Source organism: Bradyrhizobium sp. BR 1432, from assembly GCF_051547705.1.
GTDB classification, from domain to species: Bacteria; Pseudomonadota; Alphaproteobacteria; order Rhizobiales; family Xanthobacteraceae; genus Bradyrhizobium; species Bradyrhizobium zhanjiangense.
The window spans coordinates 2640225-3562970 of record NZ_JBPUGF010000003.1; the positions used below are offsets into that span (position 1 = coordinate 2640225).

Here is a 922746-nt window from a genome sequence, read left to right on the forward strand (position 1 = left end):
CAGATCGGCGCCGAACAGCGCCTGTGGCCGCAGCGCCTCGATTCCGAACGGTCCGTGCTGGAGCAGCAGGATGCCCGTCGTCGAGGTATCCATGAAGCTCGGAATGAACAGCGTGTAGAGCCACACCACGAAGCCGACCAGCATCCCGCCGATCGCGCCGCGCGCCGTCGCCCGCCGCCACAGCAGCCCGCCGAAGAAGCTTGGTGCAAGCTGGGCGATGGCGGCAAACGACAACAGGCCGATCGCTGCGAGCTGGGTGTTGCCGAGCGCGCGATAGTAGAAATAGGCCATCACCATGATGGCGAAGATCGCAAGTCGCCGCGAGCGCAGCAGGAAATCGCTGAAATCGGCGCCGCCGGTTCGTCCCTCCGGCCGTCGTTGCAGCACCAAGGGCACCACGAGGTCGTTCGAGACCATGATGGAGAGCGCGACGCATTCGACGATCACCATGGCGGTCGCCGCCGACAGTCCGCCGACGAACACGGCGACGCTGAGCAGATTCGCGCCGCCCTCAATCGGTAGGGCCAGCACATACATATCGGGGTCGGCCGTGCCGAACGGGAAGCTGACGAGGCCGGCCAGCGCGATCGGGATCACGAACAGATTGATGGCGACGAGATAGAGCGGGAACAGCCAGCGCGCGCGGCCGACCTCGGCGTCGGACGAATTTTCCACGACGCTGACGTGGAACTGGCGCGGCAGCATCATGATCGCGCACAGCGACAGCAGCGTCATGGTCAGGAAGTTGCCGATCGACGGCGAGTAGTTGATGGCGCGCACCGCCTCCGGCGTCTTCATGGCGCGCTCGATCAGTTCCTGCGGCGAGAACATCCAGAAGGTGACGAAGATGCCGGCGGCCAGGAAAGCGACCAGCTTGACGATGGACTCGGTCGCAACCGCCAGCATCAGGCCGTGCTGGTGCTCGGTGGCGTCGGTATGGCGGGTGCCGAACAACACCGCGAAGGCCGCCATCGCCAGTGTCACCATCAGCGCCATGTCGCCGAGGATCGGGATGTGGGAGAAGGCTTGGTCTTCGCTCAGGATCGTGCCGAGCGAGGAGGCGACCGCCTTGAGCTGGAGCGCGATATAGGGCACCGAGCCGATGATGGCGATCAGCGCCACGGTGGCTGCCACCGCCTGGCTCTTGCCGTAGCGCGCGCCGATGAAATCGGCGATCGAGGTGATGTTGTGGGCTTTGGCGAGCTGGATCACGCGCCGAAGCACGCCGGCGCCGAGCCCGATCATCAGGATCGGACCGAGATAGATCGCCAGGAAGTCGGTCGAGGTGCGGGTGGCGAAGCCGACCGAGCCGAAGAAGGTCCAGGAGGTGCAGTAGATCGCCAGCGACAGCGGGTAGATCAGCCCGGAGGCGCGGCCAGGCCCGGCCGGCGAACGGCGGTCGCCGTGGCTCGCCACCAGGAACAGAAAGCCGATGTAGCCGAAGGCGGCGGCGATCACGCCCCAGTCGTGCAGCATGGCGAGCGCGCTTCTCCCTGGGCGCTGGCAGCGCCCGCTCTCATTTTCCCAGCAAATCTAGCGCGTTGAGAGGTCGCAAGCGACAGCGAAATGCCCGGTGGGGCCGGGAACTGGGGTTGTCGTTAAGCCTTAGCGCCAGCGGCCGGCCCTCACCCTCCCCTGGAGGGGGAGGGTCGATCGCGCGCAGCGCGAGCGGGGTGGGGTGATCTTTCCACACGGGCAGCGTTCGAGGTGGAGAGACCGTCACCCCACCCCGTCTCACATTTCGCTGCGCTCAATGTGCGCCGACCCTCCCCCTTCAGGGGAGGGTGAAAGGAGCGCCTACTCCGCCGCCAGCGACTTCTGGCGCAGCGGCAGGCCGAGACGATCCCACACTTGCAGCAGAGCCTCGGCCAGCTGATCGATCAGGCCGTCGTCGTGATAGGGCGAGGGCGTGATGCGCAGCCGTTCGGAGCCCTTGGCGACGGTCGGATAGTTGATCGGCTGGATGTAGATACCGTGCTCTTCGAGCAGGAGGTCGGACGCCTGCTTGCACTTCTCGGGATCGCCGACGAACAGCGGCACGATATGGGTGTCGCTCGACATCACCGGCAGGCCGGCGGCATTGAGGATCGCCTTGACGCGGGCGGCGCGGTCCTGGTGGCGCTCACGCTCCCAGTTCGAGGTCTTCAGATGCTTGATCGCGGCGGTCGCGGCCGAGCAGATCGCCGGCGGCAGCGCGGTGGTGAAAATGAAGCCCGGCGCATAGGAGCGCACGGCATCGATGACTTGGCCGTTGGCGGCGATGTAGCCGCCGAGGCAGCCGAAGGCTTTCGCCAGGGTGCCTTCCAGAACGTCGATGCGATGCATGACGCCGTCACGCTCGGCGATGCCGCCGCCGCGCGGGCCGTACATGCCGACCGCATGGACCTCGTCGACATAGGTCATCGCGCCATATTTCTCGGCGAGGTCGCAGATCTTGGCGAGCGGGGCGACGTCGCCGTCCATGGAATAGAGGCTCTCGCAGACAATCAGCTTCGGCCGATTCGGGTCGGCCGCCTTCAACAGCTCCTCGAGATGCGCCAGATCGTTGTGGCGGAACACGACCCGCTCGCAGCCGGAATGGCGGATGCCCTCGATCATCGAATTGTGGTTGAGCTCATCCGACAGAATGAGGCAGTTCGGAATGAGTTTTGCGATGGTGGCGATGCCGGTCTGGTTCGAGACATAGCCCGAGGTGAACAGCAGCGCGGCTTCCTTGCCGTGGAGATCGGCGAGTTCGGCCTCGAGCTGCACCAGCGGATGATGCGTGCCGGCGATGTTGCGGGTGCCGCCGGCGCCGGTGCCGACGCGGGTTGCGGTCTCGACCATGGCGCCGACCACCTTCGGGTGCTGGCCCATGCCGAGATAATCGTTGGAGCACCAGATCACGACGTCGCGCTTGCCCTTGGGCGAATGCCAGACCGCGTGCGGGAACCGGCCGGCCGTTCGTTCGAGATCGGCGAACACGCGGTAACGCCGCTCGGTATGGAGACGGTCGAGGGCGGAACTGAAGAACTCGTTGTAATCCATCGGCAAAACCTGCAGCGGAACCTGGCCCAAGGCGGCCGTCCAATTTTTAGAGCTTTTCCAGCTCCGATGTCCATGCGCCTGCGCACATTTGCGGCGAGGCGGGCGTGCCAATTGATAACGCCGGTCCGGCGGCGATCGTTGATTTGGATCAACCGCCTAGCACAGGCCTGCCGGCCGGGACTGGCGCCGGGGGAGGGCGGGGGCTGCCATGGACATTTTGTCCATGACGCGCGCTCCGTCCATGATTGGGGAGCCGGTCGCGCCGACGCCATAGCCTCGTCCCGGGGCAGGGCGCGTGTCGGTCGTGCCGACAGCTCATGCGAAAGGACGCCCCGATGAAACGTGTGATGATCCTCAACGGTCCCAACCTGAACCTGCTCGGCGTGCGCGAGCCGCACATCTACGGCACGACGACGCTGGCGCAGATCAACGCGAGCTGCGAGGCGGCCGCCGCAGAGCTAGGGCTCAAGTTGGCCTTCCACCAGTCCAACCATGAGGGCGTGCTCGTCGATTGGATTCAATCGGCGCGGCAGGATGCCGAGGCCATCATCATCAATCCCGCCGGCTTTTCCTTCACCTCGGTGGCGATCATGGACGCGATCAAGATATTCGAAGGCCCGGTGCTGGAAGTCCACATCTCCAACATCCACGCCCGCGACGAATACCACCGCCACTCCAAGATCTCGTTCGTGGCGACCGGGGTGATCTGTGGCCTCGGACCATTCGGCTACATCGCGGCGCTGCACGCGATCGCGAATATGAAGTGAGGTGAGCGGCTAATTGCGTGCGCTGATCGCCTGATGGGCGCGCGCTGCGGATTTGCGTACATGCCCGTCGTCATCGTTCGTCAGTGACGCCAACGCGGGCAGGACATCTGGGTCGCCGAAAGTCTCGGCGATCTCGCAAGCCCACGACCGGTGCCGGGGGAGCTGATCTCCGGAAAAGGCACCGAACAGCCGTCGCCAATCGCCCGCGGTGGCGTTCTGCCGCAAAGTCCACGCGGCTTCTTTCCGGACGCTGATCACCGGATCGCGGCTGTAGAGATCGAACGCAGCCTGGAAATCTGTCTCGCGCCAGATCTCCGCAAGGGCGCGGAGCGCGCACTCGCGCGTCGACGCTTCCGCTTCCCTCAGGAGCGGCAGCAAGGGATCATGAGCTTCGGCGAGCTTCCAATGCTCGACGATGCCGCAGGCGGTGCGCCTGACGTAATCCGACGGGTCGGAAAAGGCAGCAATGACAATCACGCGGAGTTCGGGTCCGCGCTTGTGCTGTCCAATGACCTCGATTGCGGTCCGCCGCACGAAGGCATCGCGCGCCGCCGCCAGAGTCCGAAGCTCGTTCAGTGCCTCGTCGTCGTCGCGCAAAACTAGGCTGCGGATGGCCTCATGGGACATCGGCGGCCCAGCGCTCACGTCGTCCGGAATTGTAGCACGCCGCCCTGCGTCTCCGCCGTCAGCCGGCCCTCGACGATCATGTAGTTGACATGGGCGACCAGTTCGCCGGCGGCAAAGCCCATTTGGTGCTCGTCCAGCACATGCTTGTTGAACACCACGGGCACCAAGGCGCGCGAGGTCTGCGCCACCTCGCGGCAGGCCTCCGCGATCAGGCGGCAGCGCTCCTCGTGGTGATCGGCGAGCTGCTTGATGCGGGTCTTGAGCCCGTAGAACGGCACGCCGTGGCCAGGCAGCACCAGCACGTCATAGGGGAGCGTCGTGGTGAGGCTGGCGAGCGAGGCCAGATATTCGCCGAGCGAGTTCTGGTCGGGTTCGACCGCCCAGACGCTGACATTCGGCGAGATCTTGCTCAGCACCTGATCGGCGGAGAGGAACAGCTTGTCATCGGCGCAATAGAGCATCACCTGGTCGAGTGCGTGGCCGCCGCCGGTGATCACCTTGAAGCGGCGCGAACCGATCACGACGTCGTCGCCGTGGGAGATGCGGCGGTAGGACGGCGGCAGCACCGAGACGCGCTTGAGATAATCCTGGCCGCGTCCGAGCAGTTTTTCGGTGAGCGATTCGTCCATGCCGTGGCGGCGGAAGAACAGCCGCTGCGCCTCGCGCCGCTCCTCGGTGCCGCGGTTCTGGTGATAGACCGATTGCAGATATTCGACCTGCGACATCACCAGCGGGCAGTTGAACCGTTCGACGATCCACCCGGCGAGACCGACATGATCAGGATGCGAGTGGGTGACGATCAGGCGCGTGATGTTGACGCCCTTCAGCGGCCCGTCGAACAGTTTTCTCCAGGCCTCGATCGTCTCCTCGTTGCCGAAACCGGCATCGATCATCGCATAGCCGTCGCCATCGGCGAGCAGGTAGATGTTCACGTGGTTGAGGCGGAACGGCAGCTTCAGCCGCGCCCACAGCACACCGGGCCGCACCTCGACCACTTCTTCGGGGCCGGGATGCTGTTCCCAGGGGTAACGCAGAGCCTCGGCCGAGGAATGCGCGGTGTCGGTTTTCGAGTTCATGCTACCGGCTTAAACCCAGCGCGGGCGGGGCGCCAGCCGAAAAAGGACGCGAGGCGGCCGCCGCATGGCCGTCATACCGGCGGTGTTTTTCCGTGATGTGGGACGCGGGCGCCGCGAGCTCGCTTACCTCTCCCGCTTGCGGGGGAGGTCGGCGCGAAGCGCCGGGTGGGGGCTCTCTCCTCGCGGGACATTCCCAGTAAGCTGCGAACTGTCCCATTGCGGAGGCACCCTCACCCCAGCCCTCTCCCGCAAGCGGGAGAGGGAGTGCAGCCCCGATGTGGCCGGCGGCCTTACGCCGCCCGCATGTTGTTGAGGAACGCGTCGATCTCCCCGCGCAGCATGTCGGCCTCGCGGCGCAGTGCGTCGGAAGCGCCCAGCACTTCGCTCGCCGCAGCTCCCGCTTCGGCGGATGCCGTGGAGACGCCGACGATGTTGCTGGAGACCTCGCTGGTGCCGCCGGCAGCGTGCTGGATGTTGCGGGCGATCTCGCGGGTGGCGGCGCCCTGTTGCTCGACGGCCGCCGCAATCGTCGTGGTGACGTCGTTGATCTCGCCGATGATCCGGCCGATGCCCTGGATGGCGCCGACCGCCGAGGTCGTGATCTCCTGCATGCTGGCGATCTGGGTGCGGATCTCCTCCGTCGCCCTGGCGGTCTGGCTCGCGAGGCTCTTCACCTCGGAGGCGACCACTGCGAAACCGCGACCGGCCTCGCCCGCGCGTGCCGCCTCGATGGTGGCGTTGAGAGCGAGTAGGTTGGTCTGCGAGGCGATGGTCTGGATCAAATCGACGACGACGCTGATGCGGCTTGCGCTGTCGGCGAGGCTCTGTACCGTGGTGTCGGTGGCGCCGGCCTCGTCGACCGCCTTCTTGGCGATCTCCGCAGAGGTCACCACCTGGCGGCTGATCTCGGCGATCGAGGACGACAGCTGTTCGGTGCCGGCCGAGACGGTCTGCACGTTGACCGAGGTTTCCTCCGCGGCGGATGCGACCGCGTTCACCAGCGCGTTGGACTGGTCCGCGGTATTCGACATGCTCTGCGCGGTCGATTGCATCGAATTGGCCGACTGCGCGAGATTGTCGAGCGCGGAGCGCACCGTGCTTTCGAACTCGGCGATCTTCGCTTCCATGCGCGCCGCACGCTCGGCTTTCGCGACACGATCCTTGTCCTGCTCGCTGGCGAGCGCCCGGGCTTCGATCATGCTGTCGCGGAACACGTGAAGCGTGTCGGTCATCGCACCGATCTCGTCATTATGCTTCGCGCGTGCGATCTCGGTGTCGAGATCGCCGGCCGACAGCAGCTGCATGGCGCGCTGCAGGCCGCTGATGCGGCGCAGGATGTTGCGGCCGACATAGAGCCAGACGAACAGCGCCGAACCGACAAGCATCATAGCGCCCAACGCCAGCATCGCGATCGTCGCGAGCGAGATGTCCTGGCGGGCCTGGAAGGTCGATGCGTTGGTCTCCTTCTGCACGCCGTCGACGAGCTGCTGCACGCTGATGCCGAGGCCGACATTGAGCTTGCGCGTCTCGTCCAGGATGGTCTGGCCGTAGTCGACGGAGTCGAGCTCCTTCTCACGCAAATTGAATACGCCGGTCTTGCCGGTGCCGAGCGCGAGCAGCTTTTCCGCCGTCTCGCGCAGCATCTTGGTGCCCTGATTGTTCGGCAACAAATCGAGGTTGGACCGCAGGCGTCCCTGCGCCGTCTTGAATTCCTTCTGGATGTCGTCGAGCTTGTCGGCCGTGTTCGCCGACAGCGCCGCGCTCATGTCGGCGGCTGCGAGATTGCCACTGGCAACGACGTTGCCGAGCTGCCCGACGGTCTGCGCGGCTTCGGTGGCATCTTCGGCGGAGAGGTTGGCCGACCCGAGAATGGCGTTGACCTGGGTCTGGGCGTTCAGCATGGCCGGACTGGCCGCGCCGACGAACGCGCTCTGCGCGCTGCGCAGGGCGTCATATTGCTTATCATGCAGGGCGGCGATATCCAGCCGCTCGCGGGCGGCCTTGGCCAGACTCTGGGCCGCCTCGTTGATGCTCTTGATGGTCTCGCTTAGCCCGGAGACGACTGCCTTGTCAGCGCCGAGCTCGATGATCTCGTTGAGTTTCTGCTGTGTCTGCTCCTGCAATTCCTTTAGCTTCTTGGTGCGCTCGTTCAAGGCGTCCTCGGTTTGGGCCGCAAGCAGGGCAGGTCCCTGTGCCGCAAGGCTCGCGCTCAATGCCGACAATTGCAGGCTTGCAGCAAGACGCGGAATGTCCCGTCCGCTCAGTTCGGTCATGCGCCCACCGAGATTTTGCAGCACCAGGCCGGCGCCGGCCGAGATCACGAGGCCCATGCCGGCGATCACCGCGAAGGCCGCGAACAGGCTGCCGCGCACGCCCCATTTCGGCAGTTCGAACCGCGGCTTGAATTGGCCGAGACTGAGACGGATCGCCATCGAAATTCCCCCACGCCCTTGCTTCTGTTTTGTGGCCGGGAGTATCGGGCACGCCGGTTAAAAAATCGCAATTTGTGCAATCGGTTGCGTGCGTTCCGCAGAACGAAAAAGAAGGGCCGGCAACATCGCCGGCCCTTCGTGATGATAAGGTCTTGCTAACCGCTCAGTAGCGCGCGACGGCCGGGCTGGCCCAGTTGAAGCGGTAGTTGACGCCCGCCTTGAAGGTGTGGTCGTCGGTGGTGAAGTTGCCGGTGCCGACCAGCGGGCCCGCGGTGAAGTGCGCGTCGCCGAAGTTGTAGTACTGGTACTCGGCCTTGGCCGACCAGTTCGGTGCGAACATGTATTCGAGGCCGGCGCCGACGGTGTAACCGTTGCGGTGATCGCCATCGATGATGAAGCCGGTCGGCACGCCGCCGACCGTCACCTTCTCGTTGTTGTCCGAATAGGCATAGCCGCCCTTCACGTAGAGGAGGCCCGGACCCCAGGTATAGCCAACACGGCCGGTGATCGAGCCGAGCCCGCGCTGGTCGTTGGTGTAGGCGATGCCGCCCGGGAATACCGCGCCGACGCTGCCGGAGAGCCAGGAATACTGGCCCTCGACGCCGACCACGAAGTTCGGGTTGAGCTGCCAGTCCGCACCGACCTGCACGCCGCCGAGGAAACGGCCGTTGCCATTGTTGCCGGTGGAGAGGCCGTTGAAATTGTTGTCGCTGGAGAACGCGCCGCCGACATGGCCACCGATGTAGAAGCCGGTCCAGTTGTAGATCGGCGCGACATAGGCAGGCGCGGGCGCCTTGTAATAGTTGCGATTGCCGAGATCGGCACCGACGGCCGGCGCAGCCGCGCCCAGCACGAGCAGCGCAACGGTCGCAAACAAAATCTTCTTCATCGTCTTGAACTCCAACACGTAAGGTCCCGGCAGGCGCGCATTCCGCGCCGTCGTTGGTTTTGCAGATAGCTCGCTTTTGACGAAAATGCTGTCACATGCATGGCACAAGTGCGCCCAACGTAACTTATTGGGCTGCAAATGATTTTCGTGCTTAATGCCGGCTTAAGAAATGCTGAAGGAAGGCTTAACTTCGCGCGTCGCAGGTAACTTGCTCGCGCCTCTCATTAACCAAGGCGCCGCCGCGCCTCGTCGCGCATCTGCGCGCGAAAGGCTGCGCGCTTTGCCGGCCGGTCTTCCTCGCGCACGTCGTGACGATCGAAGATGTCGAACTTCTCCAGGATCGGATAGCGCTCGCTCGCCATCGCGAGCACGCGCAGCACTTTGGTCGCCGATGGTGTCGGACCGCTGACTTCCCAGCGCCGGATGATGTCGGCGCCGCCCTTCTCCGGCAATCCGCACAGCCTGGCCATGTCGGCCGCGGTGAGCGTGCGCTCGAGTGCGTCGGAGAGGTCGTTGCGGAGTTGCTTCAGTTCGGCGCCGGTCATGCTGCGTGCGTCCAGGGAAGTCAATGAAGCCAATGCACTAGCGCTGATTCGGGTCCATCCGAAGGCGGCGGGCGCACGCGCTGCGGCACCTTCGCGTGCGCACGGAGTTATGAACGGAGAACCTATGGAAATTTTCTCAGGAATGAACAGTTGGCATACCGGGGCGCGTACGGGGCGAAAGGAACAGTCATGACAAGCATCAAATTCGCCATAGCCGCGCTCGTCACGACCGGACTGCTTGCCGCGCCTTTCGCGGCTGAAGCGAAGAAGGTTCGGTCGAGCCGGCATTACAGCACCGGTGTAGTGGCGCCGGCCTACAGCGGTGCCGGAACGCCGGCAGCGCAGCCGAGGGCGTCCTACGGGTCATCCGGACAGACGGTCGGCACGGTCACCGCGCCATCGATCGGATCGTACAATTGGCCGTCGGTCGGCGTGACCAATTCGGTGCCCACGTGGAGCAACACCACCAGATAGACCGATGCCGATCAGCCTGCGCCGCTCGCCAATCCGGAGAGCAGATAGAGGGCGACCAGCAACGTTGCGACCGACAGCATCGTCGTGATCGAGATCGTGGCCGCAACCAGCTTCTCCTCGACCTTGTGCTCGTGCGCGAGGACGTACACGGTTTTCGCCGTCGGTACGGCCGCGCAGACGACGGCAGCGATCGTGTAAAGTGGATCGAGGCCCAGAGCACACAGAGCCGGTAGACGATCAGAGGCATCACCACCAGCTTCACCGCCGCGAGCGCAAACGATGCCTTCAGGTTGGATCGCAGGCCCTCGACGGACAAACCAAGTCCGATGGCAAACAGCGCGCAGGGCGTGAGCGCGGCAGCGATCATGTTCAGATAGGTCGCGATCGGCGCCGGAATCGGCAAGCCCGTGATCGCCCACACCAGCCCAATGAGCGTCGACAGTACCATCGGATTGAGCAGGATCTGCTTCGCCAGTCCCGTGGGATGCGCGGACCCGTGCGGGTCGCGTCCTTCCAGCAGGATGACCGTGATCGGAAACATCACGGCGGCCACGAACACTGTCGCCACCGCGGCGGGCAGAACGGCGGGCTGGCCGTAGATTGCGTGCAGGATCGGCAGTGCGACGAACCCGGTGTTGGTCATCGCCGCCGCCATCCCATGGATGGTACTGCTGGCCAGATCGTGTTTGCCACTCGCGCGGACCGCCAGGAACACCAGCGCGAAGCAGATCAGCGAGCCGCCGCCGAATGCGAGCAGGAACCGCCATTCCAGCAGATTGCGCGCGGGCTCCTGCGCGATCGTGACGATCAGCAGCGCCGGCATCGCCACGTTGTAGGCAAAGTGCACCAGGGCATCGGCAAGCGAGCGGGAGAGGTAGCCGAACTCGCCGGCGAGCCAGCCGGTGACGATGATCGCGAATACGGGAAGAACGAGGCTGGCGACCTCCATCCGATTTCCCCCTCATGGCCAAACGGCGACGAGGTTAGCCCGGCGATGGATTGTCGTCACTGTGTGATTTGATGGAGCCGTCCCGAGCGATCGTTTCAAGTCGCAAAGGACGATAATCTTCCTCGCTGAATTCCCCTGCCGCCCTGCTTCCCGATCACGCAACGCCATGCCGCCAGGCGCTCAGCCGGATGCTGATTCATCCAGTCGGCGAGCTGCGGCGCGCCCATCAGGCAGGACTGCACCGAGACCTCAGCAAAATCGGAAGTGGTCACGATCTGCTCGTGACAATTGCTCGGAGTGGCGAGGCTGCAAAGCACGGCGATGATCTTGATCACGAGAGCTTACTCCTATCGCCGCCGATCGTGCGGCCGTTGTCTCCATCCTGCCCGTCGCTGGCCGGATCGGATGGCGGGAAGATGCTGTCGTAGATTGCGCGTGCCTCCTGAATGAGGCGCATGCGCTCGCGCTCAGATCTTGAGACAAATCGAATAACTTCGCCCATGTTGGCTCCGAATATCAGTGGGCAAGTAGGACATGAGATGATGACGATCATCCAATCAGCATCTATGGCGTCGCCCTCGACTTTGAAATGGCGTGCCCGTTCACGACGGAATAAAAAGCTCGTGACCGCGCCGGCGTCCCAACGTCGGGTGTTCTTTGCCAAGTTCTTGGGCTGTTCACCGCTTCCTATCGCGCGGCTGCAACTAGCGCGCGAGCGAATGCCGGTGACAGCTTACTCTTGCCGTCACCGGCAAGGCAGTCTCGCAAAGCAAATGCTGATCGAGCGAATATGTTTCGCCCGTGTCGCGTGCAAGTTTTTGGAACAATCTTGTAGTTCGAAGAACTGGGCGACCGTCGCTCACGCTGCCGGCGCGCGCTCCTTCCGCCCCGGCACCGCCGCCAGCAGTTCACGCGTATAGGCGTGCTCGGGCGCGGCGAACAATTGCGCGGTTGGCTTGAGCTCGACGATGACGCCGCGCTGCATCACGGCGATGCGGTCGCAGATCTGGGCGGCGACGCGCAGATCGTGAGTGATGAACAGCATCGAGAGGCCCAAGCGCGCCTTGAGGTCTTCGAGCAGCTTCAGCACCTGCGCCTGCACGGAGACGTCGAGCGCGGAGACGGCTTCGTCGGCGACGATGATCTCGGGCTCGAGTGCGAGCGCGCGCGCAATGCCGATGCGCTGGCGCTGGCCGCCGGAGAATTCATGCGGGTAGCGCTCGAGTGCGCCGGCGTCGAGGCCAACCATCTTGAGGAGATCGCGGGCCCGGTCGAATGCGACCTTCGGATCAGTGCCGGCCGCGATCGGGCCGTCGGAAATGATGTGGCCGATCTTGCGGCGCGGATTGAGCGAGGCGAACGGATCCTGAAAGATCATCTGGATGCGATGGCGCTCGGCGCGCAGCGCCTTGCCCGAAAGAGAGGTGAGATCGGTCTCGCCGATTCGCACCGTGCCGCGGTCGGCCTCGATCAGCCGCATCACGAGCCGCGCGACCGACGATTTGCCGGACCCGGATTCGCCGACGAGACCGAGCGTCTCGCCCTTGAGGATGTTGAAATTGACTTCGCGCGCGGCATCGACGCGGCGGTCCTCGCGAAACCAGCCGCCCGAGGTGACATAAGTCTTGTCAAGGCCGATCACCTCGACAGCCCGGGCCTGATCGTCGAGAGGTGCGCGCACCGGCGGGTCCATCGATGGCACGGCGGCGAGCAGCGCCTTGGTGTAGTCGTGCTGCGGATCGCTGAAGACGGCTGAGGCCGAGCCTTCCTCCACGACCTTGCCATGGCGCAGCACAACGACCTGGTCGGCGATGTCAGCGACCACGCCGAAATCATGGGTGATGAACATCACCGCCATGTTGCGATTGCGCTGGAGGTTGCGGATCAGCTTGAGAATTCTGCGCCTGCGTGGTGACGTCGAGCGCGGTGGTCGGCTCGTCCGCGACCAACACGGCAGGCTCCAGCGCGAGTGCCATCGCGATCATGGCGCGCTGGCGCTGGCCGCCGGAGAGCTGGTGCGGATAGGCGCGCACGATGCGTTCGGGGTCGGGCAAGCCGACCTCGTGCGCCAATGCGAGCGCTCTCGCGCGCCGTTCCTTGGGTGTGAGCAGGCCGTGCGCCTCGAACATCTCGGCCATCTGGTCGCCGATCCGCATCAACGGATTGAGCGCGGTCATCGGCTCCTGGAAGATCATCGCGAGCCTGCGGCCGCGCAGGTCGCGCCAGCCGTCGTCGTCCAGCCTGAGCAGGTCGCGGCCCTCGAACTGGATTTCGCCGGAGGCGATCGACACCGTGTCCGGCAACAGGCCCATCAGCGCATGCGCGCACATCGACTTGCCGGAGCCGGATTCGCCGACGACGCAGACGATCTTGCCGGGCTGCAAATCGAGCGACACGCCATCGACGGCGAACGGACGCTCGGCGCCCTTGGGCAGCGCGATTCTCAGGTTCTTGATGGAGATGGCGGGCGGTGCGGTCATCGTCAGCGTCCCTCCCGCGACAGGCGTGGATTGAGCGCGTCGTTGAGGCCTTCGCCGATCAAATTGAGGCCGAGCACCGAGATCAGGATAGCGACGCCGGGAAAAACGGTGATCCACCAGGCTTGGCGGATCACGGTGCGGCCGGCGCCGACCATGTAGCCCCAGGAGATCAGATTGGGATCGCCGAGACCAAGGAACGACAGCGAGGATTCCAGCAGGATCGCGGTCGCCACCATCAGCGAAGCCAGCACGATCACGGGCGACAGTGCGTTCGGCAGGATCTCGCGTAGGATGATCCAGGTGTTGCTCTGTCCCGTGACCACCGCGGCCTGAACATATTCGCGCGTGCGCAGCGACAGCACCTCGCCGCGCACGAGGCGGGCGACCGGTGGCCAGCTCACCACCGCGATCGATGCCACGATCGAATAGATCGAGGGCTGCAGGATCGCGACCAGCACGATCGCGAGCGCGAAGCTCGGAATGGTCTGGAAGAACTCGGTGAAGCGCATCAGGGCGTTGTCGACCTTGCCGCCGAAATAGCCGGCCATGGCGCCGATCGGGACGCCGACGACCAGCGCAACCAGCGTGGAGACCAGGCCCACAAGCAGCGAGACGCGTGCGCCAAAGATCATGCCGGCGAACACGTCGCGGCCGAGCGCGTCGGTGCCGAGCGGCACGGTCGACAGCGTGAAGGGCGGCAGGAACGGCCGCTGCACCATGCGCCAGGGCGAGTTCGGGAACAGCATCGGCCCGAACACCGCGACCGAGATCGCAAGCAGCAGGATGACGAGCCCGATGACGCCGCTCGGGCTCTTCAGCATCGATTTCCAGAACTGTTTCATGAGGCGAATTCGATGCGCGGATCGACCAGTCGATAGACCAGGTCGGTGATGAGGTTGAAGATCAGCACCATGGCGGAGCAGATCACGAAGACGCCGAGCAGCAGGTTGTAGTCGCGCTGGAGCAGCGCGTCGTACATCAGCCGACCGATGCCGGGCCAGGCGAACACGGTCTCGGTGATGACGGCGCCGCCGATCAGCGTGCCGGAATGGACGCCGGCGAGCGTCACGACGGGGAGCAGCGCATTGCGCAGCACGTGGCGGCGCTGGATCACGGCGTCGGACAGCCCCTTTGCACGCGCGGTTTTGACGAAGTCGAGCCGCTTCACCTCGAGCATCGAGGCGCGCGTCATGCGGGTGTAGGTCGCCATGAAGAAAAGCCCGAGCGTCATCGCCGGCATGATCAGGTGTGTTGCGACGTCGACCGCGTGGGCAAGGCCAGTGAGATTGGCGCCGACCGTCTCGTAGCCGAAGCTCGGCAGCCAATCCATGGTGACTGAGAACAGCAGGATCCCCATCAGCGCCACCCAGAAGATTGGCATGGCGTAGAAGATCAGCGCGAACACGGTGATGGCGGTGTCGAGGAAGGTTCCGGCAAAGCGCGCGGCGAAGGTGCCGAAGAGAATGCCGAGCATGAGCGAGATCGCAAAGGCCGTCAGTGTCAGCAGCAGCGTCGCCGGCAGCCGTTCGCCAATCAGCTTTGCGACTGGCGCCTGCTGGCGGAAGGAGAAGCCGAGGTCGAACGTCACGACGCCCTTGACGTAGATGAAGAGCTGCTCGGGCAGCGGCTTGTCGAGGCCGAACTTTTCCCGGAGCTGCTTGACGAAGACCTGGTCACTGGCCCCGGCTTCGCCCGCCATCACGACCGCGGGGTCGCCGGGCGCAAGCCGGATCAGGAAGAAATTGAGGACAACGATCGCGAGCAGGACGATCACGCCCTTCAGGACACGCTGAGCGACGAAGGAGAGCATTAGAAGGTCATACCGGGGGGATGATCTGCAGCCACGGAGACGGAAGTGCTCCCTCGCCCCGCTTGCGGGGAGAGGGTTGGGGTGAGGGGGACTCTCCGCGGGGGAGGTGACAGCTGGGCTCGCGGAGACTCCCCCTCACCCGAATGTGCGCTTTGCGCACATTCGACCTCTCCCCGCAAGCGGGGAGAGGTGAAGGATCGGCCTCTCACTTGTCGAGCCATGCGTCCTTGAAGCCGTCATTGACCCCGATCCCCGTGGTGATCAGGTTCTTGACCTTGCAGCGCATGATGGTCGGGAATTGCAGCTCGAGCATCCAGGCCACCGGCACGTCCTCGACCAGGATCTTCTGCGCCTTCTCGTAGATCTCCTTGCGCTTGGTATCAGGGGTCGCGACGGCGCCATCGGCGAACAGCTTGTCGATCTCCGGGTTGGAATAGCCTTCGACATTGTTGAAGACTTGGCCCTTGGCGATGGCGCTGGAGACGTAATTGCGGCCTACCCCGAGCGCGGGATCGCCGTACTGATAGAGATAGGTGAAGGCGATGTCGTAGTCCCAGTCGCCGATCTTCTGGTTGCCGCCGGCAACGTCGGTGGCGATCGTCTCGATGTTGATGCCGACGTCCTGGAGGTTCTGCTTCACCGCTTCACCCCAGCGCTGCCAGGTTTCGCCATAGGCGAGCGGCAACAGGCGGATCTTCTCGCCCTTGTAGCCGGCTTCCTTCAGCAGCGCCTTTGCCTTGGCCGGATCGTACGGATATTTCTTCACGTCGTCGGTGTAATATTTGATGGTCGAGGCGGACGGGCCGGTCGCGACCTTGCCGAGCCCGTTCCAGATCACGTCCTTGGCGAAGTCGCGGTCGATTGCATACATGATTGCCTGCCGTACCCGCTTGTCGGCGAGCGGACCCTGGCGGTTGTTGAGCCACAGCCAGGCCAGCGGCGAGAAGAACTCCCAGCCGGCGCCGGTGACGCAAGTGTCCTTCAGCTTGGACAGGCGCGGCACATCGAAATTCTCGACCGAGCCGCCGGGTAGCACGTCGACCTTGCCCGTCTCATACGCCACCGAGCGGGCGGCCGCGTCGGGAATGATCTGCCAGTAGATCTCGTCGATGTAGGGTTTGCCCTTCTCGTAATAGTTCGGATTCTTGACCAGGCGGATGAACGAGCCCTTCTGCCACTCCTTGAACATGAAGGGGCCGGTGCCCACAGGCGCGTTGTTGTAGGGATTGGTCTTGAAGTCGGTGCCTTCATAGAGATGCTTCGGCACCATCGGCATCGAGCCAACCTCGAAGATGCCGAGGAACGGGCCGAACGGCTGCTTCAGCGTGAACACCACCGTGTAGTCGTCGGGCGCCTCGACCTTGTCCACTTGGGCGAGGTTGTTGCGGGCGCGCGCGTGGGTCTGCTTCAGCATCTCGACCGAGAACAGCACGTCCGCGGCGGTGAAGGGCTTGCCGTCATGCCAGGTCACGCCCTTCCTGAGCTTGAAGGTGTAGGTCTTGGCGTCCTCGCTGACACTCCAGCTCTCGGCGAGCTCCGGCTGGGGTTCGAGCTTGGGACTGTAGCGCAGCAGCCCCTCGAAGACGTTGCCCGACACCATCTGGGTCGGACCGTTCTGGACCATCGCGAGCATCAGGCCGGGCGGCTCGGGCTGGATCACGGCATTGATCACACCCCCCGTTTTCGGCTCTTGCGCCATTGCCGGGGCCGTGAGGCCGCAAGCCAGGAGGAGACCAAGCAACACTCGTTTTGGCATGTCGTATCTTTCTCAACCGAGACCAGCCGTGAGCGCTTCGCAACGTCCTCGCGCGCAAAGCGACGGCCGGCCCATCCCAGTCCCCATCCGATATCGAGGCTCACATAGTCTCGTTCGGCGCCGCAAGATGAAAGTCGCGACAGTGTTCGCACAAAAAATGTACAGCGCGTCCTGTTTTCACTTGATTCATTCTCCCGTCACGCAGACAAGTCCGCCATGGACAACGCCACGCGCTCCGAACGGTCCCGCAACGCTGCGCTTGAAGCGGCCATCGCGATCATCGCGCGCGACGGGCCGGGGCGGTTGACGCTCGATGCGATCGCGCGCGAGAGCGGCCTCAGCAAGGGCGGCGTGATGCATCAATTCCGCACCAAGGAGGCGGTGCTGAAGGCGCTGCTCGAACGACAGATGGTGCGGTTCGAGGAGTTCTCGAACGATTATATGGCAAAGGTGAGCGCGACCTCCGCCAATCCCAATCTGGCGACCCAGCTCGCCACCGTGCGCGAAGCCGCAACCTCGCCGAATTCTGCCGCGCTGGCGCTGGTTGCAGCCATGGTCGAGAATCCCAACCTGATGGCGCTGCCGCGCGAGCGCGAGATGGAGAGGATGGCGGCGATCAGGGACGAGGCCGCCGACCCCGACCTTGCGATGCTGCGCTGGGCTGGAGCGATGGGCTTGCTGCTGAGCTCGCTATTTGGCATGTCGCCGCTCAGCAACGACGAGCACCAGCGATTGTTCGCGCGTCTGCTCGACGACGCGCAGTGGGCCGGTCTCGAACAGCCGGCCGTAAAGCGCGCGGCAAAATCCGGTGCAGCAAAGGCGGCCGGCCCGCGCAAGCGGGCCTGATTCATCGTTAATGATGTCCTGCCGGTCACTGCCTAAAGCCACGCCTGCGGCCAAAGGTGCCAGGTCGTCATCTCGGCACTTTACAAGCCGACTGGTCGGTTTTATAAGCGCAAACACTGAGACGGCCTAAGGCATCTGAAATGACCCCGGACGATGCCTTGGGCTGGCAATGGTGAGCGCCCCAGCCGCGTCTGGTCCCGAAGCGCGGCTGCGGTCGCCATCGCAACTTTAAAGGTTGGCCTTCCCAATCAGCCGCAAGAGGAGTTTGGAATGGATCGCTCGATCGCCCTGCGCGGTCTGGGAACGCTGGTGCTTTGCGTCGCTGCGGCGGGCTGCGCCTCGGTCGCTCCGGTGCCCTATTCGGAGATGGCGTCCTCGGCCTACATGGCTCCGGACAAGTCGGACGCCTCCGGCCGCGTGCCCTACCGCTATTCCACGCAGGTCGACTGGCGCGCTTACAATAAAGTGATCCTCGATCCCGTCGTCGTCTACCGGGGGAGGGATCACCAGTTCGGCGACATGTCCGACAAGGACAAGGCGACGCTCGCCGCTTACATGCAGACCCGTTTCGCCGACCGGCTGCGCAGCCGCTTCGCGCTGGTGCGCGAGCGCGGGCCGAATACGCTGCGGATCAGGCTGACGCTCACCGGCGCCGTCACCAACACGCCGGTGCTCGGCACGCTCTCGCGCTTCGACCTTGCCGGTGCCGTCTACAACGGCGTGCAGGCCGCGCGCGACGGCGAGGGGACCATGACCGGCTCGGTCGTCTACGGCGTCGAGATCTTCGATGCCACGTCCTCGCGCCTGCTCTCGGCCTACGTCACCAAGCAGTACCCGGGCGCCTACGACATCAAAGCCAGCGTCGGCGCGCTCGAGGCCGCCACCGCCGGCCTCGACAAGGGCGCCGACGCGCTGATGGTGCAACTGAACTGACGCCGCGATCCATCCAACGAAAGGTGCTGCCGATGAACATATTCCTTCGCTTCGTGCTGCGCATCGCGATCACGATCGTAATGATGGCGTTTGGCGGCCGCGCCAGCGCCGCCGCGTCCACCGATCCGAGCGGCACCTGGCTGGTCGAGGACGGCCGCGCCCGCATCCGGCTCGAGCGCTGCGGTCCGTCGCGCGACCGCATTTGCGGCTTCATCGTCTGGATGAAGGAGCCGGCCGACAAACGCGGCCAGCCTTATCGCGACAGCCAGAATCCAGATCCCGACAAGCGCGCCCGAATGCTGCTCGGCCACCAGCTCGTCATGGGCCTGCAGGCGACATCCGAGGGGCGGTTTGCTGGCGACATCTACAATGCCGAAGACGGCAAGTCGTACTCGGTCTCGCTCTGGCGCGAATCCCCGACCGCCTCAAGCTCAGGGGATGCCTGATCAAGATCCTGTGCCAGACCCAAACCTGGCAACAGACCCTCGACGTGCTGCCCGGTCAGCTCATTGGCCTGACCGGCGATCTCAATGGTCCCCGCGCCGATAAGGAATGGGCGCAAGTGCCGGCACCGAAGCCGATCCCGGTTAAGGCGAAATAGGAGTAGCATTGTCCTGCGGCCACGATCGCAAGCGACATTGTGTCAGGCGCTGTTGCGCCAAACTCAGTCATTGCTTCGTCGCAAGGGCTCCTCGCAATGACGGCGTGGAGGCAATCGATGCCTCCAATTTGATCCGGATCAAAGCCAAGTCGTCGCTTCTGCGATCGAATAGCAACTGGGAAAGCGTGTTGCGCGTCCCGGTTCTTGCAGACGTGAGACGATCGATGGACATGTACGCCACGAATATCGCTGCCGGTAACGACAGCGGGCCCGATGTCGTCGGGCCACCGCCGGATGAGGGCGTGCAGCGCTGTCTTCAACTGCTGAACGAGGCTGGCCTCCGCCCGACGCGCCAGCGCTTGGCGCTCGGCCAGCTGCTGTTCCTGAACGGCCATCGTCACGTCACCGCGGAGAAGCTCTATGACGAGGCGATGGCGGCGAACATGTATCTGTCGCTCGCGACCGTCTACAACACGCTGAACCAGTTCACCGAAGCCGGCCTGTTGCGCCGGATCGCGGCCGACGGCATCAAGTCGTTCTTCGATACCGACACTTCCGTGCATCCGCATTTCTACCTCGAAGGCGAGGATGTGCTGGTCGACGTCGCCGAGGGCCTGACTTTCACCAGGGTGCCCGAGGCGCTTCCCGGCCACGAGATCGCGCGGCTCGACGTCATCGTGCATCTGCGCCGCAAGCGCGCGTAGCACCACGGTGCACTTACCCTCCAGGGGAGGGTAAGAGGAATCACCGCAACCCTGCGCGCCGAAATCCCTCCAGATAGTGCTCGCGATCGGCCTCATTGGCCCAGGGCAGTTGCGTCGCGATCCAGTGCAGCGAGATGCCGGGCTGGGTGCGGCGGAGCTCGCCGAGCGCCGTCTCCGCAAGCTTTCGGTCGCCGGTCATGCCGGCGGAGACCGCGAGCACGCGATAGGCGCCGGTGAGGTCGCCGCGGTGGCGGATCGCCTCGCGCGCGAGCGCGATCGCCTCGTCATAGTGCCGCTCGGTAAAGCGCGCATAGCCAGCAATGCCGTGATAGATCGCCAGCGACGGATCGCGCGGCGAGAGCCGGATTGCCCTCTGCGCCGCCTCGAACGACTCCTTCGAGCGTCCGGCATAGGACAGCGCCAGCGCGTAATAGCCCTGCGCCAGCGAGAAGTTCGGATTGAGCGCGAGCGCCCGCTCGAACTCGGACAGTGCGTCGGTCAGCCTGCGTGTCGAGAACAGGACGCTCCCGAGCGCGGCATGCGCCCAGGCATCCTCATGGTCGCAGCGCACGGCAGCCAGCGCGGCGGCTTCCGCGACCGGCGCCACCGCGGCAAGCTCGGCCCAGCCGAGATGCACGCCGAACATGTGGTTTGCCGCCAGCACCGACAGCGCCTGACCATAATTCGGATCAATCCCGATCGCGCGCTCCAGCAGCGCCTTCGCTGTCTCGTGATCCCGCCGCGTCACGCGCCAGTAGTGCGACAGCGCCCGCATCAGCAGATCCCAGGCATCCAGGCTCGCAGGCGGCTTGCGGTGAGCGCGAAAATTTTCCGCCGCATGGATCTGCGGCTCGATCGCCGCCACGATCGCGTTGGTGATCTCGTCCTGCACGGCAAAGACGTCGACGAGCTCGCGGTCGTAGCGTTCGGCCCAGAGATGGCCGCCCGATGTGGCGTCGTTGAGCTGCGCGGTGATGCGCACCCGGTTGTCCGCCTTGCGGACGCTGCCTTCGACGATGTAGCGGACGCCGAGTTCCTCGGCGATCTGCCTGACGTGGACCGCGCGTCCCTTGTAGGTGAAGGACGAGTTGCGGGCGATCACCATGAACCAGCGCTGCTTCGACAGCGCGGTGAGGATGTCCTCGCTGATTCCGTCGCCGAAATAATCCTGTGCGGGATCGCCGCTCATGTTCTCGAAGGCGAGCACCGCGACCGCCGGGCGGTCCGAGACAGTGTGCGGTTGGGCGAGAACGGATACGGCGGGCGCAGGCGAAGCCGCCACGTCTTTCCGGATTTCTTCCCGGACTTCGCCGACGAAACGAAAACCCTTGCGCGGAATGGTCTTGATCAGCCGCTGGGTCGCGCCGTCATCGCCAATCGCCTTGCGCGCAGCATTGATTCGGCTGTTCAGGGCGGAATCGGAGACGATGCGGTCGCTCCAGATCTGGCTGATCAGGTCATCCTTGCTGACCACACGCGCGCGTTGCGCGACCAGATAGAGCAACAGATCGAACACCTGCGGCTGCAACGGCACGGCAACCCCGGCGCAGGTGAGTTCCCGCAGGTCGCCGTCGAGCACATTGTTTTCAAAGCAAAATCGCACGTTTTCGTCGTCTCAAGCAAAACTCAAAGGCGTCTCAGGCGAAAATCAATTGTCAGCGAAAGTCTCAGGCCCGTCCGAGGTGCATGGTGGGACTACCAACAAGTGCCGATGTTTTGGCACAACGGAGCTTTCCATGTCCCAGATTGATCAGGTTCATTCGATCAGCCCGGCGGTTGCGGGCTCACGCATATTCAAGTTCGTCGCCTTTCTGTACGGAATTGCGGCATATCTCGTGTTTTTCGTCACCATCCTCTACGCCATCGGCTTTGTCATGGGGCTGGTCGTGCCGAAGACCATCGACACTGGAACCGCCACGCCGCCGGTTGAGGCGGTCATCGTCAATCTCCTCCTGATGTCGCTGTTCGCCATTCAGCACAGCGTGATGGCGCGTCAGAGCTTCAAGGCCTGGTGGACGCAGTTCGTCCCGAAACCGGTCGAGCGCAGCACCTATGTGCTGCTGGCGAGCCTGTCATTGCTGCTCCTGTTCTGGCAATGGCGTCCGCTGCCTGCGGTCATATGGGAGGTCCAGGATCCCGATCTTGCTGTGACGCTGGTCACATTGTCCTTCGCAGGCTGGGTGCTGGTGTTCACCTCGACCTACATGATCAACCATTTCGAATTGTTCGGCCTGCATCAGGTGACGAACCATCTCGTCGGCAAGGAGGCGGCGCCTGCGCGGTTCAAGACGCCGCTGCTCTACAATTTCGTCCGCCATCCGATCTATCTCGGCTTCATCATCGCGTTCTGGGCGGCGCCGGTCATGACCGCGGGCCACCTGCTGTTCGCCGCCGTGACGACGCTCTACATCTTCGTCGGTATCGCGCTGGAGGAGCGCGACCTCATCGATCTCTTCGGCGACGAGTACCGGCAGTACAAACAACGCGTGTCGATGCTTATTCCCTGGCGCAGATCGGTATAGTCTTGGCCTCGTTCCGCGCGTCCACCGCAAGGAGGATGCGCGGGGCGCCGACGCGCGATAACGATCCTTCATCATGGAGACACCAATGAAACATGTCGGAAACTGCTTCTGTGGCGCGGTCACGGTCGAGGTCACGGGCGCGCCGGAGGCGATGGGCTATTGCCATTGCCGCTCTTGCCGGTCGTGGTCGGGCGGACCGGTAAACGCCTTCAGCCTGTGGAAGCCTGAAGCCGTGCGCATCACCGAAGGCGCCCAGAACGTTCGAGACCTTCGCCAAGACGCCGCTCAGCCAGCGCAAATATTGTAAGAAGTGCGGCGGTCATCTCATGACCAACCATCCGCCGCTCGGCCTCGTCGACGTCTTCACCGCCACCATCCCGACGCTGGCGTTCACGCCCGGCGTCCATGTCAACTACGCCGAGACGGTGCTGCCAATGCGCGACGGTCTGCCCAAGCTGAAGGATTTTCCCGCCGAGTTCGGCGGCAGCGGCGAGATGATGCAGGAGTAGGACTCTTCGCCTCTCCCCGCAAGCGGGGCGAGGGAGAGGTCCTCACCCCATCCCCGCGCGCCGCAATCCTTCCAGATAATGCGCGCGATCCTCGTCGCGCAGCATCGGCAACTCGCGCGTGATCCAGGCGAGCGAAATGCCGGGCTGGGTGCGGCGCAGGCCTTCCAGGGCGGACGCGGCGAGAGCCGAGCTTCCCGACATGCCGGCGGCGGCGGTCAGCACACGATGCGCGCCGACGAAATCGCTGCGTTGCCGCAGCGACTCGCGTGCCATCTGCACGGCGCCTTCGTAGTCGCGACCGATGAACCGGGCATAGGCCGCAACTCCGCAATAGATCGCGGCGAGCGGATCGCGCGGACTCAGCCGCAGCGCGCGGCGGGCGGCGGCGTCGCCGTCCTGCCATCGTCCCGCGTAGCACAGCGTCACGCCGTAGAAGGCGTACGCCATCGCGAAATTCGGATTGAGCTTGAGAGCCAGCTCGAACTCCGCCAGTGCGTCTTCGAAGCGGCGGCGGAATAAATAAGTATAGGCGAGGCCGTGATGCGCCCAGGCGTCGTCGCGATCGGCCTCCACCGCCGCCAGCGCCGCGCGTTCGGCGACCGGCACGGTTACAGCCATGTCCGCCCAGCCCATATGCGCGCCGAATATATGGCTGGTGGCGAGCAGGCCCAGCGCCTTGCCATAAGCAGGGTCGATCGCGATCGCCATTTCCAGCAGCCCTTGCGCGGCGGCATTGTCCTCGCGGGTGATGCGCCAGTAATGCGACAATGCGCGCATCACGAGATCCCAGGCATCCAGGCTGCCCGGCGGCTTCTGCTGGGCGCGGAAGCTCTCGGCGGCATAGAGCTGCGGCTCGATCGCCGCGACGATCGCCTCGGTGATCTCGTCCTGCACGGCGAAGACGTCGGCTAGCTCGCGGTCGTAGCGCTCGGCCCAAAGATGGCTGCCGGTCGAGACGTCGTTGAGCTGCGCCGAGATGCGCAGGCGCTCGCCGCTGCGCCGCACGCTGCCTTCGACCACGTAGCGTACGCCGAGTTCGCGCGCGACCTCGTGGAGGTGCACGGCGCGGCCCTTGTAGACAAAGGAGGAATTGCGCGCGACGACGAAGAACCAGCGCAGCTTCGACAGCGCGGTGATGATGTCCTCGCTGATGCCGTCCGAGAAATAATCCTGCTCGCGGTCGCCGCTCATATTGGTGAAGGGCAGCACGGCGATCGCGGGCCGGTCGGGCAGCGCGAGCGTGGGCTGCGGCGCCGACGCGCCGCGGCCGGGTTCCGGCGCGGCCGCGCCGCGCTTCGCCTCGACGTCGCCGACGAAGCGAAAGCCCTTGCGTGCGATGGTGCGGATCAGCGCCTGGTTCGCGCCATTGTCGCCGATTGCCTTGCGCGCCGCGTTGATCCGGCTGGTCAAGGTCGATTCGGAGACGCTGCGGCCGTGCCAGATCTTGTCGATCAGCTCGTCCTTGCTGACCACCCGGTCGCGGTTCTCCATGAGATGCACGACCAGGTCGAAAACCTGGGGTTCCACGGCAATGGGAACCTGCTCGCGGCTCAGCTCGCGCCGGTCGGTGTCGAGAAGGTGATCCCGGAACAGAAACTGCACGTCGAAAACTCAGTCCTCACAACGACATCAGGCAATAATAAAATCAAAATGGATTTCGACTTGAAGTCTGTGAGTCCGCCGAACGGTCTGTCAGGTTCACCACGATCGCGTGATGGCAGTCATGCGGTTTCGGATGGGAATACGACCTCGGTGGAATGTGAGGTTTGGGCCAGATTGCCGCCAGCTGAATCCGCAAGAACAGCGAGTTGGCAGTGCCGAACATCTCCCCGATGTCGTCCTGGCGAAAGCCAGGACCCATACGGAATCTCTCGATTGCAGGCGGTATAAGTACCGGACGGCGTGTCTTCGCCAAATGTCTCCTTGGGGTAATGGGTCCTGGCTTTCGCCAGGACGACATCGGCTGTATCGCGGGCATTGCCGAACAGCGCGGCCTGCGTAAGCTGCCTTCACAGAAAACACCCAGCCACGAAGAAACGCCCATGCCCGCTTTTCCCGCATCGACCACCGTGCTCGACTCCATGCTGTTCCGCGATGCCTTCGGCACGCCTGAGATGCGGGAGGTGTTCTCCGATGTTGCGCTGGTGGCGCGCTATGCCGAGGTCGAGGTGGCGCTGGCGAAGGCGGAGGCCAGATGCGGCGTGATCCCGCAGGACGCTGCGGACCAGATCGCGGCCCGCACCAATGTTACCGCGCTTGATTTCGATCTGTTGCGGCGGGAGACCGACATCGTCGGCTATCCGATCCTACCCTTGGTGCATCAGATGGTGAAGCAATGCGGCGAGGCCGGCCGTTACGTGCATTGGGGCGCGACCACGCAGGACATCATGGACACCGCGGTGGTCCTGCAACTGCGCGCCGCGCTCGAGATCGTCGAAAAGGACATTGCCGAACTCCGCCGTATCCTCGCCGACCTCTCCAAGCGATATCGCGATACGCCGATGGCGGGCCGCACCCATCTGCAGCAGGCGCTGCCGGTGACATTCGGCTACAAGACCGCGATCTGGCTCGCGATGTTCGACCGCCATGCCGAGCGTCTGGCGCAATTGAAGCCCCGCGTCCTGGTCGGCCAGTTCGCCGGCGCCGCCGGCACCCTGGCCTCGCTCGGCGACAAGGGGTTCGAGGTGCAGGAGGCGCTCTGCGCCGAGCTGAAGCTCGGCGTTCCCGCCTCGACCTGGCACGTCGCGCGCGACGGCTTTGCCGAGGCCGTGAACTTCCTGGCGCTCGTCACCGGCTCGCTCGGCAAGATCGCGCTCGACATCATGATCATGGCCTCGACCGAGTTTGCCGAGGTCTACGAGCCCTTCGTCAAGGGCCGCGGCGCCTCCTCCACCATGCCGCAGAAGCGCAACCCGATCTCGTCCGAGCTGATGCTGGCGGCGTCCAAGGCGGTGCGCCAGCATGCCGGCCTGATGCTGGACGCGATGGTGCAGGACTTCGAGCGCGCCACCGGCCCCTGGCACGCCGAATGGATGGCGATCCCCGAAAGCTTCGTGCTGAGCGCCGGCGCGCTGCACCAGGCGAAGTTTGCGCTCGCAGGCCTCATCGTGGACGAGGCCAAGATGAACGACAATCTCGCCATCAGCCGCGGCCTGATCGTGGCCGAAGCCGTCATGATGGGGCTCGCGCCGCAGATCGGACGGCAGGAGGCGCATGACGTGGTCTATGACGCCTGCCGGCTCGCCAATGAGAAAGGCTTGACGCTGGCAGATGCGCTCTCATCCGACCCCCGCGTTTCGAGCCGCATCGACCGCGCCACGATCGAGGCGCTCACCTCACCAAAAAATTACCTCGGGCTTGCCCCCGCCATGGTCGACCGGGTGCTGAAATCGGCAACGCGTTGAAAACCAATATGCGTGAAACTGCGTATCTTATCGGTGTCGTAAGGTGCTCGCGCACTTGCGCCTCGCGATGCTACGCTTAGATTGAATGAGAGACTTTCGGCAGAGGGCCCCGCATGACTGATCACCGCAATTCCGCTACTCCCATCGATCCCGCGAAACTCGACCGGCTGGCCGAGGTGGCGGTGAAGGTGGGCCTGGGCTTGCGGCCGGGGCAGGATCTTCTTCTGACGGCGCCTGCGATCGCGCTGCCGCTGGTGCGGCGGATTGCCGTGCACGCCTACAAGGCCGGTGCCGGCATCGTGACGCCGATCCTGTCGGACGAGGAGATGACGCTGGCGCGCTACCGCCACGGCCAGGACAACAGTTTCGATCGTGCCGCCGGCTGGCTGTACGAGGGCATGGCCAAGGCCTTCTCGGACAATACCGCGCGGCTCGCCATCGTCGGCGACAATCCGATGCTGTTGTCGGGCGAGGATCCGTCGAAGGTGGCGCGCGCCAGCAAGGCCAACTCCATGGCCTATCAGCCGGCGTTGGAAAAAATCGTCAATTTCGATACCAACTGGAACATCATCGCCTATCCGAGCCCGTCCTGGGCCAAGCAGGTGTTTCCTAATGATCCCGAGGACATCGCGATCGGCAAGCTCGCGGATGCGATCTTCGCCGCGTCCCGCGTCGACCGCGAGGACGCGATAAGCAATTGGGCGAGCCACAATGCGGTGCTGCGCGAGCGCACCAACTGGCTCAACGGTCAGCGTTTTCGCGCGTTGCAATATTCGGGTCCCGGCACCGACCTCACCATCGGCCTCGCCGACGGCCACGAATGGGAGGGCGGTGCCTCGCTCTCCAAGAACGGCATCAGCTGCAACGCCAACATCCCGACCGAAGAGGTTTTCACCACGCCGCATTGCCGCCGCGTCTACGGCCACGTCGTGAGCTCGAAGCCGCTGTCCTACCAGGGCACCCTGATCGACAACATCGCAGTGCGCTTCGAGGACGGCAAGATCGTCGACGCCAAGGCCTCGCGCGGCGCGGAAGTGCTGAACAAGGTGCTCGATACCGACGAGGGCGCGCGCCGCCTCGGCGAGGTGGCGCTGGTGCCGCATTCTTCGCCGATCTCGCAGAGCGGGCTGCTGTTCTACAACACGCTGTTCGACGAGAATGCGGCCTCGCACATCGCGCTCGGCCAGTGCTACTCGAAATGCTTCATCAACGGCGCGCAGCTCACGCCGCAGCAGATCGCCGCGCAGGGCGGCAACCAGAGCCTGATCCATATCGACTGGATGATCGGCTCTGCCGAGACCGACATCGACGGCATTCTCGCCGATGGCAGCAAGGTGCCGGTGTTCCGCAAGGGCGAGTGGGCGAAGTAGCTTGCTTCACCTCTCCCGTAGGGAGAGGTCGGATCGCATCGCAGATGCGATCCGGGTGAGGGTTTACGCTTTCACCAAATGCCGCGGCCCCCACCCGACCTTTCCCCGTCGGGGAGAGTAAGCATCCCGGCGACAGTCTTCCTCGCGCTCATGGTCTGGCGTGCTGTCTCACGCCGCGGCGTTGCGCAGCATCGGGTTGTTGTCGATGCTGAAGCGGTTGAACAGCGTCGTGAACGGGCTGCCGTCGGTGGCCCGCACGATGGCGTAGGAAGCAGCGACTGCCTCGTAGAGCGCGCCGACGGAATCGTCCGGCTCGGGCAGGTCGAGCGCGTCGCGGATTTGCTCGCGGGCCTCGTTGAGGTCGTCCTCGTTGTCGAGTGTCGCCTCCAGTGCATCCGGCGCGCGCCGCATCTCCAGGAGATCACCGCCGGCGGAAAATTTGAGGATGTCGAGCCAATAGGGGCAGGCGACGACGAGCTGCATGAACGCCTCGAAATTCTCCGCGATAATGCCAGCGCGCCCCTCTGACGACACGTAGAGCACATTCTGCAACGGCAGCAGCACGAACGTGCCGCCGGAACCGTCGCTGCCGATCTGCCGCGGGCTTTCGATGTCGTCGATAGTGAACCAGGGCTCCTCGTCCGGCCCGAAGGAAACATCGAGGGCGCCGAGCCAGGCGACGACCTCGCGGTTGGCTGTCAGAACCTCGGGCGTGACGGGCATCGGCATTGGCTCCTTCCATGGTCACTTTCGCGCATTTTGTCGCACCCCGGAAAAGAGGGGTTCATGTGCGCGAATTCGCAGCGGAATCTCAACGTTAGCTGCTTCGCACCTGCAACTTAGGGCTGATTGTCGGTGCCTGCGTAAGGAAGAATTAAAAGGCGGTCACTAGCGTTGCGGCCATCATTGGAAACAATCCGGGCTCCGACCCGGCCAAACCTATTTTATTCCCTGAGGAAACAGATGTCGCGCGCAATGATTGAAATCGGCAGTTGCAATGTGGATCTCGAGCTGCGGCCGATCGAGCCGTCCTGGATCATCGAGGGTAATCCGGTGTCGCGCTCGCGCGTCCTGTCGACCAGCGCCGACGGCACGGCCCAAACCATCATCTGGGCCTGCACCGAAGGGCGCTTCAACTGGTATTACGACATCGACGAGACGATCATGATCATGGAAGGATCGATCGTGCTCGAAAGCGACGGCATGCCGCCGAAGCGCTACGGCCCCGGCGACGTCATTTTCTTCCGCGATGGCGCGCATGCCAAATGGCATGTCGAAGGGCACGTCAGGAAGATCGCGTTCTGCCGCAAGACCAATCCCGTGATGATCGGCTTCCTGATCCGCGTCGTCAACAAGCTGAAGAAGATGTTCACCTCCACCGGCGAACGCCGTCCAGCCTCGTTGATGGGTGCAGGCTAGAGCTCACAAAGTTTCAAGGACGCTTCCCAGCGGCCACGACGGAAGAGGGGTCGGGATCAACATCCGGGCCCCTTTTCTTGTCACGACGGCAGTTCGAGCCGATAGAAATCAATTGCGGTCTGTGAGAACAGTGCCGTCTTCTCGGCCTCGCTCAGGGGCGCCGCGATGCGCTTGAAGGCGTTGAAGATCACCTGATAGCTGCACTGGCCTTTGTCCGGCGGGAAATTGCTCTCGAACATCGCGCGTTTAGGTCCGAACGATTCGATGCAGGTTTCGACATAAGGCCGCCAGGCCGTGGCAAGCTCCTCGGATGACGGCGGCCTCGCGCGCAAATGGAAGTCGTAGCCGAGCAGGCACATTGCGAGCCCGCCGAGCTTAACCACCACATTCTCGCATTTCGCAATCTCCCGGATCGAGGCGCGCCACTGTGCAAACACCTCCTCGCGCCGCCCTGCAAAGCGTCCCACGCCGGCTGGGCCGCCGCAATGGTCGAGCACGATCCTGGTGTCGGGGAAGGCGCGCGCAAGCTCGGTGAGCTCGCCGATCTGCGGATGAAACAGCCAGGCATCGAAGCTGAGGTTCAGCGGCGCGAGGCAGGCAAAACCCTTGCGGAAGGTCGGATCCCGCAACAGGCCCTTCGGCCGGTTCGCATACATGCCGGCGACGACGGGGTCTTCGTCCCAGGCCGAGGAATGCCTGATGCCGCGGAAGCGGCCGTTGCCCGCCGCGATTTCCGCTTCCAGCACCGGCTTGGCCGCGTCACCCAGCAGCAGATTGGCGTGGCTGACGATGCCCGCACAGATCGCCGCCTTGCCGTAAGCACCGCTCGCGCTCATCGCGGCGACGCCATTGGCGAACTCGACCTCACCGACAGGCCGGAACGCCTCTGGCCCATGCGCGCGATACATCGAGCGGCAATCGACATAGACGGTTGCGATGACGTTGTGGCCGGAGGCGATGTCGGCTGCCATCGCCTCGATCAGATAGCGATGCCCGCGATTCCAGAGATGGTGGTGAGGATCGACGATCGGCCGGGCCGCATCGATGATCTCCTCCTGGTGCTGCGCAAGCCAATCCTCGCGCGGCTCGACAAACAGGCCGCTGGTATTAGTGGGCAACCCGCTTGCGGCCATCGGCGTTCGCTCCCTCTGTATTTTGGTATTTTGTGCTGGGAGCCTAGCATCTCATCTCGTCACGCAGCAGCGCACGCCATGCAACCGCACCCATCATCGCGCGCACAGCGGCGGTGTGACTGATATCGACTAGATGAAGCTCGATTGCCGCCACACGGAAGGTGCGCTCCCTCTCCCGCTTGCGGGGAGGGCTGGGGTGGGGGTGCCGCCACAGAGAGATTCCCAGTGTGGAGCGAGCCCCCACCCGCGCCTTCGGCGCGACCTCCCCCGCAAGCGGGAGAGGTTGCAGCGCGCCCGGAGCTGACTGATTCAAGAGCGATTCAATCTTTAAGCCTTGCGCCGCTTCGCCTTCACGTCGACGACGAGCCGCCAATCGGTTGCGGTCGCAGGCTTGACCTCGCCGAGCCAGTGGAAGGAATCGCCGGTGATCTCTGTAAAGCTCCAGCGCGTCAGCTCACCGGCTTCGGTCGTGCCTTCCTGCACGATGTCCGCGCCGCGCGGACGGCCGATCTGCTGCCGGAACACGCTGCGGCCGGGATCGAACCAGGAAATCCGCCATGCGGAAATGGCGGGATCGTAGACCCGCAGCGTCGTGCCGTACCAATTGCCGGCGATCGGAAAGGCCGGGCTGCCTGGGGAACGAGGGATGATCCAGACGTCCTGCACGGCCCGCCCTTCCAGGACCCAACCGAAATGGATTTCGCCGGGCGCGGCGTGTTTGGTTCCATCGGGCGCGTGGGCGGTGATTTCGGCGTCCCAGTCGCCGACGAAACGGCCGTAAAGCTGCAGAGCCGCCGCGTGCTCCGGGTTCGGTCCGTCCGCGTGCAACAGTCTCGCAAAATCTGTCATGTCGATCTCCTGTTGCCAGGAGATCAGCGCGAGCGGGCCTCAGCGGACTTGGAGAAAATTGCGCGTCACACCCCGTCGAGGATGATCACCGTCGGCTTCGACGGCAGCGCATCCCGCGAGATCCGGAACGACCGCTCGATGCGCTGGTCGATCTCGAACTGCTGGCCGATCCGGCGCATGAAATCGTCGAGCGGGGTAGCGAAGCGGTGCATCGGCAGCACCACCGAGGCGCGCAGCCGTTTGGTGATCTCGGAGATGCCGTCCAGCGACATGGTGTAGGTGCCGTCGATCGGCACCATCACGATGTCGAGCCGCCCGATCTGGGCGAAATGGCTGTCGTCGAGCTTGTGGTGGAGATGGCCGAGATGACCGATGCAAAGGCCGGCGACCTCGAAGATGAAGATCGAGTTGCCGTCGCGGATCATGTCGGCGCCGGAATCGTCGCCGAAATAGCGGCGGATGTCGGTGGTGACATTGCGGATGAAGGTGTCGCCGATGCGCTCGGAGATCACCGCGGGATTGCCGTCCTCGCCCCAGCCATGCAGCACATGGGGAATGCGCTTGTCCGGGAATAGCGTGTAGTGGGTGCTGTGGGCCCGGTTCATGGTGACGACATCGGGTCGCCGTCCCACCTGATAGGCGCCGCTATAGTCGGTGGCGATGCGCAGGCCCCCGGGCGTATCGATGAAATAGGTGGAGTGGCCGGCATAGGTGATCTCGACCTCGGCTGAGCCGCCGGCCTGCCGGAACGCGACCGGCAGCGCGCGGGGCGCCGCGTTCGCCATCGCCAGGCATTCGCTGCGCTGTGGCTGCTGGGCGAGGGCAGGTGCGAGGGATACGCCGAACAGCGCCAGAGCCGCCGAAACCAGTCGCCACATGCATCCGTCCCCGATGACTTCGGAGAAAGTCTAGCGTGCTATGCTGCGCATGGCCAATGGACTGCGATCAACAGCGCGTCAGTGTCGCACCTCTCGCCCGCGTCTTTTATTCGCGCCTTGGGCTGAACTTCCAGGTGATGGCGATGAGGCTGGCTGTGATCAGGCCGCTGATGAGGCCGGCGATGGGAAGAGCAAGCAGCAGCGCGGCGCTGGCGGCCCAGCCGATCGAGGAGAAGGCTTCGGCAAAGGTTGCAAGCCGCGAGGAAGTCTGGCGGCGGCGGAATTGGCTGCGCCGGGCCTGCACCCGGAACCAGAGCTGGATCGCGGTGGCGGAAGCTGCGCTGATGATGATCGCGCCGGCGCTGATTGCCGCCTGGAATGGCGAGGCGAAGGCCAGTGCCGCCACCAGCGGGCAGAAGATCACGGCGGTCGCGATCAGCACCACCTCGATCTTGGCGCGGATGACGCTGGATGGCGTTAGCGGCGCGGTCGCGACGAGGTCGGGCGCGTCCTCGCCCGAGATCGTCAGCCAGGCAAGCCCGCCGGCGAGCTGTCCGGCCGCCATCACGATGACAGGCGTGATCAGCGTCAGCGCCGCCGAACTGTCGGCAAAATTGCGCCAGAGCAGCAGCGCCGGTGGCACCAAGTAGAGCAGCTGCATCAGGGTCTGCGAGATCAGCCAGGGATCGCGCCAGAGCAGCGAAAATTCCTTGCGTCGCAGCGCCTGCTGCCGCGATCCGCCGCGGAACGGGCGCTCCTTGGCGCGTACGCGGCCGGCTGTGCCATACGCCGCCGCGTCGATGGCGGTGTCGGCAAAGCGGCGTGAGAAGATCGCCATGACGCTTCCGAGCAGCACGAGCGCAAGCGCGAGGAGCAACAGCAGCGCTTCGCTGTCGCCCATGGTCGCCCGCGCCGGCCACCACCAGATGCTGTCGATATCGGGCGCGTAGGCGGCCACGCGACCCGAGGTCAGGATGGTGAAGCGCGACAGCGTGCCGTACGACATGATCGCGGCGACCTGGAGCGCGATCACGAAGCCCGCGCCGATGATCGCGGCGAGGATCTGGGCGATCAAGCGCGTCCGCGCCGGGCCGATCAGCCGAAACAGGAGAATGGTGACGGCAATCGCGATCGCCGCCGCCGACAGGCCCATCGCGACCACGCCGCCGAACGCGCTGAGCCATCGCGCACCGCCGCCGATCACCAGCACGTCGATGAAGGGCGTCGAGAACAGCAGCGCCATTGTCGTGACGGTGAGCGCGATCGCGGCAATGCGCACCGAGAACAGATTGGCCAGCTTCGCCGGCGAGGACATGATGAGATCGAGATCGGCGCGGGCGTAAAACACCCGTGTCACCAATTCGATCGCCTGCGACAGCATCAAGGTCCAGGCCAGAAAGATCGTCGCCGAGATCACGATCAACGAGGATTTGTCGAGCGGCAGTTGCAGGTCGGCGAAGCGGCCGATCACGGCCCAGGCGGGCACGTGCAAGAGTGCGGCGAAGAACAGCAGGCCGATCATGGCGGCGCGTGCCCGCTTGCGCCGTCCGCCCGTCATCATGGCGAACCATTCGCGCCAGGCGAGCCGGAGCTCGTGACGGGTGAACCAGGACAGCGCGGTCGCCGAGCTCATGCGGCGTCCGGAAGCGTCACCAGCGCGATGAAGAGGTCTTCGAGGCTGGTGTCGGCATGGCCGTTCTGCCGCCGCAGCTCGTCGAGCGTGCCTTCGGCGACCAGTTGGCCCGATGCGATCACGCCGATGCGGTCGGCCATGCGCTCGGCGACCTCCAGAATATGCGTGGTCATGATGACAGTGCAGCCGGCGCGGACGCGCCCGCTGAGGAGGCCCTTCACATGGCGAGCGGAAACGGCATCTAACCCCGTCAGCGGCTCGTCGAGGATGATGAGGCGGGGATCGTGCACCAGCGCGCCGGCCAGCGCCACTTTCTGGCGCATGCCCTTGGAAAAACCCTCGCAGCGTTCGTGCCGGTGCTGCGCGAGACCGAGCGAGCCGAGAAGCTCCTGCGCAACCGGTTCCGAGCTAGACGGCGCGATGCCCCAGAGACCGGCGACGAACTCGAGATATTCGAGCGGTGTCAGCTTGTCGTAGATCATCGGCTCGTCGGACACCCATGCCATCACCTGCTTGGCGGCGACGGGGTTTTGGAGCGCATCGATGCCGAAGATCGAGACGCTGCCGGCGTCGGGCCGCAACAGGCCCGCGACCATGCGCAGGGTGGTGGTCTTGCCGGCGCCGTTGGGGCCGACCAGGGCATAGAACTCGCCGGCATGAATGGTGAGATCGAGGCCATCGACCGCCAAACGGTCAAAACGCTTGGTTAACCCCACGACTTCCAGCGCCGAGCTGCCCGGCTTCATGACGTCCACCATCCGGTTTTGCATCGCCCGCGACCATGACTTGAAGATGTTTCGGCACCGTGAATCTACGGCCGACAAATTCCGTCATCCTAAAGGCAAGTCACCGTTTGTTGACAGCGCTTGGCGGTTCAGGCTGAATTGGTCTCGGGCAAATGGCGCTGACGCAGCGAAACGACTGCGTAGCGACTGGACACAAGATGCGACAAGGCGGTCAGGCAGAGCCGCCGGTTGCATCGGGAGGATGCGCGGCGATGCTGGATTTCGTTCAGCAGCTGGTCAGCGGTGTTGCGCTCGGCTGCGTCTACGGCCTGATCGCGCTCGGCTTCGTGCTCGTCTACAAGGCTACCGAGGTCGTCAATTTCGCCCAGGGCGATCTGATGATGCTCGGCGGCTTCTTCGCCTTCACCTTCATCGGCATGATGGGCCTGAACTACTGGATCGGCTTTGCCGGTGCGGTGGCCGCCATGGCGCTGTTCGGCATGCTGGCCGAGCGCGCGGTGGTCCGGCCGATCCTCGGCTATCCGCAATTCTCCATCATCATGGCGACGATCGGGCTCGGCTATTTCCTGCGCTCGATCGCCGGCATGATCTGGGGCACCGACGATCTGAAGATCGAGACGCCGTTCAGCCAGGGCGTGCTGCGCATGGGCTCGCTGGTGCTCGCCTACGACAAGCTCTCGGTGATCGCGGCGACGATGATCCTGTGTACGCTGCTCTGGCTGTTCTTCAACAAGACCACGCTCGGCACCGCGATGCGCGCCAGCTCCGAGAACATGCTGGCGGCCTATTACATGGGCATTCCGGTCAAGCGCGTGGTGTCGATCGTCTGGGCCATCAGCGCGGCGGTCGCGACCTGCGCCGGCGTGCTGCTGGCGCCGATCACCTTCATTCACTCCAATGTCGGCCTCGTGCTCGGCCTGAAGGCGTTTCCGGCTGCCGTGCTCGGTGGCTTCGGCTCGATCCCGGGCGCAGTCGTTGGTGGCGTGCTGATCGGCGTCATCGAGAGCATGGCCGGCTTTTATTTGCCCGAAGGCTGGAAGGACGCCGCGCCCTACATCGTGTTGCTCACCGTGCTGCTCCTGAAGCCTGAAGGCCTGTTCGGCCTCCACGTCCGCAAGAAGGTCTGAACACCATGCGCTTCCTGTTCAAGACCGACTATGAAGACGACATCAAGCTGTTTCCGCATTCGGGCTACGCCGTCACCTATGGCATCCTGCTCGCGCTGCTGCTGATCGCGCCCTATGTGCTCTCCAGCTACCTGATGAGCCAGCTCGTCTTCGTCTGCATCTATGCGACCGTCGGCGTGGCGCTGCTGATCCTGACCGGGTTCACCGGCCAGGCTTCGCTCGGCCACGCCGCGTTCCTCGCGATCGGGGCCTATACCGCGGCCTATTTGCAGAAATACAACGTGCCGTTCCCGGTCTACTTCCTCGCCGCGGGAGCCTTGACCGGCGTCATCGGCGCGATGGTCGGTTTTCCTGCCCTGCGCCTGACCGGCATCTACCTCGTCATCGCCACCATCTCCTTTGCCTTGATCGTAGAGGAGGTCCTGGCGCGCTGGGAGAGCGTCACCAACGGCAACGAGGGCATGCGGATCAAGACGCTGTCGCTGCTCGGCGTCACGGTCCCGCGTGACAGCCCGGCCTTCTATTTCCTCTGTCTTGCCGTGCTGGTGCTGACCATCGTCGGCACGCTCAACCTGTTGCGTTCGCCGACAGGGCGCGCCTTCGTCGCGATCCGCGACTCCGAGACGGCGGCGCGCAGCATGGGCGTCAACGTCGCGCTCTACAAGGTCAAGTCCTTTGCGATCTCGGCAGCGATCACCGGCCTTGCCGGCGTGCTGTTCGCGCATAAGCTCTCCTTCATCTCGCCGGAGATGTTCACGCTGCAGCTCTCGATCGAATTCATCATCGTGATCCTGATCGGCGGCGCCTTCAGCCTGCACGGCGCGGTGCTGGGCGCGATCTTCATCGTCATGATCGATCCGTTCCTGACTTACCTCAAGGACGACATGCCCGGCATCATCGCCGGCATCACCGCGACATTTGGTGCGAGCCCGACGACTGCGGGCAACGTCCAGTCAAAAGTCGCGGCCTTCGCCTCGCTCAACGGCCTGAAAGGCGCGATCTACGGCATCATCATCGTGCTGTTCGTGCTGTTCGAGCCGCTCGGGCTCTACGGCCGCTGGCTCAAGATCAAGCTCTTCTTCCAGCTGTTCCCGCTCTACAAGCGCGCCACCTTCAAGCGGCAGAAGATCTACGTGAAGTCGGAGCGCAACCGATGAGCTATTTTCGCGCCGAGAACCTGTCGCTGCATTTTGGAGGCCTCAAGGCCGTCGATGCGGTCTCGTTCGCGGTCGAGAAGGGCGAGATCCTCTCCATCATCGGTCCCAACGGTGCCGGCAAGAGCTCGATCTTCAACCTGATCTCGCGGATCTATCGGCCGACCTCGGGCCGCATCTTCTTCGAGGACCAGGACATCACGGAGCAGCCGCCCTACGACATCGCCAAGCTCGGCATCGCCCGCACCTTCCAGAACATCGAGCTGTTCGAGAACGCGACCGTGCTCTCCAACCTCCTGGTCGGCCGCCACCGCCATTCCACCACGCAGCTCTGGCAGGAGCTGCTGTTCCTGCCGAGCGTGCGGGCCAACGAGAAGGTGCACCGCCGCCGGGTCGAGCAGGTCATCGAATTCCTCGATCTCGAACCCTATCGCGAACAAGCTGATCTCGGGCCTGCCTTACGGCGTGCGCAAGGTGATCGAGCTGGCGCGCGCGCTGTGCTCGGAGCCGAAGCTGATCCTGCTCGACGAGCCGTCCTCCGGCCTCAATGTCGAGGAGACCGACGACATGTCGTTCTGGATCCGCGACTTGAAGAACGAGCTCGGCGTCACCGTGCTGATGGTCGAACACGACATGTCGCTGGTCAACCGCGTCTCCGATCGTGTCATCGCGCTGAACTACGGTCGGGTGCTCGCGATGGGCTCGCCGGCCGAGGTGCAGCAGCACCCCGACGTCGTCGCCGCGTATCTGGGAGCCTGAGACGATGGATGCGACCGCGACACCCGAGACCATCCTGAAGCTCTCGAACATCGAGAGCTATTACGGGCCGATCATGGCGATCCGCGGCATCTCGCTGGAGGTGCCGCGCGGCCGCATCGTCACGCTGCTTGGCGCCAATGGCGCCGGCAAGACCACGGTGCTGAAGACCATCTCGGGCATCCTCGATCCGCAGAAGGGCGCGATCGAGTTCATGGGCAAGCCGATCCAGCGCATGGAAGCCGACAGGATCGTGCGGCTCGGCCTCAGCCACGTGCCGGAGGGACGCGAAGTCTTCCCGTTCCTCTCGGTGCGCGAGAACCTGATGATGGGCGCCTATCCGCGCCGGGATCGCGACGGCGTCGCGGAAGATCTGGAGCGCGTCTACGGCTATTTCCCGCGCTTGAAGGAACGCATCAACCAGCCGGCCGGTCAGCTCTCCGGCGGCGAGCAGCAGATGCTGGCGATCGGCCGCGCCCTGATGAACCGGCCGACGTTGTTGCTGCTCGACGAGCCGTCGCTCGGCCTGTCGCCGCTGCTGGTGAAGGAGATCTTCACCATCATCCGCCGCGTCAACGAGGAGCAGGGCATGTCGATCCTGCTGGTCGAGCAGAACGCCAAGGTGGCGCTGGAGACCGCGCATTACGGCTATGTCCTGGAGATCGGCCGGATCGTCATGAACGACACCTGCGACCGCTTGATGCATTCCCAGGACATCCAGGAATTTTACCTTGGCGCCAAGGAAGTGGGCGCCAGAGGCGAACGGCGCTGGAAAAAGAAGAAAACGTGGCGTTAGATGGAGGAGCCCCTCCGTAAGACATAGACCGCCGGCAAGGCAGGCTGCGGAAGGGAAAGCGACAAGGAGGAGAGGCGCATGGCCCGACCGGCGGTGCTGACGGTCGCTGATACGATCGCGAAGAGCTTTCTGCGCGCCGTCGAGACGCGGGGCGACAGGCCGGCGATCCGCGAGAAGAAATTCGGCATCTGGCAGCCGACGAGCTGGCGCCAATGGCTGGAGATCTCAAAGGAAGTCGCCTACGCGCTTCGCGCGATCGGCTTCATGCCCGGCGACGTCGGCTCCATCATCGCCAATGCCGTGCCCGAATGGGTCCATGCCGACATGGGCATCCTGTGCGCCGGTGGCGTCTCCTCCGGCATCTATCCCACCGACGCATCCTCCCAGGTCGAATATCTCGTCAACGACTCCAGAACAAAGGTGATCTTCGTCGAGGACGAGGAGCAGCTCGACAAGGTCCTCGCCTGCCGGGCCCGCTGTCCTACCTTGCAGAAGATCATCGTGTTCGACATGGAGGGTCTCCGCGGCTTCTCCGACGACATGGTGATGTCGCTCGACGAGTTCCGTGCGCTCGGCTGCAACCACATGGTCGGCCGCGAGGCGCTGTGGCAGGAGATGATCGACAGCCGCAGCGCCGGCGACCTCGCGATCCTCGTCTACACGTCGGGCACGACAGGGCCGCCCAAGGGGGCGATGCATGCCAACCGCAGCGTGACGCATCAGATGCGCCACGCCAACGATTTCATCCCGGCGCAGGAAGCCGAGGACCGGCTGATCTTTCTGCCGCTCTGCCACGTCGCCGAGCGCATCGGCGGCTACTACATCTCGGTCGCGCTCGGCTCGGTGATGAACTTTGCCGAGAGCCCGGAGACAGTGCCGGACAATTTGCGCGAGGTGCAGCCGACGGTCTTCCTCGCAGTGCCGCGCATCTGGGAAAAATTCTATTCCGCCATCACCATCGCGCTGAAGGATGCGACGCCGCTCCAGCAATGGGTCTATCGCCGCGCCATCGGTGTCGGCCACCGCATGGTCGATTGCCGGCTCGAGGGTAAGACGCCGCCGCTGTCGCTGCGCCTCGCCAACCGCCTCGCCTATCGCATCGCATTCCGCAACATCCGCCGCATGATCGGGCTCGACCGCTGCCGCATCGCCTTCACCGGCGCGGCGCCGATCGCCCCGGAGCTGATCCGCTGGTATCTTGCGCTCGGCATCGACATGCACGAGGTCTATGGCCAGACCGAGAATTGCGGGGTCGCCACCATGATGCCGGCGGAGCGGATCAAGCTCGGCTCGGTCGGCACGGCCGTCCCCTGGGGCGAGGTCGCGCTGTCGCCCGACGGCGAGATCCTGATCAAGGGCGACTTCCTGTTCATGGGCTATCTGAACCAGCCGGAGAAGACTGCCGAGACCATCGATCAACGCGGCTGGCTGCATACCGGCGACGTCGGCACCATCGACAATGAAGGCTTCGTCCGCATCACCGACCGGATGAAGGACATCATCATCACCTCGGGCGGCAAGAACATCACGCCGTCCGAGATCGAGAACCAGCTCAAATTCTCGCCCTATATCTCGGACGCCGTGGTGATCGGCGACAAGCGGCCGTATCTGACCTGCCTCGTGATGATCGACCAGGAGAACGTCGAAAAGTTCGCGCAGGACCACGACATTCCGTTCACCAATTATGCCAGCCTGTGCCGGGCGACGGAGATTCAGGACCTGATCTGGCGTGAGATCGAGCAGGTCAACGGCAATTTCGCCCGGGTCGAGACCATCAAGAAGTTCTATTTGATCGAGCGCCAGCTCACCCCGGAGGACGAAGAGCTGACACCGACCATGAAGCTGAAGCGCGGCTTCGTGAACAAGCGCTACGCCGCGGAGATCGAGGCGATGTATCGCCAGCGTGCGGTGGCGTGAGGCGCATGGCAGGAACGCCGTGCGCCAGGCGACGCTGAAATCAGCGAAGGAGCGATGGCCACGCCCTTCGCGCAACACGGGCCAGGGAGAGGAGATATCAATGTCGAAGTCGTTCAGGGCGTTCGGCCTTGCGGTGAGCGCAGTGGTGCTCACGCATCTGCCGGCCGCGGCGCAGACCAAGGTTACCAATGAGGGCATCTCGGCATCCGAGATCGTCATCGGCACTCACCAGGATCTGTCGGGTCCGATCAAGGGTTGGGGCGTCCCGGTCGCAAACGGCATGAAGATGGCGACCGAGGAGATCAATGCGTCCGGTGGGATCAATGGCCGCAAGATTCGGCTGGTCGTCGAGGACAGCGGCTATGATCCGAAAAAGGCCGTGCTGGCTTCGCAAAAACTGATCGAGCGTGACAAGATCTTCGCGATGGTGGGACCGATGGGATCACCGACAGTGCTCGCCGCGCAGGACATCCTGTTCGACGCCGGCGTCATGCAGCTCTTCCCGCTGACGGCGGCCGAGTTCACCTTCAAGTTCGATCCGGCCAAGCCGCAGGAGCGGCTGAAGTTCAACAATCTCTTGCCTTACGTCGAGAGCACACGGGCCGCGCTGAAATACATGATGGAGTGGAAGGGCTTCAAGAAGCCCTGCATCATGCATCAAGACGACGAGTACGGTAAGAACGTGCTCGACGGCTTCAACCAGCAGCTCACCGCGATGAAGGTGCAGCCGGCGTCGATCACGAGCTATAAGCGCGGCGCCTCCGATTTCAGCGCGCAGGTTGCCAAGATGAAGTCCGATGGCTGCGACCTCGTCCTGCTCGGCACCGTGCTCCGCGAGACCATAGGGGCGATGACCGAAGCCAAGAAGCTCGGCTGGGACGTCACCTTCCTCGGTGCGACACCGACCAACGTGATGGAGGTGCCGATGCTCGGCAAGGAAGCCGTCGAAGGTCTCTATGCCGCCAGCGGCTTCGAGATTCCTTACGAGGACACCGCCAAGGGCAAGGTCAAGGACTGGCTGGTCAACTACAAGAAGATGTTTGGCACCGACGCCAATACGCAGGCCATCATCGGCTACAATGCGGTGATGACGTTTGCGTTCTACGCGAACAAGGCGGGCAAGGATCTCACGGGTCAGAAGATGCTGGACGCGCTGGAGTCGGGTGACAAATTCCTCGATATCTTCAACTCGCCCCCGACCAAGTTCTCCAAGACCGACCACCTCGCCAACACCATCACCCAGGTACAGCAGGTCAAGGGCGGCCGCTGGGTGCTGGTGAAGGACAATCTGATGTTTTGATTGAGGTGTCGCTTTCACCCTCCCCTGGAGGGGGAGGGTCGATCGCGCGCAGCGCGAGCGGGGTGGGGTGATCTCTCAACACGGGCAGTACTCGATGTGGAGAGACTGTCACCCCACCCCGCTACGCATTCCGCTTCGCTACATGCGTAGCGACCCTCCCCCTCCAGGGGAGGGTAAGAGCACTCACGATCCCCCACCCGCTGTCCCCGAGTTCACCGGGGCCAGCTCGTCTTCCCGGCACCGCCACCCATCGGCGGCTTTCACGAAAGCAAAAGTCCGCTGGATCCGCAGGCGGCGCGTGACGTTGAAGGCTTCTGCGGCACGCTCCTTGTTGCTGGCTCCCGGCTGCGGACGACCGGTCCTCGCGTCCCAGCAGGTGCCGGTGCAGGTGGAGGCGACTTTGCTGCACATGGTGAAGGGCGCCAGCACGGCCATCTCGATCTCGCCGGTGACCTGCGCCTCCTGCCCGGTCACCTGGCTGTCGAGCGCGTAGACGCGGTTGATGCGGAGGAAATTTCCACACGAATTGGCGGCGTGAATCCGCGCGGCGCAGAAGTCGACCGCGTCGGTGTCGGGCGAGTGGGCCGCGACCTGCCGGCCGAACACCTTCTTGGGGTCGCCTCTCGCGGCGCGAATCTCATCGGACTTGCGTTTCAAATGGTCGGCGAGACAGTCCTCCGCGGATTCCAGCTCCAGGAGCGGCACGTTCTCCTTGCCGACCAGATTGCATTTGCGGTCGCGCTCTCGCGTCCACCTTCCATATTCGGCGAAGGCAAAGCGCGCTGCGGTCGGGTCCAGCTTGCCGATCAGGCCGAGCACCTGGCTGTTCAACTCCGTTTCGACAAGTGCCAGCGCCGGGTCCGCGCAGATCAGCGCGCCCGCCGCGGTGTTGGCCGCGAGACAGTCGAAATCCGGATCGCGCACGATTGCGGCGCGCTCCTCGGTGACCTTGAGCAGGCACGCCTTCACCCGGTCGAAATCGTCGGCGCGAATCGCGGTCTGGCCGACGATGCCGCAGCTGAGATTGCGCTGGCGGTTCCAGATCGCATTCTCCTCGATCGCCGGCAGACGATCGGGCAGGCGGGCGAGCCGTGCCTCGATCGCCGTGCTCAGCTTCTCGGCGGCGGCGGCAAGCTCGGCATCGCCGCAGAACAATTGGTTGCCGGGATCGCGAATCTGTTGGCAGTTGTTCTTGGCAAACAGCGGCAGCCGATCGGCAATGGGGCGGTCGGATTGCGCGGAGGCTGGTGCCACCGGCAACGCCAGCAGCGCAAGCACAGTCATCACGATGAACCGCATCTCAGTCGCCCCCGCATAGCCGCTGCCATGCTAGCGTCCCGGATCGAGCGGCGGAATGGCTTTGTGATGGGGATTGTAACCCGAGGTCCTGTAGCCCGGATGGAGCGAAGCGCAATCCGGGATTCGTGCAACAGACTGATAGCGGTCCCGGATTTCGCTGCCGCTCCATCCGGGCTACGAGATGGATCAATGCGTCTCGGTGGCGGCCATCGAGAACCGCACGGGTTCGTCGACATATTTCATCACGGCCGATTGGTAGAGCACGAACAGCGGCTGGTAGATCGGTGCCGCGTCGTCCTCGACCATCGCCATGCGGCGGTTGTCGAGCATCAGCCAGTGGCCGTCGAGCCGTGCGGCGGCCACCGCATGCGCCTCGCCGGCGTGGGTGTCGCGCACCACGACGATGCGGAGGTCTTCGGCGGCAACGCCGGCGAGCCGCAGGGCGGCGAGCTTGGCAATGGCATAGTCTTCGCAATCGCCGGCGCCGCGCTGGAAGGTCGCAAGCGGCGAGCTCCAGACGTCGTCGGTGCCGTCATTGGCGGCCCGGATGGCGAGGTTGATGGCGCGGTTGGCCTCGCCCAGCTTCGCGCGGCCGTCGCGATCACGGGCCTGGTCGACGATGGCGAGCAGCTTCAGGGCCGCAGGCGATGCGCAATGGTCCCGGTCGCCATCGCACAGCGCGAGCTGCACCATGTCGTCGTCGAGCTTGTCCTTCAGCGCGAGCCATTTCCGTTGCAGGCTGCCCGACGAGATGGCGAAGGCGAACACGCCGAACGGCTCGGCGGATTTGCGCACGAGGACGCCGGCGCCCGGCGACAGCAGCGTGCCGGCGCGAAGCTCGGCGACCGATCCGAGCAGGATCAATGCGCACAAGACAAGGATTGCGCGCCAAGCGCGCGAGCGAGCAGCGGTCTCCATCTGACATCCCCTTCCGGGCTTCGCGAGATCCCCCTCGATCTCGACGTGCCGGGCTTTGTTGCTTTCGCGGAGATAGTGCGAGATGGGCCGTTTTGTTCTGCTTAACGCGCCCGGCAGGGGTCCCGAAACCGGGGAACAGGCTGAAACGAGCCTGTCCAGATTGCATAAAATTTTACGAATCGGGGGCTAGGGGAAGCGCCGCCTGCCGCGAAATGGAGCCAATTGCAGGTATTGGTTGTGCGCTCGCTGATTCCGCGCCTATGGCTAACGGCCCCGATATTTCCCGGGTTCTGTTAGTTGGGTCACAGATTTGGTTCCGTATTTGCCCCAGTGTGCTGCGGGGCACCACGAACAAAAGATGACACAAGTATTCGTCGCCAGATCTATACAATGGAATACGTGGGAGTGCCGGAAATGGGCTCAAACAGGCGAAATTATACGTCCAAATATTTCTCGAACTGCCCCGCTTCCTCCATGAAGACTTGCTCCGACCGAGCCGGCGGCGGCTCGGTGACGCGAAATCACACAAGCAATAGATGGTTTCGCTAAGGACTTGGTAATGCTATGCAAGCTTAGGCGGTCGATACTTACTTAGATTTTAACCCTTTTTACGGTGCCCGATTGAATTACGCTGGCAAATTTGACGCCGCGATGTCCTTGGACGGCCAGGATTCCCGTTCGCTCGCCGATGGCCATGTCGATTTCTCTGCTGCCAAGCCCTTTATCGCCAAGGCGCATGGTCACGTGCCCGATGGCGCGTTCGTTGTTCCCGATCCCAACCTGATCTTCAACGGCGAGTTCAAGCGCGCAGGTCTCGACCTCGTGCTGTCCCATGAGGGTCATGAGTTCGTCGTTCACGATTATTTTAGGGGCGACAAGCGCGCGGCGGTCGCCTCGCCCGATGGCGCCCACCTCAGCGGCGACGTCGTCAGCGCGCTCACGGGCCATGTGCAATATGCGCAGGCCGCGCCCGGCGCTGCCGCGGCCCAGGTCATCGGTCACGTCACAAAACTCTCCGGCAGCGCGACCGCGATCCGCAATGGCGTTTCGGTCATCCTGAACAACGGCGACAATGTCGAGAAGGGCGACGTGGTCTCGACCGGCGCCGATTCGACGCTCGGCATCACCTTCATCGACGGCACCGTCTTCGGCCTGTCCTCCAATGCGCGGATGGTTCTGAACGAGATGGTCTATGACCCCAACGGGTCGAGCAACTCCTCGCTGCTGAGCCTGGTCGCGGGCACCATCACCTTCGTCGCCGGCGAGACCGCCAAGCATGGCGACATGAAGATCGACACGCCGGTCGCCACCATGGGCATCCGCGGCACCGCGGTGCTGACCCAGATCAATTTCGTCGTTCCCGCCGGCGGCGGCGATCCGCAGCCGCAGGCGAGCTTCCAGGTGTTGGTCGAGCCGAACGGCACCACGGGCTCCTACATCCTGTTCGACAAGGTCACTCTGCTGCCGATTGCGACGGTCAACCAGGCCGGCCAGATGATCCAGATCAGCGGCGGCAACGTCTCGATCAGCAATGCGCTGATGTCACCGGACGTGCAGAAGCTGATCACGGACGTGTTCACGCTGAAGTTCACCGACAACAACACCAACACCAAGCTGACCACGAACTTCACCGACACGATCACGCCGATCAGCCAGGACGTGGTGTTCAAATCGGGGTCGGGCGCCATCGCGGTCGCGACATTCGTCAATCTCAATCCGCAGGGACAGGAGGCCCCCCACACCTCCACGCCCACGGCCACCCGTGTTCCCGGCCAGCCGCTGGTGCAAAGCCTCGATTCCAGCGGCAACGTGAAGACGGCGTTCTCGGTGACCGAGCGCGCGGACACCACGGGCGACACGACGCATAACGACACGGTCTCCGGCCGGATCACCTTCGTCGATCAAAACCTCGGCGACCTGCCGACGGTGTCGGTGAGCCTCGCCGAGGCGCCGAACTACGTCTACAAGAACGCGAGCCAGCAGGACGTCACCGGCTCGCTCTCCGCGCTGCAGAAGCAGGACATCGCGGCGACGCAGATCCAGATCAACGTCGTTGCCGACGCCGGCAACAACAATAATGGCTCTGCGGTCTGGACCTACACGGTCCCCGATCACGTCTTCGACTTCCTCGCAGCCGGCGAAACGCTGACGCTGACCTACATGGTTCGCGTCGATACCAATTTCGCGGTGAACCCGGAGTCCAAGTTCATCCCGATCACCATCACGATCACGGGGACGAACGACAAGCCCACCGTCGCGACATCGGGTGGCACCGTCATCGAGAAGGTCGGGACCGGCAACGAGGCTCTGGACACCATCACGGGCACGGTCACCTTCGCCGACGTCGATCTGACGGACCGGCCGATCGTGAGCGCGGCGCTCTCGTCGACCCAGCCGTTCAAATATCTCGATGCCGAAGGCAACGATATCACCGCGACGCTGACGCCGGAGCAACGCGCCGCGATCGCCGCCGTCGAGGTGCCGCTGACCGTGGTGCAGGGCGCGGGAAACAGCAACAACGGCTCGGCCACCTGGACCTACAGCGTTCCCGACCATCTCTTCGATTTCCTCGCCGAAGGCGAGACGCTGACCCTCAACTATGTGGTGCAGGTCGATGACGGGCACGGCGGTGTGGTCAGCACCCCGATCAGCGTGTCCATCAACGGTGCGGACGTCAATGTCGAGGGCACCAACGACGTGCCGACGATCGTCGAAGACTCCACGATCCCGACCGGCGCGGTGACGGAGGATGCGGCGCCCCTGACGGCCGAGGGTACCATCGCCTTCAACGACCCTGATCTCACGGATACGCACAGCGCGAGCTTCGTCCTGAAGTCGACGACGTCGAGCGCACATCTGCCGGGGTTCAGCGACGGCAGCTCGTATATCGGCACTTTCGCGCTTCTGCCGGTGAGCGAGAGCCCCGGCGTCAGCACGCGAGGGTCGGTGGGCTGGACCTTCACGCTCGACGATAACGATCCGGTGCTGCAGTCGCTGGCGGAAGGCCAGACCATCACGCAGGTCTACACCGTTACCGTCGACGATCATCACGGCGGAACGGTCACCCAAGACGTCACGGTCACCATTACCGGGACCAACGATGCGCCGACCGTGACCAGCAGCGCCGCGGCGGCAACGGGCAAAGTCATCGAGGACACGGCCCTGTCGCTGTCGATCGACGGCACGCTGGCGATCCAGGATCTGGACCTGATCGACACCCATACGGCGCAGGCGGTGTTCAAGTCGTCGTCCTCGAGCGCGCATCTGCCAGGCTTTGTTGAGGGCGCCACGAATATCGGCACCTTCACGATCGATCCTTCGGTGCTCGAATCCAACGCCGACACCAACAACGGCGCCACGCTGGGTTGGCACTTCACGCTCGACAACAGCAATGCGATGCTGCAGTCGCTGGCGGAAGGGCAGACCATCACCCAGGTCTACACCGTCACCTTCACTGACAATCACAATGCGACGGTCACGCAGGACGTCACCGTCACCATCACGGGCGTCAACGATGCGCCAACCGTCACGAGCGATGCCTTGGCGGCAACGGGCGAGGTCACCGAGGACACCGGTCCGACCATGTCGATTGACGGCACACTGGCGATCCAGGACCTCGACCTGATCGACACTCATACCGCGCAGGCGGTGTTCAAGTCGTCGTCCGTCAGCTCGGCGCTGCCGGGGTTCGATGCCAACAGCACGAACATCGGCACGTTCACGATCGATCCGTCGGTGCTCGAATCCAGCACCGACACCAACAACAGCGCTACGCTCGGCTGGCACTTCACGCTCGACAACAACGACGCGATGCTGCAATCGCTCGCGCAGGGCCAGACCATCACCCAGGTCTACACCGTCACGTTCGATGACCACCACGGCGGCATCGTCAGCCAGGACGTCACCGTCACGATCAACGGCGTCAACGACGCGCCGACGATCACGAGCGATGCTGCCGCGGCGACGGGCGCGGTCACCGAGGATGAGGGCTCGTCGCTGTCGGCATGCGGCACGCTGGCGATCCAGGACGTCGACCTGACCGACACCCATACGGCGCAGTGGTCGTTCAAATCGTCGTCCGTCAGCTCGGCTCTGCCGGGCTTCGAGGACGGCACCACGAACATCGGCACCTTCACGATCGATCCGGTGTCCGAATCCGCTAGCGACACCAGCAACGGCGCGACGCTGGGCTGGCACTTCACGCTGGACAATAGCGATCCCGTGCTGCAGTCGTTGGCGGAGGGGCAGACCATCACCCAGGTCTACACCGTTACCTTTACCGACGATCACGGTGCGCAAGTCTCGCAGGACGTCACCGTCACGATCACCGGCACCAATGATGCGCCGGCCATCTCCTATGTGACATCGAACTACATGAACTTCGACGGCCACACCATCGCGGTCGGCGACGTGCCGACGGTCGCCACCGATGACGTGACGCTGGACGGCTGGGTGAACTGGAGCGGGGGCGCCAATCCCGACCACGGCCAGATCCTGTTCTACAACGGCAACACCTCGACCACTGGCTTCGGTCTCCTTAGCACCGTCAACACCGATGGCACTATGGAGCTGCAGATTCTCGCGGGCGGCGTCCAGATCGCCGATACCGGCGTGGCGCTCACCGCGTCGCAGTGGCACAACATCGCGCTGACCCGCGACAACGACACCTTCAAACTCTATCTGGACGGACACCTCGAATATTCGCAGTCATGGACGGTCAACCCGATCGACGGCAGTCCGTCGAATCCGTCGGCGTCCTACATGATGATCGGCGCCGCGAGCGAACCAGGCGCGCCGGGCTTCGGGGCGGAAGGCTTCTTCGGCTCGATCGCCGATGTCAGCGTCTGGACCACCGCGCTCACGCAGACGCAGATCCAGTCGATCGATTTCACCGCACTCACCGGCAGCGAGGCGAATCTGCCGCGTATTACCAGCTCGGCGACGGCAGCGGGACCACGGCCGCCAATACGGTCAACTCCGCCCACAGCCTCGCGATCGAGGGCACCGCGGACTGGGCCAGCGGGACCTCCGGGCCGGGCGGCGCCGTCGCCGATCTGATGGAAACCAATGCCGGCCAGCTTTCGCATGGCGTGCTGGCGGTCTCCGACGTCGATGCGATCGATCACGTCACGTTGTCGGTCAGCCAGGTGCAGATCTCTCTCGACGGCGTGCCGCAAACCGGCGACGTCGGCGGGCTGTCGCATGCGGACCTTTTGAACTATCTCACCGTGCCGTCCGGCGACATCCTCGACGGCACGGCTAGCTACGCCCAGTTCACCTGGAATTTCAATTCGGGCAGCCAGGCCTTCGACTTCCTCGCCGCCGGCCAGACGCTGTCGCTGCGATACACGATCGTGCCGTCGGACGCCGAGGGCGCTGGCACGGGCGCAATCGTCACCGTCAACATCGCCGGCAGCAACGATGCGCCGACACTCGCCGATCTCCACATCGGCCCGCTCACGGACACCGCCGGGGCCGACACCTTCTCCGATCTTACCGGTCAACTGGCCGGCACCGACGCGGATAGCGGCGAGACGGCGACGCTGACCTATGCCGTCCTGAACGCGGATCACCATGCCACGACGACGGTTGCGGGACTGTACGGTTCGCTGACGATCAACCCGGACGGCAGCTACAGCTACGTTCCCAATGCAACGGCCATCAACGCGCTGTCGGACGGGTCCTATGCGGATATTTTCACGGTCCAGACCACGGACGCGCATGGTGCCACCGGCACGGCAACGCTCACGGTAGACGTGACCGGCGCCGACGACGCCAGCGGCCCGGTCATCGACACCACGGGCTTCTACGTCTGGCACGCCAACGAGAGCAACACCGACTTCATCACCGGACTCTCGGTCATCGACACCGATGCCGACGCTGCGACGGATGAGTTCAAGATCACGGCCGTAACTGCACATGATCCGGACAGCAGTGTCGCCCCGGGGGTGGCGTGCGGCTCTCTCGACGACATCAACTTGGCCCTCGCGGATGGGGTCACCTATGATCCGGGCCAAACGCCGCCGGACAACGATCAGATCACGCTGACGGTGACGGACAAGGCCACCGGCCTGTTCGATACTGTCCACTTCATCTTCAACGAGGCGGGGGACACCGGCCAAGGCGTCACTCTGGAAGGCACCGACGGCAAGGACGTCATCTTCGCGACCGATACGGGCAACACGCTGACCGGCGGCGCCGGCAAGGATCAGTTCGTGTTCTCGCCGGGCGTGCTGTACGACCAGAACGGGCAACCCGTGACCGACCTCTCGCACACCATCACCGATTTCACGACGGGGCTGGACAAGATCGACTTGCGGCAATTCTTGGACGTTAACTCCATTAGCAATCTCACCATCGTCCAGCAGGGCTCCGGCGACACGCTGATCACTTGGCATCAGCAGGTCACACAGCCTGAGGGCGCGCCGTTCACGGAGAACGAGTCGCTGCTGCTGAAGAACGTGATCGCGGCAAATCTCAAGGCCAGCGATTTCATCTTCCACATCACCTGATGAACGCCTGGCCCTCCACGGGCCGGCGCCTTTCTTGACCGCGGCAAAAAATCCATAATCCTCAGCTGCCAGGGCATAGCAAATCGCGCGCGGACGCTCCATGATCGGTGCGCACGGCAGCAGGCGGGACAGGAAGCCCAACCGGCATGAAACGTCTAAAAATCCTGCGGCGGTGGTTTGCGCGCAAGTTCGGCTTGGCGCGGCTGATGTGCCTCGCGCTGCTGGTCCTGTTTGCCGGCGCCCGTCTCTGGGACCCGCCGCCGATCCAGGAATTGCGGCTGCGCACCTTCGACATGTTCCAGTTGATCGATCCGCGCCACAAGACGGCGCGGCCCGTCACCATCGTCGACATCGACGACAAGAGCCTCGGCAAGCTCGGCCAATGGCCGTGGCCGCGGACGCGAATCGCCGATCTGATCCAGAACCTCACCAACAACGGCGCGGTGGCGATCGGCTTCGACGTGGTGTTCTCGGAAGCCGACCGGCTCAATCCGGATCTGGTCGCGAGCCAGATGCGCTATCTCGACGAGGTCACCCGCGCCAAGCTGCGCGAGCTGCCGACCAACGACCAGATCCTTGCCGAGGCGATCAAGCGCTCGCGCGTGGTGCTGGGCGAGACCGGGCTTCCAGGCGTGTTGTCCGAGCTCGACAAGTCGCTGCCCTTCACTGGCGTCGCGACGGTCGGCGAGGAGGGCGCCGAGCGCTTCCTGTTTGAATTCCCGGGCTTGTTGCGCAACGTGCCGATCATCGAGAAGGTCGCAGCCGGTCGCGGCCTGTTCTCGATCAGGACCGAGCGTGACGGTCTGATCCGCCGCGTGCCGATGATCATGCGCGCCCAGGGCAACATCATGCCCTCGCTCAGCCTCGAGATCCTGCGCGTCGTCACGGGCACGCCGACGCTGCTGGTTCGCACCGACAAGACCGGTATTAGGGCGATCCGCCTCAAGGGCGTAGAGATTCCGACCGACAAGAACGGCCAGCTCTGGGTGCATTACGCCCGCCGGGATCCTTCAATCTACGTCTCCGCGGCCGACGTGCTCGACAACAGCGTGCCGCCGAGCAAGATCGCCGGCAAGCTGGTGCTGATCGGCACCTCGGCGGGCGGGCTCAACGACATCAAGACCACGCCGGTGTCCTCGACCATGCCGGGGGTCGAGATCCATGCCCAGGTGCTGGAGAGCGTACTGAGCGGCGCGGTGATCTCCCAGCCGAACTATGCGCTCGGCGTCGAACTGATCGCCGCGCTGGTCATCGGCCTGCTCGTCATCGTCTTTACGCCAAACCTCGGCCCCGTGCGCTTGGTGCTTGCGGGCGCGATGTTCGCTGCCATCCTGGTCGGCGTGTCCTGGTTCTTCTACTCGCAGTACCGCTACCTCATCGATTTCACCTATCCGCTGCTGTCGACCACCGCGGTCTATCTGACGCTGATCTTTGCCAGCTTCGTGCGCGAGCAGCGCCAGCGCGTGCAGATCCGCGGGCAATTCGCGCAATACATGTCGCCGGTGCTGGTCGAGCAGCTCGTGCAGTCGCCGGAGAAGCTCGTGCTCGGCGGCGAGGAGCGCGAGATGACGATCATGTTCTCCGACGTGCGCGGCTTCACAACGATCTCGGAGAGCTACAAGGACGATCCGCAAGGATTGATCGAGCTCATGAACCGCTTCCTGACGCCGCTGACCGACGTCATCATCGAGCGCAAGGGCTACATCGACAAATACATGGGCGACGCCATCATGGCGTTCTGGAACGCGCCGCTCGACGATGCCGAGCACGAGGTCAACGCCTGCGAGGCCGCGATCCAGATGCTGGAGCAGATCGACGCGGTCAACAAGGAGCGCGAGCAGGAAGCCGCCGACGGCGGCCACGTCTACATTCCGCTTAATGTCGGCATCGGTCTCAACACCGGCATCGGCGTGGTCGGCAATATGGGCTCCGACCTGAAGAAGAACTACTCGGTGCTCGGCGACAGTGTGAACCTGGCCTCGCGCCTCGAGGGGCAGACCAAGGAATACGGCTTCCCGATCATCGTCGGCTCCCGGACGGCGGTCGCCGCCAAGGACAAGTTCGCGATCCTTGAGCTCGACTTCATCATGGTCAAGGGCAAGACCGAGCCGGAGGTGATCTACGCCATCGCGGGCCGCGAGGACGTGATGCATTCGGGTGCCTTCCAGCGCCTGCGCAACATCACCATCGAAATGCTCGGCTGCTATCGCGGCCGCGACTGGCAGGGCGCGCTGGACGCTATCGAGCGCGGCCGCCGCAGCGAGGACGCCGACACGCTGGAAAAGCTGTTCAGGCTCTATGAGGCAAGGATCAGGGATTTCCAGCTCACGCCGCCGCCGGAAGGATGGACGGGGCGTACGCGCTGCTGACGAAGTAGTTGCCTTCGTCACCACTCCCGTAGGGTGGGCAAAGGCGCGAAGCGCCGTGCCCACCATCCGCTCTCACCGAGGTCGAATGGTGGGCACGCTACGCTTTGCCCACCCTACGAGACTGAGTGTTTTGCGCGAATGTGCCTCCTAACTAAGAGTGTCGTCCCGGCCTGCGCCGGGACGACAGCGTTATTTGCCGAAGCTGAGGGCCCGCCTCACTCCACCCCGATCGTTGTCAGATCCTGGAACCAGTGCTGCGTTTGCACGAACTGCTTGATCTTCGGCGACAGCGCGTGCGGATTTGTGTCGTGGACGACCCAGACCAGCGCAGCATCGTTCACGATCAGCGCATGCGCCTGCGCCAGCAGTGCGTCCTGTTTGGCGGAATCGAAGGTCTGCTTGGCCTCGTCGATCAACGCATCGACCTCAGGGTTCTTGTAGCCGCCCCAGTTGACGCCGACAGGCGCGATCTGCCCGGAATGGAAGAAGCGAACGATGGCGTAGAGCGGATCCGAGGTGACATAGGCGATGTTGTTGGCGGTGATGCCGGCATTCATCTCGTCGGCCGCGCCCTTGCGCCAGTGTGTATATAATGTCTCGAGCTCGACGACCTTGAAGTCGATCTCGATGCCGATCTCCTTGAAACTCTGCTGCAGGAATTCGTTCATCGGCAGCGACAGCATCTGGCCGGTGCCGCCCTGCGCGATGATGAAGGTTGTCTTCAGCGGCTTCGCCTTGGAGTAGCCGGCCTCTTCGACCAGCTTCTTCGCTGCGGCAAGATCATATTTCAGCTCGAAGCTCGGCTTGCCGAACCACGGGCTGGATGGATCGACCTGACCCTTGGCTGGCTTTGCCAGTCCGTTCATCAGGCCGACCACCGCCTCGCGATCGATCGCGAGGTTCAGCGCCTTGCGCAGGCGGATGTCGGTCCAGGGCGAGCCCGGCAGCACGCTGAGATGATAATTCCAGACATGCGGCGTGATGTTGTCGACGAGCTTCATGCCGGCGGCTTTCAGCTGCGGTACGGCATCCGGCGCGGGCGTTTCGATCAGGTCGACTTGCCCCGCAAGCAGCGCGTTGGTGCGCGTCAGCGCCTCCGGCATTGGCACCAGCACGATCTTGTCGGCCTTGGGAATGCGCTTCTTGTTCCAGTAGTCGGGGTTCTTGGTGAGCTCGGCAAGCTCGCGCGGCACCAGCTTCGTCAGTTTGAACGGTCCGGTGCCCGAGGGCTGGCTGGCGAACTTGTCCCAGTCCTTGCCGAGCTTCTCGTATTGCGCCGGGCTCGACACCAGGAACCACAGCATCTGATAGGGAAAGAAGGAATCGACCGTCTTGGTTGTGATCTCCACGGTGAAATCGTCGATCTTGGCATAGCTCGCGACCGAGGGCAGGCGGGTCTTCACCTGCGCGCTCTGCCGCTTGTCGAATTGCGGCGCCTTGTCGTTGAGCACCTTGTCCAGATTCCAGATCACCGTGTCGGCATTGAACTCGCTGCCGTCGTGAAACTTCACGCCTTTGCGCAAAGTGAAGCGCCATTTGGTCTTGTCGGCATCGTCGACCTTCCATTCGGTGGCGAGCCCCGGCACCAGCTTGCCGGGGCGATCGGCGACGTCCATCTCCCAGGCCACCAAGGGATCGTAGATCGTGTAGGCTGTGAACTGATAAGCGCCGGCGCCGCGATCGGGCTGGCCCGTCGTCAGCGGAATGTCCGCCATCGAGATGCCGTAGCGCACGACACTTTCGGCGCGCGCCGAGATTGCGGAGGCCGCCAGCGCAAGCACGGCGAGACAGGTCGACAGTCGAATACGCATTGGCCCAAAGCTCCCAGGAGATATCGGGACCAAACTTGCAATCTTGATGCCAGAATAGGCAGGGCGATGCGTTCGCCCGCGCGCGCCCCACAAGGACTTGTCGTCGCAGTGACAAATGGCAGAATAAGTTTCTCTTTGGCATAGCCATTGCATACGATTGCATCAAAAATAGTCATCGAAGCCGGAAAAGGATTGAGGCGATGCTTATCAAGAAGAACAAGACACATGCCGCGCTGATCGCACTCTTGGCGCTCGGCACGGCGGCCGCATCCCCGCGCGTCGCGAGCGCCGAAACTGTGCTGCGCATCGGCATGACCGCCGCCGATATTCCGCGCACGCTGGGCCAGCCCGACCAGGGTTTTGAAGGCAATCGCTTCACCGGCCTCACCATGTATGATGGGCTCACCGGCTGGGACCTGTCCTCGGCCGACAAGGCAAGCGTGGTGATTCCGGGCCTTGCCACCGAGTGGAAGGTTGACGACGCCGACAAGACCAAGTGGGTTTTCAAGCTGCGCCCGGGCGTGACCTTCCATGACGGCTCGCCGTTCAATGCGGACGCCGTGGTGTGGAATGTCGAGAAGGTCTTGAAGCAGGACGCGCCGCAATTCGACGCCAGCCAGGTTGGCGTCACGGCCTCGCGCATGCCGACGCTGGCGTCGGCGAAGAAGATCGACGACATGACGGTCGAGCTCACCACCAAGGAGCCCGACAGCTTCCTGCCGATCAACCTCACCAATTTGTTCATGGCGAGCCCGACGAAGTGGCAGGCCTTCTACGACAAGGCCGAAGGCGCTGATGCCAAGGCGAAGTCGCAGGCCGCCTGGACCGCCTTCGCCAGGGACGCCTCGGGCACCGGCCCGTGGAAGATGGCGAGCTTCACCCCGCGTGAGCGGCTCGAGTTGGTCAAGAACGCGAACTACTGGGACAAGGCCCGTGTGCCCAAGGTCGACAAGATGGTGCTCTTGCCGATGCCGGAGGCCAACGCGCGCACCGCGGCGCTGCTGTCCGGGCAGGTCGATTGGGTCGAGGCCCCGGCGCCGGATGCGCTGCCCGAACTCAAGCAGCGCGGCTTCAAGCTCTACGCCAACGAGCAGCCGCATGTCTGGCCCTGGCAGTTCTCGCGCGTCGAAGGCTCGCCCTGGAACGACATCCGCGTGCGCAAGGCCGCGAACCTCTGTGTCGACCGCGAGGGCCTGAAGGATGGCCTGCTTGCCGGCCTGATGGTGCCGGCGACCGGCACTTTCGAGCCCGGCCATCCCTGGCGCGGCAAGCCGAGCTTCGAGATCAAGTACGACAAGGCGGCTGCGCAAAAGCTGATGCAGGAGGCCGGCTTCGGTCCGAACAAGAAGCTGACCGTAAAGACGCAGACATCCGCCTCCGGCTCGGGCCAGATGCAGCCATTGCCGATGAACGAATATCTCCAGCAGGCCCTGGCCGAATGCTATTTCGACGTGCAGCTCGACGTCATCGAATGGAATACGCTGTTCACCAACTGGCGCCGCGGCGCCAAGGATCCCTCAGCCAACGGCGCGAACGCGACCAACGTCACCTATGCGGCGATGGACCCGTTCTTCGCGCTGGTGCGCTTCCTGCAATCGGGCATGGCGCCGCCGGTGTCGAACAATTGGGGCTTCATCAACAACCCCAAGTTCGACGACCTCGTGAAGAAGGCGCGCCAGACCTTCGATCCCGCCGCGCGTGACGCCGCGCTCGCCGAGCTGCACGCGGCCTCCGTCGACGACGCCGCCTTCCTCTACGTCGCCCATGACGTCGGCCCGCGCGCCATGAGCCCGAAGGTGACAGGCGTCGTGCAGCCGAAGAGCTGGTTCATCGACTTCTCGCCGGTGTCGATGACGCAGTAATTCGCGCCGCGTACTCAGTGTACCCTCTCCCCCTGTGGGAGAGGGTGGCTTCGCGTTAGCGAAGCCGGGTGAGGGGTCTCTCTCCGCGGATGCGAACCCCTCGATCGCTGCAATGTCATCCGCGGAAACAACCCCTCATCCGGCGCGCTGCGCGCGCCATCTTCTCCCACAAGGGGAGAAGGAAGAAAGAACTCAACGTGCTCGCTTATATCGCCAGACGCATCGTCTACGTCGTCCCGATCGTCATCAGCGTGGCGCTGGTGTGTTTTCTGCTCGTGCACATCACGCCGGGCGATCCGCTCGTGGCCGTGCTGCCGGCCGACGCCTCGCAGGAGCTCGCCGCGCAGCTGCGCGCCGCCTATGGCTTCGACCGGCCGCTGCCGGTGCAGTTCGGGCTTTGGCTGCTGCGCGCGCTGCATGGCGATCTCGGCAATTCCATCGCCACGGGGCGTCCTGTGCTGGCCGAGGTCATGCGCGCGGTCGGCAACACCGTCACGCTGGCGATTGCCGCGGCCATCATCGGCTTCACCATGGGCATCCTGTTCGGCCTGATCGCCGGCTATTTTCGCGAGACCTGGATCGACAAGGTCGCGACCTCCTTCGCGATCGCCGGCGTCTCGGTGCCGCACTACTGGCTCGGCATGCTGCTCGTCATCATCTTCTCGGTGCAGCTGAACTGGCTGCCCGCGGTCGGCGCCGGGCCGAGCGGCTCCAACTCCTGGGCCTGGGACTGGGCGCATCTGAAATATCTGGTGTTACCGGCGATCACGACCTCGGTGATCCCGATGGGCATCGTCACCCGCACGGTGCGTGCGCTCACCGGCGACATCCTCAGTCAGGATTTCGTCGAGGCGTTGCGGGCCAAGGGTCTGCGCGAAACCGGCGTGTTCCGCCACGTCATCAAGAATGCCGCGCCGACCGCGCTCGCGGTGATGGGGCTTCAGCTCGGCTATATGCTCGGCGGCTCCATCCTGATCGAGACCGTGTTCTCCTGGCCGGGCTCGGGCTTCCTGCTCAATTCGGCGATCTTCCAGCGCGACCTGCCGCTGCTGCAAGGCACGATCCTGATTCTGGCGCTGTTTTTCGTGTTCCTCAATCTGCTGGTCGATATCGCGCAAGCCGCGATCGACCCGCGCATCAAGCGGGGCTAGCGGGATGAGCGAGCTTCCGTTGTCAGCCACCAGCGATGCCGCGCTCCAGGCCGCGCCCGCCACCAGGGCGCGGGGCTATTGGGCGACCGTCGGCCGCCGTATCATGCGCGACAAGGTCAGCATGGCCTGCGCGCTCGTGTTGTTGCTGATCTTCCTGTCCGCGGTCCTCGCGCCGTGGCTCGGTCTCGAAGACCCCTACAAGGGCTCGATGATCCGCCGCCTTCGCCACATCGGCACGACTGGCTATCCGCTCGGCACCGACGAGCTCGGCCGCGACATGCTGGCGCGGCTGATCTATGGCGGGCGGCTGTCGCTGGTCATCGGCATTTTGCCCGTGATCCTCGCCTTCTGCATCGGCACCTCGCTCGGCCTCGTTGCCGGCTATGTCGGCGGCAGGCTCAACACCGCGATCATGCGGACGGTCGACGTGTTCTACGCCTTCCCCTCCGTGCTGCTGGCGATCGCCATCTCCGGCGCGCTCGGGGCGGGCGTCCTCAATTCCATCGTGTCGTTGACCGTCGTGTTCGTGCCGCAGATCACCCGCGTCGCCGAGAGCGTCACCACTGGCGTGCGCAACATGGATTTCGTCGAGGCCGCGCGCGCCTCCGGCGCCGGCGCCTTCACCATCATGCGCGTGCACATCCTCGGCAACGTGCTCGGCGCCATCTTCGTCTATGCCACCAGCCTGATCTCGGTCTCGATGATCCTGGCGGCCGGCCTGTCCTTCCTCGGCCTTGGCACCAAGCCGCCGGAGCCGGAATGGGGCCTGATGCTGAACACCTTGCGCACCGCGATCTACATCAATCCCTGGGTCGCCGCGCTGCCGGGTGCGATGATCTTCGCAGTCTCGATCTGCTTCAATCTGCTCTCGGACGGCCTGCGTAGCGCCATGGACATCAGGAACTAGGTCATGCGTGCGTCAAACAACAGCGTCTCCGTAGCAAAGAACACCTCTCCCCGATGGGGAGAGGTGAAGGATACCTTCCATGTCTGAAGCAGCTCAACCGACCACCATGCTTGAGCCCGTCGAAGACCGCGGCGGCGTCGCGCAGCCGCTGCTTCAGGTCTCCGGCCTGACAAAACATTTCCCCGTACGCGGCGGGCTGTTCGCCGCCAAGCGCACCGTGCGCGCGGTCGACAACGTCTCCTTCGCCGTCGCCAAGGGCGAGACCGTCGGCATCGTCGGCGAATCCGGCTGCGGCAAGTCGACCACCGCGCGTCTCTTGATGCATCTGATGCCGCGCGATACCGGCGACATCATCTATGACGGCATGACCGTCGGCCAGTCGCTGAGCTTGCGCGAGCTTCGCCGCGGCATGCAAATGGTGTTTCAGGATTCCTACGCCTCGCTCAATCCGCGCCTCACGATCGAGGAATCCATCGCCTTCGGTCCCAAGGTCCACGGCATGGCCGACGGCGCGGCGCGCACCCTGGCGCGCGAGCTGCTCGGCAAGGTCGGCCTGCGCCCGGAAAACTTCGCCAGCCGCTATCCGCACGAAATCTCGGGCGGCCAGCGCCAGCGCGTCAACATCGCGCGAGCCCTGGCGCTGTCGCCGCGGCTGGTGATCCTGGACGAGGCCGTCTCCGCGCTCGACAAATCCGTCGAGGCGCAGGTGCTCAATCTGCTCGCCGATCTCAAGCGCGAGTTCGGCCTGACCTATCTCTTCATCAGCCACGACCTCAACGTCGTGCGATACATCAGCGACCGCGTGCTGGTGATGTATCTCGGCGAGGTGGTCGAGCTCGGCCCGGTCGACCAGGTCTGGGACCAGCCGGCGCATCCCTATACGCGCGCGCTGCTGGCGGCGATGCCGTCCTCCGATCCTGATAGCCGCACCGAGACGCCGCCGATCACGGGCGATCCGCCCAATCCGATCGATCCGCCCTCGGGCTGCCGCTTCCACACCCGATGTCCATTTGCGGAGCCGCTCTGCGCAAATGCGACACCAAAGCTCACTGCGCTCGATAATATGGGCCACGAGGCCGCGTGCTACATGGCGATTCCGGGTTCAGGCCATAGCCGCGCGCCGAGGGAGAAGACCTTATGACGAGACCGACGCCGAAAGAGATCAAACCGATCGCGCAAATCGCGGGCGTTCCCGTGGATGACGAGATCGCGACCCGCATCTCCAATTCCATCGGGCCTGCCTTCGAAGGCTTTGCGGCCATTGCCGGCACACTGCCGTTCGACCTCGAGCCTGCGCTCTATCCGATCGCGCAGACGCAGAAGGTGTCGAAATGAGCGCCGAGCCTGCCTTGATGACGCTCACTGAGGTCGCGCGTGCGATCGCGATGAAGCAGCTGTCCTCGCATGAGGTGACGCACGCGCTGCTGCATCGTATCGCGCAATGGCAGCCGCATCTCAATGCCTTCATGTCGATTGAAGCGGAGGCCGCGCTCAAGGCGGCGGAGACCGCCGACGCCGAGCTCGCCAAGGGCAGCGTCCGTGGTCCGCTGCACGGCGTGCCGCTCGCGCACAAGGACATGTATTACGACGCCGGCAAGGTCGCGACCTGCGGCTCGCTGATCCGCCGCGATTTCGTGCCGACCGTGACGTCCACCGCCTTGCAGCGGCTGAAGGACGCCGGCCAGGTCCGGCTCGGCACGCTGCACCTCGCCGAGTTCGCCTATGGCCCGACCGGGCACAACGCTCATTACGGCCCGGTGCGCAATCCCTGGAACGTCGCGCACATCACCGGCGGCTCGTCGTCGGGCTCCGGCTCGGCGGTTGCGGCGCGGCTGACCTATGCGGCGCTCGGCTCGGACACCGGCGGCTCGATCCGCATGCCCGCGCATTTCTGCGGCGTCACGGGCCTCAAGACAACCGTCGGCCGGGTCAGCCGTGCCGGCGCGATGCCGCTGTCGCAATCGCTCGACACGGTCGGCCCGCTCGCCCGCACCGCCGAGGATTGCGCGCTGCTGCTGGCGCTGATGGCCGGTGCAGACCCCGCAGATTCGACCTGTAGCCACGAGCCGTTGTCGGATTATGTGGCTGCGACCAAGGGCTCGCTGAAGGGCCTGAAGGTAGGGGTGCCCGCGTCCTTCTATGTCGACGATCTCGACAGCGAGGTCGCGCGCGTGCTGGACGAGACCATCGCCGTGCTCAAGCGCGAGGGTGCCGACATCGTCACGATCGAGCTGCCGGATCAGCGGCAATTGTCGTCGGCGAGCCAGCTCGTGCTCGCGGCCGAAGCCGCCGCCTTCCACAAACGCTGGATGATCGAGCGTCCGCAGGATTACAGCGCGCAGGTCCTGATGCGGCTTCAGAACGGGCTCGCCGTTCCTGCCATCACTTATCTGGAGGCGATGCGCTGGCGCGGCTCGGCGCTCGCCGCGCACAACGCGGCGACCGCGGGTGTCGATGCGGTGATCGCACCGGCTTCCCCAGTGCCGGCGCCGACCATCGAGGAAAGCGATGTCGGCGGTGGTCCGAACGCGCCGGCGCTGTTGCAGCGGCTGACGCTGTTCACCCGCCCGGTGAATTTCCTCGGTCTGCCGTCGCTCACGGTGCCGTCCGGCTTCACCAAAAGCGGCCTGCCTGTAGGCATGCAGCTGATCGGCCGCTCCTTCGATGAAGCCACCTTGCTCACCATCGGCGCCGCGTTCCAGCGCGTCACCGACTATCACGACCGGATACCGAAACTGCCGTCATGACAAAGCTCGTCGATATCTCAGGCCTCAACATCCGCTTCACCGGCGAGCGCACGGTCTATGCCGTGAACGATCTCAGCCTCTCGCTCGGCAACAGTGAGGTGCTGGGCCTGCTCGGCGAGTCCGGCTCGGGCAAGAGTGTGACGTTGCGTGCGCTGATGCGGCTGCTGCCGAAGAAGCGCACGCAAATTTCGGGCACGGTCAACGTGATGGGCCGCGACGTGCTCGCCATGAACGACGAGGAGCTCTCGTCGTTCCGCGGCCAGACCGTCTCGATGATCTTCCAGGAGCCCGCGCTCGCGCTCGATCCGGTCTACACCATCGGCGCGCAGATCGCCGAGAGCGTGGTGCGCCATGAAGGCAGGAGTTTTGCGGAAGGGCGGGCGAGGGCACTCGACATGCTCGAGGTCGTGCGCATCCCCTCGGCCAAGCGGCGGCTGGATGCCTATCCGCACGAGATGTCCGGCGGCATGCGCCAGCGCGCGATGATCGCGCTCGCACTGGCCTGCCGTCCCAAGATTTTGCTGGCGGACGAGCCGACCACGGCGCTCGATGCCACCGTGCAGATCCAGATCCTCTTGCTGCTGCGCGAGCTGCAGCGCGAGTTCGGCATGTCCGTCATCTTCGTCACCCATGACATCGGCGTTGCCATCGAGATCTGCGACCGCGTCGCGGTGATGTATGCCGGCCAGATCGTGGAGCAGGGGAGCCTGCGCGACATCGTCCGCTCGCCGGTGCATCCCTACGCCAGGGGCCTGCTCGCCTCCACCATCCACGGCGCCAAGCGCGGGGCGCGGCTCGAAACCATTCCCGGCACCCCGCCCTCGCTGGCCGAAAAACCCCACAATTGCTCCTTCGCCCCCCGCTGCAAGTTCGCCGAGCCGCGCTGCCTGGAGCAGCTGCCTGCGAATGTGGAGGTCGGGCCGGGCCGGGCGGCGAGGTGCGTGCTGGCGGAGCAGGTCACCGCACTGTCGTAATACTGAGCGCACCGGCCAGGGCCTGCTCTACTGTGCATGGGGTTGTTTTCGACATTTTTTGTCTGCACTGCGGCAACCGGCCAGCCACGAACGCCATTCAGACCCCATTCATCCCGATTCCGGTTCCATGCGGCCATTCACGCCAGAGGGACCTCACTTATGTACATTTCCAACGAAGGCCTGCTCGTCATCCTGTTCGTCGGCCTGGTCGCCGGCTGGCTGGCCGGAAAGATCGTGAGGGGCGCCGGGTTCGGCATCATCGGCGACATCGTGATCGGCATCGCCGGGGCCCTGGTGGCCAGCCTCTTGTTCCCAAAGCTCGGCATTCGTCTCGGCACCGGGCTCGTCTCCGAGATCGTCTATTCCGCCATTGGTGCCGTCATTCTGCTTCTGGTGGTGCGGCTGGTGCGCGGCGGGGGCCGGTTCTAGCCGGCGTTCGGCAGATCGGAGCTTGCGGCCTCTCCCTTTTCCGGGGAAGAGCCTGAAAGCCTGCAAGAAAAAGCCGCAAGCCTGTGAAATTCCGGACTTGCGCGGAAGTCTATCAGGGGTAGATGTGGCCCATCAGGGCCCCGGATTAATTCGACTGCGTTGACGGCCGGAAAACAGATGTTAATCCGAGGCGAGTACCCTGAATCGCCTTTGAAATCAGGGGCCTTGCCCCTCACCCGAAAGAGATCAGACTGATGGCAGCCATCCCTGGCGTCCGCCGTTCAGAGCTCGGTGACGCCTTGCGCGCTTGTCGCATGGCGTTCGTCGGCGTCGGCTTGATGAGCTGCATGATCAACCTGCTCTATCTGACCGGGTCGATCTTCATGCTGGAGGTCTACGACCGGGTGCTGCCGAGCCGCAGCATCCCGACCCTGGTCGGCCTGATCATCCTCGCCAGCTTCCTCTACATGGCGCAGGGCGTGCTCGACATGATCCGTAACCGCATTCTGGGGCGGATCGGCACTTCGCTCGACGAGGCCCTCAACAAGCGCGTATTCGACACCATCGTGCGACTGCCGCTGCTGGTCGGCAGCCGCAACGAGGGCCTCCAGCCGCTGCGGGACCTCGACAATGTCCGTTCCTTCCTCGGCGGCATGGGCCCGAGTGCGTTCTTCGACCTGCCCTGGCTGCCGCTCTATCTCGCCATCTGCTTCGCCTTCCACGTCCTGATCGGCGTCACCGCGCTGGTCGGCGCCATCATCCTGGTCGGCCTGACGCTGGTTACCGAATTCCTGTCCCGCCAGCCGGCGAAGGAGGCGATGGGGCTTGCCGCCCAGCGCAACGATCTCGCCCAGGCCAGCCGCCGCAATGCCGAAGTCATGGTGTCGATGGGCATGGCCAGCCGCATGAACCAGCGCTGGAGCGAGGCCAACGAAAAATATCTGGCCGGTAATCAGCGCGCGAGCGACGTCGCCGGCGGTCTCGGCGCGGTCGCAAAGGTGCTGCGCATGCTGCTGCAATCGGCCGTGCTCGCGGTCGGTGCCTATCTCGTCATCCATCAGGAGGCGACCGCCGGCATCATCATCGCCGGCTCGATCCTCTCCGCCCGCGCGCTGGCGCCGGTCGATCTGGCCATCGCCCACTGGAAATCCTTCGTCGCGGCCCGCCAGAGCTGGCAGCGTCTCACGCGGCTCCTCGAGCAGATGCCGGCGCAGGCGATGCCGACCCAATTGCAGGCACCCACCAGCCGGCTCTCGGTCGAAGGTGTCGCCATGGTGCCGCCCGGCGACCAGCGCCTCATCGTCCAGGACATCACCTTCGCGCTCACCGCCGGCAACGGCCTCGGCGTGATCGGGCCAAGCGGCTCCGGCAAGTCGTCGCTGATCCGCGCGCTGGTCGGCGTCTGGCAGCCGGTGCGCGGCAAGGTGCGGATCGACGGCGCGGCGCTCGACCAATGGTCAAGCGACGTGCTCGGCCGTCACATCGGCTACCTGCCGCAGGACGTTGAATTGTTCGGCGGCACCATCGCGCAGAACATCAGCCGGTTCGATCCCGAGGCCACCTCCGACGCGATCATCGCCGCGGCCAAGGAGGCCGGCGTGCACGAGATGATCATCAAGATGCGCGAGGGCTACAACACGCAAGTCGGCGAGCAGGGCGCCGCGCTCTCCGCAGGGCAGGCGCAGCGCGTGGCGCTGGCGCGCGCGCTCTACGGCAACCCGTTCCTGATCGTGCTCGACGAGCCCAACTCCAATTTGGACACTGAAGGCGACGAGGCGCTGACTCGCGCCATCCGCTCGGCGCGCGAGCGCGGCGCCATCGTCGTCGTGGTGGCGCACCGGCCGATCGGCGTCGAGGCGGTCGACCAGATCCTGGTGCTGCGCGATGGCCGCATGCAGACCTTCGGTCCCAAGGAGCAGGTGCTCGCCCAGGTGCTCCAGCCGCGCGTGACGCCGCCGGCGCCGATCAAGATCGTCAGCGAAGGTGGAGTGCCCAAGCCATGAGCACGTTGGCAATCGGCGGCCCGAAGCCTGCCGCGAAGAAGACGGTGCGCGATTCGATCAAGTTTCACCTGATGCTCGGGCTTGGGATCGTGCTGGTCCTGGTCGTCGGTCTTGGCGGCTGGGCTTCCACGGTGCTGATTTCGGGCGCGCTGATCGCGCCGGGGCAGATCGTGGTCGAATCCAATGTCAAGAAGGTGCAGCATCCGACCGGCGGCGTGGTCGGCGAGGTGCGCGCCCGCGATGGCGACGTGGTCAAGGCCGGCGACATCGTGGTGCGGCTCGACGACACCGTCACCAAGGCCAACCTTGCCATCGTCACCAAGAATCTCGATGCCGCGCAGGCGCGCGCGGCGCGGCTCCAGGCCGAGCAGCGCGGTGTCGACAAGATCGAATTCCCGCAAAGCCTCATCGAGCGCGCCGACGATCCTGACGTCAAGGTGCTGCTCTCCGCCGAAACCAAGCTGTTCGACGTCCGTGTCAACGGCCGCACCGGGCAGAAAGCGCAGCTGCGCGAGCGCATCACCCAGCTCAACGAGGAAATCGCAGGTCTCAGCGCCCAGGAGAAAGCCAAGGATCAGGAGATCGCGCTGGTGCAGAACGAGCTCACCGGCGTGCGCGAGCTCTACGACAAGCGCCTGGTGCAGATCTCGCGCCTGACCCAGCTCGAACGCGAACTCGGCGCGGCTCAACGGCGAGCGCGCGCAGTACATCGCCTCGCGCGCCCAGGCCAAGGGCAAGATCACCGAGACCGAGCTCCAGATCATCCAGATCGACAAGGACGTGGTCAGCGAGGTCTCCAAGGACCTGCGCGAGACCAACGACAAGATCGGCGAGCTGATCGAGCGCAAGGTCGCCGCCGAAGACCAGCTCCGCCGCGTCGACATCCGCGCGCCGCAGGACGGCATGGTGCTGCAATCGACGGTGCATACCGTCGGCGGTGTCGTCACCGCCGGCGATGCCCTGATGCTGATCGTGCCGCAGGCCGACGATCTCCAGGTCGAGGCCAAGGTCAACCCGGTCGACATCGACAAGCTCCAGATCGGCCAGAAGACGTTGTTGCGCCTGTCCGCCTTCAACCAGCGCACCACACCCGAGCTCAACGGCGTCGTCAGCCGCGTGTCGCCCGACGTCACCACAGACCAGCGCACAGGCCAGAGCTATTACACCATCCGCGTCTCGATGCCGGCCGAAGAGGTCGCCCGCCTCGGCGACGTCAAGATGATCCCCGGCATGCCCGTGGAAGCCTTCGTCCAGACCGGCGACCGCACCATGCTGTCCTATCTGATGAAGCCGCTGCACGACCAGCTGATGCGCGCGTTCCGGGAGAAGTGACGCGCGAAAGCGCGGCATCTCCCAGCGTCATTGCGAGCGCAGCGAAGCAATCCAGTCTGCCTCAGCGGAGAGATTTCTGGATTGCTTCGCTGCGCTCGCAATGACGACTTGGCTGTCAGTTTGCTATACTGCGATTGCAAACAGCAACCCGGCGGTCGACCATGCAATCCCCACCCTCCATCGCCACCGAATCCTTCTCCGACGCCGGCCTCGCGGTCGCACAACTCGAAGAGATCTATGAGCGCAACACAAAATTTCTGCGCGACCGGTTCGAGGCTTATGTCAATGGCGAAGCGGTCACCACACGGGTTCGCGCTTACTATCCCTTCGTCCGTCTCACCACCGCGACGCATGCGCGGCTGGACTCGCGCCTGTCCTACGGTTTCGTCCATGGCCCCGGCGTGCACGAGACCAGCGTGACGCGGCCGGATCTATTCCGCGCCTATCTCACCGAGCAGATCGAACTCCTGATCCAGAACCACGCGGTGCCCGTCGAGATCGGCGAGTCCACTGAACCGATCCCGATCCACTTCGCCTATCGCCGCGACATCAACATCGAGGCCGCCATTACCACCAGCGAGAACTCCGTCATCACGCGATCGCTGCGCGATGCGTTCGACGTGCCTGATCTCGCCACGATGGACGATTCGATCGCCGACGGCACCTTCGAGCTCCACCCCGGCGCGCCCGAGCCGCTATCCTTGTTCCGCGCGGCCCGCGTCGACTACTCGCTGCGTCGGCTTTACCACTACACCGGCACGGATCCCGAATATTTCCAGAACTTCGTGATCTTCACCAACTATCAGTTCTATGTCGACGCATTTGCGCAGCTCTGCCAGCAGCGGCTTCAATCCGGCGAGGCTGGTCTCGATGCCTTCGTCGCGCCCGGCAATGTGATCACGTGCAATGGCGGCGCCATCAGCGGAATGGCGCCCGTGCGCGCACCGCAGATGCCGGCCTTCCACCTGGTCGCACCCGACTATCGCGGCATCACCCTGATCAATATCGGCACCGGTCCATCCAACGCGCGCAACGTCACCGACCATGTCGCCGTGCTGCGGCCGCATGCCTGGCTGATGCTCGGTCATTGCGCTGGCCTGCGCAACACGCAGCGGCTCGGCGACTACGTCCTCGCCCACGGCTACGTGCGCGAGGATCACGTGCTCGACCGCGAGCTGCCGCCGTGGGTACCGATCCCGGCACTGGCCGAGATGCAGGTTGCGCTCGAGGAGGCGGTCGAGGACGTCACCGGCCTGGAAGGTTTTGAACTGAAGCGCCTGATGCGCACCGGCACCGTCGCGAGCGTCGACAACCGCAACTGGGAGATCTCCGGGCCGGCCGTGATCCGCCGCTTGTCGCAATCCCGTGCGGTCGCGCTCGACATGGAATCGGCCGCGATCGCCGCCAACGGCTACCGCTTCCGCGTCCCCTACGGCACGCTGCTCTGCGTCTCCGACAAGCCGCTGCATGGCGAGATCAAGCTCGCCGGCATGGCCAGCGAATTCTACCGTCGCCGCGTCGGACAGCATCTCGAGATCGGTCTGAAGGCGCTGGAGCGGCTGAAGCAGCAGGAATCGGAGCGGCTGCATTCGCGAAAGCTGAGGAGCTTTGCCGAGGTCGCGTTTCAGTAGCGCGTCCGTCCCGCTTGCCGGCAGGATCTGGCAGCAAGACTGTCGCACGCCCGAGACCGGCGTCCCCGTGAGAACGCAATCATCCCGGAATATCGCCGCCATAGCAGGGTTATCACGTCATCCGGGGCCGCGTAGTCAGAAGCAGGAGACAGCAATGATCACAGCAATGATCAGAGTCGTCGTGCTGGGAACGTTCGCAGCGGCGCTGTTCGCTTCGCCGGTATTGGCTGCGGGCGGTGGAGGAGGCGGTGGAGGTGGTGGCACCAGCTCCACGGATCCCTATGCGGGCGCCTATTCGGATCAGAAAGCGCAGTCCACCTACCCGAAACGCTCCAACCCAAAGGCAACCCAGAAAGGCAAGAAGCCGAACAACCAGTCCAGCATCGGTGATCCCGCATTCGCGGCCGGCTACCGCGCGGCCTATGACACGATCTACGAGCGCAACGACTATGCGGTCGCGATCGAGCAATTGAAGGCGCTCGGCCACGACGATCATCCGAACGTCGCCAATCTCATCGGTTACTCATATCGCAAGCTCGGCGACTACAAGCAGTCGCAGATTTGGTACGAGCGCGCGCTGAAGGCCGATCCGAATCACGTGCTGACCTGGCAGTATTATGGGCTTTGGCAGCTCGAGCAGGGTAACCGCGAGCAGGCAATGTTTCACCTGAGCCGCATCGCCGCGATCTGCGGGACCGATTGCGAGGAGTACAAGTCCCTGGCGAACGCGCTGGAGAAACCCACAGGCGCGGCCCTCGTTTACTGAGAACGCAGGGTGGGGCCGGCCCGCGGCTGCACGAAGCGCAGTCCGCTCGGCGTAGTCCACTATCGCGACAATAGGTGGGTTACGCCTTGGGCTAACCCATCTACACATGGTGACAAGCGAAGAAATTTTCAGCATTGTCTGGCGCGGGGGCTCGACCGGGACGACTTGATGCCACTCATGCGCGACAAGATCATTGGCCATGACCTCGAACGGCTGGCCTTTCGCTTCACCATGCTGAACGACGGCGATGTGGTACAGTGTCAGATCAGCGACGCCGCGATGGACGAGCTCGCGGGCATGCAGGGCACCGAAAGCAGCGCACGTCAGGCGCAGTTCCTGTCCCTGCGCGAGACCATCGAGCGGATCGCGTCAGACCTCTACGACGAAGCGCCGAGGTTTCAGGGCTATGTGGTGCGGATCTTTATGCGGCATTTGGGACGGTAAGGCGCACAACGCGCCCTCAATGTCGTCCTGGCGAAGGCCAGGACCCATTGCCACCGGCTTATATTGTTTGAAGAAGCTGTGGCTCCGCCATCCGCACAACTCTCATTCGGGGTAATGGGTCCTGGCTTTCGCCAGGACGACACCGGAGATGAGGCGCGGCCGGTCCATCGACGCAAACGGCCTGCTACTCCTCCAGCTTCTTCAGCAACAATTTCAGCGCCGTCGCCGCGAACACCTGCATGTTAGCGAGCCGGTCATTGCTGCCCGTCTCCAGCGTCATCACCTCTGCCGCAGGGCCCGCCACCGCCATGCAGCTATGGCCGGCGGCGTCGCCGTAGCGGTTGCTGGTGGGGCCGGCGGCTCCGGTTTCGGACAGGCCCCAGTCGCATCCGAAGCGCGTTCGCATCCGCTCAGCAAGTAGTTTCGCGTAGGGCTCCGATGAGGAGCGAAAGCCCTTCATGCCGTCGTCCGAAATATCCATCAGCACGCGCCTGGCGTCGCGGGTGTAGACCACGGCGCCACCGACGAAATAGGCGGACGCGCCGGGCACGGCGAGCAGGCTGGCCGAGATCAGGCCACCGGCCGAGGATTCTGCCACCGCAATGGTCTGTTTGCGCGCGATCAGCTTGGCCGCGACCTGTTCCGCAATGCCGACGAGCTCTTTCATGTCCTTCACCTCTGATCCTCGCAACTGTGCTCAGCCTTCCTAGCATATGACGGAAGCCTTGGCCGAGTTGCGGGCGGCGGGCAGGCCTGCTTGAATGGCGGGTACAAGAAGAGACATGCGTGGAAACGTGAGAAGGGAGACGTCATGGCGTCCCTGATCGCCGGCGGGGTGGATTGCGATTTGCATCCGGCCGTGCCGCATCTGACCAGCCTGCTGCCGTACTTGAACGATTATTGGCGCGATCAGGTGACGACGCGCGGCATGGTCGATCTCGTCTCGCAATCCTATCCGAAGAACTCGCCGATCGTGGCGCGGCCCGATTGGCGCCCCGAGAACGGCAAGCCTGGCGAAAGCCTGGCGGACATGCAGCGTCATGTGCTCGATCCTTTCCAGCTCAAACTCGCGATCTGCAATCCGCTCTACGGCGTGCAGATGGTGTTCTCCGAGGACATGCAGGCGGCCTTCTGCCGCGCGCTGAACGACTGGCTCGTCAAGGAATGGCTCGATCGTGATCCGCGGCTGCGTGGCTCGATCGTGATTCCCACGCAAAGCGTCGAGAAGGCCGTCGCCGAGATCGAGCGCTGCGCGCAGGATCGCCGCTTCGTGCAGGTGCTCATGCTGGTCATGGGCGACACGCCGCTCGGCAAGCGTGCGCTATGGCCAATCTATGCGGCCGCGGAAAGTCTGGAATTACCGATCGGCATCCATGCCGGTTCCGCCTACCACAATCCGCCCACCGCCGTGGGGTGGGGCTCTTATCACATCGAGGATTATGTCGGTCAGGCCCAGGCGTTCCAGACCCAGCTCACCAGCCTGATCGTCGAGGGCGTGTTCGCCAAATATCCGCGGCTGAAAATGGTGATGCTGGAATCCGGCGTCTCCTGGATCGCGCCCTATCTCTGGCGTTTGCACAAGTTCTGGCGCGGGGTGCGGATGGAGACGCCCTGGGTCGATCGCGCGCCGCTGGAGATTGTGCGCAGCAACATCCGCTTCTCGTTACAGCCATTTGATGCGCCGCCGGAACCTGAGACATTAATTCGCCTGTTTGATCATATGCAGTCGGACGAATTGGTCCTATTCTCCACGGACTATCCGCACTGGCAGTTCGACGGCCAGGACGCGCTGCCCGAAGGTCTGTCCCCCGATCTCGTGCACAAGATCATGATCGACAATCCGCATGCGACCTATCCCCGCCTGACTTAGCCCGCTGCCAAAGGAGGCAAGGCGATGAATATCCAGTTCCGCGAGAGCTCCGAAGCTGCTTCCCCACTGACTGCGAAAACCGCGATCGCGGATTGCGACATCCATCCGGCCCGCGCCACCCGCACCGAGCTCTATCCCTACCTCGCCAAACGCTGGCAGCATCACCTCGATATCTACGGCGTCCATGCCTATCAGGGCATGATGGAAGGCCCGCCCTATCCGAAAGCCCAGCCCAACGCCTCGCGCCGCGACGCCTATCCGCCGGAAGGCGGCCCGCAAGGTTCCTCCCTCTCCTTCATGCAGAAGCAGCTGCTCGATCCCAACAACGTGCAGCTCGGCGTGCTCAATCCGCTCAACGCCGGGCAGGGTATCCGCAATCACGAGCTCTCGGCCGCATTGTGCTCGGCGATCAACGACTGGCAGATCGACAAATGGACCAGCAAGGACAAGCGGCTGAAGGCGTCCATCGTCGTCGGCAATGAGGATGGGCTATCGGCCGCCGCCGAGATCCGCGAGCGCGCCGGCGACAAGAATTTCGTGCAGGTGCTGCTGCTCAGCCGCAATGTCGAGCCGCTCGGCCAGCGCCGTTATTGGCCGATCTATCAAGCCGCGGAAGAGGCCGGCCTTCCCGTCGGCGTGCACGCTTTCGGCTTCGGCGGCAATCCGATCACGCCGTCGGGCTGGCCGTCCTATTACATCGAGGAGATGGTGGGACACTCGCAGTGCCAGCAATCGGCGCTGGCGAGCCTCGTGTTGGAGGGCGTGTTCGCGCGCTTCCCGAAACTGAAGATGGTGATGATCGAGGCCGGCTTCGGCTGGGCGCCGTCGCTGGCGTGGCGGCTCGACAAGGCCTGGCAGCGGCTGCGCGGCGAGGTGCCGCATGTGAAGCGGCCGCCGTCGGAATATATCCGCGAGCAGGTGTGGTGGACCACGCAGCCGATGGAAGACCCGGAGCGGCGCGAGGATCTGTTCGACGTCATCAACTGGATCGGTTGGGACCGGCTCTTGTTCGCGACCGACTATCCGCATTGGGACTATGACGAGCCGTCGCGCGTGCTGCCGGCCGGCGTCAGCGAGACCAATCGCGAGGCGTTCTATCTCGGCAATGCGCGCAAGCTCTACGGACTGGCTTGATGGCGCGTCATGTGATCGCTGCGGTCGACGAGCTTCCGCCGGGCACGCGAAAATTCCTGGAGATCGACGGACGGCCGATCGCGGTCTTCAACATCAAGGGCGAATATTTCGGCCTGATGAACCGCTGCCCGCATCAGGGCGCGGCGTTGTGCGAAGGCCCGCTGATCGGCCTCGCGCAATCGAAGGATCCCGGCGAGATCGAATATACGAAACTCGGCGAGATCATCCGCTGCCCCTGGCACGGCTGGGAGTTCGACATCCGCACCGGCCAGTCCTATTGCGACCCCCGCCGCTTCCGCGTGAAGGCCTATCCGGCCAATGTCGAACCGGGCGCCAGCGTGGTGAAGGGGCCGTATGTCGCCGAGACGATCCCGGTAAAAGTCGAGAGCGACTACGTGGTGGTGGAGCTGTAGTCTCGCTTCTTCACCCTCCCCTGGAGGGGGAGGGTCGTTCGCGCGCAGCGCGAGCGGGGTGGGGTGATCTCTCCACTCGGGCACTGTTGGTTTTGGAGAAACCGTCACCCCACCCCGTCTCACATTTCGCTGCGGTCAATGTGAGCCGACCCTCCCCCTCCAGGGGAGGGTAGAGGCGCCCCGGAACGACGCCCTCTCAATGCCCCGCCACCGGCTCCGGCACCACGTCATAGGCCGGCACCGCCTTGCCGCCGCCGCGATACACCGTCGAGGCCGCGATGATGCCGAGCAGAGCTGCGAACATCAGCCAGAAGCCGGGCGAGGCCTTGTCGCCGCTCCGCTCGATCAGCCAGGTCGAGGCGAATGGCGTGAAGGTGCCGAACAGAGCGGCGGCGAGCGCGAAGGCGAGCGAGAAGCAGGTGGTGCGCACATGCGCCGGCACGATCTCGACGAGAGCACCGAGCATGGTGCCGCTGTAGACGCCGAAATCGAACGAGAACATCATCTCGACCGTGAGCAGCTTGCCGAAGGTCGGCGCCGTCACCAGCCAGTGCAGCGCCGGATAGGCGGTGACGAGCGAGAGGCTGGCGATGGCGAGCAGCACCGGCTTGCGGCCGATGCGATCGGACAGCGCACCGCCGACTGGATTCCAGATGAAGTTGGTCACCGCCACGAGCAGCGTGACCAGCAGCGCGTCCTGTGTCGACAGCTTCAGCACGGTCTTGCCGAAGGTCGGCGTGTACACCGTGACGAAATAGAACGTCGTCGTGGTCAGGATCGCGATCATCATGCCGAGGATGACGATGCGCCAGTTGGCGAGCGCGGACGCGAACACCTCGTTCGCGGTCGGATGCTTCTTCATGGCGAGGAAGGCCGGCGTCTCCTCCAGCGTCCGCCGCAGCAGGAAGATCAGCGGAATGATCAGGCAGCCGACGAAGAAGGGAATGCGCCAGCCCCAGGCGGCGACGGTGTCGGCCGGCATCACCTCGGAGAGGATGAAGCCGAGGATCGAGGCCACGAAGATCGCGACCTGCTGGCTCGACGACTGGAACGAAGTGTAGAAGCCGCGATTGCCGGGCGTTGCGATCTCCGCGAGATACACCGACACGCCGCCGAGCTCGACGCCCGCGGAGAAGCCTTGCAGCAGGCGGCCGATCAGCACGATGATCGGAGCCGCGATACCGATGGTTGCGTAGCTCGGGCAGAACGCGATGACCACGGTGCCGAAGGCCATGATGCCGAGCGTGACGATCAGGCCCTGGCGGCGGCCGATGCGGTCGATATAGGCCCCGAGCACGATCGCGCCCACCGGTCGCATCAAGGCGCCGAGCCAGAACACGCCGAACGTGTTGAGCAGCGAGGCGGTCTCGTTGGTGGAGGGAAAGAACGCCTTGCCGATCGCGGCGGCATAGAAACCGAACAGGAAGAAGTCGAACTGCTCGAGGAAATTGCCCGAGGTGGCGCGCAGGATGGCGCCGATGCGCGACTTGATCGCGGGTGGATTCGATGCGGCTGATCCAGCCATGGTGTTCTCCCCTTGGAAAGGCGTGGCCGGCCGGAATTCATCCTCACGGCCAGCCGACAGATTGATGCTGCGACAATCTGCCTCACCCCTTCCCGCACGGTGGGAGGCGAGTCAATCGATTTTGCCGAGGAAGCTGATGATTTTTCAGGCTTTATTTTGCGTTGCAGCGATCATCCAGTTCCGGAAGGCGGTCAACTTCGGCGCCTCGCGGCGGCCCTCCGGCGAGACCAGGTAGAAGCCGGCATCGGCCGGCAGCGCGATCTTGAAGGGCACCACGAGCCGGCCCTTGGCGATGTCGTCCTGCACGTAGGAAGTCCGGCCCATCGCGACGCCGATGCCGTCGATCGCGGCCTGGATGGTCATGAAGATCATGTCGAAGGTGATGCCGGGTTGCCTGGCGATATCGGCCGGCAGGCCCGCCGCCGTCAGCCACAGCCGCCAATCGTCGCTGTTGGCGTTGGAGGTGTGCAGCAGCGGATGGTTGCGCAGGTCCTGCGGCCGGCGCAGCGGCTTGTCGCCGCGCAGCAGTGACGGGCTGCACACCGGAAACAGCTCGTCCGCCATCAGCCAGTCGGCACGCAGGCCCGGCCACTGGCCGCGGCCGTAGCGGATCGCGGCATCGACGTCGTCGCGCTGGAAGTCGACAAGACTGGTCGAGGTGGTGATGCGGACATCGATGCCGGGATGCTGTTCCTGGAAATCGGTGAGCCGCGGCAGCAGCCATTTTGCGGCGAGCGAAGCCAGCGTCGACACCGTCAGCACCTTGTCGTCGTCCTTGCGCAGCAGCCGATCGGTGGCGAGGCGCAGGTCGTTGAAGGCAGCGCGGACGCCGGGGAGGTAATCCCGCGCCTCCGGCGTCAGCGCCAGCGCACGGTTCTGCCGGACGAACAGGCGGATGCCGAGCTCCTCCTCCAGCCTTCGGATCTGATGGCTGATCGCGGTCTGGGTCACGTTCAGCTCGGCCGCCGCCAGCGTGAAGCTGAGATGGCGCGCAGCGGCCTCGAACGCCCGCAATCCGTTCAGGGACGGCAATCTGGCAGTCATTTGGCAGCAGGATACATGACGTTATTTCATGCGAAAAGGTACAAATTGTCGTTTGTCGCGGCGCAGCAGAAGGCAGATATTCGCGGTCAAATTAGCTCCAGGAGCTGAAGATGTCTACGTTGACCCAGAATTCGATGACAAATCATCATGCGCCAGGTCTGCTCCACCAGATCGGCGACACCCTCCACCTCTGGCATGAGCGCTACCGTAACAGGCGCGAGCTCACCAACTGGACCGCGCGCGATCTACAGGACGTCGGCCTGTCCTGGTCCGACATTGCCTATGAGGCCGACAAACCCTTCTGGCGGGCCTGATAGGCCGTCAGGCCGGCGCCGCCTGATCACGGGGGCGCCGGCGGTCCCCTTTTCGCACGGTGCCGGTCATGAGTACGCTTCGCCTCGAAGATCTCACGCAATATTCGGATACGCTGCGCACCCGGCAGGGTGAGGCCGTCACCGTTCGCTTCGTCGAGCCGCGCGATACCGAGGAGCTCCAGCACTATTTCCGCTCGCTCTCGACCCGCTCCCGCTACAACCGCTTCTTCGGCGCGATCAGCGAATTGCCGAAGGGGCTGCTGCACGATTTCCTCGAGGTCGGTGAGCGCGAGCGCTTCACCGCGGTCGCGACCATGATGGTCGACGGCTTCGAGACCATCGTCGCCGAAATGCGCTATGCGCTCCATGCGGAAACATCGACGCTCGAGTTCGGCCTGTCGGTCGATGATCGCTGGCACGGCCACGGCATCGCCACCGCGCTTCTGAAGAATCTCGAATGCCGCGCCGCCGCGCTCGGCGCCGAGCGCATCTTTGGCGACACGCTGCGCTCCAACGAGACCATGATCTCGCTCGCCCGCAAATCCGGCTTCGCCTTCGTCAACCATCCCGACGATTGGAAGCTGGTGCGCTTCGACAAGGAGATCACGGTCGCACCGAAAGACATTCCCTGTGCGAGCTGGCGGCTCGCCGCGCTTTCCCGTCAGGCCGACAGCCCCTCAGCCTCGGCCTGACACCACTCGATGCCCGGCTTGCTGCCGGGCATTTTTTTGCGCCACCTACTTCCCCGTGAACACCGCCTTGCGCTTCTCGATGAAGGCCTGCACCGCCTCCTTGTGATCGGCGGTCGTGGTGAGGCGAATCAACCGTTCAGCCTCGTGATCCCGGGCGGTCTCGAAGTCGAACAGCACGGCCTCGTCGAGATTGTCCTTCATGTAGCGCAGCGCGAGGCGCGGGCCTTCGGCGAGCGATTTGGCCAGCGCGAAGGCCTCCGCTTGCAGCCTGTCGTCGGGCACCACACGGTTGACGAGACCGATGGCCTCGCACCTGACAGCGTCGACACGGTCGCCGGTGAACATCAATTCGCGCGCCCGTGCGGTGCCGACCAGCCGGGTGAGCAGCCAGGCGATGCCGTAATCACCGCTGAGCGCGATGCGGGCGTAGCCGGTGGCAACGAAGGCGGATTGCGCAGCGATGCGGATGTCGCAGGCCATGGCGATGGCAAGCCCGGCGCCGACCGCGGGGCCGGGCAGGGCGGCGATCGTCGGCTTGCGCACCGACACCAGCGCGCCGGTGAGCAGCCGCTGCCGCTCCTGGAGATCGGCGATACGATCCTCGAGCGGCATCTCCAGCTTCTTCGGATCGCGATGCGCGCCCATGCCCTTGACGTTGCCGCCGGCACAAAAGGCTTCACCCGCGCCGGTGAGCAGCAGCGCGCCGACATCAGGACTCTCGCCGCAGCTCCGGATCATCGTGCGCAGCGCTGGCGTCAGCGTGTCGGACAGCGAGTTGCGCGCCTCGGGCCGATTCAGCGTGATGACAGCGACGCGGTCGCGGATCACGCAGAGCAGTTCATCGGTGCCGGTATCGATGGTGGTTTCCGTCGTCATGTCGCCTCCCTTATTCGCCCGTCATTGCGAGGAGCCCGCGACAAAATTGCGAAGCAATTTTGCGCTGGCGACGAAGCAATCCGGTCTGTATCCGCGGAGATATCTCTGGATTGCTTCGCTTCGCTCGCAATGACGATTGTTGTGACGCTATTGCCTCAAAACACCGCCTCAAAAATTCTCCACCCACGGCCGCAACTCCAGCTCCCAGCTCCAGGCGCTGCGCGGCTGCTGCAATACGTTCCAATAGCTCTGCGCGATGGCGTCGGGGTCGAGCATCGAGTCCGGCTTGTCGGCCGGCTCGGCGCGTGCCGCGCTGCGGATCGCGCCGTCGATGACGAAATGCGCGACATGGATGCCCTGCGGCGACAATTCGCGCGCCATGCTCTGCGCGAGGCCGCGCAGCGCGAACTTGCCCATCGCAAAGGGCGTCGACTGCGCATAGCCCTTGACGCTGGCGGAGGCGCCGGTGAACAGGATCGCGCCGTGCTTGTTCGGCAGCATGCGTTTGGCCGCCTGCTGCGCCACCAGGAAGCCGCCATAGGCGCTGACCGCGATCGCCTGCGCGACTTCGACAGGGACCAGGTCGAGGAACGGTCCGCGCGTGCGGCCGCTGGCGTTGTAGACGACGAGGTCGGGCGTGCCGATCTCGCGCTCGACCAGGCCGAACAGCCGCTCGACCTCCTCAGGCTCCGTAGCGTTGCAGGCATAGGCCTTGGCCCCGGTCTCGGTACAGAGCGCGCCCAGCTTCTCGATCTTGCGCGCGGCAAGGGCGACGCGGATGTTCTGGGCGGCAAACAGCCGCGCCAGCGACGCGCTCAATCCTTCGCCGGCGCCGACGATGAGCGCGATCTTGTATTTTGGGTGTTCCATGGCGTGATCTCTCGGAGACGGGGAGCCGTTGATCTATGCATGGTCCGCGCGGACAACCAGCCGGGGCGGTCACAATTCCGCAGGGCGAATTGCTCCCCCGCGGCGATCATGCCGCCCTGACGATTTGCGGCTTTATCCGCATCCGCCTCTGGAGCATGATCGACATCATTCCAAGCGGCAAGCGCAAAGAATTGCCGTCGGGCGGAAACGAAGAGGACGATCATGCACAAGCCGGTCCCAGCGCAGCCAGCACGTGTCGCGGCCGAGCCGTCTGGCCTGCTGGCGCCCGACACGTCAGGCATGAATTTCTATCGCGCCGATCCCGCGCTGACGGACCTCTTGCGCATCCATCTGCCGGACACGCTGTTCCGCCATATCGAGCCGCATCTCGATCGCCTCGGCGAACTCGCCGGCGGCCCGCTCGACGAATGCGCGCGGCTTGCCGACCGGCATACGCCGATCCTGCATCAGCGCGACAAGTTCGGCCGCGATGTGCAGTGGATCGAATATCATCCGGCCTATCGCGAGCTGGAGAGGGCCGCGTTCGGTGAGTTCGGCATCCACGCGCTCTCGATCCGCAAGGGCATCATGGGCTGGCCGGACAAATATCCCGTGGTCGCCAAGCACGCCTTCACCTTCCTGTTCAACCAGACTGAATTCGGCATGGGCTGCCCGATCAACGTCACCGACGGCTGCGCCAAGCTGCTGGCGGATTTCGGCAGTGAGGCGCTGAAGACCAAATATCTCGATGGTCTCACGCAAACGGACATGAGCAAGCTGACCCAGGGCGGCCAGTTCATGACCGAGAAGGAAGGTGGCTCCGACGTCGGCACGCTGACCACGCGCGCGGTGCAGGAGGGCGATCATTGGCGCCTCTATGGCGAGAAATGGTTCTGCTCGAACGCGGACGCCAAGGTCGTCATGCTGCTGGCGCGCCCTGAAGGCGCCGGCCCCGGCACCCGCGGCGTCGGCCTGTTCCTGATGCCGCGCTTCCTCGACGATGGCGCGCAGAACCACTACCGGATCGTGCGCCTCAAGGACAAGCTCGGCACCCGCTCGATGGCCTCGGGCGAGATCAAGCTCGAAGGCGCGATCGCCTATGCGGTCGGCAAGCTCGATCGCGGCTTCGTACAGATGGCCGAGATGGTGAACTCGTCGCGGCTCTCAAATGGCGTCAAATCCGCCGCGCTGATGCGCCGCGCCTATCACGACGCAATGACGGTCGCGAAGAACCGCGTGGTGTTCGGCAACCGCATCATCGACCTGCCGCTGGGACGGCGGCAGATGCTGAAGATCATGCTGCCGGTCGAGCAGGCGCTGTCGATGAGCTTCCTCACCGCCGACGCGCTCGATCGCGCCGAGGCCGGCAGCCAGGATGCGGCGGCACTCTTGCGCATCCTCACCCCGACACTGAAATTCCGCGCCACGCGCGATGCGCGAAAGGTCTGCGGCGATGCGCTCGAGATGCGTGGCGGCATCGGCTATATCGAGGAGTTCGCCACTGCCCGCCTGCTGCGGGATGCCCATCTCGGCTCGGTCTGGGAAGGCACCGGCAACATCGTCGCGATCGATGCGCTGCGGCGCGCGGTCGGTCGCCATGGCGCGGAATCCGCGCTGGCCGCGGATCTGCATGCCCGGCTCGACGACAGCGCGTCCGTGCCGCAGGCCTGGCGTGATAATCTGCGCGGTCTTGTCGATCGTGCCGTCGGCTTCGCACGCGAGGTCGCGGGCAAGGCCGACAATGAGGCGGACGCGCGTCGCGCCACCAGCCTGCTCTATCATGTCGCCAGCGCCGTCGCGCTGGCCTGGGAAGGGCATCGCATCCACGACATGCGCGGCGATGCGCGCCGGCTGTTGCTGTCGCGTCTCGTGATCGACCACCGCGTGTTGCCGAGCGATCCGTTCCGGCTGACGGAAAATCCAGTGCAGCAGAAGATCGCCGCGCTGCTGCTCGGCGATCGCGACGGCAGCATGAGCGAGGTTGGCGAACTGGTTCTGGCGGCGTAGGCTCTTCACCTCTCCCGTAGGGAGAGGTCGATTTGCGCAGCAAATCGGGTGAGGGGTCCAGGTCCCACGAGGGAGCGTAACCCCTCACCCGGCGCTTCGCGCCGACCTCTCCCCATGGGAGAGGTAAAACGAAACAACAACACCGAGGAAACACCGATGAAGGCCGCCGTCCTCTATGAAGTCAACCAGCCGCTCGTCATCGAGGATGTCAGCCTGCCGAAGCCCGGCCCGCGCGAGGTCCTGATCCGCACGGCGGTCGCCGGCCTCTGTCACTCCGATCTGCACTTCATGGAGGGGCTCTATCCGCATCCACTGCCCGCGGTGCTTGGGCACGAGTCCGCCGGCGTGGTCGAGCAGGTCGGCTCCGACGTCACTTACGTCAAGCCCGGCGATCACGTCGTCACCTGCCTCTCGGTCTTCTGCGGCACCTGCGACAACTGCACGACGGGGCGCACCGTGCTCTGCACCGACACCACGGTGAAGATGCTGCCGGGCGTCTCCAACCGAATGCAATGGTCCAGACCAGAGAAGCTGCACCAGTTTCTCAACCTCTCGTCCTTCGCCGAGCAGATGCTGGTGCATGAGAACGCGATCGTCAAAATCCGCAAAGAAATGCCGCTGGATCTCGCCGCGCTGATCGGCTGCGGCGTCATCACCGGCTACGGCGCGGTCGTGAACACGGCCAAGGTGACGGCCGGCGAGACCGTGGCGGTGATCGGCTGCGGCGGCGTCGGGATGGCCGCGATCAACGGCGCGCAGATCGCCGGCGCCGGCCGCATCATCGCCATCGACACCAATCCGGCAAAACTCCAGCTCGCGACCAAGCTGGGAGCGACCGACATCATCAACCCCGCCGACGGCGACGTCGTGAAGCAGGTGCGCGACCTCACCAATGGTGGCGTGCACCATTCCTTCGAGGTGCTCGGCCGCAAGGAGACCGCGGAGCAGGCCTTTGCCATGCTCGCTTCGGGCGGCACGGCCACCATCGTCGGCATGATCCCGTTCGGCCAGAAGATCGAGCTGCACGGCTTTGACTTCCTGCGCGAGCGCAAGATCCAGGGCTCCTCGATGGGCTCGAACCATTTTCGCGTCGACATGCCGCGGCTGGTTGACTTCTACCTGCGCGGCCGGCTGCAACTGGAGGACTGGATCTCGGCCAAGCTGAAGCTAAACGAGATCAACGAGGGCTTTGCCAACATGAAAGCCGGCAAGACGCTGCGCAGCGTGATCGTGTTCGATAGCTGACACTGGCGTTTGCCGGCTGCTCAGGCTTGTCGCCCCAATTCAGGTGTCATCGCCCGGCTCGAGCGATCCAGTACGCCGCGGCAGAAGTTGTGTGAACGAACTGCGGCCGCGGAGTACTGGATGCCCCGGTCCCGGCTCCGCCAAGGCTACGCCGGGGCCACAAGGGTGCTCGGCCGCCGAAGCTTTAGCGAAGGCGGCAAGCCGGGGCATGACAGCGGAGTGTAAAGATAGTTACCTCAACTCACCGCGAAACGTGCGCGGATACGGCGAGCCATGTCCCGTTCGTCTTCGCCCAGCAATCGGTATATCGCCCACTCGCCCGCTGGCCATCCGCCGTGGTGTAGCTGGTCGCGGCGTGGATGATGGCGAAGTCGCCCATGATGCGGATGATGACGTCATGCGCATGCAAATTGCGGATCGCGATCGGCCGCGCCGTCTGCTCCAGGAAGGCTGTGCGATCGACCAGCGTCTTGTCGGGATTGGAGCAGTCGAACTCCGGCGCCAGGATCTCGTCAAAGCGCTTGACGTCGCAGTTCTGCACGGAGGCGACATAGTCGCGGTTGAGCGCGGTGAGCTGTTCGAGGTCGTTGCTCATTCTATTTTCTCCCTCTCGGGGATGTGCGTAGCGCAAAATCTCGACGTTGTTTTTACCCCGTCATTGCGAGGAGCCCTTGCGACGAAGCAATCCAGAATCGTTCCGCAGTGACAGCCTGGATTGCTTCGCGGAGCCTGTCATCGGGCCGCGCTTCGCGCGGACCCTTTGGCTCGCAATGACGGGGAGGACTAGTCGTCAAACATCTTCGGCGGCACGAACCCGCCGAACTCGCGCTCGATCAGTTCGGCGAGCTTCAGCGGCGTCCGGTCCTCGAGGAACGGCCCGATGATCTGCACGCCGACCGGCAGGCCGTCCTTCGACAGACCGAGCGGAATGGCCGTTGCCGGCAGGCCCGTCAGCGTGGCGATGCCGGGCCAGGCAAGCTGATCCGGATAGACATAGTCCTTGCCGTCGATGTTGATCCGGCGCGTCTCCTGCTGCGGCGAATGATCATGCGGATAGGCCGGTGTCGGCATGATCGGGCAGATCACCGCATCGAATGTCCTGAACAATTGCCGCCATTGCGCGCGCAGCCCGGCGCGGGCGCCCTCGTCGAACACCCAGGCCTGATGCGTGTACGTCATGCCGCGCAGCCGCTCTGCCGTAAGGCTCTTGTCCTCAGGTGAGAGTTGCGCCGCCCCGCACGCGCGCCGGCGAGAATGTCCGGCGGAAAGAACGCGCCGAGAAAGCTCATCAGCATGCGCATGTAGAGGCGCGAGGCTTCCGTGAAATCCGGAAACAGCGGGCTCTCGCGTGCGACGCGCGCGCCCATGCTCGCCAATCGGCCCGCCAGCTTCTCGATCGCGCCGCGAATGTCGGCATTCGCTGGCAGCAACGGGTGGCTGTCGATCACCAGCACACGGAAATCCTTCAGCACGTGGTGTCGCGCCTCCGGCAGCGCGAGCTTGTATCCGATGCCGAGGTCCAGCGGATCGGGGGCTGCCATCACCTCCAGGAGCAAGGGCAGATCGGCTGCACTCCGCGCCATCGGACCGATCACCGCCATGTCGCGCTCCATCGGGATGGCCGGAAATGGCGGCGGCGTATGGCCGCGCGTCGGGCAGAGATTGTAGCTCGGCTTGTGCGCATAGACACCGCAGTGGAAGGCGGGCACCCGCAGCGAGCCGCCGATGTCGGAGCCGAGCGAGAGCGGTCCGTAGCCGGCCGCGAGCGCTGCGGACGAGCCGCCCGATGAGCCGCCGGGCGTGCGGTCGAGATCGAACGGATTGTTCGTGGTGCCGTAGATCTCGTTGTAGCTCTGCCAATCGCCCAAGCCGACGGGAACGTTGGTCTTGCCGAGGATGATGCCGCCGGCGTTCTTCACCCGGGTGATCGACAGTGCGTCCTCCGCCGGCTTGAAATCCTTCTGCGGTGTCCAGCCCCAGGTCGTGGGCAGGCCGGCGACGTTGAAGGACTCCTTCACGGTGACGGGGAGGCCGAGCAGCGCTTTGCTTTCGCCGCGCGCCAGCGCCCCGTCCGCCTCGCGCGCGGCGCCGAGCGCACGATCGAAATCGCGGACGCAGATCGCGTTGATCTTGCCGTCGTGACGTTGGATGCGGTCGATCGCGTCCTGGGTGAGCTCGACCGCCGAGACTTTCTTCGCGGTCAATGCGGCCGACAGCTCGACCGCACTCTTGAAACTCCATTCCGATTTGGCCACGGCACCTCTCCTGTTCTTATTGTCGGACGATGATGCGCAGTTTGGCCGAATGCCGCAACGGCTGTTTGATCGCGATTGATATTCGGGCGGGACGGAGCGGACGGAGTTCAAGAACTCGCTGTCATCGCCCGGCTTGACCGGGCGATCCAGTATTCCAGAGGCCTTCGTTGGAGAGCTCGCTCTCACCATATCTGGCGCGGCGTACTGTCATCGCCCGCTTTCGCGGGCGATGACAACGGAGGGTGAAGCTACTACGCCGCCCCGATCACAATCCCCACCGCCAGCACGATGGCGCCGCCGAGCACGATTTGGAATACGGCCTGGAGGAACGGTGTGTCCATGTAGCGCGCGCGGATGAAGGCGATCGCCCACAATTCGAAGAACACGACGACGCAGGCGATTGCGGTTGCGATCCAGAATGCGTTGGCCCAGCTGTCCGGCACGAGATAGGGCGCGGTGTGGCCGAGTCCGCCGAGCGTCGTCATTGCGCCGCAGGTGAGGCCGCGCAGCCAGGGCGAGCCGCGCCCGGTCAGCGAACCGTCGTCGGAGAGCGCTTCCGCAAAGCCCATGCTGATGCCGGCGCCGATCGATGCGGCAAGGCCCACCAGAAATGTCTGCCAGTTCTGGTGCGTGGCGAAGGCCGCCGCAAACAGCGGCGCCAGCGTCGAGACCGATCCGTCCATCAACCCGGCGAGGCCCGGCTGAACATATTGCAGCACGAACATCCGTCGCCGCGTCCGGTCTTCCTCGGCGCGCACGTCGGGCTTGAGGATCTCGCCCGTCAGTCTGGCGGCAGTGTTCTCGTGGCTCTTCTCGGCCTCGGCGAGGTCGCCGAGCAGCCGGCGGACGTTGACGTCCTCGGCCTGCTCGGCGGCCTTCGCATAGAAGCGCTCGGCCTCGAGCTCCATGGTCTCGACTTCTCTGCGGATCGTATCGAGCGCCAGGTTCTTGGTCAGCCAGATCGGGCGGCGGCGCAAAAAGCCCTTGACGTCCTCGCGGCGGATCGGCGGCAGGTGCTGGCCGAAACGCTGCTCGTACATTTCCAGTAGCATGTGCCGATGGCCGCGCTCCTCCTCAGCCATCTGCTCGAACAGCTTTGCCGAATCCGGATAGCGCTCCTTCAGGTCCTCGGCGAAGGTCATGTAAATGCGACTGTCCTCCTCCTCGGAGGAGATCGCGACCGCAAGCACCTCGCGCTCGGTCAGATCGGCAAAATTCTTCACGACGGCCCTGTCACGAGTTTAGAACTATTCTAAACTATATAGGACGCCGCGGTTCCCCGGTCAAATCAGCCGGTGCCGGCCTTCGCGAGGAAATCCAGCAGCAACCGGCTGACTTCGGCCGGCTGCTCCTGCTGCACCCAATGGCCGGCGCCATCGACGAGATGGCAGCCGAGCATCTTTGTGCACGCGCGCGCCTGCTTCGCCTCGAACACGCCGGGGCGCTGATAGGTGCCCCAGTCCTGCTTGCCGGAGATGAAGCAGGAGGGCACGTCGATGCTGCGGCCAGAGAACAGTTGCAGTTCGTGATTGAAAGCGCCCGACGTGCCGCAGCGATACCATTGCAGCCCACCCTGGAATCCGGTGCGGCCATATTCGGCGGCGTAATAGGCGAGCTCGCGGTCGGGCAGCCATTGATTGGCGGCGATCGCGGCCGGCGACGGCATCTCTTTCGCGACCGTCTCCGGCATGGTCTCATTCAGGTCCATCACGTAATAGGTCGGCAGCTTCGCCAGTTCGTTCGCCGACCACGATTCCAGCGGGTGCGGCTTGTTGCCGGTCCAGTCCGCGCTCTTGTGATGATAGTAGGCGCGTAGGAAATCGTGCACGCCCTGGGGCGCGCGGTGCATGTCGCCGTTGGCCGCGCGTGTCGAATAGTACCATTGATAGTGTTTTCGCGGGCGCGGCAGCGCGGCAAGCTCGCGATGCACTGCGTCTTCGGCCGCAGGCTTTGCCGGCGTGTCGGCTGTGTTGAAGGGCAGCGGCGGCGGTCCGCCGAACGGCGCGCTCATCATCGTCACTGAGCGAAACACGTCGGGCCGGATCAGCGCGCACCAGGCCGCCACCGGGCTGCCGAAATCATGTCCGACCACATCAACCTGCCGGTAGCCGAAAGCCGACACCAAGGCGAGCGCATCACGCACCAGGTTGAAGAGCGAGAAGGGCGCGAGATCGTCGTCGTACTCGGCGCTCCATCCCGTCGTGCGCCCATAGCCGCGCTGGTCCGGCGCGATCACGTGATAGCCGGCGGCGGCGAGCGCCGGCATCACCTTGCGCCACGAGAAGGCCAGCTCGGGAAAGCCGTGCAGCAGGAGGATGCTGGGGCGGCCCTTGGTCTCGAAGCCGGCTTCCAGCACATGCACGCGCAAGCCGTTGATGCCGTCGACGTAACGCGTGCGGATGCTGGCGGGAAGGGGGATGTCGGGGAGCGTTATCATCGTTTCCTCCGTGAGGGCGGGAGCTCTTACCCTCCCCTGGAGGGGGAGGGTCGATCGCGCGCAGCGCGAGCGGGGTGGGGTGATCTCTCCCCACGGGCAGTGTTCAACGAGGATAGACCGTCACCCCACCTCGGTTCGCATTCCGCTTCGCTCCATGCGAACCGATCCTCCCCCTCCAGGGGAGGATGGAGTTCGCAGCGCGAGCCGTCCTAGATCAAACCGCCGCGCAGACGAATCCGCTGCCCTTGCGCTTGATCTTCCCGACCGACGGCGAGGGGAAATGCGCGGTGCAGCACAGCGTGTCGGTGTCGCAATAGCGCTCCAGGAAGCTGCGGCGCGTTTTCGCCGCTGTGGCCTGATCGACGTCGAACTTCATCGACAGCTCCGGATAGAGCGCCTGCAGCGGCGAGTGAATGAGATCGCCGGAGAACACCGCATCGTCCTTGCCGCGTCCGATGGTGAAGGCGACATGGCCCGGCGTGTGGCCGGGCGTCGGCAGGATGCGGATGTGATCGCCGATCTGATGGTCGCCGCTGACGAGTTCGTGACGCCCCGCCTCCACCACCGGCAACACGCTGTCGGCAAAGGGCGGGACCTCCGCCTTCGCATTGTTCTCGGTCCAGTAGTCGAACTCCCGCTTGGCGAAGACATAGCGCGCCTTGGGGAAGGTCGGCACCCAGCGGCCGTTCTCGAGCCGGGTGTTCCAGCCGACGTGATCGGCATGCAGATGCGTGCACATCACGAAGTCGATGTCATTGACCGAAACCCCGGCGGCGTGGAGGCCGCGCAAATAAGTGTCGTCGGTCTTCAAGTGCCATTTCGGTCGCTGCGGCCGCGGCTTGTCGTTGCCGATGCAGCTGTCGATCAGGATGGTGTGATGCGGCGTCTTCACCACGTAGGACTGGAAGCACAGGATCAGCGTGTCCTGCTCGTCCAGTGCCTTGGCCTGCCGCATCCAGGCCCGGTTCTCGGCCAGCACCTCCGCTGTCAGTCCCGGAATGAACTCCAGCGCCGAGAAGAAGGGGGCTTCCTGCTCGATGACGCGATGGATGGTGAGATCGCTGACCGAGTATTTGAGGCTCATGAGAGCTCCTGCGATTTACGCTGGAGGCGGCACCGAGATCTTCACGGAGGGCCGCTCCAGCATCTTCTGATGGAAGGCGTCGAGCTTCGGATAAGCCTTGCGCCAGCCGCAATCGGCGAAGCGGAAGTCGGCATAGCCGAGCACGCAAACGAGGCCGATCTGCGAGATGTCCAACGGGCCGTTCAGCACCTCCGGCATGTTCTCGAAGCGCGCCATGCCGGTCCAAGCCCTGTTCCAATGGTCGTCCGACCAGGCCTGCCATTGCAGGCCCTGCGGCCGCACCATTTTCTCGTAGCGGCACAGCAGCATGGAATCGAGCATGCCGTTGATCAGCGAGTGGTTGGTCTTGGCCTTCCAGCGCCGCGGACCGTAGCCGGGGATCAGGCTGCCACCGGCAATCTCATTGAGATATTCGACGATGACGTAGGAGTCCAAAATCACGTCGCCGTCATTGGTGATCAGCACCGGCAGCTTCTTCAGCGGCGTGATGCGTGAATAGTCCTCGTTGGCCGTGCCCGGCGCGACGGTTGCGGGCACGAGCTCGATCTTGTCGATCAGCCCGAGCTCGATCGCGGCGATGCGCACCTTGCGGGCGAAGGGCGAGGCGGGGGAGAAGGTGAGTTTCATGGGAGTACCTTGACGAATATCCGGCAGTTGTTTTCGTCATTGCGAGCGAAGCAATCCAGGCTGTCTCCGGGGAAATAGTCTGGATTGCTTCGTCGCTTCGCTCCTCGCAATGACGGTGTGGCAACAGCTGTCGTCGCAGCTTACGCCGCGATGATCTCCTGGCGCTGCTCGCCGAGACCTTCGATGCCGAGCGTGACGACGTCGCCGACATTGAGGAAGGTGGGCGGCTTCATGCCGAGACCGACGCCGGGCGGGGTGCCGGTGGTGATGATGTCGCCGGGCAGGAGCGTCATGAACTGCGAGACGTAGGAGACGCATTTCGCCATGGAGAAGATCATGGTCTTGGTCGAGCCGGTCTGGCGGCGCTGGCCGTTGACGTCGAGCCACATCGACAGGTCCTGCACGTCCTTGATCTCGTCCTTGGTGGCGAGCCACGGCCCGAGCGGGCCGAACGTGTCGTGCGACTTGCCCTTAGTCCACTGGCCCAGGCGCTCGGTCTGGAAGTTGCGCTCGGAGACGTCGTTGCAGACGCAATAGCCGGCGACGTAGTTCAGCGCGTCGGCTTCCGAGACATATCTGGCACGGGTGCCGATGATCGCGGCAATCTCGACCTCCCAGTCGAGCTTGGTCGAGCCGCGCGGCTTCTCGACCGCGTCGTTCGGGCCGGACAGCGAGGTGTTCGCCTTCATGAAGATGATCGGCTCGCTCGGGATCGCAGCGCCGGTCTCCTTGGCGTGGTCGCTGTAATTGAGGCCGATGGCGACGAATTTCGAAATGCCGGTGACCGGTGCGCCGAACCGCGGCTTGCCCGACACGGCGGGCAGCGAGGCGGGGTCAAGGCCTGCCAGTTTCTTCAGGGACTCTGGCGAATAGGCCTCACCGGTCAGGTCCTTCACATGCGCCGACAGGTCGCGCAACTGGCCGGATCTATCGATCAGGCCGGGCTTTTCCGCACCCTTCTCGCCGTAACGAACAAGCTTCATTCTCGTTTCTCCCTGGGAATGGACCGATCGGTTGAACAGCTTCATGGAACAGGGCGGCGGGAAATTCAACCGCCTACGGCGCGGCGCATTGCAGCCCTCTGGATTCAGTGGGAGTTTCGTGTCCCGGACGCGACGCAGCGCGAAGCGGTGTGGCGCAGAGCCGGGACCCAAACCGCGACATTCTGGGTCCCGGCTCAGCGGGGCAGCGTTGCACGCTGCACCGCGTCCGGGACACGGAGATCAACCTAAAGCCACAAATCTGAACGCGTCTCCCGCCCGCTTGATATGCCCCGCCGAATAATGCCCGCCGATCACCAGCGTCGGCGTGTCGGCAAAACGCGAGAACATCTCGTGCCGGGTCGCCGCCGATTGAGCGGGATCGGAATCGACGACCGAGCACCAGTCGAGATGCGCCATCTGGCAGGGATGATGGGCAACGTCGCCGGTCAGAAGCCCCTGCTCGCCACCGGACTCGATCAGGACGCTCATGTGCCCGGGACTGTGGCCCGGGGTTGGGATCAGCTTGATTTCCTCGCAGAGCCGGTGGTCGCTCGGGATCAGCTCGGCCTGGTCAGCATCGACGACCGGCTTCACGGAATCGTTGAACACCGCAACCTTATCCGGCTCGGCCGTGTAATCGCGCCAGTACTCATATTCGGTCCTGCCGAAGACGTAGCGCGCCTTCGGAAAGGTCGGCACCCATCGGCCGTCGACCAGCCTCGTGTTCCAGCCGACATGGTCGACGTGAAGATGCGTGCACAGCACGGTGTCAATGCTGTCAGGCGGAAAACCCGCCGCGGTCATGGTCTCCAGAAACGGCGTGCTGCGGTTGTTCCAGGTCGGGACGCCGCGGCCCTGCTTGTCGTTGCCAAGGCCGGTGTCGACCACGATCCGGCGCGAAGGCGTCTCCACCACAAGCGAGTGGATCGACATCTTCAGCCGGCCTTCTTCGGTGGCGAACTGCGGGATCAGCCAGGGCAGTTTGCGGATTTCGTCGTTGGTCGCTGCCGGCAGGATGAAGCGGGTCGAGCCCACCGTCTCCATTTCGACGAATTTCGTGATCCTGACCTTGCCGACCTTCCACTGCATCCGGCGCATCCCCGTGTTCTTGCTCTTGCGTTGGAACATGCGCACTTTCCGCCATCAAGCGCAATGGATCATCTGAGGTGATGTGGCGTTATCGCGAGGAACCGGAAAGAAGCCGGAGAGGAGCCATGCCAGAGCTTGCGATTTCCGCGGACAAGGTCGCCTTCATCATCGAGAAGGCGCGCGAATTCGACGTCAAGGAGGCGGCTTCCGATCCGGATTCCGGCTCGAACCCGAGCGATGACGACTCGATCGGCGTCCTCGAGGACAACGGATCCGATCCGGTCGGCCACGAGCTCGGCAGCTTCATGATCGTCTTGAACGAGGACGAGCAGATCGATCTCGTCGCGCTGACCTGGCTCGGTCGCGGCGACGGCACCATCGATGATTGGGACGATTTGCGCGCGCGCGCCGTGGAGGCGCGGGGCGCGTATGGCAGCCCGCGCCGTGAAACGGTGCACTATCTGCTCGGCGAGCCCATGCTGGGCGATCTGCTCGCTGCCGGACTCGACGAATTCGGTATCGACTGGGCCAATGAGCGTCTCACCGCCGATTCCTCCGATCCCAGCGAGCGCGACGAGGACGAAGCGACGAAGCAGCGGTGAGTTTGCTTCACTAGCCAGCTTGCGGGTCTCTTCGCCTCTCCCCGCTTGCGGGGAGAGGCCGGATTGCACTGAAGATGCAATCCGGGTGAGGGGGAGTCTCCGCGAGTCCAACTCTCACCGTGCTTGGCGGAGAGAGCCCCTCACCCCAACCCTCTCCCCGTAAGAACGGGGCGAGGGAGTACACCTGCAATCGCGACTACAGCGTTCCCGGGAACGCGCCGCCATCGAGCAAGATGTTCTGCCCGGTGATGAAGCCTGCCTTGGCGCCGCAGAGGAAGGCGCAGGCATAGCCGAACTCGTCGGGCTGGCCGAAGCGGCCCGCAGGGTTGAGCTTGGCACGGTCGGCAAGGATCTGCTCCGGCGTGACGCCGCGCTTGTCGGCCTCGGCCTTGGCGGTGCCGGTAAGACGATCGGTTTCGAACGGGCCAGGCAACAGGCCGTTGATGGTGACGTTGTTGATCACGGTCTTGCGCGACAGGCCGGCGATGAAGCCGGTGAGGCCGGCGCGTGCACCGTTGGAGAGGCCGAGGATGTCGATCGGCGCCTTCACCGCGGCCGAGGTGATGTTGACGATGCGGCCGAACTTGCGCGCCATCATGCCGTCCACCGTCGCCTTGATCAGCTCGATCGGCGTCAGCATATTGGCGTCGATCGCCTTGATCCAATCGTCACGGGTCCAGTTGCGGAAATCGCCGGGCGGCGGGCCGCCGGCATTGTTGATCAGGATATCAGGCTCGGGGCAGGCCTTCAGCACGGCCTCGCGGCCCGCCGGCGTCGTAATGTCGCCGACGATCTCGGTGACGGTCACGTCAGGATAGGCCTTGCGGATATCGTCGGCGGTCTTCTTCAGAGCTTCGGCACCGCGCGCAGTCAGCGTGACGTGAACGCCGGCCTCCGCCAGCGAGATGGCGCAGGCGCGCCCGAGGCCCTTGCTGGATGCGCAGACGATGGCGCGGCGACCTTTGATCCCAAGATCCACTGTTTCACTCCCGTAATGTCAGGCAGGTTTTGGATGCGGCCACTCTAGCCAACATCGATGTCGCTGATAAGGGACGGGCTCGCTTCAAAATGCATGGCGCGCGCTGCGGCGATGCAAATGCGCCCTAGATGCGCCGCTCCTGCTTGAGCCGGTCGATCGCGGCAGCCGCTTCCGGCGGCAGCGATTTGAATCCCATCCGCCCCACCGTCGAGAACAACGGCCGCAGATGCGAGCCGGCGAGGAACGGCGGCTCGCGGTTGGCCGGCACGATCTGGTCGAACACCGCTACCAGCGTGATGGCGACGAGGCCGACCCTGATGGCGCCGAGCGCAGCGCCGCCGAGCCGGTCGCCGATGCCGGCCTCGCCGATGGTGTCGTTCAGCGCGACACGGCCGATATGCCCGAGCAGCATGCCGACCACCACGAAGATGGCGAAGAACCAGATCCAGTTCTGGAGCAGCGGCGAATTCGGATTGGCTGCGATCTGCGGCGCGATCAGCGGCATCAACGCCACCGCCATCGGCGCGGCGAGGAGATAGGCGAGGATGGTCATGGCGCTGCGCAGCAGCCCGGTCCTGAATCCGAGGCCGACCGCGATGGCGAGTGCCGCATAGACCACAAGATCGAAACTGTTCATGCTGCGAGCTCACCTCGGGGAACGTTGCCGCGCTGGAACGAATGAACGCCGAACCGATCATTCCGGTTTCAGATCGCTAAAATCGTCTGTATTGATGGCTGCAAAAGCTCAGCGATCACGCCCAAGGAAATCGTCATGTCAGACCTGTTCGACGTCAGTAAAGAAACCATCCTCGTAACCGGCGCGAGCCAGGGGCTGGGGCGGCAATTTGCCCGGGTGCTGGCGGCCCATGGCGCATCCGTCGCGCTCGCGGCGCGGCAGACCGACAAGCTGAAAAGCCTGGAAGAAGAAATCCGCGGCAAGGGCGGCCGCGCCGCCGCCGTCGCGCTCGACGTCACCGACACCGCGTCGATCGCCAGGGCGGTCGATGCGGTGGAAGCCGCGCTCGGGCCCGTCACCGTGCTGATCAACAATGCCGGCATCGCCATCGAGAAACTCGCGACCGAGCAGACCGAGGCCGATTGGGATGCCGTGATCGGCGCCAATCTGAAGGGCGCCTATTTCCTCGCGACGGAAGTGGCGCGGCGCATGATCGCGCGCAAGCAGTCGGGCAATATCGTCAACATCGCCTCCGTGCTCGGCACCGGCGTGCTTAAGGCAGTGTCGCCCTACGCGATCTCCAAGGCCGGCATCATCCAGGCGACCAGGGCGATGGCGCTGGAGCTCGCGGGGCAGAACATCCGCATCAACGCGCTCGCGCCCGGCTATATCGACACCGAGATGAACCACGCCTTCTGGTCGACGCCGGCAGGCGAGCGCCTGGCCAAACGCATCCCGCAGCGCCGCGTCGGCGCCGAATCCGATCTCGACGGCGCGATCCTGCTGCTGGCGTCGAACGCCTCGCGCTACATGACGGGCAGTGTGGTCACCGTGGACGGCGGGTTCTTGCTGAATTGAGCGCGTCTTCGCCTCTCCCCGCGTGCGGGGAGAGGCCGGAATTGCGCAGCAAATTCCGGGTGAGGGGGAGCCTCCGCGAGTCCGTCTCTCACCGAGTTCGCGGATCGAGGCCCCTCGCCCAACCCTCTCCCCGTAAGAACGGGGAGAGGGAGAAGAGCTACCGCATCTCCGTCGCCTTCTCCGCGATCACGATGGTCGGCGCGTTGGTGTTGCCGCCGATCAGCGTCGGCATGATCGAGGCGTCGACGGCGCGCAATGACGGTGCTTGCAGCCCCTACGACATGAAGCGCATCAACTTCTCCAGCCGCGCGATCTTGCCGCCATAGGGCGGATCGAGGTCGGCGAGGCGGTTGAACTTGGAGCGATAGAACACCGGCTTCAGCTTGCTGAAGGTGCGAAAGCCCCACTCGCCGTGATAGGCGCCGGTGCCGGATGCGCCGACGCCGCCCATCGGCTGGTTGATTTGCGTGAAGTGGAACAGGCAGTCGTTGATTGTGACGCCGCCGGAGATGGTGCGTGACAGCACCTCGTCGCGCGCGTTGCTGTCCTTGCCGAACCAGTACAGCGCCAGCGGCCGGTCGCGGGCGTTGACGAAGGCGATGGCGTCGTCCGGATCGCGATAGCCCAGCACCGGCAGCACGGGCCCAAAGATCTCCTCCTGCATCACCGCCATCGCTTCGGTCGCACTGAGGATCAGCGTCGGCGGGAATTTGCGGTGGGCCTTCCAGTTGGGATCGTCAGGCCTTGCCGGTTGCAGGAGCTTGGCGCCGCGCTGGGCCGCATCCGCGACGAGGCCTTCGAGCCGCGCATAGTGTCGGTCGGAGATGACGGAGGTGTAGTCCTTGTTGGCGGGATCGGTGCCGAACATGCGCCGCATCTGCGCGCGCACTTTTTCGGCAAAGGATTGCACCGAATTCTCCGGCACCAGCACATAGTCCGGCGCGATGCAGGTCTGCCCAGCATTGAGCAGCTTTCCATAGGCGATGCGCTCGGCCGCCTCATTGAGATCGGCCGAGGCGTCGATGATCGCCGGCGACTTGCCGCCGAGCTCGAGCGTAATAGGCGTCAGATTGCGTCCCGCGGCCTCCGCGACCAGCCGCCCAACCCGCGTCGAGCCGGTGAAGACGAGATGATCGAACGGCAGGTGCGCAAAGCCCTTTGCGATCTCGTCCTCGATGCCGGTGACGAGCACTTCGGTGGCATCGAACCTCCGCCCGACCGTTTCCTTCAGCAGCGCCGAGAAGTGCGGCACGAGCTCGCTCGGCTTGATGATGACACGGTTGCCGGCGGCGATGGCGCCGATCGCGGGCGCGAGCGTGAGCTGCAGCGGATAATTCCAGGGCGCGATGATGCCGACCACGCCGAGCGGCTGCGGCATCAGCCGGTTGCGCGCGGGCAGGAATTGCAGCGCGGTCGCGACCCGCTGTGATGTCATCCAGCTCTTCAGGTGTTTTGTGGCATGCCGGATCTCGGAGAACACCAGCATGGTCTCGGCAATCGTGGTCTCGACCGCCGAGCGGTGGCCGAAATCGGCCGAGATCGCCTGCCGGAAGCGCTCCTCATTGTCCGCGACCACCGCGCGCAGCCGCGCCAGCCGGTCGAGCCGCTCGGCCAGGTCAGGCGCCGGCTCGGCCCGCGACCGCGCGACCATGGCATGGAAGGCATCCTGCAGCGCCCGCAGCGGGGTGCCTGTCAGGGACTGGTCCAAGGCAGGGTCCAAGGTAGGGTCCAAAGTACGGTCCATGGCGTTCCTCCCTAAAATGGGCGTCCGGCCCTGATTTTGTTGCGGCCAAGCTGGCCCTTTGCGGAACTCCTGGCAAGTGCATGCCAAACGGACCCAAAATCGGTCCATCCGCTGTCATAAAGTCGAAAAAAACGTTCCCGCAGCCCTTTCCAAAGGCAGCCCGCCTTGATACATACGCCCCGCACCCGATGGGCGTTGCCCGGGGTTGCCTTCCAAGGAAGCCTTTGGGACGGACGGAGCAAGCCACGCGAACAGCGTCGGCCTTACCTCACTGTCCCCGGCATTTTGGCGAAGGCAAAGCAAGTGTTTAACGCGGGGTGGAGCAGCCCGGTAGCTCGTCAGGCTCATAACCTGAAGGTCATAGGTTCAAATCCTATCCCCGCAACCAAATTCGGATTGACCGGATCCGATATGAAAATGGCCCGCTTGAAGCGGGCCGTTTTTGTTTTGGGGACGATCGCCATCAACGGCCAGTACCTCCCGCTCAGGTCGTTCAGCAGCGCGGCGACGAGCCCGTGCCGAACTCGGCCGGTTTGGTGAGGCTTCGCGGCGATCTCGATCTCAGGCTCAATTAAGTGCACTCTCACTGTAATTCAGACTTTGGCCGGCAAACCGTTCCTTGAAAACGATGGCTAAGCCCGCCGCGCACGATCGATTTAAGAGTCGGTCGAGCGAGATGCCGATGCATCGCGGAAGGCGGCGCCCTCACAATGGGATCAACTCTTGTGCTGCAGCAAATGTGCATTGTCTTTCGCGCTCGGAATCGGGGGCCTGCCATACGCCGTCGGTGCGTGAAGGGCTATGAGGTGGCAGCAGGTTCAGTGACGCCCAGAAAGCTAACGATCAGGATGATAGCTAGACCAAGGCTCTGTTCCGCAACCGCGTTGATCAGGAGTTTGCGAAGGCCGCGTTTCGTGTCCGCTGTACTTGACTCCAGCAGGGTGGGGACGACGAAGAAGCGATTGAAACCGGCAAACGCAACCATGGCGGAAAAGAGTAGAAGCTTTAGCAGAAGCAATTGGCCGTACGTTGTCGTGATCAGGTTCGTGAACGAGCCCACAAGGAACCAGGAGTTGATTAGACCGGATACGACCAAGATAGCGACGGCGGCATAGCCCATAACCGAAAAACGCAACGCAGCTTCGCAAGCATCGCGCTCGGCTTCTTTGTTACCGCGAAAGGACGCGACCACGAGGTCAAGCAAACCAACGAGTCCGCCAAGCCATGCACCTGCTCCAACAAGATGGAGAGAGTCCGACAGGGTGTGCACTGCTCTAGCTTCGCTATCTTCGATTTGCGTGTGCCCGACGCCCGCCAAACTGCCCAGCAGAATTGCGCATATTGCGAGGAGGAGCAGCTCAAGCTTCTTCGACGGACCTCTCACGAGCAATGTAAGGGTAGTACCTATCGCCGCAATCGCCGCTCCGAGACGCAGGAATGCGACGGCTCCAAAGGACGTATCCGTCAGCACGAACCGGGCCGTTTCCCAATTCGCGCCCCCTCCAGTCATGCTGATCGTCACGCCGATGAACCACAAAATGCCGCTGGCAAGGATGAGAAGTGAAACCGACAGCGAGATTGCCAGCCCGCTGGTGCCCCCGTCGCGACTTGCCGCTCGCGGATAGGCGTAGAAAGGAAACAGCACTAAGCCAAATAGGACGAGGGACGTCGCGTAATGCACGAAGCGGACGAGGACGAGCCATAGCTCCACGACTAGTTGCCGATAGTGAAGGTGTATTCGCCCTTGACGCGATGGGTGTCCTCAGAGACCGCGTGCCATATCACCCGGTACTTACCCGCCGGCAATGGCGCATCGAGAGGCACCACAAGCTGCTTCTTGTCCTTCAGGTCGACCGCCGGGGTACCTGTAGCAATCGACTTGCCACTCTCGTCCCGCAACTCCAGGCCTGAAAATTTGGCAATAACTCCTTCCGAGAAGTTCAGGCGGATTTCCTTGGTCGTGGGCGCGGCGCGCTCTATGCCATCCGACGGTGGAGCAGAGGATGTGAGCTTAGGATGAGCCATTGCTTCGGTCGCAGCAAGGGCGAGGCCGATGCCCGCGCTGATGGCTAAAAGTCTAGCGCGCATATTTCATTCTCCTCGCCTCGAAGCTACGTGGCTACCATCCCCAACTGCGGTAATTGGGATAGTAATAATTGTAGCGTGGCCGATAATAGCTGTAGTCGCCGCGATCCTCATGATAGCCCCCGTGCAAGTCACGGAGGGCGCGGTGATAGGCGCGATGCTCGGCACGGCTCTCAAACCCTTCCTCGTGGGCCCGTTCATGGGCTTCGCCTAGCTCGTCATGAAATGCGCGGTGTCCATTGTACCACTCGTCATGGGCAAGCGCCGGTACTGTGGAAAGTGCCGTAAAGGAAAATGCAGTGGCCAGAAGTGCACTCTTCAGTTTCATGACAACTCTCCCGATTCTAAGAGGCGATACGAGGAACCTATTCCGGGAAAAATAGGCATTCGCGCTTGAATGAATGCTGAACCAAGTTTGACGGGAAAGAGACAGGGTTCTGGGTTCCAAATCGAATGGAATTCACTGCGAAAGCGCTTCGGTGCGTCGGCCAGTGGTTGCGGATGCGACGCGACTCTCGCTCTCCGCCGCGCCATCCCGAGATGATATCGCGCTGTCCGCGCTGCGCCTGGCCGTTGCCGCAAGGAGTGCATGGATAGGAAACAACGCCATGCATGCAATCCCGATGGCGATGTGGATCCACCGGGCCGGCTCCCGCGTTTGTTCGCCCCCGTAATAGAGCACGAGACCTGTCATGGCGAGCAAGGCAAGCATGGCCAGCGTGGTGCCGCCGGTCCATCGCTTGCGGCGCCGGTGCCAGCCCGACCGCACGTGCAACGGCAGCAGCGAGCCGATTGCGATCAAAACTGCATAGGCCGAGATGCCGTGGAGCATCAATAGCAATCGTTCGGATTCACCGGGCTCGGCGTCGATGAGGTCGTGCAGAACGAACCAGGCGGCGCCGGTCAGCGCGACCACCGCGGTTGCGGTCCAGACAGCGCTCTTTTGAACAAAGCCGAGGCGCATGGATCAGGCCGCCATCGACTGGAGATCACCGCCGCTGATGAAAGCCGTCGCGCCGAAGCGACCGAAGCAGGGATGCTGCGGCTCGCCGCTCTGGACCAGAATCTTTGTCAAAGCGTCCGCGACGATGCAGCTTGGTGCGACGACCGAATAGGCTCGTCTGTCGGTTGTGGAGTCCGGCGATTCCAGCGCTCCGTTCCGGCCGACAGTGGCGAAGGAGGAGGAGGTCGCGATGGCGCCGTTGCGCAAAAGTCCGGCCTGCAGCAAGCCCCGGCCTGGAACGTGCACATGGATCGGCTGGTCGATCTCGCCCATGACGCGCAGATCGCCGCCGGCGTTGACGGTCGCGCATCGGACGCCCGCAGCGCGAAGCGAGGCGACGGCGCGATCCACCGCGTAGCCCTTGGCGATTCCGCCAAGGTCGATCGCCACCGCTGCCGCCAGACGCACGGACCGATCTTCCGACAGGCGGACTGCGCTGAAGTCGCCCTTACAGACATGGTCGAGGTCGTTGGACGGCAGCAACTCGCGGCGCATCAGCTCGAAGCCGACCGCGCAGTCGAACAGGCCGTTGCTTGCTGCATGAAACGCTGCCGCGTGACGCAGAACCCGCGCCGTCCAGGGATGGACTGTCACGGGCTTTCGGAACGCCGTGCGGTTGATGCGTCCGATGTCGCTACCTGCATCGTGGAAGCTCATCAGACGCTGAACCAGCAATACCGCCTCGAAGGCGCGGGCAATCGCTCGTTCAGCGTCGGCTTGCGCGATGCCGTCGACCTCGATCTCCACGATCGTGCCCAGCAGCGGTCGTGCGCGCCTCATGGCTACTGCCCCCTCAAACTCTGGTACTGCCCGACAACACGTCTCACGCCATCGGTAATGTGCTTGCACGACAAGGTCGCGCCGCTGATGTTCTTGATATCGATATTGAGCTGCAGCGGCGAGCTCGCGCTCTTGCCTATGAATTGCGAGCGCCACGAGGCCTCGCGAACCTCGTAGCCATAGGATTCGTTGTATTCGAGGATTTCGATATGCTTGACCGTGCCGCCGGCGGTAATGCCGACGGCATATTTAATGTATTCGTGCTTGCCGAGCACGCGGTCGATCACGACGATCCCGCCCGAGGAGGCGCGGAAGACTCCCGCCCTGCCGCCGGGGGAGAACGATGCGCCGGGAAAGATCGCCTGCATCGCCTGCTGTTCACTCATATACACGGTGGCGCCAGCCGGCGCGATCAGAACGATCGCTGCCGGCGCGGTGAGGAGTGGTGTCCACTTCATACTGCCTGCCTCGAAACGTCATTTCACAGCGAACGGCACGCCGAGGCGGAACATCACCTCATCGCGCGCGTGCTCGTCGCCGTAGATGCGTCCGTGCTTCACCACCGATGCCTGGTCCTCGTTGTAGGTGATCACCATCGGCAGTTGGTGCCGCCAGGCCAGCGTCCACCAGAATTCCTTCTGGCCGTAGTGGATGACGGGTCCGGCAAAGAACGCGGAATGTTCGGGATTGTTGAACCAGTAGCCGGTGAACTCGTTGTGGATGCGAGTCTCGAAGCCGATCATCCAGTTCGGCATCACCAGATAGGACATGCCGAAGGTCACGTCGATCGGCGAAGCTCTTTCGATCGAGCCGTCGGCGTAGACCTCGCGCTCATGCTTGCCCATGATATTGATCGCGGCAATAAGGCGATCGTCCAGGAAGTTCTTCTGCAAGATCACCCGCCATTCCAGCTCCTTTTCTTTCGGCCCGATCTCCGGCTCGATGTAGAGCGCAAGCCCGATCGGATCGGTCACGGGATTGAGAACCTGGTAGATCGCCTCGAAGGAAACCGAATCGAAGCGCGTCTTCTCGTAACGCGAGTACGGGTCGAAGGAAGCATCGAGAAACTGAGTCACGCCCGGTCCGCCCGTAGTCCCGTCGAAGCCGTTGCGGAAGGCGTTGGCATAACTCCAGTTGAAATAGCCGGAAATCTGCAGCTGGTTGGTGAGGCCGTATTCGATCTCCTCCTTGTTCTGCATGAAAAAATACTGCCCCTGCGACTGCCCGGCCTGCATGAACGATTTGTGTTCGTATTCAAACGTGCCCTGCGGATGCACATCGGCGGTGTAGATCCAGCCGAACGGTGATTCCCCTGCACGCGCCTGAAAAGCGGTCAGCATCACAGCTGCCGCGCATATCGGTCCCACCAAACGCTTCACTGTCGTCCCCTTCAAAGAAAAGCCTGTGGGACTCGGCCTACAGTGACACACGAAGGTGTGACAATACGCCTCAGCTCGGAATCGATCTAAACTCGTCCAGCGCCTTCACTCGCGGGATGCTCGGCGTCATTTCGCAAGGCTTCGGGAAGAATAAGTAAGTGAGCAGTAAGAACAGCTTACTCTCTATGCGCTTTCTTCCCGATTTTTGGTTGGAGCGATTCTAGTTTTGACAAATTCTAATCGAGGGTCGGATCTGTTGTACTTGTCGTCAGGGGGCACGACGTGCCGACGTCTTCGCAAGACGCCGCGTGAAGCGGGCCACTTCTGTTTGGTGGCTCCTGCGCCTCAGAATTTCGTAACCACCTTCCCATCCGCCCCCACCAACGTCGACGGTGCCTCCCCAAACACCAGCCCCTCCGGCTGAAACTTGATCGTCTTCCCGCCCTCGACGAACTCCGCAAAATTCCGTGGCGTTGCCGAGTGCACGCCGTTGGCCAGGAAGTCGTCGATCTCGTAGCAGGTGTCGGGCTTGCCGCCGGAGCCTTCGCTCAAAAACTTCTGGAAGGTCCGGCTCGTCACCTTCGCCTTCTTGCGCGCCGACCAGTTGGTGTAGCGGCGATAGAGTTTTGGCGGGATCACCGGGCCCTTGTCGGTCGCGAGCACGGCGGTCTCGCCAGCCCTGGGCTCGCGCAGGTCGAAGTCGAAGGCGCCAATCGTCTTGGCGAGATGCTTCCAGACCAGCAGCTTCTTGGTTCGCGCGGTCTTGGCGAGCGCGAGGAAAGCCTTGATCTCCTCCTCGTTCATCGAGGAGTAGAATGTCGGATAGGCAAAGCCCTGTTCGACCAGCCAGTGGTTGATGTCGATTGTCTCGCCTCCGACCGTCACCTCGATGTCGCCGACCAGCCTTCCATAGGTGTCGAATACCTCGTTCGGCGCATCGACATGGGTGAACACCCGGCAGGGGAGCGTAGCTTCGCCGGCACTGCCAAGGAAATCATGCAGCGCCTTGCTCGCGGTGGCGCCGAGGAATTGCCGGTAGGAATGGGTGACCTCGTGATAGGCCTGCTTCTTGGCCTCCGTCAGCCCCTTCTTCTCGGCGGTCGAGAGTGGCGACGGCTGATAGTGCAGCTCCGGCGCGTCGATGCCCTGCAGGCGGACGGTGAGCTTGCCGTTCCTGATCGGCGCCGTTGCGGTCCGGCCCTTGACCTTGGCGCCCTCGAAGACATGGGTCGGCTGGAATGGCGAAGAGTCGTTCTTGCGGAAGCGGATCGCGTCCGGCGCGATGATCACCACCACCTTGGTGGTGTCGGCGTCCGACCGCCCTTCCGGCCAGAACTGGCCGACATCGATCGTGCCTTCGACCTCCAGCAGTCCAACGGGCATCGGCCGCTCCTGTCACCGCGCGCGACCATCGACTTCTGAGGAAGCGATTCGCGCGCACAATGAGGAGCAACAGATCATCTTCGTGCGACAGTCCCATGGCGGCAGGTGGGACAGGCGCGACGCGGTCGCGGCGACAGCTCTCGACTTACACGAGGCTGACAACGCGGTTCTCGCGGGGGATGAGTTCGAAGAGGCAGAGCGACGGACGGCAGCCTCTAGGCGGATGGCATCGGTCGCAACAAGTCGCGCCCGCGCCTGTCGCGCGGGGGCGGCAATGGGTTCTTGAACTAAGAACGCTTCTGAAGATCACGATCTGTACGGACAGACCATCGTCAGATAGAGCAGCGTCGGAGCCTTGTCCTCGCCATTGCCGTATTCCCACTCCAGCCAAATCTCGTGTCGGTGGGCATAGGCGTCGCTGGCCGCGTGGGTGATGATGTCGGTCTTCATCGGGATCGGCGGCTCGGAATTGAAGCATTTCCGGACGCTGGCATCGAGCAGATCGCATCGGGTCAGAGGGATGACGCCGGGCTCGTCGTTGGACAGCGGCGTGCAGTTCGGCTGGGTACTGAGATCGACGCGGGCCCGGCCTTTCTCCTTGTGCCAATACGCTGCGCTCCCCTCCGGCCATCTGCCGGCCGGCGTCAGGATCAAATGGTACTGGCCGTACTCAAGGGTCGGCAGGTGGATGTCCGGCGAGGCCTTGAGAAGGTCCACGCTCCTCTGCATGTTTTCCAGAGGGAAATAATTGTCATTCATCAAATCTTTGAACGGCTTGTCGTTGTAGGTTCTAGTGCCCATCGCCCCATTCCCGTTTATGACGTCGCTGCCCCGCGAAAATTATGTGATGCTGCAATACTCGCCGCTCCAGCGGTGCCCTGGCGCAGCAAAAACTCTTGCTTCATTACTGATCGACTCTGGCAAAGTACCATCGGGGGCTGTGCTTCGTCCAGCAAGGCAGCCGAGTCGCAATGCCCTAGGGCTCATTGATAACAAGTCTTCGACTGGTAATCTAAACGCTCGCCGGGGATGGCCGGCTATCTTCCCGGGACATTGAAGGCACTCGGATGCACTGTTTGACGTGTCAGTCGACGATCGATTCGGATGATGGTCGGTGTCCGAAATGCGGTGCCATGGTCCATCGGCGGGAAGATCCTGAGAGCGAGCGCAGGTTCGTAACTATTCTCCGCGCCGATGTGATCGATTCGACAGGCTTGGTCGCCGAGCTGGAGCCGGAAGAGGCCGTCTCGCGGCTTGAGCCAGCACTTGCAGCCATGCGAGGCGCGGTGCGCCAGTTCGGCGGCATCGTCAGCAAGGAGTTGGGGGACGGGCTGGCCGCTGTATTCGGTGCACCGATCGCCGACGACAATCACGCTCCGCTCGCCTGCCACGCCGCGATCGAACTGGTCCGGCGCGTCGTCGGCCTTGGTGATCCCAGACTTCAGGTTCGGGTCGGTCTGCACTCCGGTCATGTCGTCACCTACATGGTCGCGAGCGAGTTTTCCAAGGTTTACGAGATCGGCGGCGTCGCGCAGCACCTCGCTGCGAGGCTGGAATCGGCAGCCGAGGCGAACCAGATATTCGTGTCCGAGGCCTGTCAGAAGCTTGCGGAAGGGCACGTCCGTTTCGACTTTCTCGGTCGCAAGGCGTTGCGCGGATTCAATGAGCCGCTTCCGGTTTACCGGCTTCTGGGCGCGAGTGATCTTTCGAGCTGGCGAGTGCGGCGCGCCCGCAGCGTCTCGCGGTTCGTCGATCGCACGACGGAGCGGGCGCTGCTGTGGCGCGCTGCGGAGAAGGTTGCGACAAGCCGACAGACCGTTCTGCTGATGGGCGACGCCGGCATTGGAAAGTCGCGGCTCGCACATGAGTTCGCCCAGGACCTTCGAGCCGGTGGCTGGCGGTTGATCGATACCGAGTGCAGCCCGAATCTCCAGGGTGCCCCCTACAGCGCCCTCAAGCGCCTGTTGCTGTCGGTCTTTGATGCAGCTGCGAGGGACCAGACCAGAACGGTCGATCCCAGAGACGCGTTGCCGGTGGTGCAGCAACGAGCCATCGACGCGGTCCTGGACTTACCGATATCCGATCCGCAGTGGGACGAATTGGAGCCTCACGCGCGCGGTCGCGCGATTGCAGACGCGAGCTGCGCGATCGTCGAGAGCATCGCTCGTCGCCAGCGCACGGTCCTCCTGATCGAAGATCTGCACTGGATCGATCGGGCCAGCGACACGATTGTGGCCACCCTTTCCGGACTGCAAAGCCCCGATTTGCTTGTGCTGCTGACAACGCGGCCCAACGGAATGCCGGTGTGGATCTCAAGTTGTCACGCGGAGATCGTGGCGATGCGGCCTCTCGACGACGATTCGGGCCTGGCCATGCTTGCGGAGATGCTTGGCCCCGCCACCTCGAATGCGGACCTGAAGAATCGGATCATCTCTCATACCGCCAACGTTCCGCTGTTCATCGAGGAGGTCTGCCGCAATCTGAAGGACAGCGGCCTGCTTCTTGGCCAGTGGGGTGACCTTTCCCTTGCGCGTCCTGTGGACGAGCTCGGCATCCCCAGCAGCATTCAAGGTGTGATCGCGGCACGGCTCGATCGCGTGTCTCGACAGGAAAGGTCACTTCTTCAGATCGCCGCGGCGCTTGGATCCCGGGCCAACCAGGCCACGTTGCGGAAAGTGGCAGCCTTGCCGGAAGACGTCCTGCAGGATTGCCTCGCCGCACTCGACCGGGCCGAACTGCTGGTCAAGATCGACAGTGAGTTGGAGGATTCGCTCGAATTTCGCCACGAGATGGTCAGGCAGGTGACCTACGATTCGATGGTCGAAAAGGTGCGCGAAAGCATCCATGCCAGCATACTTGCCGCCCTTGAGAGCGACCAGGCATGGGCCGATGGCCCGGACACGCTCTGCTATCACGCGACGCGGGCGAAGGATTGGCGGAAGGCGTTTCGCCACGGCAGGGAAGCCGCGCAAAAATGTTTGGCGCGCTCGGCGTTTACCGATGCCGCCAATTATTTCGTGATCGCGATGAACTCTCTGGACAGAACGGATCTCACCCGTTCACGGGAGGCAAATGCCATCGACCTCCGGCTAGAGGCGCGTTTGGCGTTCATGGCATCCGGACAGGTATCCGACTGGCTGGATCATGGAAAGGAGGCCGAGCGGCGGGCCAGCGCAATCGATGATATCGAGCGCAAAGTTGCCGCGATGACGGTCGCTGCTGCCGCTCAAAACTTCTACGGTACCCCTGCCGAGGCGGTTGCGATAAGCGAGGATGTAATCGTCCTTGCGAAGGAGTGGGGCAATCTGGGTTGGCTGAATGCCGCCGAATACGGTCTCGGGCAGGCTTATTTTCTCGCCGGACGCTATCAGGGGGCCGAGCAGGCGTTTGCGCGCGTCCGTACCCAGTTGCAGGGGCCGGATGCCAGCCCACCGATCGGCACGCCCCCGAAATATACCCTTCTCCTCTGTTGCATGATGAAGAGCCTCACCCACACCGTGATGGGCGAGCTCGACGTCGCCGAGCAGCTCCAGCAACAGGCCGCCGCGATCGCCGAGGAGACCGGCCGCCCCTACGACCGCGTCGCGGCCGCCTATAGCGGCGGATGGCTGAAGCTGGGGCAGAACGATCCGGCGGCGGCCGCTTCCATCCTCGAGGGCGGCTTTGTCCTCGCGCAGAAGCACGGCATCCGGCTGTTCGTGCCGGTGCTCGCCTGCCATCTCGGCATGGCCTATCTGGACCAGGGCCTGTTCGAGCGGGCGCGGGGCATGCTGACCGAGGCGCGCGAGGAGGCGAAGGCGGTCGGCTATACCTCGGCGGTGCTGCGCAGCTCGATCTACCTGGCGCTGGCTACCTACCGCCTCGGCGATGTCAGGGGTGCGCAGAACATGCTGCGCGAGGCGCGCAACACGGCGCGCCAGCAGGGGTTTTCGGGCCTTGAGGCGGAGGCCGTGTTTGGCGAAGCCGTGGTGACGCCGGCGTCCAGCACCGAAAGCAGAGCGGCCATGCTCGCTTCCTTGCGCGCCGCCATCGCGATCGCCTCCGAGAGCGGCGCGCTGCCGCTCCGGCACAAGGCCGAGGCGATGCTAGGCGAGATGCTTGCCCAAGGCGATGAGCTCACCTGAACCCTCATCTGTTGGGCGTGCGATGGTACCGTCGTGTCGGTTTTTCTGCCCGACGGGTCAATTAAATATTGCAATTGATACAAAGGCTTAGCACGACGCTTCTACTGTGCATGGGGTTGTTTTTTCACATTTTTGCAGGCTCCGTCATCGTCCAGTGCAGAGGACGGCATGCCCGCGTCTCCGCCCGATGACAAAGTCTCTTGCGCGCGCAGCAAGGTCGGCTACCGTTGGTACTAGCCGCAGGGCCAGGTGACTTTTGGTTTTCAATTTCTAGCATCCGATTCTCCGGCGCCGCGATGGCGCGACGCCCACCGAACGAGGCGGGCCATGATTACACGGGACCAGTCAGCACTTTTGGCGCCGGTCGAGCGCGACCTGCGGCTCGATCTGTTCCGCGGCATCGGTCTGTGGATGATCTTCCTCGATCACATCCCGCACGACGTCGTGGCCTGGCTGACGCTGCGCAACTACGGCTTCAGCGACGCCGCCGAGTTCTTCGTCTTCATCTCCGGCTATCTGGTCGGCTGGATCTATGGACCGATCGTCGCGGGCGGCTGGTTTCTCGCCGCGGCCAAGCGGCTGTGGCGGCGCGCGGCCGAGCTGTATGTCGCCCACATCATGCTGTTCCTGCTGTTCACGGCGCAGATCGCGCGCACCGTGCGTCGCTTCGACAATCCGATGTACGAGCACGAGTTCAACGTGTTCAATTTCCTGGCGCATCCGGACGAGCTGATCGGGCAGGCGATCCTCCTGAAATACAAGCCGGTCAATCTCGACGTGCTGCCGCTCTACATCACGCTGGTGCTCGCCTCGCCCTTCATCGTGTGGTGCCTGGTGCGCCGACCGAACCTGACGCTCGCCGGCTCCGTCGTGCTCTACGTGCTGTCGCGCTGGTTCGACTGGAACATCGCGTCCTATCCGCCCGGTACGACCTGGTATTTCAATCCGTTCTGCTGGCAGCTGATGTTCGTGTTCGCGGCCTGGTGCGGCATCGGCCAGATCGACAAGATCGCGACATGGGTGTGGTCGAAGGCGGCGATGGGGCTGGCCGCAGTCTGGCTGATCTTCGCGCTGCTGATCGTGATGACCTGGCACGTCCCTGCGCTCGAGGCGCTGATCCCGAAATCGATGATCAAGGCGATCTACCCGATCGACAAGACCGATCTCGACATGCTGCGCTTCACGCATTTCCTGGCACTGGCGATCTGGGTGACTCATTTCCTCTCGCGCAAATGGCGGGCGCTGCATTCAACATGGCTGCGGCCCGTCATCCTCTGCGGCCAGCATTCGCTGCCGATCTTCTGCCTCGGCGTGTTCCTGTCGTTCTCGGCGCACTGGATCCTGACGCAATACACCAAGGGCGTCTGGGAGCAGCTCGCCGTCTCCACCGTCGGCATCGTCATCATGGTCGGCGCGGCCTGGCTGCTCGGCCGGGCTGAACGCGTGCCGAAACTGTTCGTGAAGGTGACGGAGGTCGAGGAGGCCGACACCGCATTGGACAACGCGCCGGCCGTGAGCGCTGCCGCCGCGCCTGCGAGCCGCTGAACGCACCGCGCCGCCTTGCATTCTCACGGAGGGTCCATGTCCAGACGTTTGTCGACAATCGCCGGAATCTTCCTGCTCCTCGTCTGCGGGGCGTCGGCCCAGGCGCCGTCACCCGAGGCGATGACCGCAGCGCGCAAGCTCGTGGTCGCCTTGAAGATCGCGGATCAGTACCGCACGCTGCTGCCGCAGCTCCTGCTCAAGCTGAGGCCCGTGGTCGCCCAGGACAGGCCGGAGATCGAGCGCGACTATGACGCGATGACGGCCCCTGGCTCCGAGATCTACGCCCCGTTCCTGGCATCGATCATCGACCAGGTCGCCGCGCTCTATGCCGCGAGCTTCACGGTGGATGAGCTGCGCCAGATCGAGGCGTTCTATGCCCAGCCGGCAGGGCAGAAATTCCTGGCGAAGTCGGACGCGCTGGCGCAGGCTGGCGCCCAGATCGGCCAGGACGTCAGCCTGAAGGCCGCCGACGAATTGAAGCAGCGCCTGATCGAGGCGCTGCGCCAGAAGGGCCACAAGCTCTGAACCGCGCGACTGCGGGCTAGGCCAGAAACGCGCGGAAACGCCGCAGCGCGATCACGAAGAAGATGCCACCGATCAGCGTGAGCGCGACGAGCTGCGGCCACACCGCCTCGAGGCCGGCGCCGCGGAACAGGATCGCCTGCGCGAGCATCACGAAATGCGTGTTGGGCGCCGCCAGCATGATGTCCTGGACGAATTGCGGCATGCTTTCCCGCGGCGTCATGCTGCCTGAAAGCGTCTGTAGCGGCAGCAGGATCATGATCAGCAGCAGCCCGAACTGCGGCATCGATCCGGCGACCGTGGCCAGGAAGATGCCCATGCTGGTGGTGGCGAACAGCTGCAGCGCCGCGCCGAGCAGGAACAGCGCCAGCGAGCCGTCGATCGTGACCGCCAGCCATCCCTTCACCACGAAGCCGATCGACAGGGCGGAGGCAACCAACACCGCCGCTCCCATCGACCAGACCTTGCTCACCATGATCTCCAAGGGGGTAACCGGCATCACCAGGAGGTGCTCGATCGTGCCATGCTCGCGCTCGCGGATCAACGCTGCGCCGGTCAGGATGATCGAGAGCATGGTGACCGAGGTGATCACCTGGTCGATGGCGCCGAACCATGACTTCTTCAGCTCGGGGTTGAAGCGCGCCCGCAGCGCCAGCTCGATCGGCGGCGTCTGCGCATCACGGGTGTGTGCCAGAAACTCCGCGACCTCCGCGCTGACGATCTGTTCGACATAGCCGCCGCCGTTGAACGCTTGCGAGATTCGCGTGGCGTCGACGTTGAGCTGGATGGCTGGCGACTTCCGCGCCAGCAGATCGCGCTGGAAGTCCGGCGGGATGTCCAGCGCGAAGGTGTCGAGGCCGGCATCCATCCTCCGGTCCATCTCGTATTGCGAGATCAGGCGCGGCTTGGAGAAATAGGGCACGGTGAACGCCATCTCGATGCGGGTCGAGACTGGCGAATGATCCTCGTCGACGATGGCGATCGCGGCGCGGTTCAGGGTCTCCGGCAGCGCTCTTGCTCCGGCATAGACCGCCAGCGTGAAGGAATAGACGATGAGTACGAGCAGCATGGGGTCACGCACCAGGCCGCGCAATTCCTTGATGCCGAGCTGGAGCACGTTGTCAAAGCGCATGGTCAGCGGGCCTGTTTCTTCAGCAGCACAGCCCCGGCCGCCACCAGCACCGGAACCGTGACGGCGAGCGCCAGGAGATCGTTGTGAAGGGTGTCGAACCCCAGGCCCTTGGAGAAGGTGCCCCGCGAGATCGTGACGAAATAGGCAGTAGGATAGAGTCGCCCGACCAGGGCGCCTAAGCCCTGGAGCGATGAAACGGGATCGATCAGCCCGGAATATTGGATGGCCGGGATCAGCGTGATCAGGACCGTGCCGAACAGAGCCGCGATCTGGCTTTTCATGAAGGCCGAGATCACGAGCCCCAGGCCTGTTGTGGCCGTGACGTAGAGCAGGGCGGCGAGCGCATAGGTCGCAAAGCTGCCGGTGAAGGGCACGCCGAAAACGGCGAGCGCAAAGCCGACGAGCAGGAGGAAGTTGCCGAATGCCAGCAGCACGTAAGGCAGCTGCGTGCCGAGCAGGAATTCCAGCCGCGTCACCGGCGTCACATAGAAATTGACGATCGAGCCGAGCTCCTTCTCGCGCACGACCGCGAGCGCCGCCAGCACCGCCGGGATCATGACCAGCAGCAGCGGGATGATCCCGGGTGCCATGGCGACGACGCTTCTGACGTCTGGATTGTAGCGATAGCGCAGCTGGAGCTGGTAGGAGCCGGCGATCGCCGCCTCGCCATAGAGTTCGCGGCCCTTCTGCGCCAGCCAGGTGGCGTGAATCGCTTGGGCGTAGGAGCGCAGCGTCTCGGCGCGGGTCGGGTTGGCGCCGTCGACCCAGGCGCCGATCTCGACACGGTGGCCGCGGCTGACGTCGCGGCCGAAGCCGTGCGGCAATTCGATGGCGAGGCCAATCTCGCCGGCGCGCATGCGGCGGTCGAGGTCGGCATAGTCGCTGATCGGTGGCTTTTCGGTGAAGTAGCGCGATCCCGCGATCTGGAGGCTGTAGTCGCGGCTGATGGCGCTGTCGTCGCGGTCGAGCACGGCGAAGGTCAGGTTTTCGACGTCCAAGCTGATGCCGTAGCCGAGCACGAACAGCAAGAGCACGCTGCCGAGAATCGCGAGCGTGGCGCGGATCGGATCGCGCCGCAGCTCTAGCGCTTCGCGCCGGGAATAGGCGAGCATGCGGGTCGGATTGAATGTCGCACTGCGCTTGCGCGGGAGCGCCGTGGCCGTCGCCGCCGGCACGGGCGATGTGACTGCCGGCTGGCCGGCCGAGTTCCGGGATTCGGCGATCGCTTCCTCCAGACAGGCGATGAAAGCCTGCTCCAGCGTGTCGGTGCCGCGCGCGGCCACGATGGCAGCGGGCGTGTCCGACGTCAGCACCTTGCCTGCATGCATCAGCGAGATTCGATCGCAGCGCTCGGCCTCGTTCATGAAGTGGGTCGAGACGAAAATCGTGACGTTGTCCTCGCGGGAGAGCTCGGCCAGGATCTTCCAGAAGCGGTCGCGGGCAACCGGATCGACGCCAGAGGTCGGCTCGTCGAGGATGAGGATATCGGGCGCATGGATCATGGCGACCGCCAGTGACAGCCGCTGCCGCAAGCCGAGGGGCAGCGCGTCGGGCAGAGTATCGGCGACATCGGCGAGATCGAACCGGATAATCATCTCGTCGATGCGCGCGGCAATAGTGTCCGCCGGCAGCTCGAACAGCCGCGCATGCAGGTCGAGGTTTTGTGTGACCGTCAGCTCCGAATAGAGCGAAAAGCCCTGCGACATGTAGCCGATGCGCCGCCGCACCGACATGTCGCGGGCATCGATCGCCTTGCCGAACAGGCGCGCGTTGCCTTCGCTGACGGGCAAGAGGCCGGTGAGCATCTTCATGGTCGTGGTCTTGCCGCACCCGTTCGAGCCGAGAAAGCCGAAGATCTCGCCCTTCCTGATGCGGAAGCTGACGTCGTCCACGGCGACGAAGTCGTTGAACCGCCGGGTCAGGTGGTTGGCCTCGATCGCGATTTCGTCATGATCGTCGTTGCGTGGAGGGATGACGACACTGGTGTGATGGCCGCGATCTGCCTCCGGCAACAGACGGATGAACGCCTCATCGAGCGTGTCGGCGCCGGTCTGTCCCTTCAGCGCGACCGGGGTTCCCGTCGCCAGCACGCGGCCGGCGTTCATCGCGACCAGGACGTCGAATTGCGCGGCTTCCTCCATATAGGCGGTCGAGACGATCACGCTCATGCCAGGCCGGCTGTCGCGGATCGAGGCGATCAGTTCCCAGAATTGACGTCGAGACAAGGGATCGACGCCCGTGGTCGGCTCGTCCAGGATCAGAAGCTCGGGATCGTGAATCAGAGCGCAGCACAGGCCCACCTTCTGCTTCATACCGCCGGAGAGTTTTGCGGCGGGGCGGTCGGCGAAGGCGGTGAGCCCGGTATCGCGCAGCAGGCCCGCGATCCGTCTGCTTCGTTCCGCCTTGTCGTGTCCGAACAGGCGGCCGAAGAAGTCGATGTTCTCGAACACCGACAGCGTCGGATAAAGATTCTTGCCGAGGCCCTGCGGCATATAAGCGATATCGGGGCAGACCGTGCGGCGATGCCGTGAGCTCGCCATGTCACCGCCGAGCACATGGATGCGTCCTTCCTGGATCGCACGCGCGCCCGCGATCAGGGCGAGCAGGCTCGATTTGCCGACGCCGTCGGGACCGATCAGTCCGACCATGCAGGCGGACGGCAGGTCGAGCGTAATGGCATCGAGCGCCCGGGTCTTGCCGTAGTTCAGGCCCACGCCGTCCAGATGCACCACGCTGCCGACGGCAGCCAATGCATCGGCTGTGGCAGTCGCGCTCATCGGGTCAGCTTGATCTTGAGATTGTCGGGCCATTGCGCGGCTGGATCGAACTGCACATAGGCCATCCCGGGCAGGCCGGTCTTCACATGCTCGATATGCTGGCGCAGCAGCTCGGGCGCGATATGCGCCTTGATCCGGAACATCAGCTTCTGCCGCTCCTCCTCGGTCTCGACCGTCTTGGGCGTGAATTGCGCGACGTCAGCGACGAAGGTGGCTCTTGCCGGGATCACATATTGCGGGATGGCATCGAGCACGAGACGAACGTCGGCGCCGATCGCGACGCGGCCGGCCTGCGCCGTAGGCAGGAAGAACGTCATGTAAACGTCGCCGAGATCGACCATGTTGAGGACGCGGCCGCCGGCCGCGAGCACCTCGCCGGGCTGCGACACGCGATACTGCACGCGGCCGTCGCGCGGTGCCTTCAGCACGCTATCATTGATATCGGCGTTGATGCTCTCGATCGCGGCCTTTGCCGCGTCGACCGCTGCTCCCGCATCGATCACCATGGCGCGGGCGGAGCTGATCGCGGCCTCGGATGCTGCGACCTGGGCCTTCGAAGCGGCAAGCGCCGCCTTCGCCGTGGCGTTGGCAGAGCGGTCGTCGTCCAGCACCTGCTGCGACACTGCACTTGTCCTGATCAGCTGCTCGGAGCGATCGAGCTTGCGGCTCGTGGTGTCGAGCTGCGCGACGCGCTGGTCGACAACGGCCTCCGCAGCCTTGCGTTCAGCCTCGCGCTGGTTGACGAGGCTCTTCGCGGTCTCGACATTGATTGACGCGCGCTGGAGCTGCGCTTCGCCCTGGCGGCGCTGGGCCTGCAATTGCTCGGTGTCCATCCGCGCCAGAACTTGGCCCGCAGTCACGAAGTCGCCTTCGTTGACCAGGATCTCGCGGATTCGTCCCGGCGTCTTGGTGGCGATGTCGATCTCCACCGCCTCGATACGGCCGTCGCCGCGGGCGAAACCCGCGGGAAGTGCATTGGTGTCGCGGTGCTGCCAGTAGAAATAGCCGCCGCCCGCAAGGAGGATGGTGATCGCGGCAATGACGCGGCCGGAAGTGAAGTTCATCAGTCCACCACGCCGCGCAGCGGCGCCCACATGTTGAGACACGAACGCCCCACCGCTGATCACGCAGAAGGGCCGGCTCAACATGCAGCGATTTTTGCATCGCAACTTGATGCAGATCAGACGGCAACGAGGTATGCCTGTCCCTATTTTGGGCAGCTCGTCGCCGCGGCCCGCCCGCCTTGGCTGATCAGGCGGACAGGCAAGCCTAGCTGAACAGATGTCGTCGGCCCACAAGTGAGCCGTGCCGCCTCACTTCACGAGCGGACAGCCACCATCCTTCAACGGCCGGAACGCCTGGTCGGCGGATACCTCGGCGAGCAGCTTGTAGTAGTCCCACGGCCCCTTCGATTCCTCGGGCTTCTTCACCTGGAACAGGTACATGCTGTGCACCATGCGGCCGTCCTCACGCAGCACGCCGTTGTCGGTGAAGGCGTCGCGCACCGGCAGCTCGCGCATCTTGGCCATCACTGTCTTGGTGTCCTTCGTGCCCGCAGCCTGCACGGCCTTGAGGTAATGCAGCGTGGCGCTGTAGGTCGCGGCCTGGTTCATCGTCGGCATGCGCTTGACGCGTTCCAGGAAGCGCTTGCCGAAGCCGCGGGTCTTGTCGTTGAGGTCCCAGTAATAGGCCTCGGTGACGATCAAGCCCTGCGCGAGCTTGAGGCCAAGGCTGTGCACGTCGGAGATGAACATCACGATCGCAGCCAGGTTCTGGCCGCCGGCGACGATGCCGAACTCGCCGGCCTGCTTGATCGCGTTGATGGTGTCGCCGCCGCCATTGGCGAGCCCGATGATCTTGGCCTTGGAGGCCTGGGCCTGGAGCAGGAATGACGAGAAGTCCGCCGTGTTGAGCGGATGCTTGACGCTGCCGAGCACCTTGCCGCCCGCCGACTTCACGACGTCGCCGGTGTCGCGCTCGACCGAATGGCCGAACAGGTAGTCGGCGGTGAGGAAGAACCAGGTATCGCCGCCGTTCTTGACGATGGCGCTGCCGACGGTGTGCGCGTTGGCATAGGTGTCGTAGGTCCAGTGCGCGGTGTAGGGCGAGCAGGATTTTCCGGTGATGTCGGAGCTGGCCGCGTCCGTCACGATCATGATCTTCTCGTACTGCTTCGACAGCTCCATCACCGCGAGCGCGGTGGCCGAGGTCGGCAGGTCGATGATCATGTCGACGCCCTCGGTCTCCCACCATTTGCGGGCGATGGTGGAGGCAACGTCGGGCTTGTTGAGTACGTCGGCCGAGACCATGTCGATCGGCTTGCCGAACATCTGGCCGCCAAAATCCTCGATCGCCATTTTTGTGGCCTCGACATTCCCCATGCCGCCGATGTCGGAATAAACGGAGGAGAAGTCGGAGAGCACGCCGATCTTGAGCGGTGCCTGCTGGGCGGAGGTGGGAGAGATCAGCACAGCCGACAGCAGGCCGGCCGCAGACATGAGGGCTGCGATAGGTCTCATGGATAACGGTTTCCTCTTGTATGGGGAACTATCCTGTCCCTTTGTCCGACAAAGTTAGAGCTGGGTTCCTGCGGAGTCAATTTGCTCCGGATCTGACTTCCGTGACGTAGTTTGACGCACCCTAGGCGAAGCAATATAGTTTGTCGGACAATCGACATTGGAGGCCGTCTTGCCTGTCGCGCCGCTCTTTCGTCCGCTCGATGTCGCGCCGGCCTATCAGAAGGTCGCCGACGCCATCGAACGCGAGATCGTCAATGGCCGCATCAAGCCGGGCGATCCCATCGGCACCGAGCACGATCTCGTCCGCCAGTTTGGCGTCAACCGCTCGACCATTCGCGAGGGCATCCGTGTGCTGGAGGAGGGCGGGCTGATCCGGCGCGACTCCTCGCGCCGCCTGCACGCCTGCCTGCCGCGCTACAGCAAGCTGGCAAGCCGGCTCAGCCGCGCCCTGGTCCTGCATGAGGTCACCTTCCGCGAGCTCTACGAGGCGTCGATGACGCTGGAAGTCGCCAGCATCGAAGGCGCAGTGGAGCGGGCGACGGAAGACAACATCGCCGAGCTCACCGACAATCTCGCGCGCAGCGAGGCCGTGGTCGGTGATCCCGCGATGCTCGCCGAATGCGATGCCGAATTCCACGTGCTGGTTGCCAAGGCCTCGCAGAACCGGGTGCTTCAGCTCGCCCGCGAGCCGGCCGCGCAATTGTTCTATCCGACCACCGAGATGATCGTGACTGGCGTGGCCGAAGGCGGGCCGCGTCTCGTCGCCGCGCATCGCCATCTGATCGACGCGATCCGTCGCCGCGACCGCGAGGCCGGCGTGCTGTGGACGCGCCGGCACTTGCAGGACTGGCGCCGCGGCTTCGAGAAGATCGCTTCGCTCGATCGCTCGGTCGAGCACATGTACATGGAGCACGCGCAGGCGGCCCGGCGCAGGTAGCGCATGATCCGGAAAAGTGTGAAGCGGTCTTCCGAGAAGATCATTCGCAAAATAAAGACAAGCCTCAAGAATTCAAACTGCTTCAATAAACAAAGACGTCACATCGGAGGGACACATGACCGGCGACACCGCAGCCACCATCGCGAAAGCCCGCGAGCATTCCATCGGCGATCTCCTGCGCCGCGCAGGCGGCCGCGCACCGAATAAGCTCGCGGTGAGCTGCGGCGATGTGAGCTGGACATTCGCGGAGATGGACGCGATCTGCAACCGGCTCGGCCGCGGCCTGCTCGGCCTCGGCATCAAGAAAGGCGACCGTCTTGCGGTGCTCTCGCGCAATTCACACGCCTTCGCGGCGCTGCGCTTTGCCGTGGCACGGATCGGCGCCGTGCTGGTGCCGATCAACTTCATGCTCAATCCGGACGAGATCAATTTCATCCTGAAGAGCTCTGGCGCAAAGCTGCTCGCGACCGGCCCTGATTTCGTCGAGCCGGCGCGCGCGGCCAGCGCCAAGGATTGCGCGATCGAGAAGATGATCTGGTTGCCGGGAGAGGATCCCGCCACGGCACCTTCGGGCCTCACCACCTTCGATGATCTCTTGCATGCCGACGGCTCGTTCCTGGGCGCGTCCGTCGACAGCCGTGATCTCGCACAGATCGTCTACACCAGCGGCACGGAGTCGCTGCCCAAGGGCGCGATGCTGACCCATGAAGCCGTGATGTGGCAGTATGTCAGCTGCATCATCGACGGCGGCATGAGCGTGGACGACAGGTTCCTGCACGCATTGCCGCTGTATCACTGCGCCCAGCTCGACGTCTTTCTGGGGCCGCAAATCTATCTCGGCGCTTCCGGCGTGATCACGGGCAAGCCGACCGCCGACAACATCCTGGCGCTGATCCAGGCGCACAGGATCACCTCGTTCTTCGCGCCGCCGACGATCTGGATCGCGATGCTGCGCTCGCCGAACTTTGACAAGACCGATCTGTCGACCTTGCAGAAAGGCTATTATGGCGCTTCGATCATGCCTGTGGAGGTGCTGCTCGAGCTGCAACGCCGTCTGCCCAACGTGAAATTCTGGAATTTCTACGGCCAGACCGAGATCGCTCCGCTCGCGACCGTGCTGCGCCCCGAGGACCAGCTGCGCAAGGCCGGCTCGGCCGGCAAGCCGGTGCTCAACGTCGAGACGCGCGTGGTCAACACCGCGATGGAGGACGTCAAGGTTGGTGAGGTCGGCGAGATCGTGCACCGCTCGCCGCATCTGTTGTCCGGCTATTACAACGATCCCGTGAAGACCGCGGCGGCGTTTTCGGGCGGCTGGTTTCACTCGGGCGACCTCGCCACCGTCGACGACGAGGGCCACATCACCGTGGTCGATCGCGTCAAGGACATGATCAAGACCGGCGGCGAGAACGTCGCAAGCCGCGAGGTCGAGGAGATGGTCTACCGCATCCCCGCTGTCTCCGAAGTCGCCGTCGTCGGCCTGCCTGATCCGCGCTGGATCGAGGCGGTGACCGCGATCGTCGTGGTCAAGAGCGGCGAGACGCTGGACGAAGAGTCCGTCATCAAGCATTGCGCCGGCCAGATGGCGCATTTCAAGGTGCCCAAGCGCGTCATCTTTGTTGATAGCCTGCCGAAGAATCCGAGCGGCAAGCTGCTCAAGCGCGAATTGCGTCAGCGCTTCGTCGGCGGCGAGACGCTCGACAAGGCGATTCAGAAGAATTTTGGAACGTGAACGCGCTTTTCGCCTCTCCCGCGCCTGTCCCGCCGAAGCTTTAGCGAAGGCGGATGCGGGCGAGGTCTCCGCGAGTCCCTCCCGTAGGTTTGAAATAAGTCGGCATCCACATCGTCATTGCGAGCGCAGCGAAGCAATCCAGAGTCTTCCCGCGGTGGCAGTCTGGATTGCTTCGCTGCGCTCGCAATGACAGGAGGAGGAAACTGCGCGAGTTCCCTCTAGCATCATTTCCACGGACGCGGCCCGTCACCCCGGCCCTCTCCCCGTGCAGGGCAAGGAGAGGGGGAAGAACTCAATATTTCTTCACTGCCGCCCCGAAGGCCAGCCACAGCGCCATCGAGACCAGCCCGAAACCGCCGAGCAGCAGGAAGGTCGGACCGTAGCCGACCCATTGCGCGATCCAGCCGCCGAGCGCCGGACTGAGGCTCGCGCCGACGCCCTGCACCGTGATCACGGCGCCCTGGCCGAGATTGATGCGGCCGGTGCCGTTGAGCGAGCGCGCGACCATGCCGGGGACGGCAACCGTCTGGAGCCCGGTGCCGATGCCGTCGAGCACCTGCATCGGTACGACGCCCCACCATCCCGTGACGAAGAAGGCAAGCACGCCGCGGATGGGCAGGAACATGAAGGAGATCAGGATCACTGGCCAGTAATTGCGCTTGCTCGCGACCTTCATCGCGATCAGCGAGGTCACGATCATCACGCCCTGCGCGATCACGATAGTGGTCGCGACGAAGCTCGGGCCATTGGCCTGGGCGTCGGCCACCGCTGCAAGTCCATAGAGCGGCACGATCGCGGCATTGCCGAGATGGAAAAGGGCGAGCGCGAGTGCCAGCACGAGCAGCGGCTTGTGCTTGAGCAACATCGTCATCGCATCCGGCGGAGCTTTCGAGTCATCCTCCTTGCTGCCGCGCGAGGCGCGATCGTCGATCGCCTTGGCGGGGATCATCAGCACGCAGGCGATCGCGATGGCGCCGAACACGGCCGCCAGCACGAAAACGGCAAAATAGCCAAACCTGTAGCCAAGATAGCCCGACAGCGCGGCACCGACCATGTTGCCGGCGTGATTGTACGCCTGGTTGCGACCATTGAGTGCGTTGAAGCCCTTCTGCTTGGCGATGCCGAGCGTGATGCCGGTCACCGCCGGCACGATCGCGGCACTCGCCAGCGATTGCGCGATCTGGGAAAAGGTGACGGCCCAGAAGTTTTGCGAGATCAGGATGATTGCGGACGCCAGCACCACGCAGATGCCGGGAATGACGACCCACATGCGCTTGTTGCGACTGGAATCGATGAAGCCGCCGATCGGCGTCGTGACCAGCATGCCCGCGACATTGCCGACCGTCATCGCGGTGCCGATCAATCCGCTCGCCCAGCCGCGCTCCTGCAGGAAGACGCCGACGAACGGCCCGATGCCCGACTGCATGTCGGCCATGAAGAAGTTGAGCGCGAACAGGGGCCAGATACGAGGTGAAGGGCGCGATGTCATCGAGACGCTGAACGCAATGCTGCCGATCGACTGAGATCTCGCATGAGGCGGAGACTGCGGGCCCATAGGTGCCCGGGCGGACCAGAACCTAACCTGCGCTCATCGCGTTGGTTCCGATCGTCCTTGTGATCGCAGGGCCCGCGACGTCATGTCATACTTGCGACAGTCTCAATCAGGATCATGGCCATGCCACTCTGGACCTGCGAAACCTGCGGCGCGCAATTTCCGGACAGCGGACATCCGCCCGCATCCTGTCCCATCTGCGAGGACGAACGGCAGTATGTGGGTTGGAAAGGGCAGATTTTCCTGACGCGCGAGACGCTGGCAGAGCGCCACCGTGTCGTCTGGCGGGACGATCTCGGCCTGACCGGCCTCTCGCTCGAGCCGGACTTCGCCATCGGCCAGCGCGCGCTGCTGGTGCCGCTCAGCGACGGCTGCCTGATGTGGGACTGCGTACCGCTGGCAACGCCGGAGGCGATTGCGCATGTGCGTTCGCTCGGCGGACTGAAGGCGATCGCAATCTCGCATCCGCATTATTATGGTGCGCTTGCCGACTGGAGCGAGGCGTTCGGCGGCGTGCCGGTCTATCTGCACGCTGATGACCGCCAATGGGTGACGCGGCCACATGCATCGATCGTGCACTGGGCTGGCGATCACCATCGCATTTCCGACGACGTGATGTTGCTGCGCACTGGCGGTCATTTCGCCGGCGCCACCGTGCTGCACTGGCGGCACGGTGCGGACGGCAGGGGCGCGCTGCTCACCGGCGATATCGCGCAGGTGACGATGGATCGCCGCTTCGTCAGCTTCATGTATTCCTACCCCAACTACATGCCGCTCAACGCCGCCGCGGTGCGGCGGATCGCGGCGGCGGTGGAGCCGCTCGCTTTCGATCGCATCTATGGTGCCTGGTGGGACCGCAACATCGCCGCAGGTGCCAAGGCCGCGTTTGAGGCGTCGGTCGCGCGTTATCTGGCGGCCATCGCCTGACCACATGCCGGTTCGGGAGCGCTTGCTACGCCCGAATAACTGTACTATAAGTACATTATTGAGCGCGGATTTCGGCATGATCGATGCATCGCCAAACGCCGCGCGACTTGCAGTGCGTGAGCGGGAGTTGGGTCCATGACGGCGCAACGCGACTACGAGATATTCGAGGCCGGCGACGTCACGCTCCAGTCCGGCACCGTCTTTCCCGCGCTGAAGCTCGCCTACAAGACCTATGGAACGCTGAGCCCGGCCAGGGACAACGTCATCCTCTATCCGACCTCGTTCAGCGCGCAGCACGTCGACACCGAATGGCTGATCGGGCCCGACGGCGTGCTCGATCCCACACGCTACTTCATCATCATCCCGAACCTGTTCGGCAACGGCCTGTCGTCATCGCCGTCGAATACGGCCGTGCCGTTCCCGAAGGTGACCTATCACGACGCGATCGCGGTCCAGCACCGGCTGCTCACCGAACGTTTCGGCATCTCGACGCTCGCGCTGGTCTATGGCTGGTCGATGGGCGGCATGCAGGCCTATCATTGGGCGGCGCTGCATCCTGATATGGTCGAGCGCGCAGCGATCGTCTGCGGCAGCGCGCGCTGCGCGCCTTACAATCATGTCTTTCTCGAAAGCGTGAAGGCCGCGCTGACCGCCGATCCCGCCTTCCGCGACGGCCGCTTCGTCGAGAAGCCAATCGCCGGCTACCGCGCGATGGGACGCGTCTATGCCGGCTGGGCGATGTCGCATGGCTTCTATCGCGACGAGATTTGGCGCGAAGCCGGTTCCACCTCGCTGGAGGATTATCTCGTCCGTGGTTGGGATGCGACCTTTGCGCGGCGCGATGCCAATGATCTCCTGGCGCAGATCGAGATCTGGCAGAGTGGTGACGTCAGCCGCTGCGCCGCATTCGGTGGCGATTTCGACCGCGCGCTCGCCGCGATCAAGGCCCACATGCTGCTGATGCCGGGCGCGACCGATCGCTATTTCGACGTCCGCGACAACGAAGACGAGCTCGGCCGGTTGACCAGCGCAAAATCCGCGGTGTTGCATCCGATCCCGTCGCAGCACGGCCATCGTGCCGGCAACCCCGTGAACAATCCGCGTGATCAGGCTTTCATCAAGGCCGAGATCGCAGCGCTCCTCATCAGATAGGCAGGCATCCGGTCATGACTGACACAACCGTTTCAGAGCCCGGCCATCGCCTGAAACCGCTGACACCGGCGATGCTGCGCCAATTGTCGGTCCGCTCCGACCTCAGGGGCGCGGCGCAGAGCCTCGGCCATTACGGCGCAGTCGCACTGGTGGGTACGCTGATCTGGATGGTCGCCTCGCGCCATGGCGTGCTCTGGGCGCTGCCGTTGATGGCGGTGCAGGGCTATCTCGTGGCGTTCTTGTTCATGGCGGTGCACGAGACCGCGCACAAGACCGCGTTCAAAAGCCGCGGCCTCAATCTCACTGTGGGCTATCTCTCGGCCTTCATCATCGGATTGCCTTACGAATATTACTGCCTGTTTCACTGGGATCATCATCGCTACACCCAGGATCCGGACAAGGATCCTGAGCTGATCGTTGGCGTGAAGGCGACCTCCGACACCCAGCTCGCGATCGCCTATAGCGGTCTGCTCCAGGTCGCCGGGCGTCTGCGGCTGATGCTCGGCCACGCCGTCAGCGGCAAGGTCGTCGTGCCCTGGATCCCCGAGAGCAAGCGCGCCATCATCGTGACCGAGGCGCGCGCCTATGTCGCGCTCTATGCGCTGTTGCTTGCACTGTCGCTGTGGCTCTCCTCGGCGCTGCTGCTCTGGGTATGGATCGTCCCGCTTGCGATCGGGCAGTTCTTCCTGCGGCCCTATCTCTACGCCGAGCATACCGGCTGCGACCGCACCCGCAGCGCCTTCCAGAATACCCGCACGACCTATACGGGCGCGATCGTCAAATGGTTCGCGTGGAACATGCCCTATCATGTCGAGCATCACGCCTATCCGTCAATCCCCTTTCATGCGCTGCCGCAGCTGAACGAGCTCGTCGATGGCGAGATCGTCCATTGCGGCCGCGGCTACATCAGAACGACGCGCGAGACCTGGGCCTGGTTTCGCCGGCAGCGGCAGAGTGGCTAGCTCAACGCAAAGCTCCGGTCGCGGTGCGACCGGAGCTTTGTCGTGAAGGCGCGATATCAGTAGATCCCGTAGGCGCAGACATTCACGACGCGGACGCGCAGGCCGTGGCGGGTCTGGACGAGGCGCTCCTGGTAGCAGTTGCTGACGCCGGTGTTGACATAGACGCCGCCGAAGCCCCAACCCGGGCCCCAGCCATGACCCCAGTGGTGATGATGGAAGCCGCCGGCCGAGGCGGCGGTGGGGGCGAGCGCGGCAACGCCGAGCGAGCCGGCAGCGATCAGACCAAGTGCAAGCTTACGAAACATCTTCATTCTCCATGTGGCGCAGGGTCATTGTTGTGTCCCTGCATCTCGGTCGGACCGAGACGCGAATGCGTTCACCGCGATGGCTGAGAATTGTGTTTCAGGATTGTTTCGTGGGCCGCGGCAAAATGTGCCGCCGTCAGGCTTTCCGCGCCACGCGATAGCGCGCGGCCATCGCCTGCGTCAGCTCGATCATCTTGTCGCGGAGATCGGCGGGCTCCAGCACTTCGGCCTCGGGGCCCAGCCGCAACAGTTCGGCCGCGGCATGCCATGACGTCTTGCCGACCGGGACCCTGGCGATGCGCCAGCCATCTGCGTCGACGGTCTCCTCAAGCTGCGTGCGTGCCTTGACGTAAGGCTGGCTCAACGCGTCGAGCAGCTTGACGCCGAACGGCGACAGCCGGACGACCGCGACATTGGGATGCATCTCGGCCTCGAGACGAAGTGTCGCGGCCTGCCAGTAAGCCGCGAGATCGAAATCGGCGGGACGATCGAAGCGATCGTCGAGCGCCGTGCAGTCGAGCACCCGCGCGACGCGATAGGTTCGCACGTTGCCGTCGACTTGCCCTGCGAGATACCAGCTGCCGCCCTTCAGCACGAGGCCGAGCGGGGCGACGCGGCGCTGTTTCTCTGCGCGCCAGCTCTGGTATCGGATCTTGATCAGCGTTCCGCGCAACGCCGCGCCGGCGATGGTGCGCAGATGCTTTGGGTCCTCGGCCTCGCCGAACCAGCCCGGCGCATCCAGGTGAAAACGTTCCTGCATCCGCCCGGCGTCCTCGCGCAGATTCGCAGGCAGCGCGGCCATCAGCTTGTTCTGCGCGGCGATCATCGCAGCGTCCAGCCCGAGCGCCGCGGCCGGGCCCGGCAAACCCGCCAGGAACAGCGCGCCTGCCTCGCTCTGCGACAGCCCGTTCAGCCGTACACGATAGCCATCGAGCAGGCGATAGCCGCCCTCGGCGCCGCGGTCGGCATAGACAGGTACGCCGGAGGCGGCGAGCGCATCGATGTCGCGATAGATCGTGCGCACCGAGAGCTCGCAGGCTGCGGCGAGCTCGGGCGCGGTGACCTGCCCTCTGGCCTGGAGGGTGGTGAGGATCGACAGCATTCGGCTCGCGCGCATGATCCCTTAAACCATACCTGACACAGGATGTCAGGTATGGTCCGCTACAGATGCCATCGCCAAATGGGCAGATGGGAGACCCGCCATGACCGATCCGAACCGCATCACGCTGTATTATTCGCCGCAGAGCCGCGCCACCGGCACGCGGGTGCTGCTGGAGGAGTTGGGCGCGCCCTACGATCTCCATGTCCTCAACATGAAGGCCGGCGAGCAGCGCAAGCCCGCTTATCTCGCCATCAACCCGCTCGGCAAGGTGCCGGCGGTCCGCCACGGCGAGGCGCTGGTGACCGAGCAGGTCGCGATCACCATCTATCTCGCCGACCTGTTTCCGCAGGCGGGGCTGACGCCCGCGCTGAACGATTCCTTGCGCGGTCCTTATCTGCGCTGGATCGCCTATCATGGTGCCTCGTTCGAGCCGGCCATGATCGACAAGTTCATGCAGCGCGAGCCGGCGCCGATCACGCAATCGCCCTATGCCGATTATGACACCATGCTGGGCGCGCTCGAGGCGCAGCTGTCGAGGGGGCCGTATCTGCTCGGCGAGCGTATGACGGCGGCGGATGTGTTGTGGGGCGTCGCGTTCAGCTGGACCATGATGTTCGGCATCGTGCCGAAGAGGGACGTTTTCGTCCGCTATGCCGAGCGCATCACCTCACGGCCTGCGTACCAGCGCATCACGGCGGCCGACGCCGAGATGGCGGCGCAGCATGCCAAGGCTGCTGGGGGGTAGGCAGCGCGCCTCAATCTCCGCTGTCGTCCCGGGCAAGCGTAAGCGCAGACCCGGGACCCATAACCACAGGATTTGGTGTGGCGAAGACTCGGAGTTATCAGCTTGCCATCGTTACCACTCCCTGTGGTTATGGGTCCCGAATCTGCGCGCGCTTGAGTTGCGCTTGTCCGGGACGACGGCTGAATGTGGAGCGCGCCCTCGTGCTCCCTCCCCGATCTCTCAAAACCGCGGTGCCCGTTTCTCGGCGAACGCCTTGATGCCTTCCTTGATCTCGTCGCCACGCATGCTGTCGCGGTGGCGCTGGTCGGCGGCGGCTTCGTCGAGCTCGCCGCGGGCGAACTCGTTGATGGCACGCTTCATGCCGCGCATCGCCTGCGGCGCGTTGCCGGCGAGGACGCCAGCGAGCTTGTCGACCTCCTCGTCCAAAAATTCCACCGGCACCATGGCAGTGAGATAGCCGATGCGCAGCATCTCCGGCGCGCTGATCCTCGAGGCGGTGAGGAACAGTTTTTTCGCATTGTCGACGCCGAGCCGGGTCACGTAGCGTTTGATGCCGCTCGGGTAATAGTGCAGCCCGAGCCGTGCCGCCGGCATGAACATCTCGGCGGTGTCGACGCCGATACGGAAATCGCAGGCCAGCGCGAGGTCGGTCGAGCCGCCATAGACGCCGCCGTTGACCCGGCAGATCGTCGGCACGCCCAAATCCTCGAGACGGTTGACGACCACCTCGAACGCCGAGCCCGCGCTCTGCCGCTCGCTCGCGCTCACCGCGCGCTCCGCCACCGAATTGAGATCGTAGCCGGCGGAAAAGGCGCGCCCGGTGCCGGTCAGCACCAGCACGCGAATGGCCGGATCGCTCTCGATCCGGTCGAACAACTTGACCAGGTCGCTGAGATCCTCCGCCTGGAGCCGGTTGAGATGTTTTGGCCTATTGAGGCGGATGGTGGCGCGTGCGCCGGTGATGTCGAGTACGGGGCTGGTCGCGTCGGCTGTGTCCGACATTCTTGTCTCCATTTAATTGTTCTCGAGCGCGCGCCGTTTTGCTTCGGCGTCGATGGTCTCGGCAAGATCGGGATGCCGCGCCATCAGCACGCGGAAATCGACGAGGTCGAGCACCAAGAGCCGCGACACTTTCGTGGTCGAGACGTTGGCACCGCGCTTGTTGTTGCCGAGCAGCGCCATCTCGCCGAAAAAGGCGCCTTCACCGAGCTGCACCTTCTTGCCGGGCAGGTCGACCTCGACCTCGCCGGCGGCGATGAAATACATGCAGTCGCCCTGCGTCCCCTTGCGGATGACCAACGTGCGCGCCGGCAGCTCCATGGTCCGCAGCATATGGGTGACGTCGGCGATGGCCGCAGGCCCAAGCGCAGCGAAGAACGGCACCTTGCTGACGGATTCCCAGGTCTTGAGGAAATTGTCGCGACGGGTCTCCGCGGCAAAGCCGGTCGCCAGAATACCGGTCCACAGCCCGAACACGCCGAGGCCGGAGATCATCACCAGCGCCGCCACCATGCGTCCGAGCGGCGTGACCGGCACGACGTCGCCATAGCCCGTCGTCGTCAAGGTCACCACCGCCCACCACAACGCGGCCGGCACGCTGCCAAACGTCTGCGGCTGCACGTCCCGCTCCAGGAAATATTCGGCGACCGAGGCGAGAAAGATCACCATCAGGAAGATCACGAGCACGCTGACCAGCGGCCCGGATTCCAGCATGAGCACGCGGCGGAGCTGCCGCAAGCCCGGAATGCCCGGCACCACCTTCAGCACCCAGAGCACGCTGAGCAGCCACGCCGTCTTCGGCTCGACGCCGAGAACCAGCGCGAGCGGCACGGCCAGCGCGCCGATCGCGTCAACGATGCCGGCGGAGGAGGACATATAGAGCGAAAGCCGCCCTTGGCGCGCCATGTGGCGCAGCCGGACCAGCCATTCGAACACGAAATAGGCGAGGCAGACCCATAGCAGGCCGTTAACCCAGCCGCGCGCCTCATTGGCCCGGTTGTCTGTCAGCAGCACCATGCTGAGCACGCCGACGCCGACGGCCACATAGGCCGTCTTGGTCATGTTGCGGCCGGCCGTGGCGGCCGCGAACTGGGCCAGAGCGGAAATCAACGGCTTGGACATGCGGGAAGGCGGCTCGGTTCTGGCTCGTGTGGTCCCGGTTGGGACTTCAGGGCCAAAGTGCCCGCCCGGGCCGAGGCCGTCAACGACAGGCGCGGGCCGCAGCGTCGTCGAACAGGGGAGGGCGGTGAGGCGGCCGGCTGAGGCTACCTGAAATGCGGTGGCTCGTCGTAGCCGCGGCGGCTGCTGAAAAACAGCAGAACCATCAGGCCAACGCCGACGACGAGGGAAATCCCGCCCCCAGCGCGAGGGCCCAATAACCTTCCGCCGGGATCGGATCGCCTTCGACCGCCATGGCGGAATAGGCGAAATAGCCAACCGCCGCCAGCATTCCCAGCAGGAAGATGACGAGGAGTGTACGCATGGCGCGTTCTCCAGCTGCAATCCGTGAGCCAACGGCTGTAGGTGGGGACGGTTCCTGGGTTCCGACTGTCCATCCACCGCCAAGACGTCCGGCAGCCCCGACCTGAGGACATCAAAACTGTCGGATCAGGCGCTCTGGGCGGTCTTGACCACCACGACGTTGCTGTCGTCCTGCAGGGGCGAGCCGGCATCGCGGGCGGCCTTTTCACTCTCGCTGGCATGACGTTTCAGATAGTCGCGGCGCATGCTGATCTCGTCGCGGACGAACTCGTAGCCGAGCTTGAAGGTATCGAGCCCGTCGGTGCTGATCGTACCGTCTCTGAGTCCAATGACGGCCCCGCGCAAGATGCCTTCCAGCTCGTCCTGGAGACATTCGAGCTGATCCAGCGAGTGGGCGTGCTCGATCCGCTCGCCGATGTCGAGGATGGCGGTGGAAAGCTCGCTGGCCTTTTCCGGCGCGATCCTCGTGATCTTGGCGTAGATCGCAGCGAAGATCGACCCGATGACGCTGAGCGCGGCGGCGCCCAGATACATCACGTCGCTGTACTTATCCATGAACGACTTGGTGTCGTCGTTGATGTAATCGGCGGCGCCCCGATGCGCCATCACGAAGGCATCCTTCTCGACGGAGGCCGGCTCTATCCTGGTGGCAAAGCCGTTGTCGAGCCCGAGCGCGGATTTGTTCTCGTAGACGATGCGCGCGAGCTCGCCTGCGGTGGTTGGGGACATCCTGGATTGTGCGACCAGGAGCCATTCGAGCCCGATCGTGTCGAGATCGTCGTCGGGAATTTGCGGGTACGTCGACAACGTGCCTGCTGTCAGCGTCTCGTCGGAAATGCCCGGGAGTTTGCGCGCCAGCGTCTTGGCGTCGTCGATCGCGTTGAGCGTGAAGCCGCCGCGCTTGGCAACCTGTTCATAGGATTTGTCCCGCACTGCCCTGGAGGCGTGGACGATGGCGATCACCGCGCTGAAGCCGCTCGCCGGCGCAAACAGCTTGTCGAGTGTTGCGCCCTGCGGTGCCATCTGGATCTTGGCGGCATCGGGACCGTCGGGGACGTCGAGAATACTGCGGACGAACGTGAGCGAAGATTCGTTCTCGGCGACGACCGCGACCTTCTTCTTCTTCAGCTCGGCGAGCGACTTGATCTTCTTGTTGCCGGGACCGAGCAGGAGCACGAGATCGTGCTCGAGGATCGCAAGCGTGCGCGCCCGCAGCGGCACTTTGGCGTCCGTGCGCAGCACGGCGAGGTCGGCCTGCTTGCGGTCGAACTGTGCGATCGCCTTGGCGTTGTCCGCGTTGTTGACGATCTTGATCCGGAAACGCGAGGCGTTGTTCTTCAGGAGAGCGGCGAGCTTGGCCGCGAACAGCGCCTCGTCGCTGTTAGGGCCGCCGACGGCAAAGGTCAGCGTTTCCGAATTGTGCACCAGCGTGCGCCCGGCCCAGACGGTGGCGAGCGACAGCAGAAGGGTCAGCACGACGTAGAGGAAGACCTGCTGCTGGTTGGTCTTGATCACCTTGGGGCGTCGGGGCGGCGGCTCGGGTAGTGATGCGGTGGGGCCTTCAGTACTCATGGCAGCACTCTGGCCTTAATCTTTGGCTGGCGGCGCATGGCATGGGAAGCGCAGCGAACGCCCTGCAATTCGTAAACGCCTGAAAAAAGAACGATATTCTCTGCCGCCGATGATAGCGCGAAGGTCACGGAATGCAAATTTCGAGCCGAAGGTAACCTTACTCGACGCCGCCGCGGCGATTGGTCATCCTATCACCAGTTAGCCACAGTTGGCGATTTTCCGGTTCCCCCGGCTGCATTCCGCCGCGGGAAATGTCATAAATCAGAGGTCCCGGCGATTTGACCGGTCCAAGAAGAAGTTGCGCTGAACGCTCCAATTTTTCTTGTCACCTCAATGAGGGCGTCGGCTTGTCGTTTCCACCCATGTCTTCGGCGGTTCCGGTTGAAGCGCTCATTGGCTGGATGCTGCTGCTCACCTTCAAGCACATCATCGCCGATTTCGTCCTCCAGACCGCCTGGATGGCGCATGGCAAGGACCAGAAGCACGGCTGGGCCCTGCCGCTTCTGGTGCACTGCCTCGTTCACCTTGCGGTTGCGCTGCCGCTGATCCTGATCGTGGCGCCGAAATTCTGGTTCGTGGCGTTCATCGACTTCGCGATCCACATCACGATCGACCGCGCCAAAGGGTTCATCTCGGCCAATTTCGGTGTCGACCTGGCGCATCCCTGGTTCTGGACCCTGATCGGCGTCGACCAGGCGCTGCATCACCTTACCGGCTTCGGCCTCTCCATCTTCATGGCGGCGAACTGAGCCTAGCCACGTTTGGCCGGCTGCTCGGCCTTGCATGGTTCGAGACGCGCCGTGCGGCGGCGCTCCTCACCATGAGGGTCGGGGATCTCGCCGCGGGACAAGACCTCATCCTGAGGACCCGCCAAAGGCGGGCGTCTCGAGGAGGGCCACCGGAAACCTTCTTTCCTCTGCCTCCGATTCTCGGCCAGAGCGCAAGCACCCCGGGTCACTACCGGGCAGCGTGGTTAACCTTTCGTTAGAGAATTGCGCTGCATCTTCCCCACACGAGGGAGAACTGCAATGTTTTCAAGCCGCGATTCCTTTGAAAGCGATTTCTGTCCGGTTCGCGACGAGCTCCTTGGCGAGATGTATCGCGCCAGCGCGAGTGGCCTGCCGAGGCTGGTTGAGAGTGTTTCCCCTGACGCGCGCGCTCGCCTGGCGCTGTTCTGCTATCGCCGCAGCCATCTGCATTCGCTGGCGGTCGCGATCGCCGCCAGCTGCAGCGAGCGCGACCTGATCGACAACGGTGGCCGCGTCGGTTCGACGCTCTACGCGCTGTCGCGCGAAGGCGCCGCGAAATCCTCGCCGTCGCTGTCGGGCGGGCGCAAGCCGATCACGCTGTCGACCAAGCCGCTGTCGGTGCTGGCACCGCTCGAGGACGAACTCGACGACGAGATCAGCGAAGCCGTTCCGGCCTAAGCGGCCTCTATCACCGCAAGCCCGAACTTCCGCCGCGCCATCGCGCATTCGGCGTCACCGGGCATGCAGGTGCGGCACACCTCCGGCCGCGCGGCATAGATGCCGCACGCCGTCGCCTTGCCGATCTCTCCCTTTAACGCCGAGCAGCGATCGCCCTCGCAGCGCATGCCGGATTGACGCGCGTTGACCAGCGCCTCCGGGATCGCTGCAAGCTCGTCGTCGCTCTCGATCGAGAAGCGCGGCCAGTTCGCCGAATAGCCGCAGCAGGCACCGCAACTCTGGCAACAGCTCGACAGATCGAGCGGCGAGGTCTGTTCCATCGTCGTCATGTGTCCTTTGGCGGACCCCAGACCAGGCTCTGCCGCCATCTTGCGCGCAGCACGTCGCGCCGCTCCGGATATTTTTCGTCGAGATAGGTTGCCTCGACCACGCGGTCAGTGCGGAAGCTGCGGAAGTCGCTGCGCAGCTCGCACCAGGCCGCGAGCAGGCGCACGGCTTCGAGATAGCCGACCGAGATCGGCCAGATCATGCGTTCGCTGGCGCGGCCCTGCTCATCGCGATAGCGCAGCATGATCTTCTTGCCTTCGTGGATCTGGGTGCGCGTGCGCGCCATGTCCAGGCGGTCCGGCTCCCTGTTCCAGCTCGGCCGCGCGCGGCTCGCCGGCTCCAGCACGAAGGGACGCAGGCGCTCGGGGACGGTGTCGGCGATCTTGGCCATCAAGTCCTCGGCGGCGCGTGCCAGCGCGGAATCGGCGTGGCCCGCGACCCATTGCGCGCCTAGCACCGCCGCCTCGATCTCGTCGGGCGTCAGCATCAGCGGCGGCAGGTCGAAACCCTTCTCCAGGATGTAACCCATGCCGGCTTCGCCGCGGATCGGCACGCGCTGGCCGATCAGCGTTGCGATGTCGCGATAGATGGTGCGCTTCGACGTCTCGAGCTCGGCCGCGATCGCGTCCGCCGTCAGCGGTTTACGCGTGCGCCTCAGCACCTGGATGATCTGAAACAGCCTGTCGGCGCGTCTCATGACGGGTCTCTTGTTCGTGGTCTTTTCAAAAGGCGACGCGCGGCTGCTGACAGGATGTTGGCAGCCAGGGGAGTTCTATACCGGGACAACACGTCGACTGAAGAGGATTTGTCCATGATCGTTCCAACCCATTTCGGCCCTGCCGGCCCGCTGTGGCGCGCCCAGATGTGGCAGGCCCGGGCGTTTAGCCGCCTCGTTTCGCTCGATCTCATGGTCGTCGATCTCCGATTTGCGTTCGCAAGCGTGGTGGCACGCTTGCTGATCCAGGCTGCGGACGCGCTCGCCCGCCACATCATGAGCCGCGCCTGGCAGGGCGCCCGCTTCGCAGAAGATATCACGGCTGCTGCCACCATGGTGGCAGCAGCCGGCAGGTAGGTTCCGTCCACGTTCGGCAGGTTCAGGAGAGGTTTCATGATCACGCTTTACGGCTTTGGTACCGGCTTCGGCCTGCCGGAAATCAGCCCCTTCGTCACCAAGACGGAGGTGCAGCTCAAAATGGCGGGGCTGCCCTACCGGAAGGAGCGCGCGATGCCGCCAGCTTCGCCCAAGGGGCAGCTGCCCTTCATCGACGACGGCGGCGAGGCAGTGGCCGATTCCACCTTCATTCGCGCCCATATCGAGCGGCGCTACGGCTTCGATTTCGACGCCGGGCTGTCGTTGCAGGAACGTGCGCAGGCCTGGGCGTTCGAGCGCATGATCGAGCATCACGTCTATTGGGCGTTGGTCGGAGCGCGCTGGGTCGATCCGGTCAATTTCGCCAAGGGCCCGTCGCATTTCTTCGACGGCGCACCCGAGCACAACCGCGAGAAGCTGCGCGAGGACGCGCAATTCCGCGTCGCCGAGAATTATCTGCTCTCCGGTCTCGGCCGCCACGCGCCCGACGACGATGTCGATCTCGCCGTGCGCTCGCTGTTCGCGCTCTCGGTGCAGCTCGGCGACAAGTCGTATCTGATGGGCAACAAGCCCTGCGGCGTCGATGCCACCGCCTTCGGCGCACTCGCGGGGATCCTGACGCCGTTCTTCGAATCGGCCTTGCGCCAGCGCGCCGAGGGATTTCCGAACCTCACCGCCTATGTCGACCGCATGATGGATACATATTATCCGGAGTTCGCCTGGACCCCGTTGCGACAGGCGGCTTGAGGCCCGCGGTGTATCTGCCCGATCGCTGTAACCTCTCCCGCTTGCGGGAGAGGTCGGCGCGCAGCGCCGGGTGAGGGTTCTCTCCGCTGGGGGACTTTCCGTAGGCCTCAGATAGTCATTATGCGGAGGCAACCCTCACCCCAACCCTCTCCCGCAAGCGGGAGAGGGGGCGCACCAACGCCCGTAGCCGCAGCTCGTGTCTAACCGCAAAACAAAAGAGCCGGCCCATCGGGCCGGCTCTTCTCGTTGCGAACTATCGCTGCGCCTACTTCACCAGCGAGTACTTGCCGTTCTTCACCGTGAGCAGGATGCGCGAGCGGTCGTCGAGGCCGTAGCGGTCCTTTTCGGTGAAGTTGTAGACGCCCTGGCTTGCCGCCAATTCCTTCTCAGACAGCAGGGCCTGGCGGATCGCTTCGCGGAATTCCGGCGTGCCGGGCTTGGCCTTCTTCAATGCCGCCGGAATGATGCGCTTGAGGAGCTCGAACGCATCGTAGGAATGGCCGGCGAACTGGCTGCGGCTGTTCGGACCGTACTTGGCTTCATAGGCCGAGTTGAGTGCGAGGCCCGGCTTCTTGGTCAGCGCGGTGTCCGGCTGATCCTCGGGGTCCATCACCGGGCCCGAGGCCATCAGCACGCCCTCGGCCGCTTTGCCGGCGATGCGGATGAAGTCCATGCTGGCCGCGCCATGGGTCTGGTAAATCAGGCCTTGATAGCCGCGCTCGCGCAACTCGGTCTGCGGCAGCGCGGCCGCGGTGCCGGAGGCGCCGATCAGGATCGCGTCGGGATTGGCGGCGACGAGCTTGAGCACCTGTCCGGTCACCGAGGTATCGGGACGGGCGAAGCGCTCCTCGTCGACGATGGTCATGCCCATCGGCACGGCCTGCGCCTTGAGGTCGTTGAACCAGAGGTCGCCATAGGAGTCGGAATAGCCGATATAGCCGAGGGTCTTCACGCCCTTGGCCTTCATGTGATCGTACAGCACCTTGCCCACGATCGGGATCGGCTGCGGCATCGCCACCGACCACTTCATGCGCTCCGGCGTGATCGGAAACGGCGCGAGGCCGAAATGCGGAATGCCGGCCTCGTTGGCGACGTTGGAGACCGCGATGGTCGGCGGCGTCAGCGCCGAGCCCATGATGATGTCGGCCTTGGATTCGGTCACGAAGCGGCGGGCGTTGGTGGTCGCGGTGGTGGGATCGCCGCCGTCGTCGAGCACGATCACCTTCAGCGGTACACCGCCGATCTCCTTCGGCACGAATTCCAGCGCGTTGCGCTCGGGAATGCCGAGCGCTGCGCCCGGGCCGGTCGTGGTGGTGGTGATGCCGATGGTGATTTCGTTGGTCTGGGCCAGCGCGGGCAGGGCCGGCAGCGCCAGCGCGGCCGCGGTGATGGCGGCGGTCAGGTAAAAGCGTTTCATCTATTCCTCCCTGTACGTCTTTCTTTGAAAGCAGAAATCGGGGGGTAATTCAGCCCCCCTCTTTTGGTGATGCGGCGATTTAGCTCCGGCTCTAACTCCCCGTGAACTTGGCAACCATTTCCGCCGGGAACGGTGCCGATTTCAGCTTGTCGGGGTTAACGGGATCGCGGCCGACCAGGACGCGGGTCTCGAATCCTTCGATCGCCAGCGCGTCACCCTTGTAGACGTTGTGCTTCACCTCGAAGCTCGAGCGCTTGATGCTCTCAATCTTCGTTTCGATGGTGATCCAGTCGCCATAGGTCGAGGGGATGTAGAACTTGGCCCGCGTGTCGACCATGGGAATGCCCACCAGACCGTATTTGCGGACCAAATCCTGCTTGGAGAATCCGGCGACCTCGAACAGGGTCGACGTCGAATCGTCGAACATCGCGAAATAGCGCGGGTAGTAGACGATGTTGGCGGGGTCGCAATCACCCCATTGGATCTGGACGTCGCGCCGGTTCACGAACATGCGTCGCGCGCCTTACTTCGGTGCCATGCGCAGCGAGCCGTCGAGGCGCACCACTTCGCCGTTCAGATACGCATTCTCGACCATGTGCAGCGCAAGCGCGGCGAACTCGTCGGCATTGCCGAGCCGGCGCGGGAAGGGAATCGCGGCGGCGAGCGAGTCCTGCGCTTCCTGCGGCAGGTTGGCGAGCAGCGGTGTCAGGAACAGGCCCGGCGCGATCGTCAGCACGCGGACGCCGAATTGCGCGAGCTCGCGCGCTATCGGCAGCGTCATGCCGACGATGCCGCCCTTGGAGGCCGAATAGGCGGACTGGCCGATCTGGCCGTCATAGGCGGCAACGGAGGCGGTGTTGATGATGACGCCGCGCTCGCCGGTCGCCTGCGGCTCCAGCTTGGACATCTCGGCGGCGGCAAGGCGCAGCATGTTGAAGGTGCCGATCAGATTGACCTTGATCACCTTGTCGAAATCGGCGAGCGCCATCGGGCCGTCGCGGCCGACGACGCGTTTTGCAACGCCGATGCCGGCGCAATTGACCAGCACGCGCGCCGGGCCGTGGGCCTTGCTCGCCTGCGCGATCGCGGCTTCAGCGGAGGCGGCATCGGAGACGTCGCAGGTCACGGCGACGCCCTTGATCTCGGCGGCAACGGTTTCAGCAAGCTTGGCATTGAGATCGCACACCGCGACCTTGGCGCCCTGCGCCGCCAGTTTTCGCGCGGTCGCAGCGCCCAGCCCCGATGCGCCGCCGGTGACGATGACTGCCTGATCCTTCAACAACATGGCGTTCTCCTTTGGCGATGATTTCTTACGCGACCGATATCACACGGTCCGACGGATTGGCAGCGTAGAGCTCCTCGATCAGGAGGTTGCGATGTTCCAGCACCGCGCGCTGGTTGATCGAGCCCTTGTCGGTGACCTCGCCCTTGTCGATCGACAGCGGCGTGTCCATCAGGATCGCGCGCGTGATCCGCGTCGAGGAGCCGGTAGCTGAGCTGAGGAAACCGGTCAGGCGTTCGCGGAATGCTTCGCGCACGAGCCGGTCGCGCGTCGCGACGACGAGATCGTCGGCCGGCAGCGTCGGGTTGATCAGGCGGCAACCGTCGAGGTCGAGCACCACGAGTGCGGAGACCTCGTCACGGTTGATGCCGGCGATGACGACGTCGCGCACCAGTGGGGCGCAGGCAGCAGTGAGACGCGCGCGCAAGGGGCCGACGCTGACCCAGGTGCCGCTCGCGAGCTTGAAATCCTCGCTGACGCGCCCGTCGAAATCAAAGCCGGCATTGAGATCGTCGGGATCGGCGGGCTTGAGCGCGTCGCCCATCTTGTAAAAGCCTTCCTCGTCGAAGGACTTTGCGCTGATGTCGGGCTGGCGCCAGTAGCCGGGCATCACGTTCGGCCCCTTGGCGCGGACCTCGAGCTTGCCGTTGTTCGGCACCAGCTTGGCCTCGTTGCCTGACACCGGCAGTCCGACATGGCCGGAGCGGCTGGTGCGCGGATTGACTGACATGAAGAACGGCGCGGTCTCGGTCGCGCCGAGGCCGGTCAGCATCGGTACGCGATAGCCCTTCTCCTTCACCGCGAGCTCGTCGAGACTGTCCCAGACGAACGGCGACAGCGCTGCGCCCGAGAAGAACATCGCATGCAGCCGATCGAAGAACTTTGCGCGCAGGCCCTGGTCCTCGCGCAAATACGGCAGCAGCGACTCATAGCCCTTGGGGACGTTGAAATCGACCGTCGGCGAAATCTCCTGGAGATTGCGCACCGTCTCCTCGATGCCGCCAGGCACCGGCTTGCCGGCGTCCAGATACATCGAGCCGCCGTTGTAGAGCGTCAGCCCGATATTGTGGTTGCCGCCAAAAGTGTGATTCCACGGCAACCAGTCGATGATGACCGGCGGCTCGTCCTTGAGGAAGGCGAGCGTCTCGCGCAGCATCACTTGGTTGGCGCAGATCATGCGCTGGGTGTTGATGACGGCCTTGGGATTGCCGGTCGAGCCCGATGTCAGCAGGAATTTTGCGATCGTGTCGGGGCCGATCCTGCCGTGGACGTCGTCGAGATCGCCGCGGATCGGCGTTGCCATGAGATCGGCGAGCAGCGTGACGTCGCGGCCCGGCACCTTGCCAAAAGACGCGGCGATCTCGGTGCCGAGCGAAACGTTTGCGGCGAGCGCGTCCGCGAACTTGTCGGCGTCTTCGGCGAAGACGAGGCCGGGCGTCAGCAGCTTCATCAGATAGGAGAGCTTGCCGTAATCCTTCGACACCAGCGAGTAGGCCGGCGACACCGGGCAGAACGGAATGCCGGCATAGAACGCGCCGAACGCGAGCAGGGCGTGATCGATCGAATTGCCGGAGAGGATGACGACCGGCCGCTCCGCCGACAGGCCGCGCGCGATCAGGCTTGATGCGATGTGCCGGCTCGCGGTGAGCTGCTCGGCATAGGTGATCTTGCGCCAGCCGCGGCCGCCGTCGCGCTCGGCCATGAAGACGCGATCCGGCGTCGTGTTCGCCCAATGATGCAGGCGGTCGGTGATGCGGACGGGATAGTCGCCGAGAGGCTGCTTGGGCCTGAGGTAAATCGTGCCGTCGTCGCGGCGTTCGATGTTGACCACGGGATCGCCGAACGAGATGGGCCGCAGCGGAAAAGTGCTCGCGCCGCGCTCCATGCTGGAAGAGGACGGCTGCGCGCTCATGACTTCGGCTTCACCTTTGCGGTCTTGTGTTCGAGGAATTCGCGGATCCTGCGCTTTGCCTCTTTATCGCTCTGCGCGACGGTCGCCATCAGTGATTCCATGAGCAGGCCGGTCTGCGGATTGGCCTCCGCGATCATCGGCAACGCCTGGAGCACGGCAAAGTTCGTCAGCGGTGCGTTGGCGGCGACCTTGGTCGCGAGCTCCAGCGCCTTGCCGAGCCCGTTGCCAGCCTCCGTCACATATTGCGCGAAGCCGTAGGAGGCGCCTTCGGTCGCGCTATAGACCCGGCCGGTCAGCATCATGTCCATCATCCGGGCGACGCCGATCAGCCGCGGCAGCCGCACCGAGCCGCCGCCGCCGACGAAAATGCCGCGCTGTCCCTCCGGCAGGGCGAAATAGGTCGAGGGCTCGGCGACGCGGATATGCGCGGCGCAGGCGAGCTCGAGGCCACCGCCGATCACGGCGCCTCTGAGCGCGGCGATCACGGGTACACGGCTATACTGGATGCGGTCGAACACCCGGTGCCACATCTGGGAATGGAGCAGGCCGCCGGTCGCATCATGCTCGGTCAGCTCGGACAGGTCGAGGCCGCTGGAGAAATGGTCGCCGATTCCATGGATGACGACCGCGCCGATATCCTCGGGCAGGTTCGCAAAACACTCGCCGATTTCCAGGATGATGCCATCATTGAGCGCATTGCGCTTGGCCGGCCGGTTCAGACCCACGGTCAGAACCCGGTCCGCCCGCTCGATCCTCAAAAGCCCTGAGGCGCCCGCGTTAGCGGTCTCGGCGTTTCCCTGTGTCATTTGCGTCCTTGTCAGAATAGTTATGTTGTATAACGAATTTTGGCGGAGTCAAGGAGGGGGCGATATGAACTCCGGCGCTCATTGGGCCGGTTGGGACTGCTCCGGCGAGGGAGTCCGTTGTGATAGGTTGCCGCAGCCCTATCCTCGTCATTGCGAGGAGCTCTTGCGACGAAGCAATCCAGGCTGCCGCCGCGGAAAGATTCTGGATTGCTTCGCTGCGCTCGCAATGACGAGGTAGCGAGGATCACATCACCTGGTGCACATCGATCACCACGCGGTCTGCATGGCGCGCCGCTGAGCCGATGAAAATATGTTCCATCAGCCAGCGGTATTTTTGGTGCCCGGTCTCAAACCTCGGCACGGTGCGGAAATAGATCAGCTTCGGATCGACCGGCTCGCCGCGCTTGAGCTTTTGCAGCAGCTCCACCGGGCCGAAGCGCATGCCCTTGTTCTCGACATAGACGGTCGCGCCGTCGTCGGTCTCGAAGGCGTATCTGGCTTCGAGATCGATCAGCTCGTTGGGGCGGATGGTCTGGAAGTCGGCGCCGAACGGCAGCACCTTGCCTGTGATTGCGCCCGTCACCTCGCCGCCGATGATCGGAATGATGCGGCGCACGCCGATTCCGGTCTCGCCCGCAGTGACGACGTCGCCGATACGAGCGGTGATGGTGAAGGCGTATTTTGTGTCGAGGGTGGGAGTCATCGGTTACCTCTGAACTGACTATGACGAACGGCGCGTTTTACCCTCCCCTGGAGGGGGAGGGTCGGCTCGCAGCGCATGAGCGCTGCGAGACGGGGTGGGGTGATCTCTCCGCTCAGGCAGTATTCAATGCGGAGAGACCGTCACCCCACCCCGCTCGCGCTTTGCGCGATCGACCCTCCCCCTCCAGGGGAGGGTAAGTGACGATCTTCGATCAGCTAATGCGCCATCATGCGCGTCGGCAGCCAGGTCGCCAGCAGCGGGAAGGCGATCAGGATCACGAGGCGCACCAGATCCGTCGCCACGAACGGGATCACGCCCTTGAAGATGGTCGAGAACGAGACGTCCTTCACCACGCTTTTGATGACGAACACGTTCATGCCGACCGGCGGGTGGATCAGGCCGAGCTCGACGGTCATGACGATGATGACGCCGAACCAGATCGGGTCGAAGCCGAGATGCATGATCACGGGGAAGATGATCGGTACGGTCAGGATGATCATCGCCATGGCGTCCATCAGGCAGCCGAGCACGAGATACATCACCATGATCAGCGCCAGCACGCCGTAGGGACCGAGGCCGAGGCCCGTCAGGAACTCCGTCACCTTCTGCGGTGTCTGCGTCACCGTCAGGAAGTAGCCGAAGATCAGGGCGCCGATCAGCACGGTGAACACTGCGGCCGCGGTGCGCGTCGCCTGCAGCAGTGAGGCCAGCACCTTCTCGCGGTCGAGCCGGCCGGTCAGCACGCCGATGATGAAGGCGCCGGTGGCGCCGACGCCGCCGGCCTCAGTCGGCGTGAAGCGCGGCAGGAACGGCAGGCCGTAGAGGCCGCCGATGACGAACACGAACAGCAGCACCGGCGCCCAGATGTCCTTCAGACCAGCAAAGCGCTCGCGCCACGACAGCACCTTGCCCTTGGGCAGGAAGTCGGGCCGGAAATAACCGATCAGGCCGATCGTGATCATGTACATGGTCATCGCCAAGAGGCCCGGGATGATGCCGGCGATGAAGAGTTTTCCGATGTCCTGCTCGGTGATGATGCCGTAGACCGCGAGCACGGTGGAGGGCGGCAGCATCGCGCCCAGCGTGCCGCCTGCCGCGATCACGCCGGTGGCAAACGATTGCGGATAGCCGAAGCGGCGCATCTCGGGATAGGCGACGGCGGAGAAGGTGGCGGCGGTCGCGACCGAGGAGCCACAGATCGCGGCAAAGCCGCCGCAGGCACCGACGGTGGCGATGCCGAGCCCGCCGCGCAGGTGGCCGACAAAGCCGTTGGCGGCGCGGAACAGCTCGCGGCTCATGCCGGAATTGCTGACGAACGAGCCCATCAGCAGGAACATCGGAATGACGCCGAAGGTGTAGTCAGTGACCGTGCGCATCGAGGTCTGGCCGACCAGCTTCAGCGCCGGCGTCGCGCCGACCAGATAGGAGAAGCCGGACACGCCGACGAGGCCCATGGCCATGCCGACAGGCACGCGCAGCAGCATCAGCACAAACAGGGAAACGAAGCCGATTACGGCGACGGCATCGGTGCTCATGATTACTCCGTCGCCTTCAGCTTGGGGTCGTGCATCTCTTCGGGATGGAAGATCAGCCGGTAGGTGCGGATCGCGATCAGCAGCACGGCGGAGACGTCGCCGATCCAGGCGATCGCGAAGAACGGCCAGGTCGGCATATGCATGTCGAAGGTTTGGACGTTGTCATTGTAGGTGCCGCGCACCTTGTCGAACAGCGTCCAGGTCTGAACGGTCACGACGAACAGCAGCACCAGCGTTGCGAACACGTCGATCCAGCGCTGATAGCGCGGCCCGACATTGCCCCAGACGAGGTCGACCGTGATGTGGGTGCCGCGATAAGACGTCGCCGCGATGCCCCAGAAGATGAGGATGCCGAGCAGCATGCGGCCGATGTCAAAACTGTCGGGGATCGAATAGTTCAGCGTGTTACGCAGCAGCACCGACAGGAAAATGTCGAGCGCGACGAGGCCGACGAAGCCGGCCGCGATCCATTCGATCGTGTCGATAAAGCGGTCCATCCAGGCGCGCTTCATGGGTGTGTCCTATCGCGAGATGTCATTTTTTGATCCGGTCTCGCCGCGCACTCCGCCTCTCCCCGCGTGCGGGGAGAGGCCGGAATTCGCGCGTGAGCGCGGATTCCGGGTGAGGGGGCTCTCCGCGAGTTCATCTGTCACCATCTTTGCGGAAGCAGCCCCTCACCCCAACCCTCTCAGCGCGAGCGAAGCTCGTCGCGCCCCCGTAAGAACGGGGAGAGGGAGGAGAATGGCCGCAGCTTCGAGTTACTCCGCCAGCGCGTTGTACTTCTTCAGCGATGCCTTGAGATCCGCGAGCGCCGCATCCGGATCGGCGCCAGCCTTCTTGGCGCCGTCGCTCCAGGTCTTGACCAGCGGCTCGGCGGCCTTCTTCCAGGCCGCGGTCTGCTCGGCCGTCAGCTTGTAGACCTCGTGGCTCGATTCCGCCTTCACCTTGTCGATGCCGGCATCCTCGAACTTGCCCCAGTGCTCGCCGACCGCGCCGGCCATCTCGACCGTGCAATTCTTGTCGATCGCGGCCTTCTGCTTGTCGGACATTGCATTGTACTTGTCCTTGTTGATCACGAACACGAAGGTCGTGGTGTAGAGCGGCGCCTCCATGTCGTATTTGGTCACCTTGTCGATACCGAACAGCACCAGGGAGCCCCAGGGGAAGGTGACGCCGTCGGCGACTCCGCGCTCGATGATGTCGCGCACTTCGGGCGCGGAGGACTGCACGTTGGTGCCGCCGAGCGAGGTGACGAAATTCGCCATGGTGGCGTGAGCGGGACGGATCTTCAGGCCCTTCACGTCCTCGGGCACCACGATCTTCTTGGTACGTGAGTGGAAGGAGGAGGGCGAGTGGACGAAGGCGAGGCAGTACTTGATGTCCTTCATCTCCTTCTCGGCATATTTGCGGTACCAGGCATCCAGCCCCATCGAGCCGCCCTTGGCATCCGAGATCAGGAACGGCAATTCGCCGGCGCCGATGATCGGGAAGCGGCCGGGCTGGTAACCGGGATTGACATAGGTGACGTCGGCGATGCCGTCGCGCGCCATGTCGTAATGATCGAAGGCCTTGCCGAGCTGCTGGGCCGGAAACACCTTGCCCTTGATGGTGCCGCCGGAATCCTTCTCGACCGCGGCCGCCCAGTCTTCCAGCGATTTCTGCAGGGGATGCGAGGCCGGCACCCAGTGCGAGATCTTCAAATCGAAGGTCTTGTCCTGCGCGAACGCAGGCGTCACGCTTGCTGCCAGCAGCAACGCCAGACAGACTTTCCTCATCACGCGTCTCTCCCTGTTTTCGACGACCGGCTTCGATGGCCCGGTCTCGTTAATTAACATGTTATCTAATTGGCCGGCGTGTTCAAGCCGGAACTGGCGCGCCCCCTCTCGCGTCATCTATGTCAGCCATGTTGCATGGATTTGTCGCTGCTTGGGCGACTCCCTTTTGCCCAACAATTATATGATATAATTATCGCCTGCGGGCCGGCGCGACAAGCAGGCCGCGACGAAAGCTTATAGCATCGGAAGGAGCAAGTATTGCGGACAAAAGTCGCAATCATCGGGGCCGGGCCGGCCGGATTGTTGCTTGGGCAACTTCTGCGCACTTATGGCATCGACAATGTCATTCTGGAGCGGCAGAGCCCGGACTATGTGCTCGGCCGCATCCGCGCCGGCTTGCTGGAGGAGGGGACCGTCGCGCTGCTCGACCAGATCGGCGCTGGCGCGCGGGCCCATGCCGAGGGCTTGGTGCATGAAGGCATCGAGCTCGCCTTCTCCGGCCAGCGTCACCGCATCGACATGAAGGGCGCGACCGGCAAGACGGTGATGATCTACGGCCAGACCGAGGTCACGCTCGACCTGATGAATGCGCGCAAGGCCGCAGGTCTCGTTTCGGTCTACGAGGCCAAGGACGTGCAGCCGCATGATTTCGACGGCAGTCACCCGCGCGTAACTTACGTCAAGGACGGCGTCACCCACACGATCGATTGCGACTTCATCGCCGGTTGCGACGGTTTCCACGGCGTCAGCCGCGCCAGCGTCCCGGCCTCGGCGATCGAGGAGTTCGAGCGGGTCTATCCGTTCGGCTGGCTCGGCATCCTCTCGGATACGCCGCCAGTCAGCCACGAGCTGATCTATTCCAACCATGCCCGCGGCTTTGCGCTCTGCACCATGCGCTCGACCAAACGAAGCCGATACTATGTGCAGTGCGCGCTCGACGACCATGTCGACCAATGGCCGGACGACCGCTTCTGGGACGAATTGAAGCGCCGGCTCGACCAGGAGGCGGCCGCCAGCCTCGTCACGGGACCGTCGATCGAGAAGAGCATCGCACCCTTACGCAGCTTCGTCGCCGAGCCGATGCGCTTCGGCCGGATGTTTTTGTGCGGCGATGCCGCGCACATCGTTCCGCCGACCGGCGCCAAGGGGCTGAACCTCGCCGCGTCCGACGCGCATTATCTGTCGAGCGCGCTGCGCGAGTTCTACGACGAGAAATCCAGCGCCGGGATCGACGCCTATTCCGCCAAGGCGCTGGCACGGGTCTGGAAAGCCGTGCGCTTCTCCTGGTGGATGACCTCGATGCTGCACAAATTCCCCGACACCGGCACCATCGGCGCCCGCATCCAGCTCGCCGAGCTCGATTACGTCACCCAGTCGCAGGCCGCGATGACCTCGCTGTCGGAGAATTACGTCGGGCTGCCGTTTTAGGCCGTGCCGGCGCCACATACTCCGTCATTGCGAGCGTAGCGAAGCAATCCAGGAATCCCTCCGCGGAGGCAGTCTGGATCGCTTCGTCGCATCAGCGCAAAATTGCCTTGCAATTTTGTCGCGAGCTCCTCGCAATGACGGGAGTGCCCATTCAAACGCTCCCGCAAATCCCGTTTAAAACTTTGTAGGTGATGCGTTCGTCATGTCTATCGCGTTCAATGGCAACGATCAGCAACGCGAGACAGCAATGACCGCCACCGACATCCCCGCCGGCTTCGAGCCGCATTTCCGCAAAGCCCCGCTCACCGATCCCTGGGAGCCGCTCTATTCGAAGAAGACCGAGAAGGGCGTCACCGTGGGACTGCGCCTGGCGCAGCCGCACACCAACGCGCGCGGGCTGATCCACGGCGGGCTGATCGCGGCGCTGGCCGATGCCGCCATGGGCTATAGCTGCGCCCAGGCGACGGGCTGGACGACTTCGTTCGTCACGATCTCGCTGTCGGTCGACTATGTCGGCGCCGCCGAGATCGGCCAATGGCTCGCGGTCGAGGGCGAGGCGATCAAGACCGGCTCTACGATCTGTTTCGCGCAATGCCTGGTGAAGGCCGATGATGCCGTGATCGCGCGCGCCAGCGGCACGTTTCGCGTCGTGCCGAAGAAGTAGTTCTCGCGTGCCCCGGACGCAGCGCCCTCTTCGGCGATGCGCTGCTGAGCCGGCGCCCATCCATCCGCGGCTCCCTCTTGGCCTTCCGTGTCCCGGCTCTGCTCCGCGGCGCATCCGGGACACGCACTTACCCAAACCTCCACTCCGCCGTCTCCACCACGAGATCGACGAACGCGCGCACCTTCGCCGAGAGCAGGCGCGAGGTCGGGTAGACGATGTGGATCGGCAGCGCCGGCTGCTCGTATGCCGCGAGCACGATCTTCAGTCGCCCGCGCTTCAGCCCTTCGGCGGCCTGATAGGCCAGCACCCGCGTCACGCCGCCGCCGGCCTCGGCATATTGCAGCGCCGCGTCGGCGCTATTGCTGATGAAGCGTGGCGCTGGCGTCACCTCGAAGTCGCGGCCGTCGCGCAGGAAGCGCCATGCGGACCAGGGACCGAACTGGATGGTCTGGTGTGCGGCGAGCGCTTCCGGCGTCTTCGGCTCGCCACGGCGCTTCAAATAGTCCGGCGCGGCCACCACGATCCGCCGCATCTCGCCGACCTGGCGCGCGACCAGTGAGGAATCGGCGAGATGGCCGATGCGGACGGCGGCGTCGACCGCGTCTTCCACGAGATTGACGAGATGGTCGGACAGCCGTAATTCGGCGGCGACTTCGGGATAGCGTTTGAGGTAAGCGGTCATGACCGGCCCGACATGGAGCCGGCCGAAGCCGACCGGAGCCGACACCACGAGGCGACCGCTCGGCCGGTTGCGCTCCTGCCGCGCCGAGCCGTCGGCCTCCTCGACGTCGGCGAGGATGCGGCGGGCGCGTTCGAGATAGCGCGTGCCGACATCGGTCAGCGTCACCTGTCGCGTGGTGCGCTGCAACAGTCGCGCGCCGAGATGCTCTTCCAGCGCCGCGATCAGGCGCGTCACCGCCGAGGGCGACAGGCGCAGCCTGCGCGCCGCCGGCGCAAAGCCGCGCAAATCGGCGACGGTGACGAAGACGTGCATGGCTTCGAGCCGGTCCATGGCATTATTGCATATATTGCAATGATGAAGTGTCAAGCGGCCAGATTGTTCTGGCGGCAGGCAAGTCCATGTTAACTGGCGAAAGACGCAAGCATGCGCCGGAATTCCAGGAGACGTTCCGATGACGACAGCAGCCCAGCCCTATGTCAGCGACGTCGCCTTCTCGCGGGCGGTGAAGGCGATCCAGGCGCGCAAGGGCTCGCGCGAGGCCTATGCGCGTAGCGAGCAGCGCGGCTGGCGCACCGAGGTCGACGACAACCTCGCGGCCTTCCTGGCTGATGCCAACAGCTTCTATCTCGCCACTGCATCAGTGGACGGCCAGCCCTACATTCAGCACCGCGGCGGCCCGAAGGGATTTCTCAAGGTGCTTGACAAGCAGACGCTCGCCTTCACCGACTATGCCGGCAACCAGCAGTTCATCACCCAGGGCAATCTCTCGGAGAATCCCAAGGCCTACATCTTCGTGATGGACTACGCCCATCGCCGCCGGGTGAAGATCTGGGGCGAGGCGCGCGTCGTCGAGGACGACGAGGCGCTGACCACGTCGCTGATGCCGAAGGGCTACCGCGCGCGGCCGGAGCAGGTGATCCTGTTCAAGATCGCGGCGTGGGACACCAACTGCCCGCAGCACATCCCGCAGAAGTTCGATGCGGGCGATGTTGCCGCGGCACTGGCGGCAAGGGATGCGAGGATCGCGGAGCTGGAAGCGGAGGTCGCGGAGTTGAAGGAGAAGGCGGGCTAACCTTTGATCTTCAAGTAAAAGCGTTAGCCACGAGCACAGTGCACCCTCTCCCCTTGTGGGAGAGGGTGGCCCGCCGCAAAGCGGCGAGACGGGTGAGGGGTCTCTCTCCTAACGGGCGGTTTCACGATTCGAGAGGACCCCTCATCCGGCGCTTCGCGCCACCTTCTCCCACAAGGGGAGAAGGGAAGAGGGGCTCACTACAAAATTAGATCGCACTCTCACCTTCATGCTGGAAGCCGAGATAGCTGGCCGCCACCCGCTCGTTCGCGGCGATGTCGCTGGCCTTGCCGCTGAGCATGAACTCGCCGAGCTCCATGACATAGGCGTGGTCCGCGATTTTCAGTGCGGCCTGCGCGTTCTGCTCGACCAGCAGGACGGAGACGCCGCTGGCGCGCAGCTCGGTGACGATGCGGAAGATGTCGGCGACGATGATCGGGGCGAGGCCGAGGCTCGGCTCGTCCAGCATCAGCAGTTTCGGCTCGCCCATCAGCGCACGGCCCATCGCGAGCATCTGCTGCTCGCCGCCGGAGAGCGTGCCGGCGAGCTGCTTGCGCCGCTCCTTCAACCGCGGAAACAGGGTGTAGACGCGCTCGATCGAGGACTTCGCCCGGCTTCGCTCGATGCGGAAGGCACCGAGCTCGAGATTGTCCTCGACATTCATGGTCACGAACAATTCGCGGTGCTCGGGACGAGCCCGAGCCCCATCGCGACGCGATCCTCGATGTCGAGGCGGGCGAGATCCTGGCCGGCAAAGGCGACGCGGCCCTTCAGCGGCAAAATGCCCATGATGGCCGAGAGCAGCGTGGTCTTGCCGGCACCGTTGGCGCCGACGATGGTGACGATCTCATTGGTGCCGACCTCGAGCGAGACTGAACGGACGGCCTCGACCTTGCCGTAAGCAACGTGCGCGTCGGTGACGGACAACAGCGTGCTCATGCCGCCACTCCGAGATAGGCCTTGATCACTTCGGGATTGGTCTTGATCGTGGCGGGGGTGCCTTCCGCGATCTTGGTGCCGAAATCGAGCACCACGATGCGGTCGGCGAGGTTCATCACGAAGCCCATGTCGTGCTCGACCAGGAGCACGCTCATGCCGCCGTCGCGCAGCTCGCGCAGCAGCGTCGCGAGCCGCTGCTTCTCCATGTGGCGCAGGCCGGCGGCCGGCTCGTCGAGCAGCAGCAGCATCGGGTCCACGCAGAGCGCGCGCGCGATCTCGACGATGCGCTGCTGGCCGAGCGACAACGAGCCTGCGAGCTGATGCATCTGCTCGGCAAGGCCGACGCGCTCGATCTGGCGCGCGGCTTCCGCGAGCAGCTTGGCCTCATCGGCGCGGTCGAGCCGCAGCATCGAGGAGATCGGCCCGGAATGGCCGCGCAGATGGGCGCCGATCGCGACGTTCTCCAGCACGGTCATGTCAGGCACCAGCTTGACGTGCTGGAAGGTGCGGGAGATGCCGAGCTTGACGATCTCTTGCGGCGGCGCCTTGTCGACCTTCTTGCCGAGCACCGAGATCGAGCCTGCGGTCGCCGACAGCACGCCGGTGATCAGGTTGAACGTCGTGCTCTTGCCGGCGCCGTTCGGTCCGATCAGCGCGACGATTTCGCGGGCCTGGACGTCGAAGGAGACGTTGTTGACCGCGACCACGCCGCCGAACTGCTTTCGCGCCTTGTCGACCTGGAGCAGGATGCTGGACTCGCCGGGCGCGCGGGGGCGATGCTCCAGCTTCAGCGAGGTATCGGGCTTTCTGCCACTGGTGCGCTCGGGCAGGAACGACATCAGCCAGGGCCAGAGGCCGCCGGGCGCGAGTTGCAGCAGCGCCACCAGCATGATGCCGAAAACGATGGTCTCGACCTGGCCGGAGCCGGGCAGGATCAGCGGCAGATAGCTTTGCAGCACCTCTTTCAGCACCACCACGATCGCCGCGCCCAGCACGCCGCCCCAGACATAGCCGGCGCCGCCGACCACCGCGATGAAGAGATATTCGATGCCGGCCTGCGCGCCGAACGGCGTCGGGTTCACCGCGCGCTGGAGATGCGCGTAGAGCCAGCCGGAGAGGCCGGCGAGCACCGCGGCATGGATGAACACCAGCAGCTTGGCGCGCGGCGTGTGCACGCCGAAGGCTTCCGCCGCGACATGGCCGCGCCTGAGTGCGCGGATGGCGCGGCCGGTGCGGGAGTCCAGCAGGTTTATCGTCAGCAGGGCCGAGACGATGACCGCGACCCAGATCGCGTAATAGATCGAGCCGGGCGAGAGCATCTTGAACGCGCCGATCGACAGCGGCGGGATCGCCGAGATGCCGTCGTTGCGGCCCAGAAACTCCAGCTTGCTGAACAGATAGAACAGGCCCAGTCCCCAGGCGAGCGTGCCGAGCGGCAGATAATGGCCGGAGAGGCGGACGGTGATCAGCCCGAGCAGCACTGCCAGCGATCCGCTGACGACGAGCGACAGCGGCAGGGTCAGCCACGGCGACAGGCCGTAGGCCGTCGACAGCACCGCGGTGGTGTAGGCGCCGAAGCCGACGAAAGCTGCCTGACCGAAAGAAGTCAGGCCGCCGACGCCGGTGAGCAGCACGAGGCCCATCGCGACGAGCGCGGCAAGGCCGATATTGTCGAGCAGCACGATCCAGAACGGCGGCATCCCGGGAACGAACGGGATCGCCGCCATGACAAGCGCGAAGACGAGGATGGGAAGCCGGCTCTGCATCGCGCGTCAGTCCTTCTCTTCCTCGACCGCGGGCGCGGCGAGCGAGCGCAGCAGCAGCACGGGGATCAGCAGCATGAAAACGATCACCTCCTTGTAGTTGGAGGCATAGAAGGACGAGAACGCCTCGACGATGCCGACGACCAGCGCCGCGACGGCGGTGAGGGGGTAACTGACCAGGCCGCCGATGATCGCGGCGACAAAGCCCTTCAGGCCGATCAGGAAGCCGGAGTCATAATCAGAGCGTCGTGATCGGCACGATCAGGATGCCCGATAGCGCGCCGATCACGGAGGCCAGTAGGAAGGCGATCTGCCCCGACAGCGTGGTGCGGATGCCGGCGAGCCGCGCCCCTAACCGGTTCACCGCGGTCGCGCGCAGCGCCTTGCCGTAGAGTGTCAGCCCGAAGAAAAGCCAGAGCCCGACGATGAAGGCAACGGTGATGGCGTAGACGGTGATGCTCTGGCCGGTGAAGCGCAGCGCGCCAGCGGTGAAGGCGCCGGACAGCACGGCCGGCCCGCGCTGGCCTTCGGCGCCGAAGAACAGCAAGCCCAGCCCCTGCATCGCGAGATGCACGCCGACTGATGCGATCAGCAGCACCAGCACGGAGGTGTGCGCCAGCGGCTGGAATGCGATCCGGTAGAGGTACAGGCCGATCATCGCGACGATCACCAGCGACAGCGCGATGCAGATCGCGACCGGCGGCTTCTGGGCGGCGAAGTACAGGGTCAGCGCCAGCACGATGGCCGGCAGCACGATGTTGGTGAGGATGCTGCGCAGGACCAGCCGCCCGTGCAGCGCCTTGCGCGCGACGAAGAGATCGAAGGCGAAGGCGCCGATGCCTAGCGCCAGTGCGAGCTTTGCCGTGCCCGGCATCTGGCCCGCCGCCAGCGAGGCATAGGTCAGCGCGCCATAGGTGACGAATTCGCCCTGGGGAATGAGGATGACGCGGGTGACGGCGAACACCAGCACCAGCGCCAGGCCGAGCAGCGCATAGATCGCGCCATTGGTGATGCCGTCCTGCACGAGGAACAGCATGATGGTGGTATTCAAGACCGGACGCTCCCCCTAAAGATAAGGACCGGTCCTCCCGATTGTGGTGGACGGTCCGCTCACAGCCATTGAAAAACGTTGGCGATATTTGATATGGTTCATAACAATTATCAAATATAACATCAAGGGTGGGGAACGACCCGTCCCGAACTCTAGCGGGATTACGAGCACGAGGCGATGACCGTTTCCAAAACCGCTGAAAAGTCCTCCGAAAAGCCTGCCGATACGGCCAAGGGTCGCAAGGATGCGTCCGAGCCGCAGGCCGAAGCGCTCCAGCTCGGCGAGCTCTCCGAGCAGCTCGGCTATGTGCTGAAGCGGGCCCAGCTCAAGGTGTTCGAGAACTTTTTGCGCTGCATGGCCTCGCTCCAGCTCACGCCGGCGCAATTCTCGGTGCTGCTGCTGGTCGAGAAGAATCCGGGCCGGAACCAGACCGAGATCGCCTCCACGCTCGGCATCCTCCGGCCGAACTTTGTGGCGATGCTCGACAATCTCGAAAGCCGCGACCTATGCGCGCGGATCCGCTCCACCAACGACCGCCGCTCGCACATCCTGGTGCTGACCGACAAGGGCAAGGCCGTGCTGACCCGCGCCAAGAAGCTCGTCGCCACCAAGCACGAGGCCCGGCTGAACGACCTGCTCGGGCAGAGCAACCGCGAGGCCCTGATCGGGATGCTCGCGAAGATCGCCAACGAGTTTTGAGGCGGACAGTCATTCCCGGATGCGCGCGAGCGCGCCCCGGAATCTCGCGCCGCATTTATGCGGTCATCATGCCCGGGCTTGACTAAAGCGCGATGACATAATGCGCAATTGCGCATTGGGGTTCGTGCCACACGCGCCCAGAATGACGGTGGGGCGGGACGAGCCCGGCTATGATGGCGGAGTGCGGGGGCATGAGCTCGGAGGACATCGAACGGGAATGATGCGTTGCACCCAGAAAATGATGCTTGAAACGTCATTTTGCGCGTCTTAAGCTTGGTAAATCAAGCGCTGTAACCGCCACGGACATTCTGCCCCGTGATCACCGCCGCGCAGCTTCGAGCCGCCCGCGCCTTGCTCAGGATCGACCAGCGTGAACTCGCGCAGCGCTGTTCGCTGTCGCTGCCGACGATCCAGCGCATGGAAGCCTCCGAAGGGGTGATCCGCGGCAATGTCAATTCCCTGGTGAAGCTGGTCGACGCGCTGTCGGTTGCCGGCATCGAGCTGATCGCCGAGGGGGCAACGTCGAGCGCCGGGGGGCGCGGTGTGCGGCTGAAGTCTCCACCCCCGAGCGCAGGTGGCCAATAGCGATGATGACGCGCGCGCAAATCATGATCCAGGAGCGGCTATGATCGCCGTGGCGCTATGGTCTGTGGCGGCCCTGCTGGCGCTGGCGCCTGCGGAAGTCGTGCTGTCGACGCGCCCGCGCGGCTCGATCATCCTCTACGGCGGATGTCTGATCGCCACGTCGACGCTATGTGTCACGGCGCTGTCAGATCTGCTCTATTTCCCTCATCTGACGCCGAGCGCGACACTGCCGATCGGCCTGCCCTGGCTCGGTGCCCATTTCCGGCTCGATGCGCTGTCCGCGTTCTTCCTCGTCGTCGTCAATCTCGGCGGCGCCGCCGCGAGCCTGTTCGCGCTGGGCTACGGCCGGCACGAGGACTCCCCGGCCGCGTGCTGCCGTTCTATCCTGCCTATCTCGCAGGGATGAACGTCGTAGTGCTGGCAAACGATGCCTTCAGCTTCCTGGTCGCCTGGGAATTCATGTCGCTGACCTCCTGGGCGATGGTGGTGTCGCATCACCGGGAGGCCGAAAATGTCCGCGCTGGCTATGTCTATCTTTTGATGGCAAGTTTCGGCACGCTGGCGCTGCTGCTCGCTTTCGGCCTGCTCGCGAGCGGTGCTGGTTACGATTTCGATGCGATCCGAGCCTCACATCCTTCCGCTGCGCTGAGCGGCGTGGTGGTGATCCTCATGCTGCTGGGCGCCGGCTCCAAGGCTGGCCTGGTGCCGCTACACGCTTGGCTGCCGCTCGCCCATCCCGCCGCACCCAGCCACGTCTGGCCTCATGAGCGGCGTCATGACCAAGGTCGCCGTCTACGGCTTCGTGCGCATCGTCTTTGATCTTCTGCCCGAACCGGTGTGGTGGTGGAGCATGGTGGTGCTGCTGGTCGGCGGTCCGTCGGCGACGCTGGGCGTGCTCTATGCGCTGATGCAGCGCGATATCAAGCGCGTGCTCGCCTATTCAACGATTGAGAATATCGGCATCATCTTCACCGGCCTCGGGCTGGCGCTGGCTTTCAAGGCGGAAGGGCTCGACTGGGTGGCGGCGCTCGCTTTCACCGCGGCGATGCTGCATGTATTCAATCATGCGCTGTTCAAGAGCCTGTTGTTCTTCGGCGCCGGCGCGGTGCTGGGAGCAACCGGCGAACGCGACATGGAGAAACTCGGCGGGCTGATCCATCGCATGCCGAAGACGGCGTTCGCGGTGCTGGTCGGCTGCGTCGCGATCTCGGCATTGCCGCCATTCAACGGCTTCGTTTCGGAATGGCTGACCTTCCAGGCGATCCTGCTCTCACCCCAGCTGCCCTCTTGGGGCCTCAAGCTGATCATTCCGGCGGTCGGCGGTTTGCTGGCGCTCGCGGCCGCCTTTGCCGCGGCCTGCTTCGTCAAGCTCTATGGCATCAGCTTCCTCGGCCGGCCACGTTCGGATGTCGCGGCGTCGGCACATGAGACCGACCGCTTCTCGCTGACCGCGATGCTCGTGCTTGCCGCTTTCTGCCTCGTTGCCGGCATCCTGCCCGGGTTGTTCATCGATGCGCTGGCGCCGGTGAGCAAGAAAATGGTCGGCAACATTATGCCGCATCAGGTCGGATTGCAGTGGCTCACCATCGTGCCGATCGCGGAAAGCCGCAGCTCCTATAACGGCCTTCTGGTGTTCCTGTTCGCGGCACTCTGCGGCACGACGGCGGCGACAGCCATTCACCGTTTCGCCTCCGACCGCTTACGCCGCGCGCCTGCTTGGGATTGCGGCTATCCCGATCCGAACCCAGCGATCCAGTACTCAGCCTCCAGCTTCTCGCAGCCGATCCGCCGCGTGTTCGGCAGCGTCATCTTTGCCGCAAGCGAGATCGGCGAGATGCCGCCGCCGTCCTCGCCGGTTCCTGCGCGGCTCCGGGTCGAACTGCACGATCTGATCTGGGATGTGCTGTACGCGCCGATTGCGAAGCTCATCGGCTTTGCGACGGACCGCATCAATATCTTGCAGTTCCTCACCATCCGCCGCTACCTGACGCTGGTCTTCGTGGCGCTAATCGTGCTGCTGCTGGTGGTGGCACTATGAACGCGCTGAGCGACATCCTCTCCCAGGGCGCCCAGATGTCGCTGGTGCTGGGGGGCGCGCCGCGACTGACGGGTTTCGTGCGGAAGGTGAAGGCTCGGCTGCTACGCCGGCGCGGGCCGCCGCTGCTACAACCCTATCGCGACCTCATTCGCCTGATGCGCAAGGACGTCGTGCTCGCGGACAACGCATCCTGGCTGTTCCGCGTCATTCCTTATTTGATCTTCGCGGGCACCTGGGTCGCCGCCTCGCTGGTGCCGACTTTCGGCAATGGCCTGTTGTTCTCCTGGACCGCCGATCTCATCGCCATCATTGCGCTGCTCGGCAGCGCCCGTTTCTTCCAGGCGCTCGCCGGCATGGACGTCGGCACCGCCTTCGGCGGCATCGGCTCCAGCCGCGAGGTCATGATCGCCTCCCTCGCCGAGCCCGCGATGCTGATCACAGTGTTCTCGGTCGCGATGATCGCTGGCTCGACGCAGCTCCCCAACGTGGCCGAGTTCATGGGCTCCGACGCGGTCGGTCTGCGTGTGTCCCTGGGCATGGCGTTTGTGGCACTGACCATCGTAGCGCTGGCGGAGAATGCCCGTATCCCCGTCGATAACCCCGCCACCCATCTCGAGCTGACCATGGTGCACGAGGCCATGGTGCTGGAATATTCGGGGCGGCATCTCGCGCTGATCGATCTGTCGTCGCATCTCAAGCTCCTGCTCTATGTCTCGCTGATCGCCTGCGTGTTCCTGCCATGGGGCACGGCGACTGTGGACGCGGGCGCTGGGAGGCTCGTCTTTGGCGCGCTACTCTATTTCGGCAAGCTGGCGGTACTTGGCTTCTTGCTCGCCGTGTTCGAGACGTCGATCGCCAAGATGCGCGTGTTCCGGATTCCGGAGTTCTTGGGCGCGGCGCTGATGCTGGCATTGCTTGCCACCCTGTTGCGCTTCGTGTCGGGGAGCCTCTAAGAGATGAGCAGCCTGCAATTCGACATCGCCCATCTGCTCGCCGGCTGCCTCGTGCTGGCGAGCTTCATGATGCTCTATCAGGACCGGCTCTATGCGCTGCTCAATGTCTATGCGCTGCATGCCAGCGTGCTGGCGCTATCGGTAGCCTGGCAGGCCTATGTGCAGCAAGCGCCGCATCTCTATGTCACGGCGCTGATCGCGCTGGTCTTTAAGGCCATCATCATCCCGGTGGCGCTGCACCGGATCATCAAACGGCTCGGTATCCACCGCGAGATCGAGAATGTGATCGGCATCGGGCTGACCATGATGGCTGGCATCGGCCTCGTCGCGCTGTCGATGGTGGTGATGCTGCGGGTGACGCCGAGCGCCGATGCGCTCGCGCGCGAGGACCTTGCCTTCGCGCTGTCGGTGGTGCTGTTGGGGCTCCTGATCATGGTTACGCGACGCAACGCCGTGAGCCAGGTCGTCGGATTCATGTCGCTGGAGAACGGGCTGGTGCTGGCGGCAACCGGCGCCAAGGGCATGCCGTTGGTGGTCGAGATCAGTGTCGCCTTCTCGGTGCTGATCGCCTTCATCGTGATCGGCGTCTTCCTGTTCCGCATCCGCGAGCGCTTTGACAGCGTGGACGTGCAGGAACTTGATCGTTTTCGCGGAGAGCGGCGATGAGCATCGACGCCCTCAGCGCCATCCTCTTGATCCCGGCCCTTTCGGCGGCGGTGCTGGCAATTTTGCCCGGCTACCGACTGACGGCGAAGCTGAACGTAGTGGCAGCGCTCGCGACCTTCCTTACCTCGCTCTCGCTGTTCGTGGTCGAGCCAGTATCGGGGCAGTATCTGCTGATGGACGACCTCAACAAGGTCTTCATCGTGTTGACCACCTTCGTCAGCCTCACCACATCGGTGTTCAGCGCAAGCTACATCCAGCACGAGATCGAGATCGGGCGCCTGGCGCCGGCGTTCCTGCGCTTCTATCACGCGATGTATCAGACGCTGATGTTCGCGATGAACCTCGCGCTCGTCGCCAACAATATCGGCCTGATGTGGGTCGCGGTTGAGGTGGCGACGCTGACGACCGTCCTGATGGTCGGCATCTACCGTACCCATGAGGCGCTGGAAGCGGCTTGGAAATATTTCATCCTCGGTAGCGTCGGCATCGCGCTCGCGCTGTTCGGCACGATCCTGGTCTATATGGCGGCGCGCCCCGTGGTGGGCGAGGGGCTGGACGGCATGGTGTGGACGGTGCTGGTGAAGCACGCCGCACAGTTCGACCCGGCGTTGCTCAACGTCGCCTTCGCCTTCCTCCTGCTCGGCTACGGCACCAAGGTCGGTCTCGCACCGCTGCATGCTTGGCTGCCGGATGCGCATGCCGAGGGCCCGACGCCGATCTCGGCGGTGCTGTCCGGCCTGTTGCTCAATGTCGCGCTCTATGCGCTCCTGCGCTTCAAGATGATGCTCGCGGTAAACTCCGCGGCGATCGCGCCGGGTCCGTTGATGGTGACCATGGGTCTGATCTCGGTGATTTTCGCCGCGCTGATGCTGTACCGGCGCCGCGACATCAAGCGGATGTTCGCCTATTCCTCGATCGAGCATATGGGCATCATCGTCTTTGCCTTCGGCATGGGCGGGCCGCTCGCGAATTTCGCAGGGCTGTTGCATATGACCATGCATTCGCTGACCAAGTCGGCGATCTTCTTCGCGGTCGGCCATATCGCACAGGTCAAGGGCACACAGAAGATCGCCGATATCGGCGGGCTCACGGTGACCAACCCCGCGCTCGGCTGGGGCCTGATGCTCGGTGTCATCGCCATCGTCGGGCTGCCGCCGCTCGGCATCTTCATGAGCGAGTTTCTAGTGGTGAGCTCGACTTTCGCCCGCGCGCCCTGGCTGACGGTAATCTTGGTGCTCGGCATCATCATTGCGCTCGGCGGGCTTTGGTTGCGGATCGGCGCGGTGATGTTCGGCGAGCCCAAAGGCAAGACCGCGCCGGCTGAAGCCTCCTACGTACCGATGTTCACGCACCTCGGATTGGTGCTGATGGCCGGCATCTATCTGCCGCCGGTGCTGGTCACCGGCTTCCAGAACGTCGCGAAGCTCCTGGGGTAAGCCATGGGCATCCTCGACAGCATCTCCCATATCCATGCGGTGTCGTCGCATCGGCCCTGGCCGCGCGCGGTCGTGACGGAGGCGGGCTGGCAGGCGGCGATCGATCGACTGGTCGAGGGAAGCCTCACACTGCTTGGCTTCTGGGGCGAGCCGACCGCGGTGCATATGGCGATGCTCGATGGCGGCTCGGCCGAGATCGCGGTCGTGACCTACGAGTGTACGGCCAGCACATTTCCAAGCGTCGCCAGTCGTCATCCGCCGGCGCTTCGGCTGGAGCGTAGCATTCATGATCTGTTCGGGCTTATTCCAACCGTCGCTGACGATCTGCGGCCATGGCTCGATCACTATGTCTGGGGAAAATCCTATCCGCTCTCGGGCCGCAACGCATCGCGAGACGTGCGGCCATACCAGTTCCTACCGGCCGAGGGCGAGGCGTTGCACCAGGTGGCGGTCGGCCCCGTCCACGCCGGGACCATCGAGCCCGGCCATTTCCGCTTCACCGCCAATGGCGAGCATGTGGTGCGGCTGGAGCAGTGGCTCGGCTACACCCACAAGGGTATCGAGTCGCTGATGCAGGGCGCGAGCCTCGAGGCCGCGGCAAAGCTCGCCAACCGCACCTCCGGCGACAGCGCCGTCGCCTATGCCTTCGCCTTTGCGTGTGCCGTGGAAGCGGCGCTGCAGATCGAGGCGCCTCGGCAAGCGACGCTCTTGCGGGCGCTGATGGCGGAACTGGAGCGCCTCGCCAATCATTTGGGCGACATCGGGGCCATCTGCAACGACGCTTCGTTCGCGCTGATGCATGCCCAGACCGGCATTTTGCGTGAGCGCTGCTTGCGCGCTGCGAATGTCGCGTTCGGCCATCGCCTGATGATGGACGTCATCGTGCCCGGTGGTGTGACGCGTGACATCGCGCCGGACGGCGTTGCCGCGCTGCGCGCGCTGCTCGCCGAGCTACGAAAGGTCTTTCCGCGCTTGATCGAACTCTATGACAACACGGCGTCCTTGCAGGATCGCACCGTCACCACGGGCATCGTGAAGGCGGAATATGCGCGCCAGTTTGGCGCCGGCGGTTATGTCGGCCGCGCCTCGGGCCGCGATTTCGATGCGCGGCGGGCGATTGCCTACACGCCTTACGACGCGTTATCGTTCGAGGTGCCGGTACTACAGGCCGGTGACGTGAACGCGCGGGTCTGGATCCGAATCCGCGAGGTCGAGCAGAGCGTCGAGTTGATCGAGCAGATCCTCGACCAACTTGGGCCGGGAGAGCTCGCAACCGTGCTGCCTCCCAGGATCGGCCACGGTGCCTGTGAAGGCATGGCGCTCGCCGAGGCCTTCCGCGGCGAACGTTCTGGTGTGGCTGCGGCTCGATGACGAGTTGCGCGTCGAACGCTGCCACCTGCGCGACGCGTCGTGGTTCCAGTGGCCGCTGCTGGAAACCGCGATCGAGGGCAACATCATTGCCGACTTTCCGCTCTGCAATAAGTCGTTCAACTGTTCCTATTCGGGCGCGGACCTCTAAGCCATGCGCAAGACCCTGCTCGAAAGCCTCACTCACGGTTCGCTGACGGAGCCCGCGCCGGCGCCGGACGAGTCGGTGCTGGCGGAGCTTGCAACGAAAGTCAACCGCGCCGCCCAGGCCAGGCTTGGGCGTTCTCTTGCCATTCGCGAGGTCGATGCCGGATCCTGCAACGGCTGCGAACTGGAGATCCACGCGCTGTCCAACGCCTTCTACGACATCGAACGTTTCGGCCTGCGCTTCGTCGCCTCGCCGCGCCACGCCGACGTGCTGCTGGTCACGGGTCCGGTGACGAAGAACATGCGACAGGCGCTGGAGCGGACCTACAACGCGACGCCCGATCCGAAATGGGTCGTCGCGGTCGGCGGCTGCGCGATCGATGGCGGCATTTTCAGAGGCAGCTACGCCTGCGTTGGCGGCGTGTCCGAGACCATTCCGGTGGATTTGCACATCAAGGGCTGCCCGCCGTCGCCGACGGACTTGTTGAAGGGCCTGCTCGCGCTGCTGGAGCACGTCAACCGCAAGCGCTAAGCCGCACCCACACACTCCTCAAGGCCGTCATGGTCAGGCCAAGCCGCGATGGTGTCGAACAGGGCGAGCCCTAATCCACCAGGATCACCCTGATATCGTTCACGTTGGTCAGCGTCGGTCCCGGCATGAGCAGATCGCCGGTCGCCTCGAAGAAGGTGGTCGCGTCGTTGTTGTCGAGATAGGCCTGGGGCTTAAGCCGCTGCGCCTTCATCCTGGCAAAGGTCGCCGCGTCGATCAGCGCGCCGGCAGGGTCGGTGGGATGGCCGGCGCCGCCATCGGCGCCGTCGGTGTCGCCGGCCAGCGCCGAGATGCCAGCCGTGTCCTTCAAGAGGCTGGCGAGCGCCAGTGCGTATTCCTGGTTCGGTCCGCCGCGCCCATTGCCGCGCACCGTGACCGTGAGCTCGCCGCCGGAGAGGATCGCGACGCGCTTGCCTTGCGCGCGCGCTTGCAGCGCGAGCTTGGCATGATCGGCAGCGACCTCGCGGGCCTCGCCTTCGAGATCGGCGCCGAGGTCGATGGTCTCGTAACCGGACTCGCGCGCGAGCTTCACCGCCGCGTCGAGCGATTGCTTGGGCCGCGCGATCAGCTCGAAATGCGCGCGCGCGAAGGCGGCGTCGGCGGGCTTGCAGCTTTCGTTGGCGGGATCGTCGAGCGCGCGGCGCACGGCCTCGTCGATGGCGAGCTTGTATTTCGCCACGATCGCGCGCGCATCGGCCAGCGTGGTCGGATCCGGCACGGTGGGGCCGGAGGCAATCGCGGAAGGGTCGTCATGCGGCACGTCGGAGATCGCCAGCGTCACGATCTCGGCGGCATTTTTGCCGGCGCGCGCCAGCCGGCCGCCCTTGATCCGCGACAGATGCTTTCTGACCGTGTTCATCTCGCCGATCGGCGCGCCCGAACGCAGCAGCGCCTTATTGACCGCCTGCTTCTGCGCGAAGCTGATGCCGTCGACCGGCGCGATCCAGTTCGCCGAACCGCCGCCGGTGAGCAGCACCAGGAGGAGATCGTCAGGGCCGGCCTCGCCTGCGAGCGCGAGCGTGTCGGCCGCGCCCTTCAGGCCGGCCTCGTCAGGCACGGGATGGCCGGCCTCGACCACGCGGATGCGGCGCGTCGGCACGCCGTAGCCGTGGCGCGTGGTGGCGATGCCGAGCAGCCGCTCCGGCGCGAGCTCGAGCGTGTCGAGATAATGCCGCTCGGCGGCCGCGGCCATCGCGCCTGCGCCCTTGCCGGCGGCGAGGCAGATCACGCGTCCTTTGGGCGCGGGCCTTAAGTGCGGCGCCAGAATTGTGCTCGGATGGGCGGCGGCAACGGCGGCGTCGTAGAGCGCGCGGAGCAGGGGACGTCGGTCGATCATGACGAAGGCCTTCGGCAGACAGGAGAGACTGGCGGCAAACGCGCCCGCCACATGCCTACCGCATCACGCGCCAAAGCGTAAGCGGGCTTTGCCACCATTCGATTATGCAATCGCGTAATCATAATCGGCGCTCAAGCAAAACCCCCTGCGCGATCAGCGCAGGGGGTTTCTCGACACCTGTTTCAGACGGCTAACCGCCGGCTTCCGCGTTGATCACGTCGCCGAACAGCTCCCAGCGCTCGCCCTTGAAGCGCTGCAGTTGCAGCGAACTGATCGGCGCGAAATCGGTCGGCGACGTGTTGATCTTGATCCCGGGCAGCAGCACCTCGGTGCGGAAGTCCTTCAGGCTGGCCGCCTGTTTCATGACGTTCGCGCGCGTAAGGTCGTCGCCGCAGCTCTTCAGCACCTGGACCAACGTCTGCGCGACGCCGTAGCCGACGATGGTGCCGCCGTCGGTCTTGTCGCCTTCGGGGAAGTATTTCGCCATGAAATCGAGGAATGCCTTCATGCCGGCGTCGTTGGCCCATTGCGTGTCGGTGGTGTCCTTCAGATAGGCCGCCGAGATTATACCCTGCGCGTTTTCGAAGCCTGCCGGTTTGATCACGCTTCCGACTGAGGCCGAAACGTTGTTCAGAAAGTGGGTCGGTTTCCAGCCGATCTCGGCATTCTTCTTGATGGCCTGCGCCGCAAATTTCGGCGTGGTGATGTTGACGAAGATATCAGCGCCCGTCGCCTTCAGCTTGACGATGTGATTGTCAATGGTCGGCTCCGACGTTTCATAGCTTTCCTCGGCCACGATCATGCTCGCGGCCTTCGAACCAAGGCCGTCCTTCAGGCCTTTGAGATAGTCCTTGCCGTAATCGTCGTTCTGAAACAGAACGGCAATCTTCGCGTTCGGCATCTCCTTCAGGATGTATTTCGCGTAGATCTGCGTCTCGCTCTGGTAATTAGGCTGCCAGCCCATGGTCCAGGGGAAGTCCTTCGGATCGTTCCATTTGGTGGCGCCGGTGGCGACGAACAGCTGCGGCACCTTCTTCGAGTTCATGTATTTCTGGATCGCCGTGTTCGGCGGCGTGCCGAGCGAGTTGAAGATGAGCAGCACCTCGTCGCTCTCGACCAGCTTGCGCGCCTGCTCCACCGTCTTCGGCGGCGAATAGGCGTCGTCGTAGCTGATGAAATTGATCTTGCGGCCGTTGATGCCGCCCTCGTCGTTGATCTTCTTGAAATAGGCGGCTTCGGTCCGCCCGATGATGCCGTAGGCGGAGGCCGGTCCGCTGTAGGGCATGATGTTGCCGATCTTGATCTCGGTGTCGGTCGCGCCGGTATCGTACTTTTTCTGGGCCGATGCAGTGGAGGCCGAGGCCGCAATGAGCGCGAGCGCCAGTGACGCGGCCGCAAGTTTGCCGGTGACAGTGGGCATTCCAATCTCCCTATTTTCTTGATGTGTGCGTCCTTCTTCTTGGCTTGATCGTTTTTGGTGACGCAGCCCGCAATTCAATACGATTTGCCCAAGAGCTTCAAGGAAAAGCCCCTGCGGCAAGGCCGCAGGGGCTTCGTCTTTAGTCGATCGGGGTTACGTCTTTAGCGATTGGTTAAGGTCAGCCGCCGACGTCGCCGCTCAAGATGTCACCAAATCGCTCCCAATGCTCGCCCTTGAAGCGGATCAGTTGCAGCTGCGAGAGGGGCGCGAAATCGGTGGCCGAGGTGTTGACCTTGATGCCCGGCAACAGGCCGGCCGGCTCGTAGTCCTTGATATTGGCGGCCTGCTTCATGATGTTTTCGCGGGTCAGATTGTCGCCGCAGGATTTCAACACGTGCACCAGGCCTTGCGCGACAATGTAGCCGTACATCACGGAGGCGTCGGCGCGGTTGGCTTCCGGATAGTACTTATCCAGGAATTCGTTCCAGGCGATCATCGCCGGATCGCTCTTCCATTGTGCGTCGGTCGGGTCCTTGAAATATTGCGAGGAGACGATGTCCTGGGCGTTCTCGAAGCCGGCCGGCTTGATCACGCTGCCGATCGAACCCGATACGTTGTTGAGGAAGTGCAGCGGCTTCCAGCCGATCTCGGCATTCTTCTTGATCGCCTGTGCCGCGAATTTCGGCGTCGTGATGTTGAAAAACACGTCGGCGCCGGTCGCCTTCATCTTGACGATGTGGGAGTCGATGGTCGGCTCCGATACCTCGTAGCTTTCCTCCATCACGATCATCGAGGCCTTGGCGCCGAGCCCGTCCTTGAAGCCCTTCAGATAGTCCTTGCCGTAATCGTCGTTCTGGTAGAGCACGGCGATCTTGGCGTTCGGATGGTTCTTCAGGATGTACTTGGCGTAGATGATCAACTCGCTCTGGTAGTTGGGCTGCCAGCCCATGGTCCAGGGGAAGTCCTTCGGATCGTTCCATTTGGTGGCGCCGGTTGCGACGAACAGCTGCGGCACCTTCTTCTGGTTCATGTATTTCTGGATCGCGGTGTTCGGCGGTGTGCCGAGCGAGTTGAAGATCAGCAGCACCTCGTCGCTCTCGACGAGCTTGCGTGCCTGCTCCACCGTCTTCGGCGGCGAGTAGGCGTCGTCATAGGTGACGAAATTGATCTTGCGGCCGTTGATGCCGCCCTCGGCGTTGATCTTGCGGAAATAGGCCTCCTCGGTCTTGCCGATCACGCCGTAAGCGGAGGCTGGCCCGCTATAGGGCATGATGTTGCCGATCTTGATTTCGGTGTCGGATGCGCCGGTGTCGTATTTCTTCTGCGCCAGGGCTGTCGTGGACAGGGTGGCAGCCAGCACGAGGGCAGCCGAGAAGGCCCCCAATCGCACATGCATTGCAGGCATCTTGATCTCCCTAGGTAGGTTTGAATGTGCCGTGTTCTTGATCGGAAGCGATCGTTGCGCGTCGCTCTGGTAAGCATTCAATACCCTTCCCGGGCGGCCAGCAAGGAGAACGCCCCGCCGGGGCTGCCGCCGCGAGGCGATCTTTTTTGAGATGATGTGGAATATTCCGGCGCTTGAGATGGGATGCGCCGTTAATCAGCTGCGCGGAAGTTGTCTTGTTAAATGTGAGCTATTTTGAATTGTGCGTTTGCGACGCTCAGTGTCCGATCTCGCTGGAGATGATGTCGCCGAACAGCTCCCACTTCTTGCCCTTGAAGCGCATCATCTGGAGCTGCTCGATCGGGGCGAAATTGTCCGGCGCGGTGTTGATCTTGATCCCGGGCAGCAGCGTATCCGGTTCGAAATCCTTCAGGCTTGCGGCCTGCTTCATGACGTTCTCGCGGGTGAGGTCGTCGCCGCACATTTGCAGCACCTTCACCATGGTCTGCGCGGCGGCATAGCCGAACACCACACCGGCATCGAGCTTGTTCGCCTTGGGCGCGTATTGGGCGAGGAAGTTATAAAACTTCTTCATGCCGTCATCGGCGTTCCACTGCGGGTCGGAGCCGTCCTTGGTATAGCTCGCCGACAGGATGCCTTGCGAGATCTCGAGGCCCGCCGGCTCGATCACGCCGCCGACCGAGGCCGAGACGTTGGAGATGATGTGCATCGGATGCCAATTGATCTCCGCCGCCTTCTTGATGCCCTGCGCGGCAAATTTCGGGCTGGTGATGCTGATGAAGATGTCGGCGCCGGCCGCCTTCAGCTTTACGACGTGCTCGTCGATCGCCGGCTCGGAGGTGTCGTAGGCTTCTTCCAGCACGATCATCGAGGCCTTGGACCCCAAGCCGTCCCTCAATCCGTTCAGATAGTCCTTGCCGAAATCGTCGTTCTGATAGAGCACGCCGATCTTTCCGTCCGGCTTCTCCTTCATGATGTATTTGGCGTAGATCCGCGCCTCGCTGACGTAGCTCGGCTGCCAGCCCATGGTCCAGGGATATTGCTTGGGATCGTTCCACTTGGAGGCGCCGCTCGCCACGAACAATTGCGGCACCTTCTTCTCGTTCATGTACTTGCGGATGGCGCTGTTGGTGGAGGTGCCGAGCGAGCCGAAGATCAGCAGCACCCCGTCGTTCTCGACCAGCTTGCGTGCCTGCTCCACTGTCTTCAGCGGCGAATAGGCGTCGTCATAGGAGATGAACTTGATCTTGCGGCCGTTGATGCCGCCCTCGGCATTGATCTTGTTGAAATAGGCCTCCTCGGTCTTGCCGATCGCGGCATAGGCGGAGGCGGGGCCGCTATAGGGCATGATGTTGCCGATCTTGATCTCGGTATCGGACGCGCCGGTGTCGTATTTCCTTTGCGCCAGCGCCTCGCTGCTCATTGCAGTGCACAACGCGAGTGCGGCAAAGAAGGCCGCAACCTGAAAACGAACGGCAGTCATTGTTCTCCTACCCCGAGCTGGATCGGCGCCGCATTGAACAAGATTGGCGCTCGGCGTCAACAAAAAGCCCCCGCGGTCGCCCGCGGGGGCTTATCGACTTGAATTGTTGCGTCAGCGTGTCATTCGGAGGCGACGTCGCCGCTGATGATCTCGCCGAAAAGTTCCCACTTCTCGCCCTTGAAGCGCTGCATCTGGAGCTGCGCAATCGGGGCAAAGTCGGTGGCGCTGGTGTTGATCTTGACGCCCGGCAGCAACGTGTCCGGAGCAAAGTCCTTCAACGACGCTGCCTGCTTCATGAGGTTGGCGCGGGTCAGATCGCCACCGCACAGCTCCAGGACCTTGGCCAGGGTCGACGCTGCGCCATAGCCGTAGACCATGGCGGTGTCGGTCTTGTCGGCACCCGGCATGTACTTGTCGACGAACTCGTTCCACTTCTTCATGCCGGGGTCGTTGTTCCACTGCGGATCCGTCGAGTCCTTGGCATAGGCCGCCGACAGCACGCCCTGAGCGTTCTCGAAGCCGGCCGGCTTCATCACGCTGCCGACCGAGATCGACACGTTGGTGAGGATCTGGAGCGGTTTCCAGCTGAGCTCGGCGGTCTTCTTGATGGTCTGGGCCGCGAACTTCGGCGTCGCATAGATCAGCAGCACGTCGGGATTGGCGGCCTTGATCTTGACGATATGTCCGTCGATCGACGGCTCGGACACCTCGTAGCTCTCTTCCATGATGATCATGGACGAGGCCTTGGCGCCGAGGCCGTCCTTGGTGCCTTTGAGGTAGTCTTTGCCGAAATCGTCGTTCTGGTAGAGGATCGCGACCTTGGCGTCCGGCTTTTCCTTCATTAGCCATTTCGCGTAGATCTGCGCTTCGCTCTGGTAGGAGGGCTGCCAGCCCATGGTCCAGGGGAAGTTCTTCGGGTCGTTCCACTTGGTGGCGCCGGTGGCGACGAAGAGCTGCGGGATCTTCTTGGCGTTCAGGTATTTCTGGATCGCGCTGTTCGACGGCGTACCGAGCGGGTTGAACACGGCCAGCACCTCGTCGCTCTCGACGAGCTTGCGGACCTGCTCGACCGCCTTCGGCGGCGAATAGGCGTCGTCATAGGTGACGAAGTTGATCTTGCGGCCGTTGATGCCGCCCTTGTCGTTGATCATCTTGAAATAGGCTTCTTCGGTCTTGCCGATGATGCCATAGGCCGACGCCGGACCGCTGTACGGCATGATGTTGCCGATCTTGATCTCGGTATCGGACGCGCCGGTGTCGTATTTCTTTTGGGCGAGTGCAGCGCCGGAGGTGAGGGCAATGGCCGCCGTTGCCGTGACCAGCGCGGCGGCTCGCAGTGTTCTTCCAAAAAGCAATTCGGTCTCCTTCGTTAAACGACTGTCGTGATGAGAGGTATTCAGGTCTTTCTGAGCTTGCCGGAAAGTTGCTGGCCCAGGATCGCGAGCTGCCTTGCGCCATGCGGCACGAGGTAGATGACGAGGAACAGGAGCACGCCGAACACTGCGCCGGAGAGGCCCTTGGAGATGCCCTCCGCGATGTTCGGCACGAAGATGATGAAGGCCGCGCCGACGAACGAGCCGGGCAGCCAGCCCACGCCGCCGACGACCATGCCGAGGAACAGCGAGATCGCGAGGTTGATCGTGAAGCTGTCCGGCGCCACAAACTGCACCGCGATCGCACCCAAAGCGCCGGCGATGCCGGTGATGCCGGCGGACACGCCAAACGCCAGCGTCTTGTAGAGCGCGACATTGACGCCCATCGAGGACGCCGCGATCTCGTTGTCGCGGATCGCCATGAAGGCGCGTCCCGAGCGGGAGCGCAGCAGGTTCACCGAGAAGACGTAGATCGCGAGCGTGACCGCAAGCGTGAAGTAATAGAGCCACATGTCCTGCGACATCGGCAGCCCGAACGGCGCGTCCGGCTTGGTGACGACGAGACCCTGCACGCCGCCGGTCCAGTGCTCGAGGAAGTTAAGCTTGAGCAGTTGCGGCATAGCTGTGGCGAGCGCGAAGGTCGCGAGCGCGAGGTAAACGCCGGAAAGCCGCAGCGCCGGCTGCCCGAACAGGAAGCCGAAGCCGAAGCAGACGACTCCGGCGATCGGCAGCGTCAGCGCGTAGTTGACGTTGAAGTACTCCATCAACACCGCGGTCGTATAGGCGCCGACGGCATAGAAGGCGCTCTGGCCGAGCGAGAACTGGCCGGAGCCGCCGGTCAGGATGTTCAGCGCCAGCACCGCAAGCCCGTAGATCAGCAGCATCGTCATCTGGAAGATGATGAAGTTCTTGACGAAGACGGGCGCGATTAGCAGTGCAGCCAGCACGACCAGCGAGGTGGTCGTGCTCAGCGTCATGGCCCGCTTCGGAACGGCTTCGACCGTCTCGTGGCCTTCCGCGACGACTTCTTCTGCTGCGCTCATGATCAAACTCGCTTGACGATGTGCCGGCCGAACAGGCCAGCGGGTTTGACGACCAGGACGGAAATGATCAGCGCAAGCGCGATCGGAAGTTTCAGCTCGTTGCCGACGCCGGGAATGTAGGTGCCGACGAGGTTTTCGAAGATGCCCATCAGGAAGCCGCCGACCACAGCGCCGAACGGGCTCGACAGACCGCCCAGCACCGCCGCAGCAAAGCCATAAAGCAGGACGCCGACCATCATGTTGGGCTCCAGGAACACGACCGGCGCGATCAGCATGCCGGCAATCGCGCCGATGGCAGAAGCCATGCCCCAGCCGAGCGCGATCATCCAGCTCGTGTTGATGCCGACGAGCCGCGCCGATTCAGGTAACGAGGCGGCCGCCCGCATTGCGAGCCCGATCCGCGTGTACTGAAAGAAGAAGTAGAGCGCGACCAGGAGCAGCAGGGTGACACCGATCATGCCGGCCTGGTGGGTCGAGATCAGCTGACTACCCAGGAACGGCGAGGAGCCGAACGGGGTCGGATATTGCTTGATGGTAAAATCCCAGATCAGGCCGGCCGAGGAGTTGATGATGGCGAACAGCGCGATGAAGCCGGCAACATTGGTCAGGATCGGCGCCTTGGCGAGCGGCTTGAACAGGATGCGCTCGATGGCGATGCCTCCTGCGAACGCGAAAGCCAACGTAAGGACGAAAGCGACCCAATAGGGCACGCCCCATTGCATCAACTGCCAGGAGATGAAGGTCGAGAACATCGCCATCTCGCCTTGCGCGAAGTTGAGATGGTCGATCGCCTGGTAGATCATGACCACGGCGAGCGCCATGCAGGCATAGATCGCGCCGGTGGCAATCCCGGCCAGGACCTGGTTGGTGAACAGCTCCATTGTCCCGGCTCCCTCAGTAACCCAGATAGGATTTGCGGATTTCTTCGTTGTTCGCGATGTCCTTGGCTTTGCCCGACATCACGATGCGGCCGGTCTCGATCACATAGGCATGGTCGGCGAGTTCGAGCGCGAGCTGGGCGTTCTGCTCGACCACCAGGATCGTGACCTTGTCCTCGCGGTTGATCTTGCCGAGGATGCCGAACAGGTCGCGGACCACCAGCGGCGCAAGGCCGAAGGATGGCTCATCGAGCAGCATCAGCCGTGGCCTCAGCATCAGCGCGCGGGCCACCGCAAGCATCTGCTGCTCGCCGCCGGACAGCGTGCCGGCCTGCTGGGTGTGCCGCTGCTTCAGCACAGGGAAATGCGCATACATGCGCTCGATGTCGGAGACGATGCCGGCGCTGTCCTTGCGGGTAATGGCCCCGAGCTGGAGGTTCTCCTCCACCGTCATGGTGGTGAAGGTGCCGCGACCCTGCGGCACATGGGCGATGCCGAACCGCACGATGTTCTCGGTCGAGCGGTTGTTCAGCGGCTTGCCGTCGAACTCGATGCCGCCGGTCGAGCGCACCATGTTGCAGATCGCGCGCAGCGTCGTGGTCTTGCCGGCGCCGTTGGCACCCAGCAGCGTCGTCAGCGAGCCCTCGTTGAGCGAGAAGGACAGGCCATGGAGCGCCTGGACCTGGCCGTAATAGGCGCGCAGGTCCTTGACGTTGAGCAGCGTCGTCATTGGTCCTTGCTCCCGAGATAGGCCTTGATGACGTCCGGGTCCGCCTGCACCTGGGCAGGCGTGCCTTCCGCGAGCTTCTTGCCGAAATTGAGCGCGACGACGTGGTCGGCGATCGACATCACGAGGCCCATGTGGTGCTCGACCAGCAGCACGGTCATGTGGCGATCGTCGCGGATGCGGCGAATGAGGTCGCCGAGCACATAGACCTCTTCGTGGTTGAGGCCGCCGGCCGGCTCGTCGAGCAGCAGGATCTTCGGGTCGGCCGCCAGCGCACGGGCCAGCTCGACGCGCTTCTGTGTGCCGAAGGGCAGGCCGGAGACGACAGTGTGGGCGACATTCTCGAGGTCTAGATAGGCGAGGATCTCGTGCACCTTCTTGTTGACGCTGGTTTCGCTGCGCCGGACCCAGGCCAATTTCAGAGAGTCGCTGACGATGTCGCTGGAGGTCTTCGAATGGGCGCCGACACGGACATTGTCCATCACCGAGAGATTCGGAAATAGCGCCACGTTCTGGAAGGTGCGGCCGATGCCGATCTCGGCGATCCGGTGCGGCGGCCGCGACAGGATGCTCACGCCTTCCATCAGGATGTCGCCGGACGACGGCTGGTAGAGCCGGGACAGGCAGTTGAAGAGCGTGGTCTTGCCGGCGCCGTTGGGGCCGATCAATCCGAGGATCTGTCCCTTGTGCATGTCGAAGGACACGCCGTTGAGCGCGATGATGCCGCCGAACACGACGCTGACGTCGCGAACCGCGAGCAGGGGCGATGTCCCCCGCGCGAGCTGTGCCTGCGTCATCTCGTCTCGCCCACACTGAGCAGTGGGCGAAGGGGCGATGCGGACCGCTCCCGATGATGACAAAGGCTATCTGAATCCCTCGGCCACACGCGCAACTTTTCCTCCTGATTTCAGCTTTTTGCTGACGTCTTTTTTTGAATGCGGCATCAGACCCCCGAGTGCCGCTTCGATGTTCCTTACCATCGCAAGCAGACGCGGTCCAATGTCGTTGATCAAACGCTCTTCCGTGAAACGGAATGCGGGCGCGCCGCAATTGAATGCGTAGGGTCCGGTTCCGTCGTTGAGCTTGAGCGCGACGCCGGCGGCGCCGATGTCGTCGTGCCAGTCGCCGACGGAAATCGCAAAGCCGTATTTCGCCACGGTCTCGCCGGAGCGTTCCAATCCATCGCGCATCTTTGGCCAGCGGCTGCCGTAATGCTCGCGCAAGAGACGCGAGAGCTCTGCGCGATCATCGGCGTCGAGCGCCCAGAAATAGGCGCGACCCATCGCACTGGTTGCAATCGGCACGCGCGAGCCGACGTCAAGTTGAACCCCGACCGTCTCGCTGCCGCGGCTCTGCCCGAAATAGATCATGCTGTGACGGTCGCGGCCGCCGACGGCAACCGCTCCGCCGGTCGCGCGCATCACGTCCTCGCGGAACGGCTCGGACAAATGCCGAACGCCGAGATTGGCGAGCGCGGCGTAACCGAGCGACATCGCCGCGGGTGCGAGCTGGTACTTCTCGAAACGGGGAACCGGCGTCAGATAGCCGAGCTTCGTCAGCGTATAAGTCAGCCGCGACACGGTCGGCTTGGGCAGATTTGTCCGCGCCGCGATCTCCTGATTGCCGAGAAGGCCGTCATTGGGTTGGAATGCGCGCAATACGTCCAGTCCGCGGGAAAGCGCGACGACGAAATTCCGGTCGGTCGCGGTCTTCTTGCCTGTACGCTTCATCCCTGATCTGCTTCTTGCGCGGAGTCGTTGACAACGTCCGTGCTTCAAAATAACCCTGCCGTCAAGATGCGGAATTAAATTCCGCACCGCGAAATCGAACAAAATTAAATCCCCACCAAGGAGGGACACCGTGAGCGAAGTGGTCAAGCTTGAGCGTCATGATGAAGTCGGGATCGTTACGGTCGACAGCCCTCCGGTCAATGCGCTGAGTGCCGCGGTCCGCGGCGGCATCTTGGAGCGCATCAAGGCCGCGGTCGCGGATCCCGCGATCAAGGGCATCGTTCTGACCTGCGCCGGCCGCACCTTCATTGCGGGCGCCGACATCACCGAATTCGGCAAGCCGCCGAAGCCGCCCGCCCTCAACGACGTGCTGTCCGAGATCGAGAATTCGCCGAAGCCGGTGGTCGCCGCGATCCACGGCACCGCGCTCGGCGGCGGCCTCGAGGTCGCGCTCGCCTGTCATTACCGCGTTGCGGTGAAAGAAGCCAAGCTCGGCCTGCCCGAGGTGAAGCTCGGCCTGTTGCCGGGCGCCGGCGGCACCCAGCGCCTGCCGCGCGCGGTCGGACCCGAGCTCGCGGTCAAGATGATCGTCGGCGGTGATCCCATTGGTGCTGCGGAAGCGCTGAAGAACGGCCTGATCGAGGAGATCATCGAAGGTCCGGCCTCGGGCGGCGAGGCCTTCGTGCGCAAGCTGCTGGCCGAGAAGCGCCCGCTGCGGCGCCTGCGCGACGACGATTCCAAGCTCGCTGCGGCCAAGGCCGACCGTTCGATCTTCACCAATGCCGTTGCGGCCATGACCAAGAAGTCGCGCGGCCTGGAAGCGCCGTTCGCGGCGGCCGACGCCGTCGGCTACGCCATTGACCTACCGTTCGACGAAGGTCTGAAGAAGGAGCGCGAGGGCTTCCTCAAGCTCGTCGCCAGTGACCAGTCCAAGGCGCAGCGTTATGCCTTCTTCGCCGAGCGCGAGGCTGCCAAGATCGCGGGTGTCCCTGATGGGACCAAGTCGCGCTCGGTCAACCGTGTTGCCATTCTCGGCGCCGGCACCATGGGCGGCGGCATTGCGATGTCGTTTGCCAATGCGGGCATCCCCGTTACCCTGATCGAGACCGGCGAGGAGCAGCTCAAGCGTGGCATGGGCGTCATGCAGAAGAACTGGGAAGCCACCGCGGCGCGCGGCGGCATCCCGGCCGATGCGCCCGCCAAGCGCATGGCTTTGATCAACGGCGTCGTTGGCATCGAGAATGTCGGCGATGCCGACCTCGTCATCGAGGCCGTGTTCGAGACCATGGCGGTGAAGAAGGAAGTGTTCGGCAAGCTCGACCAGTACGCCAAGCCCGGCGCGGTGCTCGCCTCCAACACCTCGTATCTCAACATCGACGAGATCGCGAAGTCGACCAAGCGTCCGCAGGACGTTTTGGGCATGCACTTCTTCTCGCCGGCCAACGTCATGAAGCTCTGCGAGATCGTGCGCGCCGACAAGACCGCGCCGGACGCACTGGTGACCGCCGTCACCATCGCGCGCAAGATCGCCAAGGTGCCGGCCGTGGTCGGCGTCTGCGACGGTTTTGTGGGTAACCGCATGCTCGCCCAGCGCGGCAAGCAGTCCGAGAAGCTGCTGTTCGAAGGTGCGCTGCCGCAGCAGGTCGATGCTGTCGTGACCAAGTTCGGCATGCCGATGGGGCCGTTCGCGATGGGCGATCTCGCCGGCCTCGACATCGGCTGGCGGTCGCGGAAAGATCGCGGCATCAAGTCGGAGATCGCGGACGCGTTGTGCGAAGCCGGCCGCTTCGGCCAGAAGACCGGCAAGGGCTACTACAAGTACGAGGCAGGCTCGCGCGCGCCGCTGCCGGATCCCGAGGTCGAGAAGCTGATCGACGAGACGCTGCTGCGTCTCGGTCGCAAGAAGCGCGTCGTCAGCGACGAGGAGATCCTCGAGCGCATGATGTATCCGATGATCAACGAGGGCGCGAAGATCCTCGAAGAGGGCATCGCGGCGCGTCCCTCCGACATCGACGTGGTCTGGCTCTACGGCTATGGCTGGCCGATCTACCGCGGCGGCCCGATGTTCTGGGCCGACAGCGTCGGCCTCAAGCACATCGCCGATCGCCTGTCGTTCTATGCCAAGGAGACCAATGACCCAAGCCTCGAGCCCGCACCGCTGCTGAAGAAGCTCGCGGCGGAGGGCAAGACGTTCGCGTCACTGGCGGCGGCGTCGAAAGCGGCGTGATGGCCGCTGCCTCTCTGGGCGTCATTCTCCGTTGCGCAATTGCGCAACGGAGAATGGCCCGAAGGGCCAGGCCCGGAATCCATTCCGCCTTTGAGGGTGCTGCCTGATCGATTCTCCGATGCACAATTGCGCATCGTAGCTCGCGACTTTGTCGCGCCCCGGAATGACGACTGATTGTGGTGCAAGAATGACCCATCCCGGCGAACAGTTTTATCCCGAGGGCGTGCGGTGGGACGATACCATCGTCCAGGGCACGCTTCCGGACCTGCTGGCAAAGGCCGCCGCCGATTACGGTCCGCGCACCGCGCTGGAATTCCGGGACCGTCCGATCAGTTATACCGAGCTCGCCGCGATGGCCGAGCGCGCCGCCGCGGCGTTCCTGCGCGCCGGCTGTGGCAAGAACAGCTCCGTCGCGCTGTTCCTCGGCAACACGCCGGATCATCCCGTCAATTTCTTCGGCGCGCTCAAGGCCGGCGCCCGCGTCGCGCATCTGTCGCCGCTCGACGGCGAGATCGCGTTGACGCACAAGGTGTCAAACTCAGGCTCGCGCCTGCTGGTCACCTCCAACCTCGCAGCGCTGCTGCCGACGGCGCTGAAATTTTTGGAGAAGGGGCTGATCGATCGCCTCGTCGTCTGCGAGGACGATGATTGGGGCAAGGTCGGCACGCCGCAGGCGGCGATCCCCAGGGATCCCCGCATCGTCACGTTCAAAGCCTTCGTCGAGGGCGCGGCCGCACCGGCAGAGTGGCCATCCGTCACGGCCGACGACGTTGCGCTGCTGCAATATACCGGCGGCACCACCGGCCTGCCCAAGGGTGCCATGCTCACCCATGGCAATCTCACCTCCGCGGTGTCGATCTACGACGTCTGGGCAAGCCGGCGCGCGCCGCGCGCGGCGATGTCGTCGAGCGCGTGATCTGCGTGCTGCCGCTGTTCCACATCTACGCGCTCACCGTCGTGCTCTTGTCCTCGCTCCGCCGCGGCAATCTGATCTCGCTGCATCAGCGCTTCGACGTCGAGGCCGTGATGCGCGACATCGAGGTCAAGCGCGCGACATATTTTCCGGGCGTACCGACGATGTGGATCGCGATCGCCGCGCTGCCCGATCTCGACAAGCGCGATTTCTCCTCGCTCGCCAGCATCGGCTCCGGCGGCGCGCCGCTGCCGGTGGAGATCGCGAGCTTCTTCGAGCGCAAGGTCGGCAAGAAGCTGCGCAGCGGCTGGGGCATGACGGAGACCTGCTCGCCCGGCACCGGCCATCCGCCTGTTGGCCCCGACAAGCCCGGCTCGATCGGCCTGATGCTGCCGGGCATCGAGCTCGACGTCGTCGCGCTGGACGATCCGAGACGCGTGCTGCCGCCGGGCGAGGTCGGCGAGATCCGCATCAAGGGCCCGAACGTCACCAAGGGCTACTGGAACAAGCCGGAGGGATCGACTGATGCCTTCGTCGACGGCCGCTTCCTCACCGGCGACATCGGCTACATGGATGCGGACGGCTATTTCTTCCTGGTCGATCGCAAGAAGGACATGATCATCTCCGGCGGCTTCAACGTCTATCCGCAGATGATCGAGCAGGCGATCTACACCATCCCCGGCGTGCACGAGGTGATCGTGCTCGGCATTCCCGACCAGTATCGCGGCGAGGCCGCAAAAGCCTTCATCAAGCTGAGGCCCGACGCAAAACCGTTCTCGCTCGACGAGCTGCGCACCCAGCTCACTGGGAAGCTCGGCAAGCACGAATTGCCGGCCGAGGTCGCCTTTGTCGACGATCTGCCGCGCACGCCGGTCGGAAAGCTGTCGCGCCACGAATTGCGTCAGCAGCAGAAATCGTCACAATCCACCAAAACCGCATCAGGAGGTCGCTCTTGACCGACGCCGTCATCGTTTCCACCGCCCGCACCCCGATCGGCAAGGCCTATCGCGGCGCGCTCAACGCCACCGAGGGTGCGACCCTGCTCGGTCACGCCATCGGCGAGGCCGTCGCCCGCGCCAAGGTCGATCCCAAGGAGATCGAGGACGTCGTGATGGGCGCAGCCCTCCAGCAGGGCGCGACCGGCGGCAACATCGCGCGCAAGGCGCTGCTGCGCGCCGGCCTGCCCGTCACCGTCGCCGGCACCACGATCGATCGGCAATGCGCCTCAGGCCTGCAGGCGATCGCGCTCGCCGCACGCTCGGTGATCTTCGACGGCGTTGAGATTGCGGTCGGCGGCGGCGGCGAGTCGATCAGCCTCGTGCAGAACGACAAGATGAACGGCTTCCACGCGCAAGATCCGGCGCTGCTCAAGATCAAGGGCGAGGTCTACATGCCCATGATCGACACGGCCGAGATCGTCGCCAAGCGCTACGGCATCTCGCGCGAGAAGCAGGACGAGTATTCGCTGGAGAGCCAGCGCCGCACCGTCGCCGCGCAGCAGGGCGGCAAGTTCAAGGACGAGCTCGCGCCGATCACCACGCAGATGGCGGTGACCGACAAGGCCACCGGTGCGGTGTCGATGAAAGAGGTCACGCTGTCGCAAGACGAAGGTCCGCGTCCCGAAACCACGGCCGAAGGCCTTGCCGGCCTCAAGCCCGTGCGCGGCGAAGGTTTCACCATCACCGCCGGCAATGCCAGCCAGCTCTCCGACGGCGCCAGCGCCTCCGTCATCATGAGCGACAAGGAAGCCGCCAAGCGCGGCCTCAAGCCGCTTGGCATCTTCCGCGGCTTCGTCTCCGCCGGCTGCGAGCCGGACGAGATGGGCATCGGCCCGGTCTTCGCTGTGCCGCGCCTGCTCAAGCGTCACGGCCTTACCGTCGACGACATCGGCCTCTGGGAGCTCAACGAAGCCTTCGCGGTGCAGGTGCTGTATTGCCGCGACAAGCTCGGCATCGACCCCGACAAAATCAACGTCGACGGCGGCGCGATCGCGGTCGGCCATCCCTACGGCATGTCGGGCGCGCGCCTCACCGGCCACGCCCTGATCGAAGGCCGCCGCCGCAAGGCGAAGTACGCCGTCGTCACCATGTGCGTCGGCGGTGGCATGGGCGCGGCCGGACTTCTTGAGGTGTTGTAGTAGTTACGTCGTCCCGGCGGAGGCCAGGACCCATACTCCGCAGCAGGAGTGTGGAACGCAGATGGTAGTGGCCTTCACAAAACAACGAAGGCCGGTGGTTATGGGTCCCGGCCTTCGCCGGGACGACAAGGGTAGGAGGATCCGATGGATCTCGCATTCACGAAAGAAGAGCAGGCGTTTCGCGAGGAAGTGCGGCAGTTCTTCCGCGACAACGTGCCGCCGGATACGCGGCGCAAGCTGGTCGAGGGCCGTCACCTCAGCAAGGACGAGATGGTGACGTGGTGGCGCATCCTCAACAAGAAGGGGTGGGGCGTCAGTCACTGGCCCAAGCAATATGGCGGCACCGGCTGGACATCCGTGCAGCACTACATCTTCAACGAGGAGCTGCAGTCCTATCCGGCGCCGCAGCCTCTCGCCTTCGGCGTCAGCATGGTCGGCCCGGTCATCTACACCTTCGGCAACGAGGAGCAGAAGAAGAGTATTTGCCGCGCATCGCCAATGTCGACGATTGGTGGTGCCAGGGCTTCTCCGAGCCCGGCTCCGGCTCCGACCTCGCCTCGCTCAAGACCAAGGCCGAGCGCAAGGGCGACAAATGGATCATCAACGGCCAGAAGACCTGGACCACGCTGGCCCAGCACGCCGACATGATCTTCTGCCTGTGCCGCACCGACAACAACGCCAAGAAGCAGATGGGCATCTCCTTCATCGTCTTCTCGATGAAGTCGAAAGGTGTCACCGTGCGCCCGATCCAGACCATCGACGGCGGCCATGAGGTCAACGAGGTCTTCTTCGACGACGTCGAGGTGCCCGTCGAGAATTTGATCGGCGAGGAGAACAAGGGCTGGGACTACGCAAAATTCCTGCTCGGCAATGAGCGCACCGGCATCGCCCGCGTCGGCGTCTCCAAGGAGCGCATCCGCCGCATCAGGGATCTCGCCTCCAAGGTGGAATCCGCTGGCAAGCCGATCATCCAGGACCCCGCCTTCCGCGAGAAGCTCGCCGCCTGTGAGATCGAGCTGAAGGCGCTCGAGCTCACCCAACTCCGCGTCGTCGCCGACGAGGGCAAGCATGGCAAGGGCAAGCCCAATCCGGCTTCGTCCGTGCTGAAGATCAAGGGCTCCGAGATCCAGCAGACCACCACCGAGCTCTTGATGGAAGTGATCGGCCCGTTCGCCGCGCCCTACGACGTGCACGGCGACGACGGCTCGAACGAAGCCATGGACTGGACCGCCCAGATCGCGCCGAGCTACTTCAACAACCGCAAGGTCTCGATCTACGGCGGCTCCAACGAGATCCAGCGCAACATCATCGCCAAGGCGGTGCTGGGGCTGTGATCTCCCTTCTCCCTCGCCCCGCTCTTGCGGGGAGAGGGTCGGGGTGAGGGGCCTCTCTCCGAGCTTGAGATCGTCGAGAGAGCGGTACCCCCTCACCCGGATCGCACCGGACGATGCTTCGCATCGCCGAGGCGATCCGACCTCTCCCGCAAACGGGGGAGAGGTGAAGAAGGGCCCCACGCAACGCACACACTCGTTACTTGAGGAAACAGAAATGGATTTTGATCTGTCCGAGGAGCAGCGGCTTCTCAAGGAAAGCATCGACGGCCTCTTGACCAATTCCTACGATTTCGAGAGCCGCAAGAAGTACATGAACGAGAAGGGCGGCTGGAGCAAAGCCGTCTGGCTCAAGCTCGCCGAGCAGGGCCTGCTCGGCCTCCCCTTCAGCGAGGCCGATGGCGGCTTCGGCGGTGGCGGCGTCGAGACCATGATCGTGATGGAGGCGCTCGGCAAGGCGCTGGTGCTCGAGCCTTATCTCGCAACGGTGGTGATCGGCGGCGGCTTCCTGCGCCATGCCGGCACCGACGCGCAGAAGGCAGCGCACGTGCCTTCGCTTATCGACGGCAGCAAGACGCTGGCGTTTGCCCAGCTCGAGAAGAACTCGCGCTACGATCTGTTCGATGTCACCACGACCGCGAAGAAGAAGGGCGACGGCTACGTGATCGACGGCGAGAAATTCGTCGTGCTCAACGGCGAGAATGCCGACACCCTCATCGTCACCGCGCGCACCAAGGGCGAGCGCCGCGATCATGGCGGCATCGGCGTGTTCCTGGTTCCCGCCAATGCAAAGGGCGTAGCGAAGAGGGCTATCCGACCCAGGACGGCCTGCATGCTGCCGACATCACCTTCACCGGCGTCGAGGTCGGCCCCGAGGCCGTGCTCGGCAATCCCGAGGATTCGCTCGCGCTGATCGAGCGCGTCGTCGACGAGGCCCGCGTCGCGCTTTGCGCCGAGGCGGTCGGGCTGATGGACGAGACGCTCAAGACCACCGTCGAGTACATCAAAACGCGAAAACAGTTCGGCGTCGCGATCGGCTCGTTCCAATCGCTGCAGCACCGCGCCTCCGACATGTTCGTCGCGGCTGAGCAGGCGAGATCGATGTCGATGTTTGCGACCATGGCGAGCGATTTCGAGAACGCTAGGGAGCGCAGCAACGCGATCGCCGCCGCCAAGGTGCAGATCGGCAAGTCGCTGAAATTCGTCGGCCAGCAGTCGATCCAGCTCCACGGCGGCATCGGCATGACCATGGAGGCGAAGATCGGCCACTACTTCAAGCGCCTCACCATGATCGAGAACAGCTTTGGCGACACCGACTACCATCAGCGCCGCGTCGCCGATGCGGGCGGGTTGATCTGAGCTGATCTAGACCACACGAAGACTGTCATGCCCCGGCTTGACCGGGGCATCCAGTACTTCGCGGCGGCAATTCGTTTACGCAACTTCAGCCGCAGAGTACTGGATCGCCCGATCAAGTCGGGCGATGACACCGAGTGTGCGGCCATAGCGGAGCCCAACAATGAAAAACACCCCGTTCGATCTCACCGGCAAGGTCGCCGTCGTCACCGGCTCCAGCCGCGGCATCGGCCGCTCCTCCGCTGAACTGCTGGCAAAGCTCGGGGCAAAAGTCGTGGTGTCCTCGCGAAAGGCCGACGCGTGCAAGGAGGTCGCCGACGGCATCATTGCGGCCGGCGGCGATGCCATCGTCATTCCCTGCAACATCGCGCGCAAGACCGAGGTCGAGGCGTTGATCGCAGGTGCGACCAAGCATTACGGCAAGATCGACATCCTCGTCTGCAACGCCGCGGTGAACCCGTATTACGGCCCGTTGCTCGACATTACGGATGAAGCCTTCGACAAGATTATGGGCAGCAACGTCAAGAGCAACATCTGGCTCTCCGCGCTCGCGATCCCGCAAATGGCCGAGTGCGGAGGCGGCTCCGTCATCATCATCTCCTCGATCGGCGGCTTGCGCGGCTCCACCGTGATCGGCGCCTACGGCATCTCGAAAGCTGCCGACTTCGCGCTGTGCCGCTCGCTCGCCGGCGAATGGGGCCCGAAAGGCGTCCGCGTCAACTGCATCGCCCCCGGCCTCGTCAAGACCGATTTCGCCCGCGCGCTGTGGGAAGACGAAGCCATGCTGAAGCGCCGCACCGCCACCACGCCGCTCCGCCGCATCGGCGAACCCGACGAAATCGCCGGCGCCGTCGCCTACCTCGCCTCGGACGCATCGAGCTTCATGACCGGCCAGACCATCGTCATCGACGGCGGCGTGACGACCGCGGCGGTGTAGGCTTTTACTACTTGCAAGTGTGCCGCGAGCGCGCTTCCCTTACCCTCCCCTGGAGGGGGAGGGTCGCTCGCGCAAAGCGCGAGCGGGGTGGGGTGAAGCCACACAAATGGTCTCAACATCGATCCGACGCGCCGCCGCGAAGAAGCTGAGAGCCAACACCACGCCGAATGAGCGGATCCTGTGGCGCGCCCTCAAGGAAGTCCCACTCGAAGGCTCGCACTTCCGCCGGCAAGCTCCAATCGGACCTTACGTCGTCGACTTCTTCTTGCCAGCCAGGCGCCTCATCATCGAACTCGACGGCGGTCACCACAACGGAGACGATGAGACCAAGCGTGACCTCGTGCGCCAACGCTGGCTTGAGAATGAGGGTTACAGCGTCATCCGCTTTTGGAATTCGGAGATTACGAGCGATCTGACCGCCGTGCTCGAACGCATCTATGTCGAGTTGTACGGGTCGCGCGAGGCAGAGACAGAACCCTTGAAACATCGCCGCCGGTAGCCACCCTTGTTTACCCTCCCCTGGAGGGGGAGGGTCGCTACGCATGCAGCGAAGCGAAATGCGTGGCGGGGTGGGGTGACAGACCATCCGCAGATGCGGTGCTCCTGTATGAACAGCGGCGTTCGTTCTGTCGACCTAAGCGAGACCACCTTTGTGGCTTCACCCCACCCCGCCCGCGCTCTGCGCGGTCGACCCTCCCTCTCCAGGGGAGGGTAAGCGAGAGCGAGCCTTGACCTTCCGCCTCCAATCCGCTCCCTTTGGCGCGACACAATGATCCCTCCAGGGAAAAAGCCAGAACGCCAGGGTAAGCCGCCATGTCTTTCGTCCTCGCCATCGACCAGGGCACCACCTCTTCGCGCGCGATCGTGTTTCGCAGCGACATTTCCATCGCGGCGAAGGCGCAAGCCGAATTCCCGCAGCATTTTCCGGCTTCGGGCTGGGTCGAGCACGAGCCCGAGGACATCTGGACCTCGACCCTGATGGTGTGCCGCGAGGCGATCGAGCAGGCCGGCATCACCGCAAAGGACATCGCTGCGATCGGCATCACCAACCAGCGCGAGACCACCGTGGTGTGGGACCGCGCCACCGGGCAGGCCGTGCACCGCGCCATCGTCTGGCAGGACCGCCGCACCGCCGACATCTGCGCCAAGCTGAAGGCCGATGGCCGCGAGCCCGTGATCTCGCAGAAGACCGGCCTGATCATCGATCCCTATTTTTCCGGCACCAAGGTGGCCTGGATCCTCGACCACGTCCCCGGCGCGCGAGCGCGCGCCGCCCGCGGCGAATTGATGTTCGGCACCGTCGATTGCTGATCCGCTCTGGCGCCTCACCGGCGGCAAGGTGCACGCCACCGACGCCACCAATGCCTCGCGCACGCTGCTGTTCAACATTCACACCGGCCAGTGGGACGACGAGCTCTTGGAGATCATCGGCGTGCCGCGCTCGATGCTGCCCGAGGTGAAGGATTCCTCCGCCCGCTTTGGCGAGAGCACGCCGGACCTGTTCGGCGGTGCCATCGCAATCTCCGGCATCGCCGGCGACCAGCAGGCCGCGACCATCGGCCAGGCCTGCTTCCGCCCGGGCATGATGAAGTCGACCTACGGCACCGGCTGCTTCGCGCTGCTCAACACCGGCACCACGCCGGTGGTGTCGAAGAACAAGCTGCTCACGACCGTCGCCTATCAGCTCGGGGAAAACGCACCTACGCGCTCGAAGGCTCGATCTTCGTCGCCGGCAGCGCGGTGCAATGGCTGCGCGACGGCCTTGGCATCATCAAGCACGCCGCCGAGACCGGTCCGCTCGCGGATCAATCCGATTCCATGCAGAGCGTCTATCTCGTCCCCGCTTTCGTCGGCATGGGCGCGCCCTATTGGAATCCGCGCGTGCGCGGCGCGCTGTTCGGCCTCACCCGCAACACGGGCCCCGCCGAGCTCGCCCACGCCGCGCTGGAAAGCGTCTGCTACCAGACTTTTGACCTCTGGGCGGCGATGCGCGCGGACTGGCCGAGCTCGGAAACCGCGAGCGTCGTGCTCCGCGTCGACGGCGGCATGACGGCGTCGGACTGGACCATGCAGCGCCTCGCCGATCTGCTCGACGCGCCGGTCGACCGCCCCGTGATCCAGGAGACCACGGCGCTCGGTGCCGCCTATCTCGCCGGCCTCAACGCGGGCGTCTATCCCGAGCCGACAAAATTCGCCGACAATTGGCGCCTCGAGCACCGCTTCAAGCCAAACATGAGCCAGGCGACGCGGGAGCGGAAGCTCGCCGGCTGGGCGCGCGCGGTGAAGGGCGTGCTGGCGAGCGATGAGGGGGAGGGGTAGCGGTAGACTTCGTAGCCCGGATGGAGCGGAGCGCAATCCGGGTTTTTCTCACGCGCTGACCCCGGATTTCGCTGCGCATGACCGCCTTGACACCGTCATTGCGAGGAGCTCGCGACAAAATTGCGAAGCAATTTTGCGCTGATGCGACGAAGCAATCCGACTGTCTCCGCAGAAGATCCTGGATTGCTTCGCTGCGCTCGCAATGACGGAGTATAGGCGTCGCCGTCGTTTTTTCAATTGGCTGATCACGCGCGATGGCGTCGTACGTACGCCGGATGGAGCGGTTATCGTGAAGCCCGATGATGTCACCCTGAAGCTAGCCGTCGAAATTCACCGCCGTGGTGTTGGCGCCGCAGACCAGGACCGCGACGCGCTCACCGGGCGAGGGACGGTAGCGGCCGGAGAGCAGCGCGGCAAAGGCGGCTGCGCCGCCGGGTTCGGCCACCAGGCGCAGGTGCGACCACAGGGCGGCCTGTGCTTGCCGGATCGCATCATCGCTGACGAGGATGACGCGCTCGACATGAGCGCGCGCGATCGGAAACATCAATTCGCCGACGCGCCGCGGCGCAAGGCTGTCGGCGGCGAGACCGCCCGCCGGTGCATCGACCGGGGCTCCCGCTTCGAACGCGGCGTGCAGGGTCGGCGATTGCTCCGGTTCGACCGCGACGATGCGCGTCCGGCCGGCGAACCACGCGGCAATGCCACCGATCAGTCCGCCGCCGCCGACCGCCACCAGCAGCGTGTCGATGCCGGGCGCGTCCTGTTCCAGCTCCAGGCCGACGCTGCCCTGGCCGAGCAGGGTCTCGGCCTGGTCGTAGGCGTGGACGGCCAGCGCGCCGGTCTGCGCGACATGGGCTTCGCTTGCGGCGAGCGCATCGGCATAGCGGCTGCCCGCGATCACGAGCTTGGCGCCATAGCCTCTGATCCGCTCGGCCTTGGCCGGCGAGGTGATGTCGGGCACGAAGATCGTGGCGGGAATGCCGAGCCGCTGCGCCGCATAAGCCACCGCCGCGCCGTGATTGCCGCCGGATGCGGCGACGACGCCCGTCTCGGGCACCTGCCGCAGCAGCAGGTTCGGCGAAGGCGCCCGCGCCTTGAACGATCCGGAATGCTGCAGCATCTCGAGCTTGAGCGTGATGGGCGCGGTCGGCAAACCGAAATCGGCGAGATCGGCCTGAACGAGCGGCGTGCGCCTGATATGCGGGCGGATGACGGCCTCGGTCGCCGCAATCCGCTCCCGTGTGATGTTCGTTGTCGCTGTCATGAGCCGTCCTTGATAGCGTATCGGAGTATTGACATCAATTAGGTAATTAGCAAAATGGCTAAATGAAATTTGCCGTCGCCTTGCGCGCGCTCGCCAACGAGCGTCGCCTGCAGATCCTGGAATGGCTGCGCGACCCCAGGAAGCATTTTCGCGAGCAGGCCGATGGCGACCTGGTCGAGGACGGCGTCTGCGGATTGCTGATCGCCGAGAAACTCGGCGTCAGCGCGCCGACGGTGAGCGAGCACATGCGGGTGCTGACCGCCGCAAAGCTGGTGCGCGCCAAGCGCATCAAGCAGTGGACGATGTACAAGCGCAACGAGACCGCGATCGCCGCCATCAAGCGCTCGATCCAGGACGGCCTTTGAGCGCGCGGCACGTGCCCTTTCGAGTGATGCTGCCGCGGGCGCTGTTGCAACCGGCGCAATGCTCCATTTCCAAGATCTTCCTTGCGCGGCAGCGGTCTTGTCGTCGACACTGATCGGCCCTGCCGTGTCCAACCATTGGGAAGAGCGAGAACGATGTTCCTGATCGGCCAATATGATTCCCCTTCGTCCGCCGCGTCGCCATCGCGCTGAAGCTTTATGGCCTCGGCTTCGAGCACAAGCCGTGGTCGACCTTCGGCGATGCCGACAGAATCGCGCCGTATAATCCGCTGCGCCGCGTGCCGACGCTGGTGCTCGATGACGGCGAGGCGCTGATCGAGAGCACGATCATCCTCGATTATCTCGACGAGCTCGTTGGTCCCGACAAGGCGATGCTGCCGCGCAGCGGCGCCGAGCGGCGCAAGCATTTGCGCATCTGCGCGCTCGCCTCCGGCCTCGGCGACAAGGCGGTGAGCCTGCTCGATGAGCGCGTGCTGCGGAAGGAGCAGCTTGCGCTGTGGGTCGAGCGCTGCCAGGCGCAGATCGCGGACGTGCTCGCCGTGCTGGAGGCCGAGCGCGCCAAGGTGACGACGCCGTACTGGCTCGCGACGCGCATCGGCCATGCCGACGTTGCAGTCGCCTGCGTCGTCCGCTTCACCCGCGAGGCGCATCCGCAGCTGTTCGACGCGTCACGCTATCCTGCGCTGAGCGCGCATGCCGAGCGCTGCGAGGCACTGGCGCCGTTCAAGGAGATCGTGCAGCCGCTTGCGCCGCCGAAGGGGTGAACGCGCGGCGTCGATCCTACTCCCGCGTACAGGGCTTAGGCTTGCCGCTGGGAGAATCGAGAAGGATAGGATATGGCAACAGCCTTATGCCGAAGAACAGTTGCGAGCCGGCCACCTTGTCGTCCGCTCCCTGGTGTGCATCGAGGTCAAGCTTGGCTGCGATCTCGGATGTCAGCTTGGCCCGTTCCTCCATCGAAACCTTGTTGTGATATTTGATCTCGTAGACGACGTCGGCCTCGAGGACGGACCGGGTCTGGCACACGACGCCGCCGCTCGAAATGTTCTGAGTGACCGCGTCCGCGCATTCGGCCTTCAGCAACGCATTGCGCGTCGACATCAGCGACTCGTCGGAAACAAGCAGAATGTTGGCGTTCTCGAGCTTGAGGTGGATCGAATCGACCTGCTGCATGCCGGCGACGGCGGATAGCTTGTCCCTAACCTGTGCCGACACGTCGAGATTCTTCTCCAGCGATTGCTTCAACTCCCGGTCCACAGTCGGCGATTTCTGGATCTTGCCGGTCAGGAGCGCGGGATCGACATCGCAAGTCGGATGCAGCTCCAGCCGGCCGTTGCTCAGATACTCAATCGTGTTGATGGTGCCAGGGCCGCCGAACGTGCTCGGCGGCACCACCTCAAAATATCCGGTCTCGGAGAGGATGGCCGTGATCGTCTGCTTCTTTCGCGGGAATCCCGCCCAGGCTGCGATCATCACCAGTCCCACCGCGACAAAAACTCCGCTAGCAAGCCAAAACGATTTGCGGCCGGCTACTTTCCCGGACAGCACAGCTGATTTCGTTCGCCGCATGGCACGTAGCCTTTCGGACAGTCCGCCGCGGCAATCGTGGGCAGCACGACAAGAGTGATCGCAGCGACGAACAGTGCAATGACGTGTTTCATGTTCGATCCCGAGCAAACCACCGGTTTGAAGGTAGTACGCCGAGAGAGTATCGAATTTAGGTTGAGCGGCAAGTGATCCAGTTCACACCTCCGGTTCCCGCGCGAACACAAGCCGGTGATGCGAGCTGTGGGACTGCAATCCGTCTTGATCGTGTACGAGTGCGCTCAATGCGCGCACGCTAGGACCACTCGCACCGTAGCGCGAGCGTTGCCAGAAGCTGGATGCGTTTGAGATCGTGCCGCCGCTGGTACGACAACGACGTGACTCGCATCGCGAAGTGCGAAACTGGCCCGGCAGGCGATGGTGAATTGTTACAGGTGTTTTGCCCGACGGGTCAAGCATGCTGGCGGTCGTGGTCCCGTCGTCGACGATTTCGCTCGGCCCTGCAGTTCCGATAAAATTGTTCAGGCCTTTCAACCCCATCCCTACTGTGCATGGGGTTGTTTTTTCATTTTTTTGGTGATGGTCGGGCGCGCTACTCACCCTACGTCGTCCCGGCCTAGCGCGCAATTGCGCGCGGGGGGCCGGGACCCATAACCACAGGATGTTGTGTGACGAAGATTGGTTGTTCGGTCTACGACCGTCCGCGATCGCGAGATCACGCGGTATGGGTCCCGGCCTTCGCCGGGACGACACCGTGCGCCTACCCCGCCCCTGCGCGCTTCTTCTGCCAGACCAGGTGCACCGCGCAGGTGCAGCCCGGCGGATGCGAGGCGAGGTCTTTCGGCATCTCGTCATTCGCCGGTGTTGCCGCGAAGGCCTTGTCGGTGCCCTGCTGGGAGGGAATGTAGTTCAGCACCGGCGCGAGCCAGCGCTCGGTCTCCGCCACGCTCATCCCCTTGCGCGCGGCGTAATCCTCGACCTGGTCGCGCTCGATCTTGCCGACGCCGAAATAATAGCTCTGGGGATTCGCGAAGTAGAGCCCGGACACGGAGGAGCCCGGCCACATCGCAAAGCTCTCGGTCAGCTTCACGCCGGCGGTCGCTTCTGCATCGAGCAGCGCGAACAGCGTCGCCTTCTCGGTGTGATCGGGCTGCGCGGGATAGCCGGGCGCGGGGCGGATGCCCTGATACTTCTCGAGGATCAGCTCCTCGTTGGTGAGCGCCTCGCGAGGTGCATAAGCCCAGAACTCGCGGCGGACGCGGGCATGCATGCGCTCGGCGAAAGCTTCGGCGAGGCGGTCGGCCAGCGCCTTGCACAGGATCGAGGAGTAGTCGTCATTGGCTTTTCTGAAGCGGTCGGCGACGGCGTCTTCGCCGATGCCGGCGGTGACGACGAAGCCGCCGACATAGTCGGCGACGCCCGTGCCGACTGGCGCGACGAAGTCGGCGAGCGCGGCATTGAAGCGGCCCTCGCGCTTCTCGAGCTGCTGGCGCAGCGTGTGCAATGTCGCGATGCCCTTGGTCCGGCTTTCATCGGCATAGAGCACGATGTCGTCACCTTCAGTATTCGCCGGCCAGAATCCGATGGTCGCACGCGCTCGAAACCACTTCTCCTTCACGATGGTGTCGAGCATCTTGCGCGCATCGTCATAGAGCGAGCGCGCGACCTCGCCGACCTTGGCGTCGTCGAGGATGGCGGGGAAGCGTCCGGCGAGCTCCCAGGTCTGGAAGAACGGCGTCCAGTCGATGTAAGGCACGAGCTCGGCGATGTCGTAGTCGTCGAAGCTGCGGATGCCGAGGAAGGTCGGCTTCACCGGCTGGTTCGCAGCAAAGTCCACCGGCACCCGGTTGGCGCGCGCGTCCGCCAGCTTCAGCCGTTTCTTGTCGGCCTGCGCGCGCAGATGCGCCTCCGAAATCTTCGCGTATTCGGCGCGCACCTCGGCGGCATAGGCCTCGCGCTTCTCCGGCGAGAGCAGCGCCGAGGCGACGCCGACGGCGCGGCTGGCGTCGTTGACATGCACCACCGGACCGGCGCGATAGCTCGGGTCGATCTTCACCGCGGTATGCACGCGGCTGGTCGTGGCGCCGCCGATCAAGAGCGGCAGCTTCAGGCCTTCGCGCTGCAATTCGCCGGCGAAGAATGCCATCTCGTCCAGCGAAGGCGTGATCAGGCCGGATAGCCCGACGATGTCGGCCTTCTCCGCCTTCACGGTCTCGACGATCTTTGCCGCCGGCACCATCACGCCGAGATCGATGACGTCGAAATTGTTGCACTGGAGCACGATGCCGACGATGTTCTTGCCGATGTCGTGGACGTCGCCCTTCACGGTCGCGAGCACGATCTTGCCGGCGGACGATGAGCCTTCGGTGCCGATGCCGCTCGCAAGGTTGCGCGCCTTCTCTTCCTCCATGAACGGCATGAGGTAAGCCACCGCCTGCTTCATCACGCGCGCGGACTTCACCACCTGCGGCAAGAACATCTTGCCGTCACCGAAGAGATCGCCGACGACGTTCATGCCGGCCATCAGCGGGCCCTCGATGACGTCGAGCGGCCGCGAGGACAGTTTGCGGGCCTCTTCGGTGTCCTGTTCGATGAATTCGGTGATGCCATGGACGAGCGCGTGGCTCAGCCGCTTCTCCACCGGCCATTCGCGCCAGGCGAGATCGGCTTCCTTAGCTTCCGTCTTCTTGCCGCGGAATTTTTCCGCGAGCGCCAGCAGGCGCTCGGATGCGCCGGCATCGCGATTGAGGACGACGTCCTCGCAGGTCTGGCGCAGCTCGGGGTCGATGTCGTCATAGACGATCATCTGCCCGGCATTGACGATGCCCATGTCCATGCCCGCCTTGATGGCGTGATACAGGAACACCGAGTGCATGGCCTCGCGCACCGGCTCGTTGCCGCGGAACGAGAACGACAGGTTGGAGACGCCGCCCGAAACATGCGCGCCCGGCAGGTTCTGGCGGATCCAGCGCGTCGCCTCGATGAAGTCGACGCCGTAATTGTTGTGCTCCTCGATGCCGGTCGCGATCGCAAAAATGTTGGGATCGAAGATGATGTCCTCAGGCGGGAAGCCGACGCGGTTGACCAGGATGTTGTAGGCGCGCTTGCAGATCTCGGTCTTGCGCGCGAACGTATCGGCTTGGCCGACCTCGTCGAACGCCATCACCACGACGGCCGCGCCATGGCGGCGCGCGATCTTGGCCTCGTGAATGAACTTGTCCTCACCTTCCTTCATCGAGATCGAATTGACCACCGGCTTGCCCTGCACGCATTTCAGGCCGGCCTCGATCACCGAGAATTTCGAGGAATTGACCATCACGGGAACGCGAGCGATGTCGGGCTCGGCGGCGACGAGGTTGAGGAAGGTCACCATCGCCGCTTCGGAATCGAGCAGGCCCTCGTCCATGTTGACGTCGATGATTTGCGCGCCGTTCTCGACCTGGTCGCGCGCGACCTGCAGCGCGGCGGTGTAGTCGCCGGCGGTGATCAGCTTGCGGAAGCGGGCCGATCCCGTGACGTTGGTGCGCTCGCCGACATTGACGAAGGGAATCGCATCCGTCAGCACGAACGGCTCGAGGCCGGAGAGCCGCAAGCGCGGCGCGATCTCCGGCACGATGCGCGGCTTGTGCGGGGCCACCGCGGCGGCAATCGCCGCGATGTGATCCGGCGTGGTACCGCAGCAGCCGCCGACAATGTTGACGAGGCCGTCGCGCGCGAACTCGCCGATCAGGCGCGCCATGTATTCCGGGCTCTCGTCATACTGGCCAAACTCGTTCGGCAGGCCGGCATTGGGATAGGCACACACGAGCGTGTCGGCGACGCGGCCGATATCGGCGATATGCGCGCGCAGGTCTTCGGCGCCGAGCGCGCAGTTGAAGCCGATGGTAACAGGCTTGGCGTGTCGCACCGAATTCCAGAACGCTTCCGGCATCTGACCCGAGAGCAGGCGGCCGGATTTGTCGGTGATGGTGCCTGACACCATCACCGGCATGTCGATGCCGCGCTCTTCGGTGATCTCGGCGATCGCATAGAGCGCCGCCTTGGCGTTGAGCGTATCGAAGATGGTCTCGACCAGCAGCAGATCGACGCCGCCGTCGATCAGGCCACTTATCTGCTCGCCATAGGATTTGCGCAAATCGTCGAAGGTGACGGCGCGGTAGCCCGGATTGGAAACGTCGGGTGAGATCGAGGCGGTGCGGTTGGTCGGTCCGATGGCACCGGCGACGAAGCGCGGCTTGCCGTCCTCGGTCTCGACACGGCGTGCCGCATTGCCTGCAAGGCGGGCGCCTTCACGCGCCATCTCGTAAACGATATCGGTGAGATCGTAGTCGGCCTGCGCAATCGAAGTCGTCGAGAAAGTGTTGGTCGCGACGATGTCGGCGCCGGCACGCAAATAGGCTGCGTGGATGTCCTCGATCGCCTGCGGCTGGGTCAGGATCAACAAATCGTTGTTGCCGCGCAGGTCGCGATGAAAAGTCTTGAAGCGCTCGCCGCGGAAAGCGGCCTCGTCGAGCTGGAGATTCTGGATCATCGTGCCCATGGCGCCGTCGAGCACGAGGATGCGTTCGCGCGCGGCATTCAGCAGGGCAGTTCGCTTGGGAGAGGTGGCTACGGTCATCTGATCTTACGCAGCTTTCTGCGCGCTCTTGGCGCGAATGCCGAGCAAATGGCTGATCGCGAACACGAGATCGGCGCGGTTCATGGTGTAGAAGTGGAAGGTGTCGACGCCGTGCTTGGCCAGCTTCTGCACCTGGCCGGCCGCAACGGTTGCGGCCACCAGCTTGCGGGTCTCGGCGTCGTCGTCGAGGCCTTCGAATTTCGCGGCGAACCAGTCCGGCACGGTGGTGCCAGCGCGGGTGACGAAGGCTCTCGCCTGCTTGAAATTGTGCATGGGCATGATGCCCGGCACGACCGGGATGTTGATGCCGCGGGCGCGGACGCGGTCGAGGTAGCGGAAGTAGAGGTCGTTATCGAAGAACACCTGGGTGATCGCGCGCGTCGCACCCGCATCGACCTTGGCCTGCAGCGTGTCGATGTCGGCGTCGAAGTCGCGCGCCTCGGGGTGCTTCTCGGGATAGGCCGACACGCTCACTTCGATATCGCCGTGCCGCTTCTTGATCCCCGCGACGAGCTCGGCCGAGCTCTGGTAGCCGTCGGGATGGCTGAAGTAGGGCGTGCCGATGCCGCCAACGGGATCACCGCGCAAGGCCACGATGTGGCGCACGCCGACCTCGTGATAGCGGTCGACGATCTCGTCGATCTCGCCGCGCGAGGCGCCAACGCAGGTCAGATGCGCCGCCGGCAGCAGCGCGGTCTCTTTCAGGATGCGGGCGATGGTGGAATGGGTGCGCTCGCGGGTCGAGCCGCCGGCACCGTAGGTCACCGAGACGAATTTCGGGTCGAGCGGGGCCAGCCGGTTGATGGTGTCCCAGAGATTCCGCTCCATCTCCTCGGTCTTGGGTGGAAAGAACTCGAACGAGATCGCAGGCCGCTTCAGGTGCCCGTCTTGCCCGTTGGCCTTACCAGGCGTCGTCACGTCAGTCATGGCACCACTCACTCCAATTTCAGGCGGCGATCCGTCTACTTGGGAAACCTAAAATACGGCAAAGGCCGTTTGATCGACAGCCCATCGATGATGGGAAATTGCCCACTACGGGGTGAACAGAAGGAATTTCGTTGCTATTTGCGATCTTGGTGGGAAAGAGGTCGGGAGATCATAATATACTGATATAAAACAAATATTTTTGATAATTGACACTTCACCGATCCGATTTTTGCGATGGGCAAATCGAAATTAATTATACAGAAGTAACATTTGTCCCAACTGGAGTCTCAGCGTGCCCGCCGGTCCGTACACGTCAGGCCTGCGCGGCGTGCCCATTGTCGCCGCACGGCACTCCATTACGTTAACGCGCCATGATCCCGCTCTCAGTCCTCGACCTCTCGGTCGTCACCACCGGCACCAAGCCTGCCGCGGCGCTGCGCAACAGCATCGATCTGGCGCGCCATGTCGACGGGCTCGGCTATGTCCGCTACTGGCTCGCCGAGCATCACAACCTCGCGTCCGTCGCGAGCCCCGCGCCCGACGTGATGATCGGGCAGATCGCGGCGGTGACGAAACATATCCGCGTCGGCTCCGGCGGCGTGATGCTGCCCAACCACGCGCCGCTGGTGGTGGCCGAGCGATTCAAGATGCTGGAGGCGCTGTTTCCTGGTCGTATCGACCTCGGTCTCGGCCGCGCCCCCGGCACCGACGGCGCCACCGCCTACGCACTGCGCAGCCGGCTTGACCGCCGCGAGGGCGACGATTTCCTGGAGCGGCTGCACGAGCTGATCTTGTGGGAGACCCGCGAATTCCCCTCGGGCCACCCCTACAACAATGTCGTCGCCATGCCCGACGACACCAGGCTGCCGCCGATCTGGCTGCTCGGCTCGAGCGATTATTCCTCCGAGCTCGCCGCACAGGTCGGCATGGGCTTCGCCTTCGCCCATCACTTCGCCTCACACGATGCGATCGATGCGATGGTGCATTACCGCAACCGCTTCCAGCCCTCGGCCTGGCGCGCCCGCCCGCACGCAATCCTCGCGGTCGCGGCCATCACGGCCGACACCGATGAGGAGGCCGAAAGGCTCGCCAGCTCCTTCGACCTCAACCGCCTTCGCCGCGACCGCGGCCAATATCTTCCGCTGCCGAGCGTCGAGGAGGCGCTGGCCTATCCCTATACGGATGCCGAGCGCATCTCGATCCTCCGCAACCGCTCGCGCCTGTTCGTCGGCAGCCCGGCAAACGTGCAGAAGAAGCTTCAGCCGCTGATCTATGCGAGCAAGCCGGACGAGCTGATGGTGATCACCGCCGTGTATGACCACGAGGCGCGGAAGAAGTCGTATTCGCTGCTGGCGGAGGCGTTCGGGCTGGCGAAAAGCGCGGCTTAAGGCGTCGTCCCGGCCTAGTGCGCAATTGCGCACGGGGGCCGGGACCCATACCGCAGAATCTTTCCGCGGAAACTCGATTTCAGAGACCTTCCGCAACAACGCGCAGCCGTGGTTATGGGCCCCGGCCTTCGCCGGGGCGACCTCTAATCCTGCGCCTCGCTGAACGTCGCACGGAACGGGTGTCCCGGATACACCCCGACGATGCGGAATTCGCGCGAGAAGAATTTCAGCTCCTCGATCGCGAAGGCGAGGCCCTTGTCATCGGGATGGCCGTCGACGTCGGCGTAGAACTGCGTGGCGAAGAAATTGCCGTCGACCATGTAGCTTTCGAGCTTGGTCATGTTGACGCCGTTGGTGGCAAAGCCGCCGAGCGCCTTGTAGAGCGCGGCCGGCAAATTGCGCACCCGGAAGACGAACGTCGTGACCAGCGGGCCCGAGCCTTGCGCGGCCCATTTCGGCTCGCGCGCCAGTACCACAAAGCGCGTGGTGTTGTGGGCCTCGTCCTCGACGTCCTCGGCGAGGATGTCGAGCCCATAGATCTTCGCGGCGAGGCGCGAGGCGATCGCCGCGACGGTCTTGTCCTTGCGCTCGGAAATGTCGCGGGCGCTGCCGGCGGTGTCGGCGTGCACAATCGGCTTGATGCCGAGCTTGCGGATGATGCGCCGGCACTGGCCGAGCGCATGGACATGGCTCTCCACGCTCTTGATGTCTTCGAGCTTGGTGCCCTTCACCGCCATCAGCTGATGCCGGACCGGCAGGAACCATTCGCCGATGATGAAGAGGCCGGAGGCCGGCAGAAGGTGATGGATGTCGGCGACGCGGCCGGCGACCGAATTCTCGATCGGGATCATGCCGAGATCGGCATCGCCCGACGAGATCGCCGACAGCGCGTCCTCGAAGGTGGCGCAGGGCATCGGCTCCGCGTCGGGATACGCCTCGACGATGGCGATGTGGGAATTGGCCCCAGGCTCGCCCTGGAATGCGATTTTCAGCTTGCTCATGATCGGCCTTGTAACAGCGGCTCAGGATTTGGAAAGGATGCTACGCGCGGTTTCGAGATCGGGCGGTGTGTCCACGCCACGCGGCACGCTGTCGACAATCATGATGTCGATGCGCATGCCGGCTTCCACCGCCCGGAGCTGTTCCAGGCTCTCCTGGCGCTCCAGAGGCGATGGCGGCAGCGACACGAACCTTTCCAGCGCGGCGCGACGGTAGGCGTAAAGGCCGATGTGGTGGTAACGCGGTCCGTTGCCGTATGGGGCTGTGGCGCGGGTGAAATAAAGTGCCCGTAGCCGCCTCGGCCCGATCGGCGAGCCCACGGCCTTCACGACGCTCGGGGCGCGATCCTCCTCCTCGGTGTGGATCTGCGAGGCCAAGGTCACGATATCGACCGCAGGCTCGGCAAAGGGTGGCAGCACCTCGCGGATAGTCTGAGGCGTGATGGTCGGGAAATCGCCCTGGAGATTGATCACGATCTCGGCCTTGCCGTCCGGATCGAGCTTTTGCATGGCCTCGTGGATGCGGTCCGAGCCCGAGGGGTGGTCCGGGCGGGTCATCACCGCCTCACCGCCATGGGCGGTCACCACGGACGCGATCTCCGGCGTGTCGGTTGCGACCGCGACCCGGCCGATTGCAGCGGCTTCTGCGCGGCGCAGCACATGTACGATCATCGGCAATCCAGCGATATCGGCGAGCGGCTTGCCGGGCAGGCGGGTGGCGGCCATGCGGGCCGGGATCAGCACCAGGATGCGGGGATCGATCATTGGGTCAAGGGCCTGGAAACGGTGCGTTTTCCGCGCCGAGAAATGGAGTGGGGACGGGCTGAAAGCCGGGTCGCTTATACGGGTTGCCAGACCCCGGGCAAACCGATATCTCAATGGCAAAACTCGGGGAAACAATAAGGAACGTTTTGATTCTCCCGAGGCTCGTCCTGGCGGCCGCTTGGGCCGCTGTTTCCTTCTTGCGGTGGGGCCTGGCCGGAAATGGACTCTTTCGAACTCAATAAGATTTTCGGTGCCGTGCTCGGCACCTGTCTCGTTCTGCTGGTGACGAGCTTCACCGCCCAGGCGCTATTCTCCCCAAGATGCCGGAAAAGCCGGGCTTCGAGATCGCGGTCAAGGAAGATGCCAGCCACGGCAAGGAAGGCGGCGCCGCCGCTGCAGCCTCTTCCGAGCCGATCGAAAAGCTGCTCCAGACCGCCTCCGTCGAAAAGGGCGCGGCGGCTGCCAAGAAGTGCGGCGCCTGCCACACCTTCGAGAAGGGCGGCCCGAATCGCGTCGGTCCGAACCTCTATGGCGTCATTGGCGAGCCGAAGGGCGAAGGCCGCGGCTTCAACTTCTCGGCTGCCATGAAGGCCAAGGGCGGGACCTGGACGTTCGACGACCTCAACAAGTTCATCGCCAATCCGAAGGGCTTCGTCCCTGGCACCGCGATGGGCTTCGCCGGTATCCCGAGGATTCCGAACGCGCCGACGTCATTGCCTATCTGAATTCGCTGTCGGAGCATCCGCAGCCGCTGCCGACGGCATCGAAGTAAGGCGTCGAAAACCTATCGTGGAATACGCGGCCAGGCTGAAAAGCCTGGCCGTTTCCGTATCCGGGCCTCGCGGCGACGTTATCGGGGCTTTTGGCCGCATCTGAGAGGCAGTCCGGGCTTCCAAGATGAGGAAAAAGCAACATATTCGGTCGAAACCTCGCCTATATTGGGAACTTAAAGGAGTAGCCTCCTTCAAGACAGGAATGTTGATTTGGCCATCACCCGACGCGATCTCCTGCTCACCGGTACTGCGGCCGCAGCGCTCCCCGCCCTTGGTTCCGTGGGCAGCGTTTCCGTCATCGGCACGGCACAGGCGCAATCGGGTGAGCTGCCTGGGCTTCCCTGGCGCCATGCGCTGTCGCTGTTCGGCGACATCAAGTATCCCGCCGACTTCAAGCGCTTCGATTACGTCAATCCGGATGCGCCCAAGGGCGGCGTCGCCCGCCTGATCTCGATCGGCACCTTCGACAATTTCAACCTCGCGGTCGCCGGCATCAAGGGCTCCCTCGCTCCAGCCGCGGCGATGATATACGAAACGCTGATGACCCGGGCGCAGGACGAGGTTGCGACCGAGTACGGCGAACTTGCCGAGGCCGCACAACATCCGGACGATTTTTCCTGGGTGATCTATCGTTTGCGCAAGGAAGCCCGCTGGCATGACGGCAAGCCGGTGACGCCGGAGGACGTCATTTTCTCGCTGGAGACGTTCAAGCAGCAGAGCCCGATGTACGCGTCCTATTATCGCCATGTGACCAAGGCGGAGAAGGTCGGCGAGCGCGACGTCAAGTTCAGCTTCGACGGGCCGGGCAACCGCGAATTGCCGACCATCGTCGGCGAATTGATCGTGCTGCCGAAGCATTGGTGGGAAGGCACCGACGCGCAGGGCCGCAAGCGCGACGTCAGCGCGACCACGCTGGAGATTCCGCTGGGCTCCGGGCCGTACCGGATCAAGGAATTCGTGGCGGGACGCTCGATCAAGCTGGAGCGGGTGAAAGATCATTGGGGTGCCAATCTCCCCAGCCAGATCGGCACCAACAATTTCGACGAGCTGCGCTTCGAGTTCTTCCGCGACAACATCGTGGCGCTGGAAGCTTTCAAGGCCGACCAGGCCGACTGGATCGCGGAAAACTCCGCCAAGCAGTGGGCGACGGCCTATGACTTCCCCGCGGTCGCGGAGAAGCGGGTGATCAAGGAAGAATTTCCGATCAACGATTCCGGCCGCATGCAGGCCTTCGTCGTCAACATCAGGCGCCCCCAGTTCAAGGACGCGCGGGTGCGGCGCGCCTTCAACTATGCCTTCGATTTCGAGGAGATGAACAAGCAGCTCTTCTTCGGTCAGTACAAGCGGATCAACAGCTATTTCGAAGGCACGGAACTTGCCGCGACCGGTCTGCCCCAGGGAGAGGAATTGCAGATCCTCGAAACCGTAAAGGACAAGGTGCCGCCGGAAGTTTTCACCACGCCTTACCAGAATCCAGTCGGCGGCACCTCGGAGGCCGTGCGCGCCAATCTGCGCGAAGCGGCAAAGCTGCTGAAAGAGGCCGGTTTCGAAGTGCGCGACCACAAGCTGGTGGATGCCTCGGGCAAGGTTCTGACGGTCGAAATCCTGGTGCAGGATCCCTCATCCGAGCGGATCGCATTGTTCTACAAGCCTTCACTGGAGCGGATCGGCGTCAATGCGTCGGTTCGTACGGTCGATGATGCGCAGTACCAGAACCGGTTGCGCAGCTTCGACTTCGACATGATCATCGATCAGTGGGGCGAGTCGCTCTCGCCGGGCAACGAGCAGCGCGAGTTCTGGGGCTCGCAGGCCGCCGACATGCCTGGCGCGCGCAACACCGTCGGCATCAAGAACCCTGCCGTGGATGCGTTGATCGAGAAGGTGATCTTCGCCAAGGATCGCGCCGGTCTCGTTGCCGCTACCCATGCGCTCGATCGCGTGCTGCTCTGGAATTTCTACGTGGTGCCTCAGTTCACCTATCCGTTCGCGCGCTATGCACGGTGGGATCGCTTCAGCCACGCCGAGCCAATGCCGAAATATGGGCGGTCCGGCCTGCCGACGCTGTGGTGGTATGACGCCGAGAAAGCGGCGCGGAACGGAAAACGCTCTTGAGGGAGCCTTTGCGCATGGCGCACCTTTCACGCCGGCATGTGCTTGCTCTGGGTGTCGCCGGCGCGCTCGGCGCCGCCTGGCAGCGCGGCGCAACGGCGTCGGAAAGGCCGACCGAGGCCCACGGGATCTCGGCGTTCGGCGATCTCAAATATCCCGCCGATTTCCACCATTTCGATTATGTCAATCCAGGTGCGCCGAAGGGCGGCACGTTCTCGCTCATCCCGTCGGTGAAATCGTATAATCAGTCCTACCAGACCTTCAACTCGCTCAACGCCTTCATCCTCAAGGGTGACGGCGCGCAAGGCATGGACATGACGTTTGCGCCGCTGATGGTGCGGGCAAATGACGAGCCGGACGCAATGTACGGGCTCGCCGCCAAATCCGTGCAGATATCGCCCGACAAGCTTGTCTATCGCTTCACCATGCGGCCCGAGGCGAAATTCCATGACGGCAGCAAGCTCACCGCGCACGACGCAGCGTTTTCGCTGACGGCGCTGAAGACCAAGGGGCATCCGCTGATCATCGTGCAGATGCGCGACATGGTCAGTGCGGAAGCGATCGACGATGCGACGCTCGTCGTCACCTTCGCCAAGGGGCGCGCACGCGACGTCCCGCTCTATGTCGCGGGCCTGCCGATCTTCTCGAAGACGTATTATGCGTCCCGCCCGTTCGACGAGTTGTCGCTGGAGGTTCCGCTCGGCTCAGGTCCGTACAAGGTCGGCAGGTTCGAGGTCAATCGTTACATCGAGTTCGAGCGGGTGAAGGACTGGTGGGCCGCCGATCTGCCGGTTTGCCGCGGCAGCTACAATTTCGACGTTGTGCGCTACGAGTTCTATCGCGACCGCGACGTCGCCTTCGAGGGGTTTACCGGCAAGAACTATCTCTACCGCGAGGAGTTCACCTCGCGCATCTGGGCGACGCGCTACGACTTTCCGGCCGCCAAGGACGGTCGGGTCAAGATGGAGGTCGTGCCCGACGATACCCCGTCCGGTGCGCAAGGATGGTTCATCAACACACGGCGCGATAAATTCAAAGATCCGCGCGTGCGCGAGGCGTTGATCAACGCCTTCGATTTCGAGTGGACCAACAAGACCATCATGTACGGCGCCTATGCCCGTACGGTTTCGCCATTCCAGAACTCGGACCTCATGGCCGGCAACGGGCCTCCGTCGCCGGAAGAGCTGAAGCTGCTGGAGCCGTTCCGCGGCCAGGTTCCCGACGACGTGTTCGCGGCGCCCTTCACGCCGCCGGTCTCGGATGGCTCCGGGCAGGACCGCAGCCTGCTGCGCAAGGCGCAGCAATTGTTGAACGAGGCCGGCGTACCGATCAAGGACGGCAAGCGGGTGCTGCCGAATGGCGAGATCTTCAGGATCGAGTTCCTGCTGGACGAGCCCTCCTTCCAGCCGCACCATGCGCCCTACATCAAGAACCTGGGGACGCTCGGCATTGAGGCGAGCGTGCGCGTCGTCGATGCCGTGCAGCACAAGGCGCGCCAGGAAGATTTCGACTTCGACATGACGATCCAGCGTTTCAGCATGTCGGCGACGCCGGGAGATGCCATGCGCGCGTTCTTCTCGTCGCAGGTTGCCAACACCAAGGGCTCGTACAATCTCGCGGGCGTCGCCAGCCCGGCGATCGATGCCATGATCGAGAAGATCATGGCGGCCGACAGCCGCGAGGAATTGACGATCGCCTGTCGGGCCTTCGATCGCCTGTTCCGCGCCGGCCGCTATTGGGTGCCGCAATGGTATAACAAGACGCACCGGCTGGCGTATTGGGATCAGTTCAGCCACCCCCAGAAGCTGCCGCGTTACGCCAACGGCGTCGGTGCTCCCGACATCTGGTGGCATGATGGCGCCAAGGCGGCCAAGCTCGAGCAGGCGAAATAATCATGAGCGCCTATATTGCCCGCCGCATCCTCTTGATGATCCCGACGCTGCTGGGGATCCTCTTCGTGTCCTTCATCGTCGTGCAGTTCGCGCCGGGCGGCCCGGTCGAGCGCGTGATCGCGCAGCTCTCGGGCGCCGACACCGGCGGTAGCTCGCGCATTTCGGGCGGCGGCGATTTCGCGCAACGCGCGCCGGGGCAGTTGGGGGCCGGCGGCGATGCCATCAACTCGAAATATCGCGGTGCGCAGGGCCTCGATCCTGATTTCATCAAGAAGCTGGAGGCGCAGTTCGGCTTCGACAAGCCGGCGCCGGAACGCTTTCTCCTGATGGTGTGGAACTTCGCGCGCTTCGATTTCGGCAAGAGCTATTTCCGCGACGTCAGCGTGATCCAGCTGATCAGGGAGAAGCTGCCGGTCTCGATCTCGCTCGGAATTTGGCTGACGTTGATCACCTATTTGATCTCGATCCCGCTCGGCATCCGCAAGGCGGTTAAGGACGGCACGCGCTTCGACACCTGGACGTCGACCGTTCTCGTGCTTGGCTATGCCATTCCCGGCTTCCTGTTCGCCGTCCTTCTCATCATCCTGTTTGCCGGCGGCTCCTTCTTCAACTGGTTCCCGCTGCGCGGACTGACCTCGGACGGCTGGTCGCAGTTTCCCTGGTATTGGAAGATCATCGATTATTTCTGGCATCTGACGCTGCCGCTGATCGCCATGGGGCTCGGCGCGTTCACCACCATGACGTTCCTGACCAAGAACTCGTTCCTGGACGAGATTCGCAAGCAATACGTCATGACCGCGCGTGCCAAGGGGTGCGGCGAGGGCCGGGTGCTTTACGGCCATGTCTTCCGCAATGCGATGCTGATCGTGATCGCCGGTTTTCCCGGGACCTTCATCCACGCCTTCTTCTCGGGCTCGCTGCTGATCGAGACCATCTTCTCGCTGGACGGGCTCGGGCTGCTCAGTTTCGAGAGCGTGCTCAACCGCGACTATCCCGTGGTGTTCGGCACGCTCTACATCTTTTCGTTGGTCGGCCTCGTGATCAACCTGATCTCCGACTTGACCTATATGTGGATCGACCCCCGGATCGATTTCGAGGCGCGGGAGGTCTGATGACGATTACCGCGCCGACGCCCATCGAGACCACGACTCAATCCCCAATGGGGGAGGTCGTTCCGATCACGCGCAAGTCGTTCGCCCCTTCGCCGCTCAACAAGCGGCGCTGGCAGAACTTCAGGGCGAACCGCCGCGGCTACTGGTCGTTCTGGATCTTCATTATTCTGTTCGTGGTCTCGCTGTTCGCCGAGCTGATCGCCAACGACCGGCCTTTCCTGATCAAGTTCGACGGCCGGCTCATTGGCCCGCCTTCGTGACTTACTCGGAGACCACCTTTGGCGGCGATTTCGAGACGGCGGCCGACTACCGCGACCCCTATTTGCAGAAGCTGATCAAGGACAAGGGCGGCAGCATCGTCTGGCCGCTGATCCGCTATTCCTACGACACCCACAATCTCGATCTGCCGACGCCGGCGCCGTCGCCGCCGACCTGGATGCTGACCGAGAAGCAATGCAAGCCGGTGGTGGAGAAGAAGGGGCTGAAGAGCTGCCGCGACCTCGAATATAACTGGCTCGGCACCGACGATCAGGGGCGCGACGTGGTCGCGCGGCTGATCTATGGCTTCCGCATTTCGGTGCTGTTCGGCCTGTGCCTCACCATCGTCTCATCCGTCATCGGCATCGCGGCGGGGGCGGTGCAAGGCTATTTCGGCGGTCGGGTCGATCTCATCTTCCAGCGTTTCATCGAGATCTGGACAGCGATTCCCTCGCTGTACCTTCTCCTGATCCTGTCCTCGGTCCTCGTGCCCGGCTTCTTCGTGCTGCTGGGTATCCTGTTGCTGTTCTCCTGGGTCTCGCTGGTCGGTCTCGTGCGGGCCGAGTTCCTGCGCGGGCGCAATTTCGAATACATTCAGGCGGCGCGGGCGCTCGGTGTCTCCAATCCGGTCATCATGTTCCGCCATCTGCTGCCGAACGCCATGGTCGCGACCATGACGTTCCTGCCTTTCATCGTGTCGAGTTCGGTGATGACGCTGACGGCGCTCGATTTCCTGGGCTTCGGCCTGCCGCCGGGGTCGCCTTCGCTGGGCGAATTGCTGTCCCAGGCGAAGGCCAATGTGCAAGCACCTTGGCTCGGCTTCTCCGGTTTCTTCTCGGTCGCAATCATGCTGTCGCTCTTGATCTTCATCGGCGAAGCCGTGCGCGACGCCTTCGATCCGCGCAAGACGTTCAGGTAAACCTATGGACGCGATCAACCAGCCCCTGCTCAGCGTGCGCGATCTCTCGGTGGCCTTCCACCAGGGCGGCGCCACCACGCTCGCGGTCGACAAGATCTCGTTCCAGATCAAGCGCGGCGAATGCGTCGCGCTGGTCGGCGAATCCGGTTCCGGAAAATCGGTCAGCGCGCTCTCGATCCTGAAGCTGCTGCCCTATCCGAACGCCTCGCATCCCTCGGGCAGCATCCGCTTCAAGGGCCAGGAGCTGATCGATCAATCCGAGCAGCAGATGCGGGAGGTCCGCGGCAGCGACATTTCCATCATCTTCCAGGAGCCGATGACCTCGCTCAATCCGCTGCATACGATCGAGGCGCAGATCGGCGAGATTATCCAGCTGCACAACCCGACCAGCAATGCCGAGGCGCGCAGGCGGACGCTGGAGCTATTGACCCAGGTCGGCATTCCCGAGCCCGAGACGCGGCTGAAGAGCTATCCGCACCAGCTCTCTGGCGGCCAGCGCCAGCGCGTGATGATCGCAATGGCGCTCGCCAACGAGCCGGACCTCTTGATCGCGGACGAGCCGACCACGGCGCTCGACGTCACCGTGCAGGCGCAGATCCTGGCGCTGCTCGCCGAGATCCGTTCGCGGCTCGGCATGAGCCTGCTCTTCATCACCCATGACCTCGGCATCGTGCGCCGCATCGCCGACACTGTCTGCGTTATGAAGGGCGGCGTGATCGTCGAGCAGGGGCCGGTCGAGCAGGTCTTCAGGAGCCCGAAACATCCCTATACGCGCGACCTGCTCGCGGCGGAACCGAAGCCCGATCCGGCGCCGCCGCAGCCGGGTGCGCCGGTGGTGATGTCAGCCAATGAGCTGAAGGTGTGGTTTCCGATCAAGCGCGGCTTGATGCGCAAGACGGTGGGCCACATCAAAGCGGTCGACGGCGTCAGCGTCGCCGTGCGCAAGGGCGAGACCCTCGGCGTCGTCGGCGAATCCGGCTCGGGCAAGACCACGCTTGGACTCGCGCTGCTGCGGCTGATCTCCTCGAACGGACGCATCGTGTTCCTGGGCAAGGACATCCAGGGCCTGCGCTTCAAGGAGATGCGGCCCTTCCGACGCGACATGCAGATCGTGTTCCAGGATCCGTTCGGCTCGCTCTCACCGCGCATGTCGGTCGCCGACATCATCGCCGAAGGCCTCTCCGTGCATCAGCCGAATCTCTCGCGCGAGGAGCGCGAGGCGCGCGTCGTCAAGGCGCTCGAGGATGTCGGGCTGAAGCCGGATACCCGCCACCGCTATCCGCATGAATTCTCCGGCGGCCAGCGCCAGCGCATCAGCATCGCGCGAGCGGTCGTGCTGGAGCCGGATTTCGTCGTGCTGGACGAGCCGACCAGCGCGCTCGACATGCTGTTCCAGGCGCAGATGGTCGATCTGTTGCGCGAGCTCCAGCGCAAGCGCGACCTCACCTACATGTTCATCTCGCACGATCTGCGCGTCGTCGCCTCGCTCGCCAGCCATCTCATCGTGATGCGCGGCGGCAAGGTGGTCGAGGAGGGACAGGCGGCCGAGCTCTTCAAGAATCCGAAGACGGATTACACCCGCGCGCTGTTCGCCGCTGCGTTCCGGCTGGAGACGGCCGGGAATGGGGCGGTCGCGACCTAGCGTTCGTCAGAGCCGCTTGATCGCGGCGACCTCGCTGCCGGCTTGCCTGATCCGCGCGAGCGCCGGCTCGATCGGCTCGATCACGGTCGCCATGTGATGCGCATTGGCGTGAACCATGGAGCTGGCGTCGCGTACGATGGCGACATGGCCTTTCCAGAAGATCAGATCGCCGCGCAGCAAGCTGCCTCGCTCGTGCGGCTCCAGCGCGCGGCCGAGCCCCGCCTGCTGCATGTCGCTGTCGCGCGGGCAGCCGATGCCGGCAGCAGTCAACGAGACCTGCACCAGGCCCGAGCAATCGATGCCAAGACTGCTCTTGCCGCCCCAGAGATAGGGCGTGCCGGCGAAGCGTTCGGCGACAGCGACGAAATCGGGCTCGCGATGATCGAGCGGGGCGAGATGCGTTTTCGGTAAGAACGTTCCCTCGCGCGTCACCGCGAAGGCCCCATCCTCGCGCACGATCGTGAGCCTTGATCCCAGCACCAGCGTGTCCGCTGGCGGCAGTTTGATCGAGGGGCCGGGGAAGGCAAATGTTCGCAGCGCGCTGACCACGTGGGTCGGGGCGGCCGCGGGCTTCATGAGCGCTGCATCCGGCAGCCAGCCGACATAGCCGTCGCCATTGAGCTGGCCCCAGGTCCAGCCTTCGGCGTTGCGGTCGTAGATGGTGACGCGCTCGCCGCGCAGCGCCTCCGTCATCAGCATCGCGTTCGGGAATGGCTGCTGGCGCACCGGCGCGATCGCCTCGACCACCTCGAATTCCTCGCCGGTGACGAAGCGATCCGCCTCAACCTTGCCTTCGAGATATTTCGCGGCGATGTCGCCCCGCGCCGGCGTCAGCCGCGGGTCATGCATAGCGTTCGCTCAAGAGTGCGTAGATGGCGCGTGCGGCCTGGCACTCGCCGCCTTCGGGCCGCGCCGGCTTCGCCGACGGCGTCCAGCCGTAGATATCGACATGCAGCCAGCTCTCGGCGTGCTCGACGAAGCGTTGCAGGAACAGCGCGCAGGTGATCGAGCCGGCGAAGCCGCCGGACGGCGCGTTGGTGATGGTCGCCGTCTTGGAGTCCAGCCAGGCATCGTAAGGCGGCCACAGCGGCATGCGCCACAACGGATCGTTCTCCTTCACCGCGCAACGCGCGACGTCGGCAGCCAGCGTCTCATCATTGGTGTAAAAGGGCGGTAAATCCGGCCCCAGCGCAACGCGCGCCGCGCCGGTCAGCGTGCCCAGGTCGATCAGCAGCTCCGGTTTCTCCTCATCGGCCAGCGCCAGCGCGTCGGCAAGCACGAGCCGGCCTTCGGCGTCGGTATTGCCGATCTCGACCGTGATGCCCTTGCGCGAGGTGAAGATGTCGAGCGGGCGCAAGGCATTGCCGGCGACCGCGTTTTCCACGGCTGGAATCAGCACGCGCAGCCGCACCTTCAGCTTCGCATCCATCACCATGCGTGCGAGCGCCAGCACGTTGGCGGCGCCGCCCATGTCCTTCTTCATGATCAGCATGCCGCTCGACGGCTTCAGGTCGAGCCCGCCGGTGTCGAAGCAGACGCCCTTGCCGACCAGCGTCACCTTGGGATGAGCCGGATCGCCCCAGCCGATGTCGATCAGCCGTGGCGCACGGCTGGAGGCCATGCCGACGGCGTGGATCAGCGGAAAATTCGTCTTCAGATCCTCACCGATGATGCAGGCGAAGCTTGCGCCGAATTCGGCGGCGAGCGCTTGCGCGGCTGCGGCGAGCTGCTCCGGTCCCATGTCGTTGGCCGGTGTGTTGATGAGATCGCGCGCCAACATCGCCGCATCTGCCATGCGATCGATTTCGGTCGCCTCGACGCCATCCGGCGGCACCAGCCGGACGTCGGGCCTGTCAGCCTTGCGGTAACGGGCAAAGCGGTAGCTGCCGAGCGCGAAGGCGAGTGCCGCCAGCCGTGCATCGTGCGGCGCATTGGCAAAGCGATAGGCGCCCGGCGGCAGCAGGCCGGGCAGGGCGCCCGGCCGGAACAGGTCGCGCGATCTGGCGCCCTCGTCCTCGAGGCCGAACAGCACCTGTGCGATTGCGCCATCCGGCGCGGGCAGCGCGAGATAGCCGCCGGGCTTGGCGGCAAAGGCGCTTGCGGTGGCGAACTGGCGTTGCGCCGGCGGCAGCACCTCAGCGACCTGATCCCAGCTCGATTTGGTGACGAAGGTGATCGGGATGGCGGTGGGCGACGTCTCGAAGACAGAAGGCATTGGCGGGTCCGGATCGTCAGATCAAGCAGGTCGTAGGAACGAGACTTCGCAGAGTTTCGCCGCCGCCGCAATCGGCTTTGCTTTCACCGGTCAGCGAGCCGCTACTCGCAGTGCGGGGGCCATGCTAGGTTCCGAGGACGGCCGCCAGCTGTTGGAGTTCGCCGGCGGCCGACGAGCCTGCCGGGAGGAATTGCAATGGAATTCGTGTGGAACGTGGTCACATTCATCGGCCAGGTGATCGAGGCGATCTTCGGCTATGTCGAGCACCATCATTGGATCTTCGCGTTCCTCGCCGGCGGCTACGTCTTCTATCTCCACGACCGCTCCGTCCACGCGCGGTTCGATGCGCTGGACAAACGCATCGATGAAATCCGCAAGCGGCTTGCCATTGAATATTGACCGGGCGCGAAGACGCCATCGGAAGGAGTTGAAGTCCAGCTTCAGGCGCTACGGAGAGTGCAATTACTGCGGGACCTGAACGAACAGGCGAAGGTGCTCGGCCTCGATCTCGGGCCCGGCGGGAAGGTGCCGCCGCAGACGCCGCCGTGAGCGGTGCGACTTGCCCGGTGTTAACTGGCCGTTAGGGTTAACAGTCTATTGCTGGCGCGTTCGGCTCGATCAATCGGCTCGAGAGTCAAAGCGTCATGCGTCAACGGTTCAGTCTTGCCCGGCTTCTTGCGTCCACCTCGCTGATCGCGGCAGTGGCTACGGGCCTCGGCGGCTGCACGGGCATGTCGAAGCTCTCCGAGGTCACGGGCTCGGTCGGGCCGCGGGCGGAAGCCGCTCCCGCCGATCCCGCGCGCGCTGTCGAAGTCTATGGCGAGCGCTATCGTGCCAATCCCAAGGATGCCGGCGCCGCGCTCGCCTATGGCCAGGCCTTGCGCGCCAATGGCCAGCGTGCCCAAGCCGTCGCCGTGCTGGAGCAGGCGACCATCGCCAATCCCGGCAACAAGCCGCTGCTCGCCCAGTACGGCCGCGCGCTCGCCGACAACGGCAATTTCCAGCAGGCCTTCGACGTGTTGTCGAAGGCGCATTCGCCCGACAATCCGGACTGGCATCTGCTCTCGGTGCAGGGTACTGCGCTCGATCAGATGGGCCGGCACGAGGAGGCGCGCTCCTATTATGCGAGCGCCCTGAAGATCGCGCCGGGTGATCCCGGTGTCCTCTCCAATCTCGGCCTGTCCTACATGTTGACGAGGAACCTGCCCAAGGCCGAAGAGGCGCTGCGACAGGCTTACGCTTCGCCGCGCGCGAGCGCCCGGGTGCGGCAGAATCTCGCTCTGGTCGTCGGCCTCCAAGGGCGCTTCGCCGAGGCCGAGACCATCGTCAAGGCGGACCTACCGCCGGACCAGGCCGCAGCCAATGTCGCCTATCTCAAGGAAATGCTGAACCGCAACGACGCCCCGCGCGGCGCACCGAAGCGGACCCCGGTCGCTTCGCTCAGCCAGCCCGACTGATCGGCTTGAACTTGACGTCGCCGGCGGACGGCGCGCCGCTCCCTCGCGTCAGTGCAGCTCGGTGATCTTGATGCCCGTCGGTCCGAGAATGACGACGAACAGCACCGGCAGGAAGAACAGGATCATCGGCACCGTCAATTTCGGCGGTAGCGCAGCGGCCTTCTTCTCGGCCTCATTCATGCGCATGTCGCGGTTTTCCTGTGCCATGACCCGCAGGGAATGCCCGAGCGGTGTACCGTAACGCTCCGCCTGCTGAAGCGCGAGACAGACCGACTTGACGCCTTCGAGCCCGGTGCGCCGCGCCAGGTTCTCATAGGCCATCTTCCGGTCCTGCAAGTAGGACAGCTCGGCCGTGGTCAGTGCGAACTCCTCCGACAGCGCAATCGACTGGCCGACGATCTCGGTGGAGACCTTCCGGAACGCCATTTCGACCGACATGCCGGATTCGATGCAGATCAGCAGCAGGTCGAGCGCGTCGGGGAAGGCGCGCTTGATCGAGAGCTGGCGCTTGGAGATCGCGTTCTTGAGGAACAGCATAGGTGCCTGCAGGCCGAGATAGGCCGCGCCGACGCAGATGCCGATCTTGATCGGCATCGCCTGCTTCATGTGCGCGATCAAGAAGACGTAGACGGCGGCACCGACGAAGAGCCCGATCGGAGCGACCATGCGGGCAAACAGGAAGGTGATGTAGGGCGCCTGGCCGCGGTAGCCCGCCATGATGAGCTTGTCGCGGGCGGCTTCCTGCGCCAGCCATTTGGTGAGGTTGAAGTCCTCGACCACCTTGGAGACGAGCTGCTTCGGCGTCTGGCGCAGCGAGACCTTCTCGTTCTTGTTGAGGCGCTCGCGCTCGCGCTGCCGGAGGCGTTCACGCTCGCTCGCCACCGCCTTCATGCGCTTGGAGAGTCCCTCGCCGGCAAACAGCGGCATCACCAGCGTATAGACGGTGGCGCTGGCGGCAATGGCCGCCAGCAGCATGGTCATGAAGCGGACGTCATGTAGCTTCGAAACGAGAAACTCGACCATACGGCACCGTCAGAAATCGAAGTTGATCATCTTCTTCATCACCATGATGCCGATCGACATCCAGACGACGCAGCCGACCAGCATCAGCTGGCCGGTCGGGTGGGTCCAAAGCAGCGAGATGTAGTGCGGCGTTGTGAGATAGACGAGGAACATCACGATCGGCGGCAGCGAGCCGATGATGCCGGCCGAGGCCTTGGCCTCCATCGACATCGCCTGAATCTTCTCCTTCATCTTCTTGCGGTCGCGCAGCACCTTGGAAAGGTTGCCGAGCGCTTCGGATAGGTTGCCGCCCGACTTCTGCTGGATCGAGATTACGATGCCGAAGAAATTCGCCTCTGGGAGCGGCATGCGGTCATACAGCCGCGAGCAGGCCTCGCCGAGCGGCATGCCGATCGCCTGCGTTTCGATGATCTGGAGGAATTCGCTGCGCAGCGGCTCCGGTGAATCGGCGGCGACAACCTTGATCGACTCGAACAGCGGCAGGCCGGCCTTGATTCCGCGGACGATCACGTCGACCGCATCGGGCAGTGCCGCCAGGAACTTGGTCTCGCGACGCTTCTTGAGGAAGCCCAGCGCCCAGCGCGGCAGGCCGAAGCCGCCGGCAAAGCCGAGGCCGGCGGCGCCGAGCAGGCCGCCTCCGACGAACAGAGCAGCCGCGAACAGCACGCCCGCCACGACGGCGGACACGACCCAGAATTTCTGCGGGGTCCAGTCGAGCCCCGCCTGCGAGAGGCGGACGCTGAGCGGGACTCTCTTCTCCTGCTGGCGCCGCGCCTCGAGATCCTTGAGCGAAGTCTCGACCTGCTCACGGCGCGATCGTTGAACTCTTCTCGGTCTGCTTGGCTGCGGGCGTGTCGGCACGCGCGATCGAAGCGCGGCGGTTTTCGGCCTTTCGCTCCCCCGACAGGAGTGGATAGAGGAAGACCCAGGCGATGCCGCCGACGGCGGCCGTGGCGAGAAAGGCGAGGGCGAGGACCTGCATCTTCATGACGCTGACCTGCTCATGTTGTCGGCGCCAATTCCGCGGCGTCGAGCGCGGCGGCAAGGCGCTTCTCTTCGCCGTAATAGCGGGCGCGTTCCCAGAATTTCGGGCGGCCGATGCCGGTCGAGCGGTGCCGGCCGATGATCTTGCCGTTGGCGTCTTCGCCGATCAGATCGTAGAGGAAGATGTCCTGGGTGATGATGGTGTCGCCTTCCATGCCCATCACTTCGGTGATGTGGGTGATGCGGCGCGAGCCGTCGCGCAAGCGCGCCGCCTGGACGATGACGTCGATGGATGCGCAGATCATCTCGCGAATGGTGCGCGAGGGCAGAGAGAACCCGCCCATGGTGATCATGGATTCGCAGCGCGACAGCGCCTCGCGCGGATTGTTGGCATGCAGCGTTCCCATCGAGCCGTCATGGCCGGTGTTCATGGCCTGAAGCAGGTCGAATGCCTCGGGTCCGCGGACTTCGCCGACGATGATGCGTTCGGGGCGCATACGGAGGCAGTTGCGCACCAGCTCGCGCATGGTGACCTGGCCTTCGCCTTCGATGTTGGGCGGGCGGGTTTCGAGCCGGACCACATGAGGCTGCTGGAGCTGGAGCTCGGCCGCGTCCTCGCAGGTGATGACGCGTTCGTCGTGCTCGATGTAGTTGGTCAGACAGTTGAGCAGCGTCGTCTTGCCCGAGCCGGTGCCGCCGGAGATCAGCACGTTGCAGCGGACCCGGCCGATGATCTGGAGGATCTCGGCGCCTTCCGGCGAGATCGCGCCGAACTTGACGAGCTGATCGAGCGTCAGCTTGTCCTTTTTGAATTTGCGGATGGTGAGGGCGGGGCCATCGATCGCGAGCGGCGGCACGATGGCATTGACGCGGGAGCCGTCGGCGAGGCGCGCGTCGCAGATCGGCGAGGATTCGTCGACGCGCCGGCCGACCTGGCTGACGATGCGCTGACAGATATTGAGGAGCTGCTGGTTGTCGCGAAAGCGGATTCCGGTGCGCTGGATCTTGCCCCCGACCTCGATGAAGACGGTGCCGGCGCCGTTCACCATGATGTCGGCAATGTCGTCGCGCGCGAGCAGGGGTTCCAGCGGGCCATAGCCGAGCACGTCGTTGCAGATATCGTCGAGCAGTTCCTCCTGCTCGGCGATCGACATCACGATGTTCTTGATCGCGATGATCTCGTTGACGATGTCGCGAATTTCCTCGCGGGCGGACTCGGAATCGAGCTTGGCGAGCTGGGCGAGGTCGATGGCCTCGATCAGCGCACCGAAGATGGTCGCCTTGACCTCGTAATAATTGTCCGAGCGCCGGCTCTCCATGGCGGGAGGCGGCGGCGCCTTGGCAGGGGCAAGCGATGGCGAGGCGACGGCCGGCGGGAGCGGGGCGCGCGACACCGTCGCCGCCGGAGCCTGGGAGGGCTCGGGCAACACGGCGCCGGGCTTGGGAGCCCGAAAGTCGGTGTCTGTTCCGCTACGCTTACCGAACACTTAACAACTCCATGCGGCGGCTTATTTTCCCCGCAACTTCTCAATCAGGGGTGAAAACAAGGACGATTTTTGTTTCTTCGTCTCGCTGCGGCCGGTCAGGCGCTGGGCGATCTGAAGGAACATCTCGATCGACTTGTGATTGGCCGAGATCTCCGCGATCATCTGGCCGTTGTTGGCCGCCGAGCCGAAGATCTGCGGCTCGAACGGGATCGACGCGACCGGCTGGCTCTCGATCGCCTTGGCGAATTCCGTGGCGGCGATTTCGGGCCGTTTCGGGACACCGACCTGGTTCAGGCAGTAGAGCGGCGGCCGGTCGTTGGGGCGCGAGGCCTTCAACAGATCGAACAGGTTCTTGGTATTGCGCAAATTGGCGAGATCGGGCGCGGCCACGATCAGGATGTCGTCGGCTCCGATCAAGGCGCGCTTGGTCCAGCCCGACCATTGGTGCGGGATGTCGAGCACGATGCAGGGCATGGTGGAACGCAGCGTGTCGAACACGGCATCGAAGGCGTCGGAGCCGAAGTCATAGACCCGGTCGAGCGTCGCGGGCGCTGCCAGCAGGCTGAGATGATCGGTGCATTTCGACAGCAGGCGGTCGATGAAGGCCGTGTCGACCCGATCGGGAGAGAACACGGCGTCGGCAATGCCCTGTGGCGGGTCCTGGTTGTAGTCCAGCCCGGCGGTGCCGAAGGCGAGGTCGAGATCCGCGACGACCGCATCCATCGCAAGATCGCGGGCGATCGCCCAGGCGACGTTGTGGGAGATGGTGGAAGCACCGACGCCGCCCTTGGCGCCGACCACGGCGATGATGCGGCCGACCGCCTTGGCTTCCGGTGCCGAGAAAAGGTTGCAGATCGAGCGCACGACGTCGATCGCGCCGACCGGCGCGAGCACGTAGTCGCTGACACCGCGGCGCACCAGCTCGCGGTAGAGCATGACGTCGTTGATGCGGCCGATCACGACCACGCGGGTGCCGGCGTCGCAGACGGTGGCGAGCTGATCGAGCCCGCCCAGGAGGTCGCTGCGACCGTCGCTTTCGAGCACGATCACGTTCGGTGTCGGGGCCGAGCGATAGGCTTCGATCGCCGCCGCCATGCCGCCCATCTGGATCTTCAGATGGGCCTTGCCGAGACGGCGATCCTCGCCGGCCGACTGCACCGCGGCAGCGGTCTCCACGGTCTCGCAGAACGCCTGCACCGAGACACGCGGCGAGGGCGCAATATGCTCCTCGACCGGCGGGGGCGGGGTTTCCGGCTGCTCTTCTTGAGGCTGGCGAGCGTAGCTGATCATTTGCCGGTGTCGCTGAGTTTGGCCTTGTCGGCTTCGGGATGGAGGGTCGCCGTCGTCGTTCCCTTGCGATACTTCTCGAAGGCCGTGGTGCGACGCGCTATATAAGTCGGTGTTTCAGCCCTCGGTTGCTCGAGGTCCGACGGATTGTCGACCATCGCCGCGAGGTTGCGCTGATAGGCGCAGCCGTAATTGTAATAGTCCTTGTTCTCGAACCAGCTCTTGTTCTTGATCGAGGGGCCGATGTCGTCCGGCCACAGGCCGCAGGGACCCGCGACCGCGGCGATCTTGGAGTAAGTGAGTCGGATCGGCGGCAGGAAGCGCTTGTCTTCCGGCTGGTAGGGGTGAACGTTGATGCCGCGCGGCGGAACGCCTGCCGCCGCCAGCATCGCCTGGATCTCACGCATGGTGTCCGCGACCGGACGCGCGTTGGGCGTGCCGGAGGGCATGTCGATGCGGATGGCGCCGGTGCCCTCGTGCAGCCAGGCCGAGGCGACGCCCATCACGTCGGCGCGCTGGGCGGCGGTCAAGCCGCCGCGGGCGTGGCCGACGAAGACGACGATCGAGCGGTTCTGCTCTTCGATCGCGATCGGATGGCGCTGCTTGTAATCGTCGGGAATGGAGGCGGTGACCGCTTCGTCGTGCTGGCAGCCGCCGAGCGCGAGCGCCATGCCGACGAGCGCGCCACCGAGGCGGATGGCGCGTTTGCGAAGCTGGGGTGGTCTTGTGATCATCGTGAAGTCCCCGTTCCGCTTCAGTCGGTGATGAAGCCGTAGGTGCCGCGGTAATTCCTGGCCGGTTCGGTCCGGCCGGGCACGCCGTAGATGCGGTTGATGTTGCCGAGTAACTCGGCCTGCGGATCGGCGGGGGCGGCGAAGCCGTCATCCGGCCGCGACAGGTCCTTTTGCGCGACCGCGCGAACGACATAGGGCGTCACGATCACGACCAGTTCGGTTGCGTTGTTGACGAAGTCGCGGCTGCGGAACAGCGTGCCGAGGACCGGGAGCTGCATCAGCCCCGGCAGTCCGCTGACCGCCTGCTTGGTCTGCTGCTGGATCAGGCCGGCCATCGCCATCGCGCCGCCCGAGGGAATTTCCAGCGAGGTCTCGGCGCGGCGGGTCCTGATCGAGGGCACCGTCAGCGAGTTCACCGACGTCGAGCTCACGGCCTGGGATAGTGTGATCGCATTTTCGTTCGACAGTTCCGAGACCTCGGTCATCACGCGCAGGCTGATCTTGCCCTCGCTCAGAACCACGGGGGTGAAGTTGAGCGAGATGCCGAACTTCTTGAAGCTGATCTGGGTGGTACAGACATGCGTGACGGGATCGCAGGCGTAGCCTGCCGGCACCGGGAATTCACCGCCGGCAATGAAGGTCGCCGACTCGCCGGAGATCGCGGTCAGGTTCGGCTCGGCCAGCGTACGGATCACGCCCGCGGTCTCCATCGCGCGCAGGGTGGCCTGCACGGTCGGCGTCGCGCCGAACTTCGTGGTCAGGTTGTTGCCGTCCACGAGGTTCTTGCCGAGAGCCGTGAACGGATTCGAGTTGGTGAAGCTCACCACCGAGGTGCCGTAGTTCAGGTTCGCGGAGAGGTCGATGCCGAGCTGCTTGACGATGTTGCGCTGGACTTCCGCCACCGTCACCTTCAGCATGACCTGGTCGCGGCCGCGGACCACGATCGAGTTCACCACCTTGTCAGCGCTGCCGGCGAGCCGTGCGGCGAGATCGTTGGCCTGCTGCGCTTCCAACGGGTTCGCCGCCGTGCCGGTCAGGACGATGCCATCGCCGAGGCCGTCGATCTGGATGTCGGAATTGGGCAGGATCTGCTTCAGCGCGGCCCGCACGCCGTTGAGGTCGCGCTTGACCGCGATGTCATAGGCCGCAATCTGCTGGCCGGCAGAATCGAAGAACACGATGTTGGTCTGACCGACGGTGGCGCCGATGATGTAGGCGCGCTGCGCCGAGCGGACCACGGCATTGGCGATCTTGGGGTCAGCGACCAGCACGTCCTTGATGTCGCGCGGCAGGTCGATCACGACAGACTTGCCGATGCCGAGCGAGAGGAAACGCGCGTTCATCTGGCCGTCGGCCGCGACCGGCGCCACGGGACGGTAGTCGGCGGCGACCACCGGGCTGAGGGCCGGGTTGAGCGTCAGCGCGAGGGCGGCCGAAAACGACAGGGCGCGAACCAGTGAGGTTCGCATCGTCGCCAGATTTGCCCTGCATTTCATATCGACTGCCTTCATCTTGCTTTCGCCGTCTGACTTGGAATGCCGTAGCGAATGATCGAAACGCCGTCGCGCTTCTGTGCGGATTCGTCGAGCGTGATCTCGCTCATCTTGACGTCGGCTATGCTGCGCAACGCCAGCGACAGCGTTCCGGCCTGGCGGGCCGACGAAAGCGCCTGGGTCTGCGCGGGATTGAGCTCCAAGGTCACGGTCTTGCCGACCACCGTGTTCTGGCCGTCCTTCTCCTTCGGCGCCTGGTCGATGGCCAGGACGCGGATGTTGGTCAGGATGATCTCGGAGGTGACGATGTCCGGAGCACCGTTGCTCTGGTCCGGATTCTTGAGGCGGCGCGTGAGGATCACATCGACGCGGTCGTTGGGCAGGATGAAGCCGCCTGCGCCGGTCTCCGGCGAGATCTCGGTCGAGATCGCCCGCATGCCGCTCGGCAGGATGGCCGCCATGAAGCCGGAGCCCTCGGCCTTGACCAGCTTCTGGTCGCGGATCGGCTCACCCTGGATGAAGGGAGCGCGCGCGATCGAGCCGGTCACCTGGGTCACGCCCTCGGGACGCTCGTTGCGGCGGATGAAAGTGGCGCTGGCGGTCGCGGTCGGCCAGGTCTGCCATTGCACGTCTTCCGGCTTCACGGTCTGGCCGAGACCGATGTCGTTCTTGGCGACCAGGACGTCGACGGTCGGAAGCTGTGCGACCGGAGCCGGAGGCGGCGCAGAATTGTCCGTGCCGCTCGCCAGGTACGCGGCGACGCCGCCGGCGCAGATGGCGACGGTCAGGACGACAATGCGTGCCCTATTCATACGCTTCACTTTCCAACAAAACGCCGCGACGCTGCCGCCGCCGTGATCGGCAGTTGACCAGCTATTCGTCAAAGCATGGTTAATGAGGCGTATCTAAATCGCCTTAACGCCGGGTTTACCCGGTGCGTTCAGCGCAGCGCGAGGTGAGCGAGATCGATCGCCTTCACCCATTCGGTCTCCGGGTAAACCATCAGCGCGCTCAGTGCGAGCGCGATGCCGTAGGGAATGCCGCTCTCCTTGGCGTGCAGCCGTGCGAGCCAGGCTTGGCCCGCCAGTCCGTAGGGTAGCGGCCATTGCCGGAACTGAAGCAGGAGCAGCGTCAGCGCCCCGCCGAACAGCGAGGCGTAGAGCAGAAAGTTCATCAGATGCGCAAAGCCGAACCAGAGTGCGACGGAGGCCGCGACCTTGGCATCGCCGCCGCCGACCCAGCCCATCGCAAAGCAGGTGAAGGCCACGACGAGCAGAAGTGCGCCGGCACCGACATGGCTCAGCATCTCATAAGGTGCCATGCCACCGGCGAGAGCGAGGGCGAAGAAGCCGGCGACCAATGCCAGCGACACGCGGTTCGAGATCGTCATCGTGAAGAGGTCGCTCGCGGCGGCGAATGCCATGAGAGCCGGGAAGAGCAGAAGGCGCGCAAGGTCGAGGATCATGGGCTGCGTCTTGAGGCCTGGTTGTGTCGCCGAAGCTGGCGGCGCGGATGCTAGCCGGCAGTGCTAAACAAACCGACAACGGCAGCCGGGTGGCGAGGCTGGCTCCGCCGCGAGCGTGCTCACCAGAGGCTGGCAATGCGCACGGCGAGCGCGACCGTCGCAAGCAGCAGCGCAAGGCAGACCCAATAGGCCGGCGAGCCGGTCTGCGCCGCCTCCGCCTCGTTCGCCGCGACCGCGGCATCGGTTCTGTACTCGCGCAACGCCACTGGAACTCGCCGTCTTCAGAAAAACAAAGGCCCCGGAGATCCGGGGCTTTTGCGAATTGCTCGTCGGGTACTTACTTCAGCGACGAGCTGATCGAGCCGAACTTGGTGTTCAGCGAGCTGCCGAGATTGTTGACGACCGTGATGATGGCCAGCGCGATGCCGGCGGCGATCAGACCGTATTCGATGGCGGTGGCGCCGGATTCGTCCTTCGCGAAACGCGCAATCAGGTTCTTCATGAACAAAACTCCTTCTGGGTGGGATCGCCTCGTTCGGCGCCGTCTTTGACGCGACGAAGATGAGAGCCGAGCTCTTTCGGTAGCGTTAATTCAATCGCGCAAATCCGCTTGTCGCGCGATGCTTTTGGCCAGAGTGAATTTCGTCTTAAGGCGGGCGTTGAATTAGGCCCGGTTTCGAATGCAGCGCACGCGCCGGCCGGCTTCACCCTCCCTTAAATCTAGCGGAGTAGGCCTAGGCGGGACCAGCAATTCGGAAGTGAGGCGACGATGTCGAGCCTGCCCATGCAAGTCGCCCTGATGCTCGGCGAGACCATCGCGAAGGTGCTCCCCGTCACCCTGGTGCTCGCGGCAGTCTTCACCGTGCTCGAGCATTTCTGGGCCTGCAATCCCGGCGCGCCGTGGTGGCGCAAGCGGGAGATCATCACCGACATCTGCTACTGGTTCTTCGTTCCGGTGTTCGCCCGTACCATGCGGATCGGATTGCTGATCGTCGGCGCCGGCGTCGTCTTCAACATCCATGATGCCGACGAACTCATCGCCTTCTACGACAATGGCCATGGCCCGCTGTCACAGCTGCCGCTGTGGGTGCAGGCCGTGCTGTTCCTGGTGCTGTCCGATTTCATGCTGTACTGGCTGCACCGGCTTTTCCACGACGGCGGGTTCTGGAAGTACCATGCAATCCATCATTCCTCGGAGGAGATCGGCTGGATTTCTGCGGCGCGCTTCCATCCCGTCAATCTCATGCTCGGGACGATCAGCGTCGACGTCGTGCTGCTGATGGGCGGTATCTCCCCGAACGTCATGATCTGGGTCGGCCCGTTCACCACCTTCCATTCTGCCTTCGTGCACGCCAACTTGAACTGGACCTTCGGACCGTTCAGATACGTGCTGGCGACGCCGGTGTTCCACCGCTGGCACCACACTTCGCTCGCAGAGGGCGGCGACACCAATTTTGCCGGGACATTCCCGATCTGGGACGTGCTGTTCGGCACCTTCCGTATGCCGGAGGGCAGGCTGCCGCAGGATTACGGCAAGGACGAAGCGACCATACCGAAGGAAATCGGCGGCCAGCTCGCCTATCCGTTCCGCCGCTAGGCATGATCCGGAAAAGCGTGCAGCGGTTTTCCGAAAAGATCATGCTCAAACAATAACCTAAAGCGCGATGACGATTCGTCTCATCGAGCTTTAGGGCGGCGTCAACGCCTCCGAGAGCCACAAAGCGCCGGTCCCTTCAAACAATAGTCGGCGAGTTTGCGGAACGTTCACGAATTAAGGGCAGGTTAGCCGGGTCGGGCACCGGCTCCGCTGTATCTGATCGTTTCTGCCGGTTTGTGACGTCCCGGGGGTAAGTGTATGCGTAAAGAGTTGCTGCGCCGTCAGGCGCGCGTCTGCCTTCTGGTCGCGGCTGCGATGCTGGCATCGCCTGGTGCCGGCCTTGCCGAGCCCACCGCCGACACCATTGCCGTCAATGTCGACCAGGCCAAGCTGGTCCGGCTCCCCGGCAAGGTCGCGACCATCGTGGTCGGCAATCCCCTGATCGCCGACGTCACGCTGCAGCCCGGCGGCATGATCGTCGTGACCGGGAAGGGTTATGGTGCCACCAATTTCATCGCGCTCGACCGGGGCGGCGAGATCCTGGTCGACCGCCAGATCCAGGTCGAAGGTCCGAGCGACCGGCTCGTCACCGTCTATCGCGGGATCGAGCGCGAGTCCTACAGCTGCATGCCGCTTTGCCAGCGTCGCTTGACGCTCGGCGACAGCGACGCCTACTTCAACCACACGATGACCCAGGCAGGTTCGCTGAGCAACAATGCCAGCGGGGCTGCTGGCGGGGCCGCCAAGACCAACTAGCAGGACCGATTGGCGCTTTGCCCGGGAGGATCTCGGTCCACCCGGAAAGCTCGCGCGAGCAAGAATACTTCTCTGTGCCGCGGGTCGTCCGTGGTTAACGCACCTCTACGGCCTGCACGACGCTACTGAGCGCAGCCACTTCCTTCCGACATGAAAAAGGCCGTGCGTTGCGCACGGCCTTATTCCTTGGCTCGCCTGAGCCGGCCCGAGTCAATATCCGGGCGAGAGGCCCGGCAGGCTCAGCCCGCGGCGCGGAGGTTGTCCGCTGCCGACTTGCCGGAGCGGCGGTCGGCCACGATCTCATAGGAGACCTTCTGACCTTCGTGCAGCGAGCCGAGGCCCGCGCGCTCGACGGCGCTGATGTGAACGAACACGTCCTTGCCGCCATCGTCGGGCTGGATGAAGCCAAAGCCCTTGGTCGCGTTAAACCACTTCACGGTTCCCATGCTCACTGGGGTAGTCCCTTCTAGATAACACAATGTAAGAGCCCGCTCGCGCAGGCAGGTTAGATCGAATTTTGGAAGGGTCGTCAGCGTGTCTGAACCGGCTGTACCGGTGGATGCTAATGTCGTCCGGCCGAAAATCGATTAATTCATTTTATCGGAATTAAAGCCTCAAAACAATCCTGACGCGCACGATTTTCTGATCCGCCGTGATGTCACGGCGGATCAGCATACGGATCGGAATTTTACTGCCGCGCTCGCGCGCGAGAACCGATTAGCGGCGGCGGAACTGGCCGCCGCGCTGGCCGGGACGCGGCGGTCCACCCGCCGCGCTGGGACGTTCGTCCTTGTGGCGGAAAATCAGCCGCCCCTTCTCGAGGTCATAGGGCGACATTTCCACCGTCACGCGGTCGCCCGCGAGCGTCTTGATGCGGTTCTTCTTCATCTTGCCGGCGGTATAGGCAACGATCTCGTGTCCGGCGTCGAGCTGCACGCGGTAGCGGGCGTCGGGGAGGATTTCGGTGACCAGTCCTTCGAACTGGATCAGCTCTTCCTTAGCCATGAATTTCTCCAGGTCGTGGACAGCTAGTGCGAATAGGGTTTGCGGTTCGGTTGGCCGTTCGGCCGACTCTCCCGGCGCAAAAAGGCAACGCCTTGTATCCCATCGGAGGTCCCGGCGCTATGCGCGGAACGCTGTTCCGGGCGGTCTGCAGGCGAGGAATGCATCTGAGTGCCGGTGCGGCGGCGACGTGAACCCTTTGAGGCCTTCGGGCCATTGCCGGGCCGTCCGTCAGCATGCCTGGCCTCGCCATGCCGTCCCTCGCCGGGCCGGCCGTCGCTCGGCTTGCCGCCGCTATGGTGGCGCCCGTCGGCATGCCTTTCGTCGGCACGCCGCCCGTCACCGTGCCGTGCGCCTTGCGGACGCTGGCCCGGGCGGCCGCCCGGCCGGCCCTGTCGTTGCTGCGATGGGGGAGGGCCCGCATCGCGGCGGCCGGCATCGGTGCGGAGATCTTCCCGCGGCAGCGCCACGCGGATCAGGCGCTCGATATCGCGGAGATAGCTGAGCTCTTCGCCGCCGGCGACGAGCGAGATCGCGGTGCCGTCGGCGCCGGCGCGCGCGGTGCGGCCGATGCGGTGGACATAGGTCTCGGGCACGTTGGGCAGATCGAAATTGATGACGTGGCTGATGCCGTCGACGTCGATGCCGCGGGCGGCGATGTCGGTGGCGACCAGGGTGCGGATCTCGCCCGAGCGGAACTGGGCGAGCGTGCGCTCGCGATGGTTCTGCGACTTGTTGCCGTGGATGGCATTGGCGGCGATGCCGGCCTTGGCCAGCGTCTTCACCACCTTGTCGGCGCCGTGCTTGGTGCGGGTGAAGACCAGCGCGCGGTTGATCGGCTCGTCCTTCAGCAGCTTGGTGAGGAAGGCGGGCTTGGCCGAGAAATCGACCTGGAGGATGCGCTGGTTGATCCGCTCGGCGGTGGAGGAGACCGGGGTCACCGCGACGCGGGCGGGATCACGCAGCATGGCGTCCGCGAGCTCGGCGATGTCCTTCGGCATGGTGGCCGAGAAGAACAGCGTCTGGCGCTTGATCGGGAGTTTCGCGACGATTTTGCGGATGTCGTTGATGAAACCCATGTCGAGCATGCGGTCGGCCTCGTCGAGCACGAGGTATTCAACGCTTGAAAGCTTCAATCCGTTGCTCTGCACGAGGTCGAGCAGGCGGCCGGGGGTGGCGACGAGCACGTCGACGCCCTGCATCAGGGCGCGGACCTGGCGGCCCATCGGCACGCCGCCGATGGCGAGCGTCGAGGACAGGCGGATGTGGCGGCCATAGGCGTTGAAGCTGTCGAGGATCTGGCCGGACAGTTCGCGGGTGGGCGACAGCACCAGCACGCGGGCCGTCTTGGGCTGCGGCTTGATGCGGTTCTCAAGCAGGCGATGCAGGATCGGCAGCGCGAAGGACGCGGTCTTGCCGGTGCCAGTCTGGGCGATGCCGACGACGTCGCGGCCGGTCAGCGCCAGCGGGATGGTCTGGGCCTGGATCGGGGTGGGGGTGACGTAACTCTCTTCACGAAGAGCGCGCGCGATGGGTTCGGCGAGGCCGAAATCCTGAAACGAAGTCAAAAGAGGGGTACTTTCCATGTCAATAGCGGGCGCCCGGCGCATTCGGCGCGGCGCGCGCATAGGGTGTCGAGAAGACACCTGCGTGTTTGGGGTGTCGGATGGGCTTGGGAGATATGGGGCAAGCCAGAGGCCGGTAGGGCCTTAAGAACACGCAGCTCGCAACGACGGCTTGATTCGCAAGCAGTCTCGATCCTTCATATGGAACATCGCAGGGGCGCTTTCAAGGCAAGCTCGCCTCAAACGGCGGTTGCGGTGCAGAAATAGTTATGCCGGAAATTTAGCCAGAATTGGCAATTTGCATAAAAAATAGACTGCCTGCCGCTTTCGCATACATTTCAGTTGCCCAGGGTTTAGGCGGAAAGACTGCGGCTAAACTTGGAATTCAGGTCATTTTATAAGTAGATCCAATGGTTTGAGAGGTGCTCAGTCCATGGCATGGTTCTTGCGAATCCGTTAATCGCAGGCGGCCGTGGGGCCGTTTCGCAGCGTTTTCACGTCTGCGTCAGGGAGATGATACACTCATGTTTAGCAAATCCACTCACGATATAGCGGCGTCATTTAGCCGCCGCGGCATCCTCGCCGCGACCGCCGGACTGATGCTCGGTCTGGCTTCATTGACTGGCGCCAAGGCCGCGGACGACACCATCAAGGTCGGCGTGCTTCACTCCCTTTCCGGCACCATGGCCATCAGCGAGACCACGCTGAAGGACACCATCCTCTTCCTGATCGACGAGCAGAACAAGAAGGGCGGCGTGCTCGGCAAGAAGCTCGAAGCCGTCGTCGTCGACCCCGCTTCCAACTGGCCGCTGTTCGCCGAGAAGGCGCGCGAGCTGATCACCAAGGACAAGGTCTCGGTCGTGTTCGGCTGCTGGACCTCGGTGTCGCGCAAGTCGGTGCTCCCGGTCTTCAAGGAGCTGAACAACATCCTGTTCTACCCCGTGCAGTACGAGGGCGAGGAGAGCGAGCGCAACGTGTTCTACACGGGTGCTGCGCCGAACCAGCAGGCGATTCCCGCCGTCGACTATCTGATGAAGGAAGAGAAGGTGAAGCGCTGGGTGCTCGCGGGCACCGACTACGTCTATCCGCGCACCACCAACAAGATCCTGGAAGCCTATCTGAAGTCCAAGGGTGTCGCCCAGGAAGACATCATGATCAACTACACGCCGTTCGGTCACTCCGACTGGCAGACGATCGTGGCCGACATCAAGAAGTTCGGCTCGGCCGGCAAGAAGACCGCAGTGGTCTCGACCATCAACGGCGACGCCAACGTTCCCTTCTACAAGGAGCTCGGCAACCAGGGCGTCAAGGCCAAGGACATCCCGGTGGTCGCGTTCTCGGTGGGTGAGGAAGAGCTCGCCGGCATCGACACCAAGCCGCTGGTCGGCCATCTCGCCGCCTGGAACTACTTCGAATCGATCAAGACCAAGGACGGATCGAACGAGAAGTTCATCAAGGACTGGCAGGCCTACACCAAGAATCCGAAGCGCGTGACCAACGATCCGATGGAAGCGCACGTGATCGGCTTCAACATGTGGGTGAAGGCCGTGGAGAAGGTGAAGTCGACCGATCCGGACAAGGTGATCGACGCGCTTCCCGGCATCGAGGCGCCGAACCTGACCGGCGGCGTGTCGAAGATGCTGCCGAACCACCACATCACCAAGCCGGTGTTCATCGGCGAGATCAAAGGCAACGGCCAGTTCGACGTGGTCTGGAAGACCCCGGGCCTCGTTGCTGGCGATGCCTGGTCGAAGGAGCTGGACGGCTCCAAGGACCTGATCGGCGACTGGGTCGGCAAGAAGTGCGGCAACTTCAACACCAAGACCAACAAGTGCCTCGGTTCGGGCTCCTGATCCCGACCTGACGCTCCATGACACGATCGGAGAGGGCGGCGATCCCGCCGCCTTCTCCAACCATTTCTGCCGGGGTCATTCACAGTGCCAGCCCATTTGTCTGCCCGTCTCTGCTCGCTTGCGCTCTCGCTGTTTCTGATCGCGTTCGCGCTGCCGGCCTTCGCCGGTCCGTTCGAAGATGCGGTCGCCAAGTTCGCCAATGACGATTTTTCCGACACGGAGGAGGCGATCGGCGCGGTCGCGAGCAGCGGCAACGCGCTGGCATTCCCGATCATCAGCGCGCTGCAGGACGGCCGCCTCATGGCCGATCCGGATAGCAAGAAGGTTTATGTCACCGGCGCCGACGGCAAGTCGATCGACGCCGCAACCGGCCAGCCCGTGGCCAGCGTTCCCGACAGCGCGAGCGCGGTCCGCCTCAACAACCGCCTGCGCCGCAGCGTGGACGCCGCGCTCGGCAGCCTGACGCTTCAGTCGCCGGATCTGTCGACGCGCCTCCAGGCCGCGCAGTCGGTGTTCAAGTCGCATGAGGAGGCCGCGCTCGAGGCGGTCGAGGCCGCGCTGGCCAAGGAAGGCAACAGATCCGTCAAGACCGCGCTCGGCGAAGCCCGCGCGGCCATCCTGCTGTTCAAGTCGGACGCCACCGAGGTCGAGAAGCTGGAGGCCGTCGCCACCCTCAAGGCGCGCGGCGACCAGGAGGCGCTGGCGCTGCTCACCGGCATGGGCGACCAGCCGGCCTCGGTGAGCAAGGCTGCTGCGAGCGCGATCGGCTCGATCCAGAACTCGCTTGCGGTCTGGTCCATGGTGCAGAACGCCTGGTATGGCCTCTCGCTCGGCTCGGTGCTGCTGCTCGCCGCGATCGGGCTCGCCATCACCTTCGGCGTGATGGGCGTGATCAACATGGCCCATGGCGAGATGGTGATGATCGGGGCCTACACCACCTTCGTGGTGCAGGAGGTGATCCGCACCCGCTATCCCGGCCTGTTCGACTATTCGCTCCTGATCGCGGTGCCGCTCGCCTTCCTCGTCGCCGGTGCCATCGGCGTCCTGATCGAGCGCAGCATCATCCGCTTCCTCTACGGCCGTCCGCTGGAGACGCTGCTGGCGACCTGGGGCCTGTCGCTGGTGTTGCAACAGGCGGTGCGCACCATGTTCGGCCCGACCAACCGCGAGGTCGGCAACCCCTCCTGGATGAGCGGCGCCTTCGAGCTCGGCCAGATCACCATCACCTATAACCGGCTCTGGATCCTCTGCTTCACGCTGGCGGTGTTCGCGATCCTGCTCGCGATGCTGCGCTATACCGCGCTCGGCCTCGAGATGCGCGCAGTGACGCAGAACCGCCGCATGGCGGCCTCGATGGGCATCGCGACCTCGCGCGTCGATGCGCTGACTTTCGGGCTCGGCTCGGGCATCGCCGGCATCGCCGGCGTGGCGCTGTCGCAGATCGACAATGTCAGCCCCAATCTCGGCCAGAGCTACATCATCGACAGCTTCATGGTCGTGGTGTTCGGCGGCGTCGGCAATCTCTGGGGCACCCTGGTCGGCGCCTTCACGCTCGGCATCGCCAACAAGTTCCTGGAGCCGGTCGCCGGCGCCGTGCTCGGCAAGATCGCCATCCTGGTTCTCATCATCCTGTTCATTCAAAAGCGGCCGCGCGGCCTGTTCGCGCTCAAGGGCCGTGCGGTGGAAGCATGACTCCTCACATGCTGACGCGATCGCTGGACCGCAGCGCGACGATCTTCCTTGCCGTCGTCGCAGCCTGCGGCATCCTCATCCCGCTCTCGAACCTGCTACTGCCCGCGGGCTCGTTCCTGCAGGTGCCGACCTATCTGGTCGCGCTCTGGGGTAAATATGTCTGCTACGCCATCCTCGCGCTCGCGATCGATCTGATCTGGGGCTATTGCGGCATCCTCTCGCTCGGCCACGGTGCGTTCTTCGCGCTCGGCGGCTACGCCATGGGCATGTATCTGATGCGGCAGATCGGCACCCGCGGCGTCTACGGCAACCCGATCCTGCCCGACTTCATGGTGTTCCTGAACTGGCAGAAGCTGCCCTGGTACTGGTACGGCTTCGACATGTTCTGGTTTGCGGCCCTGATGGTGCTGGTCGTGCCGGGCCTGCTCGCCTTCTGCTTCGGCTGGCTCGCCTTCCGCTCCCGCGTCACCGGCGTGTACCTGTCGATCATCACGCAGGCGATGACCTATGCACTGCTGCTCGCGTTCTTCCGCAACGATTTTGGCTTTGGCGGCAACAATGGCCTGACCGACTTCAAGGACATCCTGGGCTTCAACGTCCAGGCGGAGGGTACGCGTGCGGCGCTGTTCGCGCTGAGTTGTCTGGCGCTGATTGCAGGTTTCCTGATCTGCCGCGCCATTGTCTCGTCCAAGCTCGGCAAGGTGCTGATCGCGGTGCGCGATGCGGAATCGCGGACGCGCTTCCTCGGCTACCGCGTCGAATCCTACAAGCTGTTCGTGTTCACGGTGTCGGCCTGCATGGCCGGCGTCGCCGGCGCGCTCTACGTGCCTCAGGTCGGCATCATCAATCCATCCGAATTCGCCCCCGGCAATTCGATCGAGGCGGTGATCTGGGTTGCAGTCGGCGGCCGCGGCACGCTGGTCGGTGCTGCGCTCGGCGCCGTCGTCGTCAACTACGCCAAGACGTTCTTCACCTCCGGTGTGCTGGCGCCGTACTGGCTGTTCATGCTGGGCGCGCTGTTCATCCTGGTGACGCTGCTGCTGCCCAAGGGGATCGTCGGCACCTTCAACGCCTGGTGGGACTCCTCGAGGGAAAAGCGCACCGCTGCAGCCATTGCGAGCGCTGCGGCCGAAGACGGCGTCACCGAACCCAAGATGGCGGAGTAGCGCGATGAACGTCATGGACAGCCGCGCGACCTCCGCGATGCTCTATCTCGACGGCGTGCACGTCTCTTTCGACGGCTTCCACGCCATCAACAATCTGTCGCTGACACTTGAGCCCGGCGAGATGCGCGCCATCATCGGCCCGAACGGCGCCGGCAAGACCACGATGATGGACATCATCACCGGCAAGACCAAGCCGGACGAGGGCACCGTGCTGTTCGACGGTGTCACCGATCTGACGCGGCTCGACGAGACCCGCATCGCCGAGCTCGGCATCGGCCGCAAATTCCAGAAGCCGACCGTGTTCGAGAGCCAGACCGTGCAGGACAATCTCCTGCTTGCGCTGAATGTCGATCATTCGGTTCGCGGCACGCTGTTCTGGCGCGGCAGCAAGGCGGAGTCCGAGCGCATCGACAAGGTGCTGGAGACGATCCGCCTCACCGATGCCCGCAACCGCCTCGCCGGCAGCCTCAGCCACGGCCAGAAGCAGTGGCTCGAGATCGGCATGCTGCTGGCGCAGGATCCGAAGCTGCTCCTCGTCGACGAGCCGGTCGCAGGGATGACCGACGTCGAGACGCATCTCACCGCCGAACTGCTGAAAGAGATCAACAAGACCCACACTGTGATGGTGGTCGAGCACGACATGACCTTCGTGCGCGAGCTCGGGGTCAAGGTCACCTGTCTGCATGAAGGCACCGTGCTGGCGGAAGGCACCATCGACCAGGTCTCGTCCAACGAGCGGGTCATCGAAGTCTATCTGGGACGCTGAGCGATGCTTGAGGTCAAGGACATCAATTTGTTCTACGGCGCGGCCCAAGCGCTGCGCGGCGTCTCGATCTCGGCCGAGCCGGGCAAGGTCACCTGCGTGCTCGGGCGCAACGGCGTCGGCAAGACCTCGCTGCTCCGCGCCATGGTCGGGCAATATCCGATCTCCTCGGGCGCGATCGTGCTCGACGGCAGCGACATCACGGGCCTGAAGCCCTATGAGCGGGCGCGCAAAGGCATCGGCTTCGTGCCGCAGGGCCGCGAGATCTTTCCGCTGCTGACGGTCGAGGAGAACCTCAAGACCGGCTTCGGCCCGCTCAGGCGCGAGGACAAGCACATTCCGGACGACGTATTCTCGCTCTTCCCGGTGCTGCAATCCATGCTCGGCCGGCGCGGTGGCGACCTCTCCGGCGGCCAGCAGCAGCAGCTCGCGATCGGGCGCGCGCTGGTAATGCGACCAAAGCTGCTGCTGCTCGACGAGCCGACCGAGGGCATCCAGCCCTCGATCATCAAGGACATCGGCCGCGCCATCTCTTACTTGCGCAACCTCGGCAACATCGCGATCGTCCTGGTCGAACAATATCTCGACTTTGCCTGCGAACTCGGCGACAGTTTCGCGGTGATGGATCGCGGCGCGGTGAAGTTCACCTGCGACCGCTCCAATCTCGACGCGAGCGAAATCAGCCGCCAGATGGCGCTGTAGGCCATTCTGCCGCGACCGGCTGGGGAGGCGGATGCGCAGCGACGTTTCGGTCACATCGACGGTTTTCGAGGCCAACCGCGCCCGCGGCGCGGTGCGCTTCGACGTCCATGCGCGCGATGGTGTGACGCGGCGCGGGACCTTGCATGAGTCCGGCTCGCTGCGCGTGCGCTTTCCCTCGCCGGAAGGCGAGGGGCTCTCCGGCGTGTTCGTCAACACGGCCGGAGGTGTCGCCGGCGGCGATCGCTTCGACATTGAGATCACAGCCGCTGATGCTGCGCGGCTGACGCTGACGACGGCGGCCGCAGAAAAGGTCTATCGTGCGCCGGGGCAGGCGGCCGAGCTCAATATCGCGCTGAAGGTCGGCGCAGGGGCGCATCTGTCCTGGCTGCCGCAGGAAACAATCCTATTTGATCGCGCCCGTGTCCATCGCCGCTTCGACATCGCGCTCGATGAGGCGGCTTCGCTCCTGCTCTGCGAGATCGTGGTGTTCGGTCGCACCGCCATGGGCGAGCGGATGGAGCAGGGCGAGTTCGTCGATCGCTGGCGGCTCTCTCGCGGCGGCAGGCTGGTGTTCGCAGAGGCTGTCAGGCTACATGGTCATATCGGTGAAAAATTGGCGCGATCCGCCGTGGCCAAGAGTGGCGCCGCGATCGGCACGGCCCTGATCGTGCCCGGCGACGAGGCGTTGGTCGAGCGCATCCGCGAGGCATCGGATTCGTTCGCCGGCGAGGTCGGGATATCCGCCTGGAATGGCTTTGCAATGGCGCGGTTCTGTGCCCAAGATGCGGCGCGCTTGCGCGCCGACATGATGGCGGTGCTGGCGCGCACCGGCGCGGCCCTGCCGCGGCTCTGGCTGAACTGACTGGTTGAACGGAAGAGATGTCGCATGAATCTGTCTCCCCGCGAAAAGGACAAGCTTCTAATCTCGATGGCGGCGATCGTGGCCCGCCGTCGGCTGGACCGCGGCGTCAAGCTCAACCATCCCGAGGCGGTTGCGATCATCTCCGACTTCATCCTCGAAGGCGCGCGCGACGGCCGCACCGTCGCCGAGCTGATGCAATCCGGCGCGCAGGTGCTGACCCGCGACCAGGTGATGCCCGGCATCCCCGAGATGATCCACGACATCCAGGTCGAGGCGACCTTTCCGGACGGCACCAAGCTCGTCACCGTGCACGAGCCGATCAGGTAGGAGCGAGAAGCATGATCCCCGGCGAACTCTTCATTCAGGACGGCGAGATCGAGCTCAATGCCGGCCGCAAGACCGTGACGCTGACGGTCGCCAACACCGGCGACCGCCCGATCCAGGTCGGCTCGCACTACCATTTCTTCGAGACCAACCCGGCGCTGAAGTTCGATCGCAAGAAGTCCCGCGGCATGCGCCTCGACATCGCCGCCGGCACCGCCGTCCGCTTCGAGCCCGGCCAGACCCGTGACGTCCAGCTCGTCGCCATGGCCGGGAAGAAGACCATTTATGGCTTCCGCGGCGACGTCATGGGGAAGCTGTGATCTCCGAAGGAACGAGCCTGGTGCGGCACGGTTGAGGCGAAAACGGAGGTCTTTGCCATGCTGACACCGATCCGCCTTGTCTCCGAAGCTGCCGAGCTCGCTGCGCACCGCCACAACGGCATGGCGCGCAAGGGGCGCGGCAACGAGCCTTATATCAATCATCTCGCCGAGGTCGCGAACCTGCTGGCGACCGCGACCGACGGCGCCGACGCCGAGCTGGTCGCGGCCGGCTGGCTGCATGATATGATCGAGGACACCGACACCACGCGCGAGGAGCTGGCGCAGAGATTTTCGGCGCGTGTCGCCGCCCTCATCGTGGAATGCACCGACGACATGAGCCTGCCAAGGGCCGAACGGCGGCGGCTTCAGGTGCTCGAAGCGCCGAAGAAATCCCCCGGCGCAAAACTGATCAAGATCGCCGACAAGATCAGCAATACAGAGGCGCGCATTCAAACCGACCCGAGCGCCGAGGAGCGGGACGATCTCGCCGATTACATCGGATGGGCCACGCAGGTCGTTGCAGGCTGCCGCGGCGGCAATGCGTGGCTCGACGAGAAATTCGATGATGCCGTGAAAGCAGCGAGATCCTTGCTGTGACTGACCAGATGTTCAAACGCAATCGGGGCTTGTGATGTCCGTCAAGATCAAACGTTCCGTCTATGCCGACATGTTCGGCCCGACCACCGGCGACAAGGTGCGGCTGGCCGACACCGACCTCATCATCGAGGTCGAGAAGGATTTTACCACGTACGGCGAGGAGGTGAAGTTCGGCGGCGGCAAGGTGATCCGCGACGGTATGGGCCAGTCGCAGGTCACCAACCGGCAGGGCGCGGCCGACACCGTCATCACCAATGCGCTGATCGTCGACCATTGGGGCATCGTGAAAGCCGACGTCGCCATCAAGGACGGCATGATCTCTGCGATTGGCAAGGCCGGCAATCCCGATATCCAGCCCGGCGTCACCATCGTCATCGGCCCAGGCACAGATGTTATCGCAGGCGAAGGCAAGATCCTCACCGCCGGCGGCTTCGACAGCCACATCCACTTCATCTGCCCGCAGCAGATCGAGCACGCGCTGATGAGCGGCGTCACCTCGATGCTCGGGGGCGGCACCGGCCCCTCGCACGGCACCTTCGCCACCACCTGCACGCCGGGGCCGTGGCACATCGCGCGGATGATCCAGTCGTTCGACGCCTTCCCGGTCAATCTCGGTATCTCCGGCAAGGGTAATGCCTCGCGGCCGGCCGCACTGGTCGAGATGATCAGAGCCGGCGCCTGCGCACTGAAGCTGCACGAGGATTGGGGCACGACGCCGGCGGCGATCGACAACTGCCTGTCGGTCGCCGACGATCACGATATCCAGGTGATGATCCATACCGACACGCTGAACGAATCCGGCTTCGTCGAGGACACGATCAAGGCGTTCAAGGGCCGCACCATCCATGCCTTCCATACCGAAGGCGCCGGCGGTGGTCACGCGCCTGACATCATCAAGGTCGCGGGCCTGAAGAACGTGCTGCCGTCCTCGACCAATCCGACGCGGCCGTTCACGCGCAACACCATCGACGAGCATTTGGACATGCTGATGGTGTGCCACCACCTCGATCCCTCGATCGCCGAAGACCTGGCCTTCGCGGAAAGTCGCATCCGCAAAGAGACCATCGCCGCCGAGGACATCCTGCACGATCTCGGCGCGCTCTCGATGATGTCCTCGGACTCGCAGGCCATGGGCCGCCTCGGCGAGGTCATCATCCGGACCTGGCAGACCGCTGACAAGATGAAGAAGCAGCGCGGTTCCCTGCCGCAGGACAGAGGCAAGGACAACGACAATTTCCGCGTCAAGCGCTACATCGCCAAATACACCATCAATCCCGCGATCGCCCACGGCGTGTCGAAACTGATCGGCTCGGTCGAGAAGGGCAAGCTCGCCGACCTCGTGCTGTGGTCGCCGGCCTTCTTCGGCGTCAAGCCGGACTGCATCGTCAAGGGCGGCAGCATCGTCGCCGCGCCCATGGGCGATCCCAACGCCTCGATCCCGACGCCGCAGCCGGTGCACTACCAGCCGATGTTCGGCGCCTTCGGCAAGGCGCGGACGGCGTCCTCGGTGCTGTTCACCTCGAAGGCGGCGGTCGCGGGCGGTCTTGCGCGAAAACTCGGCATCGACAAGAAGCTCTATGCGGTCCAGAACACCCGCGGCAAGATCTCCAAGAAGAGCATGATCCACAACGACGCCACGCCCGATATCGAGGTCGATCCGGAGACCTATGAGGTCCGCGCCGACGGCGAGCTGCTGACCTGCGCGCCCGCCGAGGTGCTGCCCATGGCGCAGCGATATTTCATGTACTAAAATAGCGCCTCAACGCATGTCCCCGCATCAAGTCCGGAGACAGCTTTTCCGGTGTTGCGTTCGATCCGGCCTGGTCTAATGTCCGGCCCGGTATCGTACCCTTAGAAGAAAAGCCGGGAGGATTTCTCGTGATCTATGTCGTTGCTACCTTGACCATCAAGCCCGAAACGCGCGCCGAATTCATTGCAGCTGCAACCGCCTGCATCAAGGAGACGCGGAAGGAGCCCGGCAATATCGCCTACGATTTGCACGAGAGCGTCACCGATCCCAGCAAGATGGTATTCGTCGAGCAGTGGGAGAATGCCGAGGCGCTGGTGCCGCACCGCGCCATGGAACACATGAAGACGTTCGGCCGCGTCGCGGTGAAATGCTTCACGGCGCCGCCGAAGATCGAGGTGATCACGCCCGAGAAGGTCGAGACACGGTAACGGAGTAGACGCATGATCCGGGCGACGCAGGTCAAGGGGCAGCACCGCTTCACGGAAGCACCCGTGGATACGGTCGTGCTCGATTTCGACGATCGGCACCGCCGTCGCATGGCAATGACGGGGACGCGGGGGCTCGAATTCCTGCTCGACCTGGAGCATGCCGTCGCGCTGCGCGGCGGCGATGCCCTGGTGCTGGAGGACGGCCGGCTGGTCGAGGTGGTGGCGGCACCCGAGCCGCTGCTGGAGATCCGCGGTCGCGATCCGCACCATCTCATCCGCGTTGGCTGGCATCTCGGCAACCGCCATCTGCCGACGCAGATCATGGCCAAAGCCTTGCGCATCCGCCGCGACCACGTCATCGAAGCCATGGTGAAGGGTCTCGGCGCCCGCGTGATCGAGATCGAGGCGCCGTTCGATCCCGAGGGCGGCGCCTATGCCGATGCCGGCCACGCGCATGGGCACGACGACCACGCGCATCACGATCACGGCCATCACGATCACCATGATCATCACGGTCATGATCACCACCATCATGGCCATGCCGCGCATGACCATGGTCACGATCATCACCATCACCACGACGAGCATTGCGACCATTCCGACCATCACCACGGCCACAAGCATGCTCATGACCACAAATGAGCCGGTCAGCCCCGCTGACCTCGCCGGGCGCGAGGCGGCGGCGCTGTACCGGTTGATGACCTGGCTGTCGCCGGCATTCCCTGTCGGCGGGTTCTCCTATTCCAGCGGCATCGAATGGGCGGTCGAGGCCGGCGATATCACCGACACCGCGACGCTGGCCGACTGGCTCGACGCGATGCTCGGCGACGGCTCGGGCTTTTGCGATGCGACGTTCCTGGTCCATGCCTATCGCGCCGCGGAAGCGGGCGAGACCACCGCTTTGAACGATATCGCCGAGCTCGCCGCCGCCTTCGTGCCGTCGCGCGAACGACAGCTGGAGACGACCTCGCAGGGCCGCGCCTTCATCGACATCGCCCGCGCCGCGTGGGATGCCGATGGCCTGGATGCCATGGTTGCGGCATGCCGCACGCCGCTGGTCTATCCCGTCGCGGTCGGCGTGGTCGCCGCGATGCATGGCGTGCCGTTGGCTTCGACACTCCACGCCTTCTTGCATGCGCTGGTCTCGAACTGGATTTCCGCGGCCAGCCGTCTCATTCCGCTCGGCCAGACCGACAGCCAGCGTGTGCTGGTGAGGCTGGAAGCCGCCGCCGCCGCGACCGCCAATCGTGCGCTGAATGCGACACTGGACGATCTCGGCAGCGCGACTTTCCGCGCCGATCTCGCCAGCCTAAGGCACGAGACACAATATACGCGGCTGTTCCGGTCGTGAGCACGTTGCGTCACACTCCGCCGTCGTCCCGGCGCAGGCCGGGACCCATAACCACGAATCTTCGTGGAGATGGAAGGATGCGGCCACAGCCCGTCCTATCAACCGGGTTCGGTGGCTATGGGTCCCGGCCTTCGCCGGGACGACGTTAGGAAGAGCGAGCGACATGTCGAAAACTCACGGCCCCTTGCGTGTCGGTGTCGGCGGCCCGGTCGGATCGGGCAAGACCGCGCTGATGGACCTGCTCTGCAAGACCATGCGCGCGCGCTATGACATCGCCGCGATCACCAACGACATCTACACCAAATGGGATGCGGAATACCTCGTGCGTTCGGGCTCGCTGACGCCGGACCGCATCGCGGGGGTCGAGACCGGCGGCTGCCCGCACACCGCAATTCGCGAGGACGCCTCGATGAATCTCGCCGCGGTGGCGGACATGCGCGCGAAATTCCCGGACCTCGATCTCGTGCTGATCGAGTCCGGCGGCGACAATCTGGCTGCCACTTTTTCCCCGGAGCTGGCCGACCTCACCATCTACGTCATCGACGTTGCCGCCGGCGACAAGATCCCATCCAAGGGCGGCCCGGGCATCACCCGGTCAGACCTTCTTGTCATCAACAAGATCGACCTGGCACCCCATGTCGGAGCCTCCCTGGAAAAGATGGAGACGGATGCCAAGCGCATGCGCGGCCAGCGCCCCTTCGTCATGACCAACCTGAAGAAGAGCCAGGGTCTCGATCGCATCGTCGGCTTCATCGAGACCAAGGGTGGCTTAAAACGGGACGCTTAAAACCGCGGGGCCCGACGGACGCGACGACTTAGCGCAGGCGTTTTTGCCCTAACACCCCGGGCAGGGCCGCAACCGCGGAACAAATTTCGGACAGGGCGATTAACTACCTCTTGGCCCCCAAGGGGCAAATCCGTGCGGCCGGACCATCGGCCGGACGGATTAAGCTTTTCAGCCGACCTACGTTGCGTACTGATGCCTCCTCCTCCATTATCTCCGCCACTGGGGGTTCACCCTGTTTCGGCACATGGCCGTTCGAGCGGCGTTCATATGCTCCATGTTTATTGCCGACCTCCTGCTTTCGCCTGAGTAGTCGCGTGGTCCGGCTGGGTTTCATCATTGGCTTCATCGCTCTGCTCGGAGCCCTGCTCTCCGGGCTTGCGGCCTATCGCGTTCACGATCAGGAGCTGGCGCTGGACCGAATCGCGCTCGCGCGTGCGATCGACGTTCACGCAAGCCTGGTCCAGGACCGCCTCACCGAGCGGGAGCTGCTCGCGCGTGTCGCCTCCGGCTTGTTCCGTGCGCCATCCGTGATCAAGCCGAACATGCTGGAGCCGCTGCGCTCGGCCATCTACGCCTTCAAGACCGACTTCGTGGTGGCCGGCTGGATCGCCCGGCTGAAGCCGAACGAGCTTACGGCGGCGCAGGCTGCCATTGCCGGCGCCGGCTTCCCCAATCCGCGGATCCGCATGTTTGACGACAAGCCGATCAATTCCGCCGATGTCACCCAGCCGATCGACGTGCTGATGGACCTTGAGCCGCGCAGCAACGAGACCAAGGCGCTGCCTGGCCGCAGCTACGATCAGGATCCGGTTCGCAGCGCCATGCTGACGCGTGCCCGGGTCGAGAAGCGGTCGATCGCCTCAGACCCGATTCCGCTGCTCCGCGGCAACGGCCCGATCGGCGTCATCGTGGCCGCGCCCGTCATTCCCGAAGGTGCAACGGAGCCGGCCGGGTTCGTCACATTTTCCTACGAGCTTGCTTCGCTGATGCTGACCAATGACGACATGTCGTTGTTCTCGGTCGCGCTCAGGGATCCGCGCAGGGACGGCGGCGAGCTCGTTGCCAACGACCAGGGCGTGGTCTCCACGCGTATGACGGCGGCGGACGGACTGGCGCCGTCGGCCATGCGCACGGTGAGCTTCGGTGGCCGTGACTGGCAGCTCGCCTATTACGCGAAGACCAATTCGGCGCGTCGTGCCGAGCAGACCGCCATCATCGTCGCGGCGATCGGCCTCGCCATCACCGCGATGGTGTGCGGCCTGTTCGGCTATGTCGCCTACAACAATCTGCGCCTCAGCCGGGAAATCCAGGTGCGGATCGGCTTCGAGCGCCGGCTCACCGCTGTCATCGACGAGCTCAACCACCGGGTCAAGAACATCTTGGCGGTGATCCAGTCGATCGTGACACGCACGCTGCGCCACGGCTCGGACATCGACGTCGCGCGCGAGCTGCTGATCGGCCGCATCCACGCCATGTCGAACGTGGTCTCGCTGCTCAGCGAGAGCCAGTGGCAGGGTGTCAAGCTGAAGGGCCTGTTCGAAGCGCGCGCCATCCCGCATGCCGATCGCATCGCCGTCACCGGTCCCGACATCGCGGTCAGCGCGCGCGCGGCGCAGAGCCTGTCGCTGCTGTTCTTCGAGCTCGCCTCGCATTCCGACGAAGGCCTGTCGCTGGTCGGCAAGCATCCGCACATCACCGCCAATTGGACGGTGACGGGCGAGGAGCCCGACGAGATTTTCAGTTTTCGCTGGGAGGAGTTCAACACCAGCGAGGCGACGCGCCGCCCCGATTCCGATTTCGGCCTGATCCTGCTCGACCGCGTCGCGCCCGAGGCGCTCGGCGGCACCGCCAAGCGCTACTTCACCGACGTCTCCTATGTCTACGAGCTGATCGCGCCGATGGAGACGGTGGTCGACATGACCGAGCGCGATCGGACCGACAAGATTTCGGCCCCGGTCAGGCCTGTGCGGTGATGCGAGGTCAGCCCTTCGGCCGCAGCACCAAATCGACCAGATTGCGCGCGTAAGCCGGCGTGATCGGTGCGATGCCGAAGACATAGCGGTAGAACAGGCCGCCATAGATCGCGTCGTAGAGATCCTCGGGCAGTCCCGCGGCCAGGATGCTGCCGTCCTTCTGGCCCGCCGCGATCATCTCGACCAGCGCGTCGCGGCGGAACTGCAGATAGCGGGCGTAGAACAGCTCGGCGGAGCCGGTCTTCGAAATGCATTCGGAGATCACGGCGAGCTGCACCTTGCCGAACTCGCCCCGGAGCGCCTCGGCATAGGCCGCGGCATGGCGGCGTGCACGCGCCGCGGGCGTTCCGGAGCTCACCGGCGGCAGCGGCAGCATCTGCGCGGCGTGGTGGAGAAAGGCGTCGATCAGAAGCGCCTCGCGGGACGGCCACCATTTGTAGATCGTCATCTTGGAGACGCTGGAGTGCCGCGCGACCGCGTCGATGGTGGTGGCGGCAAGGCCGGTGGTGGCCATCAGCGCATAGGCGCTTTCGAGAATGGCGTTGGTGGTCTCGATCGAACGCGGCCGGCCGCGCCGGGGCGCGCCGTCGTCCCCATCACCCTCGCTATTCGCCGTCACCACGTCCGGTCTCCTCGCAACCCGCTTCTGCTCCGCATAGCGCAGCCGCGGCCGCCGGCCTAGAGCATGATCCGGAAAAGTGTGTAGCGGTTTTCCGAAAAGATCATGCTCAAACAATAATCCAAAGTGCGATGACGATTCATCCTGATCTCACGCGCTTTAGGGGAATCGGATGCGCACCGGCTAGGCCTGCTGCCGCAAGGCGGCGGGCAGGTCCTGCCACTTCGACCAGGCGATGTAATAGGCGACCGCGGTCATCGCGGCGAAGCCGGCGAGGCTCACCACGACCTGCATCACCATCATATTGGGCCCGGTGATCAGGATGAGATGACCTGCAAAGGACAGGAATACGCCGACGCAGAACACAGCGAGCCATTCCTCGCCGCATCTGATGACCGCCTGTAGCGGCTTCAATTGCAGGCCGGGATGATCGGCCGGAATGAGATGGGTCGCGAGGAAGGCGAGCGCGAGGAAGTGAAGCACGCGATAAGGCGCGAGGTTTTCCTTGTCGGTCGGCGCGATGCCGTTGAGGAGGACGTCCGGCAGATAAGCGGAGAGCGCCGGTGAATGGCGCATCAGGGTGACGGCCATCGCGAAGATGAGATAGGTCCCGGCGAGGATCCGCAGCCAGGACATGCCGCGCAGCGCCCGCCCGGGCGCGCCCGTCACGGCGAACCAGCCGCCCAGCACCATCAGCATCTGCCAGCAGAGCGGATTGAAGGTCCACTCCTGGTCCGGATAGACCCGGAAATTCCAGTCGAACCAGCGTGCGGCAAGGTACAGCGCGACCGATGCCGCCAGCGTCACGTTCGGCCGCCGCAACAGGCCCCACAGCACAAGCGGAAAGAAGGCCATCAGCGGGACCATCAATTGCAGCAGGTCGAGGTTCAGCGGCTCCTCCTGGAGCACGAGACCGCGGATCAGGATGCGCAGCGGATGCTCGAGAATCCCAGAGATGTTGTATTCGTGGATGATTTCCGGTGCCATCGATTGCGAGGCGACATAGGCGATGGCGTCGATATAGATGACGAACAGGACGACGTAGGCGGCGTAGAGCCGCCAGACGCGTCGAAAGATGCGCGTCGCCGCGACGACGTAGCCGCGCTCCAGCGCCATCCGGCCGTGGATGATGGCGACGCCATAACCGGCCACGAACACGAACAAATCCGCGGCGCCGCTGAAGCCGAAGTTTCGCAGCGTCAGCAGGTTGACGACGTTGTTCGGGATGTGATCGACGAAAACCGACCAGTTGGCGATGCCGAGTGTCAAATACAGTCTGGCGTCGGGTTGAAATGCGGCGAGGTTCGCCTTGACGGACGGTTTCATCACGAAAAAACTTTTGGAATCAGGGGCGACGCTTTTAGCGGCAACCGCCTGCCCATCCGAGTAGCGTTTGCGTGATGGCGGGGGCATTCGTGCCGGATGGCGCAAAATTACGCGGGACCGCCCGGACCGATTTGCGATCGATGGATTCGGAGCACTTACGACGAAATTTTCTAACCCGCTCTGACCATTATTCTGCAGGTTCGGCCGACGTCTCGTCTGCTACGCCAGCCCGGCTCGCCATGATTCCGAGTGCGACCCCACCGATCGCGAGGATCGGCAACAGCCGCCTGACGCCGATGGCCCGCACGATCTGAAGTCCCGTAGCGAGCAGCATGGGGTCCGTAAGCATGCTCTGTGCCATCGACTTCGCGGCGCGCTCGGCCGCGATCTGGGCGCGCTTCTGCACCTCGCGCTTGTAGCCCCAATAGGTGCCGGCAGCGGTGAGCGTCAGCAGGAAGAAGATGCCGGCGCCGGCGAGGCAGGCCTGAACCGGACCATATTTCTCCAGGACCGAAATGAACGCCGCGGCGCAGAGGAAGCACGTGGTGATGAAGAGCGCGAATGCCGTGCCTGCGGCCAGCGAGGTCAGTCGCACAGTGGTGCCGGTGGATGCACTGATCCCGTCGATGATGCGCTGAAACATGGCCTTGCTCCTCAACAAGCCGAACCGCCACACGCCGGCATCGGGCGCGGCAGCGCCGCCGTCTCGAGATCCGTTCCGCAAACCTACCGCCGCCAGGCGGCGCCGATCAGGAAGCCGATGCCGAGGGCGAGCCCGACGGTCGCGAGCGGCCGCTGCGTGATGGCCTCTTCCAGCGTCTCCTCGATCGAACCGTAGGCGTCTTGCGCAGCCTCCATCATCGCGCTGCCGCGGTCGGACATGTCGTCCATCGCGGAATCCATGTTCTCGCGCGCCTGGCGATAGCCGCGGCGAGCCTGCCTGCTGGTGGAATTGGCGAAGGTATTGAGCGCGTCGGTGATCTGTTCGGTGAGGGCGGCGATATCGCTTTTCACGGCTGCTACATCCTTCTCGAGGCGTTCCCTGGTGGCTTTGTCGGTCCAGTCCTTCATCCCGGCTTCGGCATTGGTCGTGGACATCGGGAGCTCCAAACTGTTGACGGCTGAGATAGCCGGAGAACGTTTCGTGGTCGGGGAAGTTCCGTTCACGGAAACCGCTCAGGCCTGCGGCAACTGCGGCGAATCCGCCGGCAACAGATGCTCCTTGAGGATCAGGCCGACGATCAGGAGCGGCGACGACAGGAACGCGCCCATCGGGCCCCACATCCAGGTCCAGAATGCCAGCGCGAGCAGGACCGCAAGCGCATTCAGCGCCAGCCGCCGGCCGATGATGGTCGGGGTGATGAAGTGCCCTTCCAGGAAGGTGAGGCCGCCGAAGGCGAGCGCCGCCATCAGCGCGCCGCTGATGGTCGGGAAGGCGACCAGCCCCACCATGACCAGTACGGCGAACATCGCGATCGGCCCGATGATCGGAATGAAGTTGAGCGTTGCCGCAAGTGCGCCCAGGCCGGCCGGATTGGGCATGCCAGTGAGCGCGCAGATGAGGCCGGTGGCGACACCGACACCGACATTGATGATGGTGACGGTCAGGAGGTAACTGCCGAGATGGACCTCGATCTCGTTGAGAATACGCCAGTGTGCGCAGCCGCGCGTCGTGATTGCTGAAGTTCATGATCATCGCCCGCCGCAGGTCGCGCCAGCTTGCGATGAACAGAATGAGGGTGACGAAGAACAGCAGAAATTCAGTAAAGGTCGGCGACAAGAATTCCAGCGTCGGCTGCACCCACTCGATCTTCGGCAACTGGAAGCTGGGGAATTCCTCCGAGCCGCCGACCATGGCTTGCAGCTCGCGCCACAGCGCCAGTGGCCGGTCGAACACGTGCAGCTTGTCCTTCAGTTGCGCGCCGAGCTCCGGCAGGTGCGTGCTCCATTCCATCACAGGCGAGGCTATCAGCGCGACCGCGAACGCGACTACTGCCGTCCCGGCGATCACGATCAGGACGGCACCGAGCGCGCGGGGCACCTTGCATCGCTCGAGGAAGCTCGCCGCCGGCGACAGCATGGTGCCGATGACGAAGGCCATCACCACGGGCAGGAAGAACGCTTTTCCGACATAGAGCACGGTGACGACTGCAATCAGCAGGAGGCCTGCGAGTGCGAAAGCGACGAACTCGGTGCGGCGGATGACCGGTGGCAGCTCACTATGGCTGTCGGGAAGCGGTTCACCTTCGCTGTTGCCGGGAATCAGACGTTCGCTGGGAAGGACGCGCACAATATCTCTCCCGCACGCGCAACTCGCGATCCGCGCGCCCATCGACGATCCGACAACGTGCTGGCTGAGCAAGGGTTCCGTCGCGGCTTCGTGAAGACGCGCTCGCTTGACTGTGACGTCGCTGCCGCAGAGTTCGGCGGAACCTGAGTCGGCCCGGTCGCGTTTGTTGGCGACAGCATCACCCAGATGCACACATCCAACGGGGCAGCTCATGACAAGGTTCTCTCTCGTCCGCCGCTTCTCACCGCGCGCCGTCACTGCGTTTGCCTTCGCAAGCGCACTGCTCATCATGCCCTTTGGCGGCGCGCGTGCGCAAACCCTCGGCTTCGTGCCGATGCAGTCGCAGTCGTATCCACAGGACCAGGGCTATTCACAGGCTTATGGAAGCGAGGCACCGCAAGCCGCAGACGAGGACGCCCGGCTGCCCGATCGGCTGCGCAGGCAGATCGTCAGCTTCGACAGGAGCGAGCCGGCCGGCACCATCGTCATCGATACCAACAACACCTATCTCTACTACGTGCTCGGCCAGGGACGCGCGATCCGCTATGGCGTTGGTGTCGGCCGCGAGGGCTTCACCTGGGCGGGCGTTCAGAGCATCAGCCGCAAGGCCGAGTGGCCGGACTGGCATCCGCCGGCCAAAATGATCGCGCGCCAACCCTATCTGCCGCGCTTCGTGGCGGGCGGTCCGGGTAACCCGCTCGGTGCCCGTGCGATGTATCTCGGCTCGAGCGAATACCGCATCCACGGCACCAACGATCCCAGCACCATCGGCAAGTTCGTCTCGTCCGGCTGCATCCGCTTGACCAATGAGGACGTCATCGACCTGTTCGGCCGCGTCAATGTCGGGACGAAGGTCGTGGTGCTGCCAAAGAACGCGCCGCTGATGGCCAAGGGAAGCGACAAGGCAGGCGATTCCGTGCGCAAGCACCCGGCCATGACGACGCTGCCCTCGGGCCACCAGGCGCTGAACATCTCGGCGTCGTCGGTGAACTGAGAGTTGAGTGAGGCTACATGAAGAGACGTTCGATAGCTGGCGGTGCGGCGGCCGTGTTCACCATCATCTCTCTCGGCCTTGCGCTGACGCCCTCGGCGTATGCGGAGGACTTTTTCTCGGCGCTGTTCGGCGCGTTCGGCGTGCGGCCTCCCCAGATCCGGATGCCGTTCCCGAACGATGACATGCCGCGCTACGACATGCCGCGCCAGCGAGCCGCCTATGGTGGCGGCGCCGCCTATTGCGTGCGCGGATGCGACGGCCGCTATTTTCCGGCGCAAGGAACGGATGCCGAAAGCAAGGCGCAGTCCTGCAAGAGCTTCTGCCCGGCGTCCGAAACCTCGCTGGTCTATGGCAGCAATATCGACGATGCCACGACGGAGAACGGAAAGTCCTATTCCGATCTGCCGAACGCGTTCCGCTATCGCAACGAGATCGTCGCGGGCTGCACCTGCAACGGCAAGGATCCGGTCGGGCTCGCCCAGGTCAAGGTCGAGGACGACCCCACCTTGCGCAAGGGTGACATCGTCGCCGGCGCGGGCGGCCTGGTGGTCGCCACCCGCAACGCCAACGACCGCCGCGGCGTCGCGATGAATTTCTCGCCGCTGCCGGAATCCGTCCGCGCCAGATTCCGTCAGGTGCCGGTGGTGGCGAAGGAGTAGGGCGTAGCGCTCCCCCAACGTCGTCCTGGCGAAAGCCAGGACCCATTACCCCTAATGTAGCCCGGGCGGCACGCTGATAACCATCAGCCTGCCCATTTCAGAGGCCGGTGCTTATGGGTCCTGGCCTTCGCCAGGACGACACCGAATGTGTGGCGCCCGTGTGCCCTACGCCGCCCGGATCTTGCCCAGGAAATCGCTGACCTGCTGACCAAGCTGACGGCTCTGCGTCTCGAGCGTCTCCGAGGCCTGCTTGACGTTTTCGGCGGCACCGGCCGCGGTGTCGGCATCGGCCTTCACGCCGGTGATGTTGTCCGAGACGTTCTTGGTGCCCTGCGCCGCATATTGCGTGCTGCGGGTGATCTCCTGGGTCGCCGCACCCTGTTCCTGCACGGCGGCAGCGATGGCGGTGGCGACCTCGTTCACTTCGCCGATGATGCCGCCGATGGCCTGGATCGCGTTGATGGCGTCGCCCGCGACCTTCTGGATGTCGGCGATCTGCTCGGAGATTTCATCGGTCGCCTTCGCGGTCTGGCTCGCCAGTGACTTCACCTCCGATGCCACCACGGCAAATCCGCGCCCCGCTTCGCCGGCACGGGCGGCCTCGATCGTGGCATTGAGCGCGAGCAAATTGGTCTGCGCCGCGATGGTGTTGATCAGCCCGACCACCTCGCCGATGCGCCCCGCCGACTGCGCCAGCCCTTGCACCGTGCTGTCGGTTTCGCGCGCTTGGTTGACGGCGCGACTGGCGATGCCTGCGGCATGCGCGGCCTGCTGGCTGATGTCATTGATTGAAGCGGAGAGCTCCTCGGCCGCTGCCGCGACGCTCTCCACACTCGTAGAGGCATCGTTCGAGGCCTTGCCGGCGACCTCGACGCGTTCATTGGTCTGGCGCGATACCGCCGACAGATCGCCCGAGGTCTTGCGCATCTCGCCGGACGCCTCGCTCAACTCGCCCAGCGATTTGCGCACCACGCCCTCGAACTCGCCGACATAGGCCTCCATCGCACGCTGACGTGCGGCGGCGCCGGCGTTACGTTCGCGCTCCTGCGCCTCGATCTTGAGCTTGTCGATCGCCTGCTGCTTGAAGGTTTCGAGCGCGCCGGCAAGCGAGCCGATCTCGTCCTGGCGGTCGAGATAGCCGGGATCGACGGTGAGGTCGCCGCCAGCGACTTTGAGCATGGCGTCGCGGATCCTGTGCAGCGGCGTGATCACGCGGCGGCTGACCGCCAGCATGGCCGCGCCCGTGAACAAAATCGCGGCAATCAGCAGCACAAGCTGGGTCAGCAGCGATTGCAGCGCCTGCGCGCGCTGGCTGGTGGAATGGTCCCTGGCGACGCCAAGCGCGGTATCGGCGAGCTTGATCGCGCTCGCCATCCGGCCGACCGAGTAGGGGCTCCACTGATTGGCAGTCATCGACGCCTTCTCGCCCTTGGCGATTGCGGCGATGATGCCGTCGCGCGTGGTGAGATATTGCGGGTCGAAATAGAACGATTTGGTTTCCGCCACGGCCGCAGCCAGCGCCGGCGGCAATTGCATGCCCGATGCGGCGAGCTCGGTCGCGCTCCAGGCCGTCTCGGTGCCGCCGATCCATTTGGTGAAAGCGAGCTGGACCTCGGGCGAGATCTTGCCGCTGTTGAGCGCGTTGCCGACGATCAGCGAGGATTCACCCGCGTTGACGCGCAACAGCCAGGCCATCTGCTTGATCATCAGCAGTTGATCGATCATTGCGTCCTGATGATTGACGCTCGCGGCCAGCACGGGCGACAGCTTTTCGAGGATGGCCATCAGCCCGTCCTCGCTCTCGAGATACTCTTTGACAAGCGCCGCGCGACGCGATGCCCTGGGCTTGGCGACCTCAGTCCAGAACTCAGCCTGCTGCGCCAGCAGCGCCTTGTTCAGCCGGTCGAGATCGGCAACCACCGTCCTACCCTGAGGCAAGTCGATCAAGGGTAAAATCTCGATCGCACGTGCCAGGGCGGGCATCAGCTCGCCGCGGATGCCGCGGATGTATGTCTCGATTTCCTTGTCCATCTGGATGTCGGAGGTCAGCTGACGACTGCTGGTCGAGCGGTCGGAGCGGAGGTTCGCCATCGCCTTGAACACATCGGCGGAGGCCGCTGCTACCGCGACGATCCGGTTGGCCTGCTGAAGCCGGATCCACGAATTCCATGCGCTGATCGAGAAGCCGATCACGACGACGAGTGCGGTGGACAGGATCACCGCTTTCAGCAACGTGGATACGGTCAGGCGGTTGAGCATCGGATCCCCCGGTACGCGTTTCGAAGTTCGTGGCCCCCAACGGCAGCCCCCTACGAACTTCGAACGACCAAAGGGATGCGCGCAGCAAAGGCGCCGGCCGGTGGCACGCGCCTGAAGCGCATTTGGCCTCAAAAGGGTAAAAACTTAGACAGTGATGCTGCCGTAAAATTACGGAGGTCTTTGCTGCTTCGAGCAAATACGAGAAATTGCAAGGGGTTGCAGGGGCGGAACCCGCGCGCCTTACGGGCGTTAGGGACAAGGCAGCAATTTGCCTGAAGGGGGGTCCTAGCGATGCTGGTCGGCGTACTCGTCACCTTTCTCGTCGTTATTCTCGTACTTTATCTCATCAACATGTTGCCGATGGACGGCCGCGCCAAGCAGATCGCGCGCGTGATCGTCATCATCATCGGCATCGTGTCGCTCCTGAAATATCTTGCGGTGTTTTAGCGGATCTACGGCCATTCCAACAAACAAGCCCCGGCCTGGGCCGGGGCTTGTTTCGTGTTGCCTCAATGCAGCGACTTGAGCCAGTCGTCGAACGTCCTGACGAACCTGGTCCTTGGCCTTGCCGTAACGTTCCTGGAGTCGGCCCTCGAGCTGCTCGCGACGCCCCTCGATCAATCGGAGGTCGTCGTCAGTGAGCTTGCCCCATTTCTCCTTGGCCGAGCCCTTGAACTGCTTCCAGTTTCCTTCGATGCGATTCCAGTCCATGACCATCTCCATCGCGTTGATGGCCTACAACGCAAGCGGCGCGCAGCCGTTCCGCTGCGCGCCGCGACGTTTCGCCGTTCGAACTGAGGCTATTTAACCCGCTGCCTTCGCCTCGCGGCGGCGGGCGGTGAGGATGTACTCGGTGTAGCCGTTCGGCTGCTCGCGGCCCTTGAAGATGAGGTCGCAGGCCGCCTTGAAGGCGACGCCGTCGAAGGCGGGCGCCATCGGCTTGTAGATTGGATCGCCCGCGTTCTGCTTGTCGACGACGGCGGCCATGCGCTTCAGGGACTCCATCACCTGCGCTTCGGTGATGACGCCCTGGTGCAGCCAGTTGGCGAGATGCTGGCTGGAGATGCGTAAAGTAGCGCGGTCTTCCATCAGGCCGACATCGTGGATGTCGGGCACCTTCGAGCAGCCAACGCCCTGATCGATCCAGCGCACGACATAGCCGAGGATGCCCTGGCAGTTGTTGTCGATCTCCTGCCTGACGTCGTCAGGCGCCCAGTTCGACTTCGACACCGGGATGGTGAGGATGTCCGAGAGCTTTGCGCGCGGTCCGCCCTTGGTCAGTTCCTCTTGGCGCGCGATGACGTTGACCTGGTGGTAGTGCAGCGCGTGCAGCGTCGCGGCGGTCGGCGAGGGCACCCAGGCGGTGGTGGCGCCGGCCTGCGGATGGCTAAGCTTCTGCGCCAGCATGTCCGCCATCTTGTCAGGCGCGGCCCACATGCCCTTGCCGATCTGGGCGTGCCCGGGAAGGCCGTCGATCAGGCCCATGTCGACGTTCCAGTCCTCATAGGCCTTGATCCAGGCCTGCGCCTTCATCTCGTTCTTGCGGATCATCGGGCCCGCTTCCATCGAGGTGTGGATCTCGTCGCCGGTGCGGTCGAGGAAGCCGGTGTTGATGAACATGATGCGCTTGGAGGCGCGCTGGATGCAGGCCTTGAGGTTGACGGTGGTGCGCCGCTCCTCGTCCATGATACCGACCTTGAGCGTGTTCTCGGGCAAGCCCAGCAACTTCTCCACGCGGTCGAAGATCTCGCAGGTCAGCGACACCTCGTCGGGGCCGTGCATCTTCGGCTTGACGATATAGGCAGATCCCGTGCGGCTATTCTTGACCTTGGAATTGCCCTTGAGGTCGTGAATGGCGAGCAGGCCCGACACGGCGGCGTCTAACAGGCCCTCGGGAATCTCCTCGCCCTTCTCGTCCAGCACCGCGTCGGTGAACATGTGGTGACCGCAATTGCGCATCAGGAGCAGGCTGCGGCCGTGCAGCTTGAGCTCGCTTTTGCCATCCGGCGTCTTGTAGCTGCGGTCGGCGTTCAGCGAGCGCGTCAGCGTCTTGCCGCCCTTCTCGAAATCGGCCGACAGCGTGCCGTTCATCAGGCCGAGCGTGTTGCGGTAGACCAGCACCTTGTCCTCGGCATCGACTGCGGCGACGGAGTCCTCCATGTCGAGGATGGTGGAGACCGCGGCCTCCATGATCATGTCGGCGACGCCGGCCGGATCGTCCTTCCCGATCGCGCTGCTGCGGTCGATCTTGACCTCGACATGTAGGCCGTTGTTGACGAGCAGCACGGCGGACGGAGCGGCCGCATCGCCCTGGAAGCCCGCGAACTGCGCCGCGTTCTTCAGCGCGGTGGCATTGCCGCTCTTCAGCTTCACCGCGAGCTGGCCCGCGACGACGCTATAGGCGGTGACGTCGGTGTGGCTGCCGGTCGCCAGCGGCACGGCGGTATCGAGGAATGCCTTGGCCTTGGCGATCACCTTGTCGCCGCGCGCCTTGTTGTAGCCCTTGCCGCTCTCGGAAGGATCATGCGGAATGGCGTCGGTGCCGTAGAAGGCGTCGTAGAGCGAGCCCCAGCGCGCATTCGCCGCATTCAGCGCATAGCGCGCATTGGTGAGCGGCACGACGAGCTGCGGGCCGCAGATCTTGCCGATCTCCTCGTCGACATTGGCCGTCTCGACCTTCTGCGTCGCCGGCTCCGGGACGAGATAGCCGATCTCCTTCAGGAAGGCGGTATAGGCGTTGAGGTCGAACGCCTTGCCCTTGTTGGCGCGGTGCCAATCGTCGATCTTGGCCTGCAGCGTGTCGCGGAATGCGAGCAACGACCGGTTCTTCGGCCCAGCTCCTTGATGATGCCGGCAAGCCCGGCCCAGAACGCATCCGGCGCGATCCCTGTTTTCGGGGCCGCTTCCTTGGCGATGAAATCGAACAGGACGGGAGCGATCTTCAATCCGTGGGCATCGACGCGTTTCATGATGGGCTTTCTTGTTGGAAATGGCTGTTTTTGGCTGCTTTTGACCCGACAGCAGCAAAATGCGCCCATAGGAGGCGGCTTTCGGGGGCCTGTTCGCCCCAAAATCAAGGCCGTGAGAAGACCCCTAGGGGGTTGTCAAAATGTCAAGATAGGCCGGCGGGCGGGCGGGGGCCGCACCTAGACGTCAAATGCCAAGCAATGGGCGCGATCTCTCCCCGGCGTCGTCCCGGCCTAGCGCGCAATTGCGCGCGGGGGCCGGGACCCATAACCACAGCGAGAAATTTGGCGAAGATTCGTCAGTTCGGGACTCGCACCTCATCCCACCGAAAGATCACGCGGTATGGGTTCCGGCCCCCGCGCGCAATTGCGCGCTAGGCCGGGACGACACCGATGATGTGGCGCGATGGTCGGCGACTCAAATATTCGCGGCGAGGTCCACGACTTCGTCGAACAGCACGCCGGTGGTCTTCAGCATGCGCTCGATCTCGTCGGCGGCATCGGCGACGGTCCGTGCCGACGTATCGATCACGAGCTCGGCCGCCTGCGGCGCCTCGTAGTCGTTGCCGATGCCGGTGAACGAGGTGAGTGCGCCGGCGCGGGCCTTCTTGTAGTGGCCCTTGGGGTCGCGCTCCTCGCACACGCCCGCAGGCGTCGCGACATGGATTTCGCGGAACGCAGTGTCGGCGATCCGGCGCGCAGTGGCGCGGTCCTCGCGCGCCGGCGAGACCGCGGCGACGATGGCGATGTGGCCGTTGCGGGCGAGGTGCGTCGCGACTTCCGCAAGGCGGCGGATGTTCTCGCTGCGATCACTGGCGGTGAAGCCGAGATCGCTGTTGAGCCCGGCGCGCAGCGTGTCGCCGTCGAGCAGGATCGGCGAGCCGCCATTGGTGAACAGCCGTCGCTCCAGCGCCTTGGCCAAGGTCGACTTGCCGGAGGCGGGCAGACCCGTGAGCCAGACCACGGCACCGTTGTGGCGGTAGCGCGCGGAGCGCTCGTCAGAGCGCAGCGCCGATTCCACCGGCACGATGTCGACCGGCACGGCGCGCTGACCGGCATCAACCGACAGCACGAGGCCGCCGCCGGCGATGCGCCCGGACACCTCGATCACGAGACGTCCGGTGCGCGGGTTCTCGGTGTAGGGATCCGTTGCGATCGGATTCGAAAGCGAAATGTCGATCTCGCCGACATGGTTGCGGCCGATCGCCTTGTTCTCGCTGCTTTCGAGCTCGCCGGGATCGACCGCCTTCTCGATCGCCACCACGGTGGCGCGGCTTTCCTTCGGCCCGCAGCGGACCAGGAGCTGATCGCCCTTGGCGAGCGGCTTGTCGTGCAGCCAGAAGATGCGCGCGCGCAGACGGCGCGTCTCGCGCGGTGCGGTGCCGGCATGCGCGATGATGTCGCCGCGCTCGATGAACAATTCGCGGTCGAGCGTGATGCCGACCGAGCGGCCGGCGCCCTGCCGGCCCGCGACCGGTGTCACCGGCCAGCTCTCGACCGTCTTGATCTTGGCGATCTTGCCGGCCGGCATGATCACGATCTCGTCGCCCGCAATCAGGCTGCCGGATTCGATGCGGCCCGCGACGATGCGGCGGTCGTCGAACTTGTAGATCGCCTGCACCGGCAGCCGCAGCGCCAGCGTCTCCAGCGGCCGCGCCGGCTCGAGGGCGTCGAGCGCTTCGACCACCGTCGGGCCCTTGTACCAGCCGATCCGGTCGGTGCGCTGCGCGACGCCGTCGCCGTCGCGCGCGGAAATCGGGATCACGGCCGTGGGCCTCACGCCGAGGCCGTTGAGATGCGCCGAGATCTCGTCGCTGATGTCCTTGAAGCGCTCAGCGGAGAAATCGACGCGGTCCATCTTGTTGACGACGACCGCAACCTGCTTCACGCCCAAGAGATGCAGCAGATAGCCGTGCCGCCTCGTCTGGTCGCGCACGCCTTCGAGCGCGTCGATGATCAGCACCGCGCCGTCGGCCTGCGAGGCGCCGGTGATCATGTTGCGCAGGAATTCCGCATGGCCGGGTGCATCGATCAGCACGATGTCGCGCGAATTGGTGCGGAAGCGGATCTGCGTGGTGTCGATGGTGATGCCCTGGTCGCGCTCGGTCTGGAGTGCGTCGAGCAGGAACGACCATTCGAACGGCATGCCGCGCCGTGCGCTGACGGCCTTGAGCATTTCGAGCTTGCCGTCGGGCAGGCTGCCGGTCTCGTGCAGGAGGCGGCCGACCAGCGTCGACTTGCCGTGGTCGACATGGCCGACGATGACGATGCGCACTTGCGGACGCGTGGTGCCATTCGGAGTGGCCGGCGAAGCCGTGGTGACGATCATGTTCATGCGACGCTCGCGTCCTTGGGAGTCAGAGATAGCCGGCGACGCGCAGGCGCTCGAAAGCGTCCTCGGTCTCGTGGTCGAGCGCGCGCCCGGCGCGCTCCGGCACTTTGGTCTGTTCGAGCTCGATCAGGATTTCGTCGATGCTGACGGCGGTCGAAGCGACCGGATTGGTGATGTCCTGATCGCCCAGCGAGCGATAGCGCTTGCCGTCCTTGGCGAGGTACAGCGGAATGATCGGGATGTTCTCGCGCTTGGTGTAGGCCCAGATGTCGGCCTCGGTCCAATGCAGGATCGGGTGGATGCGCAAATGCGCGCCTTGCGGCGGCGAGGCATTGAAATGATCCCAGAACTCCGGCGGCTGATCGCGCACGTCCCAATTGCCTTCCAGTCCGCGCGGCGAGAACACGCGCTCCTTGGCGCGCGTCGCCTCCTCATCGCGGCGAATGCCGGCGATCAGGCCGTCAAAGCCATACTTGGCGAGCGCCATCTTGAGACCTTCGGTCTTGCGCGCGGCGGAACGCGCGGCCGGCGGCAATGTCGGATCGACGGCATCGATCGGCGGGCAGGGCTCGACGCGCAAATCGAGGTCCCACTCTTTGCCGTAATGATCGCGGAAGCGATACATCTCCGAAAACTTCTTGCCGGTGTCGACATGAAGGGCCGGGAACGGCATCTTGCCGAAGAAGGCTTTCCGCGCCAGCCAGATCATCACGTTGGAGTCCTTGCCGAGCGACCACAGCAGGGCGATCTTCTTCAGCCGTGCGAAGGCCTCGCGGAAGATGTAGATGCTCTGCGCCTCGAGCTGGTCGAGATGATCCATGCTTGGGGCAAGCTCGGCAGAAAATTCTTGCGCGCGCACGCGTTCAGCCAGTGCCGGATTGCTCAGTCGATCAGCAGCGGAATCGTCCTTGAGAAGATGCATCTCTGCCACTTTGCGTTTGGAGGCGAAAATTCTATAGTTGCAGTGCGGAAGAGAAGAAAAAATTTTCTCTTTGCGCGCTCGAAACGAGACATATATAGAAAATAATTCCAGTCAACCCCGTTTGTGGGGAAGCGGGTATCACATGCGGTTCTTGCCGGTGTTTCTCGATATCAAGACCGGTCCGGTGGTCCTCATCGGCGCGGGTGAGCTTTTGCGCGCCAAGCTGCGCGTGCTCGCTGCTGCCGGCGCGCGCATCCGCGTGCATGCGATCGATGGCGATCATGATCTGAGCCTCAGCTCCGAGGACGCCGCACGCGTTGAATTCGCATCTGATGATCCGCTGGCAGCCGATCTCTCCGGCGTCATCGCTGTCGTCTGCGCGGGTGCGGGTGATGTCGGTGTCGCGATGTCGGTTCGCGCCAAGGCGTTGGGCCTGCCCGTCAACGTGATGGACGATCTCGAACATTCCAGCTTCATCTTCCCGGCGATCGTCGATCGCGGCGATGTCGTGGTTGCGGTCGGCACCGGCGGCACCTCGCCGGTGGTGGCGCGGCGCGTGCGCGAGAAGATCGAGGCGCTGCTGCCGGCCCGCATCGGCGAGCTCGCCGAATTCATCGGCGGCTTCCGCAAATCCATCAACGAGCGCATCGCCGAATTTCCGCTGCGTCGCCGCTTCTGGGAGCGCGTCATCGACGGGCCGATCGGCGCTGCCGTGCTCGCCGATCGCAAGAGCGAAGCGGATGCGGCGCTCAAGGCTATTGCTGATCCCTCCGCCTTCGCGCGCGCCGACAAGCCGGAAGGCTCGGTCGCGCTGGTCGGCGCCGGGCCCGGCGATCCCGATCTCCTCACCATCAAGGCGCTGCGCGCGCTGCAGGATGCCGATATCGTCTTTCATGACGAGTTGGTCTCGCCCGAAATTCTCGACCGCATCCGCCGCGATACCACGCGCGTTGCCGTCGGCCGCCGTGTCGGCAAGCCCGGCATCGGCCAGGATGCCATCAACAAGCGCATGATCGAGGCCGCGCAATCCGGCCAGCGCGTGGTGCGGCTGAAAGGCGGCGATCCCTTCGTGTTCGGCCGCGGCGGCGAAGAGATGGAAGCCTTGCGTGCCGCCGGCATCGCCTATTCGATCATTCCCGGTATCACGGCAGGTATCGGCGGTGCCGCCGATTTCGAAGTGCCGCTCACCTACCGTCATGAAGCAACCCGCATCACCTTCCTCACTGCGCACAAGGCGCGCGATGCGGAAGTCGTGGACTGGTCGACGCTGACCGACACCAAGATGACCGTCGTCGTCTACATGGGCACGACCGCCGCGCCCGCCATACGCGCCGGCCTCTTCGCTGCCGGCCGTTCGCCGGAAACCCCGGTCGGGGTGTTCGCCCGCGTCACGCGCCCCGATGCGCAAGGCGCGATCGGCACGCTCCGCGACCTGCCCGAGCTCGTGCGGCGGACCAATGGCGGTCCTGCCATTCTCATCATCGGCGAGGTGGTCCGGCATGCCGGCTCGCTTCGCCGCCAAACTCCCAACCTAATCATCTCTGACCTCCTGGATGCAGCCGAATGACCTCCCCGCTTGAACAGAAGAAGATCAAAATCGCCGGCCCCTCGGTCGTGACCGCCAACCGCACCTGGGACGGCATCGTGGTCTATCGCACCGCCGTCAAGGGCTGGTCCGCGGACCTGTCGGAAGCCGCGATCGTGCGCAACTCCGACGAGGCGAAGGCGTTGCTTGCTGAGTCCGTCGCCGATGACGTCGGCGCGATCGGTCCCTATATCGCGCCGGTGCAGATCGGTGCGGACGGCAAGGTCCAGCCCGGCAATCTGCGCGAACAGATCCGCCGCACCGGCGTCACCATCGGACAGCCGGCCCAGGTTTAAGGCGCTTTCTTATGTATGCTTACGACGAAATCGACCGCACGCTCGTCAACGAGCGCGTCTCGGAGTTCCGCGACCAGGTGAAGCGGCGCCTCTCCGGCGAGCTCACCGAGGACGAGTTCAAGATCCTGCGGCTCCAGAACGGCGTCTATCTGCAGCTGCACGCCTACATGTTCCGGGTCGCGATCCCCTACGGCACGTTGGCGACCAACCAGCTGCGGGCGCTCGCTCATGTCGCGCGCAAATATGACCGCGGCTATGGCCATTTCACCACGCGGCAGAACATCCAGTTCAACTGGATCAAGCTCGCCGAGCTGCCGGATGCGCTGGCCGATCTCGCCAAGGTCGGCATCCACGCGATGCAGACCTCCGGCAACAACATGCGCAACGTCACCTCGGACCAGTGGGCCGGCGTCGCGCCCGGTGAGATCGAGGATCCCCGCATCTGGTCGGAGCTGATCCGCCAGCACACCACGCTGCATCCGGAATTCTCGTTCCTGCCGCGCAAGTTCAAGATCGCGATCACCGCGTCCGATCACGACCGCGCCGCGATCAAGATCCACGACATCGGCCTCCGGCTGATCAAGAATGAGAAGGGCGAGACCGGCTTCGAAGTGCTGGTCGGAGGTGGCCTCGGCCGCACGCCGTTCATCGCCAAGACCATCAAGCACTTCGTGCATGGCCGCGACATCCTCAGCTATATCGAGGCGATCCTGCGCGTCTACAATCAGTACGGCCGCCGCGACAACATCTACAAGGCGCGCATCAAAATCCTGGTGCACGAGCTCGGCATCGAAAAATTCTCCCGCGAGGTCGAGGACGAGTGGCAGCACATCCGCAGTTCCTCGCTCCAGATCGACGACGAGGTGATCGAGGACATCCGTTCGCGCTTCACCTATCCCGCCTACGAGAAGCTGCCGCACATGCCGGACGAGCTGCGGCAGGCCGCGGCCGATCCGGATTTCGAGGCGTGGCGCAAGAACTCGGTGGCCCCGCACAAGGTGCAGGGCTATTCGATCGTCACGATCTCGCTGAAGCCGACCGGTGGGCCTCCGGGTGATGCTACCGCTGAGCAGATGGACGCGCTGGCCGACCTCGCCGACAAATATTCCTTCGGCGAGATTCGCGTCGGCCACGAGCAGAACCTGGCGCTGCCGCACGTTGCCAAGCGCGACCTGCCGGCGCTCTGGAAAGCGCTCGACAAGCTTGGGCTGGCGACGCCCAACGTCAATCTGATCACCGACATCATCGCCTGCCCGGGTCTCGACTATTGCTCGCTGGCGAATGCGCGCTCGATCCCGATTGCGCAGGAGCTGACGCGGCGGTTCGCCAATCACGAGCTCGCCAACCTGATCGGCCGTCTTCACATCAACATCTCCGGCTGCATCAATGCCTGTGGCCATCACCATGTCGGCCACATCGGCATTCTCGGCGTCGAGAAGAATGGCGAGGAGGTCTACCAGATCACCATCGGCGGCCGCGCCGACGAGAACGCAGCGCTCGGCACCCTGATCGGCCCGGGCGTGAAGTTCGACGAGGTCGCCGACGTCGTCGAGGACATCGTGGAAGCTTATCTGGCGCTGCGCGAGCGGCCCGAAGAGCTGTTCATGGACACGGTGAAACGCCTCGGCGTCGAACCCTTCAAGGAGCGCGTCTATGCCACTCGTTAACGGCGGAAAGATCGTCGACGACAGCTTCGTCAAGCTTGCCGTCGATACGCCGCTGCCCGAGAGCGGCGACATCCTGGTGCCGGCCGAACGTTTCCTCGGTGAGGCGGAAGGCCTGCTCAAGCGCGCCGGCAAGGTCGGCGTGATCTGGCCCAACAATCGCGACATCGCCGAGCTCGTGCCCTATCTCGGCAAGGTCGCCACGGTCGCGCTGGTGTTTCCGACTTTCCGCGACGGCCGTGCCTACAGCCAGGCCCGGCTGCTGCGCGAGCGCTACAATTACCGCGGCGAATTGCGTGCCACCGGCCAGGTGCTGCGCGACCAGTTCGTATTCATGCTGCGCGCCGGCTTCGATGCCTTCGAGGTCAAAAAGCAGGCCGACGCGGAAGCCTTCATGCAGACCGCCAAGCGCTATTCGGTGTTCTACCAGCCGACCGGCGACGGCCGCATCACGGCGCTGCACCGGCGCATGCAGTTGCGCCATTCCGAAGGTGTCGGCACGTGAACGCGATCGCGCCTCAGGTTTCGTCCATCTCTGCGCTGCCCCCGGCGGACGAGCTCGATCGGAGCTTACGCGATGCCTCGCCCGCGGAGGTCATCGCCGCGGCGCTGAGGACGGTCGGCCGCGACAAGCTCGCGCTGGTGTCGTCCTTCGGTACGGAATCGGCGACGCTGCTCAAGGTGATGGCGGACGTCGACCCGGCGATCCCGGTGATCTTTCTCGACACTGGCTGGTTGTTCGAAGAGACGCTCGCCTATCGCGACACTTTGATCGCGACGCTGGGCCTGAAGGACGTCCGTTCGATCAAGCCGGCCGAGGAAACACTATCGCGCGACGATCCCGACCGCGACCTCTGGTTCTCCGATCCCGACGCCTGCCGCCGCATCCGCAAGGTGGAGCCGCTGGCGCGTGCGCTCAAGCCGTTCTCTGCCTGGCTCAACGGCCGCAAGCGTTTCCAGGGCAACGCACGCGCCGACATTCCGGTCGTCGAGGACGACGGCGCACGGTTGAAGTTCAATCCCTTCGCCAATGTCTCGCGCGAGGAACTCGAGGCAATGTTCGTCCGCGCCAAATTGCCGCGTCACCCTCTTGTCGCCTCCGGTTTCCTGTCGGTTGGGTGTATGCCTTGCACGAGCAGAACGGCCGAAGGCGAGGACTCTCGCGCCGGTCGCTGGCGCGGCCGGGCCAAGACAGAATGCGGCATTCACACGATGAAGGCTTCGTAGCACGGTTACGCTGCCACGCTGCGAACAAGAAAATCCGGTTCCGTTGACTTAAGAGCGTTTCGACCCGAGTTATGCCTGCACGCCTTCGCTGACACCGACGTCACCGAAGTGAATGGAGATGGACATGATGCGCCGTATCGTTCCGCTCGCTGCAGGACTTCTCTGGGCAAGCTCGGCTCTCGCCGCTGACATCAATCTGCTGAACGTGTCGTACGATCCGACGCGCGAGCTCTATGCCGAATTCAATAAGGCGTTCGCGAACGCCTATCAGAAGGAAACCGGCAAGAGCGTCGAGATCAAGCAGTCGCATGGCGGCAGTGGTTCGCAGGCGCGCGCGGTGATCGACGGATTGCAGGCCGATGTGGTGACGCTCGCGCTCGCCTATGACATCGACGCCATCGCCGCCAAGGGCCTCACCACAGCCGATTGGCAGAAGCGGCTGCCGCAGAATTCATCACCCTATACCTCGACCATCGTCTTCCTGGTGCGCAAGGGCAACCCCAAGGCCATCAAGGACTGGGACGATTTGATCAAGCCGGGCGTCGCCGTGATCACGCCGAACCCGAAGACATCAGGTGGCGCGCGCTGGAATTATCTCGCGGCGTGGGGTTTTGCGCAGAAGAAGTTCGGCTCGGCCGACAAGGCCAAGGACTTCATCGGAAGGCTTTATCAGCAGGTGCCGGTGCTCGATACCGGCGCACGTGGCGCCACCGTGACCTTCGTCGAGCGCGGCGTCGGCGACGTGTTGCTCGCCTGGGAGAACGAGGCGTTCCTCGCGCTGAAGGAGTTCGGCGCGAACAAGTTCGAGATCGTGGCGCCGCCGCAATCTATTCTCGCCGAACCCCCGGTCGCCATCGTCGACAAGGTTGCCGACAAAAAAGGCACCCGCAACGCCGCCGATGCCTATCTCCAATATTGGTACACCAAAGAGGGGCAGGAGATCGCCGCGCGCAATTTCTACCGCCCGCGCGATCCCGAAATCGCCAAGAAGCACGAAAGCGCCTTCGCCAAGGTCGAGCTGTTCACGATCGACGACGTCTTTGGCGGCTGGACCAAGGCGCAGCGGGAACATTTTGCAGACGGCGGCGTCTTTGATCAGATCTACAAGAACTGATCGGGCGTTGTCTTTAGGGGGCTTTTAGCAGGGGGCCTGGTGAGCGCACTCGCAGTACGACGCCGGACATTGCCGGGCTTCGGTCTCACCATGGGACTGACGCTTTCCTGGCTGTCCGTCATCATCCTGATTCCGCTCGCCGGTCTGTTCCTGAGATCGCTCGAGCTGAGCCCGGAACAGTTCTGGAACATCGTTTCCAGCCGCCGCACGCTGAACGCGCTCCGCGTCTCCTTTGGCCTCGCCTTCGCCGCGGCCTGCGTCAATCTGGTGATGGGCAGCATCATCGTCTGGGCGCTGGTGCGCTATCGCTTTCCCGGCCGGCGGCTGTTCGATGCCATCGTCGACGTGCCCTTCGCGCTCCCCACCGCGGTCGCCGGCGTCGCGTTGACCGCGCTGTTCGCCGAGAAGGGCTGGTTAGGGGCGCCACTCGCGGCGCTCGGCATCAAGGTCGCGTTCACGCCGGTCGGCATCTTCGTCGCCATGATCTTCATCGGCATTCCCTTCGTGGTGCGCACGGTGCAGCCGGTGCTCCAGGATCTCGACCCCGAGATCGAGGAGGCCGCGGGCAGCCTGGGCGCCAACCGCTGGCAGACCATTATCCGCGTGATCCTGCCGTCGCTCGCACCGGCGCTGCTCACCGGCCTTGCGCTCGCCTTCGCGCGTGCGGTCGGTGAATATGGCTCGGTGATCTTCATCGCCGGCAATCTGCCCAATGTCTCCGAGATCGCGCCGCTGCTGATTGTGATCCGGCTGTCCGAATTCCGCTACGCCGACGCGACCGCGATCGCGGTGGTCATGCTCGTCGTCTCCTTCGTCATCATCTTTGCCGTCAACCGGCTCCAGCGCTGGGCGCGGAGCCGGATCCCGGAGCGTTGAGGGGGATGCGATGACGTTGCAGATCGCAGAATCCGCTTCGCTGGTCTCGCCCGATGCGCGCGCACGCGCGCATGCGGCCGCGGCGCGCGACAGCCTGCGTACCGAACCCAGGGCGGTGCGCATCACCATCATCGCGCTGGCGATGATCTTCCTCACCGTCTTCGTCGTGCTGCCGCTCGTCGTGGTGTTCGCCCAGGCGTTCTCGAAAGGAATCCTCGCCTATCTCGCCGCGCTGGCCGAGCCGGAGGCGCTGGCTGCGATCAGGCTGACGCTGCTGGTCGCCGCGATCTCGGTCGGCCTCAATCTTGTCTTTGGTCTCATCGCGGCCTGGGCCATCGCCAAGTTCGACTTCAAGGGCAAGACCTTCCTGATCACGCTGATCGACCTGCCGTTCTCGGTGAGCCCGGTGATCTCGGGCCTAGTCTTCGTGCTGCTGTTCGGCGCGCAGGGCTATTTCGGTACCTGGCTGCGCGAGCACGACATCCAGATCCTGTTCGCGGTGCCCGGCATTGCGCTCGCCACCACCTTCGTGACCTTCCCCTTCGTGGCGCGCGCGCTGATCCCGCTGATGCAGGAGCAGGGCACGCAGGAGGAGGAAGCGGCGATCTCGCTCGGCGCCTCGGGCCTGCAAACCTTCTTCCGCGTCACGCTGCCGAACATCAAATGGGGCGTGCTCTATGGCGTGCTGCTCTGTAACGCGCGCGCGATGGGTGAGTTCGGCGCGGTCTCGGTCGTTTCCGGTCACATCCGCGGCGAGACCAACACCATGCCGCTCCTGGTCGAGATCCTCTACAACGAGTACCAGTTCGTCGCCGCCTTCGCGATCGCCTCGCTGCTGGCGATGCTGGCGCTGATCACGCTGATCGCAAAAACTGTTCTCGAACGTCATCTGGACGAAGGACAAGACGCCCGTGACCATTGAAGTCAGGAATCTCGTCAAGAAGTTCGGCAGCTTCAAAGCCCTCGACGGCGTCGATCTCAAGGTCGACAATGGCGAGCTGGTCGCGCTGCTCGGGCCATCAGGCTCCGGCAAGACCACGCTGCTGCGGATCATCGCCGGCCTCGACTGGCCCGACGCTGGCGACGTCTCCTTCAACGGCGAGGACGCGCTGGCGCAGGGCGCGCGCGAACGGCATGTGGGCTTCGTGTTCCAGCACTACGCGCTATTCCGCCACATGACCGTGTTCGAGAACGTCGCCTTCGGCCTGCGCGTGCAGCCACGCGCTGTCCGGAAAGACGAGGCCACGATCCGTGCGCGGGTGAAGGAGCTGCTCGATCTCGTGCAGCTCGACTGGCTCGCCGACCGCTATCCGAGCCAGCTTTCCGGCGGTCAGCGCCAGCGCATCGCGCTCGCCCGCGCCCTCGCGATCGAGCCGCGCATCCTCTTGCTCGATGAGCCCTTCGGTGCGCTCGATGCCAAGGTGCGCAAAGAGCTGCGCCGATGGCTGCGCTCGCTGCACCACGAGATCAACGTCACCTCGATCTTCGTCACCCACGACCAAGAGGAGGCGCTTGAGGTCGCCAATCGCGTCGTGGTGATGGACAAGGGCCGGATCGAGCAGATCGGCTCGCCCGACGACGTCTATGAAAGCCCGGCGACCGCCTTCGTCCACGGCTTCATCGGCGAATGCATCGAGCTCCCGGTCGAAGTGGGCGGCGGCGTGATCAGGCTTGGCGACCGGCCGCTGCGGCTTGCTGCGGATGGGCTTGCGCCTGGCGCGTCAAAACTGTTCGTGCGGCGACATGACATGCTGGTCGGCCCGCCCGGCTCCGGCGCCTTCGAGGGCGCGGTTCAGCATGTCCGCAATTTCGGCCCCGTGCAGCGCGCCGAGGTCGCGCTGTCAGGCGGCGAGACCATCGAGATCGACGCACCCCGCGACAGGGAACTGCGCGCCGGCGACACGATCGGGCTCGAACCGCGCCGCTACCGGATATTTGCGGGCTGACATCCCGTCATTCCGGGATGGCCCGAAGGACCAGACCCGGAATGACACCGAGCAGATTTTCCTCAAAATTCACCTTTCAGCCACGGTTGGTATGCAACAACGGCCCCTCATTTGGGGGCCTGATTCATGCGCGCTGCGGCCGCAATATCAATCACTTTGCTTTTGGCCGGCTGCGCCGGCAACGAAGCCCCGGTCCAGCAGCCGTCCATGTATACCGACATGGCGGTCCCGGGCGCCAAGCTCGATGCGCAGGCGGCCGCCGTGATGATCTCGCAATACCGCCAGAACAACGGGCTCGGTACCGTCATGATCGATCCCGATTTGATGCTGCTCGCCGATCCCAGTCCCAGGCCATGGCGGCCGCCAACAAGATGGACCATGACGTTCGCGCGCCACTCGCCAAGCGGCTCGCCGGCGGTGGCTATCCCGCGACCGTGGCGGTCGAGAACGTCTCGGCCGGCTATCACACGCTGGCGGAAGCGTTTTCCGGCTGGCGCGACTCGCCGCCCCACCGCGCCAACATGCTCAAGGGCGGTGTCACAAAATTGGGCATTGCGGCGGGCTATGCTCCCGGCACCAAATACAAGGTGTTCTGGACCATGATCCTGGCTTCGACGGACCCGCGATAAGCCAGACTTGATCCCGGGATGCATTGACGCCGCGGCGGACTGTCGCCACGGTGGCTCGCCTTTTGCTATTGTTCCCTCATGACAGATCATAGTCCGGACTCCGCCAGCATCCCCGCGAATGCGCAACGCGTCCTGGTCCTCCAGGGCGGTGGTGCGCTCGGCTCGTACCAGGCCGGCGCCTTCCAGGCGCTGTGCGGCCACGGCTTCGAGCCGGAATGGGTCGCCGGCATCTCCATCGGAGCGATTAACGCCGCCATCATCGCCGGCAACGAGGGCCGCACCCGCGTCGAGCGGCTGAAGGAATTCTGGGAGATGGTGTCGGCGCCGGTGCCGTGGAAGCCGATCGGCAAGAGCGATCACAGCCGCGAGCTGTTCAACTCGACGAGCGCAGCGCTGATCGCGACCTTCGGCGTGCCCGGTTTCTTCGTGCCGCGCGTTCCACCGGCGCCGCTGTGGCCGCCGGGCCACCCTGAGGCGGAGAGCTATTACGACACCGCGCCGCTGAAGAAGACGCTGGAGCGTCTGGTCGATTTCGACCGCATCAACGATGTGAAGACGCGTCTGTCGATCGGTGCGGTCGGCGTCACCTCCGGCAACTTCAAATATTTCGACAATTACGAGTTCAAGAAGCTCGGCAAGAGAATCGGCCCCGAGCACATCATGGCGTCCGGCGCGCTGCCGCCGGGCTTTCCGTCCGTGATCATCGATGGCGAGCACTATTGGGACGGCGGTATCGCCTCCAACACGCCGCTCGATTACGTGCTCGATGCCGAGCTCGCCCGCGACATGCTGATCTTCCAGGTCGATTTGTTTTCCGCGCGCGGCGATTTGCCGACCTCGCTGCTCGAGGCCGCCGAGCGCGAGAAGGACATCCGCTATTCCAGCCGCACGCGGATGAACACCGACAAGAACAAGCAGCTGCACAACGCCCGCCGGGCGGTGCGCGATCTCATCAGCAAGTTGCCGGATTATCTCAAGAACGATCCCTCCGTCGAATTCCTCGCGAAAGCGGCGCGCGAAAGCACCGTCACGGTGGTGCACCTGATCTACCGCAGCAAGAACTACGAATCCTCGTCCAAGGACTACGACTTCTCGCATGTCGCCATGGTCGAGCATTGGGAAGCCGGTGTGCGCGACGTGCATCTGTCGATGCGCCACAAGGACTGGCTCGAGAAGCCGCAGTCCGGCGAGACCATGGTGACCTACGATCTCACGGGGGACGTCACCGCACCCCCGGCAAAAAGGAGCGAATGAAATGGGTAGTCTGTCAGGCAAGAACGCCGTCGTGACCGGATCGACCAGCGGCATCGGGCTCGCTTACGCACGCGCCTTCGCCGCCGCCGGCGCCAACGTGGTCATCAACGGCTTCGGCTCGCCCGAGGACATCGAGAAGGAACGCGCCAAGATCGAGTCCGATTTCAAGGTCAAGGCGATCTACTCGCCCGCCGACATGACCAAGCCCGCCGAGGTCGCCGGGATGATCGCGCTCGGCGAGAAGACGCTCGGTTCGGTCGATATCCTCGTCAACAATGCCGGCATCCAGTTCGTCTCGCCGATCGAGGAGTTTCCGCTCGAGAAGTGGGACCAGATCATCGCCATCAACCTGTCCTCGGCCTTCCATGCCATCCGTGCTGCCGTGCCCGGCATGAAGAAGAAGGGCTGGGGCCGCATCATCAACACGGCGTCGGCGCACTCGCTCGTTGCCTCGCCCTTCAAGTCGGCCTATGTCTCGGCCAAGCACGGCATCGCCGGTCTCACCAAGACCGTGGCGCTGGAAGTTGCGACCCACAAGATCACCTGCAACTGCATCAGCCCCGGCTATGTCTGGACGCCGCTGGTCGAGAAGCAGATCCCCGACACGATGAAGGCGCGCAATCTGACGCGCGAGCAGGTCATCAACGACGTGCTGCTCGATGCGCAGCCGACCAAGGAGTTCGTCACCTCCGATCAGGTCGCCGCGCTCGCCCTGTTCCTGTGCAGCGACGATGCCGCGCAGATCACCGGTACCAATCTCTCGATCGATGGCGGCTGGACCGCGGAGTAAGCGCTCGATGCCGTAGGGTGGGCAAAGGCGCGTCAGCGCCGTGCCCACCATTTTTCCACGCTTGAAAGAAGTGGTGGGCACGCTTTCGCTTTGCCCACCCTACGAAAGTGAGAACGGAGCGGCAGCCTCTCGCTCAATGCGTCCAGGCCAGCGCCGTCACGAAGGCCGTCGACAAATTCAGCTCCGCAAACATGATCTTGCCGGCGACCACGAACAGCACGCTGGCAAGCGTCAGGCGCAGCACCGTTTCAGGGACGCGCGTCGCGCTGAAACTGCCGACGATGATGCCGGGCAGCGAGCCCATCAGCAGCACGCCCATCAGCGCCCAGTCCACGTCACCGAGCCCCCAGTGTCCGATGCCGGCAACCAGCGTCAGCGGCACGGCATGGGCGATGTCGGAGCCGACGATGGTCGCCATCGGCAGGCGCGGGTAGAGCAGCAGCAATACGGTGACGCCGACCGCACCGGCGCCGACCGACGAGATCGAGACCAGCACGCCGAGCACAATTCCGGTGATCACTGTCGCGATTGCAGTGGTGCGCTCGTCGATCCGCTCGAGGCGTTTCCGGTAGCGATCCATGATCGACTGGCGGAAGATCAGCGACGTCGCAGTCAGGATCAGCGCAAAGCACAGCACCAGATTGACCAGGCTGCGCTCGGTATCGCTCTTGAGGTCGAGCTTCCACAGCACCAGCAGCGTCACCGCGCTCGCCGGAATGCTGCCGCAGGCGAGCCGCAGCACCGCCGGCCAGTGCACGCTGCGCGACCAGCCATGGACCACGCTGCCGCCGGTCTTGGTGGCGGCGGCATAGAGCAGGTCGGTCCCGACCGCCGTGGAGGGATGAACGCCGAACAGCAGGATCAGGAGCGGCGTCATCAACGAGCCGCCGCCTACGCCGGTCATCCCGACCAGCAGGCCGACGCCGAAGCCAGAGGCGACGTAGAGTGGATCAAACATGTCCGGGGAATCTTAGGTTGGTCTCGTCGGTTGGGCAATACGACGTAGAATGAACTTTCTCCGGCATGCAACTGTTTGGATCAAATAAGAAAAATCATGCTGCAGGTGGGAGATGCATAGCCATTTTGCCCTGTTCACCGGCGTCTTGCGAAACCGCCGTTCCCCAACGGGCAGATAGCCGCATGGCCTATTTTCCAAACGCCAGCACGTGCAGGCCGAGGCGCTGCCGCACGATCCAGAACAGCAGCACCGTCTCGAAGCTGAGCGAGATCGAGGTCGCGGCCGCGGCGCCGTGGCCACCGTAGCGCGGTACCAGCGCGATGCAGAGCACGACGTTCATCACGAAGGCCAGCGCATAAGCGAGCGCGCAGATTCTTTGCTGGCCGAGCATGTTGAGCAGCCGCTCGACCGGCCCTATCGCGGAGCGCACCACCAGCCCGATCGCGGCAACGAACATGATGTCGTAGCCGACCACAAATTGCGGCCCGAACAGCCAGAGCAGCGGCTTGCCGAGCGCAAGCAGCACGATGGTCGCCGCCAGCGACGGCCAGAACGTCCAGCTGATGGCGTGCGCCACATAGGCCGACAGCCGCGCCTTGTCGCCGCTTGCGTTGTATTCGGCGAAGCGATGCGCGGTCGTCGCCGACATCGCGTAGTGGATGAAGGAGACCAGCGCCAGCGTCTTGACCACGGCAAAATAGACGCCGACCTCGTCGGAGGGGCGGAACTGCTGGAGCACCAGTACGTTGGTGTAGGACAGCAGCAGGTAAAAGCTCTCGACCAGCAGGATCGGCAGCGAGATGGCGAGCCAGCCGCCGATGTCGTAGGCCTTGGAGCCCGGCTCGATGTGATCGGCGAGCTTGCGGTTCAGCACCACCATCTGCCCGGCCATCGCGATCCACACGGCACCTAGGCTCGCGATCATCGCGGCGACCGCCCCGAGATGATAGCCGAGCAGGAAGGCAGAGGCCGTGATGCCGATGATCAGCGCCTGGCGGATGATGAATTGCGGCATCAGCCCGAGCTGCATCCAGTCGTGCGAGCGCGCGATGCCGTCCTGGGTGTTGGCGACGACGAAGGCCGGCAGCGTCATGCAGCCGATATAGAGCGGCAGCACCTCGGCCGGATCGATCCAGGGCGAAAGCAGCCTGACGATGCCGGCGAGGCCGAGCGACACCAGCGCGGAGACGGCAAAGGTCAGCCAGCGGCTGCCGGAGAGAAAGCCGCGCAGCAACGCATGCTCGCCGCGGGCGCGGTACTCCGGAATGATCTTTTGCGCGGAAGCGGAGATGCCGAAATCCATCATGCTGCCGAGCAGCAGCACCCAGGTCCAGACATAGACATAGACGCCGTAGTCGGACGTGCCCATCCAGCGCGCGAGCAGCACCTGCGAGACATAGGCGAGGCCTGCGCTGACGACGCGGATGATGAAGATGGTGCCGGCCAGCCGCCGCGTCAGCGAGGCCTCGCTCGAGCCGCCCGTCAGCCTGCCGCGCAGCCGCGCGATCAACCCGGCCGGTCCGGTCGTTGCGGGTTGTGCATCCATCACGGCCAATTCGAGATCCCCGGGGGTTCCGCTTGCTGCGGCCTGCCCGGGAATTCAGCAACCATTCGTTAAGATTCGGTTGGGTGGGAGTGCTGTCGCAACCCCAACGTCGTCCTGGCGAAAGCCAGGACCCATTACCCCAGGGAGAAGTTGGACGAAGGCTCGGGGCTATGAGTTCGCGCCACCACTACTCCCTGGGTAATGGGTCCTGGATCTGCGCTCCGCCTGGACAACGCTACGCGTTGCCAAGAGCTGCGCTTGTCCAGGACGACCGCTGGGGTTGGGACGACGGCTCACTCCAAATTCGTATTGAACTCGTACGACTTGTCCGGCCCGATCAGCGTGAACTTCAGCGCCGCACCGTCGGGCTTGGCGCCCGGCGGCAGCCCCTCGAGCTCGAAGGAGAATCGCTTTACATCTGCCGGGCTGGGCTGGACCGGGGCCGGAATTGGCAGCGCCCAATCGGGCGTCGGCCCTTCCACGAACAGATTGACGTTGCGCGCGTCCGCCGGCGCGACCACGTCGACGACCACCTTGGTGGCGCCGTTACGCTTGACGTCGCGGATGGTGAGCGGGTTGGGGTCGCCGATATTGGCGGGCTTGGGCACGGTGTCGAGCGCTGCGCGCAGATTGGCGTCCTCGGTCGAGGCGACGCTGTTGAAGCCAAGCTCGGCGCGGGCCTCGACGGGGATGCAGAGCTTCTCGCACACGGCATAGTTGATCTCGGCGCGCAAGGTCACCGGCTTGTCGGCGGCCTTGGCGACGATGCGCAGGGGCAGCACGATCTGGTCGCGATAGCCGATCGAATGACCGCCCGCGCCGTCGTCGAACTTCAGCGGCGCCGGCCACATGACCGTCACCGCCTCGACATTGTCCGACTTGGAGAAGTCGAACCGCGGCGGAACGCCGGAGTCGCCGGGCGTACGCCAGTAGGTCTTCCAGCCTGGCTGGAGCTGGAAGGCGATACCGCCAAGCAGGACGGCGCCGCTACGTGACCCCGCGACCAGCCGCACTGCGGAATGTCCGTCGCGTTGCCAGGGCGAAGCGTCGTCGGCACGGGCTGCGATGGCCAGCGACGACGCAAGCAGGGTTGTCGCGACGCCAATCGCCGCACGCAAGGGAACTATGCTGGACATGGCACGTCTTTACAGGGTGGCCCCGGGGCAAACCATTGAATTGCTTGTGATGGATGCATCTGAATCAAGTCTCTGCAAGCCTTGATTTGACAGCCGTCGGGCCCGACATCAGGATAGGAATTGAACCCGGAGTGCTTCACCATGGCTCCTACAGGCAAAAGGACGGGCGAGAGCACCCGCAGCGCAGGCCCCGCGCTCCCCAATTCGGCCGGTTATCTCGACGGCCGGCTCCTAATTGCGATGCCCGTGATGGGCGATCCCCGTTTCGAGCGCTCCGTGATCTATCTCTGTGCCCATTCTGCCGAAGGCGCGATGGGCATCATCGTCAATCACCCCGCCGGCTCCATCGACTTCCCCGAGCTCCTGATGCAGCTCGGCATCATCAAGAAGGGCGAGCACATCAAGCTGCCGGAAAACGCCGAAAGCATGAAAGTGCTGCGCGGCGGCCCGGTCGACACCGGGCGTGGCTTCGTGCTGCATTCCAGCGACTTCTACATTGAGAACGCGACGCTGCGGATCGACGAGGGCGTCTGCCTCACCGCGACCGTCGACATCCTGCGCGCGATCGCCAACGGCTCCGGCCCCAAGCACGCCATCCTCGCGCTCGGCTATGCCGGCTGGGCGCCGGGTCAGCTCGAGACCGAGATCCAGAGCAATGGCTGGCTGCATTGCGACGCCGACACTGACTTGATCTTCGGCGACGACGTCGACGACAAATACAACCGCGCCTTGCAGAAGATCGGCATCGATCCCGGCATGCTCTCCAACGAGGCCGGGCACGCGTAGTTCTCGTCGTCCTGGCGAAAGCCAGGACCCATTACCACAGGCTGTAGTTGCTGAAGAAGGCTGGCAACCACCAGCCTTCGTCAAACTGCGCTCGGTGGCAATGGGTCCTGGATCCGCGCTCGCTCCGCTCGCTGGTCCAGGACGACGATGGTGATTGACGCCGTCGCTTCACCCTCCAGCGTCGTCCCGGCGAAGGCCCTAGGGCATGCACATATCTCTGAGGCTCCATCCTGCTGCGACGGCGTGGAAGTATTCGAGGCCGTTCTTGAAGGTGATCGGGCCCGGCGGCTTGGACGATGGGTAGCCGTCCCAGCCGCCGAGGCGACCAATGATCCAGGCGGCCCAAGCGAGGCTATCGGGCGGATGTGGGTTCTTTAATCGCTTGCTCCCGGCTTCGAGTTGACGGTTGAGGGCGGTGAGCACGTTAATTTGGCCGTTGTCGAAGGCAGCGAGAATGGGTTGGCGACTGCCATTGCGGGCCTGCAGAAGTTGGATTGTGATGACGGCCGCCTTAGCGGCAATCGCGACCAGCTTGAGAAGGCGATCGGCGGTTCCGATCTGGCTGTCTTCGAGCTTGAAGCCTTGTGTCTTCAGGATGCGGAAGAACTGCTCGATGATCCAGCGTTGCTTGTACCATTGGACGATGCGCCAGGCGTCCTCGATGCCGGTAACCTCGTGAGAGGTGAGAAGCCGCCAGTGCAGCGGCTCTACCCCGGTTTCGGCATTGATCTCGCGCACATCGACCACCGCCAATGGCAAGCTTTCCGGCAGATGGCGCAGGAACTTACTCTGTGGGCGGGCGAGCTCGATTGCGCCAAAGCGAAGTTCGAGGTGAGCCAGGCGGGCGGGCCGCGCGGCGCGCGCAGGCAATTGGATCGCACGCCGATCCACCGCGGCCATGGCATCGCTGACCTCATACAAGCCGCTGCGGTCGGCAAGCTTGCGATCATGCATGCTGCGCGCGATGACGTGGAAGTGTTGCTCGGCCGAGCTGGCATAAAGGGCAAAAATATCGCTCTCGCGGTCACCCAGCACCGTCACCGCTGTGGCCTTGGTGAGGAGCGGCTTGGCCGCCATGGCAGTGGATATCCAGCGCTGCGATTCCTTGTCCGATAACTCCCGATCGTCGTGCGAGGTCGTGCGGCGACCTGTGCGCGTCCATATCTGCCCGCTCAAAAGTCCAAGACAGTTGCCGTCATCGGCATCCACAGCCAGCAGCGGATGCAGCAGCACGCCGTGGTTATTGCCTTTGCCGATTTCTCCGAGCCCGCGCCGGCGTTGCGGTGTGGTGTTGAAGTGGATCTCGCTGGTGTCCTGGATGGCCAGCACGTGGCGGCCCTCTACCGCAGCGACCGTGCTTTCGCTCCAGCTTTCGATGATCCGCTCCACCGTCACCTTGTCATGGCCAAGAAAGCGGTTGAACCGCACTTCCAGCGCGCGGTTCCCCCTGGAGAGCTGCCGAAGGCAGACAGTTTTGCCCACAACCATGCGTTCGACGAACGCCGCCCCCCTTTATCGAGACGACGATCCCCGAACCGGCCCAGCGTCCAGTCAATCCGTGACAACATCGCGGCACCCCGTCCAAATCATGGAGTGCCGCAATACGAATCACACAGAACTCTGAATTCTGGAATCCTCCCAGGCCGATCCGAGTCGATCCGCCGCACCAGATATGTGCATGCCCTAGGGCCTACGCCGGGACGACAGTGGTGTGTGACGCGCTACTCTGCCGCCTGCTGCTGCACCGTCGGCTCGGTGCCGGCTACCGTCGCGCGGCGCATGTCGCGCGGTTGCGACTGGTCGTAGCGGCGGACGCGGTGCATGGTCTGGCGGTTGTCCCACATCACGAGATCATGCAGCTTCCATCTGTGGACGTAGACGAACTCTGCTTGCGTCGCGTGTTCGTTCAGATCGCGCAGCAGCAGCCGGCCCTCCGGCACGCTCATGCCGACGACCTTGCCGGCATGCGATGAGAGATACAGCGATTTGCGGCGATGCACGGGGTGCGTGCGCACCAGACGTTGCAGCACCGGCTTGAACATCTCCTTCTCGTCGTCGGTATATTCGGTGAAGCCGAGCGATCCCCGCGAATACATCAGCGAGTGCTCGCAGACGAAGTCCTCGATCTCCGCCTTGGTCTCGTCGTCGAGCGCGTCATAGGCGGCGCGCATGTCGGCGAATTCGGTGTTGCCGCCCTTCGGGTTCACCACGCGCGCCGACAGCAGCGAGAACTTTGCCGGAATGGGACGGAACGAGCTGTCGGAATGCCACAGGCAATTGCCGAGGTTGAACAGATGCGTGCGGCTGTCCTTCGCCAGCGGCTTGCCGTCCTTGCCGAGGTTCGAGACATCGTTCAGGCCGGATTGCAGCCGATAATCCTTCTCCTTGGTAACGGTGCCGCCGCGCGCATCCTCGCGCTGGCCGAAATTCAGCGCGAACGCCATCTGCTGCTCGTCGGTGATGTCCTGGTCGTGGAAGACCAGCACCGCGTATTTGTCCATGGCGGATTCGACTTCGCGCGCCTCCTCCGGCGTGAGCGGCTTTCGCAGGTCGAGGCCCGACACCTCACCGACGAAATGCTTCTGAAGCTGCCGGATGGCGATCGTCATGGCGTTTTCTCCCGCATCTGCGAGCGGTTTCCCCGCTCCGTTTGCGAAAAAATGACTCTCGCGTCCGGCGATGTCAACGCGCCGCGCGCATGGCTCTTACGCGTTGCGCGCCATCAGCCCGCCGTCGACCGGGATCACCGCGCCGGTGAGGAAAGAGGCGGCCGGCAGGCACAGGCTGAGCGTCATATGCGCAACCTCTTCAGGATCGCCGTAACGGCCGAGCGCAGTGCGGCGCTTGGCGTAGATCGTCTTGTGCTCCTCGGAGATGCGATCGGTGATTGCCGTGCGGATCGGACCGGGACAGATGCAGTTGACGGTGATGCCCTCGCGGCCGAGCTCCACGGCCAGCGAACGGGTGAGGCTCGCAACGCCGCCCTTCGCCGCCGAATAGGGGCTATGCAATGCAGTGGCGCCGAGCGCTTCGGTCGAGGCGATGTTGACGATGCGCGGGCTCTTCGACTTGCGCAGGTGCGGCAGCGCTGCGCGGATGACGCGCGGATGCGCCGTCAGCATCACGGCGAGGCCCTTGGCCCATGCGTCCTCATAGGTCTCGTCGTCGATCGCGACACGCACGGAGATGCCGGCATTGTTGACGACGATGTCGAGCCCGCCGAAATGCGCCGCGACATCGCCGACCACGCGCTTGATCTCGCCGGCATCGGCAACATCGAGCTTCCACGCCTTCGCTGTCCCGCTGCTTGCCGAGATCTCCTTGGCGACCGCATCGGCGCCGCGCTCGCCATAATCGGTGACGGCGACGTTCGCACCCTCAGCGGCGAACACGCGCGCGGTCGCGCGTCCCATGCCGCTGGCCGCGCCGGTGACGAGGACGGTCAGGCCCTTCACGGACCGGCTGAGCTGTTTGAATTCGGACATGCTGCTTCCTCGCGCCCAGCTTGTATTTGTTATGATTGACAAGGCTGGCATCGATCCGCAGACAGGTCAAACAAGCAAAACAAGAGGGAGGCCGCAATGAACGAGCTCGATTTCTCAGGCAAGCAGGTGCTGGTGGTCGGCGGTTCCAGCGGCATCGGCAACGGCATCGCGCAGGCCTTTCGCGCCAGGGGTGCGCATGTCGCGGTTTGCGGCACGCGTGCTCGGCCTGCGGACTATTCCACCGAGGAAGGCTCCGATCTCACGGGTCTCGCCTACGCGCAGCTCGACGTCAGCGATGCCGGTGCGATCGAAGCGTTCAAGCCGCCCTTCGAACGGCTCGAACATCCTGGTGCTCGCGCAGGGCGCAGTGATCTATCGCCGCGGCGAATTCGAGATGGCGGGTTTTCGCAAGGTCGTCGAGGTCAATCTGATGAGCCTGATGGCGTGCGCGACGCGGTTTCATTCCATGCTGCGGGATGCGAAGGGCTCACTGATCATGGTGTCCTCGACCGCCGCCTATCATTCCACCATGGGCAATCCCGCCTACAACGCCTCGAAGACCGGCGCGGTCGGATTGACGCGCACGCTGGGCGAGGCCTGGGCCGAGGACGGCATCCGCGTCAACGGCATCGCGCCCGGGCTCGTCGACACCAAGATGACGAAGGTGACCACCGACAATCCCAAGCGGCTCGAAGGCGCGCTGGCGCGCATTCCGCTGCGGCGATTGGGCACGCCGGCCGACATGGCGGGCGCGGCGCTGTTCCTGGCTTCGCCGCTGTCGTCCTACATCGTCGGCCAGACGTTGGTCGTCGATGGCGGCCTTATCTTGTAGCCTGGATGAGCGAAGCGACATCCGGGACTTTGCTTGCGCGTTCCCGGGTATCGCTGCGCTCACCCGGGCTACGCGTTCTACACTTTCCTAAGCGCAAGGAACTGCGCTGCTTCTGATCGGTTACTTCGGCTGATCACCGAGGAGGATTATCATGGACGCGGATCGGATCATTGGATCAGCCAAGGAAATGGCGGGCGGCGTGGAAGGCACCGTGGGCGAGATGGCGGGAGACGCAAAAACGCAGGCCTCAGGCAAGGCACGGGAAGCCGCGGGGACAGTGCAGAATCTATACGGCCAGGCGAAGGACGCAGCGCGCGAAGCCGCGGACACGGCCACCAGCTACGCCAAGGATGCCTATGAGGCGAGCGGCGATACGTTCCGCGACGGCTCGCAGGCGATTGCGCGGAAGGTGCATGACAACCCGCTCGGCGCGCTGCTGATTGCCGGCGGCATCGGCTTCGCGCTCGCGCTTCTGATGTCGCGCCCCGCGCGCCGCCCGCCGCCGCGCTGGCGCTATTACGGCTAACAGCCAAGCCAATCATTCCGGGGCGCGCGCTACGCGCTCCGGAATGACATCTCAAATCAAAAGAGAAAAATTACCGGAACATTTCGGCCGATCGCCCGACATTAACCGGCGGCCGCGGGATCGCGGGGTTCATATTCGGATTGCGAGGGCCCGGGGGCGGCGCGAGTTGACGCGGTGGCTGCGGCGAACCGAAGCCGAAGAAATCCCGGAATGACGGCGCTGCCTGTGCCGGCTGCTGCGGCGGGAGCTGCGGCTTCTTCGGCGCGAGTTTTGGCGGCGCGACCGCGGCGGCCGTTCCCGGTGAGCCGTGAGCAGCAACGCTGCCGTCAGGCGTTGTCGCCGCCATCGGCGTATCGCCCTTGGCCTGCTCGCGGCCGACTTCGCGGCGCGGCCAGGCATAATCATCGGCACGGCCGGCCGGAGCCGTCAGCGGCTCGCCTTTCACCATCGTCTTCGCAGCGAGCGCATCGACGGCGGCGGGACGCGAGCCCGGCCCGCCCAGCAATTGATCGGTCGAGATCGAGGCCGCAACCAGCGGCACGATCGGGCCGGCCAGCGGCCGCGGCGCGGGCTTGCCGGGCTCGGCGCTGGTGTCGGGCGTCGCCGGCTCGCTCGGCAGCGCGATCGGGCCGGAGCGGCCCGCAAGCAGGCGCGTGATCTCGCGCTCGACATAGTGCGCGAGCTTGCGCGCGCCGGGTTTTGTGAAATAGACGCCATCAGAGCTGCGGAGCTGGCGAATCTGGCCCTCGAAGTCAGGACCCTTCTGAAGGAAGCGGCCGGCTTCATCGACAAAACCGTCCCAGACATCAACATAGGTGATGCCGGCCTTGGCTGCGCCTTCACGGTAGAGGGAATCCAGGAACAGCATGTCCGCCGTGCCCTTCTGCCCGCGGATGGCGGGTAGGCCGACCCAGAGCACCGGAACGCCCTTGGCCTTGAGGACGTTGGCCAGCTCTTCGATCTTCTTGCCGTAGAGCTCGATCCAGCGCTCGTCGCGGAATTCGTAGAGACCGTTCGGGTTGCGCGCCGTCTTCTCCGGCGCGGCGGCCGCCGGCGTATCGGCGTTGTCGGCATCATCCTGCGGCAGGTCAGGATCCGCTGCGGGTTTGTCCTCAGGCTTGGCGGCGGTGTCGGGCTTGGCGTCGCCGGGCTTGCCCGCTGGCTTGCCGCGCGCGCCCTTGTCGTTCTTCTTGTCCTTGTCAGAAGCCTTGTCCGACTTGTCGGCCGCAGGCTCGCGGATCGCGCTGCGGTCGTTGAGGCCGAGCATGACGACGATGATTTCGGGCTTTTCGGTTTCGAGGATGCCTTTCGCCGCAGCCGCCCAATCCGACGGCTCACCCTTCGGCTGGTACTTGATCAGGCCCGAGGTGGTCTTGTGCTTTCGGATCACGCCCATGTCGGGCTGCTCGGTGTAGGCGTCCTCGAGACCATAGGCGAGCCAGTCGGCCATGGCGTCGCCGATCACCAGCACGTTCTTGTCGGGGATGGTGTCGCGCTTGGCCGGCGCCGGCGCGCGCGAGAAATCCTGGCGCGGCGCCTGCGGCTGTTGCTGCTGGAATGGTGCGAAGAAGTCGCCGCCGAACCAGCCACCTCCACCGCCGCCCCGTGGTGGCGGCGGGGCCGCGCGCTGCGGCGGGCCGCCGAAGCCGGGGAAGTTGAAGAACTGCGCCGAGGCCGGGCCCGCGACCGACACCAGGATCGCAAGCGCCGTCCCCAGCGCGATCAGCGGGCCGGTCTCGGTCAGCGCCTTGAACAGGGACTTCTTCGACATGCGATCTCGGACACGCGCAACAGGATTGGAAGTGGCTTGGATATAATAACGGAATCAGGCGCCAAACGGGCAGATTCTCTCGCAGATTCTTCCGCCATACACCGGGGAACAGTCACCCAGGTCAAGGCTGCCTGCCAAAATCCCTGTTCAGGGTTACTTTCGGCGCGATTTACCGCCCGCGCAGCCGGTCCAGCACGTCGGACGACGCAAATCCGTCGGCGGGCACCCCGATCGAGGCCTGGAAGTTGCGCAGGGCCTCCCGGGTCTGGCCGCCGAACTGGCCATCCGGGGTGCCCTTGTAAAAGCCGCGCTGGGCCAGCAGCTGCTGCAGTTCCAGCCGCTCGGTGCGCGACAGCTCCCGCTCCTGCCGCGGCCAGGGCTGCACGAAAGGCTGCCCCCCGCGCAGGCGATCGGCGAAATGGCCGATCGCCAGCGCATAGGCCTCGGCCGGGTTGTACTTCATGATGACGCGGTAATTCTGCAGCATCAGGAAGCCCGGTCCCTGCGCGCCGGCCGGCGCGAGCAGATAGGCCTTCTCCGCCGGATGCGGGAAGGACTGGTTGTTCGGGCGCTTGAGTCCGAGCTTCTCCCACTGCGCGATCGTCATCGCCTTGGCGCGATCGGCCAGCATGTAGTTGAATCCCTCAGGCAAAACGACTTCAAAGCCCCAGGTCTGGCCGGCCTGCCAGCCGTCCTTCTTCAGATTGTTGGCGGTCGAGGCGATCAGGTCGGTCGGATTGTCGACGACGTCGCGCCGGCCATCGCCATCGCCATCGACGGCAAATCGTTTGAATGCGGTCGGCATGAACTGGGTCGGGCCGAAGGCGCCGGCCCAGGAGCCGCGCATCTGCTCAGGCCTGAGATCGCCGCGGTTGAGGATCTCCAGCGCGGAGAGGAATTCGTCCTTGAAATAGGCCTGGCGACGTCCGATGCAGGCGAGCGTCGCGGTCGATTGCAGCACGCTGCGGTCGCCCATCTGCGTCGAGTAGTTGGACTCGATGCCCCAGATCGAGGCGATGATGTAGCGGTCGACGCCGGTGGCCTTTTCGGTGGCGTCGAACTGCGCCTTGTATGTGGCGAGGATCTCGCGGCCCCTGGCGAGGCGGTTGTCGTTCACGAGGATGTCGAGATAGTCCCAGATCGATTTGGTGAACTCCGGCTGCGAATCCATGAGGTCCATGATGCGCAAATCGGGGCTGAGACCTGCGGTGAAGCGCTGGAAATTCTCCTGCGTGATGCCGCGCCGTGCGGCATCGGGCCACATCGCGGCGACGCAATTGTTGAAATTGCCGGCGGCCTCGCGGATCGCGGCCGCCGTCATCAGCGGATGGCCGGAGGCGCCGTCTTCGCCGCTCCAAGGTTGCGCACCGCCATTGCCGGGCGGGGCTTGCGAGGGGGCGGGACTGGGGCCGGAGAAGATGCCGCCGAACAGATTGGAGAGGCCGTTCTGCGCTTGCGCGTGCGCGCAAGCCGGCAGCAGCAAGGCCGCCGCAATCATCGTCGCGGCGGTCACGGAGCCAACCCGTCCTGCCAGTCGTGCCACTGATTGCATCATCTCTCACCCGTCGGCCTGAAATTCCGCCATCAGGAGGCCTGGTAGGCGTTGCCAATAGCTTAACAAAGGTGAAATTTTGGTGACGGCGTTTTTCTTAACTCTGTCAGGGCGAGGCCCCACATCCGCCTTTGTTGGCGGCTGCAAACAGGCTAGCAAGATGCCATTGCTCCGTTCACGTCCTCAGGTATTCGATCGATCCCATGAAAATTCGCAAAGCCGTATTCCCCGTCGCCGGCCTCGGCACCCGCCGTCCTGCCCGCCACCAAGGCGATGCCGAAGGAAATGCTGACCATCGTCGACAAGCCGCTGATCCAATACGTCTATGACGAGGCGAGGGAGGCCGGCATCGAGCACTTCATCTTCGTCACCGGCCGCAACAAGAATGTCATCGAGGATCATTTCGACCGGATGTTCGAGCTCGACGCGACGCTGGCTGCGCGCGGCAAGAAGGGCGAGCAGGAGATCCTGGCGCAGAACCAGCCCGATGCCGGCGCCGTCAGCTTCACCCGCCAGCAAGCGCCGCTCGGCCTCGGCCACGCGGTCTGGTGCGCGCGCGACATCGTCGGCAACGAGCCGTTCGCGGTCGTGCTGCCCGACGAGCTCGTGCTCAACACGCCCGGCTGCCTGAAGCAGATGATCGAGATGGCGGCTTCGCTCGGCGAGAAATCCAATTTGGTCGCAGTCGAGGCGGTGCCCGACCATCTCACCCATCAATACGGCATCTGCGGCGTCGGTAAACGCACCGGCAAGATGTTCGAGGTCGACGGCATGGTCGAGAAGCCGGCCAAGGGCACCGCGCCCTCCAACCTCTCGATCACCGGCCGCTACATCCTCCAGCCGGAGATCTTCAAGATCCTGGAAACCCAGGAGCGCGGCGCCGGCGGTGAGATCCAGCTCACCGACGCCATGATCGGCCTCGCCAGGTCGCAAAAATTCTACGGCGTCGAGTTCGAGGGCGAACGCCACGATTGCGGCTCCAAGCCCGGCTTCCTCCGCGCCAACATCGCCTACGGCATGAAGCGCCCGGAGCTGCGCGATGGGCTGATCGCCGAGATGAAAAAGTATCTGGGGCAGTAGCTGCTCCGCGTCGTCCTGGACAAGCGCAGCGCCGATCCAGGACCCATTACCCCAAGACGGCGTTTGGCGAAGACGCGTGGTGATCAGCTCGCGCCACGACTCCTTCTTGGGGTAATGGGTCCTGGCCCCTCGTGCGCAATTGCGCACTAGGCCAGGACGACACGAGAATTAGGCACGCTACTCGCCGCCGATGACAGTCGCCTCACGCCACCAGCGACAGCTGCGGCAGGCTCGCGACCACCGACTGATTGCGCCCGCCGGCTTTCGCGGCATAGAGCGCCTTGTCGGCGGCGGCGACCAGGATCGACGGGTCCATGCCGGCGGTGGGGACCAGGCTGGCGATGCCGCAGGAGACCGTCGTGCTCACCTGATCGTCGGACCAGCCCTGCACCTTGAGGCGGATCGTCTCGGCGACCTTGAAGGCGTCGGTGACCGAAATGTTCGGCAGCAGCACGGCGAATTCCTCGCCACCATAGCGCGCGGCGCAGTCGCCGGCGCGGCTCACCGCGTCGGAGATGCAGATAGCGATGCCGACCAGCACCTGGTCGCCGGCCTGATGGCCGAACGTGTCGTTGTAGGCCTTGAAGTGATCGGCATCGATCATCAACAGCGCGACCGGCGTCTTCTGGCGCATGGCGCGGCGCCATTCGACGTCGATGACGGAATCGAACTTGCGGCGGTTCTTCAGGCCGGTGAGCGCGTCCGTCGTCGCCATCTCCTCGAGCTTGCCCTCGGCCTCCGCGCGCCGGCCGATCTCGCGCGCGAGCACCAGCGTCGAGGCCAGCATGAACAGGATCAGCGCCAGCACCACGGCACCGATGCGATAGGCTTCCTTCTGCCAAAGCTCGAACACGGCGGTCAGCGGCTTGCCTGCCACCACGAACATCGGACCCGTGCCGGTGCTGCGCACGTAGAGACGCGGGGTCGGGTCCACCGGACCCTGGCCGGCGTAGGATCCGCCGGCCTTGAGATTGTCGGCCTTCCAGTTCTGGCGCTCGTTCAAATTCCTGCCGATGATTTCGAGATCGAACGGCCGCCGCATCATGATGGTGCGGTCGCGCTTCAGCACGGTGATGGTGTCGTCGCGGTCGAGGTTCAGCCGCTCGAACAATTCGTGGAAATAGCTGAACCGGATCGAGCCGGCGACGACGCCCATGAAGCCGCCGTCGGTATCGCTGATGCGCCGGCTCAGCACGATGGAATAGGCGCCGCGAAACAGCATCGGACGGCTGATGAAGAGCCCGATGTCGGGATTGTCGCGATGAACCCTGAAATAGTCCTCCTCGCTCCTGACCTCCGGCAGCGGATCGAGCGTGGAAGCGTCGATGGTCAGCCGGCCCTCGGTATCGAACACCTGGATGGCGCCGAAATGCTTGGCGGTTATCGCATGGTCGAACAGGATCAGTTGACGGATCGGCTTCGACACCGTTGCGAGCTCCGGCAGCAACATGCTGCTGGCGACCGCCTTCAGTGACAGGTCGTAGATCTCGATGTTGCGGTTGACGTCGGACTCGATGGTCGTCGCCAAATTCTCCAGCGTCTGGCGGGCGAGCGCCTCCTCGCCGCGGCGCATGTCCAGCATCACGTTGACGCAAATGGCGGAGAAGCCGATCACCGTCACCACCGACGAGATGATCAGCAGCTTCGCCGAAATCCGCCACGGCCGGCGGGCCGTGACTTCGCGCCATCCAGACAGCATCGCTCGCTCCCGATCCTAGTGGATGCGCCCGAAAGCTTGAGTAGTGTTTAAGGCGGGACGGCGCTGCCGCAATGAGTTAAGAATCGGTTTATGCGGCGCACGGTTTTGGGCAGCCTCATGCAAGCGGGACGAGAGGACGATTGTGAACGACTACGGCGCGTTGCGCGACGATCTGATGCGGCAGAAGCAGGACGAGTTGGTGCTGAGCTTCGAGCAGATCGAGGAGATCATCGGCGCGGCCCTGCCGCGCGCGGCGCATCGTGCCTCCTGGTGGGACAGCCTGCGCAGCCCCGACATCCAGATGCCGCAACGCGAAGCCTGCCTCGCCGCCGGCTTCGTGGCGACGCGCATGCCCGACGGCCAGAGCGTGCGGTTCAGGAAGCAGAAGAGCGACCGGCGGCGATAGTGCGGCGGCACGCTGCCACCCTCCCCTGGAGGGGGAGGGTCGGCTCACATTGAGCGCAGCGAAATGTGAGTCGGGGTGGGGTGACGGTCTCTCCACCGATGCAGTGCCCGAGTGGAGAGATCACCCCACCCCGCTCGCGCTCCGCGCGATCGACCCTCCCCCTCCAGGGGAGGGTAAGAGAGCCTAGCTCGCCGCTTCCAGCCGCACTTCCGTCAGCAGCCGCATCGCGGCATCCGCGTCCATCGGCTCGCCGAAGGCGAAGCCTTGGGCGTATTCGCAACCCATCTGGTAGAGCTCGACCGCGTCGGAATCGGTCTCGGCGCCCTCGGCCACCACGTCCATGCCGAGATCGTGCGCGAGCGCGATGATCGACTTCAGGATCACCGGGCGGGTGCCGCGGCTGGTGGTGCGCACGAAGGACTGGTCGATCTTGATGGTGTCGAACGGGAAGCGCTGCAGATAGGCCAGCGAGGAATGGCCGGTGCCGAAATCGTCGAGCGACAGCCCGGTGCCGAGCTCGCGGATCCGCGTCAGCATCTGCGCTGCGTGCTCCGGATTCTCCATCACCAGCGATTCCGTCAGTTCCAGCTTGAGCGTGCCGCGCGCCACCGAGGAGCGTGACAGCACGGTGCGGATGTCGTGGATCAGATCGTGGCGCAGCAATTGCCGCGACGACACGTTGACGGAGGCGAAGATCGGCTCGCGCGAGCGCATCGCGCGCTGCCACACCGCGAGCTGCTTTGCGGTCTGGTCGAGCACGAACATGCCGAGGTCGACGATCAGCCCAGTCTCTTCTGCGATGGTGATGAATTCCGACGGCGCCATGCGCCCGAGCTTCGGATGGTCCCAGCGCGCCAAGGCCTCGAAGCCCGCGATCGAACGATCCTCCAGCCGCACGATCGGCTGGTACAGGATCGTGATCTCCTTCCGCTCGATGGCGCGGCGCAATTCGCTCTCCAGCGTCAGCCGGTCGGTCTTCCGCGCACGCATTGCCGGCTTGTAGACGTCGATGCGATCGCCGCCGATGCGCTTGGAGTGATACATCGCAAGCTCGGCGTCCTTGATGATCTCATCCGTCAGTTGGGTCTGCGGATCAGACAAGGCGAGGCCGATCGAAGCCGTGAGGAATATCTCGCGGTCGTTGAACGCGATCGGCGCGCGGATGGTCTTGCGGATGGTCTCGGCGAAGGCGGTGATGCGGGCGGGGTCCTGCTCCGAGAGCAGGATCAGGCCGAACTGGTCGCCGGCGAGCCGGGCCAGCGTGTCCTGCGGCTTCAGGATGCGGGTGAGGCGGCGGGCCAGCGTCAGCAGGATGGAATCGCCGACCGCGATGCCGACGGAATCGTTGACCTGCTTGAAGCGATCGAGGTCGATCACCATCAGCGTCGGCCGCAGCGTCGGCATGGTCTTGGCGAAGTGCGCCACCGCACCCAGCCGGTCCATGAACAGTTTGCGGTTGGGCAGGCCGGTGAGGTTGTCATGCACGGAATCGTGCAGCAGACGTTCTTCGGCGTTGCGCAGCTCGGTGACGTCGGTGAGGGTGCCGACCACGCGCGAGACCTCGCCATCCGACCCGACCACCGGGCGCGCCTTCAGCGCGAACCACATGAAGTGGCCGTCCGGGGTGCGCAGGCGGAAATCCTGCACCAGGCGGCCGCGGCGCTGGTCGAGCACGCTGTCGAGCGCTGCGCGGAAACGGTCCTGGTCGAGCGGATGCAGCACTTCGAGCCAGGACGCGGCCGGCCCTTCCAGCGTGCCGCGCTTGAGGCCGAGCAGGGCCTCGGTCTCGGGGCTGGTGAAGACCTTGTCGGCGGAGACGTCCCAGTCCCAGATCAGATCGCCGGAGCCGGCCAGCGCCAGCGCGCGGCGCTCGATGTCGGAGACGACGCCGGTCGAGGCGCCGCCGCCGGCGAAGGCGTGCTGCATTACCGTGAAGCCGATCAGCATCACGATCAGCACGAGGCCGCCGAGCAGGGCCGGGCCGACGATGTCGTTGGTGACGGAGCCGGCGACTGTCATGCCGGCCGCGACCACCCAGACCACCAGCAGGAACCAGGTCGGAATCAGCAGCACCGCGCGGTCGAAGCCATGGGTGGAGAGATAGACGATCAGCGCGAAGCCGGCGAAGGCGATCAGCACCAGCGAGATGCGTGCGATGCCGGAGGCCACCGCAGGATCGAACAGCGCCAGCGCGACGAGCGAGCCGAGGAACGCCAGCCAACCCACGGTGATGTGCGAATAGCGCACATGCCAGCGGCTCAAATTGAGATAGGCAAACAGGAACACCAGCAGCGTCGCCGCCAGGATCGCTTCACCCGCCGCGCGCCAGATGCGCTCGGCGTTGTTCGACATGTCGAGCACCTTGCCCCAGAAGCCGAAATCGACGCCGATATAGACCAGCACCGCCCAGGCCAGCGCCGCGGCGGCGGGGAACATGATGCTGCCCTTCACCACGAACAGGATGGTCAGTACCAGTGCGAGCAAGCCGGAGATGCCGATCACGATGCCCTGGTACAGCGTGAAGGAGTTGACCTTGTCCTTGTAGGCTTCCGGCTCCCACAGATAGAGCTGCGGCAGCTTGTCGGTGCGCAGCTCGGCGACGAAGGTGACAACGGCTCCCGGATCGAGCGTGATGCGGAAGACGTCGGCGGTTGCGCTTTCCTGACGTTCGGGCCGGTCGCCGATCGAAGGCGTGATGGTGGCGATACGCGACAGGCCGAGGTCGGGCCACAGCAGCCCTGACGAGACGATGCGGTAATGCGGGGCGACGATCAGGCGGTCGAGTTGGTCGTCGGTGTTGTTGGCGAGCGCGAACACCACCCAGTTCTGGCCACCTTCGCGGGCGCGCACCTCGATGCGGCGGACGATGCCGTCGGTGCCGGGCGCGGTCGAGACCTGGATGCGGTCGGCATCGCTGCGCTGATGCTCGAGCACGCCGGTGAGGTCGATCGCGGGCGCGTCACTGCGAACGCTGACAGCGTCGAGCGCGCGTGCAGGGGACGCGGCAACGAGCATCATGAGGCCCAGCGCGATGGGCGCGAGGCACCTGAGCAGACGCAAGGTCAGTTCTCCGCGTTCGACGCAAACTTCGAGTGCAAGGCGATTTCAGACCGGACAGAATTGGTTCGGTGCGTCGCGATAGATGCCACGAAAGCGAGGAAAATCAAAGGGTTTCCGCCCTGTCCCTGTGGGCCGGCGGCCTACACCTCCAACACAATTTTGCCAATATGTGCGCTGGTCTCCATGCGCCGGTGGGCATCGGCTGCCTTTTCCAGCGGGAAAGTGCTGTCCATCAGCGGCTTGATGCGGCCTTCACGCAAAAGCGGCATCACTTTCGCCTCAATCGCGGCCACCATCGCCGCCTTGTCCGCATTACTACGGGGCCGCAGCGTCGAGCCGGTATGGGTCAGGCGCTTCACCATCACCTTGGCAATGTTGACGTTGACCTTGGGGCCGTTGAGCGTCGCGATCTGGACGATGCGGCCATCGACTGCGGCGGCATCATAGTTGCGGTCGACATAGTCGCCGGCAACCATGTCGAGGATCAGATTGACGCCGGCATTGTTGGTCTCCGCCTTGACCACGGCGACGAAGTCTTCGCTCTTGTAGTTGATGGCGCGGTCGGCACCCAGCTTGAGGCAGGCATCGATCTTGTCCTGCGATCCCACCGTGACGAACACCTTGGCGCCGAACGCTTTGGCAAGCTGGATCGCCATGGTGCCGATGCCTGAGGAGCCGCCATGGATCAGCAGCGTCTCGCCGGCCTTGAGACCGCCGCGCTCGAACACGTTGTGCCAGACCGTCATCAGGGTTTCCGGCAGCGCGCCGGCTTCCTTGATCGACAGCGCCGGCGGCACGCTCATGGCCTGGGCGTCCTGGGCGATGCAGTACTGCGCATAGCCGCCGCCGGCGACGAGCGACATCACCTTGTCGCCGATCTTGTGCCGCTTGGCATTGCTGCCCACGGCCACCACTTCGCCGGCAATCTCCAGGCCCGGCAGGTCGCTGGCGCCGGGCGGCGGCGGATAGGCGCCGGAGCGCTGCGCGACGTCGGGCCGGTTGACGCCGGCGGCCTCGACCTTGACCAGGATCTCGTCTGGCCCGGGCTGCGGCACGGTGCGTTGTTCCGGCACCAGCACCTCCGGTCCGCCGTGCCGGGAGATGGCGACCACGGTCATTTGCGCGGGCAGCTTGTCCATGATGTGTCCTTGAGCAAAGGTGCGGGATGGAATGAGGCCATTGCTTAGCCAGCGCGCTCCAAGCTGGCAACCTCGGCCTGCTAGATCGCGCGAACGCAGGAGGAACGACGATGCCGACGGAAGACGACGACCGCCCGCGCAAGAAGATCAGCCATGAAATCGGACAGGATCTCTCACTGTTGTCGGTGGAGGAGCTGACCGAGCGCGTGACGCTTCTGAAAACCGAGATCGCAAGACTGGAAGAAGCCGCCACCAAGAAGCGCGCCTCGCGCGATGCGGCGAACAGTTTTTTCAAGTCGTAGCCACCACAGCCGTCGTCCCGGCGAAGGCCGGGACCCATACTCCGTGTAAGCAGTTTGGCGAAGACTCTGGAGTTACCAGCTCGCGCGATAACTTCTCCCTGTGGTTATGGGCCCCGGCCTTCGCCTGGACGAGGTGGAGAATTTGTTCCCCCGCACACTCGGCCACTGGCCGAGATGGCTAACGAACTCTCAAAAATTTAGCTCGTTTACGGTCGATTAAGCTTTCGGGTTTATGACTGGAACCGTCCTCGTTTGGACACCGAGTGGCTCCTGTCCACTCTGTTTGACGCCTCCCTGTTATCAACTTTCAAAGCCGCCGGTCTCCGGCGGCTCTTTTTTGCGTCCACTCCCGCTTTTTTGCGTCTCCTTGCGGTTGAATTCCTGGCAATGACCCGCGGAAACCATATCCGCGCTTGTCGCTGGACTCCGCGCTCCCAGCGCGCAATGATTTGTTCATCATAAGCCGGCGCCAAGCCGGAGAGTCAGACAGTTGCGTAAGGGGCGTTAACCATGGAACGTTTGCAGGCCGACGGCGCTCTCGTTCAACTCAGCGAGCGGTTCACCAATTCTGCGGCGTTCAGCGTCCTGTTCCGCGAGGGCATGGACCTCGTCGAGGAAACCGCCGCCTATCTCGACGGCGCCGGCCGCACGGAGGCCAAGGCGCTCGACCGTGCCGTCAGCCTGACTTATGCGACCGAAAGCATGCGTCTCACCACGCGCCTGATGCAGCTCGCCTCGTGGCTGCTGCTGCACCGTGCGGTGAAGGAAGGCGAGATGACACTGAGCCAGGCCAATCGCGAGAAGACCAAGGTCAAGCTCTCCGCCGCCGATCCCGGCCCCGCCGACACCATCGAGAAGCTGCCCTCGCAGCTCCAGGATCTGATCCACCGCTCGATGAGCCTTCAGACCCGCGTCCGCCGTCTCGACACCACCATCCACACCCCGCCGGCCGAGCACGTCCCGATCGGCAACCCGCTGGTGCCGCACCTGAACGCGCTGAAGGCCGCGTTCGAGCGGTAGAGTCTCCGCCCGCGTCATTGCGAGCGAAGCGAAGCAATCCAGAAGGTCTCCGCAGAGGCGGTCTGGATTGCTTCGTCGCAAGAGCTCCTCGCAATGACGGCCCCCAAAACAAAAACGCCCCTGGTCTCCCAGGGGCGTTTTTCGTCGCAGCCTTGCGGCCGGATCAATCCTTTTTGAGGAAGCCCGAAAACTTCTTCTGGAAGCGCGAGACGCGGCCGCCGCGGTCCATGATCTGGGCGTTGCCGCCGGTCCAGGCCGGGTGCGATTTCGGGTCGATGTCGAGGTTCAGCGTGTCGCCTTCCTTGCCCCAGGTCGAGCGGGTCAGGTACTCGGTTCCGTCGGTCATGACGACCTTAATCGTATGATAGTTCGGGTGAATTTCGGCTTTCATGGCAATTCCTCGGCGCCCGGGCGCCTCTTGGGTGGCTAGCGAATGACGGATTTGGCCGGCTCTATACCTCACGAACCCCCGCAAAACAAGCCATATGCCGGCTGGTGAACCGGGCTTGCCCCTAAGGGACATCCCGGATTTGCCACTACCGTTGCACCAGCCTATTGGGAGCAAACGAATGCAATGGGTCGGATCTCATGAGCGCAGTGGAACGGCTTGATGAACAGTATGTTCAGCCCGAAATGAATTCCCAAGTGAATTCCGCCGATACCCCGTCGATCGAGGCCGATCTGATCGAGCAGCCCGCCAAGGGCCGCGCCAAACTCCGGCCGCTGCTCGCGCTCGCGCCTTATGTGAGCCGCTATCGCGGCCGCGCCGCACTGGCCTTCGTCGCGCTGACGATCGCGGCACTGACCACGCTGCTGGTGCCGGTCGCGGTGCGCAGGATGATCGATTTCGGCCTGACGCCCGAGGGCATCGAGCTGATCAACAGCTATTTCTCGGTAATGCTCGCGGTTGTCGCCGTGCTCGCGCTGGCGAGCGCCGCGCGCTACTACCTCGTGATGACGATCGGCGAGCGCATCGTCGCCGACCTCAGGCGCGACGTCTTCGGGCATCTGTTGTCGCTTTCGCCGACCTTCTTCGACTCCGCGCGCAGCGGCGAGCTGATCTCGCGCCTCACCGCCGACACCACCCAGATCAAATCCGCCGTCGGCGCCTCGGTGTCGATCGCGCTGCGCAATCTCATGATGTTCCTTGGCGCCGCCGCGATGATGGTGATCACCAGCCCGAAATTGTCGGGCTTCGTGCTGCTGGCGATACCCTTGATCGTGCTGCCACTGGTGGCGTTCGGACGCTGGGTGCGGCGGCTGTCGCGCAATGCGCAGGACACGCTCGCCGACGCCTCCGCCTATGCGGGCGAGCTGGTCGGCGCGATCCGCACCGTGCAGGCCTATACCAGCGAGCAGTTCGCCGAAAAGCGCTTCGGCGGCAATGTCGAGCAGGCCTATGAGGCGGCGCGTACCTCGACCCAGGCCCGCGCCGTGCTCACCGCCATCATCATCTTCATCGTATTCGCAAGCGTGGTCGCGATCCTTTGGATCGGCTCGCATGACGTGCTCACCGGTGCGATCACGCCGGGCCGGCTCGGTCAGTTCGTGCTTTATGCGGTGTTCGCCGCGGCGGGCCTCGGCCAGCTCAGCGAGGTCTGGGGCGAGGTATCGGCGGCCTCGGGCGCGGCCGAGCGCCTGTTCGAGATCTTGCATGTAAGTCCCGAGATCACCGCGCCTGCGTCGCCGCGCGCACTGCCGGTGCCGCCGCGCGGCGAGGTCGGGTTCGATCGGGTCAGCTTCGCCTATCCGGCGCGGCCCGATGTCAAGGTGCTTGACGCGGTGTCGTTCACCGTGCGCCCCGGCGAGAAGGTTGCGATCGTCGGCCCCTCCGGCGCCGGCAAGAGCACCATCTTTCATCTGCTGCTGCGCTTCTACGATCCGCGCAGCGGCGCGATCGCGCTCGACGGCGTGCCGGTCAGGTCCGCCGACCCGCGCGATGTCCGCGCTCGCATCGCGCTGGTGCCGCAGGAATCGGTGGTGTTCGCGGCAAGCGCCCGCGAGAACATTCGGTTCGGTCGTCCCGATGCCACCGATGCCGAGGTCGAGCGCGCCGCCGAGCTCGCGCATGCCGCCGAGTTCATCCGCCGCCTGCCCGAAGGCTTCGAGACGGCGCTCGGCGAGCGCGGCGTGACGCTCTCTGGCGGCCAGCGCCAGCGCATCGCCATCGCCCGCGCCATCCTGCGCGATGCGCCGCTGCTGCTGCTCGATGAAGCCACCTCCGCGCTCGATGCCGAAAGCGAGACGCTGGTGCAGACCGCGCTGGAAGAGCTGATGCGCCACCGCACCACGCTGGTGATCGCGCATCGCCTCGCCACCGTGCTGTCCTGCGACCGCATCCTGGTGATGGACCAGGGCAGGATCGTCGAACAGGGCACGCATGCCGAGCTGGTCGCCGCGAACGGCCTCTATGCGCGGCTGGCGAGGTTGCAGTTCGAGGGGGCGTGAGGCTCTTCGATAAGCGTGAGGCTCTGCAATCGCCGTCCCAATGGCGATGTCATTCCCCGCGTAGGCGGGGAATCCAGTACGCCGCGGCGCCGCGGTTCAAACCTCACTGTCTCTGGAATACTGGATCACCCGCCTTCGCGGGTGATGACAGCTGAGTTTGCGCTTGGCGCGTCCCAGCAGACATGACCGGCACTTCGGCGAGAGCGTCGGCACATTCGGCCACGGCCAGTTCTTCCAGCTGCCGTCCTCGCCGACGCAGGCCGATGCTGCAGGGCCGCTCGTATCGAGTTGCGTCGCAAAGCGCTGGTCGACATAGGTCGTCGACAGATATCCGGCGACGATGACGCCCAGAAAGACCGAGGAACCCTTGGCCAGATCGCGCAGCTTCATCGATCGTCTCCATCCGCTTGTCGTCGCTGCTCTGGCTACAACGACTAACAGACGTCGCGGGATCCCGACGTGACAGGCCTCACGCCCGCCATGCCATCTTCAGCACTGGCCGCCCCGAGGTCGGGTTCACATCGTCGCCGGCATGGGCAAAGCCGTTGCGCTCGTAGAAGCGGATGGCGCGGGCGTTGTCCTTGTTGACGAGCAGCGTGACACCTGAGGGTGACAGCCGCTTGGCCTCATCCACCAGCAGCCTTGCTGCGTCCGAGCCCCAATGGGCGGGATCGACCACGAGCTGGTCGAGATAGCCGTCACCGTCGATGGTCACGAAGCCGGTGAGCGCGCCGTCCGCTTCCGCGACCACGATGGACGCCTTCGGCACCAGGTCCTTGCGCCACCGTTCGCGCCACCAATCGAGGCGGGCGGCGAAGTCGATCTGCGGATAGGCCTGCTGCCACGTGCGATGCCAGAGGTCGATCGTGGCGGCCTCGTCCTCGGGTCGGTAGGGGCGGAGGTGGAGGGCGCTCACTACCGCTCCGTCAGCTTCAGCTCGATGCGGCGGTTGCGCTTGTAGGCCTCTTCCGTGTTGCCGGTATCGAGCGGCTGGAATTCACCAAAACCGGCGGCGACGAGGCGCTGGGCGGGCACGCCGAGCGAGATCAGGTATTGCACCACCGAGATGGAGCGGGCGGCGGAGAGGTCCCAGTTCGACTTGAAGTTCGGGCCGTTGACCGGGCGCACGTCGGTATGGCCGTCGACGCGCAGCACCCAGGGAATCTCGCTCGGGATCTTCTTGTCGAGGTCGATCAGCGCGGTCGCCAAGGTGTCGAGCTCGGCGCGACCCTCGGGCAGCAAGGTCGCCTGTCCGGTGTCGAAGAACACTTCGGACTGGAACACGAAGCGGTCGCCGACGATGCGGATGTCGGGGCGGTTGCCGAGGATGGCGCGCAGGCGGCCGAAGAACTCCGAGCGGTAGCGCGACAATTCCTGCACGCGCTGCGCCAGCGCCACGTTTAGGCGCGAGCCGAGATCGGCGATCCGGTTCTGCGATTCCTTGTCGCGCTTCTCGGAGGCATCCAGCGCCTCTTCCAGCGCCGCCAATTGCCGGCGCAGCGCGCTGATCTGCTGGTTCAGCACCTCGATCTGCGCCAGTGCCCGCGCCGAGACCGCTTTCTCGGAGTCCAGCGCCTTGCCGAGCTCGGCGGTCTTGCCTTGCGCGTCGCTCCCGGCATTGGCGAGACCTTCATACAGGCCCTTCATGCGGTCGCGTTCGGATTCGGCCGAGGCAAGGCCGGCCCGCAGTTGCGACACCTGGTCGTCGAGCGAGAGCTTGCCGAGCTTCTCCAGCGACAAGAGCTCGTTGAGCTGCGCGATCTTGGCGTTGAGCTGTTCCAGCGCCTTGTCCTTGCCGGTCACCTCCTGCGACAGGAAGAACTGCACGACCAAAAACACCGACAGCAGGAACACGATCGACAACACCAGCGTCGACAGCGCGTCGACGAAGCCGGGCCAGTAGTTGAAGGCGCCTTCATTGCGGCGGCCGCGGGCAAGAGCCATGATCGTCTCCGTTTCATTCGTGTCCCGGACGCGCTGCAGCGTAAAACGCTGCTGCGCAGAGCCGGGACCCAGAATCACTCGTCGAATGGACCCGGATCAGCGACGCATCACTTCGTGCTGCATCGCGTCCGGGGCACGAGATCTTCGTCCTGTTCTCAACTCTTCTCGGGCTGGCGCGCAATGCGCTCCAACAGGCGCCGGATCTCGCGGTTCTGTTCGCCCTGGCCGTCGGCCCATTCGCGGATCATCTGCTGCTCGGTGCGCATGTGCGAGACCAGCGCCTGGATGGCTTCGGCGAGGCTCGCCATCGCCGCGGTGGTGCCGCGGTTCGAGCTGCCTTCCTCGAGCACGGAGCGCAGCCGTTCGACCGCGGCCTGGAGCTCGCCGCTGGCCACGCCACCGCCGCCGGAAGCGACCGCCACTTCGCCGCTGCCATATTCGCGCACGGTGGTGGCGAGCCAGTCTTCGAGGTCGGTGTAGAAGCGGTTCTGTGCCTGGCTCGATTGCGAAATCGAGAAAGCCGAGGATCAGCGAGCCGGCGAGGCCGAACAGCGAGCTCGAGAACGAGATGCCCATGCCGCCGAGCGGGGCGGCCAGCCCCTCTTCAGCGTGTCGAACAGGGCGCCGGAATCACTGCCGACCTTGAGCCCGTCGATCACCTTGCCGACCGAGCCGACCGTCTCGATCAGGCCCCAGAAGGTGCCGAGCAGGCCGAGGAAGACGAGCAGGCCGGTCATGTAGCGGGAGATGTCGCGGGCCTCGTCCAGGCGGGTCGCAATCGAATCGAGCAGATGCCGCATCGTGGTCTGGGTGATCGACATCCGCCCCGAGCGCTCGCCGCCGAGAATCGCCGCCATCGGCGCCAGCAGCTTCGGGTGCCGGGCTGGCGCCAGGCCGGGATCGGCGATGCGGAAATTATTGACCCAGGACACCTCAGGGTAGAGCCGGATGACCTGGCGGAAGGCCAGCACGATGCCGATGAACAGCACCGCCCCGATCAGGGCGTTGAGGCCGGGATTGGCGAAGAAGGCCTGGATGATCTGCTTGTAGAGCACCACGCCGACCAGCGCACACAGCACCAGGAAGACCAGCATCCGCACCAGGAAGACGCTGGGCGAGGACAGTTTGGTGTACTCGATATCCATGGTGGAGCGGGAAGTGCCAGACCGCATGCCGGTATCATCCATTACGAAGCTTGCTTGCGGGCGCACTATGGCACAGCGCCAGCCCAAAAAAAGCGCCGGATGCGCCGATTTCGGGGACAGCTTGGGGAACTTGGACCGAAAGCCGCGCTTTGATAGGCCGGTGTCTGCAAGAGCTCGCCATTCGGGGGCCGCATGAGCGTCGTTTCCGCGATCATCGGGACTGCCGAACGTGTGCCGTTGCCGGACGTGGTGATGCGTGCCGCGATCCAGCGCCTGTGCTCGCGCACGGCGACACGCCTGTCCAAGCTGGGGGCGGCCGACGATGCCGCCTTCGCCGGGCGGATGATGCTGCGGCCGATCGCCGAGGACGCGGATGCTGCCCGCGGCCGGCATGACGAGGTGCCCGCTTCCTTCTTCGCGCAGGTGCTCGGCCCCAACCGGAAATATTCGTGCTGTTTCTACAAGACCGATGCGACCTCCTTGCAGGAGGCGGAGGAGGAGGCGTTGCGCCAGACCGTCGAGCATGCCGGTCTTGCCGACGGGCAGACCATCCTCGAGCTCGGCTGCGGCTGGGGCTCGCTGTCGCTGTGGATCGCGCGGCAGTTTCCGCACGCGAAGGTGACGGCCGTGTCGGCCTCGCAGGCGCAGCGCACCTATGTCGAGGAGGAGGCGCGGCGGCGCGGGCTGTTGAACCTGCGGGTCGTCATCGCCGACATGAACGTGTTCGCGCCCGAGGGGCAGTTCGACCGCATCGTTTCGGTCGAGACGTTCGAGCACATGATGAACTGGCGCAAGCTGATGACGCGCCTGCGCGCGTGGCTCGCGCCCGACGGGCGCTTCTTCATGCATGTGGTCTCCCATCGCTCCGGGTCCCATCTGTTCGACCCGGCCAATCGCGAGGACTGGATCGCGCAGCACGCCTTCACGGGCGGGATGATGCCGAGCCATCACCTCGTCAGGCAATTCGACGACATCTTCGCAATCGAGAAGGAATGGTGCTGGAGCGGCACGCATTACCAGCACACCGCGAACGACTGGCTCGCCAATTTCGATGCGCATCGCGCCGCCATCGAGACCTCATTGCGCAAGGCCTATGGCAAGGAGACCGCACTTTGGATGAGGCGCTGGCGCTGGTTCCTGCTGGCGACGTCGGGGCTGTTCGGCTACGCCGACGGAACCGAATGGGGCGTCAGCCATTACCGGATGAAAGCCGCCGCCTGATTGCGATGTTCGGTCGCAGCACGCGGCGATGGAGCCCGACTCACAATCAAGTGAGTCCACAAAAACCATCAAGATTCAACACGATACGCCGTGTGACAATGAGCCGCCCGCGTCATGCGTTGCATCGCGGCAGGCGCATTCTCTTTGGCGGCATCGGCCGCGTGCAAAGAGCCCAGAACGGGCCCGCGCGGAGCGTGATCAGTTACAACAAAATCGGGGCGAACTCACTTCATGTCTGGACTTCGTGCGCGATCGGCATGCGTTGCAATGATGCTCGCGGCCTTAGCGCCGCTGCTGGTGGGCTGCGACGAGTCCAGCTCCGCCGTATCCGCCGCTCCGCCGTCCGACCCTGACGTCAGCATCGTCGTCATCAAGCCGCAGCCGCGCGCCGTGGTGCGGGAGCTGCCGGGCCGTATCGCGCCGACGCGCGTCTCCGACGTGCGGCCGCGCGTCTCCGGCATCGTGGTCGAGCGCCTGTTCCGCCAGGGCAGCGAGGTGAAGGCGGGCGATCCGCTCTACCGCATCGATCCTCGCCCGTTCGAGGTCGAGGTGTTGGCCAACGAGGCCGCGGTCGCCAAGGCCGAAGCTGCTGCGATGCAGGCGCACCAGCAGGCACGCCGCATCGCCACGCTCACCAAGGATCGCGCCGCGCCGGAAGCCGAGAACGAAAAGGCCATCGCCGCCGAGCGGCAGGCCCAGGCCGAGGTCGAGGGACGCAAGGCGGACCTCGCGCGCGCAAAACTCAATCTCGATTACGCTACCGTGCGCGCGCCGATCGACGGTGTCGTCGGTGCGGCGCTGGTCAGCGAAGGCGCGCTCGTTGTGCAGAACGAGACCAATCTCGCCAGCATCCAGCAGCTCGATCCGATCTATGCCGACTTCACCCAATCGGTGACCGAGCTCAACCAGCTCCGCCGCGCCTTCGAAACCGGCGATCTCGAGCGTATCGCGCCCGACGCCGCCAAGGTGCGACTCGTGCTCGATGACAACACCACCTATTCGCTCGACGGCAAGCTGCTGTTCTCCGACGCCAAGGTCGATGCCCACACCGGCCAGGTGACACTGCGCGGCGAATTCCGCAATCCCAAGCGCGAGCTCCTGCCGGGCATGTATGTCCGCGTCCGCATCGACCAGGGTCTGGACGCCGACGCGATCGCGGTGCCGCAGCAGGCGATTCAGCGCAATGGCGGCGGCGGCAGCGAGGTCTTCGTCGTCAAGGACGACAACCACATCGCGGTGCAGGCCGTGCGCACCGGTTCGGTGCAGGACGGATTCTGGTTCATCACCGAAGGCCTGAAGGCCGGTGACAAGGTCGTGGTCGAAGGCTTCCAGAAATTCGCGGCCGGCGACAAGGTCAAACCGCAATCATGGTCGGAGGCGGACGCGACTGCGGACAACCGGCACGCCCAGAAGCTCACGCGGTAACGCGCCATGCCGAGTTTCTTCATCGACAGGCCGATCTTTGCCTGGGTGGTTGCGCTATTCATCTGCTTGATCGGTGCGATTGCGGTTCCGCTGCTGCCGATCGCGCAATATCCGATCATCGCGCCGCCCTCGATCTCGGTCTCGACCAGCTATCCCGGCGCCTCGCCGGAAAACCTCTACAACAGCGTCACGCGGCTGATCGAGGAGGAGCTCAACGGCGCCTCCGGCATCCTCAATTTCGAATCGACCAGCGATTCGCTCGGCCAGGTCGAGATCATCGCCAACTTCCAGCCGGGCACCGATACCAGCGCCGCCTCGGTCGAGGTGCAGAACCGCATCAAGCGCGTCGAGGCGCGCCTGCCGCGCGCGGTGATGCAGCAGGGCATCCTGATCGAGGAAGCCTCCAGCGCGGTGCTTCAGATCATCACACTGAACTCGACCGACGGCAGCCTCGATGAGGTCGGCCTCGGCGACTTCATGATCCGCAACGTGCTCGGCGAGATCCGCCGCATTCCCGGCGTCGGCCGCGCCACGCTCTACTCGACCGAGCGCAGCTTGCGCGTCTGGGTCGATCCGGCCAAGCTGGTCGGCTATGGGCTGACCGCCGACGACGTCGACAAGGCCATCGCCGCGCAGAACGCGCAGGTCGCCTCGGGCAGCATCGGCGCCGAGCCGTCGACGTCGAGCCAACGCACCTCCTCGCTGGTGCTGGTCAAAGGCCAGCTCTCGTCCCCGGACGAGTTCGGTGCCATCATCCTGCGCGCCAACGCCGACGGTTCGACCGTGCGCCTGCGCGACGTCGCGCGCATCGAGGTCGGCGGACTCAGCTACCAGTTCAACACGCGCCTCGACGGCAAGCCGACTGCCGGTCTGTCCGTGCTGATGTCGCCCACCGGCAATGCGCTGGCGACCGCGAGTGCCGTCGAAGAGAAGATGAAGGAGCTGTCGCGCTTCTTCCCGGCCAACATCACCTACGAGATCCCCTACAACATCACGCCCGTGGTCGAGGCTTCGATTAAGAAGGTGCTGTCGACGCTGGTCGAGGCCGTGGTGCTGGTGTTCGTGGTGATGTTCTTGTTCCTCCAGAACATCCGCTACACCATCATTCCGACCATTGTGGTGCCGGTGGCGCTGTTGGGGGCCTGTTCCACGCTGCTGCTCGCCGGCTACTCCATCAACATGCTCTCGATGTTCGGCATGGTGCTCGCGGTCGGCATCCTCGTCGACGACGCCATCGTCGTGGTCGAGAACGTCGAGCGCATCATGGCCGAGGAAGGCCTGCCGCCGAAGGAAGCGACCCGCAAGGCGATGTCGCAGATCACCGGCGCCATCATCGGTATCACCTTGGTGCTGATGGCGGTGTTCGTGCCGATGGCGTTCTTCCCGGGCTCGGTCGGCATCATCTACCGCCAGTTCTCCGTGACCATGGTCGCGGCGATCGGCTTCTCCGCCTTCCTGGCGCTGTCGCTGACGCCGGCGCTGTGCGCGACCCTGCTCAAGCCTGTCGCCGCCGGTCACGGCCACGCCGGGAAGGGCGTGTTCGGCTGGTTCAACCGCATGCTCGAAGGCGGCAAGGAGGGCTATTCCCGAACCGTCGGCTTCTCGCTGAAGCGCACCGGCCGCCTGATGCTGGTCTATGTCGCGTTGCTGGTCGGCCTGTCCTGGGCCTTCGTCAACCTGCCTGGCGGCTTCCTGCCCGTCGACGATCAGGGCTTCGTCACCACCGACGTGCAGACGCCGTCGGATTCGTCCTATGCCCGCACCGAGGCGGTGATCGAGAAGGTGGAAAAATACCTGGCGCAGCGGCCCGGTGTCGACAACGTCACTTTCCTCACCGGCTTCAGCTTCTCCGGCCAGGGCATGAACACCGCGCAGGCCTTCATCACCTTGAAGGACTGGTCCGAGCGCGGACCGAAGGATTCGGCCGCGGCGATCGTCAACGACATCAACCGCGATCTGTCCTCGATCCGCGATGCCAAGATCTCAGCCCTCCAGCCGCCGCCGATCGACAATCTCGGCAATTCCTCGGGCTTCTCGTTCCGCCTCCAGGACCGCGGCCAGAAGGGCTATCCGGCGCTCATGCGCGCCGCCGATCAGCTGATCGCGGAGGCCAATGCGAGCCCGGTGCTGCAGAAGGTCTATATCGAAGGCCTGCCCGAGGCCGGCGTGGTCAATCTCGTGATCGACCGCGAGAAGGCCGGCGCCTTCGGCGTCACCTTCGAGGACATCAACAACACGATCTCGACCAATCTCGGCTCGAACTACATCAACGACTTCCCGAACCGCGGCCGCATGCAGCGCGTCGTGGTGCAGGCAGATAGCCGCGACCGCATGCGGACCGAGGACATCCTCAACTACAACGTCAAGAACAGCCGCGGCCAGCTGGTGCCGTTCTCGTCCTTTGCCACGGTGGAATGGGCGCGCGGGCCGACCCAGATCGCCGGCTTCAACTACTATCCGGCGGTGCGCATCTCCGGCGAAGCGAAACCCGGCTTCACCTCGGGCGACGCGATCGCCGAGATGGAGCGGCTCGCCGGCAAATTGCCGCGCGGCTTCGGCTATGAATGGACGGGGCAGTCGCTCCAGGAGAAGCTCTCGGGCTCGCAGGCGCCGTTCCTGCTGGCGCTGTCGGTGTTCGTGGTGTTCCTGTGCCTTGCCGCACTCTATGAAAGCTGGACCATTCCGCTCGCGGTGCTGCTGACCGTACCGCTCGGCATCGTCGGGGCAGTGAGCGCGGCGATGCTGCGGGGCCTGCCCAACGACGTCTATTTCACCGTCGGCCTGATCACCATCATCGGCCTCGCGGCAAAGGACGCGATCCTGATCATCGAGTTCGCGAAAGATCTGCGCAAGGAAGGCAAGCCGCTGGTGGAAGCCACCATCGAGGCCTGCCGCCTGCGCTTCCGCCCGATCCTGATGACCGGCCTTGCCTTCATCTGCGGCGTGCTGCCGATGGCGATCGCCCACGGCGCCGGCGGCGCCAGCCAGCAGGCGCTCGGCAGTGTTGTGATGGGCGGTATGATCGCGGTGGTGATCCTGGCGCTCTTGATGGTGCCGGTGTTCTTCGTCTCGGTGCAGCGCGTGCTGGGCGGGGATCGGGAGCCGAAGATGGCGAAGGAAGACGAGGCCTACGGGCCGCCGGCGCCGGTGAAGCCGTAGGGCACACTGTCATGCCCCGCGCAGGCGGGGCATCCAGTACGCCGCGGCATCTCCGTATCCAACTGATGTCTCTGGAATACTGGATCACCCGCTCCAGTGCGCAATTGCGCACAAGGCGGGTGATGACAGCGGCATGCGGAGCGCGAGCCTTGCCTTACGCCGCCTTCCGCAAAATCTTCACCAACTCTCCGTGCACGAACTCGTTGCCGCACACCACGTGCCCCGTCGCCAGCGCATCGCCGGGCGTGTTGATGTCGCTCACTGTGCCGCCGGCTTCCTTCACCATGATCTGGCCGGCCGCGATGTCCCAGGGCGACAGATTCCGCTCCCGAATCGCCGTCGAGGCGGCCGGCGGCGACGAAGGCGAGGTCGAGCGAGGCGGCGCCGAAGCGGCGCAGGCCCGCGACGCGGTCCTGGATCGCCGTCATCTCGCGGCGAAATTCCTCGTGGTCGCCGCGGCCGATATGGGGCAGGCCGCAGGCCACCACGCATTCGTTGAGCTGGCGGCGGCCGGCCACGCGCAGCCGCTGGTCGTTGAGGAAGGCGCCCTTACCGCGCTCGGCGATGTAGAGCTCGTCATTGGCGGGGTTGTAGATTACGCCCGCGATCACGGTGCCCTCGCGCGCGAGGCCGATCGAGATCGCGAATTGCGGGATGCCGTGCAGGAAGTTGGTGGTGCCATCCAGGGGATCGACGATCCAGGTGTGGCTCTTGTCGCTGCCTTCGCGGGTGCCGCCCTCTTCGCCGATGAAGCCGTAGCCGGGCCGGGCCTTGGCGAGGTCCTGGTAGAGGATCTCCTCGGCGCGCTTGTCGGCGAGCGAGACGAAATTCGCCGGGCCCTTCAGCGAAACCTGGAGATGCTCGATCTCGCCGAGATCGCGCTTGAGGCTGCGGCCGGCGCGGCGCGCGGCCTTGACCATGACATTGATAGTTGCGGAGTACAGCATGAGCTCTGTCTTGATCGGGGGAAATGGCGCGAAATCACGCCTGTTTGAGGGATGGGGTGCCCTGCGAGGGCGCCAAGGTCAAGTCATTTGGTCCCGAGCCATTTCTTTGCGGCGGCTTCCGCCTTGGCCCGGTCCTCGGCCGGCAGATCGGACAATTGCTTGTCGAGCTCCGGGTCGCCTTTGCCGGCGGTCTTGGCCACCAGGTGCCATTTGAAGCCCTCGACCTTGTCCACGGCCGTGCCCATGCCGTTGATCAGCACCCAGGCCAGCCGGTTCTGCGCGATCGCGCTGCCCTGGCGCGATGCCTTGCGGAGCAACGCCACAGCGGCCGGCTGGTTCTTCGGCGTCCCGGTGCCGTTGAACAGCGCGATGGCGTATTCGACCTCGGCATCGACATTGTCGGCCAGCGTGGCGGCCTGGAGCAGCCGCACCGATCGCTCGGGATCCTTTGGCACGCCGGTGCCCTCCTTGTAGAAGGTCGCAAGCGCGTATTGCGCCTCGGGCAGGCCGGCATCGGCGGCCTGGCGCAACAGCTCGGCGGACCGCTTGACGTCCTGCGGCAGGGTCTGGCCGTCCAGGTAAAGCAGAGCGAGGTTATAGGCCGCCTTGGGCTCGCCCAGCTTGGCGGCGGAGGCCATCAGTTTCACCGCTTCGCCCTTGTCGACCGGGCCGCCGCGGCCCGACATGCGCAGCATGGCGAGCGCGAACATCGCCTCGCGGTCACCGGCATCCGCAGCGCGCTTGTACCATTCCTGCGCCTTGGCATAGTCGCGGCGGATGCCCATGGCGTTGGAATAGAGCTCGCCGAGCATGGTCATTGCCTTGGGATCGCCTCCTTGCGCGCGGGCGGTGGCGAGCTCGAACGCCGTCTTGTACTGGCCGCGCTGATAGGCGCCGAACACCAGATCGACGTTGGAATTGTCGGTCGGCGGCGCGGGGATCACGGTCGCGGCCGGGGCCGGCTTGGAGGAGGGGGCCGGCTTGGGCGAGGCCGAAGGCTTCGGCGCCGGTGCGGCCTCCTTCTTGTTGGTGAGCGCGTGCGGCTTGGGCTTCGGCTTCTCGGCGGGCGGGCTCGGCGTTGTGGCCGGCGGGGTGATCTGGAGCTGCGCGGCCGCGGGCGCCGTCAGCAGCAGCGTGGCCAAAATGGTGATGCGCGGGAGCTTCATGTCGGGCGCTAGCCGTGCTCCTGGCCAGCCGGCGCCGTCGCATGGGCCTTCTTGATTGCAGCATCGGCCTCGACCAGCGCGGCCTTGGGCCCGCGCGGATCGGCCCAGATGAACTCGCCGGCCAGCACGAAATCGGCGCCGCTGGCGGCGAAATCGTAGGCCTCCTCGAGCGAGGTGGCAAAGCCGACGCAGGGCGGCTCGAACAGCTCGGCCCACCAGTCCAGCCGCTCGGCGATCGCCTGCGACGACGGCCGCTGGCCGTTGGCGTCGGGCTCGCCGAACAGCACGTAGTCGGCGCCCATCTCGCCCGCGCTCATGGAATCGTGGCGCGTGGCGAGCCCGCCGACGCCGGCAATGCGATCCGGCTTGAGCGAGGGCACCGCCTCTTCCAGCGCGGCGAGGCCCGTGAGATGCGCACCATCGGCGCCGCCGCGCGCCACCAGTTCGGCATGGCCGTCGATCAGCAGCGCGGCGCCCGCCTTCTGCACCGGCGGCGCGAAGGCCTTGATGCGCGAGATCATCGTGCGCTGGTCGGTCTCCTTCAGCCGCAGCAGCACGGCCGCGACATCGGCAGAGGCGAGCAGCGCAGGCAGCTCGGCCACAAGAGAAGCGGGGTCATCGACGACCGGCGTCGCGAGATAGAGACGCGGCGCCGGGCGCGGCGGTGGCGGTTTGTTCGACAAGATCTAGGCTGCTTTCTTTTCCAGGCTGCTTTGCCATTCGCCCTTGGACGCGAGGCCGTTCATCCGCGCGCGGTGGCTGAAGGCACGCTGTCCGGCCGCGACGTTCTCGGCCTTGCCGGACCAGGCCTTCTGCGGCGCGGCTTGCAGCGCGCGGCCGTAGGAGAAGGTCAGGCCCCAGGGCAGCGGGCCGAGCTTGTGCATGGCGTTGAGATGCGCGGTCGCCTCCTCGTCGGACTGGCCGCCGGAGAGGAAGGCGATGCCCGGCACCGCCGCCGGCACGCAGGCCTTCAGCAGCCGGATCGTCTTCTCCGCGACTCCCTCGACGGAAGCCTGCTTCGCGCACTTCTTGCCTGAGATCGCCATGTTCGGCTTCAGCACCATGCCTTCGAGCGCGACGCGCTGCTCGCGCAATTCCTGGAACGTCTTGTTGAGCACGCGTTGCGTCACCTCATAGCAGCGCTCGATGTCGTGATCACCATCCATCAGCACCTCCGGCTCGACGATCGGCACAATCTGCGCGGCCTGGCACAGCGCGGCATAGCGCGCCAGCGCGTGCGCGTTGACGCTGATCGCCGTCATCGAGGGAATGCCGCTACCGATGTCGATCACCGCGCGCCATTTGGCGAAGCGCGCGCCGCGCTCGTAATATTTCTTCAACCGTTCAGCGAGCTTATCGAGCCCGACGGTCACGAGCTCGCCCGGGCACATCGGCAGGGCTTGGGTGCCTTCGTCGACCTTGATGCCGGGAATGGCGCCGGTCTCCTCGATCAGCCTGATCAGCGGCGTGCCGTCCTTGGCATCCTGCCAGATCGTCTCGTCATAGAGGATCACCCCGGAGATATACTGGCTCATGGCCTCCCTGGAGCGGAACAGCATCTCGCGATAGTCGCGGCGGTTCGCTTCGGTCAATTCGACGCCGATCGCGTCGAAGCGCTTCTTGATGGTGCCGGAGGATTCGTCGGCGGCGAGGATGCCCTTGCCGGGGGCGACCATGGCAGTCGCGATCCTGTTGAGCTCAGTCAGATTCATCGAGAGGTCCTCCCAAAACAATTCTGCCCTTGCCCGTGAAAATAGACCGTTCTCGGGCAATTGCCGAGTTAACGTTCGTCGCAGGGTAAAGGGGGGAGGCGGTTGGGTCCACACCTCTCCCATAGGGAGAGGTCGGCGCGAAGCGCCGGGTGGGGGGGGCGCCCTATCGAGGGACCTGAGCCCTCACCCGATTTGCTTGCGCAAATCGACCTCTCCCCAATGGGGAGAGGTGATCCGAGTTCGCGGAGGCAGGGGAAGATAGATCACGCCACCGCGATAGCTATGCGACGCGGGGGTCGAGCTCGCCCTTGGCGTAGCGCTTGGCCATTTCGGCGGTGGTCAGGACCTTCTTGATCTTCGAGGCCTGGCCGGCGGTATTGAACTCCTGGAGCCGCTGCTTGCACAGCTTGGTCATCGCCTCCATCGCCGGCTTCAGGTACTTGCGCGGATCGAACTCTTCCGGATTGTCCTTGAGCACTTTCCGGATCTGGCCAGTCATCGCCATGCGGTTGTCGGTGTCGATGTTGATCTTGCGCACGCCGTTCTTGATGCCGCGCTGGATCTCGGCGACCGGGACGCCCCAGGTCGGCTTCATCTTGCCGCCATAGGCGTTGATGATGTCCTGGAGGTCCTGCGGCACCGAGGACGAACCATGCATCACGAGATGCGTGTTCGGCAGCTTGCGGTGGATCTCCTCGATCACGTTCATGGCGAGGATGTCGCCGTCGGGCTTGCGGGTGAACTTGTAGGCACCGTGCGAGGTGCCCATCGCGATCGCAAGCGCGTCGACCCTGGTCTCCAGCACGAACTTCACCGCCTCGTCCGGATTGGTCAGCAGCTGGTCGTGGCTGAGCTTGCCTTCGGCACCGTGGCCGTCTTCCTTGTCGCCCATGCCGGTCTCGAGCGAGCCGAGCACGCCGAGTTCGCCTTCCACCGAGATGCCGCCGAGATGGGCCATGTCGGTCACGGTCTTGGTGACGCCGACATTGTAGCCCCAGTCGCCGGGGGTCTTGCCGTCGGCCTTGAGCGAGCCGTCCATCATCACCGAGGTGAAGCCGGACTGGATCGCGGTCATGCAGGTCGCCGGCTCGTTGCCGTGGTCGAGATGCACGCAGACCGGAATATGCGGATAGATCTCGGTCACCGCGTCCATCATGTGCTTGAGCATGACGTCGTTGGCGTAGGAGCGCGCACCGCGCGAGGCCTGGATGATGACGGGCGCGTCGACCTGGTTGGCCGCGTCCATGATCGCCAGCGCCTGCTCCATGTTGTTGATATTGAAGGCCGGTACGCCGTAATCGTTCTCCGCCGCGTGGTCGAGCAATTGACGTAACGTGATCCGAGCCATCTGTCTTTTTCTCCCGTTTGGGCCTGCAAGGCCGCTCAATGTTTGCCGACTTAAGCTTAACTGACGCGCAGCACCTCGACGCCGGGCAAGGGCTTGCCTTCCATCCATTCAAGGAACGCGCCACCGGCGGTCGAGACATAGGTGAAACTGCCGGCGACGCCGGCCTGGTTGAGCGCGGCGACGGTGTCGCCGCCACCGGCGATCGAGATCAGCTTCTTGTCCTTGGTGCGCTCGGCGGCGTGCCTGGCGGCCGCGACCGTGCCGCGATCGAACGGCTGCATCTCGAAGGCCCCGAGCGGTCCGTTCCAGACCAGCGTCGCGGCGTCGTCGATCGCGGCGTGGACGCGCGCGACCGATTGCGGGCCGACGTCGAGGATCATGCCGTCGGCGGGGATCGCGTCGAGCCCATAGGCGTGCGACGGCGCGTTGGCGGCGAAATGGTAGGCGACGGTGGCGTCGACGGGGAGGATGATCGCGCAGTTGGCGGCGCTCGCCTTCTCCATGATGCGCAGCGCGGTGGCGGCGAGATCCTTCTCGGCCAGCGACTTGCCGACCGCAACGCCCTGGGCGTGCAGGAAGGTGTTGGCCATGCCGCCGCCGATCACGAGCGCGTCGACCTTGTTCACGAGGTTTTCGAGCAGATCGATCTTGGTCGAGACTTTTGCGCCGCCGATGATCGCGATGACCGGCTTGGTCGGCGAGCCCAGCGCCTTCTCCAGCGCGTCGAGCTCGGCCTGCATGGTGCGGCCGGCATAGGCAGGCAGCTTGTGGCCGAGGCCCTCGGTCGAAGCATGGGCGCGATGCGCGGCCGAGAAGGCGTCATTGACCCAGATGTCGCCGAGCTTTGCCAGCTCCGCGACGAAGGCCGGATCGTTCTTTTCCTCTTCCTTGTGGAAGCGGGTGTTTTCCAGGCAGAGGATGTCGCCATCCTTCAAGCCGGCGACGGCCGTGGCCGCAGGCTCGCCGACGCAATCGTCCGCGAAGGCGACGGGCTTCTTCACGACCTTGGACAGCGCTTCCGCGACGGGCTTGAGCGAGTCCTTGGCATCGCGGCCCTTCGGCCGGCCGAAATGCGCGAGCAGGATGACCTTGCCGCCCTTGTCGGAGATCTCGCTGATGGTCGGTGCAACGCGCTCGAGCCGCGTTGCGTCACTGACGCGCCCATTCTCCATGGGTACGTTGAGGTCGACACGCAGCAATACGCGTTTGCCCTTCACGTCGACGTCGTCGAGGGTGCGGAATTTGGCCATGTCCTGAATCACTCGTTAGCTGGCGACGCTACGGCGCATCGCGCTCGGGTGGATCGCCTTCCTGCCTGGTCGTTATCTTGCCTCCCTGGCGCATACCGTACGCGATCAACGCGATCAGCAATATGGCGCCAGGGATGCCAATCCAGGCAGGAAGCATTGCGCTCCCCTTAGATCACCTTCGCGATCGCGACGGCGGTGTCCGCCATGCGGTTCGAGAAGCCCCACTCGTTGTCGTACCAGGACATCACGCGCACCAGCGTGCCGTTCTGCACCTTGGTCTGGTCCTCGTGGAAGGTCGAGGAGTGCGGATCGTGGTTGAAGTCGATCGAGACGTTGGGCGCGCTGGTGTAGCCGAGGATGCCCTTGAGCTGCTGCTCGGAGGCGCGCTTCATCGCCGCGTTGACCTCCTTGGCGTCGGTGGCGCGCTTGGCGACGATCTTGAGGTCCACGACCGAGACGTTCGGCGTCGGCACGCGGATCGCGACGCCGTCGAGCTTGCCCTTCAGCTCGGGCAGCACGAGGCCGATCGCCTTGGCGGCGCCGGTCGAGGTCGGGATCATCGACATCGCAGCCGCACGGCCGCGGTAGAGATCCTTGTGCAGCGTGTCCAGCGTCGGCTGGTCGCCGGTATAGGCATGGATCGTGGTCATGAAGCCGGTCTCGATGCCGACGAGATCGTTCAGCACCTTGGCGACCGGCGCGAGGCAGTTGGTGGTGCAGGAGCCGTTGGAGACGACCAGATGGTCCTTGGTCAGCGTGTCGTGGTTGACGCCGTAGACGATGGTGGCATCGGCGCCGTCGGCGGGCGCGGAGACCAGCACGCGCTTGGCGCCGGCGGTCAGATGCGCGGAGGCCTTGTCCTTCGAGGTGAAGATGCCGGTGCATTCCAGCGCGACATCGACGCCGAGATCCTTCCAAGGCAGCTTCGAAGGATCGCGCTCGGCGGTCACCTTGATCTTGCCGCTGCCGAGGCTGATCGAGTTCACCGTCGACGGTGACGGTGCCAGGGAAACGGCCATGGACGCTATCGAAACGGAGCAGATGGGCGTTGGTCTCGACCGGGCCGAGGTCGTTGATGCCGACGACCACGATGTCCTTGCGGCCTAACTCGGCGATAGCCCGCAGCACATTGCGGCCGATGCGACCAAAACCGTTAATTGCGACGCGGACTGCCATGTTTCGTCTCCTTCAATGACCGTTGTCATCCCGCACAACGCGCTTTGCGCGCCTGCGAGGGTTTTTTAGGGGCGGGCGCCCGGTTCGGCCGGGCGGTGCGTGATCATATGAGAGATTACGTAGTCCTTTTTTGCGGCAAGCTCAACTCTCAGGAAACGCGCTTCAGCACAGCGTTAACCGTGGCCTCGGTAGTAATGCCGAAATGCTTGTAAAGCTCCTTGGCAGGACCGCTTTCGCCGAAGGAATGCATGCCGATGAATTCGCCATCCTGGCCGATCACGGCATCCCAGCCCCAACGCACGGCGGCCTCGATCGCAATCTTCACCGGTGCGTTACCGATGATTGCGGCGCGTTTCGCCTCTGGTTGCGCTAACAACAGCTCGAGCGAAGGAACAGAAACCACCCGTGACGCGATGCCGCGCTCGGCGAGCTGCTTCTGGGCGGCGACCGCGATCTCGACCTCGGAGCCGGAGGCGAACAGCGTCACCTTGGCTTCGCCCTGGGCTGCGACCAGCTCATAGGCGCCGGCTGCGCAGGGATTGTCATTCGGTGCGGTGGTGCGGAGCTGCGGCAGGTTCTGGCGCGTCAGCGCCAGCACGGTCGGCCCGTCGATGCGGTTGAGCGCGAGCTCCCAGCACTCGGCGACCTCGATGGCATCGCAGGGACGGAACACGCGCATGTTGGGAATGGCGCGAAGCGCGGCGAGATGCTCGACCGGCTGATGGGTCGGACCGTCTTCGCCGAGACCGATGGAATCGTGCGTCATCACATAGACGACGCCGGAGCCCATCAGCGCGGCAAGGCGCATCGCGGGCCGGGCGTAGTCGGTGAACACCAGGAAGGTCGCGCCGTTCGGCGCGAAGCCGCCGTGCAGGAAGATGCCGTTCATCGCGGCGGCCATGCCGTGCTCGCGGATGCCGTAATGGATGAAGCGGCCCTTCGGCGTCTTGGCGGAGAAGGCGGTCGCCGACTTCGCCTTGTTGTTGTTGGAGCCGGTGAGGTCGGCGGAGCCGGCCAGGAATTCCATCGGCATCGCGGCCGCAATCGCCTCGATCGCCGCTTCCGACGATTTGCGGGTTGCGGCCGTCAGCGGCTTCTCCAGCAGTTCCTTCTTGTGCGCGCGCAGCGCCTTCGCCAGCGACGCCGGACGCTCATGGCGCAGGCGGCGCTCGAACTCGGCACGCTTGCGGCTGCCGAGCTCACCAAGCCGTCCTTCCCATTCCAGCCGCGCCACAGCGCCGCGGCTGCCGGCTGCGCGCCACGCCTTCAGCACGTCATCAGGCACGGAGAACGGCTCGAGCGAGATGCCGAGATTTTCCTTGGCGGCCTTGAGCTCGTCGGCCCCTAACGCCTCGCCGTGCACCTTCGACGTGCCGGCCTTATGCGGCGCGCCGAAACCGATGGTGGTGCGGCAGGCGATCAGCGTCGGCTTGTTCGATTTCTTCGCGCGCGTGATGGCATCAGCAATTGCAACCTTGTCTTGGCCGTCGATCTTCTCGGCGGCCCAGCCCGCGGACTTGAAGCGCTTCACCTGGTCGACGGAATCGGCGAGCGAGGTCGGGCCGTCGATCGAGATGCCGTTGTCGTCGTAGAGCACGATCAACTTGTTGAGCTTCCAGTGCCCGGCCATCGCGATCGCTTCCTGCGACACGCCTTCCATCAGGTCGCCGTCGGAGGCGAGCACATAAGTGTGGTGGTCGACGATCTTCTTGCCGAACTCGGCGGCCAGCATCTTCTCGGCCAGTGCCATGCCGACCGCGGTGGAGATGCCCTGGCCGAGCGGGCCGGTGGTGGTCTCGATGCCTTTGGTGCGGAAATTCTCGGGGTGTCCCGGGGTGAGCGAGTCGACCTGGCGGAACTGCTTGATCTGGTCCAGCGTCATCTCGGAATTGCCGGTCAGGTACAGCAGCGAATAGAGCAGCATCGAGCCGTGGCCGGCCGAGAGCACGAAGCGGTCGCGATCGGGCCAGGCGGGCGCGGCAGCGTCGAATTTCAGGAACTGCGTGAACAGCACCGTGGCGATGTCGGCCGCACCCATCGGCAGGCCCGGATGGCCCGATTTGGCCTTCTCGACGGCGTCCATCGAGAGCCCGCGGATCGCGTTGGCCATACGGGTGTGATCGACCTGCGTATTCGCCATACGGGTGGCATCGAACTGCATCATGATGAAAATCCGTCTGAAATGAGGTGCTTGATGGCCGTGCACGCCGCGCGGGGTCGAGCCTAGCGGCCACGGGAGCTGGGGCTGGATAGCATCTCGGTTTCGGGAGTCCAAGGCAATCAAACGCCGGTTTGGCCGCAAAAATTGCTTATCGGTGCATAGTTTCGCGGCGACGTTGCGCTGGGCTAGCTTGCCACGTAAATTTCTGCTTCTAACCGCTTGCCGAACCGAGTCTTTTGCCGGACGGCGAGCCCCAGGAATAAGGCCACTGGGGAAAGGCCATAGGTTCCGCCGCTGACTGCATGAACGATCGCGTGTCCAACAGCTCTGCCATGACGGAGTCATCCGCCGTCGAGATCGAGATCGCGACCCGCAGGCTCACGGCTGCGCTCGACGCGCTCGAAAGCGCGGTGGAGCGGCGGCGCGATGCCGATCGCGACGAGAACGAGCTCGCGGCACGGATTCAGGCGCTCGGCGCCGACCGCTCGCGCCTTGCCGACGAGCTCGACGGCGCGCTGGTGAAGGCGCGCAAGCTCGAGCGCACCAATCGTGAGATCTCCGACCGGCTGGATTCCGCAATCGTCACGATACGTTCGGTGCTCGATACCGGAGAGGACGGATGAGCCACATCAACGTCACCATCAACGGCCGGCAATACCGCATGGCCTGCGAGGAGGGCCAGGAGGTGCGGCTGCTCAAGCTCGCCGAAAGCCTGGAGACGCGCATCCAGTCGCTGCGCGGAAAATTCGGCGAGATCGGCGATGCACGGCTCACCGTGATGGCGGCGCTGACGGTGTGCGACGAGCTGGTCGACATCGGCAACCGCGTCCGCACCCTGGAGCAGGAGTTGACCGAGCTCAGGGATTTCCGCAACGCCGCCGTCGAGCGCGCCCGGATGACACAGACCGCAGTGGTGAACGCGCTGAACGCCGCCGCCGAACGCATCGAGAAGTCGACCCAGATCCTGAACCGCACCGTCGGCAACGGCATCGCGATCGGGTAGCGTCTACGGATCGCAGCTGGTTTGCTCGATGTGTCCGCGCGCCTTACCCTCCCCTGGAGGGGGAGGGTCGATCGCGCGTAGCGCGAGCGGGGTGGGGTGATCTCTCCACACGGACGCTGTTGGAGGTTGAGTGACCGCCACCCCACCCCGCTACGCATTTCGCTCAGCTGCATGCGTAGCGACCCTCCCCCTCCAGGGGAGGGTGGCACCGTGAGGGCGGCGAAAGCGAGGCTGCCGCCGGGCTGGCAATTCGTCAGTATCGTTGTTAGATTGCGCGAGCGAGGCTGCGACGTGCGTCAGGAGCCATATATCCCCGGGGCCTTATCGATCCTTTAGGGAACTGTCCCTGGCCGGGCCCGTGGGCCCGGACATATGGTGCCCACCTACTTTCGTAGGGAACTCCGGGATCGAGTGCTTCAACGGCGTACGCGGCTTCGCACTGTTTGCTTCTGGTTCGTGTCTGTCGAAATTACTGCGGCCAGTTCAGTAGGTGTCATGCCCCGGCTTGACCGGGGCATCCAGTACGCCGCGGCGTTCGAGTGTGAGCATCACCGCCTCTGGAATACTGGATCACCCGCATTCGCGGGTGATGACGTGGGGGACCAAAGCGCATGTCCAACTCCAAAGCCGAACTCCGTGCCAAAGCGCTGGCGGCGCGCGAGGCGCTGAGCGAGAAGAAGCGCACCACCGCCGCTGCAAAGCTCGCCAAGCGCGGGCTGCCGTTCAAGCTCCTGCCCGGCAGCATCGTCTCCGGCTATTCGCCGATCCGCAGCGAGATCGATCCGCTACCACTGATGAGAAAGCTCGCCGAGGAAGGCGCAAAGCTGGCGCTGCCTTGCGTCACCGCGCGCGGCCAGTCGCTGATCTTTCGTCTGTTTCATCCGAACGATCGCCTGATGCTCGGCCCGCTCGGCATTCCCGAGCCGTCGCCGGCAGCAAGCGAAATCATCCCCGACATCATGCTGACGCCGCTCGCCGCCTTCGACCGTCTCGGCCACCGGATCGGCTATGGTGCTGGGCATTACGATTTCACCTTCGCGCATTTGCGCAAAACCAAGCATATCGTCGGGATCGGGCTTGCCTTTGCAGCGCAGGAGATCGAGGCGGTTCCGGCACTATCGCACGACGTCGCGCTGGATTATGTGCTAACGGAATCGGACGTGTTCGATTTCCGGAGTTCTGAAGTTGCGCATTCTCTTCGTGGGTGACGTCGTCGGCCGTGCGGGACGCACCGCCATCGCCGACCATCTGCCCGGCATGGTCAAGGACTGGTCGCTCGATTTGGTCGTCGTCAACGGCGAGAATGCCGCCGGCGGCTTCGGCATCACGGAAGCGATCTATCAGGAGTTTCTCGACGCCGGCGCCGATGCGGTGACGCTCGGCAATCACTCCTGGGACCAGCGTGAAGCCTTGGTTTTCATCGAGCGCGCCGAGCGCCTGGTGCGGCCGGCGAACTATCCGCGCGGCACGCCGGGCCGCGGCGCCGCGCTGATCGAGACCAAGAACGGCAAGCATGCGCTCGTCGTCAACGCTTTGGGGCGCGTCTTCATGACCCCGTTCGACGATCCCTTCGCGGCGCTGGAGCGCGAACTCGGCGCCTGCCCGCTCGGCGTCGCGGCCGATGCCATCGTCGTCGACTTCCATTGCGAGGCGTCCAGCGAGAAGCAGGGCATCGGCTTCTTCTGCGACGGCCGCGCCAGCCTCGTCGTCGGCACACACACCCACGTGCCCACCGCCGACCACCAGATCCTGTCAGGCGGCACCGCCTACATGACCGATGCCGGCATGACCGGCGATTACGATTCCATCATCGGCATGCAGAAGGAAGAGCCGCTGCGCAGATTCACCTCGGGGATTCCCTCGGGTCGCTTCGAGCCGGCCGCGGGGACGGCGACGTTGAGCGCCGTCGCCGTGGAGACGGATGACGCGACGGGCCTCGCATTGCGGATCGCGCCGGTGCGCGTCGGCGGCAGGCTCGAGCCGACCACGCCGAAATTCTGGTTGAGTTAGGGCGCGTACTCATAGACTTGCGCTGCACTTCGTATGAGGTCTGCGTGCCTCCGGAGTGACCAGGCCTCAGCGCGTGGATCGCCGAGGAGCGTCTGCCAATATTCCGGCGGCAGATCGGCGTCCGTGAAATGGCGACTACGCTTCGCTATCCGCCTTACGATTTCGCTCACGCGCGGATGGAGCCTGACAGGCGTGCTTCCCTAATGCAATTTGTCCGCTCCTATTGACTCGCATCGCGAATGGGCAAATCCTTCCAACAACGCAATTGCCATCGCCAATTTCAGCACTACGAACTTCGGCGCCTCGGACTTTATCGGCGCTATCCGACTCAATTTTCTGAATAGAAACGGAGGGGCCGATGCGCGCGCTCGCCTTGAGAACCGTCTCTCTTCTTACCCTCACTATCCTGGGCTCGATCTCTGCCACGCCTGCCGCACGCGCGGAGGACGGGACCGACGAGCAGTTTGGCAAGGTTCACTTCCAGACCTCCTGCAACGAATTGGCGCAGCGCCGCTTTGACCGCGGGATGCGCTATCAGCACTCGTTCTGGTACCGGCCCGCGAAAGAGATTTTCGAGGAGACGTTGCAGGCCGATCCGGAATGCGCGATCGCCTATTGGGGGATTGCCCTGAGCCTGCTGTATAATCCGCATTTTCCCGCGCCGAAGGAAAACCTCACCGCGGGCCTCGCCGCGCTGCAGAAGGCCAAGGCACTCGGCGCCAAGAGCGAACGCGAACGCGACTATATCGATGCGCTGCTGGCCTTCTATTCGGGCGACGAAAAGACGACGTTTGGCCAACGCGCGCAGGCCTATCTCAAGGCAACCGAAGCCGTCGCCGCGCGCTATCCCGATGATGACGAGGCGCAGATCGCCTACGCCATTACGCTGAATGTCACGGCCTCACCAAACGACAAGACCTATGCTAACCAGCTCAAGGGCGCTGCCATCCTGGAGCCGATCTTCAAGCGGCAGCCGCGCCACCCCGGCGTCGCGCATTACCTGATCCACCTCTACGACTATCCGGCGATCGCCGAGCAAGGTCTCGACGCTGCCAAGCGCTATTCCGAGATCGCGCCGGCGGCGCCGCACGCTTTGCATATGCCGTCGCACATCTTCACGCGCGTCGGCTACTGGAACGAATCCATCGAGGCCAATAGCCGTTCCGCCAAGGCTGCCAAGGAGGGCAAGGACCCCAGCGAGCAGCTGCATGCCGACGACTATATGGTCTACGCCCTGCTCCAGCTTGCGCAGGACAGCCGAGCTCGCGACGTCATCGCGGACATGGTTGCGACCACGGGTTATGCGCCGGCCGTCCGCGCCGGTCCCTACGCGATAGCGGCCAGCCAGGCGCGCTATATGGTCGAGCGCGGCGATTGGAAGGGCGCCGCCGCGCTGAAGGTTGAGCCGAGCCGGTTTGCCTATGTCGATGCGATCACCTATTTCGCCCGCGCCCTTGGCGCCGCGCGCTCCGGCAATGCAGACGCCGCGACGGCTGATATCGCCAAGCTGGCGGAGCTGCGGGACAAGCTGCAGCAGGACAAGGATGCGTATTGGGCCGAGATCGTCGACATTCAGCGGCAGGTCGCCACAGCCTGGCAGCTCAATGCCCAGGGAAAACAGGCGGACGCGTTGGAAGCGATGCGCCTTGCCGCCGACGCCGAAGACAAGACCGAAAAATCCATCGTGACGCCGGGACCGCTTGCTCCGGCACGCGAGCTTTACGGGACCATGCTGCTCGAACGCAGCATGGCGACGGAGGCATTGGCCGCGTTTGAAAGCACCATGCGCAAGGAGCCGAACCGCTTTGGCGCGACGATCGGCGCCGCTCACGCCGCCGAGAAAGCGGGTGACGCCGTGAAGGCACGTCAGTACTACGCGAAAGTCGTCGACATGGCGCGCAATGGCGACTCCTCGCGCGAGGACCTCGCGGCCGCACGAAAGTTCATGGCTCAGAATTAGCAAAATGGCTGAGAATTAACAAAAGTGCCGTGGCAGCTTCATGCGCGTGACAAGCAAATTCGTTGCGATCGGCGTAGCCACCGCACTGCTCTGCGCAGTCGCTGCGGTCTGGACATTGCGATCCGGCGAACCGGCACGCGCTACAGCGGCACTCGGCGAGGTCCGCCCGGTGTGGTCAGAAACCGACTGGCCTTTCAGCGCAGATCCCTGGGGAAAGGAAAGGCATTCCGCTGCAAAGCCGAGGATTGCGGCGGCGAGGTCCAGCTCTACGTTCGCGCCAAGCTCGGGTTTTGCAATTGCGCCACCGGCGTCGCCGACGATGACGACCTCGACAAAATGGGCGACCTGGCGCTGATTGGCAAGGCAACGCCGATCGGTGCCGGTCGAGAGATCATCGTCGGTCCGATGCGCGGCCGCAGCCGGCCCTATCGCGTCGAGGGAAATCGCAACGCGCTCTCACTCGCCTTCAATCAGCGCTGCGACATGGTGGCCGCCACGGCTTTGGTTGGACCGGGCGCGCCCGCGTCACTGGAACCGGCGGTGCTGGCGTTCCTCAATAGCGACCGCATGTTGAAATGGGCCGAGATCGCGCTTGGCTTGTAACTCAGAGCAATTCGGCTTCTGATTGCAGGATCTTCTCCGCTTGGCCTGCGCAACGTTAGCATTAAGGTCATGTGCGAGCGTGTGAGGGCTCTCCGCGCGAGATGAATGGGGTCGCAGCCGGCTACGCGACCGTCTCCCACGAGGCCGCAAAAGGCGCAATTGCGCGATTTCGGAATAATCGCATTATGCCCCTGTTTTGCCCGACGCGTCAACCGCGTCGCCGCTTCTTCGGGCCTGCTCGCGTAAGCCTTTGATTTCGCTGGTCCCGGCTACTGTGCATGGGGTTGTTTTTCAGCTTTTGATTTGAGGGCACCGGAGCGCCGTCGCGCAAGGCGCCTCGCGGGCCGTCAGCTCTGGTGAAAACCCATCCGGAAGGCGCCCCAGTGCTTGCCTCGGACCATGATCGGCGAGGACAGATCCTTCATCAGCACGAACTGCCCGCCGCCCATGTCGCGGCGGTAGGTCTGGAGCAGGAACGGCTTGGTGTTCGCCGCGACCTTCTTCACCGCGCGATCGGTGAACAGGCGGCGATTGCGGCAATTGGCGTTGTTCCAGACCGGGTCCTTGCCCTGCGGCAGACGGTAGTTCGGATTATGGGTCGGCAGATAGCCGCCCTTGGCCCAGGCGACGCAGAACACGATGCGGGGATCGGATTTCTGAATCGGATCCTGGATCGCGGGCAGCAAGCGATCGGTGAACTCGACGTATTTGGTGAGGTATTGTTTCGGATCGGTGCCGGGAATTTCGCGGTACGTCTCGTCCATGAGCTGGTCGAGCGTGATATCGCCGCGATCGATCGCAGCTTCGAACTCGGCGGAGATTCGCTTGGCGGTCTCGACGACGACGCGGATCAGCGGCGCATCCGACGTCTCCACCCCGCTGTCGGCGATCAGCGCGATCAGGCCTTCGGAAGTGTCGAGCAGCTTTGCGACCCGCTCGTCGGCGTTCTTGAGATCGCGCGAGGACAGATCGACGCCCTTGGCGAGCTCGTTGAGCTCGCTGATGACGGTGTCGCAATGTCCGAGATTGGAGGTCGCCGCGCGTGTGACGCTGTCGATCTCCGCTTCCACGGAGGCAAAGCCCTGCTGGACGCGTGAGATGATGCCGGAGATCTGCTGGGCACCTTCGCCTGCGGTCTTCGCGCGCTGCGAGGCGTCGCTGCTCTCGCCGATCAGGCCCTCGATCTGGCCGTCGAGGTCGCGCACGGTGTCGGAGATCTGATGTGTGGCCTGGCGAGTGGCTTCCGCGAGGTTCTTCACTTCGCTCGCGACCACGGCGAAGCCGCGGCCGGCATTGCCGGCGCGCGCCGCTTCGATGGTGGCATTCAGCGCGAGCAGATTGGTCTGTTTCGCGATCGCCTCGATCGAGCCTGATACCTTCGCCACCTGCGCCAGCGCCGAGCCGACGGCACTCAAGCGTGCTTCGATACGCTCCACCGCGGCGACGAGCTCGGAAATGTGGCTGACGGCGGTGTCGACTGCGCTGCGCGACTGCACGATCTCGCCGACCGCCGCGGACGTCGTCGTCTGCACCGCCTGCGATGCATTGGCGATGTCGTGATTGGCCGAGACCATCGTCTCGGCCGTCTTCTGGAGGTGGTGGAACCGTTCCGACTGGTTCGCGACGCGGTTTGCGACTTCCTGGACATTACCGGCGATGTCGGCGAGCTCCACGCCGAGGCCGCCGATGCGATCGGCGAGCTGGTCGATCAGCCGTTCGGCCAGCGTCCGGTTGGAGCCGGTGTCCATGACTGCAACTTGTGCGACGGACATGTTCGATGAATCCTCCAGTCAGAGCCGTTCGCCGGCTCGCGGCGGCATTCCCATTCCAATGATGACTTTAAGGGATGATTCGCCGCCGCCGTCTTGCCTGAGCGTGCACGAGGGCCAATTCGCCTTAATTCTTTGGTTGGAGCATGGTCTTGTAGAAAGACGGCTGCACAACTTTTCCGATCACGCCCTAGAGCTTGTAAGCAGTGCGGAATCCACCCGAGTGCCGGCCCTGCACGCGGATCGGGACGTCGATCTCCCGCATCATCACCGTGTTCCCGTTGCCCATGTCGCGTGCATAGCTCTGGACCAGGTACGAGCGCAGGTTGCGCGCCGCGGCCAATCCGGCCGGATCGTTGAATATCCGCCGGTTGCGGCTGTTGGCCGTGTTCCAGGCGACATCGCCCGGCTGCTGCGGATGCGAATAGATCTTGTTGTGTACCGGCAGGAAGCCGTTGCGGTCGACCATGGCGCAGAACGCCATGCGCGGCTCCTTCGCCAGAAAGGCTTCCTGGAACGGCGGCAGCGCCCGGTCCGCCCAGTCGAGATACTTCGTGCGATATTGCTGCGGATTGGTCGCGGCAATTTCCACATAATCGGTGTCGAAGAGGTCGTCGATCCTGACCTCGCCGCGCGCGACCGCCTGCTCGAATATCCTGGTCAGCGTGTTGCCGGCTTCCATGGCGCGGGTGACGAACTCCGTGTTCTCCTCATGGATCGACCACAACCTGTCTTCGATCTTCTCGCGGAGCTCGGTATTGGGATTGACGAATTGCGCGCGGGCGCCGGCCTTGGATTGCTCGACCACGCGCAGGCGGCAGGCGCCGACGTGTTCGAGGATGCCTTCGATCAGCGCTTGTGGCGCAAGCCGGCCTGCGTCTGCGCTGCCGATCAGCACGCCGTCCATCGCGATTTCATAGACCGGCATCACGCCGCGCGCGGTTTCGAACTTGAGATGGCAGGGCAAGCGCTCGGTCTTGCGGCGGTCGTCGTGCTCGCTCTGGCGGAGCAGCACGGCGCAGCGCGATTTCAGCTTCTGCGCGAAAGTGGTGACGGCGCGTCCGGCGCTGGCGACGTTCTCGCCATGGGTCTCGGCCGCCTTGGTCGCGGCATCGATCTCGGCCGCGCTCTCGCCGACCGAGACGATGAATTCCGACGCGCTTGTCGCATTGCCGGAGACTTCGCTGGTGGTGGCGTTCTGCTCGGCGACCGCGCCGTTGACGGTCGCGAACACCGGGCGGATCGCCTCGATCGCCTGCGAGATGCGATGCACCGCATCCGCGGAGCCGGCGGCGTCGCGCTGGAGCGCGTCGATCTTCCGGGTGATCTCTTCGGTCGCGCTCTGAGTCTGCACCGCGAGGGCCTTGACCTCGGTGGCGACGACCGCGAAGCCCTTGCCCGCAGCGCCGGCACGGGCGGCTTCGATGGTCGAGTTGAGCGCGAGCAGCGTCGTCTGCCGCGCGATCTGCGCGATCAGATTGACGACATTGCCGATGGCGGCGGAGGATTCGCGCAAGCGGTCGACGTTGGCGCGGGCTTCCTGCGCCGCGGCGCTGGCCTCGTCGGCGAGCTTGCCGGCCTCGCGGACCTGTGCCCCGATTCCCAGCGCGGACTGCGTGAACTTGTCGGCGGCATGGGCGAAGGTGGAGGCGGTCGATTGCGCCGCGTTGGTGCGGCCGGTCAGGGCGTCGGTGCGGTCGCGAATGGCGGCAAGGGTTGCGGCGGTCGCCTCGGCGCCGCCGGCCACCGAATTGGCGGCGCGCTCGAGCTGGCGGATCATGGCGCCCAGCTCGAGTTCCAGCAATTCCAGGATCTCCCTGGCGGAATCGCCGTCCGTGGCGGGGGCGGGCTCGAAATTGGCCACCGGCTGCGGGGCTGCCGCGGGCGCAGCCATCTCCGGCAGACGCTTCCGAAATAGTCCGAACGCCATCACGTCTCTCTTGTCGGGGAACGGGCGGACGCTATTTTCGCAGGCCGAAATGAAATCAGGGTTAACGATGCCCGACCTCTAGGCACGGACCATTACGGTGGCTACCTCTACAGTGCTACCTTAAAGTACCAGAGCCCTTTGATTCCGGCGGGTTGGCGGCCTATAACGCCGCGCTTCCCACCCCATCGGCGAACGATTCCAAAGACCATTCAAGAGACCACGCATGGCCGGACATTCCCAATTCAAGAACATCATGCACCGCAAGGGGCGGCAGGATGCCCAGAAGTCGAAGCTGTTCGGCAAGCTGGCGCGGGAAATCACCGTCGCGGCCAAGCTCGGCACCCCTGACCCCGCCATGAACCCGCGCCTGCGCGCCGCCGTGATCGCCGCGCGCCAGGAGAACATGCCGAAGGACAATATCGAGCGCGCCATCAAGAAGGCGCTCGGCAGCGATGGCGAGAACTATGACGAAATCCGCTACGAGGGCTACGGCCCCGGTGGCGTCGCCGTCATCGTCGAGGCGCTGACTGACAACCGCAACCGCGCCGCTTCCGACATCCGCTCCTTCTTCACCAAGTCCGGCGGCAATCTCGGCGAAACCGGCTCGGTCTCGTTCATGTTCGACCGCACCGGAATCATCGAGTACGACCGCAGCGTCGCCTCCGACGACGCCGTGCTGGACGCCGCGATCGAGGCCGGCGCCGACGACGTGATCTCGAGCGAGAGCGGCCACGAGATCTACGCCTCGACCGAAGGCTACCGCGACGTCGCCAAGGCGCTGGAAGCCAAGTTCGGCGAGCCGCGCAAGGCAGCGCTGATCTGGAAGCCGCAGAACACGGTCGCGGTCGACGATGAGACCGGCGAGAAGCTCTTGAAGCTGATGGACCTGCTGAACGAGCACGACGACGTCCAGAACGTCTACGCCAATTTCGAGGTGTCGGACGCGCTGATGGCGAAGATGGGCGGGTAGGGGCCGTTCGTCTGCCCCGTGCTCCGCTGTCGTCGCCCGGCTTGACCGGGCGCCCAGTATTCCAGAGACGTTCGAAGGATACGGAGAAGCTGCGGCGTACTGGATACCCCGCTTTCGCGGGGTATGACGACGGAATGCAGGGCGGGCCACCTTCCGACCATCACCACACCCCACTTCCCCTGTTACTTCCGTTCTGTTTCTGTTTCGCTTCCAGCAGCCAGCCGCTATCACTGGCGCATGACTGCGCTTCCGATTCGTGGCCCCGTTCGCATCATCGGCATCGACCCCGGCCTGCGCCGCACCGGTTGGGGCGTGATCGAGGCTGAAGGCAATCGCCTGATTTATGTCGCCTGCGGTTCGGTGGAACCGCCGGACGATTTGTCGCTGTCGAGCCGTCTGCTCGCGATTCATGAGGGGCTCGCTTCCGTTCTGTCCGATCACAAGCCGATGGAGGCCGCGGTCGAGCAGACTTTTGTGAATAAGGACGGCGTTGCGACGCTGAAGCTCGGCCAGGCCCGCGGCGTTGCCATGCTGGCGCCCGCGATGTTCGGCATCAGTGTCGCCGAATATGCGCCGAACCAGGTCAAGAAGACGGTGGTCGGCGCCGGTCACGCCGACAAGCAACAGATCGCGATGATGCTGAAGATTTTGCTGCCCAAAGCCGAGCCGCCGTCAGCGGACGCCGCCGACGCACTCGCCATCGCCATCACCCACGCCCATCACCGCCAGAGCACCGCGCTCAGGCTGAAAGTGGTGGGGATATGATCGGCAAGCTCAAGGGCCTGATCGATTCCTACGGCGAGGATTTCGTCATCCTCGACGTCGGCGGCGTAGGCTATCAGGTGCATTGCTCGTCGCGCACGCTGCAGCATCTGCCGTCGCCGGGCGAAGCGGCCGTGCTGTCGATCGAGACCTATGTCCGCGAAGATCAGATCAAACTGTTCGGCTTCCGCACCGACCAGGAGCGCGAATGGTTTCGCCTGCTTCAGACCGTGCAGGGCGTCGGCGCCAAGGTCTCGCTGGCTGTGCTCGGCACGCTGGCGCCAGCCGACCTCGCCAATGCCATTGCGCTGCGCGATAAGGCCGCCGTATCCCGCACGCCGGGCGTTGGCCCCAAGGTCGCCGAGCGCATCGTCACCGAGTTGAAGGACAAGGCGCCGGCCTTTGCCAATGTCGATCCAGCCGTCGTGCATCTCGCCGGCGCCGTCGACGACCAGCGCGCGCCGCGCCCCGTGGCGGATGCGATCTCGGCGCTGGTCAATCTCGGCTACGGCCAGCCGCAGGCGGCTGCGGCGATTGCGTCCGCGTCGCGCAGTGCCGGTGAAGGCGCTGAGACGGCGCAGCTCATTCGCCTCGGCCTGAAGGAGCTCGCGAAGTGAGCGCGTCAATGGTTAGTCTCGTAGGGTGGGCAAAGCGCAGCGTGCCCACCACCTTTGGAGCGATTGGAAACATGGTGGGCACGGCGCGAAGGGCGCCTTTGCCCACCCTACGATCTGATGGAGTTCGCTGAGTGAGCGACCCCAAGGCCAACCGCATGGTCTCGCCCGAGCGCCGCAGCGATGATGTCGGCGACACCGCGCTGCGGCCGCAGTCGCTGTCCGACTTCGTCGGCCAGCAGCAGGCGCGCAAGAATCTCTCGATCTTCATTGAAGCGGCGCGCAAGCGCGGCGAGGCGCTGGATCACGTGCTGTTCGTCGGGCCGCCCGGCCTCGGCAAGACCACGCTGGCGCAGATCGTGGCCAAGGAGCTCGGCGTCGGCTTTCGCGCCACGTCGGGTCCCGTGATCGCCAAGGCCGGCGATCTCGCTGCGCTGCTCACCAATCTCGAAGAGCGCGACGTGCTCTTCATCGACGAGATTCATCGTCTGAGCCCCGCGGTGGAGGAAGTGCTCTATCCCGCGATGGAGGACTTTCAGCTCGACCTCATCATCGGCGAAGGGCCCGCGGCGCGCTCGGTGAAGATCGAGCTGTCGAAATTCACGCTCGTCGGCGCCACCACGCGCGCGGGCCTGCTGACGAATCCGCTGCGCGACCGCTTCGGCATTCCGGTCCGGCTCAATTTCTACACCATTGAAGAACTCGAGAGCATCGTCAGCCGCGGCGCGCGCGTGCTCAATGTCGGCATGAGCGCGGACGGCGCCAACGAGATCGCGCGCCGCGCCCGCGGCACGCCGCGTATCGCAGGGCGGCTGCTCCGCCGGGTGCGCGATTTCGCTTCGGCCGCCGATGCCGACAAGATCGACCGCAAGATTGCCGACCACGCGCTCAGCGCGCTCGAAGTCGACGCCGCGGGCCTCGATGCCATGGATCGCCGCTATCTCACGACCATCGCGCTTAACTATGGCGGCGGGCCGGTCGGTGTCGAGACCATGGCCGCCGCATTGTCCGAGCCGCGCGACGCGATCGAGGACATCATCGAGCCCTATCTGATCCAGTGCGGCTATCTCCAGCGCACGCCGCGCGGCCGTCTGCTCACCTCGCACGCCTTCCGCCATCTCGGTCTCGCCGAGCCCTCGCGCGATGCGGCACAATTTGGCCTGTTCGGCACCGACCAGTCCGAAGACGACTGATTGCCTGAGACGGTGAACCCTCCGGTTCAATCCCATCACTAATCCGAACGCGCGGCGAACGGCATCGCCGCTCACGCACACGGATTGGAGTGGGAAGAAATGGAGCCGACGAACGACACCGGATTGCTCGAGGTCATCGCGGCCGCGCCGCGATCAGGTCGAGCTCATCCTGGAGATCTTGAAGATCGAAGCCAATCCGGTGCTGCTATCCCTGCTGGCCGTGGGGTCCCCTCGAAGACGTGATCAGCGCGGGGACGATCGGCCGCATCGAGCGTGAGGCGCGTGTCAATGAACGTTTTCGCGATCTGCTCGGCGGCGTCTGGTACTACCGCGCGCCCGGCGATGTGAGGACGCGGCTGGATGCGCTGATTGGCGAGAGCCGCTGGTAATTTCTGTGCAGGCGTTTGCACCAGGATGCAGACGGTCTGCATGAACGCACCCCAATTCCGCTTCAATCGGGTCGCATCGAGAAGCAGCATCACCATCGAGCGTCCATGATCACTCGCCGCCATCTCATCCGTTCCATTGGCGCCCTGTCCGCCCTCGGCGCCTCGACTGCGGCCTATGGTGTCGGCGTCGAGCCGATGCTGCGGCTCCGCGTTACCCGCTACCATCCGATGCCGCGGCAGTGGCCGGCGGATCTTCCGCTGAAGATCGCTGTCATCGCCGACATCCATGCCTGCGATCCCTGGATGCCGCTGGACCGGATCGAGGCCGTCGTCGACCGCACCAACGCGCTGAAGGCTGATATCATCGTGCTGCTCGGCGACTATGTCGCCGGCCTGCACCAGGTCACGCGTATCATCCCGTCGAGCGAATGGGCCAGAGTGCTGGCCGGCCTCAAGGCGCCGCTCGGCGTCCACGCCGTCATGGGCAACCACGATTATTGGGACGACAAGACCGTGCAGCGGGCCGGACTTGGCCCGACCATCGCGCATCGCGCACTGGAAGCCGCCGGCATCCCCGTCTACGAGAACGATGTCGTGCGCCTCACCAAGGACGGCCGACCGTTCTGGCTCGCCGGTCTCGGCGATCAGCTCGCCTTCCTGCCGGCGCGACGCTTTCGCAGCATGGTGCATTTCGGTGCCGACGATCTCAACGCAACGCTCGCCAAGGTCACGGACGACGCGCCAATCATCCTGCTCGCGCATGAACCCAACATCGCGCCGCGTGTGCCCGCGCGCGTCGCGCTGCAACTGTCCGGCCACACCCATGGCGGCCAGGTCCGCCTGCTCGGCTGGTCGCCGGCGGTTCCGGCGCAGCATGGCATCCGGCTCGCCTATGGCCATGTCCGGCTGAAATGCGACGTCATCATCTCCGGCGGCCTCGGTTGCAGCATCATGCCGCTCCGCGTCGGCGTGCCGCCTGAGATCGTCGAGGTGACGCTGGGGCGAACCGCACCGGTTGTGTCCTAAAGCGTTTTCGAGCGAAGTGGACACCGGTTCGCGTCAAGAAAACGCGACAAACAAAAAAACCACCACGCTTGCGCGACCGCCTGTTTTTGCGCAAAACGGGCGGGTTACAGAGAAGCGAAGAGGCTCGCGACGTGACAGCTCATCTCGACGGCGAGATCCGCGACGGCCGCCACCACATGCAGGTCCGTGTCTATTACGAGGACACGGATTTTTCGGGCATCGTTTATCACGCCAACTATCTGCGCTACATGGAGCGCGGGCGGACCAATCACCTGCGGCTGATGGGCGCCGAGCAGCAGGCGCTGTTCGAGCAGCCCGAGACGGAAGGCGCCGGCTTCGCCTTCGTGGTGCGCTCGATGCATCTGGACTTCCTCAAGCCCGCGCGGATGGACGACGTGCTCGACGTCGTGACCTGGCCGATCGCGGTGAAGGGCGCCTCCATCATGCTGGGGCAGGAGGTGAGGCGTGGTGAGGACGTGCTGGTGAAAGCGGAGGTGCGCGTAGCCTTCATCAGCGGCGGCCGCGCGCAGCCGATTCCGAAATCGATCCGGACCTTGATGAAGGCCGATCTGATTTCGTGATCGCCTGATTTGTAATGGCCTATCGACTCCGCCAATTGCAGCGATAGATTGCGGCCCCAACCAACCGATGAGGCCATCATGTCGCGCCCGCCGCTTCCGCCTTTCACCCGAGAGACCGCTGCGCAAAAAGCGCGCATGGCCGAGGACGCCTGGAATTCGCGCGATCCGGCGCGCGTCGCGCTCGCCTATACCGAGGACAGCCGCTGGCGCAATCGCTCGGAGGTATTTCAGGGTCGCGAGGCCATCGTCGCCTTCCTCACCCGCAAATGGGAGAAGGAGCAGGACTATCGCCTGATCAAAGACCTCTGGGCCTTCGACGGCAACCGCATCGCGGTGCGCTTCCAGTACGAATGGCACGATGCCGGCGGCCAGTGGTATCGCTCCTACGGCAACGAGCAGTGGGAGTTCGACGAGCACGGCCTGATGAAGCGGCGAGAGGCCTCGATCAACGATATTGCGATCGGCGAGAAGGACCGCCGGTTTCACTGGCCCGCGCCGGGGCCGCGGCCGGCGGATGTGGCGGGGCTTGGAAGCGATCCGTTCTGAGGTGCTTTCTCTCCCTCTCCCCGTTCTTACGGGGAGAGGGTTGGGGTGAGGGGCTGCTTCAGCAAATTCGATGGCAGACGGACTCGCGGGGAGTCCCCCTCACCCGGATTGCTCAGGCGCGCAATTGCGCGCCAAAGCAATCCGACCTCTCCCCGCAAGCGGGGCGAGGTGAATCACCGCCGCGCCAAGAACCTCGTAATCGCCCCGCCGAGCTTCGCATTGTCCATCGGCTGCGCCAGCGACTCCCGCGCCGTGGCGACGACATCATCCGGTGCCTTGCCGTCGCGTAGATCGCAGCAGACTTGCGCGAATTCGACGTCGAATTCCGGATGCGGCTGCACGGTCAGCGTGGTGCCGTTGGCGTAGAGCAGGCCGGCATGCGGGGTGAATTCCGACGAGAGGATCGTCAGCGCATCGATCGGCGGTTCGATCACCTGGTCCTGGTGCGAGGCGGCGATCGCGACCGCTTCGCCGTCGACCACGCCGTTCTCCGGCAGCACCTGATAGACGTGACGGCCGATGCCCCAGCCCTTCTCCGACTTGCGCACGGTGCCGCCGAGCGCCTGCGCGATCAGCTGATGGCCGAAGCAGACGCCGACCATCGGTGTCTTGTTGGCGTAAGCCGTGCGCACGAAATCTTCCAGCGGTGCGATCCAGTCGAGCCCGTCATAGACGCCGGCCGCCGCGCCGGTGATCAGCACGGCCTCCACGCCGCGCGGATCGGGCAGCGCATCACCATTCGGAATGCTGACGATGTCGACTGTAGCCGTCGGGTCCTCGGCGCGGATCATGCGCTCGAACATGTCCGGAAACGAGCCGTGGCGCTCGCGATGCTTTTGAGGAACGAGCCCGGTCTCGATGATGGTGATGCGTGCCATGTGCTGCCCTGCGGAGACAGGGAAGATACAGCAGGACCTGCACGACGTCCAAGTCAGCCGGGCGCAAAACCGTGTGCGGACTGGTCCTCGAGCTCAGTGAGCGCCTTGCGCATGGTCTCGACCAGATCCAGCGCCACCGGCGAGGGGCTGCGCTGCGCGGGGAAGACGGCCGAGAACTCGAAGTCGATGCGCGGCAAGAAGCGGCGCACGACGACGCCGCGCGTGGCAAATTCCTGCGCGGTGAAGGGATCGCAGATCGATACCCCAAGTCCCGATGACACCATGCCGCACATGATCTCCGACAGCGTGGTCTCGACCCTGAGCACGCGGCGGACATCGTGGCGGTGGAAGGCCTGGTCGACGAGGTGCCGGCTCGACGATCCCGCCGAGAGCGAGATGAAGTTCTCGCCCTCGAAATCACGTGGCTGCAGCACTTCTTTCTCCGCCAGATGATGTCCGGTCGGCAGCACCGCGACACGCGCCAGCGCCGGCAGCCGCAAGCTTGGCAGGCCGGAATGGGCGATCGGCACCTCGGCAAAGCCGATGTCGCACTGGTTGTTCAGCACCCAGTCGACCACGATCGGCGAGATCACGCCGAAGAAAGCGAGGTTGAGGTTGGGCCGCTCCTTCAAAAAGTGTCCGGCGAGCCGCGGCAAATAGCCGTTTGCCAATGCCGGCAGCGCGGCAATGCGCAGCGAGCCGGTGCGGCGGCCGCGGATTTCTTCGGCGGCCGCGGTGATGCGTTCGAGACCGACGAACGAGCGCTCGACTTCCGTGTAAAGCGCCATCGCCGCCGCGGTCGGCACGAGGCCGGTGCCCCGTCGTTCGAACAGCTCCATCTTCAACAGCGCCTGGAAGTCGCGCAGCAAGCGGCTGACGGCGGGCTGCGTCACCACCATCAGCTTCGCTGCCTCGGTGACGCTCCCGGTCAGCATCGTCGCCCGGAAAGCCTCCACCTGCCGCGAATTGATCCGCACCATCCCGCAATCCATTCATAACATCTCGGCATGCAGAGGGTGCCATTATTCATTGGACGATGGAAGTATACGTCTGCGATCTTTTTCATCAGAGCTGGAGCCAGCCCGCTTTTTCGGCAGATTGGAGGGATTCCACCCTTCAGATCGCGCCAAAACCCGCCGAACAGGGGCCGGAGCCCTGATCGGCGAGGAATTTGCGCGGAAGGAAATGCGGAAGGCGCTTCGGCCGGAGACTTGTCGGCACGTCACCTCATTCCGGTATGGAGATCGGTCCACATGAAGACTTCTCGCCTTCTGACTGCGCTTAGCATCGCGGCGCTCATGGCCGCCTCGTCGGCCGCCTCGGCCCAGCAAAAGACGCTTTACGTCGCCGGCTACGGCGGCTCGTTCGAGAAGACGATCCGCGACGAGGTGATCCCGACCTTCGAGAAGGAAAACGGCGTCAAGGTCGAATACGTCGCCGGCAATTCCACCGACACGCTGGCCAAGCTCCAGGCGCAGAAGGGCAACCAACAGATCGACGTCGCCATCGTCGACGACGGTCCGATGTACCAGGCGATCCAGCTCGGCTTCTGCGGCAAGCTCGGGGACTGCCGGCCGAACTCTACGACACCGCGCGTTTCAAGGATGATCGTGCGGTCGCGATCGGCATCGTCGCCACTGGCCTGATGTACAACACCAAAGTGTTCAAGGAGAAAGGCTGGGCGCCGCCGACCTCCTGGAACGACCTGAAGGACGCGAAATACGCCAAGCAGCTCGTGATCCCGCCGATCAACAACACCTATGGCCTCGAAGCGCTGGTGATGCTGTCGAAGATGAACGGCGGTGGCGAGACCAACGTCGATTCCGGCTTCAAGATCTTCAAGGAGCAGATCAATCCGAATGTGCTCGCCTACGAGCCGTCGCCCGGCAAGATGACCGAGCTGTTCCAGTCCGGCCAGGCCGTGATCGCGGTGTGGGGCACCGGCCGGGTGCAGAGCTTTGCCAACACCGGCTTCCCTGTCGACTTCGTCTACCCGAAGGAAGGCGCTGCGACGCTGCTGACGACAGCCTGTCCGATCAACAAGCCCAACGCTTCGCCGCTGGCCGCGAGCTTCGTCAAGATGCTGCTCGATCCCAAGATCCAGCTCGTGATGCTGAAGGACTACGGTTATGGCCCGGTGCTGAAATCGCTGGTGATCCCGCCCGAGCTCGGCAAGATGGCGCCGATCGGCGAGCGCGCGGCCAAGCTCTATAATCCGGACTGGACCGTCATCAACGAGAAGCGCGAGGAGTGGACCAAGCGCTGGAACCGCGAGGTCGAGCGCTGATCTGATCGTCACAGCGGAGACAGCGCATGGCCTATCTCGAGCTCGATCGGGTCGCAAAACAGTTCGGCACGCAGACTGTGGTCGATGACTTCAGTCTGTTGGTGGGGAAGGGGAGTTCATCTCCTTCCTTGGCCCGTCCGGCTGCGGCAAGACCACGACGTTGCAGATGATCGCAGGCTTCCTTGATCCCACGCGCGGCGCGATCCGCCTGGAGGACAAGGATCTGACCGCGATTCATCCGGCCAAGCGTGGGCTCGGCATCGTGTTCCAGAGCTACGCGCTGTTTCCGCACATGACGGCGGCGGAGAACGTCGCGTTCGGTCTCGAGATGCGCAACGTGTCGCGCAATGAGCGAGCCGAGCGCGTCCGTGCCGCGCTCGCAATGGTCGGCCTTGCCGGTTACGAGGACCGTCACCCGCGCCGAATGTCCGGCGGCCAGCAGCAGCGCGTAGCGCTGGCCCGTGCGCTGGTGATCAAGCCGAGCGTGCTGTTGCTCGACGAACCGCTGTCTAATCTCGACGCAAAGCTGCGCGAGGAGATGCAGATCGAGCTGCGCCAGATCCAGCGCACCATCGGCACCACCACGATCCTCGTCACCCACGACCAGAACGAGGCGATGTCGCTATCCGATCGCATCGTGGTGATGAGCCAGGGCCGCATCGAGCAGATCGGCACGCCGCAGGAGACCTATGAGATGCCGGCCTCGGCCTTCGTCTCACAGTTCCTCGGCAAGACCAACGACTTTGCGGCGACGATCGATCGGACCGTCACGCCGGCGCGGCTGACAGCGGGCTCCTGGAGTGCGCCGGCACCGGCCGGCCTCAATGGCCCGGTAACCATCAGCATCCGCCCCGAGCGCATCGGTTTTGGCGCTGCCGGCCTCAGCGCAAAAATCGTCACCCGCATCTTCCAGGGTAACCACTGGCTGTTCCAGTGCGACAGCGAATGCGGCCCGGCGATCGTGATCCGCCAGAATGATGGCAACGCCCAGCCAACCGAAGGCGAGGCCGTTCATTTCGCCTGGCGACCGGAGGACATGAGCGTGCGCGCGAGGGGCGTCGCATGAGCGCGGCCGCCGAGGAACGCAGCGCGCGTGCGCCATGGGCCCTGACGGCGCCTGCCTTGATGCTATTCGTCGGCGTGCTGCTGATCCCGCTGGCGATGACCGTGATGCTGTCATTCCACGATTGGGGCCAATACAAAGGCATCGAGCCGGTCTTCATCCTCAAGAATTGGCACGAGATCGCGACCGATCCCTATTACGCCGAGATGTTCTGGCGGACGTTTCGGATCGCGATCCTGACCACATTCCTCACCGCCGTGCTCGGCGCACCTGAAGCCTACATCCTCAACCGCATGAGCGGCCGATGGAAGAGCTTCTTCCTGCTGATCATCCTCGGGCCGCTGCTGATCTCCGTGGTGGCGCGCACGCTCGGCTGGGCGCTGCTGTTCGGCGGCAATAACGGACTCGTCAACAAGCTCTTGATGTCGCTCGGGGTGATCCGCTCCCCCATTCCCTTCATGTTCACCGAAACAGGAATGGTGGTTGCGCTCGCGCATGTGATGATGCCGTTCATGGTACTGTCGGTATGGGCCGCGCTGCAGCGGCTCGATCCGCAGATCGAGAATGCCGCAATGTCGCTCGGCGCGAGCCCTGCGACCATCATCCGCCGCATCATCATGCCCCAGATCATGCCGGGCGTGCTCTCGGGCGCGATCATCGTGTTCTCGCTCTCGGCCAGCGCCTTCGCGACGCCGGCGATCATCGGCGGCCGTCGGCTCAAGGTCGCCGCGACGCTCGCGTATGACGAATTCCTCAACACGCTGAACTGGCCGCTGGGGGCTGCGGTCGCGACGCTGCTGCTGGTCGCACTGGTGCTGATCGTCGTCGGCAGCAACGCGCTGATCGAACGCCGTTACGCGGAGGTGTTCCGATGAGACGGAACGGCCCGCTCGCGCTGATCTTCCACACCCTCTTCGTCATCGTCATGGTGGCACCGATCCTGGTCGTCTGCCTCGTCGCGTTCACACCCGAGGGCTTCCTGTCGCTGCCGACCAACGGTTTTTCGCTGCGCTGGTTCAGGACGATCGCGAACTACCCCGAATTCATCCACGCCTTCTGGGTCAGCCTCGGCCTCGGGGCGCTGTCGTCCTTGGTGGCTTTGCTGTTCGCGGTGCCTGCGGCGCTGGCGATTGCGCGCTACCGCTTCCGCGGCCGCGATGCGCTGGCGGCGCTGTTCCTGTCGCCGCTGATGATCCCGCATGTCGTGCTCGGCATCGCCTTCCTGCGCTTCTTTACCTCGGCCGGACTTGGCGGCAGCTTTGCGGCGCTGATCATCGCGCATGTCATCATCGTGTTTCCGTTCGCGCTGCGGCTAACGCTGGCGGCGGCGACAGGGATGGATCTCTCGGTCGAGATGGCGGCGGTCTCGCTCGGCGCGGGCGGCTGGACGCTGTTCGGCCGTGTGACCTTGCCGCTGATCCTGCCCGGCGTCATCAGCGGCTGGGCACTCGCCTTCATCCAGTCCTTCGACGATCTCACCATGACCGTCTTCCTCGCGGCGCCCGGTACCGAGACGTTGCCGGTGCGCATGTTCCTTTACATCCAGGACAACATCGATCCGCTGGTGACGTCGGTCTCGGCCTGCGTGATCGCGATCACCATGACCGCCCTCATTCTGCTCGACCGCTTCTACGGGCTCGACCGTGTGCTCGCTGGCAAGGGCGATACGGGACGATAGGAGAAGAACCCTATGTCAGGAGATTACGACGTCGCCGTGGTCGGCGGCGGCTTGCTCGGCTCCGCCATTGCCTGGGGCCTCGGCCGGCTCGGCAAGCGCGTGGCCGTGCTCGACGAAGGCGACATCACCAAGCGCGCTTCGCGCGCGAATTTTGCGCTGGTCTGGGTGCAGAGCAAGGGACTCGGCATGCCCGCCTATACGGTGTGGACCGTGCAGGCGTCGCAGGCGTGGGGCCGGCTGGCGTCGGAGCTGAAGCAGCAGACCGGGCTCGACGTCTCTCTTCAGCAAAATGGCGGCTTCCACCTCACGCTCGGCGAGGACGAATTCGGCCAGCGCACGGAACTGGTCAAGCGCATGCACAACCAGGTCGGTGCGGCCGACTACAAGATGGAGATGCTCTCCGCATCCGACGTGAAGAAGTCGCTGCCGCTGATCGGCCCGGAAGTCTCAGGCGGCAGCTATTGCCCGCTGGACGGCCACGTCAATTCGCTGCGCACGTTCCGCGCCTTTCACACCGGCTTCATTGCGTTCGGCATCGACTATTTTCCGGAACGGCCGGTCTCGGCGATCAGCAAGAGCGGCGGCGAATTCCGCCTGACCACGCCGAAAGGCGAGCTGCGCGCCGCCAAAATCGTGCTCGCCGCCGGCAATGCCAACCAGACGCTGGCGCCGATGGTCGGACTCTACGCGCCGATGGGCCCGACCCGCGGCCAGATCGTGGTGACCGAGCGCACCATGCCGTTCCTGCCGCACCCGCTGACCACGATCCGCCAGACCGACGAAGGCACGGTGATGATCGGAGACAGCAAGGAGGACGAGCTCGATGACCGCGCGCTGAAACATTCCATCAGCGCCGTGATGACCGATCGCGCCCAGCGGATGTTCCCGCATCTGTCGCGGCTCAATGTCGTCAGAAGCTGGGCCGGCATCCGCGTCATGCCGCAGGACGGCTTTCCGATCTACGACCAGTCGGAGACGCATCCCGGCGCCTTCGTCGCCTGCTGTCATTCCGGCGTGACGCTCGCCTCCAACCACGCCTTCGAGATCGCGCGCATGGTGGCGCAAGGCGCGCTCGAGCCCGAGCTGGTCGGCGCGTTCTCGGCCAGCCGTTTTGGCGGCGCCGGTGCTGCGAACAACAGCGGCTATTAAAGATCCAAGGAAGGAGCCAAGAGGCATCCCCATGTTTAGACGATCCGAACAGGACAAGCGCCCAAACGTGCAGATCTTCGTCGACGGCGTCGCCGTCGCGGCACGTCAGGGCGACACCGTCTCCGCGGCGCTGCTGGCCTCCGGCTGCGACGCACGGCGCTCCACTGCGGTCAGCGGCGCGCCGCGTCTGCCTTACTGCATGATGGGAGTGTGCTTCGATTGCCTCGTCACCATTGACGGCGTCGGCAACCGGCAGGGCTGTCTCGTGCCTGTCGCCGAGGGCATGCAGGTCGAGATCCAGAAGGGCAAGCGGGAGATCGGAAAATGACTGTGGCTCCCAAGCGCGAAGCCTACGACGTCGTGGTAATCGGCGCCGGTCCCGCCGGCCTCGCGGCCGCTGCGACATCCGCCGAAGCCGGGCTGTCCACGCTGCTGCTCGACGAGAACATCGGCCCCGGTGGCCAGGTGTTTCGCGCCATCTCCTCCACGCCAGTGACTGAACGTAGTCAGCTCGGCGCCGATTATTGGGTTGGTGCCGACCTCGTGCAGGCGCTGTGCGCGAGTAGCGCCGAGGTCATCCATCGTGCGACCGTCTGGAGCCTCGACCGCAATCTCGAGATTGCTGTCTCGATCGGTGGCGCCTCTGCCTTCGTCAAGGCGCAGCGCGTGATCCTCGCGACCGGCGCGCTGGAGCGGCCGTTTCCAATTCCCGGCTGGACGTTGCCGGGCGTGATGACGGCGGGCGCGGCGCAGACGATGCTGAAATCGTCGGCGCTGGTGCCTGATGGCCGCACGGTGATCGCAGGGCAGGGGCCGTTGCTCTGGCTGCTCGCCGCGCAGATCCTGCGCCTCGGCGGTCGGATCGACCGCATTCTCGACACCACCGAGCGCGGCAATTATTTCGCCGCGCTGCCGCACGCCTTCGCCTTCCTGACCTCGCCCTATTTCACCAAAGGCCTGTCGATGATGCGTGAGGTGAAAGCGAAGGTGCAGGTCGTCTCCGGTGTCACCGAGCTTGCTGCGTCCGGCGACGGTCAGCTCGCGAGCGTGAGCTATGTCGCCGGCGGCAAGCGCGAGACCATTCCTGCCGATCTGTTGCTGCTGCATCAGGGCGTCGTGCCCAACGTCAATCTGGCGATGGCGGCCGGCATCGAGCATCGCTGGGATGATTTGCAATTGTGCTGGTCGCCGGTGCTCGATGCGAACGGGGCTTCGTCGGTCGCGGGCATCGCGATCGCCGGCGACGGTGGCGGCATCGGCGGCGCGAACGCGGCCGTGGTGCGCGGCCGCATCGCGGCGCGCGCGGCGGTGGAAGCGCTGGCGCCAGCGGCTGCCGCGAAGCTCACATCGATGGCAGCGCTTCGTGCCGATCTTGCCAAGGCCGAGCGTGGCCGCGTCTTCCTCGATACGCTGTTCCGCCCCGCGCAACAGTTCCGCATTCCCGCAGGCGACACCATCGTCTGCCGCTGCGAGGAAGTCACCGCAAAGGACGTTCTCGACTTCGTCGCGATCGGCGCGACGGGGCCGAACCAGCTCAAGGCCTATCGCCGCACCGGCATGGGGCCGTGCCAGGGCCGGCTCTGCGGCCTCACCGTCACCGAGCTGATGGCGCAGGCGCGCGGGAAGGCGCCGCAGGAGATCGGCTATTACCGGCTGCGCGCGCCGGTGAAGCCGATCACGCTCGCCGAGCTCGCCGCCGTCCCCAAGAGCGAGGCCGACGTCAAGGCGGTGGTGCGCGGATGACCAAAAACGTGGATGCGATCGTCGTCGGTGGCGGCATCCACGGATGCTCGACCGCGCTGCATCTGTGCCTTGCCGGCATGAAGCCGGTGCTGATCGAGAAGGATTATGCCGGCCGGCACGCGTCCGGCGTCAACGCCGGCGGCGTGCGCCAACTCGCCCGGCACATCCCCGAGATTCCGCTCTCGATCCGTTCGATGGGGATTTGGGAGAAGATCACCGAGCTCGTCGACGACGATTGCAGCTTTGAAAGCCATGGCCAGGTGCTCGTCGCGGAGAACGAGGAGGAGCTTGCGGTCTGCCGCGCGCGCGTGGCCGAGCTCAATGCGCTCGGCTTCACCCATGAAGAGCTGATCGATGCGGCCGAGCTGCGGCGGCTTGTGCCCGCGGTCGCCGAGACCTGTCCCGGCGGCGTGGTCTCGCGTCGCGATGGGGCTGCCAATCCGGCGCAGACGACGACCGCGTTCCGCCGCAAGGCCGAGCAGCTCGGCGCGACGGTGCGCGAGGGCGAGGCCGCCGGCAACATCCGGCGGAATGACGGTCTCTGGCATGTCGACGTCGGCTCGGACACCTATGCCGCACCGGTGCTGGTCAACGCGGCGGGCGCCTGGGCCGGCAAGATCGCCGCTGCGCTCGGCGAGCCCGTGCCGGTCGAAACCGTCGCGCCGATGCTGATGATCACCTCGCGCGTGCCGCACTTCATCGATCCCGTCGTAATCCTGCGCGGCCGCAAATTGTCCTTCAAGCAATTCTCCAACGGCACCGTGCTGATCGGCGGCGGCCATCTGGCAACGCCCTACCAGGACCGCAACGAGACGGTGCTCGACTGGAAGAGCCTGGCCATCAGCGCGCGCACCGTGTTCGAGCTGTTTCCGGTGATGCGCAGCGCGACGATCGTGCGGGCCTGGGCCGGCATCGAGGCGAAGATGAAGGACGACATCCCCGTGTTCGGGCCGAGCTCGCGTCACCAGGGCCTCTATCACCAGTTCGGCTTCTCGCTGCACGGCTTCCAGCTTGGTCCCGGCGCCGGCGCCGTGATGGCCGAGCTGATCGTCAACGGCGGCACCCAGACCCGCGTCAGTGATCTCGGCATCGACCGCTTTCATCCTTCCACGATCTAGGAACAAGAGGACATCATGAGCATCACCCGCAGCATCCGCACGCCGATCATGCACCGCGCCGTCGAGGCCAACGGCTTCGTTTTCCTCGGCGGCATCATCGCTGACGACACCTCGGTCTCGATGGGCGAGCAGACGCGCAACATCCTCGGCAAGATCGCCGGCTATCTGAAGGAAGCCGGCACCGACAAGTCGCGCGTGGTCAGCGCCTCGATCTTCGTCACGGATCTCTCCAAGAAGAAGGAGATGGACGCGGCCTGGACCGAGTTCTTCGGCGACAATCTGCCGACCCGCGCAACCGTCGGCGTCGCCGACCTCGGCGGCAATGCGCTGATCGAGGTGGTGGTGACCGCGCTCAAGGGCTGATCGCGCAGATGGATAGGGACGTCAGCGCTTCTCTGCGCTGTCGTCTCCTCGAACTGCGGCTTGATCTTGCACTTCTGCCGCACTAGTTAGAGAGTTCTCAACCAGGAACTTCGCAGCCATGGATTTTACCCCGACCGCAAAGCCCATCCGCCTTGCTCACGGGGAATTCCATGCCTGCTTCGATCGTCCTGTCGAACCTGTCGCTGTCCACGCCTGACGGCCGTTCGCTTCTTTCCAACATCGATCTGACATTTGCGGCCGAGCGGACCGGTCTCGTCGGCCGCAATGGCGTCGGGAAAACAACGCTGCTTGCATCGATTTTGGGCGAGCATGTTCCGCAGTCCGGGCGCATTGTTGTCAACGGCAGTATCGGCCTGCTGCGCCAGGACGTGCAGGTCTCCGCGGGCGCGACCGTGGCTGATCTGTTTGGCGTGCGGTCGGCGCTGGAGCTGCTGCGCCGTGCCGAGCGCGGGCATGCCTCGGCCGACGAGATCGCCACGATCGACTGGACGCTCGAAGCGCGGCTTCAGGCCGCGCTGGCGCGCCTCAGGTTCGATCCGTCTCCCGAGACTGAGCTGTCCCGACTGTCCGGCGGCCAGATCACGCGGGTTCGTCTTGCTGCACTGATCTTCGCTGAGCCCGACTTCCTGCTGCTGGACGAGCCCACCAACAATCTCGACCAGGACGGACGCGAGGCGGTGACCGCGCTCGTCGCTGCCTGGCGCGGCGGCGCGATCGTCGTCAGCCATGACCGGAACTTACTCGAAACGATGGACGCGATCGTCGAGCTGACGTCGCTCGGGTCAACCCGATATGGCGGCAATTGGAGCAGTTTTCGCGCGCAGAAGGCCGTCGAGCTCGCGGCGGTTAGGCACGATCTCGCGGATGCTGAGAAGCGTCTCGCCGAAATTGACGGGAAGGCGCAAGAGGCTACGGAACGGAAGGCGCGCAAGGACAGCGGCGGCAGGAAGAAGCGCGCCAAGGGCGACATGCCGCGCATCCTGGCCGGCGCGCGCAAGGATCGCAGCGAAGATAGCGGCGGCAAGACCGCGCAAATCGCCGAGCGGCGGCGCGCGGAGGCGCTCGCGGCCGTCGACACCGCGCGCCGGCGCGTCGAGATAATTCAGCCGTTGTCGGTGAAACTGCCCGCGACTGGCCTGCCGGCGAGCAGGGAGGTGGTTTGGCTCGACGGCGTCAGCGCCGGCTATCGACCGCAGCAGCCGGTCTTGCGCGATCTCTCGCTCGCGATCGTCGGGCCGGAGCGCGTTGCGGTCGTCGGGCCGAACGGCTCCGGCAAGACAACGCTGCTGAAACTCATTGCCGGCGAGTTGCGCCCAGTCTCGGGTGCGGTGCGGGTCAGGCCCGACTTCGCGCTGTTCGACCAGAAAGTCAGCCTGCTTGATCCCGCGATCTCCATCCTGGACAATTTCGGCCGTCTCAATCCAACGGCAGGTGCGAACGAGTGCCATGCCGCCCTGGCTCGTTTCATGTTTCGCGCCGATGCTGCCTTGCAGATCGTGGGAAGCCTGAGCGGCGGACAAATGTTTCGCGCGGGCCTTGCCTGCGTGCTGGGCGGCTCAAAGCCGCCGTCCCTGCTGATCCTGGACGAGCCGACCAATCATCTCGACATCGAGTCCATCGAAGCGGTCGAAGCGGGCCTGAGGGCTTATGACGGCGCGCTGCTCGTCGTCAGTCACGACGAGGCATTCTTGCAGGCGATCGGGATCACGCGCCGGCTCGAACTTGCCGGCAAGGCGCTTCGCGTCAATGGCGGGATCATCTGATCCCGCCTTACGTCACGATATAGCGGCTAGTCCTGGCGGAGATTTTCAAAAGCCCGACGCCCTGCCCCCAGCGCGTTCGGGCTGAAAGATTGACTATCAATCGGTGATCCCAACGCCATTGTTGTGACGCGTATCTCACCGTTTTTCCATTCCGGGAAACTACCGCGTCGGAACCGGGCGTGGTGCTATGCACTGCCGCCCGGTTCCAGCGCCTCGCCGATCTCCAGCGGATGGGCCATGGTCTCGTGCAGGGCGTCGCGGTCGAGCTCGCCTTCGGAGAGGCTGATGACGACGCAGGCGACTCCATTGCCGATCAGATTGGTCAGCGCACGGCATTCGCTCATGAACTTGTCGATGCCGACCAGGATCGCGATCGACTGGATCGGGATATCAGGCACGATCGAGAGTGTCGCGGCGAGCGTGATGAAGCCGGCGCCGGTGACGCCCGACGCACCCTTCGAGGTGATCATGGCGATGCCCAAAATGCCGAGCTCCTGCCAGATGGTCAGATGGGTGTTGGTGGCCTGCGCCAGGAACAGCGTCGCCAGCGTCATGTAGATGTTGGTGCCGTCGAGATTGAAGCTGTAACCGGTCGGGATGACGAGGCCGACCACCGAGCGCGAGGCACCGAGATGCTCCATCTTCTGGATCATCTGTGGCAGCACCGTCTCCGAGGACGAGGTACCGAGCACGATCAGCAGCTCGTCCTTGATGTAGGCGATGAAGCGCAGGATCGAGAAGCCGGCGAGCCGGGCGATCGCACCCAGCACGATCAGCACGAACAGGATGCTGGTCAGGTAGAACGTGCCGATCAGGGCGGCGAGGTTGAGCAGCGAGCCGAGACCGTAGGCGCCGACGGTGAAGGCCATCGCGCCGAAGGCGCCGATCGGCGCCACGCGCACGATGATGCGGATGATGCCGAAGAACATTTTTGCGGCCTTATCGATCGCGTCCGCGATGGGCTCGCCGGCCTTGCCGAGGAAAGCGATGGCGAAGCCCGACAGAATCGAGATCAACAGCACCTGAAGCAGATCGCCCCGCGCGATGGCGCCCAGATAGCTGTCGGGGATGATCGCCATCAGATGGGCGACGATGCCCTCTTCCTTGGCCTTGGTGACGTAGGTCGCCACCGAATTCGGATCGATCGTGGCGGGATCGATGTTGAAGCCGTGCCCGGGCTGGAGAATCTCGCCGACGAGCAGACCGACCGCGAGCGCGACGGTCGAGACCGTCTCGAAATAGATCAGCGACTTCAGCCCGACGCGGCCGACGCGCTTCAGATCGCCCATCGAGGAGATGCCGTGCACCACGGTGCAGAAGATCACCGGTGCGATCATCATCTTGATCAGCGCAATGAAACCGTCGCCGAGCGGCTTCAAGGCCTTGCCGAGATCGGGATAGAAATAGCCAATGAGCACGCCGAGCGCGATCGCGATCAGCACCTGGACGTAGAGGATCTTGTACCAGGGCTGGTGCCGGCGGAGGACGGCTGGCTGGATCGCGACTTGTGTCATATTGTAGGCCCCGGAACGTATTGATCTTGCTTGATTTGCATCATGTGATGGCCGCTGCGGAAGCGACAATCACATTTTTGTCGGATCGCACGAAGATCGATCACTGCATCGCAACTCGGGGGAAACATGTCGATTGCAACAGGCTCCGACGAGCAAACGCAAGGCTATTTTCCGCGTTGGAAACTGAAGACCTCGGGCGTGATCATGCCGGAGGAGCGGCTGTCCTGGAGCCAGACCATTGTCTCCAGTCTCCAGCATTGCGTCGCAATGTCGGGATCAACGATCATCGCGCCGCTGCTGATGGGGTTCGATCCCAATGTTGCGGTCCTGTTCTCCGGCATCGGCACGCTGATCTTCTTCGTCATCGTCGCAGGGCGCGTGCCGAGCTATCTCGGCTCGAGCTTCGCATTCATCGCCGTCGTCATCGCTGCCACCGGTTATGCGGGGCAGGGGCCAAACCCGAACCTGTCAGTTGCGCTCGGCGGCATCGTCGGAGCCGGAGTGCTGTACGGCCTGATTGCTCTGATCGTGATGTGGTCGGGCGTCGGCTGGGTCGAGAGGTTGCTGCCGCCGGCCGTCACCGGCGCCGTGGTCGCCGCGATCGGTCTCAATCTCGCGCCTGTGGCTGTGAAGGCGGTGAGCGGAGGCGCGTTCGACACCTGGATCGGGCTTGCGACCGTTCTGATCATCGGCGTGGTCGCCGTTGCCGCACCAAGCCTGTGGCGCCGGCTGCCGATCATTGTCGGTGCCATCGGCGGATATCTTTTGTACCTGCTGTTCGCGAACGGACTCGGTTTCGGCAAGCCGATCGACTTCGCGCAACTTTCGGCCGCGCCGTGGTTCGGCGTGCCCAACTTCACCGCGCCGAGCTTCCATGCCGATGCAATCTTCCTGATCGCGCCGGTTGCGATCATTCTCGTCGCCGAGAATCTCGGTCACATCAAGGCCGTCGGCGCGATGACGGGCCGGAGCCTCGATGCCTATCTCGGTCGCGCCCTGTTTGCCGACAGTCTCGCGACCATTGTGGCGGCCTGCGGCGGCGGCACCGGCGTCACCACCTATGCCGAGAACATCGGCGTCATGGCGGCGACGAAGGTCTATTCCACCTTGTTGTTCGCGTTCGCAGCCACGGTGTCGATCCTGCTCGGCTTCTCGCCGAAATTCGGCGCGCTCATCCTGTCGATCCCCGGCCCCGTCATCGGCGGCCTCTCGATCGTGCTGTTCGGGTTGATCGCGGCGATGGCGGGACGGATCTGGGTCGAGAACAAGGTCGACTTCGCAAATCCCGCAAACCTGATGACCGTCGCGGTGGCGCTCACCGCAGGCGCCGGCGATCTCACGCTCAAATTCGGTGCGTTCACAATCGGCGGAATCGGCACCGCGACCTTCGGTGCCATCATCCTCTACCAGATCCTGACCTCGCCGCTCGCCCGCCACGCCAAATGAATCACAGCAATGCGTTGAGAGATGGAACAAAGGGCGGGTTCCGTCGATGATCAGGCATCCCGGAGAGAACTCATGCCACAAACCAATCGCTCAACCTTCTTTCCCTCGCGCCTCGTGGGCCAATACGCGCTGGTGACCGGCGCTTCACAAGGCATCGGCCGCGCTGTCGCCATCCGGCTCGCCCAGGAAGGCGCGACCGTCGCCATCAATTATTTCGATCACCCCCAAAGCGCCGAGGAGACGCTCGCGTTGGCGCGGACGGCATCGGGCGATCGTGGCCACGGCAGGCTCGATCACATCATCGTCAAGGCCGATGTCGGCAACGAGCAGGACATCGTCGCGATGTTCGAGACGATCCTGGCGCGTTGGAAGCGCCTCGACTGTCTCGTCAACAATGCCGGCTTCCAGCGGGAATCGCCGAGCGAAGCGCTCGACGTCGAAACCTATCGCCGCATCATCGACGTCAATCTGAATGGCGCCGTGCTTTGCGCCCAGAAGGCGCTCGCGCATTTCGTCGCCCGCGGCGGAGGCGGCAGCATCATCAATTGCTCCAGCGTCCACCAGATCATCCCAAAGCCCGGCTATCTCGCTTATTCGATCAGCAAGGGCGGCATGGCCAACCTGACGCGAACGCTGGCGCTCGAATTTGCCGGCCAAGGCATCCGCGTCAATGCGGTAGGTCCCGGTGCGATCGATACGCCGATCAACGCGGCCTGGACCGGCGATCCCGAGAAGCGCGGCGTCGTCACCTCCCACATTCCGCTCGGCCGCGTCGGCACCCCCGAAGAGATCGCCGCCGTGTTCGCCTTCCTCGCCTCGGATGACGCGAGCTACATCACCGGACAGACCATCTATGCCTGCGGAGGCCTGACGCTGTTCCCCGAATTCCGGGACAATTGGGCGAGCTGAACGTCAACTTGGAAGCGTGCGCATCTGCGACGGCCCGACCGGGTTGCAACGATTAGATCATGGTCGCGAGGCCAGCCTTCTCACTGGGCCTACCTGGACACCGATGCACCGCGCAGGAGTGGCGGTTTGCGGCCGGGTAGGGGTCTGCGGCGCCGTGTGCTATCGACCGTGGACGACGCTGCCGCTATTGGCAGGCGCCGACACATGATGGGCTCGTGACCACAACCATAAACATCAATGCCTACAGTGACGCGCTGGTGGTCCTCGGCACTGCCGGCGTGGTGGTGCCAATTGTTCGCCATTGGGGCATCAATCCGGTGCTGGGCTATCTCGGTGCCGGCGCCATTCTCGGCCCGCTTGGACTTCGGCTCGCTCGTTCGAGAACTCCCGTTCCTGTACTGGTTCACCGTGGCGGACGCGCAGAACGTCGAAGGCATCGCCAATCTCGGCGTCGTGTTCCTGCTGTTCCTGATCGGGCTCGAGCTGTCTTTCAGGCGGCTCGTGACGATGCGACGCCTGGTGTTCGGGCTTGGCGGCCTGCAGGTGCTGGCGACGTCCGCGATCATTTTCAGCGCGACGCTTCTCGCGGGGCAGGATTCCGATACAGCCGTGATCCTCGGCGCGAGCCTTGCGCTGTCCTCGACGGCGATCGTGCTCGAGCTTCTGTCCACCGAGAGACGGCTTGCGACCACTGCGGGGCGCGCCAGCTTCTCGGTGTTGTTGGCTCAGGACCTTGCAGTGATTCCCATTCTGGTGCTCGTCTCGGTGCTTGGCGCAGGCAGCGGCGGCTCCGTCGTGGCGCACATCTCCAGTGCGATCTTGAAGGCCGGAGTAGCGGTCGCTTTTCTCATTCTGATCGGACGGCTGCTGATGCGTCCGCTGTTCCAGATGGTTGCGGGCACCCATTCGACGGAGCTCTTCGTCGCGGCGACCTTGTTCGTCATCGTCGGCGCAGGCCTTGCCGCGCACCAAGCCGGCCTGTCGATGGCGCTCGGAGCATTCGTTGCAGGACTGATGCTGGCTGAAACGGAGTACGGCAAGGCCATTGAGGCCACCGTCGATCCATTCAAGGGCCTGCTGCTCGGCATCTTTTTCTTCACCGTCGGTATGGCCATCGACTTCCGCGTGTTCATGCGCGAGCCTGGTTGGCTGCTGGCCGCCGTTGTCGGCGTATTGGCCGGCAAGGCGATCGTGCTCATCATCCTGGGCCGCCTCTTCAGGCTCTCGTGGCCGTCGGCGATCGAGATCGGCTTCCTGCTGGGTCCAGTCGGCGAATTCGCCTTCGTAAGCATCGGGATGGCGGCGGCGCTCGGCCTGATCGAACCTCGCGCGTCGAGCTTTGCCGTCGCCATCACCGCCGTGACGATGGCATTGACGCCGCTTTTGGGCGTGCTCGGACGACGATTGGCCGCGAAACTGGGGAGCGAGCGCACCCTCGATCCCGAACTGACGGTTCGGCCGCCCGGCGACCGGGCGCAGGCCATCGTGGTCGGCTACGGCCGCGTTGGAAAAGTCGTCTGCTCGCTGCTGACCAGCCACGGCCTAAACTACATCGCGATCGATAACGAAGCAGTCGCCGTGGCGCGCGACCGCCGCGATGGTCATAAGGTCTATTTTGGTGATGCGACAGAACCGGGCTTTCTCGAAGCCTGCGGCCTGATGCAGACGACCGGTGTGATCATTACCATTCAGTCGCGAGCAGCGATCGATGCCGTCGTCGAGCGGATTCGCGCAGTGCGGCCGGACGTGCTGATCGTCTCACGTGCGCGGGACGCCGATCATGCCCGCCACCTCTATGCGATCGGCGCAACCGATGCGGTGCCGGAAACCATCGAGGCAAGCCTGCAACTTTCCGAAGCCGCACTGATCGGCCTCGGAGTCGCGGTCGGGCATGCGATCGCCTCGGTGCACGAGAAGCGGGACGAATTTCGGCTGACATTGCAGCAAGCCGCCCGCATTGCAGCAGAAGAGAAAACTCGTCTCCTCGATAGCACAGGGCGCCGGTCCCCGAGATAGCCGCCTATCCGGGCGGCCGTGCGCTGCGGACTATCGTGATCTGGCAAAACCCGCCCGCGCGGACTACATCTGCGCCATGACAAATGCTCCGCGGGCAAACCCTCCGCTCCAGGATTTCATCGGCCGGCACGAACGTCTGTTCGTGCTGACCGGCGCCGGCTGTAGCACCAATTCGGGCATTCCCGACTATCGCGACAGCCACGGCAATTGGAAGCGGACCCAGCCGGTCAACTTCCAGGCTTTCATGTCGGACGAGCATACGCGCCGGCGCTATTGGGCGCGCAGTCTGATCGGATGGCGGCGGTTCGGCCAGGCGAAGCCGAATGATGCGCATCATGCGCTGGCCCGGCTCGAGGCGAACGGCCGGTGCGGGATGCTGCTCACCCAGAACGTCGATCGGCTGCATCAGTCCGCCGGCCACCGCCAGGTTATCGACCTGCATGGCCGGCTCGATCTGGTCCGCTGCATGGGCTGCGGCGGCAAGACGCCGCGCGATGAGTTTCAGCGCGCACTTGGTCGCGCCAATGCAGCCTGGCTGACGCTCGATGCCGCCGATGCACCTGATGGCGACGCTGATCTGGACCACGAGGATTTTTCGTCGTTCGAAGTGCCGGTCTGCGAGGCCTGTGGCGGCATCCTCAAGCCTGACGTCGTGTTCTTCGGCGAGAACGTCCCCGCGACATCGTCGCCACCGCGCAGGATCATCTGGCGCAGGCCGACGCCATGCTGATCGTCGGCTCCTCGCTGATGGTCTATTCCGGTTTCCGCTTCGTCCAGGCTGCTGCGCAGCGCAATATTCCGATCGCGGCGGTCAATCTCGGCCGCACCCGCGCCGACGATCTCCTGACGCTGAAGGTCGAGGAGCGCTGCGAGTCGGCGCTCGCATTCCTGCTCTGATCGCGCCGGCCGCGAACACGTCTTGCCTATTGCATAGGTGCCAAGCAGAATAGCCGGGCGCGGCGTTGCCCTCGTCGTCCATGGCATGGAAATTGCTGCGCTTTCGACCTCAGTCTTGACGATCAGCGCGGAGAATTTGGAATGCTTGAGGGAGCCGAGGTGCGGCTTGCCGTCGATATCGGAGGCACATTCACCGACATCGTGCTGGACGTGGGCGAGGCGCGCAAGACGCGCAAGGTGCTGACGACGCCGCAGCGGCCGGAGCAGGCGGTGCTGGACGGGATGCGCCTCATTCTCGCCGACGCGCGCGCCCATATCAGCGACATCGACGTCTTCATTCACGGCACCACGCTCGCCACCAACGCCATCATCGAGCGCCGAGGCGCCAAGACGGCGCTGATCGCGACGGACGGCTTTCGCGACGTGCTCGATATCGGCACCGAGAGCCGTTACGACCAATATGACCTCAGCATCGACAAGCCGAAGCCGCTGGCGCCGCGCAGCCTGCGCTTCACCGTGCCCGAGCGCATCGACGCGCACGGCGCCGTCCGCCTCCCGCTGGACGAAGCGTCGGTGCGCGCACTCGCGCCAAAATTGCGCGAGCGAGGCGTCGAGAGCGTCGCGATCGCCTTCCTGCACTCCTACGCCAATCCCGAACACGAGCGCCGCGCCGCAGCGATCCTGGGCGAGGAGATGCCCGGCATCTCCGTGACGGTGTCGTCGGCAGTGTGTCCGGAAATTCGCGAATATGAGCGCACCTCCACCGCGGTGGCGAACGCCTATGTGCAACCGCTGATTGACGGCTATCTCGCCCGCATGGCCGATGCCTTGCAGGTCGAGCAGTTCCGCGGCGCCATCTATCTCGTCACCTCCGGCGGCGGCGTTACCTCGATCGAGACGGCGCGGCGCTTTCCGGTGCGTCTCGTCGAATCCGGTCCGGCCGGCGGCGCGATCTTCGCGGCGCAGATTGCGGCGCGTCTTGGCGAGACCAAAGTGCTGTCCTTCGACATGGGCGGCACCACTGCAAAGATCTGTCTCATCGAGAAGTACCAGCCCGAGACCTCGCGCGTGTTCGAGGTCGACCGTGCCGCGCGCTTCCTCAAAGGCTCCGGCCTGCCGGTGCGCATCCCCGTGATCGAGATGGTCGAGATCGGCGCCGGCGGCGGCTCGATTGCCCATGTGGACGCGATGAAGCGTGTCACCGTCGGTCCCGAGAGCGCCTCGTCCGAGCCGGGACCGGCCTGCTACGGCCGCGGCGGCCAGCGTCCGGCCGTGACGGATGCGGACGTTGCGCTCGGCATGATCGATCCCGACGCGTTTGCGGCGGGCACGATCAAGCTCGATCCGGAACTTTCGAAGCAGGCGCTGTTGCGCGACGTCGGCGAGCCGCTCGGCCTGTCGGCGGAAACCGCGGCCTATGCCGTGCACGAGGTCGTCTGTGAGAACATGGCGAGCGCGGCGCGCGTGCATGCGGTCGAGCGCGGTGCCGTGGTCGGCCAGCACACGCTGATCGCCTTCGGTGGCGCTGCGCCGTTGCATGCGGCGCGCGTTGCCGAGAAGATCGGCGTCTCCCGGGTGATCGTGCCCTCGAATGCCGGTGTCGGATCGGCCGTCGGATTCCTGGCGGCGCCCATCGCTTACGAGCTGGTGCGCAGCCGTCACGTCCGGCTCGATGATTTCGACACCGAAGCGGTCTCCGATCTCCTGCAGGAGATGGCGACCGAAGCGCGCGCGCTGGTCGAGCCCGGCGCCGCCGGCGCGCCGGTGCGGGAGCGCCGCGCCGCCTTCATGCGCTATGTCGGTCAGGGCCATGAGATCTCGGTCGAGCTGCCGAACCGGCGGCTGGCGACCGCCGATCTCGCCGGTCTGCGCCAGGAGTTCGAGGCGGATTATGCCGCGATGTTCGAGCGGCCGATCCCGGGTGCCGCGATCGAGGTGTTGAGCTGGTCGGTGCTCGCGACCACTGAGGCGCGCAATCCACCCGCGGTCGCGGCCGTCGCGCGCAAGTCCGCCGGAAAGGCAGTCGGCAGCCGCAAGTTCTTCGACGGCCGCGCCGGCGAGGTGATCGAGATCCCGCTCTATCGCCGCGAAGACATGACGCCGGGCGCGACCATTGCGGGCCCGGCCGTAATCGCCGAGGACGAGACCTCCACCTTCGTCTCGACCAGTTTTGATGCTCATATCGACGGTGCCGGCAGCATCGTCATGGAACGAAAGGCGGCCTGATCATGAGCAAGGCAAGCGGCGCGAGCCTGATCGATCTCCAGATCATGTGGCACCGGCTGATCGCCGTGGTCGAGGAGCAGGCGCAGGTGCTGCTCCGCACCGCATTCAGTCCAATCGTGCGCGAATGCGGCGATCTCTCCGCCGGCGTGTTCGACCTCAAGGGCCGGATGCTGGCGCAGGCGGTGACCGGCACGCCCGGCCACGTCAACTCGATGGCGGAATCGGTCAAGCATTTCATCGCTCATTTTCCGATCGAGACGATGAAGGAGGGCGATGCCTACATCACCAACGATCCCTGGATGGGCACCGGCCACCTCAACGACTTCGTCGTCACCACGCCCTGCTTCAAGGACGGCAAGCCTGTCGCGCTGTTCTCCTGCACCAGCCATCTCATGGACATCGGCGGCATCGGCTTCGGGCCCGATGCTACCGACGTGTTCATGGAGGGGCTCTACATCCCCATGCTGAAGCTGATCGACCAGGGCGTCGTCAACGAGACGCTGATGGCGATGATCCGCACCAACACGCGGCTGCCGATCGACACCGAAGGCGACACCTATTCGCTGGCCGGCTGCAACGATGTCGGCTGCGAGCGCCTGGTCGAGATGATGAACGAGTTCGGCATCGACACGCTCGACGAGCTCGGCGACTACATCTGCGACCGCTCGCGCGAGGCCGTGCTTGCCGAGGTCGCAAAACTGCCAAAGGGAAGCTGGCGCAACACCATGATCGTCGACGGCTACGACGCGCCGGTGACGCTCGCAGCGACGCTGACGATCTCGGACGAAGGCATCCACGTCGATTTCGACGGCACCTCGGCCGCCTCCAACTTCGGCATCAACGTGCCCTTGTCCTACACCACGGCCTATACCGTGTTCGGCCTCGGCTGCGTCGTCGCCTCGCACATCCCGAACAATGCCGGCTCGCTCTCGCCGCTGACGGTGTCGGCGCCGGCGGGTGCGATCCTCAATGCGCCGAAGCCTGCGCCGGTCGCCTCGCGTCACGTCATCGGCCAGATGCTGCCCGACGTCGTGTTCGGCTGTTTGCGCCAGATCATTCCCGATCGCGTGCCGGCGGAAGGCACGTCGTGCCTGTGGAATCTCAATGTCCGCGGACAGACGCGAAGCGGCGCCGGCGGCAATTACGGGTTCTCGATGGCGGTGACCTCCAATGGCGGCACCGGTGCGCGCTTCGGCAAGGACGGCCTGTCGGCCACCGCTTATCCCAGCGGCGTGCGCGGCACGCCGGTCGAGATCGCAGAGACGCAGACGCCTTTGATCTTCTGGCGCAAGGAGCTGCGTCCGGATTCCGGCGGGGCAGGGCGCACCCGCGGCGGGCTCGGTCAGATCATCGAGGTCGGCAGCGGCGTCGATGCGCCGTTCGACATCCTGGCGGCGTTTGATCGCATCGATCATCCGCCGCGCGGGCGCGATGGCGGCCGGGACGGCGAGGCCGGCTATGTCGGCCTCAAATCCGGCAAGAAGCTGCGTGGAAAAGGCTTTCAGCAGGTGCCGCCGGACGACCGGCTGGTGGTGCTGACGCCGGGCGGCGCCGGCATTGGCGATCCCGGCAAGCGCGAGCGCGCGGCGGTCAAGGACGACGTCGAGAGTGGTTTCGTGTCCTCGGACAATGCAGTTGCAGTTTATGGCTACGCGCGGTGACGCGTCAGTACGCTTGGTAAACGGAGGGGAGCAATGATCACGCGAAGGAATTTCACCGCGGGTGCAGCGACGCTGCTGGCGGCCGGCCACATCTCCACCCGCGCGCGGGCGGCGAGCGTGAACTGGGACATGTCGACGGTCTGGCCCGACGGCAATTTCCACACCCAGAACGCTTTTGCCTTCGCGGAAGAGGTGAAGAAGCAGAGTAGCGGCTTGGTCGCGATCACCGTGAAGGCCGGCGGCCAGCTCGGCTTCAAGGGCCCCGAGCATCTGCGCGCCGTGCGCGACGGCCTGGTGCCGCTCGCTGACGTCCTCAACATCCAGCAGGTCGGCGACGAGCCCTTCATGGGCGTCGAGAGCATTCCCTTCCTGTGCGGCTCGATGGACGAACTGAAGGTGCTGCACAAATATGTGCGGCCCGAATACGAGAAGGTCGCCGCTCGTAACAACCAGAAGATTCTCTACATCGTGCCGTGGCCGACGCAATATCTGCACCTCAAGGTCAAGGTCGCCGACGTCGAGGGCCTGAAGAACATCAAGATCCGCGTGCCCGACAAGAACGCCGTCGACATGCTGGCCGTGGTCGGCATGGCGCCGGTGATGATTCCCTGGGCGAGACGATTCCCGCGCTGGCATCGGGTGCGGTCTCGGGCGTTTCCACCTCGGCGGTCTCGGGGGTCGACGGAAAATTCTGGGAATTCCTGAAATACATCTACCCGACCAACCACGTCTGGTCGTCGCAGATGCTCACCGTCAATCTCAATTCCTGGAAGGCGCTCTCCAGTGATCAACAGAAGCTCGTTGCGGATGTCGCGGCGAAGATGGAGCCGGCATTCTGGGCCAATTCGCTCAAGGCCGACGTTGACAGCCTCAACCGTCTCAAAGAGGGCGGCATGGAGGTGGTGCCGGTCTCGGACGCGATGATGACGGCCATCCGCAGCAAGACCGCCCCGCAGCTCGATGCGTTCCTCAAGCGCGTGCCGGCAGCCGACAAGCCGGTGCGGGCCTATCTCGCCGAAATGAAGCGTGGCTGAGGGTGACGTCGTGGTGAGCGTCTCGCCCGAAGCTCCGCAGAGTCTCAATGCAGCGGCGCCGGCGCCGCTGCGCATCCTGCTCGACTGCATCGACCGCCTCGGCCGGCTCGACGGCTGGATCGGCGGCGGCTGCTTGTTGATGCTGACGCTGCTGATGCTGTGCGAGGTCGCAACGCGCTTCCTCTCGAACTTCTTTTCATTCTTCCCGCCGTCGATCTCGATCGCCTGGGAATACTCGTCCTATCTGATGGCGGCGTCCTTCACCTTCGGCGCCGCCATGACGTTGCGTGTCGGCGGTCACATCCGTGTCTTGCTGCTGCTCAAGAACGCGCCGGCCTTGGTGCAGCGTGCACTCGAGATCCTGTCGGCGGCGGCCGGCTTCGCCTTCATGGCGTTCCTGACCTCGGCGATGGCAAAGTTCGCCTTCGGCGCCTATGTGCGCGGCCAGGTCTCGACCTCGAGCGATACGCCGCTGTGGTTTCCGCAAGCCGTCGTCACCTTTGGCATGCTGCTGCTGACGCTTCAGTTCCTGGCGCGTGCGATCCAGGCCATGCTCGGCCTGCCGCTGGAGGATCACCGCATGAAGGCCTCGCCCGTCGAATGATCGCCCACGCGCCAATCCCCGGACAGCGGATCCCATGACCATCGAAGTCGTCGCCCTGTTTGCGATCCTGTTCGCGCTGCTGGCTTGCGGCGTCTGGATCGGCCTGACGCTGGCGCTCACCGCGACGCTGCTGCTCGCGATGTTCCGCTCGATCCCGCTCGACAAGCTGTTGCCGCAATATGCCTGGAACATCCTGACCACGCAGGAGCTGCTGGCGTTGCCGCTCTTCATCCTGATGGGCGAGCTGCTGTTTCGCACCCGCCTGTCGCGCTCGCTGTTTCAGGGGCTCGCGCCCTGGGCCGGGCTTTTGCCCGGCCGCCTGCTGCATGTGAACGTGATCGGCTGCACCATTTTCGCGGCGATCTCGGGCTCGTCGGCCGCGACCACGCAGGTGATCGGCCGCATGTCGCTGAACGAGCTGCTGCGCCGCGGCTATTCCCGCGACATCGCGATCGGCTCGCTCGCCGGTGCCGGCACGCTCGGCTTTTTGATTCCGCCGTCCAACATCATGATCATCTATGGCGTGCTCGGCGACGTCTCGATCCTGAAGCTGTTCACGGCGGGCGTGTTGCCCGGCCTGCTGCTGGCCGCCACCTTCATGGCCTGGGTGATGCTGCACACCAGCCTCAACGGCACCATGGTGCCGGAAACGGAAGCAAAGCTCTCGCAGGTACCGTGGAGCGAGCGCTTCGCGGCGCTGAAGGACCTCGCGCCGGCGCTGTTCCTGATCGCCTGCGTGCTCGGCTCGATGTATGGCGGGCTCGCGACCCCGTCGGAGGCCGCGGCTGTCGGCGTGCTCGGCGCGGCGCTGGTCGCCTGGGCGCAAGGAGCGATGTCGCAGCAAGTGATGCGGGACGTGCTGATCGGCTCGGTCGTGACCTGCTCGATGATCGCACTGATCGTGCTCGGCGCCTCGATCCTCGGCAACGCGGCGGCCTTCCTCGGCATCCCGCAGGCGGTGGCGGCCTTCGTCAAGGGGCTTGGCCTGTCGCCTTTCATGCTGATCGTGGCGCTGGTCGTCTTCTATCTCGTCCTCGGCTGCTTCCTCGACGGCTTCTCGATGATCGTGATGACGCTGCCGATCGTGCTGCCGATCGTCAAGGCGGCGGGCTTCGACGAGGTCTGGTTCGGCGTCTTCCTGGTGCTCGCCGTCGAGATGGCGCAGATTACCCCGCCGGTCGGCTTCAATCTATTCGTGATCCAGGGCCTGACCGAAGACGGCCTCGGCTACATCGCGCGCGTGACGATGCCGTATCTCATGATCATGATCGGCTTCGTGCTGCTGCTCACATTGTGGCCCGGCATCGTCACGATCCTGCCGCGGGTGCTGTACGGATAGATTTGCGCCGTCCCGGCTGAGCGGCCGGGACGGCATTTCGATGCTTCAGGCTTACGCCGCCGCCTTCTTCCGCGCCTGCTCGGCCTTGTACAGCTCGAACTCCTCCGCGATCGCCTTCGCGATCGAGGGCCGCTGGCGCAGGCGCTCGTAATAGGCCTTCAGGTTCGGCCATTTCGCGAGCTCGATCGGCGGCGTCGCCATGGTCCAGTTGATGACCGTGACGAGATAGGCGTCGGCGACGCTGAAATGGTCGAGCAGGAATTCGCGTCCCTTGAGATGATTGTCGAGGTAGTCGAGCCGCGACAGGTTCTTCTCCAGCGCATAGGCCTTGGCCTCCTGCGGCGCCTTGCGGTCGAGCACGGGGACGAACAGGGCCTTGTGCAGCTCGGTGCCGATGAAGCAGAGCCATTGATGCAGCCGCGTGCGCTCGATGCCTGCGGCGGCGCCGAGGCCGGATTGCGGAAAACGGTCGGCGACATATTGCAGGATCGCGGCGTTCTCGGTCAGCACCACGCCCTCGTCGGTGCGCAGCGTCGGCACGAGGCCAATCGGGTTCACGCTGCGGAAGTCGGAGCCGTCACTCAGCACTGTCTTCGTCGGCGGATCGACTTCGAGATAGTTCGCTTCGGCGCCAACTTCATACAGCGCCACGCGGGTCGCCATCGAGCAGGCGAGCGGCGAGAAATAGAGATCCATCTGTAGCCTCCTTGGGCAATTCCTTCTGGGTGTCGCTCAACCTGGCCAGATTGATTTTTGTACTGTCTTGCATAATATGGGGTCGGTCAAGGATTATTTTGCGAAATGGTACAAAAATCGAAACCGCCAGCTGCTGCCAATGGACCCAAGCGCCGTGGCCGGCCGCGTGCCTATGAGCCCGATGTCGCGCTCGGCAGGGCGCTCGACCTGTTCCGCAAGCAGGGCTTTGCCGCGACCTCGCTCGACGATCTCAGCGAAGCCACCGGCATGAACCGCCCGAGCCTCTATGGCGCCTTCGGCGACAAGCGCGAGCTCTACATCAAGAGCTACCAGCGCTACCGGGAGGAAGCGCGCGCATCGATGGTGGAGATCTTTCGCCAGGAGATGCCGGTGCGCCAGCGGCTGGAGCGCATCTTTGCCTCCGCGCTGAACATCTATCTCTCGGGTGACACTGGTCCGCGGGGCTGCTTCACGGTGGTGACTGCGGCCTCCGAGGCGGTGAGTGATCCTGAGATCCGCGCCATGGTGCTCGAAGGTCTCACCGAACTCGACAAGGCCTTTGCCAATTGCTTCCGCCGCGCCAAGGAGAAGGGCGAACTGCCTGATAGCGCCGACCCGTCGGTGCTGGCGCAGGTCGCATCCGCCACCGTGCACACGATCGCCATCCGTTCCCGCGCCCGCGTCCCGCGCAAGGAGCTGGAGGCGATCGTCAGCGGCGCGATCGACGTGATGGTGGGGCCTAAACCCTAGCTGTCGTCCCGGCGCAGGCCGGGACCCATAACCACAGGCAGTGGTTCGGCGAAGACTCTTGATGACGAGTCTACTCTCACCGCGCACAATCGATGAATCACGCGGTATGGGTCCCGGCCTCCGCCCTAGGGCATGCACATATCTCTGAGGCTCCATCCTGCTGCGACGGCGTGGAAGTATTCGAGGCCGTTCTTGAAGGTGATCGGGCCCGGCGGCTTGGACGATGGGTAGCCGTCCCAGCCGCCGAGGCGACCAATGATCCAGGCGGCCCAAGCGAGGCTATCGGGCGGATGTGGGTTCTTTAATCGCTTGCTCCCGGCTTCGAGTTGACGGTTGAGGGCGGTGAGCACGTTAATTTGGCCGTTGTCGAAGGCAGCGAGAATGGGTTGGCGACTGCCATTGCGGGCCTGCAGAAGTTGGATTGTGATGACGGCCGCCTTAGCGGCAATCGCGACCAGCTTGAGAAGGCGATCGGCGGTTCCGATCTGGCTGTCTTCGAGCTTGAAGCCTTGTGTCTTCAGGATGCGGAAGAACTGCTCGATGATCCAGCGTTGCTTGTACCATTGGACGATGCGCCAGGCGTCCTCGATGCCGGTAACCTCGTGAGAGGTGAGAAGCCGCCAGTGCAGCGGCTCTACCCCGGTTTCGGCATTGATCTCGCGCACATCGACCACCGCCAATGGCAAGCTTTCCGGCAGATGGCGCAGGAACTTACTCTGTGGGCGGGCGAGCTCGATTGCGCCAAAGCGAAGTTCGAGGTGAGCCAGGCGGGCGGGCCGCGCGGCGCGCGCAGGCAATTGGATCGCACGCCGATCCACCGCGGCCATGGCATCGCTGACCTCATACAAGCCGCTGCGGTCGGCAAGCTTGCGATCATGCATGCTGCGCGCGATGACGTGGAAGTGTTGCTCGGCCGAGCTGGCATAAAGGGCAAAAATATCGCTCTCGCGGTCACCCAGCACCGTCACCGCTGTGGCCTTGGTGAGGAGCGGCTTGGCCGCCATGGCAGTGGATATCCAGCGCTGCGATTCCTTGTCCGATAACTCCCGATCGTCGTGCGAGGTCGTGCGGCGACCTGTGCGCGTCCATATCTGCCCGCTCAAAAGTCCAAGACAGTTGCCGTCATCGGCATCCACAGCCAGCAGCGGATGCAGCAGCACGCCGTGGTTATTGCCTTTGCCGATTTCTCCGAGCCCGCGCCGGCGTTGCGGTGTGGTGTTGAAGTGGATCTCGCTGGTGTCCTGGATGGCCAGCACGTGGCGGCCCTCTACCGCAGCGACCGTGCTTTCGCTCCAGCTTTCGATGATCCGCTCCACCGTCACCTTGTCATGGCCAAGAAAGCGGTTGAACCGCACTTCCAGCGCGCGGTTCCCCCTGGAGAGCTGCCGAAGGCAGACAGTTTTGCCCACAACCATGCGTTCGACGAACGCCGCCCCCCTTTATCGAGACGACGATCCCCGAACCGGCCCAGCGTCCAGTCAATCCGTGACAACATCGCGGCACCCCGTCCAAATCATGGAGTGCCGCAATACGAATCACACAGAACTCTGATTCTGGAATCCTCCCAGGCCGATCCGAGTCAATCCGCCGCACCAGATATGTGCATGCCCTAGGGCCTCCGCCGGGACGACACCGAATTTGTAGCGCGAGCTATTTCCCCGACGTCGTCCTGGCGAAAGCCAGGACCCATAGCCACCGAATGCAATTTGGCGAAAGCTCGGGGTTAGAACGTCGTGCCGCAGCTTCTCCCTGGGGTAATGGGTCCTGGCTTTCGCCAGGACGACATCCAATTTGCAGCCGCAGCTACGCCGCGCGGATATGCGCGAGGAAGCGGTCCACTTCGTCCCGCAGCCGCTGCGACTGTTTTGACAGCTCGATCGCCGATCCCAGCACTTCCTCGGCAGCAGTGCCGGTCGCCGCGATGCCGGCGGTGACGCCGGAGATGTTTTGCGAGACCTCGCCGGTGCGGGCCGCGGCCTGCTGGACGTTCTGCGCGATCTCTTGCGTCGCCGTGCCTTGCTGACCGACGGCTGCCGCAATCGCGGCCGAGATTTCGTCGACCTCGCGGATCGTCGCACAGATCGACTGGATGCCGTCGACAGCACCGTTGGTCTCTCCCTGTACCGCCGTCACCTGCGCGCCGATCTCCTCCGTCGCCTTTGCGGTCTGGGTCGCCAGCGCTTTCACCTCGGAGGCGACCACGGCAAAGCCGCGGCCGGCTTCGCCCGCGCGCGCCGCCTCGATCGTCGCGTTCAGCGCGAGCAGATTGGTCTGTCCCGCAATGCCGCTGATGAAGGAGACGACGTCGCCGATCTTTTGCGCGGCGTCGGCAAGGCTCTGCACGCGCGCATTCGACCGCTGCCCGTCGCTCGCAGCCTTGCCGACGACCTCGGTCGCATGGGCGAGGCGGCGGCTGATCTCGGTCATGGACGAGGACAGTTCTTCCGCGGCGGCCGCTACCGTCTGGACGTTCTCCGAGGCCAGCGCCGAGGCCGAAGACACGGTGCGGGTCTGTTGCCGCGACTGCTCGACGATCTCGGACATCGAGCGCGCGGTGTGCTCCATCTCGACCGCGGCCGAGGACACCGTGGTGACGACGTCGCGGATGCTGGCTTCGAAATTGTCGGCGAGTGCGGCGAAGGCGCGCCGCTTCTCCGCTTCGGACTGCGCCTTGGCCTCGAGCTGCTCGGCCTGGAGTTTGCTAAAGCTCACCGCATTGTCGCGGAACACCGCGACGGCCTTCACCATTGCGCCGACCTCGTCATTCGCCTTGCTGGCGGGAATGGCGACGTCGAGCCGGCCATCTGCGAGCTCGCGCATCACGCTCGTGATGGAGATGATCGGGCGCGAAATGCTGCGGGCGATGAGATAGCCCACTATCGCGGCCAGCACGAGCCCGAGCGCGGCGATCCCGATTGCGACCATCCAGGCGCGGTCGGCCGAGGCCTCGTAGTCGGCATTGTCCATCACCAGCTCGACCGCGCCGAGCGGTTTGCCGGAAAAATCCTTGATCGGTCCGAGCAACGCGGCGACCGGCGTCGCGTCGAGCTTGGCCTGCCGCACCGTGAAGTCGCCGCCGGTGGCGCGGCCGTAATCGGCCGCATCGAAGAAACTCTTGCCCTTCAGCGTGCCACCGAACAGCTTGAAGCTTGAACCGTCGGCGAGATGGAAGGCGACGTCGACATGGCGGTTGGCCTTGAAGTCGTCGAAGAAAGGTTGGCCGAAGGTCAGGCCGAATTCGACCGTGCCGAGATGCCTGCCGGCTTGCGCGATCGGCACCACGCCGCGGATGCCGAGTCCGGCCACACCGCCCTCGAGACCGACGACGACCTTGCGGTCCTGGTTGGCGACGACGACCGTCCTGCGAAAGCCGGAGAGGTCGTCGCCGAATTTCGCCGGCTGGTGCACGCGCAGGAACGAGGTCGCCGGCGCCACATGGAACTGGAACTGATCGACGCCGTAGTCCGACTTGGTCGCGGCAAAGACCGGTCCGAACAGGCGCTCCAGCGCCTCGCGATCCTGCTTCGCCATGGCCTCTTGCGTCGCCGGCATCGACGCGACTACGGCGCTCATCGCGGCGGCGCGATGCGATTCCTCGGCGATGCGCGATTGCAGCGCATCGTAATGGCTGCGCAGCTCGCGCTGGTCGGCCCGGTCGATGATCCCGGCGATGATCCACATCGCCCCGAGCACTGCAAACAGGGCAGTCGCCGCCGCCGTCACCGCCAGCGCAACCGTGATCCGCATCCTGAGGCCGAGGTTCGCTCGCATGTTCGACCCATTCGTTGAGCGTTGATTAACAACGTCTATCAACTTCTCGCTAAGAGAGGGTGAACGGGGATGCTGGTGGGGAGGGGCGGGGCGACGAGCCCAACAAAGCTGTCGTCCTGGACAAGCGCAGCTCTTGGCAACGCGTAGCGTTGTCCAGGGCGGAGCGCAGATCCAGGACCCATTACCCCAGGAAGTGGTTTGGCGAAGACTCCGATTACGACTTCGCGCCGCAACTTCTCCCTGTGGTAATGGGTCCTGGCTTTCGCCAGGACGACATCGAAAGTGAGGCGCAGTCGTGCCTCTTCCAACCAGGCGAGGCCTCAATACCCCCTGGCCCGATCCACCACGTTCTCCAGCACGCCGCCCGCTTCGAGCCGCGCGATCTGCTCGGCGACGTAGGCCGAGATCGCGTCCGCGTCGGTGTCGGCTGCGTTGTGCGGGGTCAGCAGCACCTTGGGATGGGTCCAGAACCGGCTGTTTGCCGGCTGCGGCTCCTGCACGAAGACGTCGAGCGAGACGGCGCCGAGTGTGCCGTCGTCGAGGCAGGCCAGGATGTCGGCTTCGTTTTGCAAGCCGCCGCGGCCGGCATTGATCAGCACCGGCGCGCCGAGCGGGCTGTTGCGGTTGAGCTTGGTGAAAACGTCGCGATTGAGGATGCCATGCGTGTCCGGGGTCAGCGGCAACAGGCAGACCAGGATGTCGGTCGCGCGCAGGAATGCGTCGATTCCGTCCGTGCCATGGAAGCATTTGACGCCCTCGATCGTGCGCGGGCTGCGGCTCCAGCCGGTAACGCGGAAGCCGAGCCGGCGCAGCACATCGGTCGCATCAGTGCCCAGCGTGCCGAGCCCCATGACGCCAACGGTGATCGCGCTCGCCGGCCATTGATATGTTGGCTCCCAGCGCTTCTCGCGCTGGCACTGGCGCAAATAGAGCTCCTGGCGATGGTGCATCAGCACATGCAGCACGACATATTCGGTCATGCGGTTGGTCAGGTCGGGCACGGCGACGCGCACCAGCGGCACATCGGGCAGGCTCTTGTCGGCCATCAGCGCGTCGACGCCGGCGCCGAGATTGAAGATCGCACGCAGATTGGGGAACGCACCGAGATCGCCCGGCACCGGTTTCCACACGGCGGCATAGTGCACCTCGGCCGGATCAAGGGCGGAATCGGGCAGCAGCACCACGCGCCGGCCGCCGCAGACCGCGTCGAACCGGGCCTTCCAGCGCTCCGGCAGCCAGTTCTGCTGCGTGCTGTTGATCAGGACGGCCAGTGTGCCTTTGGTCATTCGAAGTGCCTCGTCGAGTTCCGCTTGAGAAGGCCCTCCTTGGCACGATCTGCCGGATTTTTCTTGCAAATTTTTTCCGCAGCCCTGTCGGGGCGGGGCATATTGGCGCGTCTTTAGAACAGACGAGGAAAGTGTCGCCCATGCTTTATGCCATTCTTTGCTATCACGATGAGGACTTCGTCGGCTCCTGGAGCAAGGACCAGGACGAGGCCGTGATGAAGAAGCTCGCCGTGGTGCAGGAGAAGCTCACCAAACAGGGCCGGCTCGGGCCGGTGGCGCGGCTGTTGCCGACCACCGCGGCGGCGACGCTGCGCAAGGAAGACCCGCCGCTGGTGCTCGACGGCCCCTATGCGGAGACCAAGGAGCAGCTGCTCGGCTTCTATATCGTCGACTGCAAGAACCTCGACGACGCGCTCGACGTCGCGCGCGAACTCGGAGCCGCCAATCCCGGCGGCGCCTATGAGGTGCGTCCTGTCGGCGTGTTCAGGCCCGGAGGAAATCTGACGTGAGCGAGGCCGACACCGCCTGGATTGAGACAGCGCTGACCTCGGCGCGCCCCCAGGCGGTCGGCGCGCTGCTGCGTTATTTCCGCGATCTCGACACCGCCGAAGAGGCTTTTCAGAACGCCTGCCTGCGCGCGCTGAAAACCTGGCCGCAGAACGGTCCGCCGCGCGATCCCGCGGCCTGGCTGATCATGGTCGGCCGCAACGTCGCGATCGACGAGGTCCGCCGCGTCCGTAAGCAGCAGCCGCTGCCCGAGGACGACCAGGCGATCTCCGATCTCGACGACGCCGAAGGCGCGCTTGCCGAGCGGCTCGACGGCTCGCATTATCGCGACGATATCTTGCGGCTGATGTTCATCTGCTGCCATCCGCAGCTGCCGGCGACGCAGCAGATCGCGCTGGCGCTGCGCATCGTCTCCGGCCTCACGGTGAAGCAGATCGCGCGCGCCTTTCTGGTCTCGGAAGCCGCGATGGAGCAGCGCATCACCCGCGCCAAGGCGAAGGTCGCTGAGGCCGGAGTACCCTTCGAAGCGCCCGGCGCGGTCGAGCGTTCCGAGCGGCTAGCCGGCGTCGCGGCGATGATCTACCTGATCTTCAACGAAGGCTATTCGGCGAGTGGCGATACCGCGGAGCTTCGCAAGCCGCTGTGCGAGGAAGCGATCCGCCTGGCGCGGCTGCTGCTGCGGCTGTTCCAGAGCGAGCCGGAGATCATGGGCCTGACGGCGCTGATCCTGTTGCAACATGCGCGCAGCGCCGCGCGCTTTGCCGCGGACGGGTCGCTGATCCTGCTGGAGGACCAGGACCGTTCGCTCTGGAACGGCACCATGATCGCGGAGGGCCTCGCCCTGATCGACAAGGCGATGCGCCACCGCCGCAGCGGGCCCTATCAGATCCAGGCCGCGATCGCCGCGCTGCATGCGCGCGCATCGGCGCCGGAGGAGACCGACTGGACGCAGATCGACTTGCTCTACGGCGCGCTCGAACTGGTGCAGCCCTCGCCGGTGGTGACGCTCAACCGCGCGGTCGCGGTCTCCAAGGTGCGCGGACCGCAGGCCGCACTCGAGCTGATCGAGCCGCTGGCGCCGAAGCTTGCCAACTACTTCCATTTCTACGGCGTGCGCGGCGCCTTCCTGATGCAGCTCGGTCGCAACGACGAGGCCCGCATCGCCTTCGACCGCGCCATCGCGCTCGCCAACACCTCCGCGGAAGCCGCCCATATCCGCATGCATCTCGACCGCCTGATCCGGGACAGCCAGCCGAAGCCGAAGGAAAGCGCCAAGGAAAGCGCCAAGGAAAGCGCTAAGGCGAAGTGACGCGCTCCGGGCCCCGGAATGACAGGTGAGAGAACTCACGAAAAATTTCGTTTCGGTCTTGTCGACCGCGGTCTCCCTCGTTCGTCCTACGCCCGTATCCCGGGAGCTATCCATGCTGAAAGCCATTGCCGTCATCGCCATCGTTCTCGCGGCCGGAATTGCGGCCGTGCTCGTCTTTGCCCTGACGAAACCCGACACATTCCGCGTCGAGCGCAGTCTCGCCGTGAAAGCGCCGGCCGATGCGATCTATCCGGTGGTGGCCGATTTCCGCCGCTGGACCGCCTGGTCACCCTATGAGGGCCGCGATTCCTCCATGAAGCGGACCTTCGGAGGAACCGCGGAAGGCAAGGGCGCGACCTATGCCTGGGACGGGAACAACAATGTCGGCGCCGGCCACATGGAGATCCTCGAGGCCAACGCGCCCTCGAGGCTCCGCATCAAGCTCGATTTCGAGCGCCCGTTCGAAGGCCATAACAGCGCCGAGTTCACCTTTGTGCCGCAAGGCGATGCCACACTGGTCACATGGGCGATGTCCGGTCCGGCCCCGTTCCTGTCCAAGGTGATGCAGGTGTTCATCAACATGGACAGCATGATCGGCAAGGATTTCGAGGCCGGACTCGCCAGCCTGAAGAAGCTCACGGAGAAGCAATAGGCGTTACTACACACGAAGAGGAGAGAAACGATGCTCAATCCCTATCTGTTCTATCAGGACACCTGCGAAGCGGCATTCAACCATTACGCCAAGGTTCTCGGCGGCAAGATTGATGCAATGATGCGCGCATCGGATGCGCCGCCGGAGATGCCGGCCTCGCCGGGCCGCGAGAAGATGATCATGCATGCGCGGATGTCGCTGCCCGACGGCAGCGTATTGATGGGGTCCGATGCGCCGCCCGAGCATTTTCACAAGCCGCAGGGCTTCTCGATCTCGATCACGGTCAAGGATCCCGCGGATGGCGAGCGCAAGTTCAACGCGCTCGCCGACGGCGGCAGCGTCACCATGCCCTTCAGCAAGACGTTCTGGGCCAAGGGCTTTGGCATGTGCGTCGACAAGTTCGGCATCCCCTGGATGGTGAACTGCCCGGAAGGAATGTGACGGGCGCGACCGCCCACAGGATTGATTGAAATGTGATCCCCTCTCTCCAAACCCGCGGGAGAGGGGACACATAATGACTCTGTACGGAGCGTAGAGTCGTTCCGTCACGCGCGGATCGGCCGCTTGCCTCTCACCGGCTTGATCCCGTCACGTCCCCGTCCGGCGGCGCCGGTTGCACGCAGCGAGGGCAGATCACGAGCTTGGTGCCGAGCTGCCTGTCGTTTTCCGCTTCGATCTCGTCATGGATCGCCCACCACGCGTCGGAGTACGGCCGCAGGGTGCCGAGCACTCGCTCCCGCTCCTGATTGGGATCACTTGCCGCGGGCGCGAGGGTCGTTGCGCGCCGCTTCGTGACATGAGGGCGGTTCGGGCCTTTGTTGGGGTCTTGGCCGAGGCCGTCCCATGCGATCGGCCGACGCTCCTGCGCCGGTGCGACTGCACATCCAAGCAGCGTTGTGCAGAAAGTGAGCAAGATCAAGCCAAGTCGCATCATGCCGGGACCCAAAGTTCGGCGCGCGATGGGCAAGATCCGCGTGGGGAAACTTGCATCGCGTCGGTCAAATGGAACTTAAGGCAAACCAGTTGGCCGGCATGGCCGAGCAATGAACTTACGATTCGCATCACTCTGCGCGAGCAGTGCGGCCGCTTCGTGAAACGATGCCGACTGCATCGCACAACAATTGACGCAATATTGGGCTGTGATCTGCACGCCAGAATCGGTATTTGTGAGTCATAAAAACTGCAAACTGGGATGGACGTCACTTGGAAGGGGAGCGACCGATGGCGGCGGCGCTACAGATCAACTTTGCTCTTTGGGGGATGCTCATTTGCGCCAGCATGAAGCTGGTGCCGGTGATCCAGACTCTCTTTTGAAGCCAGCCAGCGCGTGATGGCGAATAACCCCCGTGCGCACATAGCGTGCGAGCACAGGGAACCCGCCGTATGGCCTCGAACCAGCCAAGCCAAAGGCCATTAGAGCGGCGGCTGCCAAGTTCGTCAGCGGCAGCGCGGATAGATCGCGGCGAGATCACGCCCCTTCAGCAAGAGCAACCGCGAGGTGAGGCCGCCACGGCGGCTGATCCAGTCGCGCACCGGGCCAGGATAGGCGGCAAGCACCGCGACCGATGCTTCCGGCTCGGCATAGAAGCGCCCGCGCCCGTCGACCGAGCGCGCGGCATGGAAGCCGAGCACCGCACGTTTGGTGACACAGATGCGCTCGCCCGGCACGATGCTCAAGACCAGCGTGCAGGCTGACAGGCAAGGACCGTCGATCACCACGCGCTCGCCGCTCTCGCGCACCTTCTCGAACAGGTCGAGGAACGGCCCGACCGCTCCGCCCGGCGACTGGATGATGCGGATTTCGGCTTGCACCGGTACGGTGGCGAGCAGCGCAGATGCGAGCATCAAGACTTGGACGAAAGCAAGGCGTCGCATGGTGCTCTCTCCGCACGGTTGACATCGTAGGGCGGGCAAAGCGTAGCGTGCCCACCATTGGCAACGCTGGTCCGGAACGATGATGGGCACGGCGCTTTCGCGCCTTTGCCCACCCCTACAAATCCGCGCCTACCCGTTGCGCCGCTGGCCGCGCAGCGTCGGCAGGCCGATACCCGCCGCATCGAAGCCGCCATCAACGGCCAAAATTTGGCCGGTGATGTAGCTCGCATTTGCCGAGCACAGGAAGTAGATCGCTTCCGCGAGTTCCTCTTCCAGGCCGTAACGGTTGAGCGGAATGGCGTCGTGATAGTCGGCGCGGATCTCCTTGCTGTGAACCTGCTTCGCCATCGCGGTGTCGACAGGCCCCGGCGCGACCGCGTTGACGCGGATATTGAGCGAGGCGAGCTCGACCGCGAGCTGCTTGGTGAGGTGCGCCAGCCCCGCCTTGCTGGTGCCGTAGGCCGAGCGCAGCGTCGAGGCGCGCACCGCCGAGATCGAGGTGATGTTGACGATGGCGCCGCCATTGCCGTCGCGCATCAAGGGCACCGCAGCCTTGGTGCAGAGGAACGGGCCGGTGAGGTTGACCTCGAGCACGCGGCGCCAGTCAGCCTCCGACGTCTCCATCAGCGGCGCGAACACGGCAATGCCGGCATTGTTGACCAGCGCATCCAGCCGGCCGAACCGCCGTTCGACCGCGGTCATCGCCGCGCCGACCGCTGCCTTGTCCGAGACGTCGCAGGTCAGCGCCTGCGTCGCCTCGCTTTGGCCGATCTCGGCGACCGCGCGGCCGAGCAGCTCGCCCTCGATGTCGAGCAGCGCCACGCGCCAACCCTCGGCGAGGAACTTCTTCGCGGTCGCAAGCCCGATGCCGCGCGCGGCTCCGGTGACGAGGGCGACTTTTTGCGGGGCTTGCGGCATTGGCTGATCTGTCCTGTGTCCGGGAGAGGGGCGCGTGAGCGCGGGCTCCTTTTACTTCGCTTTCGTTCCGGCAAGAAAGGCCTCGGGCCGAACCGATCGATCCCGATCCGGCCCGAATGCGCCTGCCGCAGCCGCACTGGCGCGGCCTCCAAATATTTTCTGCGCCGCTGTCGGGGCGGCGAGAGGTCGTTCGTCTTACAGGGGAATGCGGGCCGGCTGGACTTCGTCGCGCCCCGGAATGACCAGGAGCAACAAGGAACCCCATGCGATTCATGATGCTCATGATTCCGCTCGGTTACGAGAGCGCGCCGCCGGATGTGCAGCTCGATCCGGAACGCGTTGCCGCGATGATGCGCTACAACGAGGCGCTGAAGGATGCCGGCGTGCTGATCACGCTCGACGGCCTGCATCCGCCCTCGATGGGCGCGCGTGTCTCGTTTGCGACCGGCGTGCCTGTCGTGACCGACGGGCCCTTTCCTCAGGCCAAGGAGGTCCTCGGTGGTTATTGGATGATCGAGGTCACCTCGCGCGCCGAGGCGATCGCCTGGGCGAAGAAGTGCCCGGCTTCGCCCAACGAAATCATCGAGATCCGGCAGGTGCAGGAGATGGGCGACTTTCCGCCCGATGTGCAGCAGGCCGCCGCCGGATTCGACGACTTGAAGAGGTAGCCACGGCGGGTCGCGATGAAATCGTGGCTGACGTTCAATCGATCAACAAGGAGAGAACCGATGAATACCGAACACAAATTCCTCGCCGTCTATCTCGGCAGCATGAACGGCCCGAAGATGGCGGCCTGGCGCGCGCTGCCCGAGGCCGAACGGAAAGCAAGGGAACAGCAGGGCATGGCCGCCTGGCACGGCTGGGTCGAGAAGCACAAGGCCGTCATCGTCGAGATCGGCGGCCCGCTCGGCAAGACCCGCAGGATCGACGGAAGCGGCGTTACAGAGATCAGCAATGCGCTGACCGGCTTCACGGTGGTGCGGGCCGCCTCGCAAGAAGAAGCTGCCAAGCTGTTCGAGAACCATCCGCATTTTGCGATCTTCCCGGGCGAGGCGATCGAAGTCATGCCCGTGCTGCCGATTCCGCAGATGTAGCCTCGGGCGAACTCGTTTCCGGGCTCGATGCCGACGCATCGGCCCGGCACGACGTGAAAGTAGGGGGTTAATTACGCCGCATCGCCGCTAGTGACCTTCACGTCCGGCTCATGTAAAAGTCGTTCACATGAGCTGGCGCAAGGAGCAACGCCGCGCCGAGCGCGGCTATCACCACGGCAATCTGAAAGAAGCCCTGTTGCAGGCCGCTCTAGGCCTGATCGCCGAGAAGGGCGCGGCCGGCTTCACCTTTGCCGATGCCGCGCGCATGGCCGGGGTCAGCGCGGCGGCGCCCTACCGGCATTTCCGCGACCGCGACGAGCTGTTGTCCTCGATCGCCCAGCGCGGCTTCGAGCAGTTCGAGGCACGCCTGGCCGCGGCCTGGGACGACGGGCGTCCTGATACGGTCACCGCGTTCGAGCGCGTCGGCAAGACCTATCTCGCCTTCGCCCGCGAGGAGCCCGCTTTCTATAATGCGATGTTCGAATCGGGCGTGCCGGTCGATGCCAATCCGGCGCTTCAGGCCGCGAGCGAACGTGCCTTCAACATCATTCGCGCCGCGGCCGAACGGCTTGCGGCGCTAACGCCGCCGGGCACGCCGCGGCCGCCGGCGATGATGATGGCGCTGCACATCTGGTCGATGGCGCACGGCGTGGCCTCCTTGTTTTCCCGCGGCGATGCCGCACGGCGAAAACTGCCGATGTCGCCGGACGAACTGCTCGAAGCCGAGGTGCTGATTTATCTGCGTGGCCTCGGCTTCCCGACCGACCGCCGTCCGCCAGCGAAGAGCGCCGAGCCACCGCCGGTACCACCGGAGGCGTCCTCCGGTTCTGGCGTGCCGCCCGGCGGTCCTTGGGGCAAGCCGAAATAAAATTGCGCAAATATTCCGCGGGCCTGTCTTGTGGTCGGCTTGACAAAATCGCGGGATGGTCTAGCTATGTAAATGTTATTTACATTCACAACGGCGCTGATGCCGTGATGGAGATGGGAAATGGCCTACACCGCTGATGTCAATCGATGGCGCGGCCCCTCGGACCAATACCAACAGTACCAACGTCCTCACATGCTCGAGACGCCCTGGCATCCCGGCTGGATCGCCGTGACCATTCTCGGCTTCATCATCTGGTGGCCGATCGGACTTGCCCTTCTCTTTTTCACACTCGGGAGCAGAAGAATGTCGTGCTGGAGCCACCAGGATCGCTGGCAGAACAAGATGGAGAGGATGCAGTACAAGATGGACCGCATGCGCGATCGCATGGAGCGCCGTGGCTTCGGTTTTGGCTTCGGCCCGCCGTCATCCGGCAACCGCGCCTTCGACGAATATCGCGCCGAGACGCTGCAGCGGCTCGAGGAAGAGCAGCGCGAGTTCAAGGATTTCCTGAGCCGGCTGCGTCACGCCAAGGACAAGGAAGAGTTCGACCAGTTCATGGCGCAGCACAAGACGCGTCCGACCCCGCCGCCCAACGACCAGCAGCAGGGCTGATCCTGATGACACCTCTCAAAGCCTTCAGGCGCATGCCCCCAAAGTCCTGATGGCCCGAGCCGCCCGCCTGCGCAACCCGCAGGCGGGCGGTTTGGTTTTTGGTACCTTCCTCGTCCGCCGGGCCTGCGAGGGATTGTCATGCCCAGGCTTGTCCCTGGCATCCACGTTCTTGCACCGCGGGGCAAGGTGTGAACGGCCGGGACTCGGGCTCCGCCAAGGCTGCGCCGGGCCCACAAACGTGGTCGGCCGCCGAAACTTCAGCGAAGGCGCCAAGCCCGGTCATGACGTTGCGAAAATGTCAGCGCCGGTCCTCGAACGGTGGGTCTATCGACACTAAGATGTGTCGCTTCGCCGATGGGCGCAGGTTATTCCAGGACGAAGTTCATGGACCGCCACACCCGATTGCTGCTCGGCATCACCGCGTTCGCGGTGTTGGGCTATATCGGCCTCGTCTACGGCGGCTGCGCGCTTGATCCGGATTGCCATTTTGGCCGGTGTCCGGGCCAGCGCTCGTTCTGCGGTGTGGTCTACGGGCACGTGCAGGACCAGAAGGTGCCGTAGGACCGGGGCCGTGGGAGGCGCGACCAAGTCCTGACAACGCGTTTTCCGCGTGGGCAGGTATCACCATGACCGATGCCGGGAAGCAGGGCGGACGAAGCTGTGCTTACAGCAACTTGTCGCAAGAGCTGCCATCGGGTCCGCGATTGTCGGAGCCAGATCGTCGGGCCCCCAATGGCGCGTAGTGTGCGACAAAATAGCGCACTCAGCCTTGACGCGCCGAACCGCCCATCGGCACCCGGCGACAGAGAGACTTCGGCTTCCCCCGTAAATGCCCGTTGCGAATGTCCCAGCCCAAGCACCTCTCGCTCGACACCGCGATGCTGCCCGAGCGCGATCGCCTTGCGGTTTGGCGGGAGGTCTATGGTCGCCTGTTGTTCAACATCGAGATCGACCCGATCCCAGGTTTCCCTTTCGAGGCAAGAACCGAATTGCGTCGCCTGCCGGACGCTGGACTGTCGTCGGGCTGGCGCACGCCGGCGCATTTCCGCATCACGCGCCCGTTGCTCGCGACTGCCTCTGACAACATTGTCCTCGCGGTGGTTCTGCGCGGCCGCGCCGAGGCCTCCCAGCTCGGGCGTGAGGTGGAGGTCCCGCAAGGCGGCGCCGTGCTGATGACGACCTGCGACGTCGGCCGTCATACGCTGCTCGACCGCGGTCGTCATCTCAGCGTGCAACTGCCCCGGCAGGCGCTCGCACCCTTTGTCCGCAATTTCGAAGATCGATTGCTGCAACCGATCGATCCGGGCGCGCCCGCGATGAACCTGCTGCGCGGCTATGTGCTCGGCGCGATGGCGATGGGTGAATCGGTCGGCGCGGATATGCGGCGGCTGGCCGCCCAGCATCTGCGCGATCTCATCGCCTTGATCTGCGGGGTGCCGGAGGACGAGGTTGCCGCCCAGGGTGATGGTCCGCGCGCGGCGCGCCTGAAGCTTGCCAAGCTCGCCATCAAATCGCGGCTCGGGCACGGCGATCTGTCGGCGGAAAGCATCGGAGCGCTGCAGCAGGTCTCGGCCGACTATATCCGGAAGCTTTTCCGCGAGGCGGGCACGTCCTTCCACGACTTCGTCCTGGAGGAGCGGCTGGCACAAGTGCATGCCGGTCTCACGGGTTCTCTCAGGGCTCATGAAAGTATTGCCCGTCTCGCGCTCGCCGCGGGCTTCGGCGACATTTCCTACTTCAATCGCTGCTTCCGGCGCCGCTACGGCCTGTCTCCCTCCGAGCACCGCAGGACACATTCGTCGGCCGAATAGAAGCGACCGGCCGGGGCTCGGCTGTGTCAAGCGCGCAACACAGCTCAAAATAGCACGTCGAGTCGCGTCCAGTCCCAGGGCGAAGTCTTGTCCTCTCCAAGTCCTGCTTTCCCCGTCCATGTACAGCTTCAATGCGGAGTCTCACGCCCCGCGTCGGAATGAGGAATGCAATGACACGACTTCTACGTCTGACCCTGTCTGTTGCCCTGGGACTGCTGGTCGTTGCTGCGGCCAATGCTGCCGATCTGCCGGTCAAGGCGCCTCTCTTCAAGGCGCCCGCCGCGGTCGAAGCCTGGGGCGGCTTCTACATCGGGGCGGGCCTCGGGTTTCGCGCCAGCGACTCCAGCGTCAATGTCAATTCCGCGACCGACACGACGGCACCTGCGGTGCTTCAGAACATGTTCGTCGCAGTCGATTGCTTCGCGGGCTTTCCGTGTGTGACAGGACGGTCCTTCAACGGCACCGCGTTCCGCATCAGCCCTTATCTCGGCTACAACTGGCAGATCGGGCATACCGTTCTTGGCCTGGAAGGCGATTTCGCCTTCGCCGACCAGACCACGACGATCTTTGGCGCCGCCTATCCGGCAACGCCATTTGACCGCGGCGCCTCGACGTCCAATTCCTTCGCGCTCAAGACGACGTGGGACGCGAGCATTCGCGGCCGTGCCGGCTATCTGGTCAATCCCGCCGTGCTGCTCTATGGAACGGCCGGTCCCTCCTGGATCCATGTCGAGACTACATCGAACTGCAGCACGCTTCTGAGCGCCGATGGCCGCTGCGTGCCCGGCCTCGGATTTGCGCCCGCGAGCATAAGCAACAGCCGAGCCCAGCTTGGCTACACGGTCGGTGGTGGCATCGAGGCGATGTTGTGGCCGAACTGGATTGCCCGGGCCGAGTATCGTTTTGCCGACTACGGACATTTCTCCAACACCGACATCCGGGCCGCCGCAACGGGAATACAGACGGCAAGCTACGACACGTCGGTAAAGACCCACACGGCGACGTTCGGCCTAGCCTACAAGTTCGGCAATGCCAACGCGCCGGGCGTGGCCGCCCTGGCAGCCTATGCGGCGGCGCCCTCGACTGCGTCGTGGAGCGGCGCCTATCTCGGCGTTGGCGCAGGCATTCGCGCCAACCACGCCAGCTCCAGCGTCGATGCAGCCTCGTTTACGCGGACAGGCTTCTCGGCGATCAATTTCCTGGCCGGGTGCGGCGACTGCTTCTTGGACGACCATTTTGATACGACCGCTGCTCGGATCAGCCCCTATGTCGGCTACAATTGGCAGGTCAATCCGAAATGGCTGCTGGGTCTCGAAGGCGATTTCGGCATCGCCAATCGTCAGAGTTCGGTGTCTGGCAGGTATCTCCCCGGCGGCATCGTTGGCGGAAGCAGCGGATTGAACGACAGCTACAGCCTCCGTACCAAATGGGATGCGAGCATCCGGGCCCGCGTCGGCTACGTCGTCAATCCCGCTTTCCTGGCTTATCTCACCGGCGGCGCCGCCTGGATGAGCGTGGAGCAGACGTCGACCTGCGATACGGCCTTGAAGCCGCTGTTCCCGGCGCCCGGCTTTATCGGTGCCGAAGTCGGCAACTGTACTCCCGGTCTGCTCTCGCCGCCCGTGATCAAGCAGTCCACGGTCCGCTCCGGCTTCACAGTCGGCGGCGGCGGCGAGATGAAGCTCACGGACAACTGGATACTGCGCGGCGAGTATCGCTATGCCGACTTTGGAACCGCTCGTTTTTCGCAGACCCGCGATTGCGCCGGAAGCGCCACGATCAACGACCCCGCTTTCGGTGTGGCGACCATCAATTGCTTAGGAACCCAGAGCACCACAAACTCCGTACGGTTGCAGAGCCACATGGCGACGTTCGGCATCGCTTACAGGTTCAACTGAGAGCGTCAAGACATCTCCGCCGCGCGGATGCAACGCGCGCGGCGGTCAGCCGCGACGTTCAGGTCGTGGTCGCGAGCTGCGCGCGCACCGACGCCAGGAAGTGTTCGTAGGCGTGGTCCACGATCTCGTTGAGCGATCGTGTTCGCGCGAACATCGCCTTGGCCTCGGCGAGAAACTCGTCCCGGGTCGGTATCTTCGGCAGATGCAGATGCGTCAGCGCATCGACGCCTTCATGCGCGCGATTGAGGATGTCGTGCAGGGTCGGCAGTTGCAGCTGGGCGAGGTCGGCCCGGCGCCGCGCCGACGAGATCGCATGCGCGAGCGTCTGCGCATCGAACCGTCCGGCAAGCTCGCGGGCCGCCCGATTGATGACCCGTGCGCCGAGCGGCTGCTCGTTGCGCAGCACCTGTTCGGGCGGTGCCTTCATGTTCCAGACGACGCCGATCCACGACAAGACTTTCAGGACGTAATAGGTCACGTCGATCTCCCACCAGCGGAAGCCTTGTCGCACGCTGCTCTGGTAGGCGTGGTGATTATTGTGCCAGCCCTCACCCAGCGTGAACAGCGCCAGCAGCCAGTTGTTGCGGGAGTCATCGCCCGTCACATACCGCTTGCGTCCATGCACATGGGCGAGGGAATTGATGCAGAAGGTCGCGTGATAGAGCAGCACCGTGCTCCAGAGGAAGCCAACCACCAGGCCGGACCAGCCCGCCGCCAGGAAGCAGAGCGTTGCAAGCGCGAAAGCCGGCAGCAGCTCCAGCCGATGCAGCCACATCAGCTCCGGATAGGCGGCGAGATCGCCGACCTTCACGAGATCGGTCGTGTCGTGTTGCCGCGAAAAAATCCAGCCGAGATGGCTGTAGAGGAAGCCGCGGTGACGCGGCGAATGCACGTCGGTCTCGGTATCGGAATGCAGGTGATGGTGCCGATGCTTGGCCGCCCACCACAAAACGCTCTTCTGCGCGCTGCTCTGCGCGAGGCAGGCCAGGATGAACTGAAACACCCGGCTGGTCGCAAACGCCCGATGTGAGAAGTAGCGGTGGTAGCCGGCTCCGATCGCAAACATCCGCACGCAATAGAGTGAGACGCAGATCGCGACGGCCTGCCAATCGATGCCTGACCAGATCGCCGCAACACAGCCGAGATGGACCAGGAGAAACGGCAGGGCGGAGGGATACATGATGTCGTCGTGCTGGTCGTCGGCGGCGGTATTGGGCGACATGTTTTCGGAAGGACCTTGAACCAAGAGGATGCGGGATTCGCTCCGGCGGAGCTGAAGTCGGCCGCCTGCGAAAAACCCCGCTGATGGCGTGCCACCGCGGGGTCGTGAATGAGATGCTTTGCCGGGAGATTTCGGCCAAAGCAGTCGGCCGAAGCTCGATAACTGAGCATATGGTCCTGAATGCCTGCTATGCAAGCACGTAGTCTCACGGAAAGCGGCGCTGCGGCGCTGACCGCTTGATGCGCGCCTCGCTCAGGCGGCCCGCCGGTCGCTCTCGCCGCCATGAGGCGGCATGACCGGCTCCGAGCTGGTCTGGCCTGGCGCGTCCAGCACCGCGACGTGATACCGGTGCACCATCTCCCAGCCCTTCCACCCCGTGAACAGGAGGATGCCGACGACGATGAGCGACAGCACCACACCCCACGGCTTGACCGCAGCTTCAGTGCCTTGCGCGTAACGGAGATAGAAGTTGACCAGCGCCAGCACGACCGCCGCGAGATTGCCGACCATGTGATACCAGGCATCTTCGAGGCTGCGGATCCGGGGCTCGCTCAAGAAGTCGGTAAAACCGGCTACGGCAGCAACGAGCGCCATGACGATGCCGGCCCCGATCAGCCAGATCGCGGCGCGAGCCCAGAAGGCATCGCCGGTTCCGATGAAGGCCAAGTCGGCGATCGGCGCAGCGACCAGGAAGGCGACGGGGAACGGAATCGGCATGGGGTGCAGGGGGTGATCGCCGATCGCGGCGGTCGTTTTGGGGTTGATGCTCATGGCAAAACCTCGCCAAAGATGAATTTCCGGGACAACTTTTCCGGGCGAGGGCTGGTTCCTGCAGGCACGGGGGCGCTCCTCATCCCATGTGCGGGGAGGAAGCGGAACTCTCGTGTCCCGGACGCAGCGGACCCTGTCCACCCCCATCCCCCTGCGCTGCCTGCCTTTCCCGCAGCCAAATTCGTCCGCGGTAACCCCGCATTAACCAACGCCGGGCTCTGGTAATTGCGGACAGTCGCGCCCGAAGCCGTGTCGAGGCCCATAGTTTTGACATCTTGGCGGGGAATGCAGGCGGCCGGCTTTGGAGAGCCTTTTGGACGAGCCCTGCACCCCAAAAAACCAAGGCTTTGAGCGGGCTTGCCGGCCGCGCCGGTTCTAGCGCGGCTGTTAGAGGACACCGGCCGCCATTTGCTGGCCGAAGGACATTAGGTAACGATCGCCTTGAGAGGATACTGCTTATGAATCCGGCCGACGTGGCTCAGTCAGCCCTTCCGGTTGCTGCCTCCGCCGACGTGTCGCTGATTGCGCTGTTCTGGCAGGCTCACTGGATCGTGAAGGCGGTGATGCTGGGACTTCTGTCCTGCTCGGTCTGGGTCTGGGCGATCGCCATCGACAAGATCTTTCTTTACGCGCGCACACGGCGCTCGATGGATCGTTTCGAGCAGGCCTTCTGGTCCGGCGAGTCGATCGAGGAGCTCTATCGCACGCTTTCGGCCAAGCCGACCCATTCCATGGCGGCCTGCTTCGTGGCGGCGATGCGCGAATGGAAGCGTTCCTTCGAGAGCCATGCCCGCTCGGTCGCGGGCTTGCAGATGCGCATCGACAAGGTGATGAACGTCTCGATCGCGCGCGAGGTCGAGCGGCTGGAACGCCGGCTGCTGGTGCTCGCGACCGTCGGCTCCGCCGGCCCCTTCGTCGGCCTGTTCGGCACCGTCTGGGGCATCATGTCGAGCTTCCAGTCGATCGCGGCGTCGAAAAACACCTCTCTGGCGGTGGTGGCCCCCGGTATCGCGGAGGCCCTGTTTGCGACCGCCGTCGGTCTCATCGCCGCCATTCCTGCCACTATTTTCTACAATAAGTTCACGTCCGAGGTGAATCGGCAGGCCCAGCGGCTCGAAGGCTTCGCCGATGAATTTTCCGCCATTCTGTCACGTCAGATCGACGAGCGGGGCTGACGGAGGGCATGTATGACGGCATGTATAGTGTGAAGGGCAATTTGGGCACCAGACCATGGGCATGAACGTCGCGAGTTCGTCCGGAGGCGGCGGGCGCCGCAGCCGGCGCAAGCCGGTCATGGCCGAGATCAACGTCACCCCCATGGTCGACGTGATGCTGGTGCTGCTCATCATCTTCATGGTGTCGGCGCCGCTGCTCACCGTCGGCGTGCCGCTCGATCTGCCGCAGACCCAGGCCAAGAGCCTTGAGCAGAACGACCAGAAACCGATCCAGATGTCGGTCGATATCAAGGGCAAGGTGTTCATCAACGACGCCGAGATCGCGATCAACGAGCTTGTGCCGAAGCTCAAGGCGATCACGGACGCCCGCGGCGGGCTCGAGGAACGCATCTATCTGCGTGCCGACAAGAAAGCGGATTACGGCACGGTGGCCAAGGTGATGGGCCTGTTGTCCGGCGCCGGATTCAAGAAGCTGGCGCTCGTCACGGAAGCGGATCAGGGGTCCTAGGCCAGTGAAGGTGAACGTCGACAAGACACTCGTTGCGTCGATCGCCCTCCATGTCCTCGTGCTGGGATGGGGGCTCGTCACCTTTAGCAGCAAGGCCTACATCGCGCCGGAGGAGTCGCTTCCGGTCGACATCATCTCCACCGATCAGCTCGCGAAGATGATGGCGGGGCAGAAGACCGGCAAGAAGGAAGAGCTGAAGCCGAAGGTCGAGAAGATCGCGGAGCCCAAGCCGGAGGAAGACGCCGTCGGCAAGGTCACCGAGAAGAAAGAGCTGATCAAGACCAATTCGCAGCCGGAGCCGCCGCCGAAGCCGGTCGAGAAACCGGTGGAGAAGAAGCCCGAGCCGCCCAAGCCCGTGGCCGAGACCAAGCCGAAGGAAGAGCCGAAGCCGCAGGAAAAGAAGCCTGATCCGGCCAAGGAAGATCCGATCGCCGAGCTCCAGAAGAAGCTGGAGACGAAGAAGCCGCCGCCGAAGCCCGTCGAGCAGAAGGTCGCGGCGGTGCAGCCTCAGCAGCAGCCGAAGCCGAAGGAGCGTACCTTCGACCCCGCGCAGATCCAGCGCGATCTCGACAAGCGCGCCGCGACCCGGCATGAGCTCGCCGGCTCGGCCCTGAATGCGTCGGCATCGCTAGGAGCGGCGACCGGGACCGCCGCAAACAACGTCGCGACCTGGCGCGGTGCATTCCAGGGCGCGGTCAAGCGCTGCTTCACGCCGACCTATAACGGGCAAGACGCCGACCAGTATGAAGCCGACATCGACATTCCCATGAAGATCGACGGATCGCTGGCGGCCGAGCCGATCGTCGTCGCGGTGCGAGGACCGTCGCGGTCGATCGCCCAGGCGGTGGCGGAGAGCGCCAAGCGCGCCATCGTGCAGTGCCAGGTCTATTCGTTCATGCCGAAGCAGCAGTACGAGAGCTGGAAGCTCATTCCGATGACTTTCGGTCTGAAAGATATGTTGTGACATCCGAACAAAAGAATTTTGCGATGAATGATGCCCGTTCGATGAACCGCCGCCGCTTCATGACCGTCACCGGATCGGCACTCGCGATGCTCGGGGGTGGACACGCTTTGGCCCAGGGGCAGCCGCGGCTTCGCATCGATCCTACCGAATTCCAGCCGGTCCCGATCGCCATCACCAATTTCCTGCCGGGCTCGCCGTCCGACGGCGACGTCGGCAACGGCGTCACGCAAGTGATCACCAACAATCTGAAGCGCTCAGGCCTGTTCGCGCCGATCGACCAGGCCGCCTTCATCGAGCGCATCAGCAACATCGACGTCGCGCCGCAATTCCAGAACTGGAAGACCATCAACGCGCAGGCCCTCGTCACCGGTCGCATGACGCGGCAGCCGGACGGCCGCCTCAAGGCTGAATTTCGCCTCTGGGACGTGGTCTCCGGCCAGCAGCTCGCCGGCCAGCAATATTTCACCTCGCCGGAATACTGGCGGCGCATCGCCCACATCATCTCCGACCAGATCTACGAGCGGATGACCGGCGAGAAGGGCTATTTCGACAGCCGCGTGGTGTTCGTGGACGAGAGCGGGCCGAAGGAGCGCCGCGTCAAGCGGCTCGCGATGATGGACCAGGACGGCGCTAATGTGCGCTATCTGACGCGCGGCTCCGACCTCGTGCTGACGCCGCGCTTCTCGCCGAACTCGCAAGAGATCACTTATATGGAGTTCGGCCAGGGCGATCCGAAGGTCTATCTGTTCAACATCGAGACCGGCCAGCGCGAGATCGTCGGCAATTTCCCGGGCATGACCTTTGCGCCGCGGTTCTCGCCGGACGGCCAGCGCGTCATCATGAGCTTGCAGCAGGGCGGCAATTCCAACCTGTTCGTGATGGATCTGCGCTCGCGCTCGACCACGCGCCTCACCGACACGCCGGCGATCGACACTTCTCCTTCTTATTCTCCAGATGGCGCCCGCATCTGCTTCGAATCCGATCGCGGCGGCAGGTCGCAGATCTACGTGATGGCCGCGGGTGGTGGGCAGGCGCAGCGCATCTCGTTCTCCAAGGACGACACCAACGCCACCTATTCGACGCCGGTGTGGTCGCCGCGCGGCGACTACATCGCCTTCACCAGGCAGGGCGGCGGGCAGTTCTCGATCGGCGTCATGAAGCCGGACGGCAGCGGCGAGCGGCTGCTCACCTCCGGGTTCCACAACGAGGGGCCGACCTTCTCGCCGAACGGCCGCGTGCTGATGTTCTTCCGTGATCCCGGCGGCAATGCCGGACCGTCGCTGTACACCGTCGACATCTCCGGCCGCAACGAGCTGAAGGTGCCGACGCCGGGCTTCGCCTCCGACCCGGCATGGTCGCCGCTACTGTCCTCGACGGCAGGTCAATAGATCGCGCCTCTGGACGCGCGATGTTATCGAAAAAGCGTCCAGTTTTTTTCGGGTTCGGTGAGGAAAGCAAGCTTTCCTTCACCTTGCGCTCGGCAAGGCTTGCCTAGCTGCTTGAAATATCAGCAGAAACAGATTCGCTATTGCCGAAAAACAACTCGACTTTAACGATGTTCCCTCAGAAAGGCTTCATCTGGTCTGGGTAAGACTACGCGCCAAACAGGACGCGTAGCAACTCAATGCAGCTGGCCGACCAGAAGCAGAGCGATCGAGACGAGCTGGAGCCGATACTCTACGCCGCTCTCATCAACTCTATGGTGCAGAATTTCTGGGCGATCTTCCTCGGCTCGGCCTCCGCGGCCGTGGCCGCGGTGATGACTGCGCTGAAGACCGGCGACGTGTTGCTGTGGCCGATCGCGTTTCTGATCATTGCCATCGGCACCGGGCGCGCGTTTCAGATGCGCCCCTACGAAAACCGCGTGCCGGGCTTGACGTTCCAGCAGGCCAAGCATCTGGAGCCGCGCTATTGGTTCGGCGCGCTCGTCTACGCCGCGGTCATCGGCGTGTGGTGCTTCGTCGTGATCTTCAACAACGACGACGCGGTCGCGAACATGCTCTGCGTCGCCGTCACGGTCGGCTACACCGCCGGCGGCGCCGCCCGCAATTACGGCCAGCCCAGGGTCGTACAGTGGCACGTCGCGCTCGCCTGCGGTCCGATGTCGCTCGCCTTGCTGCTGCACGGCGGATTCTACTATATCGGACTTGCGATCCTGCTCGTGCTGTTCTTCATCGCGCTGAAGAACATCGACCTCAGCCTGCACGCGATCTTCGTCAAGGCGCTGACCTCGAGCTTCCGCGAATCCGCGCTGGCCAGCCAGTTCGACACCGCGCTCAACAACATGCCGCACGGCTTGTGCATGTTTCGCGCCGATCGGCGCCTCGCCGTGATGAACCACCGCTTCAGCGAGCTGATGGCGCTGCCCGAGGACCTCGTCAAGCGCGGCGCCACGGCCGCCGACATCGCCTCGGCCTGCGTCGCTGCCGGGTCGATCTCGCCGGAGAGCGGCAATCAGATCTTGTCCGAGATCGAGAAGGCGCGAATCTCCGAGATCGTCACCGCCGATCCGGATCAGGCGCGCGGCCGCACGCTGGCCTGGACGTTCCAGCCGATGACCGGCGGCGGCACGGTATTGCTGCTGGAAGACATCACCGAACGCACCAGCGCCGAAGCTCGGATCAGCCATCTCGCCCGCTATGACGAGCTCACGGCGCTGCCCAACCGCGTCAGCTTCCGCGACGAGATCGAGCGGCTGCTGGCGCATTCGCGTCATTCCGAACGGCTCTCGGCGCTGCTGTTCGTCGACCTCGATCAATTCAAGCAGGTTAACGACACGCTCGGCCATCCCTGCGGCGACCAGCTGCTGTGTGCGGTCGCCAACCGCCTGCGCGAGATGTTGCGGCCGGAGGATTTCGTCGCCCGCTTCGGCGGCGACGAATTCGTCGTGTTCCAGCAGAACATCTCCTCGCCCGAAGACGCAGCTAGTCTCGCCCGCCGCATCGTCGAGCGGCTGAGCGAGCGCTATCGCATCGACAATCATCTGGTCGAGATCGGCGCCAGCGTCGGCATCGCGCTGACCTCGCCCGATGGCACCAGCGCCGATACGCTGCTCAAGAACGCCGACATGGCGCTGTACCGCGCCAAGGCCGACGGCCGCGGCACCTTCTGCTTCTTCCGCGACGAGATGGCGGCGACCGTCGAGGCCCGCCGCATCCTCGAGCTCGACCTGCGCAAGGCGCTCGCCAACGAGGAGTTCGAGCTGTTCTATCAGCCGCTGGTCAATCTGAAGTCCGGCAAGATCACCACCTGCGAAGCGCTGCTGCGTTGGAATCATCCGGTGCGCGGCACCGTCTCGCCGGTCGACATCATCCCGGTCGCCGAGGACATGGGCCTGATCGTCGATCTCGGCCGCTGGATCCTGCGCCGCGCCTGCATGGAATGCATGAAGTGGCCGGAGGGCGTCAGCGTCGCCGTCAACTTCTCGCCGCAGCAATTCCACCAGCGCGAACGTGCTGAGCGAAATCCGCTACGCGTTGGAGGTCTCGGGGCTTCCGGCCCATCGCCTGGAGATCGAGATCACGGAATCCTCGCTGCTGCGCAACACCCAGCTCACGCACGACATCCTGTCGCAACTGCATGCGCTCGGCGTGCGCATCTCGCTCGACGATTTCGGCACCGGCTATTCCAGCCTCAGCTATCTGCACAATTTCCCGATGCAGAAGGTGAAGATCGACCGCTCCTTCCTCGAAGGCATCGACACCGACCGGCCGCTGACGCTGCTGCGCGGCGTAGCGCGGCTGTCCGCCGACCTCGGCATGTCCGTCGTGGTCGAGGGCATCGAGACCAACGAGCAGCTCGAGCTGATCAGCGCCGACGGCACCGTCTCCGAGGGGCAGGGCTATCTGTTTAGCCGCCCGGTGCCCGCGGTGCGGATGCGCCAGCTCCTCAACGCCTCGCATGGACGCCGGGGTGACAGCGCGCTCCAGGTCGCCTTCTCGCGCTCCTTCGCTTAAGACCGCCTCTCAAAGAATTTCCTGTCGATTCAGTCTGTTGCCGGCCACCGTAGTGCTACGGTGGTTAACCCTAATCGTTCGATTGCTTTGCATAGATGTTAAGAAGCTGTTAATAAATCATGACGCGCGTGGAAGTTGTTCCGGAGAAATCCTCCTTTCTTGCGCGCGTTTGCAGTGAGCGATGTGGGTTGTGGGTAAGGAGTTGGGATGCAGTCCTCGGCCAAAGCGGTCATTTCGGCTGTTGGGCGAGGGGCAGAACTCCTCACCGACCTCGACTATCATCTCGCAGAGACGGCAGACGAGAAGGAGGAGATCTACAATCTCCGCTACCGCGCCTATCGGCGCGAAGGCGCCGTCAAGGAATCGGCGGACGCACGGGTCACCGACCGCTACGACGAACTGCCGAACGCGTGGACCTTCGGCGTCTATCTCAACGGCGAGCTCTGCAGCTCCGTGCGCATCAGCGTGCTGACCTCGGAATGGCGCGAGCTCCACCTCGGCCGACGTCTTCCCCGAGATCCTGCTGCCGCGGCTCGACCGCGGCGAGGTCATGATCGACCCGACCCGCTTCGTCGCCGATCCCGACCAAGTCAAACGCGTCCCGGAATTGCCCTATCTGACGACGCGCCTCGCCTACATGGCCTGCGAGCATTTTAATGCCGATCTCGGCCTTGCGATCGTGCGCCCCGAGCACCAGGCCTTCTACCGCCGGGTGTTCCTGCACCAGACCATCGCCGAGCCCCGGCTGGTTCCCGGTCTCACCAAGCCGTTCGGGCTGATGGCGGCGGACTTCCCGACCTTCCGCAAGAAGGTGTTCGAGCGCTATCCGATCATGCGGTCGACCGCCTTCGAGCGGCGGATGCTGTTCGGGCGCGGTGGTCAGCGCCAGGCGCCGCAACGGTCCGTTCCGCAGCGGCCGGTGTTCGTGGCGGACGCCGTTCACGCCTGATTCCGAAGCGGCGTCTCGGGCCGCCGTACGCCTTTCGGCCTAGAATCCCGGCAAAAAACAGTGCTGTGCCCGCTGGCGCGGCTTGCCTTCACCCTCGCGCCACATTTACAACCCATTAACCATCATGGGTGCTTTTCGCTGGTTGGGGGCATTTGATCGGCTGAGGCAAGGTTCCGTCAAGGTTGACGGAACGTTCGCTTAACCAACCCCCTGTAGACCGGACAGCAGTGGACTAACGCGAGCGTGGAGGCTCCGGAATGAAACATCCTATGCGTATCCTCCAGGGATTGAAGCTGGTCGCGGTGCTTGCCGTCGCGCTGTCGATGGGCGCCTGCGCCAACAAGAATGCTGCGACGGATGCGATGGCCAACGCGGCGACGCCGGGCAGCCAGCAGGACTTCGTCGTCAACGTGGGTGACCGCGTGTTCTTCGAAAGCGACCAGACCGATCTGACCCCGCAGGCGATCGTGACCCTGGAGAAGCAGGCGCAATGGCTCCAGACCTATCCGCGCTACAGCTTCACCATCGAAGGTCATGCCGACGAGCGTGGCACCCGCGAATATAACATCGCGCTCGGCGCCCGCCGCGCCCAGTCGGTGCGTTCGTTCCTCGCCTCGCGCGGCATCGATCCGAACCGCATGCGCACGATCTCCTACGGCAAGGAGCGGCCGGTCGCGGTCTGTAACGACATCTCCTGCTGGTCGCAGAACCGGCGCGCCGTCACCGTCCTGAACGCGAGCTCCTGACGTTCAGTCAGGCGCCGTTCAGCTTCAGAACTGGATGATGCCGGCGCCCTCTCGGGCGCCGGTTTCGTTTCAGCATTCTGTGACAGAAACCCCTTGGTACCAGTCACATTTTTGGCGTACTCCACTTCAATGTGTGGCGCGTCAAATGTTCCGTCGCAGGCCATTTCGCTTTTGTCGTCAGGGCAAGATGTCATCCAGATTTAAGGTCTTTACCGGCACCGCGGCGATCGCCGCGCTGCTCTCCTTGTGCTCGCCCGCACTTGCGCAGTCGGTCTTGGCGCAGTCGGATGATGCCGACCCCGAGATGCGGATCGAGCGGCTGGAGAACCAGCTGCGCCAACTCACCGGTCAGAACGAAGAGCTGCAATATCGCAACCGCCAGCTCGAGGAGCGGCTGCGGGCGCTCGAAGGCGGCGCGCAAGGCGCGCCCGGACAGGCGCCCAATGTCGCGGCGATGCCGCCCGCCCAGATCGCACCAAGTCAGGTCGCGCCGGGCTATCGCCAGCAGCAGCCGCAGCAGCAGGCCGTGCAGCCGAATTACGAGCAGCCGCAGATCGCCGCTCCCGCGCCGATCGTTCAGGAGCAGCCGGCGCCCGGCGCACCCGGCACGCGCCGCCGCGGCGACGCCTTCGATCCGAACCAGAACCCGAACGCGCCCGGCGCGCCGCGTGCGCTCGGCGGCGGTCAGCAGCCGATGCCGGCAGGAGCTCCCAGTGGTGCCCCTGGCGGACGCGGTGCCGGCGAACCGCTCGATCTCGCCAACACCAGCCCCCGCTATCAGCAACAGGCCGCTCCCCGGCCGCGCAGCCCGGCTATCCGCCGGCCCAATCCGGCCGTCCCGCGCCATCAGGCGGCGCTGGCCTGACGACGCTGCCGCCATCAGCAACGCCGCGCGACGAGTTCGACCTCGGCATCGGCTACATGCAGCGCAAGGACTATGCGCTCGCCGAGCAGACCATGAAGAATTTTGCGCAGAAATATCCGAGCGACCCGCTGCTCGGCGACGCGCAATACTGGCTCGGCGAGAGCTACTTCCAGCGCCAGCAATATCGCGAACTCCGCGGAAGCGTTCCTCGCCGTCACCACCAAATACGAGAAATCGGCCAAGGCGCCGGATGCGCTGCTGCGGCTCGGCCAGTCGCTCGCCGCGCTGAAGGAGAAGGAGGCCGCCTGCGCCGCCTTCGGCGAGGTCGGCCGCAAATATCCGCGCGCCTCCGCCGGCGTCAAAGCCGCGGTCGATCGCGAGCAGAAGCGGGTGAAGTGCTGACGCGTGGCATCTAGGGTCCTGACAATGCGGATGGTGCTGCGCTAAACATCGCAATCATCCGCTGACGATTGCTGGGCCGTCATGTCAGACGACGACAATTCTCCGATCTCGGCGCGCGAGGCGAGGCGGCTGTTCGCGGGCCTGAAAGCTGCGCCGGCGCTGGTGCTCGCGGTCTCCGGCGGGCCGGACTCAGTCGCGCTGATGTGGCTCGTGGCCCGCTGGCGGCGCAGTCTTGTGCGCGGCCCGCAACTCACCGTCGTCACCGTCGATCACGGCCTGCGTCCGGAAGCGGCCCGCGAGGCGCGCGAGGTCAAGCGTCTGGCCACCGAACTCGGGCTGCCGCACCGGACCCTGCGCTGGCGTGGCGCAAAGCCGAAGACGGGACTGCCTGCCGCGGCGCGCGAGGCCCGCTACCGCCTGCTCGCACAGGCCGCGCGAGCCGTGGGCGCCAGCCACGTGCTGATGGCCCACACCCGCGACGACCAGGCCGAGACCCTGCTGATGCGAATGCTCCGCGGTAGTGGACTTGCCGGGCTGTCGGCGATGGCCAGTGTCAGCGAGCGCGACGGCATCGTGCTGGCGCGTCCGCTGCTCGACGTTCCGAAGGCGCAGCTGATCGCGACCTTGAAGCGGGCGAAGGTCGGCTTTGCCGATGACCCCACCAACCGCGACACCGCCTTCACCCGGCCGCGGCTGCGCGCGCTGCTGCCACAGCTCGCGGCCGAAGGCGGCGATGCCCGCACGCTCGTGCGGCTCGCGGCAAGGCTGGCACGCGCCAACGCGGCCGTCGAAGTGCTCGCCGACGGCGCCGAGCGCTTCCTCCGCTTGCGGGATCGCGACGTTGCGCCGCAGGCGGGCATTCGAAGCTTCGAGGCATCGGCGTTTGCCGTCCTGCCCGAGGAGGTCCGGCTGCGGCTGCTGCTGCGGGCCATCGCCGCGCTCGGGCACGAGGGGCCGGCGGAGCTCGGCAAGGTCGAAACCCTGATGTCCGCGCTTGATCGGGCCATCGCCGCAGGTCCCCGTGCAGCCGCAAATGGCCGGCCGGTCCTGAAGCAGACCCTTGCGGGAGCCTTGATCAGCCTCGCCGGCGGGCGTATCCACATCGCGCCGGCGCCGGCCCGGCGGCGCAAGGGTGCGTGAAGGGTGCATGAAGCGCGCATGAGGGCTGCATGAGGTCGGATCATGACACCGGCCGTTTCGGCTCGGCGCCGTCAGGCGACCTTAACCAGGCGGGAAAAACCCGGGCTAGGACGCCATTATTTCAGCGGGAATCGCGCTAAGATGGGATAAATAGTCCCATCTCGTTCCCTTGGCAGCGACCGGGGCGGCACCTAAATTGTATGCGTCTAACCGAGAGGATTCCTTGGGATTTCCTCGCATTGACCAAAGTAACTCCCCAAGGATCAGGGCCGCGATCCGCGCGACCACGAAGGAAGATCGATGAACGCCAATCTGCGCAATTTCGCCCTCTGGGTCATCATTGTCTTGCTGCTATTGGCATTGTTCACGCTCTTCCAGAATCCAGGTCAGCGCGCGTCCTCGCAGGACATCGCCTTCTCCCAGCTGCTGAGCGAGGTTGACCGCGGCAATGTCCGCGACGTCGTGATCCAGGGGCCCGACATCCACGGCACCTTCACCAACGGCTCGAGCTTCCAGACCTATGCGCCGAACGACCCGACGCTGGTGAAGCGGCTCTATGACAGCAAGGTGCAGATCACCGCGAAGCCGCCCGGCGACAACGTGCCGTGGTTCGTCTCGCTGCTGGTCTCCTGGCTGCCCTTCATCGCGCTGATCGGCGTGTGGATCTTCCTGTCGCGGCAGATGCAGGGCGGCGCCGGCAAGGCGATGGGCTTTGGCAAGTCGCGCGCCAAGATGCTGACCGAAGCGCATGGTCGCGTCACCTTCGAGGACGTCGCGGGCGTCGACGAGGCCAAGCAGGATCTCCAGGAGATCGTCGAATTCCTGCGCGACCCCGGCAAATTCCAGCGCCTGGGCGGCCGCATTCCGCGCGGCGTGCTGCTGGTCGGTCCTCCCGGCACCGGCAAGACCCTGATCGCGCGTGCGGTCGCGGGCGAGGCCAACGTGCCGTTCTTCACCATTTCCGGTTCCGACTTCGTCGAGATGTTCGTCGGCGTCGGCGCGAGCCGTGTCCGCGACATGTTCGAGCAGGCCAAGAAGAACGCGCCCTGCATCATCTTCATCGACGAAATCGACGCCGTCGGTCGTCACCGTGGCGCCGGTCTCGGCGGCGGCAATGACGAGCGCGAGCAGACGCTGAATCAGCTGCTGGTCGAGATGGACGGCTTCGAGGCCAACGAGGGCGTGATCCTCATTGCGGCGACCAACCGTCCTGACGTGCTCGATCCCGCGCTGCTGCGTCCGGGCCGCTTCGACCGCCAGGTCGTGGTTCCGAATCCGGATGTCGTCGGCCGCGAGCAGATCCTCAAGGTGCATGTTCGTAAAGTTCCGCTGGCGCCGGATATCAACCTCAAGACCATCGCGCGCGGCACCCCGGGCTTCTCCGGCGCCGACCTGATGAACCTCGTCAACGAAGCCGCTTTGACCGCCGCCCGCCGCAACAAGCGGATGGTGACGCAGGCCGAGTTCGAGGAGGCCAAGGACAAGGTGATGATGGGCGCCGAGCGCAAGTCGCTCGTCATGACCGAGGAAGAGAAGCTGCTGACGGCCTATCACGAGGGCGGCCACGCCATCGTCGGCCTCAACGTGCCCGCGACCGATCCGATTCACAAGGCGACCATCATCCCGCGCGGCCGTGCGCTCGGCATGGTCATGCAGTTGCCGGAGCGCGACAAGCTGTCGATGTCGCTGGAGCAGATGACCTCGCGCCTCGCCATCATGATGGGTGGCCGCGTTGCCGAAGAGCTGATCTTCGGCCGCGAGAAGGTGACCTCGGGTGCCGCCTCCGACATCGAGCAGGCCACGCGCCTTGCCCGCATGATGGTGACGCGCTGGGGCCTGTCGGAAGAGCTCGGCACCGTCTCTTACGGCGAGAACCAGGACGAGGTCTTCCTCGGCATGTCGGTGTCGCGGACGCAGAACGCCTCCGAGGCAACGGTCCAGAAGATCGATTCCGAGATCAAACGCCTGGTCGAGGAAGGCTACAAGGAAGCAACCCGCATCCTCACCGAGAAGCATGCCGACCTCGAGACGCTCGCCAAGGGCCTGCTCGAGTTCGAGACGCTGACCGGCGAGGAGATCGTCGACCTGCTCAAGGGCAAGAAGCCGAACCGCGAGTCCGTGCTGGAGCCGGCCACGCCGCGCGCCTCCGCCGTGCCCCGGCCGGTAAGTCGCGCCCGCGGCCCGATCCGGATCCCGGCCTGGAGCCGCAGCCGCAGGCGTGAGCCCCGAGCTGCAGATCGAATTGAAAAACGCGGCGGCAACGCCGCGTTTTTTGTGCGCGGTGATTTGCGACGCGGGCAATGTGGTGACCCGTCATTGCGAGCCAACGGGTCCGCGCGAAGCGCCGCCCGATGACAGGCTCCGCGAAGCAATCCAGACTGTCACCGCGGCGGGATTCTGGATTGCTTCGTCGCAAGGGCTCCTCGCAATGACGGTGTTGAGAGAGCCGCGCTCGCAATGACGATGTTGATGCAGTTGCGCTGGCAATGACGTGGCACCAGCTTCGTAGGGTGGGCAAAGGCGCACTTGCGCCGTGCCCACCATCTCTCGGAACGCACGGTCGACATGGTGGGCACGCTACGCTTTGCCCACCCTACAGCTCTTCATTTCGGCGATGCGCGCGGGCCTCCGCCACGCGCCAGGAAATGCGCGACATCCTCGTTGAACTGCTCGGGATCCTGCAAGAACGAGAAGTGACTGACCTCCGGCTGGATCAGCAGGCCGGCGCCGGGAATGTTCGCCGCCATGAACTCGGTGTTCTCGCGCTTGATCGCCTCGTCATGATCGCCATCGACGATCCAGGTCGGGACCTTGATCGCCGCGAGATCCGAAGCCGTCCATTTCGGCTGGCTCTCCCACATTTTGGTGATGTCGGCGACGAAGCTCTTGTACTCCGTCGGTGTCGGCGAGATGCGCTTGTATTCTTCGCCGGCCCTGGCGATGTAGGCGTTGAAGACGTCGCTTGAAGCGATATCCGCAACGCCTGACGGATCCGAGTTCGCCGCGAAGGCGAACAGCTTGCTCACCCGCTCCGGGTGCTTCATGGCGATGTCGAGGCCGATGATCGCGCCGTCGCTCCAGCCCACGATCGCCGCCTTCCTGATCTTGAGATGGTCAAGCAGCCCGACCACGTCCGAGGCCATGAGGTCGTAACCGTAGGGTTCCTGATTGCGGCTGCTGCGCCCATGGCCGCGGCTCTCCATGACGATGACCTGATAGTGCCGCTGCAGCGCGCGGACCTGGTGGCCCCAGTAGTTCGCATTGGCAAGACCGCCATGCAGCAACAGGACGGGCTGCCCGCGGCCGAACACCGCGTACCAGATCTTGACCCCGTTGATGGGCGCGAGACCGCTCTGCGCGGCTTTGGGCAATGTCGGCGTCGGCGGCAGGCTCAGCCATTGCGGCGCCGCCTGCGCCGCGCCGATCGAGACCATGACGAGAAGCGCGCTGACGAGATGGCGAAACTTCATGATGCGTCTTCCTGTTCGACCATTCGATATTACCGCATGATCAGGCGGGCGCGTGGGGTCGCAACATCGTGATCTCCATTGGTCGGACAGATGATGTCGATGCCATGACGCGACGTCCGTGTTCAAACGGGGCGCGCGCTCGGTCTGGCCTGTGTCGTCGCCACGCCTGACATCGCGAGCAGCCCACCGACGATCAACTTTGGCGTCATGCGCTCGCCAAGCAACAACACGCTCGACATCAAGGCAAACACCGGAAGCAGCAGGCCGAAAGGTCCATTGCGCTTGGTACAGCCAGAATCCGCAATCTTGGTACTGTTTTATGACCAGGCGCAACGCATCTATTCGCTAGCACCGGCGACTGGAGCGATCCCGATCCATCAGGCTGAGTGGGAGCTCCAGTCAATGCAGACAGTTCAGATCGCAGACACGGAGACAGGAGTTCCACACTGCCTGGCGTTTTGTCGATGGCCGGCACATCCACGCCCCCTGCAACACACTAAAGAGACAAATGACCGAGGAGATAATTCCCATGAAGGCTATCGTTGTAACGGACCGAACCGCGGGAACGGCCGCGATGAAGCTGGTGGAGCGGCCCGGGCCGCAGGCAGCGATAAACGATGTCGTCGTTCAGGTTCATGCGTCGGGATTTGTCCCGACTGAGCTGGCGTGGCCCTCGACCTGGACCGATCGCCTCGATCATGACCGAACACCGTCGATCCCTGGGCACGAGCTGGCCGGAGTGGTCGCCGCTCTCGGATATGGCACCACGGGCCTGTCGGTGGGACAGCGGGTGTTCGGCCTCGCGGATTGGTATCGCGACGGCACGCTGGCCGAGTATGTGGCGATCGAGGCTCGCAATCTCGCGCCGCTGCCGGGCGACGTCGACTTCACGGTGGGCGCGAGCCTGCCGATCTCGGGCCTGACCGCATGGCAAGGGCTGTTTCAGCACGGCCGCCTTCGCGCGGGGCAGAGCGTTCTCGCACACGGCGCGGCCGGCGCAGTCGGGTCGATGGTGACGCAACTCGCACGAGAGGCCGGCGCCTACGTCATCGGCACCGGACGTGCAGCCGACCGTCAGACGGTGCTCGACTTCGGCGCGAAGGAGTTCGTCGATCTCGACAACAACGCCCTGGAAGAGGTCGGCGAAGTCGATCTGGTATTTGATGTTATCGGCGGTGATATCCAGAAGCGGTCTGCAGGACTGATTCGAGTTGGAGGAATACTGGTGACTGTCGTCGGGCCGGCCGAGGCGCGGCCCTCCGACGGCGTGGCGGTTGACTTCGTCGTCGAGCCCGATCGTGCGCAACTGAGTGAGATCGTCCAGCGGGTACGGGATGGACGATTGCGGACGAACATCGGCAACATCTCGACGCTCGACGATGCCGTCGCCGCCTTAAATCCGACCGAGCGACGCAAGGGCAATACGATCATCCGCGTTCGTCCCTGAGCGATGCATGCCCATTGATGCACGCAGCCGGCCCGGCGCTGTCCGGGTCGGCCGGACGTTAAGCAAATGTCCGAAGCAGGTCACAAGCGGCAGTCGAAGCGAGCGAGCCCTGCGCCCGGTTTACCGCCGATAGCCGACATCACAATAGGCCCAATGTTGTTCGGCTAAGGGCCGATTCTGTTGAAAAAGACGGCTGTTGCGACGCAGAGATATCAGTGATTCAGTCTGTCTAATTGGCAGGACTGAAGATCATGATGGGGCATCGGCAAGTCGAACAGACCGCGTTGTTCTATGAGTTCTCGCTCGAAAGACATATCCCGACTGATCACTTGCTGCGGTTGATTGACAGGTTTGTCGATCTTGAACAGGTCCGGCGGGACCTGGCGCCTTTCTACAGCAGCATCGGTCGGCCTTCGATCGATCCCGAGTTGATGATCCGGATGCTCCTGATCGGTTACTGCTTCGGCATCCGATCGGAGCGGCGCCTGTGCGATGAGGTTCACCTCAATTTGGCCTACCGGTGGTTTTGCCGGCTCGGTCTGGACGGGACGGTGCCGGATCATTCGACATTCTCCAAGAACAGGCACGGCCGCTTCCGGCAGAGCGACCTCTTCCGTCGCGTGTTCGAGAGCGTGCTGCGCCGCTGCATCGAGGAACGACTGGTCGGCGGTGAGGGATTTGCAGTCGATGCGAGCCTAATCAAGGCCGATGCCAATCGGCAGAAGGGGATCGAAGGCGATAAGGGACTTCCGCCGGAGGCTGCCAGCCGAGCAATCGATGAGTATCTGGCCGGCCTTGATGATGCCGCTTTCGGAGCCGCGACCGAGGTTACCCCGAAGTTCGTATCGCCTTCCGATCCGGCGGCGCGCTGGACGGGGGCGCACGGCGGCCAAGCGTTTTTCGCCTATTCGACGAACTATCTGGTCGACATCGAGAACGCGATCATCGTCGATGTTGAGGCAACGACGGCAATCCGGCAGGCGGAGGTATTGGCCGCCAAGCGCATGATTGAGCGCTCGCTGGAGCGGTTTGATCTCTATCCGAGCCGGCTGCTCGGTGACAGCGGCTATGGCTCGGCCGAGATGCTCGCCTGGCTGGTCTATGAGCACGGGATCGAGCCGCACGTTACAGTCTTCGACAAGTCGGCCCGGCACAGACGGGATCTTCTCGCGCGACGACTTCACCTATGACCATGCTGGGGACATCTATCGTTGCCCCGGTGGCAACATTCTTACCACGACCGGAACGTTGGTGAATGATGGTGCTACCATGCTTTACCTCGCCAGCAAGCGCGATTGTGATCGATGCGCATTGAAGCCCCGATGCTGCCCCAAGCAGGCTTCACGGAGAGTGCCCCGCTCGATCTACGAGGGCGCTCGCGACATGGCGCGCCAGATCGCGAGATCGTGGGAGGGAGGCACCTCGCGCCGGCTCCGCAAGAAAATCGAGATGTTGTTCGCGCACCTCAAGCGCATTCTCAAGCTCGACCGTTTGCGTTTACGAGGTCCAAACGGCGCGCGCGACGAGTTCATCCTCGCAGCCACCGCCCAAAACCTTCGAAAGATGGCCAAGCTGATCCCGATGCCCACCCCGACGCTCGCATAGGGTCAGTAAGAGCAGTTCCGGCCACGTCGCGACGGAGCTATTACAACGAAATACTGCCGGCCTTTTTCAACGGAATCGGCCAAAAGAGGTCATCGCGGCAGCGTGATAATGAACTCGGTAAACACACCCAGCTCGCTCTCGACATCGAGGGCTCCGCCGTGTTGTTTGACAATGATGTCGTGGGTCATCGACAGACCGAGCCCTGTGCCTTCGCCAGCTGGCTTGGTAGTGAAGAAGGGATTGAACATTTTTTCCTTCACCTCGACCGGAATCCCGGTGCCGTTGTCGCGGATGCGAATTTCGATCTTGTCGTCAAGGTTGTTCGTGGTCGCACTCAGCACAGGCTCAAAGGTCTCGTCTCCCGCCTCGGACTTGCGCCTGGTGGTAGCATAGAAGCCGTTGGAGATCACGTTGAGCAGCGCGCGCGTGATCTCCTGCGGATATACCTCGATTTCGCCCGCGTCGGGGTCGAGGTCCTGCGTGAGCGTGATGTTGAAGTCGGACTTCTCTGCGCGCGCGCCATGGTAGGCTAGATTAAGACTTTCCTGGACCAGGGCATTGATGTCGGCGAGGCGGCGCTCGCCCGGTCCCTCGCGTGAGTGCAGCAGCATGTTCTTGACGATGGAATCGGCCCGCTTGCCGTGCTGCACGACCTTTTCGAGGTTGCTCTTCAAAAGCGCCGTCAGCTCATCGACTTCGGTGCGGATCTTGTCGACGAGTTCAGCGGGCTTGAGGGCCTCGTTCAACTCCTCGGTCAACTCCGCTGAAAGGGCTGCGAAATTATTGACGAAGTTGAGCGGGTTCTTGATCTCGTGCGCAATGCCCGCGGTGAGCTGGCCGAGCGACGCCAGCTTCTCGGTCTGCACCAGGCGATCCTGCGCGGCGCGCAGGTCGTCGAGGGAACGAGTCAAATCGTCAGTGCGCTCGCGCAGCTCGCGGAGCAGTCGTGTGTTTTCGATGGCGATCACCGCTTGTGCCGCAAAATTTTCCAGCAACTCGACCTGCTTGTCGCTGAACTCTTGCACTTCCTTGCGGTAGACAGCAAAGCCACCGACAAGCTCGCTCTCCTTGAGCATCGGCACAATCAGAACGGTGCGGGCTGCGGCGACCTTGTAGATCAGATCGTCGGGATGCTCTGTGGCGATATCGGCAATGTGAACCAGCGCCTTGGTCTCGACGAGGCGCCCCAGCGAAGGCGCCCCATCAAACGGCGCGATGAAGTGTGGCGGCGTTTCCTGGTCGGGCGCGTACAATTGCGGCACGTTTTGCGCGGCCATTCGCGCCACCCGCCGCAACCTGTCGCCTTCGTATAGGAGCAGCGTCCCAAAACTGGCGCTGCAGATGCGCACGGCATTTTCCAGCATGGCCTCGAACACCGGCCCAAGCTCACCAGGCGAGCTGGATATGACTTGCAGCACTTCCGAAGTCGCGGTCTGCTGCTCCAGCGCTTGATCCAGCTCTACAGTCCGACGTTCAAGCTGCGCCTGTAGATCGGCAACCGAAACTGCCTCGCGACGAGTGACAGATGGGGCTATCCCGCACTTGGTCTTGGCCGATTTGCGACCTTTTGGCGCACTTCTCCTGCGGGCTCTCGCCTTGGCTGCCTTGTTGCCCGTCTTTACCACGCGCGTCATTTCCGGCCCCTGGGTCGAGAGCGGGCATCTTATCTGTCTTGGCCATCGGAACGGAAGGGGCGGATTCGCCCCAGTCAGCCGCAGACTAGCCGCTTAACGTCCGAGTTGGGTCAACATGCGAAGAACTTAGGGTGAGCAAATCTAGTCCGAATGCGCCGACAAGCAGACCCTCCACCAGAGAGGCCGCCACTTGGCTGATGGGCTAATTGCTGCCGCTCCAAACGTGCATTCGCGCGAGGCGCCAGCCACCTCCGACAAATTCCGGCTCAGCAAGAACGGGACGTTTGCGAGCTTAGTTTTGTGAACGCGTAAAGGGGACAAAGCGCACGAGAGCGACGGCGCGCGTCGTCGTCTTGTCGGGGGCGATTTTTTCGACGACCGTGAGCTGCTGAGTGGTGTAACCGGGTCCCACCGGCATAACGAGCCGGCCACCTACTTTAAGCTGTTCAATCAGGGGCGGCGGTGGCTGCCCGAGCGCCGCAGTCACGACGATGGCGTCAAAAGGACCGCATTCGGGCCAGCCATCGTATCCGTCGCCAAGCCTGACGCTCACGTTGTCATACGCGAGGTCTCTTAATGTTTTCGCAGCGGTCTCGGCCAATTGCGGGATGATCTCGATGGTGCAGACCTTTCGCGCCAGGTGCGCAAGGACGGCGGCCTGATAGCCCGAACCCGTCCCCACTTCCAGCACAACGTGATCCGGCGCGACCTCGACCAATTGGGTCATCAAGGCCACGATGTACGGCTGCGATATGGTCTGCCCGAGACCGATCGGCATCGGTCTGTCCGCGTATGCGATGGAGCAAGATTGCTCGGGGACGAATAGATGGCGTTTCGTTTGCTCCATGGCCTCAAGGACACTCTCCGACAGGCCTTGCTGTCCCAAGGTACTGGCGGCGGATCGGGCGTATGCCCGGATGGTTTCGACCATGGCGACGCGCTCGCGGACGCATTGCGCGTCCTTTGGTGCGTCCTGAGCGGTCGCTTCCCGGGCCACGACAACCATGGCAAACACGAGCAGCAGCAAGGCCTTCATCGTGCGCTCTCCGAGAAGTAATGGGCTCACGTCGACCGCTCGAGCGCAATGAGCCGATTCGACGCATCACCTCAGCGAAACACGGAGTCCGGCGAACGACCGCAGTGCGTCATGGGGCCTCTAGCGGTCACGATCCATCACCGCATCTGGAAGGGCACGCATTGCCGACCAAAATGCTCTCAAGCAGGATTCCTCACCTAACGTCCATCTTGGGTCAAACGGCGAAATGGCCGCCGTGCCTGCAGTGGTCCGCTCCACACCTGGAAGCGGAGCTCTCATTTGGAAGCGCGGCCTGGGCTTACGTCCTCATTTCGACAGCGTCGCGGCCCCACGCTCGTCATTCTCCCGCACGTGGATGACCGCGATGTCATCCGCATAGATCCGCTTCCAGCCCTTGAGCTGGTCGAGGATCTGCGGGCCCGGCGCATCGGCGACCAATAGCGTCGCGTCGATCTTGTATTCATCGAGCAGGCGCGGCAGCAGCTCGGGCTTCTTGCCCTCCGTCGCCTTGAAGAAGTCCATGACGAATTTCTCGCCATAGAGCTCGGCGCGGCCGTCGACGAAGACGGGGATGTCGCGCGAGATCAGATAGCCGCCGAACTGATAGGCGTTGAAGATGCGTTGCAACTTGCGCTGCTCGAGCAGGTCGACCGCTGCAACCGGCGTCTGCGTCATCGTGAAGCCGAAGCGGTGATGCCCCATATAGAGCGAGGTCGAGGTCCAGCTTGCGGCCACAATCATCAGTGCGCCGAGCGCGGTGACGTAGCGAGCCGGCCCGTGGTCGGCGCCAGTGGCGTCAGCCGGCGGCCGCGAAAACATCTCGCCGAGCGGCTTTGCCAGCACCAGCGGCACCAGAAAGGCAAAGGCCTCGATGCTCCTGACATGGGTCAGCGCGCTCCAGGTCAGGAACAGGATCAGGAAGATCCTGGGCGCCGAGAGCACGAGGCCGCGGTAGTAACCGAGCGCGATCAGGCCGAGCAGCGCGCCCTCGAATGATGTGAACGTGGCGAAGTTCGCCGGCATCCATTCGAAGATCAGCGACAGCAGCTCGCCGAGGCTGAGGATGTTGGTCGCGCCCATCAGCGTTCGCCAGCCATAAGGCGTGCAGCAGCTCGCGATCAATGCGCCGACGCCAAACAGCACCCAGCGTAGGAACAGTTGGAGCCGTCGTCCCTTCTCGGCATGCTCGACCGCCTCGAGCGAGATCGGACCGATCAGCGCAAGGCCCAGCACGAAGCCGCCGTGCAAATTCGCCCAGAGCGCCATCAGCGGCAGCCAGGCCCAGGACGGCGCGCTCCTGCGGTCGGCCGCCGCCATCAAGAGGCCGAGCCACGCCACCATGACGGGCAGCGCCAGGATATGCGGCCGCGCCAGCACGTGATGCAGCGCCAACAGCAGCGCCAGCAGCGCGAACAGCACCGCGCGCGGTGCCTCGATCTGCGCATCTAACAGATGGACGAAGATCGCGGTCGAGAGCGCGATCCCGATCGCGGTGAGGATCACTGGCCCGGCCCAGCCCCATTGCGTGTAGGAGAACGCAAACATCACCTGCGACAGCCACGACGTCGAAATCCAGGGCGCACCGGTCCGCGTGAAGGAATAGAAGTCCGTGTACGGCATTGCGCCGTGGTCGAGGATCCATTGCCCGATCTTGATCTGCCAGAACGAGTCGGAGTCCTGAAGCAGCGTGTCGCTGACAAAGAGGAAGAACAGATAGGTGCCTGCACCGACGCACAACGGCACCAGGGCGCGCGCGCGGCTCTGCACCGCAATGCTGTTGGCAAAGGAAAGGGACATGCCGCCTCGTGGTCCTGTGTCGGTCCAAGCATGATCCGGAAAAGTGTGTCGCGGTTTTCCGGGAAGGTCATGCTCAAACAATAACCTGAAGCGCGATAAACGATTCATCTCATCGCGCTTCAGGCCGAGCGGGCGGCATTGGACCATGCGTGGTCATAACTTCGGGTAAACCGGCGGCGCCGGGCCGATTTCATGTCCCGACAATTTAACCGATTGTTTTCAATTTCGATTTACCATCGAAGAATACACGCAAACCGCTCCGTGTTTCCGCAGTCGAATTAACTGCGGCGAAATTCTTTGCCTCTAGGTTCGGTTTCATGGTCGGGCGGCGCTGGGAAGCCGAAAAGACCAGACCAGTTTGTAGCCCCGTTTAATCTTTGGAGCAGTCTATGAAGAACCTCGTTTCGCGTTTCGTGAAAGACGAATCCGGCGCCACCGCCATCGAATACGGCCTGATTGCCGCCGGCATCGCGCTCGCGATCATCACCGTCGTCAACAACCTCGGCAGCTCGCTGAACACCAAGTTCGGCTCGATCTCGAGCAGCCTGAAGTAAGACTGGACGACTTAGGAATTTCGAGAGCCCCGTCTCGGACGGGGCTCTTTTCTTTTGGGCGAGAGGTTCGCTTCTCGCGCAGGCTCCTTTAACCTCTCCCGCTTGCGGGAGAGGTCGGCGCGAAGCGCCGGGTGAGGGCTCTCTCCTCTTGAGGAATGCGCGGACACCCCACCCCCAGCGCACCTATTGTTGTTGTGCGGCAGGCCATCAAGCCTGATCTCATCGCGCTGTTTGCGGGCCGGCTGGCGCTCCAGCCCGTTCGCTGTGACGCTCCACGCATTTGCATCTTGTCATCCACCCTGAATAGTTGTTCAGTCTTTGCGGGGCGATTTGCATCCTTTGCAGTGACGAAGCGTTCGGCCGCAGGGCGTGTGGCTGGCGTGTGGGACAGGAAGCGCGCCATGGTTTATCGGCGGACGCATCAAGTGGTGAAGCGCCTTGCGGCCCGGCGCAGTGCGATATTGGCCGCGGCGCGGGAGGCTGCGGCGGAGGGCGGGATGGCGGCCGTGCAGATTGCGCCGGTCGCGGTCCGCGCCGATGTCGCGGCGGGCACGGTCTACCGCTACTTTCCCTCCAAGGCCGAGCTGATCTCCGAATTGATCGCCGAGGTCTCCCGCGACGAGCTCGCGGCGATCCGGCGGGCGGCCGACGCCGCGCCGGGGCCGTCCTCAGCGCTGGCGGCTGCCGTCACCACCGTGGCGGTCCATACGCTGTCGCAGCGCAGGCTGGCCTGGGGCATCCTGGCCGAGCCCGTCGATGTCGATGTCAGCGCCTCGCGTCTTGCCAGCCGGCGCGAGATCGCGGGCGAGATCGCCTCGCGGATCGACGCCGCCGTGCGCGCCGGCCATCTGCCGGCGCAGGATACCGCGCTCGCCGCCACCGCGCTGCTTGGCGCGCTGCATGAGGCCCTGGTCGGGCCGCTCGCGCCTGACAATCTCGAAGATCCCGTCAAGATGCGCGATGCGGTGCAGACCGTGACGCTGCTGGCGCTGCGCGCCGTCGGCGTCATGGACGCGCGCGCCAGGGGTCTGGTGGTGCAGCAGACGCTGTTACCGACCGCGAAGGCGCTGGTGGGGGCGTAGAAGTCGCCGTGCGGCCCGGGGCGAGGCCTGATTGCGCTCAGGCCATTGGTCGCACAGGGTTTTTCGAAAAACCGCAGCTCGGGCGCCGAATGCGCCGTCTACTGTGCATGGGGTTGTTTTCGCATTTTTTGTCGGAGCGACCGGAAATCAGATATGTGCGTCCCCTCGGGGCCGACCGAGGCGATGCGCACCATGTTGGTGGTGCCGGGGATGCCGAGTGGCACGCCGGCGACGATGATGACGCGCTGGCCGGCGCGGACGAAGCCGTCCCGGAACGCGATCTGGCCGGCGCGGCCGACCATGTCGTCCTGGTCGCGCGCATCCTCGGCTACAACGCAATGCACGCCCCAGACCACGGCGAGGCGGCGGCCGGCCGAGATGTTCGGCGTGATCGCCACGATCGGCGGCTTCGGCCGCTCACGCGCGACGCGCACGGCGGTCGAGCCCGAGCTGGTCCAGCAGATCAAAGCAGGCAGGTCGAGCGTCTCGGCGATCTGGCGCGCGGCGTCCGCGATGGCATCGCCCGCGGTGGATTCCGGCGCCGGGCGCTGCGCCATGATCACCGAGCGATAGGTCGGGTCGCGCTCGACCTCCTCGCCGATGCGGTTCATGGTTGAGACCGCCTCGACCGGGAATTTGCCGGCCGCCGATTCCGCCGACAGCATGATGGCGTCGGCCCCCTCATAGACGGCGGTGGCGACGTCGGAGACTTCGGCGCGGGTCGGCACCGGCGACTGGATCATCGATTCCAGCATCTGGGTCGCGATCACCACCGGCTTGCCGGCGCGGCGCGCCATCCGCGTCATCTGCTTCTGCAGGCTCGGCACCCGTTCCAGCGGCAGCTCGACGCCGAGATCACCGCGCGCCACCATCAGGGCATCGGAGGCCTCGATGATGTCCGCGAGGCGGTCGATCGCCTGCGGCTTCTCGATCTTGGCCATGACGGCGGCGCGGCCGCGGATCATCTTCTTGGCTTCGAGCACGTCGTCGGCGCGCTGCACGAAGGACAGCGCGATCCAGTCGACGCCGGTGACCAGCGCCGCCTCGAGGTCGGCGCGGTCCTTCGGCGTCATGGCCGAGACCGGCAGGTCGGTGTCGGGCAGGCTGACGCCTTTGCGGTCGCTCATCTTGCCGCCGACCACGACACGCGTCACCGCGTGCTCCTTCGAGGTCTCCTCCGCGATCAGCCGCACCTTGCCGTCGTCGAGCAGCAGCGCATGTCCCGGCCGCAGCGCGGCCAGGATCTCCGGATGAGGCAGGTGGACGCGCGTGGCATCGCCCGGCGCCTTGTCGGAATCGAGCGTGAAGGTCTGGCCGTTCTGGAGCTGGACCGCGCCGTCAGTGAAGGCGCCGAGCCTGAGCTTCGGGCCCTGCAGGTCGACCAGGATGCCGATCGGCCGGCCATAGCTGCTTTCGACGTTGCGGATCGTCGCCACCAGCTCCCGCATCTTGTCGTGCGGGGTGTGGCTCATGTTGATGCGGAACAGGTCGGCGCCGGCCTCGAACAGGCGGCGGATCATCGCGAGGTCTGAAGAGGCGGGTCCCAGGGTCGCGAGAATCTTGATACGGCGAAGACGCCTCATGGCTTACTTCCAGACGGGGGCGGGGCAGCGCCTGGCGGGAGGCCAGGCGCGGGGGGCGTACCACCGGGCGGGCTATTGGGCAAACCCGGCACCCCGCCCGGACCGACCGGGCCGGGCAGGCCGGGCACGCGCTGCTGCGCCGGCTGTTCGTTGGCGTCGGTGAGCTGGACCGTCCAGGCCCGCTGCTCGCCGGTATCGACCTCGAAATAGCCGGTCCGGTCGTAGCCGCGCGCCAGGCAATCCTCGGTGCCGCGGATGGTGAACTCCTTGTCGCGCGAGCACATGAAGGCCTGACCCGACCATTCACCGCCACGGTCGTAGTCGATGGCGTAGATGTAATAGTAACGGGCGACCAACGTTCCCCGCAGCAGGGTCTCGCAGGAGCGGGACGAGATGTTCCACCAGCCCTCGGTGGTCCAGCCCTCGGCGTCCTTGTAGCCCAGCGCGATCCCGACCCGGCTCGACGTGTTGTTGCATAGGCGGAAATCGGCAGACGCCGGGCTGGTCCAGAGGCACAGCAGCGCGACCGCCAGCACCGGGACCAACCGGGCGAGCATGCGAAGGAGGGAGCGGGGAGATTCGGCGATCATAGTCGCGAAAAGCTATATCAGATCATTGACGATTTGGCGTAGGGGCCGGGAACTGACCCAAGGCCGGGGTTTTGGCCCGTTTGCGCCGTGATATGGCAAAATCTGTGACAGGACCCACCTGATCCCGTAAGGGTGACGGCCATCGGGGCAGGTCTTAAGGAATCCAGTTATGGCAATCGACGACAAAACCAGAACGGAGCTCGAGGCGGCCGCTTTCCGCCGCCTGGTCGATCATTTGAGGACGCGGACGGACGTCCAGAATATCGACCTGATGAATCTGGCCGGCTTCTGCCGCAACTGCCTGTCCAATTGGCTCAAGGACGCCGCCGACGCCCAAGGCGTCGCCTTAAGCAAGGACGAGAGCCGTGAGGCCGTCTACGGCATGCCCTACGAGACCTGGAAGTCGAAATACCAGGGCTCGGCCACGCCCGAGCAGCTCGAGGCGATGAAGAAGGTCCATCCCCACGGGCACTGAACGGCCGCCTGCGGCCTGCTGAGTCGCGCCACACAACAGCTTTCTTCGCCTCGCTGCAGGAAGGTGTGGGCGCGCTGTGGACGAGCGCGATGCTGCCTTGAACGCGGAGGGCGCCAACCCTAAGGGTCTACCCAGCACGCGCGGTGAGGATGCCGGCGTCACCTCGTTTTGCCAGTTCCATTGGGAGTACCAAGATGGCCACCTCCGCCGCCGTCCGCGACGACGAGCCCGCGACGAAATTTGCCAAGGACCAGCTCAAATCCATCATCGAGCGCATCGAGCGGCTGGAGGAAGAGAAGAAGGCGATCTCCGACGACATCCGCGACGTTTACGCCGAGAGCAAGGGCAACGGCTACGACGTCAAGGCGCTGCGCACCATCGTGCGCCTGCGCAAGCAGGACCCCAACGAGCGCGCCGAGGCCGAGACCATTCTCGAGACCTACATGCAGGCGCTGGGAATGCTCTGAGGCGTTTCGCCTAGTAGGCGTTGCAGCGCACCAAGCTTGGGCGAAGTCCCTTCATCTGCTAGAGTGCTCGGCGAAGGGACCGAGCGATGGATGTGCCGGGACCAGAGCGCAGGCTTGCCGCGGTCCTCGCCGCCGACATGGTCGGCTTTAGCCGGCTGATGGAAGTCGACGAGGCGGGTACCCTTGCGCGCCTCAAGACCCACCGGGTCGAGCTCATTGACCCGGCCATTGCCAAAAATCGCGGCATCATCATCAAGACGACGGGTGACGGCATGCTCGCCGAATTCCACAGCGTCGTCGATGCCGTGCTGTGTGCCGCCGAGGTTCAGCGCCGCATGGCGCGGCGCAATGCCGACGTCCCGCCGCCGCGATGGATACAATTCCGCATCGGCATCAATCTCGGCGATGTCATCGTCGATCAAGACGACATTTTCGGTGACGGGGTCAACGTCGCGGCGCGACTGGAGACGCTCGCCGAGCCTGGAGGGATCTGCGTTTCAGGCGCGGTGCGCGATCAGGTTGGCGACCGGCTCGACGGAGTTCAATTCGACGATCTCGGCGAGCAGAGCGTCAAGAACATCACGCGTCCGATCCGCGTCTTCCGCATTCGGCTGGCGGAGGGGCCTGCAAGCCTGCCCGACGCGACCAAGGCTGTTACGTCACCGGTAGTCTCAAAGAAGCCGTCCATCGCCGTGCTGCCGTTCGCCAACATGAGCGGCGATCCGGAACAGGAGTTCTTCGCCGACGGTCTCACGGAAGACATTATCACCGAGCTCTCGCGCTTCCACGACTTGCTCGTCATCTCCCGAAACTCAACCTTCGTCTACAAGGGCAAGGCCGTAAAGGTCCAGGACATCGGCCGTGAGTTCGGCGTCGACTATGTCATCGAAGGCAGCGTGCGGAAGGCCGGGGGGCGCGTCCGCGTCACCGTGCAGCTGATCGACGCGGAAACCGACCGTCATATCTGGGCCGAACGTTACGATCGCGAGCTCGAGGATATTTTCGCCATCCAGGACGAGATGACCCGCGCAATCGTCGCGACGTTGCCTGGTCGCGTGGAAGCGGCAGCGCATGACCGCACCAAGCGGAAGCCGACCGAGAACATGCGCGCTTACGAATGCGTGCTGGCTGCAAAGCTCCTGCATCACCGTTCAACACGCGAGGACAACGCGCAGGCGCAGACCCTGCTCAACCGGGCGCTGACAATGGATCCGAATTACGCCCACGCTCACGCCTGGAAGGCGTGTGTGCTCGGCCAGTGCTGGATCTATGGCTGGTGCGCTGACCGCGACGCGACCTTCGAGCAGGTGGCTTCTGAACTCGAGATCGCATTGGCGCTCGACGACAACGATGCGGACGTGCACCGGATCCTCGCCGCGCTCAATCTGACGCGCCACGACTATGAAAAGGCCACCTATCATCAGGAGCGTGCGCTGGCCCTCAACCCGAACTACGATCTGATCGTCGTGCAGCAGGGAGAGCTCCTGACCTGGCTGGGCTTGCCTGAGGAGGGCATCGACTGGATCAGGAAAGCGATGCGTCTCAATCCTCATCATCCCGAGCGATTTTGGAGCCATCTCGGTCGCGCGTATTATTGCGCAGAGAAATACGCCGAAGCCGCCGAGGCGTTTTCAAGGATCACGCGGCCCGACTATACCCATCACGCGTTCCTTGCAGCGATATTCGCGCAGATGAACAATGCCGTCGCGGCTGGCGCTCACGCCGCGGAGGTCCTGAAGCGCGAACCCGGGTTCTCGGTGGCAGCCTATCTCGCAACCCTGCACTACAAGCGCGAGATCGATCGCGAGCGTCACGAATCCGGCCTCGTCAGGGCCGGTCTGCCGGCATGATCGATTCGCGCGAGGAAGAACGGGGCAGGGGAAGCTTTGCCGGGTCGCGGCTCTCAGCGAAGCGCGGCGGTACGCATGACGAAGGACGTCGTCTGGAGCTTTGCGGTCGCGCTGCCCGAGAAGCTGTCGCAGGACAGTCCCTGCATCGGGTCCTCGACAAAACCCATCGCGATCACGGCCTGCGGCTTGACGAAAAGCGGCGCAGCGCCGCCGTATCGAGCTCGCCCATCAGCGTCACCGACATCGCACGGCTGGCGCTCGGTGACAGCATCACGATCTTGAGCCAGATGCTGTCGCCCTTGGCCGCGGAGAGCCGGGTCGCGGTGGCGATCCTGCCATCGATGCTCTTGCCGACCACCGTGTTGATCTCCGTCGCCTGAGCGAGGCTGCGCGTCGCGGAAGCGGGCCGGGCGGAGCGCGGGATCGGCGCGGAATCGGATCTGGCGGCGGTGGACGCCTTCCTGCTCGGGGACTGCGATGCCCGCGGAAGCCTGCCGCGGGCGATGCGCAAGCGCTCCTCGGCTCCCATCATCGCCATGAGCGGCCAGAAGATGCTCAAGAACACGCTGGAGCTGTTCGAGTCCGGCGTCGACGACGTCGTGCACGTGCCGATCCACCTGCGCGAAATCCTCGCCCGAACGGCGGCGATCGCGCGCCGCCGGGTAGGCGAACTGCCAAGGCCCTGCGAGACCAGGATCCAGGTCTTCTTCAACGGTCGTGACCCCGAGATCGCGGGCCACGCCCTCACCCTGCCCCGCCGCGAACTGCGCATTCTCGAATATATGGTGAGCAACCACGGCAAGTGGATCACCAAGACGCAGATCTTCAACGCGGTCTATGGCATCTTCGAGTCGACCTTCGACGAGAGCGTGATCGAGAGCCACGTCAGCAAGCTGCGCAAGAAGCTCCGCGACCGCCTCGGCTTCGACGCGATCGTGGCCCGGCGCTACGTCGGGTATCGCCTCAACATCCCGGCCGGCGAGACGATCGACGTACCGATGCAGGAGCTCGACGAGGTCGGCATCCTCCTGAACAGGGCGCACGCCGTCCCGGCAGCGTATTCGGCAGGTAACTAGCGCGGCAAGACAGCGATACGAAGGCGGCCTTCGCGGAGATATCCCCGCGGAGGCCGGAGTGTTCTGAAGGCTGACGGAAGTGGCAGGAATGCCGCCGAAGCACAGCAGCGAAGAGCGAGCTAGGGCTTCTGCTGGAATTCTTCCTTCGAAACGTAGTTGAAGTCCTCAACCAGGACGTCCTGGACCACGTCGGCCTGCATCCGCTCGTTGACGCGCTGCTTGATGGCCGTCGTGAGGACCGAGAGGTCGTAGCGGGCGAGCTTCCTGAAATCGAGCCGATCGTCGGCATAGATCCTGCGGAAGGCCTCGTCGACGACGAACGGCTCCGGCGGAACGCTGAGCTGGTGCATGGTCCGCGCCTCAACCGTGTAGACGAAGCGCGCGACGATGTAGCCCTGCACGTTGCCGTTCTCGACCATGGGCACGCTCAGCGCCCGCGTCTTCTGATATTGCAGCCCGTCGAGATATTCGTCTTTCGCCGGCAGCAGGCTGCCGTTTTCCTTCCAATAGGCCACGGCGTAGCTCGTGCCTGCGGTGAGGATGCATACCCAGAGCCCGGCCAGCACCAGTCTGATCATTTTCCATCCTGTGTTGCGCGGCCGGTATAGGTGCCGTCCGACTCGGCATCCTTGATCGCCTTGACGATGACGGTCGCGACCTCGCGCACTGCGTCGTAATGCATTTCGAGGACGGAGCGATTCCGCTCCAGCTTCTCGCGCAACCGCTGGATCTCCTCGGTGATCTCGATCTCGCCGCCGAGATGCATCCGTGCCCGCATCAGGCGGACGAATTCGAGCATGCTCCGGCTCTTGCGGGCGCTGAAATCGTCGAAATCGATCTTCCTTCCGGCCGCGAGCGCTGCCGTCTCCTCCTCGACGATGCTTTCGAGCCGGCGGATCGCCGCCAGCAGGCCGCGCATCTCATCCGATCTCGCCGCGTCAGTGCCCTCGATCACCGCCTCGCCGCCGGGATTCGGCAGGAGCACGGGCAGCAGTGCATCGCCTGCTGCTGTTTCCGTCGTCGCCTCGATGTCCGCGACCGGCTGTTCCATCACCAGGGCCGCCGCGCCTTGTTGTGCCTGCATAGGAAATTCACCCTTCAACTTCTGTCACCATTCCCGGATCATCATCCGGCCTTCCCCGTAACGTCCGGTCCTGCCGGATGCGCGGCAGCGAGCTGCCTGGCGATGCCAATGCCCTTGCCCTTGGCCAGCTGGCTACCGAGCTGCTCCGCCAGCATCGACTTCCAGACGCCGCCGGCCGTGCCCTTGCCGAAGACCTCCTCCGACTCCTTCGGCAACATCGTCTCGACGAAGGTCTGGAGGATGAAGGCTTCGAACTTCCGGTACACCTCGCCGGAGGCCGGCGCCTTGATCACCTGCACCGGAGCGCCGTTCACTGCACCCGACTGTGCTTCGGAAATCTTCGTCGCGGATTGATCGGCAGCAGCCGCCTTGGCCTTGCCGACCTCCACCTCCATCGTGGCGGCGAAATCGGCGTCCGATGATTTCAGCGCACCGAGCTTCGCGGTGGCCGCGCGCTGCGCCACGGGGTCGGCGGCTTCGAGGACGTCGAGAACGAGGTCGGGTGTCGCTGTCACGATCATGTCTTGTTCCGGCTGGCTGGCCACGGCGTCCACTCGCGCACGGCTGGGCTTGTGCCCGTCATTTCCTCGAGCGATCGCTTCTCCGCGTCGCGAAGCTTGTCGGCGAGCGCTGCTTTCGCAACCTGCTCGAGCTGTTTCACACGGCGGCTCTCCGAGCGAACCAGGTCGAGCTGCTGCGATGCCTGCGCCTGAACCGCGCGGGCGCCGACGCTCATCCTGTTGAGGCGTCGCGCGATCGATTCGCTTGATGATCCCGCCGGCGGCTTCCCTTCGTTGAGGGCCCCGACCAGCCATTCCTGCTCGTCCTGCAGGCTGCGCTCCTGCTGGCGCAATTGCGCAAGCTGCCATTCGGACAGCCGGAGCTGGAGCTTCACCAGCGAGACCATCCGACCGAGCTTGTCCGCGCGCGACGTCATGACCATCACTCCGCCAGCCATGACGAGACGCCGAGCATGAACTGCGTCAGCAGCTCGTCGCTGGTGAGATAGAGCAGCAGGAAGCCGCCGAACAGCACGAAGGGCACCGAGATGAAATAGACCGGTATGGCCGGCGTCAGCTTGTTGATCAGGCCGACCGCCAGGTTGACGATGACCGAATAGACGATGAAGGGGCTCGTGATCCGCAGCGTCAGCACGAACGCTTCCGAGAGGCGGCCGACGAGCTGGTCGAGCGCCATGCTGCCGCCGAGCCTGTTCCCGGGATGCCAGAGGTCGTAGGAGTTCATCAGCCCGCGCAGCACCTGCCAGTGCTGGTCGGTCATGAAGAACAGCGTGGTGACGGCCGCCATGATCAGCGGCACCAGGGCCGGCGCCGGATCGGTGTCGCCGACCGGCGTGCCCGGGATGTTGCTCAGTCCAATCGCGCTCGCCATCACGGTCGCCATGGTCTGGAGCGCGAGGAAGAACACACGCCCACCGAGACCGATGACGCTGCCGACCACGAGCTCGGAGCAGATCAGGAGCGCGAGCGTCAGCGGCGCCGCGTTGTCCGTGAGCGGTTTCAGGACCGCGATCAGGATCGGCGTCAACGCGAACGTCGTGACGAGCGCGACGAACAGGCGGACCTGGGCCGGAACATTGACGCTGGAATAGCCGGGCACCAGCATCAGGCAGGCGCCGATGCGACAGAACACGATGAACGTCACCAGCACGCTGTCGGCGAGGCCACTGATCACGATACGGCTCCGAGCGCCCTGATTTCGGCGCTGCGCGCGACTTCGACATGCGACAGGATCGGCAAGGTCGGGAACACCCGCTCCAGGATCATCCGGACATAGGGACGGGCTTCGGGGGTCACGGCCAGCACCACGCTGGTGCCGTTCTCGGTGAACTTGCGGATCGCCGCGCTGGCTTCGGTCGCGAACTGCTCGATCAGGCGAGGATCGGCGTCGAACTCGACGACATCGCCCTTGCCGTCCCGCTTCAGGCTCTGATGGAACGCCAGGTCCCAACGATTGCCGAGGCGGACCACGTTCAGCACGCCGTTGTCGGAGAGGTCGCCGCAGATCTGCTGGGCTAGACGCGTCCGCACATGCTCTGCGACCTGCTCGGAGCGCCGCACATGCGGCGCTATCTCGGCGATCGCCTCGAGGATGAGGTGAAGGTTGCGGATCGACACGCGCTCGGCGAGTAGGATCTTCAGAATCGCCAGCAGCCCCGAATAGGAGATCTGCGACGGGCAGAGATCTTCGACCAGGCGCTTGTATTCCGGATCGAGCCGGTCGAGCAGGGCGCGCATGTCCTTGTAGGACAGGAGTTGGGCGAGATTCGCCCGGATCACCTCGCTGAGATGGGTGAGCAGCACCGACAGATTGTCGACCGGCTTGCAGCCCTGCCGCTTGACTTCGTCGGTGAAGGCCTCCGTCACCCACAGCGCCTTCATGCCGAAGGCAGGTTCGATCACCTCTTCGCCGGGGACATCGGGCTTTCCGTCCTTGTCGACCAACACCAGCACCTCGCCGAGCCTGAGCTCGCCATGGGCGACGCGCGTGTCGTGGATTCGGATCTGGTATCCCTTGGGATCGATCGACAGATTGTCGCTGAGCTTGATCTCCGGAATCACGAAGCCGTACTGCTTGGCGAACTTCTTGCGGATCTTGGCGACGCGGTGCGCGAGCTCGGTACGCGAGCCCAGGAGATGGACCGAAAGGTGGCCGCCGAGCGCCAGCTCGATCTCCGCGGTCTTGAGCTGCTCCTTGACGGATTCCTTGGCGTCGGCCTGCGCACGTTCGTCGGCCTTGCGCGCATCTTCCTTCTGCTTCAGCGCTGCCTGCCGCTTCGGCAGCGAATAGCCGACGAAGGCCATGACGCCGCCGAGCAGCACGAACGGCGCCATCGGCAGCCCCGGCATCAAGGCGAGCACGAACATCATCAGCGCGGCGGCGGATACCGCGCGCGGATAGCTGCCGAGCTGCCGCAGCACGGCCTGCTCCGCCAACCCCCTGGTGCCGCCCTTGGAGACCAGGAGGCCTGCCGACAGCGACACGATCAGTGCCGGCATCTGCGACACCAGGCCGTCGCCGACGGAGAGTTTCGTGTAGACGTCGGCGGCACGCGACAGCGTCAGCCCGTGATGAGTGACGCCGATGATGATGCCGCCGAAGATGTTGATCGCGGTGATGATCAGGCCGGCGATGGCGTCACCACGGACGAATTTCGAGGCACCGTCCATGGCGCCGAAGAACGCGCTCTCCTCTTCGAGCTCGCGGCGCCGGCGCTGGGCCTCCTTGTCGTCGATCAGGCCCGCCGACAGATCTGCGTCGATCGCCATTTGCTTGCCGGGGATGGCGTCCAGGGTGAAGCGGGCGCCGACTTCGGCGATACGCGTCGCGCCCTTGGTGATCACGACGAAATTCACCGTCACCAGGATCGCGAAGATGATCAGGCCGATGACGAAGTCGCCGCCCATGACGAACTTCGAGAATCCGGCGACGACGTATCCCGCGGCCTGCTCGCCCTCCCCGCCCCGCGACAGGATCAGGCGCGTCGTCGCGACGTTCAGTGCCAGACGCAGGATCGTCGCGATCAGCAGCACGGTCGGAAAGGCCGAGAAGTCGAGCGGTCGCTGGATCCACAGCGCGACCATCAGGATCAGCGCCGAGAGCGCGATGGAGAAGGCGAGGCCAAGATCGATCAGGATCGGCGGTATGGGCAGGAACAGGATCGTGAGCATGGTCACGATACCGCCCGCGAAGAAGGCGTCCGCCCCGAGGCGGCGCGGGCTTGGCAGGCTAGCAGCTAACGTATCGGCCATGGGTCACCGGCAGAGGATCCGCCCGGTAATCTGCCGTGCAAAGCTTACGCGAGGGTGGTGGCCTCGGGGATCAGAAGCCGTGCTCGATCCGCGAATAGACCATCTCGGTGAAGGTGGAGAGATGCGCCCCGATGAACGAGCCGGAGACGGCGACGACCAGGAGAATGACGATGATCTTCGGGACGAAGGTCAGCGTCACCTCCTGGATCTGGGTCAGGGCCTGGATCAGTGCAATGACGGTGCCGACGAGCATTGCGGCACCGACCGCGGGCCCGGAGGCGACGATGATGGTCCAGATCGCGGCCTGGACGATATCGAGGGCGTCCCGCTCGTTCATGATTGGCTGATGGTGAGCCCGGGCCCGACGGCAACCTTCGTGCCGTTCTCGAGGGTCGCGATGGAGCCGTCGCTGTTGATGGAAACCGAAGCGACCTTGCCGCTGAAGCTGGCGCCGGTCGAGTCGGTGAAGCTGACGGTCTTTCCGATCAGCCCGTTGGCCTGCGACAACGACTGTGAGGACAGCAGCGCATCCAGCTTCGAATTGGTCTGCATGGCCTGCTCGACCGTCGAGAGCTGCGCGAACTGGCTCATATATTGCGAGGTGTCCATCGGATTGGTCGGATCCTGGTTCTTCATCTCGGCGACGAGCAGCTGAAGGAAGGTGTTGTAGTCGACGCTGTTGCTCGACGTGGCCGTGGTGGAACTGGTCGAACTGGAGGACTTGCCGGTCGTGTCGGTCGCGCTGGTGACGTTCATCTAGCTTCTCCGCTGTCAGGCAGCCTCGAATGGGGTATGGGTGGTGGCGCCGGCCAGGATCGCCTGCTCCACCGGGAACAGCGCCCGGATCCGCTTGAGCGCCTCGAAGTATCGGGTCGTCTCGACCAGCTTCGTCGACCGCGGCAAGTCCGTCGAGCATCTCGCGGTTCTCGCACACCGCAAGCAGAGCCGCGTGATGCTGCACGTAGAGCGCCGACGCATCCCGGACGTCGGTCGGGTTCATCAGCATGAGCTGCACGATGAAATAAAGCTGCCGCATCGCCGTGGTGGCGTCGGACGCCTGCATGACCTGCCCTTCGAGCAGGAACATTACGTCGTTGACCAGCTCGACGGAGACCTTGCGGTCCACGCGCAGCACCGCGCCGTTGATGTAGATCCGTTCGCCCGCCCGCAAGGAGATCTTCATCAAAGAGCGTCTCGGATCAGGCGGTTGATTTCAATGAGCTGCATCACGTCGTTCGATTTCTCTTCGCGAAGGCGGTCGGCTTCCTTGACGACCCACAGGCCGATCGAGATGATGTCGGCCCGCAGCTTGTCCGGCAGTCCGTTCTCCGGATGCGAGAGATCCTCGATGAAGATCGTCCACAGCCGCCGGACATAGAGCAGGCTCTCGACCAGATCCTCGAGGCGGAATCCGCCTCGCTGAATCCGTTCGAGCCGGTCGATGCCGAGGCTGAGCGCCTGCCGCTCGCGGCCCCGCGCCTCATGGCCACTCTCGTCGACGACCGCTTCATAGGCTTCAAACGTCATCAGAACCACTCTGCACGGGAGACCGAATAACAAGACAAGGTTGCGAGCCTTAGCAGCGAACTTTAGCTCAGAGATAGTTGATGAGGCTGATCTTCTGGAGCTGCGAGGTGAGCGCGAGCGCCGTCTGGATCTGGGTCTGCAAGGTGTTGACCCGGACCGACGCCTCGGTCGGGTCGACCGCCTCCATCTTGACGATCTGGTCGTTGAGGATGTCCTTCTGGATCTTCAGCTTCTCGGTCGCGCCGGTGACGCGTTGCTGGATCGAGCCGACCGTGCCCCCGAGCACGGCGAGATCGTTGATCGCACCGCTGACGAGGCTGATGGCCTTGTCGACGACGACCTGGAACGTATCCTTGCTCAGGCTCGTGTTTCCGAGATCGGTGAGCATGGTGTAGGCCTCGGCCAGCTTGCGGAAGCCGGGCTGGTTGGCGCTGACGGAACTGTCGACGACCTCGGTCGTGGAGATGCGGCTCGACAGCGTCTGGTCGGTCGCCGACGACCAGTTGGTGTTCCAGGCCGGGCTCGCGAACTCGGTGTCGAGGGTGTTGTCGAGAAAGTTCTGCATCTGCGCCGGAGTGATGGTGCTCACGCTGGCCGAGGACTGCGCGAAGCCGAAGCTCGCGAGGAAGTCCGCGTCGACCTGGTTCTTGCTGGCCGAGCCGGCGGTGTAATTCGTGACCGGCTGGGTCTGCGTATTGATGCCGCCGAACAGGTACGAGCCGTTATAGGAGACGTTGAGCGCGCCGATGAGATCCTGGAGATTGGCGGATGCGCTCGGCAGGATGATCCGCGCACCGCTGTCGGCGTCGCGGGCGGCGATCAGGTTCTTGAGGAAGTCCGACGCAGTCGTGCCGAGCTGGGTGATCCGGTTCTGCGTCACGTCAAGCCGACCCGCGACGAGCTCGTTGGTATCGACGAGCTGGTCGGCGAAGTTGAATTCGGCGCGCAAGCTCACGTCGCGGCCCGTGCCCGTGCCGAGCTCGAGGCCGACGTCCGCGAAGCGACCCGTGGTCGCCTCCTTCGAAGCCTTGCTCAGCGCGCTCTGATTGTTGGTGATCGATGACCTCAAGGACGAAGACAGCATCAAGGTCGAGATGTAGTTCGCGCTCATCATGACTTAATTCCCCACGGCAGCCAGCAGGCTCTGCAACATCTCATCGACGGTGGAAATGATCTTCGACGATGCCGAATAGGTGCGCTCGACCTGGAGCATCAGCGACATCTCGTCGTCCATGTTGACGCCGTTGACGTTGGACAGCGCCGCGGTGCTGCGGTCGAGCAACGTGTTCTGGTACTGGACGCTGTCGTCCGCGGCCTTGCGCTGGCTTTCGATCCAGCTCGCCGAGGAGGACGCGAATTCGATCACGCTGCCGCTGGGCTTGCCCTGCGCCGTGGCGTCGAATGGCTGCGGCGCGTCCATCTCGTTGATGAGCTGCTGGAGCCGCGCCGAGAAGCCGGCATTGCCGGTCGTGTTGTAATTATAGGCGGCGTTGCCGCTGATCGCGCCGTCGCGTAGCAGGTTCGGGTTGCCGCCCGAAGCCGGATCGACCGACGCGGCGACACTGATCGTGCCGGCAAGACCGACCGAAATGGTGGCGCTCGCGGGCATCGCGGGCGCGCCGGGATAGGTGAAGAGGCCGGGCACGTCGGGCAGCGCGGCGCCGGACTGGTCGACTTCCTTGAAGGCGTCGATCAGACCGCGCGCGATTTCGTCAAGCTGGCTCTGATACGTGACCGTGGCGTTGTCGCGCAATTCGGCGAGCCCCGCGAGCTTGCCTGTCTTGAGCGGCATCACGGAATTGGCACCGGTGACCGGGACGCCGTCGATATAGACCGCATTGCCCGTGGTGCCCGGCGTATAGACGTTGGTCGCCGTGAAGCTCACCGTTCGCGCCGTCTTGTCGAACAGCACGACGCCGCTGTCGGTGTAGAGCGCCGCATCACCGTTGGCGCGGAGCGACATCGAGACGCCGACCTCCTGCGACAGCTTCGAGACGATGCTGTCGCGCTGGTCGAGGTAGTCGGTGACGTCGTCACCGGAGATCGTCCCCCTCACGATCGCGGTGTTGACCTTGTCGAACTGGGTGAGGAGCTGATTGATATTGGCGACCGACGTCGCCATGTCGGCGTCCGCGCCTTCGCGGACCGATTGCACGGTCTTGGTGGCCTGGTTGAGCGCGGTCGCCATGTCCTTGGCGGAGGTCACCGCGGCCTGCGCCAACGTCGCGTTGTCCGTCGAGTTCGCGTATTGCTGGAGCGCCTGCTTCAGCTTGGTGAGCTGGGCGGTCGGCGACTGCTCGAGCTCGGGATCGTCCACCGTCGAGGTCGCGATCTTCTGGAGACCGTCATAGATCGCGCTCTGCTTGGCGGACGCCGACGTCGCGGTCAGGACGTTGGTGAAAAGGCCGCCGCTGGCGGCTCGCTGGATCGCCGCGACATAAACACCGGCATTGGGAAGATTATCCAGCACGGCGATCTTGCGCGAATAGCCGGCCGTGCTGGCACCGGCGATGTTGCGCGAGATCGTCGACGACTGGATGCCCGACGCCATGAGCGAAGCGCGAGCGGAGTCGAGAGCGGCGGTAAGGGACATGATTTGCTCTTGCCCGGGATGAGCGGTCGAGGATTCAGCGCTTCAGGTTGACGACGACGTCGAGCAGGTCGGCGCCGGTCTGGAACGATTTCGAGTTCGCGGTGAAGCCGCGCTGCGCCTCGATCATCCCGGTGAGCTCGTCCGCGAGATCGACGTTGGAGTCTTCCAAAGCGCCGGACTGGATCGTGCCGAGCCCGCCAGTGCCGGCATTTCCGGCCTGCGCGTTGCCGGAGTTCATGTTGGTCGAATAGACGTTACCGGGCTCGGGCGTCAGATTGTCGGGGCTCGCGACGTCGGCAAGCATGATCGTGTAAAGCGTCAGCTGCTGGCCGTTCTTGAGGACCGCCGTCACATGGCCTGCCTCGTCGACGTCGACCTTGTCGATGGCCGAAGGCGCACTGCCATTGACGGTCGCCTTGAAGCTGAAGTCCGTGCCGGCCTGCGTCATGTTCGACAGATCCATGGTCAGCGCCGCACCGCCCGGCACAGTCACGGTGAGACCCGTCGGACTTGCCGCAGCCAGGGCGCCCTTGCCGGTCGCGGTGGTGTCGAAGGTAAAGGTGGTGGCGGGGGCGAGCGAGGTCCCGGTCGCGGAATCGTAGACCTGGATCTGCCAGGTATCCGAGCCAGCCGCGGTCGCGGTGTGCGACATATAGACGTCAAGCGTAACGGGCTGGCCGATATTGTTGTAGGCCACGATCGAGCTTTTCGATGAATATGATGCCGGGCCAGGCGGACCGGCAATAACAGCCGCATTCGGATCCAGATTTCCGGCCGTTAGCGTTCCCGCCGTCGACGGCACGGGCACCTGCGAGACCTGGGAGATGTTCACGATCTGCATGCCGGCCAGACTGTTCTGTGAGAAATTGGTCACCAGACCAGGCTGACCGAGAAGATAGTAACCGGCCGCGTTGACCAGGTTGCCCTGGCTGTCCGGCACGAACGAGCCTGCTCGCGTCAGGAACTGCTGCGTGTTAGTGGCGTTCGACACCACGAAGAAGCCATTGCCTTGAACGGCGAGGTCCGTCGTCGACGTGGTGAACTGGGTATGCCCGGCGTCGCTGATGGCGTAGCGGACAGTCGTCTCGACGGCCCCGGAGTCGTAATTGCCAGAGCCGCTCTTCAGGATCAGCGAGGAGAATTCGGTCGAAGCCCGCTTGTAACCGGTGGTGTTGACGTTCGCGATGTTGTCCGAGACCGTCGACAGCTTGTTGGATTGCGCGCTCATCCCGGAAACGCCGGTGCGCATAACGCCGTAGAGGCTCATGGATTGGGCTCCTGTGGTAGGTTGAAGTTACAATGAGGGTTCTTGCTTGCGCGGGGCTGATGGTGGGGAACCGTGCACAACTTGATGTCGTCAGGTCGTCTTCGGCTGACAGAACGAGCGCGCCTTGTCGGTCCACGCGCCAAAGCCGCTGGAGACGAGATGGGCAACGATGTGACAGACGTAGCGCTTCTGCGCCGGCTGATTGTTGGGCCCTGCATTGTAGCGGGCGACCGCCATGGTCCAGCTGCCCTCGCGCTGCTTCAACTCTTTCAGGAAGAGCGCGGCATATTCGACGTTCTTGGCCGGATCGAACATCGCGCGCACCGAGGCGAACTTGTCGCCGTGATAATAGTGATTGATCTGCATGCAGCCGAGGTCGATCAGCTTGATGCCCTTGCTTCGCATGGTTTCGAAATTCGCGATCGCATCGTTCATGTCCTTGGCGAACACGGTCTGACCGTCGGCGCCGAGCGCATAGGGATGGAGCGCGCCGCGCCGCCCGGTCTCGGTGAGGCCGACCGCATAGAGAATGCCGAGCGGAATCCCGTGCTGCCTGGCCGCACGCGCCATCTCGCGCTCGCAGGGGCGCGCGTTGTCGACCGCCGCCTCCGCAGCGCCGGCATTACAGATAAACAGGGCCGCGACGAATCTGCGGCGCCACGTCCTGGTCATGACGCGTCTCCTGATTGGGCTGGCGCTCCTGCCGGGCCTGCTTCGCGTCGCCGTCGGACTGCCCCGACGACGCGCTGGCGCCACCGAACGAGCCTTGCGACGGCGGCTGCTGCTGGCTCGAAAGCTGCGACTGCGACTGGCCGGAGCCGCTCTGGAATCCATCCAGCGAGCCGTGCTGGACCGGCGCGACGTCAGCGACATAACCGGCCGACTGCATGAGATCGCGGATCGAGTCGCGCTGCTGGTCCAGCATCTGGCTGGTGTCCTTGCGTTCGGCCGCGAGGTGGACCGACACTTCGGCGCCGACGAGACGCAGGCGCACGGTGACGTTGCCGAGCGCCGGCGGCTCCAGATTGATGGTCAGGATCTTGAGCGGCTGATCCGGCGCGTTGGTCTGGGACGCTGCGGGATCGGCGGTCGCAGAGGTCGTCGCGGATTCCTTCAGCTCGGCGACGACGGCGTTGGCGACCTGTTGCGGCGCGTTGAACTGCGCCGGCGGCAGATGGGTCTCCTGCTGCACCACGGTGACCTTGGTCGTCTCGGGCAATGCATCCCGCGCCGAGGCTTTGACGGCGCGTTCCACATTGGCCGTGACGCCCTCGAAGCCAGGTGCCGCCGGCATTGCCTTTGGCGATGTCTCGCTGCCTTGCTGTGCGGCCGGGGGCGCTACGTCCTGAGAACGCGTGCCAGCCGAAGCGAGAGCGGACGGCGCGGACTCGGTTGTAGCGATCTTCGCCGTGCCGGCGGCCTGAACCTCACGCTTCGTGGACATGCGCTCGTCGCGTGCGGTCGCGTCTTTCTTGTCAACCGCCGCCGGCTGCGGCTTCGCGGCCGGCACGGCGGCGAGCTCCTGTCCGACGATCGCGGGGATGCCCGGCCCATTCGAAACGTCCGGCTTTGCGGTCGGGTCGACCAGATCTTCCGTCTCCGACGATTCGCCCGTCTTCCGGTCGCCGGTCTTGTGACTGGACTTGGGCTCGTCAGCCGCTGAGATGCGGTCGGACGTCGCCTCGTCATTCGCCGTGTCTTTTCCGATTGGGTGCGTCAGACGCGAGCGCAGTGCTCCGGCCTTCGCGCTCGTGTCGCTGCCCTGATCGTCGAGCGCGCGCTTGGCGAGATTGGAGACGGTGTGGAGCAGATCGTTGAACGACGAGTCTGCCGACGATTTCGCCCCTGCGCTCTTGCCGGCGCGCGACGTGCTGCGCATGTTGAGGCTTTCGGCGAGGCCCGAGAATGGCTGTTCGGAGGTTCCGCTGAGCTTGGTCATGGACGGCGATCCCTGGTGAGGAGTTCAAGTTCGCCGAGCTGCTTCCGCGCACGCGCGATGGTCGCGGTCGATGACGCGAGGTCGAGGCGCGCCGGCGTTGCTGGAGGCTTGTCGCCTGCGGTCGCGGATCCGCCGGCGAACGGCTTGCGGACGTCGAGCACGAGCTGCACCGTCGCATTCAGAAGGGGAACGTCGCGCTCGGGCAGCTTCGAGCGGTCGAGTGCCTTCAGCTCGGCGAGACCGCCATCATACTCGTCGGTGAGCGTCCGCGAGGCGCCACGGAAGAAATGCGCACGCTCGCGATCCGCTGACGCATCGGCGCTGAGCGTCAGCGCACGCTCGCCGGCGAGCCGGGTCACGGCCAGCTGTCCGCGCACCATCGCCGCGCGCGCGATCACGAGATAGAGCTTGAGGCGGCTCGCGCGATCGATCTGCTCCAGCAGGGTTGTGATCCGCGCAAAGCGGCGCTCGTCGAGCGCGAGGCTTGATTGCGTCAGGCCCGTGGAGAAGCGCTGCCAGAAATCGCCGGCATAGATCGAGTTGCGGTAATGGCGGATATAGGCCAGCGTCAGGAACTCGAACTTGTCGAATTCCTCGGCCTGCCCAACCAGCAGGATCTCGCGCCGCAGCGCCGCCTCCTCTACGAGCGTACCGGGCAGGAGCAGGCGCGCGTCGTCGAGGCGCTCGATCGCGAGCGAGGCCTCGGCACGTGCGAACAGCGCGCCCTGAACCAGCGCGACCTGCCCGCCCAGACCCGACGGAAGCGTGCGCGGCTTGACGTCCTTGAGCAGCTCGCGCGCTTCGTCCTGGCGGCCCTCGACATAGGCCAGCGCACCATCGAACAGTCGCTCGTCGACGTTCAGCTTGTCGCGCGGCAGCTTGCGGACCACCTGCGGCGCGCCGCCGCTGAGCAGATAGATGACGACGGCCTGGCCGTTCCGCGCATTGCTCCACACGCCCGCGTCGGCGGCGAGAAATTTCTCGCCGACCTGCCGGATCAACGCGATGTGGCTGCCATGCGCCGCGGTGTCACCATTGGCGATGCCATCCTGCACAGCCTGCAATGCGCGCACGAGTTCATACGGCTCCGCCGCTGTCGATACCGGGGCTGGCGCAGGCTCGGCCAATGCGCCTGCCATCGTGAACGGCAGCAGCAGCAAGACGGTGCGGAGGAGCGGCCGGATCAAGGGCGCTTCTCCCGGATCAGGATCTCGATCCGGCGATTCTGCGCGGCCGCCGGATCGTTCGGCAGTTTCGGCCGCCGGTCGGCGTAACCTTCGACATGCTCGATCCGCTGCGCATCGACGCCGGAGCGGACCAGCATGTAATAGGCCATCTGCGCACGGGCGGTCGACAGCCGCCAATTGTCGTAAGTCTCCGACTTGTACGGCCGATTGTCGGTGTGACCGCGGACGATGATCATGCCAGGCCGCTTCGTCAGCAGCGGGCCGATCTTGTCGATGACGCGAACGAGCTCGGGCCGCGGCTCCGCCGAGCCGACCGCGAACATGCCGAAGCTCGCATCGTCGGTCAGGCTGATCAGAAGGCCTTCCTCGACCTGACGAACCTCGGCCGCCGGTCCCGCGCCGGCCTTGACGTCCGACAGCGCGTCCGCGATCGCAGACTGAAGCTGCTTGACGGTTGGCTGCCGCGTTTGCGCCGCATCGCGCGGCTCGTTGTCCTTCGTCGTATCATTGGGCCGCGCCTGCGCGGCGGCATTGGCCTGAGCGGTCGCTTGGGCGCTGCCCTCGCGCGAGGATTGCGACGGCGCAGGCCCGGGCGGCAACAGGGGCGAGAGGCTTGCGGACGGGCTATCCGCGTTCGGCGCCACGCTTCCGCCCGCATCATCCACCTTGGCGCGGCGCGCCTGCGGTTCGCTCTGACCCGTGCCGGACGCATCGCGCGCGGAGGCATTCGGCTTCGGCTCGCTCTCGATGATGCGATCCGCGTCCTTGGACATCTGCGGCGCCAGCTTCCAATAGCCGGGATCGAAGGGATCACGGTAAGCGTCGCCACCCTTGAGGCCGTCCTCTTCGGCCGATGTCAGGGCGCCGGCGCGACGCTGGCCCGAGGCCTGGTTCGCACTATTGGCGATCTCGGCGAGCGTCGCATAGGGATCGCGGAACAGGACCTTCTCTTCGTAGAAGGGCGGTTTCTCCGCCGTCGGCGAGTCGCCGCGACGTTCTTCGTTCGGCCCCGCCGGCTTACGCCTGCCGTCCTGGCCTTCGAATGACGACGGCTCCTTCCTGGAGAGGTCCTTCAGACCCTTCGGAGCAGGTGCATTCTCCGCGAGCTTGATCGGATTGAAATAGCTCGCGACCACCTGCTTCTGGTCCTGGTTGAGCGCGTTGAGCAGCCACATGACCAGGAAGAACGCCATCATCGCGGTCATGAAATCCGCATAAGCGATCTTCCAGACGCCGCCGTGCGGCTTCTCGTCGTCGAAAGCGCTCCGCCGGCGGATGATCACGAGCTCTGGCTTGACCTCATTCATGGCGGACTACCGGCGCGCCTCCTTGAGGCGTTCGCTCCAGGCCGAGATCTGGGTCTCGATCACGGTCTGGTCGGCCACGACGCGGACCTCGAAGGTGTCGGCGGCCTCATAAGCGATGCCCGTCCGCCGAGCCTTCTCGAGCTGCGCCTTCACTAGGTCCAGCAACTCGCTCGGGCCGGTGACCTTGAACACCGGCACCGGCGAATTGCCGGTCAACGCCGCGATCTGCTCGACCAGCGACTCGATTGCCTTGTCGCGGACCGCCTCCGTGAGAAACGGCAGCAATATCCGCGCAACCGAGCTCGCGATATTGGTCTCAATCTCGCGGCAAGCCGTCTCGAAGCCGTTGACGATGGTGGCCGCCTGCTGGTCGGACCACTTGGCCCGCTCCTCGCCGAGCCGGATCGCGCTGCGGACGCGTTCCTCCGCAAGCCTGGCCTCGCCTTCCGCGACGCCGGCCGCATGGCCGCGACGATAGGCATCGTCGAGAAGGTTGACCGGCGGAGCTTCCGCTGCCGGGGACGGCGGCTGAAGCTGCTGCTGCGAATGGGGCTGTGGTTGCGGCTGAGGCTGAGGTTGCGGCTCGCGCCGAACCTCCCTCGGCCTTGTCAGCACGTCCTGGATCTTCGGCGGCGGAGGCGGCGGCGATTTGGCCCGGCCGTTCGCATCGAACTGCGTCAGGAGCTTTCCGATTGCTGCGTTCATGCCGCCTCCTCGCGTCGCATCCAGTCTTTAAGGATCGCGGCCGCCTGCATCTGATCGAGCCGGACGATCTGCTCCAGCCGCTTTTGCGGCGTTCGCTGCATCTTGCCTTCGAGATCTTCGACGAGGTTGAGCTCGGCCTCCTCGCTGTCAGGCAACGCCAGGGCCGCGGCCTCGAGGGCGGCAGCCTCCGCTGCCTCGGTCTGCTCCTGTTCGGCGCGATGGGTGAGAATACCGTTGACCGCCGGCCGAAGCCCGAACCAGACCAGCATCGAGGCAACGGCGAGGATGGTCACCGCGTTGATGACGCTGCCAAGCTGCTTGTTGATCATCTCGACGAAACTGATCGGCGGCACCGGCGCCAGCTCGCGCGAGCCCTCAATGAAGTCGACGGCCGTCACCTGGATCTGGTCGCCGCGCTGCTTGTCCAGTCCGCCGGCGGTGGCCGCGAGCTGGCTGATCTCGGCGAGCTTGCTGTCGATGATGGCCTGGTTGCTCTTGTCGCCGAGATCGGCGACGAGGCGCGCGCGGTTGACCAGGACCGCGATGAAGAGCTTCTTGACCGAATAGCCGTCGCTCACCGTCGTCGTGGTCTTGGACGACACCTCGAAATTGGTGACGTCCTCGCGGCGGGTCTTGTCCTCGCTGGAGTTCTTGCTGCCGCCGGCGTTCACCTGCTGATCGGGGAGGTTCTGCTGTACCGTGGTCGGCGTCGACCGGTCCGCGTTCTGCGAAGACTCCTTCTCGCGCACGTTCCGCACCGAACGCTCGGCGCGGCTCTCGGGATCGTAGACGGTTTCATTGATCTGCCGCTTATCGGTGGAGAGCTGCGGTGCGACGCTCACCTCGAAATTGTCGAGACCCAGATAAGGCGTCAGCGCCTTGCGGATGTTCTCCTGCACCATGCCGCCAACGGTCTTCTGGAGGCTTGCCATCTTGGTCGGCGCGGCGCTGGCCTCATCCTCTTCGGCGAGCAGCATGGAGCCGTCGGCGTCCAGCACCGTCACCTTGTCGCGGCTCATGCCGGGAATGGCGGCGGCGACGAGATGACGGATCGATTGCGCCGTGCGCGCCTCGATCGCGCCGTCGGTGCGCAGCACGACCGATGCCGAGGGCGGCTGCTGCGTCGCGCGGAACGAGCCGCGTACGGGCATGACGATATGCACGCGCGCGGCCTTCACGCCCTTCATCAGCTGCACCGTGCGCGCAATCTCGCCTTCCAGCGCCCGCAGCTTGGTGACCTCCTGCATGAACGAGGTCAGGCCGAGCGAGCCGATCTTGTCGAACAGCTCGTAGCCGGAATTGGCGCTGGTCGGCAGGCCCTTCTCGGCAAGCAGCATCCGCGCCTGCATGGTCTGGCTCGGGCGCACCGAGACGGCGTCTCCGGCCGTATTGACGTCGAAGGCGATGTTCTGCTCGCGCAGCGCGGCGCCCATGCGCGTCACGTCTTCGCGGGTGAGGCCAGTATAGAGCGTCTCGAATTCAGGCCGGCTCAGATAGTAGGCACCGCCGACGACGGTGACGAGAACGGCAAAGCCGATCAGCCCCAAGGCCATCAGGCGTCGTGGCCCAAGCTCCAGCAGATTGTTGAGCAGTTGCTGTACCTGCGCACGACTGAGCAGCATATGACCTCGTAGCAATGCGAACGTATGAGACACTCCGCTGCCAACCTTGTCTGAAGGTTGCGCGCGGACGCGAATGTGTCGGTTCGCTGGCGAGGCGTTGCAATCTTACAAATTCGGTAGCGCAATCGACATCGGCAACGGACGGCCGGACGCATTGCCGCCCGAGCAGCCGCGACATGTCGCATGAAATCTGACGTCGGAAGGTCGATTTCGGGCACGTCTTGTGCCGTCACGTCCGCCGATCTCGGCGAGGACCGTGCTCCGCGGGGAGCACGGTCGTTTTCGAAAACGCCGCTTAGCTGCGGAACAGCGACAGGATGCTCTGGCTGTTCTGGTTGGCGATCGAGAGCGCCTGAACGCCGAGCTGCTGCTGGGTCTGGAGCGCCTGAAGGCGGGTCGATTCCGCGTTCATGTCGGCGTCGACGAGCTGGCCGATACCGCGATCAACCGAGTCCATCAGCGACTTCACGAACTCCGTGTTGTTCGAGATGCGGTTCTTGATGGCGCCGAGGTTCGCGGCGGACTGGCTGACGGTGTTGATCGCGGCGGTGACCTGCGCGATGTAGCCGTCGAGCGTGGTCTGGTCGGTCGCCGAGTCGGTCAGCGCAGCGATGCTGATCGTGTCGACCGATGCAGTGCCGCTCACCGTGTCCAGGATGCCGGCCGTGGCCGAGGTGTAGAGCGAGTAGTTGGCAACCGTCACCGTGATGGTGTTGATCGTGGGCGTGCCGCCGACCCGCGAGAACGACGACACCAGGTTCACCGTCGCCGGGGTGGTAGCGGTGGTGCTCAGCCAGTTCACGCCGTTGAACGTCGCCGCGTTGGCGACGTTCTTCATGTCCTGCTGGATCTGGGTGATTTCGGCCTGGATCTTGGTGCGGTCGATGCCGGCGGTCTTGGCTTCGACCAGCAGCGCCTGGAGCTTGGTGAGGCCGGAGTTGCTGTCGCCGATGACCTTGTTCAGAGCGGTGTATTCGGTGTCGACGGTCGCAGCCGACAGACCGAGCGAGTCCGACACGGCGGAGAGCGCGGCGTTGTCGGCGCGCATCGAGGTCGCGATCGACCAATAGGCCGAGTTGTCCGAAGCGGTCGCGACGCGCTGGCCGGTCGAGATCCGGTTTTCGGTCGTCTGCAGGCTGGCGCTGACATTCCGGAGGGTCTGGAGCGCAGTCATTGCAGCGGAGTTGGTAAGCAGGCTGGAAGCCATCTTTGATGTCCCTTTGAAAGCAGATTGGATTTTGGGGACATACCGGGCTTGCACCGGTACGACAGGGCGGCATCATGCCTTTGGGATGCGGAAATGCGCGTGAACCCAACCCGTCGTAGCGGCGAGACTAGCCAGCGAAGCTTGTGCGAGGCTTGTGGCCCTGTGATCGGACCGCAACAGGTAAACCGGCATCATGGCGCGCGCGACATCGCACCAAACGAAAGGGCCGCGCTTCACGAGAAGCGCGGCCCTCCCCGGACTGTCTTGACGCTTAGCGGAACAGCGACAGGATGCTCTGGCTGTTGTTGTTGGCGATCGAGAGCGCCTGAACGCCGAGCTGCTGCTGGACCTGGAGGGCCGCCAGGCAGGTGGACTCCTGGTTCATGTCGGCGTCGACGAGCTGGCCGATACCGCGATCAACCGAGTCCATCAGCGACTTCACGAACTCCGAGTTGTTCGAGATGCGGTTCTTGATGGCGCCGAGGTTGGCGGCACCCGAGGAGACCGTGCCGATCGCCGCGGTGACCTGCGCGATGTAGCCATCGAGCGTGGTCTGGTCAGCCGCCGAGTCGGTCAGTGCACCGATGTTGATGGTGTCGACCGACGCAGTACCGCTCACCGTGTCCAAGATGCCGCTCGTGGTCGAGGTGTAGAGCGAGTAGTTGGCGACCGTGACGGTGATCGAGCCGGTGGTCGGCGTGGAGGCGACGCGCGAGAACGACGACACGAGATTGACGGTCGCCGGCGTGGTGGCCGTGGTGCTCAGCCAGTTGACGCCGTTGAACGTGGCCGCGCTGGCCACGTTCTTCATGTCCTGCTGGATCTGGGTGATTTCCGACTGAATCTTGCTGCGATCGATACCGGCGGTCTTGGCTTCGACCAGCAGCGACTGGAGCTTGGTCAGGCCCGAGTTGCTGTCACCGAGAACCTTGTTCAGAGCGGTATATTCGGTGTCGACCGTCGCGGCCGACAGACCGAGCGAGTCGGAGACGGCGGAGAGCGCGGCGTTGTCGGCGCGCATCGAGGTCGCGATCGACCAGTAGGCGGCGTTGTCGGAGGCGGTTGCCACGCGCTGGCCGGTGGAGATCCGGGTCTGCGTGGTGGAGAGTTGCGAGCTGACAGACCGCAGGGTCTGGAGCGCGGTCATGGCGGACGAGTTCGTGAGCAGGCTTGACATTGCGAATGTCCCTTTATGTACGCGTTACATTTTCACTTTGGGACATACCGGGTTTTCACCGGTACGGAGGGGCGGCATCATGCCTTTGGACTGATGTGGGTGGGGTCCAACCCGCCGTGACGCCTTGCTAGCACACCGAATCTTGCCGCCGGATTAAAATCGCCTTGAATATCATCGCTGTAGCGGCGGTATCGTAGTTACCATCCGCTAACCATGATGACGCGGTCCGAGCCGCGCTCTTTCAGGAGAACGACCGCACCAGTCCGGAGGCGAGCAGGTTCCAGCCGTCGATCAGCACGAAGAACAGCATCTTGAACGGCAGCGCGAGGATCGTCGGCGGCATCATCATCATGCCCATCGACATGGTCAGCGTCGCCACGATCATGTCGATGACGAGGAACGGTAGGATGATGAGGAATCCGATCTCGAACGAACGCCTGAGTTCGGAGATCATGAAGGCCGGAATGATGACGCGCATGTCGATGCGCTTGTCGTCGAACTTCTTGCGAAAGCTTTCCGCAGCGAGCGCCTCGAAGGTCTGGAGATCCTTGTCGCGAACGTGGGCCAGCATGAACTCGCGGAAGGGATCGGTGATCTTCAGGTAGGCCTCTTCCTCCGAGATCTCGTTCTTCATCAGCGGCTGGACGCCGGTCTCCCAGGCGCGGTCGAATGTCGGCGCCATCACGTAGAAGGTCATGAACAGCGCGAGGCTGATCAGCACCAGGTTGGCCGGCGTGGTCTGGAGGCCGAGACCGGCGCGCAGGAACGACAGCGCCACCGCAAATCGCGTGAAGCTCGTCACCATGATGAGCAATCCCGGCGCCACCGACAGCACCGTGATCAGCGCCATCAGCTGGATGATACGGCCGCTGGTCGAGCCGTTGCCGGGCGGCAGCAGCGAGTTGAGGTCCGGAATCTGGGCCAGCGCCACTTCGGGCAGCACGACCAGGATCAACGCGAGTAGCAGGACTCTTACTCTCACTGGATCACCAACGTCTCAATGATCAATTCGCGGACCTTGCCCGACGAGCGGATATTGGCGCGCTCGGTCAGGTCGTCGCGCAGGTGCTGGAGCCCGCGCGATCCCTCGAACTGGCCAACCGACGCCGACCGCAGATAGGTGATGATGTCCTCGCTGATGTGGGCGGCCAGGATGCCGGCATCCTCGTCGCTCATGCTCTCGGTCACCATGGAGGCCTCGACGCGGGCCCAGTTGTTGGCCGGTGCAGCGAGATTGGTCACGATCGGGGACAGTTTTCGAAGCCGCGCGCTGCCGGCGTAGCTCGAAGCAATCGGTGGCGGCGTGGCGCTCTTCTTCGCGTCGGCCACGCGCTCAGCGGCCGCAAACAGATGCAGGCCGGCAAGGGCGCCCGCACCGATCGCGACAAGGGTCAGCACGACAATGGCCGCAATCAGGCGCATCACGTCCCCTGCCCTCGCGACGCGGCTCGGCCGGTGCGGATCTCAGAATGGTGCCACGGCGTCATAGATCCGGTGTCCCCATCCAGGCTGCTGCACGTCAGACAGATTTCCACGGCCACCATAGGACACGCGCGCCTCGGCGATCTTGTCGTAGGAGATCGTGTTGGCCCGCGAGATGTCGCGCGGACGCACGATGCCGCCGACATTGAGCACGCGCATCTCGGTGTTGACGCGGAATTCCTGCGAGCCGCTGATCATCATATTGCCGTTCGGCAACACGTCGGTGACGATGGCCGCGATGGACAGCTTGATGTCCTCGGTGCGGTCGATCTGGCCATTGCCCTTGATCTGGGTGTTGGTGCTGAGATTGGCGTTGGCCTGGCCCTTGTCGCTCCATCCTGCGACGTCCATCAGCCAGTCGAGCCCGAACTTGACCTGCGAATCGCGCGAGCGGCCGGTCTTATTGTCGAGCTTGGCCTTGTCCTGCATCGAGATGATCACCGTCACGACGTCGCCGGTACGCCGGGCGCGGGGATCGCGGTAGAGATCGGTGCCGTCATCCCAGGTCGATCGATAGCTGACGGGCGTGCGCATGCGCGGCGTCACCGGGATCGGATCGGCCTGGGTCCTCAAGCCGCTGCCGACCGGCGACATTTGCGGGCCGGTCAGAACCTCGGCCGGATCATGGAAGCATCCGGCCAGGAAGACGGACGCCAGTACGAGTTGGAGGATGAGGATCGGCTTCTTCATCTATTTGGTCTTTCCGTCATCCACACGGCGCATCCCGCCGAGCAGGTCGGCGAGGTGCGCCGCACGGGCCGTATCCATCTCGTTGAAGATTGCGCTCGAGCTCCTCGGGCTGAGCTTGGCGAGCACGGCGGCGGCGGTCTCGTCGGCCATGCCAGCAATCTGGGTCGCCGCAGCCTCCGGCTTCATGCGCGAATAGATCTCGACGACGCTGGCTTCGGCCTTCTTCAGGAAGTCGTCTCGCAGCGCCATCCACTTCTCGTATTCGGCACGCTTGGCCTCGACCTCGGCGATCCGTTCGCGGAGCAGGTTCTCTGCCTTCTCCAGCTCCTTGAGCTGCCAGGCCAGCCTTGCATCGACTGCGGGGTCGGCCACGTTGCTGCAGAACAGCGCGGCGTCATTGTCGGCGGACACGGCGGCCTGTGGCGGTGTGGGCTTCGGCGGCGCTGTGACGCTGCCGGGTTTGGCTGCACGTACAGGTGCCGGCGCCGGCGTCTCGGAAGCCGGCACTGCGCCCGTGATGGCCGGACCTGAATCTTCCGCCGCCCAAGCCGTCGCACGGACGGAGGCGCTTCCGCCCGGAATCGGGGTGGCCGGCGTGCCCGGCTTCTGCGGTCCGGACGCGCGGGCACGCGCGAAGGAGAGCAGATTGAGCGGCTTCGTCGGCTTCGCCTCATCCAGCGCCAGCACGGGCGAAGCGCCCGCAAGCGTCCACACCGCGACGAGGAGGAGTTTGGCTTTGTGATCCAGCTTCAGCATCGGGCCGCGTGCGATTCTCGGTCGAGACCAGAGCATTGAGCGACCAAGCTTGCACGACGCTTGTGCATCATTGCACGATGACATCGGCCTGGAGCGCGCCGGCCGTCTTGATCGCCTGGAGGATGGCGATGATGCCTGATGGTTTCAGGCCGATCTGATTCAGCCCGCGTACGAGGCGCTGGAGATCGACGCCGCTCAGGATCGCCACCTGCGCGCCGGCCTCGTTGGCCTCGACCACGGTCTGCGGAACGACCACCGTCTGACCTCGCGAGAACGGCGCCGGCTGCGACACCACGGGAAGCTCGGTGACGCGCACCGTCAGATTGCCGTGCGTCACGGCAACGGTCGATATCCGCACGTCGCGCCCGATCACCACCGTGCCGGTGCGCTCGTTGATCACCACCCGCGCGGGCGTGTCCGGCTCGACCGTCAGCTCGCCGATTTCGGCCAGGAATCGGACCGGGCCGATGTTGCGCGGCTTCGACAGCACGATCGTGCGATAGTCGCGCTCGAAGGCGATCTGCGCGCGATAGCGGCCGCCGGCGTAGCGGTTGATAGCATCGAGAATGCGCGTTGCGGTGACGAAGTCCGGGTTCTTGAGCTCCAGCACCAGGAATTCCATTTCATGGAGGCTTCCCTGCACTTCGCGCTCGACCAGCGCGCCGTTCGGAATGCGCCCCGCGGTCGGCGTGCCCTGACTGACGTTCTGCGCCTGGCCGCCGACGCTGTAGCCGGCGACCGTGATCGCGCCCTGCGCAACGGCATAGACCGCACCATCCGCCGCCCGCAGCGACGTCATCACCAGCGTGCCGCCAAGCAACGAGGTCGCATCGCCGAGCGACGACACGGTCACGTCCATCCGCTCGCCGGCACCGATCGAGGGCGGCAGGTCCGCGGTCACCATCACGGCGGCGACATTGCGCGTGCGCAGCGTCGTCGGACGCGTCGGATTGTTGGTGCTCGTGGTCTCGTTCCTGACATTGATGCCCATGTTCTCGAGCATCGATTGCAGGGACTGTTCCGTGAACGGAGCATTGCGGAGCGTGTCGCCGGTGCCGTTCAGGCCGATGACGAGGCCATAGCCGACGATCTGGTTCTCGCGCAGTCCCTTGATGTCCGCGATATCCTTGATGCGGACCGCGGCCTGAGCGCTGGCGGTAGCGAGGAGGAGGACGAGCGCAAGCAGGACTTCTGGTCATGACCCATCCACGACCTTGACCGTGCCGTCCGGCTGGACGATGCCCCTGATGATCACGCCGGTGTCGGTGTTTCGCACCGGGATGAGCGCGCCGGCCGCGCCCGATTGCATCGCCGAGCCGTAGGTGACGATGGACAGGCCGCTGTCTTCCACCACGACCTTGACCATGGCGCCGCGGGCGACCGTCCAGGGATCTTCCACCGAATTGGTCGGGATCGGCTGGCCCGGCAGCAGCGTGCGCCGCGCCATGCGACCAATCAGGACCTGACGTCCTTCGATGAACATGGCGACTCCGAGCAGGCTCGGCGCGAAGGCGCGCTCGGTGATCATGTCGTCCCGGATCAGCTCGCCCGCGCGGATCGAGACGGCCGGCACGGGAAGCCGCTTCTCCTCGGCCGCCGCGAGGCGCGCCGAGACGAGAACCAGCAGCACGGCGGCCAACCCGCGCATGATCAGGCCCACCCTGTTCAACATCGAGACACCGGAACTAGCGCATGCCCTTCGAGACAGTCGAAGCCATTTCATCCGAGGCCTGGATGACCTTGGCATTCATTTCGTAAGCGCGCTGCGCCGAGATCAACTCGGTGATTTCCTTGACGGGATCGACGTTGGAGGCTTCGAGATATTTCTGGTTGATCTTGCCGTAGCCGGAATCGCCCGGCAGCCCGACGACCGGCGTGCCGGACGCCGTGGTCTCGCGGTAGAGATTGCTGCCCAGCGGCTCGAGGCCCGCCTCGTTGGCGAAATTGGCGAGATTGAGCTGGCCGATCTGCCGCGGATTTATTTCCGTGTCCAGCTTGGCGAACACCTGCCCGGTCTGGTTGACCGTGACCTCGACCGTTCCCTGCGGCACCGTGATCGCGGGGTCCAGCAGATAGCCGTCGATCGTGACGAGCTGGCCGTTGGCATTGGTGTTGAACGAGCCGGCGCGGGTGTATTGCACCTCGTTGTTGGGGCCCAGCACCTGAAACCAGCCGCGGCCGTTGATCGCGAGGTCGTAGGGATTGCCGGTCTGCGTCAGCGCGCCCTGGATGTGCAGCTTGCGGATCGCCGCCGACTTGACGCCGAGGCCGAGATTGGCACCCTCCGGAATCGGCGAGGAGCCGTTGACATTGGCGACACCCTGCATGCGGTCCATCTGATAGAACAGATCAGTGAATTCCGCGCGCGCCCGCTTGTACGACGTCGAGTTGATGTTGGCGATGTTGTTGGCGATGACCTCGATGTTGGTCTGCTGGGCGTTCATGCCAGTGGCCGCAATGGCGAGCGATTTCACGATCGTCACTCCTTCAGATCAAATCGACATCCGAACGACTTCTTGGTAGGCCTGCACGACCTTGTCGCGAACCGCGACCGCCGTCTGCAAGGCCTGTTCGGCCGACATCAGCGCCTCCACGACGCGCCGCGTCGATTCCTTGCCCTGCATCGCCGAGATCGACGCCGCTTCGCCCGCCTTCAGAGTTCCGATCGCGTCCGTCGTCACCTGCTTCATCACCGATTCGAAGCCGACATCGTCACCGGCCTGGATCGCGGTCGTCGCCGCCGGCGAGATGGCCTGCGTCTCGGTCGCGCGGCTCGCCGCCTGACCGGCGGAGATCGCCGTGGATGAAATTGCCTCAAGCATTGTCAGCTCCTCAAGAGGTCGATGGTCATGCCCAGCATCGACCTCACCTGCTTCACAACCTGGAGATTGGCTTCATAGGACCGGTTGACCTCTCGCATGTCGGCCATCTCGATCATCATGTTGACGTTCGGCAGCTTGACGTAGCCGGCCTTGTCGGCGGCGGGATGCCCCGGGTCGTACTCGACGCGGTACGGCGTGGTGTCGACCCCGATCTCCTTGACTTTCGCAAGCTGTGCACCCGAGGCACGATCCATGGCGGCATCGAAGGTGATGGTCTTGCGCTGATACGGATCAGCCCCGGCGGTGCGCCCGGTCGACGTCGCGTTGGCGAGGTTCTCCGAGACGATGCGCATGCGCGTCGATTGCGCTTCGAGCCCGGAGCTTGCGACGGTCAATGACGACTGCAGAGAGTCCAGCATATCAATTCACCTCAGGCCTTCGCACTCGACAGGACCATACGGTGAAACGACCGCACGATCGCCGAGTTCATCGAATAGTCGCGATTGACGTCGTTGCCCTTGATCATTTCCTGCTCGAGACTAACCGAATTGCCGGAGTGAACCACTTCCCAGCTGTCCTTCTTAGCGATCTTGCGCGTGTCGGTCTCGGCGGCGGACAACTGCATGTGCGAGGGCGAGGTCGTCGCCAGCCTGACTGGCATGCCGTCGAGCACCTTGTTGAAGGGCTCGACGTCGCGCGCCTTGAAGCCCGGCGTGTTGGCGTTGGCGACGTTGGTGGCGATGGTCGACTGGCGGAGTTCGAGGTACCGCGCCTGCGACGATGCGAGTTCGAAGAGATAAAGCGGTCCCACGACAGCCCCGTTCTGGTCCATTCGGGAGAACCCTAGGGCGTTAAGCTTTCGTCAAGCTGTTGCGCGAAGCACCATCCTCGGAAATCTACTGGACCTTCTCGGGCCGTGCCGCCTGCTTGGACTGGAGGAAGTAGATGATCTCGGCGACGGGGCGGAAGAATTCCGCCGGAATCACCTGGTCGATCTGCACCGCCTCGTAGAGCGCGCGCGCCAGCGCCTTGTTCTCGATCACCGGAATTCTGTTCTGCTCGGCAACTTCGCGGATCTTCAGCGCGATCACGTCCATGCCCTTGGCGACCACCAGCGGCGCCGCATTCTCCTCGCGTTTGTAGCGCAGCGCGATCGCGAAATGCGTCGGGTTCGCGATCACCAGCGTCGCGCGCGCGGCGGATGCGATCATGCGCTGGCGCGAGCGGTCGCGCGCTAGCGAGCGCAGGCGCGCCTTGATCAGCGGATCGCCCTCGGCCTGCTTGTGCTCATCCTTGATCTCCTGCCTGGTCATGCGCAGCTCGCGCCGCCAGTGGAAGCGCGACCAGGCGAGATCGATCGCGACCAGGACGATGGTCGCGATGCAGATCGCCGAGACGATCCGCATCGCGATGTTGAGGATCATCTCCGGCAGCGCCACCGGATCGGTGTACATCGCCTCGAACGCCTTCGCCTCGGACGAGCGCAGCACGAAGGCGACGACGGCGGTCACCGAGGCGAGCTTGAACAACGACTTGGCGAATTCGACGAGTCCTTGCGTGCCGAACAGCCGGCTCCAGCCGCTGACTGGGGAGATGCGCGACACGTCCGGCTTGATGCGCTCCAGCACCAGGCGCGGCGCATTTTGCAGCAGCGAGGCGGCGAGGCCGAATACCATCATGATGACGACCAGCGGCACCAGGAATCGCAGCGAATGAAGTCCCACCACGGTGAGCAGGTTCTGCGCGTCCGCCGCGGTGCTGAGGGGGAAGCCCTCGGGATCGTCGAGGAAGCTCTTCAGCATCGGCGTCAATTGCTGCACGCCCTGGCCGATCAGGAAGGCCTGGATCACCATCAGGGCAGCCATCGAGGCGAAGATGGACGCCTCCCGGGAGACCGGGATTTTGCCCTGTTCGAGCGCATCTCGGACTTTCTTCTCGGTCGGCTCTTCTGTCTTGCTCTCCTGATCGGATGTTTCTGCCATGCCCGTTCAGCGGTCAGCGGAAGACCAGCTCATCCTCCTGCTCGGGGTTGAGCTCGATTTCACCCTTCTCCGCGAGTTCGAGCGCGAGGTCGGTGATCACGCGCCGCGCCTCCAGCACATCGCGCTGGTTCGACGGCTCGCCGATGGCGAGCTCGTGCTCGACGACGCGGCGGACGCGCGAGGCGACCGAGGACAGAATCAGCTCGCGGAAGCTCTTGTCGGTCCCCTTGAGCGCGACGACGATGCGATCGGTCGGCACCTGGTCGAAGATCATGGTGCGCGCCTTCGGCGTCAGGTTGATGACGTCGTCGAACGTGAACAGCAGCTCCTTCAGCACTTCGGCCGATTTCGGCCGCTTCTCCGATAGGCTCTTCAGCATGTCCTCGATATGGCCGCGCTCCATCTTGTTGATGATGTCGGCGACGCGGGCGTAGGTATCTGCGCCGAGGTTGCGGGCGAAGTTGAGCGTCAGGTCCTCGTGCAGCGTCTTCTCGATGATGCGCATGGCCTCGTCGACGATCGGCTTGAGGCTCAGCACGCGCCGCATCAGCTCGTTGCGCAGGCTGGACGGCAGCTGGCTCATGACCTTGGCGGCACAGGCCGGCTTGACCTTGGACAGGATCAGCGCCGCGGTCTGCGGGTGCTCCTTGGAGAGATAGCTCGCGAGCGAGTTCTCCGACACCGAGGAGACGCGATCCCAGACCGACCGGCTCGAATTGCCGAGCAGGTCCGACATGATCTGCGAGACCTGGTCGGCCGGCAGCACGTCGCCGAGCACGGCCTCCAGGCCGCCGAGCGTGCCGAGGATGTTGGCGCCCATCGAGAATTGCTGGGCGAACTCCTCGACGATTCCCTCCAGCTCCTGCGCCGTGATCGGCCGCAGCTCCGCCGCGGCCTTGGTGACGATGCGGATCTCCTGCGGCTCGAACTGCTGAAGCACGCTCGCGGCCGCCTGCCGGCCCATGGCCAGGAGGAGCGCCGCGACCTTTTCCGTTCCGCCCAGCGTGGCGACGCCTCGCTGCTTGACGGGAGCGATGCCGACCTGTGCCGCCATGGTCAGGTATCACCCTGCCCCAGCGGCCCGACGATCTCCGTCAGCGAGACGCCGAAGCGGGAATCGTCTTCTTCGACCACGACCACCTCGCCGCGGGCGACGATGCGGCCGTTGACGACGACGTCGACGGGCTCACCGACCCGGTGATCGAGCGGCACCACGGCGCCGCGCCCGAGCTTCATCAGGTTCGCCACCGGAATGGTCGCCGATCCCAGCACCACCTGCATGGTGACGGGAATGCGCAGGATCGCATCGACATTGGCGAACTTGCCGGTCTCCTCCGCCGTGCGCGCGGCAATCTCCGCCAGCCGCTCCAGTGGAGATGCGTCGGTATGCCCCTCGTCGGATGCCGATGCGCGAGTGGCAGATTCATAATCGAAGGATTGCGCCATTTGGTATCGCCTCTTGGTATTTCCGCTCCCGGAGCACCGCCGCGCTCCGACCGTATCGTTTTCGCCGGCTTCGGCTTCAATGCTTGTTCACGTCGGCACCGCCTGCAGTCGCGACGGGCGCGAGCCCTGTCCTCGCATCCAGCGCCGCGATCGCCTCGTGGGCCTGATCGATCTTCGTGCTCAGCACGTTGGCGAGCCGTCCGAGATTTGCGGTGGAATCGTGCGCCGCGTTGATGACCGTGTCAAAGGCGCCCGCCGTCTCATGGACGATGGTCGAGAATTCACCCTGGTAGCTGCGCAGTCGCGCCAGTTCACGGTGCATCCGGGTCACTCGCATGCTGGTGAAGGCGAGCGCAATCAGCAGCACGGCATCAACGAGATAGGATATCATCGACGAACTCCCGTTTCTGATCGGCGGGATCTGCCACCTGCATGGCGTAATAGCCATCAAGCTGGCCGATCTGACACCAGAACAGCACCTGGTTGTTGCTTTCGAGCCGGGCGAGCGTGCGCGGCGTGGCTTCGAGCTCGAGCACCTGCCCGACCTGGAACTTCACGACGTCGCCGAGCGATATCATCTTCTCGTCGAGCACCGCGCTCAGCGTCACCTCGGTGCGGTGAACCTCGCTCTCCATCTGCTCGCGCCAGCGCGGATCGGCCGCGCGGCCGTCGCTGACGACGACGTGCGCGAGCTTCTGCCTGAGCGGATTGAGCGCGGAGTGCGGAATGATGAGGAACATCTGGCCGCCGCGATAGAGCGCCTGCAACATGATGTTGGCGCAGATCGACATGTTGCCGCTGCGTCCGATCGCCAGCGAGGCCATGGCGGTCTCGACCCGTTCCACGCGGAAGGTGACGTTGGAAGTTCCGGCAAAGGCGGATTGCAGCGCCTTGGCGAACCGCTCGAACAGCGCCTGGACCAGGCGGATTTCGATGTTCGAGAACGCCCGCTCGACGTCGAGCGGCGGTTCGGCGCCGTCGGAGCCGAACATCGCCTCGACCATGGTGAACACGAAGTCGCGGTCGAGCATGATGATGACACGGGAGTCCCACTGCTCGGCATAGAGCACCGCCGCGACCGCGTTGGCCTCATAGTCCTTGATGATGTCGCCGACGCGGTCATTGGTGATGCCATTGACCGAGAAATAGCACGGCGTTCCGGCCATCGGCTGCAGGCTGTCCGTGCACGATGCCGCCATGCGATCGAAGATCACATTGAGCATCGGCATGCGTTCGATCGATATGCCGGCGGCATCCAGCAGGTAGTTCGGCAGCTGCTTGCGCTGATCGACGTCGACGTCTTCCATCATCATGCGCGGGCAGCCTTCGGTTCAGCCTCGGTCACGACGACCTTGGGACCTGCAATCGTTTCGTTCTCGACGACGTCGATCGACGGCCGCTCGGTGCTGGCGATCATCTTGCGGCCGTGCTCGACGGCGATCTGCGGCATGGCGCCGTTCATGAACGCCAGCAGCGTCTGCTTGACGATGATATAGGGCCGGCACTTCTTCTCGCGCGTCATCTTGATCTTCAGCGCGAAGGGCGAAATGATGCCGTAGGACAGGAAGATGCCGGCGAAGGTGCCGACGAGGGCCGCGCCGATGAAGCCGCCCAGCAACTTCGGCGACTGGTCGAGCGCCCCCATGGCCTTGATAACGCCGAGCACCGCGGCGACGATGCCAAGCGCCGGCAGCGCCTCGGACACCACCACAAGCGCATGGTACGGCGTCAGCTTGCTCTTCACGATGGTGTGGATCTCCTCGTCCATCAGCGCCTCGATCTCGTGCGTGCGCGCATTCCCCATGATGATGAGGCGGACATAGTCGCAGATGAATTGGAGCAGTGCGGAGTCGGAGAGCACGCTCGGAAACGCCTTGAAGATCTCCGAGGAGGAGGGATCATCGATGTGCGCCTCGACCTCGTTGCGGCCCTTGCCCCGCAGCTCGCGCATCAGAGCATGGAGCGCGCCGAGCAGATCGAGATAGTAGCGCTCGCCGGGCACCGCGCCGGTGATGGCCTGCATGCAGGCAACGCCGGTGTCCACGACCGTCTTCCACGGATTGGCCACGATGAAGGTGCCGACGGCGGTGCCCATGATGATCACGAACTCCCACGGCTGCATGAGCACGGCCAGGTGCCCGCCCATGGCGGCAAATCCGCCGAGCAGTGCCGCCACCGTGATGAAAATCCCCACGAAACTGCCCAACGCGCCGCTCCATCGCCGATCCCAGCGGGAATATCTAGTCGGCGACGCTTGCGCGAAGCTGGTTTCGGGACCGCCAGCCCCGCGCAAGCAATTCGCGGCAGCTTGAGACGATCTCGCAAGAGCGGCCAGAGGGACGCGTGTCATGCTATCCACCATCGCGGATTACACCAGACTGACCAAGGACATGGGCAAGTCGCTGACACAGGTCGCGAAACAGCCGGACGTCAGCCGCGAGACCGATTATTTCCTCAGCCATATCGGCAACGTGAAGACCATCGACAACTTCCTGAAGGACTACCGGCTCTACTCCTATGCGATGAAGGCCTATGGCCTCAGCGACATGACCTACGCCAAGGCGTTCATGCGCAAGGTGCTGACCGAAGGTGTCGCCAACAAGAACACCTTCGCCAACAAGCTCACCGACGTCCGCTATCGTGAATTCGCCGCGGCGTTCAACTTCGCCGCCCTCGGCAGCAACGCGACCCAGACCACCCAGGCCACGACCGGGACGGCGACCCAATATGTCAGGCAGACGATGGAGCAAAAAGCCGGCGACCAGAACGAGGGCCTGCGGCTGGCGCTCTATTTCACCCGCAAGGCCTCCACCGTCACCACCGCCTACCAGATCCTCGCCGACAAGGCGCTGACGCAGGTGGTTCAGACCGCGCTCGGCCTGCCGTCGACGATCAGCTCGGCCGACATCGACGCCCAGGCCAAGATGATCACGGACAAGATCAAGCTCACCGATTTCCAGGACCCGGCCAAGGTCACCAAATTCGTGCAGCGCTTTGCCGCGATGTGGGATGCGGCCCAGGCCCAGAGCGACAACTCGACCAATCCCGTGCTGGTCCTGATCGGCGGCGCGTCGTCGATGGCCAGCATGGATACCGACATGCTCTCGAAACTTCAGTCCATCCGCTTCGGAAAGTAAGTCATGCAATCGGCTCTCTATGTGGGATTGTCGGCGCAGGTCGCCCTCGAAAAGCGCCTCCAGACGATCGCCAACAACGTCGCCAACGTCAACACAGCGGCGTTCCGCACCGACGTGGTGAAGTTCGAGACCGTGCTGTCCAAGGCGGGCGCGAACCCGGTCGCCTTCTCCTCGCCCGGCGACAACATCATCTCCCGCGAGATGGGCAACATCACCGAGAGCGGCAACCCGCTCGACGTCGCCGTGGTCGGACAGGGCTGGATCGCCTTCGCCGGTCCGAACGGCACGGTCTATACCCGTGACGGCCGCCTCCAGATCGCCCCCAACGGCGACCTTCAGACCGTGTCCGGCTTTCCCGTAATCGATTCCGGCGGCGCGCAGATCACGCTCGATCCCAACGGCGGACCGATCTCGATCGCGCGCAGCGGCGCCATCACCCAGGACAACAACGAGATCGGCACCATCGGCCTGTTCAACATTCCCGCGGATGCCAATCTCGAGCGCTATGGCAATTCCGGCGTCACGCCCGATCGTCCCGCGACCGCGATCGCCGATTTCTCCCGCGACGGCTTCAAGCAAGGCTACGTCGAAGGCTCCGGCGCCAATCCGATGATGGAATTGACGAAGCTGATCGCGGCCTCGCGCGCCTTCGACGGCACCAATTCGATGATCGAGGGCACCGAGAGCTCGCTCCAGAATGCAATCCGGACGCTGGGCGAACCCGGCAAATAGGCTGCGCCTCGCGCGCAATGAGGTTGGACGGTTTCCTTGAACGCTCTTCGGCAACTCGAGTGGGCGCTGCTGGAGCTTCAGCAGAGCACGCCCCTGGCAAGCGTCAGCGGCGCGATCTCCGAGATCGCGCCGACGCATTTCCGCGTCTCCGGCCTGTCGCGCTTCGTCAGGCTCGGCGAGCTCATCGGTGTCAATTCGGCCGGCAGGCCCCAGATCGGCGAGGTGGTGCGGATCGACAACGAGGGCATCATCGCCAAGCCGTTCGATCGCCAATTCGCCGGCGGGCTGGGCTCGGTCGCATACCGGATGCCGCCATTGTCCTTTGCGCCCGATCCGAGCTGGAAGGGCCGCGTCATCAATGCGCTCGGCGCACCGCTGGACGGCCAGGGGCCCCTCACGCCGGGATCGCGCGCGGTCTCGGCGGAGGCCGAGGCACCTTCGGCCATGAAGCGCGCGCGCGTGCACAAGCCGCTGCGCACCGGCGTGCGCGTCATCGACCTGTTCTCGCCGATCTGCGCCGGCCAGCGCGTCGGCATCTTTGCCGGCTCCGGCGTCGGCAAATCGACGCTGCTGGCGATGCTCGCCCGCAGCCAGGGTTTTGATACGGTCGTGCTGGCGCTGGTCGGCGAGCGCGGCCGCGAGGTGCGCGAGTTCATCGAGGACGTGCTGGGCACCGACCGTCACCGCGCCGTCACAATCGTGTCGACGGGAGACGAGAGCCCGATGATGCGGCGGCTGGCGCCGAAGACGGCGATGGCGGTCGCCGAATATTTCCGCGACCGCGGCGAATCGGTGCTGCTGATGGTCAATTCGATCACCCGTTTCGCGCACGCCGCCCGCGAGGTCGCGCTCGCCGCCGGCGAGCCCGCGGTCGCGCGCGGCTACGCGCCGACGGTCTTCACCGATCTGCCGCGGCTCCTGGAGCGCGCCGGCCCCGGCGAGGAGGGATCCGGCACGATCACGGGGATTTTCTCCGTGCTGGTCGACGGCGACGATCACAACGAGCCGATCGCCGACACCATCCGGAGCACGCTCGATGGGCACATCGTGCTCTCCAGGCACATCGCCGACCAGGCGCGCTATCCGGCCGTGGACGTTCTGGCCTCGGTCTCTCGCCTCGCCCATAACGTCTGGGATCCCGAAGAGCGCGAATTGGTGAGCAAGCTGCGCGCCATGATCGCCAAATACGAGGATACACGTGACCTTCGCCTGATGGGCGGATATCAGTCGGGGCGTGATTCGGGTCTCGACCAGGCGGTCGACATGGTTCCGAGAATCTACAGCGCGATGCGGCAGGACGCATCGGCCCCGCCGAGCGGCGATCCGTTCCGCGAGCTCCGGGACATGCTCAAGGGCGAGTAGCAGGTTGCGCGGTGAGATGGCGCGCGACGCCGTCGTGCCCTGCCCGTTGTTTTCGACAGCCGATTGCGCATGCGGCCACGCTTCCAGCGCATGCGCACGCGCAGCCATGACCGGCTTCCGTCGCGGGAATATCAAGTCGATCGGACGAGAGGAATCGAGCGGAAGCGACGAACGGGCCATTCCTGCGACCGCGACTGCAACAACCGCCGCGTGCAATTCCTGTGAGTTCCCTCAGGTGATTCCCCGACGGATCGTACAAGTTGTGGATGACATGCCGACGCACATCGTCGTCATGCACAAGCTTCGATCAACTTGCATCAACGACAGACAGCGACGTGGCGTGCACAAACCGACGTATAGTTGCGTGCATGCTGCTCATCGGGCAGCGTCTCGCGTTCACTATCATGTGTCCCGACGAGCGAGATTGTCTTGAACGTTACATTCGCCGGCAACGACATCCAGTCTTCGAGAGCGTCTGTACTTGATTTTGTTGAGAAGCTCATTCATCGTTTCGATGGATACAAGAAACGTCTGCTTGCGACTTGAACTTTAGGGGCTCCGGTTGAACTACTCCGATCCATCGTCTGCTGGCGACGGCAACTCGGGCTCCCGTGCGACGACGACGCTATTGGCATGCCCTCAGCGACGCAGGCTTGCGCTTCGAACGACGCCACGCCCATCGGTCCGGGTCGGGCGCGTTGCAGTCCGCGCCTTCGCGCGAGAGTTGGACACGACGTGCTCGTCGGGCACCTCCAGCGGTCTGACGCCTCACGACGGATTCGCAAGCCAGGGCGCGAGGCGGCTTCGGAACGCCGCACACGAAGTTCCGGGGACGAGGTCGATTCATGCCATTGGCGCGAGAAGCCGTCGAGCTGCTGGTTCAGGCGGCGCGGGCTTGGTATTTCGAAGGCAATCAGCATGGATTGCGCGATCGCGAATGGATGGCGCTGCGCTTTCTCGGCCGCGCCAACAGGTTCTCGCGCACGCCGTCCGCGCTTGCCGGCTTCATCGGCGCCACCAGGGCCACAGCATCGCAGATCGTGAAGACGCTCGAGAGCAAGTCCTTCCTGGTGCGAAAGCCGTCGCACGAGGACAAGCGTTCGGTCGTGCTTCACGTCACCGCGCAAGGCGAGAAATGCCTGAGCCAGCACGACCCGATCAATCACGTGCTGAACGCAGTCACCTCGCTCGGCACCGACGAGTGCATCAAATTGCGTGACTCGCTGCGGGAGATCCTCAATCATCTCGACGCGGCCCATCAGCGCCTTGATGCCAGCATCTGCCGGGACTGCATGTTTCTTGCCGAACGCGGCCCGGGCACCGGCAAGGGACGCGCGACCTCCGAGTTCATGTGCCGGCTGTATCGCGCCCCTGTTTCGCTCGAGGAGACCGAGCTGCTCTGCACCAGCTTCGAGCGCACCCGCGACCGCCCGAAGATCGAGGCACATCTCGACCGTGCGCGGGTGGCGAGCCAGGGGTGAGGCGCAGCGCGATGGGCCGCCCCGCGAGAGCGTAATGCGCGCGTATACTCTCTCCACATCGTCATTGCGAGCGCAGCGAAGCAATCCAGAGTCTTTCCGCGGCAAGATTCTGGATTGCTTCGTCGCAAGGGCTCCTCGCAATGACGGAGCAAGGGGCACTGCCGTCGTCCTCCAATTCGCTGTCATTCCCCGCGAAAGCGGGGAATCCAGTACGCCGCGGCCTCTCGGCTCAATCACGAGCGCCTCTGGCATACTGGATCGCCCGGTCGAGCCGGGCGATGACAGCGAATGTGTGGTTAGCGCTCGCCCCAATCTCGTCGTTGCGAGCGTAGCGAAGCAATCCGAAGTCTTCCGCGGAAAGATTCTGGATTGCTTCGTCGCAAGGGCTCCTCGCAATGACGGAGCAAGGGGCGCCGCCGTCGTCCTCCAAATGACGCTGTCATTCCCCGCGAAGGCGGGGAATCCAGTACGCCGCGGTCTCTCGGCTCAATCACGAGCGCCTCTGGAATACTGGATCGCCCGGTCGAGCCGGGCGATGACAGCGCGTGTGTGGTTAGCGCTCGCCCCAATCTCGTCATTGCGAGCGCAGCGAAGCAATCCAGAGTCTTTCCGCGACAAGATGCTGGATTGCTTCGTCGCAAGGGCTCCTCGCAATGACGGAGCAAGGGGCAATGGCGTCGTTCTCCAAATCGCATTTGCGTGGCAGACACGCCTTCGCATTCTCGCGGCGGATTTCGCCCGAGCTTTGCTTGATTCTCCACCCTCTAGATCCAAGAGGGCGATCGGCATAGAGGCGTGGAGTTTGGCTCCACGTCCCCTGCCACACCACCCGGCATGCGGGTCCGCACCGGGCGGTTCGATGGGTTGAGGTTAGCTTGCGAGGGAGGGGACTCCCAGCCGTCTGAAGCGTTCATTTGGCAACGCTTTGTTGAGCGCCACCTTCGAGGTGCGCCACCAGCGCCGTCTGTTGATGGCCACTCGCCTGGCTTCGTCGGGATGTACGCCGCGCGCGATCAATTCGCGGTAGACGACATGCCCGTTCTTCCAGTGCTTGAGCTGAACCGCCCGCAGACGATGCCGGATCCACCCGTCGATGTCGGCAAAGACGCCGGGCGTCTCTGCAAGGCGGAAGTACCCCTTCCACCCTGTCAGATACTTGCCGAGCGGCTTGCACATTTGTGCGAGACTGCGTCCGGCACTGCGCCGGGTCATGTCGCGCACGCGCTCTTTCATGCGTTCGATGGCCTGTGGTGCGACGCGCCGCCTGATCGTCCGTCCCGCAGCCACCCAAAAGGAGAAGCCGAGGAACTTCGATGCCGTGGCGCGTCGTACCTTGCTCTTGGTTTCGTTGACGCGGAGCTTCAGCTTCCCGAACAGCTTGCGCAGTGAGGTCATCACCCGCTCGCCCGAACGCTGCGTCCGAACGTAGACGTTCAGATCGTCGGCGTAGCGGACGAAGGCATGCCCGCGCCGCTCCAGCTCCTTGTCGATTTCGTCCAACAGCACGTTGGCCAATAGCGGAGACAGCGGACCGCCTTGCGGCGTCCCCTCACCCCGCTCGATCACCACCCCGTCTGCGAGCACGCCCGCATTGAGGTAGCGGCGGATCAGCCGCAGCACCCGACGGTCCGCGATCCGTTTGGCCAGCCTTCCCATCAGGATGTCGTGGTTGACCCGGTCGAAGAACTTCTCCAGGTCGATATCCACCACGAAGCTGCGGCCTTCCTGCACATAGGCTTGCGCGCGACGCACCGCGTCGTGCGCACTCCGTCCGGGCCGGAAGCCATAGCTTGCATCCGAGAAGGTTGGGTCGAACTGCGGTTGCAGAACCTGCAGCAGGGCCTGCTGGATGAACCGGTCGAGCACGGTGGGGATGCCGAGCTCGCGCTCGCCCCCGCCGGGCTTCGGGATCGCCACCCGCTTCACTGGCTGCGGCTGGTACTGCCCCGCGAGCAATTTCTCGCGCAGGAGCGGCCAGTGCACGCGCAGATGGTTAGGTAGCTCCTCCACCGTCATCCCGTCGATGCCGGGACTGCCCGCATTCTGCCGAACACGCTTCAGTGCGGCCTGAAGGTTCTGGCGTTCACACACCTTCTCCATCAGATCGCTGCTTCCTGGGCGCTCGTCTCCACTTCCAGTCAGGGGCGCTTCCACGCGCCCGGCCGGCCGCTGCGGCTTCACCGCAGCGGTCGATCGTGCGTCCGGGGCTTCCGGCTTCTGTGGCATAATTCCCCCGAGGTTTGTGGGCGTTTCGCCCTTCCCATCGTTCGGCCCTTCACGGCTTTAAGCCGCTACTACGGCCTCTGCTGACTTCTCGCTCCGAAGGCCTTGCAACCCTCGTCACCCTTTCAGGTGCAAGCGAGATCTCCCCGGGTAAGACCTTCGACCTTCGCTGCACGACCGCCGGATCTACGTCGCCTGCCTTGATCACAACGGCTTTGCGGCTCCTGGCCCGCTCGCCCTGCTCGGCTCCGCCTCATATCCGATTTCTGTTCGTCGGCCCGCAGCTTCGCTCCCCGCTTCCTTCACGCCGGCCTCGCGGTCCGACACTCTGCGGTTCACTTCGCTCGCTGTGATCAGCTCACGGAAGGACTTTCACCTCCAAGTCGAAGCCCATGCCGGGCACACCAGGGAAGGCCGGGTGCCGGCTGGCACCCGCGGTCCGCTGCGCGAAAAGCACACGCAGAGAAGACCGCACAGCAGCATACAGGTGAAGCCCAACACGCGGCCTTCCCTGCGCAGTGGTTTGACGGCTTATGCCGCGCTCTCCTGGGAGCCGAATTCCTTCTGGCCTCCCTCACCCCGGCGAAAGTCGCCGACACCGCGCCGGTTAACGCGAGTGCCGCATCCGCCAGGGCTTGACCGTAGCAACGACGGCCAGGACCACACGGTTTTGCCGTACGCGCGGTTCGCCTGCGCCACAGGGTTCGACGGCGTTGTGCACGTTGCCATCGAAATGCTGGCGCGACGAACCTGACAGCGCCGTCCGTCCGCGCGAAGCCTTAGGGCTCACGGAGAGCAATCCGCCCTACCCTTAGCTCTCGCGCCCGACGCTGCCGCGTCCACCGCAAGCCCGGCTCCGCGATCATCACGACACATGATCGCCCCTCAAGGGTGAGCCGGGATGAGCGACACATACGACAAATCCGAATTTCGGTAAAGTGGAATATTTTCGCACGATGGGATTGACGGGGAGGCGACACAGGCGCGGATGGGATGGGGTATCGGCACTTCCTTGTATGCATTATCCCAGTTGCCATCCCCACGCAGTTCGCTTTAGATGCCGGCAACTCGCCCGCGGCTGACGGCCGGGGCTCAAAAATCACACACATTGTCAAAGGGACGGAGCATGGCGCGCAACATATTGATTCTCGGAGCTTCTTACGGCTCCCTGCTGGGCACGAAGCTGCTGATGGCGGGTCATAACGTGACCCTGGTGTGCCGCGCCAAGACCGCGGAGCTGATCAACCGCGACGGTACCGAGGTGCGCATCAAGTTGCGCGACGAGGCGGTGCACCGGGCGATCTTCTCGCGCGACCTGCCCGGCAAGCTCGACGCCGTGACACCGGCCAATGTCGACCTCTCCCGTTACGACCTGGTCGGCCTCGCGATGCAGGAGCCGCAATACACCAACCACACGGTGCGCGTTCTCATGGTCAAGATCGCCGCGGCGAAGCTGCCGTGCCTTTCGATCATGAACATGCCGCCGCTGCCCTATCTGAAGCGGATCCCGGCGCTCGCAGACATGGATCTGGAGGAGGCCTACACCAATGCGCAGGTGTGGGAGCGGTTCGAGCCGGGGCTGGTGACGCTGTGCTCGCCCGACCCGCAGGCGTTCCGTCCGCCGGAAGAGGCGGCGAACGTGCTCCATGTCGGCCTGCCCACGAACTTCAAGGCATCGGTGTTCGCAGACGAGAAGCACAACAAGCTGCTGCGCGAGCTCGAAGCCGACATCGACGCGGTGACACTCGACGGCCACGACGTGCCGGTGAAGCTGAAGGTGTTCGACTCGTTGTTCGTGCCGCTGGCGAAATGGTCGATGCTGCTGACCGGCAATTACCGCTGCATCACGCCGAATGAGCCGCAATCGATCCGCGACGCCGTGCATGGCGACCTCGCGCGGTCACAGACGATCTACGACCACGTCGATGCCATCGCCCGCCGCCTCGGCGCCGACCCGCAGGACCAGGTGCCGTTCGCGAAATATGCCAAGGCCGCCGAAAGCCTGCTCAAGCCGTCATCGGCGGCCCGCGCGGTCGCGAGCGGCGCGCCCTTCATCGAGCGCGTCGACTTGCTGGTGAAACTGATCTCGCATCAGCTCGGTGTGCCCAACGCCGAAATCGACCGCACCGTCGACACTGTGGACCATAAGCTGAACGAGAAGATCGTGCAGGGCGGATCGGGCGCGCAGTAGCGCGCCGTTTCCAGCGACGTCGGCCCTCACGCAATCCAGAGCGATTGAATCCGGATCACGCCGGTCATGGCGACCAGCGTGACCGCACCGGTGCGCGTGACCAGGTCGGGACGCCCGAGACGGCGGGCGCCGGCGCCGAGCGTTGCGCCCAACGTCACCCATGCCGCGCCGCCGTGACGATCTGAACCAGTGCTCACTGCAGGTTCGGCGTACGGCACTGTTCCCAGTGTGGCGCAAACTCAACGACAGTCGTCGCACATCGGACGCACGGCCGGGTCGTCGCCCTCGCATCGCGCCTACGCGCGGTCCGCTGATATCACGACTGCGTGAGACGAACGGCATGCCGCCCGTCATATCCCGGCGCTTCGCGAGCAAAGCGAGCCGATTCGACGCTAATGGGCTCCCCTCACGTGCAGGCCCTTCATTCGCGCAAACGTTGCATGCGCGCAGAACGGGTCCGGCTTCTTGCCCAGCCGACAGAGAGGTGAGCAACATATCTTTTTAGGTCAGGTGTCTATGACCTGTTTTGCCGGGTCGGTTGTTCCGGCGAAATCGCAATGCACGGCCGAGAGAACAAGAACAACAACAATGGATCAGGCGATGCTGAGCGTCGTCCGCGCGGTCGAGGCAGGCGCGACGACGATGAAGAGCGTGATCGACGCCACCGGACTGTCCCGTCTCAAGATCGAGCGCGCGTTGACCGCACTGGAGAAGCAGAAGCTGCTGGTGCGCGACGGCCAGGGTTTTCGTGCGACCGGCCTGCCGAAGGCGGCCCGCCCGGTCCGGCAATGCGGCTCATGCAACGCCTGCTGCGATATCCTCGAAGTGGCCGGCGTCGACAAGCCGGTGAACCAGCTCTGCAAACATTGGCAGGCCGGCATGGGATGCACCATCTACGATCGCCGCCCGCAAATGTGCCGGTCGTTCGTCTGTGCCTGGCTGCAGGGCCATCTCGACGACGACTGGTTTCCGGCGAAGTCGGGCATCGTGGTGCATTTCAGCCAGGACGCCGTCAACGTCACGGTCGACGATGATTGTCCCGACCGCTGGCGCGAGGAGCCGTATTTCAGCAAGCTTGCCGAATGGTCGCTGAATGGGATCAGGCGGATCGGAAACCGCGGCTATGCGACCCTTGTCGTGTCCGGCACCGAGCGGTTCCTGCTACTGGGACACACCGTCGTTCCCGATCCGACGCTGTTCGGCACCGCATTCCTGCCGCTCACCGCCGACACCTTCCGGTTCTGGCGGGCGACGTCGCCCGAGCATTTGCAGCGGCTGCATGAGCGCATCGCCGAGATCGAACGGATCAGGCAGGAATTCGGATCCTGCGCCATCCCCGAGACCGAGGACGACGATCCGCTACCGCCCTATCGGCCCGCGCTTCTACGGTTGTCGCATCATCTCTGAACTCCGCCGTGGGCAACACGGCCTGATTCGCGCGGTAGCGCTCGACGCGCCTCGGCCGGGTTGATAAGCCCCTGTCCGCGAATGACGGGACTTGAGTCGGGGACATGACGGTTGCGATCGAGATGGGGCAGACCACGGCGGGTGCCGCGGCGGCCATGGACCTCGAGGAACTGCTGGCGACCCGCCTCCTGGTGCAGGGCAATTCGGGCTCCGGCAAATCGCATCTGCTGCGGCGGCTGCTGGAACAGAGCGCGCCCTGGGTGCAGCAGGCCATCATTGATCCCGAAGGCGACTTCGTCACGCTGGCCGAGCGCTTCGGCCATCTGGTGATCGAGGCCGAGGATCATACCGAGCGCGGCCTTCAGGTCGCCGGCGAGCGCGCGCGGCTGCATCGCGTCTCCACCGTGCTCAATCTCGAAGGGCTCGATGCCGAGAACCAGATGCGGCGCGCCGCGGCGTTCCTCGGCGGGATGTTCGACGTCGACCGCGATCATTGGTACCCGATGCTGGTGGTCGTCGACGAGGCGCAGCTGTTTGCGCCGGCGGTTGCGGGCGAAGTCTCGGACGAGGCACGAAAACTGTCGCTCGGCGCCATGACCAATCTGATGTGCCGCGGCCGCAAGCGCGGGCTCGCCGGCATCATCGCGACCCAGCGGTTGGCCAAGCTCGCCAAGAACGTTGCAGCGGAAGCCTCCAACTTCCTGATGGGCCGGACCTTCCTCGACATCGACATGGCGCGCGCCGCCGACCTGCTCGGCATGGAGCGGCGGCAGGCCGAAGCTTTTCGCGATCTCGAGCGTGGCCAATTCATGGCGCTGGGACCGGCGCTGTCGCGGCGTCCCCTGCGTTTGAACATCGGCCCGACCGACACGAGCCCGCGCAATTCCACACCGCGGCTGATGCCGCTGCCGGAAGCGACGCTGGAAGATGCGCGCGCCGTGATCCTGGCGGCGCCGCCGCCCGATGCCAGCCGCCCGCAGCGCCGGCCCGCACCGGATCTGCTCGAGCAGCTCCGCGCCGCAAAGGCGGCAGCTGCGCCGGAAGCGCGCGCGGAGCCGATCGAGCTTCCGGTCAGCGCCGAAGAGCTCGCGGAGCGGCGCGAGCGCGTGGATCGTACCCTTCGTGCCGTGCTCGCCGAGCCCGATGCCGGCTTCCGCGCCATCGGCGTGCTCTATCAGGAGTTCGTGGTCCGTTGCCGCATCGAGGGGCTCGGCGCGGCCGTGCCTGATCTCAACGAATTCCGCCGCATGCTGACGCACGCCCGCGCCGGGCTCGGCACTGACCTCGCCGACGACGACGCCTGGCAGGACGTGTCGCTGCGCGCCTCGATCCTGCCCGACGACATGCAGGGCGTGTTCATGATGATCGCGCGCGCGGCGAAGGAAGGCTGGCCCTGTCCCGGCGATGCCGCGATCGCGCGCGCCTATGGCTCGCACTCGCTGCGCCGCGCGCAGCGGCTGCTCAGCTATATGGAGGAGCAGGGCCTGATCGTCTGCCAGCTCGACGGCGGCGGCCGCCGGATCGTGACGCTGGTGGAGCTGGCCTGGGCGACGGCGCCAGGCGATCCCAATGGCGACGATTTGCCGGCGGAGCCCGCGCAGAGCGCGGCCGCGCTCTGAGCCGGGATTTAGCGTCGTCTCATCACCTACGCCGCCTCGGTCGCATCGAAGCCGCGGGCCGCATCCGGCGAGCGTCGCGCGTCATCCGAGAACATGCGGCGATCGAGTACGACCGAGACGAGCCAGGCGATCGCGAACAGCGCGATCACGACGAAGCCGACATTCGCCAGCAACTCGTTGAGGCCCTCGACCACCGCCCACGGGCCGCCGGAGAGATCGAACCGATCACTGATCAGGCCGAGCGCCTCGATGCCTCCGATGAAGAGCGCCACTGCGACCGAGGCGCCGGTGATCGTGAGGTTGTACCAGAGTTTTCGCAGGGGATCGACGAAGGCCCAGCGATAGGCGCTCACCATCAACGCGGAGTCGGCGGTATCGACGAGCGCCATGCCTGATGCAAACAGCGCCGGAAAGACCAGGATATCGGCGAGCGAGGTACCGCGCGCGGCTTCGCTGGCGGAAATGCTGAGCAGGCCGATCTCGGTCGCGGTGTCGAAACCAAGCCCGAACAGGAAGCCGAGCGGGTACATATGCCCCGGCTTTGTCACCAGGCGGAACATCGGCCCGAGCAGGCGCGCCAGGACGCCGCGATTGGCCAGCAGCGCATCGAGGCCCGCGGCGTCATGGATACCTTGGTCCCGCGCCGCGCGAAACGTCCGCCACAGGCCGGCGAAGATAGCGAGGTTGATGGCCGCGATCACAAGCAGGAACAGCGCCGATACCGACGTGCCGATCACGCCGCCGATCTCCTTGAGCAGGCTGTCGCCGCCAAGGCTCACCACGCCAAGCGCGAGCAGCATGGTCGCGACCACGACGACGGTGGAATGGCCGAGCGCGAAATAGAGGCCGACGCTGCGCGGCGCGCCGCCCGCCTGCATCAGCTTGCGCACGACGTTGTCGATCGCGGCGATGTGGTCGGCATCGACGGCGTGGCGGAGGCCGAAGACCCAAGCCAGCAGCGCGGTCGCCATCACCGTCGGCCGATCGCCGAACCGCGCAAAGGCCCACGCCCACGCGGCGATGTTGGCGGCAATGAGCGCGCCGAACAGCAGCGCCGCTCCGGGCTCGACCGCCCGCAAAGACCATCTCGTCACGACAATCATTCCGTCCGTTGCACGCCCCGTCGCGCCAGCGGTATGATTTTTTCAAGAATCATCACACTGACTAGCCCCGAAGAAAGTCGTCATGCCCGGGCTTGTCCCGGGCATCCACGTTCTTCGTGCCACAAGACATGGATGGCCGGGACGAGCCCGGCCATGACGATGGGGAGATGACGGCGCGCTCCAATTACTACGCAGCCTCCGAGCCGCCGAGATAGGCGTCGCGGATGCGGGGATCGTCCTTCAGCGTCCGCGCCGGGCCGGAGAGCACGATCTTGCCAGTCTGAAGCACATAGGCTTCATGCGCGATCTCGAGTGCGAGGCTGGCATTCTGCTCGACCATGAACACCGAGACGCCGTCCTGATTGATGGTGCTGATCAGCTCCAGCACGCGGTCGACATAGAGCGGCGACAGGCCCATGGTCGGCTCGTCCATCACGATCATGCGGGGACGGCTCATCAGCGCGCGCGCCATCGCCACCATCTGCTGCTCGCCGCCGGAGAGCGAACCGGCTCGCTGCGACAGCCGCTGGCCGAGCTTTGGGAACAGCGTGAGCATCCTGTCGAGATCCTGGGCCACGATATCGCGATCGTTGCGCACGAAGGCGCCCATCAGGATGTTCTCGCGCACGCTCATGTCCGCGAACAGCCGCCGCGCCTCCGGCACCGAGGCGATGCCGCGGCGGACGATCTGCGGCGTGGTCAGCCCGATCAGCGAGGCGCCGTCAAAGGTCACCTCGCCCGAGCGTGGTTTCACCAGGCCAAGGATGATCTTCATCGTCGTCGACTTGCCGCTGGCATTGCCGCCGAGCAGGCAGACGATGTGGCCGCGCGCGACCGATATCGACAGGTCGAAATGCACCTGGGCCTGGCCATAGAAGGTGTTGACATCAGACAGCGCCAGCAGCGGTGCGGGAGAAACGTTCATCATGCCGCGCTCTCCTGCTCCGCCGTTGCGGAGAGGCCGTGACCGAGATAGGCCTCGATCACCTTGGGATCGCTCCGCACCATTTCGCCCGGCCCTTCCGCGATCTTCTTGCCCTCATCCATGACGATGACACGGTCTGACAGCCGCATCACCATCTCCAGCTTGTGCTCGATCAGGAGGATGGTCAGCCCCCCGCCTTCAGCTCGGCGACGAGGGCCTGCATCTCCGCGGTTTCGGTCGGGTTCATGCCGGCGGTCGGCTCGTCCAGCAGCAGCAGGCGCGGCTTCAGCGCCAGCGCACGTGCAATCTCGACGCGGCGGCGGTTGGCGTAGGAGAGGCTGTAGGCGGGCTGGTCGATCCGCGGCGGCACCCGTTCGCCGAAGCGGGCGAGAATGGCTTTCACCTCTTCGCGCAGCCGCTCCTCCTCGTCCCTGACACTCGCAGGACGCAGCAGCGCCAGCCCCAATTCCAGCAGCGGACCGATCACCGGCACGGCCGGCTTCACTGCGCGCAACCGCGTGTGGGCGCCGATCAGGACGTTGTCCATGACGCTGAGATTGCCGAAGACGCGGCCGAGCTGGAAGGTGCGCGCAATGCCCTGGCCTGCGAGCCGTTCCGGCGACAGACCCGTGATGTCCTGCCCTGCGAAGCGGACAGTGCCGGCATCGGGCCGGTCGAGACCGGTCACGAGATTGAACAGCGTCGTCTTGCCGGCGCCGTTCGGGCCGATGATGCTGATCAGCTCGCCCCTGGCGAGGTCGAGATCGATGGCGTCGACCGCGGTGAGACCGCCGAAGCGCCGCGTCAGCCCGCGCAGGGACAACATGGGGATGTGCTGCTCGGACATCAGATCGTCCCCAACAGGCCCTGCGGCCTGAACCGCACGAGCAGCAAGAGCACGATGCCGTAGATCAGGATGCGATACTCCGCCGCGATCCGGAAGACTTCCGGCAGGCCGACCAGCGCCACCGATCCGAGAATCGCGCCGACGACGTTGCCGAGGCCGCCGAGGATGACGACGGTCAGCGCCAGGATCGATTGTTGCGTGTTGAAGGTCTCGTGGTTGATGTAGGAATAGAGGTGTGCCGCGATGCCGCCGCTGACGCCGGCGGCGAAGCCGCCGAAGATGAAGGCCAGCGATTTGTAGCGGTTCAGGCTGAGGCCATAGGCGCGCGCGGCAATGTCGTCGTCGCGGATGGCACGAAAGCTGCGGCCGAGATGCGAGGCAAGCAGGCGGCCCTGAAGCAGCGCCAGCACGACCATCACCGCAAGGCTGAACCAGTAGACCGACGCCGGGCTGATCAGGTCGTAGCCGAACAGCGACAGCGGCGGGATGCCGGAGATGCCAATCGGGCCACGCGTGACGCTCTCCCAGTTCAGGATCACCAGCGACACGATCTCACCGATGGCAAGCGTTGCGATCGAGACGTAATGCCCGCGCAAACGGAACGACGGCGAGATCAGGAGCGTGCCGAGCGCTGCGCTCATCAGGCCGCCGCCGATGATGGCGAGGCCGACCGGAACGGAGAACGCCAGCGACAGCAGCGCGGCGGTGTAGGCGCCGATCGCGAGCAGCGCGGCATGGCCGAGCGAGACCTGGCCCACCGTGCCGGCAACCAGCGTGAGGCTGAGCGCGAGCATACCGAGCAGCCAGGCGTTGATCAGGGTCTGGAGCACGTAGAAGGACACCGGGAACAGCGGCAGGATCGCGAACCCACCGACGGCAACCAGCACGGCCCAGCGCGGAATGCGCACCGGACGGCTCGGCGCGATGAAGGTGCCGGTGAGCGGCTCCGGCGGCGCCTGCCGGGCACTCGCAAACAGCCCGTTCGGCCGCAGCACGAGCACGACGACCAAGAGCAGAAAGGCGAACAGATTGCGGTAGCTGGTGCCGAACACGGCGACGCCGTAGCTCTCCACCAATCCGAGCAGCAGGCTGCCGACCACCGCGCCCGGCACGTTGCCGGCGCCGCCGACGACTTCCGCGACGACGCCCTTGAGCGTGGCCTGAAGGCTCATCGCGGTGTCGATCTGGTTGTAGTACATGCCGACCAGCATGCCGGAGACGCCGCCGAGCGCCGCCGCAATGCCGAACACGGCCTGATTGACGCGGTTGACGTCGACGCCCATCTGCATCGCGGCGTCACGGTCCTGCGCGGTGGCGCGCACCGCCCAGCCGAGCTTGGTGTAGCGCAGGAACACGAACAGCAGCAGCGCGCTGGCGATGCCAACGCTGGCGATGAGCAGATCAAGCGGCCCGATCGTGCCGTTGCCGACCTGGAAGCGGACGTCCGGTAACTGGCTCGGCAGCGCGCGCGGATTGGGCGAGAAGGTCAGCATCACCAGCTGATCGAGCACGAAACTGATGCCGATCGTCGCCAGGAGCGGCGCGATACGCACCGAGTTCTGCAGCGGACGGAGGCCGAACCGCTCGATGATCAACCCGACGATCGCGGCCGCGACCGCGACCACGATGATGGTGAGCGGCAGCGGTGTATGCAACTGCACCACCGCGACCCAGCCGATATAGGCGCCGACGAGATAGATCGAGCCTTGGGCAAAGTTGATCAGCCGGCTGACGCCGAAGATCAGCGCGAGCCCGACCGCAACGAGGGCATAGACATTGCCGACGATCAGCCCGTTGATCGTGTAGTCGAGCCAGGAAGCCACGCGATGGTCCCAAGTTGAGAGAAGCGGCCGGAGCGGATGCTCCGGCCATCGTGTCAGGTCGGCTTGCCGTCCCAGAGCGCGAACTGCCCCTTGCGCACGACGAGCTCGGCATTCATGGCGCCTTTGACGCGGCGGCTCGCCACGTCGAACGTCGCCGAGCCGAAGATGACGCTGGAGACGTCCTTGACCTTGGCGAAGGCGTCGCGGATGGCGCGGCGGTCGGTGCCGCCGATCTTGAGGACGGCAGCGGCCATGTTCATCGCGTCATAGGAATAGGCGTTGAAGGCGTCGGGCTCCTGCCCACCATATTTCGCCTTGAAGCCCGCGATGAATTTCTTCACCTCGGGCCGCGGATCTTCGGGGAAATAGCGCGTGCCGAGATGGACGTCCTCGACCGCCTCGCCGCCGAGCTCCAGGAATTTCGGCGAGTAGACCGAGCTTGCCGCGCAGATGGTCTGCTTCAGACCGACCTGGCGCGCCTGACGGGTGATCAGCGCGCCGTCCGAATAATAGGAGATCAGGATCAACCCGTCGGGATTGGCATCGCGCACGCGCACCAGGGTGGAGCGAAAATCGCGCTCCTCCGCGATGTAGCCCTCGGTCACCGCGATCTCGGCGCCGTATTCCTTGGCCGCCTTGACGAAATGGTCGCGACTGGTGCGGCCCCAATCGGTGTTGAGGTGCAGCACCGCGAGCTTCTTCAGGCCGAGGCGCCTGACGGCGTAGGACGCCAGCAGCGGCTGCTCGTCGGCCTGGCTCACGGACGTGCTCCACATGAAGTCGCCGCCCTTGGTGAAATCGGGGTGCGAATTGGTGAAGCCGAACTGCACGAGGCCGCCGCGCTGATAGATCGGCGAGGCCGCCATCGAGGCGGGACTCGAGAAGTCGCCGAGCTCCATGACGATGCGGGGATCGGAGACGAATTTCTGGGCGATCGCCACCGACTGGCGCGGATCGCTCTGGCTGTCCTCGAATTGGTAGGCGAGCTTGCGGCCGTTGATGCCGCCGGCAGCGTGGATCTCGTCGAGCGCGAGATCAAAGCCCTGCTTCCACTGCGCGCCATATTGCGCGTTGGGGCCGGTCAAGGGACCGCTGACGCCGAGCAGGATCGGCTCGGAGGATTGCGCGAAGGCTGCGCGCGAGAAGGCGGCTCCTGCCATCATGGTGGCGAGCGAGCCCTTGACCAGGGACCGACGATCGATGTTGCTCATGCACGGCTCCATCCACTCAGTGTTGAAACAAGCAGCAATTTCTATGCCGCTGCGATTGCCTATTTCGAGGGCTCGCCGAGCGACAGCATCAGCCGGTTCGCCCAGTTGAAGAACGACGCGCCATTGATGACGTCGACGATCTCGGCATCATCGAGACCGGCGCGGCGCAGCTCCTCGACATTGTCGGGGCCGAACGCGATCGGCGTTGCGGCCAGCGCCACCGACGCATTGACGACGGCATTCCAGCGCTCGCCGAGATCGGCCTTGACGCCTTCGTCGAGCAGACGCTGCACGTCGTCGCGACGCTTGGAGTAAGTGCTGGCGAAGCGCGCGTGCACGGAGGCGCAATAGATGCAGCCGTTGTAGCGCGAGGTCGCTGCCGCCGCGAGCTCGCGCTCGGCGCGCGGCAGGCCGTCGGCGACGTTGTAGAAGATGTCCTTGTCGGTCTTGGTGCGGGCTTCCAGCACCTCGGGATCGCGCACCAGGAGGCGGAAATATTCCGACTTGGCGCGGGCGCGATCGACGAGGCCGGCGAAATGCCGTTCGGTCAATTCGGCCTCGGGCAGCGGATCGATCCACGACACCCAGCCGAGCTCGTCCTGGGTGAAGACGACGGGCGGATTGACTTTGCTTGCAGCGGTCATGATGCGATCTCCTTACGCGCCGGCCGCGGTGCGCCCGAGCGAAGCGCCGAGCACGCGCAGGCCAGTAACGACGCGCACCTGGAATGACAGGAACGCAACGAGCTGGGAGAAGGTGACGATGCCGGTGTTCGACCAGCCGGCGGCGAGCAGCGCCTTCATGTCGGCGGAGGCAGCATCGCGGGGACGGAACACCAGGAGATGCGCATGCTCGAGCGCCGCAACAAGCCGGGCGCCGAGATCGGGGTTACGTTCCGCGCTCACGCGGTAGATCAGGCCGGCCTTGTTCTCGATCGACAACGGGCCAGCCGGAAAGGCGCCATACGGGCCCGACGTCTTGCCGCGCTCGATCTCGACCTGGATCGCCGCGAGAAGCGCCGCTACATCCACATTCGCTGCAAGCTTCTCGCGATAGAAGGCTGCGACGGGAGACTCGCCATGGAGCCCGGTCACGAAAGCCGCGACCGCGGCACGCTCCACAAGCGAGAAATCACTGACGTCGATCGGCTCGAACAGGGCGAGATAGCTCTTCTGCGCGTTCTCGCGCGCCTGAAGGCGGCGTGCGCGGATGGCATCCAGGGCCGATCCCGGTTCGATCCCGGCGAGCGTGTCGATGATATCTTTTGTTGCCATCATTCAGCCTCGTGCAGCACGATCACACTCATTCCGACTAGACCGCCAGCGCCACGTCGGGCGCCGTCCGGGTCCAGCCCAGCGCCGGCGCGACCTTGTCTGCGACCAGTTCGATCGAGCGCAGGATGTGGGGATGCGGCGCATCGACCGAATGCGCCTGGAATACCAGATCGGTCACCCGTTCCAGCGTGGCATCGGTGCGGAGCGAGGCGATGACGTCGTCGGCCGCGCCGACATGGGTGTCGAACGCGGTGATCATCTCCTCCAGCGTCTCGCCGGGCTTGGCGTGGCCGCCCTTGAGGAATTGCGGCAGCGCGCGCCGCAGCCCGATATCGGCAAGGCGCATCGCCTCGGCCCGGTCGTCGGCGACGAAGACGCTGCGCGAGGCCATGATGCGCGGCTCGCGTCCCGGCGGCAGCGCGTCTAGATAGGCATCGATGATCGGGTTCTGGATCTCGGCCAGCGTGGCACGCGGCGCCTCCTTGGTCCGCGGCTGGGTGCGCGACAGCAGCAAGCCATCGCCGGCCTTGCCGGCACGGGCACCGCCCGCGACCGAGAATGTCGCCTGCCAGATCCGCTCGCACAATTGCGGCCGCTGCGGATAGAGCGTGTCGCCACCATCAAGCGGCTTGCCGGCCAGCGCGGTGCGGACGACGTCGAGATTGCGGGCAAAGATCTCGTTGCGCTGCGCGCTGTCGAGACCGAAGGCGGCGAAGGCCGACGGGTTGCCGCCGGTGCCGACGCCGAGCTCGAAACGGCCGTTGCAGATCAGATCGAGCACCGCGGCATCCTCCGCCACTCTCACGGCGCTCTCGAGCGGCAAGGTGACGATGCCGGTGCCGAGGCGAATGCGCGAGGTCTGCGCGGCGACGTAGCCGAGGAAGGCGAAGGGCGACGGCAGGCCGCCTTCGCGCTCGTGGAAATGATGCTGCGCGATCCAGGCGGAATCGAGCCCCGCCTTTTCCGCGCGCACGATCTGCTCGGCCGCGAAGCGATATCGCTCGGCCGGGGGAGCCTCGTCGAGCAGCCGTGTGAAAAATCCCAGTCGTTTCAGGTTTGCAAAGCGTTTCATACGACCCCTGCCGGGCGAGGATGGGCCCCGATGATGTCGATTGCCGCAGCTCCAGACAAGCGGGCATTGCGCAGGGCTGCCCGTCGGCATAGCCCCTGCGCTGAAGCCTGGGCAGACTGCCTACCAGCTCGGCAGCACCGCGCCCTTGAACTTGGTCAGGACGAACTCCTTGACCTCGGGCGTGTGGTAGCTGTCGACGAGGGTCTTGACCCAGGGCTTGTCCTTGTCCGCGCTGCGAACGGCGATCAGGTTGACATCGGGCCCCTTCGGGTCCTCGCGCAGGATCGGATCCTTGACGGGATCGAGTTCCGCCTGAGTTGCATAATTGGTGTTGATCGCGGCAGCGTCGACATCGTCGAGCGCGCGCGGCGCCTGCGCCGCATCGACCTCGATGAATTTCAGCTTCTTGGGATTCTCGGTGATATCGAGCACCGTCGGCTTGAAGCCGGTGCCCTCCTTCAGCTTGATCACGCCCTTGTCGCGCAGCAGCAGTAGCACGCGACCACCGTTGGTTGGATCGTTCGGAATCGAGACCTTGCCGCCGTCGGGGATCTCGGCGAAGGCTTTGTGCTTCTTCGAATACACGCCGATCGGGAAGTTCACGGTGAGCGCGACGGCCTCGATCTTGTAGCCGAGGTCGGCCTTCTGGTTGTCCAGGTAGGGCTGGTTCTGGAATGAATTGGCCTGGATCTCGCCGGCATCGAGCGCCGCGTTCGGCACGACATAGTCGGAGAACTCGATCAGCTGGATGTCGAGGCCCTGCTTGGCGGCGATCGGCTTCACCGCTTCCAGGATCTGCGCGTGCGGTCCCGGCGTCACGCCGATCTTGATGGTCTCGGCGCTGGCTGCGGCCGACCAAGCGGCAAGCACGGTCGCGAGGATCAGGGGAAGGCGAAACGACATATTGGTCTCCGTAGGTCTTCGGCAATGATGGAACCGTATTCGCTTCTCTGCCGCGCGAAATCAATGAAATTGAAATCCATATTGGCAGGCGGTGGCGGGCGCACTTTCTCCATTCGGCACCAAACAGGAAACGAAATCACGGCGACGACGGCGCCTTCCGCAGGGTGTGCGGCGCGTCACGGTGCTGGCGATTGGTGTTGTCAGCATCCGCTAAGGCCAGCGCTCCAAGGGGTCATGTGTGGCAATTTCCTGGCGGCTGCAATGAATCTCCGACTGGGGCAACATCACGAAACTTGATGCGCCAGCAGTGACCGGGTTAGCGTTTCGGCGCGGCCTTAGAACTTCCCCAAGTTCACGTAAGTTCGCACTGGATCGCCGCCTGGGTGCTCTCGGGCGGCGATCCGGGTCGTCGCCCGCAGGGGTGCTCCACATCGTCATTTCGTCGCAGGGCCTTGCGGCCTTGCCGGCATTGCCGCCTTGTGCATGATGCAACATGATGGCTGCTGGCGACGATTTGTCTTCGAGGTGGAGGTCATCCGATGAACGAGAACGAAATCCGCAATCTGGTCGCGGAAGTGAAGCAAGGCACGCTGTCGCGACGCTCGTTCATCCAAAAGGTGGCTGCGATCGGAATCGCAGCGCCGATCGCGAGCCAGATCCTGGTCTGGAACGATGTGGCGATGGCGGACGCCACGTTGCCCTACAAGCCGGCCAAGGCGGGCGGCGGCGGCCCGCTCAAGCTGCTGTTCTGGCAGGCCCCGACCCTGCTCAATCCACACTTCGCGATCGGCACCAAGGACCAGATGGCCTCGCGCGTCTTCTTCGAGCCGCTCGCCGGCTGGGACAAGGAGGGCAATTTGATCCCCTGCCTCGCCGCCGAGGTCCCGACCAAGGCGAACGGCAGCCTTGCGGCGGACGGCACGAGCGTGATCTGGAAGCTGAAGCAGGGCGTCAAATGGCATGACGGCAAGCCCTTCACCGCCGACGACGTCGTCTTCACCTGGCAGTACGCCGCGGATCTCGCAACTGCGGCCTACACCACGGGATCCTACAAGGACATCAAGGTCGAGAAGATCGACGACCACACCATCAAGGTGATCTTCAAGGCGCCGACGCCGTTCTGGGCCGATCCCTTCGTCGGCTCGGTCGGCCAGATCCTGCCAAAGCATCATTTCGGCGACTATAGCGGCGCCAAATCGCGCGAGGCACCGGCCAATCTGAAGCCGGTCGGCACCGGCCCATACAAATTCGTCGAGTTCAAGCCCGGCGACCTGATCCGCGCCGAACGCAACGTCGACTATCACGTCAAGAACCAGCCGCATTTCGACACGCTCGAGATCAAGGGTGGCGGCGATGCGGTATCGGCAGCGCGCGCGGTGCTGCAGACCGGCGAATATGACTTCGCGTGGAACATGCAGGTGGAGGAGGAGGTCCTCAAGCGCATGGAGGCGAGCGGCAAGGGCAAGCTCGACATCACGCCGTCCGGCAATGTCGAGTTCATCATCCTCAACACAACCGACCCGTGGACCGAGGTCGACGGCGAGCGTTCGAACGCCAAGACCAAGCATCCGACGCTGTCCGATCCGGCCGTTCGCCGGGCGATCAACCTCCTGCTCGACCGCGATTCGATCCAGAAATTCATCTACGGCCGCGGCGGAGTCGCCACCGCGAGCTTCGTCAACGCGCCCAAGCAGTTCAAGTCGCCCAAGCTTAAATACGAGTTCAGCATCGATAAGGCCAACAAGATCCTCGACGAGGCCGGCTGGAAGAAGGGCGCGGACGGCATCCGCGAGAAGGACGGCAAGAAGCTCAAATACGTCTTCCAGACCTCGACCAACGCCCCGCGCCAGAAGACGCAGGCCATCATCAAGCAGGCCTGCGAGAAGGCCGGCATCGAGATCGAGATCAAGGCGGTCACCGCATCGGTGTTCTTCTCCTCGGATGTGGGCAACCCCGACACCTACTCGAAATTCTACGCCGACATGGAGATGTACAACACCACGCAGCCGCAGCCCGATCCGGAGCGTTTCCTGAACCAGTGCGTCTCCTGGGAGATCGCCAGCAAGGACAACAAATGGCTCGGCCGCAACATCTCCCGCTATTCCGATCCCGAAGCCGACAAGGCCTACAAGGCCGCGCAGAACGAGCTCGACCCGGTCAAGCGCGCCGCGCTGCTGATCAAGGTCGACGAGACTTTTTGCGAGGCTAACGTCTTCCTGCCGCTGCTCTCCCGCAACGTCGTCAACGCCAACGTCAACAACCTCATGGTCGACATGTCGGGCTGGGACGTCACGACGTGGAATCTAGCGAGCTGGTATCGCACCTGACGCCACAGCACGATCACGGGGAGCGCGCTCTCCACGACCGTTCACGCGATCATTGACGCTGCAGGTCAGATAAACGGCTTGCCGCCAGTGACGGCGAGGGTCGCCCCTGATATGTAGCTCAAGAGCGGATCGGCGAGCATGACATAGGCGGTGGCGAGCTCGGCCGGCTCAATGGGTCCATCGCAGGCCCTTATGGACACCTTGCACCGGACCTCCATCATCTTCCCACTGTGTGATTCAGGTCACAGTAGAATCATCCGCCCTCGCCTACAACAACCGTGCATGGCCGCAAACAAGGTAACGGCGGTACGCACGAGGCTGGGGAGGCGATCAACAGCTACGGACTTTCGAAGCCGCCAGGGTGAAGACCTCGGCGGCTTTTTTCTATGGCAACAAGACGGGCGGCCGGAGCCAGCGCCATGCTGCCAATGCGGGACATCACCAGCGCCGGCGGCGATCGTCGCTATTTCGGTCAAAAGCCTTTCCTTTGTTCGCGCCCTTCTTCCACCTGCCGCTCAGCCTCCAGCCAGAATTCCAAGTCGCGGTTGGCCGGACGGCCGGCCTGCTCCCAGAGTTCGTAGGCGCGAGCCCGCACCTTGCCGCGCCGCATCATGCGGAGGAGCTTCTGCGTCAGCTCCTCGGCAAAGCTCCTGAATCGCGTGACAGTGGTTTCGTCCTTGGCGAGCACCGCCGCTCGCGTTGCGAGCTCGATCTGGTGCTCTATCTTTTGCTGCTCGTCCACGGTGAACACCGCGCCCTGCGAACGGACCCGCACCACAGCTCATGCTGCTTAGAGCCTCAATTCATTCTCGAGAGTTCCGTTCCGCGTGCAGCGCAGACGCAGACCACCATTTCGAACTGAGCCGGCCGTGACGGTTCTAAAGCGCGATGAGATTAGGATGAATCGTCATCGCGCTTCAGGTTTCTGTTTACGCATGATCTTTCCGGAAAACCGCTTCGCACTTTTCCGGATCAAGCTTTAATGCCACGTCGTATCCGCTTCGACGATCACGGCTCTTGTTTCGGGATCTTCGGTCGTGTTGCAAGTGCAGGGCATTCCCTCACCGCACCGGCAGCCGCCCAACTTCTCGCTCCAAGGCCGGAGCGGATGGTTTTCGCAGACCCATCCCAGACCGTGGCAGAAGGGGCATTTCTTGCGGGTCACAGCGTATCCGGCGTCCGCGTGGTGTTCGACTTGTCCTCGTTGCGCAACTGCTGCTCGGCCGCCTGCCAAAACTCGTCCTCACGACCTTCGGGCTTGCCAGCTTGCTCCCACAGTCGGTGCGCGCGTTCTCTGATGTCCTGCTCGGTCGGCTCAGGCATGGGCACCTCCTGCTCTAAAGCACGGCCCCATCCTTGGGGAGTATGGGGGCTTGGAGGCGGGGCCGTGCAGACCAGCAATCGGCGGCGACGCTGGCCCGCGGATTCAAGCCGCGATCATGCGCAAGAGTTCCTTTGCTCCCGCGAGCTCGGCTACGCGGCGCGGACTTGGCCAGACGTCGATCGATGATGCGCCTTGAAGGTCGTCGGTAGCGGGGGAGGGATCCGCCATCACATTCCAAAAAAGGAAATCCCTAGTAACTCCAGAAGCTTGGCTGCATGAGGAGCGAAGCTGCGCGGGCTGGCTCGTTACTTGAGATGAGCTCCAGATCAACCTGGCCTGACGAGAATGCAAACGGGACTTCCAACATGGATGGCCCGCTCTGTAGCAACGAGGCCGCCGCTGGTATGGTCGCGCTTGAACAGCTTGATCGTGTCGGTGTCCTCGTTCGCCGCTACCACCTGCAGCACGTGCATCTGTTTGCATCCAACGTCGATGCCACCATCGACTTCTATAGGACTTGGTTCGATGCCGTGGTGATGTGGGACGGAGATGTCGCGGGTGCGCGGAATGTCTTTATCAAGGTCGGTATTGGCGCCATCCACCTCTACGACCAACTGCCGCGCGGCGAGGGCAAGAACGCTGTGCATCATCTCGGCATGCAGGTCGTCGGCATCGACGAGCTGTACGAGCGCATGAAGGCCGCGAACCTTCATATTCCCAATCCGATCCGCCGCCTCGGCGGAGGTGGCGGCTATTTCATGCTCGGCGCGCCTGATGGCGTCGTCATCGAGGTCTTCGAGCCGGGCAAGCTGCGCGAGCCGGCGGTGCGCGACTACTACGGCTTCGGGGGATGAGGCCCGCGGACACCGCGCCTCCGCTCGATGCAATCGCCGACCTCGTCGCCACTCACGCTGCGAGCACTCCAGCCAGGGGATATCGATTTGCCATGCAGCTTCGATTTTCAAACAGCAGACGCGCCTTCGCGTTCTCGCGGCACGACACATAATCGCCCCTCTCGGATGAGCCGGGATGGGTCGAAGAAATCGCTTTTGCGTTACCATTCGAATCGCGTGCCGACCCCGACGGATGTCGAGCCCTTCGCATCAACATCCGACTCGACGCGGATGTGGCGCGTCACGTCGACATTGGCCGACACACCTGACTGGCTGGGGCTCGCGCCCGTCCGCACACCCACGCTCAGCCTGTCGCCGATCGCGCGCGAGGCGCCGACCATCGGACCGCCCGCCCCGGCGCCCACGTCGAGATTGTCGACCCCAAGCGAGCGGCGCATGCGATCCACCGTTCCCTCGCCACCGCTTGCAAACTGAGCCGCGGCCCCTGCGAGCTGTACGGCCTGCGAGGTCGTCAGGCTGCCCGAGGCCTTCTGAAAGAGAATGCGCGACAGGATCTCATCCTGCGGCAACTCGGGCTGCGAATGGAAGGCGAAGGCCGGCGCGGCCGCCGGTCCCGAGATTCCGACCTGTGCGGTGATGTCGGAAGCCTGTATCTCTGCCGCGAAATCGAGCTCGGGCGCGAGATCTCCGTTGAAGGAGAGATTACCCTTGGTGAAGTTCAACGTCTTTCCGAGCACCACCAGCTTGCCCTGGAAAAGCGAGAAGGCGCCCTTCGGCACCGGACCGTTGGTCGTGCCACCCACGTGAATGGAGCCGCCGAGCTCCGCAGTCGCCCCGCGGCCATGGATGAAGACGTGGTTCGGCGCCGAAACCGTCACGTCGAGCGACGCGTTGAAGAGCGCCGGGCGTGCCTTGCTGCCTTTCAGCGTCTCCGCCTTGCGCTCCGCCGCAAGGCGTGCAGCGGCCTGGCCCGAGGCGTTCACATGGTTGATTCCGTCGATCGGCTTGAGCGTCGAAGGCAGGCGGTCCGGAATATCGACATTGACGCGGGTCAGGTCGATGCGACCGGCAATCCGTGGATCGCGCGCCAGGGCGCCCGTGACGTCGAGGGCGAGATTGGCCTGAGCGGTCGTCAGCGCGCTGGCGGCGAGGGTCGCCTGCTGGCCACGGATCGAGACCGTGCCTGGGAAGCCTGCATCCGGGGCGACCCTCACCTGGCCGGAGCCTGACAACGTGCCGCCGTTGGGCGTCACCGCGGCCAAGCGCTCCACGACGATCCGCTCCCCTTCGGCGGTGATTTTCGCCTCGATGGCATCGAGGCGCGTGCCGAGCATGCTGTCGCGGAAGGTGCCTCCGCTCATGGTGGCGACACCGCCGATCTCAGGCTTCGCGCGCGTGCCGCCGACACGGGCATCGAGCGCAACGCTACCGGACACGGTGCGGCCGGAGGCGGAGAGCATCGCATTGGCGACGGCGGCATCGAGACGGCCCTTCGCGGTCAGCGCAATCGGGCCCGTGGCGTCGAGCGGCAGCGTGCCCGACGCCGTGAACGTGCCGGCTTTTCCCGCGGCAACTGTAGTGTTCAGGCTCGCGCGGCCTCCATCGAGCCGCCCATTCGCGGCAATGTCGATCGGCGGCAAGCCCGCGCTCCTGGTCTGCGGCGCCGCGAGCTGCTTGACGGCCACGTTGTATTGACCCATCGGCGCGCTCGCGGAGCCGGCGATCGTGGATGAAGCGTCAAGCGTCCCGGCGAGCCCCAAACCGGGCACCGCGACATCGGCCGCGCCGAGCGGGATCGCACTTGCCACGGCCTTGAGGTCGAGCGCCTTGCCGGCCTTGCCATCGACGGTGAAGCGGCCAGTCCCAATTCCGAGCGCCAGATGCTCGATCAGCACCGTGCCGTCTTCGAGCGTGAAGCCTGCGGGCCCCTGCAATACGATCGCCTTGGCGCCACGCCGTGCGGTGAAACGATTGAGATCGAACCGCGTCCGTTCCTTGGACGTCAACGCACCCGCGGCATCGAGATCGAAGCCGGCAGCCTTGGCGGAGAGACCGATCGTGCTCGTATCGGCATTGCCCCTGGCCGTCAGCGCGATGTTCGAGACGGTCTGACCGCCGAACTCGGCATCGTTGACGCGGGTATCCGCATTGAGCACCGGATGGCTGTAGAGATCGGCGCCATCGGCGCGCAGATCGAAACTGCGGATGGCCATACCGGCGGCACGGATTCCTGCGCCCTTGCCAACGAGACGGACGGACTGCTGGCCGCCATCAGCCGAAGCGGCAAGGTCGAGTGAGGCCGAACCGGCGAGTTCTGTGAGAACAAGCGGTGAGAGGTCGGCGAGCGCCCCAGCAGCGAAGCGAATCTGCCCGCTTGCGAATCTCTGCGCGTCGACCGTTCCTGCGCCCTTCAGCGACACCGAGCCGATCGCGATGTCGAGGGTCTTTGCGTGCCATCCGGCAAAGGCGGGAGCTCCGCGATCGTCACGCTCCGACGATCGGCGGCTCACCTGAACAATCCCGTGCGCCGGGTTGCCGTCGATGGAGCCGCTGAGCTTGGCGTCGACGGCACAGAGCCCGTTGATGTCGTTGACCGTCGCGGCGAGTTCCAGATGCGGAATGGGGCGCCGCATCGCGGTGGCGCGATCCACCGAGGCCCCGAACGAAACGCCGGGATGCGCGAGCCCGCCGGTCATGCCGACGTCGAGAGCTCCCGCACCGGTGAGGCGCGCATCGGCCGCCGAGAGATCCGGCAGGTCCACACGGGCCGACAGGTCGCTCGAGTTCGCGCGTCACCGTTCCCTTGACGCGAACCGCGACATTGGCTCCATCGAGCGACGCGCCGCGGACCGTGTAAGTGTCGCGGCCATCGGCAGAGAGATCGGCTGCGAGTGCGAGCCGCGCTCCCGCGAGCCCGTCGAGCGCCGCAAGTCCCGTCGCAAGCTTCTCGCCAGTGCCTGACATTCGGGCGTCAAAGCTGCCACGCTGGAGGTCCGCGTCGAGATCGAGGCCGAACGCCGCCGAGCCCTTGAGCTTCAGCCCGGCAAGGTCGGCAAAGTTGCCGAGGTCGGGCACGGTTCCGGCAGCACGGCCATGCAGGCGATCGGCGCTGACATCACCTGTATAGGTCGCCTGAACCGTGGAGGTACCGATCTCGAGACGCTCGATCCTGGCGCGGCCGCCGAGGTCCGTATCGCCGTGGAGCACGAGCGATGCGGTGCTGCCGATCGCGGCCGCCAGAACTCGCGTCGCGTGCCGCAATGCCGGAGGCGCGCAGGTTCGCGTCAAGGATGATACGCGTTGCGGGATCGCTGGCTTCGGCGCGAGGGAGGGCCGTGACAGAAGCGTCAAGCGTCTCGACGTCTCCGTCCGGTAGATGAGCACCCGACAGCGCGAGCTTGACCGATGCTGTGGGAGCCTTGATCGGGCCGTTGACGTGGCTATCGAAGACGAGGCTGCGGATCGAGCCGTGGTCGGTTTCGGTCACGTCGCCGTTGCTTGGCAGGGCGCGGATGGAAGCCGCGAAATCCATCATCTTGTCGGCTCCGAGCAAGCCCTTCGCGTCGAGCCGCGCAAGACGGCTCGTGAGCGTCAGCCCGTTCAGGGCGACGCTGCCGTCGTCACCAATACGCGTCGTGCTGTCGAGCTTGGTTTCACCGGCAAAGACCGGCGCGGCAATTGCCGGCAACAACGGCCCGAGATGGCTAGTAAGGCGCGTTGCAAGCACTCGGCCCGCCCCGTTTCGGTCAAGCGTAATCGTGCCGGTCGCATCGATTGTGGGGCCGGCCTGCAACTTCAGGGCACCTCGAAAGCTGTCGAGCGTACCCTGGCCGCCCACTGCGAATGTGACGGGCGGCTCGCCCGGCAAATGGCCGAGCTTCGACATGAGTCCATGGGCCGGCTCGTCAAGCGTGACGTTGAGGGTCAGCGCATTTCCCTGCGGAACGTAGGCGAGAGCGGCCTTGAAGCGGCCCGGAAAATCCTTGCGGATGGCGTCGAGATTGAAGACGAGCCCTTCGGCGGGCGAGCCGAGCTCGGTATTGCCGGTCGCCGCGACACTGAGGGCTTCACCCAGAATGGACTGCCCAAGCGTCAGGGCTCGCAGGTCGAAAGCCTTCACCTGCACCTTCACCGGAAGGTCGGGCAGGATCGGCTGGTCGGACTCGGCGACAGGCTGGTCGGATGGCAGAGGCTTTCGCCTGATCTCAAGCGTGCCGATCTCGAGACGGTCGATCTCCAGTCGCCCCAGCAGCAGTGCGCTGCGTCGCCAGACGAGGCGCGCCTTGTCGAGCGTCAGCCAAACTCCGTCCTTGTCGGTGATGCTGACGTCGCGGACCGTGGCATCCGAGGACAACACTCCATCGACGGCGCCGACATGGACCTGGGTCGCCGGCGTCGAGAGCGTTCGCGAGACAAGACTGGCCAGCACATCCTGCTGGTTCTCGCCGCTCCCGCCCACCATTCCGTAGCCTACGAGGCCGAGCAACGCGACGCAGACGAGCCCGACGGCGGAACGGACAATGAGCGGCCGTCGGATGCGCATCAGAACGCTTGCCCAATGCTGAGATAGATTGCGTAGCGGCTGTCGCCGGGGCGTGGATTCAGCGGCGTCGCAACATCGAGGCGGATCGGGCCGACCGGCGTGAGATAACGCAAGCCAAGTCCCGCCCCGTAGCCCACATAATCATCGAAGCCCGGCAGGGATGATCGGGAGGCGCTGCCAAAGTCGAAGAATGGCACGAGGCCGATGGTGGGCGTGATCCTCACCCGCACCTCGGCGGAGCCCTCGATCAGGCTGCGACCACCGGTGATTTGACCGAACATCATCGGCGAAATGGTATTGAACCCGTATCCGCGCACGGATCCGCCGCCGCCAGCGAAGAAGCGATGCGCATCCGGGATCTCGGCGAGCGGCGCTCCCGCAAGCGAGCCTGCGGCCAACCGGCCCGCCAGAACGTAATTGGCCTGCTCGTCGAGCGTATAGTAGGCTGAGCCCGCGATCCGCCCTTCGAATAGATCGATCGTGGAGCCCATCAGCTTCGGATAGGCATTGACGGTCGCCGAGAGGCGCACACCGCGCGTGGGATCGAGCGGATTGTCGGTGGTGTCGTAGCGGCCGGTCGCGGTGAAGCCGATCAGCGTCGCGTCGACCCGCCCCAGCACGTCCAGCGATTTCGATTGCTCGACCTGAAGGCCGGCCTGCAGCGAAGCCGCCTCCGAAAAGCGGTGGATCACGCCGAACGTGCCGCGCACCGTATCGTCGGCGTAACCGCCGAGGTCGTTGTTGCCGACACGCTCGCGGAACGCAGTGGCCTCGACCAGAAGATCGTTGGCCGTACCGAACATGCCCGGCTTGATGAAGGTAGCGGTCAATCGCGCGCCAAAATCCGACGCGTGGAGATTATGGAAGCCGTTGAAGGACGTGCCGTCGACCCGTTGCAGAAGCGAGGCCGAGGCTTCGAGCCTCAGGCGCTCGCCGCCGCCGAATATGTTCCGATCCTCGTAATAGCCCGCAATGCCGGGACCATCGACGGTGGAATATTTCGCCGAGAGACCCACCGCGTGCCTGGGCCTTTCCGTCAAATCGATGAAGACCGGCAGGTTGCCATTGGCATCGAGCTTGTCGGCCTCGCGGATGCGAATTCCTCCGATGGCTGGGATCCTTGCGATCGAGGTTTTCGTCAAGGCGAGCCGCTCGGGCGAATAAGGCTCGCCTTCCCTCAGGTGGACATGCGTGGCCACGACCCTCGGGTCGACATCTCCGCCCGAGATCGTGACGGCGCCGATGCCGGCTTTGGGGCCCGCTTCGACCCGCAGCCGAAAATCCATTGCGGCGGCCGCATGATCGACGGTGGCCTTGACGTCGGCGATCTTCGCAAGCGGATGTCCGTTGCTGCGGAACCAGTCCACGAGCTTCACCTGCGCGGCGCGCAGGTCGGCCGAGATCGCGGGATCGCCGGACTTCAGCGCAAAGGCGCGGCGCGGCAATCCACGCGGCGCTTGCTCGCGCGCATAGTCCACTTCGACGGTGCGCAGCTTGAACAAGGGACCGAGCCGTGCGGTGACCTTGATTGGAACGACCGACCGATTGCGAAAGGTGTCGGCCCGACGCGCCGCGGCGGCGAGCCCGGTCTCGTCGGGGGATACGGGAACTCCGTCCACGGTTACATCGATCTGGGCGTTATAGCGGCCAAGCCCCCAAAGGGCATCGAGCAGCGGATTGATATCGGCCTGAAGCCGGCGCACGAGACCTTCGCCGTCCGGCGGTGGTTCCTGTCGGAGGCGATAGGTGCCGGAGGCATCGCGCAACACCTGCTCGGCGTCACTATCATTCTTGCCATCCAGCGTCTTGGCTTCAATCTCCAGCCGATAGGACAGCGTCGTGGCGCTGACCGGCGGCGGATCGTCGGAACCGAAAAGGCCAAAGAAATCGAGCGCGTGAGCCTGCTCGCACAGCGACCAACCGACGACGGCGACACACCCCGAACGCAGGATGCGTCGCGCCGCAGCGACAAAATATCCTCGCCTTGCCCGCCGCAGCGGCAGGCATCGTCGCAACACAATTTGCTTGATTGTTCCGCTCCGTACTCGCCTGTTGACACCAGGCACCACACGCGAAATTGATAGACATCATGATGGACAATGTAGGGCACAGAAAAAATCGTCTTCGTGATCTTCTATTGATTGAACAAAGACCACGACGTTCAAGAAAGCTCCACTGTTCAGGTACGCTCCACGAAAAAATGCTCTAGAAACCGTGTGCCCCATCCGAAGAGTTCCGCACGCGACTCTTTGCCATTATTGTGTTTGGACGGCATTCCGGTAACGAGTCCTCTCAGAATTTCTTGCAACGAGGAGCATCCACATCGGAATCATGATCGAGAAATTCAAAGGCGTGATTCCGGTAGCTGCAGAGCAGCCATGGCAAGCTCAAGCGCCTCTATCCGCACTGCACTTCCCCAAAGGCGTCCCGGCAATCGCCACCGGCGATGCGCGAGCTATTTCGATCATGACAAGTTTGAGCTCTTCGCGCTCGTCTCACACCATCGACGTCGCTGAGATGATCCAAACAAATATCCTGAGTGCGTTTGGATTGGGGAAGCGATCGATGAAAAAAGTGCCCGCTTCGCCATGAACTGCCGCCAGACATGCGTAGGCTCCTCGCCCCGCCAGGGCGCGTTTGACGTGGAGATCAAAGGCCCCTTGCGACCGGGCTCTCGACGGTTGCGGCCTAGGTCAACAACCAGAAGAGCCCTGTCGATTGGGTGAAGCCGGATGGCGGCGCATCGTGCTGCCTTCGATTGAACCCGGACGCGTTTAATATCGCAGGAGCGTTGGGCGCTTCTGGTCGGCATTCCCGAAGTCGGAGCTTCAAGTCGGTGACGGCGCTTGGTTTGGAGATTTATTCGCCGTTCTACGCCTCGGCTTTGGCGATCTGCCGATCAATGTTCTTCCGGCCGCCTTGGATACGCGTTCGGAGACGGTAGAGGCAGCGGCGCGGCGTTGTTAACGATGGACGCGTCAACGGTCGACGGTATCGGCTCAACCGCCATTGATCCAGCGCTGGCGACCACCCGTGTCGCCGGCCCGAAGCGCTACCTTCGAGCGCATGGTGTCGCGGAAAATCGTAGCTTGGCGGAGAAACTCGTACGATTGGTAGCGGGGGAGCGCTACCGCCTTTCCCCACACCAACCAAACCTACGATACCTCATCCAATCATTCGCATAGGGCAGTTCGCGAGCCCATGGGAGAAGTGCAGGTTACCTTCACAAAGAGGAATATTGAAAGACCTCCGGCGGCAGATCAGGCCAACGGAACCTCTGTCGCGCAAAATCGAAAGCGGGCCCGCACTCGGCGGCGACAGCGCACCGTAAGGCACGTGGTGCCCCCTCGTCGGCTTCCTTCTGACCTAGATTGCAGGTTCAAATCACGAAGGCGATGCTGGTGATCCTGATCACCCCTGAGGAGTACGACGTCTGGATACGTGCGGCTTGGGATGAGGCCAAGGCGCTGCAGCGCCCGCTTCCAGAGATGCGAAGGTCTCCTTCTGCACACCAATGCCAAATTGCATCGGTCAGGCCTTTTGACCGATGTAGGTATCGAGCGCCGTAAATGTAGGTTCCTTCGTTGAGCCAAAAATGGCGATGGATCGCGTCAAGGACGGTTGATTTCCCGACGTGTTCGCGCCAACAAAGAAGTTGAATGTCTTAAACGCCCCAAGTTCTTGGAGAACCGGTCCCACACCGCGAAAATTTTCTAACGCGAATCCTTCGACGTACTCAGGCATTTGGCTCCTTGGATCACGGGTAGGCGACACCAAGTTGAATGTCCTTCAATGCTACAGAGAGCAAATAGAACGAGACGCGATAGCACAACCCCGTCGCCGCGGCCGGAACAAGCTTGGTGAACCAGTCAGACCTCTGCAGAAGTGCGGATCCTCCGACTTCGCAAATAATGGCCAGCGCGAGATTGCCATATGCGATGAGAGTGGGATGCACTGATCGCCCCTATTCGAGAGGTCGCGTTGAACGCCACGCTTCGGATGTGTTCGCAGGCGAAGGATCGACTGCCGCATCATCGTTCGAAGCCGTCCTTCTTGTCCGCATCACTCGCAGAACGAACGCGAAGAAGGCAGGGACAAAGAAGATCGCAAGAACGGTCGCCGAGATCATGCCGCCGAGAACGCCGGTCCCGATAGCGTTCTGGCTAGCTGCGCTGGCGCCCGACGCGATGGCGAACGGGACGAGGCCGAGCGTGAAGGCGAGAGACGTCATGATGATCGGCCGGAAGCGGACGCGAGCGGCGTCAACCGCGGCATCAGCTAGCGATCGGCCTTCAGCATAGTAGTCCTTGGCAAATTCGACGATAAGGATGGCATCCTTCGCTGACAGGCCGATGATGGCGATCAGCCCGACCTTGAAGTAGAGGTCGTTCGGCATTCCGCGGAGCATCACGGCCAAGACGCAACCGATTACGCCAAGCGGCACGACGAGCATCACTGAGAGCGGGATCGACCAGCTTTCGTAGAGGCCGGCGAGCAGCAGGAAGACGAAGAGGATGCTGAGGCCGAACCAATTGGCGCCTGCGATTCTGATTTGATCTCTTCCAGCGACTGCCCGGTCCATTCGGAACCGATACCGTTCGGCAGCTCGGAGGCAAGTCGTTCCATCTCGGCAACCGCTGCACCCGACGAATGACCTGGAGCCGGCTCGCCTGCGATGCGCACCGTCGGATAACCGTTATATCCAACGATCTGCGGCGGTCCCTTCCGCCACTGCGCTATGGCAAACGCAGACAAGGGCACCATGCCGCCGCCCGCATTGCGGACGTTGAGCTTCAGCAGATCCTCCACCCGAAGGCGGTCGCCCCCCGAGCCTGGATGATGACCCGCTGCATGCGACCGGAGTTCGGGAAGTCGTTAATGTAGGACGAGCCGAGATTGGCCGTGATGGTGTTGTTGATGTCGGCGAAGGTCACGCCGAACGTGTTGGCCTTTTCGCGATCGATAATGAGCAAAACTTGCGCGGCGTCGGACAATCCTTCAACACGAAGGTCTGCGAGCACCTGACTCTTGCCGGCCTTCTCAAGCAGCTCGGCCGCTTCCGCAAGTGCTGCCTGACCCAGACCGTTACGATCCTGAAGCCGAAAGGCAAAGCCGCTAGTGTTGCCAAAGCCCTCGATCGGCGGCGGTGAAAGCGCGAAGCTGGTCGCGTCCTTCAATGTAAGCAATTGCCCGTTGGCCCGGTCGGCAATCTCCTGGGCGGACTGGCCCTCGCCCCGCTCGCTCCAGTTCGACCAACACCTACACCTTGCACTTCGGCGACAGCCAGACGTTGTAGTCGGTGGCGTCGGATGTCGTCACTTCACCGATGGCGACGTCCAGTTGCCGAAGCCCTGAACCGGCGCCCGAAAGCTACGCTGATAGAGCCCCGCTCATATAGGAGGATGTCCTTCTGCTGCTGGCTGCGTTAGTTGCTAATGTTATGAAAGCAGTATCTGCCAATGGGGCTCGATTTCGGCGGTCGGGACCAGAACCCGTGCGCCATGGCGCTTCCTGAAACTTCATTCGGCTATCCAGGCCAGCCCGGAACGGGAGTCGTCCAGGCGGCCAGCATCATGACCAATCAACTCTAGTAGGCGCCTCGCGGATCTCATCGGGATATAAATCCGAAGCGGATATAAGGACCGGCTGCGTGGGGTAGAGAAAATGACTGACTCTGAAATCCTCTCGCATGATCTGTGGAGGGCAAGCCGTCATCGGACAGGAACGTGATGGGAATGTCTCGTAGTCTGTTCTCTGGCATAATCACTGATCGCCTATAGTTCTCGTCGTATCCTTTTCGCCCTTCAGAAGGATCAACGGTTCAGACCGTTCGGGCTTTCGCTCCACCCGCTGTGAGATCATCTGTAGGAGAGCTTCACTCGATGTTGCAGCCTGATAATCGTAGTGTTCTGCAGAACGCAGAACTTCGATCGAGCTTGAGTGCAGAACTCGACTGAGAACCTGATAGAGCGTGATCGTCTCGGCGCCTTCCGCAAAAAAAGAGGCCACAGGCGGCGGCAAGAGCTTGCATGTCGGCACGCCGATTGCCCGCATTTCCTTTACCGCAGCGGATGCTTCCGCGAAGTTGCGTGTCGAGGCAGCAAACGTGAGGAGATCACGTCTAAAGAGCAGCTCTGCGACGTTGTCGACGTCCTCTTCAATGTCGTTGTTGCCTCCCAAATCTCTCGCCTTCATCGAGGCAAAGCATGAAGCCGGGTGAGCGACTCAACGACTTGATCGTAGAGAAAGTAAAGGTCGCTGCTCATCGTTTGGGACCGCCTGTTAGACGCGCTAGCTGCCGTCCAGAGACCTCATGGCGGCAATCATCAGGGCCCCCTAAGTGAGCCGACCGGCTGAAGATTGAGAGTCGGCGACAAACCCACACGCTCCCCATATCCTGCGATATCCGCATTCTCGTTGAAGTTGATTGCCATGCTCACAAACGTCACTGCCTCCTTGCGGCGATCCTGACGCTCCTGGGCGTCCTGAAGCGCCCCCAAGCTTGCTCATACAGCCGGAGAAGACGTCGGCAAGTTGATCGCGTGCATATTCAACTGGACGCTGCAAGGCAGAGATAGACGCTTCATGTCGCTGGTGTGCATTTCTGTCTCTACTCAAGCTTGCTCGGCCGGCGTGTTGGTAGGAACAGAATTGATTACCTCCTGGCAATATACAAAGAAGAGGCCCGCCAACTTCGATCGCCCTGCTGCTGAGTGATCCGGCTTCGAAAGTATGAACCCGAATATGGCGTCTGTCGCGCTCTTCGCGGGCTGTGATGCTGCCGGAGAAACAGCGGAAACGATGAGACCGATGGCCAATACCCAGAGGACTGAACCGCGCATCAAATTATCTCCCCTTCATCGCTCGGCGATCTGGCGGGCGCGGTACGCCTTAATCATCGCCTCAGTCACGTCCGTGGGATAGCAAAGCGGCGACCTTCCGCCCGGCCGACTGTAAGCGCTGCGACCACCGCACGCGCGACCGTTCCGCATGCTGTCATCTGGGCAAGCACAGGGATGGCCGGTCGCGTGGTATGCTCGGCGGCTCTCGGCCACGATCAACGCAGCGATGGCCGCGGCGGTTAGGACGGCCGCGGTCTCTTTGCCTTTCGACTGGGCTTGCGCCGGCGATGAAGCCGGAGCGGCTTGGCGCGGCGCCGGGGATGCTGGCTGCTGAGCCTGCGGCCTGATGTCCAGCGGCGCCGACGGGAGCGCCTGTGGCGCTCTGGGAGCTTCTGAGCGCGGATCCGGCCTCGGCGTCTCTGAAGGCCCCCGCGAGGCTTGAGCAAACGTCGCGGGCGCCGACGGAGGCGCAGCAGGCGGCGCAAATCCGTAGATCAGTGCCGCAACCGCCAGCACAAAGATGATGATAATGCGCATCCCCAACCTGTTTCCCCAGGGCAGCCTTCCGCAACTTGCGCGGGAGATCAAGGCACCTTTCGAACTATGCCGACCTTAGCGAGCCCTGCCTTCCGGGCGCGATCATCGCCTTGTCTAAGTCGTCGATCAGCCAGAGGCTCGGGCGCCCCTCAGAAACATGAGGCTGGAGTAACTCGTAACCGGCGGCCAATTCCCCGCGCGGATCGCAGAGCGGGCGAGTGATTTCAACGATCAGTTGATGGCTACCGTTAAACGGCCAGAAAGATCCGTCGTGAGCTTTTTCCGAGCAGTCAGCACCTCGCTAACGGCTTCCCAGTATCCTTTCATGCCTTCGGTCCCGTTGACCGAAGAGATCTCGTCATTCAACCGAACGAGACTCGCGCGATATTCTGCCGCGGCCGACTTGTCAGAGATCAAACTATCAAGATACTGAAGCTCGGAATATTGGTGATTGATGTTTGTCCGCAGCTGGCTTTTTGCGCCGGTACCGCTCTCCGAGTCCATGATCGAATGCGCAAGGATCGCAACGAGCGTGTCGAACTGTTTGGTGGACTCGATGAACGAGACGATCTGCTCGGAGGTGCGCTTCTCGACAGCGTCCTGTCGGTGCTTGTAGTAGTCCACCCCCTGAGTGGCGATGAACGCCAAGAGCGCATACAGCATCGCCAACACGCTCGCGGGCTGCAATGTCGCGCGTGCCGTATCCCTAAGATATGTCTTCCACGTGTCGATATACATATCCGGAACCTACTTCGCCGAGGACTGTTCCTTGAGGCCAGTATTTACCTTGGTCTCCGCGATCTTCTTACAGAGGTTCTGCCACCGAGCGTACCCCATCAGCTTTAACTGCTCCAGCGTTTCTTGAGCCACGTCGGCTGTGCAACTGTCGCCCGCGGGTGCCGCAGAGTTCTTGATTGTAATTGTCTCGGCTTGGGCTGCGGTCCAACTTGCCATCGCCCCCAGCGAAGACAGCGCGATCAATGCGGCCACTACCAGTGGCACAGTCCGTTGACACGAAAGCGTTAAAGATCCTGGCGAATTAATGTTAACGCTAAGGTCTGGTATGTAGGAGTGGTCCGTGAGCAAATCAATGATGCCATCCCAACCGTCGGCGTCGTGGACGGCCTCGCGAGCACCTGAGGTGCCGAGATTGTGCTGCTGCGACATCGCCGCCACCGCGTTAAAAAGCTGCTGGATGCGATAGTCGTCGATGGTGCTAAAGTCAGCTTCGGTTACATCGAATCTGCTCACATAAAGATCTTCGAGTGAGTATGACCCGTACGCGAGTGAAAATATTTCCTGGTAGAATTCCCGATCAAGAGTGGTGAACGCATTTGGCTTCGGAAACCGCCGCAGCATTCCCAGAGACAAGTCGGCTTTTGGCGTCGAGGCTAGCCATTTGACCTTGCGTGTCGGCACCTCGTCGCGATCAAACAGCTCGGGGATTTCGATGTTTTCGAATTTTTCGGGAGCGTCCTGAAGTTCTCCGATTAGGACGTGACCGACCAATTCCCCTGGCGGTACCACCACCAGATCGCCCTTCTTGGCTCGCTCGAAGAACCCTGCAAGCACGCCCTTATGGGTATAGAGCCCGGCGTCGACCCTATCGTATTCGGAGAGCCGACGGCTCGGAGGATCGCTTTGTCGTTTTGATCGATGCCAATTACGGAGTCGGCGTGCGCGCGCGATGCGCGCCAAGATCTCCGGCTGCTCAGAAAACGGCCGACCAGCAAACAGCTCCAAGCCCGGTAGTTGAGGAAAGATCCGGTCGAGCTTGTGGAAGGTGGAATACAGTCCATAGCCCTTTCCGGGAAATGCTATGAAGACTTGGCGATCTGCTGGAACTACCCGGAATTTAAGGTCGAGCGTGATGGCCACCATGCCAAATCCATAAAAGACAAAAACTTTGGAAAAACCGCCTGAGAATCGCGTGCGTTTTCCAGACGCAACTGTGAGGCGGTGTTGCAGAGACAATACACGGAGTCAATTGGACCCGCGCCTGTTGGCGGTCCTCGACTACGCAATCCACATCAGAGGCTGCGCTGAATAAGTCACCAACAATACTGTTAGGGCCGATGCTAGGGCCGGCGCTCGCAAAGAGCAGAATTATTCATAAAAAACAATTGCTTAATGGATATTACTGGCGGAGGGGGACGCCCTTTTCGATACGCCGCAAGGCAGCATATGCTTCAAGCTTGAACGGTTGGAAGGCAACCGCTGGACGATCTGGTATGACCGTGAGCACAACGACTTCGATGGCGCATTCGAGGCCCAATCGGTCGAGACCAGCCGGGAGAGGATCGTCGTGGACGATGCTGGCTTGCTCGCCGATCGGACGATAAGGACACAGGACGAGAAGACCGGCACAATCCTGCCTCAGTGGTGCACTTTTGGAGAGGGATATCCAAGGAGGGGGCAATTCCTCGTGACGCCGAGGGGCAGTTTTCCATGACGCGCGACCGCCTCGGGTAAGGCGCCAGACGGATGAAGCGTGGGATTGCGGCCATAGGCGAGGCCGCGAAGGGCGGCATTGCCCCTGCGCTACGCTACCATTTCCACGTATCGGGGCTCGTCGCGGTAACAAGCACCCCGATTCCGTAGCCGCTGATGGTGAAAGGGCATAGGTGTCGCCATCGTAGCAATTCAGCTGGTACTCCCTGAATCGTTCCGACCAGCGCCAATAATCCCGGTTACCACTGGATGGAAAAAACTGCTTTCCCGGCGAACCCCTGGCGGGCTCAAGCCCATTGACGTGAGCTTGATCTCATTGCCGCCGCTTCTCCACAACACGTGCCCCTTCAGCTTGCCATTGGTCAGATTCACTACAAAGAATTCGTGCCTTCCCTCCGCCCCTCATTGCTCCCTTTTCGCCTTCTCTTTCCTTACTCATCACCGGCCCTCATGGCTCCCCTCCGCGTGAACGGCAGATTCGCCGGAGTTTGCTGACCTGATCCTGCGGTCTCAACTACGTGATTTGGTGGACTCGCAGTCACATCCGGCTCGCACTTCGCCGATAGCTTTCGAGCATCTTGGTAAGCTGGTTGGAAAGGGACAATGCGTATGGCGGTGCGTGCGCGCAGATTGCGGGCGAAAGAGTTCCGGCGGCTGGAGCAGAGTTACCTGCTACAGGCTGAGCATTCACCAGGAGAACTCGAACGGGACAGCTTACTCAGTCTCGCCCGAGGTTTCGGATTTGCGGCCGAGCAAATCGAGAGACGCGCGGTGATCGCCAAGACAGTGGTTCTCTGCGTTATCGCCGCGCTCGCACTCCTTGCCGTCCTATCCATTCCTTAGCGTGCTCCCACGCGCTGCAGCGAATCCAGGGCGTGCGGCGTCCTGGACGGTCTGCAATCCCAAAAGTGCCTGGTCAAAACCTGCTCGAACGGTCCAGTCCAGTCGGACCATTCGTCCTATTTGTACGCCACAGCTACCCAGCAGCCATATCTGCGCTCTCGATTTCTTTTCCGCTTGAGAAGTCTAAGGTCTTATTGCGTCAGACGGATTGTGATTCGAGCGGAGGCATGGGTGGCGAGGACGAAAAGAGCCAGATCGAGGCATTAGGGTCGTCGGATACTGGGACAATGTCGCCTGCCACTAAGCGTCGTCGCAAGAACCGTGGCATGCCACCGCCCGCGACGTTCGATATCGATACGCTGCCAGGCAGCTCCAATTTGACGGCATTGGAGGCAGCCGCGGTCATCCGGCGTACACCCGGAGCGCTGGAGCAGTGGCGGCGCGATCCGAACCACCCGCTGAAATGGCGCTACGTCGATGGCCGCCCGCTCTATCGGGTCGATGCGGTGCGGGACTATCTGGCCAGATGCGATAAGGCCACTAAGCCGTCCCAGCCGCATAATGCTCGCGGAGACGGCCGAGCAGCTCGGCCTTAATCGGGTCCAGTGGATTCGTCCGCTGCAGGCGCACGACCTTACCGACCCGCATCGCGCCGACTAATTCCGCGATGTAGTCATGAGCTGCTTCGAATGCCATCTTGCGGATGATCCACCGTTCGTCATGATTGTAGACCTGATCGATTCCGCTTGGCTTTTGCCCTACACAAAGCCGCTGGATTTCGTTGTCGTAGCCGCAACGTGACATGATGGTGCGCAAGCTGCGCCTCAAGTCATGCATAGTAAACTTGGCGACCCCCGCTTCCTTGACCAAACGGTTGAGCATCTTGGTGAACCCCGACATCTGGCCACCGGTCTTCGGTGACGGGAAGACATAGTCGGACGTTGCGCGCTGAAAATGCTTCGCGGCCGCGAGTACGTCGTCAACGAGGTGAGTGCGCGGGACATCGTGGTGCAAACCCATCTTTGTCCATGCCGCATCGAAGGTGATGCGATCGTGCATGATGTGCTTTTGCCATTCGATCAGGGTTGGCTCGCTCCGGCGCGGGCCACCGAGCAAGCACACCCTAGCCAGGAGCCCAAAGGTGCCGAGCTTGCCCGATGCATGCCAGACCTTGATGATTTCTTCGTCGGTCAGTGCGCGGCCCTTCGTTCGGCGTCCGACCCTTTGCGCACGAGTTTCCTTGGGTTCGCGATAGCCAGCGAGCACATTGTGGTCGACGTAGTCCTCGCCAACGCACCATTCGAGGAACGTGTGGGTGTGCTTGCGCAGGTCCTTGGCCGCGCCCCGCTTACCCGTCTTCGCAACCTTGTCGACGGCTGCCATTATTTGCCGCCGAGTCAGGTCCCCCACGCCGCTCTCGGCGTGCTCCTTGAGCCCGCGCCGCAACGCCGACACTGCCGGCTTCCAGTTGACGACCTGACGTCCGGTCAAGGACGTCTGGTAGGGACCATCTTCGACGATGAGGTCCGCCAGTGTGGTGCGCTGCTTTTCGGCCGCTTGTTGCCGCCTCGCCTCGCGTTTCGCGTCGTTGGGGTCCATGCCCTTGACCACCTCGCCTGCGGCGATGGTGGCAGCCTTGCGTGCGGCCTTCTCATTATATTTGGGCCACGGGCCGAGGGTCTTTCGCTGGGTCCCCCTCACCCCCGGTTTGGTGAAGAGGTAAACCCAGGTTCGACCGCCCGTGGCGCGCATGCGCAGGGCGAGGCCGGGCAGTTTGTCGTCGTGGAGATAATGCTGCGCCTTGCCGAGCGGCAGCGTGGCGTTGCGGATCACCGCGTCGGTGAGCGTCAGCTGGTTGGTCGGCGCTGTCATGATCCCTCCCCTGTGTGCCCCAGGTGTGCCCCACGAGAGGAACCAGCTCTCAGACCTACCCGGCATTCTGTGCCCCAGGGAAAATCTGCGGCGGGCACAACAGGGGCACACAAAATGCAGTATGGCCGCTTATGGCCTACTGAGGCAAAAATTGCCATAAACAACTGTAATAAAATGAATTATTTCGACAAAACTGTGGCTGCGTGTGGTCAGCCTGGCTCTACGGATTGTGGTTCACACGGGAGAGGTCCAAGGTTCGATCCCTTGTGCGCCCACCATTTTTCTTCCTGAACCACCCAGTTTCGAGCGATCGCGGCCGCCTGACGGCCCACTCGCGGCTGTCCGGACCCGTCTCATCAAAAAAATGGAAAAACAACCCCATGCACAGTAGCGGACGCGAGCGGAAACAATGGGTTACGAATTTTCCGAATTTCAGTTGACGCGTCGGGCAAAACACGGGCAGGATGGCATGATCCGGAGAGAGGCCTGCGTGAGGCTCTAATGAGCCATCAGGACAGGCAGATCCGCATGCTCCATGATATAGCTGGTCGCCCCGCCGAATATCATTTGCCGCAACCTGGTGCGGGTGAAGGCTCCCTTGATCAAGAGATCGCAGCCTTGAGCCCTGGCGGCATCGAGGACCGCCTCTCCGGTCTCGCGATTCTCCAGTCCAACCCTTGTCACATGGGCTGCAATGTCATTGTACCGCAGTTGCTGGACGATCCGATCGGCAGATGGTCCTGGTACCCCCTGGCCGCCAATGACGGTTAGGACCGATACCCTTTCGGCCACACGGAGCAACGGCATGGCAAATGCGTTTGCCCGAGCTTGCTCGGTACTACCATTCCAGTGGATCATGATATTTGTCGCGATACTTCTCGGTGCATTCGATGGCGTCAGTAGGACGGGCCTGCCGCTCTCAAACAGCGCGGATTCAATCGCGCGACGGTGAGGGCCCGCAGCATCAACGTCAGACCGTGCCATCACGATCAGATCGAAAGCGCGCCCATAACTTCCGACAACGTCTTCGCCCTCAGGCGCGGTCTCCAGCCAGCCGAAGCATGGTCCGCGCGATCCCGCAGTGGCTCGAGGAATATCGTGCTTCAGCATGAATGCTTCGAAAAAGTTGCGCATGTCGTTCAATTCGGCTTCGGTCTTAACTTGATACGAATCTAAAAGGATGCCGGTGGCCAATTCCGCGGCTACATATTGAGGGATGCCGAACCGGAGTGGAAAGCCTTCGATATAGGCGCCGGAACGTTGCGCGAGGCCTACGACGACATCGAGCGTGGATGTCATCATCGAAATATTTCGAAGCGGGACCAAGATCGTCTTCATTTTGAACCCCCGGTGTTTTCGGTGAACATTGACGCAGGATGCCTAATTTCACTTGGGACGGCGCCTAGGAGATTACACCTTGCGAGCCGTTCCGGTTTGTCATCGACCACGAGACTGATTGCGGTCATGCGGCCTGCTCGAGCCTTGTATCGATCTCCTGGCGCAGCGCCGCGAAGTCAATTGGTTTGGTCAACAGGTCGGCCGCGCCGTTCTCCAGCGCTTTGCGCTTGGTCTCGGCGTCACCGTAGGCTGTGATCATGATGACCGGAACATCGGGGCGGGCCGAGCGCACGATAGATAGCATCTCCAGCCCGCTCATTCCGGGCATGTTGATGTCAGACAGGATCAGGATCAGGGTGGCATCCTCAATCTCGACTGCACGCTGCAGGGCCGCCGGTGCCGATGGGGCAAACTCCATGAGAAAACGACCGGCGCGCAGATCACGTCGGAACTGCTGGCGGAATAGCGCCTCGACATCGGGCTCGTCGTCGACGACCATGATATAAACGCTCAACTTCTGCCTCCGGTCTGCAATGGTGCCGCCAGCGTGCGCGGCAGCGTAATGATGAACTCTGTATAATCGCCAGCCTCGGTCTCGACCTCGATGCTGCCGCCGTGTTGCTTCACAATGATGTCGTGGCAGATTGAAAGGCCAAGCCCGGTACCTTCGCCTGCGGGCTTGGTGGTGAAGAATGGATTGAATATTTTCTCTCTCACGTCGGCCGGGATGCCCGCGCCATTGTCGCGAATCCGGATTTCGACGGCGCCGCCGAGATTTGTGGTCGTCGCGCGCAGCCTTGGCTCGAAGCCGCCACCGGCGGCGTCCTTTTGTTTGCTAGCCGCGTAGAATCCATTTGAAATGAGGTTGAGGAACACCCGCGTGATTTCCTGCGGATACAGGTCGAGCGCCCCCGCGCTGGGATCGAATTCCTTTCAAGCTTGATGTTGAAACCTGCCTTTTCAGCGCGCGCGCCGTGATAGGCAAGGTTGAGACTTTCCTCAACGATGGCGTTGATATCGGCCGAACGGCGCTCGCCAGAACCCTCGCGCGAGTGCAGAAGCATATTCTTGACGATGGAATCAGCGCGCTTTCCGTGCTGCACGATCTTTTCCAGGTTGCCTTGTAGCATGCGTATCAGCGCGTCGATGTCCTGCCTTGCTGCCTCGCCAAGGGCGGCTGAGCGCAGCCCGTCGCCGAGCTCGTCAATCAGTTCGGAGGAAAGCGCAGCAAAATTATTGACGAAATTGAGCGGGTTCTTGATTTCATGTGCGATGCCGGCGGTGAGTTGCCCGAGTGAGGCAAGCTTCTCGGTCTGGATCAACCGATCCTGCGCGTTTCGCAATTCCTCGAGCGATTGCGACAACTCCATAGTTCGCTCGCGCAGTTCATTCAGCAGGCGTGCATTCTCGATCGCGATCACACCCTGGTGCGCGAAATTGGATACGAGCTCGACCTGTTTGTCCGTGAAGGGCTTAACTTCCTGGCGGAAGATCGTGATGGTGCCGATCAGCTCGTCTTCCCTAAGCATGGGCACGATGACGAGGGTCCTTGCGCCAGCAAGGTCGGCAAGCGCGCGAACGTTCGGGTTGCCTTCGACGTAGGGCGGCTAAGTCCTGATGTCGTCGATATGAACCGTCTGATGAGTTTTCTCGACGGTGCCGAGCCCGCTCGCGGGATGTGGACGAATGCTCTGGTGCAGCCGGGTCTCAACATAAGCTGGCGGCGCGTTGTGCAATGCGACCGTACGAAAGCCGCCTTCCTCGTAGAGATTCATAGTGCCGAAGCTGGCGCCGCAGATCCGTGTCGCATTCTCCAGCATCTTGTGGAAGACCGGAGTCAATGCGCCCGATGAAGCGCTTATGATTTCCAGCACCTCCGACGTTGCGGTCTGCCGCTCCAGCGATTCGTTCAATTGCTCGAACAGACGCGCGTTGCCGATGGCGATAACAGCCTGATCTGCAAAAGTCTGGAGCAGGTTGATCTGCTTCTCGCCGAATGGACGAACCTCGGTGCGACGTAGCACGATCGCACCCATGCTCTCGCCTTCGCGCAACAGCGGCACGCTTAGAACAGTCCGAACGTTGGAGCGAAGCGCATATTCCCGTCCTGTCGGGAATTCGTCCCCTTCGGGCCCAAGCAGGTCGTGCACGTGAACGGTGCGGCGGTCGCTAATGGCCCGGCCGCTGGGCGATTGCACACTGATCGATCGTCGGCTCCACACAACGGGAACTTGTCCATGGTGCGCCTGGACAACGATGTCGTCGCCGTCCCTCAGAACGACTAGCGCATCATATGCCTCGCAAAGCCCGCATGCGCTTTCCACAATCGCTTCGAGCGCCGGACCGACTTCAGTCGGCGAGGAAGCGATAACCCTGAGGATATTGGCGCTGCCGGTCTGGTACGTCAGCGCCTCGGACAGATCTCGCGTCCTGCTTTGCAATTGTTCGAAGAGCCGTACATTCTCGATGGCGATCACGGCCTGGTCGGCAAACGTGGCGACGAGCTCGATCTGCTTTTCCGTGAAAGGCTGCACGCGCTTGCGAGCGATCACGATCGCGCCGATCGGCTCATTCTCGCGCATGAGGGGAACACCGAGCGCCGTGCGCTGACCAGCCATGGTAGTCGACTCGCGCAGGCCGTATTCGGGATCGGCAGCGACGTCGAGGACCTGCACCGGACGGCGCTCGAGTACGGCCCGACCTGTGACCGTGCTCCGTCCGGGGATAATCGGGTGAGCTTGCAGAAACTCGCTGTATTCCGCGGAAAACCCGACCGCGGCACCGGCGTGATATTCATCACCTTCGCGGCGCATGATGAACGCCATCTCCGCTTCGCACAGCCGCGCCGCCGAATCGACCAGCGTGTTGAGCACGGTTTGCAGGTCGAAGGTCGAGCGGCTGATCACCTTCAGCACATCGGCAGTCGCGGTTTGCTGTTGGAGCGATTCGGCGAGATCGCGCGTCTTCGCCTGGACCTCATCGAATAGCCGCGCATTCTCGATGGCGATGACGGCCTGATCGGCGAAGGTCTGCAGAAGCTGCACATGATGTGGAGCGAAGGTGCCAGGCTCGACTTCGCGTGACGCTGATCATGCCGATCACGACGCCGCCGGTCGTGAGCGGAACGAACAGCATGCTGCGAAAGCCGCGGGCGCGCGCGATAAATTTGATTTCGGTCGTCAGCGCCTCAGTGTCGGGGGTCGGTACCACCTTACCCGCCTGCGTTCTTGCGAAACTCTCAAAATCGGCAATCGGCCTCGGAAACATGTTCTGCAAAGCCGCATCGGCGGCAGGATTCGTCGGCGTGAATGCCGCCAGATGGGCCATGCCGTCGATGAAACGGAATACGGTCGTCGAAAAGCCGCCGAGCAAGGCATTGGCCCGCCTCGCGATTGCATCGAATACCGGCTTCACCTCCGATGGCGAACTGGCAATGATCTTGAGAATGTCCGCGGTGGCGCTCTCGCGATCTTGTGCGGCGCGCAATTCGGCCAGCAGCCGCGCGTTCTCTTGCTGCAAATCCGCCACCACGTCCTGAGGAAGCGCGGCCATCATGAAAATCCACGTCGCCAGCCGGTTCGGGGTCGACGTCAAAATCTGATCAAGAAACCATTGCGAATTATTCCACTGTCGGGTGCTTCCGACCAGACTTATCGTTAGTTGATTTTCAATCGACTACGCGTCAATTCGCCTCCGCGATCGACCGAACCGGCGAGTTCCACCAACTGCCGCTGCCGTCGACTTCCCTCATGCGGCATGATGGCAGGCCTTGACGAGCCGCTGGACCCAAGTGCTACGCTAAGTGCGGCGCCCGCAAGATCCCAGCAACCAGCGTGCAACGATGACCGCACCGTCACCGGTGCAACCACCGAGCTGGAGGGAAGCTCTTGCGCAAAGCGGCATCCTTCGGACATGAAGTCCCGTGGTCATGCCCTTTTACTTACCCCGATATCGGAGCGCTTCCACGAGCAGCGAGAAGGCCGGCGAAGGCTGGCGCCGACTGGGATAGTAGAGATGGTATCCCGAGAACGGCGGGCACCAATCGGAGAGCACGCGGACCAGGCGGCCCTGGGACAGGTAGGGCTGCACATGTCCTTCCGTGAGGTAGGCGAGGCCCAAACCCTTCAACGCTCCGTCCAGCAGAAGTCCCGCGCTGTTGAACACGAGCTGGCCCTCCACCCGCACATTGAGCTCCCGCCCGTTCTTTTCGAATTCCCAGGCGTAGAGGCTGCCGCCGTGCGTCGGCAGGCGGAGGTTGAGGCAATTGTGGTGAGTTAGATCCTGCGGCGTCTTCGGTCGCTTGCGTTCGGCGAAGTATGAAGGCGACCCGACGACCGCCATCCGGAGGTCGGGGCTGACGCGCACGGCGATCATGTCCTTGGCGACGAGCTCGCCGGGACGGATGCCCGCATCAACCTGCTGCGCCACGATGTTGGTGAGCCCGTAGTCGATGATCACCTCGACATGGATATCCGGGTACTTGGGCAGGATCTTTCGGAGCGCCGGCAGCAGGATCTCGGCGGCGGCAAACTCCGTCGCCGTCAGCCGGATGGTTCCGGCAGGCTTTTCGCGCAATTCGCTGAGCGCAGCGAGATCGGCATCCATCTCGGTGAACTTCGGGCCGACGCTGAGGAACAGCCGTTCTCCGGCCTGAGTCGGTGTGACGCTCCGCGTCGTCCGGTTCAACAATCGTACGCCGAGCCGCTCCTCCAGATTCCGGATGATCTGACTGAGCGCGGATTGCGTCATGCCGAGCTTTGCCGCAGCGCGCGTGAAGCTGCGCTCCCTCGCCACTGCGAGGAAGGCGAGGAGATCGCTGGCATCCTCTCTGTTCATTCATAAGCCTGGCTAATGACCGCATGCGAAATCTATCACCTAATCGGTAAGCTGCGGAAGTCTTAGGTTCGGATCAGCCATCGGGTGGCAGGGCGGCTCCAGAACGAAGGCAAGGACCTATGACAGAAGCAATCGAGCTCCCGAACGTCGTCAGCGATGCGCAAGACGCCGATCGCCTGCGCCGACGCAGCACGAGCTCTGAGCTCGCATGTCGGTAACAGCCATTCGAGAGGCCGCTGCGCCGCGCGGCGTCGCCAACCTGATGCCGATCATGGCGGTGGTGTTCGTTGCCTTCCTGGTCATCGGCGTCGCGATGCCGGTCCTTCCGCTTCATGTCCACGATGGATTGGGCCTGGGTACCTTCGTGGTCGGCCTCGTCGCCGGCAGCCAGTTCGCCGCTTCGCTGATCTCGCGACCGTGGGCTGGCCACTTCTCGGATCGAAGCGGCGCGAAGCGCGGCGTGGTCGTCGGCCTGCTCGCTGCCGCGGCCTCCGGACTGCTTTATCTGGCTTCTCTCGGCTTCGCCAACACCCCGCTGGCGTCAGTCTCCATACTGCTGCTCGGCCGTGGCCTGCTTGGCGCGGCCGAGAGTTTCATCATCACCGCTGCGGTGAGCTGGGGACTGGCGCTCGCCGATTCCGGCAGCACCGGCAAGGTCATCGCCTGGGTCGGCTCGGCGATGTTTGCGGCTTTCGCGATCGGCGCGCCCGCGGGATCCGCGCTCTACGCCGCCTACGGCTTCGCGGCGATCGCGACCGCCGCTGCGGTTGCGCCGTTACTGACGCTCCTGCTCGTCGTCCGGCTCCCCGCGGTCCCTCCCCTCCACCACCAGGCCCACACCTCCTTCGCCGAGGTGTTCGGTGCCGTCTGGCTCCCGGGCTTGGGCTCGGCACTCGGCAGCGTCGGCTTCGGCGCGGTCACCACATTCGCCGCGTTGTTGTTCGCGAACCGCGGATGGGCCAACGGATGGCTGGCCTATTCCGCTTACGCCATCGCCTTCATCCTGGCGCGGGTGTTCTTCAGTCATGTGGCCGATGTGCTCGGCGGAGCAAAGGTCGCGCTGGTCTGCGCGGGAATCGAAGCCGCCGGCCAGGCGCTGATCTGGCTTGCCGTCCGGCCCGAGATGGCGCTCGCCGGCGCCGCGCTCACCGGCTTCGGCTTCTCGCTGGTCTATCCGGGGTTCGGCGTCGAAGCCGTGCGCAGCGTTCCCATGCAGAGCCGCGGGCTCGCCATGGGAGCATACACGGCGTTCCTGGATCTCGCGCAAGGGCTCGCGAGCCCGGCACTCGGATTGATCGCGACCGGCGCACGACTGAACGTCGTCTTTCTCGTCAGCGCCGTGACCGTGCTCTGCGCAGCCCTGGTGGCGCTGTGGCTGATGGCGCACCCGACAAGCTTGGAAGGAACCCCGTCATGAGGATGCTCGCGACCTTGCTTTCATTGTGTCTGTTCGCCGGCGCTGCCGCCGGACAGACGTCCATCGCAGGAGTAAATCCAATGCCAAAGCCGGAAGACGTCCGCGCCGTCGCTCCCGCCCTCGAAGGCTATGCGCAAAAATTCGTTCTCGGCGATCTCTGGAAACGACCGGGGCTGTCGCGGCGGGATCGCAGCATCGTCACCGTCGCCGCGCTGATCGCGCGCGATCAAACCGTCGAGCTGCCGTACTACCTGAACCTCGCGCTCGACAGCGGCGTGAAGCCGTCGGAGATATCGGAGATCATCACGCATCTGGCCTTCTACACCGGCTGGGCGAACGCAATGGATGCGATCCCGGCGGCGAGGGAGGTGTTCAGGAGCCGCAACATCGGGGCCGATCAGCTCCCGCCGGCCTCGGGGCCGCAGCTGCCGCTCGATGAGACCGCGGAGAAGCAGCGGGCGACGCGGGTTGCAGAGCAGTTCGGGCAAATCACGCCAAGCCTGGTCCAGTACACGACCGACGTGCTGTTCCGGGATCTCTGGCTCAGGCCGGCGCTGGCGCCGCGCGACCGCAGCCTGGTCACCGTGAGCGCTCTCATCGCGACCGGCCAGGTCGCGCAGATCACCTATCACCTGAACCGCGCGATGAACAATGGGTTGACGCGGGAGGAAACCGGCGAAGTGCTCGGCCATCTCGCCTTCTACGCCGGCTGGCCCAACGCATTCTCCGCAGCGCCAGTGATCAAGGACGTCATCGAGAAGCGTCCGCGCTGAGCGGAGACACACCGTGATCACACGACGGGACGTACTCATCGCCGGCAGCGCCGCCGCCACTCTCGGAATTCAGAGGGTGCAGGCGCGCGCGTCCGAAGCACAGAAGGAGGCTCAAATGGAAATCGACATCAAGAGAAACGGGTCTCGGCCCTCGCAGAAGGGCTCCCAAGACTGGTTTACCGGCAGCGTCCGCATCGATCCGCTGTTTCAGGCGCAGGATCCGGCTCGCACTGGGGCCGGCCAAGTCACGTTCGAGCCAGGTGCCCGGACTGCCTGGCACACGCATCCACTCGGGCAGACGCTGATCATCACGGCCGGACTCGGCTGGGTTCAGCGCGAGGGCGGCCCGATCGAGGAAGTCCGCCCCGGCGACGTCGTTTGGTTCCCGCCCGGACTGAAGCACTGGCATGGAGCTTCGCCGACGACGGCGATGACACACATCGCAATCCAGGAGTTCCTCCGGCGGCAAGAACGTGGATTGGCTGGAGAAGGTGAGCGACGAGCAATATCGGAAGTGATGCGCAGGCGCTGTAGAGTACGTCCAGTAATCCGGAGAAACAGCGCATGGCGATCGTATTCATCACGGGCAGCACGGACGGTCTCGGCCGGGCGGCGGCACAATCACTCCTCGATCAAGGTCACCGCGTGGTGCTGCACGCACGATCGGTCGATCGCGCCGCGGCGCTTGGCGTGCTCAGGTCGCGTGCCGCCGGAATGGTGGTCGGCGATCTCAGAAGTGCGGCTGAGACGAAGAGCATCGCGGACCAGGTCAATGCGATCGGCCGCATGGATGCGATCATCCACAACGCCGGCGTCTACACCCAGCGGAGCCGCGGCTCGACTCCGGAAGGCCATGCGAGCACGCTGGCGATCAACACGCTTGCGCCGTACATGCTGACGGCACTGATCGAGCGGCCCCGCCGACTGATCTACCTCAGCAGCGGGCTGCACCGCGGCGGCGAGGACTCGCTGGATGACCTCGACTGGAACAGGCGCGCCTGGGATTCGGCAAAGGCCTACGCCGACAGCAAGCTGCACGTGGTCGCCCTGGCGTTCGCGTTGGCGCGGCGCTGGCCCAACGTCCTCAGCAACGCCGTCGATCCCGGATGGGTGCGCACGAAGATGGGTGGTGCGAGCGCCCCGGTCGATCTCGACACCGGGCAACGGACTCAGACCTGGCTGGCGGTGAGCGAGGATTCCGCGGCCCTGGTCAGCGGGCGCTACTGGCATCACCTGCGGCAGGAGGAGCCAGCCGATGAGGCGACGGACCCGGGATTTCAGGAGGACCTCATCGCAAAATTGGGCAAGCTGACGGGCGTTGAACTCCCACAGGTCTAGGCGGGGGCCATAGACCGATGCGCTCGCTACGCGATCGACAGGATTTCGATCTCCTGGTTGCCTGAACCAACGACATCGCCGACCGCCTTCCCCATCAACGATCTCGCGACCGGCGAGACGAAGGAGATCGACCCTGCCTTCGGATCGGCCTCGTCCTCGCCGACGATGCGATAGGTTTGCACGCGGCCATCGGCGCGGCTGAAGGTCACCGTGCTGCCGAACGCGACTGTGTCGATCGAGGTCGGATCGGAAACGACCTGCGCCGTGCGCAGCCTTTCCGTCAGATAGCGGGCATCGCGCAAGGGCACGGCCGATTGCCGGCGCTTCTCGTTGACGTCCTCGATGGCTTGCGCGGCTTCATAGGCCGCGCGCGCCTCGGCAAGCTGAGCCTGCAATAACTGCAAGCCTTTTTCCGTCACGAGGTTTGGATGCGGCGAGATCGGGCGATCCGGCAACAGCGTCTCGGACGCGGTTTCGGCGCTCTCTTCCTTGGTAAAGGCGACGCTCAATTTCAAAATCCTGTCGAACTTGTTTTGGCTAATGGCGCGACGCTCGCGCCGCCCGCCGATTGCCCTGACTATATCTCAAGTTCGACGAAGCGGCGCAGCTTGAAGACGAGGTCCGGCAGGGCCTGGCGGAACCGGGTCGCGTTCCGGAACGTGGTCGAGAACGGCGCGAAGGTGATCATGGCGTTCCAGTGCCGGTAGCCATAGACCGTGACCGAGACGCCGGTCGCCGGAAAATTCTCGATCTTGCGCAATTCACCAAGCACGAGATCGGCAATTGCTTCCGCAGGCAGCAATTTCTTGCCGTCTCGTGTGGTGGCGATTTTCGGAGGTGGCGCGACCGGCTTGGTCTCGGCTGGTACGGCTTCGGGGGCCGGCTCGAACTCCGCCGGCTCCGCATCGGTGCTGGACGGCTCGACCGCCTCGAACCCGTTCGTCGGCGCTGTCGGAGGAGCCTCGGTGAGCGGCGGCGGCGTCACGACGTCCGCGCGCTTGTTGCCTCCAAGGATGCTGGTGATCATGGCCACAAGGCCAGCATCCTTCCCGTCGTCACTCATTCCTTCCCCCGGACTTAAGCCTAATCTAGCACCGCGCGCCACAATGTATGTGGTTGGATCCCATGGCCAAGGCCATCCTGCAATGGGCAACGGCGACGCAGCCTCTGATCCGGTCGCGCCGCCATGCGATCCGCTACCGCTTATCGAACGGAATGTATTGCTGGTACTGCTTGGGCACCGAGCTGCGGTAGCGCGCGGGAACGGTGCCGGTGTCGATCGAATGATCGATCTCCTGCTGCCGCGTCATCTTCTTCTTCGCCGGCTTCTTCAATGCGCTCTTCTTGGAATCGGTCGGCTGGCTGGAGGTGTCGGTGGTCGCAGCCGGTGCCGTCGTCGCGGCCGGCGCAGTGGTTGTCGCGGCAGGTGCAGCGGTTCCGCCGGCGGCCGGCGCGCTCTGCGCCAGCGCGAGCGGCGTTTGCATCATGAGCACCAGCGCTGCCGTTGCAGCCAGCAAATATGATTTCTGCATCAGAACCTCCAAAATGCCTGATCCGAATGAGGCAAGCCTAGTCCCACGGGATCGAGGCGTGCAAGGTCGTTGAGATAGGTCGGAACCTGTGCGCGAACTGTGGTGGAGATCACATTGTCCGGCGCCGGCTGCGTCACGATGTACATTATGTCGAACGCATCCCGCGTCGCGGACACCAACACAGCATGACCATGCGTCAGACAGGCCACGGGAACGCCAAGGCACGGCCGTTCCACCATGCTCGAAGGAGATTTGAAATGCGTCGCACCATCCTCACGCTTGCATCGTTCGCAACCGTGATCGCAGCGTCATTGTCGGCGGCGCCGGCCCAGGCCGCAAACGACAGATACTGCCTGCAAGGCCGCCAGTGGGGCTATCCCGGCAATTGCCAGTTCGCGAGCTATCAGCAATGTGCGGCCACCGCCTCCGGCACGTCGGCCTATTGCGGCATCAACCCGCGCTACGCGTACTCGCAGCCGTACTATTACTGACGACCTGACGAGCTGGCGGCGTGCGTGACCGCGCACGTCGCGCTGCTCTATGCGCGAATTCCGAGGCTGGTCTCCTCCAGCCGCGTCGCGAACCAGCGCGACAGCGCCTCGTCGACGAGGCCGCTGACGTAAACCTCCGACATCGTCACGTGGTGCGCGTCCAGCACCAGCAGCAAGCCGATCCAATAGGGAAACCAGACATGCACGTCGGTCAGCGCCCTCAGCTTGTGCTGATCGTGCTCGAGCGGCGTGTGATTGCTCGCCTTGCGGATCTCGACAGTGAGCAGATTGTTCGGGATCTCGCGCTGGTGCACGGCGACATCAGGATAGATCGATTTGCCGAGATGGTCGTCGGTCGAGATGATGCTGCCGTGCGGCAGATGCAGCGTGCGCTCGCCGAGCCGGTCGTAGTTGCAGTCGACTGACCAGCCGGAGAACTGCTTCTCCAGGTGCACGGCGAAGCGGTGCGTGATCGCGCGCTCGCCGACGTCCTTCTCGAACAGGAATGCTTCCTGCGCGTAGAAGTCCCGGAGCGCCGCGATCACCTTGTTCAGCTCGGTCTGCATCGTGCCTCCGGGCTCACGGCGCTCGGTCTGTTGACGTCCTACATCTGAACTTCGATCAGCCGCGGGCCGGGCTCGGCGACGGCCTCAGTCAGCGCTTTGTTGAGCTCGTCGGCATTGGTGACGGCGCGGCCGGGCACGCCCATGCCCTTCGCCAGCGCGACGAAATCCAGCGTCGGCCGATCGAGCCGCAGCATGTCGTTGGCGCGCTGGCCGGGCTCGCCGGCGCCGACATTGTCGAACTCGCCGCGCAGGATCTGGTAGATGCGGTTGGCGAACACGATGGTGACGATGTTGAGGTTCTCGCGCGCTTGCGTCCACAGCGACTGGATCGTGTACATCGCGCTGCCGTCGCCGACCATGGTGATCACCTTGCGGTCCGGACAGGCGATGGCGGCGCCGATCGACAGCGGGGTCGAGAAGCCGATCGAGCCGCCCATGTTCTGGAGCCAGTCGTGCGGCGCGGCCGCGGCCGTCGGCGGGAAGAAGCCGCGGCCGGTGGTGAGGGATTCGTCGACCATGATCGCGTTCTCGGGGATCGCACAGGCGATCGCCTGCGCGATCGAGGCGAAGGTGAGCGCGCCGGTCGGCTTGACCAGCTCCTGCAACGCCTGCGGCTTGACGTCCTTGGCGCTGGCCTTCACAGCGCCGGCAAGCGCTTCCAGCGCCGCGACCGAGTGCTCGCCCCAGGAGGTCATGCGATGGACCTCGCAGCCCTGAGGCTTGAGCATGCTCGGCTTGTTCGGATAGGCGAAGAACGCCACGGGATCGTCGGACTCGACCAGCACGATGTGACGGAATTTTGCCAGCATCGGCAGCGCGTTCTCGATGACGTAGTGGATGCGGTCGATCGAGAAACGGCCGCGGCCGCGCGCCATCTTCGGGCGGAAGGTCGGGCCCATCACCGTGCAGCCGGTCTTGCCGGCGATGCGCTCGGCCAGCGCCAGGCCATGCTCGCTCAGCGCGCTGCCGGTCATCAGCAGCAGCGTGCCCTCGCCGTCGCGATGCAGGATTTTTGCGGCCTGCTCGACCGCCTGCGGCGAATAGCTCGCCCGCTGCTGCTCGGCCGGAACATCGGCGACGCCGTCGGCTTCGTTCCAGGCGGTGTCGGCAGGCAGGATCAGGGTCGCGATCTGCGGCGGCGCGCTTTTGGCGGCGGCAATCGCAGCGGCGCCGTCGGCAGCAACCGATTTGGAATCCGGCGAGGTGCGGACCCAGGATGACATCGGCCGGGCCAGGCCCTCGATGTCGGAGGTCAGCGGCGCGTTGTAGCCGATGTGGTAGACCGCGTGCTGGCCGACGATGTTGACGATGCCGGAATTGGCCTTCTTGGCGTTGTGCAGATTGGCAAGGCCGTTGGCGAGACCGGGGCCGAGATGCAGCAGCGTCGAGGCCGGCGTGCCCTTCATGCGGAAATAGCCGTCGGCGGCGCCCGTCACCACGCCTTCGAACAGCCCGAGCACGCAGCGCATGCCCGGTACGCGGTCGAGCGCTGCGACAAAATGCATCTCGGAGGTGCCGGGGTTGGTGAAGCAGACGTCCACCCCGCCCTTGACCATTGTCCGCACCAGGCTTTCCGCACCGTTCATTCCAAGGCTCCCACGACCGGCATTATCCAGATATCGGTTCGATCAATCATTGTTCGCGCGTGCCGTCAAAGCAATAGCCGCCATCGCTGCCCTGCCCCGCGTGACGATGCGCCGGCTTGGCTAATTCTTTTCGGCAAATTGGCGTGGTTGCCGATTTGGTAACGCCAATCGTTAAGCATGGTGTTCCTCACGGGGCCGTGGCTTGCGGAAAGCCTGCAAATATGGCCTGTGGCTGTCATTGAATCGATTTTTTGCTGGGGGAGACAATGATCCGGTTTTTTGCCGCGCCGATCGCCGCCATCGCACTGCTGTCGGCCATGGCGGGCGGCGTGCTCGCCGAAGAGTTCGACACGCGCGACATCATGGGTGGCGGCCCGAACTTCTTCCGTTCCGGCGCAAATCCCGTCCCCCGCACCACCGTCATCTATAACGGCAATTACGCGCCCGGCACGATCGTGGTGAACACCGGCGAGCGGCGGCTGTACCTGGTGCTCCAGAACGGCCAGGCGCTGCGCTACGGCATCGGCGTCGGCCGCGACGGCTTCCGCTGGGGCGGGGTGCACAAGATCACCGCCAAGAAGGAATGGCCGGCCTGGACGCCGCCGTCGCAGATGCTGGCCCGCCGGCCCGACCTGCCGCGCCACATGAAGGGCGGCCTCGACAATCCGCTCGGCGCCCGCGCGATGTATCTGGGCTCGACCCTCTATCGCATCCACGGCTCCAACGAGCCGGAGACGATCGGCCAGGCGGTGTCCTCGGGCTGCTTCCGCATGACCAATGAGGACGTCACCGATCTCTACAGCCGCGTCGCGGTCGGCACCACCGTGGTGGTGCTGAACGATTAGGCCGCTACAGCGGGAACCCGCGAGGCGCGTGAATTTGCGGGCTTGTGCGCGCGACGCGGAATGCGGCAGCGTCGCACGACAATGAGCGCATTGAACCTGACCGCGCCCGCCTTCCGCATCGCCCTCTTGGCGCTCGCCGCGCTCACATTGGTGCCTGATACCGCTACCACGGCCCGCGCGGGTGAACTGCCTGCGATCGCCTCGCGCCAGCGCTCCGAGAAGAAGAGCTTTACCGACGGCGAGATCGTCGAGGGTTTTCTCAAGACGGCGTTCGGCGCCGAGTACCACCTCGCCGGCCGCGTCGACCGCATCCGCAAGTTCGACGGGCCGGTGCGCGTCTACGCCGAGGGCGACCGCGCCGATCGCAAGACGCAGCTTGCGAAGGTCGTGAACGACATCGCCACGCGCGTGCAGCATCTCGACATCGCCATGACCACGACCAGCGAGGCGGCGAATGTGCGGGTCAAGCTCGTGCGCGACCGCGATCTCTACCGCACCCTCACCAGCTTTTACGGCGCCGAGAAGGCGCGCGAGATCCGCACCTCGCTGGATCCGCAATGCCTGTCCGGCTTCCGCAAGAACGATAATTTCGAGATCGAGCATTCCGACGTCATCCTCACCGTCGACAACGGCGATTTCGTCTTCCTCGACTGCGCCTATGAGGAGCTGCTGCAATCGCTCGGTCCCATCAACGACACCGCCAGCGTGCCGTGGACCATGTTCAACGATAACGTCTCGATGGGCTATTTCGACGTCTACGATCAGTACATCCTCAATCTGCTCTACGATCCCCGCATCAAGGCGGGCATGACGGTGGCGGAGGTCAAGGCGCTGCTGCCCGCCGTGCTCAAAGATGTGCGCGCCTGGGTGAAGCGGGTGAATGATCTGAAGGAGTGAGATGCTTCTTTTCCCTCTCCCCTTGTGGGAGAGGGTGGCTCGCCGCATCGCGGCGAGACGGGGTGAGGGGTTGTCTCCGCGAGTTCAATTCTCATTTGAGTATGCGGAGAGAGAGAGACCCCTCATCCGGCGCTTCGCGCCACCTTCTCCACAAGGGGAGAAGGAAGAGAACTTCCTCTCCGCCCTACTGCACGAGATCGGCAACGGTGGTTGCGGCCTTCAGGCCCGTGCCAGTGAGGACGGCAACTGTGGTTTCGTTCACCTTGATGGCTCCGGCAGCGAACAGTTTGTCCAGCGCGGCGGCTGCGCTGGCGCTGGTCGGCTCGGCGAACAGGCCTTGCCGCGCAAGACGCCGCAGGGCGGCGACGATCTCATCCTCGGTGAGCGCGACGGTGCCGCCGCCGCTCTCGCGCAAAGCGCCGATGATTTCGCGCAGACGCAACGGATTCTTGATGGCGGTGCCTTCGGCGATGGTTTTGTGCACCTCGCGCGCGACAGGCGTATCCACACCGGCCTTGAAGCTCGCATCGATCGGCGAGCAGTTGAGCGGCTGCGCCGCGAACAGGCGCGGCAGTTTTGCGATCTGACCGGCCCTCAGCAACTCGCGGAAGCCGAAGGCGCAACCGAGCAGGCTGCTGCCGGCCCCGACCGGAACGATGACGTTGTCGGGCGCGCGAAAGCCAAGGTCTTCCCAGATCTCATACGCAAGCGATTTGGTGCCTTCGAGGAAGAACGGCTGCCAATTGTGGCTGGCGTAAAACGTCTGATGCGACTGGCGGATGGCCTCGGCTTCCAACTCCTCGCGCGGGCCCTCGACGAGTTGCACCGCGGCGCCATAAGCGCGCACCTGCGCGATCTTGGCCGGCGAGGTCGAGGCGGGCGCGAGGATCTTCACCCGCATGCCGCCGGCGGCACCGAGCCCCGCCATCGACGAGCCACCATTGCCGGAGGAGTCCTCCAGCACCGCATTGACGCCGATCTGGCGCAGGAAGGACAGCATCACGGAAGAGCCTCGGTCCTTGAAGCTGCCGGTCGGATTGAACCATTCCAGCTTGAACAACGGCCGCAGCTCGCCCCACTGCTGCTGGACCAATGGCGTGCAGCCCTCGCCGAGCGTGATCGGATTCTTGATCTCGACCGGCAGCGCGGCCCGGTAGCGCCAGAGCGAGCGCGTGCGGGGCTCGATGTCCTCGCGCGAGATACCGGCTCCCGGCGTCACCAGCAGTGGCGTGCGCTCGTCCGAGCACCAGCGCGGCTGATCCAACGGATAAAGTTGTCCGTTGCGGGGGTCGATGTAGCTGGCGGCGGGCATGGCAGTCTCCTGGGCAAGGGCGATCCGCACGATTGGCCTGATGTCACGTCTTGTCGAGAACCTGACACCCCGTCGCGCGAAACGACGCAGCCCCTTGAAAACATGAAAAATGGAAATATTTCAATTCCTTAAACTGGCCGCACAGGCAGAGCGGCGAGGTCGGCCAACGCGGGCGCGCGGTGTCAAACGGAGGGCCTGCCGGCGCGTTGACCGACGGGAATTTGGCAACAAAGACCCTGCCCGTCCGGCACGATTAACTTGTCTGTCGTCGCCGGCCGCTACAATATGTTGGATTGAGCTCGCGTCGCCGGTGTCCTCGACTGGCAACGCGACCGAGCCAGGCCCGTCCGAACGGCGGGCCGTTGGCTTTTTGGGAGCCTGGACATGAGCCGCGCGAATCGTACCGACCACATCCGCCTGACCTCCCATCCGGAGCCAGGCCGGAAGGCCGCCTTCCCGATCCATTGGGGCGCCGCCGACGCGCGCGCCCGCGGGCCGATCATCGGCACGGTGTCGCGCGCTGGGGATCGCAACGTGATCGGCAGCCATGGCGGATCCTATGCGATGTACCGGGCGCTCGCGGTGTCCGCCGGCGCGCTCGATCCGATCAGGCGTCCCGACCTCACCAACACGTTCCCGGCCGCGACCATCGGCCCGTTCCCGCAATGGAGTGATCCCACAAAAATCGTCGCGCTCGATCCCTGGGGCCATCTCGTTGCGGAGAACTTCCGCCGGGAGATCGCCGAAGGCGCCGATATCAGGCCAAGCATCGCGGTGACGCGGGCGCGGCTGGACCTGCCGGAGATCCGCGAGGCGCTGGCCGCAAAGCGGCTGCGCGCCGACGGCGAGGTCGTGCACGCCAATGGCAGCGTGTCGGTGGTCAAGATCGCGATCGATCCGGTCTGGCACCTGCCCGGCCTTGCGCAGCGCTTCGGCACCAGCGAGACCGAGCTGCGCCGCACGCTGTTCGAGCAGACCGCCGGCATGTTCCCCGAGCTGGTGACGCGGCCGGATATGAAGGTGTTCCTGCCGCCGATCGGCGGCACCACCGTCTACATGTTCGGCGACGTCAGCAAGCTGCCGGACCATCGAACCAAGATCACCTGCCGCGTGCATGACGAGTGCAACGGCTCCGACGTGTTCGGCTCCGACATCTGCACCTGCCGGCCCTATCTCATCCACGGCATCGAGGAATCCGCGCGCGGCGCGCAGGAGGGCGGGCTCGGGCTCGTGGTCTACAACCGCAAGGAAGGCCGCGCGCTCGGCGAGGTCACGAAATTCCTGGTCTACAATGCGCGCAAGCGCCAGGAGGACGGCGACGCGGCCGCGGCCTATTTCGAGCGCACCGAATGCGTCGCAGGCGTCCAGGACGCGCGCTTCCAGCAATTGATGCCGGATACCATCCACTGGCTCGGCTTGACGCGCATCGATCGCTTCCTGTCGATGAGCGACATGAAATACAACGCGCTGACCTCGCAGGGCATCGACATCGTCGAGCGTGTGCCGATCCCGCCGGAGCTGATTCCCGCCGACGCCTATGTCGAGATCGCCGCAAAGAAGGCCGCCGGCTATTACTCGACCGATATCGCGCCGGAAAAGGACGTCAACGACGTGGTCGGGCGTTCGCTGGAAAAATACTGATCGCGCGATGGCGGACGCTTTGGAACGAGAGGCGCGCTCGCTGCTCACCGCAGCGGCGGTTCGCGCGCGGGCCGCGCAGATGCTCGAGCTCGGCATGGCCGGGGACTCCAGCATTTTACCATCGATCTCGACCGCATGGACGGCGTTGCGGAGGCGGTGCTCGCGGTGACGCGCAAGGCCTATCCGACGCTGGACGTTCCCTTCCATGCGCGGTGGCGGCATTTCGTGCTTGGCGGTGTCGATCGCTGGGCGGAGCTTGCGGACGCTACGTCCTGGCCCGATCGCGCGGCGCGGGCGCGCGCGGAGTTCGACCTTGCCATCGTCAGCGTGCTGCTCGATGCCGGCGCGGGTCCGGCGTGGCGATACCGTGGCGCGATGACAGGAGAAAGCATCGGCCGGTCCGAAGGGCTCGCCATCGCAAGCCTCGACATGTTCGCTGGCGGCCTCTTCTCGGGCGATGCCGGCACGCCGTTCAGGGCCGATGCGGAAGTGCTTGCGCAACTGCCGCTGGCTGCGCTCACATCCGCGTTTCAGGCAAGCGACGCCAATCCGCTGCTCGGCCTCGACGGACGCACCGATTTGCTGCGGCGTCTCGGCAAGCTGGTGGCGGAACGGGCTGAGGTTTTCGGCCTGCGCGATACGCCGCGGCCTGGCGGCCTGTTCGATCACATCGCGGCGCAGGCGAATGGCGGCATCATCGCCGCTCCGGCAATCCTGTCGGCAGTACTGAACCAGCTCGGACCGATTTGGCCATCGCGGCTCGAGCTAGCGGGAATTCCGCTCGGCGATTGCTGGCGCCATCCGGCGATCGAGGCCGATGACGCGACCACCGGTCTCGTACCGCTGCACAAGCTGTCGCAATGGCTGAGCTATTCGCTGATCGAGCCGCTCCAGCGCGCAGGCTTCGATGTGACCGACATCGACGGCCTGACCGGGCTGGCCGAATACCGCAATGGCGGACTGTTCATCGATCATGAGGTGCTGCACCTGCGCGATCCCGCGGACGCTGCGCGCGCGCATGCGGTGGACTCGCTGCTCGTCGTCGAGTGGCGCGCTCTCACTGTTGCCCTGCTCGATCGGCTGGCGGAGCGCATCCGCGCCAAGCTCGGCCGCACGCCAGAGACGCTGCCGCTCGCCAGCATCCTGGAAGGCGGCACCTGGGCAGCGGGCCGCACTATTGCCTTCGCGCGCCGGCCCGATGGTTCGCCGCCGCTCAAGGTGATCAGCGACGGCACGGTTTTTTAACCCTCTCCCCTTGTGGGAGAGGGTGCCTCGCGACAGCGAGGCGGGTGAGGGGTTCTCTCCGCGAACCCATCTCTCAGTGAAGTTCGCGGAGACGACCCCTCATCCGGCGCTTCGCGCCACCTTCTCCCGCAAGGGGAGAAGGAAGAAAGGCATCCCATCATGCAAGGCGTCACGATCGTCGATCACCCGCTGGTGCAGCACAAGCTGACGCTGGTGCGGGACAAGTCCATCTCGACCAAGTCGTTTCGCGAGCTGATCAAGGAGATCGGCATGCTGCTCTGCTACGAGGTGACGCGCGATTTGCCGCTCACCGACGTCGTGGTCGACACGCCGCTGGCGCGGATGCACTCGGCCAAGATCGCCGGCAAGAAGCTGGTGTTCGTGCCGATGCTGCGTGCCGGCACCACCTTCGTCGACGGCATGATGGACCTGGTGCCGACCGCGCGCGTCGCCCATATCGGACTCTACCGCGAGCCGCACAGCTTTGCCGCGGTCGAGTACTTCTTCAAATCGCCGTCCGATCTCGGCGAGCGCCTGGCGATCGTGGTGACGTCGGTGGTCGCCACCGCCAATACGGCCGTGGCCGCCATCGACCGGCTGAAGGAGCGCGGCGCCAAGGATATCCGCCTCGCCTGCCTGATCGCCGCGCCGGAAGGACTTGAGCGGCTGCGAGGTCTGCATCCGGACGTACCGATCTGGACGGCGGCAGTGGATGAGGGGCTCGACGAGAACGGCTTCATTCTACCAGGCCTCGGTGACGCCGGCGACCGCGCTTACGGGACGAGGTAGTTCAGAGCACGATGATGTTAGGTTCGGTCGGCTGTCCGTGGCTTACCTCTCCCCAGCGGGGAGAGGTCGGATTGCTTTGGCGCGCAATTGCGCGCCTGAGCAATCCGGGTGAGGGGCCACGGCGCTCTACTGTAACCCCTCACCCGGATCGCATCTTTCGATGCGATCCGACCTCTCCCTACGGGAGAGGTGATTCGAGTTCTGGGCTCGCACCAATTCAAGCAAAGCTCTTCCTGCTTCAGATCTTCCCGCTGCCGCAAATGCCCTTCAGCGACTGCCACTCCTTGTTCGTCAGCAGCGGCGGGCCGCTGGCGGGACGATCTTCCCTGGTCATCCGCGCGAGCCGGTCCTCCGTGAGCGGATGGCTGGCGAGGATATTTGTCAAACCAGAGCCGCCTTCCTTGCCGGTGATGCGGAACATCAGCTCGGCCGCGGGTTTCGGTGAGCGGCCGAGCGCATGCATGATCTCGATGGCGAAGGTGTCGGCGCCGGTCTCGGCCTCGCGCGAATAGGAGGCTTCGACCACACTGCGCGAGGCGAAGATCACGGCCGAGGAGCCGGTGACGTCGCCGAACAGCAGGCCGATCAGGAACGAGGTGCCGCCGTTGTAGATCAGGCCGCGCATGTTGTCGTGATGCTTGAGATGGCCGAGCTCGTGCGCGAGGATGCCGGCGAGTTCGTCGGGGCTTTCGGCCTTGTCGAGCAGGCCCTTCAGCACGAACACCTTGCCGCCCGGCAGCGCGAACGCGTTCGGCACCGGGCTCGGCAGCACGCCTGCCATCGTGGAATCGTCGTCGAGCCCGGCGGCATCGCGCAGGCGGTTGACGAGCTTTGTGAATGCGGCCTTGCCCGCGGGGTCCTCGCACACTCTGCGGCCGAAGATGGTCTTGACCTGAACCTCAGACGCATCGCCAATGCGTCGCTCGATCGGTTTCGGCACCAGCGGCGCGAGCCGGTCGGCGGCGAGCGGCACACCGAACAACACGACACAGACGATGGAGACGGCGGCGGCCACCGACCAGCCCACGATCTTTGCGACGCCGCGGCGCGAGGTCTGGTGCTCGTCGAGCCACAAGCATCGCGCGGTGAGATCCGCTGCAAGCGCGGCATCACGGATCTCGAGCCGCGCGAGCGGCGGCGCTGACGTCGATGCCAAGCGCAAAACCCCCTCTGGGCCGTCGGCACGGCGGATATCGGCATAGGCCCAGCGAACCGGCGCTTCGCCGTCTTCGGCGATCTCGAGCACGTCCCCGAGCGACAGCATCACCTGACGCCTGCGGCTCGAGACGCCGTCGAAGAAGATCGTCGGCTTCACGGACTGCGCCGGGGCCTCGGCAGACAACTCACTCACAGCTCAAAATCCTGCAACATCCAGTCCATCGGCAAAGCCTTCGCCGAGCGCGCTGGCGAGCTTTCCGCTGCCGCGCACATCCGCCGCGGCCGCGATGTTGTGCACCTCGACGGTCTCCAGCACCTTGGCCCAGAGATCGCGCTGAAGATAGACCCGCATGACGATGTTGACGGCAAGGGCGAGCGCGAAATAGCCGATCACCATCATCACCACCATCGGGATGCTCTTGGCAGCATTGCCAGCCCCGAACACCTCCTCGGCCGAAACGCCGGTCAGGGTGACGACGAGAAAGGCGCCGCCGCCCATGTAGGCCGCGAAGGCGGTCGTGAGCAGCATCCACCAGCCGATCACCTTCCAGTACAGGCCATAGAAGGCGTCATGAGGCAGGTGCGAGGACAGGCTGACGCCGCCGATGCGGATGCCGTCGAGCCACCAGCGCCATTCGCGCGCCTTGAACTCGGCATAGAAGAACGGCGCGAGCGGGAAGATCAGCAGCGCGATCGGGCTGAGCAGCCACAGCCACCAGCCGCGCTTGAAGAACGTCCAGCCGTCGCCTTCGAAATCGCCGGTGAGATCGCCGTAATGGGTGTGCTGCATCTTGTAGCGTTCGAGTGCAGCCTCGCGCCAGGGCAGCGCCAGGCCGAGCGTCAGGAACACCAGCACACCCCACAGCATGGCGCGGAGCGAATAGGCCCAGCCCGAGCCATCCATCCAGAACCGCACGCCGCGCCAGACCGTACGCGTCAGGCGATAGCGCCGCGCGCGAAAAATCGCGAATTGGCCGAAGGCGTAGAAGGCGATGAAGAGCGGCGTCGAGGCAAAACCCTGCCAGCGCTCGAATTCGATGCCGACAAGAAAATACGCGAGATAGATCGGCATCAAGATCGCAAGCGCGAACAGGAAGCCGACCAAGAGCTCCTTAGCCCGTCCGGTGTATTCGGCGGCATCGCCGTCCACCGCGGTGTTCGTCCACAGATGACGGCGAATGTCGGTGACGAGCCAGAACCGGTAGAAGCCGAAGGTGACGAGTTCGAGCATGGCACCCTTGGTGGCCAATTTGCGGAACTCGGAGCGGTTGCCGGTGAAATCGACCCGCGTGGGCGGCAGCGGCGGCGGGACGGGTTCGGAGCCGATGGGGGCCCATTGCATGTCGTTCACGGCGGCAACCTCGGGGTGCGGATCTGTTACGGTCAAACTATAGATCAGAGGTTAGTCGATCCCCAACATGGCCGGGTTCGATTTACCCCGATTCCAGTTGGTTTCTTGCACAATTCCCCATCGAGCGGCGTGCGGGAGGTCACGTTGGCGTGGCAGCGTGACGGCCATCCGACGCTCGCGTGAAGGTTGGATGTGGCAAAACTCTCCCTTGCCCCGGCGCAGACAACCGGCTGTAATTGCAAATCAAATACCGCAGCGCAGAATTCAACGAGAACGCGCGGTTCACCACAGGGAGAGCGGTCATGCATGGGACCATCGAGAGCGCGGCCACGCTCGACGCACTTCGCGCACGCGCCACGTCGCTGCCGCTGGAGCAGTTCGATCCGGGCGATCCTGAATTGTTCAGGACCGATACGTTCTGGCCCTATTTCGACCGCCTGCGCCGGGAAGATCCGGTGCACTACTGCAAGAACTCGATGTTCGGGCCGTATTGGTCGGTGACGCGCTACAACGACATCATGGAGATCGAGACCAATCATTCGGTGTTCTCCTCGGCCTCCTCGCTCGGCGGCATCACCATCCGCGACATCGATCCGGACTTGCGTCGCGAGAGCTTCATCTCGATGGACCCGCCGCGGCATGCGGCGCAGCGCAAGACCGTGGCGCCGATGTTCACGCCGACGCATCTGGACAATCTCGCGCTGAACATCCGCAAGCGCTCGGCCGAGTGCCTGGACAACCTGCCGCGTGACGAGGTGTTCGACTGGGTCGACCACGTTTCGATCGAACTCACCACGCAGATGCTGGCGGTGCTGTTCGACTTCCCCTGGGAGGACCGCCGCAAGCTGACGCGCTGGTCCGACATCGCCACCACCATTCCCGGCCCCGACGGCCTCGTCGCGAGCGAAGACGAACGGCAGGCCGAGCTGACGGAATGCGCGGCGTATTTCTCTCGCCTCTGGAAAGAGCGCATCGCGCAGCCGCCGAAGAGCGACCTGTTGTCGATGATGGCGCATGGCACTGCTACGCGCGACATGGATGCGAAGAACTTCCTCGGCAATCTCATCCTGTTGATCGTCGGCGGCAATGATACCACCCGCAACACCATGTCGGGCTCGCTTCTCGCGCTGAGCCAGCATCCGGAGCAGTACCGCAAGCTGCGCCAAAACCCCGATCTGCTCGACAGCTTCGTGCCGGAGGTGATCCGCTGGCAGACGCCGCTCGCGCATATGCGGCGCACGGCGCTCTCCGATTTCGAGTTCCGCGGCAAGCAGATCAAGAAGGGTGACAAGGTCGTGATGTGGTACGTCTCGGGCAACCGCGACGAGGCGGCGATCGAGAAGCCCTACGATTTCATCATCGATCGCGCCCGCCCGCGCACCCACCTTTCCTTCGGCTTCGGCATCCACCGCTGCGTGGGCTTGCGGCTTGCCGAACTCCAGCTCAAGATTATTTGGGAAGAAATTCTCAAGCGCTTCGACCATATTGATGTGGTCGGCGAACCCAAGCGGGTCTATTCGAGTTTCGTCAAAGGACTTGAGACGCTGCCGGTGAAGATTGCGGCGTGAGTTAACTCCCTCTCCCCGTCCTTACGGGGAGAGGGTCGGGGTGAGGGGCTCTCTCCGCGAGCACGCTGAGAGACGGACTCGTGGAGAGTCCCCTCACCCGGATTGCATCTTTGATGCAATCCGGCCTCTCCCCGCAAGCGGGGAGAGGCGAAGAAAAAGATCAACTGGAGCCACGACGATGAACATCCAAGCGCCGGTTAAAGTGGACAAGGCCGAACGCATGCGCAGGGCCCGCGAGGAGGCCTATGCGACGCCGCTGGCGCAATTCCACCCCGGCGCGCCCCGGCTGTTCCAGGACGACACGCTGTGGCCGTGGTTCGAGCGGCTGCGCAAGGAAGAGCCGGTGCATTACTGCACCAATGCGCCGATCGAGCCGTACTGGTCGGTGGTGAAGTACAACGACATCATGCATGTCGACACCAATCACGGCATCTTCTCCTCGGACTCGACGCTCGGCGGCATCTCAATTCGCGACGTGCCGGAAGGCTATGACTGGCCGAGCTTCATCGCCATGGACCAGCCCCGGCATTCGGCGCAGCGCAAGACGGTGTCGCCGATGTTCACCCCTCAGCATCTCGAACGAACTGGCAAAACTGATCCGGCAGCGCTCGCAGACCGTGCTGGACAATCTGCCGCGCAACGAGACCTTCAACTTCGTCGAGCGCGTCTCGATCGAGCTGACGACGCAGATGCTGGCGACACTGTTCGACTTCCCCTGGGAGGAGCGGCGCAAGCTGACGCGCTGGTCCGACGTCTCGACCGCGCTGCCCAAGAGCGGCATCGTCGCCTCGGCCGAGGAGCGCCGCCGCGAGATGGACGAGTGCTACGCCTACATGTCCAAGCTGTGGAACCAGCGCGTCAACTCGGCGCCGCGCAACGATTTGCTGTCGCTGATGGCGCATAACGACGCCACGCGGTTCATGGATTCCGACAATCTCATGGGCAACATCATCCTGCTCATCGTCGGCGGCAACGACACCACGCGCAACACCATGACCGGCTCGGTGCTGGCGCTGAATGAGAACCCCGAGCAGTACGACAAGCTGCGTGCCAACCCGGCGCTGATCGATTCCATGGTGCCCGAGGTGATCCGCTGGCAGACGCCGCTGGCACATATGCGGCGCACCGCGCTTGCCGACACCGAGATCGGCGGCAAGCCGATCAAGAAGGGCGACCGCGTCGTGATGTGGTACGTCTCCGGCAACCGCGACGAGGAGATGTTCGAGAAGCCGAACGACTTCATCATCGACCGCCCGCGGCCGCGCACCCACCTCTCCTTCGGCTTCGGCATCCACCGCTGCGTCGGCATGCGCCTCGCCGAGCTCCAGCTCCGCATCGTCTGGGAGGAGATGCTGAAGCGCTTCGACCGCATCGAGGTGGTCGGCGAGCCGAAGCGGATCTATTCGAGCTTCATCAAGGGGTACGAGTCGCTGCCGGTAAGGATTCCGGGGTGATGGCCCCATCCTCCGTCATTGCGAGGAGCTCTTGCGACGAAGCAATCCAGACTGTCTCCGCAGAGGGATCCTGGATTGCTTCGCTGCGCTCGCAATGACGAGGTTTTGCACACTCGTAGCCGCGGCGCGTTGACGCCCGCCAGCTATAAAATTCCGGCATGACAGCTCGCTCAAGATGCGAAGGGCCGGCTGCGGGCTTGTGCCCTAAACCGCTGGCGCGGCAGCGTTCGGTGCGCTCCCTCGCCCCGCTTGCGGGGAGAGGGTTGGGGTGAGGGGGAATCTCCGCGGAGACGGTAACAGTGGAACTCGCGGAGACTCCCCCTCACCCGGAATTTGCTGCGCAAATTCCGGCCTCTCCCCGCAGGCGGGGAGAGGCGAAGATCACGCGAGCCTGATGTCCCACACACCCTCCTTGCGGCAGGCGGCGACCTCCTCGCGCAAAAGCGCGGTGATGGCGAGCGAGGCCGTCGAGGCCGGACGATCGATCGGAGAAGCAAAAATGAGCTCGCGCGTCATCGGCTTGGATACGGGCGCGGCCTCCAATCGCCCATCTGCGACCTCGCCGTGGACCGACGAGGGCGGCAGCAGCGCGAAACCGAGGCCCTCCTCGACCAGGCTCGTCAGCACGCGGAACGAATCCGCTTCTAACTGGACGTCGAGCTTGATCTTGCGCTGGGCGGCCGCGTGCTCGATCAGGGCGCGAAGGCCGTGGGAATGACTCGGCAGCACCAGCCGCTGCCGCAGCAGCCAGCCGATGTCGACGCTCTTTTTGCGCGCGAGACCACAGCCGCGCGGGCCGACCGCGACGATGTTGTCGCGCCCCAAGCTCTGCACATTGAGATGCAGATCGGCCGAGCGGCCGTAGAGGATGGCGAGATCCATCTCGCCGCGATGCAGCCATTCGACGAGATGGCCGCTGTAGCTCTCGACGATGCGCAGCGAGATGCCGGGAAATTTCTCGACGCAGCGCCGCGCAAAACGCGCCGACAGCACGCAGCTCACGGTCGGAACCAGGCCGAGCACGACTTGGCCCGACGGCGGGCCCTTGGCCGACTGGATGTCGTCGCGGATCTGGTCGATCTGCCGCACGATGCCGGAGGTGCGCGCCAGCAGCAGGCGACCGGCGTCCGTCAGCACCATGCCGCGGCCGTTGCGGGTGAACAGCTCGGTGCGCAGCTCGTGTTCCAGGAGCTTGATCTGGCGGCTCAGCGCCGGCTGCGCCACACGCAACGTGTCGGACGCCTTGGACAGGCTGCCGAGCTCCGCCACGCAACTGAAGGTCCTGAGCTGACGGAAATCCATGCTTGCCAATCCTGGAAGGCTACTTCATACGCTATAACAAATGAGCATAGGGGGCTGGCGTTGTTTTCACAACGCCAGAGGATTGGCCGGCGTTATCTTAACTGCCGCTACTGATTGGAAACGCCATGAGTCAAGAACACCACACCGAAGATTACGCCGACATCCGCGAAGCCGTCGCAAAACTCTGCGCGCAGTTTCCCGGCGAATATTGGCGCAAGCTCGATCGCGAGATGGCCTACCCGAAGGCATTCGTGGATGCGCTGACCGAGGCCGGCTATCTCTCGGTGCTGATCCCCGAGGAATATGGCGGCGCGGGGCTGAAGCTTTCGGCAGCCGCGGCGATCCTGGAAGAGATCCAGCGCGCGGGCTGCAACGGCGGCGGCTGCCACGCCCAGATGTACACGATGGGCACGGTGCTGCGGCATGGCAATGCCGAGCAGAAGGCAAAGTATCTGCCGAAAATCGCGAGCGGCGAATTGCGCTTGCAGGCGTTCGGCGTCACCGAGCCGACCAGCGGCACCGACACCACCTCGCTCAAGACCTTCGCGCGCAAGGACGGCAACGACAGTTACATCGTCAACGGCCAGAAGATCTGGACCAGCCGCGCCGAGCATTCCGACCTGATGATCCTGCTGGCACGCACCACGCCGAAGGAGCAGGTCAAGAGGCGCACCGATGGTCTTTCGGTGTTCATCGTCGACATGCGCGAGGCCAAGAACAATGGTCTGGAGATCCGCCCGATCCGCACCATGATGAACCACGCCACCACGGAAGTGTTCTTCACCGACATGAAGGTGCCGGCCGAGAATCTGATCGGCGAGGAAGGCAAAGGTTTTCGCTACATCCTCTCCGGCATGAATGCCGAGCGCATTTTGATTGCGGCCGAATGCGTCGGCGATGCCAAATGGTTCATCGCGAAGGCCACCAATTACGCCAAGGAGCGCGCGGTGTTCGGCCGTCCGATCGGCCAAAATCAAGGCATCCAGTTCCCGATCGCCAAGGCCTATGCCTCGATGCGTGCGGCCGAGTTGATGGTGAAGGAAGCCACGCGCAAATACGAGGCCGGGCTCGATTGCGGCGCCGAGGCCAACATGGCCAAGATGCTCGCGGCCGATGCGTCCTGGGAAGCGGCCAATGCCTGCATCCAGACCCATGGCGGTTTCGGCTTCGCCGAAGAATACGACGTCGAGCGCAAATTCCGCGAGACGCGGCTCTATCAGGTGGCGCCGATCTCGACCAATCTCGTGCTGTCCTATGTCGCCGAGCACGTGCTCGGCATGCCCCGCTCGTACTGAGGTCGCGCCATGGGAGCACTTGAGGGGATCAGGGTGATTGCGGTCGAGCAGGCGGTCGCGGCGCCGTTCTGTTCATCACGCCTAGCGGATGCCGGCGCGGAAGTGATCAAGATCGAGCGGCCCGAGGGCGATTTCGCCCGCGGCTATGACGCGGCGGCCAAGGGCCAGAGCAGCTATTTCGTCTGGCTCAACCGCGGCAAGCAATCGGCGGTGGTCGATCTCGCCACGAAAGAAGGCTGCGCCGAGCTGGAGAAGCTGATCGCGAGCGCCGACGTGCTGATCCAGAACCTCAAGCCGGGCTCGATGGACAAGCTCGGCTTTTCGCGCGAGCGGCTGCTGAAGGACTATCCAAAGCTGATCTCGTGCACCATCACCGGCTATGGCGATGAGGGTCCCTACGCGCATCGCAAGGCCTACGATCTCCTGATTCAGGCCGAGAGCGGCCTCGCCTCGATCACCGGCAACCCCGACGGCGCCTCGCGCGTCGGCATGTCGATCGTTGACGTCGCAACCGGCGCCACCGCACATGCGGCGATCCTGGAAGCGCTGATCGCACGCGGGCGCACCGGCAAGGGCGCCGACATCCGCATCTCCATGTTCGACGTGATGGCCGATTGGTGCACCGTGCCGCTGCTCAACTCCGAGGCCGGCAATCCGCCCAAGCGCATGGGCCTGCGCCATCCCTCGATCGCGCCCTACGGCGTGTTCACCTCCAAGGACGGCAAGGACATCCTGATCTCGATCCAGAGCGAGCGCGAGTGGAAGACGCTCTGCGCCAAGGTGCTGGACCAGCCGGATCTGCCGAGCGATCCGCGCGTCGCCAACATGGTCGAGCGCGTGCGCAACCGCGACTTCACCGATAAGACGGTCGCAGATATCTTTGGCAAGATGACGCGCGACGAGCTTCTGAAGCGGCTGTCGGACGCCGACATCGCCTTCGCCGAGGTCAACACCATGGCCGACCTGACCAGCCATCCGCATCTGCGCCGCATCGAGGTCGACACGCCGAACGGCCGCGTCAGCTATCCCGCGCCGGCGCCGATCATCGTCGGCGAGACGCGCTCGTATGGCCCGGTGCCCGCCATCGGCGAGCGTCCCCAATCCAGGAAATAACAAGAGCGAGGCGTCATGACCGAGAAGCTCGACATCGATCATCTCAGGCAATGGATCGGCCGCAGCACGGAGGCCACCGACATCGTCACCGCGCAGCTCGTGAAGGGCCTGCGCGCGACGCTGTTCCAGGACGTCGGCGAGCCCAGGACCGGCGATGCCGCACCGTTCACGGTGCATTGGTGCCTGGCGCAGCCGGTGTTTCCGATGTCGATGCTCGGCCCCGACGGTCACCCGACCCGCGGCGGCTTCCTGCCGCCGGTGCCGCTGCCGCGCCGGATGTGGGCCGGCGGCGAGATCGAATTTTTGCAGCCGCTGCGCGTCGGCGACGAATCGACGCGGACGTCGCATATTGCCGACGTACAGGTGAAATCAGGCTCGACCGGCACGCTGTGCTTCGTCTCGGTCGAGCACAGCATCTCTTCGCCGCGCGGGCTCGCCATTCGCGAGCGGCAGGACATCGTCTATCGCGAGATGACGAGCAGCGCGCCGGCGCCCGCAAAGGCTCCGCCCCCGCCACCGAAGGCGCAGCATCGCGAAACCCATGTCTCGGATCCCGTGCTGCTGTTCCGCTACTCCGCGCTGACCTTCAACGGCCACCGCATCCATTACGACCGCGACTACGTCACCAAGGTCGAGGGCTATCCGGGCCTGATCTTCCACGGGCCGTTGCAGGCGGCACTGATCATCGAAATGGCGGCGAAACTGCACGGCGGCAAGGCGCCGAAGAAGTTCACCTATCGCGGTGTGCAGCCGCTGTTCGAAGGCACGGAGTTCTCCATCAACGCGAATGACAGCGGCGAGAGCATGGAGCTGTGGACTGCGAACGCGGAAGGGCAGCCGACGATGAAGGGGACGGCGGTGTGGTAAGCCACCGCTGCCTCCTCGTCATTGCGAGGAGCGAAGCGACGAAGCAATCCAGACTGCCACGGCGGCGACAGCCTGGATTGCTTCGCTTCGCTCGCAATGACGAGTGCGGGGCTGCTACCTTCGCTAACCAACAAGGGACGGAACCATGTCCAAGAACGGCAAGACCGGCAGCAGATCCGTCACCGTGAAGCAGGCAACTCTCGACCTGCTGCGATCCTTCGGCATCAATAAGGTGTTCGGCAACCCCGGTTCGACCGAGCTGCCGTTCCTGAGCGACTGGCCCGATGACATCGACTACGTCCTGGCGCTGCAGGAAGCCAGCGCGGTCGGCATGGCCGACGGCTACGCCCAGGCGACGCGCAATGCCGGCTTCGTCAATTTGCATTCGGCGGCCGGCGTCGGCAACGCGCTCGGCAACATCTACACCGCGCATCGCAACCAGACACCGCTCGTGATCACCGCGGGCCAGCAGGCGCGCTCGATCCTGCCGCTACAGGCATTCCTCTATGCCGAGCGCGCCTCCGAGTTTCCGCGGCCTTACGTCAAATATAGCGTCGAGCCGGCGCGGCCCGAGGACGTGCCGGCCGCGATCGCGCGCGCGTATTACACCGCGATGCAGCCGCCGTGCGGCCCGACCTTCGTGTCGATCCCGATCGACGACTGGGCGCATGCGGCAGCTCCCATCGAGGCGCGCAAGGTCAGCCGCGAGATCGGGCCCGAACCTGACGCGATGCAGGCGCTGGTGAAGGCGCTGACGTCGAGCAAGCACCCCGCGCTCGTGGTCGGTCCCGGCGTCGACCGCGCCGGCGCGGTCGACCTGATGGTGCGCGTCGCCGAGAAGGCCAAGGCCAGCGTCTGGGTCAGCCCGTTCTCGGCGCGCTGCTCGTTTCCCGAGCGGCATCCGCAGTTCGCGGGCTTCCTGCATGCGTCGCCCGCGCAGCTGTCCGATGCGCTGCGCGAGCACGACCTCGTGGTCGTCATCGGCGCGCCGGTGTTCACCTTCCATGTCGAGGGCCATGCCGCGATTTTCGACGGCGGCGCGACGATCTTCCAGATCACGGATGATCCGGATGCGGCGGCGGTGACGCCGGTCGGCACCAGCATCATCGCCACCATGAAGCCGGCGCTGAGTCTGCTGCTCGACCTTTTGCCGGAGAGCAAGCGGTCAACGCCGAAAGGCCGCACGCTGCCGCCGCCGCCGCAAGCCGCCGATCCGCTGCCCGTCGACTTCCTGCTGCATTCGTTGTCGCAGGCGATGCCTGGGGGCGCGTCGCTGGTCGAGGAGGTGCCGTCGCACCGGCCGGCTATGCAGAAGTTCATGCCGATGCGCGGCCAGGACAGTTTTTACACGATGGCGAGCGGCGGCCTCGGCTACTCCCTGCCCGCCGCGGTCGGCATGGCGCTCGGCAAGCCAAAGCAGCGCACGGTCTGCCTAATCGGCGACGGCTCGGCGATGTATTCGATCCAGGCGCTATGGACCGCCGTGCAGCGCAAGCTGCCGCTCACCGTCGTCGTCATCAATAATTCCGGCTACGGCGCCATGCGCTCGTTCAGCCAGGTGATGCAGGTGCGTAACGTGCCGGGGCTGGAGCTGCCGGGGATCGATTTCGTGCGGCTCGCCGAAGGCATGGGCTGCCATGCGGTGCGGGTGAGCAAGGCGGCGGAGCTGGGCGAAGCGCTGAAACGCGGGATGGCACATGCAGGCACCTGCCTCGTCGAGGTCGTCGTGGATGCGGCGGTGCCGGTGCTGTACGGGCAGAAGCATTGACACTGTCGTAGCCCGGATGGAGCAAAGCGAAATCCGGGACTCCTGCCACAAGCGAGTTGGTCCCGGATTACGCTGCGCTCCATCCGGGCTACACATCACGACGCCAAAAATCCCCCATCAGCCGCGAGCACGTGTCCCACGACATACGACGACGCGTCCGACGCCAGCCACACCACCGCCTCCGCCACTTCCTCCGGGCTCCCCATCCGCCGCAGCGGCAGGCCGGCGCTCACCGTTGCGACATCGCCGACGCCGGCGCGTAGCATCATGTCGGTGACGACGCGCCCGGGCGCGATGGCGTTGATGCGGATGCCGCGGGGGCATTCTCCATCGCGGCCGAACGCGTCAGCGAGATCGCGGCGGCCTTGGAGGCCGAGTAGAGCGAGAAGCCGGGATTGGGATTGCGCACGCCGCTGACGGAGGCGTTGACGACGATGCTGCCGCGGCCGTGCCCCAGCATAACAGGCAATTGATGGCGCAGGCACAGGAACAGCGCGCGGACATTGGTGTCGAACACGCTGTCGTAGATCTCCGTGCCCTGCTCCTCCAGCGGCGCGCGGCGCTCCTGGAATCCGGCATTGTTGAAAGCCACGTCGAGCCGGCCGCAACGCGTCACGGCCGCGCTGACGAGGCGCGCGACGTCGTCCTCTCGCGTGATGTCGGTCTTGACCGGAATGGCCAACGCACCGAGTTCGCTGCATGCCGCGGCGGTGGCTTCGATCTCGGCCTCGCGCCGCCCCGCGACAAAAATCGCGTCTGCGCCTTCGGACGCCATCCGCAGCGCGGTGGCGCGGCCGATGCCGCTGCCACCGCCCGTCACCAGGCAGACCTTGCCCCTCATCCGCATCCCCGCCGGCAAAGTTCCGCTCATGGCTACTCCAAAACGCTTGCGCGCGCCGTTGCACGCATATAGTTGTATGATACAACTATATGCCGGGAGTCAAGATGGCCGAGCTTTCGCTGATCGACGATATCCGCGCCGCCTCGCGCCTGATGGTGCGCGAGCTCGGCTTCATGGACGCGACGGTGGCGGCATCGGACTATCCGCCGTCGGCGGTGCACACCATCCTGGAGATCGGCATCCGCGGGCCCATGACCTCGGGAGAGCTCGGCGATTTCCTGCGGTTGGAAAAATCCAGCGTCAGCCGCCTGGTGCGCAAGCTGATCGACTGCGGCGAGCTCAGGGAAACGCCTGATGAGCTTGATGCACGCAGCAAGCTCATGTCGCTGACAGCGAAGGGACGGCGCACGCTGGAGGCGCTGCACGCGTTTGGGCGCCAGCAGGTGAGCGGAGCGCTGGCGGCGCTGACGGAGGCGGAGCAGCGCACCGTGCGCGAGGGGATGATGCTCTATGCGCGGGCGTTGCGGCAAAGCCGGATGGAGGAGGAGATGGCGGCGTAGCCGCACTCTCGGTGTCATCGCCCGGCTTGACCGGGCGATCCAGTACTCCGAGATGGTCGTAGTTTATTCGATAGGCCGCGGCGTACTGGATGCCCCGCCTGCCGCCTTCGCTAAAGCTTCGGCGCCCCTGGACCTCAACCCCGGCGAAGCCTGGGCGTAGCCGGGTCGCGGGGCATGACAGCGTCAAATGTGGCGGTCACTTCCCGAACTCCTCCCGCATCTTCGCCTGGATCTTGGCCATGCCGCCGATCCAGCGGTCGTAATTCTCGGTCTTCTTGCGCATGTAGCCGAGCACCTGGGGATGCGGCAGGATCAGGAACGTCTCCTGTTCGAGGCCGGCGAGCACGTCTTTCGCCACCTGCTCCGGCGTCAGGTCGCCGTCGCCGGATTGCGGGCCTTTCGGGATCGAGCGCAGCATGTTGGTGTCGACGCCCTGCGGGCAGAGGATCGAGACCTTGATGTTGTGGGCCTTGTGCGAGATCGCGAGATTTTCGGCAAAGCCGACCGCGGCGTGCTTCGTCGTCGAATAGGCCGGGCTGCCGACCTGCGACAACAGGCCCGCGGCCGAGATGGTGTTGAGGAAATAGCCGCCGCCACGCGCCTTCATGCGCGGAACCAGATGCCGCGCGGCATAGACGTGGGCCATGACGTGGATGGCCCAGCTGCGCTGCCACGGCTCGTCGGAGGCGCCGCCGGCATTTTCCGACATCGGATCGAAGCCGCCGCCGATGCCTGCATTGGAGCAGAACAATTCGATCGGGCCGAACTGCCGCTCGGTCTCCTCGATGACGTGCGCGATGTCCTTTTCCTGCGCGACGTCGCATTTGAAGGCGGCACCATCCACCATGGCCGCGACCGCCCTCGCATTGGCGGCGTCCATGTCCGCGACGACGACCTTGGCTGCACCCGCCCCTTGAAAAGCCTCGCACAGCGCCTTGCCGATGCCATTGGCGCCGCCCGTGACGACCACGATCTTGCCAGTCACCTGCATGCGACGTCTCCTCTTGTCCTGGACCGCGTCTCTTATACCGCTTCGCGGCTTGCTTAGCTCAACACGAGGTCGAGCACCGCGGTATAATGACACGCCGCGCCGGCCAAGACAAAGCCGTGCCAGATCGCATTCTGGAAGCGCAGCCGCCGCCAGGCGTGGAAGATCACGCCAAAGCTGTAGAGCAGGCCGCCTGCAAGGATGAAGCCCAGCACCAGCGAGGGCAACGCCCTGACGACGGCGTCGTAGATCATGAGGCCACTCCAGCCCATCGCGAGATAGATGCCGACCGAGACCCGGTCGAACCGGCCGGGATAGAGAAGCTTCAGCACGATGCCGAGGATCGCCACGCACCAGACGCCGGCAAGCAGCACCAGCGCGAACACGCTGTCCTTCACTTCCAGGATGAACGGCGTGTAGGTCGCCGCGATCAACAGATAGATCGCGGAATGGTCGAACCGCCGCAGCAGCCATTTTGCCGGCGACACCGGCCAGAGATTATAGGTCGCCGACAGCACCAGCATCGAGATCAAGCCGGCGACGTAGATCGAGACGCCGACGATGTCGGTGGTGTCGGAATAGACCGCGGCCAGCACCACCAGCACGGTCGCTGCGACGATGCCGAAGAGGACGCCGATCGCATGCACGACGCCGTCGGCGATCAGTTCGGCGCGATCGTAGTTCCAGCCGATCGCGTCGGCTGCGGCGTGGACGGAGCTGGATGCAAGCTGTTTCAGTTGGAAGACGGTCATGGCAATCCGCAAAGCGTGGCAATGCCCTCTTGTATGGGTCTTTCGAGATCGGCGCATCGTTCAAACGGCTGATTTGCCGACAAAGGCGGTGGAAGTATGAAGCTTGATTTTCCTCTGGCAGTTGCCACTTTTGTGAACGGTCGCACATTCCTCCCGCCCGAGATCCCCTAACGTTCATATGGCATTCAGTTTCCAGGATATGGTCGAGGAGGCGCGGCTGTCGGCGAGGGCGCTGATCGACTATGGCGAGCATTTCTTCAATCCGACGGTGCGGCTCGGGGTCACCGGCCTGTCGCGGGCCGGTAAGACGGTATTCATCACGGCGCTGATTCACGGCCTCACCCGCGGCGGCCGGTTTCCGGTGTTCGAGGCCTATGCCTCGGGCCGGATCGCGCGGGCGCATCTGGCGCCGCAGCCCGATGATGCCGTGCCGCGCTTTGCCTATGAGAACCATCTGCGCGCACTGATCGAGGAGCGGCGCTGGCCGAGCTCGACCGTCGATATCAGCGAGCTCCGCCTCGTCATCGACTATCAGCGCCCGAACGGCGCCGACCGCACGCTCACGCTCGACATCGTCGACTATCCCGGCGAATGGCTGCTGGACCTGCCGCTGCTGCAGAAGAGTTATGAGCAATGGTCGGCGGAAAGCCTGGCGCTGTCGCGTGAGGCGCCGCGTGCGCATCTGGCAACGGACTGGCACGCGCATCTCGCAACGCTCAAGCCCGACGCACGCGAGGATGAGCAGGCAACACTGACGGCCGCGAAGCTCTTCACCGATTATCTGCGCGCTTGCCGCGACGAGCGCTTCGCGATGAGCCTCTTGCCGCCCGGCCGCTTCCTGATGCCCGGCAGTCTCGCTGACACGCCGGCGCTGACCTTTGCGCCGCTCGACGTGCCCGCCGGCGGGCAGGCGCCGGAGGGATCGCTATGGGCGATGATGGTGCGCCGCTATGACGCCTACAAGGACATGGTGGTGCGGCCATTCTTTCGCGATCATTTTGCGCGGCTCGATCGCCAGATCGTGCTCGCCGATGCGCTCACCGCGTTCAACTCCGGACCCGAGGCGCTGCACGATCTCGAAGCCGCGCTTGCCGGCATTCTGGATTGCTTTAACATCGGTCGCAGCACGTTGCTCTCCAGCCTGTTCCGGCCACGCATCGACCGCATCCTGTTCGCGGCGACCAAGGCGGACCATCTGCATCATTCCAGCCACGACCGGCTCGAGGCCGTGCTGCGCCGTGCGGTCACCGGCGCGGTGACGCGCGCGGAAAATACCGGCGCGCAGATCGACGTGGTGGCGCTCGCCGCCATCCGCGCCACGCGCGAGGCGCAGGTGGCGCATGGCCGCGACAAATTGCCGTCGATCCTGGGAACGCCAACCGCGGGCGAAAGCGCAGGCGGCGAATTCTTCGACGGCAACACCGAGGTTGCGACCTTTCCAGGCGATTTGCCGCTGGATCCCGAACCGCTGTTCAACGGTACGGACGCGTTCCGCGGGCTCTCGACGCAGGCCGCCGAGAAGAGTGATTTCCGCTTCCTGCGCTTCCGCCCGCCGAAGCTCGAGCACGAGGGCACGGAAGAGCCGGCCCTGCCACACATCCGCCTCGACCGTGCCTTGCAGTTCCTGATCGGAGACAAGCTCTCATGAACGAGCGATCCCAGCAGCGGCGGCCGGCGACGTTCCGGCTGGACGATCCCAGTGTCGTCGTCACCGAAGCCGACGAGACGGGACGGATCAGTCGCGGCACCATCCAGATCACGCCGGAGCCCGATCCACTGGCGCTGCCGGTGCCGGTTCGAACCGCGCTTCCGGCGCGCCGCGGCTTTCCCTGGGGCGCGCTGTTCTGGTCCGGGCTCGCCGGATTGACGCTGCTCGGTACCGGGCTCGGTGTCGTCCGTCTGATCGAGGATCTGTTTGCGCGCAGCGAAAGCCTCGGCATGGTCGGCCTCGCTTTCGCGTTCGTCACCGCACTTGCGCTCGCGGTGGTGATCGGGCGCGAGGCGTTCGGGCTGGCGCGGCTCGCGACCATCGAGAAACTGCATCAGCGCGCCGCCGCGGTGCTTGCCAGTGACGATCGCAAGGAAAGCCGCGTCATCGTGCAGGACCTCCTGAACATCGCGCACCAGAATCCACAGCTCGCGCGCGCCCGCGCCACGCTCGAGAGCCATGCCGGCGAGATCATCGACGGCGCCGATATGATCCGGCTCGCCGAGCGCGAGTTGATGTCGCCGCTGGATGCGGAGGCGCGGCGGCTGGTGTCGTCAGCGGCGCAAAAGGTCTCGATCGTCACGGCAGTCTCGCCACGCGCGGCGATCGACGTGCTGTTCGTGTTCGTCGCCGCGCTGCGCCTGATCCGCCAGCTCGCCTACCTCTATGGCGGCCGCCCCGGCGCGCTCGGCATGATCCGCCTGCTCCGCCACGTCATCGCCCATCTCGCCATCACGGGCGGCATGGCCGCGAGCGACAGCCTGGTGCAGCAGATGCTCGGCCACGGCATCGCCGCGAAGCTGTCGCAGCGGCTCGGCGAAGGCGTGCTCGACGGTCTGCTGACGGCACGGCTCGGCCTTGCCGCGATCGAAGTCACGCGGCCGCTGCCGTTCGCGGCCCTGCCGCCGCCGAAGCTGTCGGACCTTGCAACGGATCTGCTGCGGAAGAAGGACGAGGAGGAGTAGGGCTCTGCTCGTCCTTACCCTCCCCTGGAGGGGGACGGTCGGCTCACATTGAGCGGAGCGAAATGTGAGACGGGGTGGGGTGACAGTCTCGCCACATCCAACAGTGCCCGAGTGGAAAGATCACCCCACCCCGCTCGCGCTGCGCGCGATCGACCCTCCCCCTCCAGGGGAGGGTCAGAGAAACCGCGCGAGTCTCGCGCTGAATTCCCCCGCCAGCACGCGCCACTGGAACAGCGGCAAATCCTTCGGCGGCGATAGCTCGGGTGTCCAGCCGGTGAGCTTCTCAAGCACATAGGTGTCCATCACGCGCCCACGCCAGCGGCGCTCGACCTGGCCAAGCGGCTCGCGTTTCGCCGGGATGTTCTCCCACATCGATGATCGATTGTCCGGCTCCCGCCCGACATAGATGCCGGCGTGGCCCTTGATCCGATCCATGCCGGGATCGCGGAAATCCTGGAAGCGGCCGCGCTCGTTGATCTCGACGACGGGCACGCGGCCCCTGAACAGCCAGCGCATCATGGCGTAGGTGCGATAGTCCGTGGTGGCGATCCAGGTCGCGCCGGTCTCGTCCAGCGCGGCCTGCGCGCGCGCGGCGACCTGCTCGTAGCCGGCTTCCGCGCCGATCGGGTCGATCTTGCCGAGGAGATTCCAGGGCGCGGCCACGTAGTAGAGGAACACGATGACGACGAAGGCGATACCCGTCGTGATGGATGTCCTGGCCCAGAACGCCGAACGATCTGAGCATGCGCGCCGACCATCCCTCCTTCGTCATCGTTGCGAGGTTCACAGCCGCCGCGGCGAAGCCGACCGGCCACATGAACATCGGCCAGGTGTCGCCGACCCGAAGCGTCATCGACTTGACCAGGAAATAGAGAAACGGCACCAGCACCGCGGTCGACAACAGGATCGCGACCGGCTCGCGCGTGCGATAGCCGCGCCATGCCGTCAGCACCAGGCCCGTCAGCACCACGGGTAGCATGACGAAGCCGACAAGGCCGAATTGCAGGCCGATGTAATCGCCGATGGTGCGCAGCGAGATGCCGTAACTGGCGGTGGCGCGGACGCCCTGGAAGCGGAACGAGGCCCAGTCATGCTGCGCGTTCCAGATCAGCACCGGCGAGAACACGAGGGTCGCGACCAGCACCGCGAGATAGGGATAGGGGCTGCGCAGCCAACGCCAGCGCCAATCTGGCACGAGTAGAAAAGCTGCCACGGCGGGCGCGAACATGATCGCGGTGAATTTCGACAGCATCGACAGACCCGCGAACAGGCCGGCCGCGAGCCACCAGCGTCCATCGCCGCTTTGCGCGAGCCGCACCAGCGACCACATCATCGCCACCGCAAACGGGATCATGGCGACATCGGGCGCGACTTTGGCCATCAGCAGGCCGTAATAGAGCGCGGCCTCCGGCATCAGCACCGCGATCATGATCGCTCGTGCGTCATGGGTGAGACGGCGAACGATGTCGGCGAGCAGCAGCTGCGTCACCAGCATCGCGACGATGCCGCCGAAGCGGACGCCAAGCGCGGTGTCGCCGAAGATCGCAGTGCCGAAGCGAATGACCCAGGCGACGCCAGGCGGATGATCGAGGAAGCTGAGCGCTGCCTCCTTCGACCAGGTCCAGTAATAGGCCTCGTCGGTGCGCAACTCGATCGCGGAGGCGTAGACGATGCGCAGCACGGTCATCGCGGCGATGATCGCTGCGGCCATCACGAAGGGCCGGCGCGCGGCGCCGCGGAGGGGCACGGTGATGTCAGGGGCTGTCGTCACGGCCGCGCTTTTGGCCAACCTGGGAGGGGAAGTCAATGCGGGGGGTTCCATTCTCCCTGTCGTCCCGGACAAGCGAGCGGAGCGAGCGCTGATCCGGGACCCATAACCACAGGGAGGTGTTTGGCGAAGACTCGTGGTTACCAGCTCGCGCCCAACCCGTTCCTGTGGTTATGGGTCCCGGATCGGCGCGCGCTTGGGGCGCGCTTGTCCGGGACGACGGCGGAGTGTGTGGCTCCCTGCCGCGCATGTGATCTTCAAAGCTGTCCAGCCCTGGAATTAAACGCTACGCTGGCTGTTCTCCTTCATGAACTGATACAACCGAATCATGGCCACCGCTCCCATACAGATGTCCGTCGTCCGTGCCACCAGCGTGCGGCAGGTACGGCTCATCTGTGGAATCATCCTGTTCTCCTACGTGGTCAGCCATTTCCTCAACCACGCCCTCGGCAACATCTCGGTCGATGCCATGGAGGCCGGGGTCTACTACCACACCTTATTCTGGCAGTTCCTCCCCGTCGCGATCGTGTTCTACACGGCCGCACTCACCCATATGGGGCTCGGCCTCTATGCGCTGTACCAGCGCCGGCAGTTCCGCTGGCGGACGATCGAGCCGCTCCAGCTGGTGCTGGGCTTGAGCATCCCCGCTTTGGTCATGGCGCATGTGATCGGGGTGCGGCTCGGCCAGACGCTGTACGGACACCAGAAACTCTATCCGCAGGAACTCTATCTGTTCTTCGTCGCATCGCCCGGCCGGCTCTGGCAGATGACGATCCTGCTTCTCATTGCCTGGGTGCACGGCTGCATCGGCATCTTCTTCTGGCTTCGCCTCAAACCGTTCTTCACGCGCGCGGCCCCCTATCTGCTCGCGGCCGCCGTGCTGATCCCGACGCTGTCGCTGCTCGGCATCTATCAGGGCGGCCGCAGCGTCGCCGTCGAGAGCGACGATGGAGAATGGCGTACGCACAATCTCACCCGCCGCCAGGTCGGCACGGTCGCGGAAGGCAATACGCTCGACCGCATCACCGGCGGCCTCACCGTCGGTTATTTCGGCCTGCTCGGACTGGCGCTGGCGGCGCGCGGCGTGCGCGCGTTGCGCGAACGGCGCGGCGGCATGATCGCGCTGTCCTACGGCAACGGCAAGACAGTGCGGATCCCCAAAGGGCTGTCGGTGCTGGAAGCGAGCCTGCGCCACAATGTGCCGCATGCCAGCGTCTGCGGCGGCCGCGCCCGCTGCTCGACCTGCCGCATCCGCATCATCGGCGATCACGGCGCCCTGCCCGAGCCGTCGCAGCGCGAGGCCTTCGTGCTGACCCGCGTCGGCACCAGCGATCCCTCGATCAGGCTCGCCTGCCAGCTGCGGCCGACGTCGGATCTCTCCTTCTTCAGCTCTTCACCCCGCACACACTCTCCGCGAATGCGCAGGCCTCGACGCCTGCCAGAATCGGCCAGGAGCGCTATCTCGTCAGCCTGTTCGTGGACATGCGCGGCTCGACGCAGCTTGCCGAGAAGCGACTGCCGTTCGACACCGTCTTCATCGTCAACCGCTTCCTCGGCGCGGTGTCGCAGGCGGTGATCGAGAACGGAGGCCAGCCGAACCAGTTCGTCGGCGACGGCATGCTGGCGCTGTTCGGGCTGTCGGCCGATCCGCAAACTGCCTGCCGGCAGGCCCTGAAGGCGGCCGCGGGGATCGCCATGCATATCGACGAGCTCAACGAGCTCCTGAGCCACGATCTGCGCCAGCCGATCCGCTTCGGTATCGGTATTCACGGCGGCGAGGTCATCATCGGCGATATCGGCTATCGCGATCACATCGTCTTCACCGCACTCGGCGATGCCGTCAACGTCGCGGCCCGCCTCCAGGACATGACCAAGACGCTGACTTGCGAAGCGATCGTCTCGGAGGAAGTCCGCCGCACCGCCGGCCTTGTCGAGCACGCCCTGCCGCAGCAGGAGGTCGCGATCCGCGGCCGCGACGAGCCGATGGCGGTGCGCGTCATCGCGGATGCGAGGGAGCTGATGGCGCTGGTCGACGGGAGCGTGCGCGTCGCGGCGTAGCGCGCAAGCCACACGGAAGGTGCGCTCCCTCCCCGCTTGCGGGGGAGGGTTGGGGAGAGGGTGTCTCCGCAACGGGACAATCCCCAGAGGGAGAGAGCCCTCACGCGGCGCTCTGCGCCGACCTCTCCCGCAAGCGGGAGAGGTGAAGCGCACCGTCGCTGCCGTTACAACTCCAGTCCCTCTCATCACCACGTAACACCGGCCTGTTGCAACGCAGCGGCATGGGCTTGCTGCGAAAGCACGAATTGACTTCGTCCAAATCGTTGCAACAGATGAGCGCAGGATCGCGGTGATGACCGTGATCCAACGAAAAGCTCCGGGAGGGGACCAGAATGTTTGATCGACGCGACCTGCTCAAGGGAGCGGGTCTTTCCGCACTTGCGGCCACACTGAGCTCAACCAAAACGCTGGCGCTCGACACCGTCACCCTGCCCTTTGCCAACGGCGAGCGGCCGCTGGTGAAATATCCGCAGAAGCGGCCGATGATCAGCCTGACGAGCCGGCCGCCGCAGCTCGAGACGCCTTTTGCGATCTTCAACGACGGCCCGATCACGCCGAACAACGCGTTCTTCGTGCGTTATCATCTCTCCGACCTGCCCTACAATCTCGATCCCGACAAGTTCACGCTCGAGATCAAGGGCAAGGTCGACAAACCGCTGAAGCTGTCGCTGAGGGACATCAAGAAGATGAAGGCGACGGAGATCGTCGCCGTCAACCAGTGCTCGGGCAACAGCCGCGGCTTCTTCGAGCCACGTGTCGCCGGCGGCCAGCTCGCCAACGGCGCCATGGGCAATGCGCGCTGGCGCGGCGTGCCGCTGAAGGCGGTGCTGGAGATGGCGGGCGTGCAGGCCGGCGCCAAGCAGGTCACCTTCAACGGCATGGACGGCCCGGTCAACGACAAGACGCCCGATTTCATCAAGGCGCTCGATATCGATCACGCCACCGACGGCGAGGTGATGCTGGCCTATGGCATGAACGGCGAGGACCTGCCGTTCCTCAACGGCTTCCCGCTGCGCCTGATCGTGCCCGGCTATTACGGCACCTACTGGGTCAAGCACCTCAACGAGATCACGGTCATCGACAACGTCTATGACGGCTTCTGGATGAAGTCGGCCTATCGCATCCCTGATACGCCCAACAATGCAGTCGAACCGGGCACTGCGCCGAAGGCGACGATCCCGATCAACCGCTTCACCATCCGCTCCTTCATCACCAGCGTCCCGGACGGCGCCAAGCTGAAGGCGGGAGCTGTGACCCTGCGCGGCATCGCCTTCGACGGCGGCAAGGGCATCAAGGAGGTCCAGGTCTCCACCGACGGCGGCAAGAGCTGGACCAGCGCCAAGCTCGGCAAGGATCTGGGCAAATACTCGTTCCGCGAATGGAAGCTGCCGGTGAAGCTCCCGGCAGGCAGCCACGATCTCAAGGTCCGCGCCACCAGCAATGGCGGCGAGACCCAGCCGGACACGCCGCGCTGGAATCCCGCGGGTTATTTGCGCAATGTCGTCGAAACCGTCCGCGTGACCGTGGCCTGAAGGAGAATGATCATGCAGCGCACCGTTCTCCTCGCCATCTCGCTCGCCCTCGCCACCGCGGTGGGTTCGGCACTTGCGGCGCCGGTCAATTACAAAACCCCAGACGAGGTCGCGGCGTTCAAGCCGGGGCCCAATCTCGAGGTCGTGCAGGGCAATTGCGGCGCCTGCCACTCGTCCGACTACATCGCCACGCAGCCGCCGATGAAGGACAAGAGGGCCTTCTGGCAGGCCGAGGTGACCAAGATGATCAAGGTCTATGGCGCACCGATCGACGATGCCGATGTCGGCAAGATCGTCGATTATCTGGCCGCGACTTATTGACGGATGGCGCGCGGCGTGCCGGCCATTTGACCGTGAAACGGGCAAAACCGGCAAAAACGCTGCGAAGTTGAGCGGAATTCGGCGAAATGCCGATGTGGTTTGAGCTACCAAGCCTGCCACATTCCGCGTATCCTGTTAGGACCGAACCGGCCGGTTGGCGGGGACTGGCGGTTCGAGATCTCGGAGGAAGACCCGCGGAGAAGTCGTGATGGCTAAAGGTACGGTCAAGTGGTTCAACCCGACGAAGGGTTATGGATTTATCCAGCCTGCGTCGGGTGGCAAGGATGTGTTCGTGCATATCTCGGCAGTGCAGAAGGCCGGTCTGTCCACCCTCAACGAGGGACAGACGGTGGAATACGAAGAGATCGCAAACCGGGGCAAGACCTCCGCAGAGAACCTCAAAGTATAAGCCCGCGCCAGCCATTGCTGCCTCCCGGATCTGTCCGGGAGCGGGGCCAAAAAAATTTCAGAAGACGGCCAGTGCATTCGACGACAGGCGTTGCGATTGCACAGGGATAGCTATTTTTTTCGTGAAGACCGCTTATTCAACGCCACAGCAATGACAATCGCGACAGCACTTCGCTAACCCACCGGCAACGGTGCGTCGCGCTTGATCTCTTCCATCACCGCATAGGTCCGCGTCTCGCGCACGCCCGGCATCGACAGCAGGGTCTCGCCGAGGAAGCGTCGATAGGCGGTCATGTCTGCCAGCCGCGCCTTGACAAGATAGTCGAAGCCGCCGGCAACCATGTGACACTCCAGCACCTCGGGCGCGAGCTTCACGGCACGCGCGAAACGCTCGAAGTTGTCGGGCGTTGTCTTGTCGAGTAGCACCTCGACGAACACCAATAGACCGAGGCCAAGCCGGTGCGGATTGAGCCGGGCGCCGTAGCCCTCGACAAAGCCCTCGCGCTGCAAGCGCTTCAGCCGCTCGCCGATCGACGTCGGCGACAGCCCGATGCGCTCGGCGAGATCGACATTGGCGATGCGCCCATCCTCCTGCAAGATCGAGAGGATTTTCCGGTCTGTTCGATCAAGTTCCATATTATACGCGGCCAAACAGGGAATGATCTTAATTTTCTAAGGCAATTCGGTTAAATTGTCTATCGAACCACGGTAACGCGGGCCTTATCCTGGATTTCAGCCACAGGACACGCCATGCCGAACATTCCGCCGCCCTTCTCCGCCCCTTACGCGCCCGATGATAGTGACATCGCTGCGCGCCTGTTGCCGGCCTCGCATCTGTCCCCGCCGCAGGAGGCGCGGATCGACCGCACCGCGACGCGGCTGATCGAGGCAATTCGCAAGCGCGACGACCGGCTCGGCGGGGTCGAGGACATGCTGCGGGAGTTCGCGCTCTCGACCAAGGAGGGGCTCGCGCTGATGGTGCTGGCCGAGGCGCTGCTGCGCGTGCCCGACGCACGCACCGCCGACCAGTTCATCGAGGACAAGCTCGGCGAGGGCGACTTCATCCATCACGAGACCAAATCCACCGCCTTCCTGGTCAATGCCTCGGCCTGGGCGCTCGGCATCTCGGCGCGGGTGATCCAACCCGGCGAGACGCCTGATGGCACCATCGGCCGGCTGGTGAAGCGGCTGGGGGCGCCTGCCGTGCGCACCGCCACGCGCCAAGCGATGCGGCTGATGGGCAATCATTTCGTCCTGGGTGAGACCATCGAGCAGGCCTTGGAGCGCGGCCAGCCGCGCTCCGGCCAGAAGCCGCGCTATTCCTTCGACATGCTCGGCGAAGCCGCGCGCACGGCGGCGGACGCCAAGCGCTATTTCGACGCCTATGCGAGCGCGATCGAAACCATCGGCAAGACTGCCGGCAGCCATCCCCTCCCCGACCGGCCCGGCATCTCGGTCAAACTCTCGGCACTTCATCCGCGCTTCGAGGCGATCAGCCGCGAACGGGTGATGCGCGAACTGGTGCCGCTGCTGCTCGATCTGGCGCAACGCGCGAAGGCCCATGATCTCAACTTCACCGTCGATGCCGAGGAAGCCGACCGGCTGGAGCTGTCGCTCGACGTGATCGCGGCAACGCTCGCCGATCCCTCGCTTGCCGGCTGGGACGGATTTGGCCTGGCGATCCAGGCCTATCAGAAGCGCGCGAGTGCGGTGATCGACTATGTCGAGGCGCTGGCCCGCGCGCATGACCGCAAGCTGATGGTGCGGCTGGTCAAGGGCGCCTATTGGGACACCGAGATCAAGCGCGCGCAGGAGCGCGGGCTCGACGGCTATCCCGTGTTCACGCGCAAGGCGATGACGGACCTGAACTACATCGCCTGCGCGTCAAAACTGCTCGGCTTGCGGCCGCGCATCTTCCCGCAATTCGCCACCCACAACGCGCTGACCGTCGCGACCGTGCTGGAGCTTGCCGGGAAGAGCGGCGGCTTCGAATTCCAGCGCCTGCATGGCATGGGCGAAGCGCTCTACGAGCAGCTTGCCAAGGATCACCCCGAGATCGCCTACCGCACCTATGCACCGGTCGGCAGCCACCGCGATCTGCTCGCCTATCTGGTGCGGCGGCTGCTGGAGAATGGGGCAAACTCCTCCTTCGTGGCCCAGGCGGCCGATTATCGCGTGCCGGTCCCGGCGCTGTTGCAGCGTCCGGCCGATGCCATCGAACGTCCGCAACAGGCGGCCCATCCCAAGATTCCGCTCCCCCGCGATCTCTTCGCGCCGGAGCGCCGCAATTCGCGCGGCGTCGAATTCGGTGAGCGTGCCGCACTCGACCGGCTGCTGGCCGACGTTAAGGCCGAGGCGGCCGATCTCAAGCCCAACGCCGATGCGACGCCGGATCGGGCCAACGCAGCGGTGACTGCGGCGCGCGCCGGCTTTGGCGCCTGGAGCCGGACGCCGGCAGCTGCGCGCGCGGCGGCGCTGGAGCAGGCCGCGCATCTGCTGGAGAGCCGCAGCGCCCATTTCATCACGCTGCTGCAAGCCGAGGGCGGCAAGACGTTGGACGACGCGCTGTCCGAGTTGCGCGAGGCAGCCGATTTCTGCCGCTATTATGCCGCGCAGGGCCGCAAGCTGTTCGGAGTTGATGCCGCCATGCCGGGCCCGACCGGCGAGAGCAATGCGCTCGCCATGCGCGGCCGCGGCGTCTTCGTCGCGATCTCGCCGTGGAATTTTCCGCTCGCGATCTTCCTCGGCCAGGTCACCGCGGCGCTGATGGCCGGCAACAGCGTTGTGGCCAAACCTGCCGAACAGACCCCGCACATCGCGCGCGAGGCCGTGGCCCTGCTGCACGAGGCCGGTATCCCCAACAGCGCGCTGCATCTCGTCACCGGCGACGGCCGTATTGGCGCCGTGCTGACCGCGCATGCTGATATCGCCGGCATCGTCTTCACCGGCTCGACCGAGGTGGCGCGCGCCATCAACCGCGCGCTTGCCGCCAAAGATGGGCCGATCGTGCCGCTGATCGCGGAGACCGGCGGCATCAACGCCATGATTGCGGACGCGACCGCGCTGCCGGAACAGGTCGCCGACGACGTCGTGACCTCCGCGTTCCGTTCCGCCGGCCAGCGCTGCTCGGCGCTGCGGCTGCTGTTCGTGCAGGAGGACGTCGCCGACCGCATGATCGAGATGATCGCAGGCGCGGCGCGCGAGTTGAAGATCGGCGATCCCAGCGACGTCGCAACCCACGTCGGGCCGGTGATTGATCGCGAGGCCAAGCAGCGTCTCGATGCCCACATCGCGCGGATGAAGACGGAAGCGCGGCTGCACTTTGCAGGCCACGCACCGGAGGGCTGCTTCGTCGCGCCGCACATCTTCGAGCTCAAGGACGCCGGCCAGCTCACCGAGGAGGTGTTTGGCCCGATCCTCCACGTCGTCCGTTATCGGCCCGAGACCCTCGAACGTGTCCTGCAAGCGATCGAGCGCACCGGCTACGGACTCACACTAGGCGTCCACTCCCGCATCGACGACACCATTGAGGCGATCATCGATCGCGTCCAGGTCGGCAACATCTACGTCAACCGCAACATGATCGGCGCCGTGGTCGGCGTGCAGCCGTTCGGCGGCAACGGCCTGTCCGGGACTGGCCCCAAGGCCGGCGGCCCGCACTACCTCGCGCGCTTTGCCACCGAGCAGACCGTGACTATCAACACCGCGGCAGCCGGTGGCAATGCTGCGTTGCTTGCGGGGGAGGAGTGAGGCCCTGCGCCAGGCGCCGTTGCATCCCGCGGAAACATCGGTCTAATGCTCCCACGAGGCGCCCGCGCCAATTCCAGCGCGCGGGAAACGACAAGAGCGAGGGAGCAACGCCGCGATGGAAAAGGGCATTTTTGCGGGGCTGAAGGTTCTGGACTGCGCGAGCTTCATTGCAGCGCCCGCGGCCGCGACGGTGCTGTCGGATTTCGGCGCCGACGTCGTCAAGATCGAGCCGCCCGGCACCGGGGATCCTTACCGCAATCTGCCGAATCTTCCGGGCTATCCGACCGGCGAGCACAATTTCGCCTGGCTGCTGGAGGCCCGCAACAAGAAGAGCATCGCGCTCGACCTCTCCAAGCCGGAAGCGCAGGCCGTGCTCTACAAGCTGGTGGCGGAGGCCGACGTCTTCATCACCAACATGCCGCCGCCGGTGCGCGCCAAGCTCGGCATCACCTATGACCATCTCGCCCATCTCAATGACCGGCTGATCTACGCCTCCTTCACCGGCTATGGCGAGAAGGGCGAAGAGGCCAACAAGCCCGGCTTCGACAGCAACGCCTATTGGGCGCGCTCCGGCCTGATGGACCTCGTCCGCGCCGATACCCACACGACACCCGCCCGCTCGGTCGCCGGCATGGGCGACCATCCCTGCGCGATGGCGTTCTACGGCGCCATCGTCACCGCGCTCTATCAACGCGAGAAGACCGGCAAGGGCTCGCATGTCGCCTCCAACCTGATGGCGAACGGGGTGTGGGCCGCGAGCGTGCTGGCGCAGGCAAAACTCTGCGGCTCCAAGTTCGGCGAGCGGCGCCCGCGCGAGCGCGCGTTGAACGCGGTCGCCAATCACTACCAGTGCAAGGACGGCCGCTGGCTGATCCTGTCCCTACTCAACGAGGAGCGGCAGTGGCCGACGCTGGCGCGCTGCCTCGGGCGCGAGGATCTGATCGACGATCCCCGCTTCGTCACCAAGGCCGACCGCCACGCCCGCTCGGTCGAGCTGATCAAGATTCTGGACGACACTTTCGCGACCAGGGATCTCGCCGAATGGCGCAAGATCCTCGACGGCAATGGCCTCGTGTTCGGCGTCGTCGCCATTCTCGACGACATCCCGAACGACAAGCAGATGCTCGACAACGAGGTGCTGGTGCCGTTCGAGAACGACACCATGCTCACCATCAACAGCCCGATCTGGATCGATGGCGCCAGGAAGGTCCAGCCGCGCAAGCCGCCTGCAGTCGGCGAGCACAGTGACGAGATTTTGCGCGGCGCGGGATACGACGAGGCGGCGATCAGGCAGCTGCGCGGGTCGGGGGCGGTGGGGTAGGGTCGAGTCGCTCGCTCCGAACACCGTCATTGCGAGGAGCCCTTGCGACGAAGCAATCCAGACTGTATCCGCGGATGCATTGCTGGATTGCTTCGCTACGCTCGCAATGACGATGCCGTACTATCCCGATATAATTTCACGACCACATTCGTCGTCGTGAGGTCCCCGTGCCCAGCTATCGCCTGCACTACTTCCCGGAATCCGGCAACAGCTACAAGCTGGCGCTGATGCTCACGCTTTGCGGCGAGAAATTCGAGCCGGTCTGGACCGATTTCGGCGGCGGCGTCACGCGCACGGCGGAATGGCGCAAGGCCGTCAACGAGATGGGCGAGATCCCCGTGCTCGAAATCGACGGCGTCAAGATGACGCAAACGGCGCCTCTCCTGCTCAAGCTTGCCGATCAGTACGGGCGTTTCGGCGCCGAGACCGACGAGGAAAAGTTCGAGCTGTTGCGCTGGCTGTTCTGGGACAACCACAAGCTTACCGGCTACATGGCGACCTACCGTTTCATGCGCGCCTTCACCGAGAAAAACGATCCGCAGGTGCTGAAGCATTTTCGCCGGCGGCTCGAGGATTTCCTCGGCATCCTCGACGAACACCTCCAACACAATGAATTCGCGATCGGCGCAAGGCCGACGGTCGCCGATATCTCGATGATGGCCTATCTGCACTATCCGAGCGACGAGCACGGCTTCGAATTCGCCACGAGCCATCCCGCCATCCACGCCTGGCTCGGCCGCATGGCCGCCCTGCCCGGCTGGAAGCCGGCCTATGAGCTGCTGCCCGGAAAACGGATGACGAATTACGCGAAGTGAGGGCTTCGTTCTTCTCCCTCTCCCCGTTCTTACGGGGAGAGGGTTGGGGTGAGGGGCCTCTCTCCACACATGAGATCGCCGAGAGGCCTGTACCCCTCACCCGGATTGCACCTTCGATGCAATCCGACCTCTACCCGCAAGCGGGGCGAGGTGAACCCGCGGCTTGCTCCGTGCTTTCAATCGAAAGAGCTTGCGCAGCTACCGCAACGCCAGCCAGCCGAGCGTGAACAGGATTCCGCCGACGATGACGGCAACAGCGACCGCCCAGGTGCTGACGCGGATGCTGCCGGTGACCTGCTTGGCTTCCTCATTGCGCGCGATCTCGCGATTGCGCTCCTTGTTCGCCTCGCTCGTATCCGTCATGGGTCATCCAAATCGCTTGGTTGCTTTATCTTGCGCGTGATCTTTTCGAAGAACCGCTACACACTTTTTCGGATCACGCGCTAACGCGTCTTGATGAAGCACATGCCGATGCGGCGCGAGGCCGCGGCAGCCTGACAGGTGAGACCTTTAGCACAGCTCCATGACGTAAAACTCTTGTCCGCCGTTCCCGATCCCGCAGTTTGCAGGGAACAATGCGCGCCCCAGCCGTCCTGATATTCGGTGCCAGCGAGCTCGCGGCTGCCGCGGGTCTGTGGCCGGCTGGCAAATCCGCGTGAGAAATCAGGGCGCTTGCCCGCGGCGAATGCGGCCAGTATGTCGCGGCGGCGAACCTGGTCGCCGAAGAAATGCGGCGAGGCCGGCACGATGGTGGAATTGGACGGCTGGTCCGCAAGCCAATCCACGCCCGGGAAATGGAAGCCGCCGATGCCGCGGGTCTGGTGGCAGCCGGCGCAGGTGACGTCGTTGAGGCGGCGCTGAAAGCCCGCGACCGAGCGGACGTTCTGCAGATCGATGCCGCGCGCGGCAGCCTGCTTCAAGGCACCGACCACGTCGTCATCGCTGAAAACGGGATCGTCCCTGCCCTCCGCTTTTCCTTCTCCCTGCATCATGCCGAATTCCGGCTGCAAGACGGAGGCATCGAGCCCGGCGGGTGTCGGCACCACCGCAGCCATCGCCAGGAATTTCTCGGGGATCAGCACCGTGCCGCGATCGAACTCGCGCAGATTTTCGGGCGCGAGCAGCCAGGCCTTGAAGTCGCGCCGCAACGCGTCGTCGGCAAGGATCCGGTCGCGGTCGATCTGGTTCTCCAGCGTCGATTCCTCGAACTGCTTGGTGGCAGCGTCGTACTTGAACACCTTGAGCAGATAGTCGGAGCGGAAATCATGCAGCGCCGATTTCGGCGCGACGGAGACCTGGATGTTGGTCTCGATACGATCGAGCATGGCATCGTGAGGGGAGAAGCGACTGCCGATCAAATCTTGCCAGTCGCCATTGTCGAGCCAGCGCCGCGCGATCTCGGCGCAGCTGATGGGATTCCCGTTCGTCTGGCGCGCATCGCGCGCCTTCATCACCAGATTGAGCGTCATCGGCAGGCGCGTTGCGGTCTTGCCGCCGTCCGGCCTGCTCTCGAAACGCGCGAGACGGTAGATCAAGCGGATCTCGCCGCAGGCCTCGTCCGAGACATAGGCGCGGTCCATGCGGTTGACGATGCCGGCGAGGACGAAACGCGTGTCGCGGGATTTCAGATTGGCGAGATCGAACAATTGCACTTCAAAACCCTCGCCGACGCCAATCGTCTCGCCCGGATATGTCGCCTTGTACCGAGAGATGTAGCGGTCGAATTCCGCATCGATCGCCGGCGGAATCGCTTTGAGCTGCAGTAGCGACGAGAACAGCAGGTCGGTCGTGAGCGGAACGTCCGCGTTCCGCTCGGGCCATAGCAGACGCGCGATCGTGAGCGCGTCGCTCTGATCGAGCCAGCGCAACAGATCGGGATCGGTGATCGCGGTGCCGCGCGCCAGTTGCGCGTTCTCCGCCGCCGAAAGTGAAACGACGCCGCCCAACAATGCAGCGACAGCAACGAGAATTCGCAACGCGCGGCTCATGCCTCCAGTAACACCGCGCGGGGATGCCTATTCAAGCAAAAAGGCGCTTCACATGGTGGTGAAGCGCCTCTTCGAAAGTCGAATATCGGACGCTCAGCGCGCGACGATCAGGCCCTTGCTGGTGACGACCACCCAGCGGCCGTCCTGGCGGCGGATCGCATCGACGCGGCCGACGCCGGGGATGGGATCGCCGGGATAGACTTCGTAGAGGCCGTCGCGGCCCTCGATCAGCGCACCGCCATTGGCGGCGTTGCGCAGCCTCCAACCTTCGATCGTCGGCAGGCGGCCGACCTCGGTCTTGGGCGCGGCGGGCGTCGGAGCCGGGGCGGCCGCGGCGGTCGCGACCTGGGTCGGTGCGATCGAGCCGGTGGTCTCCTTGGCGGGCGCGGCGGCTGCGGCCGGCGCAGGGGCCGGCGGCGCGGCGCGGAGCTTGTCGACCATCTCCGAGAGCTTGGCGATCTTGGCCATCGGCTCGGCCTGCGCCTTCTCGAGCTTGTCGAGACGGTCGTTGGCCCGGTTGAGCTGGCTGACGCCGGTTTTCGAGCTGTGCTCGACATTGGCCTTGAGCGCGACGAGGTCGGCATCGATCCGCGCGACGGAAGCATCCAGCGCGCTGGTATCGGCGACCTGAACCGGCGCCGGGGCCGGGGCGGCAAAGTGCATCATGCCGGCGGTCGCGAGCGCGCCGCTGATCGCGCCGACGCAAGCGGCAATCGCCACCACCGCGGCCATCGCCGACAGGCGGCGCTTGCCGCCGGTCTCGCGCGGTTCCTCCGCCTTGACGTGGGGAGCAAAATCCTCGCGGTCCCAGGAGCGCTCCGAGGGCGCCATCACGATCAGCTTGCCGGGACTCGGCTCGACCTTGGGTTCAGCCTTGGACTCAGCCTTGACTTCGAACTTCGGCACCTCGATCCTTGGTGCCTCGATCTTTGGCGGCTCGACCTTGACCGGGTCAGGCTTGGGCGGTGCCTCGTGGTCGGGGGCGATCGAGGGGGCCTCGATCCCGGCAGCCTCGACGGCCTGCGGCGCGGTCGCTGCAGCTTCGACGGCGCCATGATCGAGGGCGGCCTGCTCGGGCATTGGTTCGCTCACGGCTCAAATACTCCAGTCTAAGTTGACCTTTTGGTAACTTTCATTGCTTGCGAAATCCTTACCTTAGGACCCGCTTACCGAAATTTTAGGAACTCGTCCGAGGCCGAATTTGGCCGGGAAAGTGGAACCGGCGTGGCGGCATGCAACAAATTGTAATCGAGGCAAGATGAACGGCCGCGCAACGGCCGGCCGACGCCCTTCGAAGCTCGCTGCGCTCGCGCCTCCAGCGATAACGGCTTCGCCGTTGCGCGAGGGCGATGGCGAGAGAGCCGGCCGCGCTGTCTCCAATTGTCATTGCGAGCGCAGCGAAGCAATCCAAAATCTTCCGCGGGCAAACTCTGGATTGCTTCGCTGCGCTCGCAATGACGGAGTGCGCGGCGCCTACCTCGTCACATCACAGTCACATCACCACCGGCGCATCCGGCAGCTCGTTCGAATGCGGGCCTTGCGGCGGGAAATGCCGCGCCAGCTCGCGCGACACGGCCTCGATGCCGGCGATCACGCCGCGTTCGAACTGGCCTGACCTGAACTCCGCCTCCATCGCCCGGCAGATCTTTTCCCAGCCTTCCGCGCCAACCTTCGCGTCGATGCCGCGGTCGGCCACGATCTCGACGTCGCGGTCGGCGAGTAGAAGATAGATGAGGACGCCGTTGTTGTGCGCGGTGTCCCAGATGCGCAGATGCGAGAACACATCGAGCGCTCGCGCCCGCGCCGGCTGGTTGCGGAACAGCGGGCGGCCGTCGAGCGCGCCTTCGACCACGAAGCGGACCTGGCCGGAATGGGTGGCTTCGCCCCGCTTGATCGCCTGCTCGATGCGGTCGAGCACGGCTTGCGGGAAAATCTGCTTTGCCCGCCAATGATGCTGCACGAGGTGTCTGGCAATGCGCTTCATGCTCATGACCTACCAGCTCCCCGAGGCGCCGCCGCCGCCAAAACTGCCCCCGCCGCCACTGAAGCTGCCGCTGTCGCTGCTGCTCGATGAGCCGCTGCTCCAGCCGCCGCCTCCCGATGAGCCGCTCGACCACGAACCGCCGCGCGAGGATCGCGTGCTTGGCCCCATCGCCGAAAACAGATCGGCGATGAATCCGATGATGAAGCCGAGAACGCCGAGGCCGATCGCAAGCGCAAGAGAGCCGAGAATGAGCCAGGTCAGCGCCGCGATGATGCCACCGGTCGCCAATGATCCAAGCAGCCGCCCCAGCATGGCCCGGAAGAACCCGCCGATCCCGATCGAGGCGAACAGCGTCACGATGAAGACCGGCGCGAGGTCGTCCAGATGGCCGAAGCTGACGGTCGGCGAGGGAACCGGCAGCGGCTCACCGTCGATGACGCGGATCATCCGATCGACACCATCGGCGATGCCGCCGCTGAAATCGCCCGCCCTGAATTTCGGTGTGATGACTTCATCGATGATCCGCCGCGACGTGACGTCGGTGAGCGCGCCTTCGAGCCCATAGCCGACCTCGATGCGCAAATGCCGGTCGTTCTTGGCGACGATGAGGATCGCGCCGTCATCGACCTTCCTGCGCCCGATCTTCCAGGCGTCGGCAACGCGGATCGAGAACTGCTCGATCGTCTCCGGTTGTGTCGTCGGCACGATCAAGACGGCGACCTGGCTGCCCTTGCGGTTCTCGAAGTCACGCAGCTTTTGCGACAGCGCGGCGATGTCGCCGCCGGATAGCGTGCCGGTCTGATCGACCACGCGGCCGGTGAGCTCCGGCACGGCGACGTCGGCAGAGGCTGGGAGCGCGAAGGCGAGACACAGCATGAGCAGGAGAACGCCGCGCTGTAAGAAGGCAGAATGGGCGCGCCAAAACCTCGCTGTCGTCGCCCGGCTTGACCGGGCGATCCAGTATTCCAGAGACGCCAGAGGACTACGGTGAAGCTGCGACGTACTGGATCTCCCCGCCTTCGCGGGGAATGACGGCGGTGGGTGGGGCTAAGGGCATTTGCGAAACGACGCGCGCTTACTTCGACGGCGCCGGGTTGAAGTCCACCTTCGGCGCGGTCGAGATTTCCTTCTCGTTCTCGACCGAGAAGTTCGGCTTCTCCTTGTAGCCGAACGCCATCGCGGTGAGGTTCGTCGGGAACGATCGGACGGTGACGTTGTACTCCTGCACTGCCTTGATGTAGCGGTTTCGCGCCACCGTGATGCGGTTCTCGGTGCCTTCGAGCTGCGACATCAGGTCCTTGAACAGGGCATCCGATTTGAGCTGCGGATAGTTCTCGGTGACGACGAGGAGCCGCGACAGCGCGCTGGTGAGCTCGCTTTGGGCGGCCTGGAATTTCTGGAAGGCGGCGGGATCGTTCAGCACCTCCGGCGTTGCCTGGATGCTGCCGACCTTGGCGCGGGCATTGGTGACGCCGAGCAGCACGTCCTTCTCCTGCTGGGCAAAACCCTTCACCGAATTGACCAGATTGGGCACGAGATCGGCGCGGCGCTGATACTGGTTCACGACTTCGGACCAATTGGCCTTGATCTGCTGATCCTCGCTCTGGATCGCGTTGTAGCCGCAATTGGTCAGGCTCAGCGAGGCCAGCGCCGCCAGCACGGTGAGGATCTTGCGCATCAAATTTCTCCCGGTGGAATCTGGTGCAAACTACCAGATTGAGCGCGTGAGAAAAGCAGCCGACTGACGCAAGCCTCTTGCCTATCCCTCGCCCACATAGTCAACTCGGGCAAAACAAGAACGGAAACGCCAGGGGAAAGCGATGAGCTCGTTCGAGACCATCCTCGTGGAGCGGCCGGAGCCGGCGATTGCCCGGATCGTGATGAACCGGCCCGAGGCGCGCAACGCGCAAAACCTGCAAATGACCTACGACCTCAACGCCGCCTTCGATGCGGCGGTGCAGGACGATGCGGTCAAGGTCATCATCCTCGCCGGCAACGGTCCGCACTTTTCGTCCGGGCATGACCTACGTCCCGGGTCTAAGAATGCCGCGGGCGTCGATTTTCCGCCGATTGGAAATTGGGGCGGTTTTGCCGAGCCCAATGCCCATGGCCGCTTCGCGCGCGAGCAGGAAATTTATCTCCAGATCACCCGGCGCTGGCGCAATCTGGCAAAACCGACCATTGCCGAGGTGCACGGCAAGTGCATCGCCGGTGGGCTGATGCTGGCCTGGGCCTGCGACCTCATCGTCGCCAGCGACGATGCGCAGTTCTGCGACCCCGTCGTCACCATGGGCGTCTGCGGCGTCGAATGGTTCGTGCATCCCTGGGAGCTCGGCCCACGCAAGGCCAAGGAGTTCCTGTTCACTGCCGACAGCTGGAGCGCGCAGGAGGCGCATCAGCTCGGTATGGTCAACCAGGTCGTGCCGCGCGCGGAGCTGTCATCAAGTGTGCTGGCGCTAGCGCGGCGGATCGCGACAAAACCGTCCTTTGCGCTGAAGCTGACCAAGGAGGCGGTGAACCGCTCGGTGGACGTGATGGGCCAGCCCGCCGCGATCGACCAGGCCTTTGCGCTGCATCAGCTCTGCCACGCCCACAATCTCCAGGAGTTCGGCATGATCGTCGATCCCTCCGGCCTGCATCCCTCCGTGCGCAAGCCGCCAGTGGCGGAGTAGCCCCCCATGGACCTCAATCTCAGTGACGAGCAGCGCCTGCTGCGCGAGAGCGCGGAACGGTTCGTGGCCGAAAGCTACGATGCCGATCATCGCCGCAAGATGGCGAGCGATCCGCTCGGCTTTAGCCCTTTGGTATGGAAACAGTTCGCCGAGCTCGGCTGGCTGGCACTGCCGATCGCGGAGGAATTTGGCGGGCTCGGCGGCGGCGCGGTCGATGTCGGCATCCTGATGGAAGCTTTTGGCCGCGGGCTGGTGTCGGAGCCCTATGTCGCAACCGTGGTGCTGGGAGCCGCGCTGATCGCTAGATGCGGCACTACGGAGCAGAAGCAAGCGAGCCTGCCCAAGGTAGCGGACGGATCACTGAAGCTCGCATTGGCGCATTCCGAGCGTGCGGCACGGTTCGATCTCGCCAAGGTCGCGATGGTCGCGGACAAAACGGCGCACGGCTGGCGCCTTTCCGGCAGCAAGATCGCCGTCCTCGACGGCCATGCTGCGGACGAGATCATCGTCTCCGCGCATGTTCACGATCATCGGGGACCTTCGGGACGGATCGGCCTGTTCCTGGTGCCGGCGACGACGCCGAGCATTGCGATCAGCGACTATCAGCGCCTTGGCGGCGGACGCGCCTGCAACATCGAGCTGTGCGACGTGCATCTACCCGAAGACGCTCTGCTCGGCGACGGCCACGACGCGCTACCCGCGATCGAATGGGCGGTCGATCGCGCCATGGCCGCGTTAGGTGCGGAAGCCGTCGGCATCATGCAGACGCTGCTCGACACCACGCTGGAATACACCAAGATACGAAAACAGTTCGGCCGTCCGCTCTCGGCCAACCAGGTGATCCGCCACCGCCTTGCCGACATGGCGATGCAGGTCGACGAATCCCGTTCGATGGCGCTGCGCGCCGCGCTCAAGGCGGATAGCCCGCCGGTCGAGCGCGCGCGAGCCGCCTCGGGTGCGAAGGCGAAGATCGGCAGGTGTGCGCGCTTCGTCGGCGAGCAGTCGATCCAGCTCCACGGCGGCATGGGCGTCACAGAGGAGCTCGAGGTCGGCGCCTACTTCAAGCGGCTCGTCGCCTTCGACACGCTGTTCGGCGGCAGCGCACACCACTATGCCCGCCACGCCGAGCTGAGCCGCACCGCCGTCTCGGCCTGAAACTAGGAGCGCATCATGGACCTGTCCTTCAACACTGAGGAGCGCGCCTTCCAGGACGAAGTGCGCGGCTTCATCGCGAAGAACCTCACCGAGGAGATGAAGCGCGCGACGGCGCTGACGCCGTCGGTGTTCTCCGATCCCGACATCGGCATGGCCTGGCAGCGTGCGCTGCACAAGCAGGGTTGGGGCGCGCCTGGCTGGCCAGTCGAATATGGCGGACCGGACTGGACACCGGCGCAGCGCTGGATTTTCGAGACCGAATGCGCGCGCGCCGGCGTGCCCAACGTCAACGTGATGGGCGTGAAGATGGTCGGGCCCGTCATCATCGGCTTCGGCAGCCCCGAGCAGAAGAATTTCTATCTGCCGCGGATTCTCTCCGGCGATGACTATTGGTGCCAGGGTTATTCCGAGCCGGGCTCCGGTTCCGATCTCTCGTCGCTGAAAACGCGCGCGGTGCGCGACGGCGACGATTACATCATCAACGGTACGAAAATCTGGACCACGCATGCGCATCACGCCAACCGCATGTTCGCGCTGGTGCGCACCAGCGACGGGCCGCGGCAGCAGGACGGCATCAGCTTCATCCTGATCGACATGAAGACGCCGGGCATCACCACGCGCCCGATCCTGACCATCGGCGGTGACCACGAGGTCAACCAGGTGTTCTTCGACGACGTGCGCGTGCCCGTCGCCAACCGCGTCGGCGAGGAAGGCAAAGGCTGGACCTACGGCAAATATCTGCTCGAGTTCGAGCGCGGCTCCGGCATCGCCTCAGCAAAACTGCGCGAGGGCCTGAAGGCGATCGCTGATCTCGCCGAGTCCGACCTGACGGGGCGCGCGATCGACAGCCCCGATATCGCGACGCGCATCTCGGAGGTCGAGGTCGACATCGATGCGCTGGAGATGACCGAGCTGCGCGTGCTCTCGGCGCTGCAGACCGGGCAAAATCCCGGCGCGGTGTCGTCGATCCTGAAGCTGCGCAACAGCGAAATCCGCCAAGCCGTGACGCGGCTCGGGGCCGACGTGATCGGCCACGACGCGCTCGCCGTCGAGCCGATGCGCCCGCTCTACAAGCTCAACCACGAGCCGGCGATCCCGGAGGAGATGCTGACGGTGCTGCCGGAATATCTCAACGGCCGCGCCTATACGATCTTCGGCGGCACCTCCGAGATCCAGCGCGACATCATCGCGAAGATGATGCTGGGGATTTAACCCCGGCTGTCGCAACACCCTCCGCTGTCGTCCCGGCCTAGTGCGCAATTGCGCACGGGGGCCGAGACCCATACTCCGGGGAGAAGCTGTGGTGCGAAGCTGATAACCACCAGCATTCGCCAAATTTAACTCGGTGATTATGGGTCCCGGCCCCCCGTGCGCAATTGCGCACTAGGCCGGGACGACGAGCTGAGTTTGGGGCAGCGACGGAGAACTCCTAACCCGCCTTCGCGTCCCGGATTGCCTGCCAGATCTTCTGCGGCGTCAGCGGCGTATTCAGCTGAGTGATGCCGAGCTCGGCCAGCGCGTCCATCACGCCATTGGTGACGCAGGGCGGGCCGCCGATGGCGCCGGATTCGCCGCAGCCCTTGGCGCCGAGCGGATTGGTGCGGCAGGGCGCGGAATCGTCCAGCGTCACCACGATCGGCGGCACGTCGTCGGCGCGCGGGATGCAGTAGTCCTGATAGCTCGCGGTGAGGAGCTGGCCGTCGGCGTCATAGGACACGCCCTCATACAGCGCCTGACCGATACCTTGCGCAACGCCGCCGTGAATCTGGCCCGTCACCAGCATCGGGTTGACGGCGATGCCGACGTCGTCGACGGTGGTGTAGCGCACGACGCGCGAGACGCCGGTCTCGGGATCGATCTCGACCTCGCAGATATGCGTGCCGTTGGGCCAGCTCGGACCATCCACCTCACCCTCGGAATCGACGCTGAGCTTGGCGCTGCTCTCCTTCTCGGCGAGATCGAACAGGCTGATGCGGCGGTCGGTGCCGACCACGGTGAGCATGCCGCCCTGATATTCGATGTCCTCGACCGAGGTCTCCAACACGTTCGCCGCTTTCTCGCGCGCCTTCTCGATCAGGTCGTTGGAGGAGACCGCAACGGCCGTGCCGCCGACGAACAGCGAGCGCGAGCCAACGCTGCCAAAGCCCATGGCGAGATCGGTGTCGCCCTGCACGACGTCGATCTTGTCCATGGCAATGCCGAGCGTATCCGAGATCATCTGGGTGTAGGTGGTCTGCAGCCCCTGCCCCATCGCCATGGTGCCGGAATGCAGGACGACGCGGCCCTGCGAGGTCGCGTGCAGGCTGACCTTCTCGGTATGCGCACGCCCGCCCGTCCATTCGATATAGGAGGTGAGACCGCGGCCGTAGAGCAGGCCCTTCTTCTTCGCCGCCTTCTTGCGCGCAGCAAAGCCGTCCCAGTCGGCGAGCTTCACGGCGCGATCGAGCATATGCGCGAAGGCGCCGGAATTGTAAACCTGGCCCGCCGCGTTCGTGTAGGGCAGCTGCGCCGGCTTGATGTAGTTGGCTTTGCGGATCGCGCGCGGATCCATGCCGATCTTGCGCGCAGCCGCGTCGAACAGGCGCTCGACGATGAAGACGGCTTCGGGCCGCCCCGCGCCGCGATAGGCGCCGACCGGCGCGGTGTGCGTCATCACCGACTGCACCTCGAAATGCACCAGCGGCAGATCGTAGACACCGGTCTGCACGAACGGCCCGAGCACCAGCGGGATGATGTTGGCCGCACCCGAGGAATAGGCGCCGGTGCAGCCGATCGACTTGACGCGATAGGCCAGCACCTTGCCCTTCTCGTCCAGCGCGAAGGAGGCGGTGGAGGTGAGGTCGCGGCCATGGGTGCCGCCGACGAACTCGTCGGTACGATCGCCGCGCCAGCGGATCTTCCGGTTCAGCTTAGTCGCGGCATAGGCGACGAGGCCATCTTCGGGATAGAGGTTGGTCTTCTGGCCAAAGCCGCCACCGATGTCACCGACCAGCACGCGCACGCTGTCCTTGGGACGCTTCAGCACGGCTTCCGCCAGCACGTCGCGGGTCGAGGCCGGCGTTTGCGACTGCACGTGCAGCAGCAGCGGCCGGTCTTCTTGTCGATCTCGGCAATGGTCGAGCGCGGCTCCATCGCGGAAGGAACGAGGCGCTGGCTGACGAGATCGAGCTCGACGGTATGCGCGGCCTTGGCAAACGCCTCGTCCACCTTGGCCGCATCGCCGTAAGCCATCGCGCCGACGATGTTATCGGGCGCCTCCGGCCACACCACGGGCGCGCCGGGTTTTACCGCCTCGACCGGATCGACCACCGCCGGCTGCACGTCATATTCGACCACGATCGCTTCGGCCGCGCTCTGCGCCTCAGCGCGCGAGGCGGCCACCACTGCGGCGACCGCTTCGCCGGCGTAGCGCACGATTTCATGGGCCAGCAGGCGTCGCGGCGGCACCGTCATCGGCTTGCCGTCGGGACGCTTGAAGATGTTGAGCGTCGGAATGCCACCGATGTCGTCCTTGACGAGGTCCGCGCCGATATAGACCGCAGTGACGCCCGGCATCTCAGCCGCGGCGCTGGTGTCGATCGAGACGATCTTCGCGTGCGCATGCGGCGAGCGCAGCACATGCAACCACAGCGCGCCGTCCTCCGGCTTGTCGTCGATGAATTGCCCCTTCCCGGTAAGCAGCCGCTGATCTTCCAAACGCTTGACGGGCTGGCCCGCTCCGAAACGCAAATTGCCGGGAAGAATGTTCATTCCGCTATGTCCTTGAAATCCGGAAAACGACCGCGGCGGTTTTAGCCGATTTTGCAGTCGATACAACCGAGCCGCAGCACATCAGCATTGCGTGCCACGCCCCTTTTGGTCGCGCAGATTGCGAGGTCAGGAACGCTCGATGTCGATGATGCCCACATTCACGTCGCGGGTATCCGAGCCGCGCTTGACAGTGAGGCGGACGGTCTTCCCGGCCCCAGCCTGCTCCAGCGCATCGGACAAGTCGGCGAGGCGCCGCACCGGCTTGCCTTCGACCGCGGTGATGATGTCTCCGACCGCTCCGGTCGATAAGTCGACACCGCGAATCCCTGCCCGTTCGGCAGGGCTGCCGGGGGCCGTCCGCACCACGATCACCCCTTCGACGCCAAGCCGCGTCGAAACATCCTCGCTGGCGGCGACGATGCCGATGCCGGGCGTTGGCACCCGGCCGTTGCGAATGAGCTCAGGGACAATCCGGTTCACGACATCGACCGGCACCGCGAACCCGATGCCGGCGTTCGAGCCGGACGGTGAGATGATCGCCGTCGTGACGCCAATCAGGCGGCCTGCGGAATCCAGCAGCGGCCCGCCTGAATTGCCTGGGTTAATCGCGGCATCAGTCTGGATCACATTGGCAATCTCCCGGCCGCCATGGGTCGGAAGCCTGCGCTTGAGGGCACTGATGATGCCGCTGGTCATCGATTGATCGAGCCCGAAGGGATTGCCGATCGCAAAGGCGGATTGCCCGACCTTCAGGTCGCTCGAACTGCCGAGCGCCACCGGCGGAGGGAGTTCGCGCACGCTCCGGATTCGCAGGACCGCAAGATCGTAATTGGGGGCCGTGCCGATAAGGTCCACCTGGGCCACCTCTCCCGACGCAAAGCGCACGGCGATCTCGCCGCCATTGGCCACGACATGATTGTTCGTCACGAGGTGACCCTCGCGGTCCCAGACGAATCCCGTGCCGGAAGCGCCGCCCTGGCTTTCCTCACCCATGAGAGGATTGGCCGCCGATCTCGCCGCCACCTGGACAACCGAAGGAGACACGCGCTCGAAGATGTCGATCGTGGCCTTTTCAGCCTCGGACAGCGGCCCGCGCTGCTCGACGGCTCGCGCAGTGGGAGTGGTCCACGGCGCATGCTGGATTTTCGCAGCAGTAATTACGAGCAGCAGAGCGGCAAGAGCTGCCGCGGCAATTCCGTATCGACAATTCATGGCGATCACCGCGGTGTGTGCTGAAAGCAGTGTTCGAAATGCACATGCATGAGATGGCGGACCTCGCTCACGCAGCAACGTCGCAAGCGGCTGGAAGTTTCCTGATCAAGGCAGATAGGGAACGGCTTTGCTTTCGGCAGGGCGGCCGAGGACATATTGCCGCGTGACAATCGGCTATGCCAACTCCCGCAACGCCGCTTCCACGATCCCCCGCTGCTCGGCCGTCAGCGCGGCCTGAGGCGGGACGGGATCGCCGACGTCGTAGCCCTGGATCGAAAGCCCCGCCTTGATGCAGGCGGCGAGATTGAAGCGGGCGAAGGCCTCGTTGATCCGCCACAGCCGGCGCTGCAGCACTATAGCCTCGTCCCAGCGGCCGGCCTTGCAGAGGTCGTAAAGCGCAACGCTCTGGCGCGGGATGATGCAGGCTGGGCCCGCCATCCAGCCGCGGCCGCCGATCAGCATCACCGCGGCCGGAATGTGGGCGGAGGCCGAGAACACGCGCAAGCCATCGCCGCAGCGGTTCATGATCGAGAGCAGCCGCCCGGTGTTGGTCGAGGCGTCCTTGATGTAGCCGATGCGCGGATGCTCGGCGAGACGTGCGATGACATCGAGGGTGAGATCGGAGCGCTGGAATTGCGGATTGGTGTAGATGACGACGGGGATGTCCACGGCATCGGCGATGGCGCGGAAATAGGATTCGACCTGCGCATCGGCGAGCGGAAAGTAGGCTTCCAAAATCGCCAGGATGCCGTCGGCACCGAGCTTCTGGTACGCTTTCGCCTGCGCCACCGCATCCGCCATCGAGGTGGAGGCGACACCCGCGACAACAGGCACGCGGCCGTTGGCCGCCTCGATCGTGGTCTGCACGATCGCCATGCGCTGAGCGGCGTTGAGATAGGCGAACTCGCCGGTCGAGCCCAGCGGCGTCAGGCCATGCACGCCGGCGTCGATCAGATCGTCGCAGAGCGTGCTGAGAACTTCGCTGCGCACCGTGCCATCGGCGTCGACGGGCGAGACGAGATAAGGAAAGACGCCGTGGAAATCGGCCATGTCGGAGTGTACCCCGGAAGCTGGTTTACGCCAGACCGGTATTACCAACGCGCGTAGCCGCGATCAAACCCTGAGAAGCCGCACCCGCGTGCCCCAGGGATCGACGGCTTCCAGGCCGCTCCCGAGCGCTGTGACCTGCGCGCCGCTCTTGCGCAGGCGCTCCTCCTGTGCGGCAAGCAGTTCCTGCTTTTCCATGACCAGCGAGAACCAGGCGAGACCCGTCGCCTGATCGTCGCGTTGGCCGGCGCCCTGGCTCTGCCAGACGTTCATGCCGAGGTGATGATGATAACGGCCGGACGACAGGAACGCGGCGCCATTGCGGCGGCGGGTCGGGTCGAGGCCGATGGTGCCGTGATAGAAGCTCTCGGCCTGCGCGAGATCGCCGACACGCAAATGCATGTGACCGATACGCATTCCGTCCGGCGCCCTGGCATAATCGGCCACGCGCGTATTGGTGAGCGACAAGAGATCGGGGATGTTGAGCTCGTCGGTCGCCATCTTCACGCTGCCCTCGCTCCATTGCCATTGCGAGGGATCGCGGTCGGCATAGACTTCGATGCCGTTGCCTTCGGGATCGTCGAGATAGACGGATTCGCTGACGAGGTGATCGGCAAAGCCCGTCAGCGGCACGCGATGCGCGGCGGCTGCTACCAACCAGCGCGCGAGATCCTTCCGTGTCGGCATCAGGAAAGCGGTGTGGTAGAGGCCGGCGGCGTTGCGCGGCTCGATGGCGGCTTCGGGCCGGGTTTCCAGCACGAGCAGCGTGATGCCGGCCGTGCCGAGACTGGCTGCGGCCGCCGAGCGCTCCATTACGGTGAGCCCGAGCACGTCACGATAGTAGTCGGCGACCTTGTCGAGGTTCTTGACCCGGAGCGTCACCATGCCGACCCGCATCGGCGTACGGCTGGCATAGGTCGGCCCGCCGCCCTGCGCACTGCCTTCGGCGCGCGCCGCGGCTGCGGCCGCCATTGCGAGCGAGGTCGCGCCGGCAAGTTGAAGCAGGGTGCGGCGGGTGAGATCGATGGTCATCGGTCAGGGCTCGCGGAAATGGTTGAGGCCGTACGGCGCAATGTCAGGCCGATTGCTACACGTTCCCGTGAGCGGCTCCCAATCACATGTTCGTCGGCCGGCGCTGCGGAGGCCTGGCCGTCCCATATGTCCTGGCCACCCGGCCAGTTTCGCAAATGGCTGTGACGTCCCAGATTGAGGACAGCTATAGGAGCCTGCCATGACCGACCCCACTCCTCTGTCTTCGTTATCGTCCGCGCTCGCGGACGTGGTGGCGCGCACCGCGCCGTCCGTCGTCTCCGTGCATTCGCATCGCTCCCGCGCGACCGGCTTTGTCTGGAAGCCTGGTCTGATCGTCACCGCCGACGAGGCGCTGGCCGACGAGGGCTCGGTCGAGATCGGCCTTCCCGACGGCAGCCGAGTGGCCGCCGCGGTCGCCGGACGCGACCACACGACCGATATAGCGCTGCTACGCATCGATGCCGCCATTGCCCCGGTCAAGCTGACCACAGCGATCCCTGCGCTAGGTACGCTGTCGATCGTCGTCGCAACCAACCGCGATACGCCGAGTGCGGCGCTCGGGATGGTATCGGCGTCGGGCAAGAGTTGGCGCAGCCTGCGCGGCGGCGACATCGATGCGCGGATCGAGCTCGACGTCGGCCTGCGCGGCAGCCAGCAGGGCGGCCTTGCGCTCGATGCATCGGGCGAAGCCTTCGGCATGGCCGTGCTCGGACCGCGGCGGGTGCTGGTGATCCCGAGTGCGACGATCGAGCGCGTCGCTCCCCAGCTCGAGGCGCGCGGCCGCATCGCGCGCGGCTATCTCGGCCTCGGGCTCCAGCCGGTGCGGCTCGACGACGGGATCGGCGCGATGGTGATGAATGTCGACAAGGCCGGGCCGTCGGCCGCGGCCGGAATCCGCCAGGGCGACGTGATCGTGGCGGTGAACGACCAGAAACTGTCCGGCGTGCGCGCGCTGTCGCGAACGCTGGGACCTTCGAGCGTCGGCACGGTGGTCGATATCGCGGCGCGCCGCGGTGGCGAGCCGGTCAGCTTCAAGGTCACGATCGGCGAGAGGCCAGAGGCGTGAGCGAGGACAACGCGCCGGAGATCGTGCTCGCCCTGGAGATCGACGACCCTGCCCTTGCCGATCGCCTCGCCAAGCTGCTCGGCAACGTCGCCGGACTTCGCCTCGCCGCGCCTGGCGAAGCCGCCGCGGCGACGGTTGTCGCCCGCGATCCGCGCATCATGCCCGGCGACATCGCGCTGACCCAGCGCGAGCTCGACGTGCTGGCGCTGATGGCCGAGGGATCCTCCAACAAGATGATCGCGCGCCAGCTTGGTATCTCCGTGCACACCGTGAAATTTCATGTCGGCTCGCTGCTCGACAAGCTGGATGCCACCGGCCGCACCGACGCGGTCGCGCATGCGGCGCGCCGCGGCGTGATCGAGCTCTGATGCCGTCCGATTCACGTCGTTGATGCCGCCTTAAAGCTGAGCCGGACGGTGAGGCCCGGCACATTGTCGTGCAGCGCGATCTCGGCGCCATGGAGGCGCGCGACCGCGGCGACGAGACTGAGGCCGAGGCCATTGCCCGGCGTATAGCGGCTCTGTTCGAGCCGGTAGAAGCGCTTGAATACGTGATCGCGCTCCCCAGTGGGAATGCCCGGACCGTCGTCGGCGATCGCGATCACCGCACAGCCATCGGCGCTGCGGCAGGTGACGGTCACTTGCCCGCCTTTGCGGCCGTGCTTGATCGCGTTGTCGACGAGATTGGCGATGGCATCGAACAAGAGGTCGCGGTCGCCGGTCACCGGCACCTCGCGGTCGCTGGCGAGGCTGAGCTTTGTAGCAACCTGCTCGGCCGCGGCATCGTAGAGCTCAACGACCTCACCGGCGATCTCGGCGAGGTCGAGCGCACGGAAAGCGCCGGTGCGGGCGCGGGTCTCGATCTCCGAGATCCGCGTGATGGAGGCGAACATGCCGAGCACGGCGTCGAGATCGGCGATGGTGTCGCCGATCAGCGCCGCGTCCGCCTCGCTGTTGCGCGGGGCGTGATAGGCCTTCTCCAGCCGGCCACGCATGCGCGTCAGGGGAGTGCGCAGATCGTGGGCGACGTTGTCGCTGACCTGCTTGACTTCGCCCATCAGCGTCTCGATGCGGTCGAGCATCTGGTTGAGGTTTTCCGCGACGCGGTCCCATTCGTCGTTGCTGCCGCGCAAGGGAATGCGCTGGTCGAGGCCGGCGAGCATGATGGCGCGGCTGGTGGCGTTGATCTGCTCGATCCGCCCGACCGTGCGCCGTGTCACCAGCACCGCCGCGAGCCCGGCGAGCACCAGAAGCAGCACGGCGACCGCGGCCATCGCGAGCTCGATCATGCCGGTGAAGCCGTCATGATCGCCGACGGTGCCGAGCCTACTCTTCACATAGGCGAGCGTGCCGAAATAGACATACGCCATGATGGCCGCGACGATCAGCCCGAACGCCGCGATCGCGATCAGCGCCAGACGGAAGGTCGAGGAGCGGAGCGTCTTAGCCAGGAGCACGGAGGCAATATCCGATGCCGCGGATGGTGTGGATCAGCGGATAGTCCTGGGCATCGTCGACCTTGCGGCGGACCCGTCCGACATAGACGTCGATGATGTTGGTGGAGGGATCGAAATGCAGGTCCCAGACGTGCTGGAGCAGCATTGCGCGGGAGACGACGCGGCCTTCGTTACGGACGAGATATTCGAGCAGTTGAAACTCGCGCGGCAGCAGCGGGATCTTGCGGCCGCGGCGGCTGGCACTGCGCGCGATCAGATCGATGGCGAGATCGCCAACCCGAATCAGCGTTTCCTTGGCAATGGTCTCGCTGCGGCGGCCGAGCGCCTCCAGCCGTGCGAGCAGCTCGACGAACGAGAACGGCTTGACGAGATAATCGTCGCCGCCGGCGCGCAGGCCACGCACGCGATCATCCACCTCGCCGAGCGCGGAGATGATCAGGAACGGCGCAGCAATGCCCTCGTCGCGCAGCTGCCGCATCACGGTGATGCCGTCGATATCGGGCAGCATGCGGTCGATGGTGATCACGGCATAATCGCGCGCGGCGCCATGGCTCAGGGCCTCGCACCCGTTAGCTGCGAGATCGACCTCGTAGCCGGAGGTCGTCAGTTCCTCGAACGAGCTGGCCTGCGGTTTCCGGATCGTCCTCGACGACCAGGATGCGGCGGTGACCTCCGGTCATGACGAACTCCGCGCGACGATCGCCACCAGACTATCCCGTCCCGGGGCTGAGCGGAACTGCCCGGTGGCGACCGCGACAATGGTGCGGTACGGCGATGCGACTATCAATAGTCTCCGCACACATTGACCCATTGCCACCCATAGGGCGTCCAGCTCCTGCGCCAGCAGCCGTCGTTGTAATAGTTGGCATAGACGAACGGCGCGCCAATGAAGGCGAAGCGGTGGAAGCGATGATGCCGGAAGAAGAAAGCATGCCGGCCAACGAAATGCCTGCCGTGCCAGCCCGTGCCGGCAAACCGCGGGCCGAAGGCGGCGCGGGTCGCGAGCGGCGCACCGGCAAAGCGCGGCCCGATCGCCGCGTGAGCGGCCATCGGGGAACCGGCGAAGCGGGCGCCACCGAAATGAGCTCCGCCCATGCCACCCACTCGCATGCCGCCGCCCATACCGCCGACATGCATGCCACCGCCCATGCCGCCGGCGTGCATGCCGCCACCACCGAAATGCCCGCCGCCAAACCCGCCGTGGCCGCCACCGCCAAAACCGCCGCGCGCGAGAGCGGGCGCCGCAGCCGCCAGCGTCGCAGCCACTGCCGCTGCGACGAGCCCTGTGAGAAGCCTGTTCTTCATCGGAAGATCCTCCTTGCAGTGCAGCGCTAGTCCCGCTGCACGAGGAGGATCAGGAGAAGCGAATGTGCTGTCCCCATCAACTTACAAATGCGCCAGATTCTGACGCGGGTGTCAGGGAGGCGGCGCTCTGTCACTCCCTCTCCCCGTTCTTACGGGGAGAGGGTGGGGTGAGGGGTGCTTCGGCAAATTCGATTTGAGTTATGAGCCGGATATCCGACGAGTCGGATGGATTCCCGTCTCGGCACCGTAGTGCCCTGCCCCTCACCCGGATCGCTGACGCGATCCGACCTCTCCCCGCAAAGGGCGGGGAGGGGTTAAGAGTCACACCCGCTTGCCGCCGCTCTTCTCGGCTGCACGCCGCAACGCCTCCGCAAGCGCGCCGCCGCCGGAGGATTCCTGCTTGCGCGGGGCCGACGAGGTCATGCGTGCGCTGTTGCGCGAATTGTTGTCGCGCTGCATGCCGGGCGCGTCCTTCTTGGCGCCGACCTCGTCATCCAGCCGCAGCGTCAGCGAGATGCGCTTGCGGGCGACCTCGAAGTCCAGCACCTTCACCTTGACGATGTCGCCGGGCTTCACCACCTCGCGCGGATCCTTGATGTAATTCTTCGACATCGCCGAGATGTGCACGAGGCCGTCCTGGTGCACGCCAATGTCGACGAAGGCGCCGAAGGCGGCGACGTTGGTCACGGTGCCCTCCAGGATCATGCCCTTCTTGAGATCCTTGATCTCCTCGACGCCTTCCTTGAACACTGCGGCCTTGAACGCCGGGCGCGGGTCGCGACCGGGCTTTTCGAGCTCGCGCAGGATGTCGGTGACGGTCGGCAGACCGAAGGTCTCGTCGACGAAATCCTTCGGCTTGAGCGTACGCACGATCTCGCTGCTGCCGATCAGCGCCTTGATGTCGCTCTTGGTCGCCGCGAGAATCCGGCGCACCACCGGATAGGCTTCCGGATGCACGCCGGAGGCGTCGAGCGGATCCTCGCCGCCGAGGATGCGCAGGAAGCCCGCGCACTGCTCGAATGCCTTCGGCCCGAGCCGCGGCACGTCCTTGAGCACCTTGCGCGACTTGAACGGGCCGTTGGCGTCGCGGTGCGCCACAATGCTTTGCGCAAGGCCTGCGCCGACGCCGGATACGCGCGCCAGCAGCGGCGCGGAGGCGGTGTTGACGTCGACGCCGACGGCATTCACGCAGTCTTCCACGACGGCATCGAGCGATTTTGCGAGCTTGGCCTGGCCGAGGTCGTGCTGATACTGGCCGACGCCGATCGCCTTGGGCTCGATCTTGACCAGCTCGGCGAGCGGATCCTGGAGCCGCCGCGCGATCGAGACCGCGCCGCGCAGGGTGACGTCGAGACCCGGCAATTCCTCCGAGGCGAAAGCCGAGGCCGAATAGACCGACGCGCCGGCTTCGGACACCACGATCTTGGTCATCTTCAGTTCGGGGAGACCCTTGACGAGGTCGGCCGCGAGCTTGTCGGTCTCGCGCGAGGCGGTGCCGTTGCCGATCGCGATCAGCTCGACGCGGTGCTTCAGCGCAAGCCTGCCAAGGGTCGCCAGCGACTCGTTCCATTGCCGCTGCGGCTCGTGCGGATAGATCGCGGTGGTGTCGACCACCTTGCCGGTGGCATCGATCACGGCGACCTTGACACCGGTGCGGTAGCCGGGATCGAGCCCCATGGTGACGCGGGTGCCGGCGGGCGCCGCCAGCAAGAGATCGCGCAGATTGGAGGCGAACACGCGCACGGCCTCGGTCTCGGCCGAGTTCCACAGCCGCATGCGCAGGTCGATGTTGAGATGGACCTGGATTTTTGTACGCCAGGCCCAGCGCACGGTGTCGATCAGCCAGCGGTCGCCGGCGCGCTTGAGATCGGCAATGCCGAACCGCTTCATGATCTTCAACTCATAGGCGCTCGGCACGCCGGGCGGCGGCGCCTCGGCCTCGGCCTGTATCTGCAGATCGAGGATCTCTTCCTTCTCGCCGCGGAACATCGCGAGGATGCGGTGCGAGGGCAGCTTCGTCAGCGGCTCGGAGAAATCGAAATAGTCGGCGAACTTCTCGCCCTCGGTCTTCTTGCCGTCGCGCACCTTGGAGGCCATGCGTGCATTGGTCCACATCTCCTCGCGCAGAGCGCCGATCAGGTCGGCGTCCTCGTCGAAACGCTCGACCAGGATGGCGCGGGCGCCGTCGAGAGCGGCTGCGGCATCGGCAACGCCCTTCTCGGCGTTGATGAAGGCCTCGGCCACGACCTTGGGATCGTTGCCAGGCTCCGCCATCAGCTGATTGGCGAGCGGCTCGAGGCCGGCTTCCTTGGCGATCTCGGCCTTGGTGCGGCGCTTCGGCTTGAACGGCAGATAGATGTCTTCGAGGCGTGCCTTGCTGTCGGCGGCGAGAATGCTGGCTTCGAGAGCCGCGTCGAGCTTGCCCTGCTCGCGGACCAATTCGAGGATGGCCTTGCGGCGGTCTTCGAGCTCACGCAGGTAAACCAGGCGCTCCTCCAGGGTGCGCAATTGCGCGTCGTCGAGCGCACCGGTCGCTTCCTTGCGGTAGCGGGCGATGAAGGGAACCGTGGCGCCGCCGTCGAGCAGCGTCACCGCCGCCTCGACCTGCTCGGCGCGAACCCCAAGCTCCTGCGCAATCTTCTGGTAGATATTTGCCACGCGAGAATCCCTCTATCCAAGCACGCGACGCAGCGGCGAACCACCGGCCACGGGACGCCGCTTATGGACCAGCCGGGGTTGATTCATCAAGGTGTGGCGGATGGCCGTCGACAGAGGATTTTTTGTTGAACCGATGCGATCTCGCCACAATCGTGGGGAGGACGACGTGTTCGTGCTGTGCTCTCGTGTCCCGGACGCGCTGCAGCGCGCAAGCGATGCGGCGCTGCGTCCGGGGCACGAGAGCGGAGTGCGGCGCCCGCTCTCTCCACGCCGTCATTGCGAGGAGCTCGCGACAAAATTGCAGAGCAATTTTGCGCTGATGCGACGAAGCAATCCAGAATCCGACCGCGGGAGACTTTGGATTGCTTCGCGGAGCCTGTCATCGGGCCGCGCTTCGCGCGGACCCGGTGGCTCGCAATGACGGAGCGAGGGACATGCTCCATCGAGCCCGCGGGCTACGGTGTCCGGCGGCGGGCCGGTTGCAGCGATCGCGCGACTGTCGGATTGATACAGCCGGCAGCTCTGCGTCCCCGACCTCTCCGCCCCACGCAACCCTGCCCCTCGCGCCAGCTCGGTTGATTCACGCGGTTCCTTGCGAAAGGAAGGTGACGCCGCATCAAGGGGATTTTGACTACATGACTTTGCCGATGAGCTGGAATGAATGGGCGCAGCACGACGGCGTGGCGCTGGCCGCCCGCGTCCGCAACGGCGAGCTGACGGCGAAGGAACTGGCGCGGCAGGCCGCCGCCGGCGTCGCCAAGGTCAATCCGGCGCTGTCGGGCGTGGTCGAGCTGTTCGATGACGTGATCGCCGATCCCGCCAAGGACGGGGCCAACCTCTCCGGCCCGTTCGCAGGCCTGCCCTTCCTGATGAAGGATCTGGGACCGACCATGAAGGGCCGGCTGCAGGAGATGGGCTCGCTCCTGATGCGCGGCAATCGCGCGGCCGCCGATACCTTCCTGACCGGCAAATTCCGCCATGCTGGCCTCAACCTGATCGGACGCACCACGACGCCGGAATTCGGCGTGTGCAGCTCGGCCGACAATCCCGCCGTCTATGTCACGCGCAATCCCTGGAATACCGACTACACCACCTGCGGCTCGTCGGCCGGCAGTGCCGCGATGGTCGCGGCCGGCGTGGTGCCGATCGCGCATGCAACCGATGGCGGCGGTTCGATCCGCATTCCCGCCGGCGTCAACGGCAATATCGGGCTAAAGGTCTCGCGCGGCGTGTTCTCGCTCGCCCCGCACATGTCCGATCTCACCGGCCTTGTCTCGATCCAGGGCTGCCAGTCGCGCTCGGTGCGCGACACCGCTGCCTTCGTCGATCACGCAAGGGGACCGGCGCCCGGCGAGTTCATGCCGTTCTGGACCACGGCGCAGCCCTATTGCGAGATGATCAAGCGCGATCCCGGCAAGCTCCGGATCGCGCTGTCGCACACCTGGGGCGACTACACTGCGACGCCGCACATCGCAGCTGAGCTGGAGAAGACCGGCCGCTTCCTCGAAGGCCTCGGCCATCACGTCGATTACGCCCTGCCCGAACTCGACTTCCGCGGCGCGTTCGCGGCGCAGACCACCTGCTACATCTCCAACTTTGCGGTGGTGATCTCCAACATGCTCGCCGCGCGCGGGCTAACGACGCCGCCGGAAGACCTGATCGAGCCCATGAACATCCGCATCTGGGAAGCCGGCCGGCACACGAGCTTTGCCGAGCGCGCGAAGATGCAAGGCGTGTTCAACACGACCTCGCGCGGCTTCGGCGCCTTCTTCGAGCAGTGGGACGTGATCCTGACGCCGGTCACCGCGCTGCCGACGCCGAAGGTCGGCACCAAGGAATATCTCACGATCTCCGATAATCCCGATGTGCTCGACTGGTTCGGCAATCTCTGGCGCAATTTCGCCTTCACGCCGCTCGCCAATCTCTGCGGCATGCCGGCGATCTCGCTGCCGATGGCGACCCACGAGCACGGCCTGCCGCTCGGCATCCAGGCGATCGCGAAGCAGGCCAATGACGGCCTCTTGCTGCAACTCGCCGCCCAGATCGAGCGCGCGCTCGACGGCAAGTGGAACGGCGGCAAGAAGCCGAAGGTGCATGTGGGCTGAGAAGCTGCGATTGCGCTGACAGGCGATCGCGCTTCGGCCTCAATTCTTCACCGCGGGGATCTCTTCCGTCGGTGGCTGCTGCTGGCCCTGCTTGTACATCGCCAGCGCCTTGTCCAGCGCTTCGCGCAGCGCCAGCGCGGCGGCCACGCTGCAACGCAAGTGCGCGGTCTGGACCACGTCGACCCTGACGGCGGCGCCGACCGGCATCAGGAGGTTCGCGGCGAGCTCGATCTGGATCGCACCGTTGTGGTGACCGAAGCAGGAGGCGCCGTCGAAATAGATGATCGGCGCCCGCTCCGAGCTGGAGGTCGAAATGGTGACGGGCCCCTGGGCGGTCGAGGGCGTTTCGGGGTCGGTCATGGGCGCTCCTTACGGCTAGTCGAACGAAGCACCCACCATCGTCGCTTCGGCCCGCCCTGTCGAGGCCAAACCGCCCGAGGCAGACCGGCGGCGCCTATTCGGGGTTTTGCGGCGCCCGGCGCTGGTCTAGAACGTCATCATGTCCACTCTACCGACCACACTCCCCTTCGAGGAACTCGCCGAGGCCATCCAGGGCCGGCGCTCCGACTACGGCCATATCAGCGGGCTCCAGCTCGACCGCTTCGCACCCGGCGAAGCCTGGTCCAGCCTGCCCTACCGTCCCGTCTTCGTCGGCGACACCGAGACCGGCGTGTTGCACGGTGGCGTCGTCACCGCGATGCTGGACGAGAGCTGCGGCATGGCGGTGCAGCTCGCGCTCGACGGTACGCGCGCGATCGCGACGCTCGACCTGCGTATCGACTATCAGAAGCCGGCGACGCCCGGCCTCGACATCAAGGCGCATTCGGTCTGCTATCGCACCACGCGCTCGATCGCCTTTGTTCGCTCTACCGCCTATCAGGAGTCCGAGGACGATCCGGTCGCGACCGCGACGGCCTGCTTCATGATCGGCGCCAACCGCACCAACATGCTCGCCGACCGCAGGATGGATGCGCGCAGCATCCCGACGCTGGAGGCGCCGGAGGATCCGGATGGCCCGTTCGCGAATAGCCCGTTCGCGCGCTGCCTCGGCATTCGCGTCAACGACGACGGCACGCTGACGATGCCGTTCTCGCCGAAGATCATCGGCAATCCGATCCTGCCCGCGATCCATGGCGGCATGACCGGCGCTTTCCTGGAGACCACCGCGATCGTCGGGGTGGCGCGCGAGCTCGGCACCGCCGCGCCACCCAAACCGATCGGCCTCACCGTCAACTATCTGCGCTCCGGCCGTGCGCTCGACACCTTTGCCAACGTCTCGATCGTGAAGCAGGGCCGGCGCATCGTCGCCTTCGAGGCGCGGGCCTGGCAGGACGATGCGAACAAGCCGATCGCCACGGCCTTCGGTCATTTCATGTTGCGGCCGACGCCTGGAAGTGACGAGGAATAGGCGTATTTTACTTGACGGGCGGGGCGCAGGACACAACGATAGCGCGTTCCCGGCGAGAGGTATTGATTTGCGGCACCCGCTCGACATCGTCGCCATGTTCGCCGCACTCTGGCTGCTGGCCTCGATGGTGCTCGAACGCGCTGACGCCGAAGGAGCTGACGGCGGTGATGATCGCCATTGCGATCGGGCCCGCCATCGTCGTCACCGCCGTGTTCTACTACCTGCGCTGCCCGCGTACGGATTTTGCGGTGATGTTCGCGGCGCTCTGGCTGATCTCGGACATCGCGATTGCCTTCATCTCGCCGAAGGAGCTGCCGCATTTCCTGATCATGCTCGGCTTCGTGCCGGCGCTGCTGATCGGCATCGTGCTGCACTGGCAGCGCTTCCAGCGCCGCCACGAGCGGATGCCCGCGCCCTCGATGAAGCGGGGCTAGCGCGATTCCCACCTCTCCCCGACGGGGAGAGGTCGGATTGCGCCTGGCGATGCGGAGCGTCAGTGCAATCCGGGTGAGGGGCCGCAGCAAACGATGAGACTGTAGCCCCTCACCCGGATCGCATCTTTCGATGCGATCCGACCTCTCCCTTCGGGAGAGGTGAACCGCGTTCGTGGCTCGCATTTGCTTACCCAACTTCGCCGCACTTCAGCGCGGCAGCAGGTTCGTCTTCGCGAGGTCGAGCACTTCGTCGCCGCGGCCGTTCATCACGGCGCGCAGCACCCAGAGGCTGAAACCCTTGATCTGCTCCGGCGTGATGGTCGGCGGCATCGACAGCTCCTGCTTGGCGGTGACGACGTCGAGCAGCGCCGGCCCGTTATGGGCCAGAACCTCCTTCATCGCGCCCGGGAGTTCGCCCGGATCCTCGACGCGCTTCGCAAAGACGCCCATCGCACGCGCCATCGCGGCGAAATCGGGATTCTCCAGATCGACATTGGTGTCGACGAAGCCCGCGGCCTTCATCTCCAGCGCGACGAAGCCGAGCACGCCGTTGTTGAACACGATCACCTTCACCGGCAGCTTCATCTGCGTCAGCGTGATCAGGTCGCCCATCAGCATGGTGAAGCCGCCGTCGCCCGACAGCGAGATCACCTGGCGGCCGGGCTGTGCAGCCTGCGCGCCGATCGCCTGCGGCATGGCGTTGGCCATCGAGCCGTGCACGAAGGAGCCGATCAGACGGCGGCGGCCGTTCATGTCGAGATAGCGCGCGGCCCACACCGTAGGCGTGCCGACATCGGCGGTGAACACGGCGTCGTCGGTCGCATGGTCGCTGTTGACTTTTGCAAGATACTGCGGATGGATCGGCTTGCTGCCGGGTGTGCCCTTCGCAAGCGAGTCCAGCCCTTCGCGGGCCTTCTTGTAGTGCGCGATAGCATCGTCGAGATGCTTGCGCTGCGTTTTGGTCTTGAGCAGCGGCAGCAGCGCCTCGATCGTGAGCTTGACGTCGCCGACGAGGCCAAGATCGATCTTGCAGCGCCGTCCCAGATTTTCCGGCCTGATGTCGATCTGCGCGATCTGACAGTCGGTCGGAAAGAACTGCTTGTAGGGGAAATCTGTGCCGAGCATCACCAGCGCGTTGCAGGCGTGCATCGCCGCATAGCCCGAGGAGAAGCCGATGAAGCCGGTCATGCCGACGTCGTAGGGGTTGTCGTGTTCGACATGCTCCTTGCCGCCGAGCGCATGCACGATCGGGCTCTTCAGGGTCTCCGCAAGCTGCATCAGCGGCGCGTGCGCGCCGGCGCAGCCGCGGCCGCAGAACAGCGTGATGCGCTCGGCGCCGTTCAGGAGATCCGCGAGCGCCTTCAACTCATCGGCCTGCGGCATGACCTTCGGCGCTGCCAGCGCGAGCCCGCGCGTCGTCGACAGCGCGCGCTTCGGCGGGCTGCGGAAAGCGACATCGCCGGGCATGGCGACGACGGCGACACCGCGCAGGCCCACCGCGGCACGGATTGCATTCTCCAGCACGTAAGGAAGCTGGCTCGGGTCGGAGACCAGCTCGCAATAATGGCTGCACTCGCGGAACAGGTTTTGCGGATGCGTTTCCTGGAAATAGCCGCCGCCGATCTCGGCTGACGGGATCTGCGCCGCGATTGCGAGCACAGGAACGCGGCTGCGATGCGCGTCGAACAGGCCGTTGATCAGATGCAGATTGCCCGGGCCGCAGGAGCCGGCACACACCGCAAGGCTTCCCGTCATCTCGGCTTCGCCGGCGGCGGCGAACGCCGCGACCTCTTCGTGCCGGACATGGATCCACTCGATGGCGCCGCGACGGCGCAGCGCCTCGGTAAATGCGTTCAGGCTGTCGCCGACGATGCCGTAGATGCGCTTGACGCCGGCCTGTTCGAGCGTTGCCACGAACAGATCGGCCACGTTGTTGATCGCCATGTCGGTCTCCTGCTTCAGCCAATCACATGCACACGATGCGCAGGCATCGATTGCGATGCCGTGAGGCACAATAAGCTATGACACGATCACCGCGTATCTGTTCCGGCTCACTCTTTCACAATCGCCCGATCGTAGGCTGTGATCGTCGCCTTCGCGCGCGCCGCGACATCGGCGGCCGACATGCCGGGCTTGTAGAGGCTGGAGCCGAGCCCGAACGCCGTCACGCCGCCCTTGATGTACTCGGCAAAATTCTGATCGGAGACACCGCCGACGGCGGCGATCATCACGCCGGCCCGCAGCACGGCGCGGATCGCCGCAATGCCGGACGCGCCGAGCACGCTCGCCGGAAAGAACTTCAGGCTCGAGGCGCCGGAGCGCGCCGCCAGCAGTGCCTCGGTCGGCGAGAACACGCCCGGCATCGTCACCATGCCTTGCTGGTGCGCGCGCGCCAGCACCGCGGTATCGACATTCGGCGAAACCATGAGCTTGCCGCCGACGTCGTTGAGACGATCGACATCCTGGAGCCGTCAGCACCGTGCCGGCGCCGATCAGCACGCCGGCCGGCGCAAGCTTCACGGCGGTGCCGATCGAGCGGAACGGATCGGGCGAGTTCAGCGGGATCTCGATCGCGGTCATGCCGGCCTCGATCAGCACGCTGACGATCGCCTCGGCTTCCTCTGGCTTGACGCCGCGCAGGATCGCGACCAGCGGACGCTTCATCGGCGGAAAGGGAACGCTCATCTCAAGAGTCCTTCTATTTCGTCCAGATCGCCGCAGCCGCCATCGACAAACCGCGGCGGACGGCTTCATCGGCATCGATCGGCTGCACGGTGACCGACAGTGCGTCGAAAGCCAGCCGGTATAGCGTTGCAAGGCGACCCGATGCGAGCAACATGACGCCTGCTTTCGGTAGGGTACCGGAGAGCCCTGCCGCCAGCTCGACGCCAATCAACGTGCCCGACAGCGCTTCGCGCGCTGCGGCCGGCGTGCCGCCGAACAAGAGCTGCCGCGACCGCGCGGTGAACAGAAGATTGGCGGCGAAGGCCGGCGTCTTGAACGCTGCAATTACTGCCGCCCTGAAGCTTGCGACATCCTCGGCGTCATCGGCGCCGGCGACCGCGAGCGACAGGATGGTCTCGCGCGAGACGACACTGAAGAGCTCGCCGGTCATGAACGTCGAAAAGTGCTCGACAATGCCATCCTTCACGCGGACCCATTTCGAATGCGTGCCGGGCATGCAGACCAGGGCCTCGCCGGCGGCATCGAGGCCGAGCGCACCGAGCAATTGCGTCTCCTCGCCGCGCATGACGTCCGGCGCGTTTGCATCGCGCTGCGCGATGCCCGGCAGGATGCGGATATCGCGTGCCTCGCCCGGCACAAGCGCGGCCTGTTTCAAGATGGCAGCAAGTGGCGCCGGCGTGTCGACATAGCCAGCCTCGACCCAGCCCGTTTTGGCGCCGGCCATGCCGCAGACGAGAACCGGCAGATGATCCGGAGCTTCAACCGCCGCAAGATGCGAATGCAGTACGGCGGGAAAACCGGTCTTGGCCGCAGCCAGCATGCCCTCGCCGCTGCGGCGTTCCGCCAGCACCTGGCCGGCACGATCGATCAGCCAGAGCCGGAAGCTGCTGGTGCCCCAGTCCACCGCGGCATAGGCGGGTTCGGTCATCTCAATTCTCGTCCTCGTCTCACGGCCAAGACGCCGTCTCGCGACAATGAGACAGCGCCTTGCAAATCCGTCTCGGGATATCGGCTATTGCCGCCGTAAACCAGCCTTTTCTCGCAGGTCTGCGGCGCCGCCCGTGCTGGCACACCGCTTGCTGAAGCGTCCCCACTCACGTCCGTGAACCGCGCAACAAGACGCGTCAACATCAGATGAGGAAACCATGGAGATCGGTTATTTCACGATGCCTTCGCATCCGCCGGAGTGCGGCCTGAAGGAAGGGAACGACTGGGACTTGCAGGTCATGCGCTGGCTCGACGAGCTCGGCTATCAGGAAGCCTGGGTCGGCGAGCACCACACCGCGCCCTGGGAACCCAACCCCACGCCGGACCTCCTGATTGCGCAGGCGCTGATGCAGACCAAGAAGCTTCGCATCGGACCCGGCGGCTTCCTCTTGCCCTATCACCACCCGGCCGAGCTCGCCAACCGCGTCGCGATGCTGGACCATCTCTCCGAGGGCCGGCTCAATTTCGGCGTCGCGGCGAGCGGGCTGCCGAGCGACTGGGCGATGTTCAACGTCGACGGCATGAGCGGGCAGAACCGCGACATGACTCGCGAAGCGCTGGAGATCATCCTGAAGCTGTGGACTGAACCTGCGCCCTTCACCCATAAGGGCAAGTTCTGGACGGTGACCAAGCCGGGCACGATGTTCGACTTCCTCAAGCCCCACATCAAGCCGCTGCAGGCGCCGCATCCGCCGATCGGCGTCGCCGGGCTCTCCAAGAATTCGGACACATTGAAGCTCGCCGGCGAGCGCGGCTTCATTCCGATGAGCCTCAACCTCAATCCGGCTTATGTTGGCAGCCACTGGGACTCCGTGGAGATCGGCGCCGCCAAGACCGGACGCAAACCAAACCGGCAGGACTGGCGGCTGGTGCGCGAGGTGTTCGTCGCCGACACCGATGAAGAGGCGTGGAGGCTCTCGACCGGCGACATGATGGGCCGGATGATGCACGAGTACTTTCTGCCGCTGCTTGGCCATTTCGGCTTCAAGGACTATCTCAAGCACGCGCCCGACGTGCCCGATAGCGACGTCACGGTCGAATATTGCGCCAAGCGGAACTGGATCGTCGGCTCGCCCGCGACTGTCGCCGAAAAAATCGAGAAGATCTACGACGAGGTCGGCGGCTTCGGCGTGCTCCTGGTGTTCGGCTTCGACTACAAGCACAAGGCGGAAGCCTGGCACCACTCGCTGTCGCTGCTGAAGAACGAGGTGATGCCGCGCCTGGCGCATCTCGGCTCCGCGAAGAAGGCAGCTTGACCCACAGCGGGTGCGGCGCGATCGTGCCGCACCTGCATCATTTCGGAGATTTCCGCGTGACGGTCGACGCCAAGGATTTCAAGCAGGCGATGCGCCATTGCGCCGGCGCGGTCGCGCTGGTGACGGTTGGCGCCGAGCACGGCAAGCGCACCGGACTGACCGTGACCTCGGCCTGCTCGCTCTCCGACAATCCGCCCTCGCTGATCGTCTGCGTCAACCGCAACGCCAGCGCGCATGGGCGCATCCGCGAGGAAGGCGCCTTTGCGATCAACTTCCTGCACGAGGATCACGCCCTGCTGGCGCTGACTTTCAGCGGCCAGAAAGGCGTCAACGGCGACGACCGCTTCGCATTCGGACAATGGACGCGCGGCACCACCGGCGCGCCGGTGCTGACGGACGCGGTCGCGGCATTCGATTGCGTGCTGGCGCAGGAGTTCGAGACCAAGACGCATTCGATCTTCGTCGGCGAAGTACGCGGCGTGTCGCATGCGGCGACGGCCACGCCGCTGGTGTACTTGCGCAGCAGTTTTCATACACCCCACGAAATCCGCGAGACAGTTACAGTCGGCGACCTCGATTCGCGGCATCTGAGCTGGACGGATTTTTCGTAAGGGCGCTGCCCTCTTCCCTTCTCCCCTTGTGGGAGAAGGTGGCATAGGCGGCCTTCGGCCGCCGTCCTTGAGAACGCCGATGCTCCCCATCGGCTATGGCGCCGGATGAGGGGTATCTATCCGCGTATTGAAACGAGAATTGGACTCGCGGAGAGAGACCCCTCACCCGTCTCGCCGCTGCGCGGCGAGCCACCCTCTCCCACAAGGGGAGGGGGGAAGAAAGAGCGCCGCTTCGCAAACTGTTAGCTGCCTACTGCGCAGTCTCGATCTTCAGCTGCTTGATCTTGCGATACAGCGTGGCGCGGCTGAGTTTCAATGCGCGTGCTGCTTCCGAGACGCGGCCGCCGTGCTTGCGCAACGCGTCGACGATCGTGGCGCGCTCGGCCGCTTCGAGATTCGGCTCCGTCCTTCCGAACGGCGGCAAATCGAGATCGGCATCGGTGATGACACCGTCTTCCGCCGTGCAGCCGGCGAGTCGCAGCACATGGCGGAGTTGGCGCATGTTGCCGGGGAACGGATAGGCCACGAGATGTGACCAGGCTTCCTCCGCGAGGCGGCAGTTCGGCGCCTCCTCGCGCGCGATCTGGCGGATGACATCGTCGCGGTCGGCGCGCTCGCGCAAGGCCGGTAATCGCACCTCCATGCCGCGCAGGCGGAAATAGAGATCGGCGCGGAAGCCTCCCTCCTCGGCCATGCGGCCGAGATCGCGATGGGTGGCGCTGATCAGGCGGATGTCGACGGCCACAGGCTTGAGCGCACCGAGTGGCCAGACCTCGCGGTTTTCCAGCACGCGCAGCAGGCGGGTCTGGAGCGCGACCGGCATGTCGCCGATCTCGTCAAGGAACAGCGTGCCGCCATCGGCCTGCACGATCAGGCCCTTCGAGCCCTCGCGCCGCGCGCCGGTGAAGGCCCCGGCCTCGTACCCGAACAGCTCGGCGTCGATCAGGCTTTCCGGCATCGCCGCGCAGTTCAGCGCGACATAATTGTTGCGCGCGCGGCTGCTCGCGGCGTGAATGGCGCGCGCGAACACGTCCTTGCCGACGCCGGTCTCGCCATGCAGCAGCACCGGCAGATTGTGGTCGCCGATGCGCCTCAGCCGTTTCACGCTTCTGATCAGTCCGGGGTCGCCACCGGCAAGCCGGTGCAACATGACGAAGCGATCGACCGGGCCATCGCCGCGCGGTGCAAGCGGGCGCGTCGACCTTGCGCGCAGCGGTGGCGCGACATGGCCCCGGCCCACGGCACCGCCGTCGGCACGGCGCGGCTCAACAACATCATCCGCGCCACGCACGCCCTGACGGTCGACCTCGATGTAGCGCGACAGATCGATGCCGGATGCGATCGTGCCATCGGTGAGGCCGAGCAGGGCGCGCGCCGAACGGCAGGCGCCGACGACGCGCCGGTCCTCGTCATAGGCGAGCAGGCCGTTGCCGCCGTCACCTCCCGGCACGTGCGCGATCCAGGCGTCACGAAAGTGATCGCGGAAGATCGCGCCTTCGATGCGGCGCGTCGCCTCCATCGTGACTGCGAGTGCAAGCTGATGCGCGGTGCGGCTGAGATCGCCGCGGCACGAGGTGATGTTCACTGCACCCGCGATGCGGCCGGTGGAATTGAACAGCGGCGCCACCGCACAGGAGAAGATGCCCCATTGCTCGCGAAAATGTTCGTCGCGATGCACCAGGATCGGCTTCTCCTCCGCAAGCGCGGTGCCGAGCCCATTGGTCCCCTCGAAGCTTTCCGAGAAATTCGAGCCGGTATAGACCCCCCAGTGCAGGAAGATGTCGGCATCGGCGGCGCCCGGCAGCCAGCTGAGCAGAGCTGTTGCGCTGGGGTCTGCCAGATTGACGCAATAGCCGGCCTCGCGCAGGACCCGCGCGAGATTTTCGAGCTCCGGCGTCGCGAGCCTGATCAGCTGCTCCATCGGTTCGGCGGCATGCCGGATTTCGGCTTCGGTCAACGTCTGGGGCGGCCCGCGGCGGGCCGGATCGAGCTTGTGATTGACCAGGCAGCGCCGCCAGGAATTGGCAATCCGCGAAGAGGCATCGACGTCGGCCACGTGATTGGCGACGGACAAGACACGGGCGACATGGTTCGAGGCCGAAAGGCTGGCCATCGCGGACGTCTCCACCCTGTATTATTGTGCAAAGTCTGGCACCGCAGGCGGGGATGTCAATCGGGAACCGGGAACGCACGCGGCGCAGTCAAAATTGCTGCACCGCCCTCACCACGTATCGATGCACGGCCGCTTCTTCGCCGTCCGCGCCGGCGGCTTCGGCACCGACCGCAGGCCCGCCATGATCCAGCGCCGCGTCTCGGCGGGGTCGATGACGTTGTCGATCTCGAACACCGAAGCGATCGACACCGCCTTGCCGTTGGCGTAGAGCTCGGCGACCTTGTTGCGGTAGTAGGTCTCGCGCTCCTCGGGATCGGCGATCGCCTCCATCTCCTTGCGGAAGCCGAGGCGGACATAGCCCTCCAGCCCCATGCCACCGAACTCGCCGGTCGGCCAGGCCGCGGTGAAGAACGAGGCGTGGAAGCCGCCGCCGATCATCGACTGCGCGCCGAGGCCATAACCCTTGCGCAGCACGATGCCGAACAGCGGCACGGTGAGGCTGGCGCCGGTCACGAACATGCGCGAGACGTGGCGCACGATCGCGGTCTTCTCCGCTTCCGGCCCGACCATGAATCCAGGCGTGTCGCAGAGCGAGACGATAGGCAGATCGAAGGCGTCGCAGAGCTGAAGGAAGCGCGCGGCCTTGTCGCCGGCATCGGCATCGATGGCCCCGCCGAGATGGCGCGGATTGTTGGCGATCAGGCCGAACGGCTTGCCTTCGATGCGGATCAGCACGGTGATCATGCCGACGCCGTAGTCGCGGCGCAGCTCCAGCACGGAGTCCTTGTCGGCGACGAGGTCGATCACGCTGCGGATGTCGTAGACGCGAAGACGGTTCTCGGGAATGGCGCGGCGGAGCAGGCGCTGGTCGGCGGCCTGCCACTCCGTCACCGCGCCCTGGAAATAAGACAGGTATTTCTGGGCGACGGCCGTCGCCTCCTCCTCGTCCTCGACGAGGATGTCGATGACGCCGTTCGGGGACTGGAACGAGACCGGGCCGACCTCGGCAGGATGATAGACGCCGAGCCCGCCGCCCTCGATCATGGCGGGGCCGCCCATGCCGATCGAGGCGTTCTTGGTGGCAATGATCACATCGCAGCAGCCGAGCATCGCGGCATTGCCGGCGAAGCAATAGCCGGAGACGACGCCGACCACGGGCACGAGGCCGGACAGCCTTGCGAACTGCACGAAGGACGGGCCGTCCAGCCCGGTCATGCCGAGCCGGTCGGTGTCGCCGGGGCGACCGCCGCCGCCCTCGGCGTAGAACACCAGCGGCACACGCCAGTCTTCCGCCAGCGTCAGCATGCGGTCGATCTTCTTGTGGTTCATGTGGCCCTGCGTGCCCGCGAGCACGGTGTAGTCGTAGGCCACAACGATGCAGCGCGCGCTCTCGGGATCGAACTTTTCGGCGTTGACGGTCGCAACGCCCATGACGAGGCCGTCGGCCGGCGTGTTCTTGATGAGGTCGTCGAGCTTGCGCCGGCGGCGCTGCGCCGCGATCGCGAGGCTGCCGTACTCCATGAACGAGCCGAGCATCGACGAGCTGGGCGACGTTCTCGCGCGCGGTGCGCTGGTTGGTGTTGCGGCGGCGCTCGACCGAGGCCGGCCGGTTCGCATCGAGCGTGTTGGCCTGGCGGGCGATCAGTTCGGCAAGATCGGGACGGATGTGATCGAGATCGACATCGGCTTCCGCCGCCGCGCTATCAGCCGCGACGTCGAGCGGCTCCAGGTACAGGATCGGCTCGCCATGCAGCAGCGTGACGCCGTCGCCGGCAACGAGCTTCATGACCCGGCCGCCCTGCTCGGCCATGACCAGGTGCTCCATCTTCATGGACTCGATCACGGCGAGCTGCTGGCCGGGGCGGACGATCTCGCCTTCCTTCACCTGGATAGTGACGATGGTTCCTTGCAAGGGCGCCGCGACCATCACCGCGCCTTCGGGTACGGCTTGCGCGACATGCGCCTCGGTGCCGTGAGCGCTGCTTCGCTCGGTCGCAGCAAAGTAGAGCGGCTTGGCGGCGCCATCGGCCGCTTCCACGAGCTTTGCGATGTTGCGATCGATGAAATCGGTCGCGATGCGGTTGGTCCTGAAATCGGGATGCACCAGCACGGCCTGAAGGAAGGCGATGTTGGTGACGACGCCGTCGATCCGGAACTCGCGCAGGACGCGCGAGGCTTTTGCGACCACGTCGTGCCAGGCCGCGCTCGGCGTGTGCACAATGACCTTGGCCAGCAGCGAGTCGAACGCCGCGCTGGTCTTATAGCCGGCATAGCCAAAGCTATCGACGCGAACGCCGGGTCCTGACGGCGGCTCGAACACGGCGAGCACACCACCGGTCGGATGCGTCGCCCCCGTTTCGTCGAGCGTCTCCATGTTGACGCGCACCTGCATCGCATGGCCGCGCGGCTTCGGAATATCCCCTTGCGCAAAGCCGATCGACGCGAGCGTCGCACCTGCGGCGACCGCGAGCTGGGCGCGAACAAGGTCGAGGCCGAGCACCGCTTCGGTCACGGTGTGCTCGACCTGAAGCCGCGGATCGGCCTCGATGAAGGCAAAACTGTCGTCGGCGCTGCCATCGACCAGGAACTCGAACGTGCCGAGATTGTCGTAAGAGGCGGCCGCGGCGAGTTGCTTCGCCGCCTCGATGATGCGGCCACGCAAGGGATCGCTCAGCGAGGGGCTCGGGGCCACCTCGACCAGCTTCTGGTGCCGACGCTGGATGGTGCATTCGCGCTCCCAGAGGTGGGAGATCACGCCGTGGCGGTCGCCGATGATCTGCACCTCGATGTGGCGCGCCTGCCGGATCAGCCGCTCGGCGTAGACGCCGTCGAAGCCGAATGCCGCCTTCGCCTCCGACTGGCAGCGCGCATAGGCTTCCGCGAGATCGGCGGCATCCTCCACGACACGCATGCCGCGACCGCCACCGCCGGCCATCGCCTTGATCACGATCGCCGCCTTGCCGCCGAGCGAGGTGAAGAACGCCGTGATCTCCTCCAGCGAGGATGGCCCGCTGGTGCCCGCGATGATCGGCACACCGCAGCGTTTTGCCAGTTGCCGTGCCGCAACCTTGTCGCCGAACAGCTCGAGCGCCGCGGGCTTCGGCCCGACGAAAGCGATGCCTGCGTCAGCGCAGGCTTTTGCGAACGCGGCGTTCTCGCTGAGAAAGCCGTAGCCGGGATGCACGGCATCGCAACCGGCGGCTTTCGCCGCCTTCACCACCGCATCGATGTCGAGATAGGCCCGCGCACCGCGGCCGGGAATTTCGACCGCCTCGTCGGCAACTCGCACATGCAGCGACAGCGCATCGTCGGCGGGATGGATCGCAACCGTTGCGATGCCGGCATCGGCCGCGGCGCGCGTGATGCGGATGGCGATCTCGCCGCGGTTGGCGATCAGGAGCTTCTTGAACGACATGCAACGCTCTCCATGCCCGCGAGGCCAGGCGCGGGTCGGCAGGTTCGATGATCCTGCTTCTTCACTTTAACCGCAGCCGTCAAGAGCGAGAAGACCGGTCACGATGACCGCTCCCGCAGGCCGGAATTTCGATCCGCAGCACGCGCCGTGACGAGGCGAATAATCCACGTCACGGCAGACAGATCGGCGACGATCAGGCCGCCCGCACGCCCGCAACGAAGGCGCCGACCTCGTCTTCGAGCGATTGCAGCTTCTGCGTCAGCCGGCCGCTCGATTGCAGTACGAGGCCGGCGGCCTGGCCGGTTTCGGCCGTGGCATCGGTGACGCCGGAGATGTTTTGCGAGACCTGGTCGGTGCCGGAGGCCGCCTCCTGTACGTTGCGCGCGATCGCCTGCGTCGCGGCGCCCTGCTCCTCGACCGCGGCGGCGATCGACGAGGAGATCTCGTTGACCTCCATGATGGTGGCGCGGATGCTCTCGATGTTGCCGACGACCTCGTTGGTCTCGGCCTGGATCGCGGTGATCTGCGCGCCGATCTCGTCGGTCGCCTTCGCGGTCTGGCTCGCCAGCGATTTCACTTCGCTCGCGACCACTGCAAAGCCCTTGCCGGCTTCGCCCGCCCGCGCCGCCTCGATGGTGGCATTGAGCGCGAGCAGATTGGTCTGCGAGGCGATCTGGTTGATGAGGTCGATGACCTCACCGATCTTGTGCGCGGCCGCGGCCAGCCCCTGCACGGTGTCGTTGGTGCGCTGACCGTCAGCGGCGGCCTTGTCCGCCACGCTGGCAGCCTGCGCCACGCGCTGGCTGATTTCGGTGATCGAGGACGACAGCTCGCCGGCGGCGGAGGCGACCGTCTGCACGTTGCTCGAGGCCTGCTGGCAGGCGGTGGCGACGAAGCTTGCACGGTCGGTCGCCTTGTTCGCGGTCTCCGACATGCCCTGCGCGGCCTGCTGCATCGCGCGCGCCTCGTTGAAGACGTCGCGGACGACGGCCTGAACGCTTGCCTCGAACTTGCCGGCGAGATCGGCCATCGCCCTGCGCTTCTCGTCGTCGGCCTTCTGCTTCAGCTCCTGCTGCTCGGCATGCATCCGGCTGACCGCCGACGCATTGTCCTTGAACACCGCGAGCGCCTTGGCGAGCCCGCCAATCTCGTCGCGGCGATCGGTGTGGGGCACGTCGAACGCGCTATCGCCGGCGGCGAGGCGCTCGGTCAGCGCGGTGATCCTGGTCAGCGGCCGGGTGACGCTTCGCCCGATCAGGAAGGAGGCGCCGAGAACCAGGATCAGCACAGCGAGGCATATATAGCCGAACGTCATCGCATTCTGGCGGAAGGCAGCGTCGACGTCGTCGAGATAGATGCCGGTGCCGATGATCCAGCCCCAGGGCGCAAAGCCCTTCACATAGGAGATTTTCCCGACCGGCTGGTCGAAACCGGGCTTCGGCCAGAGGTAGCCGTAGAAGCCCGCGCCATGCTTGTTGACGACGTCAACGAAGCCCATGAACAGCGCGTTGCCGGCGGGATCCTTCATCCCGGAAAGGTCCTTGCCGTCGAGTTCGGGCTTGATCGGGTGCATGACCATTTTGGGGGCCATGTCGTTGATCCAGAAATACTCGACCTTGTCGTAGCGCAGGCTCTTGATTTCGCCCATTGCACCCGCCTGGGCCTGCTCGCGCGAGAGTTTTCCTTCGCTCTCGAGCTTCTGGTAATGCGCCAGGATGCCGTAGCCGACATCGACCATGTGCTGCGTCTTGGCCTGGCGGTCAGCGATCATCTGCGCGCGCAGGGTCGACAGCGCGATCGGCGCCAGCGCGACCATGCCGAGGAGGCTGATGCCGACAATCAGGACCAGCTTGAAACTGATGCGGGAGAAAACCATCGGTGCTCGCAAGAATTGGAAGGGCTGATATGTCTGTTTATCCCGTTCCCCTTAGCAAAGCTTTAAGCATTGGATTCCCCAGAGCCCGTAGAACCGCTTAAGGATGGGGCGCCATTCATCCGGCGGCCACCTGCGTCCTCGATCCCCGCCGTCATGGACGTCGCTGGAGAGGGTTGGAATGCGTCGGCGCTTCCCTGCATTGGAATAGTTCGAGACAAGGCCAGAGAAGGCTCTTTAGATCTAGAAGACCTCGATATCGCCCCTCCAAGCGTTGACTTGCAGAGGGCTCTGGCAGAACGATCGGCGCAGATCATCAACACCAACCGTGGCGTGAGCGCAGCCGAAAGCCGGAACCTCAATGCATCAATCGACATACACCGGGTCCCTCGACCTTCCCGCGCTGAGCGCGGCGGAGCGGCTCTTCATCTGGGGATTTCGGGCCAAGGCACGCAGCGGAGGCGCTGTCCCGACCGCGGCCGATATCAAGCAGGTGTACGACCATTTTCGCGTCGGCGATGCCGTGCCCTCGCTGGAATCCATCATCGAGATCTTCGCGTGCACGGCGCATACGGCGATCGAAGTGCACTGCCCCACCTGCCCGCGTATGTCCGACAGCGAGCACGGAATCCTGCGGGCGATTGCCGCGGCCCAGCAGGAACGCATCGACGTCGCGCGCGAGCAGTTCGAGTGCTGGCTGCCGCCGGTCGGGGCCGATTGGGCGCTGGCGCCGGTGTGCGGGCTTGCAACGATCTTCCGCATGGCGGGCCTCATTCTGCCCGACCGGCACGTCCGCTCATTCGAGCCTGATCGGACGATGGCCATGAAAAGCTGGTTTGTGGGCAGTCCCACGCTGCACTGATGGGATCGTCGATGATGCAGGACGCGAGCGGCTCCGTGCCAGTCCCGAAGGCGGGCCAATCGCGGCTCTGTCCGCTCCAGGCCGTACTTTCGACGCCACGAAACCTCGAGAGCTACGATCAGTTTTCGCGCGTCGCGCTGTCGTTGTTCCGCTTCATCGAGGCGGCCTATGCGACCGGCGCATCCGATTGCTGGGAAGCAGCCTACCGCTTCGCCGACGAGACTCCTGATATTGCCGACAGCGCGTTGCTGGTGGCGCGGGCTGCCGCGCTGGTCAGGATCCTGCGCAGCGGCCGGCCATGCGAGCTGTGCTTCATGCCGCCGTCCTGCCGGCGTCTGTCGAAGGACGAGACGGAGCTGATGCGGTTGCTCGCCGTCGCCCGCCGCAAGCAGCCGGGCGAGCTCGAGTCCATGGTTTGCCAGTTCGTCGGCTCCGGCAAGGAGGATGCCGCGACACGCGCGGTCAACGCGCTTGCGCTGTGCTGAAACTTTGACGGGTTCTAGCCGCATCCGCAGCAGCCTTGCGGTATCAACATCGCCGTGGAGAGGCGGAGCTCGACGCCTTCCATGAAACCTCCAGACGATCCCAGCGCGATCATCGCTGGGATCGTTGTTTCTCGCATGTCCACCCAAAGCGCGATGAGATTAGGATGAATCGTCATCGCGCTTTAGGTTGTTGTTTGAGCATGATCTTTTCGGAAAACCGCTGCGCACTTTTCCGGATCATGCTTTAGGCGCCCTTCTTGCCCAGCACGAGGTCGATCGTGTGGGCGGCGATCTTGCGCAATTGCGGCTCGTCGCCGAACGCGCGTTCAAGCACGGCGAGTCCACGCGTCATCGTGACGATGTGTAGGGCTGCGGTGGCGGGGTTGCCACTGAACTCGCCACGTTCGGCGCCGGCCAACAACGTGTCCTGGACCAGAGCAGTGATGCGCGAGACAAGGCTTGCAAAAGCTTGACGCGCCTCTTCATCCAGCCCTTCGTCTTCGGCCGCGCCGAGCTCCATCAAGCCACGCGTGGTCGGACATCCCCGCGGCGGAGAGCCCGAGCGGAAGTTGCTGATGGTCAGGTCGAAGAACGCGGTGAGGCGTTTGCGCAATGAGCCCGCGCCGAGCGCCTTTTGCAGGGCGACGAGATAATCGCCCGAATAGCGCTCATAGGCCTGGAGGAACAGCGCCTCCTTGCTGCCGAACGCATTGTAGAGGCTGCCGCGCTGGACGCCGGTGTCACGCGCGATGTCCGACAGCGACGTGCCGCGCACACCCTTGCGCCAGAACTGGTCGAACGCGATGCGCAGGACGTCGTCGTGGTCGAACTCGCGCGGTCTCAAATGGCGATCCTCCTGGACTGCCGGGTCCTGAATGAACCGGCAGTATTTGACATGATGTCAAGAACGTGCTTTTTTGACACTACGTCAAAAACAGATCGGGGTCGATCGCCCGCTTCGTCCCTGGACCGGCCCGCAAGCAGGCGGTCGCGCCGGAAAGCAAAAGGGGAATCCCGATGCCTCTGCTCCACATCTCGATGCGCGCCGGCAAGCCGGAAGCCTACCGGCAGGCGATCCTCGACGGCCTCTACCGCGCCATGCGCGAGGCGCTGAACGTGCCCGAGGGCGACCAATTCATGACCATCAGTGAGCTCGAGCCCGCGAACTTCCGCTGCGGCAACGCCTACGGCGTCGAGCGCAGCGATGACGCCGTGCTGATCCAGATCACCGTGTTCGCCTCGCGCACCGCCGAGCAGAAGACGGCGCTGTATCGCCGGATCGCGGACCTGCTCGGCGAAAATCCCGGCATCCGCCCCGAGGACGTTTTCGTGAACGTGCTCGATGCGCCCAAGGAGAACTGGTCCGTCGGAAACGGAATCGCACAATTCGCGTGAGTTTGCCGGATCTGCCGACGCCCTCTTGAGAATTGCCGGCCGGAAGGGTCTGATAGGCTGCGGAGGAAGACTCCGCCGAGCCGAACCCGGGACCTGAACGGCATGACCATGTCGATCGAGCAATTGTGGAGCTTGCCGGAAACGGCGCTGATTGGCGCCTATGCGGAGGCGCGGCGTCGCTACGCGGAGAAAAAGTTCGAGCGCGACACCCAGCGGGCACGACTCGAATGGATGCGCGCAAAGCTGTTCGTCAACACGCAAGGCAACGTGACCGAACGCAAGATGGCGGTCGACGTGTCGGAGGAACTGGCGCGCAAGGGCCAGGAGGTCCGCGAGATGACGCACAATCTCGACGTGCTGAAGATCGAGGTGGACGTGATCGACACCATGATCCGGCTGCGCGGCGCGCATGGCGCGCCCCCGGTCCATGCGGAAGAGGCTACTGAGAAGCCGATCGAGCCGGAGGGGGAGTGACTTCGGCTTAAGAGCTTCACCCCGCAACGCACGCCTCCATAATTTCATCGAGCTCCGCCTTGGAGAGGACGCCGAGCTCGGCGATGAAGACGATCCGCGTCCGCGCCGCGCCCGGCGTCGGCGCATCGCCCGGCGCCAGCGTGGCGCGGCCGGCGGCGAACTGAAACACCACCTGGCGGCCGGGCTGCTCGACCGTCTCGAACAGGCCTTTGGCGCGCGCGAGCTTTGGCGCAAGGCGGCTGATGGCCTGCTGCAAGCGGGGCAACGAGATGGGCTGGTCCGATGTCCAGCTCAGCGTCTCGAAGCGCTCTTCCGCCGGCCGTCGCGGCGCTACCTCGCGCGACGCGGGCGCGCGGTCGACATTGGCAGGGAACAGCAGCGCGGCAGGAATCTCGCCGTGGGTCGCATCGACCACCACGGCAGGGACGCGCTGGGCGCGGATCGCCTCGCGCATCCGTAACCCCGCGCCTTCATCCGCGAGATCCAGCTTGCTCAGCGCCACGATATCGGCGACCCGCAACTGCGACCGCTGGAGCGCATCCTCCAGGGCCGCGTGCGGTGCTGTCGCATCGAGCACGCAGAGCACGGTTTCGAGCGGCGCTTCGCGCAGGATCACCGGGTCCATGAGATTGCGCACGATGTCGGCGGGATCGGCGACGCCGCTGGTTTCGATGACGATGTAGTCCGGCTTGGGATCACGCCGCAGCAGCGTCGAGAGCGTACGCAAGAGATCGCCTTCGAGCGAGCAGCAGATGCAGCCATTGGCGAGGCTGACCACGCCGTCGCTGGCACCGGCGATCAGCTCCGCATCGATATTGATCGCGCCGAAATCGTTGACCACGGCGGCGATGCGTCGCCCGTCCGCGTGCGCCAGCAGACGGTTCACGACCGTGGTCTTGCCCGCCCCCAGAAAGCCCGTCACCAGGAGAATGGGGACCGGCATGAGTCAGCTCTCGACAACAGGCCGGCGAACGGGGCGGCCGGGCCGCGCCGCCACGTCAAGCACGCCGTCACTGATCAGCACCTGGCCGCTGACGATTAGATGCCGCACGCCCTCTGAGGGACGGTTCATCGCCGTGAAGGTCGCGCGGTCCGAGAGCCTCTCGTAATCGAACACGACGATGTCGGCATCGGCGCCCCTATCGAGCCGGCCCTTGGCGCGCATCGCGGGCGTGCTCTGCGACAAGATCTCCGCCGGGATCAGCGCGCATTTGCGCACGCCTTCGAGCAGTGACACGGTCTTGCGCTCGCGCACCCATTCGCGGATGAACTTCGTGAAGCAGCCCGCCGAGCGCGGATGCGAGGTGGCGTCATTCGGCAACGGCCAGGCATCGCCGGTGTAGGTCGAGCCGTCGGGCAACGTCCACGGCATCGCGTCGGACGCGATCGCACCGCCGGGATAGAGCACCGACATGTCGAGCAGGTCGCGGTGATGCGCGTTGTTCTCGGTGTCGAGGATGTGCCAGAGCACCAGCGAGGACGGCTCTTCGGCCTGCGCCTTGAGCAGCTCCTCGCGGTCGCGGAAGCGATGACCGTCGGTCACCCGCTGCACCGAATCGTAGCCGGTGCCATTGCGGTCGACGAACTCGGGATCGCTGAAGAAGGCGGCGGCCAGCACGGTCGAGCCCGTGCCGTAAGGATAGGCCTCGACCGTGATAGGCAGGCCCTGCGCCTGCGCCTTCTCGACCAGCACGCGGCAGCGCTCGATGTCGGTCTTGCTCGACGAGTTGAAATGGCAGATGTGCATGTGCGCGCCGGTGGCCCCGGCATAGCCGATCAGGCGGATATAGGCTTCAACCGCGCTCTCGGGATCGATGCGCGACATGAAGGCGACATGGGTGAAGGTCGGCACGTCCTTGGCCGCAGCGAGCTGGCAGACCGCGGTCAGCTCCTGCACGCCGGCGCCCGGAGCGTAGGCGTTCAAAATGCCGATGCCGATGCCGCCTTCGTTGAGGCCGCGCGAAAGGCGCTCGAGGATGCCGGCGACCTCCGCATCGGTCGCGACGTTCTCGATCCAGCGGCGGTCGCGCATGGCATTGCCGAACGCCTCCAGCGAACTCTCCGCATTGGAGCCCGTCATCGCGCCGATGCGCGCAAACGCCCAGTTGGCGGCGGCGCCGTAGTTCAGCACTCGCCCCTTCCTGGCCTGGCGTTCATACCAGGATGCGACCGGCAGCACCCCGGCCTCGAGATCGAGCGTCGTTGTCACGCCGTCGAACGCCTGCATGCGGTCGGCCGGGAGCGACTGGCCATGTGCATGCAGATCGATGAAGCCGGGCGCGACCACAAGGCCGGTGGCGTCGATCACCCGCTCGGCGCCGCCGAGCGAGGAGCCGACCGCGGCGATCTTGCCGTCCACCACCGCCACGTCGCCGATGGCGTCCATTCCGCTGGCGGGATCCACCACCCGGCCGCCAGAGATCACCAAGCCGCTCATATCAAAACTCCTCCGCGCTGAGATCGCATCAAGGCAGATTCCGGGGGCAACGACCACCTCCACTGCGGCCGATGCATCATGCTCACACGGAAGATCATTTGGCAGGCCAATCGCAGACGCGCGCTTGCAGCCTCGCGGCATGTTTTGCCCGAGCTGTGCTCTACTCTTCACCACCCTCTCGAAAGAAAGGGCGCAGGGAAGGCCGGGCGCCGGCTGGCACCCATAAGACCCCTGCGCTGAACGAATGCACACGCAATGCACAGGGGAGACACAGGGCAGCCGAAACCAGGCCTTCCCTGCGCGATGGTTTGACGGCCTATGCCACGCTCTCCCGGGAGCCGAGTTCCTTCTGGCCTCCCTCACCTCCGCGAAATGCACGGCAGCGCGCCGGTTGACGCGATGAGGGCCCCTCGGCGGCACGCCGATGCCAAAGCTAGGTTCCTCTTAGCAGTTCGAGCAGCAACGCCTCGGCAGCCCTGGCGGATATCCTCAGCAATGCTGAGAATTTCGGAATAATCGCTTCTTCCCGCTTCTTGCCTGACAGCCTGAATCTGCTTCCAAAAACTAGGCGCCGCACGCGACCGATAAGTCTGTTCCTGACGCAGATTATAGAAAGGTCGTAGGCTATTTCTCACCCTAGCGATTGCTGACGGCGGCCTTGCGCGCGACACTTGAAATTTCTCCGGATTGAAAGGGAGTGTACAATAATGACGATCAGGCGAAATCGCCGAAGCCACCAGTGGTAGTATACATTTTTCAAGCGCGTCCGGAAGCCTTCGCGCGTCCGACAGCGCGCTTGCCTAATGGTGACTGTTTCGCCGACAGATCGCGGACCACCTTCTGCGCTCTCCCAAGGCTCGCGCCGACATCGTTCCGGTTCGTGGCCCTCCGAGTTGTCGCATGAGCCGATGGTGGTCTGGATAGCGCGTGCATTCGCCCGCGGTCCGCCTCTGCCCGGTTGCGGCTTTGCATGATTTTCCTCCCGACCCGTGGCATTGGGAGCGGTAAGTTCATGTATCCTCATCGGAGTCTCTGATTGGCATACGCCCGCGTCCTCGCGGCAGGTTTTGCCCGAGTGATGCTGTCCTTTCACACCCTCTCAATGAAAGGGCGCAGGGAAGGCCGGGCGCCGGCTGGCACCCGTAAGACCCCTGCGCTGAACGAATGCACACGCAATGCACAGGGGAGACACAGGGCAGCCGAAACCAGGCCTTCCCTGCGCGATGGTTTGACGGCCTATGCCGCGCTCTCCCGGGAGCCGAGTTCCTTCTGGCCTCCCTCACCTCCGCGAAATGCACGGCAGCGCGCCGGTTGACGCGATGACGCCTTCGCGAAGGCTTGACCGTAGCAACGACGGCCAGGACCACACGGTTTCGCCGTACGCAGGCCATCCGGCTTCGCCAAGAGGCTTCGCCGGACATGGGCGCCGTCCGTCTTCGCGGGTTCGCGCCATGCTCACGAGGTTCATCTCGCCCTGCATGCTCGAAGCCCGCCTTAACGCCGCCCGCGTCCACCGCAACCCCCAACCCGCGTTCGTGACGACGTACGACCGCCCCTATGGTGGACTGGGATGGGTCGACACATACGACAAATCCGAATTTCGGTAAAGTGGAATATTTTTGACAGAGCGACTTGACAGTGGTGTTTCGCCTGAGAGCCGAGCCGATCCTTTCGGCCAGCTTCCGCGGAGCGCGGCAACTGCCCTTAGTATCCCAACGAGATACGAAGGCCTTGAATTACGTATCCCGACAAGATACGTATTGACATGATCCAGAGCTTCAAGGGGAAGTTCGCCGAGCCGATCCTTAAGGGCCGCACGATTCCGAAAGGTTTTCCGGCGGACCTCGCAAAGATCGCCCGCCGAAAACTCATCATGGTGGACGCTGCCGACTTTCTCGACGCCCTGAGATCACCTCCCGGCAACCGCCTCGAAGCTCTCAAGGGGAAGCTGGCGGGGAAGTACTCGATTCGCATCAACGATCAATGGCGGATCGTGTTCAGATGGACGGACGCGGGCCCCGAAGATGTCGAGATCATGGACTATCATTAGTCCGACAGGCCGATTGTGGCTAGCCAAAAGGAGTTCGCAGATGGCAAGGAAACTTCCGCCGATTCATCCCGGCGAAATCCTGCGTGAAGAATTTCTCGTTCCGCTCAAGCTGACGCCCTACGCGGTCGCGGCCGCTCTGAACGTGCCGCGCACCCGGATCGAACGCATTGCGCGCGAAGAAAAACCCGTCACCGCCGATACCGCGCTGCGGCTGGGAAAGTTCTTCAAGACAGGCGCCGCGTTCTGGATGAACATTCAGACCCGCTTCGACCTCGAAACGGCGGAGGACGTGCTCGCACCTCAGATCAAAAAGATCGCGGCTTACGAGGCGGTTTGAGAGTGCTGCAGTTGCGATGATATAGCGACCAAAGCCAATGCCTGTGAAGTTCCAAGACATCACCACAGCCTTCGAGTTCGCCAACACCAACGGCGACATGGGGAATTCCGCGCCTTCGTCTGCAGGCAGACCGGGAAGATCTATTATCAAACAGATTTCATGGACGCAGCAGAGTTCAACGACGAACTGCCTGATGACATCGACGACGAGGAGAAATTTCTCGCGCTCCCGGACAAACGAGATCTCGGCCTCGGCAAGCCCCTGGTGCTGGCTTTCGTCCGCGAGTTCCTGCCGGATGATTTCGACGATGTCCGCTATTTCTTCAGCAAGCGGGGCGCCTATCCGAAATTCAAGTCCTTGCTCGCCAGACGCCGCGCGATCGATCGCTGGCATGCCTACGAGAATGAGGCGACGAAGCAGGCGTTGCGCGATTGGTGCACGCTACATTCGATCGAAATCATCGACTGACCTGGCGCTCGTTCGGACACTATGTCTACGCAACCGCGACGCTACTCCGCCGTCTTCTTGCCCCCATTGTCATTCAGGGAGCTAGGCGGGGCGGCGTTACGGTGGGCAAAGTTCCCAAAGGTTCCGTGTGATCGTCCGACGTCTTCTGCAACGCGACTCCGGTCGTTCTGTTTCGCGCCGCGCTCTCCTCGGCGGACTTGTGTCGGCAGGGAGTGCCCTCGCGCTCGGCGGATGCGCCGGCTTGGGTGCGACCGGCGCGCGCTTCGACGCGTCGTCTCTCTCCGTTGACCCCACATTGCTTGTCACCACCACGCGCAAGCCCGTGAACGGCGGTCGCACCAAACCCTGGTTCGGACCGGACCGCGCGACGAGCATGACGGTCGCGCGAGCGAAGCTGGTGGCGCCGGACGAGAGCCGTCTTTCCCTCGCCTCGGTTGGACTTGGCGATTGGCGCCTTGATCGGATCGAACCGGTGTCGGCCGAGGCCGGCGATCTCGCTGCGCAGGCCGGCGCAGGGGACGTGTTGATCTATGTGCACGGCTTCAAACAGACATTCGAGACGGCGGTGCTGGATGCCGCCCATCTCTCCGATGGGATCAAGTTCCGCGGCCGGACCATGGTGTTCTCCTGGCCTTCCAAGGCCGGACTGTTCGACTATGCCTATGACCGCGACAGCGCGATGTGGTCCCGCGACGCTTTCGAACGCGTGCTCTCCGCGCTCGTGTCGGCGCCAACCGGCGGCCGCGTGCACATCGTTGCGCACAGCATGGGAACCATGCTGACGCTCGAAAGCCTGCGTCAGCTCTATGCCCGATATGGCGACACCGTCACGAGCAAGATCGGCGCGGTGGTGTTTGCCTCGCCTGATATCGACATGGACGTGTTCTCGTCGTCGATCCAGCGGATCGGTCCGCTGACCGGCAAGATCACCGTGATTGCCTCAACCAACGATCGCGCGCTGGCGCTGTCGGGACAGATCGCAGGCGGAATGACCAGGGTCGGCGCCGCCGAGAAGGCTGCCATCGCGCAGCTCGGCGTGCGCGTGGTCGACGCCTCGCAGGAAGGCTGGGGCATCATCAATCACGATCTGTTTCTGTCGAATGCGGAAGTGCAGCGGGTGATCCGCCGCTCGATCGACGGCACGACCGCGTAAGAGAGTGCCTGCGCCGAGCGAAGCGAAAGCTTGCTCCTGCGCACGCCCGTTGCGGCTTCAAGCGACAAAACGGCCGGTGGCGGCAATGATTGAACTCTCTGAGCGCGCCGCTCCATGGGAGACGCGCCGCGCGGACAACACGCGCTGAGAAGACGATCCCGGCGGAGCAGGACCGCCCCCTGCGCCATCGTGTCGCGATCGAAGCGGCGGGACCTTTCGGTTCGCTGGCAGGTTACAGCCGGAGGAATCGAGTTGAACGCGGCAAGTTCCTCTCGCGTGGCGGGTAATGAGGCTGGGGAGAAATTAGAGGAAACACGTGCATGCCCACTGGACCCCACGGCTGGCGACCGGTGCCAGCATCGTTCTTGCGACGAGCCTCCTGTCCGGTTCACCAGCTTCAGCTTATTACGCCGGCTTCTTCTGCTCGGAGCAATCCGCCAAACGTGCCAATTACACCTGGGCCGATGGCAGCGCCACGACAACGGTCTATTACAACAACCACTGCGGGCGCAGGGTCAACGTCACGCTGAATTTCATAACAGTGATAGGCAAAGTCGTAAGCAAGTGTTGGCGCACCCCCGCCGGAAAGAGTCACAAGGTCTGGGGCTACTCGGATTTGAACGACATCGCCGGGGGATGCTGACGGACGCGCCGTATCGATGGCTCGCCGGACTTGAGCCCATGCGGCACTCGCGCCGCCGGATACGCTCGCGCCGCCAGATACGATCTGTCGGCCCGGATGTTGACCGCCAATGCCATGGGTTCACCCGGCGGGCGGAACAATCAATCGGGATCAGAGGAAGGTTGGTTTCGAGAAATGGCGCGCCACTCAGAAAAATGCGAACTCCTATACAATTGAAATTGCTGTATAATCCAGACGTAACCGACGGACGGTCAAGGGCGCCGGCTCCTGATTGAAGGCGACCTGAGACCGCTTGCTCAGCTTAAGGGGAGGAGCGAAGGGAGGTTCGCATCATGGTTGCCAAGGATCTGAAATTCGCGACCGAAGCGCGCGAACGGATGCTGCGGGGCATTGATACGCTGGCGAATGCCGTCAAGGTCACGCTCGGTCCCAAGGGGCGCAATGTGGTGATCGAAAGATCGTTCGGCGCGCCGCGTATCACCAAGGACGGTATCACCGTCGCCAAGGAGATCGAGCTTGAGGACAGGTTCGAGAACATGGGCGCCCAGATGGTGCGCGAGGTGGCGTCCAGGACCAGCGATATCGCGGGCGACGGCACCACGACCGCAACCGTGCTTGCAGAAGCCATTGTCAAGGAAGGCGCCAAGTCGGTCGCCGCAGGCATGAATCCGATGGACCTCAAGCGCGGCATCGATCTTGCGGTGGACGCGATCGTGCATGACCTGAAGTCTCATGCCAGGAAGGTGACGGCTAACGAGGAGATCGCTCAGGTCGCCACCATCTCGGCAAATGGCGACGCCGAGATAGGCAAGTTCCTCGCCGAGGCCATGAAGAAGGTCGGCAATGAGGGCGTCATTACGGTGGAAGAGGCAAAGAGCCTCAGCACCGAGCTCGAAATCGTCGAAGGCATGCAGTTCGACCGTGGCTACATCTCGCCCTATTTCGCCACCAATGCCGAAAAGATGCGCGTCGAGCTCGAGGACGTCTATCTGCTGATCCACGAGAAGAAGCTGTCTGTACTGCAGACCCTGCTTCCGCTCCTGGAGGCGGTGGCGCAATCGGGCAAGCCGCTTCTGATCGTCGCGGAGGATGTCGAAGGCGAAGCGCTCGCAACGCTCCTGGTCAACAAGCTGCGTGGCGGCTTGAAGGTCGCCGCGGTGAAGGCGCCGGGTTTTGGCGAGCGCCGCAAGGCGATGTTGGAAGACATTGCGATCCTGACCGGCGGCACCGCGATCTCCGAAGATATCGGCATCAAGCTCGAGAATGTCACGCTCGACATGCTCGGGCGCGCCAAGAAGGTCGTGGTCGATAAGGAGAGCACGACCATCGTCGACGGCGCCGGCGCGAAAAAGGACATTGAAGCGCGCACGACGCAGATCAAGGTGCAGATCGAGGAGACCACCTCTGACTACGACCGCGAGAAACTCCAGGAGCGTTTGGCGAAGCTTGCCGGCGGGGTCGCGGTGATCCGCGTCGGCGGCGCAACCGAGGTCGAGGTCAAGGAGCGCAAGGACCGCGTCGACGACGCGCATCATGCAACGCGCGCAGCGGTCGAGGAAGGCATCCTTCCCGGCGGCGGCGTCGCCCTGCTGCGAGCGCAGAAGGCGCTCAAGGGCATGAGGACGGCCAATGCCGATCAGAAGGCAGGCGTCGAGATCGTGCGTCGCGCGCTGCGGATGCCAGCATGCCAGATCGCGGAGAACGCGGGTGAAGAGGGCTCGCTGGTCGTCAACAAGGTGCTTGAGAACGACAACTACAATTGGGGGTTCAATGCTGCAACCGGCGAATATCAGGACATGGTGAAGGCCGGCGTGATCGACCCCGCCAAGGTCGTGCGTACCGCGTTGCAGGATGCCTCCTCCATCGCCGCGCTCCTGATCACGACGGAAGCGCTGGTCGCCGAAAAGCCGAAGAAGGCCGAGACGCATGCGCCGGGCATGCCGCCAATGGATTTCTGACGGCAACCAGCCGCTCCCTTCCGGGCGCGATCAAGCCTGCATCAGGCTTGCTCTTGCAATACTGCGGCACCGAGTTCGTCGAAACGAAACAGCTGAAAGATCCGCTGGCCATTGAAATCGAGGACCCTCAAGTCGTCTGTTTCGTGCAAATCGCTCTCGACCGCGTGGAAATGGCCGCCATAGCGCTCCTTCGCGAGATCAAGCGGCACATCGAAGGCGACAAACTTGCCGATTCCCTTGGCTTTGAGCCTGCCCAGGAACTTCGGATCGTGCAGCGTTCCGTGGGACGTGAGGACCAGCAACGGACCACTGGCCGTCAGCAGCAGAAAGGACCTCATCGATCAACTCCCTGGTCGTTGGTTTCATCAGCACCTATGCCGTGAACAAGGCCGCGGCAACCGTCGTGCTGGTGCGTATCGATAGATACATAAGAGCGAGCTGGCTCGACTGCACGGTTGCGATTGTTCAGAGAAGGGGGCGGCATCGTCTTCGACACGCTCAATCTGCGACACGACCGCACCTGCGCTTCGGCGAACCGGACGGCAGCAGCCTATCGGCAGTGTCGTCGAGAGCTGTGCGCCGCGTGTCCTGATCCCAAGAGGTCGCCTTGTTTTCGAAGGCCCGTCGGCGATGACGACCAGGCCTTTACCGGGCCTTTCGCGCTATCGGCCAGTCGAAGTTATTGCGGGGGGGCATCAGGCTGGCTGCGGTACCGCAACCTGGTCTTGCCAGCAGAGCAAAGGCAATGGCGCGCCGCTCAGAACAAAACCGCGAACTCTTATGTAGTGGAAATACCGATACAATCCTGCACCGCACTGTGATGCGCTGCGGTTCACTGCTGCGCCGCACCAACTGAGGCATTGAGGGCGCTGCATTGCAATAGGCGCCACCTCATATGTGCGAGGAGAGAGGGAGCAAGCCTCGCCAGGTTGACTGAAACGATCTAAACTCGTTGCCAGCTCGTAACGCTCCCGCTGGACGTTGAGCGTGAATTGCGCTCCCGCCACGGCATAGGGAGTGCCGGATGATCGAATTTCTGAGACATGCATTCTTGAAACGGCCTCGCGCTGCGGGCGCCGCCAGCGCCCGCCTGCGCGAGAGCACCCTGCGGCCCGTGTGATTTCGAGGCTACGCGATAGCTTGGGAGACAGCGTATGTCACAAGGAACAGCAGAAGTGTCGGAAGCCGAGATCGCGGTCCACTGGCAGGAAGAGAATTATATCAACCCGCCGGAGAGATTTCTCGCGCAGGCCAACCTGACTGACAAAACGGTCTTTGATCGATTCAGTCTCGATAACGTCCCGGACTGCTTCAAGGAGTACGCCGATCTCCTTCATTGGTACCGGCCCTGGGACATCACGCTTGATACGAGCAATCCGCCGTTCTGGCGATGGTTCGTCGGCGGCAGGATCAACGCCAGTTACAACTGCGTCGATCGCCATCTCGCCAAGTACAAGAACAAGACGGCGATTCACTTCGTCCCCGAGCCGGAGCACGAAGCGATCCAGCACGTCACCTACCAGGAGCTCTATGTGCGCGTGAACGAGGTCGCGGCATTGTTGCAAGACGGCTGTGGTCTCAAGAAAGGCGACCGGGTGACGTTGCACATGCCCATGGTGCCGGAGCTTCCGATCACGATGCTGGCCTGCGCCAGGCTCGGGATCATTCACTCGCAAGTCTTCAGCGGCTTCAGCGGGAAGGCCACGGCAGATCGCATCGTCGATTCCGAAAGCCGTGTGTTGATCACGATGGATGCCTATCACCGTGGCGGCCAGCTTCTCGATCACAAGGAGAAAGCCGACGTCGCAGTCAGCGAGGCGGAGAAGGAAGGCGCCAAGGTCGAGAAGGTGCTCGTGTGGCAGAGATACCCTGGGCGATACTCAAGCAAGACGCCATTGGTTGAGGGCCGCGATTTCGTCATGAACGAGATGTTGTCGGGCTATCGGCGGCGCCGGGTCGACCCCGTGGAAATGCCCGCGGAAGATCCGCTGTTCCTGATGTACACCAGCGGCACCACCGGGAGGCCAAAGGGATGTCAGCACTCTACCGGTGGATACCTACTCCTACGTCGCGGGAACGTCGAAATACATTCAGGACATCCATCCGGAGGATGTCTACTGGTGCATGGCCGACATTGGCTGGATCACGGGTCACTCCTACATCGTCTATGGGCCGCTGGCGCTCGCCGCCTCGTCGGTGGTGTATGAAGGGCTTCCTACCTATCCTGACGCGGGGCGCCCGTGGCGCATCGCCGAAGAGCTCGACGTCAATATCTTTCATACCTCGCCGACAGCAATACGGGCGCTTCGGCGCGCCGGGCCGGAAGAGCCGCCAAAGTACAACCACCACTTCAAGCATATGACCACCGTGGGCGAACCCATCGAACCGGCCGTCTGGAAGTGGTACCACGACGTCGTTGGCAAGGGCGAGGCGGTCATCGTCGACACCTGGTGGCAAACGGAGAATGGCGGTTTTCTGTGCAGCACGATTCCGGCGCTGAACCCGATGAAGCCGGGAAGCGCGGGGCCGGGAGTGCCGGGCATTCACCCGATCATCTACGACGAGGCAGGCGCCGAGATTCCACCGCGCTCTGGCCGTGCCGGAAACATCTGCATCCAGAACCCCTGGCCGGGCTCGTTCCAGACGATCTGGAAAGACTCCGATCGTTTCGTCCAACAGTACTACGCGCGTTACTGCAAGGATCGATCGAGCCACAACTGGCGCGATTGGCCGTACATGGCCGGCGACGGCGCTCTACAAGCGGCCGATGGCTATTATCGCATCCTGGGTCGAATCGACGATGTCATCAACGTGGCCGGGCACAGGCTTGGGACCAAGGAAATCGAGTCCGCGAGCCTGCTTGTTGAGGAGATCGCCGAGGCGGCAGTGGTTCCTGCCAGGGACGAAATCAAAGGCAAGGTCCCCGATCTCTACGTCTCGCTGAAGCCTGGGCTCGCCCCCAGCGAGGACATCCGCAAGCGAGTGGAAGACTCCGTGATCCGTGAGATCGGGGCGATCGCTCGTCCGCGCCGTGTCGTGATCGTCCCCGATATGCCGAAGACCCGTTCCGGAAAGATCATGCGCCGCGTTCTCGGGGCGATTTCGAACAACGAGGATGCGGGCGACATCTCGACGCTGGCCAATCCCGAGATCGTCGATGAGATTCGAAAGATGAAATCCTAGTCCGCGGTCTTCGTGGCTTGTCCCGCGAGATGCGTCGGACAGAACACGGAGGAGAGCGATGGAAACAAACGAAATCGTGGAGTGCATCCGGCCGTTGCTCGCAAGGTTCTCCGAGGATGAAGTGGTCGTGCGCCGCTTAGTGACGACAGACGGAACCTTCGACGCACTTTGCCACCAATACGGCCGCGTCACTGATCTCCTTAAAGCTTACGAGGCGAGAGCTGATCAGGAGGCGGAAGTTGAGTGGCTCAAGAAGCGCCGGGCTGTGCTGGAAGAAGAACTGCTGACGCGCATTGAAGGATATCAGCCGCAGTAGTGCTGCTCCTGCGAGGCGCGGAGCGCGCTGTCCGGCGGGCGATCGTCACAGGCACGCTTCAGCGCAAGCCAATTGCGGCGCGACGCGACCTGATAATTCCGAGCGTCCAGACACAAATGGCGCACCATTCAGAACAAAAACACGATCTCTTATGTGCTTGAGATTGCTATCTAATTCTAGACCGCGCTATCCAATCGAGCACGTCATGAAGACGCCGGAGCTCACGGACGAGCACCGCGCCGGCATCCTGGGCGACAACGCAGCCAAGCTACTCAAGATCAGCCTCAGCTGACGCTGCCCCAGCGCGACGACGCTGGCGCCCAGTAGCTCCGGCATCGTCCCTCGGACGACCGCCGTCTCACCGTGCTGCACCGGCGAGAGTGTGGATCATCCTCGAGCTATTCGCAGCTACCAGCCAGGCAGCCTGCGACCCCGTGGCCGTTCGCCGAGCGGAACAGTTCGGCGTCGGAGGCGTTTTTCGCACTGACAAAACGCCATGGGGGGACCTATGTGCTGATGCGAAACGACCGAACTGCGCTTACGCTTAAGTGTCCCGCGTGCAGTCGGGTGACGCCGCATCGGTTTCTTTACATTAAGAACGGTTGCGACATCTTTCAATGTCGTAACTGCGGACTGGGACGCACCGAGGCATCGAGCTTCGATCCTCTCGCCTATTATGACGATGGCTACTTTTCCGGCCGTCAGTCCGACGGCTACGCTGACTATCGCGGCGCCGAACCCGTGCTACGGCGCGAGTTCGCCCGCACGGTCGAGTTCATCCAGCGCCGCAAGCCACAGGGCTACCTGCTCGAGATCGGTTGCGCCTACGGCTTTTTTCTCGATGAAGCCCGCCGCGCCGGATTTGAGGTGAGCGGCATCGAGCCGGCGGAGGCGGCTGCCGCCCATGCTGGCGATCTCGGCTTGAACGTCGTCTGCGGCCTGCTGAGCGAAGCGACTCTCAACTCGTTTGGCACCCTGGATGTCATAGTGCTCCTCGACGTCATCGAGCATCTGCCCGACCCGCAGGAAGCCCTCGCGCTATTTGCGGACCATCTCCGGCCGGACGGAATCATCGTGCTGACGACCGGAGACTTCGGTTCCTTGGCGGCGCGCTCGACCGGCGCGCACTGGCGCCTGATGACGCCTCCGCAGCACCTGTGGTTCTTCAACCGCGACAGCATCGCGTCTCTGGCCCATTCGGTCGGCCTTTGCGTCGAGAGTTCCGATCACCCCTGGAAATTCGTGCCGTTCTCGCTGATCGCCTTCCAGGTCGGTCGCATGCTCGGCCGCAGGATCGCGGCCAGCCCGAGCGGCAACCGGTTCGCCATTCCGGTGAACCTGTTCGACGCGATGCGCGTGGTCTTGAGCAAGGCGCCCCCATATCCTGATACGAGCCTCCCATGACAGAGCGCCTCAACTTCGGCCAGATCGCATTGCTCCTCACCTACGCGGCCGGCATGGCGGCGGGCCAACTCCTGTTCAAGGCCGCCGCGCTGCGCCTCGGCAACGGCCATCCGTTGTCGGCGCGTGCGCTGCTGCTATTGCAGGACGCACCGTTTATCGGCGCCATCGCGCTCTATGCGGCGCTGTCCGTCCTGTGGGTCTGGCTTTTGACATTCACGCCGCTGTCGCGCGCGTATCCGTTCGTGGCCGTCGCGTTTGCGGTAACGCCCGTCCTCGGCGCGCTGGTGTTCGCCGAGCCGCTGTCGGCGCGCCTTCTGGTCGGAATCGCGGTGATCGCCTGCGGTCTTGTGCTTGTTGTGGGTTGATGAGACATGAACGGCCGGATTCGCAATCCCTGGGTCGTTGTCGCGGCGTACAATGAAGCGCCGGTGGTCGGCAGCGTCGTGTCCGGCATTCGCCGCGCGGGATACGCCGTCGTCGTAGTCGATGACGGCTCCGGCGACCGCACCGGCGACGTCGCGTTGCTCGCAGGCGCGGTCGTCGTCCGGCATCCGATCAACCTCGGACAGGGCGCCGCGCTGCAGACCGGCATCGACTACGCCCTCGAGCAGCGTGCGGATGCGCTCGTCACGTTCGACGCCGACGGCCAGCATTCCCCGCGGCCATCGCCGCGCTGCTCGCGGCGATCGAGCAGCCCGGCATCGATTTCGCGCTCGGCAGCCGCTTTCTCATCGGTGCGACCGCAAATCTGCCGATGTCGCGCCGCATCCTACTCAGCGCCGCGCTCTGGTTCACGCGCGCGAGCACCGGGCTGCCGGTCACCGATACCCACAATGGCCTACGGGCGATGACCGCGCGCGGCGCCCGCGCGATCTTCTTGCGACAGAACCGAATGGCGCACGCGTCCGAGATCCTGCACCAGATCGCGCAGAGCCGCCTGCGCTTTGTCGAAGTGCCAGTAAATATCGAGTACAGCGCCTATTCGCTGGGCAAGGGTCAACGCATCACCGATGCGCTGACCATCCTGATCGATCTGTTTGCACGGAGGCTCTACCGATGATCGCGCAGCTGTTGCTGACGGCCCTTCTGATGTTGGTTCTGGTTTACGCCTGGTCGGCGCATCGGACGGTGCCGATCATCGGCCTTCTTGCGAGCGGCGCTGCGCTCGCCGGCCTCTACTTCGTCTGGGTGCAGGAACACGCTACAGCACTTGCGGCTCTCGTGGGAATCGGCCGCGGCTCCGACCTGATCGTCTATATCTGGGTCGTGATCAGCCTGCTCATCATGCTCAACTTGCATCTCAAGCTGCGGCTCCAGCTCGACATGATCACGCGGTTGGCGCGCGCCGTGGCGATCGATCGCGCCAGGGAGCGACGGCGTGAGGCAGTCCCTCCGCGAAAACGTCGCCCGGTCATGTTGGGTCGAAAGGCCGAGGCGCCCCCGATCGAGTTGCAGGCGAAGAAGTAGATGCCATTGCCAAGTCGCACCGGAACTTGACGTCACTCATCGAGCCCGCGATGATTGGCGTAGATCTTGGCGAACGGGCGGCCAAATCGCGTGACCTCGTCAACCAGTACGGCCGTCGTGCCGTCGGCACAAGGCCAGCGCTCGGTGGCGATCAGGTAGTCGGCCTCTTCCACATGTGTTTCGGCAATCCAGTTGCGTCGGAACATCACGCCTGCGAGTTGCTCGCGCCAGGCCAGGCAGAGGAGCACGCGCGGTGGATCGCCCGCGAACCGGCCTTCGGCGTCAATTCGATCCTCGAGGCGGCGCAGCGCCTCGGGAGCCGCCATGCTCCAATAGTCGAGGTCGAAACGGCCGTAAGCGCCGGCGACGCCGCCTGCCAGACTGTTCATCGCGATATATTCGAGCGGATGTAGGATGACGAGCGTCACCACGATGGCAGCCGTGTGCGCGCCCCCAAGGGCCACGGGCACAATCGGGAGGCGTCGCAAGAAGGGCAAGAGGCTCGTGAGCCCGCGCGCGGCCACGATGGCGAGCATTGGGATCACGAACAATACATGGCGGACACCGTCATAGAGCGTCGAGCCCTGCAGGATGAGCACTGCGATAGGCCCGAACGCCGCCACACTGACGACCAGCACCGCGCGCGATCCTGCGAGCTCGGCCGCGACCGGTCGCAGTCCCACGACGCCAGACCGGCGCAGGGCGCCGAGGGTGGCGCGGGTCCACGACGCTGCAGCACCGATCCAGACCGCCATGCCGAGCAACAGCAACGCCAAAAAGCCCTCGGGCAGACGCGCCAGGAGCTGTCCGGGGATGTACCAGGCGGGCACGTTATCGGTGAACGTGAGCCGGCCCCAGTTCTGGAATTCGAACGAGGTGTCGAGCGTACCAAAGTGCCGATAGGCCTCGAGGAATTGTATGAGCGGATTTCCAATCTGCAACCACGGCCAGAGCGCAATCGCCGTCAGCCAGGCGATGACGATGACGAGCAACGTATGCAAGGCGATCTGGCGCAATTGGCCATAGCCCGCGCGGCCATGGCGCAGCAGCGCCTCGAGCGCGCACAGGCTCATGCCGCCGACGAGGTAGGCGTGCGTGATCACCCCGCCGGTGCGCGTCGCGATGGCGAGGCCGGTGGCAAGGCCCGTCGCGAGGGTCAGAGGCCAGCTCGGCACCTCCTGCCGCACCATCAGGACGATCGCGAGCGTCGACCAGCTCATGGCGAACAGGAACGGCACGTCGATCGGGGCAAAGAACAGGTTGCCGTACAGGTAGCCGGTCAGCAGGCACAGGGTGAGCACCGTCAACCCAGCCCAGCGCCCGACGGTGAGCCGTGCCATCAGCACGACAGCGGCGAGCCCAACGAGGCCGAACAGGAAGGTCATCGCGTGCCGGACCGTGATCGGGCTCGCGAGATCAAGCGACTGCACGGCCGCGACGAGCACCTGAAACCACGGTCCATACATCCAAAGATACTCTTCGACCGTCTCGAACTGAGACCGGTCCGCAAACGCGCTCGTGTACCAGGCAAGTGCCTTGGGGCCGTACTCGTCGGTGTTGAATTCGTCGGTGGACAGCCCGTAATCCGCGGTGGTCACAAGCCCGATGATCAAGGCCACGCCCAGCACAAGGAGCACAAGCAACGTCTCGGCATGGCGAGCAGCGAATGCGAGGCCGAGTTTCGGCCTCGCAAACCCAGAAACGTCGCCATCCACCCGCTCAAGCGCCATGCATTGTCCTGTGATCGAGCCGCTGCACGAGGAATTCAAGCGGCGGATCAGGACGCGAACGGTTCTGCTTGCGCCCGCATCACACCAGGCGACATCCCGCTCAACCGCAATCGCGAACGAACCCCAGCACACCTCGAGTGTTGTCCTGCGCTGGGTTTCGATAACGCGTCTGAAGGGAACTTTGTTCCCGAAGCTTCAAATCAGGTCTCCCAAGGCGGGTTAGCAATGGCGATCCTTATCACCGGAGGTGCCGGATACATTGGGAGCCACATGGTGTACGAACTTGCTGATCGTGGCGAACAGCCCATCGTGATCGATGATTTTTCATCGGGCTTCGAATGGGCAATACCATCCGGAGTTCCGGTTTTCGTTGAGGACATCGGGGATCAGCGGCGAGTTGCGCCGCTGATCGCGAAGTATGGGATTTCCGAGATTATTCATTTTGCGGGTTCGGTCGTTGTTTCGGAGTCGGTTGCCGACCCGCTTCGATATTACCGCAACAACACCGCAAATTCCCGAAGTCTGTTCGAGATCGCAATCAGAAGTGGAGTGCGGCGTTTCATCCTCTCGTCGACGGCTGCGGTGTACGGGAATCCGCCGGCAAATCCTGTCACGGAAGAGACCCCCGTTGCGCCTGTATCACCTTACGGCGCATCCAAATTCATGGCCGAAACAATGCTGCGTGATGCTGCACGCGCTCATGGCCTGCGCTACGTCATCTTGAGGTATTTCAACGTAGCAGGCGCCGATCCTGCTCTGCGCACTGGACAGGCAACCCGAGGGGCAACGCATCTTATCAAGGTTGCAGCGGAGACTGCCGTGGGTCTGCGAGAGAGGATGCAGGTTTTCGGCACCGATTATCCCACGCCTGACGGGACCTGCATTCGCGACTATATCCACGTGAGCGACCTCGTAAACGCTCATTGTCACGCGCTTTCATACCTGCGCGGTGGTGGAGAGTTCCTGACGCTAAATTGCGGCTACGGCTGCGGCTTTTCGGTCATGCAGGTGATCGACGCCATGCGGCGCGAATCTGGATACGACTTTCCCGTCGAACTTGCCGCCCGCCGGCCTGGCGATCCGGCGGAGATCGTGGCGTCGGCGGAACGGATGCGCAACCTTTTAGGCTGGCGACCCCAATGGGATGATCTTTCCCTGATCGTCCGCCATGCGCTCGCTTGGGAACGCAAACTATTGGCACAAGGTAACGCCAGTCTTCCCTCCGGAGTGTCTCAGCTGGTCCCGCTCCGTCCCATTGTCAGCAAGGTTAGACGGGGCAAGCGTCTGCCGCGCGGAAGTTCAACGCTCGTCCAAGAACAGAGGAGGCGCCGGCGATGAGCCTGGTGATGGCAACCAGTGCCATCGCTGCGCTCGTTTTCCGTCAGCCGGGGGTGGGGGACTCAGCGACGAGATTCGGCACAAGCGCGAGTCGCGCGCACAGGGGTCGTCTGGTCGGCAGCAGCCGTGATTCAGAGCCCCTTTGCCGGCCGCTACAAGCCGGACTCCGCCTTCCCTACGAGCGCACATTCTGTAGCCGCTTATTATGCGAATTGAGCCGCCAAGTCACAAAACTTCGCTGATGCAGTCGGCTGTGAGGGTCAGCTGGCGAGTGCGAATACTAGCGCCGCCTCACGGGGGGGCGGCATCGTAGAATGTCGTAGAACATCGCGGAAAATCGCAGAATGGCGCTCCCTAGGGGACTTTAGGCCCCACGGGAAATCAAACACTTAGGAGATGGTGGGACAGAAAACGGTTCTACAGAATCGTTATCGTTTCTAGCGCGACTGTCTCACCAGCGGCGCCCGCATGGGCCGCCGCTAGAGGGTAGAATCCGACATGACCAACACTGCGAACGGTGGCCTCCCTGAGGCCGCCGCAAAACCCGTTTCCGGCGGCAAGGGCCAAGACTTCAACGACATGCTCCGCTGCGGTGCCGATCCGTCCTGTATTGTGGATATCGTCGAAAATGGCGATGTGCCTCCGCACGAGCGCATCGCCGGATGGATCGAGTCCGATGATGACTCCGACGTGATGGACCCCCTTTCGGAGGCCGGCGGCGCCCCGGAGGGGGAGCAAGGCGGCGCAGGGGCGGCCGTGGACGCGCCAAAGGCGTCCCCGCGCTCTTGGGGGTTCGATGTCGGGAACTCAACCGAAGCTACGCGCTGGCGATTTGGGGCGGTAAGGCATTGGTGGTGAACGAGCAGCCTCACGGGCCACTTAATGACCGAGTGCGGCTGATGTCTTTCGAGTCCATGAATTCATGGTTTGCGAACCGCCAGACCGAGGTTGTGGGGAGCGACGGCAAGATCAGGTCGGTGACCTGGGCGAAGGCTTGGCACCAACACCCGGATCGCCGGCAATATGACGGCGTGGAGTTTTTCCCCAATCCGGACGGGGCCGCCAGCACGCCAAACTATCTCAACCTCTGGCGCGGATTCAGCGTCACTCCGTCCCCTAAAGGCCGTTGCGGACGATTTCTGGACCATCTCCGCGTCAATGTTTGCCGGGATAACGACGAATATTACCGGTATCTCCTCGGCTGGATGGCCCACCTCGTGCAGCGGCCGAGGGAGCGACCGGGCATCGCCTTGGTGATGCGCGGTCGGAAGGGCACCGGTAAGACTGTTGTCGGCGAGGTTTTGGGATCACTGTTCGCGCCTCACTATTTCCCGGTGGACGATGCGAGATACCTCACGGGACAATTCAACGCACACATGGCGACTTGCTTGCTGTTGCAGGCCGATGAAGCGATGTGGGCGGGCGACAAGGCCGCCGAAGGCAGGCTTAAAGGCTTGCTCACTTCGCGAATCCAAATGATCGAGTCCAAGGGCGTCGATCCGATCAGAATGGAAAACCGCGTGCGCGTCATCATGACATCCAATGAAGATTGGGTTGTTCCCGCAACCGGCGACGAGCGGCGATTTTTTGTGCTCGACGTTGGTTCCTACGCCGAGCAGAACAACGAATATTTCGCAGAGATGTACGAGGAATTGGACGCCGGCGGTCGCGAAAAGCTACTCCATGAACTCCTGTCGTTCGATCTCAGCAAGTTCAATATCTGGCGCATTCCGCAAACAAAGGCGTTGCTCGATCAAAAGCTGCGCTCGCTCGATCCAATCGATGACTTTGTGTTCAACCGGCTTTGGGCGGGATCATGGCTCCACGGTGACGACGCCTGGCGCGGGACCGTTGTTAGGGATGACCTGTACGCGGAGTATCTGAAGGATGCGTCTCGCATGGGCATTGGCCGTAAGCGTAGCAGCGCTGATTTCGGCAAGCGACTTAAGAAGCTTGTTCCCGGCATCGGGGATATTCGGCCCTCTGTTGAAAGAGAGCCCGGTGTTGTCAAACGAACGTGGTGCTATTCAATGCCTTCTCTTGACGAATGTCGAAACGCATTCGATAAGTGCGTCGGCCAACCGATCGATTGGCCGGCGCTCCCGCCGGGAGAGGGCGAGCGAGCGCAGTACGCAAGTCCGGATGACGATGCTCCGGTCTAGACGGTCTAGGCTAGGCGGGTTTGCCTAGACGCAAATTCATCAATCAAATCAAAAGTCGGTCTAGGCTGTCTAGGGAGTCTAGGTCGCGCGCGTGTAGGCAAAATTGTAGGCCGGTCTCAGCTTGAGGCCGGCCGTTTTGTTTCTGACTTCCTCTTTTCCCGTAGACTGCCTAGACATCCTAGACCGACCCTTATTTTTAGGGGTTTCTCGCGTCTAGGCCCCGTTCAGGTGCCTAGACTCCCTAGACGCAAACTCACAACAACCAAACGGCTCTGCTGCCGAGGTGTCCATGGCGACACCTCGGCACGCGGGGCCGTTTTCTTTTATGGAGACTAAAGTGGCTAAGCCAACCAGAACACAGATCGACTTTGCAAGGGTGATGACCATCAGACAGCGCGGCGTGCTGAATTCGCTCGTGATGTTTGATTGTTACATGAGTGCCAGCGAGTTGGCCGACGAGGAATTGAAAGACATCGTGCGACATCAGCTCGCGCGGTGCATCGTCCACCCTGACCTTGATGGGCGTCTCTCGTGGGGAGCAACTGACAACGGACGGACCATCTCGCGCATGATCCGGCAGGGGAAACTCTAGGCCAATGCGCGGGTCCTTCCCGGACCCCACCTCCCTACGGCACAAGCGCGCCCCAACTAAGCGGAAGCCAGAACCTAAAAAAACTGGGTTGACAAGGTTGACAGACATCCCGCGTCGGTTGCGTACTGCGGAATTCCGTGCAGTTGTTATCGCCTTACTGGAGAGAGGCATTGTGTTGCAGCTCAAGACTTTTGGCACGTCGTTGCCGGCGCCATCGCCAGATCGACAAGGAGGCACAATGCTTCACCAACGTTTGAGCTGGGCGTAACCTGTGTCCGAGCTCGTGAGCGAAATTAGGCTCAGGCCAACTCGCATCGGATTCCTTGTTCGGCCGTCAGACCTGACCTCTGTGCGCGCGATCATGCGCGCGTGCACCTGCCTTTGGGGCGGAGCGTACAATCCGATAATTCCAGTTTTCAATCGGCCGCCGCCCGAATGGAAGCCTGAAATTTACGAACGCTTCAAGGGTCCGGCGGTCGCGAAGGGTTACGTCCGCTTCTTTGAGCCGGACGTCTACGTTGAGGCAGAGGAAGGCTTGCTTGAGAAAGCCGGCATCGCGGGGATTCGCGAACAACACGCAATGCATCCGCAGGCTATCACCTTGGAACAGCTTTTCGAAGCTCGGGATGGCCGCAGCTACTCGGAACCAACGTTCGGACTGAATATGATCGATGTGTTTCGGCACATCTACGAATCAGAGCAACGATTTGTTCTGCGGGACAAGGGCGATTGCGTACGCGTCAAACCTCAGCGCGGCAACGCTCTTGTTGAGTGCATCTTCGGCGCGTTCCCCACTTCAGCTGACCTGTCCTACGTTACGGCCGCGTATGCAGACGTTTACAAACCCGAACAGGCAGAGGCTTCGCCGGAAACTTGGAAACGGGTATTCCAGAAAGGGTCGCAAACACCGCTCCGTGCCACGCATTATCAACTCAACGCGCAACGGTATTGGCATCACGATCCTGTCTTGTTTGTTTTTGATCCGACCCGCGCGACAGACCTAATCGATGTTTGGAATTTAAAACTTCGAACCCAATCGAGTCCTGCCAATTCCCCTAGACTGGTTTGAGACGCTGTCAGACTATATTTCCGCATTTGTAGAGTCTCAGCACCGTCCGGTCGTGGGAAATCCCAACGGCGTTATGCACAACGCAACAATCGAGTTTAGTCGCTCAATAAGCAAAGTGACGGCCGAGGGTCTTGTAGGAAAGCTAAAACGCGACCTTCCTGCCGGAGCTTTAGTGATGAAGCTTTGGCGAAATCCGATCTGGATTGATCGCCACGATCCCTTTGTACATCGTGACACACGACTGCAAGTGACAGCCGATGAAAAGCAGATGGACTTAGTCGTCAAAGACGACGAAGCGCGATTGAGGACGATCTTTGAACCATTGGTGCCCAAGCTTTCGAGCCGGTACGGCGGCAACCATCATAGGTGGGTAAATGTGCTAAAGCCTTCGAGCTACGGGCATCAGAACGCCGCGACCGTACTTCCGTTCAACACGTTCGATCGCGCTTGGCCACGCCTTGGCATGGGTGGGGAGCAAATACCGATAGGCTCAGAGGGATGGGTTTATCCTCAGCAATTCAAAAACCTCGGACAATATGTTTCGTTGCTTCGGTCTGAGGAAGCGATCATCGGTTCGCTCGAACGGTATGGGGTGACTGCCCAACCTCTCCGAGCCCGGCCAGATTGCGAAGCAGATGCTTGAGCACCTGGGCGGACTAAACAGGGTCGGCATGCTCAGCCGAAATCAATACGCTGCGGCTGCTCAACAAGATGGCTGGCGGCCTACGGCGCAGACGCATTGAAGACAATGCCATCGAGGAGAGCTTCGAACTTCGCACTGCCTCGATCAAGGATTGGCGAGATCTTATGGCAAAGCGAAACCAAGAACTCTTCGTCGCCCGGAGTTAAAACATTTCACCGACGCGAACGTCATACGGTTAGGTCTGGAAACGGACTGCCCAACGTGCCGGGCCACAAATTGGACTTCGTTAACAGCGGCCGATTATCGATTGACCTGCGAACGCTGCCTGAACCCATACGAGTTTCCACAAGCCGAACTCCGTAGCCAAACTGGCAATTGGAGTTATCGTGTCGTTGGCCCTTTCTCAACGCCCGACTACGGAAGAGGTTCTTACAGTGCCCTTCTCGCGCTCCGCGTTGTGAGCCACGCGATCAACTCAATGGATCGGATGACTTTTTCAACCGCTATGGACTTAAGGTTTGATGGGATCGCACGCGAGGTGGATTTCATCGCTTGGCACAGTGACGACAGATTAAATGACATGCAACGCCCCCCGCAACTTGTGATCGGAGAAGCAAAATCGCTTGGCCAAGGCGACCTGATAACTAAGGACGAATTAGCGAAACTTAGGTCCGTGGCCGAAAAACTGCCGGAGGCTGTGATAGTGATTGCTGTCTTGCGCGATCATTTTACGCAACCTGAGATCAGTATTTTGCGACGATTCGTAGCTTGGGGCAGACGCGTTAACGTTCACGGAGAACCAACCAATCCGGTATTGCTCCTGACTTCCCACGAACTAACGATGGATCATAATATTTCAAGCGCTTGGAAAACGCTCGGCGGCAAGCATGCTCAATTTTCCGGATTCAACCAAGTGCGAACGTTATCCATGCTCGCAGATGCGACGCAGCAAATTTACTTGAACATGAAGTCATTTCAGGTTGAACGATCGGAGTACTGGCAAAAGCGGCACGCGCGTCGTCAAGCTCGGCAAGCCAATACCAAAGCCGGGACGGTCTCGTAGGGCAGCGGTTTCTTCCCTACCTCAGCTACTTAAAGGCCGGCGCGCTTTGTTTCGTACGATACAAATACATAGCGCATAATGCGCTAGCCTTTGGTTGCATGCGCCTAAGCTTGCGCGGCTCTGAGAAATCAGAAATGGTCGGTGCGTAAACCCGAATCGAATAGCTACATCTTCTCCTTAGTTTGCAGCGTTTCGACCTGAGCGGTCTCACTGTCCGCTAGCAGGCTGCGTTGCCCAGAGTGGAAAGCTTGAAAGCGCGTCCACTTTCTTCGAACAAGATTCTAGTGCCCGGCCTTCGGCCCGATTGCGCCGATGGATGACAACTCGAAAGGTCTAACTCCTATGACGAACACAGACGCATCTGTCCGATTCGCGAGTTTCATCAATGAAGATACAGGTGAGATCGCGCCATTTTTCTTACACACGCACACTGGGATAGACACCGAAATAGATCGGCGAATTCACAGTGACGCGCGCGCCCAGCAAAAGCACGAGGCAACCCGCGCCAAGTTTCATCTCGCATTAACGTTGGCCAGTCAGGACCCATGTCCAATTCGATACTGAAGAAGCGGCAGCGTCACACCTCGACCCTGCAAATGCTGATTGATCGCCAGGCTTTCGGCCCTCGGGTTTCGCGCGAGGCGATGATCATGATCGCGGCGGCGAAACGATACTACTCCATCATGACGGCCGGGACTGAGTCGACCTCCTTGACCGGAACACCTAACTCAAAGGTGGATAGCTCGCTCAACCCCGCCCGATTTGATGCAGCGATCGTTCGTTCAATCGATCAGAGAAAGGAGATCAACGATCTCCGAAAAGGTCTCAGTCCGTATTTCTCAACGGTTCTGGATTTCATCCTCGTCGATGATCTGACGACCAAGGAAACGGCCGAACGACTATTTTCGAAAGCGGACAGCAAGACCGAAACTTTGACGCTCGAACGGCTTCGGGGGGCTCTGATGCATGTTGCGGCCTCGAAATTTCACCTGCTTTCGGAGTAGGAGAAGTCGGGTACCCGACATGAATCCTCTCTTGCCGCATACGCGAGAGCATTCCATACTGACTATCATCACGACGAACCTCGGCCGCAGCAAATCATGCGTGCCGAGGTTTTTCTTTTTCACACCCATAGCGAGGTAGAGAGAATGACTAATGCAAGGGGCGGCGGCCTGACCCTTAAGCAACTGGCCGATTTGCATCAGATGACGGCTGAGAACATGCTCACTGTTCTGAATGATCCTGCACCCAAGGCAACCGGCTTCAAGAAACGGTTTGATTTTGCCGATGCGCTGGAAGTCGAGATCGCGCGGCAAATGAGCGACAATTCAGGGGTGCCGATGAACGAGGCATTTCGGCTGTCCATGTACACGATGGCTGCGCAATCCTTTCTCGCGTACGAGGCCGCCGGCAACGGTTCGTCCCAAGATTTCTGGTTCGCGGTCACGGCTTCGCGTAACACGTGGGGGAGCGCACCACGTGGCTCCTGGCCCTTGACCGGTTTCGGCCCGAAAGAATATTGGGCAGAGATGCACTATATTGGCTCGCTCGGAACAATCATGGGTGAGATTTCCGAGTCGATCGGTCGCGATCAGGTTCAGTATCCGGATTCGGACCCGGCTAGGATCACCATGTGCAACGTGTCGGCCGCCGATCGCCGGCTCCGCAAGCGCGCAGCCGAACTGGGGATCGAGTTGAACGAGAAGTAGCGGTGGGCTCCCCATGGCCACTGCCTCCGAGGCACCTAATGTGGATTTGCCGGCCAACTTTGAACAGCGATGCGCGACGATGGATGCGCGCTTGCAGGCCGGCGAGCCGATGACGGTCGAGCATCTCACCGATCAACTCGGCGCGCCCTATGATTTTCTCACTTTCGCGCTCACCGTTATGTTCCGCGCGATAACACAAAGCGTGCCGGCTTTGGCCGATCTCTCGCCCGCTCGGCCGCTTCACTAAGGATCAAGATGACACAGATCGACGCAACGCGCCGGCCTATGCCGGCCGCGAACGCTGGCGTACGCACGCCATTTCGAGTCGGCGTGATTGCCGTGCGCCTAGCTAGCGAGGACATCGCCGCCCGGTTCGCGGCGAGCACTTACAATCCGAAATCGCGAACAGTTATCGCCGTCCTGTCCATCGGTGCACGCATCCCAAGATTCGGAAGCGTTTGAGGAATTGTCGATCGCACCGGACGCGATCGACCTCCGCCGCGTGGCGCTCGGGCAAGTCCGATTGCTCGACAGCCACAACCGATCCTCGGTTGAAGCCATCTTGGGCGTCATCACCGATGCGTGGATCGAGGGCGGAAAACTGCTTGGCCGTATCCAATTCTCCGAAACGGACGCGGGACGATCAGCCGAGGGTATGGTCGCACGCGGCGAAGTCTCGGCGATTTCGATTGGCTATAGCGTCCGCGTTTGGACGCGAGTTCGGCATCGAGGATGATGCCGAAATCTGGCGCGCGGACAAATGGGAGTTGTTGGAAGCTTCCCTTGTTTCCGTTCCCGCCGACGCCGACGCGCTGATCCGCTCGGCGCACACGACTCTCAACACATCAGTGAAAGGAAACCGGATGGACCCGGAAATTACTTACAATTCAAACAACCACGAAACCACCGAACCGAGCGGCCAGTCGCCGCAGCGTGGCGCATCGCGTCCCGTGATGTCTGATCGCGAGGTGCGCGAGGCTTACGACCTTGCGGAACGCGCGGGCATTGGGCTTGATTTCGTGCGCCAGCATGTTGGCGCCGGCGGCTCGATGGACGATTTTCGCAATCGCGTGTTCGAGCGGCTGGCGGGCGATGCCAACCGGACGCGCACCAATCCGACGCGCACGAGCGGGGATGAGACGTTCGACAATCCCGAACTTTCTGAAGCCGGTCGATCAGCGATGCGCTGTACGCCAAGATGACCGGCAAGGTGCCCACGGGCGCGGCCGTCGAGTTGGTGGGGCGTTCCATGCTGGACATGGGCGCTATGATCTTGGAGGCAAGCGGCGAGCGCGTGTCATGGGCCGATCGGACGAGGTTGGCTGACCGTATCTTGACGCGGGGACATTCAACGTCCGACTTCCCATACCTGCTTTCCAGCGCGGGCAACCGGGTGTTGGCCGACGCCTATCAGATCGCGCAAACGCCGCTGAAAAACCTCGCGCGCCGGCGCACCGTGACTGATTTCCGTCCGGTGTCGATCTTGCGACTCAGCGAGGCGCCGCGCCTCGACAAGGTTCTGCAAAATGGTGAGATCAAGCACGGGAGTCGGGCGGAAGCTAACGAGGGCTTTGCCGTCGATACTTATGCCAAAATCTTTTCGATCTCGCGGAATGCGATCGTCAATGATGACCTCGGCGCCTTCGCCGACGCGTCGGCCGCATTCGGGCGCTCCGCCGCATCAACGGAAGCTGATCTCCTGGCTGGATTGCTGTTGGCCAACTCCGGTGATGGGGCGAAGCTGAGCGATGGCAATCCGCTTTATGGAGCCGCGCGGGGGAACAAGGCGGCGGCTGGAAGTGCGATCACAAGCGATGCGCTTGGCGACGGCCGGAAGGCACTGCGCAACGTTTTCGATATCGACGGCAAGACTCCGCTCAACGTGGTGCCGCGTCATCTGGTTGTCGGAAGCGCCAAGGAAACCGAGGCGGATCGCGTTGTCGCGATCATCAATCCGACCTCCGAAGTCGATGTCAATCCGTTCGGCGGCAAACTTACGGTGCAGGTCGAACCTCGCCTGACCGGCAACGCGTGGCGGCTTTTCGCTGATCCGAGCCAACTGGCGACGATCGTCATCGCCTATCTTGCAGGCCGCGAGGGGCCGCAGATCGACTTGAAAGAAGGTTGGGACGTGCTCGGCGTCGAATTCCGCGCTGTGCTCGACGTTGGCTGCGCAGTGCAAGACTGGCGCGGGACCTACCTGAATTCGGGCGCATAAGGCACGCGCTCACATCAATCGTGCGGGACCGCCCTAGTGCGGCCCCGCGCCACCGTGAATGGGCAATCTCCTGTAGGGCGAGCGGCCACGTCCTCGCCGAAAGCGATCCTCCCCGCCCATTCTCGGCTCCGCACGTCGGGGCCAAGGATCGTTATGGCCGCATTTCCTTTATTTCGAGTTGAATCATGCTGGACGAGAAATCACCCGCGCGCCGGGGCAGCACGTTGCCGCCTTCGTTGCCGCCGCGAGGCTTGTCGCGTGTGCAGGCCGCTGAATGGGCGGGGGTTAGCCCCTCGACATTCGACAAAATGGTCGCTGACGGCCAAATGCCACCCCCCAAAAGGATTAGGGGACGTGTGATTTGGGACCTCAAACAGCTTGACTGCGCTTTCACAGCACTCGACGATGACGGGGAAAACGAATGGGACAGGGACCTTCGCTGAGCATGCGTGTGGCGCTTAAGTACATTTGCGAGGACGTTGACCGTCACGGCAACGTTCGCTGTTACGTTCGCGCCCCCGGCAAGCGTAAGGTGCGCATCCGCGCCCTGCCCGGCACTCCCGAGTTCATGGAAGAATATCAGGCGGCGATTGCGACCGCTGACGAGGCGCCGCTGCGGCAGGCCGCCGAGGCAAAGCGCGGATCGTTCCGCCATCTGTGCATCCGCTACTATTCGAGCGCTGCCTACAAAGCGCTGGATGTCAGCACCCGCAATTGGCAGCGCCGCGCGCTCGACGAAATTGCGCAGGACCACGGGTCCAAGCAAGTCGCGACGATGCAGGCGCGCCACGTTCGCAAGCTTCGCGACGCGAAGGCCGAGACGCCGGCCGCCGCGAACCAGCGGCTGAAAGCGCTGCGCGCGTTGTTTTCATGGGCGAATGAGGCGGAGGAAACGACGGTCAATCCGACGATCGGAGTTAAAAAACTTAAATACCGATCGGACGGACATCACACTTGGACCGACGAGGAAATGGAGAAGTATCTTAAACGACACCCGCTCGGATCGCAGGCGCGGCTAGCTTTCGACCTACTTCGATATACAACCGGGCGCCGCGAGGATGCCCACGCTTGGGCCGACAACACGTCCGAGATGGACGCATCCACTTCCGCCAAGCGAAAAACGAGCACCGCAATCCCGTTGACATTGATATTCCGCTACACCCAACACTTGCGGAGAGCATCGCTGCGGCGAAGGTCAACGGAAAAATGACCTTTCTACTCACCGAGTTCGGAAAGCCTTTCACGGCAAATGGGTTTGGAAACAAATTCAAGGATTGGTGCCGCCAAGCCGATCTTCCCCATTGCTCAGCACACGGCATTCGCAAGGCGACGCTCACTAGGCTTGCTGAACGGGGAGCGACGCCGCACGAGATCATGGCAGTCGGTGGCCACCGATCTTTGGAAGAGGTGGAGCGTTACACCGCAAAGGCGCGCCGATCCGCCATGGCTGACTCGGCGCTGCGAAAACTTTAGAGGGGGGACACGGTGCCGCCTGTGAATTGGAAGCTCGTGGCTTCCTCCGACGATCTCAATGAAGGGCCTCAAATCTGCATCAGGCGACTCCGGCAACTCAACGCAATTGTCCAGGGCCATGAGAATGCTGAGCTTTGGCCACTCGCGTTAGTGAACGTCGCCACATGTTTAGAGTGGTTCGCTCGTTCGCTGATAAAGCATCTGATCGATTACTCAGCAGACCGGATCAATCCCGATGCGAAGCTGCTGCGAGAACTCAAGATCAACTACAGCTTGATCCTGCAGGCTCATGTGGATCGATTTTCCATTGGTGACATCGTCGCGATGAGCCGAAACTTTTCGTCATTTGATGAGATCGACGGCACACTGAACGATCTAACCAAGGAGGCGAGGCTATCTGTCTTAGCGCGCGTTCAATTGTCGTGGGCTGATCTGATGAAGAAAGCTTTCCAGAGGGGAGCTTTGTCGCAGCGGATCATTGAAGTGCAGCTGAACGCGTTGTTCAAGAAGCGCAGCGAGTTGGTGCACGGCTCGCCGCGCCACTTGGCGTACGATGACCAATTGAGTGCGTTAGTTTCGAAGCGGGAGGTGTCGCTCTTTATTCACGCTGCAATCGAATACATGAGGCATGTTTCGTCGTCGCTCGCGATGTTTATTCCTGAACTCCGCGCGAAATCAACGTACGACAACAATGTGAACCAGCGAAGCCGGCTCGAAAACAGCGAAAAGGCGATCACTAGACTGGAGCAAGCTATCGAAACCCGCTTAGCGGCCGACCCTGTCCATCTCGATCACTTCCGTAAAGCTCAACGATCTTGGCGTGCTTGGCGCAATCGCGAGGCGAACTTTCAAACTACCGCCTTGTGGGGTCCTGCGGGCTCCGGGCGGCCAGTTATACTGATGGGCCGAGAAACGTCGATCAACATGGATAGACTGCGGAGTCTCGAAAGTTACCTCCGCGAAATCATTTGACCCGACTGCGCTCGGTTCAAAAGATGAACAATGGCTGTCCCACCTGATTTCCGAGTGGGACGAAAATCTGAAAAAAACCCAGCTATATCAAGGGCTGAAAAACACAATGGCGCTCCCTAGGGGAATCGAACCCCTGTTTCAGCCTTGAGAGGGCCGCGTCCTAACCGCTAGACGAAGGGAGCGTGAGGGGTACGACATAGCCGCGAATTTTGCCGGCGGCAAGGTGAGATTGGGGGTTTCAAAGGTCCTCTCTCGGCCGTCGTCCTGGCGAAAGCCAGGACCCATTACCCCAAATGGTCGTGTTTGAATGAAATCGCGGCCACGATCTCATTCACGCAACTGGATTCGGTGGCTATGGGTCCTGGCTTTCGCCGGGACGACGATGGAGGCTGGCATCCGGGCCGCCTCACGGCTCATTGGCAAATTTCAGCTTTCCGGCCGGCTTCAATGTGTGGGCATCGAAGGTGCGGATCTCGATCACGCCGCCCACGTCCAGCGTGACCACGACGCGGTCGCCGGCCACGCCAGTTGCGACGATCTTGGCGCCCTTCGGCAGGGTGGCGGTGACGTCGCTGACCACCTCGACCGCCCTTCCCTCGGACTTGAAAAGGCGGTAGCCCACCGCGATCAGGACGGCGCAGATCGCCAGCGCCGTGGTCAACCCCGCGATCAACATCATCCGCCGCACCCGCGCGAACAGCGCGGCCTGCTCGGGGGTCGGTTCGGGAATAGCGGTATCAGACGTCGTCATGGACAATTTTGGCTCTGCGCAAAGGTTGGAGGTCGTGGTCGCCGGCGACGAGGGCTCGGCCCGGCTCGACCGCGTGCTGGCGGCGCACCTCACCGACCTGTCGCGATCGAGGCTGAAAGCCCTGATTTTGGCGGGCGCAGTGAGTTTGAAGGCTTCCGCGGTCCGCGACCCCGCTTATCACGTCGCATCCGGCGATACGATCACAATCGACGTGCCCGAGGCGGCGCCGGCGGAACCGAAGGGTGAGGATATCGCCCTCGACATCGTGTTCGAGGACGACGACATCATCGTCATCAACAAGCCCAAGGGCCTGGTCGTGCACCCCGCGGCCGGCCACGAGAGCGGCACGCTGGTGAACGCGTTGATCGCCCATTGCGGCGCTTCGCTCTCGGGCATCGGCGGGGTGCGCCGGCCCGGCATCGTGCACCGGCTCGACAAGGACACCACGGGGCTGATGGTGGTGGCCAAGAACGACCTCGCCCATGCCTCGCTGTCAGAGCAATTCGCCGACCACGGCCGCACCGGCGAGATGCGGCGTGGCTATATGGCCTTTGCCTGGGGCGTTCCGAACCGGCATCGCGGCACGGTGGATGCGCCGATCGACCGCCATCCGCATGCCCGCGAGAAGATGGCGGTACGCCAGGGCGGCCGCGAGGCGGTGACGCATTGGGAAATCCTGGAGAGTTTTGATGGGCGCGACGGCAAGGGCGTCGCCGCCCTGCTCGCCTGCGAACTCGAGACCGGGCGCACCCACCAGATCCGCGTCCACCTCGCCCATATCGGCCATCCCCTGCTCGGGGACGCCGTCTATGGCCCGCATTTCAAGACCAAGGCGAACCAGCTCGGGCCTCAGTCGCAGGCCGCTTTGGCGGCGTTGGGGCGGCAGGCCTTACATGCATACCTGCTGGTATTGCAGCACCCAAGGACGGGAGAACTTCTGCACTGGGAGGCGCCCCTGCCGGAGGATTTGCTTCTCCTCGAAAGCTGCCTGAAAGCGGCGCTATGACGCAGCCATTTTAAGAAAAGCGTTACATTACAAAAAGTTATAGCTGCCACACGGGGACGTGACGTCAGCAATCCTTCCCTTTTGACCCCCGATGGGGTATATTGCGCCTGTGTTGGAAATGACCAACGCGGAACATCGCAGCCCGGCCGGCTTTGACACAGCGGTCGTCTGCCTGGCCCGCCGCTATCGGGGGCCTGAACCTTTTGGAGGGCGCACTATGGCCCGTACCGCTACGTTGCCGGTCCTCAATGGAGAATCCGGCCTTTCCCGTTACCTCGCCGAGATTCGCAAGTTTCCGATGCTGGAACCCCAGCAGGAATACATGCTCGCCAAGCGTTGGCGCGAGCATGATGATCGCGACGCGGCGCACCAACTCGTCACCAGCCATCTCCGCCTCGTGGCCAAGATTGCCATGGGCTATCGCGGCTACGGCCTGCCGATCTCCGAGGTCGTCTCGGAAGGCAATGTCGGCCTGATGCAGGCGGTGAAGCGATTCGAACCCGAGAAGGGGTTCCGTCTCGCCACCTATGCGATGTGGTGGATCAAGGCGTCGATTCAAGAGTACATTCTGCGTTCCTGGTCGCTCGTGAAGATGGGCACCACCGCGAACCAGAAGAAGCTGTTCTTCAACCTGCGCAAGGCGAAGAGCAAAATCAACGCGCTGGACGAAGGCGATCTCCGCCCCGACCAGGTCGCGACCATTGCCAAGCGGCTGGGCGTGACCGACCAGGACGTGATCGACATGAACCGCCGCCTCGGCGGCGACGCCTCGCTCAACGCGCCGATCCGCGACGACGGCGAAGCCGGCGAATGGCAGGACTGGCTGGTCGACAATACGCCGAACCAGGAAGCCCTGATGGCGGAGCACGAGGAGTATGATCACCGCCGTGACGCGCTGAACGGCGCCATGGGCGTGCTCAACCCGCGCGAACGCCGCATCTTCGAGGCCCGCCGCCTCGCCGATGAGCCGATGACGCTGGAAGACCTTGCCGCCGAGTTCGGCGTGTCGCGCGAGCGCGTCCGCCAGATCGAGGTCCGCGCCTTCGAGAAGGTGCAGTCCGCGGTCAAGGGCACGATCGCAAGACAGGAACAAGCCGCGCTGGAAGCCGCGCACTGAGCGGCATTACGGCGCCAGAGAGATTGGCGGATCGAAGTGAGACAAAAGCCGGCGGCAACGCCGGCTTTTTGTTGGATCGATGCATCGTTTGAGCGATGCGCAAACGTCGCCGAAATGATGCGAAGCACAGCCCCACACTCGGTGTCATGCCCCGGCTTGACCGGGGCATCCAGTACGCCGCAGCGCCAATAGCAAGAGCGAGATCTTGAACGCACGCCTCTGGAATACTGGATCGCCCGGTTGAACCGGGCGATGACAGCGGCGAGTGAGATGGCCATCACATTTCCCTCTCCCTAAGCCCGACGTAGAACCATGCCTGCCTTGAACCCGCGTTGCCGGTCAGCCGACCCAAAACTGTCGGACCGACAGCATCGATTGGACGGACACCGTGTCGATCATCCTGCAATCCACCGTCGGCGGCTTCGAAGCCCAGTTCATGCGCAAGCTGCCGCTGGTCGAGCGGGCGATGCGCGAGCACGGGCTCGAGCCGTCGGAGTTCGTGATCTCGAAGGATTATGCGGGCACAGCGACGATCCCGCTCATGGGCCCGTTCTTCTATAGTTACAGCGTGTTCTTCGGCGAGGAGCAATTCACCGTCACCGAGCCGAACGACATGGTGTTTCTGGATTACTTCTTCAAACGCGTGCTGGCCGTCGATGATCCGCCGGAGCTGCCGCGGCGGCCTAGTTTGATCCGGCGGTTTTTCGGCTGGATGTCGCAGGCGGTTTAGCTGGCTCCCGTCATTCCGGGGCGCGCCTCTTGGCGCGAGCCCGGAATCCATCAGGCCGCAGAGTTGGTGGATGAATCGATTCCGGGCTCGCGCTGCGCGCGCCCCGGAATGACAGGCAACCCTACTCCCCCAAACCCGCGCCAGCGTGGCGAGCCAGCAGCCTTCGCAATAGCGGGCATCCTTGTAGTCGATCCAGTTGTGCGCATAGACGTGGTCGAGCGTGATGCCGTAGCGCGCGCGCAGCACCTTGACGAGGATCTTCCAGGCCGCGACCTGCGCCTCGGTCGGGCCGGCCGCGACGTCGGGATAATTGCCGGCGAACTCGACGCCGATCGAATTGTCGCGCACGACCTGGCGATAGGTCGGCCTGTTGTCGATGTATTTGTTGTCGTTGCGGTTGGCGCCGTCGCCATGGGACGGCACCAAATTCTCCGCCACCGCCCAATAGACCGTGCCGTCGGTCTCGACCCACACCGTGACGCCGCGACGGGTTGGGTTCTTCGCCTGCGCCAGCGCGCCGCCGCGCGCCGATCCCGCCGGTCCTTCGGTCTGGTGCACGATGATGTTGCGCCAGGGGTTTGCGCTGCCGACGTCGCCCCATGGCGCCAGCCACACGATCTTCAGGCCGGGAATGTCGGGCGTACCGGAGGCGCGCGCGAATTTTTCCAGTTCGGCGTCCTCAGCGGTGGCGGGGGCTGTCAGAAACAGAGCGGCGAGAACGGCCGCGAACAGGCGAGACATCATGATGCGGATCCAATGCGGACCGTGATGTAGCACGCCTCTACGCGAAGTTGCGCACGGGCTCGCCGGGACCGACCGGCTCGGGCGAGAGCGGCGGCGCCGGATCGTAGACGGCAAAATCGTTCTTGCCGTTTTTCTTGGCGGCGTAGAGGGCGTGGTCGGCATGCGCGATCAGGCGGTCCGGGAATTGGCCGATGCCGCGGTCCCACTGCGCGACTCCGATCGAGATCGCGATCGGGATGTCGCCGCCGGTGCAGGTCGCGGCGTCCTGACGGCAGACCTCGAGCACGCGGCGGGCGATCGCGGCGGCCTCGCGCAGCGACGACGACGGCAGCACGATGCAGAACTCGTCGCCGCCGGTGCGGGCGAGCATGTCGCCGGGCCGCAACCGCGTCTGCGCCATCAAGGTGAAGTGCCGCAGGCAGGCGTCGCCGGCGGCATGGCCATGGGTGTCGTTGATGGTCTTGAAGCCGTCGAGATCGATCACCAGCAGCGAGAACGGCGCGCCGCCGCGCTCCGAGCGGGCGCATTCCTCGGTCAGGCGCTGCAGCAGATGCCGCCGGTTGGCGACGCCGGTAAGATCGTCGAGCAGCGCGAGGTCGGCAACCTCGTTGCGCAAGCTGTCCATCGCCATCAGCAGGAAACCGAAATTCAGCGTCATCGACAGGAACAGCAGCCCCAGCACGATCACGGCATGGGCCTGACCACCGGCGCGCGCCGACAGATCATGGCCGAGCAGATTGCCCACCGTGCGCACGAGCAGGATCGCGATGATGGTGAGGATGACGATGCCGGATAGCCGCGCGCCCGGGCTGACGCGCCCCTCCGGCGACAGCAACAGACGCAGCGCCAGCACCAGCGGCAGGGCCTGGCCGAGCGTGTAGCTGAGCATGCGCAGTTGCATGTGCTCGAAGCCGACCATGAAGACCACGACGCCGCCGAGGCTCAAGCCTCCCGTTGCGGTCATGAGGCGCCAGGAGACCGGCCGATCATAGAAGCGCTGAATGCCCATGGCGGCAAGGCAGCTCGCGGCAATGACGCCGCCAGCGCCGAGCAGAAGCGGCAGGGGAGAGGCGACGAACAGACGGATCAGGGCCGTCATCGCCCCAGCCGCGCCGACGAAGGACGAAGCCATCCAGAACCGCGCTGCTGCGAATTTCGGATAGGAGCGCGTCACGTAGGCCCAGATCACGCCGAGCGCCAGGAAGTTGACGACGAAGACCATCCACAATGTCGGTACGTTCAGCATGGCGCGTGCGGCACACGCAGCGTCGCGCCCCCCGTCCCCGGCAGCCGTCCGTCCATCACCCATCCCCGTTTTCTTGCGGGGAACAATGCGGCGGTTGCGCTTAACGGAGTTCTCACTGCGATCCCCGAAAACGCGCCTTTGGTTTTGGATTCATGAACGGCGCGCGGCTGTTGTCGGATCGTTAAGCCTGTCGCCGGCGATGCCGCGCTGGCGCGGCGATGCGGATTCGCGCACCAAAATCACCTGAAAATGCATCTGAGCTGTGGATAACAGGATGACACGGATGTGACGGCGCGGGGCAGAGACCTGCGAATCTGCTGAGCTTATCGCCGAGGATGTTGCGAGGCTGGCCCTCCGCCGAGCATCCCTCGTGTCGCGTTCCACCATTAACCCCTAAGAGGATACTATGGCTAAGAAAGCGAAGAAGGCGGCGAAGAAGAAGGCGAAGAAGGCCAAGAAGGCGAAGAAGAAGTAACGCGGCTTCTTTTCTTTGCCCGGGTGGAGCCTCGCTCCGCCCGGGCGTCGGGAAGGGTCGAGACGAAGTGAAGGTGGCGGGCGCAAGGCCCGCTTTTTTATTTGCGCGTTGCCGGGCTCCGCTCTTTCACTCCCTCTCCCCGTTCTTACGGGGAGAGGGTGGGGTGAGGGGCCTCTCCGCGCATGAGATATCCGTGAGACCTGTACCCCCTCACCCGCATCCCATCTACGATGGGATGCGACCTCTCCCGCAAGCGGGGAGAGGTGAAGGGAAGTCTACCTCTCCGCAAACGCGAGCTTCGGCGCCGAGCGCGGCAAAGCCGGCGGCAAAGCTGCGGCGCAGCCAGGCCATGACGCGGGGCCGGGAGATGACGCGCTCGCGCACCGAGGCGGCGCAGAGGCCATAGACGACGAACACCGCAAAGGTCATCGCCATGAAGGCGCCGCTCAATTCCAGCATCCGCGCCAGCACATGGGCCTCATCCAGCGCGATGAACTGCGGCAGGAAGGCGAGGAAGAAGATCGACAGTTTGGGATTGAGGATGTTGATCAGGAAGCCGGTGACGATGACGCGGCCGATCGACCGCTCCGCGATCTTGCCCTCGACCGCGAGCTCGCCTCGCTCGCGCAGCGCCTGCCAGGACATGTAGAGCAGATAGGCGACGCCGCACCATTTCAGCGCGGCGAAGGCGAGCGCGCTGGTGTGAAGCACCGCGGCAAGGCCGAGCATCGCCGCCATCATGTGTGGCACGATGCCCAGCGTGCAGCCGAAGGCCGCGGCGACGCTGGCGCGCGAGCCGCGGGTGAGCGCCGCGGCGAGCGTGTAGAGCACACCGGTGCCGGGCGAAGCGACGACGATGAGCGAGGTGAGCAGGAAGGACCAGGTCATTGGGCCGACCTTATCAGCTCGCGACGAGAAAGCGAGCCTGCGGAATAGCCGTCAGGACAGCTGCGCGATCTCGGCCTCGCGCAGCACGTCGAGCGGTGCCCAGGGTTTTGCCCAGAATTTTGCGCCGGCAGGCAAGGGCTGCTTCAAGGGACGGCCGGAGGTGACGACGACGTCGAGCTTGGGATTGCGCTCCTTGGCGACATGCGCGAGCTCGACCCCGTTCATGCTTCCGGCGAGCTGGACGTCGGTCAGCATCAGGCAAAGCGCGCCGGCGTTCTGGTCGAGGACGCGTTCGGCGTCCTCGGCGCTCTCGCACTGGATGACCTGGTAGCCGCTCTCTTCGAGAAGAAGACTCAGCATCTCCCGCTGCATGACGTCGTCTTCAACGATCAGCGCTGTTGCACGAAATGGTTGCGCCTGTCCCATCAGCGGCTCCCAATATTTGCTCACGTAACACATGTTAAAGGTCCAACTCGGCCATTGTTCAGTTCCATTCTGAAAAAATGTAAATCATGGTTCCCGCCCTCAGTGCGTGACTGGGAACCTCATGACTGGGATTCGCAGGCCGGCCATCATGAGAGCGGCAAGCGGCATCGGCCGTACGGTTAGCCATTGAGCTTGCGCAGCGCGGCTGTGACCTCCGTTGCAGCGGAGGCTGGAGAAGATGGCGAAAGGCAAGTAGTCGCTTGGTACGACAGCGGCACGACATCCTCCGCCGTCGTCCTGGCCTAGTGCGCAATTGCGCACGGGAGCCAGGACCCATAGCCACCGAATCCTATTTGACGAAGGCTGGCAGTTACTCAGCCAATGCAAGTGAATGCCAGTCGTCGCCAAACTCCTCCCTGGGGTAATGGGTCCTGGCCTTCGCCAGGACGACGATGGGGGAGAGATCGCGCGCGACTCTCAACCGTCATTGCGAGGAGCTCTTGCGACGAAGCAATCCAGGCTGTCTCCGCGGCGAGATTCTGGATTGCTTCCGCCTTCACCAAAGGCTTCGGCGGACAAGTCGCTTCGCTCGCAATGACGACCGCGGCTGTCGCCCCTCACTGCCCCATCAAACGATCCGCGAAATACCCGATGGTCTTCCTATAGACCACCGCCCTGTTCCACTCGCGCATCGCTTCGAAATTGGCGGTGCCTTCGCCATAGGGCTGGCCCATCTTGAAGCCGCTGGTGTGGAGCAGGTTCGCGGTCGAGGCGAGCACGTCGGCGACGCTGTGGCGGAGGTCGACATGGCCGTCGCCGTCGAAATCGACGCCGTATTTGATGTAGGACGACGGCAGGAACTGGGTCTGGCCGATCTCGCCGGCATAGGCGCCGATGAGGTCGCGCAGCGGCAGGTCGCCGCGCTGCACGATTTTGAGCGCGGCGAGCAGCTCGCCCTGGAACAGATCGGTGCGGCGGCAGTCATGCGCGAGCGTCGCCAGCGTCTTGATCACCGGCAGCTTGCCGGTGTCGCCCTTGCCGAAATCGCTCTCCAGTCCCCAGATTGCGACCAGGATATAGCGCGGCACGCCGAACTGCTGCTCGATGCGCGACAGCAGCGCGGCATGACGCTGGAGCAGCGCCCGCCCGCCGTTGATGCGGCCAGGGCCGACGCGGGTCGAGACATACTGCTCAAAACTCTTATTGAAGGTGTGACGCTGGCGGCGGTCGAAGGCGAGCACGGCGCCATCGGGGGTCACACCGCTGAGCGCCGCATTGGTCACGCTTGCCGAGACGCCGGCTCCTTGCGCTTCTGACGCCATGGTTGCGACAAAGCTGTTGAAGTCGCCGCCGCAGCGCGCGGCCTGCGCCGACCCGGCCAGACAAACGACGAACGCGGCGGCGAGAAGCAGTCTCGGCATGTGGAGCAATCCCCCCCAAAATCCTGGCGTGAAGCGGCGCGGATCATGCCCGGGAAAGCGGGAACCGTCAAAGCGGCGCGCTTGATCCGCATCAACGTATCTCGCGCCCTGCTTTCTAGATTGCAGCGAACAGGAGAGCCGCCCAGGAGACCAGCCAATGACCGGAATTACCTTGACCGCCGAGCAGATCCGCAATGCCCCCGCACCAGTGCAGCAATGGATCGAGCAGGAGGTAATCGCCGCGCTCGGCCTCGCGCCGCGGACGCCGGCCGCCGCCCCGCCGCAGGCCGCCCATCTCGTCGCCTGTAGCGTGGAGGACATGGCCAGCGTGCTCGAGCACATCCGCGGCGTATTTCCCGCGGTGAACGTGCTGTTCGAGCTCGGCCGTCCCGGCATCAGCTTCGGCCAGCCCGCGGTGATCATGGTCCGCCTGATGGACATCCTGCACCACACGCGACTTCAGGACGTTGGCCAGGTCATAACCTGCCTGGAGATGATCAACCAGGCGCTGACCGAGGTGAAGAAGGATCCGTCGGTGCGGTTTTGCGATTTCGACAATGAGGGCCACTGCCTGATCGCACCGCAGACGCAAGTGAGCATCGCAACGCTGTGGCAGACCATGATGGAGCGCCAGCAGGCGGCGCAGGAGCGCGAGGCCGACAGCCGGGTTGCGCCGGCGGCGTGAGATAAAGGGCGGCGCACACCCCGGTCATTTCGGGGCGCGTCGCAAGGACGAACGAGAAACTAGCCGCTATGATGCCCATGGTCGGACGGCGCGTTCGGCTTCTGCGTCAAGTGCCCGTGAGGCAATCACCCATGTCCCACCGCCAGCGGCCTCCTCGTCCAGCTCGCCGCGCCCTCCTCCGCATCCCCCTCTTCCGCCTGCTCGCCATCAACCTCGCGATCGGCGCCTGCGCTGCGGCGCTGCTCGTCGGCGGACTGCTCTGGCTCAATCCCGGACATCTGCGCGAGCTGATCTTCGCCGACCGTTCGCCCGGCATCGCGCTTGCGCTGCTGCTCGCGTGCTTCCTCATCACCTTCGGCTCCGCCGCGATGGGCAGCGCGATCATGGCGCAGGGTCGCAAGGAAGAGCGCAGCGGGCATGACCGCGGACACGGATCGCGGCTCGCCGCGCAGGAACTTGTGCCGCGCAGGCGCACACCTTGAGATATGCGCAGGTGATGGAACTCGCTTTTGCACATCGGATCACACCACCTGCACACGTGGGAAGGCGTGCAGGCCGGCGCGCTTTGCTACAAAGCGTGCCAGCCGCGCTGCCTTGCGATGGCAGGCAAGATGAACAAAAGTGATGATCCAAGCAATTGTTGCGACGCGCATCAAAACCGCATGCCACGACCAGCGCATATCTGATCCGCCCGCTGCGACATCAACGCCGCAATGATTTGCCTTGCCATCGCGTGGCGCGTTCTATAGAATTCTATTTTAGGTTGTCGCCCCGCCAGCCCCGGGCGACACTGAAGACCAAATGAACGGCGGGCTTTTCGGCCCGCCGTTTATTGAGGCTGAGGGTTTCCTCGAAGCCACCGCAGCAGGCGCCTGGCGCTGCTCGTCGATATGCAATCGCGGTCAAGCCAAGCCCGCTTCTGACCAGTCCAGAACGTGATGGTTTGCTCGACTGTCCGTGATTCACCTCTCCCCGACGGGGAGAGGTCGGATTTGCCATGGCGCGCAATTGAGCGCCTGAGCAATCCGGGTGAGGAGCCACGGCATTCCGCGAGACCAGAAGCCTTCACTCGGGATCGCATCTGTCGACAGCCGCCGAAGTCATTTGACTGCGGCCCCCTGATCGACGACAAGCCGCCATGGCAAAAAAACCCGGAACCAATCCCAAAGGCGAGTTCGCCTTTTTCAACGTCGTCTATGAAGACGGCTCACAACGCTCCAATCGCCGCGTGCCCGCTGAGTTGCTCGGCGGCCTCGACGGCGACGAGCCTGCGCGCGGCTTCATCATCGAGCAGGACCGCGAGATCGCGGAAAAGTCCGGTCGTCCCGCGCTCGAGATCAAGCGGATCGAGCGGGTGGGGGCGAAGAAGAAGTAGGCCTTCAGCTTCTCCACGTCATTGCGAGCGCAGCGAAGCAATCCAGAAATGCCTCTGCGGAAAAACTCTGGATTGCTTCGCTGCGCTCGCAATGACGACAAAACAAAAACGGCGGGCCAACGCCCGCCGTTTTGCTTTGGATCGCTGCCTACGATCAATTATCCAAGAAGCTCCGCAGCTTCCGCGACCGCGACGGATGCTTCAGCTTGCGCAGCGCCTTCGCTTCGATCTGGCGGATGCGTTCGCGCGTCACCGAGAACTGCTGGCCGACTTCTTCCAGCGTGTGGTCGGTGTTCATGCCGATGCCGAAGCGCATGCGCAGGACGCGCTCTTCGCGCGGGGTGAGCGAGGCCAGCACGCGCGTGGTGGTCTCGCGCAGGTTGGACTGGATCGCGGCGTCGATCGGGAGGATCGCGTTCTTGTCCTCGATGAAATCGCCGAGGTGTGAATCCTCTTCGTCACCGACCGGCGTCTCCAACGACAGCGGCTCCTTGGCGATCTTGAGGACCTTGCGGACCTTCTCCAGGGGCATGCCAAGCTTCTCGGCCAGCTCTTCCGGGGTCGGCTCGCGGCCGATCTCGTTGAGCATCTGGCGGGACGTGCGCACGATCTTGTTGATCGTCTCGATCATGTGCACTGGGATACGGATGGTGCGCGCCTGGTCGGCGATCGAGCGCGTGATCGCCTGCCGGATCCACCACGTGGCGTAGGTCGAGAACTTGTAGCCGCGGCGATACTCGAACTTGTCGACCGCCTTCATCAGGCCGATGTTGCCTTCCTGGATCAGGTCGAGGAACTGCAGGCCGCGGTTGGTGTATTTCTTCGCGATCGAGATCACGAGACGGAGGTTGGCTTCCACCATCTCCTTCTTGGCCTGACGTGCTTCGCGCTCGCCCTTCTGCACGGAGTGCACGATCTTGCGGAACTCGACGATCTCGAGGCCGGTCAGCGCGGCGAGCTGATGCACCTCGTGACGGAGGTCCTTGATGCGGTCCTTCTCGTGGTGAACAAAATTCTTCCAGCCCTTGGCCGACAGTTTTGAGACACGATTGAGCCAGCGCGGGTCCAATTCAGAACCGGTGTAGTTGCGCAAAAAGTCTTCGCGCGCGACGCCGTGGCTGTCGGCAAGGCGCATCAGGCGGCCCTCGTGCGAGACGAGGCGCTTGTTGATGTCGTAGAGCTGCTCGACGAGCGAGTCGATGCGGGCCTGGTTCAGGCGCAGCGACTTCACTTCGACGATGATCTCGTCCTTCAGCTTCTTGTACTTGCGCTCCTGGTGCGGTGAGCAACTCGTTCTGGAGCTGGTTCTGGATGTCCTGCTCCTGAAGCTTGCGCAGCTTCTTGTAGCTGTCGGCGATCTTGTCGAAGATCTCGACCACCTTCGGCTTGAGCTCGGCCTCGATCGCCGCGAGCGACATCTGGTTCTCGAACTCGTCGTCGTCCATGTCGGCTTCGGCGGCGGCCTCGCCCGGATCCTTCTCCTCGCCGGCCTCAGTGCCAGCGGCGGCCGGTGCGGCGCGGAACGGGGTCGGCGACGGGGCGCAGCGGGCGGGGCGACATGCGCGGGGGCAGCTGTGGACGCGGTGGCGTCGCTACCCTCAGTCGACGCTTCGCCGCCCTCGCCGTTGGGGCCGGCAATCATCGCGGTGTTCATGCCGCCCTTGGCGTCGGGGCCGGCATAAGTCGCTTCGAGATCGATGATGTCGCGGAGGAAGATCTTGCCTTCGTTGAGCTCGTCGCGCCAGATGATGATGGCCTGGAAGGTCAGCGGGCTTTCGCAGAGCCCTGCGATCATCGCCTCACGGCCGGCCTCGATGCGCTTGGCAATGGCGATTTCGCCTTCGCGGGACAGCAGCTCGACCGTGCCCATCTCGCGCAGATACATGCGCACGGGATCGTCGGTGCGCTCGCCCGGCTCGCTCTTCTTGACCTCGGTGACGGCCTTCTGGGTGACCTCGACGAGCTCGTTATCGGTCTCGTCGTCGGCCTCGTCCTTCTCGTCCTCGCCTTCGGTGTCGTCGGCTTCGGTGACGTTGATGCCCATGTCCGAGAGCATCGACATGATGTCCTCGATCTGTTCGGGCGAGGTCTGGTCGGACGGCAAGACTTCGTTGAGCTGATCGAAGGTCACGAAGCCGCGCTTCTTGGCCTGCTTGATCATCTTCTTCACGGCGGCGTCGGACAGGTCGAGCAAGGGCGAGGGCGCGTCCTGGGAGTCCTTCTCCGGCGCATCCGCTGCCTTGTCGTCTTTTTCCTTGTCCTTCGCCTGCAGCGTCTTTGCCTTGGTGGCCATCCATTGCTCCTAAACGCGCTTCAATGCAGACGGCGCGCCCCGCCTGCCTGAATTCACATGAACCTGTTGCTCGACGCTCTCGCTTCGGCAGCTCTCGACACGGAAAGGGCGGCGCACATGTCTCTCGCCACCCCCAACTTTCTCTCGCCGGATTTGCCTAACGCTTCGTGAGCCTCTTTGCCGCAGCGGATGCAGGTGTAGTGCCAACAGTGTTCGCGCGGATTCATTCCTGACGCGTCTGTTCTGCCTGCGGCCGCCTCTGGGCCAAAGTGCTACAAGACCGTTAAGCCTCGATTAACCCTGTTTTTGCCGCCAAACCCAGGATTTGGCGAGTCTTTTAGCGGTTTCGGCCGCGGCCGTCCGCATGATTCTTCATCACATGCTCTTCTGGAGCCGGCCCGACAGCTCACCAAAACCCTCGATCAGGGCCTCGGTACCGTCGACTTCGCCTATCCGAGCCTTGACGTCACGCAGCCATGCCAAATTGGCCTCGCTGGGGTCCTCCCCAAGGCCAGCTCGGCGTCTTTCAGCTCTCTAAGTAGTGAATGCCATTGCCGATGCAAGGCAACCAGCTGATGCCAGGTGGCAAGAACGTCGTCTCGCGCGGCGCCCTCGCGGGCGCCCCACACCGCCGCGGTCGTGATACCGTTCTCAACCCTTTGAAGAGTTTGAGAAAATCCGCCCTTTTCGAGGTCGCCGCGCATCTTCTCGGCCTGCTCGCCGGGGTCCGCTGAGTGGTGATGGTCGTTGGCAAAGGCGGCGATGATGCCGGCCCGGAGCTTATGGGCTTCGGGATGGGCCAGCTCCAGGGCGGCGACCTCCTCGAGGTGCTCATGCAGCAGCCAGGGGTGGTTGATCAGGCATTGCAGGATGAGGGCTTCCCGGCGGGAGATGGCGCTCCGCTGGCCGCGCATGATCGGGCTTGCCGCCAGCTGCGGGCTCGCCGCCTGGTAGGGACCCGAGGGCAGCGGCACGGGACCGGGCGGGCCGCGGCGGCCTCCACCAAATCCCTGGCCACCGAATCGATTCGCACCTCCCCCACTCCTCGGCTGGAAGGACCGGCCGGAATTGCCGCGGAAATTGCCCCGGCCACCAAAGCCGCCGCGCCCGCCCTCGGGCGCGAAGGCGCGCTGCAGCCGGTCGGCGAAGTCGTCGCGGTAATAGCGCCGCACCACCTCGTCGCGGATGCCGTTGGACAGCTCCTTGATGCGCGCCTCCAGCGCGGCGCGGCGCTCCGGCGTGGCGAAATTGCCGCCTTCGAGCTCGCGCGACCAGATCATGTCGGCGAGCGGACGCGCCGCCGCGATCACCTCCTCGATCGCGCCGCGCCCGCCCGAGCGCACGAGATCGTCGGGGTCCTGCCCTTCCGGCAGCAGCGCAAAGCGCAAGCTCTTGCCGGGTGCGAGGAAGGGCAGCGCGAGGTCGGCGGCGCGATACGCCGCCTTTTGTCCGGCGCGGTCGCCGTCGAAGCAGAGGATCGGCTCGTCCGCCATCTTCCAGAGCAGCGCGAGCTGGCTTTCGGTGAGCGCGGTGCCGAGCGGCGCGACGGCGCCTGCGAAGCCCGCGGTGACCATGGCGATGACGTCGACATAGCCTTCGACCACGATCAGCGGCGCGCCGTTGTGGGATGCGGCGCGCGCGGTCTGATGGTTGTAGAGATTGTCGCCCTTGTGGAAGAGCGGCGTCTCCGGCGAGTTCAGATATTTGGCCGGAACATCCTTCTCCAGCGCGCGCCCGCCGAAGGCGATGACGCGGCCGCGCAAGTCCGTGATCGGAAACATCACGCGGTCGCGGAAGCGGTCGTACGGCACGGGAATGTCGTCGCCGCCAATCAAGAGGCCTGTCTCGACCATGTCGTCGACGGAGACGCCGAGCTTGCCGAGATGCTCCTTCAGCGCGAAGCGGTCGGGCGAAGCATAGCCGAGGCGGAACTGCAATTGCGTTGCGGGTGAGATGGCGCGGTCGGCGAGATAGCCGCGCGCTTTCGCCCCCACGCGCGAGGCCAGCGTCTCCGCAAAGAATTTTGCCGCAAGATCCATGACGTCATGCAGCGATTTGCGCCGCTGCTCATACCGGGCCGCATCGGGCGTCACCGCCGGCAGCGGCAGGCCCGCCATGCCCGCGAGCCGCTCGACGGCCTCCGCGAACGGCACGCCGTCGGTCTCCATCACGAAGGTGATGATGTCGCCGTGCTTGCCGGAGGAGAAGTCGTGGTAAAATCCCTTCTGGTCGTTGACGTAGAAGGACGGCGTCTTCTCCTGCTGGAACGGCGACAGCCCCTTCCACTCCCGCCCCGCCTTCTTCAGCTTGACGCGCTTGCCCACGACTTCGGAGACCGAAAGCCGGGCACGAAGCTCGTCGAGGAATTGAGGCGTGAAGCGCATGGCGTGTGTGTAGCGCGAAACCGGGTGAGTCGGGCGAAAGGTTAGGGATATAGGTGCGGCTGGGCCAGAAGTCAGGTTTAAGCGGGTTATCCGGGTTATCCGCGCTGTTCACAGCCGAGCACCCAGCAGCGGCCGAAACAAAATCGTTGACTGCGGATATACAATCGTATATACAAGCGACTATCGAAAAAGATGCGATGGAGTGGAACGCCGGAGGGTAGCGGACGCAAACCGACTACTACACGGATTCCAAGGATGTCAGACAGGTTCGATCGTGAATCGTTCGATGGACTCGAATGGGACGAGGACAAGAAGAATTCAAACCTCGTCAAGCATGGAATCGACTTTGAAGATGCAATTGAGGTTTTCGATAGACCGCTTCTTCTTCGTCGATCCGATCGCCACAATGAGGAACGCTGGCTCGCGATAGGTATCTTGGAGGAGAGGCTGATTGCCGTCGCCTTTACGCGGCGCGCAAACATCCTTCGAATAATCTCCGCACGCCGCGCACGGAAAAATGAAGAAAGAGCGTATCGTAACAAGGGCATGGGGCGATCGCCGCAAGGGTAAGACTGACTGGGCGCGCGTCGATGCACTGACCGATGAAGACATTGCCAAGGCGGTCGCAGAGGATCCTGATGCTGCCCCCATCGACATCGATTGGTCGGACGCCGTGCTGGTGATCCCTCCGAAGAAAAAGGCCATCTCCATCCGCGTCGACGAGGACGTCCTCGATTTCTTCAAGCGCGAGGGCGAGGGCTATCAGCGGCGCATGAATGCGGTGCTGCGCTCCTACATGCAGCAGAAGTCCAAGCCGAAGAAGCGCGCCTGATCCGGAGCGAAAGCTGGTAAAAGAGGCCTTGAACCGCGCCCGGTTCCACGCTTCCATACCCCCCATGTTCAGGACCTTTCGAGGCGGCCAGAGCGGGGGCTGGCGTGTGACCTCGATTTCGCCTGTGACGGGCGAGCCCCTGCCCTTCGTGCCGGCGCTGTCGGTCACCGACAGCGAAGCCGTCTCGTTGCCGCTGGTGCCCTCGCGCAATGCCTGGCGGCTGGTCGGCGTCACGAGCAGCTTGCGTTACACCGAGCGGCCTGAGAAGGAGCAGCTCGTAGCTGTGCAGGCCGGCCTCGGCCGGTTAGAGGCGACCAGCGCAGCGCTGATCCCGATCCGCAAGTCGCAGGCCTGGTGGGAGCTGACGCAAGAAGAGCGGCGCAAGATCTTCGAGGACAGATCGCACCACATCGCGAGCAGCCTGCGCTACCTGCCCGCGATCGCGCGGCAGCTCTATCATTGCCGCGACCTCGGCGAGCCCTTCGACTTCCTGACCTGGTTCGAGTTCGCACCGGTTCATGCCGAGTTGTTCGAAGAGCTGGTGGCGATGCTGCGACGGACCGAGGAGTGGAGTTACGTCGAGCGCGAAGTCGACCTGCGCATGGTGAAGGAGGTGCTGTCGGCTTAGTAGTCGAGGAAGCGGCCGGACTCTATGCGCGGCAGATCGGTGACGGGCCAATTGTAGATGTAGGTCCAGGCCGTCTCGGTGGTGCCGTCCGGCAGTGTCACGTCGATCAGCCTGCGCAGATATTCGGTCGGCTCCGGAAAGCCCTCGCCGCAGGCCTCATACATATCGAGCTCGCGCAAGAGCTCGTCGCCCGCCCGCAAGTGAAAGAGCTCGCCATGAACGATGTCGGACGGCGCGTCCGACAGCAGCAGCCCCGGATAATGCTTCACTAGGACGAGCCTGCCGCGGCAGGTCGCTTCCCCAGGAAATCCGCATGAGCCGCAAGCAGCCGCGCCATCGGATGATCAAAGCCGCGCATCAGGGTGCCGTAGACGAAAAGTCGATCGGTGGTCATGGGGAATCTATAACTGGCAATGATGCGGAACGACAGCGCCACATATTCGCTGTCGTCCTGGCGAAGGCCAGGACCCATAGCCACCGAACGCAGCAATGGGCAATCTGATCGCCCCAGTTTCGGGCCACACGGGCAGCCGGGGTAATGGGTCCTGGCCTTCGCCAGGACGACGATGTGTAGGCAATGACGCTCTCAGCGGCATCCTCGGTGAAGCATGGTGATTTGAAGCGAACCAATCTATACCGATTTCCCATCGACTTTCAGGGCGACTTTTTTCCATAGGCAATCAGGATGGCTTTAGACACCGCCGACGCGACCGATCAGCTCCTCGGCGAGGGCGACATTGCGCCGGTGCACGAGGTGAATACGGGAGGCCAATCGCCCTTCCTGCTCACCGCGGATCACTACGGACGGGTGCTGCCGGGCGCGCTGGGCGATCTCGGCATCGCGGAAAGCGATCTTGTCAGGCACATTGCCTGGGACATCGGCATCGCCGGCGTCGCCGAGCGGCTCGCAAAAATGCTCGACGCGCATCTGATCGCGCAGCGCTACTCGCGGCTCGTGATCGATTGCAACCGCCCGCCCGCCGTGGCGAGCTCAATTCCCGTGATTTCCGAAGCCACCGCGATCCCGCGCAACGAGGGCATTTCGGAATGGGAGCGCGAGGCGCGGCGGCGCGAGATTTTTGTGCCCTATCATCATCGCATTGATGCCGCGATTGCCCGCCGCCTGCACGGCAAGCAACCGACGGTGCTGGTGTCGCTGCACAGTTTTACGCCGGTCTATGCCGGCGTCGCGCGGCCCTGGCACATCGGCGCCCTGTATAACCGCGACACCGTGCTGCCGCAGCTGCTCTTGAAACATCTCCGCGCTGAAAGCGACCTCGTCGTCGGCGACAACGAGCCCTATGCGGTAAGCGACCACACCGACTACACCATCCCCGTGCACGGCGAGGCGCGCGGCCTCGTCAACACCGGCATCGAGATCCGCCAGGATCTGATCGCCGACCAGTCCGGCCAGCAGCAATGGGCCGAGCGGCTGGCGCGGATCTTTGCCGAGATCGAGGTCGAGCTGAAGGCGGAGCTGTTGGTGTAGGTCTCACTTCGCCCTTGTCAGCGCCAGCCAGATGCCGCCGCCAATCATGAAGCCGCCGGAGATGCGCGACATCATGCGCGTGCGGCGCGCCGAGAAGAATTTGCGGGCGCGTCCGGCGGCGATGGCGTAGAGCGCGTCCGTCATGACCGCCGTGACCATGAAGGTGGCGCCCAGCAGTGCGACTTGCGGAACGTGCGGCTGGTTCATGTCCATGAACTGCGGGATAAAGGCGCCGAAGAACACCAGGACTTTCGGGTTCGACAGCAGCACCAGAAATCCTTGCAGGAAGAAGCCGCCGCGCGGCGGCGGAGGCGGCGCGTCGACGCCGACGCCCTCGACCGGCGCCCAGATCAGCCTGATGCCGAGCCAGACCAGATAAGCGGCGCCGGCAAAGCGCACCCAGTCGAACCAGTAGCCCATGGTCGCCATCAGCGAGGTCAGGCCGACCGCGACGACGCCGATCACGATGGCGAGACCAGCTTGCGCGCCGGCGACATTGGTCAGTGCTGCACGCGTGCCGTGGCGCAGGCCGTTGGCGATGACGAGGGTGACGATCGGCCCCGGCAGCAGCGCCAGCGCAATGCAGGCGGCGACGAAGGCGAGATAGGCTTGCATGGACATCATGAGGAGGACTCGCTGCGGTTTGTACGCATTAATGCATGGCGGAGGCGGGAACGGAAGGCTCCTCAATCACAGCCGTCATGCCCCGCGGAGGCGGGGCATCCAGTAAGCCGCGGCCTCTCGGTATCCCCACCAGCGTCTCTGGAATACTGGATCCCCGCCTTCGCGGGGATGACAGCGGAGAATGTGGAAGCGGGCGCACCAACATCACCTTCCATCGAGCGCGGCGACCATCCATTGCTTCATCTCCTCCGTTTCTAGAAACGCTAGCGTCGCGCGCTGCAAGGCGTTCGCATCGCCCGCGCCTTGCGCGACCGCGACGAGCAGATCGCAGCGGCGCGACAGCGCGAGACCGGCGGCGGCGCGACGAACGCCATCGGGCATGTCGACATCGTAGCGCCTGGCGCGACCGCGCATCTCGCCAAACCCCACCTCCTCACCCGGTGCGGCCGCCGCAAACCGCGGGCTGATCAGATCGACGTCCGCAACACGATCCACCTCATCATCGTCGGCGACACCGCGGTCGCAATTGCAGAAGCCGCGCTTGGCGCGCACGTAGAGCTCCGTGCCCGCGCAGGCGCCATCGCAGCGGAATGCACGGCCCACCGGCCAGCCATCGCGCGGAAACGGCCAGGCGATCTCGCGCCAATGCGCCAAGTCGTGCACCGGCGGCGGCGCGAGCTGATAGGCCCCGACACCGGACACACCACACGCGATCAGCGCTGCTGCTATCGCGACGCCGCGCCGCATCGTCAGTTCTTCGGCAGGCCGGCGACGGTGCGCGCCGGTCCTGTCAGCTCGAGGATATGCAGGCCGGTATTGGCGCGATCGACGATGTAGATGTAGCCGCGGTCGTCGGTTTCGACATTGTTGGTCTGGATCGCGACCTTGCAGCGCTCGCCGCCTTCGACCGGGATGCAGCGCTTGTCGGTGGCAGCCGTGATCGACGGAATGAAATAGCCGACTTCCTTGGGGTGATAGGGATCGCGGATATCGAGCGCGCGCACGCCGGCATTGAAGAAGGCGATGAAGGCCATCTTCTTGTAGTAGACCGGCGCCATGCTCTCGTTGGAGGAATGCGAGCCGAAGCGGCCGCCGCGCTGGCAGAACTGCCCGCTCGCCTCCGGCACAGTGTAGCTCGAGATCATCATCGGCCGCGCCTCGGTGGTGACGTCGGCGAACCAGACCATCTGCCGCGCCTCGCCGCATTCGTTCAGGATGGCCTCGTCCACGATCATTACGATGTCGCGGGTCTTGCCGTCCTTGTCCTCGGCGAACTCGGCGATGGGCATATCGAGCATCGGGAACGTGGTGTGCGCGCCATTGAAGGCGGACATCGGCATGCGCGAAATCTCCGGATAGCGCAGATTGTCCGGCGTCGGCTCCTTCGGTCCGTTCAAGAGCTTTTCGCGATCGACGATCTGCAAGATGCCGCCCTTGTTGGTGCCATAGCCGAAATAGACGCGATTGCCATCGGGCCCGGTCGAGATCGGACCGTGCAATTCGGTCGGCACCGCGCCGGTCGAGCCGGGCTCCTGCCCGGGCAGGCCGAAGTCGCGGATCTTCTGCGGATGCGCGGGATCGGAGAGATCGTAGACCTGCGTCATCCGCCGCGTGCGCCAGTCCGGTGCGCCCGAAACGAGGAAGGCAATGCCGGTGTCGCACTCCCACCAGCTCTTATGCGTGTCCTTCAAACCGCCGATGCGGGTAATGAGCACGGGGCTGGCGGGATCCGTGACGTTCCAGATCTCATGCGCCTCGCTGCCGAAGGTGCGCAGCATGTAGACAGGGTTGGGATCACCCTTCGGCAACGCCTTGCCGTCGCAGACCCGCACCATCTGGGCACCGCCGGATTCGTACTTGCTCTTCCTGCCCCGGCAGATGCCGCAGGTATTTTGGATGTGCGGGATCGGTGACGTCGACAATGGACGTTCCGTTCGGTTCGGCCTTGCCCGTCATCGGATTGACGGACGCGGGCACGTCGTCGGTGCCGCCGTGATGGCCGATATAGGCGATCCAGCGATCGCCCTGATGATGGATGGTCGGTTGATAGGCGCTGCGCGCTTGGAGATCATTGGTGCCGACCAGCTTCATGTTGGAAGATTCCGGCGGCGCGCCGATCACTTGCTGCTTCTGGGCGTGAACGGCCGTGCTGCCAGCAAGAAAGACGAGGCAGGCAGCAGTCAAGACGCAACGGAACATGAAGTCCTCCCCGGAACCAATCTGCGTTGGCTGAGGCGTGAGGCTAGCACGGCTGATTGCACGCGACCAAAACACGATTTCTCAAGCCGCGCTTGACATGCAACCATTTGGTTGCCTATTATCTGACCATGGATGAGGTCTTCAAAGCGCTCGCCGATGCGTCACGACGCTCGCTCTTGGACAGGCTTCACGCCCGGAACGGCCAGACGCTGAACGAGCTCTGCGAGGGCCTTGCGATGACGCGTCAGGCCGTGACCAAGCACCTTGCCATTCTGGAGGAGGCCAACCTCGTCACCACCATCAGGCATGGCCGCGAGAAGCTGCACTATCTCAACCCCGTGCCGATCCATCAGATCGGCGAACGCTGGATCAGGAAGTTCGAGCGCGGCAAGCTCGCCGCGCTCAGCGAGTTGAAACGTCAGTTGGAGAAGCGCGATGAGTAAGCCGGAGTTCGTCTACGTCACCTATATCGAGACCACGCCGGAGAAGGTCTGGGAGGCGCTGACCAACAGCGCGTTCACGCGGCAGTACTGGTTCGACACCGAAGTCAGGTCCGATTGGAAGGTCGGCTCGCCCCTTGCCCTCGTGATGGGCGGCAAGGTCACGGACACCGGCGAGATCCTCGAGGCTGACCGTCCGCGGCGGCTCTCCTATACGTTCAAGCACGAACTGATGGAGGAGATGCGGAACGAGGCGGCGACGAAAGTCGTTTTCACCATCGTGCCTCACGGCAATCTCGTGAAGCTGACGGTGACGCATGAAGGCTTCGCCGCCGGCAGCAAGCTGCTCGACGGCATCTCCAAGGGTTGGCCCGCGATCCTGTCCGGGCTCAAGAGCCTGCTGGAGACCGGCAGGGCGCCCACGATTCCGCCCGCTGCGCTCGGTATCGAAGGATTTGAGTGATGAGCCTCGATCAATTCACGCCGCTCACCGTCTACACCATCTACATCGCCTCCACGCCGGAGAAGGTATGGGAGGCGCTGACCTCGGCGGAGTTCAGCCGGCAATATTTCTTCGGCAATGCCGTCGAGGTCGAACCAAGGCTCGGCGGTGCGTTCATCGTGCGCACGCCCGATGGCGCCGTGCACATCAGCGGCGAGGTTCTCGCCTACGATCCGCCGCGAAAGCTCGCGGTCACGTTCAACGTGAACTGGCCCGATCTGATCGAGAAGCTTGGCCCGACCCTCGTCACCTACGAGATCGAACAGGTCGGAGATGCGGTCCGGCTCACCATGATCGAAGGCCACGATCGTCCGCTCAGCGATGACATTCTTGCAGGCGGGCGCTCCGGCTGGCCAGCGATCCTGTCCAGCCTCAAGAGCCTGCTCGAGACCGGCAAACCGCTGGTCGTCAAGCTGGGCCCGCCGCAACGGATGCTCGATGCGCTGAAGGCGATGGGGATCAAGACGCCGTAGTTGCGGCAATCTCCGCTGTCGTCCTGGACAAGTGCCGCGAAGCGGCGCGCAGATCCAGGACCCATTGCCACCAAAGCCGATTTGGCGAAGGCTGGTCATGACCAGTTCGCGCCAAACTGCTCCCTGGGGTAATGGGTCCTAGCTTTCGCCAGGACGACTATGGAATCGGCACCACAAGCCGCCGATAGAGATGCCAGGTCGCATGCCCCAGCACCGGTAGCGTCACGATCAAGCCGAGAAAATAAGGCAGCGCCGAGACGATCAGCAGCATCACGATCACCGCGGCCCATGAGACCATCGGCAGCGGGCTCGTCACCACCGCGCGCACGCTCGTCACCATGGCCGTGACGAAATCGACGTCGCGGTCGAGCAGCAGCGGAAACGACACCACGGTCAACGAGAACAGGATCAGCGACAGCACGGCACCGACCGCGTTGCCGATGGCGAGGAACAGCAAGCCCTCGTTGGTCGTCAGCACCACCGTCATGAATTCCTGAAGGCTCGAGAACGAGGCGTGCAGGCCGAGCAGCAGCGCGATCAAGAGCCGCACCTGGTACATCCAGACCACGAACACGAACAGCGTCACGAACGCCATCCAGCCGATTTCGCTGCGCGAGCGCACGGCAGACCAGATCGCGCCGAAGGAGACGGGCTCGCCGCGCTCGCGGCGGCGGCTGACCTCATAGAGACCGATCGCGACGAATGGCCCGATCAGCGCGAAGCCCGCCGCCAGGGGATAGACCAGATAGACCATGCCGAACGCGGTGAGGCAGAGCATGATGACGATGCCGCCGGCGGCATAGAGCGCGCCGAAGCAGAGGCCGTAGAGCGGCAGCGCCTGGAAATCGCGCAGGCCCTCGACCAGCGCCTCGGCGATGTCGGTCGCCACGACCGGACGCACCACCGGATCAACCTTGCCCGAGATGGACATCAGCTCCCTCCCTCACGCGATCTTCGCCGCGTGTTGTTGGGCTGATGTTAGCTCGCTCTCGCGATCCTTGCATTGGAAGAGTTGACGGTCGGCTGATACCGCCATCCGCCACCGGAAAACTGGCGCTTGTCAGGCGCGCGATGTGAGCAGCAGCACCACACCGAGATTGGCCACGAACAGAGCCGCGTCGATGACGAAGATCCTGAGCATCGGGCCTTTCAGCACGGGCCAGTAAGCCACCCCGACGCGGCCGCCGCGCATCAGGACCGGAAGATTGTAGGCGAACTGGCTGAAATGGCAGGCGGCAAAGAACAGGAACAGCGCGAGCTGGGCCTCGACCGGCTGGAAGAAGGACGGACGCGCGGCCAGAAGATAGAACGACAACAGTCCAATAGGTAGATTCATCCCGCCAAGGAACGCGACGCTGGCCGCCAGGGTCGGCGCGATCGGATTGCTACGTTCTTCCCGCGGCAACAGGATCTTCAGCGTGTTGCGCTGGGCGATGCTGAACTGGATGAAGGCGCCGACGAACCAGAGCGTGTTGAGGAGCAGAACGATATCCGAAAAGCGCATGACTATTTTCCGTAAAAGGCTTCGCTGCGCACCACACGGCCCGCATCGTCGAAGTCCATGAACTCGCTGGCGCGTGTGTCGCCAAGCTGCCACCACACCGTCAGTCGCGCGATCGCCTCATCCCAGCTCCAGCCCAGGATCTTCAGGTCGGCGCTCTCGATGTGGCCATAGGCCTTGCGCCAATAGGCGCGGATGTTCTCGGCGCCCGTGACGAGTGGAGAGCCCGTCAGGGTGAGAGCGAGAGGACTGCGCATCTGCGCATCGTCGGCAAAATGCGCGACGACCGCATCGATATCGACCCTGCACCAGCTCGCGCACCATGCCGCGACAAATCGTTCGATGGTCGCGCGATTCATTGCCTGTGCACCCATGACCGGCGCCCTCCCTGGCTCGTTGGCCGGGAAAATGGCAAAGCCCGCACCTCATGTCAATTATATTGACTTGAGATTTCGATCAGTTGTTGTCGGCGATCGCCTCCATCACGCCCATCCATGCCACCGTACCCGGCGCGCCGACGCGGTCGAACGCTTCGCGCAGCACCTTGCGTTCGTGGTCCGATGCCCTTTGCTCGATGCGTTGTCCCGCCGCCGTGAGGCGCAGCAGTTTGGAGCGATGCTGCTCCGGCGAACGCTTCGACGTCACGAGCTTGCGCTCCAGCAGCAGGTTGAGCGGCCGGTTGAGGGCTTGCTTGGAAATGCCGAGGATCTCGATCAGCGACCCGATCGCGATATCGGGCCGGCGCGCCACCACGTAGAGGATGCGGTGGTGCGGACGCGACAGGCCCTGCTTCGCAAGATATGCGTCAGCCTCCAGCGTCATGCCGCGCCAGCCGTAATACATCAGCTCCAGCGCGGCATCCAGATCGTGCAACTTCGGCAGTGAGGCGCGGTGAAGCCCCGCGGCTTGAGGCGTCTTTGCCATTGTCAGAAGCTAACCTTTCGCCCGCAGCTCGCGCCGCAGCACCTTGCCGGTGGCGGTCATCGGCAACGTCTCCGCGAACGCGACGAAGCGCGGATATTCGTGAGCGGCGAGCTGCACCTTCACGAATTCCTGGATTTCGCGCGCGAGCGCGTCGCTGCCGGTAAAGCCGGGGCGCAGCACGATCCAGGCCTTGATCGATTCGGTGCGGATCGGATCGGGAATGCCGACCACGGCGGCCATCGCCACCGACGGATGCTTCATCAGCGTGTGCTCGATCTCGGACGGGCCGACGCGATAGCCGGCGGTGGTGATGACGTCGTCCTCGCGGCTGACATACCAGAAATAGCCGTCCTCATCCTGCACGCCGAGATCGCCGGTGAGCAGGAATTCGCCGGCATATTTCTTCGCCGTCGCCTCCGGGTTGCGCCAATATTCGAGCATGGTGACGGGACATGGCTGGCGCACGCCGATGATGCCGCGCTGTCCGCGCTTCTGCTCTTCGCCCTTGTCGTTGACGATGCGGACGTCGAAGCCCGGCGTCGCCTTGCCCATCGCGCCGGGGCGGATCGGAAACAGGTTGGAGTTGCTGCCGATCACGAGATTGCACTCGGTCTGGCCGAAGACTTCATGCGCATCGATGCCGAAGGTGTCGCGCACCCAGCCGAGCAATTCACCGCCGAGCGATTCACCGCCGGTAAAAATGCTGCGCAGCTTCACACCCGGATGTTTCACACCGGCCTGCCGCATCAGCTTCAGCGCGGTCGGCGGCAGGAAGACGTTACGCACGCCGAGGTCCGCCATCATCTGCATCGCCGCCTGTGGCTCGAATTTGCGCGCACGATGACCGACCAGGGGAATGCCGTGATACCAGAACGCCAGCAGGCCGTTGACGAGGCCGCCGATCCAGGCCCAGTCCGCCGGCGTCCACATGAGATCGCCGGGCCGCGGCAGGAAGTTGTGGCACATCTCGACGTTCGGCAGATGGCCGAGCACGACGCGGTGCGCATGCAGGGCGCCCTTGGGGTTTCCGGTCGTGCCCGAGGTATAGATGATCAGCGCGGGATCATCGGCGGAGGTGTCGACCCGCGTGAAGTCGGGCGAGGAAGCCTTGACCGAGTCCCAGAATGATTTCGCACCTGGCGGAATGCGCTCGCCGACGACATAGACATTCTTCAGCTCCGGCAGGCGATCGCGGATCTTTGCAAGCTTGTCCCAGCCGCCCTCGTCCGTGACGATCGCCTTGGCCTCGGAATTCGACAGGCGGAATTCCAGCGCATCCTCGCCGAACAGCGCGAACAGCGGGATCGAGATCAGGCCTGCGCGGAACGCCGCCATGTGCACGATCGGCAGCTCCAGCGACTGCGACAGGAACACCGCGACGCGGTCGCCGCGCGCGAGGCCATCCGCCGTCAGCACATTGGCGAAGCGGCGCGACATCTCGGCAACCTCGTCAAAGGACGTGCGCGTGGTGGCGCCGTTGTCATCGACATAGATCAGCGCGAGCCGGCCGGTGCCATCGGCATGACGATCGCAGCACGCCGCCGCCATGTTGAAGCGCGCGGGGATGTCCCAGCGGAAATTGCGATAGAGCTCGTCGTAGGTTGCGGCTTCGGTGAGCATGGGGTCGTTTCCACGGTCGGCGTCATGCCCGGGCTTGTCCCGGCCATCCACGTTCTTGTTCGTTGCCACCAGTTTAAGGCCATGGATGCCCGGGACAAGCCCGGGCATGACGCGCGAAGCGCCGGATGAGGGGGCTCTATCCGCGCGAACCAATGTGAGAGGCTCACTCGCGGAGAGAGACCCCTCGCCCGCCTCGCCATAGCCGATACAAAGCATCGGCGTTCTCAGCCGAAGGCCGCCTATGCCACCCTCTCCCACAAAGGGGAGAGCGGAAGAACGAGCTAGCCTGACAGCGCGGCCTTCACCAGGCCGGATGCCTTGCCGAAATCCATCTGTCCGGCGTACTTCACCCGCAACACTGCGATCACCTTGCCCATGTCCTTCATGCCGGCAGCACCAGTTTCAGCGATCGCACCCGAGATCGCCTTTTTCACCTCGTCGTCCGACATCTGCTTCGGCAGGTACGCCGAGATCACCGCGATCTCCTCGCGTTCCTGAGCGGCGAGCTCGGCGCGGCCGCCCTTGTCGTAGAGCTCGACCGCCTCCTGGCGCTGCTTGATCATCTTCTGCAACACGGCGAGGATGTCGGCGTCCGACAGCGGCGGCTTGCCGCTGCCGCGAGCGTCGATGTCGGCATTCTTGATGGTCGAGTTGACCATGCGCAGCGTGGACAGCTTGCGCTCGTCCTTGGCCTTCATGGCCTCCTTGACCGCATTGTTGATGTCGTCGCGCAGCATGGTCGGATCCTCTCAATCTGTCGCGCCTGATCTAAGCCGTTCGCGGGCAAGAGGCCATACCGGACCGGGCGCCGGTGCATTGTTTCCTTGCCAGGGCTCGAAATGGCTCAAAATTGCCAGTTCCGGCTTAAGTGCGTGAAGCCGCCCGCCAAATATGCAAAAACGCATGTGAATCCGGCTTCTCCCGCTTTGACGGCGGCGTTTGCGCAGACTATGAAACGCGCTCATGACACAACATGACAACGATCCTGCCTGGCCGGACCACAAACCGACCGCGCTCCTCGTGCTTGCCGATGGCACGGTGCTCGAAGGCTTTGGTCTCGGCGCCGAAGGCCACGCCGTCGGTGAAGTCTGCTTCAACACCGCGATGACTGGCTATGAGGAGATTTTGACCGATCCCTCCTATGCCGGCCAGCTCATCACCTTCACCTTCCCGCATATCGGCAATGTCGGCACCAACGAGGACGACATCGAGACGGTGAACATGGCGGCGACGCCCGGCGCGCGCGGCGTGATCCTGCGCACCGCGATCACCGATCCCTCGAACTACCGCGCCACCAAGCATCTCGACCAGTGGCTGAGGGCCCGGGGCATCATCGGCCTCTCCGGCATCGACACCCGCGCGCTGACCGCGCTGATCCGCTCGAAGGGCATGCCCAACGCCGTGATCGCGCATTCCAGGAGCGGCGAGTTCGACCTGCATGGCCTCAAGGAAGAGGCGCGCGAATGGCCGGGCCTCGAAGGCATGGACCTCGTGCCGATGGTCACCTCCGGCCAGCGTTTCACCTGGGACGAGACGCCCTGGCTGTGGGACAAGGGTTTTGGCCGCCAGGACGAGCCGGAGTTCAACGTCGTCGCCATCGACTACGGCATCAAGCGCAACATCCTGCGCCTGCTCGCCGGCGTCGGCTGCAAGGTGACGGTGGTGCCGGCGACGACCTCGTCCGAAGACATTTTGGCGATGAAGCCGGACGGCGTGTTCCTGTCGAACGGCCCTGGCGATCCCGCCGCCACCGGTAAATATGCCGTGCCCGTCATCCGGGATGTGATCAAGTCGGGCACGCCGACCTTCGGCATTTGCCTCGGTCACCAGATGCTCGGCCTCGCCGTCGGCGCCAAGACCAAGAAGATGCATCAGGGCCATCACGGCGCCAATCATCCCGTCAAGGACGAGACCACCGGCAAGGTCGAGATCACTTCGATGAACCACGGCTTTGCCGTAGATGAGACGACGCTACCGAGGGGCGCGACGCAGACCCACATCTCGCTGTTCGACGGCTCCAATTGCGGCATCCAGCTCGACGGCAAGCCGGTGTTCTCGGTGCAGTACCACCCCGAGGCATCCCCGGGCCCGCGCGACTCGCACTATCTGTTCCAGCGGTTCGCGGAGCTGATGCGGCAGAAGAAGAGCGCTTGAGGCACACTGCGGCTCTCGTGCCCCGGGCGCAGTACAGCGCGCCGCTTTTCGCGGCGTGATGCGCTGCTGAACCGGGGCCCACGCTGAGCTTTCTGGATCCCGGCTCAGCGACGCACCGCTGCGCGCTGCATCGCGTCTGGGACACGAACGGAACGCATTGCGGGCGACTCCGGTTGAACGAGCACGCGTTCTTTTCTCGGAGTCCCACCATGTCCGTCGTCCGCGACAAGGCCGAGCCGCTTGCCATCGTGTTCGAGGATGACGGGCTCGTGCCGAACAACATCCTCCCGTTCCTGGTTTACCAGAGCGCGGTGAAGCTCGATCCGGAGCATCCGGAGGAGACCATCGAAGCGCTGTTCGAAGCGAACGGCTGGGGCGGCACCTGGCGCAACGGCGTCTACGACTATCTGCACTATCATTCGACCGTGCATGAGGTGCTCGGCGTTGCGCGCGGCAGCGCTCGCGTCCGCTTCGGCGGCGATCATGGCCAGGAGCTACAGATCAAGGCCGGCGACGTCGCGATCCTGCCGGCCGGTACCGGCCACCAATGCATCAAGGCGAGCGACGATTTCTGCGTGATCGGCGCCTATCCGCCGGGCGCCAAGATGGAGATCACGCGCGCCACACCGGAGAACCACGCCAAGGCGCTAAAGACAATTCCCGAGGTCGCGATGCCGCCGGCTGATCCCGTGACCGGCAAGGATGGCGCGTTGATGCGGCTGTGGCGGTAGCCAAAACGCGGTGCCGTAGGGTGGGCAAAGCAACTCGTCCGCCGTAGCTCGAAGAGCCAAGGCGGAAGCGTGCCCACCAAACACATCGACCGTAAGGATGGATGGTGGGCACGGCGCGCAATGGCGCGCCTTTGCCCACCCTACGGCAGTTGCGTCCCCTACGCCGCGTTGCTGCCTTCCTGCCGTGTCGCTTCGAACAGGAACCAGGTGCGGCGCTCGGTCTCGTCGATGAAGATTTCGAGGATGCTGGCGCTGGCGACATCGCCGGCTTCGTCGCAAACATCGTGTGCCTTGCGCATCGCAGCGGCGACATGCTTGTTGTCCTGCATCAGCTCGCGCAGCATCTCGCGCGGCGGGACGTAGTTCTCGTTGTTGTCCTTGATGGTCTGGAGCTTTGCGACCTGGCCGATCGACTTCAGCGTGGTGCCGCCGATCTTGCGGACGCGCTCGGCGAGCTGGTCGGTGGTGGCGAAGATCTGATCGGACTGCTCGTCGAGCAACAAATGGTAATCGCGGAAATGCCGGCCGCTGATGTGCCAGTGGAAATTCTTGGTCTTGAGATACAGCGCGAACGCGTCGGCCAGAAGCACGTTGAGCGCCTCCGAGACCTTCTTGACCCCATCGGGCGACAGATCGGTGGGGGTGTCGAGATCGGGCGAGACCTTGTTGTTGGTTTTGCTCACGGGAGACCTTCCTGTTAGGAGGCGGACATTGACGGCGCGCCGTCGCGCCCCTAACGCAAGGCGGGCAGGGCCGGTTCCTTTTAGCGGAACCATTTGGCCGGGACCCTCGAGTACCATGGACGATTGGATCGATTATTACGACTCCACGCATACGATCTATGTCAGCAAGCTGCATCGCGACTTGCACTTCCAGATCATTGCGCGGGACATCATCGGCTATATCCCCTCGCCCGAGGCGGTAGTGCTGGACTATGCCTGCGGCGAGGCGCTGTCGGCGAACCAGGTGGCATCCGCCTGCGGCACGCTGATCCTGGCGGAGCCCGCGCCCGGGGTGCGCGGCCGACTGATCGCGCGGTTCGCCCCGAACACCAAGATCCGGTGTCCGCTCGCTCGACGATGTCCGCAAGATGCAGGACCAGTCGGTCGATCTCGTCGTGATGAACTCGGTCGCGCAATACATGACGCCGGAGGAGCTCGATGCCGCCCTCCTCAACATCCGCCGGATCCTGAAACCCTCCGGCAAGCTGGTGCTCGGCGATATCCTCCAGCCCAATGTCGGCATGGTGAGGGACGTGATGGCGCTGCTCGGCTTCGGCCTGCGGCACGGTTTCCTGAAAGACGCGCTGGTCGGGCTGATCAGCACCGCGCTGTCGGATTACCGCCAGTTGCGCACGCGCATCGGGCTGCAGCGCTACAGCGAGGCGGAGATCACCGCCAAGCTGACCGCGGCCGGGTTCGTGGTCCAGCGCGCACACGGCAATATCGGCCACAATCGCTGGCGCATGACCTTCGTCGCGCGGCCGCCTCTTATTCGTTAAGCATAACAATCAGCCGTTGTGGCTTGTCGCACTGCAATCGGTAATGATCGCCCTGGCCCGGTGGCGGAAGCGTCTACGCGAGGGCGGTGCAACGCTCTTCATCCTGGTTCAAATCCAGGCCGGGTCTCCACGCTTCGCCCCTGCGGGGCTACGCGTGGCGCAGCCACGTGCAGGCCCGCAGGGGCGAAGCGTGTCCGGCGCAGCTGAAGCGAAGCGGAAACGTAGACAGACTGTATCCGCGGCTCAATCTGCCTCAATCAGATCGCACTCGGACAGAAGCTGAAGCCGGCCGGCATCCCTCGCCGCGGAATTGATGACGGCATCGAGCAGGCCGGGGAAGCGCGCGTCCAGATCCTCGCGGCGCAGCCGCATGAAGCGGTTGGTTCCGGCCACGCGGGTCTGCATCAGCCCACATTCGCGCAGCTTGGCGAAGTGATAGGCGAGGTTGGACTTGCCGCCGAGGCCGCTGAAATCGCCACAACAGAGTTCGCTGCTGACACGTTCTTGCTGCGCGAGCTGATAGACGATCGCCAATCGGATCGGATCGCTCAGGCAATCCAGGACCATCGGCAGCTCGATCTGCTCGCGGGTCGGATGAAGAGGCGTGCGGCTCATGGATCAATCATAGCAAAAAGGCCGCGATGTTCAATAGTTCTTGAACCAATTGACTCTGGATCAAGCCAACCAATAGTTCAATAAACGTTGAACATAAGGATTTCTCCCATGAGCGTGTTCTGGCTGGCCCTGGCGGCCTTCGCGATTGGCACGGAAGGCTTTGTCATTGCAGGACTTTTGCCCGCGATCGCCACCGACCTCACGATTTCGGTCTCCGCCGCCGGGCAACTGGTCACGGCTTACGCCCTCACCTATGCCGTGGGCTCGCCGATCCTGGCGGTGACGCTCAACAACATCGACCGCCGCACCGTGCTGGCGCTGGCACTGACGACCTTCATCGCCGGGAACCTTGCCGCGATGGTGGCATCCAACTACGCCCTGCTGCTGGCCTCGCGCATGCTGATGGCGCTGGGCTCCGGGCTGTGCATGCCGACGGCGCTCGCGGTGTCCGTGGCGGTGGCCTCGCCCGAACGGCGCGGACGTGCGGTGGCCCTCGTCACCTCGGGCCTCACGGTCGCGACCGTCATCGGCGTTCCCCTGGGCAATCTCGTCGGCAGCCTGCTCGGCTGGCGCGCGACCTTTGCCATGGTCGCGCTGATCAGCGCCGTTGCGCTCGCAGGCCTCCTGCTCGGCCTGCCCAAAGGCCTGCCGCGCAACACGGCCTCGCTCAGCGAGCGGCTGGCGGTAGCGCGTCACAGCAACGTGCTGGTCGCGCTTGTGATCACCATTCTCTGGGCACTCGGCGGCTTCACCGTGTTCACCTATTTCGCGATTCCGCTGCGCGGCCTCGGCTTCGATGCTTCGCAGATCAGCCTGGCGCTGCTGGTGTTCGGCGGCGCCGCCGCGATCGGCAACATGCTCGGCGGCGTCCTGGCCGACCGGCTCGGCACGCTCGCCACCGCCACCGTCGGGCTCGCCGGCATGGCGAGCGCGCTGATCCTGCATTCGCTGGTCCTGAAGCTGATGCCGGGACAGGCGCATTATGCGGTGCTGGGCGCGATCTTCCTCTGGGGCCTCTCGGGCTGGGCGTTCTATCCGGCGCAGATCGCCAGCATCATCCGGATCGAGCCGCAGGCCTCGATGATCGCGCTCTCGCTCAACGCTTCCGCGATGTATCTCGGCTTCGCGATCGGCGGCGCGCTGGGCGGCGCGGTGCTGGCCACCCTCTCGCCCAACGACCTCGGCTGGATCGGCGGATCGAGCGTTGCGGCCTCGCTTCTGGTGCACCTCGCCCGCGGCTGGCAGGCGCGGCCAAAACCGGTCAAAATTGCCGGTTGATGGGCGTTTTTCGGGGTTTCGCCGCCCCGAAAACTGGTCTAAGACCCACCCGCGCGCGAGGGAGACCCCGCGCTCTCGCACAAGGGGACGCGCGGCAAGCGCGCCCTTTTTTTGTGCCCAAATTCCAGTCCGGCGAGAGTTGATGCCCAAACGTACAGACATCACCACCATCCTCATCATCGGCGCCGGTCCCATCGTGATCGGCCAGGCCTGCGAGTTCGACTATTCGGGCACACAGGCGGTGAAGACGCTGAAGGAAGAGGGCTATCGCATCGTCCTCGTCAATTCCAACCCGGCCACCATCATGACCGACCCGGAATTGGCCGATGCGACCTATATCGAGCCGATCACGCCCGAGATCGTCGCCAAGATCATCGAGAAGGAACGCCACGTCATTCCCGGCGGCTTCGCGCTGTTGCCGACCATGGGCGGCCAGACCGCGCTGAACTGCGCGCTGTCGCTGCGCCGGCAGGGCACGCTGGAGAAGTTCGACGTCGAGATGATCGGCGCCACCGCCGACGCGATCGACAAGGCCGAGGACCGCCAGCTCTTCCGCAATGCCATGGAGAAGATTGGGCTGCAGACGCCGAAGTCGCGGCTCGCCAACGCGTCCGAACTGAAGAAGTCGTTCCGTGACAAATACCACGCCGAACGCGAGAAGCTGTCGGGCGCGGCTCTCGAAGAGCTCGACCGGCAATGGACTCTCGGCGAAGGCGACCGCCGCAAGCGCTATCAGGAATATGCGCTGGGCCAAGCGATGATGGCGCTCTCCGAGATCGGCCTGCCCGCGATCATCCGTCCCTCCTTCACGATGGGCGGTACCGGCGGCGGCATCGCCTACAACAAGGAGGAATTCCTCGACATCATCGAACGCGGCCTTGATGCATCGCCCACCAACGAAGTGCTGATCGAAGAATCTGTGCTCGGCTGGAAAGAGTACGAGATGGAGGTGGTGCGCGACAAGAAGGACAATTGCATCATCGTCTGTTCGATCGAGAACCTCGATCCGATGGGCGTGCACACCGGCAATTCCGTCACGGTGGCGCCGGCGCTGACGTTGACCGACAAGGAATACCAGATCATGCGCGACGCCTCGCTGGCGGTGCTGCGCGAGATCGGGGTCGAGACCGGCGGCTCCAACGTGCAGTTCGGCGTCAATCCCGACGACGGCCGCATGGTCGTCATCGAGATGAATCCGCGCGTGTCGCGCTCGTCCGCACTGGCCTCGAAGGCCACCGGCTTTCCGATCGCAAAGGTCGCCGCCAAGCTCGCGGTCGGCTACACCCTCGACGAGATCGCCAACGACATCACCGGCGGTGCCACGCCGGCCTCGTTCGAGCCGACCATCGATTACGTCGTCACCAAGGTGCCGCGCTTCGCCTTCGAGAAATTCCCGGGTGCCTCCACCACGCTGACGACCTCGATGAAGTCAGTCGGTGAAGTCATGGCGATCGGCCGCACCTTCCAGGAAAGTCTTCAGAAGGCCTTGCGCGGGCTCGAGACCGGATTGACCGGCCTCGACGAGATCGAGATCGAAGGGCTCGGCCGCGGCGACGACAAGAACGCAATCCGCGCCGCACTCGGCACGCCGACGCCGAACCGGCTGCTCCAGGTCGCCCAGGCGATGCGGCTCGGCTGGTCGAACGAGGACATCTTCAACTCCTGCAAGATCGATCCGTGGTTCCTCGGCGAAATGCGCGGCATCGTCGACATGGAGGAGAAGGTTCGCAAGAACGGCCTTCCTGGCAATGCCTTCGGCATGCGCACCCTGAAGGCCATGGGCTTCTCCGATGCGCGCCTCGCGGTGCTCGCCGAGACGACGGAAGCGGAGGTGACGGCGAAGCGCCACGCGCTCGGCGTTCGCCCCGTCTACAAGCGCATCGACACCTGCGCGGCCGAATTCGCCTCCCCCACCGCCTATATGTATTCGACCTATGAGGCGCCGTTTGCGGGCACGCCTGCGGACGAGAGCACCCCGTCCGACATGAAGAAGGTCATCATCCTCGGCGGCGGGCCGAACCGCATCGGCCAGGGCATCGAGTTCGACTATTGCTGCTGTCACGCCTGCTTCGCGCTGCATGACGCCGGCTACGAATCCATCATGGTCAACTGCAACCCGGAGACCGTGTCGACCGACTACGACACGGCCGACCGGCTCTATTTCGAGCCGCTCACCGCCGAGGACGTGCTGGAGATCATTGCCAAGGAGCGCAGCAAGGGCACGCTGCACGGCGTGATCGTGCAGTTCGGCGGTCAGACCCCGCTGAAGCTGGCGCACGCGCTGGAAGCCGCCGAAGTGCCGATCCTCGGCACCTCGCCGGACGCCATCGACCTTGCCGAGGACCGCGACCGCTTCAAGCGCGTGCTCGACAAGCTCAGGCTCAAGCAGCCGAAGAACGGCATCGCTTATTCGGTCGAGCAGGCGAGGCTCGTCTCCGCCGATCTCGGCCTGCCGCTGGTGGTGCGCCCGTCCTATGTGCTCGGCGGCCGCGCCATGCAGATCATCCGCGAGGAGAACCAGCTCAACGACTATCTGCTCGGCACGCTGCCGGAGCTGGTGCCGGCCGACGTCAAGGCGCGCTATCCCAACGACAAGACCGGGCAGATCAACACCGTGCTCGGCAAGAACCCGCTGCTGTTCGACCGCTATCTGTCGGATGCGACCGAGGTCGACGTCGACTGCCTCTGCGACGGCAAGGACACTTTCATCGTCGGCATCATGGAGCACATCGAGGAAGCCGGCATCCATTCCGGCGATAGCGCCTGCTCGCTGCCGCCGCACTCGCTCGATGCCGGGATGATCGAGGAGCTGAAGCGACAGACCCGCGAGCTCGCGCTCGGCCTCGACGTGGTCGGCCTGATGAACGTGCAATACGCCATCAAGGACGGCGAGATCTACGTGCTGGAAGTCAATCCGCGCGCCTCGCGCACAGTGCCGTTCGTCGCCAAGGTGATCGGCACGCCGGTCGCGAAGATCGCCGCGCGCATCATGGCCGGCGAGAGGCTCGACGACTTCAAGCTGAAGAAGGCAGAGCTCAAGCACGTCGGCGTCAAGGAATCGGTCTTCCCCTTCGCCCGCTTCCCCGGCGTCGACACGGTGCTCGGCCCCGAGATGCGTTCGACCGGCGAAGTGATGGGCATCGACCGCTCGTTTGCGGTGGCGTTCGCCAAGAGCCAGCTCGGCGGCGGCACGCGGGTGCCGCGCAAGGGCACGGTGTTCGTCTCGGTTCGCGAGAGCGACAAGACGCGCATCGCCGACGCCGTTCGCGAGTTGCATTCGCTCGGCTTCAAGGTGCTGGCGACGTCGGGCACTCAGCGCTTCCTGACCGATCAGGGCATCCCGACCGAGAAGGTGAACAAGGTGCTGGAGGGCCGGCCGCACATCGTCGACGCCATCACCAATGGCGACGTCCAGCTCGTCTTAAACACCACCGAAGGCCCGCAGGCGCTCGCCGACAGCCGCTCGCTGCGGCGCGCGGCCCTCTTGCATAAAGTGCCGTATTACACCACTCTTTCCGGGGCCGTAGCGGCCGCGCAGGGCATCCGCGCCTATCTTGGCGGGGACCTTGAGGTTCGTACCCTGCAGAGCTACTTTTCGGAAACCTGATCGCTAGCGGGGGGCCAAGCCTTGAGGGCTCAAGCTTTCCGCTAAGTGATTGGCAATGAAGCCACAATGGCCGGAGGAACTGTCCGGCCATGGGGGTGTTCTGTTCCGACGCTAAGCCCATATCTGTCAACGTCCGGCGGCCCGCGTGTCGAGCCCCGGAAAGACCGACGAATCAAGGTTGGGCGCTCATTCATGTTCTGGGACGCGCGACCGAAGGACGAGAGAGAAGATGGAAAAGGTTCCGATGACTTCGGCCGGATTTGCCGCGCTCGGGGAAGAATTGAAGCATCGCCAGTCCGTGGATCGTCCGCGGATCATCGAGCATATCGCGGAGGCGCGCTCGCACGGAGACCTGTCGGAGAACGCGGAATATCATGCCGCGAAGGAAGAGCAGTCCCACAATGAAGGCCGCATCGCCGAGCTCGAGGACAAGCTCGCGCGCGCCGACATCATCGACATCTCGAAACTCTCCGGCGACACCATCAAGTTCGGCGCCACCGTGACGCTGGTCGACGAGGACACCGAGAAGAAGACGGTGTGGCAGATCGTCGGCGAGGTCGAGGCCGACGCCAAGAAGGGCCGCATCTCCATCACCTCGCCGCTCGCCCGCGCACTGATCGGCAAGAAGAAGGGCGCCTCCGTCGAGGTCAACACGCCGGGCGGCGCCAAGGCGTATGAGATCACCAAGGTGGAGTGGCGGTAAGGATTTGCCGTTGCCTGTGACGACGTTTCGAAAAGGCCGCGCACTGCGCGGCCTTTTTTGTGTCTGCTCGGTGCCCGAGATGAATTCGCGCTCTCTCCACTCGTCATTGCGAGCGGAGCGAAGCAATCCAGACTGCCTCCGCGGAAGACTCTGGATTGCTTCGCGGAGCCTGTCATCGGGCCGCGCTTCGCGCGGACCCGTTGGCTCGCAATGATGGAGCAGGCGCTACCTTCGTCCCTTCACGTCCAGCGGCACCGCCGCCTCGTATTTCGAATTATGCAGAACCAGCGACGTGCGCACGTTGCGGACATGGGGCGCGGCGGTCAGGTGGGTGACGAAATCCTGGAAGGTCGCCATGTCGGGGGCGACGCATTTCAGGATGAAATCGACCTCGCCCGACAGCATCCAGCATTCCCGCACCAAGGGCTCGGCGCGGACGAATTCCTCGAAGGCGCGCAAATCCGTCTCGGCCTGGCTGGACAGGTGTACGGCCGCGAACACGGTGACGTCGAAGCCGAGCTTGCGGGCGTCCAGGAGGCCCCTATAGCCGTGGATGTAGCCCTCCTCCTCCAGCGCCCGGACGCGGCGCAGGCAGGGTGGCGGCGAGATGCCGACGCGCTTGGCCAGTTCGACATTCGTGATTCGACCGTCGGCCTGAATCTCGGTGAGAATCTTCAGGTCGATCTCGTCTAGGTTCCGCGACACGTGATTGGAACTCCTGCCCTTTGCGGCGGTATTGGGTGGTTTGTCGCAATCGTCATACCCCAGTCCACGCGCGCAGCGCAATTTTATTGCGCGTGCAGCGCAATCGACTTTTGTTCCTTGTTGGAAAAATCCGCCGACAGGGAATGCAATTCTTGCATAGCTCACCAGAAGGCTTAGATTAGCTCTGATATTTCAGCGCCTCCGCGAGGCCTCCCGGCACGTTCCGCGCCCGCGCTGCAAAATCCCCCGTGAAAGGCGTCCATCGAAATGTCCGCTCCTGTTCATGCAAAGGTCATCATCATTGGCTCCGGCCCTGCCGGCTACACGGCGGCGATCTACGCCGCGCGTGCGATGCTCGAGCCGATCCTGATCCAGGGCATCCAGCCGGGCGGCCAGCTCACCATCACCACCGACGTCGAGAACTATCCGGGCTTCGCCGACGTGATCCAGGGCCCCTGGCTGATGGAGCAGATGGAGAAGCAGGCGGTCCATGTCGGCACCACGATCGTCACCGACCTGGTCACCAAGCTCGAGACCGCGCAGCGGCCGTTCCGCCTTACCTGCGACAGCGGCGATGTCTATCTCGCCGACACCGTCATCCTCGCCACCGGCGCCCAGGCGCGCTGGCTCGGGCTGCCCTCCGAAGCGAAATTCCAGGGCGGCGGCGTGTCAGCCTGTGCCACCTGCGACGGCTTCTTCTACCGCAACAAGGAAGTCGTGGTGGTCGGCGGCGGCAACAGCGCGGTCGAGGAAGCCCTGTACCTCACCAACCATGCCTCGCAGGTTACCATCGTGCATCGTCGCGATCACTTCCGCGCCGAGCGCATCCTGCAGGAGCGTTTGTTCAAGCACCCGAAGATCAAGGTGGTCTGGGACTCAGCCGTCGACGAGATCTGCGGCACCGAGAACCCGAACAAGGTCACCCATGTCCGCCTCAAGAACGTCAAGACCGGCGCGCGCAGGGACCTGAAGACCGACGGCATCTTCATCGCCATCGGCCACGCGCCGGCGACCGAACTCGTCAAAGGCCAAGTCAAGCTCAAACCGTCGGGCTATGTCGAGGTCGCCCCGAACTCGACCGCCACCTCGGTGCCCGGCCTGTTCGCCGCCGGCGACGTCGCCGACGAGACCTATCGCCAGGCCGTGACGGCCGCCGGCCTCGGCTGCATGGCAGCGCTCGAAGCCGAACGTTTCTTGGCCCTGCGCGCCAGCGAGCGCGCCGCAGCGGAATAGAATCATGCCCCGAACACGCGACGGATTTACGGATATGGACTGGGACAAGCTGAAGGTGTTTCACGCGGCGGCGGAAGCGGGCAGCTTCACGCATGCGGGCGAGCAGCTCGGCCTGTCGCAATCGGCGGTGTCACGCCAGGTCTCGGCGCTGGAGCAGGAGCTCTCGGTCTCGTTGTTCCACCGCCACGCCCGCGGCCTGATCCTCACCGAGCAGGGCGACCTGCTGTTCCGCACTGCGCATGACGTATTCATGCAGCTGCAGGCGGCGCGCGCCAAGCTGACCGACAGCCGCGAGCGGCCGAGCGGCGACCTCAAGATCACCACGACGCCCGGCGTCGGCATCAACTGGCTGATCCCGCGGCTCGGCGAGTTCACTGCGCTCTATCCCGAGATCCGGATCTCGCTGATCGTCACCGATGAGGAGCTCGATTTGTCGATGCGCGAGGCCGACGTCGCGATCCGCACCCGCAAGCCGACGCAGCCCGATCTCATCCAGCGCAAGCTGTTCGCGATGGGCTTCCACGCCTATTGCTCGCCGGAATACATCAAGCGCTTCGGCACGCCGCGCACGCTGGAGGAGCTCGACTCTCATCGCATCATCACGCTTGCCGACGGCAACTTCGCGCCGCATCTGCAGAACCGCAACTGGCTGGTCGAAGCCGGTCGCAACGGGTCGGGGCCGCGCGAAGCCTATTTCAAGGTCAACAACATCCTCGGTCTCGTGCGCGCCTGCCAGCAGGGCCTCGGCATCGCCGCCCTGCCCGACTACCTCGTCGAGGAGCAGAGCAAGCTCGTGCAGCTGTTCGGTGAATCGGATTCGATCCAGCTCGATACCTATTTCGTCTATCCCGAGGAGTTGAAGACGGTCGCACGCGTGCAGGTGTTCCGCGACTTCGTGGTGAGCAAGGCGCAGCGCTGGCCGTCCTGATTTCCGCATGACTGACATGCGGCCTCGGCTGTTGCTGCAGGGCGCTCGTCAAGCTCATACTGTTTGCACGCTGAGCCTTCGCGTTGCGCATTTGTCCCCCTCCTCCAGTGGCGCGGGAGTTCAGTAATCCCTCTTGGAAGGTGATTGTGTCGGCCTCACGTGGCCAATACCTAAGCCGGGCCTTCGGGTCCGGCTTTTTTTCGTCAAAATGGTGCTTCGCCTTCCGCGTGTATTGACAGTTCCAGGCATACCCCGCATCATTTGCAAATGATCACGAAGTCGTGCGCACTCGTTTCGAAAAAAGGCCCCCATCTGGGGACCTCGGAATGTTGCGCGCGCTAGGCTGACTTCGTCATCGCGAGCTGATCCCGAAAACCCCGCCGCCTGGACGGGGTTTTTTCATGTGCCCTCCGTCTCAGGTTTTTTTCCGAGAAGGAGATTGAAACATGACCGGACTACGAGACCAATTGCACGGGCTGTGGCTGCCGCTGGTGACGCCGTTTCGCAACGGACGTCTCGACGAGACATCATTGCGGCGGCTGACACGGCACTACGGCACACAGGCCGTCGACGGCTTCATCCTGGGGGCGACCTCGGGTGAAGGCATGACGCTGCGCGACACTGAGCTCGAGCGCCTCGTCGCCATCGTCCGCGACGAGATGGCGGCGGGCCGCCGCACCTTGCCGATCTGCCTCGGACTGTCAGGCGCGGACACCTCGCGCCTGATGGATCGCCTCGATGAAACCGCGGACTGGCCGATCGACGGCTACCTGATCGCGAGCCCTTACTATGTGCGGCCGTCGCAGCGCGGGCTGCTGGCGCATTTCGAGGCGCTCGCCGATCACGCCGCCTGGCCGATTGCGCTCTACAACATTCCCTATCGCACCTCGGTGAACATCACCAACCAGACGCTGCTGCGGCTCGCCGAACACAAGAACATCGTCGGCCTCAAGGATTGCGGCTCGAGCCGCGAGCAATCGATCGCGCTGCTGCGCGACCGGCCGAAGGAATTTCGCGTGCTCACCGGCGAGGACGCAAATTATTTCGAGGCGCTCACCGACGGCGCCGACGGCGGCATCGTGCTGTCCGCCCATGTCGAGACCGCGACATTTGCGGCCGTGTATGCGGAGCTCAAGCGCGGCAACCACGACGCCGCGCAGGCGCGCTGGCAGGAGGTCGCCGAGCTGACGCGGCTGCTTTTCGCCGAACCAAGCCCCGCGCCGGCGAAGTACTGGCTGTGGCGCAGCGGCCTCATCGACAGCCCCGAAGTGCGCCTGCCGATGGTGGAAGTGAGCAGCGAGCTCGCCGCAACGATCGATCGCGAGATCGAGCGACGAATGAAAGTCGCGGCGTAGGGCTTCATTTACCCTCCCCTGGAGGGGGAGGGTCGATCGCGCGCAGCGCGAGCGGGGTGGGGTGACGGTCTCTCGGCATCGAACACTGCCTGTGTAGAGAGATCACCCCACCCCGCTCCGCATTTCGCTTCGCTTCATGCGGAGCGACCCTCCCCTCCAGGGGAGGGTAAGAGGCGCCCGTGGTTAATCCCACCCCACACCCCCTTCGCATTCGCCGCATGGTGCATCCACGCCTCGTTTACCCAACCGCGCCTATCGTTTCTGTCCAAGACCTTCCAAAGGGGGAACGACCATGGGACATCGCACCCGGCCTACGGCCGCGAGCCAATTCGCGCCGGCCGATCTCTTGCAGGGAATTCTGGTGGTGTCGTCGTTCGGGTTCTGGGCGGTGATGCTCGGCCTGATGCCGGTGCTGCTGTTTCGCGTCTGGCTGGCGGGCTGACAGCGCGGCGCGGATGGTTAACCCGTGGTAGCAGCTGTGTTCAAATGTGCAGCTAGCTGCGCCCCGGAATCTTAAAACATCCCGCGTATCACTGACGCCCATAAGCGAAGAAATCGCGGGGGCGTTTGTGAATAATCATAGTGAGATGGCGTCGCATTACGACGCCGGACAGCAGAGCTTTACCACCGAGGACATTCTCTGGGCCGCCGGCATCTGGTCGGTGATCCTGAGCCTTTCGCCGGTCATCGTGTTCTACATGCTGATGGTGGCGTAGCCTCCTTCAGCAGACCCGAAAAACGCAAAACGCGCGGCTCGTCCGCGCGTTTTCGTCCGGGGAAATGAATGATGAAATTATGCCGCCTGCTTGTGCATTGCGCCGGATGCCGACGCCGTGCCGCGAATAGCCTTCACTGAACGCTCGATCGCCGCCCACAGCCGTGCAATTTCCTGAGCCGCACGGCTCTCGGCCTGATACTCCCGCGCGCCTTCGCCGTGGCTGAGCGCCATCAACAAATCGGAACGGTTGGTGATCTGGCCACCCCACACCGGAGCGCGGAATTTCGCCAGCGCCTCGCGCGCGATGGTGACGATCGGGCTTTCCGACTCGTCGCGGCGCGCCGGCGCACCGTTGAGCACGACCGCGTAGGGCTTGCGCGCGGCGCGGCACATCTGGATGGTTTCCTGCACCGCGTTGACGTCGAACACGCCGGGCCGCGCCGGAATGATCACCATCGTCGCGTTCCTGATGGCGTCGTCGACGACGGCCGACAGGTTCGGCGGCGTGTCGATCAACACCCATTCATAACCGTCGCGCTTGGCCGCGGAGACGATGCCGCTGACGGAGTTCACGGCCGGCTTGATCGGCGGCTCGTTGGTGCCACGCAGCTTGTGCCACAGCGTGAGCGAGCCTTGCGGATCCGCGTCCACCAGCATGACCTGCTTGCTCGCCTTGATCTGCGCGGCGAGATGTGCAGCCAGGGTGCTCTTGCCCGAGCCGCCTTTACGCGATGCAAAAACAATAACGTTCATACCTTCGGCCTCCAGATTGACCCCGTGGCTCGAAAATGAATCAGCGCGGTGATTCGTGAAAGAAAAATTTATCGGGAGTTGCGTTGCCGCCACGAAATAACAAGCCGTGTTGGCTTTTGAGTCACACTGCCAGGTACGACGCCGATGAAAACTGCAAGAAAACGCCTGCAATCGTGCGTTTTTTGAGCAGCGAGGCGGGATAAAGTGGAATGCAACCTTGCCGGGCAAATCGCCCTGCGACTCTTTTCCATCGCGCGCGCCTCATCGCCGCAAGGCTAGCGCGCGAACAAAACGAGTCCGACGGAGGAAACGCAGCCGCAGGGTTTCAAGGATGAACGTGCTGTCGCACTCAGCCTTCGCTGGATTTCTTCTTCTTGCTCGTCTTCGCCGCCGGCTTGGTGCTCTTCTTCGCTGTCTTGGGCGCGACGTGGGTCGGCTTGCCGGCACGCACCTCGCCCGGCTCGGGTCCCGGGCGGAAGAACACCCGGCACTGCGGCGAGAGCTGCGACTTCTTCGCGATCATGCAGGCGGTGATGGCATCGACGTTCGGAACGAACTCGCCGCACAGCCGCATCGCATCAGGCGTGCAGGCCTGCTGCTCTTCCTGGGTGTAGGCGAAGCCGGCGCGCGGCAGGACCAGGACGGCCAGGGCAATCCCGAAGGTTGCAGCGGCCAAGGGTTTTGACTTCTTCAAGCGAAACGCCGGCATCGATCCCCCCACATGTCGAGTTCAGTTGGAATAGTGGGTGAACGGGCGTTGCTTGGCAACCGAGGGGAGATGCGAAAGCCGGCACGTGTGCGGTCTCGGCAACAGGGTGGGCGGTCCGACAGTCTCCGCTGTCGTCGCCCGGCTTGACGGGACGACCCAGTATTCCAGAGACGCCTGACGTCCTCGATAGGCCGCGGCGTACTGGATCCCCCGCCTTCGCGGGGGATGACAGTTGTGGGTGGGGCGAGATCGGGCTCGACCCGAGGCCTCAACGACCATCCAACCAATAACCGCGAAAACAACCCCATGCACAGTAGCCAAGTCCAGCTGCGGATTGGCTTTTACGGATTTTACGAAATCAATTTGACGCGTCGGGCAAAACAGTGGCATGATGGCATGATCGAGGATGCATGGGGTGGTCAGCCAGCTCCCCGTGAGGTGAGGGGTGCATGGCCACCGTATTGATCGTCGCGCCGGTGTTTGCGCTGATTGCGGCGGGCTATGCCGCGGTCCTGTTTCGCTTCGTTTCGGACAGCGCGCACAAGGGCATCAGCGAGTTCGCCTTCAGCATCGCTATCCCTGCCCTGCTCTTCCGCACCATCGTCGTCTCGGAATTCCCCGACGTCAGCCCCTACAGGATGTGGGGCGCCTATTACGGCGCGCTCGCCCTCACCTGGATCGCGGCGCTGGCGCTCTCGGTGCTGCTGCGCCCGCGGCGCGAGGACAGCGAGGACGGCGTCGTGTTCGCGATCGGCTCGGTCTACGGCAACATCGTGATGCTCGGCATTCCCTTGACGCTCTCGGCGCTGGGCAATGAGGCCGCGGGCCCGATGGCGCTGATCCTGTCGGTGAACACGCCGCTGCTCTGGCTCTGCGGCATCCTGCAGATGGAGCTTGTTAGCCGCAAGCGGACCGGCTCGGCGCTGTCGGTGATCTCGCCCGTGCTCGCCGACCTCGCGCGCAACCCGCTGATGCTGGCGATCGGTTTTGGCGTGATCTGGCGTTTTACGGGCCTCGGCCTCACCCCCGTCGTCGACAAGACGATCGAACTGCTAGCGCAGGCGGGATCGCCGACCGCGCTGATCGCGCTCGGCATCAATTTGTTCCGCTTCGAGGTCAAGGGCGAGAAGCTGAGCATTTTGGCGATGTGCGCGCTCAAGCTGATGGCGATGCCGGCGGCGGCGTATTTGCTCGCAAAACTGCTCGACCTGCCGCCGATCGCGGCCGGCGTCGTCGTGTTGTTCGCGGCGATGCCGACCGGCGCGAATGCATACATCTTCGCGGTCCAGTATCAGCGGCTGGTGAACCCGGTCTCGGGCGCGGTGGCGCTGGGGACGTTCCTGGCGGCGGTGACGTTGCCGGTGGTGGTGTGGGTGGTGGGGATGAGGTAGCTTCTTTAATTGTGCGTTACGTATGGATGTCGAGCGGAAACAATTCGCCATTTTTTATGTATGACCCGACCTGCCAACAGATGCTGCCATGCTCCGTCACCGCATCGACCAAGACCTCGATGACCTTGTCCAGCCATTCGACATACTCTTCGAATGTCAGCTTTTCGGAACGCTCATAGATTTTGCCGATATTATAAGGAGGCGACGTTACGATTAGATCGAAACTGGCCCTCGGGAGCTTAGCTAGCACCCTCAGCACGTTGCCTTTGTGGAAGGTGGCAGTTGGAATGATCTTCGGTGAAGTGACTTGCAGCAATTGTCGGCCCCGAATCAAAGACATCGGGGAGTATTGCCGATTGCCTCCCATCGAGGGCGCAACAAGCGAAAATTTTATCCCCAACAACCAAAGGAGAAATCTAGCTCCTAGCTTCCCCTCGCGGTTCCCTCACGCTCAGAAAACCACAGGAGTTCCCAATTCGCAACCTGGGGCTGTACATACTTTCGGTGAAAGTGGGGTCTAACCGAGCCTAACCGAGCCGCCACGGCGAACAACCGCGGTCGACAGTATCGAATTGAAATCGCTGGTACAGTTGGGTGGGCTCGAACCACCGACCTCCTGTTCCACAGACAGGCGCTCTAACCAACTGAGCTACAACTGCATCCTGGCGAGCCGCTCCAAGGCGAGCCTGAAAAGGCCGGCGACCTAAGGGGGCTGGACGGGGCGAAAACTAGGTGCAACGGGCGTTTTTGGCAAGGCCGCAAACGGACGAAAAACCAGCGGAAATCACCCTCGGCGCGATGAAATCGGGCTTGATGGCGGCCATAACGGTTTGCGCTCCCGCTTGCAGGCAAGATTCCCCGTGGGGAGAGAACCCTCACCCGGCGCGCGCGGGACGATGCTTCGCATCGCCCGGGGGACGAATGCTTCGCATCGCCCGGACGCGCCGACCTCTCCCGCAAGCGGGAGAGGTGAAAAAAAACCCGGGCCGTTAAAGCCCGGGTTTCTTAATCAACTCAAACCGGCCAGTCCGCTCAGGCGGCGGGCGGGTAGTACTTCGAGGCGGAGGCCTTGATCGGCTCGGCGGTCTCATTGGCAACGCGCTGGCTGAGCTCGACCAGCTCCTTGGCCTGGGACTGGAAGGTCTCGAGCTGCTTGCGGGCGTGGCCGGTCCACAGCTCCAGCGCTTCCGACGGCGATTTGGCGCCGAACAGCTGCTGGGCGAAGTCCAGCTGGGCGCTGCTGTTGGCCTTCATGAACTCCACCAGCTTGGCGGTGTACTCGCTCGCGCCCTTGCTGGCGGAGGTGAACACGGCCTCGACGGTGCCATTGTGGGTCTCGGCGGCGTCCTTGAACTTGGCGTAGTTCTCGCGGGCCTGCGACACGCCCTTTTCGGCGAACGCACGCATCTGCTCGGGAACCTCGAACGGGATGATCGAGGCAGAAAACGGATCAGTCGCACCTGTCATGGTTGTCCTCACGCAAATTGAAAAAATGGAGTGAGCCTTCTGGCGCGCCCGCCGGCCCCGATTGTGGGCCCTCGCATTGAGCGGGTACGAAGACTGGAAACGCGAAACAAACGAGATGGCTCGCCCAGTACCGCCATTATTGCCGCGCATCATGTCAAGATTGTGCATCGCAATGCGATCCAACAGGCGTCGTAAAAATTTAATCTCGGAGAGGGTGAGGTTCCTGGGATGGGGAACCGGTGGTTGAGGTGGGAGGATTGGTGCCGAGGCGAGGCCGGCCCTTACCCCTGGAGGGTCCGAGACGAGCGGAGCTCGCTCGTGGGTCGATCGCGCAAAGCGCGAGCGGGGTGGGGTGATCTCTCCACCCGGGCACTGTCGGACGCGGAGACACCGTCACCCCACCCCGTCTCACATTCCGCTGCGCTCCATGTGAGCCGACCCTCCCCCTCCAGGGGAGGGTGGCACCGGTGATGCCGCGTGCGCGCACGTCACCTGGCATACGGCCTGACGACAGGCTTTGCCCGCGAATCCCTTGGATGCAATCGGGCTGCGGCTTGCGGGTTCGACACCATTAAGGTTATCGCGGCTTTAGGCCGGCTGTGAGAGACCGTGGCCGTGGACCTGCCCGCGCCTGCGGGCGATACTAACCCTTTCTTAAGGCTGCCATTCCCGGCAGCCGCCCCACGCTGAGAAGCGAGACTTAAAGCCGGTCGGATGAAGAGTTCGGATTTCCAGTTGCGAGGCGTGGGCGATCCCCGGCTGGCCGTGCACGCGACCTCTCCGCTGCCCGCCTGGCTGTGGTCGATCGACGGCACGCGCGTGCTCTGGGCCAATCCGGTCGGGGCAAAACTGTTCGGCGCGGCCCACGCCGCCGCCCTCGCGGACAGGATCTTCGGCCCGGCGGACAGCCACCGCCGCCAGGTCGCCCGGCTGGCCCGCAGCCTGCCGGCGAACGGCGCCGTGCGGCTCGAGCGGCTGCGCGGCTTCGGCGCCCGGCTCGGCATGCTGATGACCTGCGCCTGTACCCGGCTCGACTTTGCCGATGGCGGCCATGGCGTGCTCGTCGCCGCGATGGACCCGACCCTGCGCCCGATGCCGCTGGTCGAGCGGCTGCATCGTCTCGTCGCTGGCGCCAAGGTGCCGATGGCCGCGTTCGCGCCCGACGGGATGTTCGTCGGCGCCAGCGAAGCCGCCCGCTCCCTGCTCGGCTTTCGTGATCTCTTTGAGGCCGGCCTCGACCGGGCCCGCAGCGAAGCGCTGACCTGCGGCCGCGCCGCGACGCCGATCGGCATCGGCCAGATGGTGCTGCAACGGGTCGGCGTCGGCGCCGACATCGGCCTCGTCGCGCTAATCGATCCCGCGCAAGATGCGCGCGCAGCGTCGGCGCCTAAAAGCATGCCGAAGAACGATCCGTCATCGCAGCATCCGCCGGTCGGGATCGCATTGTTCGACGCCTTCGCAGAGCCGGCCGACGCAAGCGAAACCGCCGAGACCATGACGCCCGCGCCTGAACCTGCCGTGAGCGAAGCGCTCGTGGAGGCCTTCCAAGAACCGGTGCCCGACCAGACCACCGCGGCCAAGACTCCGGTTGAAAACTGCGCCCAGGCCATTGTGTCGCCGCAGGCCGCGCCGATCACGTCAGCCATGTTCGAGCTGCCGTCGGGCCACACAGAGACGCCCGCACCGCATCAGCATCCGCTGCGCTTCCTGTGGCAGATGGATGCGGAGGGACGCTTTGTGCTGCTCTCCGACGAATTCATCCGCCTGATGGGCCCGCACACCGCCGCCGGCTTCGGCCGCCCCTGGCGCGAGATCGCCGCGGAATTTGCGCTCGATCCCGAGGGGCGCATCGCAGAGGCGCTTGAAAGCCACGATACCTGGGCCGGCATCACCGTGAACTGGCCCGCCGATGGCGGCGAGCATCTGCCGGTCGAGCTCGCGGGCCTGCCGATCTACGATCGGGAGCGCAATTTCGCCGGCTTCAAAGGCTTCGGCGTCTGCCGCGATCTCGACGGCCTCAACCGGCTCGAAGCGCTCCGGCGCTTCGAGCGGCTGGCCGAGGTGCCGGCGCAGCGCGGCCTGTCCGCCGACGTCGTCGAGCCGATCTCCGAGCCGGAGGCCGAGGCCGCGACGCCGCCTCCGCCCATCGAACCGCCTGGGCCCGAGCCTGAAGCTGAACTGCCCGAACCCGCAACTGATGTGACTTCACACCCAACCGAGCCCGAGACGTCCGTGGAAACGCCAGTGGAAACGCCTCCCAATGTCGTGCCGTTCCGTCCGCATGGCGATGCGCGCTCGCCGACGCTGACGCCGGTCGAGAACAGCGCGTTCAACGAGCTCGCCCGGCAATTGTCCGAGCGCCTCGAACGCGAGCGCGAGACGATCGCGGCTGATACATCCGAGCCGCCGGCGGCAGAGATCACGCCCGAACCACCTGCACCGGAGTTTGAAGCGCCGCAAACCGCAGCCGAATGGCTGACCGAGCCTGCGCCGCCGGCACGCGCCGCGCCCGCGCGCGACCGCGCGCTGCTCGACCTGTTGCCGACGGGCATCCTGATCTATCGCCTCGATCGCCTGCTCTATGCCAACCCTGCCTTCCTGGCGCGCATGGGCTACGCCAACCTGGGCGCGCTGGAGGATGGCGGCGGGCTGGACGCGCTCTATGTCGAGCCGGGCGTCTCCACGGCCAGCAGCACGTCGCAAGGCGGCACGCCGGTGACGATCAGCGCGGCGATCGCCAACGGCGAAGCGCCGCTTGCGACCACCGAGGCGCATCTGCACACGATCGACTGGGACGGCGAGAGCGCGCATGCGCTGATCTGCGCGCTGCCGCAGGCCGCGCCGATTGTCGCCGCGCCCGTCATCGCCGAGACCATTGTCCCCGAATCCTTCCCCTACGCGCCCGACCTCGAGCCCACAGCCGGCGATGCCGACGCCGAGGATCTCGCCGCGATCCTGGACACCACGGCCGAGGGCATCGTGATGTTCGATGCCGAAGGCAACATCCACGCCTGCAACCGCAGCGCCGAGGCGCTGTTCGGCTATGACGGCGATGCGCTGCTCGAGCAGAATCTGGCGACGCTGTTCGCGCCGGAGAGCCAGCAGATCGTCGCCGACTATCTCGAAAGCCTGAAGAGCCAGGACGTTGCGAGCCTGCTCGACCACGGCCGCGAGGTGCTGGGCCGCGAGAAGAAGGGCGGCGTCATTCCGCTCGCGATGATCATGGGCCGCACGCGGCCGGACGGCCCGAACTTCTTCGCCGTGTTCCGCGATCTCTCGCAGAGCAAGAAGGGCGAGAGCGAGCTGACGCAGGCCCGCCGTCGCGCCGACGGCGCAGCGACGGCCAAGGCCGACATGCTGGCGCGGATCAGCCACGAGATCCGCACCCCGCTCAACGCCATCATCGGCTTTGCCGAGGTGATGATCTCCGAACGTTTCGGCGCGCTCGGCAACGAGCGCTATGGCGAATACATGAAGGACATCCGCGCTTCGGGCGAGCGCGTCATCGCCATCATCGACGATCTCTTGGAGCTGTCGCGGATCGAGACCGGCAAGCTCGACCTCAACTTCGCCAACCTCAATCTCAACGACCTCGTCGAGGCCTGCGTTACGGTGATGCAGCCGCAGGCCAACCGCGAGCGCATCATCATCCGCACCTCGTTGGCGCATGCGCTGCCGCAGGTGACAGTGGATGCGCGCGCGATGCGGCAGATCACCGTGAACCTGATCTCGAACTCGATCCGGCTTGCGAGCGCCGGCGGCCAGGTCATCGTCTCGACCGCGCTGACCGATCGCGGCGAGATCGCGCTTCGCATCCGCGACACCGGCCATGGTCTCAGCGAACGCGAAGTCGCCGCCGCGATGGAGCCGTTCCGCACCCCGCCGCCGGGCGATGCCGCGGACAGCGCCGCGCTCAGCCTGTCGTTGACCAAGGCGCTGGTCGAAGCCAACCGCGCCCAGTTCAACATCAAGAGCGCGGGCAATTCCGGCACGCTGATCGAAGTGGTGTTCGCACCGGCGCTGGCGAAGGCGTAAAGCGGCGTCGGGAGGCCACCTCTCCCAGCGGGGAGAGGTCGGATTGGGCTCGGCGATGCGAAGCATCGTCCGAAGCAATTCGGGTGAGGGGCTGCAGCGTTCCGTGAGACTGTTACCCCTCACCCGGATCGCATCTTCGATACGATCCGACCTCTCCCTACGGGAGAGGTGATCAACATCCTGGGCGCGCACCGATCCAATCGATAGCCCTGCCCTTTAGAGCATGTTGTTTTTTGCCGGAATCGGATTCCCTGCGGGGAGGATTTCTGATTCAAGCTCCATGCTGGAAAGCGGAGGCCAGCATGGATGACGCGACCGCTTTCGGAAGACATTCGCGAACGCGCTCTTGCGCGAGCTGACGCGGGCGAGACCGTTCGTTCGATCGCAGAAGCGCTTCAGATCAGCCCTTCCTGTGTGACGAAGTGGAAGAATCTGCGGCGGGAGACCGGAGGCGTTTCTCCCGGCAAGATCGGCGGTCACAAGAAGCCGGTTCTGTCCGGCACCAATGCCGACTGGCTGCGCAAACGCATTCACTCCGGCCCATTCACTTTGCGGAAGCTGACGGAGGAACTGGCTGCGCGCGGGATCAAGACAGACGTGCGGGCGGTGTGGACGTTCGTTCACGCCGAAGGGCTGAGCTTCAAAAAAACGGTCCTGCCGGCCGAACAAGATCGTCCCGATATCGCCCGTAAACGGACGCGCTGGAAGACCCATCAGGGCAGGATCGACGCTTCGCGCCTGGTCTTTATCGACGAGACCTGGATCAAAACCAACATGGCGCCGCTGCGAGGCTGGGGGCCGAGCGGGCAACGTCTCCAGGCGTCTGCGCCTTTCGGCCATTGGAAGACCATGACCTTCATCGCGGCGCTGCGCCACGATCGGATCAGCGCGCCATGGGTCATCGACGGCCCAATCAATGGCGAGCTCTTCACCCTTTATATCGAACAGGTACTGGCGCCGACCCTCGCAAAAGGTGAACTCGTCATCCTCGATAATCTCGGCAGTCACAAGGGCAAGGCGGCGCGCAACGCCATCCGCGCCACAGGAGCACATCTGCTCTTCCTGCCGCCCTACAGCCCCGACCTCAACCCGATCGAGCAGGTCTTCGCCAAGCTCAAACACCTGATGCGAGCCGCCCAGACACGTGATGTCGAAGCGACTTGGCGCAAGGTCGGCGAACTCCTCGACCTCTTCTCCAAGGAGGAGTGCGCCAACTATCTCAAAAATTCAGGGTATGTTTCCGTATAAAAACATCACGCTCTAGCTCTCGCGAACTCGGCTGGCCCGCCCCCGGATCGTCGACATCATAGACGATCAGGCTCTTCGCGGGATTGTCCGTCATCCTATCGTCGAAACGACGCGCCCGGCTTGGGTCAACTGACTTGGGTCAACTCGACGACAAACCACCCTCGACCTCGGCGCTCAGAAGAGTGGACATGATTTTCTGTCCCACGGACGAGGCGAGGCTGCCGGCGGACAGAACGACGACGCCATTGCCCGACGGAGCGTTTGCGCCGTTCTGAACCCAGCTCTCAAACCCCATCCACGAGCTGAAGCCCGGTACGCTGCCATCTTTCGACAGGACACGTCCCGCAGCGCCGGCGATTTTCGGAAAGAACCATCCAATCGCGACCGTGGGGCCCTGCGTCTGCACCTGGCAGGTGCCCGTCGTACCGCATTTGCCGCGGGCCGGGCTGGCCTGCTGCTGCATCTGCAGGATGGCGAATTCCGTTGGTGAAGGCTGCAGTTGGCCCATGTTGTAGAGCAGCCATTGAAGCATGTCCGAGGCGCAGCTGACGATCGCTCCGGCGCCGAACTCCATCGTTGGGCCCGGCTTATAGCTCTGACCCACGTCGTAAGGCTGCGTCCCGTTATATCCACACGCCATGCTGGGCACTTGGCCCGTACTGAACAAAGCGGTGTTGCTCATGCTCAGATCCGCGCACAGCTCCGCGAGTTGCGCGTTGTACCCATCATAGACGTCGACATAGGGTTTCTGCGGGTTGAGACCGACGATAGCCAGGAGCGACCAGGCAAGGTTTGAATAGGTGTAGCAGTGGCCCGCGGGGCAGATCCAGGACGAGTGCTGTCCGCTGTTGAACCAATCGACGAGGTCGGCGAGGTTCTGCAAGTTGCTTGGCGGGCAGAACTGTCCCCGCGGATCGGGGGGCTCGTCATTGTCCTGCGGAAACCCAGAAGCATAAGTGACGATATTGGCAACCGGAATCCCGCTGATCGCTACCGGCAGGGAAATCGAGGGCATGCAGGACCCAACCGTATTCCCGTCATATGTGCCTTGAAGACTGTAAAAAATCCTGGACGTGAAAACTTTTGAAATGGATCCGATTTCGAACAGAGTATTTGGCAGCTTCGCAGCGCTCACGACATCATGGTTTGAGTCCCAGACTTCAGTCTTAGAGGGAGAGAAGAACTTTGCGGAGGGGGTGCCGGAGCCGTCAAAATCCGTGAAGACGTAGACTGCCATCCCCATGTAATCGCTGACGGCCGCGTCTATGATGTTTTGGATCGCCGAGCTCGGGTCCGAAAAGGCCATTTGCGCCCCTCCCCATTACAAGCTTGCATCGCAAGCAAGCTTTAGCACCTTTCGCTGCGGTTGTCTTTATTAGAATGACACCGTGGAGGTTGATAGCGTGATTTGATGGTGAAGAGCGGTCCAAGTCCCCGCGTGGGCGCTCAAATAACGCGCAGCGCTCAAATAAAAAGGCACGGCGCTTGCGGCGCCGTGCCCTTTCGCGTTCCTGTGGCCTGGATCAGCTGTAGATCTCGAACAGGCCGGCGCCGCCCTGGCCGCCGCCGATGCACATGGTGACGACGCCCCACTTGGCCTTACGGCGCGCGCCTTCCTGCAGCAAATGGCCGGTGAGCCGCGCGCCGGTCATGCCGAAGGGATGGCCGATCGCGATCGAGCCGCCGTTGACGTTGTACTTGGCGGGATCGATGCCGAGCTTGTCGCGGCAATACAGGCACTGGCTGGCGAAGGCTTCGTTGAGCTCCCACAGATCGATGTCGTCGATCTTGAGGCCGGTGCGCTTCAGCAGCTTCGGAATCGCGAACACCGGGCCGATGCCCATCTCGTCGGGCTCGCAGCCCGCGGTCGCCCAGGCAACGAAGCGGCCGAGCGGCTTGAGGCCACGCTTCTCGGCGTCCTTGGCTTCCATCAGCACCACGGCGGCGGCGCCGTCGGAGAGCTGGCTGGCATTGCCGGCGGTGACGAACTTGCCGGGACCCTTGACCGGCTCGAGCTTGGCAAGGCCTTCCATCGTGGTGTCGGGCCGGTTGCACTCGTCGCGATCGACGACGTAGTCGACGATCGACTCCGCCTTGGTCTGCTTGTCGACCACTTTCATCTTGGTCTTCATCGGGACGATCTCGTCCTTGTACTTGCCGGCCTGCTGCGCCGCGGCCATACGGCGCTGCGATTCCAGCGAGAACTCGTCCTGATATTCGCGGCTGAGCTTGTAGCGCTCGGCGACGATGTCGGCGGTGTCGATCATCGCCATGAAGATGTCAGGCGCGACCTTGAGCAGTTCCGGATCGATCAATTCCTTCGGCGAGCCGCCGCCCGGAATCGAGATGCTCTCGACGCCGCCGGCGACGATGCAATCGGCGCCGTCGGAGCGGATCGAGTTGGCGGCCATCGCGATGGTCTGCAGCCCCGAGGAGCAGAAGCGGTTCACCGAGACGCCGGCGGTGGTCTTCGGCAGGCCCGCGAGCAGCGCCGCCTGGCGGCCGATGTTCGGCGCGCCATGGGCGCAATTGCCGAGATAGCAGTCCTCGACATAGTCCTTGTCGACGCCGGCGCGCTTCACCGCGTGCTGGATCGCGTGGGCCGCGAGCGACATCGGCGCCGTGATGTTGAACCCCCCGCGGCCGGATTTGGCAAGACCTGTGCGCGCATAGGAAACGATGACGGCTTCACGCATTGTGTTCTCCCTTTTCGAACGATTTTGAACGGAGCGTCCTTATCGCCATTGGTACACAAAGTTTGGCGAGCGCGGGAAAAATAAAACGCCGCCTCCAGGTGATGGAGGCGGCGTTGTTCCGCGCGTCGGAATATCTATGCGAGTGTCACTCTATCCACGCGTCATGCCCGGGCTTGTCCCGGGCATCCACGTTCTTCGTGACACTGGGCAAGGCGTGGATGGCCGGGTCAAGCCCGGCCATGACGAGAGGCAAGAGTTTCGCCTCAGAACGTCAGCGCCTTGGCCTGCTTGACCTGCGGCAGCGCCTGCACCTTGGCGAGCAGGTCCGTCGGCACCGCGCCGTCGACCTCGACGAGGGCAATGGCATCGCTGCCGGGTGCGACGCGGCCGAGATGGAAGGTCGCGATGTTGATCTTGGCATCGCCGAGCAGGCTGGCGAACCTGCCGATGAAGCCGGGCTTGTCCTCGTTGGTGACGTAGATCATCGACTTGCCGAACTCGGCATCGACGCGGATACCCTTGATGTCGACGAGGCGCGGCTTGCCGTCGGCATAGACGGTGCCGGAGACCGACCGCTCCTGCCGCTCGGTGGTGACGGTGACGGTGATCAGGCTCTCATAGTCGCTCTGGGCGGCGCGCACGATCTCGTCCACCACCATGCCGCGCTCCTTGGCGACGACGGGGGCGGACACCACGTTGACCTCGCCCAGCATCGGCCGCAGCAGGCCCGACAGCACCGCGGAGGTGATCGCCTTGATCTTCATCTCGGCGACGTGGCCCTCATAGGTGATCTCGACCTTGAGGATGCCGCTTTCGGTGAGCTGGCCGGCGAACGAGCCGAGCTTCTCGGCGAGCGCGATGAACGGCTTCAGCTTCGGCGCCTCTTCCGCGGTGATCGAGGGGAAGTTGACCGCGTTCGAGATCGCACCGGTGAGCAGATAGTCCGACATCTGCTCGGCGACCTGGAGCGCGACGTTCTCCTGCGCTTCCGTGGTGGAGGCGCCGAGATGCGGCGTGCAGATCACGTTGGGATGGCCGAACAGCACGTTGGACGTCGCAGGCTCCTCGATGAAGACGTCGAAGGCGGCGCCCGCGATGTGCTTGGAATTGAGCGCATCGACCACCGCCTGCTCGTCGACGAGGCCACCACGGGCGCAGTTGATCAGGCGCACGCCCTTCTTCATCTTGGCGATCGCGGCCGCATCGATGATGTTCCTGGTCTTCTCGGTCAGCGGCGTATGCAGCGTGATGAAGTCGGCGCGCTTGAGGAGATCGTCGAGATCGACCTTCTCGACGCCGATGTCCTTGGCGCGCTCCGGCGACAGGAACGGATCGAACGCGATCACCTTCATGCGCAGGCCGAGCGCGCGGTCGGCGACGATCGAGCCGATATTGCCGCAGCCGACGACGCCCAGCACCTTGCCGGTGATCTCGACGCCCATGAAGCGGTTCTTCTCCCATTTGCCGGCCTGGGTCGAGGCGTCGGCCTGCGGAATCTCGCGGGCGAGCGCCAGCATCAGGGTGATCGCGTGCTCGGCGGTGGTGATCGAATTGCCGAACGGCGTGTTCATCACGATGATGCCCTTGGCCGTGGCGGCGGGAATCTCGACATTGTCGACGCCGATGCCGGCGCGGCCGATCACCTTCAGCTTCGTGGCCTTGTCGATAATCTTGGCGGTCGCTTTCGTCGCGGAGCGGATCGCGAGGCCGTCGTAATTGCCGATGATCTCGGCGAGCTTGTCCTTGTCCTTGCCGAGATTGGGCTGGAAGTCGACCTCGACGCCGCGGTCCTTGAAGATCTGCACGGCTGCGGGCGAGAGCGCGTCGGAAATGAGAACTTTGGGTTTGGTCATGGGGATGATCCTTCGCCTTCCCTAACGGGAGGATCGGCCTGCGATGGCCGGAATTGAATGAGGCTTTGTCTTCCCCCTCTTCCCGTTCTTACGGGGAGAGGGTTGGGTGAGGGGCAGCCACAGGCGAAGGTGCAAGCGGAGAGAGCCCCTCACCCGGATTGCTGCGCAATCCGGCCTCTCCCCGTAAGAACGGGGAGAGGCGAAAAGAAAATCACGCCGCCTTGGCCAACTGCGCCTTGGTCTCGGCAAAGGCCCAGTCGATCCACTGCGTCAGCAGCTCGACGTCCTTGGCCTCGACGGTGGCGCCGCACCAGATGCGCAGGCCGGCCGGGGCATCGCGGTAATAGGCGAAGTCGAAGCCGGCGCCTTCCTTCTCGACCAGCGCGACCAGCTTCTTGGAGAAGTCGGCCTGCGCGTCCTCGGAGAGCGAGGTGATCGCGGGATCGGTGAACTTCAGGCACACCGAGGTGTTGGAGCGGATCGACGGATCCTTCGCCAGGAAGTCGATCCACGGCGTCTTCGCCTTCCAGTCGGCGAGCACCTTGGTGTTGGCGTCGGCACGCGCGATCAGCGCCTTGAGGCCGCCGATCGACTTGGCCCAGTTCAGCGCATCGAGATAGTCCTCGACGCAGAGCATCGAGGGCGTGTTGATGGTCTCGCCGACGAAGATGCCTTCGTTGATCTTGCCGCCCTTGGTCATGCGGAAGATTTTTGGCAGCGGCCAGGCCGGCTTGTAGGTCTCGAGCCGCTCCACAGCGCGGGGCGAGAGGATCAGCATGCCGTGCGCGGCCTCGCCGCCGAGCGCCTTCTGCCAGGAGAAGGTGACGACGTCGAGTTTTGCGAAATCGAGCGGCTGCGCAAAAGCGGCCGAGGTGGCGTCGCAGATCGTGAGCCCTTCGCGGGTCGCGCTGATCCAGTCCGCGTTCGGCACGCGCACGCCTGAGGTGGTGCCGTTCCAGGTGAAGACGACGTCGCTCTTGGGATCGACCTTGGAGAGGTCGGGGATCTCACCATAGGCTGCGTTCAGCTTGGTGACGTCCTTGAGCTTCAATTCCTTGACGATGTCGCTGACCCAGCCTTCGCCGAAGGATTCCCAGGCGATCGTGGTGACGGGCCGCGCACCGAGCAGCGACCACAGCGCCATCTCGACCGCGCCGGTATCGGAGGCCGGTACGATGCCGATGCGGTAATCGGCGGGGACCTCGAGCACTTCGCGCGTCAGATCGATCGCGAGCTTGAGCTTGGCCTTGCCGATCTTCGCGCGATGCGAGCGACCGAGGGCTGCGTCCTTGAGATTTTGGGCGTTCCAGCCGGGGCGCTTGGCGCAGGGGCCGGAGGAGAAGTGCGGCACATTCGGCCGCGAAGCGGGCTTCGCTACAGTCATCATCTACCCTTCCAGATAGTAAGCCTCCCGTTGGGGGGAGGTGTCCCGCCGCGGCTGATACGGGAATCGGGAAGAGCAGTCAAGGAAGTTCCGGCGTCTCACGGGGGAGTGAAGGCGCCTCTGGCGCGATACCAGGGGATTCGACGGCAGCGAGCGCATTCAGCAAGTCCGTGGCCTCGCTGATCAATTGCGCGGCTCTGCGGCGGCTGCCGACCTTCAATATGCATTTGTCATTGGCCTGCACGACGTAGTCGTTGCCGACCTTGATCATCGAATAGCTTGTCATCGAAATCCCCGAACCGACCGAGCTCGGTGTCTGACGCTGCCGTAGCACCATTCGTTCCTGTACAGACATGAACGACGGGCGGGTAGTTTATCAGCTCTTAAGATGAACGTATGCGCGATCCGAATGTGCTGATTGCGCAACGCCCGCGACCAGAGCCCCATTCCGATACAATCGGAACGGGACTCTGGATTTTTGTATTGACGCGTTTTCTTTACGCGAACCGGTATCCACTTCGCTCGAAAACGCTCTTGTTGCCTCAAAAGCGGACAGTCATGCCCACATGACTCGCAGCGAATCCGAGCCGCGTGTAGAAGCGCTGCGCATCGACGCGCGTCTGATGCGTCAGCAGCTCGACCAGATTGCAGCCGCGTGATTTCGCTTCCGCGATCGCCCATTGCACCAATCGCTCGCCGATGCCACGGCTGCGACAATCGGAAGCAACGCGGACGTCTTCGAGCAGGCCGCGCACGCCGCCTTGCGAGCTGATGCCGGGCAGGATCGCGAGTTGCAGGCAGCCGACCACCCTGCCCTCGCTCTCGGCGACCACGAGCATCAGATTCGGATCGCGCTCGACCCGCGCGAATGCCTCGTCATAGGCGGCGGGCAGCGGATCCTCGACGCGCTCACGCCCGCGTCCGAGATGATCATCGGCGAGCATCGCCACGATCGCGGCGACATCGTCGCGGCGCGCGCGGCGAATGGAAACGGCCTCAGTGTTCATGCGCGTTACTCCAGGCTCAGCGCGCCGGCGCAAGGCTGAGAAACGCCTCGGCCTCGTCGATCCAGCGACGGACGGCCGCATGGCGAGCGAGATCGAAGCCGCCCTCATGCGCAACGCGGGTATAGGCGAGCAGCGAGACATCCGCGAGCGAAACCGCCTCACCAGTGAAGAAGCGGCTGACCGAAAGATGCTGCTCCATGCGGTCGAGCGCCGCATAGCCGCGCTTGACCTTCTCGGGGTCGAGCTCGGATGCCTCCTTGCCGAGATAGACCAGGAGGAAACGGCACACCGCGATATAGGGCTCGTGGCTGTACTGCTCCCAGAACAGCCATTCGTCCATCTTGGCGGCAATGAAGGCGTCGCGCGGAACGAGCGCGCTGTCGCGGGCGAGATAGCGGATGATGGCGTTGGATTGGGCCAGCGTGCGGCCGTCGTCGAACGCGACGGTCGGCACCTGACCGGCGCCGTTCATCTTCAGGAATTGCGGCGTGCGGGTCTCGCCCTTGCGTGTGTCGATTTCAATCCACTGGTAGTGCAGCGCGAGCTTGTCGCAGACCCACTTCACCTTCAGACAATTGCCGGAATTGCTATCGCCGTAGATCTGCATCGCCGCCGCCCTGCTTTTGAGCGACAGAGCATCAGGACGGACGGGAGCTGTCAACCGCGGCGTGCGCGGCCGCGTCAGAACTTGTAGCCGAGGCCGGCGCGGACGGTGTTGATGCTGGTGTCGACCTGGGAGGTGAAGCGGATGTATTCGTACTCCGCACGCATGAACAATCCGCCGACCAGGTTGACGTCGACGCCGAGACCGGCGGTGTAGCCGTAGATCAGGTGATTGTGCTGGGCATCGGTCGAGCTCAACGGCGCGAGCGGCGTGTAGGTCCCCAACTGGGTCGCGCTCACGCGATCCTGCACGTTGGCAGTGCGCACAATGTCCGCATTACCGAGCGCGAGACCCGCAAACATGTAGGGCAGAAAGCATCCCCATGAGTAAGCGGCGCGGCCGCGGAACGTTCCGATGTCGCTGATGCTGATCGAAGATGTGGAGGTCGCCGTGACATCATGGAAATTGCCGTCTGCCAGTGCAGTGGCGCTGACACGCCTTTCGCTGGCCGACGACATTCCTCCGAACTTGCCGTGCAGCCAGCTCACTTCGAGGCCCATCACGACGTCGTCCCACTGCGCATTGTAGCCGACGAAGGCGCCGTAACCGGTCGTGCGCTGCGAGGCCTTGCCCAGTCCAAGATTCCACTGGGACACGCCCATCGAGCTCTCGATCAACGTATCCGCCAGCAATGCAGCCATCATGTTGCTGGTCGAGCCGTTGAAGTTCTCGTCGGACGAGCCATAACCGGCCTGCGCTCCGATATACGAGCCTTGCCAGTTGACTGTGGAGGTGCTCAGACCGTCGGTGAAGCTGCCGCGCAGGATCGGCAGGTCCGGCATGTCGGCCGCATGCGCGGCGGACACCGTCCCCAACATCGCTGCCGCCACCATCAGCCTACGCATCGCAACGCTCCATCGGACTCGAACTGTTGCGATGATCATCGCCTGTTAACCTTAACCAATGGTTGCGTTCGCCACGTTCGTCGCTGTCGCGCCATGAAAAATCCGCAAAGCAAAACGGCGCGGGATGAACCCGCGCCGTTAAGACGTCTTAAGCGATGAGGCTGACGATCAGCCCTTGGTGACCAGCGGCGGCGGCGCGTAGACCGGCGGGCTGTTGAGATCCCAGCGCACGCCGAGCTTGACGTCGTGCGAGGTGAGCTCCTTGATCTTGATCGAGGTCGGACCCGAGGCGCTGTTGTCGAACAAGCGGAAGTTGCCGGGCGCTGCGTCGCCGAGGTTCATGTAGCTGTAGGCCAGTTCGACGGTGAAGCCGGGATTGACCTTGTAGGCGAGACCGGCGTGGGCGGCCCAGGCGAAGTTCCACTTTCCGTTGTCGGCGAAGTAGGCGACGCTGTTGGACAGGGTGCCGCCGCTGAATGACACGCCGTCATCACGGAAGCCGCTGATCTTGTTGTAGGAGCCGCCGACACCGGCACCGACGAACGGAGTGATGCACCACCAGGTGCCGAGATCGACATAGGCGTTGGCCATGACGACCCACTCGGACTTGCTGCCGCTGTAATTGTTGGAGCCGACGAAGCCGGGCCCAATGACGTTGTCGGCACCATGCAGATTAGCCTTGCCCCGGTACTGGCCGATCACGTCCGCACGAAACCAGTTGTTGAAGCGATAGCCGACACCGAGATCGAACAGCGGCGACGAGTCGAAGCCGAGTCCCTCCGTCGTCCTCGTAAACCCCGGCGCTACGGCGGCGTCGATGCGCTTGGCGCTCTGGTTGGTCATGCCGATGTCGCCGCGGAGATACCAGCCACCGAAGTCGGCGGGCTGAGCGGGCGGCGCGTACATCGGAGGGGGCGCTGCGATCGGCATATCAGCGGCGAACGCCATCGACGAGATCAGGGTTGCCGCACCCGCGGCAAGGAGAGACTTAACGCTACGCATTTTGGCTTCGTCCTTATGGCCGGTGAGGCAAAAATGCAGACGCCCCACGTTCTGGAAACTCACGACCCGGACGATGGCAGCAAATGTTTAAGCGCCACTTAACCCTAATTTTTAAGGTTGATTTTTTCTCACCATACACGCGCGCGCCGCGCCAGCGTTGCAAGAATGCCGCGCCAAATGCGACGACCTCGCCGCAATTCCTAACGATGTGTGAAACCGCAACGCGGCGAGAGAGGATGCGTTAACGCGCGTGCCGCGGCAGCCTGGGCAGGAACACGGCAAGGCCTTCGACCGCCGTCTCTTAAGAACGCCGATGCTTGCATCGGCTACGGCGCAGCGGCGAGACGGGTAAGGCATCTCTCCGCTAGCTCGGAATCGTAGGGTGGGCAAAGGCGCACTTGCGCCGTGCCCACCATCAATCCAACACTGCAAATGAAACGGTGGGCACGCTTCCGCCTTCGTTCTTCGAGCTACGGCGGACAAGTCGCTTTGCCCACCCTACGTCACTGCGGGAGAAGGAAGACCTTACGCCGCCGCCTGGCCGAGCGCGGAGACGATGGTGTCGACGACGTCCTCGACCAGGATGCGGTCCTCGCCCTCGCCCATGACGCGGATCACGGGTTCGGTACCGGAAGAGCGGATCAGGAGACGGCCGCAGCCGTTGAGGCGTTTCTCGCCGTCGGAGATCGCCGACTTGACGTCGGAATCGTCGAGCGGCTTGCCGCCCTTGTGGCGGACGTTCTTCAGGATCTGCGGCAGCGGATCGAAGCGGTGGCAGACTTCGGACACGGGACGGCGCAGCTTCTGCACCACCGCCAGCACCTGCAAGGCCGCAACGAAGCCGTCGCCGGTGGTGGCGTAGTCGGACAGGATGATGTGGCCGGATTGCTCGCCGCCGAGATTGTAGCCGCCGTTCAGCATCTGCTCGAGCACGTAGCGGTCGCCGACGGGCGTGCGGACGAGATCGAGCCCCTGCCCGTTCAGGAAACGCTCGAGGCCGAGATTCGACATCACGGTCGCGACGATGCCCGGCCGCGACAGCCGGCCGTCTTCCTTCCAGCTCTGCGCGATCACCGCCAGCAGCTGGTCGCCGTCGACGAGATGACCGCGCTCGTCGACCAGAATGACGCGATCGGCGTCACCGTCGAGCGCGATGCCGATATCGGCGCGCATCTCGCGGACCTTCTTCGACAGCGCTTCCGGCGAGGTCGAGCCACATTCCTTGTTGATGTTGAAGCCGTCGGGCTCGACGCCGATCGGAACGACGTCGGCACCCAATTCCCACAGCGCTTCCGGCACCACCTTGTAGGCAGCGCCGTTGGCGCAATCGATCACGACACGCAAGCCATCCAGCGACAGATCGCGCGGCAGCGTGCGCTTGGCGAATTCGATGTAGCGGTCATGCACGCCGTCGATGCGGCGGGCGCGGCCCAAGCTCGCGCTCTGCGCGAGCCTCTTGTCGAGGGATTCGTCGAGCAGCTGCTCGATCTGCCGCTCGACGTCGTCGGAGAGCTTGAAGCCCTGCGGGCCGAACAGCTTGATGCCGTTGTCCTCGAACAGATTGTGCGAAGCCGAGATCATCACGCCGAGATCGGCGCGCATCGACTTGGTCAACATCGCGACCGCCGGCGTCGGCATCGGGCCGACCAGCAGCACGTCCATGCCGACCGAGGTGAAGCCAGCGACCATCGCATATTCGATCATGTAGCCGGACAGGCGGGTGTCCTTGCCGATCACGACCCGGTGGCGGTGGTCGCCGCGCTGAAACGCAAGGCCTGCGGCTTGGCCGACCTTGAGCGCGAGCTCCGGCGTGATCAGTCCGTTGGCGCGGCCCCGAATCCCGTCCGTCCCGAAATATTTGCGGCTCATATCGTCCCCCAGGCAACAATCAGGGGTCCCCTCGACAACCACGGGCTGCCCGAAAAGGCCCCGCATCCCTGATTTGCTGAGCTCTTATAAAACCATCGCGGCTAACTTGGCTTCAAAAAATATGATGAATCATTACGGAACCGGGCCCGCCGCGTGCCCGATAACGTATTGTTAACACTATATTTCCCTGCAGGGAAGCCGGAACGGGACGGAACCCGGCCTAGCCGGTGCGCTTCACATGGCCGTCGCCGCGGCTCGGCGGTGGCTGGGTGACATTGACGGGATCGGAGGCCGGAAAGGTCTCTTCCAGGCCTTCTTCCAGCGCTTCCTCGAGGTCGCGCTTCTCCTTGATCTCTTCCGGCGAAGGTGCGGCGTGCGGCCTCGTCATGGCGCCCTCCTCTCAAACGATTTGGCTGTGCATCTAACCATGCTAGATGACCCCGAAATCATCCGATGCAAGACGGGCCGGGGAAACGATCATGAAGCACATCACCTGTATCGACGATCTTCGCGCGCTGCATAAGCGCCGCGTGCCGAAGGCGTTCTTCGACTATTGCGACCGCGGCTCCTATGCCGAGGAGACGCTGCGCGCCAACCGCGAGGACATGCAGGCGATCAAGTTCCGCCAGCGCATCCTGGTCGACGTCTCCAAGCGCGACACCTCGACCACGATCCTCGGCGAGCCCTCGACCATGCCGCTGATCCTGGCGCCCGTCGGCTTGCTCGGCATGCAGCATGGCGACGGCGAGATCCATGCCTGCCGCGCCGCGCAGGCCGCCGGTATCCCGTTCACGCAATCGACCATGTCGATCTGCTCGATCGAGGACATCGCCGCCAATGTCGAGAAGCCGTTCTGGTTCCAGCTCTACGTCATGAAGGACCGCGGCTTCATCAAGGATCTGATCCAGCGCGCCATCGCGGCCAAATGCAGCGCGCTGGTGCTCACCGTCGACCTGCAGGTGATCGGCCAACGCCACGCCGACATCAAGAACGGCATGACGGTGCCGCCGGAATGGTCGCTATCGAAGCTTCTGGATTTCGCCAGCAAGCCGGCCTGGGTCTCCGGCGTGCTGCAAGGCAAGCGCCGCACCTTTGGCAACATCGCCGGCCACGTGAAGAACACCGAGGATCTGAACCGCCTCGCCGAATGGACGGCGTCGCAGTTCGACACCTCCTTGAGCTGGAAGGACGTCGAGTGGGTCCGCAGCATCTGGCCGGGCAAGCTCATCATCAAGGGCATCCTCGACGTCGAGGACGCCGAGGAAGCCGCCAAGACCGGCGCGCAGGCCCTCGTCGTCTCCAACCATGGCGGCCGGCAGCTCGACGGCGCGCCGTCCTCGATCGAGGTGCTGCCCGAGATCGCGGACGCGGTCGGCGACAAGATGGAGATCATGTTCGACGGCGGCATCCGCTCCGGCCAGGACGTGATGCGCGCGCTCGCGCTCGGCGCAAAATCCTGCATGATCGGCCGCGCCTACGCCTATGGCTTAGGGGCCGGCGGCCAGGCCGGCGTCGCCAAGGCGATTGACATCATCCAGAAAGAGCTGCTCACCACCATGGGCCTGTGCGGCGTCAACAGGATCGACGAGATCGACGATCACGTCATTGCGGTGTGAGGCGAAACCGTCGCGTCAAACATAGCCGTCGTCCCGGACAAGCGCGCCCTAAGCGCGCGCCGATCCGGGACCCATAGCCACAGGCGGACGTGGCTACGGGGACTCGGAGTTACCTCCTTCGCGCAACAACTTGCCCCCGTGGTTATGCGTCCCGGACAAGCGTCAGCGCAGATCCGGGACGACACTGGGGGTGTGGCTGCAGCTCCGCTCACATCGGCGGCGTGACGCCGTCACGGCCGACGCCGACGCGGTTGGTCTCGAAAGAGCCGTCCGGCAATTGCTTCGTGAAGGCGATGATCTTGGCGCCGGCTTTGAGCTCGGACTTCTCGCCCGGCACATAAGTGACCACCGGGGTGTTGTCGGCGACGAACACCTTCTTCTCGCCGTCCTTGTACTTGACTAGCAGCGTGTGGCCGTCATTGCCGACCACGCTCTCGGCGACCGTCGCATTGGTCATGCTGGAATTGGGCTTGAGATCCCAGGGCCGCGAGCCCTCCCCGGTGCCGCGCATGCTCTCCGGAAAGACGTGGACCTCGACCGCATTCTGGCCGCCGTTCGGCCCAGGCACGGTGGTTGCGCCAATGAACGAACCCGGCTTGATGTCGGCGAGTGAAATCTTGGTGATGCCTGCGACGTTCACGTCAGAGGCGATGTGAAGCTTGACGTCTTCGCCGCTGCGCGACTTGACCTGCATGGTATCGCCATTGACGCTCTCGATCGTTCCGCGCACGCGCGTCGGCACCGGCGCTTTCTGGGCGAGGGCGCCGTAGGTCGAGAGGGCCACCATTGCGACGGCGAGAAGTGGACGTGTGAAAGTTGCACGTTGAACAGACATGACGGTCTCCGGTTATCCCCACGGAGGGAGAACTCCGGAACAGCCGCGCTATTCTTTCAAGTCTTTGTGAGATCGGCCTCGACCAGCGCGCGCAGCTCGGCGGTGACCTCCGGCCGCTGGCCGAACCACAGCTCGAAGCCGCGCACCGCCTGATGCAGCAGCATGCCGAGCCCGTCGGCGGTCTTCAGACCGCGCGCTTTTGCTGCTGCAAGCAGCGGCGTCACCAGCGGGACATAAACGAGATCGGCGACCACGGCCGCTTGCGGCAGGCGCGCAACATCGACATCGAGTGAAGGCTGGCCATGCATGCCGAGCGAGGTCGTGTTCACGAGAAGTTTTGCACGCGGCAGAACGTCGTTGATCGCATCCCATGCAACGGGGTGCACGTTCGGCCCGAACTGTCTTGCCAGCGTCTCCGCCCGCGCGATGGTGCGATTGGCGAGATGGATGCGCTTGATGCCCCGCTCGCGCAGCCCGAACACGACGGCGCGCGAGGAGCCGCCGGCCCCGAGCACCAACGCCTCCTCAGCCGTATCCCAGCCGGGCGCGCTGGCGTCGAGATTGCCGATGAAGCCTTCGACGTCGGTATTGGTGGCGTGCAGCTCGCCGTCTTCGAACCATAGCGTATTGGCCGCGCCGACGGCCGTTGCGCGCGCATCGGGTTTCGATAGCGCCAGCACGCCCTCCTTGTGCGGGATGGTGACGTTGGCACCGACGAAGCCGCGCAGCGACAGCCGCAGCACGAAGTCGCGCAGGCCCTCGGGCGGAACCGCCTCGATGACGTAGCCGCCCTCGATCCCGAGCGTGCGCAGCCAGTAATGATGAATCAGCGGCGAGCGCGAATGCGCCGCCGGCCATCCGATCAGACAAGCGGCGGGAGCCCTGGTCACGTCATCCTTCCCTCAAGCGATGTGGAAGGCGATCCATTTCGCGTCCCGAAGGCTCTGTCAAGCGCACGAGCGCCGCATCGCCACGGCGCCGTCAGCTCGCGGCAACCTCATCGGCCTCGGGCTGCGTTGCGCGGCCCTTGATATCGGCAATCGCGCGCTCGAGGCTCTGGCGATAGCGCGCGCGCGGCGGCGTCACGCCATGGGTGAGCAGCGCGCGGCGAACCGCCGGCGATGCCCCCGTGATGAACAGCCTGATGCCCTGGCGATGGGCCTTGGCGGCGACGCGCCCGAGCACGTTCGCCGCGGTGGAGTCCAGGAACGGCACCGCGGCGAAATCGACTACGAAGGCCTTGCGCTGGTCGGCGACGCCGTCGAGCACGCCTCCGATCGCAGAGGCGGCGCCGAAGAAGAACGCACCGGTGATGCGATAGACCAGCACGTCGCGGTCGACCGCCAGCGCGGAATCGTAGGGAACGCGCGCACCGTTGCTGTCATCGGGGCGATCGGGGACCACCAGCGGCGTGCGCTCCTCGATGCCCGTCATCTCCGCCATGCGGTGGATGAACAGCACCGCGCCGAGCGCGAAGCCGACCAGAATGCCTTCGGTCAGATCGCGGAAGATCGTGAGCAGGAAGGTTGCGAGCAGCACGACGGCATCGCCCCATGACGAGCGCAGGAGCGTCGCGAATTCCTGCTTCTCCGCCATGGTCCAGGCCACCACGACGAGCACGGAGGCGAGCGCTGCGAGCGGAATGTAGCTTGCGAGCGGCGCCGCGATCAGCATGAACAGCAGCAGGAAGATCGAATGCAGCATGCCCGCGAGCGGGCCGCGCGCGCCCGCGCGGATGTTGGTCGCGGTGCGCGCAATCAGGCCGGTGACGCAGATGCCGCCGAACAGCGCCGAGCCGATATTGGCGACGCCTTGCGCCACCAGCTCGCAATTGGAGCGATGACGGCGTCCGGTCATGCCGTCGGCCACCACGGCCGACAACAGCGATTCGATGGCGGCCAGCAGCGCGAACGCAATCGCATCCGGCAGCACGGCCTTTGCCTTCTCCAGCGAGAACGCGGGCAGCGCCGGCGAGGGCAGCTCGCGCGGAATGCCGCCGAAGCGCGAACCGATGGTCTCGACCGGCAGCGACAGCACGGCGCTGGCGACCGCCGCGAGCGCAACCGCGATCAGGATGCCGGGCCAGGACGGCCGCCAGCGCCGCAAGGCGGCGATGATGACGATGCTGCCGATCGCGACCACGACGGCCGATGGATTGATGGTGTTGAGGCCGCCGGCGAGCGCAACGAGCTTGGGAACGAATTCGCTGGGCTCTTTCCCGGCCAGCGTGATCCCGCCGAGATCGCGGAGCTGGCTCGCAAAGATTATGACGGCGATGCCGGCGGTGAAGCCGACGGTCACGGGATAGGGAATGAACTTGATGTAGGTGCCGACCCGCAACAGGCCCGCGGCGACCAGGAATAGCCCCGCCATCATGGTGGCGAGGATCACGCCGTCGACGCCGTGCCGCTCGGCCGTCACCGCAACCAGGACGATGAAGGCGCCCGCGGGTCCGCCGATCTGGAAGCGGCTGCCGCCGAGCAGGGACACGACGAAGCCACCGACGACGGCGGTGTAGAGGCCGCGGTCCGGTGTCACGCCCGAGGCGATCGCGATCGCCATCGACAGCGGCAGTGCCACGATCGCGACGGTGAGGCCGGCGAAGACGTCGGCGCGAAAGTCCGCGACGCCGTACCCCTCACGCCAAATGGTGACGAGCTTTGGCAAATACAATTCGACAAGGGTCGGCCGGCGAAGCTGATGCAGTTGGCCCGCTTGATCGCTTGTGATGCTCATGCCCACGATGCTCCGAAGCATCGTGCGTCCCGTGTTGCCGAGGTGCGACGATGCGCTATCCCATTCCTGATCCCGAGCATGATCAACGCCCGATCATGCCCCCACCCGCCGCGGCGGCCCCGGCTCCTTGAGGCGAACGCCGCGCCCGCCAATGTCGCTGCGCGCCTGCTCGCCGATCAGCTCGACGCCGGCCCGATCGAACGCCTCGACCACCTTGATCAGGGTCTCGACCACGCCGCGAACATTGCCGGTGCTGGCTTCCATCCGCTGGATGGTCGGCAGCGAAACGCCGGCGAGCTCGGCCAGGGTTTTCTGGTCAATGCCGAGCAGCGCCCGCGCTGCCCGCATCTGGAACGACGTGATCACCGTGGCCTCACGTATCAGAACCTATAAATGATATCTGGGACATATACAATGATATAAAATACATCATATGAGGCCGGGCGCAAGGGACTGCCCATCTACCTCCTTCGTCATTGCGAGGAGCCCGCGACAAAATTGCAAAGCAATTTTGCGCTGGTGCGACGAAGCAATCCAGACCGCCTCCGCAGAGACATTCTGGATTGCTTCCGCCTTCGCCAAAGGCTTCGGCGGACAAGTCGCTGCGCTCGCAATGACGGAGGTTGGGCGCGGGTTCGGCTCAATGAAATGCCGCATCCGCGGAGGCAGCCCCTCACCCCACCCTCTCCCCGTGAAGAACGGGGAGAGGGAGTGAGAGGCCGGTTGCCTCACTTACAGATCACGCCGCGTGCTGATGGGCGGCGATGATCTGGTCGGCGGCGCGGCCGGTCACTTCGGCCATGTGGTCGAACTGGCGGGTGAAGCTGCCGGCGCCGGCGGTGGCCGAGCGCAGCTCGACGATGAGTTCGCCGATCTCGGCTTCCGGCATCATGGCGCGGACGCAGTCCCAGCCGCTCCAGCCGTCGCGCGTGTCGAAGCCGAGGATCTGGCCACGCCGCGCCGACAGGATCGCGTTGATCTTGGCGGTGGCGTCGGTCGGGCAGACGATCTCGACCATGTGGATCGGCTCGAGCAACACCGGCTGGCATTGCGGCAGGCCCTCATCGAGTCCGACCCGCGCCGCCGTGCGGAAGGCGAGGTCCGACGAGTCGACGCTGTGATAGGAGCCGTCGGTCAGCGTCACCTCCACGTCGGTGACGGGGAAACCGAGCGGGCCGCGCGCCAGCCCGTCGACGACGCCTTCCTCCACCGCCGGGATGTAGTTGCGCGGCACCGCGCCGCCGACCACCTTCTCGGCGAACTTGAAGCCGTCGCCGCGCGGCAGCGGCCTGATGTCGAGCACGACATCGCCGAACTGGCCGTGACCGCCGGACTGCTTCTTGTGACGCCCGCGCTGGGTGATCGGCTTGCGGATGGTCTCCTGATAGCCGATCGCGGGCGGATGCGAGGTGACCTTGACGCCGAAGCGGTCTCGCAGCCGCTCGCCGGCCACGCGCAGATGCATCTCGCCCTGGCCCCACAGCACGGTGTCATGGGTCTGAGCGTTCTGCACCACGACCAGCGAAGGATCCTCCTCGTGCAGCCGGGCCATCGCCTGGCCGAGCTTCACGTCGTCCTTGCGATCTGTGGCCGCGATCGAGATCGCGAGCACCGGCGGCGTCGGCTCCACGGCGACGAGCGCAGCCGGCGGGGTCTTGCCGCTCGAGACGGTGTCGCCGGTCTTTACGGGATCGAGCTTGGCGAGCGCCACGGTGTCGCCGGCTTCGGCCGAGGCACGCTTGGTATCGTAGGCGCCGTTGACGGCGAGGATACCGGAGATGCGCCCCGTGCCGCCGGCTGAGGATTGCAGCGTCGCACCATCGTCGAGATGGCCGGCGAGCAGCCGCGTCAGCGACAGCTTGCCGCCGTGCTGCGAATGCAGCGTCTTGAAGACGTAGCCGAGCGCATCCTTGGTGTCGGGAACGCCGAGACGTTTTGCGGTCTCCGCAACGCCGGGCGCCTCGTGGCGCAGCGCTTTCATCAGACGCAGCACGCCGTTTTCGCGCGCGGCGGCGCCCAGCAGCACCGGACAGATCAGCCCTTCGCGCAATTCGCGGGCAAGGTCGTCGAACACGGCATCGCGCGGCGGCTGGATGTCTTCGAGCAGCTGCTCCATCAGCGCATCGTCGTGGTCGGCGAGCTTCTCCAGCATCGAGAAGCGAGCCTCCTTCTCGCGGTCGAGATTGCCGCCTTCGAGCGCGATCACCTCGGAGGCCTTGTGCTCGCGATAGACGAAGGCGCGCTCCAGCGCGAGATCGACGAAGCCCTCGATCAGCTCGCCGTTCCAGATCGGAATCTGGCGCAGCACCAGCGGCACGCACGAGGCGGGCTGGAGCATTGCGAGCGTCTCGCGGATGCGCTCGCTGGCGCGGTCGATCTTGTTGAGGAACAGGAAACGCGGGATCTTCAGCTCCTCCAGCTCGCGCAGGATGATCTGAAGCTGCGGCAGCTTCTTCTCGTCGGCCTCGCAGACCACGACCGCGGCATCGACCGCGGGCAACACGGCGCGCATATCGTGGGCGAATTCGACGGAACCGGGACAGTCGAGGAAGGTGTAGCTGTCACCCATGAAACTCGTGGTGGCGGCAGTCAGCCCGACGGTCATCTTGTGATCACGGGCCTCTGGCGTGGCGTCGCCGACGGAAGTTCCGGCATCGACGCTGCCGGCGCGCGGGATCGCACCCGTTCGCGCCAGGATTGCTTCGAGAAGTGTGGTTTTACCGCTTTGGAATGGGCCCACCAGCGCAATGCACCGTGGACCTCGGGGACTTCTGACGTCTTGTCCCATTCGCCGCCTCCTTCTTGTGGAGCTCGGCCCATGATTGGGTCGGCAAACGCAGATGCTCTGCCCGTCCCCAAGATTTGGCAAGCATCAAACGTCGCTGCGGTGCGTCGTCGGTATTCACCTCTCCCGGAGGGAGAGGTGAGTCTCGTAGCTGGCTCAGTCAATTAGAATTGACGACGGCTCAACGCCCCGGACGAAGTTCCAGGCTCTCCAGACCCGCGGCGACGTTGAGGCCGACCTGACCCTGCACGCTGAGCGGCTGGAGCGCGATCGAATTGTTGGAGCCGCCGACCAGCACGTTGCCACCAAGCCCGACGCCGACCGAGGCGCTGCCCTGCGCGCCCGCGTAATTGCCGGAGAGATCACCGGGGCCAAGCCGGTCGACCGGCGCGAACACGCCCCAGGCGAGCGCCGTCTCCTGGGTGATGCCGATGTCGAGGCCGACTTTGCGGATGGTCGCGACGTAGCGGTCGTCGGGCAAGCCGTCGGCGCGCAGCACGCAGCCGAGATGGGTCACCGATCCCACGATGAAGCCGACGCTGGCGCCGCCGCGACATTCGAGCACGCCGATCCGCGTCATCCGTTGCTGCGCGCCGGCAGCAACGACGGAGACAACGAGGCTTGCGGCGGTGAGCCCGGCGAGGAGGAACGAACGGCGCATGAAACGTCTCCGGCGATGAAGGTGATTGCGAGCAGGAAGGACGCGGCACACGCCGCGCGATCGTCTATGCCACAAGAGTCTTGGCGGTGCCAGATCGGACATATCTGGAATCGAATTCGCGGAAAGAGACCCCTCACCCCACCCTCTCCCCGTAAGAACGGGGCGAGGGAGTGCGCGAGCCTGCGCCCCTCGCGATGCGAGAAGAATTAGAGTGCGCAATCGGACGCGACTTAACCTCTCCACGCCCTTCTGCGGGGAGAGGTCGGATCGCGCAGCGATCCGGGTGAGGGGCATGGCAAGATGCCGACCAGAACAAAGGACCGTCCGACTCCGCTTATCGAAACACAACAAAAAAGGCCCGCACGAAGCGGGCCTTTTCAATTTGCAACTGTCGCGACAGGCTTACCGCAGATTGCCGCAAAAGCGCTGGATGCGCTTGCAGGCGTCTTCGAGGTCGGAGGTCTTGGTCGCATAGGAGATGCGGAACGCAGGTCCGAGGCCGAAGGCCGAGCCCTGCACCACGGCGACGCCTTCGGTCTCCAGCAGCTCGGTGACGAACGTCTCGTCATTGTCGATCACCTTGCCCGACGGCGCGGTCTTGCCGATGGTGCCGGCGCAGGACGGATAGACGTAGAACGCGCCTTCGGGCCGCGGGCACTCGATGCCCTTGGCCTGGTTGAGCATGGAGACGACGAGGTCGCGGCGCTCCTTGAACACCTTGTTGTTGGCGGGAATGAAGTCCTGCGGACCGTTCAGCGCTTCGACCGCCGCCCATTGCGCAATCGACGACGGGTTCGAGGTCGATTGCGACTGGATCGTCGACATCGCCTTGATCAGCTGCGCCGGGCCGCCGGCATAGCCGATGCGCCAGCCGGTCATGCAATAGGCCTTCGACACGCCGTTCACGGTGAGCGTGCGGTCGTAGAGTTTCGGCTCGACCTGCGCGACCGTGGTGAACTGGAAGTCGTCATAGACGAGATGCTCGTACATATCGTCGGTCATCACCCAGACATGGGGATGCCTGAGCAGCACGTCGGTGAGCGCCTTCAGTTCGGACTTGGTGTAGGCAGCTCCCGTCGGATTCGACGGCGAGCACAGGATCACCCATTTGGTCTTCGGCGTGATCGCGCGCTCCAGCGCCTCGGCCTGGAGCTTGAAGCCGGTCGCGGCGGTGCAGACCACCGGCACCGGCTCGCCGCCGGCAAGCGCCACCATTTCAGGATAGCTGACCCAATAGGGCGCGGGAATGATCACCTCGTCGCCCGGATTGATGGTTGCCATCAGCGCGTTGTAGAGCACCTGCTTGCCGCCGGTGCCGACGATGATCTGGTTCGGCTTGTAGGCGACGCCGTTCTCGCGCTGAAACTTGCCGATGATGGCTTCCTTCAGCTCGGGGATGCCGTCGACCGCGGTATACTTGGTCTTGCCGGCCTCGATGGCGCGGATCGCCGCCAGCTTGATGTTGGCGGGCGTGTCGAAGTCGGGCTCGCCGGCACCTAAGCCGATGACGTTGCGGCCCGCCGCTTTCAGCGCGCGTGCTTTATCCGTGACCGCGATGGTCGCGGACGGCTTCACACGGTCGAGCGCAGCGGCAAGGAAGGACATCGTCATCTCCTGACAAGCGTCGTGAAGCCCTCGGCCTCACGACTCTGATTGTGGGAATGAGCCACCCTAAAACGTGAGCCGCTGCACCGCAAGAAACTTCGGCCCGATCCCGCAAAAGTTTGCGGATTTCCCGCGTTTCGAGGCGCGATTGACCGCAATGTTCCGCAACTTTGCCGACCAAATTCCTCATATCCGGCAAGGCTTGTCCTCGGAGCAATTGATAGCCGGGTCCCGGGCATCCACGTTCTTCGAACCGCTTGACGCGGCGTGGATGGCCGGGACCTAGCCGAGCGGAAGCGATGGCGTCCTTCGGTCGGCTATGCCCGGCCATGACAACGCGGAAGCACTAGCGCCCTAACCCGATGCATACGGTCGTCCGCGGACTTCACGATTGCGCGGAGCAACGCATTTGTTTGCTGACGCAAGCGTGATCTCGGTTGCACGGTCGCGCGGAAATGATCTTCCGTGGCGCTGCAGTGCGGTAGGGTTTTCGAGTTTTTCTATGGGCCGGCTCTTGCGGCGGATTCGCATCGGCATCATTGTCTAGCCGCGCTGCAGGGCAGCCAGCGCCGCACCTTTCTATCCTCGGAAACGAACTCCCAGAATGTACAAGCTCTATTCGATGCAGCGCTCCGGCAATAGCTACAAGGTCCGCCTTGCGCTGGCGCTGCTCAACGTGCCCTATGAGGCCATCGAGATCGACATTCTGCGCGGCGAGAGCCGCACGCCGGACTTTCTGTCGAAGAACCCGTCCGGCCAGGTGCCGCTGCTCGAGGTCGGGAACGACCGCTATCTCGCCGAGTCCAACGCCATCCTATGGTACGTTGCCGTCGGCACGCCGCTCGCACCGGAGAACCGCATCGACCGCGCCGAGGCGCTGCAGTGGATGTTCTTCGAGCAGCACGCGCTCGAACCCAACATCGGCGCGGCCTATTTCTGGCTATCGCTGGTCAAGGGCGGCCGCGATCTGCAGACCCATTCGCTGGAGGATTGGATGGAGCGCGGCTATGGCGCGCTCCAGGTGATGGAGAACCATCTCAAGTGCAACGCCTATTTCGCCGCCCGCCAGCTCACGGTCGCCGATATCGCGCTCTATGGCTACACCCATCTCGCCGACCGCTGCGACTTCGATCTTTCGACCTTCCCGGCAGTCCGGGACTGGCTGAAGCGCGTGGAAGCTGCGCCCGGCTTCGTGACGATGGACTGGCGCCCGGCCGACATCGACGACCCCGCCAGCATTGCCGCGGGCGCCTGACAGGCCTGCCCCCTGCTCGGGCAAATAGCGGGCATAAGGGCCGCCTTTGCCGCAATGTCGCCGCTTTCGGCGCGACAGCCGCCGCAATATTGCCGGTTGAAACTGGGAAATTGTGGAAAGTCGCGGGTGATTCGCTCGCGTGTTGAGGGATTTAGACCCATGATTCGGGCGTCCGGCACGGCAGGCTTTCAGGGCCAATCCGCCACCGTCGCGTCTTCCCGGCTGACCAACGCGGTCGCGGCCTCGCTCGCCGTCGCCGCACTCTCGCTGTGCCTGATCGTCACTCTGACGGTGATGTCGACCAAGGCGACCATGGCGATGGGCCTGCCGATCTGATTCCCGTTTCATCCTGGACCAGCCTTCAAGGCGCCGTGCGGCCCGCGCCGACCGGCATTGCGACAGGACGTCGATGAAGTCACCTGTGGTAGTCGTTGCGATCACGCTGACTGCGGCCATCCTGGTCGCGGCATCGCTGTTGATTTTCACCGGCATGCGCAAGAGCTCGGGCAGCTCGACGCTGAATGCGCCTGCGCTGCAACAGCGTCTCAGGCACGCGCATTTGGTCTAAAATCATCCGAAAGATTTGCGCTCCGCCGCAAGCGCCCATTAAGCGCATCGCGCGAAATCGCATCGCATCGGCGCAACGATCCGCCAGTGTTGCGGTCTTACCTCGTGGGGGAGGAGCGAGACTGGCCCATGCGGTTCGGATGGCGCGCGATCTCCGGTCCGGTGCTGACGGCAGCGACCCTGCTGCTGGCGATGCTCTTCGATCGCGTCGTCCCCACTCCCTCGCCTGCGCCGCTGCTGGTCTGCCTCGTGGCGCTGGCCGGCGCGCTGTCGGGCCTCGCCTCGGCCATGACCAGTGCAGCGGTCGCGGTGATCGGCGCGGCACTGCTCTTCCTCAACCATCACGGCGTCTCCGGCTATGGCAACGCGGATCTGGTCCGGCTCGGCCTCCTGGCAATCACGGTTGCCGGCACCGCTGGCATCACCGGTCTGATGCGCGCGCGGATGCTCGGCACATTCGCGGCCGAGCGCCAGAGCCACGCCACCGCCGCACGCCTGTCGGCCGCGCTCGACCAGATCGATATCGGCGTCGTGCTGCTCGATGCCGAGACGCGGGCCGAATTCATCAACCGCGCGTTCCGCGAATATTTTGCGGTGCCGGACCAGATCGCCGACGGCAAGCCGCCCTTCATCGCGCTGATGTATCACGGCCGCGACACCGGCGCGTTCGAGCTGCCCGAGGACGAGCTCGGCACCTTCATCGCCCAGCGCATGGAGATGGTGCGGATCGGCGATGCCACGCCGATCAACATTGCCTTGCGCAACGGCGAGGTGCTGCGTTTCGTCTGCACCGCGCTGCCCGACGGCGGCCGCATGCTGAGCTACACGCCGGTGACCGACCTCGTGCGCCACACCGATGCGCCGGCGAGCGCCGACTACTACCGCTCGCTGCGCGATCCCGCGAACCGAAGGCTGATGAGCTATCTGCGCGTTGCGGAGTAGGCGCGGCAACGTGCGCGCATCGTACGCCGGCGCTCGCGGATACAGCCCCTCACCCTACCGTCTCCCCGTAAGAACGGGGCGAGGGAGCGAGAAGCCGGTGCGCACCTCACTTTCGACTGTGCCGATACTCAACCTCTCCCCGCCCTTCTGCGGGGAGAGGTCGGATCGCACAAGCGATCCGGGTGAGGGGCAAGGCAAGCTGTCGCCACGACTAAGTGTCCATCCGACTCGCGAGACAAATTGATCAGCAAGCCCGTCATGGGTATGAAGTATCCTTCATCGATCGCGGAAATTCACATGTCCCTCACCATTCGCTCCGTTACGAAGCAGGACTACGATCAATGGCTGCCGCTGTGGGACGGCTACAATGCCTTCTACGGCCGTTCGGGCCCAACCGCGCTCGCGCCCGAGATCACGCGCATGACGTGGCAGCGTTTCTTCGACGCCTATGAGCCGGTGCATGCGCTGGTCGCCGAGAGCGACGGCCAATTGCTCGGCCTGACGCACTATCTGTTTCACCGCAGCACCACCGCAATCGAGCCGTCCTGCTATTTGCAGGATCTGTTCACGCTTGAAGCCACGCGCGGCAAGGGCGTCGGCTCCGCGCTGATCCATGGTGTGTATGAACGGGCGAAACTGGCGGGATCGCCGCGCGTCTACTGGCAGACGCACGAGACCAATCTCACGGCGCAGAGCCTGTACGACAAGGTCGCGGAACGCTCCGGCTTTATCGTCTATCGCAAGCTGTTCTGATTCCTTTCCACACCCTGTGGATAAGTCCCGCTGTCACCCTCGCGTAACATAGCGGGATTACGCTCACGCCTGCGTCTGATCAGGCCCCCCGTCACCGATCAAGCGCCCCAAGCGGTCCCCGTCAGTCGCCGCGTCTGACAGGGGCCGCATTTTTTTGTCCGCCTCATGGGCATGGCAGCAGCGCGGCGAGCGGCTTGCTGATGGGGGGCGCCGTGGTCAGAATGCGCCGCGGCTCATCTGACAGGATCTCCCATGGACATTCGCAATCTCGGCGCTTCCGGCCTGCGCGTCTCTGCGGTCGGGCTCGGCTGCAACAATTTCGGCCAGCGCACAGATCTGGAGACCTCGCGCAAGGTGATCCATCGCGCGCTCGATCTCGGCATCACGCTGTTCGACACTGCCGACATCTATTCGAACATGGGCGGCTCGGAGACGGTGCTCGGCGCCGTGCTGGGCGACCGCCGCAAGGACATCGTGCTGGCGACGAAATATTCGAAGCCGATGGCGGAGGACGGCACCAAGCAGGGCGCCTCGCGCCGCTACATCATGAGCGCGGTCGAGGCGAGTCTGAAGCGGCTCAAGACCGACTACATCGACCTCTACCAGCAGCACGATTATGATCCGCTGACGCCGATCGAGGAGAGCCTGCGCGCCCTCGACGATCTCGTCCGGCAGGGCAAGGTCCGCTACATCGGCAATTCGAACTTTCCGGCCTGGCGCGTCGCAGAGGCGGAGTACGTCGCACGCGCGATGAATGTCAGCCGCTTCGTCTCCTGCCAGGACGAATATTCCCTCCTCGTGCGCGACATCGAGAAGGATCTGTTGCCGGCAGCAACGGAATACAAGCTCGGATTATTGCCGTTCTTCCCGCTCGCAAGCGGACTTCTGACCGGCAAATACCGAAGGGGCGAGGCCGCGCCTGACGATACCCGCTTCGGCAAGGTGCCGCGGCTGCGCGACCGCTACGTCACGCCGCGCAACGAGGACATCGTCGAGAAGCTCACGGCCTTCGCCAAAACACGCGGGCACAGCATGCTCGAGCTCGCCTTCTCCTGGCTCGCCGCGCGCCCGCAAGTGTCGAGCGTGATCGCCGGCGCCACCAGCGTCGAGCAAGTCGAGGAGAACGTCAAGGCGATCGCCTGGCAGCTCAGCGCGGAGGAGATGGCGGAGATCGACAAGATCACTCTGAGCTAAACTCTGCGGCGCGCTACTTCGCGCCGCGCCCCACCGTCTGCATCACCTCAAAACCTTCGAACTGGGGATGGCCGAGATAGAGCGGCTTGTTGTCGCCGGCCTTGTGATGCGCCGCGCGAAACGCCTCCGACTTGGTCCACGCCTCGAACGCCGCGTAATTCGCCCAGACCGTGTGCGAGGCGTACAGCGTGTGGTCCTCGAGCTCGGGTCCCCGCAGCAGGTGGAATTCGACGAAGCCCGGCACCTTGTCCAGATGCGTGTCGCGCGTGAGCCAAACCTGCTCGAAAGTGGCCTCGGAGCCCTTGGCGACTCGGAAGCGGTTCATGGCGATGTACATGGGTGATTTCTCCTGTAGGCGCAATCGTCAGGGACGCGATGCTCTCTCGCTCCCTCGCCCCGTTCTTACGGGGAGAGGGTGGGGTGAGGGGCTGCCTCCGCGAGCTCGGTCTGAATTGTAGTCGAAGCGCATGAGGCACGCACCTTCATCGTACGAGTCGGATGGATTTTTGATGACGGCTACACCGTGCCCTGCCCCTCACCCGGATTGCTTTGGACGATGCTTCGCATCGCCAAGCGCAATCCGACCTCTCCCGCAAAGAGCGGGGAGAGGTTAAGTGCGCCTCGATGGACCTTTCGATTGGTCTGGCATGTAAGGGACATACCGCTCTCTCTCGCTCCCTCGCCCCGTTCTTACGGGGAGAGGGTGGGGTGAGGGGCCGCCTCCGCGAGCTCGGTCTGGATTATAGTGAGAACACCTTCGATATTTTCAAGAACGTCATTGTTCCAGAAGCGAAGCACCCTGTAACCTTTCTCTGCTAGACGTTCATCACGAATTGCATCTGTTGCAGATTCATTGTGCCGACCGCCATCAACTTCGATGATGAGCCGCTTCTCCCGGAACACGAAATCACATATGTACCCGATGATCGGCTCTTGCCGCACGAACTTGTGTCCATCGATCCTCCGATTGCGAATGCGATTCCAGAGAACCGTCTCCGCATCCGTCTGATTGACGCGAAGGCGTCGTGCGAGTCGGATGGACTTCTGATCGTGGCCGCGCATTGCCCCCTGCCCCTCACCCGGATTGCTTTGGACGATGCTTTGCATCGCCAAGCGCAATCCGACCTCTCCCCGCAAAAAGCGGGGAGAGGTTAAGCAACCAATCCCTTCATCGGCCGTGCTCCCGCGCTATCCGGAAATACCGCCTCCGCGAGCACGCGATCCGAGAGCCCAAATTGCCCCTGCAGCACGCCCTTGATGACGGAGCGCAGATCCGTGGTGGGCTTGAGGTCGCGCCCTTCATGGAGGTTGGCGAGTTTGAGGCCCGGCCAGTCGGAGATGACGCGGCCGCCTTCACGGCGCCGCCGGCGAGCAGCGCGATGGTTCCCGTGCCGTGATCGGTGCCGTCGGTGCCGTTGATGCGCGCGGTGCGGCCGAACTCGGTGGCGACCACGACCACAGTGTCGCGCCAGCGCGCGCCGAGCCCGCTTTCGAATTCGGCGAGCGCGCCGTCGAGCCCGCCGAGCAGGAAGGCGAGACGCCCCACAGGGCCGCCTTCGTTGGCGTGCGTGTCCCAGCCGTCGAAGGCGAGCGCGGCGATGCGCGGACCGTCGTCGGCGGCCATCAGCTTTGCCGCGCCGCGCGCCACCTGCCGCATCTGCGCGGCTGCATTGCCGCGTTTCGGCTTCATGTCGTCGCCGCTTGCAGCCTTGTCGAGCTGGAGGCCTTGCGACAAAGCCGTCGCCAGCACGGGATCGCGATGGCGGTAGAGCTCGACGAGGCGCATCGCGGTGTCGTCGTCGGCCTGCGGCAGCGCGACCGGCGCCCAGCCGACGGTCGGTGCATTGCCGCGCAGCACCAGCGGCGTGGTCGGGCCGACGGCAAGTCCGCTCGACACGCGCTCGCCGCGCGGCAGCGCTTCCAGCGCGCGATTGAGCCAGCCGGATTGCACCCGGCCCGGGCCGGCATAGCCGCTTTCGAGCACGTCCTGGCCGTCGAAATGCGAACGATCGCGATACGGTGTTGCGACCGCGTGGATCACCGCGGCATGCATCTCGCGATACATGCGCGCAAATTCCGGCATCGCCGGATGCAGCGCGAAGAACGAGTTCGAGCATGATCGCGGGATGCGCGCCATCCGCGGTGAGCGCGATCGAGCCGTGCAGGCCGGCGTAATCGGGGTCGCCGATCGGGGCGACGGTCGAAAGCCCGTCGAGTGCGCCGCGCAGGATCACCACGACCAGGCGCGGATCGCGCCCGTCGGCGGCGCGGGCGAATTTGGGCAGATAAGCCCAGGCCGCGAAGGAGGCACCGCCGAGCAGGAGTCCGCGGCGCGAGGTGAGGAGCCGGTTCTCGACGCAGTCGATCATCATCATCTCCGCTGCATTTCCGGCGACATCAACAGCAGCGCCAGCGCCTGCTGCCGCGATTCCGCACGCTCGATGGTTCGCCGTGTCTCGATGGAGGCCGCGTCCGCCGCCGCGAATTCCAGCAGGTCGAGCGGATCGATGTTGTTGCCGAGCCGCGCACCCATTTGCGCCGCGATGTCGAGCCGCAGCTTCATGCCTTCGGGCGCGGCCCAGGCGGCGCCGGTGTCGGGGAAACCGTTCGGTCCCGCCGGCGACCACAGGGGTTGCCCGAGCAAGTTCAGATTGTTGAGATAGGCACCGGGATCCTCCGGCACGCGCGCGAGCAGCCGGCCGCTCGCGACCAGGAAATCGTAAGGCGAGCGCATCTTGGTCAGCGGCGCTTTCCACGCTTCATCGGAATCGACCAGCGCCATGGCAAGCGCCTTGAGGTCGCCGTCGGTCTTGACGAAGATGTCGCGCAACCGCACAACCAGAGCAGGCGGCGGATCATCGGCGACGAAGTGACGGACCAATTTGGTGGCGATGAAATTCGCGGTCGAGGCGTGGCGCGCGATGTCGGCGAGCGCGGCCTCGCCTTGCGCGAGGCCCGCCTGAGCGTAGGTCTTGCCGAGCAGGATCTGCGACCCGGGCTGATGCGCATTGACATTGAACACGAAGGAGCCAGGCACTCCGAATTGTCCCTGCCGTCCGGCAAAGGTCCAGCCGGTGATGACACGCGCGAGCGAGGTGACGTCGTCCTGCGTGTAGCCGCCGCCGACGCCGAGCGTATGCAGCTCCATGATCTCACGCGCCAGATTTTCGTTCAGCCCGCGCTTGCGGTTTTGCCCTGCGCGCGAATCCGGTCCGAGCGATTGCTGGTTGTCGAGGAAGAACAGCATCGCCGGATGCTGCTCGGCCGCCTTGAGCATATCGGCGAAGCGCCCGAGCACATGCGGCCTGATCGCCTCGCGCTCGAACGCGCCGGCCCAGATCCGCGCCAGCTCGCCCTTGCTGGCGGAGATGCAAAAATGGTTTGACCAGAACACGACGAGACGCTCGGTGAAGCCGCACTCGGCAAGGGTGGCGCGCTGCAACCGGGCCAGCGCCTCGGCGCGAAATGTCTTCTGGATAACGTTGAGCGGTTGCGGCGCGGGCTTTGCGGCAGGCGGCGCGGCGGCGTTGGGCTGCATGGCCTCCGGCTTCGCCGCATGATCGGCCGGTCTTGCATCCGCCATCTGGCCGGCGACCTCCGCCGCCGCTGCGTTCAGCGAGAGATTGCGGCGCAGGGCGGGCTTCTGATCGGCAGGCGCTTGTGTCGACGGTGCTTCAGCGGCCGCCTTCGCGGCCTCGCGCGCCTGCTTGACCTGGTCCTGATAGGCGAACACCGCCTGCCCAAGCTGCGGCGTCGATTGCGGGCCCGGCGCTTCCAGCAGCACGCCATTGGGGCGCGCGAGCTCTGCCTTCACGAAACCGCGCGGATCGGAGGCGGCGTTGATGAGATCGCCGGACGCGCCGCCGCGGGCGCCGAAGCCGAAGCGATTGAGCGCAACGAGCGCGGCTTGCGAATCGCGGGCCATCGATCTGTCCTTCGCGCGTTGGGAGCCGCTTTCGGAGTCCGTGCGCAACGCGTAATATACCGCAGCGACAGATGAACCCGACATGAAAATGACGGCGAAGCTTCGACGTAAATCATGACAAATCCGCAAGAATCCTCATCGCAGGACCCGCGCCGCCTCACCTGCTCCCGCTGCGGCACCGAGTTCGGCTGCGACCTCTCAGGCAATTGCTGGTGCGCGGAGGAGACGGCAAAACTGCCGATGCCAATCGAGGGCGAGGATTGTTTGTGCCGGGCGTGTTTGCGCAAGGCGGCGGGGCAGGCGCGTAGCCCGGATGGAGCGCAAGCGTAATCCGGGAATCATTTCGCGAACGCAAATCCCGGATTGCGCTTCGCTCCATCCGGGCTACGGCAGTATCGTAGGGTGGGCAAAGCGAAGCGTGCCCACCATTTCATTGCGTGTGTGGGAGATGGTGGGCACGGCGCTTTGCGCCTTTGCCCACCCTACGAAGCTTACACCTCATGCCCCGGCGACCTTCGCGCCATGCCGTCGAACGCATCCAGCAGTTTCTCGCGCCAGACGTAGACGGGGTCGTCCGCCTCGAGCAGCTTGAACGGGCTCACCACCCGCGCCCATTGAAAACCGCCGAACACGATGTAGTCGGCATAGTTCGGCGCGGCGCCGCCGATGAAGGGTTGCTTCTTCAACGTCTGCCGCATCACCTCCAGCGACCTGCGGAACGCGACCACGCCGGTGTCGCGGCTGGCCATGACCTCTTCCAGAGACTTGCCGCCGAAGCGCGCCTCGCGCAACTGGCGGAAATAGGCGGCATCGACCTCGGCGAGGTTGTTCGGAATGTCGGCGACGATCAGCGGAAAGATGCCGCCGACGATGGCGATATCGCCGAAGGCATTGATCATGCGCGCCATGGCGCGACCGCCCTCGCCGCCAAACAACGACGGACGATCCGGAAAATTGTCTTCGAGATAGTTCGCGATCGTCCAGGAATCGACCACGGGCTTGTCGTGATGCAGCAGCACCGGGACTTTCTCAGAGCCGTGCGGCGCGATCGCGCTCTTCTCGGTGAAGCGCCAGGGCAGCGATTGTGCCGTCAGGCCCTTATGCGCGAGCGCCATTCGCGTGCGCCAGCAATACGGGCTGAACGGGCGCGCGGCGTCGGTGCCGACGAGTTCGAAGAGTTTGAGTGACATGAAAGGCAACTCCATCCGCTCCGTCATTGCGAGGAGCTCTTGCGACGAAGCAATCCAGACCGCCGCCGCAGGGACATTCTGGATTGCTTCGCTTACGCTCGCAATGACGATGTGGAGAGCGGGGCGCGCCGACGACGACTGTCATGCCCCGGCTTGACCGGGGCATCCAGTACGCCGCGACGGTCGTGAGACACACTGCTGCTGGTGTTTACTGGATCATCCGCCTTCGCGGATGATGACAGCGAGGGCGTGGGGAAAGTGAAGGCATCACCGCCCGTTCGCGCGCAACAGCCGCTCGCCACCTTCCGTCACCGCGATGATCAGCCCGATTCCGGGCACCGTCTCGCGCGCGACGTAGCCACGGTCAGCGGCGTCTTCCCAGATGGTGAGGCGCGGGCACGAGGTCTTCCAGGTCGCGATCACCTCGGCATAGGCGCGCGGTTCGCGTGCGACCCATTCGACGAAATCCAGCACCAGCGGATCGGCGTTACAGCTCATTGCAAACCTCCCTTGTCGAAGGCCGCCAGCACCGGCGCTCGTAGCACGAGCCAGCCGCCATGGACGATGTAGTAGCAGGCGATGGTGGTGATCAGCTTGTTCGACCAAGCCACGAATTGCTGGTCGGTCATCGCTTCCAGGATGCGCCGCGCCAGCGTGGTGCCGAGCATGGAGGCCGCAATCGCGACGCCGGCGAGCACGGGATCGAGGCTCGCCGCCTGGTCGATGATGCCGCCGAAATAGACCAGCTTGGTGAAATGGCTGACGAGCTGGCACATTGCCTTGGTCGCCACCTTCTCGCGCCGGCCGAAATCGCCGCCGAGGAAGAAGGTGTCGAGCAGCGGGCCGGAGACGCCGGTCATCAGCATCAAACCCATGCAGATCGTGCCGTAGACCGTGCCCTGCCAGAGCCTATCAGGGTCCGGCTTGATGTTCGCGGGCAGCAGGCGCGCCATGAACGGGGTGATGCCGAGCAAGAGCAGCGCCATCGGCTTGTCCGGCACATAGCGGGTGAGCGACCAGGCCGCGAGTGCGATGGCAGCGCCGACCATGTAGTTCGCGACCGGCCGCCAGCGGATATGCGCCCGCCAGAGCAATGCGCGCCAGCCGTTCGAGGCCATCTGCGTGATCGCATGCAGCACCATCGCGGTCGGCAGCGGCATCAAGGCCAGCAGCACGCCGATCAGGATCAGCCCGCCCGCCATGCCGAACAGCCCGGATAGGAACGCGGTGGCGACCATCAGCAATCCGAGGGCAGCGATCATGATGGACGTCACGAAGGGGGTCTCCTGTGGTGGGCAGGTAAGGGACGTAAACTCTTTCACTCCCTCGTCCCGCCCTTGCGGGGGCGGGACGAGCAACGCTCGCCCTGAGAGCGTGGGGTGAGGGGGAGTCTCCGCAAGGGAGGTGACAGTTAAACTCGCGGGAGAGTCCCCTCACCCGCAATTTGCTCCGCAATTCCGGCCTCTCCCCGCGCGCGGGGAGAGGCGAAGGAGAACGTGCCTTGCTTGCCCTTCCTTCGCAAACTGAGTTATCTTGGCCTGGCATCAGCTTTCCTGAGGGTCGGGCATTTGCGGCGGCTGCTGTTTCTCAACGGCATCAAGGCATTCGAGGCGGCGGCGCGGACCGGCAGCTTTGCCGCGGCCGGCGTCGAGCTCAACGTCTCGGCGGCCGCCGTCAGCCGCATGGTGCATCTGCTGGAACAGCGGCTCGGCCTCGCGCTGTTCGAGCGCAAGGCCAACAAGCTCGTGCTGACGCAGGCCGGCCGTGCCTATCAGAGCGGTCTGACGCCGATCTTCGATGCGCTGGCGAGCCTCACCGCGCAGGTGACCGCGCCCTCCAGCGTGCGTGTGCTCACCATCGGCGTCGGCCACACCTTTGCGATGCGCTGGCTGATCCCACGCCTGTCGGAGTTTCGCAGCGAGGAGTCGGACATCGAGGTGCGCTTCACCACCGGCGGCGCCTCGGTGCCATTTGGCGAGGACTGGAGCTGCGGCATCAAGCTCGGCACCGGCGACTGGCCCGGCCTGGTCGCCGAGCCGCTGTTCGCCGGCGACCTCACGCCGGTCTGCGTGCCGCGCCTTGCGAGCGGCCTGAAGCGGCCGACCGATCTGAGGGGACCGAGCCTGATCCGCGTCGCGCATTCGCCGGAGGATTGGCCGCTCTGGCTCAAGGCCGCGAACCTGGCGCGCATCAACGCGCGCGGGCCAGAGTTCCAGTTCTACGGCCAGGCGCTCCAGGCCGCCGCCGACGGACTCGGCATCGCCATGGGCATCCGGCCCTATATCGACGACGATCTCGCCGCCGGGCGCCTGGTGGCGCCGTTCGATCTCTCAGTGCCCAAGGGCATGCGCTGGTACCTGCTCTATCGCAGTTTCCAGACCGAGCATCGCGACTTCGCCGCGTTCCGCCGCTGGATCATGCGCACGGCGTCGGAACCGGCGGCGCGTCCGGTGCGGCGGATCGGCCGTGCTGCGGCGCGGAACTGATGCGCTCGGCAAAAAAGCCCCGCGGCTTGTGAACGGCTTCACATCCTGAAATTCGCAAATGTGGTCCCCTGACCCTCCGAAAAGAAAAGTGGGACCTACAAGAATGACGACCCTTTACGACGGCTTTGACATCGAATCCTTCGAAGCTGGCAAGGGGCTGTGGCACGCGCGCATCCGGCGCGCCGATTTCAGCCCGGTTGCCATCGACGGCGTGCTGTTTCCGGCCATGGAAGTCGGCTTCGCCTGGCCTGATCGCGACGCCGCGATTGCCGATGCCAAGCACCACATCGATCGCTTCCGCCGGCGGGCCGACAGCGACGACGAATAATAGACGAGCGGGTCTGCAACGGACCCGCGACAGGGCGGCGGGGAACCGGTCATGTCAATCATCGAAGCCGACGGACTACGGCCGCGGATCTATGCCCGCGCCGTGCTGTCCAACTGCCCGGAATGCGACGGCGATCTCATGGTGCTCCGTGTGATCGGCGGTCGCGCCGGATGCGAGTACTGGACCATGCGCTGCCCCGATTGCGGCGGCATCCATCTCGACATCCTGAGGCCGCATCAGGCGGGCGAGGACGACGAGGGGCCGCTACCGGCGGCGTGAGCCTCGAGGCTGCTGCCAACCTGCTGTCAGCAGGCTGCATGACGATGGGCATTCGCCCTTTATCGCGGGGCGGACTCGTCCCATATTCGCCCCATGGCGAAGAAACCCGCATCCTCCGAAAAATCCGGCAAATCCCCGAAGACCAAGGCCCCGAACTCGAAGGCGCATCGCCCCGATGTGCAGCCGATCGGGCCGGCGCTGGCCGAGCTGCTCAATCCCGCGATCAATCGCGGCGATGCGGGCCTGGGATCGGGCACCGGCCTTCAGCCGCCGCCGGACAATTCGCGCGATCGCCGGTCCGGGGGCGAGGCCGCCGCGCATCGCGCGCGCGCATCAACGCCGAAGGAGTTTCCGCAGGATACGGCCAAGAACATTGCAAAGACTATTGCAAAGCCGATGCCGCCGCGGGCCTCGACCGAAGGCTTCGACGAAGCACCGCAGGCCAATTACGGAACCTCGGCCACGATCCCGAAACTCGATCCGGAACTGGCCCGTCAGCTCGGTCTTCCCACTGAAGAGGACGATGCCGAGGCGCTGGCGCGACCACCGCGCAGCAAGATGGAGGCGCTGGGCGTCAAGGCCACCGCGGATGCGCTGGAGGCGCTGATCCGCGAGGGCCGCCCGGAATTCCGCAAGGACGATGGCTCGATGCGGGTCTGGACGCCGCACCGGCCGCCGCGCCCGGAAAAATCCGAAGGCGGCGTGCGCTTCGAGATCAAGTCTGAATATGAGCCCAAGGGCGACCAGCCGACCGCGATTGCCGAGCTGGTCGAGGGCGTCGATCGCAACGATCGTTCGCAGGTGCTGCTCGGCGTCACCGGCTCGGGCAAGACTTACACGATGGCCAAGGTGATCGAGGCGACGCAGCGCCCCGCCCTGATCCTCGCGCCGAACAAGACGCTCGCCGCCCAGCTTTATGGCGAGTTCAAGAATTTCTTCCCCGACAACGCGGTCGAGTATTTCGTCTCCTACTACGACTATTACCAGCCGGAAGCCTACGTCCCGCGCACCGACACCTATATCGAGAAGGATTCCTCGATCAACGAGCAGATCGACCGCATGCGCCACTCGGCGACGCGCGCGCTGCTCGAACGCGACGACGTCATCATCGTCGCCTCTGTGTCCTGCATCTACGGTATCGGCTCGGTCGAGACCTACACCGCGATGACGTTCGCGCTGAAGAAGGGCGAGCGCATCGACCAGCGCCAGCTCATCGCCGACCTCGTCGCGCTCCAGTACAAGCGCACCCAGGCGGATTTCACCCGCGGCACGTTTCGCGTCCGCGGCGACGTCATCGACATCTTCCCCGCGCACTATGAGGACCGGGCCTGGCGCGTGAACCTGTTCGGCGACACCATCGAGAACATCGAGGAGTTCGATCCGCTCACCGGCCACAAGCAGGACGAGCTCGAATTCATCAAGATGTACGCCAACTCGCACTATGTGACGCCGCGCCCGACGCTGGTGCAGGCGATCAAGTCGATCAAGTTCGAATTGAAGCAGCGGCTGGACCAGCTCCACGATCAGGGGCGTCTTCTGGAGGCGCAGCGGCTGGAGCAGCGCACCACCTTCGACCTCGAGATGATGGAGGCGACGGGCAGCTGCGCCGGCATCGAGAACTATTCGCGCTATCTCACCGGCCGACGCCCCGGCGAGCCGCCGCCGACGCTGTTCGAATACGTCCCCGACAACGCGCTGATCTTCGCCGACGAGAGCCACGTCACAATCCCGCAGATCGGCGCCATGTTCCGCGGCGACTTCCGCCGCAAGGCGACGCTCGCCGAATACGGTTTCCGCCTGCCCTCCTGCATGGACAACCGCCCCTTGCGCTTCGAGGAGTGGGACATGATGCGGCCGCAGACCATCGCGGTGTCGGCGACGCCGAGCGGCTGGGAGCTCAACGAGAGCGGCGGCGTGTTCGTCGAGCAGGTGATCCGTCCCACCGGGCTGATTGATCCTCCCGTGGACATCCGCCCCGCCCGCACCCAGGTCGACGATCTCGTCGGCGAGGTCCGCGCCACCGCGCAGGCCGGCTATCGCTCGCTGATCACCGTGCTGACCAAACGCATGGCGGAGGACCTCACCGAATATTTGCACGAGCAGGGCATCCGCGTTCGCTACATGCACTCCGACATCGACACCATCGAACGCATCGAGATCATCAGGGATCTCCGCCTCGGCGCCTTCGACGCGCTGGTCGGCATCAACCTCTTGCGCGAAGGCCTCGACATTCCCGAATGCGCGCTGGTCGCGAATTCTCGACGCCGACAAGGAAGGTTTTCTGCGCAGCGAGACCTCGCTGATCCAGACCATCGGCCGCGCCGCGCGCAACGTCGACGGCAAGGTGATCCTCTACGCCGACCAGATGACCGGCTCGATGGAGCGCGCCATCGCCGAGACCAACCGCCGCCGCGAAAAGCAGGTCGAGTACAACACCGCCAACGGCATCACGCCGGAGAGCGTGAAGAAGCAGATCGGCGACATCCTCAACTCGGTCTACGAGCGCGATCACGTGCTGGTCGAGGTCGGCGGCCACGACATGACCGACGACGTCATCTCGATCGGCCACAATTTCGAGGCGGTGCTCGCCGATTTGGAAACGCGCATGCGCGAGGCCGCTGCCGATCTGAACTTCGAGGAAGCCGCCCGCCTGCGCGACGAAGTCAAGCGCCTGCGCGCCACCGAGCTCGCGGTGGTCGACGATCCCACCGCGAAACAACGCACCGTGCAGGGCAAGGCCGGCGCCTATGCGGGCAGCAAGAAGTACGGCGACGCCGCCAACCTCCCGGTCAGCGCGATGAAGAACAAGAGCGCCGCAACGGCGCTCAAGGCCGGCGGCGGCAAGGGCTCACGCGTCCACAAGCCGCATCTCGACGAGATGCACGGCCCGGAATCGCTGCCCTACCGCGCGAGCCCGACGCTGCCGTCAAAGCCGTTCGGCAGCACCAGCCGGATCATCCAGCCGACGGACTCGCGGCAATCGGGGCCAGAGTTCGGGCCCGCGCCGAAGTCGACGGGCGGGGCGCCGGGGCGACGGGGCGGGTGGAAGAAGAGGTAGGGGCATCCGCGCGAGTGGTGGCTATGGATTCCGGGCTCGCCGCTTTGCGGCGCCCCCGAATGACGAGGAGAGATTTGCGCTGCTCACCCCACGCTCGCCGTTACCACGGCCATCACCGACAGCAGCAGTACGATGGTCACGAGCTGGAGCGAGGCGACTGGCTGGGTGCGCCAGGCGGTGATCTTGTCGGACAGCGACAGATGGGCCTCGAAGAGTTTTGGCTCGTAGACGGTCTTGAAAACGGCGGGGAAGCTCGGGCCCAGGGTCACCGCGAGCAGCGCGTGCGCGAGCGAGGCGATGGCGACGAAGATAGCGACGCCGGGGTCGCCGACCAGATCGTGATTGCCGACGAGCTTGAGCAGGAACGTGGCGGCGGCGAAGGTCGGGAAACTCTGGAGGATCGCGGTCAGCGCGAGACCCTCGAGCGCGTTGTGCAGGCGGGACTTTCTGGCGGTGGCGATGGCGGCCATGGCACGTCTCCCTGATGACATGGGGATGACGGTAGCGGTGTCGGGACAGGAGTGATGTGCGATGGGTCACGCGGTGCGGCGGGCCCTTCACCTCGCCCCGCTTGCGGGGCATGGCTACCGCATGTGATCTCTTGGAGCCGCCTGAGCAAGCGCCTCGTCCTTCGAGACGACCGCTCCGCGGTCAAGATGAGGCTAATTGGCCCGCTGAAACTGCTGCCGCACACTCCGCCCTCATCCTGAGGAGCCCACCAAAGCGGGCGTCTCGCGCGAGCGGACGGGATGTAAGGTCGGGCGGCGGCTCCGCTGCCCGCCATCGCCATGGCGTCGTCCTGGCGAAGGCCAGGACCCATTACCCGGACTGCCGGTGTGCCGGCGCGCGGTCAACCACCAGCCTGCCCATTGCGGAGGCCGGTGGATATGGGTCCTGGCCTGCGCCAGGACGACACCGGGGGTGGACGCGGGCCTTCGGTTCCATAAGGCCTGCGCTCAGAGCCGGGAAAATACGGGACTCTGTTGTAAATCTCACAAACCGCGTTCAATGGTGCTTTGCGAAAACGTGAATTGCGTTTTGACCGAAATCCCGTAGTTATTCGTACACGAACGAGTTGAGCCCCGGCACCCTTACTGTGCATGGGGTTGTTTTCCGTTTTTTTGCAAGCCAGCTTCAGGACTGCCCAAAATGACAGAGCACAGCCTCTGGCGTTTCTCGCGCGCGTTGCACCGCGCGATCAACGACCGGCATTTCAGCGATATCGAGGCCCTGATCGACAAGGACATCGAGTGGGCGCTGTACGGCCCGATCGACATGTTTCCATTCCTCGGTGCACGGCAGGGCAAGGACGCCGTGCTCGACGTCATCCGCCAGCTCGCCGACAATTTCCATGTGCGCCGCTTCGATCGCGAGAGCATCATGCTCGGCGTCGATTCCGCCGCCTCGATGCTGCGCTATTCGCTGACGGCGCTCGATTCCAACAAGCCGATCAGCTTGCGCGTCGCGCAGTTCGCCCAGTTCAGGGCGGGCAAGCTCGTCAGCATGCGGGTGCTGATCGACACCTTCGACCTGGTCGAGCAGGCACTCGGCCGCGCCATTCATCTGCCGAAGATGAGCCGCGCCGGCTGAGGGGGACGCCAACGGGTCCCGCTGTTCGGGACCGATGACGACACTCACATGACGCCCTGGCCTCCAGCCCCGCCGGATGCGGCCGTGTCAGAAGCTCGTCATCGGGCGCGCGCCTGCCGCGCGGCCCGTTGGTTCGTCATTTCGCGGCGAGCCGTCACAATTTCGCGACGATGAATCAGCATGTTTCGCGGGGAATGGCGCGTGGCTGAAGGCCGATATATATTATCGAAAAGCATGCGCTGGGGTTCGCGGGCAGGACTATGGAATTCTCGACAGGGTTTGGCTGGACCAGGCTGCCGTTGCTGGCGGCCACCTTCATCTTGGGCTCGGTGTTGACGGTCTCGGCGCAGATCATTCCGCCCACAGCGGCCGCGCCTGACGACGAGGCTGAGACTGCGGCGGCGGAGGCCCTCGACGTCAACGACTCCGATGTGCTCAAAGGCATCGACGTCGACAAGCTCGACTGGAGCCAGCTCGCGGTCGATGCCGGCACCGGCATTGACCCCATGGCCGCCAAGAAGCGCGCCCAGGCCGCGGCCAAGGATGGCCTGGACTGGTCGTCGAACCCCAATGCAAACGGTTCCTCGGCGGTGACGGTGAAGCAATCCGTGTTCTCGTTCTGGGATACGCGGATCGGCGCCGACATGACGGTGACGCGCGAGCCGCGGACGATGTCCGAGCTGCTGGCGCAGAAGGCCACCAATGGCGGCAGCCTGCCGCAATCCTCCGGCAGCGCCTGGGCCGCCGCGACCGCGCCGGGCGCGGGCTCGATCTGGGACAAGACCGCGGTGGAGGCCCGGGTCGATCCCGGCACTGAACAGAGCAAGATCGGGGCCTCGCTGACCAAGTCGGTCCCGCTGTCCGGCGACACGTCGCTGACGCTCCAGAACGGCTACAGCGTCAACCAGCAGGGCACGACAGCCGTCCCCGGCATCGGCGGCCACATCACGCGAAATTACGAGACCGACCAATCGGCCAAGATCACCCTCACTGACACCGGAACCAGCATCACCGCCGGCCAGACGCTGTCGACCACCGACGACAAATGGCTGCGCAAGTTCGGCGCCGAGCAGAAGCTGTTCGACAACGTCACCGTCTCCGGCTCGGTCGGCGAGACCTCGCAAGGCACGATCAACAAGAGCCTGACGGCCGGGTTCAAGAAGAGCTGGTAGGGCGAGCCTCCACTCTCCCCTCATCCTGAGGGCGCTCCGAAGGAGCGCGTCTCGAAGGATCGAGGCCTCTCTGCTAGAGCGGGGCCTGCATGGTTCGAGACGCGCGCGAAGGGCGCGCTCCTCGCCATGAGGGGATAGGTTTGCCGTCGCGGCTCCCCTATTCACACTCTCCTAACCATACGCCACGGCAAAACCCCCGAATGGTCCGCCCTTGCCGCATCTCGGCCCATTTGCGGTCAAAATCGGGCGTCCTAGTCGCCAAAACAGACGTCGTCGTGCGGGGGACACTCGCGCCGCGCTCAAACGCGAAAAGGGGAATAACGATGAACGCCATCCGTCCGGAAAAGACCGAAACCACCGAGACCGAGACCGTCGACAACAACCTCGCCGCCGTGACCGAGGTCGAGGCCGGCATCCGCGATTTCGTCCGCAACGACATCGCCTATCTGCGCCGGCCGGCGGCCACGACCGACGCGCCGCCGCTCGACCCGAGCGCGGAAGCCACCGTCAACAACGTCAACTCGCTGATCCAGCGCGTGGCCGGAACCTCACTGGCCGAGATCGAGAATTTGATCTCCGAGCTCGAGAGCCTGCGCGACCTGCTCCATGCCGAAGGCCAGCGCGTCCAGCGCGAGATCTCCGGCTACGCCCAGCTCAGCCAGGCCGCGATGAAATCGACCCGCATGATCGCCGACAACGTTGCGCAGTGGAAGCGCGCCGCCGACGGCCTGCGCAACAGCTGATCGCAAGCACAGCTTCACGCGCCGCCGCGTTCCCGGAAGGGAGCGCGGCGGTTTTGATTCTGGGATGCGTGACGGGTGCTCACACGTTCCCCAATGAAGGTGTCATCGTCCGACTTGATCGGGCGATCCAGTATTCCAGAGACAGCAGTGATTGAACCGGGAGGCCGCGGCGTACTGGATGCCCCGGTCCTGCCAGGTCCAGCCGGGGCATGACAGCGGTGGATGTGGCGCGAACGGATGGCAGGGCAGCGGCGGCATGCGGCCACGCAGTCTACGCGCTCCACGCATCCCCGCTTTGAACCCTCCACCCCTCCCCGGCGACGAATGCCAAGCGCCCGCAGCCTTTCGGCCGGGCCGGGGGACATGTCATGGAAAGCATTCGGCCCGACAACACGGACCCTATATCGCTGCGGCCCGCGCCGAATCAGCTCGGCACGATCATGCTGCGCTTTGTCGGATTGCTGGCGGTTGCGGTCGCGGTGCTGGCGTTCGTCTACAGCCGCTGACACGGGGCCGGACGCGGCCCTTTAACGAACTCTTACCGGGCGGCTTCCACGGTCGAAGCTTCCAGGGTGTAGCCGCCATCGGCATAGCCCTTCACCACCATGCCGGCGACCAGCATCACGGCCAGCGTCGCGGTCGCGAAGATGAATCCGACAAATTTGAGTGCGCCGCGATCTGCCATGGTCCTCGTCCCCTGTCCTCTGCCAATTCGTTTCAAATAGACAGCGACAGGTTCATAATTAGTTAGCAACTCGGTGGTTCCGCCAAACTGCTTCGCGGTAACCATGTTGCGCAGGCTTATGGCAGCCGCCCGGAATCGCGTCCATAGCGCGCGGGCAACACTCCCGCACTCAATTGGACCGTTCATCTTGGAACAGGTCTAACCACCCTTCCGCATCGGCACGAAGGCGGTGGCGGTGATCGAGTAGACCTCCTCGCCGTGCTGGTTGGTGCCGGTGGTGCGGGCCGTCAAAATGCCCCAGCCGGGGCGCGAGCCTGAGGCGCGCTTGTCGATGACGACGCTGACGTAACTGACGGTGTCGCCGGCGAGCACCGGCCTGATCCAGCGCAGGTCGCGAAAGCCCGGCGACGGGCCCCACACCGCGACCTCCTCGCCGCGCGAGACAGCCTCACGCGCCAGGCGCTGGCCGTCGGCGACAAGCAGGCTCATGCAGGCCGAGCCGACATGCCAACCGGAGGCGGCGAGCCCGCCGAACAGCGAGTTCTTGCCTTCCTCTTCGTCGAGGTGAAAGCGCTGCGGGTCGAACTTCGCCGCGAAAGTCTTGATGGAGTCCGCCGTGAACGTATAGGTGCCGATCTCGCGGCGCTGGCCGATCTCGATGTCCTCGAAGAACCGCATCAGAGCGCTCCCTCGCGCCGCTTGATCAGGATCGGCGAGGTCATCTCGGCAAGGGCCTGCCCCGCCGCGTTGCGCGCGGTACATTTGAACTTGACGATGCCGAGCTCCGGGCGACTCTTCGAGGTGCGCGCCTCCACGACGTCGACGTCGAGCATGAGGTCGTCGCCGGGCCGGAGCGGAGACAACCAGCGCACCTCGTCGACGCCGGGCGAGCCGAGCGAAGCGGCGCGCGTGATAAAACCGTCGGCCATCATCCGCATCATCAGCGAACAGAGATGCCAGCCCGAGCCGGACAGGCCGCGCAGCATGCTTCTAGCCGCAGCCTCCTCATCGAGGTGCATCGGCTGCGGATCGAACTCGACGGCAAAGGCGAAAATCTCGTCGCGGGTGACATGGTGCGGGCCGAACGTTCCGAACCGCCCGGGCGGGAAATCTTCGAAGGTCAGGGTCATCTTGGGATTGATTTGTGGAAATGACAGATTGTGGCCGCACTTTACGGCAATCTCAACCCGCGGGCCCGCATGGCTCGTGCTACATTCGGCGCAGCGGGGTTGGTCTTGAGTTGGATCAACCGGGGGTCGGGATCATTGAGCAAGGCCCAATTTGGCAAGGCCGCTTTGCCCTGGGGAGAGCGATGTTTTCATTCAGCGACCTGTTTCAATGGGACCGCTTCATCACACCGACGATCATCAAGACCTTCTACTGGCTGGTGATCGCGCTGATCTGCCTGTTCGGCCTCTCCGGCATCTTCTCCGGCTTGGCTGCGATGGCGATCAGTCCGTTCGGCGGCTTCCTGGTGCTGCTGTCGTCGATTGCGAGCGTCGTCGTCGGCGTGGTGTTCTCGCGCATCCTCGCCGAGCTGATCCTGATCGTCTTCCGCATCAACGAGCATCTCGGCGCGATCAGGGACCAGGGCAGCGGGACGCGGTGAGGACGGCGCAGGTGCCGTAGGGTGGGTTAGCCGAAGGCGTAACCCACCAACTTCGTTCGGCAAACGCGGAAGCATGGTGGGTTACGCCTTCGACTGCGCTTCGCGCAGCCAAGGGCTAACCCACCCTACGAATTTATCGAGATCTTACGTATTAAACCTGAAATGCATCACGTCGCCGTCGGCGACGACGTATTCCTTGCCTTCGAGCCGCAGCTTGCCGGCATCACGGGCGCCGGCTTCGCCGCCGAGGGCGACGTAGTCGTCATACGCGATGGTCTCGGCGCGAATGAAACCCTTCTCGAAGTCGGTGTGGATCACACCGGCCGCCGCCGGCGCCTTGGTACCGCGATGGATGGTCCAGGCGCGCGCTTCCTTCGGCCCCACCGTGAAATAGGTGATGAGGTCGAGCAGCGTGTAGCCGGCGCGGATCAGGCGGTTGAGACCGGCTTCTTCGAGACCCAGCGTCTCCAGGAAGTCAGCGCGTTCTTCACGCGAGATTGTCGCGATCTCCGACTCGATCTTGGCGGAGATGACGACGGCGACGGCGCCTTCCTTGGCGGCCTGCTCCTGCACGGCCTTGGAGAACGAATTGCCTGTGGCGGCCGAGCCTTCCTCGACGTTGCAGACGTAGAGCACGGGCTTTGATGAGAGCAGCCCCAGCATGGAGAAAGCGCGCTCCTCCTCGGCCTTGCGCTCGACGAGGCGGGCGGGCTTGCCCTCGCGCAGCAGCACCAGCGTGCGGTTGACGAGGTCGAGCTGCTCCTTGGCGTCCTTGTCGTTGCCTTTGGCTTTCTTGGAGAGGTTGTCGACACGCTTCTCGAGGCTGTCGAGGTCGGCGAGCATCAGCTCGGTCTCGATGGTCTCGATGTCGGCGAGCGGCGCGATCTTGCCCTCGACATGGGTAACGTCGGAATCCTCAAAGCAGCGCACGACATGCGCGATCGCGTCGACCTCGCGGATGTTGGCGAGGAACTGGTTGCCGAGGCCTTCGCCCTTGGAGGCGCCGCGCACGAGGCCGGCGATGTCGACGAAGGTCAATCGCGTCGGGATGATCTGTCCCGACTTGGCGATGGCCGCGAGCTTCTCCTGCCGCGGATCGGGCACGGCGACTTCGCCGACATTCGGCTCGATCGTGCAGAACGGATAGTTCGCGGCCTGCGCCGCGGCCGTCTCGGTCAGCGCATTGAACAAGGTCGATTTGCCGACATTGGGCAACCCGACAATCCCGCATTTGAATCCCACGAGCGTTATTCCTTGCCGTTCTCGTCCTTGGTCAAAAATCCCTTCGCCTGCATGGCGAGATGCACCCTGTTGGCGAAGGTCGCGTCCGTGCCCTTGGCGATCAGTGCCGCGTGCTCGGCAACCGCGTTGCACAGCGTCGCCACCCATTCGTTGTCGGCCTTGGCGAAGTCCGACAGCACGTGGCCATGCACCAAGTCCTTGATGCCGGGATGACCGATGCCGAGCCGCACCCGGCGATAGTCGTTGCCGATATGGGCCGAGATCGAACGCAGGCCGTTGTGCCCGGCGATGCCGCCGCCGATCTTCACCCGCACCTTGCCCGGCGGCAGCTCGAGCTCGTCATGGAACACGGTGACGTCGCCCAGAGCGATCTTGAAGAAGCCTGCCGCCTCCTGCACGGCGCGGCCGGACTTGTTCATGTAGGTCGCGGGCTTGAGCAGGATGACGCGCTCGGTGCCGAGCGTGCCTTCCGAGGTCTCGCCCTGAAAGCGGCGGCGCCATGGCGCAAAGCCATGACGCCGCGCGATCTCGTCGACGGCCATGAAGCCGATATTGTGCCGGTTACGTGCGTATTTCGCGCCGGGATTGCCGAGCCCAACAAAGAGTTGCATGACGCGGCGCGCCCCTCGCTCGGCGCGCGATCAAGGACCGCGCGCCAGCTTTGAGAGATTACTTCTTCTTGTCGCCGCCGGCCGGAGCCTTGGCAGCCGCAGCCGGAGCAGCAGCGCCCGCAGCCGGAGCAGCCGCCGGAGCAGCAGCACCCGCGGCCGGAGCCGCACCACCCGCCGCAGCCGCAGCCGCCGCCTTCTGCTCTTCGGCGTAGCCCGACGGCGGGACGATGGTGACGAGGGTCGCGTCCTCGCGGGTCATCGCCTTCACACCGGCCGGCAGCTTGATGTCCGACAGATGCAGGGAGTGACCGATTTCGAGCGAGCCGACGTCGGCCTCGATGTATTGCGGAATGCTCTCGACACCGCATTCGAGGTCGATCGCGTGGGCGACGATGTTGACGGTGCCGCCGCGCTTCACGCCGGGCGAGCCTTCCGCCTTCACCACGTGCAAGGGCACGCTGATGCGGATGGTGGCGCCTTCGCCGAGCCGCATGAAGTCGACATGGATCGGGAAGTCCTTGACCGGATCGAGGTGATAGTCGCGCGGAATCACGCGGTGCTTCTTGCCCTCGAGGTCGATGTCGACCAGCGTGGTCAGGAACCGGCCGGCGAGGATGCGCTGGCGCAAGTCGCGATCTTCAATCGAGATCGTCACCGGGGGCTGGTTGTTGCCGTAGATCACTCCCGGCACTCTGCCGGCGCGACGCTCAGCCCGGGCGGCCCCCTTGCCGCTCTTCGGACGTGCGGTCGCCTTCAATTCCTTGACGGTCGTCGCCATGTCGTTAAGTCCTTGTTTTTGCAAAAGTTAATGGGCCGCAGCGCGGCCCATGGCATAGTCCGCAGCAAGCCTCCAGGGGTGCGGGGGCCGCAGACGTGGCGGGCTTTTACCCGGAAGATGCGGAAATGACAAGGAGAATGGGCTGCCGGCCCGAGTTCCCACCCTCCCCCTCCAGGGGAGGATAAGAGAAAGGATGCCCTTACGTCGGCGCGCCGCCGAGCTTGGCCTCCAGCGCGGCGATCCTTGCCTTCAGCGCCTCGTTCTCCTCGCGGGCGAGGCGGGCCATGTCCTTGACCGCCTCGAACTCCTCGCGCTTGACCAGATCCATGTCGCGCAGGAATTTTTCCGCCTGGGTGCGCATCACCGTGTCGAACTCGCGCTTGACGCCTTGGGCGGCACCGGCGGCGTCATTCATCAGGCGGCCGATCTCGTCGAAAAACCGGTTGCTGGTCTGGGTCATGGCGGCCTCCGATAAACTTTGCGCGAACTCTGCGAAACACAATGGCAATCCGAAGGGAACGGTTCAAGGGCCGAGCGGGGGTATCCTTGTCATGCTCCGGTTTCCTTGCAATCGTACTCAACGTCCCTGCATAAGAAGAATCACAGGGCGTCTGCTGGCGCTCGATCGCCGCAATCTCGTCCAGACATAGAAGGCGCGATGCCCTTTTTGCTCATCGACTTTCCAGCCTTCAAGCCGATCGCGATCGAGATCGGTCCGTTCGCGATCCGCTGGTACGCGCTGGCCTATATCTGCGGCATCGTGTTCGGCTGGCTCTATGCGCGCTCGCTCCTGAAGAACCACCGTCTGTGGGGCGGACCCGCACCGATCTCGCTGCTCCAGATCGACGACTTCATCCTCTGGGTCACGCTCGGCATCATCCTCGGCGGCCGCACTGGCTACGTCCTGTTCTACAATCTGCCTTTCTTCATCGAGCATCCCGCTGCGATCTTCAAATTGTGGGAGGGCGGATGTCCTTTCATGGCGGCTTCCTCGGCTGCGTCGTCGCGGTGATGTTGTTTGCTTATCGAGGCGGCATCTCGATCCTGTCGCTCGGCGACATCACCACCGCGGTCGCCCCGGTCGGGCTGCTGCTCGGACGCATCGCCAATTTCATCAATGGCGAATTGTGGGGCCGCGCCACCGATGCGAGCCTGCCTTGGGCGATGATCTTCCCGAACGATCCCACACAGCTGCCGCGCCATCCGAGCCAGCTCTATGAGGCCGGCATGGAGGGCATCCTGCTGTTCACGGTGCTCGCTCTCATGATCCGCTTCGGTGCCCTGAAGCGGCCCGGCATGATCCTCGGTGCCTTCATCCTGATCTATGGTCTGACCCGGATCGCCGGCGAACACTTCCGCGAACCCGACGCACAGCTCGGCTTCCTCTGGGGCGGATTAACCATGGGCATGCTGTTGTCGATCCCGATGCTTATCGTCGGCGCCATACTTATTGTATGGGCTATCCGGCGCGGCGCGCCGAAGCCTATCGAGGCCATTCGTTAAATCATTTCGAGAACATGGATCGTGACCGACTCGCCGCTACTCAACGAGATCAAGGCGCTGATCAAATCCTCAGGCCCGATGCCGGTCTGGCGCTACATGGAACTGTGCTTGATGCACCCGCGCTATGGCTATTACGTCTCGCGCGATCCGCTCGGGCGTGAGGGCGATTTCACCACCGCGCCCGAGGTCAGCCAGATGTTCGGCGAGCTCTTGGGGCTGTGGGCCGCCTCGGTGTGGAAGCAGATGGGCTCGCCGCAATTTCTGCGGTTGATCGAGCTCGGCCCCGGCCGCGGCACCATGATGGCGGACGCGCTGCGCGCATTGCGCGTGCTGCCGCCGCTCTACCAGGCGCTCTATATCCACATGGTCGAGGTCAATCCGGTGCTGCGCGACCGGCAGAGCGCGACACTGTCCGCCGTGCGCAACATCGCCTGGCACGACAGCATCGACGAGGTGCCGGAAGGCCCGAGCATCATCCTCGCCAATGAATATTTCGATGTGCTGCCGATCCATCAGATGGTCCGGCACGAGAACGGCTGGCACGAGCGCGTGATCGAGATCGATCCCAACGGCAAGCTTCAATTCGGCGCGGCGCCCGAGCCGACGCCGCGCTTCGACGTGCTGCTGCCGCCCTTGGTGCGTGCCGCGCCCATCGGCGCCGTGTTCGAATGGCGGCCCGATGGCGAGATCATGAAGCTTGCGACGCGCGTGCGCGACCAGGATGGCGCGGCGCTGATCATCGACTACGGCCATTTGCGCAGCGATGCCGGCGATACGTTTCAGGCCATTGCGCGTCACAGCTTCACCGATCCCTTGAAGGCGCCGGGCCAGGCCGACGTCACCGCCCATGTCGACTTCCAGGCGCTCGCGCGCGCGGCCGAGGATGTCGGCGCGCGCGTGCACGGGCCGGTGACGCAAGGCGACTTCCTCAAGCGCGTCGGCATCGGCACCCGCGCGGCGGCGCTGATGCAGAAGGCGCCGCCCGAAGTCGCCACCGACATTTCGGTGGCGCTCAAGCGTCTGACCGATACCGGGCGCAGCGGCATGGGCTCGATGTTCAAGGTGCTCGGCATCTCCGAGCCGCGGCTATCCGGCCTTGCCGGCCTCAGCGATCTCGAACAGGCTGGAGAGCCCTCATGACGCTTGTTTCGTCGCTGCTGTCGGCCGTGCCCGGTCTGCGCCACGCCTTCTTCACCCGCGAGGGCGGCGTCTCCAGCGGCATCTATTCGGCGCTGAACGGCGGGCTCGGCTCCAACGACGATCAGGCCCTCGTCGCGGAGAACCGCCGCCGCATGGCCGAACATGTCGGCGTCGCGCCGGAACGTTTCCTCAGCCTGCACCAGATCCATTCGCCCGACGTGCTCGTCGCCGAAATGCCGTGGCCGAGCAGACCGCGCCCGAAGGGTGACGCACTCGTCACCAAGACGCCCGGCATCGCGCTGGGCGTCTCCACCGCCGATTGCGGGCCGGTGCTGTTCGTCGATCCCAACGCACGCGTGATCGGCGGCGCCCATGCCGGCTGGAAGGGTGCGCTATCAGGCGTGCTGGAAGCAACGATCTCGGCAATGGAGAAACTCGGCGCCACCCGCGGCGGCATCATCGCCGCGATCGGCCCCTTGATCCGGCAGGAAAGTTACGAAGTCGGCAACGAGTTCGTGGCACGCTTCATCGAAGCCGACGCGGAGAACGCCATGTTCTTCATCCCGTCGGTGCGCGAGGGCCATGCGATGTTCGATCTCGCCGGCTTCATCCGCAAGCGGCTCGAAGCCGCCGGCATCCTGATGATCGACGATCTCGGCCTCGACACCTACGCCGACGAGCGCTTCTTCAGCTACCGCCGCTCGGTGCATCGCAAGGAGCCGGATTACGGCCGCCACATTCACGCGATCGCGCTGGAAGCGTGAACACACCGGCAACATTAACGATCGTCATTCCGGGGCTCGCGAAGCGAGAACCCGGAATCGATCGTGCGGCAGATCACACGGCGAAATGGATTCCGGGCTCGCGCCGGGTGGCGCGCCCCGGAATGACAGTGCGTTTGTGGCGCTCCCGCCCTAGACCTTAATCGATTTTAACGATATCGCTGCCCTCCATAATGAGGGAAGCGTCATCTTTTCCGCGCCGCGCGGGCTCGCGCGTGCTGGCGGTCATGCTGCTGGCGGCTGCGACCATGCTCGCCGGCTGCGCCGGCGGCAATGCGCCGAGCAATTCCTATGCGATGGCGCCGAGCGGTGGCAGCGGCGCAACGGTCGCCTTCGAATTGATCGATGGGCCACCACCGCAGGTGTTCGACCGCATGGTCGGCGTGCTCGACAGCGAATCGAAGCTGCGCAGCCTGTCCGTGGTCTCCCGCGAGGGCACGGCCGCCTATCGCGTGCGCAGCTACCTCTCCGCCCAGGTCGTGCGCGGCAAGACCGTGATCGCCTGGGTCTGGGATGTCTACGACGCCAACCAGCAGCGGGCGCTGCGCCTCTCCGGCGAGGAACCGACCTCGGCGAAGGGTGGCCGCGATGGTGCCCGTGATCCTTGGGCGGCTGCCGACGATCTCGTGCTGCGCAAGATCGCCCAGGCCGGATTCAGCGGACTTTCCAACATGATCAACGGAACGCCCGATGCCCCGGGCACTGCTCCGAACCTGCGGGGACCGGCGGTGGCAGGCGTGATCCGGGAGGCGCCGGCGGCGGAGATGCCGGTCACGGCGCTCGGCTATGCCGAGCAATAACCCCCGCTAAACCACGGGCCCAAGTTACGGCCAAACCGTTGGCCCGACTCGGGATTTTCGAAGGGAAAACGTAGCATCCCGGGTTGCCATTGCCGCCCCCGGCCTGACATCTCCTCGCCCGTCGTAACCGTGCTTCCAGTGGGTATTCGTAGGATGTTGAACGTCGTATCCAGCAAAGCGCGGGAGGAAGCGTCCATGTCGGCCAAAAACGGCTCCATCAAGCTCGTCGCCGGCAACTCCAATCCGGCTCTCGCTCAGGCCATTGCGCAAGGCCTCGACCTGCCGCTGACCAAGGCGGTGGTCCGGCGCTTTGCCGACATGGAGATCTTCGTCGAGATTCAGGAGAACGTCCGCGGCTCGGATGCGTTCATCATCCAGTCGACGTCCTTCCCGGCGAACGACCATCTGATGGAATTGCTGATCATCACCGACGCGCTGCGCCGCTCCTCGGCGCGCCGGATCACCGCGGTGCTGCCCTATTTCGGCTATGCCCGGCAGGACCGCAAATCGGGTTCGCGCACGCCGATCTCGGCCAAGCTCGTCGCCAATCTGATCATGCAGGCCGGCGTCGACCGCGTCATGACGCTCGACCTGCATGCCGGCCAGATCCAGGGCTTCTTCGACATCCCGACCGACAATCTCTACGCGGCCCCGCTGATGGTGCGCGACATCAAGGAGAAGTTCGACCTCTCCAAGGTGATGGTGATCTCGCCCGACGTCGGCGGCGTGGCCCGTGCGCGCGGCCTTGCCAAACGCATCAACACTCCACTCGCCATCGTCGACAAGCGCCGCGAGCGTCCGGGCGAGTCCGAGGTCATGAACGTGATCGGTGACGTCGCCGGCCACACCTGTATCCTCGTCGACGACATCGTCGATTCCGGCGGCACGCTGGTGAACGCAGCCGAACGCGCTGATCGCCAAGGGTGCCAAGGACGTCTACGCCTACATCACCCACGGCGTGCTCTCCGGCGGCGCCGCCGCCCGCATCTCCGGCTCGAAGCTGAAGGAGCTGGTGATCACCGACTCGATCCTGCCGACCGATGCGGTGACCAAGGCGCCGAACATCCGGATGCTGCCGATCGCCAGCCTGATCTCGGATGCGATCGCGCGCACGGCGGCCGAAGAGTCGGTGTCGAGCCTGTTCGACTGATTTTTCTTCTTCGCCTCTCCCCGCGTGCGGGGAGAGGCCGGATTGCATCGCAGATGCGATCCGGGTGAGGGGACTCTCCGCGAGTCCAACTCTCACCGTCCCCGCTGAGACTCCCCTCACCCCACCCTCTCCCCGCAAGCGGGGCGAGGGAGTGCGCGGTCCTTCCGCCCCTTACTACCCCACGATCCCCGCCGCGACCTGGCCGCGCAGGCGTTCGAGGCCGAGCAGTGTCTCCGCGCAGGCGGCCGCGACCTCCACGCCCTTGATCGCAAAATGCTTGCGGAAGAAGTCGTAGTGCACCTCGGTCTCGTGGAATTGCTGCGGCGTCAGCACCGCCGAGAACACCGGCACCTCGGTGCGCAGCTGCACGTCCATCAGCGCCTTGATCACTGTGTCGGCGACGAACTCATGGCGGTAGATGCCGCCATCGACGACGAGGCCGGCCGCGACGATCGCGGTGTAGCGCCGCGTCTTGGCGAGGACCTGTGCGTGCAGCGGGATCTCGAACGAGCCCGGCACCTCGAACACGTCGACATGGGTAAGGTGCCGCGCTTCTGCCTCCTTTAGGAAGGCGATGCGGGCCTCCGCGACCACGTCGCGGTGCCAGCAGGCCTGCACGAAGGCCACCCGCTGCGGCTTTGCGAAGCGCGGGTGTTCGGGCGCAGGATCCTGCGGAACCGGCGGTCGGGCGACCTCAGTTTCGACTTTGGAGGTTTGGACTTGGGGATCTTGCAACATCTGATTCATGGCTTTCCTCGGTTTAAGGACCAGAATCAGGGCACACGGAACGACAAACAGCCGCATCTTGCGATGCGTCTGCCACCGACCGTTCTCTTTCATCCGGACTTTGACCGTCGGCTTCGGAGTTGCACCGAATCTGCTGACCCTTCCCTTCAGTGAAATCCTTTTCAGGACAGAACCTGGGGGAAGGCGCTCGCGGGCTTAGGCCTTTCGGCCCTTACCGCCGGTGGGGACTTCACCCCGCCCTGAGAACATCGGCCGCTCGGGATGAACGGCCTGAGGCGAAATATGCCGCCGGCGAGCCGTCGCGGCAAGCGCGTTCCGCATGGGCAAATCGCATGGTCCCATGCCGTCGCGGTGGGAGCGGCCCTCGCGGGACGGAATTAGCGATTGAAGCCCGCCGCCCGAATCCGATTCCGGTTTGTTCTGCTTCGTCCGGCTTTGCCTCGCCCCGTTAAGAATTGTGGCGGAGATGAGCTGTGGACGAAGGAGTCCTGGCTTGTGGACGGACTCGGGACCCCGTTGCGCAGATTCCGCAAATCACATCACTTGATCCGCGACAGGCCCGCGTTGATCCGAGGGGATAGCGAGAGCGACCCCAGGGATCGCCGTAGCGACGTGAAGGGAGCGCGCGCCGGGCCAACCGCGTGCGTATCAAAGACAACAAGAAGGCAAGAGGTCGAGACGGCATGTCCCTGCTCGAAGGCACTATCGATTCCAAGAACCATCCGCTCGCGGTGGTCGAGGATATCGCTGCCAGCAACAACTGGCCGTTCGAACGCTCCGGCGAAGACGAACTCACGATTGTCTCGAAGGGACAATGGACCGACTACCAGCTCTCCTTCACCTGGATGGGCGAGATCGAGGCGCTGCATCTGGCCTGCGCCTTCGACATGAAGATTCCGCTGCCGCGCCGGAGCGAGGTGCAGCGGCTCGTCGCGGCGGTCAACGAGCAATTGTGGGTCGGCCATTTCGACCTATGGACCAACACCGGCATGATCATGCACCGCCAGGCGCTGGTGCTGCCGGGCGGGCTCACCGCCTCGACCGCGCAGTGCGAAGCCATGCTCGCCGGCGCCATCCACGCCTGCGAGCGTTACTTCCCGGCGTTCCAGTTCGTGGTGTGGGCCGGCAAGACCACCGCGCAGGCCATGGACGCGGCGATGTTCGACACGGTGGGCGAGGCGTAAGGCGCCTCTCGAGAAGTGAGGGAGCCAGAGCTCTCCCCTCATCGTCGTCCTGGACCAGCGACGCCGGCGCGAAGCGCTGTCGTCGCGCCGATCCAGGACCCATACCGCGAGGTGCCCGTGTGTGGCACAGCGCTTGTTGCCAACACCTCCATCCACTAGAACCACTTGGGGTAATGGGTCCTGGCTTTCGCCAGGACGACGGATTTGGCAGCAGCGATGGCGAACAACACCCTTCAAAACATCACCGGCACCATCCTCCTCGCCGGCGCCGGCAAGATGGGCGGCGCGATGCTGACCGGATGGCTGACGGGCGGGCTCGATCCGCGCCGCGTCGCCGTGATCGATCCGCACGTCTCGCCCGAGATCGCCGCGCTTGCGGCCAAGGGCGTTGCGCTCAATCCCGACGTGACGACCGTCGGCACGATCGAGACGCTGGTCGTCGCGGTGAAGCCGCAGATGTTCCGCGAGGCCGGCGTCAAGCTGAAACCATTCGTTTCGGACAAGACGTCGGTGGTCTCGATCATGGCGGGCACCACGATCGCCTCGCTTCGGGACGTCTGCGGCGGCGCCGTGGTGCGTGCGATGCCGAACACGCCGGCTGCGATCGGCCGCGGCATCACCGTCGCCGTCGCCGCACCAGACGTCAGCTCGTCTCAGCGCGCGGTGGCCGATGCGCTGCTGCGCGCCACCGGCTCGGTGGAATGGGTCGAGGATGAAGGCCTGATGGACGCGGTCACCGCCGTCTCCGGCTCGGGCCCGGCCTACGTGTTCCTGCTCGCCGAGGAGCTCGCGCGCGCCGGCGTCGAGGCGGGCTTGCCCGAGGCGCTGGCGACCAGGCTCGCGCGCGAGACCGTCGCCGGCTCCGGCGAGCTGCTGCACCAATCCGAGCTTGCATCCAGCACGCTGCGCCAGAACGTCACCTCGCCCGGCGGCACGACCGCTGCGGCCCTTGGCGTGCTGATGGGCGAGCCCGGCCTGCGCGAGTTGATGATCCGCGCGATTGCGGCGGCGACGCAGCGGTCGAAGGAATTGGCGAAGTAAGCAGGTGCCGTAGGGTGGGCAAAGCGACAGCGTGCCCACCAACTTCATCGCGGTCCCGGAAAGATGGTGGGCATGGCGCTACGCGCCTTTGCCCACCCTACGACGTCGTGCCCGCGGCTAGCCGCTTGTTGAACATCTCGACATTGACGAGACCGCGCGCGTGGCGGCCCTCGCCGAGCTTGCGGGCACCCTCGAACGCCTCGACCTCGAAGCGGATGACGCGGCGCTCGACCGCGACCACTTTTGCATTGGTCCGCACCGTGGCACCGACGAGAGCGGCGGCGAGATGGCGGATGTCGACCTCGGTGCCGACGGTGACCCAGCCCGGCTGGAGTGCGGAGCGGATCGCATCACCCGATGTCATCTCCATCTCCAGGATCATCATCGGCGTCGCGTAGACCATGGGCATGCCGGGCACGAAGTACCCGACCGTGCGCTCCACCGGCACCACCAGCATGCGCTCGGCGCTCATGCCGATTGTGATGAAGTCGCGTGCGTCCATCCTGCCTCAAACTCCGCTGTCGTCCCGGCCTAGTGCGCAATTGCGCACGGGGGCCGGGACGACGGTTGTGATTGTAGCTGCGGCTGCACTACGAGCCCCAGCGTCGGCTACTTCTTCGCAGCCGCCGCGCGCTCCACGAAGGTCTTGCCGCCCTTCATCTTATGGCGCAGCGGGGCTTCGTTGATCTGGATGACGACGGCATCGGCATCGACGCCGAGATTTTTCACCAGCGCCTGGGTGATGTCGCGCATCATGCCGGCCTTCTGCTCGTCGGTGCGGCCTTCGGCCATGCTGATGGTGATCTCAGGCATTTTTCTCTCCCTTGCGGCCGAACACCGGCCATTGACGGCCGCCATCAAACAAGACGTGGCTGCCTGGGACAAGCCCAGGCATGACGGCGTCAGCGAATGGCTAGCCCCAGCTCACGTCATGGCGCGCCAGGACCTCGCGCACCTTGGCGACGAGATCGGTCTCGCTGCACGAGAACTGCGCCGGGCGGCTCTCGCGCCATTCCTGGTTGGAGGCGATCGCGGCGGCGGCCTTGGCACCCTCGATCAGGTCCTTGATCTGCACCTCGCCGCGCGCCTTTTCATCCGAGCCCTGGATGATGACGCAGGGCGCGTTGCGGCGATCGGCAGATTCAAGCTGATTGCCCATGTTCTTGGGATTGCCGAGATAGAGCTCGGCGCGGATGCCGGCAGTGCGCAAGGATGCGACCATCTTCTGATAGTCGGCGACGCGATCGCGGTCGAACACAGTGACGACGACGGGGCCGAACTCCGGCCGCGTGTCGAGCTTGCCGAGCAGCGTCAGCGCGGCCTGCAAGCGAGAGACGCCGATCGAGAAACCGGTCGCCGGCACCGGCTCGCCGCGAAAGCGCGAGACGAGACCGTCATAACGTCCGCCACCACCGACCGAGCCAAAGCGCACCGGGCGGCCCTTTTCGTCCTTGGTGTCGAGGAGAAGTTCGACCTCGTAGACCGGGCCGGTGTAATATTCGAGGCCGCGCACGACGGAGGGATCGATCTTGATACGATCCGCGCCGTAACCCGAGGCCGTGACCAGCTTGGCAATCTCTTCAAGCTCGCTCACGCCGGCCTGACCGACTTCGCTCTTGGCGAGGTAGGTTTCTGCCGCGGCAATTGCCTCTTTCCAATCGTCGCGCGGCTTGGTGATGGCAAGAACAACGTCAGCCTCCGCGGCGCTCAGATTGGCGCCTTTCGTGAAATCGCCCTTGCCTTCTTCGCCGCCATCCCACCGTCCGGGACCGAGCAGCTTGCGCACTTCATCGGCGGAAAACTTGTCGAGCTTGTCGATCGCGCGCAGCACGGTCAGCCTGCGTGCCGCATTCTCATCACCGCCGAGCCCGATGGCTTCCAGAACACCGTCGAGCACTTTTCGGTTGTTCACCTTCACGACATAGGAGCCGCGCGCAATCCCGAGCGCTTCCATCGTATCCGCCGCCATCATGCAGATCTCGGCATCCGCCGCCGGCGTGGCCGAGCCGACCGTGTCGGCATCGAACTGCATGAACTGGCGGAAGCGTCCGGGGCCGGGCTTCTCGTTGCGGAACACGTAGCCGGCGCGATAGCTGCGATAGGGTTTTGGCAGCGTGTCGAAATTCTCGGCGACATAGCGGGCGAGCGGCGCGGTCAAATCGTAACGCAGGCTGATCCACTGCTCGTCGTCGTCCTGGAACGAGAACACGCCCTCGTTCGGACGGTCCTGGTCGGGCAGGAATTTGCCGAGTGCGTCGGTGAATTCCATCGCCGGCGTCTCCACCGGCTCGAAGCCATAGAGTTCGTAGACGGCGCGGATCTTCTCGACCATCTCGCGCGTCGCCCGGATCGCGGCGGGATCGCGATCCTCGAGCCCGCGCGGCAGGCGCGCCTTCAGTTTCTGGGGTTTTTTGGGTTTCTCGGCCATCCGCGGCGTTTACCAGCCGACGCGGGATGCGGCAACCGCTGGCTTTGCTCGCCGCGCTAGCGGCGAGACGGGTGAGGGGTTCTATCCGCGGAAGCAGACACCTCATCCGGCGCGCCATAGCAGATGCGAAGCATCGGCGTTCTCGAGAACGGCGGCCGAAGGCCGCCTATGCCACCTTCTCCCACAAGGGGAGAAGGAAGAGCGCAGCCGAGTACTCCGCCTCAAAACACCTTGCGGATCCAATTGTGCGGATCGTTGGTGCGGCCGTACTGGATGTCGACGAGCTGCTTGCGCAGGCCCATGGCGACGGGGCCGGCCGCGCCGCCGCTGATGTCGAAATCGCCGCTGACCGAGCGCACCTTGCCGATCGGCGAGATCACGGCCGCGGTGCCGCAGGCAAAGGCTTCTTTCAACCTGCCGCTTGCGGCGTCCTTGCGCCACTGGTCGAGCGAATAGGGCTCCTCGCGCACCGTCTTTCCGGCATCGCGGGCGAGCGTGATGATGGAGTCGCGGGTGATGCCGGGCAGGATGGTGCCGAGCGGCGGCGTCGACAGCGAGCCGTCGTCGAACACGAAGAACACGTTCATGCCGCCGAGCTCCTCGATGTAGCGGCGCTCGACCGCATCGAGGAACACGACCTGATCGCAACCATGCTGGATCGCTTCGGCCTGGGCGCGCAGGCTCGCGGCATAATTGCCGCCGCACTTCACCGCGCCGGTGCCGCCGATGGCTGCGCGCGTGTAGTTCTCCGAAACCCAGATCGACACCGGCGCAGGTCCGCCCTTGAAATAGGAGCCGACCGGCGAGGCGATGACCGCGAAGATGTATTCGGAGGACGGCTTGACGCCGAGGAAGGTCTCGCTCGCGATCATGAAGGGGCGCAAGTAAAGACTGCCCTCGCCGCCCGGCATCCAGGCGCGGTCGATGCGCACGACCTGCTCGACCGCCTCGATGAAGACGTCCTCGGGCAATTGCGCCATCGCCATGCGGTCGGCCGAATCCTTGAAGCGCCGCGCATTGGCATCGGGGCGGAACAGGTTCACGCCGCCGTCGTCGCGCTTGTAGGCCTTCAGGCCCTCGAAAATTTCCTGGGCGTAATGCAGGACCGCGCCGGCAGGATCGAGCTGGAAGTTGGCGCGCGCCTCGATTCTGGCCTCGTACCAGCCGCCCTTGGCCTGGTTGTAGCGAACGATCGCCATGTGATCGGTGAAGACCCGCCCGAACCCGGGGTCCACCAGCTTGGCGATGCGGTCCTTCTCGGGAGTCGGATTGGATGCGGGCTGGATGTCGAATGTCATACTCATGTCCTTGGCTCCCGCTGCCGGTATCGGCGCTGTTCTGGCACCGCCTGCCCCTGTTCGGGGCCGGCTGGCTTCATTAGGTGTCTGTCTGGACCACCGCCAGCCTTGTTACGGCCGGTTTCCCGTGGCCAGCATGTCGCCGAGGACATGCTTTTGCCGAAGGCGGAAGTCCAGTATGTTTTGCCGAAATGCCGCTCGACAATCGCACGGTAGATCTGATCGCCCGTCGTCGCCTGTCCGGCTCTTTCCGCCGTTCCTGCTTCGACGCTGCCCGTCGCGAAACGATCTAAAATTTCGTGCGGGTCGATCGTTTTGTAACATTGAACCCAAGATACGTCAATATGCCTGACATAAATTTCGTAAATCCCTCTCAAGATGCCGCCGAGCCTCGGCCGGCCGCAGGGGATGGAGGCAATTTGCGCTGGGATATCATCGAGCTGCTGTTCTTCGCCTATCGCGATTTCGTGGGCGATCCCGACCAGGAGCTGGAAGCCTTCGGCTTCGGCCGGGCCCATCACCGGGTCATGCACTTTGTCTATCGCTATCCCGGCCTCAAGGTCGCCGATCTCCTCGACGTCCTGCGCATCACAAAACAGTCGCTCGGCCGTGTGCTCAAGCAGCTTCTCGACGAGGGCTACATCGTGCAGAAGACCGGCGACAATCGACCGTCGCCAGCGCCTGCTCTACGCGACGCCAAAGGGCGAAGCGCTGGTGCAGAAGCTTGCCGGGCTCCAGACCACGCGGATCACCAAGGCGCTCGCCGAGATGGGTCCGCAGGATGCCGAGACCGTCAAGCGCTTCCTGCGCGCGATGATCGACCGCGATGATCCGGACAAGGTGCTCGAGACGATCTTCGCTTCCGTCAACCAAGACGCCGAGGAGTGACCGTGCCGCTCGCTGCCACGCTCGCCCGCCCGCCGGTGCAACCCGCCGACGATGCCCCGCATCTGCTGCTGGTCGACGACGACCGCCGCATCCGCGATCTGCTCTCGCGCTTCCTCGCCAGCGAAGGCTACCGCGTTTCGACCGCCGCCAGCGCCAGCGATGCGCGCGCCAAGCTCACCGGTCTGCATTTCGATCTGTTGATCCTCGACGTCATGATGCCCGGCGAGACCGGGTTCGAGCTCGCCCGTTTCATCCGCACCTCGTCCTCGGTGCCGATCGTGATGCTGACGGCGCGGCACGAGGCAGAAGCGCGCATCGAGGGCCTGCAAATCGGCGCCGACGACTATGTCGCAAAACCGTTCGAGCCGCGCGAGCTCGCGCTGCGCATCAACAACATCCTCAAGCGCGCCGCACCGCCGCCGCAGGCCGCGACCGTGGAGAAGATCGCCTTCGGACCCTATGTCTACCATCTCGACCGCGGCGAGTTGCGCCAGGGCGATGAGGTCATCCACCTCACCGACCGCGAGCGCGAGATGCTGCGCATCCTCTCGGAGACGCCGGGCGAGACCGTGCCGCGCAGCGCGCTCACCGGCAACGGCAGCGTCAACGAGCGCGCCGTCGACGTGCAGATCAACCGCCTCAGGCGCAAGATCGAGACCGATCCCGCCAATCCACTGTTCCTCCAGGCGGTACGCGGCATCGGCTACCGACTGGTGGCCTCGCCTTAAACCGCAGTGAAGCGCGACCGATGAGCACGATCGATACCGGCCTGACGCTTCTGAAGAGCGCCGCCGGCCGCGTCTCCGCCGCCAATGGCTGGATGGGCAACGCATTCAAGGGCTGGATGCCGACTGGCCTCTATGCTCGCGCGCTGCTGATCATGATCGTGCCGATGGTGATCCTGCAATCGGTCGTCGCCTTCGTGTTCATGGAGCGGCACTGGAACACGGTGACGCGCCGCCTGTCGGCCGCAGTGGTGCAGGACATCGCCGCGCTGATCGACGTCTACAAGGGCTATCCGCAGGACAAAGATCGCGACCAGATCCGCCGCATCGCCCAGCAGCGGCTCGGCCTCGTCGTCGATTTCCTGCCCGCCGGCGACATGCCGCCGCCGGGACCGAAGCCGTTCTTCTCGCTGCTCGACCAGACGCTGTCGGTGCAGCTCGGCCGCCAGATCGGGCGTTCGTTCTGGATCGACACCGTCGGCCGCTCCAACCTGGTCGAAATCCGCATCCAGCTCGACGATGCCGTGATGCGCGTGTTCGCGCAGCGCAGCGCCGCCTATGCCTCGAACTCGGAGATCTTCCTGTTCTGGATGGTCGGCACGTCCTCGATCCTGCTGATCGTCGCCGTGCTCTTCCTGCGCAACCAGATCAAGCCGATCCTTCGGCTCGCCGATGCCGCCGAAAGCTTTGGCAAGGGCCGCGAGGCGCCGAACTTCAGACCGCGCGGCGCGCGCGAGGTGCGGCGCGCCTCCGTCGCCTTCCTCGAAATGAAATCGCGCATCGAGCGCACGATGGAGCAGCGCACCGCGATGCTCGCCGGCGTCAGCCACGACCTGCGCACCATCCTGACCCGCTTCAAGCTCGAGCTGGCGCTGATCGGCGACAGTCCCGAGCTCGAGGGCATGCGCAAGGACGTCGACGAGATGTCGATGATGCTGGAGGATTACCTGGCCTTTGCCCGCGGCGATTCCGGCGAGCAATCGCAGCCGACCGACATGGCCCAGGCCCTGGAAGAATTGCGCAGTGACGCCGAACGCCACGGCCACACCGCGACCGTCGCATTCCACGGCCTGCCGGTGGTGACGGTGAAGCCGGCCTCGTTCAAGCGCTGCCTCGCCAACCTCGTCACCAACGCCGCACGCTACGGCAAGGCCATCGCCATCACCGGCCAGCGCGATCACCGTTATCTCATCGTCACTGTCGACGACGACGGGCCCGGCATTCCCGCGCATTTGCGCGAAGAGGTGTTCAAGCCGTTCCTGCGGCTGGATAACGCCCGCAACCAGGACGAAGGCGGCACCGGCCTTGGCCTCGCGATCGCCCGCGACATCGCCCGCTCCCATGGCGGCGACATCACTCTCGGCGACAGTCCGATGGGAGGATTGAGGGCAAGCGTGCGGATTCCGGTGTAGGCGGCTTCTTCACCTCTCCCCGCTTGCGGAGAGGTCGAATTCGATCGCAGATCGAATTCGGGTGAGGGGGTACAGGTCTCACAAAAATCTCGTTCGCGGAGAGAGGCCCCTCACCCCAACCCTCTCCCCGTAAGAACGGGGCGAGGGAGCGCACCGGTTGCGCGGTGAGTGCGTCTACTTCGGCAGCAGCGCCTTCAGCTTATCGACATCGCGCACGTTCATCTTGAAGCCGCCTGGCATCACGATGTCGCCGGGCTTCTGGTCCGGCTTGCAGGCCCCTAACCATTTGGCTTGGAGCGTCATGGTGCTATCGCGGCCGGCCGCGCCGGCGACGCCGCCTTGCGCATGCGAAGAGGTCTTCACGGTGTAGGCCGAATTGAAATCGCCTGATATCTCGGCATGCGAGGTCGTGCTGACGCCGGCGACGCTGCACTCGGAATCGCTGACATAGCCGGTCGCGGTCTTCTTGATCTCCTGCTTGGCGCAGATCTGCTTTGCCATCGGGGAGACGTTGTTGCTCATCTCCTTGTCGACGGTCTCGTCAGTGCAGTGCTGCATCGTCATCTCGGGCACGGGCGAGCCGGTCGTGACCAGCTTCATTTCCCATAGCCCGGCCTTGCGCATCGGCAGATCGTCGGCGCCGGCTGCGCCTGCCGACAGCACGAGACAAGCGACCGAGCCGAGCAAAGCGAGTTTGCGCGTCATGTGGAAGACTCCCGGCTTGAGAAGCTTTGGGCGTTACGACAACGCCTCAGTAGAGAGTGCGGATCGGCCGCTCGGCGGCGCCATAGGGCACCCAGCGGCAGGAGAACGAGATGTAGCCGCCCTCATAGGCCTGCACCGCGAGGAATTTGACGACCTTGCCGTAGCGCGCGCAATGATCGACCGCGACCTGTCGCGCATCGGCCTGGGTCGCCATCGAATAGGCGATGATGCCGCCGGTGTCGTTGCCCTTGAACGGCGGCACTGGAAGGATATCGGCGCGCGCCGACTGGCTCGCCATCATACCCAAGGCAAGAAGGCCCGCGGCCGCAATGATTCGCATTCCCGTCACTCCAATTGGCTGCCCTCAGTTTACGGTGCCGGACTGGAAGTGAAAAGAACGGAAGCCCTGCCGGCTGCGACGATATGGTCAACTCCTGGCGAAGTGTTGCCGCGCTGCACTTGACCTCTCCCGGCCTTCGCGGCACCGTCCGACCTTCGCAAGACTTTAGCTGTCCGGATTGACCATGCGCGCCCCCTCCCCGAAATCGCTCCGCTTTGCCGCCGTGCTCGGCCTCATGTTCGGGGCGCTATCGCTCGGTGAGGCCAGGGCCGCCAATCCGCTGGAGCTGAATTTCTGGCTGAGCGGACCGCGCTACGACGGCGCCGTCGCCGATTGCGACAAGGCGCTGCCGACGATCGCCAACCAGTTCTGGGAAAAGAAAGCTCGTTCTGGAATTCCTCGCTGAAAATCACCGGCTTCTCCGCCGTCCGCGAAATCGCGTTCCGTCCCTGGCAGTCCGATAACATTCCGCGCCGCTATTGCACCGGCGATGCCCTGCTCAATGACGGCAAGGTGCGCAAGGTGCATTTCTCGATCATCGAGGATGGCGGCTTCGCCGGCTACGGCAATGGCGTCGAATGGTGCGTCGTCGGCGTCGACCGCAACTGGGCCTATAATCCGGCCTGCCGCGCCGCAAAGCCCTGATTCGGGTCGATCTGGCGGCTGAATGGCGGTCGCCTGAATTTTGTTCTTGAAATGTTCTTATCGCCTGCTAGGCTTCCTTGCACAGTCTAGTTGAGGGGCGTCGCCATGTTTCATTCCAGATTGCATTCGTTCTCCCGCCTGGTGATCTCGCTGACGCTTTCCCTGATCCTTGCCGCGGGGCTGGCCTCGTTCGCCAGCGGCGCAAAGGCCCAGGACAAGCGGCAGAACGCGCCGGGCGAGTTCGATTTCTATGTGCTGTCGCTATCATGGTCGCCCTCCTTCTGCGAGGAAGCGGCCGAGCGCGGCGGCCGCTCACAGATGCAGTGCAGCGGACGCCCTTACGCCTTCGTGGTGCATGGGCTGTGGCCGCAATATGAGAGCGGCTTCCCCGAATATTGCCAGCGGCCGGCACCGCGGCTGAACCGCAGCATCGTCTCTTCGATGCTCGACCTGATGCCGGCGCCGGGCCTGATCTTCAACGAATGGGACAAGCACGGCACCTGCTCCGGGCTCGAGGGCCGCAGCTATTTCGAGACGATCCGCAAGGCGCGCGCCGCGATCAAGATCCCGGCAGAATATCTCGATCTGTCGCAGGCCAAGACCGTGGCGCCGGCGGAGATCGAGGACGCCTTCATCAAGGCCAATCCCGGCCTCAGCGATGCCGCCATCTCGGTCACCTGCAACCGGACCCGGCTCTCCGAGGTCCGCATCTGCCTCAGCAAGGACCTGCAATTCCGCGCCTGCGACGAGATCGAACGCCGCGCCTGCCGCCGCGACCAGGTGACGATGCCGCCGATCAGGGGTGGATAGTTCCGGTCATTGCGAGGAGCCCGCGACAAAATTGCGAAGCAATTTTGCGCTGGCGACGAAGCAATCCAAACTGCCTCCGCGGTAAGATTCTGGATTGCTTCGCTGCGCTCGCAATGACAAGGGGTTGGGATCGCGCGAGACAACATAGTCTGGTCCCATGAACTACCGCCACGCCTTCCACGCCGGCAACTTCGCCGATGTCATCAAGCACATCGTGCTGGCGCGCATCCTCACTTATTTGCAGGACAAGCCGGCGGCGTTCCGCGTCATCGACACCCATGCCGGCGCCGGTCTCTACGACCTCGGCAGCGACGAGGCACGCCGCGGCGGCGAGTGGCTGACCGGCATTGCACGGCTGATGCAGGCGCGCCTGTCGAACGAGACCGCGGCGCTGACCAAACCCTATCTCGACATCGTCCGCGCCTTCAATCCGAAGGGAGAGCTCAAGGCCTATCCGGGCTCGCCGCTGATCGCGCGCGGCCTGCTCAGGCCGCAGGACCGCCTCGTCGCCTGTGAGCTCGAGCCGAAGGCACGCAAGGCGCTGATCGACGTGCTGCGCCGCGACGAACAGGCGCGCGTGGTCGATCTCGACGGCTGGATGGCACTGCCGGCCTTCGTGCCACCGAAGGAGCGGCGCGGCCTCGTGCTGATCGACCCGCCGTTCGAGGCCAAGGACGAATTCGAGCGGCTCGGCGAGGCCTTCGCAACGGCTTTCGCGAAATGGCCGACCGGTATCTACGTAATCTGGTATCCGGCCAAGAACCGGCGCGCCACGGACACGCTGGCGCAAACGGTGGCGCGGCTCGCAGCCGCAGCAAAGCCGCCCGGAAAATGCCTGCGCCTCGAATTCAGCGTGGCGCCGCAGCTCGATGGTGCCGCCCTCACTTCCGCCGGTCTTCTGATCGTCAACCCGCCCTACACGCTGCACGGCGAGCTCAAGACGATCCTGCCGGAGCTCGAAATGCCGCTCGGCCAGGGCGGCGCTGCCAGATTCCGATTGGAGGTGCCGAGGCCGTAACACTCCGGCATTCTTGGGAAAAATATGCAGGAGCGGTAGTCAATCTGCGAAGAACCGTATTATGCTGTTGCCGTGACTGGCTTTACGTTCCGCTTCCGCGAATGGTTGCGGCGGAGTGAAGGCCTAAGAAAGATCCGGCCGGGCCGATGAGGTCCGCCCAAGGATGGCCAGCTCCCGGGCTTCGTAAGGTCCGGTCATGTCGTGACGTGAGTTTGCGTCGCGGCGGAGGAGCAATGAGGGGGAGTTTCCCGATGGCCATGACGGGAACGGTCAAGTTCTTCAACGGTGAGCGCGGCTACGGCTTCATCAAGCCCGACGACGGCGGCCGCGACGTCTTCGTTCACATCACCGCGGTGGAGCGGGCGGGACTGAAGGACCTTGCCGAAGGACAGCGTATTACTTTCGAAGTCGAACCGGACAAGAAGGGGAAGGGACCGAAGGCGGTCAATTTGGTCATCCTCTCCTAGCGAGCCTGGCTTAAAAAAATCCCGGCCGCGAGCGGCCGGGAGGTTGGTCCGGTATTTTCTTCTTCAGCTATCAGAAGTGATAGTTCACGCCTGCGCGGACAACGCTGGCGCTATAGCCGTTTGACACGCCCGTAATTGCGAACTGGCTCGTCGACAGGTCGATGTAGAGATATTCGAGCTTGGCGCTCCAGTTCGGCGCAAGGCCGACTTCCGCGCCGGCACCGATGGTCCAGCCGGCGGCGGTGTGCGACTCCGTCCAGCCGAAAGTTTGCGCGCGCAACTCGCCGAAGGCGAGGCCCGCGGTGCCGTAGAACAGCACGTTGCTGAAGGCATAGCCGGCGCGGCCGCGCAGGGTGCCGAACCACGGATTGGAGAACTTCCACGGCGCGAAGGTATCATCGGCACCGGCGGCCTGAATGTCGCCCTCGACGCCGAACACCCAAGGGCCGTTCTGGAAATTATAGCCGGCCTGCACGCCGCCGACGAAACCGGAGGGCTTTGAGGGATTGTTGTCGACCGAGCCCCATTCGTAGCCGATGTTGCCGCCCAGATAAGGACCAGCCCAGCTATACGCATTGAGCGGCTGATTGACGGTATAGGGCGCGCGCTGCCCGTAATTGAGATCGGCGGCCCCTGCCGAAGCTGTCCAGCCGGCTGCAGCCAACGCGGCTGCGCCCACAACGAGCCCCTTCATCACACACTCCAACGCAACTGCCGTCCCGCGCGATGCCTGCGCTGCCGCGCAAGGCCAGACCGCATGGTTACGGAACCACCACTTTTTCGCGTAAGATTTATCGAGAGTTCTAAGTTAAAGGGCTGTTAAGCCGGGTTACCGCGCTGTTAACAGGCTTAAGCAAGCGTTACCGGGAACTGCGCTCGCCATCCTGTGCGTGCACCACCGCCGGAACTTCAAATCGGCACCCCCAGCGCCTAAATTCGCACCATGGTTCACGATTTCCCCGACAACCCGGACGACGCACGCGCGCGCAAACCGGTGCGGGTCACCGCGCCGCACGCCCCGCCCCGGGAAGCGGAAATGGCGCCACCCGACCTCGATCCCGCGACAGCGAGCGGCGACGACGAGGACGATGCGCGGCTGCCGGATATCCTGGAAGAGAGCGGCGCGGTCGGCGAGGGCCCGCTGGCGACCGGTCATGAGGCGATCGAGCGCGCGGTCCGGCTCGCCCCCACCTCGGCCGGCGTCTATCGCATGCTCAATGCGAACGCGGACGTGCTCTATGTCGGCAAGGCCAAGAACGTCAAAAAGCGCCTGTCCAATTACGCGCGCCAGAGTGCGCCGCAGCCGGCGCGCATCCTGCGCATGATCGCCGCCACGGCGACCGTGGAGATCGTCTCGACCAACACCGAGACGGAAGCACTGCTGCTGGAGGCCAACCTCATCAAGCAGCTGCGGCCGCGTTTCAACGTGCAGCTGCGCGACGACAAGTCGTTTCCCTACATCCTGATCACCGGCGACCATTGGGCGCCCCAGATCCTGAAGCACCGCGGCGCGCAGACGCGGCCCGGCCGCTATTTTGGCCCGTTCGCCTCAGCGGGCGCCGTGAACCGCACCATCACCGCACTGCAGCGCGCGTTCCTGATCCGCTCCTGCACCGATTCGTTCTTCGAGAGCCGTACCCGGCCCTGCCTGCTCTACCAGATCCGCCGCTGTGCCGGCCCCTGCACCCGCGAGATCGACTTTCCCGGCTATACGACGCTGGTGCGCGAGGCGACCGACTTCCTCTCCGGCAAGAGCCATGCGGTGAAGCAGGAGCTCGCCGGCGAGATGGAGAAGGCCTCCGGCGAGCTCGAATTCGAGCGCGCCGCGCTCTACCGCGACCGCCTCGCCGCGCTGTCGGCGATCCAGTCGCAGCAGGGCATCAATCCGCGCACGGTCGAGGAAGCCGACGTGTTCGCCATCCACCAGGAGGGTGGCTTCTCCTGCGTCGAGGTGTTCTTCTTCCGCACCGGACAGAACTGGGGCAACCGCGCCTATTTTCCGCGCGCGGAAAAGACGTTTACCCCGGAAGAGGTGCTCGGCTCCTTCCTCGCCCAGTTCTACGACGACAAGCCGCCGCCGAAGAACATCCTGCTCTCGCACGAGATCGAGGAGAGCGAGCTGCTCGCCAACGCGCTGTCGATCAAAGCCGGCCACAAGGTCGAGGTCACCGCGCCCAAGCGCGGCGAGAAGAAGGAGCTCGTCACCCACGCGCTCACCAATGCGCGCGAGGCGCTCGGCCGCAAGCTCGCGGACACTGCGACGCAGAGCCGCCTGCTCGAGGCCATGGCCGCGACGCTAAGCCTGCCGCACGTGCCCAAGCGCATCGAGGTCTACGACAACAGCCACATCCAGGGCACCAACGCGGTCGGCGCCATGATCGTCGCCGGCCAGGATGGCTTCGTGAAGAACCAGTACCGTAAGTTCAACATCAAGTCGGAAGGGCTGACGCCCGGCGACGACTACGCCATGATGCGCGAGGTGCTGGAGCGACGCTTCAAGCGCCTGATCAATCCGCCCGAGGAGGGCCCGGCCAAAGCCAAGGACGACGATTTCCCGCAATGGCCCGATCTCGTCATCATCGACGGCGGCCGCGGCCAGCTCAACGCCGTCCGCGAGATCTTTGCAAATCTTGGCCTGACTCAGGTGTCGCTGATGTCGGTCGCCAAGGGGCCGGACCGGGATGCGGGCCGCGAGACCCTGTTCATGCCGGAGCGCGAGGCGATCAAGCTGGAGCCGCGCGATCCCGTGCTCTATTTCATCCAGCGCCTGCGCGACGAGGCCCACCGCTTCGTCATCGGCTCGCACCGCAAGCTGCGCAAGAAGGACATCCGCGAGGCCGGTTTGCAGGAGATCCCGGGCATCGGCCCGTCACGCAAACGTGCCTTGCTGCATCATTTCGGAACCCTGAAGGAGATCGAGCGGGCCTCGATCGCCGATCTCGGCAAGGTTCCGGGGGTCAGCGCCGAGAGCGCCCGCAGGATTTTCGAGTATTTCCATCCCCAGCCGGGATGAACTAAAGGGGGATCGCGGTCATATGATCGTTGCGTCCGCGCCTCATTGGGGAGCGGAACGGTTGACGTTCAGGCACCAGCGGTATTGGTAGGACGGATGAACATCGCAACGACACGAGGGGCAACCAGGCGCTCGATGTCCCTTCCCAACATCCTGACCTACGGCCGGATCGCCGCGATCCCGGTCGTGGTCGGATGCATTTACGCGCAGTCGATCGTGGACGGGCCGCTATGGCTGCGCTGGGTGGCGGTGGCCATCTTCATCGGCGCCGCGGTGACGGACTACCTCGACGGTTATTATGCGCGAATCTGGAATCAGCAATCGGCGTTCGGCCGGATGCTCGACCCGATCGCCGACAAGCTGCTGGTCGCCTCGTGCCTGCTGATGCTGGCTGCCGACGGCATCATCCATGGCTGGTCGCTGTGGGCTGCCATCGTGATCCTGTGCCGCGAGATCCTGGTCTCGGGCCTGCGCGAATACCTCGCCGCGCTGCGCGTCAGCGTGCCCGTCACCAAGCTCGCCAAATGGAAGACCACGGTTCAGCTCGTCGCCATCGGCTTCCTGCTCGCTGGTCCGGCCGGCGATGAGGTGGTGCCGGTGGTGTCGATGATCGGACTGGCGCTGCTGTGGGCTTCGGCGATCCTCACCATGTACACCGGCTACGACTATTTCCGCGCCGGCATCCATCACCTCATCAAGGAGGACGAGGGATGAAGGTGAAGTATTTCGCCTGGGTGCGCGAGCGCGTCGGCAAGGCCGAGGAGATGATCGAGCCGCCCGCGACGGTGCGCACCATCGAGGAGCTGATCGCCTGGCTGTCCGGCCGGAGCGAGGCCTACGCCTACGCCTTCGAGAAGCCGAAGGTGATCCGCGCCGCGATCGATCATGCCCATGTCAAGCAGGACACCGCGATCGCGGGCGCTCGCGAGATCGCGTTCTTCCCGCCGATGACAGGCGGCTAGGCCATGACCTCCGCTGTCACCACCTGCCCCGTCACAATCCGCGTCCAGGAGGACGATTTCGACATTGCGCGCGAGATCGCGATCCTGACCAAGAGCCGTACCGACATCGGCGCGGTCGTGAGCTTCTCCGGCATCTGCCGAGCCGACGAGGACAGCGCGAAGATCGCCGCGCTCACGCTCGAACATTATCCGGGCATGGCGGAAGAAGAGATCAAGCGTCACGTCGACGAGGCGATTTCGCGCTGGCCGCTGAACGGCGTCACGGTGATTCACCGTGTCGGCCGGTTCATGCCCGGCCAGAACATCGTGCTGGTTCTGACTGCCTCGCAACACCGCCAGGCCGCGTTCCAGGCGGCCGAGTTCCTGATGGATTATCTCAAGACGAGCGCGCCGTTCTGGAAGAAGGAAGAGAGCGAAGCCGGCACCGGCTGGGTCGAGGCCCAGGCCCGCGACGACGAAGCTGCCGCACGCTGGACCCGATCCTGATGGCAAGAGCATCCAAAAAGACCGCGCGCGGTCGCGCCGCGCCAAGACTTGCGAAGGTCGGTCCGGGTGAGCTTCTCACGCTGCTCGATTTCGTCCGCTATGCGGTGAGCCGCTTTGTCGAAGCCGAGCTCGCCTTTGCCCACGGCACGACCGATCCGGTTGCCGAGGCGGCCTTCCTGGTCAGCGAGGCGCTGCATCTCAATCCCGAACAGTTCGAGATTTTTGCCAACGCGCGCGTCACGGTCGCCGAGGGCAAGACCATCCTCGATCTCATCCATCGGCGCGTCACCACGCGCAAACCGGCCGCCTACCTCGTCAACAAGATCTACATGCGCGGCCTGCCCTTCTATGTCGACGAGCGCGTCATCGTTCCGCGCTCCTTCATCGGCGAGCTGCTGGATTCGCATTTCGGCAGCGACGGCGCTGCCGGATCGCTGATCGACGATCCCACGGCCGTCGAGCGCGTGCTCGATCTCTGCACGGGATCGGGATGCCTCGCCATCCTCGCCGCGCATCATTTTCCGAACGCTGCGGTCGATGCCGTCGACATCTCCAAGGGCGCGATCGAAGTCGCCACGCGGAATGTCGGCGAATACGGACTCGACGACCGGATCAGCCTGTATCGCGGCGATCTGTTCGCCCGCTCGGCGATGGACGCTACGACCTGATCATCACCAATCCGCCCTATGTCGATGCCGAAGGCATGGCCGCGCTGCCGCCGGAGTGCCGGGCCGAACCAAAACTCGCTTTCGACGGCGGCGCTGACGGCCTCGACGTGGTGCGCCGCATCCTGCGCGAGGCGCCCGATCACCTGACGCCGGATGGCGGGTTGATCTGCGAGATCGGGCGCGGCCGCGAGCTGGTCGACGAGGCCTTTCCGGAACTGCCGTTGCTCTGGCTGGACACCGAAAACTCCGAGGGCGAGGTGTTCTGGATCGCAGCCGCCGATCTCGGCTGATCCTCTACGGCGGGCCCGCTCCCTCGGAACAAGTCAAATTCCGCCACGTTCATCCCCCGACGAATTTCGTGGCTCTCGGAGGATGTCCGCATGCTCGCGCCATCGGGCGAATTGCTGCGCGCCGGCGTGGCGCTGAAGCTCAACCATCTCAAGCGAGCCACGCAATCGTACTTGCGCGACCGCACCAGCCAGGCCACCGGACGCGCGACGTCCTACGCGGTTGCAGCCGGCCTGTTTGCGGTGGCCGGGCTGTTCGTCATCGCGGCCCTCTTTGTCGGTCTGGTCGCCCTGTATCGCTGGATTGAGATCACCTACGGGCAATTCTGGGGTTTCGGTGCTGTCGGTGCAGTGCTGCTGGTGCTGGCGGCGGTCTGTGCCGGCATCGCCATGACGATGATGAAGCGGCCGGCCAAGCCGGTCGTGCCGCTTGCCAGCCGCGTGCGCGTTGCGATCACCACCCCGCGGAATTCCTCGTGGAACGGTCAAGGAGGCCGTGAAGGAGGTCGCAACGACGATCCCCCTCGTGCCGCTTGCGCCCGGCGAACGCGGTCGTGGCAGCAAAGCCTGGCCGAACCGCGCCAACCGTCCCGTGCAACTGGGCCTGATGCTCGCGGCCGTCGGCCTGGTCGGGCTTACGGCCGCACGCCGGCGGCGCCATAGGCACCGTCTGGAGGCGTGAATGCTGGTACGGCGCTCCGAGCAGATGGACAGCTGGTTGCTGGTGGCGGCCACGGCTGTGTTCGTGCTCACCGCCGAGCGCTACTTCCAGGACTCCGCCCTGGTCCGCTCGGGGCCCCCGCAGGACCACCGTAAAGGAGAGGCGAATTCACCGGAAACCGACCCGGCGCGCGCAGCCGTGCAGCCCGGCCATGGCCGCCGCGCGAAGAGCCCCTTCACGATCCCCTGGGCTGGCTGGAAGGATATCTTCTGGCGCACCTATCAGCGCATCGACGAGGATCGCCTGCTCGCGACAGCGGGCGGCGTGGTGTTCTTCGGGCTGCTCGCGATCTTTCCGACCGTGACCGCGCTGGTCTCGTCCTACGGGCTGTTCGCCGATCCCTCCACGATCAGCGATAACCTCCAGAAGCTGGCGATGATGCTTCCCGAAGGCACCTTCCAGATCGTCGAGGAGCAGGTCGGGCGTGTGGTGTCGAAGGGCAGCACGGCGCTGGGTGCCACCTTCCTGTTCGGCCTTGTGCTCGCGATCTGGAGCGCCAATGCCGGCGTCAAGGCGATCTTCGACGCACTCAACGTCGCCTATGAGGAGCGCGAGAAGCGCAGCTTCATCCGGCTCAATATGGTGTCGCTGGCCTTCACGGTCGGCGGCATCATGGCGCTGTTGCTGATGGTGGCTGCCGTCGTCGCCTTCCCGCTCGCGCTCAATCACCTCGGCCTGGCGCCCGAAAGCAAATTGATCGTGGCGCTGGCACGATGGCCGCTGCTGTTCCTGATCCTGCTCGTGGCGCTCGCCATCCTCTACCGCTTCGCGCCCAGCCGCGATGCGCCGCGCTGGCAATGGCTGAGCCTCGGCGCGGTGATGGCGGCCACCCTCTGGATCGCCGGCTCGGCACTGCTGTCCTGGTATCTCTCGGAATTCGCCAATTACAACGCGACCTACGGCTCGCTCGGTGCGGCGATCGGCCTGATGATGTGGATGTGGGTGTCTGCGATCGTGATCATGTTCGGAGCCGAGCTGAACTCGGAGATCGAACGGCAGACCCTGCGCGACACGACCACCGGGCGCCCCAAGCCGCTCGGAAGCCGCGAGGCCGTTTCAGCCGATACGGTCGGCGCCCCCGCGCCGGCCTGACGCCATGACGGTCCTGAACGCGCGTGCTGGAGGCTGCTATCCCCTCGAATCGACGATGATGTTAAGGTCATGCTGCTTGGGGGAGCATGAGGCGTGACGGGTCGGACAGCGGCCCGTGTTTTCCCGGGTAAGACAGTCAGCTCTTGAGGCGTAACGCGCGGCATGATTCGCATTTCGACGATCTTCATCGCCATCTGCATGGTTCTGGTCGCGGCCTCGCTCGGGCTGATGCTCTATTCGGTGGCCGGCATCAGCAGAACCGAGTCCGCGATCGTAGCGCTGACCGCGCTGACCTTCCTGATCCTCTACAACGCGGTGTCGATGCGGCTGCGCGACCGCAGCGACGTCGGCGGCCAGATCGCCGACCTCTCGCGCGGCACCGCCGACCTCGCCCGTCAGGTGGCCGAGTTCGGCCGCCGGCTCGCGGCGGTCGAGGGACGCATCGCCTCGTCCAATTCGACCAATTCCGACCGCATCCAGTCGGTGGTCGGCGAGATCAACGAGCTCGGCGGACTGGTCAGGCAGCTCGCGACCACCGTCTCGGCGCATGAGGACCTGCTGGCTGGCGGCGCTCCGGTATCAGCCGCAAGCCCGGTCGAGAAGCAGGAGCCGGTGGCGCCGCTCGACCTGATCGCGACGATCGACGAGCGGCCGGCTGCCCCGTCACCGTTGCCCGTGGCGCCCCCGCCTCCCGCAGCGCAGCCGCGGCCCGCACAGGCGGCCCCAACCCAGGTCGCCAACGGCCGCAACCAGACCCAATTGCTGGCGACGCTGCGCAACGCGATCGACGAGAACCGCATCGACATCTTCCTCCAGCCGATGGTGACGCTGCCGCAGCGCAAGGTGCGGTTCTACGAGGCCGTGACGCGCCTGCGCGACGAGCGCGACCAGCTGATCGCCGCCGAGGAGTTCATCAGCATCGCGGAAGCCTCCGGGCTGATCGGGCGCATCGACAACATGGTGATGCTGCGCTGTGTGCAGGTGCTGCGGCGCCTGATGGTGCGCAACAAGGATGTCGGCGTGTTCTGCAATGTCGCGGCCTCCACGCTCGGCAATTCCACCACCTTCGCGCAATGCCTCGACTTCCTCGAAGCCAACCGGGCGCTGGCGCCCTCGCTGGTGCTGGAGTTCAAGCAGTCGACCTTCCGCAACCTCGGCCCGGCCGAGACCGAGAATCTCGCCGCACTCGCCCAGCGCGGCTACCGCTTCTCGATCGACCATGTCACGGATTTGCGCATCGAGCCGCGCGAGCTCGCCGACCGCGGCGTACGCTTCATCAAGGTGCCGGCCACGCTGCTGCTCGATCCGAAGCAAGCCTCGGCCTCGGACATCCACCCGTCCGACCTCTCCGATCTGCTCGGCCGCTTCGGCATCGACCTGATCGCCGAGCGGATCGAGGGCGAGCGCGCGGTGGTGGACCTGCTCGATTATGACGTGCGGTTCGGCCAGGGCTTTCTGTTCGCACCGCCCCGGCCATTGCGGCCGGAAGGGGCATCTGCTACCGGCGGGGCCGCGCCGACCCAGGCGCAGGACATCCAGGGATCCAATGGCTCCGGCACATCCAGCTCAGGCGCGACGTCTTCAGCGCCTCCGCCACAACGCATCACCGGCAACGCGGCGCTCGCGCGCCGCATCTGATCGGCCGCGCGCATCATGACCACGTTGCATTTTGCCGAAAGCCTGCGCGAGCTCGTGGGTGGCGTTGACGTCGTGCTCAGCGACATCTGGGGCGTGGTCCATAACGGTCTCGAATCCTTCCCCGAGGCCTGCGAGGCGCTGCATACCTATCGCAGCCGCGGCGGCACGGTGATCCTGATCACCAACGCGCCGCGCCCGGCCGACTCCGTGCAGCGGCAATTGCGCAAGCTCGGTGTCGCGGACGAGACCTATGACGCGATCGTCTCGTCGGGCGACCTGACGCGGCTCTATGTCGCCGAGCATCCCGGCCGCAAGATGTTCTGGCTCGGCCCCGAGCGCGACAACTCGATCTACCGTGGCCTCGATGCGACGACCGCGCCGCTGGAGGAAGCCGATTACATCGTCTGCACCGGCCTCTATGACGACGAGACCGAGACGGCGGAAGACTATCGCGGCATGATGCTGAAGGCGCGCGAGCGCAAGCTGACGCTGGTCTGCGCCAACCCCGACATCGTGGTCGAACGCGGCGACCGGCTGATCTATTGCGCCGGCGCCATCGCCGAGCTCTATCGTGAGCTCGGGGGCGAGGTGATCTTCTACGGCAAGCCGCACCGGCCGATCTATGAGCGCGCGATGGCGCTCGCCGGCGAACGCCAGGGACACCAAATTGATCGCAAAAAGGTCTTGGCGATCGGCGATTCCGTCCGCACCGATCTCACCGGCGCGCGCGAGTTCGGCATCGACTGCCTGTTCGTCACCCGCGGCATCCATGCCGAGGAGTTCGAGGGTCTCGACCAGCTCGACCCGGCATCCGTGATGGAATTGTTCGGCCATCCGCCGAAGGCGCTCATGCGCGAATTGAAGTGGTGACACGACCACGAGCTTGGACGAATTGCAGGGCTCCAGACCTCGTCATGGCCGAGCTTGACCCGGCCATCCACGCCGTCCTTCGCATGTCCAGGAACGTGGATGCCCGGGACAAGCCCGGGCATGACGATCTCAATGGATGACTGTTTTCAGGCCAGGTGCCCTTACGCGCTCGCCATGTCCGGGAAGACCGCCTCGATCTTGGTCTTCAGCGTCGCCGCGTTGAACGGCTTGACGATGTAATTGTTCACGCCGGCCTTCTTGGCCGCGATCACGTTCTCGGTCTTGGACTCGGCCGTAATCATGATGAAGGGCGTGGTGGCGAGGTTCGGATCCGCGCGCACTTCGCGAAGGAGGTCGTAACCCGTCATCGGCTCCATGTTCCAATCGGAGATCACGAGCCCGTACTTCTTGCCGCGCATCTTGTTCAGCGCTGCCGAACCGTCGCTGGCATCGTCGATGTTCTCGAAGCCAAGCTGCTTCAGCAGATTCCTGATGATACGGATCATGGTGCTGTAGTCGTCCACCACCAGAACCGGCATCGACAAATCAACCGCCATCTCGACTCCCCCAACGCAAACCCAGGAATATTACGATCGGACCTGCCAGGCCCGAAGCCCGGCAGTTCCACGCTCAAGGACTAGCATCAAGGCGTTAAACAGCGCGTTAACTGCGGACGCCCCCAAAGGACTGAAATCGTGTTCGATGTCCCGGCTCCCCCGCTTGACTTCGTCAGGCCGGTCGAGCCACGGTCCCGACCTGTCCCGCCGCTTCGAGAATTCCCCTGATGGCTCCGCATTTTACCGTCATCCGCGACACCACGCCGGACTCTGCGATTCCGAGGGGCGCCGTGGTCGCCATGGGCAATTTCGACGGCGTCCATCTCGGTCACCGCGCCGTGATTGCGGCCGCCCTGGAAATGGGCCGCGCGCATGGCCGCCCTGCGCTGGCATTGACCTTCGAACCGCATCCGCGACGGTTTTTCAGCCCCAACACCCCGCAATTCCGCCTTACGGATGAGCCGGCCAAACTGCGGCTTTTGGCCGGCACCGGCCTTGCCGGCGCCGTGGTCATGACTTTCGACAAGGCGCGCGCCGGAACCAGCGCGCAAGACTTCATTCACCATGACCTGATCGGACGCCTCGGCGTCAGCGGCATTGCCGTCGGTTACGACTTCCATTTCGGCAAAGGTCGCGTCGGCTCGCCGAGCCTGCTGGTCAACGAGGCGCCCCGGCTCGGCATCGAGGTCGACGTGCAGCCCCATGTCGATATCGACGAGCGGCCGGTCTCCTCCAGCGCGATCCGGATCGCCCTCGCCGAGGGCCAGCTCGACGAAGCCACCACCATGCTGGGAGCCCCCTGGTTCATCACCGGCGAGGTGATCCACGGTGAGAAGCGCGGCCGCGACCTTGGCTATCCCACCGCCAACATCCGTCTGGACGCCAATTGCGGCCTGAAGCACGGCATCTACGCCGTGCGGGTCGGCCGCGGCGCCGAGCGCCTCGACGGCGTGGCGAGCTTCGGCCGCCGCCCGACTTTCGACAATGGCGCGCCGCTGCTGGAAATCTTCCTGTTCGACTTCAAGGGCGATCTCTACGGGCAGGCGCTCGACTGCGCCTTCGTCGGCTTCATCCGCGAAGAGCTGAAATTCGACAGCCTGGAGGCCCTGATCCGCCAGATGGACGACGATTCCGCCCGCGCCCGCGCCATGCTGGCCGCCGCCCCGGACGCGTTTCCGAAGCTTGGCGCGATCGATTAAGCCGGAAACCGGGCCACCCGAACCTTTGCGCTTCCCCCGCCCGGCTGCTATGGAGAGCCCATGTTTGCGCGGCGCATCATAGCGATTAGCGGCCCGGCTTCCGCCTGAGCCTTCGGCTCGGCGCAAGACCGGGATGTTGTCGTTTCACCCCCGCGATTCCTTATCGCCATCCGTTTTCCCGCGCCCCTTCCGAGCCAGTCAGCCTCATGTCCGAAAAGCCGCAGAAGTCCCAAAAGTCTGAAGTCAAAGACTATTCGAAAACCCTGTTCCTGCCGCAGACCGAATTTCCGATGCGCGCCGGCCTGCCGCAGCGCGAGCCGGAGATCCTCAAGCGCTGGTACGAGATCGGCCTCTACGAGAAGCTGCGCGAGAGCGCCAAGGGTCGCGCCAAATTCGTGCTGCATGACGGCCCGCCCTACGCCAACGGCAACATCCATATCGGCACGGCGCTGAACAAGATCCTGAAGGATCTCGTCACCAAGAGCCAGCAGATGCTCGGCTTCGATTCCAACTACGTGCCGGGCTGGGACTGTCACGGCCTGCCGATCGAGTGGAAGGTCGAGGAAGAGCACTATCGCAAGAAGGGCAAGCAGAAGCCCGACTTCCGCGACAGTGCCGCGATGATCGATTTCCGGAAGGAGTGCCGGGCCTATGCCACGCACTGGCTCGGCGTGCAGCGCGAGGAGTTCAAACGCTTGGGGGTGATCGGCGACTGGGATCATCCCTACGCCACCATGAGCTTTCCGGCCGAAGCCCAGATCGCGCGCGAGCTGATGAAGTTCGCCGCCAACGGCACGCTCTATCGCGGCTCCAAGCCGGTGATGTGGAGCGTGGTCGAGAAGACCGCGCTGGCCGAAGCCGAGGTCGAATACGAGGACTACACCTCCGATACGGTGTGGGTGAAATTCCCGGTCACCTCGCCCGCGCACGGCGCGCTTGCCTCCGCAAGCGTGGTGATCTGGACCACCACGCCCTGGACTCTGCCCGGCAACCGCGCCATCTCGTTCTCGCCGAAGATCGCCTACGGCCTGTACAAGGTGACGGACGCCCCCGCCGACAATTGGGCCAAGACCGGCGACCTCCTCATCCTTGCCGACGCGCTCGCTGAAGAAGTCTTCAAGCAGGCGCGCGTGACGGCCTATGAGAAGGTCCGCGAGGTCCCCGGCGACACCATGGACGCGATCGAATGCGCCCATCCGCTGAAGGGCCTCGCCGGCGGCTACGACTTCATCGTCCCGCTGCTGCCCGGTGATCACGTCACGGACGACACCGGCACCGGCTTCGTGCACACGGCGCCCGGCCACGGCCGCGAGGACTTTGACGCGTGGATGGCGCAGGCGCGCGATCTCGATGCGCGCGGCATCAACACGGCAATCCCCTATACCGTCGACGAGAACGGCGCCTACACCGATCATGCGCCGGGCTTTGCCGGCAAGCGCGTCATCAACGACAAGGGCGAGAAGGGCGACGCCAACGAGGCCGTGATCAAGGCGCTCGTCGAAAGAGGCATGCTGCTCGCGCGCGGTCGGCTGAAGCATCAATATCCGCACTCCTGGCGTTCCAAGAAGCCGGTGATCTTCCGCAACACGCCCCAATGGTTCATCGCGATGGACAAGGACGTTGCCGCTGACGGCAAGACCAAGTCCGGCGACACGCTCCGCGCGCGCGCGCTGCACGCGATCTCGGTGACGCAATGGGTGCCGCCGTCGGGCGAGAACCGCATCAATGGCATGATCGAGGCCCGCCCGGACTGGGTGATCTCGCGCCAGCGCGCCTGGGGCGTGCCGATCGCCGTGTTCGTACGGGAGAAGGGCGACGGATCGGCCGAGATCCTCCAGGACGAGGCCGTCAATACGCGCATTGGTGAAGCTTTCGAGAAGGAAGGCGCGGACGCCTGGTATGCGAAGGGAGCGCGCGAGCGCTTCCTCGGGTCCCGCGCGAATGAAGACTGGCAAAAGGTCGACGACATTCTCGACGTCTGGTTCGATTCCGGCTCGACGCACGCCTTCGTGCTCGAAGACCCCGTGCATTTCCCGGGCCTCGCCGGCATCAAGCGCAAGGTCGATGGCGGCACCGACACGGTGATGTATCTCGAAGGCTCGGACCAGCATCGTGGCTGGTTCCACTCCTCGCTGCTGGAGAGCTGCGGCACGCGCGGTCGCGCGCCCTACGACATCGTGCTGACCCACGGCTTCACCCAGGCCGAGGACGGCCGCAAGATGTCGAAGTCGCTCGGCAACACCATCGAGCCGCAGGCCGTCATCAAGGAATCCGGCGCCAACATCCTGAGACTTTGGGTTGCGTCCTGCGACTACACCGACGACCAGCGCATCGGCCCCGAGATCCTGAAGAATACCGTCGAGACCTATCGCAAACTGCGCAACACCGTGCGCTGGATGCTCGGCACGCTGCATCACTATAAGCCGGCCGACGCGGTCGCCCCTGCCGACATGCCCGAGCTCGAGCGGCTGATGCTGCACGAGCTCGCGATCCGCGCTGCCGCCATCGACAAGGCTTATCGGGAGTTCGACTTCAAGAGCGTGGTGGCTATTCTGTCCGCCTTCCTCAACAGCGAGCTGTCAGCCTTCTACTTCGACATCCGCAAGGACACGCTGTATTGCGATCCGCCCTCTTCGCTGACGCGCAAGGCGGCGCTGACAACCATCGACCTGTTGTGCGCCTCGATCCTGAAATGGCTGGCGCCGATCCTCAGCTTCACCGCGGAGGAAGGCTGGCGCATGTACCGGCCCGACGCCGAGCCGTCCGTGCATCTGACGCTGTTCCCGAACGATCTCGAAAGCTTGCGCGACGACAAGCTCGCGGCGAAGTGGGAGACGATCCGCAACGTGCGCCGCGTCGTCACCGGCGCGCTCGAGCTCGAACGCGCCGCCAAGAATATCGGCTCGTCGCTGGAGGCCTCGCCGGTGATCTATCTCGCCGACCGGGCCATGCTGGCGACGTTGTTCGACGTCGATCTCGCCGAAGTCTGCATCACCTCGAACTACGAGGTGCGTGAGGGCGAGGCGCCGGCTTCCGCGTTCCGTCTCGATGCCGTGCCCGGCGTCGCAGTCGTCGTCGAGAAGGCGGTCGGCACCAAATGCGCCCGCTCCTGGAAGATCTCACCGACGGTGGGCGAAGACCCCGAATACCCCGACGTCACCCCGCGCGACGCTCAGGCGCTGCGCGAATGGAAGGCGCTGGGGGTGCAGCTCTAACCAGGTGTCGTCCCGGCCTAGTGCGCAATTGCGCACGGGGGCCGGACCCATAACCACCGCAGCTGATCGTCGTGAACACTGATGACTCCGAGTCGATCCAACAACATCCGCCTCGGGGTATGGGTCCCGGCCTTCGCCGGGACGACACCGGTGCTAACGGCAGGCATCCCGGCATGACCCCGCTCCGCGCCGGCATCACCTCCGCCCTGGTCACACTCGTCCTCGACCAGGCCTCCAAACTTTGGTTGCTGAACGTGTTCGACCTCGCTCATCGCGACGTGGTGCGGGTGACACCGTTCTTCGATCTGGTGCTGGCGTGGAACATCGGCATCAGCTTCGGCTGGCTCCAGAACGACGGCCAGGCGGCGCAGCTCGCGCTGATGGCCGTCAAAGCTATCGCGGTGGTCGCACTGGCGATCTGGATGGCCCGCTCCCACACCCTTCTCGCGACCACCGCGCTAGGCTTGATCATCGGGGGCGCCATCGGCAATGGCATCGACCGCCTGGCCTATGGTGCGGTGGTGGATTTCGCCCTGTTTCACATCGAAATCGGCGGACATACCTATAATTGGTACGTGTTTAACCTCGCCGACGTGGCCATCGTTGCTGGGGTGGCGGCGCTATTGTATGATTCCTTCCTGGGGGTACCCGCCGCAAAAGCGCCCTGATCCCGGCCGATACGACCGGCAGGTGGAACCCGTTTTTGCAAGGGGTCAAGCCGCGTGCGAACGGCAATCTGCCACAATATGGAACAGGTATGGTGATGCGCAGCTCGAAGACCAGCGGTTCAATGGTTCGAGACCCCAAATGGGGGGTCTGGCGGGCATTGAAATTGTCCGCTGTCGCGCTCGGCATCGGTCTCGTCATGTCGACCGGCGCCGCCCGCGCCGGTGACGACGACGAGGAAGACGACATGACCTTCGAAGAGAAGCTCATCGACAATCTGATGTCCGGCCTCGGCGCCAAGAGCATGGAGAAGCCCGGCATCGAGTACCGTGAGCGTTCGCCGCTGGTCGTGCCGCCCAAGCTCGACCTGCCGCCGCCGGCCGCTACCCAGGCCACGAATGCGCCGAACTGGCCGAAGGACCCCGACGAGAAGCGCCGCAAGGAAGCGATTGCCGCGCGCAAGAAAGCCACCAAGGCGACGGAGAACTGGCAGGCCGCCCGGCCCCTGACCCCCGCTGAGATGAAAGCGGGTGAGGTCGCCGCGGCCCCCCGCACCAGCAATGATCCCATCCAGCCGGGTACCAACGGCAACCCGTCGCTCAGCCCCGCCGAACTCGGATACAGCGGTGGTCTGTGGAACATGATGAAGGGCGGCAACAGCTCCGAAGAGAAGAAATTCGTTAGCGAGCCGCCGCGCCAATCGCTGGTCGAGCCCCCGCCGGGCTATCAGACGCCGTCGCCGAACTACGCCTATGGCGCCGGGCCGGACAAGTCGCGACGGACCTATTTCGACATCATGTCCGGCAAGGAGAAGGAACAATAACGTTCCTGTCGCGCCGCGACATCCTGACAGAACCGCACCCTGCGCCGGCGGCTCGTGCACGCCGGACGCGGTTCCTAAATTGCTTATCAGTAACTTGCCTCCGCGTTGAGTTCTCTGCTTCGTGACGCGAAGCCTCAGCCGCACGGTGTAGCATGCCGTGCTTCCGAGCCGGACATCCGGACCTCGGCCTTTCACTAGGGATCATGATGTCCTCTTACCGATCGGCTGCCTGCCTCCTTGCCGCGCTGCTTTCGACGAGTGTCCTGACGGCCGGCGCGTCCCTCGCCCAGACCACGGTAACATCGGCCCCGCCCGCCAGCTTCACGCTCAGCAACGGCATGCAGGTCGTGGTGATCCCGGATCACCGCACGCCCGTGGTCACGGAGATGATCTGGTACAAGGTCGGCTCGGCCGACGAGACGCCGGGCAAATCCGGCCTCGCGCATTTCCTCGAGCACCTGATGTTCAAGGGCACCTCGAAGCATCCCGTCGGCGAATTCTCGCAGACCGTGCTCCGCGTCGGCGGCAACGAGAACGCCTCGACCTCGGTCGACTACACCAATTACTACCAGCGCGTTCCGCGCGAGCAGTTGCCGACCATGATGGAGTTCGAGGCCGATCGCATGACCGGCCTCATCCTCAAGGACGAGAACGTGCTGCCCGAGCGCGACGTCGTGCTCGAAGAGTACAACATGCGCGTCGCCAACAATCCGGATGCGCGGCTGAACGAGCAGATCATGGCCGCGCTCTATCTCAACCACCCTTACGGCCGGCCGGTGATCGGCTGGCACCAGGAGATCGAAAAGCTCGATCGCGAGGATGCGCTCGCCTTCTACCGCCGCTTCTACGCGCCGAACAATGCGATCCTGGTGATCGCCGGCGACGTCGACGCCGCTGAAATCCGCCCGCTGGTCGAGCGCAATTTCGCCGCCATCCCGGCGCAGCCCGCCATCCCGGCGCGGCGCATTCGTCCGCAGGAGCCGGAGCCGGCCGCACCGCGCACCGTCACGCTGGCCGATCCGCGGGTCGAGCAGCCGAACTTGCGGCGCTATTATCTCGTGCCCTCGGCGACCACGGCCGCAGCCGGCGAGAGCGCGGCCCTCGACGTGCTCGCGCAGCTGATGGGCAGCGGCAGCAATTCCTATCTCTACCGCGCCCTCGTCGTCGACAAGCCGCTCGCGGTCTCGGCCAACGCCAGCTATTCGAGCATCTCGCTCGACCCGACCCAGTTCGCGATCTCGGCCGCACCGAAACCCGGCGTCAGCTTCGCAGAGGTCGAGCAGGCGGTCGACGGCGTCATCGCCAATGTCGCGCAGAACCCGATCCGCGCCGAGGATCTGGAGCGGGTCAAGACTCAGCTCATTGCGGAAGCGATCTATGCCCAGGACAACCAGGCAGTGCTGGCGCGCTGGTATGGCGGCGCGCTGACCACAGGCCTGTCGATCGAGGACATCAGGAGCTGGCCCGACCGCATCCGCGCAGTCACTGCCGAGCAGGTTCGCGCCGTTGCGCAGAAATGGCTCGAGAAGAAGCGCTCGGTGACGGGCTATCTGATCAAGGACACCGCCACCGCCAAGCGCGAGGAGAAGCGTTCGTGACCTATCCCTTCCTCCGCGCGCGTCACTTCGCGCTGTCCTTCGTTACCGGCGCGGCCCTCGTACTGGCCGCGGTCTCGCCGTCGCATGCAGCCGCAAAGATCCAGCATCTGATCTCTCCGGGCGGCATCGAGGCTTGGTTCGTGCAGGACGCAACCGTGCCGCTGATCGCCATGGAATATTCCTTCGCCGGCGGCTCGGCGCAGGATCCCAAAGACAAATCGGGCGTCGCCAACCTCGTCGGCGACCTCCTCGACGAGGGCTCCGGCGATCTCGACTCCAAGACGTTCCATGAACGGCTCGACCGCCGCGCCATCGAACTCTCCTTCAACGCCACCCGCGACACCTTCCGCGGCAGCCTGCGCATGTTGCGCGACAACAAGGACGAGGCCTTCGATCTGCTCAGGATGGCGCTGACATCGCCGCATTTCGATACGGCCGACGTCGAGCGCATCCGCGCGCAGGTCATCTCGGGACTGCGCCGCGAGACCACCAATCCGACATCGCTGGCGAGCCGCAAGTTCCTCGAGGTCGCCTTCGGCGATCACCCGTACGGCCGGCAGACCAACGGCAACCTCGATAACGTGCCCACCATCACGGTCGCCGACTTGAAGGACTATGTCGGCCGCGTGCTCGCCAAGGATGGGCTGAAGATCGCGGTCGTCGGCGACGTCGATCCGGCCACACTCGGCAAGCTGCTCGACCACACCTTTGGTAGCCTGCCCGCCAAGGCCAACCTCACGCCGGTCCCCGACGTCGATGCCGCAAAGCCGCCGCAGCGCGCCTTCGTGACGCTCGACGTGCCGCAGACCGTGATCACCTTCGGTGGCCCCGGCGTGAAGCGCAGCGATCCCAACTTCATGGCTGCCTACGTTGTCAACCACATCCTCGGCGGCGGCGGATTGTCCTCCCGGCTCTATCGCGAGGTCCGCGAGAAGCGCGGGCTGGCCTATTCCGTCTACGAATCGCTGCTGTGGATGGAGCATTCCGCGCTGTTCATCGGCAATACCGGCACGCGCGCCGACCGCGCCGGCGACACCATCGACGCCATCGAGAAGGAGGTCCGCCGCATCGCCGAGGAGGGCCCGACACAGAAGGAGCTCGACGAGGCCAAGTCCTACCTCAAGGGCTCGCAGATGCTGGCGCTGGACACCTCCTCCAAGCTGGCGCAAGCGCTGTTGCAGTATCAGCAGGACAAGCTGCCGATCGACTATATCGAGAAGCGCAACGCCATCGTCGATGCGGTGACGCTGGACGACGCCAAGGCTGCCGCGAAGCGTCTGTGGGACCAAGGCCTCCTCACCGTCGTCGTCGGCCGCGCCCCGCAGGCCGCCGCGCAGCCGGTGGCGGTACCGGCGACGAAGTCGAACTGACGATCCGATAAAGCGTCTCCTGAAATGGCCGGGCTCGCTGTCTCCGCCTGCGGCTTCGCCGGCCCAGCACTCAAAGCCCGGCGAAGCCATGGCGGAGCCGGGTCCCCGCCATTTGCGTTTCCACGATGCACCATTGCCGAACGTAGACGTTCGCGATATGTCCGGACGTCACGAATGGTGCCATCATGCTGCGGATATCCCGCGATCTCGTCATCGACGAGGACGACATCGAGATCGGCTTTGTCCGCGCCTCCGGGCCCGGCGGACAGAACGTCAACAAAGTCGCGACTTCAGCGCAACTGCGCTTCGACACGCGCAAACTGACCCTTCCGGAGGATGCCGCCATCCGGCTTGCCCGCATCGCCGGACAGCGCATGACCAAGGATGGCGTGATCGTGATCCACGCCCAGCGCTTCCGCACCCAGGAGCGCAACCGGCAGGATGCCATCGACCGGCTGGTCGAGATGCTGCGCGAGGCGATGGTGCGCCCGATCCCGCGGCGCGCGACACGGCCGACCTTCGCGTCCAAGCAGCGCCGGCTCGAAGGCAAGAAGCGGCGTAGCGACATCAAGGCCGGACGCGGTGGCCGCTTCGACGATTGATCAAGCAAAAAACCTTCGGTCGCGGAGCGACCGAAGGTTTGCCGGTTCGTAAGCTGGCGTCAGTAGCGCTTGCCGGTCGCAGCACCGCCCGTAGCCGCATCGTCGGCCGTGCCCTTACGTGTCGCGCTGCCAGTGGTTCCGGCGGTACCTTTACCCTTGGTCGACTTCACGCCGACCTTCTCGCCGGCAGCCCCCTGCTGCGCGCCGACATCATCATCCTCGCTGCCCACCGTGCCGCCCTGCATGGGTTTGCTTTGCACGGTGCCTCCGGGCTTGACGCCAGATGACGTACCTTGCGCGAGAACAGGCGTCGCAATGAGGGCCGAGAGAGCGCATGCGATTGCAGAGGTCTTCACCAACTTCATCCATTTCTCCTGGATTTTTTCGCGATGAACGGCACGGCGGCATCCCTGCGCCGCTCGCCTGCACCGGACCAGTTCATCGCAAAGAGAGATTGAACGGCGCGGTTGTGATGCAACCTGCGTCGTGTGGTCATCGTTTAGGGATTTCTGGGCGGTTTCGCGGAATTGTGCTCCTCATATGCGGCAGCGCGGAACACACGCCACGCGCGAGCCCCCGCTTGCAGCGAAACAGCCCGCTACTACCACCGCATCTCGGACGCCGCCTAGAGTTTGCGCACGCTGACTTCGAGGTGGATGGGGCGAGCTCTTGGCGATGCGCGCAGTCGTGCTGGGATTGTGCACCGCGATGGTGCTGATGATGCGGGTTGCCGGCGCGCAGATGCCTTTGCCGGCGGCAAAACCGCCGGATGGCGCGACACTCTTCAAACAGCAATGCGCAGTGTGCCACACCACCAGCCTGACGGAGCCGATGCGGCAGGGTCCGCCTCTGGTCAAGATCGTGGGCCGGCCCGCCGGCAAGCTCGACGGCTTTCGCTACTCGGAGAATCTCGCGAAGGCCGACTTCGCCTGGGACGAGGCAAAGCTCGACGCCTGGCTGGCCAATCCTCAAGCGGTCGTCCCCGGCGTGGTCATGGCCTACCGGCAGGCGAAGCCGGAGACACGCGCTGCCATCATCACTTATCTCAAGGAGCAGAACTGAATGGCAAAGCCCGTCCATTCCATGATCCGCGTGCGCGACGAAGCGCGATCGCTCGACTTCTACAGGCGCGCCTTCGGCTTAGAGGTCGTCGACCATCTGAAATTCGCGGATTTCGCCCTGATCTATCTGCGTCACCCCTCCTCACCTTTCGAGCTCGAGCTGACGGTGAATTTCGATCGCAAGGAGCCGTACCAGCTCGGCGACGGCTACGGCCATCTCGCCGTCGTGGTCGAAGACCTCGACGCCGAACATGCCCGCTTCGAGCGCGAGCAGCTCGCGCCGGGCCCTTTACGCGACTTCAAGCACGACGGCAGGACGCTGGCGCGCTTCTTCTTCGTCAATGATCCCGATGGCTACAAGATCGAGGTGATCCAGCGGGGCGGCCGTTTCAATTGATCAAATCACGATAATCCAAATCACAAGAATTGAAGGAGGACATGCCATGAGAGAAGTCGACCGTCGAAGCAAGCACAGCCGCCGCGTCTTTCTCAAGGGCGCGGCAACCGCCGTACCGGTCGCGGCCGTCGCGACCAGCGTCGGTGTCAGCATCGACAATGCCTGGGCAGATGAAGCGAGCGCTCTGTCGCCCGCGACAATGAAGACACTGCTGAAGGTCGCGCGCGACATCTATCCGCACGATGTGCTCGGCGACAGCTACTATATCACCGCGATCAAGCCGTGGGATAGCAAGGCGGCCAAAGATCCCGCCGTCAAATCGCTGATCAGCGACGGCATCACGCGGCTCGACCAGAACGCGCGCGATCGCCACAAGGTGGCTTACGCCGAGGTGCCCTGGGAAGCCGACCGCGTGGTGTTGCTGAAGGAGATCGAGCAGAGCGACTTCTTCCAGAAGGTGCGCGGCGATCTCGTCGTCTCGCTCTACAACCAAAAAGAGGTCTGGCCGCGGTTCGGCTACGAGGGCTCCTCGGCCGAGCATGGCGGATACATCAACCGCGGCTTTGCCGACATCGACTGGCTGCCGAAGGCTTAACGTCACCCAACGGTTCAGGAGAACGCATATGGCAAAATTCGATCTGAACGACTCCAGCGTTGTGGTGATCGTCGGCTCCGGCGCCGGCGGCGGCACGCTGGGCAACGAGCTCGCGCAGAAAGGCGTCAAGGTCGTCATTCTCGAGGCAGGTCCCCGCATCGAGAACCACGACTTCATCAACGACGAATGGGAGAGCTTCTCGCAGCTCGCCTGGACCGATGCCCGCACCACCTCAGGCACGTGGCGCGTCGCCAAGGACTTCTCGGGTCTTCCCGCCTGGATCGTCAAGGCGGTCGGCGGCTCCACCGTGCATTGGGCCGGCGCCTCGCTGCGCTTTGACGAGCACGAGTTCAGGGTGAAGAGCACCTACGGCAACATTCCCGGCGCGAATCTGCTGGACTGGCCGGTCACGCTCGCGGAGATGGAGCCGTGGTACGCCAAGGCCGAGAACAAGATGGGCGTGACCCGCACCAACGGCATTCCCGGGCTTCCCGGCAACAATAACTTCAAGGTGCTGGAGGCCGGCGCGAAAAAGCTCGGCTACAAGACCGTGCACACCGGCAACATGGCGATCAACAGCCAGCCGCGCGACGGGCGCGGCTCCTGCCAGCAGATCGGCTTCTGCTTCCAGGGCTGCAAATCCGGCGCGAAATGGTCGACGCTCTACACTGAGATCCCGAAGGGCGAGGCGACCGGCAATCTCGAAGTCCGCCCCGGCAGCATGGTGGTCAAGATCGAGCACGATGCGAGCGGCAAGGTGACCGGCGTCGTGTACGCCGACGAAAATGGCGCAATGCAGCGCCAGAAGGCGCGCATCGTCGCGGTGGCCGGCAATTCGATCGAAAGCCCGCGGTTGCTGCTCAACAGCGCCTCGACCATGTTCCCCGACGGTCTCGCCAATTCGAGCGGCCAGGTCGGCCGCAACTACATGCGTCACATGACCGGCAGCGTCTACGCCGTGTTCGAAAAGTCGGTGCACATGTATCGCGGCACCACCATGGCCGGCATCATCCGCGATGAGGCCGCTAACAATCCGAAGCGCGGATTCGTCGGCGGCTACGAGATGGAGACGCTGTCGATCGGCCTGCCCTTCATGGCGGCGTTCCTCAATCCCGGCGCCTGGGGCCGCCCGTTCACCTCAGCACTCGACGGTTATCCCAGGATGGCCGGCATGTGGCTGGTCGGCGAGGACATGCCGCAGGAGACCAACCGCATCACGCTCGACCCTGTCGTGAAGGACAAGTTCGGACAGCCGGTCGCGAGCGTGCATTTCGACGATCATCCCAACGACGTCGCAATGCGGGCCCACGCCTACAAGCAAGGCGCTGCAGTCTACGACGCCGTCGGCGCCACCGTGACCTATCCGACGCCGCCCTATCCGAGCACGCACAATCTTGGCACCAACCGGATGAGCGAGAAACCGCGGGACGGGGTGGTCAACAAGTTTGGTCAGAGCCACGACATCAAGAACCTGTTCGTCTCCGACGGCAGCCAGTTCACCAGCGGCGCCGCCTGCAACCCGACGCTGACCATCGTCGCGCTGGCCATCCGGCAGGCCGACTACATCGCCGGCGCGATGCAGAAGAAGGAGATTTGAGGCCGGGCGCCCTCGCCGTCATTGCGAGCGCAGCGAAGCAATCCAGGATCTTTCCGCAGCGACAGTCTGGATTGCTTCGTCGCAAGAGCTCCTCGCAATGACGCCAGAGGGAGTATTGTAGTCCCGTAGCCCGGATGGAGCGCAGCGCAATCCGGGGCCGCTTTCACCTGTGGCTCGAATCCTGGATTGCGCTTCGCTCCATCCGGCCTACGCACTTTGCTGGAACGTCTATTCCGCCGCGTCGAGAATCGGCTCCACCGTGGCCTTGAACTCCGGCACCATGCTCCGGGAGCGGTAGATCAGACACGAGCAACGCAGCAGCGAGGCGAAATTGTTGACCTCGCCATGATGGTCGAGCACCTCGTTGTAGAGTGTCGTCAGGAACTTGCCGAGGCTCATGCTCTCCTTGGCCGCGATCTCCTCCAGCGTGTCCCAGAACGCCATTTCCAGCCGGATCGAGGTGCAGTGCCCGCCGATCCTTAGAGAACGGGTCTGTGATTCGTAGTCGCGTTGGGGCTGGTGCGCGAAGAGATGGCACATGGCGTCCTCCCGTCCTGTTGCCATTTTTTCACGATGCTACACCGCTCCCCGGCACCTCACAATCACGACGGTGGCCGGAGGTGCGTTCATCCCGGTTGCGGAATTTCCTCGAACGCCCAATGTCTTCAATGTGATAGAGAATGCTCTTCCCCAGCCCGCCACTCCGGTGTTGCCCAGCCCATGCTTTTGACGCAACACGGCCTAGAATAGCGTCGTCTGCGAATCCCCGTTCGAGCCTCAAGATCGAGTTCATGCCCGTCCGCCAGCTTCCAGAGCAAGTCGTCAACCGCATCGCCGCCGGCGAGGTGGTCGAACGTCCGGCGAGCGTGGTCAAGGAGCTCGTCGAGAACGCGATCGATGCCGGTGCGAGCCGCATCGACGTCTTCACCGACGGTGGCGGGCGCCGGCGGATCGGCATCACCGATGACGGCGGCGGCATGACTGCAAAGGATCTCGCGCTCGCAGTCGAGCGCCACGCCACCTCCAAGCTCGACGATGAGGACCTGCTCCAGATCCGCACCCTCGGATTCCGCGGCGAGGCGCTGCCGTCGATCGGCTCGGTCGCGCGCCTCTCCATCACGACGCGGCACGCCAGCGAGCCGCACGCCTGGGCGCTCGCCGTCGAGGGCGGCGAGAAGTCCGAGATCATGCCGGCGGCTCTGGCGCATGGCACGCGGGTCGAGGTCAACGATCTCTTCTATGCAACACCGGCGCGGCTGAAATTCCTGAAGACCGACCGCACCGAGGCCGAGGCCATTCGCGAAGTGGTCCGGCGCCTCGCGATGGCGCGGCCCGATATCGCCTTCACGCTCGCGGGCGAGGAGCGCGCGCCAGTGACCTGGGCCGCGGCGCTGCCCGGCGCGGCGGGACGCCTGACGCGGCTCGGCGATATCCTGGGCGCGGAGTTTCGCAGCCACGCCATCGAGGTCCATGCCGAGCGCGAGGGCATCGTCGTCGCCGGCTATGCCGCCGCGCCCGCGCTGACCAAAGCCAACGCGCTCGGGCAATATCTCTTCGTCAACGGCCGTCCGGTGCGTGACAAGCTGATCCTCGGCGCGGTGCGCGCGGCCTATTCCGACTATCTGCCGCGCGACCGCCATCCCGTGGTGGCGCTGTTCGTCATGCTCGATCCGCGAGAGGTCGACGCCAACGTGCATCCGGCCAAGACCGAGGTACGCTTCCGCAACGCGGGTCTCGTGCGCGCGCTGATCGTGCATGGATTGAAGGAAGGGCTCGCGCGGGAGGGACGGCGCACGGCGGCCAACAGCGGCGGCGCCGCCTTGTCCTCGTTCCGCCCTGCCTTCACGCCACAACGGCCTGCCAGTTGGGACTGGCGCCAATCGCCATCCGTCCCGGTTGGGACGCCGCCGTCGTTCGAAGGTTCAGCAGCACCCGCCTTCGCCGAGCGCGCCCAGGCCGCATTCGATGTCGGTGCGCCCAGTGCGGATGTGCGAATCGAGACGCAGCCCGCCGGCGATCTCGTCGACCGCCCGCTCGGCGCCGCGCGCACCCAGATCCACGAGACCTACATCGTCTCGCAAACCCGCGACGGCCTGATCATCGTCGACCAGCATGCCGCGCACGAGCGCATCGTCTATGAGCGGCTGAAGGCCTCGCTGGCGGCGAACGGCGTGCAGCGGCAGATCCTGTTGATCCCCGAGATCGTCGAGATGGACGAGGCGACAGTGGAGCGCCTGCTCGATCGCAGCGAGGAGCTGTTATCGTTCGGTCTCGCGATCGAGTCCTTCGGCCCCGGGGCGGTCGCGGTGCGCGAGACGCCGTCGCTGCTGGGCAAGACCATTGCAGGCGGGCTACTCCGCGATCTCGCCGAGCACATGGCCGAGTGGGACGAGGCCTTGCCGCTGGAGCGCCGCCTGATGCATGTCGCCGCCACCATGGCCTGCCATGGCTCGGTCCGCGCCGGCCGCCGGCTGCGGCCGGAGGAGATGAACGCCCTGCTCCGCGAGATGGAGGACACCCCGAACTCCGGCCAGTGCAATCACGGTCGCCCGACCTATGTCGAGCTGAAGCTGAGCGATGTGGAGAAGCTGTTCGGGCGGAGGTGACGGTGCCGTTGGGTGGGCAAAGGCGCAAAGCGCCGTGCCCACGATCTTTCCACGAGAGCAATAGAAGCGGTGGGCACGGCGCGCGAAGAGCGCGCCTTTGCCCACCCTACGGCAGCGAGACTACGGCTTCCTCAGAAACACGAACTCCGTGTCGTCATACGCCCGCCGCTCCAATTCCTCAAAACCCTCCGGCGTCACGAACTGCGCGGCCTTCGCCTCTTCCACCACCAGCAGTGCGCCCGGCGTGAGCCAACCGCCGTCACGCAAGCTCGCGAGCGCCTTCTCCGCAAAACCCTTGCCATAGGGCGGATCGAGGAACACCAGCGAGAACGGCTCGACGGGATGCGCGGGGCCGAGGTCGGTCGCATCGCGGCGATAGACCTTGGTCACACCGCCGAGGCCCAGCGACTCGACATTGTTGCGCAGCAATGCTCGCGCTTCGGCCCCATTGTCGACGAACAACGTGAACTTCGCCCCGCGTGACGACGCCTCGATGCCGAGCGCGCCGGTGCCGGCGAAGAGATCGAGTACACGCGCATCCTCGATCGGATCGCCATAGGCGTGCACGAGAATGTTGAACACGGATTCGCGCAGGCGGTCCGCCGTCGGGCGGATGTCGCGCGAAGACGGTGAGGCGAGATTGCGCCCCTTCAAACGACCGCCGACGACGCGCAAGTTAATCCTCCCGCGGCGTCAGGTCGCGTTTGCCGTGATAGCCGCGCTTGGGACGGCGCGGCGGGCCGTAGCCGTTCGCTTCCAACTCGTTGCGCTCACGCGCCTCCTCGCTGCCGGTACGCTGCACCAGCACACGGCGGCCCTTGCGGTCGTTGATCACGGCGCGCTTCATCGGCTTCTTCGGCGCATCGCCCTCGCGCGCGGCGGATTTCGCGGGCACGTCGAACTCGGCGCCCGACTTCTCGATCACCTTGTCGCCGAGCTGCTCGCGCAGCACGCGCGACTTGATCTCCTCGACCTGGCCTTCCGGAATCTCGCCGAGCTGGAACGGGCCATAGGAGACGCGGATCAGCCGGTTCACCTCGAGCCCGAGATGGGCGCAGACATTGCGCACCTCGCGGTTCTTGCCCTCGCGGATCGCGAACACCAGCCAGACATTGGCGCCCTGGTCGCGCTCCAGCGTCGCTTCGATTGGACCGTATTTGACGCCCTCAATCTCGATGCCACCCTTGAGCTCGTCGAGCTGCGCCTGGGAGACGTCGCCATGGGCGCGGACGCGGTAGCGGCGCAGCCAGCCGGTGTCGGGCAGCTCCAGCGTGCGGGCGAGGCCGCCGTCATTGGTGAGCAGCAACAAGCCCTCGGTGTTGAAGTCGAGCCGGCCGACGCTGATCAAACGCGGCAGACCTTCGGGCAGATTGTCGAACACGGTCGGACGCCCCTCGGGGTCGTCATGTGTCGTCATCAACCCGCGCGGCTTGTGATAGAGGAACAGCCGCGTGCGCTCGCGCGGCGGCAACGGCTTGCCGTCGACGGCGACGACGTCGCTTTGGGTGACGTCGAGCGCCGGCGAATTGATCACCCGGCCGTTGACGGTGACGCGGCCCTGCGTGACCAATTCCTCGGCATCGCGCCGCGAAGCGAGGCCCGCGCGGGCCAGCACCTTTGCGATGCGCTCGCCGGCCTTCTTCGGCTTCGGCGCGTCTTCACGGCGCGGACGACCCTCGAAATCGCGATCGCGCTCGCGATAGGCGCCGCGGCCGCCGAAGGCGGGGCGCTTCTCGAAAATCCTGCTGTCGTCCTCGTTGTCGCGGCGCGGCCGATCGCGGAAGCGCCCCTCGCTGCGGGGATGCTCCTGCCAGTCCATGCGGCCTTCCGGCCGCCTTTCGCGCGAGCGATTGAAGCGCGGACGATCGTCACCGGAACGCTCCTCGCGCGGGCGCGAGAAATGCGGGCGATCATCGCCCTCGTCGCGGCGCCGGGAGAAACGCGGACGGTCGTCGCCACGGCCACCTTCACGACGGTCGTCGCGCTGACGCCAGGGCTTTTCATCGCCACGATCACGGCCGCCGAAATCCTTGTCGAAGCTCTTGCGCGGCCGGTCGGCGCGCGGACGATCGTCGCGCTTCTGCCACGGCTTTGAATCGCCTCGCTCGCCACGATCTCTCGGACGGTCGCCAAAGCTGCGCTTGCTATCCCGGAAGTCGCGGTCGCGGCCAAAGTCCTTGCGCGGCCGATCGGAGTCGCCACGCGAAAACTTGCGGTCCTCGAACCGCCGCTCCGAACGCTCACCGCGCGGCGCGCGCTCATCACGATCGAACTTCGGACGGTCGCCGCGCGGCTTGAACGGCCGGTCACCCCGCGGCTTGAAGCTGCGCTCGCCGCGGCCCTCTCCGCCGCGGTCGTCGCGCTTGAAGCGCGGACGGTCGCTGAAATCGCGGCGCGGCGCATCGCCCTCCTCGCGGCGGCGGAACGGACGGCCCTCACGACCCTCGCGGGGCGGGCGGCTGTCGCGATCGCGCTTGCCCTCGAAGCCGCGCTTGGCAAATTTCTTGTCCGGCCCCCGGGGCTTGCCGGTGCGGCCCTTGGACGGGCCACGATCACGCCGGCCGCGGGAATCGTTGTCTTTGTCGCTGTCGCGGGGCATGAATAATCTCACTTAGGGGTGGCGCGATGAGCATTGTGCGCGCTCGTTCCGAGCCGCATGCTCAGGCAAAATCGGTATCCACTCTTGCTGAAGGCGGAGCTAGTAGCAGGTTTCTGGCGATGATACGAGGCATGAAAGCCCCTTCTTTCATGGATTTGGCGCTTAGGACGGCCGAAAATGCCGGAAAATCGGGCGAAGTTCCGATCGGGTGCGTCGTGGTCCGCAATTACGAGGTCATCGCCACCGCGGCGAACCGGACGCTGACCGACTACGACCCCACGGCCCATGCCGAGATCATCGCGCTGCGCGAGGCGGCGAAGAAGATCGGCAGCGAGCGCCTCGTCGACTGCGACCTCTACGTGACGCTCGAACCATGCACCATGTGTGCGGGCGCGATCTCCTTTGCAAGGGTGAGGCGGCTCTATTACGGCGCCGCCGACCCCAAGGGCGGCGCGGTCGAGTCCGGCGTGCGGTTCTTTGCTTCCCCAACCTGCCATCACGCGCCGGAGGTCTATTCCGGCGTCGGCGAGAGCGAGGCGGCGCGGCTGCTGCGGGAGTTCTTTCGCGAGCGGCGGTAGGTCTCTCCTCGTCATTGCGAGCGTAGCGAAGCAATCCAGAGTCTTTCCGCGGAGACAGACTGGATTGCTTCGTCGCAAGAGCTTCTCGCAATGACGATGAGGATCAAGCCGAGAAAAACTCGCGCAACGCGCTCGCGGTGACGTCCGGGTTCTCCTCGGTGAGGAAGTGGCCGGAATCCACCGGCATACCCACGACATTCGTGGCCCATTCCTTCCAGGTCTCGAGCGGGGTGGCGGCGGCCTGGGCGATGCCGGCATTGCCCCACAGCGCCAGCATCGGAACGGTGATCTTCTTGCCGGCCTCGAAATCGGCCTTGTCGAGGTCGTAGTCGAAATAAGCGCCGGCGCGATAGTCCTCGCACATCGCATGCACCCGGGCGGGATCGCGGAACGGGGCGAGATAGTGCTCGAGCGCGCGCTCGTCGATCGCGTCCAACGTCTTCGACTTGGTCTGGCTCGCCATCTTGAAGCGCAGGAAGAACTCGCCATTGCTGGCGATAAGGGTCTCGGGCAGCGGATAGGGCTGCGCCAGGAAGGTCCAGTGATAGATCTTCAGCGCGTAGGCGCGGTTCATCCGCTCCCAGTAATTGTAGGTCGGCAGGATATCGAGCACGGCGAGGCGCGACAGCCGGCCGGGATGATCGAGCGCGAGGCGGTAGGAGACGCGGCCGCCGCGGTCGTGGCCGGCGAGCGCGAAATGCACGTGGCCGAGGCGCTCCATCACCTCGACCATGGCCTTGGCCATGGCGCGCTTGCTGTAGGGGATATGCAGCGCATCGCTTGCGGGTATGTCGGACCAGCCATAGCCCGGCAGGTCGGCAATGATCAGCGTGAACCTATCGGCCAGCTGCGGCGCCACCTGGTGCCACATCACATGGGTCTCGGAGAAGCCGTGGAGCAGGAGCAGCGGCGGCCCGCTGCCGCCGACGCGGGCGAAGATGCGGCCAAAGGAGGTGTCGATCCATTCGGCGGCAAAGCCCGGATAGAGGTCGGCGAGATCGGACATCTTTCTGCATCCTTGTCTGGTCAGTCCCGGAGCCGGCCCCGACAAACAAAAATGTCGAAAAACAACCCCATGCACAGTAGCGGTATTATCGGCGGGGCTGCTAACCCCAACAGCCGATTGCACATTCTGGAATATCGATGTGGCGGCGCGGTGACACCAAGCCTCGAGATTTTCGGACTGGTGCGCTTTGCGCATCGCCCGGGGTCGCGAGCCAGTCGCGTTAATTCCTGGCCTTCTCCGCTTCCACCGCCTGCCAGCCGATGTCGCGGCGGCAGAAGCCTTCCGGCCAGTCGATGCGGTCGACGGCCTGATAGGCACGGCTTTGCGCCTCGGTCACGGTCTTGCCGAGCGCGCAGACATTGAGCACGCGGCCGCCATTGGCGAGAATGGCGCCATCCTTCGCCACGGTGCCGGCGTGGAAGATCTCGACGGTGTCGACCTTGGCGGCGTCATCGAGCCCGCCGATGCGCGTGCCCTTCTGGTAGTCGCCGGGATAGCCCTTCGCCGCCATCACCACGGTGAGCGCGGATTCCGGATGCCAGCGCAGATCGAAATGCTTCAACTCGCCGTCACAGGCTGCAAGGAAAGCCGGCACGATGTCCGACATCATGCGCAGCATCAGGACCTGGCACTCGGGATCGCCGAAGCGCACGTTGAACTCGAACAGTTTCGGGCCCTGCGTCGTCAGCATGATGCCGGCATAGAGCACGCCGCGGAACGGCGTGCCGCGCTGTTTCATGCCGGCCACCGTCGGCAGGATGATCTTCGCCATGATCGCGTCGTGGATCGCAGGCGTGACCAGCGGCGTCGGCGAATAGGCGCCCATGCCGCCGGTGTTCGGGCCGACGTCGTGGTCGAACACGCGCTTGTGGTCCTGCGCCGAGGCCAGCGGGATCGCCGTCTCGCCGTCGCACAGCGCGAAGAAGCTGATCTCGCGGCCGGGTAGAAACTCCTCGATCACGACTTCAGCACCGGCCTCGCCGAAGGCGCCCTCGAACATCATGGCGATGGCGTCCTCCGCCTCGCGCACGGTCTTGGCGACCACGACGCCCTTGCCGGCGGCTAAGCCGTCGGCCTTGACCACGATCGGCGCGCCCTGGCTCTGGATATAGGCGCGCGCCTCATTGGCATCGGTGAAGCGCTTGTAGGCGCCGGTCGGAATGCCGAATTCGGTGCAGAGCGCCTTGGTGAAACCCTTGGAGCTTTCGAGCTGGGCCGCCACCTTGCTCGGCCCGAACGCCTTGATGCCGGCGGCGGTGAGGTCATCGACGATGCCGGCCGCCAGCGGCGTTTCCGGCCCGACCACCACGAGCTCAACCGCGTTTGTCTTGCAGAAGTCGATCACGGCCGCATGATCGGCGATATCGAGCGCCACGCACTCGGCCTCCCGCGCGATGCCGGCATTGCCGGGCGCGCACCAGAATTTGGTCACCAGAGGGGAGGCCGCGATCTTCCATGCCAGAGCATGTTCGCGGCCGCCGGAACCGAGCAGGAGAATGTGCATCGAAGGCTCAGAAAATGAAGGGTTTTGCTGGGGGCGGAGGTCGCACGAATCGGGGTGGGGCTCAAGGGGGGCTGGCTCTTGCTCCCCATTCCCCGTCATTCCGGACGCGGCGTGGCCTTACCCTCCCCTGGAGGGGGAGGGTCGCCTCACATTGAGCGAAGCGAAATGTGAGACGGGGTGGGGTGACGGTCTCTCCACCTCGCACAGTGTCCGAGTGGAGAGATCACCCCACCCCGCTCGCGCTGCGCGCGATCGACCCTCCCCCTCCAGGGGAGGGTAAGAGTTCAGACCTGCTTCCCCGCGATGATCTCCTGCAAAATCGCCACATGCCGCGCGAAGGCGCCGCGACCGGCGGCGGTGGCGGTGACCGTGGTCTGCGGCTTCTTGCCGACGAACGCTTTCTCCACCGAGACGTAACCGGCCTTGGCGAGGGTCTCGATATGTGCGCCGAGATTGCCGTCGGTGGCGCCGGTGAGCTTCTTCAGTCGCGCGAATTCCAGACCCACCTCCTGCGGCAGCGCGTTCAGCGCCGCCATGATCTTCAGGCGCAGCGGCTGGTGGATGATGTCGTCGAGCTCGGCCAATTCTAGCTCCGCCGCATCCAGAGGCCGCCGACGGTCAGCCCGCCGCCATTGACGACCGCCATCCACAACAGCAGCGAGAGCCCGGGGATGTAGGCATATCCGATCAGCGTCAGTGCAATGATGGTCGCTCCGATCACCAGGAAGGCATAGCCGAACCAGACCCCTGCCATCATGTAGAACAGCATGATGTAGATCGGCCAGAACACCGTCTGCTGGCGCGGCGTGAAATGACCGAAATAGCGGCAGAAAATGCCAAAGGCGGCGATCAACCCAAACGTCAGAAAATAGCGGCCGTCGAACACGCGAATGCGGCTCTTCGAACGGTGATACGCACCGAGAGCGATCAGGCCTATGGCCGACACCCCGTACACTGCAAACCAGAAGTAGAGCCCGTAGCGCGGCCAGAGCCAGCCCGAGATGTTGCCGACGAACGCCAGCACGCCCCACATCAGCAGGGCGAGACTGGAGACCTCGTAGATCTGCGACTGCCGCACGCGGCGGACGGTGTCCTCGATATCGTTCAGCGCTTCGGAAGCCTGCTTGCTGTCGATCACGACGGCGCTCCGCTCTGCTCGACCAGCCCGCTGGACATCGTCGGTGCATCCACTGGGGGCCGATGCTTCCGGATCAGGATGTACGCGATCATCATGGTCACAAGCGACGCGACCAGCGCAATCAATGCGACCTGCTCCCGCGTGGTCACAGGCAGCAACCGCGCCGCGATGTTCGTGATTGCCGCCGAGACAGGGGAGGCATAGGACCAGGCGATGAAGTTATAGTGCGTCCTTCGCCAGTTCGCCGGTCGCGGACTGCGCAGCAGTGGAACGATCGCCAGGACGATCAGGGTGAAGTTCACGATCGCGGCGACATGGAACGCGTTGAAATGGCCGGTGAACCGGTAGACCAGCAAGGTCGCGGCGTCGGAGGCCAGCATCGCGTAGACGTAGAAGTAGCCGCGCGCGCGATGGCCTGCACCACGCTTCGGGCGCAGAAACTGAATTAGCCCGGCAACGAGACACAGCGTCGCCAGCACGGCATGAATTGCGCCCGCGGATGTCAAATGCGCAATCATCGTCAGCTCCCCGCCGCACCGCGCGTCGCCACGTCCTCGGCGATCGCGGAGACTGCCTTCGGATTGGTGACGATGCCCATGTGGTTGATGCCGTCGATGATCTTGACGTCGATCGACGGTTTGATGGCCTGCACGGCCTGCGCATATTTGTCCGAGATCATCATCTCGTCCTCGGCGGCGCCGAAGATCGTGACTGGACGTGTCGTCGCCGGAAGATCGATGCGATAGCCGCGCGTCCCGAAGTTGCGCATCAGGCGGTCCGAATAAGTGGAGACGAGGTATTTTGCCGAGCTCGGCGGCACGGCCAAAGCGAGCACCGGCAGCTCGCGAACAGCAGTCGATGCCGAGCCTGCGCAATGCCGTCAGGCCGAGGAAGCGCGGGAGATCGATGTTGGCCCAGCCGCCGGCCTTCGGCTTGTTGGTCGGTGCGTCATAGCCGAGATAGGGCGCGAGCAGCACGGTGCGGACGAACATGTCCTGCATGATCGGCGTGGCCGCGACGCGCAGCGAGAAGCCGGCGCCGGCGGAATGGCCGATCAGGGTCAGCGGCAGATCAGGCGCGTTCCTGCGGACATGAGCGACGAAATCGACGAGGTCGTCCTCGAGTTGGCCGACATAGCCGATGTCGCCGCGCGTGCCGGAGCCGCCATGGCCGCGGATGTCCAGCGCCCAGGTCTCCACCCCGCGCGCGGCGATCGCATGGGTCAGCGCGTGATTGACGGTGCCGCTGGAGCCGGAGGAGCCATGGATGAAGATCGCGCCGCGGCCCGTCTCCGGGCCTTTCGGCGCATAGTGGCGATAACCGATCCAGGTGCCATCGCGGGCCTGAAAACGTTCGAGCGGTGGCAACGTGGACCAGTCGATGCCCTTGGCTGAATCCGAGACCGACCGCATCTCAGGCGGCCGCTCCAGCGGCATTGCGATCATGGCGCCCAGGATCAGCGCCACGCCGCCGAGCGCACACAAGGCCCATTTCAGGCCGGTCAAAACGCCGCGCAGCAGCCGGATCGCCATGGCTCATCTCCCTAAACTCAACAAGCAATAGAGAACTCTATATTACAGAGTACTCTTCCAATCAATCCTGGGATTGGCGCCGCGGCGCGAAAATCCTTAACGTCGGGTTTGACCCAAAATGCCGAATTGTTTGCCGATGCCGCCTGCGGAACAATTGCTCAACGCGCCCGAATTCACCGTCTCCGAGCTCTCGCTGTCCCTGAAGCGGACGGTCGAGGACGCCTTTGGCCATGTCCGGGTCCGCGGCGAGATCTCCGGCTTCCGCGGACCGCACTCCTCCGGCCATTGCTATTTCGCGCTCAAGGACGACAGCGCCAAGATCGAGGCGGTGATCTGGAAGGGCGTGCATAGCCGGATGCGCTTCAAGCCCCAGGAGGGGCTCGAGGTCATCGCCACGGGCAAGCTCACCACCTATCCGGGCTCTTCCAAGTACCAGATCGTGATCGAGGCGCTGGAGCCGGCCGGCATCGGCGCGCTGATGGCGCTGATGGAGGAGCGCAAGAAGAAGCTTGCCGCCGAAGGCCTGTTCGACCAGGCGCGCAAGCAGCTCTTGCCCTGGCTGCCGGAGGTGATCGGCGTCGTCACCTCGCCGACCGGCGCCGTCATCCGCGACATCCTGCATCGGCTGGAGGACCGCTTTCCCCGCCGCGTGCTGGTGTGGCCGGTCAAGGTGCAGGGCGAAGGCTCGGCCGAGCAGGTCGCGGCCGCGATCCGCGGCTTCAACGCGCTGCCCGAGGGCGGCAAGATTCCGCGGCCCGATGTGTTGATCGTCGCGCGCGGCGGCGGCTCGCTGGAAGATCTCTGGTCGTTCAACGAGGAGATCGTGGTTCGGGCAGCTAGCGACAGCATGATCCCGCTGATCTCGGCGGTCGGGCACGAGACCGACATCACGCTGATCGATTTCGTCGCCGACAAGCGCGCGCCGACGCCGACGGCGGCGGCCGAGATGGCGGTGCCGGTGCGCAGCGACCTCTTCGTCGAGGTCGCCGATCTCGGACGGCGCACCCGCGCCTGCTGGCAGCGCGGCCAAGAAAGCCGGCGCAACGAGTTGCGCGCGGCCGCGCGCGCGCTGCCGGCGGCCGGCGACCTGCTGGCGATCCCGCGGCAGCGGCTGGATTCGGCGGGCGCATCCCTGCCCCGCTGCCTCAAAGCCAACACGCATGCGCATTTCCGCAGGTTCACCGCCGCCAGCGCCAAGCTGACGCTGCGGGTGCTGCACGGCCAGATCGCGCAGGCCGATCACCGCCTCACCGTTTGCGGTGAGCGGCTCGGCCTGTCTGCGCGCTCGCTGCTGCGGCGGCGGCGCGACCACTTTGCCGGGCTCGAGGTTCGCTTGCGCGCGTCCAAGCTTTCCAACGCACAGGCGCAGCGCAACGCGATTCTGCGCCAGCGCGAGCACACGCATCGGCTCGCCGAGCGCGCGCAACGCGCGCTCGTCACGCTGCTACAACGGCTCGATGCGCGTGTCGAGAACAGCGGCAAGCTGCTCTCCGCGCTGTCCTATCGCAGCGTGCTCGCGCGCGGCTTTGCATTGGTGCGCGATGAAGTAGGCCACCCCTTGCATGCGGCCGACAGTGTCGGGCCGAATGCGCGGCTCGAGATCCGAGTTTGCCGATGGCCGTGTGGCCGCGACTGCGGATGCGGACCGCCCGGCGCCTGCGGCGAAGCGTGCGCCCTCGCAGCCAAAGCCGGCCGCGCAAGACGCAAAGCCCGCGCCGAAGCGCGTGGCCAAGCCGGTGGATCAGGGCAGCTTGTTCTGAGGCGCGAGGGCGACGCTCCGCCCTCGGTGTCATTCCCCGCGAATGCGGGGAATCCAGTACGCCGAGGCTCCTCGGTGAATCACAGACGTCTCGGCGTACTGGATCGCCCGGTCCCGGCTCCGCCAAGGCTACGCCGGGGCCACAAGGGTGCTTGGCCGCCGAAGCTTCAGCGAAGGCGGCAAGCCGGGCGATGACAGCTCGTGTGTGGGAAGCGTGCGCCCCCTCGTCATTGCGAGGAGCCCTTGCGACGAAGCAATCCAGAATCCATCAACGGAAAGACTCTGGATTGCTTCCACCTTCGCTGAAGCTTCGGCGGACAAGTCGCTGCGCTCGCAATGACGACTGCGGCGGCAGTCCGCCTTACCGGCAGGACAATCCCGCGTCGATCGTGGTCCAGAAGCCGCAATGTTCCGGCGCCGGCTGTGGTGCGCCAGCGTGGGCCTCATACAGGAAGATCGCGACAGTGAAAACGATGACAGCGGATGAGAAAGGGCGATGCGGTTGCGCATACTGATTGCGTTTAATCGACATCGTGGTCGAATGATGGCGTCGCGACATGCTGAAACCGGCGCCACGCGCGATCCGTAGATTCCCGGTCGGCCATCATGGTCCGTGCAGGGCGGTGGTCGATGCGGGGCTGTCCGCCTGACGTTGTTCCTCGGCCGGCCCCGCTTCCGCCTTCGCTCTACCGAGCTACGGCGGGACAAGTCCGGGCTACGAACTACGGCACCATCCTCACCGCGCCAGCCATTCCGCGACGTCCTTCTGCGACTCCGCACGCGCCTGCGCATCGGTTCCGAGATGGCCATGCTCGGGCGCGGCCACGTCGGTGCCCGCCGGCAGCTGCGTGCAGCGGCGCGTTGGCGCGGTCGAAATCGTGATAGGCGCCGGGATAGACCACGATGCGCGCGAGCGCGCTGCGGCCGCGCGCGCCGTCCACCATCTGGCGGCAGGCCGGCGGCGACGACACGTCGTCATCGGCGCCGATCAGCACCAGGGTCGGCACCCGCGTACTCCAGCCGAGGCCGGCGGAGATCCGGCAATCGGGATAGAAGGCAATCGCGGCGCGAAATCCGGGCCCAAATCGCGCGCCGCGCTCTGCGGCCGCACGGCCCACAGCAGCGCGCTGGCGCCGTTGGCCCAGCCGATCAGGCTGACGCGGTCGCGCGCCACCCAGCTCTGCTTCATCAGCCAGGCGCGTGACGCCGCGATGTCGGTGACGCGTTCGCGCCGCGCCTTGACGTGCATCTCCTTGACGCGACATTGCGGCCCGAGCTCGCGCGAGCCGTAGCTGTCAGGCAGCAGCACCGCATTGCCGGCCCTCAGCAGCCGCTCGGCCCAATCGCGATAGCGCGGCAGGACTACGGAATCGGAATGGCCACTGAGCCCGCCGCAGCCGTGCAGCGCGATCACGGCCGGAAACGGCCCCTCGCCCTCGGGCTTGTAGAGCTGCGCATGCAGGACACCCGACCGCAGCGCGGATGTCGACCTGCTGCGGCACAGGCGCGGCGTGCGCGGCCGACATCAGGAGCGTCAGGAACAAGGCGGTCAGTCGAAGGCGCATCGAACTCGGCGTCAAGACCCTGGGTCCAAGCACTACCACGCGGAAACGGCGCCAAAACATCACAAACCAGTGGGTTTACCGGGCGGACAAAGCCACCCCATCCATGCTACATCCAGCCCGACACATCGTGCCCTCCAAGGAATTTCCACGGAGAGGCCTTCCACGGAGACTTTCGACCGTGCTGAACAAGTTTGGCCCTTCGGGCCATGGCGAAGCGCAGGTGCAATATCTCGACGGCGATTTCCGCGTGATCTCGCCGGGGACCTATGTGCGCTGCGCGATCACCGACACGCGCATCCCGCTCGACGAGTTGAAATATTGGAGCGTGGATCTGCAAGAAGCCTACGCCACGCCTGCCGCCGTGCTCCAGCGGCATTTCCCCGGCGCGCCGAAGCCGCAGGCGTGAGGCCGCGCCCGCGCGGCTATTGTTGCTCGGTGCCATCCGCGCCCACGCAGGTCTTGATGAAAGTCTTGCGGCCGCCTCGCCGACGATCTTCTGATCGATCGCCTGCTCGAGGCAATCGAACCGCGCCTGCGCCATGCAGAGCTGCAGCTGGTCGCGTTTATCCTGTCCCTTCAGGTTTTGCGTCGTGGCGAGGCACGTGACGCGCTTGGTCGCGGGAACCGGCACCGCACTTGTCGGATTTGCCGGAGCGGCCGCAGGCGGCGGCGAGGGGGTCTGAGCAAGAGCGGGCAAAACCGGCAGACACGTGAGGCTGACGGCAATGATCGCGGACCGCAGTTTCATCGAATTCTCCTGATCGGAGATATATCGATAGGAGCGCGGCCATGAATGCCGGCTGAATGCCAGCCGATGTTTAAAATTGTCTCGTTTCCGTTGGGGCCGGTTCAAGTCGGTCTGCCGCACATTGCCACGGGAAAAAGTGGCAAGCGGGCAGGACACACATGGACCGCCGGAGACTTTGCAGCCGTTCGTTCGATGCACCATTGAGCCCAGAGCGACATGCTCGTCGGCGCGAGCGGGCGGTTAGCCTGCTTCAACAATTTGCCCGAGATCAGTCGGGCAGTTATGTGATCATTTCGGCGCTGTGCTGCCATGCCGGTCCTGGTCGGCACAGCAGGGCTCGGCACGGAAGTGGGCTGGTGGTACTACAAACACAAGAACATGCAGAGCGCGGCTGACTCTGGCGCGGTCAGCGCTGCGACAGCGGCGAGTGCAGGGACCGACCCCTCGTCCGAAGCCAAAGCGGTTACGGCAAACTACGGTTACGCGAACGGGGCGAACAACGTCACGGTCGCGGTGAACCAGCCGCCGAAGACAGGCAATCATGCATCGAATTCGCAGGCCATCGAAGTCATCGTGAGTCAACCGCAACAGCGGCTGCTATCAGCCTTGTTCGGCTCGGATCCTGTCCTCATAACCGCACGCTCTGTCGCCCTGCCCAATTCCGGGACAGGCTGCGTACTTGCGCTCAACTCGAGCGCAAGTCCTGCTGTCAACGTCAGCGGCGGCAACCAGCTCAACTTGATCAAATGCAACCTTTACAGCAACTCGAGTGCAAGCCCCTCGCTCAACGTTGCCGGCAGCGCCACGGTCGCTGCAAATCAGGTCGGAGTGGTTGGCGACGTCTCCGGCGCCAGCAGCATCACGGCGACCAACCAACGGTGTCAAGACGCACATATCGCCCGTCGCCGACCCCTACGCCAACGTCTCTCCCCCGCGAAGCCGAGTTGCACCAACGGCAAGATAGTGGTCAACTCCAATGGAAAAACAACCTCGCCTCGACCCCGGCTGCTACACGGGCAGCATTACGGTCAATGCCGGCGCAGTCCTGAACCCTCAATCCAGGCATCTATTATCTGGACGGGCAAGCTTGAGCGTCGCTGGAAACGCCACCATCACGGGCAGCGGCGTAACCCTGGTGTTTACCGGCTCGGGAAGCAACTGGGGCACCGCTTCAATCGGCAGCAACGCGACCGTCGACCTGACGGCGCCGACCAGCGGCGCCACGAAAGGCATCGTCATGTACGGCGATCGCAATATGCCAGCCGGAACTGCTTTCAATCTCACCGGCGGCAGCACGCAAAACTTCGGCGGTGCCATCTACCTGCCAAAGGCCAATCTCAGCTTCAGTGGCGGCAACGGCACGAGCATCATCCTGCACCAAAATCATCGCGGAGACGCTGACGTTCAGCGGCACGTCGAACCTCCAGGTCAATTGTACCGCACTCGGCCACCGCGACGATAGGTTCGCAAACCGCGCAGCTCATCGAATGAGGTTTGGACCGATGCAAATGCAGAGCTTCTCATCCAGGCGCCGCCCTCGATTGCTCGATTCTTGATGGGGCACGTGCGCGCCGCTATCGGCGACAAACGCGGCGTCGCGGCCGCCGATCGGCATCTTGATCCCGATACTGTCTCTGATGGTCGTGTCGGTGACAGACATTGGGCTTGCACTCTATCGCAAGATGCAGGTCGAAAATGCCGCACAAGCGGGAGCGCAATACGCAATTGCGCGCGGCTTTGACACGAGCGGCATTTCGAACGCCGTAACGAGCGCCACCAACGCCACGGACATCACTGCTTCGCCTCCGCCGGTCCAATTTTGCGGATGCCCAACGAGCGGGGGAGTTAGCGCTGTCACTTGCGGGACGACCTGCACCGGCGGCGCGCAGGCTGGAACATATACGACGGTCTCGGCGCGAGCGACCTACTATACGCTCATCGATTACCAGATCGTGGCGGCCACATATACTTATAGCGCGCAGTCCACTGCGAGGCTGCAGTGAAACTCACGGCAATTGTGGCACGACAATCGGGGCGCGTCGGCGCTGGAATTTGCGCTGACCGCTCCCGCGTTCTTCCTGTTCATATTTGGGATCATCGAATGCGGGCTGCTGTTCTGGACTCAGCTGGGGATCCAGCATGGGAGCGAAATGGCGGCGCGTTGCGCGACCCGTCAACAGCACGCTCTGCCAAGCAGCAGCGCCATAACGAGCTACGCTGCCCAGCAGGCGTTCGGCCTCACGCTCCCTGCGGACACATTCACCTTTTCCACGTCAGCATCGCGGCAACGAGGTAAGCGCGAGTTATGCATTTACGTTTCCGGAGATCTTCAATCTCTCCCCGGTGACGCTGACCGCCCGGGCATGCTTTCCGAGTTGAGGCCGTGGGTGGGTCGCCTTGCCGCCTACGAAATCATCGTGCGCTGAACCGCCGTTCGCGCACCTTGTACGCGGCTCGCCGCGTGTGCGCGCTGCTCCCGCAGCCGAAATGATTTTCCGTCGTTCCGATCCGACGTTGCATCGAACGGTGCTTGCACTCCGTAGTTTGTCATTTCGCGCTGTAGTTGGATTCTTTGTTGCAGATCGGCGCTCTTAAGTTGTTTGACGAAGTCTTGGTGAAACAAAGGGCTGCTATATTGCGTGTTAGGTAATTAGCCCTGCTCTTTTTATCGCGCAGACAATCAAGTCAGCCAAACGGCGATCGAGCTTTGGAATTGGCGCAGTCTGTGAACGGGCTCATATCGAAGAGCCATCTGGCGGGCTACGATCACCTCGAAAATTCGCGGTGGAATATCTGTAAATCAGGGTCAAGCGATGGGGGTGTATCATGCCCACCATATTCGACATGCTCTATCGTGAATATTGCCGCGCCCGCCTCGCTGAAATGCGGAAACAGCTTCTGATCTCAGCCAAACGCTCTGAAGCTCTCGAAGCGCACTATCCGCCTGCGGACCAGGGTGATGATGAGAGGACGGACGCGCAGCGCAAGACCGATTGCGGCATGTCGAATTGAAGCGGCTCCAAGACCACGATCTCTCCCGCGTAGCGATGACCAAGCAAATTGCAGCTTGGGAGGCAGCGATGAATACACCCGAATGCTATACTGTGATGGTAGCCTGCGCCTCATGCCTGACCATTATTGGATTGATCGCCATCGGGGCGTGGTGAGCATGACTGAATGCTGCACCGCGATCCAGACCGTTGCCGATGCCGCTGGCAAGCAAGTTCGATCGGCGTATGGCGTCGAACGCGGCACGCGCCGCATCTCATTGTCAGTCAATGGACGCCGAAAGGCCCTTCTCGGCTTGCAGATTTGATTGTTGCTGTGACGTGAGCTTTGCCGCCGCTTGGTGCTGCGGCGGCTTCGCTTCGGACCCGGATGTCAGCTTCCAGGCGGGGTATACGAAGAACGCAGCTTTGCCGCGTTCTGGCGGACCTGCTTGATCTCGTCCTGCGTGAACAGCCGAGTCAGTTTCACGTTCTGCAGGGTGCCCGCCGCGACGGTCAGGCCGGAAATGGCGGGAGCGGCACTCGGGTCAGGCACGTCGAAAATCACCAAAACGCCGGGGCCGTCGGTTGCAACGCTGTACACCGCCGGCCGCTTCGATGAGCTTTCGAGCCGCCTCCTGGCGATCGGTCGTGGGATTTTCCAAAATGGCCGTGAGAGAGCGTTGTGTGTATTGTCCGGTGAGGCAAAAATGCATGGCATGTTCTCCTCTGTGACTCTTGGAAATAACTTTCGATGCCGCCCCGAACTCGTCGTTGCGGCCGTCGCATCTGAAATGATGAAGATAGTGCCCGCCGTGGGCATAAACGCCGTCGATGATTGCCGGGAGTTCGGCACGTCCCGGTGACGGCTCTCGTGAAAGGCTACATCAAGTCCCAAACGTGCGGAAGAGAATTCGTCGACCGTTACACTTCGCTTTTGGGGCTACGGCAGAGACGCTTGCCTAACGCACGATGAGATTAGGATGAATCGTCATCGCGCTTTAGGTTGTTGTTTGAGCATGATCTTTTCGGAAAACCGCTGCGCACTTTTCCGGATCATGCTTTAACGCACGAGATCAACGCGTGCTGAACCGCCGCTCGCGCGCCTTGTACAGATGATCGCTGATCAGCTGCCGCAGCTTTACCGGATCGTCGAACTCGAGTTGCACGGCGAACGGCACGATGCCTGTTGGCACGCCCGCACGGCCGCGCAAGCGCGCGAGATCTTTCTCCGTGGTCACCAGCGTGAGCTGCTCGCGCTGGGCCTCAGCCGCAAGTGCGGCGAGCTCGTTCTCCGAGAACATGTGGTGATCGGCGAAGGAACGCGCGCGCGCGACGTCGACGCCGCTGGCGCGCAAGCTGCGGAAGAAGCGCTCGGGATCGCCGATGCCGGCGAAGGCGAAAACCCGCTTGCCAAGGAGCTGCGCGAGCAAGGCCGCATCCGCCTTCAGCCGCGCGCGCAGCTCCGGCTTGTCGCGCTTGGCAAGCTCGGCCGCGACATCGTTCGCGGCACGGCCGTCGCCGATCAGGACCAGCGCATCGGTGCGCGCGAGCTGTGCCTGCAGTGGCGCGCGCAAGGGACCGGCGGGAAACACCATGCCGTTGCCGACGCCGCGCTCGCTGTCGATCACAATCAGCGAGGCGTCCTTGAGCAGGCTCGGGTTCTGGAAGCCGTCGTCCATCAGGATCACGGTGGCCCCTTGCGACTTCGCCAGCGCGACGCCGTCGAGGCGATCGCGCGCGACCACGACGGGGACCTCGCGCGCCATCATCAGCGGCTCGTCGCCGACGTCGGCAGCGGTGTGGCGCATCCGGTCGACCATCACCGGCCCCTTCAGGCTTCCGCCATAGCCGCGGCTGAGCACCACCGGGGTCTCACCGAGCTCGCGCAGGAGCTTGGTCAGCGCCAGCACGGTCGGCGTCTTGCCGGCACCGCCGACATGGTAGTTGCCGACGCAGATCACGGGGATGCCGGCGTCAAAGCCCTGGCGCGCCATGCGGCGCGCCGTGATCGCGCCGTAGAGCGCGCCCAGAGGACTAAGGACATACGACTGCGGGGAACGTGGCCGGTACCAGAAGGCCGGCTCACACATTGGCGGCCCCCATCTCGATCCGCAGTTGCAACAGATAGGGCTCGAGCGCGGTCATGGTGCGATCGAGCGCGCCGCCGAGCTGCTCGACCACGCCCGAGCCTGCGCGTTGCATCTTGTCGCGCATGGTCGGATCGGCCAGCAATTGGCCGAGCTGCTTGGCCAGCGCCTCCTGCGTGTCGGCCTGGCGCGCCCCGCCGCTGGTGTCGAGCGCCTCGTAGACGTCAGTGAAATTGAAGACGTGCGGACCGTGGACGATGGCGGCGCCGAGCTTGATCGCCTCGATCGGATTCTGGCCGCCGTGATGGATCAGCGATCCGCCCATGAAGACGATCGGCGAAAGGCGATAGAACAGGCCGAGCTCGCCCATGGTGTCGGCAACATAGACGTCGGTCGTCGCCGTCGGCAGCTCCTCGCGCGAGCGCAATGCCGGCTTCAGGCCCGAGGCCGTGATCAGGCCCGCGATCGAGGGGCCGCGATCCGGATGGCGCGGCACGATCACGGTCAGGAGCTGCGGGAAGAAACCGGCGAGGCTGCGATGCGCCGCGATCAGCATCTCGTCCTCGCCCGGATGGGTCGAGGCCGCGACGATGATCGGACGCCCGCGCGTCATGGCCATCAGCCGTTCGAGCCTGACGGGATCGGCCGGCGGCGCCGGCACGTCGAGCTTGAGATTGCCCGTCGTTAGGACGTCGCGGCCGCCGAGCGCGGCAAAACGCTCAGCATCCGTCTGCGATTGTGCAAGACAAATGTCGAAGCGCGACAGCAGCGCCGAGATGGTGCCGTGCATGCGCCGCCAGCGCGGGAAAGAGCGCGGCGACATCCGCCCGTTGATCAGCACCATCGGCACCCGCCGCGCCGCGCCGGCGAGGATCAGGTTCGGCCACAGGTCGGATTCGATGAACAGCGCCAGCGATGGCCTCCAATGGTCGAGAAAGCGCGTGACATAGCGCGGGGAATCATACGGCACGTATTGATGGATGACGTCGGGCGGGAAGCGCTTCGCCACCACGGCCGCCGAGGTGACGGTGCCGGAAGTGAGCAGGATGCGCAGATTGAGATCGCGCAGCCGCTCGACCAGCGCCGCCGCGGCCAGAACCTCGCCGACGCTGGCGCCGTGGATCCAGACCAGCGGGCCATGTGGCCGCACGTCCCGCGACAAGCCCCGCCGCTCGCCGACGCGCGCGGGATCTCCTTGCCCTGTTTCAACCGCCGCTTGATCAGCGCGGGCGCGAGCGGCACCAGGCCTGAGGCCAGGCGCTGATACATTCGCAGCGTCATCGGCAGCGGGTCAGACATCTTCCGGTCCCGGGCGGCCGAGTTGCGCATAGGCGCGGCGGGTCGCCTCGTTCAACGTCTCCTCCAACTCCAGCCGCAGCGCTTCCATAGTGGCTGCGTCGGCATCCGGCGGAACGTGGATCTCCTTGATACCGACCAATGCGCCGCGCCCGAATGGCAAATTGATGGTGGTGCGGTCCCAGTTCTTGAGCCGGATGAAGCGGCTGGTCGCCATTGCGAAAGGCATGATCGGCCGCCCCGATTCCCGTGCCAGCATGATGATGCCGAGCCCGGCCACGCGCGAGCGTTTGGGGACATCGGCGGTCAGCGCGACATTACAACCGTCCTGGAGCGTCCGCACCATTTCCTTGAAGGCGCCGACCCCGCCCTTGCGGTGGAAGGCGCCGCCATGGTCGCCGGAACCGCGGATGGTGTCGATGCCGAGCCGTTCGGCGGCGATGGCATTGAACTCGCCGTCGCGATGACGGGAGATCAGCACCTTGGCGCGGTACCAGTCCTTGTTCTTGATGAAAGGGGTGAGGAAATGCTGGCCGTGCCAGAAGGCGAAGATCGCCGGGATCTGCGGCTCGACGAGGTCATAGACGTCAGCCGGATCGAACGTGAACTTGTTGGTCCACCAGACCAGACGCAGATATTCGGCCGCCAGGACCCCGACGGCACGCTGAAACCAGCTGCTTCGCAGCGTATTGCGAAGCAGTTTTTTCAACGCGCCGGTTCTTGATTGGGGTCGAGCAGCCGGTGGAGGTGGACGATGAAATAGCGCATCTGCGCGTTGTCGACCGTGCTCTGCGCCTTGGCCCGCCAAGCCGCGTGAGCAGTGGCATAGTTCGGATAGATGCCGACGATGTCGACGTCGTCGAGGTTCTTGAAGGTGTTGTGCTCGAGATCGACGAGCTCGCCACCGATGACGAGGTGAAGCAGTTGTTGCGGGGCACTATCTGGCATGGGTTCTCTTCCTAACGGGCTGCCCGGCAAAGCAGTGTTCGACAAGCACGACGAAAGCGCTTTAGGCTAAGGGGCGGTTTCGAAAATGCGCGACAATGCCCGCATGACGATCGCGTCCCGCTGCCACCAGCACCCCGTGCGCCACTTCCCGGCGGTTATAGAGGATGGGTTCTCCGGAGAGGTCACTCATCTTACCATCCGCTTCCTGCACGATCAAATCGGCCGCCGCAAGGTCCCAATCATGGCTATTGCCGCCCGCAAAAGCCGCATCCAGCGCGCCATGGGCGACCCGGCACAGACGCAGCGCGAGCGAGCCGATTCGCGGATGCAGCTTGATTTCGCCAAGCGAGGGCTTCAGCCGCTCGACCAGCGGCTTCGGGCCGGCGACACGGGCGAAGTCGAGCTCGGACCCGGACGTCGTCCGCACCGGCTCGCCGTTGAGCGTCGTGCCCTCGCCGCGGACCGCGAAGAAGAACTCATCGCGCGACGGCGCGAACACCGCGGCAAGCACCGGCGAGGCGTCCTCGACCAGCGCGACGCTGACGCACCAATCGTCATGGCCGCCCAAATAATTGCGCGTGCCGTCGATGGGATCGACGATCCAGGTCAGCCGCCGCGACAGCCGTGCCGCATCGTCGGCGCTCTCCTCGGACAGCCAGCCATAATCGGGCCTCGCAGCACGCAAGCGCGCTTCGAGCAGATCGTTGACCGCGATATCGGCTTCGGACACCGGCGAGGATACGCCCTTGATCCACTTCTTCAGCTCGGTGCGGAACATCGACTGCGCCAGCACGCCCGCGTCTCGCACCGCGTCCTTCAGCAGCGCCGCATCGCGGGTCAGGATGGTCGCGTCCAGGGATTGCGCGTCAACGTCCGCCAAGCGTCAAACCCTCGATGCGCACCGTCGGCGCATTGATGCCGTAGCGGAACTCGAGATTGTTCGCCGGCTGCATCGACTTGAAGATCTCGAAGAGATGGCCGGCGATCGTCACCTCGCTGACGGGATAGGTGATCTCGCCGTTCTCGATCCAGAAGCCGGAGGCGCCGCGGCTGTAATCGCCGGTGACGCCGTTGACGCCGGAGCCGATCAGGTCGGTGACGTAGAAGCCTTGGCTGATGTCGGCGATCAACTCGGCCGGTGTCGGCGTTCCGGCTTCGAGATGAAGGTTGTACGGCCCGGGCGACGGCGAGGAGGAGACGCCGCGATGGGCGTGGCCGGTGGTGGTGAGGCCGAGCTCGCGCGCGGTGGCGCAATCGAGCAGCCAGGTCGTCAGCACGCCCTCGTCGACGAGCGCGGTCTTCTTCACCGCGACGCCTTCGGCGTCAAACGTCTGCGAGCGCAGACCGCGCTTGCGCAGGGGATCGTCGACGATGCGGATGTTCTTGGCGAACAGCTGCTGGCCGAGCTTGTCCTTCAAAAAGCTGGTCTTGCGCGCGATCGAGGCGCCATTGATGGCGCCGACGAGATGGCCGACCAGGGAGCCCGCAACGCGCGGATCGAACACGACGGGCACCTTGCAGGTCTCGACCTTGCGCGGATTGTAGCGCGCCACAGTGCGCTCGCCGGCGGAACGGCCGACGGTTTCCGGCGACAGCAGATCGGCGCCGTGTGGCGCCGAAGTGAAGTCGTAGTCGCGCTCCATGCTGGTGCCTTCGCCGGATATGGCGGTGGCGGAGATGCCCTGGCTGGAGCGCAGGTAAGAGCCGTGGAAGCCGGTAGAGGTGACGAGCACCATGCCGCCGATGCCGGCGGAAGCCGAGGCGCCGCCGGATTTGGTCACGCCCTTGACGCTGAGCGCGGTAGCTTCGGCCGCAAGCGCGCGGCGCTCGAGCTCTGAAGTCGTGGGCACGTCGGAATCGAGCAGGTCGAGATCGGGGAAGTCGCGCGCGAGCAGCACGGGATCGGCGAGGCCGACATATTTGTCGTCGGGCGCAACACGCGCCATCGCCACCGCGCGTTCGGCGAGCTTGGTCACGGCATCGCCACTGACGTCGTTGGTCGAGACCACCGCCTGGCGCTGGCCGACCAGAACGCGCAGGCCGACATCGTCGCCTTCGGACCGCTCGGATTCCTCGACACGGCCGTCGCGCACCTCGACGCCCTGCGAGACGCCGCGCACTGCGACCGCATCGGCCGCATCGGCGCCGGCGCGCTTGGCCGCCTCGACCAGTCGCTGCGCGAGATCGGAGAGCGCGGACTGATCGAACAGGTCGCGATTGGCTGAGGTCGAAAGCGTCGAGCTTGCGGATGGTGAAGAGTTCACGAACGAAATCCTGTTGGGGCGGGGGTTCGGGACTGGAACCCACAGATGTGCCCTGATAGCGCGGACTTCAAGCATTTTCAGCCCGCCAAAAGCTCAGATTCGCGACTTCGGCGCAACGTCTCGTCAATCATGCGCGCCAAGGTCTTGTCAATCATGAGCAGCAGTGACGGTGGGTTAACCAGCCTTTTTAAGCGGTTTGGGAAAGGCGCGCGCTAAGGTCCTCGCATCGACCGGGAACATAATCCCGGCGGGGAGAACTAAAGCCGTGAGGCGTCAAACAGCAACAAGCGGGGTCACTCCCGCCGGGTCGAGCCGCTCCTTGCGGCTCGACCCTCTTTCCCTACCGGTCCGCTTCGATGCGCATGATCCGCGCGCCGACGGACATGTCAGGCAGATCGAGCTTCATCGCGAGCGAGTGGTGCTGCGCCGTGCCGTTCGCGGCATGCAAATGGCGATCAACGTCCGCGTCAGCGACTTCAGCGGCGTCGCGCTCCGCGGCAACGACGATGCGCAGGCCCTTATCCTCGTGCATCGCGATCCCTCGCTCTCCGTTCCGCTGCTGGTCGGCGCCGATGGCGACGAGCTCACTGAAGCCTGGGCGATCTGGAGCGAGATCTTTGCGCTGCCGCAGCTCGACGAAGGCGCCCGCAAGCCCGCATCACGACGCCGCCGCGCCAATGCGATCCGCGCCCGCCGCCCGAAATTTTTGATGCGCCGGCGCATCGGCATCGCACGCGAGCTCACCGTTCATCAGGGCGAGCGCGAGATCATCGCGCGGAATTAAAGGTGCCGTAGGGTTGGCAAAGCGAAAGCGTGCCCACCTCTTCTATCCCAGTCTCGGAAACATGGTGGGCACGGCGCAAGGGCGCCTTTGCCCACCCTACGAGAGCTACGCCGCCCGCATCACCGCGTCCGCGAGCAGTCCCGCAAACAGCAGCGCCCCCGCATACTTGTTCGACTTGAACAGGCGCAGGCAGAGCTCGGGATCGTTGATCCTTAACCGCACGATCTGCGACGCCAGATGCACGGCGAAGGCCGCAAGCCCGAGCCAGGCCGGCCAGCGCGCATCGCCGGAGGCCAGCGCGACGCCGATCAGCATCACCGCGAGCCCATAGAACAGGATCAGCGCCTGGTGCGTGTGCGCGCCGAACAGGCGCGCGGTGGACTTGATGCCGATCAGCGCGTCGTCCTCGGCGTCCTGATGCGCGTAGATCGTGTCATAGCCGATCACCCAGGAGATCGCGCCGGCATAGAGTACGAGCGCGGTGACGTCGATGCGTCCGAAGGTGACGGCAAATCCCATCAGGGCGCCCCAGGAGAAGGCCAGCCCAAGCACGATCTGCGGCCACCAGGTGATGCGCTTCATGAAGGGATAGATCGCGACGATCAAGAGCGAGGCGATGCCGGTCAGGACCGCGAAGCGATTAAACTGCAGCAGCACGAGGAGACCGATCAGCGCCTGTGCGATCATAAAGACCAGCGCCTGCTTCGTGGTCACCTGCCCTGATGGCAGCGGCCGCGAGCGGGTGCGCTCGACCTTGTCATCGAGGTCGCGGTCGGTGATGTCGTTCCAGGTGCAGCCGGCTCCGCGCATCACGAAGGCGCCGACGAAGAACAGGATGATGGTGAGCGGCAGGCCGCGGACCTCGTGCGCAATGCCGGCAGCGAGCGCCGCCGACCACCAGCACGGCATCAACAGCAGCCAGGAGCCGATCGGACGGTCGAAGCGGGACAAGCGCAAATAAGGCCGCGCCCATTGCGGTGCGAGCGTATCAACCCAGTTGCCTGTGGAATCGGCAACGCGGGCGGATGTATCGCTCATCGGGTCAGGACGTTGCCGTTGAGCGTATCGAAGGTGCTGCCGCCCTTCTTGCCGGCATTGGCTTCAGGCGCCGAGCCCGAACCCAGCACCTCGCTCAGCGATGGGCCGGCCGGGCGCGCCTGCTGCTGCCGGATCTGCTGCGCGACCGTGCAGACCTTCTTCTGCATGGTCTCGGTGTTCTTGTGGCCGGTCTTCATCTGCTCGCCGATCTGCGGCGGGATTCCGCATTTGGCGGCGTGGGATTCGATGTATTTGATCATTTTCAGCTCAGCCTGGCTGAAGTTGCCGATCAGCTTGCAGGCCTCGTCCGGCGGCGCATGACGGTCGCTCGCGGCCTTGATCAGCTTGCCGCGCTTCTCGGCTTCCTCGCGGAGCGGAATGAACGCTTTCATACAGTCCTCGCCGGGACCGCCTTGCGTCGGCGGGGCCGCGCTGAAGGCGCCGGCGCCGCCGATTGGCGCAGCGCCGTTCACGGGAAAGGACGATTGCGGCGCGGTGCCGACGGACGCGACGGGCGCCGAACCGTTCACGGGTGGAAACGCGGAACTGGTCGCGGCCTGATTGGGCAGCGGCGCCGGGAACGCGCTTTGCGCATCAGCGCCCGCGGCGCCCATGGTGACCATGGCGGCAGTGATCGGAACCATCAAATGACGGATCATCAAGATAGTCTCTCCGGCAGGAGCTTACGGGTTTCGGCGCCTTCCCAATTGAAGCGCAACCAGCGTGTTCGCGTTTCTACGATTCCCACCGGCGCTTAACAACCCGTGGAATAGGGCAAGAGCGCGGCGCTGGGACGCACCAGTTTGGCAATATTTACCCCCGAAATGGCGGCTTTCGGTTAAGAACGGCGATAAATTGGACCTTTGAACGATGCCTTCCCACGATTTTCGCGCCCCTCGCCTGTTCGTCGACGCTCCCCTGGCCCAGGACGCCAGGGTCCTGCTCGACCGCGACCAGAGCAACTATCTCGGCAATGTGCTGCGGCTTGCCGCCGGGGCCGAGGTTTTGGCTTTCAACGGCAACGACGGGGAGTGGCAAGCTGCCATCGAAGGCCGCAAGCGGCCGGACGGCCTCGTCATCCTCCAGCAGACCCGGCCCCAGGACCGACTGCCCGACCTCGCCTACGTTTTCGCCCCGCTCAAGCATGCCCGGCTCGACTACATGGTCCAGAAGGCCATCGAGATGGGCGCTGCCACGCTTCAGCCGGTCCTGACCCGGTTCACCCAGGCCTCCCGGGTCAACACCGAGCGGATGCGCGCCAACGTCGTCGAAGCGGCCGAGCAATGCGGCATCCTCAGCATCGCCGCGGTGGCCGAGCCGGTGCCGCTGGAGAGGTACCTCAGCCAGCGCGCCGCGGGCCGCCTGCTGATCTTCTGCGATGAGGCGGCGGAGGTCGAAGGCCCCATTCAAAGCCTACAGAACGCGCGCGAGGCCGGCCAAGGTATCGACGTGCTGATCGGCCCCGAAGGCGGCTTTGCCGCGGAGGAACGGGCGCTGCTGCTGCGGCAGCCGAAGATCCTGCGGCTGGCGCTCGGCCCCCGGATCATGCGGGCTGACACGGCCGCGGTGGCGGCCCTGGCGCTGGTGCAGGCGGTGCTGGGCGATTGGGGCGGCAAAACTGGCTAGCTTCCGTCGGGCTGCCGATGAAACGATGAATTGCCCGGCCGTTAAGCGATTGATCCTTTGGAGGTCGAAACCGCTTTCCGGCCATGCTAAGGGCTGCGCCAATTCCCTTGCCTCCCCTTGCCTGCCCGGTTCCACCGGGTCGATGGACCCCTGTTATGACCGCGACTGCCACCTCAAATGCTGCCGGCTCCGCCGCCTGGGCGGACACGCTGCTGTTGTCGTTCGCGCAGGCCGGCTATGTCAGGGCCGAGCCCGCCATCCTGCAGCCGGCCGAGCCGTTCCTGGACCTCTCGGGCGAAGACATCCGCAAGAGCCTCTACCTGACCACGGATCTCACGGGCGAGGAGCTCTGCCTGCGTCCGGACCTGACCATTCCAGTGGCGCGCGATTACCTCGCCTCTGCCCGTGCCGGCCAGGCGGCCGGCTTCAGCTATCTCGGTCCGGTGTTCCGCTACCGCAGCGGCCAGGCCAGCGAATTCCTGCAAGCCGGCATCGAATCGTTCGGCCGCCAGGACCGCGCCGCGGCCGACGCCGAGATGCTGGCGCTGGCGCTGGAGGCGACCGCCGCCTTCGGAGTCGGCGACGTCGAGATCCGCACCGGCGACGTCGCGCTGTTCAATGCCCTGCTCGACGCGCTCGATCTCTATCCGGTCTGGCGCCGCCGGCTGGTCAAGGATTTCAACCGTAAGATCAGCCTGGAGCAGGACCTGGAGCGGCTGGCGGCCGCGGCCACCGCGACCCGCAGCGAATATGAGGGCGTGCTCGCCGCGCTTGCCGGCTCCGATCGCAAGGCAGCGCTCGCCTTCGTCACCGATTTGATGTCGATCGCCGGCACCACCAATGTCGGCGGCCGCACCACGGCCGAGATCGCCGACCGCTTCCTCGAGCAATCGACGCTGAAGGGTGGCGCGCTGCCGCGCGAGGCGATCACCGTGCTCAAACGCTTCCTGTCGATCGCAGGCAACCCCGACGATGCCATCGCAGAGCTGCGCGCACTGACCACCGATGCCAAGCTCGATCTCACGGCTGCGATCGACCAGCTCGAGAGCCGGGTCGGCTTCATGGCGGCGCGCGGCATCGACGTGAAGCTGACGCGCTTCTCGACCGCGTTCGGACGCGGGCTCGACTATTACACCGGCTTCGAGTTCGAATTGCATCACAGGGGTAATGGCGCCGAGCCGCTGGTCGCCGGCGGCCGCTATGACGGGCTGATGACCCAGCTCGGCTCAGCGCAGCCGATCCCCGCGGTCGGCTTCTCGGTCTGGGTGGATGCGCTGACCAAGATCGGCCGCAAGGTGGGAGCTTAAGTCATGAGCGCGCCATTCGTTCTGGCCGTTCCCTCCAAGGGCCGCCTGCAGGAAAACACCGAAGCCTTCTTCGCCCGCGCCGGGCTCAAGCTGTCGAAGGCCGGCGGTGCCCGCGACTATCGCGGCACCATCGCGGGCCTCGACAATGTCGAGGTCGCCTATCTGTCGGCGAGCGAGATCGCCTCGCAACTCTCCCGCGGTTTCGCGCATCTCGGCGTCACCGGCGAAGACCTGGTGCGTGAGAACATCGCGGATGCCGACAAGCGCGTGTCGCTGATCGAGGGGCTCGGCTTCGGCTATGCCGATGTCGTCGTCGCGGTGCCGCAGGCGTGGATCGACGTCCGCACCATGGCCGACCTCGACGACGTCACCACCGGCTTTCGCGAGCAGCATCACATGCGGATGCGGGTCGCCACCAAGTTCATCAATCTGACCCGCGCCTTCTTCCAGAGCCACGGCATCACCGACTACCGCACCGTCGAAAGCGCCGGCGCGACCGAAGGCGCGCCCGCGGCCGGCAGCGCCGAGCTGATCGTCGACATCACCACGACCGGTGCGACGCTCGCCGCCAATGGCTTGCGGGTGCTCGACGACGGCGTGATCCTGCGCAGCCAGGCCAATCTGGTCGCCTCGAAGGAGGCCGACTGGTCGCCGCAGGCGCGCGAGACCGCGCGCGTCATCCTCGATCACATTGCGGCGCGAGCGCGGGCCAACAAATACCGCGAGGTCCGCACCCGTTTCCGGCAGTGCGACGCCGCGCTGCTCGGCGAGGCCCACAGCCGGTTCGGCGTCGAGGCCCCATTTGGCGGACCGACCTCGTCAGGCATGCTGACGCTGCACTGCCCCCCGGGGCAGCTCTATGCGCTGGCGAGCTTCCTGCGCGAGCATGGCGCCGAGACCGTCTCGGTGGTTTCGCTCGACTACGTGTTCGACCGGGAGAACCCGCTGTTCGCCAAGCTCGAGTCGTTCCTGGGGCGGTGAGCCTCAGGTTTCGTTCAGCGTAGCGACAGCAAACGGCTGCTACCATATGCGGTTGAGAAGACCTAAACGCCTCTGGAACCTTGATCGATGACGCTGGGCTCTGACGTTTCCGGCATGACGACCACAGCGGCCAGTGCCGCCGCGAAAGGGCTGTCGATTGTCGTCCCCGTCTACAACGAGGCGGCGGGCCTCGCCGCCCTGCATCAGAGGATCTGCGAACTCGCGAAGACGTTGCGGCAGCGCTATCGGCTTGCTTGCGAGGTCGTCTATGTCGACGACGGCAGCGCGGATGCAACGCTGTCGATCGCCCGCAGCCTGCCGGCCGACGCGATCGGCGTCCAGGTGGTCTCGCTGTCGCGCAATTTCGGCAAGGAGGCGGCGCTGATGGCCGGCCTCGACCATGCCCGGCTCGGCGCCGTCATGTTCATGGACGGCGACGGCCAGCATCCGCCGGCCCTGGTCGAGCAGCTGGTGCAGCACTGGATCGAAGACGGCTACGACGTCGTCTATACCGCCAAGGCGCATCGCGACAACGAGCCCTTCCTGCGGCGGCTCGCCGTGCACGGCTTCTACGCGCTGATCAATTGGGGCGCGCGGCAAAAGATTCCCGAGGACGCCGGTGACTTCCGCCTGCTCTCACCGCGCGCGGTCGCAGCGCTGAGGCAGCTGCCGGAGCGCAACCGTTTCTTCAAGGGACTGGCCAGCTGGATCGGCTTCCGCCAGATCCGTGTCGACTACGAACCGGCGCCGCGCGCCCATGGCGTCACCACCTTCAACGCCGCTCGCCTGCTCGGCCTGTCGATCGAGGGCCTGACCTCGTTCTCGGTGGCACCGCTGCGCTTCGCCAGCCTGCTCGGCGCGGCTCTTGCCGGTATCGCCTTCCTGTTCGGCCTCTCCATCCTCTGGGAGGTCTTCACGACCGGCAAGCAGGTGCCCGGCTATCCCTCGCTCGTGGTCGGCCTGATGACCATCGGCGGCGTGCAGCTCATCATGATCGGCATCGTCGGCGAATATATCGGCAAGATTCTCTCCGAGCTGAAGGCGCGCCCGATCTACTTCGTCGCCGAGCACAGCGAGAAGCATTTTGAGGCCGACAACGCCGACGACGCTTCGAAAAGGACGGCCGCCGAATGAGTGCTGCCGCGGGCCTGCGGCGGATTTGGCTCTGCGCCGACGATTACGGCATCAGCCCGGGCGTCAACCGCGCCATCCGCGACCTGATCGAACGCGGCCGCCTCAACGCCACGTCGGTGATGATGGTGGGACCGGCGATCCAGCGCAGCGAGATCGAGGCGCTGGACGCGGCAGCCAAATCGAGCCCGCGCTGCACCATCGGCTTGCACGTGACGCTGTCGGCGCCGTTCCGGCCGCTCACCATGCATTTCCGCCCTCTCGACGGCGACATGTTCCTGGCCTTTCCGAAGCTGCTGCGCGCCGGACTGATGCGGCGGCTCGACCGCGAATTCTTTCGCAATGAGGTGAAGGCGCAGCTCGCAGCGTTCACCGAAGCATTCGGGCGTGCGCCCGACTTCGTCGACGGTCACCAGCATGTGCAGCTCTATCCGCAGGTGCGCGACGGCTTCATCGATGCCGTTAGCGAGACCGCACCGAACGCCTGGGTACGCCAGTGCGGACGCAACCTGCCGCTGGCGCAGCGGCTGGCCTCACTGAAGGCCATGGTGCTCGATATCCTCAGCGCGCAATTCCGCCGCCGCGCCGGCGCGGCCGGTCTCAGCTTCAATCGCGGCTTCGCCGGCGCTTACGACTTCACGCGGGCAGCCGATTTCGGCGCATTGATGCGGCAGTTCCTGGAAGGCCTCCCCGAGGGCGGTCTCGTGATGTGCCATCCCGGCTTCGTCGATAACGTCCTTGTCGGCCTCGACCCGATGACGGATGTGCGCGAACGCGAGCATGCTTATCTCGCCGGCGACGCGTTCCCACGTCTGCTGGCGGACAGCGGCGTCACGCTGGGGTGAAGTCGCCGAAAACCGCCTTGCGGGGCAGCTTGTCGCATACGGAAATTTAATCCGGCCGGCACTGTTGGGGCCATAATGGAACCTACATCTCCTGCGCGCTTGGTTTTGCGCGAAGGAGATTGATCATGACGCCGCAGGAACGCCAGCTCGTCGACGAGCTTTTCGACCGGCTTACCAAACTGGAAAATGCACCGCGCGATCCCGACGCGACCGCCGCGATCTCCGACGGCTTGCGCAAGGCACCCGGTGCGATCTACGCGCTGGTGCAGACCGTGTTGTTGCAGGACGAAGCGCTCAAGCGCGCCCACGCCCGTATCCAGGAGCTGGAAGCGGGGCAGGCGCCCGAGCAGGCGCAGTCCGGCGGCTTCCTGGATTCCATGCGCGAGACGTTGTTCGGCGGAAGTCCGTCGCGGGGTTCGGTTCCGAACGTGCCGCCGCGCGACTCGCGGCCAGTCTGGAATAGCGGCCAGGCCATGCAGCAGACCCAGCCGGGCTACGGCCAGCCGCCTTACGGTCCGGCCTACGGTCAGGGTCCGGGTCAGAGCTATGGCGCGCCGCCGATCGGCGGTGGTGGCGGCTCGTTCCTCGGCACGGCGGCGGCGGCCGCGGCCGGCGTCGTCGGCGGCTCGCTGCTGCTCTCCAGCATCCGCGGCATGATGGGCGGACCGCATCAGCAGGCCTTTGGCGACACCAACGCCCTGGGCGACCGCAGTCCTTGGGGCGGCAGTGACCAGTCCGGCGGCTCGCTCGCGCGCGATGCGGGCCTCGACGATATCGGCTCGAACCGCCGCGACGACTCGCGTCAAGGCTTCTTCGACCAGGCGTCGAACGATCGGGACAACAACGACCAGAATTACAGCGACGATCACGACGACAACATGGACACCGGCGACGACGGCGATTTCGGCGGCGGCGACGATGGCGGCAGCGATTACGCGTGAGCAATTCACCCGGTAGATACGAAACGGCCGCCTCTAGGCGGCCGTTTTCTTTTAGGGCGTAGCTCAAGCGCCTCTTGTGCCACCGCGCGCAGAGAAGCCGTTCGATATAGTATGACTAATGCGCACGGTTGCTGGCTTACACTGAGCTGAACGTTGCTGCCGGACGCGCCCGAGTTCACCATGAAAAACGAAATCACTTTCTGACGCGCGCGGCCGTAGACTCCCGGATTTCCAAATTCGGACATGGGTGTTCAACTGGAAGAACACGTTGCTCATGCCACACACGATGTGGCTGCCGCTCTTGGCAACAGTCGGGGTTTTAAAATGAGTTCACTTCAGCAGCGCATTGCAACCTTATCCGACGTGACGACACATCTCATCACCGAATTGTACGAGTTGGAGGGACTGCACGAGCGGCTCAGGAAGGCAGAGCTGTCGGCGCGGCGGTTGAACCGCTCCGCTGGCGCACCACATTCCCATTCGTCAACTCGTCGTCGCTGCTCCGTTGCCGGGTCGACGCGGCACCGTCAGCGAGCATAGCTGGAAGGCGTTTGCCGGCGGCACGCAACGCCTTCGATGCCGCGCATCGCGAGCCGGCGCGGGTTGACGGCTCGCTTCAAGCGCACAACGCCTCACATCACCACGACTTTGGTGCCGACATTGACACGGCCGTAGAGGTCGATGACGTCCTCGTTGCGCATGCGGATGCAGCCGGAGGAGACGTTGGTGCCGATGGTCCAGGGCTCGTTGGAGCCGTGGATGCGGTAGAGCGTGGAGCCGAGATACATCGCGCGGGCGCCCAGCGGATTTTCCGGGCCGCCTTCCATGTGCCGGGGCAGATCGGGGCGGCGCGCCAGCATTTCCGCCGGCGGCGTCCAGTCCGGCCATTCGCGCTTGGCGGTGATCGACTTCACGCCGGACCATGTGAAGCCGGGACGGCCCACACCGATACCGTAGCGCATCGCCCTGCCGTTGCCCTCGACGAGATAGAGGAACTTGTTCGGCGTATCGACCACGATCGTGCCGGGACTTTCCTTGCCGCTATAGTCGACGAGCTGCTTCTCGAATTTCGGATCGAACGGACGCTGCCGCGGATCGACCGCATCCTGCTGGAGCGCGCCCTGCTGAACTCCGCCTTGCATCTGCGGCTCGCCCATCGGCGGCAGACGGCGCTGATCGTAATAGGCCGGCTGGCCGCCGATACCCCGGCTGCTGCGGCGCGTAGGCCGGACCGCGGCCGGGACCGTCACCGAACAGGAATTCGATGAAGCCGCCGCCCATGTTCGAGTTGGAGGCGACGCGCACCGGCGCCGGCGGCACCTGCGGCGCATAGAGCACCGCGGGCGGATCGTTCGACACGGTGTTATCGAAGGCGCTGGCGCTGTTGGCGCCGGCAATGAAGGTGCAAGCGCTGCCGAGCAGCGCGACAGACATTTTCTTGAACATCGACGTACTCTGTACTGTTTCGTCTAGATCACATGCGTCGGGGAAGGCGCCTGGCTGATCGGCCGCCGCGACGTGGTCAATAAAAAGCAAAAGCCGTTTTGTTTGGTAAACGTATCAAGCGTTTGGATTCACCACGTCGTCAAGCGCGGGCCAATTTGGCGATCAGCGTTTATTTTCGATGAACGCAGCGCAGCCATGGTTAATCGCTTCTTTGCACGCCGTCGCGCGATGCCGCACAACAGTTCCGGCTGTGAACTTCGTGTTAAATCGCTTCTGCCTACAAAGACGCGTGAATGAGGTGGGGGAGTATCCTGATGGCTGTTCACCGCAAGCGTTTTCGCGTCGAAGATATCGCCGGTGGCGAGATGCCGATTCTCTGACGTAACCGAAGAAGCAATCCCGATGCATAGCGAGATCATGGCCGAGCTGCGTGCGATCCGCGCACAGATGGCGAAGGGCACTGTGCCCCTGTCCGGCAGCGCAGCCATGGCGGCGATCGACGCCTCCACCGCCCACGAGCTCTCGGAAGCCCGTACCATGCTCGAGACCTACCGGGCGCAGATCGAGCAGTGCGAGAAGCTGAAGGTCGAGCTCGACCTCATCCACGACGCCATCGACCGCACCAAGCGCGAGATCGCGACGCTGCACGGCAAGAGCTTCGACGGCGGCGAGATGGCCAAGGTCAATGGCGAGCTCGGCGCGGTCGTCGGCGGCACCGAGCAGGCGACGCAGCAAATCCTCGAAGCCGCCGAGTCGATCGACCAGGCGGCCAGCGCGATGTCCAAGGTGCAATCGGCCGATCAGCAGAAGCGGCTCGCCGACGACATCCAGGAACGCGTCATCTCGATTTTCGAAGCCTGCAACTTCCAGGACCTGACCGGCCAGCGCATCAGCAAGGTCATGACCACGATGAAGTTCATCGAGCAGCACATCAATGCGATGATGGAGATCTGGGGCGGCGTCGACGCGATCAAGGCCCATGTGCCGGCGCCTGTCGACAGCCGCAGCGATGACGAAAAGCTCCTCAACGGCCCGAAGCTCGCCGGCGACGTCGGCCATGCCTCGCAGGACGACATCGACGCGCTGTTCGACTGAGCGGGCGTCGACTACGGAAAGACGAAACGCCGGCGCAAGCCGGCGTTTTTTTGTTTGCCGTCATTGCGAGCGTAGCGAAGCAATCCAGACCGTCACCGTGGAAAGACTTTGGATTGCTTCGCTACCGCTCGCAATGACGCGTGGTTAGGCCGGAATCCCGATCACGCCCTCGGCGCGCAGCGGACGTAGACCATGTTGCCGTAGCGGGTGGCGGCGTCCTTGTCGATGAAGCGGGTGATCAGCACGCGGCCATCGAAGGAGATGATCTCGCGGTCCTGCTCGCCCGGCGTCGGGCCGGCGGGTCCGATGTAGTTCTTGCCGCTCGGCGAGCCCTTCAGCCGCAGCTCCTGCGGGGTCGCCTGGTCGGCCAGATGCATGATCACGCCGCCGGAGGAGCCGGCGGTGATCACATAGGGATTCTTGCACTGCGCCCGGGCGGCAGCCTCGGTGCGGGCGCGGTCGGCCGGATTCTGGAACGAGGCGAGACCCCAGCGGCCGACGATCTCGTCGGAGCGGATCGTCGCGGGCATTTCCGGGCCGGTGCCGGGCTCAGCCTCGGGCGGCGGCGAAGACGACGAGAAGGACGGCAGGCTCATGCCGCCGCCGCAGGCGCCCAGCAATAGCGCCAGACAAGACGCGGCGGCCAGATTGGCAACCGTGCGCGCGCGAGCTGAACTGATCATGGCATTCCCCCGAACAAGACCATGGCCGCACCCCTCCCGCAGCCAAGCGCAAAACAGCCGCCGGAGCAATGCCGTCGTTTGATACGCCGGCGCCCCGAACGAGTTTCCAATGCCACCATCCTATATCCGCCTCACCAATCGCTTAACCACCTTTGCTTGACAGGATCGCGGCCAAGCCATATTTCCGGGCGCACTATTAGCACTCGGAAAGCCCGATTGCTAAGCGTGCCGTTCGATCCTCGGGAAGAGGGTGGACGGAAGCGCCGCCCCAACCCACTTCCACTACTTCCGAAGCGAGCCTCCAAAGGGAAACGTCATGGCTAAATCCAAATTTCGTCCGCTGCATGACCGTGTCGTGGTCAAACGTATCGACGCCGAGGAAAAGTCCAAGGGCGGCATCATCATTCCCGACACCGCCAAGGAAAAGCCCTCCCAGGGCGAAATCGTCGCCGTCGGCCCGGGCGGCCGCGACGAGACCGGCAAGCTGATCCCGATCGACCTCAAGGTCGGCGACCGCGTGCTGTTCGGCAAATGGTCGGGCACCGAGGTCAAGATCGAGAACGAAGAGCTCCTGATCATGAAGGAGTTGGACATCATGGGCGTGCTGGCCTAAGGCCATCCGTCTGAACGGCCGCTGAATGTCATGCCCGGATCGCGCGATCCGGGCATCCATCATTCCGCCGGGTTCGACTTGCGGACCCGGGATTGGTGCAACACAAGCGGCAGATACATCACGAAACACGAGGGATTGCAGAAATGGCTGCCAAAGACGTCAAGTTTTCCGGAGACGCGCGCGATCGCATGCTGCGCGGCGTCGACGTTCTCGCCAACGCCGTCAAGGTGACGCTCGGCCCGAAGGGCCGCAACGTCGTCATCGAGAAGAGCTTTGGCGCCCCCCGCATCACCAAGGACGGCGTCACCGTCGCCAAGGAGATCGAACTCGAGGACAAGTTCGAGAACATGGGCGCCCAGATGGTACGTGAGGTCGCCTCCAAGACCAACGACCTCGCCGGCGACGGCACCACCACCGCGACCGTGCTGGCCCAGGCCATCGTGCGCGAAGGCGCCAAGGCGGTTGCCGCCGGCATGAACCCGATGGACCTCAAGCGCGGCATCGATTCCGCGGTTGCGGCCGTGGTCAAGGACATCGAGAAGCGCGCCAAGCCGGTCGCCGCCTCCTCCGAAGTCGCCCAGGTCGGCACCATCTCGGCCAACGGCGATGCCGCCATCGGCAAGATGATCGCCCAGGCGATGCAGAAGGTCGGCAATGAGGGCGTCATCACCGTCGAGGAGAACAAGTCGCTCGACACCGAGGTCGACATCGTCGAGGGCATGAAGTTCGACCGCGGCTATCTCAGCCCCTACTTCGTCACCAATGCCGAGAAGATGACCGCCGAGCTCGAGGACGCCTACATCCTCCTGCACGAGAAGAAGCTCTCGGGCCTGCAGGCCATGCTGCCGGTGCTCGAAGCCGTGGTGCAGTCGGGCAAGCCGCTCGTCATCGTCGCCGAGGACGTCGAGGGTGAGGCGCTCGCCACCCTGGTGGTCAACCGCCTGCGGGGCGGCCTCAAGGTCGCCGCCGTCAAGGCGCCTGGCTTCGGTGACCGCCGCAAGGCCATGCTCGAGGACATCGCGGTTCTCACCGGCGGCCAGCTCATCTCCGAAGAGCTCGGCATCAAGCTCGAGAACGTCACGGTGAAGATGCTCGGTCGCGCCAAGAAGGTGGTGATCGACAAGGAGAACACCACGATCGTCAACGGTGCCGGCAAGAAGCCCGACATCGAGGCCCGCGTCGGCCAGATCAAGGCGCAGATCGAGGAGACCACCTCGGACTACGACCGTGAGAAGCTTCAGGAGCGCCTCGCCAAGCTCGCCGGCGGCGTCGCGGTGATCCGCGTCGGCGGCGCCACCGAGATCGAGGTCAAGGAGAAGAAGGACCGCGTCGAGGACGCGCTCAACGCCACCCGCGCCGCGGTGCAGGAAGGCATCGTTCCGGGCGGCGGCGTCGCGCTGCTGCGCGCCAAGAAGGCGGTCGGCCGCCTGTCCAACGACAATGCCGACGTCCAGGCCGGCATCAACATCGTGCTGAAGGCGCTGGAAGCCCCGATCCGCCAGATCTCCGAGAACGCCGGCGTGGAAGGCTCGATCGTCGTCGGCAAGATCCTGGAGAACAAGTCCGAGACCTTCGGCTTCGACGCTCAGAACGAGGACTATGTCGACATGGTCGAGAAGGGCATCATCGATCCCGCCAAGGTGGTGCGCACCGCGCTCCAGGACGCCTCCTCCGTGGCCGGCCTGCTGGTCACCACCGAAGCCATGGTCGCCGAAATGCCGAAGAAGGAAGCTCCGCCCGCCATGCCGGCCGGCGGCGGCATGGGCGGTTTCTAAGGCCCATCCTCACCTTCCAGTGTTACGAAGGCCGCCTCCGGGCGGCCTTCTTTTTTGCCGACCCTGCCCCTCCGCTTTCCGATTCAACCGGCGGCCAAAACCCACTACGGTGGCCCCGATTCTGATTGCTCGAGGATTTCGTCGATGCGCGCGCTTCCGGTTTGTTCGACAGCCCTTTTGGTGGCCTTACTCGCCGCCTCGCCCGAGGTCGCTTCCGCCCAGATGAAGCTGTCGCCGAAGGCCACGACGCCCGGCGGCGTCGAGACGCGCTATTTCACCTCGATCGACGGGCTGATGGACGGCAATGCCGACGTGATCCTGAAGGAGACGCGCCAGGGCAAGACGGTCACGGCGGCCGTGCTCGACGTCTGCTATCCCGTCGCGAAGAATTCCGACCGGAAGGACCGCTTCGTCGTCAATCTCCAGGTCGCAGGCCAGAACCTGACGGGCACGACGCAGAGCCTCGGCGCGAAGGCGCCGGTCAGCGTCAAGCTGCTGCGCAAGCAGGCCGGGGACATGTTCGAGTTCCGCGGCCAGATCACGATCGGCCAGACCGTGACCGAGGTCACCTCGCCCGACAATTCCGATCTCAGCGAGAAGGAATTCCTGGACAACCAGACCTCCGACGACGGCATCACGCCGCAGCCGAAGGATTTCACCGACGTCTCGCCGGAGGCGATCGCGGTCAAGGTCAAGCTCGATGCCGCGAACGACTTCCTGAAGAGCCTGAAGGGCCAGGAGGTTGAGGTGACGCTGGCCAGCCTCAATGTCGGCTGCGACGCGCTGCGCGCCGGTGAGCAGACCATCAACATGTCGGTCGATCCGGAGCGCGCGGGGGCGCTGCTGTCAAAGTTCAAGGCGATGCCCGGCGTCACCGCCGCGGGCTGGACCGCGGGCATGACCGAGATGGACCGCACCATCCGCTTCCCGGCCGCCGACTGGCGCGACGGCGACAAGATCAACCGCGACAAGCTCGCGACCGCGGTTGCGGGCGTGCTGAGCAGGACGCTCGCGGCAAAGCCGGTCTCGCAGAGCTTCAACTCCGCCACCGGCAAGCTCAAGCTCGTCTTCAAGCGGCCGAACCAGGATTTTCCCGCGCTCGAGCTCACCGACACGATCGAGGTCGCAGGCCTCGTCTCGCCCGACAAGCCCGGCACGACCGACAAGCTCATGCTCTGGATCGGCAGCCCCGCGACGACCACATCCGATGAGAGCAGCGGCGCCAAGCTCAACCTGTCCGATGACGCGAGCCCGGACGAAGAAGGCGATCTGCCCGACGACAACGGCTCGATCGAGGCGCTTGCCAAGGAGCTGAAAGCCCAGCGCTGGGACGCCGACAAGTCGGTGTGGAAGTAGACTCTCGTGCCCCGGACGCAGCGCAGCACGTCAGTGATGCGCTGCTGAGCCGGGGCCCAGAAGCTACGAGCACGTCCGAGGATAGGATTCTGGGTCCCGGCTCTGCGGCGCAGCGCTTACGCGCTCCGCCTTGTCCGGGACGAGCGCACTGCGAAAGCTAATTCCCGTTGACGCGAAAGCGCAGCGGCTTGGGACCAACCAGCATGAGCACGTCGCCCTGGCGCTTCCAGGTTTCGACGCTGCCGAGCGCGGCCACGAGATCGTCATCGGCCTGCGCCTTTGCCGGCGGACAGGAGCGGTCCTGGATCTGGCCGGGGACGAAGATCACGGTGTTGCCGGCGACCGAGAACTGGCCCTTGCCGCCCTTGCACCAGAGCTCCAGCACCACCTCGCCATTGTCGCCGATCTCGATGTTCGGTATCCGCTTCGAGCCGGGCTGTGGCAGCGCTTCCAGCGTCATTTCGGTGCCGAAGGGGAACCCCTCCTCGGCACGCGCGAGCGTGGACATCGCGAGCATTGCAATTGCCGCACACACCAACCGCTTGAGCAAAACCATAAGACCTCTCGACCGACCTGACTTGCCGCACCTTCTATAAGACGGCAGCGTTCTTGAGAAGGTTCGCCCATGGTGGATGTCGATACAAAAATCCCCGCGAGGCGAGCCTCGCGGGGATTTGCGTCGCGGCTTTGGCGTCGACCGCTACTTCAGCACCAGCGCCGTGAACGGCCAGACATAGGCCTGCAACGTCACAAGCACGCCGACGAGGCAGGCCAGCACGATCGAGTGCCGGAACACGAAGCGCAGGATGGTGCCCTCGTGGCCGTACCAATTGGTGGCGGTGGAGGCGACGACGATCGATTGCGCGTCGATCATCTTGCCCATCACGCCGCCGGATGAGTTCGCCGCAGCCATCAGGACCGGCGACAGACCGAGCTGCTCGGAGGTGATCTTCTGCAGGTTTCCGAACAGCACGTTTGAGGCGGTGTCCGATCCCGTCAGCGCAACACCGAGCCAGCCAAGCAACGTGCCGAAGAAGGGATAGAGCACGCCGGTGGCCGCGAAGGCGAGGCCGAGCGTCGCGTCGACGCCGGACAAGCGCGTCAAGGTGCCGATCGCGAGCATCGCGGAGATCGTGATCAGCGAGATCGCGCACAGCCGGATGGTGCGGCCGTACTCGGTCACGAGTTTGACGGGACCGACGCCCATCAGGAAGCCGGAGATGATCGCCGCGATCAGCATGCCCGTTCCGGTGAAGGACAGGTAGGTGAAGCTGAACACCGCGGCTTCCGGAGTCGGCTTCGCCGCCACCGGCGGCATTTTGTTGATCATCTGGTGCAGCTCGGGAACGGCGTAGTTCCAAACGAAGATCGAGTTCGCCCAGGTCTTGAACCAGCCGCTGCCCCAGATCAGCATCACGACGCAGACGATGATCCACGGCAGCAGCGCGCTCCAGAGCTCCGCTTGCGTGAGCGGGGTTTTGTCGAGCGGCTTCGCCGGCGTCATGGTCGCCGCCGATTCATCGTGCCCGCCCAGCTCCGGCGACAGCCAGAGCTGCCTCGGCTGCCACACCTTCAGGAACAGGATGAGGGCGCCCATCGAGATCAGCGATGCCCCGATGTCGACGATCCAGGGATTGATGTGGTTCGAGATCACATATTGCGGAATCGCAAACGACACGCCCGTGACGAGGATCGCCGGCCAGACGTCCTTCATGCCCCTCCAGCCCGCGAAGGCCCACACCACCCAGAACGGCACGATCAGCGAGAAGAACGGCAATTGCCGGCCGACCATCGCACCCAAGATATAGGGATCGAGCCCGGTGACGGAGGCAAGGCCCTGGATGGGCGTGCCGAGCGCGCCGTAGGCGACCGGCGCGGTGTTGGCGATCAGCGACAGGCCGGAGGCTGCGAGCGGGGAGAAGCCGAGCCCGATCAGCACCGCGCCCGTGATCGCGACCGGCGTGCCGAAGCCCGAGGCGCCCTCGAAGAAGGCACCGAACGAGAACGCCACCAGCAACAGCTGCAAACGCCGGTCCTCGGTGACGCCGCCGATCGCGCGCTTCAGCAGTTCGAATTTCCCGCACCCTACCGTCACCTGATAGAGGAAGATGACGTTGAGGACGATCCAGCCGATGGGGAAGAACCCGGTGACGATGCCCAGCACCGAGGCGCGTAACGACATGTTCGCGGGCATGGTGAAGACGAAGATCGTGATCAGGTTGGTCACGATCACGGCGATGACGGCTGCGATGTGGGCCTGGACGCGGCCGCTCGCGATCAGGACCAGCAGCGTGACGACGGGCACTGCCGCCGCGATCGTCGACAGCACCGGGCTGTGCAGCGGGTCATAGATTTGATTCCACATAGTCTTCCTCCCCCACGCATGTTTGTGGCAGGCGACCCGCGTGGAGAGCCGGTCCTGCTTGACGCTGGAAGCGATAACCCCCAAGTCGGACGCGAATTCCTCGCGAATGCGGCGGTTCCCGTCCGCTCACAAGCTCGCGAAATCCCGAAGCACCCCGCCCCGCGCCGTCGAACCCCATGCTAGGGTTGCGAGCTGCGACAAGCCAACGCAAATTGCAGAACTTGCGACTTTAGTCTAAGCGCGCCCATTTCCGCCATTGCCTCAGCCATTTGGCTCTGGGCCGTTATGCACATCCCCTGAGGAGACCCAGCTCTGTGAAGAACATCCGCGCCATGCTCGCGATCGTCTGGCGAATCGCCGCCCCCTATTTCCGATCGGAGGACAAATGGGCCGGCCGCGGCCTGCTCGCCGCCGTCATTGCCATGGAGCTGGCGCTGGTGGCGATCAATGTTCTGGTCAGTCAGTGGCAAAACCGATTCTTCAGTGCGATCCAGGGATATGAACTGGACCGGTTCGTCAGAGAGATCTGGATCTTTCTTGGCCTTGCCTTCACCTTCGTCGCATTGGCGGTCTACAAGCTCTACCTGAACCAGTGGCTTCAGATTCGTTGGCGGCGCTGGCTGACGCAGCATTATCTCGGCGAATGGCTCAACGGCTCGACGCATTACCGCATGCAGCTCAAGGGCGACGCCGCCGACAATCCTGATCAGCGTATCACCGAGGACGTCAAGAATTTCGTCGAACAGACCCTGACCATCGGCCTCGGCCTGCTGTCGTCGATCGTGACGCTGGCCTCGTTCGTCGTCATTCTCTGGGGTCTGTCGGACAAGGCGCCGCTGCACATTTACGGTACCGATATCGTCATCCCTGGTTTTCTGGTCTGGTGTGCGCTGGTCTACGCAATCCTGGGTACGGCGCTGACGCACTGGATCGGTGCCCCGCTCATCAACCTCAATTTCGAGCAGCAGCGCTTCGAGGCCGACTTCCGCTTCAACCTGATCCGCGTGCGCGAAAATTCCGAGCAGATCGCCCTTTTGAAAGGTGAGAGCGCGGAGCGAGGGAATCTGCTGCAGCGCTTTGGTTTCGTCATAGGCAACTGGTACGCGATTATGAGCAGGACCAAGCGCCTGACCGCTTTCACGGCAAGCTATAGTCAGGCTGCAGTGATCTTTCCCTATGTGGTGGTGGCTCCGGCTTACTTCGCCAAGAGAATCCAACTCGGCGACTTGATGCAGACCGGCTCGGCGTTCGGCAGCGTGCAGGATGCGCTGTCGTTCTTCGTCACGGCGTATCGCTCGCTCGCGGAATGGCGCTCGGTGATTGCTCGTCTCGATGGCTTCGAGATGTCGGTCAGCTCAGCAGCCACCGTCGCGGCGCACGAGCCGGCCATCAGCGTTGCGCCAGGGAGCGCCAAGGCAATCACGCTCAAGCAATTGCTGGTGAACCTGCCAAACGGCGAGCCACTGGTCAGCGCCGATGCCTTCATCGTCCGGCCGGCAGAGCGAGTTCTGGTGACCGGACCGTCCGGTTCCGGCAAGTCGACGTTGTTCCGGGCCATTGCCGGCATCTGGCCTTTCGGCGACGGAACGATCGCCATTCCTGAGAAGGCGAAGCTGATGATGGTGCCGCAGCGGCCGTATTTCCCGATCGGCCCGCTCGGGGATGCCGTGATCTACCCCTCCGATCATGGCACAATCGCGCCCGAGAAGATCGCGGAAGCGCTGACAGCAGTAGGCATGCCGCGTCTGGCAAAGCGGCTTGCCGAGGACGGTCACTGGAACCGGATGCTGTCGCTCGGCGAGCAGCAGCGCCTGGGGCTCGCTCGCGCGCTGTTGCATGCGCCGGACTATCTGTTCCTGGACGAGGCCACGGCGTCGCTGGACGAGCCGTCCGAGGCCCGACTGTACCGGCTGCTGGCAGAGAAGCTGCCGCAGGCGACCATTGTCTCGATCGGCCACCGCTCGACGCTCGACGCCTTCCACACTCGCAAGGTGACAATGGTGAAGGACGGCGAGATCCACGTCCTCGGCGGCGGACCGGCTGTAGCGGAGCCGAGCGCGGCGCGTTGAGGAGCGGCGCTCCGGATTCGTGTGCGCGGCGGCGTGATTTAGCGCGGTTTCGCGACACGAGCTCCCATCCTCCCCTGGAGGGGGAGGATCGGGTCGCATGCAGCGAAGCGTAATGCGAACCGAGGTGGGGTGACGGTCTATCCGCGTTGAAACTGTCCGTGTCGAGAGATCACCCCGCCCCGCTCGCGCTGCGCGCGATCGACCCTCCCCCTCCAGGCAGGGCTATCGCATATGGATTTCACGAGGACTGTCTGCGGGCTTGCTCCGCCTCTCCCGCTTGCGGGAGAGGCCGACGCTCTCGCAGAGCGCGGCGGGTGAGGGCTCTCGCCACGCAGGGACATCCTCCTCAATCCTCAACAATCCCGACGCGGAGACACCCCCACCCCAGCCCTCCCCCGCAAGCGGGAGAGGGAGCCCAGTGCCGATGCCGCCGCATCGTGCACACCATATGCGATAGCCCTACCCTGGAGGGGGAGGGTGGGAGCTTCTTCACGTCATGCCCGGGCTTGTCCAGGTCAGGCCGGCCATGACGATGTGGCCAACATCGAGCCCTCACCGCGCACGCCACGGCCGAACTCCTTTAGTCTATTAGCCCCAAAGCAAAAGGGCGGCAGATTGCTCCGCCGCCCTCGCCAAGTATTCCGGGAAAAATCTTACTTCAGGTTGGTCATCGCCGTCAGGTCGAACGACAGCTTGGCGATACCGGCCGCGCCGCACCAGTTGGAGCCGACTCCCGACGGATTGATCGGGGTCACGTCGGTACCGAGGTTCGGAGCGATGTTGCCGCGGGCGGAGAAGTCGCTGGTGAAGGCGTTGCAGTTACCCTTGGACAGGTCGGTGTCGGAATAACGCAGGTCCAGCGTGAACACCTTGTAGGTGAAGCCGATGCCGATGTTCCAGGTGTTGTAGTCGGCGTACTTGATGCCGTTCGGGAACGCCGGCACGCCGTAGAAGCTGTCGGAGGTGCCGAGCCACTGACGGCCGAACTCACCCGAGACATACATGCCGACGCCGCTCGAGCCGAAGACCGTGCTGGGCGCGATGTACTTGCCGGTGATCGAGGTGTAGTTGCCCCAGGCGCCGGAGTTCAGGTAGCTCGGGGTGTAGTATTCGTTGACGCCGAACGACCAGTTGTCGTTCACCGTATAAGTCATCTTGCCGTAGACTTCGAAGAAGCTCAGGTCCTTCTTGATCACGTTGCCATTGATCAGGGCCTGCGAGGCGCACTCGGCGCCCTGGAAGTTGCCGGCAAAGTCAATTCCGGGCGCGCCGAAGAAGCAGCTGCCGCCCGGATACAGATAGCCCCATACGCCGATGTCAAAGGCGAAGGCACCGAAGGTCGGGCGGATACCGCCATAGACGTCGATCTCGGCCGCGGCGCGGTTCGGGAAGGAGATGCTCTCACCGGACACGCCCACGTAGAGCTGGAGGTCCTTGGTGACGTTGTAGCGCGGCTCGAAATAGGCCGTGACCGACGGCTTGTGGTTCGACTGGGTGATACCGCGGAAAATATAGTCGCTCATGATGCCGCCGCCGAAGGCGACGTCCCAGGGCTCGAAAGCGGGCGGCGGCGGGGCTTTCAATGCCTTGACCGGCATATCTGCCGCGAAAGCCGAACCCGTCACCATTGCCAGCGCCGTTGCCAACAAAGCCACTTTTTTCATTTCGATCCCCATCGCCAGTTCTTAGACCTAGTCAGGTCCCAATAGCCCCCCCGGGGCGCTCGACCTGATTGCAAATTTCGTAACTGCGGCAATGTGAATTGAGGGGTGCGAACGGTGAAGCAAAAAGCGCGGGCATCTGCCGACTTTTTAGGCGTTTTGACGATTCCACGAAAGGTTGTCAGCCTGTGTGTCTTCTCGAACACATCAATTGCGTCGCAAACTGCAAAGGATGGTCCGTGCAAGTACGGGGAAGCCAGGAAGCGTGGCACCCAGGTTACGAATCAGACAGGCGCGAGAAAGGGCGGCCTCTGTAGGTGCTTGTGGCGATGCAAAAAGGCCGCAGCGTCACCGCAGCGGCCTTTCTGTTGTCGATCGCGGTCGCTGGACCTACCCCTGTCCCTCGGCCGGCGCCGATTCCGTAGAAGACGAAGGCATCGCCCAGCTTGTCTCGGCGGCAGGCTCGGGAGCCGGAGCTTCCACCGGTGCTGATGGCTTCGGAGCAGGAGCTGCCTTCGCTTTCTTCGGTGCCGCTTTCCTCGCGGCCTTCTTGGGTGCGGCCTTCTTGGCCGACTTCGTCGCAGCCTTCTTGGCGGCTTTCTTCGGGGCTGCCTTCTTGGCAGATTTCTTCGCAGCTTTCTTTGCAGACTTTTTCGCGGACTTCTTGGCTGCCTTCTTCGCGGCCTTCTTCTTCGCCGCTACGACCTTCTTAGCCTTTTTGGCCTTCTTGCTTTTTTTCTTCTTCGCTTTCGCCATCGTGGTCCTCCTGTTGCCGCCGAACAATGGTCGATCGGGCGTCTTTCTGCCGTCACCTGCGGACGAAAGCTCGGCTTTTGAAAGCTCAAACTTGCGCGTTCAATGCCGGCCGCGACCCGCCCGTAGCCCAATCGAGAAGCTCAATCGTGTGTACGACCGGAATTGATGTGCCACTGGCAATCTGCACCATGCAGCCGATATTGCCCGCAGCAATCATGTCCGGCTTGACGCTCGCGATGTTGGCGACCTTGCGATCGCGCAACCGGTCCGCAAGCTCGGGCTGGAGAATGTTGTAGGTGCCCGCCGAACCGCAACACAAATGGCTCTCCGGCACATCTTTCACCACGAATCCATTCTTGGAAAGCAATTCTTTCGGAAGGCCCGTGATTTTCTGCCCATGCTGCAACGAGCATGCGGAGTGATAGGCGACCACGATGTTGTCCTGTGGCGCGGTGGCCGAAAGTCCGAGGCCGGCGACGTATTCGGTGATGTCCTTGGCAAGCGCGGACACCTTCGCCGCATCGGCTGCGAACGCCACATCCTCGCGCAGCAGATAGCCGTAGTCCTTGATCACGGTGCCGCAGCCGGACGCCGTCACCAGGATGGCGTCGAGCCCCTCGCCGGCCGCTTCCCGGCACCACGCAGCGATATTGGCGCGCGCCCGCGCCAATGCGTCGTGGTCGTTGCCGAGGTGATGGGTCAGCGCGCCACAGCACTGCTCGTCCCGGACCAGGACAACCTCGATGCCGTGGCGGGTGAGAAGGCTGATGGCGGCCTGGTTGATGCGCGGCGCCAGCACCTGCTGGGCGCAGCCTTGCAGCAGAGCGACCCGGCCGCGTCTCTTGCCGAGCGCGGCGAACACGCTGCCGGCGGCGGGTCCGGGCAATGGCAGCCGGTTCGGCGCCAGCGCCAGCATCGCCTTGATGCGCTGGATCAATCCGGGCGTAGCCGAAGGCCGAGGCGTCGGCAGGAAGACGGCAAGTGGGCGGGCCAGCCGCGCCAGCCACATGCTCGCGCGGAAACGCTGCGGGTCCGGCAGGACGAAGGCCAGCACTTGGCGCAACAACCGCTCAGTCAGCGGCCGCTGATAGCGCTGCTCGATCCGGACCCTGGCCTGGTCGACGAGGTGCATGTAGTTCACCCCTGACGGGCAGGTCGTCATGCAGGCAAGGCACGACAGACAGCGGTCGATATGTTCGACCACCTCCGCCGTCGGCTCCTGGTCCTTCTCCAGCATCTCCTTGATCAGGTAGATGCGGCCGCGCGGGCTGTCGAGCTCGTCGCCGAGCAGTACATAGGTCGGACAGGTTGCGGTGCAGAAGCCGCAATGGACGCAGGCGCGAAGGATCTTGTCGGCTTCGGCGATGTCGGGGTCGGCGAGCTGCGCCAGTGAGAATTCGGTCTTCATGCCGTAGCGCCCCGCCTCAAACGTCCCCGGTTGAGAATGGTCTTCGGATCGAAACTGGCGCGCACCCGCTCGCTCAGCGCCGCGATGCCAGGCGCTTGCGGATGGAATACATCGATATCACACCTGACGTCCTCGGTCGCCCGGATCAGCGTGGCATGTCCTCCGAACGCGTTGGTGAGCTGGCGCACGGCCGGGGCATGCGCGTCCGGCTTCGGCGGCACCGCCGCCCAGATCAGTCCGCCGCCCCAATCATAGATCAGGTCGCCGCCGGTCTCGTGTGCCAATTGGGTGCCGAGCGCCGCACCCGACGCCGGCGGACAGACGATCCGCCAGACCGGCCAGGCGCCCAGCGCGCCGTTTGCCGCGAACGGCAGGACGTCGCGGATCGTGGCCCATAGCGCGGACGATGCGGCGTCTTCGATCAGGGTCGCGGTTCCGAACGGCGCCAGCAAGTTCGCGCAGCGAGCCGGCGCGGTGCGTGGCGGAGGCCGTGATGCCCTCAAGCCGCAGCACGGTCAGCGCCTCGTCCTGGCCCGCGACGTCGCCGAGCCCATTGGCCTTGGTGCGAAAGGCCGATTTCGGCAGATGCGCGGCTCCGGAAACGTCGAAGGGCGAGCCGAGCGCCGCCGTCATCGCCTTGTTGGCGCGGGCATCGTCGAGCCCGCGGAGCAACAGCGTCCGCTCGGCCTCGGGCTTGGGCATCACCTTGAGCGTGACCTCGGTCATCACCGCTAGCGTGCCCCAGGACCCCGCGAGAAGCTTGCACAGGTCGTAGCCGGTGACGTTCTTCACCACCTTGCCGCCGGTCTTGAAGCTGTCACCGAAGCCGGAGACGGCGTGCGCCCCGAGCAGGTGATCGCGCGCCCCGCCCGCCCTGATCCGCCGCGGACCGGCGAGCCCGGCGGCGATCATGCCGCCGATGGTTCCGAGCGCCGGCGTGCCGAGCAGCGGCGCCGTGTTCATCGGCTCGAAGGCGAATTGCTGGTTCTTGGCATCGATCAGCGACAGCACGTCGGCCAGCGGCGCGCCGGCCTGGAGCGTGACGATCAGCTCGTTGGGCTCGTAGGAGGTGACCGCATTGAGCGCGGAGACGTCGAGCACGGCATTGGTCGCCATCGCATGGCCGATACCGCGCTTGGAGCCATGACCGATGATCTCGAGCGGCTGCTCGTTGGCGATCGCCGCGCGCACCACCTCTTCGACGTCTTTGCCGTCTCTGACCTTGAGCGTATCCACGAGAGGAGGCCGTAACGAAATTCGCGCCGGAAATCAAATCTGTCAGACACTGCGCTTCGCCCGGGCTGGCAATCTCTGGTGCAACGCGAAAGAGCGGTGGCCAGGGCGCTCCCGTTGGCAGGCAAGCCTTCCGCTGCTTGTCGTCAACTGGCGCATCTTACCGAAGCACCCGCGCGGACGAAGCGAGCAAGAACGGTGGGGCGACGCAATCTCTCGGCGCCCGCAACCAGACTCCGCGCTCTGCATCAATCGCCGGGATCACCGGCACTGTTTCGGCGGATCGGCGCGACGCGCCCATCGGGCATTAGATTGATGAACAGGCGTTCATGGAACGGCGCAGTTTCCAACCCGTTGATCACGGTGCTTCCTTCAGAAGGAGGAATGAAGATGAAGAGAATAATTGTTGCACTTTCTGCCATCGCCCTCATCGGCGCTGCGCCGGCCGTCTTTGCCCAAGGCGTATCAAGCAAGACGCCGGGCCAAGAGATGCAGACCAAAGGCTCCAAGGCAGGCCATCCGGGAGCATCCGGCTACACTCCGGGACATAAGAAGCACGCCATGGGTTCTAAGAAAGGTCACCCCGGCGCTTCTGGCTACGCTCCCGGCCAAACCACTGGCGCGAGCACGAAGTCTGGTGGCGCGAGCACGAAGTCTGGCTACTGACGGTCGTCTCGCAATTGCCAATAGGCCAATGACAAGAGCCGCCGCGGTCTCAACCCGGCGGCTCTTTGTGTGAGCGATCCCGGTCGCTCAGAACCGGGGAATATCCGGAAACGCGAGCTTACCTGCATGCACATGCATGCGGCCGAGCTCGGCGCAGCGATGCAGGGTCGGAAACACCTTTCCGGGATTGAGCAGACCCTGCGCGTCGAAGGCGCATTTCAACCGCTGCTGCTGGTTGAGGTCGATCTCGGTGAACATATCCGGCATGAGGTCGCGCTTCTCGATGCCGACGCCGTGCTCGCCGGTGAGCACGCCGCCGAATTCGACGCAGGCGCGCAGGATGTCGGCGCCAAAAGCCTCCGCGCGCTCGATCTCGCCGGGCTTGTTGGCATCGTAGAGGATCAGCGGGTGCAGATTGCCGTCGCCGGCGTGGAACACGTTGGCGCAGCCGAGCTGGTATTTTTCGCCGAGCTCGCGGATGCGGGCGAGTGCCTTCGGCAGCGCGCCGCGGGGAATCGTGCCATCCATGCAGAGATAATCGGGCGAGATGCGGCCCACGGCGGGAAACGCTGCCTTGCGGCCTGCCCAGAACAGATTGCGCTCGGCCTCCGAGGTCGAGATCTGGCAGGTGGTCGAGCCGCAGCCATTCGCGATCGCCTCGACGCGCGTGATCAGCTCGTTGACCTCGATCTTGGGACCGTCGAGCTCAATGATCAGCAGTGCCTCGACATCGAGCGGATAGCCAGCATGGACGAACGCCTCGGCGGCGTGAATCGCGGGTTTGTCCATCATCTCCATGCCCCCAGGGATGATGCCGGCGCCGATGATGCGCGCCACGCATTCGCCGGCGGCCTCGACCTCGGCGAAGCCGACCATCAGCGCGCGCGCGGTCTCCGGCTTTTGCAGGATGCGCACCGTGATCTCGGTGATGACCCCGAGCAGGCCTTCGGAACCGGTGATGACGCCCATCAGATCGTAGCCGGGATTCTCCGCCGACTTGCCGCCGATGCGCAGGATCTCGCCGCTCATCAGCACGATCTCACAACCGAGCACGTTGTTGGTGGTCATGCCGTATTTCAGGCAATGCACGCCGCCGGAATTTTCCGCGACATTGCCGCCGATCGAGCAGGCGATCTGCGAGGACGGGTCTGGCGCGTAATAGAAGCCGGCATGCGCGACCGCCTGACTGATGGCAAGGTTGGTGACGCCGGGCTCGGTGACGACGACGCGGTTGTCGAAATCGATCTCGCGGATGCGCTTGAACTTGCCGAGCCCGAGCAGCACGCCGTCCTCGAGCGGCAGCGCGCCCCCGGACAGCGAGGTACCGGACCCGCGGGGCACGACCTTGATCCCCTGCTCTGCACAATATTTCAGGACCAGCGAGACCTGCTCGGTGGTGTCAGGCAGCACCACGACCATCGGCGGCTGCCGATAGGCCGTCAATCCGTCGGATTCATAGGCTCGCATCTCGGCGGCGCTGTCGATCACGCCTTCGCCGGGGACGATTGCGCGCAGTGCGGCAACGACGTCCGCGCGGCGCGCGAGCACGGCCTGGTCGCTCGCAGGCATCATGATGGCCATATCAAATCCTTCATGGCATATCCTTCCGGCTCACGCCGCACAGTCCAATTTGTCGCGGTAAATCAACCACGTCCGGGGGTGTTTGGGTAGGCCATCCGAAAGTCGGATCCGCAATCGCCAGCGAGTTCGCTCTGGGACAAGTAGGAAATCGTGAAACCTGTCATGGTCTGGCGGCTTGTCCAAGCCGGGCAGGCCTGCCAAAACCGGCAGGTCCGACAATTGCCGCGCAGGCAAGAGACTGACTAGACCCACCAGGGAAGAGACGAAGAGCACCCGATGACAAAACTGACTTTTGGCGCACTGACGATCCTCACCGTGATTGCCACCGCACCCGCCGCGATGGCGCAGGATGTCGCGGCCGGCAAGACATCGTTCAACAAATGCCTGGCCTGCCACGCAATCGGCGAAGGCGCCAAGAACAAGGTCGGCCCCGAACTCAACGGCCTCAACGGCCGCAAGTCGGGCACCGCTCCGGACTACAACTACTCGGATGCGAACAAGAATTCCGGCATCACCTGGGACGAGCCGACCTTCAAGGAATACATCAAGGATCCCAAGGCCAAGATTCCCGGCACCAAGATGGCGTTCGCCGGCATCAAGAACGAGACCGAGATCAACAATCTCTGGGCCTATGTCTCGCAGTTCGACAAGGACGGGAAGATCAAGCAATAGGCGGGAAAAGGCGGCCGCTAAAACTTCGGTTCTGATTGAATCAGAACCGAAGCTCTAGCTTCTTGTTTTGACGCGTTTCCTTCCCGCGAACCGGTATCCACTTCGCTCGAAAACGCTTTAGTCGGCGGCCGCCTGCGCCTGGACGATCTTCCCGATCATCGTCTCGATCTCCGCCTTCACGACATCCGGTACGGCGTTCTGCACCATGTGGCCGAGATCGGGCAGCACGATCAGCTTCGCATTCGGCACGATCGCGGCAAAGGGGCGCGCGTGGATGCCGGTCGACACGGTCTTGTCGGGCTCGCCGGCGATGATCGTGACCGGCGCCGATATCTCGCCATAACGCGCGACTTGCGCAGCAACCGCTTCCTTCAGCGTCACCAGATCATAGGCATTGGCGATGAACTCGCGCGGACGCAACAGCAGCGGCGTCGCGGAGTCCTTGACGAAGCCGTCCGGCATGACTTGCGGCAGGAAGACGTTGCGCGCGCCGGATTCAGTGAGGACGTAGCCGAGCGGCAGCGTGATCGTGTAGGCGAGCAGCGGACCGATCACGGGCGTTGCGATGATCTCGTTGTAGCGACCGACGCCGCCGCGCCAGGGATGAGTGACGGGCGCGAGCATCACGAGGCCAGCGACGCGGTACGGGTGATCGAGCGCGATCCGCGCGCCGAGGGCGCCGCTCCAGGAATGCACCACGAAGACCGCGCGGTCGATCCCGAGCTTCTGAAGCGCATCATCGATCATCCGCGCCTGGATCTGCGGCGTCGAATCCTGCCGCCGGACACGCGTGCTCCAGCCATGGCCGGGACGGTCGATCAGAATGACGCGATGATCCCTGGCGAGGAGATCACCGAGCGGCCGCCGCATCGCTTCGAGATTGGAGCTTGCCCCGTGCAGCATGACGATCGGCAGGCCAGCATTGCGCGGGCCGAGATCGACGACGTGAAGCACCGCGCCGTCGACCTCGATCATCCGGCCCTGCGGCGGATAGGCGCGCTGCACGACGAGGATTCCGGCCTGCGTGGCCAGCGCCAGCAGAACCAGCGCCGTCACGACTGACATCACGATCATTGAGCGAATCCGGGCGGTCCTGGGCACAGGGCAGTTACGGGTCTTGGCACACGGCAGTTTCGCTCAGTCGGCTTCAGGGCTTCCACCGGAAACAGCGGGGCTGTGGATATGTGCACAATTAGGGAACGTAAAAACCCAACGGAATCGACAATATTCCTTGGCGACACGCAAGCCTCGGACCAGCTTCATGCAGTCGTCATCGCGGCTTCCATATAATCGCCATGGTCGGTTCGGCCATCTAGGCGCGGGTGGGCGCCGATCCTCCTCGCAGCCTCGGGGATGCGGAAAGACCGGCAGGATTTTTTCCTGGTTTGAACCGGAGGATTTTCGATGAGCTTCAGATCGAACGACACTGCGATCGACGAGATCGTCGCGAGCTGCAGCGGCGACCTGCGCGGTGCCGTGCGGGCGCTGCTCCTGATCAACGAACATCTCGAAGCTGAGCTTGCAAAGGCTTACGCCGCGGTCGCCGATCGCGGCCTCACCGAGCGCGGCGGCAGCGTCCTGCACTAAGGCCTGTTTACAGACAGGATTCCCAAATCAGTAGAAAATTGATTCAAGGCTGAAAATTGGAGATCAGCCTTGATTCGATTGATGTTGAGCGATGCGCAGTGGGAGCGGATTGCGCCGGAATTGTCTGGCAAAGCCGGTGATCCCGGCGGCACCGGGCGTAACAACCGGCTCTTTATCGAAGCAGTTCTTTGGATTGCGCGCACGGGCTCGCCGTGGCGAGATCTGCCGGAAGCGTTCGGCAAGTGGTTCACAGTGTATACGCGCTTCTGGCGCTGGGCGCAGAAGGGGGTCTGGGAGCGGGTCTTCAAAGCTCTCTGTGACGATCCCGATTTCGAATATGTCCTGATCGACGGCACACTCGTCCGGGTCCACCAACATGGCACCGGGGCAAAGGGGGACTCAAAATCAGGCCATAGGCCGCTCGCGTGGTGGCCTGACTACCAAAATCATGGCTCTGGTCGACGCACTCGGCAATCTCATTCGCTTCACCCTGCTGCCCGGCCAGCGTCACGACAGCATTGGCGTCGAGCCTTTGATCACTGGCCTCGATTTTGAAGCGCTGATCGGCGACAAGGCCTTCGATAATAACTGGCTGCGCGCCAATCTGAACCAACGCGGCGCCGCAGCGGTCATCCCGTCCAAGGCCGACCGCGCCGGGCGCATCCCGCACGACGCCGAAATGTACAAATGGCGCCACCTGGTCGAGAACTTCTTCTGCCAGCTCAAGGCATTCCGCCGCATCGCAACTCGCTACGAAAAGACAGACGCCTGCTTTGCCGGCCTCCTCAATCTCGTCGCGGCTTTCCTCGCAAACTAGCGACTGTAAACAGGCCTTAGGTGTCCTGCACCAGGTGCAAGCGACTTAGTTCGACCCGTCCTCGTCCTTCTCCTCGTCGGGCGTGACCGCGGGACAGGCGCGGATCGTCGAACGGGCAAGCTTGGCGTCGGCCTTGGATTTGTAGGGGCCGTCACCGAACCAGATATCGCCGATGATCACGGGATTGCTGGTCACGATATCGCATTTGCCGGTGGCGCGGTTGCCGACCACCCAGAACAATCCGTCGGCAAGGCTCACCGTCCCTGACGCGAGCAGCAAGCTACCTGCAAAGATCAAACGCTTCATGGCTTTTGCTCCTGCCATGCAGGTAGGCCTGCGGCAGCCCCGGCAATAGCCCTCGCGACGCGACGCCTGCGATCGTGGTTAATCCACGCCGGCCGCGGTCGCTCAAGAAATGATCGAGTTATAGGCTAGATGTCGCGGCCTTCGACCTTCTCGGTCAGCGCCTTGACCTGGTCGGGGATCTTCTCGAGGTGCGGATTGACGGCGAGCGCCTTGCGGTAGGCTTCCAGCGCGCGCTTCTCGTTGCCGACCTCCTGCATGATCATGCCGAGCCCTGCGAGCGCACCGAAATGGCGCGGTTCGCGGATCAGCACTTGCTGGATGTCGGCGAGCGAGCGGCCATAATCGTTCTGCATGTAATAGAGCGTGGCGCGCCGGTTCCAGGCCTCGATATAGTCGGGCCTGAGCTTGATGATCGAATCCAGCAGCTTGATCGCGACATCGATCTTCTGCGCCTCGACCGCGGTCTTGGCGCGCGACATCAACAGTGCCGCGGTGTCGCTCGGGGTCTGGAGCCAGATCGCCCAGATCCGCGCCTCGACATGCTTGGCGCTGGTCTCGTCGGGCGCTGCCTTCAGCGCGCCGAACAGAAAATCGAGATTCTGGTGCGGTCGACCTTGGGCAGCTTGGCCGGCGCTTCCGGCAGCTTCTTCTGCTGGCCGGGCGGAGGCGGCGGCTCAATCTGCTGCGCCAGCACCGGGGCGAAGCCGGCGGTCCCCAGGACCAGGGCCAGACACAGGGTGGGCGCGCAGAGGAATCTCAGTGCCATGGGTAAAGTCTAAACGCGCAAAGCCGCCCTTGCAAAGCAGGGCGGCGTCAAACTCGTGTGAGACCGTGGTCTTGCGGAGCGCGAAGGCGTCCGGCAGGGCGAGATCAGCCCTGACGCGCCTTGAAGCGGCGCTGCACCTTGTTGATCACATAGACCCGGCCCTTGCGACGGACCAGGCGGTTGGCGCGATGGCGACTGCGCAGCGATTTCAGCGAGTTACGGACCTTCATGGCAGAATCCTGAACGTTCGAAAGGCCGTGTTCGGCACTACCGTTTCGGCACGCGCGAATGTGGCAAAATGAGATTTTTCCCGCTGGCGGACCGACCGCCCGGGACGGGGCGGTTCTTAAGGCATCGCGGGAGGTGATGTCAATGTTAACTGCCCGGTTCCGAACCAGCAAAATTCGCGAAAACAACCCCATGCACAGTAGAAACGGCCGGATCGGCCCGATCTGCCAAGCCGAGAATCTGCGGCAGCTCCTTGCCAAATTCGTTATATGATATAATCAATTTGGCACCCCGTCGGGAGGAAACCCATGCCAAAGCTGAAGCTGCCCAACATCGACAATGTCGTTGCCATCGACATCCACACCCATGCCGAGGAGCCCTGCGGCTGCCATGCCGACGACGGCTATGACGATTTCCAGGCGCAGATGGCGGAGTATTTCAAGTCACCCAACAAGCATCCGCCAACGGTGCCGGAGACAGCGGCGTACTACCGCTCCAAGAACATCGCCGCCGTGATCTTCCCGGTCGATGCCGAGCGCGAGACCGGCTTCCGCCGCTACAACAATTACGAGATGCTGGAGGTCGCCTCCGACCATCTCGACGTCCTCATCCCCTTCGTCTCGATCGATCCGCACAAGGGCAAGCTCGGCGCCCGCGAGGCGCGCAAGCTGATCGAGGAGTATGGCGTACGCGGCTTCAAATTCCACCCGACCATGCAGGGCTTCTACGCCAACGACCGCATGGCCTATCCGCTCTATGAAGAGATCAACAATGGCGGCGCGATCGCGCTGTTCCACACCGGCCAGACCGGCGTCGGCTCCGGCATGCCCGGCGGCATGGGCATGCGGCTGAAATATTCCAACCCGATGTACATGGACGACGTCGCGGCCGATTTTCCTGACCTCAAGATCATCCTCGCGCACCCCTCCTTCCCCTGGCAGGAGGAGGCGCTGTCGGTCGCGACCCACAAGCCGAACGTCTATATCGACCTCTCCGGCTGGTCGCCGAAATATTTCCCGCCGATCCTGGTGCGCTACATCAACTCGATCCTCCAGGACAAGATGCTGTTCGGCTCGGACTGGCCGGTGATCACGCCGGATCGCTGGCTGTCGGATTTTGCCAAGATCGACATCCGCGACGAGATCCGGCCGAAGGTGCTGAAGGCCAACGCGCGCAAGCTGTTAGGAATTTAGCCGCTCACTCATCGCCCGTAGCGCATCGAGGGCTTCGATCCCGGTGACCGAAGCCCTCACGCTCGGAAGCTCGAGGCCTCAGCCGGGTCTTCGCCCAGCGGGAGGCTCGGAATATAGAACGACGATAGCTGGCCGTTCCGATATAGTCCGTGCGCCTGCAACGATCCAAGGGAGGGGTCAATGAGCACCAAAGCCGTCGTCTTCGACGCCTACGGGACGCTCTACGACATCCAGTCGGTCGCAGAGATCACCGAGGATGCGTTTCCAGGCTATGGCGAGATCATCACGCAGGTCTGGCGTATCAAGCAGCTTGAATACACCTGGTTGCGCTCGCTGATGCGGCGCTACCAGGATTTTGCCACTGTTACGCGCGACTCGCTTGCCTATACGCTGCGCGTGCTTGGGATCGCTTACGAGAACAACACATTCGAGCGTGTGATCGAGAAGTATCTGCACCTCGACCTCTATCCGGATGCGACGGCAGCGCTTGCGGCCCTGAGACCGCGAAAGCTTGCCATCCTCTCCAACGGCAGTCCGGACATGCTCAATGCGCTCGTGCGCAATTCCGGGCTCGACGCCCTGCTCGATGCCACCATCAGCGTCGACGCGAAGAAAATCTTCAAGCCGAGCCCGGACGTCTATGAGCTGATCGGCGAGGTGCTCGGCATCAAACCGAACGAGGTTCTGTTCGTCTCCTCCAATCCCTGGGACGCCGCCGGCGCGAAATCGTTCGGATTGAAGGTCGCCTGGATCGAGCGGGTGACGCCCGAAGCCATGGCGCTGGCTTGCGTCGAGAACGAACTCGTGGCACCGCTGACGATGTTCAAGGCGATCCGCACCCAGATGGACGAGCTCGGCTTCGCGCCGGATCACCGCATCCGCGCGCTCTCCGAGTTGCCAGGAATCGCTTAAGGAATTGCTTCGGGATCGCCGCCCGCCCATGTTCTTGGAATGAGCTGTTTGGAATGAGCCTTCAATCCGTTCGCGATTTTTTCGCCGAGAGAGCCCCGACATTACCGTCATCGAATCCCCGATCAGCTCTGCCACGGTGACGCTGGCGGCGGAAGCCTATGGCGTCGAGCCGGGGCGCATCGCCAAGACGCTGTCGTTGCGCGTCGGCGAACGCGTGATCCTGATCGTCGCTGCCGGCACCTCGCGCATGGACAACAAGAAGGTGAAAGCGCAGTTCGGGGCAAGCCGAAAATGCTGGGATTGGAGGAGGTCGCCGAGATCACCGGCCACGAGGTCGGCGGCGTCTGTCCGTTCGGCCTGAAGGCGCCGCTGCCGATCTATTGCGACGTCTCGCTGAAAGCGTTCGACGTCGTGGTGCCGGCCGCAGGCTCGACCCACAGCGCCGTGCGCATCACGCCGGAGCGGATGGCTGAGCTCGTCGCGGCCGAATGGGTCGATGTCTGCGAACACCGATCCTAAGCGAGGCTAATCATCCTCGTCATAATAGGGCCGCGGCGGAGGGGGCGGTGCGGTGTTGTAACGCGGCGGGGGCGCGGCGCGGTTGCGCGGCACCGGCTGCTGCGGCTGGGCCTGGTTGTTCGACTGGAACACTGCGCGGCAGCCGCTCGAGAGCTGCGGCGTGTTCTGCTGCAAGCAGGCCACGATACGGTTCACGTCGGGAATCTGATCGCTGCACAGGCGCCACACATCAGGCGTGCAGGCCATCTGTTGTTCCATTGTGCCGCGATATTCCTGGGCGAATGCTGCGTTCTGCGCGACGATGCCGCCGATCGCGAGCGCCACACCCAGCGCAATCCGCTCTGTTCGCATGTCCCGATCCTTCCCGAATCCCATCAAAACCTCCTCAATCAATGAGGCGGGGAAGGTTCTAGACCAACAACAAAATGCGAAAGCGCGCCTGGAACCTACTCCACCTTGCCGATCTTCTTCACCGCCGCGATCAGTCGCGCGCTGTCGGCCGCGACGAATTGCGCCAAGGCCGGCGCATCCTGATAGGCCACGAGACTGCCCGAGGCCTCGAAGGATTTGAGCACGTCCGGACTGGTCATGACCTGCGCCATCGCCTCGCGCAGACGGGTCGCGATCGGGGCCGGCAGCGCGCTTTGCGCGAACAGGCCGGCCCAGATGTACATCTCGACGTCCCTGTAGCCGAGCTCCTGAAAGGTCGGCACGTCGGGGAAGCTCGCGATGCGCTGCGCGCCGCAATTGCCGAGCACGCGCAGCTTGCCGCCGTCGACCTGCGGCTTCAGCGTGCCGGGTGCGGCAGCGATCGCCTGCACGGTACCACTGAGGATCGCGGTCAGCGCGGGACCTGCCCCGCGGAACGGCACGTGCAGCAGCTTGATGCCGGCGCTGCTCGCGAACATCTCCATCGCCACGTGCAGCGTGCCGTAGGGCCCGGACGAGCCATAGGTGATCTGGCCTGGGCGCTTCTTCGCGTCCTCGACGAAATCCTGCGCCGTCTTCCATGGCGCCGAGGCCGGCACCGCGAGCAGCGTGGGATCGGCGAGCACGCGCGCGATCGGCATGAACTGCGAGACCTCGTAGGCAACGGGACGCTCGAACAGCCGGTCGGCTTCGGGGAGCACTGCGAGTGAAGACAGCGTCATCAGCAGCGTGTAGCCATCAGGCTCGGCGCGCGCCGCTGCGGCATTGCCGACCGATCCGCCGCCACCGCCGGCTCTGTTGTCGACGATCACGGGCTTGCCGAGGACCCGCTCCAGCGCCTGTGCCACCGGACGCGCCGCGAGATCGGCCTGTCCGCCGGCGGGAAACGGTACGATCATGGTGATGTTGCGAACGGGATAAGTTTGAGCGAAGGCTTTGTCAGGTAACGCAGCGCGCAACAACGGCAGTGCAGCAGCGGCGCGAAGGACTTCGCGTCGATCCATGGCAGGTCCCTCCCCTCATTTTCTTTGTTCGCTAGCCAGCCTAACGTCGCGATCGGCAAGAACAAGATGTTTACGAAGCATTAGCCATGTTCGGCCGAGCCCGGAACGCATGCCTGAGGCCTCCGTTGCCCTCCCAGGAGTGTGCCATGGGAAAACTCGCGACCATCGACATCGCCTTGGACGAGATGCTGGTGAATCTCGCCGCGATCGTCCTGCGACTTTCAACGCCCGAAATGACGCGAACACCGGAAGCGCGGCGCGCACTGGCACAATCCGTCCATCAATATGCGGTTTGCGCGAAGCGTTCGAGCGACCCCCGTGTTCACGAGCTGAAGTCGCAGCTGGAAGAGACGCTGAAGCCAAGCTTGCGCATTGTCGCGATCGACGGCGCGAAGGTGTCGTAGTCCGGCCGCAAAGCGAGATGCCGTAGGGTGGGCAAAGGCGCGCTCTTCGCGCGCCGTGCCCACCATCACTCGCCGAAATGCCCCGCAACATCGCGCATATCCCCTCCCCAATCCAAGGGAAGAATGCCCTGGTCCACATAGCGATGAAAACTGCTGAGAGACCAGTCGCGCACTCGGGTGACGAGGCCGTGTTTCACGGGGTTGAAATGGATGTAATCAACGTGTCGCTCCAAGTCTGCGTCGTCGCGAATTGTGTGCTCCCAGAAACGTCGCTGCCAGATGCCCTTCTCACGCTTTCTCAGCTTGCTACTTGAAGTGAACCCAGCCTCCAAGCCACGCGAAAATCCGCTTTTGATCAGATTCCAACGCGATGAAAAGTCGACGTCACCTTCCGGCAACGTCCAGATCGCGTGGAGGTGGTCGGGCAAGATACAAATTGCGACCGTCTCAAACGGCCGGCGCTGAAAGACGGTTCGGTAAGTTCGCCTCAGGCGATCGGCTTGATCAACGAGTAGCGTGCTCGACCGATCTGCGAGCACGACGGTGAAGAAAAACATCCTGCCCTGTGCGCGCCGATATCGAGACACTTGTGATCACCTCGGGCAAAGCCGTGGGCACGCTTCGCTTTGCCCACCCTACGGCAGTTACATTGCCTTCGCACCCTTCTTCGGCCGCCGCTTGCACGTGCCCGGCAGCTTCGCGGCCAGGAAATCGCCGAGCGCCTCGACGCGCGCGGGACGCGGGCCGCCGGGCGGCGTCACCAGGTGCACGGCGCCTTCGGCCTGTTTCCAGTCCTTGAGGATCACTTCGACTTGGCCTGAGGAGATCGCCTCGCCGACGATGAACTCGGGAAGCTCGGCGATGCCGAGGCCTGCGATCAGCGCCGGCATCACCGCTTCGCCATTGTTGACGCGGAGCTGGCCGCCCGGGCGCACGCTGGCCTGCTCGCCGGCCGAATTGGTGTAGTGCCAGACGTTCGGCGTGGAGAGATAGGCGTAGCTGAAGCATTTGTGCTCGGCCAAATGCATCGGATGCGTCGGCCGGCCGTACTGCCTAAGATAGGACGGCGCGGCCACGGTATAGCGCGGCATGGTGAAGAGCTGCCGTGCGATCAGCGAGGAATCCGGCAGCCGCGCGATCCGCACTGCCATGTCAAATCCTTCGCCGATCAGGTCGACGGTCGCATCGCTCAGATGCAGGTCGACCGAGACTTCCGGATAGGCCTGAAAGAATTCCGGCAACAATGGCGCCACCGCCTTGATGCCGAACGTCATGGGCACGGCGAGCCGGACCAGCCCGCGCGGTGCCACCGATTGCGCCAGCGCTTCGTTCTCCGCGGCTTCGCCATCGGCCAGCAGGCGCGTCGCGCGTTCGGCGAGCTTGTGGCCGGCATCGGTCAACGCGAGCCGGCGCGAGGTGCGGTTGAACAGGCGGGCGCCGAGCCGCTCCTCCAGCCGCGTGACCGCCTTGGAGACCGTCGCCTTGGACATCGCGAGCTCGCTTGCGGCCCCTGCAAATGACCGTAATTCCACAACTTTTGCGAAAACCGCGAGCGCCTCGAAATCGGGGAGTTTTGCCATGGGCCTTGGTCCAATCGGTGTATTTAGGGAAACAATACGTTTCAACAGTTTCTATTTCTATACCACAGGCGGAGGCTTATCCAAGGGGTCATCAGACATTCAGGAACTGGAGAAATCCAATGACCAAGAAGCTCTCAGGCAAGGTTGCCCTCGTCACCGGCGGCTCGCGCGGCATCGGCGCGGCTTCGGCCCGCGCACTCGCCGATGAAGGCGCTGATGTCGCCATCAGCTATGTCGCTTCGCCCGACAAGGCGGAAGCCGTCGTCGCCGACCTGAAGGCCCATGGCGTCAAGGCCCGCGCCTACAAGGCCGATCAGGCCTCGGCCAAGGAGGTCGATCAACTGGTCAGGAGCGTCGCCAGTGATTTCGGCCGGCTGGATATCCTCGTCAACAATGCCGGCGTCGCCGTCGGCGGGTTGATCGACGATGCCGCCACCGACACCGCCGCGCTCGCCCGCCAGGAAGACATCAACGTGCACGGCGTGATCGCCGCGATCCGCGCGGCCTCGAAGCTGATGGGCGAAGGTGGCCGCATCGTCACGATCGGTTCCGGTATTGCCACACGCGCCTCGTTCCCTGGCCTCGCCGATTACGCTGCGACCAAGGCTGCGATCGTCGGCTACTCCAAGGGCGCTTCGCGCGACCTCGGACCGCGCGGCATCACGGTCAACGTGCTGCAGCCGGGCTCAATCAACACGGACATGAACCCTGACGACGATCGTGAATTCGCCGACGCGCAGCGCAAGCAGCACGCCCTGCAACGCTTCGGGACCGCGGAAGAAATCGCCGCCGGCGTCGTCTTCCTCGCAAGCCCGGAGGCCTCCTTCGTCACCGGCACCGTGCTCAATGTCGACGGCGGGTTCGGCGCCTGATCCGAACCGCCACCCGTTCAAACAAGGATTACGCAGATGATCGAACTCAGACCTTTCGCAAAGCTCGGCGGCGCCGATCACGGCTGGCTCAAGGCCAAGCATCATTTCTCCTTCGCCAGCCACTACGACCCGAACAACATGGGTCACGGCGCGCTGCGGGTATGGAACGACGACGAGATCGCGCCGAACACCGGCTTTCCCGCCCATCCCCACGCCAACATGGAGATCATCACCTATGTGCGCGAGGGCGCGATCACCCATCAGGACAGCCTCGGCAACGAGGGACGCACCGAGGCGGGCGACGTGCAGGTGATGAGCGCCGGCAGCGGCATCCGCCACTCCGAGTACAATCTCGAGTTCGACCAGGACGCGGATCTTCCAGATCTGGATCGAGCCGACGGCACGCGGCGGTCAGCCGACCTGGGGCTCGAAACCGTTTCCAAAGGGGGACCGTTCCGGCAAGCTCGTCACCATCGCGAGTGGCTTCGAAGACGATGCGGACGCGCTGCCGATCCGCGCCGATGCGCGGGTGCTCGCCACCACGCTGAAGGCCGGCGAGAGCGCGGAATACGCGCCGCAGAAGTCGCGGTACCTCTATCTCGTGCCCGCGGCAGGTTCAGTCGAGATCAACGGCGTGCGCGTCAACGCCCGCGACGGCGCCGCGATCCGCGACGAGGACAGCTTGAAGATCACCGCTCTGGAAGATTCGGAGCTCGTGCTCGTCGACGCGGCGTAAACGCCGACCCCACACAGCAACTCGTCATGCCCGGCCTGCGCCACGCCGAAGAGGCTTCGGCCTCGCAGGTGGGGCAAGCCCGGAAACGAATAAACAACTCACCTCGTCATCCAACGGAGACCACCGATGACCAAAGTTCTCGTCCTCGATCATTCCGCCTATGGCCACATCGAAGCGATGGCCAATGCCGTTGCCGAAGGCGCGCGCGAGGCCGGCGCCACTGTCGACATCAAGCGCGTGCCGGAGCTGGTGCCGGCCGAGGTCGCGAAAGCCTCCCATTGCAAGCTCGATCAGGCTGCGCCCATCGCCAAGATCGAAGACCTCACCAATTACGACGCGATCATCGTCGGGACCGGCACCCGCTTTGGCCGCATCGCCTCGCAGATGGCCAACTTCCTCGACCAGGCCGGCGGGCTCTGGGCCAAGGGCGCGCTGCACGGCAAGGTCGGCGGCGCCTTCACCTCAAGCGCGACCCAACACGGTGGGCAGGAGACGACGCTGTTCTCGATCATCACCAACCTGCTGCATTTCGGCATGGTCGTCGTCGGCATGAACTACGGCTTCGCCGGTCAGATGAAGCTCGACGAGGTCACGGGCGGCGCGCCCTACGGCGCCACCACCATCACCGGCGGCGACGGCAGCCGCCAGCCCAGCGCCAACGAGCTCGCCGGCGCACGCTATCAGGGCCGCCAGATCGCGGAGACTGCGAAAAAGCTGCACGGCTGATGCGATCGCGGGCGGCGTTCTCGTTCGGGAATGCCGCTTCAGCGTGTCCCCTTGCCCATCGCCCGCGCCGCAAAGGCGGCGAGCCTGGGGTGGCGGCGCAGGCCCTGCGCGGCATGGTCACGCCATGCATAGGGCAAACCGCGCCAGGACAGCGCGACGCTGACATCGGTCAGCGGGACCTTCTGAGCGCCGAAGCGGCGCTTGTAGTCCTGGTTGCCGATGCTGAGATCGAAACGGCGCACGCCCCGTGCATGCAGCGCCGCCATGGTGCGCTCGGTCACGAGCAGCCCCGGCGAGCAGCTCGACCATGATTCGCCGGCGTGACTGATGCGCAGCAGGTAGTAAGTCGCGCCTTGCCTGACGCCAAGCGAGGTAGCGACGATGCCGTCGTCGCAGACCAGCGCCGAGACGACGGCGTAGCCTTCCGCGACGCCTTGGCGGGCGACCTCGCGGTAGAATCGCGCATGGGTCTCGTCGTTGAGCACAAATGGCGAGCCGAGCTTTCGCATGCGCGCCTGCTGCTGGAGATCCATCACGTCCAGCAGTTCATGCGCGCGGGCGACATCCGTGGCGATTTCGAACCGCGCGCCGGCATGACGGCTGAAGACGCGCCAGCAGCGCGGCATCTGCATGCGCTTGATCGAGGCCTGGTAATCTTCATAGTCGTCGCCCATCAGCATGAGATTGCCGTTGAGCGAGGAGGATCCGATCCGGCCGAGCGACACCAGCGGATTCGGCTTGCCACCGATTTGGGCCGGCATCTTCCTCAGGCGCAGCAGATCGAAGCCATCGGGCACGGCGCGCAGCGCGTCGATCAACGCCTTGCCGATGCCATCAGTCGCATCCGCATCAAGCGACAGGATCGGCGCGTTGTTGTCGGAGACGCCGAAATCGGCGAATTCGACCACGCGGATGCCGCGCCTGACATGGCTGATCATCGGCACAAGTGCGATGTCCTTGCCGGTCGCGACATCGGAAATCACGGCGATCAGCGGTGCGAGACCATGGAACGCTTCATACCAGGCGCCGAGCCAGTAGCCGTGCTGGAACGCGGTGCGATGGCCTGCGTTCAGGCGCAATGCGGCCCGCCGCCAGTCACGCACGAAATCGACCACGATTCCCGACGTGCTCGACACCCGACCTGCTGGTTGCTCGACGCTGAGGAACGTCATCCGCGGGACATACGGTTACTGAATGTTTCCAGATAGATTATGTTTCGTCGCAACCACAAGTTACGTCGCTGCTTATCGTTAAGCGATGCCACCCGAGCCGCTCCGCTGCGACAAGGTGTCAGTGCTCAGGTTCCACTTGCCCGACGCACTGGAATCTGGCCAGGAAGTGCAGGCCGGCCACCGCGAGGACGAACATGAACCAGATCGGGCTCTGTCGTTCGAGCAGGAAGGTCTCGGTTGCTCCGTAATACAGGCCGAACAGCCACACGGTGAGGAACAGCTTTGCCAGCGCACCACTACGGTTGTGCGCCTGGGCTGACTGGAAATTGCCGAGCGGCGCGAGCGCGAAGACGAGGATCACGAGCAGCAGCCCCGGCAGGCCGATGGTGACCGCGAGATCGAGATAGCTGTTGTGGCTGTGTGCCGCAGTTGTCGCCCATTCGGCGCCTTGGGCGGTCTGCCGCTCGGTCACGTCGTTCCAGAAGGCCGCATAGCCGTGACCGATGATCGGCTTCTCGGCGACGGCTGCGAGCGCGAATTCCCAGATGGCGGAGCGGCCGGTGAAGGTAGGATCGAGCGGAAGCAGCCGCGTCATGGCGCCGAGCGCCGGACTCAAGACGCTGCCGACCGTCAGCAGGTTCATCACGATCAGCGGCACGAAGCAGATGATCCGCTTCAGCCACAGGCTGCGCGTGACGTAGACCAGTGACGCCAGCACGTAGATCGCGAGGCACAGCACCGAGGATGTCTTGCCGCCGGTGAAGATCAGGAAGATGCCGGCAAGCATTGCGATCGCCGGGCCCATCACGAACGAGCCGACCGCGCAAAGGTAGATGCCGACATAGACCAGGATGGTCATCACGGGCGAGGCGACGTTCTTGTGACCAAAGCTGCCGCGCCAGTCGCCGGCAAGCTGCGGCTCGGTGATGTCGAGCGCGGTGTGGATCGAATATTGCGGCGCGAGGAAGACGCCGAGATAGCACAGTGCAAGCAGCGCGAGCGCGGCACCGCCGAGGCACAGGTTGAAGCTGCGCTGCGTCGGCGGCAATAGCGGCAGGAGCACGGCGAGCGACGTCACGCTCGCCGCGAGCACGAAGCGCTGGAGCGAAACGCCGCGGCTCTCGGAGAAGGCGATGTTGATCAGCAGCCAACCGACGAGACAGAGATGCAGCGGGGTCACCAGGGTCTTCAGCGAGAGACCGTCGGTGGCGGCGGCGAGCAGCACCGCGACTGCGGCCAAGAGGCCGAAGGAGACGTAGGTCAGCGCCATTCGTCCGCCGACGGCGGTGGCGGCATCGGGGCTGCGCAGATCCGGGAAGGGATCGAGCGTGACCAGCACCAGCAGCAGCGCTGTGACGGCGACGAGGCAGCGCGCCGCCTGCGCCGCGTTCAACCCGGCGAGCCCATCGCGCAGGACGTGGCCGAACGATCGGCTCTCGACGTCAGTCATGTCAGCGGCGCTGCGATCCAAGCTGCGATTCATGGCTCAAGGCAGGTGACGAAGCCGAAGGAAGGTCAAAGCGACATTCAAGGGAAGCTGAAGACCTTAACCAATCCCCGTTAACCGCCCGTCAACCAGCATGCAGGCGATGGCAGACATCTTCTGCAACGGGGCAGCCCTGTCGCACTCCTTGCGAATTGCCACAAGCTCAATGCCGGCGGCTTAACGCTAATCCACGAAACCGGCACCACCCAGGCCTTCCGCGCAATGATTTGACCGTAATGCGGGTATCATCCGCAGCGGCCGAGGTTGCGATCGTTGGCGTTGCCAGCTCAGCGGATGCGCCTGGTTAACGGATCATTAAAGACGAGCCGCAGCTTGATCACCGCCGACGACGTTCTCGAATTGCCGGCTGCCTCACGCGTAATGCCGGCGGCGCGCCCGCCGCTGCCGGTGCACCCGGGCGCGTCGGTCTCCGTCGTGATTCCCGCCAAAAATGCCGCGGCCTATGTCCGTGAAACCATCGCGAGCGCGCTCGCGCAAGGCGATGTCACCGAAGTGATCGTCGTGGACGACGGCTCGACCGACGGCACCGTGGCGATCGTTCGCGCTATGCGTGATCCACGGCTGCGTCTGATACACAACGGCTCCGCCGGCGTGTCGGCAGCGCGCAATCTCGGCGCACGGCAGTCGATCGGGGATTGGCTGCTCTTCCTCGATGCCGACGACCGCCTGCGTCCCCATGCAGTGGCGGCACTGCTGGCGGCAGCGCGCGGCGCTTCGCATGCGGTTCTCGTCTATGGCGACTACAACACGATCGATAGCGAAGGACGGCAGATCGGCCGGCGCGATCTGCTGAAGGCACGCCGCAAGCCGTCCGGCGACGTGCTGACGCGGCTCGCGGCCGGCAACTTCATCGTCAATGGCGGCATCGTGCTCACCCGTGCGGAGGCCTTCCGCGCCATCGGCGGCTTCGACGTCTCCCTCAGATATTGCGAGGATTGGCATTGCTGGTGCCGTCTTGCCGCGATCGGCGAGTTCGAATTCGCACCAAAGCTCCTGCTCGACTATCGCCTGCACACGGCCAACACGATGAACGCGGCGGTGCGGAGGCCGCAGGACTTCTTCCCGGCGGTCGCGCGCGTCTTCGACGACGGGCTGATCCTGGCGAGATTGCCCGAAGGCACGGCCGGCGCACTGCGCCGGGCCGCCGAGATTCATCTCGTCACCTATTCGGCGATGCAGGCGGTGCGCTTCGGCAGATATCGCGAAGCCTTCGCCTATCTCGGGATGGTGGGCCGGAGGTCGCTCAAATCGCTGCCGCGCTCCGCGCTCCGGGTCGCCCTCGCCCGTTTTGGCATCTAACCCGCGACCAGGGCGTCAGGACACGATCTTCGAGGCTTCATAGGGCTTCGGCTCGATGCCGAACGCCGCGAGCACGGAGCCGAGCGCGACCATCACGGGATGCATTGCGACAACGGTCTTAGACGACGTCAGCAGACTGGCCGCGCGCACCAGCGACAACGGCAACCGTCCAACCATCTGCGCAAACACCAGCATCCGCGCCGCTACACTCTGCGCAGCCTTGGACTGCACACGATAATTGATCGCGCCGATGCGCAGGCCTCGTTTTGCGATCCAACCGAGACCGGTTCGGCTTTGCGGCACGGTCTCGGTGATGACCGCCTCCGCCGTCCAGTGGAATGTCATGCCGGCATCGCGGCACCGCACGAAGAAATCGCAGTCGCCGCCGCCGAGGAAATTGAAACGCAGATCGAAGGCCGGTCGCTCGAACCGCTCGAACACCGCGCGCGTGATCAGACAATTGCCGCAGCCATAGATTCAGCGGCACCGCGCCGCTGTAATCATAGGCAGGACAGAAGGCGGGATGACGCGACAGCCAGGGCTGGCTGTCGTCGTCGAAGACCGGCACCACCGGCCCGCCGACCACGTCGGCGCCGGTCGCCTCCGCGGTGCGAACCATCAGCTCGAGCCAATCGGGCGAGGCGATCTCGTCGTCGTCGATCATCAGGAAGCGGGTCGCGGCGGGAAACAGCGCCTGCGCCGTCTCGAACGCGGCGTTGATCGCCTGGCAATTACCCTGCCGCTTCTCGACGAGGCAGACGCCCTGGAGCCTGCCGCCAGCGAGATACTCCGCGGCGATCGGCGCGCTCTCGCGCCGCGCAGCATCGTTCTCGACCATGACGACGGCAAAGGAGCGGGGGGTACGCTGACTCACCAGCGAGTCCAGCGTCAGCCGCAGATGCTGCGGGCGACGGAAGCAGGGAATGCAGACGACGATGCCGACCGACAGGTCGATGATACGGGAGCTCGCCACGATCTCCCGGTTGGGATCGCACACGGCATCCGCGATGCGCGTGGCGGACAGGTCTGTCGGGATCAATGTCATGACGTCCTAGATGTCCGAGATATATTGAAAAAGCCCTGCTTCGATCGCGCGGATCGGCCCCGTTCCGCGACGGCACATCGCCGCGGCACAGATGCGTCCCAAAATGAATGACGGGCGCAGGACGCATGCCGGCGACCTCCAACCATCTCGGCACAACACCATGCACTTAACCGCCTTCGCATGTTTCTGCTGCGAAACCTCGCGCGCGTGATAGTGCAATTCGCGGTCCACTGCGCCGACAACGCCGCGACATGAACAATGCCGTAGTTAACGCCCATGCGCATTAACCCGACCGTAAGCACTGCGACCAGTGAGGTGGCGCGGCATCAGTTTTGCTCTTCGGGCGAGCGAGTTTTTTCCTGTAAATTTGAATAGAACAAGCGCGGTCAGAAAATCATGAACAAGCCAGCCACGATCGATTTCGCGACAGCCACGGCAATCAGTGTCTCCGCGGCCACTCCACCCACCCAGGCGCTGCACGATCTGATCCCTGGCGAAGCCCGCGACAGCCTGCTCGCCATTCATGACATGCTGCGCCGCGAACTTCCGCAGGGCCGGCTTGCCATCTATGAAGCAGGCGGCGGCTCGTGCAGCGTTCTGCCGCCGGAATTGCCGAGCCGCAGCCACGTCACCGTCGTCGACATCGACGAGGATCAGGTCCGCAACAATACCTACGCGGACGAGGCGATCCTCGGTGACGTCCAGACCTACCGTTTCGGGCGGAGAGCTTCGATCTCGTGATCTGCTACAACGTGATCGAACACCTTCCCGACGTCGAGTCCGCATTGTTGAATTTCCGAGATGCGCTCAAGCGCGGCGGAATGATCCTGATCGGCGCGCCCAATCCGCGCTCGCTGTCGGGCGTGATTACCAAATATTCGCCGCACTGGTTTCACGTCTGGTTCTACCGGAACATCCGCGGCATCAAGGATGCCGGCCTGCCCGGCGAGCCGCCGTTCCCGACGTTCTTCCATCCGCTGGTGACACTGCCGAGGCTCGAAGCATTCGCCGCCGCCAACGGTCTCGAGATGATCTATCGTCGCGAAGTCGAGAGCCCGCGCTATCCCGAGATGCGCCGGCGCAAGCCGCTGTTTGCGGCCGTGATCGACGCCGGCGCCGCGGTGCTGAACGCGGTGCTGCCGCGCGGCACCGACGTCCGTCGCGGCGACTATCACGTCATCCTGCGGAAGAGCTGACCGCCATGGCACGCGCACAGCGGATCGCACAACAAGCGAAGCTTCGCGGCCACGCTGCGCGCTGTAACGAACCGTTAATCTCTGGGGGACCTCGGCGTCGCGGCGACGCGCCGAAGAGCGGCATGCGCTTAAACGCTTTGTTTGCCATTTCGGTGAATAGTCCCTCAATGAGTATGGTTAATTTTCCCTGTTGCGTTGATTGGGCCCCCATATCCCGGGTGCGTGGCGTAAAGCGAAGAGTAACCCCTCAGCCCGCGGCAGTTGGAATGAAAGCTGGGGATCATGCTTGACTATAACCAGCCGATTGATCGGGCCAGACCGGAGGCCCCGCAACGGAAGCCTCAGGCCGGCTTCAGCGTGCTGGAGCTCGCCAATCTGCTCTGGCGGCGAAAGGTCGCGATTGCCGCGGCCGCCCTGCTCGGCGCGACGCTTGCGGTCACCATCGGCAAGAGCCTGACGCCTCGCTACACCGCCACCGCCCAGCTCTATGTCGACCCGCGCGAGCTTCAACTCGTCGATCGCGAGCTCACGCCACGCGCGCAGGACGTCTCCGGCATGTCCATGGTGGTGGAGAGCCAGGCGCGCCTGATCACCTCCAATAGCGTGCTGCTTCAGGTCATCGAGCAGGCCGGCCTCGACAGGGATCCGGAATTCGGCGGCGGCGAGGGCGCGAGCCTGATGTCGTCGCTGCTCGGCCTGATCGGCCTTCAGCCCCGCGCGCCCTCGGCCGCGGAAAAGAAGGAAGTGCAGCTCGCAGCGCTCGACGCGCTGAACAAGCACATCACGATCCGCAAGACCGAGAAGAGCTTCATCGTCGACATCGAGGTCTGGTCGACGGATCCTGCGAAAGCGGCGATGCTCGCCAACACGCTGACCAATGCCTATCTCGCGGAATCCCGCAACTCGCAGGCCTCGGCCGCTCGGCGCGCCACCAGTGATCTCTCCAGCCGGTTGAAGGAGCTACGCGAGCGGCTGCGCAACGCGGAGACTGCGCTTGCCACCTACAAGGCCCAGAACAATTTCGTTGGCACCCAGGACACGCTGATCAGCGACCAGCAGCTCTCCGCCAGCAACCAGCGACTGGCCGCGGCCCGCGCGGCGACGATGGATGCGCAGGCGCGGCTCGACCAGATCGAGGCGAGCCGGCGCACGGCCGCGGATGCGGGCGCGATCCCCGAGGCGCTGCAATCGCCGACGATTGCGAACCTGCGCGCGCAATATGCGGACGCCCGCAAGAAATATGCGGAGCAGGCCGGCGAGCTCGGCCCGCGCCACCCGGCGCTGCGCCAGACCGAGAAGCAGGTCGAGGATCTCAAGCGCACCATCAACGAGGAAATCGACCGCTTCGCCCAGTCCGCCAAGAACGATTTGACGCGCGCCCGCGACTTCGAAGCCTCGCTCAACCGGGCGCTGGAAGCGCAGAAGCGGCAGAGCGTCCAGCTCAGCCAGGCCGCAGTCCGCCTGCGCGAGCTCGAGCGCGATGCCGACGCCAGCCGCGACGTCTATCAATCCTTCCTCAAGCGTTCGCGCGAGACCGAGGAGCAGGAGAGCCTGAATACGTCCGCGGCCCGCGTCATCGGCGAAGCGACGGTGCCGCAGCGGCGCTCGTTCCCGCCGGCGATGAGCCTGTTCGCCATGATCGGCCTGATCTTCGGCGCGGTCGCAGCGTCAAGCTGGTTCGCCGCGGCCGAGCTCCTGTTCGCCGGTGCGACCGCGCCAGCGCCGACGCCTGCCCGTCCACAGCGCACGCCTGCGCCGGATGCAACGCGAGCCCCGCAGCGCGCGCGGGCTGCAGAGGCCTCGGAGGCTTCGCCGCCCCAGCAGGCCTCGCGAGCTCCGGAAGTTGAACAAGCTCCGCCGGAACTTGCCGCACCTCCGTTACAGCCTTCGATGGTCGAGAAGCCCTTGATCGAAAAGCCGCTGATCGCACGCCTCCAGGAGGCCGACGTCATTCACACGCTCGGCGCCATTCTCGCAACGGGCGGCGGCGTCGATCTCACCCGGCTGGGCTGGCCGACCCTGCGTCCCGGCTTCCCCCTGACCACGCTGCTCAACGCCTGGCGCGACATGCGCGCTGCGGTGGCCCGGCGGGCCGACGGCAAGGCGATGCCTGTCATCGCGCTCGTCGGCACTGGCGAGACCACCGGTCGCAGCGTGGCCGCACTGAATTTCGCGCTGGCGGCCGCGCGCGACGGCGCCCGCGTGCTGATGATCGATGCCGATCATCAGGCACGCTCGCTCTCGAACAAGCTCAACCGTCGCGGCAAGAGCGAACCGAGCCGGCTCGGCTGGCTCTCGATCGGCAGCAAGGACGCCCGCGAGATCAAGACGGTCAACGGCATCTCGGTGCTGCCGGCCGCAGAGGGCGATGTTGGCAAGGCGACTGATGCCATTCGCAAAGCGATCGCACAGGCGCGAGCCGCGGGCGGATATGATCTCGTGATCCTCGACGGCCCCGCGGTGCCGCTCTCGGCCGGCGGCCGCAAGCTGCTGGACGACACCGACGCGCTGGTGGCGGTGCTGCCGACCAGCCTCGACATCAACGACAGCCTGGAAGAGATCTTGACCGCGCTCGGCCGCGCCGAGCGCAAGCTCGTTGGCGTCGTGCTCGACGAGCTCACTCCCGCAGCCCAAACGCGCCAGCGAGGCAGACAATATGCTTGAGCGCCGCGTCAACCTCGATGGACGGGCGGCAACTGCCGAGGTGCCGCGGATCACCGTCGGCGGCCTTCGCATGGCCGCGATCGACTTGGAAGAAACCGCCGATTTCATGATCGAGGCGACCGATCCTGATAATCGCATCGGCCGTCCGCTGTTCCTGACCTCGGCCAATGGCGAGGTGCTGGCGCGCTGCTCGACGGAACCGCAGACCGAACGCCTGTTCCGCGCCGCCGACCTGATCAACGCCGACGGCCAGCCGCTGGTCGCAGCTTCGAAGCTGCAATCCTGGTTTCCGCTGCCGGAGCGCGTTGCGACCACGGACCTGTTCCACGTCGTCGCGCGCAAGGCGGAAGCGGTTGGCCGCACCTTCTACATGTTCGGCGCCAGCGAAGCCGAAAACATCGCTGCGGTCGAGAACGTCCAGAAGATGTATCCGAACCTCAAGATCGTCGGGCGCAGCCACGGCTATCTGCGCGGCGAGGCACTGCGCGCGAAGGTCGAGGAAATCAACGCACTTGCGCCGGATTATCTGTGGATCGCGCTCGGCGTGCCCAACGAGCAGGCATTCGTGGAGGAATTCACTCCGCATCTCACCAATGTTGGCGTTATCAAGACATCCGGCGGCCTGTTCAACTTTTTGTCGGGCAGCCGTTCCCGCGCGCCGCAATGGATGCAGAAGATCGGACTCGAATGGGCCTGGCGCACCTGGCTCGAGCCGCGCCGCCTGCTCTGGCGCTATTCGACCACCAACCCCCGCGCGCTCTATCTTCTCTTCAGCCGCCACCGGCCCCTCCGCTAAGAGAAGAGCAGAAGACGACATGACCGACCGACCGACCGTCCTCGTCACCGGGGGCGCAGGCTATATTGGCTCGCATGCGTGCCGCGCACTGACCGCCGCCGGCTATCAACCCGTCGTTTATGACAATCTCTCGACAGGTCATCGCAGTTTCGTTACCGGCCCGCTGGTGACGGGCGATCTGCTCGACGGCACGGCGCTGGCGCGCGCCTTCGCCGATTACAACATTACGGCGGTGATGCATTTCGCGGCGGCGAGCCTGGTCGGGGAGTCCATGACCGACCCGCAGAAATATTACATCAACAACGTGCAGGGCACGCTGTCGCTGTTGCAGGCCATGCGCAACGCGAACTGCCGTCGCATCGTGTTCTCCTCGACCGGTGCCGTCTACGGCAACGCCGATTCCAAGGAACTGCCGGAAGACTTTCCCTGCGCGCCGATCAACCCCTACGGCGCCTCGAAGTTGATGATCGAGCGCATGCTCGCCGATTACCGCACGGCCTATGGCTTCGGCGCGTTCTGCTTGCGCTATTTCAACGCCAGCGGCGCCGACCCGGCCGGCGGCATCGGCGAGCTGCGCGACAATGAAACCCATCTCATTCCGCGCGCGATGATGGCACTTCAGGGCCATATCGAGTTCGCCGTATTCGGCGACGACTACGACACGCCCGACGGCACCGCGATCCGCGACTACATCCACGTTACCGACCTCGCGGCGGCGCATGTCGCGGCACTAAAGCTTCTGGAGCAGGGGCATGCCGGCGGCAGCTTCAATCTCGGCACCGGCTCCGGCTTCTCCGTTCGCGAGATCCTCAACGCCATCAGGCAGGAGACCGGACGCGAGGTGCCGCACACCATCAAGCCGCGCCGCCCCGGCGATCCCACCTATCTGGTCGCGGATCCCTCCGCTGCGAAGAAGGTGCTCAACTTCGTGCCCCATCACTCCGACCTGCCGACGATCATCCGCACCGCCTGGGCTTGGCACCAGAAGGCGCATCCGTTCAGATCGCGTTAGGCAATCGCGGCACCCGCAGCTTGTCTGCCGTGCCTCGAAACGGCTAGAATGGATATTCGCTGCCGCCGTTGGCGCATCGCTGACGGCCGCACGTTTTCGCATTGCCGACGATGATGTCGGCTTGCATGGCTCGGCCCATTTGCGCGAGCTGATTTTTCCGAACGAAGGCCACGATCAAATCCGCCTGCCGGCCTATCATCGGGCGTGGATTGAGGGAGTATCGACCGCATGCATCAGGCTGCACGCCTGGAGTTCGAGCGCGTGATGGAAGAGTTCGCCCGCTGGCAGGTCGTGCCCGAGGGCGAGCGTTCCCCCGCGCCGGCCTGGTGGTGGGGGCCTGCGATGGCGGTGCTCGACGACAATGAGCCGATGGGTTGCGCATGGTGCGCCGAGCTCGGCTTGAACGAGGAGTTGAGCTTCGCCGAGGGCGCGCGCAGCATTCTCGCCCTGTTCGTCGAGCAGACGTCGCTGACTGGACCGCAGGAGTTTCCAAACAAGTCCGAGGCCGGAGAACACGCCGTCCGCGAGCTGCACCCGCAGCCGTCAGACGACAGCGCGTTTCAGCCGTAACGCTGCGGCCTCCTCGACGGCCGGATCCCGCTCCGGCTGGAGCGGTGGCGCCACGGGCAGAACCATCGGCCGCAGCAGTTCGGCCATCTGTCGCGGCGGCAGCGGCTTGGCGATCAGATAGCCCTGCATCTCGTCGCAGCCATGGGTGCGCAGGAACGCCTCCTGCTCGGCATTCTCGACGCCTTCGGCGACGACAGTCATGCCGAGCGCCTTGCCCATGCTGATGATCGCCTGCGCGATCGCCTGGTCTTCCGAATCCTGCGGCAGGTCGCGCACGAAGGAGCGGTCGATTTTGATGGTGTCGATCGGGAAGTGCTTCATCAGCGACATCGACGAATAGCCGGTACCGAAATCGTCGATGGCGAGGCGAATGCCACGGCTCTGGATGGCATCGAGCACCTTGAGCGCGCGCCCGACATTGCGCATCATCATGCTCTCGGTGACCTCCAACTGGAGCAGCACCGGCGACATGCCGCTGGCGGCGAGCGCCTCGTCGACGTCCTGCAACAGATGCTCGTCGGCGAACTGGCGCGGCGACAGGTTGACCGCCATCGACAGCGGCAGCAGGCCGCGGCGCTGCCAGGCCATGGCCTGCGCGCAGGCTTCATTCAGCACCCAGCGGCCGATCGGCACGATCAGCCCGGTCTCCTCCGCAAGCGGAATGAATTGCGCCGGCGAGACATTGCCGAGATCGGGATGCGTCCAGCGCAGCAGCGCTTCCACGCCCGTGATCTGGCCGGTCTCCATATCCACCTTGGGCTGGTAGTTCAGCGAAAACTGCTCGCGCTCCAGCGCCCGGCGCAGCGCGCTCTCCAGTGACAGACGTTCGATCGACTGCGTCTTCACTTCCTTGGAGAAGAAGCGATAGCCGTTCTTGCCGTCTTCCTTGGCGAGATACATCGCCATGTCGGCATTCTTGGTCAGCGTCTGCGCGTCGGAGCCGTTGGCCGGATACATCGCGATGCCGATCGAGGCCGTGGTATGGCACTCGTGGCCGGCCAGCTCCGTGGGCTCGGCGAGCGCGGCGAGCAGCCCGCTGGCGATGCGCTGGACGTCGTCGATCTCGCCGCACTGGTCGAGGATCACCACGAACTCGTCGCCGCCGAGCCGTGCCACCACGTCGCTTGACCGCAGCGCGCCGCGCAGGCGATTCGCCACTTCGAGCAGGAGCAGGTCGCCAGCCTCGTGACCCAGCGAATCGTTAATGACTTTGAAGCGGTCGAGATCGATGAACAGCACCGCAAAACGGTGATCGTGGCGCTGCGCCGCGTCGATCGCCTCGCGCAGCAATCCGTTGAACGTCTCGCGGTTCGGCAGGTCCGTCAGGCTGTCATGCGAGGCGAGGTATTCGATCCGCTCATCCGCCTTGTTCTTCTCATCGGCGCGATCGAAATTCTCCATCGCAAAGGCGACGTTGTCGGCGAGGCGCTGCAATAGCTCGACGAACTCGGCCGTGAACGTGTCCTTTTCGGTCGACATGTAGATCATGACGCCAACAGCCAGATCGTGAACGACGAGCGGAATCGCCGCGCCCGAGCGCGCACCGTCGCCGCGAACGATGGCGTGGAAGGCGCTCACGCGCTGGTCGTTGAGATAGTCGTTGCTGATGCAGGGCTGCCGGATTCGGAACGCTGTGCCGGCCATGCCCCGGCCTTCGGGGCGCTCGGGATCGACCGAGAGGCGGACATTGCGCGTGGTGTCGGACGACGGTCCGGCGCTGGCGACGATCTTGAGCTGGTCGCTGTCGGCGCTGGCGAGCGCAATCGTCGTCGAGGTGAACTTGGCGCCGTTCGATGCGGCGAGGCACACGAGCTCGAACAATTCGGCGCGCGATTTCGCCCGCATGATCGCCTCGTTGGTCGCGCTCAGCGCCGCGAACATGCGGGTCAGGCGCTCTTTCTGCGCCTCGGTGCGGGCCTTTTCCTCGGCGCGATCGAAGTTGTCGAGCGCGAAGGAGACGTTTTCGGCAAGGCGAGCCAGCAGCTCGACCAGATCGGGCGTGAATGTATCCTCCTCCGGAGCAAGGAACAGCAGAATGCCGATCGGCTCCTGGCCGGCGCGCAGAAGCGGGAAGCTGGCAGCGGCGCGGGTCCCGTCCTCGACTGCCTTGGAGTGCCAATGTGCCGAGCGCGGGTCGTTCATATAGTCGTTGATGACACTGGGCCGGCACGTCCGCAGCGAGGTTCCGATGATCCCCTGGCCCTCGGGATGATCTGGGAAATCGCGCAGGTGCGCCCGACCATTCGCTCCTGAAGCCGCCCCTTCACGGCGACGACCCGGACCAGCTCACGTGTCTCGTCGATGATTCCAATCGTCGCCGATGCGAACATACCGCCCAGCACGGCCGCCTGACATGCGACCTCGAACAGCTCCTCGCGGGTCTCGGCGCGCATGATGGCTTCGTTGGTGGCGCTCAACGCCGCGAACATGCCGCTCAGCCGGTCTCGCTGCTTGTCGGCCTTCGCCTTCTCCTCGGCGCGGTCGAGATTTGCGATCGCAAATGACACATTGCGAGCGAGCCGTTCCAGCAGTTCGACCAATTCCGGCGTGAACGTGCCGATCTCAAGGGAATTGAACAGAAACACGCCCTCCGCGCGTTCGCCATTGAGCAACGGCAGCGCAGCGGAGGACTTGACGCCGGTGCGGCGGGCACTGTCGTGCCAGGGCTTGAGGCGCTCGTCGGCGAACAGGTCGTTGGTGAGGCACGGCTGCCCGGTGCGGAAGCACGTGCCGGTCAGGCCTCTTCCCTCCGGCACCTTGTCGGTCGTGGCGAATTTGAGCCTGCGTACTTCATCGGAGTTCGGCCCTGCAGAGGCGACGACCCGCAGCAGCTCGGAGGCAGGCTCGGCAAGCGCGATCGTCGCCGAGCCGAACTTGCCGCCTTGCACCGAAGCTTCGCATACGAGATCGAACAGCTCGGCACGCGATGTGGCCCGGATGATCGCTTCATTGGTGGCGCTCAGCGCGGCGTACATGCGCGCGAGCCGTTCCTCCTCGCGCGCGATCTGCGCCTTCTCTTCGTCGCGATCGAAGTTCTCGAGCGCAAAGCACACGTTCTCGGTCATGCGCAGCAACAGCGCGACGATGCCCTCGTCCTTCGCCCAGGACTTGCTGACGAAGAAGAACATCACGCCGACGCTGGTTCCGCGCTTGATCAGTGGCGCGGCGACGCAGGCGACCGCGCCGGCATTGATGTTGGCTCGCTCCCAGGTCGTTCCCTTGGTGCGACCGACGAGATCGTCTTCGACCATCGCCTTCTGCGTCCGGAAGACCTGGCCGGAGATGCCCCGACCGTGAGGATTGTCTGGATCGACCGAGTAGCGCGCCTGCCTGATCAGGTCGAGATTTTGTCCGGTTGCGGCCACCGGCGTCAGCCAGTGCGAGTTCTCCTCGCGCAGCAACACGAAAGTCGCCAGCGATTTGCCGCCATGCACTGCTGCGTCGCAGACCCGCTGATACAAATCCAATTCGGTGCCGGCTTTGAGGATTGCTTCGTTCGTCGCGCTCAGCGCCCCAAACATGCGATTGAGCCGCCGCATCGCCGCCTCGCTGTCCCGGCGCGCTCCTTCTCGCTCGAAATTCTCGATCGCATAGGAGATATTGGCCGACATGCGCTCGAACAGCGACACCATCTGCTCGTCCAGCGAGCCGGCTTCGCGGCGAGTCACGTAGAGCACGCCGACGCTGTTGCCATTGCAGAGCAGCGGCAGCGCCGCGGCCGCGCCGATATGGGCCTTGGCCGCCCCCTCGCGCCACGCCAGCGAACGCGGGTCGTTCAGATAATCGTTGCTGATGCACAGCTTCTGATCGCGAAACGCCTCGCCACCGACGCCGGATCCTTCGGGCGTGCCTGCTTCCGTCGTGATCATGATCGAGCGCAGCCGCGCAACGTCGTCGCCGCAACCGGCCGCAAAATGCAGCCGCCGGCAATCTGGTCCGACCAGGAATACGGCGACGGCCAAGAAGTCCCCACTCGAAAACCCGGCGTCGCAGACCTTCTGGTACAGCTCGTCCGGCGATTTCGCGTAGAGGATCGCTTCGTTGATGGCGCTCAACGCCGCAAAGGTGCGCGCGAGTGTCGTCGGCACGATCTCAGCTCCCGGGCATTTCTGCCCATTTCTCCCGGGTGACTTTATGAATGCCGATCGCCTAAGTGGTCGTTATTGCGCGCTGCAAACCGTCGATCAAAGTGAATGAGCTGCGAACGACTGGCGCCAAACTGTCAAAAATACCGCCGCACGGGATGAATCTTCGACCAAAGACGCGCTCTCTGTACGAATTTGCAGCCCTGTATTGGTTTACGGGAGATTGATATCGCAGCGGCGCTTTGAGACGATGGCACCCAACAAGCAGCCTGTTAAGGGCATCAAGCCGAGGGAACGCCATGCCGATCGTCAGGGCCGATCGCCTCACGCGCATCAGCGCCGCACTGCTCCGTGCCGCCGGAGCGTCCGAGGAAGAGGCCGACGCAGTCGCCACCGGCTGCGTCAACGCCAATCTCGCCGGCCATGACTTCGCACGGCGTGATCGCCGTTCCCACCTATATCGACCGCATCAAGGCCGGACACATCGTGCCCGGCGCCAAATGGACCATCGTCCAGGAATTGCCGACCACGACCGTGATCGACGGCCATTGGGGATTCGGCTTCCACGTCAACGCAAAGGCGATGGCGCTGACCATCGAGAAGGCAAGGACGGCGAACGTCGCCGCCTGCACCGTGTTCCGGCAAAGCCATGTCGGCCGCCTTGCCGCCTATCCGTTGATGGCGATGCGCGAAGGCATGATCGGGATTGCGACCGCGGATTCCGGGCGCTCGCCGAAGCACGTCGCCCCGTTCGGCGGCAAGGAAGCGCGGCTCGGCACCAACCCGATCTCGATCGCGGTGCCGTCCGACCTCGACGCGCCGTTCTATCTGGACATGGCGACCTCGGCGGTGGCGGCCGGCAAGGTCCAGCTCGCCGTCGCCCGCGGCGAAGAAATTCCAACGGGATGGATCATCGATGCCGAGGGGCGGCATACCACCGATCCGACCCAATACCGCAAGGGCGGCGCGCTGCTGCCGCTCGGCGGCACCGAAGGCTACAAGGGCAGCGGACTTGCTGCCATGGTCGAGGTGCTATGCGGCCTGCTCACCGGTCTCGGCTTCGGCGTCGAGCCCACCGGGCGGCACAATGATGGATGCTTCATGGCGGTGTTCAACGTCGCGGCCTTCCGTCCGCTGCAGGAGTTCAAGCGTGAAGTCGCCGAGTTTGCACGCTACCTCAAATCGACACCGCCGTCCGAGGGCAGCAAGGGCGTGTTCTATCCCGGCGAGATCGAGGGCCTGCGCGAGCAGCAACGCCTGCGCGACGGCATCGAGATCGAGGATGCCACTTGGGAGAAGCTGCGCGCGCTGGCGCGCGAGTACAGGCTCGACACCGTCCTCGATCTGGCCTGACGGCATCAGGAGAACAGCAGCATGACGCGGCAGATGGTACTGGTCGGCTTCCTCCAGGCGCAGAACTGCACGAACTTGCCGAGTTCCTGGCGGCATCCGGACTCGCGCAACGATTCCATGTCGGCGGATTACTATCAGGAGATCGCGAAGATCCTCGAGGCCGGCAAGTTCCACATGGCCTTCTTCGACGATCGCCTGGCGATGCCGGACCGCTACGGTAACGATCACGCCCATACCGTCGAATACGGCATCCGCTGCGTGAAGATGGACCCGCTGATCGTGCTGACCACGATGGGCATGGTCACCGAGAAGCTCGGCCTTGGCGCAACCTGCTCGACCACCTATTACGAGCCGTTCGACGTCGCCCGGCGCTTTGCAACGCTCGACCTGATGTCCGGCGGGCGTGCCGGCTGGAACGTCGTCACCTCGCTCAATGACGGCGAGGCGCTCAATATGGGGCGCGACTCCCACCCCGAACATGATTCCCGCTACGACCGCGCCGACGAGTTCATGGAGGTCGTGCTCGGCCATTGGGACACCTGGGAGGACGGCGCGCTCATCATGGACAAGCAAAGCGGCCGCTTTGCCGATCCGGCCAAGGTCAAGCGGCTCGATCACAAGGGGCCGGCCTTCAAGTCACGCGGACCGTTCACCGTGCCGCGCTCGGACCAGGGCCATCCCGTGATCATCCAGGCCGGCGCGTCGGGCCGCGGCCAACGCTTTGCGGGGCGATGGGGCGAAGTGATCTTCACCGCCGCGCGCAACCTCGCCGCCGCCAAGGACGGCTATGCTTCCGTGCACAACGAAGCCGCCAAGGCTGGCCGCGATCCCGACCAGATGTTCCTCTGCAACTTGACGACGCCGGTCTGCGCGGCGACCAGGGCGGAGGCTGAGGACAAGATGGCGCTGATCAAGAAGCTGCCGCTCGAGATCGACGCGCTGTCGCTGCTGGCCGAAGCGCTCAACTATGACTTCGCCTCCAAGGATCTCGACGAGCCGCTGACGACGGAAGAACTGAAGAGCATGCAGGGCATCTTGGGCATTCGCGACGGCGTGCTGAAGAATTCGGGCAAGAGCAATCCGAGCGCGCGTGACTTCGTCACCTTCTCCGGCCGCGGCCAGGTCCAGGACGCAATGGTAGGTGGGCCCAAGGAGATCGCGGACAAGCTGGAGGAGATGTTCGTCGAGCACGGCTGCGACGGTTTTGTTATCGCCGCGACTTACGTGCCCGGCTCCTACGCGGACTTCGTGCAACACATCGTGCCGGAATTGCAGCGGCGCGGGCTGTTTCAGAAGGAGTACCGCGGCAAGACGTTGCGGGACAATCTCGGGCTGAAGCGTCCGGCCGCAGGTGCCTGGAAGACGCGGCCCCGCGATGCCGCGGAATAATGACGAGGACCGGACATGCGTTGGCTGAAATTCACCGCGTCGGACAAGACATCCTGGGGCCTCGTCGAGGGTCACCAGGTGATCGCCGTCGACGGCGATCCCTTCGGTGAATGGCAGCGCACCTCGCGCACGCATTCGCTGGCACAGGTCAAGATCGAGCTGCCACTGATCCCGCGCACCTTCTATTGCGTCGGCCTAAACTATCTGAAGCACCTGAAGGAGGCCGCCGACAAACGCGGCGAGGTACCGGCGGTGCCCGACCGGCCCGAAATCGGCTATCGCGCGCAGAACGCGCTGATCGCGCACGATGAGGAGGTCGTGATCCCGTCCTTTGCGACGGACAGGATCCACTATGAGGGCGAGCTCGTCGTCGTCATCGGCAAGAAGGTGAAACATCTCACCGAAGCGAACGCGATGGATTGCGTGTTCGGCTACACCATCGGCAACGACGTCAGCGAGCGCAGCTGGCAGAAAGCGGACCGCAGCCTGTGGCGCTCGAAGAACGCCGACACGTTCAAGCCGATGGGACCGTGGATCGAGACCGAGGCCGATCTCGAAAAGATGGAGACCATCGTCCGGGTCAACGCCAAGGAGACCAATCGCTTCCATACCAACGACATGATCTTCGGCGTGGTGCCGTTCCTGGTCGAGCTGACGAAGTATTTTACGCTGTGGCCCGGCGACGTGATCTGGATGGGCACCGACGGCGCCTCGCCGGATATCAAGCACGGCGATGTCGTGGAGATCGAGATCGCCGGCATCGGCACGTTGCGGAACAGGTTCGTGCGGGAGGGGCAATAGCTCAGCGCGCGGCCCTGGATCGGCCCTTCACATGATCGATGAAGGCTCGAAGCTTCGGCATGATTTGTCGATGGCTGGGATAGTAGAGAAACACCCCCGGCGTCATCGGCGCGAATTTCTCCAGCACGGCGACGAGTTTTCCCGTTCTGACGGCGTCGGTCGCCAGCGGCCCTGGCACTTGCGCAAGGCCGACGCCTTCGACGGCGGCACCTAACATCGTCGGGAAGTCGTTGGCGATGAAGGGTCCCGCAACGGCAATCTCGATCGAACGACCGCCGTCGTTGAGCGACCAGGGTGCGAGCGCACCGTTTGATCGCCGCAATCTCAGGCATGCGTGCTCGCGCAGATCGTCCGGCCGCCGGGGCCGGCCGCGACGTTCGAGGTAGGCCGGGCTGCCGACGATCAGGAAAGGCAACGGCTTCGTCAGGCGGACCGCAACCATGTCCGGGGAGATGAACTGCCCCATCCTGATGCCGGCATCGAAACCTCCAGCGGCGAGGTCGACCAGCTCTTCGCTTGCAGCAAGCTCCACCTCGATCTCCGGAAAGGCCTGACAGAACGAGGCGACTAGAGGCTCCAGCAGAATCGGCACGACCGAGCGCGGCACCGTGAGACGCAAGAGCCCGGCCGGTCGCTGTCCGAGGTCGCGCGCGGCCCCGCTTGCCGCGACGAGCTCCTCGAAGGCAGGCCTTGCGCGCGCAAAGAACCGTTCGCCGGCCTCGGTCAGACTGACGCTGCGAGTTCGTGCGCAGGAACAGCACGGCGCCGACGCGTGCTTCGAGTGCGCGCACCGCCTGGCTGATCGCCGACGGCGTGACCCCGAGCTCAGCAGCCGCCCGGCGGAAACTGCGGTGGTGGGCGACGCTCAGGAACGCCTCCACACCGTCGAGCGCACCTTGCCGGACTGTGAAGTTCTGCTTCATGGCCTATCAATATTATCGCGAATAGTCGCTCTCGCAAAGACGGCCTTACATCAGGATCGCAAATGCGCCGCGCCGCTGGGTGCGCCTGACATTCGCGACATCGCGGCAATGGCCGTGATCAGAGAGATGAAACCGATGAAGGCAATCCGCAACATCGTCCTGGCGCTCACCCTCACACTGACAGGTGTTACCTCCATGGCAGAGCCATCCCTTGCCCAAGCACAAACCACGTCACCGACAACCGGCGTGATGGTCATTCTGACTGTCAAGCCCGGCATCACACGCGAACAGGTCATGGCGGTGATGCCTGATGAAATCAGGCAAACCACCCAGCTCTATCTCAACGGGATGGTTCGCGAATGGTATTCGCGGTCCGATGGGCGCGGAGCCGTCTTCCTGCTGAACGTCAAGGATGTCGCCGAAGGGCACGCCATCATGGAAGGCCTGCCGCTGGCGAAGCAGAACCTCATCGACCACGAGTACATCGCGGTCGGTCCGCTCATGCCGCTCCGTCTGCTCATGGCCAAACCCTGAGCGTCGCCACGTCGAGCCGGATTGATAGGCATCGTCCCGGCTCGACAGCATGGTCAATCATAGGGAATCCGAACGTGCCGCCGAACTTCAATCTTCCATTCGTTCTCAGCGTCGCCGGCGCTTTCCTGACCAGCTCGGTGGTCGCTGCCATCTATGTTTGGCCGGCGATCCGCGTGATGCCGCGCTATGACGCCCTGAGACTCATCGCAGCTTTCCATGCGTTCAGGTTCTTGGGAATGAACTTCATGGTGACCGGGTTCGTCTCTGCGGAGTTGAGTTCGCGCTTTGCCGCCGAGGTGGGATGGGGTGATCTTATCGCTGCTGTCCTCGCGCTTCTGTCGATGGCGGCTCTCTCGTGGCGATGGTCGATCGCCATCCCGGTGGTCTGGATCTTCAACGTCTGGGGGACGCTTGACCTCCTGAACGCGTACTACATGGGCGCGACAAAGATCCCGGATCCCGGCCTGTTCGGCGCCGGCATTTATATCCCCACACTTTACGTACCACTGCTGCTCGTCGGCCACGCCCTTGCCTTCATGATTCTGCTCAGGGCCGGAACAGAGAAAAAAGTCCGTGACCTCGGACAGGATCGCGATCGGTCGGGTGCCGGCCGCGATGCTGCCCTTGCACACGCCCGCAACCACGGCGTTCCAAATGGAGTGAGCACATGAGCACCGATGCTGTTTCCGCCACCATGACTGCCCAGCGTCCCCTCTGGCTCAGCCTGACCTGGACCGTGCCGTTCGCCCTGCTGTGGACCTGGTTGATCATCGCGCTACCCGCACTTCCGGAGAGCGGCTTTCCTGCGCTTGGCGTTCGGTTGATGACCCATGGACTCATTGCGCTCGGCTTGTGGCTCTGCCTCGAAAACACGGAATTGGCGCCGGCACAGCGCCGGGCAACCTGGTTGGCCCTGATGGTCCCCTTCACGCTCTGGGCAGCCGTCACCTGGACCGCAGCCATCAACGGCGCATTCGGCACCGGCGCTTCGCCCTTGCCGCTGCTTCCGGCGGCGATCCTGCTGCCGGTAATCGTCGGTGCGCCGGTGTTGCTGTCGTCGAAGCGGATCGGACAATTACTCGATGCAATGCCGACGACCTGGCTCGTCGCCCTTCAACTCTACCGCATCTTCGGCAGCCAATGGCTGGCTTACTGGCTGCGCGGGCTGCTGCCGGGATTGTGGGCGCTACCGGCAGGAACCGGCGATGTGCTGACTGGCCTGCTTGCCGTGCCGGCGGCCATGGCTTTGGCAACCGGGACAGCTGACGGGCGGAAGGCAGGCATCTTCTGGAACGTCTTGGGCCTGGCGGACTTGGCTGTCGCGATCACCTTGGGGATGATCATGTCGCCGGGCCCGCTCCAGCTGATCATTCCGGACGGCCCGAGCATGGCGCTGGACCGTTTTCCGAACGTGCTGACCCCTGCCTTCGTCGTGCCATGCTCGATCCTGTTGCATCTCCTCTCGTTGCGCCAACTGCGCCGACGGTCGGAGACGGTGTGAGCCACGGATCCCTGGCGACATTGCTTCAAAACGGCAGCGCCACGCCGGTCTTGATCTCCTTCAGCACCACGTTGCTGCGGACGTAGCGGATGCCGGGGATGCGGAACATGAACTCGTCCAAGAACCTATTGTAGGCGGCCATGTCCTGCACGACGACGCGCAAGTGATAATCGGCATCGCCCGTGGTCGCAAAACACTCCAGCACCTCGCGGCGCTTGGTGACGCGAGACACAAACTCGTCGACGAACTTCGCGTCATGCCGCTCCAGCGAGACGTGGAGGATGGCTGACATCGCGAAGCCCGCCCGCTCGCGATCGATCAGCGCGGCGTAGCCGCGGATGACGCGGCTTTCCTCCAGCGCGCGCACCCGCCGCCAGCAGGCCGAGGTGGACATGCCGACCTCGTCGGCAAGCTGCTGGTTGGTGGCGCGGCCATCCTTCTGGAGGTGCGCAAGAATCCGCGTGTCCTGCTCTTCGATCATGAAATCCCGCCAAACTGGATAATTCCACCGAATAATAGGCCAAATCGGGCATATCTACCAGAACGAAGCTCCTATCAGGAAAGATAGGTAAGACCTACCAGCCGCCCGGGCCTAACCTCTGCTGATCCGGCAGGGAATGCCGCGGGAGGTCCGCATGGACGCCATTCCGACCCTCGACACCTACGAACTCTCCGACCGCTACGACCGTGAGGAAGGCCGTGTCTTCCTGACCGGCACACAGGCGATCGTCCGTGTCGCACTCGACCAGGTCAGGCGCGATCGCGCGCGCGGCCTTAACACCGCCGGCTTCATCTCCGGCTATCGCGGCTCGCCGCTCGGCGGCATCGATCTCGAGCTCTGGCGCATCCCGGAACGGCTCAAGCGTGACCGCATCGAATTCCTCCCCGCCGTGAACGAAGACCTCGCCGCGACCGCAGTGCTCGGCTCGCAGCAGGTCGAGACGCAAGCCGACCGCGAGGTCGATGGCGTGTTCGGGCTCTGGTACGGCAAGGGCCCTGGCGTCGATCGCTCCGGCGATGCGCTCAAGCACGGCAACGCCTATGGCTCCTCGCCGCATGGCGGCGTGCTGGTGGTTGCAGGCGACGACCATGGCTGCGTTTCGTCCTCGATGCCGCACCAGTCCGACGTTGCCTTCATGAGCTGGTTCATGCCGACGCTGCACCCCGCAAGCGTCAGCGAATACCTCGCATTCGGCGAATATGGCTACGCGCTGAGCCGCTTCTCCGGCATGTGGGTCGGCTTCAAGGCGATTTCGGAGATCGTGGAGTCGGGCGCCTCCGTGGCGCTAAGCCCGCCCCGCGACTTCCGCGCGCCCGACTTCACGCCGCCACCGGGCGGCCTGCACTATCGCTGGCCCGACCTGCCGGGACCGCAGATCGAGGAGCGGCTGGAAGCGAAGAAGCACGCCGTCTACGCCTTTGCGAAGGCCAATCCGATCGACAGGCACATCTACGACATTCCGAACGCAACCTACGGCATCGTTACCACGGGCAAGGCGCATCTCGACCTGATGGAAGCGCTGCGGCTGTTGGGCCTCGATGAAGCGGCCTGCCGCAGCATCGGCATCGACGTTTACAAGGTCGGCATGGTCTGGCCGCTGGCGCTGCATGACGCGATGGAATTCGTGAAGGGCAAGCGCGAGATTCTCGTGGTCGAGGAGAAGCGCGGCATCATCGAGAGCCAGTTCAAGGAATATTTCTACGACTATCCCGGCGAGAAGCCCGAGCGCATGGTCGGCAAGCACGACGAGCAAGGGGCGCGGCTGATCTCCTGGATCGGCGAATTGTCGCCGCGCGCGCTGACTGCCGTTCTGGCGCGGCGGCTCGACCCGATGTTTCCGGGCCTCAATCTCGCCGCGCGGGCGGCTGCCTTGATGCCGGAGGCGGCACGCACGATCAACGTCCCAGGGGCGACGCGCACACCCTATTTCTGCTCGGGATGTCCGCACAACATTTCGACCAAGGTGCCGGAGGGATCGAAGGCACTGGCCGGCATCGGTTGCCATTTCATGGCAAGCTGGATGGACCGCGAGACCTCCTCGTTGATCCAGATGGGCGGCGAGGGCGTGAACTGGGCGGCTTCATCGAAATTCACCGGCCACAAGCACGTGTTCCAGAATCTCGGTGAAGGCACCTATTATCACTCCGGCTCGATGGCGATCCGGCAGGCGATCGCCGCCAAGGCCAACATCACCTACAAGATCCTGTTCAACGATGCCGTGGCGATGACCGGCGGCCAGCCGGTCGACGGGCCCATCAGCGTGCATGCCATCGCTCACAGCGTCCGCGCCGAAGGTGTTGAGCGCATCGCGCTGGTGTCGGACCATCCCGCGCAATTTTCTCTGCCCGACCTGCCAGCCGGCGTCACAATCCATCCCCGCGAGGAGATGGACGCCGTGCAGCGCGAACTGCGCGGCGTGCCCGGCGTCTCCGTGCTGATCTACCAGCAGACCTGCGCCACCGAGAAGCGGCGGCGGCGCAAGCGCGGCCAGATGGACGACCCGAAGCGCTTCGCCTACATCAATGATCTCGTCTGCGAAGGTTGCGGCGATTGCTCGGTCGAGTCCAACTGTCTCAGCGTCGAGCCGAAGGAAACGCCGTTCGGCCGCAAGCGCCAGATCAATCTGTCGGCCTGCAACAAGGACTTTTCCTGCCTCAACGGTTTCTGTCCCAGCTTTGTTACCGTCGAGGGCGCGACGCGCCGGAAGAAGACCGCGAGCCAGATCGACGCGATCGGCCGCGCCGCGACGCTTCCCCTGCCCGTCTTCGCAACGCTCGACCGGCCCTATGACCTGCTGGTGACCGGCGTCGGCGGCACCGGCGTGATCACGGTCGGTGCGCTGATCGGTATGGCCGCGCATCTCGAACGAAGCGGCGTCTCGGTGCTGGATTTTACCGGCTTTGCGCAAAAATTCGGGCCCGTGCTGAGCTACATCCGGCTTGCCGCTTCCCCCGAGGTGCTGCACCAGGTGCGCATCGACCAGGGCGCGGCCGATGCGCTGATCGGCTGCGACCTTGTCGTGAGCTCCTCGCCGAAGGCCTCCGGCACCTATCGCCGCGGCACACGTGCCGCGATCAATACCGCGGAGATGCCGACCGGCGACGTCGTCCGCTTCCGCGACGCCGACCTCGCCTCGCCTGCCCGCCTGCGCGCGATCAGCCGCGTGATCGGCGACAACAATCTCGACACGCTCAACGCGAATGCGCTGGCCGAACGGCTGCTCGGCGATGCCGTCTATGCCAACATCATCATGCTGGGCTTTGCCTGGCAGCACGGACTGGTGCCGGTCTCGCTGCAAGCGCTGCTGCGCGCGATCGAGCTCAACGGCGTCGCCATCGAGCACAACAAGCAGGCTTTCGCCTGGGCCGCATCGCCGCTGCCGATCCGGAATTTCTGCCGAAGACGGACGATATGTCAACGGTCGAGACACTCGACCAGCTCATTGAACGCCGCGCCGATTTCCTCACCGCCTATCAGGATGAGGCCTATGCAGCGCGCTATCGGGCGATCGTCGCGAAGGTCCGCCGCGCCGAGGCTGTCCTGAGCAGCGAGGCCCTGACCGATGCGGTGGCCCGCGCCCTGTTCAAGCTGATGGCCTACAAGGACGAATACGAGGTGGCGCGGCTGCACATGCAGAGCGGCTTCATCGACGAATTGAAGCGCGAGTTCGAGGACGGCTTCAGCATCCACTATCACCTTGCCCCGCCATTCCTGCCGTCAAGGCGCGACGCACGTGGACGTCCGCGCAAGCGCGCCTTCGGGCAGTGGATCCAGATGCCGCTCGCCATGCTGGCGCGATTGAAGGGGCTGCGCGGAACACCGTTCGATCCATTCGGCTACACCGCCGAACGGCGCGCCGAGCGGGAGCTGATCGCCTGGTACGAGGACCTGATCGACCGGATGCTCGGCGAGCTCGACGCGGCACGCCTGGCAGATCTCATCGTCGTGGCCAAGGCCCCCATGAACATCCGCGGTTATGGGCCCGTGAAAGAGGCTGCGATCGCGTCGGTCAAGGCGGAGGTCGAATCCCTGCTGGCCCAGCCGATAACGGCGCGAGCGGCCTGACCGCCGCGCCGCTCATGAATAGGGATTGATCAGCTTCTGCTGCTCGGCGCTGTGATGCACGAGCATGTCGACGAAGGTCCTGACCTTCGCCGACAGATGGTGGCGGTGCGGATAGACCGCGTTCATCGACATCTCGACCGGGCGATATTCGGGCAGGAGCCGAACGAGGTGGCCCGCTTCAAGATCGTCCTGAACCAGAAACCCGGCCATCAGGCAGACAGCCGCCCCGTCCAGCGCGACTTTCCGCAGCGCTTCCCCGCTATTGGTGACGAAGCGGCCGGAGATGCGTACCGAGGCCGGAGCACCCTTGCGGTCGAAGAAGCGCCACTCGTCGCCAAAAGGATAGTTCAAGTGACGGGCACAATGGTGCGCGGCGAGTTCGTCGAGCTTCTGAACGCGACCATGCCTCTCGAGATAATCGTGCGAACAGCACAGCACGTGCCGCCAGGTGGCGAGACTGCGCACGATCAGGCTCGAATCCGGAGGCGCGGTCATACGCAGGGCAACGTCATAGCCTTCCTCGATGAGATCGACGTCGGCTTCGCCCATGCGCAGGTCGATCTTGAGCTCCGGATAAGTCGACAGGAGCTGCGCCACCACCGGCGCGACGAACGGCACCATATGCGTGGCGACGTGGATGCGCAGCGTACCGCGGGGCACCGACTGCAATTCGCTCGCGATGTCGTCGGCCTGCTCGAGATCGGCGAGGATCTGCGTGGCGCGGTCGTAATAGGCCTTGCCGATCTCGGTGAGGCTGACCTTGCGCGTGGTGCGATTGAGCAGCCGTACGCCGAGCCGGTCCTCCAGCGCCTGGACGTGGTTGCTCACCATGCTGGTCGACATGTTGAGCTTGCGGGCTGCTGCGGAAAAGCCGCCGGTCTCGACCACCCGGCTGAAGACTTCGAGGCTGGTCAATCGGTCCATGCCGCCTGATTATCCGCTCTTGATCGATAATCGCAAGGAATTCGCCGGGATTATCTAACAGATCACCCAGGCGGTCTCGTCCGCCTACAGATTCGCGCGGCGTGGGCCCTCGTTAGCAGCAATTGCGCGACAGCTGCGGCAATCGCTCTGGGGCAGTGGCACATCCGGTTCGGTAGACCTCAGACATCAAGGTGATATCCCCGGACTATCCACCCTTAATGGATAATCCTTCCGGTATTTAGCCGATTATCACCGGAGCTGGAAAGACAGATAGTCTCGGCACGCCGATAGGAGACCGCCATGTCCGAAATGCCGCGCACCGAAAACTTCCAGCAAGCAACTGAAATCATTGATGTTTATTCCAAGATGCCGCCGCGCCTGCCGGCCCGGACTTTGGTCCGGCGCGCGGCGTTGGTGCTCGCACTCCTCGCAGGAACGGCAACAATCGTCTATTTCGGACACGACTATTGGACCATCGGCCGCTACCTCGAATCCACCGACGACGCCTATGTGAAGGCCGATTCCACGATCATCGCGCCTAAGGTCTCCGGCTACATCGCGAAGGTGCTGGTCGGCGACAACGAGAAGGTCAAAGCGGGCCAGCCGCTAGCCAAAATCGACGATCGTGACTTCAAGGCAGCACTCGACCAGGCCCGCGCCGATGTCGGCGCCGGCGAAGCCTCGGTGCGCAACATCGATGCCCAGCTCGAATTGCAGCAGCCGATCATCGCCCAGAGCACCGCCGACGCCACTGCTGCGGACGCCAATTTGAAATTCGCCCAGGAGGAACGCGCCCGCTACGACGATCTGATGAAGTCGGGCTCAGGCACGATCCAGCGCGCGCAGCAGGCCGATGCGGCGCTGCGCGCCAGCACCGCGCAATTGCAGCACGCCAAATCCGGCCTCTTGGCGGCGCAGCGCAAGGTCGACGTGCTCACCACCCAGCGCGCCCAGGCGACGGCCCAGCTCGAGCGCGCCCGTGCGGTGGCGCAGCAGGCGGCGCTGAACCTGTCCTACACCGAGATCACCGCGCCGGTCGACGGCACGGTTGGCGCACGTTCGCTGCGCGTCGGCCAGTACGTGCAGGCCGGCACACAGCTGATGGCCGTGGTGCCACTCGATGCGGTCTATGTCGTTGCGAACTTCAAGGAGACTCAGCTCACGCATATGCGTCCCGGCCAGCCGGTCGAGCTGCGCGTCGACAGCTTCCGCAGCCAGCCCCTGCGCGGCCATATCGACAGCCTGTCGCCGGCGAGCGGGCTCGAATTCGCCCTGCTGCCGCCGGACAACGCCACCGGCAATTTCACCAAGATCGTGCAGCGCATGCCGGTGAAGATCGTGCTCGACGATCATCACCTCACCGGCTTGCTGCGCCCCGGCATGTCCGCGGTGCCGACCGTCGACACCAAGCAGGCGGTGCTGGCCGAACGCGAGACGGCCAGGCATCTCGCCGACAACACATCCCGCCCGAACGGCGGCTGAAGCTGACGAGGCTTCCATGAGCACGCTCCAACCCGCCCTCAACGCCGCAGCCGGCCTCCCCGCCCCTGCTGCGCCCGCCACGCCGGCGGTTTCCGCAAGAACATGGATCGCCGTGATCGGTGCGACACTGGGCGCCTTCATGGCGGTGCTGAACATCCAGATCGTCAACGCCTCGCTGGCCGACATCCAGGGTGCGATCGGCGCCGGCATCGACGACGGCGGCTGGATCTCGACCTCCTATCTGATCGCCGAGATCGTGGTGATCCCGCTCTCCGGCTGGCTCGCGCAGGTATTCTCGATCCGCATCTATCTGCTCACCAACGCGATCCTGTTTCTGGCTCTGTCCGCGGCCTGCGCGCTGGCGCAGGATCTGTCGCAGATGATCGTGCTGCGCGCGGTGCAGGGCTTCACCGGCGGCGTGCTGATTCCGATGGCCTTCACGCTGATCATCACGTTGCTGCCGCGCGGAAAACAGCCGGTGGGCCTTGCCCTGTTCGCGCTGTCGGCGACCTTCGCACCCGCGATCGGCCCGACCATCGGCGGCTATCTCACCGAGAATTTCGGCTGGCAATACATCTTCTACGTCAACCTCGTGCCCGGCGCGATCATGGTCGGCATGCTCTGGTACGCGCTCGACGCAAGGCCGATGAAGCTTTCGCTCCTGCGCGAGGGCGACTGGGCTGGCATCGTCACCATGGCAATCGGCCTGTCCGCGCTCCAGACCGTGCTGGAGGAAGGCAACAAGGACGACTGGTTCGGCTCGCCCTTCATCGTGAAACTGTCGGTGATCGCCGTCGTTGCGCTGACTGCGTTCCTGATCATCGAGCTCACGGTCAAGAAGCCGCTCCTGAACCTTCGTCGTGCGCCGCAATTTCGGCTTCGGCATGCTCGCAAACTTCCTGCTCGGCGTCGCGCTCTACGGCTCGGTCTTCATCCTGCCGCAATATCTGGCTCGCATCCAGGGCTACAACGCCGAGCAGATCGGCTTTGTGCTGGCATGGACCGGGCTGCCGCAACTCATGCTGATTCCGCTGGTGCCGCGGCTGATGCAGAAGTTCGACGCGCGGATCATTATCGGTGTCGGTTTCGTCCTTTTCGCGGCCTCCAACTTCATGAACATCACCATGACCAGCAACTATGCCGCCGATCAGTTGCTCTGGCCCAATGTGGTTCGGGCGATCGGCCAGGCGCTGGTGATGGCTCCCCTGTCGGCCGTCGCGACATCAGGCATCGAGCCGGAGAATGCCGGCTCGGCGTCCGGCCTGTTCAACATGATGCGCAATCTCGGCGGGGCCGTCGGCATCGCGCTGCTGCAGACCGTGCTGACCAAGCGCGAGCAGTATCACTCCCACGTGCTGATGCAGTCGGTCTCGGTGTTCGAGCAGGCGACGCGCACGCGGCTGGAGCAGCTCACGCAATATTTCATCAATCACGGCATCCTCGATCATGTGGATGCGTCGCATCGCGCCTATGTCGCGATCGGTCGTATCGTGCAGAAGCAGGCCTATATCCTAGCCTTCAGCGACACCTTCTATCTGCTCGGCGCGGCGCTGATCGTTGCCCTGATCGCGGCTCTGTTCCTGAAGAAGCCCGGCCAGGCTTCCGCCGGCGGAGCCCACTGACCTCACCCCTGAAAGGAGAACGACCATGAAGCCCCGCATGAACTACTACCAGGCCGCGCCCGACACGATCAAAGCACTGATGGCGCTGGAGACGCAGATCCAGTCGACGGGCCTGGAGAAATCACTGATCGAGCTCGTCAAGATCAGGGCCTCGCAGATCAACGGCTGCGCCTATTGCATCAACATGCACACCGAGGACGCCCGCAAGCGCGGCGAGACCGAGCAGCGCATCGATCTGCTCAACGCCTGGCGCGAATCCCCGCTCATTCCGACCGCGAGCGCGCCGCGCTGGCCTGGACGGAAGCGGTGACGCTGATCTCGCAGACGCATGCGCCGGACGACGTCTACGAGCAGGTCCGGGCACATTTCTCCGAGGAGGAGACCGTGAACCTGACCATGCTGATCGGCGCCATCAACGCCTGGAACAGGATTGCGATCTCGTTCCGCGCGGTTCACCCGGTGAAGGTGAAGGCGTCCGTGGCATGAGGGGGAGTTGCCGTCGCAACTCACTCCGCCGTCATGCGCCGCGCAGGCGGGGCATCCAGTACGCCGCGGCCTCTCGATCCAATCAGGACCGTCTCGGAGTACTGGATCGCCCGGTCAAGCCGGGCGATGACAGCGAAGTATGTGGGCTAAACCGCCGTCGCCTTGGCGAACTCCACATAGATCTCGCGCAGCCGCGTTGCCATCGGGCCGGGCTTGCCGTCGCCGATCTTCTTGCCGTCGATCGCGACCACCGGCTGGACGAACAGTGAGGCCGACGTCGCAAAAGCCTCCTTGGCGGCGAGCGCCTCGGCCACCGTGAAAGAACGCTCCTCGACGCGGAGCTGGCGCTCTTCGGCGAGCGCCACCACGGCCTTGCGAGTGCAGCCCGGCAGAATCGCGTTGGAGTTCTTGCGGGTCACGATGACGTCGTCCTGTGTCAGGATGAACGCCGAGGACGAGCCGCCTTCGGTGACATAACCGTCTTCCAGCATCCAGGCTTCGCCGGCGCCGGCTTCGGCCGCGGCCTGCTTCGCCAGCACCTGCGCCAGCAGCGCGACGCTCTTGATGTCGCGCCGCTCCCAGCGGATGTCGGGCACGGTGATCACGTTGATGCCGGTCTTCGCCGACGCCGCGTTGATGATGTCCTTCTCGGAGGTGAACATCACCAGGCTCGACTTGACGTCGCCCTTGGGAAACGCGAAGTCGCGGCCCTTGTCGGCGCCGCGCGTCACCTGGAGGTAGACGAGACCGCTCTCGACCTTGTTGCGCGCGATCAGCTCTTTCTGGAGCTCGGTGATGCGCTCGACCGTCTCCGGCAGCCTCAAGCTGATCTCGCCGACCGAGCGCTCCAGCCGGGCCAGATGCGACGCGTTGTCGACCAGCTTGCCGTCGAGCACGGCCGAGACCTCATAGATGCCATCGGCGAACAGGAAGCCGCGATCGAGGATCGAGACTTTCGCGTTCGAGAGCGGGACGAATGAGCCGTTGACGTAGGCGATCGAGTCCAAGGCAGGTCTCCTGGCGGGAAATGGGATTTGACGCGCTTATACGCGAAATGGGGGGAGCGATCACCCATCTATTCGTCATTCCTGGGCATTCACAAAACGAATGAGCTATGATGCGCAATTGCGCATCTGAGAATCCGTTTCACCTCGTGGCCTGCCGCCCGATGGATTCCGGCCGGCGCCAAGACGCGCGTCCCGGAATGACAACAGGAGTTAATGCGACAAGATCTTCGACAAGAACTTCTGCGCGCGGTCGCTGCGGGGCTTACCGAAGAAATCGTCCTTCGCGGCGTCCTCGACGATCTCGCCGCGGTCCATGAAGATGACGCGGTTGGCGACCTTGCGGGCAAAGCCCATCTCGTGGGTCACGACCATCATCGTCATGCCTTCGCGGGCGAGGTCGACCATGACGTCGAGCACCTCGCTGATCATCTCCGGATCGAGCGCCGAGGTCGGCTCGTCGAACAGCATGGCGATCGGATCCATCGCGAGCGCGCGCGCGATGGCGACACGCTGCTGCTGACCGCCGGAGAGCTGCGCCGGGAATTTCTGCGCCTGCTCTTTCAACCCGACGCGCTCCAAAAGCTGCGTGCCCTTGGTCAGCGCCTTGTCGTGCGACCGCCCCAGCACCTTCTCCTGCGCGAGGCAGAGATTGTCGATGATCTTGAGGTGCGGAAACAGCTCGAAGTGCTGGAACACCATGCCGACGCGCGAACGCAGCTTCGGCAGATTGGTCTTGGGATCGTTGACCTTGGTGCCGTCGACCAGGATGTCGCCGCTCTGGAACGGCTCCAGCGCATTGACGCATTTGATCAGCGTCGACTTGCCCGAGCCCGAGGGGCCGCAGACCACGACCACCTCACCCTTGGTGACGCTGGTGGTGCAATCCGTCAGCACCTGGAAACTCGGAGTGTACCATTTGTTGACGTGGCTGATTTCGATCATGACCGACACGCTCTAGCGAATGATGGCGATGCGCGCCTGGAGCCGGCGGACGCCGAAGGACGCGATACAGGAAATGGTGAAGTAGACGACAGCTGCGAACAGATACATTTCGACCAGGCGCCCGTCGCGCTGCGCCACCTTGCTGGCGGCGCCAAGGAAGTCGGTGATCGACAGCACGTAGACCAGCGAGGTGTCCTGGAACAGCACGATGGTCTGCGTGATCAGGACCGGCAGCATGTTGCGGAAGGCCTGCGGCAGCACGACGTAGCGCATGGTCTGGGCGTAAGTCAGCCCCAGCGCGCTGGCCGCGGCGGGCTGCCCGCGCGAGATCGACTGGATGCCGGCGCGCATGATCTCGGAGAAATACGCCGCCTCGAACATGATGAAGGTGATGAGCGAGGATGCGAACGCGCCGACGCTGATCGGGCGCGAGGCGCCGGTCAGCCACTGCCCGATATAGGGCACCAGGAAGTAGAACCAGAAGATGACCAGCACCAGCGGCAGCGAGCGCATGAAGTCGACATAGACGCCGGCGATGCGGCCAAGGATCTTGAAGCCGGACAGGCGCATCAGGGCGAGCGCCGTGCCGAAGATGAGACCGCCGAGAGCCGCGAGCCCCGTTAGCGTCAGCGTGAAGGTCATGCCCTCGTAGAACAGGTAGGGCAGCGCGCGGCGGATGACGTCGAAATCGAAATTGCCGAGCATCGCTTATTTCCCCGTAATGTAGCCGGGGATCGCAACCCAGCGCTCGAGGAAGCGCATCGCGGTCACGACGACGGCGTTGACGAGGAGGTAGAGGATGGTCGCGGCGGTGAAGGCCTCGAACACCTGGAACGAGAATTCCTGCATGGAGCGCGCCTGTCCGGTCAGCTCGAGCAGACCGATGGTGATCGCGACCGCCGTGTTCTTGATGGTGTTGAGGAACTCGGACGTCAGCGGCGGCAGGATGATGCGGAACGCCATCGGCAGCAGCACGTAGCGATAGCCCTGCACCGTAGTCAGACCCAGCGCGGTTGCCGCCATCTTCTGCCCACGCGGCAGCGACGAGATGCCGGCCTGCAGCTGCACGGCCACGCGCGCCGACATGAAGAAGCCGACGCCGATCGCGGCCGTCCAGAACGGCGCGTTCGGCAGCTGTTTCAACCAGAGGCCTGCGGCCTTCGGCAGGATTTCCGGCAGCACGAAGAACCACAGGAACAGCTGCACCAGCAGCGGCATGTTGCGGAAGAATTCGACATAGGCGAAGCCGAACCAGGTGGCGCCCTTCGACGGCAGCGTCCGCATCACGCCGACAATCGAGCCGGTGATCAGCGCGATGACCCAGGCCAGCGCCGCGGTCTTGAGGGTCAGCACCAGGCCCGACAGCAGCATATCGAGATAGGTGCCGGTCCCCATCGGGTTCGGCTGGAAAAAGATTCCCCAGTTCCAGTTATAGTTCACGTGTCCCCCGCGCGAACGCGCCAGTCATGGATGTCCCGGCGCCTATGCAAATGTCCGGCCACCCTGGTGTCAAGAGTGGCCGGACATGATTCCGATCTAAAGATCGAGGTCTATATTACTTATAGTCGTCCGGATTCGGCGAGTCCGTCGGCTTGGCGAACTCGTTCTTGAGCTCGGCCGAGATCGGCGTGTTGAGGTTCAGACCCTTCGGCGGGATTTTCTGCGTGAACCACTTGTCGTAGATCTTCTGGGCTTCGCCGGACGTATAGAGCGCCGCCGTCGCTGCATCGACCACCTTCTTGAAGGGGGCATCGTCCTTGCGCAGCATGATGCCATAGGGCTCGGGCTTGGAGAACGCGTCCTTGGAGATAGCATAGTCGTTCGGCGACTTCGAGCCGGCAACGAGGCTCGCCAGCAGGATGTCGTCCATCACGAAGGCGACCGCGCGGTCGGTCTCGACCATCAGGAAGGCTTCGGCGTGGTCCTTGGCCGGAATGATGTTGGCGCCGAGGCCCTTCGCGACGTTGGCTTCGGTGAGCTGCTTGATGTTGGTGGTGCCGGCGGTCGAGACCACCGACTTGCCCTTGAGATCGTCGATCGACTTCAGGCCGCTCGACTTCTTGAACACGTAGCGGCTGGCCGTCAGGAAGTGGGTGTTGGTGAAGGCGACCTGCTTCTGGCGCTCGGCGTTGTTGGTGGTCGAGCCGCATTCGAGATCGATCGTGCCGTTCGCCATCAAGGGGATGCGGGTTGCCGAGGTCACCGGGTTGAGCTTGACCTCGAGCTTGTCGAGCTTGAGCTCCTTCTTCACGGCGTCGACGATCTTGTAGCAGATGTCCATCGCGAACCCGACGGGCTTCTGGTTGTCGTCGAGATAGGAGAACGGGATCGAGGAGTTGCGGAAGCCCAGCGTGATCGCGCCGGTGTCCTTGATGTTCTTCAGCGTGCCGGTCAGCCCCTGGGCCCCAGCCTGGCTGACGACAAAGGTCGCGGCCAGCGCGAGCCCGATGTGACGGAAATGTTTCACTTTTTCTTCCCCTTTCGGATGATGCGGCCCGGATGCAAGCACAAATCGAGCCGGATTAGAATGTAACTTTCGGCTGGATCAAAGGCTCAGGTTAACGGCGCCGGCAATTCGCCGAGATCCCAGAACAGGCCGGCCATCACCGTCAAGGCCTCTTCGGTCAATGGCAGCAGGATGTGCTCATTGGGCGCATGCTGGGAGCAGCCGGGATAGGAGTGCGGCACCCAGATCGTCGGCAGGCCCAGGATCTCGGAGAACACGTCATTGGGCAGCGAGCCGCCGAAATTCGGCAGCACGGCCGGCGCCTTGCCGGTGGTCGACTGCACCGAATCCGCCGCCCATTTGATCCAGGGGCTGTCGAAGTCTGTGCGCGATGCAGCAAAACTCTGGGCCGCCCGCACCTCGACCATCGGAAAACCCCTCGCGACCAGATGCGCGCGGATGGCATCGATCAGGCCCTCGATCTTGGTCCCGACCACGAAACGCAGTTGCAGCACGGCATTGGCATGGCCGGGAATGGCGTTCGCCGGCTTCTCGATATTGCCCGAGGACATCGCCAGCACTTCCAGCGTGTTCCAGGCGTAGAGCCGTTCGGCCGCCGACAGGCCGTCCTCGCCCCAATTCTCGGCCAGCGCCGGCTCGTCCGCGGTCGGCACCACCTCCACGTCGGCGAGATAGCTGCGGATCTGGTTGGTGAGCCGCGGCGACTTCAGCGCGTTCGAGCTGGAGGCGGCCGTGGCCGTCGACCAGCGTGGAAATCGCGTTGACCAGGATGGTCGCGGGGTTGGCGAGCACGCCGCCCCAATTGCCGGAATGGTGGCCGCCATCACGCAGGTTCACGTCGAGATGGATGCGGATGCCACCGCGGCAGCCCAGGAACAGCGTCGGACGGTCGGCGGATAGGCGCGGCCCATCGGAGGCCATGAACAAATCGGCCTTGAGCGCGTCGCGATTGAGGTCGCAGACCTTGCCGAGATCGGGCGAGCCGATCTCCTCGCCCATCTCGACGATGAACTTGGCGTTGAAGCCGAGCTTGCCGCCTCTCGCCTCCCGCACTGCGCGGAGCGCCGCCATGTTGATGCTGTGCTGCCCCTTGTTGTCAGCCGTGCCGCGGCCATAGAGGCGCGTGCCCGCAACCGTCGCGCGCCAGGGATCGCGGCCATCGCGCCACTCCCCCTCCATGCCATCGACGACGTCGCCATGACCGTAGATCAGCACGGTCGGCACTGAGGCACTCTCGTGGTGCTCGGCAAACAGGAACGGCGCCTTGCCGCTCGGGGATTCGACGATGCGGCTGGTGAAATCAAGAGCAGCAAAGGCCGGCTGCATTTCCTGTTCCAGATAGGCGCGCAGCTCAGTGCCGCGCGACGGATTCTGGCTCTCGGTCCGATAAGCGACGCGGCGGTCGAGCTCGGTGAGGAACGCACCGGATTTGAAATCCTCACGGGCGCGGGCGATGGCGTCGGCTCTGGTCATGACTTGCTTTTCGAGGTTTTGGGACGAAGGACATTACCCGAGACGGGCGGGACTTCGAAAGTGGCGGGGACGTCGATAGTTCTCGGAGTTCTCTTGGGATTTGAGTTCGCTTGGGATTTCGTTCTTGCTCTCTTGAGATCGGCTTGCCAAGCGCGGCAGCGCTACGGATTTTGGCCTTGCCAAGGCCGAGACATCCAAGTCTAGGATATGCAAGAACTTCGCCAAATTCGGGCGCACGTCTACCATTCGAAGAGTGCTCAGTACAGAGTGCCGAGGGACATTATGGCCAAGCAAATCCGGCTCAACGCCTTTGCGATGAATTGCGTCGCACACCAGTCACCGGGCCTGTGGACCCATCCGCGCGACCGCACTGCCGACTATAACCGCCTGCCCTACTGGATCGATCTCGCCAAGACGCTGGAGCGCGGACGCTTCGACGGGCTGTTCCTGGCCGACGTGCTCGGGGTCTATGACGTCTACGGCAACAGCCCTGACGCAGCCTTGCGCAATGCAGCGCAGACGCCCTCGAACGAGCCGCTGGCCTGCTGCTCTCGGCGATGGCGGCGGTGACGCAAAATCTCGGGTTCGGCGTCACCAGCAATCTGTCCTTCGAGCCGCCCTACCCGTTCGCACGGCGGATGTCGACGCTCGATCACCTCTCCGAGGGCCGCATTGGCTGGAACGTGGTCACCGGCTATCTCGACAGCGCCGCACGCGGCGCCGGCAAGGACAAGCAGACCGGGCATGACGACCGCTACGACATCGCGGACGAATATATGGAGGTCGTCTACAAGCTCTGGGAAGGAAGCTGGAGGACGATGCCGTGCTGCGCGACCGCAAGCGCGGCATCTTCACCGATCCCGCAAAAGTGCATCGCGTCAATCATGAGGGCGCGAACTACCGCATCAACAACACCATTCACCTCAGCGAGCCGTCGCCGCAGCGCACGCCCGTGCTGTATCAGGCCGGCACCTCGCCGCGCGGCCGGCAGTTTGCGGCGAAGCATGCCGAATGCGTGTTCATGTCGGGACCGTCGGCCAAAGCGATCGCGCCGCGCGTGTCAGCAATCCGGCAGGAGGCCGCCGCGCTCGGCCGCAACCCGGCCGAAATCCTGATGTTCTCGATGATGACGATCATCCTCGGACGGACGGAAGCCGAGGCGAAAGAGAAATACGCCGACTATCGCCGCCACATCAGCCCGGAAGGCGCGCTCGCGCTGATGTCGGGGTGGACCGGCGTCGATTTCTCCGGCTACGACCTCGACCAGCAGGTCCGGCACGTCCAGAACGACGCCGGCCGCAGCGCCATGGACAACGTCACCCGCGCCGACCCTGAAAGGGTCTGGACCGTGCGCGACGTCATCGAGCATGTCGGCATCGGCGGCGCCGGCCCGGTCGTGGTCGGCACGCCGGAGATGGTTGCCGACAAGATCGAGCAGTGGTTCGAGGCAACCGACGTCGACGGCCTCAACGTCGCTTTCGCGATCTCGCCCGGTGATTTCGAGGACATCGCCGAGATGCTGGTGCCGGAGCTGACGCGGCGCGGACGGTACAAGGCGGACTATGCCAAGGGTACGCTGCGGGAGAAGCTGTTCGGCGAGGGTCGCGCAAGGCTCGATGCGCCGCACCCGGCGGCGGGGCATCGGGTGGGGAAGAAGGGCTAGCCACTACACACTCGGTGTCATGCCCCGGCTTGACCGGGGCATCCAGTACGCCGCGGCTTCTCCGTAGACAACAGCTGTCTCTGGAATACTGGATCGCCCGGTCGAAACCGGGCGATGACACTGAGTGTGTGGGAACTCGATCGCGTCTCAAACCTTCCCATCCACCATCACCTCGATCAGCTTCGTCCCCGGTCGGCCGAACGCTGACGCCAGCGTTGCCTTCAGCTCCCGCGGATCGCTGATCTTGATCGCCTCGCAGCCGAGCGCCTTGGCGACGCCCGCGAAATCCACCGGCGGATCGACGAAATCCATGCCGACGTAGTTGTCATCGCCATGGAAGGCAAGCAGGCGCTGCTTGATGATGCGGTAACCGCCATTGTTGGCGATAACGACGTTGAGCGGCAGCTTGTGATGCGCCGCCGTCCACAGCGCCTGGATCGAATACATCGCGCTGCCATCGCCGGAGAAACACACGACGGGACGGTCCGGATTGGCGATGCTGGCGCCGACCGAAGCCGGCAGGCCCCAGCCGATACCGCCGGAGGCGAGGCCGTGATAGCCGTAGCGATCGCGGTGCGGACGCAGGCTCGTGATTTGGCGGCTGGACGTGAGCCCTTCGTCGACGAGAATGGCATGGTCGGGCATGGCTTCGACCATTTGCAGCACCAGAAAATCCGGATCGATCGGCGTGCGGCCGGCGCTCTTGCTGATCTGCTCGATCAGCGCGGCGCGGCGCGCAGTCCAATTATTCGGCGCAAGCTCGGCAAGGCGCTGCCTGGCGCGGCTCGCGAGTGTTGCACCACCCAACTCTTTCAGCACCGGGATCAGCGCGCGCAACGTTTCCTTTAAATCCGCCTTCAGTGCGATCTCGGCCCCGTAGTTCTTGGCGATCTCCCAATCCGCGAGACCGATCTGCACGATGCCGAGACCATCCGGCAGCGCATCGACCTCGCTATGGACCGACATCCGCAGGGGATCGCCGCCAAGCGCGATCAGGAGATCATAGGGCGCGAGCGTATCGCGCGCCGCCTTCTGAATCCGTGCCAGCGTGCCGACGAAGCTCGGACTCTCCGAGAGGAAGTGCGAACCATAGGGCGTCGAGGATTGATACGCGGCGGCGCCGAGCAACTCGGCCAATTCAGCCGCCTCCTTCAAAGCATCACTCTTGACCACTTCGTCCATGGTGACGATCACAGGGCGCTCGGCTTTCAGAAGCCGCGCAGCAAAGGCCCTGAGCGCCTCATCCGATGGTTTGGTACGCGCGTCGATGCGGGTGGAACGGCCGAGATCGATGCCGGCCTCGCTATTGAGGATGTCGCCAGGCAGCGAGATGAACACGGGGCCGGTCGGCGGCGTGGTCGCGACCTTGGCCGCGCGGCGCACGATGCGCGGCAGATCCTCGAGCCGGGTCACCTCAACCGCCCATTTCACCAGCGGCTCGGCCATGCGCACCAACGGACCGTACAGCACCGGCTCCATCAGGCCGTGGCCCTGCTCCTGCTGGCCGGCGGTGAGGATCATCGGCGTGCCCGTGAACTGCGCGTTGTAGAGCGAGCCCATCGCGTTGCCGAGGCCTGGCGCGACATGGACATTGCAGGCGACGAGCTTTCCGGAGGCGCGGCTGTAACCATCGGCGATCGCCACCACCAGGCTCTCCTGCATCGCCATCACATAGGTGAGATCAGGGTGGTCCTTCAGCGCGTGCATGATCGGCAGCTCGGTGGTGCCGGGATTGCCGAACAGATGCGTGATGCCCTCGTCCTTGAGCAACGCGAGAAAGGCGGAGCGGCCGGTGATCTTGTTCTTCATGTTTCCTCCAGGAGCGGACGTTGCCGCAAGGACGGGAGCATGATGACCGAAGTCTTGGGAGGCGCGCAAGGAAGCGCGGTCATGGCTGCGTTGCGCGGGAGAGGCGCGCTACATCTCGTCGCGCCCGAGTTCGAACGGGTCCTCGCCCCTCGTCCGCTTCTTCTTTTTCGAGCGTTGCCAGACCACACCCGGAAAACCCTGCAGCGGCACCAGCGGCTCGCCGGTATAGGCCCATTCCTGCAGCTCTTCGATCGCGATGTGATAGAGCGGCTGGCGGCCGGTGCGCTCGTTGAACAGCGCGCGGGGGATGTTGACCATGTGCGGGCCGCGCGGGCGCTCATAGGCGATCGGCGTGCCGCAATGCGAGCAGAAGCTGCGGGTGGTCTTGGTGGCCTTGTCCTCGTAACGCGTGAGCGCGGCCTTGCCAGCGGTGATGCGAAAGCGCTTCTTCCAGCTCCCGACATAGGTCCCGTAGGCCGCGCCATGGGCGCGGCGGCTACTGGCAGAATGATCATGCCAGGCCCAGCGCGCGGGCACGTCGATCTCGAAGCTGACCTTGCCGCAGAGGCATTGGCCGGTGGCTGTTCCTGCAGCGGCTGCGGCTTTGGCCATGGGGATTTCTCTCCGTCGTCATTGCGAGCGTAGCGAAGCAATCCAGACTGCCTCCGCGGAAAGATTCTGGATTGCTTCGCTGCGCTCGCAATGACGGAATATGTGGCGCGCTCGCAGCCACGCAACAACTCCGTAGCCCGGATGGAGCGAAGCGCAATCCGGGAATCTCGACGCTGGCACGAAACCCGGATTTCGCTGCGCTCCATCCGGGCTACGAAGGTCCCTACGCCGGCGTCAGCTCATCATACACCGGATAATCCGTATATCCCTTCTCCTCACCGCCATAGAACGTCGCGCGGTTGTACGGCGTAATCGGGTAATCGTGCTCGAGCCGGCGCGGCAGATCGGGGTTGGAGATGAAGATGCGACCGAAGGCGATGATGTCGGCGTGTCCCTCGGCGATCGCCGCATTTGCGGTCTCGCCGGTGAAGCCGCCGGCGGTCATCAGCACGCCGCTGTAGAGCGGGCGGAACAGCACCATCGCGGACGGCACGTTCTGCCAGTTGACGTCGGCACGCCCGGCGCCACTGGAGCGCGGCTCGATGAAGTGCAGATAGGTAAGACCGAGCTTGTCGAGCGCCTTCACGACATGGATATAGAGCGGCATCGGATCGCCCTCGCCGGAATCATTGGCGATACCGTGTGGCGACAACCGCACGGCGACGCGGTTCGCACCCAGACCTCGATCGCGGCTTGGGTCACTTCGAGCAGCAGGCGCGCGCGATTCTCGATTCCGCCGCCATACTGATCGGTGCGCTGGTTGCTGCGCGATTGCAGGAACTGCTCGAGCAGATAGCCATTGGCGCCGTGGATCTCGACGCCGTCGAAGCCGGCGGCGAGCGCGTTCTTGGCACCTTGGCGGAACGCCTCGACGATGCCCTTGACCTCCTCGGTCTCCAGCGCGCGCGGCGTCTCGTAGTCGGCGATCTTGCCGTCGGCGGTCATCGCCTTCATGCCCTCGGCCTTGATCGGGATCGCCGAGGCCGACACCGGCAGCGCGCCGCCGTGGAAAGAAGAATGCGAGACGCGGCCGACATGCCAGAGCTGGAGGAAGATGATGCCGCCCTTGGCGTGCACGGCATCGACCACCTTGCGCCAGCCCGCGATCTGCGTCTCCGAATAGATGCCGGGGGTCGCCGGATTGCCACGGCCGTGCGAGAGCACCGGGGACGCTTCGGCGATGATTAGGCCGCCCGGCGTTGCGCGCTGGCCGTAATATTCGGCGTTGAGCGGCCGCGGCGAAAAGCTCTCGCGTTCGGCCCGCATCCGCGTCAGCGGCGCCATCGCGACGCGATGCGCAAGCCTGTATGGACCGACCTGCAACGGTTTGAACAACGCCGGAAATTTCATGCTGGCCCCGAATGTTTATGGAAGGATGCGGATCATACAGCGAGGGGCGGCCACCGGAAAAGCGCCGCCCACGAAATCAAATATTCCTTCTTACGGAACGCGGAAGAGAGCAGGTCTTACGCCGTCTTGACCCAGACGGCCTTCACGTTGAGATATTCCTCGACGTGCTGCTTGCCAGACTCGCGGCCGTAGCCGCTCATCTTGTAGCCGCCGAACGGCACGGCCGGGTCCATCGTCTGGTAGCAATTCACCCACACCGAGCCGGCACGCAGGCTCTTCGCCACCGCATGCGCCTTGCTGACATCGCGAGTCCACAGGCCGGAGCCGAGGCCGAACGTGGTGGCGTTGGCGCGCTTGACCAGCTCGTCCATGTCCTTGAAGGCGATCGCGGAGATGACGGGCCCGAAAATCTCCTCTTGCGCGATGCGCATATTGTCCTGGACGCCCGCGAACACCGTCGGCGAGACGAAGAAGCCCTTCGACAGCGCGCCTTCGGTGACACGGCCGCCGCCGGCAAGCGCCTTGGCGCCTTCCTTCTGTCCGATATCGAGATAGCCGGTGACGCGCTCCAATTGCTGCTCGGACACCAGCGGGCCGATCTGCACGTTGGGATCGAGACCGTTGCCGACTTGCAGTTTCTTGCCGAACTCGGCGACGCGGCCGACGAATTCTTCGTAGATCGACTGCTCGACGAACAGACGCGTGCCCGCGCTGCAGATCTGCCCCGAATTGGCGAACACCGCCATCGCAGCGCCCGGCACCGCGGCATCGAGATCGGCGTCCGCGAACACGATGTCCGGCGACTTGCCGCCGAGCTCGAGCGAGACGCGCTTGAGGTTTCCCGCCGACGCACGGATGATCGACTGGCCCGTGACGTGCGAGCCGGTGAAGGCGACCTTGTCGACGTCGTGATGCGAGGCGAGCGCCGCGCCTGCGGTCTCGCCATAACCGGGCACGACATTGATGACGCCGGGCGGCACGCCCGCTTCCATCGCGAGCTCGGCGATGCGCAGCGAGGTCAGCGGCGCCTCCTCGGCGGGCTTGAGCACCACGGTGCAGCCAGTCGCGAGCGCCGGGCCGATCTTCCAGATCGTCGCCGTCGAGCGGCCCGTTCCAGGGGATGATGGCGCCGACGACACCGACCGGCTCCTTCAGCGTGTAGGAGAAGATCTCGCCGGGCAGCGAGTTCTCGATGGTCTCGCCATGGATCGCGGTGGTCTGACCGGCGTAATAACGCAGCATGCCGATCGCGCGCAGGCGATAGGCGCGGGTGCGGCTGACGGGAGCACCCATGTCGAGCGTGTCGAGCTGTGACAATTCATCGAAATTCTTCTCGACGAGATCGGCGAGCTTCAAGAGCAGGTTCTGCCGCTCGAACGGCTTGATCTTGCTCCAGGGACCCTCGAACGCACGGCGTGCTGCGGCGACCGCACGGTCGATGTCTTCCTTGTCGCCTTCGGCAACGGTTGCGAGCAGTTCGCCGGTGGCGGGATTGCGGGTCTCGAAGCGCTTGCCGAGGCAGCGTCGACCCACTCCCCGTCGATCAGCATCTGCTTGTAGGACCCGTTCGCGAATGGATGGCGCGTGATCGGAATAGCCTGCGAAACAGCCATGGCTGCACTCCCTGTCAGGTGATTGATTGGTTCGATCTGCGCGGGATCGTTCGTCGCATAAAATACAGCCGCGCCGGAGAGGCGTAAAGGCGGCGCGGAGCGAAGACCTCCCATGCCGACTTGTGCAGGGTCGGATGCGGCACGTGCTATAAGGCGATGGAGCGCAATGTAGCTTCGCCGGAGACCCCGCCATGTCACATCCCGCCATCGTCAAAGACAACGTTGCCGTGATCACGGGAGGCGCGTCCGGCATCGGATTTGCCGCCGCCTCGGCGTTTGCGCGCATCGGCATGAAGCTGTGCATCGCCGATGTCGATCAGCCGCGGCTGGCTGAGGCCGCAACAAAACTGTCATCCGTCGCAGGTGCCGGGAATGTGATGACGTCTGCCGTAGATGTCAGCAAGGCCGAGAGCGTGATGGAACTGGAACGCGCCGTGCGCGCACGTTTCGGCGGCACCGATATCCTGATGAATAATGCCGGCATCCAGCCCGGCAGCACATTGTTCGCCGGGCCCGACAATTGGCAGCGCATCATCGGCGTCAACATGTGGGGCATCATCAACGGCTCACGCATCTTCGCGCCCGGCATGATCGCGCGCGGCAAACCCGGCCTCATCATCAACACCGGCTCGAAGCAAGGCATCACCACCCCGCCCGGCGATCCCGCCTACAATGTCTCCAAGGCCGGCGTGAAGGCTTTTACGGAAGCCCTCCAGCACGAGCTGCGCAATACCAGGGACTGCCGCATCACCGCACATCTGCTCATTCCAGGCTTCGTCTTCACCGGCCTCACCGCCAAGGGCCGCACCGAGAAGCCCGCCGGCGCCTGGACGCCGGAGCAGACCGTGGATTTCATGCTGAGGCGGCTCGAGGCCGGCGACTTCGACATCCTGTGCCCGGACAATGACGTGCCCCGCGCACTCGACGAGAAGCGCATGCTGTGGGCCGCCGGCGATATCATCGAGAACCGCCCGCCGCTGTCGCGCTGGCATCCGGATTACGCGGATGCATTCAAGACGTTTGTGGAGAGGGGTTAGATCTTCCTCTTCTCCCCTTGTGGGAGAAGGTGGCATAGGCGGCCTCTGGCCGCCGTTCTTAAGGACGCCGAAGCAAAGCTTCGGCTATCGCGCCGGATGAGGGGTTCTCTAACTCGCGCGATTGTCCGTGAGGAGAGAACCCCTCACCCGGCTTCGCTTCGCGAAGCCACCCTCTCCCACAAGGGGAGAGGGTACGACCACGACCCTACAGCGTCTCTTGCTTATGCCCGCAATTCTTGCAGGCGAACTTGACGCGGGTCTGGCCCTTTTCCGCCTGCACCCGGTTCGGCGCGCCGCACTTGCCGCAGACGGCCTCGATGCGGGTGGTGCCCTGCTTGACGACGATGGTCTTCTTTTCCATCGATTCGCGGATCAGGCGCTCGGCCTCCTCACGCAGGGACTGTTTTGACAAAGCTCATCTCCGGCTCTGGAAAGCGCGAGAGCCATATCGCACCTGCGTTCAAATCACAATCGGCAAAGCCTGCTCTGACCTCGACAATCACGTGCCAGTCCTCGGCATGCACGAGAAGGCTCTCGGCAACATATGGGCGCAACGCCCTGCCATGACGGCTCGACTGCATTTCGCAGACGATGCCGCGATTGTGGCAAATGACCGGAAATACAGCGGGCGGCGGATGCTCGGCATCAGCCGCCCTGCGCAGAGCGCTCTTTTCCCGCTCTGGTCTCCTCAAGCCGCCTTGGACACTTCCATCAGCAGCCGCTCGGCCTTGGCGTCCTCGATGCGGTTCACGAGACGGCTGCTCTCGTGATTGTCGCGCACAGTCTTGGTCAGCGTGATGCAGGTCTGGATCAGCATGACGATGCCCATGGTGAGATAGCCCTTCATCCAGAGGTCGATCGGCAGGAAAAAGATGCCGATGGCGACGAGGAAGGCGGAGGCTGCGAAGGACGCGTAAGTGAAGCTCACCCAGGCGCTGCTGTGGGGCTGGCCGTTCTGGTTCATGATGGGTCTCCTGTTGGTTCGAATGATGATTGGGTTCGAGGGATCGGATGTGAGATCAGGCTGACGGCATGCGCTTGGATTTCAACCGCGCCAGCACGTCCTCCGCGGTCGTCTTGAGCCGGGGACCAAAGCCCTGTTCGGCTAGCCTCTCGGCAGTGGCGAGCGGACCGGTGGCCGCGTCGAGCTCGACCAGGGCATCGTCGGCGGCCTGGGCTTCCATCTGCCGCTCGCGCAGACGCCTCAACGTGCCCTCCGCCTCCGGCAGTGTGGATTCGTAGGGACGTGCAGCCTCGATGCCGCCGCGACGAAGCGAGCGCACCGCTTCCGAGGCACGGGCAATACGGCGGCCGCGGTCGAGCTCGGTGATGCGGGCCTGCGCGCTGGCGACGTGGCGCTTCAGCCGCGCGATCTCGGTCGCGAACAGCGCGCGCGCCGTCATTGCCGCATCGCGATCAGCCTCTAAGCCCGCGATGGCTTCAGCGGCATCCTTGGCGAGGTCTTCGCGGCCGCCGTCGAGCGCCGCAACGGCACGGGTCTCGAGGTCGGCGATGCGGGCATTCGTCGCTTCGAGCTTGCGGCCCTCCTGCTGGTCCTGCGCGATCGCCAGCGCCAGCGTGCGCTTGCTGCGCTCGACGGCCGCGGCCGCATCACGCATCTGCTGATCGAGGATCAGAAGAGCGGTCCGGTCTTCCAGTTCCTCGCCCGCAGCGGCCACGCTGCCGCGGAAAAGCGTCACTACGGTCTTGAACATTTGTTGCTCCCTGTTATGAGCGTTGCTCACGAATAACTTGTAGCACATCTTGAGCGTTGCTCAAGATGTTTTTGAACAATGTTCACTAATCTGGTAAATAGATGTCTAAGGCCTTGGAACGTCGAGAGAAACTTCGAGCCGATCTGATCTTGGCGGCGGAGCGGATGATCGCTGAACGAGGATTGGCGGGCCTGAAGACACGCGATCTTGCCCGCGAGATCGGCTGCGCCAATGGCGCGGTCTATAATCTCGTGGCCGATGTCGACGAATTGATCCTGCGCGTCGGCTCGCGCACGCTGCTTCGGCTCGACGAGGCGCTCAGCGCGGCAGAGGGCGCTGGCGAGCCCTCGCCACAAGAAGCCTTGGTTCGCATCGCCATCGCCTATTGCGATTTCGCAGCCGAAAATCTCCAGCTCTGGCGCGCATTGTTCGAGCACCGCATGGAGGCCGACAAGATTGTCCCCGACTGGTCGATCCACGACCAGATGCAGCTGTTCCGCCACATCTACCAGCCGCTGGCCGCGCTGCTTCCCAAGCGCAGCCCGGAGGAACTGAGCATCACTGCGCGGAGCCTGTTCTCGGCGGTTCATGGCATGGTGGCGCTGGGGTTGGAACAGAAGTTGGTCGCCGTGCCACTGCCGGCGCTGCGCAAGGAGATCGCAGGCCTCGTGCGCGCAATGCTGGATGGGCTGGTCGCCCACGCAAAGTAGAGCAGCGCGGCGAAAGCATCGGCGAAGGCTGACTAAAATTTCGCCTGTCGCATCGCGGTCGCCGCGCTTAGCCTTCGCAGCGAGACGTCCCCTCACCTCTTCCGGAGCCCTTCATGCCCCTTCTCGTCCGCGGCGGCACCGTCGTCAATCACGATCATTCGCGCCGCGCGGACGTGCTGATCGACGGGGAGACCATCGTCGCGATCGGGGCCTCGCTCGATGCGCCCACCGGCACTGAAGTGATCGATGCCGGCGGCGCCTACGTCATCCCTGGTGGCATCGACCCGCATACCCATCTCGAAATGCCGTTCATGGGCACCGTCACCGCCGACGATTTCGAATCGGGAACCAAGGCGGCGCTCGCCGGCGGCACCACCATGGTGGTGGATTTCTGCCTGCCTGATCCCGGCCAGTCGATGCTTGGCGCCTATCAGGATTGGCGCCGCAAATCCGAGAAGGCGGCTTCCGACTACGGCTTCCACATGGCCGTGACGTCGTGGTCGAAGCATATCCATGACGAGATGGAGACCGTGGTCAAAACCTACGGCATCAACACCTTCAAGCATTTCATGGCCTACAAGGGCGCGCTGATGGTGAATGACGACGAGCTCTACAACTCGTTCGCGCGCTGCGCTCATTTGGGCGCCATGCCGGTGGTCCATGCCGAGAATGGTGACGTCGTCGCCCTGATGCAGGAGGCGCTGATCGCACGCGGCGTCACCGGCCCCGAAGGCCACGCCTATTCGCGGCCGCCGGAGGTCGAGGGCGAAGCCACCAACCGCGCTATCATGATCGCGGACATGACCGGCACGCCGGTCTACATCGTGCACACCAGCTGCCGCGAGGCGCATGAGGCGATCGCGCGGGCACGCGCGGCTGGAAAGCGCGTCTATGGCGAACCACTTATCCAGCACCTGTTGCTCGATGCGGATGAATATCAGAACAAGGACTGGGATCATTCCGCGCAGCGCGTGATGTCACCGCCTTTCCGCGACAGATCGCATCAGGACAGCCTGTGGGCCGGCCTGCAAGCCGGCTCGCTCCAGGTGGTCGCGACCGACCATTGCGCCTTCACCACCGCGCAGAAACGGTTCGGCCTCGGCGACTTCAGGAAGATCCCGAACGGCACCGGCGGCCTCGAAGACCGCCTCGCGCTGCTATGGACCGCGGGCGTCGCCGCCGGGCGGCTGACCAAGGAGGAATTTGTCGCGGTGACCTCGGCGAACATCGCCCGCATCCTCAACATCTATCCGCGGAAAGGTGCTGTCACCGTCGGTTCGGATGCCGACATCGTGGTGTGGGATCCCAAGGCGACCAGGACCATCAGTGCCAAGCGGCAGATGAGCCGGATCGATTACAACGTGTTCGAGGGCTTTTCCTGTATCGGCGGGCCGACGGTGACGCTGTCGCGCGGCCGCATCGCGTGGAAGGATGGGAGCTTGCGCGCCGAGGCCGGCGACGGCCATTATGTCGAGCGGCCGCCATTCTCGCCGGTACATGTCGCCAATTCGACCTGGAAGAAGCTAACGGCCCCGCGCGCGGTCGAACGCGGCGCGGTGACGCCGTAACACTCCCCACTGCGCGAAATGCTCGCCATCTCGAGGTCCTCAGTTGCCTGGCGCGGATGCGCGCCGCGTTCAACCACCCCTCGCGCGCAAGGCGGCACGCGCTGTCTCAAGTGTACTTCCAGTGAGTGAGGCGGCTCGCGCCTGCTCGGGCGGAAAGCCTCTTTCCAACCGAGCCGCGCTCGCGCGCAGCATCGCCGCATCGAGCCTGCCCTGCCGCGATCCCTGCAGGGCACAGCCAAAGACCCGGTAGAACTGCGCACCGTCATAGGCAACCAGCAGCAGATCGACGCCGGCATTGATCGCCTCGACCACGGCCTTGCAGACGTCGTGCTAGTAGATCGCGCCCATGACGAGATCGTCGGTCATCACCACGCCCTGGTAGTTCCAGGTGTCGCGGATGATCCCTTCGACGACGCGTTTCGAATGCGAGGCGGCGCGATCGGGATCGACAGCGGTGAGCGTGACATGACCGACCATGAGCGCGCTGCGCGAATGCGACAGCACCTCGCGAAATGGGAGCCAGTCCGTTGCTTCCAGCTCCTTCACCGGCGCATCGAGGTTGGCGCTGAAGTGATGGGTGTCGGTGCGCACGCGGCCGATGCCGGGAAAATGCTTGAGCGTGGCACCGACGCCTGACTCTTCCAGCCCGCGCACATAGGCTCTCGCGATCGTGCTGACGACAGCGGGATCAGTCGCAATCGCCCGTTGCCCGATCAGCGTGTGGAAATCGAGGCGGTTGCGCCTCGTCGGCGGCTTCAGGTCGAGCACCGGCGCGAGATTGAGATTGACGCCAAGGCCCGCGAGCTCGCGCCCGTGGATACGGCCGAACTCTTCGGCTTTGGCCTGCTGGTCGTCGGGCGCGAGTCCGCTGAGCGTCGCCAGCGCAGGCACCTTCGTCAGCGGCGGCGCAGATGTCCCACGATGCCGCCCTCCTGGTCCGCGGCGACGACCAGCGGCGGCAGGCCGGCGGCGCGCCTGATATCCTGGAGCGCCGCGATCTCGACACGCAGCGCCTCGACCGTCCGTCCCCGGATGTTGTGCCGCGTAACGTAGACGCCGCCGATCAATCCCTGCTCGGCAAGTCGCGCAACTTCTGGAAACGACGAATAGCCGACCATGAAGTGAGGCCCGAGCTGTCGCGCCTCAGCGGGGCTCGCGGCGAGGACATCGTGCTTGCGCAGCTCGAATTTCAGATGCGCAGCAGACATCAACAGCGGTGGCAGGCACCAGAACATGACGAGCAGCTTGCCCGCCGTGCTGCGCCAGCACCTGCGGCGCAGCAGGACGATGACGATCATGATGCTTGCGACGACAAGCGCGATGTTTCCAGCGCCGCGCAGCACGAGCAGATAGGGGTCGTTCTTGTTCGCGGCCGCGAATGCAGCGAGAGGCGCGGCAAGCCAGAGCAGGATGAGACCGATGCGGGGGAGGAATTGCATGATGCATTACACGCGATTGCAGTGAATGCTCCGCACCTATCAAAGCGATTTGCGCTACGCGAGCGGCAAAAGCGCGCCTGCACGAAAACTGCAAAAGACTCCTGAAACCGTGCAGACGATGATCCCGGTTTCTGCACAAGCCCCCTTCAGACTTCGTGACGCCACATATCACGAAAGGTCTCTTGGACATGACAAGCCTGGCTTCGACGATAGCAGCGGACCTCCAGCCGATCAGGCATTCCGCCATTCCGGCCAAGCTTGGCCTTGCGCTGGCGCTGGCTGCACTGGCCGACTGGCTGTTCTACGGCGAACGGATCGGGCTGTCGCTGACGCTCTTTGCGATCGCGACGGCCTGCGTATCGATGCTCTTCAATCATGCCGCGCTGGATCCGCGTCACGCGACGATCGGCGCCGCCATTCTCGTCGCCGGCCTCGTGCCGGCCATCGAGGAGCTCAACACGCTGTCGCTCCTGATCCTCGTCACGGCGCTGCTCACCGCACTATTGCTTACGACCAACCCGGAGACGACGGGGCTCGGTGACCGTGCTCGCGCGCTGCGCAACGTCGTCCTGCTCGGTCCCTTCAGGTTCTTCCTCGATGTGCCCCAGGTACTCAACGCGTCGGCGTTCACCCGCGGCATCGCGCTCTGGCTGATGCCTGCAGCGCTCAGCGCCGTCTTCATCGCACTCTTTGCCGCGGCCAATCCGGTGATCGAGCAGTGGGTGTCCCTGCTTCATCCGAAACTCATCCTCCAATATGTCAGCATCCCGCGCGTGCTGTTCTGGGCCATGATGCTCGCGCTGGTCTGGCCCTTCATCCATGTGCGCTGGCGGCGCAAGACGATTGTCACCACGACCGTTGCCGATGGTCCCGTGCCGCCGCCGCTCCCGTCCCAAGTCTCGGCGGAATTTCTCGGCCCCTCCACCATCCTGCGCTCGCTGATCCTGTTCAACCTGCTGTTCGCGGCACAGTCCATTCTCGACGGCATCTATCTCTGGGGCCATGTGGCGCTGCCCGACAATTTGACCTATGCGTGGTACGCCCATCGCGGCGCATATCCGCTGATCGTAACCGCGCTGCTCGCCGCCGCCTTCGTGCTGGTGGCGATGCGCCCGGGCGGGCCAGCCGAGAAATCGAAGGTGATCCGGCCGCTGGTCTATCTCTGGGTGGGCCAGAACGTGCTGCTCGTCGCCTCCTCCATCCTGCGCCTCGAACTCTACGTGGACGTCTACACGCTGACTTACTGGCGCATCGCGGCCTTCATCTGGATGGGGCTGGTCGCGCTGGGACTGGTCCTGATCGTGACCCGCATCGCCCTCAACCGATCCAACCAATGGCTCGTGGGCGTCAATCTGATCGCGCTCGCGATCGTGCTCTATGGTTGCTCGCTCGTGAACTTCGATGCCTTCATTGCCGACTACAATGTCACCCACAGCCGGGAAGCATCGGGCAAGGGCGTGCAGATCGACATCAACTATCTCCTGACGCTCGGGCCGCAGGCGCTGCCCGCCATCGACAAGGCCATCTTGCTGCGGTCTGGCACCCCCGAGAGCTGCCTTGTGTCGCGCCGCGACCGCCTTGTAGAACAGCAGCGCCAGGATCTGGCCTGGCGAAGCTGGGGTTTTCGCAACTGGCGGCTCCAGCGCAGGCTGGACGCCCAGGCGAAAGCTCAGTCCGGCAGCCAACCGGCAGGCTGACGAGCTAGCGGAGAAGTTCTTGGCGCATCGCATTCTCATCGTCGACGACGAAGGCCACATCCGCGAGGTCATCCGTGTCGCCCTCAGGAAGGCCGGCATGGACGTGATCGAAGCGCGCGACGGCAAGGAGGCGCTCGCCCGCTTCGCCGCCGACAAGCCCGATCTGATCGTGCTCGACATCGGCATGCCGGAGTTCGACGGCCTCGACGTCTGCCGCGAGATCCGCAAGACGTCCGACGTGCCGATCCTGTTCCTGTCGGCGCGCGATGAGGAGATCGATCGCATCCTTGGCCTCGAGATCGGCGGCGACGACTACGTGACAAAACCGTTCAGCCCGCGCGAGCTGGTCGCGCGGGTCAACGTCATCTTGCGCCGTCTCGGCTCGCGCAACGGCGAGATCAAGGCCGGTCCCACCGCGCTCGCGCAAGGCGGCCTGCTGATCGATCCCGAGCAGCATCTGGCATCCTTCGCCGGCACGCCGCTGAAACTGACGGCAATCGAGTTCGGTATTTTGCGCGCCTTCCTGACCCGGCCGACCTCAGTGTTCAACCGCGAGCAGCTGATGCGGGCGGCCTACCAGCTCAACATCCAGGTCTCCGACCGCACCATCGACAGCCACATCCGCAACATCCGCGCCAAGCTGGCGGCGCTGAATTGCGAGAACGTCATCGAGACCATCCACGGCGTCGGCTTCAAGCTCGGCCGCTGCGAGAAAGAGGCATGAGCGCGGCGCCCGACAAATGGCGGCCGTCGCTTGGGCTCGTCATCTTCACGGTGCTGACGACCGTCGCCGTGCTGCCGCTGGTCGGCCTGTTCTTCTTCCGCCTCTACGACAACCAGCTCATTCGCCAGACCCAGGCCGAGCTGATCGCGCAGAGCCGCGTGCTCGCGACGATCTATGCTCAGGAAGTCATTGCAAGGCTCGACAGCGGCCTGACGCTCGGCGCCGAGGTGCCGCCGGGCGTGCTGCCCGATCCCGGCGACCAGGTCACGCCGATCCGTCCCGCGCTCGACCTCACCGCCAATGATTTGTTGCGGCGGCGGCCGGATGCGCAGGCCGCTCCCCGGGCGGCGGAGCAGGCCTATGTCGAGATCGGCGCAAAACTGACGCCGATCATCCGCGAGACCCAGAAGGTGACGCTGGCGGGCTTTCGCATCCTCGATCCGCAGGGCGTGGTGATCGCCGGGCGCCAGGAGGTCGGGCAGTCGGTCGCCCATATCGAGGAGGTCGCGGACGCGCTGCACGGGCAATACCGTGCCACCTTGCGTAACCGCGTGCCGGACAAGCCGCCGCCGCCGATCTATTCCTTCAGCCGCGGTCTCGGCGTGCACGTGTTCTCGGCGATGCCGGTCATCGTCAACAACCGCGTCGCCGGGGTGATCTACACCACGCGGACACCGAGCAACATTTTTGACCATCTCTACCAGGAGCGGGCGAAGTTCGTGCTGGCGGGGCTCGCCGTGGTCCTCGGCACGATCGCGATCGGCCTCGTTTTCTCGCGCACCATCACGTTGCCGATGCGCGAGCTGATCGACCGCGCCGCCAGAATTGGCCGCGGCGACCGCGAGGCGTTCCGGCCGCTCCGGCATTACGGCACGCGCGAGTTCGCCCAGCTCTCGCACAGCTTCCTCGGCATGGCCGAGCAGCTGGCGCGGCGCTCGGACTATATCGCGACGTTCTCGGCCCACCTCACCCACGAGCTGAAATCGCCGCTCACTTCCATCAAGGGCGCGGCCGAGCTGGCTGCAGGATTCACTTCAGGGCAAATCGGGCAGCCTGACGCCGGCCGAGCAGACGACCTTCATCACCAACATCCTGTCCGACACCCAGCGGCTGGAGGCAATGGCGCAGCGGCTGCGCGAGCTCGCCCGCGCCGAAAGCCTGCCGCAGAACGAACGCACCGAGCTTGCTCCCGTGATTGCCGATCTCAAAAGCCGGTTTCCGGAAAGCGCGATATCGGCCAGCGGCAGCCTCGACCGGGCGATCGGCATGTCCGGCGAGAAGGCGCTGATCGTGCTGTCGCATCTCGCCGACAATGCGATGCGGCACAAGGCGAGAACGATCAGGCTGGAGGCGACCTTCGAGCGCACGACCCTGCTGCTGACGGTGAGCAATGACGGCGAGCCGATCTCGGCGCCCAACCGCGACAGGATTTTTGACGCCTTCTTCACCACCCGCCGCGACCAGGGTGGCACCGGGATGGGGCTGGCGATTGCACGCGCGGTGATGGCGAGCCATGGCGGCTCAATCAGGCTCACGCCGACCGACGAGGGCGCGGTCTTCGAGCTCCAGTTTCCAGCTGCCTAAATGGCGAACACCCAGGCGGCGACGATGGCGGCGATGGTGACGAGACCGGCGATGGTCCAGCCGGCGGCATATTCCAGCTCAGGATGACCGGTCGCCCGCATGATCTCTGCCGGATCGGCGGTATGCTTCTCTGCCATGACAGCCTCGCACGTTACTTCCCGCGTCATATGTAAGTCGCACCAGTCGCCATTAGGTTCCATCACGGACGTGCGAGGAAATCTTATCGATGCCGCGGTCGAGCAGGACTTGATCGGCCGCATCGCAGCATTGCCGCTCCAGCGCTTCCAGTTCGGCGCCTTTGAGGGCAATCGCCGAGCTGCCACCGGGCGGCGTCCGGCACGTGCTGTGCCGGCCGTCCAAAACAAAAACTGCGAAAACAACCCCATGCACAGTAGAAAGCCGTTTCCGCAGCGAGGCTGGACGACGCCGGGCAACGCCTTGACGGATCGAGCTAAAAAAGCCGCGCGGCGCAATCGCCCCGGGGGCCGCGAACTTGCGTTGCAAAAGCAGTCGCGTGCCGACCAAAGGTGCCGTGAATTCGCCTCAAGGCCAGCTGACTAATGAGGCGAATTGAAAAGACAGGCCAAACCGGCGAGCCAATATGAGGCCCGCAAGGCCGGCACGACGATGAAGAATTATCTGGCATTTTTCCTGCTTTTGACCATGACCACGGCCTCCGCGCATGGACCTTTGCCGGCCCGGCCGTCGCCGCCGTCCGATCTCGTGCAAGTGGGCCTCACCGATTCCGACACGACTGCCGGCGGCACCGCGCGGCTGTGCGAGCAGGTCACCTTCTCGCGCGGCCTGCGCTACGGCGAGAGCGAGGCCAATGTGCTCGACGTCGCGACCAGCGCGACCAAGGCGGATACGCCGCGGCCGGTGCTGCTGTTCGTGGCCGGCGACACCTTCACCGGCGACCGCGCGGCGCCCGAGCTGGCCCGGCAGATCCAGGACCAGGCGATGTGCTTTGCCGCGCGCAACGACATGATCGGGGTGCGCGTCAACTATCGCCTGGCACCTTCGGCGCCCTGGCCCGCCGGCGCGAGCGACGTGGCGGCGGCGCTGTCCTGGGTTAACGGCAATATCGACCTGTTCAACGGCGATGCCCGCGAGATCGTCGCGGTCGGCTACGGCGCCGGCGCCTTCCATGTCGCGTCCCTGCTGGCGCATCCCGAGCTTCAGGCCGACCGCGCCGATGTCGCCGCCGTCGTCCTGGTGTCCGGCATCTACCGCGCGGGCAAGGACGCGAGCGACAGCGAGAAGGCCTATCTCGGCAGCGAGGCCAGCCAATATAACAAGCGATCGGTCTTCCCCGGCATCCTCAATGTCGACGTGCCGATCCTGCTGGCCTGGGCCGCGGACGATTCCGCCGGCGTCGTCTCGCAAGGCGAGACCCTGAAGAAGACGCTCTGCGGCGCCGGACATTGTCCGCGCAGCACGCTGCTGCGCAGCCGCGACGGCATCGCGAGTGCCTTTGGCCTCGACGGCTCCGGCGACAGCCTCGCCGAGCCGACACTGCTGCTGGTGCATCAGCTCGAGGCGCGGGGGCTGCCGTAGGGGGGCTATAGAGCCGGGGTCTCCTCACCTCTCCCGCTTGCGGGAGAGGTCGCGCCGAAGGCGCGGGTGAGGGCTTCCTCCTCGTTGGGAGTCTCTCTGTGGAGACACCCTCTCCCCAGCCCTCTCCCGCAAGCGGGAGAGGGGGCAGACCTTCCTCGCGATCACATGGGGCTCAATCCGGCAAGCCCGATCGGCCTCACGCCGGCTTGAGCGATGCCAGCGCGCTTTCCAGCAGCGAAAGGACTCGCGGCGCGTCAACACGCCTGCCGTTTTGGCTCAATGCTCTGCAACATCAAAACCGACGATCAAGCCATACGATCGCCAAACGCTTGACCTACATCAACCAGCCTTGGTGGGGATTGAGCCGACTCTATTCGGGGGCCAACAAGGTGTCGAGCATGCGCGTCACCGGCAGGCTGCTGTTCGTTTTGATCGTCGCTTTGGCTTCGCTTGGGGCGATGTCCCTGCAACACGCGGAGCAAACCACGACCGACAAGGAAATCCGCATCGGCAATGTCATGCCGTATTCGGGACCGCTCTCGGAGTTCGGCGCCATCGGCCAGGCGGAGGTCGCCTATTTCGACATGATCAACGCGCGTGGCGGCATCAACGGCCGCAAGATCCGCTTCATCACGCGCGACGACAATTCCGATCCTGCGACGGCGCTGGAGCTGACGCGCAATCTGGTCGAGACCGAGGACGTGCACCTGATGTTCGGATCGTTCGGCACGCCCGGCAATCTCGCCACGCGCTGGTACCTGAACGAGAAGAAAATCCCGCAGCTGTTCGCCGCCTCCGGCGACGAGGAGCTGAGCCAGCCAAGCGCGTTTCCCTGGACCATGGGCTGGCAGCCGCCGTTCCGGTCGGAGGGACGCATCTACGCCAACTACATCCAGGCCTATTATCCCCGGAAGAAGATCGTGGTGCTCTGGCAGAACGACCAGTTCGGCCGCATGCTCTACAAGGGCATCCAGGAAGGCCTTGGCGACCTGAACCGTCATGTCCTCGTCGACATCGCCTTCGACATTGCCGACGAACATCTCGACGGACACGTCTCGATCCTCAAGCGCGCGGGCGCCGACATCTTCGTCTTTCTCGGCGTGCCGTCGACGGCATCCAAGGTGATCAAGCTGGCGGCCTCACTCAATTGGCATCCGGTCTTCATCGTGAACGACGCCTCGGCCTCGATCGCCAATGCGATGGCGCCCGCGGGCCTCGAGAACTCCGCCGGCGTGATCTCCGCGGCTTTTCTGAAGGATCCGAGCGATCCCGCATGGAAAGACGATGCCGCCATGAAGGACTGGTTCGCCTTCATGGACAAATACCATCAGGCCGAAAGCACCAACAGCAGCGCCGCGCTCTACGGCTACGCCGCGGCCGAAGCGCTGACGCAGGTGCTGAAGCAATGCGGCGACGACTTCTCGCGCGACAACATCATGCGTCAGGCGGCTTCGCTGAAGGGTTATCACCCCTCCGTTGCGCTGCCCAACATCAGGATGAATACCTCGCCCAGCAACTATCTGCCGATCAAGCAGATGCGGCTCGTCCAGTTCGACGGTCGTTCCTGGCAACCTTTTGGTGAGGTGATCGAGACGGCGTTCACGGAAGGCGCGGCAAGGTGAGTTTACCTTGGTGTGCCGCGGTGAGAGCAGGGCGCTTACCCTCCCCTGGAGGGGGAGGGTAAGGAGCGCCACATGGCGCACTCTCTCTGGAGGAGCGAAGGCTACGCACGCCCTCACGCCTTCACCACGGCAGGGCCGAGATTCGAGCTTGATGCGGCGCGCCTGGCGGCGCAGCAGCGAGAGAAGCGACAGCCCGCTGCCGGCGGCCAAGCACCTTTTCGTTTGATCACGGATGCTTAAGATCGGCGCCGACCTGCATCCGCTCCGCCGGGAGAGACCCATGACTGAGACCATCCGCATCAAGCGTTTCCAGGCGCGGCCCGTGATCGTGCCGATGAACCTGCCGCTCCAGACCTCGACCGGGGCGGTCGCCAAGGCGCCGCTGGTGCTGATCGACTGCGAGACCGACCAGGGCGTGCGCGGGCATGCTTATCTGTTCTCGATCACGCCGTCTGCCTTGAAGCCGCTGACGGCCATGGTCACCGAAATGTCGGAGCTCGTCGCCGGCGACGAGCTGCTGCCGCTCGAGATCGAGCGCAAGCTGGCCCAGCGTTTCACGCTGCTGGGGCTCGCCGGCCTGCAACGGCTGGCGCAATCCGGCATCGACATGGCGGCATGGGACGCACTCGCTCGCGCACGCGGCCTGCCGCTGGCGCGCCTGCTCGGCGGCGCGCCAAAGCCGGTCAGGGCCTACAATTCGAAGGGGCTCGGCATCATGCCGGCGGGCGCGGCAGTCGAGGAAGCGCACAAGCTGCTGGCCGAGGGTTTTCGGGCGGCAAAGATCCGCGTCGGCCGACCCGATGCACGGGAGGATATCGCCGTCGTGCGCGCGGTGCGCAAGGCCGTCGGCGATCAGGTGACGCTGATGGGCGACTACAATCAGGCGCTGACGGTCACCGAAGCCATCCGCCGCGGCGAGATGCTCGACGACGAGGGCCTCACCTGGATCGAGGAGCCGATCCGCCACAACGACTATGAGGGCTGCGCCCGCATTGCGGACGCGCTGCGCACGCCGGTCCAGATCGGCGAGAATTTCGACAGCGCCTTCGCGATGCAGGCGGCACTCTCCGCGGAAGCCTGCGACTATGTCATGCCTGATGTCCAACGCATCGGCGGCGTCACCGGCTGGCTCCGCGCCGCGGCGCTGGCGCATGCCGCCGGCATCGAGATGTCGACGCACCTGTTCTCGGAGGTCAGCGCGCATCTGCTCTGCGTGACGCCGACCGCGCATTGGCTGGAATATGTCGACTGGGCCGACGCGGTGCTGTCGACGCGGCTAAAGATCAAGGATGGCTTTGCGCTCCCAAGCGAGGAGCCCGGCAACGGGATTGCGTGGGACGAGGCGGCGGTCGCCAAATATCTGGTCAGCTAATGTCGCCAACCGCCAGCGCCGCCGTCGTCCTGGCGAAGGCCAGGACCCATTACCCCGGGGAGTAGTTTGGCGAAGACGGGCTGCTCGGTACTGCGAGCGCTCACAATCGAGAGATCACGCGGTATGGGTCCTGGCCTTCGCCAGGACGACCCTGGGGATGATGTGCGCAACTATTCATCGCCGTGGTAGGCGTGGTAAAGGGCAGGCCCGCGTAAGCCGCCCCCTTGCTTTGCAGGACGCGACGTCACGCGAAGGAAAAGCCGGGCTTGCCGCGAAGAAAGCCGTTGGCAAAGGCGACGCCCGGGTAAAGATCGGATAAGCGGCGGCTTGCGCTTTCGGCTGAGTTGCGTCCGTCGAGCACATCGCGAAAGATTCTGGCAACACCCACCATGTCGCAATCCTGCGGCGACAGGCGCAGCGAGCTGATTCTCGCCTCACGCAATGCAGGGACGTCTCCGACGAGATTGGTGCAGGCATGCGACAAGGTCTGGACGCCGTTGATCGTGAGGAACTCCTGCTGGTCCAGCGTCTTCAACGCGAGCCCGTCCGGGTCCTTTTCGCAGACGAAGCGGCAATTGTCCTTGGACAGCTTGTGAAGCCGCGCATGGTAGCAACGGGCGGAGATCGCCAGCGGCACCCGGCCGAAGGCGAAAATCTCGATCACGGCCTGGGGCACCGCTGCGGCAATCACCGCCGCTGACGAGATCGGCAATTCCGGCGGTAGGCAGATGCGCGCTGCGCCTTGCCGAACGTGAAAGGCCGCGCTGGTCTCGTTGTAGATGTTGACGTAGGGACCGATCGCATGCGACCGGCCCTTGATCGAGCGAAGGCAGGTCAAGTCGTTCACCTCGACCAATGCGCCGTCAGTTGCGCAGAGCTCCTCGGTCTGACGCCGTTCGCGCCGCAGCGACACCAGGATCAGCGAACCCAGCAGGACCTGCTTGCCGGCACGCTGGAGCCGTTCGATCACGTCAGGCAGGTGCTCCGCGAAGAACGGCGAGCGTTTCGAGCATACGACCTCGCCTACGGACACGACATCGACCGGCGCCTCGTCGGCCATCCGGAAGTAGAAATCGCGCCAGCGTTCCGGCGCCCAATTGTAGAGGACGGGGCCGAGACTCGAGTTGCATCGGGGCTTCTCTCATTGATGGCCGGCCGCCATCGGTTGCAATCATCGCCATTAATCATCGCCATGTCTTGCGATAGGCGCCGAGCGTAGAGGCCTGGCCTTCAGTGAAGGGCCGCAGGCTCACGATGTCCGCTTCGCCCCCCTGCTCGATTGTATCGAGTGCGCGGCGGAAGTGACGGACCACGCTCTCGATATAGGCCCGTCCGCGCTGACGCCCCTCGATCTTCAGAGCGGCAACGCCGGCGCTTCGCAATCCCCCGAGCAGCTTCGTGGCATCGAGGCTGACCGGGTCCTCGAAGATGTAGCCGTCGCCATGCGCGGTGGAAAACCGCCCCTTGCAGAGGGTCGGATAGCCCGCGGCCTCCTGCGGGGCGAAGCGATTGATGGTGAAGCCGCCAAGCCGGGACGTCGTTCCCTGCGCGGTCTCCTCATAGGCCACGTGGCTTGCCGGCGAGCAGACGCCCTGCATATTCGGCGATTTGCCGGTCGCATAGGACGACAGCGAGCAGCGCCCTTCGGCCATCACGCAAAGGCCGCCGAACACGAACACTTCGGTCTCGCACGTCGTCTCGCGGGTGATTTCGGCGATCTCCGCAACGCTGAGCACGCGTGGCAACACGACGCGGCGCGCCCCGAACGTCTCGACATAGAACGCGATGGCATCGGGATTTGCGGCGGCGGCCTGCACCGAAACATGAAGGCGCTGACCCGGATGACGCTTGGCGACGTAATCCATGAGCCCGATATCGGCGACGATCAGCGCGTCGGCTCCGGCATCGACGGCATCGTCCACGGCGCGCTGCCATAGAGCCACGGACGACGCCCGCGGAAAGGTATTGATGGCGACGAGGATGCGCGCGCCGCGTCCGTGGGCGAACGCGATTCCGTTGCGCAGCTCGTCGCGGCTGAAGTTCAGCCCCGGAAAATTGCGCGCGTTGGTCTCGTCGTTGAAGCCGCAATAGACGGCGTCCGCGCCGGCATCGATGGCGCTGCGCAGCGCGGCCGGCGTGCCGGCGGGACAGATCAGCTCCATCACCTCTGCTCCTGCGGCGAGCCGGTCAGCCTGTCCCGCGCGGCCTCGAACGAGCGCCTTACCGGCTCGCCCAACGGACCGAACAGGGACGCCAGCTCCGTGGCGAGATCGAGCCGCGCATCGTCGATCGCATTGCGCAAGGCCAGCACAGCCTCCATGTCGCCTTCGATTCCGAGCTGACGCGAAAACATCAGCGCATCGCCATCGACCCTGCCCTCGACCAAAGCAAGCAGGTTGGCGAGCGAGGCGGAGACATAGGCATCCAGGTCTTGCGGCAGCTCGCGCACCACCGACAGAAGCGGCGGCGTGGCCTCGACGATGAAGGCGAACGGCAGATCGACCGGCCTGATCCCGAACCGCGCACGGCGATGCGGTCCGAGCCGGTCGAGCAGTCCGGGATTGCGCCTCAATATCCGCGACAGGAAGCCACCGAGGGCGAATTGCAGCGGCAGCAGTGGCAAGGGACGTATCGCCAGAGCGAGAAGTGGCGGAATTGTCGGCAACGAACCGGACGCGACGGACGAATGACTCATTCCGTCATCTGAGCCGATTGCGCGCAAATGTATTTGAGCGGGAACAATGAAGATCGAAATCACGCCGGCTAGTTTCTGCTTTTTCAGGAGACCGTTCGCTTGCAACGTGACGTTCCGCGCTTCGGAGAATTATCCGACTTCCTGCACTTCCTCGAAGGCAAGGGACAGCTGCGACGCATTCGCGAACCGGTCTCCGTGGTCCATGAGATCACCGAGATCCACCGGCGCGTGATCGGCGAACACGGCCCTGCACTATTGTTCGAACGCCCGGTCAGGGCCGACGGCGCTCCATCCGAGATGCCGCTGCTGACCAATCTGTTCGGCACGGTGGAGCGGACCGCGTGGGGCATGGGCATCACGCCGGATCGGCTCGAAGAATTCGGCGTCTTGCTGGCCGAGTTGCGCGCGCCGCGTCCTCCGCATGGCGTCCGGGATGCCTGGCGCAAGCTGCCGCTGGCCCGCGCCGCCCTTGCCACGCGGCCGCGATCGCGCCCTGCGGCGGCGGTGCAGGATCGCGTGGCGATGGGTGATGACATCGATCTAACAAGACTGCCGGCGCAGATCTGCTGGCCGGGCGAGCCTGCACCCTTGATCACCTGGCCGCTGGTCATCACCGCGCCGCCGGAATCGCCCATCGCGGACCAGGAAGAGAATGTCGGCGTCTACCGCATGCAGATCCTCGGTCGCGATCGCGCGATCATCCGCTGGCTCGCCCATCGCGGCGGCGCCCGGCATCACCAGCAATGGAAGGCACGAGGGCGCGACATGCCGGTCGCGATCGTCATCGGAGCCGACCCCGCGACGATCCTCGCCGCCGTGCTGCCGCTGCCGGAGACGATATCCGAGCTGCGCTTCGCCGGCATCCTGCGCGGCGAGCGGCCCGAGCTGACGCCGTGCCTGACGATTCCTCTCGCGGTCCCCTCCGCGGCCGAGATCGTCATCGAGGGGCTTGTCTCGGCAACCGAGACGGCCGCCGAGGGCCCCTATGGCGATCACACCGGCTACTACAATTCGGTCGAGGCCTTTCCCGTGCTTCGGGTCACCGCCATCACGTCGCGCCGACAGCCGATCTATCTCTCGACCTTCACCGGCCGCCCGCCGGACGAGCCGTCCCGGATCGGCGAAGCATTGAACCGGCTGTTCGTGCCGCTGATCCGGCAGCAATTCCCCGAGGTGGCCGACTGCTGGCTGCCGCCCGAGGCCTGCTCCTACCGGGTCGCGATTGCTTCCATCAGGAAGCGCTATCCCGGCCAGGCGCGACGGCTGATGCTGGGCTTGTGGTCGATGCTGCCGCAATTCAGCTACACCAAGCTGTTGATCGTGGTCGACGATGACATCGACATCCGCGACTGGCGCGCCGTGATGTGGGCGGTCGCGACCCGCAGCGACAGTTCGCGCGACCTCGTCACGCTCTCGGACACGCCGATCGACTATCTCGATTTCGCCTCGCCGAAATCCGGCCTCGGCGGCAAGCTCGGAATCGATGCCACCACCAAGATTCCGCCCGAGACGGAGCGGGCCTGGGGCGCGCCCCTGATGATGGATCCAGCCGTGGTCGCCAGGGTCGACAAGATGTGGCCGGCACTCGGGCTCGGCGCAATGGCTGGACCTCAACTGCGCGAGACCGCATGAGCGCGCGGCATGGCGTGGTCGTCGGCATCAGCGGCGCTTCGGGCGCGGCCATCGGCATGCGCATCGTCGAGCGGCTGGCGGAGAATCCGCACTGTGCGGTGCATCTCGTGATCTCACCGGCGGCCGAGCGCACGCTTACCGAGGAAGTCGGCGCCGGCGCGCTGCCTCGGCTGCGCGCCCTCGCCTTCCGCGACCATGATCCTTCCGACATCGGCGCCAGCATCGCCAGCGGCTCGTTTCCGGTCAGCGGCATGATCGTGGCGCCGTGCTCGATCCGCACCCTGTCGGCCATCGCCTGGGGGCATCTGGACAATCTGCTCGTGCGCGCGGCCGACGTGCAGCTCAAGGAGCGGCGGCGTCTGGTGCTCCTGGTCCGCGAAAGCCCGCTGCATCTCGGACATCTCCGCGCGATGCTCCAGGCGACCGAGATCGGCGCAATCATTGCGCCACCGCTGCCCGCCTTCTATCTGAAGCCGCAGTCGATGGCCGACATCGTCGACCAGATCGCCTGCCGCGCGATCAACCTGCTGGGCCTGCCCGACGTGTCGGCGCCGGCGTTGAGATGGCAGGGCCGTAACGCCGACGATTCATAGGCATCAGCGTGCGGCCGCGTTCAGATCCATCGTTTCGAGCAGGCTGTTCTGCCGCCAGTCGATGAAGGCGTCCTTCAGACGGCTGATGATTCCGGCGTGCTCGGGCATGCCGAAGAGATTGTGCCGTTCGAGCGGATCGGTCGCGAGATCGAACAGCTGCCCGTCCTCGGCGCCGTGAATGAACACGACCTTCCACCTGTCGTCGCGCACCATGGTAATCAGCCTTGCGCCGGTCATGGCGACGTCGCCAGCCTGCTCGCTGAACACGAAGCCACGGCCGGCCCACTCCTCGCCCTTCAGCGCCGGAAGCAGGCTGCGGGCCTGGAACGGCTTTGGACGCTGCGCGCCGGCGAGATCCAGAATGGTCGGGGCGAGATCGAACAGCTGGCACTTCCCGGCAATGCGGCGCCCGCCGGTGAACCGTCCCGGTGACCAGACCAGCAGCGGGATGCGGGTGACGGGCTCGTACATCGACCATTTCTGACTGAGGCCGTGCTCGCCGAGATTATCGCCGTGGTCCGACATGAAGATGACGACGCAATTGTCGAGATAGCCCCTGTCTTCCAGCGTTTGCAGGAGACGGCCGATCTGCTCGTCGATCATGGTGACGTTGGCATAATAATGCGCGCGCAGGCGCCGCATCTCGTCGTGCGTCGGCGCGAGCTTCCATGACACCGCGTCATGGTCGACTTCGGTGTCGTGGCGACGCTTCTCCTTCAGATAGGCCGGCAGCCCCTCGATCTCGGCTTCGGTCGGCTGCGGCACCGGAAGGTCGTTGCGCGCGAGGTAATGTTCCAGATAATCGGGCAGCGGATCATAGGGCGGATGCGGTCCGGGCAGGCCGATCTGCATGAACAGCGCCTCGGGCTTGGGTCGGGTCTCGAGCCACCACATCGCGGTCTCCGCGACGAAGATGTCCGGATGCAGCGATTTCGGCATCTCCCAGGTGAACGCGCCCATGCGGTCGCCATAGTCCGGCAGGCTGCGGTAGCCGGCGCGCGACGGCTTTGTCAGCTTGTGGGCGGCAAAGGCCTTGTCGAGCTCGTCGGCGAACCAGCGACCCTCGAAGAAGCGATCCTTGTTCTCGACGACGAAACGCTCGTGGAAGCCGGCCTTCGCATCGTAGGGGATCGTGTGCATCTTGCCGACATTGACGCAGTGATAACCGGCCTCCGCCAGATTGGTGACCCACGTCTTCTGCCAGTGCTGCCCGTTCTTCAGCACGCCCGAGGCGTGCGGATAGAGGCCGGAGAACAGCGCCGCGCGCGAGGGAACGCAGCTCGGCGCGTTGATGAAGCAATTGTCGAAATAGACGCCCTCACGCACCAGCCGATCGAGATTCGGCGTCTTCATATAGGGGTGGCCCGTCGCTGCGATCGTGTCGAAGCGTTGCTGATCGGTCATGACCAGGACGATGTGGGGCTTTGTCACGATGGTTTTGTCCCGCGCGGCGTTGATCTGGGAGAAGATATGTCTGACATAATAATTCTTGTCAAACCTGCCGCCATGGGATTATCTTGCATGTGACGGCCGACGTTCTGTCGCCGCGTCGTCCGCATCTGCAATAAATCAGACATTTGACTTCACGGAACCGGGTTCACCGTGGCCAAGACCGACAGCAGCGATAATCCGCAGGCGAGCGCCCAGGTGGCCCGCGAGGTGGCACGACTGATCCTGACCGGGGTATGGCGCGAGGGCACGATCTTGCCGCGCGAAGTCGAGCTGGCCTCGCGCTTCAGCGTCAGCCGCGCCTCGATCCGCGAATCGCTGTCGCTGCTGAAGGCGAAGGGATTGATCGCCTCGAAACAGAAGGCCGGCACGCATGTCCGCGCGCGCTTCGACTGGAACATGCTTGACGAGGAGCTGCTGAACTGGACGCTGTCGGCGCTGCCGACGCAGGAGTTCGCCAAGCAGATCATGGAGGTCCGCCGCATCGTCGAGCCCGAGGCCTGCGCGATCTGCGCGATGCGCGGCACGGATGAGGATTTTGCCGAATCGAACGCGCCTATCGCGGCATGGACGCGGCCGGGATGGACCGGCTCGCCTATGCCGAGCCCGACTTGCAATTTCACCGCGGCATCCTGATCGCCACGGGCAATGACTTTCTGATCGCCTTCGGCGCGACGGTCGCAGCAGCCTTGCGGATGTCGTTCAACCTGTCGACGACCAATCCGGGCGCACCGCGGAAAAGCCTGCCCTATCATCGCGCGGTGCTTGACGAGATCTGGGCGCGCAATCCGGACGGCGCGCGCCAGGCCATGCACAAGCTCATGGATCTCACCGAACAGAACATCGTCTCGGCCCTGTCGCGCCAGCGAAGGAAGGATGCCGAGGACGAGAACGCCCGCACCAGACGGGCGCGTTGAAACCGGCAAACAATAATTGGGAGGACATGATGAAGAACGCATCGCGCGGAAGTTCGCTCACCCGCCGTAAACTCTTGCAGGCCAGCGCCGCGACCGCGGCGCTTGCGGCATTTCCCGCGCCGCTGATCGCACAGACGAAACCGTTTGCCGGCGTCACGCTGCACGGCGCCTCGTTCCAGCACCGCTTCTTCACGCTGCTGCAGAAATACATCCCCGAGTTCGAGGAGAGAACCGGGATGAAGGTCGATCTCCAGCTCTCGGCCTTCCCGGTCTACAACCAACAGGCCAATCTCGAACTGTCCTCCGGCGGCTCGGCCTATGATTTCGTCAACGTCACCTTCATCCTGGCCGCGCGCTGGGTCGCGGCGGGATTGCTGGCCAATCTCGACGAGTTCACCGGCGATGCCAATCTGACCCCGGCCGAATGGAATCCCAAGGACTTCGTCGAAGGCGCGCAGGTGCCCTACCGCGACGCCAAGGGCGCGACCTACGGTTATTCCTGGGAAGGCGGCGCGATGCTGATGGGGCTATCGCGCATGGACCTGATGGAGAAGAAGGGGCTGAGGATCCCGAAGACGTTCGCCGAGCTCCAGCAGGTCTGCGCCGAAATCAACGGCACCGACGACGTCAGCGGCATCACCTCGTTCCAGCTGCATCACTGGAATCTGCCGCCTTACATCCAGGGCTTTGGCGGCAACATCTTCCGCAAGCCGCCCTCCGACATCATGCCGGCGTTGAACACGCCCGAGACCATCCAGGGCATCGAATTCTACGCGAACCTCCTGAAGAGCGCGCCGAAGGGCGTGCTGACCTACACCGAGGACCAGGCGCGGCAGTCGGTGCTCACAGGACGCGCCAACATCTTCATCCATTCCAGCGCCTGGGTGACGCCGATCCTGCTGTCCGAGGAGAGCAAGGTGAAGGAGACCTCGCGCGTGGTGCGGATGCCCGCGGGACCCGTGCATGACCACCCCGCCTCCAACAGCCAGGGGCTCGGCATTCCCAAGAACGCCAAGAACAAGAAGGCGGCGTGGGAATTCATCGAATGGGCGCTCTCCCCCGACATCTCGATGCGGCTCGTCAAGGAGCACGGCCATTCCTCGGTCTGCCGGCGCTCCATCATCACCAGCGAAGCTTATCGCAAGCTCAACACGGTCAACGGCCAGGATCTGGGCGCGCTCTATCTGGAAGTGCTGGAGCTGCCGGCCAAGGGCGAGAACTACATGGCCTATCGTACCGTGAAGGAGTTCCCGATCGTCGGCGACGTGCTCAACAAGGCGTTCGAGCAGGTCGCAACCGGCCAGCTGCCCGCGAAGGACGCGATGAACGCCGCGCAGGACCAGGCGATCGCCGCGCTCCGCCGTGCCGGGACGCAGCTTTGAGCGAGAGTGGAATTGATGCGGAGCGCCGCGGCTTCATCGCCTGCGCGCTCACGCCGAGCCTGATCGTGCTATTTGCGGTCGCCGTGCTTCCGGCGATCTATCTCGTCGTGACCAGCCTGACGCCGTTCCAGTTGACGGCGCCGGGCTCGGCGACCGATTTCAGCGTGCCGCTGCGCAATTACGGCCTGCTGCCCGGCGATCCCCGCTTCGTCAATTCGCTCTGGGTGCAGGCAAAACTGTCGTGCTGGGGGGTGCTGTTCCAGGTCCTGCTCGGCATGCTGCTCGCGCTGCTCCTCAACGTGCCGTCGCGCTTCGTCGAGTTCGCCCGCACCTTCTTCCTGATCCCGATGGTGCTGCCGCCGATCGTCGTCGCGGTGATCTGGAAGCTGATCTACACGCCCGACATCAGCCCGCTTTATTACGCCGCGCAGCTCCTCAATTTCACCATGCCGGCGCTGACCTCCAGCGTCGATTTCGCGCTGACCGCCATCATCATCGCCGACACCTGGGAATGGTTGCCCTTCACCTTCCTGATGGTGCTGGCAGCGCTCCAGACCATTCCCGACGAATATTCGGAGGCCGCCCTGGTCGACGGCGCCAGCAAGCTTCAGATCTTCTGGTACGTCACCCTGCCCTTCATCACGCCGATCCTCGTCATCTCCGGCATGTTCCGCCTGATCGACAGTGTGAAGGCGTTTCCGCTGATCTTCCTGCTGACCAGCGGCGGTCCGGGCACGGTCACGGAAGTCACGAACTACTATGCGTATCTCCTTGCCTTCGACACCAACGAGATCGGCTATTCCAGCGCGGTCACGGTCGTGATGCTGCTGCTCGTCGCCGGCATCAGCCTTGCCCTGGTCTGGATGGGGCGCCGGCGGGAGGCGATGGCATGAGCCACCATTCCGGACGCCGCGCGACGCCCGGGCGGCTGGTCACGATCACCATGACGCTGCTCGTCCTGCTCTCGCCGTTTCTGTGGCTGCTGCAGATGAGCTTCAAGTCCAATGACCAGATCCTGCAATTCCCGCCGCCGCTGATCTTCACGCCGACGCTGGAAAACTACATCTCGCTCTGGCACAGCGCGTTCTCGGCCTCCTTCGTCAACAGCCTCTTGAGCGCCTCGCTCTCGACCGCGCTCGCACTGCTGTTCGGCGTGCCCGCGGCCTACGCGCTGTCGCGCTGGGCCGGGCGCGGCAAGCATGCGCTCTCCTTTGCGATCCTGGTGACGCGCATGGCGCCGCCGATCGCCTTCACCATTCCCTTCTTCCTGTTCTATCGCTGGATCGGGCTGCTCGACACCGTCACCGGCCTGGTGCTGGTCTACACCAGCTTCAACCTGCCGCTGGTGATCTGGATGATGCAGCCGTTCTTCGACACCATACCGATTTCGCTGGAGGAAGCTGCCCTCGTCGACGGCGCACGGACGCGCACGGTGTTCACGAAAATCGTGCTGCCGATGGTGACGCCCGGCATCGCCGCGACCGCGATCCTCTGCTTCCTCTACGCCTGGAACGATTTCTTCTTCGCCCTGATCCTGACCCGGACCAATGCACGCACCGCGCCGGTCGCCGTCGTCAACTTCATGAACTACGAGGGCTGGGAATGGGGCAAGATCGCCGCCGGCGGCTCGCTGGTGATGGCGCCGGTGCTGATCTTCTCGCTCGCAGTGCGTCGTTATCTCGTCTCCGGGCTGACCGCCGGCGCGGTCAAGGGATGATGCCATGAAGCTTCCGACCGGCGCCTCGCGCGTCGTCTTCATCTTCGCCCATCCCGCCGGCCATGTCGGTGCGCCCAGATACTACACGCCTTATTTCGAGGAGCGGGGTCTCGACTGGCACATGGTGCCGATGGACGTGCACCCGGACGATCTCGCCAGGACAATCCGCACGCTGGCGAAATCGCCGAGCACCGCCGGCTTCAACCTGACCATGCCGCACAAGCCGGCGGCGTTCGAACTCTGCGACGAGGTGGGACCTGCCGCGAGATTCGAGGGTGTGGTCAACACGATCCGGATCGAAGCGGACGGAAAGCTGGTCGGGGAGTCCTTTGATGGCGGCGGTTTTCTGAACGCCGCACGCGAGGCCAACATTTTCGATCCCGCGCGCCGCACTGTCCTGATCGGCGCGGGCGGCGCCGGCCGCGCGATCTGCCACGCACTCGCCGCAGCGGGCTTGAAGCGCCTGCGCATCCTCAACGAGGTGCCCGCTCCGGTCGAGTTGCTCGCGGCAAAGCTGCGCGGGCAATTCCCCGATCTCGATATCAGCCTCGAGGAGCGCTTCGACGACGCCGGCCTCTGCGTCAACGCCACATCGCTCGGCCTGCACGCGAGCGACGCGCTGCCGATGGATCCGTCCAACCTGCCGGGGGATTGCGCGGTATTCGACATCATCGCCGCCCGCCGCACCGAATTCATGGCAGCCTGCGCGAGCCGCGGCCTGAAGGTCGTCGACGGCGTTACGATGATCAAGCATCAGCTCCCGCTGCAGACGGCGTTCTGGCGGCTTGGACGGTTGTCAGCTGCCGATCGCGACGCGACCGAGGCCTGAAGCGGCAAACGCTCTCATGATGATCCGCCCGGATCGCGCCGGTAGTGGAAATCGCAATGAGGTGCGCCTTGCATGATGGTTTGCGTGCGCGTGAGCCTGATGTCGGGGCCGAACCCTTCCGCGGTGGCAAAGTCGGCGGTGCAGATCAGGAGGAAGCCGAGCTCGGGCTCGCCGAGCGCCTTGTAGAACTCGGCATAGGCGCATCGCTTCACGTCGAATGCGAAGACGTCCTTCGACTGCTCGATGACGTCATAGGCGAGCGCATCGTCGCGGGCATAGGTCTTGAAGGCGGACGCGACCGCCTGGCCGAGGTCTGCCTCGTTCTCGTTTAGGCTCTTGGCTTTCCAGAATTCCTCGCCGAAGCCGCGATAGAGATCGCCGAGCGCCTTGCGCACCAGCGCGTTGGCGCGTGCCTCGCCGAGTTCGGCCTGGAGCGCCCTAACCAGCGGCACCAGCACCTGCGCCTGGATTTTTGCCTGTTCGATGACGGATATGCTCATCGCAAACTCCCGTCGCGGGTCAAGGGGGGCGTAGATCCTATGGGTGACGGGCGGCGACCACCAACTCACCCAGAGGATCTACGGACTGCGGCAAGCATAGCCGCGATAGCGACGATTGGCTAACTTTCCGCAGGATAAACCAAGCGGCCGTCAGCCATGACGCGCGCCGCCGGATTCATCTCGGCCTGTTTGACCTGCCCTGGTCCCAGAATGTGAAACACGGTCTCGCCGGCGCCGAGCAGATAATCGGTGATGATGCGGCGGTGACATCGCCACCACAATGTTTCCGCGCACATGATGGCGCAGCGCTGCGTCTGCCCGAGATCGCGCAAATGAGCGAGACCTTCGTGAAAGGCCGCGCTCATGGCGTGGTCGGCATAATTGTGGAAGCTGCCATTCTGCCAGAAGGCATTGGTCTCGCGCGGCACCTCGCGCTTGCGGCTGCGCAGGCCGCCGAGCGAGGCGATATGCTCGTAGCCGATCGAAACGGCCGCGAGCGACTGCGGCAGCGTGTCGCGATTATACTGCGGGTTGGTGCGCGAGCGGGGCACGGTGCGAACGTCGGCCAGATATGTGATCGAGCTGCCCTGCAACAACTCGATGAATTCCTCGATCGAACGCGTGGCATGTCCGATGGTGAAGAAGGGATGAGCCATGGGATGCCTTGCTCACCTCACGTTCGTCAGCTCCGCAACAATCGCAACGCCTTTCCCTTGTGCAGGGCGACGTGGTCGGTCTTGTCGCTCTTGATCTCGTATTGCGGGTCGTCCGGCGTGGCGTGGTGGACGTAGCCCTTGTAGTCGACGTCCTCGGTGTGCACGCGCAGGATATGGCCGCGCACGCGCCCGGCCTCGGAATTCCAGCTGACGTGGTCGCCGCGCTTGAAGGTTTTTGTGGAGGACTTCGGCATGGCGGAACAATGCCGAGGGCGTCTGGGCGTTCCAGGATACTGAGCAAGGCGCACCAGTCCGTCTACGCTCTGCGAGCTACGCCGGACACACTTCGCGTTGGTTGAATCGTGGCTTGCCGAGCCGTAGCTCGCGGCGGCAGCCCGCCTGCGCCCTTTGGGCTTCGGCGTGGCATCCTTCTCTCTGCTATCGCGAGCGAAGGATGGTGGGCACGACAGGGATCGAACCTGAGTCCGTCTACGCTCTGCGAGCTACGCCGGACACACTTCGCGTTGGTTGAATCGTGGCTTGCCGAGCCGTAGCTCGCGGCGGCAGCCCGCCTGCGCCCTTTGGGCTTCGGCGTGGCATCCTTCTCTCTGCTATCGCGAGCGAAGGATGGTGGGCACGACAGGGATCGAACCTGTGACCCCTACCATGTCAAGGAAGGTGTCGAAGGCGTATCTCGTTGATTTCAAAACGCTTCCGTACGCCCCTGTGCAGCCTCGTTCAGCGCCGTTTTCCGGCTTTTTGGGCCAAAAGTGGAAAGTTCGTGGAAGCACGCCTGGACCCCTGAAGGTGCTCGCATGAGCAGAGCACCCTCCCGCCCGACCGGACGTCTGCTCGACCGGCTTTCTCCAGAACCCCGCCAGCGCTTGCTTCAGCTCGGCAGCGAGGGCCGCGGCGTCTTCGGGATGGCCTGCTTCCAGACCATTTTCGAGGCCCATTTCGACCTGTTCGAGTACCTCGCGGCAGCGGGAGCGACCGCGGTGATGATCGGGCAGCTGCTGGCCGAGGTCGGCATCGTCCGCGAGGATGGCACACCGCTGCCGCCGGGCACCGTGAGCAGCGCGCTCAGCCGCGCTCGCGAGCGTGCCGCCCGCACGCCGGCCTTTCGGCAGTCCACCGCCGGGTCCGGCATGGACATGCAGGCCCTTGCAGAGCCCTGCAATCAACTGCAGGACACCGCAGCGCCTGTCAGAACGCGACCGCTCGACGGCACCCCAGTTCAGAACGCGCCGGTGCCCGTGCGCGCTACCAGTTCCATTCGGCCTTCACCGAACGGATCGCCGGGCGGGTTTGGCCTGCCGGCGGAAACCCGCCGCGCTGCGGCACGACTTGCGGAAATCAGGAGTTTAAATGATGAAGACGCCTAAAGAGAGTAAGCCCACGATCAATCTGGTCGAAGGGACGAAGCCCAAGATCAACCTGATCGATCTCGTCGAGATCGGTTCGGATGGTACGTCCATCGGAAAATCAACCTTGGCGTACCGGGCCAGCCATCTGTATCGGGAGCTGGGCCGGCCCGTGACTTGCGTCCGCATCGAGAGCACCCGTCGCCGCGGACTGGACGATGCCGCCGATACCGACATATTCATCCCGCTCGAGGAGTTCACTACTGCGGCCGTCCGCACCGGGGGCTTGGTCGGGGTGCTCTCCCCCTTTTCGAAGCAATCATGCAGATCCGGCAAACCGGCCGGGCGGTGATCGTCGACTGGCCCGGCGGAACCGCCGCGCACAGATTGGAAGTGCTGGCCGCAACGAACTTCGACGCGACACTTGCCCGGATCGGCATCCGTGGCATGTCGATCGTCATGACGAGCAGCTCGGCCGAGCATATGGGTCAAGCCGAACGCTATCTGAAGGGCCTCCAGAAGGTCGTCCCGAGCCTCCCCGGGCACTTGGATTGTCGGGCCGCAACGGGCCGTTCGACTGGCCGAAGCAATCCGAGCAGGCCGAAGCGTTCGCTCGCCTGAAGTCTGTGGCGGGCGACATTCCCAGGTTGACCATCCCGCTCGTCGAAGGACGCGCCCTGCAGGTCTGTTCGGATGCCGGCCTCGATATCGCCTCGGCGTTGATGATGCCGTCCGACAGGTTGGCGCGCCGCCTTGGCTTGCACGAGTTCGCGGCCACGGCGTGCGCCTCCGAACTGGCCGTCTGGTGGGAGAGCACGGGAGACGCGCTCCGGAAGATACTCGAGGTGTAGAATGCGGACGCAGGTGTCCACGCGTAGGCTCCAGGAGCGTGTCGCCTACCTGGTGCGGCGGCGGCGGTGGATCAAATTCGAAGCAGCGACCTTCGCGCTGGATTTCTATCGTCGTCACCGCCGGCTCCCGCCGGGTTACGTGACGGTCCTCCTGGACAGGAGGACCGTCCGACGTATCAGGGTCCGAGGCGAGCTCGAACACCTCCTCGGACTTCCGGCTCTCAACAGGTTTTCCCGGGTCTTGTGGAGCCGGGTCATTGACCATTGCCGGGGCACGAAAGACGTTGGATCGCATGGCGTTGGTTCCTAAGGGAGCCAATAGAGCCAGTGATATGGTAAATGGAGTAGAGTACCGATGATCGATCTCGACAACTGCGGCGACTACATGTTGCTGTCGACGCTGGACGTGGCGGAGGCCCTCAAGATCAGCCCCGGGGCCGTCAGAAAGGCCGCAAAGGAGGGGCGGCTCCGCGCGATCGGCGGCTTCCGCGTCCTCTATTTTTCCGCGCGATCGGTGCGGGCGTTCGCTCGCGGCGATGCCGACGGGACCGCAGGCAACAACCTCACGCAGCCCGAGGCCAAGGCAGCGGCCTCCGGCGAGGTCAGGACCGAGGCATAGCTCCGCGTGGCGTACATTCAGTTCACCAAAATCGGGGAATTCGGCGTGTGTCAGGACAAGGGCACGCCGAACTTCTACGTGTCCGCGTATCTCCGTGAAAAGGGGATCACAGTCTACCGGTCTCTTCGGACCACGAACCTTGAGGACGCCTGCGTTCAGGTGCGGAGTCTTGTCGACCGTGGCGTGACGGGTGATCCAGCAGAAGCACTGGTGCAGAAGCCCCTCCGCACGGTCGCGGAGGTTCTCGAGTTCTTCAAGCCCTACGTCGAAAAGCACGCGGCCGCGGAGGCGGAAGGCATCGCGATCGCACGCATGATGCGACTGATGGGCGAACAGGTGCTTCAGACAATGGTACCGTCGAAATTCGAAAGCTTTCGCGACAAAGCATTGGCCGAGGGCATTTCGCTCTCGACCGTCGCAAGAACTCTCACCGTCCTGCGCAGCGCATGCAAGACCGCAGTCAACGAACGTCGGTTGGCGAGCCATCACGCCCCGCACGTTCCCTACTTTTGGACCAAGAAGGATAGCCGCAACGCGAAGCCCAAGGGGCGTGTGATGCCCCCCGCGAAATTGCCGCCGCCATTGACCAGTTCGACTTCATCCACCTCCTGACTACAACCGTCTACCTCCTCAATACGGCAAGCCGGGTCGGGGCAATCCTGGACGCGACGTCGGCGCAAATTGATCGCGATAACGGCCTGTTCTACCTCAATCCGGAGGAGCACATGCAGACCGACAAGTGGCGCGCAGCTCTTCCGATTGCCAGCACCTTGGAACCGTGGACGCGTGATCTTCCCCCTGGCCCTCTCGTGTATTGGCGCGGCGAACAGGTCCATGAGATCGACACGGGATTCAGCGCTGCTTGTCGTCGCGCGAAGTTGGCGGGCGGCGAAAATACCTATTCCATCCGGCATTCCGTCAGCCGTTTCATGCTGAAGCAAGGGGTTGAGCCGCTCGAGATCGGCCTATGGCTTGGTCATATTCGACCGCCCGATTCGGTTGAAACGACGCTCGTCTACAGCCCGTTTTGTCCCGATTATCTGATCAACGCCAAGGCGGCCGTTGAGCAGTTCGTGCGCGAGATCGCTTCACACTGCCGCCGGCACGACATCCTGAATCCACCCTGGTTCACTTGAGGTATATGCGATGACCACACGAACAGAGAAAACTGAAGTTGCATACCGCAAACGTGCGGCGCAAATCGCTAGAGCTGCCGCCAAGAAAGCAAAACGCCCCGTTTCACCCACTGAGCTCGCTCAAAGCATGATTGCGCGCCGTCGGGAATTGTCTCCTTCGAGCTTCCGCCAGAACCGAGCCGCAATCACGTTCACGATGAACGAGACCGCGCTGAACCAGCCCGATTTGGACCCGCAAACGCGTGCGATGATCGCGTTGCTCAAGGACGTCGAATCTGTTGACAGGCCTGATGACGGGGCTCCGCGCACCTCAGCGCAGAAGCAGAAGCGTCTCGACGACGATTTGGACCGTATCAGCCACTTCGCGTTGGCAACTACGAGCCCCAATGCGAGCACGTTAGTAGATTGCCTGACGGTAGGGTCGCTCACTGGCGCGCGGCTCGTCGAGTGGCCGACCGCGAAGTTCGGGCCCTCGAGCGATCCCGACTATGCCTGGGAGTTGACGCTCGTCAACGGCAAGGCCGGAAACGGCCGGGCCCACGGCGAAACCCGGGTCCTGCACTGGGAATGGCTTCCCGAGGAACTCGTCGCGCAAACGAAAGCCTGGATCTTTGCCGCCCGCGAAGCGGCTGCCAATGGTGCGTATGAGACGCTCAAATCGACGCTCGAGTCGCTGATGCGCCGGGTCACGAAGCAGCTGTTCCCAAGCGCCTGCGCCGCCCCACTCTTTCGTCGGCTCGACACGCCGCCACGGCTCGCTGGAAAATGAATTACGTGGTTAGCGCGCGCACCGCGGAGGACAGGGAACTCGGACTCGCAATCGTTGCGGCCTTGCTAGGCCACGCGACTGACGAGACAGCAACCAAGCACTACGCACGCGCTGGCGAGGCCGACGGTAGATTCCCGACCCCGACACCCGACCCGGCCGAAGTCGCGCGCGTTCGCAGGCGCTACTCGGCACCGAGCAAGAAGCGGGACAGCCTGAAGCCCTAAATAATAGTCGAGCACACATGGTAACGGGGGTCCGCTACATCGTCCTGCCCCACGGTTGCCCAGGCGCCGCAGAAACCTGTGGTCGGGCGACCGGGCAGCGCCTCCGCCATCGCAGCCAGATCAGGTGGGTAATGGAAGATCGTTAACGCCGCGGGGATCATCCAAGTCCGAGGATAGCAGGGCCGCCCATCATGTGGTACTGGAAAACCAAGCGATTCAAGACATTTTCCCTCCGTCTCCATTTGCTCGAGCCCGGATGCGGGTGGCTGACCGAGCAGTCCCGGGTGAGAGCCCTGGCCGTGCCCGTCCGTCGCGTCAGGCCGCCCGCGCCAACGAACGTCGCCGCTGGCGCAGGTAGCGCGTGATGTCCGCGAGCGGCATTGCGTTCAGCACCCGGTCGGTGGGCACGCCGCCCTTGTCGATTCGTGATTAACTATCTTTGCGCTGAAGAATTGTATCGGCATGTTATCTCCTTGATAGTTCGATCTGCCAGATAGGCTGATGTCGACGAGCGGCCTCCTCCTTCCGCTCGTTCAAACCCCTGCTCGGGGTGGTTGGAGGTGCTACGCTCTGATGTCCCAAGAGCGCGGCACACTGCAACCTGCGCCGCCCAGCATGTGCGGTTCGCTTTAGGAGAAGCATATGCTTACGATCCTTGCTCCAAAAAGGGGCTCAAAATATCCGCTAATGTTTCGACGGTTCGGGGAGCTTCCTCTTCCTGCCTATATCGAACTCGATCTAGAAGATCGCGTGGTCACCTTCACCTACTGGGATCGTAACACCGAGCCGATGTACGTTACGCTCGGACACTCCCGCCGGTGGGAAATCGACCGTATGACCAGTCGGCGCACCGCAATCAAGCTTGCGAAAGAGCTTGAGCCGCTCCTCGAGCGTTTATGTAATGGCTACGCCTCAAGCTGGGATGGTCGCAATCATGTAGGCGTCCTTAATGCTGATGCTCGAGCCGCGGCAGAAGAGGTCAGATCCCGACTGAAAGAACGCCTATGGCCCGAAGCCGTGTGATGCACCGCGGCTCTGCGCGACGGCCTCGCGCGGATACCTGAGGGTGTCGCCAGCGCAGGGGAAACTGGCGCTCGACGAGTAAGAAACGTACGACGCTGGGCTGGTCCTTGTCCTACGTTCCTCAGAGCTTCATGTCGAAAAACCGTTACGACAGTGGAAAAACGCTTATTCGGACGGCCTCAGGTCGAAAACCTTTACGGCGCGAATGGTGGCAAGCGCGAGCGAAGAGCGAAACCACCAGACGTTTTCTATTACGACGTAGCGACCATCGTTAGCGGATGCTGAAGACCGCCGGAGAAAGCTTGCTTGGCAGTTTCGGGGGCACGGAAGCCGATTTGATCACGCGCGCGTGGGACGTCAGTCTCGATCGTCTTCCAGGTTCCGACGAAACCAGGCTTCATGACGAAACTGTCGCCGGCGCGATACGTGACTGTCTCTTCGCCGGATTCTGTGAGTTCGATCGCGCCCAGGATCGAGACTGCGGTGCCGGCCGGCGACGTGCTCGGCGAGACGTCGCTCTGGTGCGACCGCTCGGGCAAGCTCTGGTGGATCGACATCGACCGACAGCTTCATCAATCCTTGAGCAGGACTGCTCCGGGAGGAAGAGAAACCCAGGGTTCTATACCATCCGTTCGTAGCCATCAGAGGGAGAGACCGCAAAGTGCAGCATGCTTTATCACGACAAGACCTAGTTGCTACCATAGGCAGTTGCGCTGCTGAACGTATGATTATTCCCCTGTGCATTGTCCTGCTTCTTAACGGCTGGATCGCCTGCTGGGAATATGCTGTCATAGATCGCGCGCGCCTCTCGGATGAGACGATCTCGTTCGCGCTCCGATTTTGAAACAAATCGAATGACTTCGCTCATGTTTGCTCCAGACAAGCCGAGCGCGCAAGCCCCTAGCGCAACCCTCGGTCACGTTGATGTATCCATCACCCTCCATCGCGCGCGACTGAGGCTCAGAGAGTGTCATTGTATCAAGTAGGCCGTCACTTGTTATTTTCAAGTTACTGGTCACGACAACGTTACGCCAAACGGTCGACAGCGAGGGGCAGCGGCCGCCAAAGCTGGCTTTAGACCTGATTGAATTTGCGCCGATATCCGGCCTTCAATTCACGCCAACGGTAGACTGGGTGATCCAGTAGTCCGGGCAGAGTCTAGCAGCCCGACGGTTAAGCGCGCTGCTCTCCGACACATGGCTCGCGATCGGGTGCAGGCAGGATGAACGATAAACGCGCCCCTCCCGAGAGATCGACGTTTTCGGCGTGAATGCACCCGCCGTGCGCCTCGACTATCGAGCGACAAATCGGAAGCCCCATTCCCATGCCTTCTTGTTTAGTCGTAAAGAAACTGTCGAATAGGTGGACAAGGTAGTTGGGATGGATACCGGGACCGGTATCTTCCACGATGCATGAAATCTTGTCGTCCACGACATTCGTTCGAATCGTAATTTTTCGCCGAGAACAATCTCGTTGTCCCATCGCTTGCACCGCGTTGATAATCAAGTTGACAATCACTTGTTGGAGTTGCGTTCGATCCGCAAGGACAATGGGTGATTCAGCAGACGGGTGATGGACTACAGTGACCGAGCGCGCCTGTAGTTCGTATCGAACGAAGAGGAGCGCCTCTCGGATTATGTCATCGAGGGATACTGGATTGCGCTCAGGCGCGCGATGCGCAGCCATGGAGCGGAGTCTCGCAATAACATCGGCAGCGCGACGTGCATCTTCCATGATCCATTTGATCGATTCTCGCGCCCTGTCGATTTCCGGCTGATCCGTTTCAAGCCACCGCAAACCGGCATCTGCATTCGCGGCAATGGCCGCAAGCGGTTGGTTCACTTCGTGAGCGATGGAAGCCGTGAGTTCGCCCAGCATGGAAACGCGAGCCGCATGCGCAAAATCGCTCTGCAGACGCTGCAACATCTCCTGAGCTCGATTGCGCTCCGTAATATCGATAACGGCGACCATGCTCGTCCATCCACTGAGGTCAGGCGGATAGGCGATCGTGAAGAGTGCATCGAAAACACTGCCATCGATCCGGCGCAGCTTGCATTCAGTCCAGTAATGAGGTTTATGCGCGATGCCGCTCAGCACCGCTTCGGTGAACGCGTTAGTGCTTTCGTCGGGCCAAAAAGGTCTGAGATTACCGAGCACCCCCTCCTTATTGCCTCTACCAAAAAGGACTACCGTGTGATCGTTAACGTCCGCCACACGGGCCGCCGTCATTAATTCGATGACGACCTGCGGGTTATCCAGGAAGTACTTTCTGAAATCCGAGACACCGGATTTTCTTAGCGTCCGCAATCTCTGATTTACGTCCGAGAAATCCAGCTCCCAAAAGGAAACTGACAAGGCTTGGAACAGATTCCGATAGCGAGCTTCACTGAGCCTCAATTCTTGTTCGACGCTCTTATCTTCGACTTTCCGACCAGTCTCCACCAGGTGGATGGGGCAACCCGCCCGATCGTAATGCACCGATAGCCGAGCGTGCACCGACATTTGCTTGCCGTGCGCCGATTTTCGCTTGACCTCTCCTTCCCATCGACCGGTCGCGATGCAACTCGCTTCGAGATCGCCAGCCGATGTAGGATATTCACTGTCAAGAAGAGAGTCTGCCAACTGGCCGATGGCAACCTCACGAGAGTAACCGTACAAGGTCTCCGAGGCTTTATTCCAAGCTCTTATGCGGCCATTAAAGTCGCGAACGAAGACGGCTTGCTCGACATGATCAAGTATTTCGAAGGACTCAGATGTCATTTTAACACCGTGAGTTCGCTTTTGCGCTGCCCCGGCTAAGGCCAGCCAGTTAGTTCATCAGCGCATTAGCTCAACGATTCCATGGCAAACTTCTGCACCCACCGCGCTGCTGCGCTGAAACCATCGCCGTCCGAGGGCCGCCGGTGATGGTTACGTAGACCGTTGAATCGACCGCGACGAGAATATTCCTGCTCGGCGGATGCCCAATAGCGCCCCGCCTCATCACCATGACTCATCGGAGTATCACCCCTGACCGGTTGTTGGAACGACAGAGCGGTGATTGCCATCGGCAAGCTTCTCCTTGAATGGAACCATGCCGGTTAGTTGATCAGCGGGCTCGCTTAGAAAAGCTCTTTCTCAATCGAGAGGAACGTGTCTGCGGCCCACGAAACCGAAACAGGCAACACAACTGATGCAGCGATCGCGATCGATAAATGCAAACAAGCCTCGACGTTAACGTTCTGCGGGCTTCTGACCACCAACTTTAGCACGCCAGCTGATTCCCACCAATAACGTCCGGAATTTCAGGGACGCTAACCGGCTCTAAGCGAAAAGTCTCTCTCCCCGAGTATTTTGCGCCGCAAACTTTCTTTGGGACGCCACCTTCGCTGCTGATTGTTTCACCCTCTCCTAGCGATTGTAGGACTTTCGCCAGTGCTGAACGTTCCTCAGGTGCCGGCGAACGAGTAGCATAAAGCTCGCCTGTAGGCTTGCTTTGGCGCCGTCCTTCAACGTGGAGCGCAGGCGCCATACGGCGGCACTGCTTGCCTAGAAGCGCATTTTCCGCAAAGCTTAACATGTCTGATTGCCCGATCGGGAAACCCAGCCAGGATGGGACTCTCCCTCATGGGGCAACTCATGTTCGACACGGCAACCACCGCGCTTTTGCGCGCGGTTCTCGACGAAGTCTGCGAAAGCGTCTCGCGCCGCGAAATCGGAGCACGTACTGACGTTGCGGGGAAGATCCTGGAGACCGCCACCAGTGGCGAGGTGTCGCCCGATGTCCTGAGGCAGGTCGGCCGTGAAGCCTGTCCCGCGCACCCACGATGTGGCGCTGATCGATCTGGAGTGGGGGCGTGAACTTCCAGGTTACGGTCCTGAAGATTCTGGTGAGCTATCCCGATGGCTTCGCCGTCATGGAGGACCTCAAGCGGGACATGGCCATCCTGGCGACCAGCGGCCGCGATTGGGCGGACCGGACCAAGCTCCTTGCGGCGCGGGTGCCCGGCCTCGATATCTTTTCGCAAAGACTTGTCGAACGCATAAGCGGAGGGTGGATGATCACGGCCAAGGGCCGGGACGTGCTCGAATTCATGGAAGCCCGCCCGGCCGCGCCTGAATCGGTTCAAGAGACTTCCATGGATAAGACTACCGGATGGGTGTCCACGGCAGCGCCGGTTCCTCCACTGCGGCAGCCCCCTGACCGTGCGAAGCGGCGGCGCGAAAGCCGCGAGCGTCGTCGGGAGGCTCGCGAACGAGCGAGGGCGAACGCTTCCTGAGGAAAGACCGGGACGCTAAGAAAGAAGCACAGTTGTGCACCGGTCCTACAGAGGCGGTAAGGCGCGAAAGGCGGAGGATGGAAGTCGAACCCGCGCGGCATCGGCAGGGGTGACCGCGCGCCGGCCCGCACCACGCCCAGTACCCCACATTTGAATGGGAGACCCGTTTCCGCCGACGAGAGCACCCGCCGTTTTAGGCCCGTTCGGAAGCGGTCGATGAGGACGCAGGGCGTTGGGAGGACAGTCAGTTCTACGATCGCAGGAGACTTGCCGCAGAGCGAGCATCGAGCGAAGGCACTCAGCGAGCCTCCCGCTGTGCACTTTGCGACCTCGACGGAGCAAGGCGACCTTGAGAGCCCAGGTAGTCACCTGGCCGACGATCGAGTGGAGCTCTCAAGCTTCTGGGCTGCTCGGGAATCCTCGAGGTGCTGCGTGTTCGGGCCGTAACCAGCTGCAGATGCTTCATCTTGCCCCGCGGCATCGATCTGGCCTTGCAAAGAGCGCGGACAGCATAGGCTCGGACGTAGTCAAAAGCGTCTGACATGATCTTCGTAAACGCCAGTTTTCGCCTATAGTTCTGCAACGTTGGAGAGGATTGGAGATCTGCCCGGGTCGCCTGTTTTGGAACCTCGGGGCCCGCCCAGTGCTGGGATCTCTCACGGGGAGCGCAGGCCTTCGCGGCGACGTGTTGTGCTCCCGCGGAGCAGCGAACGGCGGCGAGTCGAGTTGTCGACAATACGGCTATCGCGGCGACATTCACCCGACGCAAGACCGAAATTCCCTTAGAGGCTCCAGACGCGCTGACAACTGCCTTTGCGGAAGACCCAACGAAAGTTCAGCAGTGGAATTCATTCAGTGAAGACGTCGCGTTTCGGCCCGGCACACTCGCTAACGTGGTCAAAGACTTGTCCGCATTCCTAATGCCTCAGGCGTCGGCGGCGCGCTCGCTCTGTGAAACAAGCTCGGCGTGAATGGGCAGTTCGCTCGTGACCACATGTAGCGGGCTTCCCTACGACACGATCCCTTCAGCCGCCCCACGAAGGTGAGGACGGCCTACGGGAGGCGCTTCGCGTCGGACAGCTTCTATCAAGACGATTCTTTCGCCTCCGTCGCGCTACGGAGTTGGCTGAAGGATCACGTTGTCTATAAGCCTCGTCGAGCCGACATAGGCCGCCACGCACAGTGCCGCGGGGCGGCGCAGCGGACTTGCGGCGGGCTTGAGCGTGTCGCCGTCGACGAGCTCAAGGTACTGCAGCCGATCGACCGTTTCCAAATGCCTCTTGGCGATTGCAATCAGCTTGTCCACATTCCGCTCTCCCAAGCGGAACTCCTCTGCCGCAGCGAATAGTCCACGACTGATGGCGAGGGCCCGCCCTCGGTCTTCCTCGCTGAGATACCGGTTGCGGCTGCTCATCGCGAGACGGTCCGCTTCCCGAACGGTCGGCACGGTAACGATCTCGATCGGCATATTCAGATCGATGGCCATCCGACGCACGACCGCACACTGCTGAAAATCCTTTTGCCCGAAGAACGCGACGTCCGGCTGTACCATGTTGAACAGCTTGCTTACGACCGTCGCGACCCCACGAAAATGTCCCGGCCTGAAAGCGCCGCAGAGCGGCTTTGCGAGCTCGCCTGGTTCGATAAAGGTCTCAAATTGAGCCGGATAGACTTCCTTTGCACCCGGCGCGAAGACGATCGCAACACCGGCATCGCGGCACAGTTTTTCATCGCGCTGGAAGTCGCGCGGATACGTGCTTAGATCCTCGTTTGGCCCGAACTGAGTGGGATTGACGAATATGCTAACCACGGTGACGGCGCATTGCGCCCGGCTGGCCTCGATCAGTGCCAAGTGGCCGTCGTGCAGATAGCCCATTGTCGGTACAAATCCGACACGTTTGTCGGCTCTGCGAGCCTCTGCGAGAGCGTGGTGAACCTCGGCGACCGTCGTGATTGTCTGCATTGCTACGATTCTCTTAAAGATCGGTTTGAAGGCGCCCAGTTTGCGATCGTCTCGCCTATGCCTTCGGGAAGCCGATACGCCTCTTGCGGCGCTGGGAATGTACCGCTGCGGACATCGGCAACCCAACGGGACAGCGCCTCCTGCAATACCCGAAAGCCGTCGGCGTAGGTACGAACGAATCTTGGGACATGGCCTTCAATCAAGCCAACCACGTCGTGGAACACCAACACCTGCCCCGAACAACCAGGGCCTGCGCCAATCCCGATGGTAGGTATCCTCAGCGTTTCTGTCGCTCGCGCAGCGAGCTCGGCTGGGATGCCTTCCAGGACCAGAGCGAAGCAGCCGGCCTCCTGCAGGCGATGGGCGTCGTCGAGCAGGCGCAAGGCGTCATCGGCCTTGCGGCCCTGCACTTTGAAGCCACCCATTGCGTTGACGCTCTGTGGGTCAAGCCGAGATGACCCATAACCGGAATCTCGCACTCGACCAGGGCACGTATCATTTCTACGCGTTTGGACCCGCCCTCGAGCTTTACGGCGTCAGCGCCACGCTGCAAGAAGCCTCCGGCGTTGCGTATCGTGTCCTCTGGACTGAGGTGAAAGCTCAGAAATGGCATATCAGCCACGAGCAAGGCTCGAGGTCTCGAACGCGCAACCGCCTCAAGATGATGATTCATCATCGCCATGCTTACGGGCAGCGTATTGTCGAATCCGAGGCAGACGTTGCCGACGCTGTCTCCGACAAGGATCATATCCACGATGGGATCCGCAATGCGTGCAGTGACCGCATCATAGGCGGTCGTCATCACGAGGCGCCGCCCCTCGTCCTTCCACAGTTGCAGCCTTGGAAGCGTGACCCGCTCGACCGCTGCTTCCGACGTGTGGCTCATTTCCGATCCCTATCCCTTCAATCGGCCTTAGTTCGAAGCGGTATGGGTTTCACGCGCCTGCCTCACCTAGGATTGCGAAGCAACAGCGCTCCGCACCATCGCGCGTGACCGAATAGGTCATGCGTTCGGAAATGTCGTTGTTGCCATCGAAGATAAGAATTTTGGAGCTCAGCCCGACGATCTGCGCCTCGTCCACGTAGGTCGAACTGCAGACGATGATCTGGTCGCCTACTTGGCAGGTGCGCGCGGCGGCGCCGTTTAGGACGCAACAACGCGAGCCGGGCGCACCAAAAATTACATATGTCGAAAGTCGTGCCCCGGAGTTCTTATTCCAGATCTCCACGAATTCCATGGGCAGAATGCCTGCCTCATGGCATTGATCCGGATCGAGAGTGATTGAGCCGTGATAGTGAAGATCCGTAACACGGATGCCATGCAGTTTGGCAGCGAGCACTTTTCTCATCTGAACAATCCGTTGAAAGTTGTACGCATCTGCGAATGTCATCGATTTCCTACAGACGGCAGTAAAAAATTGTCAACGGCAGCGAGAAAAAAGAAAGTCGCATCTCCAAAACCAAGGTGAACGCACCGAATCATCCAATGGTCGCGCGATCATTGAGGGATAACTTCTACTTCTCGTCCGAAGTCATCCGTTTTCGTCAGTGTCCGATCAGCAGGCGCGCCCTGCAAGAGGCCCGCGAGCTACCGCTTGCGACTGGAATCCCCTGAAGACAGCGGCACAGCCTTTCATCGCTGGCTGCAAGGAGCTCACTTGCCTCCACGCAGCATTCGATATCCGAGGGTCGCAGCCATGCGCGCTCGATGAGCGCTACATGACAATTTGCGTCGGACACCTGCTACAACGTTCTTGTGCATGCCCTATCCAGAAATGAATTCCATGAGGCGGACAGGGACGCCCCAGTTCAGGGCAAATGACTCACCGGCTGCATCCATTGGGAGGCGACCGATAACGACTAACCTAAGTCCGATACATGATTGGCTTGAGAGTCGGATTCACGCCCACTTCTGTTCCCACAAGAGTGGCGCATTGTTTCATATCGATTGCTAACATACTCGAACCTCTATGGCTGGCGATACGTGCGCGGGCCAGCCTCATTCCACCACCTGCGAAGCTTAGGAATAGCCAACGCCAGGAAATCAAGACTTCCAGTGCCTAATGGATGTGACATTATTGATAGTCATAGAACCCTCGACCGCTCTTCACGCCAAGGCGGCCCTCAGAGATCATCTTCTTCAGTAAAATGCGTGGCCCCTCGGGCAGGCCGAGCCGATGCTGAGCATAATTCTCTTCAATGCTAAGCACCACGTCCAGTCCCACCGCGTCCATGAGGCGGAACGGGCCCCGCTGCGAACCCGTGGCTTGACTGTAAATGGCATTCACTACCTCCGCCGACGCGACACCCTCCGATACCACGGCCAGCGTCTCGCGTTTGAGCGCGGCCCAGATTCGGTTGAAGATGAAGCCCATGCTCTCGCGCTGCACCACGTAGGGCGTCAGGCCATAGCCGGGCAGCACGTCGACCAGCAGTTGGATCACAGCCGGGTTGGCGTGGCCGCACGACATCACAATTCCACGGGCGTGATGCCGGGCGGCATGAGGAAGTGCATATTTAGCCGCCGACAAGGCGTCGGCAGTCTGTAAATTCACCCACGTCTTCGTCGACGCCGCTCCAAACCGAGTGCATGACCCAGCACGTTCGTACCCTTACCTTCCAATGAGCAATATCATCGCGGCCAGAAGCAGCAGGACGCCGGCGCCGGGCGCGATGATCCAGAAGGTCTCGTCTCTAAGAGTTATGCGAACGCCTATGCCGCGACCCTAGTCTTTCGTTCGTCTTGGGAGCAGATTCTGGGAAAGTAGAGTGACCTGCCTGGCTCCGTGCGGTACGAGATAGATGACGAGGAACAGGAGCACGCCGAACACCGCTCCTGAGAGGCCTTTGGAGATTCCTTCCGCGATATTCGGCACGAATATGATGAAGGCCGCGCCTACGATCGAGCCAGGCAGCCAACCGACCCCGCCGACCACCATCCCGAGGAACAGCGAGATGGCGAGCGTGAAAGTGAAGCTGTCTGGCGCAACGAACTGCACGGCGATGGCGCCGAGCGAGCCGGCGACACCGGTGATGCCGGCGGACACCCCGAAGGCCAAGGTCTTGTAGAGTGCGACGTCGACGCCCATCGCCGAGGCCGCGATCTCGTTGTCGCGGATCGCCATGAAGGCGCGGCCTGAGCGGGAGCGCAGCAGGTTCACCGAGAAGATGTAGATCGCGAGCACGATCGCGAGAGTAAAGTAGTAAAACCAGGTATCTTGGCTTAATGGAATGCCGAATGGAGCATCCGGTTTGGTCACGATAAGGCCCTGCACGCCGCCGGTCCAATGCTCCAAAACATGCAGCTTGAGGAGCTGAGGCATGGCTGTCGCGAGGGCGAAGGTCGCAAGCGCAAGATAGACACCGGAAAGCCGCAGCGCCGGCTGGCCGAACAGGAAGCCGACCGCGAAACAGATGACCCCAGCGATCGGCAAGGTCAGCGCGTAGTTGACGTTGAAGTGCTCCATCAGCACCGCGGTCGTGTAGGCCCCGACGGCGTAGAATGCGCTCTGGCCGAGCGAGAACTGACCCGAGCCGCCGGTCAGGATGTTCAGCGCCAGCACCGCGAGCCCGTAGATCAGGAGCATCGTCATCTGGAAGATGATGAAGTTCTTGGCGAATACGGGCACGATGAGAAGTGCGGCGAGGACCACCAGCGAGGTGGTCGTGCCCAGCGTCATGGCCCGCTTCGGAACGGCCTCGACCGCCTGATGGCCTTCCGCGACGACTTCTTCTGCAGCGCTCATGATCAAACTCGCTTGACGATGGGCCGGCCGAACAGGCCAGCGGGTTTGACGACCAGGACGGAAATGATCAGCGCGAGCGCGATCGGGAGCTTCAGTTCATTGCCGACGCCGGGGATGAAGGTGCCGGCGAGGTTCTCGAAGATGCCCATCAGGAAGCCGCCGACCACGGCGCCGAACGGGCTGGTCAGCCCGCCGAGCACCGCGGCGGCGAAGCCGTAGATCAGCACGCCTCCCATCATGTTGGGCTCCAGGAACACGACTGGAGCGATCAGCATGCCGGCGATGGCGCCGATGGCGGACGCCATGCCCCAGCCGAGCGCAATCATCCAGGATGTGTTGATGCCGACGAGGCGGGCCGATTCCGGCAGCGCCGCCGCCGCCCGCATCGCGAGGCCGATCCGAGTGTACTGGAAGAAGAAGAACAGCCCGATCAGCAGCAGGAGGGTGACGCCGATCATGCCGGCCTGGTGGGTCGAGATGAGCTGGCTGCCCAGGAACGGCGCGGAGCCGAACGGGGTCGGATATTGCTTGATGGTGAAGTCCCAGATCAGGCCGGCACACGAGTTGATGATCGCGAACAGTGCGATGAAGCCGGCGACGTTGGTCAGGATCGGAGCCTTGGCGAGCGGCTTGAACAGGACCCGCTCGATCACAATGCCGCCGGCGAAGGCGAAGACCAGCGTGATGACGAAGGCGGCCCAATAGGGCACGCCCCACTGCATCAACTGCCAGGAGACGAAGGTCGCGAACATCGCCATCTCGCCCTGCGCGAAATTGAGATGGTCGATCGCCTGGTAGATCATGACCACGGCGAGCGCCATGCAGGCATAGATCGCGCCCGTGGCGATGCCAGCCAGGACCTGGTTGGTGAACAGCTCCATTGTCCCGGCTCCCTAAAACTTGCCCGATTGGGGTTGAACTGCAGGCGTTGGAGGTCCACCTCTCCCTTAGGGAGAGGTCGCGCCCAACGGGTCGCGCCGAAGGCGCGCCCGATGACAGGCTCCGGCGCGGGTGAGGGGTTACGGTCTCTCGTCGGAGCTGCGGCCCCTCACCCGATTTGCTGCGCAAATCGACCTCTCCCCTGCGGGGAGAGGTGTACGGAGAGCGCGGATAATTCCTTGCCATCATCCGCTCCCTCAGTAACCCAGATAGGATTTGCGGATGTCTTCGTTGTTCGCGATGTCCTTGGCGTTGCCCGACATCACGATGCGGCCGGTCTCGATCACATAAGCCTGGTCGGCGAGTTCGAGCGCGAGCTGGGCATTCTGTTCGACCACCAGGATCGACACCTTGTCCTCGCGGTTGATCTTGCCGAGGATGCCGAACAGGTCGCGCACCACCAGGGGCGCAAGGCCGAAGGAGGGCTCGTCCAGCAGCATCAGCCGCGGCCGCAGCATCAGGGCGCGGGCGACCGCGAGCATCTGCTGCTCGCCGCCGGAGAGCGTGCCGGCCTGCTGGTTGTGGCGCTGCTTCAGCACCGGGAAATGCGCATACATGCGCTCGATGTCCGAGACGATGCCGGCGCTGTCCTTGCGGGTGATCGCCCCGAGCTGGAGGTTCTCCTCCACCGTCATGTTAGTGAAGGTGCCGCGGCCCTGCGGTACATGGGCGATGCCGAACCGCACGATGTTCTCGGTCGAGCGGTTGTTCAGCGGCTTGCCGTCGAACTCGATCGCGCCGGTCGAGCGCACCATGTTGCAGATCGCGCGCAGCGTCGTGGTCTTGCCGGCGCCGTTGGCCCCGAGCAGCGTCGTCAGCGATCCCTCGTTGAGCGAGAAGGACAGGCCATGGAGCGCCTGGACCTGCCCGTAATAGGCGCGCAGATCCTTGACGTTGAGCAGTGTCGTCATTGGTTCTTGCTCCCGAGATAGGCCTTGATGACGTCGGGGTCCGCCTGCACCTGGGCGGGGGTGCCTTCCGCGAGCTTCTTGCCGAAATTGAGCGCGACGACATGGTCGGCAATCGACATCACGAGGCCCATATGGTGCTCGACCAGCAGCACGGTCATGTGGCGCTCATCGCGGATCCGGCGGATGAGGTCGCCCAGCACATAGACTTCCTCATGATTGAGGCCGCCGGCCGGCTCGTCGAGCAGCAGGATCTTCGGGTCGGCCGCCAGCGCACGCGCCAGCTCGACCCGCTTCTGCGTGCCGAAGGGCAGGCCGGAGACGATGGTGTGCGCGACGTCCTCGAGGTCGAGATAGGCGAGGATCTCGTGCACCTTCTTGTTGACGTCGGTCTCACTGCGCCGGAGCCAGGCGAGCCGCAAGGAGTCGCTGATGATGTCGCTGGAGGTCTTCGAATGGGCGCCGACGCCGACATTGTCCATCACCGACAGGTTCGGAAACAGCGCCACGTTCTGGAAGGTGCGGCCGATGCCGATCTCGGCGATCCGGTGCGGCGGCCTCGACAGGATGCTCACGCCTTCCATCAGGATGTCGCCGGACGACGGCTGATAGAGCCGCGAGAGGCAATTGAAGAGCGTGGTCTTGCCGGCGCCGTTGGGCCGATCAATCCGAGGATCTGGCCCTTGTGCATGTTGAAGGACACGCCGTTGAGCGCGATGATGCCGCCGAACACGACGCTGACGTCGCGAACCGCGAGCAGGGGCGATGTACCCTGCGCGAGCTGTGCCTGCGTCATCTCATCTCGCCTTTGTCGTTCGGCGACTTGGTGGGCGACCACGCTCCGCAACGACAACGGCTATCCGATCCCCTCCGCTTCTCGCGCACTTTTCCCTCCTAATTGCGTCATTGTTTTTTTGGGATTTGATGTCGCAACTTGGGCGGCATCTCCTCCAATCCTCGGCTGCTCTACAGATCTATCAACGCGTTTGATGTTCAGCTCAAGGTTGCAAATGCAGACCGATCGAAAGCCATCAGCTCATCGGCTCGTCCGTCACGAACCTTCAAGAGCCATTGCGGATCCTGAAGTAGCGCCCGGCCAACGGCCACGAGATCGAATTCCTCTCGGTCCAGACGACAGATCAATTCGTCCAAGGATGCCGGCCGCGAACTCTCTCCGCCGTATGCGGCGATGAACTCACCCGTCAGCCCCACTGAGCCGACCGAAATCGTCGGCAAGCCAGTCACCTTTTTCGCCCACCCGGCGAAATTCAGATCCGAGCCCTCGAATTCCGCCTCCCAGAAACGCCGCTGCGAGCAATGGAGAATGTCAACACCGGCTTCACGCAGAGGCATCAACCACGCCTCCAATTCGCGCGGCGTGCTGGCGAGCTTTGCGGCGAAGTCCTGCTGCTTCCACTGGCTGATCCGAAGCAATATCGGAAACTCAGCGCCGACCGATTTACGCACCGCGCGCACTATATCGGCGGCGAAACGCGCTCTCCCGGGTAGATTTCTGCCGCCATACGCATCTTCTCTGCGATTGGTCCCTTTCCAGAAAAATTGGTCGATCAGATAGCCGTGCGCTCCATGCAGCTCGATGGCATCGAAATTCGAACGCTTGGCGGCAAGAGCGGCATCCGCGAAAGCCCGAATGGCGTCCGCTATATCCGCATCGCTCATCGGAACGCCCAGATTCTTCTCAGGTCGCGAAAGACCCGAAGGGCTGTCGTAGGCGCCTGGAGGCTGCCAGTTTTTTTCGCGCGTGCGGACGGCGCCGACGTGCCAAAGCTGGGGCGCCATCAGTCCGCCGGCATCGTGGACTTCGTCCACGACGCGACGCCAGCCGGCGAGTTCCTGTACGCCGTGAAACCTAGGCACGTTCGGGTCGTTCAAAGAAGCCGGGCGATCAACCCCTGTCCCCTCCGAAATGATAAGTCCGACGGCGCCTTCGGCCCGGCGGCGGTAGTACTGCGCTACGTCTGCGGTAACAATGCCATTTGGAGAGAACGAGCGGGTCATCGGCGCCATAACGACGCGATTTGGCAGGTTCAGCCCCTTATAAGTGAACGGCCGGAAAAGAACGTCGATCGCCATTTGCGTTCCAGACTCGCTCTAACCTAGCGAAGTTCGGTGCGAGCGATCGATCTCGCGGTTGCGATTTGGAGTGTGCTCATCGACGATCATCACCTTCCCCCCGTTTTGGCGAATTCTTGAATCGGCTCGTTTTTCAAGGAGTAATTCACCCCCACGAGTTCTTGCGCCCAGCGATCCGAGCTGAAGCCAAATGCTTATACAGTTCTAAATAAGAACTGTCAACGATGCGTAATCTAGCTTCCGTCTTACGGAGCTTTTCGTTAGGCGCTATAGCTAAGTTCTTTTAGGGAATTTTTTGATCGCGATTGGCTGATCTTCCAAGCGATTTCGACTGCGCTGGTCGGGGCGTTGTGCACGGTCTCACGAACCTGTTCTTCGGCGCTCTTCAAGACCGCTTGCGCGAAACGCGGGTCATTTCACAGCTCGCGACGGTTCAAGGCGCCGATTGCGGCCCCCGCCAAGAGGCAAGAACCGATGCTAGTTCGACAAGCGCCCACAAGCAGCCGCTCCAGGCGTCAGGCGTCCATTATTCTCTTCATCGTGGCCCTTTGCATTGATCGCGGTGTCACACGATTTGAAAAGGCGGCCATCTTATTCGACAGGCCCGCGACCACCATAGCCTTTCGTTGCAGCAGTGCCCGAATTCCGCTCGCGGCGACCGGACGCGGCTTCATGGTGAGGAGGCGCAGCACGGCCGATGTGGTTGCGCCGGCTGCCGCATCAAAGCCTGTCGCGGTGTGCCCTGGGCAGAGACTGGTAACGACCACACCATGCGGGCGGAGTTCGTCATGCAGAGCCTCGCCAAAGGCCAGCACATAAGCCTTGGTCGCCGCATAGGCCGCATAGCTGGGAACGGCCTGGAAGGCCAGAAGACTGGCGATGAGAAGGATATGTCCGGATCGCCGCTGAGCCATGTCGCGGCCGAAAAGATGGGTCAGCTCTGTGAGCGTCGTGATGTTGAGCTGGATCATGTTCGCGGTCTGCTCGATCGGCGTGTCCAAAAAATCGCCGTGCAAGCCGAATCCGGCATTGTTCACTAAGATGTCGATCGCCACCGACCTCGCGTCGAGACTGCTTTTCAGGCGGCTGGCCGCGCCCGGCGCGGCAAGATCGATCGCCTCGACCAGCACATCCACCCCGTATTTGCTGCGGAGATCGGAGGCAAGCTTTTCCATCGACTCTCGCCGTCGAGCCGCCAACACGAGATTGACTTTCTGCGCCGCCAGGAGATCTGCGAATTCAACGCCGAGGCCACTCGACGCCCCCGTGACCAGCGCCCATTTTCCGGCGAAGTTGTCCGTTGCTTCTTTCGACATCGTTCTCTTTCCAATTTGATCAGCGAATGGACTCGTGCAGATTCACGCCGCCCATCCTTTCAAGCGGCAGCGGCGTCTCGAACCTGTTTCGCCGCGGCATCCAGAACGGCCTGAGCCAGACCGGGGTCGTTGATGACGCGAGATAGCGTCACCGCGCCAACCATCGTCGCGAGAATGGCCATGGCCTTGCTACGGGAAATCTCGTCGCCAGCCCCGGCGAGAAAGCGATCGAGTACGTCGAGATGCGCATTGATTCCTGCTTCGAATTCCGCCTTCACCTCGGGGCCCTGTCGAGCGGCATCCGAACCGAGTGCCACGATCGGGCAGCCATCCATCTTCTCTCCGCGATGGTCGCCACTGAGGTAGAATGCAATCACGGCGCCGAGTGGATCGTCAGGATGTGCCGCGGCCGCGTCTGACCATCGGCCGGATGCGCTCTCCAATGCGCGCCTGGACGCCTCCACCGCCAGATCCTCTTTTGATGCGAACTGCTTGTAGAAGGCGCCTTGGGTTAGCCCGGCCCCCTTCATCAGGTCCTTGAGGCCGATGCCATCAAAGCCGCGCTCCCTGAAGAGGCGGCTGGCCACATTGATGACGGTTTGGCGGTTCTCGGCCGCCTGAGTGCGACTCACTCGCATCGCGGGTCTCCATTTGGATTTCGTTCGACCTCTATAGCCAATATAGAAGTCAGTTGCAATCTATCAATCCAGCCCGCCGGATTTCGCGTCCCAGGAGCCAAGTCCCCAGCTTTCGCGATCACGCTCCCGTGATCATCTCGAATTTAGATTGCGATCGAAATCTAACGTGTATATAGAGGTCACACGAAATCTAAATTTCGAAGGAGACGGTCATGAAAAGGGGTGTTGCGGTGCTCGCCGGTATTCTGGTCCCAGCCGGGGTGGCGACCATCGTTGCTCTTGCGCTTCCCTCCCATGAAGCCTCCGCGATCAGCGACCCCAGGCAGGAGCCCCCGATGGTCCGCCTGGTGACGGCCACGCGGGTCAGCGGATCTGAACGTGGTTTCACCGGGACCGTCGGCGCGCGCGTGGAAAGCAATCTCGGGTTTCGCGTCGCAGGGAAGATCGTCGAACGACTCGTGAATGTCGGTGAGCAGGTCAAATCCGGGCAGCCGCTGATGCGGATCGACGAAACCGATCTACGTCTGGCAGTCGCAGCGAAGCGCAACGCAGTCGTCGCTGCGCGTGCGGTTGTCGTTCAGACCGACGCCGACGAGCGGCGCTACGCCAATTTGGTGAACGACGGATGGACGTCAAAGCAGCGCTACGAGCAGGCGAAGGCCGCATCGGACACTGCCAAGGCGCAGCTTGCCGCAGCGGAAGCCGAAGCAGGGGTCGCCGAGAACCAGGCGACCTATTCCGTCCTGGTGGCGGACGCCGACGGAACGGTCACCCAAACGCTGGGTGAGCCCGGCCAAGTCGTCGCCGCCGGCCAGGCGGTGGTTCGGCTGGCACAGTCCGGTCCTCGCGAAGCTGTGGTGGCGCTTCCCGAAACGACCCGGCCGGCGATCGGATCGCTCGCCGAGGCGAGCCTATATGGGAGCGACGGGCGCCGCTTTACCGCGCATCTGCGCCAGTTGTCGGATTCCGCCGATCCCCAGACCCGCACTTATGAGGCCCGCTACGTGCTCGATGGTGACGCCGCGGCGGCACCGCTAGGCGCGACGGTCACCATTCGGCTTGCAAGCCAGGATCATCAGCCGGACGTCCAGGTGCCGCTCGGAGCCGTGCTCGATGACGGCAGAACGACCGGCGTTTGGGTCTTCGACAGCGCGAACTCGACCGTACGCTTGCAGCCCGTCAAGCTTCTGCGTGTGACCAGCGAAACGGCCGTTATCTCCGGATCGAACTCCGGTGACCAGATTGTTTCCCTGGGCGCTCATCTTCTGCACGAGGGCGCTCGCGTCAGGACCGCGTCGGAAAACAGGAGCAACTGATGAGCTTCAATCTCTCCGCCCTCGCCGTTCGTGAGCGGGCCGTCACCCTGTTCTTCATCCTCCTGCTGGCAGCTGCGGGCGCCTACGCCTTCTTCATGCTCGGGCGGGCCGAGGATCCGTCCTTCACCATCAAGACCTTGACGGTCACGACGGTTTGGCCGGGCGCGACGGCACGCGAGATGCAGGACCAGGTCGCCGAGCCCCTGGAGAAGCGAATTCAGGAACTGACCTGGTATGATCGGGTGGAGACGACGACGCGGCCCGGTTATGCTTACATGACGGTGACGCTGAAGGACAGCACGCCGCCGTCGAGCGTGCAGGAGGAGTTTTATCAGGCCCGCAAGAAGCTGGGAGACGAAGCGCGCAAGCTGCCCTCTGGCGTGCTCGGCCCCTTCGTCAACGACGAATATTCGGACGTGAGCTTCGCGCTTTATGCGCTCAAGGCCAAGGGCATGCCGATGCGCGAGCTCGCAAGACAAGCCGAGACCATCCGTCAGGAGCTCCTGCACGTGCCCGGCGTCAAGAAGATCAATATCCTCGGTGAGCGTCCCGAACAGATCTTCGTCGAATTTTCCTATGCCAAGCTGGCAACCCTCGGCGTATCGGCAACGGATATCGTTGCTGCCTTGCAGCGGCAGAACACGGTGACACCGGCAGGATCGATCGACACCAAGGGACCGCAGGTCTTCATCCGGGTCGACGGCGCTTATGACAGCGTCCAGGCGATCGCCGACACGCCGATCGTCGCTGCCGGGCGGACGCTGAAGCTGTCCGACATTGCCGAGGTCCGCCGCGGCTACGAGGATCCCCCCACCTACATCATCAGGCACCAGGGCGAGCCCACGATCATGCTCGCAGCGGTGATGCAGGAGGGCTGGAATGGTCTGGCGCTAGGCAAGGCGCTGGAGGAGAAGTCCGCGGCGATCGCTCGGACACTGCCGCTCGGGATGACGCTGGCCAAGGTCAGCGATCAGGCCGTCAACATCACCTCGGCGGTCGACGAATTCATGATGAAGTTCGCGATGGCGCTCGGCGTGGTGCTGCTGGTGAGCCTGCTCAGCCTCGGCTGGCGTGTCGGCATCGTCGTTGCGGCGGCCGTGCCCCTGACGCTCGCCGTCGTGTTCCTTATCATGCTGGAGACCGGCCGGTTCTTCGACCGCATCACGCTCGGCGCCCTCATCCTGGCGCTCGGTCTTCTCGTCGACGACGCCATCATCGCCATCGAGGTGATGGTGGTGAAGATGGAAGAAGGCATGGACCGCATCTCGGCCGCGGCCTACGCGTGGAGCCACACCGCGGCGCCGATGCTGTCCGGAACGCTCGTGACGATCGCGGGCTTCCTGCCGGTGGGCTTCGCCCGCTCGACCGCAGGCGAATACGCCGGGAACATCTTCTGGGTCGTGGGTTTCGCCCTCATCGTCTCCTGGATCGTCGCGGTGATCTTCACGCCGTACCTTGGCGTCAAGATGCTGCCCGCGATCAAGCCGGTCGAAGGCGGTCACCAGGCGATTTACGGGACGCCCAACTATCAGCGCCTGCGCGGACTCATCACCCTCGCCGTCCGCCATAAGTTCCTGACCTGCAGCATCGTCGCCGTGGCCTTCGCGCTTTCCATCGTCGGCATGGGTGGCGTCAAGCAGCAGTTCTTCCCGACCTCCGACCGCCCGGAAGTGCTGGTGGAGGTTCGTCTGCCGGAAGGCACCAGCATCGAGACGACGACGGCCACCGTCGAGAAGCTCGAGCGTTGGCTGCACGATCAACCCGAGGCCAAGATCATCACGAGCTATGTCGGTCAGGGTGCGCCGCGCTTCTTCTTCGCGATGGCGCCGGAGCTGCCCGATCCGGCCTTCGCAAAGATCGTCGTCCTGACGCCTGACGCGGAGGCGCGCGAGGCTTTGAAGCACCGGCTCCGACAAACCGTGTCGCAGGGCCTTGCATCCGAGGCTAATGTGCGCGTCACTCAGCTCGTGTTCGGACCCTATACGCCGTTCCCAGTGGAGTTTCGTGTGATGGGTCCCGATCCCGCGCAACTGTACGCCATCTCTCAGAAGGCTCTCGAGGTCATGCGTGGCGTTCATGACGCGCGGCAGGCCAATCGGGATTGGGGCGATCGCACGCCTGTGCTTCGCTTCATCCCGGACCAGGATCGACTGAACCTGATCGGCCTGTCGCCGGCCGAGGTGGGCCGCCAGCTCCAGTTCCTCCTCACCGGCATCGCCGTGACGCAAGTCCGCGAGGACATCCGCAATGTCCCGATCGTGGCACGCAGCGCCGGTGGCGAGCGGCTCGATCCGGCGCGTCTGGCGGATTTCTCGCTGATGAGCCGCGACGGCCGCGCGATTCCGCTCGACCAGGTCGGTCATTCGGAAATCCGGCTCGAAGAGCCGATCATGAAGCGGCGCGATCGCACGCCGGTCGTCACCATTCGCTCCGATATCAATGAGGCGACCCAACCCCCGGAGGTCTCCAAGGAGATCAGGACGGCCCTCCAACCGCTGATCGCATCCCTGCCGGCCGGCTATCGAATCGAGCTGGGCGGATCGATCGAGGAAGCAACCAAGGCCAACGATGCATTGGCGACGATCTTCCCCGCCATGATCGCCGCGATGCTGATCGTCGTCATGCTGCAGGTGCGATCCTTCTCGACGATGGCCATGGTCATCCTGACAGGACCGCTCGGCCTCGTCGGGGTCGTGCCGGCATTGCTGATCTTCAATCAGCCGTTCGGGTTCAACGCGATCCTGGGCCTGATCGGATTGGCCGGCATCCTGATGCGCAACACTCTGATCCTGACCGAACAGATCAAGGAGAATCTTGCTGCCGGACTTGACGACTATCACGCCGTCATCGAGGCCACCGTGCAACGCACGAGGCCCGTGATCCTCACCGCGCTTGCTGCCGTGCTGGCCTTCATCCCGCTCACGCATTCCGTCTTCTGGGGATCGATGGCCTATACGCTCATCGGCGGCACGGCGGTCGGCACGGTTCTGATTCTGCTGTTCCTTCCCGCGCTTTATGCCGCGTGGTTTCGGATCAAGCCAAGCGCAGATGGGACGCATGCGGAAACGACGGAAGAAGCCCAAGCACGACCGGCAATGGCTGCCGAATAGAACTCGTCAACTCGTGAAGCGCCGCGACGACCAGATCCCAACGCGACGCACCATGGAATGATGCAACCGGCTGCGAAAGCGCGCTGCCCCTCGGCGCGCAAGAACAGACGACCGCCTAAGTGGAGACGACCTTTGAGCAAGCTATTCACCCTCCTCTCGATCGTCTTCGCCGGCCTCGCTGGCGCGGACTATCTGAGCGTTGCGCCGTCGGTCTCAACAAACGCCTATGGATACTGTCTCCAGGACAATTCGTCGGCCATGCGGACATGCAGCTTCGATACGCTCGAGCAGTGCATCGTCGTTATTTCTGGTCGCGGTGGGAGCTGCGCTCGCCATCCCTGGCCGGCGGAGCGGGCCGCTATGGCAGCGAACTGAACCAAAGGTGGGCGCTACGTGTTCTGGCCGAGCCGGCCTTTCTCGAAGCGTGGCTGGGCTGACCGACCGCTCGCACACGCGTCCGAACGGTTTCCGTCAGGATCACGCCGACAGCACGAACTCGCCTCGATCCGGCGCGAGAAAAGATGACCGTTGCGCCATGTAACTATTAATAATAAAGTGACTTACATTCAGAAAAGATCCAGGGGGAAACAAATGCGCAAGGTTGGGATACATAACTTTCCGGACATCGATCGTGTGGTATACGGCAAGCCTGCAGCCGAGGCTTTGAATGACGAAGCGGTGCGGCTGAATGCCAATCGCGTCTTCCTCTTGGTCAGCCGCACCTTGAATACGAAGACCGACGAAATCGAAAAGATCCGCCGCGCGCTCGGCAACAAGCATGTGGCGACCTTCGACGGAATTGCGCAGCACACGACCCGTAAGCAGGCCGCCGAGGTCGCACGTCAAGCGAAGGAGGCGCAGGCAGATCTTGTGGTAGCCGTCGGCGGAGGCTCTGCGGTCGACCTCGCGAAGATCGTCATCATGGCGATGGAACATGACATCTTCGATGAGGCAGGCTTCGACCCATTCGTTATGGGACCTGGCGTGCCCTTCTCTCCATTCCGCGCGCCTACAGTGCGGCAGATCGCAGTGCCGTCCACGCTGAATGGCGGCGAATACAATGCCGGCGCCCTCGTCACGGACGAGCGCACCAAGCTGAAGCAGATATACTTCCACCCCCAGATGTCACCGGTGGCGGTCATCCTTGATCCCGATCTGAGCCTTCATACGCCCATGAACCTGTGGATGGGGTCCGGGACGCGCTCGATGGATCACGGCATCGAAGCCCTGTGTTCGCCGACGGGCACGACATTGGCGGATGAAGTGGTCCTGGCGGGCATCCGTCTCTTGCGCGAGGGTATGCTCCGCACCTTGGAGCAACCGAATGACATGGAAGCGCGACGCCAATCGCAACAGGGCTCATGGCTCGCCGCCTTCGGTCTGCAGGCACGCGTTCCGATGGGGGCAAGCCACGGCATCGGACACGTGCTTGGCGGCACTTTCGATGTTCCTCACTATTACTGCACGCCCGTCATCATGCCGAGCCTTCTTCGGTACAATAAAGCCTTTACAGAGGATGCGCAGAAGCGCCTGGCGGCCGCCCTCGGCAGCCCCGATATGGAGGCTGGAGACGCCTTTGCTGGTTTCGTCAAAGCCCTCGGACTACCTACGCGTCTGGCTGACGTCGGCGTCGGCGAAGACAAGTTCGAGAAGATCAGCAAAATTGCGATCAATCACCGCTTCGTTCAGGCCAATCCGCGGCCGTTCAAGAGCGAAGCAGACATCATCGATCTCTTGCGAATGGCCGCCTAGCTGACCCGGCTTGCGCGACCTCCAGGGCTGCGTTGAGTGGGATCGGTAGAGGGTTGGCTTGCATCGGTTTGATGCAAGCCTGTTGCAGATGGCGATCTCGCGCGCCCCCCACAGGGCTATCCTGAAATTCCTCGCCCGCTGATCAGGCGACCGGTAGCAGCGCCGACGGCCGAAGATCGGCGATGCGAGGGTATCCATCGACGGCCATCAGCAAGTCCGCCTCGGCCAGAATGCATCGCAGCACGTGAACGATCCCCTCGACGCCGTCGAGCGCGAGTCCGTAAGCATAGGGCCGGCCAACGCCGACGGCCGTCGCGCCGAAGGCCAGAGCCTTGACAACATCCGTGCCTGAGCGAATTCCCGAGTCAAAAAGAACGGGCGTGTTTCCGGACGCTCTGACAATGCCGGGCAGCAGATCGACCGCTGCGATCCCGCCATTTGCCTGACGGCCGCCGTGATTCGAACAATAGATGCCATCGACGCCACCATCGATGGCACGTCGCGCGTCGTCGGGATGACAAATGCCCTTCACGATCAGGGGCAGTTTCGTCAACGAGCGCAACCAGGGAAGATCATCCCAGGTCAGAGGATGACCGAAGATCGTCCCCCACTTCATGATGGCAGCGGCAATGTCGTTCTCGGGCGGCTTGGCCAGACTGGCGCGAAATACGGGGTCCGAGAAATAGTTGGCGAGAGCATGCCCGCGGAGCTGGGGAAAATTGGCCTGATTGAGATCCCGAGGACGCCAGCCGGTCACCCACGTGTCCAACGTCACAACGATGCCCTTGAAGCCAGCAGCTTCCGCCCGATGAACGAGACTCTCGGCAAGCGCGCGATCGGTCGGCGTATAGAGCTGGAAGAAGCCCGGCGTCTCGCCGAACTCCGATGCAACCTGTTCGAGCGGCGCGTTGCTCAGGGTCGATGCAAGCATGGGCACGCCAAGCTTGCGCGCGGCCCTTGCCGTCGCAATATCGCCGCGTCCGTCCTGCGCGCACAAGCCAATGACGCCAATCGGGCACAGGAATAACGGTGTCGCAAGCCGCATTCCAAAGAGATCGACCGACATGTCACGCTGCGCAGCGCCGACGAACATGCGCGGGATCAGGCCCCAGTGTTCAAATGCGGATACGTTGAGATTCTGCGTATGCTCGTTTCCGCAGCCACCAGCCACATAGGATACGACCCACGGGGGCATCGCGGCATGAGCTCGTGACTCGAGTCCACGAAAATCGACAGGAAGCTTCGGCAGCACGCCGTGCAAGCCCGAACGATAGATTTCGAACTGGTAGCCGCCATAATCAACCACGCCGACCTCCCCTACCCGTGTCACTTTGCAGGATGCAGCCGCGGATGCTCGCGAGCCTGACGCGCTTCATAGGACTTCACATGGGCATAGGCGGTCCTGAGGAGGATCGGGACCTCGCCTGCACCGACGCGACCGAGAAGATCACCAAGAATATGATCGCCCTCGGTCGGTGCTCCCCGCTCGATATCGCGTGCCATGGATGCCATGACCGGAGAGCCCGGCGTTGTGAGAATGGAACGCACGCGCTCGATATAGGCCGGACGTGGTCCAAACCCCTGCCTGGCCGCAATAGCGCTGGCCTCGTCAAGCAGCCCGATCACCACGTCAGAGGCGCCGGCAGCTACGATGTCCCCCATCGAGGCGCGCATCAAGCAGGTCGCGCCGGCGATGGTGGCGATCATCACCCACTTCTCCCACATGCCCTGCAGAATGTCGTCGCTGAGCTCGGCGTCAAAGCCGGCACCCGACAAGGCGCCAACGATCTCAGGGCGACGTTCAGATCGCGTCCTGCTCTGTTCGCCGAAGCTCAGCGTGTTCAGATCCGTCATGTGCAAAATTTCGCCGTTGGCGGAAAGCGCCGCCGAGATGGCACACTGGCCGCCGAACACGTACTTTTCGCCGAACCTGGCGTTCAACACGTCGAGATGACGCATTCCATTCAACAGGGGTATGATGACGGAGTTCTTGCCCACCGCCGGAGCAAAAGACTCGATCGCGCCGTCAAGATCGTAGGCTTTGCAGCTTACGATGATAAGGTCGTATGAGCCATTCAGCCGGTCGGTTGTGATGGTCGGAGGCGACACCAGGTGCAGATCGCCGAGTTTGCTCTTGACCACCAGCCCACTTTTGGCGAGCGCTTCCGCGCGTTTGGGCCGGACCAGGAACGTGACGTTGCGCCCTGCTGCCAGCAGCCTTGCGCCAAAATATCCGCCCAGAGCGCCGGCTCCGATGACCAGTATCCGCAAGTTCATCTCCTCTTCAATGTGAATGATCGTCGTCTCCTGCCGAAGGCGTGACGCGGGCGCCTGCTCCGCAGCGCTTCTACGGCGCCTCAGTGACCATCCCCTTGCCGGCAGGCGCGCCTAGTCCGCGGCGCTGACGAGCTTCCCAAAAGGAACCCAGCTCTTGCCGTCGAAGCTCTCGAGTTGCAGCGAGGTCCACGCCTGGTTATTGTTCACGCCGGTATTGATGGTGCTGCCGGGGAGCGCCATCGACGGCGAAAAACTCCTCAAATTCAGCGCCTGCTTCATGATGTTCTCGCGCGTTAAGTCATCGCCGCACTGCTGGAGGATCTTCTCGAGGATTTCGCCTTGGACGATACCGGCAGTGTAAAGCGTCTCCGCGACATCACTGCCTGGAACGTATTTGGCCAGAAGCGCACGATAGCCTTTTACCTTGGGATCGTGCTCCCAGGCCGGATCCATGGGATCTTTCAGGAACGTGCTCGAGACCACCCCCTTGGCGTTGTCGAGGCCTGCCGCCGCAAGCGTGCCCGCTACGGACGTGGTTGAATTGACAATGACGGTCAGGGGTTTCCAGCCGATTTCGCGACTTCTACGCAGGGCCTGCGCCGTGAATTTCGGTGAGCCTGCGATGAAGAACGCTTCGGCTCCCGAGCTCTTGAGCGATACGACCTGAGAATCCACGGTCGGATCAGCCGCTTCGTAGGACTTCGCCACGACCAGTTTGCCGAAATCGTCCTTCATGTAGGAGCGGAAAGCGCCGACAAAATCCTTTCCGAGATCATCGTTCTGATAGAGAATGGCAACGCGCGAACCCGGCATCTTTTCAGTTATGTATTTCGCATACACTCTGCCTTCGGTATCGTAGCTCGGCAGCCCGGTCGTGGTGTAAGGATACTCGGCTTGATTGGTGAATTTGTTCGCGCCTGAGACAACGAAAAGGTGCGGCACCTTTTTGCTGTTGGCGTACTTCACGTTCGCAGAAATGCTCGCGGTCCCGAGCGGGCTGAACAGAAATGCGACCTCCTCGCTTTCCACCAGCTTGCGGGTCTGTTCGACGGATTTGCTCGGTGAGTAGGCATCGTCAAGCGCTATCAGCTTGATCTTGCGGCCGTTGACGCCTCCCTTGTCATTGATGAACTGGACGTAGCCTATCAATGCCTTTCCTACGCTGCCAAGAGCCGAGGCAGGACCACTGAAAGGGAACGTCGCGCCGACCCTGATCTCCGTTGCGGTAACCCCGACTGGATCTTCGGCCTTCGCCTTTTGCACAAACGACGCCGGCGCGATTGCAAGCATCAGCGTCGCGAGAACGACTTTGTTCTTCCACATCGATACTTCCCCACACTAAGACGCTCTCGGCGTCAAATGGCGTTTCCGTTCTGCGTCCCCGCATCTGGCGGCGGGTTTGTGCATATATTGGGACCGGCTTTGACCTGTCCTCGCTCTCTTGCACCAGCCAAGATTCGGCGCCCCTCTCGCGATGACCGCCGTCTGATCCTGCGGCGCGAGAGACTGGCCGCAGCCAGCGAACCGCGCCGGTGCCGCTTCTAGTCCCTGTAGCTCGAACCCCTTGCGTCCAGTGCGCGACGATAGGCCTCGAACGAGTCGTGTCCAAAGGAGGTCTTTTCGTCGAATCCCTTCGCGACCTCGCTCTGCATCTGGCGCGTCGTACGGCGCAGAATTTCTTCCGGCAAAGGCCGCCAGCCCTTCCCGAATGTTGCAGCCGCGAGTTGCACCTCGCATGCGCGTTGCAGGATCGTCATGCGGAACAGCGCCTCCGCGGCCGTCCTCCCACACGTCAGAAGACCGTGATGTCTCAGGATCATGTAGTCCTTGGTGCCGAGCGACTTGACGAGGCGCTCGCGTTCGCCGAGATCTGTCGAGATCCCCTCGAAATCGTGATACGCAATTTGCTCATAGAGCATTGCGCCGTAAAAGCTGTGATGCGAGAGCCCCTCATCCGTGCAAGCAACGGCCACACCGGCTGTCGTGTGCGTGTGGGCGATGAAATGGGCGTCATCGCGCGCGGCGTGGATCGAAGAATGGATCGTGAATGCCGGCGCGTTGACGCGACCGGGAACATCCACGACTTTCTCACCATCGAGATCGATTTTGATGAGATTGGACGCTGTGACTTCGTTGTACGATAGGCCGAACGAGTTGATCAGAAAGTGCCTATCGGGACCCGGCACCCGAGCCGTGATGTGATTGTAGATGTGCTCACACCAGCCTAGATCGGAGAACACGTGATACAGCGCAGCGAGGTCCTCACGGACCAGCCGCTCATCGGCCGCAAGAGCGTTGTGTGCGATCCTTCCAGGCGACGTCTGGACGTTCATGCGACCCCTCCGAGTAGCACCTCAATTGAGCAGATCCGGCTGTTCCTTCACGATCTTCGAATACAGCGTCTGGAACTGAAACCACCCTGCCTTGGGTGAACCAAGGATAGCGAAAGCCTGTTTTGCGGATGTTTCGGGAATGACCTTGAGAGCTTGGCCGGTTCGCGCCGCGGCCGCCTCGGCAAGAAGCTGAACCTGGCACGACCGCTCCATCGTGATGAACCACCAGACCGCCTCATCCACGCTCTGTCCGACAGTCAACAAGCCATGGTTCTGCAAGATAGCCGCCTTATGCGGCCCCAACGCCTTCGCGATTTGCTGGCCTTCGTCCATTTCGACTGCGACGCCACCGTAATCTTCATACAGAGCATGATCATCGTAGAATGCGCAGGCATCCTGCGTGATCGGCTCCAATTTCCGCGCCAGCGTTGAGAACGCCCGGCCATGCGTGGAGTGCGAATGCGCCGCACCGATCGAATCCGGACGTGCCGCATGAACGCTTGCGTGAATCGCGAAGGCGGCGGCATTGACGGGATGATTGCCCTCGACCACTTCGCCCTTGTGATTGACCCGAATGAGATCCGACGCCTTGATCAGGCCGAAGCTCATCCCGAACCCGTTCACCCAGAACGTGTCCGTGAACTCCGGGTCACGCACGGTGATGTGGCCCGCAACCCCCTCGTCGAATCCGAACTTCGCAAAAAGCCTGAGTCCGGCCGCCAGCCGTTCCTTTCGGTGCTGCCTCTCTTCGACCAGACTGTTGAAGACTGGAGGCTGAGGCAGCCCCACATTGATCTTCGCAACGGCCGCCGTGTGTTGATCTTGCCGCTGGGGTGCGTTCATCGTCGTGCCCTCACCTCTGGTTTCCGCGGGTCGTCCTGTCGGACGCACGCGGCTTTTGTTCAATGGGGTCTGCCCAGATTGCGCGATCCAGCGTCCGCCGCCTTTCGACTAAACTGGCCAGCAAGCAGCAAGAAGACAATTGAAATCGATTGCGGATCATTGAGCTGCGCTCAGCGCACGACGTCAAATGCACAATCAACGCTGCGCTCATGGAAAGCCTCCGCCTGTTTTTGCGCCTGAGCGGGTCCCAACATTCGCAAAACTTGCCGCCGAACAGAAACAATCGGGCTCCACTGCATCTTTGTAGAGCTCCGAGGGTGTCGTGTCGGTCAGGGAGCGTTGATCGATCGCAGCTGGAAGGTCGGCGTCTGGCCCTTCTTGGACGGATCCATGAGATAGCCAATCTGACCTTCCGCAACCCAAATCTTGTCGCCGACGCGCGCGACGCCTGTTGGTCCAGCGAATTCCTTGATTGTTTCGATTTGGGCCCGGTCCCCGACGATCGTAACCTTCGAAAGTGGACCGGCGCCTTCAACCATCACGAATCCGGTCTTGTCTGCCTTGAGACCGTCCGGAAATTTGATTGGGCGAGAGGTCTCCAGCTTCGTGACGGCACCAGCGAGTCCCGATTTGAATTCAATGCGGAAGAGCTCGCCGCTTTGAAAGGTGTTGACGTACAAAGCGCCGTCCGGTCCGAACGCAATCCCGTCAAGACCCCCCTTCAGCTTGTCGTCTTGGACCCAGACGTCGAGCTCGGAAGATTCCTTCTTCAAGCGGAGGATCTGTGGCTGCAGAGTATTCGTGACGTAGAGCGCGCTGTCCGGCCCAATCGCGAGATCGTTGCAGAGCGAGGGTTTTCCGGGCAGTTGGGCGCTGACTTTTCCCTCTCCGGTTTTGAGGTCAAATCCCTTGACGAACGAGCCTTCGATCGTGTTTGGGCCTTTGACGCCGAGCGGGGTGGCGTCGTTTGAACAGACCCAAAGAAGCCCTGACTTCTCGTCGGCAAGAACGCCGAACGTCGATCGCGTATCGAATGTCCCCGGCTTGATCCAGGCTTCGGCCTCGGAGGCGCCCGGCTTTACGCGCGCGATTCCGCCGTTGGTCAAGCTGCTGGTGAAGAGCGTTCCATCCGTTGTCGCTGCCAAACTTTCTGGAAACGGCGATCCAGATGGGATCGCGATCTGCGATGGAGCCTCACTTGCAAATGAGGCCCCGGCCATGCCCACCATCGTTGCGGCGGCCATTCGGGCGAGGTTTTGAAACAAGTCCGTTTTCTTAACTGACATGCGCTCCTCCGAGTAAGTGTCTATGGTCGACGTTCAGTTCTGAGGGTCTTGAGCCACGCTTCCCCCAGGATTGCCGGCTCGCGTGGCGGAAGATAGGTCAAACCCGCTCCCTTCGAAGCGGCCCGCAGGGCCGCTTCGAAGGGAGCACTCTACTTGCCGCGCATCGCATCGGCCGTGCTCTGGATGAAGGCCTTTAGCTTCTCCACATCGTCGGCGCTGAGCTTGCCGGTGAAATCGGGCATGCCGCGCGACATGGCCGGCCCCTTGAAGACGAACTTTTCCAGGTTCTCGATGTAGGCCTTGTCCAAATAGACCAAGCTGGGCAGGTTGCCGCCAAGATGCTCCTTGCCGGGCTCGCCGTGACACAACAGGCAGTTGCTCAGGTACAGCCCGAGGCCGGGCGCCACGTCGGCGGGGTTGTACTTGACGCCGGCGACCAACTCACCCAGGCGATGGGCGGGAAAGTCGAGCAGAGGCGCCCTGCTGCCCACGGCGAAGGTGTACACGGTGCCCGGCGCCCGCTTTTCGCTGTGACCCGCGGATAGCCCGTACGTGCCACCCCAGCCCACCGCGATGGAAACGTACTGTTTGCCGTCCACCACATAGCTCACGGGCGCCGCCACCACGCCGCCACCGATGGGCGTCTCCCAGAGCACTTTGCCGTCGCGCGCGTCGAAGGCCATGAAGCGGCCATCCGCGGTGCCCTCGAACACCAGGTTGCCCGCAGTGGCGAGGGTGCCGCCGTTCCAGGGCGCCGAGTGCTCATGCGTCCAGGCGGCCTTCTGTTGCACAGGGTCCCAGGCGACAAGTCTGCCGAGGGTCGGGCCTTTGGGCTGCTTCGCGTTGATGAACGTGGCCAGATTCCAGCCCGTGCCGCTCTGTATCTGGCTCGGGGTGCTCTTGTTGAACTTCCAGTCCTTGTCGTCCATCAGCGTGAGAGGTATGGACTGCACCGGCATGTACACTAGGCCCGTGGAGGGGTTGAACGACATCGAGTGGAAGCCGCGCGCGCCGTGCGCGCTGGGGGTGATCTCGCGCGGCCGGTCGCCCTTGCGGGCGATGGCGGTCTCGATCGGCCGGCCCTTGTCGTCGTAGCCCGTGGCCCAGTTCACATCGACGAAGTTCTTGGCGGAGATGAACTCGCCGTTAGTGCGGTCGATCACGAAGAAGAAGCCGCTCTTCGGTGCATGCAGGATCACCTTGCGCGGCTTGCCGGCGATCGTGATATCGGCCAAGATCATCGGCGGCGTGGAGTCGAAGTCCCAGCTTTCGCCCGGCGTTTCCTGGTAGTGCCAGACGTACTGGCCGGTGTCCGGGTTGAGCGCCACGATGGAGGCGATGTACAGGTTGTCGCCGCCCGCGGGGCTGCGCTTGCTCTGCGCCCACGGCGTACCGCTGCCGGTGCCCACGTACATCAAGTTCAGTTCGGGATCGAAAGTCATGGTGTCCCAGGCATTGCCGCCGCCGCCAAACTCCCACCACTTTCCCGCCGGGTCCCACGTCTTGGCGGCCTTCGCCATCGACTCGTCCTCGAAAGGCTTGCTCGGGTCGCCGGGCACGATGAACCAGCGCCACTTCTGTTCGCCGGTGTTCGCGTCGTACGCGGTGATGTAGGCTCGCGCGCCCATCTCGGCACCGCCGTTGCCGATGATCACCTTGCCGTTGAACACGCGCGGAGCGCCAGTGATGGTGTAGCTGAACTTGTGATCGGCAATGGTGTCCTGCTCCCAGACCTTGCGGCCCGTGCTCGCATCCAGCGCGATCAGCCGACCGTCGAAGGACGCCACGAACACCTTGCCTTGCCAGAGCGCCACGCCGCGGTTGACCACGTCGCAGCAACCCTTGTAGCCCTCTTCGCGCTTTACCTGCGGATCGTAGGTCCACAGGCGCTTGCCGGTGCGCACGTCCACCGCGTGCACCACGCTCCACGATGCCGTGACGTACATGACGCCATCCACCACCAGGGGCGTGGCCTCCACGCCGCGCGTGGACTCCAGGTCGTACGACCACACCAAGCCCAAGTCTTTCACGTTGGAGGTGTCGATCCGATCCAGGCGTGAGGAGCGTGTCTCCGCGTAGTCCAGGCCGTGGCTCGGCCACTCGGTTGTCGTGAGTGCATTGGCGCGGATGAATGTGCCATCGACCTTGCCCGCCGGTTTATCGGCCGACAGCGCCGCGGTGTGGGCGGTCAGGGCAAGCACGGCCAACAACGCCGCGGCCGTCCGCTGCGCGAATGTGGTTTTCATGGAATCCTCTCCTATCTTTTTTGTCGGGTGGGTGGTCACCCCCTGAATTTTGAACTGATCGCTAGCGGTCTTTCGCCGAGCCTACGCTGGCTCAACGCCGAAGCCGAAAGGTCTGGGGGGTGTTTGCTGGGCCGCGACGATGCCGGAGCAGCGCAAGCCCTTGCCCAAAAACGCCGCCGATGTCCGCGCATTGACGATTCAGCTGCAAACCCGGGGTTTTGCCAGCGGCCCGCGCAGGGCCGCTGGCACAAAGTCACAACCCGCCTTGCTTACATGTCTACATCGACATTGAGCGTCAGGTCCGTGGCCGGCATCGTGAAGGCACCGTCCTCGAAAGTCGGCACGCGCATCGGGGGCCGCGCGTTGGTCGATATCGCCCACTGCTCGGTGGGCTGGCCGACGGGGCTGACGTCCATCATTTGGTTGTTGTTCACGTCGTGCATGATGGAAGCCGCATAGCGGCCGGGGGAACGTCTGGGAAGCGACACGTGACTTCCCCGGCCGCGGCCGGCACCCAGACGATCGCCTTGGCGGTTTTCGGGTTCATGGGGTATCCCTCGCTGCTGCTGTACAGCCAGCAGCCAATCTTGCCGTAAGGCGCCTCCGCGCCTTTGACCTTGATGATCAGATCACCGGCCCAGGCCGACGATCCCAGCAGCAGTGTGGCGGCGCAGGTGGCACGCAGGGATGCACGAACTGGGAACGAGCGCGAGGAGTCAAAAAACATGTAAGAGATCCGCCCTCAGGGTTAAGGTTATATACTGCTTCGAAAAAACTCGAGGCGATTCCTCGCCTCAAGCCATCTTTATCGCCTGGGCCGTCAGCGGCAGCTTGCGCAGCCGCTTGGAGGTTAGCGCGGCGACCGCGTTGGCGAGGGCCGGCATGATCACCGCCGTGGCCGGCTCGCCGATGCCGCCGGGCGCCTCGGTACTGTCGACCAGCACGATGTCGATCGCCGGCACTTCATTCATGCGCACGACCGGGAACTCGTGGAAGTTGGTCTGCTGCACCCGGCCCTTTTCCAAAGTGATCTCCTGCATCAGCGCCGCGCCCATGCCGAAGATCACGCTGGACTGGATCTGCGCCTCCACCGTATCGGGGTTGATCATGCGGCCCAGGTCGGCCGCCACGATGACTCGGTGCACCTTGACTGCGCCCTGGTCGTCCAGACTGATCTCGGCCACCTGGGCCATGTAGGTGTTATAGGCTTCCATCAGGGCGATGCCACGGGCCCGGCCGGCGGGCAACGGCTTGCCCCAGCCCGATTTTTCGGCTGCCAGGTTCAGCACTTCGACAAAGCGCGGCTGGTTGCTCAGCAATGACAGGCGGTACGCGTAAGGGTCTTGGCCGGCCTCCTTGGCAAGCTCGTCGATGAAGCACTCGTTGGCAAACACGTTGAGCGGGTTGCTGACCGAGCGCCAATAGCCCACCCGCAACCCAGCGTCGTGCTTGACCACGTCGTGGCGCGTCGCCGCAATTTCGTAGGGCGCGACGGCCGATTCGGTCATCGTCGGGTCCTGAACCTTGAGCGGGATGCTGAATACGCGGATGCCGACAGACTGGGAAGCCATGCGAAAGGTCATGGCCGTCGGCTTGCCGTCCGCCCCCAGGGCGGCAGCGACGCGGTGCACCGCCTGCGGCCGGTAGAAGTCGTGCGTCATGTCGTCCTCGCGCGACCACAGCAGCTTGACCGGCTTGCCCACGGCCTTGGAGATCTGCGCGGCCTGAACGACGAAGTCCACTTCCTGGCGACGGCCGAAGGAGCCCCCGAGGAAGGTGGTCTCCAGGGTGACGTCCTCGGGTTTGATATCCAAGGCCTTGGCCACCGCAGTCTGCGTCAAATCTTGCCACTGCGTAGGGCCGATCAGGTGAACGCGCCCGTTGTTGTAATGTGCAGTGAAGTTCATCGGCTCCAGCGCCGCATGCGACAGCAGGTGGCTCACGTACTCAGCGCGCAACACCCGCGATGAGGCGGCGATCACGGCATTGGCGTCGCCATTCGCCTTGAACAGTTTCGGCGTGCCGCTGTCCAAAGCCGCCCGGGTGCCGGCCAGCATGGAATTGTGGTCGAGCGCGGCGCCCGCGCCCTCGTCCCACTCGATGACCAGGGCCTTGCGGGCCTGGTTGGCGCGCCACCAACTGTCGGCCACCACCGCGACGCCGTCGGGGATCTGCACCACGTCCACCACGCCAGGTATGCCTTTGGCCTTGGCCGAGTCCACCGTCTTGACAGTGCCGCCGATCACCGGGGATTGCTCAAGCGCCGCGTAAAGCATGCCGGGCAGCTTGACGTCGATCCCGAAGCGGGCCGTGCCGTTGACCTTGGCCGGCGTGTCCAGTCGCCGCGTGCTTTTGCCGACGAGACGAAAGTCCTTGGGGTCCTTCAGCGGCGGCTTCTCCGGTACCGGCATCGTGGCCGCCGCAGCCGCGAGCTCGCCGAAACTCGCCTTGCGCCCCCCGGGGCCCGTGACGAAGCCATTGCCCGGCCGGACCTGATCGCGCGTCACCTTCCAGCGCGCGGCCGCCGCGCCCGCGAGCATCTCGCGCGCCTGCGCGCCCGCGATCCGCAGGCGATCCCAGCCGTCGCGCACCGAGGTGGAGCCGCCCGTCAGCTGCAGGCCGCCCACCAGCGCGTTGCCGTAGGACTTGGCGTTGGGCGGAGCGACCTCCACCTTGATGCTGGCGAGGTCGACACCGAGCTCTTCGGCCAGCAGCATGGGCAGCGCGGTGTAGACACCCTGGCCCATCTCGGAGCGGGCAGTGATGAGGGTGATGCTGTTGTCGTCTGCGATGTGCACCCAAGCATTAAGTGTGTGCACGTTTCCGCTGGCTTTGGCATCGAGCGGACTCGGAAGACTGACACCCAGCAGCAGGCCGCTGGCGATGGCCGAAGTCTTCAGGAAATCGCGGCGTGAGGGTTCGGTGAAGTTGTTCATTCGTTTTCCCCGGAAGACTCAGCCTTTGCGCATCATGATGGCCGCGTCCTTGATGGCGGCCTTCACGCGCGGATACGTGCCGCAACGGCAGATGTTGCCGCTCATAGCCTCGTCGATGTCGGCGTCGCTCGGGTTCTTGTTGTGGGCCAGCAGCGCCGCGGCGCTCATGAGTTGCCCTGATTGGCAGTAGCCGCACTGCGGCACGTCGTGCTTGATCCAAGCTGTTTGCAACGGATGGCTGTTGTCAGGCGACAGGCTCTCCACGGTGGCCACCTGCTTGCCCAGCACGGCCGACAACGGCGTCTGGCAGGAACGCACCGGCTGACCGTCGAGGTGCACCGTGCAGGCGCCGCACAAGGCCATGCCGCAGCCGAACTTGGTGCCGGTCAGGCCCATCTCGTCACGAATGACCCACAGCAAAGGGCTGTCGGGTTCGGCGCTGGCCGAAACGGCTTTGCCATTGAGATTGAATTTCACGCTCACGAACTCACCAGGCTTTCTCCCTGTTTCTAAGCGCCCAAGTTGACGGCGCTATGCCGAGCTGCTCGGGTTCGGGCACAACGACCCATTACTTAAATCTAAATTGCGCTATGGAGCGTCGCTTGCTTCCGCTAAGCTGGCCAGCAGACAGCAGGAAAACAATTGAATTCGATTGCGGATCGTTGAACCAGGCTCACGACAAATGTCGAATGCACCATCAGTCCTTCCTCCCCTGGCGAGCCTGCGCGCATTCGAAGCTCTCGCACGGTCAGGCAGCGTGAAACTTGCTTCCGAAAGTCTGAGTCTCACGCCGTCCGCAATCACGCATCAAATTCGTACGCTCGAAGCGCACTTCGGGATTCAGCTGGTTCAGCGCAACGGCCGGAGTATCGAGCTCACTGAAAACGGAGCGATCTATGCCAGTGCCGTCCTGAGCGCCTTCAACGAACTATTTCGCGCAAGCAACCTCCTGGAGGATAGAAAGCGCGGCCCTATCGTCCGGGTTAGCGTAACCCCTACGTTCGCGATGCTTGCTGCGCTCCCTCACCTCGAGAGATTCCGCGTCGACAATCCGGGGCTTGATTTGAGACTAGAGGCCAAGAATACACTGGCCGATTTCGAGAGAGACAACATCGATGCCGCGGTCCAATTCGGCGAGCCTCCCTTCGGCAGCCTGACCTATCACAGGCTGCTCAGGTCGCGCGCTGCCCCATGCGCGGACCCGAAGCTATTGGATCGCTTCGGCCCAATTCAGCACCCGGAAGACCTTACGAAGCTGCCATTGATAAAGGTCGCCACGGCGCCAGAACTTTGGCAAAGATGGTTCGAGGAGTACGAACCACGGGTCGCCACCAAGGAACCGGACCTGGTCGGCGACAGCCTTTTGACGGCGATACAGATGGCAAGGTCGTCGATGGGCGTCGTGCTGGCGCCTTTTCCTCTGATTGCTCCCCTGGTCAGCAGCGGCGCGCTAACGGTCATGGCGCAATGGGGCTCGAAAAGCATGGCGCTGAGAGACTTCTACTTCACGCATCGGAAGGTCGACGGCTCGTCCGAGAAGATCAAAGCCGTCCACAAATGGCTGAAGGTGGTGGCCAAGGCCTTGGAGACTGATGCTAGAAAGTTGGGTATCTAGTATCTTTTCACGCCAGAGGCTTGGACTTTTCGCGCTTCTGCGACCTTTTCGAACTCGGGCGCTTGGTCCGTATCGAGACTTTGCGCGGCGCTTTCGTGATTCCGGGGACCTGCGGATCGCCGCCCAGGACGTGCTCGCGAGCCACGCTCACTATTTCCGATGCGAACTCCGGATGATCGACCGCCCGGGCCAACAACAGCGCACCCACGATTTCGGACACGATGACCATTGCTTCTCGCTTCGATGGGCCGTTTACGTCCCCGGACAGAACGTCGATCATCTCTCTCAAGCCGTTTGAAAACGTCCTTCTGATGCCCACGCCGGCCCGAGGCACCTCGGCTGCGAGCGAGGGAAGCGCGCAACTGTTCGCGATATCGTCGCGGTGTCGATCCGCGAGGTAGTAGTCGACGATGCTCAGAAGACGTTCGCCGGGACCCGAGCGTTCGGCCGCCTTCCGCCATCGCTCCACCGATCCGTCCATGGCTCTGGCGAAAGCTCTTTCGATCAGATCACGACGAGATTTGAAATGGAGATAGAAGCCGCCGTGCGTCAGACCGGCAGACTTCATGAGCCTGGCAACCTTGACGCCTTCGATTCCCCGCTCGCGGATCCGAGCCGAAGCGCACTCGACGATACGAGCCGACGTTCCGGCTCTATGACCCTTCTCGTAGCGCATAATGTCCCGCCATCAACGAACGATTGGCCGATCGAAATTCGCGACTACATTCCCGCGCCCGCGTGCCGCAGTCCGTTGGTCCAATCGTGGTGCAATCGCCACTCCGGTTTATCGTATTTCAACCCAGTGCGGCCCAACACGGCAAAGCTGCTATCACGCCTATTCAACATTGAATTACCCAGCTTCGGCTCTGGATGATAGTCATCATCCAGAATTCGCGAGGATCTGCCAATGAAAAGGACTGCTGCGCCTCCGCCCGACCGCCCCGGTGCTCCGGGGCAGAGGTTTGAGCCGAGGGAAATCCGCAAGCGGGTGGTTCGGGCGAACGGGCTGAAGTTTCCGGTCCTCGAAGCCGGCGACGGCCCCCTGGTACTATGCTTGCACGGCTTTCCCGATCACGCGCAAAGCTGGGCTCATGTCTTGGGCCGTCTCGCGCAGGAGGGATGTCGGGCCGTTGCTCCGGCGCTGCGCGGATTTTGGGCCGGTGGCGCTGCACCCGACGGATCCTACCGCGCCGCGGCGATTGGGCAGGACGTCCTCGCCCTCATCGAAGCTTTGGGCGCCGAACAGGCCGATGTCATCGGTCACGACTTCGGAGCACGAGCGGCCTATTCCGCGGCAAGTCTCGATGCATCGCGGATCCGCAAGCTTGTAGGGCTGGCGGTCCCCTATGGGAAAGGCTTGTCGCAGGCGTTCCTGGCCGACGGCGATCAGCAGCGACGAAGCTGGTACATGTTCTTCTTCCATACGCGTTTTGCCGAGCCGGCAGTTCAGCTCAACGACTTCGCCTTCCTCGATCGGCTTTGGCGGGAGTGGTCGCCCGGCTACAAGATGCCGGCTTCGGATCGCACGGCGTTGATTGACGCGTTCAGACAGCCTGGAGTCGTGCCCAGACACTCGCCTACTACAGGCAATTGTTTACCCCGCCCCCCGAAGCGGAAGCGCAGGCCCTCGAAGCCCGGGCGAACGGCCCGATCGCCGTCCCAACGCTCTATCTGCACGGGGAGGAGGACGGCTGCATGTCAGCGCGGCTTAGCGACGATATGGCTGCGGCGTTCACGAAGGGCTTCGAACGCGTCGTCATGCCCGGCGTCGGCCATTTCCTGCACCTCGAGAAGCCCGAGGCGGTCTTGGGCCATATCTTGCCCTTCCTCAAGAGTTGATCGCCTCGAGGCGCGCCGCGCGGCCTGCCTTTCCGTTCAAAGAACGTCTCAGTCACATCCTCCAAGGAAGCGTCGATGTCCAAACCGCATCCCATCTTGATTACTGGCGCCGGCGGAGATGTAGGCTCCATCAGCAAGACGATGATCAATATGCTCATCGAGAAGAAGTATCCGGTGCGTGCCTTCGTACGTAAAGACGACGAGAGGGCGCAAGCTCTTCGTCAGCTGGGTGCCGAGGTGTTTGTGGGCGATCTGCTCAACGTCGCTGACGTTGCCGCCGCGCTGAAAGGCTGCCGCCGGGTCTACTTCAGCATGAGCTTGAATCCCTATTACACCGATGCAACGATCTTGATGGCAGCCGCCGCGCGAGCACAAGGAGACCTCGAAGTCTTTCTCAATATTTCGGAGTTCGAGCAGTCCTATATGGACTTTACGCGGATGACGGCTCCTTATGAGGCACGGCGGGAGTGGTTGGGAGGACTTGTCACCGATTGGTCGCCGCAGCCGAGAGCCCATTGGGCCTCCGAGCAGGCTCTGAATTGGTCCGGCCTGCCGGTCGTCAATATCCGGGCTACGATGTTCGTTGAAAATCCGATTCTTGCTTGGTTTCCGCTCAAGCAGTTGCTGGGCGCCGGCGAGCTTCATCTCCCCTTCGGCAAGCACAGGATCGCCCCGATTGCCGCCTACGACGTCGCCGAGATCTGCACCAGGATCTTGATCGATCCTTCGCCGCACGTATCGAAGACCTACGAGCTCACCGGCCCGGAGGCGAAGGACATGCAGAGCTTGGCCGAGGATTATGCTACGACGTTGGGAAGACCCGTTTCCTACGTTCCTCAGGATCTGAACGCCTGGATCGAGGCCTACATCAATGGTGCTCTGGCAGCTCGCGTCCCGCACACCGCGGAGCACCTGAGGACGATCACCCGCCTGGCCGCGAGTGGGCGGTATGAGGCCGTCACCGGCGAGCTCGAAGATCTGCTCGGACGCGCTCCGAAGAGCTTCAGATGGGCCTTGGAGCGATCGCCCCGGCTCCTCGAAGCCCGCGGTAAAGCCTGATCGCGACGTATCCTTTCTGAAGCAGCAATCCGGCCACTTGCACGGTGGCTCAGTTCCTTGCGAACTCTCGCGCCCTTCGCCGCCGACTTGCCTGCGGATTTCACTCGTTGCACCGGACGGCGGATCAAGGCCTCGGAGGCTTGCTGCAGGTGGCGTAAGCACTCATCGTGCTGCAGGCCGGGTTTCAATTTCCCGCCGAGGTGCCGTAGGCCCCATCGACCGAGAGCCAATACGATGACGCCGAGCTCGCGGCCTGGATCCGTCAGGGTATAGGCAGCTCTGGGAGGGTGATCGCTGTAGAACTCGCGGCGCACGAGGCCGTGTTCCTCGAGGATCTTCAAACGATCGGAGAGCACATTAGGAGCCATGCGGGGCAGACGCTCCTGAAGATCCTGAAAGCGCATGGTGCCGGGAAGCAGGTCCCTGATGATGAGCAGCGTCCACCGCGCGCCGACAATGTCGAGCGTTCGGGCTACCGGACAAGTTGCGTCGAGGCTGTTTCTTGCCATCAAAATGGGGTCCTAGAATCCTTATCTTGTCCAAATATAGTCAATATTCCCGGAATTGAAACTGCGCCGATGTGCCGAGAGCCATGATCTGCGGGGCCCGCGTCCCGCACGACCAGGTTCGCTGGCACGGCCGCATGTGCGACGTCGCAGGCCAGGTGCCTGCGACACCGACCGCGCCCATCGATCGGTCTTCCTCTTTGGCGCCGTGAGATTCTTCGCGCGTGCTCTTAGGACGTCTGCGGCCCGCCGCTTCCTTGCGCTTCACTCCTCAGCTCGCGGCGCAAGATCTTCCCGACATTGCTCTTGGGAAGTTCTGTCCTGAACTCGATCAGCTTCGGAACCTTGTATGGCGTCAACTGCGTCCCGGCAAAACTGACGACTTCCTCCGCGGTCAGCTGGGGATCGGCACGAACAACAAAGACTTTCACCGCCTCGGTGGATTTCACGTCCGGCACGCCGATTGCGGCACACTCCAGGACCCCCGGGTGGCTCGAGATGACCGCTTCAACTTCGTTCGGATACACATTAAAGCCCGAAACGATGATCATGTCCTTCTTGCGGTCCACGATCTTGGTGAATCCGTCGGCCGACATGACGCCAATGTCACCCGTTCGGAAGAACCCGTCAGGGGTCATCACCCGGGCGGTCTCATCGGGCCTGTTCCAGTAGCCGGACATCACCTGTGGGCCCTTTCCGCAAATCTCGCCGGCTTCTCCGATCGGGAGTTCGTTTCCTTCGTCGTCGCGGATCGAGATATAGGTCGATGGAAGCGGCAGTCCGATCGTGCCGGAAAACTCCGTCATGGTCGGCAACGTGGCCGTCAGCGTCGGTGACGTCTCGGAAAGTCCGTAGCCTTCGGACAGGACACAGCGCGTCACCGCGAGCCACTTGTCTGCGACAGCCTTTTGAGTTGCCATTCCTCCGCCAATCGCCATCCGCAACTGCGAAAAATTCACGTTCTTGAAGTCGGGATGGCGTAGGAGGGCATTGAACAGCGTGTTGACGGCCGGAAAACTGTGAATTTTGTATTTCCCAAGCTCCTTGACGAGCCCATCGATATCACGCGGGTTTACGATCATAAGATTGATCCCGCCGACCCGCACGGAAAACAAGAAGCAAACGGTAAGCGCGAAGATATGATACAGCGGCAGCGCGCAGACCGTCAGCAAAGGTTCGCCCGCGGGAACGCTGCGGAAGGCAGGCTCGCTCCAGGCACATATTTGAAGCACGTTGGCCACCATATTGCGATGTAGCAACGTCGCTCCTTTCGAGACGCCGGTGGTGCCTCCCGTGTATTGCAGGAAGGCAACGTCGTCCGGACCGATATCAGGTCTCCTCAGCTTCATCTTTCGACCTGCCGACAGCGCAGCGCTGAACGAGACCGCGCCCGGCAATGCATAGGCAGGGACCATCTTCTTTACCTTGCGCACGACAAAGTTTACGAAAAGTCCCTTCGGACCGAGCAACTCCCCCATTGAGCAGATGACGATGTGCTTCACCTTCGTTCTTGGCAGAACCTTTTCCAAGGTCGCAGCAAAGTTCTCGAGTATGAAGATCGCCTCCGCGCCCAAATCGTTCAACTGATGCTCGAGTTCTCGAGGCGTGTAGAGAGGATTCACGTTCACAACCGTGAAGCCCGCGCGCAATGCCGCCGCGCCGGTGATCGGGTTTTGGAGAACGTTCGGCATCATCACCGCAACCCGACTTCCCTTTGTCAGGCCTTTGCTCTGCAGGTAAGCGCCGATTGCAGCCGACATCTCGTCGAGCTCGCGGTAGGTGATTGCCTTATCCATGCAGATCGCCGCTTCACGATCTCCAAACTTCGCAAAGCTTTCCTCGAACATTTCGATCAACGACGGAAATTGATCGGCGTCGATATCCGCCGGCACGCCGTCGGGATAATTGCCCAGCCAAAAACGTTCCACGTTTTACTCCCCCCTTTAGTACAGGCTGCCGTTGTGGCCTCGATCTGTCCGCCGAATGGCCACAGCCTCGGTGCCCGAGCGACAATATTAGCGCGGGAACTCCAACCCCAAAGTTCCTTTTCAGTATTGACTTTCTATTAAATTTCAAGTGACCTTTCATGCTAGTTTCGGAAAGCCAAGCCGGGTTCGCCACTGATCGCACTCGGCTGACCGCGCCAGGTTGATTGCAAGGGCGTGTCCGCCGGGGCGCCTTTTCGTTCTCAGGCGAATTATATCGACTTGGGACTGACAGACGGCAGGAGAAGACAGATGACGATCGCGGAGTTCATCAGCAGCGAGGTCAATGCAAACGACGTCGTGCTATTCATGAAGGGATCGCCGAGTTCGCCGGCCTGCGGATTTTCGGCGCAGGTTGTTCGAATCCTCGATCATCTGGGCGTGACGTTCAAGTCGCACGACATCTACCAGTCCGAGGAATTGCGGCAGGGAATCAAGGCGTATTCGGACTGGCCGACAATTCCGCAACTCTACGTGCGCGGCGAATTCGTTGGCGGCTGTGACATCGTCACGGAAATGTTCCAGTCGGGCGAATTGCAACAGTTGCTGTCGGAAGAGCACCAAGTCGCGCACTCGTCCTGAGCTTGTCGCAGCAACACTGAGGCCCGCCTGCTTGGCGGGCCCTCGCAATTGTCATGATGACGGCACGGCCGTCAGCTCTGAGACAGCTGACAGCCCATGCGTCGGGTGGCAGTATGCCTCACAAGAACGCAGCTCGCCCTCTCGCTGGCGATCGGGTCGCTATCGTGCGAATTTGGATATGCGCCATCTCACCAGGTCGTCGGCGCCTGGGCCGGCTTTCGGCCGAACATCCCTCAAGCGGATCGTCGCACCGGTGTCTTCATCAACAATCGCCAGCTTCACCCGGCTTCCCCCGTTCCTGTTGATGAATTCGAGTGGAGGTCCGGCGCTTCCAGTCACTTCCCATTTGTCGCCGACCTGAGCGAGCGCCTGAATCACGAGAACCACGTCCCAGCCTCGCACGGACAGGACATACTCATAGCGATCGGGTCCAGTCTGATAGAGACGACGCTCGATCAATCCGTTTCGTTCGAGATGTTTTAGCCGATCAGACAGCGTGGCATGGGTAATGCCGCTCGACCTCTTCAGATCCTCGTACCTGCTTATCCCCAACGAGAGGTCACGTAGGATCAAAAAGGCCCAGCGGTCCCCGACGGCGTCCAGTACGCCGGCGATCGAACACGCCATTCCTTCAAAGCTTTTCAATCGCATCCGTCATTGGCCCGTTCAAGCAACACAAGGCACCCCGCAGAGGAGCTGCATCCGAAATCGCGAGGCGGCGGCAAAGATCGCTTGCCGGATGTAACTATTATTATTAGAGTGACTATAAGTAAAGCATCAAACATAACCGCGGGAGGAATTATGCCGGTTCAAGCCGTTCCGCATGAAGTGACAATCGAGGTCGATGGTTCGCGCAGGACGGTGACCGTCGAGGCGCGCAGATTGCTTGTCCATCTCATCCGGGAGGATCTCGGCCTCACCGGCACGCATGTCGGGTGCGATACTTCTCAATGCGGCGCCTGTACCGTCGAGATCGATGGACAGGCGGTGAAATCTTGCACCGTCCTCGCCGTCATGGCCGACGGCTCCTCCATCACGACGATCGAGGGCGTGACTGGCAGCGGCGGCGATCTCGACCGGGTTCAGGCGGCGTTTCAAGATCACCACGCGCTTCAATGCGGCTTCTGCACGCCAGGCATGGTCATGAGCGTGCGAAATCTGTTGAGGGAAAACGCCGACCCTAGCGAGCGCGAGATACGGCACGGTCTCGCCGGAAATATCTGCCGATGCACCGGGTATCATAACATCGTGCGCGCCGTCGAAAGCCTCGCATCGAAGGGGGACGTGGCATGACCATTTCGACCGGAAAACGACTCATCGGCCAGCCCCTCAGGCGACGCGAGGACCGCAAACTGCTCGCCGGCAGGGGCCGCTACGTCGACGACATCAAGTTGCCGGGCATGCTGCACATGGCGATACTCCGATCGCCACACGCGCACGCCGCGATCAGCAGCATCGATCTGTCGCATGCGAAAGCGGCGCCCGGAGTCCGCCTGGTTCTTTCCGGCGAGGCGCTCGTCGACAGGATCGGTCCTATCGTGCCCAACTGGATTATTCCCGGCAGCAAGGTGCCGGTCCGCCCAGTGATCGCGACCGACCGCGTTCGCTTTGTCGGAGAATGCGTGGCGCTGGTGGTGGCGGAGACGCTGGCGCAAGCCTACGACGCAGTTGGTCTGATTGAGGTCAACTATGAGGTGCTCCCCGCGGTGACCGACGAGGCGGTCGCCGTCCAAGAGGGCGCGCCGCAGCTTCACGAAAACGTACCGGGCAATGTCACGACCCTCTACAAGGTCAAGGGAGGCGATTACGCCAAGGCAAATCAGGAAGCGGATCAGGTCATCAGTCTCCGCGTCATCAATAATCGCTTGATTCCGACCTGCTTGGAGACGCGCGCGGTCATCGCCGCACCAGAGCCAGACGGCACGCTCACGGTTTATATCGGCAGCCAGGTTCCTCATATGCACCGGCGCTGGATCGCGGAGACGGTCGGTATCCCCGAACATCAATTGCGCGTGGTCGCACCTGATATCGGGGGTGGCTTCGGTGCCAAGATGCATCTGTACCCGGAAGATCTGCTCTGCCCCTATCTCGCTCGCGAATTGAGTGTACCGGTAAAGTGGTGGGAGACTCGCTCGGAGAGCCATCAATCAACCAGCCACGGCCGCGCCCATACCGAGGATATCGAGGTCGCTTTCAAGAACGATGGAAGGATCCTGGGCCTCAAGGTCAGCACCCTTGGGAATGTCGGAGCCTATTTGTCAAACATGGCGACCGGCGGTCCGACCGTGAACACGGTCAACTTCGGAACGGGGACCTACAAGATCGACAATTACGAGGCATTCTCCCGGGTCGTCGTCACCAATACGGTGCCAGTAGACGCGTACCGCGGCTATGGCCGGCCCGAAGGAGCTTACATCGCGGAGCGCGCCATCGATGCCGTGGCGCGCCATCTCAATCTCGATCAGGTGGACGTCCGACGAAAGAACTTGCTTCGTGCGTCGGATTTCCCTTACCGGCCGTATGGCAGCACGGGCGTGATGTACGACAGCGGCGATTATCAGGCCTTGCTGGACAAAGCGCTCGCAGCATTCGATTATGAAAAACGCCGTGAAGAATGCGAGGGCTTGCGCGGGAGCGGCATCTACCGCGGCATTGGAGTCGCTGCCTACACGCATATGTGCGGCATGGCTCCATCACGCCGTTTGGCTCCCGGCGGGTTCAACCGCGGAGGCTGGGAAAGCGCTCGCGTCAGCATTGATTCCAGCGGCCGGGCCACTGTTTACTCCGGCTCAATGAGCCAGGGGCAAGGCCATGCCACGTCGCTCTCGCAAATCGCCGCGGACGCTCTGCAAATTCCGATAGAGGATATCGAGATCGTTCAGGGTGACACGCGCCAGGTGCAAGCCGGACACGGCACGTTCAACTCACGCTCCATGGCCGTCGGCGGATCGAGCGTTCACGTGTCCGCCCACCAGGTCATCGCCAAGGCCAAGAAGATCGCCGCGGGCATGTTGGAGGTGGACGAAAAGGATGTCTCCTATTCGGTGGGCGCATTCACCGTACCCGGCACCGATATCGCGCCGCTGACCTTCTCCAAGGTGGCGCGCATGGCATATGTCGGCCATAAGCTGCCTGACGGAGTAGCCCCCGGCCTCGACGAGACGGTTTTTTATGATCCTACCGGCATGGGCGCGCCGTCAGGCGTCCACCTCGCCTATGTCGAGGTCGATCCCCAAATTGGAACGGTCGACATTCTCGACTATGTCGCGGTGGACGATGTCGGGACGTTGATCAACCCGCTTCTGGCGGCCGGCCAAATCCATGGCGGCGTCGTGCAGGGTATCGCTCAAGCCCTTTATGAAGAAGTCAGCTACGACCCCGAGAACGGACAGCTCCTGACCGGTTCGCTGCTCGACTATGCCGTTCCCCGCGCCGAGCATGTCCCGAACATCAGATCCTTGTTTCAGGAGACGCCGTCGCCCACCAATCCGATTGGCGTGAAAGGGATCGGTGAGAGCGGCTCGATTGCTGCTCCGCCCTGCATGGTCCACGCTGTGCTCGATGCATTGTCGCCATTCGGCATCAAACATCTCGATATGCCTCTCACGCCCCCCCGAATCTGGGCCGCAATACGCAACGCACGCGCAGGAGCCGCCTGATGATCCCCACTGCATTCGATTATATCCGAGCGTCTTCCCTCGCCCAGGCAATCGAGCTGTTGCGCGACAATCCCGGCGGGGCGAAGCTCCTCGCCGGCGGCCATACCCTGCTTCCAGCGCTGAAGTTGCGGCTGGCTTCGCCCGAGCTTCTGATCGACATCCGAGGCATCACCGAGATCAAGGGGATCGAGATCGGCGAAACCCATGTCAAGATCGGCGGGCTCACGACCCACGCCGAGCTGTTCGCTTCCGAACCCTTGAATCAAATATTCCCGGTCTTCCGGGAGGCCGCCAGTGTTCTGGCCGATCCCCAGGTACGTAACCGCGGTACGATCGGCGGTTCACTGGCGAATGCCGACCCGGCGGCGGACTGGCCAGCCGTCGTCCTGGCGCTGCGGGCGGAAATCGAGATCGCCGGCGCAGCCGGACGCCGAACCTTACCGGCCGAAGACTTTTTCGTCGATATCTTCACGACGGCCCTGGAGCCTGACGAAGTTCTTGCCGCTATCCGCATCCCGAGGCCAACACGCGGTACGCGTTACACCTATCGAAAGATCCGGCATCCAGCGAGCGGGTTTGCCGTCGTGGGAGTCGCGGTAGGGGTGCAAATGCAGGGCGGGACCGTCGACGACGTTTCCATCGGCATCACCGGTGCAGCGAATCACGCCTTCGTGGGCAAGGCAGCGTCCGACTTCCTGATCGGCAAGGCTCTCTCTCAGGACAACATCGGCGAAGCCGCCATGATGGTCAGTGAGATCACCGAGTGTCTCTCGGACCGATATGCGCCGGCCGAATATCGCGCGGACTTGATCAGGATCGAGCTCGGGCGAGCTCTACTTGCGCTTTCGTCCTGAGACGGCACCGACCGGCTTGGCGACATTGCGGCGACCCGGAGCGCCGCCAAATCGCGCTCGATTGAAGCGCACGGCACCCGCGCCGGGGACGATCTCAACGTCCTCGAGCCGCAAAGGCCGGCCATCCGCCCTTTTCAACTCCGGATACTCAATCGGACGTCCCGCCGCGCGATCGAGAAACACGACCTGCGGTCCCTCTGGCTCCGCCAGCCAGTCGTCACCCCATTTCTTTAATGCCAAGTAGGCCGGGAAAAAGTCGCGGCCCTTGTCGGTGAGGACATACTCGTATCGGCCGGAATGTTCGGGCAGAGCTACCCGCCTCATAACACCGGCAGTTACAAGCTTCTTCAATCTGGCGCTCAGGATGTTGGGGGCGATTCCGACGTACATCTCGAACTCGTCGAAGCGCTTCACACCATAGTACGCCTCCCGTAAAATCAGGATAGACCAGCGGTCCCCGACGATTTCCATGGCTCGCGCAACGGAGCATTCCTTGTTGGCGAGACGGCCCTGCTTCGCACTGGACATAGGTTTTCACCTCCAAACCCTGCCCATACCAAATCGAGCGGGATTCGTGTATGTCCAGTACGAGCCTTTTTTCGCGTGTGTTGCTCAGGCGGCCTGCCCGGGCTCACCTTTCGTGTTGGCGGTCGCGTCGAGCCCCAGGGCACGCCGATGAGAGACCAGAACGCCCGCTTCGCTCAATCGCTTCAACTCTTCTTCGCTGATGCCGAGCTCGCCGAAAACCGCAAAGTTGTGTTCTCCCTGAAAGGCCGGCGGTCCAATCGGCGACAATTGGTCTGCGGAAAAGTGCCACGGTCGTCCCGGCAACCGGTATTCCCCGCCGCTTCGATCGGGAACCCGTTGGACCGCACCCCAGTAGTCGCTCCACTCCGAAGATGCGAGCTCCTTGATGGAACGGATCTCGCCCATCGCGATTTTGGCTTCGTCAAACTGCGCGTCCAGCGTCGCCATGTCCGGGAATGTCAGGATCCAGGACTGGATGATCTGGTGCAGCAGACCGAAGTTCAACCGGCGCGCCGCCGCCGTGGCGAACCGTGGATCCTCGATCAGATCGACGCGGCGCATCGCTCTCAGCCAAGACGGAAACGTCAGGCTGCCGATGATGCTCGTTGCGACGGTGAACTCCTCGCCTTGCGGCCCTATGAAGAACGAGCAGTCGGTCGCCCCAAGCACCGCCGGCTCCGCGCCGATGTCGTCGTCGGATAGATCGACGTGGGCTCGTTCGTTGACCGCCAGCAGCGTCGCCGCCATGGCGATGTCTACGTACTGGCCCTGCCCGGTCTTCTGCCGGCTGTTGAGTGCCGCAAGGATCGCGATCACTCCCTGCAACCCGGTATAGACGTCCGCATGCGAGAGGCTGTCGGTGCGCGGCTCGGTCAATGCATCGCCGTAGTGACGAATGCTGTTATGGGTAAAGCCGGCCTCGGCCTGCACGGTCGGCGCATACGCCATCCGGCTGCGCCACGGGCCGCCCTGCCCATATCCGGTGATGGAAGCGTAGATCAATTTCGGGTTACGCTTGGATAGAGTCTCGTAGTCGAGCCCGAAGAAATTCAGCGTCCCCGCGCGGAAGTTCTCGACCACGACATCCGCCGTGTCACAGAGCTTCAGCACCAGTTCATAGGCGCCCGGCAGGTTGAGATTGATGCTGACGTTGCGCTTGCCGGCATTCTGCTGCGCGTAATAGCCTGACATCCCATCCGTCGACGGAAACGCGAACCGGCTTACATCGGGGCTTGGCGGCTCGATCTTGATGACCTCGGCGCCGAGATCCTGCAGCGTCCTCGCGCACAGAGGGCCTGCCAGGACGCGGGAGAAATCCACGACTCGAATTCCACTGAGGGGACCGCTCATGTCAGCGCCCCGCGAACTTTGCGAGACCGGGACCGTTCTTGCGATAGGACGCAAGACCGGTCTTCAGATCCTCGGAGGCCCATATCGGCGCCTGCACTCTCGCCATGGCTTCGTCGGCGGCCGCAACGCCCTCGTTCACCGCGATATAGGCGAGCTCCTTGGTGGCGGCATGCGCGACAGTGGGGCCCTGCGCAAACTCCTCCGCGATCGCCATCGTTGCAGTCTCCAGAGATTCTTCTGGGACCGTCAGATTGATCAGCCCCCATTTCTCCAGCGTCGGTGCGTCGTAGCGGCGGGCCAACATCGACATTTCCTTGGCACGCTGCGCGCCGATCCGCTGCACCTGACGCTGGATTCCGCCCAGCAACGGATGCAGCCCCAGCGTCGCTTCGACCGAGCCGATCTTTGCTGAAGTAGCCGCAATGATGTAGTCGCAAGATAGGGCGAGCTCGAGCCCACCGCCCAGGCAGACACCGTGGATGCTCGCAATCAAGGGAACCGGCAACAGCTCCATGAAACGCAGGAAGTCGACGTTCGTTCGCCGCAAACTCGCGCCGCTCCGTTCAGGATCGTCGGCAGCGACTTGCGTCTCGAAAATATCCAGATCCGCTCCGGCCGAAAAATGGCGCAACCCGCTACGGATGACGATCGCACGGCTCCCGGCCTTCTGAGCCGCCTCAACCTGCTGAACGATCGCACCGAGGAATTTGGGGCCGAGCAAATTGTACGGCCGGTAGACCATGGTCAATACCGTGATATTCCCGCGCTCGTCGCGCGTCACCAATGCCTCTTCAGACAAAGCCGCCTCCCTGGTCGTCGACGCCGCTCCATAACGGCTCTTATTTTCCTACAACAAGGATTGTCACATCATGACTTGCATTTTGCAAGCATCAATCTGCCGGCACATCCTGACGCACGACTCTGTTTCTCAGGACTCCGATCTTCTCGACTTCGAGCTCGATCGTATCCGAATGCTCGAGATACCATCCGAGCTCCAGGCCACAGCCATTACCGACCGTACCAGATCCGATGAACTCACCCGGCATCAACGTCTCGTCCTGTGTCACATGGGCGATGATTTCTTCGAACGAGAACAGCATCCCCTCGCTTGTGCCTCGCGAACGGATCTCGCCGTTGACGCGTGCTTCCATGGTGAGCTTGTAGGGATCGCCTATTTCATCTGGCGTCACGATCCAGGGCCCGAGCACGTTGCCGCCGTCGAAGCTCTTGCCTTTGGCTGGCCCGAGCCTTCCTTCCATCTCCACCCGCTGAGCGTCACGCGCGGAAAAATCGTTGAAGACCGTGAACCCGAATATGTGATCGCGCGCCTTCGCTGCGGAGATGTTCGCGCCCCTGTTCTTGGTGATGATGCCGAACTCCAGCTCGTAGTCCATCACTTGGCTATAGCGTGGCCATTTGACCGTGGTATTCGGGCCTCCGACGCTGAAGCGGTTGGTAATGTAGTAGATCGGCTGCTTGCGATACACTTCCGGCAATTCAGGCAGAGGCGCCGCCTGAAGACGGGCGAGCTCAACTGCGTCGCCGCCCTTTCGCGCCTGGAGCTTGAAGTGCCCGATCGAGAGCTGAACGATATGCACCGGAAATGACATGCCGTCGCGCATTTGGCGCGGCTCCGGCAGGGGGGCGAGAAGCTCTGATGCAGCGACATCGGACGACAGATCCTGATCCTGCCCGTATCGGCTGAACAGATCCGACGCTGCATCGAGTGAAGCGTCGCAGTCGTCGATGAGAGCGAGCATCGAATTGAAGGCCGGATTTGGTATGCCGGCTCGCTCGGATGCGGAAGCGAGATCGAATAAACGTGTATCGCCGGCGTGAACCAACGCGACTATGTTTCGACCATTCGATCGACAGGTGGCCAACTTCAACAGCCCCTCCCTTGATTTGACGTTTCCGCAGCTGGCCAAAGCATATCCGATAACTTTTGTTTTGCAAGTCATGCGACAGACGGATCAGCGGCGTGTGGCCGACCGTCGCCATGCTTGCCCCCGCGTCACGATCAGCGGAGCGGCGCGAGAACCAAGCCATTAGCAGCGTCGGTTCAGAGGTGTAGGAGCATCGACCAATACCGCACGCTTGGGGATTGTTGCCCTCCCCTTGGAAGCGCTTTGGAGATGCGCAGCGTTGGTAGCGGCGACCGACGGGACGCATCGAGGCTGTGGCATCGCCCAGCACGCTCGCTGCTGCTGGTCGTGGCAGATCGAGCTTTCTAGCGCGGCTGAGTTCTACTGCGAGCCTCGTGAGTGGGGTCGTTGCCTACCCCGCATCGCCAGCGTATAGATTTTGTCTGGTATGCCCCTAATTGGCGTCGGTGCCCGTCACGCACGTCTCACGCGAGGAGTAGCCATGCAATCCCCGATCTTGATCACCGGCGCCGCCGGAACCATTGGCCATGTTGCATGCAAGCTGCTGGTCGAACGGGGCTCGAAGGTACGAGCCCTCGTCCGCAACGAGGACGCTCGATCGGCCAAGCTGGCGAACTTAGGGGTTGAGATCGTTGTTGGCGATCTTCTCGACCTGCATGCGATGCATCGAGCAATCGAAGGTTGCGAGCGGGTCTACTTCGGTATGGCCGTTTCACCATCATATCTGGAGGCGACCGTCAACGCTGCAGCCGTCGCGAAACACCACAAGGTGAGCGCGTTCGTGAACATCTCTCAGATGACCGTATCGCAGATGAGCATTAATTCGACGACCGACAGCCCGCAGCAAAAGCTGCACTGGCTCGCAGAACAGGCGTTGAATTGGTCCGGACTACCGGTCGTACATGTCCGCCCCACGGCATTCCTGGACACCTTTTTCCTTCGACTGTCCGCGAGCTCTATCCGCGACCATGGACAAATTCGCTTGCCGTTCGGAAACGGGAAGACGTCGCCGATAGCAAGCGAAGATGTTGCGCGCGTCATCGCAACCATCCTCGAAGACCCAGGCCCGCATATCGGCAAGGTTTATGAACTGACGGGACCCCGGTCGCAGGACATGAACGGAGTTGCCGAGGAGTTCTCCAAGGCGCTCGGAAGTCCGATCACTTACGTCAACGTTCCCTGGGAACCTTGGCGCAAGCAGTTGGAGGATAGCGGAAGATTGTCTCCCCATGCGCTTTCCCATCTCGCGACAATGGCTCTTCTCAAACAGCAGAATTGGTACGACAGGTTGACATCAGATGTCGAGAAGATCACCGGCAAGCCGCCGCTTAGCGTGTACGATTTCGTTCTTCGCCATGCGGGCTTTTATATGACGGGGGGTTAGGCGAGACCGCGTCAAGATTACCAGGCTTTCGCGGTACGTCATCGGCGATGCACAGCAGCGCAAACGGGCGCTCGAGGTCAGTTACGGCATGCGAAACCGACCCTGAGAACCTGATCGCCCCTCAAATCCGAGGTTTATATATCTTAGATAGCGACTTATAATTTGATAGTCGTGACACGACCTAGCCCCGATACGGACAACGGTCGACAGATCGATGGGCGTGTCACACCAACTGCCTCTAAGCTCGGAGTCCAGACATGAAGGCTTACCTCTGCAAATATATTCCGCCGCGGGCCGATTTCTTGACGACAATGACGGCCGACGAAGCAAAGTGGATGAAGCAGCATGGAGCGTTCCTGGACGATCTGCTCGCCAACGGAATAGTCGTCGCGCACGGCCCCGTCATGGATCCGAGTGGCGGTTATGGCGTCTCACTCTACCAGATCGCCGACGATGGGAACATCGAAGCGATTACTTCAGAGGATCCTATCGTGAAGAACGGTGCCGGCCATTATGAGCACTATCCGATGCGTCATTTGTCGGTTCGAGGCTGAATGCCGCGTCCATCACCTCCAGGATCTCGCACCGAGCAAATCTGGCGTTTGCCTCTCGGACTTGCGCAGGATGCGCGCCCCAATACAGCGCCAAAGTCGGCCGCGGAAGCAGCGCGCTTCTCTTTCCGGCGATCGGCGTGACTAAAGAATATACGGCGGACTCATATAGGGACTGGACGCTCAAAATACTGAGCGTCCAGTCTGTTCAGTTCCTTACTTCTTCAAAGCGTCAGGCGATCGCACGTGCCGGCACGGAACCCGTGCTCACACCGTCGAGGAAACCCGTCAGCCGCTGCCGGATGATGCGTTCGGCGCCATCCATGATGCGATCGATCAACTCCTTGACGGTGGGAATATCGTTGATCAGCCCTACCACCATGCCGCAGCTCCAGGCCCCGACATCCATGTCGCCTTCCAACATCACCTTTGGATAAACGCCGGCAACCTGATCGAGAATATCCTCGATCTTCAGGCTCGCGCCCTTCTCGCGCTCGATCTCGATCAGCTCGCTGACGCCCTTGTTCTTCAACACGCGCTCGGTATTGCGCAGCGCGCGCATCACGAGAACGGTGTCGAGCTCGGTCGCCTTGACCAATGCTCGCTTCACGTTGTCGTGGACCGGCGCCTCCTTGGTGGCGACGAAGCGGGTGCCCATGTTCATGCCCGCCGCACCCATGGAGAGAGCCGCGACGAGGCTGCGCGCATCCGCCATGCCGCCCGACGCGACGAACGGGATCTTGAGCTCATCGGCCGCACGAGGCAGCAGGATCATGTTGGGAATGTCGTCCTCACCGGGATGACCGCCGCATTCGAAGCCATCGACACTGACCGCGTCGCAGCCGATCTTCTCCGCCTTCAACGAATGCCGCACCGACGTGCATTTGTGGATCACCTTGATGCCAGCGGCCTTCAGCGCCGGCATGTACTCTTCCGGGCTACGGCCAGCGGTCTCGACCGCCTTGATGCCACCTTCCTTGATCGCGGCGATATATTCGGGATAAGGGGGCGCGGTAAAGCTCGGCAGGAAGGTGAGATCGACGCCGAACGGCTTGTCCGTCATGTCACGACAGCGCGCGATCTCCTTGGCCAGCAGCTCGGGAGTCTTCTGGGTGAGGCCGGTAATGAGGCCAAGGCCGCCGGCGTTCGACACTGCGGCTGCGAGTTCGGCGAACCCGACATAGTGCATCCCGCCCTGAATAATCGGATGTTGGATACCGAACAGTTCAGTGATCGCTGTCTTCACGATGATCTCCCGCAGTTCCGTTCAATGGATGATTTCGAAAAGGCCCGCGGCGCCCATGCCGCCGCCGATGCACATGGTCACGACTCCATACTTTGCCTTCCGACGCCGTCCCTCGATCAGAAGGTGGCCAGTGAGGCGCGCGCCGGTCATGCCATAAGGATGGCCGATCGCAATCGAGCCCCCATTGACGTTGAGCTTGTTCGGGTCGATGCCGAGTTTGTCGCGGCAATAGATCACCTGAACGGCATAAGCCTCGTTGAGCTCCCAGAGATCGATGTCGTCGATCTTCAGGTTGTGACGCTTCAACAGGCGGGGAATTGCGACAACCGGGCCGATACCCATCTCGTCCGGCTCGACGCCCGCGGCAACGAAGCCACGGAAGATACCAAGCGGCTTGAGCCCCTTCTTGGCCGCGATCTTATCGCTCATGATCACGCATGCCGATGCACCGTCCGAAAGCTGGCTCGCATTGCCTGCGCTGATGGTTTTGCCCTCGAACACCGGCTTGATCTTGGCGAGGCCTTCTGCGGTCGTATCGGGACGCGGGCCTTCGTCCTTGGTGAGAGTCACCTGCTCATACGAGACCTGCTTGGTCTCTTTGTTGACGAGCGCCATTTTCGTCGTGATCAGAACGATCTCCTCGTCGAACCGGCCGCTTTGCAGAGCAGCTCCCACGCGTCGCTGGCTCTCCAGGCTGTATTCATCCTGCTTGTCGCGGCCGATCTTGTAGCGCTCGGCGACCGTCTCTGCCGTCTCGAGCATCGACATGTACATGTCAGGCTTCATGGCCATCAATTCATCGTCGACCATATGAAACTTGTTCATGTGCTCGTTCTGCACCAGGCTGATCGACTCGATGCCGCCACCGATCGCGATGTCTACGCCATCAAGCATCACAGAACGTGCCGCCACGGCGATCGCCTGCAGGCCCGAGGCGCATTGCCGATCGATCGTCGTCCCGGCGACAGTCACCGGCATGCCCGCGCGGATTGCCCCCTTGCGGGCCACGTTCATCACCATGGTGCCTTGCTGCATGGCGCAGCCCATCACCACGTCTTCGACTTCGCCCGGCGCGATGCCGGCGCGCTTTACCGCCTCGGCCATGACGTGACCGGCCATGGTCGGTCCCTCCGTGTTGTTGAGAGATCCGCGGTAGGCTTTGCCGACCGCGGTGCGGGCGGTGGAAACGATTACTGCTTCAGTGGTCATATTTGCCTCTTTTCTCACGCGGCCGCGCCAAATCGTGCATAGCGCAGGACGTGGAACGCGGGGTCGCCGAACTGGATGTTGATGGAAGAGATGCGCTTGAAATAGTGACCGACATTGAGCTCGTCGGTCATGCCCATGCCGCCGTGCAGTTGCACAGCCTGGTCGGCGACGAACTTGGCTGCATAGCCGATCTTTGTCTTGGCGCCGGAAGCGAGCCGCGAGAGCCCGGCTTCACCGCCGCTGATGCTGAGATTGAGGTGCTGCATCAGGGAGAGCGCCTCCTGATGGGCGATGAACATGTCGACCATTCGATGCTGCAGCACCTGGAATGAACCGATGGTGGCGCCGAACTGCTTGCGCGTCTTCGAGTATTCCAATGTGGCGGAATTCAGCTCGCCCATGGCTCCGACGGCTTCTGCGCAGAGCGCGCCGATGGCGCGATCGCGGCACGCCTCCAGCGCTGCCACGCCCTCGCCTTCGCTACCGAGCAACTGCCCGCGGACGTTGCGCAGACTGATCTCGGCAGCGCGACGGCCGTCGATTGTCTTGAAGCTCTGCAGATTAACGCCGGCCGCGCTGCGGTCGACTACAAACAGACTGACGCCATTGCGGTCCCGTCGGTTACCCGAGGTGCGCGCGGAAACGACGAGGTAATCCGCCCAGGGCGCCGCGATCACCGTCGTCTTTTCGCCGTTCAGAACATAGTCCTCGCCCTCACGTCGCGCGGTAGTCGTCACGTCTGCGAGATCGAACCGGCCCGCCTTCTCCGTCCAGGCCAGCGTCCAGATTTTCTTGCCGTCAATGATGTCCGGGATGAAGCCCTGCTTCTGCGCAGCATCGCCTAGCCGTTCGATCAAGCCGCCTGCCAGCACCACCGTCTCGACGAACGGCTCGACGACGAGATGGCGTCCGAATTCATGCGCGATGATCATGGTCGATAGCGGGCCGCCGCCGAGACCGCCGGCGTCCTCCGCGAACGGCGCAGCCAACAGGCCGAGTTCGGCAAACGCCGCCCATTGCCTGCGGCTGAACCCTTGCTCGTCGGCGACGATCTTGCGGCGCGCCTCGAAATCATATTGATCGCGCAACAGGCGCTGGATGCTGGATCGCAGCAATTCCTGCTCTTCAGTATACTGAATGTCCATCCGACCCTCTCGATACGCCGCCTACAGACCAAGCACCGCTTTTGCGATGATGTTGCGCTGAATCTCGTTCGACCCGCCGTAGATGCTGAGCTTGCGAGAATTCAGGTACTTTTCCGACGCGGTGTGCCCGTATTCGGAACCGGGCATGAAGTGGTTGGCGCTGGCCGGATGCTCGCGCAGCGCGAGCCCGTAATTGCCGATCGCGCGATGGGTCAATTCGGTGATCTTCTGGAAAATCTCGGTGCCGCGGATCTTGAACAACGATGCAGCCGGTCCAGGGTCGATGCCGCGCGCCATCTGAGCCACCACACGCAGCTCGGTCGCCTCGAGCGCCAGTACGTCGAGTTCAACGAGGGCGATCTCGCGCTGGAAGTCGAGATGCGTGGGATCATCGGGCGCGACCTCGGCTTCTACGATCTGCTTCAGCTTGTTGATGTAGCGCGTCGAGCGGCCGATGCCGGCCATACTCGTTCGTTCGTTGCCGAGCAGGAACTTGGCGTAGGTCCAGCCCTTGTTCTCCTCGCCTATCAGGTTTTCGACCGGGACACGAACGTTCTCCAGAAAAACGTCGTTGACCTCATGGCTTCCGTCGATGGTGATGATCGGCCGCACGGTGACGCCCGGCGACTTCATGTCGATCAACAGGAAGGAGATGCCGGATTGTGGCTTCGCATTTGGATCGGTGCGCACTAGGCAGAAGATCCAGTCCGCATGCTGAGCGAGCGTCGTCCAAGTCTTGTGGCCATTGACGATATAGTGATCGCCGTCGCGTACGGCCTTGGTGCGGACGGTTGCCAGGTCCGAGCCGGAGCCCGGCTCGGAATAGCCCTGGCACCACCAGTCCTC

Annotated in this window: 783 protein-coding genes, 5 tRNA genes, 1 other RNA gene, 106 pseudogenes and 1 riboswitch (2 of these 896 running past the window's edge); of the genes and pseudogenes, 444 read left to right on the plus strand and 451 right to left on the minus strand. The window is 64.0% G+C overall.

Annotation, left to right across the window (positions count from 1 at the left end):
* Together ACSKB8_RS12605 and hemA are read right to left on the minus strand one after the other, a co-directional pair.
* Positions 1-1476: the start of a PAS domain-containing hybrid sensor histidine kinase/response regulator gene (locus tag ACSKB8_RS12605; RefSeq protein WP_438104394.1), read on the minus strand. It extends 2034 nt beyond the left edge of the window; 1476 of the gene's 3510 nt are visible here — the first part of the coding sequence; it begins with the start codon at positions 1474-1476; its stop codon lies beyond the left edge, outside the window.
* A 321-nt stretch (positions 1477-1797) separates the two neighbouring features.
* Positions 1798-3027 carry a 5-aminolevulinate synthase gene (gene hemA / locus ACSKB8_RS12610; RefSeq protein WP_438104396.1) on the minus strand — a complete coding sequence of 410 codons (1230 nt, stop codon included), beginning with the start codon at positions 3025-3027 and terminating at the stop codon, positions 1798-1800.
* Between the two features lie 335 nt (positions 3028-3362).
* Here hemA and aroQ point away from each other — a divergent pair, with 335 nt between their 5' ends.
* The gene (gene aroQ, locus ACSKB8_RS12615; protein WP_438104398.1) at positions 3363-3794 is read left to right on the plus strand and encodes a type II 3-dehydroquinate dehydratase; all 432 of its coding nucleotides are present in this window, start codon (positions 3363-3365) and stop codon (positions 3792-3794) included.
* A 9-nt stretch (positions 3795-3803) separates the two neighbouring features.
* Here the strand turns inward: aroQ and ACSKB8_RS12620 are convergent, their stop codons facing one another.
* From ACSKB8_RS12620 to ACSKB8_RS12640, 5 genes are all read right to left on the minus strand, one after another.
* Positions 3804-4421 carry a HEAT repeat domain-containing protein gene (locus ACSKB8_RS12620; protein WP_438104400.1) on the minus strand — a complete coding sequence of 206 codons (618 nt, stop codon included), beginning with the start codon at positions 4419-4421 and terminating at the stop codon, positions 3804-3806.
* A 14-nt stretch (positions 4422-4435) separates the two neighbouring features.
* Positions 4436-5497: an MBL fold metallo-hydrolase gene (locus ACSKB8_RS12625; protein ID WP_438104402.1), complete on the minus strand. Its 1062-nt coding sequence runs from the start codon at positions 5495-5497 to the stop codon at positions 4436-4438.
* Positions 5498-5787: 290 nt separating this feature from the next.
* Entirely contained in the window at positions 5788-7929 is a 2142-nt protein-coding gene (locus tag ACSKB8_RS12630; protein WP_438104404.1) for a methyl-accepting chemotaxis protein, read from the minus strand.
* 163 nt (positions 7930-8092) lie between these two features.
* Entirely contained in the window at positions 8093-8818 is a 726-nt protein-coding gene (locus ACSKB8_RS12635) for an outer membrane protein (RefSeq protein ID WP_438104405.1), read from the minus strand.
* Between the two features lie 224 nt (positions 8819-9042).
* Positions 9043-9363: a hypothetical protein gene (locus ACSKB8_RS12640; protein ID WP_438104407.1), complete on the minus strand. Its 321-nt coding sequence runs from the start codon at positions 9361-9363 to the stop codon at positions 9043-9045.
* A gap of 189 nt (positions 9364-9552) precedes the next feature.
* Here ACSKB8_RS12640 and ACSKB8_RS12645 point away from each other — a divergent pair, with 189 nt between their 5' ends.
* The gene (locus ACSKB8_RS12645; RefSeq protein WP_438104409.1) at positions 9553-9837 is read left to right on the plus strand and encodes a hypothetical protein; all 285 of its coding nucleotides are present in this window, start codon (positions 9553-9555) and stop codon (positions 9835-9837) included.
* Here ACSKB8_RS12645 and ACSKB8_RS12650 read toward each other — a convergent pair.
* The 7 genes and pseudogenes from ACSKB8_RS12650 to ACSKB8_RS12680 form a co-directional block, all read right to left on the minus strand.
* A complete protein-coding gene (locus ACSKB8_RS12650) occupies positions 9752-10786 on the minus strand; it encodes an AEC family transporter (RefSeq protein WP_438104411.1) in 1035 nt (344 codons plus the stop codon). The two genes, ACSKB8_RS12645 and ACSKB8_RS12650, sit on opposite strands and share 86 nt — an antisense overlap.
* Before the next feature lie 95 nt (positions 10787-10881).
* Positions 10882-11121 carry a hypothetical protein gene (locus tag ACSKB8_RS12655; protein ID WP_438104413.1) on the minus strand — a complete coding sequence of 80 codons (240 nt, stop codon included), beginning with the start codon at positions 11119-11121 and terminating at the stop codon, positions 10882-10884.
* Positions 11118-11450 carry a hypothetical protein gene (locus tag ACSKB8_RS12660; RefSeq protein ID WP_438110883.1) on the minus strand — a complete coding sequence of 111 codons (333 nt, stop codon included), beginning with the start codon at positions 11448-11450 and terminating at the stop codon, positions 11118-11120. Before ACSKB8_RS12660 ends, ACSKB8_RS12655 begins: the two co-directional genes overlap by 4 nt.
* A gap of 195 nt (positions 11451-11645) precedes the next feature.
* Positions 11646-13266, minus strand: a pseudogene (locus tag ACSKB8_RS12665) (ABC transporter ATP-binding protein).
* Between the two features lie 2 nt (positions 13267-13268).
* Positions 13269-14108: an ABC transporter permease gene (locus tag ACSKB8_RS12670; RefSeq protein WP_438104414.1), complete on the minus strand. Its 840-nt coding sequence runs from the start codon at positions 14106-14108 to the stop codon at positions 13269-13271.
* Positions 14105-15076, minus strand: coding sequence for an ABC transporter permease (locus ACSKB8_RS12675; RefSeq protein ID WP_438104416.1), 972 nt, complete (start codon positions 15074-15076; stop codon positions 14105-14107). The genes ACSKB8_RS12670 and ACSKB8_RS12675 overlap by 4 nt, the downstream gene beginning before the upstream one ends.
* A gap of 205 nt (positions 15077-15281) precedes the next feature.
* Entirely contained in the window at positions 15282-16832 is a 1551-nt protein-coding gene (locus tag ACSKB8_RS12680; RefSeq protein ID WP_438104417.1) for an ABC transporter substrate-binding protein, read from the minus strand.
* Between the two features lie 216 nt (positions 16833-17048).
* Here ACSKB8_RS12680 and ACSKB8_RS12685 point away from each other — a divergent pair, with 216 nt between their 5' ends.
* The 4 genes and pseudogenes from ACSKB8_RS12685 to irr all read left to right on the plus strand — a co-directional run bounded on the left by ACSKB8_RS12685 (position 17049) and on the right by irr (position 19916).
* Positions 17049-17678, plus strand: coding sequence for a TetR/AcrR family transcriptional regulator (locus tag ACSKB8_RS12685; RefSeq protein WP_438104418.1), 630 nt, complete (start codon positions 17049-17051; stop codon positions 17676-17678).
* Positions 17679-17948: 270 nt separating this feature from the next.
* Positions 17949-18611: a DUF3313 domain-containing protein gene (locus ACSKB8_RS12690; protein WP_438104420.1), complete on the plus strand. Its 663-nt coding sequence runs from the start codon at positions 17949-17951 to the stop codon at positions 18609-18611.
* 32 nt (positions 18612-18643) lie between these two features.
* Positions 18644-19212 (plus strand): annotated as a pseudogene (locus ACSKB8_RS12695) (DUF2147 domain-containing protein).
* A gap of 224 nt (positions 19213-19436) precedes the next feature.
* Positions 19437-19916 (plus strand): Fur family transcriptional regulator Irr, encoded by a 480-nt coding sequence (gene irr, locus ACSKB8_RS12700; protein ID WP_438104422.1) that lies wholly within the window; start codon positions 19437-19439, stop codon positions 19914-19916.
* A gap of 40 nt (positions 19917-19956) precedes the next feature.
* On the opposite strand, the gene ACSKB8_RS12705 is transcribed toward irr, so the two are convergent.
* On the minus strand, positions 19957-21519 hold the full coding sequence (locus ACSKB8_RS12705; protein ID WP_438104424.1) for a winged helix-turn-helix domain-containing protein: 1563 nt from the start codon (positions 21517-21519) through the stop codon (positions 19957-19959).
* Positions 21520-21652: 133 nt separating this feature from the next.
* Between ACSKB8_RS12705 and mddA the strand changes: the two genes are divergently transcribed.
* On the plus strand, positions 21653-22438 hold the full coding sequence (mddA, locus tag ACSKB8_RS12710; protein WP_438104425.1) for a methanethiol S-methyltransferase: 786 nt from the start codon (positions 21653-21655) through the stop codon (positions 22436-22438).
* Positions 22439-22523: 85 nt separating this feature from the next.
* Positions 22524-22947, plus strand: a pseudogene (locus ACSKB8_RS12715) (GFA family protein).
* Between the two features lie 42 nt (positions 22948-22989).
* On the opposite strand, the gene ACSKB8_RS12720 reads toward ACSKB8_RS12715, so the two are convergent.
* Positions 22990-24549 (minus strand): winged helix-turn-helix domain-containing protein, encoded by a 1560-nt coding sequence (locus ACSKB8_RS12720; RefSeq protein ID WP_438104426.1) that lies wholly within the window; start codon positions 24547-24549, stop codon positions 22990-22992.
* A 440-nt stretch (positions 24550-24989) separates the two neighbouring features.
* On the opposite strand from ACSKB8_RS12720, the gene pcaB reads away from it, so the two are divergent.
* Both pcaB and ACSKB8_RS12730 read left to right on the plus strand, forming a co-directional pair.
* Positions 24990-26351: a 3-carboxy-cis,cis-muconate cycloisomerase gene (gene pcaB, locus ACSKB8_RS12725; RefSeq protein WP_438104428.1), complete on the plus strand. Its 1362-nt coding sequence runs from the start codon at positions 24990-24992 to the stop codon at positions 26349-26351.
* Positions 26352-26464: 113 nt separating this feature from the next.
* Complete coding sequence (locus ACSKB8_RS12730) at positions 26465-27721, plus strand: aminopeptidase (protein WP_091885349.1); 1257 nt, start codon at positions 26465-26467, stop codon at positions 27719-27721.
* A gap of 168 nt (positions 27722-27889) precedes the next feature.
* On the opposite strand, the gene ACSKB8_RS12735 is transcribed toward ACSKB8_RS12730, so the two are convergent.
* The gene (locus ACSKB8_RS12735; RefSeq protein ID WP_438104430.1) at positions 27890-28444 is read right to left on the minus strand and encodes a hypothetical protein; all 555 of its coding nucleotides are present in this window, start codon (positions 28442-28444) and stop codon (positions 27890-27892) included.
* Between the two features lie 240 nt (positions 28445-28684).
* Here ACSKB8_RS12735 and ACSKB8_RS12740 point away from each other — a divergent pair, with 240 nt between their 5' ends.
* On the plus strand, positions 28685-29140 hold the full coding sequence (locus ACSKB8_RS12740) for a cupin domain-containing protein (RefSeq protein WP_438104431.1): 456 nt from the start codon (positions 28685-28687) through the stop codon (positions 29138-29140).
* A gap of 80 nt (positions 29141-29220) precedes the next feature.
* On the opposite strand, the gene ACSKB8_RS12745 is transcribed toward ACSKB8_RS12740, so the two are convergent.
* The 5 genes from ACSKB8_RS12745 to ACSKB8_RS12765 all read right to left on the minus strand — a co-directional run bounded on the left by ACSKB8_RS12745 (position 29221) and on the right by ACSKB8_RS12765 (position 34379).
* Positions 29221-30273: an amidohydrolase family protein gene (locus ACSKB8_RS12745; RefSeq protein ID WP_438104433.1), complete on the minus strand. Its 1053-nt coding sequence runs from the start codon at positions 30271-30273 to the stop codon at positions 29221-29223.
* Positions 30274-30600: 327 nt separating this feature from the next.
* On the minus strand, positions 30601-31122 hold the full coding sequence (locus ACSKB8_RS12750) for a hypothetical protein (protein WP_370987854.1): 522 nt from the start codon (positions 31120-31122) through the stop codon (positions 30601-30603).
* Positions 31123-31187: 65 nt separating this feature from the next.
* Positions 31188-32000, minus strand: a complete 813-nt coding sequence (locus ACSKB8_RS12755; RefSeq protein ID WP_438104434.1) for an MBL fold metallo-hydrolase — start codon at positions 31998-32000, stop codon at positions 31188-31190.
* Between the two features lie 106 nt (positions 32001-32106).
* Complete coding sequence (locus tag ACSKB8_RS12760) at positions 32107-33633, minus strand: permease (RefSeq protein ID WP_438104436.1); 1527 nt, start codon at positions 33631-33633, stop codon at positions 32107-32109.
* A complete protein-coding gene (locus ACSKB8_RS12765; protein WP_438110514.1) occupies positions 33630-34379 on the minus strand; it encodes an ABC transporter ATP-binding protein in 750 nt (249 codons plus the stop codon). The genes ACSKB8_RS12760 and ACSKB8_RS12765 overlap by 4 nt, the downstream gene beginning before the upstream one ends.
* A 251-nt stretch (positions 34380-34630) precedes the next feature.
* Here ACSKB8_RS12765 and ACSKB8_RS12770 point away from each other — a divergent pair, with 251 nt between their 5' ends.
* The 6 genes and pseudogenes from ACSKB8_RS12770 to ACSKB8_RS12795 all read left to right on the plus strand — a co-directional run bounded on the left by ACSKB8_RS12770 (position 34631) and on the right by ACSKB8_RS12795 (position 41429).
* Positions 34631-35506, plus strand: coding sequence for a branched-chain amino acid ABC transporter permease (locus ACSKB8_RS12770; RefSeq protein ID WP_438104437.1), 876 nt, complete (start codon positions 34631-34633; stop codon positions 35504-35506).
* Positions 35507-35511: 5 nt separating this feature from the next.
* Positions 35512-36663, plus strand: coding sequence for a branched-chain amino acid ABC transporter permease (locus ACSKB8_RS12775; RefSeq protein WP_438104439.1), 1152 nt, complete (start codon positions 35512-35514; stop codon positions 36661-36663).
* Positions 36660-37419, plus strand: a pseudogene (locus tag ACSKB8_RS12780) (ABC transporter ATP-binding protein). The gene ACSKB8_RS12775 and the pseudogene ACSKB8_RS12780 overlap by 4 nt, the downstream one beginning before the upstream one ends.
* Positions 37420-37423: 4 nt before the next feature.
* Positions 37424-38212, plus strand: coding sequence for an ABC transporter ATP-binding protein (locus ACSKB8_RS12785; RefSeq protein ID WP_438104441.1), 789 nt, complete (start codon positions 37424-37426; stop codon positions 38210-38212).
* 78 nt (positions 38213-38290) lie between these two features.
* Positions 38291-40129 carry an AMP-dependent synthetase/ligase gene (locus ACSKB8_RS12790; protein ID WP_438104443.1) on the plus strand — a complete coding sequence of 613 codons (1839 nt, stop codon included), beginning with the start codon at positions 38291-38293 and terminating at the stop codon, positions 40127-40129.
* A gap of 100 nt (positions 40130-40229) precedes the next feature.
* Positions 40230-41429 (plus strand): ABC transporter substrate-binding protein, encoded by a 1200-nt coding sequence (locus ACSKB8_RS12795; RefSeq protein WP_438104445.1) that lies wholly within the window; start codon positions 40230-40232, stop codon positions 41427-41429.
* 183 nt (positions 41430-41612) lie between these two features.
* Here ACSKB8_RS12795 and ACSKB8_RS12800 read toward each other — a convergent pair whose 3' ends face one another.
* Positions 41613-42728 carry a lysozyme inhibitor LprI family protein gene (locus ACSKB8_RS12800; RefSeq protein ID WP_438104447.1) on the minus strand — a complete coding sequence of 372 codons (1116 nt, stop codon included), beginning with the start codon at positions 42726-42728 and terminating at the stop codon, positions 41613-41615.
* A 186-nt stretch (positions 42729-42914) separates the two neighbouring features.
* A complete protein-coding gene (locus tag ACSKB8_RS12805) occupies positions 42915-43646 on the minus strand; it encodes a transglutaminase-like cysteine peptidase (RefSeq protein WP_438104448.1) in 732 nt (243 codons plus the stop codon).
* A 621-nt stretch (positions 43647-44267) separates the two neighbouring features.
* On the opposite strand from ACSKB8_RS12805, the pseudogene ACSKB8_RS12810 reads away from it, so the two are divergent.
* The 4 genes and pseudogenes from ACSKB8_RS12810 to ACSKB8_RS12825 all read left to right on the plus strand — a co-directional run.
* A pseudogene (locus ACSKB8_RS12810) lies at positions 44268-47252 on the plus strand (VCBS domain-containing protein); the annotation flags it as partial.
* A 186-nt stretch (positions 47253-47438) separates the two neighbouring features.
* A pseudogene (locus tag ACSKB8_RS12815) lies at positions 47439-48704 on the plus strand (VCBS domain-containing protein); the annotation flags it as partial.
* On the plus strand, positions 48704-50158 hold the full coding sequence (locus ACSKB8_RS12820) for a VCBS domain-containing protein (protein ID WP_438104450.1): 1455 nt from the start codon (positions 48704-48706) through the stop codon (positions 50156-50158). The pseudogene ACSKB8_RS12815 and the gene ACSKB8_RS12820, both read left to right, overlap by 1 nt.
* A gap of 146 nt (positions 50159-50304) precedes the next feature.
* A pseudogene (locus ACSKB8_RS12825) lies at positions 50305-52535 on the plus strand (CHASE2 domain-containing protein).
* Positions 52536-52742: 207 nt separating this feature from the next.
* Here the strand turns inward: ACSKB8_RS12825 and ACSKB8_RS12830 are convergent.
* Positions 52743-54338 carry an ABC transporter substrate-binding protein gene (locus ACSKB8_RS12830; RefSeq protein ID WP_438104452.1) on the minus strand — a complete coding sequence of 532 codons (1596 nt, stop codon included), beginning with the start codon at positions 54336-54338 and terminating at the stop codon, positions 52743-52745.
* A 200-nt stretch (positions 54339-54538) separates the two neighbouring features.
* On the opposite strand from ACSKB8_RS12830, the gene ACSKB8_RS12835 reads away from it, so the two are divergent.
* The 13 genes and pseudogenes from ACSKB8_RS12835 to ACSKB8_RS12895 all read left to right on the plus strand — a co-directional run bounded on the left by ACSKB8_RS12835 (position 54539) and on the right by ACSKB8_RS12895 (position 68584).
* The gene (locus ACSKB8_RS12835) at positions 54539-56200 is read left to right on the plus strand and encodes an ABC transporter substrate-binding protein (protein ID WP_370987868.1); all 1662 of its coding nucleotides are present in this window, start codon (positions 54539-54541) and stop codon (positions 56198-56200) included.
* Positions 56201-56397: 197 nt separating this feature from the next.
* On the plus strand, positions 56398-57351 hold the full coding sequence (locus ACSKB8_RS12840; RefSeq protein ID WP_438104453.1) for an ABC transporter permease: 954 nt from the start codon (positions 56398-56400) through the stop codon (positions 57349-57351).
* Between the two features lie 4 nt (positions 57352-57355).
* The gene (locus tag ACSKB8_RS12845; protein WP_438104455.1) at positions 57356-58258 is read left to right on the plus strand and encodes an ABC transporter permease; all 903 of its coding nucleotides are present in this window, start codon (positions 57356-57358) and stop codon (positions 58256-58258) included.
* Positions 58259-58337: 79 nt separating this feature from the next.
* Complete coding sequence (locus ACSKB8_RS12850; RefSeq protein WP_438104457.1) at positions 58338-59399, plus strand: ABC transporter ATP-binding protein; 1062 nt, start codon at positions 58338-58340, stop codon at positions 59397-59399.
* On the plus strand, positions 59396-59593 hold the full coding sequence (locus ACSKB8_RS12855; protein ID WP_018321359.1) for a hypothetical protein: 198 nt from the start codon (positions 59396-59398) through the stop codon (positions 59591-59593). Before ACSKB8_RS12850 ends, ACSKB8_RS12855 begins: the two co-directional genes overlap by 4 nt.
* Positions 59590-61005: an amidase gene (locus ACSKB8_RS12860; protein ID WP_438104459.1), complete on the plus strand. Its 1416-nt coding sequence runs from the start codon at positions 59590-59592 to the stop codon at positions 61003-61005. The genes ACSKB8_RS12855 and ACSKB8_RS12860 overlap by 4 nt, the downstream gene beginning before the upstream one ends.
* Positions 61002-61979, plus strand: coding sequence for an ABC transporter ATP-binding protein (locus ACSKB8_RS12865; RefSeq protein WP_438104461.1), 978 nt, complete (start codon positions 61002-61004; stop codon positions 61977-61979). Before ACSKB8_RS12860 ends, ACSKB8_RS12865 begins: the two co-directional genes overlap by 4 nt.
* Positions 61980-62138: 159 nt before the next feature.
* Complete coding sequence (locus ACSKB8_RS12870; protein ID WP_091890659.1) at positions 62139-62408, plus strand: GlsB/YeaQ/YmgE family stress response membrane protein; 270 nt, start codon at positions 62139-62141, stop codon at positions 62406-62408.
* Between the two features lie 254 nt (positions 62409-62662).
* Entirely contained in the window at positions 62663-64411 is a 1749-nt protein-coding gene (locus ACSKB8_RS12875; protein WP_438104463.1) for a type I secretion system permease/ATPase, read from the plus strand.
* Positions 64408-65743: pseudogene (locus tag ACSKB8_RS12880) on the plus strand (HlyD family type I secretion periplasmic adaptor subunit). The gene ACSKB8_RS12875 and the pseudogene ACSKB8_RS12880 overlap by 4 nt, the downstream one beginning before the upstream one ends.
* A 161-nt stretch (positions 65744-65904) precedes the next feature.
* Positions 65905-67374, plus strand: a complete 1470-nt coding sequence (locus tag ACSKB8_RS12885; protein ID WP_438104465.1) for an AMP nucleosidase — start codon at positions 65905-65907, stop codon at positions 67372-67374.
* 154 nt (positions 67375-67528) lie between these two features.
* The gene (locus ACSKB8_RS12890) at positions 67529-68140 is read left to right on the plus strand and encodes a tetratricopeptide repeat protein (protein ID WP_438104467.1); all 612 of its coding nucleotides are present in this window, start codon (positions 67529-67531) and stop codon (positions 68138-68140) included.
* Between the two features lie 177 nt (positions 68141-68317).
* Positions 68318-68584, plus strand: a complete 267-nt coding sequence (locus ACSKB8_RS12895; protein ID WP_244551202.1) for a DUF1488 family protein — start codon at positions 68318-68320, stop codon at positions 68582-68584.
* Between the two features lie 184 nt (positions 68585-68768).
* Here ACSKB8_RS12895 and ACSKB8_RS12900 read toward each other — a convergent pair whose 3' ends face one another.
* Entirely contained in the window at positions 68769-69251 is a 483-nt protein-coding gene (locus ACSKB8_RS12900) for a CinA family protein (RefSeq protein WP_438104469.1), read from the minus strand.
* A 144-nt stretch (positions 69252-69395) separates the two neighbouring features.
* Between ACSKB8_RS12900 and ACSKB8_RS12905 the strand changes: the two genes are divergently transcribed.
* The 3 genes from ACSKB8_RS12905 to ACSKB8_RS12915 are packed head-to-tail and all read left to right on the plus strand — an operon-like array spanning position 69396 to position 72001.
* Positions 69396-70454 (plus strand): amidohydrolase family protein, encoded by a 1059-nt coding sequence (locus tag ACSKB8_RS12905; RefSeq protein WP_438104471.1) that lies wholly within the window; start codon positions 69396-69398, stop codon positions 70452-70454.
* Positions 70455-70478: 24 nt separating this feature from the next.
* Entirely contained in the window at positions 70479-71588 is a 1110-nt protein-coding gene (locus ACSKB8_RS12910) for an amidohydrolase family protein (protein WP_438104473.1), read from the plus strand.
* Positions 71588-72001: a Rieske (2Fe-2S) protein gene (locus tag ACSKB8_RS12915; RefSeq protein WP_438104475.1), complete on the plus strand. Its 414-nt coding sequence runs from the start codon at positions 71588-71590 to the stop codon at positions 71999-72001. Before ACSKB8_RS12910 ends, ACSKB8_RS12915 begins: the two co-directional genes overlap by 1 nt.
* A 196-nt stretch (positions 72002-72197) precedes the next feature.
* On the opposite strand, the gene ACSKB8_RS12920 is transcribed toward ACSKB8_RS12915, so the two are convergent.
* Positions 72198-73526: an MFS transporter gene (locus ACSKB8_RS12920; protein WP_438104476.1), complete on the minus strand. Its 1329-nt coding sequence runs from the start codon at positions 73524-73526 to the stop codon at positions 72198-72200.
* 144 nt (positions 73527-73670) lie between these two features.
* Complete coding sequence (locus ACSKB8_RS12925; RefSeq protein WP_438104477.1) at positions 73671-74570, minus strand: transcriptional regulator GcvA; 900 nt, start codon at positions 74568-74570, stop codon at positions 73671-73673.
* 110 nt (positions 74571-74680) lie between these two features.
* Here ACSKB8_RS12925 and ACSKB8_RS12930 point away from each other — a divergent pair, with 110 nt between their 5' ends.
* Positions 74681-74884, plus strand: a complete 204-nt coding sequence (locus ACSKB8_RS12930) for a DUF1127 domain-containing protein (RefSeq protein ID WP_091890623.1) — start codon at positions 74681-74683, stop codon at positions 74882-74884.
* A 68-nt stretch (positions 74885-74952) separates the two neighbouring features.
* The gene (locus tag ACSKB8_RS12935; RefSeq protein ID WP_370987883.1) at positions 74953-75576 is read left to right on the plus strand and encodes a GNAT family N-acetyltransferase; all 624 of its coding nucleotides are present in this window, start codon (positions 74953-74955) and stop codon (positions 75574-75576) included.
* Between the two features lie 45 nt (positions 75577-75621).
* Here the strand turns inward: ACSKB8_RS12935 and ACSKB8_RS12940 are convergent, their stop codons facing one another.
* Together ACSKB8_RS12940 and ACSKB8_RS12945 are read right to left on the minus strand one after the other, a co-directional pair.
* Positions 75622-76452: an enoyl-CoA hydratase gene (locus ACSKB8_RS12940; protein WP_438104480.1), complete on the minus strand. Its 831-nt coding sequence runs from the start codon at positions 76450-76452 to the stop codon at positions 75622-75624.
* A gap of 168 nt (positions 76453-76620) precedes the next feature.
* Positions 76621-77322 carry an SDR family NAD(P)-dependent oxidoreductase gene (locus ACSKB8_RS12945; RefSeq protein ID WP_438104482.1) on the minus strand — a complete coding sequence of 234 codons (702 nt, stop codon included), beginning with the start codon at positions 77320-77322 and terminating at the stop codon, positions 76621-76623.
* 222 nt (positions 77323-77544) lie between these two features.
* Between ACSKB8_RS12945 and ACSKB8_RS12950 the strand changes: the two genes are divergently transcribed.
* Complete coding sequence (locus tag ACSKB8_RS12950; protein ID WP_438104483.1) at positions 77545-79329, plus strand: acyl-CoA dehydrogenase family protein; 1785 nt, start codon at positions 77545-77547, stop codon at positions 79327-79329.
* Positions 79330-79485: 156 nt separating this feature from the next.
* The gene (locus tag ACSKB8_RS12955; RefSeq protein WP_438104485.1) at positions 79486-80574 is read left to right on the plus strand and encodes a Zn-dependent alcohol dehydrogenase; all 1089 of its coding nucleotides are present in this window, start codon (positions 79486-79488) and stop codon (positions 80572-80574) included.
* 241 nt (positions 80575-80815) lie between these two features.
* On the opposite strand, the gene ACSKB8_RS12960 is transcribed toward ACSKB8_RS12955, so the two are convergent.
* The 8 genes and pseudogenes from ACSKB8_RS12960 to ACSKB8_RS12995 form a co-directional block, all read right to left on the minus strand.
* Positions 80816-81169, minus strand: coding sequence for a nuclear transport factor 2 family protein (locus tag ACSKB8_RS12960; RefSeq protein WP_438104487.1), 354 nt, complete (start codon positions 81167-81169; stop codon positions 80816-80818).
* Between the two features lie 188 nt (positions 81170-81357).
* A pseudogene (locus ACSKB8_RS12965) lies at positions 81358-82829 on the minus strand (amidase).
* 251 nt (positions 82830-83080) lie between these two features.
* The gene (gene mbfA, locus ACSKB8_RS12970; RefSeq protein WP_370987889.1) at positions 83081-84052 is read right to left on the minus strand and encodes an iron exporter MbfA; all 972 of its coding nucleotides are present in this window, start codon (positions 84050-84052) and stop codon (positions 83081-83083) included.
* A 65-nt stretch (positions 84053-84117) separates the two neighbouring features.
* Positions 84118-85266: an alpha/beta fold hydrolase gene (locus ACSKB8_RS12975; protein WP_438104489.1), complete on the minus strand. Its 1149-nt coding sequence runs from the start codon at positions 85264-85266 to the stop codon at positions 84118-84120.
* A gap of 214 nt (positions 85267-85480) precedes the next feature.
* A complete protein-coding gene (locus ACSKB8_RS12980; RefSeq protein WP_438104490.1) occupies positions 85481-86350 on the minus strand; it encodes an MBL fold metallo-hydrolase in 870 nt (289 codons plus the stop codon).
* Positions 86351-86365: 15 nt separating this feature from the next.
* On the minus strand, positions 86366-86977 hold the full coding sequence (locus tag ACSKB8_RS12985; RefSeq protein WP_438104492.1) for a glutathione S-transferase family protein: 612 nt from the start codon (positions 86975-86977) through the stop codon (positions 86366-86368).
* A 140-nt stretch (positions 86978-87117) separates the two neighbouring features.
* Complete coding sequence (locus tag ACSKB8_RS12990; RefSeq protein WP_438104493.1) at positions 87118-87960, minus strand: fumarylacetoacetate hydrolase family protein; 843 nt, start codon at positions 87958-87960, stop codon at positions 87118-87120.
* A 240-nt stretch (positions 87961-88200) separates the two neighbouring features.
* On the minus strand, positions 88201-89049 hold the full coding sequence (locus ACSKB8_RS12995) for an MBL fold metallo-hydrolase (protein WP_438110516.1): 849 nt from the start codon (positions 89047-89049) through the stop codon (positions 88201-88203).
* Between the two features lie 125 nt (positions 89050-89174).
* Here ACSKB8_RS12995 and ACSKB8_RS13000 point away from each other — a divergent pair, with 125 nt between their 5' ends.
* Positions 89175-89651, plus strand: a complete 477-nt coding sequence (locus ACSKB8_RS13000) for a DUF3775 domain-containing protein (RefSeq protein ID WP_438104495.1) — start codon at positions 89175-89177, stop codon at positions 89649-89651.
* Between the two features lie 196 nt (positions 89652-89847).
* Here the strand turns inward: ACSKB8_RS13000 and ACSKB8_RS13005 are convergent, their stop codons facing one another.
* Together ACSKB8_RS13005 and ACSKB8_RS13010 are read right to left on the minus strand one after the other, a co-directional pair.
* A complete protein-coding gene (locus tag ACSKB8_RS13005) occupies positions 89848-90630 on the minus strand; it encodes an SDR family oxidoreductase (protein WP_438104497.1) in 783 nt (260 codons plus the stop codon).
* 124 nt (positions 90631-90754) lie between these two features.
* Entirely contained in the window at positions 90755-91267 is a 513-nt protein-coding gene (locus ACSKB8_RS13010) for a CvpA family protein (protein WP_438104499.1), read from the minus strand.
* A gap of 135 nt (positions 91268-91402) precedes the next feature.
* On the opposite strand from ACSKB8_RS13010, the gene ACSKB8_RS13015 reads away from it, so the two are divergent.
* A complete protein-coding gene (locus ACSKB8_RS13015; protein WP_438104500.1) occupies positions 91403-92164 on the plus strand; it encodes an SDR family oxidoreductase in 762 nt (253 codons plus the stop codon).
* A 157-nt stretch (positions 92165-92321) separates the two neighbouring features.
* Here the strand turns inward: ACSKB8_RS13015 and ACSKB8_RS13020 are convergent.
* Positions 92322-92420, minus strand: a pseudogene (locus ACSKB8_RS13020) (hypothetical protein); the annotation flags it as partial.
* An 18-nt stretch (positions 92421-92438) separates the two neighbouring features.
* Complete coding sequence (locus tag ACSKB8_RS13025; RefSeq protein WP_438104502.1) at positions 92439-93908, minus strand: coniferyl aldehyde dehydrogenase; 1470 nt, start codon at positions 93906-93908, stop codon at positions 92439-92441.
* Between the two features lie 311 nt (positions 93909-94219).
* Between ACSKB8_RS13025 and ACSKB8_RS13030 the strand changes: the two genes are divergently transcribed.
* Positions 94220-94296 (plus strand) — tRNA-Met (locus ACSKB8_RS13030).
* A gap of 411 nt (positions 94297-94707) precedes the next feature.
* Here ACSKB8_RS13030 and copD read toward each other — a convergent pair.
* The 9 genes and pseudogenes from copD to ACSKB8_RS13075 form a co-directional block, all read right to left on the minus strand.
* Positions 94708-95619 carry a copper homeostasis membrane protein CopD gene (copD, locus tag ACSKB8_RS13035; RefSeq protein WP_438104503.1) on the minus strand — a complete coding sequence of 304 codons (912 nt, stop codon included), beginning with the start codon at positions 95617-95619 and terminating at the stop codon, positions 94708-94710.
* Positions 95620-95621: 2 nt separating this feature from the next.
* Positions 95622-95996, minus strand: coding sequence for a copper homeostasis periplasmic binding protein CopC (gene copC / locus ACSKB8_RS13040; RefSeq protein ID WP_128936731.1), 375 nt, complete (start codon positions 95994-95996; stop codon positions 95622-95624).
* A gap of 31 nt (positions 95997-96027) precedes the next feature.
* A complete protein-coding gene (locus ACSKB8_RS13045) occupies positions 96028-96321 on the minus strand; it encodes a hypothetical protein (RefSeq protein WP_370987901.1) in 294 nt (97 codons plus the stop codon).
* 132 nt (positions 96322-96453) lie between these two features.
* Positions 96454-96909 carry a cytochrome b/b6 domain-containing protein gene (locus tag ACSKB8_RS13050; RefSeq protein ID WP_438104506.1) on the minus strand — a complete coding sequence of 152 codons (456 nt, stop codon included), beginning with the start codon at positions 96907-96909 and terminating at the stop codon, positions 96454-96456.
* Between the two features lie 51 nt (positions 96910-96960).
* Positions 96961-97776 carry an FAD:protein FMN transferase gene (locus tag ACSKB8_RS13055; protein ID WP_438104508.1) on the minus strand — a complete coding sequence of 272 codons (816 nt, stop codon included), beginning with the start codon at positions 97774-97776 and terminating at the stop codon, positions 96961-96963.
* Positions 97777-97778: 2 nt separating this feature from the next.
* A complete protein-coding gene (locus ACSKB8_RS13060) occupies positions 97779-98234 on the minus strand; it encodes an FMN-binding protein (protein WP_370987904.1) in 456 nt (151 codons plus the stop codon).
* 18 nt (positions 98235-98252) lie between these two features.
* Positions 98253-99155: a DUF6662 family protein gene (locus tag ACSKB8_RS13065; protein ID WP_438104510.1), complete on the minus strand. Its 903-nt coding sequence runs from the start codon at positions 99153-99155 to the stop codon at positions 98253-98255.
* Positions 99156-99896: 741 nt separating this feature from the next.
* A pseudogene (locus ACSKB8_RS13070) lies at positions 99897-100538 on the minus strand (thermonuclease family protein); the annotation flags it as partial.
* A gap of 306 nt (positions 100539-100844) precedes the next feature.
* Positions 100845-101339, minus strand: coding sequence for a hypothetical protein (locus ACSKB8_RS13075; RefSeq protein WP_438104512.1), 495 nt, complete (start codon positions 101337-101339; stop codon positions 100845-100847).
* A gap of 266 nt (positions 101340-101605) precedes the next feature.
* Between ACSKB8_RS13075 and ACSKB8_RS13080 the strand changes: the two genes are divergently transcribed.
* The 3 genes from ACSKB8_RS13080 (at position 101606) to ACSKB8_RS13090 (ending at position 106732) form a co-directional block, all read left to right on the plus strand.
* Positions 101606-104662: an ATP-binding protein gene (locus ACSKB8_RS13080; protein ID WP_438104513.1), complete on the plus strand. Its 3057-nt coding sequence runs from the start codon at positions 101606-101608 to the stop codon at positions 104660-104662.
* Positions 104663-104989: 327 nt separating this feature from the next.
* On the plus strand, positions 104990-106207 hold the full coding sequence (locus tag ACSKB8_RS13085; RefSeq protein WP_370987908.1) for an OpgC domain-containing protein: 1218 nt from the start codon (positions 104990-104992) through the stop codon (positions 106205-106207).
* Between the two features lie 36 nt (positions 106208-106243).
* Positions 106244-106732, plus strand: coding sequence for a DUF2059 domain-containing protein (locus ACSKB8_RS13090; RefSeq protein ID WP_438104515.1), 489 nt, complete (start codon positions 106244-106246; stop codon positions 106730-106732).
* A 16-nt stretch (positions 106733-106748) separates the two neighbouring features.
* Here the strand turns inward: ACSKB8_RS13090 and ACSKB8_RS13095 are convergent, their stop codons facing one another.
* From ACSKB8_RS13095 to ACSKB8_RS13110, 4 genes are all read right to left on the minus strand, one after another.
* Positions 106749-107861 (minus strand): ABC transporter permease, encoded by a 1113-nt coding sequence (locus ACSKB8_RS13095; RefSeq protein WP_438104516.1) that lies wholly within the window; start codon positions 107859-107861, stop codon positions 106749-106751.
* 2 nt (positions 107862-107863) lie between these two features.
* Positions 107864-110638 carry a ribosome-associated ATPase/putative transporter RbbA gene (rbbA, locus tag ACSKB8_RS13100; protein WP_438104518.1) on the minus strand — a complete coding sequence of 925 codons (2775 nt, stop codon included), beginning with the start codon at positions 110636-110638 and terminating at the stop codon, positions 107864-107866.
* Positions 110635-111702: an HlyD family secretion protein gene (locus ACSKB8_RS13105; protein WP_438104520.1), complete on the minus strand. Its 1068-nt coding sequence runs from the start codon at positions 111700-111702 to the stop codon at positions 110635-110637. Before ACSKB8_RS13105 ends, rbbA begins: the two co-directional genes overlap by 4 nt.
* Before the next feature lie 249 nt (positions 111703-111951).
* Positions 111952-113157: an ABC transporter substrate-binding protein gene (locus tag ACSKB8_RS13110; protein ID WP_438104521.1), complete on the minus strand. Its 1206-nt coding sequence runs from the start codon at positions 113155-113157 to the stop codon at positions 111952-111954.
* Between the two features lie 169 nt (positions 113158-113326).
* On the opposite strand from ACSKB8_RS13110, the gene ACSKB8_RS13115 reads away from it, so the two are divergent.
* Together ACSKB8_RS13115 and ACSKB8_RS13120 are read left to right on the plus strand one after the other, a co-directional pair.
* The gene (locus ACSKB8_RS13115; RefSeq protein WP_438104523.1) at positions 113327-114094 is read left to right on the plus strand and encodes a FadR/GntR family transcriptional regulator; all 768 of its coding nucleotides are present in this window, start codon (positions 113327-113329) and stop codon (positions 114092-114094) included.
* Between the two features lie 115 nt (positions 114095-114209).
* On the plus strand, positions 114210-115823 hold the full coding sequence (locus ACSKB8_RS13120) for an acyl-CoA synthetase (protein WP_438104524.1): 1614 nt from the start codon (positions 114210-114212) through the stop codon (positions 115821-115823).
* Positions 115824-116115: 292 nt separating this feature from the next.
* Here ACSKB8_RS13120 and ACSKB8_RS13125 read toward each other — a convergent pair whose 3' ends face one another.
* Positions 116116-117312 carry an MFS transporter gene (locus ACSKB8_RS13125; RefSeq protein WP_438104526.1) on the minus strand — a complete coding sequence of 399 codons (1197 nt, stop codon included), beginning with the start codon at positions 117310-117312 and terminating at the stop codon, positions 116116-116118.
* 186 nt (positions 117313-117498) lie between these two features.
* Between ACSKB8_RS13125 and ACSKB8_RS13130 the strand changes: the two genes are divergently transcribed.
* The 3 genes from ACSKB8_RS13130 to ACSKB8_RS13140 all read left to right on the plus strand — a co-directional run bounded on the left by ACSKB8_RS13130 (position 117499) and on the right by ACSKB8_RS13140 (position 120416).
* A complete protein-coding gene (locus ACSKB8_RS13130; RefSeq protein ID WP_438104528.1) occupies positions 117499-118302 on the plus strand; it encodes an MBL fold metallo-hydrolase in 804 nt (267 codons plus the stop codon).
* 135 nt (positions 118303-118437) lie between these two features.
* On the plus strand, positions 118438-119454 hold the full coding sequence (locus tag ACSKB8_RS13135) for an alpha/beta fold hydrolase (RefSeq protein ID WP_438104529.1): 1017 nt from the start codon (positions 118438-118440) through the stop codon (positions 119452-119454).
* A 14-nt stretch (positions 119455-119468) separates the two neighbouring features.
* Positions 119469-120416, plus strand: a complete 948-nt coding sequence (locus ACSKB8_RS13140) for a fatty acid desaturase (protein ID WP_438104531.1) — start codon at positions 119469-119471, stop codon at positions 120414-120416.
* A gap of 56 nt (positions 120417-120472) precedes the next feature.
* On the opposite strand, the gene ACSKB8_RS13145 is transcribed toward ACSKB8_RS13140, so the two are convergent.
* A complete protein-coding gene (locus ACSKB8_RS13145; RefSeq protein ID WP_128936708.1) occupies positions 120473-120721 on the minus strand; it encodes a hypothetical protein in 249 nt (82 codons plus the stop codon).
* Between the two features lie 136 nt (positions 120722-120857).
* Positions 120858-121838, minus strand: coding sequence for a helix-turn-helix transcriptional regulator (locus ACSKB8_RS13150; RefSeq protein WP_438104533.1), 981 nt, complete (start codon positions 121836-121838; stop codon positions 120858-120860).
* A gap of 85 nt (positions 121839-121923) precedes the next feature.
* Between ACSKB8_RS13150 and ACSKB8_RS13155 the strand changes: the two genes are divergently transcribed.
* Entirely contained in the window at positions 121924-122568 is a 645-nt protein-coding gene (locus ACSKB8_RS13155; protein ID WP_438104534.1) for a glutathione S-transferase family protein, read from the plus strand.
* A 219-nt stretch (positions 122569-122787) separates the two neighbouring features.
* Here the strand turns inward: ACSKB8_RS13155 and ACSKB8_RS13160 are convergent, their stop codons facing one another.
* From ACSKB8_RS13160 to ACSKB8_RS13175, 4 genes and pseudogenes are all read right to left on the minus strand, one after another.
* The gene (locus tag ACSKB8_RS13160) at positions 122788-123570 is read right to left on the minus strand and encodes an enoyl-CoA hydratase/isomerase family protein (RefSeq protein ID WP_438104536.1); all 783 of its coding nucleotides are present in this window, start codon (positions 123568-123570) and stop codon (positions 122788-122790) included.
* Between the two features lie 12 nt (positions 123571-123582).
* Entirely contained in the window at positions 123583-124689 is a 1107-nt protein-coding gene (locus ACSKB8_RS13165; protein ID WP_438104538.1) for a cyclic nucleotide-gated ion channel, read from the minus strand.
* A gap of 143 nt (positions 124690-124832) precedes the next feature.
* Positions 124833-125050: pseudogene (locus ACSKB8_RS13170) on the minus strand (hypothetical protein).
* Between the two features lie 125 nt (positions 125051-125175).
* Positions 125176-126621 (minus strand): TAXI family TRAP transporter solute-binding subunit, encoded by a 1446-nt coding sequence (locus tag ACSKB8_RS13175; protein ID WP_438104539.1) that lies wholly within the window; start codon positions 126619-126621, stop codon positions 125176-125178.
* 401 nt (positions 126622-127022) lie between these two features.
* Here ACSKB8_RS13175 and ACSKB8_RS13180 point away from each other — a divergent pair, with 401 nt between their 5' ends.
* Both ACSKB8_RS13180 and ACSKB8_RS13185 read left to right on the plus strand, forming a co-directional pair.
* On the plus strand, positions 127023-127370 hold the full coding sequence (locus ACSKB8_RS13180; protein WP_176945729.1) for a DUF3307 domain-containing protein: 348 nt from the start codon (positions 127023-127025) through the stop codon (positions 127368-127370).
* 279 nt (positions 127371-127649) lie between these two features.
* Positions 127650-128048: a hypothetical protein gene (locus tag ACSKB8_RS13185; protein ID WP_176945723.1), complete on the plus strand. Its 399-nt coding sequence runs from the start codon at positions 127650-127652 to the stop codon at positions 128046-128048.
* Here ACSKB8_RS13185 and ACSKB8_RS13190 read toward each other — a convergent pair.
* Both ACSKB8_RS13190 and ACSKB8_RS13195 read right to left on the minus strand, forming a co-directional pair.
* Entirely contained in the window at positions 128045-128368 is a 324-nt protein-coding gene (locus ACSKB8_RS13190; RefSeq protein ID WP_370987924.1) for a YkgJ family cysteine cluster protein, read from the minus strand. The two genes, ACSKB8_RS13185 and ACSKB8_RS13190, sit on opposite strands and share 4 nt — an antisense overlap.
* A 5-nt stretch (positions 128369-128373) precedes the next feature.
* Positions 128374-129072 (minus strand): helix-turn-helix transcriptional regulator, encoded by a 699-nt coding sequence (locus ACSKB8_RS13195; protein WP_091890491.1) that lies wholly within the window; start codon positions 129070-129072, stop codon positions 128374-128376.
* 114 nt (positions 129073-129186) lie between these two features.
* On the opposite strand from ACSKB8_RS13195, the gene ACSKB8_RS13200 reads away from it, so the two are divergent.
* Positions 129187-129447, plus strand: a complete 261-nt coding sequence (locus ACSKB8_RS13200; protein ID WP_438104541.1) for a hypothetical protein — start codon at positions 129187-129189, stop codon at positions 129445-129447.
* A gap of 36 nt (positions 129448-129483) precedes the next feature.
* On the plus strand, positions 129484-130212 hold the full coding sequence (locus tag ACSKB8_RS13205; protein ID WP_438104543.1) for a glutathione S-transferase family protein: 729 nt from the start codon (positions 129484-129486) through the stop codon (positions 130210-130212).
* 265 nt (positions 130213-130477) lie between these two features.
* Here the strand turns inward: ACSKB8_RS13205 and ACSKB8_RS13210 are convergent, their stop codons facing one another.
* The 9 genes from ACSKB8_RS13210 to ACSKB8_RS13250 form a co-directional block, all read right to left on the minus strand.
* Positions 130478-131629 carry an ABC transporter substrate-binding protein gene (locus ACSKB8_RS13210; RefSeq protein ID WP_438104545.1) on the minus strand — a complete coding sequence of 384 codons (1152 nt, stop codon included), beginning with the start codon at positions 131627-131629 and terminating at the stop codon, positions 130478-130480.
* A gap of 91 nt (positions 131630-131720) precedes the next feature.
* Complete coding sequence (locus tag ACSKB8_RS13215) at positions 131721-132140, minus strand: acyl-CoA thioesterase (protein ID WP_130220568.1); 420 nt, start codon at positions 132138-132140, stop codon at positions 131721-131723.
* Positions 132141-132152: 12 nt separating this feature from the next.
* A complete protein-coding gene (locus ACSKB8_RS13220) occupies positions 132153-132914 on the minus strand; it encodes an SDR family NAD(P)-dependent oxidoreductase (RefSeq protein ID WP_438104547.1) in 762 nt (253 codons plus the stop codon).
* A gap of 25 nt (positions 132915-132939) precedes the next feature.
* Entirely contained in the window at positions 132940-134823 is a 1884-nt protein-coding gene (locus ACSKB8_RS13225) for a feruloyl-CoA synthase (protein ID WP_438104549.1), read from the minus strand.
* A complete protein-coding gene (locus ACSKB8_RS13230; protein ID WP_438104551.1) occupies positions 134820-135629 on the minus strand; it encodes a crotonase/enoyl-CoA hydratase family protein in 810 nt (269 codons plus the stop codon). The genes ACSKB8_RS13225 and ACSKB8_RS13230 overlap by 4 nt, the downstream gene beginning before the upstream one ends.
* A 244-nt stretch (positions 135630-135873) precedes the next feature.
* Positions 135874-136332: a DUF3237 domain-containing protein gene (locus tag ACSKB8_RS13235; protein ID WP_438104552.1), complete on the minus strand. Its 459-nt coding sequence runs from the start codon at positions 136330-136332 to the stop codon at positions 135874-135876.
* A gap of 215 nt (positions 136333-136547) precedes the next feature.
* Positions 136548-137867 (minus strand): TRAP transporter large permease, encoded by a 1320-nt coding sequence (locus tag ACSKB8_RS13240; protein WP_091890463.1) that lies wholly within the window; start codon positions 137865-137867, stop codon positions 136548-136550.
* A gap of 2 nt (positions 137868-137869) precedes the next feature.
* Positions 137870-138379 carry a TRAP transporter small permease gene (locus ACSKB8_RS13245; protein ID WP_128936689.1) on the minus strand — a complete coding sequence of 170 codons (510 nt, stop codon included), beginning with the start codon at positions 138377-138379 and terminating at the stop codon, positions 137870-137872.
* A gap of 246 nt (positions 138380-138625) precedes the next feature.
* Positions 138626-139642: a TRAP transporter substrate-binding protein gene (locus ACSKB8_RS13250; protein ID WP_438104554.1), complete on the minus strand. Its 1017-nt coding sequence runs from the start codon at positions 139640-139642 to the stop codon at positions 138626-138628.
* A gap of 258 nt (positions 139643-139900) precedes the next feature.
* Here ACSKB8_RS13250 and pobA point away from each other — a divergent pair, with 258 nt between their 5' ends.
* Positions 139901-141070 (plus strand): 4-hydroxybenzoate 3-monooxygenase, encoded by a 1170-nt coding sequence (pobA, locus tag ACSKB8_RS13255; RefSeq protein WP_438104556.1) that lies wholly within the window; start codon positions 139901-139903, stop codon positions 141068-141070.
* A gap of 247 nt (positions 141071-141317) precedes the next feature.
* Entirely contained in the window at positions 141318-141734 is a 417-nt protein-coding gene (locus ACSKB8_RS13260) for a PaaI family thioesterase (RefSeq protein ID WP_091890450.1), read from the plus strand.
* Positions 141735-141861: 127 nt separating this feature from the next.
* Here ACSKB8_RS13260 and ACSKB8_RS13265 read toward each other — a convergent pair whose 3' ends face one another.
* Positions 141862-142746, minus strand: a complete 885-nt coding sequence (locus tag ACSKB8_RS13265) for a LysR family transcriptional regulator (protein ID WP_438104558.1) — start codon at positions 142744-142746, stop codon at positions 141862-141864.
* A gap of 121 nt (positions 142747-142867) precedes the next feature.
* On the opposite strand from ACSKB8_RS13265, the gene ACSKB8_RS13270 reads away from it, so the two are divergent.
* A complete protein-coding gene (locus tag ACSKB8_RS13270; protein ID WP_438104560.1) occupies positions 142868-143488 on the plus strand; it encodes a pyridoxamine 5'-phosphate oxidase family protein in 621 nt (206 codons plus the stop codon).
* Positions 143489-143693: 205 nt separating this feature from the next.
* Here ACSKB8_RS13270 and ACSKB8_RS13275 read toward each other — a convergent pair.
* From ACSKB8_RS13275 to ACSKB8_RS13285, 3 genes and pseudogenes are all read right to left on the minus strand, one after another.
* Positions 143694-144424: pseudogene (locus ACSKB8_RS13275) on the minus strand (ABC transporter ATP-binding protein).
* Complete coding sequence (locus tag ACSKB8_RS13280; protein WP_091890439.1) at positions 144421-146190, minus strand: branched-chain amino acid ABC transporter ATP-binding protein/permease; 1770 nt, start codon at positions 146188-146190, stop codon at positions 144421-144423. The pseudogene ACSKB8_RS13275 and the gene ACSKB8_RS13280 overlap by 4 nt, the downstream one beginning before the upstream one ends.
* A 6-nt stretch (positions 146191-146196) precedes the next feature.
* Positions 146197-147238 (minus strand): annotated as a pseudogene (locus ACSKB8_RS13285) (branched-chain amino acid ABC transporter permease).
* A gap of 177 nt (positions 147239-147415) precedes the next feature.
* Here ACSKB8_RS13285 and ACSKB8_RS13290 point away from each other — a divergent pair.
* The 8 genes and pseudogenes from ACSKB8_RS13290 to ACSKB8_RS13325 all read left to right on the plus strand — a co-directional run bounded on the left by ACSKB8_RS13290 (position 147416) and on the right by ACSKB8_RS13325 (position 155662).
* Positions 147416-147937 (plus strand): MarR family winged helix-turn-helix transcriptional regulator, encoded by a 522-nt coding sequence (locus ACSKB8_RS13290; RefSeq protein ID WP_091890436.1) that lies wholly within the window; start codon positions 147416-147418, stop codon positions 147935-147937.
* Positions 147938-148252: 315 nt separating this feature from the next.
* Positions 148253-148522 carry a helix-turn-helix domain-containing protein gene (locus ACSKB8_RS13295; protein ID WP_438104562.1) on the plus strand — a complete coding sequence of 90 codons (270 nt, stop codon included), beginning with the start codon at positions 148253-148255 and terminating at the stop codon, positions 148520-148522.
* A gap of 40 nt (positions 148523-148562) precedes the next feature.
* Positions 148563-150560 (plus strand): annotated as a pseudogene (gene hyfB / locus ACSKB8_RS13300) (hydrogenase 4 subunit B).
* Entirely contained in the window at positions 150557-151513 is a 957-nt protein-coding gene (locus tag ACSKB8_RS13305) for a respiratory chain complex I subunit 1 family protein (RefSeq protein ID WP_438104564.1), read from the plus strand. Before hyfB ends, ACSKB8_RS13305 begins: the two are co-directional and overlap by 4 nt.
* A 3-nt stretch (positions 151514-151516) precedes the next feature.
* Positions 151517-152179 carry a hydrogenase-4 component E gene (locus ACSKB8_RS13310; protein ID WP_091890424.1) on the plus strand — a complete coding sequence of 221 codons (663 nt, stop codon included), beginning with the start codon at positions 151517-151519 and terminating at the stop codon, positions 152177-152179.
* Positions 152176-153615: a hydrogenase 4 subunit F gene (locus ACSKB8_RS13315; RefSeq protein ID WP_091890421.1), complete on the plus strand. Its 1440-nt coding sequence runs from the start codon at positions 152176-152178 to the stop codon at positions 153613-153615. The genes ACSKB8_RS13310 and ACSKB8_RS13315 overlap by 4 nt, the downstream gene beginning before the upstream one ends.
* A 3-nt stretch (positions 153616-153618) precedes the next feature.
* A pseudogene (locus ACSKB8_RS13320) lies at positions 153619-155134 on the plus strand (NADH-quinone oxidoreductase subunit C).
* A gap of 3 nt (positions 155135-155137) precedes the next feature.
* Positions 155138-155662 (plus strand): NADH-quinone oxidoreductase subunit B family protein, encoded by a 525-nt coding sequence (locus tag ACSKB8_RS13325; RefSeq protein ID WP_438104566.1) that lies wholly within the window; start codon positions 155138-155140, stop codon positions 155660-155662.
* A 70-nt stretch (positions 155663-155732) separates the two neighbouring features.
* On the opposite strand, the gene ACSKB8_RS13330 is transcribed toward ACSKB8_RS13325, so the two are convergent.
* The 10 genes from ACSKB8_RS13330 to ACSKB8_RS13375 all read right to left on the minus strand — a co-directional run bounded on the left by ACSKB8_RS13330 (position 155733) and on the right by ACSKB8_RS13375 (position 167075).
* Positions 155733-157016, minus strand: coding sequence for a glycerate kinase type-2 family protein (locus ACSKB8_RS13330; RefSeq protein WP_438110519.1), 1284 nt, complete (start codon positions 157014-157016; stop codon positions 155733-155735).
* 190 nt (positions 157017-157206) lie between these two features.
* On the minus strand, positions 157207-158436 hold the full coding sequence (locus tag ACSKB8_RS13335) for an ABC transporter substrate-binding protein (RefSeq protein WP_438104568.1): 1230 nt from the start codon (positions 158434-158436) through the stop codon (positions 157207-157209).
* A gap of 178 nt (positions 158437-158614) precedes the next feature.
* Positions 158615-159841 carry an ABC transporter substrate-binding protein gene (locus ACSKB8_RS13340; protein ID WP_438104569.1) on the minus strand — a complete coding sequence of 409 codons (1227 nt, stop codon included), beginning with the start codon at positions 159839-159841 and terminating at the stop codon, positions 158615-158617.
* 256 nt (positions 159842-160097) lie between these two features.
* Positions 160098-161324 carry an ABC transporter substrate-binding protein gene (locus ACSKB8_RS13345; protein ID WP_438104570.1) on the minus strand — a complete coding sequence of 409 codons (1227 nt, stop codon included), beginning with the start codon at positions 161322-161324 and terminating at the stop codon, positions 160098-160100.
* 119 nt (positions 161325-161443) lie between these two features.
* A complete protein-coding gene (locus ACSKB8_RS13350) occupies positions 161444-162679 on the minus strand; it encodes an ABC transporter substrate-binding protein (protein WP_438104572.1) in 1236 nt (411 codons plus the stop codon).
* A gap of 41 nt (positions 162680-162720) precedes the next feature.
* Positions 162721-163740: a branched-chain amino acid ABC transporter permease gene (locus ACSKB8_RS13355; protein ID WP_091890396.1), complete on the minus strand. Its 1020-nt coding sequence runs from the start codon at positions 163738-163740 to the stop codon at positions 162721-162723.
* 2 nt (positions 163741-163742) lie between these two features.
* Positions 163743-164621: a branched-chain amino acid ABC transporter permease gene (locus ACSKB8_RS13360; protein WP_091890393.1), complete on the minus strand. Its 879-nt coding sequence runs from the start codon at positions 164619-164621 to the stop codon at positions 163743-163745.
* A gap of 13 nt (positions 164622-164634) precedes the next feature.
* Positions 164635-165348: an ABC transporter ATP-binding protein gene (locus ACSKB8_RS13365; protein WP_370987947.1), complete on the minus strand. Its 714-nt coding sequence runs from the start codon at positions 165346-165348 to the stop codon at positions 164635-164637.
* Positions 165345-166142 carry an ABC transporter ATP-binding protein gene (locus tag ACSKB8_RS13370; protein ID WP_091890387.1) on the minus strand — a complete coding sequence of 266 codons (798 nt, stop codon included), beginning with the start codon at positions 166140-166142 and terminating at the stop codon, positions 165345-165347. Before ACSKB8_RS13370 ends, ACSKB8_RS13365 begins: the two co-directional genes overlap by 4 nt.
* Positions 166143-166208: 66 nt before the next feature.
* Positions 166209-167075 carry an IclR family transcriptional regulator gene (locus ACSKB8_RS13375; protein ID WP_370987948.1) on the minus strand — a complete coding sequence of 289 codons (867 nt, stop codon included), beginning with the start codon at positions 167073-167075 and terminating at the stop codon, positions 166209-166211.
* A gap of 130 nt (positions 167076-167205) precedes the next feature.
* Here ACSKB8_RS13375 and ACSKB8_RS13380 point away from each other — a divergent pair, with 130 nt between their 5' ends.
* The 8 genes and pseudogenes from ACSKB8_RS13380 to glpK all read left to right on the plus strand — a co-directional run bounded on the left by ACSKB8_RS13380 (position 167206) and on the right by glpK (position 178295).
* Positions 167206-169302: a 3-hydroxyacyl-CoA dehydrogenase NAD-binding domain-containing protein gene (locus ACSKB8_RS13380; protein ID WP_438104575.1), complete on the plus strand. Its 2097-nt coding sequence runs from the start codon at positions 167206-167208 to the stop codon at positions 169300-169302.
* A 187-nt stretch (positions 169303-169489) separates the two neighbouring features.
* Positions 169490-171171, plus strand: a pseudogene (gene pimA, locus ACSKB8_RS13385) (dicarboxylate--CoA ligase PimA).
* Positions 171168-172352 carry an acetyl-CoA C-acyltransferase gene (locus ACSKB8_RS13390; protein WP_438104576.1) on the plus strand — a complete coding sequence of 395 codons (1185 nt, stop codon included), beginning with the start codon at positions 171168-171170 and terminating at the stop codon, positions 172350-172352. The pseudogene pimA and the gene ACSKB8_RS13390 overlap by 4 nt, the downstream one beginning before the upstream one ends.
* Positions 172353-172496: 144 nt before the next feature.
* A pseudogene (pimC, locus tag ACSKB8_RS13395) lies at positions 172497-173686 on the plus strand (pimeloyl-CoA dehydrogenase large subunit).
* A 214-nt stretch (positions 173687-173900) separates the two neighbouring features.
* Positions 173901-175042: pseudogene (pimD, locus tag ACSKB8_RS13400) on the plus strand (pimeloyl-CoA dehydrogenase small subunit).
* A 160-nt stretch (positions 175043-175202) separates the two neighbouring features.
* Complete coding sequence (locus ACSKB8_RS13405; RefSeq protein WP_438104578.1) at positions 175203-175976, plus strand: SDR family NAD(P)-dependent oxidoreductase; 774 nt, start codon at positions 175203-175205, stop codon at positions 175974-175976.
* A gap of 106 nt (positions 175977-176082) precedes the next feature.
* A complete protein-coding gene (locus tag ACSKB8_RS13410) occupies positions 176083-176475 on the plus strand; it encodes an endonuclease domain-containing protein (protein ID WP_438104580.1) in 393 nt (130 codons plus the stop codon).
* 314 nt (positions 176476-176789) lie between these two features.
* Positions 176790-178295 (plus strand): annotated as a pseudogene (gene glpK, locus ACSKB8_RS13415) (glycerol kinase GlpK).
* 316 nt (positions 178296-178611) lie between these two features.
* Here the strand turns inward: glpK and ACSKB8_RS13420 are convergent.
* Positions 178612-179559, minus strand: coding sequence for a threonine/serine dehydratase (locus tag ACSKB8_RS13420; protein WP_438104581.1), 948 nt, complete (start codon positions 179557-179559; stop codon positions 178612-178614).
* A gap of 62 nt (positions 179560-179621) precedes the next feature.
* Here ACSKB8_RS13420 and ACSKB8_RS13425 point away from each other — a divergent pair, with 62 nt between their 5' ends.
* A complete protein-coding gene (locus ACSKB8_RS13425) occupies positions 179622-179924 on the plus strand; it encodes an ArsR/SmtB family transcription factor (protein WP_018318809.1) in 303 nt (100 codons plus the stop codon).
* Positions 179925-180077: 153 nt separating this feature from the next.
* Positions 180078-180706, plus strand: a pseudogene (locus ACSKB8_RS13430) (glutathione S-transferase family protein).
* A gap of 16 nt (positions 180707-180722) precedes the next feature.
* Here the strand turns inward: ACSKB8_RS13430 and ACSKB8_RS13435 are convergent.
* From ACSKB8_RS13435 to metF, 3 genes are all read right to left on the minus strand, one after another.
* Entirely contained in the window at positions 180723-181427 is a 705-nt protein-coding gene (locus ACSKB8_RS13435; protein WP_438104583.1) for a hypothetical protein, read from the minus strand.
* Between the two features lie 820 nt (positions 181428-182247).
* Positions 182248-186105 carry a methionine synthase gene (gene metH, locus ACSKB8_RS13440; RefSeq protein WP_438104585.1) on the minus strand — a complete coding sequence of 1286 codons (3858 nt, stop codon included), beginning with the start codon at positions 186103-186105 and terminating at the stop codon, positions 182248-182250.
* Between the two features lie 6 nt (positions 186106-186111).
* Complete coding sequence (metF, locus tag ACSKB8_RS13445) at positions 186112-187032, minus strand: methylenetetrahydrofolate reductase [NAD(P)H] (protein ID WP_438104586.1); 921 nt, start codon at positions 187030-187032, stop codon at positions 186112-186114.
* Positions 187033-187403: 371 nt separating this feature from the next.
* On the opposite strand from metF, the gene ACSKB8_RS13450 reads away from it, so the two are divergent.
* Positions 187404-188420 carry an LLM class flavin-dependent oxidoreductase gene (locus ACSKB8_RS13450; RefSeq protein WP_438104588.1) on the plus strand — a complete coding sequence of 339 codons (1017 nt, stop codon included), beginning with the start codon at positions 187404-187406 and terminating at the stop codon, positions 188418-188420.
* Positions 188421-188563: 143 nt separating this feature from the next.
* On the opposite strand, the gene ACSKB8_RS13455 is transcribed toward ACSKB8_RS13450, so the two are convergent.
* Both ACSKB8_RS13455 and ACSKB8_RS13460 read right to left on the minus strand, forming a co-directional pair.
* Positions 188564-189421, minus strand: a complete 858-nt coding sequence (locus tag ACSKB8_RS13455; protein WP_091890345.1) for a prephenate dehydratase — start codon at positions 189419-189421, stop codon at positions 188564-188566.
* A 21-nt stretch (positions 189422-189442) separates the two neighbouring features.
* Entirely contained in the window at positions 189443-190183 is a 741-nt protein-coding gene (locus ACSKB8_RS13460; protein WP_438104590.1) for a 3-deoxy-manno-octulosonate cytidylyltransferase, read from the minus strand.
* Between the two features lie 219 nt (positions 190184-190402).
* Here ACSKB8_RS13460 and ACSKB8_RS13465 point away from each other — a divergent pair.
* The 6 genes and pseudogenes from ACSKB8_RS13465 to ACSKB8_RS13490 all read left to right on the plus strand — a co-directional run bounded on the left by ACSKB8_RS13465 (position 190403) and on the right by ACSKB8_RS13490 (position 198888).
* Positions 190403-190955: pseudogene (locus tag ACSKB8_RS13465) on the plus strand (c-type cytochrome).
* Between the two features lie 211 nt (positions 190956-191166).
* Positions 191167-193068: an extracellular solute-binding protein gene (locus ACSKB8_RS13470; RefSeq protein ID WP_438104592.1), complete on the plus strand. Its 1902-nt coding sequence runs from the start codon at positions 191167-191169 to the stop codon at positions 193066-193068.
* A gap of 14 nt (positions 193069-193082) precedes the next feature.
* Complete coding sequence (locus ACSKB8_RS13475) at positions 193083-194957, plus strand: extracellular solute-binding protein (RefSeq protein WP_438104593.1); 1875 nt, start codon at positions 193083-193085, stop codon at positions 194955-194957.
* A 2-nt stretch (positions 194958-194959) separates the two neighbouring features.
* Positions 194960-196069: a microcin C ABC transporter permease YejB gene (locus ACSKB8_RS13480; RefSeq protein ID WP_128940026.1), complete on the plus strand. Its 1110-nt coding sequence runs from the start codon at positions 194960-194962 to the stop codon at positions 196067-196069.
* A pseudogene (locus ACSKB8_RS13485) lies at positions 196069-197246 on the plus strand (ABC transporter permease). The gene ACSKB8_RS13480 and the pseudogene ACSKB8_RS13485 overlap by 1 nt, the downstream one beginning before the upstream one ends.
* Before the next feature lie 4 nt (positions 197247-197250).
* Complete coding sequence (locus ACSKB8_RS13490; RefSeq protein WP_438104595.1) at positions 197251-198888, plus strand: ABC transporter ATP-binding protein; 1638 nt, start codon at positions 197251-197253, stop codon at positions 198886-198888.
* Between the two features lie 6 nt (positions 198889-198894).
* Here ACSKB8_RS13490 and ACSKB8_RS13495 read toward each other — a convergent pair whose 3' ends face one another.
* A complete protein-coding gene (locus ACSKB8_RS13495) occupies positions 198895-199737 on the minus strand; it encodes a C40 family peptidase (RefSeq protein WP_438104597.1) in 843 nt (280 codons plus the stop codon).
* Complete coding sequence (locus ACSKB8_RS13500; protein WP_438104599.1) at positions 199730-201103, minus strand: leucyl aminopeptidase family protein; 1374 nt, start codon at positions 201101-201103, stop codon at positions 199730-199732. The genes ACSKB8_RS13495 and ACSKB8_RS13500 overlap by 8 nt, the downstream gene beginning before the upstream one ends.
* A gap of 195 nt (positions 201104-201298) precedes the next feature.
* On the opposite strand from ACSKB8_RS13500, the gene ACSKB8_RS13505 reads away from it, so the two are divergent.
* Both ACSKB8_RS13505 and ACSKB8_RS13510 read left to right on the plus strand, forming a co-directional pair.
* Entirely contained in the window at positions 201299-201502 is a 204-nt protein-coding gene (locus ACSKB8_RS13505; protein WP_438104600.1) for a hypothetical protein, read from the plus strand.
* Between the two features lie 245 nt (positions 201503-201747).
* Positions 201748-202560, plus strand: coding sequence for a tetratricopeptide repeat protein (locus ACSKB8_RS13510; protein ID WP_091881226.1), 813 nt, complete (start codon positions 201748-201750; stop codon positions 202558-202560).
* 48 nt (positions 202561-202608) lie between these two features.
* On the opposite strand, the gene ACSKB8_RS13515 is transcribed toward ACSKB8_RS13510, so the two are convergent.
* The 10 genes and pseudogenes from ACSKB8_RS13515 to ACSKB8_RS13560 form a co-directional block, all read right to left on the minus strand.
* A complete protein-coding gene (locus ACSKB8_RS13515; RefSeq protein ID WP_091881228.1) occupies positions 202609-203583 on the minus strand; it encodes a type II secretion system F family protein in 975 nt (324 codons plus the stop codon).
* A gap of 9 nt (positions 203584-203592) precedes the next feature.
* Positions 203593-204571: pseudogene (locus ACSKB8_RS13520) on the minus strand (type II secretion system F family protein).
* 13 nt (positions 204572-204584) lie between these two features.
* Entirely contained in the window at positions 204585-206054 is a 1470-nt protein-coding gene (locus ACSKB8_RS13525) for a CpaF family protein (RefSeq protein ID WP_091881232.1), read from the minus strand.
* 21 nt (positions 206055-206075) lie between these two features.
* Entirely contained in the window at positions 206076-207344 is a 1269-nt protein-coding gene (locus tag ACSKB8_RS13530) for an AAA family ATPase (RefSeq protein ID WP_091881234.1), read from the minus strand.
* Positions 207341-208075, minus strand: a complete 735-nt coding sequence (locus tag ACSKB8_RS13535; RefSeq protein WP_438104602.1) for a CpaD family pilus assembly protein — start codon at positions 208073-208075, stop codon at positions 207341-207343. Before ACSKB8_RS13535 ends, ACSKB8_RS13530 begins: the two co-directional genes overlap by 4 nt.
* A 20-nt stretch (positions 208076-208095) precedes the next feature.
* Positions 208096-209571 (minus strand): type II and III secretion system protein family protein, encoded by a 1476-nt coding sequence (locus tag ACSKB8_RS13540; protein WP_438110520.1) that lies wholly within the window; start codon positions 209569-209571, stop codon positions 208096-208098.
* 11 nt (positions 209572-209582) lie between these two features.
* Positions 209583-210380, minus strand: a complete 798-nt coding sequence (gene cpaB, locus ACSKB8_RS13545) for a Flp pilus assembly protein CpaB (protein WP_438104604.1) — start codon at positions 210378-210380, stop codon at positions 209583-209585.
* A gap of 128 nt (positions 210381-210508) precedes the next feature.
* Complete coding sequence (locus tag ACSKB8_RS13550; protein ID WP_128940034.1) at positions 210509-211033, minus strand: A24 family peptidase; 525 nt, start codon at positions 211031-211033, stop codon at positions 210509-210511.
* A gap of 119 nt (positions 211034-211152) precedes the next feature.
* A complete protein-coding gene (locus ACSKB8_RS13555) occupies positions 211153-211293 on the minus strand; it encodes a hypothetical protein (protein ID WP_164934713.1) in 141 nt (46 codons plus the stop codon).
* A 77-nt stretch (positions 211294-211370) separates the two neighbouring features.
* Positions 211371-211535, minus strand: a complete 165-nt coding sequence (locus ACSKB8_RS13560; protein ID WP_014498224.1) for a Flp family type IVb pilin — start codon at positions 211533-211535, stop codon at positions 211371-211373.
* 267 nt (positions 211536-211802) lie between these two features.
* Between ACSKB8_RS13560 and ACSKB8_RS13565 the strand changes: the two genes are divergently transcribed.
* Both ACSKB8_RS13565 and ACSKB8_RS13570 read left to right on the plus strand, forming a co-directional pair.
* Positions 211803-212630 (plus strand): sterol desaturase family protein, encoded by an 828-nt coding sequence (locus ACSKB8_RS13565; protein WP_438104607.1) that lies wholly within the window; start codon positions 211803-211805, stop codon positions 212628-212630.
* Between the two features lie 258 nt (positions 212631-212888).
* Complete coding sequence (locus ACSKB8_RS13570) at positions 212889-213386, plus strand: pilus assembly protein N-terminal domain-containing protein (protein WP_128936635.1); 498 nt, start codon at positions 212889-212891, stop codon at positions 213384-213386.
* A gap of 239 nt (positions 213387-213625) precedes the next feature.
* Here ACSKB8_RS13570 and ACSKB8_RS13575 read toward each other — a convergent pair whose 3' ends face one another.
* The 3 genes from ACSKB8_RS13575 to ACSKB8_RS13585 all read right to left on the minus strand — a co-directional run bounded on the left by ACSKB8_RS13575 (position 213626) and on the right by ACSKB8_RS13585 (position 215998).
* Positions 213626-213838: a cold-shock protein gene (locus tag ACSKB8_RS13575; protein ID WP_370987979.1), complete on the minus strand. Its 213-nt coding sequence runs from the start codon at positions 213836-213838 to the stop codon at positions 213626-213628.
* 265 nt (positions 213839-214103) lie between these two features.
* Positions 214104-214391: a translation initiation factor IF-1 gene (gene infA, locus ACSKB8_RS13580; protein WP_092292310.1), complete on the minus strand. Its 288-nt coding sequence runs from the start codon at positions 214389-214391 to the stop codon at positions 214104-214106.
* 23 nt (positions 214392-214414) lie between these two features.
* The gene (locus tag ACSKB8_RS13585; RefSeq protein WP_438104610.1) at positions 214415-215998 is read right to left on the minus strand and encodes a DEAD/DEAH box helicase; all 1584 of its coding nucleotides are present in this window, start codon (positions 215996-215998) and stop codon (positions 214415-214417) included.
* Between the two features lie 479 nt (positions 215999-216477).
* On the opposite strand from ACSKB8_RS13585, the gene urtA reads away from it, so the two are divergent.
* The 15 genes from urtA (at position 216478) to ACSKB8_RS13660 (ending at position 230521) form a co-directional block, all read left to right on the plus strand.
* Positions 216478-217806, plus strand: a complete 1329-nt coding sequence (gene urtA / locus ACSKB8_RS13590) for an urea ABC transporter substrate-binding protein (protein WP_438104611.1) — start codon at positions 216478-216480, stop codon at positions 217804-217806.
* An 84-nt stretch (positions 217807-217890) separates the two neighbouring features.
* Positions 217891-219498: an urea ABC transporter permease subunit UrtB gene (gene urtB / locus ACSKB8_RS13595; RefSeq protein ID WP_438104613.1), complete on the plus strand. Its 1608-nt coding sequence runs from the start codon at positions 217891-217893 to the stop codon at positions 219496-219498.
* Complete coding sequence (gene urtC / locus ACSKB8_RS13600) at positions 219495-220664, plus strand: urea ABC transporter permease subunit UrtC (protein ID WP_438104614.1); 1170 nt, start codon at positions 219495-219497, stop codon at positions 220662-220664. The genes urtB and urtC overlap by 4 nt, the downstream gene beginning before the upstream one ends.
* A gap of 4 nt (positions 220665-220668) precedes the next feature.
* Positions 220669-221430: an urea ABC transporter ATP-binding protein UrtD gene (gene urtD, locus ACSKB8_RS13605; protein WP_438104616.1), complete on the plus strand. Its 762-nt coding sequence runs from the start codon at positions 220669-220671 to the stop codon at positions 221428-221430.
* 3 nt (positions 221431-221433) lie between these two features.
* The gene (gene urtE / locus ACSKB8_RS13610) at positions 221434-222129 is read left to right on the plus strand and encodes an urea ABC transporter ATP-binding subunit UrtE (protein WP_128936628.1); all 696 of its coding nucleotides are present in this window, start codon (positions 221434-221436) and stop codon (positions 222127-222129) included.
* A 31-nt stretch (positions 222130-222160) separates the two neighbouring features.
* On the plus strand, positions 222161-222991 hold the full coding sequence (locus ACSKB8_RS13615; RefSeq protein ID WP_438104618.1) for an urease accessory protein UreD: 831 nt from the start codon (positions 222161-222163) through the stop codon (positions 222989-222991).
* A 24-nt stretch (positions 222992-223015) separates the two neighbouring features.
* Entirely contained in the window at positions 223016-223318 is a 303-nt protein-coding gene (locus ACSKB8_RS13620) for an urease subunit gamma (RefSeq protein ID WP_027553946.1), read from the plus strand.
* Positions 223319-223329: 11 nt separating this feature from the next.
* Positions 223330-223635, plus strand: a complete 306-nt coding sequence (locus tag ACSKB8_RS13625; RefSeq protein ID WP_035708642.1) for an urease subunit beta — start codon at positions 223330-223332, stop codon at positions 223633-223635.
* A gap of 57 nt (positions 223636-223692) precedes the next feature.
* Positions 223693-224232 (plus strand): HD domain-containing protein, encoded by a 540-nt coding sequence (locus tag ACSKB8_RS13630; RefSeq protein ID WP_438104620.1) that lies wholly within the window; start codon positions 223693-223695, stop codon positions 224230-224232.
* Between the two features lie 34 nt (positions 224233-224266).
* Positions 224267-225982, plus strand: coding sequence for an urease subunit alpha (gene ureC, locus ACSKB8_RS13635; protein WP_438104622.1), 1716 nt, complete (start codon positions 224267-224269; stop codon positions 225980-225982).
* 128 nt (positions 225983-226110) lie between these two features.
* Complete coding sequence (locus ACSKB8_RS13640; RefSeq protein WP_027553941.1) at positions 226111-226410, plus strand: putative quinol monooxygenase; 300 nt, start codon at positions 226111-226113, stop codon at positions 226408-226410.
* 12 nt (positions 226411-226422) lie between these two features.
* Entirely contained in the window at positions 226423-227052 is a 630-nt protein-coding gene (locus tag ACSKB8_RS13645) for an urease accessory protein UreE (protein WP_438104624.1), read from the plus strand.
* The gene (locus ACSKB8_RS13650) at positions 227033-227761 is read left to right on the plus strand and encodes an urease accessory protein UreF (RefSeq protein ID WP_438110522.1); all 729 of its coding nucleotides are present in this window, start codon (positions 227033-227035) and stop codon (positions 227759-227761) included. Before ACSKB8_RS13645 ends, ACSKB8_RS13650 begins: the two co-directional genes overlap by 20 nt.
* Before the next feature lie 163 nt (positions 227762-227924).
* Positions 227925-228548 carry an urease accessory protein UreG gene (ureG, locus tag ACSKB8_RS13655; protein WP_091881274.1) on the plus strand — a complete coding sequence of 208 codons (624 nt, stop codon included), beginning with the start codon at positions 227925-227927 and terminating at the stop codon, positions 228546-228548.
* Positions 228549-228862: 314 nt separating this feature from the next.
* Complete coding sequence (locus tag ACSKB8_RS13660) at positions 228863-230521, plus strand: CHASE domain-containing protein (RefSeq protein ID WP_438104626.1); 1659 nt, start codon at positions 228863-228865, stop codon at positions 230519-230521.
* Positions 230522-230528: 7 nt separating this feature from the next.
* Here ACSKB8_RS13660 and ACSKB8_RS13665 read toward each other — a convergent pair whose 3' ends face one another.
* From ACSKB8_RS13665 to ACSKB8_RS13685, 5 genes and pseudogenes are all read right to left on the minus strand, one after another.
* Positions 230529-231143 (minus strand): TetR/AcrR family transcriptional regulator, encoded by a 615-nt coding sequence (locus tag ACSKB8_RS13665; RefSeq protein ID WP_438104627.1) that lies wholly within the window; start codon positions 231141-231143, stop codon positions 230529-230531.
* Positions 231144-231323: 180 nt separating this feature from the next.
* Entirely contained in the window at positions 231324-232466 is a 1143-nt protein-coding gene (locus ACSKB8_RS13670) for an OpgC domain-containing protein (RefSeq protein WP_438104629.1), read from the minus strand.
* A gap of 187 nt (positions 232467-232653) precedes the next feature.
* Positions 232654-233109, minus strand: coding sequence for a hypothetical protein (locus ACSKB8_RS13675; RefSeq protein ID WP_438104630.1), 456 nt, complete (start codon positions 233107-233109; stop codon positions 232654-232656).
* Positions 233110-233192: 83 nt separating this feature from the next.
* The gene (locus ACSKB8_RS13680; RefSeq protein ID WP_091882036.1) at positions 233193-233564 is read right to left on the minus strand and encodes a DUF883 family protein; all 372 of its coding nucleotides are present in this window, start codon (positions 233562-233564) and stop codon (positions 233193-233195) included.
* 78 nt (positions 233565-233642) lie between these two features.
* A pseudogene (locus ACSKB8_RS13685) lies at positions 233643-234756 on the minus strand (AI-2E family transporter).
* A 211-nt stretch (positions 234757-234967) separates the two neighbouring features.
* Between ACSKB8_RS13685 and ACSKB8_RS13690 the strand changes: the two are divergent.
* Positions 234968-235750, plus strand: a complete 783-nt coding sequence (locus ACSKB8_RS13690) for a L,D-transpeptidase (RefSeq protein ID WP_438104632.1) — start codon at positions 234968-234970, stop codon at positions 235748-235750.
* A gap of 17 nt (positions 235751-235767) precedes the next feature.
* Positions 235768-236409 carry a DUF2865 domain-containing protein gene (locus tag ACSKB8_RS13695; RefSeq protein ID WP_438104633.1) on the plus strand — a complete coding sequence of 214 codons (642 nt, stop codon included), beginning with the start codon at positions 235768-235770 and terminating at the stop codon, positions 236407-236409.
* Positions 236410-236574: 165 nt separating this feature from the next.
* Here ACSKB8_RS13695 and ACSKB8_RS13700 read toward each other — a convergent pair whose 3' ends face one another.
* Positions 236575-238668 carry a methyl-accepting chemotaxis protein gene (locus ACSKB8_RS13700; RefSeq protein WP_438104635.1) on the minus strand — a complete coding sequence of 698 codons (2094 nt, stop codon included), beginning with the start codon at positions 238666-238668 and terminating at the stop codon, positions 236575-236577.
* Between the two features lie 291 nt (positions 238669-238959).
* On the opposite strand from ACSKB8_RS13700, the gene ACSKB8_RS13705 reads away from it, so the two are divergent.
* The gene (locus ACSKB8_RS13705) at positions 238960-239115 is read left to right on the plus strand and encodes a Thivi_2564 family membrane protein (protein WP_008546817.1); all 156 of its coding nucleotides are present in this window, start codon (positions 238960-238962) and stop codon (positions 239113-239115) included.
* Positions 239116-239177: 62 nt separating this feature from the next.
* On the opposite strand, the pseudogene ACSKB8_RS13710 reads toward ACSKB8_RS13705, so the two are convergent.
* From ACSKB8_RS13710 to cysD, 4 genes and pseudogenes are all read right to left on the minus strand, one after another.
* Positions 239178-239379: pseudogene (locus ACSKB8_RS13710) on the minus strand (CsbD family protein).
* A gap of 93 nt (positions 239380-239472) precedes the next feature.
* Positions 239473-241637, minus strand: a pseudogene (locus ACSKB8_RS13715) (malate synthase G).
* Positions 241638-242052: 415 nt separating this feature from the next.
* On the minus strand, positions 242053-243969 hold the full coding sequence (gene cysC / locus ACSKB8_RS13720; RefSeq protein ID WP_438104637.1) for an adenylyl-sulfate kinase: 1917 nt from the start codon (positions 243967-243969) through the stop codon (positions 242053-242055).
* Between the two features lie 22 nt (positions 243970-243991).
* Complete coding sequence (cysD, locus tag ACSKB8_RS13725) at positions 243992-244786, minus strand: sulfate adenylyltransferase subunit CysD (RefSeq protein ID WP_091882044.1); 795 nt, start codon at positions 244784-244786, stop codon at positions 243992-243994.
* A gap of 244 nt (positions 244787-245030) precedes the next feature.
* On the opposite strand from cysD, the gene cysG reads away from it, so the two are divergent.
* The 9 genes from cysG to ACSKB8_RS13770 all read left to right on the plus strand — a co-directional run bounded on the left by cysG (position 245031) and on the right by ACSKB8_RS13770 (position 253596).
* Positions 245031-246455, plus strand: coding sequence for a siroheme synthase CysG (cysG, locus tag ACSKB8_RS13730; protein WP_438104639.1), 1425 nt, complete (start codon positions 245031-245033; stop codon positions 246453-246455).
* The gene (locus tag ACSKB8_RS13735; protein WP_438104641.1) at positions 246452-246769 is read left to right on the plus strand and encodes a DUF2849 domain-containing protein; all 318 of its coding nucleotides are present in this window, start codon (positions 246452-246454) and stop codon (positions 246767-246769) included. The genes cysG and ACSKB8_RS13735 overlap by 4 nt, the downstream gene beginning before the upstream one ends.
* Before the next feature lie 11 nt (positions 246770-246780).
* The gene (locus ACSKB8_RS13740) at positions 246781-248436 is read left to right on the plus strand and encodes a nitrite/sulfite reductase (RefSeq protein ID WP_438104643.1); all 1656 of its coding nucleotides are present in this window, start codon (positions 246781-246783) and stop codon (positions 248434-248436) included.
* Complete coding sequence (locus ACSKB8_RS13745; RefSeq protein WP_438104645.1) at positions 248423-248938, plus strand: DUF934 domain-containing protein; 516 nt, start codon at positions 248423-248425, stop codon at positions 248936-248938. The genes ACSKB8_RS13740 and ACSKB8_RS13745 overlap by 14 nt, the downstream gene beginning before the upstream one ends.
* Positions 248935-249660, plus strand: a complete 726-nt coding sequence (locus tag ACSKB8_RS13750; protein ID WP_438104646.1) for a phosphoadenylyl-sulfate reductase — start codon at positions 248935-248937, stop codon at positions 249658-249660. Before ACSKB8_RS13745 ends, ACSKB8_RS13750 begins: the two co-directional genes overlap by 4 nt.
* A gap of 112 nt (positions 249661-249772) precedes the next feature.
* Positions 249773-250774, plus strand: coding sequence for a sulfate ABC transporter substrate-binding protein (locus tag ACSKB8_RS13755; RefSeq protein WP_438104648.1), 1002 nt, complete (start codon positions 249773-249775; stop codon positions 250772-250774).
* Positions 250775-250813: 39 nt separating this feature from the next.
* Complete coding sequence (gene cysT / locus ACSKB8_RS13760) at positions 250814-251650, plus strand: sulfate ABC transporter permease subunit CysT (protein WP_438104650.1); 837 nt, start codon at positions 250814-250816, stop codon at positions 251648-251650.
* 10 nt (positions 251651-251660) lie between these two features.
* Positions 251661-252572, plus strand: coding sequence for a sulfate ABC transporter permease subunit CysW (gene cysW, locus ACSKB8_RS13765; protein ID WP_438104652.1), 912 nt, complete (start codon positions 251661-251663; stop codon positions 252570-252572).
* Positions 252562-253596 carry a sulfate/molybdate ABC transporter ATP-binding protein gene (locus tag ACSKB8_RS13770; RefSeq protein WP_438104654.1) on the plus strand — a complete coding sequence of 345 codons (1035 nt, stop codon included), beginning with the start codon at positions 252562-252564 and terminating at the stop codon, positions 253594-253596. The genes cysW and ACSKB8_RS13770 overlap by 11 nt, the downstream gene beginning before the upstream one ends.
* Before the next feature lie 107 nt (positions 253597-253703).
* Here the strand turns inward: ACSKB8_RS13770 and ACSKB8_RS13775 are convergent, their stop codons facing one another.
* The gene (locus ACSKB8_RS13775; protein WP_438110885.1) at positions 253704-253904 is read right to left on the minus strand and encodes a hypothetical protein; all 201 of its coding nucleotides are present in this window, start codon (positions 253902-253904) and stop codon (positions 253704-253706) included.
* Here ACSKB8_RS13775 and ACSKB8_RS13780 point away from each other — a divergent pair.
* The 3 genes and pseudogenes from ACSKB8_RS13780 to ACSKB8_RS13790 all read left to right on the plus strand — a co-directional run bounded on the left by ACSKB8_RS13780 (position 253816) and on the right by ACSKB8_RS13790 (position 256269).
* A pseudogene (locus ACSKB8_RS13780) lies at positions 253816-254225 on the plus strand (CAP domain-containing protein). The gene ACSKB8_RS13775 and the pseudogene ACSKB8_RS13780 overlap by 89 nt on opposite strands.
* Before the next feature lie 78 nt (positions 254226-254303).
* Complete coding sequence (locus tag ACSKB8_RS13785; protein WP_438104656.1) at positions 254304-255479, plus strand: DUF3734 domain-containing protein; 1176 nt, start codon at positions 254304-254306, stop codon at positions 255477-255479.
* A 1-nt stretch (position 255480) separates the two neighbouring features.
* Positions 255481-256269, plus strand: a complete 789-nt coding sequence (locus ACSKB8_RS13790; protein WP_438104658.1) for a 3-hydroxybutyrate dehydrogenase — start codon at positions 255481-255483, stop codon at positions 256267-256269.
* Between the two features lie 133 nt (positions 256270-256402).
* Here the strand turns inward: ACSKB8_RS13790 and ACSKB8_RS13795 are convergent, their stop codons facing one another.
* The 3 genes from ACSKB8_RS13795 to ACSKB8_RS13805 all read right to left on the minus strand — a co-directional run bounded on the left by ACSKB8_RS13795 (position 256403) and on the right by ACSKB8_RS13805 (position 259909).
* Positions 256403-257227: a sulfite exporter TauE/SafE family protein gene (locus ACSKB8_RS13795; RefSeq protein ID WP_438104659.1), complete on the minus strand. Its 825-nt coding sequence runs from the start codon at positions 257225-257227 to the stop codon at positions 256403-256405.
* 187 nt (positions 257228-257414) lie between these two features.
* A complete protein-coding gene (locus ACSKB8_RS13800; RefSeq protein WP_438104661.1) occupies positions 257415-258782 on the minus strand; it encodes an oligosaccharide flippase family protein in 1368 nt (455 codons plus the stop codon).
* Positions 258783-259066: 284 nt separating this feature from the next.
* On the minus strand, positions 259067-259909 hold the full coding sequence (locus ACSKB8_RS13805) for a protein-disulfide reductase DsbD domain-containing protein (protein ID WP_438104663.1): 843 nt from the start codon (positions 259907-259909) through the stop codon (positions 259067-259069).
* Positions 259910-260050: 141 nt separating this feature from the next.
* On the opposite strand from ACSKB8_RS13805, the gene ACSKB8_RS13810 reads away from it, so the two are divergent.
* Complete coding sequence (locus tag ACSKB8_RS13810) at positions 260051-260695, plus strand: YqgE/AlgH family protein (RefSeq protein ID WP_091881355.1); 645 nt, start codon at positions 260051-260053, stop codon at positions 260693-260695.
* A gap of 198 nt (positions 260696-260893) precedes the next feature.
* Here the strand turns inward: ACSKB8_RS13810 and ACSKB8_RS13815 are convergent, their stop codons facing one another.
* The 3 genes from ACSKB8_RS13815 to ACSKB8_RS13825 all read right to left on the minus strand — a co-directional run bounded on the left by ACSKB8_RS13815 (position 260894) and on the right by ACSKB8_RS13825 (position 264180).
* Entirely contained in the window at positions 260894-262183 is a 1290-nt protein-coding gene (locus tag ACSKB8_RS13815) for an IS4 family transposase (protein ID WP_438103448.1), read from the minus strand.
* A 233-nt stretch (positions 262184-262416) separates the two neighbouring features.
* Positions 262417-263304, minus strand: coding sequence for a TauD/TfdA dioxygenase family protein (locus ACSKB8_RS13820; protein ID WP_438104665.1), 888 nt, complete (start codon positions 263302-263304; stop codon positions 262417-262419).
* Positions 263305-263400: 96 nt separating this feature from the next.
* Positions 263401-264180, minus strand: a complete 780-nt coding sequence (locus tag ACSKB8_RS13825) for an SDR family NAD(P)-dependent oxidoreductase (protein ID WP_438104667.1) — start codon at positions 264178-264180, stop codon at positions 263401-263403.
* A gap of 96 nt (positions 264181-264276) precedes the next feature.
* On the opposite strand from ACSKB8_RS13825, the pseudogene ACSKB8_RS13830 reads away from it, so the two are divergent.
* Positions 264277-265012 (plus strand): annotated as a pseudogene (locus tag ACSKB8_RS13830) (SDR family NAD(P)-dependent oxidoreductase).
* 151 nt (positions 265013-265163) lie between these two features.
* The gene (locus ACSKB8_RS13835) at positions 265164-265538 is read left to right on the plus strand and encodes a CsbD family protein (RefSeq protein ID WP_091881369.1); all 375 of its coding nucleotides are present in this window, start codon (positions 265164-265166) and stop codon (positions 265536-265538) included.
* A gap of 70 nt (positions 265539-265608) precedes the next feature.
* On the opposite strand, the gene ACSKB8_RS13840 is transcribed toward ACSKB8_RS13835, so the two are convergent.
* Entirely contained in the window at positions 265609-267309 is a 1701-nt protein-coding gene (locus ACSKB8_RS13840; RefSeq protein ID WP_438104669.1) for an SGNH/GDSL hydrolase family protein, read from the minus strand.
* A gap of 169 nt (positions 267310-267478) precedes the next feature.
* A complete protein-coding gene (locus ACSKB8_RS13845; RefSeq protein WP_438104670.1) occupies positions 267479-268864 on the minus strand; it encodes a lytic murein transglycosylase in 1386 nt (461 codons plus the stop codon).
* A gap of 200 nt (positions 268865-269064) precedes the next feature.
* Between ACSKB8_RS13845 and ACSKB8_RS13850 the strand changes: the two are divergent.
* A pseudogene (locus ACSKB8_RS13850) lies at positions 269065-269941 on the plus strand (UTP--glucose-1-phosphate uridylyltransferase).
* A 202-nt stretch (positions 269942-270143) separates the two neighbouring features.
* On the opposite strand, the gene ACSKB8_RS13855 reads toward ACSKB8_RS13850, so the two are convergent.
* Positions 270144-271640, minus strand: coding sequence for a sensor domain-containing diguanylate cyclase (locus tag ACSKB8_RS13855; protein WP_438104672.1), 1497 nt, complete (start codon positions 271638-271640; stop codon positions 270144-270146).
* Positions 271641-271782: 142 nt separating this feature from the next.
* On the opposite strand from ACSKB8_RS13855, the gene ACSKB8_RS13860 reads away from it, so the two are divergent.
* Entirely contained in the window at positions 271783-272046 is a 264-nt protein-coding gene (locus ACSKB8_RS13860; RefSeq protein ID WP_438104673.1) for a DUF7662 domain-containing protein, read from the plus strand.
* Between the two features lie 183 nt (positions 272047-272229).
* Here ACSKB8_RS13860 and ACSKB8_RS13865 read toward each other — a convergent pair whose 3' ends face one another.
* Both ACSKB8_RS13865 and ACSKB8_RS13870 read right to left on the minus strand, forming a co-directional pair.
* Positions 272230-275106: an EAL domain-containing protein gene (locus ACSKB8_RS13865; protein ID WP_176945377.1), complete on the minus strand. Its 2877-nt coding sequence runs from the start codon at positions 275104-275106 to the stop codon at positions 272230-272232.
* A gap of 140 nt (positions 275107-275246) precedes the next feature.
* On the minus strand, positions 275247-276245 hold the full coding sequence (locus tag ACSKB8_RS13870) for an NAD(P)H-quinone oxidoreductase (RefSeq protein ID WP_438104675.1): 999 nt from the start codon (positions 276243-276245) through the stop codon (positions 275247-275249).
* A 110-nt stretch (positions 276246-276355) separates the two neighbouring features.
* On the opposite strand from ACSKB8_RS13870, the gene ACSKB8_RS13875 reads away from it, so the two are divergent.
* Together ACSKB8_RS13875 and rcdA are read left to right on the plus strand one after the other, a co-directional pair.
* Complete coding sequence (locus ACSKB8_RS13875; protein ID WP_128945104.1) at positions 276356-276547, plus strand: DUF1192 domain-containing protein; 192 nt, start codon at positions 276356-276358, stop codon at positions 276545-276547.
* A gap of 510 nt (positions 276548-277057) precedes the next feature.
* Positions 277058-277567, plus strand: coding sequence for a protease adaptor protein RcdA (rcdA, locus tag ACSKB8_RS13880; protein ID WP_091881399.1), 510 nt, complete (start codon positions 277058-277060; stop codon positions 277565-277567).
* A 163-nt stretch (positions 277568-277730) separates the two neighbouring features.
* On the opposite strand, the gene rpmE is transcribed toward rcdA, so the two are convergent.
* On the minus strand, positions 277731-277958 hold the full coding sequence (rpmE, locus tag ACSKB8_RS13885) for a 50S ribosomal protein L31 (RefSeq protein ID WP_025034016.1): 228 nt from the start codon (positions 277956-277958) through the stop codon (positions 277731-277733).
* Between the two features lie 197 nt (positions 277959-278155).
* Between rpmE and ACSKB8_RS13890 the strand changes: the two genes are divergently transcribed.
* Complete coding sequence (locus ACSKB8_RS13890; protein ID WP_438104678.1) at positions 278156-280015, plus strand: ABC transporter ATP-binding protein/permease; 1860 nt, start codon at positions 278156-278158, stop codon at positions 280013-280015.
* Positions 280016-280201: 186 nt separating this feature from the next.
* Here the strand turns inward: ACSKB8_RS13890 and ACSKB8_RS13895 are convergent.
* The 4 genes and pseudogenes from ACSKB8_RS13895 to ACSKB8_RS13910 form a co-directional block, all read right to left on the minus strand.
* A pseudogene (locus tag ACSKB8_RS13895) lies at positions 280202-280405 on the minus strand (hypothetical protein); the annotation flags it as partial.
* 79 nt (positions 280406-280484) lie between these two features.
* Positions 280485-280931, minus strand: a complete 447-nt coding sequence (locus tag ACSKB8_RS13900; RefSeq protein ID WP_438104679.1) for a GNAT family N-acetyltransferase — start codon at positions 280929-280931, stop codon at positions 280485-280487.
* On the minus strand, positions 280931-281959 hold the full coding sequence (locus ACSKB8_RS13905) for a peptidoglycan -binding protein (RefSeq protein ID WP_438104681.1): 1029 nt from the start codon (positions 281957-281959) through the stop codon (positions 280931-280933). Before ACSKB8_RS13905 ends, ACSKB8_RS13900 begins: the two co-directional genes overlap by 1 nt.
* Before the next feature lie 155 nt (positions 281960-282114).
* Positions 282115-283131, minus strand: a pseudogene (locus ACSKB8_RS13910) (flagellar motor protein MotA).
* A 165-nt stretch (positions 283132-283296) separates the two neighbouring features.
* Between ACSKB8_RS13910 and ACSKB8_RS13915 the strand changes: the two are divergent.
* From ACSKB8_RS13915 to ACSKB8_RS13925, 3 genes are all read left to right on the plus strand, one after another.
* Complete coding sequence (locus ACSKB8_RS13915; RefSeq protein ID WP_438104683.1) at positions 283297-284325, plus strand: SAM-dependent methyltransferase; 1029 nt, start codon at positions 283297-283299, stop codon at positions 284323-284325.
* Positions 284326-284556: 231 nt separating this feature from the next.
* Positions 284557-285750, plus strand: a complete 1194-nt coding sequence (locus ACSKB8_RS13920) for an efflux RND transporter periplasmic adaptor subunit (RefSeq protein ID WP_128936579.1) — start codon at positions 284557-284559, stop codon at positions 285748-285750.
* Positions 285751-285756: 6 nt separating this feature from the next.
* Positions 285757-288909 (plus strand): multidrug efflux RND transporter permease subunit, encoded by a 3153-nt coding sequence (locus ACSKB8_RS13925; protein ID WP_438104685.1) that lies wholly within the window; start codon positions 285757-285759, stop codon positions 288907-288909.
* A 154-nt stretch (positions 288910-289063) separates the two neighbouring features.
* Here the strand turns inward: ACSKB8_RS13925 and ACSKB8_RS13930 are convergent.
* The 8 genes and pseudogenes from ACSKB8_RS13930 to tkt form a co-directional block, all read right to left on the minus strand.
* Positions 289064-289856: pseudogene (locus ACSKB8_RS13930) on the minus strand (inositol monophosphatase family protein).
* Between the two features lie 83 nt (positions 289857-289939).
* Positions 289940-291022, minus strand: coding sequence for an HcpA family protein (locus ACSKB8_RS13935; RefSeq protein ID WP_438104686.1), 1083 nt, complete (start codon positions 291020-291022; stop codon positions 289940-289942).
* 8 nt (positions 291023-291030) lie between these two features.
* Positions 291031-291705 (minus strand): thiamine phosphate synthase, encoded by a 675-nt coding sequence (locus ACSKB8_RS13940; protein WP_438104688.1) that lies wholly within the window; start codon positions 291703-291705, stop codon positions 291031-291033.
* Positions 291706-291708: 3 nt separating this feature from the next.
* Complete coding sequence (locus ACSKB8_RS13945) at positions 291709-292734, minus strand: class I fructose-bisphosphate aldolase (RefSeq protein ID WP_438104690.1); 1026 nt, start codon at positions 292732-292734, stop codon at positions 291709-291711.
* 280 nt (positions 292735-293014) lie between these two features.
* Complete coding sequence (gene fba / locus ACSKB8_RS13950; RefSeq protein ID WP_438104692.1) at positions 293015-294082, minus strand: class II fructose-bisphosphate aldolase; 1068 nt, start codon at positions 294080-294082, stop codon at positions 293015-293017.
* A 56-nt stretch (positions 294083-294138) separates the two neighbouring features.
* Complete coding sequence (locus ACSKB8_RS13955; RefSeq protein ID WP_438104693.1) at positions 294139-295332, minus strand: phosphoglycerate kinase; 1194 nt, start codon at positions 295330-295332, stop codon at positions 294139-294141.
* A 167-nt stretch (positions 295333-295499) separates the two neighbouring features.
* Positions 295500-296508: pseudogene (gene gap, locus ACSKB8_RS13960) on the minus strand (type I glyceraldehyde-3-phosphate dehydrogenase).
* 148 nt (positions 296509-296656) lie between these two features.
* Positions 296657-298672, minus strand: coding sequence for a transketolase (gene tkt / locus ACSKB8_RS13965; RefSeq protein ID WP_370990539.1), 2016 nt, complete (start codon positions 298670-298672; stop codon positions 296657-296659).
* Between the two features lie 299 nt (positions 298673-298971).
* Here tkt and ACSKB8_RS13970 point away from each other — a divergent pair, with 299 nt between their 5' ends.
* The 7 genes from ACSKB8_RS13970 to ACSKB8_RS14000 all read left to right on the plus strand — a co-directional run bounded on the left by ACSKB8_RS13970 (position 298972) and on the right by ACSKB8_RS14000 (position 304245).
* Positions 298972-299292 (plus strand): DUF4164 domain-containing protein, encoded by a 321-nt coding sequence (locus tag ACSKB8_RS13970; RefSeq protein WP_014439722.1) that lies wholly within the window; start codon positions 298972-298974, stop codon positions 299290-299292.
* A complete protein-coding gene (locus ACSKB8_RS13975) occupies positions 299289-299672 on the plus strand; it encodes a cell division protein ZapA (protein WP_091881461.1) in 384 nt (127 codons plus the stop codon). Before ACSKB8_RS13970 ends, ACSKB8_RS13975 begins: the two co-directional genes overlap by 4 nt.
* A gap of 278 nt (positions 299673-299950) precedes the next feature.
* Positions 299951-300111: non-coding RNA, 6S RNA (gene ssrS / locus ACSKB8_RS13980), on the plus strand.
* Between the two features lie 172 nt (positions 300112-300283).
* A complete protein-coding gene (locus ACSKB8_RS13985) occupies positions 300284-300880 on the plus strand; it encodes a 5-formyltetrahydrofolate cyclo-ligase (protein ID WP_438104696.1) in 597 nt (198 codons plus the stop codon).
* Positions 300858-301682, plus strand: coding sequence for a TIGR00282 family metallophosphoesterase (locus ACSKB8_RS13990; RefSeq protein ID WP_370990542.1), 825 nt, complete (start codon positions 300858-300860; stop codon positions 301680-301682). Before ACSKB8_RS13985 ends, ACSKB8_RS13990 begins: the two co-directional genes overlap by 23 nt.
* A gap of 358 nt (positions 301683-302040) precedes the next feature.
* A complete protein-coding gene (locus ACSKB8_RS13995) occupies positions 302041-303642 on the plus strand; it encodes a hypothetical protein (protein ID WP_438104698.1) in 1602 nt (533 codons plus the stop codon).
* 171 nt (positions 303643-303813) lie between these two features.
* Positions 303814-304245 (plus strand): hypothetical protein, encoded by a 432-nt coding sequence (locus ACSKB8_RS14000; protein ID WP_438104700.1) that lies wholly within the window; start codon positions 303814-303816, stop codon positions 304243-304245.
* 347 nt (positions 304246-304592) lie between these two features.
* Here ACSKB8_RS14000 and ACSKB8_RS14005 read toward each other — a convergent pair whose 3' ends face one another.
* Positions 304593-306017 carry a methyl-accepting chemotaxis protein gene (locus ACSKB8_RS14005; protein WP_438104702.1) on the minus strand — a complete coding sequence of 475 codons (1425 nt, stop codon included), beginning with the start codon at positions 306015-306017 and terminating at the stop codon, positions 304593-304595.
* A gap of 187 nt (positions 306018-306204) precedes the next feature.
* The gene (locus ACSKB8_RS14010; protein ID WP_438104704.1) at positions 306205-307944 is read right to left on the minus strand and encodes a methyl-accepting chemotaxis protein; all 1740 of its coding nucleotides are present in this window, start codon (positions 307942-307944) and stop codon (positions 306205-306207) included.
* Between the two features lie 223 nt (positions 307945-308167).
* On the opposite strand from ACSKB8_RS14010, the gene ACSKB8_RS14015 reads away from it, so the two are divergent.
* The 8 genes from ACSKB8_RS14015 to ACSKB8_RS14050 all read left to right on the plus strand — a co-directional run bounded on the left by ACSKB8_RS14015 (position 308168) and on the right by ACSKB8_RS14050 (position 314025).
* Complete coding sequence (locus ACSKB8_RS14015; protein WP_091881484.1) at positions 308168-308914, plus strand: YebC/PmpR family DNA-binding transcriptional regulator; 747 nt, start codon at positions 308168-308170, stop codon at positions 308912-308914.
* A gap of 237 nt (positions 308915-309151) precedes the next feature.
* Positions 309152-309679 (plus strand): crossover junction endodeoxyribonuclease RuvC, encoded by a 528-nt coding sequence (gene ruvC, locus ACSKB8_RS14020; protein WP_438104705.1) that lies wholly within the window; start codon positions 309152-309154, stop codon positions 309677-309679.
* The gene (gene ruvA / locus ACSKB8_RS14025) at positions 309676-310293 is read left to right on the plus strand and encodes a Holliday junction branch migration protein RuvA (RefSeq protein ID WP_128940083.1); all 618 of its coding nucleotides are present in this window, start codon (positions 309676-309678) and stop codon (positions 310291-310293) included. Before ruvC ends, ruvA begins: the two co-directional genes overlap by 4 nt.
* A 155-nt stretch (positions 310294-310448) precedes the next feature.
* Positions 310449-311483 (plus strand): Holliday junction branch migration DNA helicase RuvB, encoded by a 1035-nt coding sequence (ruvB, locus tag ACSKB8_RS14030; protein WP_438110524.1) that lies wholly within the window; start codon positions 310449-310451, stop codon positions 311481-311483.
* A gap of 239 nt (positions 311484-311722) precedes the next feature.
* Entirely contained in the window at positions 311723-311872 is a 150-nt protein-coding gene (locus tag ACSKB8_RS14035) for a DUF6869 domain-containing protein (protein ID WP_438104707.1), read from the plus strand.
* A gap of 105 nt (positions 311873-311977) precedes the next feature.
* Complete coding sequence (locus ACSKB8_RS14040) at positions 311978-312898, plus strand: metallophosphoesterase (RefSeq protein WP_438104708.1); 921 nt, start codon at positions 311978-311980, stop codon at positions 312896-312898.
* Between the two features lie 131 nt (positions 312899-313029).
* A complete protein-coding gene (ybgC, locus tag ACSKB8_RS14045) occupies positions 313030-313479 on the plus strand; it encodes a tol-pal system-associated acyl-CoA thioesterase (protein WP_438104709.1) in 450 nt (149 codons plus the stop codon).
* Positions 313480-313557: 78 nt separating this feature from the next.
* Positions 313558-314025, plus strand: a complete 468-nt coding sequence (locus tag ACSKB8_RS14050; RefSeq protein ID WP_091880555.1) for a DUF1348 family protein — start codon at positions 313558-313560, stop codon at positions 314023-314025.
* A 173-nt stretch (positions 314026-314198) separates the two neighbouring features.
* On the opposite strand, the gene ACSKB8_RS14055 is transcribed toward ACSKB8_RS14050, so the two are convergent.
* Both ACSKB8_RS14055 and ACSKB8_RS14060 read right to left on the minus strand, forming a co-directional pair.
* Positions 314199-314903, minus strand: coding sequence for a type 1 glutamine amidotransferase (locus ACSKB8_RS14055; RefSeq protein WP_438104710.1), 705 nt, complete (start codon positions 314901-314903; stop codon positions 314199-314201).
* Positions 314904-314956: 53 nt separating this feature from the next.
* Positions 314957-315883, minus strand: coding sequence for a LysR substrate-binding domain-containing protein (locus ACSKB8_RS14060; RefSeq protein ID WP_438104711.1), 927 nt, complete (start codon positions 315881-315883; stop codon positions 314957-314959).
* A gap of 273 nt (positions 315884-316156) precedes the next feature.
* On the opposite strand from ACSKB8_RS14060, the pseudogene ACSKB8_RS14065 reads away from it, so the two are divergent.
* From ACSKB8_RS14065 to ACSKB8_RS14110, 10 genes and pseudogenes are all read left to right on the plus strand, one after another.
* A pseudogene (locus ACSKB8_RS14065) lies at positions 316157-317190 on the plus strand (ABC transporter substrate-binding protein).
* 26 nt (positions 317191-317216) lie between these two features.
* A pseudogene (locus ACSKB8_RS14070) lies at positions 317217-318256 on the plus strand (ABC transporter ATP-binding protein).
* The gene (locus ACSKB8_RS14075; RefSeq protein ID WP_130212375.1) at positions 318253-319128 is read left to right on the plus strand and encodes an ABC transporter permease; all 876 of its coding nucleotides are present in this window, start codon (positions 318253-318255) and stop codon (positions 319126-319128) included. The pseudogene ACSKB8_RS14070 and the gene ACSKB8_RS14075 overlap by 4 nt, the downstream one beginning before the upstream one ends.
* A complete protein-coding gene (locus tag ACSKB8_RS14080; protein WP_438104713.1) occupies positions 319125-319931 on the plus strand; it encodes an ABC transporter permease in 807 nt (268 codons plus the stop codon). Before ACSKB8_RS14075 ends, ACSKB8_RS14080 begins: the two co-directional genes overlap by 4 nt.
* A 12-nt stretch (positions 319932-319943) precedes the next feature.
* Positions 319944-321080 carry an NAD(P)/FAD-dependent oxidoreductase gene (locus tag ACSKB8_RS14085; protein WP_438104715.1) on the plus strand — a complete coding sequence of 379 codons (1137 nt, stop codon included), beginning with the start codon at positions 319944-319946 and terminating at the stop codon, positions 321078-321080.
* 31 nt (positions 321081-321111) lie between these two features.
* On the plus strand, positions 321112-321408 hold the full coding sequence (locus ACSKB8_RS14090) for a (2Fe-2S)-binding protein (protein ID WP_438104716.1): 297 nt from the start codon (positions 321112-321114) through the stop codon (positions 321406-321408).
* On the plus strand, positions 321405-322823 hold the full coding sequence (locus ACSKB8_RS14095) for an NAD(P)/FAD-dependent oxidoreductase (protein ID WP_438104718.1): 1419 nt from the start codon (positions 321405-321407) through the stop codon (positions 322821-322823). The genes ACSKB8_RS14090 and ACSKB8_RS14095 overlap by 4 nt, the downstream gene beginning before the upstream one ends.
* Positions 322820-323941 carry an NAD(P)/FAD-dependent oxidoreductase gene (locus ACSKB8_RS14100; RefSeq protein WP_438104720.1) on the plus strand — a complete coding sequence of 374 codons (1122 nt, stop codon included), beginning with the start codon at positions 322820-322822 and terminating at the stop codon, positions 323939-323941. The genes ACSKB8_RS14095 and ACSKB8_RS14100 overlap by 4 nt, the downstream gene beginning before the upstream one ends.
* Positions 323942-323956: 15 nt before the next feature.
* Positions 323957-324304, plus strand: a complete 348-nt coding sequence (locus ACSKB8_RS14105) for a RidA family protein (RefSeq protein ID WP_438104721.1) — start codon at positions 323957-323959, stop codon at positions 324302-324304.
* A gap of 170 nt (positions 324305-324474) precedes the next feature.
* Positions 324475-326088 (plus strand): ABC-F family ATP-binding cassette domain-containing protein, encoded by a 1614-nt coding sequence (locus ACSKB8_RS14110; protein WP_438104723.1) that lies wholly within the window; start codon positions 324475-324477, stop codon positions 326086-326088.
* A gap of 185 nt (positions 326089-326273) precedes the next feature.
* On the opposite strand, the gene ACSKB8_RS14115 is transcribed toward ACSKB8_RS14110, so the two are convergent.
* On the minus strand, positions 326274-327602 hold the full coding sequence (locus ACSKB8_RS14115; protein WP_438104725.1) for a dicarboxylate/amino acid:cation symporter: 1329 nt from the start codon (positions 327600-327602) through the stop codon (positions 326274-326276).
* Between the two features lie 126 nt (positions 327603-327728).
* On the opposite strand from ACSKB8_RS14115, the gene ACSKB8_RS14120 reads away from it, so the two are divergent.
* The 9 genes and pseudogenes from ACSKB8_RS14120 to ACSKB8_RS14160 all read left to right on the plus strand — a co-directional run bounded on the left by ACSKB8_RS14120 (position 327729) and on the right by ACSKB8_RS14160 (position 339734).
* The gene (locus tag ACSKB8_RS14120; protein ID WP_438104726.1) at positions 327729-329048 is read left to right on the plus strand and encodes a solute carrier family 23 protein; all 1320 of its coding nucleotides are present in this window, start codon (positions 327729-327731) and stop codon (positions 329046-329048) included.
* A gap of 72 nt (positions 329049-329120) precedes the next feature.
* Positions 329121-329957, plus strand: coding sequence for an SDR family oxidoreductase (locus ACSKB8_RS14125; protein ID WP_370990476.1), 837 nt, complete (start codon positions 329121-329123; stop codon positions 329955-329957).
* 357 nt (positions 329958-330314) lie between these two features.
* Positions 330315-331973 carry a cation:proton antiporter domain-containing protein gene (locus tag ACSKB8_RS14130; protein ID WP_438104727.1) on the plus strand — a complete coding sequence of 553 codons (1659 nt, stop codon included), beginning with the start codon at positions 330315-330317 and terminating at the stop codon, positions 331971-331973.
* A 76-nt stretch (positions 331974-332049) separates the two neighbouring features.
* Positions 332050-332870 (plus strand): annotated as a pseudogene (locus tag ACSKB8_RS14135) (NAD-dependent protein deacetylase).
* Positions 332871-333011: 141 nt separating this feature from the next.
* The gene (locus ACSKB8_RS14140; protein ID WP_438104729.1) at positions 333012-335096 is read left to right on the plus strand and encodes a hydantoinase/oxoprolinase family protein; all 2085 of its coding nucleotides are present in this window, start codon (positions 333012-333014) and stop codon (positions 335094-335096) included.
* A gap of 2 nt (positions 335097-335098) precedes the next feature.
* The gene (locus ACSKB8_RS14145) at positions 335099-336757 is read left to right on the plus strand and encodes a hydantoinase B/oxoprolinase family protein (protein ID WP_438104730.1); all 1659 of its coding nucleotides are present in this window, start codon (positions 335099-335101) and stop codon (positions 336755-336757) included.
* Between the two features lie 33 nt (positions 336758-336790).
* Positions 336791-337791, plus strand: a pseudogene (locus ACSKB8_RS14150) (TRAP transporter substrate-binding protein).
* 10 nt (positions 337792-337801) lie between these two features.
* Positions 337802-338395 (plus strand): TRAP transporter small permease subunit, encoded by a 594-nt coding sequence (locus tag ACSKB8_RS14155; RefSeq protein WP_438110526.1) that lies wholly within the window; start codon positions 337802-337804, stop codon positions 338393-338395.
* A gap of 34 nt (positions 338396-338429) precedes the next feature.
* Entirely contained in the window at positions 338430-339734 is a 1305-nt protein-coding gene (locus tag ACSKB8_RS14160) for a TRAP transporter large permease (RefSeq protein WP_438104732.1), read from the plus strand.
* A gap of 51 nt (positions 339735-339785) precedes the next feature.
* On the opposite strand, the gene ACSKB8_RS14165 is transcribed toward ACSKB8_RS14160, so the two are convergent.
* Positions 339786-340430, minus strand: coding sequence for a glutathione binding-like protein (locus tag ACSKB8_RS14165; protein ID WP_438104733.1), 645 nt, complete (start codon positions 340428-340430; stop codon positions 339786-339788).
* 105 nt (positions 340431-340535) lie between these two features.
* On the opposite strand from ACSKB8_RS14165, the gene ACSKB8_RS14170 reads away from it, so the two are divergent.
* Complete coding sequence (locus ACSKB8_RS14170; RefSeq protein ID WP_438104735.1) at positions 340536-341180, plus strand: TetR/AcrR family transcriptional regulator; 645 nt, start codon at positions 340536-340538, stop codon at positions 341178-341180.
* Between the two features lie 125 nt (positions 341181-341305).
* Here the strand turns inward: ACSKB8_RS14170 and ACSKB8_RS14175 are convergent, their stop codons facing one another.
* From ACSKB8_RS14175 to ACSKB8_RS14185, 3 genes are all read right to left on the minus strand, one after another.
* Positions 341306-342595 carry an IS4 family transposase gene (locus tag ACSKB8_RS14175; protein ID WP_438103448.1) on the minus strand — a complete coding sequence of 430 codons (1290 nt, stop codon included), beginning with the start codon at positions 342593-342595 and terminating at the stop codon, positions 341306-341308.
* Between the two features lie 388 nt (positions 342596-342983).
* The gene (locus tag ACSKB8_RS14180; RefSeq protein WP_438104737.1) at positions 342984-344951 is read right to left on the minus strand and encodes a cache domain-containing protein; all 1968 of its coding nucleotides are present in this window, start codon (positions 344949-344951) and stop codon (positions 342984-342986) included.
* 320 nt (positions 344952-345271) lie between these two features.
* Entirely contained in the window at positions 345272-346237 is a 966-nt protein-coding gene (locus ACSKB8_RS14185) for a 2-hydroxyacid dehydrogenase (RefSeq protein WP_438104739.1), read from the minus strand.
* Between the two features lie 140 nt (positions 346238-346377).
* Between ACSKB8_RS14185 and ACSKB8_RS14190 the strand changes: the two genes are divergently transcribed.
* The 4 genes from ACSKB8_RS14190 to ACSKB8_RS14205 all read left to right on the plus strand — a co-directional run bounded on the left by ACSKB8_RS14190 (position 346378) and on the right by ACSKB8_RS14205 (position 349146).
* Positions 346378-346746, plus strand: coding sequence for a YciI family protein (locus tag ACSKB8_RS14190; protein ID WP_024337611.1), 369 nt, complete (start codon positions 346378-346380; stop codon positions 346744-346746).
* On the plus strand, positions 346743-348053 hold the full coding sequence (locus ACSKB8_RS14195; RefSeq protein WP_438104741.1) for an RNA polymerase sigma factor: 1311 nt from the start codon (positions 346743-346745) through the stop codon (positions 348051-348053). The genes ACSKB8_RS14190 and ACSKB8_RS14195 overlap by 4 nt, the downstream gene beginning before the upstream one ends.
* Positions 348054-348165: 112 nt before the next feature.
* Positions 348166-348705, plus strand: a complete 540-nt coding sequence (locus ACSKB8_RS14200; RefSeq protein WP_438104743.1) for an SRPBCC family protein — start codon at positions 348166-348168, stop codon at positions 348703-348705.
* A gap of 30 nt (positions 348706-348735) precedes the next feature.
* A complete protein-coding gene (locus ACSKB8_RS14205) occupies positions 348736-349146 on the plus strand; it encodes a VOC family protein (protein ID WP_438104745.1) in 411 nt (136 codons plus the stop codon).
* 130 nt (positions 349147-349276) lie between these two features.
* Here the strand turns inward: ACSKB8_RS14205 and ACSKB8_RS14210 are convergent, their stop codons facing one another.
* The 3 genes from ACSKB8_RS14210 to ACSKB8_RS14220 form a co-directional block, all read right to left on the minus strand.
* A complete protein-coding gene (locus tag ACSKB8_RS14210) occupies positions 349277-349639 on the minus strand; it encodes a hypothetical protein (protein ID WP_438110528.1) in 363 nt (120 codons plus the stop codon).
* A gap of 503 nt (positions 349640-350142) precedes the next feature.
* Positions 350143-350580, minus strand: coding sequence for a hypothetical protein (locus tag ACSKB8_RS14215; protein WP_438104746.1), 438 nt, complete (start codon positions 350578-350580; stop codon positions 350143-350145).
* Positions 350581-350709: 129 nt separating this feature from the next.
* Positions 350710-351498 (minus strand): SDR family NAD(P)-dependent oxidoreductase, encoded by a 789-nt coding sequence (locus tag ACSKB8_RS14220; protein ID WP_438104747.1) that lies wholly within the window; start codon positions 351496-351498, stop codon positions 350710-350712.
* A 263-nt stretch (positions 351499-351761) separates the two neighbouring features.
* Here ACSKB8_RS14220 and ACSKB8_RS14225 point away from each other — a divergent pair, with 263 nt between their 5' ends.
* From ACSKB8_RS14225 to ACSKB8_RS14255, 7 genes are all read left to right on the plus strand, one after another.
* Positions 351762-352166: a YciI family protein gene (locus ACSKB8_RS14225; RefSeq protein ID WP_438104749.1), complete on the plus strand. Its 405-nt coding sequence runs from the start codon at positions 351762-351764 to the stop codon at positions 352164-352166.
* 60 nt (positions 352167-352226) lie between these two features.
* On the plus strand, positions 352227-352592 hold the full coding sequence (locus ACSKB8_RS14230) for a YciI family protein (protein ID WP_438104751.1): 366 nt from the start codon (positions 352227-352229) through the stop codon (positions 352590-352592).
* 127 nt (positions 352593-352719) lie between these two features.
* Entirely contained in the window at positions 352720-353460 is a 741-nt protein-coding gene (locus ACSKB8_RS14235; RefSeq protein WP_091880455.1) for a TetR/AcrR family transcriptional regulator, read from the plus strand.
* Between the two features lie 120 nt (positions 353461-353580).
* Positions 353581-354072, plus strand: a complete 492-nt coding sequence (locus ACSKB8_RS14240; protein WP_091880452.1) for a DUF2852 domain-containing protein — start codon at positions 353581-353583, stop codon at positions 354070-354072.
* Between the two features lie 384 nt (positions 354073-354456).
* A complete protein-coding gene (locus tag ACSKB8_RS14245) occupies positions 354457-354633 on the plus strand; it encodes a hypothetical protein (RefSeq protein WP_164934733.1) in 177 nt (58 codons plus the stop codon).
* A 281-nt stretch (positions 354634-354914) separates the two neighbouring features.
* On the plus strand, positions 354915-355883 hold the full coding sequence (locus ACSKB8_RS14250) for an AraC family transcriptional regulator (RefSeq protein WP_438104753.1): 969 nt from the start codon (positions 354915-354917) through the stop codon (positions 355881-355883).
* Between the two features lie 170 nt (positions 355884-356053).
* The gene (locus ACSKB8_RS14255) at positions 356054-357781 is read left to right on the plus strand and encodes an outer membrane protein (RefSeq protein WP_438104755.1); all 1728 of its coding nucleotides are present in this window, start codon (positions 356054-356056) and stop codon (positions 357779-357781) included.
* A 58-nt stretch (positions 357782-357839) separates the two neighbouring features.
* Here ACSKB8_RS14255 and ACSKB8_RS14260 read toward each other — a convergent pair whose 3' ends face one another.
* Both ACSKB8_RS14260 and ACSKB8_RS14265 read right to left on the minus strand, forming a co-directional pair.
* The gene (locus ACSKB8_RS14260; RefSeq protein WP_438104757.1) at positions 357840-359003 is read right to left on the minus strand and encodes an acyl-CoA desaturase; all 1164 of its coding nucleotides are present in this window, start codon (positions 359001-359003) and stop codon (positions 357840-357842) included.
* Between the two features lie 252 nt (positions 359004-359255).
* Positions 359256-359774: a DUF2231 domain-containing protein gene (locus tag ACSKB8_RS14265; RefSeq protein ID WP_438104759.1), complete on the minus strand. Its 519-nt coding sequence runs from the start codon at positions 359772-359774 to the stop codon at positions 359256-359258.
* Between the two features lie 458 nt (positions 359775-360232).
* Here ACSKB8_RS14265 and tolQ point away from each other — a divergent pair, with 458 nt between their 5' ends.
* The 11 genes and pseudogenes from tolQ to ACSKB8_RS14320 all read left to right on the plus strand — a co-directional run bounded on the left by tolQ (position 360233) and on the right by ACSKB8_RS14320 (position 372940).
* On the plus strand, positions 360233-360949 hold the full coding sequence (gene tolQ, locus ACSKB8_RS14270) for a protein TolQ (protein ID WP_028180156.1): 717 nt from the start codon (positions 360233-360235) through the stop codon (positions 360947-360949).
* Positions 360950-361004: 55 nt separating this feature from the next.
* Positions 361005-361457, plus strand: coding sequence for a protein TolR (gene tolR, locus ACSKB8_RS14275; protein ID WP_438104762.1), 453 nt, complete (start codon positions 361005-361007; stop codon positions 361455-361457).
* A gap of 4 nt (positions 361458-361461) precedes the next feature.
* Positions 361462-362421, plus strand: coding sequence for a protein TolA (locus ACSKB8_RS14280; protein WP_438104764.1), 960 nt, complete (start codon positions 361462-361464; stop codon positions 362419-362421).
* 41 nt (positions 362422-362462) lie between these two features.
* A complete protein-coding gene (gene tolB / locus ACSKB8_RS14285) occupies positions 362463-363809 on the plus strand; it encodes a Tol-Pal system beta propeller repeat protein TolB (protein ID WP_370990491.1) in 1347 nt (448 codons plus the stop codon).
* Between the two features lie 236 nt (positions 363810-364045).
* Positions 364046-366377: pseudogene (locus ACSKB8_RS14290) on the plus strand (putative bifunctional diguanylate cyclase/phosphodiesterase).
* A gap of 207 nt (positions 366378-366584) precedes the next feature.
* Positions 366585-367326: pseudogene (locus tag ACSKB8_RS14295) on the plus strand (N-acyl amino acid synthase FeeM domain-containing protein).
* 257 nt (positions 367327-367583) lie between these two features.
* Complete coding sequence (gene pal / locus ACSKB8_RS14300; protein ID WP_035704649.1) at positions 367584-368072, plus strand: peptidoglycan-associated lipoprotein Pal; 489 nt, start codon at positions 367584-367586, stop codon at positions 368070-368072.
* 187 nt (positions 368073-368259) lie between these two features.
* A pseudogene (ybgF, locus tag ACSKB8_RS14305) lies at positions 368260-369339 on the plus strand (tol-pal system protein YbgF).
* Positions 369340-369420: 81 nt separating this feature from the next.
* On the plus strand, positions 369421-370479 hold the full coding sequence (tilS, locus tag ACSKB8_RS14310; RefSeq protein ID WP_438104765.1) for a tRNA lysidine(34) synthetase TilS: 1059 nt from the start codon (positions 369421-369423) through the stop codon (positions 370477-370479).
* Between the two features lie 300 nt (positions 370480-370779).
* A pseudogene (gene ftsH / locus ACSKB8_RS14315) lies at positions 370780-372701 on the plus strand (ATP-dependent zinc metalloprotease FtsH).
* Positions 372698-372940, plus strand: a complete 243-nt coding sequence (locus ACSKB8_RS14320; protein ID WP_438104767.1) for a hypothetical protein — start codon at positions 372698-372700, stop codon at positions 372938-372940. Before ftsH ends, ACSKB8_RS14320 begins: the two are co-directional and overlap by 4 nt.
* Before the next feature lie 142 nt (positions 372941-373082).
* Here ACSKB8_RS14320 and ACSKB8_RS14325 read toward each other — a convergent pair whose 3' ends face one another.
* Together ACSKB8_RS14325 and ACSKB8_RS14330 are read right to left on the minus strand one after the other, a co-directional pair.
* A complete protein-coding gene (locus tag ACSKB8_RS14325; RefSeq protein ID WP_438104769.1) occupies positions 373083-373949 on the minus strand; it encodes an alpha/beta fold hydrolase in 867 nt (288 codons plus the stop codon).
* Between the two features lie 122 nt (positions 373950-374071).
* Positions 374072-374230 (minus strand): annotated as a pseudogene (locus tag ACSKB8_RS14330) (EamA family transporter); the annotation flags it as partial.
* 248 nt (positions 374231-374478) lie between these two features.
* On the opposite strand from ACSKB8_RS14330, the gene ACSKB8_RS14335 reads away from it, so the two are divergent.
* The gene (locus ACSKB8_RS14335; protein ID WP_438104770.1) at positions 374479-375396 is read left to right on the plus strand and encodes an NADP-dependent oxidoreductase; all 918 of its coding nucleotides are present in this window, start codon (positions 374479-374481) and stop codon (positions 375394-375396) included.
* Between the two features lie 251 nt (positions 375397-375647).
* Positions 375648-377001: pseudogene (locus tag ACSKB8_RS14340) on the plus strand (transposase).
* A gap of 89 nt (positions 377002-377090) precedes the next feature.
* Here ACSKB8_RS14340 and ACSKB8_RS14345 read toward each other — a convergent pair.
* The 3 genes from ACSKB8_RS14345 to ACSKB8_RS14355 form a co-directional block, all read right to left on the minus strand.
* Positions 377091-378635 (minus strand): sensor histidine kinase, encoded by a 1545-nt coding sequence (locus tag ACSKB8_RS14345; protein WP_438104772.1) that lies wholly within the window; start codon positions 378633-378635, stop codon positions 377091-377093.
* 292 nt (positions 378636-378927) lie between these two features.
* Positions 378928-379671: a protein-L-isoaspartate(D-aspartate) O-methyltransferase gene (locus tag ACSKB8_RS14350; protein WP_438104774.1), complete on the minus strand. Its 744-nt coding sequence runs from the start codon at positions 379669-379671 to the stop codon at positions 378928-378930.
* Between the two features lie 306 nt (positions 379672-379977).
* Positions 379978-381468, minus strand: a complete 1491-nt coding sequence (locus ACSKB8_RS14355) for a hypothetical protein (RefSeq protein ID WP_438104775.1) — start codon at positions 381466-381468, stop codon at positions 379978-379980.
* 389 nt (positions 381469-381857) lie between these two features.
* On the opposite strand from ACSKB8_RS14355, the gene ACSKB8_RS14360 reads away from it, so the two are divergent.
* Both ACSKB8_RS14360 and ACSKB8_RS14365 read left to right on the plus strand, forming a co-directional pair.
* A complete protein-coding gene (locus ACSKB8_RS14360) occupies positions 381858-382022 on the plus strand; it encodes a Flp family type IVb pilin (RefSeq protein WP_014492421.1) in 165 nt (54 codons plus the stop codon).
* Positions 382023-382423: 401 nt separating this feature from the next.
* Positions 382424-383104 carry a helix-turn-helix domain-containing protein gene (locus ACSKB8_RS14365; protein WP_438104777.1) on the plus strand — a complete coding sequence of 227 codons (681 nt, stop codon included), beginning with the start codon at positions 382424-382426 and terminating at the stop codon, positions 383102-383104.
* Between the two features lie 98 nt (positions 383105-383202).
* Here the strand turns inward: ACSKB8_RS14365 and pyk are convergent, their stop codons facing one another.
* Positions 383203-384687: a pyruvate kinase gene (gene pyk / locus ACSKB8_RS14370; protein WP_438104779.1), complete on the minus strand. Its 1485-nt coding sequence runs from the start codon at positions 384685-384687 to the stop codon at positions 383203-383205.
* Positions 384684-385277 carry a DUF1036 domain-containing protein gene (locus ACSKB8_RS14375; protein WP_091888194.1) on the minus strand — a complete coding sequence of 198 codons (594 nt, stop codon included), beginning with the start codon at positions 385275-385277 and terminating at the stop codon, positions 384684-384686. The genes pyk and ACSKB8_RS14375 overlap by 4 nt, the downstream gene beginning before the upstream one ends.
* Positions 385278-385446: 169 nt before the next feature.
* Here ACSKB8_RS14375 and ACSKB8_RS14380 point away from each other — a divergent pair, with 169 nt between their 5' ends.
* From ACSKB8_RS14380 to ACSKB8_RS14390, 3 genes are all read left to right on the plus strand, one after another.
* Positions 385447-385752 (plus strand): DUF1244 domain-containing protein, encoded by a 306-nt coding sequence (locus ACSKB8_RS14380; RefSeq protein ID WP_438104781.1) that lies wholly within the window; start codon positions 385447-385449, stop codon positions 385750-385752.
* A 194-nt stretch (positions 385753-385946) separates the two neighbouring features.
* On the plus strand, positions 385947-386219 hold the full coding sequence (locus ACSKB8_RS14385) for a DUF2312 domain-containing protein (protein ID WP_018641571.1): 273 nt from the start codon (positions 385947-385949) through the stop codon (positions 386217-386219).
* Positions 386220-386305: 86 nt separating this feature from the next.
* Positions 386306-388069, plus strand: a complete 1764-nt coding sequence (locus tag ACSKB8_RS14390) for an adenylate/guanylate cyclase domain-containing protein (protein ID WP_438104782.1) — start codon at positions 386306-386308, stop codon at positions 388067-388069.
* A 53-nt stretch (positions 388070-388122) separates the two neighbouring features.
* Here ACSKB8_RS14390 and ACSKB8_RS14395 read toward each other — a convergent pair.
* Positions 388123-388550 (minus strand): annotated as a pseudogene (locus tag ACSKB8_RS14395) (DUF882 domain-containing protein); the annotation flags it as partial.
* Here ACSKB8_RS14395 and ACSKB8_RS14400 point away from each other — a divergent pair.
* Positions 388498-389145, plus strand: a pseudogene (locus ACSKB8_RS14400) (winged helix-turn-helix domain-containing protein); the annotation flags it as partial. The pseudogenes ACSKB8_RS14395 and ACSKB8_RS14400 overlap by 53 nt on opposite strands.
* A 119-nt stretch (positions 389146-389264) precedes the next feature.
* On the opposite strand, the gene ACSKB8_RS14405 reads toward ACSKB8_RS14400, so the two are convergent.
* The 37 genes and pseudogenes from ACSKB8_RS14405 to motA all read right to left on the minus strand — a co-directional run bounded on the left by ACSKB8_RS14405 (position 389265) and on the right by motA (position 419917).
* The gene (locus ACSKB8_RS14405; protein ID WP_091879832.1) at positions 389265-389723 is read right to left on the minus strand and encodes a hypothetical protein; all 459 of its coding nucleotides are present in this window, start codon (positions 389721-389723) and stop codon (positions 389265-389267) included.
* Complete coding sequence (locus ACSKB8_RS14410; RefSeq protein WP_438104784.1) at positions 389720-390229, minus strand: flagellar biosynthesis protein FlgN; 510 nt, start codon at positions 390227-390229, stop codon at positions 389720-389722. Before ACSKB8_RS14410 ends, ACSKB8_RS14405 begins: the two co-directional genes overlap by 4 nt.
* 41 nt (positions 390230-390270) lie before the next feature.
* On the minus strand, positions 390271-390750 hold the full coding sequence (locus tag ACSKB8_RS14415; protein WP_438104786.1) for a rod-binding protein: 480 nt from the start codon (positions 390748-390750) through the stop codon (positions 390271-390273).
* Positions 390747-391166, minus strand: coding sequence for a hypothetical protein (locus ACSKB8_RS14420; RefSeq protein WP_438104787.1), 420 nt, complete (start codon positions 391164-391166; stop codon positions 390747-390749). Before ACSKB8_RS14420 ends, ACSKB8_RS14415 begins: the two co-directional genes overlap by 4 nt.
* A 5-nt stretch (positions 391167-391171) precedes the next feature.
* The gene (gene fliR, locus ACSKB8_RS14425) at positions 391172-391924 is read right to left on the minus strand and encodes a flagellar biosynthesis protein FliR (RefSeq protein ID WP_370988451.1); all 753 of its coding nucleotides are present in this window, start codon (positions 391922-391924) and stop codon (positions 391172-391174) included.
* Positions 391921-394002 (minus strand): flagellar biosynthesis protein FlhA, encoded by a 2082-nt coding sequence (gene flhA / locus ACSKB8_RS14430; protein ID WP_438104789.1) that lies wholly within the window; start codon positions 394000-394002, stop codon positions 391921-391923. Before flhA ends, fliR begins: the two co-directional genes overlap by 4 nt.
* A 70-nt stretch (positions 394003-394072) precedes the next feature.
* The gene (gene fliQ / locus ACSKB8_RS14435; protein WP_027572776.1) at positions 394073-394339 is read right to left on the minus strand and encodes a flagellar biosynthesis protein FliQ; all 267 of its coding nucleotides are present in this window, start codon (positions 394337-394339) and stop codon (positions 394073-394075) included.
* On the minus strand, positions 394336-394758 hold the full coding sequence (gene flgD, locus ACSKB8_RS14440; RefSeq protein WP_438104791.1) for a flagellar hook assembly protein FlgD: 423 nt from the start codon (positions 394756-394758) through the stop codon (positions 394336-394338). Before flgD ends, fliQ begins: the two co-directional genes overlap by 4 nt.
* A gap of 15 nt (positions 394759-394773) precedes the next feature.
* Positions 394774-395185: pseudogene (flbT, locus tag ACSKB8_RS14445) on the minus strand (flagellar biosynthesis repressor FlbT).
* Entirely contained in the window at positions 395185-395529 is a 345-nt protein-coding gene (gene flaF, locus ACSKB8_RS14450; protein WP_128956043.1) for a flagellar biosynthesis regulator FlaF, read from the minus strand. Before flaF ends, flbT begins: the two are co-directional and overlap by 1 nt.
* A 67-nt stretch (positions 395530-395596) precedes the next feature.
* A complete protein-coding gene (locus ACSKB8_RS14455) occupies positions 395597-396643 on the minus strand; it encodes a flagellar hook-associated family protein (RefSeq protein WP_438104793.1) in 1047 nt (348 codons plus the stop codon).
* Between the two features lie 3 nt (positions 396644-396646).
* A complete protein-coding gene (gene flgK / locus ACSKB8_RS14460) occupies positions 396647-398122 on the minus strand; it encodes a flagellar hook-associated protein FlgK (RefSeq protein ID WP_438104795.1) in 1476 nt (491 codons plus the stop codon).
* Positions 398123-398156: 34 nt separating this feature from the next.
* Positions 398157-399389 (minus strand): flagellar hook protein FlgE, encoded by a 1233-nt coding sequence (locus ACSKB8_RS14465; protein WP_438104797.1) that lies wholly within the window; start codon positions 399387-399389, stop codon positions 398157-398159.
* 90 nt (positions 399390-399479) lie between these two features.
* Positions 399480-400061: a transglycosylase SLT domain-containing protein gene (locus ACSKB8_RS14470; RefSeq protein WP_128943760.1), complete on the minus strand. Its 582-nt coding sequence runs from the start codon at positions 400059-400061 to the stop codon at positions 399480-399482.
* Positions 400012-401328 carry a flagellar hook-length control protein FliK gene (locus tag ACSKB8_RS14475; RefSeq protein ID WP_438104799.1) on the minus strand — a complete coding sequence of 439 codons (1317 nt, stop codon included), beginning with the start codon at positions 401326-401328 and terminating at the stop codon, positions 400012-400014. Before ACSKB8_RS14475 ends, ACSKB8_RS14470 begins: the two co-directional genes overlap by 50 nt.
* Positions 401325-402515, minus strand: a complete 1191-nt coding sequence (locus ACSKB8_RS14480; protein ID WP_438104801.1) for a chemotaxis protein — start codon at positions 402513-402515, stop codon at positions 401325-401327. Before ACSKB8_RS14480 ends, ACSKB8_RS14475 begins: the two co-directional genes overlap by 4 nt.
* Positions 402512-403822, minus strand: coding sequence for a MotB family protein (locus ACSKB8_RS14485; protein WP_438104803.1), 1311 nt, complete (start codon positions 403820-403822; stop codon positions 402512-402514). Before ACSKB8_RS14485 ends, ACSKB8_RS14480 begins: the two co-directional genes overlap by 4 nt.
* 6 nt (positions 403823-403828) lie before the next feature.
* A complete protein-coding gene (locus tag ACSKB8_RS14490) occupies positions 403829-404527 on the minus strand; it encodes a hypothetical protein (RefSeq protein ID WP_370988442.1) in 699 nt (232 codons plus the stop codon).
* Positions 404524-406149 carry a flagellar basal-body MS-ring/collar protein FliF gene (gene fliF, locus ACSKB8_RS14495; RefSeq protein WP_249757923.1) on the minus strand — a complete coding sequence of 542 codons (1626 nt, stop codon included), beginning with the start codon at positions 406147-406149 and terminating at the stop codon, positions 404524-404526. The genes ACSKB8_RS14490 and fliF overlap by 4 nt, the downstream gene beginning before the upstream one ends.
* 295 nt (positions 406150-406444) lie before the next feature.
* A complete protein-coding gene (locus ACSKB8_RS14500) occupies positions 406445-407356 on the minus strand; it encodes a flagellin (RefSeq protein ID WP_438104805.1) in 912 nt (303 codons plus the stop codon).
* Positions 407357-407627: 271 nt separating this feature from the next.
* Positions 407628-408533 (minus strand): flagellin, encoded by a 906-nt coding sequence (locus ACSKB8_RS14505; RefSeq protein WP_438104807.1) that lies wholly within the window; start codon positions 408531-408533, stop codon positions 407628-407630.
* A gap of 241 nt (positions 408534-408774) precedes the next feature.
* A complete protein-coding gene (gene fliP / locus ACSKB8_RS14510; RefSeq protein ID WP_128937942.1) occupies positions 408775-409515 on the minus strand; it encodes a flagellar type III secretion system pore protein FliP in 741 nt (246 codons plus the stop codon).
* Positions 409512-409955: a flagellar basal body-associated FliL family protein gene (locus ACSKB8_RS14515; RefSeq protein WP_164934357.1), complete on the minus strand. Its 444-nt coding sequence runs from the start codon at positions 409953-409955 to the stop codon at positions 409512-409514. The genes fliP and ACSKB8_RS14515 overlap by 4 nt, the downstream gene beginning before the upstream one ends.
* A gap of 42 nt (positions 409956-409997) precedes the next feature.
* On the minus strand, positions 409998-410705 hold the full coding sequence (gene flgH / locus ACSKB8_RS14520) for a flagellar basal body L-ring protein FlgH (protein ID WP_438104809.1): 708 nt from the start codon (positions 410703-410705) through the stop codon (positions 409998-410000).
* Positions 410706-411461 (minus strand): MotE family protein, encoded by a 756-nt coding sequence (locus ACSKB8_RS14525; protein WP_438104810.1) that lies wholly within the window; start codon positions 411459-411461, stop codon positions 410706-410708.
* Positions 411462-411528: 67 nt separating this feature from the next.
* On the minus strand, positions 411529-412647 hold the full coding sequence (flgI, locus tag ACSKB8_RS14530) for a flagellar basal body P-ring protein FlgI (protein WP_438110530.1): 1119 nt from the start codon (positions 412645-412647) through the stop codon (positions 411529-411531).
* A gap of 9 nt (positions 412648-412656) precedes the next feature.
* Complete coding sequence (flgA, locus tag ACSKB8_RS14535; protein ID WP_438104812.1) at positions 412657-413109, minus strand: flagellar basal body P-ring formation chaperone FlgA; 453 nt, start codon at positions 413107-413109, stop codon at positions 412657-412659.
* Positions 413110-413146: 37 nt separating this feature from the next.
* A complete protein-coding gene (flgG, locus tag ACSKB8_RS14540; protein ID WP_128936243.1) occupies positions 413147-413935 on the minus strand; it encodes a flagellar basal-body rod protein FlgG in 789 nt (262 codons plus the stop codon).
* An 18-nt stretch (positions 413936-413953) separates the two neighbouring features.
* Positions 413954-414283: a flagellar hook-basal body complex protein FliE gene (locus ACSKB8_RS14545; RefSeq protein WP_370988438.1), complete on the minus strand. Its 330-nt coding sequence runs from the start codon at positions 414281-414283 to the stop codon at positions 413954-413956.
* 2 nt (positions 414284-414285) lie between these two features.
* Positions 414286-414702: a flagellar basal body rod protein FlgC gene (gene flgC / locus ACSKB8_RS14550; RefSeq protein WP_060735083.1), complete on the minus strand. Its 417-nt coding sequence runs from the start codon at positions 414700-414702 to the stop codon at positions 414286-414288.
* A gap of 11 nt (positions 414703-414713) precedes the next feature.
* Positions 414714-415115 carry a flagellar basal body rod protein FlgB gene (gene flgB / locus ACSKB8_RS14555; protein ID WP_091879906.1) on the minus strand — a complete coding sequence of 134 codons (402 nt, stop codon included), beginning with the start codon at positions 415113-415115 and terminating at the stop codon, positions 414714-414716.
* A gap of 64 nt (positions 415116-415179) precedes the next feature.
* Positions 415180-416265, minus strand: coding sequence for a flagellar biosynthesis protein FlhB (flhB, locus tag ACSKB8_RS14560; RefSeq protein WP_438104814.1), 1086 nt, complete (start codon positions 416263-416265; stop codon positions 415180-415182).
* Positions 416266-416278: 13 nt separating this feature from the next.
* Positions 416279-417319 carry a flagellar motor switch protein FliG gene (locus ACSKB8_RS14565; protein WP_438104816.1) on the minus strand — a complete coding sequence of 347 codons (1041 nt, stop codon included), beginning with the start codon at positions 417317-417319 and terminating at the stop codon, positions 416279-416281.
* 2 nt (positions 417320-417321) lie between these two features.
* Complete coding sequence (gene fliN / locus ACSKB8_RS14570; protein ID WP_438104818.1) at positions 417322-417711, minus strand: flagellar motor switch protein FliN; 390 nt, start codon at positions 417709-417711, stop codon at positions 417322-417324.
* Positions 417712-417787: 76 nt separating this feature from the next.
* Positions 417788-418102, minus strand: coding sequence for a hypothetical protein (locus ACSKB8_RS14575; protein WP_091879917.1), 315 nt, complete (start codon positions 418100-418102; stop codon positions 417788-417790).
* The gene (locus tag ACSKB8_RS14580; RefSeq protein WP_438104820.1) at positions 418083-419024 is read right to left on the minus strand and encodes a flagellar motor switch protein FliM; all 942 of its coding nucleotides are present in this window, start codon (positions 419022-419024) and stop codon (positions 418083-418085) included. Before ACSKB8_RS14580 ends, ACSKB8_RS14575 begins: the two co-directional genes overlap by 20 nt.
* Positions 419021-419917 carry a flagellar motor stator protein MotA gene (gene motA / locus ACSKB8_RS14585; RefSeq protein WP_438104822.1) on the minus strand — a complete coding sequence of 299 codons (897 nt, stop codon included), beginning with the start codon at positions 419915-419917 and terminating at the stop codon, positions 419021-419023. The genes ACSKB8_RS14580 and motA overlap by 4 nt, the downstream gene beginning before the upstream one ends.
* A 142-nt stretch (positions 419918-420059) precedes the next feature.
* Between motA and ACSKB8_RS14590 the strand changes: the two genes are divergently transcribed.
* The 4 genes from ACSKB8_RS14590 to ACSKB8_RS14605 all read left to right on the plus strand — a co-directional run bounded on the left by ACSKB8_RS14590 (position 420060) and on the right by ACSKB8_RS14605 (position 424423).
* On the plus strand, positions 420060-420848 hold the full coding sequence (locus ACSKB8_RS14590; RefSeq protein ID WP_438104824.1) for a DUF1217 domain-containing protein: 789 nt from the start codon (positions 420060-420062) through the stop codon (positions 420846-420848).
* 3 nt (positions 420849-420851) lie between these two features.
* A complete protein-coding gene (gene flgF, locus ACSKB8_RS14595) occupies positions 420852-421580 on the plus strand; it encodes a flagellar basal-body rod protein FlgF (RefSeq protein WP_091879923.1) in 729 nt (242 codons plus the stop codon).
* Between the two features lie 36 nt (positions 421581-421616).
* On the plus strand, positions 421617-422942 hold the full coding sequence (gene fliI / locus ACSKB8_RS14600; protein ID WP_438104825.1) for a flagellar protein export ATPase FliI: 1326 nt from the start codon (positions 421617-421619) through the stop codon (positions 422940-422942).
* Positions 422943-423787: 845 nt separating this feature from the next.
* Positions 423788-424423, plus strand: coding sequence for a MarR family winged helix-turn-helix transcriptional regulator (locus ACSKB8_RS14605; protein ID WP_438104826.1), 636 nt, complete (start codon positions 423788-423790; stop codon positions 424421-424423).
* Positions 424424-425293: 870 nt separating this feature from the next.
* On the opposite strand, the gene ltrA is transcribed toward ACSKB8_RS14605, so the two are convergent.
* Positions 425294-426523: a group II intron reverse transcriptase/maturase gene (gene ltrA / locus ACSKB8_RS14610; protein WP_438104827.1), complete on the minus strand. Its 1230-nt coding sequence runs from the start codon at positions 426521-426523 to the stop codon at positions 425294-425296.
* Between the two features lie 1249 nt (positions 426524-427772).
* Between ltrA and ACSKB8_RS14615 the strand changes: the two genes are divergently transcribed.
* Positions 427773-428837, plus strand: coding sequence for a ketopantoate reductase family protein (locus tag ACSKB8_RS14615; RefSeq protein WP_370988416.1), 1065 nt, complete (start codon positions 427773-427775; stop codon positions 428835-428837).
* A gap of 26 nt (positions 428838-428863) precedes the next feature.
* Here ACSKB8_RS14615 and ACSKB8_RS14620 read toward each other — a convergent pair whose 3' ends face one another.
* A complete protein-coding gene (locus ACSKB8_RS14620) occupies positions 428864-429034 on the minus strand; it encodes a hypothetical protein (protein ID WP_438104829.1) in 171 nt (56 codons plus the stop codon).
* 391 nt (positions 429035-429425) lie between these two features.
* Here ACSKB8_RS14620 and ACSKB8_RS14625 point away from each other — a divergent pair, with 391 nt between their 5' ends.
* Positions 429426-430244 (plus strand): YkgJ family cysteine cluster protein, encoded by an 819-nt coding sequence (locus ACSKB8_RS14625; protein WP_438104831.1) that lies wholly within the window; start codon positions 429426-429428, stop codon positions 430242-430244.
* A 104-nt stretch (positions 430245-430348) separates the two neighbouring features.
* Positions 430349-431863, plus strand: coding sequence for an ATP-binding protein (locus ACSKB8_RS14630; RefSeq protein ID WP_128937954.1), 1515 nt, complete (start codon positions 430349-430351; stop codon positions 431861-431863).
* A gap of 26 nt (positions 431864-431889) precedes the next feature.
* Here ACSKB8_RS14630 and ACSKB8_RS14635 read toward each other — a convergent pair whose 3' ends face one another.
* The 9 genes and pseudogenes from ACSKB8_RS14635 to ACSKB8_RS14675 all read right to left on the minus strand — a co-directional run bounded on the left by ACSKB8_RS14635 (position 431890) and on the right by ACSKB8_RS14675 (position 441021).
* A complete protein-coding gene (locus ACSKB8_RS14635; protein WP_438104833.1) occupies positions 431890-432966 on the minus strand; it encodes a HoxN/HupN/NixA family nickel/cobalt transporter in 1077 nt (358 codons plus the stop codon).
* Positions 432967-433153: 187 nt separating this feature from the next.
* Positions 433154-433894 carry an ABC transporter ATP-binding protein gene (locus tag ACSKB8_RS14640; RefSeq protein ID WP_438104834.1) on the minus strand — a complete coding sequence of 247 codons (741 nt, stop codon included), beginning with the start codon at positions 433892-433894 and terminating at the stop codon, positions 433154-433156.
* Positions 433891-434738: pseudogene (locus tag ACSKB8_RS14645) on the minus strand (ABC transporter ATP-binding protein). Before ACSKB8_RS14645 ends, ACSKB8_RS14640 begins: the two are co-directional and overlap by 4 nt.
* Positions 434738-436561 carry an ABC transporter permease gene (locus tag ACSKB8_RS14650; RefSeq protein ID WP_438104835.1) on the minus strand — a complete coding sequence of 608 codons (1824 nt, stop codon included), beginning with the start codon at positions 436559-436561 and terminating at the stop codon, positions 434738-434740. The pseudogene ACSKB8_RS14645 and the gene ACSKB8_RS14650 overlap by 1 nt, the downstream one beginning before the upstream one ends.
* 53 nt (positions 436562-436614) lie before the next feature.
* Entirely contained in the window at positions 436615-437772 is a 1158-nt protein-coding gene (locus ACSKB8_RS14655; RefSeq protein ID WP_438104837.1) for an ABC transporter substrate-binding protein, read from the minus strand.
* 59 nt (positions 437773-437831) lie between these two features.
* The gene (locus ACSKB8_RS14660; protein WP_438104839.1) at positions 437832-438416 is read right to left on the minus strand and encodes an alkylhydroperoxidase domain protein; all 585 of its coding nucleotides are present in this window, start codon (positions 438414-438416) and stop codon (positions 437832-437834) included.
* Between the two features lie 12 nt (positions 438417-438428).
* Entirely contained in the window at positions 438429-439046 is a 618-nt protein-coding gene (locus ACSKB8_RS14665; RefSeq protein WP_438110531.1) for a CMD domain protein, read from the minus strand.
* A 37-nt stretch (positions 439047-439083) separates the two neighbouring features.
* Positions 439084-440118: a putative FMN-dependent luciferase-like monooxygenase gene (locus ACSKB8_RS14670; protein ID WP_438104841.1), complete on the minus strand. Its 1035-nt coding sequence runs from the start codon at positions 440116-440118 to the stop codon at positions 439084-439086.
* 120 nt (positions 440119-440238) lie between these two features.
* A complete protein-coding gene (locus ACSKB8_RS14675; RefSeq protein ID WP_438104842.1) occupies positions 440239-441021 on the minus strand; it encodes a MetQ/NlpA family ABC transporter substrate-binding protein in 783 nt (260 codons plus the stop codon).
* A gap of 539 nt (positions 441022-441560) precedes the next feature.
* On the opposite strand from ACSKB8_RS14675, the gene ACSKB8_RS14680 reads away from it, so the two are divergent.
* The gene (locus ACSKB8_RS14680) at positions 441561-443348 is read left to right on the plus strand and encodes a peptide ABC transporter substrate-binding protein (protein ID WP_438104843.1); all 1788 of its coding nucleotides are present in this window, start codon (positions 441561-441563) and stop codon (positions 443346-443348) included.
* A gap of 65 nt (positions 443349-443413) precedes the next feature.
* Here ACSKB8_RS14680 and ACSKB8_RS14685 read toward each other — a convergent pair.
* The 4 genes and pseudogenes from ACSKB8_RS14685 to ACSKB8_RS14700 form a co-directional block, all read right to left on the minus strand.
* Positions 443414-443524 (minus strand): annotated as a pseudogene (locus ACSKB8_RS14685) (NAD(P)-dependent oxidoreductase); the annotation flags it as partial.
* A gap of 296 nt (positions 443525-443820) precedes the next feature.
* Positions 443821-444099: a DUF2934 domain-containing protein gene (locus tag ACSKB8_RS14690; protein ID WP_438104845.1), complete on the minus strand. Its 279-nt coding sequence runs from the start codon at positions 444097-444099 to the stop codon at positions 443821-443823.
* A 410-nt stretch (positions 444100-444509) separates the two neighbouring features.
* The gene (locus ACSKB8_RS14695) at positions 444510-444671 is read right to left on the minus strand and encodes a DUF2934 domain-containing protein (protein ID WP_091879971.1); all 162 of its coding nucleotides are present in this window, start codon (positions 444669-444671) and stop codon (positions 444510-444512) included.
* Positions 444672-444998: 327 nt separating this feature from the next.
* Entirely contained in the window at positions 444999-445145 is a 147-nt protein-coding gene (locus tag ACSKB8_RS14700) for a beta-propeller fold lactonase family protein (RefSeq protein WP_370988405.1), read from the minus strand.
* Between ACSKB8_RS14700 and ACSKB8_RS14705 the strand changes: the two genes are divergently transcribed.
* Positions 445077-445526: a VOC family protein gene (locus ACSKB8_RS14705; protein WP_438104847.1), complete on the plus strand. Its 450-nt coding sequence runs from the start codon at positions 445077-445079 to the stop codon at positions 445524-445526. The two genes, ACSKB8_RS14700 and ACSKB8_RS14705, sit on opposite strands and share 69 nt — an antisense overlap.
* Before the next feature lie 200 nt (positions 445527-445726).
* Here ACSKB8_RS14705 and ACSKB8_RS14710 read toward each other — a convergent pair whose 3' ends face one another.
* From ACSKB8_RS14710 to ACSKB8_RS14720, 3 genes are all read right to left on the minus strand, one after another.
* Complete coding sequence (locus ACSKB8_RS14710) at positions 445727-448288, minus strand: translocation/assembly module TamB domain-containing protein (RefSeq protein ID WP_438104849.1); 2562 nt, start codon at positions 448286-448288, stop codon at positions 445727-445729.
* A 353-nt stretch (positions 448289-448641) separates the two neighbouring features.
* Positions 448642-450069 (minus strand): hypothetical protein, encoded by a 1428-nt coding sequence (locus ACSKB8_RS14715; RefSeq protein ID WP_438104851.1) that lies wholly within the window; start codon positions 450067-450069, stop codon positions 448642-448644.
* Positions 450069-452084 (minus strand): autotransporter assembly complex protein TamA, encoded by a 2016-nt coding sequence (locus tag ACSKB8_RS14720; protein ID WP_438104853.1) that lies wholly within the window; start codon positions 452082-452084, stop codon positions 450069-450071. Before ACSKB8_RS14720 ends, ACSKB8_RS14715 begins: the two co-directional genes overlap by 1 nt.
* Positions 452085-452400: 316 nt before the next feature.
* On the opposite strand from ACSKB8_RS14720, the gene ACSKB8_RS14725 reads away from it, so the two are divergent.
* The gene (locus ACSKB8_RS14725; RefSeq protein WP_438104854.1) at positions 452401-452661 is read left to right on the plus strand and encodes a hypothetical protein; all 261 of its coding nucleotides are present in this window, start codon (positions 452401-452403) and stop codon (positions 452659-452661) included.
* Positions 452662-453600: 939 nt separating this feature from the next.
* On the opposite strand, the gene ACSKB8_RS14730 is transcribed toward ACSKB8_RS14725, so the two are convergent.
* The 6 genes and pseudogenes from ACSKB8_RS14730 to ACSKB8_RS14755 form a co-directional block, all read right to left on the minus strand.
* Positions 453601-453813, minus strand: a complete 213-nt coding sequence (locus ACSKB8_RS14730) for a hypothetical protein (protein WP_438104856.1) — start codon at positions 453811-453813, stop codon at positions 453601-453603.
* 13 nt (positions 453814-453826) lie between these two features.
* Complete coding sequence (locus ACSKB8_RS14735) at positions 453827-454024, minus strand: DMT family transporter (RefSeq protein WP_438104857.1); 198 nt, start codon at positions 454022-454024, stop codon at positions 453827-453829.
* Positions 454025-454033: 9 nt separating this feature from the next.
* Positions 454034-455318: pseudogene (locus ACSKB8_RS14740) on the minus strand (efflux RND transporter permease subunit); the annotation flags it as partial.
* Between the two features lie 514 nt (positions 455319-455832).
* A complete protein-coding gene (locus tag ACSKB8_RS14745) occupies positions 455833-456249 on the minus strand; it encodes a hypothetical protein (protein ID WP_438104859.1) in 417 nt (138 codons plus the stop codon).
* Between the two features lie 1430 nt (positions 456250-457679).
* Positions 457680-458186 carry a hypothetical protein gene (locus ACSKB8_RS14750; RefSeq protein WP_438104861.1) on the minus strand — a complete coding sequence of 169 codons (507 nt, stop codon included), beginning with the start codon at positions 458184-458186 and terminating at the stop codon, positions 457680-457682.
* A 9-nt stretch (positions 458187-458195) separates the two neighbouring features.
* Positions 458196-459329: a hypothetical protein gene (locus ACSKB8_RS14755; RefSeq protein ID WP_438104863.1), complete on the minus strand. Its 1134-nt coding sequence runs from the start codon at positions 459327-459329 to the stop codon at positions 458196-458198.
* Between the two features lie 1173 nt (positions 459330-460502).
* On the opposite strand from ACSKB8_RS14755, the gene ACSKB8_RS14760 reads away from it, so the two are divergent.
* Positions 460503-460742 carry a hypothetical protein gene (locus tag ACSKB8_RS14760; protein ID WP_438104864.1) on the plus strand — a complete coding sequence of 80 codons (240 nt, stop codon included), beginning with the start codon at positions 460503-460505 and terminating at the stop codon, positions 460740-460742.
* Positions 460743-461282: 540 nt separating this feature from the next.
* Here ACSKB8_RS14760 and ACSKB8_RS14765 read toward each other — a convergent pair.
* From ACSKB8_RS14765 to ACSKB8_RS14785, 5 genes and pseudogenes are all read right to left on the minus strand, one after another.
* Positions 461283-462614, minus strand: coding sequence for a tyrosine-type recombinase/integrase (locus ACSKB8_RS14765; RefSeq protein WP_438104865.1), 1332 nt, complete (start codon positions 462612-462614; stop codon positions 461283-461285).
* A 498-nt stretch (positions 462615-463112) separates the two neighbouring features.
* Positions 463113-463952 carry a universal stress protein gene (locus ACSKB8_RS14770; RefSeq protein WP_438104866.1) on the minus strand — a complete coding sequence of 280 codons (840 nt, stop codon included), beginning with the start codon at positions 463950-463952 and terminating at the stop codon, positions 463113-463115.
* Between the two features lie 124 nt (positions 463953-464076).
* Positions 464077-464466 (minus strand): response regulator, encoded by a 390-nt coding sequence (locus ACSKB8_RS14775; RefSeq protein WP_091881014.1) that lies wholly within the window; start codon positions 464464-464466, stop codon positions 464077-464079.
* Positions 464463-467504: pseudogene (locus ACSKB8_RS14780) on the minus strand (GAF domain-containing protein). Before ACSKB8_RS14780 ends, ACSKB8_RS14775 begins: the two are co-directional and overlap by 4 nt.
* A 384-nt stretch (positions 467505-467888) precedes the next feature.
* On the minus strand, positions 467889-468788 hold the full coding sequence (locus ACSKB8_RS14785) for a LysR family transcriptional regulator (RefSeq protein ID WP_128931664.1): 900 nt from the start codon (positions 468786-468788) through the stop codon (positions 467889-467891).
* 208 nt (positions 468789-468996) lie between these two features.
* Here ACSKB8_RS14785 and ACSKB8_RS14790 point away from each other — a divergent pair, with 208 nt between their 5' ends.
* From ACSKB8_RS14790 to ACSKB8_RS14805, 4 genes and pseudogenes are all read left to right on the plus strand, one after another.
* The gene (locus ACSKB8_RS14790) at positions 468997-470205 is read left to right on the plus strand and encodes an arabinose transporter (protein WP_438104868.1); all 1209 of its coding nucleotides are present in this window, start codon (positions 468997-468999) and stop codon (positions 470203-470205) included.
* Positions 470202-470978 (plus strand): carboxymuconolactone decarboxylase family protein, encoded by a 777-nt coding sequence (locus ACSKB8_RS14795; protein ID WP_438104869.1) that lies wholly within the window; start codon positions 470202-470204, stop codon positions 470976-470978. The genes ACSKB8_RS14790 and ACSKB8_RS14795 overlap by 4 nt, the downstream gene beginning before the upstream one ends.
* Before the next feature lie 121 nt (positions 470979-471099).
* Positions 471100-471496: pseudogene (locus tag ACSKB8_RS14800) on the plus strand ((R)-mandelonitrile lyase).
* A gap of 46 nt (positions 471497-471542) precedes the next feature.
* Positions 471543-472316, plus strand: a complete 774-nt coding sequence (locus ACSKB8_RS14805) for an SDR family NAD(P)-dependent oxidoreductase (RefSeq protein ID WP_438104871.1) — start codon at positions 471543-471545, stop codon at positions 472314-472316.
* Between the two features lie 26 nt (positions 472317-472342).
* Here ACSKB8_RS14805 and greA (ACSKB8_RS14810) read toward each other — a convergent pair whose 3' ends face one another.
* The 3 genes from greA (ACSKB8_RS14810) to ACSKB8_RS14820 all read right to left on the minus strand — a co-directional run bounded on the left by greA (ACSKB8_RS14810) (position 472343) and on the right by ACSKB8_RS14820 (position 473848).
* Positions 472343-472825: a transcription elongation factor GreA gene (greA, locus tag ACSKB8_RS14810; protein WP_438104873.1), complete on the minus strand. Its 483-nt coding sequence runs from the start codon at positions 472823-472825 to the stop codon at positions 472343-472345.
* A 68-nt stretch (positions 472826-472893) separates the two neighbouring features.
* Entirely contained in the window at positions 472894-473379 is a 486-nt protein-coding gene (locus ACSKB8_RS14815; RefSeq protein ID WP_438104874.1) for a hypothetical protein, read from the minus strand.
* Between the two features lie 133 nt (positions 473380-473512).
* Positions 473513-473848, minus strand: a complete 336-nt coding sequence (locus ACSKB8_RS14820) for a hypothetical protein (RefSeq protein ID WP_438104876.1) — start codon at positions 473846-473848, stop codon at positions 473513-473515.
* 257 nt (positions 473849-474105) lie between these two features.
* Between ACSKB8_RS14820 and ACSKB8_RS14825 the strand changes: the two genes are divergently transcribed.
* Entirely contained in the window at positions 474106-474339 is a 234-nt protein-coding gene (locus ACSKB8_RS14825; RefSeq protein WP_370986162.1) for a DUF3551 domain-containing protein, read from the plus strand.
* Between the two features lie 47 nt (positions 474340-474386).
* Here the strand turns inward: ACSKB8_RS14825 and ACSKB8_RS14830 are convergent, their stop codons facing one another.
* On the minus strand, positions 474387-474905 hold the full coding sequence (locus tag ACSKB8_RS14830; RefSeq protein ID WP_438104878.1) for a hypothetical protein: 519 nt from the start codon (positions 474903-474905) through the stop codon (positions 474387-474389).
* Between the two features lie 38 nt (positions 474906-474943).
* Positions 474944-476491: an acetolactate synthase large subunit gene (locus ACSKB8_RS14835; protein WP_438104880.1), complete on the minus strand. Its 1548-nt coding sequence runs from the start codon at positions 476489-476491 to the stop codon at positions 474944-474946.
* 266 nt (positions 476492-476757) lie between these two features.
* Between ACSKB8_RS14835 and ACSKB8_RS14840 the strand changes: the two genes are divergently transcribed.
* The gene (locus tag ACSKB8_RS14840) at positions 476758-477336 is read left to right on the plus strand and encodes a L,D-transpeptidase (RefSeq protein WP_438104882.1); all 579 of its coding nucleotides are present in this window, start codon (positions 476758-476760) and stop codon (positions 477334-477336) included.
* A gap of 81 nt (positions 477337-477417) precedes the next feature.
* Positions 477418-478233, plus strand: a complete 816-nt coding sequence (locus ACSKB8_RS14845) for a DUF2927 domain-containing protein (protein WP_438104883.1) — start codon at positions 477418-477420, stop codon at positions 478231-478233.
* Positions 478234-478417: 184 nt separating this feature from the next.
* Here ACSKB8_RS14845 and ACSKB8_RS14850 read toward each other — a convergent pair whose 3' ends face one another.
* Positions 478418-479545: a threonine synthase gene (locus ACSKB8_RS14850; protein ID WP_438104884.1), complete on the minus strand. Its 1128-nt coding sequence runs from the start codon at positions 479543-479545 to the stop codon at positions 478418-478420.
* Between the two features lie 384 nt (positions 479546-479929).
* On the opposite strand from ACSKB8_RS14850, the gene ACSKB8_RS14855 reads away from it, so the two are divergent.
* From ACSKB8_RS14855 to upp, 3 genes and pseudogenes are all read left to right on the plus strand, one after another.
* Complete coding sequence (locus ACSKB8_RS14855; RefSeq protein WP_438104886.1) at positions 479930-481186, plus strand: GTP cyclohydrolase II; 1257 nt, start codon at positions 479930-479932, stop codon at positions 481184-481186.
* A gap of 7 nt (positions 481187-481193) precedes the next feature.
* Positions 481194-482431 (plus strand): annotated as a pseudogene (locus tag ACSKB8_RS14860) (URC4/urg3 family protein).
* A gap of 159 nt (positions 482432-482590) precedes the next feature.
* Positions 482591-483220 (plus strand): uracil phosphoribosyltransferase, encoded by a 630-nt coding sequence (gene upp, locus ACSKB8_RS14865; protein WP_091881044.1) that lies wholly within the window; start codon positions 482591-482593, stop codon positions 483218-483220.
* A 238-nt stretch (positions 483221-483458) separates the two neighbouring features.
* Here the strand turns inward: upp and ACSKB8_RS14870 are convergent, their stop codons facing one another.
* Both ACSKB8_RS14870 and ACSKB8_RS14875 read right to left on the minus strand, forming a co-directional pair.
* A complete protein-coding gene (locus tag ACSKB8_RS14870) occupies positions 483459-484571 on the minus strand; it encodes a M48 family metallopeptidase (RefSeq protein WP_438104888.1) in 1113 nt (370 codons plus the stop codon).
* Between the two features lie 3 nt (positions 484572-484574).
* Positions 484575-485720, minus strand: coding sequence for a YjgN family protein (locus ACSKB8_RS14875; protein WP_438110533.1), 1146 nt, complete (start codon positions 485718-485720; stop codon positions 484575-484577).
* Between the two features lie 311 nt (positions 485721-486031).
* Between ACSKB8_RS14875 and ACSKB8_RS14880 the strand changes: the two genes are divergently transcribed.
* Together ACSKB8_RS14880 and ACSKB8_RS14885 are read left to right on the plus strand one after the other, a co-directional pair.
* Positions 486032-487297 (plus strand): cytochrome P450, encoded by a 1266-nt coding sequence (locus ACSKB8_RS14880; RefSeq protein WP_438104890.1) that lies wholly within the window; start codon positions 486032-486034, stop codon positions 487295-487297.
* 178 nt (positions 487298-487475) lie between these two features.
* Positions 487476-488751 (plus strand): annotated as a pseudogene (locus ACSKB8_RS14885) (cytochrome P450).
* A 381-nt stretch (positions 488752-489132) separates the two neighbouring features.
* On the opposite strand, the gene ACSKB8_RS14890 reads toward ACSKB8_RS14885, so the two are convergent.
* A complete protein-coding gene (locus ACSKB8_RS14890; protein WP_438104892.1) occupies positions 489133-490053 on the minus strand; it encodes a LysR substrate-binding domain-containing protein in 921 nt (306 codons plus the stop codon).
* Positions 490054-490178: 125 nt separating this feature from the next.
* Here ACSKB8_RS14890 and ACSKB8_RS14895 point away from each other — a divergent pair, with 125 nt between their 5' ends.
* The 4 genes from ACSKB8_RS14895 (at position 490179) to mdlC (ending at position 495096) form a co-directional block, all read left to right on the plus strand.
* Positions 490179-491348, plus strand: a complete 1170-nt coding sequence (locus ACSKB8_RS14895; RefSeq protein ID WP_438104894.1) for an acyl-CoA dehydrogenase family protein — start codon at positions 490179-490181, stop codon at positions 491346-491348.
* A 9-nt stretch (positions 491349-491357) separates the two neighbouring features.
* The gene (locus ACSKB8_RS14900; protein ID WP_438104895.1) at positions 491358-492461 is read left to right on the plus strand and encodes a CaiB/BaiF CoA transferase family protein; all 1104 of its coding nucleotides are present in this window, start codon (positions 491358-491360) and stop codon (positions 492459-492461) included.
* A 15-nt stretch (positions 492462-492476) separates the two neighbouring features.
* Positions 492477-493328 (plus strand): FAS1-like dehydratase domain-containing protein, encoded by an 852-nt coding sequence (locus tag ACSKB8_RS14905; protein WP_438104897.1) that lies wholly within the window; start codon positions 492477-492479, stop codon positions 493326-493328.
* A 145-nt stretch (positions 493329-493473) separates the two neighbouring features.
* Positions 493474-495096, plus strand: a complete 1623-nt coding sequence (gene mdlC / locus ACSKB8_RS14910) for a benzoylformate decarboxylase (protein WP_438104899.1) — start codon at positions 493474-493476, stop codon at positions 495094-495096.
* Between the two features lie 95 nt (positions 495097-495191).
* On the opposite strand, the pseudogene ACSKB8_RS14915 reads toward mdlC, so the two are convergent.
* A pseudogene (locus ACSKB8_RS14915) lies at positions 495192-495967 on the minus strand (SDR family NAD(P)-dependent oxidoreductase).
* A gap of 74 nt (positions 495968-496041) precedes the next feature.
* Between ACSKB8_RS14915 and ACSKB8_RS14920 the strand changes: the two are divergent.
* Complete coding sequence (locus ACSKB8_RS14920; RefSeq protein ID WP_438104901.1) at positions 496042-496497, plus strand: MarR family winged helix-turn-helix transcriptional regulator; 456 nt, start codon at positions 496042-496044, stop codon at positions 496495-496497.
* A gap of 196 nt (positions 496498-496693) precedes the next feature.
* Here ACSKB8_RS14920 and ACSKB8_RS14925 read toward each other — a convergent pair whose 3' ends face one another.
* Complete coding sequence (locus ACSKB8_RS14925; protein ID WP_438104902.1) at positions 496694-497488, minus strand: SDR family oxidoreductase; 795 nt, start codon at positions 497486-497488, stop codon at positions 496694-496696.
* 53 nt (positions 497489-497541) lie between these two features.
* Entirely contained in the window at positions 497542-498237 is a 696-nt protein-coding gene (gene trhA / locus ACSKB8_RS14930; RefSeq protein WP_438104904.1) for a PAQR family membrane homeostasis protein TrhA, read from the minus strand.
* A 178-nt stretch (positions 498238-498415) separates the two neighbouring features.
* On the opposite strand from trhA, the gene ACSKB8_RS14935 reads away from it, so the two are divergent.
* Both ACSKB8_RS14935 and ACSKB8_RS14940 read left to right on the plus strand, forming a co-directional pair.
* Positions 498416-499885 (plus strand): YcjX family protein, encoded by a 1470-nt coding sequence (locus ACSKB8_RS14935; RefSeq protein WP_438104906.1) that lies wholly within the window; start codon positions 498416-498418, stop codon positions 499883-499885.
* Positions 499882-500910: a YcjF family protein gene (locus ACSKB8_RS14940; RefSeq protein ID WP_438104908.1), complete on the plus strand. Its 1029-nt coding sequence runs from the start codon at positions 499882-499884 to the stop codon at positions 500908-500910. Before ACSKB8_RS14935 ends, ACSKB8_RS14940 begins: the two co-directional genes overlap by 4 nt.
* Before the next feature lie 174 nt (positions 500911-501084).
* Here ACSKB8_RS14940 and ACSKB8_RS14945 read toward each other — a convergent pair.
* A pseudogene (locus tag ACSKB8_RS14945) lies at positions 501085-502621 on the minus strand (glycosyltransferase family 39 protein).
* A gap of 385 nt (positions 502622-503006) precedes the next feature.
* On the opposite strand from ACSKB8_RS14945, the pseudogene ACSKB8_RS14950 reads away from it, so the two are divergent.
* The 4 genes and pseudogenes from ACSKB8_RS14950 (at position 503007) to ACSKB8_RS14965 (ending at position 506998) form a co-directional block, all read left to right on the plus strand.
* Positions 503007-504736: pseudogene (locus tag ACSKB8_RS14950) on the plus strand (adenylate/guanylate cyclase domain-containing protein).
* Between the two features lie 332 nt (positions 504737-505068).
* Positions 505069-506268: a molybdopterin-dependent oxidoreductase gene (locus tag ACSKB8_RS14955; RefSeq protein ID WP_438104910.1), complete on the plus strand. Its 1200-nt coding sequence runs from the start codon at positions 505069-505071 to the stop codon at positions 506266-506268.
* Between the two features lie 12 nt (positions 506269-506280).
* Positions 506281-506589: a cytochrome c gene (locus ACSKB8_RS14960; protein ID WP_438104912.1), complete on the plus strand. Its 309-nt coding sequence runs from the start codon at positions 506281-506283 to the stop codon at positions 506587-506589.
* A 208-nt stretch (positions 506590-506797) separates the two neighbouring features.
* Positions 506798-506998 (plus strand): cold-shock protein, encoded by a 201-nt coding sequence (locus ACSKB8_RS14965; protein WP_008563500.1) that lies wholly within the window; start codon positions 506798-506800, stop codon positions 506996-506998.
* Between the two features lie 173 nt (positions 506999-507171).
* On the opposite strand, the gene ACSKB8_RS14970 is transcribed toward ACSKB8_RS14965, so the two are convergent.
* On the minus strand, positions 507172-507633 hold the full coding sequence (locus ACSKB8_RS14970; protein WP_212080526.1) for an Lrp/AsnC ligand binding domain-containing protein: 462 nt from the start codon (positions 507631-507633) through the stop codon (positions 507172-507174).
* 114 nt (positions 507634-507747) lie between these two features.
* Between ACSKB8_RS14970 and putA the strand changes: the two genes are divergently transcribed.
* The 3 genes from putA (at position 507748) to ACSKB8_RS14985 (ending at position 512883) form a co-directional block, all read left to right on the plus strand.
* Positions 507748-510747, plus strand: coding sequence for a bifunctional proline dehydrogenase/L-glutamate gamma-semialdehyde dehydrogenase PutA (gene putA / locus ACSKB8_RS14975; protein ID WP_438104916.1), 3000 nt, complete (start codon positions 507748-507750; stop codon positions 510745-510747).
* Positions 510748-510862: 115 nt separating this feature from the next.
* Positions 510863-512068 (plus strand): CaiB/BaiF CoA transferase family protein, encoded by a 1206-nt coding sequence (locus ACSKB8_RS14980; RefSeq protein WP_438104918.1) that lies wholly within the window; start codon positions 510863-510865, stop codon positions 512066-512068.
* A gap of 167 nt (positions 512069-512235) precedes the next feature.
* Entirely contained in the window at positions 512236-512883 is a 648-nt protein-coding gene (locus ACSKB8_RS14985) for a glutathione S-transferase family protein (protein ID WP_438104920.1), read from the plus strand.
* Positions 512884-513081: 198 nt separating this feature from the next.
* Here the strand turns inward: ACSKB8_RS14985 and ACSKB8_RS14990 are convergent, their stop codons facing one another.
* The 6 genes from ACSKB8_RS14990 to ACSKB8_RS15015 form a co-directional block, all read right to left on the minus strand.
* On the minus strand, positions 513082-513246 hold the full coding sequence (locus ACSKB8_RS14990; protein ID WP_438104921.1) for a hypothetical protein: 165 nt from the start codon (positions 513244-513246) through the stop codon (positions 513082-513084).
* An 80-nt stretch (positions 513247-513326) separates the two neighbouring features.
* Entirely contained in the window at positions 513327-514871 is a 1545-nt protein-coding gene (locus ACSKB8_RS14995; protein ID WP_438104922.1) for a hypothetical protein, read from the minus strand.
* A gap of 93 nt (positions 514872-514964) precedes the next feature.
* On the minus strand, positions 514965-515951 hold the full coding sequence (locus tag ACSKB8_RS15000; RefSeq protein WP_438110535.1) for a hypothetical protein: 987 nt from the start codon (positions 515949-515951) through the stop codon (positions 514965-514967).
* Between the two features lie 412 nt (positions 515952-516363).
* Positions 516364-516861 (minus strand): TPM domain-containing protein, encoded by a 498-nt coding sequence (locus tag ACSKB8_RS15005; RefSeq protein ID WP_438104924.1) that lies wholly within the window; start codon positions 516859-516861, stop codon positions 516364-516366.
* 3 nt (positions 516862-516864) lie between these two features.
* Positions 516865-517731, minus strand: a complete 867-nt coding sequence (locus tag ACSKB8_RS15010; RefSeq protein WP_438104925.1) for a TPM domain-containing protein — start codon at positions 517729-517731, stop codon at positions 516865-516867.
* Between the two features lie 199 nt (positions 517732-517930).
* Positions 517931-518533: a LemA family protein gene (locus ACSKB8_RS15015; RefSeq protein ID WP_091881097.1), complete on the minus strand. Its 603-nt coding sequence runs from the start codon at positions 518531-518533 to the stop codon at positions 517931-517933.
* A 142-nt stretch (positions 518534-518675) separates the two neighbouring features.
* Between ACSKB8_RS15015 and ACSKB8_RS15020 the strand changes: the two genes are divergently transcribed.
* The 3 genes from ACSKB8_RS15020 to ACSKB8_RS15030 are packed head-to-tail and all read left to right on the plus strand — an operon-like array spanning position 518676 to position 521894.
* Positions 518676-519527: an enoyl-CoA hydratase gene (locus ACSKB8_RS15020; RefSeq protein WP_438104927.1), complete on the plus strand. Its 852-nt coding sequence runs from the start codon at positions 518676-518678 to the stop codon at positions 519525-519527.
* Between the two features lie 6 nt (positions 519528-519533).
* Positions 519534-520682: an acyl-CoA dehydrogenase family protein gene (locus ACSKB8_RS15025; RefSeq protein WP_438104929.1), complete on the plus strand. Its 1149-nt coding sequence runs from the start codon at positions 519534-519536 to the stop codon at positions 520680-520682.
* Between the two features lie 15 nt (positions 520683-520697).
* Entirely contained in the window at positions 520698-521894 is a 1197-nt protein-coding gene (locus ACSKB8_RS15030; protein WP_438104931.1) for an acyl-CoA dehydrogenase family protein, read from the plus strand.
* 217 nt (positions 521895-522111) lie between these two features.
* On the opposite strand, the gene ACSKB8_RS15035 is transcribed toward ACSKB8_RS15030, so the two are convergent.
* The 5 genes and pseudogenes from ACSKB8_RS15035 to ACSKB8_RS15055 all read right to left on the minus strand — a co-directional run bounded on the left by ACSKB8_RS15035 (position 522112) and on the right by ACSKB8_RS15055 (position 527723).
* Complete coding sequence (locus tag ACSKB8_RS15035) at positions 522112-523233, minus strand: xanthine dehydrogenase family protein molybdopterin-binding subunit (protein ID WP_438110537.1); 1122 nt, start codon at positions 523231-523233, stop codon at positions 522112-522114.
* A gap of 27 nt (positions 523234-523260) precedes the next feature.
* Positions 523261-524432 (minus strand): annotated as a pseudogene (locus ACSKB8_RS15040) (xanthine dehydrogenase family protein molybdopterin-binding subunit); the annotation flags it as partial.
* A 126-nt stretch (positions 524433-524558) separates the two neighbouring features.
* The gene (locus tag ACSKB8_RS15045) at positions 524559-525644 is read right to left on the minus strand and encodes a S1C family serine protease (RefSeq protein WP_438104933.1); all 1086 of its coding nucleotides are present in this window, start codon (positions 525642-525644) and stop codon (positions 524559-524561) included.
* Between the two features lie 174 nt (positions 525645-525818).
* Entirely contained in the window at positions 525819-526694 is an 876-nt protein-coding gene (locus ACSKB8_RS15050) for a dihydrodipicolinate synthase family protein (RefSeq protein ID WP_438104935.1), read from the minus strand.
* A 63-nt stretch (positions 526695-526757) separates the two neighbouring features.
* A complete protein-coding gene (locus ACSKB8_RS15055) occupies positions 526758-527723 on the minus strand; it encodes a VOC family protein (protein WP_438104937.1) in 966 nt (321 codons plus the stop codon).
* A gap of 199 nt (positions 527724-527922) precedes the next feature.
* On the opposite strand from ACSKB8_RS15055, the gene ACSKB8_RS15060 reads away from it, so the two are divergent.
* Together ACSKB8_RS15060 and ACSKB8_RS15065 are read left to right on the plus strand one after the other, a co-directional pair.
* Complete coding sequence (locus ACSKB8_RS15060; RefSeq protein WP_438104939.1) at positions 527923-528789, plus strand: S1C family serine protease; 867 nt, start codon at positions 527923-527925, stop codon at positions 528787-528789.
* Positions 528786-529157 (plus strand): response regulator transcription factor, encoded by a 372-nt coding sequence (locus ACSKB8_RS15065; protein WP_091881117.1) that lies wholly within the window; start codon positions 528786-528788, stop codon positions 529155-529157. Before ACSKB8_RS15060 ends, ACSKB8_RS15065 begins: the two co-directional genes overlap by 4 nt.
* Before the next feature lie 11 nt (positions 529158-529168).
* Here the strand turns inward: ACSKB8_RS15065 and ACSKB8_RS15070 are convergent, their stop codons facing one another.
* The 4 genes and pseudogenes from ACSKB8_RS15070 to ACSKB8_RS15085 all read right to left on the minus strand — a co-directional run bounded on the left by ACSKB8_RS15070 (position 529169) and on the right by ACSKB8_RS15085 (position 534208).
* Positions 529169-530245, minus strand: a complete 1077-nt coding sequence (locus ACSKB8_RS15070) for a sensor histidine kinase (protein WP_438104941.1) — start codon at positions 530243-530245, stop codon at positions 529169-529171.
* Positions 530232-530925 (minus strand): annotated as a pseudogene (locus ACSKB8_RS15075) (response regulator transcription factor). Before ACSKB8_RS15075 ends, ACSKB8_RS15070 begins: the two are co-directional and overlap by 14 nt.
* Before the next feature lie 103 nt (positions 530926-531028).
* Positions 531029-531550, minus strand: coding sequence for a hypothetical protein (locus ACSKB8_RS15080; RefSeq protein WP_438104942.1), 522 nt, complete (start codon positions 531548-531550; stop codon positions 531029-531031).
* A 321-nt stretch (positions 531551-531871) separates the two neighbouring features.
* Positions 531872-534208 (minus strand): Tex family protein, encoded by a 2337-nt coding sequence (locus ACSKB8_RS15085; protein WP_438104944.1) that lies wholly within the window; start codon positions 534206-534208, stop codon positions 531872-531874.
* A 635-nt stretch (positions 534209-534843) separates the two neighbouring features.
* On the opposite strand from ACSKB8_RS15085, the gene ACSKB8_RS15090 reads away from it, so the two are divergent.
* Positions 534844-536313 carry an amidase gene (locus ACSKB8_RS15090; RefSeq protein WP_438104945.1) on the plus strand — a complete coding sequence of 490 codons (1470 nt, stop codon included), beginning with the start codon at positions 534844-534846 and terminating at the stop codon, positions 536311-536313.
* 39 nt (positions 536314-536352) lie between these two features.
* On the opposite strand, the gene ACSKB8_RS15095 is transcribed toward ACSKB8_RS15090, so the two are convergent.
* Positions 536353-536673, minus strand: coding sequence for a hypothetical protein (locus ACSKB8_RS15095; protein ID WP_164934991.1), 321 nt, complete (start codon positions 536671-536673; stop codon positions 536353-536355).
* A 139-nt stretch (positions 536674-536812) separates the two neighbouring features.
* Between ACSKB8_RS15095 and ACSKB8_RS15100 the strand changes: the two genes are divergently transcribed.
* On the plus strand, positions 536813-537721 hold the full coding sequence (locus ACSKB8_RS15100; RefSeq protein WP_438104947.1) for a PaaI family thioesterase: 909 nt from the start codon (positions 536813-536815) through the stop codon (positions 537719-537721).
* Between the two features lie 67 nt (positions 537722-537788).
* Positions 537789-538155 (plus strand): annotated as a pseudogene (locus ACSKB8_RS15105) (hypothetical protein).
* A 207-nt stretch (positions 538156-538362) separates the two neighbouring features.
* On the opposite strand, the gene poxB reads toward ACSKB8_RS15105, so the two are convergent.
* From poxB to ACSKB8_RS15120, 3 genes and pseudogenes are all read right to left on the minus strand, one after another.
* A complete protein-coding gene (gene poxB, locus ACSKB8_RS15110) occupies positions 538363-540099 on the minus strand; it encodes a ubiquinone-dependent pyruvate dehydrogenase (protein WP_438104949.1) in 1737 nt (578 codons plus the stop codon).
* Between the two features lie 107 nt (positions 540100-540206).
* Positions 540207-540840 (minus strand): annotated as a pseudogene (locus ACSKB8_RS15115) (2-dehydro-3-deoxy-6-phosphogalactonate aldolase).
* Between the two features lie 13 nt (positions 540841-540853).
* Entirely contained in the window at positions 540854-541768 is a 915-nt protein-coding gene (locus tag ACSKB8_RS15120) for a 2-dehydro-3-deoxygalactonokinase (protein WP_438104951.1), read from the minus strand.
* Positions 541769-541985: 217 nt separating this feature from the next.
* Between ACSKB8_RS15120 and ACSKB8_RS15125 the strand changes: the two genes are divergently transcribed.
* Positions 541986-543083 (plus strand): LLM class flavin-dependent oxidoreductase, encoded by a 1098-nt coding sequence (locus ACSKB8_RS15125; protein WP_438104953.1) that lies wholly within the window; start codon positions 541986-541988, stop codon positions 543081-543083.
* Positions 543084-543139: 56 nt separating this feature from the next.
* Complete coding sequence (locus ACSKB8_RS15130) at positions 543140-543694, plus strand: flavin reductase family protein (RefSeq protein WP_438110538.1); 555 nt, start codon at positions 543140-543142, stop codon at positions 543692-543694.
* Positions 543695-543944: 250 nt separating this feature from the next.
* Here ACSKB8_RS15130 and ACSKB8_RS15135 read toward each other — a convergent pair whose 3' ends face one another.
* From ACSKB8_RS15135 to ACSKB8_RS15145, 3 genes and pseudogenes are all read right to left on the minus strand, one after another.
* A complete protein-coding gene (locus ACSKB8_RS15135) occupies positions 543945-545807 on the minus strand; it encodes a sigma-54-dependent Fis family transcriptional regulator (RefSeq protein WP_438104954.1) in 1863 nt (620 codons plus the stop codon).
* 108 nt (positions 545808-545915) lie between these two features.
* A pseudogene (locus tag ACSKB8_RS15140) lies at positions 545916-549222 on the minus strand (carboxyl transferase domain-containing protein).
* A 193-nt stretch (positions 549223-549415) separates the two neighbouring features.
* Entirely contained in the window at positions 549416-551098 is a 1683-nt protein-coding gene (locus tag ACSKB8_RS15145; protein ID WP_438104956.1) for a methyl-accepting chemotaxis protein, read from the minus strand.
* A 358-nt stretch (positions 551099-551456) separates the two neighbouring features.
* Between ACSKB8_RS15145 and ACSKB8_RS15150 the strand changes: the two genes are divergently transcribed.
* Positions 551457-551957 carry a hypothetical protein gene (locus ACSKB8_RS15150; protein ID WP_438104958.1) on the plus strand — a complete coding sequence of 167 codons (501 nt, stop codon included), beginning with the start codon at positions 551457-551459 and terminating at the stop codon, positions 551955-551957.
* 11 nt (positions 551958-551968) lie between these two features.
* The gene (locus ACSKB8_RS15155) at positions 551969-552442 is read left to right on the plus strand and encodes a hypothetical protein (RefSeq protein WP_438104959.1); all 474 of its coding nucleotides are present in this window, start codon (positions 551969-551971) and stop codon (positions 552440-552442) included.
* Between the two features lie 244 nt (positions 552443-552686).
* Here ACSKB8_RS15155 and ACSKB8_RS15160 read toward each other — a convergent pair whose 3' ends face one another.
* Positions 552687-553286, minus strand: a complete 600-nt coding sequence (locus tag ACSKB8_RS15160) for a TetR/AcrR family transcriptional regulator (protein ID WP_438104960.1) — start codon at positions 553284-553286, stop codon at positions 552687-552689.
* A 173-nt stretch (positions 553287-553459) separates the two neighbouring features.
* Here ACSKB8_RS15160 and ACSKB8_RS15165 point away from each other — a divergent pair, with 173 nt between their 5' ends.
* Together ACSKB8_RS15165 and ACSKB8_RS15170 are read left to right on the plus strand one after the other, a co-directional pair.
* Positions 553460-553837: a tautomerase family protein gene (locus tag ACSKB8_RS15165; protein ID WP_438104961.1), complete on the plus strand. Its 378-nt coding sequence runs from the start codon at positions 553460-553462 to the stop codon at positions 553835-553837.
* A gap of 102 nt (positions 553838-553939) precedes the next feature.
* The gene (locus tag ACSKB8_RS15170; protein ID WP_438104963.1) at positions 553940-554311 is read left to right on the plus strand and encodes a hypothetical protein; all 372 of its coding nucleotides are present in this window, start codon (positions 553940-553942) and stop codon (positions 554309-554311) included.
* Positions 554312-554327: 16 nt separating this feature from the next.
* On the opposite strand, the gene ACSKB8_RS15175 is transcribed toward ACSKB8_RS15170, so the two are convergent.
* Positions 554328-555254 carry a CobW family GTP-binding protein gene (locus ACSKB8_RS15175; protein WP_438104965.1) on the minus strand — a complete coding sequence of 309 codons (927 nt, stop codon included), beginning with the start codon at positions 555252-555254 and terminating at the stop codon, positions 554328-554330.
* Between the two features lie 3 nt (positions 555255-555257).
* Complete coding sequence (locus ACSKB8_RS15180) at positions 555258-556748, minus strand: amidohydrolase family protein (RefSeq protein ID WP_438104967.1); 1491 nt, start codon at positions 556746-556748, stop codon at positions 555258-555260.
* A gap of 1765 nt (positions 556749-558513) precedes the next feature.
* Here ACSKB8_RS15180 and ACSKB8_RS15185 point away from each other — a divergent pair.
* From ACSKB8_RS15185 to groL (ACSKB8_RS15210), 6 genes are all read left to right on the plus strand, one after another.
* On the plus strand, positions 558514-558798 hold the full coding sequence (locus tag ACSKB8_RS15185) for a type II toxin-antitoxin system RelE/ParE family toxin (RefSeq protein WP_091896996.1): 285 nt from the start codon (positions 558514-558516) through the stop codon (positions 558796-558798).
* A 40-nt stretch (positions 558799-558838) separates the two neighbouring features.
* Positions 558839-559135, plus strand: a complete 297-nt coding sequence (locus tag ACSKB8_RS15190; protein ID WP_438104969.1) for a HigA family addiction module antitoxin — start codon at positions 558839-558841, stop codon at positions 559133-559135.
* A gap of 159 nt (positions 559136-559294) precedes the next feature.
* Positions 559295-559603, plus strand: coding sequence for a hypothetical protein (locus tag ACSKB8_RS15195; RefSeq protein WP_438104971.1), 309 nt, complete (start codon positions 559295-559297; stop codon positions 559601-559603).
* A 127-nt stretch (positions 559604-559730) separates the two neighbouring features.
* Complete coding sequence (locus ACSKB8_RS15200; RefSeq protein ID WP_438104972.1) at positions 559731-560756, plus strand: alpha/beta hydrolase; 1026 nt, start codon at positions 559731-559733, stop codon at positions 560754-560756.
* 316 nt (positions 560757-561072) lie between these two features.
* A complete protein-coding gene (locus tag ACSKB8_RS15205) occupies positions 561073-561399 on the plus strand; it encodes a hypothetical protein (protein WP_438104974.1) in 327 nt (108 codons plus the stop codon).
* Positions 561400-561731: 332 nt separating this feature from the next.
* The gene (gene groL / locus ACSKB8_RS15210) at positions 561732-563357 is read left to right on the plus strand and encodes a chaperonin GroEL (protein ID WP_438104975.1); all 1626 of its coding nucleotides are present in this window, start codon (positions 561732-561734) and stop codon (positions 563355-563357) included.
* A 41-nt stretch (positions 563358-563398) separates the two neighbouring features.
* Here groL (ACSKB8_RS15210) and ACSKB8_RS15215 read toward each other — a convergent pair whose 3' ends face one another.
* Positions 563399-563695, minus strand: a complete 297-nt coding sequence (locus ACSKB8_RS15215) for a hypothetical protein (RefSeq protein WP_027575249.1) — start codon at positions 563693-563695, stop codon at positions 563399-563401.
* A gap of 837 nt (positions 563696-564532) precedes the next feature.
* Between ACSKB8_RS15215 and ACSKB8_RS15220 the strand changes: the two genes are divergently transcribed.
* The 8 genes from ACSKB8_RS15220 (at position 564533) to ACSKB8_RS15255 (ending at position 569727) form a co-directional block, all read left to right on the plus strand.
* Positions 564533-565564: an AMP-binding protein gene (locus ACSKB8_RS15220; protein WP_438104977.1), complete on the plus strand. Its 1032-nt coding sequence runs from the start codon at positions 564533-564535 to the stop codon at positions 565562-565564.
* The gene (locus tag ACSKB8_RS15225; RefSeq protein ID WP_438104979.1) at positions 565482-566540 is read left to right on the plus strand and encodes an AMP-binding protein; all 1059 of its coding nucleotides are present in this window, start codon (positions 565482-565484) and stop codon (positions 566538-566540) included. Before ACSKB8_RS15220 ends, ACSKB8_RS15225 begins: the two co-directional genes overlap by 83 nt.
* Before the next feature lie 58 nt (positions 566541-566598).
* The gene (locus ACSKB8_RS15230; RefSeq protein WP_438104980.1) at positions 566599-566856 is read left to right on the plus strand and encodes a hypothetical protein; all 258 of its coding nucleotides are present in this window, start codon (positions 566599-566601) and stop codon (positions 566854-566856) included.
* A gap of 516 nt (positions 566857-567372) precedes the next feature.
* Entirely contained in the window at positions 567373-568260 is an 888-nt protein-coding gene (locus ACSKB8_RS15235) for a class I SAM-dependent methyltransferase (protein WP_370986508.1), read from the plus strand.
* Entirely contained in the window at positions 568257-568625 is a 369-nt protein-coding gene (locus ACSKB8_RS15240) for a hypothetical protein (protein WP_438104982.1), read from the plus strand. The genes ACSKB8_RS15235 and ACSKB8_RS15240 overlap by 4 nt, the downstream gene beginning before the upstream one ends.
* A gap of 6 nt (positions 568626-568631) precedes the next feature.
* Complete coding sequence (locus tag ACSKB8_RS15245) at positions 568632-569111, plus strand: glycosyltransferase family 2 protein (RefSeq protein WP_438104984.1); 480 nt, start codon at positions 568632-568634, stop codon at positions 569109-569111.
* Positions 569108-569320, plus strand: coding sequence for a hypothetical protein (locus ACSKB8_RS15250; protein WP_438104986.1), 213 nt, complete (start codon positions 569108-569110; stop codon positions 569318-569320). The genes ACSKB8_RS15245 and ACSKB8_RS15250 overlap by 4 nt, the downstream gene beginning before the upstream one ends.
* Positions 569317-569727 carry a DUF2304 family protein gene (locus ACSKB8_RS15255; RefSeq protein WP_438104987.1) on the plus strand — a complete coding sequence of 137 codons (411 nt, stop codon included), beginning with the start codon at positions 569317-569319 and terminating at the stop codon, positions 569725-569727. The genes ACSKB8_RS15250 and ACSKB8_RS15255 overlap by 4 nt, the downstream gene beginning before the upstream one ends.
* Positions 569728-569759: 32 nt before the next feature.
* On the opposite strand, the gene ACSKB8_RS15260 is transcribed toward ACSKB8_RS15255, so the two are convergent.
* Positions 569760-571457 carry a hypothetical protein gene (locus ACSKB8_RS15260; protein ID WP_438104989.1) on the minus strand — a complete coding sequence of 566 codons (1698 nt, stop codon included), beginning with the start codon at positions 571455-571457 and terminating at the stop codon, positions 569760-569762.
* A 225-nt stretch (positions 571458-571682) separates the two neighbouring features.
* On the opposite strand from ACSKB8_RS15260, the gene galE (ACSKB8_RS15265) reads away from it, so the two are divergent.
* The 15 genes from galE (ACSKB8_RS15265) (at position 571683) to ACSKB8_RS15335 (ending at position 584696) form a co-directional block, all read left to right on the plus strand.
* Entirely contained in the window at positions 571683-572795 is a 1113-nt protein-coding gene (gene galE, locus ACSKB8_RS15265) for a UDP-glucose 4-epimerase GalE (protein ID WP_438104991.1), read from the plus strand.
* Positions 572796-573293: 498 nt separating this feature from the next.
* The gene (locus ACSKB8_RS15270; RefSeq protein WP_438104993.1) at positions 573294-573653 is read left to right on the plus strand and encodes a hypothetical protein; all 360 of its coding nucleotides are present in this window, start codon (positions 573294-573296) and stop codon (positions 573651-573653) included.
* A 41-nt stretch (positions 573654-573694) separates the two neighbouring features.
* Positions 573695-574957 carry a DUF5906 domain-containing protein gene (locus ACSKB8_RS15275; RefSeq protein ID WP_438104995.1) on the plus strand — a complete coding sequence of 421 codons (1263 nt, stop codon included), beginning with the start codon at positions 573695-573697 and terminating at the stop codon, positions 574955-574957.
* A gap of 337 nt (positions 574958-575294) precedes the next feature.
* Positions 575295-575549: a hypothetical protein gene (locus ACSKB8_RS15280; protein ID WP_438104997.1), complete on the plus strand. Its 255-nt coding sequence runs from the start codon at positions 575295-575297 to the stop codon at positions 575547-575549.
* A gap of 349 nt (positions 575550-575898) precedes the next feature.
* Positions 575899-576618, plus strand: coding sequence for a hypothetical protein (locus ACSKB8_RS15285; RefSeq protein ID WP_438104998.1), 720 nt, complete (start codon positions 575899-575901; stop codon positions 576616-576618).
* Between the two features lie 52 nt (positions 576619-576670).
* Entirely contained in the window at positions 576671-577261 is a 591-nt protein-coding gene (locus ACSKB8_RS15290) for a hypothetical protein (protein WP_438105000.1), read from the plus strand.
* Positions 577262-577718: 457 nt separating this feature from the next.
* On the plus strand, positions 577719-578324 hold the full coding sequence (locus ACSKB8_RS15295) for a hypothetical protein (protein WP_438105002.1): 606 nt from the start codon (positions 577719-577721) through the stop codon (positions 578322-578324).
* 545 nt (positions 578325-578869) lie between these two features.
* The gene (locus ACSKB8_RS15300) at positions 578870-579328 is read left to right on the plus strand and encodes a hypothetical protein (RefSeq protein ID WP_438105003.1); all 459 of its coding nucleotides are present in this window, start codon (positions 578870-578872) and stop codon (positions 579326-579328) included.
* Between the two features lie 96 nt (positions 579329-579424).
* On the plus strand, positions 579425-580033 hold the full coding sequence (locus tag ACSKB8_RS15305) for a hypothetical protein (RefSeq protein WP_438105005.1): 609 nt from the start codon (positions 579425-579427) through the stop codon (positions 580031-580033).
* Between the two features lie 13 nt (positions 580034-580046).
* On the plus strand, positions 580047-580280 hold the full coding sequence (locus ACSKB8_RS15310; protein WP_438105006.1) for a hypothetical protein: 234 nt from the start codon (positions 580047-580049) through the stop codon (positions 580278-580280).
* 358 nt (positions 580281-580638) lie between these two features.
* Positions 580639-581235, plus strand: a complete 597-nt coding sequence (locus tag ACSKB8_RS15315; RefSeq protein WP_438105008.1) for a hypothetical protein — start codon at positions 580639-580641, stop codon at positions 581233-581235.
* The gene (locus ACSKB8_RS15320) at positions 581232-582251 is read left to right on the plus strand and encodes a phage major capsid protein (RefSeq protein ID WP_438105009.1); all 1020 of its coding nucleotides are present in this window, start codon (positions 581232-581234) and stop codon (positions 582249-582251) included. The genes ACSKB8_RS15315 and ACSKB8_RS15320 overlap by 4 nt, the downstream gene beginning before the upstream one ends.
* A gap of 445 nt (positions 582252-582696) precedes the next feature.
* Positions 582697-583461 carry a hypothetical protein gene (locus ACSKB8_RS15325; RefSeq protein ID WP_438105011.1) on the plus strand — a complete coding sequence of 255 codons (765 nt, stop codon included), beginning with the start codon at positions 582697-582699 and terminating at the stop codon, positions 583459-583461.
* Entirely contained in the window at positions 583395-583724 is a 330-nt protein-coding gene (locus ACSKB8_RS15330; protein ID WP_438110540.1) for a tyrosine-type recombinase/integrase, read from the plus strand. Before ACSKB8_RS15325 ends, ACSKB8_RS15330 begins: the two co-directional genes overlap by 67 nt.
* Positions 583725-583736: 12 nt before the next feature.
* Positions 583737-584696 (plus strand): lysozyme inhibitor LprI family protein, encoded by a 960-nt coding sequence (locus ACSKB8_RS15335; protein WP_438105012.1) that lies wholly within the window; start codon positions 583737-583739, stop codon positions 584694-584696.
* A 107-nt stretch (positions 584697-584803) separates the two neighbouring features.
* On the opposite strand, the gene ACSKB8_RS15340 is transcribed toward ACSKB8_RS15335, so the two are convergent.
* Both ACSKB8_RS15340 and ACSKB8_RS15345 read right to left on the minus strand, forming a co-directional pair.
* Positions 584804-584878, minus strand: a tRNA-Glu gene (locus ACSKB8_RS15340).
* A gap of 224 nt (positions 584879-585102) precedes the next feature.
* Positions 585103-585447, minus strand: a complete 345-nt coding sequence (locus ACSKB8_RS15345) for a hypothetical protein (RefSeq protein ID WP_438110542.1) — start codon at positions 585445-585447, stop codon at positions 585103-585105.
* Here ACSKB8_RS15345 and ACSKB8_RS15350 point away from each other — a divergent pair.
* Together ACSKB8_RS15350 and rpoH are read left to right on the plus strand one after the other, a co-directional pair.
* Entirely contained in the window at positions 585446-586453 is a 1008-nt protein-coding gene (locus ACSKB8_RS15350) for an RluA family pseudouridine synthase (RefSeq protein ID WP_438105013.1), read from the plus strand. The genes ACSKB8_RS15345 and ACSKB8_RS15350 overlap by 2 nt on opposite strands.
* A 217-nt stretch (positions 586454-586670) precedes the next feature.
* A complete protein-coding gene (gene rpoH, locus ACSKB8_RS15355; RefSeq protein WP_091896948.1) occupies positions 586671-587570 on the plus strand; it encodes an RNA polymerase sigma factor RpoH in 900 nt (299 codons plus the stop codon).
* Positions 587571-588426: 856 nt separating this feature from the next.
* Here the strand turns inward: rpoH and ACSKB8_RS15360 are convergent.
* The 5 genes and pseudogenes from ACSKB8_RS15360 to ACSKB8_RS15380 form a co-directional block, all read right to left on the minus strand.
* Positions 588427-589047, minus strand: a pseudogene (locus ACSKB8_RS15360) (peptidoglycan recognition protein family protein); the annotation flags it as partial.
* 34 nt (positions 589048-589081) lie between these two features.
* Positions 589082-590290 (minus strand): GGDEF domain-containing protein, encoded by a 1209-nt coding sequence (locus ACSKB8_RS15365; protein WP_438105015.1) that lies wholly within the window; start codon positions 590288-590290, stop codon positions 589082-589084.
* Between the two features lie 750 nt (positions 590291-591040).
* Positions 591041-591653, minus strand: a pseudogene (locus ACSKB8_RS15370) (LysE family translocator).
* A gap of 51 nt (positions 591654-591704) precedes the next feature.
* Positions 591705-592079 (minus strand): response regulator, encoded by a 375-nt coding sequence (locus tag ACSKB8_RS15375; protein WP_438110543.1) that lies wholly within the window; start codon positions 592077-592079, stop codon positions 591705-591707.
* Positions 592080-592696: 617 nt separating this feature from the next.
* Complete coding sequence (locus ACSKB8_RS15380; protein ID WP_370986233.1) at positions 592697-593500, minus strand: lytic murein transglycosylase; 804 nt, start codon at positions 593498-593500, stop codon at positions 592697-592699.
* A 157-nt stretch (positions 593501-593657) separates the two neighbouring features.
* Here ACSKB8_RS15380 and ACSKB8_RS15385 point away from each other — a divergent pair, with 157 nt between their 5' ends.
* Positions 593658-594185 (plus strand): hypothetical protein, encoded by a 528-nt coding sequence (locus ACSKB8_RS15385; RefSeq protein ID WP_438105018.1) that lies wholly within the window; start codon positions 593658-593660, stop codon positions 594183-594185.
* Between the two features lie 131 nt (positions 594186-594316).
* Entirely contained in the window at positions 594317-594667 is a 351-nt protein-coding gene (locus ACSKB8_RS15390) for a hypothetical protein (RefSeq protein WP_438105019.1), read from the plus strand.
* Between the two features lie 39 nt (positions 594668-594706).
* On the opposite strand, the gene ACSKB8_RS15395 is transcribed toward ACSKB8_RS15390, so the two are convergent.
* Entirely contained in the window at positions 594707-594865 is a 159-nt protein-coding gene (locus ACSKB8_RS15395; protein ID WP_438105021.1) for a hypothetical protein, read from the minus strand.
* Positions 594866-595323: 458 nt separating this feature from the next.
* On the opposite strand from ACSKB8_RS15395, the gene ACSKB8_RS15400 reads away from it, so the two are divergent.
* Positions 595324-595560 carry a hypothetical protein gene (locus ACSKB8_RS15400; RefSeq protein WP_438105023.1) on the plus strand — a complete coding sequence of 79 codons (237 nt, stop codon included), beginning with the start codon at positions 595324-595326 and terminating at the stop codon, positions 595558-595560.
* 154 nt (positions 595561-595714) lie between these two features.
* On the opposite strand, the gene rpoD is transcribed toward ACSKB8_RS15400, so the two are convergent.
* Both rpoD and dnaG read right to left on the minus strand, forming a co-directional pair.
* Positions 595715-597853, minus strand: coding sequence for an RNA polymerase sigma factor RpoD (gene rpoD, locus ACSKB8_RS15405; protein WP_438105024.1), 2139 nt, complete (start codon positions 597851-597853; stop codon positions 595715-595717).
* A gap of 375 nt (positions 597854-598228) precedes the next feature.
* A pseudogene (gene dnaG, locus ACSKB8_RS15410) lies at positions 598229-600237 on the minus strand (DNA primase).
* Between the two features lie 255 nt (positions 600238-600492).
* Here dnaG and ACSKB8_RS15415 point away from each other — a divergent pair.
* The 3 genes from ACSKB8_RS15415 (at position 600493) to ACSKB8_RS15425 (ending at position 601697) form a co-directional block, all read left to right on the plus strand.
* On the plus strand, positions 600493-600807 hold the full coding sequence (locus tag ACSKB8_RS15415; protein WP_438105026.1) for a BrnT family toxin: 315 nt from the start codon (positions 600493-600495) through the stop codon (positions 600805-600807).
* Positions 600755-601069, plus strand: a complete 315-nt coding sequence (locus ACSKB8_RS15420; protein ID WP_370986238.1) for a BrnA antitoxin family protein — start codon at positions 600755-600757, stop codon at positions 601067-601069. Before ACSKB8_RS15415 ends, ACSKB8_RS15420 begins: the two co-directional genes overlap by 53 nt.
* Before the next feature lie 64 nt (positions 601070-601133).
* A complete protein-coding gene (locus ACSKB8_RS15425; protein ID WP_438105028.1) occupies positions 601134-601697 on the plus strand; it encodes a chlorite dismutase family protein in 564 nt (187 codons plus the stop codon).
* Here ACSKB8_RS15425 and ACSKB8_RS15430 read toward each other — a convergent pair.
* A pseudogene (locus tag ACSKB8_RS15430) lies at positions 601694-602091 on the minus strand (gamma-glutamylcyclotransferase family protein). The gene ACSKB8_RS15425 and the pseudogene ACSKB8_RS15430 sit on opposite strands and share 4 nt — an antisense overlap.
* A 291-nt stretch (positions 602092-602382) precedes the next feature.
* Between ACSKB8_RS15430 and ACSKB8_RS15435 the strand changes: the two are divergent.
* Entirely contained in the window at positions 602383-603186 is an 804-nt protein-coding gene (locus tag ACSKB8_RS15435; protein ID WP_438105030.1) for an N-formylglutamate amidohydrolase, read from the plus strand.
* Positions 603187-603189: 3 nt separating this feature from the next.
* On the opposite strand, the gene ACSKB8_RS15440 is transcribed toward ACSKB8_RS15435, so the two are convergent.
* The 4 genes from ACSKB8_RS15440 to ACSKB8_RS15455 form a co-directional block, all read right to left on the minus strand.
* Positions 603190-603810, minus strand: a complete 621-nt coding sequence (locus tag ACSKB8_RS15440) for a LysE family translocator (RefSeq protein ID WP_176946147.1) — start codon at positions 603808-603810, stop codon at positions 603190-603192.
* A gap of 204 nt (positions 603811-604014) precedes the next feature.
* Entirely contained in the window at positions 604015-604557 is a 543-nt protein-coding gene (locus ACSKB8_RS15445) for a hypothetical protein (protein ID WP_438105032.1), read from the minus strand.
* Between the two features lie 2 nt (positions 604558-604559).
* A complete protein-coding gene (locus tag ACSKB8_RS15450; RefSeq protein WP_438105034.1) occupies positions 604560-605645 on the minus strand; it encodes an LVIVD repeat-containing protein in 1086 nt (361 codons plus the stop codon).
* The gene (locus tag ACSKB8_RS15455; RefSeq protein WP_438105036.1) at positions 605605-605931 is read right to left on the minus strand and encodes a hypothetical protein; all 327 of its coding nucleotides are present in this window, start codon (positions 605929-605931) and stop codon (positions 605605-605607) included. The genes ACSKB8_RS15450 and ACSKB8_RS15455 overlap by 41 nt, the downstream gene beginning before the upstream one ends.
* A gap of 206 nt (positions 605932-606137) precedes the next feature.
* On the opposite strand from ACSKB8_RS15455, the gene ACSKB8_RS15460 reads away from it, so the two are divergent.
* From ACSKB8_RS15460 to ACSKB8_RS15470, 3 genes are read left to right on the plus strand one after another with little or no spacing between them, the layout of a single operon-like run.
* Positions 606138-606452, plus strand: coding sequence for an ArsR/SmtB family transcription factor (locus ACSKB8_RS15460; protein WP_091898771.1), 315 nt, complete (start codon positions 606138-606140; stop codon positions 606450-606452).
* Positions 606445-606912 carry an SRPBCC family protein gene (locus ACSKB8_RS15465; RefSeq protein ID WP_438105038.1) on the plus strand — a complete coding sequence of 156 codons (468 nt, stop codon included), beginning with the start codon at positions 606445-606447 and terminating at the stop codon, positions 606910-606912. Before ACSKB8_RS15460 ends, ACSKB8_RS15465 begins: the two co-directional genes overlap by 8 nt.
* The gene (locus ACSKB8_RS15470) at positions 606912-607424 is read left to right on the plus strand and encodes an SRPBCC family protein (RefSeq protein WP_438105040.1); all 513 of its coding nucleotides are present in this window, start codon (positions 606912-606914) and stop codon (positions 607422-607424) included. Before ACSKB8_RS15465 ends, ACSKB8_RS15470 begins: the two co-directional genes overlap by 1 nt.
* Before the next feature lie 157 nt (positions 607425-607581).
* On the opposite strand, the gene ACSKB8_RS15475 is transcribed toward ACSKB8_RS15470, so the two are convergent.
* The 6 genes from ACSKB8_RS15475 to ACSKB8_RS15500 form a co-directional block, all read right to left on the minus strand.
* Entirely contained in the window at positions 607582-608355 is a 774-nt protein-coding gene (locus ACSKB8_RS15475; protein WP_438105042.1) for a DUF2189 domain-containing protein, read from the minus strand.
* A gap of 129 nt (positions 608356-608484) precedes the next feature.
* Positions 608485-608928: a hypothetical protein gene (locus ACSKB8_RS15480; RefSeq protein WP_438105044.1), complete on the minus strand. Its 444-nt coding sequence runs from the start codon at positions 608926-608928 to the stop codon at positions 608485-608487.
* A gap of 2 nt (positions 608929-608930) precedes the next feature.
* Positions 608931-609299 (minus strand): nuclear transport factor 2 family protein, encoded by a 369-nt coding sequence (locus ACSKB8_RS15485; protein ID WP_438105045.1) that lies wholly within the window; start codon positions 609297-609299, stop codon positions 608931-608933.
* Positions 609300-609381: 82 nt separating this feature from the next.
* Positions 609382-609849: a MarR family winged helix-turn-helix transcriptional regulator gene (locus ACSKB8_RS15490; protein WP_438105047.1), complete on the minus strand. Its 468-nt coding sequence runs from the start codon at positions 609847-609849 to the stop codon at positions 609382-609384.
* A gap of 9 nt (positions 609850-609858) precedes the next feature.
* Positions 609859-611469, minus strand: a complete 1611-nt coding sequence (locus tag ACSKB8_RS15495; protein WP_438110545.1) for an acyl-CoA synthetase — start codon at positions 611467-611469, stop codon at positions 609859-609861.
* A 281-nt stretch (positions 611470-611750) separates the two neighbouring features.
* Entirely contained in the window at positions 611751-612206 is a 456-nt protein-coding gene (locus tag ACSKB8_RS15500; RefSeq protein ID WP_438105049.1) for a GatB/YqeY domain-containing protein, read from the minus strand.
* A 226-nt stretch (positions 612207-612432) separates the two neighbouring features.
* Here ACSKB8_RS15500 and carA point away from each other — a divergent pair, with 226 nt between their 5' ends.
* Both carA and ACSKB8_RS15510 read left to right on the plus strand, forming a co-directional pair.
* Positions 612433-613623 carry a glutamine-hydrolyzing carbamoyl-phosphate synthase small subunit gene (gene carA / locus ACSKB8_RS15505; RefSeq protein ID WP_438105051.1) on the plus strand — a complete coding sequence of 397 codons (1191 nt, stop codon included), beginning with the start codon at positions 612433-612435 and terminating at the stop codon, positions 613621-613623.
* 209 nt (positions 613624-613832) lie between these two features.
* Positions 613833-614354: a cupin domain-containing protein gene (locus ACSKB8_RS15510; RefSeq protein ID WP_438105053.1), complete on the plus strand. Its 522-nt coding sequence runs from the start codon at positions 613833-613835 to the stop codon at positions 614352-614354.
* A 158-nt stretch (positions 614355-614512) separates the two neighbouring features.
* Here ACSKB8_RS15510 and ACSKB8_RS15515 read toward each other — a convergent pair whose 3' ends face one another.
* Positions 614513-615037, minus strand: coding sequence for a Dps family protein (locus ACSKB8_RS15515; protein ID WP_438105054.1), 525 nt, complete (start codon positions 615035-615037; stop codon positions 614513-614515).
* Positions 615038-615152: 115 nt separating this feature from the next.
* On the opposite strand from ACSKB8_RS15515, the pseudogene ACSKB8_RS15520 reads away from it, so the two are divergent.
* Together ACSKB8_RS15520 and ACSKB8_RS15525 are read left to right on the plus strand one after the other, a co-directional pair.
* Positions 615153-615855 (plus strand): annotated as a pseudogene (locus ACSKB8_RS15520) (class I SAM-dependent methyltransferase).
* Positions 615856-615909: 54 nt separating this feature from the next.
* Positions 615910-615985, plus strand: a tRNA-OTHER gene (locus ACSKB8_RS15525).
* A gap of 113 nt (positions 615986-616098) precedes the next feature.
* Here the strand turns inward: ACSKB8_RS15525 and ACSKB8_RS15530 are convergent.
* Complete coding sequence (locus ACSKB8_RS15530) at positions 616099-616470, minus strand: ArsR/SmtB family transcription factor (RefSeq protein WP_438105056.1); 372 nt, start codon at positions 616468-616470, stop codon at positions 616099-616101.
* Positions 616471-616578: 108 nt separating this feature from the next.
* Here ACSKB8_RS15530 and ACSKB8_RS15535 point away from each other — a divergent pair, with 108 nt between their 5' ends.
* The 3 genes from ACSKB8_RS15535 (at position 616579) to greA (ACSKB8_RS15545) (ending at position 622058) form a co-directional block, all read left to right on the plus strand.
* Positions 616579-617748 (plus strand): MFS transporter, encoded by a 1170-nt coding sequence (locus ACSKB8_RS15535; protein WP_438105057.1) that lies wholly within the window; start codon positions 616579-616581, stop codon positions 617746-617748.
* 142 nt (positions 617749-617890) lie between these two features.
* Complete coding sequence (gene carB, locus ACSKB8_RS15540; protein ID WP_438105059.1) at positions 617891-621355, plus strand: carbamoyl-phosphate synthase large subunit; 3465 nt, start codon at positions 617891-617893, stop codon at positions 621353-621355.
* Between the two features lie 229 nt (positions 621356-621584).
* Complete coding sequence (gene greA, locus ACSKB8_RS15545) at positions 621585-622058, plus strand: transcription elongation factor GreA (protein WP_027525218.1); 474 nt, start codon at positions 621585-621587, stop codon at positions 622056-622058.
* A 225-nt stretch (positions 622059-622283) separates the two neighbouring features.
* Here greA (ACSKB8_RS15545) and ACSKB8_RS15550 read toward each other — a convergent pair whose 3' ends face one another.
* A complete protein-coding gene (locus ACSKB8_RS15550; protein WP_091886563.1) occupies positions 622284-622763 on the minus strand; it encodes an Lrp/AsnC family transcriptional regulator in 480 nt (159 codons plus the stop codon).
* 267 nt (positions 622764-623030) lie between these two features.
* Here ACSKB8_RS15550 and trxB point away from each other — a divergent pair, with 267 nt between their 5' ends.
* The 5 genes from trxB to ACSKB8_RS15575 all read left to right on the plus strand — a co-directional run bounded on the left by trxB (position 623031) and on the right by ACSKB8_RS15575 (position 626995).
* Complete coding sequence (gene trxB / locus ACSKB8_RS15555; protein WP_370986257.1) at positions 623031-623996, plus strand: thioredoxin-disulfide reductase; 966 nt, start codon at positions 623031-623033, stop codon at positions 623994-623996.
* Positions 623997-624000: 4 nt separating this feature from the next.
* On the plus strand, positions 624001-624924 hold the full coding sequence (locus ACSKB8_RS15560; RefSeq protein ID WP_027575284.1) for a LysR family transcriptional regulator: 924 nt from the start codon (positions 624001-624003) through the stop codon (positions 624922-624924).
* Positions 624925-625370: 446 nt separating this feature from the next.
* The gene (gene dapA / locus ACSKB8_RS15565; protein ID WP_438105062.1) at positions 625371-626279 is read left to right on the plus strand and encodes a 4-hydroxy-tetrahydrodipicolinate synthase; all 909 of its coding nucleotides are present in this window, start codon (positions 625371-625373) and stop codon (positions 626277-626279) included.
* A gap of 292 nt (positions 626280-626571) precedes the next feature.
* Positions 626572-626721 (plus strand): hypothetical protein, encoded by a 150-nt coding sequence (locus ACSKB8_RS15570; RefSeq protein ID WP_164934661.1) that lies wholly within the window; start codon positions 626572-626574, stop codon positions 626719-626721.
* A 91-nt stretch (positions 626722-626812) separates the two neighbouring features.
* Positions 626813-626995 carry a hypothetical protein gene (locus ACSKB8_RS15575; RefSeq protein ID WP_438110546.1) on the plus strand — a complete coding sequence of 61 codons (183 nt, stop codon included), beginning with the start codon at positions 626813-626815 and terminating at the stop codon, positions 626993-626995.
* Positions 626996-627072: 77 nt separating this feature from the next.
* Here the strand turns inward: ACSKB8_RS15575 and ACSKB8_RS15580 are convergent, their stop codons facing one another.
* Together ACSKB8_RS15580 and ACSKB8_RS15585 are read right to left on the minus strand one after the other, a co-directional pair.
* Positions 627073-627750, minus strand: coding sequence for a ParA family protein (locus ACSKB8_RS15580; RefSeq protein ID WP_091886574.1), 678 nt, complete (start codon positions 627748-627750; stop codon positions 627073-627075).
* 349 nt (positions 627751-628099) lie between these two features.
* Positions 628100-628459 (minus strand): hypothetical protein, encoded by a 360-nt coding sequence (locus ACSKB8_RS15585; RefSeq protein WP_438105064.1) that lies wholly within the window; start codon positions 628457-628459, stop codon positions 628100-628102.
* Positions 628460-628908: 449 nt separating this feature from the next.
* Between ACSKB8_RS15585 and ACSKB8_RS15590 the strand changes: the two genes are divergently transcribed.
* Positions 628909-629850, plus strand: coding sequence for an AEC family transporter (locus ACSKB8_RS15590; RefSeq protein ID WP_438105066.1), 942 nt, complete (start codon positions 628909-628911; stop codon positions 629848-629850).
* Between the two features lie 16 nt (positions 629851-629866).
* On the opposite strand, the gene ACSKB8_RS15595 is transcribed toward ACSKB8_RS15590, so the two are convergent.
* The 3 genes from ACSKB8_RS15595 to ACSKB8_RS15605 form a co-directional block, all read right to left on the minus strand.
* On the minus strand, positions 629867-630190 hold the full coding sequence (locus tag ACSKB8_RS15595; RefSeq protein ID WP_438105067.1) for a DNA methyltransferase: 324 nt from the start codon (positions 630188-630190) through the stop codon (positions 629867-629869).
* Between the two features lie 242 nt (positions 630191-630432).
* A tRNA-His gene (locus tag ACSKB8_RS15600) sits at positions 630433-630509 on the minus strand.
* Positions 630510-630882: 373 nt separating this feature from the next.
* Complete coding sequence (locus ACSKB8_RS15605) at positions 630883-631317, minus strand: phasin (RefSeq protein ID WP_130212981.1); 435 nt, start codon at positions 631315-631317, stop codon at positions 630883-630885.
* Between the two features lie 714 nt (positions 631318-632031).
* On the opposite strand from ACSKB8_RS15605, the gene ACSKB8_RS15610 reads away from it, so the two are divergent.
* Positions 632032-635352, plus strand: coding sequence for a PAS domain S-box protein (locus tag ACSKB8_RS15610; protein ID WP_438105069.1), 3321 nt, complete (start codon positions 632032-632034; stop codon positions 635350-635352).
* A 306-nt stretch (positions 635353-635658) separates the two neighbouring features.
* Positions 635659-636600, plus strand: coding sequence for an IS630 family transposase (locus ACSKB8_RS15615; protein ID WP_438101750.1), 942 nt, complete (start codon positions 635659-635661; stop codon positions 636598-636600).
* 139 nt (positions 636601-636739) lie between these two features.
* On the opposite strand, the gene ACSKB8_RS15620 is transcribed toward ACSKB8_RS15615, so the two are convergent.
* The 11 genes from ACSKB8_RS15620 to ACSKB8_RS15670 all read right to left on the minus strand — a co-directional run bounded on the left by ACSKB8_RS15620 (position 636740) and on the right by ACSKB8_RS15670 (position 648308).
* Positions 636740-637906 carry a serine hydrolase gene (locus tag ACSKB8_RS15620; RefSeq protein ID WP_438105071.1) on the minus strand — a complete coding sequence of 389 codons (1167 nt, stop codon included), beginning with the start codon at positions 637904-637906 and terminating at the stop codon, positions 636740-636742.
* A gap of 217 nt (positions 637907-638123) precedes the next feature.
* The gene (locus ACSKB8_RS15625) at positions 638124-639296 is read right to left on the minus strand and encodes a thiolase family protein (protein ID WP_438105073.1); all 1173 of its coding nucleotides are present in this window, start codon (positions 639294-639296) and stop codon (positions 638124-638126) included.
* 263 nt (positions 639297-639559) lie between these two features.
* Positions 639560-641149, minus strand: coding sequence for a phosphoglycerate dehydrogenase (gene serA, locus ACSKB8_RS15630; RefSeq protein WP_128947306.1), 1590 nt, complete (start codon positions 641147-641149; stop codon positions 639560-639562).
* A gap of 211 nt (positions 641150-641360) precedes the next feature.
* Positions 641361-642533: a phosphoserine transaminase gene (locus ACSKB8_RS15635; RefSeq protein WP_438105075.1), complete on the minus strand. Its 1173-nt coding sequence runs from the start codon at positions 642531-642533 to the stop codon at positions 641361-641363.
* A gap of 79 nt (positions 642534-642612) precedes the next feature.
* Positions 642613-642819: a hypothetical protein gene (locus ACSKB8_RS15640; protein WP_438105076.1), complete on the minus strand. Its 207-nt coding sequence runs from the start codon at positions 642817-642819 to the stop codon at positions 642613-642615.
* 256 nt (positions 642820-643075) lie between these two features.
* The gene (locus ACSKB8_RS15645; RefSeq protein WP_370986270.1) at positions 643076-643540 is read right to left on the minus strand and encodes a GNAT family N-acetyltransferase; all 465 of its coding nucleotides are present in this window, start codon (positions 643538-643540) and stop codon (positions 643076-643078) included.
* 16 nt (positions 643541-643556) lie between these two features.
* Complete coding sequence (locus tag ACSKB8_RS15650; protein WP_438105078.1) at positions 643557-644147, minus strand: glutathione S-transferase family protein; 591 nt, start codon at positions 644145-644147, stop codon at positions 643557-643559.
* A 74-nt stretch (positions 644148-644221) separates the two neighbouring features.
* The gene (locus tag ACSKB8_RS15655; RefSeq protein WP_438105080.1) at positions 644222-645049 is read right to left on the minus strand and encodes an outer membrane protein; all 828 of its coding nucleotides are present in this window, start codon (positions 645047-645049) and stop codon (positions 644222-644224) included.
* 168 nt (positions 645050-645217) lie between these two features.
* Positions 645218-646051, minus strand: a complete 834-nt coding sequence (locus ACSKB8_RS15660) for an outer membrane protein (RefSeq protein WP_370986273.1) — start codon at positions 646049-646051, stop codon at positions 645218-645220.
* A 525-nt stretch (positions 646052-646576) separates the two neighbouring features.
* Positions 646577-647920, minus strand: a complete 1344-nt coding sequence (gene glmM / locus ACSKB8_RS15665) for a phosphoglucosamine mutase (protein ID WP_091886618.1) — start codon at positions 647918-647920, stop codon at positions 646577-646579.
* A 220-nt stretch (positions 647921-648140) separates the two neighbouring features.
* Positions 648141-648308 carry a hypothetical protein gene (locus ACSKB8_RS15670; RefSeq protein WP_164939789.1) on the minus strand — a complete coding sequence of 56 codons (168 nt, stop codon included), beginning with the start codon at positions 648306-648308 and terminating at the stop codon, positions 648141-648143.
* 91 nt (positions 648309-648399) lie between these two features.
* Between ACSKB8_RS15670 and ACSKB8_RS15675 the strand changes: the two genes are divergently transcribed.
* Positions 648400-649536, plus strand: a complete 1137-nt coding sequence (locus ACSKB8_RS15675) for an alpha-hydroxy acid oxidase (RefSeq protein ID WP_091886621.1) — start codon at positions 648400-648402, stop codon at positions 649534-649536.
* Between the two features lie 208 nt (positions 649537-649744).
* Here the strand turns inward: ACSKB8_RS15675 and ACSKB8_RS15680 are convergent, their stop codons facing one another.
* From ACSKB8_RS15680 to ACSKB8_RS15710, 7 genes are all read right to left on the minus strand, one after another.
* On the minus strand, positions 649745-650371 hold the full coding sequence (locus ACSKB8_RS15680; protein ID WP_370986274.1) for a hypothetical protein: 627 nt from the start codon (positions 650369-650371) through the stop codon (positions 649745-649747).
* A 56-nt stretch (positions 650372-650427) separates the two neighbouring features.
* Positions 650428-651261, minus strand: a complete 834-nt coding sequence (locus ACSKB8_RS15685) for a shikimate dehydrogenase (protein WP_438105083.1) — start codon at positions 651259-651261, stop codon at positions 650428-650430.
* A gap of 91 nt (positions 651262-651352) precedes the next feature.
* The gene (locus ACSKB8_RS15690) at positions 651353-653107 is read right to left on the minus strand and encodes a SulP family inorganic anion transporter (protein WP_438105085.1); all 1755 of its coding nucleotides are present in this window, start codon (positions 653105-653107) and stop codon (positions 651353-651355) included.
* 93 nt (positions 653108-653200) lie between these two features.
* Entirely contained in the window at positions 653201-653473 is a 273-nt protein-coding gene (locus tag ACSKB8_RS15695) for a helix-turn-helix domain-containing protein (protein WP_091886630.1), read from the minus strand.
* Positions 653474-653846: 373 nt separating this feature from the next.
* A complete protein-coding gene (locus tag ACSKB8_RS15700) occupies positions 653847-655895 on the minus strand; it encodes an elongation factor G (protein ID WP_438105087.1) in 2049 nt (682 codons plus the stop codon).
* 178 nt (positions 655896-656073) lie between these two features.
* Positions 656074-656553 carry a DUF992 domain-containing protein gene (locus tag ACSKB8_RS15705; RefSeq protein ID WP_438105089.1) on the minus strand — a complete coding sequence of 160 codons (480 nt, stop codon included), beginning with the start codon at positions 656551-656553 and terminating at the stop codon, positions 656074-656076.
* A gap of 402 nt (positions 656554-656955) precedes the next feature.
* Positions 656956-658158: a pyridoxal phosphate-dependent aminotransferase gene (locus tag ACSKB8_RS15710; RefSeq protein ID WP_091887068.1), complete on the minus strand. Its 1203-nt coding sequence runs from the start codon at positions 658156-658158 to the stop codon at positions 656956-656958.
* A gap of 604 nt (positions 658159-658762) precedes the next feature.
* On the opposite strand from ACSKB8_RS15710, the gene ACSKB8_RS15715 reads away from it, so the two are divergent.
* The 6 genes from ACSKB8_RS15715 to ACSKB8_RS15740 all read left to right on the plus strand — a co-directional run bounded on the left by ACSKB8_RS15715 (position 658763) and on the right by ACSKB8_RS15740 (position 662869).
* Positions 658763-659413 carry a glutathione S-transferase family protein gene (locus tag ACSKB8_RS15715; RefSeq protein ID WP_091886645.1) on the plus strand — a complete coding sequence of 217 codons (651 nt, stop codon included), beginning with the start codon at positions 658763-658765 and terminating at the stop codon, positions 659411-659413.
* A gap of 159 nt (positions 659414-659572) precedes the next feature.
* Positions 659573-659749, plus strand: a complete 177-nt coding sequence (locus ACSKB8_RS15720) for a hypothetical protein (RefSeq protein WP_164934664.1) — start codon at positions 659573-659575, stop codon at positions 659747-659749.
* A 73-nt stretch (positions 659750-659822) separates the two neighbouring features.
* Positions 659823-659981 carry a hypothetical protein gene (locus ACSKB8_RS15725; RefSeq protein WP_091886648.1) on the plus strand — a complete coding sequence of 53 codons (159 nt, stop codon included), beginning with the start codon at positions 659823-659825 and terminating at the stop codon, positions 659979-659981.
* A 128-nt stretch (positions 659982-660109) separates the two neighbouring features.
* Positions 660110-660922 carry a PAS-domain containing protein gene (locus ACSKB8_RS15730; protein WP_128939785.1) on the plus strand — a complete coding sequence of 271 codons (813 nt, stop codon included), beginning with the start codon at positions 660110-660112 and terminating at the stop codon, positions 660920-660922.
* A gap of 297 nt (positions 660923-661219) precedes the next feature.
* Positions 661220-661675 (plus strand): N-acetyltransferase family protein, encoded by a 456-nt coding sequence (locus tag ACSKB8_RS15735; RefSeq protein ID WP_438105091.1) that lies wholly within the window; start codon positions 661220-661222, stop codon positions 661673-661675.
* Positions 661676-661927: 252 nt separating this feature from the next.
* A complete protein-coding gene (locus tag ACSKB8_RS15740) occupies positions 661928-662869 on the plus strand; it encodes an aldo/keto reductase (protein WP_438105092.1) in 942 nt (313 codons plus the stop codon).
* A gap of 13 nt (positions 662870-662882) precedes the next feature.
* Here the strand turns inward: ACSKB8_RS15740 and ACSKB8_RS15745 are convergent, their stop codons facing one another.
* The 4 genes and pseudogenes from ACSKB8_RS15745 to ACSKB8_RS15760 form a co-directional block, all read right to left on the minus strand.
* On the minus strand, positions 662883-663206 hold the full coding sequence (locus ACSKB8_RS15745; RefSeq protein ID WP_370986281.1) for an antibiotic biosynthesis monooxygenase family protein: 324 nt from the start codon (positions 663204-663206) through the stop codon (positions 662883-662885).
* Positions 663207-663559: 353 nt separating this feature from the next.
* On the minus strand, positions 663560-663931 hold the full coding sequence (locus ACSKB8_RS15750) for an endonuclease domain-containing protein (RefSeq protein ID WP_438110548.1): 372 nt from the start codon (positions 663929-663931) through the stop codon (positions 663560-663562).
* Between the two features lie 89 nt (positions 663932-664020).
* Positions 664021-665238, minus strand: a pseudogene (locus ACSKB8_RS15755) (DUF1501 domain-containing protein).
* 2 nt (positions 665239-665240) lie between these two features.
* Positions 665241-666794, minus strand: coding sequence for a DUF1800 domain-containing protein (locus ACSKB8_RS15760; protein WP_438105094.1), 1554 nt, complete (start codon positions 666792-666794; stop codon positions 665241-665243).
* Positions 666795-666908: 114 nt separating this feature from the next.
* On the opposite strand from ACSKB8_RS15760, the gene ACSKB8_RS15765 reads away from it, so the two are divergent.
* Positions 666909-667124 (plus strand): cysteine-rich CWC family protein, encoded by a 216-nt coding sequence (locus ACSKB8_RS15765; RefSeq protein WP_438105096.1) that lies wholly within the window; start codon positions 666909-666911, stop codon positions 667122-667124.
* Positions 667125-667285: 161 nt separating this feature from the next.
* On the opposite strand, the gene ACSKB8_RS15770 is transcribed toward ACSKB8_RS15765, so the two are convergent.
* The 3 genes from ACSKB8_RS15770 to ACSKB8_RS15780 form a co-directional block, all read right to left on the minus strand.
* Positions 667286-667984: a glutathione S-transferase family protein gene (locus tag ACSKB8_RS15770; protein WP_438105098.1), complete on the minus strand. Its 699-nt coding sequence runs from the start codon at positions 667982-667984 to the stop codon at positions 667286-667288.
* Positions 667985-668251: 267 nt separating this feature from the next.
* Positions 668252-668482 carry a hypothetical protein gene (locus ACSKB8_RS15775; RefSeq protein WP_438105099.1) on the minus strand — a complete coding sequence of 77 codons (231 nt, stop codon included), beginning with the start codon at positions 668480-668482 and terminating at the stop codon, positions 668252-668254.
* Positions 668479-669258, minus strand: coding sequence for a TSUP family transporter (locus tag ACSKB8_RS15780; RefSeq protein WP_438105100.1), 780 nt, complete (start codon positions 669256-669258; stop codon positions 668479-668481). Before ACSKB8_RS15780 ends, ACSKB8_RS15775 begins: the two co-directional genes overlap by 4 nt.
* Before the next feature lie 294 nt (positions 669259-669552).
* Here ACSKB8_RS15780 and ACSKB8_RS15785 point away from each other — a divergent pair, with 294 nt between their 5' ends.
* From ACSKB8_RS15785 to ACSKB8_RS15825, 9 genes and pseudogenes are all read left to right on the plus strand, one after another.
* A complete protein-coding gene (locus ACSKB8_RS15785; RefSeq protein ID WP_438105102.1) occupies positions 669553-670470 on the plus strand; it encodes a LysR substrate-binding domain-containing protein in 918 nt (305 codons plus the stop codon).
* 103 nt (positions 670471-670573) lie between these two features.
* Positions 670574-670798 carry a hypothetical protein gene (locus ACSKB8_RS15790; RefSeq protein ID WP_091886682.1) on the plus strand — a complete coding sequence of 75 codons (225 nt, stop codon included), beginning with the start codon at positions 670574-670576 and terminating at the stop codon, positions 670796-670798.
* Between the two features lie 51 nt (positions 670799-670849).
* The gene (locus ACSKB8_RS15795) at positions 670850-671077 is read left to right on the plus strand and encodes a hypothetical protein (protein WP_370986289.1); all 228 of its coding nucleotides are present in this window, start codon (positions 670850-670852) and stop codon (positions 671075-671077) included.
* A gap of 648 nt (positions 671078-671725) precedes the next feature.
* Positions 671726-673351: pseudogene (gene uvrB, locus ACSKB8_RS15800) on the plus strand (excinuclease ABC subunit UvrB); the annotation flags it as partial.
* 103 nt (positions 673352-673454) lie between these two features.
* Positions 673455-674135 carry a UvrB/UvrC motif-containing protein gene (locus ACSKB8_RS15805; protein ID WP_438110549.1) on the plus strand — a complete coding sequence of 227 codons (681 nt, stop codon included), beginning with the start codon at positions 673455-673457 and terminating at the stop codon, positions 674133-674135.
* A gap of 1149 nt (positions 674136-675284) precedes the next feature.
* Entirely contained in the window at positions 675285-675725 is a 441-nt protein-coding gene (locus tag ACSKB8_RS15810; protein ID WP_438105105.1) for a nuclear transport factor 2 family protein, read from the plus strand.
* Between the two features lie 260 nt (positions 675726-675985).
* Positions 675986-676897: a hypothetical protein gene (locus tag ACSKB8_RS15815; protein ID WP_438105106.1), complete on the plus strand. Its 912-nt coding sequence runs from the start codon at positions 675986-675988 to the stop codon at positions 676895-676897.
* A gap of 323 nt (positions 676898-677220) precedes the next feature.
* Positions 677221-677640, plus strand: a complete 420-nt coding sequence (locus ACSKB8_RS15820) for a hypothetical protein (RefSeq protein ID WP_438105108.1) — start codon at positions 677221-677223, stop codon at positions 677638-677640.
* 368 nt (positions 677641-678008) lie between these two features.
* Positions 678009-678146 (plus strand): hypothetical protein, encoded by a 138-nt coding sequence (locus tag ACSKB8_RS15825; protein WP_438105110.1) that lies wholly within the window; start codon positions 678009-678011, stop codon positions 678144-678146.
* A gap of 32 nt (positions 678147-678178) precedes the next feature.
* On the opposite strand, the gene ACSKB8_RS15830 is transcribed toward ACSKB8_RS15825, so the two are convergent.
* From ACSKB8_RS15830 to ACSKB8_RS15840, 3 genes are all read right to left on the minus strand, one after another.
* Complete coding sequence (locus tag ACSKB8_RS15830; protein WP_164934669.1) at positions 678179-678325, minus strand: hypothetical protein; 147 nt, start codon at positions 678323-678325, stop codon at positions 678179-678181.
* A 198-nt stretch (positions 678326-678523) separates the two neighbouring features.
* Positions 678524-679003, minus strand: a complete 480-nt coding sequence (locus tag ACSKB8_RS15835) for a MaoC family dehydratase (RefSeq protein WP_438105111.1) — start codon at positions 679001-679003, stop codon at positions 678524-678526.
* A complete protein-coding gene (locus tag ACSKB8_RS15840; RefSeq protein ID WP_438105113.1) occupies positions 679003-679455 on the minus strand; it encodes a MaoC family dehydratase in 453 nt (150 codons plus the stop codon). The genes ACSKB8_RS15835 and ACSKB8_RS15840 overlap by 1 nt, the downstream gene beginning before the upstream one ends.
* Positions 679456-679637: 182 nt before the next feature.
* Here ACSKB8_RS15840 and ACSKB8_RS15845 point away from each other — a divergent pair, with 182 nt between their 5' ends.
* Complete coding sequence (locus ACSKB8_RS15845) at positions 679638-679934, plus strand: DUF4282 domain-containing protein (RefSeq protein ID WP_091886710.1); 297 nt, start codon at positions 679638-679640, stop codon at positions 679932-679934.
* A 144-nt stretch (positions 679935-680078) separates the two neighbouring features.
* Here ACSKB8_RS15845 and ychF read toward each other — a convergent pair whose 3' ends face one another.
* The 4 genes from ychF to ACSKB8_RS15865 all read right to left on the minus strand — a co-directional run bounded on the left by ychF (position 680079) and on the right by ACSKB8_RS15865 (position 683025).
* A complete protein-coding gene (gene ychF / locus ACSKB8_RS15850; RefSeq protein WP_438105115.1) occupies positions 680079-681176 on the minus strand; it encodes a redox-regulated ATPase YchF in 1098 nt (365 codons plus the stop codon).
* A 5-nt stretch (positions 681177-681181) separates the two neighbouring features.
* The gene (gene pth / locus ACSKB8_RS15855; RefSeq protein ID WP_438105117.1) at positions 681182-681787 is read right to left on the minus strand and encodes an aminoacyl-tRNA hydrolase; all 606 of its coding nucleotides are present in this window, start codon (positions 681785-681787) and stop codon (positions 681182-681184) included.
* Between the two features lie 58 nt (positions 681788-681845).
* Positions 681846-682565: a 50S ribosomal protein L25/general stress protein Ctc gene (locus ACSKB8_RS15860; RefSeq protein WP_438105119.1), complete on the minus strand. Its 720-nt coding sequence runs from the start codon at positions 682563-682565 to the stop codon at positions 681846-681848.
* Positions 682566-682764: 199 nt separating this feature from the next.
* Positions 682765-683025, minus strand: a complete 261-nt coding sequence (locus ACSKB8_RS15865; RefSeq protein WP_370986297.1) for an accessory factor UbiK family protein — start codon at positions 683023-683025, stop codon at positions 682765-682767.
* A 198-nt stretch (positions 683026-683223) separates the two neighbouring features.
* On the opposite strand from ACSKB8_RS15865, the pseudogene lgt reads away from it, so the two are divergent.
* The 5 genes and pseudogenes from lgt (at position 683224) to ACSKB8_RS15890 (ending at position 687940) form a co-directional block, all read left to right on the plus strand.
* A pseudogene (lgt, locus tag ACSKB8_RS15870) lies at positions 683224-684068 on the plus strand (prolipoprotein diacylglyceryl transferase).
* Between the two features lie 21 nt (positions 684069-684089).
* Positions 684090-685208, plus strand: a complete 1119-nt coding sequence (locus ACSKB8_RS15875; RefSeq protein ID WP_438105121.1) for a class I SAM-dependent methyltransferase — start codon at positions 684090-684092, stop codon at positions 685206-685208.
* Positions 685205-685972, plus strand: coding sequence for a peptidoglycan editing factor PgeF (gene pgeF / locus ACSKB8_RS15880; RefSeq protein WP_438105123.1), 768 nt, complete (start codon positions 685205-685207; stop codon positions 685970-685972). The genes ACSKB8_RS15875 and pgeF overlap by 4 nt, the downstream gene beginning before the upstream one ends.
* Positions 685973-686163: 191 nt before the next feature.
* Positions 686164-686790, plus strand: a complete 627-nt coding sequence (locus ACSKB8_RS15885) for a hypothetical protein (RefSeq protein ID WP_438105125.1) — start codon at positions 686164-686166, stop codon at positions 686788-686790.
* 195 nt (positions 686791-686985) lie between these two features.
* Positions 686986-687940, plus strand: a pseudogene (locus ACSKB8_RS15890) (ribose-phosphate pyrophosphokinase).
* Between the two features lie 174 nt (positions 687941-688114).
* Here ACSKB8_RS15890 and ACSKB8_RS15895 read toward each other — a convergent pair.
* Positions 688115-688687: a 6,7-dimethyl-8-ribityllumazine synthase gene (locus ACSKB8_RS15895; protein WP_438105127.1), complete on the minus strand. Its 573-nt coding sequence runs from the start codon at positions 688685-688687 to the stop codon at positions 688115-688117.
* A 77-nt stretch (positions 688688-688764) separates the two neighbouring features.
* A riboswitch (FMN riboswitch) is annotated at positions 688765-688938 on the minus strand.
* Positions 688939-689370: 432 nt separating this feature from the next.
* Here ACSKB8_RS15895 and ACSKB8_RS15900 point away from each other — a divergent pair.
* A complete protein-coding gene (locus tag ACSKB8_RS15900) occupies positions 689371-689871 on the plus strand; it encodes a YbjN domain-containing protein (protein WP_128947327.1) in 501 nt (166 codons plus the stop codon).
* Between the two features lie 216 nt (positions 689872-690087).
* Positions 690088-690912 (plus strand): pyrroline-5-carboxylate reductase, encoded by an 825-nt coding sequence (gene proC / locus ACSKB8_RS15905; protein ID WP_438105129.1) that lies wholly within the window; start codon positions 690088-690090, stop codon positions 690910-690912.
* A gap of 97 nt (positions 690913-691009) precedes the next feature.
* Here proC and ACSKB8_RS15910 read toward each other — a convergent pair whose 3' ends face one another.
* From ACSKB8_RS15910 to ACSKB8_RS15930, 5 genes are all read right to left on the minus strand, one after another.
* The gene (locus ACSKB8_RS15910; RefSeq protein ID WP_438105130.1) at positions 691010-691414 is read right to left on the minus strand and encodes a thioesterase family protein; all 405 of its coding nucleotides are present in this window, start codon (positions 691412-691414) and stop codon (positions 691010-691012) included.
* 107 nt (positions 691415-691521) lie between these two features.
* Complete coding sequence (locus ACSKB8_RS15915) at positions 691522-691770, minus strand: tautomerase family protein (RefSeq protein ID WP_128937147.1); 249 nt, start codon at positions 691768-691770, stop codon at positions 691522-691524.
* A 55-nt stretch (positions 691771-691825) separates the two neighbouring features.
* A complete protein-coding gene (hisS, locus tag ACSKB8_RS15920) occupies positions 691826-693340 on the minus strand; it encodes a histidine--tRNA ligase (protein WP_438105132.1) in 1515 nt (504 codons plus the stop codon).
* A 221-nt stretch (positions 693341-693561) separates the two neighbouring features.
* Positions 693562-694644, minus strand: coding sequence for a branched-chain amino acid aminotransferase (locus tag ACSKB8_RS15925; protein ID WP_128931431.1), 1083 nt, complete (start codon positions 694642-694644; stop codon positions 693562-693564).
* Positions 694641-695156 carry a hypothetical protein gene (locus tag ACSKB8_RS15930; protein ID WP_438110887.1) on the minus strand — a complete coding sequence of 172 codons (516 nt, stop codon included), beginning with the start codon at positions 695154-695156 and terminating at the stop codon, positions 694641-694643. Before ACSKB8_RS15930 ends, ACSKB8_RS15925 begins: the two co-directional genes overlap by 4 nt.
* Between ACSKB8_RS15930 and ACSKB8_RS15935 the strand changes: the two are divergent.
* The 3 genes and pseudogenes from ACSKB8_RS15935 (at position 695058) to ACSKB8_RS15945 (ending at position 697663) form a co-directional block, all read left to right on the plus strand.
* Positions 695058-695526, plus strand: a pseudogene (locus ACSKB8_RS15935) (MarR family winged helix-turn-helix transcriptional regulator). The gene ACSKB8_RS15930 and the pseudogene ACSKB8_RS15935 overlap by 99 nt on opposite strands.
* Positions 695523-696254, plus strand: coding sequence for a response regulator (locus ACSKB8_RS15940; protein WP_438105134.1), 732 nt, complete (start codon positions 695523-695525; stop codon positions 696252-696254). The pseudogene ACSKB8_RS15935 and the gene ACSKB8_RS15940 overlap by 4 nt, the downstream one beginning before the upstream one ends.
* A 20-nt stretch (positions 696255-696274) precedes the next feature.
* Positions 696275-697663, plus strand: coding sequence for an ATP-binding protein (locus tag ACSKB8_RS15945; RefSeq protein ID WP_438105136.1), 1389 nt, complete (start codon positions 696275-696277; stop codon positions 697661-697663).
* A 174-nt stretch (positions 697664-697837) separates the two neighbouring features.
* Here the strand turns inward: ACSKB8_RS15945 and ACSKB8_RS15950 are convergent, their stop codons facing one another.
* Positions 697838-698368 (minus strand): DUF3617 domain-containing protein, encoded by a 531-nt coding sequence (locus ACSKB8_RS15950; RefSeq protein WP_438105138.1) that lies wholly within the window; start codon positions 698366-698368, stop codon positions 697838-697840.
* Between the two features lie 46 nt (positions 698369-698414).
* Positions 698415-698708: a hypothetical protein gene (locus ACSKB8_RS15955; RefSeq protein ID WP_091886779.1), complete on the minus strand. Its 294-nt coding sequence runs from the start codon at positions 698706-698708 to the stop codon at positions 698415-698417.
* Between the two features lie 184 nt (positions 698709-698892).
* On the opposite strand from ACSKB8_RS15955, the pseudogene ACSKB8_RS15960 reads away from it, so the two are divergent.
* From ACSKB8_RS15960 to ACSKB8_RS15975, 4 genes and pseudogenes are all read left to right on the plus strand, one after another.
* A pseudogene (locus ACSKB8_RS15960) lies at positions 698893-699353 on the plus strand (hypothetical protein).
* 105 nt (positions 699354-699458) lie between these two features.
* On the plus strand, positions 699459-700163 hold the full coding sequence (locus tag ACSKB8_RS15965) for a ribonuclease T2 family protein (protein WP_438105140.1): 705 nt from the start codon (positions 699459-699461) through the stop codon (positions 700161-700163).
* A 157-nt stretch (positions 700164-700320) separates the two neighbouring features.
* Complete coding sequence (locus tag ACSKB8_RS15970; RefSeq protein ID WP_438105142.1) at positions 700321-701181, plus strand: 23S rRNA (adenine(2030)-N(6))-methyltransferase RlmJ; 861 nt, start codon at positions 700321-700323, stop codon at positions 701179-701181.
* Between the two features lie 251 nt (positions 701182-701432).
* Positions 701433-701648, plus strand: a complete 216-nt coding sequence (locus ACSKB8_RS15975) for a cold-shock protein (protein ID WP_008544396.1) — start codon at positions 701433-701435, stop codon at positions 701646-701648.
* 70 nt (positions 701649-701718) lie between these two features.
* On the opposite strand, the gene ACSKB8_RS15980 is transcribed toward ACSKB8_RS15975, so the two are convergent.
* Positions 701719-702342 carry an outer membrane protein gene (locus ACSKB8_RS15980; protein WP_438105146.1) on the minus strand — a complete coding sequence of 208 codons (624 nt, stop codon included), beginning with the start codon at positions 702340-702342 and terminating at the stop codon, positions 701719-701721.
* A gap of 249 nt (positions 702343-702591) precedes the next feature.
* Here ACSKB8_RS15980 and uvrC point away from each other — a divergent pair, with 249 nt between their 5' ends.
* The 9 genes and pseudogenes from uvrC to ACSKB8_RS16025 all read left to right on the plus strand — a co-directional run bounded on the left by uvrC (position 702592) and on the right by ACSKB8_RS16025 (position 711385).
* A complete protein-coding gene (gene uvrC / locus ACSKB8_RS15985; protein ID WP_438105148.1) occupies positions 702592-704661 on the plus strand; it encodes an excinuclease ABC subunit UvrC in 2070 nt (689 codons plus the stop codon).
* A 96-nt stretch (positions 704662-704757) separates the two neighbouring features.
* Positions 704758-705375, plus strand: a complete 618-nt coding sequence (pgsA, locus tag ACSKB8_RS15990; protein WP_091886795.1) for a CDP-diacylglycerol--glycerol-3-phosphate 3-phosphatidyltransferase — start codon at positions 704758-704760, stop codon at positions 705373-705375.
* Positions 705372-705623, plus strand: coding sequence for a molybdopterin converting factor subunit 1 (gene moaD / locus ACSKB8_RS15995; protein WP_091886798.1), 252 nt, complete (start codon positions 705372-705374; stop codon positions 705621-705623). Before pgsA ends, moaD begins: the two co-directional genes overlap by 4 nt.
* Positions 705624-705626: 3 nt before the next feature.
* A complete protein-coding gene (locus ACSKB8_RS16000) occupies positions 705627-706109 on the plus strand; it encodes a molybdenum cofactor biosynthesis protein MoaE (protein WP_438105150.1) in 483 nt (160 codons plus the stop codon).
* Positions 706109-707067 (plus strand): annotated as a pseudogene (prmB, locus tag ACSKB8_RS16005) (50S ribosomal protein L3 N(5)-glutamine methyltransferase). Before ACSKB8_RS16000 ends, prmB begins: the two are co-directional and overlap by 1 nt.
* 90 nt (positions 707068-707157) lie before the next feature.
* Positions 707158-707746: pseudogene (locus ACSKB8_RS16010) on the plus strand (phage holin family protein).
* Positions 707747-708877 carry a YihY/virulence factor BrkB family protein gene (locus ACSKB8_RS16015; protein ID WP_438105151.1) on the plus strand — a complete coding sequence of 377 codons (1131 nt, stop codon included), beginning with the start codon at positions 707747-707749 and terminating at the stop codon, positions 708875-708877. It abuts the pseudogene before it with no gap.
* 162 nt (positions 708878-709039) lie between these two features.
* Positions 709040-710515 (plus strand): EAL domain-containing protein, encoded by a 1476-nt coding sequence (locus ACSKB8_RS16020; protein ID WP_438105152.1) that lies wholly within the window; start codon positions 709040-709042, stop codon positions 710513-710515.
* A gap of 15 nt (positions 710516-710530) precedes the next feature.
* A complete protein-coding gene (locus ACSKB8_RS16025) occupies positions 710531-711385 on the plus strand; it encodes a TIGR01459 family HAD-type hydrolase (RefSeq protein WP_370986316.1) in 855 nt (284 codons plus the stop codon).
* A gap of 161 nt (positions 711386-711546) precedes the next feature.
* Here the strand turns inward: ACSKB8_RS16025 and ACSKB8_RS16030 are convergent, their stop codons facing one another.
* The gene (locus ACSKB8_RS16030) at positions 711547-711942 is read right to left on the minus strand and encodes a response regulator (protein WP_008567674.1); all 396 of its coding nucleotides are present in this window, start codon (positions 711940-711942) and stop codon (positions 711547-711549) included.
* A 227-nt stretch (positions 711943-712169) separates the two neighbouring features.
* Between ACSKB8_RS16030 and ACSKB8_RS16035 the strand changes: the two genes are divergently transcribed.
* From ACSKB8_RS16035 to arfB, 7 genes are all read left to right on the plus strand, one after another.
* Positions 712170-713141, plus strand: a complete 972-nt coding sequence (locus ACSKB8_RS16035; RefSeq protein WP_091886817.1) for a bifunctional riboflavin kinase/FAD synthetase — start codon at positions 712170-712172, stop codon at positions 713139-713141.
* 206 nt (positions 713142-713347) lie between these two features.
* Positions 713348-716356 (plus strand): isoleucine--tRNA ligase, encoded by a 3009-nt coding sequence (gene ileS / locus ACSKB8_RS16040; RefSeq protein WP_438105153.1) that lies wholly within the window; start codon positions 713348-713350, stop codon positions 716354-716356.
* 173 nt (positions 716357-716529) lie between these two features.
* The gene (gene lspA, locus ACSKB8_RS16045; protein WP_438105155.1) at positions 716530-717024 is read left to right on the plus strand and encodes a signal peptidase II; all 495 of its coding nucleotides are present in this window, start codon (positions 716530-716532) and stop codon (positions 717022-717024) included.
* A gap of 95 nt (positions 717025-717119) precedes the next feature.
* Entirely contained in the window at positions 717120-717845 is a 726-nt protein-coding gene (locus ACSKB8_RS16050; RefSeq protein ID WP_438105157.1) for a hypothetical protein, read from the plus strand.
* A 203-nt stretch (positions 717846-718048) separates the two neighbouring features.
* Complete coding sequence (locus tag ACSKB8_RS16055) at positions 718049-719443, plus strand: M16 family metallopeptidase (RefSeq protein ID WP_438105158.1); 1395 nt, start codon at positions 718049-718051, stop codon at positions 719441-719443.
* On the plus strand, positions 719440-720813 hold the full coding sequence (locus tag ACSKB8_RS16060; RefSeq protein ID WP_438105160.1) for a M16 family metallopeptidase: 1374 nt from the start codon (positions 719440-719442) through the stop codon (positions 720811-720813). The genes ACSKB8_RS16055 and ACSKB8_RS16060 overlap by 4 nt, the downstream gene beginning before the upstream one ends.
* Before the next feature lie 185 nt (positions 720814-720998).
* Positions 720999-721415, plus strand: a complete 417-nt coding sequence (gene arfB, locus ACSKB8_RS16065) for an alternative ribosome rescue aminoacyl-tRNA hydrolase ArfB (RefSeq protein ID WP_128931409.1) — start codon at positions 720999-721001, stop codon at positions 721413-721415.
* A 59-nt stretch (positions 721416-721474) separates the two neighbouring features.
* Here arfB and ACSKB8_RS16070 read toward each other — a convergent pair whose 3' ends face one another.
* Entirely contained in the window at positions 721475-721780 is a 306-nt protein-coding gene (locus tag ACSKB8_RS16070; protein ID WP_128931408.1) for a hypothetical protein, read from the minus strand.
* 310 nt (positions 721781-722090) lie between these two features.
* Between ACSKB8_RS16070 and ACSKB8_RS16075 the strand changes: the two genes are divergently transcribed.
* The 4 genes from ACSKB8_RS16075 to ACSKB8_RS16090 are packed head-to-tail and all read left to right on the plus strand — an operon-like array spanning position 722091 to position 725065.
* Positions 722091-722477 (plus strand): c-type cytochrome, encoded by a 387-nt coding sequence (locus ACSKB8_RS16075; protein WP_438105162.1) that lies wholly within the window; start codon positions 722091-722093, stop codon positions 722475-722477.
* Entirely contained in the window at positions 722478-722873 is a 396-nt protein-coding gene (locus ACSKB8_RS16080) for a VOC family protein (protein WP_438105164.1), read from the plus strand.
* Between the two features lie 46 nt (positions 722874-722919).
* A complete protein-coding gene (locus ACSKB8_RS16085) occupies positions 722920-723468 on the plus strand; it encodes a gluconate 2-dehydrogenase subunit 3 family protein (protein ID WP_438105166.1) in 549 nt (182 codons plus the stop codon).
* Positions 723469-723496: 28 nt separating this feature from the next.
* Complete coding sequence (locus ACSKB8_RS16090) at positions 723497-725065, plus strand: GMC family oxidoreductase (RefSeq protein WP_091886843.1); 1569 nt, start codon at positions 723497-723499, stop codon at positions 725063-725065.
* Positions 725066-725293: 228 nt separating this feature from the next.
* Here the strand turns inward: ACSKB8_RS16090 and ACSKB8_RS16095 are convergent, their stop codons facing one another.
* Entirely contained in the window at positions 725294-725605 is a 312-nt protein-coding gene (locus tag ACSKB8_RS16095) for a ribbon-helix-helix domain-containing protein (protein WP_370986325.1), read from the minus strand.
* 251 nt (positions 725606-725856) lie between these two features.
* On the opposite strand from ACSKB8_RS16095, the gene mutL reads away from it, so the two are divergent.
* Entirely contained in the window at positions 725857-727671 is a 1815-nt protein-coding gene (gene mutL, locus ACSKB8_RS16100; protein ID WP_438105168.1) for a DNA mismatch repair endonuclease MutL, read from the plus strand.
* Positions 727672-727791: 120 nt separating this feature from the next.
* Here mutL and rsmD read toward each other — a convergent pair whose 3' ends face one another.
* Both rsmD and ACSKB8_RS16110 read right to left on the minus strand, forming a co-directional pair.
* A complete protein-coding gene (gene rsmD, locus ACSKB8_RS16105) occupies positions 727792-728346 on the minus strand; it encodes a 16S rRNA (guanine(966)-N(2))-methyltransferase RsmD (protein WP_091886852.1) in 555 nt (184 codons plus the stop codon).
* Between the two features lies 1 nt (position 728347).
* Positions 728348-730270: a pseudouridine synthase gene (locus ACSKB8_RS16110; protein WP_438105170.1), complete on the minus strand. Its 1923-nt coding sequence runs from the start codon at positions 730268-730270 to the stop codon at positions 728348-728350.
* 119 nt (positions 730271-730389) lie between these two features.
* On the opposite strand from ACSKB8_RS16110, the gene ACSKB8_RS16115 reads away from it, so the two are divergent.
* Positions 730390-730848: a nucleoside deaminase gene (locus tag ACSKB8_RS16115; protein ID WP_130221193.1), complete on the plus strand. Its 459-nt coding sequence runs from the start codon at positions 730390-730392 to the stop codon at positions 730846-730848.
* A 103-nt stretch (positions 730849-730951) separates the two neighbouring features.
* Here the strand turns inward: ACSKB8_RS16115 and ACSKB8_RS16120 are convergent, their stop codons facing one another.
* The 5 genes from ACSKB8_RS16120 to ACSKB8_RS16140 all read right to left on the minus strand — a co-directional run bounded on the left by ACSKB8_RS16120 (position 730952) and on the right by ACSKB8_RS16140 (position 736028).
* Positions 730952-731854, minus strand: coding sequence for an alpha/beta fold hydrolase (locus tag ACSKB8_RS16120; RefSeq protein WP_438105172.1), 903 nt, complete (start codon positions 731852-731854; stop codon positions 730952-730954).
* 220 nt (positions 731855-732074) lie between these two features.
* Positions 732075-733358 carry a phosphoribosylamine--glycine ligase gene (gene purD, locus ACSKB8_RS16125; protein WP_438105174.1) on the minus strand — a complete coding sequence of 428 codons (1284 nt, stop codon included), beginning with the start codon at positions 733356-733358 and terminating at the stop codon, positions 732075-732077.
* A gap of 284 nt (positions 733359-733642) precedes the next feature.
* Positions 733643-733942, minus strand: coding sequence for a winged helix-turn-helix domain-containing protein (locus tag ACSKB8_RS16130; RefSeq protein ID WP_438105176.1), 300 nt, complete (start codon positions 733940-733942; stop codon positions 733643-733645).
* A 2-nt stretch (positions 733943-733944) separates the two neighbouring features.
* The gene (locus ACSKB8_RS16135; protein WP_438105178.1) at positions 733945-734496 is read right to left on the minus strand and encodes a hypothetical protein; all 552 of its coding nucleotides are present in this window, start codon (positions 734494-734496) and stop codon (positions 733945-733947) included.
* Positions 734493-736028 (minus strand): alpha/beta fold hydrolase, encoded by a 1536-nt coding sequence (locus ACSKB8_RS16140; RefSeq protein ID WP_438105180.1) that lies wholly within the window; start codon positions 736026-736028, stop codon positions 734493-734495. Before ACSKB8_RS16140 ends, ACSKB8_RS16135 begins: the two co-directional genes overlap by 4 nt.
* A 136-nt stretch (positions 736029-736164) precedes the next feature.
* On the opposite strand from ACSKB8_RS16140, the pseudogene xseA reads away from it, so the two are divergent.
* Positions 736165-737788: pseudogene (xseA, locus tag ACSKB8_RS16145) on the plus strand (exodeoxyribonuclease VII large subunit).
* 735 nt (positions 737789-738523) lie between these two features.
* Here xseA and ACSKB8_RS16150 read toward each other — a convergent pair.
* Positions 738524-739352 (minus strand): annotated as a pseudogene (locus ACSKB8_RS16150) (dienelactone hydrolase family protein).
* Between the two features lie 178 nt (positions 739353-739530).
* Between ACSKB8_RS16150 and ACSKB8_RS16155 the strand changes: the two are divergent.
* The 3 genes and pseudogenes from ACSKB8_RS16155 to ACSKB8_RS16165 all read left to right on the plus strand — a co-directional run bounded on the left by ACSKB8_RS16155 (position 739531) and on the right by ACSKB8_RS16165 (position 741562).
* Positions 739531-739758, plus strand: coding sequence for a DUF2093 domain-containing protein (locus ACSKB8_RS16155; RefSeq protein ID WP_195800562.1), 228 nt, complete (start codon positions 739531-739533; stop codon positions 739756-739758).
* Between the two features lie 651 nt (positions 739759-740409).
* Positions 740410-740508 (plus strand): annotated as a pseudogene (locus tag ACSKB8_RS16160) (TadE/TadG family type IV pilus assembly protein); the annotation flags it as partial.
* A 568-nt stretch (positions 740509-741076) separates the two neighbouring features.
* The gene (locus ACSKB8_RS16165) at positions 741077-741562 is read left to right on the plus strand and encodes a hypothetical protein (RefSeq protein WP_438110888.1); all 486 of its coding nucleotides are present in this window, start codon (positions 741077-741079) and stop codon (positions 741560-741562) included.
* Between the two features lie 18 nt (positions 741563-741580).
* Here ACSKB8_RS16165 and ACSKB8_RS16170 read toward each other — a convergent pair whose 3' ends face one another.
* Positions 741581-741760, minus strand: coding sequence for a hypothetical protein (locus ACSKB8_RS16170; protein WP_438110890.1), 180 nt, complete (start codon positions 741758-741760; stop codon positions 741581-741583).
* Between ACSKB8_RS16170 and ACSKB8_RS16175 the strand changes: the two genes are divergently transcribed.
* The 4 genes from ACSKB8_RS16175 (at position 741738) to ACSKB8_RS16190 (ending at position 743416) form a co-directional block, all read left to right on the plus strand.
* Positions 741738-742103 (plus strand): TadE/TadG family type IV pilus assembly protein, encoded by a 366-nt coding sequence (locus ACSKB8_RS16175; protein ID WP_438110551.1) that lies wholly within the window; start codon positions 741738-741740, stop codon positions 742101-742103. The two genes, ACSKB8_RS16170 and ACSKB8_RS16175, sit on opposite strands and share 23 nt — an antisense overlap.
* A 12-nt stretch (positions 742104-742115) precedes the next feature.
* Entirely contained in the window at positions 742116-742526 is a 411-nt protein-coding gene (locus ACSKB8_RS16180; protein WP_438105181.1) for a TadE/TadG family type IV pilus assembly protein, read from the plus strand.
* Between the two features lie 400 nt (positions 742527-742926).
* The gene (locus ACSKB8_RS16185; protein ID WP_370986339.1) at positions 742927-743112 is read left to right on the plus strand and encodes a hypothetical protein; all 186 of its coding nucleotides are present in this window, start codon (positions 742927-742929) and stop codon (positions 743110-743112) included.
* 112 nt (positions 743113-743224) lie between these two features.
* Positions 743225-743416 carry a hypothetical protein gene (locus tag ACSKB8_RS16190; RefSeq protein ID WP_370986340.1) on the plus strand — a complete coding sequence of 64 codons (192 nt, stop codon included), beginning with the start codon at positions 743225-743227 and terminating at the stop codon, positions 743414-743416.
* Positions 743417-743481: 65 nt separating this feature from the next.
* Here ACSKB8_RS16190 and ACSKB8_RS16195 read toward each other — a convergent pair whose 3' ends face one another.
* The 7 genes and pseudogenes from ACSKB8_RS16195 to ACSKB8_RS16225 all read right to left on the minus strand — a co-directional run bounded on the left by ACSKB8_RS16195 (position 743482) and on the right by ACSKB8_RS16225 (position 749685).
* Positions 743482-743691 (minus strand): hypothetical protein, encoded by a 210-nt coding sequence (locus ACSKB8_RS16195; protein WP_438105183.1) that lies wholly within the window; start codon positions 743689-743691, stop codon positions 743482-743484.
* Positions 743692-744163: 472 nt separating this feature from the next.
* Positions 744164-745180 carry a tetraacyldisaccharide 4'-kinase gene (gene lpxK, locus ACSKB8_RS16200; protein ID WP_438105185.1) on the minus strand — a complete coding sequence of 339 codons (1017 nt, stop codon included), beginning with the start codon at positions 745178-745180 and terminating at the stop codon, positions 744164-744166.
* Positions 745173-746506 (minus strand): annotated as a pseudogene (locus ACSKB8_RS16205) (3-deoxy-D-manno-octulosonic acid transferase). The gene lpxK and the pseudogene ACSKB8_RS16205 overlap by 8 nt, the downstream one beginning before the upstream one ends.
* Entirely contained in the window at positions 746469-747182 is a 714-nt protein-coding gene (locus ACSKB8_RS16210) for a lysophospholipid acyltransferase family protein (RefSeq protein WP_438105186.1), read from the minus strand. The pseudogene ACSKB8_RS16205 and the gene ACSKB8_RS16210 overlap by 38 nt, the downstream one beginning before the upstream one ends.
* Entirely contained in the window at positions 747179-747421 is a 243-nt protein-coding gene (locus tag ACSKB8_RS16215; RefSeq protein ID WP_091886920.1) for a DUF4170 domain-containing protein, read from the minus strand. The genes ACSKB8_RS16210 and ACSKB8_RS16215 overlap by 4 nt, the downstream gene beginning before the upstream one ends.
* Positions 747422-747482: 61 nt before the next feature.
* Positions 747483-748301, minus strand: coding sequence for a 3'(2'),5'-bisphosphate nucleotidase CysQ (locus ACSKB8_RS16220; RefSeq protein ID WP_438105188.1), 819 nt, complete (start codon positions 748299-748301; stop codon positions 747483-747485).
* Positions 748288-749685, minus strand: coding sequence for a TldD/PmbA family protein (locus ACSKB8_RS16225; protein WP_438105190.1), 1398 nt, complete (start codon positions 749683-749685; stop codon positions 748288-748290). The genes ACSKB8_RS16220 and ACSKB8_RS16225 overlap by 14 nt, the downstream gene beginning before the upstream one ends.
* Positions 749686-749950: 265 nt before the next feature.
* On the opposite strand from ACSKB8_RS16225, the gene ACSKB8_RS16230 reads away from it, so the two are divergent.
* Positions 749951-750469 carry a DUF6101 family protein gene (locus ACSKB8_RS16230; protein ID WP_438105192.1) on the plus strand — a complete coding sequence of 173 codons (519 nt, stop codon included), beginning with the start codon at positions 749951-749953 and terminating at the stop codon, positions 750467-750469.
* Positions 750470-750574: 105 nt separating this feature from the next.
* Here ACSKB8_RS16230 and ubiA read toward each other — a convergent pair whose 3' ends face one another.
* Both ubiA and ACSKB8_RS16240 read right to left on the minus strand, forming a co-directional pair.
* Positions 750575-751507: a 4-hydroxybenzoate octaprenyltransferase gene (gene ubiA, locus ACSKB8_RS16235; RefSeq protein WP_370986348.1), complete on the minus strand. Its 933-nt coding sequence runs from the start codon at positions 751505-751507 to the stop codon at positions 750575-750577.
* Positions 751504-752166, minus strand: coding sequence for a hypothetical protein (locus ACSKB8_RS16240; RefSeq protein ID WP_438105194.1), 663 nt, complete (start codon positions 752164-752166; stop codon positions 751504-751506). Before ACSKB8_RS16240 ends, ubiA begins: the two co-directional genes overlap by 4 nt.
* Before the next feature lie 211 nt (positions 752167-752377).
* On the opposite strand from ACSKB8_RS16240, the gene ACSKB8_RS16245 reads away from it, so the two are divergent.
* The 6 genes from ACSKB8_RS16245 to ACSKB8_RS16270 all read left to right on the plus strand — a co-directional run bounded on the left by ACSKB8_RS16245 (position 752378) and on the right by ACSKB8_RS16270 (position 758338).
* Positions 752378-753133, plus strand: coding sequence for a 16S rRNA (uracil(1498)-N(3))-methyltransferase (locus ACSKB8_RS16245; RefSeq protein WP_438105196.1), 756 nt, complete (start codon positions 752378-752380; stop codon positions 753131-753133).
* A gap of 155 nt (positions 753134-753288) precedes the next feature.
* The gene (locus ACSKB8_RS16250; protein ID WP_128931380.1) at positions 753289-754440 is read left to right on the plus strand and encodes an ATP phosphoribosyltransferase regulatory subunit; all 1152 of its coding nucleotides are present in this window, start codon (positions 753289-753291) and stop codon (positions 754438-754440) included.
* A 3-nt stretch (positions 754441-754443) separates the two neighbouring features.
* Positions 754444-755421 carry an ATP phosphoribosyltransferase gene (gene hisG / locus ACSKB8_RS16255; RefSeq protein WP_438105198.1) on the plus strand — a complete coding sequence of 326 codons (978 nt, stop codon included), beginning with the start codon at positions 754444-754446 and terminating at the stop codon, positions 755419-755421.
* Positions 755422-755508: 87 nt separating this feature from the next.
* On the plus strand, positions 755509-756555 hold the full coding sequence (locus ACSKB8_RS16260) for a glycosyltransferase family 2 protein (RefSeq protein WP_128931379.1): 1047 nt from the start codon (positions 755509-755511) through the stop codon (positions 756553-756555).
* Positions 756552-757397 (plus strand): ChbG/HpnK family deacetylase, encoded by an 846-nt coding sequence (locus ACSKB8_RS16265; RefSeq protein WP_438105200.1) that lies wholly within the window; start codon positions 756552-756554, stop codon positions 757395-757397. Before ACSKB8_RS16260 ends, ACSKB8_RS16265 begins: the two co-directional genes overlap by 4 nt.
* Positions 757398-757522: 125 nt before the next feature.
* On the plus strand, positions 757523-758338 hold the full coding sequence (locus ACSKB8_RS16270) for a DUF2076 domain-containing protein (protein ID WP_438105202.1): 816 nt from the start codon (positions 757523-757525) through the stop codon (positions 758336-758338).
* Positions 758339-758970: 632 nt separating this feature from the next.
* On the opposite strand, the pseudogene ACSKB8_RS16275 reads toward ACSKB8_RS16270, so the two are convergent.
* Positions 758971-759784: pseudogene (locus tag ACSKB8_RS16275) on the minus strand (L,D-transpeptidase family protein).
* Between the two features lie 314 nt (positions 759785-760098).
* On the opposite strand from ACSKB8_RS16275, the pseudogene ACSKB8_RS16280 reads away from it, so the two are divergent.
* Positions 760099-760879, plus strand: a pseudogene (locus ACSKB8_RS16280) (protein phosphatase CheZ).
* A 161-nt stretch (positions 760880-761040) separates the two neighbouring features.
* Here ACSKB8_RS16280 and ACSKB8_RS16285 read toward each other — a convergent pair.
* A complete protein-coding gene (locus tag ACSKB8_RS16285; protein ID WP_164934682.1) occupies positions 761041-761562 on the minus strand; it encodes a hypothetical protein in 522 nt (173 codons plus the stop codon).
* A gap of 316 nt (positions 761563-761878) precedes the next feature.
* On the opposite strand from ACSKB8_RS16285, the gene ACSKB8_RS16290 reads away from it, so the two are divergent.
* The 3 genes from ACSKB8_RS16290 (at position 761879) to ACSKB8_RS16300 (ending at position 765306) form a co-directional block, all read left to right on the plus strand.
* Positions 761879-762175, plus strand: coding sequence for a co-chaperone GroES (locus ACSKB8_RS16290; RefSeq protein WP_438105204.1), 297 nt, complete (start codon positions 761879-761881; stop codon positions 762173-762175).
* A gap of 143 nt (positions 762176-762318) precedes the next feature.
* Positions 762319-763950 carry a chaperonin GroEL gene (gene groL, locus ACSKB8_RS16295; protein ID WP_091886952.1) on the plus strand — a complete coding sequence of 544 codons (1632 nt, stop codon included), beginning with the start codon at positions 762319-762321 and terminating at the stop codon, positions 763948-763950.
* Positions 763951-764094: 144 nt separating this feature from the next.
* The gene (locus tag ACSKB8_RS16300) at positions 764095-765306 is read left to right on the plus strand and encodes a hypothetical protein (RefSeq protein ID WP_438105206.1); all 1212 of its coding nucleotides are present in this window, start codon (positions 764095-764097) and stop codon (positions 765304-765306) included.
* Between the two features lie 157 nt (positions 765307-765463).
* On the opposite strand, the gene ACSKB8_RS16305 is transcribed toward ACSKB8_RS16300, so the two are convergent.
* On the minus strand, positions 765464-765862 hold the full coding sequence (locus ACSKB8_RS16305; protein ID WP_370986356.1) for an META domain-containing protein: 399 nt from the start codon (positions 765860-765862) through the stop codon (positions 765464-765466).
* Between the two features lie 144 nt (positions 765863-766006).
* Positions 766007-767671: an L-lactate permease gene (locus ACSKB8_RS16310; RefSeq protein ID WP_438105208.1), complete on the minus strand. Its 1665-nt coding sequence runs from the start codon at positions 767669-767671 to the stop codon at positions 766007-766009.
* Positions 767672-767985: 314 nt separating this feature from the next.
* Here ACSKB8_RS16310 and ACSKB8_RS16315 point away from each other — a divergent pair, with 314 nt between their 5' ends.
* A complete protein-coding gene (locus ACSKB8_RS16315) occupies positions 767986-769740 on the plus strand; it encodes an ABC transporter ATP-binding protein/permease (RefSeq protein WP_438105209.1) in 1755 nt (584 codons plus the stop codon).
* A gap of 653 nt (positions 769741-770393) precedes the next feature.
* Here the strand turns inward: ACSKB8_RS16315 and ACSKB8_RS16320 are convergent.
* The 6 genes and pseudogenes from ACSKB8_RS16320 to ACSKB8_RS16345 all read right to left on the minus strand — a co-directional run bounded on the left by ACSKB8_RS16320 (position 770394) and on the right by ACSKB8_RS16345 (position 777045).
* Positions 770394-771404: a TorF family putative porin gene (locus ACSKB8_RS16320; RefSeq protein ID WP_091887077.1), complete on the minus strand. Its 1011-nt coding sequence runs from the start codon at positions 771402-771404 to the stop codon at positions 770394-770396.
* A 387-nt stretch (positions 771405-771791) separates the two neighbouring features.
* Positions 771792-772157: a histone gene (locus ACSKB8_RS16325; RefSeq protein WP_370986360.1), complete on the minus strand. Its 366-nt coding sequence runs from the start codon at positions 772155-772157 to the stop codon at positions 771792-771794.
* Positions 772158-772242: 85 nt separating this feature from the next.
* Positions 772243-773565 carry a glycolate oxidase subunit GlcF gene (gene glcF, locus ACSKB8_RS16330; protein WP_438105211.1) on the minus strand — a complete coding sequence of 441 codons (1323 nt, stop codon included), beginning with the start codon at positions 773563-773565 and terminating at the stop codon, positions 772243-772245.
* A pseudogene (locus tag ACSKB8_RS16335) lies at positions 773562-774801 on the minus strand (FAD-binding protein). The gene glcF and the pseudogene ACSKB8_RS16335 overlap by 4 nt, the downstream one beginning before the upstream one ends.
* Before the next feature lie 245 nt (positions 774802-775046).
* Positions 775047-775307 carry a hypothetical protein gene (locus ACSKB8_RS16340; RefSeq protein WP_438105212.1) on the minus strand — a complete coding sequence of 87 codons (261 nt, stop codon included), beginning with the start codon at positions 775305-775307 and terminating at the stop codon, positions 775047-775049.
* A 244-nt stretch (positions 775308-775551) separates the two neighbouring features.
* Positions 775552-777045: an FAD-linked oxidase C-terminal domain-containing protein gene (locus ACSKB8_RS16345; RefSeq protein WP_438105214.1), complete on the minus strand. Its 1494-nt coding sequence runs from the start codon at positions 777043-777045 to the stop codon at positions 775552-775554.
* Positions 777046-777321: 276 nt separating this feature from the next.
* Here ACSKB8_RS16345 and cycA point away from each other — a divergent pair, with 276 nt between their 5' ends.
* Positions 777322-777717 (plus strand): cytochrome c-550 CycA, encoded by a 396-nt coding sequence (cycA, locus tag ACSKB8_RS16350; RefSeq protein ID WP_091886974.1) that lies wholly within the window; start codon positions 777322-777324, stop codon positions 777715-777717.
* Between the two features lie 117 nt (positions 777718-777834).
* On the opposite strand, the gene ACSKB8_RS16355 is transcribed toward cycA, so the two are convergent.
* On the minus strand, positions 777835-778791 hold the full coding sequence (locus ACSKB8_RS16355) for an alpha/beta fold hydrolase (protein ID WP_370986362.1): 957 nt from the start codon (positions 778789-778791) through the stop codon (positions 777835-777837).
* 330 nt (positions 778792-779121) lie between these two features.
* Between ACSKB8_RS16355 and ACSKB8_RS16360 the strand changes: the two genes are divergently transcribed.
* Both ACSKB8_RS16360 and ACSKB8_RS16365 read left to right on the plus strand, forming a co-directional pair.
* Positions 779122-779304 (plus strand): hypothetical protein, encoded by a 183-nt coding sequence (locus ACSKB8_RS16360; RefSeq protein WP_091886978.1) that lies wholly within the window; start codon positions 779122-779124, stop codon positions 779302-779304.
* Between the two features lie 81 nt (positions 779305-779385).
* Positions 779386-780121 (plus strand): annotated as a pseudogene (locus tag ACSKB8_RS16365) (IS5 family transposase).
* 45 nt (positions 780122-780166) lie between these two features.
* Here the strand turns inward: ACSKB8_RS16365 and ACSKB8_RS16370 are convergent.
* The 3 genes and pseudogenes from ACSKB8_RS16370 to ykgO all read right to left on the minus strand — a co-directional run bounded on the left by ACSKB8_RS16370 (position 780167) and on the right by ykgO (position 781423).
* Positions 780167-780427, minus strand: a complete 261-nt coding sequence (locus ACSKB8_RS16370) for a hypothetical protein (RefSeq protein ID WP_091886980.1) — start codon at positions 780425-780427, stop codon at positions 780167-780169.
* Between the two features lie 125 nt (positions 780428-780552).
* Positions 780553-781193 (minus strand): annotated as a pseudogene (locus tag ACSKB8_RS16375) (tetratricopeptide repeat protein).
* Positions 781194-781297: 104 nt separating this feature from the next.
* Positions 781298-781423 carry a ribosomal protein bL36 gene (gene ykgO, locus ACSKB8_RS16380; RefSeq protein ID WP_438105216.1) on the minus strand — a complete coding sequence of 42 codons (126 nt, stop codon included), beginning with the start codon at positions 781421-781423 and terminating at the stop codon, positions 781298-781300.
* A gap of 306 nt (positions 781424-781729) precedes the next feature.
* Between ykgO and ACSKB8_RS16385 the strand changes: the two genes are divergently transcribed.
* The 3 genes and pseudogenes from ACSKB8_RS16385 to ACSKB8_RS16395 all read left to right on the plus strand — a co-directional run bounded on the left by ACSKB8_RS16385 (position 781730) and on the right by ACSKB8_RS16395 (position 784045).
* The gene (locus ACSKB8_RS16385) at positions 781730-782614 is read left to right on the plus strand and encodes an amidohydrolase family protein (protein ID WP_438105218.1); all 885 of its coding nucleotides are present in this window, start codon (positions 781730-781732) and stop codon (positions 782612-782614) included.
* 180 nt (positions 782615-782794) lie between these two features.
* On the plus strand, positions 782795-783526 hold the full coding sequence (locus tag ACSKB8_RS16390; protein WP_438105220.1) for a haloacid dehalogenase type II: 732 nt from the start codon (positions 782795-782797) through the stop codon (positions 783524-783526).
* A 53-nt stretch (positions 783527-783579) separates the two neighbouring features.
* Positions 783580-784045: pseudogene (locus ACSKB8_RS16395) on the plus strand (YbaK/EbsC family protein).
* A gap of 6 nt (positions 784046-784051) precedes the next feature.
* Here ACSKB8_RS16395 and ACSKB8_RS16400 read toward each other — a convergent pair.
* Entirely contained in the window at positions 784052-784396 is a 345-nt protein-coding gene (locus ACSKB8_RS16400; protein ID WP_091887079.1) for a hypothetical protein, read from the minus strand.
* A gap of 95 nt (positions 784397-784491) precedes the next feature.
* Positions 784492-785478: a tripartite tricarboxylate transporter substrate binding protein gene (locus tag ACSKB8_RS16405; protein WP_438105221.1), complete on the minus strand. Its 987-nt coding sequence runs from the start codon at positions 785476-785478 to the stop codon at positions 784492-784494.
* 146 nt (positions 785479-785624) lie between these two features.
* Between ACSKB8_RS16405 and ACSKB8_RS16410 the strand changes: the two genes are divergently transcribed.
* The gene (locus ACSKB8_RS16410; protein WP_438105223.1) at positions 785625-785882 is read left to right on the plus strand and encodes a hypothetical protein; all 258 of its coding nucleotides are present in this window, start codon (positions 785625-785627) and stop codon (positions 785880-785882) included.
* A 65-nt stretch (positions 785883-785947) separates the two neighbouring features.
* Here the strand turns inward: ACSKB8_RS16410 and ACSKB8_RS16415 are convergent, their stop codons facing one another.
* Positions 785948-786469 carry an REP-associated tyrosine transposase gene (locus ACSKB8_RS16415; protein ID WP_438105225.1) on the minus strand — a complete coding sequence of 174 codons (522 nt, stop codon included), beginning with the start codon at positions 786467-786469 and terminating at the stop codon, positions 785948-785950.
* A 57-nt stretch (positions 786470-786526) separates the two neighbouring features.
* Positions 786527-787462, minus strand: a complete 936-nt coding sequence (locus ACSKB8_RS16420) for a LysR family transcriptional regulator (RefSeq protein ID WP_438105227.1) — start codon at positions 787460-787462, stop codon at positions 786527-786529.
* Between the two features lie 119 nt (positions 787463-787581).
* On the opposite strand from ACSKB8_RS16420, the gene ACSKB8_RS16425 reads away from it, so the two are divergent.
* From ACSKB8_RS16425 to wrbA, 3 genes and pseudogenes are all read left to right on the plus strand, one after another.
* Positions 787582-788334 (plus strand): SDR family NAD(P)-dependent oxidoreductase, encoded by a 753-nt coding sequence (locus ACSKB8_RS16425; RefSeq protein WP_438105228.1) that lies wholly within the window; start codon positions 787582-787584, stop codon positions 788332-788334.
* Positions 788335-788370: 36 nt separating this feature from the next.
* A pseudogene (locus ACSKB8_RS16430) lies at positions 788371-789070 on the plus strand (pirin family protein).
* 126 nt (positions 789071-789196) lie between these two features.
* A complete protein-coding gene (wrbA, locus tag ACSKB8_RS16435) occupies positions 789197-789796 on the plus strand; it encodes an NAD(P)H:quinone oxidoreductase (protein ID WP_438105230.1) in 600 nt (199 codons plus the stop codon).
* A 38-nt stretch (positions 789797-789834) separates the two neighbouring features.
* Here wrbA and ACSKB8_RS16440 read toward each other — a convergent pair whose 3' ends face one another.
* On the minus strand, positions 789835-790968 hold the full coding sequence (locus tag ACSKB8_RS16440; protein ID WP_438105232.1) for a GNAT family N-acetyltransferase: 1134 nt from the start codon (positions 790966-790968) through the stop codon (positions 789835-789837).
* 118 nt (positions 790969-791086) lie between these two features.
* Positions 791087-792439, minus strand: a complete 1353-nt coding sequence (locus tag ACSKB8_RS16445) for an O-antigen ligase family protein (protein WP_438110553.1) — start codon at positions 792437-792439, stop codon at positions 791087-791089.
* A gap of 348 nt (positions 792440-792787) precedes the next feature.
* Here ACSKB8_RS16445 and ACSKB8_RS16450 point away from each other — a divergent pair, with 348 nt between their 5' ends.
* The gene (locus ACSKB8_RS16450; protein ID WP_438105234.1) at positions 792788-793774 is read left to right on the plus strand and encodes a glycosyltransferase; all 987 of its coding nucleotides are present in this window, start codon (positions 792788-792790) and stop codon (positions 793772-793774) included.
* 15 nt (positions 793775-793789) lie between these two features.
* On the opposite strand, the pseudogene ACSKB8_RS16455 reads toward ACSKB8_RS16450, so the two are convergent.
* A pseudogene (locus tag ACSKB8_RS16455) lies at positions 793790-794819 on the minus strand (glycosyltransferase family 2 protein).
* Positions 794820-795215: 396 nt separating this feature from the next.
* On the opposite strand from ACSKB8_RS16455, the pseudogene ACSKB8_RS16460 reads away from it, so the two are divergent.
* From ACSKB8_RS16460 to galE (ACSKB8_RS16475), 4 genes and pseudogenes are all read left to right on the plus strand, one after another.
* Positions 795216-796015 (plus strand): annotated as a pseudogene (locus tag ACSKB8_RS16460) (methyltransferase).
* 282 nt (positions 796016-796297) lie between these two features.
* Positions 796298-798679: an exopolysaccharide transport family protein gene (locus tag ACSKB8_RS16465; RefSeq protein ID WP_438105235.1), complete on the plus strand. Its 2382-nt coding sequence runs from the start codon at positions 796298-796300 to the stop codon at positions 798677-798679.
* Positions 798672-799475 carry a WecB/TagA/CpsF family glycosyltransferase gene (locus tag ACSKB8_RS16470; protein ID WP_438105237.1) on the plus strand — a complete coding sequence of 268 codons (804 nt, stop codon included), beginning with the start codon at positions 798672-798674 and terminating at the stop codon, positions 799473-799475. Before ACSKB8_RS16465 ends, ACSKB8_RS16470 begins: the two co-directional genes overlap by 8 nt.
* A gap of 19 nt (positions 799476-799494) precedes the next feature.
* Positions 799495-800487 (plus strand): UDP-glucose 4-epimerase GalE, encoded by a 993-nt coding sequence (gene galE, locus ACSKB8_RS16475; protein ID WP_438105239.1) that lies wholly within the window; start codon positions 799495-799497, stop codon positions 800485-800487.
* Between the two features lie 43 nt (positions 800488-800530).
* On the opposite strand, the gene ACSKB8_RS16480 is transcribed toward galE (ACSKB8_RS16475), so the two are convergent.
* A complete protein-coding gene (locus tag ACSKB8_RS16480; RefSeq protein ID WP_438105240.1) occupies positions 800531-800659 on the minus strand; it encodes a hypothetical protein in 129 nt (42 codons plus the stop codon).
* Positions 800660-800715: 56 nt separating this feature from the next.
* Between ACSKB8_RS16480 and ACSKB8_RS16485 the strand changes: the two genes are divergently transcribed.
* Positions 800716-801057, plus strand: a complete 342-nt coding sequence (locus tag ACSKB8_RS16485) for a hypothetical protein (RefSeq protein ID WP_438105242.1) — start codon at positions 800716-800718, stop codon at positions 801055-801057.
* Here ACSKB8_RS16485 and ACSKB8_RS16490 read toward each other — a convergent pair.
* Positions 801031-805145 (minus strand): annotated as a pseudogene (locus tag ACSKB8_RS16490) (bifunctional diguanylate cyclase/phosphodiesterase). The gene ACSKB8_RS16485 and the pseudogene ACSKB8_RS16490 overlap by 27 nt on opposite strands.
* Before the next feature lie 296 nt (positions 805146-805441).
* Between ACSKB8_RS16490 and ACSKB8_RS16495 the strand changes: the two are divergent.
* The 3 genes and pseudogenes from ACSKB8_RS16495 to ACSKB8_RS16505 all read left to right on the plus strand — a co-directional run bounded on the left by ACSKB8_RS16495 (position 805442) and on the right by ACSKB8_RS16505 (position 808685).
* A pseudogene (locus ACSKB8_RS16495) lies at positions 805442-806495 on the plus strand (Ldh family oxidoreductase).
* Between the two features lie 21 nt (positions 806496-806516).
* On the plus strand, positions 806517-807884 hold the full coding sequence (locus tag ACSKB8_RS16500) for an LLM class flavin-dependent oxidoreductase (RefSeq protein WP_438105243.1): 1368 nt from the start codon (positions 806517-806519) through the stop codon (positions 807882-807884).
* A 15-nt stretch (positions 807885-807899) separates the two neighbouring features.
* Complete coding sequence (locus ACSKB8_RS16505; RefSeq protein ID WP_438105244.1) at positions 807900-808685, plus strand: fumarylacetoacetate hydrolase family protein; 786 nt, start codon at positions 807900-807902, stop codon at positions 808683-808685.
* Between the two features lies 1 nt (position 808686).
* Here the strand turns inward: ACSKB8_RS16505 and ACSKB8_RS16510 are convergent.
* Positions 808687-809608: pseudogene (locus tag ACSKB8_RS16510) on the minus strand (LysR substrate-binding domain-containing protein).
* A gap of 108 nt (positions 809609-809716) precedes the next feature.
* Between ACSKB8_RS16510 and ACSKB8_RS16515 the strand changes: the two are divergent.
* The 3 genes from ACSKB8_RS16515 (at position 809717) to ACSKB8_RS16525 (ending at position 811643) form a co-directional block, all read left to right on the plus strand.
* Positions 809717-810142: a hypothetical protein gene (locus tag ACSKB8_RS16515; protein ID WP_438105245.1), complete on the plus strand. Its 426-nt coding sequence runs from the start codon at positions 809717-809719 to the stop codon at positions 810140-810142.
* A gap of 74 nt (positions 810143-810216) precedes the next feature.
* Positions 810217-810813 (plus strand): hypothetical protein, encoded by a 597-nt coding sequence (locus tag ACSKB8_RS16520; RefSeq protein WP_438105246.1) that lies wholly within the window; start codon positions 810217-810219, stop codon positions 810811-810813.
* Between the two features lie 65 nt (positions 810814-810878).
* The gene (locus ACSKB8_RS16525; RefSeq protein ID WP_438105248.1) at positions 810879-811643 is read left to right on the plus strand and encodes an MFS transporter; all 765 of its coding nucleotides are present in this window, start codon (positions 810879-810881) and stop codon (positions 811641-811643) included.
* A 25-nt stretch (positions 811644-811668) separates the two neighbouring features.
* Here the strand turns inward: ACSKB8_RS16525 and ACSKB8_RS16530 are convergent, their stop codons facing one another.
* Positions 811669-812124, minus strand: coding sequence for an Lrp/AsnC family transcriptional regulator (locus tag ACSKB8_RS16530; protein ID WP_091887029.1), 456 nt, complete (start codon positions 812122-812124; stop codon positions 811669-811671).
* A gap of 154 nt (positions 812125-812278) precedes the next feature.
* Between ACSKB8_RS16530 and ACSKB8_RS16535 the strand changes: the two are divergent.
* A pseudogene (locus ACSKB8_RS16535) lies at positions 812279-815709 on the plus strand (indolepyruvate ferredoxin oxidoreductase family protein).
* 12 nt (positions 815710-815721) lie between these two features.
* Here ACSKB8_RS16535 and ACSKB8_RS16540 read toward each other — a convergent pair.
* Complete coding sequence (locus tag ACSKB8_RS16540) at positions 815722-816633, minus strand: LysR family transcriptional regulator (RefSeq protein WP_438105250.1); 912 nt, start codon at positions 816631-816633, stop codon at positions 815722-815724.
* Positions 816634-816933: 300 nt separating this feature from the next.
* Here ACSKB8_RS16540 and ACSKB8_RS16545 point away from each other — a divergent pair, with 300 nt between their 5' ends.
* From ACSKB8_RS16545 to ACSKB8_RS16555, 3 genes and pseudogenes are all read left to right on the plus strand, one after another.
* The gene (locus ACSKB8_RS16545) at positions 816934-818115 is read left to right on the plus strand and encodes an HlyD family secretion protein (RefSeq protein WP_438105251.1); all 1182 of its coding nucleotides are present in this window, start codon (positions 816934-816936) and stop codon (positions 818113-818115) included.
* Positions 818116-818131: 16 nt separating this feature from the next.
* Positions 818132-819737: pseudogene (locus ACSKB8_RS16550) on the plus strand (MDR family MFS transporter).
* Positions 819738-819762: 25 nt separating this feature from the next.
* Positions 819763-820223 (plus strand): annotated as a pseudogene (locus ACSKB8_RS16555) (carboxymuconolactone decarboxylase family protein).
* A 146-nt stretch (positions 820224-820369) separates the two neighbouring features.
* On the opposite strand, the gene ACSKB8_RS16560 reads toward ACSKB8_RS16555, so the two are convergent.
* From ACSKB8_RS16560 to ACSKB8_RS16585, 6 genes and pseudogenes are all read right to left on the minus strand, one after another.
* A complete protein-coding gene (locus ACSKB8_RS16560) occupies positions 820370-821230 on the minus strand; it encodes a D-amino-acid transaminase (protein WP_438105253.1) in 861 nt (286 codons plus the stop codon).
* Positions 821231-821440: 210 nt separating this feature from the next.
* Entirely contained in the window at positions 821441-822172 is a 732-nt protein-coding gene (locus tag ACSKB8_RS16565) for an amino acid ABC transporter ATP-binding protein (protein WP_370986394.1), read from the minus strand.
* Between the two features lie 12 nt (positions 822173-822184).
* On the minus strand, positions 822185-822877 hold the full coding sequence (locus ACSKB8_RS16570; protein ID WP_091887045.1) for an amino acid ABC transporter permease: 693 nt from the start codon (positions 822875-822877) through the stop codon (positions 822185-822187).
* 3 nt (positions 822878-822880) lie between these two features.
* A complete protein-coding gene (locus ACSKB8_RS16575; RefSeq protein ID WP_438105255.1) occupies positions 822881-823612 on the minus strand; it encodes an amino acid ABC transporter permease in 732 nt (243 codons plus the stop codon).
* 115 nt (positions 823613-823727) lie between these two features.
* Positions 823728-824639, minus strand: coding sequence for an amino acid ABC transporter substrate-binding protein (locus tag ACSKB8_RS16580; protein ID WP_438105257.1), 912 nt, complete (start codon positions 824637-824639; stop codon positions 823728-823730).
* A gap of 86 nt (positions 824640-824725) precedes the next feature.
* Positions 824726-826112: pseudogene (locus ACSKB8_RS16585) on the minus strand (M20 family metallopeptidase).
* A 282-nt stretch (positions 826113-826394) separates the two neighbouring features.
* Here ACSKB8_RS16585 and ACSKB8_RS16590 point away from each other — a divergent pair.
* Positions 826395-827775 (plus strand): annotated as a pseudogene (locus ACSKB8_RS16590) (LLM class flavin-dependent oxidoreductase).
* Between the two features lie 147 nt (positions 827776-827922).
* On the opposite strand, the gene ACSKB8_RS16595 reads toward ACSKB8_RS16590, so the two are convergent.
* The 4 genes and pseudogenes from ACSKB8_RS16595 to ACSKB8_RS16610 all read right to left on the minus strand — a co-directional run bounded on the left by ACSKB8_RS16595 (position 827923) and on the right by ACSKB8_RS16610 (position 833159).
* The gene (locus ACSKB8_RS16595) at positions 827923-829584 is read right to left on the minus strand and encodes a thiamine pyrophosphate-binding protein (RefSeq protein WP_438105259.1); all 1662 of its coding nucleotides are present in this window, start codon (positions 829582-829584) and stop codon (positions 827923-827925) included.
* 108 nt (positions 829585-829692) lie between these two features.
* Positions 829693-830196 carry a GFA family protein gene (locus ACSKB8_RS16600; protein WP_438105261.1) on the minus strand — a complete coding sequence of 168 codons (504 nt, stop codon included), beginning with the start codon at positions 830194-830196 and terminating at the stop codon, positions 829693-829695.
* Positions 830197-830419: 223 nt separating this feature from the next.
* Positions 830420-831546: pseudogene (locus tag ACSKB8_RS16605) on the minus strand (alkene reductase).
* Between the two features lie 116 nt (positions 831547-831662).
* A pseudogene (locus ACSKB8_RS16610) lies at positions 831663-833159 on the minus strand (aldehyde dehydrogenase family protein).
* A gap of 191 nt (positions 833160-833350) precedes the next feature.
* Between ACSKB8_RS16610 and ACSKB8_RS16615 the strand changes: the two are divergent.
* The gene (locus ACSKB8_RS16615; RefSeq protein ID WP_438105263.1) at positions 833351-834196 is read left to right on the plus strand and encodes an SDR family NAD(P)-dependent oxidoreductase; all 846 of its coding nucleotides are present in this window, start codon (positions 833351-833353) and stop codon (positions 834194-834196) included.
* A gap of 205 nt (positions 834197-834401) precedes the next feature.
* On the opposite strand, the gene ACSKB8_RS16620 is transcribed toward ACSKB8_RS16615, so the two are convergent.
* From ACSKB8_RS16620 to ACSKB8_RS16630, 3 genes are all read right to left on the minus strand, one after another.
* Entirely contained in the window at positions 834402-834608 is a 207-nt protein-coding gene (locus ACSKB8_RS16620) for a hypothetical protein (protein WP_025033895.1), read from the minus strand.
* Between the two features lie 276 nt (positions 834609-834884).
* Positions 834885-835160: a YiaA/YiaB family inner membrane protein gene (locus ACSKB8_RS16625; RefSeq protein WP_061846546.1), complete on the minus strand. Its 276-nt coding sequence runs from the start codon at positions 835158-835160 to the stop codon at positions 834885-834887.
* A 55-nt stretch (positions 835161-835215) separates the two neighbouring features.
* On the minus strand, positions 835216-835911 hold the full coding sequence (locus ACSKB8_RS16630) for a PspA/IM30 family protein (protein WP_438105265.1): 696 nt from the start codon (positions 835909-835911) through the stop codon (positions 835216-835218).
* 101 nt (positions 835912-836012) lie between these two features.
* Here ACSKB8_RS16630 and ACSKB8_RS16635 point away from each other — a divergent pair, with 101 nt between their 5' ends.
* Together ACSKB8_RS16635 and hydA are read left to right on the plus strand one after the other, a co-directional pair.
* The gene (locus ACSKB8_RS16635) at positions 836013-836621 is read left to right on the plus strand and encodes a TetR/AcrR family transcriptional regulator (RefSeq protein ID WP_438105267.1); all 609 of its coding nucleotides are present in this window, start codon (positions 836013-836015) and stop codon (positions 836619-836621) included.
* 113 nt (positions 836622-836734) lie between these two features.
* Positions 836735-838189: a dihydropyrimidinase gene (gene hydA / locus ACSKB8_RS16640; RefSeq protein WP_438105269.1), complete on the plus strand. Its 1455-nt coding sequence runs from the start codon at positions 836735-836737 to the stop codon at positions 838187-838189.
* Between the two features lie 69 nt (positions 838190-838258).
* Here hydA and ACSKB8_RS16645 read toward each other — a convergent pair.
* A pseudogene (locus tag ACSKB8_RS16645) lies at positions 838259-839628 on the minus strand (glycoside hydrolase family 3 N-terminal domain-containing protein).
* Between the two features lie 188 nt (positions 839629-839816).
* On the opposite strand from ACSKB8_RS16645, the gene ACSKB8_RS16650 reads away from it, so the two are divergent.
* The 3 genes and pseudogenes from ACSKB8_RS16650 (at position 839817) to ACSKB8_RS16660 (ending at position 843633) form a co-directional block, all read left to right on the plus strand.
* Positions 839817-841325 (plus strand): DUF4153 domain-containing protein, encoded by a 1509-nt coding sequence (locus ACSKB8_RS16650; protein WP_438105271.1) that lies wholly within the window; start codon positions 839817-839819, stop codon positions 841323-841325.
* 19 nt (positions 841326-841344) lie between these two features.
* A complete protein-coding gene (locus ACSKB8_RS16655; protein WP_438105273.1) occupies positions 841345-842049 on the plus strand; it encodes a response regulator in 705 nt (234 codons plus the stop codon).
* A pseudogene (locus ACSKB8_RS16660) lies at positions 842046-843633 on the plus strand (ATP-binding protein). The gene ACSKB8_RS16655 and the pseudogene ACSKB8_RS16660 overlap by 4 nt, the downstream one beginning before the upstream one ends.
* Here ACSKB8_RS16660 and ACSKB8_RS16665 read toward each other — a convergent pair.
* Entirely contained in the window at positions 843630-843770 is a 141-nt protein-coding gene (locus tag ACSKB8_RS16665) for a hypothetical protein (RefSeq protein ID WP_164934688.1), read from the minus strand. The pseudogene ACSKB8_RS16660 and the gene ACSKB8_RS16665 overlap by 4 nt on opposite strands.
* Positions 843771-843822: 52 nt before the next feature.
* The gene (locus ACSKB8_RS16670) at positions 843823-844158 is read right to left on the minus strand and encodes a hypothetical protein (protein WP_438105275.1); all 336 of its coding nucleotides are present in this window, start codon (positions 844156-844158) and stop codon (positions 843823-843825) included.
* Between the two features lie 102 nt (positions 844159-844260).
* Here ACSKB8_RS16670 and ACSKB8_RS16675 point away from each other — a divergent pair, with 102 nt between their 5' ends.
* From ACSKB8_RS16675 to ACSKB8_RS16685, 3 genes are all read left to right on the plus strand, one after another.
* Positions 844261-845190 (plus strand): alpha/beta hydrolase, encoded by a 930-nt coding sequence (locus tag ACSKB8_RS16675; protein WP_438110555.1) that lies wholly within the window; start codon positions 844261-844263, stop codon positions 845188-845190.
* Positions 845191-845588: 398 nt separating this feature from the next.
* Positions 845589-846812: an ABC transporter substrate-binding protein gene (locus ACSKB8_RS16680; protein ID WP_438110557.1), complete on the plus strand. Its 1224-nt coding sequence runs from the start codon at positions 845589-845591 to the stop codon at positions 846810-846812.
* 280 nt (positions 846813-847092) lie between these two features.
* Positions 847093-848184, plus strand: a complete 1092-nt coding sequence (locus ACSKB8_RS16685) for an enolase C-terminal domain-like protein (protein WP_438105277.1) — start codon at positions 847093-847095, stop codon at positions 848182-848184.
* A gap of 244 nt (positions 848185-848428) precedes the next feature.
* Here ACSKB8_RS16685 and ubiV read toward each other — a convergent pair.
* The 3 genes and pseudogenes from ubiV to ubiT form a co-directional block, all read right to left on the minus strand.
* Positions 848429-849304 (minus strand): annotated as a pseudogene (ubiV, locus tag ACSKB8_RS16690) (ubiquinone anaerobic biosynthesis protein UbiV); the annotation flags it as partial.
* Positions 849305-849368: 64 nt separating this feature from the next.
* Positions 849369-850346, minus strand: coding sequence for a ubiquinone anaerobic biosynthesis protein UbiU (ubiU, locus tag ACSKB8_RS16695; RefSeq protein WP_438105278.1), 978 nt, complete (start codon positions 850344-850346; stop codon positions 849369-849371).
* Positions 850346-850807: a ubiquinone anaerobic biosynthesis accessory factor UbiT gene (gene ubiT / locus ACSKB8_RS16700; protein ID WP_438105280.1), complete on the minus strand. Its 462-nt coding sequence runs from the start codon at positions 850805-850807 to the stop codon at positions 850346-850348. Before ubiT ends, ubiU begins: the two co-directional genes overlap by 1 nt.
* A 171-nt stretch (positions 850808-850978) precedes the next feature.
* On the opposite strand from ubiT, the gene ACSKB8_RS16705 reads away from it, so the two are divergent.
* Positions 850979-852511 carry a UbiD family decarboxylase gene (locus ACSKB8_RS16705; RefSeq protein WP_438105282.1) on the plus strand — a complete coding sequence of 511 codons (1533 nt, stop codon included), beginning with the start codon at positions 850979-850981 and terminating at the stop codon, positions 852509-852511.
* Entirely contained in the window at positions 852508-853104 is a 597-nt protein-coding gene (locus ACSKB8_RS16710; RefSeq protein ID WP_438105284.1) for a UbiX family flavin prenyltransferase, read from the plus strand. The genes ACSKB8_RS16705 and ACSKB8_RS16710 overlap by 4 nt, the downstream gene beginning before the upstream one ends.
* 3 nt (positions 853105-853107) lie before the next feature.
* On the opposite strand, the gene ACSKB8_RS16715 is transcribed toward ACSKB8_RS16710, so the two are convergent.
* Positions 853108-854535 carry a sulfatase family protein gene (locus tag ACSKB8_RS16715; protein WP_438105286.1) on the minus strand — a complete coding sequence of 476 codons (1428 nt, stop codon included), beginning with the start codon at positions 854533-854535 and terminating at the stop codon, positions 853108-853110.
* Positions 854536-854706: 171 nt separating this feature from the next.
* Between ACSKB8_RS16715 and ACSKB8_RS16720 the strand changes: the two genes are divergently transcribed.
* The 6 genes from ACSKB8_RS16720 to ACSKB8_RS16745 are packed head-to-tail and all read left to right on the plus strand — an operon-like array spanning position 854707 to position 859398.
* Positions 854707-855189: a FadR/GntR family transcriptional regulator gene (locus ACSKB8_RS16720; RefSeq protein ID WP_438105288.1), complete on the plus strand. Its 483-nt coding sequence runs from the start codon at positions 854707-854709 to the stop codon at positions 855187-855189.
* Positions 855135-855470, plus strand: a complete 336-nt coding sequence (locus ACSKB8_RS16725) for a FadR/GntR family transcriptional regulator (RefSeq protein WP_438105289.1) — start codon at positions 855135-855137, stop codon at positions 855468-855470. The genes ACSKB8_RS16720 and ACSKB8_RS16725 overlap by 55 nt, the downstream gene beginning before the upstream one ends.
* Before the next feature lie 26 nt (positions 855471-855496).
* Positions 855497-856852: an ABC transporter substrate-binding protein gene (locus ACSKB8_RS16730; protein ID WP_438105290.1), complete on the plus strand. Its 1356-nt coding sequence runs from the start codon at positions 855497-855499 to the stop codon at positions 856850-856852.
* Positions 856849-857745 (plus strand): carbohydrate ABC transporter permease, encoded by an 897-nt coding sequence (locus ACSKB8_RS16735; protein WP_438105292.1) that lies wholly within the window; start codon positions 856849-856851, stop codon positions 857743-857745. Before ACSKB8_RS16730 ends, ACSKB8_RS16735 begins: the two co-directional genes overlap by 4 nt.
* The gene (locus tag ACSKB8_RS16740) at positions 857742-858569 is read left to right on the plus strand and encodes a carbohydrate ABC transporter permease (RefSeq protein WP_438105293.1); all 828 of its coding nucleotides are present in this window, start codon (positions 857742-857744) and stop codon (positions 858567-858569) included. Before ACSKB8_RS16735 ends, ACSKB8_RS16740 begins: the two co-directional genes overlap by 4 nt.
* Before the next feature lie 4 nt (positions 858570-858573).
* Positions 858574-859398 (plus strand): shikimate dehydrogenase family protein, encoded by an 825-nt coding sequence (locus tag ACSKB8_RS16745; RefSeq protein ID WP_438105295.1) that lies wholly within the window; start codon positions 858574-858576, stop codon positions 859396-859398.
* Between the two features lie 14 nt (positions 859399-859412).
* Here ACSKB8_RS16745 and ACSKB8_RS16750 read toward each other — a convergent pair whose 3' ends face one another.
* The 4 genes from ACSKB8_RS16750 to ACSKB8_RS16765 form a co-directional block, all read right to left on the minus strand.
* Positions 859413-859898 carry an L-2-amino-thiazoline-4-carboxylic acid hydrolase gene (locus ACSKB8_RS16750; protein WP_438105297.1) on the minus strand — a complete coding sequence of 162 codons (486 nt, stop codon included), beginning with the start codon at positions 859896-859898 and terminating at the stop codon, positions 859413-859415.
* Positions 859899-860017: 119 nt separating this feature from the next.
* Positions 860018-860554, minus strand: a complete 537-nt coding sequence (locus ACSKB8_RS16755) for a DUF488 domain-containing protein (protein ID WP_438105299.1) — start codon at positions 860552-860554, stop codon at positions 860018-860020.
* Between the two features lie 26 nt (positions 860555-860580).
* Positions 860581-860808: a DUF2945 domain-containing protein gene (locus ACSKB8_RS16760; protein ID WP_438105301.1), complete on the minus strand. Its 228-nt coding sequence runs from the start codon at positions 860806-860808 to the stop codon at positions 860581-860583.
* A 374-nt stretch (positions 860809-861182) separates the two neighbouring features.
* Positions 861183-861278 (minus strand) — tRNA-Val (locus tag ACSKB8_RS16765).
* 91 nt (positions 861279-861369) lie between these two features.
* On the opposite strand from ACSKB8_RS16765, the gene ACSKB8_RS16770 reads away from it, so the two are divergent.
* The 9 genes from ACSKB8_RS16770 (at position 861370) to ACSKB8_RS16810 (ending at position 866540) form a co-directional block, all read left to right on the plus strand.
* Positions 861370-861939, plus strand: a complete 570-nt coding sequence (locus ACSKB8_RS16770) for a hypothetical protein (RefSeq protein WP_438105303.1) — start codon at positions 861370-861372, stop codon at positions 861937-861939.
* Entirely contained in the window at positions 861923-862270 is a 348-nt protein-coding gene (locus ACSKB8_RS16775) for a hypothetical protein (protein WP_438105304.1), read from the plus strand. The genes ACSKB8_RS16770 and ACSKB8_RS16775 overlap by 17 nt, the downstream gene beginning before the upstream one ends.
* Positions 862240-862539, plus strand: coding sequence for a hypothetical protein (locus tag ACSKB8_RS16780; protein WP_438105305.1), 300 nt, complete (start codon positions 862240-862242; stop codon positions 862537-862539). Before ACSKB8_RS16775 ends, ACSKB8_RS16780 begins: the two co-directional genes overlap by 31 nt.
* A gap of 26 nt (positions 862540-862565) precedes the next feature.
* A complete protein-coding gene (locus ACSKB8_RS16785; protein ID WP_438105307.1) occupies positions 862566-862769 on the plus strand; it encodes a hypothetical protein in 204 nt (67 codons plus the stop codon).
* 355 nt (positions 862770-863124) lie between these two features.
* Positions 863125-863388 (plus strand): helix-turn-helix domain-containing protein, encoded by a 264-nt coding sequence (locus ACSKB8_RS16790; protein WP_438105308.1) that lies wholly within the window; start codon positions 863125-863127, stop codon positions 863386-863388.
* Positions 863389-863394: 6 nt separating this feature from the next.
* On the plus strand, positions 863395-864000 hold the full coding sequence (locus ACSKB8_RS16795) for a hypothetical protein (RefSeq protein WP_438105310.1): 606 nt from the start codon (positions 863395-863397) through the stop codon (positions 863998-864000).
* A gap of 113 nt (positions 864001-864113) precedes the next feature.
* The gene (locus ACSKB8_RS16800; RefSeq protein WP_438105311.1) at positions 864114-864524 is read left to right on the plus strand and encodes a hypothetical protein; all 411 of its coding nucleotides are present in this window, start codon (positions 864114-864116) and stop codon (positions 864522-864524) included.
* A 10-nt stretch (positions 864525-864534) separates the two neighbouring features.
* Entirely contained in the window at positions 864535-865293 is a 759-nt protein-coding gene (locus tag ACSKB8_RS16805; RefSeq protein WP_438105313.1) for a hypothetical protein, read from the plus strand.
* An 866-nt stretch (positions 865294-866159) separates the two neighbouring features.
* Positions 866160-866540: a hypothetical protein gene (locus ACSKB8_RS16810; protein ID WP_438105315.1), complete on the plus strand. Its 381-nt coding sequence runs from the start codon at positions 866160-866162 to the stop codon at positions 866538-866540.
* Between the two features lie 359 nt (positions 866541-866899).
* Here ACSKB8_RS16810 and ACSKB8_RS16815 read toward each other — a convergent pair.
* The 4 genes and pseudogenes from ACSKB8_RS16815 to ACSKB8_RS16830 form a co-directional block, all read right to left on the minus strand.
* Positions 866900-867007: pseudogene (locus tag ACSKB8_RS16815) on the minus strand (cupin domain-containing protein); the annotation flags it as partial.
* Positions 867008-867228: 221 nt separating this feature from the next.
* Positions 867229-867408, minus strand: coding sequence for a hypothetical protein (locus ACSKB8_RS16820; protein ID WP_438105317.1), 180 nt, complete (start codon positions 867406-867408; stop codon positions 867229-867231).
* 305 nt (positions 867409-867713) lie between these two features.
* A complete protein-coding gene (locus tag ACSKB8_RS16825) occupies positions 867714-869300 on the minus strand; it encodes a PAS domain-containing sensor histidine kinase (RefSeq protein ID WP_438105319.1) in 1587 nt (528 codons plus the stop codon).
* Positions 869301-869365: 65 nt separating this feature from the next.
* Positions 869366-869587: a hypothetical protein gene (locus ACSKB8_RS16830; protein ID WP_438105321.1), complete on the minus strand. Its 222-nt coding sequence runs from the start codon at positions 869585-869587 to the stop codon at positions 869366-869368.
* Between the two features lie 789 nt (positions 869588-870376).
* On the opposite strand from ACSKB8_RS16830, the gene ACSKB8_RS16835 reads away from it, so the two are divergent.
* Entirely contained in the window at positions 870377-870799 is a 423-nt protein-coding gene (locus ACSKB8_RS16835) for a hypothetical protein (RefSeq protein ID WP_438105323.1), read from the plus strand.
* 1114 nt (positions 870800-871913) lie between these two features.
* On the opposite strand, the gene panC is transcribed toward ACSKB8_RS16835, so the two are convergent.
* The 11 genes and pseudogenes from panC to ACSKB8_RS16890 form a co-directional block, all read right to left on the minus strand.
* Positions 871914-872762 (minus strand): pantoate--beta-alanine ligase, encoded by an 849-nt coding sequence (gene panC / locus ACSKB8_RS16840; RefSeq protein ID WP_211404812.1) that lies wholly within the window; start codon positions 872760-872762, stop codon positions 871914-871916.
* Between the two features lie 2 nt (positions 872763-872764).
* Positions 872765-873564, minus strand: a pseudogene (gene panB / locus ACSKB8_RS16845) (3-methyl-2-oxobutanoate hydroxymethyltransferase).
* 133 nt (positions 873565-873697) lie between these two features.
* The gene (locus ACSKB8_RS16850; protein ID WP_438105325.1) at positions 873698-874111 is read right to left on the minus strand and encodes an aspartate 1-decarboxylase; all 414 of its coding nucleotides are present in this window, start codon (positions 874109-874111) and stop codon (positions 873698-873700) included.
* A gap of 726 nt (positions 874112-874837) precedes the next feature.
* Positions 874838-875317, minus strand: a complete 480-nt coding sequence (locus tag ACSKB8_RS16855) for a 3-hydroxyacyl-CoA dehydrogenase family protein (RefSeq protein ID WP_438105327.1) — start codon at positions 875315-875317, stop codon at positions 874838-874840.
* Between the two features lie 171 nt (positions 875318-875488).
* The gene (locus tag ACSKB8_RS16860; RefSeq protein WP_438105329.1) at positions 875489-876508 is read right to left on the minus strand and encodes a branched-chain amino acid ABC transporter permease; all 1020 of its coding nucleotides are present in this window, start codon (positions 876506-876508) and stop codon (positions 875489-875491) included.
* Between the two features lie 2 nt (positions 876509-876510).
* Positions 876511-877389 (minus strand): branched-chain amino acid ABC transporter permease, encoded by an 879-nt coding sequence (locus tag ACSKB8_RS16865; protein ID WP_438105331.1) that lies wholly within the window; start codon positions 877387-877389, stop codon positions 876511-876513.
* A gap of 255 nt (positions 877390-877644) precedes the next feature.
* Complete coding sequence (locus ACSKB8_RS16870) at positions 877645-878358, minus strand: ABC transporter ATP-binding protein (protein WP_438105332.1); 714 nt, start codon at positions 878356-878358, stop codon at positions 877645-877647.
* Positions 878355-879151, minus strand: a pseudogene (locus ACSKB8_RS16875) (ABC transporter ATP-binding protein). Before ACSKB8_RS16875 ends, ACSKB8_RS16870 begins: the two are co-directional and overlap by 4 nt.
* Positions 879152-879348: 197 nt before the next feature.
* Positions 879349-880449, minus strand: coding sequence for an NADH:flavin oxidoreductase (locus tag ACSKB8_RS16880; RefSeq protein WP_438105333.1), 1101 nt, complete (start codon positions 880447-880449; stop codon positions 879349-879351).
* Between the two features lie 515 nt (positions 880450-880964).
* On the minus strand, positions 880965-881765 hold the full coding sequence (locus ACSKB8_RS16885) for an SDR family NAD(P)-dependent oxidoreductase (protein WP_438105334.1): 801 nt from the start codon (positions 881763-881765) through the stop codon (positions 880965-880967).
* A 59-nt stretch (positions 881766-881824) separates the two neighbouring features.
* Positions 881825-882403, minus strand: a complete 579-nt coding sequence (locus tag ACSKB8_RS16890; RefSeq protein ID WP_438105335.1) for a TetR/AcrR family transcriptional regulator — start codon at positions 882401-882403, stop codon at positions 881825-881827.
* Between the two features lie 212 nt (positions 882404-882615).
* On the opposite strand from ACSKB8_RS16890, the gene ACSKB8_RS16895 reads away from it, so the two are divergent.
* The 4 genes from ACSKB8_RS16895 (at position 882616) to ACSKB8_RS16910 (ending at position 888581) form a co-directional block, all read left to right on the plus strand.
* Complete coding sequence (locus ACSKB8_RS16895) at positions 882616-883719, plus strand: efflux RND transporter periplasmic adaptor subunit (protein ID WP_438105336.1); 1104 nt, start codon at positions 882616-882618, stop codon at positions 883717-883719.
* Positions 883719-886829, plus strand: a complete 3111-nt coding sequence (locus ACSKB8_RS16900) for an efflux RND transporter permease subunit (RefSeq protein ID WP_438105337.1) — start codon at positions 883719-883721, stop codon at positions 886827-886829. The genes ACSKB8_RS16895 and ACSKB8_RS16900 overlap by 1 nt, the downstream gene beginning before the upstream one ends.
* A gap of 60 nt (positions 886830-886889) precedes the next feature.
* Positions 886890-887204: a DUF3551 domain-containing protein gene (locus tag ACSKB8_RS16905; RefSeq protein WP_438105338.1), complete on the plus strand. Its 315-nt coding sequence runs from the start codon at positions 886890-886892 to the stop codon at positions 887202-887204.
* A gap of 216 nt (positions 887205-887420) precedes the next feature.
* The gene (locus ACSKB8_RS16910; RefSeq protein WP_438105339.1) at positions 887421-888581 is read left to right on the plus strand and encodes an iron-containing alcohol dehydrogenase; all 1161 of its coding nucleotides are present in this window, start codon (positions 887421-887423) and stop codon (positions 888579-888581) included.
* A gap of 142 nt (positions 888582-888723) precedes the next feature.
* On the opposite strand, the gene ACSKB8_RS16915 is transcribed toward ACSKB8_RS16910, so the two are convergent.
* The 11 genes from ACSKB8_RS16915 to ACSKB8_RS16965 all read right to left on the minus strand — a co-directional run bounded on the left by ACSKB8_RS16915 (position 888724) and on the right by ACSKB8_RS16965 (position 900979).
* Positions 888724-889887, minus strand: a complete 1164-nt coding sequence (locus tag ACSKB8_RS16915; RefSeq protein WP_438105340.1) for a lactate 2-monooxygenase — start codon at positions 889885-889887, stop codon at positions 888724-888726.
* Positions 889888-889907: 20 nt separating this feature from the next.
* The gene (locus ACSKB8_RS16920; protein WP_438105341.1) at positions 889908-890852 is read right to left on the minus strand and encodes a ketopantoate reductase family protein; all 945 of its coding nucleotides are present in this window, start codon (positions 890850-890852) and stop codon (positions 889908-889910) included.
* 117 nt (positions 890853-890969) lie between these two features.
* The gene (locus ACSKB8_RS16925) at positions 890970-892181 is read right to left on the minus strand and encodes an ABC transporter substrate-binding protein (RefSeq protein WP_438105342.1); all 1212 of its coding nucleotides are present in this window, start codon (positions 892179-892181) and stop codon (positions 890970-890972) included.
* Positions 892182-892399: 218 nt separating this feature from the next.
* Positions 892400-893191 carry a class II aldolase/adducin family protein gene (locus ACSKB8_RS16930; RefSeq protein ID WP_438105343.1) on the minus strand — a complete coding sequence of 264 codons (792 nt, stop codon included), beginning with the start codon at positions 893189-893191 and terminating at the stop codon, positions 892400-892402.
* 21 nt (positions 893192-893212) lie between these two features.
* Positions 893213-894034, minus strand: coding sequence for a class II aldolase/adducin family protein (locus tag ACSKB8_RS16935; protein WP_438105344.1), 822 nt, complete (start codon positions 894032-894034; stop codon positions 893213-893215).
* Between the two features lie 329 nt (positions 894035-894363).
* Positions 894364-895320: an SMP-30/gluconolactonase/LRE family protein gene (locus ACSKB8_RS16940; protein ID WP_438105345.1), complete on the minus strand. Its 957-nt coding sequence runs from the start codon at positions 895318-895320 to the stop codon at positions 894364-894366.
* 149 nt (positions 895321-895469) lie between these two features.
* Positions 895470-897566 (minus strand): PQQ-dependent dehydrogenase, methanol/ethanol family, encoded by a 2097-nt coding sequence (locus tag ACSKB8_RS16945; protein WP_438105346.1) that lies wholly within the window; start codon positions 897564-897566, stop codon positions 895470-895472.
* A gap of 269 nt (positions 897567-897835) precedes the next feature.
* Entirely contained in the window at positions 897836-898054 is a 219-nt protein-coding gene (locus tag ACSKB8_RS16950; RefSeq protein ID WP_438105347.1) for a DUF2141 domain-containing protein, read from the minus strand.
* Positions 897997-898293 carry a hypothetical protein gene (locus ACSKB8_RS16955; RefSeq protein ID WP_438110892.1) on the minus strand — a complete coding sequence of 99 codons (297 nt, stop codon included), beginning with the start codon at positions 898291-898293 and terminating at the stop codon, positions 897997-897999. The genes ACSKB8_RS16950 and ACSKB8_RS16955 overlap by 58 nt, the downstream gene beginning before the upstream one ends.
* 67 nt (positions 898294-898360) lie before the next feature.
* Positions 898361-900502, minus strand: a complete 2142-nt coding sequence (locus ACSKB8_RS16960; protein ID WP_438105348.1) for a molybdopterin cofactor-binding domain-containing protein — start codon at positions 900500-900502, stop codon at positions 898361-898363.
* Between the two features lie 18 nt (positions 900503-900520).
* Positions 900521-900979 carry a (2Fe-2S)-binding protein gene (locus tag ACSKB8_RS16965; protein ID WP_438110559.1) on the minus strand — a complete coding sequence of 153 codons (459 nt, stop codon included), beginning with the start codon at positions 900977-900979 and terminating at the stop codon, positions 900521-900523.
* Positions 900980-901184: 205 nt separating this feature from the next.
* Here ACSKB8_RS16965 and ACSKB8_RS16970 point away from each other — a divergent pair, with 205 nt between their 5' ends.
* Complete coding sequence (locus ACSKB8_RS16970) at positions 901185-902117, plus strand: LysR substrate-binding domain-containing protein (RefSeq protein ID WP_438105349.1); 933 nt, start codon at positions 901185-901187, stop codon at positions 902115-902117.
* A 7-nt stretch (positions 902118-902124) separates the two neighbouring features.
* Here the strand turns inward: ACSKB8_RS16970 and ACSKB8_RS16975 are convergent, their stop codons facing one another.
* Positions 902125-902793, minus strand: a complete 669-nt coding sequence (locus ACSKB8_RS16975) for a TetR/AcrR family transcriptional regulator (RefSeq protein WP_438105350.1) — start codon at positions 902791-902793, stop codon at positions 902125-902127.
* A 231-nt stretch (positions 902794-903024) separates the two neighbouring features.
* Here ACSKB8_RS16975 and ACSKB8_RS16980 point away from each other — a divergent pair.
* From ACSKB8_RS16980 to ACSKB8_RS16990, 3 genes and pseudogenes are all read left to right on the plus strand, one after another.
* Positions 903025-903543 (plus strand): annotated as a pseudogene (locus ACSKB8_RS16980) (alpha/beta fold hydrolase); the annotation flags it as partial.
* Between the two features lie 164 nt (positions 903544-903707).
* Positions 903708-903956: an alpha/beta fold hydrolase gene (locus tag ACSKB8_RS16985; protein ID WP_438105351.1), complete on the plus strand. Its 249-nt coding sequence runs from the start codon at positions 903708-903710 to the stop codon at positions 903954-903956.
* Between the two features lie 75 nt (positions 903957-904031).
* Positions 904032-905015: an NAD(P)H-binding protein gene (locus ACSKB8_RS16990; RefSeq protein WP_438105352.1), complete on the plus strand. Its 984-nt coding sequence runs from the start codon at positions 904032-904034 to the stop codon at positions 905013-905015.
* 209 nt (positions 905016-905224) lie between these two features.
* Here ACSKB8_RS16990 and ACSKB8_RS16995 read toward each other — a convergent pair.
* Positions 905225-905524 (minus strand): annotated as a pseudogene (locus ACSKB8_RS16995) (winged helix-turn-helix transcriptional regulator); the annotation flags it as partial.
* A 227-nt stretch (positions 905525-905751) separates the two neighbouring features.
* Positions 905752-907449 (minus strand): long-chain-fatty-acid--CoA ligase, encoded by a 1698-nt coding sequence (locus ACSKB8_RS17000; RefSeq protein WP_438105353.1) that lies wholly within the window; start codon positions 907447-907449, stop codon positions 905752-905754.
* A gap of 309 nt (positions 907450-907758) precedes the next feature.
* Between ACSKB8_RS17000 and grxD the strand changes: the two genes are divergently transcribed.
* Positions 907759-908088, plus strand: coding sequence for a Grx4 family monothiol glutaredoxin (gene grxD, locus ACSKB8_RS17005; RefSeq protein ID WP_438105354.1), 330 nt, complete (start codon positions 907759-907761; stop codon positions 908086-908088).
* 159 nt (positions 908089-908247) lie between these two features.
* Here grxD and ACSKB8_RS17010 read toward each other — a convergent pair whose 3' ends face one another.
* Entirely contained in the window at positions 908248-908739 is a 492-nt protein-coding gene (locus ACSKB8_RS17010) for a winged helix-turn-helix transcriptional regulator (protein WP_438105355.1), read from the minus strand.
* Positions 908740-908889: 150 nt separating this feature from the next.
* Here ACSKB8_RS17010 and ACSKB8_RS17015 point away from each other — a divergent pair, with 150 nt between their 5' ends.
* From ACSKB8_RS17015 to ACSKB8_RS17025, 3 genes are read left to right on the plus strand one after another with little or no spacing between them, the layout of a single operon-like run.
* On the plus strand, positions 908890-909381 hold the full coding sequence (locus ACSKB8_RS17015) for a (2Fe-2S)-binding protein (RefSeq protein ID WP_438105356.1): 492 nt from the start codon (positions 908890-908892) through the stop codon (positions 909379-909381).
* Complete coding sequence (locus tag ACSKB8_RS17020) at positions 909378-911747, plus strand: xanthine dehydrogenase family protein molybdopterin-binding subunit (protein ID WP_438105357.1); 2370 nt, start codon at positions 909378-909380, stop codon at positions 911745-911747. The genes ACSKB8_RS17015 and ACSKB8_RS17020 overlap by 4 nt, the downstream gene beginning before the upstream one ends.
* Positions 911747-912601, plus strand: a complete 855-nt coding sequence (locus ACSKB8_RS17025; protein ID WP_438105358.1) for an FAD binding domain-containing protein — start codon at positions 911747-911749, stop codon at positions 912599-912601. Before ACSKB8_RS17020 ends, ACSKB8_RS17025 begins: the two co-directional genes overlap by 1 nt.
* Here the strand turns inward: ACSKB8_RS17025 and ACSKB8_RS17030 are convergent.
* From ACSKB8_RS17030 to ACSKB8_RS17045, 4 genes are all read right to left on the minus strand, one after another.
* Positions 912581-913129, minus strand: coding sequence for a winged helix-turn-helix transcriptional regulator (locus ACSKB8_RS17030; protein WP_438105359.1), 549 nt, complete (start codon positions 913127-913129; stop codon positions 912581-912583). The genes ACSKB8_RS17025 and ACSKB8_RS17030 overlap by 21 nt on opposite strands.
* Before the next feature lie 84 nt (positions 913130-913213).
* Positions 913214-914479 (minus strand): CaiB/BaiF CoA transferase family protein, encoded by a 1266-nt coding sequence (locus ACSKB8_RS17035; RefSeq protein WP_438105360.1) that lies wholly within the window; start codon positions 914477-914479, stop codon positions 913214-913216.
* Position 914480: 1 nt separating this feature from the next.
* The gene (locus ACSKB8_RS17040; RefSeq protein ID WP_438105361.1) at positions 914481-915278 is read right to left on the minus strand and encodes an enoyl-CoA hydratase/isomerase family protein; all 798 of its coding nucleotides are present in this window, start codon (positions 915276-915278) and stop codon (positions 914481-914483) included.
* A 91-nt stretch (positions 915279-915369) separates the two neighbouring features.
* A complete protein-coding gene (locus ACSKB8_RS17045; RefSeq protein WP_438105362.1) occupies positions 915370-916368 on the minus strand; it encodes a fumarylacetoacetate hydrolase family protein in 999 nt (332 codons plus the stop codon).
* A 478-nt stretch (positions 916369-916846) separates the two neighbouring features.
* On the opposite strand from ACSKB8_RS17045, the gene ACSKB8_RS17050 reads away from it, so the two are divergent.
* Positions 916847-917749, plus strand: coding sequence for an SDR family NAD(P)-dependent oxidoreductase (locus ACSKB8_RS17050; protein WP_438105363.1), 903 nt, complete (start codon positions 916847-916849; stop codon positions 917747-917749).
* A gap of 257 nt (positions 917750-918006) precedes the next feature.
* Entirely contained in the window at positions 918007-918303 is a 297-nt protein-coding gene (locus tag ACSKB8_RS17055; RefSeq protein WP_438105364.1) for a YciI family protein, read from the plus strand.
* A 229-nt stretch (positions 918304-918532) separates the two neighbouring features.
* On the opposite strand, the gene ACSKB8_RS17060 is transcribed toward ACSKB8_RS17055, so the two are convergent.
* The 4 genes in view from ACSKB8_RS17060 to ACSKB8_RS17075 are tightly spaced (at most 21 nt apart) and all read right to left on the minus strand, a layout consistent with a single transcriptional unit that may run on beyond the window.
* On the minus strand, positions 918533-919546 hold the full coding sequence (locus ACSKB8_RS17060; protein ID WP_438105365.1) for an NAD(P)H-dependent flavin oxidoreductase: 1014 nt from the start codon (positions 919544-919546) through the stop codon (positions 918533-918535).
* Positions 919547-919567: 21 nt separating this feature from the next.
* Positions 919568-920755 (minus strand): acetyl-CoA C-acyltransferase, encoded by a 1188-nt coding sequence (locus ACSKB8_RS17065; protein ID WP_438105366.1) that lies wholly within the window; start codon positions 920753-920755, stop codon positions 919568-919570.
* 14 nt (positions 920756-920769) lie between these two features.
* The gene (locus ACSKB8_RS17070; protein WP_438105367.1) at positions 920770-921900 is read right to left on the minus strand and encodes an acyl-CoA dehydrogenase family protein; all 1131 of its coding nucleotides are present in this window, start codon (positions 921898-921900) and stop codon (positions 920770-920772) included.
* 21 nt (positions 921901-921921) lie between these two features.
* Positions 921922-922746, minus strand: partial view of an acyl-CoA dehydrogenase family protein gene (locus tag ACSKB8_RS17075; protein ID WP_438105368.1) — the 3' portion only. Its footprint extends 357 nt past the window's final position; only the last 825 of its 1182 coding nucleotides appear in the window; its start codon lies off the right edge, out of view; it ends in the stop codon at positions 921922-921924.

Coding starts and splice junctions, on each gene's coding strand:
- hemA (WP_438104396.1), bottom strand. CDS start 3,027: ATGGATTACAACGAGTTCTTCAGTTCCGCCCTCGACCGTCTCCATACC.
- aroQ (WP_438104398.1), top strand. CDS start 3,363: ATGAAACGTGTGATGATCCTCAACGGTCCCAACCTGAACCTGCTCGGC.
- ACSKB8_RS12620 (WP_438104400.1), bottom strand. CDS start 4,421: ATGTCCCATGAGGCCATCCGCAGCCTAGTTTTGCGCGACGACGACGAG.
- ACSKB8_RS12625 (WP_438104402.1), bottom strand. CDS start 5,497: ATGAACTCGAAAACCGACACCGCGCATTCCTCGGCCGAGGCTCTGCGT.
- ACSKB8_RS12630 (WP_438104404.1), bottom strand. CDS start 7,929: ATGGCGATCCGTCTCAGTCTCGGCCAATTCAAGCCGCGGTTCGAACTG.
- ACSKB8_RS12635 (WP_438104405.1), bottom strand. CDS start 8,818: ATGAAGAAGATTTTGTTTGCGACCGTTGCGCTGCTCGTGCTGGGCGCG.
- ACSKB8_RS12640 (WP_438104407.1), bottom strand. CDS start 9,363: ATGACCGGCGCCGAACTGAAGCAACTCCGCAACGACCTCTCCGACGCA.
- ACSKB8_RS12645 (WP_438104409.1), top strand. CDS start 9,553: ATGACAAGCATCAAATTCGCCATAGCCGCGCTCGTCACGACCGGACTG.
- ACSKB8_RS12650 (WP_438104411.1), bottom strand. CDS start 10,786: ATGGAGGTCGCCAGCCTCGTTCTTCCCGTATTCGCGATCATCGTCACC.
- ACSKB8_RS12670 (WP_438104414.1), bottom strand. CDS start 14,108: ATGAAACAGTTCTGGAAATCGATGCTGAAGAGCCCGAGCGGCGTCATC.
- ACSKB8_RS12675 (WP_438104416.1), bottom strand. CDS start 15,076: ATGCTCTCCTTCGTCGCTCAGCGTGTCCTGAAGGGCGTGATCGTCCTG.
- ACSKB8_RS12680 (WP_438104417.1), bottom strand. CDS start 16,832: ATGCCAAAACGAGTGTTGCTTGGTCTCCTCCTGGCTTGCGGCCTCACG.
- ACSKB8_RS12685 (WP_438104418.1), top strand. CDS start 17,049: ATGGACAACGCCACGCGCTCCGAACGGTCCCGCAACGCTGCGCTTGAA.
- ACSKB8_RS12690 (WP_438104420.1), top strand. CDS start 17,949: ATGGATCGCTCGATCGCCCTGCGCGGTCTGGGAACGCTGGTGCTTTGC.
- irr (WP_438104422.1), top strand. CDS start 19,437: ATGGACATGTACGCCACGAATATCGCTGCCGGTAACGACAGCGGGCCC.
- mddA (WP_438104425.1), top strand. CDS start 21,653: ATGTCCCAGATTGATCAGGTTCATTCGATCAGCCCGGCGGTTGCGGGC.
- pcaB (WP_438104428.1), top strand. CDS start 24,990: ATGCCCGCTTTTCCCGCATCGACCACCGTGCTCGACTCCATGCTGTTC.
- ACSKB8_RS12730 (WP_091885349.1), top strand. CDS start 26,465: ATGACTGATCACCGCAATTCCGCTACTCCCATCGATCCCGCGAAACTC.
- ACSKB8_RS12735 (WP_438104430.1), bottom strand. CDS start 28,444: ATGCCCGTCACGCCCGAGGTTCTGACAGCCAACCGCGAGGTCGTCGCC.
- ACSKB8_RS12740 (WP_438104431.1), top strand. CDS start 28,685: ATGTCGCGCGCAATGATTGAAATCGGCAGTTGCAATGTGGATCTCGAG.
- ACSKB8_RS12745 (WP_438104433.1), bottom strand. CDS start 30,273: ATGGCCGCAAGCGGGTTGCCCACTAATACCAGCGGCCTGTTTGTCGAG.
- ACSKB8_RS12750 (WP_370987854.1), bottom strand. CDS start 31,122: ATGACAGATTTTGCGAGACTGTTGCACGCGGACGGACCGAACCCGGAG.
- ACSKB8_RS12755 (WP_438104434.1), bottom strand. CDS start 32,000: ATGTGGCGACTGGTTTCGGCGGCTCTGGCGCTGTTCGGCGTATCCCTC.
- ACSKB8_RS12760 (WP_438104436.1), bottom strand. CDS start 33,633: ATGAGCTCGGCGACCGCGCTGTCCTGGTTCACCCGTCACGAGCTCCGG.
- ACSKB8_RS12765 (WP_438110514.1), bottom strand. CDS start 34,379: ATGAAGCCGGGCAGCTCGGCGCTGGAAGTCGTGGGGTTAACCAAGCGT.
- ACSKB8_RS12770 (WP_438104437.1), top strand. CDS start 34,631: ATGCTGGATTTCGTTCAGCAGCTGGTCAGCGGTGTTGCGCTCGGCTGC.
- ACSKB8_RS12775 (WP_438104439.1), top strand. CDS start 35,512: ATGCGCTTCCTGTTCAAGACCGACTATGAAGACGACATCAAGCTGTTT.
- ACSKB8_RS12785 (WP_438104441.1), top strand. CDS start 37,424: ATGGATGCGACCGCGACACCCGAGACCATCCTGAAGCTCTCGAACATC.
- ACSKB8_RS12790 (WP_438104443.1), top strand. CDS start 38,291: ATGGCCCGACCGGCGGTGCTGACGGTCGCTGATACGATCGCGAAGAGC.
- ACSKB8_RS12795 (WP_438104445.1), top strand. CDS start 40,230: ATGTCGAAGTCGTTCAGGGCGTTCGGCCTTGCGGTGAGCGCAGTGGTG.
- ACSKB8_RS12800 (WP_438104447.1), bottom strand. CDS start 42,728: ATGCGGTTCATCGTGATGACTGTGCTTGCGCTGCTGGCGTTGCCGGTG.
- ACSKB8_RS12805 (WP_438104448.1), bottom strand. CDS start 43,646: ATGGAGACCGCTGCTCGCTCGCGCGCTTGGCGCGCAATCCTTGTCTTG.
- ACSKB8_RS12820 (WP_438104450.1), top strand. CDS start 48,704: ATGGAAACCAATGCCGGCCAGCTTTCGCATGGCGTGCTGGCGGTCTCC.
- ACSKB8_RS12830 (WP_438104452.1), bottom strand. CDS start 54,338: ATGCGTATTCGACTGTCGACCTGTCTCGCCGTGCTTGCGCTGGCGGCC.
- ACSKB8_RS12835 (WP_370987868.1), top strand. CDS start 54,539: ATGCTTATCAAGAAGAACAAGACACATGCCGCGCTGATCGCACTCTTG.
- ACSKB8_RS12845 (WP_438104455.1), top strand. CDS start 57,356: ATGAGCGAGCTTCCGTTGTCAGCCACCAGCGATGCCGCGCTCCAGGCC.
- ACSKB8_RS12850 (WP_438104457.1), top strand. CDS start 58,338: ATGTCTGAAGCAGCTCAACCGACCACCATGCTTGAGCCCGTCGAAGAC.
- ACSKB8_RS12855 (WP_018321359.1), top strand. CDS start 59,396: ATGACGAGACCGACGCCGAAAGAGATCAAACCGATCGCGCAAATCGCG.
- ACSKB8_RS12860 (WP_438104459.1), top strand. CDS start 59,590: ATGAGCGCCGAGCCTGCCTTGATGACGCTCACTGAGGTCGCGCGTGCG.
- ACSKB8_RS12865 (WP_438104461.1), top strand. CDS start 61,002: ATGACAAAGCTCGTCGATATCTCAGGCCTCAACATCCGCTTCACCGGC.
- ACSKB8_RS12870 (WP_091890659.1), top strand. CDS start 62,139: ATGTACATTTCCAACGAAGGCCTGCTCGTCATCCTGTTCGTCGGCCTG.
- ACSKB8_RS12875 (WP_438104463.1), top strand. CDS start 62,663: ATGGCAGCCATCCCTGGCGTCCGCCGTTCAGAGCTCGGTGACGCCTTG.
- ACSKB8_RS12885 (WP_438104465.1), top strand. CDS start 65,905: ATGCAATCCCCACCCTCCATCGCCACCGAATCCTTCTCCGACGCCGGC.
- ACSKB8_RS12890 (WP_438104467.1), top strand. CDS start 67,529: ATGATCACAGCAATGATCAGAGTCGTCGTGCTGGGAACGTTCGCAGCG.
- ACSKB8_RS12895 (WP_244551202.1), top strand. CDS start 68,318: ATGCGCGACAAGATCATTGGCCATGACCTCGAACGGCTGGCCTTTCGC.
- ACSKB8_RS12900 (WP_438104469.1), bottom strand. CDS start 69,251: ATGAAAGAGCTCGTCGGCATTGCGGAACAGGTCGCGGCCAAGCTGATC.
- ACSKB8_RS12905 (WP_438104471.1), top strand. CDS start 69,396: ATGGCGTCCCTGATCGCCGGCGGGGTGGATTGCGATTTGCATCCGGCC.
- ACSKB8_RS12910 (WP_438104473.1), top strand. CDS start 70,479: ATGAATATCCAGTTCCGCGAGAGCTCCGAAGCTGCTTCCCCACTGACT.
- ACSKB8_RS12915 (WP_438104475.1), top strand. CDS start 71,588: ATGGCGCGTCATGTGATCGCTGCGGTCGACGAGCTTCCGCCGGGCACG.
- ACSKB8_RS12920 (WP_438104476.1), bottom strand. CDS start 73,526: ATGGCTGGATCAGCCGCATCGAATCCACCCGCGATCAAGTCGCGCATC.
- ACSKB8_RS12925 (WP_438104477.1), bottom strand. CDS start 74,570: ATGACTGCCAGATTGCCGTCCCTGAACGGATTGCGGGCGTTCGAGGCC.
- ACSKB8_RS12930 (WP_091890623.1), top strand. CDS start 74,681: ATGTCTACGTTGACCCAGAATTCGATGACAAATCATCATGCGCCAGGT.
- ACSKB8_RS12935 (WP_370987883.1), top strand. CDS start 74,953: ATGAGTACGCTTCGCCTCGAAGATCTCACGCAATATTCGGATACGCTG.
- ACSKB8_RS12940 (WP_438104480.1), bottom strand. CDS start 76,452: ATGACGACGGAAACCACCATCGATACCGGCACCGATGAACTGCTCTGC.
- ACSKB8_RS12945 (WP_438104482.1), bottom strand. CDS start 77,322: ATGGAACACCCAAAATACAAGATCGCGCTCATCGTCGGCGCCGGCGAA.
- ACSKB8_RS12950 (WP_438104483.1), top strand. CDS start 77,545: ATGCACAAGCCGGTCCCAGCGCAGCCAGCACGTGTCGCGGCCGAGCCG.
- ACSKB8_RS12955 (WP_438104485.1), top strand. CDS start 79,486: ATGAAGGCCGCCGTCCTCTATGAAGTCAACCAGCCGCTCGTCATCGAG.
- ACSKB8_RS12960 (WP_438104487.1), bottom strand. CDS start 81,169: ATGAGCAACGACCTCGAACAGCTCACCGCGCTCAACCGCGACTATGTC.
- ACSKB8_RS12975 (WP_438104489.1), bottom strand. CDS start 85,266: ATGATAACGCTCCCCGACATCCCCCTTCCCGCCAGCATCCGCACGCGT.
- ACSKB8_RS12980 (WP_438104490.1), bottom strand. CDS start 86,350: ATGAGCCTCAAATACTCGGTCAGCGATCTCACCATCCATCGCGTCATC.
- ACSKB8_RS12985 (WP_438104492.1), bottom strand. CDS start 86,977: ATGAAACTCACCTTCTCCCCCGCCTCGCCCTTCGCCCGCAAGGTGCGC.
- ACSKB8_RS12990 (WP_438104493.1), bottom strand. CDS start 87,960: ATGAAGCTTGTTCGTTACGGCGAGAAGGGTGCGGAAAAGCCCGGCCTG.
- ACSKB8_RS12995 (WP_438110516.1), bottom strand. CDS start 89,049: ATGCAGTGGAAGGTCGGCAAGGTCAGGATCACGAAATTCGTCGAAATG.
- ACSKB8_RS13000 (WP_438104495.1), top strand. CDS start 89,175: ATGCCAGAGCTTGCGATTTCCGCGGACAAGGTCGCCTTCATCATCGAG.
- ACSKB8_RS13010 (WP_438104499.1), bottom strand. CDS start 91,267: ATGAACAGTTTCGATCTTGTGGTCTATGCGGCACTCGCCATCGCGGTC.
- ACSKB8_RS13015 (WP_438104500.1), top strand. CDS start 91,403: ATGTCAGACCTGTTCGACGTCAGTAAAGAAACCATCCTCGTAACCGGC.
- ACSKB8_RS13025 (WP_438104502.1), bottom strand. CDS start 93,908: ATGGACCGTACTTTGGACCCTACCTTGGACCCTGCCTTGGACCAGTCC.
- copC (WP_128936731.1), bottom strand. CDS start 95,996: ATGCGCGCTAGACTTTTAGCCATCAGCGCGGGCATCGGCCTCGCCCTT.
- ACSKB8_RS13045 (WP_370987901.1), bottom strand. CDS start 96,321: ATGAAACTGAAGAGTGCACTTCTGGCCACTGCATTTTCCTTTACGGCA.
- ACSKB8_RS13055 (WP_438104508.1), bottom strand. CDS start 97,776: ATGAGGCGCGCACGACCGCTGCTGGGCACGATCGTGGAGATCGAGGTC.
- ACSKB8_RS13060 (WP_370987904.1), bottom strand. CDS start 98,234: ATGAAGTGGACACCACTCCTCACCGCGCCGGCAGCGATCGTTCTGATC.
- ACSKB8_RS13075 (WP_438104512.1), bottom strand. CDS start 101,339: ATGGGCACTAGAACCTACAACGACAAGCCGTTCAAAGATTTGATGAAT.
- ACSKB8_RS13080 (WP_438104513.1), top strand. CDS start 101,606: ATGCACTGTTTGACGTGTCAGTCGACGATCGATTCGGATGATGGTCGG.
- ACSKB8_RS13085 (WP_370987908.1), top strand. CDS start 104,990: ATGATTACACGGGACCAGTCAGCACTTTTGGCGCCGGTCGAGCGCGAC.
- ACSKB8_RS13090 (WP_438104515.1), top strand. CDS start 106,244: ATGTCCAGACGTTTGTCGACAATCGCCGGAATCTTCCTGCTCCTCGTC.
- ACSKB8_RS13095 (WP_438104516.1), bottom strand. CDS start 107,861: ATGCGCTTTGACAACGTGCTCCAGCTCGGCATCAAGGAATTGCGCGGC.
- rbbA (WP_438104518.1), bottom strand. CDS start 110,638: ATGAGCGCGACTGCCACAGCCGATGCATTGGCTGCCGTCGGCAGCGTG.
- ACSKB8_RS13105 (WP_438104520.1), bottom strand. CDS start 111,702: ATGAACTTCACTTCCGGCCGCGTCATTGCCGCGATCACCATCCTCCTT.
- ACSKB8_RS13110 (WP_438104521.1), bottom strand. CDS start 113,157: ATGAGACCTATCGCAGCCCTCATGTCTGCGGCCGGCCTGCTGTCGGCT.
- ACSKB8_RS13120 (WP_438104524.1), top strand. CDS start 114,210: ATGACCGGCGACACCGCAGCCACCATCGCGAAAGCCCGCGAGCATTCC.
- ACSKB8_RS13125 (WP_438104526.1), bottom strand. CDS start 117,312: ATGACATCGCGCCCTTCACCTCGTATCTGGCCCCTGTTCGCGCTCAAC.
- ACSKB8_RS13130 (WP_438104528.1), top strand. CDS start 117,499: ATGCCACTCTGGACCTGCGAAACCTGCGGCGCGCAATTTCCGGACAGC.
- ACSKB8_RS13135 (WP_438104529.1), top strand. CDS start 118,438: ATGACGGCGCAACGCGACTACGAGATATTCGAGGCCGGCGACGTCACG.
- ACSKB8_RS13140 (WP_438104531.1), top strand. CDS start 119,469: ATGACTGACACAACCGTTTCAGAGCCCGGCCATCGCCTGAAACCGCTG.
- ACSKB8_RS13145 (WP_128936708.1), bottom strand. CDS start 120,721: ATGTTTCGTAAGCTTGCACTTGGTCTGATCGCTGCCGGCTCGCTCGGC.
- ACSKB8_RS13150 (WP_438104533.1), bottom strand. CDS start 121,838: ATGCGCGCGAGCCGAATGCTGTCGATCCTCACCACCCTCCAGGCCAGA.
- ACSKB8_RS13155 (WP_438104534.1), top strand. CDS start 121,924: ATGACCGATCCGAACCGCATCACGCTGTATTATTCGCCGCAGAGCCGC.
- ACSKB8_RS13160 (WP_438104536.1), bottom strand. CDS start 123,570: ATGTCGGACACAGCCGACGCGACCAGCCCCGTACTCGACATCACCGGC.
- ACSKB8_RS13165 (WP_438104538.1), bottom strand. CDS start 124,689: ATGTCCAAGCCGTTGATTTCCGCTCTGGCCCAGTTCGCGGCCGCCACG.
- ACSKB8_RS13175 (WP_438104539.1), bottom strand. CDS start 126,621: ATGAGTACTGAAGGCCCCACCGCATCACTACCCGAGCCGCCGCCCCGA.
- ACSKB8_RS13180 (WP_176945729.1), top strand. CDS start 127,023: ATGCTGCTGCTCACCTTCAAGCACATCATCGCCGATTTCGTCCTCCAG.
- ACSKB8_RS13185 (WP_176945723.1), top strand. CDS start 127,650: ATGTTTTCAAGCCGCGATTCCTTTGAAAGCGATTTCTGTCCGGTTCGC.
- ACSKB8_RS13190 (WP_370987924.1), bottom strand. CDS start 128,368: ATGGAACAGACCTCGCCGCTCGATCTGTCGAGCTGTTGCCAGAGTTGC.
- ACSKB8_RS13195 (WP_091890491.1), bottom strand. CDS start 129,072: ATGAGACGCGCCGACAGGCTGTTTCAGATCATCCAGGTGCTGAGGCGC.
- ACSKB8_RS13200 (WP_438104541.1), top strand. CDS start 129,187: ATGATCGTTCCAACCCATTTCGGCCCTGCCGGCCCGCTGTGGCGCGCC.
- ACSKB8_RS13205 (WP_438104543.1), top strand. CDS start 129,484: ATGATCACGCTTTACGGCTTTGGTACCGGCTTCGGCCTGCCGGAAATC.
- ACSKB8_RS13210 (WP_438104545.1), bottom strand. CDS start 131,629: ATGAAACGCTTTTACCTGACCGCCGCCATCACCGCGGCCGCGCTGGCG.
- ACSKB8_RS13215 (WP_130220568.1), bottom strand. CDS start 132,140: ATGTTCGTGAACCGGCGCGACGTCCAGATCCAATGGGGTGATTGCGAC.
- ACSKB8_RS13220 (WP_438104547.1), bottom strand. CDS start 132,914: ATGTTGTTGAAGGATCAGGCAGTCATCGTCACCGGCGGCGCATCGGGG.
- ACSKB8_RS13225 (WP_438104549.1), bottom strand. CDS start 134,823: ATGAGCGCGCAGCCGTCCTCTTCCAGCATGGAGCGCGGCGCGAGCACT.
- ACSKB8_RS13230 (WP_438104551.1), bottom strand. CDS start 135,629: ATGACACAGGGAAACGCCGAGACCGCTAACGCGGGCGCCTCAGGGCTT.
- ACSKB8_RS13235 (WP_438104552.1), bottom strand. CDS start 136,332: ATGACTCCCACCCTCGACACAAAATACGCCTTCACCATCACCGCTCGT.
- ACSKB8_RS13240 (WP_091890463.1), bottom strand. CDS start 137,867: ATGAGCACCGATGCCGTCGCCGTAATCGGCTTCGTTTCCCTGTTTGTG.
- ACSKB8_RS13245 (WP_128936689.1), bottom strand. CDS start 138,379: ATGAAGCGCGCCTGGATGGACCGCTTTATCGACACGATCGAATGGATC.
- ACSKB8_RS13250 (WP_438104554.1), bottom strand. CDS start 139,642: ATGAGGAAAGTCTGTCTGGCGTTGCTGCTGGCAGCAAGCGTGACGCCT.
- ACSKB8_RS13260 (WP_091890450.1), top strand. CDS start 141,318: ATGACCGCCACCGACATCCCCGCCGGCTTCGAGCCGCATTTCCGCAAA.
- ACSKB8_RS13265 (WP_438104558.1), bottom strand. CDS start 142,746: ATGGACCGGCTCGAAGCCATGCACGTCTTCGTCACCGTCGCCGATTTG.
- ACSKB8_RS13270 (WP_438104560.1), top strand. CDS start 142,868: ATGACGACAGCAGCCCAGCCCTATGTCAGCGACGTCGCCTTCTCGCGG.
- ACSKB8_RS13280 (WP_091890439.1), bottom strand. CDS start 146,190: ATGCAGAGCCGGCTTCCCATCCTCGTCTTCGCGCTTGTCATGGCGGCG.
- ACSKB8_RS13290 (WP_091890436.1), top strand. CDS start 147,416: ATGACCGTTTCCAAAACCGCTGAAAAGTCCTCCGAAAAGCCTGCCGAT.
- ACSKB8_RS13305 (WP_438104564.1), top strand. CDS start 150,557: ATGAACGCGCTGAGCGACATCCTCTCCCAGGGCGCCCAGATGTCGCTG.
- ACSKB8_RS13310 (WP_091890424.1), top strand. CDS start 151,517: ATGAGCAGCCTGCAATTCGACATCGCCCATCTGCTCGCCGGCTGCCTC.
- ACSKB8_RS13315 (WP_091890421.1), top strand. CDS start 152,176: ATGAGCATCGACGCCCTCAGCGCCATCCTCTTGATCCCGGCCCTTTCG.
- ACSKB8_RS13325 (WP_438104566.1), top strand. CDS start 155,138: ATGCGCAAGACCCTGCTCGAAAGCCTCACTCACGGTTCGCTGACGGAG.
- ACSKB8_RS13330 (WP_438110519.1), bottom strand. CDS start 157,016: ATGATCGACCGACGTCCCCTGCTCCGCGCGCTCTACGACGCCGCCGTT.
- ACSKB8_RS13335 (WP_438104568.1), bottom strand. CDS start 158,436: ATGCCCACTGTCACCGGCAAACTTGCGGCCGCGTCACTGGCGCTCGCG.
- ACSKB8_RS13340 (WP_438104569.1), bottom strand. CDS start 159,841: ATGCCTGCAATGCATGTGCGATTGGGGGCCTTCTCGGCTGCCCTCGTG.
- ACSKB8_RS13345 (WP_438104570.1), bottom strand. CDS start 161,324: ATGACTGCCGTTCGTTTTCAGGTTGCGGCCTTCTTTGCCGCACTCGCG.
- ACSKB8_RS13355 (WP_091890396.1), bottom strand. CDS start 163,740: ATGAGCGCAGCAGAAGAAGTCGTCGCGGAAGGCCACGAGACGGTCGAA.
- ACSKB8_RS13360 (WP_091890393.1), bottom strand. CDS start 164,621: ATGGAGCTGTTCACCAACCAGGTCCTGGCCGGGATTGCCACCGGCGCG.
- ACSKB8_RS13365 (WP_370987947.1), bottom strand. CDS start 165,348: ATGACGACGCTGCTCAACGTCAAGGACCTGCGCGCCTATTACGGCCAG.
- ACSKB8_RS13370 (WP_091890387.1), bottom strand. CDS start 166,142: ATGACGCAGGCACAGCTCGCGCGGGGGACATCGCCCCTGCTCGCGGTT.
- ACSKB8_RS13375 (WP_370987948.1), bottom strand. CDS start 167,075: ATGAAGCGTACAGGCAAGAAGACCGCGACCGACCGGAATTTCGTCGTC.
- ACSKB8_RS13405 (WP_438104578.1), top strand. CDS start 175,203: ATGAAAAACACCCCGTTCGATCTCACCGGCAAGGTCGCCGTCGTCACC.
- ACSKB8_RS13410 (WP_438104580.1), top strand. CDS start 176,083: ATGGTCTCAACATCGATCCGACGCGCCGCCGCGAAGAAGCTGAGAGCC.
- ACSKB8_RS13420 (WP_438104581.1), bottom strand. CDS start 179,559: ATGACAGCGACAACGAACATCACACGGGAGCGGATTGCGGCGACCGAG.
- ACSKB8_RS13425 (WP_018318809.1), top strand. CDS start 179,622: ATGAAATTTGCCGTCGCCTTGCGCGCGCTCGCCAACGAGCGTCGCCTG.
- metH (WP_438104585.1), bottom strand. CDS start 186,105: ATGACCGTAGCCACCTCTCCCAAGCGAACTGCCCTGCTGAATGCCGCG.
- metF (WP_438104586.1), bottom strand. CDS start 187,032: ATGACTGACGTGACGACGCCTGGTAAGGCCAACGGGCAAGACGGGCAC.
- ACSKB8_RS13450 (WP_438104588.1), top strand. CDS start 187,404: ATGATCCCGCTCTCAGTCCTCGACCTCTCGGTCGTCACCACCGGCACC.
- ACSKB8_RS13455 (WP_091890345.1), bottom strand. CDS start 189,421: ATGAGCAAGCTGAAAATCGCATTCCAGGGCGAGCCTGGGGCCAATTCC.
- ACSKB8_RS13460 (WP_438104590.1), bottom strand. CDS start 190,183: ATGATCGATCCCCGCATCCTGGTGCTGATCCCGGCCCGCATGGCCGCC.
- ACSKB8_RS13475 (WP_438104593.1), top strand. CDS start 193,083: ATGGCGCACCTTTCACGCCGGCATGTGCTTGCTCTGGGTGTCGCCGGC.
- ACSKB8_RS13480 (WP_128940026.1), top strand. CDS start 194,960: ATGAGCGCCTATATTGCCCGCCGCATCCTCTTGATGATCCCGACGCTG.
- ACSKB8_RS13490 (WP_438104595.1), top strand. CDS start 197,251: ATGGACGCGATCAACCAGCCCCTGCTCAGCGTGCGCGATCTCTCGGTG.
- ACSKB8_RS13495 (WP_438104597.1), bottom strand. CDS start 199,737: ATGCATGACCCGCGGCTGACGCCGGCGCGGGGCGACATCGCCGCGAAA.
- ACSKB8_RS13500 (WP_438104599.1), bottom strand. CDS start 201,103: ATGCCTTCTGTCTTCGAGACGTCGCCCACCGCCATCCCGATCACCTTC.
- ACSKB8_RS13505 (WP_438104600.1), top strand. CDS start 201,299: ATGGAATTCGTGTGGAACGTGGTCACATTCATCGGCCAGGTGATCGAG.
- ACSKB8_RS13510 (WP_091881226.1), top strand. CDS start 201,748: ATGCGTCAACGGTTCAGTCTTGCCCGGCTTCTTGCGTCCACCTCGCTG.
- ACSKB8_RS13515 (WP_091881228.1), bottom strand. CDS start 203,583: ATGGTCGAGTTTCTCGTTTCGAAGCTACATGACGTCCGCTTCATGACC.
- ACSKB8_RS13530 (WP_091881234.1), bottom strand. CDS start 207,344: ATGATCAGCTACGCTCGCCAGCCTCAAGAAGAGCAGCCGGAAACCCCG.
- ACSKB8_RS13535 (WP_438104602.1), bottom strand. CDS start 208,075: ATGATCACAAGACCACCCCAGCTTCGCAAACGCGCCATCCGCCTCGGT.
- ACSKB8_RS13540 (WP_438110520.1), bottom strand. CDS start 209,571: ATGAAATGCAGGGCAAATCTGGCGACGATGCGAACCTCACTGGTTCGC.
- cpaB (WP_438104604.1), bottom strand. CDS start 210,380: ATGAATAGGGCACGCATTGTCGTCCTGACCGTCGCCATCTGCGCCGGC.
- ACSKB8_RS13550 (WP_128940034.1), bottom strand. CDS start 211,033: ATGATCCTCGACCTTGCGCGCCTTCTGCTCTTCCCGGCTCTCATGGCA.
- ACSKB8_RS13560 (WP_014498224.1), bottom strand. CDS start 211,535: ATGAAGAACCTGATTGCGCGTTTCGCGAAGGACGAATCCGGCGCCACC.
- ACSKB8_RS13565 (WP_438104607.1), top strand. CDS start 211,803: ATGTCGAGCCTGCCCATGCAAGTCGCCCTGATGCTCGGCGAGACCATC.
- ACSKB8_RS13570 (WP_128936635.1), top strand. CDS start 212,889: ATGCGTAAAGAGTTGCTGCGCCGTCAGGCGCGCGTCTGCCTTCTGGTC.
- infA (WP_092292310.1), bottom strand. CDS start 214,391: ATGGCTAAGGAAGAGCTGATCCAGTTCGAAGGACTGGTCACCGAAATC.
- ACSKB8_RS13585 (WP_438104610.1), bottom strand. CDS start 215,998: ATGCGCCGGGCGCCCGCTATTGACATGGAAAGTACCCCTCTTTTGACT.
- urtA (WP_438104611.1), top strand. CDS start 216,478: ATGTTTAGCAAATCCACTCACGATATAGCGGCGTCATTTAGCCGCCGC.
- urtC (WP_438104614.1), top strand. CDS start 219,495: ATGACTCCTCACATGCTGACGCGATCGCTGGACCGCAGCGCGACGATC.
- urtD (WP_438104616.1), top strand. CDS start 220,669: ATGAACGTCATGGACAGCCGCGCGACCTCCGCGATGCTCTATCTCGAC.
- urtE (WP_128936628.1), top strand. CDS start 221,434: ATGCTTGAGGTCAAGGACATCAATTTGTTCTACGGCGCGGCCCAAGCG.
- ACSKB8_RS13615 (WP_438104618.1), top strand. CDS start 222,161: ATGCGCAGCGACGTTTCGGTCACATCGACGGTTTTCGAGGCCAACCGC.
- ACSKB8_RS13620 (WP_027553946.1), top strand. CDS start 223,016: ATGAATCTGTCTCCCCGCGAAAAGGACAAGCTTCTAATCTCGATGGCG.
- ACSKB8_RS13625 (WP_035708642.1), top strand. CDS start 223,330: ATGATCCCCGGCGAACTCTTCATTCAGGACGGCGAGATCGAGCTCAAT.
- ACSKB8_RS13630 (WP_438104620.1), top strand. CDS start 223,693: ATGCTGACACCGATCCGCCTTGTCTCCGAAGCTGCCGAGCTCGCTGCG.
- ureC (WP_438104622.1), top strand. CDS start 224,267: ATGTCCGTCAAGATCAAACGTTCCGTCTATGCCGACATGTTCGGCCCG.
- ACSKB8_RS13645 (WP_438104624.1), top strand. CDS start 226,423: ATGATCCGGGCGACGCAGGTCAAGGGGCAGCACCGCTTCACGGAAGCA.
- ACSKB8_RS13650 (WP_438110522.1), top strand. CDS start 227,033: ATGCTCATGACCACAAATGAGCCGGTCAGCCCCGCTGACCTCGCCGGG.
- ureG (WP_091881274.1), top strand. CDS start 227,925: ATGTCGAAAACTCACGGCCCCTTGCGTGTCGGTGTCGGCGGCCCGGTC.
- ACSKB8_RS13670 (WP_438104629.1), bottom strand. CDS start 232,466: ATGAAACCGTCCGTCAAGGCGAACCTCGCCGCATTTCAACCCGACGCC.
- ACSKB8_RS13675 (WP_438104630.1), bottom strand. CDS start 233,109: ATGTTTCAGCGCATCATCGACGGGATCAGTGCATCCACCGGCACCACT.
- ACSKB8_RS13680 (WP_091882036.1), bottom strand. CDS start 233,564: ATGTCCACGACCAATGCCGAAGCCGGGATGAAGGACTGGACCGACAAA.
- ACSKB8_RS13690 (WP_438104632.1), top strand. CDS start 234,968: ATGACAAGGTTCTCTCTCGTCCGCCGCTTCTCACCGCGCGCCGTCACT.
- ACSKB8_RS13695 (WP_438104633.1), top strand. CDS start 235,768: ATGAAGAGACGTTCGATAGCTGGCGGTGCGGCGGCCGTGTTCACCATC.
- ACSKB8_RS13700 (WP_438104635.1), bottom strand. CDS start 238,668: ATGCTCAACCGCCTGACCGTATCCACGTTGCTGAAAGCGGTGATCCTG.
- ACSKB8_RS13705 (WP_008546817.1), top strand. CDS start 238,960: ATGCTGGTCGGCGTACTCGTCACCTTTCTCGTCGTTATTCTCGTACTT.
- cysC (WP_438104637.1), bottom strand. CDS start 243,969: ATGAACATGATCGTCACCACGGCTTCGCCGGCCACTCCGAATGGCACC.
- cysD (WP_091882044.1), bottom strand. CDS start 244,786: ATGGATCATCTCGACCAGCTCGAGGCGCAGAGCATCTACATCTTCCGC.
- cysG (WP_438104639.1), top strand. CDS start 245,031: ATGCGGTTCTTGCCGGTGTTTCTCGATATCAAGACCGGTCCGGTGGTC.
- ACSKB8_RS13735 (WP_438104641.1), top strand. CDS start 246,452: ATGACCTCCCCGCTTGAACAGAAGAAGATCAAAATCGCCGGCCCCTCG.
- ACSKB8_RS13740 (WP_438104643.1), top strand. CDS start 246,781: ATGTATGCTTACGACGAAATCGACCGCACGCTCGTCAACGAGCGCGTC.
- ACSKB8_RS13745 (WP_438104645.1), top strand. CDS start 248,423: ATGCCACTCGTTAACGGCGGAAAGATCGTCGACGACAGCTTCGTCAAG.
- ACSKB8_RS13755 (WP_438104648.1), top strand. CDS start 249,773: ATGGAGATGGACATGATGCGCCGTATCGTTCCGCTCGCTGCAGGACTT.
- cysW (WP_438104652.1), top strand. CDS start 251,661: ATGACGTTGCAGATCGCAGAATCCGCTTCGCTGGTCTCGCCCGATGCG.
- ACSKB8_RS13775 (WP_438110885.1), bottom strand. CDS start 253,904: ATGACGGTACCGAGCCCGTTGTTCTGGCGGTATTGCGAGATCATCACG.
- ACSKB8_RS13785 (WP_438104656.1), top strand. CDS start 254,304: ATGACAGATCATAGTCCGGACTCCGCCAGCATCCCCGCGAATGCGCAA.
- ACSKB8_RS13790 (WP_438104658.1), top strand. CDS start 255,481: ATGGGTAGTCTGTCAGGCAAGAACGCCGTCGTGACCGGATCGACCAGC.
- ACSKB8_RS13795 (WP_438104659.1), bottom strand. CDS start 257,227: ATGTTTGATCCACTCTACGTCGCCTCTGGCTTCGGCGTCGGCCTGCTG.
- ACSKB8_RS13805 (WP_438104663.1), bottom strand. CDS start 259,909: ATGTCCAGCATAGTTCCCTTGCGTGCGGCGATTGGCGTCGCGACAACC.
- ACSKB8_RS13810 (WP_091881355.1), top strand. CDS start 260,051: ATGGCTCCTACAGGCAAAAGGACGGGCGAGAGCACCCGCAGCGCAGGC.
- ACSKB8_RS13815 (WP_438103448.1), bottom strand. CDS start 262,183: ATGGTTGTGGGCAAAACTGTCTGCCTTCGGCAGCTCTCCAGGGGGAAC.
- ACSKB8_RS13820 (WP_438104665.1), bottom strand. CDS start 263,304: ATGACGATCGCCATCCGGCAGCTTCAGAAGCATTTCGTCGGTGAGGTG.
- ACSKB8_RS13825 (WP_438104667.1), bottom strand. CDS start 264,180: ATGTCCGAATTCAAACAGCTCAGCCGGTCCGTGAAGGGCCTGACCGTC.
- ACSKB8_RS13835 (WP_091881369.1), top strand. CDS start 265,164: ATGGACGCGGATCGGATCATTGGATCAGCCAAGGAAATGGCGGGCGGC.
- ACSKB8_RS13840 (WP_438104669.1), bottom strand. CDS start 267,309: ATGTCGAAGAAGTCCCTGTTCAAGGCGCTGACCGAGACCGGCCCGCTG.
- ACSKB8_RS13845 (WP_438104670.1), bottom strand. CDS start 268,864: ATGATGCAATCAGTGGCACGACTGGCAGGACGGGTTGGCTCCGTGACC.
- ACSKB8_RS13855 (WP_438104672.1), bottom strand. CDS start 271,640: ATGCTGTCTGGATGGCGCGAAGTCACGGCCCGCCGGCCGTGGCGGATT.
- ACSKB8_RS13870 (WP_438104675.1), bottom strand. CDS start 276,245: ATGGACAAGCTGCCCGCGCAAATGACCGTGGTCGCCATCTCCCGGCAC.
- ACSKB8_RS13875 (WP_128945104.1), top strand. CDS start 276,356: ATGCCGACGGAAGACGACGACCGCCCGCGCAAGAAGATCAGCCATGAA.
- rcdA (WP_091881399.1), top strand. CDS start 277,058: ATGGAACGTTTGCAGGCCGACGGCGCTCTCGTTCAACTCAGCGAGCGG.
- rpmE (WP_025034016.1), bottom strand. CDS start 277,958: ATGAAAGCCGAAATTCACCCGAACTATCATACGATTAAGGTCGTCATG.
- ACSKB8_RS13890 (WP_438104678.1), top strand. CDS start 278,156: ATGAGCGCAGTGGAACGGCTTGATGAACAGTATGTTCAGCCCGAAATG.
- ACSKB8_RS13905 (WP_438104681.1), bottom strand. CDS start 281,959: ATGGCTCTTGCCCGCGGCCGCCGCAATGAAGGCGCCTTCAACTACTGG.
- ACSKB8_RS13915 (WP_438104683.1), top strand. CDS start 283,297: ATGAGCGTCGTTTCCGCGATCATCGGGACTGCCGAACGTGTGCCGTTG.
- ACSKB8_RS13920 (WP_128936579.1), top strand. CDS start 284,557: ATGTCTGGACTTCGTGCGCGATCGGCATGCGTTGCAATGATGCTCGCG.
- ACSKB8_RS13925 (WP_438104685.1), top strand. CDS start 285,757: ATGCCGAGTTTCTTCATCGACAGGCCGATCTTTGCCTGGGTGGTTGCG.
- ACSKB8_RS13935 (WP_438104686.1), bottom strand. CDS start 291,022: ATGAAGCTCCCGCGCATCACCATTTTGGCCACGCTGCTGCTGACGGCG.
- ACSKB8_RS13945 (WP_438104690.1), bottom strand. CDS start 292,734: ATGAATCTGACTGAGCTCAACAGGATCGCGACTGCCATGGTCGCCCCC.
- fba (WP_438104692.1), bottom strand. CDS start 294,082: ATGGCTCGGATCACGTTACGTCAATTGCTCGACCACGCGGCGGAGAAC.
- ACSKB8_RS13955 (WP_438104693.1), bottom strand. CDS start 295,332: ATGGCCAAATTCCGCACCCTCGACGACGTCGACGTGAAGGGCAAACGC.
- tkt (WP_370990539.1), bottom strand. CDS start 298,672: ATGATGCAGTTCGATGCCACCCGTATGGCGAATACGCAGGTCGATCAC.
- ACSKB8_RS13970 (WP_014439722.1), top strand. CDS start 298,972: ATGAACGATCGCGTGTCCAACAGCTCTGCCATGACGGAGTCATCCGCC.
- ACSKB8_RS13975 (WP_091881461.1), top strand. CDS start 299,289: ATGAGCCACATCAACGTCACCATCAACGGCCGGCAATACCGCATGGCC.
- ACSKB8_RS13985 (WP_438104696.1), top strand. CDS start 300,284: ATGTCCAACTCCAAAGCCGAACTCCGTGCCAAAGCGCTGGCGGCGCGC.
- ACSKB8_RS13995 (WP_438104698.1), top strand. CDS start 302,041: ATGCGCGCGCTCGCCTTGAGAACCGTCTCTCTTCTTACCCTCACTATC.
- ACSKB8_RS14005 (WP_438104702.1), bottom strand. CDS start 306,017: ATGTCCGTCGCACAAGTTGCAGTCATGGACACCGGCTCCAACCGGACG.
- ACSKB8_RS14010 (WP_438104704.1), bottom strand. CDS start 307,944: ATGGCGTTCGGACTATTTCGGAAGCGTCTGCCGGAGATGGCTGCGCCC.
- ACSKB8_RS14015 (WP_091881484.1), top strand. CDS start 308,168: ATGGCCGGACATTCCCAATTCAAGAACATCATGCACCGCAAGGGGCGG.
- ruvC (WP_438104705.1), top strand. CDS start 309,152: ATGACTGCGCTTCCGATTCGTGGCCCCGTTCGCATCATCGGCATCGAC.
- ruvA (WP_128940083.1), top strand. CDS start 309,676: ATGATCGGCAAGCTCAAGGGCCTGATCGATTCCTACGGCGAGGATTTC.
- ruvB (WP_438110524.1), top strand. CDS start 310,449: ATGGTCTCGCCCGAGCGCCGCAGCGATGATGTCGGCGACACCGCGCTG.
- ACSKB8_RS14040 (WP_438104708.1), top strand. CDS start 311,978: ATGATCACTCGCCGCCATCTCATCCGTTCCATTGGCGCCCTGTCCGCC.
- ACSKB8_RS14050 (WP_091880555.1), top strand. CDS start 313,558: ATGTCGCGCCCGCCGCTTCCGCCTTTCACCCGAGAGACCGCTGCGCAA.
- ACSKB8_RS14055 (WP_438104710.1), bottom strand. CDS start 314,903: ATGGCACGCATCACCATCATCGAGACCGGGCTCGTTCCTCAAAAGCAT.
- ACSKB8_RS14060 (WP_438104711.1), bottom strand. CDS start 315,883: ATGGTGCGGATCAATTCGCGGCAGGTGGAGGCTTTCCGGGCGACGATG.
- ACSKB8_RS14075 (WP_130212375.1), top strand. CDS start 318,253: ATGAGCGCGGCCGCCGAGGAACGCAGCGCGCGTGCGCCATGGGCCCTG.
- ACSKB8_RS14080 (WP_438104713.1), top strand. CDS start 319,125: ATGAGACGGAACGGCCCGCTCGCGCTGATCTTCCACACCCTCTTCGTC.
- ACSKB8_RS14085 (WP_438104715.1), top strand. CDS start 319,944: ATGTCAGGAGATTACGACGTCGCCGTGGTCGGCGGCGGCTTGCTCGGC.
- ACSKB8_RS14090 (WP_438104716.1), top strand. CDS start 321,112: ATGTTTAGACGATCCGAACAGGACAAGCGCCCAAACGTGCAGATCTTC.
- ACSKB8_RS14095 (WP_438104718.1), top strand. CDS start 321,405: ATGACTGTGGCTCCCAAGCGCGAAGCCTACGACGTCGTGGTAATCGGC.
- ACSKB8_RS14100 (WP_438104720.1), top strand. CDS start 322,820: ATGACCAAAAACGTGGATGCGATCGTCGTCGGTGGCGGCATCCACGGA.
- ACSKB8_RS14105 (WP_438104721.1), top strand. CDS start 323,957: ATGAGCATCACCCGCAGCATCCGCACGCCGATCATGCACCGCGCCGTC.
- ACSKB8_RS14110 (WP_438104723.1), top strand. CDS start 324,475: ATGCCTGCTTCGATCGTCCTGTCGAACCTGTCGCTGTCCACGCCTGAC.
- ACSKB8_RS14115 (WP_438104725.1), bottom strand. CDS start 327,602: ATGACACAAGTCGCGATCCAGCCAGCCGTCCTCCGCCGGCACCAGCCC.
- ACSKB8_RS14120 (WP_438104726.1), top strand. CDS start 327,729: ATGTCGATTGCAACAGGCTCCGACGAGCAAACGCAAGGCTATTTTCCG.
- ACSKB8_RS14125 (WP_370990476.1), top strand. CDS start 329,121: ATGCCACAAACCAATCGCTCAACCTTCTTTCCCTCGCGCCTCGTGGGC.
- ACSKB8_RS14140 (WP_438104729.1), top strand. CDS start 333,012: ATGCTTGAGGGAGCCGAGGTGCGGCTTGCCGTCGATATCGGAGGCACA.
- ACSKB8_RS14145 (WP_438104730.1), top strand. CDS start 335,099: ATGAGCAAGGCAAGCGGCGCGAGCCTGATCGATCTCCAGATCATGTGG.
- ACSKB8_RS14160 (WP_438104732.1), top strand. CDS start 338,430: ATGACCATCGAAGTCGTCGCCCTGTTTGCGATCCTGTTCGCGCTGCTG.
- ACSKB8_RS14165 (WP_438104733.1), bottom strand. CDS start 340,430: ATGGATCTCTATTTCTCGCCGCTCGCCTGCTCGATGGCGACCCGCGTG.
- ACSKB8_RS14170 (WP_438104735.1), top strand. CDS start 340,536: ATGGTACAAAAATCGAAACCGCCAGCTGCTGCCAATGGACCCAAGCGC.
- ACSKB8_RS14175 (WP_438103448.1), bottom strand. CDS start 342,595: ATGGTTGTGGGCAAAACTGTCTGCCTTCGGCAGCTCTCCAGGGGGAAC.
- ACSKB8_RS14180 (WP_438104737.1), bottom strand. CDS start 344,951: ATGCGAGCGAACCTCGGCCTCAGGATGCGGATCACGGTTGCGCTGGCG.
- ACSKB8_RS14185 (WP_438104739.1), bottom strand. CDS start 346,237: ATGACCAAAGGCACACTGGCCGTCCTGATCAACAGCACGCAGCAGAAC.
- ACSKB8_RS14190 (WP_024337611.1), top strand. CDS start 346,378: ATGCTTTATGCCATTCTTTGCTATCACGATGAGGACTTCGTCGGCTCC.
- ACSKB8_RS14200 (WP_438104743.1), top strand. CDS start 348,166: ATGCTGAAAGCCATTGCCGTCATCGCCATCGTTCTCGCGGCCGGAATT.
- ACSKB8_RS14205 (WP_438104745.1), top strand. CDS start 348,736: ATGCTCAATCCCTATCTGTTCTATCAGGACACCTGCGAAGCGGCATTC.
- ACSKB8_RS14210 (WP_438110528.1), bottom strand. CDS start 349,639: ATGATGCGACTTGGCTTGATCTTGCTCACTTTCTGCACAACGCTGCTT.
- ACSKB8_RS14215 (WP_438104746.1), bottom strand. CDS start 350,580: ATGCGACGCCTTGCTTTCGTCCAAGTCTTGATGCTCGCATCTGCGCTG.
- ACSKB8_RS14220 (WP_438104747.1), bottom strand. CDS start 351,498: ATGCCGCAAGCCCCGCAAAAAGTCGCCCTCGTCACCGGAGCCGCGCGC.
- ACSKB8_RS14225 (WP_438104749.1), top strand. CDS start 351,762: ATGCGATTCATGATGCTCATGATTCCGCTCGGTTACGAGAGCGCGCCG.
- ACSKB8_RS14230 (WP_438104751.1), top strand. CDS start 352,227: ATGAATACCGAACACAAATTCCTCGCCGTCTATCTCGGCAGCATGAAC.
- ACSKB8_RS14235 (WP_091880455.1), top strand. CDS start 352,720: ATGAGCTGGCGCAAGGAGCAACGCCGCGCCGAGCGCGGCTATCACCAC.
- ACSKB8_RS14240 (WP_091880452.1), top strand. CDS start 353,581: ATGGCCTACACCGCTGATGTCAATCGATGGCGCGGCCCCTCGGACCAA.
- ACSKB8_RS14245 (WP_164934733.1), top strand. CDS start 354,457: ATGGACCGCCACACCCGATTGCTGCTCGGCATCACCGCGTTCGCGGTG.
- ACSKB8_RS14250 (WP_438104753.1), top strand. CDS start 354,915: ATGTCCCAGCCCAAGCACCTCTCGCTCGACACCGCGATGCTGCCCGAG.
- ACSKB8_RS14255 (WP_438104755.1), top strand. CDS start 356,054: ATGACACGACTTCTACGTCTGACCCTGTCTGTTGCCCTGGGACTGCTG.
- ACSKB8_RS14260 (WP_438104757.1), bottom strand. CDS start 359,003: ATGTCGCCCAATACCGCCGCCGACGACCAGCACGACGACATCATGTAT.
- ACSKB8_RS14265 (WP_438104759.1), bottom strand. CDS start 359,774: ATGAGCATCAACCCCAAAACGACCGCCGCGATCGGCGATCACCCCCTG.
- tolQ (WP_028180156.1), top strand. CDS start 360,233: ATGAATCCGGCCGACGTGGCTCAGTCAGCCCTTCCGGTTGCTGCCTCC.
- tolR (WP_438104762.1), top strand. CDS start 361,005: ATGGGCATGAACGTCGCGAGTTCGTCCGGAGGCGGCGGGCGCCGCAGC.
- tolB (WP_370990491.1), top strand. CDS start 362,463: ATGAACCGCCGCCGCTTCATGACCGTCACCGGATCGGCACTCGCGATG.
- pal (WP_035704649.1), top strand. CDS start 367,584: ATGAAACATCCTATGCGTATCCTCCAGGGATTGAAGCTGGTCGCGGTG.
- tilS (WP_438104765.1), top strand. CDS start 369,421: ATGTCAGACGACGACAATTCTCCGATCTCGGCGCGCGAGGCGAGGCGG.
- ACSKB8_RS14325 (WP_438104769.1), bottom strand. CDS start 373,949: ATGAAGTTTCGCCATCTCGTCAGCGCGCTTCTCGTCATGGTCTCGATC.
- ACSKB8_RS14335 (WP_438104770.1), top strand. CDS start 374,479: ATGAAGGCTATCGTTGTAACGGACCGAACCGCGGGAACGGCCGCGATG.
- ACSKB8_RS14345 (WP_438104772.1), bottom strand. CDS start 378,635: ATGACGCGCGTGGTAAAGACGGGCAACAAGGCAGCCAAGGCGAGAGCC.
- ACSKB8_RS14350 (WP_438104774.1), bottom strand. CDS start 379,671: ATGAAGGCCTTGCTGCTGCTCGTGTTTGCCATGGTTGTCGTGGCCCGG.
- ACSKB8_RS14355 (WP_438104775.1), bottom strand. CDS start 381,468: ATGTCCCTTTCCTTTGCCAACAGCATTGCGGTGCAGAGCCGCGCGCGC.
- ACSKB8_RS14360 (WP_014492421.1), top strand. CDS start 381,858: ATGAAGAACCTCGTTTCGCGTTTCGTGAAAGACGAATCCGGCGCCACC.
- ACSKB8_RS14365 (WP_438104777.1), top strand. CDS start 382,424: ATGGTTTATCGGCGGACGCATCAAGTGGTGAAGCGCCTTGCGGCCCGG.
- pyk (WP_438104779.1), bottom strand. CDS start 384,687: ATGAGGCGTCTTCGCCGTATCAAGATTCTCGCGACCCTGGGACCCGCC.
- ACSKB8_RS14375 (WP_091888194.1), bottom strand. CDS start 385,277: ATGATCGCCGAATCTCCCCGCTCCCTCCTTCGCATGCTCGCCCGGTTG.
- ACSKB8_RS14380 (WP_438104781.1), top strand. CDS start 385,447: ATGGCAATCGACGACAAAACCAGAACGGAGCTCGAGGCGGCCGCTTTC.
- ACSKB8_RS14385 (WP_018641571.1), top strand. CDS start 385,947: ATGGCCACCTCCGCCGCCGTCCGCGACGACGAGCCCGCGACGAAATTT.
- ACSKB8_RS14390 (WP_438104782.1), top strand. CDS start 386,306: ATGGATGTGCCGGGACCAGAGCGCAGGCTTGCCGCGGTCCTCGCCGCC.
- ACSKB8_RS14405 (WP_091879832.1), bottom strand. CDS start 389,723: ATGATCAGACTGGTGCTGGCCGGGCTCTGGGTATGCATCCTCACCGCA.
- ACSKB8_RS14410 (WP_438104784.1), bottom strand. CDS start 390,229: ATGCAGGCACAACAAGGCGCGGCGGCCCTGGTGATGGAACAGCCGGTC.
- ACSKB8_RS14415 (WP_438104786.1), bottom strand. CDS start 390,750: ATGATCGTGACAGCGACACCCGACCTCGTTCTCGACGTCCTCGAAGCC.
- ACSKB8_RS14420 (WP_438104787.1), bottom strand. CDS start 391,166: ATGACGTCGCGCGCGGACAAGCTCGGTCGGATGGTCTCGCTGGTGAAG.
- flhA (WP_438104789.1), bottom strand. CDS start 394,002: ATGGCCGATACGTTAGCTGCTAGCCTGCCAAGCCCGCGCCGCCTCGGG.
- fliQ (WP_027572776.1), bottom strand. CDS start 394,339: ATGAACGAGCGGGACGCCCTCGATATCGTCCAGGCCGCGATCTGGACC.
- flgD (WP_438104791.1), bottom strand. CDS start 394,758: ATGAACGTCACCAGCGCGACCGACACGACCGGCAAGTCCTCCAGTTCG.
- flaF (WP_128956043.1), bottom strand. CDS start 395,529: ATGACGTTTGAAGCCTATGAAGCGGTCGTCGACGAGAGTGGCCATGAG.
- ACSKB8_RS14455 (WP_438104793.1), bottom strand. CDS start 396,643: ATGATGAGCGCGAACTACATCTCGACCTTGATGCTGTCTTCGTCCTTG.
- flgK (WP_438104795.1), bottom strand. CDS start 398,122: ATGTCCCTTACCGCCGCTCTCGACTCCGCTCGCGCTTCGCTCATGGCG.
- ACSKB8_RS14465 (WP_438104797.1), bottom strand. CDS start 399,389: ATGAGCCTCTACGGCGTTATGCGCACCGGCGTTTCCGGGATGAGCGCG.
- ACSKB8_RS14470 (WP_128943760.1), bottom strand. CDS start 400,061: ATGACCAGGACGTGGCGCCGCAGATTCGTCGCGGCCCTGTTTATCTGT.
- ACSKB8_RS14475 (WP_438104799.1), bottom strand. CDS start 401,328: ATGACCAAGCTCAGCGGAACCTCCGAACAGCCATTCTCGGGCCTCGCC.
- ACSKB8_RS14485 (WP_438104803.1), bottom strand. CDS start 403,822: ATGAATGAGGTCAAGCCAGAGCTCGTGATCATCCGCCGGCGGAGCGCT.
- ACSKB8_RS14490 (WP_370988442.1), bottom strand. CDS start 404,527: ATGAACGCAGCAATCGGAAAGCTCCTGACGCAGTTCGATGCGAACGGC.
- fliF (WP_249757923.1), bottom strand. CDS start 406,149: ATGCTGCTCAGTCGTGCGCAGGTACAGCAACTGCTCAACAATCTGCTG.
- ACSKB8_RS14500 (WP_438104805.1), bottom strand. CDS start 407,356: ATGGCTTCCAGCCTGCTTACCAACTCCGCTGCAATGACTGCGCTCCAG.
- ACSKB8_RS14505 (WP_438104807.1), bottom strand. CDS start 408,533: ATGTCAAGCCTGCTCACGAACTCGTCCGCCATGACCGCGCTCCAGACC.
- ACSKB8_RS14515 (WP_164934357.1), bottom strand. CDS start 409,955: ATGCGCCTGATTGCGGCCATTGTCGTGCTGACCCTTGTCGCGATCGGT.
- flgH (WP_438104809.1), bottom strand. CDS start 410,705: ATGAAGAAGCCGATCCTCATCCTCCAACTCGTACTGGCGTCCGTCTTC.
- ACSKB8_RS14525 (WP_438104810.1), bottom strand. CDS start 411,461: ATGCTGAAGCTGGATCACAAAGCCAAACTCCTCCTCGTCGCGGTGTGG.
- flgA (WP_438104812.1), bottom strand. CDS start 413,109: ATGCGCGGGTTGGCCGCCGTGCTGCTGGTTCTCGTCTCGGCGCGCCTC.
- ACSKB8_RS14545 (WP_370988438.1), bottom strand. CDS start 414,283: ATGCTTGAGGCAATTTCATCCACGGCGATCTCCGCCGGTCAGGCGGCG.
- flgC (WP_060735083.1), bottom strand. CDS start 414,702: ATGCTGGACTCTCTGCAGTCGTCATTGACCGTCGCAAGCTCCGGGCTC.
- flgB (WP_091879906.1), bottom strand. CDS start 415,115: ATGGACCAGAACGGGGCTGTCGTGGGACCGCTTTATCTCTTCGAACTC.
- flhB (WP_438104814.1), bottom strand. CDS start 416,265: ATGGCAGAAACATCCGATCAGGAGAGCAAGACAGAAGAGCCGACCGAG.
- ACSKB8_RS14565 (WP_438104816.1), bottom strand. CDS start 417,319: ATGGCGGCACAGGTCGGCATCGCTCCCGTCAAGCAGCGAGGCGTCGCC.
- fliN (WP_438104818.1), bottom strand. CDS start 417,711: ATGGCGCAATCCTTCGATTATGAATCTGCCACTCGCGCATCGGCATCC.
- ACSKB8_RS14575 (WP_091879917.1), bottom strand. CDS start 418,102: ATGATATCCTATCTCGTTGATGCCGTGCTGCTGATTGCGCTCGCCTTC.
- ACSKB8_RS14580 (WP_438104820.1), bottom strand. CDS start 419,024: ATGATGATGGAAGACGTCGACGTCGATCAGCGCAAGCAGCTGCCGAAC.
- ACSKB8_RS14590 (WP_438104824.1), top strand. CDS start 420,060: ATGCTATCCACCATCGCGGATTACACCAGACTGACCAAGGACATGGGC.
- flgF (WP_091879923.1), top strand. CDS start 420,852: ATGCAATCGGCTCTCTATGTGGGATTGTCGGCGCAGGTCGCCCTCGAA.
- ACSKB8_RS14605 (WP_438104826.1), top strand. CDS start 423,788: ATGCCATTGGCGCGAGAAGCCGTCGAGCTGCTGGTTCAGGCGGCGCGG.
- ltrA (WP_438104827.1), bottom strand. CDS start 426,523: ATGGAGAAGGTGTGTGAACGCCAGAACCTTCAGGCCGCACTGAAGCGT.
- ACSKB8_RS14615 (WP_370988416.1), top strand. CDS start 427,773: ATGGCGCGCAACATATTGATTCTCGGAGCTTCTTACGGCTCCCTGCTG.
- ACSKB8_RS14625 (WP_438104831.1), top strand. CDS start 429,426: ATGGATCAGGCGATGCTGAGCGTCGTCCGCGCGGTCGAGGCAGGCGCG.
- ACSKB8_RS14630 (WP_128937954.1), top strand. CDS start 430,349: ATGACGGTTGCGATCGAGATGGGGCAGACCACGGCGGGTGCCGCGGCG.
- ACSKB8_RS14635 (WP_438104833.1), bottom strand. CDS start 432,966: ATGATTGTCGTGACGAGATGGTCTTTGCGGGCGGTCGAGCCCGGAGCG.
- ACSKB8_RS14640 (WP_438104834.1), bottom strand. CDS start 433,894: ATGATGAACGTTTCTCCCGCACCGCTGCTGGCGCTGTCTGATGTCAAC.
- ACSKB8_RS14655 (WP_438104837.1), bottom strand. CDS start 437,772: ATGAGCAACATCGATCGTCGGTCCCTGGTCAAGGGCTCGCTCGCCACC.
- ACSKB8_RS14660 (WP_438104839.1), bottom strand. CDS start 438,416: ATGACCGCTGCAAGCAAAGTCAATCCGCCCGTCGTCTTCACCCAGGAC.
- ACSKB8_RS14665 (WP_438110531.1), bottom strand. CDS start 439,046: ATGGCAACAAAAGATATCATCGACACGCTCGCCGGGATCGAACCGGGA.
- ACSKB8_RS14670 (WP_438104841.1), bottom strand. CDS start 440,118: ATGAAACGCTTTGCAAACCTGAAACGACTGGGATTTTTCACACGGCTG.
- ACSKB8_RS14675 (WP_438104842.1), bottom strand. CDS start 441,021: ATGTCGTTTCGCCTTCCCCTGATCCTCGCGACCGTGCTTGCCGCTTGG.
- ACSKB8_RS14680 (WP_438104843.1), top strand. CDS start 441,561: ATGAACGAGAACGAAATCCGCAATCTGGTCGCGGAAGTGAAGCAAGGC.
- ACSKB8_RS14695 (WP_091879971.1), bottom strand. CDS start 444,671: ATGCCTGAGCCGACCGAGCAGGACATCAGAGAACGCGCGCACCGACTG.
- ACSKB8_RS14705 (WP_438104847.1), top strand. CDS start 445,077: ATGGTCGCGCTTGAACAGCTTGATCGTGTCGGTGTCCTCGTTCGCCGC.
- ACSKB8_RS14700 (WP_370988405.1), bottom strand. CDS start 445,145: ATGCACGTGCTGCAGGTGGTAGCGGCGAACGAGGACACCGACACGATC.
- ACSKB8_RS14715 (WP_438104851.1), bottom strand. CDS start 450,069: ATGCGCATCCGACGGCCGCTCATTGTCCGTTCCGCCGTCGGGCTCGTC.
- ACSKB8_RS14725 (WP_438104854.1), top strand. CDS start 452,401: ATGATCGAGAAATTCAAAGGCGTGATTCCGGTAGCTGCAGAGCAGCCA.
- ACSKB8_RS14730 (WP_438104856.1), bottom strand. CDS start 453,813: ATGCCTGAGTACGTCGAAGGATTCGCGTTAGAAAATTTTCGCGGTGTG.
- ACSKB8_RS14750 (WP_438104861.1), bottom strand. CDS start 458,186: ATGTATATCGACACGTGGAAGACATATCTTAGGGATACGGCACGCGCG.
- ACSKB8_RS14755 (WP_438104863.1), bottom strand. CDS start 459,329: ATGGTGGCCATCACGCTCGACCTTAAATTCCGGGTAGTTCCAGCAGAT.
- ACSKB8_RS14760 (WP_438104864.1), top strand. CDS start 460,503: ATGCGTATGGCGGTGCGTGCGCGCAGATTGCGGGCGAAAGAGTTCCGG.
- ACSKB8_RS14765 (WP_438104865.1), bottom strand. CDS start 462,614: ATGACAGCGCCGACCAACCAGCTGACGCTCACCGACGCGGTGATCCGC.
- ACSKB8_RS14770 (WP_438104866.1), bottom strand. CDS start 463,952: ATGAAGACGATCTTGGTCCCGCTTCGAAATATTTCGATGATGACATCC.
- ACSKB8_RS14785 (WP_128931664.1), bottom strand. CDS start 468,788: ATGAACAGAGAGGATGCCAGCGATCTCCTCGCCTTCCTCGCAGTGGCG.
- ACSKB8_RS14790 (WP_438104868.1), top strand. CDS start 468,997: ATGTCGGTAACAGCCATTCGAGAGGCCGCTGCGCCGCGCGGCGTCGCC.
- ACSKB8_RS14795 (WP_438104869.1), top strand. CDS start 470,202: ATGAGGATGCTCGCGACCTTGCTTTCATTGTGTCTGTTCGCCGGCGCT.
- ACSKB8_RS14805 (WP_438104871.1), top strand. CDS start 471,543: ATGGCGATCGTATTCATCACGGGCAGCACGGACGGTCTCGGCCGGGCG.
- ACSKB8_RS14815 (WP_438104874.1), bottom strand. CDS start 473,379: ATGAGTGACGACGGGAAGGATGCTGGCCTTGTGGCCATGATCACCAGC.
- ACSKB8_RS14820 (WP_438104876.1), bottom strand. CDS start 473,848: ATGCAGAAATCATATTTGCTGGCTGCAACGGCAGCGCTGGTGCTCATG.
- ACSKB8_RS14825 (WP_370986162.1), top strand. CDS start 474,106: ATGCGTCGCACCATCCTCACGCTTGCATCGTTCGCAACCGTGATCGCA.
- ACSKB8_RS14830 (WP_438104878.1), bottom strand. CDS start 474,905: ATGCAGACCGAGCTGAACAAGGTGATCGCGGCGCTCCGGGACTTCTAC.
- ACSKB8_RS14835 (WP_438104880.1), bottom strand. CDS start 476,491: ATGAACGGTGCGGAAAGCCTGGTGCGGACAATGGTCAAGGGCGGGGTG.
- ACSKB8_RS14840 (WP_438104882.1), top strand. CDS start 476,758: ATGATCCGGTTTTTTGCCGCGCCGATCGCCGCCATCGCACTGCTGTCG.
- ACSKB8_RS14845 (WP_438104883.1), top strand. CDS start 477,418: ATGAGCGCATTGAACCTGACCGCGCCCGCCTTCCGCATCGCCCTCTTG.
- ACSKB8_RS14850 (WP_438104884.1), bottom strand. CDS start 479,545: ATGCCCGCCGCCAGCTACATCGACCCCCGCAACGGACAACTTTATCCG.
- ACSKB8_RS14855 (WP_438104886.1), top strand. CDS start 479,930: ATGAGCCGCGCGAATCGTACCGACCACATCCGCCTGACCTCCCATCCG.
- upp (WP_091881044.1), top strand. CDS start 482,591: ATGCAAGGCGTCACGATCGTCGATCACCCGCTGGTGCAGCACAAGCTG.
- ACSKB8_RS14875 (WP_438110533.1), bottom strand. CDS start 485,720: ATGCAATGGGCCCCCATCGGCTCCGAACCCGTCCCGCCGCCGCTGCCG.
- ACSKB8_RS14880 (WP_438104890.1), top strand. CDS start 486,032: ATGCATGGGACCATCGAGAGCGCGGCCACGCTCGACGCACTTCGCGCA.
- ACSKB8_RS14890 (WP_438104892.1), bottom strand. CDS start 490,053: ATGGATTTCCGTCAGCTCAGGACCTTCAGTTGCGTGGCGGAGCTCGGC.
- ACSKB8_RS14895 (WP_438104894.1), top strand. CDS start 490,179: ATGAGTCAAGAACACCACACCGAAGATTACGCCGACATCCGCGAAGCC.
- ACSKB8_RS14900 (WP_438104895.1), top strand. CDS start 491,358: ATGGGAGCACTTGAGGGGATCAGGGTGATTGCGGTCGAGCAGGCGGTC.
- ACSKB8_RS14905 (WP_438104897.1), top strand. CDS start 492,477: ATGACCGAGAAGCTCGACATCGATCATCTCAGGCAATGGATCGGCCGC.
- mdlC (WP_438104899.1), top strand. CDS start 493,474: ATGTCCAAGAACGGCAAGACCGGCAGCAGATCCGTCACCGTGAAGCAG.
- ACSKB8_RS14920 (WP_438104901.1), top strand. CDS start 496,042: ATGGCCGAGCTTTCGCTGATCGACGATATCCGCGCCGCCTCGCGCCTG.
- ACSKB8_RS14925 (WP_438104902.1), bottom strand. CDS start 497,488: ATGCAGGTGACTGGCAAGATCGTGGTCGTCACGGGCGGCGCCAATGGC.
- trhA (WP_438104904.1), bottom strand. CDS start 498,237: ATGACCGTCTTCCAACTGAAACAGCTTGCATCCAGCTCCGTCCACGCC.
- ACSKB8_RS14935 (WP_438104906.1), top strand. CDS start 498,416: ATGGCATTCAGTTTCCAGGATATGGTCGAGGAGGCGCGGCTGTCGGCG.
- ACSKB8_RS14940 (WP_438104908.1), top strand. CDS start 499,882: ATGAACGAGCGATCCCAGCAGCGGCGGCCGGCGACGTTCCGGCTGGAC.
- ACSKB8_RS14955 (WP_438104910.1), top strand. CDS start 505,069: ATGTTTGATCGACGCGACCTGCTCAAGGGAGCGGGTCTTTCCGCACTT.
- ACSKB8_RS14960 (WP_438104912.1), top strand. CDS start 506,281: ATGCAGCGCACCGTTCTCCTCGCCATCTCGCTCGCCCTCGCCACCGCG.
- ACSKB8_RS14965 (WP_008563500.1), top strand. CDS start 506,798: ATGGCTAAAGGTACGGTCAAGTGGTTCAACCCGACGAAGGGTTATGGA.
- ACSKB8_RS14970 (WP_212080526.1), bottom strand. CDS start 507,633: ATGGAACTTGATCGAACAGACCGGAAAATCCTCTCGATCTTGCAGGAG.
- putA (WP_438104916.1), top strand. CDS start 507,748: ATGCCGAACATTCCGCCGCCCTTCTCCGCCCCTTACGCGCCCGATGAT.
- ACSKB8_RS14980 (WP_438104918.1), top strand. CDS start 510,863: ATGGAAAAGGGCATTTTTGCGGGGCTGAAGGTTCTGGACTGCGCGAGC.
- ACSKB8_RS14990 (WP_438104921.1), bottom strand. CDS start 513,246: ATGACGGATACGAGCGAGGCGAACAAGGAGCGCAATCGCGAGATCGCG.
- ACSKB8_RS14995 (WP_438104922.1), bottom strand. CDS start 514,871: ATGAGCCGCGCGTTGCGAATTCTCGTTGCTGTCGCTGCATTGTTGGGC.
- ACSKB8_RS15000 (WP_438110535.1), bottom strand. CDS start 515,951: ATGCCCGAGCAGGCCGCCCTCGATCATGGCGCCGTCGAAGCTGCAGCG.
- ACSKB8_RS15005 (WP_438104924.1), bottom strand. CDS start 516,861: ATGAGCATGAAGCGCATTGCCAGACACCTCGTGCAGCATCATTGGCGG.
- ACSKB8_RS15010 (WP_438104925.1), bottom strand. CDS start 517,731: ATGCTGTGTCTCGCCTTCGCGCTCCCAGCCTCTGCCGACGTCGCCGTG.
- ACSKB8_RS15015 (WP_091881097.1), bottom strand. CDS start 518,533: ATGCGCAAGATCCTCACCGTGCTGGCGGCGCTGGCCTCGCTGAGCCTG.
- ACSKB8_RS15020 (WP_438104927.1), top strand. CDS start 518,676: ATGAGCTCGTTCGAGACCATCCTCGTGGAGCGGCCGGAGCCGGCGATT.
- ACSKB8_RS15025 (WP_438104929.1), top strand. CDS start 519,534: ATGGACCTCAATCTCAGTGACGAGCAGCGCCTGCTGCGCGAGAGCGCG.
- ACSKB8_RS15030 (WP_438104931.1), top strand. CDS start 520,698: ATGGACCTGTCCTTCAACACTGAGGAGCGCGCCTTCCAGGACGAAGTG.
- ACSKB8_RS15035 (WP_438110537.1), bottom strand. CDS start 523,233: ATGGATCCGCGCGCGATCCGCAAAGCCAACTACATCAAGCCGGCGCAG.
- ACSKB8_RS15045 (WP_438104933.1), bottom strand. CDS start 525,644: ATGAATTGTCGATACGGAATTGCCGCGGCAGCTCTTGCCGCTCTGCTG.
- ACSKB8_RS15050 (WP_438104935.1), bottom strand. CDS start 526,694: ATGGCCGATTTCCACGGCGTCTTTCCTTATCTCGTCTCGCCCGTCGAC.
- ACSKB8_RS15055 (WP_438104937.1), bottom strand. CDS start 527,723: ATGACCATCGATCTCACCCGCCGCACCCTGCTTCAACTTGCCGGCGCG.
- ACSKB8_RS15060 (WP_438104939.1), top strand. CDS start 527,923: ATGACCGACCCCACTCCTCTGTCTTCGTTATCGTCCGCGCTCGCGGAC.
- ACSKB8_RS15080 (WP_438104942.1), bottom strand. CDS start 531,550: ATGAAGAACAGGCTTCTCACAGGGCTCGTCGCAGCGGCAGTGGCTGCG.
- ACSKB8_RS15090 (WP_438104945.1), top strand. CDS start 534,844: ATGACTTTGCCGATGAGCTGGAATGAATGGGCGCAGCACGACGGCGTG.
- ACSKB8_RS15095 (WP_164934991.1), bottom strand. CDS start 536,673: ATGACCGACCCCGAAACGCCCTCGACCGCCCAGGGGCCCGTCACCATT.
- ACSKB8_RS15100 (WP_438104947.1), top strand. CDS start 536,813: ATGTCCACTCTACCGACCACACTCCCCTTCGAGGAACTCGCCGAGGCC.
- poxB (WP_438104949.1), bottom strand. CDS start 540,099: ATGGCGATCAACAACGTGGCCGATCTGTTCGTGGCAACGCTCGAACAG.
- ACSKB8_RS15120 (WP_438104951.1), bottom strand. CDS start 541,768: ATGACCGAACCCGCCTATGCCGCGGTGGACTGGGGCACCAGCAGCTTC.
- ACSKB8_RS15125 (WP_438104953.1), top strand. CDS start 541,986: ATGGAGATCGGTTATTTCACGATGCCTTCGCATCCGCCGGAGTGCGGC.
- ACSKB8_RS15135 (WP_438104954.1), bottom strand. CDS start 545,807: ATGGCCAGCCTTTCGGCCTCGAACCATGTCGCCCGTGTCTTGTCCGTC.
- ACSKB8_RS15145 (WP_438104956.1), bottom strand. CDS start 551,098: ATGGTTTTCTCCCGCATCAGTTTCAAGCTGGTCCTGATTGTCGGCATC.
- ACSKB8_RS15150 (WP_438104958.1), top strand. CDS start 551,457: ATGCATCAATCGACATACACCGGGTCCCTCGACCTTCCCGCGCTGAGC.
- ACSKB8_RS15155 (WP_438104959.1), top strand. CDS start 551,969: ATGATGCAGGACGCGAGCGGCTCCGTGCCAGTCCCGAAGGCGGGCCAA.
- ACSKB8_RS15165 (WP_438104961.1), top strand. CDS start 553,460: ATGCCTCTGCTCCACATCTCGATGCGCGCCGGCAAGCCGGAAGCCTAC.
- ACSKB8_RS15170 (WP_438104963.1), top strand. CDS start 553,940: ATGACCATGTCGATCGAGCAATTGTGGAGCTTGCCGGAAACGGCGCTG.
- ACSKB8_RS15175 (WP_438104965.1), bottom strand. CDS start 555,254: ATGCCGGTCCCCATTCTCCTGGTGACGGGCTTTCTGGGGGCGGGCAAG.
- ACSKB8_RS15180 (WP_438104967.1), bottom strand. CDS start 556,748: ATGAGCGGCTTGGTGATCTCTGGCGGCCGGGTGGTGGATCCCGCCAGC.
- ACSKB8_RS15185 (WP_091896996.1), top strand. CDS start 558,514: ATGATCCAGAGCTTCAAGGGGAAGTTCGCCGAGCCGATCCTTAAGGGC.
- ACSKB8_RS15190 (WP_438104969.1), top strand. CDS start 558,839: ATGGCAAGGAAACTTCCGCCGATTCATCCCGGCGAAATCCTGCGTGAA.
- ACSKB8_RS15195 (WP_438104971.1), top strand. CDS start 559,295: ATGGACGCAGCAGAGTTCAACGACGAACTGCCTGATGACATCGACGAC.
- groL (WP_438104975.1), top strand. CDS start 561,732: ATGGTTGCCAAGGATCTGAAATTCGCGACCGAAGCGCGCGAACGGATG.
- ACSKB8_RS15215 (WP_027575249.1), bottom strand. CDS start 563,695: ATGAGGTCCTTTCTGCTGCTGACGGCCAGTGGTCCGTTGCTGGTCCTC.
- ACSKB8_RS15225 (WP_438104979.1), top strand. CDS start 565,482: ATGGCCGACATTGGCTGGATCACGGGTCACTCCTACATCGTCTATGGG.
- ACSKB8_RS15230 (WP_438104980.1), top strand. CDS start 566,599: ATGGAAACAAACGAAATCGTGGAGTGCATCCGGCCGTTGCTCGCAAGG.
- ACSKB8_RS15235 (WP_370986508.1), top strand. CDS start 567,373: ATGCGAAACGACCGAACTGCGCTTACGCTTAAGTGTCCCGCGTGCAGT.
- ACSKB8_RS15240 (WP_438104982.1), top strand. CDS start 568,257: ATGACAGAGCGCCTCAACTTCGGCCAGATCGCATTGCTCCTCACCTAC.
- ACSKB8_RS15245 (WP_438104984.1), top strand. CDS start 568,632: ATGAACGGCCGGATTCGCAATCCCTGGGTCGTTGTCGCGGCGTACAAT.
- ACSKB8_RS15250 (WP_438104986.1), top strand. CDS start 569,108: ATGACCGCGCGCGGCGCCCGCGCGATCTTCTTGCGACAGAACCGAATG.
- ACSKB8_RS15255 (WP_438104987.1), top strand. CDS start 569,317: ATGATCGCGCAGCTGTTGCTGACGGCCCTTCTGATGTTGGTTCTGGTT.
- ACSKB8_RS15260 (WP_438104989.1), bottom strand. CDS start 571,457: ATGGCGCTTGAGCGGGTGGATGGCGACGTTTCTGGGTTTGCGAGGCCG.
- galE (WP_438104991.1), top strand. CDS start 571,683: ATGGCGATCCTTATCACCGGAGGTGCCGGATACATTGGGAGCCACATG.
- ACSKB8_RS15270 (WP_438104993.1), top strand. CDS start 573,294: ATGACCAACACTGCGAACGGTGGCCTCCCTGAGGCCGCCGCAAAACCC.
- ACSKB8_RS15275 (WP_438104995.1), top strand. CDS start 573,695: ATGTCTTTCGAGTCCATGAATTCATGGTTTGCGAACCGCCAGACCGAG.
- ACSKB8_RS15300 (WP_438105003.1), top strand. CDS start 578,870: ATGTCCAATTCGATACTGAAGAAGCGGCAGCGTCACACCTCGACCCTG.
- ACSKB8_RS15305 (WP_438105005.1), top strand. CDS start 579,425: ATGCGTGCCGAGGTTTTTCTTTTTCACACCCATAGCGAGGTAGAGAGA.
- ACSKB8_RS15310 (WP_438105006.1), top strand. CDS start 580,047: ATGGCCACTGCCTCCGAGGCACCTAATGTGGATTTGCCGGCCAACTTT.
- ACSKB8_RS15320 (WP_438105009.1), top strand. CDS start 581,232: ATGACCGGCAAGGTGCCCACGGGCGCGGCCGTCGAGTTGGTGGGGCGT.
- ACSKB8_RS15325 (WP_438105011.1), top strand. CDS start 582,697: ATGCGTGTGGCGCTTAAGTACATTTGCGAGGACGTTGACCGTCACGGC.
- ACSKB8_RS15350 (WP_438105013.1), top strand. CDS start 585,446: ATGGACAATTTTGGCTCTGCGCAAAGGTTGGAGGTCGTGGTCGCCGGC.
- ACSKB8_RS15345 (WP_438110542.1), bottom strand. CDS start 585,447: ATGACGACGTCTGATACCGCTATTCCCGAACCGACCCCCGAGCAGGCC.
- rpoH (WP_091896948.1), top strand. CDS start 586,671: ATGGCCCGTACCGCTACGTTGCCGGTCCTCAATGGAGAATCCGGCCTT.
- ACSKB8_RS15365 (WP_438105015.1), bottom strand. CDS start 590,290: ATGCTGAACGTACCGACATTGTGGATGGTCTTCGTCGTCAACTTCCTG.
- ACSKB8_RS15375 (WP_438110543.1), bottom strand. CDS start 592,079: ATGGGACAGGCGCAACCATTTCGTGCAACAGCGCTGATCGTTGAAGAC.
- ACSKB8_RS15380 (WP_370986233.1), bottom strand. CDS start 593,500: ATGCCGAGACTGCTTCTCGCCGCCGCGTTCGTCGTTTGTCTGGCCGGG.
- ACSKB8_RS15385 (WP_438105018.1), top strand. CDS start 593,658: ATGACCGGAATTACCTTGACCGCCGAGCAGATCCGCAATGCCCCCGCA.
- ACSKB8_RS15390 (WP_438105019.1), top strand. CDS start 594,317: ATGTCCCACCGCCAGCGGCCTCCTCGTCCAGCTCGCCGCGCCCTCCTC.
- ACSKB8_RS15395 (WP_438105021.1), bottom strand. CDS start 594,865: ATGCGCTGGTCGTGGCATGCGGTTTTGATGCGCGTCGCAACAATTGCT.
- ACSKB8_RS15400 (WP_438105023.1), top strand. CDS start 595,324: ATGGCAAAAAAACCCGGAACCAATCCCAAAGGCGAGTTCGCCTTTTTC.
- rpoD (WP_438105024.1), bottom strand. CDS start 597,853: ATGGCCACCAAGGCAAAGACGCTGCAGGCGAAGGACAAGGAAAAAGAC.
- ACSKB8_RS15415 (WP_438105026.1), top strand. CDS start 600,493: ATGTCAGACAGGTTCGATCGTGAATCGTTCGATGGACTCGAATGGGAC.
- ACSKB8_RS15420 (WP_370986238.1), top strand. CDS start 600,755: ATGAAGAAAGAGCGTATCGTAACAAGGGCATGGGGCGATCGCCGCAAG.
- ACSKB8_RS15425 (WP_438105028.1), top strand. CDS start 601,134: ATGTTCAGGACCTTTCGAGGCGGCCAGAGCGGGGGCTGGCGTGTGACC.
- ACSKB8_RS15435 (WP_438105030.1), top strand. CDS start 602,383: ATGGCTTTAGACACCGCCGACGCGACCGATCAGCTCCTCGGCGAGGGC.
- ACSKB8_RS15440 (WP_176946147.1), bottom strand. CDS start 603,810: ATGATGTCCATGCAAGCCTATCTCGCCTTCGTCGCCGCCTGCATTGCG.
- ACSKB8_RS15445 (WP_438105032.1), bottom strand. CDS start 604,557: ATGCGGCGCGGCGTCGCGATAGCAGCAGCGCTGATCGCGTGTGGTGTG.
- ACSKB8_RS15450 (WP_438105034.1), bottom strand. CDS start 605,645: ATGGTGCGGGTCTGCGACGGCAAGGCGTTGCCGAAGGGTGATCCCAAC.
- ACSKB8_RS15460 (WP_091898771.1), top strand. CDS start 606,138: ATGGATGAGGTCTTCAAAGCGCTCGCCGATGCGTCACGACGCTCGCTC.
- ACSKB8_RS15465 (WP_438105038.1), top strand. CDS start 606,445: ATGAGTAAGCCGGAGTTCGTCTACGTCACCTATATCGAGACCACGCCG.
- ACSKB8_RS15470 (WP_438105040.1), top strand. CDS start 606,912: ATGAGCCTCGATCAATTCACGCCGCTCACCGTCTACACCATCTACATC.
- ACSKB8_RS15475 (WP_438105042.1), bottom strand. CDS start 608,355: ATGTCCATCTCGGGCAAGGTTGATCCGGTGGTGCGTCCGGTCGTGGCG.
- ACSKB8_RS15480 (WP_438105044.1), bottom strand. CDS start 608,928: ATGCGCTTTTCGGATATCGTTCTGCTCCTCAACACGCTCTGGTTCGTC.
- ACSKB8_RS15485 (WP_438105045.1), bottom strand. CDS start 609,299: ATGGGTGCACAGGCAATGAATCGCGCGACCATCGAACGATTTGTCGCG.
- ACSKB8_RS15490 (WP_438105047.1), bottom strand. CDS start 609,849: ATGGCAAAGACGCCTCAAGCCGCGGGGCTTCACCGCGCCTCACTGCCG.
- ACSKB8_RS15495 (WP_438110545.1), bottom strand. CDS start 611,469: ATGCTCACCGAAGCCGCAACCTACGACGAGCTCTATCGCAATTTCCGC.
- ACSKB8_RS15500 (WP_438105049.1), bottom strand. CDS start 612,206: ATGCTGCGCGACGACATCAACAATGCGGTCAAGGAGGCCATGAAGGCC.
- carA (WP_438105051.1), top strand. CDS start 612,433: ATGACACAACATGACAACGATCCTGCCTGGCCGGACCACAAACCGACC.
- ACSKB8_RS15510 (WP_438105053.1), top strand. CDS start 613,833: ATGTCCGTCGTCCGCGACAAGGCCGAGCCGCTTGCCATCGTGTTCGAG.
- ACSKB8_RS15530 (WP_438105056.1), bottom strand. CDS start 616,470: ATGAGCCGCACGCCTCTTCATCCGACCCGCGAGCAGATCGAGCTGCCG.
- ACSKB8_RS15535 (WP_438105057.1), top strand. CDS start 616,579: ATGAGCGTGTTCTGGCTGGCCCTGGCGGCCTTCGCGATTGGCACGGAA.
- carB (WP_438105059.1), top strand. CDS start 617,891: ATGCCCAAACGTACAGACATCACCACCATCCTCATCATCGGCGCCGGT.
- greA (WP_027525218.1), top strand. CDS start 621,585: ATGGAAAAGGTTCCGATGACTTCGGCCGGATTTGCCGCGCTCGGGGAA.
- trxB (WP_370986257.1), top strand. CDS start 623,031: ATGTCCGCTCCTGTTCATGCAAAGGTCATCATCATTGGCTCCGGCCCT.
- ACSKB8_RS15560 (WP_027575284.1), top strand. CDS start 624,001: ATGCCCCGAACACGCGACGGATTTACGGATATGGACTGGGACAAGCTG.
- dapA (WP_438105062.1), top strand. CDS start 625,371: ATGACCGGACTACGAGACCAATTGCACGGGCTGTGGCTGCCGCTGGTG.
- ACSKB8_RS15570 (WP_164934661.1), top strand. CDS start 626,572: ATGGGACATCGCACCCGGCCTACGGCCGCGAGCCAATTCGCGCCGGCC.
- ACSKB8_RS15580 (WP_091886574.1), bottom strand. CDS start 627,750: ATGAACGTTATTGTTTTTGCATCGCGTAAAGGCGGCTCGGGCAAGAGC.
- ACSKB8_RS15585 (WP_438105064.1), bottom strand. CDS start 628,459: ATGCCGGCGTTTCGCTTGAAGAAGTCAAAACCCTTGGCCGCTGCAACC.
- ACSKB8_RS15590 (WP_438105066.1), top strand. CDS start 628,909: ATGGCCACCGTATTGATCGTCGCGCCGGTGTTTGCGCTGATTGCGGCG.
- ACSKB8_RS15595 (WP_438105067.1), bottom strand. CDS start 630,190: ATGTCTTTGATTCGGGGCCGACAATTGCTGCAAGTCACTTCACCGAAG.
- ACSKB8_RS15605 (WP_130212981.1), bottom strand. CDS start 631,317: ATGACAGGTGCGACTGATCCGTTTTCTGCCTCGATCATCCCGTTCGAG.
- ACSKB8_RS15610 (WP_438105069.1), top strand. CDS start 632,032: ATGAAGAGTTCGGATTTCCAGTTGCGAGGCGTGGGCGATCCCCGGCTG.
- ACSKB8_RS15615 (WP_438101750.1), top strand. CDS start 635,659: ATGACGCGACCGCTTTCGGAAGACATTCGCGAACGCGCTCTTGCGCGA.
- ACSKB8_RS15620 (WP_438105071.1), bottom strand. CDS start 637,906: ATGGCCTTTTCGGACCCGAGCTCGGCGATCCAAAACATCATAGACGCG.
- ACSKB8_RS15625 (WP_438105073.1), bottom strand. CDS start 639,296: ATGCGTGAAGCCGTCATCGTTTCCTATGCGCGCACAGGTCTTGCCAAA.
- serA (WP_128947306.1), bottom strand. CDS start 641,149: ATGACCAAACCCAAAGTTCTCATTTCCGACGCGCTCTCGCCCGCAGCC.
- ACSKB8_RS15635 (WP_438105075.1), bottom strand. CDS start 642,533: ATGACTGTAGCGAAGCCCGCTTCGCGGCCGAATGTGCCGCACTTCTCC.
- ACSKB8_RS15640 (WP_438105076.1), bottom strand. CDS start 642,819: ATGACAAGCTATTCGATGATCAAGGTCGGCAACGACTACGTCGTGCAG.
- ACSKB8_RS15645 (WP_370986270.1), bottom strand. CDS start 643,540: ATGAACACTGAGGCCGTTTCCATTCGCCGCGCGCGCCGCGACGATGTC.
- ACSKB8_RS15650 (WP_438105078.1), bottom strand. CDS start 644,147: ATGCAGATCTACGGCGATAGCAATTCCGGCAATTGTCTGAAGGTGAAG.
- ACSKB8_RS15655 (WP_438105080.1), bottom strand. CDS start 645,049: ATGCGTAGGCTGATGGTGGCGGCAGCGATGTTGGGGACGGTGTCCGCC.
- ACSKB8_RS15660 (WP_370986273.1), bottom strand. CDS start 646,051: ATGCGTAGCGTTAAGTCTCTCCTTGCCGCGGGTGCGGCAACCCTGATC.
- glmM (WP_091886618.1), bottom strand. CDS start 647,920: ATGAGCCGCAAATATTTCGGGACGGACGGGATTCGGGGCCGCGCCAAC.
- ACSKB8_RS15670 (WP_164939789.1), bottom strand. CDS start 648,308: ATGACGAGGCCGCACGCCGCACCTTCGCCGGAAGAGATCAAGGAGAAG.
- ACSKB8_RS15675 (WP_091886621.1), top strand. CDS start 648,400: ATGAAGCACATCACCTGTATCGACGATCTTCGCGCGCTGCATAAGCGC.
- ACSKB8_RS15680 (WP_370986274.1), bottom strand. CDS start 650,371: ATGTCTGTTCAACGTGCAACTTTCACACGTCCACTTCTCGCCGTCGCA.
- ACSKB8_RS15690 (WP_438105085.1), bottom strand. CDS start 653,107: ATGAGCATCACAAGCGATCAAGCGGGCCAACTGCATCAGCTTCGCCGG.
- ACSKB8_RS15700 (WP_438105087.1), bottom strand. CDS start 655,895: ATGGGACAAGACGTCAGAAGTCCCCGAGGTCCACGGTGCATTGCGCTG.
- ACSKB8_RS15705 (WP_438105089.1), bottom strand. CDS start 656,553: ATGCGCCGTTCGTTCCTCCTCGCCGGGCTCACCGCCGCAAGCCTCGTT.
- ACSKB8_RS15710 (WP_091887068.1), bottom strand. CDS start 658,158: ATGTCCTTCCTTGCCGCTGCGCTCGACCGTGTGAAGCCGTCCGCGACC.
- ACSKB8_RS15715 (WP_091886645.1), top strand. CDS start 658,763: ATGTACAAGCTCTATTCGATGCAGCGCTCCGGCAATAGCTACAAGGTC.
- ACSKB8_RS15720 (WP_164934664.1), top strand. CDS start 659,573: ATGATTCGGGCGTCCGGCACGGCAGGCTTTCAGGGCCAATCCGCCACC.
- ACSKB8_RS15725 (WP_091886648.1), top strand. CDS start 659,823: ATGAAGTCACCTGTGGTAGTCGTTGCGATCACGCTGACTGCGGCCATC.
- ACSKB8_RS15730 (WP_128939785.1), top strand. CDS start 660,110: ATGCGGTTCGGATGGCGCGCGATCTCCGGTCCGGTGCTGACGGCAGCG.
- ACSKB8_RS15735 (WP_438105091.1), top strand. CDS start 661,220: ATGTCCCTCACCATTCGCTCCGTTACGAAGCAGGACTACGATCAATGG.
- ACSKB8_RS15740 (WP_438105092.1), top strand. CDS start 661,928: ATGGACATTCGCAATCTCGGCGCTTCCGGCCTGCGCGTCTCTGCGGTC.
- ACSKB8_RS15745 (WP_370986281.1), bottom strand. CDS start 663,206: ATGTACATCGCCATGAACCGCTTCCGAGTCGCCAAGGGCTCCGAGGCC.
- ACSKB8_RS15750 (WP_438110548.1), bottom strand. CDS start 663,931: ATGCGCGGCCACGATCAGAAGTCCATCCGACTCGCACGACGCCTTCGC.
- ACSKB8_RS15760 (WP_438105094.1), bottom strand. CDS start 666,794: ATGGCCCGCGATTCGCAAGCCGCGCTCGTTGCGCTCAATCGCTTCGGC.
- ACSKB8_RS15765 (WP_438105096.1), top strand. CDS start 666,909: ATGACAAATCCGCAAGAATCCTCATCGCAGGACCCGCGCCGCCTCACC.
- ACSKB8_RS15770 (WP_438105098.1), bottom strand. CDS start 667,984: ATGTCACTCAAACTCTTCGAACTCGTCGGCACCGACGCCGCGCGCCCG.
- ACSKB8_RS15775 (WP_438105099.1), bottom strand. CDS start 668,482: ATGAGCTGTAACGCCGATCCGCTGGTGCTGGATTTCGTCGAATGGGTC.
- ACSKB8_RS15790 (WP_091886682.1), top strand. CDS start 670,574: ATGACGACCCTTTACGACGGCTTTGACATCGAATCCTTCGAAGCTGGC.
- ACSKB8_RS15795 (WP_370986289.1), top strand. CDS start 670,850: ATGTCAATCATCGAAGCCGACGGACTACGGCCGCGGATCTATGCCCGC.
- ACSKB8_RS15805 (WP_438110549.1), top strand. CDS start 673,455: ATGGAGCGCGCCATCGCCGAGACCAACCGCCGCCGCGAAAAGCAGGTC.
- ACSKB8_RS15810 (WP_438105105.1), top strand. CDS start 675,285: ATGACAGAGCACAGCCTCTGGCGTTTCTCGCGCGCGTTGCACCGCGCG.
- ACSKB8_RS15815 (WP_438105106.1), top strand. CDS start 675,986: ATGGAATTCTCGACAGGGTTTGGCTGGACCAGGCTGCCGTTGCTGGCG.
- ACSKB8_RS15820 (WP_438105108.1), top strand. CDS start 677,221: ATGAACGCCATCCGTCCGGAAAAGACCGAAACCACCGAGACCGAGACC.
- ACSKB8_RS15825 (WP_438105110.1), top strand. CDS start 678,009: ATGGAAAGCATTCGGCCCGACAACACGGACCCTATATCGCTGCGGCCC.
- ACSKB8_RS15830 (WP_164934669.1), bottom strand. CDS start 678,325: ATGGCAGATCGCGGCGCACTCAAATTTGTCGGATTCATCTTCGCGACC.
- ACSKB8_RS15835 (WP_438105111.1), bottom strand. CDS start 679,003: ATGCGGTTCTTCGAGGACATCGAGATCGGCCAGCGCCGCGAGATCGGC.
- ACSKB8_RS15840 (WP_438105113.1), bottom strand. CDS start 679,455: ATGACCCTGACCTTCGAAGATTTCCCGCCCGGGCGGTTCGGAACGTTC.
- ACSKB8_RS15845 (WP_091886710.1), top strand. CDS start 679,638: ATGTTTTCATTCAGCGACCTGTTTCAATGGGACCGCTTCATCACACCG.
- pth (WP_438105117.1), bottom strand. CDS start 681,787: ATGCAACTCTTTGTTGGGCTCGGCAATCCCGGCGCGAAATACGCACGT.
- ACSKB8_RS15860 (WP_438105119.1), bottom strand. CDS start 682,565: ATGGCGACGACCGTCAAGGAATTGAAGGCGACCGCACGTCCGAAGAGC.
- ACSKB8_RS15865 (WP_370986297.1), bottom strand. CDS start 683,025: ATGACCCAGACCAGCAACCGGTTTTTCGACGAGATCGGCCGCCTGATG.
- pgeF (WP_438105123.1), top strand. CDS start 685,205: ATGACGCTTGTTTCGTCGCTGCTGTCGGCCGTGCCCGGTCTGCGCCAC.
- ACSKB8_RS15885 (WP_438105125.1), top strand. CDS start 686,164: ATGAGGGAAGCGTCATCTTTTCCGCGCCGCGCGGGCTCGCGCGTGCTG.
- ACSKB8_RS15895 (WP_438105127.1), bottom strand. CDS start 688,687: ATGAATCAGATGTTGCAAGATCCCCAAGTCCAAACCTCCAAAGTCGAA.
- ACSKB8_RS15900 (WP_128947327.1), top strand. CDS start 689,371: ATGTCCCTGCTCGAAGGCACTATCGATTCCAAGAACCATCCGCTCGCG.
- proC (WP_438105129.1), top strand. CDS start 690,088: ATGGCGAACAACACCCTTCAAAACATCACCGGCACCATCCTCCTCGCC.
- ACSKB8_RS15910 (WP_438105130.1), bottom strand. CDS start 691,414: ATGGACGCACGCGACTTCATCACAATCGGCATGAGCGCCGAGCGCATG.
- ACSKB8_RS15915 (WP_128937147.1), bottom strand. CDS start 691,770: ATGGCGGCCGTCAATGGCCGGTGTTCGGCCGCAAGGGAGAGAAAAATG.
- hisS (WP_438105132.1), bottom strand. CDS start 693,340: ATGGCCGAGAAACCCAAAAAACCCCAGAAACTGAAGGCGCGCCTGCCG.
- ACSKB8_RS15925 (WP_128931431.1), bottom strand. CDS start 694,644: ATGAGTATGACATTCGACATCCAGCCCGCATCCAATCCGACTCCCGAG.
- ACSKB8_RS15930 (WP_438110887.1), bottom strand. CDS start 695,156: ATGGGCCCGGCCGAAGCCGAAGGCTTCCAGCTCCTGGTCGGGATCGCC.
- ACSKB8_RS15945 (WP_438105136.1), top strand. CDS start 696,275: ATGAGCACGATCGATACCGGCCTGACGCTTCTGAAGAGCGCCGCCGGC.
- ACSKB8_RS15950 (WP_438105138.1), bottom strand. CDS start 698,368: ATGACGCGCAAACTCGCTTTGCTCGGCTCGGTCGCTTGTCTCGTGCTG.
- ACSKB8_RS15955 (WP_091886779.1), bottom strand. CDS start 698,708: ATGCGAATCATTGCGGCCGCGGGCCTTCTTGCCTTGGGTATGATGGCG.
- ACSKB8_RS15965 (WP_438105140.1), top strand. CDS start 699,459: ATGTTTCATTCCAGATTGCATTCGTTCTCCCGCCTGGTGATCTCGCTG.
- ACSKB8_RS15970 (WP_438105142.1), top strand. CDS start 700,321: ATGAACTACCGCCACGCCTTCCACGCCGGCAACTTCGCCGATGTCATC.
- ACSKB8_RS15975 (WP_008544396.1), top strand. CDS start 701,433: ATGGCCATGACGGGAACGGTCAAGTTCTTCAACGGTGAGCGCGGCTAC.
- ACSKB8_RS15980 (WP_438105146.1), bottom strand. CDS start 702,342: ATGAAGGGGCTCGTTGTGGGCGCAGCCGCGTTGGCTGCAGCCGGCTGG.
- uvrC (WP_438105148.1), top strand. CDS start 702,592: ATGGTTCACGATTTCCCCGACAACCCGGACGACGCACGCGCGCGCAAA.
- pgsA (WP_091886795.1), top strand. CDS start 704,758: ATGAACATCGCAACGACACGAGGGGCAACCAGGCGCTCGATGTCCCTT.
- moaD (WP_091886798.1), top strand. CDS start 705,372: ATGAAGGTGAAGTATTTCGCCTGGGTGCGCGAGCGCGTCGGCAAGGCC.
- ACSKB8_RS16000 (WP_438105150.1), top strand. CDS start 705,627: ATGACCTCCGCTGTCACCACCTGCCCCGTCACAATCCGCGTCCAGGAG.
- ACSKB8_RS16015 (WP_438105151.1), top strand. CDS start 707,747: ATGCTGGTACGGCGCTCCGAGCAGATGGACAGCTGGTTGCTGGTGGCG.
- ACSKB8_RS16020 (WP_438105152.1), top strand. CDS start 709,040: ATGATTCGCATTTCGACGATCTTCATCGCCATCTGCATGGTTCTGGTC.
- ACSKB8_RS16025 (WP_370986316.1), top strand. CDS start 710,531: ATGACCACGTTGCATTTTGCCGAAAGCCTGCGCGAGCTCGTGGGTGGC.
- ACSKB8_RS16030 (WP_008567674.1), bottom strand. CDS start 711,942: ATGGCGGTTGATTTGTCGATGCCGGTTCTGGTGGTGGACGACTACAGC.
- ACSKB8_RS16035 (WP_091886817.1), top strand. CDS start 712,170: ATGGCTCCGCATTTTACCGTCATCCGCGACACCACGCCGGACTCTGCG.
- ileS (WP_438105153.1), top strand. CDS start 713,348: ATGTCCGAAAAGCCGCAGAAGTCCCAAAAGTCTGAAGTCAAAGACTAT.
- lspA (WP_438105155.1), top strand. CDS start 716,530: ATGACCCCGCTCCGCGCCGGCATCACCTCCGCCCTGGTCACACTCGTC.
- ACSKB8_RS16050 (WP_438105157.1), top strand. CDS start 717,120: ATGCGCAGCTCGAAGACCAGCGGTTCAATGGTTCGAGACCCCAAATGG.
- ACSKB8_RS16055 (WP_438105158.1), top strand. CDS start 718,049: ATGATGTCCTCTTACCGATCGGCTGCCTGCCTCCTTGCCGCGCTGCTT.
- arfB (WP_128931409.1), top strand. CDS start 720,999: ATGCTGCGGATATCCCGCGATCTCGTCATCGACGAGGACGACATCGAG.
- ACSKB8_RS16070 (WP_128931408.1), bottom strand. CDS start 721,780: ATGAAGTTGGTGAAGACCTCTGCAATCGCATGCGCTCTCTCGGCCCTC.
- ACSKB8_RS16075 (WP_438105162.1), top strand. CDS start 722,091: ATGCGCGCAGTCGTGCTGGGATTGTGCACCGCGATGGTGCTGATGATG.
- ACSKB8_RS16080 (WP_438105164.1), top strand. CDS start 722,478: ATGGCAAAGCCCGTCCATTCCATGATCCGCGTGCGCGACGAAGCGCGA.
- ACSKB8_RS16085 (WP_438105166.1), top strand. CDS start 722,920: ATGAGAGAAGTCGACCGTCGAAGCAAGCACAGCCGCCGCGTCTTTCTC.
- ACSKB8_RS16090 (WP_091886843.1), top strand. CDS start 723,497: ATGGCAAAATTCGATCTGAACGACTCCAGCGTTGTGGTGATCGTCGGC.
- ACSKB8_RS16095 (WP_370986325.1), bottom strand. CDS start 725,605: ATGTGCCATCTCTTCGCGCACCAGCCCCAACGCGACTACGAATCACAG.
- mutL (WP_438105168.1), top strand. CDS start 725,857: ATGCCCGTCCGCCAGCTTCCAGAGCAAGTCGTCAACCGCATCGCCGCC.
- ACSKB8_RS16110 (WP_438105170.1), bottom strand. CDS start 730,270: ATGCCCCGCGACAGCGACAAAGACAACGATTCCCGCGGCCGGCGTGAT.
- ACSKB8_RS16115 (WP_130221193.1), top strand. CDS start 730,390: ATGATACGAGGCATGAAAGCCCCTTCTTTCATGGATTTGGCGCTTAGG.
- ACSKB8_RS16120 (WP_438105172.1), bottom strand. CDS start 731,854: ATGTCCGATCTCGCCGACCTCTATCCGGGCTTTGCCGCCGAATGGATC.
- purD (WP_438105174.1), bottom strand. CDS start 733,358: ATGCACATTCTCCTGCTCGGTTCCGGCGGCCGCGAACATGCTCTGGCA.
- ACSKB8_RS16140 (WP_438105180.1), bottom strand. CDS start 736,028: ATGGCGATCCGGCTGCTGCGCGGCGTTTTGACCGGCCTGAAATGGGCC.
- ACSKB8_RS16165 (WP_438110888.1), top strand. CDS start 741,077: ATGGAAAAACAACCTCGCCTCGACCCCGGCTGCTACACGGGCAGCATT.
- ACSKB8_RS16175 (WP_438110551.1), top strand. CDS start 741,738: ATGGTCGTGTCGGTGACAGACATTGGGCTTGCACTCTATCGCAAGATG.
- ACSKB8_RS16170 (WP_438110890.1), bottom strand. CDS start 741,760: ATGTCTGTCACCGACACGACCATCAGAGACAGTATCGGGATCAAGATG.
- ACSKB8_RS16185 (WP_370986339.1), top strand. CDS start 742,927: ATGCCCACCATATTCGACATGCTCTATCGTGAATATTGCCGCGCCCGC.
- ACSKB8_RS16190 (WP_370986340.1), top strand. CDS start 743,225: ATGCCTGACCATTATTGGATTGATCGCCATCGGGGCGTGGTGAGCATG.
- lpxK (WP_438105185.1), bottom strand. CDS start 745,180: ATGTGTGAGCCGGCCTTCTGGTACCGGCCACGTTCCCCGCAGTCGTAT.
- ACSKB8_RS16215 (WP_091886920.1), bottom strand. CDS start 747,421: ATGCCAGATAGTGCCCCGCAACAACTGCTTCACCTCGTCATCGGTGGC.
- ubiA (WP_370986348.1), bottom strand. CDS start 751,507: ATGAGCGATACATCCGCCCGCGTTGCCGATTCCACAGGCAACTGGGTT.
- ACSKB8_RS16240 (WP_438105194.1), bottom strand. CDS start 752,166: ATGATCCGTCATTTGATGGTTCCGATCACTGCCGCCATGGTCACCATG.
- ACSKB8_RS16245 (WP_438105196.1), top strand. CDS start 752,378: ATGCCTTCCCACGATTTTCGCGCCCCTCGCCTGTTCGTCGACGCTCCC.
- ACSKB8_RS16250 (WP_128931380.1), top strand. CDS start 753,289: ATGACCGCGACTGCCACCTCAAATGCTGCCGGCTCCGCCGCCTGGGCG.
- hisG (WP_438105198.1), top strand. CDS start 754,444: ATGAGCGCGCCATTCGTTCTGGCCGTTCCCTCCAAGGGCCGCCTGCAG.
- ACSKB8_RS16260 (WP_128931379.1), top strand. CDS start 755,509: ATGACGCTGGGCTCTGACGTTTCCGGCATGACGACCACAGCGGCCAGT.
- ACSKB8_RS16265 (WP_438105200.1), top strand. CDS start 756,552: ATGAGTGCTGCCGCGGGCCTGCGGCGGATTTGGCTCTGCGCCGACGAT.
- ACSKB8_RS16270 (WP_438105202.1), top strand. CDS start 757,523: ATGACGCCGCAGGAACGCCAGCTCGTCGACGAGCTTTTCGACCGGCTT.
- ACSKB8_RS16285 (WP_164934682.1), bottom strand. CDS start 761,562: ATGATCAGTTCAGCTCGCGCGCGCACGGTTGCCAATCTGGCCGCCGCG.
- ACSKB8_RS16290 (WP_438105204.1), top strand. CDS start 761,879: ATGGCTAAATCCAAATTTCGTCCGCTGCATGACCGTGTCGTGGTCAAA.
- groL (WP_091886952.1), top strand. CDS start 762,319: ATGGCTGCCAAAGACGTCAAGTTTTCCGGAGACGCGCGCGATCGCATG.
- ACSKB8_RS16300 (WP_438105206.1), top strand. CDS start 764,095: ATGCGCGCGCTTCCGGTTTGTTCGACAGCCCTTTTGGTGGCCTTACTC.
- ACSKB8_RS16305 (WP_370986356.1), bottom strand. CDS start 765,862: ATGGTTTTGCTCAAGCGGTTGGTGTGTGCGGCAATTGCAATGCTCGCG.
- ACSKB8_RS16310 (WP_438105208.1), bottom strand. CDS start 767,671: ATGTGGAATCAAATCTATGACCCGCTGCACAGCCCGGTGCTGTCGACG.
- ACSKB8_RS16320 (WP_091887077.1), bottom strand. CDS start 771,404: ATGAAAAAAGTGGCTTTGTTGGCAACGGCGCTGGCAATGGTGACGGGT.
- ACSKB8_RS16325 (WP_370986360.1), bottom strand. CDS start 772,157: ATGGCGAAAGCGAAGAAGAAAAAAAGCAAGAAGGCCAAAAAGGCTAAG.
- glcF (WP_438105211.1), bottom strand. CDS start 773,565: ATGAAGACCGAATTCTCACTGGCGCAGCTCGCCGACCCCGACATCGCC.
- ACSKB8_RS16345 (WP_438105214.1), bottom strand. CDS start 777,045: ATGGCCATCATGATGCCTGCGAGCGACCAGGCCGTGCTCGCGCGCCGC.
- cycA (WP_091886974.1), top strand. CDS start 777,322: ATGACAAAACTGACTTTTGGCGCACTGACGATCCTCACCGTGATTGCC.
- ACSKB8_RS16355 (WP_370986362.1), bottom strand. CDS start 778,791: ATGATCGTGATGTCAGTCGTGACGGCGCTGGTTCTGCTGGCGCTGGCC.
- ACSKB8_RS16360 (WP_091886978.1), top strand. CDS start 779,122: ATGAGCTTCAGATCGAACGACACTGCGATCGACGAGATCGTCGCGAGC.
- ACSKB8_RS16370 (WP_091886980.1), bottom strand. CDS start 780,427: ATGAAGCGTTTGATCTTTGCAGGTAGCTTGCTGCTCGCGTCAGGGACG.
- ykgO (WP_438105216.1), bottom strand. CDS start 781,423: ATGAAGGTCCGTAACTCGCTGAAATCGCTGCGCAGTCGCCATCGCGCC.
- ACSKB8_RS16385 (WP_438105218.1), top strand. CDS start 781,730: ATGCCAAAGCTGAAGCTGCCCAACATCGACAATGTCGTTGCCATCGAC.
- ACSKB8_RS16390 (WP_438105220.1), top strand. CDS start 782,795: ATGAGCACCAAAGCCGTCGTCTTCGACGCCTACGGGACGCTCTACGAC.
- ACSKB8_RS16400 (WP_091887079.1), bottom strand. CDS start 784,396: ATGCGAACAGAGCGGATTGCGCTGGGTGTGGCGCTCGCGATCGGCGGC.
- ACSKB8_RS16405 (WP_438105221.1), bottom strand. CDS start 785,478: ATGGATCGACGCGAAGTCCTTCGCGCCGCTGCTGCACTGCCGTTGTTG.
- ACSKB8_RS16410 (WP_438105223.1), top strand. CDS start 785,625: ATGGGAAAACTCGCGACCATCGACATCGCCTTGGACGAGATGCTGGTG.
- ACSKB8_RS16420 (WP_438105227.1), bottom strand. CDS start 787,462: ATGGCAAAACTCCCCGATTTCGAGGCGCTCGCGGTTTTCGCAAAAGTT.
- ACSKB8_RS16425 (WP_438105228.1), top strand. CDS start 787,582: ATGACCAAGAAGCTCTCAGGCAAGGTTGCCCTCGTCACCGGCGGCTCG.
- wrbA (WP_438105230.1), top strand. CDS start 789,197: ATGACCAAAGTTCTCGTCCTCGATCATTCCGCCTATGGCCACATCGAA.
- ACSKB8_RS16440 (WP_438105232.1), bottom strand. CDS start 790,968: ATGACGTTCCTCAGCGTCGAGCAACCAGCAGGTCGGGTGTCGAGCACG.
- ACSKB8_RS16465 (WP_438105235.1), top strand. CDS start 796,298: ATGCTTGACTATAACCAGCCGATTGATCGGGCCAGACCGGAGGCCCCG.
- ACSKB8_RS16470 (WP_438105237.1), top strand. CDS start 798,672: ATGCTTGAGCGCCGCGTCAACCTCGATGGACGGGCGGCAACTGCCGAG.
- galE (WP_438105239.1), top strand. CDS start 799,495: ATGACCGACCGACCGACCGTCCTCGTCACCGGGGGCGCAGGCTATATT.
- ACSKB8_RS16485 (WP_438105242.1), top strand. CDS start 800,716: ATGCATCAGGCTGCACGCCTGGAGTTCGAGCGCGTGATGGAAGAGTTC.
- ACSKB8_RS16500 (WP_438105243.1), top strand. CDS start 806,517: ATGACGCGGCAGATGGTACTGGTCGGCTTCCTCCAGGCGCAGAACTGC.
- ACSKB8_RS16505 (WP_438105244.1), top strand. CDS start 807,900: ATGCGTTGGCTGAAATTCACCGCGTCGGACAAGACATCCTGGGGCCTC.
- ACSKB8_RS16515 (WP_438105245.1), top strand. CDS start 809,717: ATGGCCGTGATCAGAGAGATGAAACCGATGAAGGCAATCCGCAACATC.
- ACSKB8_RS16530 (WP_091887029.1), bottom strand. CDS start 812,124: ATGATCGAAGAGCAGGACACGCGGATTCTTGCGCACCTCCAGAAGGAT.
- ACSKB8_RS16540 (WP_438105250.1), bottom strand. CDS start 816,633: ATGGACCGATTGACCAGCCTCGAAGTCTTCAGCCGGGTGGTCGAGACC.
- ACSKB8_RS16545 (WP_438105251.1), top strand. CDS start 816,934: ATGTCCGAAATGCCGCGCACCGAAAACTTCCAGCAAGCAACTGAAATC.
- ACSKB8_RS16565 (WP_370986394.1), bottom strand. CDS start 822,172: ATGATCGAAATCAGCCACGTCAACAAATGGTACACTCCGAGTTTCCAG.
- ACSKB8_RS16570 (WP_091887045.1), bottom strand. CDS start 822,877: ATGCTCGGCAATTTCGATTTCGACGTCATCCGCCGCGCGCTGCCCTAC.
- ACSKB8_RS16595 (WP_438105259.1), bottom strand. CDS start 829,584: ATGAAGAACAAGATCACCGGCCGCTCCGCCTTTCTCGCGTTGCTCAAG.
- ACSKB8_RS16600 (WP_438105261.1), bottom strand. CDS start 830,196: ATGGCCAAAGCCGCAGCCGCTGCAGGAACAGCCACCGGCCAATGCCTC.
- ACSKB8_RS16615 (WP_438105263.1), top strand. CDS start 833,351: ATGTCACATCCCGCCATCGTCAAAGACAACGTTGCCGTGATCACGGGA.
- ACSKB8_RS16625 (WP_061846546.1), bottom strand. CDS start 835,160: ATGAACCAGAACGGCCAGCCCCACAGCAGCGCCTGGGTGAGCTTCACT.
- ACSKB8_RS16630 (WP_438105265.1), bottom strand. CDS start 835,911: ATGTTCAAGACCGTAGTGACGCTTTTCCGCGGCAGCGTGGCCGCTGCG.
- ACSKB8_RS16635 (WP_438105267.1), top strand. CDS start 836,013: ATGTCTAAGGCCTTGGAACGTCGAGAGAAACTTCGAGCCGATCTGATC.
- hydA (WP_438105269.1), top strand. CDS start 836,735: ATGCCCCTTCTCGTCCGCGGCGGCACCGTCGTCAATCACGATCATTCG.
- ACSKB8_RS16650 (WP_438105271.1), top strand. CDS start 839,817: ATGACAAGCCTGGCTTCGACGATAGCAGCGGACCTCCAGCCGATCAGG.
- ACSKB8_RS16665 (WP_164934688.1), bottom strand. CDS start 843,770: ATGGCAGAGAAGCATACCGCCGATCCGGCAGAGATCATGCGGGCGACC.
- ACSKB8_RS16675 (WP_438110555.1), top strand. CDS start 844,261: ATGAAGAATTATCTGGCATTTTTCCTGCTTTTGACCATGACCACGGCC.
- ACSKB8_RS16680 (WP_438110557.1), top strand. CDS start 845,589: ATGCGCGTCACCGGCAGGCTGCTGTTCGTTTTGATCGTCGCTTTGGCT.
- ACSKB8_RS16685 (WP_438105277.1), top strand. CDS start 847,093: ATGACTGAGACCATCCGCATCAAGCGTTTCCAGGCGCGGCCCGTGATC.
- ubiU (WP_438105278.1), bottom strand. CDS start 850,346: ATGGAGCTGATCTGTCCCGCCGGCACGCCGGCCGCGCTGCGCAGCGCC.
- ACSKB8_RS16710 (WP_438105284.1), top strand. CDS start 852,508: ATGAGCGCGCGGCATGGCGTGGTCGTCGGCATCAGCGGCGCTTCGGGC.
- ACSKB8_RS16725 (WP_438105289.1), top strand. CDS start 855,135: ATGGACCGGCTCGCCTATGCCGAGCCCGACTTGCAATTTCACCGCGGC.
- ACSKB8_RS16730 (WP_438105290.1), top strand. CDS start 855,497: ATGATGAAGAACGCATCGCGCGGAAGTTCGCTCACCCGCCGTAAACTC.
- ACSKB8_RS16740 (WP_438105293.1), top strand. CDS start 857,742: ATGAGCCACCATTCCGGACGCCGCGCGACGCCCGGGCGGCTGGTCACG.
- ACSKB8_RS16745 (WP_438105295.1), top strand. CDS start 858,574: ATGAAGCTTCCGACCGGCGCCTCGCGCGTCGTCTTCATCTTCGCCCAT.
- ACSKB8_RS16750 (WP_438105297.1), bottom strand. CDS start 859,898: ATGAGCATATCCGTCATCGAACAGGCAAAAATCCAGGCGCAGGTGCTG.
- ACSKB8_RS16755 (WP_438105299.1), bottom strand. CDS start 860,554: ATGGCTCATCCCTTCTTCACCATCGGACATGCCACGCGTTCGATCGAG.
- ACSKB8_RS16760 (WP_438105301.1), bottom strand. CDS start 860,808: ATGCCGAAGTCCTCCACAAAAACCTTCAAGCGCGGCGACCACGTCAGC.
- ACSKB8_RS16770 (WP_438105303.1), top strand. CDS start 861,370: ATGAGCAGAGCACCCTCCCGCCCGACCGGACGTCTGCTCGACCGGCTT.
- ACSKB8_RS16775 (WP_438105304.1), top strand. CDS start 861,923: ATGATGAAGACGCCTAAAGAGAGTAAGCCCACGATCAATCTGGTCGAA.
- ACSKB8_RS16780 (WP_438105305.1), top strand. CDS start 862,240: ATGCAGATCCGGCAAACCGGCCGGGCGGTGATCGTCGACTGGCCCGGC.
- ACSKB8_RS16790 (WP_438105308.1), top strand. CDS start 863,125: ATGATCGATCTCGACAACTGCGGCGACTACATGTTGCTGTCGACGCTG.
- ACSKB8_RS16800 (WP_438105311.1), top strand. CDS start 864,114: ATGCAGACCGACAAGTGGCGCGCAGCTCTTCCGATTGCCAGCACCTTG.
- ACSKB8_RS16805 (WP_438105313.1), top strand. CDS start 864,535: ATGACCACACGAACAGAGAAAACTGAAGTTGCATACCGCAAACGTGCG.
- ACSKB8_RS16810 (WP_438105315.1), top strand. CDS start 866,160: ATGCTTACGATCCTTGCTCCAAAAAGGGGCTCAAAATATCCGCTAATG.
- ACSKB8_RS16820 (WP_438105317.1), bottom strand. CDS start 867,408: ATGAGCGAAGTCATTCGATTTGTTTCAAAATCGGAGCGCGAACGAGAT.
- ACSKB8_RS16825 (WP_438105319.1), bottom strand. CDS start 869,300: ATGACATCTGAGTCCTTCGAAATACTTGATCATGTCGAGCAAGCCGTC.
- ACSKB8_RS16830 (WP_438105321.1), bottom strand. CDS start 869,587: ATGGCAATCACCGCTCTGTCGTTCCAACAACCGGTCAGGGGTGATACT.
- panC (WP_211404812.1), bottom strand. CDS start 872,762: ATGCAGACAATCACGACGGTCGCCGAGGTTCACCACGCTCTCGCAGAG.
- ACSKB8_RS16850 (WP_438105325.1), bottom strand. CDS start 874,111: ATGAGAAAAGTGCTCGCTGCCAAACTGCATGGCATCCGTGTTACGGAT.
- ACSKB8_RS16860 (WP_438105329.1), bottom strand. CDS start 876,508: ATGAGCGCTGCAGAAGAAGTCGTCGCGGAAGGCCATCAGGCGGTCGAG.
- ACSKB8_RS16865 (WP_438105331.1), bottom strand. CDS start 877,389: ATGGAGCTGTTCACCAACCAGGTCCTGGCTGGCATCGCCACGGGCGCG.
- ACSKB8_RS16870 (WP_438105332.1), bottom strand. CDS start 878,358: ATGACGACACTGCTCAACGTCAAGGATCTGCGCGCCTATTACGGGCAG.
- ACSKB8_RS16880 (WP_438105333.1), bottom strand. CDS start 880,449: ATGGCGATCGACGTTCTTTTCCGGCCGTTCACTTATAAGGGGCTGAAC.
- ACSKB8_RS16885 (WP_438105334.1), bottom strand. CDS start 881,765: ATGTCGAAAGAAGCAACGGACAACTTCGCCGGAAAATGGGCGCTGGTC.
- ACSKB8_RS16890 (WP_438105335.1), bottom strand. CDS start 882,403: ATGCGAGTGAGTCGCACTCAGGCGGCCGAGAACCGCCAAACCGTCATC.
- ACSKB8_RS16895 (WP_438105336.1), top strand. CDS start 882,616: ATGAAAAGGGGTGTTGCGGTGCTCGCCGGTATTCTGGTCCCAGCCGGG.
- ACSKB8_RS16900 (WP_438105337.1), top strand. CDS start 883,719: ATGAGCTTCAATCTCTCCGCCCTCGCCGTTCGTGAGCGGGCCGTCACC.
- ACSKB8_RS16905 (WP_438105338.1), top strand. CDS start 886,890: ATGCAACCGGCTGCGAAAGCGCGCTGCCCCTCGGCGCGCAAGAACAGA.
- ACSKB8_RS16910 (WP_438105339.1), top strand. CDS start 887,421: ATGCGCAAGGTTGGGATACATAACTTTCCGGACATCGATCGTGTGGTA.
- ACSKB8_RS16925 (WP_438105342.1), bottom strand. CDS start 892,181: ATGTGGAAGAACAAAGTCGTTCTCGCGACGCTGATGCTTGCAATCGCG.
- ACSKB8_RS16930 (WP_438105343.1), bottom strand. CDS start 893,191: ATGAACGTCCAGACGTCGCCTGGAAGGATCGCACACAACGCTCTTGCG.
- ACSKB8_RS16935 (WP_438105344.1), bottom strand. CDS start 894,034: ATGAACGCACCCCAGCGGCAAGATCAACACACGGCGGCCGTTGCGAAG.
- ACSKB8_RS16940 (WP_438105345.1), bottom strand. CDS start 895,320: ATGTCAGTTAAGAAAACGGACTTGTTTCAAAACCTCGCCCGAATGGCC.
- ACSKB8_RS16945 (WP_438105346.1), bottom strand. CDS start 897,566: ATGAAAACCACATTCGCGCAGCGGACGGCCGCGGCGTTGTTGGCCGTG.
- ACSKB8_RS16955 (WP_438110892.1), bottom strand. CDS start 898,293: ATGTTTTTTGACTCCTCGCGCTCGTTCCCAGTTCGTGCATCCCTGCGT.
- ACSKB8_RS16960 (WP_438105348.1), bottom strand. CDS start 900,502: ATGAACAACTTCACCGAACCCTCACGCCGCGATTTCCTGAAGACTTCG.
- ACSKB8_RS16970 (WP_438105349.1), top strand. CDS start 901,185: ATGTCGAATGCACCATCAGTCCTTCCTCCCCTGGCGAGCCTGCGCGCA.
- ACSKB8_RS16975 (WP_438105350.1), bottom strand. CDS start 902,793: ATGCGCTACGAGAAGGGTCATAGAGCCGGAACGTCGGCTCGTATCGTC.
- ACSKB8_RS16990 (WP_438105352.1), top strand. CDS start 904,032: ATGTCCAAACCGCATCCCATCTTGATTACTGGCGCCGGCGGAGATGTA.
- grxD (WP_438105354.1), top strand. CDS start 907,759: ATGACGATCGCGGAGTTCATCAGCAGCGAGGTCAATGCAAACGACGTC.
- ACSKB8_RS17010 (WP_438105355.1), bottom strand. CDS start 908,739: ATGCGATTGAAAAGCTTTGAAGGAATGGCGTGTTCGATCGCCGGCGTA.
- ACSKB8_RS17015 (WP_438105356.1), top strand. CDS start 908,890: ATGCCGGTTCAAGCCGTTCCGCATGAAGTGACAATCGAGGTCGATGGT.
- ACSKB8_RS17020 (WP_438105357.1), top strand. CDS start 909,378: ATGACCATTTCGACCGGAAAACGACTCATCGGCCAGCCCCTCAGGCGA.
- ACSKB8_RS17025 (WP_438105358.1), top strand. CDS start 911,747: ATGATCCCCACTGCATTCGATTATATCCGAGCGTCTTCCCTCGCCCAG.
- ACSKB8_RS17030 (WP_438105359.1), bottom strand. CDS start 913,129: ATGTCCAGTGCGAAGCAGGGCCGTCTCGCCAACAAGGAATGCTCCGTT.
- ACSKB8_RS17035 (WP_438105360.1), bottom strand. CDS start 914,479: ATGAGCGGTCCCCTCAGTGGAATTCGAGTCGTGGATTTCTCCCGCGTC.
- ACSKB8_RS17050 (WP_438105363.1), top strand. CDS start 916,847: ATGCAATCCCCGATCTTGATCACCGGCGCCGCCGGAACCATTGGCCAT.
- ACSKB8_RS17055 (WP_438105364.1), top strand. CDS start 918,007: ATGAAGGCTTACCTCTGCAAATATATTCCGCCGCGGGCCGATTTCTTG.
- ACSKB8_RS17065 (WP_438105366.1), bottom strand. CDS start 920,755: ATGACCACTGAAGCAGTAATCGTTTCCACCGCCCGCACCGCGGTCGGC.
- ACSKB8_RS17070 (WP_438105367.1), bottom strand. CDS start 921,900: ATGGACATTCAGTATACTGAAGAGCAGGAATTGCTGCGATCCAGCATC.